Source organism: Rheinheimera sp. SA_1 (genome assembly GCF_001669775.1).
GTDB lineage: Bacteria > Pseudomonadota > Gammaproteobacteria > Enterobacterales > Alteromonadaceae > Pararheinheimera.
In genome coordinates this window covers 1-922,746 of sequence record NZ_LXWK01000011.1, presented here as the reverse complement: position 1 = coordinate 922,746, position 922,746 = coordinate 1, and the positions used below count along the sequence as shown (strand labels likewise).

Annotated in this window: 718 protein-coding genes, 20 tRNA genes, 1 other RNA gene and 1 pseudogene (1 of these 740 only partly in view); 436 read left to right on the top strand and 304 right to left on the bottom strand. The window is 49.9% G+C overall.

The window, feature by feature from the left end:
• The 11 genes from A5320_RS04980 to A5320_RS04930 all read left to right on the top strand — a co-directional run.
• Nucleotides 1-1,916, top strand: the 3' portion of a protein-coding gene (locus tag A5320_RS04980; RefSeq protein ID WP_068061723.1) for a TonB-dependent receptor. Its footprint begins 1,048 nt before the window's first position; only the last 1,916 of its 2,964 coding nucleotides appear in the window; the start codon falls outside the window, past its left edge; the stop codon is at nucleotides 1,914-1,916.
• 254 nt (nucleotides 1,917-2,170) lie between these two features.
• On the top strand, nucleotides 2,171-4,909 hold the full coding sequence (locus A5320_RS04975) for a discoidin domain-containing protein (RefSeq protein ID WP_068061720.1): 2,739 nt from the start codon (nucleotides 2,171-2,173) through the stop codon (nucleotides 4,907-4,909).
• Nucleotides 4,910-5,079: 170 nt separating this feature from the next.
• Nucleotides 5,080-6,036, top strand: a complete 957-nt coding sequence (locus tag A5320_RS04970) for a BadF/BadG/BcrA/BcrD ATPase family protein (protein ID WP_197489978.1) — start codon at nucleotides 5,080-5,082, stop codon at nucleotides 6,034-6,036.
• Nucleotides 6,033-7,058 carry a N(4)-(beta-N-acetylglucosaminyl)-L-asparaginase gene (locus A5320_RS04965; protein WP_068061718.1) on the top strand — a complete coding sequence of 342 codons (1,026 nt, stop codon included), beginning with the start codon at nucleotides 6,033-6,035 and terminating at the stop codon, nucleotides 7,056-7,058. Before A5320_RS04970 ends, A5320_RS04965 begins: the two co-directional genes overlap by 4 nt.
• Nucleotides 7,055-8,908, top strand: a complete 1,854-nt coding sequence (locus tag A5320_RS04960; protein ID WP_068061715.1) for an endo-beta-N-acetylglucosaminidase — start codon at nucleotides 7,055-7,057, stop codon at nucleotides 8,906-8,908. Before A5320_RS04965 ends, A5320_RS04960 begins: the two co-directional genes overlap by 4 nt.
• Nucleotides 8,905-9,729, top strand: a complete 825-nt coding sequence (locus tag A5320_RS04955; RefSeq protein WP_068061712.1) for a copper homeostasis protein CutC — start codon at nucleotides 8,905-8,907, stop codon at nucleotides 9,727-9,729. Before A5320_RS04960 ends, A5320_RS04955 begins: the two co-directional genes overlap by 4 nt.
• Nucleotides 9,730-9,740: 11 nt before the next feature.
• On the top strand, nucleotides 9,741-12,374 hold the full coding sequence (locus A5320_RS04950) for a beta-mannosidase (RefSeq protein ID WP_157605641.1): 2,634 nt from the start codon (nucleotides 9,741-9,743) through the stop codon (nucleotides 12,372-12,374).
• Nucleotides 12,371-14,161, top strand: coding sequence for a sodium:solute symporter family protein (locus tag A5320_RS04945; protein WP_068061710.1), 1,791 nt, complete (start codon nucleotides 12,371-12,373; stop codon nucleotides 14,159-14,161). Before A5320_RS04950 ends, A5320_RS04945 begins: the two co-directional genes overlap by 4 nt.
• Nucleotides 14,162-14,166: 5 nt before the next feature.
• Nucleotides 14,167-16,476: a GH92 family glycosyl hydrolase gene (locus A5320_RS04940; protein ID WP_197489977.1), complete on the top strand. Its 2,310-nt coding sequence runs from the start codon at nucleotides 14,167-14,169 to the stop codon at nucleotides 16,474-16,476.
• A 107-nt stretch (nucleotides 16,477-16,583) separates the two neighbouring features.
• Nucleotides 16,584-17,450: an endonuclease/exonuclease/phosphatase family protein gene (locus A5320_RS04935; protein WP_068061707.1), complete on the top strand. Its 867-nt coding sequence runs from the start codon at nucleotides 16,584-16,586 to the stop codon at nucleotides 17,448-17,450.
• A gap of 119 nt (nucleotides 17,451-17,569) precedes the next feature.
• Complete coding sequence (locus A5320_RS04930) at nucleotides 17,570-18,721, top strand: hypothetical protein (protein ID WP_068061703.1); 1,152 nt, start codon at nucleotides 17,570-17,572, stop codon at nucleotides 18,719-18,721.
• Here the strand turns inward: A5320_RS04930 and A5320_RS04925 are convergent.
• Nucleotides 18,718-19,470 carry a hypothetical protein gene (locus tag A5320_RS04925; RefSeq protein ID WP_068061701.1) on the bottom strand — a complete coding sequence of 251 codons (753 nt, stop codon included), beginning with the start codon at nucleotides 19,468-19,470 and terminating at the stop codon, nucleotides 18,718-18,720. The two genes, A5320_RS04930 and A5320_RS04925, sit on opposite strands and share 4 nt — an antisense overlap.
• A 357-nt stretch (nucleotides 19,471-19,827) precedes the next feature.
• On the opposite strand from A5320_RS04925, the gene A5320_RS04920 reads away from it, so the two are divergent.
• The 4 genes from A5320_RS04920 to A5320_RS04905 all read left to right on the top strand — a co-directional run bounded on the left by A5320_RS04920 (nucleotide 19,828) and on the right by A5320_RS04905 (nucleotide 33,880).
• Nucleotides 19,828-23,565: a TIR domain-containing protein gene (locus A5320_RS04920; RefSeq protein ID WP_068061698.1), complete on the top strand. Its 3,738-nt coding sequence runs from the start codon at nucleotides 19,828-19,830 to the stop codon at nucleotides 23,563-23,565.
• A 1,172-nt stretch (nucleotides 23,566-24,737) separates the two neighbouring features.
• Complete coding sequence (locus A5320_RS04915; protein ID WP_197489976.1) at nucleotides 24,738-27,431, top strand: COR domain-containing protein; 2,694 nt, start codon at nucleotides 24,738-24,740, stop codon at nucleotides 27,429-27,431.
• Between the two features lie 100 nt (nucleotides 27,432-27,531).
• Nucleotides 27,532-32,895 carry a CHAT domain-containing protein gene (locus tag A5320_RS04910; RefSeq protein ID WP_068061692.1) on the top strand — a complete coding sequence of 1,788 codons (5,364 nt, stop codon included), beginning with the start codon at nucleotides 27,532-27,534 and terminating at the stop codon, nucleotides 32,893-32,895.
• A 16-nt stretch (nucleotides 32,896-32,911) separates the two neighbouring features.
• On the top strand, nucleotides 32,912-33,880 hold the full coding sequence (locus A5320_RS04905; protein ID WP_068061689.1) for a toll/interleukin-1 receptor domain-containing protein: 969 nt from the start codon (nucleotides 32,912-32,914) through the stop codon (nucleotides 33,878-33,880).
• Between the two features lie 310 nt (nucleotides 33,881-34,190).
• Here A5320_RS04905 and A5320_RS04900 read toward each other — a convergent pair.
• The 5 genes from A5320_RS04900 to rpsU all read right to left on the bottom strand — a co-directional run bounded on the left by A5320_RS04900 (nucleotide 34,191) and on the right by rpsU (nucleotide 39,009).
• Nucleotides 34,191-34,267 (bottom strand) — tRNA-Ile (locus tag A5320_RS04900).
• 290 nt (nucleotides 34,268-34,557) lie between these two features.
• Nucleotides 34,558-36,408, bottom strand: a complete 1,851-nt coding sequence (gene rpoD / locus A5320_RS04895; protein WP_068061686.1) for an RNA polymerase sigma factor RpoD — start codon at nucleotides 36,406-36,408, stop codon at nucleotides 34,558-34,560.
• Nucleotides 36,409-36,510: 102 nt separating this feature from the next.
• Nucleotides 36,511-38,235, bottom strand: coding sequence for a DNA primase (gene dnaG, locus A5320_RS04890; RefSeq protein ID WP_068061683.1), 1,725 nt, complete (start codon nucleotides 38,233-38,235; stop codon nucleotides 36,511-36,513).
• Nucleotides 38,236-38,334: 99 nt separating this feature from the next.
• On the bottom strand, nucleotides 38,335-38,778 hold the full coding sequence (locus A5320_RS04885; RefSeq protein ID WP_068061680.1) for a GatB/YqeY domain-containing protein: 444 nt from the start codon (nucleotides 38,776-38,778) through the stop codon (nucleotides 38,335-38,337).
• Nucleotides 38,779-38,793: 15 nt separating this feature from the next.
• Complete coding sequence (gene rpsU, locus A5320_RS04880; protein WP_031567241.1) at nucleotides 38,794-39,009, bottom strand: 30S ribosomal protein S21; 216 nt, start codon at nucleotides 39,007-39,009, stop codon at nucleotides 38,794-38,796.
• A 184-nt stretch (nucleotides 39,010-39,193) separates the two neighbouring features.
• Here rpsU and tsaD point away from each other — a divergent pair, with 184 nt between their 5' ends.
• Nucleotides 39,194-40,207, top strand: a complete 1,014-nt coding sequence (gene tsaD, locus A5320_RS04875) for a tRNA (adenosine(37)-N6)-threonylcarbamoyltransferase complex transferase subunit TsaD (protein ID WP_068061677.1) — start codon at nucleotides 39,194-39,196, stop codon at nucleotides 40,205-40,207.
• Nucleotides 40,208-40,276: 69 nt separating this feature from the next.
• Here tsaD and A5320_RS04870 read toward each other — a convergent pair whose 3' ends face one another.
• Nucleotides 40,277-41,452, bottom strand: a complete 1,176-nt coding sequence (locus tag A5320_RS04870; protein WP_068061674.1) for an ABC transporter permease — start codon at nucleotides 41,450-41,452, stop codon at nucleotides 40,277-40,279.
• Complete coding sequence (locus tag A5320_RS04865) at nucleotides 41,449-42,414, bottom strand: ABC transporter ATP-binding protein (RefSeq protein ID WP_197489975.1); 966 nt, start codon at nucleotides 42,412-42,414, stop codon at nucleotides 41,449-41,451. Before A5320_RS04865 ends, A5320_RS04870 begins: the two co-directional genes overlap by 4 nt.
• A gap of 272 nt (nucleotides 42,415-42,686) precedes the next feature.
• On the opposite strand from A5320_RS04865, the gene A5320_RS04860 reads away from it, so the two are divergent.
• The 8 genes from A5320_RS04860 (at nucleotide 42,687) to speD (ending at nucleotide 50,706) form a co-directional block, all read left to right on the top strand.
• Nucleotides 42,687-43,298 (top strand): anthranilate synthase component II, encoded by a 612-nt coding sequence (locus A5320_RS04860; RefSeq protein ID WP_068061671.1) that lies wholly within the window; start codon nucleotides 42,687-42,689, stop codon nucleotides 43,296-43,298.
• Between the two features lie 51 nt (nucleotides 43,299-43,349).
• Nucleotides 43,350-44,471, top strand: a complete 1,122-nt coding sequence (locus A5320_RS04855; protein WP_068061669.1) for an HDOD domain-containing protein — start codon at nucleotides 43,350-43,352, stop codon at nucleotides 44,469-44,471.
• Between the two features lie 308 nt (nucleotides 44,472-44,779).
• Nucleotides 44,780-45,997, top strand: coding sequence for an aspartate aminotransferase family protein (locus A5320_RS04850; RefSeq protein ID WP_068061667.1), 1,218 nt, complete (start codon nucleotides 44,780-44,782; stop codon nucleotides 45,995-45,997).
• A 129-nt stretch (nucleotides 45,998-46,126) separates the two neighbouring features.
• A complete protein-coding gene (gene astA / locus A5320_RS04845; RefSeq protein ID WP_068061665.1) occupies nucleotides 46,127-47,143 on the top strand; it encodes an arginine N-succinyltransferase in 1,017 nt (338 codons plus the stop codon).
• Nucleotides 47,144-47,226: 83 nt separating this feature from the next.
• Nucleotides 47,227-48,690, top strand: coding sequence for a succinylglutamate-semialdehyde dehydrogenase (gene astD / locus A5320_RS04840; RefSeq protein ID WP_068061662.1), 1,464 nt, complete (start codon nucleotides 47,227-47,229; stop codon nucleotides 48,688-48,690).
• A 171-nt stretch (nucleotides 48,691-48,861) separates the two neighbouring features.
• A complete protein-coding gene (locus A5320_RS04835; RefSeq protein WP_068061659.1) occupies nucleotides 48,862-49,212 on the top strand; it encodes a DUF3802 family protein in 351 nt (116 codons plus the stop codon).
• 156 nt (nucleotides 49,213-49,368) lie between these two features.
• A complete protein-coding gene (locus tag A5320_RS04830) occupies nucleotides 49,369-49,812 on the top strand; it encodes an OsmC family protein (RefSeq protein WP_068061656.1) in 444 nt (147 codons plus the stop codon).
• A gap of 75 nt (nucleotides 49,813-49,887) precedes the next feature.
• A complete protein-coding gene (speD, locus tag A5320_RS04825; RefSeq protein ID WP_068061653.1) occupies nucleotides 49,888-50,706 on the top strand; it encodes an adenosylmethionine decarboxylase in 819 nt (272 codons plus the stop codon).
• Here the strand turns inward: speD and A5320_RS04820 are convergent.
• From A5320_RS04820 to A5320_RS04810, 3 genes are all read right to left on the bottom strand, one after another.
• Complete coding sequence (locus tag A5320_RS04820; protein WP_231916653.1) at nucleotides 50,703-51,125, bottom strand: VOC family protein; 423 nt, start codon at nucleotides 51,123-51,125, stop codon at nucleotides 50,703-50,705. The genes speD and A5320_RS04820 overlap by 4 nt on opposite strands.
• 50 nt (nucleotides 51,126-51,175) lie before the next feature.
• A complete protein-coding gene (locus A5320_RS04815; RefSeq protein WP_068061650.1) occupies nucleotides 51,176-51,502 on the bottom strand; it encodes a hypothetical protein in 327 nt (108 codons plus the stop codon).
• A 107-nt stretch (nucleotides 51,503-51,609) separates the two neighbouring features.
• Nucleotides 51,610-53,691, bottom strand: a complete 2,082-nt coding sequence (locus tag A5320_RS04810) for a tetratricopeptide repeat-containing diguanylate cyclase (RefSeq protein ID WP_197489973.1) — start codon at nucleotides 53,689-53,691, stop codon at nucleotides 51,610-51,612.
• Nucleotides 53,692-53,940: 249 nt separating this feature from the next.
• Here A5320_RS04810 and A5320_RS04805 point away from each other — a divergent pair, with 249 nt between their 5' ends.
• Complete coding sequence (locus A5320_RS04805; protein WP_068061645.1) at nucleotides 53,941-55,263, top strand: hypothetical protein; 1,323 nt, start codon at nucleotides 53,941-53,943, stop codon at nucleotides 55,261-55,263.
• A 34-nt stretch (nucleotides 55,264-55,297) separates the two neighbouring features.
• Here A5320_RS04805 and A5320_RS04800 read toward each other — a convergent pair whose 3' ends face one another.
• On the bottom strand, nucleotides 55,298-55,525 hold the full coding sequence (locus A5320_RS04800; RefSeq protein ID WP_068061642.1) for a DUF2789 domain-containing protein: 228 nt from the start codon (nucleotides 55,523-55,525) through the stop codon (nucleotides 55,298-55,300).
• A gap of 81 nt (nucleotides 55,526-55,606) precedes the next feature.
• Complete coding sequence (locus tag A5320_RS04795) at nucleotides 55,607-56,302, bottom strand: hypothetical protein (RefSeq protein ID WP_068061639.1); 696 nt, start codon at nucleotides 56,300-56,302, stop codon at nucleotides 55,607-55,609.
• A 180-nt stretch (nucleotides 56,303-56,482) separates the two neighbouring features.
• Here A5320_RS04795 and A5320_RS04790 point away from each other — a divergent pair, with 180 nt between their 5' ends.
• Nucleotides 56,483-57,238 carry a substrate-binding periplasmic protein gene (locus A5320_RS04790; protein ID WP_197489972.1) on the top strand — a complete coding sequence of 252 codons (756 nt, stop codon included), beginning with the start codon at nucleotides 56,483-56,485 and terminating at the stop codon, nucleotides 57,236-57,238.
• A gap of 106 nt (nucleotides 57,239-57,344) precedes the next feature.
• Here the strand turns inward: A5320_RS04790 and A5320_RS04785 are convergent, their stop codons facing one another.
• On the bottom strand, nucleotides 57,345-60,722 hold the full coding sequence (locus tag A5320_RS04785) for an NPCBM/NEW2 domain-containing protein (protein WP_068061633.1): 3,378 nt from the start codon (nucleotides 60,720-60,722) through the stop codon (nucleotides 57,345-57,347).
• A 143-nt stretch (nucleotides 60,723-60,865) separates the two neighbouring features.
• A complete protein-coding gene (locus A5320_RS04780; protein WP_231916652.1) occupies nucleotides 60,866-63,742 on the bottom strand; it encodes a TonB-dependent receptor in 2,877 nt (958 codons plus the stop codon).
• A 464-nt stretch (nucleotides 63,743-64,206) separates the two neighbouring features.
• Between A5320_RS04780 and agaR the strand changes: the two genes are divergently transcribed.
• The 4 genes from agaR to A5320_RS04760 all read left to right on the top strand — a co-directional run bounded on the left by agaR (nucleotide 64,207) and on the right by A5320_RS04760 (nucleotide 68,535).
• Complete coding sequence (gene agaR, locus A5320_RS04775; RefSeq protein ID WP_068061630.1) at nucleotides 64,207-64,980, top strand: transcriptional repressor AgaR; 774 nt, start codon at nucleotides 64,207-64,209, stop codon at nucleotides 64,978-64,980.
• Between the two features lie 10 nt (nucleotides 64,981-64,990).
• A complete protein-coding gene (locus tag A5320_RS04770) occupies nucleotides 64,991-66,283 on the top strand; it encodes a D-tagatose-bisphosphate aldolase, class II, non-catalytic subunit (protein ID WP_068061627.1) in 1,293 nt (430 codons plus the stop codon).
• Between the two features lie 93 nt (nucleotides 66,284-66,376).
• Nucleotides 66,377-67,621 carry an SIS domain-containing protein gene (locus A5320_RS04765; RefSeq protein WP_068061624.1) on the top strand — a complete coding sequence of 415 codons (1,245 nt, stop codon included), beginning with the start codon at nucleotides 66,377-66,379 and terminating at the stop codon, nucleotides 67,619-67,621.
• Nucleotides 67,621-68,535, top strand: coding sequence for an ROK family protein (locus A5320_RS04760; RefSeq protein ID WP_068061621.1), 915 nt, complete (start codon nucleotides 67,621-67,623; stop codon nucleotides 68,533-68,535). Before A5320_RS04765 ends, A5320_RS04760 begins: the two co-directional genes overlap by 1 nt.
• Nucleotides 68,536-68,649: 114 nt before the next feature.
• Here the strand turns inward: A5320_RS04760 and A5320_RS04755 are convergent, their stop codons facing one another.
• Complete coding sequence (locus tag A5320_RS04755; RefSeq protein ID WP_068061618.1) at nucleotides 68,650-69,774, bottom strand: alpha/beta fold hydrolase; 1,125 nt, start codon at nucleotides 69,772-69,774, stop codon at nucleotides 68,650-68,652.
• Nucleotides 69,775-69,944: 170 nt separating this feature from the next.
• Here A5320_RS04755 and A5320_RS04750 point away from each other — a divergent pair, with 170 nt between their 5' ends.
• From A5320_RS04750 to A5320_RS04735, 4 genes are all read left to right on the top strand, one after another.
• Nucleotides 69,945-72,161, top strand: a complete 2,217-nt coding sequence (locus A5320_RS04750) for a winged helix-turn-helix domain-containing protein (RefSeq protein WP_068061615.1) — start codon at nucleotides 69,945-69,947, stop codon at nucleotides 72,159-72,161.
• A 239-nt stretch (nucleotides 72,162-72,400) separates the two neighbouring features.
• Nucleotides 72,401-73,138 (top strand): PEP-CTERM sorting domain-containing protein, encoded by a 738-nt coding sequence (locus A5320_RS04745; protein ID WP_068061612.1) that lies wholly within the window; start codon nucleotides 72,401-72,403, stop codon nucleotides 73,136-73,138.
• A 149-nt stretch (nucleotides 73,139-73,287) separates the two neighbouring features.
• A complete protein-coding gene (locus A5320_RS04740; RefSeq protein ID WP_157605639.1) occupies nucleotides 73,288-74,028 on the top strand; it encodes a hypothetical protein in 741 nt (246 codons plus the stop codon).
• Between the two features lie 298 nt (nucleotides 74,029-74,326).
• Nucleotides 74,327-75,250 (top strand): acyl-CoA thioester hydrolase/BAAT C-terminal domain-containing protein, encoded by a 924-nt coding sequence (locus A5320_RS04735; protein ID WP_068061607.1) that lies wholly within the window; start codon nucleotides 74,327-74,329, stop codon nucleotides 75,248-75,250.
• A 92-nt stretch (nucleotides 75,251-75,342) separates the two neighbouring features.
• Here A5320_RS04735 and A5320_RS04730 read toward each other — a convergent pair whose 3' ends face one another.
• The 3 genes from A5320_RS04730 to A5320_RS04720 all read right to left on the bottom strand — a co-directional run bounded on the left by A5320_RS04730 (nucleotide 75,343) and on the right by A5320_RS04720 (nucleotide 78,913).
• Entirely contained in the window at nucleotides 75,343-75,954 is a 612-nt protein-coding gene (locus A5320_RS04730; RefSeq protein WP_068061604.1) for a cohesin domain-containing protein, read from the bottom strand.
• Between the two features lie 19 nt (nucleotides 75,955-75,973).
• On the bottom strand, nucleotides 75,974-78,028 hold the full coding sequence (locus A5320_RS04725) for an endonuclease/exonuclease/phosphatase family protein (protein WP_068061601.1): 2,055 nt from the start codon (nucleotides 78,026-78,028) through the stop codon (nucleotides 75,974-75,976).
• Nucleotides 78,029-78,205: 177 nt separating this feature from the next.
• Entirely contained in the window at nucleotides 78,206-78,913 is a 708-nt protein-coding gene (locus A5320_RS04720) for a hypothetical protein (RefSeq protein WP_068061598.1), read from the bottom strand.
• A gap of 275 nt (nucleotides 78,914-79,188) precedes the next feature.
• On the opposite strand from A5320_RS04720, the gene A5320_RS22425 reads away from it, so the two are divergent.
• Nucleotides 79,189-79,482 (top strand): DCC1-like thiol-disulfide oxidoreductase family protein, encoded by a 294-nt coding sequence (locus A5320_RS22425; RefSeq protein ID WP_082971532.1) that lies wholly within the window; start codon nucleotides 79,189-79,191, stop codon nucleotides 79,480-79,482.
• Nucleotides 79,483-79,613: 131 nt separating this feature from the next.
• Here A5320_RS22425 and A5320_RS04715 read toward each other — a convergent pair whose 3' ends face one another.
• The 3 genes from A5320_RS04715 to A5320_RS04705 are packed head-to-tail and all read right to left on the bottom strand — an operon-like array spanning nucleotide 79,614 to nucleotide 81,768.
• The gene (locus A5320_RS04715) at nucleotides 79,614-80,573 is read right to left on the bottom strand and encodes a hypothetical protein (RefSeq protein ID WP_068061595.1); all 960 of its coding nucleotides are present in this window, start codon (nucleotides 80,571-80,573) and stop codon (nucleotides 79,614-79,616) included.
• Between the two features lie 3 nt (nucleotides 80,574-80,576).
• On the bottom strand, nucleotides 80,577-81,230 hold the full coding sequence (locus tag A5320_RS04710) for a hypothetical protein (RefSeq protein ID WP_068061592.1): 654 nt from the start codon (nucleotides 81,228-81,230) through the stop codon (nucleotides 80,577-80,579).
• The gene (locus A5320_RS04705) at nucleotides 81,205-81,768 is read right to left on the bottom strand and encodes an RNA polymerase sigma factor (protein ID WP_068062972.1); all 564 of its coding nucleotides are present in this window, start codon (nucleotides 81,766-81,768) and stop codon (nucleotides 81,205-81,207) included. Before A5320_RS04705 ends, A5320_RS04710 begins: the two co-directional genes overlap by 26 nt.
• A 279-nt stretch (nucleotides 81,769-82,047) precedes the next feature.
• Between A5320_RS04705 and A5320_RS04700 the strand changes: the two genes are divergently transcribed.
• Nucleotides 82,048-82,647, top strand: coding sequence for a DUF3833 family protein (locus A5320_RS04700; RefSeq protein ID WP_068061589.1), 600 nt, complete (start codon nucleotides 82,048-82,050; stop codon nucleotides 82,645-82,647).
• Here the strand turns inward: A5320_RS04700 and A5320_RS04695 are convergent.
• Nucleotides 82,635-84,185, bottom strand: a complete 1,551-nt coding sequence (locus A5320_RS04695) for a DUF3369 domain-containing protein (RefSeq protein ID WP_068061586.1) — start codon at nucleotides 84,183-84,185, stop codon at nucleotides 82,635-82,637. The two genes, A5320_RS04700 and A5320_RS04695, sit on opposite strands and share 13 nt — an antisense overlap.
• 232 nt (nucleotides 84,186-84,417) lie before the next feature.
• The gene (locus A5320_RS04690; protein ID WP_231916651.1) at nucleotides 84,418-84,840 is read right to left on the bottom strand and encodes a DUF2721 domain-containing protein; all 423 of its coding nucleotides are present in this window, start codon (nucleotides 84,838-84,840) and stop codon (nucleotides 84,418-84,420) included.
• 90 nt (nucleotides 84,841-84,930) lie between these two features.
• Here A5320_RS04690 and A5320_RS04685 point away from each other — a divergent pair, with 90 nt between their 5' ends.
• The 3 genes from A5320_RS04685 to A5320_RS04675 all read left to right on the top strand — a co-directional run bounded on the left by A5320_RS04685 (nucleotide 84,931) and on the right by A5320_RS04675 (nucleotide 87,876).
• Entirely contained in the window at nucleotides 84,931-85,527 is a 597-nt protein-coding gene (locus A5320_RS04685) for a YhgN family NAAT transporter (protein ID WP_068061583.1), read from the top strand.
• A gap of 3 nt (nucleotides 85,528-85,530) precedes the next feature.
• Entirely contained in the window at nucleotides 85,531-87,099 is a 1,569-nt protein-coding gene (locus A5320_RS04680) for a hypothetical protein (protein ID WP_068061580.1), read from the top strand.
• A 141-nt stretch (nucleotides 87,100-87,240) separates the two neighbouring features.
• Nucleotides 87,241-87,876: a YjaG family protein gene (locus A5320_RS04675; protein ID WP_068061578.1), complete on the top strand. Its 636-nt coding sequence runs from the start codon at nucleotides 87,241-87,243 to the stop codon at nucleotides 87,874-87,876.
• Between the two features lie 10 nt (nucleotides 87,877-87,886).
• Here A5320_RS04675 and rsmD read toward each other — a convergent pair whose 3' ends face one another.
• Complete coding sequence (gene rsmD, locus A5320_RS04670) at nucleotides 87,887-88,495, bottom strand: 16S rRNA (guanine(966)-N(2))-methyltransferase RsmD (RefSeq protein ID WP_068061575.1); 609 nt, start codon at nucleotides 88,493-88,495, stop codon at nucleotides 87,887-87,889.
• An 81-nt stretch (nucleotides 88,496-88,576) separates the two neighbouring features.
• Here rsmD and ftsY point away from each other — a divergent pair, with 81 nt between their 5' ends.
• The 3 genes from ftsY to ftsX are packed head-to-tail and all read left to right on the top strand — an operon-like array spanning nucleotide 88,577 to nucleotide 91,496.
• Nucleotides 88,577-89,842, top strand: a complete 1,266-nt coding sequence (gene ftsY, locus A5320_RS04665) for a signal recognition particle-docking protein FtsY (protein WP_068061571.1) — start codon at nucleotides 88,577-88,579, stop codon at nucleotides 89,840-89,842.
• Nucleotides 89,843-89,844: 2 nt separating this feature from the next.
• Nucleotides 89,845-90,528 (top strand): cell division ATP-binding protein FtsE, encoded by a 684-nt coding sequence (gene ftsE / locus A5320_RS04660; RefSeq protein ID WP_068061568.1) that lies wholly within the window; start codon nucleotides 89,845-89,847, stop codon nucleotides 90,526-90,528.
• A complete protein-coding gene (ftsX, locus tag A5320_RS04655; protein WP_068061565.1) occupies nucleotides 90,525-91,496 on the top strand; it encodes a permease-like cell division protein FtsX in 972 nt (323 codons plus the stop codon). Before ftsE ends, ftsX begins: the two co-directional genes overlap by 4 nt.
• 107 nt (nucleotides 91,497-91,603) lie before the next feature.
• On the opposite strand, the gene A5320_RS04650 is transcribed toward ftsX, so the two are convergent.
• Nucleotides 91,604-92,827: an EAL and HDOD domain-containing protein gene (locus A5320_RS04650; protein ID WP_068061562.1), complete on the bottom strand. Its 1,224-nt coding sequence runs from the start codon at nucleotides 92,825-92,827 to the stop codon at nucleotides 91,604-91,606.
• A gap of 253 nt (nucleotides 92,828-93,080) precedes the next feature.
• Between A5320_RS04650 and rpoH the strand changes: the two genes are divergently transcribed.
• Entirely contained in the window at nucleotides 93,081-93,935 is an 855-nt protein-coding gene (gene rpoH, locus A5320_RS04645; RefSeq protein WP_068061559.1) for an RNA polymerase sigma factor RpoH, read from the top strand.
• Nucleotides 93,936-94,082: 147 nt separating this feature from the next.
• On the opposite strand, the gene A5320_RS04640 is transcribed toward rpoH, so the two are convergent.
• The 3 genes from A5320_RS04640 to gpmM all read right to left on the bottom strand — a co-directional run bounded on the left by A5320_RS04640 (nucleotide 94,083) and on the right by gpmM (nucleotide 98,089).
• Nucleotides 94,083-95,243 carry a divergent polysaccharide deacetylase family protein gene (locus A5320_RS04640; protein ID WP_082971603.1) on the bottom strand — a complete coding sequence of 387 codons (1,161 nt, stop codon included), beginning with the start codon at nucleotides 95,241-95,243 and terminating at the stop codon, nucleotides 94,083-94,085.
• 156 nt (nucleotides 95,244-95,399) lie between these two features.
• Complete coding sequence (locus tag A5320_RS04635; protein ID WP_068062968.1) at nucleotides 95,400-96,515, bottom strand: murein hydrolase activator EnvC family protein; 1,116 nt, start codon at nucleotides 96,513-96,515, stop codon at nucleotides 95,400-95,402.
• Between the two features lie 29 nt (nucleotides 96,516-96,544).
• Nucleotides 96,545-98,089 (bottom strand): 2,3-bisphosphoglycerate-independent phosphoglycerate mutase, encoded by a 1,545-nt coding sequence (gene gpmM, locus A5320_RS04630; protein ID WP_068061552.1) that lies wholly within the window; start codon nucleotides 98,087-98,089, stop codon nucleotides 96,545-96,547.
• Nucleotides 98,090-98,318: 229 nt separating this feature from the next.
• Between gpmM and A5320_RS04625 the strand changes: the two genes are divergently transcribed.
• The 4 genes from A5320_RS04625 to gpsA are packed head-to-tail and all read left to right on the top strand — an operon-like array spanning nucleotide 98,319 to nucleotide 100,547.
• Nucleotides 98,319-98,744: a rhodanese-like domain-containing protein gene (locus A5320_RS04625; RefSeq protein WP_068061550.1), complete on the top strand. Its 426-nt coding sequence runs from the start codon at nucleotides 98,319-98,321 to the stop codon at nucleotides 98,742-98,744.
• A gap of 14 nt (nucleotides 98,745-98,758) precedes the next feature.
• Complete coding sequence (grxC, locus tag A5320_RS04620; RefSeq protein ID WP_068061548.1) at nucleotides 98,759-99,019, top strand: glutaredoxin 3; 261 nt, start codon at nucleotides 98,759-98,761, stop codon at nucleotides 99,017-99,019.
• Nucleotides 99,020-99,049: 30 nt separating this feature from the next.
• Nucleotides 99,050-99,532, top strand: coding sequence for a protein-export chaperone SecB (gene secB, locus A5320_RS04615; RefSeq protein ID WP_068061545.1), 483 nt, complete (start codon nucleotides 99,050-99,052; stop codon nucleotides 99,530-99,532).
• A gap of 16 nt (nucleotides 99,533-99,548) precedes the next feature.
• Entirely contained in the window at nucleotides 99,549-100,547 is a 999-nt protein-coding gene (gene gpsA / locus A5320_RS04610) for an NAD(P)H-dependent glycerol-3-phosphate dehydrogenase (RefSeq protein ID WP_068061542.1), read from the top strand.
• 34 nt (nucleotides 100,548-100,581) lie between these two features.
• Here gpsA and A5320_RS04605 read toward each other — a convergent pair whose 3' ends face one another.
• Complete coding sequence (locus A5320_RS04605; protein ID WP_068061539.1) at nucleotides 100,582-102,363, bottom strand: EAL domain-containing protein; 1,782 nt, start codon at nucleotides 102,361-102,363, stop codon at nucleotides 100,582-100,584.
• A gap of 283 nt (nucleotides 102,364-102,646) precedes the next feature.
• Between A5320_RS04605 and A5320_RS04600 the strand changes: the two genes are divergently transcribed.
• Both A5320_RS04600 and A5320_RS04595 read left to right on the top strand, forming a co-directional pair.
• On the top strand, nucleotides 102,647-103,111 hold the full coding sequence (locus tag A5320_RS04600) for a tRNA (cytidine(34)-2'-O)-methyltransferase (RefSeq protein ID WP_068061536.1): 465 nt from the start codon (nucleotides 102,647-102,649) through the stop codon (nucleotides 103,109-103,111).
• A gap of 24 nt (nucleotides 103,112-103,135) precedes the next feature.
• Complete coding sequence (locus tag A5320_RS04595; protein WP_068061533.1) at nucleotides 103,136-104,086, top strand: cation diffusion facilitator family transporter; 951 nt, start codon at nucleotides 103,136-103,138, stop codon at nucleotides 104,084-104,086.
• A gap of 6 nt (nucleotides 104,087-104,092) precedes the next feature.
• Here A5320_RS04595 and A5320_RS04590 read toward each other — a convergent pair whose 3' ends face one another.
• From A5320_RS04590 to A5320_RS04580, 3 genes are read right to left on the bottom strand one after another with little or no spacing between them, the layout of a single operon-like run.
• On the bottom strand, nucleotides 104,093-105,172 hold the full coding sequence (locus tag A5320_RS04590) for an alpha/beta fold hydrolase (RefSeq protein WP_082971531.1): 1,080 nt from the start codon (nucleotides 105,170-105,172) through the stop codon (nucleotides 104,093-104,095).
• Nucleotides 105,169-106,542, bottom strand: coding sequence for an ATP-binding protein (locus A5320_RS04585; protein WP_068061525.1), 1,374 nt, complete (start codon nucleotides 106,540-106,542; stop codon nucleotides 105,169-105,171). The genes A5320_RS04590 and A5320_RS04585 overlap by 4 nt, the downstream gene beginning before the upstream one ends.
• The gene (locus A5320_RS04580; protein ID WP_068061522.1) at nucleotides 106,539-107,243 is read right to left on the bottom strand and encodes a response regulator transcription factor; all 705 of its coding nucleotides are present in this window, start codon (nucleotides 107,241-107,243) and stop codon (nucleotides 106,539-106,541) included. Before A5320_RS04580 ends, A5320_RS04585 begins: the two co-directional genes overlap by 4 nt.
• Before the next feature lie 220 nt (nucleotides 107,244-107,463).
• Here A5320_RS04580 and A5320_RS04575 point away from each other — a divergent pair, with 220 nt between their 5' ends.
• The 3 genes from A5320_RS04575 to A5320_RS04565 all read left to right on the top strand — a co-directional run bounded on the left by A5320_RS04575 (nucleotide 107,464) and on the right by A5320_RS04565 (nucleotide 110,576).
• Nucleotides 107,464-107,919 carry a Spy/CpxP family protein refolding chaperone gene (locus A5320_RS04575; RefSeq protein ID WP_068061519.1) on the top strand — a complete coding sequence of 152 codons (456 nt, stop codon included), beginning with the start codon at nucleotides 107,464-107,466 and terminating at the stop codon, nucleotides 107,917-107,919.
• Between the two features lie 442 nt (nucleotides 107,920-108,361).
• On the top strand, nucleotides 108,362-109,414 hold the full coding sequence (locus A5320_RS04570) for a hypothetical protein (RefSeq protein WP_068061516.1): 1,053 nt from the start codon (nucleotides 108,362-108,364) through the stop codon (nucleotides 109,412-109,414).
• A 67-nt stretch (nucleotides 109,415-109,481) separates the two neighbouring features.
• Entirely contained in the window at nucleotides 109,482-110,576 is a 1,095-nt protein-coding gene (locus A5320_RS04565; RefSeq protein ID WP_068061513.1) for a hypothetical protein, read from the top strand.
• A 54-nt stretch (nucleotides 110,577-110,630) separates the two neighbouring features.
• On the opposite strand, the gene glnG is transcribed toward A5320_RS04565, so the two are convergent.
• From glnG to glnA, 4 genes are all read right to left on the bottom strand, one after another.
• On the bottom strand, nucleotides 110,631-112,040 hold the full coding sequence (glnG, locus tag A5320_RS04560) for a nitrogen regulation protein NR(I) (protein WP_068061512.1): 1,410 nt from the start codon (nucleotides 112,038-112,040) through the stop codon (nucleotides 110,631-110,633).
• A gap of 2 nt (nucleotides 112,041-112,042) precedes the next feature.
• The gene (glnL, locus tag A5320_RS04555) at nucleotides 112,043-113,113 is read right to left on the bottom strand and encodes a nitrogen regulation protein NR(II) (protein ID WP_082971530.1); all 1,071 of its coding nucleotides are present in this window, start codon (nucleotides 113,111-113,113) and stop codon (nucleotides 112,043-112,045) included.
• A gap of 81 nt (nucleotides 113,114-113,194) precedes the next feature.
• The gene (locus A5320_RS04550; RefSeq protein ID WP_068061509.1) at nucleotides 113,195-113,707 is read right to left on the bottom strand and encodes a DUF4124 domain-containing protein; all 513 of its coding nucleotides are present in this window, start codon (nucleotides 113,705-113,707) and stop codon (nucleotides 113,195-113,197) included.
• A 181-nt stretch (nucleotides 113,708-113,888) separates the two neighbouring features.
• Nucleotides 113,889-115,298 (bottom strand): glutamate--ammonia ligase, encoded by a 1,410-nt coding sequence (gene glnA, locus A5320_RS04540; protein WP_068061502.1) that lies wholly within the window; start codon nucleotides 115,296-115,298, stop codon nucleotides 113,889-113,891.
• Nucleotides 115,299-115,805: 507 nt separating this feature from the next.
• Between glnA and typA the strand changes: the two genes are divergently transcribed.
• Entirely contained in the window at nucleotides 115,806-117,626 is a 1,821-nt protein-coding gene (typA, locus tag A5320_RS04530; protein WP_068061496.1) for a translational GTPase TypA, read from the top strand.
• A gap of 134 nt (nucleotides 117,627-117,760) precedes the next feature.
• Here the strand turns inward: typA and A5320_RS04525 are convergent, their stop codons facing one another.
• Nucleotides 117,761-118,825 carry a hypothetical protein gene (locus tag A5320_RS04525; RefSeq protein WP_157605637.1) on the bottom strand — a complete coding sequence of 355 codons (1,065 nt, stop codon included), beginning with the start codon at nucleotides 118,823-118,825 and terminating at the stop codon, nucleotides 117,761-117,763.
• Nucleotides 118,826-119,062: 237 nt separating this feature from the next.
• Here A5320_RS04525 and A5320_RS04515 point away from each other — a divergent pair, with 237 nt between their 5' ends.
• The 5 genes from A5320_RS04515 (at nucleotide 119,063) to dtd (ending at nucleotide 124,274) form a co-directional block, all read left to right on the top strand.
• Nucleotides 119,063-120,673, top strand: coding sequence for a tetratricopeptide repeat-containing response regulator (locus tag A5320_RS04515; RefSeq protein ID WP_068061487.1), 1,611 nt, complete (start codon nucleotides 119,063-119,065; stop codon nucleotides 120,671-120,673).
• A gap of 137 nt (nucleotides 120,674-120,810) precedes the next feature.
• On the top strand, nucleotides 120,811-121,842 hold the full coding sequence (locus A5320_RS04510; protein WP_231916650.1) for an FAD:protein FMN transferase: 1,032 nt from the start codon (nucleotides 120,811-120,813) through the stop codon (nucleotides 121,840-121,842).
• 131 nt (nucleotides 121,843-121,973) lie between these two features.
• Complete coding sequence (locus A5320_RS04505; protein WP_068061482.1) at nucleotides 121,974-122,882, top strand: virulence factor BrkB family protein; 909 nt, start codon at nucleotides 121,974-121,976, stop codon at nucleotides 122,880-122,882.
• Nucleotides 122,869-123,840 carry a prolyl aminopeptidase gene (gene pip / locus A5320_RS04500; RefSeq protein WP_068061479.1) on the top strand — a complete coding sequence of 324 codons (972 nt, stop codon included), beginning with the start codon at nucleotides 122,869-122,871 and terminating at the stop codon, nucleotides 123,838-123,840. The genes A5320_RS04505 and pip overlap by 14 nt, the downstream gene beginning before the upstream one ends.
• Complete coding sequence (dtd, locus tag A5320_RS04495; RefSeq protein ID WP_068061476.1) at nucleotides 123,837-124,274, top strand: D-aminoacyl-tRNA deacylase; 438 nt, start codon at nucleotides 123,837-123,839, stop codon at nucleotides 124,272-124,274. The genes pip and dtd overlap by 4 nt, the downstream gene beginning before the upstream one ends.
• A 15-nt stretch (nucleotides 124,275-124,289) precedes the next feature.
• Here dtd and A5320_RS04490 read toward each other — a convergent pair whose 3' ends face one another.
• Nucleotides 124,290-124,943: a spermidine synthase gene (locus A5320_RS04490; protein WP_157605635.1), complete on the bottom strand. Its 654-nt coding sequence runs from the start codon at nucleotides 124,941-124,943 to the stop codon at nucleotides 124,290-124,292.
• A 37-nt stretch (nucleotides 124,944-124,980) separates the two neighbouring features.
• Here A5320_RS04490 and A5320_RS04485 point away from each other — a divergent pair, with 37 nt between their 5' ends.
• The 3 genes from A5320_RS04485 (at nucleotide 124,981) to A5320_RS04475 (ending at nucleotide 127,441) form a co-directional block, all read left to right on the top strand.
• A complete protein-coding gene (locus A5320_RS04485; protein WP_231916649.1) occupies nucleotides 124,981-125,901 on the top strand; it encodes a bifunctional GNAT family N-acetyltransferase/hotdog fold thioesterase in 921 nt (306 codons plus the stop codon).
• On the top strand, nucleotides 125,901-126,746 hold the full coding sequence (locus A5320_RS04480) for a hypothetical protein (protein ID WP_068061468.1): 846 nt from the start codon (nucleotides 125,901-125,903) through the stop codon (nucleotides 126,744-126,746). Before A5320_RS04485 ends, A5320_RS04480 begins: the two co-directional genes overlap by 1 nt.
• A 107-nt stretch (nucleotides 126,747-126,853) precedes the next feature.
• Nucleotides 126,854-127,441 (top strand): hypothetical protein, encoded by a 588-nt coding sequence (locus A5320_RS04475; RefSeq protein WP_068061464.1) that lies wholly within the window; start codon nucleotides 126,854-126,856, stop codon nucleotides 127,439-127,441.
• A gap of 214 nt (nucleotides 127,442-127,655) precedes the next feature.
• On the opposite strand, the gene A5320_RS04470 is transcribed toward A5320_RS04475, so the two are convergent.
• The 4 genes from A5320_RS04470 to hutC form a co-directional block, all read right to left on the bottom strand.
• Nucleotides 127,656-129,680 carry a methyl-accepting chemotaxis protein gene (locus A5320_RS04470; RefSeq protein WP_068061461.1) on the bottom strand — a complete coding sequence of 675 codons (2,025 nt, stop codon included), beginning with the start codon at nucleotides 129,678-129,680 and terminating at the stop codon, nucleotides 127,656-127,658.
• A gap of 271 nt (nucleotides 129,681-129,951) precedes the next feature.
• Entirely contained in the window at nucleotides 129,952-131,490 is a 1,539-nt protein-coding gene (gene hutH / locus A5320_RS04465; RefSeq protein ID WP_068061458.1) for a histidine ammonia-lyase, read from the bottom strand.
• 111 nt (nucleotides 131,491-131,601) lie between these two features.
• Nucleotides 131,602-133,296 (bottom strand): urocanate hydratase, encoded by a 1,695-nt coding sequence (gene hutU / locus A5320_RS04460; protein WP_068061456.1) that lies wholly within the window; start codon nucleotides 133,294-133,296, stop codon nucleotides 131,602-131,604.
• Nucleotides 133,297-133,303: 7 nt separating this feature from the next.
• On the bottom strand, nucleotides 133,304-134,029 hold the full coding sequence (hutC, locus tag A5320_RS04455; protein ID WP_068061453.1) for a histidine utilization repressor: 726 nt from the start codon (nucleotides 134,027-134,029) through the stop codon (nucleotides 133,304-133,306).
• Between the two features lie 239 nt (nucleotides 134,030-134,268).
• On the opposite strand from hutC, the gene hutI reads away from it, so the two are divergent.
• Complete coding sequence (hutI, locus tag A5320_RS04450) at nucleotides 134,269-135,507, top strand: imidazolonepropionase (RefSeq protein ID WP_068061450.1); 1,239 nt, start codon at nucleotides 134,269-134,271, stop codon at nucleotides 135,505-135,507.
• A gap of 67 nt (nucleotides 135,508-135,574) precedes the next feature.
• A complete protein-coding gene (locus A5320_RS04445; protein WP_157605633.1) occupies nucleotides 135,575-137,101 on the top strand; it encodes a putative bifunctional diguanylate cyclase/phosphodiesterase in 1,527 nt (508 codons plus the stop codon).
• Between the two features lie 59 nt (nucleotides 137,102-137,160).
• Here the strand turns inward: A5320_RS04445 and A5320_RS04440 are convergent, their stop codons facing one another.
• Nucleotides 137,161-138,246, bottom strand: a complete 1,086-nt coding sequence (locus A5320_RS04440) for a formimidoylglutamase (RefSeq protein ID WP_068061445.1) — start codon at nucleotides 138,244-138,246, stop codon at nucleotides 137,161-137,163.
• A 36-nt stretch (nucleotides 138,247-138,282) separates the two neighbouring features.
• On the bottom strand, nucleotides 138,283-138,768 hold the full coding sequence (gene rraA / locus A5320_RS04435) for a ribonuclease E activity regulator RraA (protein ID WP_068061438.1): 486 nt from the start codon (nucleotides 138,766-138,768) through the stop codon (nucleotides 138,283-138,285).
• A gap of 152 nt (nucleotides 138,769-138,920) precedes the next feature.
• Here rraA and A5320_RS04430 point away from each other — a divergent pair, with 152 nt between their 5' ends.
• Both A5320_RS04430 and A5320_RS04425 read left to right on the top strand, forming a co-directional pair.
• Nucleotides 138,921-140,918: a putative bifunctional diguanylate cyclase/phosphodiesterase gene (locus A5320_RS04430; RefSeq protein ID WP_068062959.1), complete on the top strand. Its 1,998-nt coding sequence runs from the start codon at nucleotides 138,921-138,923 to the stop codon at nucleotides 140,916-140,918.
• Nucleotides 140,919-141,044: 126 nt separating this feature from the next.
• Nucleotides 141,045-142,895, top strand: coding sequence for a methyl-accepting chemotaxis protein (locus A5320_RS04425; protein ID WP_082971529.1), 1,851 nt, complete (start codon nucleotides 141,045-141,047; stop codon nucleotides 142,893-142,895).
• 71 nt (nucleotides 142,896-142,966) lie between these two features.
• On the opposite strand, the gene A5320_RS04420 is transcribed toward A5320_RS04425, so the two are convergent.
• From A5320_RS04420 to priA, 5 genes are all read right to left on the bottom strand, one after another.
• On the bottom strand, nucleotides 142,967-143,335 hold the full coding sequence (locus A5320_RS04420; RefSeq protein WP_068061435.1) for a gamma-butyrobetaine hydroxylase-like domain-containing protein: 369 nt from the start codon (nucleotides 143,333-143,335) through the stop codon (nucleotides 142,967-142,969).
• Between the two features lie 14 nt (nucleotides 143,336-143,349).
• Nucleotides 143,350-144,681 carry an HslU--HslV peptidase ATPase subunit gene (gene hslU / locus A5320_RS04415; RefSeq protein WP_068061432.1) on the bottom strand — a complete coding sequence of 444 codons (1,332 nt, stop codon included), beginning with the start codon at nucleotides 144,679-144,681 and terminating at the stop codon, nucleotides 143,350-143,352.
• A gap of 11 nt (nucleotides 144,682-144,692) precedes the next feature.
• Nucleotides 144,693-145,211 (bottom strand): ATP-dependent protease subunit HslV, encoded by a 519-nt coding sequence (hslV, locus tag A5320_RS04410; RefSeq protein ID WP_068061431.1) that lies wholly within the window; start codon nucleotides 145,209-145,211, stop codon nucleotides 144,693-144,695.
• Nucleotides 145,212-145,426: 215 nt separating this feature from the next.
• Nucleotides 145,427-145,957 carry an SPOR domain-containing protein gene (locus tag A5320_RS04405; RefSeq protein WP_068061429.1) on the bottom strand — a complete coding sequence of 177 codons (531 nt, stop codon included), beginning with the start codon at nucleotides 145,955-145,957 and terminating at the stop codon, nucleotides 145,427-145,429.
• Nucleotides 145,958-146,087: 130 nt separating this feature from the next.
• Entirely contained in the window at nucleotides 146,088-148,277 is a 2,190-nt protein-coding gene (priA, locus tag A5320_RS04400; RefSeq protein ID WP_068061427.1) for a primosomal protein N', read from the bottom strand.
• Nucleotides 148,278-148,504: 227 nt separating this feature from the next.
• Here priA and rpmE point away from each other — a divergent pair, with 227 nt between their 5' ends.
• Nucleotides 148,505-148,717: a 50S ribosomal protein L31 gene (gene rpmE, locus A5320_RS21620; RefSeq protein WP_082971527.1), complete on the top strand. Its 213-nt coding sequence runs from the start codon at nucleotides 148,505-148,507 to the stop codon at nucleotides 148,715-148,717.
• Between the two features lie 580 nt (nucleotides 148,718-149,297).
• Nucleotides 149,298-150,539 carry a malic enzyme-like NAD(P)-binding protein gene (locus A5320_RS04395; RefSeq protein ID WP_068061422.1) on the top strand — a complete coding sequence of 414 codons (1,242 nt, stop codon included), beginning with the start codon at nucleotides 149,298-149,300 and terminating at the stop codon, nucleotides 150,537-150,539.
• A gap of 122 nt (nucleotides 150,540-150,661) precedes the next feature.
• Here the strand turns inward: A5320_RS04395 and metJ are convergent, their stop codons facing one another.
• Nucleotides 150,662-150,997 carry a met regulon transcriptional regulator MetJ gene (gene metJ, locus A5320_RS04390; protein WP_068061418.1) on the bottom strand — a complete coding sequence of 112 codons (336 nt, stop codon included), beginning with the start codon at nucleotides 150,995-150,997 and terminating at the stop codon, nucleotides 150,662-150,664.
• A 184-nt stretch (nucleotides 150,998-151,181) separates the two neighbouring features.
• Here metJ and metB point away from each other — a divergent pair, with 184 nt between their 5' ends.
• Together metB and metL are read left to right on the top strand one after the other, a co-directional pair.
• A complete protein-coding gene (gene metB / locus A5320_RS04385) occupies nucleotides 151,182-152,492 on the top strand; it encodes a cystathionine gamma-synthase (RefSeq protein ID WP_068061416.1) in 1,311 nt (436 codons plus the stop codon).
• 5 nt (nucleotides 152,493-152,497) lie between these two features.
• On the top strand, nucleotides 152,498-154,957 hold the full coding sequence (gene metL, locus A5320_RS04380) for a bifunctional aspartate kinase/homoserine dehydrogenase II (protein ID WP_082971526.1): 2,460 nt from the start codon (nucleotides 152,498-152,500) through the stop codon (nucleotides 154,955-154,957).
• A gap of 23 nt (nucleotides 154,958-154,980) precedes the next feature.
• Here the strand turns inward: metL and A5320_RS04375 are convergent, their stop codons facing one another.
• Complete coding sequence (locus A5320_RS04375) at nucleotides 154,981-155,520, bottom strand: response regulator transcription factor (protein ID WP_068061413.1); 540 nt, start codon at nucleotides 155,518-155,520, stop codon at nucleotides 154,981-154,983.
• 2 nt (nucleotides 155,521-155,522) lie between these two features.
• Complete coding sequence (locus A5320_RS04370) at nucleotides 155,523-156,860, bottom strand: sensor histidine kinase (RefSeq protein WP_068061410.1); 1,338 nt, start codon at nucleotides 156,858-156,860, stop codon at nucleotides 155,523-155,525.
• Between the two features lie 676 nt (nucleotides 156,861-157,536).
• On the opposite strand from A5320_RS04370, the gene A5320_RS21880 reads away from it, so the two are divergent.
• The 8 genes from A5320_RS21880 to argH all read left to right on the top strand — a co-directional run bounded on the left by A5320_RS21880 (nucleotide 157,537) and on the right by argH (nucleotide 166,106).
• Nucleotides 157,537-157,713 (top strand): hypothetical protein, encoded by a 177-nt coding sequence (locus tag A5320_RS21880; protein ID WP_157605631.1) that lies wholly within the window; start codon nucleotides 157,537-157,539, stop codon nucleotides 157,711-157,713.
• Nucleotides 157,714-158,142: 429 nt separating this feature from the next.
• Nucleotides 158,143-158,322, top strand: coding sequence for a hypothetical protein (locus tag A5320_RS21875; protein ID WP_157605629.1), 180 nt, complete (start codon nucleotides 158,143-158,145; stop codon nucleotides 158,320-158,322).
• 108 nt (nucleotides 158,323-158,430) lie between these two features.
• The gene (gene dauA / locus A5320_RS04355; RefSeq protein WP_068061404.1) at nucleotides 158,431-160,203 is read left to right on the top strand and encodes a C4-dicarboxylic acid transporter DauA; all 1,773 of its coding nucleotides are present in this window, start codon (nucleotides 158,431-158,433) and stop codon (nucleotides 160,201-160,203) included.
• A gap of 296 nt (nucleotides 160,204-160,499) precedes the next feature.
• Complete coding sequence (gene argC / locus A5320_RS04350) at nucleotides 160,500-161,576, top strand: N-acetyl-gamma-glutamyl-phosphate reductase (RefSeq protein ID WP_068061401.1); 1,077 nt, start codon at nucleotides 160,500-160,502, stop codon at nucleotides 161,574-161,576.
• The gene (gene argB / locus A5320_RS04345) at nucleotides 161,576-162,367 is read left to right on the top strand and encodes an acetylglutamate kinase (protein WP_068061398.1); all 792 of its coding nucleotides are present in this window, start codon (nucleotides 161,576-161,578) and stop codon (nucleotides 162,365-162,367) included. The genes argC and argB overlap by 1 nt, the downstream gene beginning before the upstream one ends.
• A 130-nt stretch (nucleotides 162,368-162,497) precedes the next feature.
• On the top strand, nucleotides 162,498-163,412 hold the full coding sequence (locus A5320_RS04340; RefSeq protein WP_068061395.1) for an ornithine carbamoyltransferase: 915 nt from the start codon (nucleotides 162,498-162,500) through the stop codon (nucleotides 163,410-163,412).
• Between the two features lie 8 nt (nucleotides 163,413-163,420).
• Nucleotides 163,421-164,635 (top strand): argininosuccinate synthase, encoded by a 1,215-nt coding sequence (locus tag A5320_RS04335; RefSeq protein ID WP_068061392.1) that lies wholly within the window; start codon nucleotides 163,421-163,423, stop codon nucleotides 164,633-164,635.
• A gap of 91 nt (nucleotides 164,636-164,726) precedes the next feature.
• Nucleotides 164,727-166,106 (top strand): argininosuccinate lyase, encoded by a 1,380-nt coding sequence (argH, locus tag A5320_RS04330; protein WP_068061390.1) that lies wholly within the window; start codon nucleotides 164,727-164,729, stop codon nucleotides 166,104-166,106.
• 109 nt (nucleotides 166,107-166,215) lie between these two features.
• Here the strand turns inward: argH and A5320_RS04325 are convergent, their stop codons facing one another.
• Nucleotides 166,216-168,798 carry a penicillin-binding protein 1A gene (locus tag A5320_RS04325; protein ID WP_068061388.1) on the bottom strand — a complete coding sequence of 861 codons (2,583 nt, stop codon included), beginning with the start codon at nucleotides 168,796-168,798 and terminating at the stop codon, nucleotides 166,216-166,218.
• Between the two features lie 152 nt (nucleotides 168,799-168,950).
• Here A5320_RS04325 and A5320_RS04320 point away from each other — a divergent pair, with 152 nt between their 5' ends.
• From A5320_RS04320 to A5320_RS04280, 9 genes are all read left to right on the top strand, one after another.
• On the top strand, nucleotides 168,951-170,030 hold the full coding sequence (locus tag A5320_RS04320; protein ID WP_068061385.1) for a pilus assembly protein PilM: 1,080 nt from the start codon (nucleotides 168,951-168,953) through the stop codon (nucleotides 170,028-170,030).
• Nucleotides 170,018-170,635 (top strand): PilN domain-containing protein, encoded by a 618-nt coding sequence (locus tag A5320_RS04315; protein WP_068061382.1) that lies wholly within the window; start codon nucleotides 170,018-170,020, stop codon nucleotides 170,633-170,635. The genes A5320_RS04320 and A5320_RS04315 overlap by 13 nt, the downstream gene beginning before the upstream one ends.
• Nucleotides 170,632-171,222 (top strand): type 4a pilus biogenesis protein PilO, encoded by a 591-nt coding sequence (locus A5320_RS04310; RefSeq protein ID WP_197489970.1) that lies wholly within the window; start codon nucleotides 170,632-170,634, stop codon nucleotides 171,220-171,222. Before A5320_RS04315 ends, A5320_RS04310 begins: the two co-directional genes overlap by 4 nt.
• The gene (locus A5320_RS04305) at nucleotides 171,222-171,761 is read left to right on the top strand and encodes a pilus assembly protein PilP (protein ID WP_068061371.1); all 540 of its coding nucleotides are present in this window, start codon (nucleotides 171,222-171,224) and stop codon (nucleotides 171,759-171,761) included. The genes A5320_RS04310 and A5320_RS04305 overlap by 1 nt, the downstream gene beginning before the upstream one ends.
• A 16-nt stretch (nucleotides 171,762-171,777) precedes the next feature.
• Entirely contained in the window at nucleotides 171,778-173,853 is a 2,076-nt protein-coding gene (locus A5320_RS04300; protein WP_068061370.1) for a type IV pilus secretin PilQ, read from the top strand.
• 159 nt (nucleotides 173,854-174,012) lie between these two features.
• Entirely contained in the window at nucleotides 174,013-174,531 is a 519-nt protein-coding gene (aroK, locus tag A5320_RS04295; RefSeq protein ID WP_068061367.1) for a shikimate kinase AroK, read from the top strand.
• A gap of 25 nt (nucleotides 174,532-174,556) precedes the next feature.
• Complete coding sequence (gene aroB, locus A5320_RS04290) at nucleotides 174,557-175,636, top strand: 3-dehydroquinate synthase (protein ID WP_068061364.1); 1,080 nt, start codon at nucleotides 174,557-174,559, stop codon at nucleotides 175,634-175,636.
• A 2-nt stretch (nucleotides 175,637-175,638) separates the two neighbouring features.
• Complete coding sequence (locus A5320_RS04285; protein ID WP_068061361.1) at nucleotides 175,639-177,246, top strand: AAA family ATPase; 1,608 nt, start codon at nucleotides 175,639-175,641, stop codon at nucleotides 177,244-177,246.
• A gap of 15 nt (nucleotides 177,247-177,261) precedes the next feature.
• On the top strand, nucleotides 177,262-178,098 hold the full coding sequence (locus tag A5320_RS04280) for a Dam family site-specific DNA-(adenine-N6)-methyltransferase (RefSeq protein ID WP_231916648.1): 837 nt from the start codon (nucleotides 177,262-177,264) through the stop codon (nucleotides 178,096-178,098).
• A 60-nt stretch (nucleotides 178,099-178,158) separates the two neighbouring features.
• On the opposite strand, the gene A5320_RS04275 is transcribed toward A5320_RS04280, so the two are convergent.
• The 3 genes from A5320_RS04275 to A5320_RS04265 form a co-directional block, all read right to left on the bottom strand.
• The gene (locus A5320_RS04275; protein ID WP_068061359.1) at nucleotides 178,159-178,350 is read right to left on the bottom strand and encodes a DUF2970 domain-containing protein; all 192 of its coding nucleotides are present in this window, start codon (nucleotides 178,348-178,350) and stop codon (nucleotides 178,159-178,161) included.
• Entirely contained in the window at nucleotides 178,347-178,622 is a 276-nt protein-coding gene (locus A5320_RS04270) for a hypothetical protein (protein WP_068061356.1), read from the bottom strand. The genes A5320_RS04275 and A5320_RS04270 overlap by 4 nt, the downstream gene beginning before the upstream one ends.
• A gap of 136 nt (nucleotides 178,623-178,758) precedes the next feature.
• Nucleotides 178,759-179,511 carry a TorF family putative porin gene (locus A5320_RS04265; protein ID WP_068061355.1) on the bottom strand — a complete coding sequence of 251 codons (753 nt, stop codon included), beginning with the start codon at nucleotides 179,509-179,511 and terminating at the stop codon, nucleotides 178,759-178,761.
• 234 nt (nucleotides 179,512-179,745) lie between these two features.
• Between A5320_RS04265 and rpe the strand changes: the two genes are divergently transcribed.
• Nucleotides 179,746-180,420 (top strand): ribulose-phosphate 3-epimerase, encoded by a 675-nt coding sequence (gene rpe, locus A5320_RS04260; protein WP_068061352.1) that lies wholly within the window; start codon nucleotides 179,746-179,748, stop codon nucleotides 180,418-180,420.
• A gap of 153 nt (nucleotides 180,421-180,573) precedes the next feature.
• Entirely contained in the window at nucleotides 180,574-181,593 is a 1,020-nt protein-coding gene (gene trpS, locus A5320_RS04255; protein WP_068061350.1) for a tryptophan--tRNA ligase, read from the top strand.
• A gap of 104 nt (nucleotides 181,594-181,697) precedes the next feature.
• On the opposite strand, the gene plsY is transcribed toward trpS, so the two are convergent.
• Nucleotides 181,698-182,300 carry a glycerol-3-phosphate 1-O-acyltransferase PlsY gene (gene plsY, locus A5320_RS04250; protein ID WP_068061349.1) on the bottom strand — a complete coding sequence of 201 codons (603 nt, stop codon included), beginning with the start codon at nucleotides 182,298-182,300 and terminating at the stop codon, nucleotides 181,698-181,700.
• A gap of 214 nt (nucleotides 182,301-182,514) precedes the next feature.
• Between plsY and folB the strand changes: the two genes are divergently transcribed.
• The 4 genes from folB to A5320_RS04230 all read left to right on the top strand — a co-directional run bounded on the left by folB (nucleotide 182,515) and on the right by A5320_RS04230 (nucleotide 187,922).
• On the top strand, nucleotides 182,515-182,871 hold the full coding sequence (folB, locus tag A5320_RS04245; RefSeq protein ID WP_068061347.1) for a dihydroneopterin aldolase: 357 nt from the start codon (nucleotides 182,515-182,517) through the stop codon (nucleotides 182,869-182,871).
• Nucleotides 182,868-183,356 carry a 2-amino-4-hydroxy-6-hydroxymethyldihydropteridine diphosphokinase gene (gene folK / locus A5320_RS04240; protein ID WP_068061345.1) on the top strand — a complete coding sequence of 163 codons (489 nt, stop codon included), beginning with the start codon at nucleotides 182,868-182,870 and terminating at the stop codon, nucleotides 183,354-183,356. Before folB ends, folK begins: the two co-directional genes overlap by 4 nt.
• Nucleotides 183,357-183,622: 266 nt before the next feature.
• Nucleotides 183,623-184,747, top strand: a complete 1,125-nt coding sequence (locus A5320_RS04235; RefSeq protein WP_068061342.1) for an efflux RND transporter periplasmic adaptor subunit — start codon at nucleotides 183,623-183,625, stop codon at nucleotides 184,745-184,747.
• A 94-nt stretch (nucleotides 184,748-184,841) separates the two neighbouring features.
• Nucleotides 184,842-187,922: an efflux RND transporter permease subunit gene (locus A5320_RS04230; protein ID WP_068061339.1), complete on the top strand. Its 3,081-nt coding sequence runs from the start codon at nucleotides 184,842-184,844 to the stop codon at nucleotides 187,920-187,922.
• A 67-nt stretch (nucleotides 187,923-187,989) separates the two neighbouring features.
• On the opposite strand, the gene A5320_RS04225 is transcribed toward A5320_RS04230, so the two are convergent.
• Nucleotides 187,990-189,237 carry a multifunctional CCA addition/repair protein gene (locus A5320_RS04225; RefSeq protein WP_068061336.1) on the bottom strand — a complete coding sequence of 416 codons (1,248 nt, stop codon included), beginning with the start codon at nucleotides 189,235-189,237 and terminating at the stop codon, nucleotides 187,990-187,992.
• Between the two features lie 66 nt (nucleotides 189,238-189,303).
• Between A5320_RS04225 and A5320_RS04220 the strand changes: the two genes are divergently transcribed.
• Together A5320_RS04220 and A5320_RS22100 are read left to right on the top strand one after the other, a co-directional pair.
• Complete coding sequence (locus tag A5320_RS04220; protein ID WP_068061333.1) at nucleotides 189,304-190,224, top strand: ExeA family protein; 921 nt, start codon at nucleotides 189,304-189,306, stop codon at nucleotides 190,222-190,224.
• Between the two features lie 5 nt (nucleotides 190,225-190,229).
• Entirely contained in the window at nucleotides 190,230-191,141 is a 912-nt protein-coding gene (locus A5320_RS22100; RefSeq protein ID WP_068061330.1) for a general secretion pathway protein GspB, read from the top strand.
• 57 nt (nucleotides 191,142-191,198) lie between these two features.
• Here A5320_RS22100 and A5320_RS04210 read toward each other — a convergent pair whose 3' ends face one another.
• Nucleotides 191,199-192,308: a DUF3391 domain-containing protein gene (locus tag A5320_RS04210; protein ID WP_068061328.1), complete on the bottom strand. Its 1,110-nt coding sequence runs from the start codon at nucleotides 192,306-192,308 to the stop codon at nucleotides 191,199-191,201.
• Between the two features lie 244 nt (nucleotides 192,309-192,552).
• Here A5320_RS04210 and A5320_RS04205 point away from each other — a divergent pair, with 244 nt between their 5' ends.
• From A5320_RS04205 to A5320_RS04195, 3 genes are read left to right on the top strand one after another with little or no spacing between them, the layout of a single operon-like run.
• On the top strand, nucleotides 192,553-193,347 hold the full coding sequence (locus A5320_RS04205) for a hypothetical protein (RefSeq protein ID WP_068061325.1): 795 nt from the start codon (nucleotides 192,553-192,555) through the stop codon (nucleotides 193,345-193,347).
• Between the two features lie 12 nt (nucleotides 193,348-193,359).
• A complete protein-coding gene (locus tag A5320_RS04200) occupies nucleotides 193,360-193,905 on the top strand; it encodes an RNA polymerase sigma factor (RefSeq protein WP_068061323.1) in 546 nt (181 codons plus the stop codon).
• Nucleotides 193,895-194,224, top strand: a complete 330-nt coding sequence (locus A5320_RS04195; RefSeq protein WP_068061320.1) for a hypothetical protein — start codon at nucleotides 193,895-193,897, stop codon at nucleotides 194,222-194,224. The genes A5320_RS04200 and A5320_RS04195 overlap by 11 nt, the downstream gene beginning before the upstream one ends.
• 111 nt (nucleotides 194,225-194,335) lie before the next feature.
• On the opposite strand, the gene putA is transcribed toward A5320_RS04195, so the two are convergent.
• A complete protein-coding gene (gene putA, locus A5320_RS04190; RefSeq protein ID WP_068061317.1) occupies nucleotides 194,336-198,130 on the bottom strand; it encodes a bifunctional proline dehydrogenase/L-glutamate gamma-semialdehyde dehydrogenase PutA in 3,795 nt (1,264 codons plus the stop codon).
• A gap of 132 nt (nucleotides 198,131-198,262) precedes the next feature.
• Between putA and A5320_RS04185 the strand changes: the two genes are divergently transcribed.
• The 8 genes from A5320_RS04185 to A5320_RS04150 all read left to right on the top strand — a co-directional run bounded on the left by A5320_RS04185 (nucleotide 198,263) and on the right by A5320_RS04150 (nucleotide 206,982).
• A complete protein-coding gene (locus tag A5320_RS04185) occupies nucleotides 198,263-198,739 on the top strand; it encodes an Lrp/AsnC ligand binding domain-containing protein (RefSeq protein ID WP_068061310.1) in 477 nt (158 codons plus the stop codon).
• 178 nt (nucleotides 198,740-198,917) lie between these two features.
• The gene (locus A5320_RS04180; RefSeq protein WP_068061304.1) at nucleotides 198,918-199,406 is read left to right on the top strand and encodes a chemotaxis protein CheW; all 489 of its coding nucleotides are present in this window, start codon (nucleotides 198,918-198,920) and stop codon (nucleotides 199,404-199,406) included.
• Nucleotides 199,403-200,887 carry a CheR family methyltransferase gene (locus tag A5320_RS04175; RefSeq protein ID WP_068061300.1) on the top strand — a complete coding sequence of 495 codons (1,485 nt, stop codon included), beginning with the start codon at nucleotides 199,403-199,405 and terminating at the stop codon, nucleotides 200,885-200,887. Before A5320_RS04180 ends, A5320_RS04175 begins: the two co-directional genes overlap by 4 nt.
• A gap of 16 nt (nucleotides 200,888-200,903) precedes the next feature.
• Nucleotides 200,904-201,485, top strand: coding sequence for a chemotaxis protein CheW (locus A5320_RS04170; protein ID WP_068061297.1), 582 nt, complete (start codon nucleotides 200,904-200,906; stop codon nucleotides 201,483-201,485).
• Nucleotides 201,482-203,161 (top strand): methyl-accepting chemotaxis protein, encoded by a 1,680-nt coding sequence (locus A5320_RS04165; protein WP_068061294.1) that lies wholly within the window; start codon nucleotides 201,482-201,484, stop codon nucleotides 203,159-203,161. The genes A5320_RS04170 and A5320_RS04165 overlap by 4 nt, the downstream gene beginning before the upstream one ends.
• 12 nt (nucleotides 203,162-203,173) lie before the next feature.
• The gene (locus A5320_RS04160) at nucleotides 203,174-205,516 is read left to right on the top strand and encodes a hybrid sensor histidine kinase/response regulator (RefSeq protein ID WP_068061292.1); all 2,343 of its coding nucleotides are present in this window, start codon (nucleotides 203,174-203,176) and stop codon (nucleotides 205,514-205,516) included.
• A 60-nt stretch (nucleotides 205,517-205,576) separates the two neighbouring features.
• A complete protein-coding gene (locus A5320_RS04155) occupies nucleotides 205,577-206,629 on the top strand; it encodes a chemotaxis protein CheB (protein WP_068061291.1) in 1,053 nt (350 codons plus the stop codon).
• The gene (locus A5320_RS04150; RefSeq protein WP_068061287.1) at nucleotides 206,629-206,982 is read left to right on the top strand and encodes a response regulator; all 354 of its coding nucleotides are present in this window, start codon (nucleotides 206,629-206,631) and stop codon (nucleotides 206,980-206,982) included. Before A5320_RS04155 ends, A5320_RS04150 begins: the two co-directional genes overlap by 1 nt.
• Here the strand turns inward: A5320_RS04150 and A5320_RS04145 are convergent.
• A complete protein-coding gene (locus A5320_RS04145; protein ID WP_068061285.1) occupies nucleotides 206,938-207,360 on the bottom strand; it encodes a response regulator in 423 nt (140 codons plus the stop codon). The two genes, A5320_RS04150 and A5320_RS04145, sit on opposite strands and share 45 nt — an antisense overlap.
• Nucleotides 207,361-207,851: 491 nt before the next feature.
• On the opposite strand from A5320_RS04145, the gene A5320_RS04140 reads away from it, so the two are divergent.
• From A5320_RS04140 to A5320_RS04110, 7 genes are all read left to right on the top strand, one after another.
• On the top strand, nucleotides 207,852-211,277 hold the full coding sequence (locus A5320_RS04140) for a sensor histidine kinase (RefSeq protein WP_068061282.1): 3,426 nt from the start codon (nucleotides 207,852-207,854) through the stop codon (nucleotides 211,275-211,277).
• A 329-nt stretch (nucleotides 211,278-211,606) separates the two neighbouring features.
• Nucleotides 211,607-212,050 (top strand): DoxX family protein, encoded by a 444-nt coding sequence (locus A5320_RS04135; protein WP_068061279.1) that lies wholly within the window; start codon nucleotides 211,607-211,609, stop codon nucleotides 212,048-212,050.
• Nucleotides 212,051-212,143: 93 nt separating this feature from the next.
• Nucleotides 212,144-212,842, top strand: a complete 699-nt coding sequence (locus A5320_RS04130; protein ID WP_068061275.1) for a pirin family protein — start codon at nucleotides 212,144-212,146, stop codon at nucleotides 212,840-212,842.
• A 64-nt stretch (nucleotides 212,843-212,906) separates the two neighbouring features.
• Entirely contained in the window at nucleotides 212,907-213,641 is a 735-nt protein-coding gene (locus A5320_RS04125; RefSeq protein ID WP_068061272.1) for a sulfite exporter TauE/SafE family protein, read from the top strand.
• Between the two features lie 195 nt (nucleotides 213,642-213,836).
• A complete protein-coding gene (locus A5320_RS04120; RefSeq protein ID WP_068061269.1) occupies nucleotides 213,837-214,712 on the top strand; it encodes a LysR family transcriptional regulator in 876 nt (291 codons plus the stop codon).
• A 183-nt stretch (nucleotides 214,713-214,895) separates the two neighbouring features.
• Nucleotides 214,896-215,510, top strand: coding sequence for a DUF7010 family protein (locus tag A5320_RS04115; protein WP_068061264.1), 615 nt, complete (start codon nucleotides 214,896-214,898; stop codon nucleotides 215,508-215,510).
• A gap of 72 nt (nucleotides 215,511-215,582) precedes the next feature.
• Nucleotides 215,583-216,152, top strand: a complete 570-nt coding sequence (locus tag A5320_RS04110) for a DUF5655 domain-containing protein (protein WP_068061263.1) — start codon at nucleotides 215,583-215,585, stop codon at nucleotides 216,150-216,152.
• Nucleotides 216,153-216,228: 76 nt separating this feature from the next.
• On the opposite strand, the gene A5320_RS04105 is transcribed toward A5320_RS04110, so the two are convergent.
• Nucleotides 216,229-216,912, bottom strand: a complete 684-nt coding sequence (locus A5320_RS04105) for a TIGR04211 family SH3 domain-containing protein (RefSeq protein WP_068061261.1) — start codon at nucleotides 216,910-216,912, stop codon at nucleotides 216,229-216,231.
• Between the two features lie 184 nt (nucleotides 216,913-217,096).
• Here A5320_RS04105 and A5320_RS04100 point away from each other — a divergent pair, with 184 nt between their 5' ends.
• Both A5320_RS04100 and glnE read left to right on the top strand, forming a co-directional pair.
• Nucleotides 217,097-218,047, top strand: coding sequence for a CYTH domain-containing protein (locus tag A5320_RS04100; RefSeq protein ID WP_157605627.1), 951 nt, complete (start codon nucleotides 217,097-217,099; stop codon nucleotides 218,045-218,047).
• A gap of 1 nt (nucleotide 218,048) precedes the next feature.
• Nucleotides 218,049-220,892 (top strand): bifunctional [glutamate--ammonia ligase]-adenylyl-L-tyrosine phosphorylase/[glutamate--ammonia-ligase] adenylyltransferase, encoded by a 2,844-nt coding sequence (gene glnE, locus A5320_RS04095; RefSeq protein WP_082971523.1) that lies wholly within the window; start codon nucleotides 218,049-218,051, stop codon nucleotides 220,890-220,892.
• On the opposite strand, the gene A5320_RS04090 is transcribed toward glnE, so the two are convergent.
• The 3 genes from A5320_RS04090 to tolC all read right to left on the bottom strand — a co-directional run bounded on the left by A5320_RS04090 (nucleotide 220,846) and on the right by tolC (nucleotide 223,930).
• Entirely contained in the window at nucleotides 220,846-221,472 is a 627-nt protein-coding gene (locus A5320_RS04090; RefSeq protein WP_068061255.1) for a TcpQ domain-containing protein, read from the bottom strand. The genes glnE and A5320_RS04090 overlap by 47 nt on opposite strands.
• Before the next feature lie 87 nt (nucleotides 221,473-221,559).
• Nucleotides 221,560-222,483: an LpxL/LpxP family Kdo(2)-lipid IV(A) lauroyl/palmitoleoyl acyltransferase gene (gene lpxL, locus A5320_RS04085; protein ID WP_068061254.1), complete on the bottom strand. Its 924-nt coding sequence runs from the start codon at nucleotides 222,481-222,483 to the stop codon at nucleotides 221,560-221,562.
• Between the two features lie 145 nt (nucleotides 222,484-222,628).
• On the bottom strand, nucleotides 222,629-223,930 hold the full coding sequence (gene tolC / locus A5320_RS04080) for an outer membrane channel protein TolC (RefSeq protein WP_068061253.1): 1,302 nt from the start codon (nucleotides 223,928-223,930) through the stop codon (nucleotides 222,629-222,631).
• A gap of 115 nt (nucleotides 223,931-224,045) precedes the next feature.
• Here tolC and nudF point away from each other — a divergent pair, with 115 nt between their 5' ends.
• The 12 genes from nudF (at nucleotide 224,046) to A5320_RS04020 (ending at nucleotide 237,841) form a co-directional block, all read left to right on the top strand.
• A complete protein-coding gene (gene nudF, locus A5320_RS04075) occupies nucleotides 224,046-224,693 on the top strand; it encodes an ADP-ribose diphosphatase (protein WP_068061251.1) in 648 nt (215 codons plus the stop codon).
• A 9-nt stretch (nucleotides 224,694-224,702) separates the two neighbouring features.
• Nucleotides 224,703-225,200, top strand: coding sequence for a DUF1249 domain-containing protein (locus A5320_RS04070; protein WP_068061248.1), 498 nt, complete (start codon nucleotides 224,703-224,705; stop codon nucleotides 225,198-225,200).
• Entirely contained in the window at nucleotides 225,200-225,961 is a 762-nt protein-coding gene (locus A5320_RS04065; RefSeq protein WP_068061241.1) for a metallophosphoesterase, read from the top strand. The genes A5320_RS04070 and A5320_RS04065 overlap by 1 nt, the downstream gene beginning before the upstream one ends.
• Nucleotides 225,958-226,533 carry a YqiA/YcfP family alpha/beta fold hydrolase gene (locus tag A5320_RS04060; protein ID WP_068062951.1) on the top strand — a complete coding sequence of 192 codons (576 nt, stop codon included), beginning with the start codon at nucleotides 225,958-225,960 and terminating at the stop codon, nucleotides 226,531-226,533. Before A5320_RS04065 ends, A5320_RS04060 begins: the two co-directional genes overlap by 4 nt.
• A gap of 110 nt (nucleotides 226,534-226,643) precedes the next feature.
• Nucleotides 226,644-228,536 carry a DNA topoisomerase IV subunit B gene (gene parE, locus A5320_RS04055; RefSeq protein WP_068061240.1) on the top strand — a complete coding sequence of 631 codons (1,893 nt, stop codon included), beginning with the start codon at nucleotides 226,644-226,646 and terminating at the stop codon, nucleotides 228,534-228,536.
• 108 nt (nucleotides 228,537-228,644) lie between these two features.
• The gene (locus tag A5320_RS04050) at nucleotides 228,645-230,051 is read left to right on the top strand and encodes a tetratricopeptide repeat protein (protein ID WP_068061238.1); all 1,407 of its coding nucleotides are present in this window, start codon (nucleotides 228,645-228,647) and stop codon (nucleotides 230,049-230,051) included.
• Between the two features lie 178 nt (nucleotides 230,052-230,229).
• Nucleotides 230,230-232,485, top strand: a complete 2,256-nt coding sequence (gene parC / locus A5320_RS04045) for a DNA topoisomerase IV subunit A (protein ID WP_068061235.1) — start codon at nucleotides 230,230-230,232, stop codon at nucleotides 232,483-232,485.
• A 116-nt stretch (nucleotides 232,486-232,601) separates the two neighbouring features.
• The gene (locus tag A5320_RS04040; RefSeq protein WP_068061231.1) at nucleotides 232,602-233,354 is read left to right on the top strand and encodes a 1-acylglycerol-3-phosphate O-acyltransferase; all 753 of its coding nucleotides are present in this window, start codon (nucleotides 232,602-232,604) and stop codon (nucleotides 233,352-233,354) included.
• Entirely contained in the window at nucleotides 233,354-233,728 is a 375-nt protein-coding gene (rraB, locus tag A5320_RS04035; protein WP_068061228.1) for a ribonuclease E inhibitor RraB, read from the top strand. Before A5320_RS04040 ends, rraB begins: the two co-directional genes overlap by 1 nt.
• A 252-nt stretch (nucleotides 233,729-233,980) precedes the next feature.
• Complete coding sequence (locus A5320_RS04030) at nucleotides 233,981-234,673, top strand: lysozyme inhibitor LprI family protein (RefSeq protein ID WP_068061225.1); 693 nt, start codon at nucleotides 233,981-233,983, stop codon at nucleotides 234,671-234,673.
• Nucleotides 234,674-236,938 (top strand): patatin-like phospholipase family protein, encoded by a 2,265-nt coding sequence (locus A5320_RS04025; protein WP_068061218.1) that lies wholly within the window; start codon nucleotides 234,674-234,676, stop codon nucleotides 236,936-236,938.
• Between the two features lie 69 nt (nucleotides 236,939-237,007).
• Nucleotides 237,008-237,841, top strand: a complete 834-nt coding sequence (locus A5320_RS04020; protein ID WP_068061215.1) for a bestrophin-like domain — start codon at nucleotides 237,008-237,010, stop codon at nucleotides 237,839-237,841.
• Here A5320_RS04020 and A5320_RS04015 read toward each other — a convergent pair.
• From A5320_RS04015 to A5320_RS03990, 6 genes are all read right to left on the bottom strand, one after another.
• Complete coding sequence (locus A5320_RS04015; protein ID WP_068061212.1) at nucleotides 237,838-238,839, bottom strand: DUF481 domain-containing protein; 1,002 nt, start codon at nucleotides 238,837-238,839, stop codon at nucleotides 237,838-237,840. The genes A5320_RS04020 and A5320_RS04015 overlap by 4 nt on opposite strands.
• Nucleotides 238,840-238,921: 82 nt before the next feature.
• A complete protein-coding gene (locus tag A5320_RS04010) occupies nucleotides 238,922-240,379 on the bottom strand; it encodes a Na+/H+ antiporter NhaC family protein (protein ID WP_068061211.1) in 1,458 nt (485 codons plus the stop codon).
• A gap of 285 nt (nucleotides 240,380-240,664) precedes the next feature.
• A complete protein-coding gene (locus A5320_RS04005; protein WP_068061208.1) occupies nucleotides 240,665-241,990 on the bottom strand; it encodes a hypothetical protein in 1,326 nt (441 codons plus the stop codon).
• 202 nt (nucleotides 241,991-242,192) lie between these two features.
• Nucleotides 242,193-242,381 carry a hypothetical protein gene (locus A5320_RS04000; protein WP_068061205.1) on the bottom strand — a complete coding sequence of 63 codons (189 nt, stop codon included), beginning with the start codon at nucleotides 242,379-242,381 and terminating at the stop codon, nucleotides 242,193-242,195.
• A 165-nt stretch (nucleotides 242,382-242,546) separates the two neighbouring features.
• Nucleotides 242,547-245,858: a S41 family peptidase gene (locus tag A5320_RS03995; RefSeq protein ID WP_068061204.1), complete on the bottom strand. Its 3,312-nt coding sequence runs from the start codon at nucleotides 245,856-245,858 to the stop codon at nucleotides 242,547-242,549.
• 156 nt (nucleotides 245,859-246,014) lie between these two features.
• The gene (locus A5320_RS03990; protein ID WP_068061203.1) at nucleotides 246,015-247,256 is read right to left on the bottom strand and encodes a serine hydrolase domain-containing protein; all 1,242 of its coding nucleotides are present in this window, start codon (nucleotides 247,254-247,256) and stop codon (nucleotides 246,015-246,017) included.
• A 404-nt stretch (nucleotides 247,257-247,660) separates the two neighbouring features.
• On the opposite strand from A5320_RS03990, the gene A5320_RS03985 reads away from it, so the two are divergent.
• From A5320_RS03985 to A5320_RS03850, 29 genes are all read left to right on the top strand, one after another.
• Nucleotides 247,661-248,116 (top strand): DUF4870 family protein, encoded by a 456-nt coding sequence (locus A5320_RS03985; protein WP_068061202.1) that lies wholly within the window; start codon nucleotides 247,661-247,663, stop codon nucleotides 248,114-248,116.
• Between the two features lie 121 nt (nucleotides 248,117-248,237).
• Entirely contained in the window at nucleotides 248,238-248,609 is a 372-nt protein-coding gene (locus tag A5320_RS03980) for a MerR family transcriptional regulator (protein ID WP_068062947.1), read from the top strand.
• Nucleotides 248,610-248,729: 120 nt separating this feature from the next.
• Entirely contained in the window at nucleotides 248,730-249,299 is a 570-nt protein-coding gene (locus A5320_RS03975; RefSeq protein WP_082971520.1) for an NAD(P)H-dependent oxidoreductase, read from the top strand.
• Between the two features lie 91 nt (nucleotides 249,300-249,390).
• Complete coding sequence (locus A5320_RS21870) at nucleotides 249,391-249,894, top strand: hypothetical protein (RefSeq protein WP_157605621.1); 504 nt, start codon at nucleotides 249,391-249,393, stop codon at nucleotides 249,892-249,894.
• 332 nt (nucleotides 249,895-250,226) lie between these two features.
• On the top strand, nucleotides 250,227-250,658 hold the full coding sequence (locus tag A5320_RS03970) for a BlaI/MecI/CopY family transcriptional regulator (protein ID WP_068061200.1): 432 nt from the start codon (nucleotides 250,227-250,229) through the stop codon (nucleotides 250,656-250,658).
• A gap of 1 nt (nucleotide 250,659) precedes the next feature.
• Nucleotides 250,660-252,318, top strand: coding sequence for a M56 family metallopeptidase (locus A5320_RS03965; RefSeq protein WP_068061197.1), 1,659 nt, complete (start codon nucleotides 250,660-250,662; stop codon nucleotides 252,316-252,318).
• 80 nt (nucleotides 252,319-252,398) lie between these two features.
• Nucleotides 252,399-253,664 carry a serine hydrolase domain-containing protein gene (locus A5320_RS03960; RefSeq protein ID WP_068061194.1) on the top strand — a complete coding sequence of 422 codons (1,266 nt, stop codon included), beginning with the start codon at nucleotides 252,399-252,401 and terminating at the stop codon, nucleotides 253,662-253,664.
• 622 nt (nucleotides 253,665-254,286) lie between these two features.
• Complete coding sequence (locus A5320_RS03955) at nucleotides 254,287-256,362, top strand: AMP-binding protein (protein WP_068061191.1); 2,076 nt, start codon at nucleotides 254,287-254,289, stop codon at nucleotides 256,360-256,362.
• Nucleotides 256,363-256,444: 82 nt separating this feature from the next.
• Complete coding sequence (locus A5320_RS03950) at nucleotides 256,445-257,680, top strand: cytochrome P450 (protein ID WP_157605619.1); 1,236 nt, start codon at nucleotides 256,445-256,447, stop codon at nucleotides 257,678-257,680.
• A 69-nt stretch (nucleotides 257,681-257,749) separates the two neighbouring features.
• Complete coding sequence (locus tag A5320_RS03945; protein WP_068061186.1) at nucleotides 257,750-266,938, top strand: type I polyketide synthase; 9,189 nt, start codon at nucleotides 257,750-257,752, stop codon at nucleotides 266,936-266,938.
• A 1-nt stretch (nucleotide 266,939) separates the two neighbouring features.
• Entirely contained in the window at nucleotides 266,940-274,649 is a 7,710-nt protein-coding gene (locus A5320_RS03940) for a non-ribosomal peptide synthetase (protein WP_068061184.1), read from the top strand.
• Nucleotides 274,646-279,910, top strand: a complete 5,265-nt coding sequence (locus A5320_RS03935; RefSeq protein ID WP_068061180.1) for a type I polyketide synthase — start codon at nucleotides 274,646-274,648, stop codon at nucleotides 279,908-279,910. The genes A5320_RS03940 and A5320_RS03935 overlap by 4 nt, the downstream gene beginning before the upstream one ends.
• Nucleotides 279,907-281,538 carry a condensation domain-containing protein gene (locus tag A5320_RS03930; protein ID WP_068061177.1) on the top strand — a complete coding sequence of 544 codons (1,632 nt, stop codon included), beginning with the start codon at nucleotides 279,907-279,909 and terminating at the stop codon, nucleotides 281,536-281,538. Before A5320_RS03935 ends, A5320_RS03930 begins: the two co-directional genes overlap by 4 nt.
• Nucleotides 281,525-282,499, top strand: a complete 975-nt coding sequence (locus tag A5320_RS03925; protein ID WP_068061174.1) for a TauD/TfdA family dioxygenase — start codon at nucleotides 281,525-281,527, stop codon at nucleotides 282,497-282,499. Before A5320_RS03930 ends, A5320_RS03925 begins: the two co-directional genes overlap by 14 nt.
• A 47-nt stretch (nucleotides 282,500-282,546) precedes the next feature.
• Nucleotides 282,547-291,402, top strand: coding sequence for a non-ribosomal peptide synthetase (locus tag A5320_RS03920; protein WP_068061171.1), 8,856 nt, complete (start codon nucleotides 282,547-282,549; stop codon nucleotides 291,400-291,402).
• Nucleotides 291,399-294,593, top strand: a complete 3,195-nt coding sequence (locus A5320_RS03915; RefSeq protein ID WP_068061168.1) for a condensation domain-containing protein — start codon at nucleotides 291,399-291,401, stop codon at nucleotides 294,591-294,593. The genes A5320_RS03920 and A5320_RS03915 overlap by 4 nt, the downstream gene beginning before the upstream one ends.
• The gene (locus A5320_RS03910; RefSeq protein ID WP_068061165.1) at nucleotides 294,593-299,020 is read left to right on the top strand and encodes a type I polyketide synthase; all 4,428 of its coding nucleotides are present in this window, start codon (nucleotides 294,593-294,595) and stop codon (nucleotides 299,018-299,020) included. Before A5320_RS03915 ends, A5320_RS03910 begins: the two co-directional genes overlap by 1 nt.
• A 9-nt stretch (nucleotides 299,021-299,029) precedes the next feature.
• Entirely contained in the window at nucleotides 299,030-302,266 is a 3,237-nt protein-coding gene (locus A5320_RS03905; RefSeq protein ID WP_068061162.1) for a condensation domain-containing protein, read from the top strand.
• A 9-nt stretch (nucleotides 302,267-302,275) separates the two neighbouring features.
• A complete protein-coding gene (locus A5320_RS03900) occupies nucleotides 302,276-304,153 on the top strand; it encodes an amino acid adenylation domain-containing protein (protein WP_068061161.1) in 1,878 nt (625 codons plus the stop codon).
• A gap of 37 nt (nucleotides 304,154-304,190) precedes the next feature.
• Nucleotides 304,191-308,543, top strand: a complete 4,353-nt coding sequence (locus A5320_RS03895) for a non-ribosomal peptide synthetase (RefSeq protein WP_068061158.1) — start codon at nucleotides 304,191-304,193, stop codon at nucleotides 308,541-308,543.
• 116 nt (nucleotides 308,544-308,659) lie between these two features.
• Nucleotides 308,660-309,826, top strand: a complete 1,167-nt coding sequence (locus A5320_RS03890; protein ID WP_197489969.1) for an efflux RND transporter periplasmic adaptor subunit — start codon at nucleotides 308,660-308,662, stop codon at nucleotides 309,824-309,826.
• Nucleotides 309,827-309,935: 109 nt separating this feature from the next.
• The gene (locus A5320_RS03885) at nucleotides 309,936-310,640 is read left to right on the top strand and encodes an ABC transporter ATP-binding protein (protein ID WP_068061152.1); all 705 of its coding nucleotides are present in this window, start codon (nucleotides 309,936-309,938) and stop codon (nucleotides 310,638-310,640) included.
• Nucleotides 310,641-310,651: 11 nt separating this feature from the next.
• Nucleotides 310,652-313,075, top strand: a complete 2,424-nt coding sequence (locus A5320_RS03880; protein ID WP_082971516.1) for an ADOP family duplicated permease — start codon at nucleotides 310,652-310,654, stop codon at nucleotides 313,073-313,075.
• Between the two features lie 14 nt (nucleotides 313,076-313,089).
• Nucleotides 313,090-313,293 carry an MbtH family protein gene (locus A5320_RS03875; protein ID WP_068061146.1) on the top strand — a complete coding sequence of 68 codons (204 nt, stop codon included), beginning with the start codon at nucleotides 313,090-313,092 and terminating at the stop codon, nucleotides 313,291-313,293.
• A gap of 45 nt (nucleotides 313,294-313,338) precedes the next feature.
• Nucleotides 313,339-314,061, top strand: a complete 723-nt coding sequence (locus A5320_RS03870; RefSeq protein WP_197489968.1) for a thioesterase II family protein — start codon at nucleotides 313,339-313,341, stop codon at nucleotides 314,059-314,061.
• A 79-nt stretch (nucleotides 314,062-314,140) separates the two neighbouring features.
• Nucleotides 314,141-319,993, top strand: a complete 5,853-nt coding sequence (locus A5320_RS03865; protein ID WP_068061140.1) for a non-ribosomal peptide synthetase — start codon at nucleotides 314,141-314,143, stop codon at nucleotides 319,991-319,993.
• Between the two features lie 34 nt (nucleotides 319,994-320,027).
• Entirely contained in the window at nucleotides 320,028-321,737 is a 1,710-nt protein-coding gene (locus A5320_RS03860; protein ID WP_068061139.1) for a cyclic peptide export ABC transporter, read from the top strand.
• A gap of 74 nt (nucleotides 321,738-321,811) precedes the next feature.
• Nucleotides 321,812-323,263 carry an FAD-dependent oxidoreductase gene (locus A5320_RS03855; RefSeq protein ID WP_157605617.1) on the top strand — a complete coding sequence of 484 codons (1,452 nt, stop codon included), beginning with the start codon at nucleotides 321,812-321,814 and terminating at the stop codon, nucleotides 323,261-323,263.
• Between the two features lie 303 nt (nucleotides 323,264-323,566).
• On the top strand, nucleotides 323,567-324,682 hold the full coding sequence (locus tag A5320_RS03850; protein ID WP_068061133.1) for a hypothetical protein: 1,116 nt from the start codon (nucleotides 323,567-323,569) through the stop codon (nucleotides 324,680-324,682).
• 106 nt (nucleotides 324,683-324,788) lie between these two features.
• Here A5320_RS03850 and A5320_RS03845 read toward each other — a convergent pair whose 3' ends face one another.
• The 3 genes from A5320_RS03845 to pepA form a co-directional block, all read right to left on the bottom strand.
• Nucleotides 324,789-327,668 carry a valine--tRNA ligase gene (locus A5320_RS03845; RefSeq protein ID WP_068061130.1) on the bottom strand — a complete coding sequence of 960 codons (2,880 nt, stop codon included), beginning with the start codon at nucleotides 327,666-327,668 and terminating at the stop codon, nucleotides 324,789-324,791.
• Nucleotides 327,669-327,681: 13 nt separating this feature from the next.
• Nucleotides 327,682-328,128 carry a DNA polymerase III subunit chi gene (locus tag A5320_RS03840; RefSeq protein ID WP_068061127.1) on the bottom strand — a complete coding sequence of 149 codons (447 nt, stop codon included), beginning with the start codon at nucleotides 328,126-328,128 and terminating at the stop codon, nucleotides 327,682-327,684.
• Between the two features lie 248 nt (nucleotides 328,129-328,376).
• Nucleotides 328,377-329,885 (bottom strand): leucyl aminopeptidase, encoded by a 1,509-nt coding sequence (pepA, locus tag A5320_RS03835; RefSeq protein WP_068061124.1) that lies wholly within the window; start codon nucleotides 329,883-329,885, stop codon nucleotides 328,377-328,379.
• Between the two features lie 310 nt (nucleotides 329,886-330,195).
• Between pepA and lptF the strand changes: the two genes are divergently transcribed.
• Together lptF and lptG are read left to right on the top strand one after the other, a co-directional pair.
• Nucleotides 330,196-331,305: an LPS export ABC transporter permease LptF gene (lptF, locus tag A5320_RS03830; protein ID WP_068061121.1), complete on the top strand. Its 1,110-nt coding sequence runs from the start codon at nucleotides 330,196-330,198 to the stop codon at nucleotides 331,303-331,305.
• The gene (lptG, locus tag A5320_RS03825; RefSeq protein ID WP_068061117.1) at nucleotides 331,298-332,362 is read left to right on the top strand and encodes an LPS export ABC transporter permease LptG; all 1,065 of its coding nucleotides are present in this window, start codon (nucleotides 331,298-331,300) and stop codon (nucleotides 332,360-332,362) included. Before lptF ends, lptG begins: the two co-directional genes overlap by 8 nt.
• 68 nt (nucleotides 332,363-332,430) lie before the next feature.
• On the opposite strand, the gene A5320_RS03820 is transcribed toward lptG, so the two are convergent.
• The 8 genes from A5320_RS03820 to A5320_RS03785 all read right to left on the bottom strand — a co-directional run bounded on the left by A5320_RS03820 (nucleotide 332,431) and on the right by A5320_RS03785 (nucleotide 338,451).
• The gene (locus tag A5320_RS03820) at nucleotides 332,431-333,192 is read right to left on the bottom strand and encodes a substrate-binding periplasmic protein (protein WP_068061114.1); all 762 of its coding nucleotides are present in this window, start codon (nucleotides 333,190-333,192) and stop codon (nucleotides 332,431-332,433) included.
• 86 nt (nucleotides 333,193-333,278) lie between these two features.
• Nucleotides 333,279-334,286, bottom strand: coding sequence for an SMP-30/gluconolactonase/LRE family protein (locus A5320_RS03815; RefSeq protein WP_068061111.1), 1,008 nt, complete (start codon nucleotides 334,284-334,286; stop codon nucleotides 333,279-333,281).
• A gap of 92 nt (nucleotides 334,287-334,378) precedes the next feature.
• Nucleotides 334,379-335,509, bottom strand: coding sequence for a phospholipase A (locus A5320_RS03810; protein ID WP_068061108.1), 1,131 nt, complete (start codon nucleotides 335,507-335,509; stop codon nucleotides 334,379-334,381).
• A gap of 109 nt (nucleotides 335,510-335,618) precedes the next feature.
• On the bottom strand, nucleotides 335,619-335,828 hold the full coding sequence (locus A5320_RS03805) for a hypothetical protein (RefSeq protein WP_068061105.1): 210 nt from the start codon (nucleotides 335,826-335,828) through the stop codon (nucleotides 335,619-335,621).
• Nucleotides 335,822-336,364, bottom strand: coding sequence for an RNA polymerase sigma factor (locus A5320_RS03800; protein ID WP_068061102.1), 543 nt, complete (start codon nucleotides 336,362-336,364; stop codon nucleotides 335,822-335,824). The genes A5320_RS03805 and A5320_RS03800 overlap by 7 nt, the downstream gene beginning before the upstream one ends.
• A gap of 9 nt (nucleotides 336,365-336,373) precedes the next feature.
• Nucleotides 336,374-336,766, bottom strand: coding sequence for a DUF6249 domain-containing protein (locus tag A5320_RS03795; protein WP_068061095.1), 393 nt, complete (start codon nucleotides 336,764-336,766; stop codon nucleotides 336,374-336,376).
• Nucleotides 336,767-336,872: 106 nt separating this feature from the next.
• Entirely contained in the window at nucleotides 336,873-337,433 is a 561-nt protein-coding gene (locus tag A5320_RS03790; protein WP_068061093.1) for a nuclear transport factor 2 family protein, read from the bottom strand.
• A 121-nt stretch (nucleotides 337,434-337,554) separates the two neighbouring features.
• Complete coding sequence (locus A5320_RS03785; RefSeq protein WP_157605615.1) at nucleotides 337,555-338,451, bottom strand: LysR family transcriptional regulator; 897 nt, start codon at nucleotides 338,449-338,451, stop codon at nucleotides 337,555-337,557.
• 184 nt (nucleotides 338,452-338,635) lie between these two features.
• Here A5320_RS03785 and A5320_RS21865 point away from each other — a divergent pair, with 184 nt between their 5' ends.
• On the top strand, nucleotides 338,636-338,773 hold the full coding sequence (locus A5320_RS21865; protein WP_157605613.1) for a hypothetical protein: 138 nt from the start codon (nucleotides 338,636-338,638) through the stop codon (nucleotides 338,771-338,773).
• Between the two features lie 101 nt (nucleotides 338,774-338,874).
• Here A5320_RS21865 and arsJ read toward each other — a convergent pair whose 3' ends face one another.
• From arsJ to A5320_RS22420, 5 genes are all read right to left on the bottom strand, one after another.
• The gene (gene arsJ, locus A5320_RS03780) at nucleotides 338,875-340,116 is read right to left on the bottom strand and encodes an organoarsenical effux MFS transporter ArsJ (protein ID WP_068061088.1); all 1,242 of its coding nucleotides are present in this window, start codon (nucleotides 340,114-340,116) and stop codon (nucleotides 338,875-338,877) included.
• 12 nt (nucleotides 340,117-340,128) lie between these two features.
• Nucleotides 340,129-341,157: an ArsJ-associated glyceraldehyde-3-phosphate dehydrogenase gene (locus tag A5320_RS03775; RefSeq protein ID WP_068061085.1), complete on the bottom strand. Its 1,029-nt coding sequence runs from the start codon at nucleotides 341,155-341,157 to the stop codon at nucleotides 340,129-340,131.
• 239 nt (nucleotides 341,158-341,396) lie between these two features.
• On the bottom strand, nucleotides 341,397-341,894 hold the full coding sequence (locus A5320_RS03770; protein WP_068061082.1) for a phosphatase domain-containing putative toxin: 498 nt from the start codon (nucleotides 341,892-341,894) through the stop codon (nucleotides 341,397-341,399).
• 9 nt (nucleotides 341,895-341,903) lie between these two features.
• A complete protein-coding gene (arsB, locus tag A5320_RS03765) occupies nucleotides 341,904-342,944 on the bottom strand; it encodes an ACR3 family arsenite efflux transporter (protein ID WP_068061079.1) in 1,041 nt (346 codons plus the stop codon).
• 18 nt (nucleotides 342,945-342,962) lie between these two features.
• Nucleotides 342,963-343,748: a metalloregulator ArsR/SmtB family transcription factor gene (locus tag A5320_RS22420; RefSeq protein ID WP_068061076.1), complete on the bottom strand. Its 786-nt coding sequence runs from the start codon at nucleotides 343,746-343,748 to the stop codon at nucleotides 342,963-342,965.
• A gap of 280 nt (nucleotides 343,749-344,028) precedes the next feature.
• Between A5320_RS22420 and A5320_RS03755 the strand changes: the two genes are divergently transcribed.
• The gene (locus tag A5320_RS03755) at nucleotides 344,029-344,358 is read left to right on the top strand and encodes a DUF4870 domain-containing protein (RefSeq protein WP_068061073.1); all 330 of its coding nucleotides are present in this window, start codon (nucleotides 344,029-344,031) and stop codon (nucleotides 344,356-344,358) included.
• Between the two features lie 83 nt (nucleotides 344,359-344,441).
• On the opposite strand, the gene A5320_RS03750 is transcribed toward A5320_RS03755, so the two are convergent.
• From A5320_RS03750 to A5320_RS03740, 3 genes are all read right to left on the bottom strand, one after another.
• Nucleotides 344,442-345,860 carry a M16 family metallopeptidase gene (locus A5320_RS03750; protein ID WP_068061071.1) on the bottom strand — a complete coding sequence of 473 codons (1,419 nt, stop codon included), beginning with the start codon at nucleotides 345,858-345,860 and terminating at the stop codon, nucleotides 344,442-344,444.
• Nucleotides 345,857-347,326 carry a M16 family metallopeptidase gene (locus A5320_RS03745; protein ID WP_068061068.1) on the bottom strand — a complete coding sequence of 490 codons (1,470 nt, stop codon included), beginning with the start codon at nucleotides 347,324-347,326 and terminating at the stop codon, nucleotides 345,857-345,859. The genes A5320_RS03750 and A5320_RS03745 overlap by 4 nt, the downstream gene beginning before the upstream one ends.
• A 257-nt stretch (nucleotides 347,327-347,583) precedes the next feature.
• The gene (locus A5320_RS03740; RefSeq protein ID WP_197489967.1) at nucleotides 347,584-350,052 is read right to left on the bottom strand and encodes a zinc-dependent metalloprotease; all 2,469 of its coding nucleotides are present in this window, start codon (nucleotides 350,050-350,052) and stop codon (nucleotides 347,584-347,586) included.
• A 240-nt stretch (nucleotides 350,053-350,292) separates the two neighbouring features.
• Between A5320_RS03740 and A5320_RS03735 the strand changes: the two genes are divergently transcribed.
• From A5320_RS03735 to A5320_RS03720, 4 genes are read left to right on the top strand one after another with little or no spacing between them, the layout of a single operon-like run.
• Nucleotides 350,293-350,970 (top strand): phosphoribosylanthranilate isomerase, encoded by a 678-nt coding sequence (locus A5320_RS03735; protein ID WP_068061065.1) that lies wholly within the window; start codon nucleotides 350,293-350,295, stop codon nucleotides 350,968-350,970.
• A gap of 53 nt (nucleotides 350,971-351,023) precedes the next feature.
• A complete protein-coding gene (upp, locus tag A5320_RS03730) occupies nucleotides 351,024-351,722 on the top strand; it encodes a uracil phosphoribosyltransferase (protein WP_082971514.1) in 699 nt (232 codons plus the stop codon).
• Nucleotides 351,719-352,651, top strand: a complete 933-nt coding sequence (locus A5320_RS03725; RefSeq protein ID WP_068061062.1) for an EamA family transporter — start codon at nucleotides 351,719-351,721, stop codon at nucleotides 352,649-352,651. Before upp ends, A5320_RS03725 begins: the two co-directional genes overlap by 4 nt.
• Complete coding sequence (locus A5320_RS03720; RefSeq protein ID WP_068061061.1) at nucleotides 352,651-353,769, top strand: alkene reductase; 1,119 nt, start codon at nucleotides 352,651-352,653, stop codon at nucleotides 353,767-353,769. The genes A5320_RS03725 and A5320_RS03720 overlap by 1 nt, the downstream gene beginning before the upstream one ends.
• Nucleotides 353,770-353,986: 217 nt before the next feature.
• Here A5320_RS03720 and A5320_RS03715 read toward each other — a convergent pair whose 3' ends face one another.
• Nucleotides 353,987-354,481: a MarR family winged helix-turn-helix transcriptional regulator gene (locus tag A5320_RS03715; RefSeq protein WP_068061060.1), complete on the bottom strand. Its 495-nt coding sequence runs from the start codon at nucleotides 354,479-354,481 to the stop codon at nucleotides 353,987-353,989.
• Between the two features lie 297 nt (nucleotides 354,482-354,778).
• On the opposite strand from A5320_RS03715, the gene A5320_RS03710 reads away from it, so the two are divergent.
• From A5320_RS03710 to A5320_RS03695, 4 genes are all read left to right on the top strand, one after another.
• Nucleotides 354,779-358,675 carry a non-ribosomal peptide synthetase gene (locus A5320_RS03710; RefSeq protein ID WP_082971513.1) on the top strand — a complete coding sequence of 1,299 codons (3,897 nt, stop codon included), beginning with the start codon at nucleotides 354,779-354,781 and terminating at the stop codon, nucleotides 358,673-358,675.
• A 147-nt stretch (nucleotides 358,676-358,822) separates the two neighbouring features.
• Complete coding sequence (locus A5320_RS03705) at nucleotides 358,823-359,776, top strand: pseudouridine-5'-phosphate glycosidase (RefSeq protein ID WP_068061057.1); 954 nt, start codon at nucleotides 358,823-358,825, stop codon at nucleotides 359,774-359,776.
• Nucleotides 359,777-359,867: 91 nt separating this feature from the next.
• On the top strand, nucleotides 359,868-360,962 hold the full coding sequence (locus tag A5320_RS03700; RefSeq protein ID WP_068061055.1) for an efflux RND transporter periplasmic adaptor subunit: 1,095 nt from the start codon (nucleotides 359,868-359,870) through the stop codon (nucleotides 360,960-360,962).
• Between the two features lie 2 nt (nucleotides 360,963-360,964).
• A complete protein-coding gene (locus A5320_RS03695; protein ID WP_068061053.1) occupies nucleotides 360,965-364,069 on the top strand; it encodes an efflux RND transporter permease subunit in 3,105 nt (1,034 codons plus the stop codon).
• A gap of 127 nt (nucleotides 364,070-364,196) precedes the next feature.
• On the opposite strand, the gene A5320_RS03690 is transcribed toward A5320_RS03695, so the two are convergent.
• The 4 genes from A5320_RS03690 to A5320_RS03675 all read right to left on the bottom strand — a co-directional run bounded on the left by A5320_RS03690 (nucleotide 364,197) and on the right by A5320_RS03675 (nucleotide 368,291).
• Nucleotides 364,197-365,069, bottom strand: coding sequence for an alpha/beta fold hydrolase (locus A5320_RS03690; RefSeq protein ID WP_068061050.1), 873 nt, complete (start codon nucleotides 365,067-365,069; stop codon nucleotides 364,197-364,199).
• A gap of 115 nt (nucleotides 365,070-365,184) precedes the next feature.
• Complete coding sequence (locus A5320_RS03685) at nucleotides 365,185-366,234, bottom strand: ComEC/Rec2 family competence protein (protein WP_197489966.1); 1,050 nt, start codon at nucleotides 366,232-366,234, stop codon at nucleotides 365,185-365,187.
• 116 nt (nucleotides 366,235-366,350) lie between these two features.
• Nucleotides 366,351-367,310 carry a hypothetical protein gene (locus A5320_RS03680; RefSeq protein ID WP_068061044.1) on the bottom strand — a complete coding sequence of 320 codons (960 nt, stop codon included), beginning with the start codon at nucleotides 367,308-367,310 and terminating at the stop codon, nucleotides 366,351-366,353.
• A 207-nt stretch (nucleotides 367,311-367,517) separates the two neighbouring features.
• Complete coding sequence (locus tag A5320_RS03675; protein WP_068061041.1) at nucleotides 367,518-368,291, bottom strand: substrate-binding periplasmic protein; 774 nt, start codon at nucleotides 368,289-368,291, stop codon at nucleotides 367,518-367,520.
• A gap of 204 nt (nucleotides 368,292-368,495) precedes the next feature.
• On the opposite strand from A5320_RS03675, the gene yghU reads away from it, so the two are divergent.
• Complete coding sequence (yghU, locus tag A5320_RS03670) at nucleotides 368,496-369,365, top strand: glutathione-dependent disulfide-bond oxidoreductase (protein WP_068061037.1); 870 nt, start codon at nucleotides 368,496-368,498, stop codon at nucleotides 369,363-369,365.
• Here yghU and A5320_RS03665 read toward each other — a convergent pair.
• Nucleotides 369,362-370,597: a GNAT family N-acetyltransferase gene (locus tag A5320_RS03665; RefSeq protein ID WP_068061034.1), complete on the bottom strand. Its 1,236-nt coding sequence runs from the start codon at nucleotides 370,595-370,597 to the stop codon at nucleotides 369,362-369,364. The genes yghU and A5320_RS03665 overlap by 4 nt on opposite strands.
• A 296-nt stretch (nucleotides 370,598-370,893) precedes the next feature.
• Between A5320_RS03665 and A5320_RS03655 the strand changes: the two genes are divergently transcribed.
• The 6 genes from A5320_RS03655 (at nucleotide 370,894) to A5320_RS03630 (ending at nucleotide 381,919) form a co-directional block, all read left to right on the top strand.
• The gene (locus tag A5320_RS03655; protein ID WP_068061026.1) at nucleotides 370,894-371,961 is read left to right on the top strand and encodes a WD40/YVTN/BNR-like repeat-containing protein; all 1,068 of its coding nucleotides are present in this window, start codon (nucleotides 370,894-370,896) and stop codon (nucleotides 371,959-371,961) included.
• Between the two features lie 192 nt (nucleotides 371,962-372,153).
• The gene (locus tag A5320_RS03650) at nucleotides 372,154-375,546 is read left to right on the top strand and encodes a M66 family metalloprotease (protein ID WP_068061024.1); all 3,393 of its coding nucleotides are present in this window, start codon (nucleotides 372,154-372,156) and stop codon (nucleotides 375,544-375,546) included.
• 127 nt (nucleotides 375,547-375,673) lie between these two features.
• On the top strand, nucleotides 375,674-376,036 hold the full coding sequence (locus A5320_RS03645) for a cobalt transporter (protein WP_157605611.1): 363 nt from the start codon (nucleotides 375,674-375,676) through the stop codon (nucleotides 376,034-376,036).
• Between the two features lie 96 nt (nucleotides 376,037-376,132).
• Nucleotides 376,133-377,491 (top strand): TolC family protein, encoded by a 1,359-nt coding sequence (locus tag A5320_RS03640; RefSeq protein ID WP_068061019.1) that lies wholly within the window; start codon nucleotides 376,133-376,135, stop codon nucleotides 377,489-377,491.
• Nucleotides 377,488-378,786 (top strand): efflux RND transporter periplasmic adaptor subunit, encoded by a 1,299-nt coding sequence (locus tag A5320_RS03635; RefSeq protein WP_068061016.1) that lies wholly within the window; start codon nucleotides 377,488-377,490, stop codon nucleotides 378,784-378,786. Before A5320_RS03640 ends, A5320_RS03635 begins: the two co-directional genes overlap by 4 nt.
• Complete coding sequence (locus A5320_RS03630) at nucleotides 378,776-381,919, top strand: efflux RND transporter permease subunit (RefSeq protein WP_442966045.1); 3,144 nt, start codon at nucleotides 378,776-378,778, stop codon at nucleotides 381,917-381,919. Before A5320_RS03635 ends, A5320_RS03630 begins: the two co-directional genes overlap by 11 nt.
• A gap of 68 nt (nucleotides 381,920-381,987) precedes the next feature.
• On the opposite strand, the gene A5320_RS03625 is transcribed toward A5320_RS03630, so the two are convergent.
• The 3 genes from A5320_RS03625 to A5320_RS03615 are packed head-to-tail and all read right to left on the bottom strand — an operon-like array spanning nucleotide 381,988 to nucleotide 385,906.
• Nucleotides 381,988-383,550, bottom strand: a complete 1,563-nt coding sequence (locus tag A5320_RS03625) for a sodium/sugar symporter (protein WP_068061013.1) — start codon at nucleotides 383,548-383,550, stop codon at nucleotides 381,988-381,990.
• 57 nt (nucleotides 383,551-383,607) lie between these two features.
• The gene (gene galK, locus A5320_RS03620) at nucleotides 383,608-384,825 is read right to left on the bottom strand and encodes a galactokinase (protein WP_068061011.1); all 1,218 of its coding nucleotides are present in this window, start codon (nucleotides 384,823-384,825) and stop codon (nucleotides 383,608-383,610) included.
• Nucleotides 384,812-385,906, bottom strand: a complete 1,095-nt coding sequence (locus A5320_RS03615) for a UDP-glucose--hexose-1-phosphate uridylyltransferase (protein WP_068061009.1) — start codon at nucleotides 385,904-385,906, stop codon at nucleotides 384,812-384,814. Before A5320_RS03615 ends, galK begins: the two co-directional genes overlap by 14 nt.
• On the opposite strand from A5320_RS03615, the gene A5320_RS03610 reads away from it, so the two are divergent.
• From A5320_RS03610 to A5320_RS03580, 7 genes are all read left to right on the top strand, one after another.
• Nucleotides 385,905-386,117 carry a hypothetical protein gene (locus A5320_RS03610; protein ID WP_068061005.1) on the top strand — a complete coding sequence of 71 codons (213 nt, stop codon included), beginning with the start codon at nucleotides 385,905-385,907 and terminating at the stop codon, nucleotides 386,115-386,117. The genes A5320_RS03615 and A5320_RS03610 overlap by 2 nt on opposite strands.
• A 169-nt stretch (nucleotides 386,118-386,286) precedes the next feature.
• The gene (locus A5320_RS03605; RefSeq protein WP_157605609.1) at nucleotides 386,287-389,232 is read left to right on the top strand and encodes a TonB-dependent receptor; all 2,946 of its coding nucleotides are present in this window, start codon (nucleotides 386,287-386,289) and stop codon (nucleotides 389,230-389,232) included.
• A gap of 366 nt (nucleotides 389,233-389,598) precedes the next feature.
• Nucleotides 389,599-390,918, top strand: coding sequence for a type II toxin-antitoxin system HipA family toxin (locus tag A5320_RS03600; protein WP_068060999.1), 1,320 nt, complete (start codon nucleotides 389,599-389,601; stop codon nucleotides 390,916-390,918).
• The gene (locus tag A5320_RS03595) at nucleotides 390,915-391,220 is read left to right on the top strand and encodes a helix-turn-helix domain-containing protein (RefSeq protein WP_068060996.1); all 306 of its coding nucleotides are present in this window, start codon (nucleotides 390,915-390,917) and stop codon (nucleotides 391,218-391,220) included. Before A5320_RS03600 ends, A5320_RS03595 begins: the two co-directional genes overlap by 4 nt.
• Before the next feature lie 276 nt (nucleotides 391,221-391,496).
• Complete coding sequence (locus tag A5320_RS03590) at nucleotides 391,497-391,799, top strand: hypothetical protein (protein WP_068060989.1); 303 nt, start codon at nucleotides 391,497-391,499, stop codon at nucleotides 391,797-391,799.
• A 281-nt stretch (nucleotides 391,800-392,080) separates the two neighbouring features.
• Nucleotides 392,081-392,980, top strand: a complete 900-nt coding sequence (locus tag A5320_RS03585) for an AraC family transcriptional regulator (RefSeq protein WP_068060986.1) — start codon at nucleotides 392,081-392,083, stop codon at nucleotides 392,978-392,980.
• 28 nt (nucleotides 392,981-393,008) lie between these two features.
• Nucleotides 393,009-395,141 (top strand): hypothetical protein, encoded by a 2,133-nt coding sequence (locus A5320_RS03580; protein ID WP_157605605.1) that lies wholly within the window; start codon nucleotides 393,009-393,011, stop codon nucleotides 395,139-395,141.
• 189 nt (nucleotides 395,142-395,330) lie between these two features.
• Here A5320_RS03580 and A5320_RS03575 read toward each other — a convergent pair whose 3' ends face one another.
• Nucleotides 395,331-397,436: a glycoside hydrolase family 97 protein gene (locus A5320_RS03575; protein WP_068060983.1), complete on the bottom strand. Its 2,106-nt coding sequence runs from the start codon at nucleotides 397,434-397,436 to the stop codon at nucleotides 395,331-395,333.
• A 253-nt stretch (nucleotides 397,437-397,689) separates the two neighbouring features.
• Between A5320_RS03575 and A5320_RS03570 the strand changes: the two genes are divergently transcribed.
• Nucleotides 397,690-399,102 carry a phospholipase gene (locus A5320_RS03570; RefSeq protein WP_068060982.1) on the top strand — a complete coding sequence of 471 codons (1,413 nt, stop codon included), beginning with the start codon at nucleotides 397,690-397,692 and terminating at the stop codon, nucleotides 399,100-399,102.
• Between the two features lie 32 nt (nucleotides 399,103-399,134).
• Here A5320_RS03570 and A5320_RS03565 read toward each other — a convergent pair whose 3' ends face one another.
• From A5320_RS03565 to A5320_RS03555, 3 genes are all read right to left on the bottom strand, one after another.
• Nucleotides 399,135-400,100 (bottom strand): S41 family peptidase, encoded by a 966-nt coding sequence (locus A5320_RS03565; RefSeq protein ID WP_068060981.1) that lies wholly within the window; start codon nucleotides 400,098-400,100, stop codon nucleotides 399,135-399,137.
• 131 nt (nucleotides 400,101-400,231) lie between these two features.
• Nucleotides 400,232-401,167, bottom strand: a complete 936-nt coding sequence (locus tag A5320_RS03560; protein WP_068060980.1) for a hypothetical protein — start codon at nucleotides 401,165-401,167, stop codon at nucleotides 400,232-400,234.
• Nucleotides 401,168-401,232: 65 nt separating this feature from the next.
• Nucleotides 401,233-402,363, bottom strand: a complete 1,131-nt coding sequence (locus A5320_RS03555; RefSeq protein WP_068060978.1) for a helix-turn-helix transcriptional regulator — start codon at nucleotides 402,361-402,363, stop codon at nucleotides 401,233-401,235.
• A gap of 220 nt (nucleotides 402,364-402,583) precedes the next feature.
• Here A5320_RS03555 and A5320_RS03545 point away from each other — a divergent pair, with 220 nt between their 5' ends.
• The gene (locus A5320_RS03545; protein ID WP_197489965.1) at nucleotides 402,584-403,492 is read left to right on the top strand and encodes a DUF2306 domain-containing protein; all 909 of its coding nucleotides are present in this window, start codon (nucleotides 402,584-402,586) and stop codon (nucleotides 403,490-403,492) included.
• Nucleotides 403,493-403,614: 122 nt separating this feature from the next.
• On the opposite strand, the gene A5320_RS03540 is transcribed toward A5320_RS03545, so the two are convergent.
• A complete protein-coding gene (locus A5320_RS03540) occupies nucleotides 403,615-404,034 on the bottom strand; it encodes an organic hydroperoxide resistance protein (protein WP_068060973.1) in 420 nt (139 codons plus the stop codon).
• Nucleotides 404,035-404,527: 493 nt separating this feature from the next.
• Between A5320_RS03540 and A5320_RS03530 the strand changes: the two genes are divergently transcribed.
• The 3 genes from A5320_RS03530 (at nucleotide 404,528) to A5320_RS03520 (ending at nucleotide 406,767) form a co-directional block, all read left to right on the top strand.
• Complete coding sequence (locus tag A5320_RS03530; protein ID WP_068060968.1) at nucleotides 404,528-405,004, top strand: HvfA family oxazolone/thioamide-modified RiPP metallophore; 477 nt, start codon at nucleotides 404,528-404,530, stop codon at nucleotides 405,002-405,004.
• Nucleotides 405,005-405,077: 73 nt separating this feature from the next.
• Complete coding sequence (locus A5320_RS03525) at nucleotides 405,078-405,971, top strand: HvfB family MNIO-type RiPP peptide maturase (RefSeq protein WP_082971510.1); 894 nt, start codon at nucleotides 405,078-405,080, stop codon at nucleotides 405,969-405,971.
• Entirely contained in the window at nucleotides 405,964-406,767 is an 804-nt protein-coding gene (locus A5320_RS03520; RefSeq protein WP_068060966.1) for an HvfC family RiPP maturation protein, read from the top strand. The genes A5320_RS03525 and A5320_RS03520 overlap by 8 nt, the downstream gene beginning before the upstream one ends.
• Before the next feature lie 168 nt (nucleotides 406,768-406,935).
• Here the strand turns inward: A5320_RS03520 and A5320_RS03515 are convergent, their stop codons facing one another.
• The 6 genes from A5320_RS03515 to A5320_RS03490 form a co-directional block, all read right to left on the bottom strand.
• Complete coding sequence (locus A5320_RS03515; protein ID WP_197489964.1) at nucleotides 406,936-407,379, bottom strand: HvfX family Cu-binding RiPP maturation protein; 444 nt, start codon at nucleotides 407,377-407,379, stop codon at nucleotides 406,936-406,938.
• Nucleotides 407,380-407,455: 76 nt separating this feature from the next.
• A complete protein-coding gene (locus A5320_RS03510) occupies nucleotides 407,456-408,088 on the bottom strand; it encodes a ferric reductase-like transmembrane domain-containing protein (RefSeq protein ID WP_068060964.1) in 633 nt (210 codons plus the stop codon).
• 148 nt (nucleotides 408,089-408,236) lie between these two features.
• Nucleotides 408,237-409,574 carry a sensor histidine kinase gene (locus tag A5320_RS03505; protein WP_197489963.1) on the bottom strand — a complete coding sequence of 446 codons (1,338 nt, stop codon included), beginning with the start codon at nucleotides 409,572-409,574 and terminating at the stop codon, nucleotides 408,237-408,239.
• Nucleotides 409,574-410,314: a response regulator gene (locus A5320_RS03500; protein ID WP_068060960.1), complete on the bottom strand. Its 741-nt coding sequence runs from the start codon at nucleotides 410,312-410,314 to the stop codon at nucleotides 409,574-409,576. Before A5320_RS03500 ends, A5320_RS03505 begins: the two co-directional genes overlap by 1 nt.
• Nucleotides 410,315-410,533: 219 nt before the next feature.
• Nucleotides 410,534-410,755, bottom strand: coding sequence for a 2-hydroxymuconate tautomerase family protein (locus tag A5320_RS03495; RefSeq protein WP_068060959.1), 222 nt, complete (start codon nucleotides 410,753-410,755; stop codon nucleotides 410,534-410,536).
• 50 nt (nucleotides 410,756-410,805) lie between these two features.
• Entirely contained in the window at nucleotides 410,806-411,549 is a 744-nt protein-coding gene (locus A5320_RS03490) for an SDR family NAD(P)-dependent oxidoreductase (RefSeq protein WP_068060956.1), read from the bottom strand.
• A 164-nt stretch (nucleotides 411,550-411,713) separates the two neighbouring features.
• Between A5320_RS03490 and A5320_RS03485 the strand changes: the two genes are divergently transcribed.
• The gene (locus A5320_RS03485) at nucleotides 411,714-412,625 is read left to right on the top strand and encodes a LysR family transcriptional regulator (protein WP_068060951.1); all 912 of its coding nucleotides are present in this window, start codon (nucleotides 411,714-411,716) and stop codon (nucleotides 412,623-412,625) included.
• 168 nt (nucleotides 412,626-412,793) lie between these two features.
• Here A5320_RS03485 and A5320_RS03480 read toward each other — a convergent pair whose 3' ends face one another.
• Nucleotides 412,794-413,753, bottom strand: a complete 960-nt coding sequence (locus A5320_RS03480) for a substrate-binding periplasmic protein (protein ID WP_082971509.1) — start codon at nucleotides 413,751-413,753, stop codon at nucleotides 412,794-412,796.
• Between the two features lie 278 nt (nucleotides 413,754-414,031).
• On the opposite strand from A5320_RS03480, the gene A5320_RS03475 reads away from it, so the two are divergent.
• Entirely contained in the window at nucleotides 414,032-414,811 is a 780-nt protein-coding gene (locus tag A5320_RS03475; RefSeq protein WP_068060949.1) for a substrate-binding periplasmic protein, read from the top strand.
• A 29-nt stretch (nucleotides 414,812-414,840) separates the two neighbouring features.
• On the opposite strand, the gene A5320_RS03470 is transcribed toward A5320_RS03475, so the two are convergent.
• Nucleotides 414,841-415,599, bottom strand: a complete 759-nt coding sequence (locus tag A5320_RS03470; protein WP_068060947.1) for a 2OG-Fe(II) oxygenase — start codon at nucleotides 415,597-415,599, stop codon at nucleotides 414,841-414,843.
• A gap of 153 nt (nucleotides 415,600-415,752) precedes the next feature.
• On the bottom strand, nucleotides 415,753-416,517 hold the full coding sequence (locus tag A5320_RS03465) for an SDR family oxidoreductase (protein ID WP_068060944.1): 765 nt from the start codon (nucleotides 416,515-416,517) through the stop codon (nucleotides 415,753-415,755).
• A gap of 144 nt (nucleotides 416,518-416,661) precedes the next feature.
• On the opposite strand from A5320_RS03465, the gene A5320_RS03460 reads away from it, so the two are divergent.
• Nucleotides 416,662-417,570, top strand: a complete 909-nt coding sequence (locus A5320_RS03460) for a LysR family transcriptional regulator (protein ID WP_068060942.1) — start codon at nucleotides 416,662-416,664, stop codon at nucleotides 417,568-417,570.
• A 116-nt stretch (nucleotides 417,571-417,686) separates the two neighbouring features.
• On the opposite strand, the gene A5320_RS03455 is transcribed toward A5320_RS03460, so the two are convergent.
• From A5320_RS03455 to A5320_RS22095, 3 genes are all read right to left on the bottom strand, one after another.
• Complete coding sequence (locus A5320_RS03455; protein WP_068060939.1) at nucleotides 417,687-418,436, bottom strand: SDR family oxidoreductase; 750 nt, start codon at nucleotides 418,434-418,436, stop codon at nucleotides 417,687-417,689.
• Nucleotides 418,437-418,699: 263 nt separating this feature from the next.
• Nucleotides 418,700-419,377, bottom strand: a complete 678-nt coding sequence (locus tag A5320_RS03450) for a hypothetical protein (RefSeq protein WP_068060935.1) — start codon at nucleotides 419,375-419,377, stop codon at nucleotides 418,700-418,702.
• Nucleotides 419,378-419,758: 381 nt separating this feature from the next.
• Complete coding sequence (locus tag A5320_RS22095) at nucleotides 419,759-419,899, bottom strand: hypothetical protein (protein ID WP_197489962.1); 141 nt, start codon at nucleotides 419,897-419,899, stop codon at nucleotides 419,759-419,761.
• A gap of 31 nt (nucleotides 419,900-419,930) precedes the next feature.
• Between A5320_RS22095 and A5320_RS03445 the strand changes: the two genes are divergently transcribed.
• The gene (locus A5320_RS03445) at nucleotides 419,931-420,896 is read left to right on the top strand and encodes a sensor histidine kinase (RefSeq protein WP_197489961.1); all 966 of its coding nucleotides are present in this window, start codon (nucleotides 419,931-419,933) and stop codon (nucleotides 420,894-420,896) included.
• A gap of 1 nt (nucleotide 420,897) precedes the next feature.
• Nucleotides 420,898-421,698: a LytR/AlgR family response regulator transcription factor gene (locus A5320_RS03440; protein WP_068060932.1), complete on the top strand. Its 801-nt coding sequence runs from the start codon at nucleotides 420,898-420,900 to the stop codon at nucleotides 421,696-421,698.
• Between the two features lie 52 nt (nucleotides 421,699-421,750).
• Here the strand turns inward: A5320_RS03440 and A5320_RS03435 are convergent, their stop codons facing one another.
• From A5320_RS03435 to A5320_RS03420, 4 genes are read right to left on the bottom strand one after another with little or no spacing between them, the layout of a single operon-like run.
• Entirely contained in the window at nucleotides 421,751-422,515 is a 765-nt protein-coding gene (locus tag A5320_RS03435) for a GNAT family N-acetyltransferase (protein WP_157605603.1), read from the bottom strand.
• A 31-nt stretch (nucleotides 422,516-422,546) separates the two neighbouring features.
• On the bottom strand, nucleotides 422,547-423,635 hold the full coding sequence (locus tag A5320_RS03430) for an alpha/beta hydrolase family protein (RefSeq protein WP_082971507.1): 1,089 nt from the start codon (nucleotides 423,633-423,635) through the stop codon (nucleotides 422,547-422,549).
• 28 nt (nucleotides 423,636-423,663) lie between these two features.
• On the bottom strand, nucleotides 423,664-425,034 hold the full coding sequence (locus A5320_RS03425; protein ID WP_068060925.1) for an ATP-binding protein: 1,371 nt from the start codon (nucleotides 425,032-425,034) through the stop codon (nucleotides 423,664-423,666).
• Nucleotides 425,031-425,687, bottom strand: a complete 657-nt coding sequence (locus A5320_RS03420; RefSeq protein ID WP_068060922.1) for a response regulator — start codon at nucleotides 425,685-425,687, stop codon at nucleotides 425,031-425,033. The genes A5320_RS03425 and A5320_RS03420 overlap by 4 nt, the downstream gene beginning before the upstream one ends.
• Before the next feature lie 339 nt (nucleotides 425,688-426,026).
• Between A5320_RS03420 and A5320_RS03415 the strand changes: the two genes are divergently transcribed.
• From A5320_RS03415 to A5320_RS03405, 3 genes are read left to right on the top strand one after another with little or no spacing between them, the layout of a single operon-like run.
• A complete protein-coding gene (locus A5320_RS03415; protein WP_068060919.1) occupies nucleotides 426,027-426,986 on the top strand; it encodes a tetratricopeptide repeat protein in 960 nt (319 codons plus the stop codon).
• A gap of 42 nt (nucleotides 426,987-427,028) precedes the next feature.
• On the top strand, nucleotides 427,029-427,469 hold the full coding sequence (locus A5320_RS03410; protein WP_068060913.1) for a hypothetical protein: 441 nt from the start codon (nucleotides 427,029-427,031) through the stop codon (nucleotides 427,467-427,469).
• On the top strand, nucleotides 427,463-428,446 hold the full coding sequence (locus tag A5320_RS03405) for an alpha/beta hydrolase family esterase (RefSeq protein ID WP_068060911.1): 984 nt from the start codon (nucleotides 427,463-427,465) through the stop codon (nucleotides 428,444-428,446). Before A5320_RS03410 ends, A5320_RS03405 begins: the two co-directional genes overlap by 7 nt.
• Nucleotides 428,447-428,573: 127 nt before the next feature.
• On the opposite strand, the gene A5320_RS03400 is transcribed toward A5320_RS03405, so the two are convergent.
• From A5320_RS03400 to A5320_RS03385, 4 genes are read right to left on the bottom strand one after another with little or no spacing between them, the layout of a single operon-like run.
• A complete protein-coding gene (locus A5320_RS03400; RefSeq protein WP_068060910.1) occupies nucleotides 428,574-428,816 on the bottom strand; it encodes a hypothetical protein in 243 nt (80 codons plus the stop codon).
• Between the two features lie 11 nt (nucleotides 428,817-428,827).
• Nucleotides 428,828-429,661, bottom strand: a complete 834-nt coding sequence (locus A5320_RS03395; protein WP_068060909.1) for a hypothetical protein — start codon at nucleotides 429,659-429,661, stop codon at nucleotides 428,828-428,830.
• A gap of 2 nt (nucleotides 429,662-429,663) precedes the next feature.
• Nucleotides 429,664-430,020 (bottom strand): hypothetical protein, encoded by a 357-nt coding sequence (locus tag A5320_RS03390; protein WP_068060908.1) that lies wholly within the window; start codon nucleotides 430,018-430,020, stop codon nucleotides 429,664-429,666.
• A complete protein-coding gene (locus tag A5320_RS03385; protein ID WP_068060906.1) occupies nucleotides 430,017-430,520 on the bottom strand; it encodes a hypothetical protein in 504 nt (167 codons plus the stop codon). Before A5320_RS03385 ends, A5320_RS03390 begins: the two co-directional genes overlap by 4 nt.
• Before the next feature lie 700 nt (nucleotides 430,521-431,220).
• Between A5320_RS03385 and A5320_RS03380 the strand changes: the two genes are divergently transcribed.
• Nucleotides 431,221-432,348: a hypothetical protein gene (locus tag A5320_RS03380; protein ID WP_068060904.1), complete on the top strand. Its 1,128-nt coding sequence runs from the start codon at nucleotides 431,221-431,223 to the stop codon at nucleotides 432,346-432,348.
• Between the two features lie 25 nt (nucleotides 432,349-432,373).
• Here the strand turns inward: A5320_RS03380 and A5320_RS03375 are convergent.
• The 8 genes and pseudogenes from A5320_RS03375 to A5320_RS03340 form a co-directional block, all read right to left on the bottom strand.
• A pseudogene (locus A5320_RS03375) lies at nucleotides 432,374-433,365 on the bottom strand (transposase).
• A 223-nt stretch (nucleotides 433,366-433,588) separates the two neighbouring features.
• Nucleotides 433,589-435,748, bottom strand: coding sequence for a TonB-dependent receptor (locus A5320_RS03370; RefSeq protein ID WP_068060902.1), 2,160 nt, complete (start codon nucleotides 435,746-435,748; stop codon nucleotides 433,589-433,591).
• The gene (locus A5320_RS03365) at nucleotides 435,733-436,296 is read right to left on the bottom strand and encodes a hypothetical protein (protein ID WP_068060899.1); all 564 of its coding nucleotides are present in this window, start codon (nucleotides 436,294-436,296) and stop codon (nucleotides 435,733-435,735) included. The genes A5320_RS03370 and A5320_RS03365 overlap by 16 nt, the downstream gene beginning before the upstream one ends.
• On the bottom strand, nucleotides 436,293-437,357 hold the full coding sequence (locus A5320_RS03360; protein WP_068060896.1) for a hypothetical protein: 1,065 nt from the start codon (nucleotides 437,355-437,357) through the stop codon (nucleotides 436,293-436,295). Before A5320_RS03360 ends, A5320_RS03365 begins: the two co-directional genes overlap by 4 nt.
• An 83-nt stretch (nucleotides 437,358-437,440) precedes the next feature.
• On the bottom strand, nucleotides 437,441-437,926 hold the full coding sequence (locus A5320_RS03355) for an Ig-like domain-containing protein (protein WP_082971505.1): 486 nt from the start codon (nucleotides 437,924-437,926) through the stop codon (nucleotides 437,441-437,443).
• A gap of 10 nt (nucleotides 437,927-437,936) precedes the next feature.
• Entirely contained in the window at nucleotides 437,937-439,523 is a 1,587-nt protein-coding gene (locus A5320_RS03350) for a DUF4331 domain-containing protein (RefSeq protein WP_068060892.1), read from the bottom strand.
• A 261-nt stretch (nucleotides 439,524-439,784) separates the two neighbouring features.
• The gene (locus A5320_RS03345; RefSeq protein WP_068060891.1) at nucleotides 439,785-440,468 is read right to left on the bottom strand and encodes an anti-sigma factor; all 684 of its coding nucleotides are present in this window, start codon (nucleotides 440,466-440,468) and stop codon (nucleotides 439,785-439,787) included.
• The gene (locus tag A5320_RS03340) at nucleotides 440,465-441,004 is read right to left on the bottom strand and encodes a sigma-70 family RNA polymerase sigma factor (RefSeq protein ID WP_068060889.1); all 540 of its coding nucleotides are present in this window, start codon (nucleotides 441,002-441,004) and stop codon (nucleotides 440,465-440,467) included. The genes A5320_RS03345 and A5320_RS03340 overlap by 4 nt, the downstream gene beginning before the upstream one ends.
• Nucleotides 441,005-441,290: 286 nt before the next feature.
• Here A5320_RS03340 and A5320_RS03335 point away from each other — a divergent pair, with 286 nt between their 5' ends.
• A complete protein-coding gene (locus A5320_RS03335) occupies nucleotides 441,291-442,265 on the top strand; it encodes a GGDEF domain-containing protein (RefSeq protein ID WP_068060886.1) in 975 nt (324 codons plus the stop codon).
• 212 nt (nucleotides 442,266-442,477) lie between these two features.
• Here the strand turns inward: A5320_RS03335 and A5320_RS03330 are convergent, their stop codons facing one another.
• The 4 genes from A5320_RS03330 to A5320_RS03315 form a co-directional block, all read right to left on the bottom strand.
• The gene (locus tag A5320_RS03330; RefSeq protein WP_197489960.1) at nucleotides 442,478-444,109 is read right to left on the bottom strand and encodes a PQQ-dependent sugar dehydrogenase; all 1,632 of its coding nucleotides are present in this window, start codon (nucleotides 444,107-444,109) and stop codon (nucleotides 442,478-442,480) included.
• A gap of 359 nt (nucleotides 444,110-444,468) precedes the next feature.
• Nucleotides 444,469-444,555: transfer RNA gene (locus A5320_RS03325), tRNA-Leu, on the bottom strand.
• Nucleotides 444,556-444,682: 127 nt separating this feature from the next.
• Nucleotides 444,683-445,171: a GNAT family N-acetyltransferase gene (locus tag A5320_RS03320; protein ID WP_068060883.1), complete on the bottom strand. Its 489-nt coding sequence runs from the start codon at nucleotides 445,169-445,171 to the stop codon at nucleotides 444,683-444,685.
• Nucleotides 445,171-445,683, bottom strand: a complete 513-nt coding sequence (locus A5320_RS03315) for a rhodanese-like domain-containing protein (RefSeq protein WP_068060879.1) — start codon at nucleotides 445,681-445,683, stop codon at nucleotides 445,171-445,173. Before A5320_RS03315 ends, A5320_RS03320 begins: the two co-directional genes overlap by 1 nt.
• A gap of 128 nt (nucleotides 445,684-445,811) precedes the next feature.
• On the opposite strand from A5320_RS03315, the gene A5320_RS03310 reads away from it, so the two are divergent.
• Both A5320_RS03310 and A5320_RS03305 read left to right on the top strand, forming a co-directional pair.
• A complete protein-coding gene (locus tag A5320_RS03310; protein WP_068060877.1) occupies nucleotides 445,812-446,843 on the top strand; it encodes a GlxA family transcriptional regulator in 1,032 nt (343 codons plus the stop codon).
• A 118-nt stretch (nucleotides 446,844-446,961) separates the two neighbouring features.
• A complete protein-coding gene (locus A5320_RS03305) occupies nucleotides 446,962-447,459 on the top strand; it encodes an RDD family protein (protein ID WP_068060874.1) in 498 nt (165 codons plus the stop codon).
• A gap of 67 nt (nucleotides 447,460-447,526) precedes the next feature.
• Here the strand turns inward: A5320_RS03305 and A5320_RS03300 are convergent, their stop codons facing one another.
• The 3 genes from A5320_RS03300 to A5320_RS03290 are packed head-to-tail and all read right to left on the bottom strand — an operon-like array spanning nucleotide 447,527 to nucleotide 450,425.
• Nucleotides 447,527-448,942, bottom strand: coding sequence for an NAD(P)(+) transhydrogenase (Re/Si-specific) subunit beta (locus A5320_RS03300; RefSeq protein ID WP_068060871.1), 1,416 nt, complete (start codon nucleotides 448,940-448,942; stop codon nucleotides 447,527-447,529).
• A gap of 4 nt (nucleotides 448,943-448,946) precedes the next feature.
• Entirely contained in the window at nucleotides 448,947-449,249 is a 303-nt protein-coding gene (locus A5320_RS03295) for an NAD(P) transhydrogenase subunit alpha (protein ID WP_068062916.1), read from the bottom strand.
• 33 nt (nucleotides 449,250-449,282) lie between these two features.
• Complete coding sequence (locus A5320_RS03290) at nucleotides 449,283-450,425, bottom strand: NAD(P) transhydrogenase subunit alpha (RefSeq protein ID WP_068060869.1); 1,143 nt, start codon at nucleotides 450,423-450,425, stop codon at nucleotides 449,283-449,285.
• A 164-nt stretch (nucleotides 450,426-450,589) separates the two neighbouring features.
• Between A5320_RS03290 and A5320_RS03285 the strand changes: the two genes are divergently transcribed.
• Complete coding sequence (locus tag A5320_RS03285) at nucleotides 450,590-450,931, top strand: hypothetical protein (protein ID WP_068060867.1); 342 nt, start codon at nucleotides 450,590-450,592, stop codon at nucleotides 450,929-450,931.
• A gap of 92 nt (nucleotides 450,932-451,023) precedes the next feature.
• Complete coding sequence (locus tag A5320_RS03280) at nucleotides 451,024-451,767, top strand: substrate-binding periplasmic protein (protein WP_068060864.1); 744 nt, start codon at nucleotides 451,024-451,026, stop codon at nucleotides 451,765-451,767.
• A 116-nt stretch (nucleotides 451,768-451,883) separates the two neighbouring features.
• On the opposite strand, the gene A5320_RS03275 is transcribed toward A5320_RS03280, so the two are convergent.
• Genes A5320_RS03275 through A5320_RS03265 form a run of 3 tightly spaced genes read right to left on the bottom strand, consistent with a single transcriptional unit; the run spans nucleotide 451,884 to nucleotide 457,824 of the window.
• Nucleotides 451,884-453,347, bottom strand: a complete 1,464-nt coding sequence (locus A5320_RS03275) for an efflux transporter outer membrane subunit (RefSeq protein WP_082971502.1) — start codon at nucleotides 453,345-453,347, stop codon at nucleotides 451,884-451,886.
• A complete protein-coding gene (locus tag A5320_RS03270) occupies nucleotides 453,340-456,519 on the bottom strand; it encodes an efflux RND transporter permease subunit (protein WP_197490021.1) in 3,180 nt (1,059 codons plus the stop codon). Before A5320_RS03270 ends, A5320_RS03275 begins: the two co-directional genes overlap by 8 nt.
• A 27-nt stretch (nucleotides 456,520-456,546) precedes the next feature.
• On the bottom strand, nucleotides 456,547-457,824 hold the full coding sequence (locus A5320_RS03265) for an efflux RND transporter periplasmic adaptor subunit (protein WP_068060860.1): 1,278 nt from the start codon (nucleotides 457,822-457,824) through the stop codon (nucleotides 456,547-456,549).
• 389 nt (nucleotides 457,825-458,213) lie between these two features.
• Between A5320_RS03265 and A5320_RS03260 the strand changes: the two genes are divergently transcribed.
• Nucleotides 458,214-458,855 carry a TetR/AcrR family transcriptional regulator gene (locus A5320_RS03260; RefSeq protein ID WP_068060853.1) on the top strand — a complete coding sequence of 214 codons (642 nt, stop codon included), beginning with the start codon at nucleotides 458,214-458,216 and terminating at the stop codon, nucleotides 458,853-458,855.
• 439 nt (nucleotides 458,856-459,294) lie between these two features.
• Here the strand turns inward: A5320_RS03260 and A5320_RS03250 are convergent, their stop codons facing one another.
• Nucleotides 459,295-461,046, bottom strand: coding sequence for an esterase/lipase family protein (locus tag A5320_RS03250; RefSeq protein ID WP_068060851.1), 1,752 nt, complete (start codon nucleotides 461,044-461,046; stop codon nucleotides 459,295-459,297).
• 404 nt (nucleotides 461,047-461,450) lie between these two features.
• On the opposite strand from A5320_RS03250, the gene A5320_RS03245 reads away from it, so the two are divergent.
• Nucleotides 461,451-462,416 (top strand): sensor domain-containing diguanylate cyclase, encoded by a 966-nt coding sequence (locus tag A5320_RS03245; RefSeq protein WP_068060848.1) that lies wholly within the window; start codon nucleotides 461,451-461,453, stop codon nucleotides 462,414-462,416.
• A 112-nt stretch (nucleotides 462,417-462,528) separates the two neighbouring features.
• Here the strand turns inward: A5320_RS03245 and A5320_RS03240 are convergent, their stop codons facing one another.
• Nucleotides 462,529-463,239, bottom strand: coding sequence for a SapC family protein (locus A5320_RS03240; RefSeq protein WP_068060846.1), 711 nt, complete (start codon nucleotides 463,237-463,239; stop codon nucleotides 462,529-462,531).
• Nucleotides 463,240-463,391: 152 nt separating this feature from the next.
• Here A5320_RS03240 and A5320_RS03235 point away from each other — a divergent pair, with 152 nt between their 5' ends.
• From A5320_RS03235 to A5320_RS03225, 3 genes are all read left to right on the top strand, one after another.
• Nucleotides 463,392-463,586 carry a hypothetical protein gene (locus tag A5320_RS03235; protein ID WP_068060843.1) on the top strand — a complete coding sequence of 65 codons (195 nt, stop codon included), beginning with the start codon at nucleotides 463,392-463,394 and terminating at the stop codon, nucleotides 463,584-463,586.
• Between the two features lie 9 nt (nucleotides 463,587-463,595).
• Complete coding sequence (locus A5320_RS03230; protein WP_068060840.1) at nucleotides 463,596-465,344, top strand: phosphoethanolamine transferase; 1,749 nt, start codon at nucleotides 463,596-463,598, stop codon at nucleotides 465,342-465,344.
• Nucleotides 465,345-465,665: 321 nt separating this feature from the next.
• Nucleotides 465,666-466,574 (top strand): porin, encoded by a 909-nt coding sequence (locus A5320_RS03225; protein ID WP_068060837.1) that lies wholly within the window; start codon nucleotides 465,666-465,668, stop codon nucleotides 466,572-466,574.
• 120 nt (nucleotides 466,575-466,694) lie between these two features.
• On the opposite strand, the gene A5320_RS03220 is transcribed toward A5320_RS03225, so the two are convergent.
• Together A5320_RS03220 and corA are read right to left on the bottom strand one after the other, a co-directional pair.
• Nucleotides 466,695-466,922, bottom strand: a complete 228-nt coding sequence (locus A5320_RS03220; RefSeq protein ID WP_068060834.1) for a hypothetical protein — start codon at nucleotides 466,920-466,922, stop codon at nucleotides 466,695-466,697.
• A 165-nt stretch (nucleotides 466,923-467,087) separates the two neighbouring features.
• A complete protein-coding gene (gene corA / locus A5320_RS03215) occupies nucleotides 467,088-468,032 on the bottom strand; it encodes a magnesium/cobalt transporter CorA (protein WP_068060832.1) in 945 nt (314 codons plus the stop codon).
• Between the two features lie 804 nt (nucleotides 468,033-468,836).
• On the opposite strand from corA, the gene A5320_RS21610 reads away from it, so the two are divergent.
• Nucleotides 468,837-469,142: a hypothetical protein gene (locus A5320_RS21610; protein WP_082971500.1), complete on the top strand. Its 306-nt coding sequence runs from the start codon at nucleotides 468,837-468,839 to the stop codon at nucleotides 469,140-469,142.
• Nucleotides 469,143-469,572: 430 nt separating this feature from the next.
• Here A5320_RS21610 and A5320_RS03205 read toward each other — a convergent pair whose 3' ends face one another.
• A complete protein-coding gene (locus tag A5320_RS03205) occupies nucleotides 469,573-472,260 on the bottom strand; it encodes a TonB-dependent receptor domain-containing protein (RefSeq protein WP_068060828.1) in 2,688 nt (895 codons plus the stop codon).
• Nucleotides 472,261-472,403: 143 nt separating this feature from the next.
• Nucleotides 472,404-475,094 (bottom strand): hypothetical protein, encoded by a 2,691-nt coding sequence (locus tag A5320_RS03200; protein ID WP_068060826.1) that lies wholly within the window; start codon nucleotides 475,092-475,094, stop codon nucleotides 472,404-472,406.
• Nucleotides 475,095-475,429: 335 nt separating this feature from the next.
• Between A5320_RS03200 and phoB the strand changes: the two genes are divergently transcribed.
• Complete coding sequence (gene phoB, locus A5320_RS03195) at nucleotides 475,430-476,116, top strand: phosphate regulon transcriptional regulator PhoB (protein ID WP_068060823.1); 687 nt, start codon at nucleotides 475,430-475,432, stop codon at nucleotides 476,114-476,116.
• A 203-nt stretch (nucleotides 476,117-476,319) separates the two neighbouring features.
• Nucleotides 476,320-477,663: a phosphate regulon sensor histidine kinase PhoR gene (phoR, locus tag A5320_RS03190; protein ID WP_068060820.1), complete on the top strand. Its 1,344-nt coding sequence runs from the start codon at nucleotides 476,320-476,322 to the stop codon at nucleotides 477,661-477,663.
• A gap of 13 nt (nucleotides 477,664-477,676) precedes the next feature.
• Here the strand turns inward: phoR and A5320_RS03185 are convergent, their stop codons facing one another.
• From A5320_RS03185 to A5320_RS03165, 5 genes are all read right to left on the bottom strand, one after another.
• The gene (locus tag A5320_RS03185) at nucleotides 477,677-478,450 is read right to left on the bottom strand and encodes a transporter substrate-binding domain-containing protein (RefSeq protein WP_068060812.1); all 774 of its coding nucleotides are present in this window, start codon (nucleotides 478,448-478,450) and stop codon (nucleotides 477,677-477,679) included.
• 216 nt (nucleotides 478,451-478,666) lie between these two features.
• Entirely contained in the window at nucleotides 478,667-479,962 is a 1,296-nt protein-coding gene (locus tag A5320_RS03180) for an amidohydrolase (protein ID WP_068060811.1), read from the bottom strand.
• A 67-nt stretch (nucleotides 479,963-480,029) separates the two neighbouring features.
• Nucleotides 480,030-481,580: an exopolyphosphatase gene (gene ppx, locus A5320_RS03175; protein ID WP_068060808.1), complete on the bottom strand. Its 1,551-nt coding sequence runs from the start codon at nucleotides 481,578-481,580 to the stop codon at nucleotides 480,030-480,032.
• Complete coding sequence (gene ppk1 / locus A5320_RS03170) at nucleotides 481,577-483,694, bottom strand: polyphosphate kinase 1 (RefSeq protein WP_068060806.1); 2,118 nt, start codon at nucleotides 483,692-483,694, stop codon at nucleotides 481,577-481,579. Before ppk1 ends, ppx begins: the two co-directional genes overlap by 4 nt.
• 108 nt (nucleotides 483,695-483,802) lie before the next feature.
• A complete protein-coding gene (locus tag A5320_RS03165; RefSeq protein ID WP_068060805.1) occupies nucleotides 483,803-484,309 on the bottom strand; it encodes a glycine cleavage system protein R in 507 nt (168 codons plus the stop codon).
• Between the two features lie 319 nt (nucleotides 484,310-484,628).
• Between A5320_RS03165 and A5320_RS03160 the strand changes: the two genes are divergently transcribed.
• The 8 genes from A5320_RS03160 (at nucleotide 484,629) to A5320_RS03120 (ending at nucleotide 494,904) form a co-directional block, all read left to right on the top strand.
• Complete coding sequence (locus tag A5320_RS03160; RefSeq protein ID WP_197490020.1) at nucleotides 484,629-485,594, top strand: PstS family phosphate ABC transporter substrate-binding protein; 966 nt, start codon at nucleotides 484,629-484,631, stop codon at nucleotides 485,592-485,594.
• A gap of 261 nt (nucleotides 485,595-485,855) precedes the next feature.
• Complete coding sequence (locus tag A5320_RS03150; RefSeq protein WP_082971499.1) at nucleotides 485,856-488,177, top strand: ABC transporter permease subunit; 2,322 nt, start codon at nucleotides 485,856-485,858, stop codon at nucleotides 488,175-488,177.
• A 15-nt stretch (nucleotides 488,178-488,192) separates the two neighbouring features.
• The gene (pstA, locus tag A5320_RS03145; RefSeq protein WP_068060798.1) at nucleotides 488,193-489,854 is read left to right on the top strand and encodes a phosphate ABC transporter permease PstA; all 1,662 of its coding nucleotides are present in this window, start codon (nucleotides 488,193-488,195) and stop codon (nucleotides 489,852-489,854) included.
• Nucleotides 489,855-489,928: 74 nt separating this feature from the next.
• Nucleotides 489,929-490,735, top strand: coding sequence for a phosphate ABC transporter ATP-binding protein PstB (pstB, locus tag A5320_RS03140; protein ID WP_068062897.1), 807 nt, complete (start codon nucleotides 489,929-489,931; stop codon nucleotides 490,733-490,735).
• A gap of 163 nt (nucleotides 490,736-490,898) precedes the next feature.
• Entirely contained in the window at nucleotides 490,899-491,609 is a 711-nt protein-coding gene (gene phoU / locus A5320_RS03135; RefSeq protein WP_068060795.1) for a phosphate signaling complex protein PhoU, read from the top strand.
• Nucleotides 491,610-491,790: 181 nt separating this feature from the next.
• Nucleotides 491,791-492,465: a TIGR00153 family protein gene (locus A5320_RS03130; RefSeq protein ID WP_068060792.1), complete on the top strand. Its 675-nt coding sequence runs from the start codon at nucleotides 491,791-491,793 to the stop codon at nucleotides 492,463-492,465.
• A gap of 18 nt (nucleotides 492,466-492,483) precedes the next feature.
• A complete protein-coding gene (locus tag A5320_RS03125; RefSeq protein WP_068060789.1) occupies nucleotides 492,484-493,755 on the top strand; it encodes an inorganic phosphate transporter in 1,272 nt (423 codons plus the stop codon).
• 225 nt (nucleotides 493,756-493,980) lie between these two features.
• On the top strand, nucleotides 493,981-494,904 hold the full coding sequence (locus tag A5320_RS03120; protein ID WP_068062896.1) for a hydrogen peroxide-inducible genes activator: 924 nt from the start codon (nucleotides 493,981-493,983) through the stop codon (nucleotides 494,902-494,904).
• 22 nt (nucleotides 494,905-494,926) lie between these two features.
• Here A5320_RS03120 and A5320_RS03115 read toward each other — a convergent pair whose 3' ends face one another.
• Nucleotides 494,927-495,151, bottom strand: coding sequence for a hypothetical protein (locus A5320_RS03115; protein ID WP_068060786.1), 225 nt, complete (start codon nucleotides 495,149-495,151; stop codon nucleotides 494,927-494,929).
• Nucleotides 495,152-495,422: 271 nt separating this feature from the next.
• On the opposite strand from A5320_RS03115, the gene queA reads away from it, so the two are divergent.
• From queA to A5320_RS03085, 6 genes are all read left to right on the top strand, one after another.
• Nucleotides 495,423-496,457: a tRNA preQ1(34) S-adenosylmethionine ribosyltransferase-isomerase QueA gene (gene queA, locus A5320_RS03110; protein ID WP_068060784.1), complete on the top strand. Its 1,035-nt coding sequence runs from the start codon at nucleotides 495,423-495,425 to the stop codon at nucleotides 496,455-496,457.
• Between the two features lie 178 nt (nucleotides 496,458-496,635).
• Nucleotides 496,636-497,805 (top strand): tRNA guanosine(34) transglycosylase Tgt, encoded by a 1,170-nt coding sequence (gene tgt, locus A5320_RS03105; RefSeq protein WP_068060782.1) that lies wholly within the window; start codon nucleotides 496,636-496,638, stop codon nucleotides 497,803-497,805.
• 23 nt (nucleotides 497,806-497,828) lie between these two features.
• Nucleotides 497,829-498,167, top strand: a complete 339-nt coding sequence (gene yajC, locus A5320_RS03100; protein WP_068060779.1) for a preprotein translocase subunit YajC — start codon at nucleotides 497,829-497,831, stop codon at nucleotides 498,165-498,167.
• A gap of 30 nt (nucleotides 498,168-498,197) precedes the next feature.
• The gene (gene secD, locus A5320_RS03095; protein WP_068060776.1) at nucleotides 498,198-500,048 is read left to right on the top strand and encodes a protein translocase subunit SecD; all 1,851 of its coding nucleotides are present in this window, start codon (nucleotides 498,198-498,200) and stop codon (nucleotides 500,046-500,048) included.
• Between the two features lie 10 nt (nucleotides 500,049-500,058).
• Complete coding sequence (secF, locus tag A5320_RS03090; protein ID WP_068060774.1) at nucleotides 500,059-501,000, top strand: protein translocase subunit SecF; 942 nt, start codon at nucleotides 500,059-500,061, stop codon at nucleotides 500,998-501,000.
• A gap of 85 nt (nucleotides 501,001-501,085) precedes the next feature.
• Nucleotides 501,086-501,454 (top strand): rhodanese-like domain-containing protein, encoded by a 369-nt coding sequence (locus A5320_RS03085; RefSeq protein ID WP_068060771.1) that lies wholly within the window; start codon nucleotides 501,086-501,088, stop codon nucleotides 501,452-501,454.
• Between the two features lie 81 nt (nucleotides 501,455-501,535).
• On the opposite strand, the gene suhB is transcribed toward A5320_RS03085, so the two are convergent.
• The 3 genes from suhB to A5320_RS03070 all read right to left on the bottom strand — a co-directional run bounded on the left by suhB (nucleotide 501,536) and on the right by A5320_RS03070 (nucleotide 505,814).
• Nucleotides 501,536-502,339, bottom strand: coding sequence for an inositol-1-monophosphatase (gene suhB, locus A5320_RS03080; protein ID WP_068060770.1), 804 nt, complete (start codon nucleotides 502,337-502,339; stop codon nucleotides 501,536-501,538).
• A gap of 197 nt (nucleotides 502,340-502,536) precedes the next feature.
• A complete protein-coding gene (locus tag A5320_RS03075; RefSeq protein WP_068060767.1) occupies nucleotides 502,537-504,069 on the bottom strand; it encodes an amidohydrolase family protein in 1,533 nt (510 codons plus the stop codon).
• Nucleotides 504,070-504,221: 152 nt separating this feature from the next.
• The gene (locus tag A5320_RS03070) at nucleotides 504,222-505,814 is read right to left on the bottom strand and encodes a winged helix-turn-helix domain-containing protein (RefSeq protein ID WP_197489958.1); all 1,593 of its coding nucleotides are present in this window, start codon (nucleotides 505,812-505,814) and stop codon (nucleotides 504,222-504,224) included.
• Nucleotides 505,815-506,188: 374 nt separating this feature from the next.
• Between A5320_RS03070 and A5320_RS03065 the strand changes: the two genes are divergently transcribed.
• Nucleotides 506,189-507,940 (top strand): potassium/proton antiporter, encoded by a 1,752-nt coding sequence (locus A5320_RS03065; RefSeq protein WP_068060761.1) that lies wholly within the window; start codon nucleotides 506,189-506,191, stop codon nucleotides 507,938-507,940.
• 89 nt (nucleotides 507,941-508,029) lie between these two features.
• On the opposite strand, the gene A5320_RS03060 is transcribed toward A5320_RS03065, so the two are convergent.
• The 17 genes from A5320_RS03060 to A5320_RS02980 form a co-directional block, all read right to left on the bottom strand.
• The gene (locus tag A5320_RS03060; protein ID WP_068060758.1) at nucleotides 508,030-508,881 is read right to left on the bottom strand and encodes a hypothetical protein; all 852 of its coding nucleotides are present in this window, start codon (nucleotides 508,879-508,881) and stop codon (nucleotides 508,030-508,032) included.
• A 38-nt stretch (nucleotides 508,882-508,919) separates the two neighbouring features.
• Nucleotides 508,920-509,765 carry a hypothetical protein gene (locus A5320_RS03055; protein ID WP_068060757.1) on the bottom strand — a complete coding sequence of 282 codons (846 nt, stop codon included), beginning with the start codon at nucleotides 509,763-509,765 and terminating at the stop codon, nucleotides 508,920-508,922.
• Nucleotides 509,766-509,803: 38 nt separating this feature from the next.
• Entirely contained in the window at nucleotides 509,804-510,649 is an 846-nt protein-coding gene (locus tag A5320_RS03050) for a hypothetical protein (protein WP_068060756.1), read from the bottom strand.
• A 57-nt stretch (nucleotides 510,650-510,706) separates the two neighbouring features.
• A complete protein-coding gene (locus tag A5320_RS03045) occupies nucleotides 510,707-513,880 on the bottom strand; it encodes a transglutaminase domain-containing protein (protein WP_068060753.1) in 3,174 nt (1,057 codons plus the stop codon).
• A gap of 596 nt (nucleotides 513,881-514,476) precedes the next feature.
• Entirely contained in the window at nucleotides 514,477-516,063 is a 1,587-nt protein-coding gene (gene purH / locus A5320_RS03040; RefSeq protein ID WP_068060751.1) for a bifunctional phosphoribosylaminoimidazolecarboxamide formyltransferase/IMP cyclohydrolase, read from the bottom strand.
• A gap of 219 nt (nucleotides 516,064-516,282) precedes the next feature.
• Complete coding sequence (gene fis / locus A5320_RS03035; RefSeq protein ID WP_068060747.1) at nucleotides 516,283-516,573, bottom strand: DNA-binding transcriptional regulator Fis; 291 nt, start codon at nucleotides 516,571-516,573, stop codon at nucleotides 516,283-516,285.
• Nucleotides 516,574-516,590: 17 nt separating this feature from the next.
• Nucleotides 516,591-517,562 carry a tRNA dihydrouridine synthase DusB gene (dusB, locus tag A5320_RS03030; RefSeq protein ID WP_082971497.1) on the bottom strand — a complete coding sequence of 324 codons (972 nt, stop codon included), beginning with the start codon at nucleotides 517,560-517,562 and terminating at the stop codon, nucleotides 516,591-516,593.
• Nucleotides 517,563-517,931: 369 nt separating this feature from the next.
• A complete protein-coding gene (locus tag A5320_RS03025; protein ID WP_068060744.1) occupies nucleotides 517,932-519,200 on the bottom strand; it encodes a hypothetical protein in 1,269 nt (422 codons plus the stop codon).
• A 166-nt stretch (nucleotides 519,201-519,366) separates the two neighbouring features.
• A complete protein-coding gene (locus A5320_RS03020; RefSeq protein ID WP_068060742.1) occupies nucleotides 519,367-520,023 on the bottom strand; it encodes a hypothetical protein in 657 nt (218 codons plus the stop codon).
• A 10-nt stretch (nucleotides 520,024-520,033) separates the two neighbouring features.
• Nucleotides 520,034-520,774, bottom strand: a complete 741-nt coding sequence (locus A5320_RS03015; protein WP_068060738.1) for a LytR/AlgR family response regulator transcription factor — start codon at nucleotides 520,772-520,774, stop codon at nucleotides 520,034-520,036.
• Nucleotides 520,752-521,903 carry a sensor histidine kinase gene (locus tag A5320_RS03010; protein WP_068060735.1) on the bottom strand — a complete coding sequence of 384 codons (1,152 nt, stop codon included), beginning with the start codon at nucleotides 521,901-521,903 and terminating at the stop codon, nucleotides 520,752-520,754. The genes A5320_RS03015 and A5320_RS03010 overlap by 23 nt, the downstream gene beginning before the upstream one ends.
• 66 nt (nucleotides 521,904-521,969) lie before the next feature.
• The gene (locus A5320_RS03005) at nucleotides 521,970-522,788 is read right to left on the bottom strand and encodes a MipA/OmpV family protein (protein ID WP_068060733.1); all 819 of its coding nucleotides are present in this window, start codon (nucleotides 522,786-522,788) and stop codon (nucleotides 521,970-521,972) included.
• Between the two features lie 130 nt (nucleotides 522,789-522,918).
• Nucleotides 522,919-523,800, bottom strand: a complete 882-nt coding sequence (gene prmA / locus A5320_RS03000; protein ID WP_068060730.1) for a 50S ribosomal protein L11 methyltransferase — start codon at nucleotides 523,798-523,800, stop codon at nucleotides 522,919-522,921.
• Nucleotides 523,801-523,981: 181 nt separating this feature from the next.
• Nucleotides 523,982-525,325: an acetyl-CoA carboxylase biotin carboxylase subunit gene (gene accC, locus A5320_RS02995; protein WP_068060729.1), complete on the bottom strand. Its 1,344-nt coding sequence runs from the start codon at nucleotides 525,323-525,325 to the stop codon at nucleotides 523,982-523,984.
• Between the two features lie 16 nt (nucleotides 525,326-525,341).
• Nucleotides 525,342-525,788, bottom strand: a complete 447-nt coding sequence (gene accB / locus A5320_RS02990) for an acetyl-CoA carboxylase biotin carboxyl carrier protein (protein ID WP_068060728.1) — start codon at nucleotides 525,786-525,788, stop codon at nucleotides 525,342-525,344.
• 30 nt (nucleotides 525,789-525,818) lie between these two features.
• Complete coding sequence (aroQ, locus tag A5320_RS02985; RefSeq protein WP_068060726.1) at nucleotides 525,819-526,280, bottom strand: type II 3-dehydroquinate dehydratase; 462 nt, start codon at nucleotides 526,278-526,280, stop codon at nucleotides 525,819-525,821.
• A 264-nt stretch (nucleotides 526,281-526,544) separates the two neighbouring features.
• Nucleotides 526,545-528,368: a protein-disulfide reductase DsbD gene (locus A5320_RS02980; protein ID WP_231916647.1), complete on the bottom strand. Its 1,824-nt coding sequence runs from the start codon at nucleotides 528,366-528,368 to the stop codon at nucleotides 526,545-526,547.
• Between the two features lie 343 nt (nucleotides 528,369-528,711).
• Between A5320_RS02980 and A5320_RS02975 the strand changes: the two genes are divergently transcribed.
• The 3 genes from A5320_RS02975 to A5320_RS02965 all read left to right on the top strand — a co-directional run bounded on the left by A5320_RS02975 (nucleotide 528,712) and on the right by A5320_RS02965 (nucleotide 531,558).
• A complete protein-coding gene (locus A5320_RS02975; RefSeq protein ID WP_053423916.1) occupies nucleotides 528,712-529,002 on the top strand; it encodes a co-chaperone GroES in 291 nt (96 codons plus the stop codon).
• A gap of 78 nt (nucleotides 529,003-529,080) precedes the next feature.
• Nucleotides 529,081-530,718, top strand: coding sequence for a chaperonin GroEL (gene groL / locus A5320_RS02970; protein ID WP_068060723.1), 1,638 nt, complete (start codon nucleotides 529,081-529,083; stop codon nucleotides 530,716-530,718).
• Between the two features lie 297 nt (nucleotides 530,719-531,015).
• On the top strand, nucleotides 531,016-531,558 hold the full coding sequence (locus A5320_RS02965; RefSeq protein ID WP_068060722.1) for a DUF3016 domain-containing protein: 543 nt from the start codon (nucleotides 531,016-531,018) through the stop codon (nucleotides 531,556-531,558).
• Nucleotides 531,559-531,577: 19 nt separating this feature from the next.
• On the opposite strand, the gene A5320_RS02960 is transcribed toward A5320_RS02965, so the two are convergent.
• Nucleotides 531,578-531,892, bottom strand: coding sequence for a hypothetical protein (locus A5320_RS02960; RefSeq protein ID WP_157605601.1), 315 nt, complete (start codon nucleotides 531,890-531,892; stop codon nucleotides 531,578-531,580).
• A gap of 204 nt (nucleotides 531,893-532,096) precedes the next feature.
• Entirely contained in the window at nucleotides 532,097-532,405 is a 309-nt protein-coding gene (locus A5320_RS02955) for a prephenate dehydrogenase (protein ID WP_068060718.1), read from the bottom strand.
• 169 nt (nucleotides 532,406-532,574) lie between these two features.
• Here A5320_RS02955 and A5320_RS02950 point away from each other — a divergent pair, with 169 nt between their 5' ends.
• Nucleotides 532,575-532,964: a MerC domain-containing protein gene (locus A5320_RS02950; protein ID WP_068060714.1), complete on the top strand. Its 390-nt coding sequence runs from the start codon at nucleotides 532,575-532,577 to the stop codon at nucleotides 532,962-532,964.
• 51 nt (nucleotides 532,965-533,015) lie between these two features.
• On the opposite strand, the gene A5320_RS02945 is transcribed toward A5320_RS02950, so the two are convergent.
• From A5320_RS02945 to rsgA, 5 genes are all read right to left on the bottom strand, one after another.
• Nucleotides 533,016-533,426 carry a GreA/GreB family elongation factor gene (locus tag A5320_RS02945; protein WP_068060713.1) on the bottom strand — a complete coding sequence of 137 codons (411 nt, stop codon included), beginning with the start codon at nucleotides 533,424-533,426 and terminating at the stop codon, nucleotides 533,016-533,018.
• Between the two features lie 42 nt (nucleotides 533,427-533,468).
• The gene (locus tag A5320_RS02940; RefSeq protein ID WP_068060711.1) at nucleotides 533,469-533,897 is read right to left on the bottom strand and encodes a GreA/GreB family elongation factor; all 429 of its coding nucleotides are present in this window, start codon (nucleotides 533,895-533,897) and stop codon (nucleotides 533,469-533,471) included.
• Between the two features lie 311 nt (nucleotides 533,898-534,208).
• Nucleotides 534,209-534,895: a glycerophosphodiester phosphodiesterase gene (locus A5320_RS02930; protein ID WP_068060707.1), complete on the bottom strand. Its 687-nt coding sequence runs from the start codon at nucleotides 534,893-534,895 to the stop codon at nucleotides 534,209-534,211.
• A gap of 52 nt (nucleotides 534,896-534,947) precedes the next feature.
• Nucleotides 534,948-535,814 (bottom strand): archaetidylserine decarboxylase, encoded by an 867-nt coding sequence (gene asd / locus A5320_RS02925; RefSeq protein ID WP_082971495.1) that lies wholly within the window; start codon nucleotides 535,812-535,814, stop codon nucleotides 534,948-534,950.
• Between the two features lie 12 nt (nucleotides 535,815-535,826).
• Complete coding sequence (rsgA, locus tag A5320_RS02920; protein ID WP_068060701.1) at nucleotides 535,827-536,879, bottom strand: small ribosomal subunit biogenesis GTPase RsgA; 1,053 nt, start codon at nucleotides 536,877-536,879, stop codon at nucleotides 535,827-535,829.
• Between the two features lie 105 nt (nucleotides 536,880-536,984).
• Here rsgA and orn point away from each other — a divergent pair, with 105 nt between their 5' ends.
• The 7 genes from orn (at nucleotide 536,985) to A5320_RS02885 (ending at nucleotide 541,196) form a co-directional block, all read left to right on the top strand.
• Nucleotides 536,985-537,536 (top strand): oligoribonuclease, encoded by a 552-nt coding sequence (gene orn / locus A5320_RS02915; protein ID WP_068060697.1) that lies wholly within the window; start codon nucleotides 536,985-536,987, stop codon nucleotides 537,534-537,536.
• A gap of 101 nt (nucleotides 537,537-537,637) precedes the next feature.
• Nucleotides 537,638-537,713: transfer RNA gene (locus A5320_RS02910), tRNA-Gly, on the top strand.
• Between the two features lie 36 nt (nucleotides 537,714-537,749).
• Nucleotides 537,750-537,825: transfer RNA gene (locus tag A5320_RS02905), tRNA-Gly, on the top strand.
• 30 nt (nucleotides 537,826-537,855) lie between these two features.
• Nucleotides 537,856-537,931 (top strand) — tRNA-Gly (locus A5320_RS02900).
• A gap of 215 nt (nucleotides 537,932-538,146) precedes the next feature.
• Nucleotides 538,147-538,650 carry a DUF4442 domain-containing protein gene (locus A5320_RS02895; RefSeq protein WP_068060695.1) on the top strand — a complete coding sequence of 168 codons (504 nt, stop codon included), beginning with the start codon at nucleotides 538,147-538,149 and terminating at the stop codon, nucleotides 538,648-538,650.
• Nucleotides 538,651-538,860: 210 nt separating this feature from the next.
• On the top strand, nucleotides 538,861-540,969 hold the full coding sequence (locus tag A5320_RS02890) for a putative bifunctional diguanylate cyclase/phosphodiesterase (RefSeq protein WP_197489957.1): 2,109 nt from the start codon (nucleotides 538,861-538,863) through the stop codon (nucleotides 540,967-540,969).
• The gene (locus A5320_RS02885; protein ID WP_068060689.1) at nucleotides 540,969-541,196 is read left to right on the top strand and encodes a DUF1289 domain-containing protein; all 228 of its coding nucleotides are present in this window, start codon (nucleotides 540,969-540,971) and stop codon (nucleotides 541,194-541,196) included. Before A5320_RS02890 ends, A5320_RS02885 begins: the two co-directional genes overlap by 1 nt.
• On the opposite strand, the gene queG is transcribed toward A5320_RS02885, so the two are convergent.
• The gene (queG, locus tag A5320_RS02880) at nucleotides 541,169-542,314 is read right to left on the bottom strand and encodes a tRNA epoxyqueuosine(34) reductase QueG (protein WP_068060686.1); all 1,146 of its coding nucleotides are present in this window, start codon (nucleotides 542,312-542,314) and stop codon (nucleotides 541,169-541,171) included. The two genes, A5320_RS02885 and queG, sit on opposite strands and share 28 nt — an antisense overlap.
• 203 nt (nucleotides 542,315-542,517) lie before the next feature.
• Here queG and tsaE point away from each other — a divergent pair, with 203 nt between their 5' ends.
• The 20 genes from tsaE to alr all read left to right on the top strand — a co-directional run bounded on the left by tsaE (nucleotide 542,518) and on the right by alr (nucleotide 562,302).
• Complete coding sequence (gene tsaE, locus A5320_RS02870) at nucleotides 542,518-542,988, top strand: tRNA (adenosine(37)-N6)-threonylcarbamoyltransferase complex ATPase subunit type 1 TsaE (protein WP_068060674.1); 471 nt, start codon at nucleotides 542,518-542,520, stop codon at nucleotides 542,986-542,988.
• Between the two features lie 29 nt (nucleotides 542,989-543,017).
• Nucleotides 543,018-544,403, top strand: coding sequence for an N-acetylmuramoyl-L-alanine amidase (locus tag A5320_RS02865; RefSeq protein ID WP_231916646.1), 1,386 nt, complete (start codon nucleotides 543,018-543,020; stop codon nucleotides 544,401-544,403).
• Nucleotides 544,404-546,206: a DNA mismatch repair endonuclease MutL gene (gene mutL, locus A5320_RS02860; RefSeq protein ID WP_068060669.1), complete on the top strand. Its 1,803-nt coding sequence runs from the start codon at nucleotides 544,404-544,406 to the stop codon at nucleotides 546,204-546,206.
• Nucleotides 546,207-546,216: 10 nt separating this feature from the next.
• Nucleotides 546,217-547,137, top strand: a complete 921-nt coding sequence (gene miaA, locus A5320_RS02855; protein WP_068060667.1) for a tRNA (adenosine(37)-N6)-dimethylallyltransferase MiaA — start codon at nucleotides 546,217-546,219, stop codon at nucleotides 547,135-547,137.
• Between the two features lie 92 nt (nucleotides 547,138-547,229).
• Nucleotides 547,230-547,487 carry an RNA chaperone Hfq gene (gene hfq / locus A5320_RS02850; protein WP_068060665.1) on the top strand — a complete coding sequence of 86 codons (258 nt, stop codon included), beginning with the start codon at nucleotides 547,230-547,232 and terminating at the stop codon, nucleotides 547,485-547,487.
• Nucleotides 547,488-547,505: 18 nt separating this feature from the next.
• Entirely contained in the window at nucleotides 547,506-548,789 is a 1,284-nt protein-coding gene (hflX, locus tag A5320_RS02845) for a ribosome rescue GTPase HflX (RefSeq protein ID WP_068060663.1), read from the top strand.
• A 48-nt stretch (nucleotides 548,790-548,837) separates the two neighbouring features.
• Nucleotides 548,838-549,983 (top strand): FtsH protease activity modulator HflK, encoded by a 1,146-nt coding sequence (gene hflK, locus A5320_RS02840; RefSeq protein ID WP_068060661.1) that lies wholly within the window; start codon nucleotides 548,838-548,840, stop codon nucleotides 549,981-549,983.
• 3 nt (nucleotides 549,984-549,986) lie between these two features.
• Complete coding sequence (hflC, locus tag A5320_RS02835) at nucleotides 549,987-550,865, top strand: protease modulator HflC (RefSeq protein WP_068060656.1); 879 nt, start codon at nucleotides 549,987-549,989, stop codon at nucleotides 550,863-550,865.
• Nucleotides 550,866-550,924: 59 nt separating this feature from the next.
• The gene (locus A5320_RS02830; protein WP_068060653.1) at nucleotides 550,925-552,097 is read left to right on the top strand and encodes an aminotransferase class V-fold PLP-dependent enzyme; all 1,173 of its coding nucleotides are present in this window, start codon (nucleotides 550,925-550,927) and stop codon (nucleotides 552,095-552,097) included.
• 5 nt (nucleotides 552,098-552,102) lie between these two features.
• Complete coding sequence (locus tag A5320_RS02825; protein ID WP_068060647.1) at nucleotides 552,103-552,285, top strand: DUF2065 domain-containing protein; 183 nt, start codon at nucleotides 552,103-552,105, stop codon at nucleotides 552,283-552,285.
• 161 nt (nucleotides 552,286-552,446) lie between these two features.
• Entirely contained in the window at nucleotides 552,447-553,742 is a 1,296-nt protein-coding gene (locus A5320_RS02820) for an adenylosuccinate synthase (protein ID WP_068060645.1), read from the top strand.
• Nucleotides 553,743-553,859: 117 nt separating this feature from the next.
• Nucleotides 553,860-554,489 carry a tetratricopeptide repeat protein gene (locus tag A5320_RS02815; RefSeq protein WP_068060642.1) on the top strand — a complete coding sequence of 210 codons (630 nt, stop codon included), beginning with the start codon at nucleotides 553,860-553,862 and terminating at the stop codon, nucleotides 554,487-554,489.
• A 101-nt stretch (nucleotides 554,490-554,590) separates the two neighbouring features.
• Entirely contained in the window at nucleotides 554,591-557,008 is a 2,418-nt protein-coding gene (gene rnr, locus A5320_RS02810; RefSeq protein ID WP_068060639.1) for a ribonuclease R, read from the top strand.
• A gap of 152 nt (nucleotides 557,009-557,160) precedes the next feature.
• Nucleotides 557,161-557,901, top strand: a complete 741-nt coding sequence (gene rlmB, locus A5320_RS02805; RefSeq protein ID WP_068060636.1) for a 23S rRNA (guanosine(2251)-2'-O)-methyltransferase RlmB — start codon at nucleotides 557,161-557,163, stop codon at nucleotides 557,899-557,901.
• A 244-nt stretch (nucleotides 557,902-558,145) separates the two neighbouring features.
• Nucleotides 558,146-558,523: a 30S ribosomal protein S6 gene (gene rpsF, locus A5320_RS02800; RefSeq protein ID WP_068060633.1), complete on the top strand. Its 378-nt coding sequence runs from the start codon at nucleotides 558,146-558,148 to the stop codon at nucleotides 558,521-558,523.
• Between the two features lie 5 nt (nucleotides 558,524-558,528).
• Nucleotides 558,529-558,831: a primosomal replication protein N gene (gene priB, locus A5320_RS02795; RefSeq protein WP_068060630.1), complete on the top strand. Its 303-nt coding sequence runs from the start codon at nucleotides 558,529-558,531 to the stop codon at nucleotides 558,829-558,831.
• Between the two features lie 10 nt (nucleotides 558,832-558,841).
• On the top strand, nucleotides 558,842-559,069 hold the full coding sequence (rpsR, locus tag A5320_RS02790; protein ID WP_031568572.1) for a 30S ribosomal protein S18: 228 nt from the start codon (nucleotides 558,842-558,844) through the stop codon (nucleotides 559,067-559,069).
• A 33-nt stretch (nucleotides 559,070-559,102) separates the two neighbouring features.
• The gene (gene rplI, locus A5320_RS02785) at nucleotides 559,103-559,555 is read left to right on the top strand and encodes a 50S ribosomal protein L9 (RefSeq protein ID WP_068060627.1); all 453 of its coding nucleotides are present in this window, start codon (nucleotides 559,103-559,105) and stop codon (nucleotides 559,553-559,555) included.
• A 234-nt stretch (nucleotides 559,556-559,789) separates the two neighbouring features.
• Nucleotides 559,790-561,223 carry a replicative DNA helicase gene (gene dnaB, locus A5320_RS02780; protein WP_068062882.1) on the top strand — a complete coding sequence of 478 codons (1,434 nt, stop codon included), beginning with the start codon at nucleotides 559,790-559,792 and terminating at the stop codon, nucleotides 561,221-561,223.
• Complete coding sequence (alr, locus tag A5320_RS02775; RefSeq protein ID WP_068060624.1) at nucleotides 561,223-562,302, top strand: alanine racemase; 1,080 nt, start codon at nucleotides 561,223-561,225, stop codon at nucleotides 562,300-562,302. The genes dnaB and alr overlap by 1 nt, the downstream gene beginning before the upstream one ends.
• 41 nt (nucleotides 562,303-562,343) lie before the next feature.
• On the opposite strand, the gene A5320_RS02770 is transcribed toward alr, so the two are convergent.
• Together A5320_RS02770 and A5320_RS02765 are read right to left on the bottom strand one after the other, a co-directional pair.
• A complete protein-coding gene (locus A5320_RS02770) occupies nucleotides 562,344-562,814 on the bottom strand; it encodes a chemotaxis protein CheX (protein WP_068060621.1) in 471 nt (156 codons plus the stop codon).
• A gap of 179 nt (nucleotides 562,815-562,993) precedes the next feature.
• Entirely contained in the window at nucleotides 562,994-563,434 is a 441-nt protein-coding gene (locus A5320_RS02765; protein ID WP_068060618.1) for a transcriptional repressor, read from the bottom strand.
• 129 nt (nucleotides 563,435-563,563) lie between these two features.
• On the opposite strand from A5320_RS02765, the gene dusA reads away from it, so the two are divergent.
• The 8 genes from dusA (at nucleotide 563,564) to A5320_RS02730 (ending at nucleotide 570,226) form a co-directional block, all read left to right on the top strand.
• Complete coding sequence (dusA, locus tag A5320_RS02760; protein ID WP_269454626.1) at nucleotides 563,564-564,526, top strand: tRNA dihydrouridine(20/20a) synthase DusA; 963 nt, start codon at nucleotides 563,564-563,566, stop codon at nucleotides 564,524-564,526.
• A gap of 187 nt (nucleotides 564,527-564,713) precedes the next feature.
• Nucleotides 564,714-565,007, top strand: a complete 294-nt coding sequence (locus A5320_RS02755; protein ID WP_068060615.1) for a hypothetical protein — start codon at nucleotides 564,714-564,716, stop codon at nucleotides 565,005-565,007.
• 3 nt (nucleotides 565,008-565,010) lie between these two features.
• The gene (locus A5320_RS22340; protein WP_269454625.1) at nucleotides 565,011-565,139 is read left to right on the top strand and encodes a hypothetical protein; all 129 of its coding nucleotides are present in this window, start codon (nucleotides 565,011-565,013) and stop codon (nucleotides 565,137-565,139) included.
• A 282-nt stretch (nucleotides 565,140-565,421) separates the two neighbouring features.
• Nucleotides 565,422-565,628: a PspC domain-containing protein gene (locus tag A5320_RS02750; RefSeq protein ID WP_068060612.1), complete on the top strand. Its 207-nt coding sequence runs from the start codon at nucleotides 565,422-565,424 to the stop codon at nucleotides 565,626-565,628.
• 56 nt (nucleotides 565,629-565,684) lie between these two features.
• A complete protein-coding gene (locus tag A5320_RS02745) occupies nucleotides 565,685-566,110 on the top strand; it encodes a copper chaperone PCu(A)C (protein ID WP_068060609.1) in 426 nt (141 codons plus the stop codon).
• Nucleotides 566,111-566,122: 12 nt separating this feature from the next.
• Nucleotides 566,123-567,100, top strand: coding sequence for a DUF2333 family protein (locus tag A5320_RS02740; protein ID WP_068060606.1), 978 nt, complete (start codon nucleotides 566,123-566,125; stop codon nucleotides 567,098-567,100).
• Nucleotides 567,101-567,103: 3 nt separating this feature from the next.
• Nucleotides 567,104-567,841, top strand: coding sequence for a TIGR04219 family outer membrane beta-barrel protein (locus tag A5320_RS02735; protein WP_068060603.1), 738 nt, complete (start codon nucleotides 567,104-567,106; stop codon nucleotides 567,839-567,841).
• A 117-nt stretch (nucleotides 567,842-567,958) separates the two neighbouring features.
• A complete protein-coding gene (locus tag A5320_RS02730; RefSeq protein WP_068060600.1) occupies nucleotides 567,959-570,226 on the top strand; it encodes a response regulator in 2,268 nt (755 codons plus the stop codon).
• On the opposite strand, the gene A5320_RS02725 is transcribed toward A5320_RS02730, so the two are convergent.
• Nucleotides 570,204-571,130 (bottom strand): TIGR03899 family protein, encoded by a 927-nt coding sequence (locus tag A5320_RS02725; protein ID WP_068060597.1) that lies wholly within the window; start codon nucleotides 571,128-571,130, stop codon nucleotides 570,204-570,206. The genes A5320_RS02730 and A5320_RS02725 overlap by 23 nt on opposite strands.
• Before the next feature lie 321 nt (nucleotides 571,131-571,451).
• Here A5320_RS02725 and A5320_RS02720 point away from each other — a divergent pair, with 321 nt between their 5' ends.
• Complete coding sequence (locus A5320_RS02720) at nucleotides 571,452-573,674, top strand: two-component system response regulator (RefSeq protein WP_068060593.1); 2,223 nt, start codon at nucleotides 571,452-571,454, stop codon at nucleotides 573,672-573,674.
• Between the two features lie 137 nt (nucleotides 573,675-573,811).
• On the opposite strand, the gene A5320_RS02715 is transcribed toward A5320_RS02720, so the two are convergent.
• From A5320_RS02715 to A5320_RS02705, 3 genes are all read right to left on the bottom strand, one after another.
• On the bottom strand, nucleotides 573,812-575,431 hold the full coding sequence (locus tag A5320_RS02715; protein WP_068060590.1) for a methyl-accepting chemotaxis protein: 1,620 nt from the start codon (nucleotides 575,429-575,431) through the stop codon (nucleotides 573,812-573,814).
• Nucleotides 575,432-576,035: 604 nt separating this feature from the next.
• Complete coding sequence (gene ppa, locus A5320_RS02710) at nucleotides 576,036-576,566, bottom strand: inorganic diphosphatase (protein ID WP_068060586.1); 531 nt, start codon at nucleotides 576,564-576,566, stop codon at nucleotides 576,036-576,038.
• 113 nt (nucleotides 576,567-576,679) lie between these two features.
• Nucleotides 576,680-577,651 (bottom strand): class 1 fructose-bisphosphatase, encoded by a 972-nt coding sequence (locus A5320_RS02705; RefSeq protein ID WP_068060583.1) that lies wholly within the window; start codon nucleotides 577,649-577,651, stop codon nucleotides 576,680-576,682.
• Between the two features lie 227 nt (nucleotides 577,652-577,878).
• On the opposite strand from A5320_RS02705, the gene mpl reads away from it, so the two are divergent.
• The 5 genes from mpl (at nucleotide 577,879) to panP (ending at nucleotide 583,525) form a co-directional block, all read left to right on the top strand.
• The gene (gene mpl / locus A5320_RS02700; RefSeq protein ID WP_068060580.1) at nucleotides 577,879-579,249 is read left to right on the top strand and encodes a UDP-N-acetylmuramate:L-alanyl-gamma-D-glutamyl-meso-diaminopimelate ligase; all 1,371 of its coding nucleotides are present in this window, start codon (nucleotides 577,879-577,881) and stop codon (nucleotides 579,247-579,249) included.
• Nucleotides 579,249-579,926, top strand: a complete 678-nt coding sequence (locus A5320_RS02695) for a flavin prenyltransferase UbiX (protein ID WP_068060577.1) — start codon at nucleotides 579,249-579,251, stop codon at nucleotides 579,924-579,926. The genes mpl and A5320_RS02695 overlap by 1 nt, the downstream gene beginning before the upstream one ends.
• Before the next feature lie 50 nt (nucleotides 579,927-579,976).
• The gene (locus tag A5320_RS02690) at nucleotides 579,977-580,918 is read left to right on the top strand and encodes an ABC transporter ATP-binding protein (RefSeq protein WP_197489956.1); all 942 of its coding nucleotides are present in this window, start codon (nucleotides 579,977-579,979) and stop codon (nucleotides 580,916-580,918) included.
• Nucleotides 580,915-581,688, top strand: coding sequence for an ABC transporter permease (locus A5320_RS02685; RefSeq protein ID WP_068060574.1), 774 nt, complete (start codon nucleotides 580,915-580,917; stop codon nucleotides 581,686-581,688). Before A5320_RS02690 ends, A5320_RS02685 begins: the two co-directional genes overlap by 4 nt.
• A gap of 190 nt (nucleotides 581,689-581,878) precedes the next feature.
• Nucleotides 581,879-583,525: a pyridoxal-dependent aspartate 1-decarboxylase PanP gene (gene panP / locus A5320_RS02680; RefSeq protein ID WP_068060571.1), complete on the top strand. Its 1,647-nt coding sequence runs from the start codon at nucleotides 581,879-581,881 to the stop codon at nucleotides 583,523-583,525.
• 49 nt (nucleotides 583,526-583,574) lie between these two features.
• Here panP and A5320_RS02675 read toward each other — a convergent pair whose 3' ends face one another.
• Together A5320_RS02675 and A5320_RS02670 are read right to left on the bottom strand one after the other, a co-directional pair.
• Complete coding sequence (locus A5320_RS02675; RefSeq protein ID WP_068060568.1) at nucleotides 583,575-584,480, bottom strand: AEC family transporter; 906 nt, start codon at nucleotides 584,478-584,480, stop codon at nucleotides 583,575-583,577.
• A 150-nt stretch (nucleotides 584,481-584,630) separates the two neighbouring features.
• Complete coding sequence (locus A5320_RS02670; protein WP_157605599.1) at nucleotides 584,631-587,012, bottom strand: CocE/NonD family hydrolase; 2,382 nt, start codon at nucleotides 587,010-587,012, stop codon at nucleotides 584,631-584,633.
• Nucleotides 587,013-587,161: 149 nt separating this feature from the next.
• Here A5320_RS02670 and A5320_RS02665 point away from each other — a divergent pair, with 149 nt between their 5' ends.
• Nucleotides 587,162-589,309 (top strand): winged helix-turn-helix domain-containing protein, encoded by a 2,148-nt coding sequence (locus A5320_RS02665; RefSeq protein WP_068060565.1) that lies wholly within the window; start codon nucleotides 587,162-587,164, stop codon nucleotides 589,307-589,309.
• 39 nt (nucleotides 589,310-589,348) lie between these two features.
• Here A5320_RS02665 and A5320_RS02660 read toward each other — a convergent pair whose 3' ends face one another.
• Nucleotides 589,349-589,744 carry a GIY-YIG nuclease family protein gene (locus A5320_RS02660; RefSeq protein ID WP_068060562.1) on the bottom strand — a complete coding sequence of 132 codons (396 nt, stop codon included), beginning with the start codon at nucleotides 589,742-589,744 and terminating at the stop codon, nucleotides 589,349-589,351.
• Between the two features lie 121 nt (nucleotides 589,745-589,865).
• Between A5320_RS02660 and A5320_RS02655 the strand changes: the two genes are divergently transcribed.
• Nucleotides 589,866-591,146 (top strand): DEAD/DEAH box helicase, encoded by a 1,281-nt coding sequence (locus A5320_RS02655; protein WP_068060559.1) that lies wholly within the window; start codon nucleotides 589,866-589,868, stop codon nucleotides 591,144-591,146.
• 87 nt (nucleotides 591,147-591,233) lie between these two features.
• Here the strand turns inward: A5320_RS02655 and A5320_RS02650 are convergent, their stop codons facing one another.
• Together A5320_RS02650 and A5320_RS02645 are read right to left on the bottom strand one after the other, a co-directional pair.
• Complete coding sequence (locus A5320_RS02650) at nucleotides 591,234-591,755, bottom strand: GNAT family N-acetyltransferase (protein ID WP_068060556.1); 522 nt, start codon at nucleotides 591,753-591,755, stop codon at nucleotides 591,234-591,236.
• Nucleotides 591,756-591,777: 22 nt separating this feature from the next.
• On the bottom strand, nucleotides 591,778-592,056 hold the full coding sequence (locus A5320_RS02645; RefSeq protein WP_068060554.1) for a peptidylprolyl isomerase: 279 nt from the start codon (nucleotides 592,054-592,056) through the stop codon (nucleotides 591,778-591,780).
• Nucleotides 592,057-592,255: 199 nt separating this feature from the next.
• Here A5320_RS02645 and A5320_RS02640 point away from each other — a divergent pair, with 199 nt between their 5' ends.
• Nucleotides 592,256-594,070, top strand: coding sequence for a DUF885 domain-containing protein (locus A5320_RS02640; RefSeq protein WP_068060551.1), 1,815 nt, complete (start codon nucleotides 592,256-592,258; stop codon nucleotides 594,068-594,070).
• Between the two features lie 91 nt (nucleotides 594,071-594,161).
• Here A5320_RS02640 and A5320_RS02635 read toward each other — a convergent pair whose 3' ends face one another.
• From A5320_RS02635 to A5320_RS02615, 5 genes are all read right to left on the bottom strand, one after another.
• The gene (locus A5320_RS02635; protein ID WP_068060548.1) at nucleotides 594,162-594,659 is read right to left on the bottom strand and encodes a hypothetical protein; all 498 of its coding nucleotides are present in this window, start codon (nucleotides 594,657-594,659) and stop codon (nucleotides 594,162-594,164) included.
• 17 nt (nucleotides 594,660-594,676) lie between these two features.
• Nucleotides 594,677-596,947 carry a S8 family serine peptidase gene (locus A5320_RS02630; protein ID WP_068060545.1) on the bottom strand — a complete coding sequence of 757 codons (2,271 nt, stop codon included), beginning with the start codon at nucleotides 596,945-596,947 and terminating at the stop codon, nucleotides 594,677-594,679.
• Nucleotides 596,948-597,465: 518 nt separating this feature from the next.
• A complete protein-coding gene (gene aguA, locus A5320_RS02625) occupies nucleotides 597,466-598,587 on the bottom strand; it encodes an agmatine deiminase (RefSeq protein ID WP_231916645.1) in 1,122 nt (373 codons plus the stop codon).
• Between the two features lie 135 nt (nucleotides 598,588-598,722).
• Nucleotides 598,723-599,613: an N-carbamoylputrescine amidase gene (aguB, locus tag A5320_RS02620; RefSeq protein ID WP_068060539.1), complete on the bottom strand. Its 891-nt coding sequence runs from the start codon at nucleotides 599,611-599,613 to the stop codon at nucleotides 598,723-598,725.
• 291 nt (nucleotides 599,614-599,904) lie between these two features.
• Nucleotides 599,905-600,549, bottom strand: coding sequence for a peroxiredoxin-like family protein (locus A5320_RS02615; RefSeq protein WP_068060536.1), 645 nt, complete (start codon nucleotides 600,547-600,549; stop codon nucleotides 599,905-599,907).
• 189 nt (nucleotides 600,550-600,738) lie between these two features.
• Between A5320_RS02615 and A5320_RS02610 the strand changes: the two genes are divergently transcribed.
• Nucleotides 600,739-601,926, top strand: a complete 1,188-nt coding sequence (locus A5320_RS02610; RefSeq protein ID WP_082971492.1) for an FAD-dependent oxidoreductase — start codon at nucleotides 600,739-600,741, stop codon at nucleotides 601,924-601,926.
• A 118-nt stretch (nucleotides 601,927-602,044) separates the two neighbouring features.
• On the opposite strand, the gene A5320_RS02605 is transcribed toward A5320_RS02610, so the two are convergent.
• From A5320_RS02605 to A5320_RS02590, 4 genes are all read right to left on the bottom strand, one after another.
• Nucleotides 602,045-602,119 (bottom strand) — tRNA-Gln (locus tag A5320_RS02605).
• Between the two features lie 57 nt (nucleotides 602,120-602,176).
• Nucleotides 602,177-602,251: transfer RNA gene (locus A5320_RS02600), tRNA-Gln, on the bottom strand.
• Nucleotides 602,252-602,278: 27 nt separating this feature from the next.
• A tRNA-Leu gene (locus A5320_RS02595) sits at nucleotides 602,279-602,363 on the bottom strand.
• Between the two features lie 23 nt (nucleotides 602,364-602,386).
• A tRNA-Met gene (locus A5320_RS02590) sits at nucleotides 602,387-602,463 on the bottom strand.
• 295 nt (nucleotides 602,464-602,758) lie between these two features.
• Here A5320_RS02590 and A5320_RS02585 point away from each other — a divergent pair.
• Nucleotides 602,759-604,327: a POT-type proton-dependent oligopeptide transporter gene (locus tag A5320_RS02585; protein ID WP_068060530.1), complete on the top strand. Its 1,569-nt coding sequence runs from the start codon at nucleotides 602,759-602,761 to the stop codon at nucleotides 604,325-604,327.
• Nucleotides 604,328-604,446: 119 nt separating this feature from the next.
• Here A5320_RS02585 and ychF read toward each other — a convergent pair whose 3' ends face one another.
• From ychF to lolB, 6 genes are all read right to left on the bottom strand, one after another.
• Nucleotides 604,447-605,538, bottom strand: coding sequence for a redox-regulated ATPase YchF (gene ychF, locus A5320_RS02580; protein WP_068060527.1), 1,092 nt, complete (start codon nucleotides 605,536-605,538; stop codon nucleotides 604,447-604,449).
• Nucleotides 605,539-605,632: 94 nt separating this feature from the next.
• Complete coding sequence (gene pth / locus A5320_RS02575) at nucleotides 605,633-606,226, bottom strand: aminoacyl-tRNA hydrolase (RefSeq protein WP_068060523.1); 594 nt, start codon at nucleotides 606,224-606,226, stop codon at nucleotides 605,633-605,635.
• A gap of 2 nt (nucleotides 606,227-606,228) precedes the next feature.
• Nucleotides 606,229-606,828: a 50S ribosomal protein L25/general stress protein Ctc gene (locus tag A5320_RS02570; protein WP_068060520.1), complete on the bottom strand. Its 600-nt coding sequence runs from the start codon at nucleotides 606,826-606,828 to the stop codon at nucleotides 606,229-606,231.
• 210 nt (nucleotides 606,829-607,038) lie between these two features.
• The gene (locus tag A5320_RS02560) at nucleotides 607,039-607,974 is read right to left on the bottom strand and encodes a ribose-phosphate pyrophosphokinase (RefSeq protein ID WP_240652893.1); all 936 of its coding nucleotides are present in this window, start codon (nucleotides 607,972-607,974) and stop codon (nucleotides 607,039-607,041) included.
• 80 nt (nucleotides 607,975-608,054) lie between these two features.
• Nucleotides 608,055-608,939, bottom strand: coding sequence for a 4-(cytidine 5'-diphospho)-2-C-methyl-D-erythritol kinase (ispE, locus tag A5320_RS02555; RefSeq protein WP_068060511.1), 885 nt, complete (start codon nucleotides 608,937-608,939; stop codon nucleotides 608,055-608,057).
• Nucleotides 608,936-609,544 carry a lipoprotein insertase outer membrane protein LolB gene (gene lolB / locus A5320_RS02550; protein WP_068060508.1) on the bottom strand — a complete coding sequence of 203 codons (609 nt, stop codon included), beginning with the start codon at nucleotides 609,542-609,544 and terminating at the stop codon, nucleotides 608,936-608,938. Before lolB ends, ispE begins: the two co-directional genes overlap by 4 nt.
• Before the next feature lie 224 nt (nucleotides 609,545-609,768).
• Between lolB and hemA the strand changes: the two genes are divergently transcribed.
• The 6 genes from hemA to kdsA all read left to right on the top strand — a co-directional run bounded on the left by hemA (nucleotide 609,769) and on the right by kdsA (nucleotide 616,075).
• Nucleotides 609,769-611,016, top strand: coding sequence for a glutamyl-tRNA reductase (hemA, locus tag A5320_RS02545; protein WP_068060506.1), 1,248 nt, complete (start codon nucleotides 609,769-609,771; stop codon nucleotides 611,014-611,016).
• An 18-nt stretch (nucleotides 611,017-611,034) separates the two neighbouring features.
• Nucleotides 611,035-612,126, top strand: coding sequence for a peptide chain release factor 1 (gene prfA, locus A5320_RS02540; protein WP_068060503.1), 1,092 nt, complete (start codon nucleotides 611,035-611,037; stop codon nucleotides 612,124-612,126).
• A 16-nt stretch (nucleotides 612,127-612,142) separates the two neighbouring features.
• Nucleotides 612,143-613,021 carry a peptide chain release factor N(5)-glutamine methyltransferase gene (gene prmC / locus A5320_RS02535; RefSeq protein ID WP_068060500.1) on the top strand — a complete coding sequence of 293 codons (879 nt, stop codon included), beginning with the start codon at nucleotides 612,143-612,145 and terminating at the stop codon, nucleotides 613,019-613,021.
• 131 nt (nucleotides 613,022-613,152) lie between these two features.
• Nucleotides 613,153-614,706: a DUF3369 domain-containing protein gene (locus A5320_RS02530; RefSeq protein ID WP_068060497.1), complete on the top strand. Its 1,554-nt coding sequence runs from the start codon at nucleotides 613,153-613,155 to the stop codon at nucleotides 614,704-614,706.
• A 110-nt stretch (nucleotides 614,707-614,816) separates the two neighbouring features.
• Nucleotides 614,817-615,191: a SirB2 family protein gene (locus A5320_RS02525; protein ID WP_068060494.1), complete on the top strand. Its 375-nt coding sequence runs from the start codon at nucleotides 614,817-614,819 to the stop codon at nucleotides 615,189-615,191.
• A gap of 35 nt (nucleotides 615,192-615,226) precedes the next feature.
• Nucleotides 615,227-616,075: a 3-deoxy-8-phosphooctulonate synthase gene (gene kdsA / locus A5320_RS02520; RefSeq protein ID WP_068060491.1), complete on the top strand. Its 849-nt coding sequence runs from the start codon at nucleotides 615,227-615,229 to the stop codon at nucleotides 616,073-616,075.
• A 90-nt stretch (nucleotides 616,076-616,165) separates the two neighbouring features.
• On the opposite strand, the gene A5320_RS02515 is transcribed toward kdsA, so the two are convergent.
• A complete protein-coding gene (locus tag A5320_RS02515; protein WP_068060488.1) occupies nucleotides 616,166-618,955 on the bottom strand; it encodes a hybrid sensor histidine kinase/response regulator in 2,790 nt (929 codons plus the stop codon).
• A gap of 331 nt (nucleotides 618,956-619,286) precedes the next feature.
• On the opposite strand from A5320_RS02515, the gene A5320_RS02510 reads away from it, so the two are divergent.
• The 6 genes from A5320_RS02510 (at nucleotide 619,287) to gpt (ending at nucleotide 622,510) form a co-directional block, all read left to right on the top strand.
• Nucleotides 619,287-619,362, top strand: a tRNA-Phe gene (locus tag A5320_RS02510).
• Nucleotides 619,363-619,429: 67 nt separating this feature from the next.
• Nucleotides 619,430-619,505, top strand: a tRNA-Thr gene (locus A5320_RS02505).
• Nucleotides 619,506-619,543: 38 nt separating this feature from the next.
• Nucleotides 619,544-619,619, top strand: a tRNA-Phe gene (locus A5320_RS02500).
• 382 nt (nucleotides 619,620-620,001) lie between these two features.
• The gene (locus A5320_RS02495) at nucleotides 620,002-621,222 is read left to right on the top strand and encodes a phosphopentomutase (RefSeq protein WP_068060485.1); all 1,221 of its coding nucleotides are present in this window, start codon (nucleotides 620,002-620,004) and stop codon (nucleotides 621,220-621,222) included.
• 102 nt (nucleotides 621,223-621,324) lie between these two features.
• Nucleotides 621,325-622,026, top strand: coding sequence for a purine-nucleoside phosphorylase (gene deoD, locus A5320_RS02490; protein WP_068060482.1), 702 nt, complete (start codon nucleotides 621,325-621,327; stop codon nucleotides 622,024-622,026).
• Between the two features lie 13 nt (nucleotides 622,027-622,039).
• Nucleotides 622,040-622,510 carry a xanthine phosphoribosyltransferase gene (gpt, locus tag A5320_RS02485; RefSeq protein ID WP_068060479.1) on the top strand — a complete coding sequence of 157 codons (471 nt, stop codon included), beginning with the start codon at nucleotides 622,040-622,042 and terminating at the stop codon, nucleotides 622,508-622,510.
• 268 nt (nucleotides 622,511-622,778) lie between these two features.
• Here the strand turns inward: gpt and A5320_RS02480 are convergent, their stop codons facing one another.
• Nucleotides 622,779-623,891, bottom strand: coding sequence for an endonuclease/exonuclease/phosphatase family protein (locus A5320_RS02480; protein ID WP_231916643.1), 1,113 nt, complete (start codon nucleotides 623,889-623,891; stop codon nucleotides 622,779-622,781).
• 427 nt (nucleotides 623,892-624,318) lie between these two features.
• Here A5320_RS02480 and A5320_RS02475 point away from each other — a divergent pair, with 427 nt between their 5' ends.
• The 8 genes from A5320_RS02475 (at nucleotide 624,319) to A5320_RS02435 (ending at nucleotide 633,795) form a co-directional block, all read left to right on the top strand.
• On the top strand, nucleotides 624,319-627,483 hold the full coding sequence (locus tag A5320_RS02475; protein ID WP_068060474.1) for a TonB-dependent receptor: 3,165 nt from the start codon (nucleotides 624,319-624,321) through the stop codon (nucleotides 627,481-627,483).
• A 251-nt stretch (nucleotides 627,484-627,734) separates the two neighbouring features.
• Nucleotides 627,735-628,364 (top strand): uridine kinase, encoded by a 630-nt coding sequence (udk, locus tag A5320_RS02465; protein ID WP_068060468.1) that lies wholly within the window; start codon nucleotides 627,735-627,737, stop codon nucleotides 628,362-628,364.
• Between the two features lie 399 nt (nucleotides 628,365-628,763).
• Nucleotides 628,764-629,966: a NupC/NupG family nucleoside CNT transporter gene (locus A5320_RS02460; RefSeq protein ID WP_068060465.1), complete on the top strand. Its 1,203-nt coding sequence runs from the start codon at nucleotides 628,764-628,766 to the stop codon at nucleotides 629,964-629,966.
• A gap of 16 nt (nucleotides 629,967-629,982) precedes the next feature.
• On the top strand, nucleotides 629,983-630,936 hold the full coding sequence (locus tag A5320_RS02455) for an isopenicillin N synthase family dioxygenase (RefSeq protein ID WP_068060461.1): 954 nt from the start codon (nucleotides 629,983-629,985) through the stop codon (nucleotides 630,934-630,936).
• A gap of 225 nt (nucleotides 630,937-631,161) precedes the next feature.
• Nucleotides 631,162-631,246 (top strand) — tRNA-Leu (locus tag A5320_RS02450).
• 27 nt (nucleotides 631,247-631,273) lie between these two features.
• Nucleotides 631,274-631,358, top strand: a tRNA-Leu gene (locus tag A5320_RS02445).
• Between the two features lie 204 nt (nucleotides 631,359-631,562).
• Nucleotides 631,563-632,768: a tetratricopeptide repeat protein gene (locus tag A5320_RS02440; protein ID WP_082971490.1), complete on the top strand. Its 1,206-nt coding sequence runs from the start codon at nucleotides 631,563-631,565 to the stop codon at nucleotides 632,766-632,768.
• On the top strand, nucleotides 632,746-633,795 hold the full coding sequence (locus tag A5320_RS02435) for a M28 family peptidase (protein WP_082971489.1): 1,050 nt from the start codon (nucleotides 632,746-632,748) through the stop codon (nucleotides 633,793-633,795). The genes A5320_RS02440 and A5320_RS02435 overlap by 23 nt, the downstream gene beginning before the upstream one ends.
• 96 nt (nucleotides 633,796-633,891) lie before the next feature.
• Here A5320_RS02435 and A5320_RS02430 read toward each other — a convergent pair whose 3' ends face one another.
• Nucleotides 633,892-635,415 (bottom strand): cryptochrome/photolyase family protein, encoded by a 1,524-nt coding sequence (locus A5320_RS02430; RefSeq protein WP_068060455.1) that lies wholly within the window; start codon nucleotides 635,413-635,415, stop codon nucleotides 633,892-633,894.
• A gap of 218 nt (nucleotides 635,416-635,633) precedes the next feature.
• On the opposite strand from A5320_RS02430, the gene A5320_RS02425 reads away from it, so the two are divergent.
• Nucleotides 635,634-636,989, top strand: coding sequence for a sensor histidine kinase (locus A5320_RS02425; protein ID WP_197489955.1), 1,356 nt, complete (start codon nucleotides 635,634-635,636; stop codon nucleotides 636,987-636,989).
• 93 nt (nucleotides 636,990-637,082) lie between these two features.
• On the top strand, nucleotides 637,083-637,631 hold the full coding sequence (locus A5320_RS02420) for a ZrgA family zinc uptake protein (protein ID WP_068060452.1): 549 nt from the start codon (nucleotides 637,083-637,085) through the stop codon (nucleotides 637,629-637,631).
• A 78-nt stretch (nucleotides 637,632-637,709) separates the two neighbouring features.
• On the opposite strand, the gene A5320_RS02415 is transcribed toward A5320_RS02420, so the two are convergent.
• Nucleotides 637,710-638,321, bottom strand: a complete 612-nt coding sequence (locus A5320_RS02415) for a DUF3299 domain-containing protein (RefSeq protein WP_068060449.1) — start codon at nucleotides 638,319-638,321, stop codon at nucleotides 637,710-637,712.
• 72 nt (nucleotides 638,322-638,393) lie between these two features.
• Here A5320_RS02415 and A5320_RS02410 point away from each other — a divergent pair, with 72 nt between their 5' ends.
• The 3 genes from A5320_RS02410 (at nucleotide 638,394) to A5320_RS02400 (ending at nucleotide 642,177) form a co-directional block, all read left to right on the top strand.
• The gene (locus A5320_RS02410) at nucleotides 638,394-639,176 is read left to right on the top strand and encodes an ABC transporter ATP-binding protein (protein WP_068060446.1); all 783 of its coding nucleotides are present in this window, start codon (nucleotides 638,394-638,396) and stop codon (nucleotides 639,174-639,176) included.
• Nucleotides 639,170-640,426 (top strand): ABC transporter permease, encoded by a 1,257-nt coding sequence (locus A5320_RS02405; protein ID WP_068060443.1) that lies wholly within the window; start codon nucleotides 639,170-639,172, stop codon nucleotides 640,424-640,426. Before A5320_RS02410 ends, A5320_RS02405 begins: the two co-directional genes overlap by 7 nt.
• 104 nt (nucleotides 640,427-640,530) lie before the next feature.
• Nucleotides 640,531-642,177, top strand: coding sequence for a diguanylate cyclase (locus A5320_RS02400; RefSeq protein WP_068060440.1), 1,647 nt, complete (start codon nucleotides 640,531-640,533; stop codon nucleotides 642,175-642,177).
• On the opposite strand, the gene A5320_RS02395 is transcribed toward A5320_RS02400, so the two are convergent.
• The 4 genes from A5320_RS02395 to A5320_RS02380 all read right to left on the bottom strand — a co-directional run bounded on the left by A5320_RS02395 (nucleotide 642,166) and on the right by A5320_RS02380 (nucleotide 648,577).
• Nucleotides 642,166-646,014: a PAS domain S-box protein gene (locus A5320_RS02395; RefSeq protein ID WP_157605595.1), complete on the bottom strand. Its 3,849-nt coding sequence runs from the start codon at nucleotides 646,012-646,014 to the stop codon at nucleotides 642,166-642,168. The two genes, A5320_RS02400 and A5320_RS02395, sit on opposite strands and share 12 nt — an antisense overlap.
• 79 nt (nucleotides 646,015-646,093) lie before the next feature.
• Nucleotides 646,094-646,567, bottom strand: coding sequence for a hypothetical protein (locus tag A5320_RS02390; RefSeq protein WP_068060434.1), 474 nt, complete (start codon nucleotides 646,565-646,567; stop codon nucleotides 646,094-646,096).
• Between the two features lie 179 nt (nucleotides 646,568-646,746).
• Nucleotides 646,747-647,088: a hypothetical protein gene (locus tag A5320_RS02385; RefSeq protein ID WP_068060431.1), complete on the bottom strand. Its 342-nt coding sequence runs from the start codon at nucleotides 647,086-647,088 to the stop codon at nucleotides 646,747-646,749.
• Between the two features lie 154 nt (nucleotides 647,089-647,242).
• A complete protein-coding gene (locus A5320_RS02380; RefSeq protein WP_068060428.1) occupies nucleotides 647,243-648,577 on the bottom strand; it encodes an APC family permease in 1,335 nt (444 codons plus the stop codon).
• Between the two features lie 224 nt (nucleotides 648,578-648,801).
• Between A5320_RS02380 and A5320_RS02375 the strand changes: the two genes are divergently transcribed.
• Nucleotides 648,802-649,902, top strand: coding sequence for a DUF5924 family protein (locus A5320_RS02375; protein ID WP_068060425.1), 1,101 nt, complete (start codon nucleotides 648,802-648,804; stop codon nucleotides 649,900-649,902).
• Here A5320_RS02375 and A5320_RS02370 read toward each other — a convergent pair.
• The 4 genes from A5320_RS02370 to A5320_RS02355 all read right to left on the bottom strand — a co-directional run bounded on the left by A5320_RS02370 (nucleotide 649,891) and on the right by A5320_RS02355 (nucleotide 653,635).
• Nucleotides 649,891-650,841 (bottom strand): DMT family transporter, encoded by a 951-nt coding sequence (locus tag A5320_RS02370; protein ID WP_197489954.1) that lies wholly within the window; start codon nucleotides 650,839-650,841, stop codon nucleotides 649,891-649,893. The genes A5320_RS02375 and A5320_RS02370 overlap by 12 nt on opposite strands.
• Before the next feature lie 82 nt (nucleotides 650,842-650,923).
• A complete protein-coding gene (locus tag A5320_RS02365) occupies nucleotides 650,924-651,436 on the bottom strand; it encodes a hypothetical protein (protein ID WP_068060420.1) in 513 nt (170 codons plus the stop codon).
• 188 nt (nucleotides 651,437-651,624) lie between these two features.
• Nucleotides 651,625-652,605 carry a sugar phosphate isomerase/epimerase family protein gene (locus tag A5320_RS02360; protein WP_082971487.1) on the bottom strand — a complete coding sequence of 327 codons (981 nt, stop codon included), beginning with the start codon at nucleotides 652,603-652,605 and terminating at the stop codon, nucleotides 651,625-651,627.
• Nucleotides 652,598-653,635 (bottom strand): LacI family DNA-binding transcriptional regulator, encoded by a 1,038-nt coding sequence (locus A5320_RS02355; protein WP_068060417.1) that lies wholly within the window; start codon nucleotides 653,633-653,635, stop codon nucleotides 652,598-652,600. The genes A5320_RS02360 and A5320_RS02355 overlap by 8 nt, the downstream gene beginning before the upstream one ends.
• Before the next feature lie 378 nt (nucleotides 653,636-654,013).
• On the opposite strand from A5320_RS02355, the gene A5320_RS02350 reads away from it, so the two are divergent.
• From A5320_RS02350 to A5320_RS02300, 11 genes are all read left to right on the top strand, one after another.
• On the top strand, nucleotides 654,014-655,180 hold the full coding sequence (locus A5320_RS02350) for a Gfo/Idh/MocA family protein (protein ID WP_068060415.1): 1,167 nt from the start codon (nucleotides 654,014-654,016) through the stop codon (nucleotides 655,178-655,180).
• 42 nt (nucleotides 655,181-655,222) lie between these two features.
• Nucleotides 655,223-656,308, top strand: coding sequence for a sugar phosphate isomerase/epimerase family protein (locus A5320_RS02345; RefSeq protein ID WP_068060412.1), 1,086 nt, complete (start codon nucleotides 655,223-655,225; stop codon nucleotides 656,306-656,308).
• Between the two features lie 251 nt (nucleotides 656,309-656,559).
• Complete coding sequence (locus A5320_RS02340; protein WP_068060409.1) at nucleotides 656,560-657,801, top strand: nucleoside permease; 1,242 nt, start codon at nucleotides 656,560-656,562, stop codon at nucleotides 657,799-657,801.
• A complete protein-coding gene (locus A5320_RS02335) occupies nucleotides 657,798-658,760 on the top strand; it encodes a hydroxypyruvate isomerase family protein (protein WP_068060406.1) in 963 nt (320 codons plus the stop codon). Before A5320_RS02340 ends, A5320_RS02335 begins: the two co-directional genes overlap by 4 nt.
• A gap of 108 nt (nucleotides 658,761-658,868) precedes the next feature.
• Nucleotides 658,869-660,560, top strand: a complete 1,692-nt coding sequence (locus tag A5320_RS02330) for a GMC oxidoreductase (protein ID WP_068060403.1) — start codon at nucleotides 658,869-658,871, stop codon at nucleotides 660,558-660,560.
• Between the two features lies 1 nt (nucleotide 660,561).
• Nucleotides 660,562-661,194, top strand: coding sequence for a gluconate 2-dehydrogenase subunit 3 family protein (locus A5320_RS02325; protein ID WP_068060400.1), 633 nt, complete (start codon nucleotides 660,562-660,564; stop codon nucleotides 661,192-661,194).
• A 51-nt stretch (nucleotides 661,195-661,245) separates the two neighbouring features.
• Nucleotides 661,246-662,043 carry a 3-keto-disaccharide hydrolase gene (locus A5320_RS02320; RefSeq protein ID WP_068060397.1) on the top strand — a complete coding sequence of 266 codons (798 nt, stop codon included), beginning with the start codon at nucleotides 661,246-661,248 and terminating at the stop codon, nucleotides 662,041-662,043.
• A gap of 440 nt (nucleotides 662,044-662,483) precedes the next feature.
• On the top strand, nucleotides 662,484-663,827 hold the full coding sequence (locus A5320_RS02315) for an MGDG synthase family glycosyltransferase (protein ID WP_068060394.1): 1,344 nt from the start codon (nucleotides 662,484-662,486) through the stop codon (nucleotides 663,825-663,827).
• Nucleotides 663,827-664,405: a YkoP family protein gene (locus tag A5320_RS02310; protein WP_068060391.1), complete on the top strand. Its 579-nt coding sequence runs from the start codon at nucleotides 663,827-663,829 to the stop codon at nucleotides 664,403-664,405. The genes A5320_RS02315 and A5320_RS02310 overlap by 1 nt, the downstream gene beginning before the upstream one ends.
• Entirely contained in the window at nucleotides 664,380-665,114 is a 735-nt protein-coding gene (locus A5320_RS02305; RefSeq protein WP_068060387.1) for a polysaccharide deacetylase family protein, read from the top strand. The genes A5320_RS02310 and A5320_RS02305 overlap by 26 nt, the downstream gene beginning before the upstream one ends.
• Nucleotides 665,115-665,234: 120 nt before the next feature.
• Entirely contained in the window at nucleotides 665,235-666,272 is a 1,038-nt protein-coding gene (locus A5320_RS02300) for an oxidoreductase (protein WP_068060384.1), read from the top strand.
• An 87-nt stretch (nucleotides 666,273-666,359) separates the two neighbouring features.
• Here A5320_RS02300 and A5320_RS02295 read toward each other — a convergent pair whose 3' ends face one another.
• Nucleotides 666,360-667,214: a transporter substrate-binding domain-containing protein gene (locus A5320_RS02295; RefSeq protein WP_068060381.1), complete on the bottom strand. Its 855-nt coding sequence runs from the start codon at nucleotides 667,212-667,214 to the stop codon at nucleotides 666,360-666,362.
• A 321-nt stretch (nucleotides 667,215-667,535) separates the two neighbouring features.
• Here A5320_RS02295 and A5320_RS02290 point away from each other — a divergent pair, with 321 nt between their 5' ends.
• A complete protein-coding gene (locus A5320_RS02290) occupies nucleotides 667,536-668,228 on the top strand; it encodes an SOS response-associated peptidase (protein ID WP_068060378.1) in 693 nt (230 codons plus the stop codon).
• 196 nt (nucleotides 668,229-668,424) lie between these two features.
• Here the strand turns inward: A5320_RS02290 and A5320_RS02285 are convergent, their stop codons facing one another.
• The 7 genes from A5320_RS02285 to smpB all read right to left on the bottom strand — a co-directional run bounded on the left by A5320_RS02285 (nucleotide 668,425) and on the right by smpB (nucleotide 673,711).
• Entirely contained in the window at nucleotides 668,425-669,147 is a 723-nt protein-coding gene (locus A5320_RS02285; protein ID WP_068060376.1) for a hypothetical protein, read from the bottom strand.
• 33 nt (nucleotides 669,148-669,180) lie between these two features.
• Nucleotides 669,181-669,855, bottom strand: coding sequence for a hypothetical protein (locus A5320_RS02280; RefSeq protein ID WP_068060373.1), 675 nt, complete (start codon nucleotides 669,853-669,855; stop codon nucleotides 669,181-669,183).
• A gap of 2 nt (nucleotides 669,856-669,857) precedes the next feature.
• Nucleotides 669,858-670,592 carry a hypothetical protein gene (locus A5320_RS02275; protein ID WP_068060370.1) on the bottom strand — a complete coding sequence of 245 codons (735 nt, stop codon included), beginning with the start codon at nucleotides 670,590-670,592 and terminating at the stop codon, nucleotides 669,858-669,860.
• A 197-nt stretch (nucleotides 670,593-670,789) separates the two neighbouring features.
• Nucleotides 670,790-670,969 (bottom strand): hypothetical protein, encoded by a 180-nt coding sequence (locus A5320_RS22400; RefSeq protein WP_331712106.1) that lies wholly within the window; start codon nucleotides 670,967-670,969, stop codon nucleotides 670,790-670,792.
• Between the two features lie 14 nt (nucleotides 670,970-670,983).
• Nucleotides 670,984-672,417, bottom strand: a complete 1,434-nt coding sequence (locus A5320_RS02270; protein WP_068060367.1) for a replication endonuclease — start codon at nucleotides 672,415-672,417, stop codon at nucleotides 670,984-670,986.
• A 281-nt stretch (nucleotides 672,418-672,698) separates the two neighbouring features.
• Nucleotides 672,699-673,057: a transfer-messenger RNA gene (gene ssrA, locus A5320_RS02265) on the bottom strand.
• 171 nt (nucleotides 673,058-673,228) lie between these two features.
• Complete coding sequence (gene smpB / locus A5320_RS02260; RefSeq protein WP_068060364.1) at nucleotides 673,229-673,711, bottom strand: SsrA-binding protein SmpB; 483 nt, start codon at nucleotides 673,709-673,711, stop codon at nucleotides 673,229-673,231.
• Nucleotides 673,712-673,826: 115 nt separating this feature from the next.
• On the opposite strand from smpB, the gene A5320_RS02255 reads away from it, so the two are divergent.
• Both A5320_RS02255 and A5320_RS02250 read left to right on the top strand, forming a co-directional pair.
• Entirely contained in the window at nucleotides 673,827-674,270 is a 444-nt protein-coding gene (locus A5320_RS02255) for a type II toxin-antitoxin system RatA family toxin (protein WP_068060361.1), read from the top strand.
• A complete protein-coding gene (locus A5320_RS02250) occupies nucleotides 674,263-674,592 on the top strand; it encodes an RnfH family protein (RefSeq protein WP_082971486.1) in 330 nt (109 codons plus the stop codon). Before A5320_RS02255 ends, A5320_RS02250 begins: the two co-directional genes overlap by 8 nt.
• 194 nt (nucleotides 674,593-674,786) lie before the next feature.
• Here the strand turns inward: A5320_RS02250 and A5320_RS02245 are convergent, their stop codons facing one another.
• From A5320_RS02245 to nadK, 3 genes are all read right to left on the bottom strand, one after another.
• Nucleotides 674,787-675,152 carry an outer membrane protein assembly factor BamE gene (locus tag A5320_RS02245; protein WP_068060355.1) on the bottom strand — a complete coding sequence of 122 codons (366 nt, stop codon included), beginning with the start codon at nucleotides 675,150-675,152 and terminating at the stop codon, nucleotides 674,787-674,789.
• Nucleotides 675,153-675,352: 200 nt separating this feature from the next.
• A complete protein-coding gene (recN, locus tag A5320_RS02240; RefSeq protein ID WP_068060352.1) occupies nucleotides 675,353-677,020 on the bottom strand; it encodes a DNA repair protein RecN in 1,668 nt (555 codons plus the stop codon).
• A gap of 140 nt (nucleotides 677,021-677,160) precedes the next feature.
• Entirely contained in the window at nucleotides 677,161-678,087 is a 927-nt protein-coding gene (gene nadK / locus A5320_RS02235) for an NAD(+) kinase (RefSeq protein WP_231916642.1), read from the bottom strand.
• A gap of 111 nt (nucleotides 678,088-678,198) precedes the next feature.
• Here nadK and hrcA point away from each other — a divergent pair, with 111 nt between their 5' ends.
• Nucleotides 678,199-679,227: a heat-inducible transcriptional repressor HrcA gene (gene hrcA / locus A5320_RS02230; protein WP_068060351.1), complete on the top strand. Its 1,029-nt coding sequence runs from the start codon at nucleotides 678,199-678,201 to the stop codon at nucleotides 679,225-679,227.
• A 45-nt stretch (nucleotides 679,228-679,272) separates the two neighbouring features.
• Nucleotides 679,273-679,863, top strand: a complete 591-nt coding sequence (gene grpE, locus A5320_RS02225) for a nucleotide exchange factor GrpE (protein ID WP_068060348.1) — start codon at nucleotides 679,273-679,275, stop codon at nucleotides 679,861-679,863.
• 109 nt (nucleotides 679,864-679,972) lie between these two features.
• On the opposite strand, the gene A5320_RS02220 is transcribed toward grpE, so the two are convergent.
• Together A5320_RS02220 and A5320_RS02215 are read right to left on the bottom strand one after the other, a co-directional pair.
• Nucleotides 679,973-681,589 (bottom strand): methyl-accepting chemotaxis protein, encoded by a 1,617-nt coding sequence (locus A5320_RS02220; protein ID WP_068060345.1) that lies wholly within the window; start codon nucleotides 681,587-681,589, stop codon nucleotides 679,973-679,975.
• 96 nt (nucleotides 681,590-681,685) lie between these two features.
• Nucleotides 681,686-682,513 carry a substrate-binding periplasmic protein gene (locus A5320_RS02215; protein WP_068060342.1) on the bottom strand — a complete coding sequence of 276 codons (828 nt, stop codon included), beginning with the start codon at nucleotides 682,511-682,513 and terminating at the stop codon, nucleotides 681,686-681,688.
• Nucleotides 682,514-682,840: 327 nt separating this feature from the next.
• Here A5320_RS02215 and A5320_RS02210 point away from each other — a divergent pair, with 327 nt between their 5' ends.
• On the top strand, nucleotides 682,841-683,962 hold the full coding sequence (locus tag A5320_RS02210) for a serine hydrolase domain-containing protein (protein WP_068060339.1): 1,122 nt from the start codon (nucleotides 682,841-682,843) through the stop codon (nucleotides 683,960-683,962).
• 16 nt (nucleotides 683,963-683,978) lie between these two features.
• Here the strand turns inward: A5320_RS02210 and A5320_RS02205 are convergent, their stop codons facing one another.
• Entirely contained in the window at nucleotides 683,979-684,443 is a 465-nt protein-coding gene (locus A5320_RS02205) for a PACE efflux transporter (protein ID WP_082971483.1), read from the bottom strand.
• Between the two features lie 97 nt (nucleotides 684,444-684,540).
• Here A5320_RS02205 and A5320_RS02200 point away from each other — a divergent pair, with 97 nt between their 5' ends.
• On the top strand, nucleotides 684,541-685,437 hold the full coding sequence (locus A5320_RS02200) for a LysR family transcriptional regulator (RefSeq protein WP_068060333.1): 897 nt from the start codon (nucleotides 684,541-684,543) through the stop codon (nucleotides 685,435-685,437).
• 7 nt (nucleotides 685,438-685,444) lie between these two features.
• Here A5320_RS02200 and A5320_RS02195 read toward each other — a convergent pair whose 3' ends face one another.
• From A5320_RS02195 to A5320_RS02180, 4 genes are all read right to left on the bottom strand, one after another.
• Complete coding sequence (locus A5320_RS02195) at nucleotides 685,445-686,173, bottom strand: rhamnogalacturonan acetylesterase (RefSeq protein WP_068062868.1); 729 nt, start codon at nucleotides 686,171-686,173, stop codon at nucleotides 685,445-685,447.
• A 78-nt stretch (nucleotides 686,174-686,251) separates the two neighbouring features.
• Nucleotides 686,252-687,511, bottom strand: coding sequence for a hypothetical protein (locus tag A5320_RS02190; protein ID WP_068060330.1), 1,260 nt, complete (start codon nucleotides 687,509-687,511; stop codon nucleotides 686,252-686,254).
• Nucleotides 687,511-690,009, bottom strand: a complete 2,499-nt coding sequence (locus A5320_RS02185; protein ID WP_068060328.1) for a glycoside hydrolase family 88 protein — start codon at nucleotides 690,007-690,009, stop codon at nucleotides 687,511-687,513. Before A5320_RS02185 ends, A5320_RS02190 begins: the two co-directional genes overlap by 1 nt.
• Before the next feature lie 229 nt (nucleotides 690,010-690,238).
• Nucleotides 690,239-693,034, bottom strand: coding sequence for a TonB-dependent receptor (locus tag A5320_RS02180; RefSeq protein ID WP_068062865.1), 2,796 nt, complete (start codon nucleotides 693,032-693,034; stop codon nucleotides 690,239-690,241).
• Nucleotides 693,035-693,432: 398 nt separating this feature from the next.
• Here A5320_RS02180 and A5320_RS02175 point away from each other — a divergent pair, with 398 nt between their 5' ends.
• The 8 genes from A5320_RS02175 (at nucleotide 693,433) to A5320_RS02140 (ending at nucleotide 703,216) form a co-directional block, all read left to right on the top strand.
• Nucleotides 693,433-694,203 (top strand): SDR family oxidoreductase, encoded by a 771-nt coding sequence (locus A5320_RS02175; RefSeq protein ID WP_231916641.1) that lies wholly within the window; start codon nucleotides 693,433-693,435, stop codon nucleotides 694,201-694,203.
• A gap of 91 nt (nucleotides 694,204-694,294) precedes the next feature.
• On the top strand, nucleotides 694,295-695,140 hold the full coding sequence (gene kduI, locus A5320_RS02170; RefSeq protein WP_068060323.1) for a 5-dehydro-4-deoxy-D-glucuronate isomerase: 846 nt from the start codon (nucleotides 694,295-694,297) through the stop codon (nucleotides 695,138-695,140).
• A gap of 180 nt (nucleotides 695,141-695,320) precedes the next feature.
• On the top strand, nucleotides 695,321-696,376 hold the full coding sequence (locus A5320_RS02165; RefSeq protein ID WP_068060320.1) for a TRAP transporter substrate-binding protein: 1,056 nt from the start codon (nucleotides 695,321-695,323) through the stop codon (nucleotides 696,374-696,376).
• A complete protein-coding gene (locus tag A5320_RS02160) occupies nucleotides 696,369-696,866 on the top strand; it encodes a TRAP transporter small permease (protein WP_068060316.1) in 498 nt (165 codons plus the stop codon). Before A5320_RS02165 ends, A5320_RS02160 begins: the two co-directional genes overlap by 8 nt.
• Nucleotide 696,867: 1 nt before the next feature.
• On the top strand, nucleotides 696,868-698,163 hold the full coding sequence (locus A5320_RS02155) for a TRAP transporter large permease (protein ID WP_068060312.1): 1,296 nt from the start codon (nucleotides 696,868-696,870) through the stop codon (nucleotides 698,161-698,163).
• Nucleotides 698,164-698,175: 12 nt separating this feature from the next.
• A complete protein-coding gene (locus A5320_RS02150) occupies nucleotides 698,176-698,952 on the top strand; it encodes an IclR family transcriptional regulator (protein WP_068060309.1) in 777 nt (258 codons plus the stop codon).
• 177 nt (nucleotides 698,953-699,129) lie between these two features.
• Nucleotides 699,130-700,164: a LacI family DNA-binding transcriptional regulator gene (locus tag A5320_RS02145; RefSeq protein WP_068062859.1), complete on the top strand. Its 1,035-nt coding sequence runs from the start codon at nucleotides 699,130-699,132 to the stop codon at nucleotides 700,162-700,164.
• A 100-nt stretch (nucleotides 700,165-700,264) separates the two neighbouring features.
• Nucleotides 700,265-703,216: a ligand-binding sensor domain-containing diguanylate cyclase gene (locus tag A5320_RS02140; RefSeq protein WP_082971482.1), complete on the top strand. Its 2,952-nt coding sequence runs from the start codon at nucleotides 700,265-700,267 to the stop codon at nucleotides 703,214-703,216.
• A gap of 84 nt (nucleotides 703,217-703,300) precedes the next feature.
• On the opposite strand, the gene A5320_RS02135 is transcribed toward A5320_RS02140, so the two are convergent.
• Entirely contained in the window at nucleotides 703,301-703,720 is a 420-nt protein-coding gene (locus A5320_RS02135) for a phosphate ABC transporter substrate-binding protein (RefSeq protein ID WP_068060304.1), read from the bottom strand.
• A gap of 10 nt (nucleotides 703,721-703,730) precedes the next feature.
• Nucleotides 703,731-704,933: a hypothetical protein gene (locus A5320_RS02130; RefSeq protein WP_068060300.1), complete on the bottom strand. Its 1,203-nt coding sequence runs from the start codon at nucleotides 704,931-704,933 to the stop codon at nucleotides 703,731-703,733.
• A 469-nt stretch (nucleotides 704,934-705,402) separates the two neighbouring features.
• Here A5320_RS02130 and A5320_RS02125 point away from each other — a divergent pair, with 469 nt between their 5' ends.
• From A5320_RS02125 to pelA, 9 genes are all read left to right on the top strand, one after another.
• The gene (locus A5320_RS02125; protein WP_231916640.1) at nucleotides 705,403-706,887 is read left to right on the top strand and encodes a glycoside hydrolase family 28 protein; all 1,485 of its coding nucleotides are present in this window, start codon (nucleotides 705,403-705,405) and stop codon (nucleotides 706,885-706,887) included.
• Between the two features lie 82 nt (nucleotides 706,888-706,969).
• Nucleotides 706,970-708,571, top strand: coding sequence for a UxaA family hydrolase (locus A5320_RS02120; RefSeq protein WP_068060297.1), 1,602 nt, complete (start codon nucleotides 706,970-706,972; stop codon nucleotides 708,569-708,571).
• A 45-nt stretch (nucleotides 708,572-708,616) separates the two neighbouring features.
• The gene (gene uxaC, locus A5320_RS02115) at nucleotides 708,617-710,032 is read left to right on the top strand and encodes a glucuronate isomerase (RefSeq protein ID WP_068060294.1); all 1,416 of its coding nucleotides are present in this window, start codon (nucleotides 708,617-708,619) and stop codon (nucleotides 710,030-710,032) included.
• A gap of 70 nt (nucleotides 710,033-710,102) precedes the next feature.
• On the top strand, nucleotides 710,103-711,692 hold the full coding sequence (locus A5320_RS02110; protein ID WP_082971481.1) for a mannitol dehydrogenase family protein: 1,590 nt from the start codon (nucleotides 710,103-710,105) through the stop codon (nucleotides 711,690-711,692).
• Nucleotides 711,689-712,384: a bifunctional 4-hydroxy-2-oxoglutarate aldolase/2-dehydro-3-deoxy-phosphogluconate aldolase gene (gene eda, locus A5320_RS02105; protein WP_068060292.1), complete on the top strand. Its 696-nt coding sequence runs from the start codon at nucleotides 711,689-711,691 to the stop codon at nucleotides 712,382-712,384. The genes A5320_RS02110 and eda overlap by 4 nt, the downstream gene beginning before the upstream one ends.
• 73 nt (nucleotides 712,385-712,457) lie before the next feature.
• Complete coding sequence (locus A5320_RS02100; RefSeq protein WP_068060289.1) at nucleotides 712,458-713,408, top strand: sugar kinase; 951 nt, start codon at nucleotides 712,458-712,460, stop codon at nucleotides 713,406-713,408.
• A gap of 123 nt (nucleotides 713,409-713,531) precedes the next feature.
• The gene (locus A5320_RS02095) at nucleotides 713,532-715,166 is read left to right on the top strand and encodes an aldehyde dehydrogenase family protein (protein WP_068060286.1); all 1,635 of its coding nucleotides are present in this window, start codon (nucleotides 713,532-713,534) and stop codon (nucleotides 715,164-715,166) included.
• Nucleotides 715,167-715,298: 132 nt separating this feature from the next.
• Entirely contained in the window at nucleotides 715,299-718,409 is a 3,111-nt protein-coding gene (locus tag A5320_RS02090) for a TonB-dependent receptor (RefSeq protein WP_068060283.1), read from the top strand.
• A 97-nt stretch (nucleotides 718,410-718,506) separates the two neighbouring features.
• Entirely contained in the window at nucleotides 718,507-719,739 is a 1,233-nt protein-coding gene (gene pelA / locus A5320_RS02085; protein WP_068060279.1) for a pectate lyase, read from the top strand.
• A 92-nt stretch (nucleotides 719,740-719,831) separates the two neighbouring features.
• Here pelA and A5320_RS02080 read toward each other — a convergent pair whose 3' ends face one another.
• Nucleotides 719,832-723,536, bottom strand: a complete 3,705-nt coding sequence (locus A5320_RS02080; protein WP_157605590.1) for a hybrid sensor histidine kinase/response regulator — start codon at nucleotides 723,534-723,536, stop codon at nucleotides 719,832-719,834.
• 416 nt (nucleotides 723,537-723,952) lie between these two features.
• The gene (locus A5320_RS02075; protein WP_068060275.1) at nucleotides 723,953-724,447 is read right to left on the bottom strand and encodes a TIGR00645 family protein; all 495 of its coding nucleotides are present in this window, start codon (nucleotides 724,445-724,447) and stop codon (nucleotides 723,953-723,955) included.
• Between the two features lie 257 nt (nucleotides 724,448-724,704).
• On the opposite strand from A5320_RS02075, the gene A5320_RS02070 reads away from it, so the two are divergent.
• From A5320_RS02070 to A5320_RS02025, 10 genes are all read left to right on the top strand, one after another.
• Nucleotides 724,705-726,867, top strand: coding sequence for a S46 family peptidase (locus A5320_RS02070; protein WP_068060273.1), 2,163 nt, complete (start codon nucleotides 724,705-724,707; stop codon nucleotides 726,865-726,867).
• A 281-nt stretch (nucleotides 726,868-727,148) separates the two neighbouring features.
• Nucleotides 727,149-727,895 (top strand): hypothetical protein, encoded by a 747-nt coding sequence (locus tag A5320_RS02065; protein ID WP_068060271.1) that lies wholly within the window; start codon nucleotides 727,149-727,151, stop codon nucleotides 727,893-727,895.
• Complete coding sequence (locus tag A5320_RS02060) at nucleotides 727,885-728,355, top strand: regulatory protein RecX (protein ID WP_197489953.1); 471 nt, start codon at nucleotides 727,885-727,887, stop codon at nucleotides 728,353-728,355. The genes A5320_RS02065 and A5320_RS02060 overlap by 11 nt, the downstream gene beginning before the upstream one ends.
• A gap of 65 nt (nucleotides 728,356-728,420) precedes the next feature.
• The gene (gene alaS / locus A5320_RS02055; RefSeq protein WP_442966051.1) at nucleotides 728,421-731,039 is read left to right on the top strand and encodes an alanine--tRNA ligase; all 2,619 of its coding nucleotides are present in this window, start codon (nucleotides 728,421-728,423) and stop codon (nucleotides 731,037-731,039) included.
• 5 nt (nucleotides 731,040-731,044) lie between these two features.
• Nucleotides 731,045-732,256: an aspartate kinase gene (locus tag A5320_RS02050; RefSeq protein ID WP_068060263.1), complete on the top strand. Its 1,212-nt coding sequence runs from the start codon at nucleotides 731,045-731,047 to the stop codon at nucleotides 732,254-732,256.
• Nucleotides 732,257-732,372: 116 nt separating this feature from the next.
• Nucleotides 732,373-732,576 (top strand): carbon storage regulator CsrA, encoded by a 204-nt coding sequence (gene csrA / locus A5320_RS02045; RefSeq protein ID WP_068060260.1) that lies wholly within the window; start codon nucleotides 732,373-732,375, stop codon nucleotides 732,574-732,576.
• Between the two features lie 167 nt (nucleotides 732,577-732,743).
• Nucleotides 732,744-732,833, top strand: a tRNA-Ser gene (locus tag A5320_RS02040).
• 17 nt (nucleotides 732,834-732,850) lie between these two features.
• Nucleotides 732,851-732,927, top strand: a tRNA-Arg gene (locus tag A5320_RS02035).
• A 74-nt stretch (nucleotides 732,928-733,001) separates the two neighbouring features.
• A tRNA-Arg gene (locus A5320_RS02030) sits at nucleotides 733,002-733,078 on the top strand.
• A gap of 547 nt (nucleotides 733,079-733,625) precedes the next feature.
• The gene (locus A5320_RS02025) at nucleotides 733,626-735,620 is read left to right on the top strand and encodes a methyl-accepting chemotaxis protein (protein WP_197489952.1); all 1,995 of its coding nucleotides are present in this window, start codon (nucleotides 733,626-733,628) and stop codon (nucleotides 735,618-735,620) included.
• Nucleotides 735,621-735,674: 54 nt separating this feature from the next.
• Here A5320_RS02025 and A5320_RS02020 read toward each other — a convergent pair whose 3' ends face one another.
• Nucleotides 735,675-736,448: a substrate-binding periplasmic protein gene (locus tag A5320_RS02020; RefSeq protein ID WP_068060254.1), complete on the bottom strand. Its 774-nt coding sequence runs from the start codon at nucleotides 736,446-736,448 to the stop codon at nucleotides 735,675-735,677.
• Nucleotides 736,449-736,840: 392 nt separating this feature from the next.
• On the opposite strand from A5320_RS02020, the gene A5320_RS02015 reads away from it, so the two are divergent.
• From A5320_RS02015 to A5320_RS02005, 3 genes are read left to right on the top strand one after another with little or no spacing between them, the layout of a single operon-like run.
• Complete coding sequence (locus tag A5320_RS02015) at nucleotides 736,841-737,842, top strand: hypothetical protein (protein ID WP_157605588.1); 1,002 nt, start codon at nucleotides 736,841-736,843, stop codon at nucleotides 737,840-737,842.
• Nucleotides 737,836-738,375, top strand: a complete 540-nt coding sequence (locus A5320_RS02010; protein ID WP_068060248.1) for a polysaccharide biosynthesis/export family protein — start codon at nucleotides 737,836-737,838, stop codon at nucleotides 738,373-738,375. The genes A5320_RS02015 and A5320_RS02010 overlap by 7 nt, the downstream gene beginning before the upstream one ends.
• On the top strand, nucleotides 738,376-740,496 hold the full coding sequence (locus A5320_RS02005) for a GumC family protein (protein WP_068060245.1): 2,121 nt from the start codon (nucleotides 738,376-738,378) through the stop codon (nucleotides 740,494-740,496).
• Nucleotides 740,497-740,568: 72 nt separating this feature from the next.
• Here the strand turns inward: A5320_RS02005 and A5320_RS02000 are convergent, their stop codons facing one another.
• Nucleotides 740,569-741,795 carry an ROK family transcriptional regulator gene (locus A5320_RS02000; RefSeq protein ID WP_068060242.1) on the bottom strand — a complete coding sequence of 409 codons (1,227 nt, stop codon included), beginning with the start codon at nucleotides 741,793-741,795 and terminating at the stop codon, nucleotides 740,569-740,571.
• 224 nt (nucleotides 741,796-742,019) lie between these two features.
• On the opposite strand from A5320_RS02000, the gene A5320_RS01995 reads away from it, so the two are divergent.
• From A5320_RS01995 to A5320_RS01970, 6 genes are all read left to right on the top strand, one after another.
• On the top strand, nucleotides 742,020-743,102 hold the full coding sequence (locus A5320_RS01995; RefSeq protein ID WP_157605586.1) for a substrate-binding domain-containing protein: 1,083 nt from the start codon (nucleotides 742,020-742,022) through the stop codon (nucleotides 743,100-743,102).
• A gap of 12 nt (nucleotides 743,103-743,114) precedes the next feature.
• The gene (locus A5320_RS01990; RefSeq protein WP_068060239.1) at nucleotides 743,115-744,116 is read left to right on the top strand and encodes an ABC transporter permease; all 1,002 of its coding nucleotides are present in this window, start codon (nucleotides 743,115-743,117) and stop codon (nucleotides 744,114-744,116) included.
• A complete protein-coding gene (locus A5320_RS01985; RefSeq protein ID WP_068060236.1) occupies nucleotides 744,109-744,882 on the top strand; it encodes an ATP-binding cassette domain-containing protein in 774 nt (257 codons plus the stop codon). The genes A5320_RS01990 and A5320_RS01985 overlap by 8 nt, the downstream gene beginning before the upstream one ends.
• Before the next feature lie 30 nt (nucleotides 744,883-744,912).
• Nucleotides 744,913-746,547 carry a glycoside hydrolase family 3 protein gene (locus tag A5320_RS01980; RefSeq protein ID WP_197489951.1) on the top strand — a complete coding sequence of 545 codons (1,635 nt, stop codon included), beginning with the start codon at nucleotides 744,913-744,915 and terminating at the stop codon, nucleotides 746,545-746,547.
• 391 nt (nucleotides 746,548-746,938) lie between these two features.
• On the top strand, nucleotides 746,939-749,488 hold the full coding sequence (locus tag A5320_RS01975; RefSeq protein ID WP_068060234.1) for a TonB-dependent receptor: 2,550 nt from the start codon (nucleotides 746,939-746,941) through the stop codon (nucleotides 749,486-749,488).
• Between the two features lie 230 nt (nucleotides 749,489-749,718).
• Complete coding sequence (locus tag A5320_RS01970) at nucleotides 749,719-751,923, top strand: carbohydrate-binding protein (protein ID WP_068060231.1); 2,205 nt, start codon at nucleotides 749,719-749,721, stop codon at nucleotides 751,921-751,923.
• A 124-nt stretch (nucleotides 751,924-752,047) separates the two neighbouring features.
• Here A5320_RS01970 and luxS read toward each other — a convergent pair whose 3' ends face one another.
• Complete coding sequence (gene luxS, locus A5320_RS01965) at nucleotides 752,048-752,554, bottom strand: S-ribosylhomocysteine lyase (protein WP_068060228.1); 507 nt, start codon at nucleotides 752,552-752,554, stop codon at nucleotides 752,048-752,050.
• A 311-nt stretch (nucleotides 752,555-752,865) separates the two neighbouring features.
• Between luxS and dnaK the strand changes: the two genes are divergently transcribed.
• The 3 genes from dnaK (at nucleotide 752,866) to A5320_RS01950 (ending at nucleotide 756,955) form a co-directional block, all read left to right on the top strand.
• On the top strand, nucleotides 752,866-754,767 hold the full coding sequence (gene dnaK / locus A5320_RS01960; protein ID WP_068060225.1) for a molecular chaperone DnaK: 1,902 nt from the start codon (nucleotides 752,866-752,868) through the stop codon (nucleotides 754,765-754,767).
• Between the two features lie 126 nt (nucleotides 754,768-754,893).
• The gene (gene dnaJ / locus A5320_RS01955) at nucleotides 754,894-756,033 is read left to right on the top strand and encodes a molecular chaperone DnaJ (protein ID WP_068060222.1); all 1,140 of its coding nucleotides are present in this window, start codon (nucleotides 754,894-754,896) and stop codon (nucleotides 756,031-756,033) included.
• 100 nt (nucleotides 756,034-756,133) lie between these two features.
• Entirely contained in the window at nucleotides 756,134-756,955 is an 822-nt protein-coding gene (locus A5320_RS01950; RefSeq protein ID WP_197489950.1) for a M48 family metallopeptidase, read from the top strand.
• Nucleotides 756,956-757,425: 470 nt separating this feature from the next.
• On the opposite strand, the gene A5320_RS01945 is transcribed toward A5320_RS01950, so the two are convergent.
• Nucleotides 757,426-757,998, bottom strand: a complete 573-nt coding sequence (locus tag A5320_RS01945; protein ID WP_068060216.1) for a hypothetical protein — start codon at nucleotides 757,996-757,998, stop codon at nucleotides 757,426-757,428.
• Between the two features lie 571 nt (nucleotides 757,999-758,569).
• Between A5320_RS01945 and A5320_RS01940 the strand changes: the two genes are divergently transcribed.
• The 3 genes from A5320_RS01940 to A5320_RS01930 all read left to right on the top strand — a co-directional run bounded on the left by A5320_RS01940 (nucleotide 758,570) and on the right by A5320_RS01930 (nucleotide 763,021).
• A complete protein-coding gene (locus tag A5320_RS01940; protein ID WP_068060213.1) occupies nucleotides 758,570-760,957 on the top strand; it encodes a TonB-dependent receptor in 2,388 nt (795 codons plus the stop codon).
• A gap of 67 nt (nucleotides 760,958-761,024) precedes the next feature.
• Nucleotides 761,025-761,726: a response regulator transcription factor gene (locus A5320_RS01935; protein ID WP_442966042.1), complete on the top strand. Its 702-nt coding sequence runs from the start codon at nucleotides 761,025-761,027 to the stop codon at nucleotides 761,724-761,726.
• Nucleotides 761,727-761,728: 2 nt separating this feature from the next.
• On the top strand, nucleotides 761,729-763,021 hold the full coding sequence (locus A5320_RS01930; RefSeq protein WP_068060211.1) for a sensor histidine kinase: 1,293 nt from the start codon (nucleotides 761,729-761,731) through the stop codon (nucleotides 763,019-763,021).
• A gap of 60 nt (nucleotides 763,022-763,081) precedes the next feature.
• On the opposite strand, the gene A5320_RS01925 is transcribed toward A5320_RS01930, so the two are convergent.
• Nucleotides 763,082-763,909: a MipA/OmpV family protein gene (locus A5320_RS01925; protein WP_068060204.1), complete on the bottom strand. Its 828-nt coding sequence runs from the start codon at nucleotides 763,907-763,909 to the stop codon at nucleotides 763,082-763,084.
• A 413-nt stretch (nucleotides 763,910-764,322) separates the two neighbouring features.
• Nucleotides 764,323-765,627: a Na+/H+ antiporter NhaC family protein gene (locus tag A5320_RS01920; RefSeq protein ID WP_068060203.1), complete on the bottom strand. Its 1,305-nt coding sequence runs from the start codon at nucleotides 765,625-765,627 to the stop codon at nucleotides 764,323-764,325.
• A gap of 375 nt (nucleotides 765,628-766,002) precedes the next feature.
• Between A5320_RS01920 and A5320_RS01915 the strand changes: the two genes are divergently transcribed.
• From A5320_RS01915 to greA, 7 genes are all read left to right on the top strand, one after another.
• A complete protein-coding gene (locus tag A5320_RS01915) occupies nucleotides 766,003-767,157 on the top strand; it encodes an iron-containing alcohol dehydrogenase (protein ID WP_068060200.1) in 1,155 nt (384 codons plus the stop codon).
• Nucleotides 767,158-767,388: 231 nt separating this feature from the next.
• Nucleotides 767,389-768,285, top strand: coding sequence for a nucleotidyltransferase family protein (locus tag A5320_RS01910; RefSeq protein ID WP_068060198.1), 897 nt, complete (start codon nucleotides 767,389-767,391; stop codon nucleotides 768,283-768,285).
• A gap of 66 nt (nucleotides 768,286-768,351) precedes the next feature.
• Nucleotides 768,352-769,452 carry a phosphotransferase enzyme family protein gene (locus A5320_RS01905; RefSeq protein WP_068060195.1) on the top strand — a complete coding sequence of 367 codons (1,101 nt, stop codon included), beginning with the start codon at nucleotides 768,352-768,354 and terminating at the stop codon, nucleotides 769,450-769,452.
• A 75-nt stretch (nucleotides 769,453-769,527) separates the two neighbouring features.
• Nucleotides 769,528-770,376: a 4-hydroxy-tetrahydrodipicolinate reductase gene (gene dapB / locus A5320_RS01900; RefSeq protein ID WP_068060193.1), complete on the top strand. Its 849-nt coding sequence runs from the start codon at nucleotides 769,528-769,530 to the stop codon at nucleotides 770,374-770,376.
• 262 nt (nucleotides 770,377-770,638) lie between these two features.
• The gene (carA, locus tag A5320_RS01895) at nucleotides 770,639-771,769 is read left to right on the top strand and encodes a glutamine-hydrolyzing carbamoyl-phosphate synthase small subunit (RefSeq protein WP_068060189.1); all 1,131 of its coding nucleotides are present in this window, start codon (nucleotides 770,639-770,641) and stop codon (nucleotides 771,767-771,769) included.
• A 20-nt stretch (nucleotides 771,770-771,789) separates the two neighbouring features.
• On the top strand, nucleotides 771,790-775,011 hold the full coding sequence (gene carB / locus A5320_RS01890; protein ID WP_068060185.1) for a carbamoyl-phosphate synthase large subunit: 3,222 nt from the start codon (nucleotides 771,790-771,792) through the stop codon (nucleotides 775,009-775,011).
• Nucleotides 775,008-775,484 carry a transcription elongation factor GreA gene (gene greA, locus A5320_RS01885; protein WP_068060182.1) on the top strand — a complete coding sequence of 159 codons (477 nt, stop codon included), beginning with the start codon at nucleotides 775,008-775,010 and terminating at the stop codon, nucleotides 775,482-775,484. The genes carB and greA overlap by 4 nt, the downstream gene beginning before the upstream one ends.
• A gap of 262 nt (nucleotides 775,485-775,746) precedes the next feature.
• Here greA and A5320_RS01880 read toward each other — a convergent pair whose 3' ends face one another.
• The 7 genes from A5320_RS01880 to A5320_RS01850 form a co-directional block, all read right to left on the bottom strand.
• On the bottom strand, nucleotides 775,747-776,379 hold the full coding sequence (locus A5320_RS01880; protein ID WP_068060179.1) for a hypothetical protein: 633 nt from the start codon (nucleotides 776,377-776,379) through the stop codon (nucleotides 775,747-775,749).
• Nucleotides 776,372-777,694 (bottom strand): enolase C-terminal domain-like protein, encoded by a 1,323-nt coding sequence (locus tag A5320_RS01875; protein WP_068060176.1) that lies wholly within the window; start codon nucleotides 777,692-777,694, stop codon nucleotides 776,372-776,374. Before A5320_RS01875 ends, A5320_RS01880 begins: the two co-directional genes overlap by 8 nt.
• Nucleotides 777,691-778,857 carry an alpha/beta hydrolase gene (locus A5320_RS01870; protein ID WP_197489949.1) on the bottom strand — a complete coding sequence of 389 codons (1,167 nt, stop codon included), beginning with the start codon at nucleotides 778,855-778,857 and terminating at the stop codon, nucleotides 777,691-777,693. Before A5320_RS01870 ends, A5320_RS01875 begins: the two co-directional genes overlap by 4 nt.
• Complete coding sequence (locus A5320_RS01865) at nucleotides 778,847-780,709, bottom strand: GH3 auxin-responsive promoter family protein (RefSeq protein WP_068060170.1); 1,863 nt, start codon at nucleotides 780,707-780,709, stop codon at nucleotides 778,847-778,849. The genes A5320_RS01870 and A5320_RS01865 overlap by 11 nt, the downstream gene beginning before the upstream one ends.
• Entirely contained in the window at nucleotides 780,706-781,491 is a 786-nt protein-coding gene (locus A5320_RS01860; RefSeq protein WP_068060167.1) for a thioesterase II family protein, read from the bottom strand. Before A5320_RS01860 ends, A5320_RS01865 begins: the two co-directional genes overlap by 4 nt.
• Before the next feature lie 90 nt (nucleotides 781,492-781,581).
• Nucleotides 781,582-787,824, bottom strand: a complete 6,243-nt coding sequence (locus tag A5320_RS01855) for a type I polyketide synthase (RefSeq protein ID WP_068060165.1) — start codon at nucleotides 787,822-787,824, stop codon at nucleotides 781,582-781,584.
• An 833-nt stretch (nucleotides 787,825-788,657) separates the two neighbouring features.
• Nucleotides 788,658-789,587: a LytTR family DNA-binding domain-containing protein gene (locus A5320_RS01850; protein WP_068060162.1), complete on the bottom strand. Its 930-nt coding sequence runs from the start codon at nucleotides 789,585-789,587 to the stop codon at nucleotides 788,658-788,660.
• Between the two features lie 242 nt (nucleotides 789,588-789,829).
• On the opposite strand from A5320_RS01850, the gene A5320_RS01845 reads away from it, so the two are divergent.
• Nucleotides 789,830-791,953, top strand: a complete 2,124-nt coding sequence (locus tag A5320_RS01845; RefSeq protein ID WP_068060159.1) for a TonB-dependent receptor plug domain-containing protein — start codon at nucleotides 789,830-789,832, stop codon at nucleotides 791,951-791,953.
• 174 nt (nucleotides 791,954-792,127) lie between these two features.
• A complete protein-coding gene (locus tag A5320_RS01840; RefSeq protein ID WP_068060158.1) occupies nucleotides 792,128-792,583 on the top strand; it encodes a hypothetical protein in 456 nt (151 codons plus the stop codon).
• On the opposite strand, the gene yhbY is transcribed toward A5320_RS01840, so the two are convergent.
• Nucleotides 792,580-792,876, bottom strand: a complete 297-nt coding sequence (gene yhbY / locus A5320_RS01835) for a ribosome assembly RNA-binding protein YhbY (protein ID WP_068060155.1) — start codon at nucleotides 792,874-792,876, stop codon at nucleotides 792,580-792,582. The two genes, A5320_RS01840 and yhbY, sit on opposite strands and share 4 nt — an antisense overlap.
• An 83-nt stretch (nucleotides 792,877-792,959) precedes the next feature.
• On the opposite strand from yhbY, the gene rlmE reads away from it, so the two are divergent.
• From rlmE to A5320_RS01750, 17 genes are all read left to right on the top strand, one after another.
• Nucleotides 792,960-793,589 (top strand): 23S rRNA (uridine(2552)-2'-O)-methyltransferase RlmE, encoded by a 630-nt coding sequence (gene rlmE, locus A5320_RS01830; RefSeq protein ID WP_068060152.1) that lies wholly within the window; start codon nucleotides 792,960-792,962, stop codon nucleotides 793,587-793,589.
• Nucleotides 793,590-793,643: 54 nt separating this feature from the next.
• Nucleotides 793,644-795,560 (top strand): ATP-dependent zinc metalloprotease FtsH, encoded by a 1,917-nt coding sequence (ftsH, locus tag A5320_RS01825; protein WP_068062834.1) that lies wholly within the window; start codon nucleotides 793,644-793,646, stop codon nucleotides 795,558-795,560.
• Nucleotides 795,561-795,740: 180 nt separating this feature from the next.
• Nucleotides 795,741-796,580: a dihydropteroate synthase gene (folP, locus tag A5320_RS01820; protein ID WP_068060149.1), complete on the top strand. Its 840-nt coding sequence runs from the start codon at nucleotides 795,741-795,743 to the stop codon at nucleotides 796,578-796,580.
• Nucleotides 796,577-797,911: a phosphoglucosamine mutase gene (gene glmM, locus A5320_RS01815; protein WP_068060148.1), complete on the top strand. Its 1,335-nt coding sequence runs from the start codon at nucleotides 796,577-796,579 to the stop codon at nucleotides 797,909-797,911. Before folP ends, glmM begins: the two co-directional genes overlap by 4 nt.
• 172 nt (nucleotides 797,912-798,083) lie before the next feature.
• Nucleotides 798,084-798,830, top strand: coding sequence for a triose-phosphate isomerase (gene tpiA, locus A5320_RS01810; RefSeq protein ID WP_068060145.1), 747 nt, complete (start codon nucleotides 798,084-798,086; stop codon nucleotides 798,828-798,830).
• Nucleotides 798,830-799,168 carry a preprotein translocase subunit SecG gene (gene secG, locus A5320_RS01805; RefSeq protein WP_068060142.1) on the top strand — a complete coding sequence of 113 codons (339 nt, stop codon included), beginning with the start codon at nucleotides 798,830-798,832 and terminating at the stop codon, nucleotides 799,166-799,168. Before tpiA ends, secG begins: the two co-directional genes overlap by 1 nt.
• Before the next feature lie 35 nt (nucleotides 799,169-799,203).
• Nucleotides 799,204-799,287 (top strand) — tRNA-Leu (locus tag A5320_RS01800).
• 133 nt (nucleotides 799,288-799,420) lie between these two features.
• Nucleotides 799,421-799,497, top strand: a tRNA-Met gene (locus A5320_RS01795).
• Between the two features lie 288 nt (nucleotides 799,498-799,785).
• Entirely contained in the window at nucleotides 799,786-800,241 is a 456-nt protein-coding gene (rimP, locus tag A5320_RS01790; RefSeq protein WP_068060139.1) for a ribosome maturation factor RimP, read from the top strand.
• A 29-nt stretch (nucleotides 800,242-800,270) separates the two neighbouring features.
• Complete coding sequence (gene nusA / locus A5320_RS01785; protein WP_068060137.1) at nucleotides 800,271-801,767, top strand: transcription termination factor NusA; 1,497 nt, start codon at nucleotides 800,271-800,273, stop codon at nucleotides 801,765-801,767.
• Between the two features lie 24 nt (nucleotides 801,768-801,791).
• A complete protein-coding gene (gene infB, locus A5320_RS01780; RefSeq protein WP_068060134.1) occupies nucleotides 801,792-804,467 on the top strand; it encodes a translation initiation factor IF-2 in 2,676 nt (891 codons plus the stop codon).
• Between the two features lie 81 nt (nucleotides 804,468-804,548).
• Nucleotides 804,549-804,977 carry a 30S ribosome-binding factor RbfA gene (gene rbfA, locus A5320_RS01775; RefSeq protein ID WP_068060129.1) on the top strand — a complete coding sequence of 143 codons (429 nt, stop codon included), beginning with the start codon at nucleotides 804,549-804,551 and terminating at the stop codon, nucleotides 804,975-804,977.
• Between the two features lie 3 nt (nucleotides 804,978-804,980).
• The gene (truB, locus tag A5320_RS01770; RefSeq protein WP_068060126.1) at nucleotides 804,981-805,919 is read left to right on the top strand and encodes a tRNA pseudouridine(55) synthase TruB; all 939 of its coding nucleotides are present in this window, start codon (nucleotides 804,981-804,983) and stop codon (nucleotides 805,917-805,919) included.
• A 109-nt stretch (nucleotides 805,920-806,028) separates the two neighbouring features.
• Complete coding sequence (gene rpsO / locus A5320_RS01765) at nucleotides 806,029-806,298, top strand: 30S ribosomal protein S15 (protein ID WP_068060120.1); 270 nt, start codon at nucleotides 806,029-806,031, stop codon at nucleotides 806,296-806,298.
• A gap of 306 nt (nucleotides 806,299-806,604) precedes the next feature.
• Entirely contained in the window at nucleotides 806,605-808,725 is a 2,121-nt protein-coding gene (gene pnp / locus A5320_RS01760) for a polyribonucleotide nucleotidyltransferase (RefSeq protein ID WP_068060117.1), read from the top strand.
• Nucleotides 808,706-809,635: a lipoprotein NlpI gene (gene nlpI / locus A5320_RS01755; RefSeq protein WP_068060115.1), complete on the top strand. Its 930-nt coding sequence runs from the start codon at nucleotides 808,706-808,708 to the stop codon at nucleotides 809,633-809,635. The genes pnp and nlpI overlap by 20 nt, the downstream gene beginning before the upstream one ends.
• Nucleotides 809,625-810,866 (top strand): hypothetical protein, encoded by a 1,242-nt coding sequence (locus A5320_RS01750; RefSeq protein ID WP_082971475.1) that lies wholly within the window; start codon nucleotides 809,625-809,627, stop codon nucleotides 810,864-810,866. Before nlpI ends, A5320_RS01750 begins: the two co-directional genes overlap by 11 nt.
• Before the next feature lie 29 nt (nucleotides 810,867-810,895).
• Here the strand turns inward: A5320_RS01750 and A5320_RS01745 are convergent, their stop codons facing one another.
• The 15 genes from A5320_RS01745 to A5320_RS01675 all read right to left on the bottom strand — a co-directional run bounded on the left by A5320_RS01745 (nucleotide 810,896) and on the right by A5320_RS01675 (nucleotide 827,892).
• Nucleotides 810,896-811,249 carry a PilZ domain-containing protein gene (locus A5320_RS01745; RefSeq protein ID WP_068060112.1) on the bottom strand — a complete coding sequence of 118 codons (354 nt, stop codon included), beginning with the start codon at nucleotides 811,247-811,249 and terminating at the stop codon, nucleotides 810,896-810,898.
• Nucleotides 811,250-811,474: 225 nt separating this feature from the next.
• Complete coding sequence (gene lipA / locus A5320_RS01740; protein ID WP_068060111.1) at nucleotides 811,475-812,449, bottom strand: lipoyl synthase; 975 nt, start codon at nucleotides 812,447-812,449, stop codon at nucleotides 811,475-811,477.
• Nucleotides 812,442-813,095 (bottom strand): lipoyl(octanoyl) transferase LipB, encoded by a 654-nt coding sequence (gene lipB, locus A5320_RS01735; protein ID WP_068060109.1) that lies wholly within the window; start codon nucleotides 813,093-813,095, stop codon nucleotides 812,442-812,444. Before lipB ends, lipA begins: the two co-directional genes overlap by 8 nt.
• 71 nt (nucleotides 813,096-813,166) lie before the next feature.
• Complete coding sequence (gene ybeD, locus A5320_RS01730; protein ID WP_068060106.1) at nucleotides 813,167-813,448, bottom strand: DUF493 family protein YbeD; 282 nt, start codon at nucleotides 813,446-813,448, stop codon at nucleotides 813,167-813,169.
• A gap of 151 nt (nucleotides 813,449-813,599) precedes the next feature.
• On the bottom strand, nucleotides 813,600-814,757 hold the full coding sequence (locus tag A5320_RS01725; RefSeq protein WP_068060104.1) for a D-alanyl-D-alanine carboxypeptidase family protein: 1,158 nt from the start codon (nucleotides 814,755-814,757) through the stop codon (nucleotides 813,600-813,602).
• Between the two features lie 62 nt (nucleotides 814,758-814,819).
• The gene (locus tag A5320_RS22335) at nucleotides 814,820-815,836 is read right to left on the bottom strand and encodes a septal ring lytic transglycosylase RlpA family protein (protein ID WP_068060100.1); all 1,017 of its coding nucleotides are present in this window, start codon (nucleotides 815,834-815,836) and stop codon (nucleotides 814,820-814,822) included.
• Nucleotides 815,836-816,942, bottom strand: a complete 1,107-nt coding sequence (gene rodA / locus A5320_RS01715; RefSeq protein WP_068060098.1) for a rod shape-determining protein RodA — start codon at nucleotides 816,940-816,942, stop codon at nucleotides 815,836-815,838. The genes A5320_RS22335 and rodA overlap by 1 nt, the downstream gene beginning before the upstream one ends.
• Nucleotides 816,935-819,100 carry a penicillin-binding protein 2 gene (mrdA, locus tag A5320_RS01710; protein ID WP_197489948.1) on the bottom strand — a complete coding sequence of 722 codons (2,166 nt, stop codon included), beginning with the start codon at nucleotides 819,098-819,100 and terminating at the stop codon, nucleotides 816,935-816,937. The genes rodA and mrdA overlap by 8 nt, the downstream gene beginning before the upstream one ends.
• A gap of 2 nt (nucleotides 819,101-819,102) precedes the next feature.
• On the bottom strand, nucleotides 819,103-819,573 hold the full coding sequence (rlmH, locus tag A5320_RS01705; protein ID WP_068060092.1) for a 23S rRNA (pseudouridine(1915)-N(3))-methyltransferase RlmH: 471 nt from the start codon (nucleotides 819,571-819,573) through the stop codon (nucleotides 819,103-819,105).
• Between the two features lie 5 nt (nucleotides 819,574-819,578).
• Nucleotides 819,579-819,899 carry a ribosome silencing factor gene (gene rsfS / locus A5320_RS01700; RefSeq protein ID WP_068060089.1) on the bottom strand — a complete coding sequence of 107 codons (321 nt, stop codon included), beginning with the start codon at nucleotides 819,897-819,899 and terminating at the stop codon, nucleotides 819,579-819,581.
• A gap of 59 nt (nucleotides 819,900-819,958) precedes the next feature.
• On the bottom strand, nucleotides 819,959-820,597 hold the full coding sequence (nadD, locus tag A5320_RS01695) for a nicotinate-nucleotide adenylyltransferase (protein ID WP_068060088.1): 639 nt from the start codon (nucleotides 820,595-820,597) through the stop codon (nucleotides 819,959-819,961).
• Nucleotides 820,598-820,609: 12 nt separating this feature from the next.
• A complete protein-coding gene (gene holA / locus A5320_RS01690) occupies nucleotides 820,610-821,656 on the bottom strand; it encodes a DNA polymerase III subunit delta (RefSeq protein WP_068060087.1) in 1,047 nt (348 codons plus the stop codon).
• Between the two features lie 3 nt (nucleotides 821,657-821,659).
• Nucleotides 821,660-822,157, bottom strand: a complete 498-nt coding sequence (locus tag A5320_RS01685) for an LPS-assembly lipoprotein LptE (protein WP_068060085.1) — start codon at nucleotides 822,155-822,157, stop codon at nucleotides 821,660-821,662.
• Nucleotide 822,158: 1 nt separating this feature from the next.
• A complete protein-coding gene (gene leuS / locus A5320_RS01680) occupies nucleotides 822,159-824,792 on the bottom strand; it encodes a leucine--tRNA ligase (RefSeq protein WP_068062832.1) in 2,634 nt (877 codons plus the stop codon).
• A gap of 256 nt (nucleotides 824,793-825,048) precedes the next feature.
• Nucleotides 825,049-827,892, bottom strand: a complete 2,844-nt coding sequence (locus A5320_RS01675; RefSeq protein ID WP_068060083.1) for a TonB-dependent receptor domain-containing protein — start codon at nucleotides 827,890-827,892, stop codon at nucleotides 825,049-825,051.
• Between the two features lie 377 nt (nucleotides 827,893-828,269).
• Here A5320_RS01675 and A5320_RS01670 point away from each other — a divergent pair, with 377 nt between their 5' ends.
• The 6 genes from A5320_RS01670 to A5320_RS01645 all read left to right on the top strand — a co-directional run bounded on the left by A5320_RS01670 (nucleotide 828,270) and on the right by A5320_RS01645 (nucleotide 834,313).
• Nucleotides 828,270-828,722, top strand: coding sequence for a zinc ribbon-containing protein (locus A5320_RS01670; protein WP_068060080.1), 453 nt, complete (start codon nucleotides 828,270-828,272; stop codon nucleotides 828,720-828,722).
• A gap of 119 nt (nucleotides 828,723-828,841) precedes the next feature.
• The gene (locus tag A5320_RS01665; RefSeq protein WP_068060077.1) at nucleotides 828,842-831,262 is read left to right on the top strand and encodes a Lon protease family protein; all 2,421 of its coding nucleotides are present in this window, start codon (nucleotides 828,842-828,844) and stop codon (nucleotides 831,260-831,262) included.
• Nucleotides 831,252-831,992 (top strand): DUF2959 domain-containing protein, encoded by a 741-nt coding sequence (locus tag A5320_RS01660; protein WP_231916639.1) that lies wholly within the window; start codon nucleotides 831,252-831,254, stop codon nucleotides 831,990-831,992. The genes A5320_RS01665 and A5320_RS01660 overlap by 11 nt, the downstream gene beginning before the upstream one ends.
• A 38-nt stretch (nucleotides 831,993-832,030) precedes the next feature.
• Entirely contained in the window at nucleotides 832,031-833,086 is a 1,056-nt protein-coding gene (locus A5320_RS01655) for a LacI family DNA-binding transcriptional regulator (protein ID WP_068060074.1), read from the top strand.
• 103 nt (nucleotides 833,087-833,189) lie between these two features.
• The gene (locus A5320_RS01650) at nucleotides 833,190-833,516 is read left to right on the top strand and encodes a hypothetical protein (protein ID WP_068060071.1); all 327 of its coding nucleotides are present in this window, start codon (nucleotides 833,190-833,192) and stop codon (nucleotides 833,514-833,516) included.
• Between the two features lie 245 nt (nucleotides 833,517-833,761).
• Entirely contained in the window at nucleotides 833,762-834,313 is a 552-nt protein-coding gene (locus A5320_RS01645; RefSeq protein ID WP_068060068.1) for a cytochrome b, read from the top strand.
• A gap of 105 nt (nucleotides 834,314-834,418) precedes the next feature.
• Here A5320_RS01645 and A5320_RS01640 read toward each other — a convergent pair whose 3' ends face one another.
• Complete coding sequence (locus A5320_RS01640; RefSeq protein ID WP_068060065.1) at nucleotides 834,419-834,964, bottom strand: glycine zipper 2TM domain-containing protein; 546 nt, start codon at nucleotides 834,962-834,964, stop codon at nucleotides 834,419-834,421.
• 307 nt (nucleotides 834,965-835,271) lie between these two features.
• Here A5320_RS01640 and A5320_RS01635 point away from each other — a divergent pair, with 307 nt between their 5' ends.
• The 4 genes from A5320_RS01635 to A5320_RS01620 all read left to right on the top strand — a co-directional run bounded on the left by A5320_RS01635 (nucleotide 835,272) and on the right by A5320_RS01620 (nucleotide 838,540).
• Nucleotides 835,272-835,721 carry a YybH family protein gene (locus tag A5320_RS01635; protein ID WP_068060062.1) on the top strand — a complete coding sequence of 150 codons (450 nt, stop codon included), beginning with the start codon at nucleotides 835,272-835,274 and terminating at the stop codon, nucleotides 835,719-835,721.
• A gap of 22 nt (nucleotides 835,722-835,743) precedes the next feature.
• Nucleotides 835,744-836,088, top strand: a complete 345-nt coding sequence (locus A5320_RS01630) for a YciI family protein (RefSeq protein WP_068060061.1) — start codon at nucleotides 835,744-835,746, stop codon at nucleotides 836,086-836,088.
• 34 nt (nucleotides 836,089-836,122) lie between these two features.
• Nucleotides 836,123-837,421: an RNA polymerase sigma factor gene (locus A5320_RS01625; protein ID WP_068060060.1), complete on the top strand. Its 1,299-nt coding sequence runs from the start codon at nucleotides 836,123-836,125 to the stop codon at nucleotides 837,419-837,421.
• 192 nt (nucleotides 837,422-837,613) lie between these two features.
• On the top strand, nucleotides 837,614-838,540 hold the full coding sequence (locus A5320_RS01620) for a chemotaxis protein (RefSeq protein ID WP_068060059.1): 927 nt from the start codon (nucleotides 837,614-837,616) through the stop codon (nucleotides 838,538-838,540).
• Between the two features lie 17 nt (nucleotides 838,541-838,557).
• Here A5320_RS01620 and lnt read toward each other — a convergent pair whose 3' ends face one another.
• The 5 genes from lnt to miaB all read right to left on the bottom strand — a co-directional run bounded on the left by lnt (nucleotide 838,558) and on the right by miaB (nucleotide 844,111).
• A complete protein-coding gene (gene lnt, locus A5320_RS01615; RefSeq protein WP_231916638.1) occupies nucleotides 838,558-840,117 on the bottom strand; it encodes an apolipoprotein N-acyltransferase in 1,560 nt (519 codons plus the stop codon).
• A gap of 21 nt (nucleotides 840,118-840,138) precedes the next feature.
• The gene (locus tag A5320_RS01610; protein WP_068060056.1) at nucleotides 840,139-841,002 is read right to left on the bottom strand and encodes an HlyC/CorC family transporter; all 864 of its coding nucleotides are present in this window, start codon (nucleotides 841,000-841,002) and stop codon (nucleotides 840,139-840,141) included.
• A 19-nt stretch (nucleotides 841,003-841,021) separates the two neighbouring features.
• Nucleotides 841,022-841,480 (bottom strand): rRNA maturation RNase YbeY, encoded by a 459-nt coding sequence (ybeY, locus tag A5320_RS01605; RefSeq protein WP_068060053.1) that lies wholly within the window; start codon nucleotides 841,478-841,480, stop codon nucleotides 841,022-841,024.
• The gene (locus A5320_RS01600) at nucleotides 841,477-842,622 is read right to left on the bottom strand and encodes a PhoH family protein (RefSeq protein WP_068060051.1); all 1,146 of its coding nucleotides are present in this window, start codon (nucleotides 842,620-842,622) and stop codon (nucleotides 841,477-841,479) included. Before A5320_RS01600 ends, ybeY begins: the two co-directional genes overlap by 4 nt.
• Nucleotides 842,623-842,686: 64 nt before the next feature.
• Entirely contained in the window at nucleotides 842,687-844,111 is a 1,425-nt protein-coding gene (gene miaB, locus A5320_RS01595) for a tRNA (N6-isopentenyl adenosine(37)-C2)-methylthiotransferase MiaB (RefSeq protein ID WP_068060048.1), read from the bottom strand.
• A 419-nt stretch (nucleotides 844,112-844,530) separates the two neighbouring features.
• Between miaB and A5320_RS01590 the strand changes: the two genes are divergently transcribed.
• Genes A5320_RS01590 through A5320_RS01575 form a run of 4 tightly spaced genes read left to right on the top strand, consistent with a single transcriptional unit; the run spans nucleotide 844,531 to nucleotide 849,157 of the window.
• The gene (locus A5320_RS01590; RefSeq protein ID WP_231916637.1) at nucleotides 844,531-845,814 is read left to right on the top strand and encodes an efflux RND transporter periplasmic adaptor subunit; all 1,284 of its coding nucleotides are present in this window, start codon (nucleotides 844,531-844,533) and stop codon (nucleotides 845,812-845,814) included.
• A 49-nt stretch (nucleotides 845,815-845,863) separates the two neighbouring features.
• A complete protein-coding gene (locus A5320_RS01585; RefSeq protein ID WP_068060046.1) occupies nucleotides 845,864-846,619 on the top strand; it encodes an ABC transporter ATP-binding protein in 756 nt (251 codons plus the stop codon).
• Nucleotides 846,620-846,621: 2 nt separating this feature from the next.
• The gene (locus tag A5320_RS01580; protein WP_068060044.1) at nucleotides 846,622-847,932 is read left to right on the top strand and encodes an ABC transporter permease; all 1,311 of its coding nucleotides are present in this window, start codon (nucleotides 846,622-846,624) and stop codon (nucleotides 847,930-847,932) included.
• Nucleotides 847,933-847,942: 10 nt separating this feature from the next.
• Nucleotides 847,943-849,157, top strand: coding sequence for an ABC transporter permease (locus A5320_RS01575; protein WP_068060042.1), 1,215 nt, complete (start codon nucleotides 847,943-847,945; stop codon nucleotides 849,155-849,157).
• An 80-nt stretch (nucleotides 849,158-849,237) separates the two neighbouring features.
• On the opposite strand, the gene A5320_RS01570 is transcribed toward A5320_RS01575, so the two are convergent.
• Nucleotides 849,238-850,116 (bottom strand): DMT family transporter, encoded by an 879-nt coding sequence (locus tag A5320_RS01570; protein WP_068060039.1) that lies wholly within the window; start codon nucleotides 850,114-850,116, stop codon nucleotides 849,238-849,240.
• A gap of 506 nt (nucleotides 850,117-850,622) precedes the next feature.
• On the opposite strand from A5320_RS01570, the gene A5320_RS01565 reads away from it, so the two are divergent.
• The gene (locus A5320_RS01565) at nucleotides 850,623-851,105 is read left to right on the top strand and encodes a hypothetical protein (protein WP_068060038.1); all 483 of its coding nucleotides are present in this window, start codon (nucleotides 850,623-850,625) and stop codon (nucleotides 851,103-851,105) included.
• A gap of 564 nt (nucleotides 851,106-851,669) precedes the next feature.
• On the opposite strand, the gene A5320_RS01560 is transcribed toward A5320_RS01565, so the two are convergent.
• From A5320_RS01560 to A5320_RS01520, 9 genes are all read right to left on the bottom strand, one after another.
• Nucleotides 851,670-851,969, bottom strand: a complete 300-nt coding sequence (locus A5320_RS01560) for a type II toxin-antitoxin system RelE/ParE family toxin (protein ID WP_068060037.1) — start codon at nucleotides 851,967-851,969, stop codon at nucleotides 851,670-851,672.
• Nucleotides 851,970-851,977: 8 nt separating this feature from the next.
• Nucleotides 851,978-852,220 (bottom strand): type II toxin-antitoxin system Phd/YefM family antitoxin, encoded by a 243-nt coding sequence (locus tag A5320_RS01555; RefSeq protein WP_068060036.1) that lies wholly within the window; start codon nucleotides 852,218-852,220, stop codon nucleotides 851,978-851,980.
• 470 nt (nucleotides 852,221-852,690) lie between these two features.
• Nucleotides 852,691-857,214, bottom strand: a complete 4,524-nt coding sequence (locus A5320_RS01550; RefSeq protein WP_068060033.1) for an EAL domain-containing protein — start codon at nucleotides 857,212-857,214, stop codon at nucleotides 852,691-852,693.
• A gap of 156 nt (nucleotides 857,215-857,370) precedes the next feature.
• On the bottom strand, nucleotides 857,371-858,366 hold the full coding sequence (locus A5320_RS01545; RefSeq protein WP_068060030.1) for a cobalamin biosynthesis protein CobD/CbiB: 996 nt from the start codon (nucleotides 858,364-858,366) through the stop codon (nucleotides 857,371-857,373).
• Nucleotides 858,367-858,407: 41 nt separating this feature from the next.
• Nucleotides 858,408-859,118: a 5'-methylthioadenosine/S-adenosylhomocysteine nucleosidase gene (gene mtnN, locus A5320_RS01540; RefSeq protein ID WP_068060026.1), complete on the bottom strand. Its 711-nt coding sequence runs from the start codon at nucleotides 859,116-859,118 to the stop codon at nucleotides 858,408-858,410.
• Between the two features lie 131 nt (nucleotides 859,119-859,249).
• Entirely contained in the window at nucleotides 859,250-860,125 is an 876-nt protein-coding gene (locus tag A5320_RS01535; protein WP_068060023.1) for a pirin family protein, read from the bottom strand.
• Nucleotides 860,126-860,226: 101 nt separating this feature from the next.
• Nucleotides 860,227-860,844, bottom strand: coding sequence for a methylated-DNA--[protein]-cysteine S-methyltransferase (locus tag A5320_RS21600; protein ID WP_082971474.1), 618 nt, complete (start codon nucleotides 860,842-860,844; stop codon nucleotides 860,227-860,229).
• Nucleotides 860,845-860,848: 4 nt separating this feature from the next.
• Entirely contained in the window at nucleotides 860,849-862,300 is a 1,452-nt protein-coding gene (locus tag A5320_RS01525) for a DNA-3-methyladenine glycosylase 2 family protein (protein WP_068060020.1), read from the bottom strand.
• Between the two features lie 119 nt (nucleotides 862,301-862,419).
• The gene (locus A5320_RS01520) at nucleotides 862,420-863,517 is read right to left on the bottom strand and encodes a hypothetical protein (RefSeq protein WP_068060017.1); all 1,098 of its coding nucleotides are present in this window, start codon (nucleotides 863,515-863,517) and stop codon (nucleotides 862,420-862,422) included.
• Between the two features lie 71 nt (nucleotides 863,518-863,588).
• Between A5320_RS01520 and A5320_RS01515 the strand changes: the two genes are divergently transcribed.
• A complete protein-coding gene (locus A5320_RS01515; protein ID WP_068060014.1) occupies nucleotides 863,589-863,942 on the top strand; it encodes a HopJ type III effector protein in 354 nt (117 codons plus the stop codon).
• Nucleotides 863,943-864,020: 78 nt separating this feature from the next.
• Here A5320_RS01515 and A5320_RS01510 read toward each other — a convergent pair whose 3' ends face one another.
• Nucleotides 864,021-864,407: a response regulator gene (locus A5320_RS01510; protein WP_068060011.1), complete on the bottom strand. Its 387-nt coding sequence runs from the start codon at nucleotides 864,405-864,407 to the stop codon at nucleotides 864,021-864,023.
• 2 nt (nucleotides 864,408-864,409) lie between these two features.
• Nucleotides 864,410-864,670: a hypothetical protein gene (locus tag A5320_RS01505; RefSeq protein WP_068060007.1), complete on the bottom strand. Its 261-nt coding sequence runs from the start codon at nucleotides 864,668-864,670 to the stop codon at nucleotides 864,410-864,412.
• A 102-nt stretch (nucleotides 864,671-864,772) separates the two neighbouring features.
• On the opposite strand from A5320_RS01505, the gene A5320_RS01500 reads away from it, so the two are divergent.
• From A5320_RS01500 to A5320_RS01470, 7 genes are all read left to right on the top strand, one after another.
• Nucleotides 864,773-864,849: transfer RNA gene (locus A5320_RS01500), tRNA-Trp, on the top strand.
• Nucleotides 864,850-864,888: 39 nt separating this feature from the next.
• Complete coding sequence (locus A5320_RS01495; protein WP_068060004.1) at nucleotides 864,889-865,314, top strand: hypothetical protein; 426 nt, start codon at nucleotides 864,889-864,891, stop codon at nucleotides 865,312-865,314.
• A complete protein-coding gene (gene rimI, locus A5320_RS01490) occupies nucleotides 865,301-865,771 on the top strand; it encodes a ribosomal protein S18-alanine N-acetyltransferase (RefSeq protein WP_197489947.1) in 471 nt (156 codons plus the stop codon). Before A5320_RS01495 ends, rimI begins: the two co-directional genes overlap by 14 nt.
• 143 nt (nucleotides 865,772-865,914) lie before the next feature.
• Nucleotides 865,915-867,522, top strand: coding sequence for a peptide chain release factor 3 (gene prfC, locus A5320_RS01485; protein WP_068060002.1), 1,608 nt, complete (start codon nucleotides 865,915-865,917; stop codon nucleotides 867,520-867,522).
• Nucleotides 867,523-867,525: 3 nt separating this feature from the next.
• Entirely contained in the window at nucleotides 867,526-869,265 is a 1,740-nt protein-coding gene (gene argS, locus A5320_RS01480; RefSeq protein ID WP_068060001.1) for an arginine--tRNA ligase, read from the top strand.
• A gap of 202 nt (nucleotides 869,266-869,467) precedes the next feature.
• Nucleotides 869,468-870,106, top strand: a complete 639-nt coding sequence (gene pdxH, locus A5320_RS01475; RefSeq protein WP_068059999.1) for a pyridoxamine 5'-phosphate oxidase — start codon at nucleotides 869,468-869,470, stop codon at nucleotides 870,104-870,106.
• Nucleotides 870,107-870,946 carry a TatD family hydrolase gene (locus tag A5320_RS01470; protein ID WP_082971473.1) on the top strand — a complete coding sequence of 280 codons (840 nt, stop codon included), beginning with the start codon at nucleotides 870,107-870,109 and terminating at the stop codon, nucleotides 870,944-870,946.
• Between the two features lie 25 nt (nucleotides 870,947-870,971).
• On the opposite strand, the gene A5320_RS01465 is transcribed toward A5320_RS01470, so the two are convergent.
• Entirely contained in the window at nucleotides 870,972-871,601 is a 630-nt protein-coding gene (locus A5320_RS01465) for an AhpA/YtjB family protein (protein ID WP_068059996.1), read from the bottom strand.
• A gap of 80 nt (nucleotides 871,602-871,681) precedes the next feature.
• Here A5320_RS01465 and serB point away from each other — a divergent pair, with 80 nt between their 5' ends.
• Both serB and A5320_RS01455 read left to right on the top strand, forming a co-directional pair.
• Nucleotides 871,682-872,728, top strand: a complete 1,047-nt coding sequence (serB, locus tag A5320_RS01460; protein WP_068059995.1) for a phosphoserine phosphatase SerB — start codon at nucleotides 871,682-871,684, stop codon at nucleotides 872,726-872,728.
• Nucleotides 872,725-873,621 carry an alpha/beta fold hydrolase gene (locus A5320_RS01455; protein ID WP_068059994.1) on the top strand — a complete coding sequence of 299 codons (897 nt, stop codon included), beginning with the start codon at nucleotides 872,725-872,727 and terminating at the stop codon, nucleotides 873,619-873,621. The genes serB and A5320_RS01455 overlap by 4 nt, the downstream gene beginning before the upstream one ends.
• A gap of 28 nt (nucleotides 873,622-873,649) precedes the next feature.
• On the opposite strand, the gene A5320_RS01450 is transcribed toward A5320_RS01455, so the two are convergent.
• The gene (locus tag A5320_RS01450; RefSeq protein WP_068059993.1) at nucleotides 873,650-876,187 is read right to left on the bottom strand and encodes a PilZ domain-containing protein; all 2,538 of its coding nucleotides are present in this window, start codon (nucleotides 876,185-876,187) and stop codon (nucleotides 873,650-873,652) included.
• Between the two features lie 94 nt (nucleotides 876,188-876,281).
• On the opposite strand from A5320_RS01450, the gene radA reads away from it, so the two are divergent.
• The gene (gene radA / locus A5320_RS01445) at nucleotides 876,282-877,643 is read left to right on the top strand and encodes a DNA repair protein RadA (RefSeq protein WP_068059992.1); all 1,362 of its coding nucleotides are present in this window, start codon (nucleotides 876,282-876,284) and stop codon (nucleotides 877,641-877,643) included.
• Between the two features lie 72 nt (nucleotides 877,644-877,715).
• Here the strand turns inward: radA and A5320_RS01440 are convergent, their stop codons facing one another.
• On the bottom strand, nucleotides 877,716-878,459 hold the full coding sequence (locus A5320_RS01440; RefSeq protein ID WP_068059991.1) for an outer membrane protein assembly factor BamD: 744 nt from the start codon (nucleotides 878,457-878,459) through the stop codon (nucleotides 877,716-877,718).
• A gap of 125 nt (nucleotides 878,460-878,584) precedes the next feature.
• Between A5320_RS01440 and rluD the strand changes: the two genes are divergently transcribed.
• The 3 genes from rluD to clpB all read left to right on the top strand — a co-directional run bounded on the left by rluD (nucleotide 878,585) and on the right by clpB (nucleotide 883,019).
• Nucleotides 878,585-879,559, top strand: a complete 975-nt coding sequence (gene rluD / locus A5320_RS01435) for a 23S rRNA pseudouridine(1911/1915/1917) synthase RluD (protein WP_068059986.1) — start codon at nucleotides 878,585-878,587, stop codon at nucleotides 879,557-879,559.
• Complete coding sequence (gene pgeF / locus A5320_RS01430; protein ID WP_068059985.1) at nucleotides 879,559-880,311, top strand: peptidoglycan editing factor PgeF; 753 nt, start codon at nucleotides 879,559-879,561, stop codon at nucleotides 880,309-880,311. The genes rluD and pgeF overlap by 1 nt, the downstream gene beginning before the upstream one ends.
• 125 nt (nucleotides 880,312-880,436) lie before the next feature.
• Entirely contained in the window at nucleotides 880,437-883,019 is a 2,583-nt protein-coding gene (gene clpB / locus A5320_RS01425) for an ATP-dependent chaperone ClpB (RefSeq protein ID WP_068059982.1), read from the top strand.
• A gap of 71 nt (nucleotides 883,020-883,090) precedes the next feature.
• Here clpB and A5320_RS01420 read toward each other — a convergent pair whose 3' ends face one another.
• Entirely contained in the window at nucleotides 883,091-883,510 is a 420-nt protein-coding gene (locus A5320_RS01420; protein WP_068059979.1) for a DUF4124 domain-containing protein, read from the bottom strand.
• A gap of 210 nt (nucleotides 883,511-883,720) precedes the next feature.
• Nucleotides 883,721-885,268: a methyl-accepting chemotaxis protein gene (locus A5320_RS01415; RefSeq protein ID WP_068059974.1), complete on the bottom strand. Its 1,548-nt coding sequence runs from the start codon at nucleotides 885,266-885,268 to the stop codon at nucleotides 883,721-883,723.
• 87 nt (nucleotides 885,269-885,355) lie between these two features.
• Between A5320_RS01415 and A5320_RS01410 the strand changes: the two genes are divergently transcribed.
• Both A5320_RS01410 and gshA read left to right on the top strand, forming a co-directional pair.
• Nucleotides 885,356-885,799, top strand: a complete 444-nt coding sequence (locus A5320_RS01410; protein WP_068062826.1) for a CBS domain-containing protein — start codon at nucleotides 885,356-885,358, stop codon at nucleotides 885,797-885,799.
• Nucleotides 885,800-885,891: 92 nt separating this feature from the next.
• Nucleotides 885,892-887,487, top strand: coding sequence for a glutamate--cysteine ligase (gshA, locus tag A5320_RS01405; protein WP_231916636.1), 1,596 nt, complete (start codon nucleotides 885,892-885,894; stop codon nucleotides 887,485-887,487).
• A 366-nt stretch (nucleotides 887,488-887,853) separates the two neighbouring features.
• Here gshA and A5320_RS01400 read toward each other — a convergent pair whose 3' ends face one another.
• Nucleotides 887,854-889,122, bottom strand: coding sequence for an HlyC/CorC family transporter (locus tag A5320_RS01400; protein WP_068059970.1), 1,269 nt, complete (start codon nucleotides 889,120-889,122; stop codon nucleotides 887,854-887,856).
• 64 nt (nucleotides 889,123-889,186) lie between these two features.
• Nucleotides 889,187-889,993 carry a cytochrome C assembly family protein gene (locus tag A5320_RS01395; protein ID WP_068059968.1) on the bottom strand — a complete coding sequence of 269 codons (807 nt, stop codon included), beginning with the start codon at nucleotides 889,991-889,993 and terminating at the stop codon, nucleotides 889,187-889,189.
• 132 nt (nucleotides 889,994-890,125) lie between these two features.
• Here A5320_RS01395 and ffh point away from each other — a divergent pair, with 132 nt between their 5' ends.
• From ffh to A5320_RS01345, 10 genes are all read left to right on the top strand, one after another.
• Complete coding sequence (gene ffh, locus A5320_RS01390) at nucleotides 890,126-891,493, top strand: signal recognition particle protein (protein WP_068059965.1); 1,368 nt, start codon at nucleotides 890,126-890,128, stop codon at nucleotides 891,491-891,493.
• Nucleotides 891,494-891,651: 158 nt separating this feature from the next.
• Nucleotides 891,652-892,581 carry a GAF domain-containing protein gene (locus A5320_RS01385; RefSeq protein ID WP_068059963.1) on the top strand — a complete coding sequence of 310 codons (930 nt, stop codon included), beginning with the start codon at nucleotides 891,652-891,654 and terminating at the stop codon, nucleotides 892,579-892,581.
• Nucleotides 892,582-893,040: 459 nt separating this feature from the next.
• Nucleotides 893,041-894,627: a M23 family metallopeptidase gene (locus A5320_RS01380; RefSeq protein ID WP_068059962.1), complete on the top strand. Its 1,587-nt coding sequence runs from the start codon at nucleotides 893,041-893,043 to the stop codon at nucleotides 894,625-894,627.
• Between the two features lie 158 nt (nucleotides 894,628-894,785).
• Nucleotides 894,786-895,517 carry a hypothetical protein gene (locus A5320_RS01375; RefSeq protein ID WP_157605584.1) on the top strand — a complete coding sequence of 244 codons (732 nt, stop codon included), beginning with the start codon at nucleotides 894,786-894,788 and terminating at the stop codon, nucleotides 895,515-895,517.
• Between the two features lie 92 nt (nucleotides 895,518-895,609).
• Nucleotides 895,610-896,008 carry an ACT domain-containing protein gene (locus A5320_RS01370; RefSeq protein WP_068059956.1) on the top strand — a complete coding sequence of 133 codons (399 nt, stop codon included), beginning with the start codon at nucleotides 895,610-895,612 and terminating at the stop codon, nucleotides 896,006-896,008.
• Nucleotides 896,009-896,164: 156 nt separating this feature from the next.
• Nucleotides 896,165-896,416, top strand: coding sequence for a 30S ribosomal protein S16 (gene rpsP / locus A5320_RS01365; protein WP_068059953.1), 252 nt, complete (start codon nucleotides 896,165-896,167; stop codon nucleotides 896,414-896,416).
• A 26-nt stretch (nucleotides 896,417-896,442) separates the two neighbouring features.
• Nucleotides 896,443-896,970, top strand: a complete 528-nt coding sequence (rimM, locus tag A5320_RS01360) for a ribosome maturation factor RimM (RefSeq protein ID WP_127699123.1) — start codon at nucleotides 896,443-896,445, stop codon at nucleotides 896,968-896,970.
• Complete coding sequence (gene trmD, locus A5320_RS01355; protein WP_197489946.1) at nucleotides 896,970-897,761, top strand: tRNA (guanosine(37)-N1)-methyltransferase TrmD; 792 nt, start codon at nucleotides 896,970-896,972, stop codon at nucleotides 897,759-897,761. The genes rimM and trmD overlap by 1 nt, the downstream gene beginning before the upstream one ends.
• Before the next feature lie 7 nt (nucleotides 897,762-897,768).
• Nucleotides 897,769-898,128, top strand: coding sequence for a 50S ribosomal protein L19 (gene rplS / locus A5320_RS01350; RefSeq protein WP_008898080.1), 360 nt, complete (start codon nucleotides 897,769-897,771; stop codon nucleotides 898,126-898,128).
• Between the two features lie 219 nt (nucleotides 898,129-898,347).
• Nucleotides 898,348-899,574, top strand: a complete 1,227-nt coding sequence (locus A5320_RS01345) for a threonine/serine ThrE exporter family protein (protein WP_068059947.1) — start codon at nucleotides 898,348-898,350, stop codon at nucleotides 899,572-899,574.
• A gap of 25 nt (nucleotides 899,575-899,599) precedes the next feature.
• On the opposite strand, the gene A5320_RS01340 is transcribed toward A5320_RS01345, so the two are convergent.
• Nucleotides 899,600-900,361 carry a substrate-binding periplasmic protein gene (locus tag A5320_RS01340; RefSeq protein WP_068059945.1) on the bottom strand — a complete coding sequence of 254 codons (762 nt, stop codon included), beginning with the start codon at nucleotides 900,359-900,361 and terminating at the stop codon, nucleotides 899,600-899,602.
• A gap of 442 nt (nucleotides 900,362-900,803) precedes the next feature.
• On the opposite strand from A5320_RS01340, the gene A5320_RS01335 reads away from it, so the two are divergent.
• A complete protein-coding gene (locus tag A5320_RS01335; RefSeq protein ID WP_068059943.1) occupies nucleotides 900,804-901,862 on the top strand; it encodes a 3-deoxy-7-phosphoheptulonate synthase in 1,059 nt (352 codons plus the stop codon).
• A 9-nt stretch (nucleotides 901,863-901,871) separates the two neighbouring features.
• Nucleotides 901,872-903,014 carry a bifunctional chorismate mutase/prephenate dehydrogenase gene (tyrA, locus tag A5320_RS01330; protein WP_082971472.1) on the top strand — a complete coding sequence of 381 codons (1,143 nt, stop codon included), beginning with the start codon at nucleotides 901,872-901,874 and terminating at the stop codon, nucleotides 903,012-903,014.
• Between the two features lie 73 nt (nucleotides 903,015-903,087).
• Here tyrA and A5320_RS01325 read toward each other — a convergent pair whose 3' ends face one another.
• Both A5320_RS01325 and A5320_RS01320 read right to left on the bottom strand, forming a co-directional pair.
• The gene (locus A5320_RS01325; RefSeq protein ID WP_068059942.1) at nucleotides 903,088-904,314 is read right to left on the bottom strand and encodes a response regulator; all 1,227 of its coding nucleotides are present in this window, start codon (nucleotides 904,312-904,314) and stop codon (nucleotides 903,088-903,090) included.
• Nucleotides 904,304-907,204, bottom strand: a complete 2,901-nt coding sequence (locus A5320_RS01320; protein ID WP_197489945.1) for a hybrid sensor histidine kinase/response regulator — start codon at nucleotides 907,202-907,204, stop codon at nucleotides 904,304-904,306. The genes A5320_RS01325 and A5320_RS01320 overlap by 11 nt, the downstream gene beginning before the upstream one ends.
• 457 nt (nucleotides 907,205-907,661) lie before the next feature.
• On the opposite strand from A5320_RS01320, the gene mtgA reads away from it, so the two are divergent.
• The 3 genes from mtgA (at nucleotide 907,662) to A5320_RS01305 (ending at nucleotide 910,687) form a co-directional block, all read left to right on the top strand.
• Complete coding sequence (mtgA, locus tag A5320_RS01315; RefSeq protein WP_068059938.1) at nucleotides 907,662-908,345, top strand: monofunctional biosynthetic peptidoglycan transglycosylase; 684 nt, start codon at nucleotides 907,662-907,664, stop codon at nucleotides 908,343-908,345.
• Nucleotides 908,346-908,556: 211 nt separating this feature from the next.
• Nucleotides 908,557-910,062, top strand: coding sequence for an alanine/glycine:cation symporter family protein (locus tag A5320_RS01310; protein ID WP_068059936.1), 1,506 nt, complete (start codon nucleotides 908,557-908,559; stop codon nucleotides 910,060-910,062).
• Nucleotides 910,063-910,174: 112 nt separating this feature from the next.
• Nucleotides 910,175-910,687, top strand: coding sequence for a GNAT family N-acetyltransferase (locus A5320_RS01305; protein WP_068059933.1), 513 nt, complete (start codon nucleotides 910,175-910,177; stop codon nucleotides 910,685-910,687).
• 65 nt (nucleotides 910,688-910,752) lie between these two features.
• On the opposite strand, the gene A5320_RS21860 is transcribed toward A5320_RS01305, so the two are convergent.
• On the bottom strand, nucleotides 910,753-910,983 hold the full coding sequence (locus A5320_RS21860) for a hypothetical protein (RefSeq protein ID WP_157605582.1): 231 nt from the start codon (nucleotides 910,981-910,983) through the stop codon (nucleotides 910,753-910,755).
• A gap of 196 nt (nucleotides 910,984-911,179) precedes the next feature.
• Here A5320_RS21860 and A5320_RS01295 point away from each other — a divergent pair, with 196 nt between their 5' ends.
• Nucleotides 911,180-912,208, top strand: coding sequence for a M14 family zinc carboxypeptidase (locus tag A5320_RS01295; protein ID WP_068059927.1), 1,029 nt, complete (start codon nucleotides 911,180-911,182; stop codon nucleotides 912,206-912,208).
• Entirely contained in the window at nucleotides 912,199-912,978 is a 780-nt protein-coding gene (locus A5320_RS01290) for an alpha/beta fold hydrolase (RefSeq protein WP_068059924.1), read from the top strand. The genes A5320_RS01295 and A5320_RS01290 overlap by 10 nt, the downstream gene beginning before the upstream one ends.
• On the opposite strand, the gene A5320_RS01285 is transcribed toward A5320_RS01290, so the two are convergent.
• Together A5320_RS01285 and A5320_RS01280 are read right to left on the bottom strand one after the other, a co-directional pair.
• Nucleotides 912,957-914,369 carry an FAD/NAD(P)-binding protein gene (locus A5320_RS01285; protein ID WP_068059922.1) on the bottom strand — a complete coding sequence of 471 codons (1,413 nt, stop codon included), beginning with the start codon at nucleotides 914,367-914,369 and terminating at the stop codon, nucleotides 912,957-912,959. The two genes, A5320_RS01290 and A5320_RS01285, sit on opposite strands and share 22 nt — an antisense overlap.
• Before the next feature lie 55 nt (nucleotides 914,370-914,424).
• The gene (locus tag A5320_RS01280; protein WP_068059919.1) at nucleotides 914,425-915,123 is read right to left on the bottom strand and encodes a tRNA-uridine aminocarboxypropyltransferase; all 699 of its coding nucleotides are present in this window, start codon (nucleotides 915,121-915,123) and stop codon (nucleotides 914,425-914,427) included.
• 147 nt (nucleotides 915,124-915,270) lie between these two features.
• On the opposite strand from A5320_RS01280, the gene A5320_RS01275 reads away from it, so the two are divergent.
• The gene (locus A5320_RS01275; RefSeq protein ID WP_157605580.1) at nucleotides 915,271-916,086 is read left to right on the top strand and encodes an START domain-containing protein; all 816 of its coding nucleotides are present in this window, start codon (nucleotides 915,271-915,273) and stop codon (nucleotides 916,084-916,086) included.
• 4 nt (nucleotides 916,087-916,090) lie between these two features.
• On the opposite strand, the gene aceK is transcribed toward A5320_RS01275, so the two are convergent.
• The gene (gene aceK, locus A5320_RS01270; protein WP_068059908.1) at nucleotides 916,091-917,854 is read right to left on the bottom strand and encodes a bifunctional isocitrate dehydrogenase kinase/phosphatase; all 1,764 of its coding nucleotides are present in this window, start codon (nucleotides 917,852-917,854) and stop codon (nucleotides 916,091-916,093) included.
• A 231-nt stretch (nucleotides 917,855-918,085) separates the two neighbouring features.
• Here aceK and A5320_RS01265 point away from each other — a divergent pair, with 231 nt between their 5' ends.
• Both A5320_RS01265 and A5320_RS01260 read left to right on the top strand, forming a co-directional pair.
• Nucleotides 918,086-921,004: an InlB B-repeat-containing protein gene (locus A5320_RS01265; protein WP_157605578.1), complete on the top strand. Its 2,919-nt coding sequence runs from the start codon at nucleotides 918,086-918,088 to the stop codon at nucleotides 921,002-921,004.
• A gap of 250 nt (nucleotides 921,005-921,254) precedes the next feature.
• Nucleotides 921,255-922,746, top strand: a 1,492-nt coding sequence (locus A5320_RS01260) for a hypothetical protein (RefSeq protein WP_197489944.1), incomplete at its 3' end; no start/stop codon positions are given.

Genomic DNA, 922,746 nt, shown 5'->3' with positions numbered 1-922,746 from the left:
TGAATCCAAACTTTGTCACCAATATGAACACTGATCCCAGCAACTCGGTGATCACCGGGATTGATTATTCGGCTGGCGCTGCTGGCGCGCAAAACGACATGCAATTTCCGTGGATCCGCGGGACTTACGTCAAAGAAGAATCAACCTCCGACACCTACGATTTTAATCTGAAATATGAAGGTGATGCTTTCACGGCACGGCTGGTGTTTGGTCATACCAAAGCCAAAGGCGGCCCAACAGAAAGTTGGGAAGCGGCCTATAAGAGCTCAAACTGGGGTGAAGGCGATAAGTTTGTCGAAAACGCTGCCCAGTATGCTGGCTGGAATATGACCGGCGATAGCATCAATATGTATATGGATCCGGCCATTATTACCAATTTAATGGCGGGCGTCGGCGGTGGCCGTGACCCTGGCTCATCGAATTCCAGTTTTGTCCGCAGCACCCTGGCCGAAACCTACGGTCAGGTTGATTTAGATTTTAACGTCGATTTCAGCGTCTTTACGATGATCCGTGCCGGTTACAAATACCGCAACGGCGAATTGCACCGTGAAACCGGTAATAACTTCTTCCTGCCGAAGGATTTTGATATCGAAGGCGCGCTGGCCAGTGGCCGCGGTATTAATGTGTTTGACAGTTACCAGTGGAATGGCGGCATGCCAGCGGCCAATAAGGTGATCAATACCAGCTCCGAAGGCAATATTCCTGGCGGCTTTAATATCAACGTGATGCCAACCATTAACTGGAACGCTTATCGCGACATGATCACCAGCAATTACCAGCTGTATACCCGGATTGAAGACAACTTTGTCTACGACATCACCGAAGTGATCAACGCCGGTTATCTGCAGGGTGATTTTGAATTTAGCAGCTTGCGCGGTAACGTCGGCGCTCGTGTGGTGCGCACTGAAACCACTGGCGCATCCACCGATTTGTACACCTATTTCCTTGATCATACCGATGACGTCACCGGTTTACCTGTCACCGGCAACAAGCGTTTTATTGAAAAATTCGACGTGATTAGCCAGACCAAAACCGACACCAACGTCTTACCAAGCTTCAACATTGCCTGGGATGCCAGTGACAATCTGGTGGTGCGCGGTGCGGTGGCGAAAGTGATGTCCCGGCCGGGGTATGGCGCTTTGGGTAGCCAGGAGCGGATTAGTTTTGTGTCGGACGAATGGGCTGAAGATCGCGCTTCATTTAACGAATTACCGGGTTTCCGTGGTTCAGGTGGTAACAAAAACCTGAAGCCATATGAATCGGTACAAAGTGATTTGTCGGTGGAATATTACTATGGCAAAGGCTCAGCTGTAGGTATCGCCGTCTTTAATAAAGACGTAGATAACTTCGTGGTGCCGCTGATCATCAGTTCAACCCGCGATTTCGCCGGTCAACCGGGCGTGGTACCTGCAGGTCCTATTACCGTGAGCCCTTACAGCACCAGTGGTAACGGCAGTGACGCCAATTCGAAAGGGGTGGAAGTCTTTATTCAACATGCCTTTGAAAATGGTTTTGGTGTTAACGCCAACTATACCCACAACAAGACCAACCAAGCCAATGTCAGTGTGCAGGGCGAAAAAGTGGGTGAGTCCCCGCTGGTTGGGAGTGCCGATTATCAATACAACCTGTCGGCTTATTATGAAAACGACGACTACAGCCTGCGCGCTTCTTACAACAAGCGCGGTGAAGTGGTGGGTGGCCTGGCGAATGGCTTAAACATCTTCTCCGATCCTTATGATCAGGTGGATTTAAATGCCTCTTACAGTGTGACCGAGACATTGGTCGCGACTGCCGCCGTGGTCAATCTGACCGAGTCTGAATCTGTGCAACGCCTTGGCAATGACACCGATTCACGCTTCTTAAGCAGCAGTTATTCGGGTCGCCGTTTTTATGTAGGCCTTAATTATAAATTCTGAAGCTGAGCCTGTTGCCGGGATCTATACCCCGCATCTTCAAGCATGACGGATATATATACCCAAAATCATTGAAGATACGGGTAGGTGGCAAGTGAGCGAGGCTGGATCGCCAGCCCGGCCCGGAGCATAGCTGTTCTATGTGACTGGGTCGGACTGACGCTTCAGCGAGAGCACGCTGCCAACAACCCCGTATCTTCAAGGATGAAGGGTATACCGGCCAGGGCAGCGACATCATCATTAACACAGGATTTTGTATGAAAAATTTTCAATTAAGCAGTATTGCAGTGGCAACAGCCCTGCTGCTGGGTGGCTGTGGTGGCGCCGGTAAAGATCCGGATCCAACAGCGCATCCAACCCCGGCCAGCACAGTGGCAGAACTGAGTGGTGCCGCGGTGAAAGGCACTTTAAGTGGTGCAAAAGTGGCGCTGGCTGCTGTCAACGGCACCAGCGTGACGTTAGACGGCAGCGCCGTGACCGATGCCAAAGGCCTCATCAGCAACTTAAAACTGACCTCAGCACCAGGTTATGCCTTTAACGGCTTGTACCGCGTGACGGTCAGCACCGACGCCAATAGTAAAATGGTCTGCGACGCAGTGCGTTGTGGTGATATTGCGCTTGGCCAAAGCCTCAACGGCGCTGCACTTGGCACTTTACAGCTACAAAGTCTGGTTTGGATCAAAGCCACTTTAGGCGCCACCGCTGATGGTAAAACCGATGCGGCGTTTCAGGCCAATGCGCTGAGCACCTTAGCCACTGGCTTGTTAACTCAGGCGATTACGCAGGGCCGTTCGATTAGCGCTCTGGAAAGTCTGGCGCCGGCGCAGCTGGAATACTCGTCATTATTGCTGCGGATTTTAGGGGTGGAAGCCAACAACCTCAACCTGTTCACCGAAGCTTTGGTCAGTGCTGAGGCGGCAGCAAATCTGCAAACTGCTAGCAACAACACCAAACTGCTGTCGTTACTCAACGCCGCTTTTGCTGATTTTGCGCCAGGTGAAAACCTGCAGGCCAACTTAACCGCCAGTGCAGCTTTAGTGACCCGCGCCGCTGCCGGTGATTTTGAAGCTGCGGTGGCCCTGCGTGAAAAAGTACTGGCGGCCTGGGCGTTACACCCGGTGATCACTGAACTTGGCCTTGATGCGACGAAACTAATCGACCTGAAATTGCCGTTAGTGGCTGAACTCAAAGCCGGTGGTCCGGTGCGTGAATACACCACTGCTGACCGCATCGCCACTGCGACCATCACTGCCCGTGGTGCTATCGGCGAAGGTGAAGCCATTGGCAAAGCCTTTGATGGCGATAGCAAAACCAAGTGGCTTGATAACAAAGGTATTCCGTCGGTCGAAGCTCCGTCATGGGCCATTGTGAAATTTGCCGAAGCGGTGCCGGTTAGTACTTTGTCGATCACCAGCGCCAATGATGCCGATAGCCGTGACCCAGAGAACTTTAACATTGAAGGCTCCAACGATGGCGTCAGCTGGACACCATTGGCAAGCTTCGCTGGGGTCAGTTTTGCTGAACGTTATCAAACCCAGGATTTTGGTTTTAGTAACACCCTGGCTTACCGCCAATACCGGGTCAATATCACCAAAAACAAAGGCAATGACAGCCTGATGCAGCTGGCCGAAATCGAGCTGATTGGCCCGGTGTATGCCGATGTTGATCACACGGATGCCGGTGGCAATATCACGTCGCGCGGGGCTATTAGTGCCAGCGAAAGTGCTGACCGGGTGTTTGACAACGATGGCAAAACCAAGTGGCTGGATAACAAAGGTATTCCAACCGTTGATGCGCCGTCCTGGGTACAAATCGATTTGGCCGAAGCAAAAGCTGTTGGCACCCTGGCACTGACCAGTGCCAATGACGCTGACAGCCGTGACCCGGAAAACTTCAATCTGCAAGGTTCCAACGACGGTGGCGCCAGCTGGAGCACAGTCGCGACTTTTGCCGGTGAAAGTTTCAGTAAAAGAGCCGAGCGCCGGACTTTTAGCACCGGCAACAGCCTGGCATTTAGCAGCTACCGGCTGAATATCACCAAAAACAAAGGCAACGACACTTTGATGCAAGTGGCTGAAGTGGAGCTGATTGGGCCGCAAATTGCTGCCAAAGATCATTCCACCGGCGCCATCATCACTGCCCGCGGTGCCATTGGTGATGCGGAAAGCCCGGACAAAGCTTTTGACGATAAAACCTCCACCAAATGGCTCGATAACAAAGGCGTGCCTTCTGTTGAATTGCCAACCTGGGTGATGGCGAAATTGCCGGAAGCCAAAGCGGTGAATTTACTGGCGATCACCAGTGCCAACGATGCTGACAGCCGTGATCCGGAAAACTTCAGTCTGGAAGCATCAATGGATGGTGTGTACTGGGTGAAATTACAAAGCTGGGCCGGAGTTAGTTTTGCTAGCCGCTTAACCCGGCAGCAGTTCCCGTTCAGCAATGACGTTGGTTTTAGTTATTACCGGTTGAATATCACCAAAAATAAAGGCAACGACAGCCTGATGCAAATCGCTGAAATCGAGCTGATTGGCCCGGATTACGTGGCGCAAGATGTATCGTCATTACCTGGCGTGACCATTAAAGCCCGCGCTGCGATCAGCCCTTCAGAAAGTGGCGAGCAGGTGTTTGATAACAATCATCTGACCAAATGGCTGGACAACGGTGGCGCGCCGACTGTTGCAGCACCGGCCTGGGTTAGTGTCGGTCTGGCACAAAGTCAGATTGTCAGTGCCGTCGCTATTACCAGTGCCAACGATGCGCCAAGTCGTGACATTGAAAACTTCAGCTTGTTGGGATCCAACGACGGTACCACCTGGGTGAAAATCACCGACGTTGCCGGTCTGAACTTCGCTGGTCGCTATGAGCGGCAAGTGCTGAGTTTTGGCAATGGCCGTGCCTATCAGCACTACAAAGTCGACATCAGCAAAAACAAAGGCAACGACAGCTTAACGCAAGTCGCGGAACTGGAATTGCTGGGGCCGGTGCTTGAGTAAGTGATGTAGTTATCGTGATACAGCTGCGTCAGCCATGGACGGACTGATGCAGCCCTTCGTTCGGTGAATGAAGTTTTTTTCTTGTTTTTATCGTGTTTTGTCAGTGCATTGCATTTTTGTTTGTATGCTGGGGAAACCGATTTTTATTTTTAAGTGCCAGGAGTATGCCGATGTCGGCCAGTCGTTTATTAATCAATCCAACATCTAAGGTCAACACAACTACCAGCAAAGTAATGCTGGCGACTCCGCCATTATTTCTCGGCATCGACGGTGGTGGCAGCAATTGCCGCGCCTGGCTGCAAAATGCCGCAGGTGAGTTGTTGGGGCAAGGGCAGGCCGGCGCTGCCAATCCGGTCAATGGTTATCAACAAGCTTTGGATGCGATTGTGTTAGCCGCCGAGCAAGCGCTGATTGCCGCCGGGTTAGCGCCAACATTGCTCTCGCAACTGGTGGTCGGGGCGGGTTTGGCGGGGTTGCATCTGCCGTCAATGCAGCAAAAGTTGGCGACCTGGCAACATCCGTTTGCGCGCTTGTATCTGACCACAGATTTGGATATTGCCGCTTTAGGCGCTTATGGCGAAGCCGATGGCGCGGTGATTATTCTCGGCACCGGGTTTAGTGCATTGGGCTCAGTCGCTGGCGAAAAACTGGCGATTGGTGGTTTTGGTTTTCCGATCAACTGCACCGGTTCGGGCTCAGGCCTGGGATTGGAGGCGGTCAAACTGGCGTTATTGGCCGCCGATGGTTTGGCAGAAACCAGTTTACTGACCGAGGCGGTTTTTCACGGCCGCAGCCAGCAACAACTGGCTGAAGTGATGCTAAAGGCAACACCTGGTCAATATGCACAGCTGGCGCCGCTGGTGTTTCAGTGTGCTGAACAAGGCGACGCGCAAGCCTTACATTTGATTAGCCAGGCGGCTGCTTTTATCGAAAAAGTCAGTCAGCGCTTTTTAGATGCCGGTGTTTTGCAAATCACCATGGTCGGTGGCATCGCACCACGGTTATTGCCGTATTTACCCAGCGCTTTACAGCAAAAAATCCAGTATCAGCAAGCCGCACCCGGTCTTGGCGCGCTCAGTTTCGCGAAAACCCAATGGCATCAAGAAAAGCAGGAAAGCATCCGATGAGTAACAGACGTGATTTTTTGAAGTTATCAGCCATCGGCGGGATGATTTCCGCGCTGCTGCTCAGTCAGAAAACCCTTGCGGCCACAACGGCCGGTGGTAAATCGGCGGTACCTGGCAAAACGCCAATGCCTAAACAACCAATAGTCGTCTCCACCTGGGAACACGGTATGCCGGCCAATGCTGCAGCCTGGCAGATCTTAAGTAGCGGCGGCACCGCGCTGGATGCGGTTGAGCAGGGCGTACGGGTGCCGGAAGCGGATCCGAATGTCAGAACTGTTGGCCTGGGCGGTTATCCGGATGCGTCAGGCGAAGTGACGCTGGATGCCTGCATTATGGATCACCAGATGAATTGCGGTGCTGTGGCCTATTTAAAACGGATTAAACATCCGATTTCAGTCGCGCGCAAAGTGATGGAGCAAACCTCCCATGTGATGCTGGTCGGCGAAGGGGCGCAGCAATTTGCCAAAGCTCAGGGTTTTATTGAAGAGAATTTACTAACTGAACAAAGTAAAGCCGACTGGCAGCAGTGGCTAACATCCGGTGCCGCCAAACCGCAAATTAATGTTGAAAACCACGACACTATTGGCATGCTGGCACTCGATAGCCACGGCAATCTGGCAGGTGCCTGTACCACCAGTGGTGCGGCTTACAAGCTGCCGGGACGGGTTGGCGACTCACCAATTATTGGTGCCGGATTGTATGTCGACAACGAAGTCGGTGCCGCCACAGCCACCGGCCAAGGCGAGCTGATGATGAAAACTGTCGGCTGTCATTTGGTGGTTGAGCTGATGCGGCAGGGTTTAAGCCCCAAAGAAGCTTGCCGCAAAGCGGTCGAACGCATTGCCGCCCGCTTGCCGGATTTTGCCAAATTTCAGGTTGGTTTTTTAGCATTGAGTAAAACCGGTGATAGTGGCGCTTTTTGCATCCAGCCTGGTTTTAACTATGCCGTGCAGGCGCAAGGTTCGGCGACCTTATTAGATGCGGATAACCTGTTAAATCAGAGCGCCGGAGCCAAAGCATGAGGTTGCGGTTGCTGACGTTAGCTATCAGCATGCTGGGTTGTTTGCCTTCGGTACAAGCGGCTGCGACACAATCGCCGCAAACGGCTGCGCCGGTGACTGCAGCGCAAGTTCAAATCATCCCTGACCAACCGCCGTTTGCCTTAACGCTGGCGCAGCTCAAACAATGGTCGCCGCAATCTGAATTAGCAGCGGCCGCCAATATTTCGCGCCAACCGCTGGCCCGGCGTTTTGTCGCGCCGTTAATCCCGGAAAACCAACTGCAGGATAGTCGGCAAGATACCCAGGCAAAAGTGCTGTATGCGCCGGATGGCATGAACAATTTTGGCAATTACCTGCAAGCGCAGCCGAAATTTAATCTCTACAATTTCAGCAACTGGGCGCAAATTGACGTGCTGAACTGGTTCGCCGGTACTGCCGATTTAACAGTGCAAATTCCGGCACGGCCTTGGGTCGATACCGCGCATAAAAATGGCGTCAAAGTCATCGGCTCGGTATTTTTGGGCATCGCGCAGTGGGGTGGCAGTCCGGATACCGTCGAAAAGTTATTAGAACAGGATGCCCAGGGCCGGTTTGTGCAGGCGCATCAGCTGGTCGCCATCGCGCAATATTATGGTTTTGACGGGTGGCTGGTGAATCAAGAGACCGATTTAACCGCAGTCAAAGATGCGCAGAATCAGTTAGTCAAAGGGCAGAAAGACGCCAAACGTGGCGCCGAACTAGCTGCAAGGATGTTGGCGTTTATGCAATATCTGACTGCGATTGCGCCGCAAGGTATGGAAATTCATTGGTACGATTCAATGATTGCCGATGGCCGGGTGCGCTGGCAAAACGCGTTAAATGAGAAAAATCAGCAGTATTTACAACAAGGTAAAGTCACGTCAGCTGACGCGATGTTCCTGAATTATTGGTGGAATGCCGCGATGGTGCAGCAGTCTGCTGCCAAAGCGGATGCGTTAGGCCGCTCGCGCTATGAGGTTTATTTTGGTGTGGATTTATGGCCAAGCCGGGATGCCCAACGCGCTTTTAGTGAAAGCAAGTGGCTGGATTGGTTATTTAAACCTGTTACTTCAGCGCGCAGCACGCACCAGCAAAGTAGCGCTTATGGCTCGATTGCGCTGTTTGCGCCTAATGTGAATTTTAATTTCAGCGGTGAGCCGAAGCGACCTGCATTTAGCAATTTTGCTGAAGATGCCAGCGATCACCGCCGCTTTTACCAAACCGAACAACGGTTATTTGCCGGTGATGATCTCAATAGCGCAGTGGTCGACAGCAGCGGTTGGGCTGGTCTAAGCAAATATCTTCCGGCCAAATCTGTGATCAGCAGTTTGCCTTTTGTAACTAGCTTTAATACTGGTCAGGGGCAACATTGGTTTGAAAAAGGCCAAAAGTCCGGTGCAGGCTGGACCGATATCAGCCGTCAGGACATTGCGCCCAGCTGGCAGTTTGCGGTGTTTGGCTCGGCTAAAGTCGCGGTGAATTACGATTTTGACCAAGCCTGGCAAGGTGGCAGCTCGCTGCTGCTTGAAACCTCCACCGCCGGCGATGCCGATATTCCGCTGTATCAGACGCAGTTGCGGTTGGGGGCAAACACTCAGTTACGACTGGTGTTTCAGCCAAAAACCGGCACCGCTCAATCAACCCTTCATCAAGTGCAGCTCTATCTGCAATTCGCCGATGGTCATCGTGAATTATTCCCGCTCACCGGAACAGCTATTGGCAACAGTCAGTGGCAACAGCTTGGCGTGGCTCTGCCACAACTGGCTGGCCGCGAACTGGTCAGGATTGGTCTGCAATGGCCCGCTAACAGCAAACCTAGCTTTCGATTAGGCCAGCTGGAGTTATTGCCATGAGTTTTACAGCATCTTTGCAGCAACTTGCCGGTATCGACATCGAAATTTGCGTCAATTGCGATGATCTATCGACATTAGCGACCCAGGTTCAAGCTGCGAAGGCGGGCTGCGCGACCAGACTAGAACTCTGTGGTGCGATGCACGAACAAGGACTCACCCCAACCGTCGAAGCGGTAAAAATTGCCCGGCAAGCCTGGGGCAATACGCCCGGATTAGTCGCGATGTTAAGGCCACGCGGTGGTGATTTTTATTATCAGGCAGGCGACGTTGCGCTGATGCAACAGCAACTATCGGCACTGGCTGAAGCGGGTGCTGATGCGGTGGTGTTGGGTGTGCTGCGCCAGTCCTCCAATGGACAGATTGAAATCGACTGGCCGTTGTTGCGCATCTTGCTGGCGCAAGCGGCAGATTTGAAATTAACGGTCAATTTCCACCGTGCCTTTGATGTGTTGCCTTTTCCAACCAGGGCAGCTGCACTGCTGCGGTTACAACAGCTTGATGTGCAGCGGGTGCTGACCGCCGGTTGTGCCTGGGATAGCGGCTTGGGTGCGATCGAAGGGCTCCCGCAACTGCAACAGGATTTACAACTAACCGCCAAAGCACAGGCGCCGCAGCTGGTGATTGGTGGCGGCGTCACGCTCACCAATGTCAGCACGCTGCGCAACCAACTCAAACAACTCATGCAACTTACGCCAGGCATCAGCGTGGCCGGATGTTATTCATTTCATTGCTATTCGGCGGTGTTAACCGACGGGCGGATCGACCAGCACAAGGTCGCGGCGCTGGTTGCGACAGCTGCAATACCCCACATTTATCGTTAAGTATGGACCTTATGAACCAAGCTCACAGTGATAGCGCATTTTGCACCCATTCCGTAGCAACAGTCGCCAGCCCGGCAACCCGCCGCCTGGATTTAACCGGCAGCTGGAGTTTTTCAGAGGCCGGTAGCGATGCCTGGCATCCGGCCACAGTACCCGGCTGCAATTTCACCGATCTATTTGCCAATGCGCTGATCCCGGATCCCATGCAAGCCGATCACGAAACGCAGTTGCAGTGGATTGAACAAAAAGATTGGGTCTACCGGCGCGAATTTCAGTTAAGCGCAGCGGAACTACAAAGTCGTGTCTGGCAGTTGGAAGCTTTGGGGCTGGATACTTTCGCCGACATTTACCTAAACGGCCAACTGCTCGCCAGCACCGACAATATGTTTGTTGGTTATCAGCTGGATTGTCAGTCGTTACTGGTTGCTGGCTGCAATCTGCTGCAGATTTATTTCCATTCACCAATTAATAAAGTGAAACCGCTGCAGCTGGCGTCTGGCATGGTGTATCCGGCCGAAAACGATAAATCTGACGACAAGCTCAGTGTCTATGTGCGCAAGGCACCGTGCCATTTTGGCTGGGACTGGGGTCCACGTTTTGTCAGCAGTGGCATTTGGCGGGGCATCGCTTTAGTCGGGCATCAGGCGGTGAAAATTGACGATTTGCAGTTTACCCAGCTTGCTTTAACTCCAGCTGAGGCCAGTCTGCAGTTCGATCTGGATTTTACGGTGCTGACGCCGGGGCAATATCAGCTGCAGCTGCAATGCAGCGTAAGACCCGAACTAAAGCAAACTGTTAGGTTAGAATTCGCCGCTGGCCAGCAGCAATTTCACTGGCAGCTGCAGATGCTGCAACCACAACTGTGGTGGCCAGCCGGGCTTGGTGAAGCGTATTTATATCCGTTTTCGGTGGCGGTGTGTGATGCAAACAGCCAACAGTTGCTGGCAGAACGCTGCTTGCAGATTGGCCTTCGCACAGTAGAAGTCATCAACGAAAACGATGTCGATGGCCAAAGCTTTTACTTTAAGGTCAATGGTTTGCCAGTGTTTATGAAAGGCGCCAACTATATTCCGGCCAGTGCATTTCCGGGCAGTTTAACCGCTGCCGATTATCAGCGTGAGTTTGCGGCAGTCAGCGCGGCCAAGATGAATATGCTGCGGGTCTGGGGTGGTGGTTTTTATCAGGATGAGCAGTTTTACCAACTGGCAGATCAGCATGGCGTGTTGATTTGGCAGGACTTTATGTTTGCCTGTAGTTTATATCCAGGCGACATGGAATTTTTGGCCAATGTCGAACGGGAAGCTCGCTACAATATTAAACGGCTGCGTAATCATGCCTGTATCGCGATGTGGTGCGGTAATAACGAAGTGGATATGGGTATTGCCCGTTGGGATTGGCCGCAGAAATTTGGTTATTCCGAAGCGTTATTCAGCAAGTTAAAACAGGACTATTGTCAGTTATTTGGCCAGTTGCTGCCGGGTTTGGTTAAGCAGCTAGATCCTGCAAGGTTTTATCTGCGCTCATCGCCGATCAGTTTTTGGGAAGACGATGCCGATCATCTCGCTAACCACCATTTTTGGGGCGTCTGGCATGGTGAACAACCCTTTACCGAGTATCAGAAACGTATTCCACGTTTTATGAGTGAATATGGTTTTCAGTCCTTTCCACTGCAAAGTTCGGTCGATAAGTTTTTACCCCAAGCCGAGCAGCGGTTGGAATCGCCGATGTTGACGGTGCATCAGAAACATCCACGCGGCAATAAACTCATTCAAAGTTATCTGGCCGATGAGTATCAACAGCCGAAGGATTTCGAGCAGTTATTGTATTTAAGTCAGGTGCAACAAGCGCTTGGGCTGAAACTCGCCTTTGATGCACACCGCGCGGCGATGCCATTTTGTATGGGGACTTTGTATTGGCAACTGAATGATACCTGGCCGGCCGCTTCCTGGTCTGGCATTGATTATTACGGCAGCTGGAAGGCGCTGCATTATCAGGCGGCGCGTAGTTTCCGGGCGCAAAGTCTGGTTTTTAGTGAACATCTTAGTGAACAACATCAGCAGTTAAGCCTCAAGCTAGTGTCCGATAGTCCGCTTGCGATTGCCGCCACCTTACACCTAAGGTTGTTGGATTTTAGTGGCCAAGTTTTGTTCCAGCAGTCACAGCAAATCAGCGTCGCGCCATTGCAAGTGACCCAAGTCCAGCAGTGGTCACTGGCCGAGCTGACAAAATTAGCCGATGACCGACAACTCGTGCTGCACGCTCAACTGCTGTCCTCTGCCGATGGTCGGGTTTTAACAGACAATCTGCATTTTTTCCGGCCTAATCGGGAACTACAGTTGCAGCAAGCAGCCGCCCAGTTACAGATCAGCGCTGTCGATGGTCTGCTCACAGTGCACTTGCAAAGCCATACCCTGCTGCGGCAAGTGTTACTGGAATTACCGGATCTGGAGGGCAAGGTGCTGAATTTCTCAGATAACTTTATCGATTTGCTGGCAAATGAGCCGGTCGTGGTCACTGCGGTTATTGCAGATTTAACCAGCGCCCAAATACTGGCGCTTGCGTCGCAACTGCGGGTGCGGTCGCTGGTGGATAGCTATCAAAGCACTCTTTATCAAAGTACAGCAGGCAACGGAGCGCCGGTATGAATCTGGTCTGGATTGATCACGCCATTATCCTGCTGTATCTGATTGGCACCTTGTGGCTGGGTTTGTGGATTTCACGGCGGGCCAGTAAAGATCTGAATTCCTATTTTCTCGGTGGCAAAACCATGCCTTGGTGGATGCTCGGGGTGTCCAATGCTTCGGGCATGTTTGATATTGCCGGTACCATGTGGCTGGTCACCGTCTGTTTTGTTTATGGCCTGAAAAGTGCCTGGTTGCCGTGGATTTGGCCGATTTTTAACCAGGTATTTTTGATGGTGTATCTGTCGGCCTGGTTACGCCGCTCCAATGCGATGACCGGCGCCGAATGGCTGCAAACCCGCTTTGGCACCGGCCGTGGCGCCGAACTCTGTCAACTGGTGGTGGTGGTGTTTGCCATCGTCAGCGCCATTGGTTTTATCGCTTATGGTTTTAAAGGTATTGGTAAATTTGCCGCCATTTTCCTGCCATGGGATTTATCGCCAGACACTTATGCGCTGCTTATTTTTGCGGTGACCACTTTGTATGTGGTGAAAGGCGGCATGTACGGCGTGGTGTTTACCGAGTTACTGCAGTTTGTGCTGATGACCATTGCCGCCGTTGCCGTCGGGGTGATTGCGATGCAGCAAGTCAGTCCGGAGCAACTAGCGGCTGCGACGCCAGAGGGTTGGGACAGTTTATGGTTTGGCTGGAACCTCGATTTAAACTGGAGCGGGCTGATTGACTCGGTCAACGACAAAATTGCCAACGATGGGCTGGATTTATTTGGTCTGATGTTGATGATGATGTTGTTCAAAGGCGTGTTATTCAGCATGGCCGGGCCGGTGCCGAACTATGATATGCAACGGATTCTGGCGGCAAAAAGCCCGTCGGAAGCAGCCAAGATGAGTGGTTTGGTCTCGTTGGTGATGTTTATCCCACGCTACATGATGGTGGCAGGTTTTGCCGCTTTGGCGTTGGTGTATATGCAGCCGGAAATTCAGGCAGCGGGTGCTGGGTTTGATTTTGAACAGTTGTTGCCCTACGCCATCGAACGCTTTGTACCGGTTGGGCTGGCAGGCTTGTTAATTGCTGGTTTGCTGGCGGCCTTTATGTCGACGTTTTCGGCATCGTTAAACGCGGCGCCGGCCTATTTTGTCAACGATATCTACAAAAAGTACCTCCGCCCGGAAGGCTCGACCAAAGAATATATCCGCATTAGCCATTTGGTGTCAGTGTTGTTGGTGGTGATTGGTGTGGCGCTTGGGCTGCTGCTGGAATCGATTAACGACATTATGCAGTGGATTTTTGGTGCGCTGTTTGGTGGTTACGCCGCGGCCAATTTACTGAAATGGCACTGGTGGCGCTTTAATGCCTACGGTTATTTCTGGGGTATGTTGTCGGGGCTGATTGCGTCGATGTTATTGCCGTTGTTGTGGCCGGATTTACAGCCGTTGCTGGCGTTTCCCTGGTTATTGCTGGCGGGTCTTGTCGGCTCCATCGCCGGGACTTTATTGACACCTGCCGATGACGAAGCTGTGCTGGTAAGCTTTTACACTCAGGTGCGGCCCTGGGGTTTCTGGGCGCCGATTAAAGCCAAAGCGCTGGCGGCTGATCCTGACTTTTTCCCAGACCAAACACCCGGCCGTGATGCGGTGAATATTGTGGTGGGTACCGGCTGGCAATTGATGTTGGTGGTGCTACCGATTTGTCTGGTGATGCAGCAATGGCAAGGTTTCTGGGCGGCGCTATTGGTGCTACTGGCAACCTCCTGGTTCCTGAAAATCAACTGGCTCGATAAACTCAAGGATTAATCCCATTGAATAGCTCAATTTTCACCGGCTTCAACCGAAGCCGTAGCCGCTGCTTTGGCATTTCGCTCGCATTGACGCTGGTTTTGGGCGGCTGTGCGGCACCGGAAACAGCGTTAAATCCAACGAACTCCAAAGCAATTTCGGCAGCGTCGTCAGCAGCCAGTCCAGCTGCTTTGGATGTGCTGAAATACGTCGATCCTTTTATCGCCACCGGCGGTCATGGACATACGTTTCCGGGCGCTGTGGTGCCTTTTGGTATGGTGCAACTGAGTCCGGACAACCCAAGTAAGGGCTGGGACTGGACCTCGGGTTACCATTATTCTGACAATGTGCTGATTGGCTTTAGCCACACCCACTTATCCGGCACCGGCGTTGGCGATTTATTAGATATTTTGCTGATGCCACTGCAAGGCGATTATGAAGCGCAACAAAAAAACCAGCACAAACGGCCGTTTGCGATATACGACCATGCCGATGAACAAGCCAGCCCGGGTTTTTATCAGCTAAATCTACCAAAACTTAGCGTGAAAGCAGAGCTCAGCGCGACCGAGCGGGTGGGCGTGCATCGCTATAGTTATAGCAACAGTGAAAAGGCCAAACTGCTGCTCGATTTGGGTTATGCCCAGAATTACGACAAGTCAGTAGTGACTATGTTAAAGGTAGAAGATGCCTACACCATCAGCGGTTATCGTATTTCTACCGGTTGGGCTAAATACCAGCCGCTATATTTTGTCGCCACCTTTAACCAGCCGTTTGCCGCGCAGTTGTATCAGGATGGCAAAGCGGTCAAAGGCCAGTTGCTGCAAACCGAAAAAGGCCAGGCAGTGCTCGATTTTGGCGCTTTGCCCGGCCAGTCGCTGGTCGGCAAAGTGGCGCTCTCGTATGTCAGTATTGATGGTGCCAAAGCTAACTTAGCCGCAGAAGTGCCGCATTTTTCGTTTGACCGGGTGAAAGCAGAAGCTGCCCAGCGCTGGGCGACGCAGTTGGGGCGCTTTCAGGTGAACGATCCTGACGAAGTTGCCAAAACCAAGTTCTATACCGCGCTTTATCATAGCTATCTGGCACCGCAGTTATTCAGCGATGTCGATGGCCGCTATTTTGGTGCCGATGGCGCGGTACATCAGCCGATGGTTGATGGCAACCAGAAGCAAATTCCGCGTTATACGTTGTTTTCGCTGTGGGATACCTTCCGGGCTTTGCATCCGCTATTGACCATCACCGATCCTTCGCGTGTTGACCCGATGATGCACTCGTTATTGGGTTTTTATGATGAAACCGGTTTGCTGCCGACCTGGGATCTGATGTCGAACGAAACCGATGTGATGATTGGCTATCATGCGGTGCCGGTGTTGGCGGATGCTTATCTTAAAGGCCTCACCACAGCTACAGCCGGGCGTATTCTGCAGGCGGCCAAAGCGTCGGCGCAGCAGTCCCGCTTTGGCATCGATTTATTCGGCAAATACGGTTTTGTGCCTTCAGATCTGGACGTCGAAGCTGTTTCCAAAACGCTGGAATATGCTTTTGACGACCATGCAATTTCGAAAATAGCCGAAGCGGCCGGGCAGCAGGCCGACGCCGATTATTTCGCGAAACGGGCTTTGTTTTATCGGCAACTGTTTGATGCCAGCACGGGCTTTTTCCGCGGCAAAACCAGCCAAGGCGCATGGGTGAGTCCGTTTAATCCGATTTATGTGGCGCATCGCACCACCGATTACACTGAAGCCAACGCCTGGCAATACACCTTTTTTGTGCCGCACGATGTGCCGGGTTTAATGGCGCTTTATGGAGGCGAAGCGAAGTTCACCGAAAAACTCGATACGCTGTTTAGCATGAGTTCAAAGATGGAGGGGGATGTATCGCCGGATATCACCGGCTTAATCGGCCAGTACGCCCATGGCAACGAACCGGTACATCATGTGCCTTATCTCTATGCTTTTACCGGCAAAAAATGGCAAGGTGAAGCACGGATCAAACAAATCCGCGACAGCATGTATCGCGCCGAGCCAAATGGCCTGGCTGGCAATGACGATTTAGGTCAGATGTCGGCCTGGTATGTGTTTAGCGCTTTGGGTTTTTATCCACTGAACCCGGTTGGTGGCGACTTGGTGCTGGGCACGCCGCAGTTTTCGGATGTCACACTTAAGCTTGATCATGGAAAGTCGCTGCAGATCACCGCTGCAGCGGCGGCACCAGGCGAGTATGTCTCAGCTGTATATTGGAATGGCCAGCGGATTGCAGGGCAGGTGCTGAACTACCAACAGCTGATGCAAGGTGGTACCTTGCACTTTGAGTTTGGGCCTGTAGTTCTGCCTTAAAGCGGATTAACTAGGGGGTCAGAGTCAATTGTTAACAGAAGTCTGTTAACAATTGACTCTGACCCCACGAATAACAAACGTTCCTATATTGGGTTTAATCGATAACCATGAAACTAATCCTCGTCATTCTATCTTTGTTAGCGATGCCATTGCTGGCAGAAGCCAGCACGCAGCCAGCCGCTATGCTAAAAGTGATGAGCTACAACATTCGTTGTGGTTTATGTGAAGCTGAAGGCACGCCGCAATACTGGCCAGAACGTAAATTCCTGCTGGCGCATTTAATTCAAACCCAACAACCGGATCTGATCGGCCTGCAGGAAGCCGAGTTATTTCAGGTGGCTGATTTAGTGGCGATGTTGCCGCAATATCAGTGGTTTGGCGAAGGCAGGGACGATGGTAAGACCAAAGGTGAAAGTACCGCAGTGTTGTATCGCAAAGACAGATTGCAGCTGCTGTCAGCAAAAACTTTATGGTTATCTGAAACCCCGCTGCAAGTATCCCGCGGCTGGGACGCGCATCTTAACCGTACTTTTACCAAAACCCAGTTTAAACACCTAGCCTCCGGCCAGAGCTTTTATTTTATCAATACCCATTTTGACCATCAGGGCGCGAAGGCACAGCTGCAAAGTGCCTTATTGCTGAAAACTGAAGTGGAACAATTACCTGCTAATAGCAAAGTGGTATTAACCGGCGATTTTAATACCAAACCCGGCAGCGCACCTTATCTGGCATTGAGTAAAGCAATGCTCGACAGTGCTTTGGTCGCCAAAGAAAAGCTGTCGAAAGATAGCGGCACCTTTAATGGTTTTGGCCGTGATCCTTTGAACCCAAGCCAAACCATCGACTTTATTTTTGTCAGTAAAAATCTACCTGTGCAAAGTTATCAGGTGGATAACAGACGGTATAACGGTCTTTATCCATCGGATCATGAAGCTGTGGTGGCTGTAATTGAATTGCAGTTGCCATCGAAGTGAAGTGACACAACCCGCCATCTTTAAAGGCGGCCAACCGTAATTTTTCTTGCAAAAGTTGCTGCTTGTTAAAGCAGCAGCTAAATTTTTCTGCAGAGTAAAATTGACGATGCAGGCCACAGATGATTTGGTTAGAAGCCGCGATGGCATTTTGTGTGGTGATGATGGTGTTATCGACCATGGTCACGGTGCTGGTGGAGAGTTTTTACCATCGGCTGTTCAAGTTACGTCAGCGTGGCATGCGCCAACTGGTAGCGGCTTTATATACCGATGTTATCGCACCTCGCTTGCAGCTGGAAACCCGAGCCGCCACAGGCTTTACCAAAAAAATCACCACTTTAAGGTACATGCCGTTCGATAAGCAGCTGACCGGCTTTAGCGGCTGGTTTCGCAAACACTGGCATCGGGTGATTGTCGGCCGTGAAGTACAAAGCCTGACCGCGCTTGAATTTATCGCCAGGTTTGCCGACACCGAAGCTGGGCGCGCGCTGGCTGCGACCGCGCAGCAACTTGGTGCGCAAGTGGCGCCGCAGTATCTGACCGATTTCCTTGATGATGTTTCAGAAAAATTCGCCGATTATGGCAACAGCACCCGTGAGTATTTTGCCAAAAGAGCGCAGATGGTGTCGGTGTTGTTATCCATTGTGCTGGTGTTGGCGCTGAATCTAAACGTGGTGGATGTATTTAGTACCGTGCTACGGGACGACAAAGTGCGGCAACAGTTGCTGGCGCAAAGCGAGCTGGTCAGTCTGACCATGCAACGACAGCAACAGGCAACTGATGCCGCGGTGCAACAGTTTGCTGCAGCAACACCTGGTGCGGCACCAGATCTGACACCAACTGCGACAAAAACTGCAGCCCCACCCCAGCTCAGCCCGGAAAAGTCCGCCGCCGAATTACAGGCCAGCATGCAGCAATCACTGAAGCTTTTACAAAATGCCGCCATTCCGATGGGCGCACCCTGGCCAGATAAATTTCCTGAATTACTGGAACGGATGGCGCTGGTGATTTTCTCCGGCTTGCTCGTCGGCCTCGGCGGGCCATTCTGGTTTGATACCTTTCGCAAACTGTCGTCAATTGCCGGGGTGCTCCGCGCTTTACCGCAGGCAGCCGCCGAAGTGCAACCGCTGGAAGTGGTCAGCACTATGACGCCATTGCAGGTTTTTCAAAAAGCGTTAAAAGTACAACAACTGGCGCAGCCACAGAGTTATGCAGCGCAGCAACTAACTGAATCCGCAGGCACTTCAGTATCACCCCATGCAGCCGGAAGCTAAATCATCACCGATGGGGTCCCGTCAGAACTTTGCAGACGAACTTGCAGCAGTGCCAGATGTTGTTGCTGATCAGCATTTAGATGTTGCTGTGCAATCACCTGGCATAACTGCCGGGCTCGCTGCAGCAAACCCGCTCTGTAACACACATCAACATAATGGAATAACATGCGTTGTTGTTCAGTGTCGAGGCGCGGGTTATTACTAAAATAACGCCGGAAGTAATCTGCGGCCATTTTCCGACACCAAATGGCGGCAGCTTCGTTGGCCAGTTCATCACAAACCCAGGCTGCCGCTAAGGCGCTGTAAGCCGCAACACTCAACTGCTGGCTGGCTAGATCCAAAATCGCTTTGCATAAAAACACCCGCGCCAGTGTGGGTAAACTTTCGTCGGACCATTGCAGTTGATACGGAATACTATGCACCAGTGCCCGAATGTCGTCCGAGCAAGCATTATTCAAATCGGCAGTGGCAAAGCCGCATTTTTCACAGTAGTGAATGGATAAAAGAAAACCATAGCCGGTAGGCGCACAGACATCATTTTCCAGATTAATGCCCAGGCTCAGATCCGCCGGGCTGTCGCTGCCAATGGTTCTGGCCGTTTTCATCGGTTGCTGGCAAACGCCACATTCTAAAATCAAGACCGGTGCCGGACTGTCGATGTTTACTATCACCATGTTAACACTGCTAACATCAAGTGGTTTTTTTATGGTGATGTCTGCGACCAGTTGCGGGTCATTGCATTCCTGCATCTTGTTTGTCCTTGATTCGGTGTACATTTACCGATAAATCCCTGGTCAAACCCAGTGCATACAGTTTATAAATAGCATTAACACCTGTATGTAAAAAAGCGACAGGAACTAGTTTTTTTCCGACATGTTCTCGCTTGAATCAGCCAAACCTGGAGATTGTCGTTGATACACAAGGATGTCAGAGTCAACCGAGAGCTGTTTGCGCGTTGAGTTGATGCAGGATTTTTGAAGACATGCGAGGTAAAAGCTTCAGATTACATTGAAATTTAGCGAAAACTAGAAATGCTTTGATGATATTTCAGTTATAGGCATAGTAGTAAATCGTCAAATAAGTCATATCTTTAACAGGATTCATGGATGACCACAGCACCCACATCAAATCAGAGTCAATCGAAGGCATTTACAGCAGCTTGCGATTTGATTCACTTAGCAGTAGAACACAAAGCGACTGAATTGGATTTATCCGGACTCGAATTGCGCGTATTGCCAACCGAGTTGTACTTACTTAGCAGCCAACTTACGTCTTTAGATTTGTCTGGGTGCAAGTTACTGACCAACTTGTCGGGCATTGAACAGCTGACGGCATTAACCAAGCTTGATGTAAGTTTTTGTGAAGCGCTGGCCAGCCTGGCGGGCATTGAACAGCTGACAGCATTAACCAAGCTTGATGCAAGTTTTTGTAAAGCGCTGACCAGCCTGGAGGGCATTGGACAACTGACGGCATTAACCGAGCTTGAGGTGAGTTGGTGTGAAGCGCTGACCAGATTGGCAGGCATTGAACATCTGAAGGCATTAGCCGAGCTTAATGTGAGTGGGTGTGAAGCATTGACCAGCCTGGCCGGCATTGAACAGCTGACTGCATTAACCAAGCTTGATGTGAGTTGGTGTCAATCATTAACCAGCCTAGTGGGAATTGAGCAGCTGAAAGCATTGACCAAGCTTGATGTGAGTGGGTGTATAGCACTGAAGAGCTTGGCGGGCATTGGCCATCTGACGGCATTGTCTAAGCTTGATGTGCGTATGTGTGACGCACTGACGAGCTTGGCGGGCATTGAACATCTGGCGGTTCTAACTATGCTTGATGTGAGTGGGTGTACAGCATTGACCAGCCTTGCGGGCATTGAACAGCTGACGGCATTAACTAAGCTTAATGTGAGTGTGTGTGAAGCCCTGACCAGCCTGGCTGGCATTGAAAGACTGTCGGCAGTAACCGAGCTTAATGTGAGTAGGTGTGAAGCATTGACTGATCTAGCGGGCATTGGACAGCTGACGGCATTAACCAAGCTTGATGTGAGTTGGTGTGAAGCACTGGCCAGCCTTGTAGGCATTGAACAGCTAACTGCATTAACCGAGCTTAATGTGAGTGGGTATAAAACCCTTACCCGCCTGGTGGACTTTGGGCGATTGACTGCATTGACCAAGCTTAATGTGAGCGAGTGTGAGTCTTTGAAAAGCCTGGCGGGCATCGAAACGCTGACAGCATTAGTTTCTCTGAAAGTGAGTAAATGTCGCTTTCTTAGCAGTCTCACAGGCATCGAGCAATTGCTGAATTTGAGGTATTTAGATGCACGCCTGACATCAATCAACGATATAGAACCTTTAAAGCAGTTATGCGAGGTCTCAACAAAGCTCAAAACTGTATATTTAAGAAAAACGCCATTAGAGAACACTTATAATTTTCAATTTGCCGCAAACGAAAATAACTTGCCTGCTTTAAAATCTTTCTTTTACCAGCAAGGCACGACCCCAGTCACTATTTTACTGCCGGTAAAAGTATTATTGCTTGGGAATCATGCTGTTGGTAAAAGCACCCTAGCCACTCTGCTAGACAAGGATATTCATTATTCAGGCAGTACCCATATATTACAGGTACACCGTTATGGCTCAATTCATCAGCCTGCCAGTGTGCTAAAAGCTCTCAACTTACCGGCAGCTATGTTGTATGACTTCGGTGGACAAGACTACTATCATGGCATCTATCGGATATTTATGGGGCAAAACTCTATTCGCTGTCTGCTTTGGAAAAAAGCATCGGATTCAAACCACTATGCGGACGACCTTGATCAACAGCCTAATTTGTATTTTGATCGGCAATACTGGCTTGGTTGTTTACAACACTTTGACAGAAACAATAAAGTTGGTGCAACTACCGACGATTCGCCACGCAACCCTCTGTTATTACTGCAAACTCATGTTGATGATGGCGTCTATGAACCCACACAATTTACTCAAGCACGTGTCGACGATTTAAGTAAAGCGGCAAATCAAGTAACGCGACAAGTTTTTTGGCAGCATCATTTTTCTTTATGTGAGCCGAATCTGGAAGCTGACACCAGTAATGTGCAAGTTTCACGTGGGCTGCAAAACCCGCTATTTGATGCCGCGTTTATCAATTTTAAAGCGCAGCTGGATTATCTGATACGGCAACAACAAATTGAGATAGCGCAAGCAGCTTGGTATGGTAAGTTTTTACAGCTTGTCTTACGCTCTCACAATACCCAACTTTTTGTCACTACACCAACGGCTGAGTTGTTACCCAAATATAAAGCTCCAGGAGATCCAGACCCAGAACATTCGAAGTTAGAAGCTGCATTAACCCAGTTACACCGGCAAGGCTTAGTGTTGTATTACCCGCAAATCGTGGCTAATCAGGTTTGGCTTAACCCAATGGCCTTTGCTAAGCATGTGCATGAAAAGGTGCTGGGTAAAAAACTAGTCACTGAGTTGAAAGGGCAAATTCCACAGCGGAGATTTGAACAACAGCGTATTGACCCAGAAATCCTAAAAATCTTACAACAGGAAAAAGTTGTTTTTTTGCATCAGTTCGGCGGCGCTGATGGCAATGAACCCGAGTATATAGTGCCCAATTACTTGCCCCTGACCAATCCAAACAGTGCCGATTATCAGCTGTATACCTTTGCATTGGCGGCGCAGCCTGCGCTTACCTTATGGTTTGAACAGTATTTGCCATTAGGGCTGATTAACCAGCTGATTTGTCATTTTGGTCAATTGCCCGACCATAAAAAATTCTGGCGGGATCAGATCTTATTTACACTGGATAAGCAAAGCAATTCCGTTGGCAGTTTGGTCCTCATTAAACTCGAGTTTGCGCCAAAACTTCAGTTAAAAATCTACTTGCAAAACAGTGATCAGCAGCAGAAACCACACCATATTGGCTATTTGTATTATGTACTTATGGCGTTATATCACGACGCAACACAGCTAGAATCCGTTGATGAATACAAACGATCTTTGGAGGCTTTCAGAAAAAATGGCCGGGTCGACGAAAACCACAAAGTGCCGACTGCTAAGCTAAAAAATGGACAAGTTGATATCTTTGAGCTTGATAAAGATAGCGACTCAGAGCTATATGCCGAACAGCAAGAGAGGGTTGCAGCCTTAAGTGAGTTGTATAAAAAAATCTATCAGGCACCACCTGCAGATTTGCGGTTGTCGGTGGGCGGGAGCTGTTTTGTTTGGGCAACACAGCTGACGAAGTTAGAGCAGAAAACCATGTTGAGCGCAGTCGATGTCAATGCTGACAAACCTTCCGACACGCTGGTGGAAGCCTCGTTGTTTGCCCCATTTATGTTGCAAACACCGAAAAAACGCTTAAAGGTGTTTGTGTCTTATGCACATGAGGATCTAGCTTACCGTCAAAAGTTGCAGCAATGTTTAAACCCCTTGATCAGAGAAAACAAAATAGAGCTATGGCATGACAGTATGATCGATGCGGGCTCGTGTTGGGATCAGGAAATAAAACGCAAACTTGAAGCAGCAGATGTCGCTATTGTTTTAATCAGCTCGTCATTGTTGGCCTCCAATTATGTAAACAACGAAGAAATGCCCGCGTTGCTGGCACGGCACAAAAGTAATTTGGTAGATATGGTTCCGGTGTTGCTGGAGGCCTGTATGTATGAGTGTTGGCAAGCAAATCATCTGCAGTTTTTACCTGTTTGCGGGCGCAGTGAAGATTTCCAAACCACTCAGCAAGGTGCCAGCGCGGGCTTGTTACCAATTGAGGAGTGGCAATTTCCGGCACAAGCATGGAAACAACTTGGCGAAGCAATACAAGCGCGGTGTGATAGAAGCTGATTCGATAGCAGGCCACAACAAACATTCACAACTAACAATAAAATCAACAGGTTCCAAGGATGACAACAACAGCTTTTCAACACCCCGGCGCTTATCAAGAAGCTAAACGCTTGATCAATGAGGCCTTAATCACAGGGGCCTGCCATTTGGATTTAAGTGAATTGCGGCTACGTTATTTACCAGAGGAGCTGGCGCAACTGGCGGGGCAGTTGACCAGTTTGGATTTGAGTAATTGTAATGCGCTTACTAGCTTGTTTGGTATCGAATGGCTCACCTCCTTAGCCTCGTTAAAATTGAGATGGTGCACAGCTCTAACCAATTTGGAGGGTATCGAGAGGCTTGCGGAATTAACTGAGCTTGATCTGAGTTGGTGTTTAACATTAACTCACATATCTGAGCTTGAAAAGCTGTCATCTTTGCGCATGTTAGATGTGCATGGATGTGAGGCACTGACTGGTGTCCTAAAAATTGATCATCTTACGGCCTTAATCTCGCTGAATGTGAGTGATTGTGCGGTGCTAGTTAACCTTGCCGGTATTGAAAAGCTGACCGCGTTAGTTTCGTTAAATTTAGACGGACGTCTAGCGCTGGCAAACCTTGCTGGTATCAGGCTGCTACCGAAGTTACGTTGCATAACACTGCAAGGGAGCGCAGAACTTACTAGCATTGCCGGTATTGAACAGCTTTCTTTATTGACGTCGTTGAAAGTGTTTGACTGCGAAACCCTTACTAGCCTATCCGGTATTTTTCAGTTAAAAGCTTTAACCTCTTTAACTTTAAATAATTGCAGTGCACTGTTGAGCTTTGCTGGTATTGAACAACTCCAAGCCTTAAAGTCGTTGTCTATAACTGGATGTGAATCTTTGGCTAATTTAGCGGACTTTGGACAATTGTCTGCATTAACTGAGCTTGAAGTAACTGGGAGCGACTCACTAACGAGTCTTGCTGGTATTGAGAGACTAAGGTCATTGACTGCGTTAAATTTGGATTGGTGCCGTTCGCTTACCTGCATTGAGGGAATTGAACAGCTCAAATCCCTAACCATATTGGAGATGGAGAGGTGTGGCGCACTGACTAGCCTTTCAGGTATTGAACAGCTTGCAGCCTTAACTAAGCTGGATGTAGGTTGGTGTAAATCGCTGACAAGCCTATCAGTCATTAACGAGCTGACCATGTTAACTGAACTCCGCGTTAGCGGATGCCAGGCGTTGACTAGCATCACTGCCTTTGAAAAACTGGCTGCCCTGACGAGGCTGGATATTCGACAGTGTAACGCGCTGACGAGCCTTTCTGGCATTGAAAAGTTATCGTCATTAACTTCGTTGGATCTGAGTGGCAACGAAGCGCTGATGAGCCTTGCTGGAATTGAGAATTTATCGAAATTAACTTCGTTGGAATTGAATGGAAACGAAGCGCTGACGAGCCTTTCTGAAATTGAGAAGTTATCGACATTAACTTCGTTAGATCTGAGCGATAACGCAGTGCTGACAAGCCTTTCTGGAATTGAGAAGTTAACGTCATTAACTTGGTTGAATCTCAGTCGCAACGAAGCGCTGACTGACCTGTCGGGCATAGAACAACTGACTGGCTTAAGATGGCTACTCTTAGGTGGGGTAAACCTGACTTTGCCAATCCAATTAGCTGAGCTGCTAATGTTAAGTGTGGCGCGCTTGCGAGTTCATGCTTTCGGTGGGCTCGCCATTGAACATGTTCCACCTGAACTCACTCGCAATTTTAATCAGACCGCCTTTGAAGATTGGTTGCATGCCTGTCAAACCCAAGGATTTGCACCTGCCCGACAACTGAAAGTGATGTTGCTGGGTAACGGTCGCATTGGTAAAACTCAGCTAGCACGGCGTTTACGGGGCGAAGGCTTTGATGAAAGCGTGCACAGTACGCACGGTATCCAGCTGCATAGTGTCAGCTGGCAGCAATTATTTCAGGATAAACTGGCTGTAGAGCCGAGTGACGCCGACTTACAGCTGCATTGCTGGGATTTTGGTGGTCAGGATGTGTATTTAGGAACTCATAGTCTGTTTTTAGATGAACAGGCCGTTTATTTACTGTTGTGGCACCCGGACAGTGAAAACACTAAATTTGTCGATTGCGAAGCGTTAAAAATTCGCAACCGGCCACTGAGCTACTGGCTGGCTTATCTGAAATCTCTGGTCGGCGACAAGGCTAATATTCTTGTTTGCCAAAGCCAGTGCGACAGCCCAGATCAGCATTGCAATGCACAGGTCCCGAACCCGCCACCTTTTAAAGCACTGCGTCAGCTGGATATCAGCAGTAAAAGCCCCGATGGCCTCGAGCAATTTTACCCGGCATTTAAACATGCACTCAAACAACAACTCAACAGCAACAATGATATCTGGCTGCCGAGCAGTTGGCTGGCGGTGGAACACGAGATTCGCCAGCGGATCACGTTACAGCCGTCACTCAAACAACTGCCGTTTGCAGAATTTGTCTCCTTATGTGAACAGCATCAGGTGGCAGCGTCTGCCACGCTAGCCAATTACCTGCACCAAAGCGGCGTGTTGTTTTTCCGCGATGGTCATTTTAATAACCAGCTGATTTTGGACCAACAATGGGCGTTGCAAGGCGTGTATTTATTACTGGAGCGGGAGCAGGTGTTGCCTGAGTTGAAAGATAATAACGGCAAGTTCAGTAAAAACACCTTACAACGCTGGGTTCGGCAACAACAGTTAAACATTGCAGATTTACCGCTGTATTTAGAGATGATGCAGCAGTGCGGCGCTTGTTTTGAGGTGAGTGATAGCACCTACATAGCGCCGGATAATTTACCGGAGTTTGATGAAGCGCGGGCGGCGCAAATCTGGCACCACAGCACTGCCGATATTGAAATAAAGCTGAGTTATACCTTTTTGCATGACGCGACCATGCGATATTTGCTGAGCAAAATTGGTGCGATTGCCAAACAGCACGCTTATTACTGGCGCTATGGCTGCTGCTTTTATCAGCAAAGGCATCAGTGCAAAGTCTGGTTTGACTGTGCATTATTGCCACAAACGGCTGAGCATCAACAAAACTACAGCCAACCAGGCGAAATTACCTTAAGGTTAGCGGGCCAGAACGCTGTTGACCTGGCCGAACATTTAGTGGATTCGATCACGGAGGCAAGCCATCTGGGCCAGCTTCCTGTCGTACATTGGCTAACAGGCCAGCCAACAAATCAGCGGGATGAACAGCAGGATCGAAAGCCTGCAGAGCCATTCGCCCAGTTAGGCCCCGCCGCACCACCACCTGCAACGCCGGCGATTTATTTTTCGTATGCTTGGGGTGATGAACGCGACAGCAGGCAACTCGCCAGTAACACTCTTTATCGTAGTTTGTCTGATACCTATGGCGAAGGTAATGTATACCGGGATCAGCAGAAGATGCGGCCCGGCGACAGTATTGCCGCTTTTGAACGGGAGATTGCCCGCGGTCATTTTGTGCTGTTGGTGCTCAGTCAGAAGTATCTGTTTGACTCGTTGCATTGCATGAAAGAGCTGGCGTTACTTTACGAATCCGTCCAACGCCAACAGCTTGCGTTTTGCGACAAGGTTATTCCCGTCGTTTTAGCTGACGTTCAAATTGATAAACCAGTCGACCGGTTAAAAATTGTCAGACATTGGCAACAAAAGCGAGCTGAACTAGATGAGTTAATTACCGAAGTCGGTGCTGAAGCGGCTGGGAAAAGCTCTGTCGATGAATTAGAACATTTACGTGCAATTGAAAATAGCTGTGCCAACGCTTTGGCATGGATCAGCGATTTAGTCAGCGAACGTCAAGCCAAGTTACAAGTAGAAGCTACCCTGCAGTTAGTTACGAGAAAAGTTGCAGACTCGCTTAAACAACACTAAACATATTGTTGCCCGTTGACACGACGGGCTTTGCGCAGGCACCACATATGTAGTCAAGTCAACCTGTGGTGTATCAAAACCTGTTTACAAGGAGTGTGGAATGGTCATGCCTATTCAATTTGCCGCGTTCGGCAGCAGTCAACAACCCGCTGAACTAAGTGATGGTGATTATCTTTGTCTACAAAGCCTGCAGCTTGACACATCATCCACACAACGCAAAACAACCGGTAAACAGCTGCAGACGCTGACTGCAATCCCAGGCGAGCAACTTGTGCGGCTGACGCTGGCGAACCCTGTGGGGCAGGAGCTGAAGTTGTGGTTACATCCTGATAACGCCAGAGCTTTACTCCTGAGTCAGCAGCAAAGTGCGTTGGAGCAATCGGATGTTGTGCAAATACCAGCACAGGCGCAATGGCGCGTCGAGACCGGTCAGTCGCAACGCAGTTTGTTGGGAGACGTGTTTTTTAAGTCGCTGGAACTGTTCGGATTACCGACTAAAAAAGAGTTAGCTGAGCTGACAGCACTGAAAGTAGGACAACTGCTGGATGGGCAGGTCAAAGAGGGGGTGTATCGACTAACCAAACAGGCGATCCCATCTTTGAAGTTGCAGCAGCCGGTGAGGGTGGATGCGGTACCTGATCCGGTATTGGTGCTGATCCATGGAACATTTGTTGATACAGCTTCCAGTTTTGGGTATTGGTGGAATGGCCGCGTGCAACTGGCTGATGAGCTGTTTAAAACTTACAAGGAACAGGTCTATGCACTGGATCACGCGACCGTGCTGCGAAGTCCGCTGCAAAATGCATTGACGCTGGTTGAGGCGTTACCGAATAACACCGTCTTGCATTTAGTCACCCATTCACGTGGTGGACTGGTTGCTGAATGTCTGGTTCGCGCCTGTCAGCCCCTGACGAAGACGGATTTGGTGTTGTTCAAAGAACCGGCGTATCAACAGCACCTCGTCGATGTGCAGCAGCTCGTTGCAGTAGTCCACGCCAAAAATATTAGGGTTGAGCGGGTGGTACGAGCAGCTTGTCCGGCACATGGCACTTTGTTGGCGTCAGATCGGCTCGACAGTTATTTAAGTGTTCTGATTTGGTTGTTGGAGCAAAGCAAGATACCGGTAGCGTCTGAACTGCTGGATTTTGTTAAAGCGGTCGCCCGCGAGCGCACCGATCCAAAAGCATTGGCTGGCATTGAAGCAATGCGCTATGACAGTCCTGTAATCAAATGGTTAAACAGCCCAGTAGAGCCTGCTATCGAGAGTCAGTTGCGGGTGATTGCAGGTGATATTGCCGCAGATTCGCTGTTCTCCTGGATAAAAGTGTTGTTAGCCGATAGTTTTTATCGCACCGACAATGATTTGGTGGTGCAAACCAGCGCCATGTATGGCGGCGTGCAACGCAGCGACGCGCGGTTTTTGTTAGAGCGTGGCAGCAAAACCAATCACTTTAACTATTTTGCCAATCTCAGCACGGCCAACTCCATGCTGGAGGCGCTGACAAAAGCAAATCCGCTGGGGTTTGCGCAGATTGGGCCAATGTCCCAAAAAGGCTTGGATGTGTCGGGCAGCCGCGGATATTACCCAAATATCCTGCCGCCGAATACGATAGGGAGCAAAGATAAACCTTTGGTTCTGGTATTGCCTGGCATCACCGGCAGTCACCTCAGGCGGGGGACGCAACGTGAATGGCTGGCTATTCATCGGGCTTTTGGGTTGCTGGACAGTATCAAGATAGATACGCCTGATATTGAACCGGATGGTTTAATCGAAACTTATTATCAGAATTTAGTTGAGCAGCTAGCTGAACACTTTGAAGTGTTGTCTTTTGCATTTGACTGGCGCTTATCATTAAAAGACAGTGCTGCGAGACTGGCTGCAGTCTTGCAACAACAACTAAGCTATCGCAGCTCACAGCCAATTCATTTGGTGGCGCATTCGATGGGGTCACAGGTGTTTCGGGTATTACAGCTGGAACACAATGCGATCTGGCAGCAATGGTTGCAGCGAACTGATACCCGGGTTGTGTTGCTGGGGCCGCCAAATCAGGGGTCTTGGACACCTTTGATGATGCTAACGGGTGATGATGTCATGGCCAAGTTGTTAAGCGGACTAGCTGGCGACTTCGATACTTTGCATACCCGACAGCAAATCTGTGGCTTTCAGGGCTTACTGGAGATGCAGGCCGGTATGCTGGATCGCCATTATCCGCTGTCAGCATTAAGCAATTGGCAACGGCTGGCTGATTTGGACAAACAATTGGCTGAACTGCGTAACCCCTGGTTCAGTCGTGTTTCGAAAGCGCATATCTGGGCAACACCCACTCAGCGTATGCTCGATGACATTCTGCAGTTACGTGTTAGGTTGGATGCTCAGTATCCGGAACTACAAAAATTCAAAGATAAAATCAGTATTATTCTGGGGAGCAGCGACGAAACGCCTTGTGGGGTGACACATGATCCGCAACGCGGGGTTGAGTTCGAGTTTACTAAAGCCGGAGATGGTCGGGTAACCTGGGACAATGCCATAATCGAAGATATTCCGTGCTGGCTGAGTAAAGCAGAGCATGGTGATTTAGCAAAAGATAAAGAGGTTATAACTGCCTGTCTGAACATACTCGCGAAACAACCCGTGAGTCAAGGCAGGGGCTTGACGCCGTTCTCCCGACAACAACGGGGAGAATTTCAACCTGAGCAGGTCGTGTGGCGTCAAGCGCGACTGCCAGGTTTGACTGATTCTGCATTACACCTGATGGCCAACACCGATAGTCTGGCTTTGGCGCTGTCTCGCTCTGTATTTACTCTGCCCCGAGCGGGTTCCGAGTTACCGCCATTGCAGCTGGAAGTTCACAATGGCGATCTGCGATTTATTGGTCACCCACTTTTGCTCGGGCATCAGATATCACTTGAACTGACCGGTTCAGAATATGTGGTGAACCAGCTGCTGGGCGGTGATTTGATGCGATCGCTTAGAAGTGGTGTCTATCCAGCACTGCCAGGTCAGTTCCAGGTATTTCATAACCGACAAGTCAACAGCAATGATCCGCTTGCATTTCCTAAACCTCGCGCTGCTATTGTCGTCGGACTGGGCGATGAAGGCGATCTGACGCCCGCTGAGATCCAGCAATCCGTTTACGCTGGTGTTGTTGGTTACTGCCTGCAGGTGGATGGCCCGGCACAGGGCATCGTGCTGGCTGCGACCACCCTTGGTAGTGGCGGTATTCTGACCGTCAGCCAGTCAGTCGAAGCGCTGGTGCAGGGGGTGTTGAACGCGAATCAGAAACTGACTCAGTTAACGGGTTCTTGTACGCGGGCTGCCAGCTGGATAGCCAAATTAGTCATCGTGGAACAGTTCCATAATCGAGCGCTGGAAGCCTGGCATAAGTTGCATTCTTGCCAAACGCTGAGCAGGTCGATGACGATCGAGCTTTCGTCACACTTGGCAGAAGGACAGGGCGCTGTATCCAAACCAGTCGATGGCCATTATCGCGGGGCAAAATATGACTTGATTCGGATTACAGAACGGTCGATCGATAGTGAATATTTAACGCTAGAGTTTGCCCTATTTACCCGACGAGCCCGTTCGGAAATTTATTTTAAAAAGTTACAGAAAGGTCAAATCAAGGAACTACTGAAAAATGCGCAAGCGATTGGGTCATTTGACCGTGAATTAGCACGAACTTTATTTCAGCTGATTTTCCCGCACGAGCTGAAAGCGGCACTGCGAACAGCTGGTGATGTGGTGCTGGAGCTGGATGAAAAAACCGCCTGCTACCCGTGGGAAATGCTGGATGATCGTGATGAGCAGCAATGGCAGGCCGCTGAAAAAACCTGGGCACTGGCCGGAGAGGGCGCGTTGTTACGCAAATTTCGGACTGCTTCGTTTCGGCGCCAGCCTGAGGCCGCCGTGAGTAGTGCTGTTCTGGTGATTGGTGAACCGATTAGTAATGCAGCGCCACTGCCGGGAGCTGTTGCTGAAGCCAGACAAGTGGCAGCGTTATTTAAATCTTCAGTGAAGTTGCTGTTGCACAGCAGTAGTACCGAGGTGTTTAAAGCGACGCTGGCCGGCGAGTGGCAAATTATCCACCTGGCCGGCCATGGTGTCTATCAGCCTGCAGGACCAACCTCTACCGGCAAAGCGGGTTTAGTGCTGGAAAATGGCATTGTCTTCGGACCAGCGGAGTTTGAAAGTATGGAAACCGTGCCTGAGCTGGTTTTTGTGAACTGCTGTGAGCTCGGGAAAATTGATGGTGATCAGCCGTCATCTTTTCCTGATTTTGCCGCCAACATTGCTGAGCAGTTGCTCAGAAATGGCGTGCGTTGTGTGGTGGCTGCAGGATGGGCAGTCGGAGACCATGCCGCTTTACAGTTCGCCACTGCATTTTACGATGCATTAACTGGTGGTATGCCCTTTGGTACAGCAGTGCAGTTGGGGCGGCAGGCGGCATTTGCCGCTGACAGAACGGGAAATACCTGGTCAGCGTATCAGTGTTATGGTGAACCGGGTTGGCGGTTAAGTGCAAATACGAAAACGACTCAGCCGCTTGCTGAGCAAGTGATGGCTAGTGCTACTGAATTGCTAGTGGCGTTAGAAATGCTTAAAACCGGCGCGATGGCGGCAGAGTTGTCCCGTAAGGATGAATTAAGAACAGAATTAAACCGGTTGTTAAGGCAACAACCGCAAGAATGGCTGCATCAGGGACGAATTGCAGAAGCTATTGGTCAGGTCTGGTTGAAACTTGGTGAAAAAGATCAGGCTTTTCACTGGTACACACAGGCAGTGCATGCCCCGGATGGCAGTGCAGGTTTTGCCGCCTACGAGCAGCAATTAAACCTTGATGCCAGGCTGAACGAAGACAATGAAATAACATTGTTGCAAGTTGTTAAACAGCTAATCGCTTTTCTGACTGTTGCGGAGACCTCTGAGCGTTGGTGTCTGCTTGGTTCTGCTTACAAGCGCTTAGTGATGAAGGCTAATCCTGATGCCGATGCGAAAAACGAGGCAATCTATCTTAGCAAGATGATTAAAGCCTACCGTCGTGGTGCTGAATTGCCATGTAATAATCCCTATTACCCTCTGTGGAATGAATATTTGGCCCGCTTACGCTTATTTTGGCTGGGTAAGCTGAAAGAAAGCGAGTTGCCCAATTCAGCTGATTGGCAACAATTAGAGTTCATATTGCAAGAGGCTGCCTCTCACTCACCCGATTTCTGGAATCACATAGGGCAAATCGAATTACGTATCTGCCAAGCATTGGTGTCAAATAATCTCAGTGAGCAGATTACGGATATTATTCGTCAGTTGACAGCTCTACAGCTGGTTGTTAATAACACTATGTATTGGCAGTCGGTCTATGATACGGCCACCTTTGTATTGCCACATTATCATGCAAAAACTGAGTTAGCTGATGAACAGCAGGCAGCGATCCGCTTACAACTTCTACTAAAACAGTTGAGCGAATAACCTTGCGAGGCAAACAATGGCAGAGTATCTGGCGCGCGTTAGTTGGGAAAGTGTGTTGCGCTTTAAAGATTATTGGCAGCAGTCATCTAAGGCGTCTGGGCCGGTGTCATTAAGTGATCAATATGGTTCGGATCAGCCGGTCCTGCAAAAACTCAGGTATGCCGATGGTCTGTGGTTGTTCATCGCACCTGAATTTGGCAAAGGCGCAAATCGCCGGATCCTGCCGCCTTCGATACTGGGACGAATTGAAATTACTCATCAAAGGCTTCCGTCCTCTGATATCGTGTTAGCTGATGGAGCTCCCGCCTGCTGTTGCCCGGCAGCGCTTCCCTCCCAAATCGATATCTCACGCGGATTTAAGTTCTGGCGGGGCGGTGTGCCAGGGCCTGCTATGCCTATCCATAATGCATTTTCGCTGTTTAAAATTCTGACTTTTGTCGGTGAAAAAACAAAGATAGACCCGAATTGCGCGGGGTGTCGGGCTAGCAAAGTGCCTCAGCAAGGGCCTTATGGTCACCTGATGTTACACTTTCAGGCTATCCGACAGTTATCAGTCTACGGTGCAAATCAGCTGTTCATGCTACAAGACAAAATGGTACAGAAAAAAACTGTATTCTTCAGCCATTGCCACCGCTCTGCGGCTCCTTTAGTTGAGGCTGTAGCTAATTTGTTGGAGCCGGAAGCGCTGTGTTGGTGGGACACTAAGGTGATGCCGCAAAACCGTTGGTACAATGCCAATTTGCTGTTAGATATGCTCAGTGATGGTATTCGGCAGGCGAGAATATTTATCGCCTTTGTGACACCAGATTATTTTGATTCACAATGGGCTCGAGTTGAATGGGACAAAGCGCAGCAAACCCCAGGTTTATTAGTGCTGGCTGTAATGCTGGGGGGGACAACTCCCGAATCTGTAAAACGAGTGATTCAGGCTCAGCTAGGAACAGATGCACCTAAAATTAGCGATTTTATCCGGCAGTATTTTTAAAAGATAGAAAGTTAGGACTTAACCGATATACAGCTACTCACACAGGAAATTTTACGCGCTCATATAGCGGAAAATTAATAAAAGATTGGTAGTTGGTGTTTGGGGGTAAGTAACATTGTCGCTGAGCGGGGGAAGAAAATGCAAATCTCTGGATTTTTAGTAAATTATATAATACGGCTATAAACGTAACTATTTAAAGGTCTGCGCCCCAGCGTGGAACAGTGAAATTATAAATTCCGATCCTTAACCGTTCCGAAAAATGTTTTTTCAAGATGAAAAATCATAAAGTAGAGGTCAAGGCATTGATAAATGGTGGCCCCACCTGGACTTGAACCAGGGACCGATCGATTATGAGTCGAGCGCTCTAACCAACTGAGCTATAGGGCCGTGTTTGATGCAGTTGCGAATGCACTATGCAATAAAACGCAGGCAGTATAAGAATTTTTCGGACTGTTGTCACTTGCTGTTGCAGGCTTTCCTTCGCTAATTGCTGGTTTTTTAGACGCTTAGCTATTGAGGGGAAGCTTTAGGGCTGTGTATTTGTCTAAAAACTGCAGCTGTCAGCAAGTCAGCTGTCACTGAAAAGTGCGCGTGGTGTTTGCAACACATCATTCAGCGATGGAAGTAAAAAAGCGCCCGCAGGCGCTTTTAAAAACTTCCGTTCAACTAAACAACCACTACTCGTCGAGGAAGCTTTTTAATACTTCTGAGCGGGAAGGGTGACGCAACTTGCGCAGCGCTTTGGCTTCGATTTGACGGATCCGCTCACGCGTTACGTCAAATTGTTTGCCCACTTCTTCCAACGTGTGGTCGGTATTCATATCGATACCAAACCGCATCCGCAGTACCTTGGCTTCGCGGGCGGTGAGGCCTGCCAGCACTTCATTGGTGGCTGCTTTTAAGCTTTCCATGGTGGCTGAATCCAGCGGCGATTCTGAACCACTGTCTTCGATAAAATCGCCTAAATGCGAATCTTCGTCATCGCCAATCGGTGTTTCCATCGAAATTGGCTCTTTGGCGATTTTCAGCACTTTGCGGATCTTATCTTCCGGCATGCCCATGCGCTCAGATAATTCTTCCGGCGACGGTTCACGCCCCATCTCCTGCAGCATCTGCCGTGAAATCCGGTTCAGCTTGTTGATGGTTTCAATCATGTGCACCGGAATACGGATGGTGCGTGCCTGGTCGGCGATTGAACGGGTGATAGCCTGACGGATCCACCAGGTGGCGTAAGTTGAGAACTTATAACCACGACGGTATTCAAATTTATCTACGGCTTTCATCAGACCGATGTTGCCTTCCTGAATTAAATCAAGGAATTGCAGACCGCGGTTGGTGTATTTTTTCGCAATCGAAATTACCAGACGTAAGTTGGCTTCTACCATCTCTTTCTTGGCGCGGCGAGCTTTAGCTTCACCAATCGACATCCGGCGGTTAATGTCTTTGATTTTGAAAATCGACAGGCCGGTTTCTTCTTCAATTTTGCGCAGTTTATCGGTCGAACGCACCAGATCGTCGCGCATTTCTCCCAGTTTTGGAGAATATGGCTTGTTGGCGGCGATTTCGGTATCGATCCAGGCGCTGCTGTTTTCGTTACCGGTAAATGCTTTTAAGAAGTTTTTCTTTGGCATTTTCGCGTATTCAACACAGTTTTTCATCACGATGCGTTCCTGGACGCGCACGCGGTCCATCATTTCACGCATGTTTTTGACTAAACGGTCAAATTGCTTTGGTACTAACCGGAAACAGCGGAATACTTCACTCAGCTTTTCGATTTCAGCTTTGGTAGTCGCATGTTCGCGGCCATTGCTGGTAATTGAATTGCGGGTTACTTCGTATTGGGTACGCAGTTCACCGAATTTGATTTTGGCAACTTCCGGATCCGGGCCGGTATCGGCTTCTTCCGTTTCGCCATCTTCTTCTTCGTCGTCACCGGTTAAATTAGTATCTTCATCAGCTAATTCTTCTTCCGGCACGTCTGAACCGATATGCGTTGCTGTTGGCGCGATATCGTCGACTTCGTTCGGGTCAATAAAAGCAGAAACGATATCGCTTAAGCGAATCTCTTCAGCTTCAAATTTGTCCCATTGTTCAAGCAGATAGGTAATTGCTTCCGGGTATTCAGCGACCGAAGTCTGAACCTGATTGATCCCTTCTTCAATACGCTTGGCGATGTCAATTTCGCCTTCACGGGTTAACAGTTCAACTGTACCCATTTCGCGCATATACATCCGGACTGGATCGGTGGTGCGACCCAGTTCTTTATCAACACTCACCAAAGCCTGTGCGGCTTCTTCGGCGGCGTCTTCATCCGGTGCCGCGTCAGACATAATCAAGTCGTCAGCGTCAGGTGCGGTTTCAAACACCTGAATACCCATGTCGTTAATCATGCGGATGATATCTTCGATCTGATCAGAGTCGATGATATCTTGTGGAAGGTGATCGTTTACTTCGGCAAAAGTTAAATAACCTTGCTCTTTACCTTTTAAGATAAGGAGTTTTAATTGCGACTGAGGATTATGCTCCATAGAGGCTGTTCTTCCACCCAAATATGTTAAATTTCAAAAATGCGAATGAGCGAGTATAACAAAGCGCGGCTTTTCTAGCCAGCAACCTGAGCTCATCTGCAGTTATTTGCTCTTGAATGCCTTCAACAGCATGGCGTATTCGTGTCGTTCGGCCACCGATAATTTACTTAATTGGTCCTTGCGTTGTAATGATTCAAGGCGCTGCTGTAAATATTGGTCTTCGATCGAACGAAACGTATCTAAAAACTCCTGAGTTAATTGCTCTTCTGCGACCTGATGATCCCATAAAGCTAATTTGCTCAGAATGTTGTACTCCGGTAACTCCCGCCAGTATTCCAGCAGCTGGGCTGTGGTTAACTGTGGTTTTTCTATTAAATGCTGTTGAATTGCCAGCAACAAAGCGACGCCGGGTAAATTCGCCTGCGCTAGTTCCGGCGCATGCGGCATCACTTTTGCCAGCTGCGGGTATTGCAACAACAAAGCCACGGCCCGACGCATCGGTGTGATTTTGCTGGTGGTTACCGGCGTGGTGCTGGTTTTGGCATTACTGCTTTTTGGTTGCTGATTGCGGTTTCTGCCAACCAGATTGGCTAGCTTCTCCAGCAATAATTCACGGTAAAATTCACTGGGGATCGTCGCAATCAGCTCATTTGCTTTGACCCACAAACCGGATTTCCCGGCATCGCTGGATACATCCAGCTCTTGCAGCAGATGATCAAACAGATAATTGCTTAACGGTACTGCCTGATCGAGCCGGGCTAAAAAGGCTGCTTTGCCTTCTTTTTGTACCAGTGAATCCGGATCTTCGCCGTCAGGCAAAAATACAAAATTAAGTTCGACGCCGTCTTTTAATTGCGGCAATGCGCTTTGCAGTGCCCGCCAGGCGGCATCACGACCAGCACGGTCACCGTCGTAACAACAAATCACTTTGCGACAAAACCTGAACATGGTTTGCATATGGTCTGAAGTGGTTGCAGTGCCGAGACAAGCCACGGCAAAGGCGATTCCTTGTTCGGATAACGCCACCACGTCCATATACCCCTCGACCACTAACAGCCGTTCCAGCCGGTCCTGTTGTTGTCGGGCTTCATACAGGCCGTAAAGTTCCCGGCCTTTATGGAACAATCTTGTTTCCGGCGAGTTCAGATATTTTGGGGTACCGTCACCCAAAACCCTGCCGCCAAAACCAATCACCCGCCCGCGTTTATCGCGGATAGGGAACATAATGCGGTCGCGGAAAAAATCATATTCGCGGCCATTTTCATTACGATTGGTCAGCTTTAATTCAAACAGCTGATCGCGGGAAACTTTGTTGGCGCCGAGTTGTTTCAGCAGCAAGTCCCAGCTATCAGGGGCATAACCAATACCGTATTTTTCGATAGTCACAGCCGATAAGCCACGTTTGGCAACATAGGCCGCTGCATGTGAATGCTGACTTAATTGTTGCTGATAGCTCTGCGCTGCTTTTTGCATTTGACTATAGTCATCAGCCGTACCCTGCACATAAGTTTTTGCTTTATGGCCGGCTTCACGCGGCACTTCAACGTGGTGAATTTTTGCAAGCTCTTCAATGGCTTCCACAAATTCGAGTTGTTCAAACGCCATCATAAAACTAATGGCATTGCCATGAGCGCCACAGCCAAAACAGTGATAGAACTGTTTGTCAGCACTCACAGTAAAAGAAGGCGATTTTTCGCTATGGAAAGGGCAACAAGCGGTATAGTTTTTACCGGCTTTTTTTAACGGCACCCGTAAATCAATCAGTTCGACGATGTCTGTACGCGCTAACAAATCATCGATAAAGGGTCTTGGGATTTGTCCTGCCACCTTTTTCCTTTTGCTTAAAAATGCTCATTTCAGAAAAAGACAAACCGTGCGCAAAGGCACGGTGTGCAGTTTAACAGCTATTACTATGGTTACAGCCGATCAGTTCAGTCGGTTTTTCACCAGAGCACTTAACGCGCCCATATCGGTGCGACCCTGAACCTGAGGCTTTAACCAGGCCATGACTTTCGCCATGTCCTGCATTGAGCTGGCTGCTGTTGCTGCAATCGCCTGCGTCAGCATATCGTCCAACTCAGCCTGAGTTAAGGCTTGCGGTAAAAACTGCTCAATGATCGCGATTTCAGATAGCTCAATTTCTGCTAAATCAGCTCTGCCGCCGGCAGTATACTGAGTCGCAGATTCTTTGCGTTGTTTGGCCATTTTGGTCAAAATTGCAAGGATATTGGCATCGTCAGGTTGCATCTGATGGTCGATCTGACGTTGTTTAACTTCAGCCAGTGCCATCCGGATGGTACTAAGACGCAATTTGTCTTTGGCACGCATTGCGTCTTTTTGTGCTTCCTGAAGTTGCTCGAGCAGAGCCATCTGAGGAATGCGGTCTTAGTAAAGCTTGATACGACGAGCGTTTTCGCGAGAAAGCTTTTTCATGTGGCGCTTAACAGCAGCAGCTTTCTTACGTTTACGAACCCAAGTTGGCTTCTCGAAGAATTCTTTTGCACGTACATCAGCCAATACGCCTGCTTTTTCGCATGAACGTTTGAAACGACGTAACGCTACGTCAAATGGTTCGTTTTCTTTAACTTTAACAACAGGCATTAAAATCTCACCTCGGTTTATCTGGATACCGCGTTCTGGTCAGCGGCTAACCAATACGTTTAAATTTGGTGCGGCATTTTACTCAAAAGCCACGCCTAAAGTAAAGCACTTATATGCTTTGCTGGCTCTGTGCGTTGGATCCCGTTACAATTCGCGGCTTAGCGCCGGGTAGTGAGGGGGAAAAATGCGGGTTTTAGGTATCGAAACGTCCTGTGACGAGACCGGAATTGCCATATATGATGGCGAAAAAGGTCTGTTAAGTCACGTGTTGTATTCACAGATTGCTATACATGCTGACTATGGTGGGGTAGTGCCGGAACTGGCGTCACGTGATCATATCCGCAAGACTTTGCCTCTGATTAAACAAGCTCTACAGGAAGCCGGAGTCAGCGCTGACAGTATTGATGGCGTGGCTTACACTGCTGGTCCTGGTTTGTCTGGCGCATTATTAGTGGGTGCTTCGATTGGCCGGAGTCTGGCGATGGCCTGGGACAAACCGGCGCTTGCGGTGCATCATATGGAAGGGCATTTATTGGCGCCGATGCTTGAAGCAAATCCACCGCAATTTCCTTTTATTGCCTTGTTAGTATCGGGTGGGCATACCCAGTTAGTGCGGGTAGATGGCATCGGCCAGTATCAGCTCTTGGGTGAATCTGTAGATGATGCTGCAGGCGAAGCCTTTGATAAAACAGCTAAATTGATGGGGCTGGAATATCCGGGCGGGCCTTTGCTGGCCAAACTTGCGACGCAAGGCGATGCTAAAAAATACAAATTCCCACGCCCGATGACTGACAGGCCCGGCCTTGATTTTAGCTTCAGCGGCTTGAAAACTGCGGCTTCAAATGTGATCGCTGCCGAAGGCAATAGCCCGCAAGTGCAGGCTGATATTGCCGCGTCTTTTCAACAAGCTGTTGTGGATACATTGGTGTTTAAGTGTCAGCGTGCGCTCAATGAAACCGGGCTAAAACGATTGGTTGTGGCCGGCGGCGTCAGTGCCAATACCTCATTGCGCGAACAGCTGCAGCTGCTGCTCAGTAAAATGAAAGGTGAAGTGTTTTATCCGCGCAAAGAGTTCTGCACTGATAATGGCGCCATGATCGCATTTGCCGGATATCAGCGTCTTAATGCGGGCCAGCAGCAAGATTTGAGTATTGGCGTGACGCCACGCTGGCCGATGACGGAATTACCTGCGCTTTAAGATGCTTTACCTGCAAAATAAAAATCCCGCGTTATGCGGGATTTTTTATACGTTCATTGAAGTTAGCTGCTAAATCCTGGCTTTTCGCCCGACAAATGCCCGCGCAATATCGGCCCAGTCTGGCTCTTTGCCGTACATACGGATGCCCAATGCAAACACCCGGCTGGCTGCGGTTTTAAACCACCATAAGCAACCGATCAACAACGCCAGCGCCAGTGCCCATTCCCACATTGGTACTGCTGAGTTGGCCATTCGCAGCGGCATTGCCGCAAATGAAGTCAGCGGGAACAGACTTAAAATCTGCATCATCAAGCCCTCAGCATTGTCCATCACACTAAAAGCCAGACCCAAAGGCGCGGCGGGCAGAAACATCATAATGCTACGGCTGGAGTGATTTGGGTCATCAATAGTTGCAGCAAACCCAGCCATAAAACTATTGACCAGCAACAGGCCTAATCCGACAAATAACAAAGCACTGAACACTTCAAAACCGGTCATTGGGATACTTTGCATTGGTTTGTTTTCAATGAGCCGGAACGCCTGGATCACCAGAAAGAAAAACAAACCGCTGGTCAGCATTGATTTTAAGCAAAACAATGAAATCCCGAGAATTTTACCGTCCATCCACTGCTGCGGTGTTAACAGCGTCAGCAACTGTTCGGTGACCCGGTTTTGTTTTTCTGTGGTGATGGCAGTGAACATAAAACCAAAACCGGAAAATACGCCAAGAGCCAGTAAAAACAGCAAACCGGCGCTGACCAGTTTCTGGCCTTTGTCATCTTTGGCACCGGTATCAGCTTTCAGCAGTTGTACTTTGATATCAGGCAGTTTTGCGATGAGCTGCTGTTGTTCAGCACTCAATGGCAAGGCGTTAATTAAGCGCTGTTGTTGCCATTTTTGCACCGTGGTTTTCAGTTTGTCCTGCCAGCTGGCTTTTTCTTCCGCCAACAACTGTACCGGCGTAACGGTGGTATCAATCACCGCATCCCAGACTTCGCCTACACCTGCTTCTACGTCGGCTTTTTTATCAATAGGCAATAACTGAAATTTAAAACCATTCAGTTCCGGCACGCTGCCAGCGGCTGCCAGAACTGCAACGTTATAATCCTTATCCAGCGCATTCTTTAGCACCGGCCACAGACTGGATAAAGTAAAAATTAACAGCATCAGACCAATGCCGATTAGCTCTTGTTTCCATTTAAAATATCGTTTGAATTCAAAAATTGCGATGGTCCAGATTTTCATGCGACAGCTCCTTCGTTGCTTGGCGATACTGCACTTTCAGGTGTCAGGTTGTGATGCTGCACTGCGGCAAGATATAAATCATGCAAACTGGGTTGTTGCCTGCTGAAATCAGCCAACGCACCGAGCTGACTGAGTTGCTGAAGCAGTTGATTCACGGAGACATGCTCACGTAATTCCAGTAAAAATTGCTGCGGCGCCTGCATGTGCCACAGCCGGATGCTGGAACAAAGGTCAAGCTGGCTAGTGTCAATTGCATCTGCAAAAGTCACACTGTAACTGACCTTTGGATCCAGTTGCTGCGTCACCTGTTGCAGATTGCCTTGCGCCACCACCTGACCTTTGTTCAGCAACATCATCTGATCGGCCAGACGTTCAACTAATGCCATCTGGTGGGCACTGAGTAACACCGTGGTGCCTTTAGCTTTGAGCTCGGCCAAAATAGTCAGCACATGTTCCTGATTAATTGGATCAAGCCCGGAGAAGGGTTCGTCCAGAATCAGTAATGCTGGTTGGTGCATCAGACAGCTAATCAGCTGCACTTTTTGCTGGTTACCCTTGGATAGTTTCGACAGGTTTTCTTTGCGTTTATCAAGTAAATCAAGTCGTTGTAACCAATGATCCAGCTGTTCGGTAATTTGATGCTTACTCAATCCGCGCAGTTGGCCGATGTACTGCAGGTTTTCCACCACGGTTTTATCCAGATATAAACCCCGATCTTCCGGTAGATAACCAAAACAACCATCCGGTAAGGTGCTGTAATGCTGGCCTGCCAGGGTCACGCGAATATGCCCCTGATCAGGTAACGTCAATCCGACCAACATTCGGATCAACGATGATTTGCCAGCGCCATTCGGGCCCAGCAATGCAAAAATCTGCCCCCCGGGGATGGTAAAACTTAAATCCTGTACCGCCTGCACTGTGCCGTAGGTTTTGGCAACGTGCGACACTTCGATATTCAACATAACAACTCCATTTCATGCGAACTAATGTGCTGGAGCATACCTTTGGTGATTTGTTGATGTGAACATTTATTTGCATTTCTGCTGCAAAACGGGGAGGAGCGGCTGATTTCGACTGTTGAGTGGTTTGTTGCCTGGCGCTTGCGGTGTTGTGTATAGCGTCCTCTGCCAAAGTCCATGCATTCGGATCTGGTTTTCAGTAGAATGCAGCGGCTTTATCGGGTTGCCTACCGATTTCATTTGCCGGAGGCAGTGTTTGTAAAAAAGGGTTATACATGCTGCTGATGATCGACAATTATGATTCGTTTACTTACAACCTGGTGCAATATTTTGCTGAGCTGGGGCAGCAGGTTGTGGTGCGGCGTAATGACGACATTTCTCTTGTGGAAATAGCGCAACTGGCGCCGGAATTTCTGGTGATTTCGCCAGGTCCATGCAGCCCGGATCAAGCAGGAATATCAATGGCTGCGATCCGCACTTTTGCCGGGATAATTCCTATTTTGGGGGTCTGTCTGGGGCATCAGGCGCTGGCACAGGCGTTTGGTGGCAAAGTGCAACGGGCTAAACAAGTGATGCACGGTAAAAACTCGCTGATCCGCCATACCGGTCAATCGGTGTTTCAGGGGCTGAATAACCCACTTAGTGTGACTCGATATCATTCGTTGGTGGTGGACAAAGATCAGTTACCCGCCGATTTTGAAATCACTGCCTGGACCGAGCATGCGGATGGCAGCATCGACGAAATTATGGGGCTGGCGCATCAAACTTTACCGCTGCATGGGGTGCAATTTCACCCGGAGGCGATATTAACGGAACAAGGTCACCAGTTATTAGCTAATTTTTTAACATTAGCAGCCCTTGCGAGGCCTACTGCGGTTGACAGCTGAACGACCAAATCGCACACTGCCTTAGCAGAAGAATTTGGAATAATGTGTAGCATGTCGATTGCAGTGGTATTACAGCAACGGTTTTTTGACTGTATGCTTGAAGTCCGTCCAGAACAAACCCGGTTTGGCGTCAAGGCCGGTCAACGAAAAGTGCAACAACCCGACACCAAACGCACCTTGCTTGCTATCGAGCAACAAGCGCAGCAAAATCGCCAGGCGGGTGTTGCGGCCAAACAGCAGTTTCTCGAATTCACTCAGGCCCATTTACACGACCAGGTGGCCGAAGATTTGTTTCTGAAGCTTGGCAAATTCGAAACCATTGCCAGTACCGTGTTTAGTCTGGCTGACGGGTTTCCGCCGGTGTTGGATGCGCTGAGTGCCAGAGCCGTGACTTTAAGTCAGTTAGAAGCGCTGATCAGTAAAGTAGATTGGTTAAAAGAAGACATTCTGAAGCTGGTCAATCAGCCGAATTACCGCAAAAAAACCTCATCTGGCAATTACGTCAAAGAATTAAAAACTGCTTTGGGCATGGTCGGTATCGAATCGTTAAAACAAATAGTCCCGGTATTTGGCTTAAAACGTTGTCTGCCACATTCGACCGATCCGTTTACCGGCTTTAAAACCAACATTTGGGAATATAGCCTGGCCGTCGCTATTGCTTCGCAGCGCCTGGCTGAAGAAACCGGCGACAATCAGTTTGTGGCTTTTTGTGCTGGTTTGTTTAACAGCCTCGGTTATTTTGTGGTAACCCGCACTTATTTAAGAACTTACCAGCAAACCAAACAAACCGCCTTGTTACAAGCACGGGATGCCCGTGACACGGTGCTGACCGATGCGTTGGACAGCCTTAATGCCGATGCCAGTTTTCTGACCAGTTGTTTCCAGGAATTTGCCGCTATTATCAGCGCCGATTTAGTCTCAAAATGGCAACTGAAACGGATCCCGCTGTGTAATACGCTGGACCAACTGGCCGAAGGCGTTACTTTTCAGGGCGCCAATCAGCTGACCCGATTGTTACATCAGGCGGAGTATTTCGCCCAATCGCAGACGCTTCGAAAAGCCAAATTGCTGTCCGATGCTGAAGATCAGCAATGGCGGCATGAAGTGCAATTACGCGAAGATTATCTGCATATTTTGCAAAATACCCGGCTCGATAAGCTCGATTTAGAATAATCTGCAATTTTTTTTCCGATATTCATGCAACTGGTCATAGGCTATTCCTAAGCTCCATGGCGGGTTGCATGCCTGATCTGCTGGCGTTATCAGCCAATTTGAGCACACTGCTTAGTTATTCATTGCTTCTGCAAATCTATCTGCAGCCCTTGATTTTCTTGGGTTTCACCGATTTTCGCTCAAGACTTTCAATTTTTATTCTGTAATAATAAATGCCAATCTGCACAAAAAAACATCGGCTGGAGTGCGTCCGGCCGCCGACTGGTGCGTCGCCCGACCACCCGGTTCAGTTGCCTGAGGAGAACAGAATGTCTGAACAATTTGCTGTCAATCGTGCGTTATTCGATGAAGTTATGGTACCCAATTATGCTCCGGCCAATCTGATTCCGGTGCGCGGGCAGGGTTCACGCGTTTGGGATCAAAACGATCGTGAATATATCGATTTTGCCGGCGGCATTGCGGTGAACTGTTTAGGTCACTGCCATCCGGCACTGGTAAATGCCTTAACCACCCAAGCTAACAAGCTGTGGCATTTAAGTAATGTGATGACCAACGAGCCGGCACTTCGCTTAGCGAAAAAACTGGTCGACAGTACTTTTGCTGAAAAAGTTTACTTTGCCAATTCTGGCGCTGAAGCTAACGAAGGCGCGCTGAAACTGGCACGCCGTTATGCGCTTGATGTGTATGGCGAACATAAACAAGACATTATTTCCTTTGGTAAAAGTTTCCACGGCCGTACTTTCTTTACCGTGACGGTCGGCGGTCAAGCAGCCTATTCTGACGGTTTTGGACCAAAACCAGGTGCCATTCACCACGCTGAATACAACAATCTTGAAAGCCTGAAAGCCCTTATTTCTGCCAACACCTGCGCGGTGATTATGGAACCCATTCAGGGCGAAGGCGGTATTATTCCGGCGACGGCTGAATTTATTCAGGGTGTGCGCGAGCTTTGCGACCAGCACCAGGCGCTGCTGATATTTGATGAAGTCCAAACCGGTGTTGGCCGCACCGGCCAGTTATACGCCTACATGCAATACGGTGTGGTGCCGGATATTCTGACCAGCGCCAAATCGTTAGGCGGCGGTTTCCCGATTGGCGCCATGCTGACTACCACCGCTATTGCGGCGCATTTAAAAGTGGGCACCCATGGTTCAACCTACGGTGGCAATCCACTGGGTTGTGCTGTTGCTGAAGCTGCGCTCGATACCATTAACACGCCGGAAGTATTGGCCGGTGTGACGCATAAAGAGCAGTTATTCCGTCAGGAGCTTGCAAAGATTAATGCTAAATATGACGTGTTCAGCGCTGTACGCGGCCAGGGCATGTTGCTTGGCGCTGCGCTCAGTGAGAAATTCAAAGGCCGCTCGCGTGATTTCCTGCTGGCCAGCGCCGAACTTGGTTTATTTGTGCTGATGGCTGGTACCGATGTGGTGCGTTTTGCGCCAAGTCTGGTGATCCCGGATGCAGATATTCTCGAAGGCATGGCCCGCTTTGAACAGGCTGTGGCCAAAGTGGTGAATGGCTAAGGTCTAAGCACCGGAACCCCGGTGCGAGGATTTAGTCATAACCAACAATAACTAAAAAAACGAAGCAAATAACGAAGCAATTAAAATGGCGGGCCTGAAGCACCCGCCGCAACTCTGGAGTAAGCGACGATGATGGTGATTCGCCCAATCCGCGCCGACGATTATCCTGCCTTATACGATATGGCAGTCGAGTCCGGCCACGGTTTTACCTCTTTGCCGGTCAACGATGAATTGTTGCAGCGCAAAATTAATCGATCTGAAGATTCTTTTGCCAAAGAAGTCAGCAAACCAGGCGACGAAGGGTATCTGTTTGTATTGGAAGATACCGAAACCGGTTTTATTTGTGGCACCAGCGCCATTGAAGCGGCGGTGGGCCTGGATGATGCGTTTTATCATTATCATCTGGGTAAAGTGGTGCATACCTCAAGGGCGCTTGGTGTCTATAACACCGTTGATATTCTGACCTTGTGTAACGATTACACTGGCGCAACTGAGCTCTGTACTTTGTTCCTGCGCGAGCAACGCCGGTTAAAGCACAATGGTAAGTTACTGTCGCGGTTCCGGTTTTTGTTTATGGCGGAATTTCGCGAGCGGTTTTCTGACCGGGTGATTGCCGAAATGCGTGGAGTGTCCGATGAAGTGGGCAATTCGCCATTCTGGCAATGGCTGGAAGAGCATTTCTTTTCGGTCGATTTCCCGACCGCTGATTACCTGACTGGCATTGGTCAAAAGGTGTTTATCGCCGAATTGATGCCGAAATATCCGATTTACGTCAGTTTGTTAAGTAAAGAAGCTCAGGCGGTGATTGGTCAGGTGCACGCCAAAACCAAACCAGCCTTGGCGCTATTGCAATCTGAAGGTTTTTCGACCACTGGTTATGTCGATATTTTTGATGCCGGGCCAACGGTTGAAGCCAAGCTGGAACATATCAGAACAGCACGCAACAGCCGCCGTTTGCAGGTGCGGGTGGCGGATGTTAGTGGCGGCCAGCCCTATTTGATTTGTAACTGCGATCGGCAAAATTTCCGTGCCAGTTGGACGCATTTGCATGTCAGTGAAACCAGTGAAGAAGTAAATTTGCCGCCGGATCTGGCCGCTGCGCTGCTGCTGCAGGACGGTGACTGGGTACGCCTGGCGCGGCTGTAAGCTTCGGCTTTTAAATTTTGCCTGTTTAAGCTTCACGTTTTTAAGTTTCGCTGATGCAACATCAATAAATTCAGGACTTTCAGATGACAACTCATTTTATCAATGGCCAGTGGCAACTAGGTCAGGGCGCACTGTTTACTTCGGTTGACCCGGCAAAAAACCGGGTGATTTGGCAAGGTCAGGCCGCTGACGAGCAGCAAGTGGATGCGGCTTTTAAGGCAGCACGGCAGGCGTTCGAAGCCTGGGCTGACCTTGGGTTTGCAGCTCGTGCTGATATCGCCAAAGCTTTTGCCGCCCAACTCACTGAGCACAAAGAAGCGCTGGCGCTGACTATTGCCGAAGATACCGGCAAGCCGTTGTGGGAAACCCGCACCGAAGTGGCGGCGATGATTGGCAAAATTGATATTTCGATTCGGGCTTATCAGGAACGCACCGGCGAAAAAGAAAACCCGATGCCCCAAGGCCGCGCTTTTATCCGTCACAAACCGCATGGTGTGGTGGCGGTATTTGGTCCTTATAATTTCCCGGGGCATTTACCCAATGGCCATATAGTTCCGGCGCTGTTGGCGGGCAATACCCTGGTATTTAAACCCAGTGAGCTGACGCCTAAAGTGGCCGAAGCTACCGTAAAATTATGGCAGGCCGCAGGTTTACCTGCAGGCGTGCTGAATCTGGTGCAAGGCGAAGTGGCAACCGGCAAAGCCGTTGCTGCGCATCCCGAACTGGACGGGTTATTTTTTACCGGCAGTTCGCGCACCGGGCACTTTTTGCATCAGCAATTTTCTGGTCGGCCGGATAAAATTCTGGCACTGGAAATGGGCGGCAATAATCCGTTGATTGTGACTGAAGTCGCCAACATTGACGCCGCAGTGCACGACATTATTCAATCGGCGTTTATTTCGGCCGGTCAGCGTTGCACCTGTGCCCGTCGTTTGTACTTGCCTGCCAACAGCGAAGGCGATGCCATTCTGGCGCGCTTGCTGGAAGTCAGCCGCCAGTTGACTGTAGGTTTATACGACGCCGCTGAGCAGCCGTTTATCGGCGCGATGATTTCCAATAAAGTCGCGCTTGGCATGTTGGCGGTGCAGCAGCAGTTGGTGGCGCAAGGCGGCAAATTATTACTGCCGATGCAATTATTGGTTGAAGGTACGGCGCTGCTGACGCCAGGCATTATCGACTGTAGCAACGCCGCAGCCTTACCAGATGAAGAACATTTTGGGCCTTTACTCAAGGTGTTCCGTTTTGCTGATTTTGATGCTGCGATAGTTGCCGCGAATCAGACCAGTTTTGGTTTGTCTGCCGGGCTGTTGTCTGACAACGCAGCCTTGTATCAGAAATTTTTCCGTCGCATTCGCGCCGGGATCGTCAACTGGAACCGGCCTATTACCGGCGCTAGTTCGGCAGCACCTTTTGGTGGCATCGGTGGTAGTGGCAATCACCGCGCCAGCGCTTATTATGCGGCCGATTATTGCGCTTATCCGGTGGCTTCGGTGGAAATGCCCACACTGGAATTGCCAGCGCAGTTGTCGCCAGGGATCCGTTTGTAACAGCGCAATACGCACTTTCGCTAATATTCAACGCGCCAAATGCATTTAAACAGCACCAGGCGCGTTTTTTATAGCAATGCAGATAATTATTTTCAGACAAAGCTTTACCCTGCTTCCTGTTCTGTGGCAGATTTGACTACCTTCTGGTTATAACGGTTTTTGGTTTTTACCATGGTTACTGACAAACCCGGCTACGAGCACCTGATCCAGTTTTTAACGGAGCACCTGGCGTTATTCGAACAGGCCGGTACCCAGACCCGCGATAACAAAACGCTGGGCGTGATTATTGAAGAGCGGATTGCCGAGCAGATTATTCAGCTCTGTACCCAGCACACCGAGCTTGAAACGATTCACCGCAGTCAGATTATCCGCGAAGTGGACGGCATCATGTACGACTTCCAGGAAGTGCTGGCATCAGTGCTGAACCGGCCCGCCACTGCTGAGCAGATCGAATTGATTAACGAAGTGGCGTTACTGATCAAAAACCTGTTTGATACCGCTATTGCCCATCTGATGGACTAAACCTTTGTCCAAACCGCCCGCCTGACATGCACGTTGTCGGCGGGAACCTACTGCAATACCTTTTTAGGTCTATCCTCAGGCCGGCATTTTTAATAGAATGCCTGCCTACATTTTTGCCAATTTAGGCAATTTCTCGAAATTTCTGGGAGCATTCTGATGGCAGGCGATAACCAACTTCACGCAACGGTATCCTGGGCTGGCGACAGCAGTTTTATTGGCCGCTCCGGCAGCGGGCATGCGGTGATGTTCGATTCGAACAAAGACGAAGGTGTTGCTCCAACGCCAATGGAAACCCTGCTGATGGCTGCTGGCGCCTGTTCATCGGTCGACGTGGTCAGCATTTTACAAAAAGCTAAACAGCAAGTGACCGATTGCCGGGTGGTGCTTACTGGTGATCGGGTTGACACTGTGCCGCGCGTATTCAGTAAAATTCATCTACATTTTGAAGTAACCGGCTTTGATGTCAGTGAAAAGCATGTGGAACGGGCGGTGAATTTGTCAGCGGAGAAATACTGTTCAGTGTCGATTATGCTGCAACAGGCGATGACCGTGACGCATTCGTTCAGCGTACATGCCTCAGAAATAAAACCTGTAGGCTAATAAGTTCCAACGTTATTTTTGATGATAAGAAACTGCCCGTACCTTGCAGGAACAGGGCAGTGGAGAGCGTATACCGTGGTAAAACCTTTTGAAAAATTGAAGCTGCATGGCTTTAACAATTTAACCAAAAGCTTAAGTTTCAGCATTTATGATATTTGTTACGCGCCGACCGAGCAGCATCGACAGGAATATATTTCGTATATTGATGAGCAATATAACGCTGACCGCCTGACTGATATTCTAAGCGAAGTGGTTGATATCATTGGCGCGAATATTTTAAACGTGGCGCGGCAGGATTATGATCCACAAGGTGCCAGCGTAACAATTTTGGTCTGTGAAGAGCCGATTGATAATCCAGGCGCGGCCAATCAGCCAACGGCCGAACAACCTGGCCCGTTGCCGGATGCGATTGTTGCTCACCTCGATAAAAGTCATATTTGTGTGCACACCTACCCGGAACACCATCCGCATGGCGGCATCTGTACTTTCAGAGCCGATATTGAAGTCTCGACCTGCGGCGTGATTTCACCGCTTAAAGCGTTGAATTTCCTGATCCATAGTTTTGAATCGGATATCGTCACCATCGATTACCGGGTGCGTGGTTTTACCCGTGATGTGCATGGGGTGAAGCATTATATCGACCATCCTATTCATTCCATTCAGAATTTTATGGATGAACAGACCAAAAATGCCTTTCAGATGGTCGACGTCAACGTCTATCAGGAGAATTTGTTTCATACCAAGATGATGCTGAAAGACTTTGATTTGAATAACTATTTGTTCGGTTCCGGCGGCAATTCGCTGAGCCCGCAAGAACAAAAAGACATCAGCAAAAAAGTAAAACGGGAAATTCGCGAGATATTCTACGGGCGCAACCTGCCAGAGCTGGATTAACGCTTTACTGCGGGTGTGTCGGGCGGGCCTTTCAGTTCAACGGTATTGCCCATTGGATCCTGAATGTAGAGGGAAGGTCCAAAACCGTCGGCGCCATATCGAACGGCGCTGGCGGAAACCTGAATGCCTTGTTCGATGAAAAAAGCGGTCAGTGCTACTGCATCGTACGGTGCAATCCGCAAACAAAAATGCGCCAGATTATGGCTTTCAACACCTGGGGCTGCACCGCCTTGTTGTCCTAACTCTCCATCCACGCTAATTAAATCTATCAGTTGTTCCCCGGCACGGAACTGATACAAACCCAATTCCGGCAAGCTGCGCTCCAGGGTGCAGCCTAGCAGTTGGTAAAATGCCTGCATCGGTGGCAATGACGTACAACGCAAAACGATATGATCAAGGTGCAGTAACTGGAACAGCATGGCAAATCCCTCTTGTTGCTGTGGAGCTGATGCCGGCTGGCGTAACAATCTTAATCTGCAGTTGCTGGCTGCAACAATTCCAGCCAGCGCTCTGGTTCAGCCAGAATAAACAGAAACTCGCGGCTATCGGCCATTGTGATGCGGATAGCTTCGGTCATCATCGGAATAAAACCACCACCTTTGCCAGATGCTACTTCTACTTTGCTGATGTCATTGCGTTTGAGGTGATAAGGGCCTAAGCCGTATGCCTGATTAAATGGCGCAAAATGTAGTTCTATGGCGCTAACGCTCAGGTAACCGTCACAATGAGCGGCGCCCTGTTGTGCGGTTGCCAGCACTTTTTTCTGGACCTGCTGTTCGGTGAGGCTACTGATCATCGGATTTTCCTTGTTGTTCAGTTGAACCAGGTTTTTTACTGAAATTCAGTCCTCAATGTAAACCAGGAAGTGCCTGTTCGTACAGCAGCCTACTGTCAGCAAATATGTCAGTGTCGCTGTTCTTTCGCCGGGCCTTCGACCAGCACCACATCAACCAGGCCTTGTTCAATCGCCAGACTCAAATCGGTTTCCAGTTTTGCCGCGATATCCTGATAAGGCTGATTTAAACCCAACAGGCCATAAGCACGGTTGCGGCCATGTACTTTGCCCAGATATAACGCCATATCAGCCAATTGTAATGCTTTTGGCCAATTTAACGTTTGTTCATCAAGTCCGGCAAAAGGATAGGTCAAAAAGCCTGCCGACGCTGTCACTTGCAACTGTTGTTTGCCGAAGGTGATACTGCTGCTGCCGATGACATCCAGTACCCGCTGGGTAAAGTTGGTCAGCGCGGTCATATCAACCCGGCGCAATAAGATCAGAAACTCCTCACCGCCCCAGCGCCAAACCATGTCATCAGTGCGGGTCAGAGTGGTTAACCTTTTGGCGATTTCCACCAGCACCGCGTCACCAGCGGCGTGGCCATAATGGTCATTAATATGTTTAAAGAAATCGATGTCGAGCAGGATAAAACCGTCGGTCAGTTGTGGTGCTGCGACGCGCCGGTCACTTTGTTGCCGCCGTTCCATATGTTCGAGTAACGAGCGGCGGTTAAACAAGCCGGTAAGTGGGTCGCGCAATGACTGATAGGCCAGTTTGTCGTTGGCTTCTTTCAGTTTTAAATTCGCTTGCCGCACTTTTCGATACAGTAAAAACAATAAACAAGAGGCCAGCACCACCACGATTCCGATCAGCATGGTGACTTTTTGTTGCAGGTTTTGCCGCTCAATTTCTATAGCATTCAGCTGATTTTGTTGGGTTAGTGCAGCAATTTCTTTGGTTTTCTCTTTTGCTGAGAATTCTTCCTGCAACTGATTTAATTGTTTTTCGCGATCTTTTTGGAAAATCTCCGACGACAACTGATTGTATTGCCGCAATACATCGGCTTCGGCCTGATGCTGACCGGCAAACCGATGGGCGTCCGCCAGTTCGAGCAAATAGGCCATTAAGTCCGCTTTGCCACCTAAAGTACCAAACTCCTTAATCATTGCCTGCATTTGCGCAATGCCTTTTTCATAATTTCCCTGTAATACCTGGACATAACCCAGATTAAAGGTCGAAAGGGCAATGGTCGGTTTATCCTGCTTGCTGATGCCAAAAGCCAGGCTTTGCTCAAAATAACTGGCAGCTAAATCCAGCTTGCGCTGTCGCAGATAAATATCGCCAATGTTGTTTTGCAGTATGGCTTCGGTATAGGGGTTATTTAGCTTACGTGCCGAAGCAAGCCCTTGCTGATAACTATTCAGTGCGGCTTCCAGTTCACCCACATCGACCAGAATATATCCTTCCTGAATGTAAAAGTCGGTGACATAACCGGCCAGATCCGGATTGTTTTTCGACTCTTTCAAACCTTCTTCAATTGTTTTTATGGCCAGTGGATAGTTGCGCAAACTACCATGTAAATTGGCAATGCTGGCTTTGAGGTACATTTTCCGAAACGGCGTACGTGGGTTTTCATCCCGTTCAATGCTGGCATACGCCTGATGAAATGACGCCAGCGCCAGCTCGTATTTGCCTTGCCAGGACTGAAAACTGGCCGCAGTATTCCAGGCAAAGTAACGAATTCTGTTCTGCGTGGCTTTTGGTGCATATTGCAATAAAGGTTCAAGGTAGCTGACCGCTTTGGCACTTTCGCCACGACTCCAGTATTGCTGCAAATGCTCAGCCAGCACTTCAGCCCAAATATCCGGATCCTGCTGTTGTTCGGCGATTTGCCAGTTTTCCTGTAACAACAGGTCGGCTGCCGGATAGTTTTTTTCTGAAGATAATTGTGATGATAAATAACTGTTGAAGCGAACTTTGGTCGCCGCTGGGGTAAGCGCAGTGATCTGCGGTGCTACTTTCTGCAATAAGGCGGCTGCCGCCTTAAGATCACTGGAGGTCAACTGTAAATACTGTTCCAGTTCTGCTTCCAGCCTGGCATCAACCTCCGGCACAGCATGCGCAGTACCAAGGCTCAGCCATAATAGCAGCACCGGCACTGTGCCCTGAATGAATCTCTGTCGGAACCAAAGCCATATCTTACGCATCTTTGGATATTTCACCGTTATGTCGATACTCATCAACAGCTTAGTTGGCTATTGCTGCGTCGGGTTAAATTCGTTCTGAAGAATATATCGTGCGGCTGCGACAAAGTCACTGGATCAACTTGAAGTGTTGAAAGTTAAGCTGCTGTGGGTGACTTGCCGATCCCGACGTTGACCGTGAAAAGCTTGCTGCAGATAACGATCCTTCTGCTAAGATACGGTTTTTGCAGCGAGAAGGTCCCCAGGGTGTCGATGAAGGCGGTACATCATTTATTCCGGCAAGTGCTGACATTGATTCTGGTGATTGTCACTTTGTGCGGTATTTGCTTTTGGTTATTGTTTGACGCCCAACCCCTGTTAACCCCTCAAGGTCAGATGAACGCGGATGCAGTGCGGCATAGTAAACAACTGCTGAGCAACCTGAATGCGGCAATACGAAACCCAACCGAGCAACAGTGGGTTTTTTCTGCCAATACCGACGAGCTTAATTCCGCTTTTGCGCTGGCCAGCCGTACCTTGCCTGGCTTTCGTGGCCAGGCGCAGGTCAACCCGGCCGGTTTGACCACATTTATGACTTTACCGGTATCGCTACTTGGTAAACCCTATTATTTAAATGCCAGTGTGCAGGTGCGACCGTCCACCGGTCCGCTGGACGTGCATCAGGTGACGCTCGGCATGTTAACGGTCCCTGGCGAAACTGCGCTTAATCTGCTGGGCTGGTTTGCCGATCAATTGTGGGGCTCTGGCAAAGGCGAAAACCTATTGGCCATGGTTCGCTCGGTGCAATTTCAGCAAGATGAAGTCAAAGTTGAAGTGACCAGACCTGGCGGCTGGGATTTACAACGGCTGAAACAATCCGGGTTGTCAGTCTACCGTGAGTTATTTAGTTCACCGGCGCAAACTGCCAATCTGGAGTTTTATTATAAAATTGCTGCTGAACATGCAGTGGCCAATCCGAACAGCAGTTTAATCAGTTACTTGCAGTTGTTGTTTCGTCAGGCGCAAGCGCGTACTGCGGTTTATCAGGATGAACCTGGCCGGGCGCAACAGGAAAATCAGGCAGTACTGCTGGCGATGGCACAATTGCTCGGTGGCCGTAATTTACAGTTACTGGTGAATGAAGTGAAAAGGGCGCCAGGGGTAAAACCACCCCGGGTTACTTTGGCCAGGCGCCCTGATTTACAACAACATTTTATCTATTCGGCGACCATTCAGGTGCTGACCAATAAAAACGTCAGCGACACTGTTGGCGAAGCCAAAGAACTCTTGGATTCGATTAAAGGCGGTAGTGGTTTTAGTTTTGTCGATTTGTTAGCGGATCGGGCCGGAGTACGATTTGCGCAGATTGCCATTGGTTCCGCTAGCTCAGCCGCGCAATTGCAGCAGTTTTTTAGTCAGGAACGCACCGAAGCCGAGTTATTTCCCAGCAAGTCGCGGTTGCCGGAAGGTATTTCCCAGCAAAGCTTTGAACAAAAATATCAGTCAGTTGATTCAGCCGATTATCAGAAAATACTAGCCGATATCAACCAACGGCTGGATGCACTGCCGTTGTATCAAATTCAGATCCGGGATTAAATTCCCGACGCTGCAACTTCTAACGCCAGCACGCTCAGCGCAAACGCTGATTCAGCTGATCAATCACTTCCACCCAATCGGCATCCTGGGTATAAGATTCCCTTAAAAATGTGGCTTGGGCGGTGTTCCAGAAACTGGCTTTAGATAACGCCAAATCACCTTGTAACCGGTGTTGGCTGATGAAATGTTCGATACTGCTGTAATCGCTGTCGAGTCCCAGCTGATCAAACAACTGACTTAAAGAATGGTGACTGTTATCCATGTTCATACTCCGTTGATTGCTTATCAATTGCAGTATAGGCCAGCAGACGTCATTTACCAGCGAAGCCACAGCGACAGCAGTTTAATGCGGACGCACCGCTTTGCGGCGCAACGTCAGCACCAACAGCACTAAGCCACTGATAGTAAACAACAAGGCCAGCGCCGAGCTTGCAATCAATAAACCGTGATTAAAATCGTCCCGTTCGTCGTAATCCATAATATGTAACATCCAGACAAAATCGAATACCCGCCAGTTATCAGTGCGTACCCGCAGTACCTGGCCAAGTGTTGGTTCCAGATAAAACACCGTGTTGTCGGCATCTGCAAACTGAACTTGCCACACCGGTGTGGTCAGGCCACGAGCTTCCAGCGGTAATTCATCAATTAAGGTAGCACTTTGCAGCATGCCGGCGCCTTTGTAACCTTGTTGCGCCAGCGTGCGCAGTTCCGGTTCCGTTACGGCCGGCAGCGGACTGCCATCCAGTGCATTGAAAAACTGTAGTTTCCCATCGTTATCCAGTTGATAGACCGGCAGCTCGCCGCGTTGTCTCAGGCTTAACACACCGGTTTGAGCTGGCAATTGCGCCGGACTCACTCTGGCCAGTTGCCAATTGATGGGCGGAACCGGCGCGCGTAAATGATCACCCCGCACTTCATCAATCGGCAATATCGACATCACCAGCCCGCTGCCAAACCAGGCCAAAAGTTGCAATGACAACAATAAACTCAGCCATAAATGAAAGGTTCGCCAGAACCGGATAGAGCCGAAAATGCGCATAGGTCGCGTAACTCGCTGATTATCAAAATTATAAAAACTTATCCTAACCGGAAAATTTTACTTACAACAGGGGCTGCGGCAATTGGTCGCACCGGCTGCCAGATTGTTGTGTTCATTGTTGGATCAAAAGCTTTGGCGCCAACTATGCTTACAGCAGTGTTGGTAAAGTCGGAAGTTCGCATGACAAAAGTTGTTTGTTGGATAGTGATGGTGTTCAGTCTGACGTTGCCAGCGCTGGCGCAGGAGAAACCACCACTGCAAGTGCTGGTTGGCATGAACAAACCCCCTTATGTGCAAATTGAAACCTCAGATGGTTTTGAACTGGAATTACTGCGTGAAATCGTGTTGCGGATGGGCTACCGCGCTGAATTCACCCATGTACCGAATAAACGGATCCAAACTTTACTGCAGCAAGGGATCGGCGATATCGCCACTTTGCAGCCAATGAATAACGCCCAATCTGAACTTTTCTACAGCTGCCCCTATATTCGCTACCAAAATGTGGTGGTCAGTCTGGAAGCAGATGCGCTTTCTATTGTGCAATTCAGTGATTTACGTGACTTGTCGTTACTGGCTTTTCAGAATGCCTCGCAGTTGCTGGGGGATGATTACCGGCAAGCGGTCGAGCACTCTTATAAATACCGCGAAACCGTGGAGCAAAGTAGTCAGGTAGAGTCGTTGCATAAAAAACGGGTGCAGGCGCTGGTGATGGATGTGAATATTTTTTATTACCATCACGACAAAATTTCGCCACCACAACAAGTTAAAATTCACCCGTTGTTTCCGGCCAGCTATTACCGCGCCGCTTTTCGTAAAGCCGAAGATGCCAAAGCATTTGATGCTGCGCTAAAAGCGGTGTTGCAAGATGACAAATACCACTTGTTGCAGGAGCGCTACCGGATTAATGCGCAGTCGTTGGTGGAAGGGGCTTGTTAGGGCAGTCGCTGATGACTGACCGTCGCTTTGAACGTTGCCACCAACAAAAAGCCGCACTGATTTGAGTGCGGCTTTTTTTCAAGCTTAGGGCTGAGTTAATTGGTGTTTACTTACCCACTTTATCCCCGGCAAACCCAATCACCATCGCATTGGCCCAGTTGGCGCAGACTTTTTCGTTACCTGCTTTGGTGCGCAAGCTCAAAAGTTTAATTCCGCGAATATCCAGTTGCGGTTTCACCACGGCCGGCGCCTGCAAGGTGCCTGAATCGTACAGTAACTGGTCGTCACCATAGATTTGGAATTGCACGCTGCCATGCTGGCGACAGCTATCGTCGATGCCAACATCGGCGCGGAACAGTTGCCAATGTCCTGATAGCGGGTAATCGATGCGGCTTTGCCCGGCAACCCCTAAGCCTTTACGGAACTTCAGTCCGTTCATTTGCATGTGGCCGCCATCTTTGGCTTTTTTGCCGCCGTTCGCGCTATTGAGTTCCACCGGGCCGCGGCTATTTTCGCTGACGCTGGCGGTCACTTCCGATAATGGCTGTTGCAACTGCGGCTGATTGGGCAGTGGTTGCTCCAGCACTTTAAATTCGGAAATGGTGATCGGCGTGACCTGTTTTGGCAACAGGGCGTTAAAAGCTTTGGCGATGGCCGGTTTTGTTTTGTTGTCATCGACTGCTTTGTCATCGCCAGCCGCCGTTACCATTGGATCCAGCGCGCTGCCATCTTCTGCCTGATCCTGGGTACTCAGCACCCGGAATCTGAACAAGGTACCCGCTTTGGCCGGGAATTCGACTTTTTGGCTGGTCTGCTGCACTTTTAACGTGCCGCGATGTGCCACTTCGCCCCATTCGCCGTTGTTGTCAGCAATATAGACTTCATAATCGCGCACCTGACCATATTTCCAATGCTGGTCATTCCTTGGCGCAATTTCAAAACCGTTGACCATCCGCCGCTCGCCAAGTGCCAACGTAAATTCGTGAGCACCGGTTTTCAGTGCTTGATCGCGTTTGGTTCTAAACCAGGTGGTTGGATTGTCATCAAAAGCATTTTCCAGCAGATGACCCGACTCTTCGGCAGGGCGGTTCAGCACCAGCAAACTGTCGGCGGCGATGGCGTTGCCAAGCTCCGGCGCGGCCGGATAACCAGCGGTGGCCGCTAAAGTCAGCGCCGGATTAATGGTTAGCTCAAACTGCAACGCTTCGCGAATTGAGACCTTTGCAGTTTTGGCATAAATCACCCCGTATTTTTCGGTGCTGAAATACCAGCCACTTTTTGCTATTTCAAAAGCTGCAGCGTCTTTGAGTTGTGGCAGCGCTTTCCCTGCCAGTTTTACCTGCTCTGGTTTGACTCTGCTATGTACCTGCAACTGATATTGCCGTTGTTGCTCCTGGCCCTGATATTCACCCGTGACCGGCGCAATCTCAATTTGAATGTCACCGGCTTTCCCTTCAGGCGCCTTGACGGTAAAGGCTTGCTGACTAAATTTGCCCTGCTGATACTGGCGGGTATTGCCATCATCTTCATACATCAGATAACTGCTGGTGCCATAAGGGTAAATATCCAACGTCAACACGTCTTTGGGTTTTTCACCGTCATATAAGGATGCCGGATACATCGGCAAAATTGCGCCGGCGCGGACAAACAGCGGCATGGTTTTTAAATCAACTTTGTAGTCGAGTTTTAGGCCGGATGCAGGTGCATCAACCACCCGGCCATCCCAGTAGTCAAGCCACTGACCTTGCGGCAGATACACGTCTTTGCGCCAGCCTTTACTAGCTGCCATCGAACGATACACTGGCGCCACTAACAAATCTTTGCCGACTAAAAACTGATATTTATGGGCTTCGGTAAAGGCGTTTGGATCTTGCGGAAAGTCCCACATCAGGCCGCGTAAAATCGGTGCGCCGGTGATTTCCGCTTCATAAGCGGCGGTATACATATAAGGCATCAGCCGCATTTTCAGTTTTAGATAATCGCGGTTGATGCTGCGGTAAGGTTCGTCGTACCACCACGGATGTTTACGCGCCGCTTTGGCCCAACCCGACATGCCCATTAGCACCGGCGTAAAAGCTTTCCACTGTAAATCGCGGGTGTAGGTTTCCGGGCTGCCGCCAAAAATCGCGTCGACATCGCCGGTGGCGTAAGTCTGGCCAGATAAACCCGAGCCAATTAAGGTCGGAATATGCCAGCGGATATAGTCCCAGCTGGCGGACTGGTCGCCGGTCCAGGTCACGGCGTAACGTTGAATACCGGCCCAGCCCATCACTGTCCATAAAAAGGGTCTTGAGTCGGAGTTATTGAGAATGCCGTCAGCGGCGGATTTATTAGCGTCGAGCGCAAACTGATAACCCTGTCCGGTCCAGGCGACATCGAGTTTTTGCGCGCGGGAACCGGCGGTGCCGACTTCCCAGGCGATTTTATCAACGCCGTTTTCGGTCCAGAGGCCGGTTCTGAACCCGTATTTAGCCAGACCTGCCACGACTTTAGGTAAATCGGTATAACCACAGCCGTAGCCATCGTTGGGTAAGATCCAGCCGCCTGGCATGTCGTGTTCACGGTATTTTTTGGCAACGGTTTCAATCACATCCGGTGTGGTGCCGGTAGGGCCATCGCTCCAGCCTTCCGGCACTGTGCCTGGTTTTTTCACGTTGTCGCCGTCGTTGTAACAATCGGCGTCGCCATATTCAAAGGCCCAGCGCGGAATGAGTCTGGCGCGGCCGGTGAGTTCGGTGTAGTCAGCCAGCACGTCTTTAATCGAGTCACCGACAAAATAATAACTGTCAAACCGTTGTTCGTTGTGGCTTAAGTTAATGTATTCGCTGGAGCGAAAATCGTAACTTCCGTTGGCCCAGCTGTTACGCAGCACACCATAACCTTTGCTCGACATAAAAAATGGCGCCGGACTTGGCCTATCACCTTCTTCCCAGCCACCAGAATAAGAAATTTCCATAGTTTTGCCTTTAAATTCAAAGGCTCCGTTTTGCTGGCCGCCGCCGAAAAACCGCTCGTTGCTGTCGCTACTCAGTGTCTGGAAACTTGAGTCTTTCGCCAGTTCCAGCGGTTGTAGCTCTTCAAAAATCAACCTTTGATTATCGGCTTGATACAGGGCGAGTTTCAGCGGTTGTTTGTAGATACGCAGCGCAATGGCGCTGGTTTGCAGCAGTTGATAATCACCTTGATCGCTCAGGCTGAATTCGACTTTGGCGTAATCGTTTTTAATGACAATGGCAGCGGCTTTATCGCCTGGGCCAGTGAAAGCGCTGTTTTTGCTTTGATCAGCACCAGCGGCCTGCAGCCGGAACAAACCCGGTTTGAGCAGTTGAATTTGCAGCCGGACTTGCTGATCGGTTTGCATTTCGACCTGGCCGGTTTCGGCTCTAATGTGCTGTAAATTACCGATCGGTGCGCCAACAGCGCTGAATATCAACGCCTGACTGACCGCCAGTGCTAACAGGGTCTGACAACAACGAATAGCCATGGAACAACCTCTTTTGTGTAAAAACGCCGGAATAGCTGTTTGCGATCCCGGCGGATAAATGTGTGTGCGTCGTTTTACAGGGCGATGCTGCGGCGTACTCACCAAAAGCCGTACGCCGTCACCAAAGCTACATCAGACTGAGCTTAAAAATTGCCGCGAATGCCAACCGCCAGCTGGGTGCCAAAACGTTCCAGAAAGTTCACCTGATCTTCTTGTTTTACATAACCCCAATAACGTTGATTAGTGAGGTTGGAAACTTCAGTATAAACAGAAAGTTGATCGTTGATGTCGTAGCTGGCGCTCGCATCAAGCTGACCATAATCGGCAATCCAGCTGTCGCCACCCCAGTCACCCGGATAGAGTAAAAACTTACTCCGCCAGTTATACGCCAACCGGGCCTGAATGCCGTCTTTTTCGTAATAAACCACGGCATTATAGGAATTTTTTGACATGCCGGTATAAGACAAATCGGCGAGTTCCGGATCCTCAAATTCGCTGTCGACATAGGTATAGTTCAATTGGAAACCCAAGCCATCAAAAGGCACCGGTAGCCAGTTTTCCATCGACTGTTGCCAGGAAAATTCAGCCCCTTTGATGCTGGCGCCATATTCACCGCTGATTGGATATTCGGCATAGTAATTCACGCCATGCAGCTCGACCGGTCCACGCGCGGTGCTGATAAAAGACTGAATGTCTTTGACAAATACACCTGCCGCCAGTTGGCTGCTATCAGCAAAATACCATTCCAGCGTAGCGTCATATTGTTTTGCCATCTCGGGCGGCAAATCAGGGAAGTTAATACTGAGTTGCGGTAAACCTTCTTTGAACGTGGTGAAATTTGGTGCCACCCAGGGTTTTAACTGGTCGAGGCTGGGGCGACTCATCACTTCGGCGGCAGAAAAACGGAAAAATAAATCTTCCAGCAAGGTCAATTTAAAGTTGAGGCTTGGCAACAGCTTGCTGTAATCGCCTTCATAACTCAACTGCTGCACGGTTCGCCAATCGTTATTGATCGGTTTGCCGTTGGCATCAAGCACGACTTTTGCCAAATCGTAAGAAAAACCACTGCTGGTCACTTCGGTTTTACTGCCCCGCAGGCCAAGGTTTAAAAAGTACGGCATATCAAACAAAGTATCTTCGATATTCATTTGGATAAAGGCTGTGCTGATGGCCTCTTTGACATTAAAAGCGCCGGCCTGATTCAGCTGTGGCACGATGCTTTTGTCGGCGGCTTCGGCATTGATGCTGCGGTAGTAAGCCAGCAATTTATCGTAATCAAAACTTGGCCATGGTGTCGGGTGTAAGCCCGCTTCGCCATCCAGGAACTTGTCAAAATTGGCACCGACAAACACATCGGTCGGGATGCGGAATAATGAAAAATCGCCCTGGTTGAAGACAGTACTGTTGTCGAAGCTATATTTGTCGCGGGTCAGATAAAAACCGCCATTACTGAACTGGCTGGGGTTTCTGGATGAAAACTCACTGCGGGCTTTGGTCTGCTGCACATAAGTGACGCCGGCATCAATTTTGGTGATGATTGAATCGTCGACTGTGTAAGTCGCCAGTAGTTTCAGATCGTCAACCTTATCGGTGACACCGGTGCCGCTGTTGTAACTGTAATGTGCGCCGTACTTTTGTTCTGAGTTTAATCCCGGAGCTATGGAGACGTCGGGTAGTTTGTTGTTTTTGCTGTAATCGATGCTAATCGAATCAACAAAACCACGAGCGACGATAAACCGATTATCACCGGCATTCTGATCTTTGGCTTCTGAGTGAGAATAATCTGCCGTCAGTGCAAGTTGCTCGTTGAGTTGGAATTTAGCATTGCTGCCAAACTGCCAGGTGTCGGTTTTACGGGGTGTCGTCAGGTTCAATAATTCAACCATTGGATTAGCGGTTTGCGTCACCGAAATCACCCGGCCATCTTCGCCAAATTTTGCATTGCCAAAGATTGGCGTGCCGGGCGTCCAGCTTTCGTCGTAGTTCACAAAACCAATCTGATAGCGGTTACCGTTGGTGTTGTAACGTGAGTACAGCACATCGGCACTCAAATCAATCCAGTCGGTTGGCTGATACTGCACATTTAACGTGCCACCAAGACGCTCGCGCACGTCCTGTGCATTGGCGTAATACATATAAGCCGGTACTTTTGATGGAAACAGTTCATTGGTTTGATTAATGGCACCGTCATTATTCATATCAACCGGAATGGTGGCTTCAGTCACTCCTTCAGCTTCGTCATAAAAGCCTGCTGCAGAATAAGTATCATTGCGTAAAGTCCGTTCTGAATAAGCACCGGTCAGCAACACGCCAAGTTTTCCTTCATCAAACAAATCACCAACCAGAAACGAAACATGCGGCTGGGTGTCACCGGTGCGTTCTTCATACACACCTTTGGCAGAAGCTGCCATGGTGAAACCTTTTAAATCCAGCGGCTTACGGGTTTGAATGTCAACAACGGCGCCAATACCACCTTCCTGCAACCGTGCTTCCGGCGATTTATACACCGCAATAGTGCTCACCAGTTCAGAGGCAATGGTGTCGTAATTAAAATCGCGGCCGCTGTTTTCAGATGCGAGTTTGCGGCCATTCAGCGTTGTGATGTTGTAACCAGCGCCAAGGCCGCGGATCACCACATTCTGCCCTTCGCCACCATTACGGGTAATGGTAATGCCCGGGATCCGCTGCAACGCTTCGGCCAGGTTTTCGTCGGGGAATTTACCAATATCTTCAGCGACCACCACATCAACCACGCTGGTGGCATTTTGTTTTAAAAACAATGACTCTTTAATACTGCTGCGAATACCAGTGACCTGGATTTTTTCCACTTGTTCATCTTTGGCATTTTTTGCTTTGTTATCAGCCGTATCTTCTGCCGAGGCGAGCATGGGTTGCACTGCCGCCAACGCCAATAGTACCAAAGTGGTTAACTTAGTTTTGGCAAAGGACGTTGGTGAAAATGGCGATTGTGAAAACTGCCTTGTTGAATGGTGATCCTGCGAAATGTTGCGAACTGACATACTCCCCTCCGGTTTGTTATTTTTTGTTTTGAAATTCCCGAATTGCCCATATCGCAGTTACGCTTGGTTGGCGTAAACTCAGTCACAACGCAAAAACAGTGACTTTTTGGCGATAACCGTCGATAACTCTCGACAACTATGGCAAGTAAAACCTTCGATACGCTGTTATATCGCCAATTCGAAAATGATCGCAAGTTATATTTGGCTTTCGTTTATATGTTTTTTACCTTGTTTTCGATTCGAATAGATCTGAAACTTCTATCGGAAAGGGTATGTGATTTCTGGTATATCTTTTAATTCTTTATAAAACTTATACTTAGTAAGTTTTTTTCGAGTTTTTAATTGCCGCGGAGTGAATTTTCAAGAATAAACGCTTTTGAAATATCGAAAACGAAAGCTATTGAAAGTTTATTTTTTGATGGTATGGTACAAACCAAGCAGCCCAAGACGGGCAGGGAGCAGGGGTGGAGAGTTTAAATACGATTGAGCGGCAGCAGGAAATCGTCCGACTGACGCAGACACAGGGCAAAGTGTCGGTGGCCGAGTTAGCGCAGCGGTTTAGCGTGTCCGAAGTGACCATTCGCAGCGATCTGGCGACGCTCGACAGTAAACGGCTGGTCGTGCGTTCACGCGGTGGCGCCATGGTCAATGATGATTTAAGCCGGGAATTGTCGCTGAAAGAGAAACGACAAAAACACTCGGATTTAAAACAAAAATTGGGCCGGGCGGTGGCGGCGCTGATCGCCGACGACGAGCGGATCATTCTCGATTCCGGCACTACCACAGAAGAAGTGGCTGCCTGTTTGAGTGAACATAAAAACCTGATTGTGATGACCAATGGTCTGAACATCGCCTCTGAGCTGGCCGGGTTTGAAAAAGTTGAAGTGATGATGACCGGCGGTCTGCTGCGCAAAAAGTCGATGTCGTTTTACGGCGCGCAGGCAGAACAAGCATTACGGCATTTTCAGTTCGATAAAGTGGTGCTGGGTGTGGATGGTTTTGATTTACGCACCGGGCTTTCGACCCACTTTGAAGCAGAGGCCACACTAAATCGGCTGATGTGCGAAGTGGCGCGGGAAATTATTGTGGTCACCGATTCGTCAAAATTTGAACGTCGGGGTTTTCATCTGATTTGCGCGGCAAACCAGGTGCATACCTTAGTGACCGATGCCGGTATTCCGGCCGGGACTGTCGAAGAACTGACCCGGATGGGGGTGCACGTGCAAATCATCAGTTAACAGGAGTGCTATGAAAGCTTTGCTTGATTTGATCCGTGCCAACAAAGCGGGTCAACCTTTGGGAATATATTCGGTTTGTTCAGCGCACCCCCAGGTGCTTAAGGCCGCGCTGGCACAGGCAAAGCAAGATGGCAGCCAGTTACTGATTGAAGCAACCGCCAATCAGGTGAACCAATACGGCGGTTACACTGGTATGCAACCGTCTGATTTTATAGATTTTGTGTATACACTGGCCGATGAAGTGCAGCTAGCGCGCTCACAAATCCTGTTTGGCGGTGATCATTTAGGTCCGGTCTGCTGGAAACATCAGCCCGCCGCAGCCGCGATGCAGCAAGCCGAACAGTTGATCAGCGCTTATGTGGCGGCTGGTTTTCAGAAAATTCATTTAGATACCAGCATGGCCTGCACTGACGATGTGCTGCCGCTGTCCGACCGGCTTATCGCCGAACGCGCGGCGCGGTTGTGCCTGGTGGCCGAACAAACCGCTATCAACCACTTTGGCCAGAGCGAACTGTGTTATGTGGTCGGCACTGAAGTACCGGCGCCAGGCGGTGTGGCAAGCCTGGAAGCTACGCTGGAAGTGACCTCTGTCGCACACGTGGCGAAAACCCTGTTTGATCATCAGCAGGCCTTCGCGGCCGCCGGTTTAACCGATGCCGTCTGGCAGCGGGTGATTGCCGTGGTGGTGCAGCCCGGCGTCGAGTTTGATAATACCCACATTCATCATTTTCAGGCCGACAAAACCGCCGCTTTGGCCGGTTTTATCCGCGATATTCCGCAGGTGGTGTTTGAAGCTCATTCTACCGATTACCAGCCGGCACAGGCTTATGCGCAATTGGTACGCCAGCATTTTGCGATTTTAAAAGTCGGGCCGCAGCTGACCTTTGCGCTGCGTGAAGCGTTATTTGCGCTTTGTTTAATTGAACAACAACTGCTGCCAGTCGAACAACAATCCTGTCTGATTGCAGTCTGCGAGCGCGAGATGCAGCGTCAGCCCAATTATTGGCAGGCGTTTTATCAGGTGAGTGCTGATCAGCAATCGTTGTTACGCCAATTTAGCTACAGCGACCGCATCCGTTATTACTGGAACTTGCCGTTGATCCAGGCGGCGGTAGATAAGCTTTGTCAGAACCTGGCGCAGCAACCTATTCCGCTGCCGTTGCTGAGTCAATTTTTGCCGGTGCAATACGAAGCTGTACTCAACGGTGAGTTGACTGCGACCCCGCAGGCATTGATCCAGCACAAAATCCGCCAGGTGACAGCACGGTATGCCGCAGCTTGCGGCCGGGCTGTAGCGGCCTGAAGTTTCGACAGCGCTTGATTGTTTGAGACGTTTTTTCGAATGGGTATGACTGACTGTGGCGACATCCGGCAATCAGGGTTAAGGAGTAAAGAAGTGGTGGTTTGTTCTGAAGTAACTTCAACAAGGCTTGGGCTGAGCGCGGCGCAATTACAACAAACGGGCGGCGGCTTTACCGCGCAGGAAATTTCCCAGCAACCGGCTATCTGGCAGCAGTTGGCTGCGGAATTCGCCAGCAAAGAAACGGTACTGCGCAGTTGGTTGCAACCGTTGTTAATGCTGCCGGATTTACGGATTATTTTTACCGGTGCCGGCACTTCGGCTTATATCGGCCAGACGGTAGTGCCGCATTTAATCAATAAGTTACCTTTGGCTGGCCAGCGGGTAGAAGCGGTCAGTACCACTGATTTGGTCAGTCATCCGGAATTATATCTGACTCCGGAATTACCAACGTTATTGGTTAGTTTTGGTCGCTCCGGTAACAGCCCGGAAAGCGTGGCAGCGCTGCAAGTCGTCGATGCGCTGGTTGAGCAAAGGTTTCATTTAATGATTAGTTGTAACGCCGATGGTCAGTTGGCGCGGTTTGCCGCTGAACAACCACATTGTGCTTTATGGTTATTGCCTGATGCTTGCCATGATCGCAGTTTTGCCATGACCAGCAGTTTTACCGGTATGTTATTGGCAACCTTGTTGTTATTTGCGCCGGACGCCAGCGCCTTGCAACAAGCTGTGTTGCTGAGCGAACAGGTGTTGCAGCAACACCAGCAAATCCGGCAATTGGCGCAAACGCCATGTCGGCGGATGGTGTTTTTAGGTGCAGGTTGTCTCAAAGGCATAGCACAGGAAGCGGCACTGAAATATCTGGAACTGACCTCAGGGCAAATTGGCAGTTATTTTGAAAGTCCACTGGGATTTCGACATGGTCCAAAATCGCTGGTCGATGCGCATACCCAGATTGTGTTGTTGAAATCGACTGATCCTTACAGCCAGCAATATGATCTGGATTTGGTGCAAGAGCTGCAAGCCGATGGCCGGGCACAGGCGATTACGGTGTTGGATGTGGCCCAGTGGCAGGCGCTGCTGCCAGCTGCAACGCCAGTTTCAGTAATAGCAGACGTCTGGACTGCCTTTCCATATATTGTATACTGCCAGACGCTGGCGTTTTACAAAGCCTTACAGCTTGGCATCAGCCCGGATAATCCATGCCCTGGCGGCGAGGTCAACCGCGTGGTGCAGGGGGTGACTATTTATCCGTTACCTGAACCAATGCCTAATCAAATGCCAAGTGGGCAGGCAACAAGCACAAATTCAGGATTTACTGCAGCCAGAGGAAACCGCTGATGGTGTACGGTTTGGATATAGGCGGAACTAAAATTGAAATTGCAGTTTTTACTGAACAATTTCAGTTGCTTGAACGGTGGCGGGTGCCAACGCCGACTCAGGATTATCCGCAGTTTTTACAGACAATCGCGCAGCAAATTGATAAAGCTGACCAATTTCTGGGGAAACGTGCGCCGGTTGGCATCGCGCTGCCAGGCGTGGTTGCACCCAAAGGGGTGGTGATTTCTTCCAATGTGGCCTGTTTAAACCAGCGCACGGTCGCTGCAGATTTAAAAGCGCGGTTACAGCGGCCAGTGGCGCTGGGGAATGATTGCCGCTTGTTTGTATTGTCAGAAGCGATGCTTGGCGCAGGCCGAGGTTATAGCCGGGTTTTTGGGGTGATATTGGGCACTGGTGCCGGTGGTGGACTCTGCATCAACGGCGAGCTCTATCAGGGTCAACAACAGCTGGCAGGTGAATTTGGTCATCAATCAATCGCCGGCCGGGTGCTGGCGCAATATCAGCTGCCGCTGTATAGCTGTGGTTGTGGTTTAAAAGGCTGCGCCGAAACCTATATTTCCGGCACTGGTCTGGCGCGATTATACAGCCATTTCAGCCAACAAAACCTGACGACCTACGACTGGATCACTGCATTTCGCAGCGGTGACGTGGTGGCGCGCCATACTTTTGATTGTTATATGGACGCGCTTGGTGCTTGCCTCGCCAGTCAGGTGCTGGCTTATGATCCGGATGTGATCGTGATTGGTGGTGGCTTATCTGATCTGGATGAAATTCACGTCGCGCTGCCGGCGGCAATTGGCCGGCATTTGTTTCAGGGGGCTGAGGTGCCGCTGCTGAAAAAAGCCGAATTTGGCGCTGCCTCCGGTGAACGTGGCGCGGCGATTTTGGGGTTGCAATCGGCGACAGCACGCTGATTTTTTTATAAATTGTAGGGCGGATCAGCGAAGCGCCATCCGCCAAGCCCGCAGATAAAGTTGGGCACCGCATTTATGTGCGATGGCGCTACGCTTATCGCACCTACGTTAAGCTTAATGCTTGGTTTTAAATGGAAAAACTGTAACTTTTTCGCTAAGCCAATCCACCGCCGCGACTATTTTTTCCGGATGCTGAAACATCACCATATGATCACTATGCTGCAGCGGTAAATATTGGCCGCCTGAGTTTTTCGCCAATTGCTGGCTCCAGGCACTGCCTTGTTGTTGCCACTGCAGGAGTTGATTTGACTGCGCATTGTCGGCTTGAAAGGTGGAAGTTTCAAAATCGCTGTCAATCACCGAGACCGGAATGTCAGTAATTGCCGGTAATGCGGCGTATAAGTCTAAGTCTTTGGCATAATTGGCAATTTCAATCGCGCGTTGTTGCTGGCGCGCTGGGTTTTGTCGCTGCAAGCTAACAACGTCGAAATAATCCCAATCCATCACAGCGGTATGATCGCCGCTCAGCAAAGCCGCTATTTCCGTGCGCTCCTTGGTGAGTTTATCTTTGGTACGCTGATTCCAGACGCCTTTGGCTAATTCCGGTAACAGTTGCTGTAGATGCTTCTGGTACCAATCGACCGGATAGCCCTGATATAAAGCCAGCGCTTCTGGTGTCGGGATATCCGGATCTATCCACAGCATCGCCTGTACCTGATGGGGGGGTTGGTCTTGGCTGGCTTGTTGCTGATGGAATAAACGGGCGCTGATGCTGGCGCTGGCAAAGCTGATGAGGATCACCGGTTGCTTGGTTAAAGTCGGTAGCAACGTGGCTAAATCCTGACTGAAGCGTCGGTAGGAAATATCATCGGCATTGTCACTAAAACCATTGCCAAGCCGGTCAATCGTCAGCACCTGATACTTCTGCGCGAGCAGCGGCTGCAACAACGCGAACCAGGCGCTGTCAGCATGGAAATTCTGGTTCGGGCCTGACAGCAGCACCACCACCGGCAAGTTTTCGGCGGTTGCGACCGAGTCTGGCGCCATCTTACGGATATGAAACTTATGCTGACCGCTGCTGATGAGCTCGGAATAACGCGGCAAGTTGCTGCTTGCTGCTACATTGAGCGGGTTCAGTAGCAATATGGTCAGCAGTAACGGGCTCAGCTTGCAAAGGCGTTGATAACCATCTTTGCCGTAAAAATTGACAGACTTTTTAAAAATGTGTTGGTATGACAAGACGATAATTCCTGGCTATCAAATGGATAGCCTGAGCCTAAGCCAGTTCGGCTTTTGGCAACACCAACCCGGACTGATTTAATTGTGATGAAAAGCTTACCGTGTTCTTACTCGTTGCCAGAGGTTGCTGCAAGCCGCAGCAAAGCTCTATTTACCCGGAGTTTAAGCTGTTGAATAACTGGTTGTTGGGCAACATTTTTTTCGACACCACCCGTCGCACCCTGGTGGTTGATACCGAGCAACTTTATCTGGAGCCGCGGATCTTTGACTTATTGCTGGCGTTATTAACCGCCGATCAGCAGCAGCTGAGTCGGGAGCAATTAATAGCGCAAGTGTGGCAAGGCCGGGTGGTCAGTGAAAGTGCCATTAATCGTGCGGTGTCGCTGCTTAGAAAAGCTTTGTCACAACTGGATGCCAGCCAGCCGTATTTGGAAACCTTGCCCAAAGTGGGTTATCGCTTGTTGGTGCCGGTCACGATATTGGCGCCGGCTGTTTCGACTGAAAATGCGGTTGGAGATGCGACTGAAGATGCGGCTGAAGATACAGCGGCAGAGTTTGATTCTGCACAAGACAGCCCGGTGCAATTTGCTGCTGAGGCCGCAATCAAGCCCTTATCAATGAAAAGCAACGTCAATTTATTACAACGCAGCGGCTGGTGGTTGCCGGTTTTACTGCTGATGTTATTGGCGCTGAATCTTTATTGGCCGGCGCAACATTCAGCACCAGCACCAGCATCTGCGCCTGCGTTTGCCGCACCAACGCCGCGCACCAGTGACGAAGGTGTCGAAACACAGCTCAGTCTGAGTAGTGACGGGCAGTGGTTTTCTTATTTGCAGCATGAAGGCGGGCAAAGTCGTTGGTTTTTGCAGCCAACCGACCTTGCAAAAACAGCGACTTCCAGTCAGCAGCGTGTACAAATCGAAGTGCCGGACGGAATTTTGCGTTTTACCAGCTTAAGCCCGGATCGCAACTGGCTATTGTATGAGCTTTGTCAGCTGCAAGATTGCAAGTTGTGGTTAAGAGTTTCACCTATTGTAACGCGTGCTGGCGAGCCGGATATCAACGGTGGCGTTGTGCAAAATACCGCAGACCAACCGCTGCTGCAGCTACCTTTTGATAGCCAGTTGCAAATCAGCTGGCAACAGGACAGTCAGGCATTTTATTTCCGGCAACGACCCGACAAAACCAAGCCTTATGCACTATCGCGGCTGGAACTCGCGACCAGATCCGTGCAACAACTGACGCAGCCGCTGACACCAGGTGGTGACCTGGCACTGGCCATTTCGGCCGATGGCAGCAAGCTGGCAGTGGTTAGTTATCTGGATCAGACCAAGTCGGTGTTACGGATTTATCAGCGACAATCCATGAGCTTGCTGGCGGAACAGCAAGTGCCTTTTGCGGTGACGACTATTACCTGGCAACACGATGCGCAGCTGCTGTTTGGTTGTGGTGAACAAATTTGTCGCTGGGAAGTCGCCGCTAAACAAATACAACCGCTGTTTAATACCGGTGCGACGCCGCAGTCGTTGTTCTGGCAAGCCGGGCAGCTGTGGTACAGCACGATGCTGCATAAAATGGAGATTTGGCGCCAGCCGCGGCCGCAAGTTGCAACAGTTGCGGCTTCTGAGGGCAACTGGCCCGCACCAGAGAAAATCATCACCAGCTCGCGAATCGACTGGATGCCGCGGGTTGCCGGGGACGATTTAGTGTTTTTAACCAACCGTCAGGGCGAGCAACAAATCTGGCGTCGAGCCGCCGGCCAGAATGAACAATTCCTGGCAACCCTGCCGCCACCGGTCGAATTTGTGCGCCTGGCGTTATCCAACGATGGCAAAGAGCTGGTGTTTAGCCAACAAGGCGCGATTTATCTGCTGAATATCCAAAGCGGGAAATTACAGCAAATTCTGGCGGCTTCAGCCAAAGCGGCGGTGGTGAACTTTGGGGCTAATCCCGGACAGTTGATCTACAGCAGTACCCAAAGTGGCGATTATCAGCTCTGGGCACTGGATCGCACCACCGGCCAATCCACGCAGCTCACCAGCCAAGGTGGTTACAGCGGCTACCAGTGGCAAGGCGAACTTTGGTACAGCAAATATCATCTGGACGGTTTGTACCGGTTGAATCGCAACGGTGAAGAGCAACTGATGCTGGAAGGTTTCGACAAAATCAACTGGCTGAACTGGCAACTCAAGAACGGCGAGCTGTACTTCTACCAACCTGGTCAAGGCTTGCTGCAATGGTCTGTTGCCACGTTGGAGGTGCCACCACGCTTGCTGCTGCCCACTCCTGAGCGTTTTATGCATCATTACCAGTGGACCCGGGACGCGCTTTGGTATGTAAAGCGGGCGCAGACGCAGGGTGATGTCTATCAGGTGGCGTTGCCTTAGATTTTGCAACATAGGGTGATAGTGCTGATCTTTTTGAGGTTTTGGTTGAATTTTAAGCAATTGAATTTATTGAAACTCTTCAAAATTACGCCGTAAATACTGTCCACTTATTTTACATAAGTGTCAGGGTCTATATGTTTGTCTCTTATAAAGGCTTTTGATACTTATAGAATAAATCTTCATGGTATATTTTTTGCTAAGTGCCGGAATGCAACAATTGCTAACTTTAGGAATGTGAAATGTTACGTAAGTTTTTCGTCTTGGCTGGTTTGCTGTTAGCCAGTGTGTCTGCGCCAGCTGCTGTTATCGAATACAAAGGATATTCACGCGATAGTTCCTCGAATATCGTTACGGGTGGCGGTTTGGAGTGGTTGATGTGGGATGTCACCAAAGGTAAGAGTATCGAGCAAGCGCTGAAAGAGAACAGTGGTTGGTCTTTAGCGAATACAAGCCAAATGGTGCAATTATTTAATGTCTTCGAGTTTGGAAAGACTGATTGGGATCCCAAATATTTGCATGTCCAATTGGTCGATGAGTCTTGGAATGCTGGCGAAAATTACTCACAGAACAATTTTCATGAGTTGTTTGGGTTGATTCAAGGTCCAAAATATATTTGCAACGATTCTTCAAGTACTTGGTGCTTCTTAGATACAGACCCATCTGTATGGTCTGGCGCTATATATGCCGATCATGATGCAAGGCGGAAACTCGCTTTGGTTATAGATGATGCGACGTTTGTCTATGATGATGGCAGTAAGGGCACGCAAGGAAGTTTTGCAGCATTGGGTTTATATGAGGACCAGCCTGAGGTATTCGATAGCATGGTCGTGGGTATAGCACTCGTCCGCACGGCGCAGACAATACCAACTCCCGTATCATTACCAAGCTCCGTCAGCATTTTCGCCTTAGGTCTGGCTGGGTTAGCCTATCGCCGCCGTAAAGGTGCAATCGCTAATCTTTGTGGTCAAGCAGCCTAACCGCCGCCATAAATCATCTAATAACCCACAAGCACCGGAGGTTTTTGCCTCAGGTGTTTGTGGCTTTTTGAGCACGGATCGGGCGCACATCTAGTGATGCTGCATAAGCTCCATCAATATAAAAACCTGTAGTTGAGGATGTCTATCAAATGGTTAAAAAAATTATATTCACAGCAAGTTTGCTTCTAGCGAGCCTGACCACGCAAGCCGCACTTGTTGAATACAATGGATACTCCCGCGAAGAGTCCAGCACTGTTGTGACGGGAAAAGGGCTGGAATGGTTGAAATGGGATGTGACCAAGGGAATGAGCATTGAGTCAGCACTCGTGGCTTATAGTGCAGATGGCTGGACTTTAGCGAACAATGCGCAAATGGCGGGATTGTTTAACGATTTTCAATTTGGCAAAAACGATTGGAGTGCCGTGGAGTCAGAATCGCAATTCAGCGTGGAGGTGTCCGTCAATAGCGCAACGAATGTCGCAACGAGCTTTTTCCAGATTTTCGGTCAGATGTCGACGATTTCAGATAATGGCCACGTGTGCAGCTATTTTATCACCAAGGAATGTAACTACCCGGGATATGTATACCGGGGCACCGCAGCCTTGTTTGGCAATGATGCGGATGGTGACTTCCAGTACAATCAAGCTTTTGTTATGAATGGGTTGCTTTATGCTGGCGAGGACGAAAATTTTGCCTATCGCGTTATTGCTGATCTTGATGCTGACAATCACGTTTCATATTGGGGCTTTGAAGATGTAGGCATAGCTTTAGTTCGGGCGGTGCAGCCTATGCCAGTCTCATTACCAGGCTCGCTCAGCATATTAGGATTAGGCTTTATTGGTTTGATGTATCAGCGTCGTCATCGTAAATTGGCGTCAGAACAAAACTGAATCGTAGGCAATAGATTTCACATACCCTTTATCCAGATGTACTCAAGAGGATGGGCTACAGCATAAACAGACTGTCTGCGGCGTGGCTGCCGCAGCAAAGCCTAAATGTCACGGCACGTCTGCGTTGCTGTGCCCCGGCCTCCTGCTTAGTACTGCAGCTATCTTCGCCACCAGACCAATTCAACAACCCATCCCGAATCTGACATTTGTCAGCTAACATCCATGACAAGCTGCGCTACCTTTGTCGTTGCCACGTGCAAACAATAGGCCTCCGGTTTAATCATCCAGGGAATAGTTTATGTTTGCTCAATTGCCCAACTCATCTAAAAAATTCAACTCTACAAAACCAAACAAACTCATCAAGTTATCGCTGTTATTACTCATACTGTTGTTGCTAGGCAGCCAGCTACCGCTGCTAATCACCACCTTTGTGCCCTTATCCAATCAGGGCAAGGTGCTAAGTAAATTGTATTTACCGGCTACAGCAAATGCGGCAAATCCGGCACCACTATTGGTAATATTGGGTGGTTCGGAAGGTGGCATGGGCATGACCGGCGATCGGCGGGCGGCAGTTCGGCAAGGTTATCTGGATGCCGGTTTTGCGCTATTGGTGGTCGGTTATTTTGGGTTGCCGGGTATTCCATCCGGTTTAGATCGGATTGAGCTGAGCGGCGTGTTAGATGTTATAGAAAACACCCGCAGCAACCCCGTCGTCGACGCAGAAAAACTGTCAGTACTTGGCGTGTCAAAAGGGGCAGAGTTGGCGTTGCTACTGGCCAGCCGGTCAGCGCAAATCAGCACTGTGGTTGCGGTGGTGGGCAGTGAGGTGGTGTTTGGCAGCCCGGAGTGGTACAGCACCAGTTCGTCCTGGAGCTGGCAGGGACAAGCCATGCCTTTTGTGCCCTTTAGCTGGCGTTCGGCGTTGCCGTTGGTGCAAGGGGATTTTCGGCGAGGTTATGAAATCGCAATGCAAAATCAACAGGCCTATCAGCGCGCACTGATCCCAGTACAGCAAATGCAAGCCGACGTTTTGTTTGTGTCAGGCACCGCTGATGAACTGTGGCCGTCCAGTGAAATGTCTGATCGGATGATGCACCGACTGCAGCAACATCAATATCGGTATCGATATCAGCATTTGAAAATTCCGGGCGGCGGCCATGGTGGGCTCGCCCGACAATATCAGCCTGAGATTATTGAGTTTTTAGTAGAGTCGCAGCGGTAGTCAAAAAGTAGCGGGCCTGTCCTGTGGCCTTTGGGTATAGATCGTATGGAAAGGGTGGACAGGCCCGCTGGTTCCCCAGACAAAAAAATAGACTATGCGCCGACCGAAAAATCAGCGCTGCGCCGTCGCTGACTCAACAACATAACCCCGCCCAGCAACAGTACCAAAGTCGCCGGGGCAGGCACCTGCGCTGCACTTACGGTCAGGGTTAAATCCGCTACATTGGTTTTAATCAAATCCCCGGCAAAACTTTCGACGCCAAACCATGGTTGATTAAACGCTAGTTGCAATTGACCTGCCTGCAGCGCCTTGAAAGTTAACCGTGCCAGCACCAAACCGCCTTGTTGCATTTCATGTTGTTGGGCTGCAGCAAGCGCTGCCGGATCAGCAGCCGGAAACGCATATTCGTCGAGCGTGAGCACGCCATTCACTGCGTCATGCTCAGCGAACTGCAAGCTGCCGGCACCATCGTCCAAACCGGTTCCGAACTGCCAGCTTTTTAACTGCAAAGCTGCTGGCTGATACTTAAGCTGTGTCCAGAAGGCTCCTACTGTAGTGGCCAAGCCAGTAATTTTCATATTGATCTGAATGGTATCACCCACCTGATAACTGTTGCGTTCCGGCTGTAATACCATCAAGGCGGAATGAGCTAAGCTACTGAAAAAACTAAATATAAAACACATCATTAACAATATGACTTTCATCAATTCAAATCTCTTTAGGTTAAAGGCTGGCACAACGTGCTCGTTGGCATAATGTCATCATGGCGCGGATGTCCAGTTGGTCGACTCTGCCATCGTGATTAAAATCAAAGGTTTGTGGTAATACCGGCAAGGTTAATTGCTGGCGGAATAAGCTGACATCGCGGCTGTCGATCTGATCGTTTTTATCAAAATCAGCGGGGTGGTAGCGCAGCGCCATTTCGGTTACTACAGCGGCGTGATCCGATGGCCAGGTGTTATTTGCCACCGGCGTGATCGAACTGCCTTCGCGGCCAATGGTCGTTTCCACTGCCGTAGTAAATGTTCGGGCGGCGATTGGTTTTAAAGCCCGGCCCTGCCAATAAATCCGGTCGATGCGATCTTGTGGTTCGGTGCCTTGAAACACTGGCGACCAGGTGTCCCCTGGCTTGGTCAGCGGGTTCGGGTGAATTTGACGATAACTATCGATAAAACCGGCTTTAGCCACGGCATCGCTGGTTGGCCAGATCACCTTGCCGACGCCATTGCGTTTGGCGGCAGTGGCGGCGGTCCAATCCAGATGCGACGGCACGTTAAAATCGCCGAGCAGCAATACCGGCGTCTCAGCGGACTGCGCCAGCAGTGGTTGCAGGCCAAGCAGTAAGGTCTTGATTTGTGGTAAACGCTGCGAGCGGAGCTCTTCAATAAGCACCGACTGCGACGTGGCACCGGCTAATTCGGCGGCATAAGGCCCGTAATAGTGGGGGTCTAAATGGGTGTTGGCTAACCAGACAGATAAGTTATTGGCGTATGGCAGTTTGATTTTGGTGACCAGCGAAAAATCAATATTGGTGGTCTCGGCAACCGGAAAACGACTGATAATTTGAATGCCGGGATAAGTGCCAACGGCATGATACCAGCCCAATTCGTCAGCGAGTTTGGCGGCCAAAGCCACATTCGCTTCCTGCAAACCAATGATATCCGCTGCTGATGTTAAGATGGATTCGAGGCCTTTCTGGTAGCCCTGATTTACCTGGCCAAAAGCACGCCAGACATTGTAAGTCATGACTTTAACGGCAGATTGTTCCTGCTGTAGCGGCGTCAGCACTGGCAGTGTAATGGTGGCATCGACCACAGTTTGCTGCGTCAGGTCCAGAGCGCGCACGACCAGTTGTTGCGATCCGACATCAGTCAGCGCTGGCATCCCCTGCAACATGCCATCTGGCGACAAGGTTAACCAGCCGGGACCGGACATCAGTTGATAAGTAGCAGCCGAGGAATTTTTACGCAGGAATGCCGACAGTTTCAGCTGATAGTTCTGCCCGGAAACCGCCTGATAAAGGCTGAATTGCGGGCTAACCCAGGCAATCGGCCGGGTTTCTTTAATGCTAAAAGCAACAGGCCCGGCTTTGGCGGTATAACCATCATCAGCCAACAACCATCCATCATAGTGACCGGCGGCCAGCGCCAGCGGTATCGACAACGATCCACTGGCAACAGGGGAAGTCGCCGTTTTGGTGCCATTTAAATATGCCCATGCCGCAGAACCCGGGCCCGGGATCACGCCTCTGGCATAAACCCCCACCCAGTCAGTTTTTGCAGGATTGGGGTTATAAAATTCCAGCGCTAAAGGCTCGCCAATGCCAAGCGCGGAATTTTTGACGGTGAGTTTTGGCTGATCGGCAGCGCTATAGACGGCAAAATTCACCGCCTGCGCTAACTGGCCGTAACCGTTGTTGCTTAAAAACCATAAGCTATATTGCCCTGGCGACAATGTGGTGGCGGTAAAAGTGACTTTGCCGCTGCTTTGAGTGTGACCAGCTGCAGGTGCCGTTCTGGTGTTATTAAGATATTTCCAGTCGGTCGCAGATTGTCCGCCCGGCTGTATTCCGGTGGGATAAATCCCAATCCAATCGGTGTTAGAACCTGAGCCACCGGAAAAGCTGACTTCGATGGTTTCATGTTGGTAAAAAACGCTTTTAGGGACAGAGAAACTGGCTGCCTGCTGAGCTTGTGCCTCGCTGGCCACCGCCTGAGATAACAGCAGTAGTGCTGATACGTACAGAACTAGTTGATGGATAACAGATTTTAATCGCATGCTTAAAACTCTTGTGATTGGGAGGTAAGTACAATAAATCGGCAAGGTTTAAATTATGTGACATTGTATATTTTATTCAATATAACTTTTGAGAGTGTAGTTCAGAATAACGCAGGCTGAGTTATCAGTCCGGCATTAAAGCGGTTCACGATGATGGCCGTATATAGTGCGCTGGCATCAGCGATCCTGGCCGACTTTACTCATAATCCGCTCGTACATAGCAGTGTTTTTATCTTTGCCACAAGGCACAGGTTTCATGCTGGAAATGTCGGAACGCAGATCAGCGCCCGGTTTGGCGTGATAGCAGTAGTCGCCGACTTTTTCGATAAAGCTGCCGTCACTCAGCACCATCAGTACGTTGTCGGCAGCATGCTCTGGTGTTAGCTGCACCTTGCTGGTGGTGGCGGGGCGGTCGCGCAGCTCTGGTCGTTGTTGGCTGGCGTGCAAAGCAGCGCTGCTAATGTCCGTTGTTCGCCTGGTGGCGATGGCCAGACTGCGCTCGGCCAGGCTCATAGAGGCATGTTGTTCCTGCGTAGGGTTTGTCACGTGGGTGGCTTCGGTCGTTGGACTGTTGTTGCCGATAGCTTTGTTGGCAGGATTGTCTACCGTTCGCTGTACAGAAACTCGCTTTTCCGGCACAGGTTCAGCTTCGACGACGACAGGGGTTGGCTTGGGATTAGGCTTTACCGGCTCTTCAGGCGCAACTTCAGCAGGCTTGACTACCGCTGGTGTTGGCGGTGCAGGAATGGGTTGATAGACAAACGCTGCGATGGCCTTTGGCTGTGCCACGACCTTTGCTGGCCGATGTGTGTACCAAAGCACCGCAATCACCAAGAGGTGCAGCAGTGCCGACCAGCCCAAAGCTTTTACTAAGTTATCAGACATTTACAGCGCTAAAAAATAATCGATGTTTTCCAGACCGATCAATCCATCGAAAGTTCAGCAACTTAACTTTTCTTAAAGATTTTTTGTTCGGGATCTTTTGTGACAGATCATTCTTCAGCCATTTTAAAAAATGGCTGGCGGGGGCAACAAAACCAGCAGTCATCCAATATCAGTGCTGTGGCGTATTCGCTTTATCTGAACCATAAACAGAGCAACCAATGAAACCACAGCTGCAAGTGTTATATGACGGCGGTTGCCCGCTATGTCGGCGCTAGATCGCTTATTACCGCGGCTTAACGGCGCGCGAGTCGATTACCTGGCTGGACATCAGCAATGAACAACAAAGCCTACCGGATGGAATTAGCCGCTGTTACGCGTTAAGCAGATTTCATTTGGTGGGGCAGGATGGTCAAGTGTGGCAGGGCGCACGAGCGTTTTTACGCTTGTGGCGGGCGTTGCCGGGCTGGCGGTATTTGGGATACGTATGCGCCGTGCCACCAATACCTTCGCTGCTGGAACTTGCTTACCGTGGATTTTTGAAGGCGCGGGCCAGAATGAAGAGGTCGTAGATCAGTCAACCAGATGCGGTCATAGTAGAATTTTTTGTCGTAGAGAATGGTAGTGGCCGATGGCGCTTTGCTTATCGGCCCTACCTTTTCTTTATTAAAGCGACTTCGTGCTTTTCAGCAGCGCGTCGATATCAATACTGATAATACTCAGCTTTTTTCAGCAATGACTCAGTGTTCAGTTTGCCGGTGACACACTGATTAATATCAGATTTTTTAAAGACCCAATAGATGTCCTGACTATTGCGGCCATGAGAATTTGACAGCTGCAACGACACAAACTCGTTGTCTTTTAACTCGCGTAAGCTGGCGCCGTAATCACACAGAGTATTGGCAAAATTGACACTGATGGTTGCGATCAACTCTTTTTGTTTTTCGGCGGCTATTTTGGCCTGCTCAACCCGTTTTTTCTGATATTCCTGCTCCATCACACTATATTTTTGTTGTATTTCATCCATGCGCTTTTTCAGTTCAGCGCCTTTACTATTGAGTTTGGTCAGTTCTTTTTGCTGCTCAGCATCCAGTTTGCCGACTTTGCTTTGAAACTCAATATCACGTTTTTCACGCTCCACCTCGCGGACTTCACGTTCTAAATCGCGTTTTTGTTCACGCACATCACGCATGATGTCCTGCTGTTGTTCTTGCTGATCCATCATTTGCTCCACTTCGGCTTCGGCCTGCTCGGCAATCGCATCAATGGCTTCTTCATCGATATGACCACCGGCCATTGCGGCATTAGCGACCGCTGACGCTCGGGCAGAAATGGCGGCAATTTGCTCTTTGTCGATGGAGATGGCAACCGGCACCGACATGCCACCCGGTGGCATTGGTGCCATCGGCGCTATTGGGGCCATCGCAAAATATCGGCCAAAGCTGCCCTGAGTGCTGGTTTGGAACAACACGCCCTGACCGGCCAGATAACTGTGACTGATGCGGCCAACGCCGGAATCGCGGCCTTGTTCTAACGAGGTTTGCAGAATGTTCTGCATAATTTCCAGATTTTGTTTCAGCTTCGGGCTGACTTGGGTGGCAGCCTGGCTACCGGCGCTCAGCAATAACGTTGCCAGCGCGGCTAAATATGGGGTTAATTTCATGGTCTAGTTACTCCGTTTAGGGTCAATTTGCGTGCGGTTTGGCAGGTACGAACTGCCGTAATCTTGTCTGGCTTGTGTTGGCTGAACGTTGTCCTGCCAGTATTGCCAGTCAGCTTGTCGTTGCTGATTTAAGTATTCCACCAGCTCGATCATGTCGCTGCTGCGGGCTTTTTGTTCGTTTTCAGTTAGATAGTCTTTTAATAACACCAACTGTGTCGCTTGCTGTTGTTGTTGATTTTGTAACTGTTGCTGCAAATATTGCTGCTGCTCTTGCTGGAAACTGGCCAGCATGGTGGTCATTTCCTGCTGCTGTTGCAGACTGTTGTTCTCTTTCCAGCTCAGCGCCAGTGCGCCGTCTTGTACTTGTAGCTGTAGCGGCGAAATGCTGATAATCAGCGCCATCGCAGACATGCCGATACTCAGTTTTGGCCACCAGGCGGTTTTCGCTGGCCGGCCGCCCCATTGTTGGCGGAACATCTGGCTTGTATCAATATCGGGTACTGGTGCATAAGCCGGTACTTTGGCATGCCGTTGCAGTTGCTGTGCGGTTAAAAACCGGCCGTACCATTCGCTGTCTGACTGAAGTTGTTGTTCACACTCAGCAGTGGTCAGTTTGCCGGCGAGCCAGGCTTCAAAAATTTGCTGATTGTTCAACATGGGCTACCTCCAACTGCGTGCGCAGTTTATCTAATGCCGCGTAAAATCTGGATTTAACGGTGTTACTGGAAATCGCCAGTTGGTCGGCAATTTCATCAAACGTAAATTGCTGGTAAAACCGTAACTCGACCACCAACCTTTGGTCAGCGGGTAAATGCCTTAACTGTTGCTGGACGATTTTCTGCGTTTGCTGGCCATAGAGCCGCGACTCGGCGCTTGGTTCATCGTCATTAAACAAATCCGGGCTATCGTCGATGTCCTGCGTCGGTTTGCGCTTACGCAGCATATCCATGGCGCGATAGTTGGCGATGCCAAACAGCCAGGTTTTAAAGCTGCTGTCGCCGCGAAATTGCGCCAGATTACGACACAACACCATCAGCACGTCCTGCAACAAATCGCGGGCATCATCCGGATTGCCCATCAGCCGCAGGCCGTAATGGTACAGCATGGTCTGATAACGGCTGACTAACTGCTGCCAGGCGCGCTCATCACCATCCAGGGCTTTATTAATTAAACTTTCATCACTGCGTTTAAACACTTGAGTCTGGTTCTTTAGTTTTGATGTGCATTGGTCGGCCCTGCTTGGAAAAAAGTTTTGTTTTTTGGCATAAAAAATAAATTTAGTGGAAATATTTAGTAGATACCTGAATTTATTATGCATTTTTTTAAGGCCAGCGGCGATGGTTGGCCTGCAATCGGCTCAGCAACCGTTTTTTTACCCAGCGCTACTGAAAAAAAGGATCCAGTGCAGTTACCAGGCCGTAGCCTCCTGCAACCTTTGCAGACCCGTTCTGCCTCATTTACCTAAGGAACTTCTATGATCCGCAAAGCCATTCTGGCCAGTCTCATGACTTTATTCGGCTGTAGTCAGTCAGTGCAGGATTATCAGGCGTTGTCGCCACAGCTGCAATTGACTGAATTTTTTCAAGGCAGTAGTGAAGCCATCGGCGTGATGCACGACTGGCGCGGCAAACAATCTTTGCGCTTTGTGGCAGAGCTTTGTGGGCAGTGGCAGGGCGATCGCGGTGATTTATATGAAATTTTCAGTTTCAGCGATGGCCGCATTGATAAAAGACATTGGCAGTTAACGCAGCAAGCGGATGGTTCAGTGCAAGGCACCGCAGAAGATGTTATCGGCGAAGCACGTGGTCAATTGGCCGGTAACACTTTGTATTGGGAATATACCTTACGCATTCCGCAAGATGATGATTATATTGATGTGAAGGTGAAGGATTGGTTGTATTTGATTAGCCCGGGGCAGGTGATCAACCGCTCGACTTTACATAAGTTTGGTTTGACCGTTGGTGAACTGACGTTAGCTATCCGGCAACAACAGCCGCTGGCCGATTGTGCCGAATTTATCAAAAAATATCAGGCAACCGAGCGTACTGTGCCGCTGGCGCCTCAATCCATCTGATCCGGAAAAGCATCACGAATGGCCAAAAACGCATCGACCTGACTGAGCAGTATATCGACCAGCATCGGGTCAAATTGTTTGCCTTTTTCGTCAGCCAGATATTGCAGCACTTTTGGCATCGGCCAGGCCGGTTTGTAACAACGTTCGCTGGCGAGAGCGTCAAACACATCGGCCAGCGCGGTGATGCGCCCGGCAATATGAATGTCTTCACCTTTTAATCCACGCGGATAACCGTTGCCATCCCAACGCTCGTGGTGTTCGTAGGCGATAACCGCCCCTTGTTGCAGAATTTCATTTTGTGACTTTTGCAAAATCTGATAACCAATTTCGGCATGCTGACGCATGATGTCCCATTCTTCCGGATCATGTTTGCCTGGTTTATTGAGAATGTGGTCCGGAATGGCAATTTTGCCGACATCGTGCAGCGGTGACGCCAGTTTAATTTTTTCCGCATCATAAGCTGACAAACCATATTGTTGCGCCAGCAGAAAGCTGAAATTAGCGACACGTTTGACGTGGCTACCGGTCTCTTTTGAACGTTTCTCCACGGCTTCACCAAGGATATACGAGAGCTCACGCTGGCTTTCTTTAATCAGCTCCCGCAGCCGGATATTTTCATAAGCGACCGCAATATTGCTGGCGAAATAACTGAGCAAATGGTGGTCAACCTGATCAAACTTGCTGTCTTTACTGACATACAGCAAATTTTCCAGACCCCGGCTGGTGGTAAAAAAACCAACAAAATAATCTTCGCCCTGATACGACTGCTTCAGTTGATGTACTTTGGTCAGTTTTTCTACTACATCCAGAGGTAATACTTTCTCAAGACTAGTGTCATGACCGGTTGCGGCAATAATATCCAGTGACAGCTGATGTTGTTTCGGGTCGCCGGTCGCAGCACAGCAGTAGATTTGCTGATGCTCCAGGCCCAGTAAATGCGCAGCTTGCGCCAGAATATTCGAGGCAAATTCGGTCAGGCTTTCGCACTCCAGAAAGCTAACGGTGGAGGCAATAATTTTCTCGAGGCCTTTTTTATTACTGTCGATAATGCAGATATCGCGGTAAGAACGCAGCGCCGAGTACAGCAGCGTCTTGAGCTTAATGGCAGTGACTTCAGTTTTGTTTTTGTAGTCGTTGATATCATAATCGCGAATGACACTTTCTTCCGGCGCTTCGCCTGGCTGGCCGGTACGTAAAATTAACCGGATTTGATGCTGTTTTAAATCGGCGCGAATTGATTTGACTAAATCAAGGCCGGCGTGATTGGTTTCCATCACCACATCAACAATGGCCACCGCGATATCGGTTTGTTGTTGCAGCATGGCATAAGCTTCGCGGCCGCTGAAGGCATGCAGCAATTCAATCGGGCGGTTTTCAAAACTGAAACCACGCAACACCAATGTAGTTATTTGATGGATACTTTCATCGTCATCAATCACCAGCACTTTCCAGGGTTGCTGGAAACTGGCGACCGGCTCTGGTTCGGCCGGTTGGGTTGCGCTGTTGTCGTGACCAAATAAAAAATCCGAATGACTCATAGAGAAAGCTCACTGCCGTGGTTAACTTTAACTATGGCTGAGAATTATTATTTTGCACGTCTCCCGTCATCCTTGAAGATGCGGGGTTGTTGCCTTCGCTCGCTCGCTGAAGCGTCAGTCCGACCCAGTCACATAGGACAACTATGCTCCTGGGCCGGGCTGGCGTTCCAGTCTCACTCACTTGTCGCGGTTCCACCGTGGCCATTCCGTATCTTCAATGATTTAGGGTATGTCACCGATTTTCCAGTGACTCCAGTTCGATATTAATGGCATTGCAGGAAATCTGAATTTCAAATAGTGACATCACCAACGACAGCAGCAAACTGACCAGACTGGCGCCGAAAAAAACCTGTCCGGCCAGCTCCCAGCTCAGAAACAACGCAAACATCGACAAGGTACAGAGCAGAAAACTAATCACCCCCCAACGCTGCATCGAGCGGATGAGCACAATACGCTGCCGCAGATTGACGATTTGTCTTTTTGCCAAATCGCGCACCTGCTCGCCTTCGCGATTGTTCAGTTGCCGGATCAACTGCGCCAGCACCAGAAACCTGTTGGTATAGGCCAGCAACAACAAAGAAATGGCCGGAAATAACAAGGCCGGCGTGGTCATCGTCATCATAAAAACCTCGGAAATATGGACAGTTTCTGGCATGGCAAAGTCACCGCAACAATCTGATTCGCTTGAAAACTGATCTCATATTACACTGAGTTCAGACAAAGATAATGCCAGTTGGAGATCTTTATGGCGGTCGATTTGTGGAGCGCAATGCTCACCTTGTTTCTGATTATGGATCCGCTGGGGAATTTGCCCATTGTGGTGGCAATTTTAAAAGATTTAAAACCAGAGCGGCGCCGGCTGGTGCTGATCCGGGAATTGGTATTGTCATTGATCATTTTGCTGTTGTTTCTGTATGGCGGGCAGAGTTTCCTGAACTTACTGGGTGTGAAGGAGGAAGCCGTTAGCATTGCCGGTGGCATCATTTTATTTTTAATTGCCATTCGGATGATTTTTCCGCCGCCAGGCGGTATGGTAGTGTTAAAAGAAGGTGAAGAACCGTTTTTGTTTCCATTAGCGGTGCCGATGATTGCCGGGCCCTCAATTTTGGCGGCGTTGATTCTGCTGGCTAATCAGCAACCGGGCCAGATGCTCGATTGGACTTTGGCCTTATTTGGTGCCTGGTTAGTCAGTTCCGCCATCTTGTTGTTTGCGCCTTTGTTACATCGGGTGTTGGGCGAACGTGGTCTGACCGCAATGGAGCGATTAATGGGTATGATTCTGGTCATTATCGCCGTACAAATGTTGTTAAATGGCATTGGCCATTATTTTAAGTGGGATTAGCAAATGCAAGTGGTGCCCTCAAACTCAGAGCAGGCTGAACAGACTCTGATTCAGACTGCGCAACAACAGCTGGAAACTACGCTGGTGGATTTCTCCGGCCAGTTATTGGCGCAGCAACAACAATTATTAGAACAACTTGGTGCCACGGTGCGCACGCAGTTGGAACAGCAGTGGCAACAGAAACTGGCCACTCAGCAACAACAGCTTAGTAGCCAACTGAGTGCCGCCGATGGCGCCAGTGCGCTGCAGCAACAGCTGGAACAACACAATCAGCAGCTACAACAGCAGCTGGAGTCGCTGGAACAACAGCATCAAAAAAATATCCAGCAACTGGAAAAACAGCTGCAGCAGTTATCAAAACAGCGGCAGCAAGTCGGCGAAGAAAAAGAAGAAGCTTTAGCCGCAATGCAGCGTTTAGCGGTGCAGCTCAAACAAAGCCAGGATGATTTTAAAGCCGAAAAATACCGGGTGATTGAGCTTGAGCAGCAACTTTCGGGTTCAGCGACTGAGCAGCAGGAAAAGTTTCAATCAGCGCTGAAGCAGCTGGAAGAACAGCGTGATGAGCTGAAATTGGCACTTACCCAGGCTAAAGCCGAAGTGAACGCGCAGCAGCAACTATTTAATGCCAGCCAGCAACAACTGCAACAACAAAATGCCGGTTCAACCGAGCTGGCGCAGCAAATCCACCATTTGCAACAGCGCCAACAGCATCTCAGCGAGGAACTGGCTGGTTCAGAACAAGCAAGACAACAGGCGCTGGAGGCTGAACAACAAAGCCAGCAACGGGTGCAGCAGCTGCAAGCGCAACTGACCGCACAGCAGCAACAATTTCAGGCGCTGCAACAAGAACAAAGCAGCAGTGCACAGGCCGCCCAGCGCGCGCAAGCTGATGTTAGCCAACTGCAACAACAATTGGCCGCTCAGCAAAGCGCCGGTCAACAACAGATCAGCACCCTGCAGCAACAAGCAGAGCAGCAATTACAACAAGCACTGAAAACCCAACAAACGCAGCACGAACAACAACAAGCAGAACTGCAGCAACAGCTCACCCAATATCAGCAGCAAATGACGTCGATGGCGGTGCAGCTGAATCAGATGTCGGTGATTGATCAGCAATTACAGCAGGATTTAACCGCAAAATTGCAGCAGTTTAAGCAGCTTGAGACCGAACATCAGCAATTAACCCAAGCGTTGGCTGAGCAACAACAACTGCACAGTCTACAAAACGCTGAGTTCAGTGCTTTGCAGCAGCAGTTGCAGGACATCCAGCAAAGTGATGATGGTCAGCAGCAACAATTAGCGTCGTTGCAGCAAAAAGAGCAGGAATGGCAAGCATTGCAGCATAAGCTGGAAAGTCAGTTATTCCGCGCCCAAACCCGGCAACAGGCGTTGGAAGAGCGCTATCAGACTGATAACGACCAATCCCGCGAAACCATTCGGGTACTGCGTCAGCAACTGCAAGCATTGGAAACCGAATCTCAGGCGCAGCAGCAGCTTTTAGAGCAGCAGCTGACCGAATACCGGTTGAAGTTTGAATATGCACAGCGGCAGATTAAACCGGCCAGTGTCTGAAGCGTAGACCCTGTATTGCTCTAAAATGTTGGCGGTCAGTTGGTATCACTTGGACCTGGCTGGTTCTGCCAGTCAGGCTTGTGTATCATAGCGCCAATGTAAACCGCCGCTGTGGTGGTGAGTGCTTTGACAGAGAAAACCATGAATTCAAAAGCGAATAATTTCCAGCGGATGCGCGACTTAGGGTTTTACCAACAAGCCGCCATCGCAGCTACCTTGCTGGAACGGATGATCCCAAGTTATCAGTTGTTTGCTGAAGTCAGCAATTTTGGTGACGCGGCGTTACCACGACATGTGTTGGATATGGTGTGGGAATGGTTACAAGTAAAACGCGCTAAAATCAATTTCGATAAGTTGCAGGAAGAACTGGAACTGGTGACGCCAGAAACCACCCATTTTGATATGTTCGGCGTGTATCCGGCGGTTGACGCGATGATTGCGCTGGATTCGATGCTCAACGGCATCACGTCGCAAGACAGCAGCGAATTTATTAACGTGGCGAAAATTTCGCAAGCATCTGTTGCACGCCTGATCGAACATGAATCAGCTGATCTCGACATCACCACCGAAGCTGAACTGCGTAAAGTGGTGCGTGATCACGAACTGATGGAATATGAGATGGATTGTTTAGTCGAGTTGATGGATACCGTTGAGCCATGGCAACATTTTGGCCGGCCGGAAGTGCAACAACTCAAAGCATGGGTGAAAGAGCAGGGCGTCACCAACCTTGGGATGGAACTGACCGCAGATCCCACCGAAGGCACTCCGGCGGAATAGTGGTTTTAACCTACACAGCTGGCGGAACCCGTTGATATAAACGGTAGGCCAGCTGACCTGCAATACTTTCTTTTAATAGCCGCCAATGTGCCGGCAGGCTGGCGACATTAAGTTCTTTCTCACATTCCAGATAAATCAGCGCTTCGGGTGCTAACCAGCCGTGCTGTTCCAGGTGTGCTGCACATGGCAGCGCCAAGTCTTGGCGAAACGGCGGGTCAATAAACACTAAATCATAAGAGCGCCGGGCCGGTTGTTGCAGATACTGCAAACAGTTAGTGGCAACCACTTCGGCGTTGTCACATTTCAGCGTCAGCAGGTGTTGCTGTAACTGCTTCACAGCGGTTTTATCCAGTTCCAGCAAGGTGGCAAAAGCGGCTTGTCGCGACAATGCTTCGAGCGCCAAACTACCGCTGCCACTAAAACAATCCAGCACCGTACTGCCAGCGGTATCCGCCATTAACCAGTTAAACAACGTTTCTTTCACCCGATCGGTGGTCGGGCGTAAACCTTCGGCATTGAGTACCGGCAATTTCCGGCCACGCCATTGGCCACTAATGATCCTGACAAAACCGGTGCCGCCATGGGCTGGAGGTGGCTGTGGGGTACGACGTGATTTCATCGGGAGTTTATGCCTGAATAATAAAGGTGGTAGTATAAAGGGCGATTTTACCTGAGTTTCGATTTTCTAACAGCGGACCCTATGACAAAACCTAATAAACTGTTTTCCTGGCTTGGCTTTGGTAAAAAGTCTGAAGCTGATCCAATTCCTACCCCGGTTGTAATACCAGAGCCTGCGGCCGAAACTATCACCTCAGAAGTTGGCAGCCCTGAAGTTGCCAGCGTCGAAGTTCCGGTAACAGTTTCGGTTGCAACGCCGGTCGAAGCTGAGATCCCGGAACCAATTGCCGACATTCCAGAGCCTATAGCCGAGCTTGCTCACGAAATTATTCCAGAACCAACGCCGGAACTTACTCCAGAACCGGTTCGGGCACCAATCATCGAACCCGCACTAACCCTGCCAGTCGAAGTTGTCGCTGACAAAAAACCAGGCTTTTTTGCAAGGTTAAAACAAGGCCTGAGCAAAACCAGCCAGAACCTTGGCAACGGCCTGGCGAGTTTATTCCTCGGCAAAAAAATCGACGACGATTTATATGAAGAGCTGGAAACCCAGCTGTTGATGGCCGATGTTGGCGTGGATACCAGCCAAAAATTGATTAAACAACTGGTGCAACATGCTGACCGCCGCCAACTAAAAGATGCCGACAGCCTGTACGAAAAATTGCAGCAGGAAATGGCTAGCTTGCTGGATGATGTAGAAAAGCCACTGGATACCAGCAATGGCGATGGCCCCTTTGTTATTCTGATGGTTGGTGTGAACGGTGTCGGTAAAACCACCACCATTGGCAAGATGGCGCAGCAATTTAAACTGCAGGGCAAATCAGTGATGCTGGCTGCCGGTGATACTTTCCGCGCTGCCGCCGTTGAACAACTGCAGGTGTGGGGCGACCGCAACCAAATTCCGGTGATTGCCCAGCATAGCGGCGCCGATAGCGCTTCGGTGATTTTTGATGCTTATCAGGCCGCCAAAGCCCGTAAAATTGATGTATTGATTGCCGACACTGCCGGTCGCCTGCAAAACAAAGCGCACCTGATGGAAGAGCTGAAAAAAATCGTCCGGGTGATGAAAAAAATTGATGGTGCCGCGCCACATGAAGTAATGCTGACTTTAGACGCCGGTACTGGTCAAAATGCGATCAGTCAGGCAAAGTTGTTTCATGAAGCTGTTGAACTGACAGGCATTTCATTAACCAAGCTCGACGGAACTGCCAAAGGCGGGGTGATTTTTGCCATTGCCGATCAGTTTAAATTACCCATTCGTTATATTGGTGTGGGTGAAAGCATTGATGACTTGCGGGTTTTTAACAGCAAAGACTTTATTCGGGCATTATTTAATAAGGAATTCTGAGCATGCTGCGTTTTGAGCAGGTCAGCAAAGGTTACTCCGGTGGTTTTGTCGCGTTAGATCGGGTCAGTTTTGAACTGGCCAAAGGTGAAATGGCATTTTTGACCGGCCATTCCGGCGCCGGTAAAAGTACTCTGCTCAAACTGATCAGCCTGATTGAACGGCCATCGGCTGGCCGGGTTTTTATTAATGGTGTGGATTTAACTGGGATCAAACCGCGGCAAATTCCTTATGTGCGCCGTGATGTCGGGATGATTTTTCAGGATCACCGCTTGCTGATGAATCACAGCGTGTTCGATAACGTGGCGCTGCCGTTGGTGATTGAAGGTTTCACCGGCCGCGATATGGCGAAACGAGTGCATGCTGCGCTGGATCAGGTCGGTTTGCTGGATAAAGCCCGTTGTTTGCCTGCCACTTTATCCGGTGGTGAAGCGCAGCGGGTTGGTATTGCCCGTGCTGTGGTCAACAAGCCGCCGTTGTTGTTGGCCGATGAACCCACCGGTAACCTGGACCCGGATTTATCCAAAGACATTATGCGGGTGTTTGAAGCGTTTAATCAGGCTGGCGTGTCAGTGCTGGTGGCCAGTCACGATTTAGGTCTGATTGCCCGGATGCGCTATCGCACCATGACGCTTAAAGGTGGCAAAATGATTAACGATGGCTTGTTGCATCACGAGGATAACGAATGAGTATTTTATTCTCAGGACGTGCCGTCGGCGCCACTGCAACGCAGCCGAATATTCTGCAAAAATTGCTGCGCGGAATTTTTACTCACTTGCGTCAGGCTATTACCAGTCTCGGCGAATTGTGGCGCAGCCCGCTGTGGACACTGATCACTGTCGCCGTATTGGGCGTTAGTATGACCTTGCCAACGACCCTGCATTTATTGGTCAAAAACATCCAGCAGGTCAGCCGCAGTTATGATCAGTCGTTTGAAATCAGTTTGTTTTTACAAAATGAAACCACACCGACCGAAATTGCCACCTTAGTCACCTTGCTGCAAGGCGATCCGCAAGTTGCTAAAGTACGGCTGATTGATAAAGCGGCGGCGATGACTGAGTTTAAACAACAGTCCGGCTTTGGTGAAGCCTTAGCGTTCCTGGATCAAAATCCATTACCGGACGTGTTGCTGGTGACGCCGAAAATTAATCAGCCGGCAGCCGCCGAAGCGCTGATGCAAAAGCTGCAAAAAGAGCGGCATGTTGAACTGGCGAAACTTGATATCAGCTGGCTGGAACGGCTGGCCGCACTAATGAACTTATTACAGCAAGCGGTTTATACTATTGCAATTTTATTACTGAGCGCGGCGCTGTTGGTGATTGGTAACACCATCCGGCTCTCGATTATGGATAAAAAAGCTGAAATTGAAGTGATGAAACTGGTTGGCGCGACCGATGCTTTTATTCAGCGACCATTTTTATACACCGGTATCTGGCTGGGGGTGTTTGGCGGTTTTCTAGCCTTTGTGGTGGTGGAAGTGATGTTGTGGTGGTTGCGCTCGGCCATCGCTACTGTGACTCAGCTGTACCAAAGTGACTTTGTATTGAATTCGTTAAGCATGCAGGAATTTGGCTGGTTGATGCTGATTGCGGTGTCGCTCGGCCTGATTGGTTCTTATATTGCGGTGCGCAGCCATATTAAAGCGATTGAGCCTTAAACGCAGGTTTATTGAAAAACGGCGCTTAAGCAAACTCGAAAAAACAGTGTTGAATATTCAGCACTGCTTTTTTTCAAGACATGTGCTTGTTTTCAAGACATCCATGGTTATTCGCTGCGAGCCGTCAATAACAACCCATGCGCCCAATCGACCGCCTGTATATAATGCGGGCTTAAATCAATCGTTTTGCCAAACAATTTCTGACTCAGTTGTTGTTGTAATTCCCAGTCGGCTTGTTCAAAGGCTTTGGCAAGTTCCAGATATTGCCCCAGCTTGCCCTGATGCGCGACCAATGCCGTTTTAATTTCCGGTAATATTGGTAAGTCTTCCAGCAAATCGGCCAGCGGTTGTTCCAGCAACGCATCCACTAATGAAAATAAGCCGGTTAAAAATGCCGAAGGCGGATTTTCTGGGTCATGGTTCATTTGTGCCATTAAATCGCAGAACCGCGCCCGCACCATCGACATATTCAGTAATTCGCTGCCGTTGTCTTCACTCAGGTTTGCCAGTGCCAGCAAGGCAATAAACTTTTTCAGCTCGGCTTCGCCCATATACACCATGGCGTGTTTTAACGAGCCAATCGGCTTTTCGCGAGCAAAGCTGGAGCTGTTCACAAATCGCAGTAACTTATAAGACAAACCTAAATCACGTTCGACAATGGCGGACAGCTGGTCAAAATCCAGTTCCACTTTGCTCGATTCGGCAATCAGTAGAAGCAGGTTAAGCTTACTACTGGCGATTTTTTTGTGTTTTAGCATTTCCGGCCGCGCAAAAAAGTAACCCTGAAATAAACTAAATCCGAGTTGTTTCAGTTTTTGATATTCAGCGGCGGTTTCTACTTTTTCGGCCAACAAAGTGACCGGGTGGTGCTTGATGCGGGAAATGTATTTGCTGATTTGCAGCATATTAAATTGCTGCACATCAACTTTGATGATGCTGACATACGGCAGGAAGATATCCCACTTCGGTTCAAAATCGTGATCATCCAGCGCCAACTGATAACCCATCCGGTGTAACTCGCGACAGGCCGTTAATAACTCGCGGCTGATTGGCACGGTTTCCAGAATTTCTATCACCATGCTTTTTGGATCAATCGAAGTGGGGAAATGGTGAATTAAGGTATCTGCTGAGAAATTAATAAAAGCCTTGCGGCTGCCGGTAATTTTTTCTACTCCCATTAATAAATGATGTTCAGTAATGAGCTTTGAGGTTGCCTCGTCGGCGTTAATGTTCGGAAAACAGTTGGCTACACCGTCCCGAAACAACAGTTCGTACCCGTAAAGGTTTTTTTCGGCATCAAGGATCGGTTGCCTAGCCATGTAACAATACATATGACTACTCCTGGTACAGATCGGAAAGGGCTGGAACGCAGCGATATAGCGACTTTGGGGACAATTACCACATTGCAGCTGTTGTTATTCTTCTTTGAGCATATCGTAAAAAAGCGCTTCCACTATATGCTTTGATATTCTGAAAAAAATCTGTTTATAAGATTAGGGTCTTAAAAGCAGCGGAACTTTGGTTAGCACTCTCAGTCGAAGAGTGCTAAGATGATTCCAGTTGAGAAAAGCAGGAGCTATGTAAATGACTAAAGCATCCCTTATGACCATGTCTGTCGCCGCCAGCGGAAGCCTCGAGGCTTATACCCATGCGGTGAGTACTATTCAGATGTTGTCTGCTGACGAAGAACGCGCTTTAGCTGAGCGGTTACAACAACATGGTGACCTGGAAGCTGCCCGTCAATTAATCATGTCGCATTTACGGTTTGTGGTGCATATCGCCCGCAGTTATTCCGGTTACGGTTTACCGATTGGCGATTTAGTGCAGGAAGGCAATATCGGCCTGATGAAAGCGGTCAAACGTTTTGACCCGACAGTCGGTGTCCGTTTGGTGTCGTTTGCTGTGCACTGGATCAAAGCTGAAATTCATGAATTTGTCCTGAAAAACTGGCGCATTGTGAAAGTGGCGACCACCAAGGCGCAACGTAAATTGTTCTTTAATCTGCGTAAAGCCAAGAAAAACTTAGGCTGGTTCAGCCAGGAAGAAGTGAAAAACGTTGCTGAATCTTTAGGGGTTCCGGAATACGAAGTGCGGGAAATGGAATCGCGGATGAGCAATCACGATATGCCATTTGACGCGCAAGATGATGATGATGAAGGCGCTATCCATGCACCGGTATTTTATCTGCAGGATAAATCATCCGACTTAGCCAGCAATTTTGAAGAAGACCAATCTGAAGGCGCTGCCGTAGACCGGCTACAAGCTGCGGTGCGGACTTTGGATGAACGGAGTCAGGATATTATTCGTGCCCGTTGGTTAGATCATCAGAAACTGACCTTGCAGGAATTGGCCGACCGTTATTCAGTGTCAGCAGAGCGGGTGCGTCAGCTGGAAAAAAATGCCATGAAAAAGCTGCATGCAGCGATGGTTGATGCTTAACAGCTAAGTAATTCATTCCATAAGAAAAAGGCAGCGTAAGCTGCCTTTTTTGTGCCTTTTTTACCTGGACTGTCGACATTTAAGTTGAAGCATTTTTTTCAGTAGCAACGCTGGCCTGTACCAATCAGCAGTTTTACAGTCCTTCACTTAGCGCATTAATAGCAAAGGTGTCGTGGCTGCCGGAACGTTGCTTGGAGCGACAGCCCGCAGATCTTCAAACCACAGTTGCCAGTCAGCTGCCATCACCACGGCCGGGATGACAAAACCGGGTAAATCCGCGCGGTAAGGCGGATGCCATTGTAAAGGTTCAGCCACTGCTGCCGCTGCCAGCTCTGTCCCCGGGTTTGGATTGGCGGCTGTGATTGTGATTGTGTTTGTTGTCGCAGGTTGTGCAGAGGTGTTATGCACCAGACTCACCGAGCCGGATCCGGCTTCACCCGTCTGAGTGGTTTTGTCCGGTTGCGGCGACAACTTCAGCACTTTTTTACCGTCGCTGCGGGCTTTCTCAGTCCAGTCGGTTTCGTTGGCGGCGCGGCTTGAATTTGATTTAGCAATAGATCCCACTTGTGTTGAGGTTGCCGGTGCAGCAGCCAGCGCCACTTGTGGTAAATCTAACAATTGTGATGCTGGCACCAGCTCAACACCCGATGCGGCCAACCGCGCCAGATTGCGCTTTAAGTAGCGGTAAGTTTCCGGATAAGGATGGCCGATGGCAACAGCACTGCCTTGTTGTTTCGCCAGTTTAATCAGTTGGTTAAATTGTTTATCCAGCGCGGCATGTGATTTATCGTTATCGAGGAAAATATCGCGACTGCGGCTTTTAATCTGATGTGCACTAGTGGCGCGCGATACGGCGCTACGAGCCGTGGTTTTGCTGTCAATGAAGTACAAACCCCGTTCGGCCATCACTTGCATGGTCCAATCCATCTGCTGGGGCAAACTGGTATATAAACTTCCCATATGATTGTTAACGCCAATAGCCTGAGGTACTTGCGCCAGTGCCTGATGCAGCGCTTGCTGCACCTGGGTTTTGGACATTTGACGGCGCAATGCACCTTTTCCCAGCAAATGGTTTTGCGCCACCGCTTCCATCGGCATATGCAGCATCACTTCTTTTTGCTGACGGGCAGCAAGTTCAGCCATTTGCTGGCTTTGTGGCGCAAAGGGCATCACGGCGAAAGTCAGCGCGTAAGGCAGTTGAATAAGTAGTGGATCAGCTTTTTGATAGCCAATATCATCGATAATAATTGCCACTTTCGCCGGTAACGTCTGTGCTTCAACTGCTGCGGTAAAGCCAGCAAATAACATCAAAAATCTTAGAATATACAAGGTATTTACTTCGCTGCCTGATTGCTGCACTAAGCCGGAATAAGCCAGAAAATGGCTCGGGGAATGGCTGACATTATGCCTGATTATTCTGCCAGGCTGCTATGTCTGGTTATTAAGTCTGGCTGTTAGCACTGATCATGGTCGGCTTAACCAGCGCAGCGGGTTTACCGCAGAGCCTTTTTGCCGGATCTCAAAATAGAGTCCGGGTTGATCCTGACCACCACTTTGGCCAACCAGTGCCACGGCATCACCAGTGCGGACTGTTTCGCCCGGGGTTTTTAACAAGGTTTGATTGTGGCCGTACAAACTCATCAAACCATTGCCATGATCGATGACCGTCACCCAGCCATAACCTTTCAGCCAGTCGGCATAGATCACCTGGCCATTGGCAACCGCTTTGACAGCGGTACCGGCGCTGGCCTGGATAATCAAACCGCTGGCCGTCATACCACCGCCATGTTTAGCGCCGAATTGTTGTGAAATAGCGCCTTGTACCGGCCAGGGTAAATTGCCGGCTTTACCGGTGTTGCTAACCAGCCGGCGGTTGGCGGCAGCAGCTTTTAATTTCGCGAGTGTGTCTTGCAGGCTTTTTTCATTAGTCTTCAGATAAGCTAGTTGTTGCTGCTGATCGCTCAGTAATGTTTGCAGTTCTTTTACCGATTGTTGCTGACTTTGCCTTGCTGTGGCTAATTCATCTTGCTGCGAGGTCAGCTGCGCCAAGCGTTGTTGTTGTTCCAGCTGATTGGCGGCGGTTTGTTGTTTGAGTGCATCGAGTTCAGCAACAGTGGCTTTCAGTGCCAACAGTTGTTGCATTCTGGCATTATTAAAGTACTGATAGTAGGTGAGGGTTCGTTCTAATTTCACTGCATCCTGTTGATTCAGCAGCAGTTGGGTGTAGTCGTGACCGCCCACCTGATAGGCTGCTTTGACTTGCGCTGCCAGCAATAATTGCTGTTGCTGGCGTTGTTGTTCCAGCGCCTGTGCTTCGGTATCCAGTTTGCTTTGTTGTGTCTGTAATTCGGTAATTTTTGCTTGCTGTTGCACCACGGCATCGGCAGCTTGCGCTAGCGCAGCATCAGCCAGTTTCAGCTGAGCTTCGGCTTTTTTCAGTTTTTGCCGTTGGTCACGTCGTTGCCGTTCGGTCTGCTTAATTTCCTGCTGCAACGATGCCAGCTCTTTGCGGGCGCTGGCAGTACTTTGTTGCGCCTGGACAGTTGTGGTCAGGCTGCCGAGCAAAAGCCCAAGCAGCATGGCGCATTTGATAGTGCGGCTGGCAAAAATCACTGGAGTTTAAACAACAATTTGCCGGTCATTTCGGCCGGAACCGGCATGCCCATCAGTTGCAGCATGGTCGGGGCGACGTCGCTTAAAATGCCGCCGTTTACCGCAACCGCATTACGGCCGACATAAATCAATGGCACCGGGCCACTGGTATGGGCGGTGTGGGCCTGACCCGATTCGTGATCGACCATTTGTTCGGCATTGCCGTGATCAGCGGTAATGATACATTCGCCACCCACTGCAGAGAGCGCTTCGACCACGCGGCCAATACAGGTGTCCACCGCTTCCACGGCTTTAATCGCCGCCGATAAAATACCGGTATGACCAACCATATCGCCGTTTGGATAGTTGCAGATAATCACGTCAAACTTGTTGCTATGAATGGCTTCTACCAGCTTATCAGTCAGTAAAGTTGAATTCATTTCTGGTTGTAAATCGTAGGTCGCAACCGATGGCGATGGGATCAGAATACGCTCTTCACCGGCAAACACATCTTCACGGCCACCACTGAAAAAGAAAGTGACATGGGCGTATTTTTCAGTTTCAGAGATCCGTAATTGCGTTTTGCCATGTTTCGCCAGCCACTCGCCCAACACGTTATCTAAAGCCGTGGGTGGATAAGCCACCGGCGCTTTAATATCGGCTGCATATTCAGTCAGTTGCACGAACGAACTTAACTTGGGCTGACGCTCACGAACAAAACCACTGAAATCGCTGTCGGTAAAAGTCCGGCTGAACTGACGGGCGCGGTCGGCGCGGAAATTCATAAAAATCAGCGCGTCGCCATCCGCAATTTTAATGCTGTCGCCAGCGGCGTTGGTGATGGCCGTGGCTTTCACAAACTCGTCGTTTTCATCACGGGCATAGGCAGCATGCAGCGCTTCAATGGCATTCCCGTGCTCAAATAAGCCTTTACCGTCAACGATCAGTTCATAGGCTTGTTGCACCCGATCCCAACGTTTATCGCGGTCCATGGCAAAATAACGACCGATGATGCTGGCGATTTGGCCGGTGCCGATGGTATTAAATTTGTCCTGTACTAACTGTAATGAAGCTTCGGCGCTGCGCGGTGGGGTGTCGCGGCCGTCTAAAAATGCATGCAGGTATATCTGGCGAGCGCCTTCACGATGAGCAAGCTCAATCATCGCGATTAAATGTTCTTCGTGGCTGTGGACACCACCCGGTGATAACAACCCCATGAGATGCACCGCTTTACCTTGTGCTACTGCGCTTCTGACCGCATTCACCAGGGCTTGATTCTGGAAAAAGTCGCCATCTTTAATCGCTTTGGTGATGCGGGTAAATTCCTGATAGACCACCCGGCCTGAGCCTAAATTGACATGACCAACTTCAGAGTTGCCCATCTGGCCGTCAGGTAAACCAACATCCATGCCAGAGCCGGAAATCAGGCTGTGCGGGCACTGCTGCCACAGCCGATCCATCACTGGGGTATTGGCTTGCACAATTGCGTTGTCAGCCGGATCTTCGCGATAACCCCAACCGTCTAAAATCAGAAGAACTAAAGGTTTGCCCGGCTTTGTCATCACTGCTCCGCATCTTGTTGCTTGATCATCATTCGGACGTCCATCTTACCCAAATTTAACTGCGACTCCAATCAACCTTGGTCAGTAAATGTGCAACCGGTAGGTGATCTCAGCTAAAAGTCTGCGAAAGTCGGTGAAATTCCGGAACCGGCAGAAAAGGCAGGGCTGTTTTTGCCCCTGAAAGCCGTTATACTCGGCGCCAATTGAATTTTGACGGAAGTAAAAAGCTATGGAGCAATACATCGAATTTGCCGGTAATCATCAATTACTGAGCCTGGCTTGGGGCGGTATCCTGTTGGCATTGGTGGTAAGTTGGGTGCAGTCGTTGCTGTCGAAAATCCAGATGCTGTCGCCGACCGAACTGACGATTAAGGTCAATCGGGAAGATGCCGTGCTGTTGGACATCCGCTCGGCTGATGATTTCAAAAAAGGCCATATCACCTCGGCCCGTAACATTCCGCTGGCTCAACTCAGCAAAGAATTGTCAAAGCTTGAAAATGATAAAAACAAACCCATTATTGTGGTCTGTCAGGCTGGAATGTCAGCACAAGGTGCGGCAAAACAGTTGATCAGTGCCGGTTTTGGTCAGGTTGCAGTGCTACGTGGTGGCATGAGTAAATGGGCTGAAGCAAATTTACCAGTGGTAAAAAAATAACAGGAACCGCCTTGATGAGTGCAGCCAGCGTCACTATTTACACTAAAGCCTATTGCCCGTATTGTGTTCGCGCAAAAGCCTTATTAACGGCAAAAGGGGTGCAGTTTCTGGAGGTCAGCATTGACCAACAGCCGGAATTGCGCCCAGAGATGATTGAAAAATCGGGCGGGCGCAGTACGGTGCCGCAGATTTTTATTAATGATCAACATATTGGTGGCTGTGACGACCTTCATGCGCTAGATGCGCAGGGAAAACTGGACACTCTGCTTCGCTAATTACAATCAAATTATCAGTTAGGATTTATCATGGCCGACGAACAAATCAATGCAGTTGCCGACGAGCAACAAGTGCAATTCGCAATTCAGCGCATTTATGTTAAAGACATTTCTTTTGAAGCGCCAAATTCCCCAGCGATTTTCCGCAAAGACTGGCAACCAGAAGTAAAACTGGATCTGGATACCCGCAGTGAAAAGCTCGACGACAGTACTTTTGAAGTGGTGTTATCATTAACTGTTACCGCCACTATTGGCGAAGAAACAGCCTTTTTATGTGAAGTGCAACAAGCGGGCATTTTCTCTGTTCCTGTGGTCAGCGATGCCCAAATGGCACATATGTTAGCGGCATTCTGCCCGAACATCCTGTTCCCATATGCTCGCGAAGCCGTATCAAGTCTGGTCAACCGTGGTACTTTCCCACAGTTAAACCTGGCACCAGTGAATTTCGATGCTCTGTTCGCACAATATGTGCAACAGCGTCAGGCTGAAGCGCAAGCTCAGCTGCCAAACTAAGTCTGCGGCGTCTGCTATGACTGCGGCAATCACAGTTTTAGGTGCCGGATCGTACGGCACTGCGCTGGCAATCTGTCTGGCGCGAAACGGTCACCACACCTTGTTGTGGGGTCGCAGTCTGCAAGACGTGGCGGCGATGCAAACCGACAGAATAAACCATAAATATCTGCCGGAAATTCGCCTGCCAGACACTCTGGAAGTCACTGCCGATTTAATCGAAGCGGTGAAAGCCAGTCAAAATATTCTGGTGGTGGTGCCGAGCCATGCCTTTGCTGACACCTTAAAACAAATTAAACCTTATTTGTTGCCGCATGCCCGGGTGGCTTGGGCAACCAAAGGTTTGGAACCTGATACCGGTCGGTTATTGCAGGACGTAGCCCGCGATATTCTCGGTGATGATGTGTCGCTGGCAGTATTGTCAGGGCCGACCTTTGCCAAAGAGCTGGCATTAGGGTTACCTACTGCAATTTCCTTGTCTTCAACTGACAACGAATTTATTACCGTGTTATCCGATCTGCTGCATTGTGGCCGGACCTTCCGGGTCTACACCAATCCAGATTTTATTGGCGTGCAATTAGGCGGCGCCGTGAAAAACGTCATTGCAATAGGTGCTGGTATGGCCGATGGCATTGGTTTTGGTGCCAATGCCCGCACGGCGCTGATTACCCGCGGACTAGCGGAAATGTGCCGTTTAGGATGTGCCCTTGGTGCGCAAAAAGAAACCTTTATGGGCATGGCAGGTTTAGGCGATTTAGTGTTGACCTGTACCGATAACCAGTCGAGAAATCGTCGATTTGGTCTGTTACTCGGACAGGGCGCTGGTGTCGAAGCTGCAATGGCCAGTATCGGTCAAGTGGTGGAAGGTTATCGTAATGCCAAAGAGGTGTTTAATCTGGCAGCTCGTGTCGGCGTAGAAATGCCGATCACCGAACAAATTTATCAGGTGTTGTATCAAGGCAAAGACGCCCGTTTAGCAGCCATTGATTTACTCGGCCGCGAAAAGCGTGACGAATAAAGTTGTTGCTTAACAGTAGCAGCAACACCTTTGGTTAACTTGCCTGGCTGATTTTTTGCGGCTCCAGAACAAAACGTGCAGAAATTTGCCCAGCGGTTTTTGGCTGATCAAACAACGAACCTTGTCCGGACAAACAACCCATCACGTGCAATAAATACCCTTGCATTTCATTGTCGATGCCTTGTGCTGTCAGCGTTAACTGATGGTAACTGGCAAGCCGGATTAGGCTGGCGCAGATGTTGCGCTGGTTGTCCTGAAATTCCAGATCGTCAATCAACGAATCAGCCAGCATGACTTCTGACCAGAAATTTTCGGCCAATAATGCCAGCGCGGTGTGCCCTTTACCAAAATCCTGCCAAATTAAACTAAAACCAGCTTGTTTTAATGCCTGTAGCTGAATAATCGCCATGCCTGGTTGTTGCAGCCAGTATTGCTCATTGATCAGCAATTGCAGCAATTCCGGTTGCAGTTGCCATTCCTGCAGATGATGTAATAAATAGGGTAATAAATCCGGTTGTTGCAGCTGCAGCGTCGACATTTCCAGCCGGAATTTTGGCAACTGGCAACCTTGTTGTCGCCATTGCCAGATTTGCTGACATAACTGCGAAAAACGCCAGCGTTCCAGCGCCAGCAGTAAATGGCTTTGTTCAGCCGCCGCTTTAAATTGCGGCAGCCACAATAAACCGCGGCTGGGCGAGTGCCAGGCTAATTGTACGTCGATTGCCAGCAGGTGTTTGTCATGTAACTGGTAACAGCCCTGAAAATACAGTTCAAACTGATATTGCTTGAGGCCGTATTGTAGCTCTTCAGCCAATGTTGCATCTGCGACGTCTGCTTGCCCGGATTGTTGCCACAGGAAAATCGATGGCTGTTGTAACAAACTTTGTTGCAACGCCCAGTCGGCATGTTGCAGCAAGGTCTCGACATCTTCGCCACCTTGAGGAAACAGCGCGACCCCAATGGCACATTGGCCAATTAAATCAAAATCATCCAGCGGGCAAGGACCATGCACTGCCAGTTGTAACTGCCGGGCAATTTGCAGGCTGGCTGCTTCCGGCGTCTGCTGGCAATGTTGTGCCGTTAATAACACCGCAAAACGACGATCGGTAAACTGACCCAGACTGGCACCTGCCGGTAAATGGTGCTGCAACTGCTGTGCTATCCATTGTTCAAATTGCCTCGCTTTGGTCATGCCGAATTGCTGACGGATTTGCTCCAGTTCAGTCAGTTCCAACAGTAAAATGGCAAAATGTTGCTGGGCATTACGGCATTGTTGCAACACGGGTTCAAGTTGCGCCAGCCACAAGGTCCGGTTCGACACGCCTGTCAGTGCGTCGTGGGTACTTAATTGTTGCAGCTCCGATTGTTGCTGCTGCTGTTCGCTGATGTCCTGTTGCACAATCAAGTAATAGCCGGGCTGATGACGGGTCAGCGGGGTGATATTCAGTTGCAGCGCGCGGGGGGCCGTTGCCGTGGGCATCCAGACCACGCCTTGCCAGCTTTGATTCTGCTGTAGTTCGGCCTGAATATCCGGCCAGGCACTTTGCAAGCATTGACGACTGCTAAATAGCTGCGGCCGCAGCCCGGTTGGCCAGTGAAAATTGGCCATGGCCTGATTACACTGACGTAATTGAAAATGTTCATCCGCAAACCAGGCCGGGCACGCTAAGCGCTGAAAAAATACATCCAGACTGAGGGTATGCGGCGTTGGTTGCAGTTGGCGCTGGCGATACCACCAGACTCCGGCTAACAAAGGTAACAGCCATAAACCATAAGTTGTTGTCAGAAGCCAGAGCCAACCGCCGAATGTTTCCATCTGAAGTCCTGCATTCCGTTGTCACAAGGTTGTCCCGAAATTATAGGCTGGACAATAAAAACCGCCAGTTTGTAGCGAAAGTGATTTGCAAAAAACTGGCCTACTGCGCCCACCAGCAGTTTTCGATATCCCCGTAATCCTTGAAGTTGCGGGGTTGTTGGCCTCCTTCACGAACTGGCGTTCCAGATTCGTTCAGTTGCCGCGGTTCCACCGTGGCCATTCCGCATCTTCAATGATTTTGGGTATATAATGCGGCTTCCTGTGAATATTCTGAAATGAGCTTATGTTTCACATTGCCTTGTTCGAACCCAAAATTGCGCCAAATTGCGGCAATATTATTCGTCTGGCTGCCAACAATGGTTGCAGCCTGCATTTAATTGAACCCCTGGGTTTTGATTTTGAAGAAAAAAAGCTGCGCCGCGCCGGGCTTGATTATCATGATTTAGCCAACGTTACCCGCCATGCTAATTACGCCGCGTTTGAGCAGGCGATGGCGGGGCGGCGGATTATCGCCTGTACCACCAAAGGCAGTCGGCCGCATACTGATGTGCTGTATTTACCAGATGATGTACTGTTGTTTGGTTCAGAAACCCATGGTTTACCGGATGCAGTGCGGGACGCAATTGCCAGCGAGCTAAAAATTCGTATTCCGATGATGCCGGATGCACGCAGTTTAAATCTGGCCAATGCGGTGGCCATCATTAGCTATGAAGCCTGGCGTCAGCAAGGGTTTGCCGGCGCAGTTTAACGTCAACCAATTCAAGGAGACTCCATGTCAAAGCAACTACTGTCAGCCACCGACACTGCCCAGGCGGACTATGCCAAATGGGTTCGGCGCTCTGGCTTTCTGACGCTTGGAGTCGCGGTGCTGATTGTGCTGTTGAAACTGACAGCTGCAGTGATGACCAACGCCGCTGCCGCACTTGCGTCCTTTATGGATGCGTTGCTGGACGTGCTGGTGTCGCTGTTAAATTTCGCCGCTTTACGGTATGCGCTAAAACCCGCCGATGCCGATCACCGCTTTGGTCACGGCAAAATGGAAGCGGTGATGGCGTTATTTCAGGCGGCATTTTTAACCGGTGCTGCTGTGTTGTTGTTTTATCAGGGGGTCAGTCGTTATCACAGCCCGGAGCCTATAGCCGCACTTTCTAACGGGATCTGGCTGACGGTATTGTGTACCGCTTTAACCATTATGTTGGTGCTGGTGCAAAGATTTGTGATCAGACGCACTGACTCATTAGCCGTCAAAGCCGATTCGGCGCACTATCGCGGCGATATTCTGATGAATGCGGCAGTGATTTTGGCGCTGTTTTTAGTGGCCAACAGTGTGTTGTGGGCCGACGCGGTGATGGCAGCATTGATTGCGCTGTATTTATTCTGGAACGCCTTACAACTGGCGCGGGAAAGTCTGAAACATCTGTTAGATCAGGAATTAACCAGTGAGCAGCGGCAGTTAATTGTCGATACGTTGCAGCCATTGCCACAGGTGTTGGCGGTGGATCAGCTTCGCACCCGCCAGGCAGGACCCAAAGTTTTTGTGCAATTGCGGTTAGTGCTGCCGGACGAGTTATCGCTGGTGCTGGCGCACGATATCGTCGATGAGGCTGAGCTGAAGATTGCCGCCTTGTTCAGCAATGCTGAAGTGATTATTCATGCTGATCCGGCATCTGCAGTGACGCAGGCGGAATATCCGCTACTGGCAACGCAAGCTGTTTCTGGATAAACCCAGTCAGCTGCCAGTAACCGGTAACTTCTGTAAAAACTGATTGATCTTTGACAGCGCAAGTACGCGAATCTCATCCGTTTCAAAGAGGATTTCATGCCGTGCATCGGCCAGCAGGTGCTGCGCTGATAAGGCTGTTGGCCAGTCAGAACTTTGACTAAACCGCTGCCACAGCTTTGTTTGCGCGGCATTATCCACCACCTGATCCGCACCTGCTTGCAACAATAAACAAGGTAATTGTGGGGCAGGGCCTTTTTGCATCTGTTGGCAAGCCGTCAATGCCTGAGCCAACCAGCGCCAACTAATACCGCCGAGCTGATACGCCGGGAACTGCTGATATAACGATCGAAACCACTGATATCGTTCGACACACTGGCTTAAATCGTTGTTGGCAAATGGCCGGTCTTGATAAGGGCCTTGTCCTGGAATATACCAACTTTGCTGACTACACCGCTGATTGAGCTGACTTACCACTCGACTCAGCGGCAAAGCCAAGGCGTGTGGTAAAGGATGGGTTGGAATACCCCACATCGGCGAACAAAAGATTGCTGCAGCTACACCATGGTGTGGTTGTTGTTGCATTTCTTGCTGCCGCTCTTGTTGAAGGTAACGGCACAAAATCCCACCACCCATCGAGTGAGCCAATGCCAGCAGCGGTAGGTTGGTTTTTGGCTTGATGATTTGCTGAATAAAGTTCGCCAGATCAGCCACATAATCATCAAAATCCCGCACATCACCAATCTGGCTTTGGCTATCAAGCCGTTCTGAAGCGCCTTGTCCCTGATGATCCAGCACATACACCTGATAGCCAGCGAGCAGTGCTTCGTTAATCAGTTCCAGATACTTATGCCCGGCTTCAATCCGTCCCGGGATCAGCACTAAAGCAGCGGTAGCGGACTCGGGTTGCCAATAGCTGTAATGCAGTTGCAGCCGGTTTGAGGTTGCGTGGTGGCGGCTAAGCTTGCTGACACTATCAAATGTGCCGTGAGTAGCCTGTTGCCAGAGCTCGGCCAGCGCCAGTGTTGCACGGCCACTGGCAAAATCGGTACCGAAGAATTGTGCTTTAAATTCAGGCCATTGCATCATGCCGTTGCTATCCGGTGCGGTAGGGTGAGGGTGATACAAAGCCCACCGGTATCCGGTAGACTGGCGAAAATCTGGCCACCATGTTGCCGCACCACCTGCGCTGCAATCGCCAGACCTAGCCCAGTGCCGCCAGTTTGGCTATTGCGGCTGTCTGACACCCGGTAAAAGGGCGCAAAGATTTGTTCCAGACTATCAGCCGGGATACCTGGCCCTTGATCCGCAATGGCAAGCATGGTGGCAGTGGCGGATTGCGACAACACAAAGCTAATTTTCGCCTTGTCCGGGCTATATTTAATGGCATTCCGCAGTACGTTTTCAATGGCGCGGGCCAGCAATTTGGGTTCGATAAATAGCGGGCAGGGGTTCAGACCCTGTAATGTAATCTGCAACTGCTTTTGATCAGCTTCCAGTTGATTTACCGCAATAATCTCTTCAATAAGATCATATAAATCAACATCTTGACGCTGTAGTTGGTATTGACCGGCATCAAGTCGGCTGAAGGTTAATAATTCGCCAAGCAGTTGATCAACCCGCTCTAGTTCCTGTTGCAAACGTGGCAACTGTGCGCCGCCACCCTGACGTTGCTCCAGCGCAATCGCTAGTTGAGCGCGGGTCAGTGGTGAGCGTAATTCATGCGACACATCACGCAACAGCCGCTGTTGGTTTTGCAGTAAATCGCCGATTTTCGCCGCCATTAAGTTAAAACCGCGACTGAGTTCACCTATTTCATCATTTCGTCTGGCTGGTGCATCGGCTCTTGCCGTTAAATCCCCGCCGGCAAAATCGAGATTTTTTTGCTGTAATAGCCGCAAAGGTTTGGTGATGGTTAAAGCCAGAATAAAGCTGGCGAGGGCGGAGACTAACACCAATAGGGCTGGCAGCAGATAATCGGGTAATGACATTAAGTCGAGCCCTGGCGATTGTGGTCTAGGCCTAAGTTGATACAACGCCAGTTGCTGGCCTTTAAATTGGACTAAAAAAGGCCCGGCCAATACGGTTTTACGGTGAATGAGTAAGCGTGGCCGATTTAATTGTGAAAGCTCGGTCAGCCATTTTTGGTTAAAGTTTCTGGGCAAGATGTCGCTATTGAGCACCTGATTTTGTTCAGGCTCAACAATCAGCCAGCGATTGCGATCCCGGCGGTTGATCCGTGCTGCCAGCTCTTCAATTGAATCGGCTTTGTATAGCGATTTCAGCAAAGGTTCGAGCTGTTCGACGATACCGTGTGGCAACCGGCGAATTTCGGTGTCGTCGCTCAAGCCGCGCGCCAGCAACCAGGCGCCGCCGAGCGTCAGCAATAACACCAGCCAGAACCAGGCGAAAATCCGAAATGCCAACAAGCGAAATGGGTTCAGACCACCAAACTTCATGCCTGCTCCAGAAATAAATAACCACTACCGCGTAAGGTCTGAATTTTTTCAGCGGGATCACAACCTGCCAGTTTTTTACGGATGTTACTGATATGCATATCCAGGCTGCGATCATATTGCTGCAACGCCCGGCCGAGCACTGCTTTACTCAGATCTTCTTTGGTAATCACCTGACCGGCATGGCTCATCAGATAATCCAGAATTTGAAATTCGGTGGCGGTCAACACCACCTGCAGACCCAGACACCAGACCTGGCGGTTCTGCCGATTCAACTGTACCTGATTCAATTCCAGCAGTGGTGCTGCAACCGGGTTGACGCTTTGCTGCTGTGCCAGTTCGACCCGGCGTAAGATTGCCCGCACCCTGGCACTGAGTTCCCGCGGATTAAAAGGTTTCGCCAGATAATCGTCGGCGCCAAGTTCCAGTCCGACAATGCGGTCGATGTCATCACCCCGCGCTGTCAGCATCAACACCGGGCAATAACTCGACTGCCTTAATTGACGTAGCAATGACAAGCCATCAAGCCCGGGTAACATCACGTCCAGCAAAATCAGTTGATATAAACCACTTTGCGCCCGTTCCAGTCCGCTGACGCCATCGGCGGCGACGTCCAGACTAAAGCCGTCCAGCGTCAGATAGTCGTTGACCAGCTGGCTTAATTCGTTGTCATCATCGATTAACAGGATCCGTTGACTACTCACTTCTGATCTCCGGCGGCAGGTAGGGTGCCAGGGTAAATTGTTGTCAGTGTAAATCGACGACATATTGCGACAAGGCTCTTTACACAACCTTTACCCGCGCTTGGCGTTGCTTTGCATTGTGCAGAGTATGCTTGTTTCATCGCTGTTTAGTCCAGCTGAGTGCAGCGGATGATGACAGTCAGTTAACAACAGACAGTCCACAACAATTGGGGTAACGACGATGAAAAAATTTAATCTGATGGCAGCAATTTTAAGTTCGGTATTAATGGTGAGTGCGACGATGCCTGCTTTTGCTGGTGATAGGGAAGGGCATAAACATGGTATGCATCACATGCATGGCATGAAAATGTTTAAAGGGTTGGATCTAACGGACGCGCAAAAAGCACAAATTGAGCAGTTAACTGCGGCGCATCGTCAGACCATGCCGGATAAGGCAGTAGTTGCAGAAAGTCGTGAAGAGTTAAGAACTTTATTGCAGGCGCCTACTTTTGATGAAGCCGGAGTGCGGGTGTTACTGGAAAAACAACAAGCCAAACGCCTCGAAATGGAAGTTTCGCAGTTGAAATTCCAACACCAGTTACGCGCAGTGTTAACGCCGGAACAACAAGCTAAATTGGATGAGCGCAAAGCAAAAATGCGCCATAAAATGCGTGAAAAGGCAGCCGCGTCTGAATAATTTGCGAGCTCAAGCGGGTTCGTGAAATGTTCATCCTGACTGGCGCTTTGACCTTCATGGTCAAGCGCCTTTTTTATCCGGTTTTTGAGTAAGATGTTTGAGTATGATGGTTAGCTGCAACCGCTTTGTACAACTAATTTAACCCTTCAATAAAATAATCTGAGCAAATACTTTAAACCTTGTACGACCATTTGACTGTGACAGCTGTTGCTGCGGATCACACAGATTTATGCTGTTGAAGTGATGTTTCTGTATAAAAATTGTCCTTTATTTCAAACAAACAGCTGTTGAAGCTGGCTTAAATTTAACATTTGTTCCCCAAAGTGCCGATTGTGATTGTATTGAACTGCTCTATCTTAGAAATCGGATCTGTCAGCTGTCTGTTCCGTAAAACTAAAAAAGCCAATCAAAATAAAATCAAATCCAGACAAGGGGATAGTAGATGAAAATAACAGCATTGCTGCTGGCCGCAGCATTTTGCAGTATCAATGTCAGTGCTGCCGTGGGCGGCTATCCGGTGGTGTTAATCCACGGTTTTCAGCCCGATAATTTAAAAGATAAACCCAACGCCAGTCAGGTCAAAGTGAATGGCCAGGCATATTGGCAAGACTATTGGGCTAGCCGTGCCGATTTACGGATTGACTGGCCCTCACAAGAGCGGATCAGCGGGAAAATCGCCAGTGACTATGTCTGGCCACAGCTGAAAAAGTTAGCAATAGACGGCACCTGCGCGCGCGGCTGTATTTTCGTTAATCACTCCACCGGCGACTTAATAACCCGTTATATCCTTGATAACCAAGCGTTATGGCTAAAAAATGCCGGTTTAACACCGCTGAATATCGTGGCTACTTTTGACTTTTCCGGTGCCGGTGGTGGTTCTGAACTCGCCGATTTAGCGGTGAATGTGGCGACTGGTGGCGGTTTGATTGATGGCGCGCTGAAGTTTGCGTTGTCGTTATGGCTGGGTGAAACGCCATCCGCCGGTAATGTTGGTGTGTTACATGATTTGCGGGTGAATACGGCCAGGCAGTTAGCGCCACAGCCACTGAGTAAAGTACCAAGATTGCGTTTTGTCGGTGGTGCTTCGGATTACCTTGGCGCGACCAGCCCATTTTTACCCGGCGATGATGACGGTGTGGTCTCCCCACATTCAAGTTGTGGTGCTTCGCAGGCTGCAGCCTTTGATAGCTGCTCGGCCAGTATTGCGCTCGATGGTAAGCTGGAAAGCCAGGCGGCCGGTGTCCGCAACTTTATGCCTTATCATTACCCATTGCTGATGAGTGATAGTTACAGTCACAACGCCACTATTGGCCTGCAACGGCAAGGGCAAGTGACAGCTGCGCGTAGCCAGGTGAACTATCTTGATCAGCGCGCCCTGAAATTTACGACTTTTCAGGAAAATCGCGGCTGGTGGGTCTTCAGTTCAAAGTATCAGTTAGTCACTGGCTCGGACCGGTTCAGCATGACTGATCTGGTGTTTCTTGCTGCGAACTAACCCAAGTTGAACCTGGCAGGCAGCGGGCAACAGTGTGTTTGGCCGCTGCCGGATCACCGGAGTAAATATGCAACAAAAATCCTGGCTGTTGGCGGTACTGCTTGCGCTGTTGGCAGTCGTTTGGTGGCTGTGGCCCACCGAGCAGCCTGTTTCAACATTGATGATCAAAGCTGAACCCGCAACTGCTGCGGTTGCCGAAACTGCACAAGTCACCACTGTGGCAACGCGGGCTCCGCCAAAACCGGAACAATTACCACAAACGATGCAACAAAGTTTCGCGCTGGTGGCAACAGCCTATGCCGAAGAATTGCAGCTGCCGGATTATGTCAGGCCGCTGACTCTTGCTGATACGCAGTTGCTGGCACCCAATCAGTTTATCGCGCAGCAGTTGCCGCTGGAGGGCGGTGCCAGCGTCAGTATTGAAGCCGACAAATACCGGTTCAGTGCACCTGAACCGGTGGTGGTTCGCCTAAAAGCGCAGAACATCGAGCTATCGCAAGTGCAGGTGTTGTTGAAAAATGAACTCAGCGGCAAGCTGCTGGTAACAGAAACTTTGTCAGGTAGTAGCGGTGAGTATGTTGCAACGTTAGCAGCCGAAAAACATTGGGATGGCCCGCTCATTGTCGAATTCCAGTTTAGCGGGGCAGGACAAACCCAGAGTGTGCAGACCGGCATCGAATACAGTCTGCCGGTTGCTATCATCACCGCCGTGAAGCCGGTGTTGGCTCGGGGCAGCGATATGGTGATCCCGGTGCAAATTCAAGTGGAATTAGCCGGCACTTATCGGCTGCGGGCAAATTTACTGACGGCGGATGGTCAGCCTGTGGCGCAGTTGACGGCAAGTGCAGACCTTGCCGAAGGTTCACAGACACTCGAATTAAAAGCGCATAAAATGGTGTTGCCAGGCGCGCCAAATGATGCGTCAGGCACCAGGCCGGATGCATTTAATTCGGATCAGGCGGCTCACTATCTGTTAACGACTTTCCAGTTAGAACGACGTTCACCTTCGCCTTTTGAACCGGCTCGCTATGGTCGTAGCGCGCAACCTGAATTTGCCTTAGGGGATTTTGACCCGGCTCAGTTGTTGGATGCAGCGGTAGAGCCAAGCGCTGAAGATCTGCAGCGCTTAGAGTTTTTACAAAAAATGGCCGGCGGTAAATGAAGGTTGATGAAAGCTAAATGCTGGGTTGCGCTCGTGCAGCGACAACCCAAACCTTTATTCCATATCCAGTTCTTTTAACTTGCGGGTTAGGGTATTGCGTCCCCAGCCTAAGCGTTTTGCCGCGTCCTGTTTATGGCCATGAGTAAATTGCAGCGCTTGTTTCAGCACAATGCGCTCAAATTCCGGGCCTGCTTCGGACAAAATATCTTCTTCACCGGCGGTCAGTTTTTGTTGTACCCAGGCGGCCAGCAAATCTTGCCAGCTGTGATGTTGGTCGCCGCCCAGCGGGCTGAACACTTTTGGTGCAGCAGTGAGTTCCGGGGGTAAATCAGACAGCAATACTTGTTTGCCGCTTGCCATCACCGTCAGCCAACGACAGGTATTTTCCAGCTGCCGCACGTTACCCGGCCAATCCAGTTGTGCCAGATACTTTTCAGTATCCAAAGCTAAACTTTTCGCTTCAACATTCAGCTCTTTCGCCGCTTGTTGCAGGAAATGCTGCGCTAGTTTTGGAATATCCTGTTTACGGTCTTTCAATGCCGGAATGTGAATTCGAATGACGTTTAAGCGGTGGAATAAATCTTCGCGGAATTTGCCTTCAGCCACCAGTTGCTCGAGGTTTTGATGGGTGGCTGCGATGATCCGCACATCAACGTTGACCCCCTGATGTCCACCAACCCGGTAAAACTGGCCGTCAGCCAGTACTCTTAATAACCGGGTTTGTACATCCAGCGGCATATCGCCAATTTCATCGAGGAACAAAGTGCCGCCATCGGCCTGTTCGAAGCGGCCTTTGCGCAAATTGGCGGCGCCGGTAAATGCGCCTTTTTCGTGGCCAAACAGTTCTGATTCAATCAAGTCTTTTGGAATTGCCGCCATATTCAAGGCGATAAACGGCTGTTCGGATCTGGGGCTGTGTTTATGCAGCGCCTGCGCCACCAGCTCTTTACCGGTACCGCTCTGACCGTTGATCAGCACACTGATACTGGAGCGCGATAAACGACCAATGGCGCGAAATACTTCCTGCATCGCCGGCGCTTCACCAATGATTTCAGTCAGTTGTGACGTGGGTGCTGGCTGCGCTTTGGGCTTTTTCGCCATGGCGTGCTCGAGCGCACGGCTAATCAGCCCCACCGCTTCATTGATATCAAATGGTTTGGGTAAATACTCAAAAGCACCACGTTTGAAAGCGTTCACCGCACTGTCTAAGTCCGAGTGGGCGGTCATGATAATTACCGGCAGCTCCGGTGCTAGTTCCTGCAATTTGGATAACAGCGCCATGCCATCGGTGCCCGGCATCCGGATATCGGACACCACCACTGCTGGTTGGTCGTATTCCAGCCGCTGCAGCATCAGATCGGCGGAGGCGTAACTTTCACAGACAATACCAGCGCGCGATAGCGCTTTTTCTAACACCCAACGGATGGAGTTGTCATCATCAATAATCCAGACATCCTGATGCATGCTTAAGCCCCTTGCGAGTTGATGGGTAAATACAAAGTAAATTCGGTACGGCCGGGCCAACTTTCACAGTCAATCCAGCCGTCATGTTGATGAATAAGCGTTTGGGCAATCGATAAACCCAGACCGGTGCCACCGGGTTTGCCGCTGACCATTGGGTAAAATAAAGTGTCTTTGATGTCCGCCGGAATACCGGGACCGTTATCAATCACTTTGATGGTGGCGACCAAGCGATGGCGACGACCATGAATAGTGTGCTGATGCAAAATCCGGCTTTGCAGCACAATCTGGCCGCCGTTCGGCAACACTTGCTGGGCATTGCGGACAATATTTAATAGCGACTGTTCAATCAGTTCCGGGTCGAGTAAAAAATCCGGAATGCTGGGATCATAATCGCGCACAAACTGCACGCCGGATGGGTTATCCATCTGTGCCAGCTGGCTGACCCTTTCAATGATTTGGTGCATATTTGACACCAATCGCTGCGGCGGTTTGTAGGGGCCAAGCAGGCGGTCAACCAGATTTCGCAGCCGGTCGGCCTGGGCAATAATGAGCTGGGTATATTCTTTTTGCTCTTCGTTCAGCGTTTCTTCCAGCAATTGTGCTGCACCACGCAAGCCACCCAGGGGGTTTTTAATTTCATGCGCCAGACCACGGATCAGCTCCCGCGCCGCCAGATGTTGATGTTGCTGCAGGCTTTCCATACTGATTTTACGTTGTTGGTCGACCTGACGCAGTTCGATTAATAACGCCGGTAATTCGGTTTCCAGGGCGCTGGCGGTAATGTCGATCAGAATATGGCGGCCATCCGGCAGTACACAATTGACATCGCTGACGCCAAAACCCTGCTTGGTGGTGAGGGTGCTGACAAGATGGCTGGCATGTAAATCGCTGAATTGGAACAGAGCTGGAAAGTAATGATTTTGCAGTCGTTTTTCGCCGATGCTTAATAAAGCACAACAGGCGGTATTAAAATGTTGCACCTGTAGTTGTGCATCCAACACCATAATGGCCGTGGTCAGGTGATTGGCGTAGTCGATGCCGGTTAAATCCAGCGACTTTGGGGTCTGCGTCACAGTGTTGATTCCTCTGCACCAGTTCGGTGCATCCTAATCTCCAGTGTAACTGGTGATGGCTGAGAATTCAGCCGCGATGCACTATTTTGGTGAAATAGCCGAAGCTCTATGCAAATAGAAGGTCGTTACCGGACTGGTTGCAATAATCTTGCCGTTTTGATCAAGCAGTTCGAGGGTCAGTTGATGTTCGCCGCGATCGACGTTGTGGAGGATAAAATTGGCATTACCGGTCGGGCCGGCCACTTGTTTGCCATCAAGATACAGCTTCACCCGCAGTCCCTGGGCGAACATGGGTTTGATTTGGCCAGACACATACACGGTGCCACTATTTTCGCGGACTGTGCCTTGCTGTTCAGGTTTGGAAATAGCAACTTCGAATTTAGTGCTTTCCTGTACTACTGAGGTAGAAACGCCTGGTGTCGTAGGAACCATTTGGGTGGCGGTATCTTTCACTGTGACTTGGGTAGCACCAGGGCTTGGGCTGTCAGAAAACACCAGATTGTTGTTTTTGTCGACGGTGACAAAAACTTTCTTGTCGTCTGCTGCCGTTGCAGCAAGGCATGTGAGTAACAACAACCACAGTGCTTTTTTCATTGGATACCTATTTTCACAACAATAGCTGTTTGGTAATTATTTGTTTACTCTATCGCGCTTTGTTTGATTTGACCAGAACAAAAAGCCCGCAGTTGCGGGCTTTTTCACTAAAAAGTTATATGTTTGAAAATCAACCGATTAACGCTGCTTTGAACAGGTTAATCTGCTTAAAAGCTGCTACTTATACGCTGTAGTACAGATCGTATTCCAGTGGGTGAACCGCCATAGAAACTTTTTTCGCTTCAGCACGTTTCAGTGCAATGTAAGCATCGATCATTTCGTCTGACATCACGCCGCCTTTGGTGAAAATGGCGCGTGATTTGTCCAGGTTGTCCAGTGCTTCGTCTAACGAACCACAAACCTGAGGGATCAGCGCTTCTTCTTCTGGTGGCAGATCGTATAAGTCTTTATCCATCGCATCGCCTGGGTGGATCTTGTTCTGGATACCATCCAGACCAGCCATCATCTGCGCAACGAATGCCAGGTATGGGTTCGCCGCTGGATCCGGGAAACGCACTTCGATACGGCGTGCTTTAGCACTTGGTACCAGTGGGATACGCACAGAAGCGGAACGGTTACGGGCTGAATAAGCCAGCATGACCGGCGCTTCATAGTGTGGCACCAGACGCTTATACGAGTTGGTTGACGGGTTGGTGAAAGCGTTGATGGCTTTCGCATGCTTGATGATACCGCCGATGTAATACAAAGCCAGTTCTGACAGGCCTGCGTACTTGTCGCCGGCAAACAGGTTGACGCCGTCTTTAGCTAAAGACTGGTGACAGTGCATGCCTGAACCGTTGTCACCAACGATTGGTTTTGGCATGAAAGTCGCAGTTTTGCCGTACATGTGTGCCACATTGTGGACTACATATTTCAGGATCTGCGTTTCGTCAGCTTTTAAGGTTAAAGTGTTAAAACGGGTCGCGATTTCGTTCTGACCGGCAGTAGCAACTTCATGGTGATGCGCTTCAACCGTCTGACCCATTTCTTCCAGCACCATACACATAGCGCTACGGATATCGTGATGTTGATCTACTGGTGGTACCGGGAAATAACCACCTTTTACGCCAGGACGGTGGCCCTTGTTGCCGCCTTCATACACAGCGTCTGAGTTCCAGGCAGCTTCTTCTGAATTTAATTTGTAAAATGAACCTGACATGTCAGTTTTGAAACGGACTTCATCAAACATGAACCATTCTGGCTCAGGTCCGAACAATACGGTGTCAGCGATACCGGTTGATTTTAAGTATTCTTCTGCGCGTTTTGCGATAGAACGCGGGCAACGGTCGTAACCTTGCATGGTGCTTGGTTCGATAACATCACAAGTGATGTTTAAGGTGGTTTCTTCGAAGAATGGGTCCAGCTTCATGGAAGCGGCTTCAGGCATTAAAATCATGTCTGAGTCATTGATGCCTTTCCAGCCAGCGATTGAAGAACCGTCAAACATTTTACCGTTTTCAAAGAAATCTTCATTGATCTGGTTGGCAGGGATAGTCACATGTTGCTCTTTACCCTTGGTATCAGTAAAACGTAAATCAACAAACTTCACGTCGTTTTCTTTCATAAAGCTCAGAACGTTCGATGCAGACATGCAATCCTCCGGATTATTCCTGTTAATACTCAAACTGTACTTGAAGATATCGGTTCAACCGACAAGTTGCGCTTACTAAGCTAATAGTATGCCAATTATATAAGCTGTTGATTTTAATAAATACTGCCGACAATCCTACCACGCACCCTCAGTGGTGTGCATCAATATGGTGCATGATCGCCTCTTTGTGGTGCATTGTCGCGTGTTATTGCACCAAATTGAATGCAGCGCTAACCATAGCAAGTTTTTAGAAGATGTAGCGCGGTCGCGGCAATTTTTTCATTGGATTGTGTCAGGTGACAAGGTGCTGCAGAAAATATCGATCAATAGTGTTGGATCAGGGGTAAAAAATAGCGAATTCAGTTTCAGCGAAAAAATGCCACAAACAGATAAATTTCCCTCCGACCCACAAAGCAGGTAAAATGCGCGCACGAATTTTTCGAGTACTTGCTGTGATTTGATACATGCGGGTACACATTAACACTTCACAAAGCGAGCACCACATTAATGTCTTATGATCTCAGCAAGTTGCGCAATATCGCCATCATTGCGCACGTTGACCACGGTAAAACTACACTTGTTGACAAATTACTGCAACAATCCGGCACTTTCGATGCCCGCGCTAAGTTACAAGAACGGATGATGGATTCAAATGCACAGGAGTCTGAGCGCGGAATTACCATCCTGGCCAAAAACACTTCAGTTCGCTGGAACGGTTACCACATCAACATCCTGGACACACCAGGCCACGCCGACTTCGGTGGTGAAGTTGAACGTGTACTGTCAATGGCTGACTCAGTATTACTGTTAGTTGACGCTGTTGAAGGCCCAATGCCACAAACACGTTTCGTAACGCAAAAAGCTTTCGCCCACGGTTTAAAACCAATCGTTGTCGTCAACAAAATTGACCGTCCAGGCGCACGTCCGGATTGGGTTATTGATCAGGTATTTGATCTGTTCGACAACTTAGGCGCGACTGACGAGCAGTTAGATTTCCCAATCGTTTACGCATCAGCCATCAATGGCTGGGCAACGCTTGATTACAACGAGCCAAAAACTGATATCAACGATCTGTTCGCAGCTATTGTTGAGCACGTGGCGCCACCAAAAGTTGAACTGAATGGCGACACTCAGATCCAGGTTTCTCAGTTAGATTATTCCAGCTACCTTGGCATTATCGGTATCGGCCGCATCAAACGTGGTTCGTTAAAAGTGAACCAGCAAGTCACCGTATTAGGCGCTGATGGTTCAAAACGTAACGGTAAAGTTGGTCAGGTATTCAGCTATTTAGGTCTGGAACGGATTGAAACTCAGGAAGCAAACGCCGGTGACATCATCGCATTCACTGGTTTAGGCGAACTGAAAATTTCTGACACTATTTGCGCTACGACCAACCTCGAAGCATTACCGCCATTACAAGTAGATGAGCCAACAGTGACCATGACCTTCCAGGTCAACACTTCGCCATTTGCTGGTAAAGAAGGTAAGTATGTGACTTCACGTCAGATTTTAGAGCGTTTAACCAACGAGCTGAAACACAACGTGGCGCTGCGTGTTGAAGAAACAGAAGACGGCGACAAGTTCAAAGTTTCTGGCCGTGGTGAACTGCACTTAGGCGTATTGATCGAAAACATGCGTCGTGAAGGTTTTGAACTAGCCGTTTCTCGTCCGGAAGTAATCATGAAAGTGGTTGACGGCGCGAAAATGGAACCAATCGAGAACGTCACCATTGACGTGGAAGAGCAGCACCAGGGCTCGATCATGGAAAAAATGGGCGAGCGTAAAGCTGAAATGACCAACATGCAGCCAGACGGTAAAGGCCGCATCCGGATGGATTTCCAGATGCCAAGCCGTGGTCTGATTGGTTTCCGTACTGAGTTTATGACGTTAACTTCAGGCACTGGTCTGATGTACAACAGCTTCGACCATTACGGCCCGTACAAAGGCGGTTCAATCGGTCTGCGGATGAACGGCGTGCTGATTTCTAACGCCATGGGTAAAGCCGCTGGTTACGCGATTTTCTCTCTACAGGAACGTGGTCGTATGTTCATCGGTCATGCTGATGAAGTGTATGAAGGTCAGGTCATCGGTATTCACAGCCGTAGCAACGACTTAACTGTAAACTGCTTAAAAGGCAAACAGTTAACCAACGTCCGTGCTTCTGGTACTGATGAAGCGATCAACTTAGTGCCGCCAATCCGCTACACGCTGGAACAGGCATTGGAGTTTATCGATGACGATGAGCTGGTTGAAGTAACTCCACTGTCAATCCGTATTCGTAAACGTCATTTGACAGAAAACGACCGTAAACGCGCTAGCCGTAGCTAATCGCTTTACCGATGTTTGAACAAAAGGTCAGCATATGCTGACCTTTTTGCTTTTTTGGCTTTGATACAGCGCCAGTGTCGCTGGGCACGATGGCAATTGCCGGAGTTTTTGATGTCGCTGGTCAACCGCTCAGATCAACTGCCGGGGCACGCATCAAGTGGGAGTTGCAGCTGTTGTAATACGGTTAATTGCTCGCTGATAGCCGCAAGTTGTGGTTGCAGTTGCTGTTGTTGTGCGATTGCCGCATGGATCGCGGCGACAGACTGGTGAGTGTGTTGCACAAACTGCTGACATTGACTGTATAGGCGTTGTGGTGCAGCGATGATCTGCTGAACTTCGGCTTGCCACGCCAGTTTAGGACCAAAATGCCGCTGCACAAAATCGTTTGTGCATTGCAGTGCGTTTTCCAGTTTGACGGCATAACCAACGCCTTTAAGCAAGATCCCAAAGAATTGATCAAACCCTGATTCACTTTGGATCATCTGATTAGCGATATCGTCGGCGTAGCCCGCCAGTGCATCGACGACCGCCTGATCCAGTTGATATTTTTCACCTGCCAATTCGGCGGCTATGGCAGAACAGCCCGGATTTGATAATAATCCAGGAATTTGCAGTTGCTGTGCGGCGATACCACAGCCTTCATTTCCTAACAACAGACTAAAACAAATGGCGCCCCCTTCACTGCGGCATTCCTGTTCGGACTGACATTTGGTGAACGGCTCCGCCGGCAATACTTGCTGTGGCGGTACCAGACAGCTGTTCTCGGCGAATGCCGGGTGTTGTTCTAATGCCAGCATGGTGTTGGTATGGAACTGTCGCGAGTTAACTTCGGCGTCAATTGCCGCTTGCAGTTCCTGCTCTACCCGCATTTTACGAACAGACAAGTCGCGGTATTGCGCCACTAGCGACAACATGAAATACGGTGGCTCGGCCAGTGATTGCCGATGTTGTAAGCTTTGCAAACTAAAACACTGATCTACAACCAGGTTCGGCGGTAATTGAAAGATTAATTGTTCGCCCGATACGGTGGCCTGACTCACCAATTGATCCATCTGATCAACTAGTGCATAGGTGTCTTGCGGTGTTCCTGACATCGTCACGCGCACACTTTGGTAATCTTGTTGCAGGGTCACCGGACGTACAGAGCAACCTGTCAGAACCACAACGGGCAACAGCAGTCCCATGAATATCCATTTCATTGAAGATCCTTGTTAAATAATCCACGACTGTTGTACTTCATCGCAGCTGATGTTGGGTTGATGCATGCTAACGTCGATGCTGGGTTAGTGCGGTACGACATCCTGATGACCCAGTCAGTAGCTCAAATAAGCATGGTTCAGAAAATGAAAATTGTAAAAATTATGGCAAGCTTTGCCGGAGCTGTGTATTGTTCCGCTGTCTGAATTAACGGGAAGAATGGTAGTGCAGGAGCAGGCATGACATCGCGACGCGCATTCTATAAAACAAAAACCGTGCTCGTGGTCGATGATTCTGATCAAATTCGCAGCTACCTCAAAAGTATGTTGCTGCTGATTGGTTTTGATGACGCCATATTGGCTCGTGATGCAGAGATGGCGCTGGGACATTGTCGCCGGATGCCGTTTGATTTTGTGTTGTGCGATTTTCATTTAGGCCAGGGCCGTGACGGTTATCAGCTGTTTGAAGTGCTGCGTACTGAGCAACTGCTAAAACCCGATTGTTGTTTTCTGGTGGTCAGTGCCGAACGCCAACGTCAGGCCGTTCATGGCATGATTGAATTTCAGCCAGCCGATTATTTATTAAAGCCCTTCAGTTACGCTGAATTGGAACGGCGGATTTCCCGTGCTTACCATATCCGTCAGGCCCTGCAACTGGCGTATCAGGCCATCAACCGCAAAAATTATGATGAAGCGGTGCAGGCCTGTGATCATATTGTTGATCACAAAAGTCAGTACGCCATGCATGCGACGCGCTTAAAAGCTGAACTCCTGATTAAACTCGACCGTTACGACGAAGCCGAACATTTGTACAGTTGGGCGCTCACAGTGCGTGAGTTTGGCTGGGCCCGGCTTGGTCTGGCTGTGACTTATGGCTATCAGGGGCGGCAGGAGGAAGCTGAAGCTTTATTGCAGGAGCTTTCCGGTATTGCTGAAACCAAAACCGAGGCACTGGACTGGCTGACGCGGCTGTACATCAGCCAGAACCGGCCTACTGAAGCACTCACCGCCGTGGAACAAGTGGCGCGGCACTCACCGAAAAACTATCTGCGTCAGCATGTGTTGGCAACATTATGCACCATCGACAATCAAAAACAGCAGGCGGTGCAGGTGCATCAGCGTTTGCTGACCGCATCGCGCTATTCGATGTACGACACCGCTGACAATATGCTCAATTACGCCAGAGCCATGGTCGAACTGGCCAAAGAGCAACCGGAAAAAGATCGCAATGATACTTTTACCCGCATCGACTCTTTTATCACTACCATCAAAAAACGTTTTCACCCTGCTAGTTTCGAACACGACCGGATGGTGCTGGACGCCCGGATCCTGCTGCTGCAAGGCAAAACCGCCAAAGCGCTGGAGCTGTTGGAAAACAGTGAGGAGCTGACGCTTGAGAAACCACTGTCGCCATCTGGTATGTTAGACCGCGCCCGTGCTTATTATGAAGCCGGTAACTTGCCGATGTGTGATCACTATATGGCCGCACTGAGCACAGTAGCGCAGGATGATGATTTGTACTGCAGCGCGCTGAATCTGATGATGCAGCACGAGCAGGTGAAGCATCAGCAATTGCGGCAACAGCTGATGCAGCAAAACGCGGCAGGGATGGATGCTTTTGGCAGTGGCCAATATTCAATCGCTATCGAATATTTTCGTAAAGCGCTGGAAACCATGCCGGCCAACGTCAATATTGCGCTGAATTTATTACAGGCAATCAGCATGCGCGAACGTTTGACCGCCGATTTGCGGGCCTTAGCGCAGCATTGTGTCGAGGTTATCACCGAAGGACGATTGCCGATGGAGCAGGAAAAACGTTATCAGGTGATCCTCGGACATCTTGATTTGTAAATGAAACTCTGGTGAATTTGGTTTTTTGTGAATCATTCTTATCGTAAATCATTCTTATTTCATCTGCGCGGCCTCTTTACTGGCATTTGTAACGAGCCTTTTGTAAACTGCCGCAGAGTTAAATAGCGGGGATTTCAATGATGTGGGCTGTGTTGATGCGGGCAACCGCTGTAGTAAGTTGTTGTGTCATCGGCGTGAGCTGTACGCCGGCCGATCCGTTAAAGAAGTTCAGCGGTCCGGCGCAGGGCGCAACTTACAATATCAGTTACTGGAGCGATCAACCTGTTGATCAGGCCGCCTTACAGCAACAAATCACCGCTGAGTTGGAACGGATTGATCTGGCGATGTCGAATTACCGTCCTGATTCCACTATCGAAAAATTTAATCAGTTGCAAACCACTGACCCGGTGGAAGTCGGCACTGAACTGGTGCAGCTGGTGGCGCAAGCCCGGGTTATTTCATCACAAAGTCAGGGCTGTTATGACCTGACCGTGAAGCCGCTGTTCGATTTATGGGGCTTTAAAGCCGACCAGTTTCATCAGCCGACGCCAGCGCAACTGGACCAAACGATGCAGTCCATCGGCATGGCAAAAATTCATGAATCCGGTGCCAGTATGCTGGCAAAGCAATTGCCGCAGCTACGCCTTGATGTGTCTTCAATAGCGCAGGGCTGGACTGTTGGCCAGTTGGCGAAAATTGTCGAGCAGGCAGGGATCGAAAATTATCTGGTGGAAGTAGGTGGTGAATTGTTAGTTCGCGGGAAAAAACCGGAACAACAAGATTGGCGCGTCGCTATCGAAAAGCCGTTACCTGGTGCCCAAACTTTGCAAAAAGTCATCACGGTTAAACAACAAGAACCGTTGGCGGTGATGACTTCTGGCACCTACCGTCATTATTTTGATGCGAAAGGCGTGCGCTACAGTCATGTGTTGGATGCGCGTACTGGCACTCCAGTAAAACACCAGACCGTCTCCACCACAGTGTTGATGGATGATCCAACGCTGGGTGATGCCTGGTCAACGGCCTTTTTGTGTCTGGGCAGTAAAGATGGTAAACCGGTCGCTGATCGACTGGGCCTTAAAGTGTTATTTATTGATCAGTTGGCAGATGAATTGGTTGAAATCAGCAGCGACGCACTGCAAAACAGCCAGGCAATATCGTTGCAGTAAGCGCGGGTGCAGATCCCAAACCAGCCACAGTGAATGATGCGGCTTGTGGTACGCTATGGCACTGACTGATATCGATTGCCTGTGGCAGAGTATCTGGAAAAGGTTAAATGGAGCAGCTTTGATGGAACAATATGGTGGTTAACAAGCTCGAATTCCTGACACAACAACTGCAGCATTGGGTCAATATTTCCAGCTTGTATTGGCAGCGTTGTCAGCGCGATCAGATAGGCATGATCAGCGGTTATCTGGCTTATATCTCGTTGTTGTCGCTGGTGCCGCTGGTAGCCGTGGCGTTTTCGGTGCTGAATGCTTTTCCGATGTTTTCCAGTTTGCGGCAGGATATCGAAGCTTTTGTCTACGCCAATGTAGTGCCATCGCGTGGTGATGAGCTGCAAACTTATATCAATGGCTTTGTTGAAAACATCGGCCAGATGACGACAGTCGGCGTGCTGTTTCTGCTGGTCGTAGCACTGATGCTGATGCACAACATCGACAAAACACTGAATAAGATCTGGCGCGTGCAAAAGCGACCCAGATTAATGATTTCGTTATCTATTTATTGGATGATTCTGACATTGGGCCCAATTTTACTGGGCGCTTCTATCGCGATGACTTCGTATTTGTCTGCATTAACCCATCTCGCCGACAACTATACACCGTTACTTTCAACCTTTTTTCTGAACATAGCGCCTTATGTGGTGAGCTTGCTGGCATTTTTTATTTTGTATCAGCTGGTGCCCAATACCAGGGTTCGCTATCGCTACGCCTTTTGGGGGGCGTTATTCAGCTCGGTGTTGTTTGAAATGCTGAAAATGGCCTTTGCACTGTATATCTATCATTTCCCGACTTATCAGGCGATTTACGGAGCGCTGGCGCTAGTGCCGATTTTATTTGTCTGGGTGTATTTATGTTGGGTGGTGGTGTTGCTGGGCGCTGAATTAACAGCTTTGCTGCAAGAACTGCATCAGCGTCAGCTTGAAATTGAAGCTGAAACCGCAGCTGAAGCTGCTAAAGCGGAGGCGCTGGATGTATCACAATGAGCCTGTTGAATGTTATCAGACCATGATGTTGGAGCGCCCAAACCAGCAGCAGATTTATGTCGAACAAAGTGGCAATCCAGCCGGCATTCCGGTGCTGATGTGCCATGGCGGGCCTGGTGGTGGCAGCTCACCGTTTCAGCGCACTTTATTTGATGCGAAACGGTATCGGATTATTTTGTTTGATCAACGCGGTTGTGGCCATTCAACTCCTTTTGCCAGTCTGGACCACAACAACACCGCACAGCTGCTGGCCGATATGGAAGCCATTCGTCAGCATTTGCAGCTGGAACAGTGGGTGGTGGCCGGTGGTTCCTGGGGCAGCACACTGGCGCTGGCTTATGCACAGATGTATCCGGAGCGTTGTCTTGGCTTGATTTTACGCGGTATTTTTCTGGCGCGGCCGGAAGATATTGATTGGTTGTACCGGCCTGGCGGCGGGGCCAGTCAGTTATTTCCGGATTATTTTGCTGACTTTTTAGCGCCAATTACCGCCATGCCTGGTTTAGATGTGCTGGTGGCGTATCAGCAATTGCTGCAGCATGTTGATGTACAAATTCAAACGGCTGCTGCTCAGGCCTGGAGCTTGTGGGAAGCCAGGGTTGCCAGCTTATTGCCCAATCCGGCGATGCGTCAGGGGGCAGTGGAGCCCGAATCAGCGTTGCCGCTGGCACGGATTGAAAATCACTATTTCCTGCATCATTGTTTTCTGGCACCGGATCAACTGTTACAAGATTTGCATAAAGTGCAGCACTTGCCTTGTTACATTGTGCACGGTCGTTATGACATTGTTTGTAAAATGGAAAATGCCTGGACGCTGGCACAACGCTGGCCTGGTGCCGTATTAAAAATTGTCAATGACGCCGGTCATTCGGCCAGTGAAAGTGGCATCAGCCGCAGCTTATATGAGATGTCAGTGTTGCTGGCGGATCGGCTGCTTGCTGAAGGATCCCAGGTGTGATTGCTTTGTTGCAGCGGGTGCGCCGCGCTGATGTGCAGGTCGACGAGCAAGTCGTTGGCAAAATCGGACCCGGGCTTTTGGTATTGCTTGGGGTGGAAGCGACGGATCAACCGGCGGTTTTGAAAAAATTGGCCGACAAAGTACTGAACTATCGATTGTTTAACGACGAAAACGGCAAAATGAATCTGAATCTGCAGCAAGTTGGCGGTGAGCTGCTGGTGGTGTCGCAATTTACGCTGGCAGCAGATACCAATTCTGGCTTGAGGCCAAGCTTTACTCCTGCGGCGTTACCTGCGGTGGCTGAGCCTTTGTATCAGCAATTTGTGCAGTATTGCAAAACCCAGGGCGTGACCGTTGCGACCGGCCAGTTTGGCGCCGATATGCAAGTCAGTCTGGTCAATGATGGGCCTGTGACTTTTTGGCTGCAGGTCTGAGGTTTTTGTTGATGTTTACCCGCCAAGCCATAACTGATTCAGGTAACCTGGCACGTTGTAACAGACCAGTTTAACTGGCTGCTGCTGCCAGAATTGTTGCCATTGCGCTGGCGGTTCGGCCGGCAGATTGATACAAAACCAATTGTTCTCAGCCCGTAGTTGCAACAGTGCCAGCATCAACGCTTGCCATTGTTCTGGCCATGGATAAATATCGATAAAAATCACCTCAAATCGCTGCGGTTGAACCAGAGCGTCGCGGGCAAACGTCATGGCATCGGCGCAGATTAAGGTTTCATTCGGATGCGGTTGTGGCCGGAAAAATTGCTGATAAGCCTCGATGATCAAAGGCTCTTGTTCCACCGTCACCACCTGACAATCTGGCCAGCGCGCCGCCAACACCCGATTAAATTCGCCGCCGCCTAAGCCAATCTGCAATAAACGTTGCCAGGGTTTGTTGGCGAGCCAGTCCAGTAACAGCTGCAAATGTGGGTAGGTTGGGCTTGCCGGATGTTGTAGTTGCATCTGACTTTGCCGCTGACCGTTTAGTACCAAATAACGCTGCTGCTCGTCTTGCTCTACCCGCAAGTCGACGGTTGCGCTGCGCCGCCAACTGAGAATGGCTTGAGTTCTGTTGTCGCTTTGTTCCACAATGCCCTCAATTTTAATCACTGTTGCTGCAGCGGCAGTGCCTGACAAGGAATCAATGATGAAGTGGCAGCTTATTACGCCGGCAACTGAAGCTCAATGGCAGGGGTACTATCAACTTCGGTATCAGATATTAAGGGCACCCTGGCAGCAACCGCCTGGATCGGAGCGCGATGAGCTGGAAGCACAAGCACAACACCGGATGATCGTGGATGCTGCGGGCGAAGTGCTAGCAGTTGGCCGGTTGCATCTGGTGGATGCTGATACGGCGCAAGTGCGGTATATGGCGGTGGCGGAAGCAGCGCGAGGTACCGGTTTCGGCGCGATAATGCTGCAAGCACTGGAGCAACAGGCGGTGTTGATTGGCGCACAGCGCGTTATTTTAAATGCTCGCGACAGCGCGGTGGTTTTTTACAAAAAGTCTGGTTATCAGGTGGGTGCGGCACAACCGCCGTTGTTCGGTATTGCGCACTGGCAAATGAGTAAAGCCTTGTATCTGGAGGGTTCTGCTGCAGACAGGCAAAGCTGGGTGCAGGCATTAACCCAGACCTGGCAACAAGGCATTCCACTTTCTGAGTTTATGCAGTTACAGGTGCAGAGTTTTGATGGCCATCAGCTGCAATGTAAAGCGCCGCTGGCACCGAACAAAAACCCACATCAGACCATGTTTGCCGGCAGTATTTATAGCATGGCGACTTTAACCGGTTGGGGCATGGTGTTTCTGCAAATGAAAGCTCTGGGACTACAAGGGGATATCGTGCTGGCGGATGCGCAGATCCGTTATCTGGCGCCGCTGCAACACACACCATCTGCGAAAGTCGACTTACTGCAACTCAAAGGTGATTTAACGCCGCTGGCGCGTGGCCTCAAAGTGCGGCAGCAGCTCAAAGTACAGATTATGGATGGCGACAACAAAGTGGCTGAATTTGAAGGGCGTTTTGTGGTATTGCCACTGCAGCCAGCACAAGGACATGCGCATTGATGGAAAAGAAACAAAAAGTGGTGATTATTGGCTGCGGCTGGTTAGGGCAGCAGCTGGGAACTATGTTGGCTGCAGACGGATTTGTGGTGTATGGCACTCGGCAAAGTGCCGCCGGTCTATTGGCGTTACCCACCGGGATCCAGCCACTCTTACTGCAATTGCCGCTGGTGTTACCTACAGCTGAGTTGATGGAAATCTTGCAGGATAGCTGGCTGATTTGTGCAATTCCACCTTCGGCACGTCAGCAAAGTGCAGCAGATTATATGCTGCAGCTACAGAGTTTGGTAGAAGTGGCAACGACTGCCGGTGTGCGTGGTGTGATTCATTGTTCCAGTACCGGCGTTTATCAGGGGTTGTCCGGCGACGTTGATGAACAATGCGTGGTGCCACGCCTAGATCCGGTGAACGCGGTGCCAGTGAATAGTCGGGTAGCGGCGCTGCTGGAAGCCGAGCAGACCCTGCAACAAATCCCGAACTGCATCACATTAAGGCTGGCCGGATTGATTGGCCCGGGCCGCAATCCGGCACGGTTTGGCCAGGGGCGTTCGTTATCGGGACCACAACTGCCGGTGAATCTGGTGCATGCTGCTGATATTGGCCGTTTTGTGCTGAATTTACTGACCGCGGCAGTGGCATCACAACATCAATTGTTTAATTTGTGTTGCCCGGAATATCCGCTCAAAGCCAGTTTTTACCATGCAGCAGCGGCGCAAGCCGGATTGCCGCCGGTGAATTTCACCGCTGCTGATGAACCGGCACGCCGGATTTTATCGCTGCGTAGTCAACAGCAACCTGGTTTTAGTTATCAGTTCCTGTCGCCATTACAGGCATTAACGTCCTGTTAAATGGGGAGATTCTGTAGCGGGATTTATCAGATTTTTATCACAGCTCAATTAAGTTTCCAAATCCGAACCGGCAGATAATCTCGGGTAACTTCACACAAGGTTGCCGTATGATAAACAAATGGATCCTGGGTTCGACCTTAAGTACGCTGGCTGGCATTGTGGCTGCAGCGGTTTATTTGGTGTTGATCCAGCCGCTGCAAGAGGGTCAAGAAGCGCCGAATCATCATGCAGAATGGTTGTTGTGGTTTTTTCTGGCAATGGTGCTGGTGTCGATGCTGGTCAATTTGTCAGTGTTGATTGCCCCACCGACCACCTGGCTGAAGCTGTTACCAACAATTGCTATAAGTCATCACAGCCATAAACATCAATTAAATCAATATCCACAGCAGGTTCAATTGTTTTTACAGCTGCATCAGTCGCAGCTGCAGCGGTTAACCAGTCAGGCGGATATTTATTTGTGGGGAGCACAACGTCAGCCAGTGTTATTACAAATCGCGGTGGACGGCCAGCAGCAGGCAGGCATCGAAGATATGCGGCTGTTGTTTCGCTGGATGCTGACCCATCAATGCCGGCAAGGATTTTTCCTATCGCCACAACCGCCAGATCTGCAAGCTGAAATTTTTGCCCGGGAAGCCGGGATTGACATCGTTGATTTGCAGACGCTGCAAAAGCTGCATTTAGCAGTGAATGGATAAAATCCTTCGCAAATCAATGATAATATCAAGTTTTCGTCAGGTTTTTCCTGTCTCTGTTTTGGCAATATGGAATGGCTTTAACCGAGAAAGGAACAACATAAATCCAAGGTTGGATACCAATCACTCCCTGCCTGGCTGGACTTAGTCCAGCCTTTTTCATTTCAGCAGATGTGGTAACGCTGTTTGCAGCCTGTGGCAGTGAATGTGTTGGATGCTAAACCTTAAACATATGAATCGATTGCTGCAGTTGTTCGGCACTTTGTGCCACAGCATCGCTATGTTGCAGGGTTCGGCTGGCTTTATCGCTGCTTTGCTCGGCCAACGTCACCATCGTGCTCATATTTTCAGTAATCGCCTGACCCAGACCTAACTGATTCTGCGTGGCATCAGCGATGGCAGCACTGATTTGTTGCATCTGGCTAATCGCCTGATTGATATTGCCCAGCGACTGCACCAGCTCAGCGGTGTGGCCAACACAAGTGTCGGCATCTGCTTTGCCACGGGTAATGGCGCTGACGGCGGCGGTACTTTGCTGCTGCAGGTTTTGGATCATCTGGCGGATTTCATCAGTGGCACTTTGGCTACGTACCGCTAACGACCTCACTTCATCGGCAACCACCGCAAAACCGCGGCCTTGCTCGCCAGCCCGGGCAGCTTCGATCGCCGCGTTTAACGCTAATAAATTGGTTTGTTCGGCAATACCACGAATGGTCGCCAGAATGCTACCGATGTTATTCGATTGGTCATTTACTTTCAGCATAATCTCGGCCGTGCTGCTTAATTGCACCGCCAAACCGGTAATCAACTGATTGTTTTCGTTTGAAATAGTATCAATTTGCTCGCTTTGGGAACGGGCGTGATTCATTTCATTCACCGCCTGATGAGCCTGCTCGGCGATCAGATTGGTATTTTGCGCCAGCTGCAGGGTGGTGTCGTTGACGGCCGCGATCTGTTGTTGTTGCTGATCCAGCGCTTTGTTAATTTCGCCCACTTCACCACGAGAAAACTCGGCGCTTTGTTGCAGCTCAGTGGCATTTTCGGCGATGCCGCGAATGAGTTGGCTAAGTGCCTGGATCAGGCTATTTACTTTGGCCGAAAGCGCGCCAAATTCGTCATCATTTTCAATAATCAGCTGCCGGCTCAGATCGCCGGCGGCGACTTGCCCCAGCACTTTGTTGATACTGCCAAGTGGCCGTAACATAGCGTTGATTGTGAAATAGGCAGCAGCACCGGCTAAAGCAATTAACACCAACATCAGGATGAACGTGCGGACGGTGCCAAAACTTAAAGTGTCTGACATGTCGTTCTGCAGGCTGGAGAACTGTTGATCGGCACCGCTAACGACTGAATCCAAAGCGGTGACGGCCTGCGAAATAGCCTGCTCTGATGCAGTTAACTGCTGTCGGGCCTGCTGTAACGCAGTCAGTTGTTGTTGTTTTTTCGCAACCAGGCCATTTTGATCGGCAACTTTAGCCTTCAGTGCAGCGAGCTGTTCATTAAAAGATCCCCATAAATCTTCCGCCCCAACTTCCGGCACCAGATTACCAACGTAATCGAGGTTACCTTGCATATCGCTCAATGCAAATTCGATATTTTGCTGACTTTCCGTCAGTTGACTGACATCGGTAAATGCGCCGGTTTCCCGCACTGTCTGCATCATTGCCAATAACTGGCCATCTACCCGGCCGGCAGCACCCGCTATCAGTTCAAGCTGTTGTTGTTTGCCCGGAGTTTCCAGATAAGAAATATCGACGAGCGTTGCGCCGGCATCATCGATTAATTGCACCAGGGTCGTCAGTTCGGTTGCTGCAGCTGCGCCAGCAGTCACAGTGGTCAGTTTTGCTTCAAACATAGCCTTTACGGCAGTGACATAATCCTGATAGTGCTTAGCAGCTTCTTTTAATGGTTTATTTAAGGTGGTATCGGCGGCGAGCAGTGCTTGTAATTGCTGCATATTTTGCTGGTACAAAGCTTCGGCACTGGCAAAATCGGTTTGATATTGTTGAATATCCTTAGTTTGTTCGGCGGTAAAACCTAAGGCGGATAATTTGGCCAGTTTTAGCAGCTGGATTTGTGCTTTATTGCTCTGTTGCTGCGCCGGCACTGCAACTTCGTTCACTCTGTTACTAGAGTCGGAAACGACGGCAAAACTCCACAATGAGGATAGGCTGGCAATCAGTAGCAAAATAGCGATAAAGCCAAAGCCGATGATCACTTTGTGAGCAACAGTTAATTTCATGTCTAACCCTATTGTCTGATTGTCTTGTATGCAGAAGTCATTGCCGCTGCTGTAGTTATTATTGACACTCCTGAGCGAAGGTCAAAGACGAACACGAAGTTAACAGAGTTCAAATATCTGGTCTAGCCAGTTGTTGAGAAAAGATGAATTTACCAACCATAAGCCGTTACGGCCGATCGTTGGAGACCGATCAGGATTAGATTTCAGTAGCTTGGCAGGAAAGAAAGCAGGGCAGCGAGGGTGTAAGACTGCCCTGGATAAAACCGTTTTGTTAAGACTGGCTTGGCAACATCGCTGCTGGCAGCAACGCAGTTAACTTACCATCACGCAGCAGTTCCGCTGCGTCTTCGATATCCGGCGCAAAATAACGGTCTTCGGCATAAAACGGCACCTGCGCGCGCAAAATCGCTTTGGCTTGTTCAACTTTGGCTGAAGCTTTCAGCGGAGCACGGAAGTCCAGGCCTTGCACCGACGCCAGATATTCCACTGCCAGTACGCCTAAAGTATTTTCGGCCATTTCGGCTAAGCGACGGGCGGCAAAAGTGGCCATCGATACGTGATCTTCCTGGTTGGCTGACGTCGGCAGACTGTCGACCGAAGCCGGATGCGCCAGTGATTTATTTTCAGAAGCCAGAGCTGCAGCTGTCACTTGTGCAATCATAAAGCCGGAGTTAACACCGCCGTTGTTGACTAAAAATGCCGGCAGTTTGGACAGATGGGAGTCAATCAACAGCGCCATGCGACGTTCAGACAAAGAGCCGATTTCGGCAATTGCCAATGCCAGATTGTCAGCCGCCATTGCCACTGGTTCAGCGTGGAAATTTCCACCAGAGATAATGTCGTTTTCGGCGGCGAAGACCAGTGGGTTGTCAGTGACGCCATTGGCTTCAATCAGTAAAGTCACCGCCGAGTTGCGAATTTGGGTTAAACAGGCGCCCATCACTTGTGGCTGGCAACGCAAGCTGTATGGGTCTTGTACTTTTTCACAGTTTTTATGTGAATCAGCGATTTCTGAAGAATCCCCTAACAATTCGCGATAAATCACCGCGGCATCAATCTGACCTGGCTGACCACGCACCGCATGAATACGCGCATCAAACGGCGAGCGACTGCCCATCGCGGCTTCAACGCTAATCGCGCCAATAACCGAAGCAGAAGCATATAAATCTTCAGCGCGGAACAAGCCTTCCAGCGCCAGCGCGGTCGAAGCCTGAGTCCCGTTTAACAAGGCTAAGCCTTCTTTGGCTGCCAGGACAATCGGTGTTAAACCGGCAATGGCTAAGCCTTCTTTCGCACTGTAAATCTGGCCGGCAATCGTTACTTCACCTTCGCCAATCAGTGGCAGCACCATATGTGATAACGGCGCTAAGTCACCGGAAGCGCCCACTGAGCCTTTTTTCGGAATACATGGATAGACTTCAGCATTGACCAGCGCGATCAAAGCGTCGATTACCAAAGGCCGGACACCTGAATAACCACGGGCTAAGCTGTTGATTTTCAGAACCATCATCAGGCGTACAGTGCTATCGTCCATCAAGTCGCCAAAACCGGCGGCATGGGATAACACTATAGAGCGCTGTAATAATTCCAGCTGGTCTTTATTGATTTTGGTGTTGGCCAATAAGCCAAAACCGGTGTTGATGCCATACACGGTGCGATCTTCAGCGATGATGTTGGCAACCGTTTGCGCTGAAGCTTCGATGCCCGGTAAAGCGGAAGCATCTAACGTTAGTTGGACTGCGCCTTGTTGTACTTTGCGCAGTTGGGGCAGGGTCAATTCACCTGGCACGATATTCAATTGATAAGTCATGATTTAGCCTTGTGTTATTTGGTTATTCCGGCCAGCAACGCTGCTGACGGTATTTAATTTGTATGCCGGCAGGGTCGTGCTCTACCGGCGACCGCCTCGCTAAAAGCGCAGTTACTTTTTGCCGTTAGCGCCTGGCACCATTGGTAAATCCAGTCCTTGTGCCACAGCACAATTTTTGGCGATGTCATAACCAGCGTCGGCATGGCGCATTACGCCAGTGCCCGGGTCATTCCACAGCACCCGGCCTAAACGCGCCGCTGCGGCGTCGGTACCGTCAGCTAAAATCACCACGCCAGAGTGTTGGCTGTAACCCATACCGACACCGCCACCATGATGCAACGACACCCAGGTCGCGCCGCCAGCGGTATTGAGTAAGGCGTTCAGCAGTGGCCAGTCAGAAACTGCGTCTGAGCCGTCCAGCATCGCTTCGGTTTCACGGTTTGGGGAAGCCACCGAGCCTGAGTCTAAGTGGTCACGGCCGATAATAATTGGCGCTGATAACTCGCCATTTTTCACCATCTCGTTAAAGGCTAAAGCGATACGGGCACGGTCTTTTAAGCCGATCCAGCAAATCCGCGCCGGTAAACCCTGGAATTTAATCCGCTCGCGTGCCATATCCAACCAGTTATGCAGATGTGGATTGTCCGGGATCAGCTCTTTGACTTTAGCGTCCGTTTTATAGATATCTTCCGGATCGCCCGACAGTGCCACCCAGCGGAACGGGCCAATACCTTCGCAGAACAGCGGACGGATATAAGCCGGCACAAAACCAGGGTAATCAAAGGCGTTTTCGACGCCAACGTCTTTGGCCATCTGGCGGATGTTGTTGCCATAATCGACGGCTACTGCACCGCGTGATTGCATTTCCAGCGTAGCCAGTACCTGCACCGCCATGGATTTTTTCGCTTCGGTGACGACATGGGCTTCGTCTTTTAAGCGTTCTGCTTTGGCTTGTTCCATGCTCCAGCCCTGTGGCAAGTAGCCATTCAGCGGATCGTGGGCAGAAGTCTGGTCAGTCACGACGTCCGGGATAATATTGCGTGCGACCAGTTCGGCAAAAATGTCCGCAGCATTGCCTAACAGGCCAATCGAAGTTGGTTTACCCGCGGCTTTGGCGGCTTCGAGTTGTGATAATGCTTCGTCCAGCGAAAAGGCTTTTTGGTCGACATAACCGGTACGCAGACGAAAATCGATACGCGACTCGTCCACTTCACAAGCGATCATATGGAATCCGGCCATGGTGCCAGCGAGCGGCTGCGCGCCACCCATGCCGCCTAAACCGCCGGTTAAGATCCACTTGCCGGCTGGTTTGCCGTCAAAATGTTGTTTGGCGATGGCGACGAACGTTTCGTAAGTGCCTTGCACAATGCCCTGGGTGCCGATGTAAATCCAGGAGCCGGCAGTCATCTGGCCGTACATCGCCAGACCCTGTTTATCCAGCTCGTTAAAATGTTCCCAGGTCGCCCAATGTGGCACCAGATTTGAGTTTGCCAACAGTACCCGTGGCGCGTCCGGATGGGTTGGAAACACGCCAACCGGCTTGCCGCTTTGAATAAGCAGAGTCTGGTTATCTTCTAACCGGTCCAGCACTTCGACAATTTTGTCGTAACTGGCCCAATCGCGCGCTGCACGGCCGATGCCGCCGTACACTACCAATGACGTTGGATGCTCGGCCACATCCGGATCGAGGTTGTTCATCAGCATCCGTTTGGCGGCTTCGGTCTGCCAGCTTTTAGCGGTGATTTGACTACCGCGGGCGGCACGAATAACCCGGCTTGGGTCCAGTCTGGAATTAGTGTTGCTCATAGGGTTCTCACTTTTTCGCTGAGGTGTTGATATTCAGATGACCGCCAAGCCGGTAGCGGCTGCCAGCGGAGGTTAAATAGGCAAAACTAACGGCGCCTTCCCGACTAAAAGTGCGGCGGGTTAACCGCAGGCAAGGCTCGGTTTTGTTAATTTTCAGATATTTACAGGTAAATTCGTCCGGCAGAATGGCTTCCACCACGTGGTCGGCTTCAGTTAACGGTGCCACCGCACTTAAGTATTCATGCGGCGTTTGCAGCACAAAATCCTGCTGTAAATAAGCAGGAATTTGTTTTGGATTGACAAAACGGGCTTCGAGTTGCAACGGTTGTTGATTGTCGTAATGAACTATTAACGAGAAAAATACCGGTTCATTGCGCTGTAAACCCAAAGCGCCGGCCACAACCGTCGGGCATGGTAGTTCGGTCAGTTGGACCAATTCGGCTGAATGAAAATGGCCACGCGCCTGAATTTCATCGGCGATATTGCGAATTTCCAGCAGCGCAGATTGCGACTTGGCGCTGGCGACAAAGCTGCCGACGCCCTGGGTGCGGTACAACACGCCTTGTTCGGTCAGTTCTTGCAGCGCACGGCGGGCGGTCATTCGGCTGACGGCAAATTGCTCGCACAGCTCGTTTTCGGAAGGCACCCGGCTATGCTCTGGCCAATTGCCAGATTCAATCTGACTGAAAATAAATTCTTTAATGGCGGCAAATTTGGGCGTGCTGCTGGTCATGGGACATTCCAAAAGCTTCGATGGCGGAAAAATAGCTGAATCTGGTTGTATATACAAGTGGATCCGGTAGAATTATTTGCAGCGCCGACCAGTGCGAATTGACGCAAACTGGCAACTCCACTGGCCAGTTTGCCCTGATGTTGGTGCTAACATATTCATCATGCTGTTGTTTTTGGCCGAGTTGTTTTTGGCTTAATTGTTTTCGGTTTGGTTGTTTTTGTTTTTTCTTTGGAGTTTCTATGTCTGCACACCAGCAATTCGACGCCATTTGGCATAATGTTCAGCTAGCGACGATGACCGACAACGGCCAGCCCTATGGCGCTATCCGCGATGGCGCGTTGGCGGTGAAAGATGGTTTAATTGCCTGGTGTGGCCCCAAAGCAGACCTGCCGCCTTGTGATTTGTTAGCGACCCCTTTGTTTGACGGTCAGGGCCAGTGGTTAATTCCGGGTTTGATCGATTGCCATACGCATTTGGTGTATGCCGGTAGTCGCGCCAATGAATTCGAAATGCGCTTAAACGGCGCCAGTTATCAGGAAATCGCCGCCGCTGGTGGTGGCATTAAATCGACTGTCGCCGCTACGCGCGCAGCTTCGCATGAAGAGTTATTTGTACTGGGGAAAGACCGGTTAAATGCACTGCTCAGTCAGGGCGTGACCACGGTGGAGATTAAATCCGGTTATGGCTTGAACCTGGAAACTGAGCAAAAAATTCTCGAAGTGGCAAAAATTCTCGACGAAAACCACCCAATTCAAATCGAAAAAACCTTTTTAGGTGCGCACGCGTTGCCAGTTGAATTTGCCAACGACAGTGAGGGTTATATTGATTTGGTCGTGGACACCATGTTACCAGCCTTGCATGCACAAGGTCTGGTCGATGCCGTGGATGTATTTTGTGAAGGCATTGGTTTTTCGGTGGCGCAAAGCCGGCGTTTGTTTGAAAAAGCCAAAGCACTGGGTTTGCCGGTGAAAGCCCATGCCGAGCAATTATCGTCGCTTGGTGGTGCTTCGCTGGTGGCTGAATTTAGCGGTTTGTCGGCCGATCATATTGAATATCTGACCGAAGCCGATGTGCAGGCAATGGCCGCTGCCGGTACCGTCGCAGTGCTGTTGCCAGGCGCTTATTACTTTTTACGCGAAACCAAAATGCCACCTATTGAGTTACTGCGCCAGTATCAGGTGCCAATCGCGGTGTCCACCGACTTAAACCCGGGCACTTCGCCGCTTTGTAACCTGCCGCTGATGCTGAATATGGCTTGCACCTTGTTCCGTTTAACGCCGGAAGAAGCTTTGCTAGGCGTGACAGTCCATGCCGCCAAAGCGCTTGGCAAAACCGACCGCGGTAGCTTGCAGGCCGGTCACCGAGCCGATTTTGGCCTATATGCCATCAGCCAACCAGCCGAGCTTTGTTATCAGTTTGGCGTTAGCCAGCTTAAGCAATTGATAATTAATGGAAAAGAAGTAAATGTTCGCCGATGAGGCTGACTTTACAAAATAATGAAAAAGAGTAAGCTCAGCATTATCTGATCGAAGCCGGATTACAGCAGTGAAAAAAGTAGTTTTGCTGATGAGTGTCAGCGTGTGGCCTGTATACGCCTTGTCACATTTAGTGGAGCAAGCCAATTGGTTGTTGCCGTTGTTGTTGATTGGCATGCTGGTGGTGGCTGGCTTGTGGCAACGCGCTGAACGGCAGCGGCAGAAACTGCAACAACAACTGGATTTACAACCGCTGACGCCAGACAGTTTTCGGTTATTGCATGACGAAATTACCGGTTATCCCAACAAATTGGCGCTGGAGCAACAGCTTGAAGTGGTGTTACGGCGTCAGCCATCACAGCATTTTTCGCTGTTGCTGCTTAAAATCAAAGACTTCGAACAAATCAATAAAGTGTTGGGTCATAGCAACAGCAATCTGTTGCTGACGCAAATTGCCTCCCGTATTAATCAGCATTTAATCAACGAACCTGATGTGCTGCAGTTAGAGTGGCAAGGCCAGTACGCTTCGGTTGTGCATTTAGGCGGGGTCGATTTTGCCGCCTGGGTCAATGCCGGCCGCAAACAACATCTGGCCGAATATCTGGCGCAACGTATTGAGCATGAAGTGCCGGAACCTTTATTAATCCACGGCTGTGGGATTGAATACCGCATTGCCAGTGGTGTCGCGCATTACCCGCAACACGGCACTTTACTGAATGACCTACTGGACAAAGCCCATCAGGCGCTGCAACAACATTTGTGGCGTTACAGCGATACCCAGGTATTTTCCGAAGAGATGCAAACCTATACCGACGATAAACTGACGATGATGTCGCAGCTGAGCGTCGCAATATCACAGCGGCAGTTACAACTGGATGTGCAGCCGCAGATCCAGCTTGTTGATAAGCAAGTACTGGCGGCAGAAGTATTGTTACGCTGGCAACATCCGGAGCGTGGTTTACTGGCGCCAAAAGACTTTCTGCCGCTGGCTGAATCCATTGGCATGATTTATCCGCTGACGCAGTGGGTGTTGCAACAAACCGTGCAAATCATGCAGCAACTGAAACAAGATGGGTTTTCAATTGCGCTGGCGGTGAATCTGGCTAGCCGTGATCTGATGCAGGTTGAATTGGTTGAACAATTACAACAGATGCTGGAAGAAGCTGACGTTGACCCTAAGTTACTGATCCTCGAAATTAAAGAAGATGCGCTGCTGATTGAACCTGGCAAAGCGCTGAATGTATTAAACCGGTTGAATCAGTTGGGTGTGCAATTGGCGCTGGATGATTTTGGCACCGGGTTTTCGTCTTTAGGGTATTTACGCCAACTCCCTATTCAACAAGTGAAAGTGGATTGTTCCTTTATCGCCGGTTTACATCGCTCCGACACGCAGGCGGCTGTCACGGGAGCCATTTTGGATGTGGCCAGGAATTTACAGTTGACCGTGGTGGCGGAAGGGATTGAAGAACAGGCGGTTGCTGACAAACTCAAACAAATGGGTTGTCACCGTGGTCAGGGGTTTTTATATTCGCGGCCTTTTGCGCTGCATGGGTTACCGGCCTGGGTCAAACAGTATCAGCATCATCAAAAGCGTTAAACATGACACCTTGCTGCCAACATCCGGCGACAAGGTGCTGTTTCTGAACGTCAAAGCGTTTAATTGCTAATCGCAGTTTTAGCCTGAATAAACGCCAATACCAGCGCGGTTAATACTTGGCCAGCTTCCGACATACCCGCGGCTAAACCCGCCGGATGTTGTGACGGTGCCGCTTCGGCCAGATGCAAATAACGACTTTGCGGCAAGCTGGCAAAATAATACACATAACGCTCGGCGCTGCTGACCGTCACACCACAATTGGTGAAGGCACTGACCGGCATCATGCTGATACTGTCGGTGTCTAGTTCGATACCAAGGGGGGTTGCAATGCTGTGTTGCAGGTCGTTTGGCTGATCAGCGTTGAAATAATCTAGCGCTAACTGCAGTGATTGTTCAAAACTACAGTTTTGCCGCAGATAAATATCCTGATAACTGCAAAATCCAACACCCGCCTGCTGCATCTGTCGTAAGGCCGCCGCTGAATTTTTCAGCTCGTGCAATCCCACCACAAAATAACGATCAAGCCACTGCTGTGCTTTGGCATAACTAAAGCCATTGCCACTGTGCCTGCCTTCTAATAGCCGAAAATCGCAATGTGGATCAAGATTGACTGCATTGACCGCAGCGCCAGTCTGCTGCGCCAGCGCCTGTAAAATGGGCAGCGCATTGTTGTGACCACCACCAATCACGATTGGTAATAAACCGGCGGCGAAAATTGCCTGCACCACCGGCGTCACACGCTCGTCGACTTGTGCACAAAGTGCACGCAAAGCAGCAAGCTGTACCGGGTCTTTTACATCCAGACTCTGGCTTTGTTGTTGTAAATCATCGCAGTGGATTTCGCCAGCAATCCAAATACCCGAACCATCAACAAAAGGATTGGCTTGTAAATTCAGGAAACGTTTTAAAAAAGCAGTAAATCCGAGATCGGCGCCGCCATTACCGAGATTGCCCCTGGGGCCGATATCTTCAGGGATACCGAGGATCACAAAACGCACGCCGGCGGTTTTGGCTTGTTTTAGAGCAGTGTTGAAATCACCATCAGCCGCCGGCCAGAACAGGGTTTCACCAAGTCTGGTTTCGCCGCTGCGCAGTTGTTGAAAGGCCGCCAAAGAGGCGGCCTGATAAGATTTAATATGATTCATAGGGTTGCGCGTTGTCGGTTGGTTAAAATATCCGGCTTATTCAATATCCAATGCATCGGCAGATAAAATAATGCCAGTGCTGTCGGCATATAAATGATCGTCCGGCAGAAAAGTCACACCAGCAAAACAAACCGGTACATCCGTTTCACCAAAACCCTGATCGTCAGCACCGACCGGAATGGCGTTGACCGCCTGAATGCCAATATCAAAGTCTTCCAGTGTATCGACATCGCGCACGCTGCCGTAAACCACTATGCCTTCCCAGCCATTCTCGGCCGCCATGGTTGCAAGTTCGGCGTCTATCAGCGCGCGGCGGGCGGAACCACCACCGTCAATCAACAACACTTTACCAACGCCCGGCTCAGCCAGCATCTGCCGCACCAGGCCGTTGTCTTCAAAACATTTAACCGTATGGATTTTGCCCCCGAACGAGCGACGACCACCATAGTTGGCAAACAGTGGCTCCACCACATCAATCATGTCTGCATACAAATCACATAATTCAGAAGTATTGTATTGCATCTGTCAGTCCACCTGATAAGTCATTGATCCAGAGCACAGTATAAACTTATCCTCGTTAAGCTCAAGCTGGCTTTTATAAGATGGCAAAGTGCAAATATCTGATGAGTGTGTTAATTTTTACATTCAGCACTTCATATATTAGGGAAAATTGCTTGAGTACAGAACTCATCCTGGCCAGATTGTCGTTGTTCCTGATCCAAGCCGGGCTGGCCTTAGTGTTGAGTCTGGTGTTGTGGCACTTTTACCGCATTTACCAACGTCATTATCTGAAATCCTGGTCGGTAGCCTTTTTGGTGTTTGCAGCGTATGTGATTTGCCTGACCGGTTACAGCACTATAGGGGGCAATAACCAGAATTGGCGGGTCCTGCGGCTGGCCTTTGAATTCAGTTATATTTTTAGTTGTTATGCCTTCGCTATCTGGGTGTTGGTCGGCGTCCGGGAGGCGGTGACCACTGAACGCATTCCATCACGCACGGTGAATCAGTTGCTATGGCTGGTGGGGCTGATCGCCTTGTTTTCTGTAGCTGTGTTTGCTTTTGATAGCCATGAAAACCCGTGGAAACTCTATCTGCAAATTAACCTGCGGCTGTTGTTTATTGGTTCCGCTTTGTTAGTTGCCGGCATCTGGTTGTTTTCGCTGCAGAATAAAATCTTTGTCACCAAATTGGTCGCCAGCAGCGTCTTGCTGTGGGGGGCTCAATTTGTGCTGGTGGCGCTGGTATCGGTATGGCTGGGTACTGGCGAAACCTTTGACCGGGTGGTGATTGTTAGCAAACATCTGGAACTGTTTTGTCAGACCATTCTTGGCTTGGGTTTGATCATCTGGTTGCAGGAAGACGAACGCACGGCGAACATGCACCTGACAGCCAAAACCCGTTATCTGGACAGCCACGACCATCTGACTGGCGCGCTGAACCGTGACGCTTTATTGCAGGATTTGAATCAGCTGATGTTGCATCATCCAGAGCCTTTGCTGTTGATTATGGTGGGGCTCGACCGCTTTAAAACGATTAACGAATCGGTCGGTTTAAAACAAGGGGACCGCATTCTGCGTGAAGTCACCCGGCGATTTGAAGCCAGTATCTTAAAACCGATTTTTATCGCCCGCACCGGTGGTGATATTTTCGCGCTGGTTCTTTCTGATGTCCAAACCGAAAAACAACGGCAATTCAGCCTGCAACATATTGAACAACAGATAGAAAAACCTTTTAGTTTTGAATCTTCTTTGCTGAAACTTACCGCCAGTATGGGCGTGGCGATGAGTCCGGATCACGCCAGCAACGCCGAAACTTTATTGCAAAAAGCCAACATTGCTTTTCACCAGGCGAAACGACAGCAACAACGCTGGGTGCAGTATCATAGTGGGATGGAAGAAGAGTCTGCCCGGTTATTACTGCTGGAAAAAGAGCTGATTACTGCCATCGAACAAGATCAGTTTGTATTATATTTCCAGCCGCAATTTAATCTGCGTGAACAACGGATTGACGCTTTTGAAGCCTTGGTGCGCTGGCAACATCCACAACGTGGACTACAGATGCCGGGGCAATTTCTACCGGCCGTGGCGCAGCTTGGATTGAGTCAAAGGTTGGATCTGGCAATTCTGGATAAAGCTGTGGCTACTTTAGGTCGCTGGAAAAGTCAGAATATTCTGACACCGGTAGCGGTGAATATGTCGCCCATCCATTTTGAACAAGATGGTTTAAAGCAGAATATTCAAAAGCTTTTGCAGAAGTATCAGGTGCCTTCCACTATGCTCGAATTGGAAATTACCGAAAATACTGCGATGGGCGATATGGAAAAAGGCAGCAACTTTGTCACTGAACTGCAGCAGATGGGGATCCGGGTGTCGATTGACGATTTTGGTACCGGTTATTCGTCGTTGGGTTATTTGCGCAAAATGCCGATTGATAAAATCAAAATCGACCGCAGTTTTATCACTGATATGGCGAGCAGCGACTCAGATATGATGATTGTCAAAACCATGATTACGCTGGCACATGGTCTTGGCAAACGTATTCTGGCCGAAGGGGTGGAAGATGAAAATCAGCTGGGTCTACTGCGACATATGGCTTGTGATGCAGTACAGGGCTACCTGATTGCCAAACCTTTGCCTGAACTACAGGCATTAGCACTGCTAAAGAATAATTAGCTTGATTAGACTGAGTTCCCTGGATCGGGAATTCAGATTATCGAAGGTATTTTCACAGCTCTCTGTTCGCCATTTCATTATTTATTTCCTATGCTTAACGTTCATATCCGTTAATTGGGCTTGGTTATGTTACGAAATTTTTCAATCAAACAGCGTCTGTTAATCAATGCCATTGCGGTTGGGGTGGCGATGTTGATCATGTTGTTGCTGTTGATTTATCAAAGCAGCCAACAAAGCAATTTATCGGCGCTTCGCCTTGATATTGCGACTCTGCAAACCGATGTACTCACCCTGCGGCGCCATGAAAAAGACTTTTTAATGCGCCGTGAATTGTCTTATCAGGAAAAATACCATCAGGTATTTAAAGAACTACAAAGCCATATCAATCACTTAAAACAAGGTCTGCAAGACGCTGATATCGATACTGCGCCGCTGGACGATTTTGCCCGTCAAACTGAAGCATATCAGCAGCAGTTTGATCAGGCCGTCAGCTTGTGGCAGCAGGTTGGGCTGGATCCTCAGTCTGGCCTTTATGGCGGCTTACGCAAAGCCGCTCATGAGTTGGAGCAACAATTTAAACAAGTGCAAAATGATGCAATGCTGGTGAGTTTGTTGCAGCTGCGCCGTGCCGAAAAAGATTTTATGTTGCGACTGGATCTAAAGTATCTGGATGCATTTCAGGCTGAATTTAGTCGGTTTAATGGCATGTTAGATCAAAGCGCATTACAACAAGCCGCTGCTGCATACCAACAGGCTTTTGTCGCGCTGGTACAAGGGCAACAAGCAATAGGACTGGATCAGGAACAGGGCGTGATGAAACAAATGCGTTCTGCCATCCATGAAACAGAACAAAGTTTGCAGCGGATGTCGCAAGACGCTGAAAAAGCAGTTGATACCGCCGTGCAAATGACCCAAAGCATCGCATTCGCGTTGTTTGTACTTGTGCTGGTGTCCGTGTTGATTCTGGTGATGCTAACCAGCCGTAGTATCGTGCAGCCGATCACCAATGTTTGTCGGACCATCGGACTGATCCGCTCCGACAACGATTTCCGGCAAAGAGTCGAGGTGCAGGGCAATGATGAAATGACGGCCCTTGCCACTGATTTTAACCATATGCTGAGTGACTTTCAGGACTTAGTACGTAGTGTCAATCAAGCGCTCGAAATGCTCGATGTGGCGACCGCAGAGCTGGCTAAATCTACCGCTGATACCAGTCGCGGCATGGGTCAACAACAAATGGAAAGTGACATGGTGGCTACCGCTGTCACCGAAATGGGCGCCACCATCGACGAAATTGCCAACAATACCGAAAACACAGCCAACAAAGCTGAAGCGACCAATCGCAATGCCAGTCATGGTATGAAAGAAGTTGAGCAAACAGTGGCCAGGATCAGCAGCTTGTCTGCGGACTTAGAACAAGCAGCGTTAGTGATGGGCGAATTGGAAAAAGACAGTACTACCATTGGTTCGGTACTTGATGTCATTCGCGGTATTGCCGAACAAACCAATTTATTGGCACTTAATGCAGCGATTGAAGCAGCCCGGGCTGGCGAACAAGGCCGTGGTTTTGCCGTGGTCGCTGATGAAGTGCGAAGTCTGGCACAGCGCACAGCCGAATCGACCCGGCAAATTGAACAAATCATCACTGGCTTACAGAGCCGCACCAAAGCCATAGTGCAGTCGATGAATAGCTGCCGTGAACAGGGCACCAGCAGTGTCCAACAGGCCGGGATGGCCAGTAAGTTGTTGTCGGCCATTACGCTGGATGTCAGTACCATTATGGACATGACCACGCAAATTGCGACGGCAATTGAAGAGCAAAGTCATGTCGCTTCTGAAGTGAATAAAAACGTAGTGCGGATTCGTGATATTTCGCAGGAGTCTTTGGTGATTGCCCAGCATAATGCGCAAATCAGCGAAGAAGTGGCGGCGCAGGCAGCCCGGTTACATCACACGGTGGACCGGTTTAAGGCTTAATCTAAAACGTCTATCCGGCAGCTGTATGAAGCAAAAAGCCCCGCAACTATACGGGGCTTTTTCTTTAGTTTTTATAGCTGACGGAAACTCAGCGTAGGTTCGCGATTACTGTTGGCGTCTTGCAGCCGCTTCAGATAATCCTGCCATAAAGCTTCACGGTTTTCATGTAACTGCCGTAAATACGGCCAGCTGTAAATGCCGGTATTGTGACCGTCATCAAATACCAATTTCACTGCATATAAACCTACCGGCAAAATCTGCTTGATGCCGACATCGCGTTTATGGCTGACCAGCACTGGTTTGCCATGGCCTCGTACTTCGGCTGAAGGTGACAACACCCGCAGCATTTCCGCGCTAAAACTGGCACTGATGTCATCTTTAAACAGCACGTCCAGCAGTTTAGATTTTTGGTGGTAATGCAGTTTGGTGACTTGATGCATCAGCATGTTCCTATTTACAGAATAAACCGGCTTAAATCTTCATCCTGCACTAATGCGTCGAGATGGCTGTCGACATAGTCAGCATCGACAACGACATGTTGCCCAGCGTGGTCCGAAGCTTCAAACGACACTTGCTCCAGCAACCGTTCCATCACCGTATATAACCGCCGTGCGCCAATGTTTTCAGTTTTTTCATTCACTTGCCAGGCAGCACGGGCAATCCGTGAAATACCATCCGCAGTAAAGGACAACACCACACCTTCGGTCGCCAGTAAAGCGCGGGTTTGCTCCGTTAACGAAGCTTTCGGCTCGGTTAAAATCCGTTCAAAATCAGCAGCGGTTAATGCTTGTAATTCTACGCGGATCGGCAAACGGCCTTGCAGTTCAGGCACTAAATCCGATGGTTTTGACATCTGAAAAGCGCCCGAAGCGATAAACAGAATATGGTCGGTCTTCACCATGCCGTGTTTAGTATTAACGGTGCAACCTTCAATCAGCGGCAGTAAGTCGCGTTGCACCCCTTCGCGTGACACGTCCGGGCCGGAGGTTTCACCACGCTTACAGATTTTGTCGATTTCATCGATAAACACAATACCGTTTTGCTCAACAGCTTCTAACGCTTTTGCTTTGAGCTCTTCCGGATTGACCAGCTTGCCGGCTTCTTCATCGACCAATTGCTTCAGCGCGTCTTTGATTTTCAGTTTGCGCTTTTTGGTTTTGTCCGAGCCCATGTTCTGAAACATGCTTTGCAGCTGTTGGGTCATTTCTTCCATGCCCGGCGGTGCCATAATTTCGACGCCCATCGCCGGTATGGCTAAGTCCAGTTCGATTTCTTTGTCATCGAGCTGACCTTCACGCAGTTTTTTGCGGAAAATTTGCCGGGTGTGGTTGTCGGTGTCTGAAGGCTCAGCTTCGCCCCAGCTGTTTTTGGCGCGTGGCAATAACACATCTAAAATACGTTCTTCCGCCGCTTCTTCGGCGCGAAAGCGGTTTTTCGCTACTTCAGTTTCCCGCACCATTTTGACTGCGCTGTCGGTTAAGTCGCGGATGATGCTTTCTACTTCTTTACCGACATAACCCACTTCAGTGAATTTGGTGGCTTCGACTTTAATAAAAGGCGCATTGGCCAGTTTTGCTAAACGACGGGCAATTTCAGTTTTACCGACACCGGTCGGGCCAATCATCAGAATGTTCTTTGGGGTGACTTCCTGGCGTAAGGCCGGATCCAACTGCATCCGGCGCCAGCGGTTACGCAGTGCGATGGCCACCGCACGTTTGGCATCTTGCTGCCCAATAATATGGCGGTCCAGTTCGTGGACGATTTCTCTTGGCGTCATTTCAGACATAACGGACCTTCTTATAAATCTTCAATAGTGTGCTGTTGATTGGTGTAAATGCAGATATCACCAGCAATAGTTAAGCTTTTTTCGACGATGTCACGCGGGCTGAGTTCGGTGTTTTGCAACAGGGCGGTAGCAGCCGCCTGGGCAAAAGGGCCACCGCTACCAATGGCGATTAAATCCTGCTCTGGCTGAATCACATCGCCGTTGCCAGTGATGATCAGCGAGCAGTTGGCATCTGCCACGGCTAATAAGGCTTCAAGTTTTCGCAACATGCGATCGGTGCGCCAGTCTTTAGCAAGTTCGACTGCAGCGCGCATCAAATGGCCTTGGTGCAATTCCAGCTTGGCCTCAAAACGTTCAAATAAGGTAAAAGCATCGGCGGTACCGCCGGCAAAACCAGCCAGCACTTTACCGTGATATAAACGCCGCACTTTACGGGCATTGCCTTTCATCACGGTATTGCCAAGGGTGACCTGACCATCACCGCCTAAAGCGACGTGGCCATTGCGGCGGACAGAAACGATTGTAGTCATGACATCTCTTTATCGGAAAACGCCTGGGTGCACAGACACCCGCGTATGCGGAACACTGCTAACTGAAATAAGGGTGCAGGGGTGGGTTTTCAAGGTGGTAAAGCAGGGTTGGTGAAATTGGCCGGATTTACCATCCACCGACTAATAGGACGCTGGATGAAAGCAGCATCACCGCCAACTGAATTTTGACGGTGATATTTAGGGTAAACAAAGACTTACAGTGGCATCCAACAATCAGCAACTTTGCTGCGTTTCAGCATGTTTTTGTCGTTTTGTGCCTGCCGACGACTGGTGTAAGGGCCAACCACCACCCGGTGTTTGCCGGAAGATTCTTTGATGGTTGATGTAATACCAGCAAAAGCAATTTTCGCTTTCAGCTGCTGTGCGCTGTTCAGATCTTTAAAAGCTCCGCAATAAAGAGTTGCTGGTTTTTTCGCATCAAGCTCGTCAGCGGTCACTTGAATCTCTTTGGTTTCAAGCTCTTTGATGTAGGTATAAGGCTCTTTTGATGGCTTGGCCGGCAGTTCGTCCTGGACGGCTGCTGGCGCCGGTTGCGCTGCTTTGGCTTGTTCGGCCAGCGTTTCAGCACCTGGCCGATGCGAAATGTGCCACAAGAAATAACCAAAAATGATCAGTAACACCGAAACTGCAGCAATTAATAATTTCGGGATCGGCGCTGGAGCCTTGGCTTTGTTTCTGGAGCGGGGCGCCGGTCGGGCGGCTTTGACATAATCTTGCTGCGGCATAACGGAGTTTTAAATCACACTTTTTTACAGGTCATATCGCATTCTACTGAAAACTGCCCGAAATGACACCCTTAACCTTGGGCTTATTGTGGGTTATTCCGGCCTTGGCACTGCTGGTTTTACAAAAATGTTAGCTTAAGTCCAGCGGATCCACATCCAGTTGCCATTTCAGTTTGCGACTCAGCGCAGACCCCTGAATAAGCTGGATCAGCGATGCTAACAATTGATGCAAGGCTTTGCGATCCGGACTAAATAATTGTAACTGCCAGCGAAATTTACCGGCTTTTTTCTCCAGCGGTGCTTTGACGGGGCCCAGCCATTGCAGCGGTGCTAGTTGCGCCTGCTGCGCTGTGTGCTGCTGCAGTAATGTCAGCCAGAGCTCGCATACCGCAGAATCCAAAGCTTCGGCGCGAAACATTGCCATGTGCTGATAAGGCGGCAATCTGGTTTGCTGGCGTTCAAGCAAGGCGCTTCTGGCAAAAGAGTGATAACCGTTCTGGATCACGTCCTGCAATAATGGATGACCCGGGTAATGGGTTTGCAGCAACACTTTACCAGCGACATCACCCCGGCCAGCCCGACCCGACACCTGAGTCAGCAACTGCGCCAGCTGTTCGGACGCGCGAAAATCGCTGCTATATAAAGCGCCGTCAACATCGACCACTACCACCAGACTTACCGCCGGAAAATGATGCCCCTTCGCCAGCATCTGGGTGCCGATAATCAATTGCGGCGTGCCGCTGTGGATCATGTCCAAATGCGCTTCCAGACTGCCTTTACGTCGGGTGCTGTCACGATCGAGCCGGGTAATCGGAAACTCCGGAATAAGCCTTGCCAGCTGTTCTTCCAGCTGCTCGGTGCCTTGTCCAACCGGCGCCAGTTGCGTGCTGCCACAGTTGCCACATTGATGCGGTACAGGTCTGGTGGCGGCGCAGTGGTGACAAATCAGCTGCCGGCTTTGTTTGTGGTAGGTAGTAAAAGCGCTGCAATGCAAACATTCGGTCAACCAGCCACACTCGTGGCAAATCAGTGCCGGTGCAAAACCGCGGCGATTGAGAAACAACATCACCTGCTGGCCGCGTTTTAGCGTCTGCCGGATTTGCGCCAAGGTTCCGTCGGCCAAGCCATTTTTCAGAACTTGCTGTTTTAAATCAAGCAGTTCAATTTTGGGTACTTGCTGACTGGTAGCGCGTTCCGGCAGCTGCAGATGGATAAATTTCTGTTGCTGCACATTGTACAATGACTCGAGACTCGGTGTGGCTGAGCCGAGCAAAATCGGGCACTGCTCTAAACTTGCGCGTTTGACTGCCAGATCGCGCGCATGGTAACGAAAGCCATCTTGTTGCTTCAGCGACTGATCATGCTCTTCATCAATAATCAGCAAGCCTAAATTGCGAAAAGGCAAAAACAGCGCTGAACGGGTGCCGATCACAATAGCCGCATCGCCACTTTGACTACGTTGCCAGCAGCGCAGCCGTTCATGGTCAGTCATATTTGAGTGCCAGGTCAGCATCGGCACGGCGAACCTTTTTTCAAACCGCGCTAAGGTTTGTGGCGTCAGGCCAATTTCCGGCACCAGCACCAACACTTGTTGGCCTTTGGCGAGCACTGGCTGAATAGCCTGCAGATACACTTCAGTTTTGCCAGAGCCGGTGACACCTTCAAGTAAAAACCGTTCAAAACGCCCAAGCGCCTGTACCACGGCCGTTACCGACAGTGCTTGCGCCGGGTTTAATGGCAATGGTTTTTGTTTTTCTGGTTGATATTCAAAGGGAGTAAAAGGTTGGCTGATAAGTTCAGCGATGCCTTTGTCGATTAGTTGTTGCAAGGTGGCGCGGCTAAATTCGCTGACAGCCTCAGCTTCTGCTAAGGCCGTTTGCTTTAGCTGTAACCAGAGCGCGAGTTGTTTGGCGGAGCGTTTAAACAGCGTATCGCTGCAAGCCTGACCTTCTGCGGTCAGTTGTAGTAGTTTTTGTTTTTCTTGAGTGAGGAGCCGGCCTTCCCGCAATAAGGCGGGCAGGGCGCTGGTCAACACATCGCCGAGCGGATGGTGATAATAATCAGCGGCAAAGCTGAGTAAATCACGCAGTATCGAGCCTAATACCGGAACAGGGTCCAGCAATTGTGTTACTGGCTTTAGCTGTGCATCTGCAAAACTGTCGGCCGGGTCAATTTGCCAGACCACCCCCACCAACTGCCGTTTACCAAAGGGCACCAATACCCGTGAGCCAATACTGACGCTGATATTTTCGTCAGTTTCCATTTGATAATCAAAATGTTGGCGCAAAGGCACCGGTAAGGCGACACGTAGAATTGGCACTGGTAGATCCCGGCAGTAAACAGGCTTCAGTGTACAAACTCGGTCCGGCTCTGAACAGGAGTTTTTCCATTGAGGCGCTGGCCTTGCCGCGCTTTAAGCGTAGAGCGATCTTTTAGTTGAATAAGCCAAACTTATCTATTAAACTTCGCGCCCTAATTTAACTGAAATACGTATGGTGTTTGACAGCAAGACTGATCAGATTGCGATACGGCCCAACGAGGTAAGCCATGAAACCAGGTATCCACCCGGAATACAAAGAAATCACTGCAACCTGTACTTGCGGTAATGCATTCAAAACTAGTTCAGCACTGTGCAAAGACATCCACTTGGACGTATGCTCAGCTTGCCACCCGTTCTACACTGGTAAGCAAAAAGTTCTGGACGTAGGTGGTCGTGTTGACCGCTTCAAAAAACGTTTTGCAGTACTGGGCGCCAAATAATCCGGCTTCCGTCGTAAGACAGTTAAAAAGGCACCTTGGGTGCCTTTTTTGCATTCTGGCTTTACAAAATTTTCCGCTCGTCAAGGTTCAGAATTCAAACTTATCGCTATCTGCTAAAATTATTTTCATTGCATAATCGCTTTTGTAGATATGCATTATTTTTACGCTCATGTTGTATCGGTAACCACTTCATTTATATAACTTTTACCAAAACAACCTTCAATGCACTGCTGCATAATTTCTTGTTTTAGCTGGCTGGATATCTAACCGGCTATTCAGTTTTGTTGCATCATTATCAGCTAGCTCACCATCTGGTCAGATGAGTGGCTCGTCAGGGGATTGGCGGGCTGCAGAAAACTTGTTATAACTGACCTGCGCAAACTTCGACCAGCCGCTGCGGTGATGCCGCTTCGGCACAGTGGTACGATCAGCAAGTTATTGATTTGCATAGCGCGCTCTGCTCTTTAGAATGAGCGGCTTTTCGCCCTACAGCGCAAAGATTGGCAAATACACCCCGAATCTTCAAGGATGAAGGGTACAACAAAAGCCCACACAGGGCTCAGCGTCAGGACCTCTTACCATGTCAGATTTCAGAGAACAAGCACTGCGGTATCATGCCGAACCTAAGCCAGGCAAAATCAGCATTGAGATCAGTAAGCCAGCCGAAACCGTCAAAGACTTAGCCCTGGCCTATAGCCCAGGCGTGGCAGAGCCGGTGCGGGAAATAGCCGCCAATCCGGATGATGTTTACAAATACACCGCCAAAGGCAATCTGGTGGCGGTGATCACCAACGGTACGGCAATATTGGGTTTGGGTAATTTAGGGCCCATGGCTTCTAAGCCAGTGATGGAAGGTAAGGCTCTGTTATTTAAGCGTTTTGCTAATCTGGACTCGATTGATATTGAAGTCACCCATCGCACCACCGAAGAATTTATTAATACCGTCGCCAATATTGCAGACACTTTTGGCGGTATTAACCTCGAAGATATTAAGTCACCTGAATGTTTTGAAATTGAAAAAGAGCTGATTAAACGCTGCAATATTCCGGTATTTCATGATGATCAGCACGGCACCGCTATTGTCACTGCCGCTGGTCTTTTGAACGCACTGGAAATTCAGGGTAAAGAAATCGGCAAAGTCACCATCGTCTGTATGGGCGCCGGCGCTGCCGCCATCGCCTGTATGGAGTTGTTGATTAAGTGCGGCGCGAAACGCGAATACATTTATATGCTCGACACCAAAGGGGTGATCCACACCCGTCGCGACGATTTGAATAAATACAAAACCTTGTTTGCCAATAACACCGATAAACGCACTTTGGAAGATGCACTGGAAGGAGCTGATGTGTTTGTCGGCGTGTCCGGGCCAGATGTACTGCCGCCGGAAGCGCTGAAGTTGATGGCTGATAAACCAGTGATTTTCGCCTGTTCTAACCCGGATCCGGAAATCAAACCAGCACTGGCGCATGCAGTACGCTCGGATTTAATCATGGCGACTGGTCGTTCGGATTATCCGAATCAGGTGAATAACGTATTGTGTTTCCCGTTTATTTTCCGCGGCGCCTTGGATGTGCGGGCCAGCGTGATTAACGACGAAATGAAAGTGGCGGCAGTGCAAGCTATTCGCAGCATCGCCAAAGAGCCGGTGCCGGAATCGGTATTAATTGCTTCCCAAGTTGCGAGCCTGGAATTTGGCAAAGAGTACATTATTCCTAAACCGATGGACCCACGCTTGTTACCACGGGTCGCCAAAGCAGTGGCCGACGCAGCGGTAGCTTCGGGGGTGGCACGGATTGAAATGCCTGCAAATTATATGCAGTAACTGCATCAAAGTTGTTGAAAAATAATAAAAAACCCGCCAATCGGCGGGTTTTTGCTTTCTGTTGATTTTATAATTATTGTAAATATTGAACTGACGCTTGAAATACAGCTTAGTGCGACAGTTTACTCCTCGTCGGAGTCGGCTTCCTGGATCACTGGAATTGGTTTACCCATGCTGGTCAGAATGTTACGTACTTCGACCGGAATTTGATGCACATTGTCTTTACGTAAATCTTCATCTGCTGGCAGTGGCTGACCGGTAAATGCATGCAGGAAAGCTTCACATAATAATTCGCTGTTGGTGGCGTGACGTAAGTTATTGACTTGACGACGAGTTCTCTCATCAGTCAGCACCTTTAATACATTCAGCGGGATTGAAACGGTGATTTTTTTCACCTGTTCTGATTTTTTGCCATGTTCTGCATACGGATGAACGTATTCACCATTCCACTTAGCCATAGTTGTACCTTGATTTGTTTTTAGTTGCGTAGCGCATTTTGGGCCGGAATTTTACTTCTTTATACGATGGGACACAAACAATGCGCAAGAAATAATCACTACAGACGTCTAAATGTTTTGACTTCTTATTTTTCGGAAGTATACTTTTAGACGTCTAAACGCCTATATAAGTCTGAGGTTAATTATGTCAACCCGCCATTCTGCCACTATTACTGCCCGCGCCGGCATTGCTCAGGACCCGGCCTATGGTTCGGTGACGCCGCCTTTGTACTTAACTTCAACTTATGAACTCAAGGCTTTTAAGCAGCCTGGCAAGTATGATTATTCGCGTTCGAACAACCCAACCCGTGATTTGCTCGGTGATGCCTTAGCTGAATTAGAAGGTGGTGCTAAGGGTTTAGTGACCAGCACCGGGATGTCCGCTTGTGTGTTGGCGCTGCAGCTATTAACACCTGCTGACACCTTGGTGATCCCACACGATTGTTACGGTGGCAGCTATCGATTGTTCACCAATCTGGCCAATCGCAAACAAGCCTTTAAAGTGGTGATTGTGAATTTCCAGCAAGACAATTGGGCGGAACTGATTGCAGATGCTAAACCTAAAATGATTTGGTTGGAAACACCCAGTAACCCGTTGCTGCAAATTACCGATATCAAAGCGGTCTGCGAGTTGGCAAAAACTTTGGCGGCGTTGGTGGTGGTCGATAACACTTTTTTATCACCGGTGCTGCAACAACCGTTGCAACTTGGCGCCGATATCGTGGTGCATTCCACCACCAAATACCTGAATGGTCACAGCGATATTGTTGGTGGCGCACTCATTACCAAAGATCAGGCCACCGGTGATGAGCTGAAATGGTGGGCTAACTGTTTAGGCCTGACCGGTGGTGCTTTTGACGCGCACCTGGTGCTGCGCGGTATCCGCACTTTATTGCCGCGGATGAGAGCGCATTTGGAAAACACTACGCTTATCGTGAATTTTCTACAGCAGCAAAAACTGGTGGCAAAAACTTATTATCCGGGGCTGAAAGACCATCCGGGCCACGCCATTGCCAAAGCGCAGCAAAACGGTTTTGGCGCTATGGTCAGCTTCGATTTGGCCGCTGATGAAGCGTATTTGCCGGTGTTTTTTAATGCGCTGCAATGTTTCACGCTGGCGCAATCGCTTGGCGGTATTGAAAGTTTAATTTGCCATCCGGGCACGATGACGCATGCCTCAATGGATGCGGCAGCGCAAAAAGCCGCAGGCATGGGGCCGACTTTAATTCGTTTGTCAGTGGGTATTGAAGATGGCCGCGATTTGCTGGCGGATCTAGCCCAGGCCTTTGCTGCGGTAGAGCAGGCGATGTTGGCCGATGGCGTGACACTGGTTTCTACTGCGACCGCCGCTGTAACAACCTCTGCGCCGGCAGCGACCACGTCGAATGCTGCTGTTCCCGCAGCGCAATCGCAACAAGAATTTCGTTTAAACCCGGCTCTGGCCGCTTTTTGGTGAGTGTGATGGCAGTACAATTTTCAACCCAGCTTTCTTCAATACAGCTTCCTGCAACAACCTTTTCTGCAACAGCTGCGGCCTCTGCGCTGGTGGTGCATAAATTTGGTGGCAGCAGTTTAGCTTCGGCCGAACGTTTTCATGCGGTAGCGGATATTTTGTTATCGCAGCCGCAAGCGTCTGCCTGGGTGGTGGTGTCGGCGCCCGGTGATACCACCGACGCATTGTTGGCATTGCTGGACGTTGCCGCCGATCAAACCGAGCTTGAGCAACATTGGCAGGCACTTTCGCAGCAATTACGGTTATTGGTCACCCGCACTTTATCAGCAGCGACGGCGCCTTTGGTGCTGAATCAACTGAACAGCTGGTTGGCGGATGTGCCGGTGGCGGCGCAAACTGGTCGGTATAATGATGTGCTGGCGATTGGCGAGAAGCTGTCGACAATTTTGCTCAGTCATTTATTGCAGGATCGTGGTCAGCAGGCTACGGCCATTGATGCCCGTGATTTCCTGCGCCTGGATGGCCAGCAAGTACAATGGCAGCAATCAGCGGAGTTATTGCAGCAACTAGTACAGCCAGGTTTTAACGTGGTAACCGGTTTTATTGCCCGCACTGTCGATGGTAAAAGTATCACCCTTGGCCGCAACGGTAGTGATTATTCGGCGACTATTGTCGGCCGGCTGGTCTTGGCGCAAACCGTCAATATCTGGACCGATGTTGATGCCATTTACAGCGCCGATCCACGTAAAGTGCCGTCGGCCCATGCTTACCGGCAAGTGCCGTTTGCCCAAGCCCTTACATTAGCGCAGCTGGGAAATCCGGTATTACATGCAAAAACTTTAAGCCCACTGGCCGACTTCAACGCCGAACTGGTGGTACGCAGTAGTTACGAGCCGGAGCAACCGGGTTGTCGGGTCAGCCGCCAGGCGGCAATTGAAGTGCAGTTTGTCACTGATTTAGCCGATGTGGTGTTGGTCAACATTCCCAAAAACAGCAAAATTGCTGCTGAGCAAGCTGCCGCAGCATTGCAAAGCACCGTGTTTGCCGTGCCTGGTGATTTACAAAGCTGGGTGGTGGAGCAGAAAAATCTGGATGCACTGTTGAGCTTTTTAGGCCAGCAACAGATTTACCCAAGGGTCAGCAGCGCCCAATATCAGGCGATTGCCTGGGTCAAACCGGCCGCCAAGCAACAACAGCAATTATCGTTGCAAGCGGCGCATTGGCTGGAGCGGCAACAACCGGCTTTTAGTTTTGAAAACAGTGAACTGGCATTGTGGTTATTTCAGCCACCGTTATCGGCGCGCGAACTGACCGAGTTTCACCAGTTGTTATTGCCATCTCAGGTTCGTTTGAATGTGGTCGTCGCAGGCACCGGTAACGTGGGTTCGGAGTTCCTGGCGTTACTTGGCAAGCAACAACAAGCGTTTGCCGGGCAGATTGAACTGAAACTGGCAGGCGTGTTTAATTCCCGCCAGGCTTGTTTTAGTGATGATTTAACGGTGCAAAACTGGCCACAACAGTTAGCAACAGCACCGGCTTATCAGAAACAGGAATTGCTGGATTATTTAGCAGCGTTGCCAAATCCAAAAGTGCTGGTGGATATCACGCCGAGCAAAACTTTTGCTGAAGGTTATGGCGATTTTGTGCAGACCGGTTGCCATCTGATCAGTGCCAACAAACAAGGTGTAACTTTGCCGCTGGCGCAATATCAGCAGATCAGCGCTTTAGTAGCCGAGCAGCAAGTTAGCTGGCTGGCCAATACCACCGTCGGTGCCGGTTTGCCGGTACAACGGATTTTGCAGGAACTGCAAAGCTCAGGCGATCGTATCCGGCAAATCAGTGGCATTTTCTCAGGCACTTTGTCCTGGTTGTTATGCAAGTACGACGGCAGAGCACCTTTTTCAGAATTTGTAAAACAAGCGCAGACCGAAGGTCTGACTGAACCTGATCCACGCGATGATTTATCCGGCAAAGATGTACAGCGCAAGTTGCTGGTGCTGGCGCGGGAGCTGGGTTTAACTTTGGATATCAACGATATAGCACTTAACCCATTGTTGCCGGAAGGTCTTGAGCAAGGTAGCTGGGACGCGTTCTGGTTAAAACGTGATGAGTTGGACAGTGCGGTCGCTGCGACTTTTGCCAAGGCCAAAGCGGCCGGGCAAGTACTGCGGTATGTCGCGACATTGACGGTCACTGCGCAAGGGCCAAAGGCCAATGTGCAACTGTTAAGTGTGGCACCGGACCATCCGCTGGCTGCTATTCAGGCCTGTGATAACGTCTTTGTAATTGAGTCTGATTGGTATCAGGCCAATCCGCTAGTGCTGAAAGGTCCTGGCGCAGGTCGGTTGGTGACGGCCGGTGGTATTCATGCAGATTTGGCTATTTTAGCCCGTCAACAAATGGCGGCTGCCAAAGCTGCCCGCCATTCACAAGCGCAGGCCGCAGCCTGGGCCAATGAGCGCGCTTAAATTTTTCTGGCCTTAGCGCATCGCTAGGGCCGGTGTTTATTCAGTTTGCGCTGCAAAGTGCGGCGATGCATGCCAAGCAGGCGGGCGGTTTGTGAGATATTGCCGTCCTGCTCCTGCAATATCCGTTGAATATGTTCCCACGCCACTTGCTCGGTTGACATGAGTTCTGTCGCTGGCAAATCGGTTGGCAATTGCGTTTCTGTTTTAATCTCATTTGCCGTGACTTCTGTCAACGCCGATAACAACACACTGAAATCAATAGGTTTTGTCAGGTAGTCATCTGCTCCCAATTTCACCGCTTGCACCGCAGTGGCGATACTGGCAAAACCGGTCATGATCAAAATTCGGCTTTGCGGGCACTGATGACGCAGCGGCGCGACAAAACTTAAACCACTTTGGCTGCCAAACCGCAAATCGAGTAAATACACCTGTGCTTGCAAAGCGGCTAATGCGTCTACGTCCACCGGTTGTACAAAACCATCCGTTCGATGACCGGCCTGGGTTAAACGCCGGCTGAGGGTGCGTACCAGCGTTTCATCATCATCCATCAACACAATATGCATGGTCAGAGCGCCTGAAAACGAATGACGGTGACTGTGCCACCTTTCGGTGAATTGTGGCGGGAAATGTGCCCACCAAGTCGTTCAATCGAAGCATTCGCCAGAAACTGGCCCAGACCAAGCCCCTGGCTGTCGGGTTGTGGCTGTAAACCAAGTTCAGCCAGATGTTGTGAACTAAGACCAGCGCCAAAATCGCGCAGTTGCAGTTGAAATTGCTCTTGGTGCAAGCGAAGTTCAGCGTCGAGCTTTGGCTGCTCGTTGGCAATACTGGCGTCGGCGGCGTTGTCGAGAATATTAAATAACGCCGCAGTCCAGGCCAGCGCATCTTGCAGTTCACAACGCGATCCATCTTGTTGTTGCTTTAACGTCAGGCTGATCTCCGGCCGACTCACCAGCCACAATTGAATGGCCTGCAGGCTAATGTCCTGCACCGGTTGGGGCTGTGCTTTCTGACTGCGTAGTTGTTGAGCGCTGCTGCGAAGTTGTCGCACAATCTGCTGACATTTCGCCACTTCGGTCTGTAAATCCTGTAGTAGTTCGGTGGGCAAACTGTTGGGTTGTTGCGCCGGTTCGACTTTAAGTAATTCGTTGCTGAGCACTTGGTTATTAAGTAATTCATCGCTGAGCAAAGTGATGTTTTGCAGTGGCGTCGCCAAATCATGGGCGGCATTTGCAGCATAGGTGGCTACGGCCAGCATTTGTTCCTGCCGGCTTTGTTGCTGCTGCAGGTCATTCAGCTGCTGCGATTTTTGTTGGATTAACTTCGCCTGAGCGCTGATAAACCAGGCAATCAGCAAAGCAGACAACGCAAAAGCCCAGCCCATTTGTAACATATGTTGGTTAAAACCACTGGCGGCAGGCATCAGCGTATGGCCCATCTCTAAGTGCATGCTGTGATCCATGGCGGCTTGGGCATCACCAAGTTGCAGTAATAATGCGTAGCACCCCACGGCCAGCAAAGCGGTCAGATAGGCCAACAAGGGGGGTAATAAGACGGCACAGACGGCGACAGGTAGTAACAGCAAGGCAATTAAACCGTTGCTGGCGCCGCCACTGAGTACCAACAATAAAGTCAGAATCAACAAATCCAATAGAATACCGACAATAAATACCCGCTCCGGAAAACGTTGACCGCCCGGCCACACTGTAAGTGCCAGATTGCTGCAACCATGTAAAGTGAGTAATAGCAGCAGCAAAGGCCAGCTGGTCACCTGGTAAGACAAACTAAATGCCAGTGCCGAAGCGGCATATTCGGTCAGGATCAACCCCCAGCGAAATTGCTGAAACTGTCGAATTTGATGACGAGGCGCCAGTTCAGCGGCCGCCAATAACGGTTGTGTCATTTGAAACTCCCGATCCGGGCGTCGGTATTGGTACAAAAGGGGAAAGGATGATGCCGCGAGGATACTGAAAAATTCAGATAAACCAAAGTGTTTGATGTGAAGTGCTGCATGAAAACGCCGGACTTTTGCGGTTGAAAAAAGACGGGTGCAGTTGCACCCGTTGCAAAATGACTGCCAGACGCGATGGCTCACGTGTTCACGCAAGATCATCTCAATCGGACTGTTACACATTAACTGCATTGCAGACGCGGCGCGATGTGGCAAATTGTCGCAGCCGTTGTCTTCATACTCTTTGCCGCGGAGCCAGTTTTTTCCGTTCCTCCGGCAGAAGCTTGCCGCCAGTCACCGACAAAATTCCGACGCCGACCAAAAACCAAAGGTAGTGATTACCTGGTTGGCGAAACATTTAACAAATCCATTATTAATTCCATTTATTTCAATTGCTTAATCTTGATTTCTTTCTGTTTTTCACAGTGTGAGCTCGTTGCGGATACCGTGAACAACCAGATTTTGATGATGAATTACTTGAAATAACCAGCCAAAAATTTGGCTTATTTTGTTGGCCTGATAGTTGCTCTATCAGGTTGTAAGGATTACTGACCCTGCCTCAGGAACGGGCGCGACGTGATGACAATAAAAAAACATACAAATAAACTTACAAATTAGGGATTTACTCATGAAGTTATTCAATGCACAATCAAAAAATGAAGCAACAAAACCAGCAGTTCTGGATACCAAAGTATTAGGGGCTGAGTTTTTAGATCTGGTTGGTGGTGGTATTCTGGTCGGACCAAGACCGAAATTACCTCCGGTAAGTTCAGAAATTGAAACAACTGCGAATTTTTCTATGTAGGTACTAGTGAACCAATTAAAAAATGCCGTTAGAGATTTTTGTTACCTGACAATGTTTCTAGTGTCTTTAACGGCCGTTTTTTGGTTGACCGAACATCTTTTTCTTTTCCTGAATTCTTGTCTGTTAATTTTGTTAGTTGCCTTTATCACCAGACATCGTCGAGAAGTATGGCCTATTTTGTTAGTCATATTTTTGTTGATTTCTATCGAGTTTTTCATATTTATTGTGCTCGATGAACCCATGGCGTTGTTCTTGGTACTTTCGCTGTTCGATCTCTTTATTGCATTTTCCATTGTTCATTTTCACCGTGACAGATCACTGCTCGAATTGTGCAGAGTCAAACCGCCCGTTCGGCAGGTGCCGCAGGTTTACTTAATTTCATTGATGTTGGCATTGTCCTCGTTGTACTCGTTTTTACTAGGTACAGAAATGGTGTTTTATACCCTGGACAAGCAGATTTTTAACGATGTAGAACCATTTTTTTACAGTATCTATGTGCCGGTTAAAGTCACACTGAAGATTTTGTTCGACTTAAGTATCTGTTCTTTGGTGCTGATCCCAACCCGCTGGAAATTTCTACAAAAAATCGAACAAAGATTTGATTTGTAGCCTGTTGTTTCTGCTTCTCGTAGACTAAAGTCTGCCGTAAATTCAATCGTACACATTACTTTCTGCGTTATGCTAACAATCTGAAATTCAAAGTCTTCCGGGAGTTGCATGTCTCATCGCGCTTATCTGTTTTCATTGCGGATTGCCCATGCCCTGCGGGAGACTGCAGCAGAAGGTTATCACCGGCAGCAACTGTACAAAGATGTGATGGCTGGCATCAGCGTCGGCATTATCGCCATTCCACTGGCGATGGCATTGGCCATTGCTAGTGGCGTACCGCCGCAATACGGTTTATACACCGCCATTATCGCTGGTTTTATTATTCCACTCTGTGGTGGTTCCAGGTATAGCGTGTCTGGCCCAACCGCCGCTTTTGTGGTGATTTTGTATCCGGTGGCGCAAAAATATGGCCTCGGCGGTTTGTTACTGGCAACCATGCTATCAGGTGGTTTGCTGGTGCTGATGGCCACTTTGCGACTCGGGCGGTTTATTGAATATATCCCGGAAGCGGTCACCTTAGGTTTCACTGCTGGCATTGCGGTGGTGATTGCAACTTTGCAAATCAAAGACTTATTTGGCTTGCAGCTTGCCAGCATGCCGGAACATTACATCGAAAAACTGCAGGCCTTATTACTGGCTGCAGACACTGCGCACTGGCCCAGTCTGGTCGTCGCCACTGTCACTTTGCTGACAATGCTGAAATGGCCGAAATTAAATACCGCTGTTCCTGCCCATTTACCTGCTGTGTTAGTCGGTACGCTTGCTGCGTTGGCGCTCGGTTGGTTTGATTTTCCGGTTGAAACCATTGGCAGCCGTTTTCAATACACCGATATTACCGGCGCCATTGCCGCCGGAATTCCCGATATGCTGCCTAGTTTTATCTGGCCATGGCAACAAGCTGGCGCTGACGGGAGCGTGCTGGTTTGGAGTTCGCAAATGGCCAAAGACTTGTTGGCGGCGGCTTTTGCCATGGCGATGTTAGGCGCTATTGAATCCTTATTGTGCGCGGTGGTACTCGATGGCATGACCGGCCGGCGACACAGCGCCAACAGCGAATTGCTGGGGCAAGGCATCGGTAATCTGATCACACCATTTTTTGGTGGCATCACCGCAACGGCTGCGATTGCGCGTTCAGCGGCGAATGTCAAAGCGGGAGCGCAGTCGCCGCTGGCGGCAATGATCCATGCTTTAGTTGTATTGTTGGCGCTGCTGGTGTTGTCAAAATGGCTGGCGTATTTGCCAATGGCGGCGATGGCGGCACTGCTATTAATGGTGGCCTGGAATATGAGTGATGCCGGTAAAGCGCTGCATTTAATCAATACCGCACCACGCAGCGATATCTGGGTGTTTAGTGTGTGTTTCTCCTTTACCGTATTGTTTGACATGGTAGTCGCGATCACCTGCGGCATTATCTTTGCGGCCTTGTTGTTTGTACGTGAAGTGGCTGAAATGACAAAGGTTTCTGATGTTACTGACAGTCCAAAACTGGTGCCGGATAAACTGGCTGACGGTATAAAAGTGTTCCGAATTAGTGGTCCGCTGTTTTTCGCTGCGGCAGACCGGGTTTTTGCAGAATTGTCTGCACTTTGCAAAGGTCAACATTCGGTGGTGCTGGTGATGGATGGTGTCTCAGTCCTGGATGCTGGTGGCTTAGTCGCTTTGGATAAATTTATCAGCGCTTGTGATCATGCCAACTGCCAAATTTTATTGGCCGACTTGCAGTTTCAACCGCTGAAAACATTAGCCAAAGCGAAAATAAGACCGGTCGAAGGATTGCTGGCGTTTTACCCAACGTTAACGGAAGCATTAAAAGATTTGCCGACCCGTGAGCAGCAATGGCGTGATGCTGAGCAAAATACGCTGCAGGATTCCGGGCTTTAAATTGTCTTTTTGGGGACGGAGCTTTGAAACTTGCTTGAGGTAGATGACCATTCTTCCTTTCATGGCGTTTGCTGACGCATCGTCATTATCGAAAAAGTCGCCATTTTCAGCTAGCCTTAGCAGCAAGTGTGCACCATCAAACTCGAATACTGGATCTGTTGAAGACGGAAGTTAATTAATATTAATTCATAAAAACAGCATAAAAATTCTTGAAAGTGCATGAGCTACCCATTACACTGGCCGCATCTTTTCTGGCGTGGCCATTTTGATCATTTGTTTTTGGAGATCGACCCCTGATGTCGTCTGAGTTGCCAACCCAAACCTCAAACTCTGCTGTTTTGAATAATAAAACAGTTGTTCGCAGCGCCGTATTAGGTGCTGCCGGTTATAGCGGCGCTGAATTGTGCGCTTTATTGACCAGAAACCCTTATTTTGAGCTCTGCTTTGCTTATGCCTCTGCCGGCCGCAAAGCAGAGCCTTTTTCTTCGCTGTACCCACGTTTCCAGCAGCAAGTAGACGTATTGGTTGAACCCTGGACGGACGACGAAATTGACCGTATCAAAGGCAAAGTTGATGTAGCATTTTTAGCGCTGCCGCATGAAGCCAGTGAAGAAGTGGCGCCAAAACTGATGGCTGCAGGCATCGTCGTCGTCGATTTGTCGGGTGCTTTTCGGTTAAAACAGGCTGACCTTTATCCAAAATTTTATGGTTATGAACATCAACATCCGGCGTTGTTAAATGAAGCCGTTTATTCACTGATGGAATGGTTGGACAAGCCATTACCACAGCTGATTTCGGTACCGGGTTGTTATCCAACCGCCTGTACTTTGGCGTTATTACCTTTGTTAAAAGCAGGTTTAGTGGCCGATGGCTGTATTCCCGTCATTAACGCCACCAGCGGTGTGTCTGGTGCAGGTCGTAAAGCGGCGCTCAATACCTCGTTTTGCGAAGTCGGCTTAAATGCGTATGGCTTCTTCAAACATCGGCACCGGCCTGAAATAGAACAAAATTTAGGGCGTAAAGTGGTGTTCACGCCACATTTAGGTAACTTTAAACGCGGTATTCTGGCCACCAGCGTGGTGACGTTAAAAGCAGGTGTTACCGCTGAGCAAGTGCAAGCTGCCTTTGTTGAGGCTTATGCCAATAAACCGCTGGTGCGGTTAACGGCAGCGTCGCCGAATGTGGCGGATGTCGACGGCACACCATTTTGCGATATTTTCTGGCAACAAGACGGTGAACAACTGGTGGTGGTTTCGGCGATCGATAATTTACTCAAAGGTGCTGCAGCGCAAGCGATGCAGGCCGCCAACGTCAAGTTTGGCAAGCCGGAAACGGCGGGTTTGTTTGCCTTTGCTAAAGCAGGAGCGTTGTGATGAGCCAACACTCCCAAGCAAACGCAAAAACGCCATTGGTGTTAAAAATGGGCGGCCGGTTGTTGCAAGACAACAACGCTTTAGACGCTTTACTTAAAGTTGTCGCTGAACTTGCCACCCAATATCCAATTGTATTGGTACACGGCGGTGGTGATCAGGTAGACAGCTGGCTGGCAACGTTTGGTTTTAACACCCAGAAAATTGACGGTCAGCGCGTGTCGCCAAAAGAGCAGATGCCGGTGATTACCGGAGCCTTAGCGGGTGCAGTGAATAGCTTAATGGTGTCGCGGGCACAGCTGCAGGGCTTAAATGCGGTTGGTTTAACTTTAGCTGCCGGCAAAAGTCTGAAGTTTGAAGTCAACACCAAATTGGGTGCTGTGGGTATCGCCAAAGCCAACGATGGCACTTTAGTGAACACCTTACTTCAAAGCGGTTTTGTGCCTGTTTTTAGCTCAATTGGCCAAAGTGATGCCGGCGATTTATTGAATGTTAACGCCGACTTAGCCGCAGCCGCCATTTGTCAGTTGGTGCAAGGGCAGCTGGTGTTACTGACCGATGTGCCGGGTATTCTGGACGCCGAAGGCAAATTGATTAGCACGCTGGATGGTAAAGGTGCACAGGCATTGGTCGATAGCGGCGTGATTAAAGGCGGCATGAAAGTGAAATTAGATGCCGCGCTGGAAACTGCGGCAGCACTGCGACGATCGATCGTTGTTGCCGGCTGGCAGCAACCGAATGATTTATTAAAACTGATGCAACAACAAGCAGTAGGAACTTGCATCAGTGAATAAGGGGGCAGATCGAATCATCGGGAAACCCTCAACCCCACTGAAATCCGCTATTACGAAGGTCTGACGCTGTTAGACCGACGAGCCGATTTCCCCAATAAGGAAGCCGCAGCGCGGTCGAGCAGTGTGAGTTATGAGTCAATTAAAACAGCTGTTATGTTTAGCTGAACTGGATCAACAACAATTGGCGGGCTTGCTGGATTTAGCCCAGGAAATTAAACAAAACCCAAACAACTACAGTACTGCGCTCAAAGGCAAAAGTATTGCATTGGTGTTTGAGAAACCGTCCTTGCGTACCCGGGTCAGCTTTGATGTGGGTATCAACAAACTGGGTGGCCATAGCGTGTACCTGGACCAGCAAAACGGTGCCATGGGTGTACGTGAATCGGTGGAGGATTTCGGCAGTAATTTAGCCTGCTGGACTGACGCGATAGTAGCGCGGGTTTATTCGCAGCAAAGCCTGATTAAACTGGCACAAAGCAGCAAAAAACCGGTGATTAACGCACTGAGCGACCTGTATCATCCGTGCCAGGCGCTGGCCGATTTGCTGACGTTAAAAGAGCAATTTGGTGATTTATCCAAGGTGCATCTGGCTTTTGTCGGCGATGGTAATAATGTCTGTCATTCTTTGATGTTAGGTGCTGCCATCATGGGCATGACCTTAACTGTGGTGACGCCACCTGGTTTTGGCCCGGATGCGCATGTGCTGTTAAAAGCGCAGGCGTTAGGCCAGGAAAGTGGTGCCAAGCTGACGCTGAGTCAACATGTGTCGTCAGCCTCCGGTGCCGATGCCATTTATACCGACACCTGGATGTCGATGGGCAATAAGGCTGATCCGTCCATGGTCGAAAAAATCTTTGCCCCTTATCAAATTAATACTGCCGTGATGCAGCGGCTGGCAGTGAAGAACTTTATGCACTGTCTGCCAGCGCATCGTGGCCATGAAGTGACCAGCGAAGTGCTGGACAGTGATTATTCGTTGGTGCTGCAGCAGGCGGAAAACCGTATGCATGCGCAAAATGCCGTTTTAGTAAGTTTATTTGCCTGAGGCCGAACATGAGTGATGTAAAACAAAACGTGAAAAAAGTTGTACTGGCGTATTCTGGTGGTCTGGATACTTCGGCCATTGTGCCTTGGCTGAAAGACAACTATGACTGTGAAGTGATTGCTTTTGTTGCCGATGTTGGCCAGGGTGCCGAAGACTTGGCTGGCGTGGAAGAAAAAGCCATTAAATCTGGTGCCAGCAGCTGTTACATCGTTGATTTACGTGAACAATTTGTCAAAGAAGTGATTTACCCAACACTGAAAGCCGGTGCTGTGTATGAAGGCCAATATTTACTGGGTACCTCGATGGCACGGCCCATTATCGCCCGCGCTCAGGTTGAGTTGGCGCTGAAACTCGGTGCGGATGCGCTCTGTCACGGTTGTACCGGTAAAGGTAATGATCAAGTGCGGTTTGAAGGCGCTTTTGCCGCTTTAGCACCGCAGCTGAAGGTGATTGCGCCATGGCGTGAGTGGGAATTTAATTCCCGTCAGTCACTGCTGAATTATCTGGCCGAGAAAAACGTGCCTACCACAGCAACAGCGACCAAAATTTATAGCCGTGACGCCAACTTATTCCATATTTCGCACGAAGGTGGCGAGCTGGAAAATCCGTGGAACGAGCCATCTGATCAGGTCTGGATGTGGACCAAGTCACCGGAGCAAGCACCGGATAAAGCGGAATATTTACAGCTGAGTTTTGAAAAAGGCGAACTGACTGCTATTAACGGCAATGCGGTTGGCGCGATTGAAGCGATTGAACAGCTGAACGCCATTGGTTCTGAGCATGGTGTTGGCCGCATCGACATCGTTGAAAACCGTTTAGTCGGCATGAAATCGCGTGGCTGTTATGAAACGCCAGGCGGCACTATTATTGTTGCGGGTCTGCGGGCACTGGAATCCTTAGTCTACGACCGTACGTCATTGAAATACCGCGAAGAAGTGGGCTTAGAAGTGGCGCAACTGGTGTATGACGGCCGTTGGTTTACGCCATTAAAAGACGCCTTATTTGCGGCTTCCAACTCGCTGGCTGAACAACTGACCGGTGATATCGTGGTCAAACTGTATAAAGGTCAGGTGACAGTGGCGAAACGTCGTTCACCGAACAGCCTGTACTCCGAAGCTTTTGCCACCTTTGACGGTGATGAAGTGTATAACCAGAAAGATGCCGCCGGTTTTATCCGTCTGTATTCACTGGCCAGCCGCATTCGGGCGCTGCACGCTAAATAATCAGCGCTTTGCCGGTCGGCGTTGGTTGACCAAATTAAATTAAGCAGCGGTTTCGGCCGCTGTTTTTGTTCAGGATTGTGAGGAAAGTATCATGGCCATGTGGGGCGGACGTTTTCAGGAAGCCAGTCTGGATGAATTCCGGGCTTTTAATGATTCATTAGCGTTTGACTACTTATTAGCGCAGCAAGATATCGCCGCATCGCGCAGCTGGGCCATTGGTCTGGCCGAAGCTGGCATTATCACCGCGGAAGAAGCAACGTTACTGGATGGTGCGCTGGCCGAACTGGCGCTGGAAGTCGAAGCTAATCCAGAGTTGCCGCTGCAAACCAAAGAAGAAGATATTCATAGTTGGGTCGAAGCCAAGCTTGGCGAAAAAATCGGTCATGCCGCGAAAAAGCTGCATACCGGTCGTTCTCGCAATGATTTGGTCGCCACCGATTTACGGCTGTGGAGCAAACTGAACGCCGGTTTAGTGCGCGATGCGTTGCAATCTGCCATCGGTGCACTGCTGACCTTTGCCCGCAGCCACTATGGTTTAGTGATGCCTGGTTTTACCCATTTACAACGCGCACAACCGGTTTTGGTGAGTCACTGGGCTTTGGCTTATGTCGAAATGTTCCGCCGTGATCTGAGCCGGATTGATGATGCCTTAGCACGGATGGATGTTTGTCCGCTGGGCTGCGGCGCTTTGGCTGGTACCGGCGTATTGCTGGACCGGGTGGCGGTAGCTGAACGGTTAGGTTTTGCTGCTGCGGCGCGCAACAGCTTAGATGCAGTGTCAGATCGCGATTATGTAGTAGAGCTTTCTGCTGCTGCCAGTTTGTGTCTGACCCATTTATCGCGGTTATCAGAAGATGTGATTTTCTTCTGCTCCGGCGAAGCGGGCTTTTTTAAACTGGGCGATGCGATTTCTTCAGGTTCGTCGTTGATGCCACAGAAGAAAAACCCGGATGTATTTGAGCTGCTGCGCGGTAAAACTGGCCGGGTGCTGGGCCATTTAGTCGGTATTTTACATGTGCTCAAAGGCTTGCCGCTGGCTTACAACAAAGATATGCAGGAAGACAAACAGGGCTTTTTCGACCTGATGGCCACTTGGCAGCAATGCTTACTGGTGCTGGCCACGGTGCTGCCACATTTGTCGGTCAACGCCGGGCAATGTCGGCGCGCCGCTGAACTTGGTTACAGCAACGCCACCGATTTAGCCGATTACCTGGTTGGCAAAGGCGTAGCGTTTCGCGATGCGCATGAGTTATCGGGCGAACTGGTGCTGAAAGCTTCAGCCCAGCAAAAACCATTGGAAGCTCTGGCGTTAGCAGACCTGCAAGCGGTATCGCCGCTAATTGGCGACGACGTTTATGCTGCGCTGACTATCGAAGCCGGTCTGGCTAAACGTGCTGCCTTGGGCGGAACTTCGCCAGAGCAGGTGGGCAGTGCGTTAACAGCCGCTGAGCAGTGGTTTTCGGCTTTATGATGCCTGATCCAATGGTGATGACAACAGACTGAAATAAAACTTCTGGTTATTCAAAAAAAACAGCTGGTAACATCCAGCTGTTTTTTTCTTTTAAATCAATCCGCCTGGCTTAGCGGAAAATATCGATTTCTTCCGGCTTTTGCTGATGTTCCGGCAAATCCGGATTATTCGGACTGGCATATTGCGTGGGTTCAGTGCCTTGCTGGAAAAACTCAAAACTGCTGCTGTTATCAGTTGCCTGCGTCAGTAAGCCGGTTTTATTGTCAATCCGTACCGAAACTATCCCAACAGGTGCAGGCGGGAATTTTTCCGGTAAATCAGCGAGCGCGGCTGCCGCATAAGTTTGCCATGGTGGCAGGGCAGTGCGGGCACCAGATTCGCCGCCGGACACTTGCTCCACGCCGAGATTATTGTTCCAGGCCGTTTTACCTAGCACACTTTCAGCGTCATCAAACCCGACCCAACTGGTGATCACCAAATCCGGGGTGAAACCAGAAAACCAGGTGTCTTTCACATCGTTGGTGGTGCCGGTTTTGCCGGATAAATCCCGTCGTTTTAATGCTTTGAGATTTTTTGCAGTACCGTCCCAGCCATCGCCGCCCCAGACTGCACTTTTCATCGCTTCGGCAATTAAAAAGGCATTTTGCGGTGAAATCACCCGTGGTGCGAACGTTTCAGCAGGTGTTGCAGTTGCATCGGTGGGCGCTGGTGCTGTTTCGCTCACTGGCGCGCTTTCCAAGTTGCCCAAGTCGTCCGCTGCTGGCTGCTCAGCAGCGACAACGTCCGCTTGCGCTATTGCTGGTTGGCAATCCTGACAAACTTTGATCTGCTGATGCTCAAAGATCACATTGTTCTGGTCATCAAGAATTTTAGTGATCACATAAGGTTTCACCAGATAACCACCGTTGGCGAACACGGCATAACCGGTCGCCAGCTCCAGCGGAGTTAATGAAGCAGAACCCAACGCCAGCGTTTGGTTACGCGGCAAGTCGTTTTTATGAAAGCCAAATTTGGCTAAGTGATTGATCGTATGATCAATACCAACGCCGCTGATCAATCGCACCGACACCACGTTTTTCGATTTTGCCAGTGCTTCGCGCAAGCGGATAGGGCCGTCATACACATCAGGTGAATTTTTCGGCCGCCACGCAGTACCTGAACCAGCGTCCCATTCATGGATAGGCGCGTCATTCAGCACCGAGGCTAAGGTATAACCATGCTCCAGCGCAGCGGAGTAAATAAAAGGTTTGATGTTCGAACCGACCTGGCGATTGGCCTGGGTCACCCGGTTAAACTGGGTCAGACCAAAGCTATAACCACCAACCAGCGCCCGGACCGCACCATCGGTTGGATCAAGAGCGACCAAAGCGCTACTTGCTTGTGGTAACTGACTTAACCGCCATTCACCCTGTTGTTCCCGCACATAAATGTGCATGCCTGGCGCCAAAATTTGGGTGGCAGACTTTGGCGGATTGGCCTGGCGTTCGTGGCTAATAAAGGTGCGGGCCCATTTCAACCCGTCCCAGCCCAGTTGCACCTTGCGACCGCCGGCAATCATCACTTCCGCACTGCGGTTTTCGACCAACGTCACCACCGCCGGCGTCAGTTTTTCGATGGCGTCCTGTTGGTCGAGATAAGCCAGAATGGCTTCTTCGGATAAGCGTTTTTCTTCAATGAAGCTGACGGATCCGTCTTCATTTTCCTGACGTGTTGCTGGCCACACCACTGCAACCGGCCCACGGAAACCATGGCGTTCGTCGTAGTTGTGCAGATTTTGTTGTAATGCCTGTACAGCGATAGCCTGCTGTGTCGAGTGGACCGTGGTGAAAACCTGGAAGCCTTTAGAATAGGCTTCGTCTTCGCCATAAGTGTCGACAATTTCTTTGCGGACCATTTCCGCCAGATATGGTGCAGATGCGGTAATTTGCGCACCGTGCAATTTCGATACGATCGGTGCCTGAATCGCTTCATCATATTGTTGCTGAGTGATATAACCGACCGTCAGCATGCGCCCAAGCACAATATTGCGTCTCGCTCTGGCACGGCTTGGTGAGCGAACCGGGTTTAATACCGAAGGCGCTTGCGGCAAACCGGCGATGATTGCCATTTCAGATAATGTCAGGTCTTGAATATTCTTGCCAAAATATACTTGCGCTGCGGCGCCGACACCAAATGCCCGTTGACCCAATTCAATCCGATTCAGGTACAACTCGAGAATTTCATCTTTGGTCAGCAGCTCTTCAATATGAAAGGCCAAAAAGGCTTCTTTTATTTTGCGGATGATTTTCTTTTCCCGACTAAGGAAAAATAATCGGGCAAGCTGTTGGGTAATGGTGCTGGCGCCCTGGCTATAATCGCCGGTGGTTGCGACGACTGTGGCCGCACGGAACACACCGATGACATCAATGCCCGGATGCTCGTAAAAACGCGCATCTTCGGTTGCAAGCACCGCCTGGATCAATAAAGGTGGTATTTCATTGATCTTTAGGGGGATCCGGCGCTTCTCTCCAAATTGGGAAATAAGTTCGCCATCCTGACTAAATACGCGCATTGGCGTTTGTAATCGGACATCCTTCAGCGTCTCTACACTCGGCAGGTCATCTTTCAGATACAGGTAGCTGCCGAATATCACAGTCAGACCTGCAATAAAGCAACTTAGGGTAATAATTACCAGTTTTTTAAGCCAAGACACTGAATCGCCCCAATTTTTACTCCCATTTACTAAAATAGGCTGCTAGTATAAATTTATTAGCAGTCGTTAAAGCTCTTTAGTTACGTGTTAAAACGGCTAAGCTAAAAATCAAAACCATAATAATCATAAATTTGATACGGCCGCAGGAAGCTATGATAAATCGCCTGTTTCAGACAAAAAACCCTTTAATCCTAGGGGTAGATATCGGTGCTCACACTGTGAAGGCTGTGTTGCTCAGTCAGCATGGCGGGCATTATAAAGTAGAAGCCTTTGCAATAGAACCCATGATTAAAGGCTCAATGAACGAGCGTGAGATCCAAGACATCGAAGCCGTTGGCAATGTCATCGGTAAAATCCGCAAAAAAATTCCTAAAACTGTTAAGTTCGCCGCAGCGGCAGTCTCTGGTTCCACCGTGATTAGCAAAGTGATTTTCATGGATGCCACCCTGACCGATGCTGAACTTGCCAGTCAGATTGAAGTTGAAGCCGACAGTTTAATCCCTTATCCGTTAAGTGAAGTCAGTCTCGACTTTGAAAAACAAGACCTGAACAGCAACGACCCCTCAAAAGTAAATGTGTTGCTCAGCGCCGCCCGAACTGAAAGTGTGCAAACGCGGGTCAGTGCGCTGGACCAGGGCGGTTTTGCCGCCCGGGTCATCGATGTCGAAAGTTATGCCCTCAGCCGCGCTGCGGAACTTTGTGCCAGACAACTGCCATCAGACGCTAAATCGAAATTAGTCGCAGTGGTCGATATTGGTGCCACCATGACCTTACTCAGTATTCTGGAAGATGGTAAAACCCTCTACACCCGCGACCAGGTATTTGGTGGCGAGCAATACACCCGCAGTATTGTCTCTTATTACGCGAAAACTTATGAAGAGGCAGAACAGGCAAAAGTCGCCAATGATTTGCCACCTAACTATACCTTTGAAGTGCTGGCGCCTTTTCAGACCATGTTATTACAGCAAGTGCGCCGCGGTATTCAGATGTATCTGACCACTTCAGGTCGTGACAATATTGATTATTTACTGATTTCCGGCGGCACCAGCCTCATCGAAGGTGTCGACAAATTGTTGACCGACGAGCTCGGTATTCACACTGTGGTTGCGAATCCATTTTTGCATATGGAAACTGCAGCTTCCGTTGACCGCGAATTGCTCAATCAGGTTGCTCCCCAGTTAATGGTGGCGAGTGGCCTGGCGTTACGGAGTTTCTCAACATGGCATATATAAATTTATTGCCGTGGCGTGAAGCGCAGCGGAAACAACAACAAACTCAGTTTATGACTGTCCTCAGCGCAGCGGGGATTTTAAGTTTCGGCGCCATTTTCGGTTTAAGTGCGGTCTACGGCGCAAAAATTGAAGGCCAGAATAGTCGAAACACCTACTTACAAGGTGAAATTACCATTCTGGAACAGCGTATTATTGAAATCCGCGAATTGGATGAGAAAAAGAAAAACCTGCAAAAACGGATGGAGCTGATCAGTCAGCTGCAAAGTAGCCGAAATCTTGGTACCCAGATTATGGACGAGATTGCTTCAGTCGTGCCGGCCGGTGTCTATTTATCGAATTTACAAAAACAAGGACCGTCTTTGTTGTTGGTTGGCAAAAGTGAATCAAACAACCGGCTATCCAATATGATCCGCTCGGTTGAAAGTTCCGAATTGCTTAAAGATCCACTGCTGGAGTTTATCGAAGCGGGTAAAGATCAGACTCAATTGCTAAGCGATTTCAAAATCCATTTGACCGTGAAGGGTTTTGAAGCTGTTCAGGGCGCGACCACCGGCACCACCGGTGCGCCAAAGCCTGCCAAGCCAGTACCGGGAGCAGCCAAATGAGCATGAATTTTAATTTAGAAGAACTCAACAATCTTGATATGTCCGATATGGGCTCATGGCCAGTTGCAGCAAAAGCAATGGTGGTGGCGATATTGGTGTTGATGATTGGCGTGTTAACTTTCTTTCTGTTGGTTGATGATCAGATTAAACAATTGGAAATGTCGGAAGCAAAAGAGCAGGAGCTGCGTCAGATCTATCGGGTGAAGTATGCTTCGGCGGTGAATCTGGAATTGTACAAGGCGCAGATGGTTGAAATGGAAGAAACATTCTCCTATCTGTTAAAGCAGCTGCCAGCCACCCACGAAACACCTGGTTTGCTGGACGACATTACCTATGCCGGAACTTCGACCGGGTTAACCTTTGTGAAAATCAACTGGTTACCGGAAATAGAAAAAGACTTTTACACCGAACTACCGATTAAAATCGACGTCGTGGGTGACTACCACCAATTTGGTAATTTCGTCAGTGAAGTTGCCAAATTACCCCGGATCGTTTCGTTACACGATTTTTCGGTCACCACAGATAATGATGAACGTTTGGTATTTAACGTCGTGGCAAAAACCTACCGGTATAAGGAGGCTCAATAATGAAGCGTTCTTTACCGGTTGTTTGCGTCAGTTTGCTGCTGCTGCAGGGTTGTTACGACGATTTAACCGACATCCAGCAGTTTATGAATACGGTCAAAGCCAGTACTCCGGCGAAAATTCCGCCGCTGCCGGAAGTGAAAGAGTTCGTGCATATTAGTTACAAATCAGCGCAGTCGCGCAGTCCGTTCAGTGCGCCTCGTCCTGAAGCTGTGCAGGAAAAATATGCACAAATTCAAGACTGTCTGAGCCCTGATCCGGCCCGGCGCAAAGAGCCGCTGGAGAAGTACGCGCTGGATAACCTGAAGATGCGTGGTACTTTAGGTGACGAAAATGATATTTGGGCGCTGGTTGAAGCGTCAGACAAGACCTTACACCGGATCAGTAAAAACAATTACATTGGCTTGTTTCATGGCCGTGTGATTAACGTTGATCCGGCTCAAGTGGAATTACTGGAACTCATTCCTGATGGTGCAGGTTGTTGGAAAGAACGAACCACAGTACTGCCAATGGCTGAACCAGCAGCTGTAGCCAGCAAATAAGGTGTGCGAGAGAAGCATGGAAAATACAACTAAAACAATCAAAAAATTACCGGTTAGCCGTCGTCTGCTGCTCGGGATCCTGTTGCTGTCTGCCGCGCCTGCGATGGCGGTGCCGTTACTTTATGACGTACGGTATAACCCGCTGAGTACCGGTGAAACGGAAATTGAATTTGTATTTGATGAAGATTTACAGGCTGAGCCAACGGTTCAGGTCCTGAACGAGCCTTCCCGCATCGAATTGACCTTTGCTGAAGCTGATTACGAAGAAAAATTAGCTGATGTGGAAATTGATAAAGCCGGTGTACAAAGAGCCAAATCTGAATTTTTTAATGAAGGTTTTAAAACCTCAATTTATCTGGACCATCTGAAGCTTTATCGCACTCGGGTCAAAGGCAACGTGTTTTATCTGCAGATTTCCGACAACCCAACGGAATCCACGCCAGGACAAACCGCTGATGTGACGCCTACTTATATCAACAAAGTGAATGCCATCGATTTTCGCCGTGGCGAAAAAGGCGAAGCGCGGGTGCTGGTATTTTTAAAAGAAAATACCGCAGCTGTTGATGTGTCCGAAAAACTCGGCAAGATCATCGTGGAATTCCACAATACCGATATTTTGGAAGAACTGTTGTATCAATTGGATGTGCTGGATTTCGGCACTGTGGTCAAAGGCATTGAAACCTTTAAAGAAGGTGCTTTAACCCGCATCGTGATTGAACCTACTTCTGCTTTTAAATTTAACTACCAGCAAATTGACAATATTTTCAGCTTGTCGGTAGAAAAAGATGCGTCAGCCGTTGGCTTTATGGCCGGTGGTAAAGAATATAAAGGCCGGGCTATTTCATTAAACTTTCAGGATATTCCGGTACGGACCGTACTGCAGATTATCGCCGACTATAACGGCTTTAACCTGGTGACCAGTGATTCGGTCGTAGGCAACATCACGCTGCGTCTGGATGGTACACCTTGGGATCAGGCGCTGGATATCGTGTTAAAAGTGCGGGGTCTGGATAAACGGATGGATGGCAACATTCTGATGATAGCGCCGACCGATGAACTGGCAGAACGTGAAGCCAAAGAGTTACAAGCGCGGAATAAAGTGGAAGAACTGGAAGCGCTATATTCAGAATTTATCGCCATTAACTATGCCAAAGCGGCAGATATTGCGAAGTTACTGAGCAACAAAGATGCGTCACTGCTGACTGCCCGTGGTGTGGCATCGGTGGATGACCGCACCAATACAATTCTGCTGAAAGACACAGCCAAAGCCATTGAGAACGTACGTCGTTTAGTCGAGCGTCTGGATGTACCTGTGAAGCAGGTTCTTATCGAATCGCGGATGGTGACGGTTAAAGACAGTGTCGCGGATGAACTGGGTATTCGTTGGGGTTTTAATGACCAGCAAAATACTAAAGGGGTGGGTGGTTCGTCGCTTGCTGCGAACCAGTTGGCCAATGGACAGATCCCAGGGCTCGGAACTGCCGACTCTCGTGGTGATCGTTACAATGTAAATCTACCGCTAAGCAGCACATCAGCAGGCCGTATTGGTTTCCATATTGCCAAATTAGGCGATGGCACCCTGATTGACTTAGAGCTGTCTGCGTTAGAAGAAGAAAACAAAGCGGAAATTGTCGCTTCACCAAGAATTTCCACTGCGAACCAAAAACAGGCTCGGATTGAGCAAGGTGTGGAAATTCCTTATGTGCAGTCCGCTTCAAGTGGTGCCACCACAGTCGAATTCAAAAAGGCCGTCTTGAGCCTGGAAGTGACACCACAAGTGACGCCGGATAACAAAATTATCCTCGACTTAATCGTCACTCAGGATACCGAAGGTAAGATTGTGCCGACAGCAACTGGTAACGCGGTCGCCATTGACACCCAGCGTATTCAGACACAAGTGTTAGTGGATAATGGTGAGACCATTGTATTGGGTGGTATTTACCAGCAACAAACGATCAATACTGTACAAAAAGTGCCGTTCTTTGGCGATATCCCTTACGTAGGTGCAATGTTCCGTCGTTCACTGGATAAGACCGAGAAGAAAGAATTATTGATATTTGTCACGCCCAAAATACTGACTGAAGGCCAGTAGCCATTCTGCTCAAAGCTGTCAGGGCCCGTCCGGGCCCTGACAAATTTAGCTTGCTAAGCTGTCGGCAAAACTGACATAATTCAGCGCTTCAAATTTTCGTGGGAGCTTTTAGGTCCTGACATCAACCCTCATTTAGTTAGCTGATTAGCATTACGACATATGGCAGAGAAACGCAATATCTTCCTTGTTGGCCCTATGGGCGCAGGAAAAAGTACCATTGGCCGTCATTTAGCAGAAATGCTGCATCTCGACTTCTACGATTCAGATCAGGAAATTGAGCGCCGTACTGGTGCTGATATAGCCTGGGTCTTTGATCTGGAAGGCGAAGAAGGCTTTCGGGTACGTGAAGAAAACGTCATTGAAGATTTAACTGAACTCCAGGGTATTGTACTTGCCACAGGTGGTGGTTCAGTGATTAGCAAAGAAACCCGCAATCGTTTGTCAGCGCGTGGCATCGTGGTCTATCTGGAAACTCCAATTGAGAAACAGGTCGCCCGTACCCAACGTGACAAAAGACGTCCATTATTACAAACCGAAGAAGCTCCGCAGCACGTTTTGGAACGGCTGGCAGCAGAGCGTAACCCACTGTATGAGGAAATCGCAGATTTCACCATCAGAACAGACGAGCAAAGTGCCCGTTCGGTTGCAAATCAAATTGTTGAACAACTGGGTTTTTAATTTTTCCAGCTAAAGGGGGCTGTCGATGGAAAAAGTTGCCGTTCAACTTGGCCAGCGCAGTTACCCAATTGTCATTGCGCCTGGTTTATTGTCAGGCGCAGGGCAAGTGCCGGAGCTCCAGCAGCTTTGGCAGTTCAAAAAAGTCGTGATCCTCTCCAATCCTGTAGTTGCTGCGCTTTATCTGCCGCAGTTACAAGCATTGTTCGGCCAGCAAAACCTGTTTGAATTGCTGCTGCCCGACGGTGAAGCTTACAAAAATCTGCAATCTTTTGACCAGGCCAATACCTTTTTGCTGGAGCATGGCATCGCGCGGGATGCGCTGCTGGTGGCTCTGGGTGGTGGCGTGATTGGTGATTTAACCGGTTTTGTTGCCGCCTGTTATCAGCGTGGCGTGGCTTTTGTACAGGTTCCAACCACTTTGTTATCACAGGTCGATTCGTCGGTCGGTGGTAAAACAGCCATTAATCATCCGCTTGGCAAAAATATGATCGGTGCTTTTAACCAGCCTTTGGCGGTGATCATCGACACATCCGTGTTGCACTCGTTACCACAGCGTGAGTTTTCCGCTGGGATGGCCGAAGTGATTAAATATGGTTTGTTAGGGGATGCCACGTTTTTCCAATGGCTGGAGCAACATCAGGATGCGCTTGGCAAATTGCAGGAGCCGCAGCTGAGCCAGATGATTAAACACTGCTGCCAGATGAAAGCTGATATTGTCAGCCGTGATGAAACTGAGCAGGGCGAACGAGCTTTGTTAAATCTGGGCCATACCTTCGGTCATGCGATTGAAGCCTGGCTTGGCTATGGTACCTGGTTGCACGGTGAAGCCGTTGCTGTTGGCATGATGATGGCGTTTGAACTGGCCCATGCCCGTGGCTGGATTGACGTAGCGACTGTTGAACGGGTTCGCCAGTTATTAGCTTACTTCAATTTGCCGGTACAACCGCCTTTGGGTATGCAGATTGCCGATTTTATGCCCTATATGAAAACCGACAAAAAAGTTAAAGACGGCAAAATGCGGTTTATCTTGCCTCAAACGCTCGGTGCCGCCATTATCGTCGATGATGTCACTGAATCAGAATTACAGCGGGTTTTCGCCGGATAATCATGTCGCACTTACAACAAAAATTATTAAAAATTCAGGGATTATTGCCTTCACAGCGCAGCTGGCTGGAGCGTTTAGTCTTTCAGCTGGAGTTTAACCCTTATCAATTGATTCATATGGTTGGTGCTGCCGGTTCTGGCAAAACAACCCTGACCTTAGCCATTGCTGATCTGCTGTCGAACGAATTTAACCTGGCTTTGATTAAAGCCGAGCCGGAACTCAGTGCCGTACGGGTACGCCAACACGTGTTAGAGCACTGGTTTGGTACCTGTAAAGATGCCAATCGTACTTTATTACAGTTGGTCGGTGATCGTCCCTTAAACGAGCCTCTGGCGTTGGTGATTGACCAGGCTGAACAACTTCCGGCTGAATTGTGGGCCGAGCTGGCTGAACTGCCTTGTCTGGTGATTGCAGCCACCGAACATGCCGATGCCCACGCTGAACTGAATTTACCTTTGCCTGCTTTAACCCTGCAAGATGCCGAGATGCTGCTCAAAGATAGTGAGCTCAGTACCTTAAGTGTTGCCGATCGATTGGATAACGCGCAGGGAAATATTCATCTATTACTGGATCCCAGTTTAAAACGCCAACTACAACCCGCCAAAGTTGATCTGAAGCCGGCGTCTTTGGCCTATCCGCTTTCGGTGTTTAGCGTTGGCATGCTGGTGATAGCCGCTGTGGTAGTTTTTTGGCTGTGGACAGAACAGCAAAATCGTCCTGATGGCCTTGGCCAGCTCACCTATCTGCCAGAAGAGCAAGAAGTACAAACCAGCACAGTACCTGTAGCAGCGCCTTCGGCCAGCAAAGCCGTGGTGGAACAGTTGGTCGGTCAGTTGGAGCAAGTGGGCAGTAAAACTGCGTCTTCCTCAGCTTCCGGATTGGCCAAACCTGTTGATTTTTCTGAAGGTGCTGAAGTCACTTCTACAAATAATGATCAAAAATCTGTGACAGAACAGATGGTGGAACCGGTAGAGACTCCGGTCGCCAGCACCGGCAATAGCCGTCAACCAGCAGTAATTGATGAAGCTGTAACAACAGCGACACCCGCTGAGTCCGCCGAATTGCCTGCTGTGAAAACCGACGATGCCCAGAATATCCCGGTATCCGGTGACAGCAAAGTGCCTGATTTAACACAAGGTGTTGAGCCAGAGCCGCAATCACCTGAAGTGGTGATCGCCGCTGAGACAGAAGTTTCAGTAGCCGAGCAAATGGCGGAAGAACTGAATAACGAACCAGCGTCAACGTCGCAGTCAGTGGAGCCTGATCTGGCCGCTGAAGCACAGGCTGAACTCGCACAAAGCAGCACCAGCAATGGCGGTTATGGTTATGCCGAAGCTGACTTGTTATCGATGTCCGGTCAGGCGGTAGCATTGCAGCTGGTGGTTCTGTCCAATGATGGCGCACTCAAAGATTTTGTTGCCAGTTATCCAGGACTGGAAACTTACACCTATCAACGACAAAAAAATGGCCAGCGGCAATTGATTGTCGTGATGGCCCCTTTTGCCGATTCGACCGAAGCCAAGGCCCAAATCAGCCAGTTACCGCCCGCATTGCAGCAGGCTTTTGTGAAACCGTTAGCCGATATTCACAGCGAAATCAGCATTCAATAGTCAGGTGGCGTCAGGTTGAGCAAAATAGTTACCGTGAAAAAGCAACGGGCATTTTTGAAATGGGCGGGCGGGAAATTCAATCTGGTCGAAGCGATCACCGGCCATTTGCCGGCAGCTGACGTTTTGGTTGAACCTTTTGTTGGTGCGGGTTCAGTGTTTTTAAATACTGATTATTCGCGTTATTTGCTGAACGACATTAATGCCGATCTGATCCATTTATATCAGTTTTTACAAACGAGACCGGCACAACTGATTGCCGATGCCCGAATGTTTTTTACTGAAGGCCACAATGACAAAGCCAGTTATCTGGCGATCCGGCAGCAGTTCAATCAAACGACAGATCCGTACTTGCGCTCTTTGCAATTTTTGTATCTGAACCGGCATTGTTACAATGGCTTATGTCGTTATAACCAATCGGGGTTGTTTAATGTGCCGTTTGGTTCTTACAAAAAACCGTATTTCCCGGAAGCTGAATTAGAGGCTTTTGCCGAAAAAGCCACCCGCGCCACATTTGTCTGCCTCGATTACCAGCAGTTGTTTGCTCAATTGCCAACCGGCGCTGCAGTGTATTGTGATCCGCCATACGTACCATTATCAAAAACTGCCAGTTTTACTTCTTATGCCAAAAATAGCTTTAACCTGGATGATCAGGCGGATTTGGCCAGTCTATCTGAGCAAGCCACACTGAGTGGGCATAACGTACTTATTAGCAACCACGACACCAGCTGGACCCGAAAAATATATCAGGGCGCTGAGTTGCATTCAATCCAGGTCGGGCGTTCAATCAGTCAAAAAGGCAGTACCAGAGGCAAGGTTGCTGAGTTGTTTGCGCTGTATCGTAGTCGCAAATAACAAGTTGACGTTAAATAGGGTTGGCAACTTCATTAGAAGTACAGCGTTAAATGACGATTGTTAAGACAGTACCAAGGTAACAATAGTGATCAGCGCTGCGATAAAGAGCATGGTCATCAAGACGCCCACAATGATGTAGGGCAGGGGGCTTTGAGCATTAAAGTCCTGTTGACGTTGGTGTTCTGACTGTACGCCGATAAAAGCACCGGCCACAGCTTTGATGATTTGTTTTAAGGTGGGCTTATTGCTCATGCCGCAGGTTTGGCGTGTAACCGGCTAAGTAATTCAAGTAAATCGATAAAATGGAATTGCGCTGAACTACTTTGGCCTGAGAACCAGGACGCCCAGCTGGTTTGTGGTGCCAGTGCACATTGCACAGTAAAGCTTTCGACACCGTTTTGGGTCATTGCCACTGTGTTTGTGCAGCTGGCGATGACGCTGTTCTGCTGTTGTGGTAACAGGTATAAACCCGCTGACAAGCTGAGCAAAAAAGCGGCGGTTTTGACGAGTGTTGGCGTTTTCATTACAGTCTCAGATCCATCAATTGACTGTTCGATAATACAGCAGCCCTGACTTCAGAACAAGGGCTGCATCGGTGTTGCTTGTGGTCAGAATGGTGCTTTGCGATTGATGCACAAATAACCAAGGTTAATGACTTGTTTAAAATGCTTTGGTCAGGCTGAACACCACACGACCATCACACAAATTACATTCCGCAGAACTGTCGATATCGGTGTCGGCATATTTCAGCGACAGGCTGGTCCCCATCCAACTGGTGGTCGCGCCCACGCTCCAATCAATATAACCATCGCCCGACACCGGACCTGCGGCTAAAAAGGTCGCATATTGAGTGTTATCTTCAAACTGGTTGTAGCTCAAGTGGAACTGAAAACTCAGATTGTCGATTACCGGGTAGTTGTAATCTGCTGAATAATAGTAATATTTATCGACGTCGGTGCCAAAATAGTCGCCTGAATAAGCCAGACCTAAGGTCAGATTTTGGTAGATAAATTTGCTGTACAGTTCGACAAAGTTGAATTGATCGGTAGCATTGTCACCATTTGGGTAACGATACTGCATGATGCCGACATCGGTGGTCCATTCTTCGGACAATTTACCGGTCCAGCCGGCCAGAATATCCAGTTCCATTGAACCCTGGCCAAAGGTGATATTCGAACCCCAGGTCGCCAGATAAAAACCAGAATCGTCGGTTAAAGTTAAACCGCCTTGTAACGCCATGCCTTCATCCGTTTGCGAAATACCACGGAATAAATAGTCTGAAGTCAGGGTTAAACTGCCGGTTAAGGCGGTATCAGCCTGGACTGCGGTTGCGGCGAAGCCAAGGCTCAGCACTAATGCGGCACAGACTTGCTTTGGGTAGTTTTTTGTTGCACATCCTGCTTTTGTTTTCATGTTATTTGCCCTTCTCTGAAAGTATCGCTAAACGCTATTCCATTTCTGTGCCAGTGATAAATGTAGTTGCAATTCAATCAGATAGTGTATTTTTTGCTTTTTAATTGTTCAGTGATGCGCGAATTTGGTGCGTTATTGCTTGTTTAACGGGCAGAAAACAGCGGGTCAAAGGCTGCGAAACTGAGTGAAATCAGTTACATTGTGCGCTTTGTGGCGTGAATGGAGATGCGGGCGATGCAACCTTTCTGGATAGCACCTTCGATATTGTCGGCCGATTTGGCCAGGTTGGGTGATGATGTCGCCCGGGTATTACAGGCTGGTGCCGATGTGGTGCATTTTGATGTGATGGACAATCATTATGTGCCGAATCTGACCTTTGGCCCGATGTTATGCAGTGCGCTACGCAATTATGGTATTACGGCGCCTATCGACGTCCATTTGATGGTTGAGCCGGTGGATGCGCTTATTCCGCAGTTTGCCAAAGCCGGCGCCAGTATCATTACCTTTCACCCGGAAGCCAGCCGCCATGTTGATCGCAGCTTGCAACTGATCCAGGAGCATGGTTGTCAGGCAGGCCTGGTATTTAACCCGGCCACGCCGTTAAGTTATCTCGATTATGTGCTGGATAAAGTCGATGTGGTGCTGCTGATGTCGGTGAATCCGGGTTTTGGTGGGCAAAGTTTTATTCCGGCGACTTTAGATAAACTTGCTACAGCGCGGCAAATCATCAACCGCAGTGGCAGGGCAATCCGGCTGGAAGTCGACGGCGGTGTGAAGGTTGAAAATATCGCCGAAATCGCCAGTGCCGGTGCCGACATGTTTGTTGCTGGTTCAGCGATTTTCAGCCAGCCGGATTATGCTGCGGTGATTAGCAGGATGCGTGCGGAGCTGGCGAAAGTTCAGCGCTAAGCGATCACCGGCAAAGCCTGTTTGCATAGCATTGATGGCTGCTGCCAATTTGGCTGCAGCAAGGTATAATCGAGCACAATTTTTTCGGCGATGGGTCGCCAATTCGATGCAACCGACCCGTTGTACTCCACAGTTTTGACCATAGGATTTCTGATGACAACAAGTAACAAGGCGGCTAAGCCAATCGTATTAAGCGGCGCGCAGCCTTCCGGTCAGCTGACCATTGGCAATTACCTTGGTGCTTTGCGGCAGTGGGATCGGATGCAGGATGCTTATGATTGCCTGTATTGTATCGTTGATTTACACGCAATTACGGTGCGGCAAGATCCGGCAGCGCTGCGCAGCGCTTCTCTTGATTCACTGGCGCTGTATCTGGCTTGTGGCATCGACCCAGCCCGTTCTGCAGTATTTATGCAATCGCATGTGCCAGAGCACAGTCAACTCGCCTGGGTACTGAACTGTTATACCCAATTCGGTGAATTAAGCCGGATGACCCAATTTAAAGATAAATCTGAACGCCACAACAACAATATCAACGCCGGTTTGTTCACTTATCCGGTACTGATGGCTGCAGATATTTTGTTATACCAGGCCAATCAAGTGCCGGTCGGCCATGACCAAAAACAACATCTGGAATTAGCCCGTGATGTGGCGATGCGTTTTAATACCACACACGGCGAAATTTTTACCGTGCCAGAGCCATTTATCGCGCCGGTTGGCGCCCGCGTGATGAGCCTGCAGGAACCGACCAAAAAGATGTCGAAGTCGGATGAAAATCCATGGAATTTTGTTGGTTTGCTCGAAGATCCAAAAATGATCAGCAAAAAATTCAAAAAGGCGATGACCGACTCACAAGATCCACCACGGGTGTATTTTGATCTCGAAGAAAAACCAGGGGTAGCGAACCTGCTGAGTATTTTGTCTGGCGTGACCGGCAAATCGATCGATTCGTTAGTGGCTGAATACGAAGGTAAAATGTACGGTCATTTAAAGACTGATGTGGCAGATGCGGTGATTGCGTTATTGGAGCCGGTGCAGCAGAAGTTTACTGAAATACGTCAGGATCAAACGACGATGGAGCAAGTGATGCGGGCCGGTGCAGCAGAAGCTCGTCGTCGGGCAGCTGTAACGCTGGCCAAAGTGAATGAAGCAGTAGGGTTTGTGCTGCCTTAATTGCATAACGTTTGCAGCATGTCAGCCGTTGTGGTGTCACTTGTGTGGTGCTGCAATGGCGGCTCGTTCCTCTCCTAAACCAGCAATCAACATCACATCAAGCATCACTCTGGTTTTTTCGTTTTATCCCACACCTTAGATTCTTTTCCCTGCCACAGCCTTAAAATATTCTGCCGGTGCCGAAAGATGATCAAGATACTGAGCATCGACACCGGGATTGTGTACAAAGGTTTGATAAACCAGGTGAAAATGGGTGCCAGACTGACAGTAACCACCGCCGCAAACGACGAATAACCGGTTGCACCCACCAGAATAATCCAGGTTGCTACCAATAAACCGGCCAAATCGAGACCAATTGGCATCATGGTGCCAAAAGCAGTTGCGACCGCTTTGCCGCCCTGAAAACCAAAAAATAACGGGTAGATGTGACCGAGACAGGCACAAATGGCAATCATGCCCAGATAAAAAGCTTCGATGCCGAGGAAATACGAACCCCAAACCGGAATGGTACCTTTGAGCACATCAAAGACCAGCACCAGCACAGCGGGCGTGGTGCCGCCGAGGCGCAATACGTTAGTGGCGCCCGGATTCCCGGAGCCATGTTGCCTGGGATCGGGTAAGCGAAATAATTTACTGACAATCACGGCCGACGAGACCGAACCGCATAGATAAGCGGCAATCATCATCATACCGATCACGGAAGTCATGAATGGATTTCCTCAATACCAGGTTTTGCGTTAATATCGCGTCGGACTCAGAGCTGTTGATGCTTACCAGAGTGGTGCTGACTTACTAAAGCCGCATCACCATTAATCCCTACAACAGCAGCTGGCAAGAGCGGTCAGATTATAGACTTTTTGCTTATTTGCCTATCCGACCAGCCCAGCTACGGCAAAATATAACGCAACGCGGAACCAAAAAATGGATATTGTTTTTATCAGGCAGCTGCAAATCGACACCGTTATTGGCGTTTATGAGTGGGAAAAAACCATCACACAACGCCTGGAAATAGATTTGGAACTCGCAACTGATATCCGTCAGGCCGCAGCACAAGACGATATCCGCCTGACCCTTGACTATGCCGTGATTGCAACCCGGGTGCAACAATTGATTTGTGCTGAACCCATTGAACTGATTGAAACTGTTGCTGAAAAAATTGCAACCATGTTGCTGCAACAATTTGCCACGCAAGCGGTACGGGTACGGGTTTGTAAGCCAACAGCTGTCGCGAATGCGCAAACGGTCGGCGTGCAAATCAGCCGGGGCAACTGGGCATGACGCAGATTTACATCAGCGTTGGCAGCAATACCAATCGCGAGCATCATATCCGGATGGCAGTGTTGGAATTGTCGGCGGCTTTTGGCGAGTTAAGTTTGTCCTCGGTCTATGAAAGTGAAGCTGTGGGTTTTCGCGGCGATGCCTTCTACAATATGGTGATTGGCGCGCGCACCAATCGCAGTGTGGCTGAATGTGTCACGGTATTTAAAGCTATCGAAGATAAATATGGCCGGGTGCGGGGAGGCGAAAAGTTCTGTGGCAGAACCCTCGATCTGGATTTATTAACCTACGATCATTTAGTCTGCGACGAGCCGGTCGAATTACCGCGGGCGGAGATTGTTGAAAATGCTTTTGTGTTATGGCCGTTAGCAGAAATTGCACCGGACGCTCAACATCCGATCTCAAAGCTCAGCTATCAGACGTTGTGGCAGCATTATGCCAAAGCGCAAAAAATCTGGCCGGTACCGTTTCAGTTCGGGCAGTAATCGACAATGAAGTCGCGACTGTTTTATTAGCAAGCAAGGCAATAGTGAAAAAAATTTTCATGTTGTCGTAATATTATGAAGTCGCTTTTGATCAGCGATCTCGGACCATGGAAGGATCACTATGTTAAGTTGTCTCACAGATAGTTACAAAAACTTGCGCAAAAGCAGCGTCATTCAGCTCGAACTTGTCACTCTGGCATGTTATTTTATACAGTACTTAAGCATCAATTTTTATCCTTTAACGATTAACCTTAGTGGCGACCATCATGAAACCATTTAAATCTGTGTTGATTTCCCTCGGCTTGCTGGCGGTATTGCTGGTAGTCATCGTTGGTATTAAAGCTGAACAACTGGGTATGATGGCCGAAAGTGGTGCCAATTTTGTGCCGCCACCTGAGTCCGTCAGTTTATATACCGCAGCCACTCAAAGCTGGCCACAAACTTATACCGCCATCGGCACCGTTGAAGCTGATGAAGGCATCACCATTTCGGCGCAGGTGGCCGGTAAGGTCAAACGGATTGCCTTTCAAAGTGGGGCGCAGGTCCGGGCCGGTGAAGTACTGATCGAACAGGAATCGGTCAACGAAAAAGCCCAACTGAACGCAGCTCAGGCCAGACTGAAATTAGCGCAGGCCAACTATCAACGTCTGGACGAACTGCGTAACCGTAAAATCGCCAGTCAAAGTGAATTAGATACTGCTGTGCAGCAGGTTGAATCGGCCAAAGGTGACGTTGACGATTTACGCGCTACCTTGGAGAAAAAACAAATTCGTGCGCCTTTTGATGGCCGGGTCGGTATTCGGCAGGTCGATTTAGGTACCGATTTGCAGGTTGGTACAGCCATCGTGACTTTACAGGCCACCAATCGCGTTCGGGTGAATTTCCCAATTCCACAAGACTGGTTAATCCAGATGTCTGCTGGTTTGCCAGTCAGTGTGGCGGTTGGTGACGCACAAAATTCGCTGGTCGCAGGAGAAATTACCGCCATTGGTGCAGAAATTAATCCGGTTACCCGCAATGCTGTGGTGCAATCCTCTTTAGAAAATCCAGACAACCGCTTAATTCCGGGTATGGCAGTGTCGTCGACTGTCACCTTAAGCGAGCCATTGTCGGTGTTAGCGGTGCCTTCCACCGCCATTATTTATGCCCCGTTTGGCGATACGGTGTTTGTGGCTGATAAAGACGCCAAAACCGGTGCTTTAGTGGCGCGGCAGCAGTTTGTACGACTGGGTAAAACCCGTGGTGATTATGTGGAAGTTGTTGATGGCTTAAAAGCAGGTGAGCAAGTGGTTAGTGCCGGTGCTTTCAAATTGTTTAATAAGCAGACGCTGGTGGAATCAAAGCTGCCAACACCAGAATTTAAAACTGAGCCAACGCCGACCAATAGCTAATTCTTGTCCCTGACCATGCAGCGCTTTTTGCGCTGACGGTCCGGAAAGCGACATCGACTCAGGTGATGACCTGACTCCTTTATCCAGGTGAAGCATGAATATAACTGATATTTTTATCAAAAAGCCGGTGTTAGCCATCGTCGTCAGCTTGCTGATTTTGCTGGCCGGTTTTCAATCTTTAAGTAACTTGTCGGTGCGGCAATATCCCCGCAGTGATATTGCAGTGATTAAAGTGACCACTGTATATGTCGGCGCCAATGCCGAACTGGTGCGCGGTTTTATCACCAGCCCGATCGAACGCGCTATCGCCTCAGCTGGTGGTATTGATTATATTGAATCGCAAAGCAGCATGGGTGTTTCGACCATCAGTGCGCACTTGCATTTAAACTATGATCCACTGAAAGCCATGACTGAAATCACTGCCAAAGTGAATCAGGTGCGTGGTGAATTGCCGCCTGAGGCGGAAGTCCCATCGATTGCCATTGAAGCAGCAGACAGCCAGTTTGCTTCGGCTTATTTAAGTTTTAACTCGGACATTCTGGAACAAAACCAAATTACCGAGTTCCTGACCCGTTCAGTGCAACCTAGATTAATCGCTATTTCCGGTGTGCAAAAAGCTGAACTGATCGGTGGTCGTACTTTCGCCATGCGCATCTGGCTTAAACCAGAGAGGATGGCTGCATTTAGCGTGACACCTTCCGATGTTCGCACTGCACTTGCCAATAACAACGTACAAGCTGCAATAGGCCAAACTAAAGGTTCTTATACGACTGTGAATCTGAGTGCCAATGCCGATATGACCAACGTCGAAGATTTCCGGCGTTTGGTGGTGCGGCAAAATGCCGATGGTGTGGTACGGCTACAAGACATTGCAGATGTGGTGCTTGGCGCTGACGATTATAGTGTAGAAGTAAATTACTCCGGCCAGACTGCGGTCTTTATGGGCGTGTTTGTGGCGCCAAATGCCAACAGCCTGGAAGTGATTAAAAAAGTTACCGAAGAAATGGAGGCAATCAAAGCAGAGCTGCCAGCCGGCTTAAGTGGCGAAGTTTCCTACGACGCGACTAAATATATTCAGGCCGCTATCGATGACGTCATTAAAACCCTGGCAGAAACCCTGACCATTATTATTGTGGTGATTTTCCTGTTTTTGGGCTTTAGTCGCTCGGTGCTGATTCCAGTGATTGCGATCCCGCTATCGCTGATCGGCGCATTATTTATCATGAAAGTCTGTGGTTTCTCGCTGAACTTGCTGACCTTGTTATCGATTGTATTGTCGGTTGGTCTGGTGGTGGATGACGCCATTGTGATGGTGGAAAATATCGAACGGCATATTCAGGAAGGTTTAAAACCGTTCCAGGCGGCTATTGTCGCTGCCCGCGAATTGGCAGGTCCGGTCATTGCGATGACGGTGACGCTGATGTCGGTGTATGTGCCTATCGGCTTGCAAGGTGGTTTAACCGGCACCTTGTTCCGCGAGTTTGCGATAACGCTGGCCGGGGCTGTGGCCATCTCCGCTGTGGTCGCTATTACCTTGTCGCCGATGATGGCGTCCAGAATGCTGAAACCACACACTGAACTGAAAGCGCCATTATCGAAAATTTTTGATCGTTTTACCATTTTCTACAGCCGTAAACTGAATGAAACGCTGCAAAACCGGATGGGCGTTTATATCTTCTGGTTAGGCATTACCGCCATGACAGTGCCGCTGTATATGTTTTCCGCCAAAGAGTTAGCACCGACTGAAGATCAGGGCGTCATTTTTGGGATCGTTGACGCTTCAGCCAACGCGACCATTGATCAGTCGTCTTTTTATGGCAAACAGGCGAATCAGGTGTTTATGAATGTGCCTGAAACCGAATTTACCTTTCAAATCACTTTCCCGAATGGCGGTTTTGGCGGCATGGTGGTAAAACCATGGGCCGAGCGTGACCGTACCACGGCAGAGATGCTGCCTGAAGTTCAGCAAAAATTAAGCGAAATTGCCGGCATTCGGATTTTCCCGATTACCCCTCCGGCTTTACCTGGTGGTGGCCAGTTCCCGGTGGAGTTTGTGATAGCTTCAACGGCAGATTCGCGGGAAATTTACGATTATGCGCTGAAACTGCAGGAGACCTTAACTGCCAGCGGTATGTTTGCTTTTCCGCCAATGCTTGATATGAAAGTCGACCAACCGGAATATCGCTTGCATATCGACCGCGAAAAAGTAGCTGATCTGGGGCTCGATATGCGCACCGTCACTCAAGATTTGGGCACCTTGTTGGGTGGTGGTTACGTCAATCGTTTTAATATGTCGGGTCTGAGTTACAAAGTGATCCCACAAGTGGAGCGCGCGGGTCGGCTGAATCCGGATGATTTGAAAAACCTGTATATCACAGGGCCTGACAATAGCATGATCCGCTTGGACCAAATTGCCAGCATGACCCACGACACGGTGCCTCGCAGTATCAACCGCATGCAGCAACTAAATGCGGTGAAAATTAGCGGCGTGACTATTCAGCCTTTGGATGCCACGTTAACTTACATGGAAAACGAAGCGAAGAAGTTGCTGCCAGCGAGCTATTCGGTTGATTACACCGGTGAATCACGCCAGTTAAAACGTGAGGGGAATACCTTCCTGCCGGCGTTTTTAACGGCTCTGACGATGATTTTCCTGGTACTGGCAGCGCAGTACAACAGCTTCCGCGACCCGATTGTGATCCTGGCTGGTTCAGTACCACTGGCAATGTTTGGTGCACTGCTGTTTACCTTCCTGAAAATGTGGGCGCCAATGCCGCACTACACCGATGCCATTACCAGTACCTTGAATATTTACTCACAAGTAGGTTTGGTGACGCTGGTTGGTTTGATTGCCCGGAACGGTATTCTGGTGGTCGAATTTGCCAACAGGTTGCAGGAAGAAGGGTTAAGCAAAATTGAAGCGGTGCGTCAGGCATCGGTGCTGCGGTTACGGCCAGTGCTGATGACCAGTATTGCCACAGTGGCTGGTCATACGCCGTTGATTTTTGCTGAAGGCGCTGGTGCCGAAGCGCGTAACTCTATTGGTATCGTACTGGTATTAGGGATGACCGTCGGTACTATCTTTACGCTGTTTGTGCTGCCATCAATTTACGTGCTGCTAGCCAAAGATCACCAAGCCGACCATGCCAAAGCGCAGGAGTTGGAATCCGCGTGATGAAGCTGAGTTGTTGAAATAAAAAAGGAGCTTCGGCTCCTTTTTTAACAAGCAAATTTGGTTCGTTTTATGACGAAGATCCATCGGCTTGTAACACCTTTTTCATTGCACGTATCGCATCCAGCCGCGCTTTTTTTACCGCTTCTTTCATCGCTTCGCCGACAAAACCTTGTGCTACCAAGCCTTTAATATCAACTCCGCGCGCTGCTTTGGCCAATGCGCGTAAATAGTCAGCTTGCGGGTACAACGCCTGTTCAAAACCAGTGCGGCCGCGTAAATCCGCGATACAGCAGGTCAGCAGTAATTCAAGACGTTCCGGCCGACGCCACAGGTCAATGCCGTCAAACAACTTTTGTACAGTGGCCGAACGCAGCTCCTGTGCTTTATGTATTTGTTGATGATATTGACTGGCGAGCAGCGCCAACTCTTTGCATTCGTTTGGTACCCGTAAACGCTGACATAGGTTTTCAATCAGCGGTAAGCCAAGCATTTCATGGCCATGATGGGCCGGCCAATGCTCGGCTGGAGTATCGCCTTTGCCTAAATCGTGGCATAAAGCGGCAAAGCGCACATCAATACGCTCGGACAACAGCGCCGACTGCGCCAAAACCAACATACAATGCACCCCGGTATCAATTTCCGGGTGCCATTTGGGCGGATTTGGAATACCCCAGAGTTTATCCAGTTCCGGCATCAGCACTGCCAGCGCACCTACTTCATGTAGCAGTTCAAAATAGGGTGCCGGCGTGTTTTCTGAAAGAGCACGAGCGGTTTCCTGCCACACCCGCTCAGCGGTTAAATGCTGCATTTCGCCTTGTTGTACCAGCTGTTGCATCAGCTGTTTGGTTTCATCGGCAACCCGAAATCCTAACGGATAAAACCGGGCATAAAACCGCGCCACCCGCAGTACCCGTAACGGGTCTTCGACAAAGGCCGGTGACACATGACGTAAAATACGTTGCTGTAAATCTTGTTGTCCGCCATAAGGGTCGAAGATTTCGCCGCTTTGTTCATCCTGCGCCATGGCGTTGATGGTCAGGTCGCGTCGCAGCAAATCCTGATCTAAAGTCACATCCGGCGCAAAATAACAGGCAAAACCGGTGTACCCCTGACCTTGTTTACGCTCTGTGCGGGCCAGCGCATATTCTTGTTTAGTTTTTGGATGCAAAAATACCGGAAAGTCTTTGCCCACACTCTGGTACCCTTGGCTCAGCAGTTGTTCTGGTGTGGCACCGACTACCAGATAATCGTGGTCTTTCAGTGGCAGTGCTAACAGGGCATCGCGCACCGCGCCACCCACAAGATATGTCTTCATATGCTTTCCTGACTGCGGAATTTTTGCCATTATAACCAGCCAGCAACAAATGTCGCTTAGGATGTTATGTACACCGGATTTTTTGGCCTGAACAGCCAGCCATTTTCAATAGCACCGAACCCCGATTTTATGTATCTCGGTGCCCGTCACACTGAAGCTTTGGCGCATTTGCGCTATGGACTGGGCGATGCCGGTGGTTTTGTGTTGTTAACCGGTGAAGTGGGCACCGGTAAAACCACAGTATCGCGTTGTCTGTTGGCGGAATTACCTGAAAATACCCAGGTGGCGTTTATTCTAAATCCGACTTTATCTGAGCTTGAGCTGTTGGCAGCCATTTGTGATGAGTTAAAAATCCGTTATAAAAAGGCCGATGCCAGCCTGAAAATGCTGACCGACAAAATTACCGCCAAATTGCTGAAAAATCATCAGGGTGGTTTTAACACCATTCTGATCATCGACGAAGCCCAACATCTGCAACCAGCGGTGCTGGAACAATTGCGGTTGTTGACCAATCTCGAAACCAATACCAAAAAACTGCTGCAGGTGATTTTAATCGGCCAGCCGGAATTGCAGCAGTTATTGCAGCGCCAGGATTTACGTCAGTTGGCGCAGCGTATTACTGCTCGTTACCACCTGATGCCGCTGACGTTACCCGAAGTGCAGTATTATGTGCAACACCGGTTACAGGTGGCGGGTTGCACCCGGCCGGTGTTTACCGACAGTGCCTTCAAAAAACTATTTATGCTCTCCGGGGGCATTCCGCGGTTGGTGAATCTGATTTGCGACCGCGCTTTATTAGGTGGTTATAGCCAACAAAAACCATTGATTGACGGTAAACTGGTGCAACAAGCCGCCGGTGAAATTCTGGCGATCCGTCAGCCAGCGGTTAAAAGTGGCTGGCCGCTATGGCTGTGGCCGCTTTTGTTTATTGTGTGTGTCGCTTTGGGTGTGGCTCTGGCGCGTGGATTGAATTTAGCAGGAGTCTGAAAGACATGTCGTTATTGATGGAAGCACTAAAACAGCAACAAACCGGTCCAACCGCACCGAACGCGGCGCCAGGTTTGAGTGTCAATGACAATGGACTTAATGTGCAGGGGATCGGGCAGGGCAACGGTCAAGGCTGGAAAGTGCTGGCGCTGGTACTGCTGGTAGTGGTGGGTTTACTCGCTGGTTTTGTGCTGGCGTCCTGGCTGCAGCGTCCAGCACCAGTGGCCGCTGTTGTCACTACACCTCCTGCACCGGCTAGTGCCGGGCAAATATTAACCGATTTACTGGCAGTGCCTGCATCTTCAGCCACCAGTGATGAGCTGGCTGGTGATACCGCTGACAACAGTGATGTTGGAGCTGATAACGAACCGCAGTTGCTGGTCTCGGCCGCCAAACCAGTCAACAAACGCAGCAAAGCTGGTCAAACGCTGGAACAACAGGTGCAAACCGTTGAATCTTATGCCGATGAAACAACTTTTGCGGAACAACCAGACATGGCTGAAGCCGATGTAGATGAGCCGGTGACCGAAGTCCCAGCCAAACCGGCGGAGTTGACTACCGCCGACGTGTCTGAGGAGCTACGCAATAAATTTGCACTGGCGCTGGAGCAGTCCGATCCCATGCCACGCCATCAGTCGGTTACTGAGCACGCTGCCCCTGCCCGCGATATACAGACCCTGGATGAGCTATTAAAACGGCAAATTCCACCGCTACGCTTTGAAGCGCATATTTATGCTTCGGATCCGCAGCAGCGTTGGGTAAAAGTGAATGGTAAGGATTTACAGGAAGGGCAGTGGGTCACGGCGGATATTCAACTCAAAGAAATTACCCCGCAGTATGTGTTACTGCAAACCGGTCGTCAGATGTTTAGCATGGAAGCCTTAACCGAGTGGTCGTATCGGTTGCCGAATCCGTAACAAGATCTACTGTGGCTGCGGCTCAAGCGCAGCTTCTGGACGCCGGACGTGGTACCGTTAAAGATAATGCTGCAACTTCAACTGATACTGCCGGAGGTCAGCACAACCTTCCAGCGGGTCATCGGTTTGTTTACTTAAATCCACTAATTTCGCCGCTAGATGGTGGCGATGCAAGCTGTGATAAATCAGTTTCACTCGCGGTTTGTCAGCATGTAACGGATGGTTCTCGAGCACCAGCCCAATCCGCCCGGATTTCAACCGCACTGCACTGCCGGGATAATACAAGCCTACACATTTTAAGAAGCTGCCAACCAGCGCTATATCCAGCAGCTTGCCAGCTTGTTGAGTCAGTTTTGCTGCCGCCTGCACCGAGCTGAGTTTTTGTTTTGGGGCGGTAAACTTACTGTAGCTGTTGACGATGGCCAGCATTTTGCCGCCCTGGCTTTGTTGTTGTGGCAAACCTAAACAATGCTCTTCAATCACTTGCAGCAGTAACGGCGGGCAATCCGGCTGATATTGCAGCAGTGGTACACTGTAAGCGGCGGCATCCTGATCCTGAACTTGTTGCTTTGGAAATAACTGTTTCAGCTGCAAAGCGCCGACATCGTGCAGCAGTGCCGCTAGCGTTAATAACGAAGCTTCTGGCTCAGCCATTTGTAACTCGGCGCAAAATGCTGCCATCAGGCAGGCGCAACTTAAACTGTGTTGCAATAACTCATCATCCTGCGCGCCGACTTGTTGTAAAAACAGCAAAGCCTGGTGATTGCGTCTGGTGCTGTCGAGCAACCGGGCACTGACCGAATTCAGCTCCACAAAATCAACTGTGTGATGTTGTACTAATGCGGGTAAGGCGAAAGATGCACTTTGCACGTTGGCTTGCAATGCTAAACCAGCTTTATTCACTTCTTGTTCGAACAAAATTTTTGGCGCTTTTTTCGGGGTTAATGGTTTGGAAGCAATAGGTTCCGGACTGGGCTTGGCGGGCGGCAATTGTTTGTCAGTATCAATCTGCACTTCCAGCACCCCACGCTGGTGCAATAAGGCGATGGCATCATCCGAACGCACCCAGCCGGCATCTTTGACAATTACATCACCTTGTTGGCGCGTGACTGCAATGACATAACTGCCCAGTTGTAGTTCGTCGATCGGAACCAGCTGTAGTGGCATAAGCCTGTGTTGCTCCGTGAGATAGCGACTCTGATCAACATAGGCAGAGCCGCAATAAAACGCAACATTCGGTGCACTACCTAGTGCTAATTTCGCTCATTTTTGTTTTTAATGAAAATATTTTCAGGAGGTTGTGATAAAAACTCGGGTCGAGGTGTAAATACAGTAGAGGTCAGATCAATGACTCTTATTAAATATGCTGTTAAGTCGCAACGTACATGACCAACATTCATTAGGAATAACTATGTCTAAATTATCTTTGTTAACTACCGGCTTGCTGGCGATTAGTTTAACGGCCTGTATCCCATCACCTTCGCCAAAGTCAGCTGCCGATGACACCGATTCAGCACAAGGAGCCAGTAGTCACGTATTGGTGCTGCGTACTTATCAAGTGCCTGCAGGCGAAGCAGTCGCGATCCGCAGAACACTGGATGCACTTTTTCGGGTCAAAAGCGAGCAGGTGATCCCAGCACGGATTGAAGTATTGCCAGATCAACAACTTGCGGTGTATGCCACAGAAGCTACTCACCAATCGGTGGCAACGGTGTTGACACAGTTAAAGCCTTCAGTGAAAACCAAACCGTTGCAGGCGAAAATAAGTTATTGGCTGGTGTTGGCGCAGCCTACGGAAAATTCTGCGGAGCCTATCGGAGGTTTAGTTGAAGTCAAAGCCGCGTTAGATCAAATCACCCAGCAACATGGCGCTTTGCAATTTGAATTGCTGGAACGGCTCGAGCTGACCAGTGTGCAACGTCCCCTCGGCAGCGCCGGTCATGTTGATCCTGCGACAGTTCGTGGCAATTTGTTTGTGGTTGATCAGGAAATAAACCAACAACAAGACTGTTCGGAGCTGAAACTGTCCATTCAAAAAATCCGCAACGCGTCCGCTGAACTGAACAGTAAGTTGCCTAATGATTATCTGTTAAGTACCAGACTAACCGCCACGCAGCCTGATCAATTGCTGGTCATCGGATCGAATGCCAGCGATATTGCCAAAGGCCAGTATTTGTACGCCATTGTTCGCATTCAACAACAATAACGGTCGTTATTGATGTTACAGGAGCAGGAGTTGCTCGATTGTTATCAGGCAGTGGAGCGGCCGTTGTTTAATGTGTTGTACCGGATGTTGTGGCAGCAGCAGGAGTGTCAGGATGTAATGCAGGAGGCGTTTTTAAAAGTCTGGCAGCAGCGAGCAAACCTAAACGCCGCGACCTTAGCCGCCTATATTTACACCACGGCGTTAAACTTGGCAAAGAACCGTATCCGCTGGCGGTTAAACTGGGTGTTTGATCAACTTGATCCTTTGCTTGAACAATGGTCAGGCGCTGACTTAGCCAACAATGCTGCCGATTCACCCGAGGCACAGTTGCAGCAAAAACAACAGCAACAGCTGCTACGCCGGGCTTTGGCAGTGTTGCCACTGGCGGAGCGGGAAGTATTGTTGCTCACCGAATATAGTGAACTGACGTTGGCGCAAACAGCGCAAGTGCTGGCTATCCCCGCTGGTACCGTCGCTTCCAGGCGAAATCGGGCGTTAAAGTTGTTGCAGCAGCAAGTTGAACAATTCACGGGAAGAGGATCGTCTGATGCAGATTGATCAATTATTAAAGCCAATCGATCCGCCACCAGGTGGTTTGCTTAAGTTACAGCAAGCAATACGGTCGCGGAGCGATCGCCGCTCAGCTCAGTCAAGGCGTTGGCAAGTAGCCATGGTGGTTTCGGTTGGACTGATTTGGTTTGGGAGTGAATTGGGTCGTCAAGAAAGTCCGGGGCAATCTGCTGATCTGACCGTTGCGGCCTTGGAATTGGCGGCAAGGGACGCGTCAGCAGATGCAACACCGCAGCAGAGTCATATTGTAGAGTTACCAAGCAGCAATACTAAGGTGAAGATGTATTGGCTGATGGCTGATGGCTGATGGCTGATGGCTGATGGCTGACTGCTTTTGCCAAAAAATAAGGCCAGCGCTTTTGCGCTGACCTGTTCTCTTCGTGGTTGGGAACTTACCCAAAAAGGTACATTAAGCTTATCAACCGATATTATCACTCATCGTCATCAATGAAGCGTTACCGCCTGCTGCTGTGGTGTTGATGGTGACGGTTTTTTCGGTGACCAAACGGTGGATTAACCGCTCGTCTGCTGGGGTGGTGATGAGCGGCGAAATAGCGCCATCACGGGCGGCAATCAGCTCACCGGTCAGTGCTTTGACGGCACTGCCAGCTTCAACAATGGCTGCTGCGATGATACTGTTGCCAATCAGCGCTTTCAGTTTTGTCAGCTTTACGACCTGGAACAAGGCTGGTGCTAAACCTGCGCTCAGCAACACTTTACGACAAGCATCCGCTTCAGCAGCAAAGTGATCTTCCACCGCCACCACGACCGCATTACCGGTCGCCAGTGCCGTCATCAGGCTTAACATCCAGTATTGGAAACAGGCGCTGTCATCACGTACTGCTGCTACCACACCACGGGCTTCCAGATGCAGTTGGTTCGACTCACCGGTTGGTCCTGGCAACGTAATAGGCGCCGCCAGTTGTTTTTCGATGTGGTTCAATAAACCACGAGCTGATTCAATGACTTGCGGTAAATCCTGCTCTTGTTTCAGTACAATGCTGTTGGACGCCAACTGCGCCAGGAACTGCCGGATCACCGAACTACGTTTGGTGATATCCAGTTTTGCCCAGGCCGGTTGCGCCGTTGCTGCTTGTTGCAGCAGGCTGTTGACTGTCGTGTCATGGCCAGAAGCGCCTAGTAACTGCTGACGTTTATCATCAGCAAGTGCTGCTTCAGTCACCTGCAGATTGTCTTTGACCAGTCGGGTTAAATAGAACGGGCCACCGGCTTTTGGACCAGTACCAGATAAACCACGGCCGCCGAATGGCTGCACGCCAACCACAGCACCAATCAGGTTGCGGTTGATATAGATATTGCCGGCTTTGACTTCACGCGCTACTTGCTGAGTGACTTCAGCGATACGGCTATGTACGCCCATCGTCAGGCCGTAACCGGTGGCATTGATTTGGGCAATCACGTTGTCCAGCTCATCGCCTTTAAAGCGGATGATATGCACCACCGGGCCAAACACTTCGCGTTCCAGCACGTTTAAGTTTTTGATTTCATATAACCGTGGCGCAAAGAAGAAATGCCCTTCGCCGGTCGGCGCTTTACAGGCGTAGTGTAAAGTGGCTTTGCCTTCTAAATATTTGACGTGGTTATTGAGGCCAGTCAGGGCTTTTTGGTCAATTACCGGGCCAACGTCCGTGCTTAAATAAGCCGGATCGCCAACATGCAATTCTTGCATCGCGCCTTTAATCATGGTGATAATTTTATCAGCCACATCTTCTTGCAGGAATAACACCCGCAGCGCAGAGCAGCGTTGACCAGCGCTTTGGAAACCAGAAGACACCACATCATCGACCACTTGCTCCGGCAGGGCAGTGGAATCCACAATCATACAGTTCTGACCACCGGTTTCTGCGATTAGCGGTACTGGCTCGCCACCACGCTCCGCCAGTTTACGGGCGATCCAACTACCGGTTTCAGTCGAACCGGTGAACATCACTGCCTGCACGCGCAGGTCTGGCACAATGTGCTCGCCGACTAAACGACCTGGTGCAATCACCAGTTCCACTACGCCAGCGGGCAGGCCAACCTCACGCCATAATTCAATGGCTCGCACTGCAATTAAACTGGTTTGTTCGGCTGGTTTGGCGACAACTGTATTACCGGCAGCAACAGCGGCGCTGACCTGACCTAAGAAAATCGCCAGTGGGAAGTTCCAGGGGCTGATACACAGCACCACACCACGGCTTTGTTGCGGTGCTGTTTGTTTAGAAGCCGTGAACATCTCTTCAGCACGAGCAGCATAATAACGGCAGAAATCAACGGCTTCCCGTACTTCGGCCACGCTATCACCCATCGTTTTACCGGCTTCTTTCACGCAAATGGCAATCAGCTCGTCGCGGTTGGCTTCCAGCGCGTCAGCGAGCTTACGCAGGCTATTGGCACGTTCCGTCACCGGCGTTGCGGTCCAGGCCGGGAATGCAGCTTGGGCACGATCAACAATGGCCTTCATTTCAGCCGGAGTTGCATGCAGATGGTAACCAATCACTTCATCATGATTGGCCGGGTTGCAGACAGCCTTAGCACCGGCGACAGGTTCTTGCGCTGTGGCGCGGGTCAACCAGTTGTCTAAGTTTGTGCGTAGCGGCGTTAAAGCATCAATTTCAGTTAAATCAATACCTTTGGAGTTTTTACGCTCGCTGCCATATAAATTGGCCGACAATGGAATTTGCGTGTTACGGCGTTGTTTCCAGCTGCGCACCAGTTCCACTGGGTCTTTCAGTAACGATTCCACCGGAATGTTTTCATCGACGATGTTATTCACAAACGAGCTGTTGGCACCGTTTTCCAGCAGACGACGGACTAAGTACGCCAGTAAATCTGAATGTTCACCGACCGGCGCATAAATGCGGCATGGCACTTTGTCATCGGCAACCACTTGGTCGTACAGTGCATCACCCATACCGTGCAGACGCTGGAATTCATAACCTTTGCGATCCGGCGCCATTTCTAAAATGGTGGCAACGCTATAAGCGTTGTGGGTGGCGAACATTGGGTAAATGCTGTCGCGGTATTCCAGTAACTTGCGGGCACAGGCCTGGTATGACACATCAGTCGATGGTTTGCGGCTAAATACCGGGAAATCGTCGTGGCCTTCAGTCTGGCTGATTTTTACTTCGGTATCCCAGTACGCGCCTTTGACCAGTCGCACCATCAGCTTGCGGCCAACTTTGACGGTCAGTTCGCGCAACCATTCAACTAAATGGATACAACGTTTGGAATAGGCCTGAATGGCCAGACCAAAACCTTCCCAGCCGGCTAAATCCGGATCTGAGAATACGGCTTCAATAATATCCATCGATAAATCAAGACGATCGGCTTCTTCGGCATCGACGGTAAAGCTGATGTTGTAGCCTTTGGCGGCCAGTGCTAACTGTTTTAATTTTGGTACTAATTCGTTCATCACGCGGTCACGGTGCGAAAACTCGTAGCGCGGGTGAATAGCCGATAATTTCACTGAAATGCCAGGGCTCTTAAACGGGCCACGGTTTTGCGCCGCTTTACCGATGACGTTAATCGCCATCATATAACTTTGGAAATAACGCTCGGCGTCGGCCATGGTGCGGGCGCCTTCGCCCAGCATGTCGTAAGAGTAGGTAAAGCCTTTGTTTTCCAGTTCAACGGCGCGCTCGACCGCTTTGTCGATGGTGGTGCCCATTACAAACTGGGTGCCCATAATCTGCATGGCATAACGCACGGCCTGACGGATCACCGGCTCGCCTAAGCGGCCGCAGGTACGTTTTAATAAGCCAAATTGGTGTTTTTTCTGGTCATCTGAATAGTTGACCAGTTTGCCGGTCAGTAATAAACCCCAGGCTGAGGCGTTAACGAATAAGGATTCGCTGTTGCCTAAATGCGAGCTCCAGTCACCCTGCGCCAGCTTGTCGCGAATAAGCTTATCGGCAGTGTGGCTGTCTGGCACCCGCAGCAAGGCTTCGGCCAAACACATCAGCACCAGACCTTCTTCGGTCGACAATGAGAATTCATTTAACAGTGCATCGACGCCACCTTTACCCACTTGCGCCTGGCGGATATTCACCACCAGTTGCCGCGCTTTTTCCCAGGCCCGCGAACGCGCTTGCACGCCGACATCGGCCAGCGGCAACAGTAAATCCAGTACTTTATCTTCATCGGCGCGGTAGAAATCGCGCAGGGTTTGGCGGAGCGGGGTGGTTGCGGTCAGATTGCCGTCAAATAGCATAATAATTGTCCCGGTTGATACAGAAGTAAATGCTGCATTTTAGTGAAATGACAGCCGTATTTGGTGGTTTATTTCCCGTTATAACCCTATATAATCTGGTTATCGCTTCCACAAACCAGAAAAAATACGGTTATGACCCAATCGGATAAACCCAGAACACTCGACAGGATCGACCGCACAATTTTAGACACTCTGCAAAAGGACGGCCGGATTTCGAACGTCGAACTGGCAAAAAGAGTGAATTTAAGTCCGAGCCCCTGCATCGACCGGGTGCGCAAGCTGGAACAAGACGGTTTTATTGAAGGTTACGGCGCCAAACTCAGCGCCTCAAAACTAGGCCTTGGCACCGCTGCCTTTATTCAGGTGACGCTCGACCGCACCACCGGCGCAGTGTTTGACCAGTTTCGCGATGCGGTGGTGAATATTCCGGAAGTGGCGGAGTGCCATATGGTGGCCGGTGGTTTTGATTATCTGCTGAAGTTGCGCCTTTCCAGTATGGAAGCTTACCGCGCCGTGCTGGGACGGATTGTCGATTTGCCGGGTGTATTGCAAACCCACACTTATGTGGTGATTGAAAAAGTGAAGCAGGATTCGGGCTTGCCGGTGTAGGGGTGGTGTAGTTCCGGTGAATGCGGATCGGGCCATTTAATCAGTGTTCGACAAGGGCGCGACTAGCCGCAGGCAGACCGCAGAAAACCATTTTTCGGTACGGAAAATCCTGTTTGTCGCTTGACGAGGAACTATTGCCAACTATGTTGTATTTAACTATGGAACGGAAAATACAACAGTGGATCAGTTGCATGTACTGCCTTTTAGTCTGAATCAGCATCAGTTGGCGATCCCGCTGGCAGAGGTGGTGAAAGTGCTGCCGGCGTTACTCTGGACGCCGTTACCTGGCGCGCCGGGCACTGTCGATGGGGTGATTAACATTCAGGGCATGCCGCTGGTGCAAATCAATCTGGCTCGCTGTTTTGGCTGGCCGGCACCGCCATTACAACTCTGGCGTCCGCTGTTGTGGCTGCAATTAAAGCGGCGGCAAGTGCTGATCCCAGTGGATCAGGTGGGGCCGGTGTTATGTTTTGACGCCGCTGCACTGCTTATCAACTCTGATCCGCAAATCAATAGCAATTTACTCAAAGGCGTGATCTGTACTGAAACCGGCGTGTTGCTGATCCAGGACATTGAACAGTTATTGTCGGATGCCGATGAAAGCATGCTGCAGGCTGCCTTGCAACAAGCACAATTGGCACATGCTGCGGCTTTGGTGCAACCATGAACATGCCAGCAATCTGGCTAGACCAGATTATCGAAAAAGCCGGACAGCATTTTGGCTTGTTGTTTCAGCAGGAGCAAAGTGCGGATTTGTTGTGCCGATTGAAATTGCGGGCGCAGGAGCTGCAAAAAGACGATGAGCTGGCCTGGATCCAACAAGTCGCACAAGCGGAATGGTCGTTGGCGCTGCAACATGAGTTGTTACCGGCATTGACCGTTGGTGAAACCTATTTTTGCCGTGATCCTTTTGTCACACAGTGGTTAATTCAGAACTGGTTGCCGAAGATCCAAAGTTCGCAAAGTGCACCGGTCCGGATTTGGAGTGCTGGCTGTTGCCGCGGGGAAGAAGCGTACAGTTTGTTGTTTTTGTTGTCAGAAGCGCTGGATTTGGCGCAGATGCGCTGTGGTTTGAACATGGTTGCCACCGATCTGAATCCCGAGTTTATTGCCAAAGCTGAGCAGGGAATTTATCGCGCCACGTCTTTTCGAAACGGTACCGGGCCATTCAGACAAAGGTATTTTTCAGTACTGTCGCCACAGCACAGCTGGCAAGTGAAACCGCAGTGGCGCGCTTTGATCAAATTTCAAACGCTGAACCTGATGGACTCCCAACCACATCCGGCCGGTCCTTTTGATTTAATTTTTTGCCGTAACGTCTTAATGTATTTCTCACCTGAACAAGCACATAACATCATCACCAGGTTTTTACAGCAATTGAATCCGGGTGGTTTGTTACTATTGAATGCCGTTGAAGCCAGTATTGCCACGCAAAGTGGTTACCATGGGTTTTGGGCTGTTGATAACTATGCAGTGCCTGCGAGTGCGTTAGCAGCAACTGCATTAGCACCGAGTACCTTCGTACCGAGTACCCGGCAGGCAAAGGCTGAAGATTTATCGGCTTTGCCAACCACTCAGCAGCCAGCAATCCATCAACCGGTCATTCATCAGCCTACATTGCCTCGACTTACAGCTCAGAAGCAAACAACCACTCTACCTCTGAGCGACAGCGTACAACAGGCGACAGCAACAGCTACAACTACGACCACGCCAGTGCAAACCGGTACCAGACCACGAGCGCAACCTCAGGCCGATTATTATCTGCAGCAAGCGAAAAAATCGGCCGATTTGCAACAACCGGAACAAGCGCGCCGCTGGCTCACCCAATTACTGGAATTGACACCGGATTCTGCCGCCGGACATTTATTGTCGGCGCAGCTTTATCGGCAGGAACTGCAGCCGCAACTGGCGTTGCAAGCACTGCAAAAAGTGCTTTATCTGGAACCGGATCTGATTGTCGCGCATTTATTAAGGGCAACTTTATCAAAGGAAATCGGCCAGCAGCAGACGGCGCTAAAAGAACTGCAACTGTGCACGCAGCTGTTGCAGCACTATCCATCGGCATTGGAAATCCCTTATAGCGATCAATTAAGTGCGGGTCAGCTGTATCTGATTTGCCAGCAGTTGGTCGCGGAAATGTCTGAATGAATAAGGAAATGGTGCCATGAATGAACCGGAAATTTGCCAAGACTCGCCCGCCACTGTCGCCGAGCCGGATCAACGTCTGCTGGATACATTGATGATGGATAAACTGCAGCTGCGCACCACGGCCATGGCACAACCGCCAAACTATCAATTTACGCAAACAATTGAAGTACTGAGATTTAATATCGGGACAGAACGTTACGCCATCGAAAGTTGTTATGTCGAACAGGTGCTGCCGATCCAGCAGATCACGGCATTATTTGATTTACCACCTTTTATGCGGGGCATTTGTTATGTCTGCGGCAAAGTGGTGTCGGTGCTGGATTTGCGGCTGATGTTTCAGCTGCCGGGTACCGGATTAAACGATCGAAATTTGTTGCTGGTGCTTCGCCACCAGCAAATGGAATTTGGTGTGCTGGCGGATGCGATTGTAGGTATTCAGACTTTAGATGTATCTGGGTTGCAACCAAGCCTGCCCAATCTCGACCCCCTTCGGACCCGCTATTTACAGGGTATTACCCCAGAGCAAACTGTGCTGTTGGATGGCAAAGCTTTGCTGACCGATCCGGAATTAATTATTTGTCAGGGATCCACATTATGAGCACTTATCTGTTGAGTTTACGCATCGGGACTAAGTTGTTGCTGGCGTTTTTAGTGTTGATTGCTGCCTGTGGCGCCACCTTAAACCAGGGGCTGCAAACCTTAGATGTTTATCAGACGGAATTTGAGGCATTTGACCGCCGGTTTAACCGAATATCCGATATTAAGGAAATCAAAACCAATGTGGCGATGTTGCATCAGTTGTTACTGCAACACCTTTCACAGCAATCGGCCTCAGTTAATTCCAGGCTGAACGCTATTCAACCGCTCCAAACGCCGCAACCGATACAAAACATCCAATCCATGCAGGGATTGCTCGATGAAAATACTCTGATTGTGCAACGGGTACAGGATTCACAGGGCAATTTGCCCGAAGTTGCCATGCTGATTATGGAATTACAGGAAGCCAGAGCGACCCATCAGCAGTACTTTCAAACTGAAGTGATCCCGCTTTCAGGTGTCGGGCAACAGGACGCTCGCTGGCAACAGGTATCCAGCAAAGGTTCGGCACTGAATGATCTACTGGTGCAAAAAGTTGTCGCGCTGGAACGGCTGACCGAGCGCTTGATGCAGCAATCCAAAGCGCAGGTCGAGCAGGAGTTTATTGTGCTCAAACAGCGGTTAACCCAGTTTTCGCTGCTGATGGTTGGTAGCGGCATTTTACTGGCCTTTTTATTAAGCCGACATATTGCTGCGCCTTTAGCCCGCCTGGCGTCCATGGCCGAGCAGATTGGTCGCGGCGAAATTCCGAAAGAAGTACCGGTTGACGACCGTCGCGATGAAGTAGGCAGGCTAACAGCCGCGTTCGCTACCATGAGTAATTATTTGCGCGAATTGGTGCTGGACTTAAATGAAAGCACTTCGGTGCTCGCCGCCTCCGGTGAAGAAATTCTGGCTGTGACCAATCAGGTCGCCACCAGCACCCAGGAAACCGCCACCGCGATCAGTGAAATTGTCACGACAGTGGCTGAGGTGAAACAAACCGCCACCCTGTCCGGCACCAAATCGCAGGAAGTGATGGAAAGTGCCGAGCTGACCAAGCAGGAGACGATAAGAGGGCGCTCCGCGGTGCAGGAAACGTTGAACAATATGGAGCGAATTTGTCAACAAATGCAGTCGGTCGCCGACAGCATTGTCCGACTGGGCGAGCAAAGTCAGGCCATTGGGGAAATTGTTGCAGCCGTTGGCGATTTGGCCGAACAATCGAATTTATTGGGGGTAAACGCCTCAATTGAAGCGGTGAAAGCCGGTGAAGCCGGTAAAGGCTTTTCGGTGGTGGCGCAGGAAGTGAAAGCGCTGGCCGATCAATCAAAACAGGCCACGACGCAGGTGCGGTCTATTCTGGGGGAAATCCAACGTGCATTAACTAAAACAGTGTTGCTGGCGGAGCAAAGTAGCAAAACCGTTGAATCGGGTTTTGAGCGCGCGCGTCAGGCCGGGCACGCCATTCAGACTTTAAGTGACCGGATTGATGAAAGCACCGGCGTGGCAATGCAAATTGCCGCTTGCAGTCAGCAACAAAAAATTGGCATGGACCAAATCGCGCAGGCGATGGAAAGTATTCGTCAGGCCAGTCAGGACAACGTGGTAGGCGCCCGCCAGGTAGATGTTGCGGCGCGAAGTCTGAACCAGCTTGGGCTAAAACTGCAACATATTGCGAAGAAGTTTTCGGTATAAGGCAAAACCATTATGGATCGCGAAGCGCTGCAAAAAATGTTGCTCATTAGTTTTCGGCAGGAAGCTGACGAAAGATTGCAGCTGCTTGCCGATCAACTGGCCAACTGGACTGCCACCAGTGCCGACCCGGCGCAAGTCGAAAACATGTTTCGCGAAGTCCACAGTCTGAAAGGTGCCGCCCGCTCGGTCGGGCTGCGTGACACTGAGCAGCTTTGCCATCATTGGGAAAGTTTGCTCGGCGCAGCCCGTAAGACACCAACGCTGCTGAATAACAACAGTATCGAACTATGTCGCCAGACGTTGCAGCTGGTGCTGACGCTCAGCAATTCAGGGGAAGTGCCGTTGCAGCAACGGCTGCAAATGCAAGCCGATTTGGAAGCTGCAGCGACTGGACAACCATGGCAGCTAGCACCAAACGCTCCAATCCTAGCCGATGCTCCTGTGATGACAACAGGTGAGACTGTTGAAGGCGGTGCCACCGCCGTCCCTGTTGCCGCGTCAGAGAGCCCCGCTATTGTTGCAGCCATCACTGTCGCCGCGCCAATGAGCCCCGCGGCTGCAACGACGACCACGCTGCAACCGCCATCACCAGGTGCGCCACAACAAGCCAGAGTGCGGGTGAACAATCAAAATTTAACCACCTTGTTGTTGTTGGCCGAAACCGTACAGCAACTGCAACAGGAAACCGCGGAGCAACACCGGCAACTGAAACAGCTGGCGCTGGACAGCGCAGTGTTATGCAAGCTGCAACATCAGACCCGGGTCTATGATGGCCAGTTGTTACTTTTGCTGGAGCAACTGCCGGCTGAACAACAAGAACCCCTGCACAACCTATTGCAGTATCTGGAAGCCAGTGGTACCGGGTTGGATCAGTTGCAGCACAGCAGTCACCGCTTGCAACGACATTCGGCGCGATTGTCCGCCGAGTTAGCCCAGTTGTCTGAAAATATGCACAGTGAATTGCAAGCAGTGTTGTTAGTCGAAGGTCAGACATTGTTCAGTGGACTGGCTGCGATGAGCCGCGATTTGGCGCAGCAAACTGGCAAGCAACTACAATTCAACGCCACCGACAATCAGCTACACATCGACAAACGTATTGTGGATGAGCTTAAACCAGTGTTGCAGCACTTGATCCGCAATGCTGTGGACCACGGTATTGAAACACCGGAGCGGCGGCTGTCGCTGGGGAAATCAGCTGTGGGTCAGTTAACCCTGAGCTTAACCCAGCATGCTGCGGACAAATTTGAGCTGAAGGTCAGCGATGATGGCCAGGGCATTGACCCTGAGCGGTTAAAACAGCAGGCGCTGGCTCATGGTTTGTTCAATGCCGAGCAGCTGAATGACCTGTCTGAAGATGCTGCGTTACAGCTAGTGTTTCAAAGTGGTTTGTCGACCAGTGCCATGCTGACCGAAATTTCCGGACGTGGCCTTGGCATGGCCATAGTGCAGGACATCGTTGAAAAGTTGGCAGGCCAACTGAGCTTAGATTCGGTGCCTGGTCAGGGGTTAACCATTTCGATGTTATTACCGACCAGTGTGTCGACATTCCGGGCTGTACTGGTGCGCTGTGGCGAACGGACACTGGCACTGCCGTTGTTTGCGGTGGAGTCCTGCCTGCGGCTGGATAGCAGTGCCGTCCAATATGCCCAAAACCGAGCAACGTTGGCAGTTGGGGATCGGGTACTGGCGTTGTGGCGGTTAGCCGATATTTTGCAGCTACCGCTGACATCGTCAATTGCTGGCGCACAACAGTATTTTGTATTGATGAAAGTGCGCGGCGAATCTTTTGCACTGGCGATTGATGCCTTACTTGGCGACCAGGACATTACCGTCAAACCGCTTGGACCACAGCTGAAAAAAGTGCCTTGTGTATTAGGGGCGACGCTACTCGGTGATGGCCAGTTTATCCCAATTTTAGATCCGTTGACCTTGTACCAAAAAGCACGACAATTGCAAAGCGGCGCGCCAGCACCGGATCAACCCGTCCAGCAGCAAATCCGCATTCTGGTGGCCGATGACTCTTTTACCTCGCGCGCTTTGCTGAAGTCGATTCTGGAAACCGCAGGTTACGCTGTGACGACGGCCAACGATGGGCAGGAAGCCTGGAACCTGCTGAAACAACAGAGTTTTGAGGTGTTGGTTTCGGACGTGGAAATGCCAAAACTGGATGGTTTTCATTTAACCCTGAAAGTGCGGCATGACCCGGCCCTCGATAGTTTACCGATCATTCTGGTCACCGCATTACACAGTGCAGATGACCGGCAACGTGGGTTGGAGGTCGGCGCAAATGCGTACCTGATCAAAAGTGGTTTTGAGCAGGAAAGTTTATTAGACAGCATCAGGCGGCTGGTTTAAAGGCTGCTGTAACGGCTGTGATCAAGGCCGTTTTGAAAGTGATGATGGAGGAGCAGGCAGATGCACATCTTAGTGGTCGATGATTCGGCGGTAGCCCGGTTATTACTGAGCAGTATTTTTACGGCTGCCGGACATCAGGTGTTATTGGCTAATGATGGTTACGAAGCGCTGGAACTATTAAAACAACATAAACCGGACATTGTGACGATGGACGTGCATATGCCGGGGCTAAACGGTTTCCAGACCATTCTGCTGTTGTTGGAACAGTATGCGCTGCCGGTGATTGTGTTAACGGGCAGTCCTAATGCCAAATCGGCATCGACGGCTATTCAGGCGCTCGCATCAGGTGCTTTGGCTGTGCTGGAAAAACCAACAGGACCTACAGATCCGGAATTTGATACAAAAACCGCTGAGCTACTGCACGTGCTGCAACTGATGGTGCAGGTCAAAGTTGTGAAACGGTTTCGGTCGGTCACGATACCAAGGCCGCTGCCGCTTGACACAGTTCCGGTGCATTGCGCGCCGGCGGTACTGGCAATCGCAGCATCCGCAGGTGGCCCGGCGGCCCTGAAGTTGTTGTTACCGCTACTGGACAAAACGATTCCCTGGCCGGTGCTGTTGGTGCAGCACATCACGCACGGCTTTTTAGACAGCTTTACCGACTGGCTGCGGCAAATGTCGGACCTGCCGGTGCATATTGCCAGGCAAGGCCAGACGCTGCTCGCTGGGAATATCTACCTGCCACCCGATGGTTATCATCTGGAATACGATACTTCGCACCATATCAGGCTATGTAAGGCCGTCGCCGAGGATTTATGTGTGCCTTCAGCCAACCGGCTGTTTGTGTCGTTGGCGAGCCACCGGCCAACCGGGGTGGTGGCTGTTCAACTGTCCGGGATGGGACAGGATGGTGCGGCCGGGCTCAAAGCTATCGTCGATGCCGGCGGTTTGTGTCTGGTGCAGGATCCGGCGACAGCGCTGATTGACTCGATGCCCAATGCGGCACTGCAACGCTGCAAACCACATTATGTCGATAGTCCGCAAAACATCGCTGTATATATCAATACGTTGAGCAGCCGCCAAAGCTCGGTCAGTCAGAAGGAGACGCCATAATGTTTAATGAAGCGAATATCCTGATTGTGGAAGACAGTGCCACCCAGGCGGCGGAATTGCAGTTTTTACTGGAAAATGCCGGTTGCACAGTGTGGGTGGCTAAAGACGGTCTGGAAGCGCTGGAGATACTGGAACATCGGATCCCGACCGTAATTGTCAGCGATATCCAGATACCAAGAATGGATGGCTACCAACTCTGTCACCAAATTAAAAAAGCTGAAAGAACCCGCAATATTCCGGTGATTCTGGTGACAGGACTCGCCGATCCACGGGACGTGGTGCATGGGCTGGCCTGTGGTGCTGACAATTTATTGATAATACTCTGGCGCTTTAATTGGCTTTTCATTCTGTAAATGGAGCTGCACTTTTTTTTTCAGGCCATCAGCCGAGACAGGTTTTGCCAGAAAGTCATTGATATCGTAGGCATGGCTTTCCAATACCATATCTTTATAGGTGTTCCCGGAGAACATCAGCACAGGAATATTGTGTGGTGTGTTTAACGTGCCACAGCGCAACTTTTTCAGAAGCTCCAGACCATTTGGTGCTTTCATCTCAATGTCCGTAATCAGCATATCAATCGGCTCGCCATCCAGAATTTCAATAGCAGTTCGGCCATCTGTGGCTTTGAATACTTTGCAGTTTTGAATCGTGCTGATGACTTTGTATAAAAAGTCACACATCAGAAATACGTCATCAACGACCAGAATATGGAAGATACGGGCGGGCGCCAATGCAACACTCCTTCGTCTTGAAGTCGATATCCTCAATGACGCATTAAGTCATAGTTTAAGTATTTTAGACGTGGAAATTCCGGCTTGCCTGAATTGTCAGCAGTATCTGGTTTGTGTACAGATTTATTTCGTTAAAAATCAGGTAGGTCGAAAAAAATGGGGGCAGACAATACTGAGCTTTCCGGTACCACATTGTTTTTTTTAGCGATTTATTTACACAATAAAGCATTTTCTTTTTTCAATAATGGTGTTGGCAGTCAATGCCAACATTCATGTTTCCCGGAGTTTCTCCAGCACTTTGGGGGCACTAGTTGATGTAGTGACGGTCAGAATTTCGGGACTTACAGCCCTGAGTTTGCAATTTCGACGTTCTTTTCCCACACTGTAACTTGTTAACAACACGTTTGTTTCTGAGATCTATCCGGCTACAAACGCAGGACTACTTACGGCGCGGACTTTCGCCACAGATTACCGGTGCGGAGGTCTTTCACATGAGATTATTATGCGGTGCGCAGCTATCGGCGTTTTGGTCACCTATGCTGCGGATTTGTCTGGCCGGATTGGTCTTGGTTTTACCTGTACAGCCGTTGGCTGCGGTCGTTTTCGCATCTGTTGGCAATCAGGCTTTTCCCCAACAGCTTCCCACTCAACAAGCTCCCCAGTCACCGGTTTTCCTGCATCAAACAACCCCTATCGAATTTGGCTTACCGCCCATCCAGAAGTTTCTGCCAGCTGAATATCAGGCGCACCGGCAGAACTGGGCTTTTGCGCAAACCGCCGATGGCTTAATTTATGTGGGGAACTCTAGTGGCGTGCTGGAATACGATGGCTTGCGCTGGCGTTTAATTGAGATGCCGAAGAAAGTGGTGGTCAGGGCTCTGGCGGTGGACCCAACAAGTGGCCGGGTCTATGTCGGGGCTAAAGGTGACGTTGGTTATCTGGCACCGGATCCTCATGGGGTGATGCAGTACCATTCATTGTTAGCAGAAATTCCAGCAGAGCACCGTGCTTTTTCTCATGTCTTTCATTGTCATATCAATGCAAGGGGCGTGTTTTTTACCAGTATGGAGCGTTTGTTCCGCTTTGGTCCGGACGGTGTGCGCAGCTGGCCTGCGCAAAAGCAGTTTGTGCAAAGTATTAGCATAGACAATCGATTTTATCTGCGTGACGAAGGTATTGGTTTGTTAGAGCAAAGCGCAGACACATTGCAGCTCGCCCCTGCCGGGGAGCTTTTTGCCAGCCATCGGATCACCACCATGATGCAGTGGCCGGGTACTAAAGACCTGCTGATTGTGAGTTCTAAGTTAGGATTTATGCGTTACGACGGTCAGACGTTTCAGCGCTGGCCGACGGAAGTGGATGCTGAACTGCCGGACAAGCTGGTGTCCAGTCTCTGGGCCCTGGCAGACGGTCGGATTGCCGTCGGCATGCTGCAAGGCGGTATGTATATTCTGGATAGCAATGGCCGCAAAGTTGGTCAGCTCAACAGCCAGACCGGTTTGCCGGAAAACACCATCAAAAAGTTGCGGCAAGATCGGGAACAAGGTTTATGGGTTGGCACCGAAAACGGGTTGGCCCGGGTGCAGTTGGGCGGCGCCTTCAGTCGTTTTGACACCACCCATGGCCTGGATGGGATCACCTATGCGATGCAACGCTATCAAGGGCAGCTCTACGTCGGGACTACACAGGGGTTATTTCGTTTGATCCCGGGGCCGTTGCCGAAGTTCGAAGCAGTGCCTGGTGTGTCGGGCGTGGTGTGGGCACTGAAGGTGTATCAGGATCAGTTATTGATTGCTAATTTCGCCGGTGTCTACCGCTTGAGCGCGGCAGGGATGGAATTGTTGTACAAATTAGATGGGCCGCATGAGCTGTTGTTGCTGCCCGGGCCTAAACCACAGTTGCTGGTTGCTGAATTTGCCGGCGTCTCCCGCTTAGTACTGGAAGGGCAGCAGTGGCGGCTGGCAGGGAAGATTGATGGGATCACCGAAAGTGTCCGCGGCATGGTGGTTGATGACGCCGGCGTGTTGTGGCTCAAAGGTCGTAATCAGAAATGGTTGTTGCGGCTGACTCAGACCGGGCCAGACTGGCAACCCAGCCAGATTGAGATCCAGCGCTTTGACCTTGGCAAACAGTTCAGCAATTTCGGCTCGGACTGGTTGGTGAATGTTGAGGGGCAGGCGCGGATCATTTACCAAAACAGCTTGTATCAGCTGGATGTTGCCACTGGCCAGCTGCAGGCCGACCCGCGTTTTCAAGGGTTATTCGCCGCAGAGGAATACCATATTGTTGCCGTAGGCAACATCAGTGAAGGACTGGTGGTACTGGCGCGGCATCAAAGCAGTCAGCACTTGCTCATTGGTAAAGCGATTCGGCAAGCGGACGGCAACTTTTTGTGGCAATTGCAGGATGACAGTGGCTTCAGCGATGTCGACAGCTGGCATCGGGAGCCTGACGGCCGCATCTGGCTTGGCGGCACCGAGCTTTATCAATGGGATCCAAAGGTGCCTCCGTTTGAAGCTGTGCCTTTTCAGTTGCTGCTACGCAACGTGGTTGCAGCCGATGGTCAGGTATTAAATCATCCCACCGGCGCTGTGCTTTCGCTGAACGCCCAGCAAAACAAATTGCGATTTGAATTCGCGGCCACCAGTTATCAGAGTAAAAACCAATACGCCGTCTGGCTCGAAGGGGTAGACAAAGGCTGGACTGAATGGAGCCATGAAGCCTTTGCCAGTTATAACAGTTTGTGGGAAGGCCGGTATTTGCTGAAGGTTAAAGCCCGTAATAGCGCCGGTGTCGAAGCGCACATGACGCCGCTACAGCTACAAATTGCCCCGCCCTGGTTTCGTACACCCTTGATGTACATCAGTTATTTACTGGCGCTGTTTTTATTGATCAACCGCTGGTATCGCTGGCGCACCAAAAAGTTACGTCAACAGGCACTGGCATTGGAGACGATGGTGGAGCAGCGCACCCATCAGCTGTCCGAGGCAAAAATTGTGGTCGAGCATACAGTGGAAGAGCTGCAACACACTTTGACCTCACTCAAATCGACCCAGCGCCAACTTGTGCGCTCAGAAAAAATGGCGGCATTAGGGCAGTTGGTTGCTGGCGTAGCGCATGAAGTAAATACACCGCTCGGCGTGGCACTTACCGGCAGCAGCTTTTTACGCGAAAGCACCGAAGCTTTAGCCGGTACTTTAAGTACAGGACAGCTACGCAAACAGGATCTGGATAACTTCTTAGGCTCGGCGCTTGAAAGCTCGCAGCTGATCGAGCGTAATTTGCATCGCGCCGCTAATTTAATCAGCAATTTCAAACAAGTCTCGGTCGACCGAACCAGTGGCGACCGGCGACAATTTGAGCTGAAAAGCTTTTTGGCCGAAGTCGAGCAAAGTCTGGTGACCCTGTGGCGCCAGCGGCCGCTGCAGTTCACTGTAGATTGCCCGGCTGGCATCAGCATGGATAGTTTTCCCGGCACGCTGAGCCAGGTGATTACCATTTTGGCACAAAACTCGTTATTGCATGCTTTTGCGCCAGATGAGGCGGGGTTGATGATGTTAAGCGTACGGGTGCTGGAAAATGAAATTGCAGGAACACCCGCGCAAATCGAACTGAGTTTCGCCGACAATGGCAAAGGCATTCCGGCAGCAGATTTAGACAAAGTGTTTGAGCCTTTTTTCACCACCAAAAGAGCCCAAGGCGGCACCGGCCTTGGTTTGCATATTTTGTTTAATTTGGTCAGTGAGCGGTTGGGCGGCACGGTTTATGTGGAAAGTGGCTATGTGAAAAGCGGGCAGGCTCGTAGCTCGATGAGCGAAGGCTCTCAGCTAGAAAGTTCGCCAATTGACAGCCAAACGCCGCAACAAGGCTGCCGATTTATCCTGCTGTTACCGACGGTCGCGCCCAGTGTTTCGTAAAACGTAGCCCCGATAAGCTAAGCGCCATCGGGGGCATGCATTTTGCGACAGTATTGACGCAATGCATGATGTGAAGCTTCGCAATTTAGCAACCTCAACTTCAGCCTCAATCGATCATCGAATCATCAAATGAGTCCTGACGCTCAGCACGTCAAAGTGTTAGCCAGTCGCCCAAATATCATTAATTCTAAAATTACGGATTTAATGTCAAATTTAATCCAATTTAATAAATAGAACGGCAGGTCTATAGTAACACCATCGACAGAACGATGACTGTCGAAACAACCCAAAGCAGTCATTCTGAACTTAACAAATTGAAGGTGAATATTATGAGCAAGTCCTTGATCAAAAACGTATTAACAACTGAAGCTGGTTTTGGCGCATTAGCATTGCGGGTGCCGGTGGGGATTATTTTCGCGGCGCACGGTGCACAAAAACTGTTTGGTTGGTTTGGCGGATATGGCCTGGAAGGAACCGGCGGCTGGATGGAAAGTATCGGTCTGGCACCTGGTGTACTGATGGCGTTATTGGCAGGTTCAGCCGAGTTTTTTGGTGGTCTGGCGTTGGTGCTTGGTTTGTTAACCCGTCCGGCGGCTTTTGCCTTGTCGATTGCGATGCTGGTGGCGATTTTCAGCGTACATTTTGCCAACGGCCTGTTTATGAGCAACAACGGTTATGAGTTTGGTTTGGTGTTGCTGGCAGCGAGTGTGTCGTTACTGTTTAGCGGTGCCGGTAAAGCTTCATTGGATGCGCTGATTGCCAGGAAGCTATAACTCAATTTAACAACTATACCCGTGCAAAAGTCTGTAGATGCTGTAGCGATAATCAACAAATGCCCGGCGCTAGGCCGGGCCAAGGAAAATAAAATGTTTGAAGTGATCCGATCGAATGAACGTGGTGGTGCCCATTTTGGCTGGTTAAAAAGCAAACACACTTTTTCCTTTGGCGACTATTACAATCCAAAACAAATGGGCTTCTCCGCGCTGCGGGTGATTAACGACGACCAAGTCGCGGCGGGTGCCGGTTTTCATACCCACAGCCATAAAAATATGGAAATTATCAGTTATGTGTTGTCGGGTAAGATTGCCCACAAAGATTCTGCTGGCAATGAAGAAGTGCTACCAGCAGGCGAATTTCAGCTGATGAGCGCCGGCAAAGGCATTTCGCACAGCGAATTTAATGCCAGCCAAACCGATGATCTGAAGTTTTTACAAATCTGGATCCAGCCGAACCAATTTGACGGTGCGCCTGGTTATCAGCAAAAAGACTTTGGCGAAGCGGTTGGTTTGACGGAAGTCATCACTGCAGATGGTCGCAACGGTACGCTGAAGATGAAACAAGATGCCAGCCTGGCGCAGATGATTTTATTGCCGGCGCAGCTGATTAACCTGCCGGTAACAACAAATCGCGCTTATTATCTGCACCTGATCCATGGTGAGCTGACACTGCAGGGGCAAACTCTCAAGGCTGGCGACGGCATGAAATTGGCAGAGCTAGACGAACTGACGGCAACTGCCGGTGCTGAGCATGTCAAAGCGCTTTGGTTCGATCTGCCAGGCGTTTGATTTGCCGGCAATTTAAGTTGAAATATCGTCAATAACGCAAGCAAGTGCAGTCGCAAGGGAATCAATGAACTTAGAAATGTGGTTGATGTTAAGCCTGGTGGTGGTGCTCAGTGGCATTTCCAAAGCGGCTTTTGCCGGTGGTCTGGGTTTATTGGCGATGCCATTGATGTTGATGGTGTTTGATCCGCATACCGCACTTGGCGTGTTGTTACCGATTTTACTAATGCTGGATGGTTTTACCCTTCGAAAATATTGGCAGCGCTGGTCGCTGCCAATTTTATTGCAGTTACTGCCAGCTGCTATTGTTGGCATTGTGGTAGCCGCTTTATTGTTAGGCTCGCTTTCAACCAGCCAATTACAGTGGCTGATTGGCGTAGGTTCGGTGTTGTTTGCTTTGCGTTATTTTCTATTGCGTCAGCAAGCAATGCCGTGGCTGGCAAGCCGCACCGCTGGGGTGGTGATGGGGTTGTTAAGCGGTATCAGTTCGACCTTGTTACATGCCGGTGGCCCACCGCTGGCGATGCATTTATTAGCCCGCAAGTTGCCCGCGACTGAATATATCGCGACTTCAGCGGTGTTTTTTGCGGTATTAAATGTGGTGAAAGTACCGGCTTTTGTCTGGCAACAGCAACTGACGCTGGATTTATTGTGGCTGGCACTGCCATTTTTACCTCTTTGTTATTTCTCAATTAAATTAGGTTATTGGCTCAAGCAAAAAGTCAGTGACCGGCATTTTTTACCGGCAGTGCATGGGTTACTGTTGCTGGCGGGTGGCAAACTGATTTGGCAGGCAATTTAGGTTTTAAATCAACAACCCCGGATTTTCAGGGATGACGGGTATATACCCAAAATCATTGGAGATTCGGGTAGGCGACGAGAGAGTGAGACTGGAACGCCAGCCCGGCCCAGAGCATAGCAGTTCTATGTGACTGGGGCGAATGAGCGAAGGCAACAACCCCGGATTTTCAAGGATGACGGGTATTAGGAGAAACGAATGGCACGTTCAACGATTGAACAATGGCGGATGTTTAAAGCTGTCGCTGAACAAGGCGGTTTTCAGCAAGCGGCGGATGTGATCTATAAAAGTCAGTCCAGCATTCACCATGCGGTGCATAAAATGGAAGAATTGCTGGGGGTGACTTTATTTCAGGTAGAAGGTCGCAAAACCATGCTGACCGCCGCTGGCGAGCAATTGCTGCGCCGGGTTAATTATTTGCTGGCCGAAGCCGAACGCATGGAAAACGTGGCGCTGAATTTAAAATCCGGGGTGGAATCCAGCCTCAATATCGCAGTGGATGAAGCTTTCCCACGCGATAAATTGTTTCAGGTACTGGCAGCGGTTTCAGCCGAATATCCGCTGATCCGCATCGAACTTTTAGAGACCATTCTTACCGGCGCCAACGAGTTACTGCGCCAGGGTAAAGCCGATATCGCATTGTCGCCTTTTACGCTACCGGATAATTTATCGGAAGATATTTGTCAGGTGGAATTTATTGCGGTGGCCGGGCGCGAACATCCACTGAATTTGCCACCCCGTGAACTGACACTGGAAGAGCTGAAAACCTGTCGGCAGATTGTGATCCGCGACTCGGCGCTGGAGCAGAAAAAAGACGTGGGCTGGCTCGGTTCCGATCAGCGCTGGACCGTCAGCCATGTCGGCACCTCCATCGAATTACTGCGCAAAAACCTCGGTTTTGCCTGGCTACCGCTCACTGCGGTCCAGCCATTTCTGGATGATGGCACATTAATACCGCTGCAATTACCACGTGGCGCTAAACGTTCTGCCACTTTTTATCTGAATTTTAATGATGCCGACACTTTGGGACCGGTGGCGCGTAGTTTTATCGGGCACTTAAGGTTTTTGACTTAGCCTTTGCAGCGGGCTTCGCACTTTAAACAACTTTTCGCAGCGACCACATCAGTTCAGCACTATCGCAACTCAGGACATTTGTCATGTTTTAACATGACAGTTGTCACTGTGCAGGCGAGTAGAAAACCTTGAAGATAACTCCATCAACAACGCAGTCGCCACAGGCGACGATGGAGCACCAAGATGAACAATCAAGCAACAAGCCCAAGCAAATCCTTAGATACACAATTGGCAGAATTCCGGAACCGGCGCTTTTTGGCGACGCCGCTGGCTGGGACTATCATCTGGAGTTTACTCATTCTGACCGGCGCGTTCTTGCCACCCACCTTTGCGGTTTGGGCGGTGTTTATCGGCACCGGCAGTATTATTTATCTGGCGCTTGGACTGGCAAAGTTAACCGGCGAGTCGATGAAATTTCAAAAAGGCAGTGAACGCAATTTTTTTGATACTTTGTTTCTTAGTGCTGTAGGTATGAGTTTTTTGGTGTATGCGTTGGCTATCCCGTTTTTCCTGGAGGATTACCGCTCCTTACCATTCACCGTTGCGGTGTTGGCCGGCATCATGTGGTCACCGGTTAGTGTGCTGCTGCAACATTGGGTCGGAGTATTCCACGGCGTGGTGCGCACTGTACTGTGCACTGCGGCCTGGGTCATCGCGCCTGAGCACAGTTTTATCCTGCAACCAGTGATTGTGGTGGCGGTGTATCTGGTGAGTATTATGGCGCTGGAACAACGCTGGCGCAGTATGCAGGCAGAGGTCGGAACTGTTTCTGCAGATTGTACTTTACGCAATATCTGATTTATAACAAATGCTTATTCAGCCTACCCGACAGTCATTCCGACTGGCGGGTGTGGTGTTTTGGAGCAAGTAATGACTGATTTAAAACAGGCGGTGGCCACGCAGCTGGCCAATATCGAACAACGTAGTGGTAAGTCTTTAAGTGAATTAACTCTGATCATCAGTAACTCAGGTCTGAGCAAACACAGCGAGCTGGTCACCATGCTCAAAACCAGCTTGGGCATGGGCCATGGCGATGCCAATACGCTGGTGCACACGGTGCGGCAAACTGATGGCCAGTCTGCCGCCGAAGGCCTCGACGAACTTCAGGTGTTGGATGGTTTATATACGGGAGCAAAAGCAGCACTGCGGCCGATCCATGACGCATTACTGGCCGAAATTCAACAATTTGGTGAGTTCGAAGCCTCGCCGAAAAAGACCTACGTCAGTTACCGGCGCAACAAGCAATTTGCGATGATTGGCCCTGCCACCAATAGCCAAATTGAAGTCGGGCTCAATATCAAACAGCTGCCGGAAGACCCAAGGCTGAAAGCCTTGCCAGCCGGGCAAATGTGTAATTTTAAAGTCAGGTTATCGAACGTCAGCGAAGTGGATGCGCAATTACTGGGGTGGATCCAGGCGGCATTTGCTGCAGCAGGCTAAAAGTGTTAACTGTGGGGTCAGAGTCAATTGTTAACAAAAATCCGTTAACAATTGACTCTGACCCCGAAGTTTACAATTACATCCAGCGATCTTTACGGCGACGGCTTGGCGTGATGATTGGGAGGATCAGACCAAGGAGTAAACCAGCCGCCAGAATGCCACCGCCAATCACCATTTTATTTTGCACCAGCGGTGGGTTTTGCTCGGCCAGTTGTTTGGTCAGTGCGATAGTGGTTTGTTTGGCCAGTTGTGCTTCTGCGAGGGCAGCGTCACGCGCGGTTTCAGCTGCTGTCACTGTAGCTTGTAAGGTGCTGCGTTCTTGTTCGAACGAAGCAGCAATCATTTCCTGCTGACTGAGTTGTTGTTTTAAACTCTCCAGACTGGATTTTGGGCTGGCGGTATAGGTGATGTATTCGCCACTGAGCCAACCTTCGTTGCCGGCATTATCGCGAATTTTGATAAAGCCGTTGGCCGGGTTCTGGCCGATATAAGTGACGTTTTCACCAGCGCCAACTGTGGCGATACTACGATATTCGTTGCCAGGACCAGAGCGCACCGGGGTACTCAGGGTATCGATAATAAAGGCCGGTTTTTCGTTAGTACTGGGTTTTTCAACTGCAACAACCGGAGTTTCAACCTTGGCTGCCGGGGTTTCAGCAGTAACATCCTGGGCATTGACCATGGCGCTGGTAGCAGCCACGGTGAAAAAAACAGTGCTATAAACAGCGCGGGAAAAAGCAGAGCGGAACAAATCAGACATATCAGGTTCTCATTCAACCGGAACAGGCGAGTATTGCCTTGGATCATAGGGAGTTGTTAACCGGTTGACAAGCAAAAACACTTGCTGCGTGCCATTGGATGTCCTATGTTGCGCTCTTCAGCGCATATCTGCAGCAATGCAATTCAACAGTATCGCCAATCAGCAGCACAGGGGCATTAGTCGCATGAGTCTGGAAGTAGAATTAAAACTGTGGGTGACAGCCCCGATGTCAGCGGATCTGCTGCAAGAGGTCAGCGACTGTTGGCCAACGTTGGCTAAGCAAGTGGTAGCGCAGCCCCCGGTAACTTTACTGAATGCTTATTTTGAAACGGCCGCGCAGTGGTTTCGTCGCCACGACGCCGGACTACGCACCCGCTGCAAAAATGGTCAGTATCAGCAAACCATTAAGCTTGCCGGTCAGCAATTGGGCGCCGCCCATGTGCGGCCCGAATACAATCAGCCTTGCGCTGGTGTCGTCCCGCAACTCACTGACTTTCCTGCGGAAATATGGCCTGAAGGTACAGACGTTGCTTCTTTACAACAGCAAATACAGGAGCTGTTTCGCACCGACTTTGTTCGCCATTGCTGGGTGTTAACCTTGCAGGACGGTACCACAGTCGAAGCCGTGCTTGATCAGGGGCAGGTGCTGGCAGGCGGACTCCGTCAGCCGCTGCTGGAAATTGAGCTGGAGCTGATGGAAGGTGATGCGCAGCAGTTGTTTTTGCTGGCGCGGCAGCTGTTACAACGGCTGCCGCTTTGTTTAGGGTTTCAGTCCAAAGCTGAGCGGGGTTATCGTTTAGCACAGCAACAGCCGTTGCAGCTGGCTCCAGTCGCCATCGAACCAGAGTTAAGTTTCAGCCTGTTATTACGCCAGTTACAGCAGAATTTATGGTTGCAGCATGTAGCGCGACAACCTACAGAACAGCAGCAACTTGGCGCCGCAATAGCCCAACAATGGCAACAATTACAGCAGTTATTATCGACACAACAGGATTCAGCCCTGCAGCCGGATCAACAGCTGCAGCAGTTATTACGAGGTGCCGCCAGTCTCGAACTCACCCAATCAACATCGCTATCATTATGGCTGCTGGATTTTTCCGGTTGGCTGTTAGCGCAGCCTGTTGGAGCCGTCTGAAATGAGCGTTCAGCAAACAGCATGGCAAGCACAGCCCATCAGTACCGCGCTGCAACAAGCCGTAGCGAGCCAGTTATCCGTCGTGCCTGTCTTGGATATCGTGCAGGCGCTGCCACCGGCGCAACAGACGCAAATCCGGCATTTGGTCGCCTGCAGCAGCTTTGCCGGTCGCGTGTTGTTACAACAACCAACGCTAATCCCGACGATCCTGAGCGCAGAAGCACTGCCACCGCTGGTCCTGACAACTGATGCCGCCGAAGCGCAAGTGATGAGCCAGCTGCGACGGCATCGTAACGCCAGTCTGGTGCAAATTCTGACCGATGATGTGTTTGCCCGGCAATCGGTGGCACAGTCGCTACAACGGGTGTCGGCGCTGGCGGATCAACTGATCAACGCAGCTTATCATTGGGCCTATGCTGAACTCGCGAAACAATGGGGACAGCCGCTGGACGAACAAGGCCAGCCCATGCCGCTGTTGATCCTCGGTATGGGCAAACTGGGTGGCGGTGAGCTGAATTTCTCTTCCGACATTGATTTAATTCTGGTTTATCCACAAAACGGCGACACCAGCGGCGGCCGGCGAAGCTGTGAAAATCAGCAGTTTTACACCAGGCTCGGCCAGAAACTGATCGCGCTGTTGCATCAGGTCACCGCTGACGGTTTTGTTTATCGGGTTGATATGCGGTTGCGGCCTTTTGGTGATAGCGGGCCTTTAGTGCTGAGTTTTGCCGCTTTTGAAGATTATTATCAGGCGCAGGGCCGTGATTGGGAACGCTACGCCATGCTCAAAGCGCGGATCTTAAACCCGCTTGAGCCTTTTGCGCATGAACTTAAATCAATGCTGAAACCCTTTGTTTATCGACGTTATATTGATTTTTCCGCCATTGAATCCTTGCGCCGGATGAAACAACTGATTGAGCAGGAAAACCGCCGCCGCAACCGCATCGACAATATTAAACTGGGTGCCGGTGGTATTCGCGAAGTGGAATTTATTGTGCAAACGCTGCAGTTGATTCGCGGCGGTCGTATTCCGCAATTGCAACAACCCTCGATTTTTCTGGCGCTGCAGGCGCTTTCTGACAACGAAATTCTGAGCCAGGCCCAAGCCGACGCCCTGCTGCAGGATTATCTGATTTTACGCCAGGTTGAACAATTGCTGCAGGGCATGGATGATCAACAAACCCAGACCTTACCAGCGGATCCATTGTCGCGCGAGCGATTGGTGCTGGCCTGTGCCGCCAAAGACTGGGACGATTTAACCACACGGATTAACCAGGCGATGGCGCGGGTGCATCAGCAGTTTAAACAGGTCATTGCGCATGAAGATAACGCTGAACCTGAGCAGGTGTTGCTGGGCCGGATCCTCTGGGACAGCGAGTTGCCGGCAGTTGAACTGGCAGATGAAATCCACTGGCTGGCGGCTGAAGATGCGGTGCAACTGGTCGAAGCTGTGGTGCAGTTTAAGCACGATTGTCAAAAACGCAGTGTCGGTCCTCGTGGCAGGGAATTGCTGGCGAAACTGGTACCGCAATTATTGCATGATCTCGAACTGGAGCAGGCAGGATCGGCGGTCCTGAGCCGGGTGCTGGTGGTATTCCGGCAAATTGTCAGCCGTACCGCTTATCTCGAATTGCTATTTGAAAACCCCAAAGCCTTGCAGCAACTGGTGAAACTTTGTGGGCGCAGTGGCTGGTTGTCGACCCATCTGGCGCGTTATCCAATGTTGCTCGATGAGCTGATAGACCCGGAATTGCTGTATCAGGTGGCAACTGTGGCCGATTATCGCGATCGCTTACGTTTGCAGCTGTTACGGGTGCCGGAAGATGATTTAGAGTTGGTGATGGAAACATTACGCCAATATAAACAAGCACAGCAGTTACGGATTGCCGCTGCCGATATCACCGGCATTTTGCCACTGATGAAAGTCAGTGACCATTTAACCTGGCTGGCCGAAGCGGTGATGGAAAAAGTGGTAGATTTGGCCTGGCAGCAAATGGTTGAAAAATATGGCTATCCGGCCGGGCTCGCTGCAGGTTCAGCAAAAAACTTCGCCGTAGTGGCTTATGGCAAACTCGGCGGGCTGGAGCTTGGTTACGGCTCAGATCTGGATTTAGTATTTTTACACCAATGTGATTCGCTGGCGGATACCAGTGGTGACAGAGCCATTGATTCGCGGCAGTTTTACTTAAAACTGGTGCAACGGATTTTGCATCTTTGTACCACCCGCACCGCCAGTGGTGTGCTTTATGATGTCGACACACGGCTGCGTCCATCCGGTAATGCCGGTTTGTTAACAGTGCATATCGAAACTTATCGTGATTATTTGCTGCAAGATGCCTGGACCTGGGAGCATCAGGCTTTGGTACGCACCCGGTTGATTTATGGCGATGCGGTGATTGCCAAGCGTTTTGATGACATCCGTGCAGAAGTACTGGCCAAGCCCCGTGATTTACCAAAACTACAGACCGATGTAGTGGAGATGAGGCAAAAACTGCGGGAACACCATGGCGTCGATAATGCCGAGGTGAAGCATGCCGCAGGCGGTGTGGTTGATTTGGAATTTATCAGTCAATATCTGGTGCTGGCTTATGCGGCAACTTTCCCGGCGCTGTATCAGTACAGTGACAATATCCGCATTCTGGATGCGGCTGTGATCGCTGGGTTGATGCCGTTGGAACAGGCAGGATTATTGCAGCAGGCTTATCGGGATTTACGCGGTGTCAGTCACCGGCTGACGCTGGAACCAGTCGACACCACCGATTTGCCGGATGTCAGTTCGGCGATGCAACAAGTTCAGGCTAGTTGGGCGTCGGTGCTGGGGAACGAGCAGGCGCTTCCGCATTAAGGTGGGTGCAATTGCTATCGAGAAACGGGTTGTTTTTGTCGGTGATCACTGCGGCCCGTTCTTTCGGACACAAAAATACTAAAATCGGTGTTTGAAAATCTGGCGCAATAGCGGTGGCAATGTCACGCAGGGTGGTCAGGTAGTCGCCTTCGCTGTGGAAATAATGTTTCACTACATAATCCCGTGGCAAGGTCCAAATCAGTTCAATGCCTTCACTGTCGGCAAAACCGGTCATCTGATCGCGGATTTTGCTGCCTTGCTGAAACTTACGTTGGGTGGAGTTGCCGGTCCAGTTGGGGCCCAGCTCCGGCACTGTGTTGGTGCGCGCGGCCAGGGTTTGGGTCAGTTTGTCGCTGGTGTCTGGTAACTCGACGATAAATTCTTTTGATACGTCTTTGCTGCCGTCCAGCGAATAGCGGATTTGTTCATAAAAATTGGTAAAGGTCTGGGCGGCAGTTTGTGAATGCTTGACTGGTGATGTGGTGGGGCTGCTTTTAAACAGATCCGGACTGAACAACACCACAAATGCGATGATTAACAGCACCACTGCTGCAGATAAGTGTTTGACCCAAAACCACATGATTGCAATCCTTTTTCTGCTTGTAGCCGTCATACTAGTCAAAGAAACCGACCCTGCCAACTGCTATTTCGCCGGGTGCCCATAAAGTTAATAGTAGCTTGGGTCTGACTCTGCCGGCCGGGTTTTAAAACGGCGGTGCAACCACATATATTGTCCGGGCGCCTGTAATACCGCCTGTTCAACAATCTGATTTACCAGCGTAATGTCTGCTACATCATCGCCAGTCGGGAAATTTTGCAACGCAGGCAAGGCTTGTACCCGATACCCTTTGTTGCCGGGCAGACTTTGGGTATACACCGGCACCACACTGCAATTAGCTGCTTTGGCGAACAGTGTGGTTCCTGTGGTTGAAGCGGTATCCGCGACGGCGAAGAAGGGGACAAATACCGCCCGCTTGCGGCCGTAATCCTGATCCGGCAGGTAAAAGCAAATTTCACCGCTGTTCAAGGCTTCGATCAGGCCTTTTACATCACGTTTGCCAATCATATATTTATTACTGCGAATGCGGCCGCGGTACATGAAAAATTCCATCAGCGCATTATTGTGTGGCCGGTAAAAACCAACGCTGGGGTGAGTCAGACCTATTACCCGGCCGGCGGCTTCTAAGTGCAGCATGTGCGTCGCTAACAGCAAGACGCCTTTACCCTGGTCAAGTTCCGCCTGAATATGCTCAAAGCCGTCAAATTGCGCCAATTTTTTAAAACGCCAATCCGGCCACCACCAGCCAATAATGGTTTCAATCAGCGCACAACCGGTTTGCCGGGCGTTCTCCTGCAGCAGTTGAGCTTGCTCGGCAGCAGTTTTTTCGGGAAAACACAGTTCAAGGTTACGGCTGGCGATTTTGCGGCGGGATTTTAATAACTTAAAGGTTAACAGACCCAAACTACGACCCAACGCCATCAGCCAGGAATAAGGTAACCAGCTCAGCAGATAAGCCACGCCTAATGCCAGCCACAACAGCCAGTAACGAGGATGCAATAACGATAATTGAAAAGGTGGAGACTTGATCAAGGTGGGTCCTCAAACTGGAAAAACGGCATTGTAACCGAAATCCCGGCTGAAAACAGATCAGAGCTGGAGGTCTGTTAAAGCTGACTTTCAGCACAAACAAAAAGGTCCGGCGCACCGGACCTTTCAAACTTAAAACCTTAGAAAGTTATGCACCTAACGAGCGGTTGACGATATCCAGATCCGCTTCAGTTAAGGTACCAGCAGCCTGTTTCAGTGATAATACTGCGAGGATATAATCGTAACGGGCTCTGGTTAGATTGCGGCGGGCATTAAACAGGTTCTGCGTGCTGATCAGGACGTCGACGATAGTCCGGGTGCCCACTTCAAAACCAGCTTCAGTGGCTTTTAACGCACTTTCTGCCGAAATCACCGCTTGCTCCAGTGCTTTAATACCGGCAATCGCAGCGCCAACGTTGTTATAAAAACTACGGGTCTGACGCAATACGCTGCGATGGCCTAATTCCAAATCTTCGCTAGTAGCCACATAGTTGGCACGACGAACTTCCTGATTGGCTGAAGTGGCGCCGCCAGAGTAAATTGGCACACGCAAAGTCACACCAACCGAATCGCTATCTTTTTGGAAGGTATTGCGACTGTCGTTTATCGTTTTTGATGCATCCAATGCAACTGTTGGATAATGTCCGGCGTCTGCGATGTCAATATCGTTCTGGGCAATTTCTAATGCCAGTTTGCGGACTTTTAAATCGAGATTATTTTCTTCTGCCAGCGCGACCCAGTCAGTTGCAGCAGCTGGTTGTGGTGCAACCGGCGTGAAGTTGGCAGTATTTAACGGTGCCAGTTTTGAGTGGTATTCACCGGTAATTTCCTGCAATGCTTCTTTGGCATTTTCCAGCGCATTGGTGGTGGCGATTTCGCGCGCTACTACGCTGTCATATTGTGCTTGTGCTTCATGCACGTCGGTAATGGCAGTTAAACCGACCGCAAAACGTTGTTTGGTTTGTTCCAGCTGACGTTCAACGGCACGCTTTTCAGCCACCACAAAAGTTAAATCGTCGTCGGCGCTCAGCACATTAAAATAAGCAGTGGAAACCCTGACAATCAGCGCTTGCAACGTAGCGTTGTAGCTGGTTTGGCTTTGCAGTGCTTGTTTTTCAGCAGTCGATAAATTTGACCAGTCAGCCCAATTGAAAATCGTCTGTTGTAAGGTGATTTGATTAGTATAACTAGTTGAAAATGAAGAGGTTACACCAGTAGTTTTATCGCGGCCTTTACCGATACTCGATGAGAAACCAATATCAGGTAAAAAATTAGCTTTGCTGATATCTATCGCAGCTTTAGCCGCATCGCTTTGTGCTGCAGCGCGCAATACCAGAGGGTCTTTTTTTAATGCGAGTTGATAAACATTTTGCAGGTTTTCTGCACTGGCTTGCAGACTTAACAGGCCGATGGCCGCACAGACCAGTGAATGTAATAAGGTTTTCTTCATAGCCCAATCCTATGGAATAACTAAAGTGAACGAATAATATCGTGTTAGCGTACACTAAGTCACAACTAATGCGTAAAAGTTGTACGGCTAAGTGTAACAGAATGTGAGTGGTATTATGTCTGAAATCAAGGGGATCGAGTATCCCACTTTCCAACATGATGATGTTGACATCCTCGGTCAACGCACGGTTTTTCAGGGTTTTTTCCGGATTAATGAATACAAAATGCGTCATCGGCTGTTTGCGGGCGGTTGGAGTGAGGTGGTCACCCGGGAAATGTTCGAGCGCGGTCATGCGGTGGTGGTGTTGCCTTATGACGTGAACTTTGATCAACTGGTATTGATCGAACAAATCCGGTTGGGAGCGAAGGACAGTAGTCAAAGCCCCTGGTTGTTGGAAGCTGTTGCCGGCATGATTGGTCAAAATGAAGACGGTCAGGATGAAGAACGCGAGCAAGTGGCAAGGCGCGAAGCATTGGAAGAAGCAGGTTTAACACTTGGCCGGTTAGAGCCAATGCTCAGTTATTTATCCAGTCCTGGCGGCACTACTGAACGGATTTATTTGTATTTAGGCGAATTAATTGCCCCGGTGCAACCCGGCGTTTTTGGATTGCCGGAAGAGCATGAAGATATCCGGGTGCATCTGATGAGTCGCAGTGAAGCGATGCAATTATTGGCCGATGGTAAAATTGACAATGCGGCGACAGTGATTGCACTACAATGGTTGGAATTAAATCACGCAAAAATTCGTGCGGCCTGGGAGTAGCATTCAGCCATGACGTTGTTGGCCAAAAAACGCAGTTATAAGCCATATGTGCCGGACTTCCTCACGCTATGTGAACGGAATTATGCCCAGCTGCGATTCTTTTTACCAGGCGCGGTGGCAGCTCACAATGCCGGTGCAGGGGCCGCCACTATCAATGCTGGCGCTACCAGCGCAGGTGACAGTAAAGTCATTCAAATCAACGAATACGAAGGCTACCGCATTAAACTGCTGGAGCTTTGTAAATTCACCACCACCATCAAAATTGAACATGTCAGCGACACTGCTTTGGGTTGGTTGCGGCCGCAATTTGAAGTACGGTTATATCACGATGCCCGGCTGGCTGAAGTGGTGTCTTGTCAGCAAGTACGGCGTTTTAAAGCAGTGTACGATTACCCAAATCTTGAAATGATGCAGCCCGATGAAAAGCGGCAAATTAACTTGCTGCTGCGCGATTGGTTAATGTTGTGTCAGCGCCAGGGGTACCATAATGTGGAGAGCTTAAGTTAGTGTCTGCCCGTTATCAGTTTGCCGTAAAACCATTTTACCGTTTGTTACAACTCACTGACTGCCATTTGCTCGCTGACCCTCAGGGCGATTATCAGCAGATTAAGCCTTATCAGCATCTGGCCTCCTTGCTTAGTGCTTTAAAAAACCAGCCTTTTGATGCGTTGATCCTGACCGGTGATTTAACCCAGGATCACAGCCTGGCATCTTATCTGTTGTTGGCCGATTTACTGAAGGGCTGGTCATCACCGGTGTTTTATTTACCGGGCAATCACGATGAACCCGCGTTAATGGCCGAAGCCTTTGCCAAACCACCTTTTGTTGCTGCCACCGAACTATCAGCCAGTGGCTGGAAATGGTTATTATTAAACAGCAAAGGGTCAACGCCGGCCGGAGAAGTTGACCCGCCAAGATTACTTGAACTTGAAGCTGCCCTTAAAAACGACCCAACGCCAGTCTGGATATATTGCCATCATCATCCAATACCGATTGGCGCAGCTATTGACCGGCATTCGCTACAGCAACCCGAAGCACTACTGACGTTATTAGCAGCACACCCACAAGTGAAAGGTCTGGCGCATGGCCACTGCCATCATGCTTATCAGACTACTCATGCTGCTGGTTTGACTATTGTTGGTTGTCCGGCGACTTCAGTGCAGTTTACACTAAGCGCAGATTGGCAAACTGAAGATCAGGGGCCACAGGGTTGTGTCTGGAATTTTGCTGCCGATGGCAGTGTATATTGGGAGTTTATCCGGCTTTGACTGCAAAATTAGTGCTGTATCTGCATGGCTTTGCCAGCTCGTCACAATCTGAAAAAGCGCTGCTGACCGCGGACTATTTTCGGCAATATTTACCGCAACATCAGTTGTTACTACCAGATTTGCCTTACACCCCGTTCGAGGCCGTTGCCGCTATTGATGAAGCACTGCAAGGTCGCATTCCCGATGCCATCATTGGCAGTTCATTGGGCGGTTTTCTGGCGACCCGGTTGGCAGAAAAGTTTCAGTGTAAAGCAGTGCTGATTAATCCGGCGGTACAACCACATTTGTTATTGCAAAACCATCTGGGGCGCTATTTTCACCCGGTGCTGCAGCGTCACTATGAGGTCAGCGCTGAACATCTGCCACAGCTGGCTGCCCTGGTACCCCAAAAACCGTCTGCAGAATCATCAATAAAAGTGTTGTTGCAAACTGGTGATGAAGTGCTGGATTATCGTGAAGCGCTCGATTTTTATCAGTATTGTCAGTTAGATGTACAAGAAGGCGGCGATCACAGCTATCAGGGCTATGCCAATCGGTTGCCGGATATTGTCAAATTCTGCCAATTAGCGTAAAACACTGGTGATCAATACAGTGACTTTTGATACTGTGACTTTTAATTCAGTATCTTTGCACCCCGTGGCCATCGCCGCGCCGGAATGCCTTTAGCTCCCAGAGTAAAACCATGACTGAACAACTTTATAATGCTGATTCGATTGAGGTACTGACCGGTCTTGAACCGGTGCAGCGCCGTCCCGGAATGTATACCGATACCACCCGCCCGAACCATATGGGGCAGGAAGTCATCGATAACAGCGTCGATGAAGCTTTGGCCGGTCATGCTGATCAAATTCAGGTGATTTTGCATCCGGATCAGTCGCTGGAAGTCATTGATAACGGCCGTGGTATGCCGGTCGATATTCATCCGGAGGAGGGCGTCAGTGGGGTGGAACTAATTTTGTGCCGCCTGCACGCCGGCGGTAAATTCTCCAACAAAAATTATCAGTTTTCCGGTGGTCTGCACGGGGTAGGTATTTCAGTGGTCAACGCCTTATCAACCCGGGTTGACGTGGCCGTACGCCGTGATGGCAATGTCTATGAAATGGCGTTTGAACACGGATTTAAAGTGTCGGAACTGGCGATTACCGGCACGGTTGGCAAGCGTAATACCGGAACCCGCGTGCGGTTCTGGCCAGATCCAAAGTATTTCGATTCCAATAAATTTTCGGTCAGCCGGTTGCTGCATGTGCTGAAAGCCAAAGCGGTATTGTGCCCCGGCCTGACGGTTAAATTCGAAGATAAAGTTAACGATCAGAGTTACAGCTGGTGTTATATCGCCGGTATCCGCGATTATTTGATTGATGCGGTTAAAGACATGGTCGCACTGCCCGAAACACCTTTTACCGGTAGTTTTGCCGCCAGTCATGAAGCGGTGGAGTGGGCGGTGTTATGGTTGCCGGAAGGCGGCGAGCTGGTCACCGAAAGTTATGTCAACCTAATCCCCACAGCGCAGGGCGGCACTCACACCAACGGTTTACGTCAGGGTTTGCTGGAAGCATTACGCGATTTTTGTGAATTTAGAAACTTAATGCCACGCGGTATTAAGTTAACGCCGGAAGACGTTTGGGATCGTTGTAGTTACATTCTGTCGCTGAAAATGCAGGAGCCACAATTCGCCGGCCAGACCAAAGAGCGCTTATCCAGCCGTCAGGCGGCTTCTTTTGTCACGGGGGTGGTCAAAGACAGCTTTAGTTTATGGCTAAACGAGCACACTGAAATCGCCGAGATGTTGGCGGAATTTTGTATTAACAATGCGCAAAAACGTTTAAAAGCCGCCAAAAAAATCGTCCGTAAAAAAGTCACGGCCGGGCCTGCTTTACCGGGCAAATTAGCCGACTGTAGCGCGCAGGATGTCAACCGTACCGAATTGTTTTTAGTGGAAGGGGATTCTGCTGGTGGCTCGGCCAAACAGGCGCGGGATCGCGAATTTCAGGCGGTGATGCCACTGCGCGGGAAAATTTTGAATACTTGGGAAGTCGATTCCGAACAAATTCTTGGCTCGCAGGAAGTGCATGATATTTCGGTGGCGATTGGCATGGATCCGAACTCGGTTGATTTAACTCAACTGCGCTACGGTAAAATTTGTATTCTGGCTGACGCCGATTCTGACGGTCTGCATATCGCAACCTTGCTCTGTGCGCTTTTTATGCAACATTTCCGCTCTCTGGTTGATGCCGGTCATGTCTACGTGGCGATGCCGCCGTTGTACCGCATTGATATAGGCAAAGAAGTCTATTACGCACTGGATGAAGAAGAGAAAAACGGTGTGTTAGACCGGCTGGAAGCTGAGAAAAAGCGTGGCAAAATTAACGTGCAGCGCTTTAAAGGTCTGGGCGAAATGAACCCATTACAGCTGCGTGAAACCACGATGGATCCAAATACCCGTCGTCTGGTACAGCTGACGATTGACGATGTGCAGCAAACGATGGAAATGATGGATATGTTACTGGCGAAAAAACGTGCTAATGACAGGCGCGATTGGCTGGAAATGAAAGGCGACCGGGCGGTCATTGCATAAAAAAGGCATAAAAAGCTTTTAAAAAACTGAGTTGTGCTCTGGCAACCGGTTCTGGGTATACTGCTTTGAAACAGATTAATTACGCAACAAGGATGCATTATTATTCTTATGAACAGCAAAACATTGTGGCGCAGCATACTGCTGTGCAGCTGGTTATGGCTAAGCCAGGCATGGGCTGCCACCGAGCCGGTGTTGCCGGATTGGCTAGTGCAGGTGCAACAGAATAAATATAAAAAACCAGAAGCCATGCTGCAGTTGGCAAAACAGTATGAAGCCGAATATGGCCGCTGGCCGGTGGATGTGCAGGCGGTGTGGCTCAGTGAAGTGGCGATGATGTATGAAGTATTGGGCCGTTACCGTGAACAAATGGCGGTGGCAGAACGAGGTTTGGCGCTAACCGCGGATCAAAAAACGCCAACCCGGGTGGAATTGCTGTACAGCATGGGTTTTGCATTGGAAACGCAGCGCGAATATGCAGTTGCCAATGAGTATTATCAAAAAGGCATGACGCTTGCCGAATCGCTGCAAAACGAAAAACTGATGATCCAGGGGCTGACCAATCTGGCGGCAATGTTATCCGAAGAAAACGAAAGCCCAAAAGCGCTGGATATGCTCAAGCAAGCTTACGACAGAGCAGTGAAACTAAATGACACCGAAATGCTGGCACTGGTGCAGGCCGAGTTGGGCCTGATGTACACTATGCTAGCGGTCGATGATGAAGGTCAGCAGTTTCTGGAAGAGTCGTTTAAATTATTCGATAAGCTTGGCTGGGCTAAAAGTAAACTGATGGTCTGGTATAACCTGGCGTCAACCTATGGTTATCTGGACAAACAAGAGCAGGCGCTGGCCATTTTTGACCAGATGTTAAAAGTGAGTCTGGAACAGGAAGATCCGGTCAGTTTGTATTTCGCTTATATGGGGCTCGCCAACACCAATAGACGGATGAAAAAGCTTGATGCGGCGATCACTTACATTGAAAAAGCTGAAACTTATCTGCCGTCGTTGCAGTCGACTTTTCAAATCAGTGAACATCATTTTATCAAGGCGAAAATTTTTCGGAGTTTAGGGCAAATTAGTCTGGCAATGCAGCAGGTCGATTTAGCGGCTGAGCAACTGGATGAAAGTAAAAACACCTCAGACAGATTTTATGCACTGCATTTTGACGATTTACGCGCGCGGCTATATGCCGATGCCGGTAACTATGAAAAAGCCTACCAGACGCTTGATAAATTTTTCGAAGCTTATATCGATTTACAAGACAATAAACGTGACATGGACGTGCAAAAACTGCGGTTGAGTTTTGATGCCGAACGGCAGGAAGCGCGGAATCAGCTGCTGGAAAAAGACAACGAACTACAAGCACTGAAACTGCAGGAAATCGAACGGAACCGGCAGATCCAATGGTTGTGGCTGGCAATTTTTGCCTGCACCAGCCTGGTGTTATTCATTTTATTATTGTGGCAGTGGACCCGTCGACGGGCGCAATTGCCACAAACATTGCCACCGGCACCCTGAATCAGGCTGTTGTGCATATACCCAAAATCATTGAAGATTCGGGTAGGCGACGAGATCGTGAGACTGGAACGCCAGCCCGGCCCGGAGCATAGTTGTCCTATGTGACTGGGGCGAGCGAGCGAAGGCAACAACCCCGCATCTTCAAGGATGACGGGTATCGTTTTCATTAGGACCTTAGATGACTGAAATCCTGCTAACTCCAGACGGACAAGAACAACTGCCGCTGCGGCGTTTTACTGAAGACGCTTACCTGAATTATTCGATGTACGTCATTATGGACCGGGCTTTGCCATACATTGGTGACGGTTTAAAACCGGTGCAACGGCGGATTATTTACGCCATGTCGGAACTGGGTTTGTCGCATCTGGCGAAGTTCAAGAAGTCGGCGCGGACCGTTGGTGATGTGCTCGGTAAATTCCACCCGCATGGCGACAGCGCTTGTTATGAAGCCATGGTGTTGATGGCGCAGCCGTTTTCTTATCGTTACCCGCTGGTCGACGGTCAGGGCAACTGGGGTGCGCCGGACGATCCAAAATCCTTTGCGGCGATGCGTTACACCGAAGCAAAATTATCTAAATTCAGTGAGTTACTGCTTAGCGAATTAGGCCAGGGCACCGTTGACTGGTTGCCAAACTTTGACGGCACGCTGGAAGAACCCAGAACCCTACCAGCCCGGTTACCGCATATTTTGCTGAATGGCATTACCGGTATTGCCGTGGGGATGGCGACCGATATTCCGCCGCATAACGTGCGCGAAATTGCCGCTGCCGCCTGCCATTTATTAGATAACCCGGCGTCATCGGTCAACGATTTATTGCAGTATGTGCAAGGTCCGGATTATCCGACCGACGCTGAAATCATCACGCCAAAACACGAACTGCAAAGTATCTATGAAACTGGCCGTGGTTCAGTGCGGATGCGGGCGATTTATACCCAGGAAGACGGCGATATCATCATTACTGCATTGCCGCATCAAACGTCGGGCTCGAAAGTGCTGGAGCAAATCGCCGCGCAGATGAATGCGAAAAAGCTGCCGATGGTGTCGGATTTACGCGATGAGTCGGATCACGAGAGTCCAACCCGGATTGTTATCGTGCCGCGTTCGAATCGCATTGATGTTGAACAGTTGATGCAACATTTGTTCGCTACCACCGATCTTGAAAAATCCTACCGGGTTAACCTGAATATTCTCGGGCTAGACCAACGGCCACGGGTGAAAAACCTGTTGGAAATCCTCAGCGAATGGCTGATGTTCCGCCGTGATACCGTGCGTCGGCGGTTGCAATATCGCCTGGATAAAGTACTGGATCGTATCCATGTGCTGGAAGGTTTATTAATTGCCTTTTTGAATATCGATGAAGTGATCCGGATCATCCGTCAGCACGATGAACCAAAGCCAGTGCTGATCGCTCATTTTGGTATTACCGAACGCCAGGCTGAAGCCATTCTTGAGTTGAAGTTACGGCATTTAGCCAAACTCGAAGAAATGAAAATCCGTGGTGAATTGGACGAACTTTCAAAAGAGCGTGATAAGTTACAAAGCATTTTAGGTTCAGAGAAAAAGCTGACTAAGCTGATTCGTGACGAACTGGAAGCTGATGCGCTGAAATATGGCGATGACCGTCGTAGCCCAATAGTTTCGCGTGGCGAAGCGAAAGCGCTGAGCGAAAAAGAATTATTGCCAAGTGAACCGGTCACGGTAATTTTATCGGACAAAGGCTGGGTGCGCTGTGCCAAAGGTCACGATGTCGACGGTAACAGTCTGCAATACAAAGCCGGTGACGGGTACAAGTCATCAGCCAGTGGTCGTAGTAATCAATATGCCGCCTTTATCGATTCCAGTGGTCGCAGTTTTGCTGCAGAAGCGCATGATTTACCCTCGGCCCGTGGCCAGGGCGAGCCGCTCACCGGCCGCTTTACGTTGGTGGCGGGGGAGAACTTTGAACATGTGCTGATGGCCGATGATAGCCAGCAGTTATTGCTGGCGAGCGATGCCGGTTATGGTTTTGTCGCCAGTTTTGCCGATTTACTTAGCCGCAACAAAGCCGGTAAAACATTGTTGTCGTTGCCAACCGGTGCCAAGGTACTGACACCGTTACCGATTAAACATCCGGAAACGGACCAGGTGGTGGCTATTTCCAACGAAGGCCGGATGCTGGTATTCCCAATTGCTGAACTGCCAAAACTCAGCAAAGGTAAAGGCAATAAAATCATCAGTATTCCATCGGCCCGCTCGGCTTCGCGCGAAGAATTCGTGAAGTTGCTGGCGGTGGTGCCAGCTGAATCCGGCATTACGTTGGTGGCTGGTAAACGCAAAATGACGATTAAAGCCAGTGACTTAGCCCACTATGTTGGTGAGCGTGGCCGCCGCGGTAACAAGTTACCCCGTGGTTTACAACGGATTGATGAATTGCTGGTTGGTGAAGTGGAGTAAGCAGCTCGCTTAGCTGCACGATAACCGCTGATGCCGCGGTTATCGTGACAGATCAAACCAGAACCTACTTAAGAAGCCGCTATACTAAGCGGCTTTTTCATTGCTGAGGGTTCAGTGTGCTTGCCTTAATTCGTTTAGTGCTGTTGATTTTATTCATTATTGTGGCATCCAGTATTGGCTTGCTGATTTGTCTGGCGCGGCCATTTCATCGTGATAATGTTGGTTTATTCTCGAAATGGTATGGCAAAGCCAGCTGGATCTTTGGTCTTGAGATTGAAATCCGCCAACCAGCAGCCGTCGCCAACGCCATGCCTTGTGTGTTCGTGGCCAATCATCAGAACAACTACGATTTGTTCACCATCAGCGGTGCGTTAATTCCCGGCACCGTCACCATCGGCAAAAAGAGCCTGAAATTTATCCCGTTTTTTGGCCAGCTGTATTGGCTTAGCGGCAATATTCTGATCGACCGTGACAACAAAAGCCGGGCCGTTGGGGCGATGCAAGGCGCGGTGGAACGTATTCAAAAAGATAAAGTGTCGGTCTGGGTGTTCCCGGAAGGTACCCGCAGTTATGGCCGTGGTTTACTGCCGTTCAAAACCGGCGCTTTTCACATTGCCCAGCAAGCCGGAGTGCCGATTGTGCCCATCTGCATGAGCCAGACCCAGGGGAAAATTCAGTTAAACCGCTGGAATAATGGCAAAGTCATTATCGAATTTATGCCACCGTTACAGCCGGAAGATTTTGCCGTGCCGGTGCGCGAAGTGGCGCAGCAGGTACGAAGCATGATGGAAGATAAAATTGCCGCACTTGATAGCGAGTTAACGAGCGATTACACTGCCGCTACCTCTGCAGCTTCAGGAAAACCCTAATGGAAAACTGGCTAGAATTTACCAACGACACCATCGCCGCATTATTAGAAGATGGCAGCGATCCGGACGCCGAATACACCATTGAGCATCACTTCTACGATGAAGACTTTGCCAAGCTGGAAAAATTAGCGGTTGAAGTATTTAAACTTGGGTTTGAAGTGACCGACGCCGAAGAAGTAGAATTTGAAGATGGCGGCAACGCCTGGGTATTCGACGCGATTCGTGAACAGTCATTAGACGGCGCCGCAATCACCGCTGATGCCATCAAACTGGAAGCATTAGCCCGCAAATTCGGCATCGAGTATGACGGCTGGGGTACCTACTTTGAAGGTGACGAAGGCGAGTTCGAAGACGACGAAGACGGCGAAGAATAAATTGCTGCCAAGCCGGTGAATGAACACTGGTCAGTCAACTATAAAACCCGGCGCTTGCCGGGTTTTGTGTTTTTGCAAGAACACAACACCATGTTGATCAATACAGTGGGACAGCAACCACAGGAGTTTTATAAAATCATCTAAAATTCAAAAACTTCGCTGCAAAACTTCAACCCGACGGGCTACACTGATTTTAGTATGAATTCCCGGAATCCGGTTGAAACCCGATCCGAGTCACAACAAGGAGTCGTCATGACAGTGGCAGTTAACTGGCAACATTTGTTAAGAAAAACAGCGCAACAATCACTGATGCTGCTGGCGCTACTTTGGTCTGCCGAAGGTTTGGCTGCGACGCCTTTGCCCGCGATTGATTGCCAACATTCTGATCTCGGTGCGATAGAAACGATGATTTGCCAGGATGCCGAGCTTGGGCAGCTTGAGCGGCAGATGACGGCGTTATATCAGCAGCTGTTGCCGCAGGCTGCTTTACAACAACCATTTTTATTTAATGCTGAACAGCGGGGCTGGCAAAAAGGCCGCAACGATTGCTGGAAAGACACAGCCCCAAAAGCCTGTGTGCTGGCGCAATATCAGCGGCGTACCGCCGAGTTGCAGGCGATGTACCGGCTGGTCGACACATTAGGGCCGGTGACCTGGCGTTGTGCACAGCAAGCTGCAACTGCCACAGGTCCGGGCCGCGCGGATGGTGAAGTACTGGTGACTTTTTTTAAAACAACGCCGGAATCCTTGTTGGCGGAGCGTGGCGATCAGCAGTCGCTGATGTTTCTGCAGCCAGACGATAAAAAACGGCTATTTGTCGGTCGCAATGAAAGTCTCGAGTTTAAGGCGCAGCACGCGCTGTTGATTTGGGGTTATCAAAGTCCGGTATTGGTCTGTGAGTCGGTTGGAACTGCCGGAATACCAAAGCTGCGGGCTACAGTTTAAATGCAGCGACTAACGAACCGGCTGATGGTGTTGCTGTTTAGCTTTACGCTATGTTCGGACTTAACCGCCGCGCCAGTGCATGCACCTTGTCAGAAAGTCGTCAATCGGCCTTGCACTGCCTTGGTATTAGGCGGTGGTGGTGCCCGCGGTGGCGCGCACCTTGGGGTGATTCGACAATTGGAAACCCAGAAAATCCCGATTGATTTGATTGTTGGCACCAGCATTGGTGCTTTTGTTGGTGGCCTCTACGCCTCTGGTCACAGCCCGGATGACATTGAAAAAATCTTGCAGACGCTGGACTGGGGCGCCGGTTTTACCGACAAAGTGTCGCGTGATGAAATGCCACTGCGCCGCACCCAGCAGCGTGATCACTACGCTATCCGCCTTGATATTGGTCTTGGCACTGATGGCGTGAAAGTACCCAAAGGTTTGTTACTGGGCCAGGCGATGGCCGAACTTATTCAGCATGCTTATGGTGTGCAAAGCGCCAATCAGCATTTTGACCAGCTGCCAATCCCGTTTCGGGCTATCGCCACCAACCTGCGCAATAAAGATACCGTGGTGCTGGCGCAAGGCAGTTTACTGGCAGCAGTGCAGGCGTCGATGTCGATCCCCGGCGTAGTACAGCCGATGCGGCTGGATGGCAAAGTGCTGGTCGACGGCGGCGTTGCCAATAATTTACCGATCAGTGTTGCCCGGCAATTAGGAGCAACCCGCATTATTGCGGTGGCCATTGATGCGCCGCTGCGGGAAGAAGCCCAGCTCGATTCTGCCTTTGCCGTCACCGAACAGTTGACCGGCTTTTTAGTGCGACAAGAAGTTGAGCAACAGAAAAAGCTGCTGACCGCTGACGATTTATTGCTGGAGCCACGACTTTCCGGCATTGATACCCTGGGTTTTGAAAAAATGGGCCTCGCCATCAAAGCAGGTCATGCCAGTGCCAAAGCCAACAAAGCAAAACTAGCGACTTTTGCCAGGCCAGAAAGTTACGCCAGCTGGCAACAAGTGCAGCGCAAACGGCTGGATAACCAAAGCCAGATTTCTAAAGTGACTTTGCATAATCAATCAGCACTTGCTGACGAGGTGTTGTTGGAACGGCTCCAAATTACCCCAGGTGAAACCTATAGCGCCAATCAACTGACCAGTGCTATTCATCGTTTGTACGGGCTGGATCAGTTTGAGCGGGTGCGCCATCAACTCAGTATGCAGCCTGACGGCTCACAGGAATTATTGATTGAAGCCGAAGATAAAAGCTGGGGGCCGGGTTTTCTGAACTTCAACTTCCTGATGGACGACGATTTCAGTAGCAATCGCCGCGTGCAATTAGCAGCATCCTATAACAGAACAAACTTAAGCCCTTATGGCGCCGAGTGGTACAACGAAGTCGCCATTGGCACTGATAAACTGTTCAGCAGCGAATTGTACTGGCCGATTTATAACAGCGGCAGTTTTGTCGCGGCCAAAGCCTATCGTACTGTTGGCACGCTGATTGTTGAAGACAACGAAGGTTTATCGCTGGGGGACTTTATCCGCCAGGAAACAGTATTGGCACTGCGGGCCGGGATGAATTTGTCCGACGATGCACAGCTGTCAGCGGCCTGGCTGGATAAATCCGGCCGTTATCAGTTACCGGCGTTTTTCGCCAACAGTTTCCAGAGTAAATATCTGCATTTCACCCGGCAAGGGCCAGAGTTGAAGTTGCAATGGGACAGTCTGGATCACCCGAGTTTTCCGGAGCGCGGTATTAAACTGGATCTCAGCCGGCAATGGCTGGATGATATTTTCCGGGGGACAGAAGCCAGCAGTATCAATACCTCGCTGGAACTGATTGCCGCCACCAGTTGGCAGAATCACCGGCTGAAAGGACGTTGGTTGGATCAGCGTTATCAGTCGGCCGATGGTGACATCGCACTCGAGCAATACTCACTTGGTGGTTTATTAAATTTATCCGGTTATCCCAGAAATTATCTGTACAGCTCGGCGCTGAAGTTCGGCAGCCTGGTGTACATGTACAAAATGCATGAAAACCGCTTTAGTTTTTTCCAATCGCCGTTTTATCTTGGTGGCTCGCTGGAGCGCGGTTGGGTGAAAGACAGTATCTGGCAAGCCGCCAATGCATTTAGCGCCGACTGGGTCTGGGCTGGCAGTGTATTTTTAGGCTGGGATAGTCCAATAGGCACCGTCATGCTGGGATACGGCCAGGCACAAAGCCTGTATAGCGAACAAAATCAGCAGCTTTATTTATCGATAGGGCAGTGGTACTAGTTTAATGCCCTGATGTTCTTTTAGTGATTTAATCATTGTGGGTGTAACGGCACTCACCGGGGAACCAGCATGAAAGAATGGATGTACAACCTGCCGAGTCTGGTGATTGTCGGGCTGTTATTGCTGCTGATGTTACTGGCGCTGGAGTTTGGCTACCGGCGTGGTTGTGTTGCTTCGCCTGACCTCAGTGCGGCCAGCAAATCTCAGGTAAGTACGATTCAGTCGTCACTGCTGGGTATTCTGGCGTTACTGCTTGGTTTTACTTTTTCGCTGGCATTACAACGCTTTGATAACCGCAGTGTGGCGGAAGTGCAGGAAGCGAACAGCATAGGTACTGCCTGGCTGCGGGCACAACTGCTGCCGCAGCCGATGCAGCAGCAATCATTGTTGTTATGGCAGCAATATATCGACCTTCGGGTGGAAGCATCGGGCATTGCGTTAGATCAGCAAGCCGCACGTCAAGTGCTGCTGACGCAAACGAACCAGCTGCTGACGCAGTTATGGCAACAGGCGGTGTTAGCGGTTGAAGCCGACAATTCGCCGGTACGAACTGGTTTGTATGTGCAGGCTCTGAATGACAGCATTGATCAGTTTGGTGCCCGCACCGCCGAACTAAACCGGCATGTACCGGAGCTGATTTTAATGCTGCTGTACATGACCTTTATTCTGACCGGTGGCGTGGTGGGTTATGCCGCCGGGGTTGAGGCTCACCGGCCACCATCAGTGACTTACCTGATGATCATATTAATCATTATTCTGAATTTTATCATTATCGACCTCGACCGGCCGCGTCGTGGCTTGATTAAGGTCGATCAGCAAAGTTTGCAGGAACTGCAGCAAAGCATCCACGCTGGTTTGCCGCTCGTGCCAGTGTTGTCCGGCGCTTTATCGCAAGGGCATTAGAATGAGGCGCCAATGCTGAGTTTTTGCCGGAAGTCTTTGATATCAAGTGAGAACTTATCAATTCCAGGCAAGCGCAATTCGATATCAGTCTGGTTGTATTGATAAGACCAGGATAAGCGGATTTTATCGCTAAGCTTATAGCGTAACCCTAGGTTCGCCGTGACTTCACGGTCAAAATACAGAAAATCAATCGGCTGATTCAGCAGATGCATCCAATTACCATCGCTGTACAATTCAAGCGGCCATTCGGTTAGCTGATATTTGAGATCCCATTCCAGCGAACTGAATTTATAGTTCAGCTGATCCCCGAACAATAAAAACCGCGACACTTCGCCATCCTCACGAAAATAAGCTTTTTTGATACCCACGGCTGCGACTAGATCCAGGGTCAGCTTTGGCTGTTGGATCACGGCATAACCCGGTCCGGTGCTGAAATCCAGATTGCGATAATCGCTGGCCAGATGGTTGTAGTGATAATCGACACTGCCACGCCAGAACAAACGTGGACTGATAAAATAATCGAGCCCCGGGCTGATATCGTACTGATGGGTTTTGCGCGCCTGATCTTTGAGTTCATAGTCAAAATGACTGTCCAGCGAGGTGCGCCAATGCTGATGGTTATATTCAGCGGCCAACACCAGATTCAACACCGAGCTGTCCTGCTGACCATGGCGGTTACTGGCGCTGACATCCAGTTCGACTGACCAGGGCTTGTTTTTGCTGCCGTTTGTAATGACAACAACATCAGGCACGCTCGCTGTGGCCGGTTCTGCCATAGGTACAACTGCAGCAGGCGTGGAGATCTGCAAAATTTCGCCACGCTTGATGCTGACAAGCCCGGCATAGGGTAACAACAAGCTGACCAGTTCTGCTGATTGCGACTGGATGGTGCCGGTCAACACATCGCCATTCTTCAGATGTAATCTGCTGAGGCTGGCCGAAGCAGGCAGCGCCAGGTTTAACAACAATAGCGCTGAAATCAATTGCAGTCTGCGCACGGAAATTCCCTGTTTTTCATGTAAAAAAGCCAGCGATAGATCCGCTGGCTTCCTTGTTCAACAACCTGCTGCCAGTTGTCGTTTATAAAGCCAATAACACAAAACCACCAAAGGCCAGTGCTGCAGCAATTAAACAGTAAGGCAGCTGTGTGACGGCATGGGATATCAGATTACACCCCGAGCCTTGCGCCGCCAGCACCGTCGAATCGCTATAGAAACAAGCTTGTGAACCAAAGGAGGCTGCTGACAACAAGGCACCGATCACCAGCGGAATATCCGCGTTCACCGCATGTGCCAATGGCATCACAATCGGGATGGACACAGCAAAAATACCCCAGGATGAACCGGTCGCAAACGACAATACCGCCATCGCCACAAAGACCAGCGCCGGTAGCATTTGCGCCGTCATGTAAGGGCTCAGGTTATCGATGACATACTGCGGCAACAATAATTTATCGCAGACATCTTTGAAGATAAAAGCCGCAATCACGGTGCTGATGGCAGGCAACATGGTTTTAAAACCATTCATCATCACGTCCATCATTTCGCTGATGCTCATCAGGCGTTGTACACCGTAATAGACAATGGTCAGCAATAAGGTGGCAATAATACCTTTGAGCACATCAGGTTCGCTGAATGAATTACCCAGTACAATGGTGAAGAAAATTAATGACAACATCGGCACGGCGAAGTTATGCACCTTACCCTGGCGATTGCTGCCTTCAAATTCTTCTTCAATCGAATGCATGGCAAATTCATCACTGGTGTGATGCGGCATCTGCTGCGACGCCTGGTGACTCGGGCTGGTGCTGGTGCTGGTCATTTTAGGCTGACCTTCAGCCAGTTCACACTCGTAAGGATTCCCTTGCTGCGTGGCCAGTTCGGCTTTTTTCATCGGGCCTAAATCCGGCATCAGTTTCAGGGCAACCAGCATCACCATCAATACCGCAAGCCAAGGGTAAAACATATAAGGGATGGCCTGGATATACACCGAAATCCCCTGACCTTTGTCAGCGATATCGTTGTCTTCCAGCAATCCACCGAAAAACACCGCCCAGGTTGAGATGGGAATAATCACACAAATTGGCGCCGCCGTGGAATCGACGATGTAGGCCAGTTTTTGTCTGGAAATTTTATACTTGTCAGTGACCCGTTTCATCGCTTCGCCGACCGTCAGCGCATTCAGGTAATCATCAACAAAGATAATGACGCCAAGCATAAAGGTCATAAACATCGAAGAACGAGGTCCGGTGGCTAATTGGGAGCCTAAACGGCCAAAAGCCAACGCTCCACCGGTGTGAATTAACAATCCAATCAAAGCACCAAAACCACCACAAACCAGAATTAACCAGCCAATGGTTTCGTCTTGCATCACTTTGACCGAAATTTCACTGAAATTACTCAGTGAATTGGTAGGACTTAACATTAACAGGCCGACCACAGCACCAACGATCAGCGCCAGAATGGGACGTTTCAGCCAAATGGCCACGGCCATCACAACGACCGGAGGAATTAAACTTAACGCACTGGGTGAATCCATCAGGGGTTCCTTACAAAAAACTCGACTGCTTGGTTACAGCACGGGCGCGCGGCTTAGGTGCCTGCAGCGATCGTCTGCTTTCACTCGGGCTTAGGCAGATTTTGGCCTGCGGGCCTCTGTAGTTATTTTTAGGTTATTTCCGGCAATCTGACAGGAATTGCGGCCGGATATGATAGCAAATATTTATCCGGCATCAATGATTGATTAGGGCAGTGACAAATGTTAATTATGGTGTCTGAGTCATTTGTTACCAGATCTCTGTTAACAAATGACTCAGACCTAATGTTACCAACGGGTAACTGCGACCCCTACAGAAGTTAACTCAGCTGGACGCTCCACCTTGCTCGGTAATGTTGCGTAATAATTCATGAGCTGTTTAGCGTGTTCAGTCATGTTCAGGTCGGTGTGGATGGTGTCGAGTTGAATTTCCAATTCTAACTTGGGCACTGCAGCCCGAAGTACGCTATTCAAATATCCTGCAGGTAATAAATCTGCAGGCATTGAGCCTTGTAACGGACTCATGATGCTCTGATAAATGTAACCACCATTAGTCAATGGTTCTACTTGATAGATAGTTGCCATACGGTAACCGCTGAATGCCGTAAAGTCATAACGGCTGGGCTGTGTATTACTCATCCATTCGGTCTGGAATAGTTTCCCAAGTGATTGTGCTTGGTCAGGAGTTGGTAATTTGAAATTAATAGGCGCAAAAAAATCGCTACGGCGATTAAATTGATGCCTTGCATAAGTATAGGTTTGATAGTTCTCGCCGTATTCTAAAGTAAGATTGTTGGCGGCTCGTAGTGCGGCAAATTTCATCTCTTTTAGCCCTGTAACAGCGAGTAATTTATCGCGGCTATTGCTCAGCGGGACTATGGCTCCATGCTTGGTGTAATAGGTGCTGGTTAAAAAGTCAGCACGGATATTGCTCTGAAAATTGATTGGGTAACTCACGCCTTGGTTTAAATTCACCTGCAAAGGCTGACCAGCTGAATACTGTTCGATTTGCTGATAAAACCACTCACCTTGTTGATCCAAAGCGGAAAAGGTCAACACTGGCCAGGCACTGCCGCTCTCGCGACAGATTTCAACAGATGCTTGATTGTTGATGACCGGTGAATTTATATTTCCCCGCGAAGCGTCGTAGTTCAAGACGATTTTTTCGATTGGACTACTACTTACTTTACTGAAGATCACTGAAAGCGTTTCACACTGGCAGCCATTGGCGGTAGTCCCCAATATCAGAGTGCCAAAATCGCCGCTTTCCACTTGAGCAAAGGCATGCACATTCACGTCCTGTGCACCGTTCTGATCACCTTTGTTAATGACTGAAAAATTAATCAGTGAAGTGGTAGGTACCAGTTGAAAACTGCCATCGCTATTGGCTTGATGCCGACTGATGATTTGCCAGTCGTTGTTGTAGATCAGCAGTTCAGCGTTGGCTGATGGCAGGATGCCACCGCAACTGCGCGCCTGTTGTACTTTGATTTTCAGGGGGGGGATCACTGGTTTTGGAATGTCTGGTTTGGTTTGTTCAACAGGCGTGGTGTCAGAACCACCGCCACATGCGGTTAATAAAAGTAAGCAGAGCAAAGGTGCAAAAAACTTCATCAGGGGGGGACTCGTCAACAGCTGGATAACCGGAATTGGCAGGGCGCCATTATGCCTGAATAGTTGTTTTAACGCACTTTTATGTTGCAAAAGTTAACGTTGTATTTAAATTTAAGCCGCATAAGAAGTTTTTTACTAGTTCTTTAGTTGTTCCGTCATCCTCGAAGTTTTCCTGTTGTTCGTTCTATCCAAATCTGACGGACTATTCTGTTTGCGACGCACCATGGTGGTAAATAGTGCTATCAAAGTGCAAAGGCTGGCGTCTGTTCGTAAGGTTACATTCTTCATTGGCAGCGGTCGTTTCTGCTGTGGTGCTCGTTAGCGGTTGCGGCAGATATTGTTGCCGGAACCAGGCATTACGGCGTAACAGTGATTTTTTCTGTGGCAGCATAGGTTGTCCTTGTTTGTGATGCGTGTGCTTGGTCGAAAATTGCGCTTCGTTCGCTAGACCTTATGGGCGTGGCATGACCAGAACGTGATGTTTTGATGACAGTTTAGTTGCGGGGGCTAAAGAGCCAGACTGCATCGTACTGCAGCCTGGCACACCATTTTCGGCTTATTTCCCAAGCTCAACCGGCATTGACGGTGCCTGATTGGGAACCTGTACCGGCTTGCTTTGCAGCTGTTGCAAGGTCTCGGCAATAGCCCGCTCCAACTGCACATCGCGCCCCTGATTGACAGCAATTGGATCCAGTTCTAATTCGATATCCGGTGCCACGCCTTCGTTTTCTACCCGCCATTCACCATCCGGGGTGTAGAAGCGGAAGAACGGCACCACGTGGAACCCACCGTCAATCATATTTGGATTGGCGGAAATCCCAATCAAACCACCCCAGGTGCGGGTGCCGATGGTTTTGCCCAGCTGTAACCGCTTGAAGGCCCAGGGTAGGAAATCACCGCCAGAGCCGGCATCCTGATCAATCAACATGGTTTTCGGGCCGTAAATAGCGCCGCCCGGCGTAGTGAAGATCATGCCATCGCGGTCTTTCCAGCCAGATAAAAACGGTCGTGACAGAATGTCAGTGATGTAGTTTGCCGCCTGGCCACCGCCATTTTTCCGCTCATCGATGATTAACGCCTGTTTATCCACTTGCGCGAAAAACATCCGGTTAAAGAAGTAAAAACCACCGCCGCCGGTATTGGGTAAAAAGACATAGGCAATTTTGCCGTTGCTGGCTTTCTCCACCTGCTGCCGGTTGTTTTCGACCCAATGCCAGAGCCGCAGCTCGTTTTCATTGGCGATAGGTTCAACCCGGATCTGCCGCGAATTGGTACCGGCTGCATTGTCAGCGATGGTCAATTGCAGCTGTTTGCCCTGGGTGTTATCGAGCAGTTGATAGATGTTCTGCGATGCATCCAGCGGCTCGCCGTTAATCGCCAGCACAAAATCACCGGCTTTGGCGCTGTTGCCAGGGGTCGCCAGTGGCGCTTTTAAAAATGGGTTCCAACGATCGCCGGCCAAGACGGTTTTTAGCTGATATTTGCCATCGCGGATGACAAAATCGGCACCGAGTAAACCCACTTTACTGGGCGTTTCCTGATGCACATCACCGCCGCCAATCCGGTTATGACCGACCTGCAACTCGGCAATCATCTCTACCAGCACTTCGTTTAAATCTTCGCGGCGCTGCACAAACTTCAGCAGTGGCTGGTACTTATCATAAACCGCCTGCCAGTCGATGCCATGTAAGTTGGCATCATAAAAATAATCCCGTTGCATCCGCCAGGCATCATTAAAAATTTGCTGCCATTCCTGTGCTGGGTCGACGTAAGTTTTTAAGCCCGATAAATCAATGGCTTTGAGTTCGGTTTTCGCTTCAGCCGCACCGTGCGATAACGAAGCGGGTGCGGCCATGGTCAGCAGCTTTTTACCATCCGCACTGAATTTGTAATCGGCCAGACCATCTTTGATCATCGCCGCTTTGCGTTCTTTAAAATCAAAGCGATGCAGCTGCGCGTTATTCGCCTCGTCCGCGGCTGGGCCTTCATTGCTGGCGCCAGGCTGCGTGCGTTCTAAAAACCATAACGCGCCGTCGGCTGCCACTTTCAGCTGGCCATAATTTTTCTCCGGCAGTGGCAGCGGTACGATGCGATGCTGCAGGCCAGCCACATCTATCTGCACTGGTTTTACCACAGCCTTTTTGTCGTCTTTGCCATCAGCTTTATCTTTGTCGTCGCCAGCTTTCTCGTCGTCTTTTTTACCGGCCACCGATTCATCCCCGGTTTCCGTCAGCAACGGCGATTTGCCGGTGGCACTCAGCACTGCCGCATAAATGCCATAACGCAGTGGCCGTTCCTGCGTGGATAAATCCAGGCCAACCTGCGATGGCCCAGTGTTGACCGAGGCGGTGAAATACAAATAACCATCACCAAAGGCCGGATCCGACGCATGGCTTAAACCATCGGTGATCCGACTACTTTTACCGGCGTTAAAATCATGCAGATACAGCTGCGAAAAATAATTGGCTTCGGCTAGCGTGTAAGCGAGGTAACGACTATCGGCCGAAAACGACAGTTGGAACTGATCACGGCGTTTACTTGTGGCGATTTTTTGCTGTTTTTTAGTTTTTAAATCAAAGCTATAAAGATTCAGGTGATTGTCCTGATACACCAATTTCTGACCATCCGGCGACCAGGCCAGTAGGTTAAAATAACCGGTTTTGCCAAGCGGATAGGTGGTGGATTTAGCGGAGCCCGTTTTGGACTGACCGTCCTGAGCCGTGATCACTAACTGATGCTGATTACCTTGATCCGAAATGTACGCCAGTTGTTGGCCGTCCGCGCTCCAGATCCCATCAAATTCACGCACACCGCTGCTTTGCGACAGATTGCGCACCGTGCCGTCTTTAAGCGGAACAGTGAAAATTTCACCGCGTGCGCTGACCACGACTCTTTTGCCGGTGGCCGACAATTGCGCCGACGTTAAGGTATTACTGGCATCTTTCCACTGTGGCCGTTTTTGCGCGGACATTGTTTGTAGTTCAATGGCTACTTGCTGGCTTTGGCCAGTTTCAGCATTGAACTGGTATAAATAACCACCGGCTTCATACACTACGGTGTCGCCAAAACCGGCGGCGCTGCGCAGATCCCAGTCGGTATTTTTGGTTAGTTGGGTGACTTCTTTATTGTGATATTTGAATAAATTGACCGCGGTATTGTCGCGATCCGACAGGAAATACACCTCGTTGTTCAGCCAGAACGGGCTGGTGTCATTGGCATTTGGGTGGGGGATTTTTTCCAGTTGCTGGTTTTTGACGTCCAAAATCCACACCGGCGGCGTGCTGCCACCACGATGTAACCGCCAGCCGCTGGTGCCACTGTATGCCTGATTATTCGGCCGATACGCCAGTTTGCTGCCGTCACTTGACCAGCGACCTTCAAACGCCACCGCCTGCATGACTTTTTGTTCGTAACCACCGCTCACCGCCACTTCAAATAACTGATTGCTGCGGCTATTAGCAATTTCGCGGTTCGAAGCAAACAATACTTTTTTGCCGTCCGCACTCCAGCCATTGACGGTATCGGTGCCCGGATGCCAGGTCAGTCGCTTGGCGGCACCACCGGTCACCGGCATCACATAAACATCGGTGTTGTTGTCATAACTAGCTGAAAAAGCTATCCATTTGCCATCAGGTGAAAACTTCGGTGCAAATTCCGCCGCCGGATGCGAGGTCAGTTGGCGTGGGTTTTGGCCATTGCGGTCACTCAGCCATAAATCACCGCCGTAGACAAACACCAGCTGTGCGGCAGTGATATCAGGTTGGCGCAACAAACCAGTACCTTGTGCAGCCGCAGCCGCTTGTCCGGCAACAAGACCTGCCATCAGAGCAAGGCCGCAGCGCAAAGCCAGAGAACGGAATTTAAACATGGGCATAATCCTTCATCAAAGTGAAAAGTTAAAAATGGAACAACCTGCAGCAGAAAAAACTAACACGTCGTCAAACTTGAAGACAATCAACAGTTTGTTACCTGATGTGACAATGTGGACAGTGGATGTCCGCGATTTGTTGTGGTCGTTAGTCGTTCAAATTTCAGCCATTTTTTTTGCAATCTGCTGCATCGCCGCCACTGCTTTGGCGTCCATGCCGCGGTTCATAAGAATAATAAAGCCATCTTTGCTGGCCGGATCAAAATACAAAGCAGTAAATACGCCTAAATCTGAACCCATATGGCCGGTGAGGCCCATGCTGTTATCACGCCAGAAAAACCGCTGGTTATCGGAGACTGCCGGATCAAGCTGCAATTTAAACATTTCCTGATACATCGCATCTGATAATAACGGCCGGCCGTTGCTGTCCTGGTTATTCAGCAGACCGACCAGAAACTGGCTTAACTCCAAAATGCTGCTGCGCACACCGCCATCCGGATATTGTGGGTTGCCAAAATGCGGGTAAGCTTTGAAATTTTTGTAAGCTGCAGGTGGGTTGATATAACGGCTAATCAGCTCATTGAATACCGGCGATTCGGTGTCGGCACAGCTGAGCCCGGCGATTTGTGGTAAATAAGGTACACATTGTTCAACTTCATAGGGAACGGCGATGTCGATGAGATTTAAGTCATGTAGCAACCAGCTGCTGTGCGTCATGCCTAGAGCAGGAAATAACTGCTGTTTGCTATATTGCGCCAGCGACATGCCGGTCGTGGCTTCAACCAGATAACCGGCAAGCCCTGCCGCCAGATTGCTGTATTGGCGTTTAGTCGCCGGTTGCTGCGCCAGAAAATGCGCGCCTTGCTGATAGTGGTTACCATCAGCCAACAACAAACTTTTCAGATGTTGTTGCAGTGAAACATCGGAATCGCGATTTTCGCTGTAACTCTGGATATCGTAATAATCAGCAATACCGGATGAATGACTGGCTAAATGGCGTAAGGTGATTTTTTCGTTTTCGGTATGTGGATTATCCACTATAAAGGGTAGGTAGTGATTAATATCCTGATCTAAATCGAGTTTACCCTGATCGACCAGTTGCAGCAGCACCAGCCCCATGATGGGTTTACTGATCGACGCTAGATTAAACAAGGTGTCTTGGGTCACAGGCGCCGCGGTTTCAACATTGGCCTTGCCGTACGTTTGCATAAGCACGGTCTGACCATTTTTAATTCTTGCTATCGCAAGGCCGGGGATGGCAGCTTCTTTCATCAGCGCTGGAATAAAGTTTTCCAGCGTGCTGAAGTTCTGACTAACCGGCTGCTGGGTTGGCAGCAACCACCAAAACACCCCGATAACCGCGATAAGTGCCACTACAATCCCAATTATTTTTTTCATTGTGCCCGTCCTTTTGGTTAAAAGTTGGGGATGAAGCAAGTTGTAGTCCATATCGGTATTTTGGTTAACATTATGATGTATATAGATTTAATTCAGCCAGTCGCATTGGGGGATGGTGAAAGTTACCAATATTTGGCGAAATCAGGCACGAAATGCCAGGCATTACATTGATTTTTAACAACTTTGAACAGAAAAAAAATTGCCGCAAAACTTAAGAGCGCACAACATTTTGTGCCGAGAGGCAGGGGATCGGATGTAGTCCGGTACTTTATGTTAACTAATTGATTCACGATTTAGAAACGTTTAACATTTTTTGCGCAGTCGGCTGTGTATTTCGTGCTGTGCGAATGCAATGATATGGCATGATGAACAACCCTGAATCAGGAAAATAAGGAGATTATTGAATGGAAGTTATTGATGTTGATAAGAAAAAAATTGACGCAGTAAAGGAGGAATCCGCTAAAACGCTGACCTCAGTACTTTATGCTTTGTATGCGCTGTCTTTTTTGTCAGGCTTCAGTGGTGTGGTTGCAATTATTATTAACATTATCAAAAAAGCCGATGTAGAAGGTACTTTTCTGGCAAGCCATTTCCGCTGGCAAATCAGAACTTTCTTGTTTAGCGTACTCTGGTTCTTGCTTGGTATGGCATGCTTTTTAATGGCCGCCGGTGTTAAGGGTTTGCCACTGTTTGTTGCTGGCGTTTTGCTGGTAGTTGCCAACACCGTCTGGTTTATCTACCGGGTGGCAAAAGGCTGGTTATACCTCAAAGACAATAGGCCAATGTACCGAAGACAAGATCGCCACGGCCTGCATCGGGATAATCCAGAACAGGCAGACCACCACAGATTGCGCCGTTAGCATAGATTTTTCGGCAGCACTAAATAGCTCAGCTCGGGTATACCATGTGGCTTACAGCTGTTGTTCGACCGTTAAATCTGCAACTCAGCGCCGAATGCCGGCAACTTCTGGAGCATTGATTGTGTTAATTGGTGAACTGTCGAAATTAACCGGTGCTACGCCAAGGGCGATCCGGTTGTACGAAACACTGAAATTACTGCAGGTAAACCGGCACGGCAAATACCGGGTGTATGACAAGTCGCATGTTGAATTTGTGCAGTTGATTAAAGAAGCGCAGAGCCTGGGCCTGTCGCTTGCTGAATTGCAACAACTTAAACTTGGGGTGCAGGATTTAGACTGGGTCGCGCTCAATCAACTGCTAGCACAAAAACAGGCGGCAATTGCACAGCAAATTATTCAGCAACAGGCTGAATTAGAGCGTATTAAGCACTATCAGCATTTGATAGCGGCTTGTGTGGCCAAAGGGCTGCGGCAATGTGAGCCTAATAACTGACAAATGAACCCACTCTTCCTTTTTTATACTGACGATTTAACGCCCGCTGCACATTGACACTTGACTCTGACCTTAGGGGCAAGGTTTAGCATGGCTGCCATCTGATGATGGAGCCATATGATGAAAAAAGTGTTAGTGATCAATGCCAACCCCAAATCGCGTAGTTTTTGCAAATTGATGGCAGAACATTACGCTGCAACCGCCAGTGCCAGGCGCCAGGTTACTTTGGTGCATTTGAGCGAGTTGCAGTTTCAGGCTGATTTGAGCCAGGGTTACGATGAAAAACAACAGCTGGAACCGGATTTAGTGCTATTTCAGCAACAGCTGCAGTGGGCGGAGCATATTGTGCTGATTTGCCCGGTGTGGTGGGGCGGCATGCCGGCCAAACTGAAAGGCTTATTCGACCGGGTGCTGCTGCCGGGGTTTGCCTTTTCCTATCAGCAAGGTAAAGCCATTCCTGATCAGCTTCTCAAAGGCCGCACTTCTGAGTTGTTGTTGACGCTCGACACCCCAGTGTTCTGGTACAAATGGTGGCAAGGCAATCCGCTGTATTTTCAGCTGACCCGGACCATTCTTGGTTTTGTCGGCATTAAAAACCAGGCCAGCCATTATTTTAGCCCGGTGTTAAGTGCTGATGCCGCGAAACGTCAGCGCTGGCTGGATAAAGTGCAACAACTGGCGAGTCGGTGATTAGCTGTTATTGTGAGTATGTAGTTTTGGTGATATTTTTATTTGGTTTTTTAGTGCTTTAAATTTAAAATTTCACCATAAGGGAACTGTAATGAAAAAGTCTATATTGTTTTTTGTGATTGGATCGTTAACATCTGGTGCAGCTTTCGCGCAGTCAGGTAGCGCTACAGTTAGTCATTTACAATCAAGCTTTCATAATTCTTCAAGCAGAATGGAGTCTTTTATTCATTTAACAAATACATCCGAAACAGATACCGAAGTTACAATAAAAATATACAATCAAAGTGGAAATGTAGTCTCGGATGTGGATAATGATAATAATACTGGATTGCTCAGAGCTTCGAATATATCAAATTATTCCGATGTTAATTCAAGTTATTCCGTAAAGTTTACTATCGCACCCAAGCATTCGACCAGGGTTTCATTAATGAATCCATCTACAGCAGAAATTCTCGGTTATGCTGTTATTGAATGGAGGAAGGAATCTACGACTGAAGTTGTAAATACATCACTTATCGGTCATGCAATTAACTACAGAATATATAATGGAACGGGATACTATTCTGTGCCTATCAATGATGGCCGTAAATTTTAATAAACCTTCTAAATGTATAAATTTATATAAGCGCATATTCGGAGTTTACTGGTGTGATTTTGATAAGGTGCATATTGAAAGTTGAAGGTAAATAGTTAAGAGATTAAAGTGCCTGCTGAGTTTTTAGGTGCATAGAAAAAGGCCTGCGACATCTCTGTTGCAGGCCTTTACACATCAGCAAGTGGATCGGTCAACCGATCTGAAAAGTGCTTAGCTGAACGGTATTAGGTCATCGGGCCATTTTTCTGCAAGATGAATAAAAACTAAATAATTAGTTGATCGAAGCAACTGGTTGATTTATCGTTCTACTAATGAATTAGTAGGGCATCCCAATGGCCAGACAAAAATCGACAGAATTGACGCCTGCTGAGCAACGGATCATGCAGGTACTTTGGCAGCAAGGCTCGTTAACAGTCAGGGAAATCACCGCTCAATTGTGTTTGCAGCAGGCGGTCGCCTATACCACTGTGCAGACGCTGTGCCGGATTTTGCATGACAAAGGTCACGTCAGCATTGAGAAGCAAGGGAAAGCTTTCGTTTATCAGGCTCAAACTGTCCAGCAGGAAGCGCGCAGTCAGGCGCTATTGAGTTTGCTGAAGAAATTTTTTGGCGGCTCCCCTGATTTGCTTGCGCAACATCTGATCCGCGAACAGGCGTTGTCCGCTGAGACGGCGAACCAGCTGCAGGCCAAGATTGATGAAGCAGCTGCACAGCAAATGCAGGACGCGGAGAATGAGCGAATCGTCGGCGGGCAGGAGAAATAAAATGCTGGAGATCAGCTGGCTGGGTTTTTATTTGCTGTTGCATTTATTGCTCTGTTCTGTCTGGTTGTCTGCTTTATACTGGCTCAGTCGGCAGACCCGCTTGCCGGCAGCCCGGATGCTGAAACTGTGGCAGCTGAACGCTGTTCTGCTGTTGATTTTACCGCTGGTGTTATTGCAGCCCTGGGCTTTGGACAAGCAATTACTCCCGTGGTTTCATCAAGGGATCACACAGCTAACCGGTGCACCGGCACTGATGAGCTCTGGCACTGCGTTTGCCACAGACGATTTGGCTGTGCGATACGTCGACTGGCCACTGTTGTCGCAATTGATCTACCAGCTAACGCCTGGATCTTGGTTCTGGTTGTTAGTGCCTCTAGTCAGTTTGCTGCGGTTTGGCCGGTTGCTTCATAGTTATTTGGCAGCCCGTGGTCTGCGTCAGCAGGCACAGCCGATCCGAGTGGTGTTACCAGCCTGTCGCTTACCAGTCTACAGTCATCCGTCGATCAGCGGTGCCATGCTGCTTGGCCTGCGTCACCCGGTGATCGTTTTGCCTGAATATTATCTGCAGCATTTTAACAACGAGCAACTGGCTCTGATCCTGCGCCATGAGGAATGCCATCAACAGCAGGGCGATTTGCGTAGTTACCTGATTCAGCAACTCGTGGGCTGTCTGTTTTGGTGGAGTCCAGGTTGGCACTATATTGCCACCGAACTCGATCGCTGGCGTGAACTGCGCTGCGATGTGCTGGTTAGCCAACAACTGGCCGCGCCGCATCAGTACGCTCAAACACTATTGGATTGTGCCCGTTTGCAATGCCCGGTGAATGCTGTCCCACCGGTATTCGCACAGCGTTGGTGGCAGGCGCCTTTGCTGGCTCTGCGGGTGGATACGGTACTGCGCTCGCCACAGGATGGCCAGCGTGCGGGACCGGCGCTGTTGCTGACACTGGGGTTGCTGCTGATTGGCAGTGTCGGGTTGGCACAACACTGGCAGCTGGCTGACCTGCCAGCGCGTCATGCCCGGGTGAGCTTGTCCGCGTTAGCCCCGGTCGCTGAGTTATTACGGGCAGTTGCTGCCAATGATTCGTTAAAAGTGAAGCAGTTACTGGCAGCCGGTGCGCCCTTAAACATTCCGATACCAGGGGATGGTACAGCGCTCATGCTGGCGGTGCGGATCCAGTTACCTGAGATGGTGGCTTTTTTATTAGCGCAAGGTGCCGATCCTGATGTGAGTAGCCGGGGCGATGGTAATGCGCTCATTATTGCAGTACAGCGGGGGAATCAACAATTGGTCAACCAATTACTGGACGCCGGAGCGGATGTGAATGCAGCGGTGCTCGCCGATGAAACACCCTTGGTTAATGCCAGTATGCGCGGAGATGTCGCGATGGCCCGCCTGTTGTTATCCCGGGGGGCGCTGCTCAACCTGCAGGTGCGTAGTCCTGTCTCAGATGGTCGTCAATGGCGTAGTGCGCTCAATCAGGCGGCTACTCCCGCTATGCGCGACTATCTGACTGGACTGGGAGCACGCGATGCAGCCATAGCGTGCCGGACGCCCCTGCACAGCAGATCCATCATTGCCAGCAACGCAGGGGGAGTCGATGGCGTAAGCGGTTCGCAACATCGGACAGACCACATCGCTGGCCAGTCGCCCCCCTGAAGTCAGACGAGTAGCGGCTGTCGGAAATGGACAGCTGATAGCCGCTGTCAACAACTATCTGTCCTATACTGGAGAATCAAATGAAAGGAACAGGATTACTGCCCCTGATGTTGCTTGCTGGCTCCGGCTTATCAGGCTGTCATCTGGTGCAAAGCAGTGTACCGGTGCCGGACGATGCGCCGGTCCAAAGCGAAGTCTTTCTACCGGCATTTGCCGATAGTGCCGCTACCGCACAGCACCAACTGGTGCAGAGTCGGCGGCAGCACCATTGGCCTGCAATGACGGCAGCGGTCGCCTGGCGGGGTGAGCTGGTGTGGGCCGGTGCGGCGGGTTATGCCGATATTGCGACGGCTACCCCGGTCAGCATTCAAACCCGCTTTCGCCTTGGCAGTACGTCGAAGGCCGTGACGGCGACTGCGCTGGCACGCGCCGTCGCCCGGCAACAGGTTGCGCTCGATACACCCATCAGCCGTTATAAAACGGATTTACCAAACCCGGCCTGGCAAGCGATGACGTTACGCCAGTTAATGTCGCATACTGCAGGGTTGCCGGGTTACGAGAACAACACGGACCGCATCGGATCTATCCGCAGTTGGTTAAAGTGGGGCCATTTTACTGATGTAGATGACACGCTGGCCTTATTTGATGACAGCGATTTACTATCCGAGCCCGGCGAGCGTTTTCATTACAGCTCTTTTGATGTCAATCTGGCCAGTGCGGTTTTACAAAGTGCAACCGGGCAACCTTTTTTAAGTTACCTGCAGTCCGCAGTGGCGACACCACTTGGGTTAAGTTCACTGGGCGCGGCGGATCAGGATGACCCGCAGCAGGCAAAGTTTTATGAAACAGAGGAAGGGCAGGCGCGGCTTCACCGGTCGGTAGATCTCAGTCAAAAATGGGCATCCGGTGGCCTGGTTGCAACTTCTGTCGATTTAGCCAAATTAGGCGCCGCATGGTTTGCTGCCGATTTTGTGCCGCCGCAAATTCAGCAGCAGTTCTGGACCGTTCAAAAACTGGCAAATGGCGAGGTTAATGAACAGTTTTATGCACTTGGCTGGCGACATTATTCCGACCCGTTTTTGTACTGTGATCGGGAAGACCCGCTCAACCAGGAGATAAGTTACGTACATCATGGCGGTGTCTCGGATGGTGCCCAGAGTTTACTGGTAATTTATCCCAAATGGCAGCTGGTGGTGGCGGTAAATATCAATACCCAGACCCAAAATTGGTGTGAATTTGCGCATGAAGTCAGCCAGTTGACCAAACCATTCTTACGGCAGGTTGCGCCTGAACTGATGAGCAGAAACAGAGATACCGCGGCGAAGACAGAGCAGGCACTGCCGTAAACAGTCTGCTGCGACATGGCTGGCATCTGGATTTTGATGACCAGCCGATTTCTGCGCGTTAACGCACCACAGTGTTTATGTTTTCATAACAGTTACAGACAAGGCCCGTGTCACGGCGGGCTATCACGCTCCACCGGGCTGATGTGACAATATCAGCCCGGACTCTTCATCCATCTGTCGGTAAATAAAACTTCAAATGCTGATTAAAATGCAGTAACTTAGTTTATTCAACCACCAATCGCATGATAACAAGAATCAAACTGGCACTGATTAAGGCTGTCTGAGCGCTGTTTCCGGCCGCCGCAGATCCATGGGGTGTAGACTGCTATTCGCCATGGCACTGACGGACGATATTCCGCCGTAGTCAGACTGTCTCTGAAGAGATACTTTGCCAGTTTTATGCAAAACGATGGGGTCCATCATGTTGTCCGGTATTTGTTGGGTTGTTAGGCAAAAGTCATTGCGGCAAAACATGTCTCATGCGTGAGATTCTTGCAGCGAAAGTCCGGTTTCATGCATCCTGAGTGGTTGGCGTCGGCTATTTTTCATCGGCGGTTTAACCTATCCAGTGCGGCATTGCAGGTGCAGACCAAGAACAAAATCACTGATGAGGGGAAAATTTATGCGGGAAAATTCGGTTGTTAGTTTGTGCGACCTAGCCCGGCTGCGAGCGGCTGAAACACCTGATAAAAGTTATGTTGTCTTTATTAAAGAATCCGCGCATGACAATACCCAGCTGAGTTTTGCTGAGCTTGATGAGGCGTCGCAGCGTTTCGCCACCGTAGTCCGCCAGGAAGGACTGGCCGGCCAGAACGTGTTACTGCTGTTATCCGATAATGAGTTGTTTATCCGGGCTTTCTATGGATGCAGTTATGGTCACGCTGTACCGGTACCCGCGGCACCGCCGCAAAAGCGGCCGGAACAGTTTGAACGCATCAACAGTATTTTACAGCAGGGCGGAATTCGCCATATTCTCACCACCGCCGCCGTAGCGGAAAAACTCGCGTTATTTGCCCCTGACTTTGCGGCGATTGCACAGGCTAAAATTTTTGATGTTCAATCCTTTTCACAGAATCAGCACAACGACTGGCAACGACCGGATTTCCGCGCTGATGATTTAGCCTTTTTGCAGTTCTCTTCCGGGTCTACCGGTACCCCAAAAGGCGTTCAGGTCACCCAGCAAAATTTGCTGCATAACAGTGAGGTCATCAAAAATGCGTTTGGACATCACCGGGAAACACAGGGGTTGGGTTGGTTGCCAGCCTACCACGACATGGGTCTGATTGGTTGTATCTTGCAACCAATGTACGCCGGATTTACCGTCGCGTTAATGTCGCCTACTCATTTTGTGAAAAGCCCGTTTCGCTGGCTACAGGAAATTACAGCCCGTCGGGTCAATACAACGGGCGGGCCAAGCTTTGCGTACCGGTTATGTCTGGACCGGATCACGCCCGAGCAAAAAGCTGAGCTGGATTTATCTAGCTGGGACCTGGCTTTTAACGGCGCTGAACCAGTTGATCATCAGACGATGCAGGCGTTTTACGATTTTTTCAAAGACGCAAGCTTTAAACAACAGGCGTTTTATCCGTGTTATGGCCTAGCGGAAAATACACTGATGGTCAGTGGTGGCGACAAAGCCAGCGCATATAAAACACTGAAAGTACGTCAGCAAAGCCTGAAAACCAGCAAAGCAGAGCTGGCTGCGGCGGATGAGCCGGGCAGATCGCTGGTAAGTAACGGGTTGGCGCGTCCAGGCGTTCGCATTGAAATTGTCTGCCCAGACCAAAAGCGACGCTGTGAGGCTTTTGAAATCGGCGAAATTTGGGTGCAGGGTGATAGTGTCGGACGCGGTTACATCAACGACCCAGTGCTGACCACGCAGAACTTTTCAGCGGAATGTGTCGATTTACCAGGCTTTTACATGCGTACCGGCGACCTTGGGTTTTGCGATGAACAAGGTGAGTTGTATGTAACCGGTCGTCTGAAAGGATTAATTATCATCAATGGTGAAAATTATTATCCTGAAGATATTGAACGTACAGCGCAAAACAGTCATGTAGCGTTGCGTGATTTCCGCGGAGCGACTTTTGCTGTGGATGGTGCAAACGGTGAGGGTTTGGTACTTGTTAATGAGTTGGAACGCACACAATCCCGCTCTTCGGATCACGATCAGATTTTTACAGCAATCAACAATGCCATCGCTCAGGTACACGGGGTGTATCCAACACAGATTTTGCTGTTAAAAACCGGTAGTTTGCCGGTCACGACCAGCGGCAAAGTGCAGCGGGAACAAGCGAAAACGCTTTTTCATAGTGGACAACTTGACACGATCGCAAGTTGGTCGGCGCAGGTCTGCTTTGAGCTTACAGACATTGCGCTGGAGCGCGAGGCAGATCAGGTGAACCCTCTGGATTGGTCGCAGAACTCAGCCGTGCCGGATGGCAAACACTGGTCTGAGGCTGAATTGACGCAGTGGTTGACTGACAAAATCGCCCAGTTGCTCCGGATCCCGGTCCTGCATATCAATCCGCACAAACCGTTTGCCAGCTTTGCAATGAATTCGACCACAGCGATTGCGATCACCGCGGAATTACAACATCTGCTGCAACGTGAGTTATCGCCGACGGTGTTTTATGAGTACCCAACCATTGGCGAGCTGGCTGAGCATCTGGCCGAGACTACCTCTGAAGTCGTTTGAACAGATAGATTGAACGTACGCCGTGGCCTGTTTGTTGGCTGCGCGGTACGTGGTGAATGAACAACATCTGGGAACACCAGTCATGGATAATGAAAAAATGTATCAATTTAATCCTTATACACCAGAGTTTTATGTTGACCCTTACCCGATTTTGGATGAACTCAGGAGCAAGGCTCCGGTCTACAAAAGCCGCGGCTATCGCGGTGATCTGATCGTCTTGTCTCGTTACGAAGATGTGCGGGAAGTCTTGCTGGACTCACGGTTTGAAGTGGAAGACTTACCGAAGGATTTAAAAAATAAAGGCTATCTGGCAAAAGAGCCGGAAAAGTTTGAGTTGGCCAGCGGCGTGATTGGATCCTGGTTATTTTTCTTAAATGCGCTGGAGCACCCCAGAACACGTAGAGCCTTAACCAAAGCGTTTTTACCAAACTCAGTTAAACAACTGGCGGCAACGATTGATTCGATTGCTGACAGCTTGTTGCATGAACCGAAAAAACATGGCCGACTCGAACTGATGGACGATTTTGCGTTACGCTTGCCGACCCTAACAATGGCGGCCATGTTGGGAATGCCTATCAAAAACAAAACGCAGTTCTTTCAGTGGGCAACCATGTTATTTAAGATTTTTGAACGACCACAACCGATTGGCACCTACGAAGATATCGTCCGCGCGTCTGAGGAGTTTTCTCACTACATGCAAGAGATCCTGCAGGAGAAACGGCAGAATCTACAGGACGACCTGTTGAGCAATTTGCTGCGCTACGAAGACGAGGAGGGGCCGTTATCGCAAGCGCATATCATCAGTATCTGTGCGATGTTATTCAGCGTTGGACATGAGACTGCCGGTAACGCGATAGCCAATGGTGTTTTATCGTTAATCTGCAACCCGGCGGAGCTGGATCGGCTGCGCAGCGGAGATGTGAGTATTGCTAGTGCAACCGAAGAATTGATCCGTTTTGATACCCCGACCCAGTTTATTGTGCGTGAAGCGCAGGAAGACGTGCAGTTGTTTGGATACGAATTGCCAAAGGGGGCAAGTGTCTATTTGTGTCTGGCGGCTGCAAACCGTGATCCGGCGCAATTCGAACAGCCCAACCAACTGGATTTGGCCAGAGTGATGAATAACAATTTGCCGTTTGCGGCTGGGCGGCACTTTTGTCTTGGAGCGGCATTGGCCCGGATGGAAATGCAAAGTGCGATAAAGGCGCTGGTCCAGTTGCCCAATCTCAGACCAGTAACCGCCGACATCGTCCGGCGCCGTAGCATTATTATCCGGGGTTTTCGCAAATTCCCACTGACATTTTCGGCCAGTTGCTGAATGAGGCTGGCGTTGGTCCTGTAGCTGCAGTGGGTTGGATGAATAATTATAAATACTTAGGAAAATCAGATGTTTAACCAAAGTGAAATTGCGATTGTTGGTATCTCATGTCGCTTTCCCGGCGCGCAGAACCGTCAACAGTACTGGCAGTTGCTGACGCAGCAGCAACAGGCTGTGCGGCCAATTCCGGCTGCGCGGCTCGCACTTTGGCCTGTCGATACAGCCATTGAACATGCAGCGCAGGATTTAGCTGGTATGCAGGGGGGGTACATCGATGACATTGAACAGTTTGATCCGCAGTTTTTTGACATCTCTCCCAAAGAAGCCGAGTGCATGGATCCACAACAGCGTTTATTGCTGGAGGCCAGCTGGCATGCCCTGACGGATGCCGGCTTGAGTCCGGATGAAATCCGGGGATCTGACACCGGTGTGTTTGTCGGGGTCTCGGCTTACGAATATGCGACATTAGTGTCCGGTCATGGTGAGGCGAAAGCGGGGACGGGCAATGCTCATGCTATCGCTGCGAACCGCTTGTCCTACTTCTATGGTTTTACCGGACCCAGTATGGCTGTTGATACGGCCTGCTCGTCGTCGCTGGTGGCTCTGCACCTGGCGATGCAAGCAATCCGGCAGGGGCAGTGTCAGTCGGCGCTGGTGTGTGGCGTACAGGCGAATCTGTCACCGATGACCACATTGGGCTTTTTGCGGGCGGGCTTTATGTCCCCTAGTTATCGCTGTCACAGCTTTGATGATCGTGCGGACGGCTATGTTCGCGGCGAAGGGGTCGGTTGTATTTTTATCAGAGCCCTGCCACCGGGCCCACAGCAACAATACCGAGTTTACGCGAAGTTGCTGGGGTCAGCGGTGAATTCAGACGGTCAGAGTAATGGTCTGACTGCGCCTAACCCGAAAGCGCAAGAAGCGGTGATCCGGTCGGCATTGCTGGATGCAGGGGTTAGCGCTGCTCAGGTTAGTTATATTGAGACGCACGGCACCGGCACCAAACTTGGCGATCCGATTGAGTTCAAAGCGTTAAACAAGATTTTCAGTCATAATCGTGCAGATAAAGTCGATATTGGTTCCGTCAAGACAAATCTGGGACACCTGGAAGCTGCAGCCGGGATTGCTTCCGTGATCAAGGTAGCCCTGGCGCTCTACCACCGAACGATACCGGCATCTTTAAATTTCAATACTCCGAATTCATTTTTGCATTATGCCAAAGCTTCATTAAATGTGGTTACCGCGACGAAGGCCTGGCCTTCCGGTGACACGGCAATCGCCGGGGTCAGTTCATTCGGTTTTGGCGGAACCAATAGCCATATTGTGCTGGCCGCAGCGCCAGCCACTGCGCCGGTGCCCGCGATGGCCGAAGCAGCTGCTGATTTATGGTTACCGCTTAGTGCGGTATCGGCGTCTTCTTTGCAGGCGCTAGCGCGCTCGCATGCCTATCAGTTAAGTCTGCTGACCAACACACCGGCGCAGGCCTATTGCGCGAAAGCCTGGCGCCAAGAGCCGTTTTTTCAGCACAAAGCCAGTGTGCGGGCGCAGAGCCTTACTGGGCTGATTGCCGCGTTACAGCAAGAGATTGTCAGTACTTGCGCAGTAAGTGCGCCGGCGCTGGCTTTTGTGTTCACCGGACAAGGCGCGCTGTATCGGGGAGTTGGGCGTGAACTCTATCAACAATCGATGGCCTTCAGGCAGCGACTGGACAGCTGTCAGCAGTGGCTGGCGACCCATCATCGGATGGATTTAATTGCCTTTTTATGGGACGACAACGCGCCCGCGCTGACCGATACCTATTATGCCCAGCCCGCGTTGCTGTCGTTACAACTGGCTTTGTCGGATGCCTGGCTGGCGAGTGGGATCAAGCCGCAGGCGGTGCTTGGTCATAGCGTCGGCGAATACGCGGCGGCTTGTCTGGCTGGCGTATTGACTGCTGAACAGGCGTTGTTTTTGATCAGCAAGCGGGCGTTGCTGATGGCCAGTTTGCCAGATAATGGGGCGATGGCGGTTATTTTTGCCAGCGTTGCGACGGTACGGCAATGGCTGACAGATCATCCAGGGCTTGGGATCGCTGCGGTAAACAACCACGACAACACTGTTGTGTCTGGTGATAAAACCCAGTTAACCCAATTACTGGCGCAGTTGGCGTCGCAGCAAGTCCGCACCCAGCGGCTCGAAGTATCTCATGCGTTTCATTCTGCTTTAATGCAGCAAACCGCCGCTGATTTTCAGACTATCGCCAACACGATTGCATTCGGCCAACCGCATATACCAGTATATTCAACGCTGGAGGGCCGGCGGGTGACCGCTGAGCTTAGCGACCCTGGCTACTGGGCCCGTCATATCGTCGAGCCGGTGTATTTTGCTGATGCGGTCTTGCAGGCTCAGCACAGCGGGATCAGTCACTGGCTGGAGCTGGGTCCAGGCAATACGTTGTTATCAATGATCAGACCGCTGGTCCAGGCGGCACCCGATCACTTTTTGGCCAGTCTGGCCCGTGCCGGACAGGGGAATAGCGCATGGCAACATAGCGCCGAAACGCTGTTCCTTGCCGGCATCAGGCTTCGACCGGAGACGCTGGCCTACGTCCCCGTTGATCCGGCAATCGATTTAGCGTTGTATACCTTTGACCGGCAGCCCTACTGGTATAAGCCGGTGCAAGCCCGCACTGCGAGAGGGGGCGCAGGTTCCGTGCCGAATTCTCTGCCTGATTGGACACTGAGTTGGCAGCCGCTGTCGCTTGCGCTGAAAAAGTCCGCTCCGGCGCTGAGAACCATCTGGTTCTATCAGGGGCAACTGGACAAGGCTGAAGTCACAGCGGAACAGCCGGATATTCTGCTGCAGCCCCTGCCAACGGATTTAAACACTGTATTGCCGGCCCTGTCGGCGGCTGACGGCAACTGGCAGTTGGTCCTAGATCTTGACTGTGGTACCGGTTTCGATGCAGCGACGTTTTATCATGTTGTCAGGCAGCAGATGGACATCCTGCAACCGCTCAGCACATGGACGGCCAATGGACTGACCCGGCTAGTCATCATCAGACGACAACCCCATGGGCAGGATGAACCCTTATGGGCGGCTATCAGCCGGGTGATGTATGCGGTGTTATCGGCGGAGCGACCGGATTTACAGCTTATTCAGCTGGATTGCAGCACAGATACCCCGTTTTCGGTGTTGCTGGAGCTTGTCAGTGCGCCGTTGACTGAAGATCAACTACGCTTGACCGCGAATGGCCTGGAATATCGTTGCCTGCAACCAGCTGCGACGTCGGCTGCTTCGGTGGAGCTCGCTCAGTTAAGGGCGGATCGCAGTTACCTGATCGCCGGTGCCACCGGTGAGATTGGTTTTGCTCAGGCCAAATCATTGGTCGAGCTGGGGGCGCGACAATTGATTTTGTTATCCCGTTCCAACTGTTTTAAGGATTCGCAGCAGAAGCAATTAGAAGCCTGGCGCCGCGACGGCGTTGATATTTTGACAGCCCGGCTGGATTTGAGCCAACCAGATGTGCAGCAGCAGTTGGATCTGGTTGTGCAACCTGCCATGCCGGTAGGCGGGATTGTCCATGCGGCCGGTTTGTTGGCAGATGAATCCATTAGTCAGTTAGATTGGGCGAATCTGCTGTCGGTTTCTGCCGTCAAGGTGTTTGGCGCCTGGCAATTACATAGATGGAGTCTGGACAAAACGCTGGAATTTTTCGTGCTGAACTCCTCGTTGTCGTCGGTTTTAGCTCCGCCTCATCAATGCAGTTATGCGGCTGCAGCAGCATTTTTGGATAGTTTGTATCAGTGCAGACGCGCGCAGAACCTACCGGCAACATGCTTTAACTGGGGGCCACTGCATGGCTCCGGTATGGCTGTCGCGGCACAGTCTGGTATTGCCCAGAGTTTTGTCGGTCAGCAAAGCAGTCAGCAGATGCAGCTGGCATTTCGGCGGCATTTTCGCTCCTCAGAACGCCATATCTGTTGTGTGTTTGATGATGAGCGTCTGGCCGCACGTACCAAGTTACGCCCCCATGTGTCGCTGTACCAGCGCTGGCGGGCTGCTGGGGCGGCGGACGAACAACCTGCGACAGACTGGCTCCGTGAGTTGAGTCAGGTCGCTGCTGATTTACGTCCGTCCCTACTGGCGGGCAAGATTGAGGCTTGTGCCCGAGTCGTGCTGGGATTACGCGACTCGCAAGCACTTGCACTGCACGTCCCGCTGATTGAGTGGGGGCTGGATTCGGTGCTTGCGCTGACTCTACGAAACAAACTGTCAGCCGAGATCAAGCAGCCCCTGCCGAGCAACCTGTTGTTTGATCACCCGAGTATCAGTGCGCTGTCTGCGTACATTCTGAAATTAATGCTGTTAGATCAGGCAGCCGTGACATCTTTGCAAAGTCTGACGCCGTGGTCTGAGCAGGAACCTATCGCCATTATCGGTCTGGATTGCCGGTTTCCAGGCGCGGTCGATGGTCCAGAGCAATTCTGGGACCTGTTGCAATCCGGTCGAGATGCCATCACCGAGTTAACTGATCAGCGCTGGGATATGGCGAAATACTATTCGGCGACACCGGCTGTCGGCAAGATGACCAGCAAATGGGCCGGGCTTATCAGTGATATTGGCCTATTTGCTAACGAATTTTTTAATATCTCCTATGCAGAGGCGATCAATATTGATCCACAACAGCGGGTGATTCTGGAGACGGCCTGGCGGACCCTTGAGCATGCAGGCGTGGACCCAGAGACGTTAAAAGGCCGAACTGTGGGCGTTTATCTGGGAGTAGGCCCCAATGACTACCTGCGCACGAAACAGCTGACACCTGAAGCGCTGAATGCCTACATGGGAACAGGTAACTCCCTCAGTGTGATTGCCGGACGAGTGGCGTACTTTTTTGGCTTGCAGGGGCCTGCCATGTCGATTGATACGGCGTGCTCATCATCATTGGTCGCAATCCATCAGGCTTGCCAGAGTATCAGAGCCGGCGAGTGTGAAATGGCGCTGGCGGGTGGTATTAACCTGCTGCTGTCAGCGGACACCAATGTAGTTCTGAGTCAGGCCGGTATGCTGGCGCCGGATGGTCGCTGTAAGACCTTCGACCTGCGGGCGAATGGCTATGTTCGGGCCGAAGGTTGTGGTTTATTACTACTGAAGCCGCTTAGTCAGGCTCGTGACGATGGCGATCGTATTCTGGCAGTGATCCGCGGTTCGGCGGTGAATCAGGATGGCCAGAGTCAGGGATTGACTGCTCCCAACGGTCATGCACAGCAACAGGTTATCCGGCAAGCGTTGCGTCAGGCGAATGTCACGCCTGACGAAGTGTCTTATGTCGAAGCGCATGGCACCGGGACTGCATTGGGCGATCCTGTGGAAATCAATGCGCTGAATCAGGTTTATTGTCAGGGCACTGCGCGACGTCAGCCACTGCTCGTTGGGGCTGTGAAGTCCAATATTGGTCACACCGAAGCTGCCGCCGGGGTGGCTGGTGTGATTAAAACCGTGCTGAGTTTACAGAATCAAAAAATCCCGCCGACCCTCCACCTGCAGCAGCGCAATCCGCATCTGGTGGTTGATGCTGTAAAAATGGATTTTCCCGTGAAAGTTAGCAACTGGCCGGCGGGTGTAGCTTTACCGGTTGCGGCAGTCAGCTCATTTGGCTTTAGCGGGACGAATGCGCACCTGATCCTCAGCGCTTATCTAAAAACCGAGTCTAGCCACGTGCACCGAGCCGGTCCAGCCATGCTGGCACTCAGCGCAAAAACCCCGGTGGAGTTGCAAGCCTATGCCCGTCGATATCTGGGATGGCTGGATCAGCCACAACAGGTCGACTGGACAGACATCTGCAAGGCGCATAACTGGCAGCGCCCGCTGCTGACTTACCGACAGATCATCGTGTCGACATCAAAAACCGGGCTCAGGCAACAGTTACAGCGTTTGAGTACGGACATCAGCTGCATCGGGACCATGTCCCCGACAGAGCCGGTTGCCAGAATCCAGCTCTGTGACGTCTGTCCGCCCGACCTCCAGCTATTGCCTGCGGTGATTCGTATGCAGTTCACGGCGCTCGAAACTGAGATGGCCGGTCAGGCTGATCTCCTGGCGACGTTGCCGGCCGAAGCGGTGTCATTGTTTATGACTCAGGCGGCTGTATTACGCTACATGCAACAAATTGGCATCCGGAGCAGCGGCCTCGATTCGCCGGTCAGTTTGCTACCGTTGGCCCTGTGGTTTGCCGGATCGTTGGAACTCGCTGATGCGCTGAGTTTGTATTGTGGTAACCACGAGCCATTATCATTTCCGTTGGCACCACCACAGCGCGAGATCAGTCACCAGGGGCAATTGTATTGTTCCAGTCAACTGACAAGCCGGGAGTTCTGGTTAGGATCACCTGAAGTGACGCCAACGTATGCGGAGACGGCGGCTGCCGTCGATGTGGAAATACAGCTTGGACTATTACTGAACAATCCGGCTAACACCTGTAGCGAGTCGCAGTTGCTGACACTGGTGGCGAGCTGGCTGACGGCTGGCGGTCAGGTGGACTGGCAGGTAGTGTACGGTGAACCTCGGGGCGAGGTATTAACGCTGCCGGGCTATCCATTTGTACAGCGGGACTGTTGGCTGCCAACGCAGCAGACGGTCATGAAAACCGGATTACATCCGTTATTGGGCGAACGTTTACCTTTGCCGATGTCCAATGAAATTCGATTCAGTACGACTCTCAGTCAGCAGCAATTACGCTATCTTGCCGACCATCAGTTATTTGGCCAGGTAGTAGTCCCCGGTGCGTTTTATTTGTCGGCAGCACTGTGCGCGCTACAGGAATTAGCCGGTATCGCGGCCTGCACGCTGAGTAATATTGAGTTTCAACGTCCGCTGGTGCTGCGTGCTGATCAGACGGTGCAGTTCCAGACCTTGTTACGACAGACGGGCGAGCAGATTTATCAATGTCAGTTTCTTAGCTGCGAACAAACCAGCGGTAGCAGCTGGTCAGTCCATGCCAGTTGTGATTTAGTGCTGTCGGTGATGCCGATGTCCGACAACAGTGCACTGGCGCTGATGCAGCTCGGTGCTACTGAGCTGCAGCGCAGCACTGTGCAAAGTGATGATTTTTATCAGGCATTTGCCCGTCGAGGTTATCAGTTGCAAGGCCATTTCCGCTTGTTGGCGGACGGCTACAGTGGCGCTGATTATTGCATCAGAGCCATTGAGCAGCAGGGGAAGCTGATCGCAGATGCCCAACATCCGTTGTATGCCGGCCTGATTGATGCCTGTTTTCAAACCCTGGCAAGCCTGGTGGCTGAGAGTCCTGATGGCTTAGCGCATGGGCAGATTTATATACCGCTGGCTCTTAGCCAAATGAATTTTAGACGCAAGCCGGTACCAGGTAGTCCGCTATTTTGTGGGGTAAAAAAGTTGCCGCAGGTTCGCTTCACTGGCGTCGCCCGCAGCTTCACCGCAGACATTTCGCTCTGGGACGAACAAGGGATTGTTGCCACGTTTGACCAGTTGGTGGTCTCCGTTGCCAGTGAGCACGTGTTTCGGCAAGATATGGCGCAGCAGTCGCTCTGTTATCAGCTTGATTGGCGGCCATTACCGGCTTCAGGCACCGAGCTGAAGGGACAGCCGTCGCCGTTGCTGGTGCTGTCAGCAACAACCAGCTTTGATGAGTCCGCTGTTGAGACGATTCGCGATGACGACATTGATGAGATACTCGCCAGGCTGCAGAAACTGGGCAAGACGGGAGACCCGGTTCCTGTTGTGTGTCTTTGGCCGTTCGAAAGCGCCACTGCGCAAAGCGCGCAGGTGCCCGTTGCCCTGATGATGCGGCTTACCACGCTTGCTCTGGCGTTGGAACAACAAACCAGCTGCCAAACCCGGCTGGTCCTTGTGACCCGCGATGCGGTCAATCAGTCTGTTCAGCCAGCACAGGCCAGTATCTGGGCACTTGGGCGAACGCTGCAGGCGGAGCTGAGCGGGATTGAAGTGGCGACCCTGGATCTAGCCCAGACCTCTTTACCATCCATCGCAGTATTACGGGACCTGGTGCAGGCTACAGCACATACCAGGCAGCTACGACTGACCGTAAATCAGCCTGAGCTTCCCTGGTTAAGCCGTCAGCGTCCTGAATCCACTCAGCGCTATCAGTACCGATCTGACGGGAGCTACCTCATTACCGGCGGCAGTGGTGCGCTGGCCCGGCTGCTAACCCAACATCTGTTGTCACAGGGTGCTACTGACATCGTGTTAGTGTCCCGTTCCGGTCGGCTGCCGTTGCTGGACCCGTTGCCTGCGGATGTCCGGGTGACGGCTTATCAGGCTGATTTGAGTGAACCGGCGGATGTCAGCCGTTTGATGCAACAGCTAAACGGCCAGCATCAAGCACTGATCGGGGTGTTTCATGCTGCCGGTGTCTTGCTCGATAAACCGTTGTACCGCATGACCGATGACGACTTTACCCATGTGGCGCAGGCAAAGGTGACTAGTCTACTGCATCTGGAGCAGGCACTGGGTACACAGCGTCCCGCGTTTATTCTGTGTTTCTCGTCCGCTGCCGCGATGTTTGGTGCGCCCGGACAAGCCAATTATGCGGCGGCCAATGCCTATTTGAGCGCCTGGGCGGCACAGCCAGCCACGAACCCAGTCCGCCGGCTCAGTATCAGTTGGGGGCCATGGGATGTCCACGACGGGATGGCCTCTGCTTTACAGGCACAGCAGACCTACCAGAGCCGGGGGATCCGACTCTTGCAGGCAGGCGTAGCGTTGCAATTGATGGATATGGTCTTGCAGCAAGGGGTGAATAACTTGCTGATCGCCGATGTGGATTGGCCGGTTTTTGCTAGCACGCTCCAACGACGCCCCCGCTGGTCCTTGTATGATGAGGTGGCACCCGCTCAAACCGCTGCGAACACTGACAGCCAGAACTCACTGGCGGCACAAGTATTACAGGCTGATCCCTCGCTCAGACAAACGATGCTGGCGGACTGGCTAACGCAGTGGCTGGCCGACAAGCTGATGGCGCAGACGATTGATCCGCAGCAGAGTTTTTTGTTGCTCGGGGTGGATTCATTGGTGGCTTTGCAATTGCGTAGCGATGTGAAACAGCTGTTTCAGATCGAGCTGAAAATCGAACAAGTGCTCGGCGATAGCGTCAATTCGGTGAATGGCCTGACACAGCATCTGTTGGAGCGGCTGGCAGAACCGGCTTCGCAAGTTCTGAACGGACAGACTGAAAAACTGACGTTCGTCCACAAAAAAACAAACATTATGAAGATTTAATATGCACGCACAAACACAATCATTTTTATCCGCGTTAAATGCGCGCGGCATTCGGGTTTGGGTTGAAGATGGTCAACTGTGTCTGGATCAGCAAGAGGCGGAGCTGACCAGCGATGAAATCAGTTACCTGCAGCAACATAAGGCGCTCGTGTTGGAAGTGTTACATCAGCAGGATACGGCAAAGGCATCGCCGCTATCCTGTGGACAGACCTCCTTATGGTATATCCAGCAGCAGTCTCCAGACTGTAGTGCGTATAATGTAACCTTTGCTGCTGAGCTGGCAGATGGGGTTGATGCGGCTGCGCTGGAGCAGGCGGTGCAGCTGAGCTGTCAGCGGCATGATATGCTAAGGACGTGCTATCGGATGACACCGGATGGACCGGTACAATGGGTTCGCAGCGATTACCCGAAGCTCAATGTCATTGTCGCAACACAATGGCGGTCAGATCAAATCGAGCATTGGATCCGCACATGTTCAGAAATGCCATTTCAGTTAGAAAAGGAACCGGTGGTACGGTTTTATTTGCTGCAAAATCAGCAAGGTGACCGACTGCAGCAAGTGTTACTAGTGGTGGGCCATCACGTTGCCTTGGACTATTGGTCGCTGGAGTTGCTGTTACGGGAGCTGCTGGACATCTACGCTGCAGCCAGCACGGCAGGCACTGTCGAATTACCGAAGATCGAACGGACCTACCGGGATTTTGTTGCACTGGAGCAAGCGTATATTCAGCAACATGAAACCGGGCATCTGGCGTTTTTCCAGCAGTATCTGACCATGCAGCCGCTGGTTCTGCAGTACACGTATCCAAGACCGAAATTGCAGAGTTTTCAGGGCGAAAACCTCTATACCGAGATCGATCCGGCGTTGCATGCACAATTGCGTCAATTGGCTGCTCAACTGGCCATTACGCCCTTTAAGTTGATATTTTCGCTGTTTTCAGTGCTGCTTGGGCGCCTGGGGCAAACGGAGCACTTTGTGCTTGGCACCAATGTCACGGTGCGTAATACCTATGGCTTCGAATCGGTGCTTGGTCATTTTGTAAATGCGATTCCGGTTGGGATTCAACTGGCGTCCCAGCAGCCGGCAGCCAGCGCTATTGTGCAAATTGCGGCCATGTTGGATCAGGCACTCAGTCAGCAGAATTATCCTTTTGCGCGACTGGTAGAAAAATTAAATCCACAGCGGGATCTGAGTCGCAGCGCGTTGTTTCAGGTAGTGTTTAATTGGAACCAAAAACAGGGGACCCCGCCGGGTAAGCTGCTAAAGCGGGTGCTGGTGGCATCTAGCACGGGGGTATCTGGCGCCAATAACGACCTGTCCTTGAATGTGTTATGTGAGCCAGACCGCTATCAGCTGCAATGGAACTATTGCTCGGCGTTGTTTAGCCGGGCCCGGATTGAATCCTTTGCCAAAGCGTTTGAGTATTTACTACAGCAAGTCGTGCGCGACAGCGGGCAACTGCTGGCGGATATCCCTTGTACTGACGCAGCGGTCACAGTGCCTGAAGAAACCAAAGCCACGACACCGTTTAGAGAACAGCATCACGTGCTACAAGCTTTTGCAGATAGTGTGAACCGTTATCCGCTGGCAACCGCGGTACGGGATCCTGCCGGCAGTTTGACCTATCAGCAACTGGATCTCGCAAGTAGCCGCCTTGCCGGTCGTCTGGCGGCCTCGGGCGCTGCCCGTGGCGCTCTGGTTGCGCTCTGGTTACCGCCCGGTACTGATGCGCTGGTTGCCATGCTGGCTTGCTGGAAAGCGGGCGTTGCGTATCTGCCATTGGATACCAGAACACCGTTAGCAAAAATCAGAACAATCCTGGCAACAGCATCGGTCTACGGATGTATCAGCCACACTGCGCATTGGCAAGAGCCCTTAACTCCGCTGGTATTATGGCTCGATGAGGACGGTGATCCTGATGGCGACATCAGCCTGCCAATTCCGCAAGCCGATGCGGCGTTGGTGGCGTACAGCATTTTTACTTCCGGTTCGACCGGGATGCCAAAAGGGGTTGAGATCAGTCACGCTGCTTTGTTCAGTTATCTGAACTGGGCAGTCGCTGCCTATGATGTGGAGCACGGCAGTGGTGCACCAGTTTTGACGTCGCTGGCGTTTGACGCAACGGTCACGCCGCTGTTTACCCCATTGCTTTGTGGCAAAACGGTGGAGTTTGTCGATAATCCGGCCGAAGTTGCAACGCTTGAGAAACAATTATCCGCTTCGCAGGGCTATAGCTTTATCAAGCTGACTCCCAGTCACCTTAAGCTGTTGGCACAGGGTGACCTCAGTCGGTTTGCCGCAGCGACCCGTTGTTATGTATTAGGGGGCGAGGCGCTTGACAGTCCGTTGCTGGCTCGCTGGCAACAGGCCTTGCCGCACGCCCGTTTTGTCAACGAATACGGTCCTACAGAAACCAGCGTAGGTTGTTCTGTCTACGTCAGTCGTCATCCGCAAGTGATTGGTCGCGAGGTGCCGATTGGTACGGCTACCGCCAACGCCCGGCTGTATCTGCTGGATCAGCGGTTCAATCCGTTGCCGGCGGGCGTTGAGGGTGAGCTATTCATCGGTGGCGAGGGCGTCGCCAATGGTTACCGGCAGCAGCCGGCCTTAACGGCACTGCGATTTTTACCGGATCCGTTCAGTCCGAAGCCCGGCGCCCGGATGTATCAGTCCGGTGACCGGGCAGTGATGCGGGAAGATGGTCAGCTGTTGTATACCGGTCGGGAGGATGGTCAGTTAAAGGTGCGGGGGCACCGGGTGGAGGAGCAGGAGATTGTCAGTCAGTTACGCCGGTTCCCGCACATAGCAGCAGCCGTGGTGATGACTGATCAGCAGGACAACTTGTGTGCCTACCTGGTTATGGCGCCAACCGCGCCTTGTGATGTAACGGCGCTGCGTCAGCAGCTGTCGGAGCATTTACCGGAGTATATGGTTCCCAATCGCTGGTTCCGTACCGTGATGTTACCCCTGACGACTAACGGAAAAACAGATCGGGCAGCGCTGATTGTTGCCGCTCAACCGGTTGCGCAGCCCAGTCAGTCAGCGCGACCGGAGAGCGACACCGAGCAGCGGTTGGCCCTGCTGTGGCAAGAGTTGTTGGGTGTGACCGCGGTTGGCCAGCATGACAATTTCTTTACGCTCGGCGGCCACTCAATCCTGGCCGCACGTCTGCTGAACCGTGTTCAACAGCACTGGCAGGTGTCACTGGGCCTGACCGATATTCTGACTGCGCCGGTGCTACAGGAGCTGGCGTGCCGTATTGATGCGGCGACGAAAAACGTTGCTGCGCCCGTGCAAACGTCGGCAATTGCGCCCGTTGATCCCGCCGGACGTTATGAACCATTTGCCTTAACCGAGGTGCAGCAGGCTTATTGGATCGGTCGCCAGGATGTTTATGCGCTGGGCGGTGTCGCCACCCATAGCTACTTTGAATTTGATATTGTTGATTTAGCGTTAGATCAGTTCAGCCGGGCCTGGGATCAGCTTATTCAGCGGCATGATATGCTCAGAGTCGTGATTGACGAGAATGCCCAGCAGCGAGTGTTACCTGAGGTGCCTGCCTATGCTATTGCATGCGATGATTTACGTGAAAAGACCCAGGATCAGCGACAGGCCAGACTGACAGAGACCCGGGCGACGTTATCGCACCAGATGCTGGATCCGGCCCGCTGGCCGCTGTTTGAGTTGAGAGCTTCCTTGTTGCCGGCAAGTGTTACCCGACTGCATCTGAGTATCGATGCGCTGATTGTGGACGCTTGGAGTGCCATGATTATGCAACGGGATTTGTCGGCGTTGATGGCTGGTCAAGGCGACAGTTTGCCGGCTCTGCGGTACCAGTTCCGTGATTTTGTCCGTCAAACAGTACAGTTACGGCAGCAACCGGTTTATTTGCAGGCAAAAGACTATTGGCTGCAGCGTCTTGAGTCACTGCCGGGTGGCCCCCGGTTACCGTTAGCCAGACGACCTGAACAGTTGCGTCAGCCGGTATTTACCCGCCGGCAACAGGCGCTGACGGCGGAACAATGGCAGTCGTTACAGGCCAGGGCACAGTCATTCGGGGTAACTCCTTCCGTACTGTTGTTAACCTTGTTCAGCCAGGTGATCGCGCGCTGGAGCGAAAATAAACAGTTTTTGATCAACCTGACCTTGTTTAACCGCCCGCCGCTGGCACCTGAGATCACCGATCTCTTGGGTGACTTTACATCGCTGACTTTGTTGGCGGTCGATACGGTCGGTCATGATACGGCGCAACTGGCTAACCGTTTGCAGTTTCAGCTATGGCAAGATTTGGAGCATCGCAGCTTTTCCGGCGTCGAAGTCATTCGTTTGTTAGCCAACAAAGCTGTTGATCAACAATCAGCGTTGGTTGCTCCGGTCGTGTTTACCAGCGCAATCGGCTCGGGACAGGGTGAACCGGGCAACAGCTCAGGCGGGCTGGGCAAACTGGTGTATAACATCTCACAGACATCCCAGGTATGGCTAGACCATCAGGTCACTGAACAGCAGGGGCGGTTGAATTTGAGTTGGGATTCGGTCGACGACTTGTTCTATCCTGGCGTTTTGGATGGGATGTTCAGTTTGTATATCGACAGTGTACTTCGTTGTATCGCGAACGCAACGGAGCCTGTCGCCGCGCCGGTCCCGCTACCGATCAGTCAGCTCGGCAGTCGCCTGCGCAGTAACAGTACGGCACTCGCGTTGCCCGATAGTCTGATTTATGAGCCATTTTTGCGGCAATGCCGGGCTGAACCGCAGCGCATTGCTGTACAAACGTCGTCGCTGGCGCTGACGTATCAGCAATTGCATCAGTATGCGCTGCAGCAGGCTGAACTGCTTCAGGCGGCAGGCGTTAAACCCAATGAGCTGGTCGCGATTGTGATGCACAAAGACTGGCGGCAAGTGGTGGCCTGTCTGGCTATCTGTTATGCCGGGGCTGCGTATCTACCGGTAGACCGCGCACAGCCGGTATCGCGTCAACTACAAATCCTGCAATTGGCCGCTGTGAAAATTGCGATGGTAGACGGCCCTGTGGATGACAGCATTGCCCGGCAGTATCAAATCCTGCCGATTAGCGAGACTGTGTTTGCAGTGGATTCACCTTTTACTGAGCCACCGGCGGTGGCCCGACTGGATGATTTGGCGTATGTCATTTTTACCTCGGGTTCCACTGGTGTACCCAAAGGGGTTAAAATTACCCACAGGGCTGTCGTTAATACGTTGCTTGATATCAACCAGCGTTTTGCACTGACCCAACCGGTGGTGCTGGGGCTGTCGGCGTTAAACTTCGATTTATCGGTGTATGATATTTTTGGGGTATTGGCGGCGGGTGGCACATTGGTACTGCCGGATGCGGCTTTGCGAAACGATCCATCACACTGGCATACACTCAGCGTCCGTTTTGGCGTGGATCTGTGGAATTCGGTGCCTGCGTTGTATCAGTTGTATCTGGACTACCTGGAGCAGACCGGCGGGCAGTTCCCGGCCGCTCTGAAAACGGTCATGCTCAGCGGTGACTGGATCCCGCTGAGTCTGGCTGATAAAGCGCGATGGATGGCACCGGCTTGCAGGTTGATTAGCCTCGGCGGGGCAACCGAAGCATCCATTTGGTCAATATATTATGAGATAGGCCTGCTTGCCGAGCACTGGCGCAGCGTGCCTTATGGCCGGCCGTTAGCAAATCAGACTTTTTATGTGCTGGATGAGCAGCGCAATCCATGCCCGGATTTCGTCAAGGGAGATTTGTACATTGGCGGCAAAGGGCTGGCCAGCGGTTACTGGCAAGATGAGAAAAAAACCGCCGATGCTTTTATATTTAACCCGCAATCGGGCGAGCGCCTCTATAAAACCGGCGATAAGGGCCGGTACATTGAAGACGGACTGATTGAGTTCCTCGGACGCGAGGATACGCAGGTGAAGCTACGCGGTTACCGGGTTGAGCTTGGTGAGATTGAAAAAGTGATCAGCCAGCATCGTTATGTCGACAAGGCGGTTGTGATGGTCATGAAAAATGAGCAGCAGCATGACGTACTGACCGGCTATGTCGTGTTCAAGAGTCTGCCAGCCCCTGGAACTGATCCCGTACTGGCAACGCAAAGCGGACCGTCATTAACCGAGACGGCACTGTTGCCGCTGGAACCGGTCGATATTAGCCGTCAGTTAACGCTCAATATGGACACGCTAAGTGACTGGCAGCCGGTCGGGGTTAGCTCGCCGGCGATCCTGTCTTACCTGTTGGCACCGTTGCAACAGGTCGGGTTGGCGCCAGCAGCACCCTCTAAATGCTATTATCCGTCGGCATCCAGCCTTTACGCGGTGCAATGCCTGGTTCAACTGAACCGGGCGCTGTCCGAGCAGCTGCCCGCTGGCGTCTATTTGTATAATCCGATCTCGCATGGATTGCAGCTAACTGCTATCGGTGCAGTGCCAAGCGATGCTGATGTTGTGTTGCATCTGGTGGTTGATCGGCAGAAAGTCACCGCCAAATACGGTGCGCTGGCAGAGAAATTGTGGCTACTTGAAGCCGGACACCTCTGCAGTTTGCTCGAACATAGCATGGTGTTGCCCGGACTGGTTGCTAGGTTGCAGTCTGTACCGGAGCTGCCATTACCGCACTGGTGCGGTGATTTCGCCGCGATCGGGAGTTACTGCTTAGTACCCGGGCGGCAGCGCCAGACAGCCGGTCAGCAAATCAACCTGTTGCAACGACAGTCTATTCGCCGCTACACCGGGCAAGCCTTGCCGGTGCAGGATTTGCTGGGGCTGCTTAATCAGCATTTCACTCAAAGCCCGGCGTGCGGACAATGGTATTTACAGTTACAACGTAGCGCAGACTCTGCGCGATCGCCGCAGATTTTTCAGGTGGTCGGGACGGCAGGTCAGCTGAGCTTATTGGCGGTACCTGATGAGTTTGTTATCCCTGTATCGGCATTTATGGCGGATAACCGCGTCATAGCCGAACAAGCTGCCTTGTTGTTTCACATCGCGCCGGCTACTGCAGGGCGGCAGACTCTGCAGCGTTGTGGCTATGATGTTCAGCAATTATCACTGGCTGTCCATCAGCAGCAGCTTGGTGTTTGTCCGCTTGGGCATCTGGAGTTACCGGATTGTTATCAGGATCTATTGGCGGAGGCCCGCTTTAGCTACGGCGTCTTTATCGGACATGTGGCACCGGAACAGTATCAGCAGTGGCCAGTGTTGCAGGAAGCGCGCGAATATCCGGCGGTGCGCTCGGTCAAATCTCTGGTGGCGGAAAAGTTACCCGCCTATATGGTGCCTGAACAAGTCTTCGAGCTGGCCGCCCTGCCGCTGAGCGCCAATGGCAAAGTAGACCGGAAACAGCTGCCGAAACCGGTTGCCACAGAGGTCAAACGATCCGCCAGCATACTGCCAGGCGCGGTTATGACGGCGACACAGCAACGCTTGCAGCAGATTTGGCAAGATGTATTGTCCAGCCAGGACATTGGTATTGACGACAGCTTTTTTGAGGCAGGTGGCAACTCGGTCATGATGATTCAGGTATTTAACCGGATCAAAGCGCAGTTTAGCAAGCCATTGACCATTGCCGATTTGTTCCGGTACAGCACGATCGCCAGCCTGGCAGCCTTTTTAGATGAAGTGACTATGAATCAACAGGAAACAATCAACCAGCGAAGCCGGAAGCAGCGTGATGCGTTGCTGCAACGCCGGTCCAACAGAGAAGAACAGGTATGAAACAACATAGTCATATCAGTGATGTCGCTGCGATTGCCGTGATTGGGATGGCCAGTCGCTTCCCCGGTGCCAACGACTTGCAAACGTTCTGGCAAAACCTGTGTGCGGGCCATGAAAGTATTCGTCCGCTAACGGATGAGGAACAGGCGCGGTACCAGGCGATGACCGGTGCAAGCAGTGGGGCCGCCACTATTGCTGTGGCCAGTATGATTGACGACGTCGATGCGTTTGATCATGACTTCTTTGGTATTTCGGCTACAGAAGCACAGTTAATGTCTCCCCAGCACCGGTTAATGCTGGAAACAGCCTACCACGCGCTGGAACACGCAGGTCTGATGACGACGCAGGCGCGCCAGGGAACCGGCATTTATTGTGCAGTCAACCTCAGTGATTACCTGATTAACAACATTGCCGCTGCCAAAGACCGCTTTTCGGCCGCCGATCGTTTACAAATTGAGATTGGTTCTGACCAATGTTATGCCAGTAGCCTGATTGCGCATAAACTCAATCTGCATGGACCCAGCCTGACGGTTAATACCGCATGCAGCTCGTCGCTGGTCGCGGTGCACCTGGCCTGCCGGGCTTTATTGAGTTACGAATGTGATAGCGCCCTTGCGGGGGCGGCCAATGTGTATGTGTCGCAACTACCTGGCTATCAATATCAGGAGGGAGGGGTGCAGGCTCCCGACGGACACTGTCGGCCCTTTGACGTCGCAGCGAATGGGACGGTGTTTGGCAGTGGTGCCGGCATGCTGGTGTTGAAAAGACTTGAAGATGCACTGGCCGATCAGGATTGTATTTGGGCCGTGATCCGGGGCACAGCTATCAACAACGATGGCGAGCGTAAAGTCGGGTTCACGGCACCAAGCGTCAGCGGTCAGGCCGAGGTGATCAGCAGTGCGCTGAGTTTTGCTGACTTAACGCCGGATGATATCAGCTATATCGAAGCACATGGTACCGGTACCGCGCTGGGCGATCCGATTGAGATCGCTGCTCTGGAGCTGGCATTAGGGCAATCTGCCGTTGAGTGCCGCATTGGCAGTGTGAAGTCCAATATTGGCCATTTGAACTGTGCGGCAGGGATCGCCGGGGCGCTGAAAACTATTTTGATGTTGCACCATCAGACGTTCGTTCCGTCATTACATTTTCAGCAGCCCAATCCACAAATTGACTTCAGCAAAAGTAGATTTCAGGTCCAAACCCGCTGTGAGCCCTGGACTGTCAGCGGGAACCGACCGCGGATTGCCGGCGTCAGCTCCTTTGGCATCGGCGGGACGAATGCACACGTCTTGTTTGAAGAGTTTATCTATGACAGGACTGAACCCGGCGATTCGACGCAAATCATCCGGCTCAGTTCGCAGAATGCAACGGCCTTAATAGCCGATATAGACATGCTGAACAGCTGGCTTACCCGGGCAGGGCCGCAGTCTATCCAACAGCTGGCTGCGCAATTGTGTCGGCGGGATTTGAAGTTGCCTCATCGTTTCGCGGTTGCCGCCGATTCGGTTGCTCAGTTACAGGCGCTGTTGGCTGATGCCGGTCGTCACAGTGCTGTCGCCGGTAAGCTACCGCCGCGGCTGGTCTTGCTGTTTGCCGGGCAAGGCACTGAACTGGCGCCTGCACTGTGCGAACTCGCCGAACATGACCCGCAGTTCCGGCAACAGGTTGATTCGGCTGGTTTGTTGCTAGCCGATTGCTGTGGTGCTGATCTCAGACAAATTCTGCGTAGGCGCCAGCTGCCGGCCGACACTGCGGTGCAACAGCCGGTGTTGTTTACACTGCAGGTGCTGTGGGCGCAGTATCTGATAGCACAAGGTATGCGGCCTGCTGCTTTACTCGGGCACAGTCTCGGTGAATACGCCGCCGCCTGTGTTGCAGGGGTATTCAACTTTGCGCAAGGGGTTGCGTTGGTTAGCCAGCGGGGCCGATTGATGCAAAAAATGCCGCAGGGGCGCATGCTCTCGGCGGCGCTGACACCAGCGACAGCCCGGCAGTATTGTAATGAACAGCTCGAAATCGGACTGATCAACAGCCCTGACCATGTCGTATTCACGGGGCCGGTTGTGGCGATCGAACAGTTACAAATGCGGCTGGAATCGCAGCAAATTGCTAACAAGATGCTGGTGACGTCGCATGCATTTCACAGTCGCAGCATGGAGCCAATGCTGGAGGAATTCCGGCAAGTTCTGCAGTCGGTCCGTTGGCAGCCGCCGACAATACCGTTTTTATCGAACTGTAGCGGCGACTGGATCACGCCTGCGCAAGCGACGGATCCGGCCTATTGGCTGCTGCAGCTGCGTCAACCGGTGTTGTGTGCCGAAAACTTTGCCCGGCTCGCTGACAGTGATTTCGTAATATTGGAGGCTTGTGGTCCCGGAGCGATGACAAAATTAGCCCAGCTGAACCAGCTCAGACCACAGCAGATCATCAGGCAACCAATCAGTGGTGCTGCTGATTTTGCGGCACTGCGCGCGGCGCTCTGGTGTCGTGGAATGCCTGAAGAACAAGCGCTGCTGCCTGCCGGACTTCGATACCCAAGCCTGTTGCCGGGGCGGCATTTTGTCCGCCATCGGCATTGGATCAGGCCAGCTGTGCCGGCACAATTACCGGCAGTGGTGCCGGTCACATCGACCGACCCGGTGTTGTTTGCTACAGGCTGGAAGACGGCGTTGTCAGCTGAACAAGGGACTTTGCATACCAAACAGTCGTTTGTCGTGCTGACCGATACGCTCGCTACGGTGACGCCGCTTACCGGGTTGCTGACCGCCGGGGGGCATCAGGTAACCACCACCGTCCTTCAGTTTACGCCGACGGCGGCCGGCGAAGAGATGTTGCTGACACAGGCTGTTGGCGCCGATCTCCGCTATCGGCGCCATGTTGTGGTCGTGCTGTCAACGGCCTTTGCGGCCAGACTGGCGACACAACAGCCGGAGGCCTGGTGTCATCCTCTCATGCTGGTCTTCAAGGTCTGTGCGTTGCAGACCAGCGATGTCATTTGCAGCGTGGTCACCGAAAACTATCTGTCCTTGTCTGCTTATCCGCCAACATCGGCCGGCGCGGCCATTCTGACCGGCCAATTGCGCAGTTGCCGACATGAGCTGCCACGCCTGAAACTGCGGCAGATTGATGTCGGCGATCTGGCGTTGGATGGTTCTTTCTTAGCCGGACAACTCACGCGTGAGTCAACAGACGATCTGCTGGTGCACCGCGATGGCACCAGCTGGCTGCGCCATGCTGAGCCGGTCAATCTGGTCGCAACCCGTGACAGGCTTGATGCGACAAGCCCCTATTTGTTAACAGGCGGCCTGGGGGATGTCGGGTTTCAACTGGCGTTGACACTGGCTGGGCTCGGGGTACGCCGGTTGATTTTACCGATCCGCCGTCCGCTGCCGGACCGGTTGCGCTGGCCTGCCATGCTGGCGATCGTGGACAGCGTAGAAGCCCGGATGATTGGCCGGATCGGGCAGTTAGAAGACCTTGGTATCGAGATATTTTGTCCGGTGGTTGACCTGACCCGGTCGGTGCCTGTCAGTGAGTGGTTGGCGCCGCTGGAGCAGCAGTTGGGGAACGTGGCAGGGGTGATTCATGCGGCAGGGGTGAATGACGCCGGTTTGTTGCTTCATAGTGAATTACGGGATGCCCGTTCGCAGTTTGCGCTAAAGGTCGATATGACCGAAGCATTGTTGCAATATTTTTCCGCCCGTCAGCTTGAGTTTATCTGTCTGATTTCATCGGCTATTGCCGCCACGGGCGCGATCGGACAAAGTTTTTACAGTGCGGCCAATGCCTATCTGGATCAGCGGGTTGTGGGCGATAAACAGCATCGTTTGTTGAGTATCGGCTGGGCCGGTTGGCAAGACTGTGGCATCGGGAGCGGCGCGGGGGGTGGCAATGCACAACCGCCGCTACTGTTGACTACAGTACCGCTGTTGCAGCACATTACCGGGAATGCACTGCAGGGTTGGCGGCTGACGGCGAATGTGAACCCAAGCACGCACTGGTTAATGCAGGAACACCGGATTAAGCAAGTACCGGTTTTTCCGGCCACTGGTTACCTGAGTTTGCTGGCGACTTGCTGTGAACAGCTGTTTGGTGGGCTGTCTGAACACACGGGCTGGCAACTGGCGGATCTCACGTTTTTGACATTGTTGTATAGCCGTCCGGATCAACAGATTGAATTGGCCATTCACGTAGAGCCCGCGGTTCACGGTTATCAGATCCGTGTGTTCCAACCTAACGATGATAAAGTATTAGTGACGGCATCGGTGACCCTGCACAGCCAACAATCTGTGACGCGCCCAGAGATGCCGGCCGGCCCTTGGACGAGGCAACTGAGTTACCCGGGACGATTGCCTCAGCTTGACCAGAACATGACGCTTGGGCCACGCTGGCATTGTTTGGTGAGTGCTCAGGTCAATACACACGAAGCCAAACTAGAGTTGCAGTTGGATGCGCGGTTCAACGGTGATTTGCAATATTATTCGCTGCATCCGGCGCTGTTGGATATCGGATTGGGCGTAGCGGTCAGTGATTGCCTGCTGGCTCAGCATGCTGTCATACCGGTTAGCATGGGCAAGATGGTGCAGTTCAGGCCGATGACGATGCACCTTTACTGCCATGTGCAGCTGATCCCTGAGACACAGGAGGATTCGGCACTCGTGGTACTGAACGCCAATTTTTATACCGCTGAGGGTGAATTGGTTGTCTGCATCAGCGACTACCGGCTCCGTCGGGTGGCTCAGAATACCGGTAGCCGGCAGCCGACAGCGCTTCCTGACCATGCGTTGCTCCGTCCGGTGTTACAGCCAGCCCTGGGACGAGCATTGTTTCGTCAGATCCTCTGTTCGTCGTTTCGGGGACATTTGGTGGTTGACAGCGTGTTGCCTGAGCTGCGTCAGCAGCAATGGCAGGCTGTGGCCACCGAGCTGTTTGGCCGGACGGACTCGGCGGAGCCAGCACTTGCCGATCAGGATTCCAGCATAGATCTAGTCCGCAGTGTGATGAAAACCATGCTTGGCCTTGATTCACTGAGTGATTCAGCGGATTTCTTTGAGTTGGGCGGACATTCCCTGCTGGCGAGCCGGATCCTCAGCCAATATCGGCAGCAACTGGGTGTCTCTCCCGGGATCGACATGATGTTTGAGTTACCTACTGTTAGCGCACAAGCTGCCTTACTGGATGCGATGTTACGGAGTCGCGGGACTGTCAGGTTGCCTGCAACCCGGACTGTTGCGCGTGGTTATGTGGAGGGAGTGATATGAAAGCCACTATGAAACTCGTGGCAGATTTAGCTACGCAAGATATTTTGCTGTGGGTTCACGACGGTCAGTTGCACTTTAGTGCAGCCGCAACAGCGCTTGCCGAACCAGTCCGGCAGCAACTGAGGCAACACCGGGCTGAATTAATTACGCTGTTAAGTCCGCAGCAGGGGCAATCAGTACCGGCCCTGCGAGCTTTGCCGGCACAACCTACGTATAAACCGTCTTTTGCGCAGGAGCGCTTGTGGGCGATTGACCAGTTGGAGGGACCCAGCAGTCGTTACAATGAGGGCAAAATTCTGGCGATTAGCGGCGCATTGCAGGCGGTGTTATTGCCCGACGCCTTGTCCCAGGTGATGATGCGCCAGTCGGTTTTGCGGTCCCGCTATATTGACCATGATGGCCAGGCACAGATGGTCATTGAACCGAACACAAAGCCGGAAACTCTGTTCACGGATGCTCGAAGCTGGACATCGCAGCAGCAGCAAGCAGAGATAAGCCGCACCATGGACCGGCCATTTGTGCTGGCCAGCGGGCCGCTGGTCCGGATGACCGTGCTGCAGACTGCCGATACGCAGTTTGTGATTGCGTTTGCCATGCATCACATCATTTCGGATGGATTATCGCTGGAGATCCTGATCCGGGAACTCATCAGCGCTTATTTGCAGCTGCAGCATGGGCAAACAGTCGTGATGGAGCCGTTGTCCGTGCAGTACCAGGATTTTGCTGCCTGGCAGCGTGAGTTGGTGCAGGGGACGGTTGGCCAGCAACAAGTCCGCTACTGGAACCAACAGCTTTCAGGTGCGCCTGATTGCATAAATTTAAAATCAGATTTGCAACGACCGGAAAAATCTGACATATATGGCGGCGTACACCGATTTAATCTTGTTGCTGATAGTTATAGTGGTTTGGTTCAAAGTGCAAATGCCCTGGGGACAACCCCATTTAACTATGCGTTGACAGCCTACAACCTGATGCTGGCGTATTTTTCAGCGAGTAGCGATATATTGGTCGGAACCCCGGTCAATCAGCGGAACAAGCCAGAACTTGAGTCTTTAATCGGTCTGTTTGTCAATACCATCGTGTTACGCAACGACGTGTCGCTTAAAAAGTCACTGGCGCAGTTGTTGACGAGTGGACAACAAGTTGTCAGTGCTGCTATGCAGCATGCCGATGTGCCGTTTGAAATGGTGCTTGAGGCCTTGCAGATCAAACGAAGCCCGGCCTATTCGCCGCTTTATCAGGCCAGATTTGTCTTTCTGGATGTTGCGACAAGGTTGGAGGAGATTGAGCAGCTGCAGGTGAAGCAGTTGGAGCAGGACCGGTCACTGGCAAAATTTGAATTGATGTTAACTTTGGAGCGGGTGGGCAACAGCTATCAGGCGGAGTTTAGTTTTAACCGTTCGTTGTATCTGGCTGCAACTGTTGAACGCTTTGCCTGCGCTTATCAACATTTGCTTGCGACGATGCCACGGGCGCACGAGTCTACCGTAGCTGAGATGTTTGCCGGGCTTGACTGCCGGTTGCATGAGTATGATCAGGCGCTAGCCGCCAGCAATAAACAATCACGCTTATCCGGGCTGGAAAAACTAAAAAAAGCGCAATTGGAGGATAGGAATGCAGTTGTATAAAGATGAAAATGTCAGCATTGTCGCAAGCGCTGTTTTTGATGAAGCGCCGGTTACGGTAACCCCGCTTCGCTTCGGTGTGAATCTCAAGCAATGGGCTGCAGATCATGTGCAGCTGATTGAGCAAGTCCTGCAAGAACACGGCGCTATCCTGTTTCGAAAGTTCAAGGTCAATGGCAGTGGGCATTTTCAGGATATTATCGAAGGAATATATGGCGTTGGCCTTACCGAATATGAGAATCGCTCAACTCCGCGTACCCGGGTAAAAGGCAACGTGTATACGTCAACCGAATATCCGGCTAATGAGACGATCCCGTTGCATAATGAAAATGCCTATACCAACAAATGGGCTAACCGCATTTTCTTTTTTTGTGTGAAACCGTCTGCCGTTGGCGGGCAGACGCCGATTGCTGATAGTCGGCGGGTATTTCAGGCGATACCGCCAGCGACGCGGGAAAAACTGATACAGCAAAAAATCCGCTATACCCGCAATTACGGCCATTTTGATTTGCATTGGCATGAAGTCTTCCAGACCACAGATCCAGCAGAGGTGGAAGCATACTGTCGTAACAATGATATTCATTATCAGTGGCGACCTGATGGTCAACTGACCACCTGGCAGATCTGTGATGCAGTGCAAACACACCCGAAAACCGGTGAGATGGTTTGGTTTAATCAGGCGCATTTGTTTCATGTCAGCGCCCTGCAAGCGGAAGTGCGCGAGTCACTGTTACAAGCATTTTCCAGTGATTTATTACCACGCAACGCGTTTTATGGCGATGGTTCAGAGTTTGAAGAGTCAGTTCTGGCAGATATTCGCGCCGCTTTTGTCCAGGAAAAACGCGTGTTTAACTGGCAGATGGGCGACGTGCTGTTGTTGGACAATATGCTGTTTGCGCATGGGCGTGAACCGTTTGAGGGCGAGCGTCAGGTGCTGGTTGGCATGGTTGACCCTCGCGCCTGAGCAGATGGTCGGGTTTTTCGTTAAAGCAGAATTATAAGGTTACCTGCATGTTACTTGAAAGAAGCTGGTTTTCAGGCTCCGTAGCAATCCCCGAGCATTTAAGCTCACGTCGTATTGTGCTCATCACCTCCACACAAGGTTGTTCTGCATCGTCGCTGTCTGAAGCGATGCAAGCTGCACTAGCAGCGCTGCAATTGCCTGCCTGGCAGGATAATGGTTGTTTTCGTGTTGAGCACAGGCCGCTGGCAGATGCCGGCGCGTGGCCGGATTGCCTGTCAGTCGAACTACCTGGGTTGGCGGCCGAAGTTGTCATGTTTGCAGCCGCCGGGCAGGTTGGTTTGGCCGTCATTCAATTCGACGCACAGTTGGTCGATACTCATTCGTTGCAACTTTGGTTACAGCTGCTTGATACGGTCGCAGAGACCGGCAGCGCGGCAGCGCTGGCGTGCGAGTATTCCCTGGACGCCGTCATCAATTGGCAGGCCAGTCTGGTCGCGTCAGACAGTACCGATGCAGGACCGTTGTACTGGCAGTCGCTCCAATCGGTGAGTCACGCTACACATCTGGGTCTCACGTGTGAGATATCTGCGCAGGGCCACAGCATGGTGCATCAGGAACTTGCAGTGGCGGTGGAGCAACAGATCGACCAGTTATGTCAAACCTATCAGGTCGATGAGCAAGTCGTGCTTTTGACCGTATGGGGCGCACTGTTATCGGCGCACAATTTGGGGCAACAGGTTGCGGTCGGATGCCTGAGTAACGGTCGCAGTTATGACGAGTTGCAACCATTAACGGGTAAGCTTGAAAAGCAACTACCGATGCATTTTAGCCAGGAACACGACGCGATCACGTCATCACAACTGACTGCAACCAGCCAGCAGTGGCAGCTACATCAGCAGTGGCAGGATTATTATTCAGCGCCAGTCGTGGCCGACTTCGGATTTGCGTATCAGCGTCAGCTGAACCTGCAAACGCTAAACGCAATGATTTGCCCGTATCTGCCGGCAGGGCAACAATTGCTGGTGGAGGTAAGCCGGACAGCTGCAGGGCTGCGGTTATGTTTACGTTATGACAAAGCGCTGATTCTGGATAGCTGGGCGGAACTGTTATTACAACAATACTGTACCCTATTGACGGCGTTGGATGAGCATCATGGGAGCCTAATCGTTTCGACCCGGGTGCTGGGGATACCGCAGGCTGTTGATACTGTTAACAGGTTCCTGGAGCCTGAGCATCCTAACCTGCTGCAAGCTATTGCTTGCAGCAGCTGGCAGGAAGCGACGGCGCTGGCTTTCGAGGGACAGACCTACAGTTATCACTGGCTCAATCAGGCCGCCAATCAGCTAGCTAATGCGCTGATAGCGGCCGGTGTGCAACGCTGTGATGCGGTGGTGCTGTGTCATCGCCGTGATCCGAAGTGGGTTGTGGCGATGCTGGCTATCTGGAAAGCCGGCGGCTATTTTATTCCGTTTGACGCCGGGTTGCCGCCTGGGCGTCGTGCACTGCTCGCAAGGCAGTTGTCGCCTAAAGTGGTGTTAACAGAGCAGACGGAGCTGGAGCTGGTCAGCGATTTATTTGATGGGCTTATCATTTCTCTGGATCGCGATTGGGACGAAATCGCGGATTATAGCCCGGAGCCGCCGACGTTTATCCCGCAGGCAACGGATGTAGCGTATCAGATATTCACCTCGGGCTCGACGGGCGTGCCGAAGGGGGTGCAGGTGAGCCATGGTGCAATCACGCATTATGTGGCTGGGTTTGCGCAGGCCTTAGGGGACGCCGGTTATCACGAGTTATTATCGCTGGCCGCGCTGACGGCGGATTTGGGTTATACCGCATTATTTGGTGCATTAGGCCAGGGCAAATGCTTAAGGCTGCTGCCGGAATCGTTGAATCTGGATGCCTATGGTTTACGTGAAGCGCTGTTAAGTCGTCCAGTGGATGTGCTGAAAATAGTTCCCTCGCATCTGGCTGCGTTATTAAGTGACAGTCAGGCGGCGGCATTGTTACCGAAGCGGCATTTATTGCTGGGCGGTGAGGCCGTCAGTGAGACGTTGTTGCAACGGTTGCGGGCGCTGGCACCGGCGCTGGAGATTTGGAATCACTACGGACCGACGGAAACAACGGTTGGAGTGAGTGTTCAGCGGTTGACGGATGGCATTTGTCTGGGGCGTCCGTTTGGTGAAGGCCGCTGGTACGTGCTTGATGAGCAGATGGCGCCGATGGGCTGGGGATTGGCGGGCGAGTTGTATATCGGTGGTCCTGGGGTGGCCTTGGGCTATCAACAGGACGCGCGGAAAACTGCAGCGGCATTTGTGCCGGATCCGTTTAGTGGTCGAGCCGGTGCGAGGCTATACAAAACCGGAGATAAAGCGCGTGTTGACAGCCAGGGCCGGGTACATTTTCTGGGACGACTGGATGACCAACTGAAAATCCATGGGCACCGGATAGAGCCGCAGGAAATCGCAGTCCAGTTACAGCAAGTTGCAGGAGTGACGGATTGTTTTGTGCAGGCAGTGGGTGTCGCAGGGCAACCCAGTCTGGTGGCGTACGTGGTTGGCAGCGGTGTGACGCAGGAGCAGTTGCGTGCCCGTGCGCGCGAGCAGTTACCGGAGGTGATGCAGCCGAAGTATTATGTGCAGATGGCAGCCTTGCCGCGGCTGGGCAATGGTAAAGTGGCACGTCAGCAATTGCCGGTGGTGAAGGAGGATGCGGGGACGTCGTATGTGGGTGCCCGCAATGAGACGGAAGTGGTTCTGACAGAGATTTGGCAGGGACTGCTGCGCCGGAGCCCCATTGGTATTCATGACAACTTTTTTAGTTTGGGCGGCGATTCGATTATTGCAATCCAGGTGGCGGCCAAAGCCCGCCAACATGGCTTGATGCTCGATCCTAAGCAGCTCTTTAGCAGTCAGACCATCGCCACTCTGAGTCCATCGGTGACCCAGCTGTCAGTGTCGGCAGAGCAAGGCGAGATCACCGGCACAGTGCCGTTAACACCAAGACAGCAGCGGTTTTTGCAACAGCATGGCACTGCGTCTGCACAGTATTTCAGAGTGCGGCTATTGTCGTATTCGACAGCTGTGGATGCGTCGGCTTTGTCTCTGTCTTTAAATACCCTGCTGCAACATCACGATATGCTGCGGGCGGCTTTCCAATGTAATAACGGTCAGTGGGAACAGCATGTGCGGCCAAATACAGCCGCGCTGGCGAGCCAGATCCTGACGCGGCTTGATTTAACGCAGGTGCCTGATAAACAGACGGCGGTGCAGGCCGCTTTACAACAGCTGCAACACAGTTATAGCCTCAATGATGACCCGATGCTCAAAGTGTATTGGTTTGAGTTCAGTGCCGATAGCGGCCGGTTGGCGTTCATGATCCCTCCGCTTGCGGTAGATGGAGTGTCCTGGCGTATTTTGCTGGAAGATTTTATGACGCTGTATCAACAGATTGTCAGTGGTCAGTCGAAGGCGTTGCCAGGAAAAACCAGCTCGTTTCTGCAGTGCGCGACCGAATTGGCATCTGCCAATTTTGACTGGTCCGCTGAATCGGCATACTGGGAAATGGCCACACCATCGCAGGTCGGGTCACTATTCCGGACCCGCTACACCGAAGACACCGAGCAATACTGCTCTGTTAGTCTGGACACTTGGCACACCACAGCATTGCTGGAACAGACTAATCAGGCATTTCGGACTGAAATCAATGAATTACTGTTAACCGCCTGGATGCTGGCCTGGCACGATATCTTTCAGCAACCGACGTTACAGTTGGTCCAGGAGGGGCACGGCCGGCAACAGGGGCAGTTGATGCTCGATAACAGCAGGACTGTTGGTTGGTTTGCGCACGTGTATCCGTTGACCTTAACACTGGGCTCAGGTTCGTTGGCGGAAGAAATCAACCGGATCAAGCGCCAACTCCGTGTGGTACCTCATAAAGGCCAGAACTACCTGGTTGGGCAGTCTCGATATGCTGGTGCGCAGTACGATGCGTTAGACCAGGCCACCGTGTTTTTTACTTACCTTGGACAGCATGGCCAATCATCTTCGGCACCTCCGATTTTCAGGCCAGCTGACGAACAAATTGGCTCACTGCGCTTTGCCAAAGGCTTGCGGGAATACCCATTGGATGTCAGTTGTCTGGTAAAAGATGGGCGGTTTATTTGTTACCTTAGTTACAGTGCGCAGCAAATTTCTGCAGTCAAAGCACAGACTTTGCTTGAGTGTTTTAGTAGTCATCTGCAAGCTGTGATCAGGTTATGCCAGCAGCAGACTGATTTGCTGCCGGACTCTATCGATTTCCCTTATGCCAGTCTTGATAACGCCGCATTGACAGATTTGGTGCACACCATGGCCAAACGTCATTCACGGGTAGAGGATATTTATCCGCCTGCCAGTATGGTAAATGGCATGTTGGCGCATGCCAGTGTCTATCCGGATTCGGTGGCATATCGCATCCAGTCGGCTTTTGAGTTAACCGGGCCGCTGAATATTGAGCGCTTTCGTGAGGCCTGGCAGGCTGCTATCGCGCATTTTGACTGTTTCCGTACGCTTTTTGTCGGGCTGGCGGCTGAACCGCATCAGGTGGTTGTCGCTGAGGCGGAATTACCTTGGCAATTGCTGGATTGGCGACACCTATCCGAGCCGGAAGTGGCACAGGCTTTTCTCACTCTCCAGCGACAGCAATTGCGGGTGCCATATGATTTCAGTGCCGCACCATTGATGCGGTTGTTTTGTATTCGTCTTGCCGATGAGCAGCATCGCGTGCTGTGGGAGCGTCATCATGCGATCAGTGATGGCTGGTCTGCGGCGAAAATCTGGCAATTTGTGATAGCGACCTATTTTGCTGAGTCGGTTGTACCTGCGGCTGTCCCTTATAAAAACTACCGGGTATGGCAAATGCAACGCGACTCTGGCGCTGACCAGCAATACTGGCAAGCGATGCTGGCTGATGTGAATCAGCAGACTTTGTTATCGGGTGCGGGCAAACCACAACGTGGCGATATTGGCGCCCGCTTTGCGGAGCATGCGCTGGAAATCGGTCAGCCGCTCAGCGATGCGTTGCGACAACTGGCAAGCACCCAATGCACGACGTTAAGTGTTCTGTTTCAGGCGGCTTGGGCCAAGGTGTTATGGTTGTGGCAGGAACAGCCGGAGTCCGTACTTTTTGGATTGACGATTGCCGGACGTCCGGCGGAGGTCGCCGGGATTGATGCCATGGTCGGCGTGTTTCTCAACACGGTGCCAGTAGTCGTGCGACCAGCCCGGGATCAGGACTATCTGACTGTCGTTGCTGATTTGACCCGTTCAACACAGCTGGCCGAAGTACACGGTCAGTTGCCGCTGGCCGAGATCCAACGTTTGGCCCCGCAACCTCAGAAACCATTGTTTGACACTGTGCTTGTGTTTGAGAATATCCCGGATCACGTGGCCGGACAGGCACAGCAACGACAACTTCGGGCGACTCCGTTATTTGCCGAGTCGTATAACAACTTTCCGCTGACGCTGATGATCAATCCGCAGCATTCGCTGTCGGTCCACTGCAAATATGAGCAACTGTTGCTCGATACGCAGCAGGTTGAACAGATGTTGTCGCTGCTTGCGGCCGTCTTGCAGCAGATGGTGTCGCAACCACAAGCCAGTTTCTGCAGGATGGTCCCGTTGCCATCTGCGCAGACAGAGCAGTTATTGGCGTTATCTAGTCCTGCCAGGTTCCTGGAGCCTGAGCATCCTAACCTGCTGCAAGCTATTGCTTGCAGCAGCTGGCAGGAAGCGACGGCGCTGGCTTTCGAGGGACAGACCTACAGTTATCACTGGCTCAATCAGGCCGCCAATCAGCTAGCTAATGCGCTGATAGCGGCCGGTGTGCAACGCTGTGATGCGGTGGTGCTGTGTCATCGCCGTGATCCGAAGTGGGTTGTGGCGATGCTGGCTATCTGGAAAGCCGGCGGCTATTTTATTCCGTTTGACGCCGGGTTGCCGCCTGGGCGTCGTGCACTGCTCGCAAGGCAGTTGTCGCCTAAAGTGGTGTTAACAGAGCAGACGGAGCTGGAGCTGGTCAGCGATTTATTTGATGGGCTTATCATTTCTCTGGATCGCGATTGGGACGAAATCGCGGATTATAGCCCGGAGCCGCCGACGTTTATCCCGCAGGCAACGGATGTAGCGTATCAGATATTCACCTCGGGCTCGACGGGCGTGCCGAAGGGGGTGCAGGTGAGCCATGGTGCAATCACGCATTATGTGGCTGGGTTTGCGCAGGCCTTAGGGGACGCCGGTTATCACGAGTTATTATCGCTGGCCGCGCTGACGGCGGATTTGGGTTATACCGCATTATTTGGTGCATTAGGCCAGGGCAAATGCTTAAGGCTGCTGCCGGAATCGTTGAATCTGGATGCCTATGGTTTACGTGAAGCGCTGTTAAGTCGTCCAGTGGATGTGCTGAAAATAGTTCCCTCGCATCTGGCTGCGTTATTAAGTGACAGTCAGGCGGCGGCATTGTTACCGAAGCGGCATTTATTGCTGGGCGGTGAGGCCGTCAGTGAGACGTTGTTGCAACGGTTGCGGGCGCTGGCACCGGCGCTGGAGATTTGGAATCACTACGGACCGACGGAAACAACGGTTGGAGTGAGTGTTCAGCGGTTGACGGATGGCATTTGTCTGGGGCGTCCGTTTGGTGAAGGCCGCTGGTACGTGCTTGATGAGCAGATGGCGCCGATGGGCTGGGGATTGGCGGGCGAGTTGTATATCGGTGGTCCTGGGGTGGCCTTGGGCTATCAACAGGACGCGCGGAAAACTGCAGCGGCATTTGTGCCGGATCCGTTTAGTGGTCGAGCCGGTGCGAGGCTATACAAAACCGGAGATAAAGCGCGTGTTGACAGCCAGGGCCGGGTACATTTTCTGGGACGACTGGATGACCAACTGAAAATCCATGGGCACCGGATAGAGCCGCAGGAAATCGCAGTCCAGTTACAGCAAGTTGCAGGAGTGACGGATTGTTTTGTGCAGGCAGTGGGTGTCGCAGGGCAACCCAGTCTGGTGGCGTACGTGGTTGGCAGCGGTGTGACGCAGGAGCAGTTGCGTGCCCGTGCGCGCGAGCAGTTACCGGAGGTGATGCAGCCGAAGTATTATGTGCAGATGGCAGCCTTGCCGCGGCTGGGCAATGGTAAAGTGGCACGTCAGCAATTGCCGGTGGTGAAGGAGGATGCGGGGACGTCGTATGTGGGTGCCCGCAATGAGACGGAAGTGGTTCTGACAGAGATTTGGCAGGGACTGCTGCGCCGGAGCCCCATTGGTATTCATGACAACTTTTTTAGTTTGGGCGGCGATTCGATTACTGCAATCCAGGTGGTCTCTGCGGCGCGGGAAAAGGGATTGGTGATAGGTCCACAGCGGTTATTTGAGGCGCCGACGATTGCCGAGCTGGCTGCCAGTTTGGCCGCAACAGAACCTGTAGTGCCGGTGATTGTCGTGGCACCGACGACTCAGATCCCGTTGACGCCGGTCCAGCACTACTTTTTCCAGCAGGTTACAACAGCGCCCCATCATTACAATCAGACCGCTTCGTTGCTCATTAGTGATAGTCTGACATTTCCAGTGTTGCAGCAGTTAGTCGGAATGTTGTTACAGCGGCATGATATGTTGCGTCTGCAGTTGACCGGCAGTTATCCGGATGTGTGCCAGTCTATAGTTGCCTATCAGTCAGCCATGGTCGCGGAAATCACCTCAGACTATGATTTGAGCAGCTTGGCTGAGTCAGCACAACAACGGGAACAAGCGCGGATTGTCAGCCAGCAGCAGGCCAGTTTCTCGCTGGAGCGGGCACCGCTGTGCCGGTTTATTCGCTTTGTCTTGGGAGCCGGTCGAGTCCGGTTAGTGATCATTTGTCACCACTTGCTGGTTGATGGTGTATCGTGGCGGATAATTCAGCAGGATTTACTGCAAGGCTATCGTTGCTGGCTGGCTGGTACCACCATGGCCGGTGTGGCGACGGGTACATCATACGGACAATGGAGCTTGGCGCTGGCGCAGTATGCCTGCCAGCCCGAAGTGGCGCAGCGATTCGCCTATTGGCAGCAGTTACCGGACGATTTACCACGCTTGCCCTGTGAACTTGACAAAGGCGCGAATACCCAGGCAAGCCTTGATATCGTGTTATGTGAGTTATCCACTGAGCAGACTCAACTGCTGCAAAACGAGGCCCAGCTTGCCTTTAACACAACGGTCGTTGAAACACTGCTGACCGCGACGCTGTTAGCGATTTCTGACTGGCGTGGCCTATCGCCAACGGTTGTGATGATGGAAGGGCATGGTCGCGAACACCTTGATGATACGTTGGATGTCTCTGGTTGTGTCGGCTGGTTCACCAGTTTGTACCCAATGGTGCTGTCGCCAGCGTCGAGCAACGATGTGTTGGCAGAACTTAAGTCCGTCAAAGAACAATATCGTCAGGTCCCGAACCGTGGTTTTGATTATGGTGTGGGGCGATATGTCGCCGGTCTTCACTGTAATCTGACGTCTGAGATCCGGTTTAACTATGCAGGCCAATTTAGCTTTGATACTGCTCAGGGGCTGACTGCCGACGACTGGCGTAGTACCGACGAGCATGCACCAGAACAAGAAAGAGCCTATTTGCTCGATTTTAATTTTGCCATCATTAACGCAACTTTGCAGTTGCGTCTGGGCTTCAGTCGGCATAAACACAGGCGCGCCACTGCTGAAGCACTGGCAGCCAGCTGTTTGCAGCGACTGCATCAGCTGATTGACAGTAGTCTGACGTGCCAGCATGGCGGCTTTACGCCAGCGGATCTGCCACATGCCAATCTAGCGCAGGCAGAACTGGATGAGCTGGTGGCAGAGCTCAGTGATTTAAGCGTGTTGCAACAAGAAGAGTGTGATGTATGACCACGAAAATTAATCAGCAAATCGATACGGTTTATCCCTTGACGGGCATGCAGCATGGGATGATTTTTCACACTATGCTGTCACCGGATTCGGATGTTTATACCATCCAGGATGGCCTTGAAATCACCGGCCCGCTGAATGTTGCAGCTTTTTGGTCTGCGTGGACCATGGTGATTGAGCGCCATGATGTGTTTCGGACATTGTTCATGCGGCTGGATACCGAGAAGCCACTGCAGGTTGTCCTTAAAAAAGCCATGTTACCGATGAAAGAGCTGGACTGGACAACACTGTCGCACAGCGAGCAAGCGCAGCTGTTTCACAGTCTGTTACTGCAGGAGCGGCAAAAGAAGTTTGATTTTACCCGGCCGCCTCTAATGCGGTTTGTGCTGATCCGCTGTGATGCGCAACGGTACCGGCTGATTTGGACCCATCACCATGTCATTATTGACGGTTGGTCGGGGCCGTTGGTGGTCCGGGAAGTTTTTGAATTTTATCAGCAGTTGACTGCCGGTGTGACGCCTACGACGAGCCGGCCCCGGCAGTTCCGCGAGTATGTGCAGTACCTGCAGCAACAGGATTTACAACTGGCGCAGCAGTTTTGGCAGCAGTATTTGTCAGGCGTAACTGAGAAAACGCCGCTGTACTTTTTGCAGCCACTGGACGAGCGGGCTCCGCTGGCGCCGGCGTTTGGTTCGGTGTCGATGCAGTTATCTCAAACCCTCAGTGCGCAGATCCGCGATGCTGCCGCGCACTGTCAGGTCACCGTCAATACCATGTTTCAACTGGCGTGGGCCCTGTTGCTCAGTAAACTGAGTGGCCGGCAGCAGGTGATGTTTGGTGCTACAGTCGCAGGCCGGCCTGCTGTGGTGGAAGGCGCAGCACAGATCGTAGGCCCGTTCATCAACACCTTGCCGGTTGTGGTACAGTTGGAGCCGTCGAACACGGTGGGCGCGGCCTTATTGACTCTGCAACAACAAAACAGTCGCAAAGCCGACTTTGAGTATTATCCGCTGTCGAAAATCAAAGAATGTCTGCCCCAGTTGGGCCAAACCAATCTGTTTGATTCGATTGTGGTATTTGACAACTATCCAATCCAGCAGCATCAGCAACAGATGGAAACGGCTACCCGGTTGCAGCTAAAAAAACTCAGTAGCTTTTCTTATAACAATTTCCCGCTAACTCTGATGGTTGTGCCCGATCAGGCCTTACGCCTCGAAATAAAGTTTGACCAACAGCTGGTGAGCCAGCAAGCGGCGCAGGTGTTGCTAGCCCAACTGTCAGATGTTTTACAGCAGATGGCGCTGGCGCCGGCGCAATCGATCCGGCAACTAACCGCTGGTGCTGTCGTTTCCGCCGTGGAGACCCGCCACTGGCAGTCGCCGACCAATGGGGTGGGTCCGTTGTTACAGTCATTGCGGCAAACACAGCCGCAGACCACTGCGATTTGCTATCGGGACCAATCATATTCCTATGAATGGTTGGTTGCGGGCAGTAACCGGTTGGCTAATCTGTTACTGAGCCAGTCACTCGGTGATCGCCCGGTTGCTATCTGTATGCGGCGCTCGCCACAGCTGATGGTGGCAATTTTTGGCTGTTTGTTGGCAGGGATCCCTTATGTGCCCGTTGACAGCAGCTGGCCTGCGCAAAAACTAACGTTGTTGGCGCAGCAGATTGATGTTGCGGCCATCATTACCGAACAATCCTGTCTTGATATGGCGCTGCATTGCCATCAGGATCTAGTGATCTCGTTAGATCGCGATTGGGACGAGCTACAGCAATTCAGCGATACGGCGCCAGCAGTGTCGATAGTGCCCCAACAGCTGGCTTATCTGATCCTTACTTCCGGCACCACCGGGCAGTCCAAAGCGGCGATGGTCACCCAGCAAAACCTGTTGCATTACGTTGCAGCAATTGAGACTGCCGTGGGTTTTGATCGTCGCAGTACCTGGTCCTATCTGTCCACTATCGCGGCAGATTTGGGCTATACCGCTTTGTTTGGTGCGTTGTGCACAGGTGGGACTTTGCTGTTGGTTGAAGAGCCCTACGTGCTGGATGCTGGTTATCTGGCGACGCTTTTTCGCCGCCATCAGCTCGATGTTCTGAAAATTGTGCCGTCGCATTTACAGGCGTTACTGGATGCCAGCACGCAACCGACTGATTTGTTACCGGCCAGACAACTCATTCTGGGCGGCGAGGCTACATCGGCCAGATTAAAGCAACTGCTGGCGCTCTATGCCGGTGAGTGTAAGTTGTGGAATCATTATGGTCCGACCGAATGTACCATCGGTGTCAGTTGTGGCGAATTTACGCCGGATGGCGCGGTCAGTCTGGGCGCTCCACTGGGAAAGAACAGGTTGTTAGTGCTGGACGACGATCTGCGGCCATGTGGTTTACTACAGCCGGGGTTGCTCTACGTCAGCGGTCCCGGGGTCGGTGCCGGCTATTGGCAACAACCCGGGCAAACGGCCTGCGTATTCTTACCCGATCCTTCGGCACACGGACAACGCCTCTACGCTACCGGCGATCTGGTCTACCAGAATGAAGCCGGCGCTTTGTTCTACCTGGGACGACAGGATGGTCAGCTTAAAATAAATGGCTATCGGGTTGAAACAGCAGCGGCGGAGTCCTTGTTATTGACGGTCCCTGACGTGAAGGCGGCGGTCGTCCATGCCCGTTCTGTTGCTGGCCTGCAGACCTTGGTCGCTTATCTGGTCGTCGCTGGCGATTGGCAGGAAGCAGCGTATGGTCAGGTGTTGGCAGCGTTACCGGCTTATGCCCGGCCGACCCGGTTCGTCCGGCTGGACGCTTTACCGGTTACCCTCAATGGCAAGCTGGACAAAGCGCGGTTAAATCAGCTTGATATCGATGTACGGACAGCGGTCACTATTGCGCCACGTCATCCGGTCGAGCAGCAAATCTGGGCTATTTGGGCGGCGTTATTAAAAAGCACCAGCTTCGGGGTGACAGATAACTTTTTCAGCATTGGTGGGAACTCCATGTTGTTAATCCAGTTGTTTAGTCAGATGAAAGCGATTTCGCTACAGCCGTTGCAGGTTGTCGACCTGTTTCAACACCCGACGGTAGAAGCTCAGACCGCGTTAGTCACCGGACAACAACGCGAGTTGATTGATATTGAAAAAATTCAGGCGCGACTGGCCAAACGGCAGTTACCCGCGCGGGAGGAGTGTTGATGAGCCTGCAGGCAGCTAAAAAAATAGCCGTGGTAGGTGCCGCCGTGCATTTACCTAAAACCCGTGATCCGGAAGAGTTCTGGCGCTTGTTATGCGATAAAACCTTGTTTTTACGCGAATTAAGCGATGAAACTCTCAAAAACGCTGGCGTGAGCCAGGCGCTGTTGCAGCAGCATAACTATGTCAAATGGGCAGCACCGCTGGACGATATTGCTGCATTTGACGCTGACGCTTTTGCCATGACACCGAAAGAAGCGGAGATTGCCGGTCCGCAGTTACGCTCGCTGCTGCATTGCGCCAGTGATGCGCTGCACAACGCGGCCATTCGCCGCGACGACCCAAATCTGGTGATCGGGGTGTTTACCGGGGTCGGCGGCAGTGATTATATGCCAAACAATCTGGCTGGCCGGCCAGACATTGTTGCCAGTGTTGGCCACAAAACGGTGCAGTTTGGCAATGACAACAGTTTCGTCGCAACCCAAATCGCATATAAACTGAATTTAAAAGGACCGGCGGTCAATTTCAGTACAGCCTGCTCCAGTTCACTGGTTGCCGCCCATCATGCCCGTAAAAGTTTGCTAGACCACGAATGTGACGTCGCTCTGGTCGGCGGTGCCAAGATATCCTCGCTGCATAATCACGGATACCTTTATCAATCCGGCGGAATCCGGTCGAAGGATGGTTATTGCCGAACCTTTGACGCGGATGCCAGCGGCACTGTCAGCGGGAATGGCGCGGTTGTGCTGGTCATGATGCGTCTTGAGGACGCGGTTGCGCAAAAACGTGATGTTTGGGCCGTGTTGGAGGGTAGTGCGCTGAACAACGATGGCGCCGTCAAAGTGGGCTATACAGCGCCGGGGATTGAGGGGCAGGCGTCGGTGATTGCAACGGCCCTGGCTGATGCACAGATTGATCCGGCGGAGATTGGCTTTGTGGAGGCGCACGGCACGGCAACACCGATGGGCGATCCGGTTGAGGTCGCCGCGTTAACTGCGGTGTACCGAGCCTTTACGGAAAAACAGCAATACTGCGCGCTCGGCGCCGTGAAGAGCAACCTTGGCCACCTTGGGGCTGCGTCCGGACTGTTGGGATTGCTCAAAGCCACGCTGGCGGTGCGCGATGGCAAAATCCCGGCCACCTTGCATTTTAAGCAAGCGAATCCGGCGTTACAGCTCGAGCACTCTCCGTTTTTTGTGAATGCTGACACGATGGACTGGCCAGCACCACCGCAGCGACGGTTGGCGGCTGTCAGTTCTTTTGGCATGGGGGGAACGAATGCTCATATGATTCTGTCCGGGTTCGATAATGCCCCGAAACCTCAGGACCTGGTTGCCGGGGCGGCTGATTACCGGTTGATTCTGCTATCTGATCTGACGACAGAACGGCTGGCATACGGCGCCGCGTCGCTTGGTCGAAGGCTCGCCGAATCCCCCGTCAGTCTGGCCAATGTTGAACTCACTCTGGCGCAGGGCAGACCAAGCCATGCTGTTCGTCAGGCGCTGGTGGTCAACTCGGTTGGCGAATTAAGTGCAGCCCTTCAGAGCGAACCGCATGCCGTTGTTGCCGGTCAACCAACCTTAGTGATGATGTTTCCAGGCCAGGGCGCTCAGCACCTTGGCATGCTCAATGACTTGTACCAGACCGAACCGTGCTTTCGTCAGACATTTGACCGCTGCGCGCAGTTCCTAAAAGACCACGATGGGCTTGATATAACAGATTATCTGCAGCACGGGCAACCAATCCCTGACGATACGGCGGTGGTTCAACCATTGCTGTTTGCCGTCGAATACAGCCTGTACTGCTGCTGGCAGCAGCTGGGTGCGGTGCCAAAACTGGTGCTTGGGCATAGTTTGGGCGAGCTTGTTGCAGCCACGGTAGCCGGCTGTTTCAGTCTGGAGCAGGGGCTGATACTGGTGCGTGAGCGCGGCAAACTGATGTCTGCAGCGCCGGCTGGTGCAATGCTGTCGGTTGATTGCAGTCCGGTCATGTTGCAGCCCATGTTGTCAGCAGAGCTGGATATCGCTGCGATTAACGCCAGTGGTAATCTGGTGATTGCCGGGCCACTTGCCTTGCTGGAGGACCTTCAGCACCAGTTGGACTTGCGGGGGATTGGCTATCGCTGGATTTCGCGGCGATATGCATTTCACAGCCGACTGATGGCGCAAAGTGCTGCCGTCCTCAGTACGCTGGTCGATAGGCTAGGACCCAAGCCGTTATCGTTGCCGCTGCTTAGTAACCTCAGCGGTGCAGTGATGGCCGCCGGTCATGTGCTTGATGGTGCCTATTGGTCGCAACAGTTGCTGAGTTGTGTCCGGTTTGACCAGGCCGCAGTGCATCTGCATGGCTTGTCTGAGGTGATTGCACTGGAGGTCGGCCCTGGCCAGGTGCTGAGTCAGTTGCTGAAAAGTGATGGTCTGGCGCGCGCGGTAGTCGCCTCGCAACCGCATCCGAAAATGATCAGAAAGCAACAGGCTTGTTGGTTGGATGCGATCGCTCAGCTATGGCAACGTGGTTATCCGCTTAATTTTGTAAGCTGGTTAGACGGTCGTGCCGGTCATTTTGTGGCCTTACCCGGACCGGTGGCTGTGATGCGGGATCATTGGGTCACACCGACGGCGGCTGTACAGCCTGCGCTGGCATCGACCGGCGGTAACGGCGCGTTGCCGGAAAGCTGGCTGCATCTGCCACAATGGCGGCAAATCAGCCTCACAGCTTCGCCGGCGACTCACTGTTTTCTGATTGTCGGAGATGATGCGCAACTGACCGAGACGCTGCAAAGGCTGCTGTGTCAGGCTGGCGCCTGCGTCGATGTTTATCCGGGGCCGGCTTTGCAGCTGGCGCAGGAATGGCAAAGTGTTACCTCTAAGTCAAACCTGCAGAATGTCGAACCGCAGCCGTTGGCAGTGTTACTGCTGCCGTCTGCCTGGCACCCAAGCTCCGGGCTAGCCGACCAATGTACGACGCTGATCAAAGCGGTTGGGCAAACAGCCGGGCGAGCTGTCAGTCTGAACCTGTTGCAGACCCCGCTGTGGGACTTGTTTGATCCGTCCTTTGGTGACGTGCTTACCGCACGCTTACAGGCCCTGTTGCTGTGTGCAGAGCAAGAATATCCGGCATTATCCTGCCGGTTGATTGATGTGGATGTCGCGGCAGCAGATCCGGCTGATCTTCGCGTGGTGACTCAATTAACGGCGCAAAGCGCCGGTCTGATGTATCCGACAGTGATTCGGGCGGGTCAGTGCTTTCAGCGACAATTTAACGTTGCACCAACGGTTGCAGATCCTCAGCACCGGCTTAAAACGGGCGGCAATTATTTGATCATCGGTGGGCTGGGCGGGATTGGCCTGGTATTTGCCGAGTATCTGGCCAGCCATTATCAGGCGCATTTAATACTGTTAAGCCGCGATCCAGCTGTAGCATCAGCAACGCCAACAGTGGACGCTGCATTGCAACGCATCCGAGAGAAGGCGGCAACGGTGCAGCTGGTTGCGGGGGACGTCAGCCAGTTTACGGTCTTACAGAGCATGTTTGCCGGGACGAGCGCCACGCGGCGGATTGATGGTGTGATCCATGCTGCGGGGATTGCAGACAGTAAAATTATCGCGCTGGCCAGTGACGAACTACTCTCGAAAACTGCCGCGCCCAAAGTCAGTGGCACACAGCACCTGCTGACACTTTGCCAGCAGTTTCCACCGGATTTTGTGCTGTTGTGTTCCTCCCAAAGTGCGTTGAAAGGGGGCGCTGGTCAATATGCCTACAGTGCAGCGAACGGCATGATGGATGTGCTGGTTCGTCAGGCGGCGAAAAGCATGACGTTTCCAACCATCTCGGTGAACTGGTGTCGCTGGAGCGAGAGCGGGATGGCGACAAAAAATAGCCGGACGCGCGACGACCGTTCGCTTGATGAGGGGATCTCCGACCAGGAAGGTTGCCGCTTACTGGAGCAGATTTTACAACTGGCGCAGCCACAGGTGGTGGTGAGTAAATTTGTCGTCGATGAGGTGATCCAGCGTTATCGGCTTGCCCAGCAAAGCCGTCTGTCTCCTGCGGCTGTCACACAGGCGGCGGTCAGAGCAAGGCCGGCGCTTTCGACGCCTTATGTTGCCGCCGAGTCTCCTGTGCAGCTGAGTTTGATCGCTATCTGGCAGAAAATTCTAGGTATAGATGAGATAGGAATTCAGGACAATTTTTTTGAAATTGGCGGTAATTCTTTATTACTTGGCCAGTTACTGATGTTGCTGCGCACTGAGTTTTTGGTCGAGCTGACGATAGCGCAGCTCTACAACGCTTTGACAGTCGAGGCGATGGCGACCCTGATTTTCTCGCAGAGTATGGCCAGTGTACAGGACGATGATTTGGCGTTGCTACTGGCTGAATTGGAGCAGCTGGACCTTCACCATTCAGAACAATTGATAACGCAGGATTAGGGGGTTGTTGTGGACAAAAAGGAACTACAGGAAAAACTTTCGGCTTTGTCGCCAAAAGAGCAAGCGTTGTTGTTACAGCGATTCAAAGAAAGAAGCTTGTCGTCGGCCATGTCGGGTATTCAGCCTTGTCAGCACGATGCAACAGAACCAGTGGCAGTCTCATTTGCGCAGCAAGGATTGTGGTTTATGGAGCAGATGGAAGGCGCCAGCCATAAATACAACATGGCCAGCGCCTATCATCTGAAAGGGGCATTGGATTGTGAAGCCTTACGTCGAGCCCTTGCTGCGATTTATCAGCGGCATAATGCGCTCAGAACCGTGTTTTTTGAGGTGAGTGGAGAGCCGCGCCAACTGGTGCAACAGTCGCCGTTACCGTTTCAGCAGATTGATTTGTCGGCGCTGACGGCAGAGGCAGCAGAAGCACAGGTCAAGCAAAAACTGACCGAGAACAGCCGGCACTTGTTTGATTTGAGCAGAGGGCCGTTGGTGCGTTTCGAATTGGTGCGGCTACATTCGCAGCATCATCTCTTGTTGCTGAATTTCCACCACATTATTTTCGATGGGTACTCCAAGGGATTGTTTTTAAAAGAACTAGGCATTGGTTATGCCCATTATAAACAGGGCGGAACCGCCGTGGAGCTGCCGCCGCTACCTATACAATACCGGGATTATGCTGTGTGGCAGCGGGAAACGCTGGCTGGCACAATAGGTGAACAGCTTCAGTACTGGCAACATACCCTGGCTGATGCTCCTGCACTGCTCAATCTGCCGGTCGATGATATCCGGCCTGCTTTACCAAGCGGGCGTGGCCGCGCGCTAGACGTTGCGGTATCCAAAGATTTGACGCGGCGTTTCCTTCAGTTGGGTCGCCAGCACAGCGTAACGCCGTTTATCAGCTTATTGGCCTTGTTTAGTGTCGTGTTGAGTTATTTCAGCGAAGAGCAGGACATTCTGGTGGGAACGCCGGTGGATAACCGCAATAAACCGGAATTAAATAGTGTCATTGGCTATTTCCTCAACACGCTGGTTGTGCGAAATCAGATTGATTTAAATCAGTCGTTTACTGACGTGCTGGCGTCGGTAAAAACCAACACGATTCAGGCTTTCAGTCATCAAGATATTCCGTTCGTACAAGTGACCGAACACCTGAATCATACCCGGAGTCTAAGCATTACCCCGTTATTTCAGGTCATGATGGTGCTGCAGAACAAGACGTCAAGCGAAGTGAGTCTTGCGGGCATCGACATCGCCAAATATGGGGCTGAAACCACAACGTCGAAATATGATTTATATCTGACGTTTCGTGAAACTGATGATGGACTACGCGGCTGGTTGACTTACAACAGCGATATCTTTGCTGAACAGACCGTGACCGCAATCTTACAGACCTTTTATGAGCTGATGGAGTCGGTCGTAATTGCGCCCGCGTTGTCCCTGTGTCAGTTCCTGACGCCGGCTACTGTCGCGATGCCGGTGCCGATGCCTCAATCACATGGCGTTGAGACCTTATTAGGTCAACTGAGCACACTGCCGCCGGAACATCAGGTTCTGGCCGACCCGGAAAGTGGTATCACCGCAGGCCAGTTAAGTATGGACAGCGACCGGCTTTTGACATTGATGACGGATACGGGCGTGTTGCCGGGTGAGTTTGTTGTGATAGAACAAACGAATCTACGCCAGGATCTGATTGCCTTGGTAGCCTGCGCCAAACTGGGATGCTGTGTGGTGCTTGACTCAGCCTCCATACCGATTGCCAGAGGGGTACAGGAGCAACTCACCGTGCTGACGGGCAATATCTCGCAGACTGGGCTTGCCTGGCCGCGGCGACGCATTCAGATTGAAGAGTTGCATAGTGTGAACAACCGGCAGGTAACGGTAGTGCGTAGCCATCCGGCGCGGATGATGTATGTCCGTCTCGACGGGGCCGGTGCGTTGGGGCTGGCTGTGCATGATACCGAGGTGTTTAGCCAAGTCAGCTTGCTCCAGAGTGCAGTCAGTGGCGCTTCCCCGGTGATTCCGTTACTGGCGTCACTGGCTGATTTTGACCGGATGTTACTGCTTTGGTTCGGGGTTGTTTCGGGGAGTGTGGTGCGGCCGGTGGCCCTGGGTATTTGTCGTGATATCTTTGCCCTCGTCGATTACTGTCAGCAGCAACAATTTGATTGGTTACTAAGCTCCGGGCATCTGCTGGAAGAGCTGGTCGCCGCCTATCCGGAATTACATGAAGACTGGCCTCGGTTAAACCGGCTGATCTGCCGGGGCTCACGCTGGGTGGATGCGCTGGTGACAAAACTGCGCGCTGCATTGCCAGAGGCGACTATTCTTGCGTTGTTGACCAGTCATGGCGGGTTATTTACTCAGGCGGTCTCGACACTCCCTTCCGAACCACCGCAGCGATTGCGGTTTACTGCGCTGCCCGGTCGCGAGTTATCTTGCCGGGATGAGCAGCGGAATCTCTGTTTGCCGGAAAAAGTGGGCTTGCTCTGCAGTACCGGAGGGGTGGCACCCACCCCGGTTGGCGCCGTGCTGACCACAGGCTGGCCAGCGGTGGATCAAACCTGCTGCAGCGATGTACTGGCCAAAGCAAGCACCGATGGCACTCTGCGTCTACAGGGACGCAAACATCAGCAACACCAGATCCGTGGCTTCTCGGTCAATTTAGATCAGGTCGAAAATGCTCTATGTCGACTGAATGGGGTGAAAACCGCGGCGGCAGTCTACCTGGCCGATGAGCGGGGTCATACCGGGATCCTAGCCTTTGTGGTGGGGACGCAAACCGATGGTTTGCAGCCGGAGCGGCTAAAAGCCACCGTAAAACGGCAGGTTGCCGAATATTTTGCCCCGGATTGGTTGCTGGTTGTGCCAGATTTACCACGCTCGGCAAACGGCGAAATCGACTATCGTTGGCTGCCCGTGCCGGATTTGGCTGAGTTAACCCGGCAACACTTTGAGCCACCGCAGGGCCATACCGAGCAGCTAGTTGCCCGTCTGTGGCAGCAGTTACTGAAGGTGGATGCGGTCGGGCGGACGCATAATTTCTTTGACCTTGGCGGGCACTCGTTGCTGGCGATGCAGCTGATTGACGAGATTAAGCGACGCTTTGGTTTGCCGGTCACCACGCAGGATTTGTTTAACAATCTGACCTTGCAGGATTTTTGCAGTTGCCTCGAGACCATGATGCATATTCGCGAGCACAACGCCGTCGCCACTACCAGCGCTGAAACTTTCGATACTTTTGAATATTGAGTGTGTACGATGAACATAAATCTGTCCGATTTAAAACAACAGTATGCGGCGCTGTCGCAACAGTGGCAGCAACAGGCGAGCGGATTGTCGTTTTCGCTGGCGGGCTTGTTGGCGATGCGGGCCGCCACAGCACCGGCAGCAGCGGCACTGGAGTATGGTCAAATCGTGTTGAGCTATGCGCAGCTCGATGAGCAGGTCACGACTATAAGCCGGGCGCTGCTAGCGAAGTTTGGACCGTCGATCAGTCGGGTCGCGCTCAGTGTTGCGCCCGGCATTGAGCTGATAGTCAGTTTACTTGCGATTCAGCGTGCAGGGGCGGCGTACATCCCGATTGATCCCAAGTATCCGGATGCGCGCATCAGGCAAATTCTGGTGGATGGTCAACCGGACGCCTGGATTACCTCAGAAACGTTCGGTCGCCGGTTTGATTTCCCCGCCCACCAGTTAGTGACAACTGATGAATTATGGCGTGCCACTCAGGTGGCAGATCTGGCACCTGAACACGTGCCCTTGAATCACGCAGCCTATATCATGTACACCTCCGGGACTACCGGTCAGCCGAAGGGAGTGGTTGTCAGTCACCAAAATATCGCCAATTATCTGGCGGCAGTGCATCAGTGTTATGCAATCTCGGCACAGGACCGGATCCTGCAGTTTTGTTCAGTGAGCTTTGATACCTTTATTGAAGAGTTGGGCTTAACATTATTCAGTGGCGCATGCTTGGTGGTGCGGCCGGAAGATATTCTGGCCAGTAGCGACCAGTTCTGGCAAACCGTCAAGCAGTTGCAAATTACCGCAGTTAGTTTGCCGACCGCATACTGGCACGTGATTTGCGACCAATTGCACAGCGCCGATCTCACTGAAACCTCATTACGGCTTTGTATCATCGGCGGTGAATCTTACGATAAAAAACGCTTGCAAGCCTGGTTCAGTGCGGTACCCGCTGGTATGGCGCTGTTTAACAGCTATGGGCCGACGGAAGCGACTGTGGTGATCACGGTGGGTCAGCTGACGCCTACCGCCTTGCAAAGTAACCTCGTTGGCCGACCTTTATCGTCGGGTCTGCTGGTGCTGGTGGATGCACAGTTAAAGCCTGTGGTCGACGGTCCCGGCGAAGTGTTAGTGACCGGGCCTGCTGTGAGCGCCGGTTATCACGACAATCCGGCGCAAACCGCCTTAAAATTTGTGGTCCTACCGGATTGGCCGGATGGCCCGGTGTTTTACCGTACTGGTGATCGCGCGGTGTTTCAGGCGGAAGGGTCGCTTGAGTACCTGGGACGCATTGACAACCAGGTTAAGCTGCGCGGATTTCGGCTTGAACTGGGCGAGATTGAGTTTCACCTGAGCGCTTACAAAGGCATGAACGATGTGGCAGTCGTGAAGCACGCGACCAGCGAGTGCCTGGTGGCGCATTATTCGGCTGTGGCTGAACCCAACCCGGCTGAACTTCGTCAGTTGTTACAGCAAAAACTGCCTGAGTTTATGGTACCTGCCCACTATGTGTATCACGCGGCACTTCCCATTAACACACATGGCAAAATCGACCGTAAAATCCTCAGCCAGTGGACATTGCCGGCGGTGCCTGCTGACAGTGTGGAGGAGCGGCCCGCTGTTCATGCGGCGGCTTTGCTGCAAATCCTGCAGGATATTCTGCAGCAAAGCCCCCTGCAGCCAGCTGATAATTTCTACCGGCTTGGTGGCACGGTCGAACAGCTGCAACTGGCGGCACAACGGATTCGGCTGGAATTACATATTGACGTCACGGCTGATTTACTGGGCGCTCAGCCGACTGTACAGCAGATGGCGCAGTGTATTGACGCTCTGGCGCTACTCCAGCAATTGTGGGGACTAACCATCGACAATGCGGCTTATCATGTTGCTGTCTGATCGTTACGTCCCGAATAATAAAACAATAGGTACTCCCATGCTGACATTAGCAGAACTGCTTGAACAGACGACCAAAGCCGCCATCAGATTCGAGGTGGCAGATGGCAAGCTCCGTTGTCATGTGCCGCCAGGTGCTATGACGCCCGCTATAGATGCGGCAATACGGATCCATAAAAATGCAATGATCGATTTGTATACCCGTCATTATGAAACGCAGACCAATCCTCAATTCGAGCCAGCCTTTTTACAGTTGCTCGAACAACTGACGACTAAAAAAGCCTCGATGATTCTGCAAGGCAACCAGTTACAGGTCCGGTCCGCTGAACCGCTTAGCAGCACTGAGATTGCAGCCTTACGCCAATACAAGCCTGTTATCATTGCAGGGGCCAAAGTGCAGGCGGCTAGTCAGCAAATAGTCAGCAAAGCGCCACCTGATACCGAAGTTCTTGCCTCATTTTTTCAGGAGAGGCTTTGGCTGGTGGAACAACTGGAGCAGGTAGACGGTATCTACAATGTAAAGATAGTCTTGCCGCTGTCCGGTTTTGTAGTGGATGCCGTGTTGGTTGAACGGGTTTGTAACGAGCTGGTGGCTCGTCACCCGGTGCTGCGCACCGGATTTTTTCTCAAAGGTGAACAGTTGTTTCAGCGCGTGATGCCGCCTCAGCCGCTGCCATTACATCAGCTGAACCAGGATTGGGCTGCGCCGACTGCCGTTGTGCCTGACAGTGATTGGGTCGAGCGGCAAATCAGCACATTTTGTAAACAGCCATTTCAGCTCAGTGCCGGCGATGTCATTCGTTTTGGTCTGTTGCAGTGCGACGCCAGGCATGCGGTTCTGGTGATTGCCTTGCATCACATTGCTACCGATGCATGGTCAAACGATGTTCTGAACAAAGAGTTTGTCAGTTTATACCGCCAATACAGCGGGATGCCGACAGTCTCATTACCGGCAGTCCCGTTTGATTATCGTGATTACGCATTTTGGGAACGACAAGTTGCCGGTCGTGCTTCGTCTGCAGGCTCAAGACAGTACTGGCAACACCAGCTGCAGGGGAGCCCGCCTCTGTTGGTGTTACCTTCGGACCGATATCGCCCGGAAAAACGTAGTTTTAAAGGGGCTGTTGTCGGATTTACTGTCCCCACTGAGCTTAGTACGCGGTTAGAGAAGTTTGGCCAGCAACGGGGCGCATCGCCTTTTATGTTGTACCTGACCATTGTCCAGCTGCTATTGGCCAACTATAGTGATCAAGCCGATATCTGCATTAACTCGCCGGTTGCCAATCGGGCTAATCCAGCCTTTAAAAACATGGTCGGACCTTGCCTTAATTCATTGATCTTCAGAGCTAAAATTGACTTCTCTAACAACTTTTCTGCCTTGCTGGAACAGAATAAACTGACAGTGCAAGATGGCTTTAGCCATCAAGGATTTCCATTTCAGCAGGTGGTTGCCGATATACAGCCGGTGCGGGACTCCAGTTATGAGCCCGTTAGTCAGGTCTGTTTGGTGATGAAACTCACGCAACCGGGTGATGACAACATCGGGCGGCAGACGCAGCCTGTGACGGCCGCACAGTTTGATATGAAAAACATGGTGGAGAACGCAAATTTTGACCTCAATTTTGTCTTCAAGCTAACCTCGCAAGGGCTGCAAGGCTGGATCCACTACACAACCGATTTGTTTGAACGTGTCCGGATTGAGGCATTGGCGCGTAGTTTTATCCAGTTAAGTGAGTCGGTATTAAACTACCCGACTGTGCCATTAACTACGTTAAGCTGGTGTGGCAGCGATGATCAGGCATTGCTGCGTGCCCCTGGATGGCCGATCAATAGTGTTTGCTACCGGGACACGCCCCAGTATCAGCAATCGCAGCAGCGCCAGATGTTTTGGCAGGCTCAACTGGCACCTGTTCCTCTGGCATTCCCGGCAGATTGGCATAGGGAGCCAGCTAAAAAGATCGCGTTATGTCAGCAGATCCTGTCGGTTGACAAGACTGATGAACCTGCATTGTTCGGCGTTGTGGCAATGTTGCTTGCCATCTATACCCATCAGACGAATTTCAGTGTGGGGGTTGTTGGTCCGGCTGCAGGGGTGTTACCACTTGCAGTCGATTTTAACGGACCGCAGCTAAATGGTGCGCAGTTGGCGGCCTTTCAATCACAATTTGCTGTGTGGTGTCATCAGGTGGAGTTGGCTGACGGCTCTGAGGTATTGGCCCGTTGCACTGACTTTACGCCTGCGATCATCGTGATGTCGTCAACGCCTGCTGATGCTGGGCAGTTGTCTGTAAAACAATTATTTGAACAGCATGTGTCACTGGGTCTTATTTTGTTATTGGAGCAGGAGGGACCCGACAATCGGTGCTCGCTGTGGTACGACAGCGCGCGCTATCAAGCTGCCACAATGGATCTGTTGATGCAGCGGTTGCATCTTTGCTGGCAACAGCGTGCTGAACCGAGCTTTTTGCAGACGAGCCTTTGCCAGTTTATTCAGGCCCAGCTCATCCAGACGCAGCCTGGGCAGTCGTTTGCTGGTGCGATGACGCCGCCCGCTATGCCTGTTTTACAACGCATCCGTCATTTTGCCGCGACCACAGCACAGATTGCGTTCAGACAGGGCGAGCGAACGATCAGCTACTCTCAATTGGATGAGATCACCGACCGGCTGGCTCTGCGGCTACAGTGGCAATTGACCATCAAGCATGCGATTATCGCAATCGAGGCTATCAGAGATCTCGATACGATGCTGATGTACATTGCAATTCTCAAATCAGGTTGCGGCGTGATGCCGTTGCTGCCTGAGCTACCGGACCAACGTCTGTCGATGTTGCTCGAGCTGGCAAAACCAGATTTACTGATTTGTCGGTCTGAGCGTTTCTCTTTGTTAGCCGATACCGTCCCTTCGCTGATGACGACGACTTTGTTTGCAGATAGCCACACAGATGGGACTTACCGAGCGCCATCCCCTTGTCCGGACAGGCCGGCTTATGTGTTGTTTACGTCTGGTAGTACCGGCACTCCCAAAACAGTGGTCGTCCCACAAAAAACACTGGATGCCTACTGCCAAAGCTGGGTCGCGGTCGCAGGGCTGGACCAAACTGATAATCAATTACAATTCAATACTTTATCTTTTGACTTGTCTATTGAGGAGATTTTTGCCACCTTGTGGGCTGGCGCCAGCGTGGTGTTGTATCCACAAGACAAGGACATTTCGGTCACCGACTTTATTGCAGTATTGCAACACTATCAGATCACCCGGTTACGGTTGCCAACCGGTTACTGGCATGCGATTTGTGCAGGTCTTGACTCACACGTGAGACAGGCGTTTGCCGCCCTCAAATCTGTCGCTATTGCCGGGGAGCCGGCGAGCCCGGTTGCTGTGAAACAATGGCTACAGGTGCTGCCAGCTGTGCGTTTACTCAATAATTATGGTCCGACCGAAACAACCATTACGGTTTCAGACGGCGCGATACCGCTTGCATCTGCTGCAGGTACAGCGGTTGCCAGCAGAGTCAGCATCGGCCGGAATCTTCCGCATGCCTCTTGCTATGTTTGTACAGCTGATTTACAGTCGAAACCTGTTGGCATGGTTGGCGAGCTTTATATCAGCGGTCTGTGCCTTGCAACCAGTTATCATCAAGCTCCTGGTCTGACGGCCGCAGCGTTTTTGCCCAATCCGTTTAACACGGCGGTGACGACTGAAAGCAGAATTTATGCGACAGGTGATCTGGCACTGCAACGTCAGGATGGTTCAATTGAAATTTTGGGACGGGTCGATTCTCAGATTAAGTTCCGCGGCTTTCGAATTGAACCGCATGAAATTGCCGCCAAAATGCGACAGCTCGGTTGCCAGCAAGCTGAGATTTTAGTGGTTGAAATGTCTGCGCAAACGAAAATGTTGTGTGCGTTTATCGTTTCAGAGCGGTCGGCAGCAGCAGTAAAGCAAGACCTGCAAACCCAACTGCCCGAGTATATGGTGCCCGCGGTGGTGATGAATGTGGCCCAGATCCCACTGACAAGCTCAGGAAAAGTCGATCAGCGGACCCTGCAAGCACTGGTTAAGCGGGATTTGGATGTTTCAGGGCAAACAACAGCACTGCAAACGGATACTGAACTGATTTTAGCAGGCCTATGGCAACAGATTTTACATCTGGACGCTTCGGTGCGATTGTCGAACTTTTTTGCTTTAGGCGGTAATTCTCTGGCGGCTGTGAAGTTGAGTTACCTGCTCAACGAGCATTTTGCATTACAACTGACGATTCGGGATATCATGCGGACCCCCAATTTTCAGGAGCAGGCTGCGTTGATCGACCGCAGTGTGCAGATCCGTCAGGTGTATCGCAGTAGTGATCCCAGCCAAAGCCAGGAAGAGCTGATCACTGAATCATTTTAGGTCAATCTGATGTGTAAATGTGAGTACCCGATATGGATGTAGTAAAAACAAAACAACGTACTGCCGTGTTAAAAAATAAATGGAACCTTGCTGGACTGGTTATATTAGGCATTGTGGTGGTCGCTTATCTGCAACTGGCTGATGCAGTGCCATTTGTGGCCAAAGATACTCTGATTGTCGATAAAGTAGAGCAAGGCGACTTCCATCGGAAAGTGAGGGGAACCGGCGTGTTTGCGCCGCGGGAGGTTACTTGGGTGACATCTGAAGTCGACGGCATTGTCGAGAAAGTATTCGTCAAACCTGGCAATACCATCGAACCGGGCGAGCCTCTCCTGCAGTTGTTTAACCGTCAACTATTGCAAAAGGTCGAGGAAGCGTCGCTTGAGTTAAATGTGACGAAAGACGAGCTCACCGTGTTGAGGGGCAAACTCACGAGTGAGCGTCTGAATCAGGAAAGTGCGTTGGCCCAGGCCAAAACCGCCTACTTAAGTAATAAATTACAAATGGACTCCGAGGCTGAATTAGCAAAGATCAACATTATCCCGAGGGTGGTTTTTGAGCGGACACAGTTAAAAGTGAAGCAGGATAAATTTGTGGTGAAACTGGAAGAGACCAAGCTGGCGAAGTTGCAAGACTCCTTTGATGCTCAGATTCGTGCGCAGGAGGCTAAAGTAGCGCTGTTGGATAATGTGTTGACTGCACGACAGAAGGATGTGAACTCGTTACTGATTGTCGCCGATCGTAAGGGGGTAGTGCAGGAGCTGACCGCATTAAAAGGGCAAAACCTGTTGATGGGCTCGGATGTCGCGCGCATTGTGAATATGCAGGACCTGATTGTTGAAATCCAGGTCCCGGAAGCGTTGGGGCGTGAATTACAGATAGGACAGCAGGCCAAGGTGGATACCCGAAGCGAGTGGCTATCCGGGAAAGTGATTCGTGTTGATCCTAAAGTGACCAATGGCACTATTCAGGTCGATATTGCGATGACCGAACCGTTACCGGCGGGAGTCAGACCAGATTTAAGTGTTGATGCAGAGATCGCGGTGGAGACATTGCAGAATGTGCTATTTGTCAAGAAGCCGGCCGCAACAGCGCCCGGCAGTTCCGGCTTTGTGTTCAAACTGAACAAGAACGGTCATCGTGCAGCACGAACCCAGGTGCAGTTTGGTAAAGCATCTTCTTCCGCTATCCAGGTGCTGGAAGGATTGCAACCGGGTGATCAAATCATCTTAACCGATATGGCGCAGTGGTTTGATAACATAGAGCTGAAATTAACCGAATGAATCAAGCTGCTTGCAGGTCAATCCCGGCAGCACGCTGTCAGACATTGATGCCGGCTTGCGAGCAATTGGTTCTACATGAATACACCCATCAAAGAGTTGGAAGGCCATCATGAATGTGATTGAATTGGAGCAGATCAATAAGGTTTTTGTCACCGACGAAATGGATACCCATGCCCTGAGTCAGGTTTCGTTGCAAGTAATGCAGGGAGAGTTTGTCTCCATCACCGGCCCGTCGGGGTGTGGTAAATCGACATTACTATCCATTTTGGGCTTATTGGATACTTGCAGCAGCGGTGTATATAAACTAAATGGCTCCGACGTAACAGAGCTTAATGCAACCCAGCGGGCTCAGGTCCGCAATCGAGATATTGGCTTTATTTTTCAGTCATTTAACCTGATCCCTGAGTTATCAGTGTTTGATAATGTCGCGCTGCCATTGATTTATCAGAGGCGGCTCAACCAGCAAGAAATCAAACAAAAAGCAATGTATGCGCTGGAGAAGGTTAATATGGTGCATCGACTGAAACACTATCCGGGGCAGTTATCCGGTGGCCAGCAGCAGCGAGTTGCCGTCGCCAGAGCGTTATCGACCGACCCCAAAGTGCTGTTGGCCGATGAGCCAACTGGGAACCTGGACTCTGCAAACGGGGCTGCGGTGATGGAATTACTGGCAGCTTTACATCGTGAAGGGTCGACGATTTGTATGGTTACCCATGATGAGCGATACACCAATCTAGCACAGCGGAACATCCATCTGCATGATGGTCGGATCGCCACGCTGGCGGTTAAAACCAAATCTGCCGCCAATTTCTGATCGAGGTTGAAATGACAGTCATTCGTATCGAGTTAATACAGGTCTGGTCGTCGTTGCGGCATAGCTGGCTGTTTTCGTTGCTATCAGTCGCAGGAATCGCCCTCGGATTGTCGGCTACCATTTATATGTTCAGCGCTATTCAGGGTTATTACTATAAAACATTGCCTTTTAAAGACGCTGAGCGGTTAATGCATTTAGAGTTTCGCGTTAATACCGGCGGCACCACGGCAGCAACCTATCGGGATTTTCTCGACTGGGAGGAGCGACAGCAGAGCTTTGCGGTTTTTGCAGCGTATTATCCATCGTTCGCGACCTTATCGGTTGGACAAAGCGGCACCCGTTACAATTCGGCGGTGGTGACCTCGAACCTGTTTGAAGTCACCGGGGTTCGTCCCTTGCTTGGACGGGGATTCACCGCAGATGATACCTTGCCGGGCAGTGCCCAGGTCGTTGTGATTAGCGATGTGGTCTGGCAAGAGTTTTTCCGCAAGGATCCGAGTGTGATTGGTAAAACTCTGCGGGTCAATGGGAATACCCACACGGTTATTGGAGTGATGCCGACAGGGTATCGTTTTCCGGTTGACCAGTACGTTTGGATACCGGTGAACTTTAACAAACTGGAAGCAAAACGCCGCGATGGGATTGGTTTAGAGGTCTTGGGTCTGCTCAAGTCCGGAGTCTCAATGGCTGCATCGAAATCGGAGCTTGCCTCCATCATGCAGGACTTGGCGACCCAGTATCCAGAGACCAACGAGGGCTATTCTGCAGAGGTTAAACCCTATACGGAAGAATTTACCCGTTTGAATTCGTTTCAGACGAAAATCATCATCTACACCCTGTTGACTGCCAGTGTATTTGTCTTGCTGATTGCCTGCGTGAACGTCGGTAATCTGATTCTCGCCAAAGGTGCAGCCCGGATGCGTGAGACAGCCATTCATGCGGCTCTTGGAGCAACCCGTCGCCGGTTTATTTTCCGTCAGGTTTTAGAGAGTTTAATTATTTCTATGGGCGGGGGGGTACTTGGGGTGCCCTTGGGATATTGGCTGGGTGCCTGGACCGGAAAGAACTTATTGAGCCAAGCAGGTAGTATGCCATTTTGGGTTACGTATCAGTTAGATAGCGCTGTAGTGTTATTTAGTTGTGTGTTGATTTGTACCGCAGCCATGCTGACCGGATTGTATCCGGCGTTACGCTCAGCCAGTCCTAATCTGATGTTACTGATGAAGGAAATGCCGCAAAACCCCGGTAGTGCTCAACAAGTTGGCGGACGACTGACCTTGGTGCAGATCAGTCTGTCATTTGCATTGCTGTACTCATCAGTACTGATGTTACAAAGCGGTCAGCAGATCAATCAGACAACGCAACAACACCTACCAGGGGTGACCGCTACTGGGCGGGTGGCATTGGATACTGCGAATTACGCAACGGTTGAAGCGCGGCATCGTTTTATCGAGCGGCTGAAATACGAGGCACAAAGCAATCCTCAAATCAGTGCGTTTGCTTTAACCACCAGTTTGCCGGGAATTGCTGCGCCTCCGGAATACTACACGCTGGGGGGCCGGGCAGTTTCTAAACTGTCGGATTATCCAGTCAGCAAGTCAGTGAGCGTGGATGGTGCTTTTTTTGCAATGGCGGGCAGTAAGCTATTGGCGGGGCGTATTATCGACAGTCGGGACAAAATTGACTCTACACCGGTGGTGGTGGTCAATCAGACTTTTGCGCAGCAATGGTGGCCTGATGTTGACAGTGCCATCGGTCAGAAGATTCGGGTAGGACTGGCTACGGAAAACCATCCATGGGCAACAATTGTTGGGGTTGTCAGCGATATTGTGCACGGCGATGTCCGCGATGAGGTCAAAGCCGTACTGTATATGCCGTTGCTACAACAAAATCAGAGTTTTGTCAGTGTGATGGCCAGCACAATGTTACCAGCGAACACAGCTATTAACGCGCTGCAACAAATGATTAAAAGCGCGGATGCTGAAATCGCAGCCTACTTTCTGCGTACATTAGACCAGGCCATTGAGCAGAGTTATCTGCTGGATGCGCTGATGGCAAAAATCTATAGTGGATTTGCTTCGGTGGCAGTGATGTTATCAGCATTTGGGATCTTTGGGACTCTAAGCTACAACCTTAGTCGACAAAGCAAAGAGCTGGGGATCCGGAAGGCGTTAGGGGCGACCCCAAAAGAATTAGCAACCATGTTGCTGACCCGGACTTACCGTCAGTATTTGTTCGGCAGCCTGATTGGTGCTGTGTTATGTGTTGGTCTCGGCCGTGTGATGGCCAGTCAAATCTATGGGGTCAGTGCTTTTGATCTGACATCCTTAGTTCTAGTGTTTTTTACGCTGGCGCTGGTTGTTCTGGTGGCGTCGCTGCTGCCGATCGTCAGAGCTATCAAAACTGAGCCAATTGTGGCGCTTCGACATGTGTAAATAGGGGGATAAGCATGCAAAATACAACTGAACAACAATATAAGGTGGTCATGAATCACGAAGAGCAATATTCGATTTGGTTTGCGGAGCGCGAGTTGCCATTGGGATGGACCGCTGAGGGAACTACTGGCAATAAGGAGGAATGCTTGCGGCATATCGAAACCATCTGGACTGATATTCGGCCACTTAGTTTAAGAAATGCGCTGAAGCAGGCATAACAATAGTTTCTTCGGGACAGAGCCTTTTAATCTATGAGCGAGTTCATGAATTACTTTGTTCGTTGGCAACAGCGGGAACATGCCACCAAACGAATTTTTTGTTTCCCATTTGCCGGTGGCGGTGCGGGTTTTTACCGGCACTGGGCGCAGTGCTTGCCCGCAGACATCGAATTAATTGCTGTGCAGTTGCCAGGGCGGGAAAACCTGTTGGATCAACCCCCAATGACCAGTCTCACTGCAATTGTTGACACATTGTTTGACAGTATTGAACCATATCTGGATAAACCTTTTGTGTTCTTCGGACATAGTCTCGGGGCGCTGTTAGCGTATGAGCTGGCCCGGATGCTGCGGAGTAAGCTGGATCTATCGCCGCAGTCTCTGATTGTCTCTGCAAAACGAGGCCCACATCTGCCGGGACAGGGCGTTGTGACGCATGCTCTGTCGGATCAGGATTTCATCGATGAATTAGCTTTGTTAAACGGTACTCCGGTTGAGTTTCTACAGGATCAGGAGCTGATGCAGTTCTTGTTACCGCAGTTGCGCGCAGATTTTCTCGTGAATGAAACCTATGCCTACCTACCGGGCTCTCCGTTGCGATGTCCGATTGTTGCTATGGGTGGTATCCGGGATCCGATGGTGACTGTGGAGGAACTCAGGGGATGGCAGCAGCACACATCACAGTCGTTCAGTTGCCAGCTGTTTGATGGCGATCATTTTTATCTGCAACAAGACAAACACTTTATGTCGGTCCTGTGCAGGCACTTGTAGCGATGAAATATTTTTATAGCACTGACAATCTAAACAGACAGAGACATCAATAATGAATGCAGAAGGAACAACAATATCCTTGTTCAGAGAGCTGGCTGATAACCAAATCCAGCTCTCTGTGCATGGCAGCGAATTGCGTGTGCATGCGCCACAGGGCAAATTAACGGATGCTTTGCGTCAGCAGATCAGGCAGCAAAAAGCCGCCCTGATCGCTGAATTGACGTTGAGCAATGCCCGGGCGGGCAGCGCGGTCATACCGCGTACCGATGCGACGGTGGCGCCTCTTTCTGTTTATCAGCGTGGGCTCTGGCTAACCGCCAACATGGCGCTGGTGGATGAGTCCAGTTACAACATGCCATTGAGTGTCAGCTTTAAAGGACGGTTCGGGCCCGATGCGTTTCGCGAAGCGCTGTTCTGGATGGCTGAACGGCATCAACTGCTGCGTTGTTGTGTCCAAGAAGCAGGGCAAGAAGTCGTCTTATCAGTCTCAACACAGCCACTCTGTTATCACTACGTTGACCTTACGACATCAGCTGATCCGGTTGCAGAGGCATCAACGCGGGTCAAAGCCGACGCGAATACGCCTTTTGATCTGACGGGACTATTGTGGCGTGCGATGCTTCTACAACTTGCTGCTGATCATTATGTGTTTGCCTGTAATTTCCACCATTTGATTATGGATGGCCACTCATTAGAGCTGTTCAAACAGGAGCTTTTATCGGCCTATATAGCGTTTAGTCACGGGCGTCGCCCAGCAGTGACAGATTTACCCATCCAGTATCTGGATTATTGTTTGTGGCAGCGGCAGCACAAGGGGCAGGCCGAACAGCAACGACAATTAGCGTACTGGCAACAAAAGCTCAGTCTGTTACCGGAGCCCCTGCAGTTTCACCCATTTGCACCAACTGAGATTGTGCCCAAAGTCGCTGGCTCGGCGAAAATGGCGTTGGAGCCGGCCGTGAGTGATGCTATCACCGGCTTCTGCCGACAGCACCAGACCACGCATGCCGTGTTTTTTTACAGTCTGTTCAGTTTATTACTCGCACGTGCGCAGGATCGAAGCGACATCGTGCTGGGGACCCCGGTTAGTCACCGGGATCAGACACAGTTGCAAGGTTTGTTGGGCTACTTCGTGAATACTCTGGTGTTGCGTAGCCAGATAGATGAGCAGCAGTCGTTCGTGTCTTTACTGGCGCAAGCGAAAGAGACCTATTTGCAGGCTTTTGATCATAAGGATGTTGCATTTGAAGAGTTGGTCACCCAACTGGTGGTTGAACGTCAGCAGGATCAGCACCCTATTTTTCAGGTGCTCTATAGCTTTCACCGGGAACAAAACATTGCTGAGTCGACCGAATACGCACAACACTCTGCTCTTGAGGTCAGCGCTTTTGGCAGTCGCCAATTAGCCCCGAAGTTTCCACTGGCGTTTTATGTGGTTGAAAAGTCAACCGGGTTCCGATTAGAGCTAGTGTTTGATCAGCAAAGGGTGGCTGAACCCTGGGCTACACAGATGCTTGAGCAGATGGCGTTTGCTATCCCGCAGCTGTTGCAACAGTGTGATACCGGGTTGCAGCAACTCCATTTGTTGCCTAAAACGCAGACTGACACTGTGCTCAGTTGGGGACAAACGAAACCACTGGCAGCCTCGGACGACGGCTATCTGCAGACGTTTGCCAGACTTGCTCAGATGGTTCCGCATCGTACGGCCGTTTCTTGCGATACCACCCACTTCACTTTTGCTCAGTTAGCGCAACGCAGCGATCAACTGGCGGCGACTATTCAAGCGATGGGTGTGACATCGGGCGCGGTCGTGGCGCTTTATAGCCGAAAATGCAGTCGCAGTATTCTGGCGATGTTAGCTTGCTGGAAAGCCGGCGTTGCCTATTTACCACTGGACGTGCGTCATCCGCCGGAACGTATTGGCCAAATCCTTGACAAAGCCCGGGTGTCATTAGTGTTATCTGAAGCCACCAGTTGGAGTGCGCTACAGCGACCGGAGCAAATGCTGGATTTGTTTGATGAGTCGCAGTGGTTAGTTGCCGATGCTGTCCCTCAACTTGGGACTGTCGCGCCAGACGCGTTAGCCTATGTAATTTTTACTTCGGGTTCGACCGGCACTCCAAAAGGAGTTGCCGTATCGCATGGCGCGATTCTTAATCAGGGGCGGGCTGTTCAGCAACAAATCCTCAATGCCGGCGATTGGTATCGCGAGGAAACCAATATTGCTGTTAATGCCTCGCTGGTTTTTGATGTATCCGTCACCCAGATCGTGCAGTTATATTTCGGTGCAACTTTAAGGCTGGTGACCGATGAACAAAAGCAAGATCTGGAACAACTCTGGAACTTCTGGCAGAGTTATCCGATTGCTGTATTTGATTGTACGCCCAGTTATTTCCAACTAATACTAGATACCATGGATGCCACCCTGCTCCGATATTTACCAAAGTGTTTTCTGGTTGCGGGTGAGGGGATCAGTGAGGCGATGTGGCAACGTTTACAACGTCTGGCCCAAACTACTGGTTGTAGGATTTTCAATGCCTATGGACCGACGGAGTGCACCGTTTACGCGTCATACTGTGATTTAGCTGCATGCTCCACGCAACCACAAATTGGCGGACCGTTGTCCGCCAATCAGTTGTTTATACTCGACCGGCATCGTCGGCTGATGCCACCAGGTTGTACTGGCGAACTTTATGTTGGCGGCGCCGGTTTGGCAACCGGCTATTATCATGCAGAGGAGCTGACCCGCGAACGATTTGTCAATATCATGCTGGCGGATAACCGGACCCATCGTCTGTACAGGACCGGGGATTTGGTGTGCTGGGACCATCAGGGGCAACTGATTTACAAAGGACGAACCGACAATCAGATTAAACTACGCGGATTCCGTGTGGAGCTGGATGACATCGTGCATGCGATCAGCCATATACCCGGTATCAGGCAAGCGGCCGTCCGTCTGTTTCAGCACAACAATGACCAGCAACTGGTTGCCTACTACCTATCTGCGGATGGTCAGGCGCTTGACTCCGTTGATCTGACTGCAGCACTGCAGGAAAAACTGCCGTTTTATATGTTGCCAAATCAGTGGATCCAGGTAGAGCGTATGCCGATGACCATTAATGGCAAACTCGATATGCGCGCTCTGCCTGCGCCCGGTCAGGTTGAGCAGTGCTATGTGGCGCCTGCGGATGAAATCGAAATCGTGCTGGCGCAAATCTGGCAAGAGTTGACCGGGCAACCACAAATCAGTGTTGAGCAGAGTTTGTGGCATTTTGGTGTTCATTCGTTGTTGTTTATGTGGGCATCGATGAAACTGCAAAACCAGTTGAAGCTGAAAGTTTCGGTGAAAGAGCTGTTCGACCGCAGTACAATCAGATTACAGGCTGCGCTCTGCCGGGAACGTTTGCTGACGGGCAACGCGGTAGAACTTGCCATCAGACGGCGTGGCGAGCTGCAGGCGCCGATGTCATACCGGCAACTGAGTTTTTGGTTGTCAGAGGCGCTAAGTCCACCAGATACGGGGGACTTCAACATGAGCTACTCGGTGTTGATCAAAGGACCGTTAGATGTCGGCGTGCTCAAGGAAAGTTTTGTTCGTTTGATTGCAAGGCATGAAACGCTACGAACCAATGTTATTCGCAACGATAATCAGCAACAACTGAGTGTGCAACCAGCACATCGAATGAACTGGCAGTTCTGGGATTTTCGGCGTCACATTAAACCTGATGCGGCTATCGAGAATATTGTCCAAAACGAGCATCTACGAAGTTTCGATCTGCAATATGAATTGCCCCTTCGATTGCATGTATTTCAGTTAGCAAACGACAAATTTGTATTGTGCATGACAATGCATCACCTGTTCTCAGATGGATGGTCAATGCAAGTAATTCGCAAAGATTTGGTGCGAATTTACACTGCTCTGAGTGAGCAAAGAGAGCCTGAGCTGCCTGAACTCAGTGTGCAATACAATGATTATGCCTATTGGCTGAATCAACAGTATCAAGCGGGTGAGCTGTCAGTGCAGAAAGAGTACTGGCGTGTAAAACTGGCCGATTTATCGCCGCAATTCTATCCGCCATTGCCAGAACTGATAGAGCAAATACCAGTCAAGACCGTGGTAAAAGAGTTGCAATTAGGACCAGTGCTGAGTCAGCGACTACGACAACTGGCCGCGCAAAACAATACAACCATATATGCCACCTTGCTTGCAAGTTATCAGTTGATGCTGACGAAAGTGTCTGGGATCACTGATGTTGTTGTGGTTACCCCATTTGCTGAACGGGAATCCCCAGAGCTTGAACAGTTAGTTGGTTTTTTTGTAAACACACTGATTCTGCGTAATCAAATTGATATGAATGCTGATTTTATTACCTTAGTCAGGCAGGTGCGGGACTGCTGTGTAGAGGCATTCAGCAATGCCCAGATTGGCTATCACGAAGTCATCGCGATGGCTCGTGAGATAAATGGGAATGCCACCTTGCTCGATGACAATATCATGTTTGCGTTTAAGCGGGTTGAGTTGAGTCAGGCAAAAACGGCAACGCTGTTTGAGAACTGGGAAATCAGTCCGTATTTTGATTATGTCCGGCATAATGTGGGCCGCATGACTTGCTCTTGGCTTGATAATGGGGCAGAACTCAAATGCTCCATGATGTTTCGGCAAGATCTGGTGTCTGATGAGTTCCAGCAATTGCTCTTTGATCACTACCTTCAGCTGCTGACGAATTTAGTACAAGCGCCACAGCAGGCTCTGCAGGATGTACCATGGACAGGCAAACCGCTGGCTCAGGCGCCACAACTGTCAGCTGCCATCAATCTAGATGCCAGCGATGCATTGTCCTATGTATCACGGACTGCCGTGCTCACAGAGGAACAGTTACAAATTCGGAATTTATGGGCCAAATTGCTGTGTATGGAATCCCAAGATATTGATCTTGATACCGAGTTTTTTAGATATGGCGGGCATTCATTATTGACGATGGAGTTGCTGGCGGCTCTGCGCCTGCAGTTTGGGATTGAAGGTGATGCGGCTGCGTTGCTGCGGTCTAACACCGTGCGCAAACAGGAACAGTACCTGAGGTCTTTGCAACACAGTGCGCCTAAACAGGTTCAATGTAAGGTTCAGATGTCTGGTAACCCACTAAACGAACCAATCCTTTTTTTAGCGCCGGCGCTGGGTGCAAGTGTCAGTAGTTACCAATCGTTAGTGGCCGCACTGGCCGCAGACTTTAGAATTGGTTTGCTCTCTACACCTGGAATTGATCAGTTTACAACTGCTGAAAATGACTGCCATGATTGGCCACTAAATAGCAGATTGCGGCAGTACCTGCACAACATACTGACTCATCAGCCCGAAGGTCCCTACACTTTGCTCGGGCATTCTTTTGGCGGAAACATCATGTTTGAACTTGCTGTCTTGCTTGAACTGCGGGGCCATCAGGTTCAGCTGATTTTGCTGGATAGTATCCTTGGTGCTATTGACCCTGCAGAAACGCCAATGTCGACTAGTCAGTTTATGCAGTCCCGTTTACCCGGGTCAGTTCATTACAGGATTGCAGACCAGTCTAGCGCACTGACACCGTCTGAATTGTTTTCACAACTTCGGCTCTGTGGCCTGATGCCAGATAGCTTTAGCGAAGAAGCGTTTGGCGGATATCTACGTGCAGTCCAATCACAGCTGCAATTTTACTACTCCTACCATCCGAGCAACCGGCTTGCTGGCAAGGTCACGTTGATTGAAGCGACACAAGGTCTGGCTATTCATCCACGCCAGCACCAGATTCGAAAATATATACAACAATACGCAACTGAAACTATCAGGATAGTCGAAGCACCCGGTAGTCATGTCGGGGTGGCTGAACATCCGGCATTGGCAAGCATCATCAAAAATCTGATGTTAAATGGTTCAGACACATATGGAATGGTCCGCTGAATCTATTGACTAACAGCGGCAAGGAGATTTTGAAGTGAAACAAAATTTGATACTGAAACTGATAAGGGAGCAGCGCTGGTTGATTCTCTTTGGGGTTATTTCGAGCATGGCCAGTGCACTGATCACTATCGGTACATTGAGTTTGATTAGTTCATTGATTAGTGGAGAGTTGCTTCCCTATGATTTAGATAAGTTAACGGGTTTATATAGTCTGTTTGGATTGGCACTCATTCTTTTTCTGATGAGTTTTTTATCCACATTGTCGTTAAACCGGCTGGGTAATCAGGTCATTGAAGAATTACGACTTTACCTGATTGATAAAGTCCTCAAAAGCAGTCTGCAGGATCTGGAGAAAATTGGCTGGAATCGGATTTATGCAATTTTCACCACTGATGTACCTGTGATAGGCCAGGGCTTTCGGCGCTTCCCTTTAGTGGTACTAAATGGAACCATTATCGTGACTGCTTTTGTTTATATGGCGTATCTGTCTTTTGACTTATTCCTAGTGTTGGCAGGTGTTGTTGCGGTGAGCGTTACCTTTTCACAAAGCACACTGGTGCGCAAAATACACATCTACAGTGATAAGTTCAGAACAAGTCATGACACTTTGTACAAACATTACGATGACTTGATTCATGGTTTCAGAGAACTAAAACTGAGCCGGGACAGAAGAAAGCAGATTATTGAAGGGGATGCGACAGAAAACATCGGCAATATGGCAACTCAAGCCAATAAGAGGGATATGTTCACGGCGATTTATACCGGATGGAGTGTTTTTGTGTCGTTTTTTGCCATTGCGCTGATTATCTATTTAGGGAGTTTTGTCTTTGCTGTCAGTAATGAGGCGCTAGTTGGTTATTCAGTCGTCTTGTTGTTTATCCGTGGTTCAATTATGAACCTGATCGACGCTGTTCCTGTTATTGTCAACGCTCGGGTCTCTCTGAACAAATTATCCAAGCTTGAAATGGCAGAAGAATTGGCGACAGGTCGCCAAATCGATATATCCACTGACGGGGTTACACTGAGCTTTCAGCAATTGCGTTTCAGATACGAAACTGCTGGAAACGAGGCAGGTTTCGCGCTGGGGCCATTTGACCTAACCGCAAGACCAGGCGAGGTGATCTTTTTTGTCGGCGGTAATGGCAGCGGAAAGACGACCTTAGCCAAGGTGATGTGTGGGTTATATCGACCGACGGAAGGGAAGATCTTGGTCAATGGGGTGGCTTTGTCAGATATTGATATGACATCGTACCGCGACCTTTTTTCGATGATTTTTTTCGATTTCTACTTATTCAACCGGGTCCATGACGACTGTCTTTCTGCCGAACAACAACAGTTGTTGGACTTGATGCTCCATAAACTGGAGTTACAGGACAAAGTCGTTTTTGACCAGGGACAGATAACTGCCAATAAATACTCACAAGGACAGCGAAAACGACTGGCGCTGCTAGCAACAGTTCTCGAGAGCAAACCCATTTATTTCTTCGATGAGTGGGCAGCCGATCAGGATCCAGAATATAAAGCAGTATTCTATTTTGAAATTTTGCCCATGCTCAAAGCGATGAATAAAATCGTCTTTGTGATTTCTCATGATGATAAGTACTTTCACGTCGCTGACCAGCTACTGAGAATGGACCGCGGTACTATCTATCAAGTACCGACAGGAGCTGCTGCCACTGTCAGCGCGCGATCAGTTGAACGTGCTCAGGTCGATTCTCTGTTGATGCAAGCCGTTGTGGAGTGACGAGCGCTCCGGGGGAGGTGCCCTTGGTGCAGGAAGAACTAAATAGTTGACTGAAGAGCTATGTGGAGGACAAATTGATTATCGATTTCGCGGCTGGGGCCGTTGGTGTTGATCTCAACGCCGATATTGTCATTATTGGTTCGGGTATCGCCGGGCTTGTTATTGCCAGAGAGATGGCCGCCAGCGGCAAACAAGTGTTGGTGTTAGAAAGTGGCGATATAAGCAAAAGTCTGGCGGCTGATGCGGCCGCCAAAGGCCTGACACACATTATCAAACCAGACGGTGAAGTTCTTCAACAAGACCACTATCTGCATGAATCCAGACAGTTTGCTTTTGGCGGTGCCGCAAACAAATGGGGAGGAAAGTGCGCCATTATGGACCCGGTCGACTTTAAAGCCCGCAGTTATATGCCAATGAGTGGGTGGCCAGTCGATTACCAGACGTTGGTACCGCATGTTGAAAAAGCCTGCCGTGACATGCAGATCCCAACTTTGACTAAAGCCGACGATTGGGCAAGGGCCGATTTCTCTATCAACAACAGATATAACTTTGAAAGCAGCATCAGAACTTTTACGCCGTTAACAGGTGAGGATACTGGTAGCGACTATGACCGATTTAAAAGAGGAATTGCGACGCGACCAAATATACGCATGTTAATCAACGCAACGGTAAAGGAAATTGTGACGAATCGTAGTGGCGATAAACATATCGATTATGTTTGTATTGAAAGTGCCGACGGAGAACAGCATCAGGTGAGCGGAACAACGTTCATACTCGCGGCTGGCGGCCTTGAGAACGTCCGTTTGTTGCTGAGTTCAAACCGTCAGTTCCCGCAAGGACTTGGCAATGATCACGGACTGGTTGGACGATACTTTTGTGGGCATGCGATCTTTCGCTTGCCTAGCTCTGTGCCAGGCCGGCAGGCAGGCCTGTGTTTACCGCTGGCAAAAGACAGCCTGCTGTTGAAAGAGTATGTGAATAAAGACTCCAGCACTCCCCATAAGCTTTTCAAGCTAAGCGAAAACGCTCAGCGGCGTAAAAAATTACCCAACGGCACTATAACGCTTGAACGACGCTTAGAAAGTGACGGACAAGTATTTTATCCGGCATTTTTTATGCTGGAACAGCAGTTAACGGAGCAGAGTTATGTATCGTTGTTGCCACCGGTGAACGGACATTCTGCCTTGCAGCTTCACTGGCACTTTAGTCGGCAGGATGTCATCAATTTGCAGGCTATGTTGGCACTGTTTGATGCAGACTTACAGAAAAGTGAATTAGGTTATCTGGATTATGTGTTTGATGAAACAGCGCTTTTTAAATACATGACCCTGGCGTCACATCACATGGGTACAACTCGCATGTCAGATCAACCAGACAAAGGGGTCGTTGATCAATACTGCCGCCTGCATGGCTCGGACAATCTTTATATTGCCAGCACATCCGTGTTTTGTACGTCTGCCTTGGCCAACCCAACGATCACGCTGTTAGCACTTTGTCACCGGATTTGTACGCATATAAAAGACTAACCATGCTGCCTGCCGGTCGCCACCAAAGTCGCGCAAGCAGCATCTCCCGACTGAACTCAGCCGGAGGTCGTTAACTCATTAAAACCGTGTTTAAAGGTCAGTTTCACTGAATCTGATCAATGTCCGGCATGCCCGACTAATTGAAAAGGCACCGGCAGCAGCGGTGGAAGAAGTGTTGGCGATTGTGGCGAGTATTTTGGAGTAGAGGACGGTTTTTAATTAACGTACATAATTTTTTAATTACAAGCGAATTTCAAGTTGCCGTATTGCACTTGGTATTTTTTAATAAATAAGCGGCTGGCAGTGTCTAAAGGGGAATTTAAAGCAGACTTGAAAGTGCAACTCAGAATTCTGTATGAGGAAATAGAAAAGATTGATCAGCGTCAGGATGTTGATGATTTAATATATCAATGTTGCAGCTTTTTTCAGCAGTATGTGGATGGCATTATAGATAATTGCGAATATAATTATAGTTCTATCGGTGATCAATTAATCAATAGAGTTTTGGGCTACGGTAGTTCGAGTAATGACGATCGATGTGTGCTTGCATTAATTTTTTACCGATTTTTAATAGAGCATTCTATTGTGGTTGAACATTATAAATTTACTGGACGAGATGAGATATGCACGGCCCTTCGTAGTTATATTGATAGCTATTATCCGAGCGATGATTCAGTCAATGTCTACAGAAACTATTCTTTTAATTTGCATCCATCAATATTAGTGCATAACAGAGTAAATGTTAAAATTCAAACACAGCAAGGATCTCAACAATCCATTATTGATGAACTTTCTAAATACAAAGACTCAGACTTTAAGGTTTCTCAGGTGTTATCCCAACTCGAAAAATGGGATTCATCAGTCGATGAGAAATTTCAAAGGATTGAGAGTTTAAATAAAGAGCTTCAGAATCTTTCAAGCAGTTACAATTTTGCAAATATTTCGCATGGTTTTCAAAATTTGCTTAAATCTAAAAAAGCAAGTTTGCACTTAAATAGTATTCTTATTTTTATATTGACAGTGATTCTAGTAGCTCCGCCTATGTTTAAAATATTTACTGGGCTGTATCCAGAGCCAAGCGTTTATGGAACGAGAATAGACTTGACTTCATATTTAATAAATTATATTCCATTTGTTGCATTAGATTTTTTTGTCCTTTATTTTTTCAGAATCGTATTAAGCACAAGAAAAGAGATTACTACGCAGGTAGTTCAGCTGGAACTGAGAAAGTCGCTATGTCAGTTTATAGAGAGTTATTCTGAAAGATCTAAAGAAATGTCCGCAACTACACCAAAACTTTTGGAAAAGTTTGAAACACTTATATTCTCTGGCCTTACAACCGATCCGACGAATGTACCAACGACATTTGATGGACTCGAACAGCTAGCTAATATGATTAAATCTATAAAAAACGCATAAATTACTCGTTCATAGCGATATCAGTTTTAAGCGAACTGGTTAAACAAAAAGGCGACCCGCAGGTCGCCTTTTGATATTTTTGAGCAAAGCAAATATAATCAACAGCTTAGATTGCTGCGATTTCCGCTTGTTGTGCCAGCAACTTCACAATAGCAGCCTCTGCATCTGCCAGTTTTTCACGCTCTTTCGCAAGAACCGCTTCCGGTGCTTTAGCAACAAAACCTTCGTTCGCCAGTTTACCGGCAACCCGCGCTGCTTCTTGCTGCATTTTTTCCAGCTGTTTGGCGATGCGGGTGAGTTCGGCTTCTTTATCGATGAGGCCAGCCATTGGGATCAGTAAATCCATACTGCCTAACAGCTGCGCGGCACAAGCTGGTGCGGTATCGGCGGTGCTCAGCACTGTGATGCTGTCGAGCTTGGCCAGATTCAGCAGCAGTGCCTGGTTTTGCTCTAACCGACGGCTGTCATCGCTTGATAAATTGCGCAGCAATAACGGCAGTGGTTTAGTTGGCGCTATGTCCATCTCGCCGCGGATATTACGGATGGCGACGATAAAGTTCTTCACCCATTCGATATCCGAAGCGGCGTTGTCGTTGACCAGCGCCGTGTTACTTTGTGGATACGCCTGCAGCATAATGCTGTCGCCTGCTTGCAGATCGGTGCGGATCATCGGGGCTACGCGCTGCCAAATTTCTTCGGTGATAAACGGCATAATCGGGTGCATCAGGCGCAATAACGATTCCAGCACCGTCAGCAGCGTATGACGGGTGCCACGTTGCTGCGCGTCATCGCCTTTAAATAACACCGGTTTGGTCAGTTCCAGGTACCAGTCACAGAACTGGTTCCAGGTGAATTCGTACAGGGTATTGGCTGCCATATCAAAACGATAGCTGTCCAGATACTGGCGGAACTGCGTCACTGTTTGCTGATACTGGCTTAAAATCCACTGGTCGGCTAACGACAGTTTCATCTCGCCGCTGCTTTCACCATTGGAGGCCACACCACAATCTTTGCCTTCAGTCATCATGGTGACATAACGGCTGGCATTCCACAGCTTGTTACAGAAGTTGCGGTAACCGTCTAAGCGTTTCATATCCCAGTTGATATCGCGGCCGGTGGAGGCGAGCGCGGCTAAAGTGAAGCGCAGCGCATCGGTACCACAGGCATCAATACCTTCCGGGAATTGCTTTTTAGTCTGGTTGCCGATTTTCTCGGCCAGCTGCGGCTGCATCATGTTGCTGGTGCGTTTGGCCAGCAGATCGTCGAGGCTAATACCGTCAATCATATCCAGTGGATCGATGACGTTGCCTTTAGATTTTGACATTTTATCGCCGTTTTCGTCGCGGATAAGACCGGTAACATAAACAGTTTTAAATGGCACTTGCGGCTTGCCGTTTTCATCTATAACAAAATGCATCGTCATCATAATCATCCGGGCAACCCAGAAGAAAATAATGTCAAAACCAGTCACCAACACATCGGTTGGGTGGAAGGTTTTTAAATCTTCGGTATTTTCCGGCCAGCCTAAAGTCGAGAAGGTCCACAAAGCTGAGCTAAACCAGGTATCGAGCACGTCGTTGTCCTGGCGCAGCGCGAAATCAGCAGCTAAACCGTGTTTAGCGCGCACTTCGGCTTCATCACGGCCAACATAAACTTTACCGTCATTGTCATACCAGGCTGGAATGCGGTGACCCCACCACAGCTGACGCGAAATACACCAGTCCTGAATGTCGCGCATCCAGCTGAAGTACATGTTTTCATACTGTTTTGGCACAAACTGAATGTCGCCGTTTTCCACCGCTTCAATCGCAGTTTTGGCCATCGGCGCCACACGCACATACCATTGGTCAGTCAGCATTGGCTCAATCACCACGCCAGAGCGGTCGCCATAAGGCAGGGTGTTGGTCAGCGCTTCGATTTTGTCTAACAGGCCAGCGGCGTCAAAAGCAGCAACAATAGCTTTACGCGCGGCATAACGGTCAAGACCTGCTAAATCGGCCGGAATTGGTGCGCTGAGGTTCAGGTTTTCTTCGCCATTGGTAAAGAAACACTCACCTTCGGTGCGAATAGTGGCGTCTTTGGTCATCACGTTGATCATCGCCAGCTGATGACGTTTACCGACTTCGTAGTCGTTAAAGTCATGCGCCGGGGTGATTTTCACGCAACCCGAGCCTTTTTCTTTGTCGGCGTGCTCGTCGGCAATAATCGGAATTCGACGATTCACCAACGGCAGCAGAATTTCTTTACCAATCAACGACTGATAACGTTCATCATCCGGATTTACTGCAACAGCAGTATCACCAAGCATGGTTTCAGGACGGGTGGTCGCAACCACTAAATAGTTTTTGCCATCAGCAGTTAAAACGCCATCGGCCAGCGGGTAGCGTAAGTGCCAGAAATGGCCTTGTTGCTCTTTGCTTTCTACTTCTAAATCAGAAATAGCGGTGTGTAATTTTGGATCCCAGTTGACTAAACGCTTGCCGCGGTAAATCAGGTCGTCCTGATACAAACGGACAAATACTTCCTGCACGGCGTTCGACAGGCCATCGTCCATGGTGAAACGTTCTTTTTCCCAGTCCACCGAGTTGCCTAAACGACGCATTTGTTCAGTGATAGTGCCACCGGATTCGGCTTTCCATTCCCAGACTTTTTCGATAAAAGCCTCACGGCCCATGGCGTGGCGATCCGGTTTGCCTTGCGCGGCTAACTGACGCTCAACCACCATTTGAGTGGCGATACCGGCGTGGTCGGTCCCGACTTGCCACAAGGTGTTTTTACCCTGCATCCGTTGGTAGCGGGTCAGGGCGTCCATAATGGTTTGCTGAAACGCGTGGCCCATGTGCAGGCTGCCGGTAACGTTTGGCGGCGGGATCATAATGCAATACGCGCCGTTGCTGTTGTCACCTGAAGGTTTGAAGTAGCCTTTGCTTTCCCAGGCCTGATACATGGCCTGTTCGATTTGACTTGGGTTAAATTTCGTTTCCATTTCGATACCTGTTTCAGCTGGCCTGGACGGTTTGTGGCGTCACACCTAGCTGGCGATAATGTTTATACTTTTGCCGGGCGATGTCTTTATCAGATTCCGCCTGCGGCACAAATTCGATGATTTGACTGAACCTGTTGACAAAAACCGGCACAGTCGAAGTTAAATTGATGAGCACCTGACGGCTATTCTTGGGTGGCAACCAGCTGATTTCAATGGGAGCACCGCGGGCAGGGCCTTCGCCAGCCAGGTTATGCGGCACAAAACTGTGCGCATCAAACTGCCATAATACCTCATCCAGCTGTTCAGCGTCTTGCTGATTTGCGCAGTAGACAAACACCTTTTGGTTATTGCGATAGAGTTCGGCGCATAACAAACAAGCCTGCCAGATCATCGCCGGTACAGCATTTTGCACTGGATCGGCCGGGTCAGCTGGGGCTGGCAAATAAAACTGTACTTGCATCAAGTGGCTTTCCTGTTTACGACAATCAACTCAACAACTATAACAACAGTAGCTGGCTCAAAACAAAACTGGCCAGGATATCCGGGCCAGTTGAATTTGCAGTTTTATACCCTTCATCCTTGAAGATTTGGGGGTGTTGGCCGCCTTCGCTCACCGCAGTCACATAGTTCACTATGCTCCTGCGGATTCGTTCAGTTGCCGCCTACCCAAATCTTCAATGATTTTGGGTATAGCTATTTAGTGTCAGCTTAACTCTCCGGATGATGTCCGGCGCGGTTAATTAAAAACTGCGTCAGCATGGCGACAGGGCGACCCGTGGCGCCTTTGTCTTTACCGCCACTGCGCCAGGCAGTGCCTGCAATGTCCAAATGCGCCCAGTTGTATTTACGGGTGAATTTTGACAGGAAGCAGGCGGCGGTAATAGTACCGGCGGCGCGACCACCCAAGTTGCTGAAATCAGCAAATGGGCTTTCCAGTTGGTCATGGTAATCATCCCACAATGGCAGACGCCAGGCGCGGTCACCACTTTGCTCGGAAGCATTCAGAATTTCATGCGCCAGCGGATTGTGGTTACTGAGTAAACCAGAAGCATGTTTGCCAAGAGCAATCACACAAGCACCGGTTAAGGTCGCCACGTCAATCACCACGTCCGGGTCAAAGCGTTCGACGTACGTCAGCGCATCACAAAGCACCAATCGGCCTTCCGCGTCGGTGTTCAGTACTTCTACCGTCTGACCTGACATGGTAGTAAGGACATCACCAGGGCGATAGGCTTTACCGTCCGGCATGTTTTCAGCGGCGGCTAATACACCAATCACGTTCAGCGGTAAGCCCAGCGTGGCGACGGCGTTCATGGTGCCAAGCACTGAAGCGGCGCCACACATGTCGTATTTCATTTCGTCCATCGCATCACTTGGTTTGATGCTGATGCCGCCGGTATCAAAGGTTAACCCTTTACCGACCAGTACCACTGGCGCACTGTTATCCATCGCGCCCTGGTATTTAATCACCGCCATTTTGGCTTCGTTGTCCGAGCCTTTGGCCACCGCTAAGTACGAATGCATGCCCAGCGCGGTCATTTCGGCGACGCCTAATACTTCAATGCTGAGCTTGTCGGTAATGCTATGCAGACCAACAGCCTGCTCGGCGAGCCAGGCCGGGGTGCAGATATTCGGTGGCATATTGCTGACGTCTTTGCATTGTTTAATGCCGGCTGCGATGGCGAGGCCATGTTCCACCGCTTTTTCGCCGATGGTTAAATCGCGACGGGTTGGTACATTAAATACAATTTTGCGCAAAGGACGACGGGTTTCGTCTTTTTTACTTTTCAGCTTATCAAACACATACAGGCAATCCTGGGTGGTTTCCACCGCGTGACGGACTTTCCAGTAGGTGTCGCGACCTTTGACGTGCAGTTCAGATAAAAAGCACACCGCTTCCATCGAACCGGTTTCGTTTAAGGTGCTGATGGTTTTAGCGATGATTTGGCGGTACTGACGTTCGTCCAGTTCACGCTCTTTGCCACAACCGACCAGCAACACCCGCTCGCTCAGCACATTCGGGACATGGTGTAACAACAACATCTGGCCGGGTTTACCTTCCAGATCGCCGCGGCGCAGCAGGTTACTGATATAACCTTCACTGATTTTATCTAATTGTTCGGCCACCGCAGATAACCGGCGTGGTTCGTACACGCCAACTACAATACAAGCACTGCGTTGTTTTTCCGGACTTCCGCTTTTAACGCTGAACTCCATGTCAACTCCTGATTCTAAGAGACGATGGTCGGGGAGGTGCAAGCTTCAGCGCCGCTATACCCGTCATCCTTGAAGTTGCAGGGTTGTTGACTTCGTTTGTTCGCCACAGTCACATAGAACAACTATGCTCCTGTGGCCTCACTCACTTGTCGCCTACCTGCATCTTCAATGATTTTGGGTATAAGGTTTAGTGCGCTGATAAAAAAGCTCGGATTTCACCGGACTTTAGTCGATAATAATTGCTATAAACATCCAGTTTACTTAAAAATTGTCAGGGTGCCAGTAAAAAGACTGGTTTTTGGAGTGCATTTTGATTGTTTTTCGCTATTTGATTGGTGAAGTGTTTAAATCTCAGCTCGCTGTGTTCCTGATCTTAATCACCATTATCCTCAGTCAGCGCTTTGTGAAAACTCTGGCCGACGCCTCTGAGGGCGAGCTACCGGCGCAATTAGTATTAGAATTGGTGGCGCTGAAGCTGCCGCAGATGGCGATCCTAATCTTGCCTTTAGCGGCCTTTTTGGGCGTTTTGATTGCTTACAGCCGGATTTACGCTGAAAGTGAGATGACAGTGCTGCATGCCACCGGCATCAGCGAATGGTATGTGGCGCGGGTTACTTTGGCGTTATCGTTGGTGATTGCCATTGCTGCAGGCGCACTCACACTGCATTTAAGTCCATGGTCGGCCGAGCGTGAATACGAGCTGATGGAAAAGGTTTCTTCTGATCCCGGGCTCGCAACTCTGATCCCTGGCCGTTTCCAACAAACTTCCAATGAAAAAGCGGTGGTGTTTGTCCATGACATCAGCCGCGAAGGCGATACCTTATCCAAAGTTTTTCTGGCGCAGCAAGCTACCGAAGAGGGTGGCCAGCATTCCGTGGTGTACGCGCAAAGCGGCACCGTAACTGAAGACGCTAGCGGTGCGCAGCGCTTGGTGCTGAGCAACGGCCGCCGTTATGCCGGTGCGGTGGATGCGCCGCAATATGACGTGCTGGAGTTTGGCCGCTACGATTTGCAAATCCGCGAACAGCAGGTCGAGCAACGTCGGCGCAAACTGAAAAGTCTGCCTACTGCTGAATTGATGCAGCAACAACTTCCCGAAGCCGTTGCCGAATTACATTGGCGAATAGCCATTCCGCTGTCGATCCCGTTACTGATGATGCTTGCGGTACCACTGAGTAAAGTGAACCCACGGCAGGGCAAATTTGGCCGGCTGTTACCGGCCTTGAGTCTGTTTTTAGCCTATTACATCCTGCTGATCGTTGGCACCAATATGCTGCAAAGTGGCAAATTGCCGCTGGCGCTTGGACTTTGGTGGGCTCATGTCCTGGTGCTGTTGCTGGCGATAGTGCTATTGGTGCAAAGCCGCGCCGGTGCACAGCGCTTAAAAGCACGGATTTTTGGTCGGGGTGAACATGCTTAAGATTTTAGATATTTATATTGGCCGCAGTATCCTAACCACCTCGGCGTTGTCGTTAACGGTGCTGTTGGCCCTGTCGGGTATGTTCCGGTTTATTGATCAACTGCGGGTGGTTGACCGAGGCGATTACACCGTGCTGGCCGCAGGGATGTTCAGCTTGTTCAGTATTCCGGGCGATATCGTGTTGTTTTTCCCGATGGCGGCTTTAATCGGTGCTTTGATAGGTCTGGGGATGCTGGCTAGCAGCAGTGAGCTGGTGGTCATGCAAGCGGCGGGCATGTCCAGGCTCAATATCATCAGTTCGGTGATGAAAACCGCGTTGTTGATGATGGTGTTGGTGATGGTCGTTGGCGAGTGGGTGGCTCCGGCTTCGGAGAAATTCGCCAGGGAACTGAAAACCAAAGCCATTTCCGGCGGCAATTTATTTGCCGCGCAGCAAGGGGTCTGGGCCAAAGATGGTGATGATTTTGTCAATATTAAGCAGGTTTCCGACAGCGGTGATCTCAAAAATATCACCATCTATGAATTTTCACCGGATTTGGTGCTGCAAGCGATAGTCAACGCCAAAGCTGCGGTGTTTGTGGCGGGTGTCTGGCAGCTGGAACAAGTCAGCCGTTTGCATTTTCGCGATGACAAAGTAGAGCAACACCAGTGGCCACAACAACGCTGGCGCTCCAGCCTGACGCCGGACAAGCTCGGTGTGGTGAGCGTCAAACCTGAGCTGCTTTCGTTGCAAGGGTTAAACAGTTACCTCGATTATCTGAGTAGTAATCAGCAAGACAGCAGCCGGTATCAACTGGCCTTCTGGCGTAAAGCCACGCAGCCGCTGACCATAGTGGCAATGATGTTGATGGCGTTGTCGTTTATTTTTGGACCGCTGCGCAGTGTCACCATGGCCGCCAGGGTTTTGATGGGCATTCTGACCGGCTTTGGCTTTTGGATGGCGAATGAAGTGTTTGGCCCGGTGGCCTTGGTGTACCAACTACCACCGGTGTTGGGGGCAATTTTACCTAGTGCACTGTTTATTGGTCTTGCCACTTATCTGATGCAGAAAAAGTAGAAATGTTAATGGCGGGGTCAGAGTCAATTGTTAATTTATTTTTGTTAACAATTGACTCTGACCCCATGTTATTTACTTTGGTAAGAATCAACGATTTGCTGGTACTTACCGTTTTGTTTTAACTGGTCAATTGCCTGTTGCAGCCGGATGGCTAATTCTGCCGGAACGGCATGGTTTAACGCCAGAAAATTATTGCCGGAGGTGGTCAGTTCGATCACCGGCACCGCTGTATCGGCAGGTAGCTGATGGCTGGCGAGCCAGCTTGGGATCACAATGTCCGAACCTATCACCAGGTCTACTTTGCCTTGTACAAATAACGGGATAGGTTCAGATTTACTGCGAAACTCAATTAAATTTTTACCGTATTCAAAGCCCTTCGATAGTAAAAACTCCTCATAGACATCACCATGCGCCACCGCAATTGAATACTGTTTTGCCTGTTCCAAAGTGCTGGCGGCAATTTCAGGTCGACTGACAAGCCGATACAAATAAGCTTTTGAAGATGCGATAGGGCCAACCCATTGGAATAACGGCACTCTGGATTTGGTTCTGGAGATAGTGAAAATGCCGCTGGCCGGATTTTTCTGGGCCAGTTCCATGGCGCGTAACCAGGGATACATTTGCATATCGCATTTGATTTTGGCGATGACGCAGGCTTGCGTCAGGATGTCGGCATTTATTCCACGGATCTGGTCACCAATGGTGCCATTATCTTCAAAATTGTAAGGTGGGAAATGTTCGGTATAAAGCGTCAGCTGGTCGTCAGCTGTGGCCTGTGCACTGCTGAGAAATAATAAGCTACCAAAAAGAGCCCATGCTAACTGCTGCATAAATAACCCACTGAACGCTGACAACTGGCAATATGCCAGAGTCAGCGTGGGATACAAAGCTTTTGTGCAAAATAAAAGCAGTGACGCTAATGCTGTAACCGGATCCGCAACAGATAACTGCTGGCGGTGATATACAGATATTTCAGATCCAGACTTAAACCCACATTGGCCGCTGCCACGCCGGTTTCAATGGTCCCCAAATGTTTACCAGCTGCACTAAACACCCAAACGCCACCAGGGCCGGTTGCCAATAAATGGCCGGAAGGCAGCACTTTTAAGCCATCCGGTAATCCAGACTGAGTTTTAGCAGCTGCTGTTGCATCAAAAAACAACGTCGGTTCGCTGCTGCCATCGACGGCAAATTTCCACCACTGCGCAGTTGCTGGATCTGAGTTGGCCACATACAACCATTTTTCATCCGGTGACAATGCCAGGCCGTTTGGCCGACTCAGTGCGTCGCTAATCAGTTGCACTTTTCCTTGTGGATCCAGCCGATAAACGCCGTTGAACTTCAGCTGTTTTTGCGCTGATTGGTCGCCATCTTTCAGGCCATAAGGCGGATCGGTAAAAAAGTACGACTGGTCGCTATGCTGCACCACATCATTTGGGCTATTAAATTGGTGCTGTTCGAAGTGGCTGGTTAAGGTTTGGTACTGTGGCTTTCTAACGGGCTGCTGCTTGTTATCAGCAGTGGCGATTTTTTCTAGGATAGCCAGGCGCCGATCACCATGTTGCGCCAGCACCAGCTGCTGTTTTGAGTTAAAAATCAGGCCGTTAGCGCCTTCTTTTAAATTCGGCTGCTGATCAAGCGCGGTATAACCAGAAGGTGATAAATACAGGCTGACACCGTTTTTTTCGCTGTAGCGCCAGACTTTATTCGCAGGTACATCGGAAAATAAAATATCGCCGCTACCAGGCTCCGCCACCGGACCTTCGGCCCAGCGAAAGCCTTCGGCCAGAATTTCCAGTTGCGCGTCTTTGGCGACAATCTGTTGCATTTCTGGGTGCAGGGTTTTTACCGGCGCGGCTGGAATTGGACTGGCTGTCGTTGCTAATAAACCTGCAGCGAACAGCCCGAATAAACTCAATGACATGATGATTGCTCCTGAATTGACCGCTCGAGCTTAGCATTGCTGTTGCTGAACTGGTAGCGCTTTCAAAATGCCGGGCAGCAGAACGGTCAGCTTCAGAAATTAAACAACATCACCCCTAAACCAATACTGTGCTGGCGAACATTGTAGTCGAGCAAGGTTTCACCATAGCCGGAGAACAGTTGTAAGTGCCAGCGTAAACCATCAAGCTTGGCTTCACTCACCGGATAGGTCATATCTAATTGAAACGAACCCTGACTTAAATTGGAGAGATCATTGCGCCAGACCAGCATCGCTGTAGCAGCGCCAGGTAACCAGGTGGCGGTGAGTTCGTGGCTGCCGATATAGTCGATTAAGTCACGGTTATCATCTTCTTCCAGACTTTCCGGGATCCGCTGGTGATAACGCCAATTCAGGCCAAAATTGCCTTTATCGAGCGCTAAGCCGCCATAAATTTTATTCCAACTGCGCGACAACGGGTCGTTCTGGCCATTCGATTGATGCGCTGCACCAAATTGCAGCATGCGAATTCGCCAGCCGTCGCCAAGCTCACCAAACCTCTTGGCTACCGGTACGACGTAAATCAGTTCCGGTTGATAGTCAGTGCTGCGAAACGGCGCCGAATCGGTGTGATTCCAAAGTTGCCACATTGAGCGCTGGGTAAAAGCGAACCATAAATCGGCACCAGGCAGGATGACGCCAGTGGCGAGTTTGGTCCGTAACGAGATTTGTAGTTTCGCTTCCAGCGCCTTGTAATTGTCATTACGCGGGCCATCTGGTTTGCCAGGCGTGCTGGGTTGGCGATTAATATTCGAGGTGTAGTGCACCGGTAAAAAGAAGCTTGGCAAATAAGTTCGAAACACAAACCGGTCGCGTTTTTCGTTTGGCGTGAGTTCCCAGTATTTATCCAGCACTGTCGCCACTTCAACACCGTCAGCAGCAGCTGCGTCAATCCGACTGCTATCGACGGAGACCAGTGCCTCGGCAGCAATGGCGGCTTCCTTTGGATTTGCTTTGGCTTTTGCAGCAGCTGCGTCATTGGTTACCGCGCCAGTTATTGCCGAAACTTCGTCGGCATCAACACCAAAAATCCGATCATAACAGGCGAGTCGCTGTGCCGGTTCCGCCGTTTGTTGGCAACTGCTGACATCTTGCGCCAGGAGGGTTGGGGTAAAACCGAGTGCTGAAAGTGCAAACGCCAAGTGGATCCACAACGGCTGTGGCATAAAACGTCCCTGAGTTGGTGAAATTCGATGTTGATTGTGGCAGATAACGGCATACTTAGCGAAATTTCATCGTTGGGCGACGAAGCACTGCACCTTCAGGCTCTGCAAATCAGTCGCTGAGCAGAATGACCAACATCACAATCAAACTGCCAGCCGCCAATTGCACCAGCGTCAGCAACGGTGCGGCAGTCGTCAGCAGTGAATGATTACCCCAGCTGGTCAGCAAAACCGCAAGCAGGCTCACCAGGCTGAAGATCACGCCGCGGCGATGGCGCCATAACAGCATTCTGAGTTGTTGCCGGAAAGTCAGTTTCAGCATTCAGTGTTATTCCTGTCCAGCGCATCACGCGCCTGTTTCATATAGGTTTTTACGCTGCCAAGTGGGATGTTCAGTTTGTCGGCAATCTCGGTTTGGGAATAGCCATAAAATTCCGCGTAGACAAATACCTGCTGTTGCAAGTCTGATAAAGATGCGATCAGCTGCTCCGCATCCATCTGCTGATCGGTGCTGTCGGTATGCACCATAGGTTCTGCGTTCCCGGCAAACCAACGCTCGGTTAACCGGCGAAAAATCCCTTGCGAGCGTTTCGCCTGCAGCATTTCAAAAAAAGCGATCCGCAACAACCAGGTTGAAAACTGCGCCTGGTGTTCAAACTGATTGATCTTCAGGAAAGCTTTGACATAAGTTTCCTGCATCAAATCGTCGACATCAAACCTGCTGTCGGCTGATTTGAACAGCAGAAAAGCCCGCAGTTTTTGCGCATAACGACTGAACAGCTCGTTAAATGCCGCGGTATCACCCGACACCTGCACGATAGCGACCAGTTGCTCCACCGAGGCCTGTTTCAGCGACACTGTTGCATCTTAGCCGGACCGTTTCCGGTCCAGCAGCGCCAGCAGCAAAAACGCCAACCCCAGTAACCCCGGCAGAATGGCAATGCCGTTCAGTGCATCATTCAGGTCCAGATTGTCGTTTTTTCGAAAGTCGGCAAGTTGCGAAAAAGCCAGAATGCTAAAGGCCGTCACCAGCAAAAAAATACCTTTTCGCACATCACGATTAGCCGCGAAAAAGTGCTGCGCCACTTCCCGGATAGTCTCCGGCGTTAATGGCGCCTGCTGTTGCAAGGAACGTTCGACCATCTGCAAAAATAGCTTCTTTTTCTTGTATTTATACAGCAGAAATAACGCCATCAACGCGACCAGCGCGCTGAAAACGATTAGCGGCACCAGAATTTCTGCCCACTCTTGTCCGTTCATACCGATCCGCTTATTTTTGTTGCCTCAGTTCAGCGCCAAGGTACAGCTGTGGCAGCAGTTGTTCAAGTATTGGGCTGCTGCCGTTCAACAGCTGTTTGGTGCGCGCTTACTTTGCTGCAGCGCTCTGATGGTCATAACTAAGCACATCAGCCAGCTGCCAGTCCTGATCATGTTTGAGCCACACCGAGGTGAAACGCGCAGTGCCAGTCAGCTGATCAGGTTTGCCGGCTTCGCGCAGGTAAAACTGATGCTCGCCATGCTGAATGGCACCATAGATCTCGCCATCCCGATATAATGGAAAAGTACTCAGACTGCCTGCGGTCAGTTTGCGGATTGGTTTATGCGCCGGGTCGCTACATAGATAACGCCGGGTATTTTGCATAAACAGTTTTTTATCCTGAAACCCACTTTGATCGTGATAAAACTTCAGTTCCGGGCTGATGGTCGCTTCCAGATAAGCCAGATCACACTGATTAAAACCACGCTCAAAAAACTCGGCATCTTTAAGCGCAAGTTGCTGATGTAAGGTAGTCGAAGTGGTCGCAGTCTTGGTGATTGGTGTTGTAAGCGTCGCTGCAGTCAATGGTACCGACGTCAAAAGCCAGGTGGCCAGCAACAGTCCTGCAGCTTCAAGGATGACGGGGATAAAGCGTTTTTTCAGGTTCATAACAATGTCCGGTGAGTTAACCTGAGATATAGATGCAGCCGGATCTTATTTTGGATGTCGCACTGGAAAATATATTTTAAAAAATTAGTCTGGCCGGATGTCTTTGTTGAAGAAACTGGGATTAGCTCTGTCCAATCCGGCATTGCAGATATTGCAGCAACAGTTTTAAACCGGCTTTCATATGGGTTCGATGCGGGTACACCAGATGTACCGGCAGTGGTGCTGGCATATAGTCGGTCAGTACCGGCACCAATAAGCCAGCCTGAATTTCTTCTTCGACCTGATAACGGGTGACAAACATCAGCCCCATACCGTTGAGCACTGCAGGCTTAGCCGCTCTGTTGCTATTGGTGTGCAGCGGGCCGCGGGTCGGCACTGTGATGGTTTTGCCCTGTTCCAGAAACTCCCAGAACTTTTCCGGGCCAGAGCTCGCGGTCGAAATACACCGATGGTTGGCCAAATCGTTTGGATGTTGCGGAATGCCGTGGGTTGCCAGATAGCAGGGCGATGCCACCAGCACAATGGGCAGCCGGGTCAGCGGTCTTGCGATCAGACTGGAGTTGGCCAGTTTGCCAAAACGAACAGCGACATCCACTTCATCGCCGACTAAATCAACCAACCGGTCTTCCAGCACCAGTTCAACCTGTAATTTCGGATGACGCTGCAGAAACTCCGGCAATAACGGCGCTATCACGGTACCACCGTAAGTGATAGCGACGCTAATCCGAAGGGAACCGACCGGTTCGTCTCTGAGTTCCGCCAGATGATGCTCTGCTTGATCGGCTTGTCGCACCACCTGCTGGCAATAACTCAAAAAGGCCTGGCCTTCAGCGGTCAGCTTTAATTGACGGGTGGTACGTTGCAACAGCCGCACCGCCAGATGTTGTTCCAGCCGCGCAATGGCTTTACTGGCCGCGCCCTTGGACATCGTCAGCGCCGCTGCTGCCTGGGTAAAACTGCCGCTTTCCACCACTTTGGCGAAAATGGCCATATCACTGAGTCGTTGGAGGAGTGACAAGGTGCTAATTCCTAAGTAACTAAACGGATTGCGGGCCTGCCCGCCAGTTTACCAAAATAAAAGCGGGTTGATTGTTTCCCTTTGGAAACAAAGTATCGCGGCCAAGGTGGCTAATCAACTGCAAACTGCAGTATTAGAATGGCGGCTCGTCAGCGAATGACGCCACCAGACAAGGAGCGCGACCATGTTTTTCCAGATCCTGTTTACCATCGTCAAAGGTTTGTTAGAAAACGAAGGGCATGTGATTGACAAGGTGCGCCAAGAACCAACGCCAGCGCCGGTCTGTTGTACCGAACCTGGTTGCGATGCACCGAAGTCATAGGCGGCTCACTGCAGCTGTGAACCGATTTATCCAGTTTCGACCAATGATGTTTGTACCTTTTGCACTGCTTCGGCAGTGCTTTTTTTGGCTGACCCCAAAAGTTACATGTCGTTAGTTCGTTCATTTTGCAACCGCGGTAATCCAATCGACACCAACACAGTCGCAAACAAAAATGCACTTGAGATCCACAAACAAGCGTTGAGGCCATAGGCCTGATAAACCCAACCTGAGAGTAAAGTGCCTATCAAACGACCCATCGCATTGGCCATATAATAAAAACCGACATCCAGCGACACGCCATCACGGCCGGCATAACTGACAATCAGGTAACTGTGCAAGGATGAATTGACGGCAAACACCGCGCCGAATAGCAATAAACCGCCAATTAACCAGGCCAGTGGCGAGCTGGAATACTGTAGCGCGAAGCTAATCAGCAGTGGAATAGTGCACAGTAAGCTGGCCCAGAGCAGGGCGGTTTTGCCATCGGGCAACGATTTTCGAGCAGAACCAGCGTCGTGGCCTTTACCAGTAATCATTGGCGCGATACTTTGCACCAGTCCATAGCCAATTACCCACAGCGCTAAAAAGCTGCCCACTTCAGTGTGGCTCCACTGAAACTGGCTGGATAAATACAGTGGCAGGGCGATGACAAACCAGACATCGCGGGCGCCGAACAAAAACATCCTCGCTGCGGAAAGTTGATTAATGGCGCGGCTTTTTGACAGTAAGTCTTTGAATTTTGGTTTAAAGCTGCTTTTGCCTAAGTCCTTTTTCAACAGCACTAAACTGGCCAGCCACACCAGTAGCAACATGGCAGCCATGCTGGCAATAGCGCCGCCAAAGCCAAGCTGGCTTAACAGTAAACCACCGAGGAAAAAGCCAACGCCTTTCAGTGCATTTTTCGAGCCGGTTAAAATCGCCACCCATTTGTACAAAGCGCCTTGCGCCGAATCAGGCAGTAACAATTTCAACGAGCTTTTGGCACTCATTTTATTGAGGTCTTTGGCGATGCCCGACAACGCTTGTGCCGTCATCACCCAAACCACCGTCAGCCATTCGGCCGGAACTAATAGCATCAAAAGCGCCGAAACTTGCAAAAACAGCCCGATATTCATGGTCTTATTCAGACCCAATCGCGCGCCCAGCCAACCACCGACTAAATTGGTGACGACTCCAAAAAACTCATAAAATAAAAACAACGAGGCAATCGCCAGCGGGCTAAAACCCAGGCTGTAAAAATGCAGCACAATCAGCATGCGCAGCGCGCCGTCGGTCAGGGTAAAAGCCCAATAATTGCCGGTCACCAGCAGATATTGCCGAACGTCTGAGTTTAAAGGGGTCATCGTTTTACCAACTTAGAGTTTGGTTTGATCGGCTAAACCGACCATCCGCGCTAGTTCGACTGTGCGGTTGGCGTAGCCCCATTCGTTGTCGTACCAGGCATAAATTTTCACCTGAGTACCATTGACCACCATGGTCGACAGCGCATCAATAATGCTGGAACGTGGGTCGGTTTTATAATCGATGGACACCAGTGGCCGCTCTTCATAACCCAGAATGTTGATGAGTTCGTTCTCAGATGCGGCTTTGAGTAGGGCATTCACTTCAGTTGCAGTAGTGCTGCGTTCGACTTCAAACACACAGTCGGTCAAGGATGCGTTGGCCAGTGGCACCCGCACTGCATGACCATTCAGCCGGCCTTTCAGTTCCGGGAATATCTCAGTAATGGCGGTGGCAGAGCCGGTGGTGGTAGGGATCAGGCTGCTGCCGCAGGCTCTGGCACGGCGTAAATCTTTGTGCGGGGTGTCGAGGATCGACTGGGTATTGGTTAAGTTGTGAATGGTGGTGATTGACCCATGTTTGATGCCGAGTTTTTCGTGAATGACTTTCACCACTGGCGCCAGACAGTTGGTGGTGCAGCTGGCGGCTGTGACAATCCGGTGTTTTGCTGCATCAAATAATTGCTGATTAACGCCCATTACCACATTCAGCACCCCGGCTTCTTTCACTGGCGCGCTGACAACGACCCGTTTTACACCTTGATCCAGATAAGCCTGCAACTGAGCGGTGCTTTTCATTTTGCCGGAGCATTCAATCACCACGTCACAGCCAGACCAGTCGGTATCATTGATGGCTTTGTTGCTGCTGACTTTTATTTGCTGGTTATTGATCAGAATACGCTCGCTGCTATTGCTAACGTCGTGGCTGACCGCGTGGTGCCAGCGGCCATGCACCGAGTCAAAATGCAACAAATGGGCAAAAGTTGCGGCGTCGGCGGCCGGATCGTTAATTTGTACAAACTCAAATTCCGGCCAGTCAAAAGCCGCCCGCAGTGCTAAACGGCCAATGCGGCCAAAACCGTTAATACCTACTTTGATGGTCATGTTAAAAAACCTGGTAAAAGTTGTGAGTAGGGCGTACTCACCGCGGCAGCGGTAGTACGCCAGCGAAGCATTGAAAAAATTAATGCTGGTTTTTAAATTTCAATAACGACTATTGCTACAACTCCGGCGCACTACCGCTGACGCGGCGAGTGTCGCCCTACGATGTTTTTCATTTTAACTACAATGAGTTAAATTCTATTTTTGCTTGCTAGCTGTTCGAAAAACACTCATCGCAAAAATTACTGGGCGTTAAACCAATCCAGATGCGGCTGTAAAGTCAACGCATAAGGGCGCAACACCTGTACCCGTTGTTTGACCTCAATTTTATCCAGGCCTGCTTCCAGCAGAATTTTCGCTGCCACCAAACCAGTGCGACCGGAGCCGCCTTTGCAGTGAATGGCTACTTTCTGGCCGCTGCGTAATAAATGCTGCACCATTGGCGAGGCTTGTTGCCAACCTTGCGCGAACTCGAGGCCAGGGGCGTGATCGTCGGCAATCGGGCAGAAAAACCAGAGTAAATCCAATTCCTTACAAAGCGCTGGTAAGTCTTTGACCTGCAGCTGCGCCATTTCTTCTTTTGGCGTCAGCGTGATTAAAGCTTTGACGCCGGCGTCTTTTAGTTGTTGCAAAGACTGGCGAAGATCAACGCCTTTGGTGCCGGGGCAAGGGGTAAACAACAATCCTGCGGTCGCAGAGGTGACCGGGTTGAGGGTGAGCTCGTTGAATGGGTGTTGCATAAAAACTCCTTAAGATTTTGCTTTGGCAAACCAATGCCGGGTGCGATTGGCGAACCAGACCAGCGACAACATCACCGGCACTTCCACTAATACGCCAACCACTGTAGCTAGCGCGGCGCCTGAATGTAGTCCGAAGAGTGAGATAGCGACAGCGACGGCCAGTTCAAAAAAATTACTGGCGCCAATCATCCCGGCCGGTGCTGCGACATTGTGAGGTAACTGCAGCTTGCAGCCTGCGAAATAGGTCAGGGCAAAAATGCCATAGGTTTGGATCAGCAGTGGAATGGCGATCAGCAAAATGGCCAGCGGTTTGCTCAGAATGGTTTGCGCCTGAAAACCAAACAGCAGCACCACGGTTGCCAGTAAACCAAAGAGCGACCAGGGTTTGAGTTTGCCCAGTAATGAAGTCAGCCGCTGTGGATCCGTGCCGTTGCTGGACTTTGGCAGTAGAAGTTTGCGGGTGATGACTCCAGCCGATAGTGGCAATACCACATACAGCAATACCGACAAAAACAAGGTTGACCAGGGCACGACAATGTCTGAGACGCCCAGCAGTAAGGCGGTGATCGGCGCAAAAGCGAAGATCATAATGATATCGTTTACCGACACCTGCACCAAAGTGTAATTGGCATCGCCCTTGGTCAGCTGGCTCCAGACAAACACCATCGCGGTGCAAGGCGCCACCCCGAGTAAAATCATGCCGGCGATATATTCTGTGGCGGTTTGCGGGTCGACCCAATCGACAAACAACACCCGGAAAAATAACCAACCTAAAAATGCCATAGTGAAAGGTTTGATCAGCCAGTTCACCACCAGGGTTAGCATTAACCCTTGTGGTTTTTTGCCGATTTTTTTAATGGCGCTAAAGTCAATCTGTACCATCATCGGGTAAATCATCACCCAGATAAAAACCGCAATCACCGCGTTGACCTGCGCATATTCAAGCACAGCCACGGTTTGAAACAACGCCGGCCACCACGAGCCTCCGACCACGCCAACCAGCATCGCGAGCGCGACCCACCAAGATAAATATCGTTCAAAAATGCCCATCACTGGGGTTATCCTTGTTTAATCGCAGCAGTTGGCGGCGCGCGCCGGCCGGTCGCCCATCGCTGCCAGATTGGCAATCAGCGGCGCCAGCAGCTGTGGATTTTGTTGTAAGGTCAGTTCAATACTTTGGCTAGCCCAGGCCGGTAACGCGGGATGTAAGCGGTAAAACACCCATTGCCCCTGACGGCGGTCAATCAGTAGTTGGCTTTTACGCAGCATCGCCAGATGACGGGAGATTTTTGGCTGGGTTTGCTCAAGCGCAGTTTCCAGTTCGCAGACACACAGTTCGCCCTCGTGGGCAATTAGCAGCAAACTGGCTAAACGGGTTTCATCGGCCAGCAGTTTAAAAAATTCCAGTGGCGCTAAAGGCTCTGCCGGTTTTCGCTCCAACAGCGCTTTGTCGTGCAGCAACACAAACATTTTCAGCCGTTCGCTGATTTCTTGCAGTGTCAGATCAAAAGTGCGGGGTTGTGGATCTAATTTGGGATCTGGGAAATCCCAGACCAATACATATTTGGCGTTGATCTGGCTGGCGCACTGCTGGCGGGCTTTGTCACAGAGCAATATGGCATAGTCGAATTGTTGCTGCGGTAGTTGGTTGATGGCTTTGGAATATAAGCCTTCGCCAGGAATACCACGACGTTGCAAGGCATCCAACGCCCGAACATCTACAGTCCCAGGGCTACTGCCGGCGCTATAGACGGTAAAACGGTCACTGTAATGATGTCTTGCAGCAGCTTCAGCTAATACTGAACGGGCGGAGTTTTCGCTACAGACAAACAATAAACTCGGTTGGTCAGACATCAAAGGCTCCTATGTTTTGGTTGATTGTATATGTGAAAAAACATATATGCAATATTGGTGATTCTGCTGAGCAGAAGAATTCGATGATCAGCAGTGAGTTTTAGGTTTGGCAACAGTCATTGGCTAGCCGATGAGCAGCCTTGGATCTGGCGGACTGAGATTAGAGTTTGCTTTTTAACAGCGTTGCGTTAACGTACTGATTGAACGACTGTTTAAGTCATCTGTGTTTGGCCTGGCCGTTTTAAACCAAGCCGTTATCAACAACCATCAAGGAAAGCCCATGACTGATTTCGGAATTTCACCCAACAAAGACAGTAAAAATCTGGCGGCTATTACCCATATCGCTTCAATCTTTTTTGCGTTTTTTGCGCCCTTGTTGATGTATATCCTGAAAAGTGACGATGCCTTTATTAAAGAAACGGCCAAAGAAGGGCTGAATTTCGCCATCACAGTGCTACTGGTGTATATCCTGTTAGGTGTCACTATTATTGGCGTGTCGCTGATGCCGGTATTGTGGCTGATTACCGTGGTGCTGTATGTCATTGCAGCGAAAACTGCCACTGAAGGGCAGGTCTACCGGTTTCCATTTACCTGGCGGTTGATCAAGTAATTGTTAACTCGGGGTCAGAGTCAATTGTGAACAAAACAACTGTTAACAATTGACTCTGACCCCGCAACTAACAAATGTACCTTTTATAGCTTGTATACTGCTTTTAGCTCTGGTACCGCGGACAGCTGCGCTTTGACGCTCTCATCGCCAACCACCACTAAGGTCATTTTATCCAGTGTCAGATATTTTGCTGCCAGCGCGGAAATCTGTGCCGGGGTCATGGCGTTGACCAATTGCACATAATTTTCCAACCGCGATAACGGTAAACCATGACTTTTTAAGAACCACAGTTCGTTGATAATCGAGCCGCGGGCTGAGTTTTGCAGCACGTAAATACCGGAAATGTAGTTTTTAAAGCCAGTCAACTCTTGCTCTGACGGCGCTTCAGTTTGCAGGCGTTTAATTTCCTTGATGATTTCCGCAAGAGCGGGGCCGGTTGCTTCGGCCGTGACATCAGCTTGCTGTTGCCAGGTTGCCGCTTTGACTCTGCTATTTACTGCGCTGTTCGGCGAATAGGTGTAGCCTTTGTTTTCACGGATATTCGAGGTGATCCGACTGGCAAAAGAACCCCCCAACAAGGTATTCATCACCCGCAATCCAACAAAATCTTCATGCGATGCATCGACAACTGCCAAACCAAATTGCAAAGTCGACTGCGGTGCATTGGGCCTTGGGATAAAAATCAGCTCAGCGGTATTGGCCTTGGTTGGTGAACTGATTTGGCGGGTTTCACCGGCTGGCATGCTGGCAAATGCAGCCTTTACTGCAGCTTCGGCTTTTTGCTGGTCAAATTTACCGGCAATAAACAGATGGCTGCGTTTGGCGACCAGATTTTTTTGGACAAAACTTTGCAAGTCTTGCAGGGTCAACGACTGCACCACTTTTTCGTCGGCAAATATCTTGGCATACGGATGACCGGCAAACACCGAGCCGTAAAAGGCGCTGGTCGCCTGGTTACCTGGTGTCGATTTTTGCACGGTTAAATCACGGACAAAGTTATTCACGGTACGCGAACGGTCTTCGTCAGTAAATTTAGAGTTGATTGCCAAATCAGCCAGCAAATTAGCGGCATCCCCAACATAGTCACTCAGTACATCCAATTGCAGAAAGCCGGCATTGATACCAACGCTGCTTTGTACCTGGCCGCCCATGTTGGCCGCCGCTTCGGCAATTTCTTTGGCAGAACGGGTACTGGTGCCTTCGGTCAGCAAGTGATAACTCAGATCGGACACCGCATCCTTAGCGCCATCGTCAACATTGCCGGTGTCGGTGATCAAGCGCAGCGTGACTTTGGGCGTGCTGCCATATTGGATCAACGTTACATTCAGGCCGTTGTCGAGGGTAAAATTGTGGGTGTCGGTGAGCTTAAAGCTTTTTGGGGTGCCGCCAGCCGGTGGTAGTTCTTTTTCCTGCGCCGGTAGCTGAAAAGCCAGCAGACTCAGTGCCAGGATAAACCCGGTTTGCAGCGGACGTTTTATCGAGAATTTCAGTAGTCCTTTCATGGCGTGTTTCCTTCTTTAGCCGGAGTAGCCGCAGCAGCAGGGTCTTCGCCAGGCGTTAAGGTCAGAATGGTGCGGTTACCCGGACGCAGATATTCAGCGATGGTCGCTTTGAGAACTTCCGGTGTGACAGCTTTAAATTGAGCTTCTAAGTCGTTGATCCTGGCAGGGTCATTGTCAAACAAGGCAAAACTGGCCAGTAAATCCAGTTTGCCAAAACCATAAAAGCTGTCGATGTTGTCGTACAGGCTGGAGCGGATCTTGACGATGGCGCGATCAATATCTTTTTGCAAAATCGGTTGTTCGGTCAGTTGACCAATCACCTGATCGATTGCCGCCAACAACTCTTTTTCACTGTGTTTTTCATCATGGGTGAATGAGCTCATCCACAACATCGGGCCGTTGTAGTTAAACATATTGCCCAGCAGATAATTGATCCCACCCGCGACATCGCCGGTCAGTTGGCGGTTTTTTACCAGCTCCTGATGGAGCAGACTGTCACTGCCTTGCACTAATAATTGGTCCAGAATGCCCATCGCAAAATACTCTGGAGTATTGCGTGGTGGCATTTTGTAGGCAAAAGCCAAAGCTGGTTTAGGCGCCAGTTTGTCGAACTTATTAAAACGTTTTTCCTGCTCTTGCCTAAGCTCGGTTAAATCAGGTTGTGCCGGTAACGCCACCGATGGAATAGCGCTGAAATATTTTTTCACCATCGCCAAAGTCGGTTCCACTTCGACATCGCCGACCACCACCAGCACTGCGTTATTTGGCGAATAATAAGTGTCAAAAAACGATTTCACATCATCCAGATTAGCGGCATCCAGATCAGCTAAATCGCCATAAAAGTTGTGGGCGTTATACCAGTTGTTAAAGGCATATTGCGGCATATCCAGCCAGGGAAAACCACCATACGGCTGGTTCAGCACATTCACTTTAACTTCGTTTTTCACCACACCTTGTTGATTGGTAAGGTTTTCCTGGGTGATGGCCAGACCTTTCATCCGGTCGGCTTCCGCCCACAACATGGTTTCAACTTTATGCGCTGGTACTATTTCAAAATAGTTGGTGTAGTCAAAGCGGGTTGAGCCGTTCAGCACGCCACCGTTGGTTTGCACCAGACTGATAAATTCCATTTTGCCGAGGTTTTTCGAGCCCTGGAACATCATATGTTCGAATAAATGGGCGAAACCGGTGCGGTTTTTTGGCTCGTTGCGAAAGCCTATGTTGTAGTACACCCCAATCACCGCAGTCGGAGCGGTATTATCTGGTGAAATCACTACTTTCAGGCCATTTTCTAAAGTGCTGTAGTGCACCGGGACATTAAAACTGACGGGGGCTGCTTGTTGCGTGGCCTGACTGACTAAAGCGTCAGTGGCGGCTGGCGGTGCGGCAGGTGTTGGTTCGGCCGGTTTTGGGTTGCACCCCAATAACACAGCACTGACACCAAGCGCCAATAATCGGCTGTACATAACAAATTTCCTTTTTTTAGTTTTTGGGGGGAACACAGTCGCTGGAACAAATTTACTATAACCAGTGGTTAAAAATGCCGCAATTGGTTTGAAAAGCAATATGTATCAAGATTTTACAGAATGTGAGAAAAAGAATGCAGGCTGATGATATTTTTGGTTTTATTGTTTGATTAACCCTGATCTGAATCAAGGCGCAGGTCGACTAAACACCCCCAAAAGTCACCATCAGTACTTTGGGGGTATTGGTCAAGGTGGGACTAAATCGGTGAACCGGGTGGCGGTGCTAAAGCTTTTAGTTTACTCAGGTTAGCGGCATCTTTTTGCGCCTGTGTCGCCAGTTGCTGCAGCAATAGGGAATGTGCATCTTTGGCTGCTTTGGCGCCTTGCTGGATAGTGTTCAGCAGCACCAATAATTCAGCACGAATTTCTGGGGCCAGTTGTTCGTTTTGTGCCAGTTTCGATATCTGCAGCAGATAGCTCACTTGCAACCGCCGGCTAATCAATGGTTTGGCGGCTGCCGGCGTTTGCAGCTGTTGCCACACTTTTGCGAGAAGTAATGCCACTGATGGCACGCTGTTGTCCGTTTGATGTTGCCACTGTAACCGGGCTAGCCGTTCGCCATTGAGCAAAATACTAAAACTATGTTGCGCGGCAGCTTCCGCTAATGACAGCGGATCCAGTACCAGCCCGGTGTAACCCTGGGGGCTCTCGCGGTTGTTACTGTAACCATAAGCTTTAGGCGGGATCAACTGCTCCACCGCAGTCGGCAAAGCCAATGCCGTCGGATTGATAGTGCTGAGCAGCGCTTGTAATGCGCGGGTTTGGTCGGCGCCAGCCACCGCTTGATAAAGCAGTTTTTCTCCGGCAGTTTTGACCTGATAACGATAGTCATAACCACCCAGCCATTTGCCGGCTGCTTCGGTTTGATAACGATGGGCAAAATACACCGGCATTAAAATTTCGGCGAGGTCAGAATAAGGCCGGCCATTCGCTAAGGCTTTGCTGCTGAAATTAGACAGCGCTTGTTGGCGTAGCTTCATCACGCGTTCCAGTTCGGTCACGGCATCAGCGCCGTTGTCCCATAAACTGGAATAAGCGTGTGGTAGCTTGCTACCGTTACTGTCCGGATCAGAGATAAAGCGGAAGCCTTGCTGGTGCGCCTGGCCGACAAAATCGAGCCGGGTTTTATCATCTGCAAAGTCACCGTAACCATATTGAATGACCCGTTTATCCCAGTCGCCGATGCCACTGGCATAAGCGCCGGTGAGCGTGATTTTATTGTCAGCGCCCATACTCAGCACCGGATGCGGGTAATCCATCACCGAAGCGCGGTCTTTATTGCTGGCGGCAAAGTTATGGGCAATACCCAGAGTATGGCCAATTTCATGCGCAGATAACTGACGAATGCGCGCTAGTGCCATTTCGCTCAACGCGGCCTGAGCCGTGGTGTCTTCTGTGGTTGTAGCAGATGCTGAACCTTCAGCCGAAAATGGTGCCGTCATGCCCTGGGCAATCAAATAATCCTGCCGCACCCGCAGCGATCCTAAAGTGACATGGCCCTTAATAATTTCGCCGGTACGCGGGTCCATCAGTCCGTAACCATAAGACCAGCCGCGAGTCGCCCGGTGCACCCATTGGATCACGTTGTAGCGCACATCCAGCGGATCGGCATCGGCGGGTAACATCTTGACCTGAAAAGCATCTTTGAAACCGGCTGCGGCAAACGCCTGATCCCACCACTTGGCGCCATCTAATAATGCTGACCTCACCGGCTCCGGCACACCAGGATCCAGATAATAGACAATAGGTTCAACCGCTTCACTGATGGCCGCTGTCGGGTCTTTTTTCTGTAGTCGATGCCGCGGAACAAATCTTTGCATCATTTCTGCTTCAATCGGCACCGCGTAATCTTTGTATTCAAACGACCAAAAACCACTTTCCGGATGAAATGGCCGTGCGACAAAACCAGCTTCGGGTAATTGCACAAAACTATGATGCATCCGCACGCTGATGCTGTAGGGATCCGGCGCCACTTGCTGCACAAATTCGCCCGGCTTATCGCCGGTAAACGTGATGGTTGCTTCAAGCTCAGTATTTTTCGGGAAGGCTTTGGTGCGAGGCCAGTACAAAGCAGAACGGCTGGCATCCAGGCTAAAATCGCCCTGATTGGTAGCCGCTAAGGTACGCGCTACACCATGGCTGTCGCGCAGCACAAATTCCGTGGCATCGAGCAGCAGCGAATCAGCGTCGCGGGCGACCACCGGAAACCCCCACAATACCGAGCTGGCAAAAGCTTCTTCGACCGAACGTTGTTCCAACGGGTTATCCGATACGGCGCGATATTGGGTATTGCGCTGGCGCAACAACACTTTTTCACCGGCATCTTCAAACACCACCAATTTTGCGTCGAGCGATAACAACTGGCCTCGATCCAGCCCGATATCATTCGAACCCAACCCTTGTGGCAGGCTGGAATAATACAAATATTCGGGCGCCTTGGCGGGAACCTGTAAATACACTTTGCCGTTTTTGGCGTCGGCAAAAATTGGAATGAGCCCTGGTTGCTGGGACATTGCGGCAGTGAAACCGGCGATGCTCAAATCAGATTGAGCTGTTTGGCCTGGTTCGGCCGTTGATGCAGGCTGGCAAGCGGCTATCAGCAAGGCGAGTGCCAGGGTGAGCCCGTGCGTCAGCCATAATCGCCGATAGGTTATTGAATTTGTCATTATTATTCTCCCTGAGTCAGGGTGAAATTAATTATCACTATTTGCCGCGAAAAGCTATGGGCTGGTGATCAACAGCTGGTTGGCTGCGGCCAAATAGTCACAGCTATTGCCAAATATTTTTAGTCTGTTGTTTTTTGATTATATCTTGACATGAAGATTCTTTATGTATTAAATAAATATATCTTCAGGTGAAGATACATGAATGTGAGATATTTACCACAAACCCACAGGGAGCGCGAAATGAAACATTTGATCCAGGTTGCCGGCATTATTGATCGGCAGGAAGCACAACTGATAGTAAATGAAGGCGTTGAATGGCTGGGTTTTCCGCTGCGGCTGCCATCTGGCCGTGACGACATCAGCGAACAGTCTGCGATTGCCATTATTGCAGAGCTGGATCAGCCACATGCTGGTGTGCTGATCAGTTATCTGACTGATGCCGGGCAAGTCAGTAGCTTTTGTCAGGAGTTAGGGGTGAAAGCTGTTCAGCTGCACGGTGATATCAGCGTCGACGAAATGGCAAAACTGCGTCAGTTAAGACCGGATCTGTGCATTCTGAAAAGCCTGGTGGTGAAGGAAGATAACGCTGACGAGCTGCTGCAACTGGTTGATCAGTGTGCCAGCTATGTCGACATGTTTATCACGGATACCTATAACCCGAAAACCGGAGCCAAAGGGGCGACCGGCTTAACACATAACTGGGATGTCAGCGCTGAGCTGGTGAAGCGCTCGCCTAAACCGCTGATGTTGGCGGGTGGCCTGACGCCGGACAATGTAGCTGCCGCGATCCGCCATGTGCGTCCTGCTGCAGTGGATGCGCATACCGGGCTGGAAGGGGCGGACGGGCGCAAGGATGCTGCGCGGATCCGTCGTTTTGTCGCCGAAGCCCGCCAGGCTTTTGCTGAACTCGCCGCTTAAGTCAACCGGCCCGCTGTTGATGCCGCGGGCTGCTTTTTTGCAAGGAGCTCATTATGTCTGCACAACTTCTGCCGGTGTTTCCGGTGAGTACCAGCGCTGCGGTACCTGTGATCGAACTGGCGCAAACGGACAGGTTACGCGCACTACATACACAGATGCGTGACCTCAGGGCCTGTCAATCCACTTTTACATTTTATGCCGATCAGGTGATCCGGTTGTTACTGGAGCAAGCTTATGGCTTGTTGCCATTTCAGGATCACCTGGTGACAACACCGGTTGGCGCAACGTATCAGGGAAAAAAGTTGGCGACACCGCTGTTCGCAGTTTCTGTCATGCGCGCCGGTGAAAGTATGGAGTTTGAACTGCAACGGATCAACCGGGATATCCCGATCGGCAAGATCCTGATCCAGCGTCATCAGCAAACCAAGCAACCCCATCTGTACTACAGCAAACTGCCAGCGAATATTGCGCAGGGTTATGTGATGTTATTTGAACCTATGCTGGCCACCGGCGGCTCGGCGTTATGTGCTCTGGACGTGTTGCTGGCGGAAGGGGTGCCGGCGGAGCAGATTGTATTGCTGAATTTGTTGTCGTCACCTGCAGGTATCGCCAGAGTCAACCTGCAGCAACCAAAAGTACAGATCATCACCAGCAGTATTGAACAGGGTCTGACCGGCCAGGCTTATATGGTACCGGGTATTGGCGACTTTGGTGACCGTTATTTTGGTACCTGGCAGGCGGGGGTGGTATGAGCAGCCGATCCTTTAGTCTGGCACTGTTGTGTGGCGTGCTGGCGGCTGTGATCTGGGGCAGTACTTATGTGGTGACGACCGAACTGCTGCCACCGGACCGGCCATTGCTGGCATCGCTGTTGCGGGCGTTGCCAGCCGGACTGCTACTGATATTGTGGCAGCGTCAACTGCCGCAGGGGCACTGGTGGTGGCGGGCAGCAGTGCTCGGCACGTTGAATATTGGCTTGTTTTTTTATTGTCTGTTTGTGGCTGCCTATCACTTGCCAGGCGGTGTTGCGGCGCTGGTGATGTCCTGTCAACCGGTGCTGGTGATGCTGCTCAGTGTGTTTTTGTTGCGTGAACCATTGCGGGCCCGGCCGATGGTCGCGGCCGGCATCGCCAGCTGTGGTGTTGCACTGCTGGTGTCAGTCCAACAGGCTTCTTTGTCGGTGATTGGGATTATAGCAGGGCTATGTGCTGCGATGTCGATGGCGCTTGGCATCGTGCTGAGTAAAAGGTGGCCAAAACCTGCCAGTATCAGTCTGGTGACTTTCACCGGCTGGCAATTACTGGCGGGGGGGCTGCTGTTATTGCCAATAGCATTGTGGCAAGAGGGTTTACCGGCACAGGTCAGCCTGCGAAATCTGGCCGGTTACGGTTATCTCTGTCTGATTGGCGCCGTCTTAGCTTACTTGTTGTGGTTTCGCGCTTTGCAACGCTTGCCGGCAGTCACAGTGTCGTTTTTAACCTTTACCAGCCCGGTCTCGGCATTGGTCTTTGGTTATGTTGTATTAAATCAGGTGCTTACATTGCAGCAGGCTGTTGGCGCTCTGGCCATTCTGGCCGCCATTAAGCTGGCGCAACGGCCACCAGCACCAGTCATTTCCCCGGTAGCGGAAGTGACCGGTAGCGACCCATTATTCACTCCATTAAACAAAGGAAAACTCTGATGACAACTTTGTATAGTTCGCTGACCACAGGCGCACTGGCGCTGCAGAACCGATTTGTGATGGCGCCGATGAGCCGCAACCGTGCCACAGCCGATGGCCTGGCCACCGCTTTAATGGCGCAATACTACGCCCAGCGTGCCGGCGCCGGTCTGATGATTAGTGAAGGGATCCAGCCAAATATCACCGGGCAGGGCTTTATGCACTCGCCTGGTTTGCACAATCAGCAGCAAGCCGATAGCTGGCGTGCCGTCACCACTGCCGTTCACCGTCAGGGCGGGCTGATCGTGGCGCAACTGATGCATGCCGGCCGTATCGGCCATCCATCTTTGTACGCCAGTGCGCATCAGTCGCTGGCTCCTTCAGCCGTGGCGGCCAATGGTTTTACTTACACAGCGGCTGGTCCGCAGCCTTATCCGGTGCCGCGCGCAATGAACAGCACCGACATCCGGCAGACCATCGTGGATTTTGCCAGCGCAGCAAAGTTTGCCATTGACGCCGGTTTCGACGGTGTGGAAATCCACGCTGGCAATGGTTTTCTGTTACATCAGTTTATGGCGGACAACACAAATCTGCGATCGGACTCATACGGTGGTTCGGTGCAAAACCGGCTACGACTGACACTGGAAGTCACTGCCGCAGTGGTTGCGGCCATCGGAGCCGGCCGTACCGGGATCAGACTATCACCGGAAAATCCCTATAACGATATCCGTGAAGCCGATGCTTTAATGTTGTATCCGGCATTGTGCCGCCAGCTGCCTGCCGATCTGGCTTACCTGCATATCATGGAAACGGGTAACCGCGATATGACGGCCTTGTTACGGCAAATGTGGGCCGGTTGTCTGATCGTGAACCCACATCAAAGTACGCTGGCCGGAGCTGTGACACCGGCAATCGCCAGTGAGATTTTGCAACAAGGTCTGGCGGATGCGGTCGCCTTTGGCGCATTATTTTTGGCAAATCCGGATTTGGTGGCCAGAAGCCGTCAGGGTGGACCTTATAATCAGGTTGATCCCAGCACTTTTTATGGCGGTGGTGCTGCTGGATACACCGACTATCCGACCCTGGCAGAGCAAACACCAATGACCGCGCTGAATCGTCAGCCGCTGGTGTTGGGCTGAGTTTCCGCGCTGATGAAGATGCGATAGCAGGACAAACGATAGGTTTTGTCCTGCTTATCAGCTTGTCCTGCTCATCAACTTGCTCTAGCCCTCAGTATGCTTCAATCGTCAACCTGCCCCAATCATCAGTCTGGTGATTGGGCTCAGTTTCAGGTGTGGTTTTATTCAGCTCAACCAACAAGTTATGGAGTCACTGCTCACGGGCGTTTGGCGGTAGTTATTGCATGCCTTGTGATTGCAGCAGCTTTTTCAGCAACATCGCCAGTTGATCACGTTCGCTGTGGCTCAGTTCAGCCAGCAGGTCTTCCCCTTTGGCGAGATGGCGAACCAAGGCGCGTTCAATAATATCTAAGCCTTTTGCGGTCAGTGAAACCAGTACACCGCGTCGATCATGGGGATCCGGACTCCGGCTGACCAGTTGCTTCGCTTCGAGCTTGTCGATCCGGTTGGTCATGGAGCCGGACGTCAGCATCAGCGTCTGTAACAATTGATTCGGAGTTAAGGTATAAGGCTTGCCAGAGCGGCGTAAAGTGGCAATCACATCAAATTCGCCACCATTGAGCCCAAATTCGCTAAAAACAGTACTTAGTTCACGATCAAACAAAGCACAGCTACGGACCAGTCGTCCCATAACTGCCATTGGCATCGGATCCACATCAGGCCGTTCCCGTTGCCATTGTTGGATAACAGCATCAACCAAATCATCCTTCATAGTATCTCCTCTTAAAGTTTCTTTACAGGAAGGTATATTAGCCGCTCATTGCTTGCACGACAATAGTTGGATTACCACTGTTTTCTTTCTATAAATTTATTATAAATCAATGATGAAATCCGAATTTTAGCCTTGGTGTTCATTTATTTATGACAATAGCATTAAATTATCTATCTTCACATAAAGATACTTGCCATAAAGATTTAAGCTGTTATTTTGGTACAGTCATTTTTAAACATCTGGCGGCTGGGAGCATTCGCAGCCAACTTTTTCATTGAACGACAAGGAGGCAAGAAGATGGAATTTATACATTCTGCTCAGTCCGCTGAGCACAGACAAACCCAGTTAGCACCCAGTTTCGGGCAGCAAAATCAGCAATGGTCGCAATTGGCTGATTTGCCGGCATTGTTGCAATGGCAGTGTCAGCGTCAACCTGAGGCTGTGGCAATTCGCACCGCCGGTACTGAGCTGAGTTATGCTGAGCTGGTGCAGCAGGCCGGGCAGATTGCGCAAGTGTTAGTCGGCCTGGGTCAGCAGCAGGAGCAATGTATTGGTTTGTATATGGAGCCGTCTGCTGAGCTGGTTTGTGGTGTCTGGGGGATTTTATTTGCCGGTGGTTGTTATCTGCCATTGTCACCGGAGTATCCGTCAGAACGTATCCAGTACATGTTGACTGACGCCGGTGTGGGCATTGTGCTGACGCAACGGCATTTGCGGGCGCAACTGCAGCAACTGGCGCCGCAGTCAGTGACCATTTTATGTATTGAAGATTTACCGGCCGGTCTGCACAATTTTATGCCGTTGGTTAGCCCGCAACAGCTGGCTTATATGATTTATACCTCCGGCAGTACCGGAGCACCCAAAGGGGTGATGATCGCACACGGTAGCATCACGGCTCAGTTACAGTGGCTGGCGCAACACTATGGTTTTGACCGCCAGAGCGCCATATTGCAAAAAACGCCGTTCAGTTTTGACGCCGCTCAATGGGAAATTCTTGCTTGTGCCATGGGGGCCACTGTGGTTATCGGTGCCCCTGGCATTTACCGGGATCCACCGGCACTGCTCGATACCATTGCCGAACTTGGAGTGACAGTGTTGCAGGGCGTGCCGACGTTGTTGCAGGCGCTGCTTGAAGTGCCGGGCAGCGCTATCGCCAGTGGTTTAAGGTTTATTTTCAGCGGTGGTGAGCTGTTAACCCGGCAACTGGCAGCAGATGTACTGACGACCTTTCCGCACTGCCGGATGGTGAATCTTTATGGTCCCACTGAGTGCACTATTAACTCTTCTGCTTTTGAAGTAACAGCCAGCAATCTGCCCACCATACCGCTGGCCGTGCCGATAGGTTATCCGGTGGCAGATACCCGTTATTATGTGCTGGACGCCGCGCTGCAACCGGTTGCCGCTGGCGAAACCGGTGAGCTTTATATCAGCGGTGTTCAGCTGGCACGCGGCTATTATCAGCGGGCTGAGCTTACCAGCGAGCGGTTTATTCATAACCCACTGAGTACTGATCCCCTGCATCAACGGCTGTACCGGACCGGCGATTTGGCGCGCTCTGATCAGGACGGTAATACCCATTTTGTTGGCCGGGTTGATAACCAGGTGAAGTTACGCGGCTATCGGGTGGAGCTGGACGAAATCCGCCTGCAAATTGAAAAACATCGTTGGATCAAAAATGCTGCGGTGTTGGTATGTCAGGACAGCCGGACAGGCACCGATCAACTGATCGCTTGTATTGAGCTCGATAAACAGCATGCCAGCGTAATGGATCAGGGACGGCAGGGAGCACATCATCAGTCAAAACAAAACAAACTGCAGGTGAAAGCCCAGCTTTCGAATGCAGGTTTACGGCAGGAACCGGAATTATTGGGTCATGCCCGGTTGCCGTTACCAGGGGCAGAGCCCACAGCGGCACAACAGGCGCTGGTGTTTGCCCGGAAAACTTACCGCTTTTTTGAAGGTGGCGCGGTCAGCGCGCAGCAGCTTGAGCAGTTGCTGCAAAGTATGCCACCGCAGGCAGAACAACCCCGATTGCTGTCAGCACTAAACTTTGCTGATCTGGGTTATCTGTTACGTTATTTTGGTCAGTTTCACAGTGCAGATCGCCTGCTGCCGAAATATGGTTTTGCGTCGCCCGGCGCTTTGTATGCGACCCAGTTATATCTGGAAATCGACGGACTTTTCGGTGTTGAAAGTGGTTTTTATTATTATCACCCGCAGCGACACAGTCTGTATTTAGTGGCAACAAAAACAGCAGTGCCGGGGGCGCTGCTTAAGCTGCATTTTGTCGGCCGGGTCGATGCGATTGCCCCTGTGTATCAGAACAATATTGCTGAAGTGCTGGAAATGGAAACCGGTCATATGTTGGGGCTGTTTGATCAGATCCTGCCACAGTTTGGTCTGGCGGTACGGGATGGTTATTTTGATCACAGGTTACAGGAAGTACTGGCCAGTCAGGCCAGCGATCAGTATCTGGGTTCTTTTGCCATCGACAGCTGGGTAGCGCCTGTCACCCCGGTCGACCAGATACTGCAGGTTCACCCGGGCGCAGTGGCCGATCTGCCTGCAGGTCAGTATCTGTGGCAGCCAGCAGGTTTAAAGTATCTGGATGAGCAGCTGATCAACGAGTCTGAAGTGATCGCTATCAACCAGCAGGTGTACCAGCGTGCCAGTTTTGGTATTGGTCTGCTTAGCCGCAGCGAAGATCCCTGGTATCAGTACATTGCGCTTGGCCGGCGGTTGCAGCAGTTGCAGCAAAATCCATGGCAGCTTGGCATGATGTCATCTGGTTACAGCTCGAAGTCGGGTCACCCGCTTTGTGCCGCGAGCCGGATGGATGAGCTGTGTCAGTCGCGGCAGATGGCGCAGGCACCGTTCTATTTTGCGATTGGCGGCAAAGTCAGCCAGCAGCAACAACAATCCACCGGCATGCAGGAAGATAGTATTCATATGCGCGGTCCGGCGGAGATCCTGCGGGATGAGCTGCAAAGCAGTCTGCCAGCTTATATGGTGCCGAACAATATTGTGGTTTTTGACCGTTTCCCGCAAACCGCCAATGGCAAAATTGACCTGAAGGCGATGCGTCAGGCGCCGCAGGTGCAAAGTAGCAGCAATGCCGCGCCAATGCTGGCTCCCCGTAACGACACCGAAAATGTGTTGCTCGGTATGTGGCAGCAAAGCCTGCGGTTACAGCAAGTGTCGGTATTGGATGACTTTTTTGCCTGTGGCGGCAACTCGTTAAAGGCTGTGGCGCTGATGCATCAAATCAATCAACAGTTTGCGCTGCAACTTCCGATGCAGGCGATTTTTACCGCACCGACCATCGAAGCTTTAGCGCAGTTGGTACAACAAACAGTTGCCGACGCCAGCCAGCACAGCAGGTTATTACCCTTGCAGCGGACTGAAGGTGCTGCCAGCGTATTCTGCTGGCCTGGTCTTGGCGGCTATCCGCTGAATCTGCGTCTGCTGGCCGAAACGACCGCCGCTGATCAGAATTTTTATGGAGTGCAGGCCGAAGGGCTGGATCCAGCCGAGACCATTCAGCCCGATATCAGTGCGATGGCGCTGGCGGACATTGCACTGTTGAAACAAGCACAACCAGCAGGTCCTTACCGGTTATGGGGATACTCTTTTGGTGCCAGGGTCGCTTTTGAAGTGGCCTATCAACTTGAACAACAAGGCGATGTGGTTGAACAGCTGTTTTTACTGGCACCAGGTTCACCGGTACTGCCGGTCCCGAACCTCAGTGGTCGGGCTGAATTTGACGAACCGGCATTTGTCACCGTGTTGTATTCCGTATTTGCCCAGAAAATCAGTGGACCTTTATTGCAGCAATGTCTGCAAACGGCGCGCTGTCAGGCCTCTTTTGTTGATTTTATCTGTCAGCATTACCGGCAGTTACCCAAGGCGCTGGTGGATAACATCGTGACTCTGGTGCGCCAGACTTATCAGTACCGTTACACCTTTGCCGAGCTGAGCCAGCGCCGGTTAAAAGTGTCGCCGGTGATTTTTAAGGCCCGTGGCGATGATTATTCATTTATTGATGCCGTTGGTCGCGAACTGGGTTTAGTGGAAGTGCAGCTCAACGCCGATCACTACAGTTTGCTGCAGGCAAACGGTATGGCTGAACTGAGTCGGTACATACAGCGCTACCAGCAACTCAGTTTGCAGCTGGCAACTTTGCAATCAGCTTAATGGCTGTGAACCGGGAAAGGCCAAGCCCGGCAATGTCAGCCAGGCGGGCTTCGTATCACCAAATGCCGGTGCATCGCACCGGCCTGGTATTTATTCAGTGAAAAGGACAACATCATGCATGCAACACCATTTTCAGGGAGATCGCGGATGGCGCTGCCGATCCGTTATAGCGCCGAAGTGCAGGAGGCGCTGGCCCAACAACAAGCGGTGGTCGCGCTTGAATCCAATGTGATTTGTCAGGGATTGGATTATCCGCTGAATCTGCAGACCGCGCTGGCATTAGAACAAAGAGTCCGGGCTCAAGGCGCCGTGCCGGCGACCCTGGCCGTGCTTCATGGCGAAATCCGGGTTGGTCTGACCGGGGACGAGCTGGCTTATCTGGCGACGCGACCACAAACCCCTAAAATCAGCAGCCGCGATTTGGCATTTGTGCTGGCCGGTCGCAGCAGTGGTGCGACCACGGTTGCCTGTTCGCTACAGATAGCCGCCCATGCCGGGATCCGGTTTTTTGCCTCGGCTGGCCTCGGCGGGGTGCACCGCGGGGCGCAGCAGAGCATGGATATTTCCGGTGATTTAATTGAGTTAACCCGCAGCGGGCTGGCCGTGGTTTGCGCCGGTGCCAAAAATATCCTGGATCTGGGGCTGACGCTGGAATTTCTGGAAACGCATAATGTACCGGTCGTTTCTTATCAGTTTGATGATTTTCCGGCGTTTTATTGTCGTTCATCTGGTTTTAAAGCACCAAAACGGCTGGATGACCCATGGCAGCTGGCGGCAGCCATCGAATGGCAACAGGCGATAGCGCCCCGTCAAAGTATGTTGATTTGCACGCCAACTCCGGTAGCGGATGCGCTGGACGGCGCAGTGGTAGAGGAGGCGATTGCGGCGGCAACCCGGCAAGCTGAACAAGCCGGTATTATTGGCAATGCGCTAACCCGCTTTATTATGAAAGCGGTGGAGCAGGCAACCGCTGGTCAATCGGCGCTGGCCAATCAGGCGGTGTTACTGCATACCACCGAAGTCGCCGCTGAACTTGCAGTGATCCACGCCCGTTTTTGTCAGCAACAACAATACCAATTTGCAGATCAGGCGACTGGTTGACAAAAAAAATTTAACGATATATCTTCATGTGAAGATACTTCACGTAAACAATGCTGCCCTGTAGCAAGGTCAGCCCGTCAGGAGGACACCAATGAAACTGATCCCATGGCTTATCACCCTGCTCGTACTGGCGCTGCTCAGCGCGGCCGCCAGCGCATTCCGGCAGTGGCAGAATAACACGCCGGCTAGTGCCAGCGAACAAACCGCAGCTGTAACGGCCCAAAACGTGGCCAGCCTGTGGTATCGGCCAACGCGCCAGGTGAGCGGTGTATTAAAAGCACCGCAATATCTGGAATTAACCAATGAATTATCCGGCACTATCAGTCGGCTGAATTTCAGTTCAGGCGCGGTGGTAGAACAAGATCAGGTGTTGCTGGAGATTGAGCATCAGGAAGAGCTGGCGCGATTGAAGGCAACCGAAGTCCGTCTGGCGCAACAGCAAAAAACGGTCAGTCGATATCAGCAACTGTATCAGGGACAAAAAGTCAGCACTGAAGCACTGGAACTGGCGCAGGCTCGTTTTAGTGAATTGCAGGCAGAACAACAGGTGTTGCAAAGTATCATCGCCAAAAAAGTGCTGAAAGCACCATTTCGTGCCCGGGTCGGTATTCATGATCTGCAGGTTGGCCAGTTTTTGGAAAGTAATAAGATTTTAACCGGCCTGGTTGGCCTGACGGCTTACAGCTGGGTCGATTTTTCGGTACCCCAAAGTCTGCCCGAATTGCCGATGGGTGCTGAAATCAGCGTCCGGTTGCCTGGTCAGTCAGCGGCAGTTACAGCGCAGGTGATTTCAGTTGAGCCTGAAGTTAGTGTGCAATTGCGTCAGCTCAGATACCGGGCCCGGTTACCGTTGCCGCAACAACAACTTCGCGCGAACCAGTTGGTACAGGTCGATTTTGCCACTGGCGAACAGTTGCAATTGCCGGCTATTCCGACCACGGCCGTGGTGCGTGATCAGTTGGGTGATTATGTCTATCTATTGGAAAAAGATCAGGCGGGTGTTTTGCGCGCCCGACGACAACAGGTGCAGTTGGGGGCAAGACTGGGTGAGCAGGTGCTGGTCACTGCAGGTCTGCAACAGGCGCAACTGATCGCCGGTGAAGGCGCATTTAAGCTGCGTGACGGTCTGCGCGCTGAAGTCACCAAGACGGCTGCAACGCAGTTGGTTGCTGCGAGGGAGTTCTGATCATGAGCAGCCAACAGCAACAACGCAGTGACATTTTTGTCAGCCGGCCAATCCTGGCCATTGTGCTTTCAATCTTGATTTGCCTCAGCGGTCTGTGGGCGGCAAAAGAAATTGCCATCTTACAGTTCCCGCGGCTTGAAAGCACAGCGCTGGAGATCAGCACCCGGTATACCGGCGCCGCCGCAGCAACAGTCAAAGGTTTTATTACCGATCCGGTGGAACGTGTTGCCGCCACAATTCCCGGACTGGATTATGTGGATGCCGTCAGCAAAGCCGGTCAAAGCACTGTGACTGTGTACTTGCGGCTGAATGAAGACAGCACCCGCGCTCTGGCAGAGCTGAACAGTAAACTCAGTCAAATCCGCTACCAGCTGCCGGCAGGCGCTGAAGATCCGTTGGTGAATGTCAAAAGAGCTGATCGACCGCATGCGCTGTTTTATCTGAATGTCAGTGCTTCTGGAATTCCGCTTAGCCAGTTGACCGATTATTTGTCGCGACAGGTAGTGCCGGTAATGGGAAATATTGCCGGGGTTCAAAAAGTCGATATTGAAGGTCGGCGCACGCCGGCAATGCGGGTTGAGCTGGATGCTGCCCGGCTGAACGCTTTTAACTTAAGCCCGGATGATGTCTGGCAGGCACTGGCGGCAAATAACAGTATTGCCACGCTGGGGTTTACCGAGACCAGCAAACAACGCATTGATTTGGTTGCCAATACCCAACTGAGCAGCATGGATGACTTTGCCAGCCTCATTGTAAAACAGTCCGAAGAGCAGACCGTTTATCTGCGGGATGTTGCCAAAGTTCAGCTGGCACATGAAGAACCCGTGATGACAGCCAGGCTGGATCAGCAGGATACCGTTTATCTGTCGGTGTGGCCTTTACCTGGCGTCAACGAAATTGAAGTGGGTGATGCCTTGTATGCATTAACGGCATCGCTGAACCCGACGTTGCCGGACGGAGTGGAAATCCAGTATGCCTATGATGGCACTTTGTATATGCGTGATGCGCTGCGGGAGATTTTTATCACTTTGGCCGAGACCATTTTACTGGTCGCGCTGGTGGTGCTGTTGATGATGGGGTCGTTACGCACCGCCGCCGTGCCGCTGGTGACGATTCCGGTGTCGATCCTGGGGGCGATTGCGGCCATCAGTCTGGCCGGATTTTCGCTGAATTTGCTGACAGTACTGGCAATTGTGCTTTCGGTGGGGCTGGTGGTGGATGACGCTATTGTGGTGGTGGAAAACGTCGCCCGGCTAGTACGGCAAGGCCACTCGCGCTATCAGGCGGCATTGATCAGCGCCCGGCAGTTGTTTACCCCGATTGTGACCATGACCCTGACTTTGGCGGCGGTTTATGCGCCTATAGGTCTGTTGTCAGGCTTGACCGGGGTATTATTTCGCGAATTTGCTTTTACCCTGGCGATTGCCGTTGTGATCTCCGGCGTGGTGGCAGTGACTTTATCACCGGTGATGAGCAGCTGGGTGATTGCCGATGCAGGCCGCGAAAGCCGTTTCAGCCAGCGGATCAATCAGGCCTTTGGCCGTGTCAGTGCGGCGTACCGGGTTAGCCTGCTGCAGGCACAACGATACCGCAACCAGTTACTGGTCAGCGCCGTTTTGCTCAGTTTGTTGATAGTGCCGTTTTACCAGGGATCACAACAGGAACTGGCGCCGGTGGAAGATCAAAGCAGTATTTATGTGCTGGTGCAGTCGCCGCCGGAATCTTCGTTAGCTTACAACGAGCAACAGCTGACACCGATGGTGGATTCTCTGCTGCAACTGCCCGGTGCGACACAAATGTGGCAGAACATTTTTATCAATGGTGCTTTTGGTGGTATTGAGTTTTCCGCAGCGGCAGATCGCGACCAAACCACGCAACAGATGTTGGGGCAAGTGTACGGGTTGTTATCGGCGCAGCCAGGGATCCAGCCGCTGCCTATTATGCCAGCACCGCTGCCGAGCGCTGGTCAGTTTGATGTGGAGCTGATCGTCAAAGCCAATGCACCTTACACTGAGCTGAAAACCTATGCTGATAAACTGGTAGGTGCCGCTTTTCAGAGCGGACACTTTTTGTATGCGGACACTGATTTAAAAATCGATTTGCCACAAACGGAACTGCGGTTAAACCGGCAAAAAATCGCTGATTTGGGGTTACAGGTCGCCGATGTCAGTCGACAGTTGTCGGTGTTATTGTCGACCAATTATGTAAACAGGTTTGATGAACAAGGCAAAGCCTATCAGGTGATCCCGTTGCTCAGTCAGGAGATGCGTGCCGATACCAGCCGGTTGTTAGATCTGCAGATCAAAACCGCGGACGGCAGCCTGTTCCCTCTGGCTGACATTGCTGAAATACATTGGCTGACGGTGCCACGCCAGCTTAGTAGTTTTTCCCAGCAAAATGCGGTGCGGATTTATGGCGGCGTTGCTGCTGGCAGTACCAAAGAAAGTGCGTTGCAGGCTCTCGAAGCTGCGGCACGGGAGGTACTGCCGCCCAGCTACCTGATTGACTACGCAGGTGAATCCCGTCAATTGCGGCAGCAAGGTACGTCATTGGTTCAGGTGATGCTGGTGTCATTGCTGGTCGTGTATCTGTTGCTGGCGGTGCAATTTAACAGCTTCCGCGACCCGCTGGTGGTGCTGTGTGGCAGTGTACCGCTGGCGTTGGCGGCGGCATTATTGTTGCCATATCTGCAATTAACCACCTTAAATATTTATTCGCAGATTGGCCTGGTGACGTTAGTGGGGTTGGTTGCTAAAAATGGCATTCTGATCGTGGAATTTGCCAATCAACTGCAACTCGAAGGCATGAGCAGGTCGCAGGCGGCGATTGAAGCTGCTGTCAGCCGGTTCCGTCCGGTGATGATGACTACGGCAGCGACGGTGCTGGGTCACTTTCCATTGGTGCTGGTCAGTGGCGCTGGCGCTGAAGCCCGTAATAGTATCGGCATTATGCTGGTTGCCGGCATGCTGCTTGGCACCTTGTTTACACTTTTTGTGCTGCCATTGTGCTACCAGCTATTTGCCAATGAGCGTCATGCCGCAGCGGCGCCAAGCCCAAGCAACAAGCTACCAGCACCGCAGCCTGTGATGGATCCGGCGTCTGGTTAAACCACGATAGCAGGGGCTGATACTGAAGTTGCCGGGCTGAAACTACACTTTGTGGTTTTCAGCCTGTGCTTCTCACTACTCAATCCTCACTGCTCAATCCTAAGCACGCAGTCCCGTATGTCAGCCTCTAATTAGCTGCCAGTGCAAGTGCTGCCCTGGAGGTGGGGGCGAGGTTGTCAGATGTTGCCAGAAAATATAGTAAATCCTGGATCAGCCGATCGCGGTGGGTGGCAAACAGGCCATGCGGGGCGTCTTGATATTCCAGCAAAGTGGCGTGAACAATCGCCGAGGCCGTCAGATAAGCCGATGCCTCAATTGGCACGGTTTTGTCATCGGTGCCGTGAATAATCAAGGTTGGCATGGTAAAAGCGGCTAAATCCGGGCGGAAATCGGTGCCGGAAAAAGCATCAAGACATCCGAGCGTGCTATGGATGCCGGCTTGCAGTGCAATGCTGCGCATCCATTCCAGCAGTTCATAACTGACCGGTTGCGATAACAGGCTCATACCAAAGAAATCTTTAAAAAATCCCTGTAAAAAATGTGGTCGGTCGGTTTTAATGGCCTGGGCTGTTTTGGCGAATTGTTCTGGTGCAGTGCCACTAGGGTTGTCGTGCGTTAGCAAACGGAACGGCAAAATGGAACCGATCAGTACCGCTTTGCTGATGCTGTGCCCTTGATGGCGGGACAGGTAACGCGCAACTTCGCCGCCACCCATTGAAAAACCTACTAAAGTGGCATTTTCAGCGCCAACATGCAGCAGCAGTTCGGCTAAATCGTCGGCCAGCCGGTTGTAATCATAACCACGCCAAGGTTGTGTTGAACGGCCAAAACCGCGGCGGTCATAGGCAATAGTGCGATAACCGCGGGCAGCGACCACCATGGCAATTTCATCCCAGCTGTCGGCCGACAAGGGCCAGCCATGAATAAACACTACTAGCGGGCCTTCACCTAAATCTTTGTAATACAGTTGTTGTTGGTCGGACGTGGTGAAAAAACTCATTTGGGGACACCTTTTCGGGAACTGTGGCAGTTACTGGACTGGCATCATCGATGATTTTCCTGATTTGGTCTGTCTGCTGGCGCTCATTGACGATTATTTGTACAGCGCATTGGATTTAAGGCAGAGTATTCTGAATACGGATGAGGTAATTGTCACAGCCACCGGGGTTGCCGGGGTCATTGGCGCCAATTTTATCTATCACCGGACAGCCTTGTTGATCATTGACATCAGTGCGATAGATATCCGCGCCAAGCCTGGTCAGTGCATCAACCACCGCTTGATCCGGTAACACCACCGAGCCATATTTTTTCGGCCCGGCGCTAATCAAAGCTATTTTTGGTTTGATCGCCTGCAAAAATGGCTGGCGGCTGGAGGTGATAGAACCATGATGGCCGACCTGCAAGATGTCGGCGGTTAACTCATCCGGAAAATTTGCCAGCAGAAACTTTTCGGTGGCGCCTGGCGCTAGATGCCACTGCGCTCTGGCGCCTGATTCAGCATCACCGGTGAGTAACACTGAGGTTGTGCCAAGCTGCAGTTTAAGCACCACCGAATATAAATTCGGGTGGTGGTTGGGTTGGTTGCCAACATGCAGCACTTTGGCGCTGGCCTGCTGCCCGAGCTTTATTTCTTCGCCAATCTGAAAAATAGACGAGCAGTGCGAGCTGGCACGCAGACCCCGCGGGCAGGGCTGTTTCACCGCCGTGTGATACTGAATTGTTTTATCATCCTGCATAAACTGGCGAAACTGCTGATAACCAGCCGTTTTATGCATAATGCCGGGCTCCCACAATGTTTTCACCGCAAAACACTGCAACACCGGCAACAGCTGACTTAAATGGTCTTCATGCGGATGGCTTAAAAATACAAAATCCAACATTGGCGCATTGGCAGAAGATTTCACATCAACATCACCCAGACTACGGCAATGTGGTTGATTGAGCCGGCCAAGCGCGGCATTCAGATAGGCCACCAGCCGGCTTTTTGAACCTAGCTTGCTATTGGTTTTTTTATCATCAGCCGAGCCAGCGTCAAATAGCAGTTTAAAATCAGACCCTTCGACCAGTATGGCGAGGCCGGTGCCGATGTCGATTAAATGCAGCCGGAACTGCGCCGGCTTTTGTTGTGCTTGTTGCAGCTGTGCGACTGAACGCACTGTTTCCACACTCAGCGTTTGCGCCTGCAGTATTGGGCATGTGCCTATAATTGCACTACAGCCAAACGCCGCTAAAAAAGTGGACAGGCGATGCCAGCAACCGCGGTCGGCAGTGGGAAAGCTGTTCATTTTTCAGTGGTGTTCTGTGCTGAGTGATCTGCCTGTTGCTGCTGTTGCTTTTCCAATTGTAGGCGCAGTGCGCTACAGGCCTGAAATAACGCGTAGTCAGCACTGGGGTCCAGTTTTAGCTGAAACTGCGCCAACTGATCTTTAAAGGACACCTTGGGTGCATTGTTGCCTTTTAAGCTGTGCAGTTTAAATTTTTGTTCAAGCTCACCAACCACTTTCTCCAGAAAACCGTAGACTACTTTCACCGATAATCCGGTTAAAAAGGCGACCGCCGGGACCGAAACCCCATCCACATCCAGGGTGTCCATATCAAAAATATTCACCACCACCCAACCCAATGTTGCGCCTAACATGATCCTGGAAAATATGCCGGTAAATACATCTGGATCAAATTCGCGGGACTGCGAAATATCATTGACCTTTTTCAGCAGATACACGCAACTACCAAGGCCTCCCCACAACAAGCCTGACAACACCGGGTAATAATGGATTGAATAATCGGACAAATTTATCCAACAATGACATTCGGCGGCTGTAGTGCTGTAAATATGCAAGTTGGCGATGACCAACGACGACAGGCAGATCACCAGAAAAAACAGATTCCAAAAATAGAGCCACCGGATGTTCGGGTTTTTTGAATGAATAATACTGGCGCCAGTCACCGGCAGAGTAATGCTGCAAAGCTTGGTATAAGCAGTGACAATTTTGGCCGTACATAAGGTTTGGCGAGCCGCGTCATCAAGACCAGCCGACGCGACGCAAAATTCTATCAGATCAAGTTTCCACTGTTCTGATGGTTGCGGCTCATCTGAAGTTAGCAGTAAATCCGGCCGATATTTGCATAGTTCCAGCACTTCGCGGGCGGTGACGGTGGTCGAAAGTTCAATCGCGCTTGGTGAGTTGTTGCTCATCATCAATTCCCAGACAGTTTCTGCTGAACTGAATTCTTCGTCCATAAAAAGGCGACTTCACCGCTGCCACTGGCGGAAAAAACAGACCATTGCTGCAAAGATACTAAAGTTGTAACACACTAAATTAGCAAATTAAATTTAGTGTGATTGTAGCAAAGATCCAGTCGCTGCGGATATTTTGCCTACCGGTTACTATTTACTTTGCTTTGGATTACATTGCTTCGGTCAGGGCAATGCGGCCAAATGGCTGCGTTATTGCGCTGCAGGAACTGGCCTGAATTCCGGAATGGTTTGCCAGATTTGTTTTAACTGAGTTGGATCACGTTGCATTGCCTGTTTGCTGAATACCAGATAGAGCTGTTGGCGAAAAAATACCGGCTCTAACCTTTTGATCAGCTTGGCGTCTTTGCTTTGCGCAATTTGTCCTTCAGCGACTGTTCTGGACTGCACAAAACCATCAATCCGCCGGTTGACAGTCAGCATAATGGCGGCATCAATTTCAGCTTCCAGCGGGTTATACACCCCCAATTGCTGCAGCATTTGGGCGACAATAAAGCCCTTGGGGGCGGCGATACCAAATTTAACCTGATGAAACTTTTGGCCATCCCATTGCAAATCCCCCTGGGCGTGGCTGTAAACGAAATAATTGACAGAAAACAGGGCAAAAGCCGGGTCGGGTTCGCCATTAGATTGTAGTGGAAACTGCATGCTGAGTGCCCGCTCGGCAGTCCAGCCAACACCGATGGCGCCATCAACATCGCCTTTGGTTACCGCATGCAGGCAACGCACCCAAGGCATACTGTGGAGCTGAACATCGATGCCAAGTTTAATTAAAATCTTCAACGTCATCACATTATGTAAACCGGTCACAGCGTAATTGCCGACTGTGACACTGGATTCATATTTCGGATCTACAGCGGCGTCATGACAAAGTTGCAGTGGTTTTGCTGCAGCCGCCAGCGGCAGCAATAACATCGCCAGCGCAGCTGCCCATCGTGTTATTTGATTACAGTCATTGCTTACCACGCGTACTCCTGTTGCACTTTTGCTGCATCATTTAAAACTATAGTGGCATGACCTTAGATCACAAGTGAATATGCGACAGCCAGCTTTTTGCGCTATTGTCGTTAGCCACGGTTAACATTTGGGGTCAGAGTCAATTGTTAACAGAAATTTGTTAACAATTGACTCTGACCCCAAATGTTAATTCGCTATTTTTTAGGAGCATTTATGAGTAGCAATAGTTACACCCCACCGAAAATCTGGCAATGGGATCAGCAAAATGGCGGCGCTTTTGCCAGTATTAACCGACCCATCGCAGGCGCTACCGCAGAAAAAGAATTGCCGGTTGGCCAACATCCGCTGCAGCTGTATTCGCTGGCAACGCCCAATGGCGTCAAAGTGACCATCATGCTGGAAGAATTACTGGCGGCTGGGCACCAGGGCGCTGAATATGACGCCTGGCTGATTAGCATCCGTGAAGGTGACCAGTTTGGCAGTGGTTTTGTGGACGTGAATCCAAACAGTAAAATTCCAGCCTTGCTGGATTTATCTGGCGCGCAGCCGCAACGGGTGTTTGAATCTGGCGCCATTTTATTGCACCTGGCAGAAAAGTTCGGTGCCTTTTTAGCTAAAGAAGGGCAGGCGCGTACCGAAGTACTGAACTGGTTGTTCTGGCAAATGGGCAGCGCGCCTTTTGTTGGCGGTGGTTTTGGCCATTTTTATGCGTATGCGCCGGAAAAATATGAATACCCAATCAACCGTTATGCGATGGAAGCCAAGCGGCAACTGGATGTGCTGGATCGGCAGCTGGCCGAGCATGAGTATGTCGCTGGCGGCGAATACTCCATCGCCGATATGGCGATTTGGCCCTGGTACGGCGGCCTGGCTTTGGGGCGGTTATATAACGCGGCCGAATTTCTGGATGTGCAAAGTTATCAGCATGTCCAGCGCTGGGCCAACGCTATTGATCAACGACCTGCGGTACAACGTGGCGTGATGGTGAATCGCAATTGGGGTGAGCCGCATGAACAATTGCCGGAGCGGCATAGCAGCGACGATTTTGCCAAAGTCGTAGCCAAAAACAGTGGCAAAGATTAACAGGCGCCAGAATTGGCAAAGGGTAATGCAGAGCGAGCCTGTTGCTGATAATTCAGCACCATGCTTTGCTCTTCGAGGCAATAATTGGCGATAGCGCTGTGCATGCTTTTTTCAAGTTCAGCCTGCGCAACGCTTGCCGGATCGGCTGACGGACTTGACGGCAAAAACCGATAAAACCCAGAGCGGATCACCGGCACAAAACCTCGCTGCAGCTTGTGTTCGCCCTGGGCACCAGCATCAAAAGCGCTTAAACCTTGTGCGATGCAATAGTCGATACCGGCGTAATAACAACATTCGAAATGCAACATCGAATAAGCGTCGCTGCAGCCCCAGTAACGGCCGTACAACTTATCGTTAGAGCGAAAACACAAAGAAGCCGCGACCATTTCGTCGTCATGCCAGGCACTGAATACCACGATCTGCGCTGCCATGGTTCTGCCCCACAACAAAAAAGTTTGCTCCGTTAAATAGCCCTGATGACCTGAACGTTTTAGATAGGTCGCGACATAAAACTGATAAAACCGCTGCCAAAAAGCGGCATCGAGGCCGTCACCGGTTAAGGTACGTATTTGTAGTCTTTGCTGTTGCACCAGCGCGCGCTCTTTGCGAATTTGCTTGCGTTTACGAGCTGTGAGGGTGGAAAGAAACTGCTCAAAACTGGCAAATTTTGGAGCCGGATTTTGCCATTCAAACTGCACATCAAAGCGCTCCAGCCAGTCGGCGGCGCGAAACAGTGCTTGTTCGGTTTGGTCCGCGTACAAACATTGCCAATGGCTTAAGGCTGATAGATTTAGCGGCAAAACTGTTGTGGCAGGCGTGGTTGTTGCAGTGCCGTTCAGCAGTGCTTGCTGCAATAGCGGTAAAACGCTCAGCGGCTCTACGCCTTTCGCGATGCCAAGCCTCGGGCCTTGTGCCGGAGTAAAAGGTACCGCCAACAGTAATTTCGGGTAATAACGCAAGCCGTGCCGTTGATACGCCTCGGCGAACGCGCGGTCAAACAGATATTCGCCGTACGAATGTTGTTTCAGATAAGCCGGTGCTGCCGCGATTAACTTTTCGCCATCCCACAACAATAAATGCTGCGGTAACCAACCGGTGCCTTTGCCAACACTATTACCAAGTTCTAACGCTTGTAAAAACTCATGGCGGCAGAAGGGGTAATCAGCGGCGAATAAATCATTCCAGGTGCTGGCGCTGATGTATTTGATTGAACTGAGTAATTCGATATGCATGCAAAGTCCAAACAACGGTTTTTGAGAGCCAGTGATTGCCGATTGTGCCAGTAGTCGCTGAAGCTTGTATAGCCATTAAAGGCCGCTATGCAGCAGCTGACAACCAGACTGCAATCGAACTGCTTTGCAATACCAGTCCGCCAAATGCAGCTGGTACTGGACTAATTTCACGTCAATTACATAAAATTACAACAAGCCTATTGCTATTCATGACTTTATCTTTGAATTTATAACGAAAGTGCCGCATCGTCGTCAGGATCGTTGTGCCAGACGGCTGCTCATTAAAGGAAAAAACTATGGACTTTCGTTGTTGGATTTTATTGATCGGGTGCGCCTTGGGTCTGGTAGCCTGTGGCGACAGTATCTCTCCTCAGTCGCAACCAGAACAGCCGCCACCAACTCCTTTTGTATTTAGCCATCAGGGCATGTCGGGACTGGTGGTGGAACGGTTATATCAGCAGCAAGACAAAATTCTGGCTCTGACGGATGATGGCCTTTATCAACAACAACAGGACAGCTGGCAATTACTGGGGCTAAAAGGCTACTCGCTGCGCGACCTGGCCTTTATTGACGATCAACACTGGCTGGCGGCCGTTTCTAAGCAAGATGAAGAGGGCATGCAAAGTCATCAGCTGCAGGAAACATTTAACGCTGGTGCCAGTTGGCAGGAAGTTCGCCGGCCCTTTGGCGCCGATGGTGAACATGAAGGCATTTATGCGCTGCAGTACGACAAAACCCAAAAACGTCTTTATGGCACCGGTATTGGCGTGCTGGCATTTTCCGACGACTTCGGGATCAGTTGGCAAGTGTTGCAGGGCTTTTGGCGTGGTTTTGGTCAGCCCAAATCGGCACTTGGCATCGCGCCGGATCGTAGCAAAATCTGGTGGGGCGGTCAGGGCGCTATCGAAGATGGTGTGTTATTTAGCTATCGGCTGGCCGATGGCCATGAGCAAATGTTCCAGAAGTTATTGCCGGATCCCAGCGTTTATTACCATGTGCGTTTTGCCGGTAATCGGATTTTTGCCTGCGGTGAAGGTGGTATTGTAACGAGCGATAATCAGGGCGATAGCTGGAAAAATTTGCTGCCAGATTCAAATTACCGGTTTTTCTTTGACGTGATGATCGACTCCAGTCGTAATAACCGCCTTTATACGGCTGGTTGGGACAAAAAATACACCGAACCACAACCGCTGATTTTGCAGTGGTCTGACGATGCAGGCCAAAGCTGGCAACGCCTGCAATATCAGGGAGCTACCGATTTCTACGGCGGTGTACGCAGTATGTTGCTGGTACAGCGTCAGCAACAAACTTATTTGTATCTGGGATTGTTTAAAGGCGGGGTGATGCAGGTGCGGGTGCAGTGAATATGATGGCCATTGATCCCTTATTCAAAACGCGATGACACAGAATTTTGTTTGCAAAATTCATACATTAAGCTAACTTGATGACCTTTTTAGTTGCATGAACGCCTCGGCCTTGATAGACGATGCTGGTGTTGTTGCGCCATGTAACTGCAGTGATAGTAGGTATGCCTGAAGGTAATCAAGGAGATTCCAATGCAGTTCAGATCCATGGCGGTCGTATTCGCAATTCTGGCCTTAACTGGTTGTGGCGGTGGTGGTGGAGATAGCGGTAATAGCGCAACGCAGGTGTTTCAGGTTTCGGCGCAAGCAGATTTCGGTGGCGATATCAGACCAACCGTTGCGTCGGTGCAAAAGGGCGGCTCAGTCAATTTTGATGTTTACACCCTGGTTGGCGGGTATGGCATCGACAAGGTTAGCGGTTGTGGTGGCAGTCTCAATGGCACTACCTACACCACAGGTCAGATAAATGCAGCTTGCACGGTAACCGCCAGTTTTAAAAAACTTAGTTTTACTGTTAGTGCCAGCGGTTCTGCCGGAGGCACTATTTCGCCAGTGTCACAACAAATTTTGTATGGCGACACGGCCACATTGAGCGTGAAACCTGACAGTAGTTTTTTAGTGAAGTCAGTCACTGGCTGTAACGGCCAGCTGCAAGGTGAAGTCTACCGCACTGGCGCTATCACCGCCGACTGCAAAATAGAGGCTGTTTTTGCCGCGAGCATTCTCCAGGTCACAACGCAGGTATCCGCTGGTGGTAAACTCAGTCTGCAAAACCCGCAGGTCAAATTTGGGGAAACGCTGCAATTTACGCTGCTGCCAGATGCTGGCTTTGATATCACCACCGCTAGCGGTTGTGGTGGCAAATTGTCAGGTGCAGTATTCACTACAGCTCCAATTACTGCAGCTTGTACCGTGGAAGCGCGCTTTAATCCAGATCACCTGGTGGTATTCCCTGATCCGCAATTGGACAGAGCAGTGCGCTATGAATTGAAACTGGACACCAGCGCCTCAATTACCAAAACACAGTTAGCCGGACTAACGGCTCTGGTTCTGAGTCACAATAACGGCGTGGCAGATTTACAGGGGGTACAGCATGCAAAGATGCTACAACATTTGGTTGTTGAAGAAAACGACATCACAGATTTGACACCTTTGCAGGACCTGACCCGGTTATATCGACTTCATGTGAGTGGTAATCCAATCACCGATCTCAAACCGCTGAGCAAACTGATAAATTTGCGATACTTGGCCATGTATGATGTGCTCACCACCGATTTGACGCCGCTGGCCGGACTCAAACTATTTCAACTGAACCTACGGAATACAGCTGCTTTTGATTTATCGCCTTTAAAGGGGATGCCATTAAGTGACTTTTATATGATATTCAGTGCCACTGAAGATCTCAGTGCATTGGCTGATGCCCCCCTGCGAACCTTGGATTTAACCCGAAGTAAAGTGCGAGACTTGTCGGTTTTAAAAAACCTAAGTGATCTTAGATGGCTGGATGTTAGTGGAACTGATATTGTTGACCTCACGCCGCTGCTGCAGGTTAAAAATTTGCAAAATTTAGACCTGGGAAACACACTGATACAAGATTTTGCGGTCCTCGAAAGGTTGAATTTGGCTAAGACAGTTACGATTTCGGTTTCAGGTTGTCTTGATCAAATAGGTTATTCACTTCATTCTGCTCAGATTAATGCGATAGAAACCAAATTTGACACACGCATTTACATCGGCGGAGAGAAGCGTCGTGATTGTCCTGATACCCTTGCCGGAACTACATTTACTATGGATGCTCAGGTGGTTGATCGCAGGTTACAGTACAGCTGGCAAGTTAGCGGTGGACCCCGTCCGGTGCATTGTGCTCTATATCTGGACCTGGATGATCAGCAACCAAGCCAGTCGGTAACGCCATTGCAAGCTTGTGCCGCCAGCGGTAGTGCAACTTTTGCCGGTTATCAGGCAGATCAGTTCCGGCCAGCCATTTGGTTTGACAACGGCATTGGCGGTGAAAAGCTGATTACGATCGGCGAAGTTGGCACTGCGCCAACCACGCCGAAACTGCAGAGTCTTGACCTTAGTCAAATTACCATTTCGGCTAAACAACAACTGGTTGCCGAACGCGAAGGCTTGCTGCGGTTACACGTGACTGCCGCACAAAGCCCGTTGCTATTACCGCAATTTCAGCTGCAACTGCAGCTCAATGGAAATACCCAACTGCTGGCAACGGCCATCCCGAATCAACTGCCGGTGAGTAAAATTCATCGAAGCCTGACCGATTCCTATCAGGCGATTATTCCGGCCAACTGGATGAAAGCAGGCCTGCAAATTACTGTATTACAAGATGGTCAGGCGGTACGCAGCCTGACGCCGGTATTTGCTGATTCGCGGCGATTGGCCATCAGGGTCGTGCCGATCCAGCTTGGTACCAACGTGGCAACCTTGCCGGATCTGGCAACAATTCATACGACAATAAAAACCTTTTGGCCCTTTAGTCAGGTTGAAGTGCGGGCGCGCGCGCCTTATCAGCTCAAGGCCAGTGGTGAAAAATCGACGGCTTATGTGATGCTGTCTGAGCTGGAAGATTTACGCACCATTGAAGGCGAGGGCGTTTATTATTACGGCTATTTTAAACCGGAAATGGGTGATGGTTGTTGTGGTGGCTTGGGTTATGTGGGTTATCCGGTTGCTGTTGGTTTTGATACGGACAATGGCGAAATCCTGGCACACGAACTGGGTCATAATTTTGGCCGACAGCACGTCGATTGTGGTAATCCGTCAGGTCCGGATCCAGATTATCCTTATGCACCTTCGTCAGTTGGATCGGTTGGCTTGTCACTGGATCTGAAAAAGTGGTATTCGCCGACTCAATATCACGATGTAATGTCATATTGCAGTCCGCAACATGTCTCTGATTACAATGTGGCAGCGGTGCAGGATTTTGTGCTGAAAAATCCGCCAGCGGCCTTTCCACAAGCCCAGCAAACGCAGCAACAGCAATTGCCGTCAGCAAAAGCTGCTCGTGGCTTATACCTGGCCGGGACACTTAGCGGAAACACAGTGCAAATCCGCACCCTGCTGCCGTTATCACGCTCGCCGGCATACACCAGCAGTAGCGGTCATCTGATCAAGGTGCTGGATGGCCAGGGCAGCTGGCATCAGTTTAATCTGCAACTACTGCAGATTGACCATCAGCCAGATAACAGCAGCCGTGATTTCCGGGTTGAATTGCCGGAGATGACCATCCAACGGTTTGAAATCTGGCAGGGCGATATGCTGCTGGCAGCTCAGGATAACCGCAGCTTCAGTGTTGGCGGGAATGCCGCGCCGCAGCAACTGCAACAGCGCAGCGCCAGCCAATTCCAGCTCGCTGAAAAATCGAATGAAATTTGCGTGAACTGGCCGGCGGGGCAGAATACGAATGTCAGTTTGTTGTATCAATTGGATGGTCAGGATACGGTGTTGGCGCTGAATGAAACGGCCGGTAATTTCTGTCGCGATAGCTCGGCGCTGCCTTCTGGTGGTGACTGGCGGCTGATTTGGCGGCAACAACTCACGGTGCGTGAGTTCCGGCAGCAGCGCTGAATTTTGTGATGGTACCAGTACTCAGGCTGGCACTTTGCTGGTCTGAGTGACTCGTCAAACTCATTTATACGCTTGAGAAGTAGCCGCAGCATACGCTATGATGCGGGCTGCTGTTACAGAGGGCGTTATGCCAAAATCATTCATCCGGTTGATATTATTAATGTTTATCATGCTTAATCATGCCGTTTCGGCTTGTGAGAGTTTGGTTATGCATTTGCCGGATGAAAATCACCCGTTTTCGGTGCTGGATAGCAGCTCGCATGATGAATTGCCTTCACACCAACATGAGCATCCGCATCAGCAACAGGTTGATGCCGATGCGACGTCAGACAATGATGAACATCATCCATCGCACGCCCATGTTTCTTGTCATATTTCATCGATGTACCTGGTTGATGCTGCACCGGTACTGCATCACCCGGCTGCAACATTGCAATACGCCTTAATTACCACCAGTTATACACCTGACGTTCCTCCACCAAACGCTTGATTGTTATTAAGTTCTTTATTGTTCAACGGCCTTGGATCCATTGATTTCAGACCTTTGAGCTGACTTTTTATCAAATGTTTATTGTGGAGCATCTTTATGCTTATCAAATTTGCCAGCGCTGGTTTCCATGCGCTGCTGGTTGTTATGTCGATCATTATTTCGTCGACAGTGATAGCCGATGAGGCCGGTACTCAAAACACTGCACTCTTGACCAACGAACTCTTGACCAACGAAAGTTCGACCAACGAACTCACGATCAACGAAGCGCTACGGCGCACTTTACTGCAAAGCCCGGCGTTGCAGCTGTACCCTTATCAGCAGCGCATCAACGATGCCGCAACTTTACAGGCCGGGTTAACTCCGAATCCGGAACTGAATATCAGCCTGGAAAATGTCCTCGGCAATGGTAGCAGCAGCGGCATCAAAAGTGCTGAACTGACATTAAGCCTCAGTCAGCTCATTGAATTGGGTGACAAAAAGCAAAAACGACTGGATCTGAGTCAGTGGCAAAGTCAGCTGAGTCAGCAGCAATATCAGCTGGCGAAAGTTGATGCGCTGGCCGCGACCATGCGCAGTTTTCTTGAATTGTTGCACCATCAAGGCTTGCTTCAATGGACGCTGGATAAAATCGCCATTGAACAACAAGCATTAGCTGCGGCGAAAATCCGCGCCAAGGCCGGTGCGGTGCCGGAAGCGGATGTAGCACGTTTAGAGCTGCGGGTGCTGCAAAGCCGGATGGAGCAGCAGGCTTTGCTGCAGGAGCAACAAAGTTTACAGCGGTTACTGGCACAGCACTGGCTACAAGCCCCTGATTTTTCAACCCTTGAAGGTGATTTAGCCAAGCTGCCGCAGTTACCGGCACTCGCCGATGTATTGCTGCAATTACAACAAGCGCCACAACTGCAGTATTGGCTGACCCAAAGCCGGTTTGCGCAAAGTCAGCAGCAGCTGGCACAAGCTTTGGGGCAGGCGGATCTGACGGTCGGTGCCGGTGTTCGTCGTAACGAAGCGCTGAATGAAAACGCTTTTGTGCTGCAACTCAGTATGCCGCTCACCCTGGAAAACCCCAATCAAGGCAATATTCTGGCAAGTGCCGCTGCGGCAGAGCAAGCAGAACTGTTGCAACAACAACAGCAGCAACAGCTGGTGTTGCAGGTGGAACGCTCTTTCCAACAACTAACGGCACTGAGCACCCAACTGCATGATTACCACACTGCCGTGCTACCAGCCGCTGAGCGGGTATTGCAGCAAATGTTGGCCGGTTATCAACAAGGTTTGTTTGATATGACCGATTTATTGGCCGCGCAGCAGGACATTTTGCAAACCCGCCGCACCGTGCTGGACCTGCAATACCGGCTGCATCTGCAACTGCTGGAACAAGAACGCTTCACTGGTTTACCGCTGGTCGTGAATGGCCCGACGGCGCTAACATCACCACAGGATGATTCAAAATGACTGCTCTCTTTTATATCCCAACATATAGTTTCCAAAAGTTGATCGACGTCGCCACCCAACTGGTGTTGACGCTGCTCGTTGCCATTACCTTGCTGAGTTTAAGTGGATCTGCACTGGCTGGTGAAGATGATCACGGCGAAGAAGCCCACGCTGAGGAACCAGCCAAAGGCCCGCATGGCGGTCGATTACTCAGCAAGGATAACTTCGCGGTTGAAGTCAGCATTTACGAAACTGGCGTTGAACCTGAGCTGCGCTTGTACTTTTATCAGGATCAACAGCCGGTTGCAGCGGCTGACCTCAAAGCTAAAGTTCAGGCCAACGTCACCATCAATCGTTTAGGTGAAACAGCTGAAAGCATCAACTTCACCCCGGAATTGGATTATTTACTCGGCGATCAAATCATCCGCGAACCACATTCTTTTGCGGTGGAAGTAGCAGTCAGCTATCAGGGTAAAAGCTACGACTGGCACTACGACTCGTTTGAAGGCCGCACTGTGCTTAGCGAGCGCTCGGTGACAAAAGCCGGTATTGAACTGGAACAAGCTGCTGCCGGGCAAATTCGCACCCAGTTGCATTTGTTTGGCGTGGTGGCTGTGATTCCTGAGCAGCAATATCAGGTTGGCGCAGCTTATTCCGGGATTGTGCGAAACTTAGCGGTGAAAGTTGGCGACCAAGTGAAAAAAGGTCAGATTTTAGCGCAGCTGCAAAACCCGGCGACGTTGAAAAACTATGCCATCACAGCGCCAGCTTCGGGCGAAATAACCGCAACTTTTGTCAATGTTGGCAGCAAAGTCACCGAACAGCCAATTATAGAAATCAGCGACTTATCCTCGGTTTACGTCGAAATGTCGGCCTTTCCCGGTGATACCGAGCAGTTAAAAATTGGCGATGCTTTTGCAGTCAAAGACTTACACGGCCATCAATCAGCACAAAGTAGCATCAGCTACATAGCGCCACAAATGACTGGCGGCCATATCGCCCGCGCCCGCGGCGTGATTGCCAATAATGAGGGCCATTGGCGCCCTGGCATGCATGTGAAAACGGACGTCACCGTTGCCAGCATCGATGCACCGATGGTGATTAAAAAATCGGCGTTACAGCAATGGAACGACAAAACGGTGATTTTTATCAGGGTTGGCGACACTTTTGAAATCCGCATGCCAGAGCTTGGCCGCGCAGATGATACCCAGGTCGAAGTGTTGTCCGGCGTACCGGCAGGCGCCAGCTATGCCACCAGCAATAGCTTTATCCTCAAAGCCGATGTGCTGAAATCGGGGGCCAGCCATGATCATTAATACGGTGCTGAAAGCCGCGCTGGCAAGGCCAGTGCTGGTGATGTTGCTGACGTTGTTGTTGGCGGCTGGCGGTTTGTGGCAAGCAAGCCAGTTGCCGGTTGATGCGGTGCCAGATATCACCAATATTCAGGTACAAATTAATACCGCAGCGGAAGGTTTTTCGCCGCAGGAAACCGAACAGCGCATTACTTATCCGATTGAAACGGCGATGGCTGGATTGCCGAAGCTGGAATATACCCGTTCGTTGTCGCGTTACGGCTTGTCGCAAGTGACGGTGGTCTTTGTGGAAGGCACTGATATTTATTGGGCGCGCCAGCAAGTGTCGGAGCGACTGCAAGCGGTGCGTAATGAATTGCCGGATGATATTGATGCCGAAATGGGGCCTATTGTTTCGGGCCTTGGCGAGATTTTTTCTTATACCGTCAAAGCCGCCGATGATGCGAAAAAAACTGATGGAAGTAGCTATAGCCCGGAAGATTTACGCACTATTCAGGACTGGATCATCCGGCCGCAGCTGTTAAAAGTACCAGGCGTGACCGAAATTAATACCATCGGTGGTTATGTCCGTGAGTATCAGGTGGCACCGGATTTGGTGAAATTACTGGCGTTTAAGCTGACGCTGGATGATTTGGCGCAAGCCTTGTCGCAAAACAACAGCAATATTGGCGCCGGTTATATTGAACGCAATGGCGAACAGTGGCTGATCCGATCGCCGGGGCAACTCGGCAGTGTTGAGGATATCGCCAAGCTAGTCATAGCTAAACGCGACGATGGCCCGGTGCGGGTGCAAGATGTGGCGGAAGTGGCGATTGGTAAACAACTACGCACCGGCGCTGCGACTCAGGATGGTGATGAAGTGGTGCTGGGTACAGTGATGATGCTGCTTGGCCAAAATAGCCGTGTTGTCGCTCAAGAAGTAGCAAGCCGGCTGGCCGCCATCAACCTGCGTCTGCCCGCAGGCGTGGTGGCGCAGGAAAATTACAACCGCACTATGTTGGTGGATAAAACCATCAACACGGTGAAAACCAACCTGCTGGAAGGCGCGGTGTTGGTGGTAGTGATTTTGTTTTTGTTCCTTGGCAATGTGCGGGCTGCGATTTTAACGGCCTTGGTTATTCCGCTCAGTATGTTGTTTGCGATTACCGGCATGGCGGCGAATAAAGTCAGCGGCAATTTGATGAGCTTGGGCGCCATTGATTTTGGCCTGATTGTCGATGGCTCGGTGATTGTGGTCGAAAACTGCTTACGCCAGCTTGGGTTAGCGCAACATAAACACGGCCGGTTATTGAGCTTAAACGAGCGCGCCGCCGTGGTGCTTGCCGCCACCAAAGAAGTGATGACACCGGCGATGTTTGGCGTGCTGATCATTATGCTGGTGTATTTACCGATTTTTGCACTCAGTGGCATCGAAGGCAAAATGTTCCAGCCAATGGCCTTTACCGTGATTGCGGCGTTACTTGGCGCGTTATTGCTGGCGATTACCTTTATTCCGGCGGCGATAACGCTGTTTGTGCGGGGTAAAATATCCGAACAGGAAAACTGGCTGATGCGGGGTTTGCGTCGTGGTTATCAGCCGCTATTGCGCGTTTCCATCACCTTGCCGTTGTTGTTGGTTGGTGCTGCGCTGCTGTTACTCGGCGTGACGTTGTGGCAAGCCAATAACATGGGGTCGGAGTTTTTACCGAAATTGGATGAAGGCGATATTGCGATGCACGCGCTGCGTATTCCCGGTACCAGCCTCACCCAATCGGTAGAGATGCAAATGCAGCTGGAAGCCGATATTGCGACCATGCCAGAAGTGCTGCGGGTGTTTTCAAAAATCGGCACACCTGAAGTGGCAACGGATCCAATGCCGCCGAATGTCGCCGACACTTTTATTATCATGAAACCGCAGTCAGCATGGCCCAATCCAGCAAAAACCAGGGCGCAGTTTGATCAGGAACTAAGAACACTGGTCGAGCAAATCCCAGGTAATAAATACGAGTTCACTCAGCCAATTGAAATGCGTTTTAACGAGCTGATTGCCGGCGTGCGCACCGATGTGGCGGTGCGGGTGTATGGCGATGATTTGGATGTGCTGGCAGAAATCGGTGAGCAAGTGGCGGCAGTGCTGGGCGAAGTGCCAGGCGCGGAAGATGCGCGGATGGAACAAGCCACCGGTTTGCCGCTATTGTCGATTGAACCACAGCGTGACCATTTAGCCTTGGTCGGCATGGATGTGGCGAAAATGCAGCAGCTGATTCAAACGGCGATTGGCGGACGACAAGTCGGGCTGATTTATGAAGGCGACCGCCGCTTTAAACTGGTGCTGCGTTTACCTGAAGCCCTGCGGCAGGACCCGGCAGCGCTGGCGCGAATTCCAATCGCCTTGCCGGTCGATGATTCTGCTGAGCTTCGGTATGTGCCGCTTGGCGAAATCGCCACCATCGAAGAAATCAGTGGCCCAAATCAAATCAACCGCGAAAGTGGCAAACGTAATGTGATAGTCACCGCCAATGTCGAAGGGCGCGACTTGGGCAGTTTTATCAACGACGTGCAGCAAAAAATGGACGAACTGCCATTACCAGAAGGCTATTGGCTGGATTACGGCGGTACTTTTAAGCAGCTGCAATCGGCCACCGAACGGCTGATGATTGTGGTGCCGTTAACCTTATTGCTGATTATTGGCTTGCTGTATGGCGCGCTTAATTCAGTGCGCGATACGCTGGTGGTGTTTAGCGGCGTGCCATTGGCGTTGTCGGGTGGCGTCTTTGCATTGTTGCTACGCGACATGCCGCTATCGATTTCAGCGGCAATTGGCTTTATTGCGCTATCGGGCATCGCGGTGCTCAACGGCATTGTGCTGATTAGTTTTATCCGCCAGTTACGCGAACAGGGTTTAGCCTTGGTTGAAGCACTAGAACAAGGCGCGATGTCGCGGTTAAGACCGGTATTGATGACGGCGTTGGTGGCGAGCCTCGGTTTTGTGCCGATGGCGTTTAACAGCGGCACCGGCGCCGAAATTCAGCGGCCATTGGCGACCGTGGTGATTGGCGGCATCGTCAGTTCGACTTTGTTGACGTTATTGGTGCTACCCGCCTTATATCGGTTGTTGCATTGGCGGAAAAATACCATCGCAGCTAGCAGGCACTAAAAAAGCCGTTATGCCAGCACAAAAAAGCTGGCATAACTCTCTCCAATAGCTTAGCAGGCGCTCAGCTTTTACCACCAGGCGTAATAAAAACTCGCCACCACCAAAGTCACCGCCACGGCGGCATAGTTAAAACTGGGTTGGGTAGCAAAATTGATATCCGACAACTGCACAGCCGTTGCTGGAGCTGGCTGGCGTTCGCTGAGCGAGACCACCACCGCCAGCAGCAAGCAGCTTAAAAACACCAGACCAACTCTGTCCATAAAAGGTAGTTCCGGCCAAAACGTTTTCGCCAGCAACGACAACACCGCTGAGCCAATTGCGGCTGCGAGCGCGGCATTGGCGGTGGTGCGCGACCAGAACATGCCCAGTAAAAACAGCACTACAATGCCTGGGGTGAAAAAGCCGGTAAATTCCTGAATGTACTGAAACGCCTGATCAAAATCACCGAGCAATGGCTTAGCGGTGATTAACGCCAGCGCCAGCGCGAACACACTGACCCAGCGACCGGTTTTCACATAATGTTGTTGTGATGCAGCCGGTTTGAGCTGGCGGTAAATATCCATGGTAAAAATGGTGGCGACACTATTGGTCATCGACGCCAGACTCGACAAAATTGCCGCCACTAAGGCCGCGAATATCAACCCTTTAATGCCTGATGGCATCAGATTCATCAGTTGCGGATAAGCCTCGTCCGGTTTGGCTAAATCCGGCAAAATCAGCACTGCGGCAATACCGGGTAATACCACGATGATTGGCATCAACAGTTTTAAAAAGGCAGCAAATACAATGCCTTTTTGCGCTTCGGCTAAGTCTTTGGCGGCTAAAGCGCGCTGAATAATATATTGATTAAAGCCCCAATAAGATAAGTTAATGACCCACAAGCCGCCAATCAGCACCGATAAGCCCGGCAGACTGACATAATGTGGATTGTCCTTGGTTAAAATCATCTGAAATTTATCCGGCGCTTGTTGCATCAACCGCTCTAAACCAGCATGCACACCCTGGCCATCGCCTATTTGCTGGAGCGTCAGATAGGATAAAAACAACCCGCCCGCCACCAGCAACACCACCTGAATAATGTCGGTAAATGCCACCGCTTTCAGGCCGCCATACAGCGAATAAGCCAGGGATAACAGTGCCAGCAACAACATACTCTCAAACAGCGCCAGACCGGTGACGGCATTCACCGCCAGTGCACCAAGCCACAACACCGCCGTCAGATTCACCAGCACATACACCGCGATCCAAAACAGCGCCAGTGTGGTGCGGACCCGGTTGTCAAAGCGCTGCTGCAAAAATTGCGGCATGGTATAAATTTGTCGTTTCAGAAAAATCGGCAGGAAGTATTTTCCGACAATAATCAGGCTGATGGCGGCCATCCATTCATAAGAGGCAATCGCCAAACCTATGGCATAACCCGAACCCGACATGCCAATAATTTGTTCGGCAGAAATATTGGCGGCAATCAGCGAAGCGCCAATCGCCCACCAGGGCAGGCTGTGGCCAGCGAGGAAATAGTCGTTAGTATCTTTTTGCTGGCCTCGTTCATCACGCGATACCCAATATGCCAGCAGCATCAGCCCCAGCACGTAACAGCCGAGAATGGCCAAATCTAAAGTGGTGAGTGTCATGTTTTCCCCGGTAACAATTAAGTCATGCTGTTATTTTTATGGATCAGAATTTAATAATCATCTGGCTGGATGCAGTTGCAGAGCGCCCTGACTGGGTTCGCAGATAAAAAAGTCGGCTTGCAGGCCGGTGTGTTTTGGGTATTCACGCTCAACCACGGCACAAACATCGGCCACCAGTTCAGTGGGCAGCAAAGCGACCACACAACCACCAAAACCACCGCCGGTCATCCGCACACCACCTTGAATACCAATCACCTGATGCACCAGCTGCACCAGGGTATCGATGGCCGGCACGGTAATATCAAAATCTTGCTGCATCGACTGCTGCGATTCGGCCATTAACCGACTGAGCAGCGCCAGATCGCTTTGTTGCAGCGCGGTTGCCGCCAGTTCAGTGCGCGCATTTTCGCTGACCACATGCCGGGCGCGTTTAAATTCCAGCGGCGATAATCGGTGTTGTTGCTGTTGCAGCTCACCGCTGCTGATATCACGCAGCGCTTTAATCCCCAGCTTGATGGCGGCTTGTTCACATTGTTGCCGCCGCTCGTTATAGGCGCTGTCGACTAAACCACGCTGCACATTGGAGTTAATAATCAACACCGACAGTGATTCGGGAATTTTCACCGGGGTACAAGCGAGGCTGCGGGTGTCAATCAGCAGTGCATTGCCTTGTTGCCCCAGCGCAGAAATGAGCTGATCCATAATGCCGCAGTGGCAACCGACAAACTGATTTTCGGCCTGCTGACCATTTTTGGCATTGTCGCTTCCCGACAAGGGAAAACCGCTCAGACTACTAAAAGCCAGGCCCAGCGCCACTTCCAAAGATGCCGACGAACTGAGACCGGCGCCTTTGGGCACATTGCCGCTGATGGCAATATCACATCCCCGCAGCGGATAACCCTGTTGCAGCAGGCTATTGGCGACGCCCCGCACATAATTGGCCCAGCTGTAGTGTGGATGGTGGGCAATAGGGCTTGTTGTTGTGTCGGAAGCTGGGTGGATATCAGGGTGAGCCGCAGAAAATGGCAAATCAAACTCGTCATGCTGTTGATAATCCAGCGCCAGCACCTGAATTTTTTGATCGTCGCGCGGCGCTGCCAGCACCCAGGTATAAAAGTTAATGGCACAAGGCAGCACAAAACCATCGTTGTAGTCGGTATGTTCGCCAATCAGATTGACCCGGCCCGGCGCCTGAAATATCGCCGGGTGCGACCGATGAAAATGGCTGGCAAAAGCCTGGGTTAAGGCCGGTAACATCGATTCAGCACTGCGCATGATCTGCTCCTTGCGACTTTAGCTTGGCTATGGGCGTTTTGTAATGGACGTTGCTTTGCGCACGCAGTCTGGCGGCGGCTTGTTCCGGTGTCATATCACGCTGCACTTCGGCCAGCATTTCATAACCCACCATAAATTTTTTGACGCTGGCTGAGCGCAGCAGCGGCGGGAAAAAATGCGCATGCAGTTGCCAGTGCGCCAGATTGTCGGGTTGGTCGTCGCCAGCTGGCGTGTAAGGCGCGCAGTGCCAGCCCATCGAATAGGGAAAGGCACACTGAAACAGGTTGTCGTAACGAATTGTCAGTTGCTGCAAAATATCGGCAAGCGCCAGTTGCTGCGCATGGTTCAGTTGCTCCATCCGGGCAATCGGCGACAGCGGCAATAACAAAGTTTCAAACGGCCAGCTGGCCCAATAGGGCACCACCACCAGCCAATGTTCGTTTTGCACCACAATCCGTTCGGCTTTTTGGATTTCCTGCGCCGCATAATGCAGCAACAGATTTTTGCCCTGAGTTTGCAGGTACTGACGTTGCGCACTATCGGCTTTAGCTGGCAAGGTGGGCACGGTGTTGCTGGCCCAAATCTGGCCATGCGGATGTGGGTTAGAGCAACCGTTGATCGCGCCCTTATTTTCAAATACCTGCACCCAACAATACTGCTGCGACAACTGTTGATACTGGTCGATCCAACTGCGGATCACCTGCAAAATCTGCAGCTGACTGAGTTCCGGCATGGTGCGGCTGTGGTCGTTGGAATAACAAATCACTCTGCTGGTGCCCTGCGCCGACTGCAAAATAAACAAATCGTCTTCGTTGTGTTGGTAGGCCGGAGTGTGTTCGGTCAGCGCCGCAAAATCATTGGTAAACACAAAAGGTTGGCGGTACTGCGGATTACGCTCGCCATTAATGCGACTATTTCCGGCACATAAATAACAGTCCTCCGCATAAGAGGGCAGCACTGCAGTGGCCGGTATTTCCAACTGACCTTGCCAGGGGCGTTGTGCGCGGTGGGGTGACACCAACACCCAATCGCCACAAAGTGGATTAAAGCGCCGATGCGGGTGTTCCGACTGTTCAAACATGGGGTCTCCTTTTTTTTGCTGGCGGTTGCTGGCGCTGACGTTAGCGCCTGGCACAAAAGCCCGTCAACGACAGATCCGGCAAAGGTTACAAAGCGGGAATATTCTGTTGGTAAAGCGCAGCGGCCCTGGCAAAACCTTGTTGTTACCTGCTTTAGTGCCAGCACGCTGGCGCTTCAGCCCGGTTCTGTTCCTGATGCGACTACAGTTTTAAGCAAAGTCAGCGCTTTGAAATTTTCGCGTTGTGCCCATGCTTATTTTTCAAGAAACAGCCAGTGGATTTAAGGAGGCGTCGAGCAGATAAAAGGCGGATTAATAAAGCCGTTCCAGCGTTGAACAGCAATGAGCCACCACGCGCTTCATTGCCAAACAGCTTCTGGCCAATGGCTTTTTTAGCTGGTGTACCGCAAAGCAAAACTGCAGAGCAACATCGCAAAGCAAACCGCAGAGCAATTTCGCAGTGTAAAAGTGCCGGGCCGGATTTATTGACTACACGAGGCAATCCCATGAATAAAAACTATCTGGCACTTTTAATCAGCTCGGCGTTGGCATGGCCAGTCGCAGCGGCGCTCCCTGCCGCCGTACAGGACAATAGTGATGTGCAAACAGAGCAGGAAGCAACAAACACTGCCAAAAGCAAAAAGACCAAAAAACCACAAGCCGACGACAGCGTCGAAGTGATTAAAGTCACCGGCATTCGCAGCAGCTTAAAAGAAAGTCAGGAAATTAAAAAACTGGCTGACAACGTGGTCGATGCCATCGTCGCCGAAGATATCGGTAAGTTCCCTGACGAAAACGTCGCCGAAGCGCTACAGCGTATTCCGGGCGTCAGCGTGACCCGCTCCAATGGCGAAGGCCAGACGGTGACAGTGCGTGGCTTAACCGGCGATTACAACATCACCACCCTAAATGGCCGCAAGTTGGCTTCTGATAATCCGTCGCGTGACTTTAACTATGACGTGATTGCTTCTGAGCTTATCAACGGTGTGCAGGTGCATAAAACGCCACAAGGCCATTTGCCGGAAGGTGGCATCGGCGCTGTGGTCAACGTCCAAACAGCGCGGCCATTGGATATTGGCAAATTTGTGCTGTCGGGATCGCTGAACAGCACTTACAACGAACGGGCCGAAAGTAACGATCCAAGAGCGTCGATGTTTATCAGCGACACTTTTCACAACGACACTTTTGGCGCTTTAGCCTCCATCACCCATTCCAATTACACCAACCGCCACGACAGTTACCAGGCCTGGAGTTTCAGCGAACGGCCGGTCGATATTGGTCGTGATGGCATTGTAGAACACGCCGCCGTGCGTTTTCCGGGTTATGCCCAGCTGACGTCTTATGCCGATGAACGCACCCGCACCGGCGGCACAATGGCGCTGCAATGGCGGCCAGCCAACAATATTGATGTGAATTTTGATGGTTTATACAGCGTGTATGACATTGATTCACACGGCCGACAGTTGTCGGTGGTGACCTATTCCGAGTCCTGGTTACCGGCGAAAAATGGTGTTTATACCGGTGTCAAAGTGGGTGCTGACGGCTGGGCCGAACAATTAGCCTGGAAAGGCCCGGCACTGATGGATATCGTCGATACCCGCGCACCTAGACGCAATACCACTTACCAGTATGGCTTGAACGTGAATTGGGCGCTGGACGACTTTACCTACACCTTTGATATTTCCAGCTCGGAAGCCGAAAACAAAAACAACGGCGACAACAAATATGTGGTGGCGCGCTCCGGCGTCGAATCGGCCAGCATGAACTGGAATAATGGTCAGGCCGTGCCGGATATTATCTTGTCGGAAGAAGTCACACCCAACAGTGTGTTCGGGGCCTGGTACACCAATACCGACGGCACCGGCGTCAAAGACGCAACCCAGAATGCGGCGGTTACCGGCACTTGGGAAAACGATGGCCTGGTGAGCAAAGTGATATTTGGTGCCGGTTTTGACAGTCAGGAAAAAGAACGGACCACCCACCGGTCACGCAACGCTTCTATTTTCGCCGGCGAGAATCTGGCAAAAATTAACGCGCCGCAGTCCGCGTTGGTGAATTTCTATGGTCATGAATGGTGGCGCTTACCAAGTAACGCGCTGGATGCCGGTAATATCAGTAACTTTATGGGGGACAACAAATCAAATATTCCGGCCAACTGGGCCACGGTGAATATGGATAACCTGTATAAGTTTTTAGGTGAGCTGGATCCGGCCGCCGCCGCTTTACTGCAAACCGATATCGCCAAATCGCAGTCTTATATTATCAAAGAAGAAATTGCCCATGCTTTTGTCGAGATGAATCTTGAAGACGAGCTATTTGGCAAAGCCTATTTGCTGAACCTTGGCCTGCGTTATACCCGTACCGATGTCGCTGCCAGCGGTCATACCCAGAATATTCATAACCTGCGGTTTGATGCTAATGGCCAGCCGGTGGATAACAGCTGGGAAGCAGTGCAGCCGGTGCAGGAAGATTCCAGTTATGACGACCTTCTGCCAAGCCTGAACTTTAAGTTGAACCTGACCGACGAGGTGATTTTCCGCACCGCCGCTTCGCAGGTGATTTCACGGCCATCGCTGGCGGAAATGGCGCCTTATACTTACATCAACATTAAACCAAACGAGCAAGGGGTACGCAGTTATGAAATGCGCACGCCGGGGTTAAAACCTTATACCGCCGATCAGTTTGATACTGCGCTGGAATGGTATTACCACGACAGCGGCACTGTGACCTTTGCCACTTTTTACAAAGAAGTCGCCAGCTTTATCAAGTGGGATAAAACCACCGAAAGCATTGACGGTCAGCCATTTGAAGTGTGGAAACCTTATAACGACGCCAGCAAAACCGCTCGAATTCGCGGTTACGAACTGGCCTGGTTACAAACCTTCGACGAGCTATTACCAGATTATTTGGCCGGCTTTGGCTTACAAGCCAACTACACCTACAACGACAGCGTTTCGGGCGAAAAAGACGACAAAGGCAACGAAAAACCGTTTCGTGGTTTATCAAAAAACCAAACCAACCTGGTGGCCTTTTACGAAAACCACAACTTTGAAGCGCGTGTCGCCTATAACGCCCGATCTGGTTATTACGCCTGGGATAACTGGTCGACTATCGGCGGCAAATCGGTGGCCGAAGCGCTGCACAACAACGCCACCAGTTGGATGGATGTTGGCGTGAGTTACGACATCACTGACAATTTCACCATTCGTGGCGACATTGCCAACCTGCAAGACAAAATAGACACCCGCTATTTAGGCCACCCGTCGCACATCCAATACGCCGCCACCTACGGCCGCCGTTTTTCACTGGGGGTGCGGGCGAAGTTCTAACAGTGCAGGTGTTTTTGGGTAAAACACCTGGCTGATGCAGCTTCGTTACACCGATGTTATTACGCAATAAAATTGAGAGTTTAGTCACTTGAGTTCGATGTAAGCACCTGGAGTTTGACCCGGCATTAGCCGGGTCTTTTTTTTGCGTTTTAAAAGAAACGCAGCGGGCAGTATCAGCGGACTGCTATCCCTTTACAGTAACTTTGAGGCTGTTGGTTCTTATGATCCCAACGTCTTCCGGTACAAAGCGGTAATAAACTACCGTTTAATGTGGATTTTTACGTATTTATCGGTAGCAAACTACTGTTTTTTGCTAAAAAACGGAGCTAAACTACCGAATAGCTAAATCCTTGGACTATTCATTTGATGCTGCTGCAAACATATTGGGATGGGCGCTGGCACGATGCCGCAACGCTGAGTTTTTCCGGAAATGGTAAGGATGCCAGAGTTCAGATTGATTACTTGCTGGACTATCTGCAACAGACCGGTGTGATATTTGATTCCTGCAGTGAACAGGCGGTCACGGTAAACGCGCCAGTCTCGGTGATTGAAGCAGAGTATCCGCGTTGGCCTGGTTTGCTCGACGATTTACTGCCAGCTGGTAAAACCCGGCAATGGTGGTTGCAACGGCTGGATATCAGTCATTTAAATGTGTTTGAAGCAGATTGTATGTTGCTGGCAAAAACCTGCATGTCGCCTGTTGGCAATGTGCGGGTGAAGGATGCTGTGCTAGCGCCGGACGACACTGCGACGCTGCGATTTCCGCTGGAGACGATCTGCCGGCTGGAACATGATTTTCTCGAGTATGCTAATAGCCGCGGAGCTGCAGTCGGTGGTGCGACCGGCGCCGCCGGGGTGGCACCGAAGCTGTTGTTGATGGTTGAAGGCAAAGAGGTATATATCGACGGCGATTTTGCTGGCAAAGCAAAAACTGGTAGTCCTTTTCTGGTGAAGTTTGCCCGAAATTTACGCACTGAACGCGACAACAACATTCTCAGAGCAGAAGCCGCCTATTACCGGGTGCTATCAAAGCTACTGACAAATACCGGGATCAGCACCATCGATAGCGACCAGCTACAGCTACATGATGTTGATGGTCACGTCAGTTTATGGTTACCGCGTTTTGATGTAGTTGAGCAAAACGGTTATCTGCACCGGCTGGGCATGGAGAGTGTGTATTCGGTGATCGACGCCGGTCCAGGCAGTGCCTGGGATCACTTTGATGTTGTCAGAGTGCTTTGGGATCGCCTGAGCAGCTCGATGATCCAGAGCCGTCAGCAATTTGTCACTGAATATGTGATCCGGGATCTGCTGAGTCTGGTGTTTGGTAATTCCGACAATCATGGCCGCAATATGTCGTTTTTGAAACAAAACGGCAATGTGAGTTATGCGCCGATTTATGATTTTGCACCGATGAAAGCCGATCCCGAACAGGTCACCCGCTTGTTTAAATGGGGCAGAGGTGCGGAGCTGGCAGCAGTGGTGGATTTTACAAAAGTGGCAGCGCAACTGGCCGATTTAATCGACCCGGACCTCCTGTTAAGCACATTGCGACAACTGGCAGTACAACTGCTCGAAGTGCCCGTAATGTTAGCGCAAGCCGATTGCCCAACAGAGATCCTGAACTTTCCCGCTATTGGTTTTGCTTATTTGCCAGAGAAGCTAACACGGATGAAATTGTTATGAAATCTTCAAATAAAACCCAATTTCAACAACAGGTTATAGATAAACTGAACCGCGGTGAAATCAGTTTGGGACAAGCTGTGCAGCAAATTCGCACCGGCTTGTATCAGATGACCCAAGCCAATTATGCCCGTCTGTGTAAGGTGTCGGAAAAGACCTTGCGTGAAGTGGAAAAAGGTAACACCGACCCGCGCCTGTCCATTGTTGAAAATCTGCTGCGACCCGGCGGCTTTACGCTAACTGCCCGGTTAAAAGTCAATCAGGTGAAATCGATGTCTGAGCTGGTGGGGAATAATCTGTTGTAATTTTGAGTCCGGCCGGCACTTGATTATCTGCTTGCAGCTAAAGTCTGTTCTATAGTTTTGGCGATCTGTTCATTTATATCTCCCGTTCATTATTAATGAACATCAAAATTGATTGAACAGATGGGGCTGTTTAAAGACTTCTTATTCCTTTAGCTGTGCAGTTTGTTGAAATTAGCAATGAATGCATCTAGCTTCAGTTGTCATGGCGTGCAACACAAGGCGGAGATTTGCTGGCTTTTCGTCATTGCAAATTTAACGACAACTCGCGGAGGAACCATGAAATTTATTGTCATGCTATTGAGTATTCTGATATTTCCGGCACTTGCTGCTGACGAAGTGCTGCAACGGTTAATGAGCATTACCGACAAACAAACATTCCTGCAGTACAAAGAGAATGTTGACTGGATAGAACAATCGCCGAAGGTAACTTATATCAGCCAAGATAATCGGGATGTCTTTGGCAATGGTTCGTTTACCACGGTCACTGGCTACGACTGCGACAGAGATGGCAAAGTAGACGATCCACCGAAATGCGCCATTTTGTTTGAGCTGCTGCAAAAGCATTATCAGAAGCACTGAGTCTGCGCCACAGCAGCTGCGACCGGACAATAAATCCGGCCTGACTAAACGGCAGTATCGTCCCCAGCTGTGCTGCCAGTGTTGCATTCGCCATGCAAGTCCATCGTCCTCCATGACAGATGTTTCTAACCAGCGATTCCCGCTTCCCATCCATTTATTCCTATTTCCTAACCCACTTATTGTGGATATTGCATACAATATATAATATAAATATTATCTAAGGCAGAGTGGTCTGGAAACGAGTTACCCGGACAAGTGCCGTCAGAAACAGGAGGCAGGGTATGCAAGAGTGGCTGAACCGCATCATTTTTGATTACAGCAGCCCGTTGACACGGCAGGGTAATGAACACAAGTTTGGCTTTCGTATTCATAGCCCGGACGTGATGCCGCATAGCCACTGGCATGGTCATATTGAAATCAACTTTCTGTTTAACTGCTCTGCCGAATATTTGATCAATGGCCGGAAAATTTATGTGCCGGAAGGGCGAATGATCCTGTTTTGGGCGTCAATCCCACATCAGCTAACCGCCAGTTTTGGCGATGGCTATATGGTGAATATTTATATTCCGCTACAGGCGTTTCAACAGTGGAAATTTCCCAGTGAATTTATTGGCGGTCTGCTGCGAGGTGAAGTGCTGGTGGCCGACAATGCCCATCCAAGTGATGTCGAATTGACCCAGCTATGGGACAAAGATTTAGCACTGAAAAACGATGCGCTGACGGCGCAGGTGGTCAGTGAAATTCGTGGCCGTATTCGGCGGATGTCGGTCGAAAGTTACCAGAGTTTTGGCGCTGGTGATAAAGCCGGACTGAAAGCTGGCCAGAAAGAGCAAAAAAATCCGGTGGCTGGGTTATCACATATCGACAGCATGCTGCGTTATATCGCCGACCATTATGACCAGAAAATCACCATCAGCGACGTGGCAACGGTCACCGGGCTGCACCCTAATTACGCGATGAAGTTGTTTCATCGGGTGATGAAAATATCAATAAAACAATATATTAACCGGCTGCGCTTGTTACATGCCCAGGCGTTGTTGGTTGATACCGAGCATGGGGTGCTGAATATTGCGATTGAAGCCGGTTTTGGTTCGATCAGCCGTTTTTACGATATTTTTCAGCAAGAACTACAAATGACCCCGCAGCAATATCGCAATAAAACCCAGAAAATCCTGGCCTGAGTCAGGCCGCTGTATTTGAGGAATCAACATGACCAAACCAATCCTTTTGGCGCTTTGTGGCAGCCTGTTGTTGCTGGCCTGTACTAGCCAGGAACAACCGATAGACAAAGCACAGCCGATACCGGCAGCTGCTGCAGCAACTCCTGCCGTATCAATGCAAGCCAATAGCGATATCAATAGCCTGGCCAATAGCTTAACTGACCGTTGGCAGTTGCAGCCGGGCGGTATTCGCTGGCAGGTGAAAGATGCGCATCAGGATCATCTGGAATTTAGTGGCGAGCAGTTGTCGGCGATTATTTATTATGGTGCAGACAACAAGGGTGAGCTGGTGCTCAAGCGCAAAGTGGTGTGGCCGTTATTGCGCACCGTGCCCAACGACACCCACGCCAGTTTAATTCACGAATTTGATCTGACAGTGTCGCCCGCATTGCGTCTGAACGGTGAGTTGTTGCAATCGGAACGGCCGGAATGGGTGCAATACAACGGCCTGTTGACCATTCACAGCAAGTTAAACGCAGACCTTAGCCTGCAACGCACCTTAGCCCCAAGCCCAACCGCGGCTTTTATGGTGGAACAACATACGCTGACCAACCATGGCCGCGAAGTGCTGACGGTGCAGGTGGCGCCGCTACAGTATCAGCAGCAAACCGATGCCGCCAAAGGGGTAGATGGTAGTTATCTGATCCGTGGTCACAGCGATTTTGCCGGTGATCTGACACTGCAACCTGGTGAAAGTAAAAGTTATCAGCTGAGTTTTAGTGCGCTGCGCGCCAAAGATTTGGTCAGCGCCAATACCGGCACCGATGCCAGCTACAGTACCAGTACAGAAATCAGCCCGCAGCAGGCCGCCGACACTTTGTTGCAACGTAAGTTATACGTGGCGTCGTTAGCGCAAAAACTGCAGCTGGAAACTCCGGATCCAGTGTTGAATCAAATGTTTGAATTTGCCAAGTTGCGTGCCGCTGAAAGTATTTACCGCACCAAAGGTGGTTTGCTGCATGGACCTGGTGGCGGCCGCTATTACGCGGCAATTTGGGCCAATGATCAGGCCGAATACGTCAATCCGTTTTTCCCGTTTTTAGGCGATGCCAATGGCAACGAGTCGGCGCAGGTGAGCTTTGGCCATTTTGCCCGTTTTATGAATCCGGAATTTAAAGCGCTGCCTTCATCCATCATCGCCGAAGGGCTGGATATCTGGAATGGTGCAGGCGACCGCGGTGATTGCGCGATGGTAGCTTATGGCGCCAGCCGATATGCTTTGGCTGCGGGATCACCACAACAAGCACAGCAATTATTACCGCTGATTAACTGGTGTCTGGCCTATAACGAGCGTCAAACCACCAAAGACGGGGTGATTGCTTCAGACAGCGACGAGCTGGAAAACCGTTTTCCGGCTGGCAAAGTCAATTTAAGTACCAACTTACTGGCCTATGGCGCGCTGGTGTCGGCCGGACATTTGTATCAGGCACTTGGCGATGACAGCAAAGGGGCCTTGTTGCAGGCGCGGGCCGCGACACTTCGCACTGCGATTCACCAGTATTTTGCCGCGGACGTCGAAGGTTTTGCCACTTACCGCTATTACGATGGCAATACCAAATTACGTGCCTGGATAGCGCTGCCGCTGGTGATGGGATTAAACGAACAAAAGGCCGGTACGCTGGCGGCTTTGTTATCGCCTGCGCTTTGGAGTGAAAACGGTATTTATACTGAGTCCGGTGATAAAACCTTTTGGGATCGCGCCACTTTATATGCGTTTCGCGGCATTTTTGCCGCCGGTGAAACCGATACCGCGATGAAATACCTGAAATATTACAGCCGCAAACGCCTGTTGGGCGAGCATGTCCCTTTTGCGGTTGAAGCCTGGCCGGAAGGCGATCAACGGCATTTGTCAGCTGAAAGTGGGTTATATGCCCGTGTCATCACCGAAGGTTTATTTGGCATTGAACCGACTGGTTTTGACCGCTTTACGCTGGCGCCACGGTTACCGACCAGTTGGAACAGCATGTGTTTGCGGCACATCCGCGCTTTTGCCAGTAACTTTGATTTATGTGTGCAAAAACAGAATGTTGGTGCGCTTTATCTGATTGAGTTGACTGAACAAGGCCAAGCCAGCAGACAGCTGCTATGGGATGGCGTGAGTCCTTTGGAGATACAGCTTTAGCCTAAAATAGCTGAAGCGAGTCGGTAATACTGCCACAGAATGTCGAACAACAAGGCCTGCAATCGCAGGCCTTGTTGTATTGACGATCTAACCAAGTCATTTTCGGTTCGTTGTTTGGCTGGATAATTCTGTAGAGCTTCACAATTGCGGCAACAATGTATTTGTAGCCGCAACACATTCGCCTGATGTTTAGCGCAGCGGCGTTAAGATCGCGGCAAAACCGCCACCGGCCACCATCGGAATGGCAAGTTTGTCGCCCGATTTCACCACCCGTTGTTCCAGCAGGTAATCTTCGGCATACCGATCGGCATTAATGCCGTCCTTCATCAATGTCAGCTGGTACGATCCTTTGGGCAGAAAATCCAGCATGATGGGTAAAGTGCGGGGCTGGTCGTTGGTCATACCGCCGAGGTACCAGTTATTGCCGCTTTGCCGTGCCATCACCAGATATTCGCCAATAGTCCCGTGCAGCACTTTAAAGTTGTCCCACACTGTTGGGATCTGGCTGATAAAGGTTGGGATCTCCGGCTCGGCCAGGTAGCTGCTTGGTGTATCGGCCAGCATTTGCAGCGGGCTTTCATACAGTACAAACATTGCCAACTGATGGGCGCGGGTGCCAAGGCTCATTGGTCTGGAAAACACCGCATTAAAATCTTTACGATGGGCGTTACGCATGGCGCCCGGCGTGTAATCCATCGGGCCTGCAATCATCCGGATAAACGGCAAATGCAGGTTGTGGGCTGGGGTAATTACATCTGACCATTTGTGGTTTTCCAGGCCTTTTACCCCTTCGCGCGTTAGCACATTAGGGTAGGTGCGGTGAATCCCAGCCGGTTTATAGGAGCCGTGAAAATTCACCATCAGCTGATATTTGGCGGCCATGGCGGCGGCACGCCAGTAAAAATTGACCATGCTTTGGCTGTCGCTGTTCATAAAATCGATTTTCAGACCGGTGATGCCCCATTTTTTATACAGCGCCATCGCCGCTTCCATGTTTTTATCCAGGCCAGTCCACGGTACCCACAGCTGCACGGCGACGCCTTTGTTTTTGGCATGGGCAATAATGGCTTGTACGTCGATGGTTGGCAGCACGGTGAGCACATCGTCATGGGTTGACCAGCCATCATCAATCAGAATATTTTCGATGCCAAATTTTGCTGCAAAATCAGCATAATATTGATAGGTCTTGGTATTAATGCCAGCTTTAAAATCGACGCCTTTAAAGTTGTTTTCGTTATACCAGTCCCAGGCGATCTGACCGGGTTTGATCCAATCTGGTGCGCCAATTCTGGATGGTTCGGCCAGCAGATAACTCAGTTGAATATTTAACAGCTCGGCATCAGAACGCGCCACGCCAATAATGCGCCAGGGGTAATTACGCGCCCGCGACACCGCGCCAAGTGTGTTGGTAAATTCACCTTTTTTATCTAAATCAAATGGATGCACGCCATAAATGCCACCATCACCTTTACCCTTTAGCCACAGACCCGGGTAATCCTGTAAATCGGTTTCCGTCAGCAGTAAATTCACGCCTTTGGCCACAAACAGCGCCGGTAAGCTGCCAAGTTCAGCGCCATCAATATTTTTCGCTGGTAACGGGGTAAAGGTTGGTTGAGTGGCGGTGCGGAAATCTTTTTCAAACGGGAAATAGCTGTAAGTACCAGCGACAAAATTAAAGTTCGCTTGTTCCTCCAACAGCGTGGCTATGCCTTGCTCTTGTCCTGACGCGGCTTTGCCTTGCTCTTTTCCTGGCGCGGCTTCGCCTTGCTCTTTTCCTGGCGCGGCTTCGCCTTGCTCTTTTCCTGGCGCGGCTTCGCCTTGCTCTGTCCCCGCCATTTTACCAATTAGCCGGTAAGCAACGCCTTCGTTAAATGCGCGCAGTTGCAGGCTGAAATTTTGTTTAAATTCAAGGGTTAGCTCATGGTAATGGTTGCGGATCATCGCCGTGCGCACCCGGACTTCCGGCGCGACTTCTTCGTCCACCGTGCTGCGCTGCTGGTTTAGCAGCTCAGCGTTGGCGCCAAATTGCACGCCATCGGCAAAACTAAGATTGATAACGGATGGCTTGATCAGCTGCTGGCCGTCGACATAAAGCTGATACTGCAGCTGTTTATCGTTGTCGACTTTTAACTCGAGCCGGCCGTCCGGCGATTTCAGACTGAAAGTTTCAGCAGCAAGTCCGGCCGACCATAAACCACAATAAAGAACCGCAACGAACACTGCAGAGCCTCGCTTGGCGACAAGTGGTAACCATTGCGCCGGGCGACGTTGTAATAGCGTGGGTAATCTCAACATTCCATAACCTCCTTTGATGAATAATCCAGCATTGGAGCAGTTAGATCCCTCGTAAAGCGCGCGCTTTTCAGCCGTTAGGTTCCCGTAAAATAAGCTGTCGCCACAAATCCTGTTGACCGGCAAGGACACCGAAAGCCTGCCACCCGATTCAGTGAGCGGACGAGAGCAATGGTCAGACTGGCATTTCCGGCGCAGGCTTCGCATACTGGTTTGTCAGATAGATAAGCGTCAGCGACAACAGAAGGAGCTTGGTATGTTGGTGGTTTTTGTACATGGCTGGAGTGTCACCAATACTGATACTTATGGCGGTTTACCCGCGGCGCTTGCCAGGTTAAGCCAGGCTGAGTCCAAGACCAGGATCAGCCATTTGTTTCTGGGCAAATACATCAGCTTCGCCGATGAAGTAAAAATGGATGATATTGCCCGAGCCATGCAATTTGCGGTCAACACGGAAATTCTGCCGCTGCTGAACGAACACGAAAAATTTGCCTGTATTACCCATTCTACCGGCGGTCCTGTGGTCCGCAGTTGGCTGGATCTGTTTTTTAAAGACCGACTGCAGCAATGTCCGATGCAGCATCTGATTATGTTGGCGCCTGCCAACCATGGATCTTCTCTGGCGCAACTGGGTAAAAGCCGGGTTTCGCGCTTAAAATCGCTGACACTTGGTATTGAGCCTGGTACTGGCGTGTTGGACTGGCTGGAACTTGGCAGTGACCAAAACTGGCACCTCAACCACTCCTGGTTGCATTATCAATGTGTTGCGCAGCAGTTGTTTGTGTTTGTGCTGACCGGTCAAACCATCGACCGGGCATTGTATGACCATTTGAATTCTTATACCGGTGAGCCTGGCACCGATGGTGTGGTGCGGGTTGCCGCTGCCAATATGAATTATGCGATGATCCGGCTAGTGCAGCAGGATGCCCATTTTGAACTGCTATCCTGGAAGCAACCTGAAGTTTATGCTTTTGGTATTTTGCCTGGGCAGGCGCATGCCGGTAACCTTATAGGCATTATGAGCGGCGTTAAAGGCGACGATGATGGCAGTCACACAACGGTATTTTGGCTACATCAATGCCTGAAAGTTCGGGATGCCGTGGCTTATCAGCAAGTCGCCAAAGATTTGCAACGTTTGAGCAAAGCTACCCAAAAAGACGAACGTACTGACATCGTTGAGAATGGTTTTTTGATCAAACGAACATTTATCACCAGTCGTTACAGTATGCTGGTGTTTCGGATGTGCGACGATCGCGGCAATCAGCTCCTTGATTATGACGTCAAATTCACCGCTGGTCCGGATTACAACGAAAACCATCTGCCGCCAGGTTTTTGTGTTGATCGCCAGCGCAACCAGCAAAACCCAGGTAAATTAACCTATTACGTCGATTTTGATTTATTAGCCAAATGGTTGAAAAGACCAGAGCTTGCCGACTGTTTTGGTTTTAAAATCCAGGCGCGTCCCAGCGGTGGTTTTGCTTATTATCAGGCTGCGGAATATCGCAGCAGTTTTACCGGGTTTTGCCAACATCTGGCACCCAATCAAACATTGATGATTGAGATAGTGCTCAAGCGAATCGTGCATCAGGGGGTGTTTCAGCTGACCGAACGCACTGAACCGGAAGATTTCAGTAGCCAATCCTTTGGCGAGCCGCTACCTGATGCCTGATTGCAGGGTGTTATTGAGCTTGCGGCCGATGATTAATCTGCAGCAATTTGCTGCAAAGCCAGACTGTACGCTTTGTTGAATGCATCTGCGCTCTGGTAAAAATAATCGGGAACAACACCGTCATTTTCCCAATTTTCAGTTGTCACCGGATGGGTGATGGTGGCGTGATTCATTTTAAAGGCGATGCTGTCACTGATCCTGACAATTTTTCTGATGTGGTCAAAGCCCATGGTGTTTTCACCCACGATAATGGCTTTGTTAAATTGCTGAAGGGTATACCCAAAAAACTCCCAGCTACCTGCGACAAAAGCTGAATTCACAATATACAGTGGGAAATCCTGCTTAAATTTCTCATAGCCTGTGATGTTGGCTGCGGTTAGAGTTTCAACATGTTGATTAAATTTAATATTCGCAATTTTAGTTTCAGCTTGGACAAAGTAGCTCATGAGCTGCTGAACGACAGCAATTGCCGCTTCATCAGCCAGTCGCAAGTCGATAATCAAGGCGTCAACACCGGCTAATAACTGCAGTTGTTCGGTGAGCATGTCACTGGCATTCGGGTACTGAAAATTGCCGGTAATTTTCACATAACCAATATTGTGATCAAGAATGCCCGTCGTGAATTCGTCATGCTGGGATGTCGGGAAATCGACATTGTGTTGATCGAAAACAGCCAGTGTTGTTGGCTGTTGTTGGATTAATTCAAAGCCTGAATCCTGGGTAGCTTGAAAAAGAATGGTGGTAATCTCATGATTTAATAATGAAAAATCATACTGGCCATTGAAGTGCCCGCTACTTAATTTTGCAAGTAACTCGGCTGAGGCCACTTTTGCTTTGTCTGCAGACACGTAACTGAGATTGAGTTCACGTGCAATATTCTGTACCGCCAGGTGAATTTCTGCGGTGGTTAGCTGCGGGTTTAATGTCGCAGTCTGCGCCTTGAGCTGCGACGACCAGCTCAGCAGCAACAGTAACAAGGTCGGGAACAAAAATTTCATGACGGCCTGCTTCTTTCAGATTGGGCTCGGATCAAATCCAACGGCGCCGAGCGGAAGATTTATCTAAAGTTGTGCTGCTCTGGCAAATTAACAAGACTGACAAGCAAATATTGGCGATCGCCGGAGCGATGCTATTGATAGGTTGCCTCATCTTTAACGGCAGGTGCTGGGGTGCCTTGCTTTGGTTGCACCTGCAATGGTATTTGTTCAGTCGTGGTTTGTTGGTGCGATGCAGATTTTAGGGGCTTGTCTTTGGGATCTGTGGCAATAACTGCTTTATCTGCAAGCGCTTTTTCTGTAACGGCTTTATCTGAAACAACAGTCACAGGCGAAACCACATCCGGTTTTGGCAAAGTTGTTGGTGTGGTTGCCTGAGTGTCCTGTTGCAGGTCCGGCAGCAATGCCGCGACATTGGTGTGCGGTAATACTTTTACCCTGTTTTCATGATAAATAAACAGATAACTGGCGGTGCGGCTGATCAGGCTAGCGCCTTGTAACGTCGAGGTTTTCAGCTCTTTTTGTGGCATCGGGTAAACCAGTAGAATTTCCAACTTGCTACCTTTATCAGCACGAATATTTTTTGCCAGTTTATTGCCATTGCTCCAGGCAGCCATCACCAGATAACTGATCAACAGCAATGGCATCCAGAGCGTCGGTTGGGGTGCCCACCAGCGTTGAAAGCTAGTTTCAGTTGACTGCGCATAACGGAATATTTTGCTGCGACAGTGCCTTTCAAAAGCGATCGCGGCGACAAAGACCGACACCATCAAGGCTAACGCCAACACTACTTCCGGATGGGTTAGTGCCGCCAGTAAAAAGTCGCTGATTTCCAGATAAGGTAATACATTCAGCCCAAAACGGTACAGTAAGGTGGTTTGGAATAACAAACCCATCAGACTGATCGCCAGATACAACAACGTCAGCGTCAGACTGGGGTTTTCGCTGGCAAACAGCTGGCATCGTTTTAGCAGTTGGTTGGTTGTTTCATCACTGTGTTGCGACATGGGAAACATCGCGGCACGTTCTGCTTTGCTGGCTGCTAACCATTCTTCCTGGGTTACTGACATGATCATCCCTGCATCTACGTGACATTTTTGCTATCAAATCATATAAATCAGCAACTTCACAAGCTCTAAGCTGTTGCTGGCTTACTTTCTTTCGCGATAAAGGTTTGTCGGAACTCATGTGGCGTAAAACCGACCATCGTTTTAAATGCCCGGGTAAAAGGGCCGACCGAGGCAAAACCACTCTCCAAGCCGACAACGACCACCGGCCAATGGCCTTTGCTTGGGTCTGCCAACAGCTTTTTCGCATGTGCAATGCGCAGGGTATTAATAAACTGATTAAAGTTGCTGGCCTGAAATTGCGAGCGCAGCAATTTACTGATCCGGTACTCCGGCACATCGAGCTGCCTGGCCAGATCGGTCAGTCGCAGGTTTGCTTGCAAAAATAGCTGCTGCTGAAATAGCAATTGGCGGATGCCATCACAAAGTAACTTGTCAGCTGCTGTGATGGATAAAACCTCAGGTTCAGCGTCAATCCGCGGGGCCATTTCGCTGGTCATTTTAGTATTCGTGTCAGCTGAAGCATCAGCTTTAATGGCGGTGCTATGTCGATGAAACCGGTTATAAATCAGCCACTGAGTCACCAGGAGCACCGCTAAAGCCGCACCGGCGGCCAACATCTCACGCACCAAAGGTACATCTGTATTGGCCTGCCAGATTTTCGCAACGACACCCCCACTGGTAACAGCAGCAACATAGGTCCCCAAAAACAGCTGCCGCTGCCAACGTTCAGCAGCATCCGCCGTGCGATAACCGCGACAGCCTTCCCAGAAGGCCAGCATCATCAACGACGACGACAGTAAAACCAGCAGTTCTTGCACTGCAATCCGGGCCGAGCTTATCAGGGGTGAATTCTCCGGCCAGAACAGCTGCAAGAGCTGCAACGCCTGCAACGCAATAATCAGCAGCGCAACAGCGGCTGCCGCGAGTAAATGTCGTAATCGTATTGCCTGCTGTTGCCGAAACAACGCCCGCGCCACCAGCCAATAACCATTGCAGGTCAGGCAGACGCCCATGCCCAGCACATACTGGTACAAGCCAAGTTCCGCGCCGCCCAGTTGCTTAATCGCCATGATGGCGATCGAACCGCAAAATGCCGCAAACAGCAGATGGATAGGCTGTTTTTGCCGGACCCATAGCTGGCTGCACAACAGCACAAAACTGACCAGCAGCAGCGTGATGTAAATGGTCTGGAACATCGGGCGACTCCGGCACGAAAAGATAGTTGATGCTAACAGCAGTTTTTCAGTGCGGTCAAAACAAAAATTGTCACTAAAAACCTTCGCCGCCACGCGCCAAAAAAGTACCGCTTGGCCGGGATATTTTTGAAAAACCATACACCGAATTTCAAATTCGGCGCGAAAGCAGCGGTGTTCTGGCTGATGATCCAGGCTGGTATTAAGTCAATCAGGTAAAAATATGTCGGAGCATAATGTAGCAAGGCAGGCTGTTCGCGCCGAGCCTTTAAGTCATTCTCAAAATGAGTCGCAAAGTAAATCGATAAACGACACACAAACGATGCGCAAATCCAGCAGTAATCTCGCCGCAAGGGTATTAAACGGCAGTGTGATCAGCTGGTGGTTGCTGGCATTGATCGGCCAGTGGTTGTTTGCCAGTTATATTGCCGTGCGTTACGGCGGCCCGGTGCTCGGTGGTAATTATGCTGCGGTCAACCAAGGCGATCACATCATGGGCTATCAGCCTGGGGCAACAACACATAACCTGATGTATTTCAGCCATATTCTACCGGCGATTTTGCTAAGCATCTGCGGCGTGCTGCAATTGATCCCGCAGATCCGGCAAAAACTGCCGGTGTTACATCGTTGGAATGGCCGGGTTTTTATGCTGCTTGGCATTTCCGGTGCGCTGACCGGGCTGTATCTGACCTGGATAAGTGGCAGCAGACTCAGCACCATTGGTGCCATCGGCATTACCCTGAATGGCTTGTTGATCCCACTGGCCATTGTGCTGGCCTGGCGCTATGCGGTGGCGCGCAACTTCACCGCTCACCGACGCTTTGCCGTGCATAGCTTTTTGCTGGTCAACGGCGTCTGGAGTTTTCGGTTGTACCTGTACGGCTGGTTCGTGTTAAATCAGGGACCTAACGGTAACACCGGCTATCTTGATGGTCCGGCCGATATTTTTTTCTCATTTGCCTGTTATGTCATTCCAATGCTGGTGGCGGAACTGGTGTTTTGGGGGCAGCGCCAAACCAGCTCAGGTAGAAAGTGGTGGGTGGCTGGGGTGATGACCATTGGCGCTTTATTGACCTTGGTTGGCATTGTCGCCGTGACGATGGCGACCTGGTGGCCGGTGATCCGTGGTTAGCTGTAGTTCACTTTAGTTAACCGCGATTTTGCAGGCAAAAGGCGGTTGCAGACCTTTAGGCTTTGCAACCGCTGCTCCGGCATTTATTTAGCGAGTGGTATTTGCTAATTGATGTTTACCTATCAAATCAACTGAATAGTCACCGCGATATTGCCACGGGTGGCTTTTGAATATGGGCAAATCTGATGGGCTTTTTCGGTCAACTTTGCTGCGATCGCCGGATCCAGACCCGGCAGACTGACGTTCAGTCGTGCTTGCAAAAAATAAGCATCGTCGGTCAGACCTAAATCAATTTCGGTATCCACTGCGGTATCGGACGGCAGCGTGATTTTAAGCTCTGCTGCAGCCTTTCCCATCGCGCCAATAAAACAAGCCGACCAGCCAGCAGCCAGCAATTGCTCTGGATTGGTGCCCGGGCCAGACGAGCCTGGCGCCGATAGCTTGATATTTAACCGGCCGTCAGAGCTCTGCGATTCGCCGTTGCGACCGCCGGTGGTGTGGGTCTTGCCTGTGTAAACAACTTTGTCGATGGTTGTGATCATGATTTTTTCCTCTTAGGTGCTGAATGCTTTGCCGGTCAAGGCGCGGCATATTTTTAGCTTGGTTCAGCTTGGTTCAGCTTGGTTCAGCTTGGTTTGAGATTTCCGGGAAGGGCCAGATGGTGTCCGCCCCTGTGATGCAGTTTTGCATTGTCATGTGCCGCAGATATGTCCTGATCAGCCCGCGCTGTAATGTTTTGTAGCTGGCGGCCTGATTGATACAAACGGATACAAACGCAAACACCAAAGCCAACAACATCGCTGTTTCGGGGCAATTTGCAAGGTTCCAGCCGCGCTACCGCTTAAGTCGCAATGTATCTGTTTGTTTCTAACGCCGGTTCCGTTGCAGTCGCGTACAAATCCACCGGTTACCCGATACGTGGTGGATACAACAGTGCGGCTAAATAGCTACACCCGAATAAGCAACTCTTGTTCGGAAATGCGCCGTAACGGCATCAGCACGCGGACATGCCGCGTTCAAATCTGGAGAAACAACATGTCTCGTAATCAATCAACAAATACCACGCGTTTAGGCTTTATGGCGGTCGCATTATTAGGTGGCCTGAATTTGAGTACAGCCGCTTTTGCGATGGATGAATTGCCGCAGGGTTATCAACTGACCACTTTGGTGAAAGTCGGCGAAGGCAAATGTGGTGAAGGTAAATGTGGTGGAGAAAAGTTTGGTGGTGCAGAAAGCAACACCAAAGTTGCAGCAACCGAAGGCAAATGTGGCGAAGGTAAATGTGGTGACGCATCTTTTGCTACCACCGATACCGACGACGATAGCCTGGTGTCGCGCAAAGAATTCCTAGCCGTGGCGCCAACCCGCGCTGCAGTGTTTACCGAAATCGACGTCGACCAAAACGGTTTTTTGTCAGAAGCCGAAACCTTCAACTACATGAAAAATGTTTATGAATCCAATGGCAAAGCAGTGCCACAAGAGCTGTTTACCCGCCTGAGCCAGGCGAAATAGTAAGCATGTTGTGTTAACACCCGCCCTCGTCATGCTTCGGCTGCCGGGGGCTTTTTGCCTTCTGGAGGGTATGATGACCAATACAACGACTAATACAACGACCAATACAACGACTAGTACAGTGAATAGCACTAAGACTAAATTAAACACTTTACAAGGTGCCGGTCTCGGCTTACGCCGGGCGATGTTGCCCGAATTACTGGCAATGGATAGCACTGCGGTTGATTTTCTGGAGTGTGCGCCTGATAACTGGATTGATGTCGGCGGCGCTTATGGCAACCAGCTGATGAGTCTAGCCGAACAATATCCGCTGAGTTGTCATGGCTTGTCGTTGTCGTTAGGGGGGCCGGCGCCGCTGGACCGTGATTTGCTAAAGCGTACTCGTCAGTTTCTGGACCGTCACCAAGTACCGTTGTTCAGTGAACATCTGAGTTATTGCTCTGATGAAGCCCAGCTCTACGATTTACTGCCGTTACCTTTTACCGATGAGGCGGTGTTGCATGTAGCAGCCCGGATCCGTGAAGTGCAGGATCAGTTAATGCGGCGGATTGCTGTGGAAAATATTTCCTACTATGCCGCGCCTTTTCAAGCGCTGGCAGAAATTGATTTCCTGAATGCCGTCGTGCGTGAAGCAGATTGTGATTTGCTGTTGGATATCAATAATTTGTATGTAAACTCGGTGAACCATAACTACGACGCCAGCGCTTATCTGGCGGCGGTGCCTGCTGATAAAGTGGTGTGTATCCATGTGGCCGGGCATTACGACGAAGCGCCGGATCTGAAAATTGATACCCATGGCGCTGCTGTGAAAACTGACGTCTGGCAGTTACTGCAACAGGCTTATCAACGTTTTGGCGCTGTGCCCACGGTGCTGGAACGGGACTTTAATTTTCCGCCGCTGGCTGAGCTATTGACTGAAGTTTCGCACGTTCGCCATTTGCAACAGCGGGAAGCCAGTTATGGATAAGACCCTTGAGCAACAACTGCTTTGTCTGGCGTGTTATGTGCGTGATCCGTCCGGTTCGGTGCCACCTCCGGGCATTGAGCCACGGCGGCTGGCCATTTACCGGCAGCTGTTTTATGGCAATATCGAAGCGCTGCTGGCGGCAGGTTTTCCGGTACTTTGCGCCAGTGTTGGCGCAGAGCACTGGCAGCGGCTGGTGCAGGATTTTTATGCCAACTTTCGCTGCCAAACGCCACTGTTTACTGAGCTTGGTGCGGAGTTTGTGCTGTATCTGGAGCAAGGGGCGGCGCAGCGATTAAAGCTGCCGTTATGGCTGGCTGAGCTGGCACATTACGAGCGGGTCGAAACTGCGTTGCTGTTGCGTGATGCGCCGCAGTTTGCTGCTGTGCCTGCTGTTAGTCCGGTTGCCGCTGTTTTAGGCGCTGCGGATTTGCTGAATGCAGTGCCGGTGTTATCGGCGCTGGCCTGGCCGTTGGCGTATCAATGGCCGGTCTGTGATATTGGCCCCGGTTATTTACCGGAACAGTCATTGCAGCAGCCGTTAACGCAACCATTAACGCAACCGTTAGCGCAACCAACTTTGTTACTGGCGCAGCGCAAAGCTGACTTCAAAGTGTACTTTTCACGTTTGGCACCACTGGTTTATGCCTTGCTGGTGTCGATTGAGCAACAGCAGTGGTCAGCACGACAGCATCTGGCTGCATTAGCACAAATGATGGGCGTCGAGCTGGCGGCACTGTTACCGCAAGGCACAAAGTTGCTGGAGCAGCTGCGGGGGCAGGGCGTTATAACGTTTTGAAATGTAACGTTTTGAAATGTAAGGTTTTCTAGCTTGGCAATGCCAGTTGCAACACAAATATCAGCACCAACATCAACTTCTCCTAAAAATATTCACTACCGCTCACAAATACTAAAAGGGCTGAAATAAACGTCAGCCCTTTTGGTATTGGTGAGCGGGTTCAGACCCTTAGCAACCGCGCTTACGCAGCAGCGCATCCAGACTCAGCTGGCCCGCACCTTTGAACAGTAGCAGGAATAGCGCCACCAGGTAAATCAGCGGTAATTTGTAGTTGCCGTAGCCTTTGTCACTGATGGAATAACCCATCGCCAGTTCCGCCAGCGTGGACCACTCGGCCGGCCAGTGCACAGCAGCAATGGCGACCACAGTCAGTGCCATCAGCGACAAGCTGGCCAAGCGGGTGCCAAGGCCAAGCACAATCAGCACCGGCGCTATCAGTTCAATCCACATCGACAGCTGCCAATTCAGGCTGGCCGGAAACAGCTGAAATGGCCATGGGAAATTCGCCTGTATTTGTACAAACCAGTTTTCTCCTTGCCATTTTTCTACACCGGCCTCAAAAAACTCCCAGCCCAGCCCAGCCACAATCGCAATGGGATATCTGCCAGCCATAACCCAAGGGTATTTAATGTTTGATCTGTGGTTCTAAAAAGTGTGTTGAGAGAAGGGTTCATCAGCGCTTGTCTCATCACAGAACTCCTGCTTGTGAGCTTTTGCGGGCACGGATTGCGGTTTTGGCGGTGAGTTTCAGCACAATCGCTGACACCATGATGCTAAAGCCGATCAGGTACCAAGGGTGCAGCGGCAGCCGTTTATAAAATGACAAACAGAAAATTGCAGCGATCACCCAGGTGCCGGTTGAGTGCAGCCATTTCCAGGTGCGAAAACCCAATAACCGCACCATCACCGGGAACGACGTGATAGTCAGCAGCAAAATAAACAGGTAGCCGGTGGAGCCCGGAATATTGGCAGCCGGGGTGCGGCCGGCCCAGAAGGTTTCCGGAAACAACTGCGCATAGGTCAGGATCAGGATGCCGTGCACCAGATGCGAAAAAGCAAAGGCTAAGCCAAGGAAGCGCCGTTCCCTCAGTAACGCCTTAGTGCCATTGGTTGGCACCAAGGTGACCAAAGATGATGCTAAAAACGTCAGTAAAAACAAGGCAAATGAGGTGCGGGCGGTGACGCGGATGGCACTGCGTAACGCTTCGACCAGTTCGGTATGTAACAACATGGTGGTGGTGGCGAACAGTAAAACCAGTAACGACATTAGTAGAAATAAAGTCCAGCCACGCAGGCCGGACCCGGAATTGGGATAAGTCATGGACAGGATCCTTCAGGTTTAGCGCGACGGGCGGGTGCCATCGCTGCTTCGCTGTCCATTCTGTGGTGGCGCTGTATCCTGCGTGTGTCGGTGAACTGGCCTTTTGTATCTCTATGTAGCAAAACCACAAAGTATTAAAACCGAAACTTCACAACGGTGGCGGCAACTCGACCGTGACACAAAGCCCGCCGCTGGGACGGTTTTGTAACGTCAGTCGTCCGCCAAGTGCCTGACTGAGTTGTTGCGCGATTGCCAGCCCTAAACCCGTACCCCCGGTATCGCGGTTGCGGGAACTTTCTACCCGATAAAAGGGTTGCAGCACTTGCGCCAGCTCCGCTTCAGGGATGCCGGGGCCGTTATCCAGCACTTGCAGCAGGATACCAGAGGCACTACTTTGCACATGCAACTCGGCACTGCCGCCAAATTTTATTGCGTTATCAAGTAGATTGGTCAGTACCCGGCGCAGCGCATGCGGCCGGGTATTGATGATGGTGCCGCTGCCGCCTGTACTTTTGTCTAAGCTGCCGTCCGCTGCGCCGATGAGCCTGACCGGCTGGCCGCTGTCCTGATAATCACAGACTAAACTGTCGAGAAACGCATCCAGATCAATCCGGCATTCCGGCTCCGCCGCACTGTCCATGCTGCGGGCGTACGCCACCCCTTCACGCACCAGATGTTGCATTTCGCTTAAATCACCCCATAACTTGTCTTTTTCCTGCGAGCCATGCATTTGCTCCACCCGCAGTTTCATCCGGGTGATGGGGGTTTGTAAATCGTGCGAAATTGCCGCCAGCAGTTGCATCCGCTCTTTCAGAAAAGCCGCTATCCGGCCTTGCAAGGTATTAAACGCCCGTGCCGCATACACCACTTCACTGGGGCCTTGTTCCACCAGATCCGGGCTTGGCGTATCGGGATCGAGTTGATCAACCGCCTGCGCCAGCCGGGTCAGTGGCCGGATTGCCATATGCACCGCCAGCCAGGTACACCCCAGTAACACCAACAGCTGCAGGATCAACACCACCGGCAACCACTGGGCAATTGGGATGCCACCCGGTGTCACATCCAGGATCAGCGAGTTGCCGTCTGTTAACCTCAGCTGCACCTGAAAATGCGGCATCGGCCCCGGCACATTAAAAAACTGTGGCTGAAAACGCGGGTTCACCGCCTGTGCAATGGTATGGGCGGCCAGTGGCGCTTGTTGTATATTCATTGGCTCGCCGAGCGGTTTTGGTTGCAGCCGATAGCGGTAGTTACGCCGCTCCAGCAGCGGTAGCCATTCGGCCCGTTCATTGGCCGGTAACCGGTCCAGCAAAGCGACCGCTGTACTGACATCGGTCGATAAGTTCGTCAGCATCACATTGCGGCCGGTATGGTAGCGCTCGTAAAACTGCGAGCTGAACGATAAGCCATACGCCAGCACCAGACCGATAAATAGAATCAGTGCCAGCCGGGCGGCCAGACTTTGCGGTAGACGCAGTGGCATCATCAGGTTCCCGGCTCGAGCAGCTGCAACGGTAGGGTAAAGACATAACCTTCATTACGTACCGTTTTAATACAAGCTGCTTCCCGCGCATCATCCCGCAAGCGCTGCCGCAAACGACTGACCAGCAAGTCAATCGAGCGGTCGAAAATGTCGGCTTCGCGACCCTGTGTCAGGTTCAGTAATTGTTCGCGGCTCAGGACCCGTTGTGGATGATCCAAAAATACCCGTAATAACCGATATTCGGCGCCGCTCAGCGACACCACAGTGCCCGCGGTATCGAGTAAATGCCGCGCGCTGGTGTCCAGCCGCCACTCGCCAAAGGCTATCAGCCGGTTACTTTCAGTGATTTGCAGATTTGGCGGTAACATCCGGGTTCGTCTGAGCACCGCATTGATCCGCGCCAGCAATTCACGGGCAGAAAAAGGTTTGGTCAGGTAGTCGTCGGCGCCCATTTCCAGGCCGATAATGCGGTCGGTTTCGTCACTGCGCGCGGTCAGCAACACTACGGGGATGGCTTTGTGTTTGCCGACCCGAAGTTCACGGCACAACCGCAGGCCGTCATCGCCCGGCATCATAATGTCGAGCACAATTAAATCGACCGCATTGGCTTCCAGAAAGGTGCGCATTTGCCGGCCATCGGCGGCCAGACTGATCCGCATGCCATTTTTACTCAGGTAGTTGCCAACCAGTTCGCGGATTTCCCGGTCGTCATCCACGATCAGAATGTGTTCGATATGTTCCATGACCATCCTCAGATTGGCGCTTGCTGCTGGCGTTGTCGCTGGCAATGCGATACCCGGTATTGTAAACAGGAGTATGATCCGAAACAGCTTTCCTGAACAGTAGCGCTTTAAAAGCCTCGCTGCTTTTTGCGTCGATCCAGCAAAATAAGCGCCGCTTTGGCAGATGTTTTCCTGTCAAAAGCGGCGTATGCTCAGCATCATTTCCTCTTAGGTAACAGCTTATATAACAGCTTTGCCCGCCGCTTCCCTGCGCCTGCGACTAGTAACATTTTCGCCGTTGAGACCCCAGTTGTCGGTGTTCACTTCATCGATAATGACAAAAGTGGTGGCAGGGTCTTTGTGCAATACCTTGCTTAGCAACTCAGTAACACCCTCGATCAATTGCAGTTTTTGCTCGGTGGTGACCCCTTCATCGGTCACCCGGATATTGACGTATGGCATGGTTCTATTCCTCTGTTTGTGAACTTGTTGGTGAATCTGCTTATGAACGACTACCAGGTACCGGCAGCAGCACCGCCATCAACCGCCATAATAGTGCCGCTGACATATGCAGAGTCAGTCAGGTACAACACCGCAGCGACAATGTCCTCGACTGAACCGGTTTTGCCACTTGGCGACAGCTGATTCAAAAAGGCTTTGGAATCGGCAAAACTACCGTGTAACGGCGTTTCGATAATGCCAGGCGCCACCGCATTGACCCGCACATTGACCGGCGCCAGCTCGACTGCCAGATGGCGGGTGGCGGCGTTAATGCCACCTTTAATCAGCACCGGTAAGGTGGCCGGTAGTTTGGCCGTTGGCTGCAGACCGATATTAGCGGTGATATTCACGATATGCCCGCCGCCAATGCTTTGCATATGGCTGGCTGCCTGCTGCACCGGGTAGAAAAAACCCTGCAGGTTGGTCGCAACCAACGTAGCCAGATCGGCGGTTGTGTAGTCGCTGACCGGTTTGGCGATAAACGCACCGGCATTGTTAATCAGCACATCAACCTGGCCGAACTTTTCGATGGCCTGCATAAATAACGCTGCGGCGGTTTCAGGCAAGGCGATATCACCGGCCACCGCTAAAAAGTTGTCTGGGTTACCCAGTTTAAAGGCCGCCTGCTGCAAGCGTTCCAGGGTACGGGCGTTACCAACGACATTGTCACCACGTTGCAAATACGCCGCGGCGATGGCAAAACCAATACCGCTGGACGCGCCGGTGACGATGACTGTTTTTTTGCTGTTACTCATCATTTGCTCCTCAAAGCTCTTTAAGTGACACCCAAAAGCGGGGTCAGTGGGAGCACTTTACTCTTGCGTTTGAGTGCGATAAATATCGTAAATATTGATTCACTTGATACATAATGTAATTAATCTTGGCACTGTGCAGTACTTAGAGGTACTGAGGAGCAGCGATGAAACGTATCTTCGACGATAAACAATACAGCGGTATTGAGCTGTTTTGTCTGGCGGTTGAATCCGGCAGTTTTACCCAGACCGCACACAATGCCGGCATTACCCCAGCCGCTGTCAGCCGGTCGATTTCGCGGCTGGAAGACCGGCTGGGGGTCAGACTGTTTGTGCGGACAACCCGCCAGATCCGGCTGACCGACCACGGCCAGCGTTATTATCAGCAATGCCGTGACGCGCTGCAGCGGCTGATGGATGCCGAGCGGGAAGTCAGTGGCGAGCAGTTGGCGCCTGCTGGATTGCTGCGGATCAGTGCTCCAACGCCTTATGCCCACTTTCGGTTGCTGCCGTTATTACCCGAGTTCCGGCGGTTATATCCGGCGGTGCAGTTTCATCTGCATCTGGGTAATAGCAATATTGATTTTGCTGCCGATAATATCGACCTCGCGATCCGGATGCGTGACCCCAAAGATTCCAACCTCATTGCCCGTAAACTGGAAGACGCCGCTTTAACACTAGTGGCGGCGCCGTCGTATTTGCAGCGCGCTGGTGCACCGGACAGCTTAGCGTCACTGCAACAGCACGACTGCCTGCAATTTGAATTGCCCAGCACCGGTCGCGCTATTCACTGGTTATTTATGCAAAATGGCCAGCAAGTTGAGGTTCAAACCAGTGGTAGTTACAGCTGCAGCGATGATCTGATGGGGGTTGTGACCCTCGCCAAACAAGGTGCCGGACTGGCGCAGACTTACCGGTTTATCTTTGCCGAAGCCATAGCGCGCGGCGAACTGCTGGAGTTATTACCCCAGCACAGCGGCACCTCTCGCCCGGTTTATCTGCTGTACCCGCACCTGCGGCATATGCCATTACGGCTGCGGGTGTTTGTCGATTTTTTACTGGCGAGGCTACAACACTGATTTGACTGTGTCGCTTCACCAAAGGGACTATTTTTGGTATTTGTACCGGCAATTGTGATTGGATCAGACCGTCAATTTTTGCCTGTAGCCGCGGGCCAAGCAGCAGAATATGTCGAAAAACAGCGGCTGGAAGCAGCGCGCATCCAATGAAAAACCGGGTATCGGTTGTTATTTTGGTTGCGACAGCGGATACCAGAGTTCTGGCCGTTGCAGTGGTACGTCGTCCGGCAAAAGTGGATTGTGTAGGGTAAACACCCGGCGCTTATCAATCTGCAATTGTTGCAATAAACCGCCATAGTATTGATTAAACAGCTTATTTAACTTGCCATCCTGTTGTGCTTGTTCCAGGCCGCAGAGCAAAGTGTCGGCCAGTGCTTTGTTGTCCTTAGCCACATAAAAGTACACGGCAGTGGGGTAGTACAGCAGGATATGCGGGTCGATCTGTAACTGCAGGTGTTGGTATTGTTGCTGGTCGTGCTGCACTTCCAGCACCGAACGCGGGAAGTAGTCGATACGGCCTTTTGCCAGCATCTGATACAGTCCGTCAAGGTCGCTACCAGCTTCTAAATTAAACTGATTCGCCCGCAAAATTTCGGTGTCGCTCCAGGTCGCAAACTGGCCAACTCGCAGCCTGGCTAAAGCTGCCTGAGTGTGGACATGCTTCAGGGTATCCAGGCCGTCTTTGCTGACCAGCGCCACCCGCAGCCCCATTAAGCCACGCATCAGCGGAAACGGCACCGCCCGATATTCGGCAACACGTTCGATACTGGCACTGCCAAACATCACATCAATGCCCTGACCGGCATTCATCAAATCAAATGCGCGTTTTTTCGGTAAATCAAGATTGGAAGCTTTGAGTTCAAATCGCTGCTGGCAGGGGTAACTCAATGCCAGTTGCAGTAAGTCGATGTAGTATTCATGGCGTGTTGCACCGGGGTAGTACACAGTTGTTACTGCTGTAGCTGGTTGATCTGCTGCTGCGGCTGGCACCATCACAACGCCCGGCAGCAAAGCAAGTAGTATGCTAATGAGTAAACCCGGCAGTCTGCCATGGGATCGGCTGGATTGCCGCAGTTGGAACAAACAGATCATTGGGATCAGCATATCGCCGGAAAAATAGGGTGACATGGGGTTCAGTATGCACCAGTTTGGAACAGTACTCCATGGTCAGGCTGACGCTGCGCCCTGTAGCCAGCGGGTGCAGGCAGCAGCGAAGCCGCAACATCAGGGATGACAGGTAAAACACCGAATGTTCAGCGAGTGATCTATATTCAAACTTGTCGCAGTGTGGTGATGTTCACCGAAATTCCAGGCCGTCATTTCATAGTTGAGAATTCATGCAACAGACATCGTTGTTCGGGTACAGATTGAAGGCACTGGCAGCGCTGTGCGGCAAAAAGGCTGTAATGGCGATTTGGGTATTGTTGGCCTTAGCGCCAGGCTGTCAGACTGCCATCGGCGCGACATTCAAGACCAATATGATCCAGTTTGATCCCTGGACCCGCTTAGTCGCCGGCGGCAATGACTCCCAGACCGAGGGGATCCTGGTCGATTTGCTGGATGAATTTGAGCGGCGTAGCGGCTATAAAACCGAAAGAACCATGGTGCCTTATGCCAGAGTTGAACAAAACCTGGAAAATGGCGTAACGGATTTTTCGTTAATGGCCTGGGGAGAAGCCCGGGCACGTTATGCCGAGCGTGGCACTTGTCTGGTGCCGTTGGCGTTTGGCGTGCGCGCCCGCAAAAATTTCCGCATCCGTAGCTATGACGATCTGTACAACATCCGTATTGGCACCCCACGTGGTCTGAAAATTGACCCCCGGTATGATGTTGATACCGCCATGAATAAACAAATGGTACTGGACTATACCACTGGCGTGATGATGGCGGGTTTAGGCCGGGATGTTGATGCGGTTGCCGGTTCATTGTCGACGATTAACTATTTGATTGCGCAGAACAAGATGCAGGACAGATTCGATGAGACGCTGGTGCTGAACACCACGCATCTGGCGGTGGCATTTTCCCGTAAATCACCGCTGTTTACCAAACGGCATCTGGTGAACCGCATTTTTGATTCGATGGAACAAGATGGCACCGCCAGGGCCATTTATCAAAAATGGCTGGGTGTGCAGAGTCATCAACTCAAAGACGAAGCGGTTGCTTCGAATTGTAAGTCTGGCAAATAACGGTCAAAAACGTTGTCGTCTGGCAAACATCATTCCGACCAATACCAACTAGTGACGTTATAGCGATAGTGCCGGGTGTTTGTTTCAGCAGACAGCGCTTTAACCCAGTGCTCAGAACCCGCTGACGACGGGTCAAACAACACACAACGGTTGAAAAAAGGCGCGATATGCACCGGGTTATCATCCTTGCCGCTAAAAACCAGTTCGCCGCCCTGATCGCTCTGCCAGTCTTCATTTAAATACAACAACATACACACTTCACGACCGGGTGAGTCATCGGCATGCTGATTGACAAAATCACGGGCTCCTAAGCGAAAATAATTGGTATTAACCTCAGGTTTTGCCACGTTAAGATCGGTGATTTGCACCTTAAAAATCCGCGATAACAACGCCATAAATTCTGGCCCGCGTAAAAACTGCAAAAACTCCTGCGCCGGATTAGCCAATGGCTGGGCGGCGGGGGAGTGCTGGGCTGAGGAGAGATGAGCAGTGCTGCTTTTAGCAATCGAATTATCAGCATCAGGCACCGCACGTTGCCAGACATCCCGCTGCACAAAACGTTGCGCCTGCGGGGTTTTCTGCCACTTCGCCTGATCCACATATAAAGCCGAGTAGGTATGGTGTTGTGTTTGCCAGCCATCTGCTTGCTGCAAAACGCGACTGACTTCAAGCAGTTTGGAGGTATCAAATAACTGATCAATCACCACATAATGGGGTGTCGAGTGCAGTAAAGCCGTGCGATAAGTGCGGATAGCAGGGGCGGTAATTTGCTGTTGATTCAGCCACATTCAGAGGACTCGCAGGTAGTGTTAGCTAACGTCTTAAAAGGCAGATGATACAATATTCTGAGCCATTGCAGGCAATGACTCAGACTCTGGTACTGACTTAGATTGAAGTCGGGCGCTGCATATTCCGGATAGAAAGCGGAACTGCAATACGGATCAAGTTCTGGTGATTGAAGCGCCACCATCAACCAGTGAGGCGGTGCCTGTCACAAATGACGAGTCGTCAGAGGCCAGATAGAGCACTGAACGCGCTAGTTCTTCAGGTGTCGCAACACGTTTTAGCGCATGCAACTGTGTCACAAAAGACTGTGATTCAGCACTGTCATTCATGCCGCGGTACATCGGCGTATCAACGGCTCCGGGTAACACTGCATTGACCCGCACGTTTTGAGGACCAAACTCTGCTGCCAACGCCTGAGTTAAGCCGATTAAACCTGCTTTGCTGGCGGCATAAGCTGCAACGCCGGGGAAGGCAAAGCTATAACCGACGAAGGTAGAGGTAAAAATGATTGAACCGCCACCTTGCTTCAGCATTTCCGGGACCTGATGTTTAGCTCCTAAAAAGGCACTGGTCAGGTTGGTTTCCAGTGTTTGCGCAAATCCCAAAGCCGATACTTCAGTGCTAGCACCCATTTCACCCAAGGTGCCGGCGTTGTTATAAGCAATATCCAAACGGCCGTACTGACTCACCGCTAAGTCGACTAAAGCTTTAGCATAGTCTTCAGCAATCACATCGCCTGCCAGCGCAATGGCTTCGCCGCCTTCTGCGTTAATTTCTGCCACTAAGCTTGCCAGTTCGCTTTCACGACGCGCCCCAACAACAACTTTTGCGCCTTCACGGGCAAACAACAAAGCGGTTGCCCGGCCAATCCCTGAACTGGCACCTGTCACAATCGCTACTTTACCGGTTAATTTTTGCATGATGAATTCCTCAATTTTAGTGAAACAAGGTCACATGACCTGCTTGGGATCAACTATATTGAATTGCTTTTAGTAGATGAAGGCCGCGAATATGAAGGTATTATTCATCTTTTATGAACGAATTTGTGAGCCGAAGGAGTTGGAATGGACAGACTCAGAGCGTACGAAATTTTTATGACCGTGGTGAGCAAGGGCAGCTTCAATAAAGCGGCTGATTTGCTGGATACCTCACCTGCCAATGTGACCCGTTATATCAATGATCTGGAAGCTTATTTGGGCTGCAGGTTGCTCAACCGCAGTTCTCGTAAATTGTCGCTGACCGAAAGTGGCGAGGCCTTATTTGAGCGCTGCAAGTCGATACTGGCGGAAGTAGCAGAAACTGAGGCTTTGGTCTCTTCCGCTGCGATCCAACCACGGGGCCGATTGCGGATCAATGCGCCTTTGAGTTTTGGTATTTTGCATCTGGCGCCATTGTGGCCTGAATTTATCCGACGTTACCCGGAGCTGGAGCTGGATATTTCGCTGGTTGACCGGGTGGTCGACATCGTGGAAGAAGGCTACGATTTGGTGATCCGTATTTCACGGGCTGGTTCGGTGAATCATGCTGCACGTAAGCTAGCCAGTTCGCATAACGTGTTATGTGCCTCTCCGGCTTATCTGCAGCGACATGGCACACCACTGATGCCGGACGATTTAAAAGAGCATGAATGTATCATTTATACCTATTCGGGAGACGAATGGAATTTTACTGACAGCAGCGGCAGAATTCAGCAGGTGAAAGTGAAAGGCAAGGTACACACCAACAATGGTGATACCGCAAGAGCCATGGCGCTGAGTGGTTGCGGCATTATCTGGCAACCGACTTTTCTGATCGGCCCGGATTTAGTCTCCGGCGCTTTGGTGGCCTTACTGCCGGACTACAAGTTGCCGGACATTGATGTACTGGCCATGTACCCAAGCCGACGTCATCTGAGTGTGAAAGTACGGGTCATGATTGACTTTCTGGTAGAAGCTTTTGCCGGAACTGCGCTCTGGGACCGCAAGGCAAAATGACCTCAGAGAAACATGACCGCCGGGAAAAATGACAAAAAGCCTGCAATATCTCAGGTGCAGGCTTAAGAAGTTAACAACAAGGATCCGTATGAAAGACTCAGGCTGCACCCGGAATTTTATAATTGGCTCATGCCGCCATCAGCAATCAGTTCGGTGCCGACAATAAAGGCCGAGTCTGCCGAAGACATAAACAGCACTGTTTTAGCCAGCTCATCCGGGGTACCAAAACGTTTCAGCGGAATTTGTTCCTGGATCGCTGTCGCCATCTGTTCCAGCTGTGCAGCATCCATACCCAAACGGCCGTACAACGGCGTGCTGACAGGACCTGGGCTGACAACATTAACCCGCACACCAAGCGGCAACAGTTCTGCAGACAAGGTTTTGGCAAAGGAAATCAGTGCCGCTTTACTTGCTGCATACACCGCAGAAGAAGGCATGCCGATATGTGCATTAATTGAACCGTTCAGCACAATGGCGGCACCACGATTTAACAGCGGCGTCAGCGCCTGGATGGTGAAAAAAGCACCTTTTACATTGACGTTAAACGTCTGATCCCACAGTGCTTCATCGATATCTAGCATTGGTGCGAACTTGGCAATACCGGCATTTAAGAAAATGGCGTCCAGTTTGATGCCTTGTTCCGCTAAAGTACCGGCTAATTGGGCGGCCGCTTTGATATCACCCTGATCGTTTTGCAACGCAATAGTGTTCGCGCCGATCAACGTTTTCGCCTGATCCAGCGTCGCCTGATCACGGCCGGTAATGACCACACGAGCGCCTTCTTGGGCATATTGAATGGCTGTCGCCAAACCAATACCGCTATTGCCACCGGTCACTAACACTGTTTTGTTGGTAAATCTGTTCATATAACACTCCTGATGCTGTTGGGTTTTGCTTTCGCGTCGACTGTTGTGGACTGCGTAGCTTGTTAAAAAATCTACCCTGGTTGCGATGAGCCACTTAGGTCGTAAGGCTCAGGCGTTGGCAGTGAGTGAAATATAAACATTCAGAACTTGTCGAACAAACCCACAACTATGGATGATTCGTTCATCTTTTGTGAATGATGACGGGTCTGGCTGGTGATGGCAAAAAGCACGGGTTCTTAAGAAAACGCTGCTGCGTTGCCACTTTACCTGATACTCGCGCGCTTACGCTGCAGCAAAGTACGACCCAGCCAATACAGCGTCGCCACTAACACCAGCAGCACAGGGATGGCCAGGACCGGAACCCCAAACACCGCGCTTTTGCGCACCATAGCCGGGAAGACTTGCATTTGACCAGTGAAAAAAGACCCGGTGGCGATCAACATCGCAAAACACATCCGCCACAGATGCCGCACCAACCGCTGGGCACCAACGATTTGTCCTGCCCGCAACAAACGAACATCCAAAGCGGCACACAGCAGACTGATGGTGCCAAACACCATCAGCGTCTGTGGCGGACTATTTTTGGTGATTAAAGTTTTTGGATCTTCAAGGAAATTGAACCACAGGCTGAGCGCATAAATACCCAGTAACGCCGCCGCAAAGGCAAACCATGCCAGCACCGCGTAACTATCCTGTACCTTGCGTTTGATGACCAACCAGGATGTACAGACCAGATAAGCAGTAAACAAAGCGGCAACACCGGTCACGTGGTCGATGCGTAAGAACAGTGAAACGATGGCGGCACTGCCCGTCATGATCAGCATCGAAATGGTAAATAGCGTACCGGACTTGCGATGCAGCGGTGAGCCTTTGGCGGCAATCATCGCCATTGCGCCAGCCAAGATCGCCACTAAGCCCGCGATAATATGGATCCAAGTCATAAAAAACCTTTTGTCGTTGCAGATTTGATGCTGACAGAATATGTCAATTCACGACGTATTTAGGCGCTGCTATTGATGAAATACGGATCGGAAAGAACTGACGACGTTCTGGGCGGACCGGCGACGAAAACCGCGGTAATTGCTGCGGCTACATAGTTGTGGATACATAGTGGCGACTACATTGTTATGGACGGGGGGAGGCGCCCGTCATTCATCTGCCGATATCGTCATTTACGCCAACCAAGGCGTCAGCCATCATCTGGGGGCATCCATGACACCACTTTGCAGTGTAAGCTAGGCGTATTCCCTCATTGCTAAACGCATCGAGATTAACAATGAAAAATTCTGCTGATATTTTAGGTCTCGTTTAACCATGCAACATCATGAACCTTCAGTTTCATTACCAACGACCCCGCCAGCGCCACCGGCGATGTTTGGTTGGCAGCGGCTGCGGATAGTTCTTTTGGCCTGTGTGCTGTTCAGCGCGCTCTGGATCCCCATTTTTGTTTCCAGCTGGTTCATACCGCCAATCCGCCTACTTATGCTCGGGGGCTTGCAATTGCTCGTTTTTGGCATCTTCGAGCGCTGGCCGAAGCGATTGCCGCGCTGGATGGCGCGCTGGTTGCTCCAGGTGTTAGCGGTCGCTGTTGTGGCGCCTTTTGCTGCGGTGTTGATTATGTCCGTAACCTCGTTTTCTCATCCGGAAGTGTGGAGCACCGACCCGAAAAGAATGTTTGGCTTTGCTATTTTGCTTTTCATCGGTTTGTTAGTGTCGCCGTGGATTGCGATGTCGGCGTTGTACCGCCATATCAACGGCCAGGCGCAGCGGCAGGCGTTGTCGTTTGAGCTGGAACGCAGTAAGTTGGCCAGAGACGCGTTGGATTCACGGCTGCGTTTATTGCAGGCGCAGGTCGAGCCGCATTTTTTGTTTAATACGCTGGCGAACGTGCGGGAGCTGGTTGATTCCGGCTCGTCACAGGCATCCGAAGTGCTGGGGAGTCTGATCACTTATTTACGCGCGGCCGTGCCCAATTTGCATAACAGTGCCACCACGTTGGGACAAGAATTAGAATTGGTGCGGGCTTATCTGGAATTGATGCATATGCGGATGCCCGATCGGCTGCAGTTTACCATTCAGGCTGAACCCGCAGCTCTTGCCGTGCAATGCCCGCCGATGACCTTGCTGACGTTGGTGGAAAACGCCATCCGGCATGGCATCGATCCCAGTGAAGAAGGCGGTCAAATCGACGTCTCGGTGCGATTACAAGACGGACGTTGTCTGGCGGAGGTGAAAGACACCGGTGTTGGGTTAAGTTGCGGGCTCAGCAGCCAGCAGAGCAGTAAAGGCTTAGGCACTGGCCTCGCCAATCTGCGGGAACGCCTGCAGCTGGTTTTTGCCGGTCAGGCGCAACTCAGCCTGACGGCGCTGGAGCCACATGGTTTTTGTGTCAATATCAATATTCCGGCGCAATGGAGTCCTGCAGTGACTGCACCAACTGCCGTATCTTCAGGAGACTAAGATGCTTTTAAATCAGCCGACTTCAAATCAGCCAACCGCACTCATCGCCGACGATGAACCGTTGCTGCGCAGTGCGTTAGCCCGGATGCTGGCGGCTACCTGGCCAGAATTAACTATTGTGGCGCTGGCGCGTAATGGCCGTGAAGCGCTGGAACAGTATCAGCTGCATAAACCCACCGTATGTTTTCTCGATATCCATATGCCGGGGATGACCGGCATTGAAGCCGCGCGCCAGATCGGCCGCGGTGCGCACCTGGTGTTTGTCACGGCCTACAGCGAATATGCCGTCGAAGCGTTTACCCAGGGCGCATTAGATTATTTAGTTAAACCGGTGGTACAGGATCGACTGGCCGAAACGGTGCAGCGGCTGCGGGAAAGGTTTGGGACTGCCCAACAAGCGCCTGACATCGAGCTGTTATTGGACAAATTGGAAACGCGGTTACAGAAAAAAGCCGCGCCAGAACCGTTACGCTGGATCAAAGCATCCATTGGCCAATCAGTGCGGATGATTGCGGTCAGCGACATTGATTTTCTCCGTTCCGATGAAAAATATACGCTGATTGGCTGGCGCGATCACGAGGGAAAAGCTGCAGAAGCACTGATCCGCACTCCACTAAAAGAGCTGGTCGAGCAGCTGGATGCCAGCCACTTTGTGCAAATACACCGCTCGGTGGTGGTCAATCTGGCTAGGGTCAGCCACGTGATCCGCGGCGACAACGAAACCGCCACGGTCTACTTAAAAGGCCGCAGCGAAAACCTGCCGGTGAGCCGCAGCTATTTACATCATTTTAAGCAGATGTGAGCTGAGTGTCGTGGATGTGTGATTTGACGGCTGAATGCAGCAGGGCGTGAGTTTAGCCGTTGTCAGCAGAAATGGTCCCTGCCATATCAATCACTTGCCAGTGGCCAAATAAATCAAGTCCTGCGGCTCTGGCTAAAGCTGTTGAGGCCAGGTTGTCGGTCTGACAACGGTATTGCGGCTGATAACCCTGTTCACAGGCGTAATGGCTGATCGCCCGGATCACGTTGCGCGCATGACCAACCCCACGATAATCTGGCAAAGTTAATACACCGGTATCGGCTATTTGTTCGCCGTCCCATGGATACATACTGGCAGCGCATACCAGTTGGCCATCAACAAAAGCACCAAACACTGCCCAATGGTCAAGTTCCACGTAGGCGTCATCCAAATCCTGCGCAGATGCCCGGGACTGGAACCGGGTGAACAAAGGCGCGTCCGCTGCGTGCAATTGCCGTACATGCGCCACTGGCGCTTGCTGTAGCAACGCCTGCTGACTTGCTGCGCTGAAATAAAACAGCTTGTCCGCGCCATACAAGCGGATGCCAGCGTCCTGCAGCCGTTGTCGCAGTAAAGCCTCTGTGAACCCTGGCTGCAGCCCAGATCTAAGGCCAGAACTAAGCCCGAGTTGGCTGGCGATATCAGGTGCCATCACCGCCCAAAGCTGGCCGCCGACGGATTGACGCAGCATCAACCGGCGATCCGGTGGCAGTGTGGAGCTGATCACTACTGTCAGTTGTTCGCCCCGGTAGATCACGTCACCGCGCAAAAATAAATTGTGCCAATAGGCTTCGATTGTCGGCGAAAACTGGGTCAACATGTGCTATTACTCCGGGATTTGCATGCTGTAATCAGGGCAGCGCCAATTGTTTAGCAAAAAATTCTACCACACGTGGGTTCATGGCATCGTGGAAAACCTGACGATCAAAGCCGTCCGGATCCCTGCAGATTGGCGCCAGTTTCAGGATGCCACAAGGGGCGAGAAATGACAGATGTGCGGCGTTTGGTACCAGCTGGAATTCGACGCTGCTGCCAAGTTGATCACGGATCACTTGGGCATTGCTTGTCGCCGGCACATTATCATCTTGGTCGCCTTGCCATAACTGTACCGGCATTTTGACATTGGCCAGTGCGTCTGGGCCTTTGAATGTAAAGCCAAGACCCGGCGCGGCGATGACGACGGCTTTAATCCGCGTGTCTACTAGAAAGCTATCAAAATTGGCCGGCAGATTTGAACCGAGCAGGAAGGAATTAGCCTGACGCAGCATATCGCAGGCAAACTCATTTTGAGCGGCACAATAGGCCGCCACTCCCCGCAGATCCGGTTTGGCACCGGCAGCGGTCAGCACGGTGAAAGCACCTATCGAAAAGCCATAAGCGCCAATGCGGTTGGCATCTATGCGTTGATGCTCCGGCCATTGCTGCAGCATATAGTCGATGCTTACCCGTAGCTGTGCAGTGCGGCCGGTAAAGTAGGCTGGCGTACCAACCGAGCTTATATCAAGATAATTATCACTGTGCATTGGAGCGGCCACAACAAAACCCGCAGCAGCCAGCGCCAGTGCGAGATCGGCGTGGCTGGTTACGGAGCCGCCAGTGCCGTGAGACAAGACGATGAGCGGTAATTGGTTGCCAGCAATGGCCCCGTTCGCTGCGACTTGCATGAAAAAACTGCCTGCCCATTTGGGCGCTGTTGGCGTCTGAGTGGGGTACCAGATCGCGACCATCATTGGTTTGCCGTCCGCATCTTTGGCTTGCACAGCCTGAAATCCGACCGGCCGCTCTGTGCTTAGTGCATTCCAGAACAAGATGCTGATCAGCATGCCAATGAGCGTGGCCACCACCGCTATCATGACCACAGTCCATTTTAACATCCTGCGGCCAAGGGGCTGCCGGTGCGGTTTACCTGTTGTCGCTGCTACGTTTTGTTGGGTATTCATTGATGAGTCTCCAAATACATAAAGGGCCTTATTCCACAGGTATTTCAACGATAAAGTTGCAGCCACGTCCGTGAAGACCTTGCTCCAGCCGGACTTTGCCGCCTAACCGCATCACCGCCTGAGCCACTATCGCCAGGCCAAGACCCGAACCGCTGATGTCGGTGCTGGTCACACGATAAAAGCGCTCGAACACCAGGGATTGTTCTGCTGGACTGATCCCTGGCCCATCGTCGGCAACTGATAATTTAAGGATGCCGTTTTGTTCGGCTAATTCTGCCATAACCTGACCACCATCCCGGCCATAACGCACCGCATTTGACAGCAGATTTTGCACAATCGACAGCCAAGCTTGGGAGTCCAGTAGACAGTGCAACTGATCTGGCGCTTCAAGCGATAGTTCAATGTCCCGCGCCATTGCGGGCATTGCGACGTTCACCAGTTCCTGGCGCAATAGTTGCGCGACATCAAGGCTGGTTGCCGCTGTGCTACTGGTGGTGTCAAAGCGCGCCAAATCCAGCAGTTGTTCAATCAGGTGCGACACCCGGGCGATGGCTGCGTCAAGGTATTGCGCAGCTTGACGCCGGTCTTCGCTATCGACTGCCTTTAGCATCACATGGGCCTGTGCCGCGATCACCGCAATGGGTGTTCTCAGTTCGTGAGCCGCATCTTGTACAAAGCTGTGCTCACGCGAGATCCGGGCGCGCAATTGATGAAACAGGCGATCAAGCGCGGTGGTGAGTGGGGTTAACTCGGCATAGGTCATATCCAACTCCAGTGGCTTCAGATCATCAGGCCCTCGCGCTGCGATTGCGTCTGACAAGCGGCGCAGTGGACTCAGGCCTCGTGCCACGGCATACCAGACCGGCAACAGTAATAATGGAAAAGAAATCAGTACTGAGATGGTCAGATTGTCGCTAAGCCGCGCCAGCAAAAGCGCTGGGGCAGGCACAGGGTCAGCGAGGGTGAGCACCCACTGTGTGCTTTTTCCCCGATAAACCTGATACTGACTGCCTTGTAGTTGCTGGCTAACTACCTCATTCGCGACGCCACTCCAGCCGATGCCGTCACTTCCCGGCGTCAGATACAGACGCTGTCCGGTGTGATCTTCCAGTTGAATTAAAAACCGTTCCGAAACATCCGCGCGTAGATACACGCTGTTAAACAGCGCTGAATACAAGGCAACCGCTTGGCGAGCCTCTGTTACATCGTTGATCTCACTCAGTACTGCCAACACAGCTTCACCGCGTTGCTGTTGCCGTGCTGCTGCGGCAGTGTGACTACTTTCCTGCCAATAGTAGTACGTCATCAGCACCAACCAAATCAGCACAGATACGGCGAGCAGGGCGATGACCACACGCCTGACTAACGTCGGACGGACGACAGAGCGTAATATTTTCATGGCACCAACATATAACCCACACCACGAACGGTGCGGATACGCTGCGCGCCGATTTTCCGGCGCAGATTGGAGATATGGACTTCGAGCAAACTGAAAGTCAAGGCGTCACCTAAGGGTTCCAGCCGTTGCGCTAACACGCCCTTTGGCACCACCGTGCCCAGCTCGCGCGCCAGTTCTACCAGTAATTGGAATTCCCGCCGCAGCAAGTCGAGTTCTGCACCGTCTAGCCAAGCCTGATAACCACGCGGGTCAATTTGCAACTGGCCAATGGTCCACATGGCACTGGCTTGGCGCGCTACCCGGCGCAATACGACGCGCAGCCGCGACAATAGCTCTGCCATCGCAAAGGGTTTGACCAGAAAGTCATCGGCGCCACCATCTAAGCCGGCCAATCGGTCGTCGAGGGCTGATCGGGCGGTGATCATGATAATGGGGACAGTAATGCCGTTTGCGCGCCAACGCGATAACAAGTCAAAGCCGCAGCCGTCGGGCAGTGCAACGTCGAGTAGGATGCAGTCGTAGTCCAGATCGGCGGCGATGCGAGGTGTGTCGGCCAACCGACGCAACCAGACACTGCTAATGCCTTCGGCCTTGAGCGCCTGTTGCAGCGCAAAGCCTAAATCCAGATCGTCTTCAATGATAAGTAAGTGCATGCCAGCATTATAGCCATGCCAACCTTAAACAGAGCCAAAATCCCCCGTACGCTGTTACATCCTCCGGTCCGTGCCAGCTCACCAAACCCCTGCAACCCAGCCGCGTTTTTTCGTCGTCCATGACAACCAAACCGTCAGTCGTCCCTTGCTGATTGCCGCCACTTTGCCGACCAGCGACACTGCAATTATCGGAACCATGGCAAAGAATCAACCTAAGCTGTTGGATTGTTTTAAATTATTTAAGTTACTTTCATCTGGGAATACACCACTATGCGCAATGTTACTTCTCGTAAATCCTTTGTTGGTCAAGCAGTCACCTTCGCTTTATTAATGACAGCTATGTCAGGCCTGCAGTCAGCCAACGCGCACGAATACACCGCGCTTATCGACGCAAAAAAATATGCCGAAGCCGAAACCGCTATCGCCGCTAAACTCGCCATCGAGCCGACTAATGCCGATGCTTTGGTCGGCAACATTGATTTAATTTTGCTCGAGGGCAACATTCAGCGTTTTGATGACGCTATCAAAATGGCTGAGCAATGCATTCAACACAACCCAAACAGTTCTGAATGTCATGAGTCGCTTGGCAATGTCCTTGGTTCCAAAGCGGAAAAAGGTGACATGATGGAAGCTGTCGGTTCTCTTGGCGCCATTCGCGATTCTTTTAAGAAGGCGATTGAATTAGACCCGGCCAACTATAACGCTGCAGTTTCGTTGATGTCGTTTTATCTGGAAGTCCCGGGTTTAATGGGCGGCAGCACGTCTAGCGCGAAAAAGCTGATCCGCACCACCCACCAAACCAACCCAGAAGTTGCAAAATTACTGCAGGCAAAATTCGATTTATATGACGAAAACTTTGAAGATGCCCGGGCGGGGGCTTTAGCCGTCAAGGTCGACAATGCGCCAGTCATTGCTAAATTACAGCGTGACATCTTAGTGACGATTGGTTTGACCTTATTAAGAGAAAAAGAATTGAGCGATGCTGAAAAAACTTTTTTGGATGTTATCCAGCGTTTCCCTGATTCTGAAATTGCTTATTTTGGTCTTGGCAGAACGTTATTAGAGCAAGGCAAACCAAAAGAAGCACTGGTGCATCTGGAGCAGTCTTTGAGCCTCAAACCCACTGCAGTGGCCTGGTATCGTTTAGGCAAAACCTGGCAGGCATTAGGCGATAGCACCAAGGCTGTGTCTTCATTCGAACAAGCACTTGCCTTCAGCCCCGCATTGTCGTCAAAAGCGCGTGGGGATGCAGAAGAGCAATTAAACGCACTGAAAAAAACTGACTTCGCGACTAAATAGTCCACTTTCCCGACGGTTCCAGACACACATTGGAGTAACAAAATGAACGAAGTTTCCAAATATCGAATTTATGCACTGCGCGCCATGTATTTATTGGTTGTCGTCGGGCTTGCTTTAACCATGTGGCCAGACGTATTCACAGCGGAAAAACCATTCGCTACCTGGGGCAGTGCCCAAACCGTACAAACCTGTATGCTTGGCGCGTTCTGGTTACTTTGCGCCTTAGGCATTCGCTATCCATTACAAATGTTGCCAATCCTGATGTGGGAAATTATCTGGAAAACGCTATGGTTAGCCACGGTGCCGTTGCCGCTTTACCTCAATGGCAGCTTCGATGACAAACTAATACCCAATGTGATTGCGATTGGCATGGTGGTGCTGGTTTATCTGGTGATGCCTTGGTCTTATGTCTACCATCACTATGTCAAAAAGCCGGGTACACCGTGGGTATCCAAAATAAAAAGCGAGCAAAGCACATGCTAAAAAAAGCGCTGCGGTTTTTCCTGATTGGTCTCACTGTTTTCATAGCACAGGGAGCCGGTTTATTCGCATATTTTGTCTATACACCAGAACCCGAGCTGCCAGCACTGACGGGCGAGCTAACGAAAGCCACGATAGACGTGAACGGTGAAACCTATACTTACCGCTTATATGTCCCCAAAGACTTAGCCAAGGACTCAGCAAACGCCGCGCCGCTGGTGATGGTGTTGCACGGTTCCGGACAAAATGGCGCGCAGATCCGCAGCGAAACCGGCTACGGTTTTGAGCGCCTCGCTGATCAACATCGCTTCGCCGTTGTTTATCCAAGTGGCAAATCTTTTGACTGGAATGACTGCAGCAAAACCGGTGACTTCCTGGTCAATGGCCGTGAATTAGATGATGTGAAATATCTGAATAGTTTGGTTGACACCCTGATCGCTGAACATGGTTTTGACCAAAGCCGGGTGTTTGCGACCGGTGTTTCAGCGGGCGGCTTTATGTCGTTGCGCTTAGCGCTTGAATCGCCGACTCGTTTTCGCGCTGTGGCCGCCGTTTCTGCCAGTGTCCCGGTTACCGATAATTTCAAATGCACGCCTGTAGCACAAGGCGCTTCGGTGATGATCATGAATGGCACACAAGACACGATAGTTCCCTACGCCGGCGGCGAGGTTGCACTTTGGGGCATGTTTTTCAACAACGGCCAGGTCCGATCTTCAGCAGATTCTGCCGAGTTTTTTGCCGCCCACAATAAATTGCCACTACAAGCAAAACGTGAACTTCCGCTGCCCGCATCGAAGAATGTACAAAGTATTCAATGGCGTGATGATGGTCGATTCGAAGTCGAACTTGTCACTATCGTTGCAGGTGGGCACGGCATGCCGCAACCCTATTGGCAACGACCACGCATTTTAGGACCATCACCGATGGAGCCAAATGGTCCGGAGCTGGTCTGGGAGTTTTTTGCAAGGCAAAAGCCATGACGAGTGTGGGCGCTGCAGCAGCAGAGGCGTGATTGGAAACCTGCGATGAATAAGTGTATCGTAGAGTCACCTATTTAATTTAATACGTACTTTTTTAAATTAAAATAGGCAACTCTCAAAGTGGTTGTTATACAGCACACTGTGCCAGCCACCCATTATTACCACTATTTCTTTTTGTTGAAATAACTAAAATGGCGGGGTTGCTTTGTATGCGACTAGCCATGATTGCCAAACATTCGGCGATGTCTTCATTCGTCGTTGCATCTCTGAAGATGGCCGCGAAATCCAACTGCTGTAGTATCTTAATTTTTAAACCATTTGCCAGAGGCTTAACATCAAATTCCCATTCTTTCTCGTCTATTGTATCCATGGTGATATTCCTTATAAAAAACTTAAAGCATATTGGGAGGCAGCGTCAATGACTGCGCTACTTCCTATTTGTGTGAAAAAATCACTTCGCTCTTTTATTAAGCGTTCTTTTTCGGAGTTAAAATTATTTATCATATTTTCATCTATGATAGAAGTATTGCCATTGTCGTTAAATTGAACATCACGCATTTTCATCATCTTATCAATTGATAAGATGGATGAGTTTAACAATCTGCTATACTCGATTACTTTGTGGAAGTTATCTTTACTAGCAACGAAGTCGGAAGTGTCTATTTTGGTAATCTGCTTTGCTGTGGTATCAATTATGTAGTAGGTTTTTTCATTCAATTTTTTTGGTATGTTTGAAGCCAATTCATCCAAAGCCTTAACATGGTTCTCGGCAATTTTGTCATCAGGCATTTTGTTTAGCATTCGATAGATGCTTTCCATTAGGATTTCTTGTTTTACAGTGCGGTCATCTATTGCGCCATAGCCCAGGCCACTGACCACAGCTAACGTTGAAGATGGTGCATTTACCGCCGCTTTACCTGTGATGAAAGCACTGGTTATGCTTGTAGTATCGAACCAAGACGAATTAGTACTCGGCTCACGTTTTAACTTGAAGTCACTGACAACACTTAAACTTTCATCACCTTTTTGTGTTTTGGGTGTGACTAAAATGGTTCGGGTTTTAACTCCGATAACACCTTGCACTGGCTGTTGAGGGTCGGTTGTCCGCCCTTCTAATGCAATACTATTTCGTTCAGAGTGGTGATAACTAACAGCATTCGAACAGCCACCTAAAACGACAAGTGTTACCAATATAATCAGTGTTTGAGTCCTCATAATTATTTCTCCCCTCCACTGCTATAGATTTTATTTCTTAATTTATTAACAGCCTCTGTATCTTGTGCCAATTTCGCCGCAGGTGCTCCTCCGGCTACAAATTCAGAAATTGACATATCATCTAAACTTTTCACAACTACTTTATTAACAGATAGCAGCGACATTGCATCTTGGCCATCTGTTTTCTTGGGTACAATTGCAAAGATGTCGCGATCGTACCCAAGTGAAAACTTACTAACGCCTTCAGTGCCAACGCTTACATTTAATCCGAATGATGATTCCTGGACATACACCAAATGTTTGGACGAGCAGCTAGTCACACTCGACAAGATAGTAAATAGCAGTACATACTTTTTCATGTTTTCTCCTCGCTTTTTGTTACGAGCGCACAGGTTTGTTCGCCCAATTGTGTAAAGTTAGACTGGTAGAATGTGAAGGAATTGGTTGCTTCTGAAATAAAGACATTTCTGGTTCTATATCCTATAAAAACCCCACTAAATGTCGGCGAAAACTCGCCACTTAGACCTGCCTGGTTTGTAACTATTTTGATTGGTGTGCGGTCTGCATCTGAGGGAATTTTTTTATGATGAGCACTATCTAGAATATTGCTGCAATCTGAATCGTTGCTCGTTACTAGCGGATATATATATTTCCGTTTAATGTAGCCAAAATTAATGATAAAGCCACTGCGGGTGTCAATGTGAATGCCAAATGAAGTAAATTTTACTTGCTTAGATAGGTTGTTTTTAGATGGCTCGACAATTTCCTCCTTGTATAAAAGAGGGAAACCTTTGTTATTTATCGAGCACCCGCTAGATAAAATTGCGGAAAGCAAGAGTATGTAGTTTTTTATATTCAATTTTCAATCCATTGATCATTTTTTAAGTGTTACTACATAGGTGTGTTCTGGTAATGCCTTATTAATTAATGATAGTAAAAAATTAAATGTCTGAAATTAAATGTAATGCAAGGATTTCGGTATTTAAATTAGATATTCAGCAGTGAAATTAATTGTGAGTAAGTTGTTATCGGCTCAGCTAGTTAAACACATAGAACTATGTGATGCTGAGAACTTTATGAATAATCAATTTCTGGATTTGAAAGCTAGACGTCAGAAAATTAAGTATATTTGAATGCATACCTAAGTGACATATCGCCGCTTCTGATGTTGTCGAATTCGGAAATTGATTATTTCCGAAAAAATCTAGTAAAGATTTTGAAAGTTGTCACTAAATTCAGAAAATATTTTTGGCTGTCCGAGACTATATCTAGGATTTTCACATTTCAATTACACTAGTTTGACCGGAAATCAAATGTATCCAATTACGCCAGAGTCAGATTTATTCAATAACTGCCGAAATGACGGAATATGCTAAGTGTCAGTTTTGTAATATATTTTTAGAGCGTCACATCCATATCTAAGATTGTCAGCACTGTGCTATAACTTGTGAATGGTGAATTTGCATGGGAATTTACTCATAAATTGTACCTTGCTTGACATGTAACTTGAAATTTGGGTGCTATATTTGAAAAAGCCTATTTTTTAGAGATCCCCTCACATGGAAGTTTTTTATAGAATTTTGACTGGTCTTTTTGGGCTTTTCTTGTTATTGACCTGCAATATTGCATTTGGGCAGGAAGACAGCCGGATCCTATACCACTATACAGGACAAATACTTAGAGACTCGAAGTGGGGGAAAATTGCTCTATTTCAAGAATCCTTATCAATGCAACTAGTAAAATGTGGAAAAAAGCCTATAGCAATTGATGGTATTTTCGGTAACGATTCTCTAAATGCGCTCGCAGCCCTTAAAAGTTGTGATGACTTTAAGAATTATGTAATTGCATCGAGTCATCCAATCTCTGGTGAGGTTCATACCAATCTTTGGCAGAAACTACTTCCTGAAACACCATTACCTACAGTCCATGAGCGTGCTTTTGCACTTTCTTTGTCCCACGAAGGCACTGATTATGATCAGGTTCAGTGGAATTATAATACTTCCGATGATAAGTCAGCACTTACATGGGGCCCATATGGTGCAACCGTAGGATATGGCCAAGAAGTACAGGCAATACTTAGAAAAATTAATAGTGATGATCCTGCACTTCTAGAAAATGTATTCGAAAATGAATTCGAAACAATTCAAGAACTTATTAAGAATGGCTCTAATGGTTATGAGTTACTGAAGAAGGTATTTTTAGATGGCAACCGTAGAAAAATTTGGGTTGATAAATTTAGAATATTAAGCACCTATACAATTGTTAGAGAAAATTACGAAGCGTATGCACTTAGCGATAAATGGTTGAGATCTCCGATGAAACTATTATACCGTTTATTACCTAATGGAATGTCAAACGGTACTGAAATAGATTATTCTTTCTTTTTGGATAACTCGATGCACATGACCATTAACATGGACAGAGTTCGTAAATGCTTGTTAGCTATTGAACAGGAGCAAAAAAAAATAGGTAGGAATCTTACCCCAGCAGAACGTCGCAGGGTCATTTCTAAAAATCTTGTACCATCAATGCAACAAAACGATCGTCTTGGCAGAAACGTAGTTTATTACGTAGATGAAATTGGTGACTTATCACAAAATGAAATGACCAATTGGAAGAAAAGAACTAATAGAAAAGCTTCAAATTTTGGTCTATCGGATGCTCGAAAATATAATCCGAGTATGTAAAATTTTCTGTGTAAGTGGCTGTTTATCATGGCGGTACACGGTCACCGTACATGATGATGAACTGATTCATCGCCGGTTTCCAGTCCCTAAGTGGCGTTGTCCACTTCTTCGCAATTTTATGTAAAGCCAGATACAGCAGTTTTAACACGGCTTCGTCGTTCGGGAATGAACGTCTGGTTTTGGTCACTTTACTTAAGCTCGCATTCAGAGATTCAATCGCGTTGGTCGTGTAAATAACCTTCCGGATTTCAGTAGGATAGTCGAAGAATTCACTCAGCCGGCTCCAGTTGTTTCGCCAGGACTGGCTAATGCCAGGGTGTTTTCCGTCCCAGGTCGCAGCAAATTCATCCATTGCTTGTTCGACTTGTTGCAGCGTGCTGGCTCCGTAGATAGTTCGCAGGTCTGCAGCCACTTCCTTGCGCTCTTTCCAGCCCACAAACCGCAGGCTGTGCCGCACCTGATGCACAATGTTTTGAGTGGCTCCGGAGTCGCGACTGCGGACCACCAGACAGTCCAGATAGACTATTGGGTACACAGTGTTTAATGGTCGTTGCTGCCAGATTTTGACCTTATCGAGCACGGTATTGGTCACCTGAGAAATGAAGGTTGGTGACACTTCGACATCATAGGCTTCTTCAAAATGCGCCTGAATATCACAGGTCGACATGCCGCGGACGTACAGCGAAATGATGCGTTCGTCAAAACCGCCCAGCTGTTTTTCGCTTTTTTCACCAATCTCGGTTCGAAGGTGCTATTGCGGTCGCGCGGAACTTCCAGCTCGATTTCACCATGCACAGAGCGCACAGTTTTACTGGTTTTACCGTTGAGGGAATTACCGGATTTTTTACCGGCAGGGTCATGTTTGGCGTAACCAAGATGGTGTTCCATCTCAGCTTCAAGGGCTCATACAGCAAGCTTTTTGGTCAGATGGCGCAACAGGCCTTGCGCGCCCATCAGATCTTCAGGAGATTTGCAGTCAACTAACAGTTGATCCAGTAATTGGTCTGCAATTGGCATTCTGTTTCCCTTACAAGGAGTTAGGTAGAATGCCACTTACACATTTTTTTACAGACTCACTGATAAAGTGCCGACAAGCTAAAACATCGATGATGGTGTGGCGGCATGTACAACCCAGTCATTCCATCAATGTATTTATGTGACAACCAGTATCGGCCTTGAAGTTATCCGCACTGGCGTTCACATTGTTCAATCTCAGAATAAATAGCTCAGAATAAATAGCTCAGAATAAATAACTCAGACTAAAGCGCAGCATTCTTGGCTCTAAAGGGTGGAGATGGCGATCTGCGATCGCCATGGATTCATTGGCCAAACGAGATTCATATAAATACTGAATATCAGCGGCGCGGCTATTCAGCGCATTGTGCAACTCCAGTTGCCATTGCCAGGATGGCGTAGCTGAGCCAGTTGCTGCTGATGGCGCCGCGCCAGCCGTTTGCTTCGATTTTCCAAACTGAAAACTGCCGCTTAGTTGCATACTGAGCTGTGTCACTGAACTTGCCCGCTCAATACCGCTACTGTCTAAATAACGTGGGCCCAGATGACGGACTTTCAGCAGCCACGCCAGATTGTCATGGCTATGATATTGCAATTTAGCCATCACCACCCTTGGAACACTCCCCTCAATATAACGACCATCTGCAGTGTTGCGGTATTGTGCCCGCGTCAACGCTAGCTCTAACGATGTCGACCATTGATGGTTCAATTGATAGGCTAAAGTGCCCTCGACACCATAACGGTGACTGGCGCCTTTGTTTTCCGTTTCCGCCGCATCAGCCACATACACAAGCTCTTGGTCAGAAAACATTTGCCATACGCCCGCGGAGTATTGCCAGGTATCGATATTGGCTTGCCAGCTGATAGCGCTATGTTCAGTGCGTGACCACAAGCTGGCAGGTGTGAACTGATCAATGGCTAGAGCGGAGGCATCGGTCATGGCATTGCCGGACAGCAATCGGGCATCATTAGAATGCATACCTTGGCCATAGCTGATGTGCCAACTTTGCTGCTCAGTTTGATAAGTCAAAGCCGTACGCACACTGGCAATGCCATCGGCAGATTGTGCGCTGGCAGTTGCAGGTTGGTTTGCCGTCGATGCAGTGTTTGCAGCAAAGAGCAAATCCTCGACTGTTGCATCCAGCCAATCATAACGTAACCCCAATTCGACCGACCAGGTATCCGTTAATTGCCATTGCTGTTGGCTAAATGCCGCCACTGACCATTGGTCGATTTCGTCAAGCTTCAGGCTTTGAATACGCTCCCGCCGTTGACTATGGGCAAGCTCAATCGGTGCTATCTGATCTTGGCGGTACTGCAGGCCATATTCGTGCTGCCATTGCCCGGCAAATAGCTCAGCCGTTTGCTGGCGGCTTAATGCAGCGCCCCATTGGCGCCGATCATCAACTTGATAAAACTGGTCGCCAAGCTCGGGGTTTTCAAGAAAATAAGTGAAGGTAGACCATAAGTCGAGACGGCTTTGCAGCGCATAAGCATTCAACGCCCAATCATCGCGTAACCACTGCGTGCTGATGCTGTAACGATGACTATCACCGCCAGCACTATCATCGAGGGCTAAAAATCGACTTTGACCGGCCGTGATCAATCGTTGTGGGATTTGATCAGCGGAATTCCATTGATTTTGATAGGCCATCAACGTCAGGCTGAAATACTGCTGCACCGTTTCCTGACTATAACGCGACCACAGATTGTACTTTTCAACCTGTTCCTGCAGCCCTTGCCATGGGCCATCGTAGTGCTGGGCTTCCAATGCATTCAGCCACTGGCCCTGACCGATTTTTTGGCTGGAAATACCAAGCATACGCCGATAGCCAAAGGCGCCGACCGTGATGCCCAGCTGGCTGCGAGCCTGGTCGCGCAATAATAAATCTGCAGAACCCGCACTGGCAAAATCTCCGGCTTGCGCTTGCGCCGGACCTTTTTGGTAATTGAGCTGGCCGAGTAATTCAGGAATTAAAAAATTTAAATCGGTATAACCCTGACCATGGCCGTGGCTGCGGGCATTGACCGCCATCCCGTCGACGCTGGTGGCAAAGTCGGTACCATGATCTAAGTTAAAACCACGCAGAAAGTATTGATTGGCTTTGCCGGAGCCTGAATGTTGAGTCACCACTAAACCAGGGACGTTTTCGAGCACATCCGCCGGGCGCAATTCAATGTTTTGCTCAGAAGCTAACTGGATCTGACCATTTTGCGCTGAGTTCGCCCGCTTTAACTTGGTGCCTTGAATTAAAATGATTTCATCCGGTAATTGATGCAAACCATCAGCGTGCGCTGTAGTGATGATGCCGCAGGTATTGAATACCAAACCCAAGGTAGTTAATTCTAAGATTTTGAAAAAACGATAGTTTATAGTGCGAGCCATGGGGTTGCCTCCGCCAAAATTTGTTCTCCATGCGGGGTTTGCAGCAAAGCTTTGTGCTCATGGATCTGAGTGAAGAGTCGATAGTGCAGCCATGCCGCGGATGGGCAATCGCTTTGTAGGGACAACTGCAAATAGTATTGCTGCTGAATTTGTTTCAGTTGCCAATCGGTATCGGCGCTTTGCCAGCTACATGCTAACGACTGGCGTTTGCTGTCGTGCAGCACTAACTGTTGTTGTAAATAGGCCAGAATTTGCGGTTGCTGGTCTTTGACCATGGTCCAGGTTAAGTCGCGTTGCGTCGACCAGCCGAGTGTCAGTTGCAAATCGCTCAGCGCCAGTTGCAGTTGTAATACCGGCCCGTTCATTTGTGCAGTTTTTGTCTCGAGTTGGCCATAGCTGGTGCTTAAACTATGCGCATGCGCAGTATTGCTAAGACCCAGGAGCAAGGCCAATACTGTGGTTAATCGCGGTTGCAGCATGTTCCAGCTGCGACTGAAGTGTTGCATTCTGTGCTGCAACAGATATCTAAAGTTAAAGTGAAAATTCATATCGACGGCTCCTCCGTGACTAATAAATCCAATGCGGCTTGGGTCCAACCGCTTTGCAGCGCTAACTTTTGGTCATCTGGCTCTTTGGCTTGTTGATAATTGAGTCCGGAATACTGCTGTGCTTTGCGCGCGTTTGGTTGTAAATGCAGGTAAAAGTACGCCAGATCGGCACTATGCAGCAGATCCTGGCGCCGTTCTCGTAGCTGAATTTGCGCTGCCGCCAATTGTTGATACTGCTGACCTTGGTTGGTTAATTGCTCAGCGCGGGCCAGCCGTAGCAATAAACTGTCTTCAAGCGCGGCATCCTTGTTTAAAGTCGCCAGGCGTTGATAGACCGTCGCCGGCTCAAGGGACAAGGTTAAATCGGCCCATTTAATCCAAAACGGCACCGGCGCCTGACTTAACCAGGGCAATAAATGCGCTGTCGCAACAGTAGGCTGTTGTAACCACTCCGCTTGTTCTGCCAGCGTAGCCTGCAGGTATAACCGCTCTGGCAACGGCATATCGGTCTGCCTGGCCAGTTTGAGTAGCAGCGGATAGCTTTGATCAACCTGACCGGCGCGACCAATGGCTTCTAAACTGCAAAGCTGGAATAAAAATAATTCTTTAAATGCTAACAAAGGTTTGCATGCTGCTAAGGCTTGTTTGGGTTGTGCACGGACCAACGCAATTCTGGCGCGGACCAAGGCAATTTGTGGTTGTGGCTGCAGCAGTTCTGCTTGTTGCAGCGCAGCAAGTGCCGCGTCAAATTGGTGTTGCTGCTGTGCCAGATCGGCGCTGATGAGCCAATATTCTGCGCTTGGCTCTGGGGAGAGTTGCTGAAAATGAAGTTGGGCTTGTTGGAACAACCGACTCTGGCCAGGTAAACGTGCTTGCTGGAGCAAAGTGGCGATCTGTTGTAATGCACTACCGCTATTGTTGGCGGGAGCCTGGGCCATCACCAACACGGTTTCGGCTGCGGGCTCTGTTTGTTTTGTGTCCATTGCCTGCACTGCGAACAGAGGCTGTAGTGAAATGCAGCTGACGGCAAAAGCGCAAAGATGCTGTGACCAAGGTTGCATGCATGTCTCCTTACATGGTTCTTACATGGTTAAAAATGGGCGGCGACGCTTGCCGCTGCCCTTATGCTGTAAAACCAGCCAATTTAAGGTTGCAGTAGATCCGCATAATCACTGTATTGGGTCGCGTCGGCGGTAAAATCCCGACCGTTTAACGGCAGCGCAGTTTGTGTTGAATTACGGCCGAATGCTTGACGGCTATATTGCAAATACGACAGCTGCGCCCGATTGATTTTGATATTCAACGTGCCACTGATCACATTGGTGCCATCGGTCACTTCAACATCAAACTGATCATTACCCGTTTGCTCAGCCGTTGGCTGATAGGTAAATTTGCCTTGCGCTTCAATATTGACGGTACCGTTGGTGGGCGCTTTCTTGATGCTAAAGCGCAACGCGTCGCCGTCAGCATCAGTGGCGACTAACTGCGCCATTAAGGTTTGATCGGTCACAATGGTAAAGTCGTTCAGTGCAAACTTGGGTGAAGTTTTAACTGGCGGTGCATCTTCAGCCCGATCGGAATTACAACCGGCTAAACCGAGGCACAGCACGAGGCTATAAGCGAATTTCATGGTCATCTCCTTAGTTCGGTGAACCGGCTAATGGCGTGCGCAAATACGGGAAGCTGGTATCCATCATCGAGGCATCGAGCGGGGCGCCGTCGGTAAATGGCACATTCCCTACAGGCGCATCCACTGGTTTACACACCCCTAAATTGGTCGGTTGGCCGTTCACAGGGATGTCATGGCACAAAGCGCCCATCATCACCCGCAGGGCAATATCGACGACGTCATCACCAGGACGGCGACCATTTGGAAATCCTGCCAAATCATTACCCGCGACCCCCAAGGCTGATTGCATTGCTGCTGGTGTTGCGGCAATTTTGGTGTTTAAGCGGACCATTTCTGAAGGGGTCACTTTGGCTAATTGGTTCACCCCTGGCACGCCGGTTAAAAAGGCCGTTACCAAGTCAACACGTGGGAAATTGCTGGGGGCTAAATCCGGAATATTGGCGCCCAGAGTCGTATTGACGGCGTCACGAAACAGGATATTTAATAATGCAGGCAGACTCGGGTGGGTGACATAGTCGGCAAACTGACCATCGTCTTTGGGTGCACTGCCAGAGAATTTATCTTTATCGGCAATGCCAATCACCAGCTCGTTCACCAGTGGCTGACCTAAACGTGATACCTGCACCGAAGCACCACCATTTTTTTCGCTGTTATTAAAGCCAGGTTTTGGATTCAGTAAACGCGATTGTGGCAAGCTGGCGGTGGTCCACGCCCCAATTACGCCGTTACCATTACCGGTAACACAGGCTTTTGGCAATTCCAGCGCCAGGGTGGTGATATTTTTACCGCGTAAATCATCATTGGCAGCGTTTTGGGTAATGCCACCGGGAAAACCACCGTTGTCGCCAGCACCTGGCGCACTATCTCCTTCGACCGGTACATAGTTGACCAAGTCAAAAGTCTCACCTAAGTTCACCACAAACGGGTCTTTACGCTGCCCAACAAATACCCGAGCTTTGGCCGGACAGTTTGGGATGCTGATTTCATACTGATATTGGTTGGCGTATGCTTGATATTGGCTGGCATCACCAAAGGTTTTTTGACCGACATAATCATAGGGTTTAACAAAAAGACCATCAGCTTCGGCTGAGCGGATCACTGTTTTTGGACTGGTTAAACTTGGGCCTTGCACCAGACTCAGTTCATAACGTTCTTCAAAATTGAGTGCCGCTTTGTTGCCTGCCGATAAACCACCAACATGTTTTAATGGCACACCAATCATTTTTTGCTGGCCAGCTGGGCCAATGGGCAACTGCACGCCTTTATTGCTGTTGACCAGTGACTGACTAAAGCGAAATTGAAAGGTCAGATCTTCGACCGCATCACCATCTTGATCAATGTGAATGTTGTAAACAGCTGCTGGATCCAGGGCAAAATAATTCGGGCCGCCTTGTGGATCTTGCAGCGGTATATAGTTTGCCAACACTGTGACGTAGTCACTGCGATTGGGTTCATAACTATTAAAGACATAAAAATCGGTAGAATCGACGGTGGGTAACCGGGTGATATTTGGCGCTTCGCGGTGACTTGATGCTAAAGCCGAACCACAAAGGCTGGCACAGATCGCGAGACATAAAGCGCTTACGGTAGTTTTCATCTTGTTATTCCTCTGGTTTGTGTACGTTGCTTTTGCAGTAACGACAAAGCAGTGGCGGTAGATGCAACCAGGTATCAATTAATTGAAAAATAATTTTTGTTGCTGCGAAGGGGTGTGCTGACGCAAAGAGGAAGAGGTGAGCTGATGCAAACAGATTGTGGATGTCAGGTGCTGCGTCATAACAAGTCTTGATTTAACCAGAAAAAAAGTTAAATCAAGACCGTTCGCAATAGAACCTGCGCTGTGTTGACAGCCAGTTCCTTATAATTGGATCAACTGTGCAGTATGTAAAATCTGTCCAGTTGGTTGACCGGTGGGCGAGCCGCCTTTGGGTTCCAGACTTACCGCTAAAGCAGCCACTTTTAAGCCGTTGACACTGGGTGGTATGGCGCGTTCGGTGTTTGCTTGTTGTGGCAATAAACCAAGCGAAATAGGTGGCTGGCCATTTTCAGGTAACATCCATAATTCGTAGTCGGCATCGGTTAATGGTTGTACCGCCGCTGTTGCTTGCACTTTCAATTGCTGTTGCTCCCACTTCACGACCCACAAGGCTTGGGCTTGGCTATTTTGAACAATCGCCAGTTGCGCTGGCGCTGGATCTGCCGGGTCAAATCGCGGTAATAGCAGGAACAAAGCTAAACAAGCGGCCATCGCCACTGCGAACGTTTCTTTCCAATAGCTGCGTGATGATGTTGGTGGCGCTTGCTCTGGGGCGCGCCAACCGAGTCGAATGGTTACTCGTTGCCATACGTTTGCATCGGGCATGACTGGTTTTAACTGCTCGACGACCGGGTTTAAATGTCGCTCCCAGCGCCATACGGCCTGACGTAAACTTAAGTGTTGCATCAATAAACCCTGAAAGCGCAAGCGAGCCTTGCCGCGCATCGACCCCAACACATAACTGACTGCCAGGGCGTCTTGTCGTTCTTGCTCTAAATAGTTCATGCTTCGAGGCACCTTTTGAGTTTCGCTAAGCCGCGGCGGATCCAACTTTTAATCGAGCCAAGTGGTGCGCTGATATATTGAGTAATCTCCTGATGGCTTAAACCGTTGACAAAAGCTAAATAAATCGACTGTCGATGGTCGGATTCAAGGCCTTCCATACAAAACTCCAGACGAGCTTTGTCGGCGGCAGGATCGGTAAATTCACCCGTGTGTAGCGCCTCCATCCAGCTTTCATCCAATTCGATATGTTCGGCTTTCACTTTTCTGCTTTTTAATAAATCCAGTGCCCGATAGCGGGTGATGCTAATCATCCACGTCATCACCGTGCCTTTTTCCGTATGGTAGTCACCGGCGTTATGCCAAATTTTAATAAATGCATCCTGAAGTACATCTTCAGCCCAGTCACGGCGGCGCATCAATTGCAAACTGACCGCAAATAGCTTGGCTGAAGTGGCTTGATATAAACTTTCAAATGCTGCTTGGTCTCCTTGAGCACTGGAGCGCAACCATTCGAGCAGCTGCTGTTGTGGCGTCATAAATATTCCTTTTTTGTTTCGATGATTCATAAATACGCCAAAACATCGGCAATAGATGCAGCAAAATTAATTTTTGAGTGAATAAGTAGCAAGGAGCAGGAAAGATAGGTATATCTTTGATTGCTTAATTACAACAACCGAAGATGCGCTAAGCTGTCTACTATTGCGAAACATTAAAAGCCAATGAGCGCTGAGTCTTTTCCTGTTTTTTAATCATGGTAAGGCTAGCCTTGATGGTCGTGGCCTCGAATTGAATTCATTTCAAAGCAGTGACAGGGACGCAACAGTGGACATTATTAAAGAGATTTTTAACGGTAACTTTATGCCACATGGCCATTGTTTGCTATGGCGTGGCGATCTGCTGTTTTTACATGTCGGTGGCGATTTACTCACTTTTACTGCTTATACGTTGATCCCAATTGCTTTAGTGAAACTGGTTAAATCCAGAGATGATTTCCGGTTTAATTGGTTATTTCTGATGTTTGCCGGCTTTATTTTTTTCTGCGGCGCCACCCATTTAGTAGGGCTCATCAACATCTGGAATGGTTATTACTATATAGAAGGCATTGTTAAATTTTTGACCGGGATCATTTCCATGGTGACCGCAGTGATGCTGTGGCATTTATTGCCGGAAGCGATCAGTTTCCCGAGTAGACGCAACATGCAGCAGAAAATAACTGAATTGCAGCAAGCGGAAAAGCAGCTGGCGGAATCGAACCTGCGGCTGGAAGCAGAAGTGAAAAAACGCACAGCACAGCTGGAGAAAATTGCAACCACCGACGAGCTGACAGGGCTGTATAACAGGCGCGAGATCATGCGGATCCTGGATATTGAAATTTCCAGAGTGTTCCGACAACAGACACCGCTAAGCATTATGATGTTGGATCTGGACCATTTTAAAGCCATCAATGATCAGTATGGGCATCAGACCGGCGATGTTACTTTGCAAAATGCCGCTGCATCTATTAGCCAGGGTATTCGTAAAACTGACTCTATCGGCCGTATCGGCGGTGAGGAATTCCTGATCATCATGCCAGATACGACGATCGAAAGTGCCTATGACCACGCCGATCGGATCCGCCAGACGTTAGCCATGCAAAAAGCCAAAGATACGGCGGAGCAAGGTTGTACGGCAAGTATTGGTGTCGCACAATTTCTGCAGGACGACAGCTTAAAAAGCTTCATTCAGCGCGCTGATGAAACTTTATATCGTGCTAAAGCAGAAGGTCGGAATCGGGTTTGTCGCTCGCTTAGCGAATAAAATCTCAGAGCGGCAATGCGCCCTTTAAGCTTTGGCATTTTGCATCTGGCGCCGTTGTGATCAGAGTTTATCCGGCGTTACCCGGAGTTAGAGCTGGATATTGCGCTGATTGATCGAGTGGTGGATATTGTGGAGGAGGGCCAAGACTTAGCCTTCGGCGCTTGAGTGCCGTTATTGGTCGCATAGAATTAAATTATCACCTAATCAATTGTTTAGGGTGACGCCGCTTTACTAACCCGCCAAATCATATTGCCGACATCATCTGCCACCAACAGCGCGCCGGTTGCATCTAAAGCGACGCCGACCGGTCTGCCATAGGCATCACCGTTATCGCTTAAAAAACCGGTCAGGACATCTATTGGCTGGCCGTAGGGTTGGCCTTGGTTGAAGGGGACAAAAATAACTTTGTAGCCACTGGGCGGGTTGCGATTCCACGAGCCGTGTTGGCCGACGAACATGCCATTGGCAAATACTGCTGGAAGACTGTTTCCGGTTGATGCTGCCAACCCCAATGGCGCGGTATGCGCACCCAGGGCGTAATCAGGAATGATGGCTTTGGTCACTAAATCCGGGCGTGGTGGTTCAACTCTGCTATCCACATTTGGGCCAAAATAGCTGTAGGGCCAGCCGTAAAAACCACCGTCTTGCACCGAGGTTAAATAGTCGGGAACCAGGTCATTGCCAAGTTCATCGCGTTCATTCACCACCGTCCAAAGGACACCGGTGAGAGGCTCCCAAGCCATGCCGTTGGGGTTGCGCAGGCCGCTGGCAAATACGCGATAGGTACCCGTGCTGCGATCCACTTTCCAAATAGCGGCACGTTCTGTTTCTTCCGCCATGCCGCGCTCACCGACATTGCTATTGGAGCCAACGGTGACAAACAGCGAGCGACCATCGCGGCTGGCGATAATATTTTTAGTCCAGTGATGATTGATGGTGCCGGCAGGTAAAGCAATGATTTGGGAGCCAGCAGTGGTGATTTGCGTGTCGCCTTGCTGATATGCAAAGCGCATTATGGCATCTGAATTGGCAATGTAGATGTTGCCGTCAACCAGTGCCATACCAAAAGGTGAATTGAGCCCCGCCAAGAATATTGTTTGCAGGTCAGCCACACCGTCGCCATTGGTGTCGCGCAACAGGCGGATCTGGTTAGCGCTGGGAACCGTTGCCCCAGCACGCTTCATCACTAAGCCCATCATCCATCCGATGAAGCCGGTGGCATCGTCTGGTTTGGCGGGACTGTTGGTTTCTGCAACCAACACATCGCCATTTGGCAATAGGTACAGCCAGCGCGGGTGGTCCAGCCCTTGGGCAAAGGCGGTTACTTTGGTTCCCGGGGCGGCAACAGGCTTTTTAGCTGCTGGCCAGCCAATGGCCGGAGCAATCTTGACCGTTGGGATCAAGGCGTGTTGCGGTGCGGGTAAAGCAGGATTTAAGCCGGTGCTTTGTGAAATAGGTTGTGATCCGGTGTCGCTACAACCGCTGAGCATTGCGGCGCAAAGTATCGCTGGCGGAAGGAATCCAGCAAGGTCGCGCCAGTGCCTCATCTGCTTGTAGCAGGTATCAATAGCACATTCATCCGCTACCAAGGGGCGTGTTTCAGCACCTTCCATATAACCATCCACACAAGCACTCGCATAACCATCTATACCAACTTCGACACCAGCGCCCACAGGAGCAATCGCCTGACAACCTTTTGAATTTGCGATAAATGGGCGATCTTGGTGATGTGTTTTAGCTTTCGGCTGACGGGCTTTTGCTAAAAGCTGCTGATTTTTTGCTGAAAATAGTGTCATAACAAGTTTCATGACATGTTTTATAACCAGTCTCACGCTAAGCTCCATGACGTCAGTCCTGTAGGCGGCGTCTTTGATTCCCGAGCTTACAGCCTGTGTTATTGCAAGTCATACGTCTGTACGACTGCGCACAGATCTAGCCCACTGCGGTTTCTAAACACATTAAATCAATATCAACAGATCCCACATCGGGTCTGTTTGCAAGTAATTGCAAGCAATGCGAGCTAAAGGCTCCATGAAAAGAACAGGGTTTGGATCGGGCTGGTTATTGGCAGTGATTTTGGAAACGAAATGAGCTTGAGAACTACCGGAACAGAAATAGAAATACTTGACTAGAATCAAAGTGCTAAGCAGTAAAATAAGGGTTGGATGTATTGTTTGCTTTAGTGAATTACTTACTGGAGTATTGGTGCCTGGGGTCGGACTCGAACCGACACGGAGTTTCCCCCGGCGGATTTTGAATCCGCTGCGTCTACCGATTTCGCCACCCAGGCATTGAGAGGTCTTGCGGAGTAAACAGGGCTGATTATACAAAGCTTCGTTAGCTTCGCAAGTAAAATCTCAACGCCAGCAATTGATTGCGTGTTTTTTCGGCAAAAACTGGCGTTGAGACTGGTTGCGTTAGTCAAAACCAGCGGGCGATAGGTTTTTCTCAAAGCCAATCCAGTTTTTGGACAGGTGGCCGCCTTGTTGCTGATAAAACTGCTGCGCGGGTAGGTTGTGTGTTAAAACCAGCCAGTTCAGGCGGTAGGCTCCTTTGTTGCGGGCTGTTTGTACTGCAGCTTGAAACAGTGCCTGACCGGCGCCGCTGCCACGATAATCGGCTGCAACATAAAGCTCTTTTAAGGTGGCGACCGGTGTTAGGTCATATGTAAATGGCTGGTACACCAACACCGCATAACCGCACAGCTTATGACTAAGGCAGGCGACCAGCAGGTCGAACTGTGGCGGGCCGCTAAAACCGCGCTTCTCTAAATCGGCCACTGTGACGCGAAAGTCTGCCAGATAACCTTCAAACGCGGCCAGTTGTTGCATCTGTTGGTGCACCGTCGGCAGATCAGCCAGTGTTGCTGGTCTTATCTGCCACTGTGTTTTTAACGGGGTTGTCATCAACATCCGCAGGAAATCGCTTGCCCAGCCTCTTTGGCGGCTTCCGGAGCTGCAGTTTCCGGCGTTGCCGCTTTAGGTGTTGTGACGTTTTCGCCTTGCGCAAATGGCAATCCTTCGTCGGCCCAGCCGGTGATGCCGCCAATCATCAGTTTCACCGGATAGCCAAGTTTGGCAATTTTGTAGGCGGCCTGATCGGCGCCATTGCAGTGCGGGCCGGCACAATACACCACAAAAGTTTGGCCGGTTGGGAACAACGCCATCCGTTCGGCGCTGATGTCGCGGTGCGGCAGGTTTTGCGCGCCCTGGGCGTGGTGCTGGAGAAAAGCCGCTTCGGAGCGGACATCGAGCAATATGAAATCGTTGGCGCCGTTGGCGAGCGCGCTGAAAACGTCTGAGCAGTCGGTTTCCAAGGCCAGTTTGGCGGCAAAGTGTGCCATGGCTTGCAAAGCAGGGGCGGCTGGTGTTGCCAGCACGGCTGAAGGGGTGGTGGCTAAAGTAGCAACTATCGACATCAAATATCTCCTTGGAAAAACCAAGCAGCAAGATTGCTGTTGGTTCTGGAACGACATGGCTATTTGAACAGCTGCCGATGTTTGCTACCATTGGCTGATTCGCCAATAAAGCCAAGAAATCAGCCAGAATGCTCACGCCAATATCTGCAATAGAAAGCAACGAAAAGCAGCAACTCGCCGCCAACGACCACGGCAATCCCGAGCATCAGCTGGTGGTGTGCGCTTATCACGGTTTGTCGATGCTGGAATACGGCGCCGCTATTGATATTTTTGCCGGCCATCGCACGGCCGAAGCGCCCTGGTATCAATGCCGGGTGGCTGGGCTGGATGGTTTGCGTATTCAGATGAATGGTGGCACCTGGCTGGAAACCAGCGATGATGCGCGAATTCTGGCTGAAGCAGATACCATAGTTTTCCCGGGCTGGCGGCGGCTCAGTGAACAGCCAGATCCGCAATTACTGCAAGCTTTACAACAAGCTGCGGCGCGTGGTGCGCGGTTGGTGAGTTTCTGCTCTGGCGCTTTTTTGCTGGCGCATGCTGGTTTACTGGATGGCAAAGCGGCGACCACGCACTGGAAATATGCCGGACTGTTTGCGCAGTTGTTCCCGCACGTTGATCTGAAAGTCGACCGGCTTTATGTGCAGGCGGGGCGGATTTTTACTTCGGCCGGTAGTGCGGCTTGTCTGGATTTATCGTTGCAACTGATCAAAGAAGATTTTGGCGCGGCGCGGGCGAACCAAGCGGCACGGCGGTTGGTGATCCCGGGTCAGCGCGATGGCGGTCAGCAGCAATTTATTGAGTTGCCGCTGGGTAAACCAGATCCAGCGTTAGGGCTGGTGCAGGATTATGCGCTGCAACATTTGCAGCAGCCATTGCAAATGGATGAACTGGCGGCGCTGGTGCATATGAGCCGGCGCAGTTTTGACCGCAAGTTTAAGGCTAGTTTTGGTCAAAGCCCAAAGCAGTGGTTGCTGAATGCCAGGGTCGAGCACGCGAAAACTTTGCTGGCGACTTCAAATACCAGCGTTGAACAAATCGCCACTTTATGTGGTTTTGGCACGGCGCAGGCGCTGCGTGATCAGTTTGACTTGTTGGTTGGAATTTCCCCGGCCAGGTTTCGGGCGCAGCAGTTGCGGCAGGCTGAACTTAGTGGCTGCTAGGATTTTGTGTGGTCTTCTGCGCTGCAATCGTTGGCAACAGAGCGTTGTGACCCACAATGTTTTGCGTGTTAAACTGCCGCTATCCGGCTGTTTTTATTCATGATGAAAGAGACTTTTTATGTTTGCTGAAGCTCCGCGCGCTGGTTTAATTCGCCGTCTGGCGGCAATTGTTTATGATGCACTAATCGTGATTGCGCTCTTAATGTTCGCGATGACGCTGGCGCTGGCCGCCGTGGCATTGCTGGAAAAAACCGGGTTGATTTCGTTGGTCGGTTATCAGGATAGTGCCGATTATATTCAGCGCCATGCCTTGTGGTTTCAGCTGTACCTGGTGCTTTGGGTATTCTGGTTTTATCTGTATTTCTGGTGCAAAGCAGGGCAGACCCTGGGCATGCGAGCCTGGCGTTTATTGTTGCTGCAACAAAATGGTCAGCCGGTGACGCTGAAACAAGCTTTGATCCGGGTGGTTACGGCGTTGGGCGGTGTGGGTAATTTCTGGCTTTGGGTACGTTTTAAGCAAAAGCTGGCACTGCAGGATCAACTGTCCGGCACCATGGTGGTGGAACTGAGTAAAGAACAAAGCCGTGAGTTAAATCTACATCGGCAAGCAAAGTAAATGTGGGGTCAGAGTCAGTTGTTAACAGATTTCTGTTAACAACTGACTCTGACCCCGAAGTTAACAATTAGTTGGATTCGAGGTTTTTCACCGCTTGCAGCATGGCAGCAAGTACTTTTTGCGCGTCGCCGTAGATCAGCTGGCAGTTGTCGGCAAAAAACAGCTCGTTTTCGACACCGGAATAGCCTTTACCCTGACCCCGTTTAATCACATACACCTGTCGTGCCTGATCGACATTCAGCACTGGCATACCGTAAATTGGCGATGATTTATTGCTGCGGGCGGACGGGTTTACCGTGTCGTTGGCGCCAATCACAATAGCCACGTCGGCTTCTTTAAATTCGGAATTAATTTCTTCCATATCAAAAATCAGATCATAAGGCACGCCAGCCTCGGCCAGCAGCACGTTCATATGACCCGGCATCCGGCCGGCCACCGGGTGAATAGCGAATTTCACTTCCACCCCAGCGTCTTGCAATAATTCAACAAATTCAAAGAGTTTATGCTGCGCTTGCGCCACCGCCAGGCCGTAACCCGGGGCGATAATCACTTTCCCGGCGTAACGCATATTAATCGCAGCGTCGCTGGCTTCAATCGGTTTTAAGCTACCGCTGATGGTTTGCGTTTCGTCACTGCTGGCGGCGCCAAAATTGGAAAACAGCACATTGCGCACCGAGCGGTTCATCGCTTTGGCCATCAATAGCGTCAGCATGGTACCAGCCGAACCGACCACCATCCCGGCAATCATCAGCGCCGGGTTGTTCAGCACATAACCTTCAAAACCAACAGCTAAGCCAGTGAAAGCGTTATAGAGCGAAATCACCACTGGCATATCGGCGCCGCCAATCGGCATCGTCATCATCACGCCGTACAGCAGCGCAAGTGCAAAAAAGGCTAAAAACAGCCATTGTGGCACCTGACCACCTTGCCAGACGATGTAAATGGCAAGGCTGCCCAGCACCAGCAACAAACTACTGTTGATCAGCTGTAAACCGGTCATGCGCAGGGTTTTATTGATCCGCCCATCCAGTTTGGCCCAGGCAATCAGCGAACCGGATAGCGACACCGCGCCAATCAGCCCGCCAAGCACCGCCAACAATAACGAAATACTGCCGTGGGTTTGATAACCGCTCAGCTCAATCGCTGCAATAGCCGCAGCCGCACCACCCCCCATACCGTTGTAAAGTGCGACCATTTGCGGCATCGCGGTCATCGCGACTTTTTTGCCACTCCACCAGGCCCAGCCGAGGCCAAGACTAAGCGCCACCAATGCCAGCAGCATATTGGTTTGTAGCATTGGGCGTGCTTCTGGCCGCACATCGAGGCTATATAAAAAACTCGCCAGCACGGCAATCACCATGCCGACTCCGGCCAGTACAATACCGGCGCGGGCACTGCGGGGGGAGGACATCTGTTTCAGACCATAAATAAACAAAAAGGCGGCGATAAAATAACTGCTGTCAATAATGAATGCGACCGGCATAAACCTACTCCTTCGACTTGGTGTTGGTGGAGGGTTTAAACATTTCCAGCATCCGCTCGGTCACCACATAACCACCGGCGGCATTGCCTGCGCCAAGTAACACACCAATAAAACCAATGATTTGCTGTGTCAGATTGCTGGCATTGAGTAACGCCCACAAGGCGCCGACCACCACAATGCCGTGGATAAAATTCGAGCCTGACATCAACGGCGTATGCAAAATAGCCGGTACCCGGCCAATAATTTCAAAACCGGCAAAAGCGGCCAGCATAAAAATATATAAAGCGACAAAACCAGTCAGCACCATCGTTTGATAGTCAAAGATTTGGTAGTCCATTTCTCAGCCCTCCACTAAAGTTTTTGCAGCGGCGTTTTTAATCTCGCCTTGGTGAGTCAGCACGGTTTTGGCCAGGATTTCATCGTCCCAGTCTAAGTTGATGGCCGCGTCTTTGATAAATAACCCGATTAAATTCAACAAGTTTTTTGCGTAAAGCTCTGAAGCATGTTCGGCCAGCAATGACGGCACATTAAAAGGCGCTGCAATCGTCACTTGACCAATTTGCACCGTTTCGCCCGGCACACTGTATTCACAGTTACCACCACCATCGGCGGCTAAGTCGACAATCACCGCACCATTTTTCATGCCATCGACCTGCGCTTTACTGATGAGTTTGGGCGAAGGGCGGCCGGGAATAGCGGCGGTGGTAATAATCAAATCGGCCTGTTGAATATGTTTGGTCAGCACCGCCTGAATTTTTTGTTGCTCTTCCGCCGTCAGTTCACGGGCGTAACCGCCTTCACCGCGGCCATCAACACCGGTATCAACAAATTTGGCACCTAGTGACTCGGCTTGCTCTTTGGTATCGGGTCTGACGTCATAACCTTCGGTCACTGCACCAAGTCTTCTGGCGGTAGCAAGTGCCTGCAACCCAGCGACACCTAGCCCCATTACCAGACATTTGGCCGGACGAATTGAGCCGACAGCCGTTGTCATCATCGGCAGAATGCGCGCCAGCTGGGTGGAGCCTAACAAAGCACCGTAATAACCGGCCAATGCCGCCTGCGATGACAAAGCATCCATCGCCTGGGCGCGGCTGATCCGTGGCACCAGCTCCATTGCAAAGCAGGTCAGCTGTAAATCGCGTAGCAGCTTCACCAGTTCAGGTTCACGTTGGGCATAGACAAAACACAACACAATGGTGCCGGGTGCCAGCAGTTTTAAAGTTTCGGCAGCGGGCGGTTGAACCGCTAATACGATATGGGCGTTTTGGAGTAATTCGGGAAGCGACGCGGCGATTTGCAGCGGCGGCGTGGCGCTGGCATCCAAATACGCTTGATTAGGAATACGACTGGCCAGTCCGGCATCCTGTTGGATCCAGATGTCTAAGCCAAGGGCGGAGAGTTTGCTTGCTACCTGTGGCACCAGCGCCACGCGTCGTTCATGCGGTCGGTTTTCAGTTAATACGACTAATTTTATCGACATGCCAGAAAATCCTCTTCTGTTGCTAAATCAATGAGCAGTATAGTTATTTTCTATAGCTCTGCTGTTTGTCTGCTTTATTGCGCGCTGTAAAACTAAATTAGAAGTTCAAGGAATAACGTATGCGACCGATAACTTGGTATCAGCAGTTATCAAGGTACCCTATCATGCAAGAATATCAACGCCTGCAAAAAATTCGCGACCTCGGCATCAGATTGCATGAACTGCAATTAATTAATCGTCGTGGTGATTGTTCTTATGCAGTGATGGCATTGAATTATTTGTTTGGGGTGTATCAGATTGCCAAGCCGCACGGTTTAACCCTGGACGACATGCTGCAACAACTGGCTGATGCCGTAGTGGTCCGTCATCAACTGCCATACCGTCGGTTAACCGCCGATTCAGTACTGGATTTTTTCAGTCAACGTTATCAGGTCGCAGCCCCTTATTTAGTGCATCCAACATACCGCCGTCAGGCTCGCACGAATTCAATGCAGCCTACATTCTAGGGACAATAGCAGCAGACAATTTGGGCACATCGAACTACAATAGCCTCAGCCAACCCAAAACGATCGCCGGAATGCAGTGAGGCATGGATTAATTGAAACTTCGTTTTTGCTGGGTATTTTTATTCAGTTTTGATTTGTCGGCAGCATCGTTGCGGGCAATTTATGGTGACTTTAACAGTCCACCGGCGGTGATTTTGCAGCAGGGTAAAGTTGCTGCGGGCTTTATGCCGGATATCTATCAACTGCTTGCCAACGAGCTTGGCATCAAATTGCAAATGGTGGCGATGCCACGTAAACGGTTGGCCGACTTTTTATTAAGTGGCCAGGCTGATATTTATTGTCGTGCCAGTCCGGAGTGGTATCCGGATCGCGGGTTACAATGGAGCCCGCCATTACTGATGTTTCAGGATTTAATTATCAGTCGGCGTAACTACCTGGATTTAGAAGATTTTACGCAGCGTAGTAAAGGCGAGATTGGCGCAACGCTGGGCTATGTTTATCCAAAGTTACAACCTTTGTTTGGTAACAAACAATTGTTAAGGGTGGATAGTGTGACTCCGGCAACTAACGCGATCCGGCTGTTGCGTGGCGAGCTGGATACCATCGTGCTGTCAGATACCGAAGCGGGCTACATGTTACGACTGGCCGATTTTAAAACCCTGACGCTGACCACATACCCAATTCATTGCATGTACGGACCATCTTTATCTCCACTCCAACGACTGAAACTGAATCGGTTTATTCAGCAACAGGCCAGTGCCGGTGTGTTCCAAAAGGTGTTGGATCAATATCATGAGCAAGGGTTGTTATCGTCAGTGGTGCCGCCACCAAGTTAATGTAAAGCATAAAAAAGGGAAAACGCTCAGCAGCGATCAAAGTACGGGGGACAGGCCGCAGTCTTTGCTCTTCATGCTACTGAGAGTTTTCCCAAGCAGGAACTTTTACCCTCTCTTTACCCTTCTAGTACCGCACCACCAAAGCTGCGGTAAATATCAACCAACCGGCTGAAATTTTGCTGGGTCAGCCGCGCTTGTTGATCCCGTGCTGCCAGCAATTCGCGCTGGGCGTCCAATAACTCCAGAAAATCGGCATTACCGGCATTAAAGCGCGCCTGCGATAAGCTAACGGCTTGCTCGGTGGCTGCCAGTTGTTGTTGCTGGATCAGCTGCTGGCGACGGCTTAAGTTGTAGCTGTCGAGACTGAGTTGCATCTCGCTTAAGGCACTTAACACTGTCTGGCGAAATGTCGCCAAAGCAGCTTGTTCATTGGCATTGGCTGCTTTGATCCGCGCCTGCACCGAGCTCCAATCCGCACCTTGCCAGCTTAAAGTGGGTGCCACCGACCAGGCTTTTTGCGTGCTACCGACCGCTAAATCCGGGGACGCCAGAAAACCGAGAAAACCACTGACCGACAATGACGGATATAAATCAGCCTTCGCCACTCCGATATAGGCGGTACTGGCGGCTAAGCGTCGTTCGGCGATGGCCACATCCGGTCTTTGTTGCAACTGCTCATTCACCTTAGCGACGGCATGTGGGGTTGGCAGTTCTGGTAGTTGTAAAGCAGAGCTATCTAGCGCTAACGCTTCCACTGAACTGCCCAGCAGTGCTGCTAACGTCAGTTCAGCGCGGCGTTTCGCCAGCTGAAAATCCGGTAAAGTGGTTTCGACGGCAAAAGTCTGAGCTTTGACCCGAGCCAATTCCAAATCGGAGGCCATCCCGGCATCACGTCTGGCGCTGATAAGCCGAGTGGTTTGCTGCAAATTGGCCAGATTTTGTGAAGCCACCTGCAGGCGCAGTGCGGCGCCGCGATAATCGCCAAAACTCTGCGCCACTTGCGCTACCAACGTCAGCTGCGCATCACGCCAGGCAAATTCAGCACCTTGCGCATCAGCCAAAGCTGCTTCGCTAGCTCGTTTGATTTTGCCGAATAAATCTAAATCCCAACTTAAACCAACCCCGGTTTGAAACTGCCGGCTGGTCACCCGTTCGCCGGTTGCCGACACTTCTGCCGGTGTGGCAGTCGCTGAATAACCCAGGCTTGGAATGCCTTTTGGTAAATTGTTATCGTCACTGTCAGCAAACACCGCATAAGCCCGGTCGACGTTCGCTTGTGCGGCAGCCAGCGTCTGATTGTTGGAAAGTGCCGTGTCAATCAGCCGGTTGAGTTCGGCATCGGCAAAGCGTTGCCACCATGACGTCAATTGCTGGTTATCGTGCGCAGCAGCGGCAGGCGCTAACTGCGGCATATTGAGCTCTTGGCTGAGCTTGGTTGGCGCCTGATAATCAGGGCCAACTGTGCAACCAATTAAACCGGTCAGCGCAATGGCGAGCAGGCTTAGTCGTACGGTTGATTTGTATTGCGTTGCTTTTGTATTGGTTGCCGCTTTGGCAGCTGTGTTGAATAACTTAACCATGAGTCGCTCCTTCAATCGCCGCTGGTGTTGCAGCTGCAGCAGCCTTACGCTCACCACGTTTCGATAACGCGTAGTAAAACAGCGGTGTTAAAATCAGACCAAAAATCGTCACGCCAATCATGCCGGCGAACACCGCCACACCCATCGCCTGGCGCATTTCTGAACCGGCGCCAGTCGAGAACACCATCGGCACCACACCCATGATAAAGGCGATCGATGTCATCAGAATTGGCCGTAACCGCAACCGCGCTGCTTCTAAAATGGCGTCCATTGCGCGCATGCCATGGTCTTGTTTTTCCTTGGCAAACTCGACCATCAGGATGGCATTTTTGGTGGCGAGCCCGACGAGCACTATCAATCCTATCTGGGTGAAGATGTTGTTATCACCGCCGTACAACAGCACGCCGCTGATGGCTGATAACAGCGTCATCGGAACAATTAAGATGATTGCCAGTGGCAGACTTAAACTTTCGTATTGTGCGGCCAACACCATAAACACCAGCAGTACCACCAGCGGGAACACCAGATATTCGGCGTTACCGGCCAGAATTTGCTGATAAGAAAGCTCAGTCCACTCGTAAGTCATGCCAGCTGGCAGGGTTTCGGCCAGAATTTTCTCAATCGCTGCTTGCGCTTCACCTGAGCTGAAACCTGGAGCTGGGCCACCGTTAATTTCAGCAGTGGTGTAACCGTTGTAGTGCATCACGCGGTCCGGACCAGCGCTGTGCGACACTTTAATAAAGGAGCCCAGCGGGATCATTTCACCTTGGTTATTCGCCACCTTCAGCGCTGAGATCTGCGCCGGATCCTGACGGAAGGCTTCATCCGCCTGCACATTCACCTGATAGGTGCGGCCAAACTGGTTAAAGTCGTTTGCGTACGTTGTCCCTAAATAACCCTGTAACGTCTGGAACACTGTATCTAACGACACACCTTGTGACAGCGCTTTGGTGCGGTCCACATCTAAATCCAGCTGCGGTACATTCACCTGATAACTAGAGAACACACCTGCTAATTCCGGGGTTTGCCAGGCTTTCATCATCACTTGTTGAGTGACATTGGCCAGTTCAACATAACCTAAGTTGGCGCGGTCCTGAATTTGTAAACGGAAGCCGCCGATGGTGCCTAAACCCTGCACCGGTGGTGGTGGGAAGATGGCAATAAAGGCGCCCTGAATACCAGCAAACTTGGCGTTTAAGTCAGCGGCAATAGCGTTAGCAGACAGTTCCGGGCTGGTACGCTCGTCAAAGTCTTTCAGCGGGGTAAACACGATGCCGCTATTTGGGCTATTGGTAAAACCGTTGATGCTAAGACCTGGGAAAGCCACTGAGTTCGAAACTCCAGGGTGTTCCAACGCGATGCGTGACATTTCTTTAATTACGGCTTCAGTACGTTCCAGCGACGCGGCATCCGGGAGTTGGGCAAACGCCACCAGGTATTGTTTATCCTGACCTGGCACATAACCGGTTGGGGTGCTGTGGAACAAACCAGCGGTTAAACCCAGCATACCGATATAGATAATGCCGACCACAGCACCGAAGCGAATGACTTTACGTACCAGCAGACCATAACCTTTTGATGCTTTATTAAACAAACGGTTAAACGGGTTGAATAACCAGCCGCCTAAAGCTTTGTCCATGGCGCGGGTCAGTTTGTCTTTTGGCGAATCATGGGCTTTTAATAACAATGCCGACAGGGCAGGGCTTAACGTCAACGAGTTAATCGCCGAGATAAAGGTCGAAATAGTGATAGTCAGCGCAAACTGCTTATAGAACTGGCCAGTTAAACCGGTCATAAAGGCGGTTGGAATAAAGACCGCAGCCAGTACTAAAGTGGTGGCGACGATTGGGCCTGTTACTTCTTTCATCGCTTTTTGGGTCGCTTCCAACGGCGATAAACCATCGGCGATATTCCGTTCAACGTTTTCAACGACGACTATGGCGTCATCGACCACAATACCAATCGCCAACACTAAACCGAACAACGACAGGGCGTTTAATGAAAAGCCCATCAGGTGCATAAAGGCAAAGGTACCGACCAACGACACGGGTACGGCAACTAGTGGAATAATCGAAGCGCGCCAGGTTTGCAGGAATAACACCACCACCAGCACCACTAATAAAATCGCTTCCAGCAGCGTTTTCACTACCGCTTCAATCGAGCCACGGACAAAGACAGTTGGGTCGTAGACGATGTCGTAACTTAAACCTTGCGGGAAGCTTTTTGAAAGTTCGGCCATTTTGGCGCGTACATCATCAGAGATTTGAATGGCGTTTGAACCAGATGCCTGAAACACCGGAATGGCGACCGCGTCTTTGTTATCGAGCAGAGATTTCAGCGCATAAGTGCTGGCACCTAATTCCAGCCGGGCTACATCTTTTAAGCGGCTGATTTGGCCTTCTGCGCCGACTTTGACAATGATGTCTTCAAATTCTTCAACCGAACTTAACCGGCCTTTGACGTTGATCAGTAACTGGAAATCGCTGGTACCTGAAGGCTGCGCGCCTAAGCTACCGGCGGCAGCTTGTTGGTTTTGCGAGCGGATGGCGGCAACGATATCTTGTGGCGTCAGTTGTAACGCTGACACTTTATTTGGATCCAGCCACACCCGCAGACTGTATTCACCGGCACCAAACAAGCGCACGGCGCCCACACCTTCAATCCGGGCTAATTCGTCTTTGACGTTTTGTGCAGCATAGTTCGATAAGTACAGCATGTCATAACGATCGTCCGGCGAAGTTAAATGCACCACCATGGTGAGATCCGGTGATGATTTTTCGGTGACAATACCAAGGCGCTGCACTTCTTGCGGCAATCTTGGTTTGGCGCGGTCTACCCTGCTTTGTACCTGGGTTTGTGCACGATCAACATCGGTACCGATGGCAAAAGTAATGGTCAAAGTCATCCGGCCATCAGAGGTGGCTTGTGATGACATATACAACATATTCTCGACGCCGTTAATTTCCTGCTCCAGCGGAGAGGCGACGGTATCGGCGATGACTTTTGGGTTGGCGCCCGGATAGTTGGCGGTCACCACCACTGTTGGCGGTACCACTTCCGGATATTCGGTGATCGGCAGTTGCCACACTGCGATGGCGCCGCTGATTAAAAACAGCAGCGACAGCACGGCGGCAAATATCGGTCTTCTGATAAAAAATTGTGAAAGCATGATTCTGTCCTGATTTAGTAGCTGCTGGGCTTAGCCGCGTGGTGCGCTTTGGGTGGAAATTGTATTCACAACGGCGTCAACAATGGCGGCAGTGGCCGTTTTGTCGCTGGCTGCTTGCTCATCCAGCATTTGCTGTTGCTGTTGTAGCGATACTAACTGCTCGGCGCTGGCCATTTTTACGCTGTTCGGCGTGACCTGCATGGTTGGGCGAACGCGCTGTAAACCATTAACGACAATGGTTTCACTGGCTTTTAAACCTGAGGTGACAATCCGCAGGCCACCGACTTTTTCACCCAGCGTGACCGGGCGGTATTGCAGCTGTTGTTTGTCATCGACCACCAACACAAACTTGTTGTTTAAGTCAGTGCCGACGGCTTTGTCATCAATCAGAATACCGTTGTAGCTGGCGCTCCCCACCAGTTTGATTTTGGCAAACAAGCCTGGGATCAAACTGTTATCGTCATTGCTAAACACGGCGCGCGCGCGGATGGTGCCGGTTTGTGGGTTGATACTATTATCAAGAAAGTCCAGTGAACCCGAAAAGCGGTAGTCACTGTCTGAACTTAACGCCATCAGCACCGGGCTGGCTTCATTGCGGCTGTCACCGCGTTTGCCGGTGGCCGCGAGCTGGACGTATTTCAGGTAAGTTTGTTCATCGGCATCAAAGTAGGCGTACATCCGCTCGGTGGACACAATGCTGGTCAGCTGGCTTTGACCGGCTTGCACATAGTTGCCGGCGGTGATCAGCGCATTTGAAACGCGGCCGGAGATTGGCGCTCGTACTTGGGTATGCGATAAATCCAATTCGGCTTTGGTCAGCGCTGCTTTGACTGCAGCCACTTGCGATGCACTTTGATCTTTGCGGGCGCGGCGGGCATCGAGAATTTCTTCAGCGATGGCCTTTTGGCTGCGCAATTGTTCAGCGCGTTGATAGTCGCTGTTGGCTAATTTTTGTTGGCTGAGGGCGCTTTGCAGTTCGGCTTGCAGACGGCTGACGTCGGCTTTTAAAGCGCGATCATCAATCTGCACTAATAAATCACCGGCTTTTACCAGCGCGCCTTCAGTAAACAGTACCTGGTCAAGGTAACCAGACACCCGTGGCACTAACACCACAGTTTCCGGTGCTTGTAAACGGCCGGTAAATTCGTCCCATTCGGTAATCCGTTGTTCGACCACTGTGGCAACGTCAACCGTTGGCGCAGCGGCTGGTGCGCCAGCGCCGGCGGCTTCAGGTTGGCTACATGCGGCAAGCACAACTGCGGCGATGCTGGCTAATAAAAAGGTTCTTACAGTCTGTGTTTTGCGCATGGCAATTGTCCCTTCGTTGGTGTCTGCTGACAGCAATCGTTGATGAATGCTGTGTTATGTACCGATTGGTATTTTGTACTGGTTGGTAAATATATAGATTTTCAATCGCCGGTCAATCTTTTTTTGTACCGTATGGTAAAAAAATAAAGAACTTTTTATGCTATAAGGCTTTTCGTTTGGTTATATCGGGGAATTTGGCAAGATATCTGTACCGTTCGGTAGGTATATTGTACTTTACAAGGCTTGCAAAGGTGATTACTCTGTGCGCATCATAGATCACCCTATATCGGGTGTGGTTTTACTCAAGATCATTGAACTTCAAGCGTGGTCACCGCAAAGGTGGCGACCAGACAACTTCAAAGATGGCGGGTACATACAGGAGCTTACAGATGACGGGGAACACCAGCACTATTGGTCGGCCACGTGCTTTTGACGTCGACAAAGCTTTGCAAAAAGCCCTCGAAGTGTTTTGGGAGAAAGGTTACGAAGGAACGTCGTTGCCGGATTTAACCGAAGCTATGGGCATCAATAAACCCAGTTTATATGCCGCTTTTGGTAACAAAGAGCAGCTGTTTTTAAAGGCAATTGAGCTTTATGAAAACCGTCCATGCGGTTTTTTTCAGCCAGCTTTGTTACAACCAACCGCTTATCTGATGGCGGAGCAAATGTTATTTGGCGGCGCGGCGGCCAGTAGCGATCCAAGTCTGCCCAAAGGTTGTTTAATGGTGCAAGGCGCATTAAGTTGTAGCGATAATGCCAACAGTGTCAAACAGGTCCTGATTGAAAAACGCCGCAGTGGCGAATTGCAATTACAACAAAGATTAGAGCGAGCCAAGGCCGAAGGTGAATTTGCGGCGGATGTCGATTGCGCAGCACTGGCTTGTTTCTTAGGGGTGCAGTTGCATGGCATGTCAATTCAGGCCACCACAGGCGCTTCCAGCGACAAGTTACAAAAAGTGGCAGCAATTGCGTTAGAGGCCTTTGTGGCTGCGACCTCCGGCAAAGCAGCAGTGCCTGAAAGCGCAAGTTAATCGCATTTTGTCGCTAATTGCTCAGCAGCGCGTCAACCGGCGTTAGTGGTTTATCGCGCTGCGATATGTCTTTACCAGGTTTCGACACTGCGCATCATAAAAAGGCCCGGCATGTTGTTGCCAGCCTTCCCCTGGCGATACCTGCTTACAGAGCATCTTGCCATTCAATTTACTTTGCCATTTAAACCAATAAGCAGGTTCGGCGCTCAGTGTGGTACTGCAAAAGACTGAGGCCATGAGTAGCATCGCGAACTTGCGTGAAAAACCAGTCAATTTGAACACCTGAAACTCCTCTGTGAATAATGGGGTCGGAGCTCATTAATCAATTAATTAGCTCCGACCCCATTATTCACAGCAAATCCAGTGCCAGTTGTTAACATCGGGGTCAGAGTCAATTGTTAACAGGCGTTCTGTTAACAATTGACTCTGACCCCATAATTTACATTTGTTCCCGTAATTTCTTGAGGATAAAGGCGATAGCGTCCGGGGACTGATAAGAATTGTGCTCCGACAACACAATAATTTGCTCCTGGGCCTGACTTTGGTGGGCGCTGAAAAATGGCACGACTGAGTCGTTGAGCTGAGCACAGCTTTTTTCGTTGTAACAAAAGGGTGTGCTGGTACTGCCAACGATGGAATAAACCGGTTTTTGGTAGGGAAGTTTGGCGATTTCCTGCAATAGCGGATGTTGTGGCGACAATACATCGACACTGGTTGGCCCGTCGTTTTTTAAATACCGGTTCATCTGCGGTGTAACCAGGTCATAACTGAGGTTCTTAAACACCCGGCGATTTAAATCGCTGAAAATACTGGGTAATCTGATCCAGGCACTGGCGAGACGACTGTACCAGGTTTCGGCCATTTCAGCGCCATGGTGCGGTGTATCCAAAAAGAATACCGATTGCACATAAGGCCGGGGTTTAAAGATAAACACGTCCTGATAGCGCATAAAGTCTCGATGCTCACGCGGCAGTTGTTCGGGCCGACGCATAAAGGTTTGATCCCACAACCGATATTCCGGTTCGACAATAAAAGTCTTGGCGATAATGCCGCCCATACTGTGGCCAATCAGCACCATTGGTAAATCAGCCGGCATCGCCAGTTGCAGCTGTAATCTGGCGCGAAGCTCATCTACCTGCGCCCGCAACCGCATGGCATTAAAAAAGGGTGGGGCGCCCGTTGGGTAAAAAGCATGCCAAATCTGATATTTGGCAGATAGTTCTGGATCGGCATAAATGGCATGACTTAACCGTAGCCAAATCATCGGGCTGGAGTGCAGGCCGTGGATCATCAGAATTGGAATTTTGCTGCCAGACAAAGGTGCAATACTGTAAATGCCATAGTCATAACTGCTGTTATTACCATCAAATAATGCCGCCCATTCCGCCTGATCAATCCGTGCTTCACGTAGTAATAACAGGTATGCCGTGGCACTGTCATATTGTAGCGGGTAACTTTGCTTACCAAACGATACCGATTTTGGGTCGGTCAGATAATAGCCGGTGAGCTGGATCTGCAGCTGATCCTGGTCGTCAAAATGCAGATGCGTCGCCAGCACAGTCACAGCCCGGAATATACCTTCGCGGGGGTAATTCTGATCCGTAGCTTGTTTGTTGAATGCGCGCTCAGCCGCCATGACCAGCCCGACGCCTTGTGGATTTTGCGCTGCCGGGGCAATCCATGGTTCCCGAAATACCAAATCTGCAACCTGGGTATAACGGGTAAAAGGCAAGCCACTCTCATCGGTTGGCAGTTGTAATTGCAGCTGAAAATCGCGGTGGCGTGGTTGCCATTTGCCTTGTTGCAATTGTGAGCGCACCAAAACTTCAAGCCCGGTTTGATACCAGCGTAAAGCTTGGGAACGCTCTGTGATATTGCTTGCATGGGGTAGTAGAGTTAAACCGCAGGCCAGTTGATGAAAAGCGCTACTCGGTGCAGAAGTCAGTGCTATCTGACACAACGCCAGCTGTGCGCTCGGTGTTTCCGATTGCAGGTGTTGATACCACAGCCGGAAATGTTCAGGATCCGAGATTGTAACCAACGGTTTTGAGAGCACTTTTTGCTGCACTATTACTTTCGGCGCTGTGGTACAGGCGCTCAGACCGAATAGCAGCGCTGGTAGCAAATTACCATGGCGCAGGATTGCCTGTAGTTTGGATTTGAGTGTTAAACACAACAGGTGGTACACCATCTTCAGTTATTCTCTGCAAATCGCCGTCCGGACGAAGTTATTCTGCCGCATCAATCTGCATTACAACACCCTTTTTTACCGGTGTTTTGTCGACCCTCAGACGCCGTGATCTGCTGAAACTTTGTAACAGGATTGAACCTCTGGCGGAAAGTGGCAGTCACAATACGACATGCGTCAGTTTTGCAGTGGTTTTTACTGTAAGTTGTCAGGAAGACCTGATTGCACGCGTGACACCCGATGTTTTATACCCAAAATCATTGACGATTCGGGTAGGCGACGAGGAGCGAGACCCCAGGAGCATAGTTGTCCTATGTGACTGGGTCGGACTGGCGCCCCAGCGAGCGAACGAAGGCAACAACCCCGAATCTTCAAGGATGACGGGTATATTCACAGGAGTCACCGCCATGTATAACGCCACCATCCCTGATAACGAGCCGATGCGGCTTGCCACCCTTCATGCTTCCCAATTGTTAAACCTGCGCGGCGGCGAGCAATATCACCGGCTCACCCGTTTAGGCCGGCGATTATTGCAAATGCCGGTGTGTTTACTGAATTTAGTTGATGCGGAATATGTGCGGGTGTTGGCGGGGCAAGGCATTGATATGACTGAGTTTTCCCGCGCCAGCTCTTTTTGTGGTCATACCATTTTGGGCGAAGATGCGCTGGTGATCCAGGATACCCGTCATCACCCGTATTTTTTCGATAATCCGCTGGTGGTTGGGCCGGAAGGGGTGCGTAGTTATATTGGTATGCCGATCCGGGCCTTTAATGGCTGCAAAATAGGCACTTTGTGTCTGATGGATAAAGTGCCGCGTGAAGTGGCGGCGGATGATGTGGCGGCGCTGCGCGATTTAGCACTTCTAACCGAACAGGAACTTGCTGCTGGACAGCTGGCAATTATTGATGATTTAACCGGCCTGGTAAACCGCCGTGGTTTTGAAACTATGGCCAGATTGTTGCTCAACAGCAGCGAACGTCAAAGTTTACCGGCAGTGTTGTTGTATTTTGATCTGGATGATTTTTCCACTTTAAATCGCCATTATGGCGAAGCGGAAGGTGATCGGATGTTGATGCGTTTTTCCAGATTAATGCGCCAGACTTTTCGCGGCAGTGATGTGTTAGGACGGCTGGGCGACAATTCCTTTGCGGTGTTGGTGGCCAATAGTTCAGCGCAGCAAGCGGAAATGGTGGTCGATCGGATGCGGCAGTCAGCGCTGGGTCTGCAGCAACAGGAAGGTTGGCCAGGTCCGCTGCAATTTAGTGTGGCGGCCGTGCATTATTCACCGGCACAATGCCCTTCGCTGGAGCATCTGTTAAGCCGTGCCGACCATTTGTTGTATAAAAGGCAACAAGGGCAGCGCTTGTGTTAACAGCAGTGTGGTCATCATTTTGCTAAGATTTCCGTAAAGACCGGTATAAAAAAACGCCTCATCTGAGGCGTTTTTGTTGTTATGTACCGCGATTAGATGCAGTGTCTGGTAATTACTGAGCTGCTGGCGCGTCAACTGGTAAACGATTGATCAAGCTACCGATGCGCTCCAGAGAGTTAAAATGCGCATAAATTGCCTGTAACACGCCGAATTTACGCAGCGTCAGGAATTGCTCGTCGCTCAGCGCTTCAAATTTTTCACGATCGATGACGAAAAAGCCATTTAAGCGATGTTCTTTGCCAGCTAAGTCACGATACTGCAGACCATCAGCTTTAAACAAACCCATTTCTTTGATCTGCGCCACGATATTACGGCTGATGGCGTTGGCATCGATATACTCTTTAAAGAATGAATTCACGCCCTGGAAGAATTCAGTCGGGGTGTTGTCAGCGTTAAACAGCGCTTGACCTTCAGTGCGGCTGATGTTGTCGGCTTGTTCATTAACACACAATAACAGCTGATCGTCATTGGCTTGTGCCAGGTTGAATGGATAAGCACGGATGCCGGCTGGCAAATACTGACCTTCCCACTGACCGTCTTTAATAAACAGGTTTTGACCTTCTTTCAGACCAAACACCGCAACCGGAGCGAATACTTCTTCGACTTGCAGGAAAAAAATTGGGTAAAATACAGAGGCTGCGGCAAATTCCTGCAACATTAACGGCGCGATGTGACGGTCATTCACACTTTCCAAAGAGAACTGAGCTAACACATGCAGATCTTTGTGTTGTTCGTTATTTAAGACAACTGGTTGGGCAAGCATAATTAGGTTCCTTACAGATTAGATTTGACGGCGGGTATACAGCAGAATACGTGGTTACACGCGGGTTGAAGTACCGGCCTTAATAGTTCAGACCAGAGCACCATACTATAGAAATATGACAAAATACCAGTGCAAATCTGAAGAAATATGCTATGAATGCGGCAGTTCCAACCACTACTTTGGATGTCGAACTGACTAACAAATTGAATTTTTGGGTGAAGCTGGAAAAAGTGCCGAATTTATCGCCAGAAAAATTTTACTATGCAGGGGAAAACAGGGCTGAGATTGATCAGCAAGGACACCCCGCTTACCACAAAATGTACCGCCAGATTGCCATAAGAGCCTGATAAAGTCCGATGAAACCATTGTTAAGTCACCCGATCACCGCCCCGCTGTGTTTTTTATTGTTAGTGCTGCTGGTGCTGGCACCACAATTTTACCTGTGGCCAGAACCGGCCAAGCTGGGGCATTGGCTGCGCTGGTCAATAGCGCCAACGCTGTTGTTGCTGGCGTTATTGCTGACCGTCAGTAAGCAGTTGCACCGGTCAATCTGGACCTGGTTTCCGTTGGTGCTGTTGGCGCCACAAGAGCTGTTTTACATCGCGACTTATCACAAAGTGACCGACGCTCATGCCATGGCCATTATTGCTGAAACTGATTTGGCCGAAGCGGCCGGTTATTTATCCGGCTTGGGCTGGCTGATTTTACCTGCGGTGTTGCTGGTGATGATGTTGTTTGTGGTCACCAGTGCGGTATTTAAAGTGCAGCAATACCGCTGGCTGAGTTTCGGCCGGCCTGTCGTGTGGATGGCAAGTTTAATGATGATTGGCTGGTTGTGGCAGCAAGAACTGCATTACCAACAACTCTATCCACCAAAGCCAAAAGCCAACAGCACTGAAACCGCCCTGGCACAACGGCCGCTGCCAAATAGTCATAATTTATTTCATCAGAGTTACCCACTGAATTTATTATTGGCCGCCAATGAGTTTCGGGTGCAAAAAGAAGCTCTGGCAGAAGTTGCTGCCAAGGTTGCCGATTTTAAGTTTGGCGCCACGCAGCCGCATCCACCTGCAGCGAAACAGATTTATGTACTGGTGATTGGTGAAACGCTGCGGCCGGACCGCTTGCAACTGAACGGCTATGCCAGAGCCACCACACCGCGATTGGCTGGCCTTGGTGATGTGATCAGTTTTACCGATATGATTAGCCCTTGGTCCTGGACCCGGATGTCGGTGCCAGTGATTATTTCGCGCAAATCGGCGCAAGATCAGCAGTATTTTTCGTCGGAGAAGTCGTTGGTCGCCGCTTTTGCTGAAGCCGGTTTTGCCACGGCCTGGTTATCCACCCAAAGTCCGCTGGGGGTGCACGACAGTTCGGTGGCGCTGCATGCCGCTGAAGCCGATCAGGTGCAGTATCTGAATCCGGTCGGATATAAAAAAGCCGGCTTCTATGACGAAGTGTTAATCAAAGCCGTGCAGCGTGTGCTGGCGCAAAATGCGCAAAAACAATTGATTGTACTGCACACCCTTGGCAGTCATTTCAGCTATGCCGATCGTTATCCGGATAATTTTGATTTATTTCAGCCATCTGGCAAACACCTGTCGATCGGCATGCATGACCGCGCTAACAAAGAAATGCTAAACAACGCCTATGACAACACCGTGGCCTACACCGATCAGTTGCTGTTTAACCTGATCAAAACCTTGCAGCAACAAGACGCGATCAGCAGTTTTATCTATGTGTCGGATCACGGCGAAAACCTGTTTGACGGTGATTGTAGTAAAAGCGGCCACGGTCATCACACCGAATTTGATTATCGGGTGGCGGCGTTGTGGTGGGGGTCTCAGCAGTTCCGGCAGCAGTATCCTGATTTAGCAAACCAGATCGCGCTGAATCGGCAGCAACCGTTCAGCACCGAGCAGATCTTTCATACCATGTTGCATCTGGCTCAAATCGGCTATCCAACTGCGCAGCCCGAACTAAGTTTTGCGCAGTCACCGCTGTCGCTGGCGGTGCGGCCCAGGTTGTTGTCTACCGGCCTGAATTTTGATACCAGCCCGAAAGACGCGGTTTGCCGGGCATTGCCGGCTCCAGACAAGCGTTAGTGTGGCATGGTTGTCAGGCCGGGAGGCTTTTTAGTTAATAAAACTGCATCGTTCAAGCGTTATTGTGTTCACGCAGCAGGAATTTGTTGGATTGATTTAACTGTCATAATCTTGTCATATAAAAGCCATAAAATAGCCTTCCAACTGCAACGACAAAGTAATATTGCCGACATTATCCAGTCATAAAGCTGTGATATGTGAGAAAATTTCGTCTGTAGCCACCAATTAGCCACCATTGATCTGGACATTTAACCACAACGGTTATACTGATCGGGTCTAAGCTGTCGAATCACTTTCCTCAATGCTGAGAAGGATTTAATTATGTTTGCAAAGAAAACTCTGCTTTTGGCTATGTTCATGACTGTTGCTTTGCCGCTGCAGGCAGATCCGCTGACGGTCTACGGTAAAATTAATGTGACGGCACAAAGCTCCGACGAAGGTGCCGGTTCATTCAGTGAGTTAAAAAGCAACGCTTCGCGGTTTGGCATTAAAGGCGATTATGAGCTGGATGGTGAGTTGTCGTTGGTGTATCAGCTGGAATGGGAAGTTGATCTGACAGATGACGCTAACGAGAAAAATATCAAAGGCCGCGACCAGTTCATCGGGTTAAAAGGCAGTTTCGGCACCATTAAAGCCGGTCGCAACGACACCGCACTGAAATTATCCCAGGGTAAAGTCGATTTATTTAACGATTACGAAGCAGATATCAAGACATTGTGGAAAGGCGAGAACCGGATGAATAATTCGCTGGCCTATATCAGCCCATCGTTTCAGGGGTTTTCGCTGTTAGTCAGCCATATTATGGAAGACACGCCGGAAGGCAAAGATGGCCAGTCGTTTGCGTTGTTATACGGTGATGACGCATTAAAAGAATCAAAGCTGTTTGCCTCGGTGGCGATGGACAACGAAGTCAATGGCTACGATGCCACGCGTGTCACGGGTCAGGTAAAAGTGCTTGGTCAGCTGAAAGTTGGCGCCGGTTTGGTACAGCAGGAAGCTGTTGCGACCGGTAAAAAAGAAGACGGCTGGTTAGCAAACTTATCTTATCCAATTGATAAGTATGAATTAAAAGCTCAGTACCAGACGCTGGAAGAGCACAAAGGTTTTAGCCTCGGCGCCGATTACAAAATTGGCAAAGACACCAAGTTATTCACCTGGTACAGCAGCTTCGATTTTGACAATAAAGTCGATACTGACTATGTGGCGATTGGTATTGAACATAAATTCTAAAGGCTGCCGCTTTTTAAATCGCAATAAATAAAGCGCAGAAAAAAATCCCGTCTGGTGTCATTGCAGACGGGATTTTTATTTGGATAAATCGCTGTAATGAAGGTTTGGGTTTAATCAGCATTAAAGTGATGATGGATTTGCCGCTGCAACTTTTGCCATTTCCACTTTTTTCAGCGGTGGGTTGACCCACACCACATGACCAACATTTCGCTGCTTACGTTGTGAATTTTCCAGCTGATCCAGTTGTTCCTGATCCACCACAAAAGCATAATTTTTATCGACATTGGCGCAACCAGTTACGGTGAATACCAGGCTGGCGGCGGCTGCATACATTAAATTCTTTTTCATTGTTATCCCCTTATTTACGTCTGTAGCATGAATATAGACAAAGCAGGGGTTCGGTTGCCAGCATATTTTTGTTACACGCAGATGACAGTGTTGAAATATTTCAAAATAAATTTTATGCCATTGATATTTAATGTATTTATTTTTATTTTTGTGATGGCGATTTTATTACAGCCAACCTTTACGCTTAAAAAACAAATAAGGTGCCAGGCCTGCCAGCAGCATCAACCCAATCGCCATTGGATACCCAAACTGCCAGTTGAGCTCCGGCATCAATTGGAAGTTCATGCCGTAACTGCTGGCGACCAGCGTTGGCGGCAGGAAAATCACTGATACCACCGAGAAAATTTTGATAATGCGGTTTTGTTCAATATTGATAAAACCCATCGCTGACTGCAGTAAAAAGTTGACCCGCTGCGAAAACGATTCGTTATGCGGCAACAACGATTCAACATCGCGCAGGACGTCTCTTGCTTGCTCCAGCTGATCAACCGGTAAGCGGGCTTTGCGCAGTAAAAAGCCGATCGCACGTTGGGTATCCATCAGACACAACCGCACTTTCCAGCTCATATCTTCCAGTTGGGTCAACCGTAACAAACTGGTTTTAAAGGCTTCGTTTTGTTTGCCTTTTAAAATCACCTGACTGATGACTTCAAGTGCGAGGGAGATTTCCTCGATGGTATCGGCCAGCTGTTCAATTTTGACTTCGAATAAATCCAGCAGCAATTCGTAAGCATTGCCAACCGACAGTAGATGATTACGCGCCCGCATCCGGTACAACCGGAATACTGGTAACTCACGTTCACGCAAAGTAAAAAGCCGGCCATCCCGAATGGTAAAAGCGACAGTGGTGGTGCTGGCGAGTTCTTCCTGATAGAAAAACAACGAGTGAATATGCAGCCCGTCTTCGTCTTCAAAAAAACGCGCCGAAGCTTCGATATCATTCAATTCTGGCCGCTGCGCTAGTTCCTGACCAAAGCGGTCGGTAATAAACTGCCGCTCAGCCGTATCCGGCTCCTGTAAATCCAGCCAAATCGCTTGAGTTATGTCTTCAAGCTGTTGTAATTCCAGTCGCTGTAACCGTTGCTGATGCAGGTTAAAAATTCTAAGCATGGTTTTCTCCGACAGCTGCCTGTTGTCAGAGGGCGCTCTGACCGGCTGTTGTTTTTAGACTTTGTTGGATTTTTTGATTCTGGTTGATTTTACAATGGTTAGCTTCACTTGCGGGGATCTTTCTTTGGCAACAAAGGGTTGTTTTTACCAATTGCCATTTGGGGTTGGTTTAAAAGCGTTTCGCCTTTTGTAAAACCTCAATTGCAATGTAGGTCGGATAAACGCGAAGCGTGCCATCCGACAGGCGATAGGCTTATACCTCAGCATCAGGTCTGTTTACCAAATGCCATTTGGAGTTGGTCTTAAAAGCGTTTCGCCGCTGGCGAGTTTCTTTCTTTTGCTTCGCCAAAAGAAAGAAACCAAAGAAAAGGCGCCCCCTGATCGCTCGAAAGCCCGCAATAAAATCAATGGTTTGAGGCGCCTGCGCAAACTCGCGGTTCGCTAGCGTCGAACCGCTCAAACAGTGCGCCGGCTTAAAACCTCAAACCACCGATTTTAAAGCGGCTCGCTTTACGGGGAGGAAAAGCGATTAGAAAGTAATTTTGTACCAAAAGCGGCTATTTAGAATTGTTGATTTGAACATGAGAAATGCGTTAAACCCAACCACGAGTTAAATTTTCCAGTCTCGCAGGCACAAAGCCTTCTTTCACGTTCCCGAAATCGTATCTAATGTCAACACCCTGTTGAGTAATATGCAGAAAGCGGATAGTTTGAATTATCAAATGTTGTGAAAGGCGGCAGCGACTTACGGATTCTTTGCCGTTGCAAAAACACTGTTATGAGTCCGAGTTATCAAGGAGATATATGAAATCAATCATTTTTCTTTTATCCGTAATTGTATTATCAGGATGTGCATCATCGTCAAAGACTTATGCACCCGATGGACGAGAAGCATATTCACTAAATTGTTCAGGGACAGCGCGGAACTGGGGCATGTGCTATGAAAAAGCCGGTGAAATCTGCAAAGAGAAAGGCTATGACACTATTACAGTAAATGGTGAGCAAGGTGCATCTGTTACAGCTTATGCCAATCAACAAAATGCTGGTGTTCATGGTAGCTCACTTCACTTCAGAACAATGACCATTGCATGCAAGCAGCCAAGCTCTTAACAAGGCAAGGCAAAATCGCCCTTCGGGCTTGACGCGCTAACGCGCGCCTTTGCTTGCTGCGTTATAGCTAGCATCTTGCCCTTAACAGTCTTACAACGCATCGCAACAACCGCCAAGCCCCGTAAAGCGAGCCGGATGTTTGTCCGGTTTTGAGGTTTTAAGCCAGCGCACTGTCTGAGCGATTTGACGTTAGCAAATCGCGAGTTTGCGCTGGTGCCTCAAAATCGAGACAAACTTCCGGGCTTTCGAGCGATCAGGGGTCGCCTTTTCTTTGGTTTCTTTCTTTTGGCGAAGCAAAAGAAAGAAACTCGCCATCGGCGAAACGCTTTTAAAAACAGCCTTGTTCTGCAACAGAACAAACCGCCATTTTTCAACGGCAAAAAAAAGCCCCGGTCATAAACCAGGGCTTGGTTGTTGCGCTAGAACAACATCAGAACTTCTGACTAAAACTCAAACCAACACTCACCCCTTGCTCGCGCATTTGCAGAATTTCGCCTTGTTGCAAAATCTCCACATCGCGGTTCAGTAAGTTTTTCGCTGAAAATTTCAACGAACCATCGGTAAACACGTTGTACGAGTAAACGAAGTCCAGCGAGTGGAACGGTTGCTCGTAGGCGTCGTCTTTACCGTCGATACCGGCGAAGGCGATGCGTTTACCGAACACGTTGTAAGTTACCGTGGCGGTGTGGTCTTCGTTGTCCGAGTCAAAACCGAGCTGGAAGTTGACCACGTATTTCGAATGACCGGTCAGTGGCCGTACTAAGTTGGTCAGGTTGGTTTCGCCTAACGATTCAATTTCAATTTCTGATTCGCTGTAAGTGAAGTTACTGACCACAAAGAAGTTGTCCAGTATCTGGCCAAAATCACCTTCGAACATATCCAGTTTTTGTAACGCTTCAGCTTCGACGCCGTACACTTCACCGCCGATGGCATTTCTGAATGACATCAACAAGTTACCGTCAGAACCTTTTAATTCAACTGCTTCAATCGGGTTGGTTAAGTCTTTGTAGAACAAACCTAAGCTGTAGTTACTGCCGCTGTCCAGATATTGCTCCCAACGCAGGTCGTACGCGCTGATGCTGGTGCTTTTCAGGTCAGAAAAACCAATCACTTTAAAGTCGGTGATCGGATCGATAAACAGCACTGGTGTCACTTCCCGCAAGTCTGGACGCACCACAGTTTCGCTAAAACCGAAGCGATATTGCGTTTCTTCCGACTGCATCCAGGTCACGGCCAGAGCAGGGTAGACATCGTCTTCCTGACGTGGGAAATCTTCGGCATTCCCCTGAATTTCGCCGGTGGCCGGGTTTAACGGCACTGAAATCTGGCGGAAATCTTCGTAGCGTAAACCGGCATTCACCCGCCAGGTCATGTCGTAAGTGGCTTCTACACCGACATAAGCAGCATCAACCTGCTGAGCTGCAACATAATCATCAGCTTGTGCTGTCACGTCAGACAGTAAAAAGCGTTTGGCTGGATTGCTGATATTGGCATTGGAGAAAATGTTAGAAAACGACTGGCTTAATTCATCGTTACTGTAACCACGGGTATCCAGCTTAAAGCGGTTGGTACCGGCAGTACGCTGCCGTTCGAAATACGTATAGCCTGTGCTGAACGAATATTCGGTCGAGCCAATGGTCATTGGGTACTTGGCATTCCAGCTGGCGTTTTCAGTGTTATCTTCTAACTGGCCAAACTGGTAAATGGCGGCGTTATCGCTGCGGCGCATGGTACGGTTTAATAAACTGCCATCTTCAGCCAGTTGGCGCACATAACGATATTCCACTTCGCTTGGTGCGTTACGTTCTGCTTTGGCGTCGGTGTATTGCCAGTCCAGCGCTAAGTCATTTAAAAAATCGAGTGTATGACGACCGCGGATCTGATTGGTCAGCATGGTGCGCTCTTCGTACAAAATCGAATAATCTTCGTTTTCGCGCAGAGCTTCGTTGATCGTTTCAATCGAGTCACCAATTTTGATTTTGATCTCATCTTTGGTGTCGCTTAAATAAATGCTTGAGGTTTCAATGCGGTGGTTGCTGTCAAACTCCAGACCGAAGTTCAGCATGCCGGACATTTTCACCTGATGCTCGGTACCGCGGATATCATCGTAACGATTCAGCGGTGTCAGTTCAGTGCCAGAGCTGATGGAATAATATCGTTCCTGCTCTTTGAAGTTCTCTGACGATTTGTCGTAGCTGACACCCGCCATTACTCCAAATACCGTGCTGCCAATGTCAAATCTGTTGCCGTAAGACAGGCTGGTATCGTATTCAGGGCCAATACTTTTGTTGTTGATGTCTAAATCACGGTTCAGTTCCAGACCTAAATTACGGTTGATTTTTTCAGCCGCTACTAAATTTCCCGGTGTGATGCCACCTAAACCCTGGGCGATTTTTACCACGTCCAGTGAACCGTATTTGTTCAGTGCGTCCTGTAAACCGGTTGATAAGCCACGGGTGCCGTCATCTTTACCACGCCAGTCGTCGCCACCACCACGGTAATCGAGGCCGTCGTCGTTGCTTAAACTGTTGTAACCAACACCAACCGAGAAGTTGAAGATTTCTTCGCGTGGAATACTGACGGTGCGGATATTGACGTTACCACCACCAAAGGCGGCAGGCAGTTCCGGTGAAAAGGCTTTTTGCACCACCATACTTTCGATAATGCCGGCCGGGAACATATCCAGTGGCACCACGTTACGGGTTGGATCCGGGCTTGGAACCTGGGCGCCATTTAATAAGGTCGATGAATAACGTTCACCCAGACCTCGGACGTAGATAAATTTATCTTTCACCAGCGTTAAGCCAGTGACACGGCGCAGGGCGGCAGCGGCATTGCTGTCACCGGCGCGGGAAATCTGTTCAATACCAAGAAGTTCAGCAACATAAGGTTGCTGACGGCGCTCTTCGGCTGTGGCTGCAGCGGAGCTTAATAATCTGCCGGATACACTGATCCGTTCAACTTGTTCAGCAATTGCTGCGGCTGGGGCGGCATCTGGCGCTACGGCCGGAGTTTCTTGGGCAGAGGCGGGCATGAAGGCTACGGCAGCGCTGGTGGCTAACGCCAAAAGCACACCACGGTTCACGCGACTATATACAAAACTTTGCTTGCTGCTCATTGTGACTTATTCCTGTGCTCTTGCTGATCTGCTTTGGCTGCGTCTGTTGCATCAGTTGCAATTAGCCGCAGCGGGTAAATACGTGACTTGCTATTTTTTTATAAAAAATTGCCGCCGGCTTTAAAAGCCGGCGGCAGGGCGGGTTATTGGGTTAAACCAACAGTCCAGCCTTTGGTCCAATCGCTGGCGGCGTCAACTGCACCAACAGTGGTTGGTTTGCTGAAGAAGCTGTTCACGGTCGACATATCTTTTGGCGTGGTGGTATCGATGGTGAAGATGCCGTTCAACACTGCCGCCTGGTCAACCGCGGTTTTATTGCCGGTCTGTGCTTCAAACCATTGTTTTAACGTAGTGGTTGCAGACACTGAACCTTTGAACGGTTCCGGGCAGCCGATCACTGAGTGGGTCATCACTAATGAACCCGCAGCAGCTAACGCCTGAGACTGAGTCGTTTCGATTTCCAGACATTCACCCATACCGGTAGGGCCGGTGATCAGGAAGTTATGCAGCTGACCGTTTGAACCTGCGCGTAACAACACGCCTTCAGAGTCTTTTTCAGCAGATTTGTAGGTGTTACCGATAATCGTCATGTTGGCGATAGTCGGGTTAGAGATTGGCGTAGCAGAGAAGTTTGATGATTGGTTATCACCTTCGATACCGCGGTTCGCTTCGCTGTTGTCCTTGCCGTGTTTGGCCAGGATGTACTGTGCTTTACCGTTCCAGCCGTCAGCCCAGTCAACATAGTCATCGCCGTTGCTGGTCAGTACTACGTATTTCACGTTGACCGTACCGCCGAAGAACTCAATACCGTCATCCAGGTTCTGGTGCACCTGAATGTGGCTCACTGTGGTGCCTGAACCCACACCAGCAAAAGTGATCCCGTTCAGTTCGTTGTCTTGCAGAACTTCGAAGCCAGCGTGTTTCACCCGCACGTACTTCAGCACGCCTGAGTTATCCGCAGCATCCGCGCCACCGTAAGGGCCGGCATTACCTTCGGCTTCGATTTTACAAGCTGCCAGATTGGCCTGGTCACACTTGTTGCTTGGTGCTTTACCCAGTAACACCATGCCGCCCCACTGACCAGCAGCCGTTGGCGCGCCAATCACGTCTTGCAGAGAAGTGAAAGTGATAGGGTTTTGCTGGGTACCTTCAGCATTAATTTTTGAACCGCGAGTCACCACTAAGAAGTCAGCACCTGAACGACCATAAACCGTCACACCAGGTTGTACGGTTAAAGTTGCTGCAGTAGTGTTATCCACACCGATGCGTACGCGACCGTTTAACACATAGTCAGCACCAGCCAGTAACGTGACATTGCTGGTGATGTCGCCTTTCAGTTCACAATTCAGTTTGCCGGTCAGTGATGCAACTTCTGAAGTACCAGCCGGGCAAGCTGCGATGACTGATGCAGGGTGCAGGCCAAAGGTCCAGCCTTTGGTCCAGTCAGACACACCATCAAAGGCACCGATGTAGTCAACATCGTCAAACCATGAATCAACAAAGTTCGATACGTTGTAACCGTTTTTCAGCGCTGGTGAAGTGCTGGCTGGCATATAACCGCCAAGCAGTGCGTCGGTTGCTTTGTTACCGGTTTGTGCCAGGAACCAGGCTTTGACGTCCAGTAAAGTGTTACCAGCAGCATCTTTCGGGTTTTTGAATGGCTCTTTACAATCGATAATCGAGTTACGCATCAGCAAACCACCTGTTTGTGATTGCTGTACTGACTGTTCAGTTTCGATTTCCAGACATTCGCCCATACCTGCCGGGCCTTTGACGATGCTGTTATAAATTTCACCGGCAGAACCTGCGCGCAGTAAAATACCTTCAGAATCAGCGTCGGCAGATTTGTAGTTATTGCCAAGGATGGTCATGTTAGAGATTTTTGGTTTGCTGACCGGCGTTGCAGAGAAGTTTGATGATTGGTTATCAGCTTCAATACCGCGGTTGGCTTTCGAGTCATTTTTGCTGTGTTGGATCAACAGATGCTGCATTTTACCAGTCCAGCCGTCAGCCCAATCTAATGAGTCATCACGGTTACCGGTTAATACCACGTGTTTGGCATTAACTGTACCACCGAAGAATTCGACACCGTCATCTAAGTTGTTATGAACCTGAATGTAGTCAACCACAGTGCCTGAACCAACACCTGCGAAAGTGATACCGTTTAATTCGTTGTCAGTGATCACTTCGTAACCGGCGTATTTCACCTGCACGAATTTTAAAATACCGCTGTTATCTTCTGGCTTGTCGCCACCGTAAGGACCGGCGTTGCCTTCACTTTCAATTTTACAGCCAGCCAGTGCTGCTTGATCACACTTGTTACTTGGCGCTTTACCCAGTAATACGATACCACCCCATTGCGCGGCAGAATCTTCAGTCACTGAACCAATCATGTCGTTGACAGAGGTAAAGACGATTGGGCTTGAGCTGGTACCAACGGCACGGATTTGCGAGCCACGGGCAATCACCAGGTAATCAGCGCCAGATTTACCGAACACTGTAGTGCCGGCTTCGATATTTAACACGGCGCTTTGTGCATTATCGTTACCGACTGTCACTTTGCCGCTTAACGCCCAGGCGATATTTGCGGTTAAAGTAGCATCGGCAGTTAAAGTACCGGTAATTTCACAAATTGGTTTAGACACACCACCTAGACTGGCACCTTGTTTGGCAAACGTCGGGCACACTGACGTCACTGGCGGGGTGGTAGGGTTTGTTGGATTGGTTGGGGTTGCACCAGCACCGGTATTTAATACGATGTCACCACCGCCACAACCAGCCAGCATCATTGCTGTTGCCATCGCGCTTAATTTTAAAATCTTACCAAAAGCCATTACGTTCTCCGTCTAAAGCTGTGGGTTATCGAAAACTGTGCAGACGATAGAAGAGAGGTGTGACTGTTATATGACAGAAAATCGACTTTCAGATGACAGCGCGTCTTCACTTAAGGAAAACAGGGCTTGCAGCTGGGTGCGTCAAAAAATCTTCACTAAACTGTCATGGAACTGCAAAGTGCAGTCGCGAAAAATGAAGGCGGGTGTGACAATCGAATGTGACAAATAAGTCACTGAAATCGACAGCTTCGAAAACAAGCTGGTTTTTTTCATAAAATTGTCATAATAGCCATGGATACTGCGATTATCAGATCAGTACTTACGGGTGACAGGATATGTCGAGAAGAATTTTGATTGTGGAAGATGAAGCACCAATTCGCGATATGTTGTGCTTTGTGCTGGAACAAAACGGTTATCAGGCGAGTGTGGCCGGTGACTTTGATGCCGCTATTAATCAGTTAGTGGAACCTTATCCGGATTTAGTGTTGCTGGACTGGATGTTGCCAGGCGGCAGTGGTATTCAGATTGCGAAAAAGATGAAGCAACATGAGCTTACGCGTAATATTCCGATTATTATGATCACCGCCCGCGGTGAAGAAGAAGACAAGGTTCGTGGCCTGGAAGTAGGCGCGGACGATTATGTCACCAAGCCGTTTTCACCCAAAGAGCTGATGGCGCGCATCAAAGCAGTTATTCGCCGGGTAGCTCCGACCAGTTTGGATGAAGTCATTGATGTACAAGGCTTAAAACTGGATCCGGTGTCACACCGCGTGACTGCTTCAGAAAGTCCGCTCGATATGGGGCCAACCGAATTTCGGTTATTACACTTTTTTATGACCCATCCGGAACGGGTGTACAGCCGCGAACAGTTGCTGGACCATGTCTGGGGCACTAATGTCTATGTGGAAGACAGAACCGTCGATGTGCATATCCGCCGGTTACGCAAAGCTATTTCGGTCGCAGGTCATGATCGGTTAGTGCAAACTGTACGTGGTTCTGGCTACCGTTTTTCGGTAAAATAACAGCCATTGTGGCGCATTTGCCAAAGCCTATACCCAAAATCATTGAAGATTTGGGTAGGCGCCAAGTGAGTACGACTGGAGCGCCAGCGCGGCCCGGAGCATAGCTGTTCTATGTGACAGGGTCGGACTGACGCTTCAACGGACGAGCGAAGGCAACAACCCCGAATCTTCAAGGATGACGGGTATAAACCTAAGCAGGTATTATGCGGTTATTACTTTCGAAACAGACCATTCTGATCAGGTTGCTATCGATAGCGCTGGGTGTTGGTTTACTGGGCTGGTTATTTGATCTGACGCTGGAATTTTTGCTGGTTTATCAGATGGTGTTGGTAGGCTGGCATTATAAACATTTGTTTATGCTGGATAAATGGCTGTGGCGGGACCGTAAATTGTCGCCACCAGCCGGTGATGGCAGCTGGCAACAGGTGTTTGACGGTATTTATTATCGCCAGCGCAAGTCCCGCAAGAAAAACAAAGAGTTACGTTTGCTGGTGCGTCGTTTTCGCGATGGTGCCGAAGCCTTGCCCGATGCCATTATTGTATTAACGTCTGACTGGTCGATCGTATGGTGCAATAAACTGGCGCAACAACTGGCTGGTTTACGCTGGCCGATGGACGAACATCAGCGGATTGATAACCTGATCCGAAACCCGGAATTCCAGCAATTTCTACAACAAAAACAGTTTGATAGCGCACTCGAATTGGTGTCACCGCTGTCGGATGAAGTGACGTTGGAATACCGTGTGCTGCAATATGGTGAAAAACAGTATCTGCTGATCATCCGCGACATCACCCAAATTAAACAGTTAGAGCAAATCCGCAAAGACTTTGTCGCCAACGTTTCACACGAACTGCGTACACCGCTTACGGTACTGCAGGGTTACCTGGAAGTGATGGATGTCGACAATATGCCAGCGCCGCCGATCTGGCAAAAAGCCCATACTGTGATGCTCGAACAAACCAAACGAATGGATGCCCTGGTACAACAGCTGTTGACGCTATCGCGGATTGAAGCGGCCGCTAAAGTGCAGTTCGATGCGGTGGTTGATGTGCCGGCGATGCTGCATTTGCTGGAGCAGGAAGCCATTAGTTTAAACCGCGAAAAACAGCATCAGCTGCAGTTTCAGGTTGATCCAAATTTGCGGGTCACCGGCATCACCGAAGAGTTGCGCAGTGCCTTTTCCAACCTTATCACCAATGCGATTAAGTACACCCCACCGGGTGGCGAAATTCAGGTGTGCTGGCAACGACAACATCAAAAGGCGTTGTTTTCAGTGACGGATAATGGGGAAGGGATAGCACCGCACCATGTCAAACGTTTAACTGAGCGCTTTTACCGGGTCGATGAAGCCCGTACTCGCAGCAGCGGCGGCACCGGCCTGGGTCTAGCTATCGTTAAGCATGTGTTGTCACGTCATCACAGCAAGCTGATGATTTTCAGCGAGCCAAAACGTGGTAGCAGTTTCTCCTTTAGTTTGCCGCCAGAACTGGTGGTGGGCGTGCAAACCCAGCAACAACCGAAGTTGCCCCGTAAAATCAAGGGGTAATGCTGAAGCCGCTTTAATTAATATGGCGGCGCAGCAGTTTTTCGACTTGCTCCGGCTGCTGGCGGGCTTGTTGCTCAATCTTGTTGATCGAGCCTTGTTTCAGATAAACCTGTAATCGTTGTTCTGCCAGCTGTTGCAGATTTGGCTGGGCAAATGCCAGTCGGTAATACACTTTAGGTAACACATCAAAACTCTGCACCGCAGACGCCGGTTGATGCAGTTCCGCTAACCGCCGGTAGAAGGTCAGTTCGCTCAGGATCAACAATTCAGTCCGGCCTTTGAGGAGCAACTGCACCGCCTGGATATGATCAAAGACTTCCTGATATGACGGCGCCTGCTGACTTGCCGCAGCGAACTCGCTGCCAAGCACATGGTTGGCATTTTGAAAACTGACAAGCTGATAACGACTTAAATCTGCTACCTGCCGGATTTCTCCGGTAAAGTCTTTGCGCGCAAACACCAGATTATGTACTTCCAGATAAACCGAGCTGTAATAAAGGGTTGGCAGTGGCGCTCCAGACTGACGAGTGGCGACATCAATACGGCGCTGTTGCAATAACTGGGTCAGTTTGGCGTATGGTGCAACCACAAAATGCACCTGATAGCCAAGCTCAGTAAACAACTGATAGGTAAACAAGGCATCAAAATGATAAGCGCTGCCCTGGCGACTGGCATTGACCTGATCGGTAAAGCCAATACCGATGACCACTTCGGGCTTTGCTGCCAGCACCTGTGTATTGAAGATGCCAAGTAGTAACCAGCATAGCAAAAAGCGTATTCGGTTCATCAAAGTCCTTATAATTACAGGCGCCAACCAGCATCATGCGGCAGGACGTGCATTCCTTTCTGAGGGATTGTTACTTGAGTAGGGACGAATGAAGCATAGCAGAACAGGATAGGGGGTACTGAGTTAACTCAAAACCAAAAAACGGGGAACTGTACAACTGGGGTCAGAGTCAATTGTTAACAAAAATCTGTTAACAATTGACTCTGACCCCATTTGTTAATTTTTATGCAAAAAATCCACAGCCAGGCCTGATAACGCCCGCACACCATTTTCCAGCGCCGCTTCATTCACCCGGAAAAATGGTGAATGGTTTGGTGCAGTTTTGCTGAGATCAGCGCCTTCTTCGGCGATACCCAAAAAGAAAAACACTCCCGGTACCTGTTGCTGATAAAACGAAAAATCTTCCGAAGCGGTAATAGGTTTAATGCTGCTGACCCCGGCTTTACCGGCGGCCCAGGTTAAGCTTGGCATCGCCCATTCCGTCAGTTTAACGTCGTTCCAGGTGACAGCAGCGAAACTATGCTGATGAAATTCGGCAGTGGCGCCACTGGCTGCGGCAATATGTTCAGCGGTGTGTTTCATTTTTGCCAACAATTGTTCACGCATTTGCGGGTCAAAAGTGCGGACAGTACCACCCAGAACGACTTCATCCGGAATGATATTCCAGCGCACGCCCCCATGGACCTGACCAATCGACATCACGGCTGGCGCCTGTGTCACATCCAACTGGCGTGCCGGAATTTGGTGTAAGGCAGTGATCAGCTGGCCGCTGACTGCAACCGGGTCAATACCACGCCACGGGCTGGAGCCATGTACCTGCACGCCTTTGACTTTTATCTCAAAACTGTCGGCAGCCGCCATAATGCCTTCGGCTTTCACCTGCAACTGACCGGTCGGGGCTGGCCAAACATGCACGCCGAAAATGGCATCAGGTTTGGTTTTGGCAAACAGACCTTGTTTGAGCATCAGGGATGCGCCGCCTTCTTCACCCGCTGGCGCACCTTCTTCGGCCGGTTGGAAGATAAACATTACACTGCCGGCCAGTTGTTTTTGCTGCTTGCTGAGCACAGTCGCGGCGCCGAGTAACATCGCTACGTGCGCATCATGGCCGCAGGCATGCATCACGCCGACTTGCTGGCCGTTGTACTCGGCGGTTGCTTTGGAAGCAAACGGCAGATCAACCTGTTCTTTGACCGGTAAGGCATCCATATCGGCGCGTAGTGCGACCATCGGGCCGGGTTTGGCGCCTTTCAGAATGGCAACCACGCCGGTATGGGCAATACCGGTTTGGACTTCAAGACCAAGTTTTTTAAGTTCAGCAGCGACCAGTTTACTGGTGCGGAATTCGCGGTTCGACAGCTCAGGATGTTGATGTAAATCGCGCCGCCATTCGATGACTTTTGGCATCAGCGCCTGAATATCAGTCGCAAGGGTGGCTTTTAAATCTGCGGCAAACAAAGCGGGCGACGACAGCGTTGCAGCTGTCATGATGGCAATAAGAGATAAACGCATGCTGGTTCCCAAAATAGGCTACGGTCTATTCAAGGTAACTAATTTTACAGCATAAGCCAACCGCAGCTTAATCTTCGATGACATCCTTTGGTACACCAGGGCATTCCAGAGTGAAATCAATTCGTTTCAGAAACTGTTGTTCGGTGATGAGGTCGGCTACCAATACGGTTTGTTGTTCGGTCCAGTTTTCAGGTAATTCTAACTGTAAGGCATGATCGCTGGCGGTCAGTTGCAGTTGCGGCAGCATGTCGTCGCGGCGTTTTTGATTGAGTAGAATGGCCAGCCTGAAAATCACCAGCGCGTAACACAGGTCCTGAGCGGAATAGAGGTAAAAATCCGGGAAGTCTTCCGGTTTAATTTTCCGACGGTGAAAGCGCACCAGGCAGCCAAGCAGTTGTTGTTGCTCCTGATTAAACCCCGGCAGGTTGGCGTTATAGAGAATATAGGCACTGTGTCTTTGCACGCTGGATGAATTAATTTGCAGACCAATTTCAAACACAGCTGCAGCAAAGGATAATAACTGCTGCCAGTTGTCGTCGAGTTGCCAGCGCTCTTTCACCTGAGAAAAAATCTCCAGTGCCGTGGTCTGCACCCGTTTTGCCTGAGCGACATCAACGGCATAACGTTTCACCAGACTCTGGATGGTATGGCTTTTAATATCCTGATGCTGCAGCCGGTCGCTCATTTCATACAGTACACCTTCGCGCAGTGCAGCATCGACATACACCATTTGTTCGATGCCAAGCATTTGAAAGGCCGCCAACAAAATGGCTAAACCGGGTGCCAATAACAGCTTACGATCGTCGGTCAGACCAGGTAAATCAAGCAGTTCACAGCTCTCAACTGCAAGTACCAATTCTTTGATTTTTAATAAGTGTTCCAGCTCGATACAGTGTGGATGCCAGCCAAAACCGGTGACAATATCTTTGATGGTTTTAATGGTACCCGAAGTGCCGACCGCCTGTTGCCAGCCAGTACTGCGATACGCATTGACGATATTTTCCAGTTCCTGTTCGGCCTGTAATACCGCACGCTCAAAGCGTTTGTCGCTGATTTTACCGCGGGCAAAAAACTGCTTGGCGTAACTAACGCAACCCATATTCCGGCTGGCTAATTTCAATGGCTGAAAGTCGATGCCGATAGCAAATTCGGTACTGCCACCACCAATATCCATCACCAGCCGTTGATCGGCATAATGCTCAAAATGCGCCACACCCTGATAAATAAAACGCGCCTCTTCCTGGCCGGAAATGACTTCAATCGGAAATGGAAAAACGGTTTTGGCTTTATGCAAAAAGCTGTTGGCATTTTTCGCCCGGCGTAAGGTGTAAGTGGCTATTACCCGCACTGCTGAAGGCGGCACACCTTTGAGCGTATCGGCAAATTGCGCCAATACGTTCAGGCCACGTGCCATTGCTTCGTCGCTTAACATTTGCTGATCGTCGAGGCCGTCCGCTAACTGTACTTTTTGTTTTTCCCGATGTAACAACTGCAAGGCGCCATCCACAATTCTGGCGATCACCAGGTGGAAACTGTTAGAGCCTAAATCGACGGCCGCAATCAGTTCTGCGGCCGAGATTGCGTCGGCCGAGCCTGCAATGGGAGTTAAATGGGTCATTGTTCTGCCTGAATTGTCGGACCAAAATGCTGGCTGGCCAGATAATCATAGATGGCCTGCTGCGAGCGGATATTCTTTTTGTTACCACGTTTCACGTAGTGATTTTGCTGCTGAGCGTCAATGATACGGGCTTTCACGTTATCGTGCCATTGCAAATCCAGCACTGTCATAATTTGCTGTTTGATTTTGGCATCGTAAATCGGCACGCCCACTTCAACCCGCTGATCAATATTGCGGGTCATCCAGTCGGCGGAAGATAAGTACAAGTCGATGTCGCCACCGTTTAGGAACTGATACACGCGAGCGTGTTCCAGATAACGGTCGAGCACGCTAATCACTTGAATATTCTTACTTTTACCCGCTACACCCGGAATAAGCGAACACATGCCACGCACGATAATCCGGATTTTCACCCCGGCCTGGCTAGCCCTGTACAGCAAATCAACAATTTCGTTATCAACCAGGTTGTTGATTTTAAGTAAGATTTCAGCTTTGCGGCCGCTGGTGGCAAAATCCATTTCCCGCTGGATAAGCGCGGTTAACTTGGCACGACTCCAGGTTGGGGACACGATTAAGTGGTTAAATTTAAATGGTTTGTAGCTGTATTCAATAAACTCGAACACCTGATCCACTTCATCACAAATTTCATCGTGACAAGTGAACAAACTCATATCGGTATAAATACGCGCGGTTTTTTCGTTAAAATTACCGGTACCGATATGGGCGTATTTCACCGCTTTGCCTTTTTCCTGACGGGAGATCAGGCACAATTTCGAGTGAATTTTTAATGTGGTCAGGCCAAATACCACCTGAATGCCGGCCTGGGTCATCCTCCTCGCCCAGTGAATGTTATTTTCTTCGTCAAAGCGTGCTTTTAGCTCGACCACCACTGTGACTTTTTTGCCGTTGCGCACTGCATCCAGCAACGACTGGATCACCCGCGAGTTTTTCGCGACGCGATACATGGTCATTTTGATTGAGCTGACTTTCGGGTCAAATGACGCCTGCCGCACCCATTCAGTGAAATAGGTAAAGTTGTGGTAAGGGTAGTGCAGCAGCACGTCGTTGCTGCGAATGGCATCAAAAGTGGTGGTATGTTGCTCAAAATCCGGGCTTGGCAGCGGCGGCAGCGGCGGGTATTCCAGGCTGGCGTGGCCGATATTCGGGAAACTGATAAAGTCTTTAAAATTGCGGTAACGGCTGCCTGGAATGAGCGAATCCAGCGAACTGGCGCCCAGCTGTTTTTTCAGAATTTTCAGCATATGTTCGGGCATCGTTGCGTCGTACACCAGCCGCACCGGTTCTGATTCCAGCCGCTGGCGGATACCTTTGGACATTTTGTCGAGTAAGCTCTGATCTAAAGTGTCGCTTAAGTTATATTCGGCGTCTTTGGTCAGTTTCAGCGAAAAAGCCTGAATATCGCAAAATTCAAAAAAACCGCGGAACAAGTCGTGCAGACAATGAATGATTAAATCATCCAGCATCATAAACTGATGGCGATAACGGCCGCGTTTTTTGGTTTTATTTAAATACAGCGGCAGTTCGATAAACCGCGACACTTCATCGGTTGGTACCTGCACAATGGCATATTCGGCTTTGTTGGTACCGGTCATTTCTACCATCAGGTAAGTGGCGTTGTCTTCGAGACGTTTGGATAAATGCAGATCTTCATTGGATAATAAAATCGGCGAGATATGCCGCAGCACCCGCTCGCGGAAATAAGTGCGAACCCAGGCCGACTGTGATTCATTGAGTTTGTGATGGTCGATAAACTCAATGTTGTGCTTGCGCAGCTCCAGCAATAACTCCAGGTAGATACCATTGAATTTATCACCTAACTTCAGCACGTTACGCTGAATTTTTAACATCAGCTCTTCGGCGTCTTCTTCTTCAGAATGGTATTTTTTCAACAGGATACGTCGCTTCACATCAGCCACCCGTACCCGATAAAACTCATCCATATTGTTGGAATAAATACCGAGAAACCGCAGGCGTTCAATCAACGGATTGCGCTCATCAGCGGCTTCCTGTAATACCCGCTCGTTAAAAGCTAACCAACTCAGTTCTTTAGGAAAATAATGCAATTCGTTCACTATCGGTAGTTGTGCATTCATAGACAAACCAAGGATTTTTTTCGATGAAGGTTTACTCTATGGCAATTTGATGAAAGATTTATGAACAAGATAGCCGTTGCCGGCTATCTTGTCTGCGCGGCAGATCACTTAATGCAGATTTTCTACGTCAACCATCACGTCGGAGGCGATATCTTCCAAAGCGCGGATGACTTCGTCTTTATCCAGACCATCTGGCAATTCCACTGTGGCGATGGCATTAAACAATGGCACACCCCAATTTGGCGCACTTTGTTTCGAACTTTCAAAGTGCACAATGTTGGTGCCTTTGTGTTTAATCACTGATGACAGTTCACGTACGATGCCCGGACGGTCGTTGCCTGTGATCACAAATTTCAACAGCTTATGTTCGTTGACTTGGGAAGTGATACCTTCGTGGATTTTGATATCCAGCCCCGGCATCGACTCCAATGCTTTTGACAATTCAGCCGCATGTTCGGCTGCAACTTCGACTTGTAAAATACCGGCAAAAAAACCGGCTAAGTGACTCAAATTACTGGCGGTCCAGTTGCCTTGATGGCTGCTGATTATAGTGGCTAATTGCTCCACTAAACCGGCTTTATCTTTCCCAATCAGTGTCAGAACTAACTGCTTCATAGCGCAATTCCTTTTTTCATTTGTACTACAAAAACAAATTTTATTATTGTCTGATCTATTAACGATAGTTGTAACCGCTCAACGCTGGTATGTCCAGTCGCTGACCCGGCGTTGGTCGCAAAGGTTTTACCTACTTTGGCAAAACCAGCAGAAACTATAGACCTTCACTTCAAAAATACAATATGCAGACGCTTAGATTGCCAGCACAAATTTGCGTGACGTCATAATATTGTCATATTACCTTCTTATGATGGCGATGAATTAAACAGGCAATCGCCTGACTCAGCCACAAGAGGACTGCACAGTGAAAAATTTTACTCTGTTAACTACCGCAACTTTGGTTGCTGCGACTTTGTCGTTCAGCACCACTGCCGCACCTGCCAAGGTCGATCCGGCGCTGCCTGACTATCAGAAAGCCAGCGGTGTTTCAGGCAATATCTCCAGCATCGGTTCTGACACTTTAAATAACCTGATGACCTTGTGGGCTGAAGATTACCGCAAAGTGTATCCAAACGTGAATATCCAGATCCAGGGTGCCGGTTCTTCGACAGCGCCTACAGCACTCACTGAAGGCACTTCAAATTTCGGCCCAATGAGCCGCGCGATGAAGCCTTCAGAAGTGCAGGAATTTGAAGCAAAATATGGCTACAAGCCAACTAAAGTGCCGGTCGCGATCGACTTACTGGCGGTTTATATCAATAAAGACAACCCGTTAAAAGGTTTAACCATTGCTCAGGTTGATGCCGTGTTTTCTGCCACCCGTCGTTGTGGTTATAAAGAAGATGTCACGCGCTGGGGCCAGCTGGGTTTAAGCGGTGCCTGGGCTAACCGTGACTTCACCACATACAGCCGTAACGCAGTATCTGGTACTTATGGTTACTTTAAAGAACACGCGTTATGTAACGGCGATTTTAAAGCCAGCATCAACGAACAACCAGGTTCTGCTTCAGTGGTGCAGGGCGTCAGCGAATCCATCAACGGTATTGGTTACTCAGGTATTGGCTACATCACTTCAGGCGTAAGAGCGTTGCCACTGGCGAAAAAAGAAGGTGAAGCATTTGTTGAAGCGAACGCTGATAATGCATTATCAGGCGCTTACCCGTTGTCGCGTTTCCTGTACGTTTATATCAACAAACACCCAAATAAAGAATTAGCGCCAATGGAGCGTGAGTTCATCAAAATGGTGTTGTCAAAACGTGGCCAGGAAATCGTGGTACGGGATGGTTATGTGCCGGTTCCGAACAAAGTTGCAGCCAAAGTACTGGCGGACCTCGGCATCAAATAACGCTGTTTTAATGTTGAAGTCAGCAGTTGCCTGTTGACGGATTTTTAAAAGCACTGCCTTCGAGCAGTGCTTTTTTATTGCTATTGCGGCTAAGTTCAAAAAAAGGCGGCCCGGCACTATTCAGCATTGTGACTGACCAACAACGATAACGGCCATCCTCAATATGACCGTATTGTGACAAAAAAATCCTTTGTAATATTTCTGAAATAAAACTCAACTATGCTTTGCAGCATCCGAAAAGTCAGTCGTGGATGTGCACCAATGCAACAGACCTCCGTAAGTACCGTCAGTACTGTAAGTCCCGTCAGTACTGTAAGTCCCGAGCCAACCCAGGTGACCCGATCCTTACTGCCCAGTGGTGAGAAAAGGGCGCGCTTGCGCAAGTGGCGTAGTTTTAAAGATAAAGTGTCACAGTATGGTATCGCTTTTGCCGGTATCAGTGTCGTGGCGGCTTTTGCCACTATCTTCATTTATTTGTTTTCTGAAGTCGGACCGATTTTTTCATCGGCTGATGTTGAGAAGCAACACAGTTATCCAAGTGCCAGCCCGCAACCGCTGTTCAGTAATCTGGAACGGTATGGTGAAGTGGGGCTGGTAGCTGATGCTGGTGGTCTATTGCAATTTTTTGATGCGAAAAGCGGTACCGCGCAGCAAAAAGTACAGCTAGCATTACCGGCAGATGCCACCATCAGCAGCTTCGCCCGCGGTGAGCCTCGTTCTGGTCTGATTGCTTTTGGTCTGAGCAACGGCCAGGTGCTGGTGGCTAAGCATGAATACAACTTAAGTTACCCGAACGATAAGCGGAAAATTGTGCCAGTGGTGACGTATCCGCTTGGCGAAACGCCAATCCAGCTCGACCCACAGCAACAACCGATCTTAAGTCTGGCAGTGCAGGAAGGCCCTTCCGGTACCGCAATTACTGCGTTTACCGCCGATGGACGCTTGTCGTATAACCTGTTTGAAGCAAAAACCGACTTCCTTAGCGACGAAACAACCCTGGTGCGGACCGACTATCAACTGCCGGAAGCGCCAAAAACCGTGCGTAAAATGCTGGTTGATACCACGCTGAAAAACCTGTTTGTCGCCGATATGGATAACAAAATCCATTATTATGACATCAGCGAGCCAGCTGCAGCCCGTTATGTGGAAGCGGTGACGGCCGTTGCGCCAGGTCAGCAAATTACCGCGCTGGAATTTTTGGTGGGTTCAGTGTCGTTGATTGTCGGTGGCAGTGATGGTGCGCTTAGTCAGTGGTTTTTAGTGCGTGATGAGCACAACAATTTCCATCTGAAGCACATTCGTGATTTTGAACAGCACCCGGCGGCGATTACCCAGATCGAACCTGAATATTCGCGCAAAGGTTTTATGGCGATTGATGCCACAGGCCATCTGGGCATTCATTACGGCACTTCAGCCCGCACTTTATGGCTGGAACCGCTGGCTGCTGACATTCAGCCGGCCAGGCTTGCCATCAGCCCGATCAACGACTCGTTTCTGATCCTGGATACCAAAGGCCAGACTCACAATTTCCTGTTGGAAAATGCTCATCCTGATGTGTCTTGGAAAGCAATGTGGAACGAAGTCTGGTACGAAGGCCGTGGCGAAAAAGACTACATCTGGCAGGCGTCGTCTGGTTCTGATGAATTTGAAGCGAAAATGAGTCTGGTGCCGTTGGCGCTTGGTACTTTAAAAGCCGCGTTGTTTGCGATGTTGTTTGCGACGCCGTTGGCGGTGATGAGTGCACTGTACACCGCGTATTTTATGACGCCAAAGTTACGTGGCAAGGTTAAACCGACCATCGAAATTATGGCGGCGTTGCCGACTGTTATTCTGGGTTTCCTGGCCGGTTTATGGCTGGCGCCTTTTGTCGAAAATTACTTAAGTGCGGTGTTTTCGATACTGCTGCTGTTACCGCTGATGATGCTGCTTGCTGCCTGGTGTTACCGTTATGTGCCGGCAAGCTTGCGTAACCGCATCGGCCTTGGCTGGGAAGTTGCACTGCTGGTGCCGGTGATTATTGCGTTTATCTGGCTCTGCGTCAGTTTAAGCCCGGTCATTGATACCCAGTTTTTTAATGGCAGTCTGCGTCAGTGGTTTACTGATAATGGTATTACCTATGATCAGCGTAACGCGCTGGTGGTGGGCATCGCCATGGGTTTTGCGGTGATCCCGAATATCTTCTCCATTGCCGAAGACGCGATTTTTAACGTGCCACGGCATTTAACTCAAGGTTCACTGGCACTCGGTGCTACACCGTGGCAAACCATGATGGGCGTGGTGTTACCAACGGCAAGCCCTGGTATTTTTGCGGCGGTGATGGTTGGTTTTGGTCGCGCTGTGGGTGAAACGATGATCGTGCTGATGGCGACCGGTAATAGCCCGGTAGTGAACTTCAACTTGTTTGAAGGCATGCGGACCTTATCTGCCAACATCGCGGTGGAATTACCGGAAACTGCCGTTGGCAGTACCCACTTCCGCGTGTTGTTCCTGGCGGCACTGGTGCTGTTTGTGTTCACCTTTGTCTTTAACACATTAGCCGAAGTGATACGGCAGCGTTTACGTCAACGCTTTAGCAATCTGTAAGTTGGAGTCATGACGATGAGAGCTTGGTTCAAAACGGGAACTCCGTGGATTTGGTTAAACGCCGGTGCGATCGCCTTATGTTTGGTGATGGTGATTGGGGTATTGGGACTTATTCTGGTGCAGGGTGGCAGTCACTTCTGGCCTGGCAATTTACAGACGGTGCAAGCGAAACAGCTGGATGGCAGTGAAAAACTGCTGCTGGCTGAATTAGTCCGGACTGAAGAAGTCAGCGCCGCGGTGTTAAAAGACTCTGGTGTGACGCTGGATGCCGGGCAGCTGGTTTATCCGCGGCATTTACTGAAAGTCGCGAACCGCGATATGTATGGCCGTGATTTCGCATGGTTCCTGGACCGCGATTTAGCCAACTGGCAACAGCCGCAAGATGCCACAGTGATTGAGCGCCGCGAATGGGGTCATTTCTTCGGCTTCCCGCAAAAACTGCTGGAGCGGGATCAAGTGGTGGCGGAAGGTGCAGCACTTTGGCCTGAATTGTTGACGCGGATCACGCGGGCGAATGACATTCAGGACGCTATTTCTGAGATTGAAAAAGCCGATATTGGCCGGATTAACAACGGTCTGGAACAGCTGCGGCTGGAACGGCGTAAACTCGAACTTTCTGGTGCAGACGCCGCGCAGCTGTCGACATACGATCAGCAAGCCGCTCAGGATAGAGCAGAGCTGGATGCGCAGTATGCTGAGTTACAACAGCAGCTGGATGCGCTGTACGCCGATGCCAAACGCGATACTCTGGTGATGACCTCTGCTGAAGGCACTGAAATCAGCATCAGCTTGAGCAACATTGTGCATGCGCATCAGCCAAACGCGATGAACCTGATGCAGAAACTTGGCCATTACGGCTTTGCGGTTTGGTCATTCCTGAGTGATGATCCACGCGAAGCCAACACTGAAGGCGGGATTTTCCCGGCAATTTTCGGCACTGTCACCATGGTGATCCTGATGTCGATTATTGTGACGCCGTTTGGCGTGCTGGCAGCCATTTATCTGCGCGAATATGCCAAGCAGGGCACAGTGCTGAAGATTATCCGGATTTCGGTGTATAACCTGGCCGGTGTTCCTTCGATTGTTTACGGTGTATTTGGTCTTGGATTCTTTGTGTACATTCTGGGCGGCAATATCGACCAGCTGTTTTATGCTGAATCGTTACCTTCACCAACTTTTGGTACTCCAGGTTTATTCTGGGCCTCGTTAACGCTGGCGCTGCTGACGTTACCGGTGGTGATTGTGTCAACCGAAGAAGGTTTGTCGCGCATTCCTAGTACCATCCGGATGGGTTCACTGGCACTTGGTGCCACCAAGTCAGAAACCTTGTGGAAAGTGGTCGTGCCGCTGGCTACACCAGCGATGATGACCGGTTTGATTCTGGCGATTGCCCGTGCGGCAGGCGAAGTAGCGCCGCTGATGCTGGTGGGTGTTGTGAAACTAGCACCAACGTTACCGGTTGATGGCAACTTCCCGTTTGTACATTTGGATCAGAAAATCATGCACCTGGGTTTCCACGTGTATGACGTGGGTTTCCAAAGCCCGAACGTAGAAGCGTCACGGCCGCTGCTGTACGCCACCGCGCTGGTGCTGGTGTTACTGATTGTGGTGCTGAATATGGCGGCTATCCAGCTGCGCAACAAATTGCGGGAAAAATACCGCAGCGAGTCGGATTAAGCTGAGCTTTGATGCCACCGGCGCCTGTGGGCGCCACTGCAACCCGGATTAAATTTGAAAGAGTGAATGAAACAATGAGTCAACAGCAACTGCAAAACAGCACCAGCGACCTGATCCTGGCCGATGAAAAAGTAAAGCTGACGGTGAATAACCTGAATCTGTATTACGCCGATGCCAGAGCCTTAAATGGTATCAATATGATCATCCCGGAAAAACGCGTCACCGCCTTTATCGGGCCCTCAGGTTGTGGTAAGTCGACCTTGTTGCGCTGCTTCAACCGGATGAATGATTTGGTGGATATCTGCCGGATTGAAGGCGAAATCCTGATGGATGGCCAGAATATTTATGCGCCGTCCGTCGATGTATCGGAACTGCGGCGTTCAGTCGGTATGGTGTTTCAAAAGCCGAACCCATTTCCAAAAACCATTTATGAAAACGTCGCTTATGGCCTGCGTCTGCAAGGCGTGAAAGACAAGCGGGTGCTGGACGAAGTGGTGGAGACATCACTCAAAGGCGCAGCACTTTGGAACGAAGTCAAAGACCGTTTACACGACAACGCCTTTGGCTTGTCTGGTGGTCAGCAACAACGTCTGGTGATTGCCCGGGCGATTGCGATTGAACCTGAAGTGCTGTTGCTGGATGAACCGGCATCGGCGCTGGATCCAATCTCGACGCTGAAAATTGAAGAGCTGATTTACGAGTTAAAAGATCGTTACACCATCGTGATTGTCACACACAACATGCAACAGGCAGCACGGGTTTCTGACTATACTGCCTTTATGTACATGGGCGATCTGATTGAGTTTGATGCGACGAACAAAATGTTCACCAATCCATCAGAGCAACAAACAGAAGATTACATTACTGGCCGGTTCGGCTAATTACAGCAGCCACCGCCGCTTAAACTGCCCTAAATCATTGATGATGCAGGTAGGCGGCGAGTAAGCGAGGCCCCAGGAGCATAGTTGTCCTATGCGACTGGGGCGAGTGAACGAAGACAACACCCCTGCATCTTCAAGGATGACGGGGATACAGGAGTCCATGATGGATAAGCTGAACTTAACCAAACATATTTCCAGCCAGTTTAATGAAGAAATTGAGCAGATCCGCAACCACGTGATGGCGATGGGTGGCTTGATTGAACAACAACTGTCTGATGCACTGACCGCCATTGCGACCAGCGACCCGGAACTGGCGCGCCATGTGATTGCTACCGATTTAAAAGTGAATGACTGGGAAATTCTGATTGATGGCGAATGTACCCGTATCATCGCCAAACGTCAGCCAGCGGCCAGCGATTTACGGCTGATTATGGCGATTATCAAAGCCATTTCCGACTTAGAGCGGATTGGCGATGAAGCCGAGCGTATTGCCAAAGTGGCGCTGGAGTCGTTCAGCAGCGCGCAGCAAGATTTGTTAGTCAATCTGGAAAACATGGGCCGCCACGTCGCACAAATGCTACATGATGTGCTGGACGCTTTTGCCCGGATGGACGTCGAATCGGCGCTGGCGGTGTATAAAGAAGACAAAAAAGTCGATCGCGAATATGAAGCGATCACCCGCCAACTGATGACCTACATGATGGAAGATCCACGATCGATCCCAAAAATCATGAATGTATTGTGGTCGGCGCGTTCACTGGAACGGATCGGCGATCGCTGTAAAAATATTTCGGAATATGTGATTTCGTTTGTGAAAGGCAAAGACGTCCGGCACAGCGATGAAGACAGTCTGGAACAAAATGCCCGTAGCTAAATAATGCTGGTTGCTTAAGTAAAAACGCAGTATTGAAATAAATAATCTCCAACATAGCCAGATCTGACTAAAATTCAGGCTGGCTTTGTCATTTTACTGTCAGAATTCCTTTTTTATTAGCGAATGATTGCAGTACAATGCGCGCCGACTTTCGTCCACATCAAAACCAAGAGGCAAACCTATGCCAAGTGCATTTTTGGCCGTTTTCGCAAAATCTCCAATTAAGCCGATCGAAGAGCATATCCGCAAAGTATTGGCGGCCTGTGAGCAATTACTGCCATTTTTTGCTGCGGTGTATAACAAGGACTGGGATACTGCAGCGGAAGTCAGGAAGACCATCGTCGCATTAGAAAAAGATGCCGACAAATTAAAACGTGATATCCGGGTCCACTTACCTCGTGGCTTGTTTTTACCGGTAGAACGTACCGATATCCTCGAGCTGGTTTCACAGCAAGATAAAATTGCTAACAAAGCCAAAGACATCACCGGTCGGGTGTTAGGTCGTGAGCTCGAAATCCCACAACCAATTCAAGTTGAATTTCATGCCTATCTGCAACGTTGTCTTGACGCTGTTGCATTGGCTTGTGAAGCCATCAACGAATTAGATGAGTTACTGGAAACTGGTTTCCGTGGCCGTGAAGTTGATCTGGTGATCAAGATGGTCGAAAAAATCGACGAAATTGAACACGATACCGATCAAATGCAAATTAGCCTGCGCAAATTTGTGCGCAAAGCAGAAGCCGAGTTAAATCCGGTTGATGTGATGTTCCTGTACCGCACTCTGGAGTGGGTTGGGGATCTGGCGGACACAGCCCTCAAGGTTGGTTCACGGCTTGAAATCATGTTAGCTCGTTAATTCCAAAGGTATTTTATTATGGAAATTTTGGCCCAATACGGCTCTTACTTGCTGTTAGCCGCTGCATTTTTTGGTTTTATCATGGCGTACGGTGTCGGCGCGAATGATGTAGCCAATGCGATGGGAACCTCAGTTGGTTCTAAAGCGTTGACGATTAAGCAAGCAATTATTATTGCTGCAATTTTTGAATTCACTGGTGCATTTTTTGCCGGTGGTGAAGTTACTTCTACTATCCGCAGCGGTATTGTCGACGCGCAGGTATTTGCCGCAGTGCCTGAACTGTTGGCGTACGGCATGATCGCCTCGTTGATGGCTGCTGGCACCTGGTTGCTGGTTGCCACCTATTTTGGCTGGCCGGTTTCAACTACCCATTCGATTGTTGGCGCAATTATCGGTTTTGGCGCGGTTGGCGTTGGTATGGACGCTGTGCATTGGGGTGAAGTTGGCGGCATCGTCGCCAGCTGGGTGGTGACACCGGTGTTGGCGGGTATTCTGGCGTTTTTAATTTTCATGAGCGCGCAGAAGCTGATTTTTGATACTGACAATCCGCTGGCCAGTGCCAAAAAGTACGTGCCTTTTTACATGGTGTTTGCTGCTTTTATCATGGCGTTTGTAACTGTAACCAAAGGTCTGAAGCACGTTGGTATCGGTTTATCTGATAATGAAGGTTTATTATTGTGCCTGGCGATTGCGCTATCAGTAGGTGCCATTGGTAAAATTGCGATTAGCCGGTTAAAAATTGATCCGGACGCTGACAAAGAAATGCACTTCACCAACGTTGAAAAAATCTTCGGCATTCTGATGATTTTCACCGCCTGTTGTATGGCATTCGCCCATGGTTCAAACGATGTAGCCAATGCGATTGGACCTCTGGCGGCTGTGGTTGGAGTGATTCAGTCAGGTGGTCAGGTGTTAGATAAAGTGGCGCTGGACTGGTGGATTTTACCTTTAGGCGCTGTCGGTATCGTGATTGGTTTAATGACCTTTGGTGCCCGTGTGATCCAAACCATCGGCTCGAACATCACGCACTTAACGCCAAGCCGTGGTTTTGCTGCTGAAATCGCTGCTGCCAGTACTGTGGTTATTTCTTCAGGCATGGGTTTACCAATTTCTACCACTCAGACGCTGGTTGGTGCGGTACTCGGCGTTGGTATGGCCCGTGGTATTGCGGCGCTGAACCTGAGTGTGGTGCGTAATATCTTTATTTCCTGGGTAGTGACGCTGCCAATCGGTGCTTTCTTGTCGATTGTGTTCTTCTACATCATCAAGACCATTATGGAAATGCTGTAAGCCCGTCAATCCTGGACGTCGCTTTTGCATGACAACAACCCGCTTCGGCGGGTTGTTGTTTTTACGGATGTTGATTTTAGGGCGGGAGCTTTTAAGGTCGCGCTTTTACAGCAACGATTTTGCGGCCAAGAGCAAATGAATGCGCTTGCAGTCTCAAGCCAATTCCTCTAGCATCAGATTCATCGGTATTACAGGTACAAAGTGCCCTTTGCTGCGGAAAATCTGATGAAGCGTCTGCCCAGTATTAAACAACTCCAATATGTGCTGGCGTTGCACGAACACCAACATTTTGGTCGTGCCGCCGATGCCTGTTATATCGGTCAATCTACCTTAAGTGCTGCCATTGCCAATCTGGAAGAAACCATGAATGCGCAGTTGCTGGAACGCGACCATAAAACCTTTATTTTCACACCCTTGGGCGAAGATGTTGTGCGTCAGGCGCGTTATATCATCGAACAATGTGAAGAACTGACCGATTTTGCCCGGCATCAGGGCAAACCAATGACCGGCCCGTTCCGCTTAGGTTGTATCCCGACTATTGCGCCTTTTGTGCTTAGTGAAGTGATGAAGCTGTGTCGCGAGCGTTATCCGGAACTGCAATTGTTGCTGCGCGAAGATACCTCAGATAATTCACTACAAGGGCTGGCCGAAGGACGGCTCGATATGGTGTTGTTGGCGCTGCCCTATGAAACCGGCGCTTTTCATACTGAAGTGCTGGCGCAGGATGGTTTTAAGCTGGTATTGCATCAGGACTGGCTGGGCCGTGGCTTTCAGCAGGATATTTCACAGTGGCCCGATGAAAGTATCTTTTTACTCGAGCGCGAGCATTGTTTAACCGGGCACGCGGTAAAAGCCTGTGAGCTGGAAGATTCACGCAAGGTGAATCCGTTTTTCGCCACCAGCCTGCACACGCTGACACAGATGGTGAATAACAAACTCGGCGTGACCTTTATGCCACAAATGGCGATTAACAGCGGTTTGTTAGAAGGTACACAACTGATTTGTCAGTCACCGCAAAATGCCACGGCCTATCGTGATATTGGGGTGGCCTGGCGACCAACGTCCAGTAAAGCACGCAGTTATAAACTGATGGCGGCGCTGATTGCCGAAGTGCTGCAACAAAAATGTGTGGCTGATCCAGTGATCTGAATCAGCTTCATCATGTCGTAAATTATGGGCGCTGGCGGAATTTGCTGAAGTACACCCGATGTTCTTCGGCAAATTTATCGGGTAACAGATACAGCAGCAACAATGAGAAAAAATTGAGGATGGGCAACAATCCAAGCACCGCAAACAACCAGGGGCTATAACCTTTTTCGGTCGCCAGTTGATGACAATACCAGCTTAAAATAATCAGGCTACAACCAAACAACCATCCTGCAAACCATAAATCCATTTTAACCGTTCCTGTTCTGGCATCCTGCCACTTGCATAGATGTAACGGATTATAGTTCAGAGAATGCTGATATAAAAAGCATTTTTAACAAATAATCCGTTAATACCTATATTCGGTAACAATGTAAATTGTGGTAAATTGTGGGGTCAGAGTCATTTGTTAACAGAAGTCTGTGAACAAATGACTCCCCACGTGCTGATTTGAGTTCAAAGGCGCGGCCAAGTACAATGGCGACCCTTTTTTCTAGTTTGTCAGTAAAGCGGACTATTTTATGCTACGTACCGATTTTTCTTTTGAGCTGCCGGAGCAGCTGATTGCCCGTTATCCGCAGCCGGAGCGTTCTGCCAGCCGGTTATTAAAACTCAATCGCCATACCGGCGAACTTAGCCACCAACATTTCACCGATATTCTGAGCGCCTTTAACCCGGGCGATTTGCTGGTGTTTAACAACACCCGCGTGATCCCAGCGCGGTTATTTGGTCAGAAAGCCTCCGGTGGCAAAGTGGAAGTGCTGGTCGAGCGGATTTTAGATCAACAACGTTTTTTAGCCCATGTCCGGGCCAGTAAAGCGCCCAAAGCCGGTAACTTACTGGTGTTGGAAAATGATGCCGAAGTGGAAATGGTGCAACGTCACGGCGAATTGTTTGAGCTGCGGGTCACATCAGATGAACCGGTGCTGGAAATGCTGGAGCGCTTAGGTCATATGCCACTACCGCCTTATATCGACCGGCCGGATGCGGCGTCCGATCGCGAGCGCTATCAAACCGTCTACAACCAAAAACCTGGTGCTGTCGCCGCACCAACCGCCGGACTGCATTTTGATCAGCCGCTGCTCGATGCCTTGCAGACTAAAGGTGTGGAATTTGCCTTTGTTACCTTGCATGTCGGTGCCGGTACTTTTCAGCCGGTGCGGGTCGACAATGTGCTTGAACATCAAATGCATGCAGAATACATCGAAGTGCCGGCAGACGTTGTCGACAAGGTCAATGCCTGTAAAGCTCGTGGCAACAAAGTGATTGCGGTGGGCACGACTTCGGTACGTTCGCTGGAATCCGCTGCGCAGTTCGCCAAAGCACAACAATTGCCGTTACAGCCTTATGCCGGTGATACCCGGATTTTTATCTACCCCGGTTATCAGTTTGAAGTAGTGGATGCCCTTATTACCAACTTCCATTTGCCGGAATCGACCTTGATTATGCTGGTGTCGGCCTTCAGCAGCCGCGATTTTGTGATGCAGGCTTATCAAACCGCCATCGCTGAACAATATCGTTTTTACTCTTACGGCGATGCGATGTTGATCCTGTAACCGGCTAGTTTTCTGTTGCAAAACAAACCTTAGCCGCAGGCCTTCGGGCAGTCTCCACTCGAGGTGCAAACCAAGCGGCCATGGCACTTGGGCAAAGGGTAGGGTTCAGCCAATCTTTCTGCTACAATCGGCCGGTTTTTAATAGTGCTGGACTGTTTTTCCGGCCAAAGAGGTAAAAGTGAAATTTGAATTATTAACGACCGACGGCAAAGCCCGTCGTGGCCGGATGGTGTTTGACCGCGGTGTGGTCGAAACACCTGCTTTTATGCCTGTAGGTACGTATGGTACTGTCAAAGGCATGACCCCGGAAGAACTGGATGCCACCGGCGCCCAAATTTGTCTCGGTAATACCTTCCACCTGATGCTGCGCCCAGGCACTGAAATCATCAAAAAACATGGTGATTTACATGATTTTATGCAATGGCAGAAACCTATTCTGACTGATTCCGGTGGTTTTCAGGTATTCAGCCTGGGTGAACTGCGCAAAATCAAAGAAGAAGGTGTGACTTTCCGCTCGCCACTGAATGGTGAAAAAATCTTTTTAACACCGGAAAAATCGATGGAAGTTCAGGCTGCACTAGGCTCGGACATCGTGATGATTTTCGACGAATGTACGCCGTACCCTGCCACTGAAAAACAAGCCAAAAAATCGATGGAAATGTCGTTGCGCTGGGCCAAACGCAGTAAAGATGCGCATGGTGATAATCCGTCAGCTTTGTTCGGTATTATTCAGGGTGGCATGTATCCAAATCTGCGGGATGTGTCATTGCAAGGCCTGGAAGACATTGGCTTTGATGGGTATGCCATCGGCGGCTTGTCGGTGGGCGAGCCAAAGCATGAAATGATCAAAATCCTCAATCACACTGCTGACCAATTGCCAAAACATAAACCACGTTATCTGATGGGCGTTGGCAAACCGGAAGATTTGGTGGAAGGGGTGCGTCGCGGCATCGATATGTTCGACTGCGTGATGCCAACCCGTAACGCCCGTAATGGTCATTTATTCGTCAATGCTGGGGTGGTAAAGATCCGCAATGCCAAATATAAGGACGATATCGCACCTTTAGACGCAGAATGCGACTGTTACACTTGTAAAAGCTATTCGCGGTCATATCTACATCATCTGGACCGTTGCAACGAAATTCTCGGCGCACGCCTTAATACCATCCACAACCTGCGGCATTACCAAATTCTGATGCAAGGTTTACGCGAAGCTATTGCAGCAGGTAAGCTGGATGCTTTTGTGGCTGACTTCTACCAAAAACGCGGCATGCCTGTGCCGGCTTTGGATGCGTTACCGCCGCTGCCAGCGACCGAACAAGTTTTAGAATCATCAAAAGAATCGTAATTTTATAATTTAAGGGGACAACCATGAGTTTATTTATTTCTAACGCACACGCGCAAACAGCACCCGCCGGTCAGCCTGGTGGCGGCCTTGACATGATCATCATGTTGGTGGCGTTTGGTCTGATTTTCTATTTCCTGATCTACCGTCCACAAGCCAAACGGATGAAAGAGCATAAAAACCTGATGTCGGCGCTGGCCAAAGGTGATGAAGTGCTGACCCAGGGCGGCTTAATTGGCCGTATCAGCAAAATCGCTGACGACAAAGATTTTGTGGCCATCTCTCTGAACGACACGACTGAAGTGACAGTTCAAAAAGGCGCTATCACCGCAGTGTTGCCTAAAGGCACGCTGAAATCGCTGTAAGATTCAGATTAAGCTGAAAAGGATCACAAAGTGTTAAACCAGAATTCAATCTGGCGGTATCTGATGGTGTTGGTTGTGCTGACGGTCTCTTTGATCTACGCACTGCCAAATATCTATCCGGAAGACCCGTCGTTACAAATTACAGCGACCCGTGGCGGTGATGTTACTGCAGAAAAAGTGGTGCAGCTGGAACAGGCGTTGCAAAAAAGCAATATAGCCGTCAAAAGTGTGGTGCTGGAAAAAGGTCAGATCCTGGCGCGTTTTGGCAGTGCAGAAGAGCAGTTAAAAGCCCGTGAAGTGGTCAATGCTGAGCTTGGCAGTGAATACGTCACAGCGCTAAATATGGCTCCGGCGACTCCGGCCTGGCTGAATAGCATCGGTGCTACACCAATGAAACTCGGTCTGGATTTACGTGGTGGTGTGCATTTCCTGATGGAAGTGGACATGAAAACGGCGATGGACAAAAACGTCAACGATCTGGTGCAGGTGTATCGGGTTGATTTACGTGAAGCGAAAATTCGTTATCGTTCAGTGACGCCTGATCTGGTGAAACAGCAGGTCGTCATTTCGTTCCGGAATGATCAGGATGTTTCTGCTGCCAAAGCAGTGCTGACCAAACAAGATCCGGACATGACCTTCACCGAAGGTGATGAAATGTCATTGATCGCCAGTTTCAGTGAAGCCCGCTTAAAAGCACTGCGTGAAGACGCTGTTGCCCAGAACATTACCATCATCCGTAACCGGGTGAATGCTATTGGTGTTGCTGAACCGCTGGTACAACGCCAGGGCGCTGAACGGATAGTGGTGCAATTGCCTGGTGTGCAGGATACCGCCCGTGCCAAAGAAATTTTGGGCGCCACTGCCACACTTGAATTCCGTCTGGTCGATGAGACTGCTGATGTGCAAAGTGCAGTTGCCGGTCGAGTGCCGCCTTCTGCGCAATTGTTTAAGGACCGTGCCGGAAACCCGGTGGTGCTGCAAAAACGTGTGATGCTGACCGGTAACCATATCGTTGGTGCAAACAGCGGTTTTGACGAAAATGGCCGGCCACAGGTGAATATTGATCTGGATGCCAAAGGTGGTAACTCGTTCTCGACGTCAACCAAAGATGCCATCGGTAAATCGATGGCTACGGTGTTTATTGAGTACAAACCAACCGATAAAAAAGATAGCAACGGCAAAACCATTCTGGAGAAAAAAGAAGAAGTGGTCAGTATTGCCACTATTCAGTCGCGGTTGGGTCGTAGCTTCCGGATCACCGGTCTGGACGCACCAGGCGAAGCCCAGAATCTGGCGTTGTTGTTACGCGCTGGTGCGTTGATAGCACCAATTTTGATTGTGGAAGAACGCACGGTTGGCCCTAGCCTGGGTCAGGAAAATATCGATTTGGGCCTGTCCGCCATAATGTGGGGTATGCTGGCGGTCGTTGCCTTTATGGTGATTTACTACAAATGGTTTGGTGTGGTGGCAAATATTGCGCTGGCAGCCAACCTGGTGATGTTGATTGGTATTATGTCGATGATCCCAGGTGCCACGTTAACGTTGCCTGGTATGGCTGGTATCGTGCTGACCGTGGGTATGGCGGTTGATGCCAACGTCTTAATCTTTGAGCGTATCCGTGAAGAACTGGCTGAAGGCCGTTCGGCAGTGCATGCCATCCACGAAGGTTATGACCGCGCCTTTGCGACTATTGCCGACTCAAACATTACCACCTTGCTGGTAGCGTTAATTCTGTTTGGTGTAGGTACCGGTCCGGTGAAAGGTTTTGCGGTGACGCTGGCATTGGGTATTTGTACCTCAATTTTCACTGCTGTGTTGGTGTCCCGTGTGATCGTCAACGTGATCTGGGGTCAGCGTCGCGGCTCTGATCTGCCGGTTTGAGGATAGAACCATGAGAATATTCAAGTTTACAAAATCGCTGGATTTCATGAAATTGAAAATCCCAGCGCTCGTGTTTTCGACCTTTTTGGTATTGGGTTCGTTATTCAGCTTGTTTACGCAAGGCTTGAATCTGGGCCTGGACTTCACCGGTGGTACCGTGATTGAGGTGCAGTTTCAGCAACCAGCTGATCTGCTAAAAGTACGGGGTGCTTTGGCAGGAAATGGCTTTGCTGATGCACAGGTGGCTTATTTTGGCACCAGTCAGGATGTGATGATCCGGATTGCGCCGCGTGCTGATTTAAACCAGAAAGCGATTGGCGAGCAAATTCTGACTACCTTAAATACGGTAGCGGAAACGCCGGTGACGGTGCGTAAAGTCGATGTCGTTGGCTCGTCGGTGGGTGAGGAGCTAAAAGAAGATGGTTTCCTCGCGGTACTGGCAGCCTTGGTTGGTATTCTGATTTACGTGGCGGCGCGTTTTGAATGGCGTTTTTCGGTAGGCGCCGTTGCCTCGTTGTTGCACGACGTGATTGTTACCATGGGTCTGTTTTCGGTATTCCAGCTGGAGTTCGATCTGACCGTGCTAGCGGCGATTCTGGCGCTAATTGGTTATTCGATTAATGATACCATCGTGGTCTTTGACCGGATCCGCGAAATGTTCCGCAAAATGCGTGACGCGACCGTGGATGAAACCGTCAACGAAGCCATTACTTCTACTTTAAGCCGGACGACCATGACGTCGCTGACCACAGCATTGACGTTGATTGTGCTGTTCTTTATGGGCGGCGCGATGATCCACGGTTTTGCCACGGCACTGCTGTTTGGTATCGCCATCGGTACTTATTCTTCAATCTACATGGCAAGTTCGATTGCCGTGATCTTAGGCGCCAGTCGTGAAGACTTGATGCCGACCGTGATTGAAAAAGAAGGCGAAGGTACACCTTCAGTGTAATTGATCCGGGTCAGCTGGTGCTGATCCGGGCGTTTTGTCACCCGGAAGTTTGCGCCTGGCGCAAACAGAAATTGGAGCTGAAGCAATGAGTAAACAACATAACGCTGGTTTTCTGGCAATGGTCGCCGATGCAAAAAGCCGGGTGAAAGAAATTACCATTGACGAATTTCAGCAACATCAGCGGCCATCCGTGCTGATTGATGTGCGTGAAGACCGCGAATGGCAGGCAGGTCATCTACCGCAAGCCATGCATCTGGGCAAAGGTGTCATTGAACGTGATATCGAAGCTGCAGTGCAAGACAAACAACAAACCTTAGTGTTGTATTGTGGTGGTGGATTTCGCTCTGCGCTCGCTGCCGATGTGCTGCAAAAAATGGGTTATACCGATGTGCTGAGCTTAGCCGGTGGTTATTCGGCCTGGGTCAATGCTGGTTTACCGTTGGAAAAGCCGTAATTTTTCAAAAGCATAGAAAAGTAAAAAACCGCCAGCTGGCGGTTTTTTACTTTTTGAAACCTCCAGTGGAGGCGTCATCAATTATTTCATTAGTGAATCAGTTAAATGTGGACGCATGCCCTTGAGCATTGCCTGTAGTACTTTTGGACTGGCTGCCACAATATTGCCACTCTTCATCTGGTTATTGCCACCGACGAAGTCGCTGACCAAACCACCGGCTTCACGCACGATCAATTCGCCTGCGGCGATATCCCATGGTTTTAAACCAATTTCCCAGAAACCATCAAAACGACCGGCAGCAACATAAGCTAAATCCAGCGCGGCAGAGCCTGTGCGGCGGATATCGGCAGCTTCGGTGAAGAAAGTTTTGAAAGTTTCGGTATAAGCATCCAGATGATGTTTATGTTTAAACGGGAAACCTGTTGCGAGCACAGTGCCGCCTAAATCTGGTAATGAAGTCACGCGGATACGGCGACCATTGAGCTGCGCGCCACCACCACGGCTGGCGGTAAACACTTCACCACGCAGCGGGTCAAAAATAACAGCTTGATCCAGCTTACCGCGGTAACGCAGTGCGATAGAAACAGCGAAGTGGGGGATGCCTTTGATAAAGTTGGTGGTGCCATCGAGCGGGTCGATGACCCATTGGTAATCACTATTGTTGTTGGTGTATTCGCCACCTTCTTCCGCGATGATGTCATGATCTGGATATGACTTACGCAGAATATTAACGATGGCCTGTTCGGCTTCTTTGTCGACGTTGGTGACAAAGTCGTTGGTGCCTTTCTGGATGGACTGGACCATATCCAGCTGACCACAAGCACGCGCGATAATATTGCCTGCGCTACGCGCAGCACGAACAGCGATGTTTAACATCGGATGCATAGGATTACCTTATTGTATAAAGAACAGTCAAAAGAGCGGCGCGTATTATATCGGCTGGGAGCCGAATGTACAGGTTAATTTTGCCGGTAGCTGGTGCTGGATGCCGGAAAAGCTTACTTGCTGATTGGTGCCAGGGCAATATTAGTTGCTCTGGCAGCCAACCACACTAAGGCTGTAGGTTCGTAACAACAGCCAGTTTAGAGCTTCACAATATGTCCCCGTTGCACCACCATCAGTGGTGGACTGAATTGAAAGTTTTCCTGCAGTGGGTTGTGCTGTAGCAAAATAAAAGTGGCTTGCTGGCCAGCGCTGATGCGTCCTTGTTTGTGATCTAACTTCAGCGCAACTGCATTGCCGAGTGTCATCGCGCGCAGAATAACCGCGTTGCTGACTCCGGCTTGTTGCCAGGTACGCATTTCCTCCCGGATTGATGTTGCATGTAAGGTGCCGGGGTTGCCGGCATCAGTGCCAAAAGCCACATTCAGACCTGATTGCAGCGCAAGTTGCAGGTTCTGTTGCTGTATTTTTGCAATATTCACTGAAAACACCTGACCGAGCTGCGCCACGATACTTTGTTCATCAGCCGACAGTTCAGCCAGTTTTGCTGCTGGCGCATCGACATAGCGCATATAACGGCGAAAAATCTGATAGAGCTCTCCGGTTTTGGCTGGATTGGCGTTGAGCGTGGTAAAGGACTGAATGAGTGGGTGGTGCGACAGTTGATGTTCAAATTCGGTAAAACTGAGTTTACCGCTAAAAATGTCAGCGTAGTGCTGGTAGGCCGTCAACGTTGGCAGATAGCTGACCTGATGTTGCCGCGCCAGGGTTATAAATTCAGCATCGATATTTTCGCTGACCACGCCGTGCACCAGAATATCGACACCAGCCCGCATCGCCTGCTTGGCACTGGTTAAACTTTCAACATGAACCGCGACTATTTTTCCGGCGGCTTTGGCGGTGTTGATGGCATCCTGATACAGCGTAGTTAATTGGGCGTCTGACAAACCAGTTTCCTGCGACCAGACAATTTTAACGATGGCAGCGCCTTGCTGGATTTGTTGCCGGACGGCTTCGCTAGCGCTTTTGGGCGAAGTGACTTCCTGAAAGGTATTCCCATCAGCTGCCGTTAATTGCGGCACGCTGGTGGGTGACAACAGTGCTGCGGCAGCGACGATTTCCGGTAGGCCAGTTTGCTGGCTCAGGCTGGCATAACGGCGCAACCTTGCGGCAGGACCGCCCATATCGACCACTGTGGTAACACCAAGACTGAGATAAGTGCTTAACAGTTCGGGCAGATGGTCATGCAGCCACTGCTGATCGTCGGTGTAGGGCTGGATCGCTGTAGCTTCAATCATATCGGGTCTGGTGAAAGCGCTGCCGGATTGTGCCAGATGGACATGGGCGTCAATCAGCCCCGGCAGTAGATACTGGCCGCTGACATCAACTTGCTGATAGTGCGCCGGAATTGTTTGGCTGGCAGCCAGCAGCTCGACAATGTAACCATCTTTGACCAGCACGGTGGCCGGTTGTAACTCGGCGTTCAGGTGAGCTTGTTCAGTCAGTAGCACTTTGGCGCCGACAAAAGCCAAAGCTGTAGTTGGTTTAAGCAGAGTTTTTGGGAGTTCCCGCGCCTGTGCTGGCAGTTGAAAAAACGTCGCGCCGAAACAAAAGCATAAAGCCGACAGCAGAGCAGAGTACCGTGCTGATGTAGTGGTAAACGCAAAAGTCATATTTTCCCCTTGAAGCAAAAAAGTCAGTTTCGGCAGCTAAGCGCCTGCAGCTACTGTCGCGGGGATGGCCGGATAAAGACCTTTAGTCGGGTTATAACTCTGCTATAAGTATTCTTAAATTGTTTAACATCAGTAAGTTATATATTTTAATGTCACTCTGATTGCGCCGTTGGTTGTTTCAGCCAGCGTTGTTCAAACTCCAGCAATGCTGGATGAAGTTGAGTTAATCCCTTTTGCTGAACCAATTCTGCACTGGTTTTATACCGTCGCTTCGCCTGTTCCGGCTGATTGGTCAGCATCAAATAAACGGCCAAATCCAGTTCGCTTTGGGCAATACCCTGCGGGCAATGCAAGATTTGCTGATACTGCAAGGCGGCATTGAGTAGCGGCAATGCTTGTTCAAATTGCTGCTGTGCCAGTTTCAGCTGCGCCAGCATAGCTTGGCTGTACGCAAGATAGAGCCAGTCTTTTTGCTGATTGGCTAATTTCGACGCCTGTTGCAGTGCCGTTTCGGCGGCAATAAAGTCGCGGCGCTGCATCAATACAATACCTTTTTGATACCACAAACGAGCCACATATTGTGAATAACCCGGCGCATCCTGCAAGGTCAGCGCATGTTCGGTGGTGGCGAAGGCTGCAGCAAATTGACCCAGCTGAAGCTGGATGTCGGATAACACATAATGGGCAACAATATTGGTTGGATCTAAAGTCACAGCGCTGGTCGCCAGCGGCAATGCGGTGATGAATTGTTGTGTTGCCACCAGCTCCAGGGCATTGGCGAGCAAATGGCTGTGTAAATCGGAGCTGGCTGCTGTTGGTTGCGACAGCTTGTTTGAAACTTGCGCTGCCAGCTGTGGCAGGCTCTGTTCTAACGAGGTGCTGTGAAATGCGCTTTTCTGGCGTGAATCCGCATAGTGCAGGGTGGTAATCAGCTGGTAGTCGCCTGGCACACCACTGATTTCGACCTGCACAATCTGGGTGATCCCCGCCACCTGAAATAACTGGCTAATCGCTTGCTGTGACATACGGCTGCTATCGGCGTTGCTTTTGGTGCCACTATCGGTGCTGCGGTTGTTGATCGACGCCGGCGGCAGTCGTTTCAGAATATCGATGACATCAGCCAGCTGAAAAACCGTCAATTCGCTGGTGGGTTGCAACTGCTGGATTAAGGCATCCATCCCGGCAAATTTCAGCCAGTGCTGACTGGCATCGAGTCGGGATACATCAAACGGTAGTACCAAAATTGCACTGTGGGGTGCCACGGTGTTGGCGCCTGTGACGATTGTGTCCTGCATTGAGTCCGAGTCTGCCGCTGACGTCCAGCTGCTGTGGCCATAAATTCCGACGATAATACTGAGCAGCAATACCAGTAGCGTAAGCATGAGTAACCGTTTCGCCGTGGATTTCCGCTGCTGTTGTTGGTTAATCGGACAGACGGTTGATGACGTGGATTGTAGGTTTGGCGGCAACACCCAGGCATAGCCTTTTTTTGGGTAAGTTTTAATGACTTCGACCGGTGCAAAAGCTTTGCGGATCTCATTAATGGATTGAAAAATCGCTTGCTCTTCGACGATGGCGTCGGGCCAAATCTGTTGCAGGATCACAGTTTTACTGAACACCTGTGCCGGAGCGTTTGCCAATAATCGCAGCAGTTCGAAGGTTTTTGGCCGAAAGCGGTAGCTTATGCCATGGACTCTGACATCACCGGTCAGATCGTTAAATTCCATGCCACTGGGTGTTTCCAAGTTAAGACTCCGATTTTGCAGTTTGTACCAGGGATGCCGTTGCAATTTAACACAAACCAGCAAAAAAACTGTCATTGTGTAACATAAAGAAGCGAAGCCAAAGTAGGCAAACAAAATAGGAAAAATAGACATAAAACGGTTTTGAACTGTTTTGTTGCTATAACGTCTTAATAATTCAGATATCAGCAGGTGCCAGGTGTTAATTCCCATAATTACCTGAAAATTATGTAGATATAAGTCATTGGTTAAATTAATTATTTTGTTTTATTTATTGAGTATTGTAAGTTTTAGTTTGAAATTGGTAGTTTGTGGCTATATTTTAATAGCTCAGCTGTTTTTAAGCAGCCAGTCAGAGCTGGTGCAGGAGGTCAACATTGGATGCAAGTTCCATTAATCACTTATTGCTGATTGGCGCGATTTTAGTCGCGGCCAGCATTATGGTGAGTTCAGTGGCCAATAAAATTGGCGTGCCTATCCTGGTGATATTTTTATCTGTTGGCATGCTCGCCGGTATTGATGGTCCTGGCGGTATTGCGTTTGACGACTATTCGCTGGCCTATATGGTCAGCAACTTAGCGTTGGCGGTCATTCTGCTCGATGGCGGTATGCGCACCAATGCCCGTAGTTTTCGAGTGGCACTGACTCCATCGTTGTCACTGGCAACCCTGGGGGTGTTGATTACTGCTGGTTTAACCGGTGTTGCGGCGGCCTGGCTGTTTAACCTCGAATTACTGGAAGGTTTGTTGATCGGCGCTATTGTCGGTTCTACCGATGCGGCCGTGGTATTTAATTTGCTGAACGGCAAAGGCCTGAACGAGCGGGTCGGCGCCACGCTGGAAATTGAGTCGGGCAGTAACGACCCGATGGCGATGTTTTTAACCGTTACCTTAATAGCGATGCTGGCAAGCGGCCAGACGTCGTTTGAATGGTCGGTGTTGGTCAGCCTGGTCGAACAATTTGGCATCGGTATTTTACTTGGATTAGCCGGTGGCTGGGTGCTGCTGAAGCTCATCAACTCTATTCACATCGCTGATGGTTTGTACCCATTACTGGCCGTCAGTGGCGGTATTATTTTATATGCCTTGTCCGGTGCTGTGGGTGGCAGCGGTATTTTGAGTGTGTATGTCTGTGGTCTGGTGCTTGGTAACCAAGCGATTCGTAACCGTCACGGTATTTTGCATATGTTTGATGGTTTGGCCTGGCTGAGCCAGATTGGCATGTTCCTGGTGCTGGGTTTACTGCTGACGCCCAGTGAGTTGTTGCCGATTGCGGTACCGGCGCTGCTGTTGTCGTTGTGGATGATTTTATTTGCGCGGCCGTTGTCGGTGTTTATTGGTCTGCTGCCGTTTCGTGGTTTTAGCTTTAAAGAACGCGCATTTATTTCCTGGGTTGGATTACGGGGGGCGGTGCCGGTGATCCTGGCGGTGTTTCCGCTGATGGCGGGCCTGCCCAATGCGCAGCTGTTTTTTAATGTGGCGTTTTTTATTGTGTTGGTGTCGTTGTTGCTTCAAGGCACTACTTTGGGCTTTGCCGCACGTAAGGCCAAAGTGGTGGTACCGCCGATGCCATCACCCATTTCCCGCGCTGGTATTGAAATTCAGCTGGCGAGCCAGTGGGAAATTTTCGTTTACCGCCTGAACGAAGACAAATGGTGCATTGGCAGTGAACTGCGCAGCCTGAATATGCCGGACAAAACCCGCATCGTGGCTTTGTTTCGCGACAATGTACTGCTGCATCCATCGGGAAGTTCCAGACTGATGGCGGGTGACATTTTGTGTATTATCGGCCACGACGCAGATTTGCCGGTGCTTGGCCGGATGTTCAGCGAGACACCACAACGTAATTTCGACTTTGAATTTTTTGGCGACTTTATGCTGGATGGCGCCGCCAAACTCGATGATTTAGCTATGTTTTATACACTGGATCTCACTGAATGTGGCGACTGTGTGCAGCTGAACGAATTTATCGCACAAAAACACGGCGGCAAGTTAGTCGTCGGCGATACCGTGTTATGGTCAGAGATGATTTGGACAGTGGCAGAGTTGCAGGACGGTGACATCAGCCGGGTTGGGGTGCGTCCGGTAACACCGGCAGGGGCGGACACGCTGTTTGATGCAGCAAGCTAATGAAATTTAAAGGTAAGACGCCCTTTATACTCTCAGCCGGTACTGTATTTTATCTTGTATGGAAATTTGGGTTTGCATAACAATCCTATTTATCGAGCTCCCGCCAGCCGTTGCTGTTGCCAGGCACTCAGCAGATAGTCCGGCACAAAATCAACCGGCAGCACAAAACGGCAACTGGGTGCTAGTTCCGGCCGGTGCATTAAATCTTGCGGCATAAGTTTTAGCTGTTGCTGGTTATGCTGCAATAAGGGTTTGATCGAGAGTCCGCGCCATAAAGCACAAATCAATAGCAAGGTGACACTTTGGCAGATAAAACCGCTAAAATCGTTGTAAATAAAACTACCTACTTTGCCGGCTTTTTTATAGTGCCATTGCAGCATCTGATCCATCGCAGTGGCCGCAGCATTGCAGTCTCCCTGTTCAATCGCCTGCAGCGAAGCGACTGTTCCAATCGGGTAATAGGTTTGTTTATACCGCTGCATTTTTTCTAACGGCGCTTGCAATGTTGACCAGGGTATTGGGTGTCCCAGCCATAATGCCGCCAGTGCGCGATAAAATGGCAGATAATATCGATAACACTCTGTTAGCACAGGTTGATTACTTTTACAGATGACGTTTGCCCAACTACTGGCCTCAGCGGCATTACCGGACAACAAGGCATGTTTAAAACAGTTCAGCAGTCCTTTGTAATATTCCCGCTCATTGGTATAACCGGTCGCCATTCGTGCTGACTGCAATGCTTGTTGACGTTGCTGAGCAGCTTCTGCCGACCGTTGCAAAGTATCAAGCAAATATGACCTGGCCAGCAGCAGGTTGGAGTCGCTCATCCAGGCAAAAAATTTTGCATCTGCAACGGCCTGATTTGGGTCAAATTTTAATGTCTGCTCAATAGATGCCAACCGGTATTGCATTTCATCCTGCATGGAGATTTTGGTTTGCATAAAAATCCTTTTTATCGAGCTAAGAGTCCATGCCCTGTTTACCCCACCAGCCGTTGCTGTTGCCAGGCACTCAGCAGATAGTCCGGCACAAAATCAACCGGCAGCACAAAACGGCAACTGGGTGCCAGTTCCGGCCGGTGCATTAAATCGTGCGGCATCAGCTTTAACTGCTGTTGGTGGTGCTGCAATAAGGGTTTGATCGAGAGGCCGCGCCATAAAGCGCAAATCAGTAGCAAAGTGACGCTTTGACAGATAAAACCTTCGTTGCCGTTATACAGATAGCTGCCAACTTTGCGGGCTTTTTGATAATGCCATTGCAGTATCTCGTCCATTGCAATGGCAGCAGCATTGCAGTCTCCGTGCTCAATCGCCTGTAATGCCGCGACTGTTCCGACTGGGTAATAGGTTTTTTTGTACTGTTGTATTTTTTCTAACGGCGCTTGCAGTGTTGACCAGGCAATCGGCTGCCCGAGCCATAATGCCGCCAGTGCACGGTAAAATGGCACATAAAACAAATAATTTTCGATAATAACCGGTTGGGTACTCTTGCTGATAACGTCTGCCAAACTGCTGGCTTCAGCGGCGTCGCCAGCCAGCAGAGCGTGGGTAAAGCAGTTGAGCAGACCAGTATAATATTCAATTTCACTAGCAAAACCAGCCGCATTGCGTGCTGCATGTAAAGCCTGCTGACGCTGCTGCTCTGCTTCAGCTTCTCGCTGTAACGTATTGAGCAAATAAGAGCTGTCAAGCAGCAGGCTAGAAATGCGCATCCAGGCAAAAAATCTGGCATCTGGCACTGCAGTTGCCGGGTCCAGCTCCAAATATAACTCAGCACATTTGAGGCGATAATGAAACTCGTCCTTTATCGAAATAGTGTTTTGCATAAAATCCTTTTTCTACATAGAAGTGTGTTGTTCCCTGGTTACCCCGCCAGCCGCTGTTGTTGCCAGGCACTCAGCAGATAATCCGGCACAAAATCAACCGGCAGCACAAAACGGCAACTGGGTGCCAGTTCCGGCCGATGCATTAAATCGTGCGGCATCAGCTTTAACTGCTGTTGGTGATGCTGCAATAAGGGTTTGATCGAGAGTCCGCGCCATAAAGCGCAAATCAGTAGCAACGTGACACTTTGGCAGATAAAACCGGTAAAACCGTTGTAAATAAAACTACCTACTTTGCCGGCTTTTTTATAATGCCATTGCAGCATCTGGTCCATCGCAGTGGCCGCAGCATTGCAGTCTCCGTGCTCAATCGCCTGTAATGCCGCGACAGTTCCTGCCGGGTAATAGGTTTTTTTATACTGTTGTATTTTTTCTAATGGCGCTTGCAGTGTTGACCAAGCAATCGGCTGCCCGAGCCATAATGCCGCCAGTGCACGGTAAAATGGCACATAAAATAAATAATTTTCGATAATAACCGGCTGGGTACTCTTGCTGATAACCTCTGCCCAACTGCTGGCTTCAGCCGCATTGCCGGACAACAAAGCGTGGGTAAAGCAATTGAGCAAACCTGTGTAATATTCCAGCTCATTGGCATAACCGGTCGCCATTCGTGCTGACTGCAATGCTTGATGACGTTGTTGTGCAGCTTCTTCCGGCTGTTGCAAAGTATTAAGTAAATAAGACCTATCCAGCAACAGGTTGGAATCGCATATCCAGGCAAAAAATTTTGAATCTGCAACCGCCTGATTTGGATCAAATTTTAATGTCTGCTCAATAGATGCCAGCCGGTATTGCATTTCATCCTGCATGGAGATTTTGGTTTGCATAAAAATCCTTTTTTCAAATAGTCAAAAATGCGGCTGCCGGGCAGCCGCTGTGCTGTATTAAGGTTTAATCGGTAACTCAATAATCACGATATGATCAAGCTTGGATTTTGCAGCTGTACCGGCAAATTCAGGATGTTTGCTTAATTTGTCGGTGACGCCAATCCCACGATGTTGATCTGTCACTACCACAACTTGTTTGCGAACTTTACCTGCTTTAAAGGCAATGAGCAGTTCATCTTTTTGTTGTTTTGACATCCCCGGAGTTCTGGCCAGCGCACTATCAGCCGAACCATTCAACTGAGAGCCATACAACCAGGTATCCGTCATCTGTTTATTGGCGCCGGAACCAGCTAAAGACCCCACGCCGAAATTACTGCCGGTGCCGATAAACTTGGATTCAGTAATGACAAAGTTGCCTTGGGCATCTTTGAAAATACTGTCAATACCATGCTGGTTGGGCGTGCCATTACAGAAATAACAGCTCATGCCACGCTGTCTGGTGCTGTAGTCTATCGCAGCTTTTTCACCTAACAAAGCTTTGGTCGGGGTATCAAGCTGACCCGTCGGAATACCGAGATGGCGTAAATAAGCCTGACCATCCTGAACCGCAATATTGTTAAAATTCAAACCATTACGGCTGGCCGTTGTGGCCACTGCATTAAACTGACCGCCCAGTCTGGTACTACTGCTGCTAATATTGTCACTTTGTTTAAACAGATTGGCGAGCGCTTTACTGCTGTCAGGGCCTAAATTGTCATACAACTGTTTGCTGGTGGACTGGCCAATATTGTCAAAATAGGAACTGGCAATTTTGTAGCCTTTTTTACTAACATCAAAAATCGGAACAATGCCGGCGGCGGCTAATGCCACACTGCTGCCACTGCCATTGTTAAAGGTGTAATCCCACATAGTGATGCCGATATTGCGAAGGTCGCCCACCACTAACAAATCAGAGACAAAGGCAGCGCCCTGACTGAGGTTACTGGCGTAAGATGTGTCATAAGCAGTTTTATCAAACTCGCCGTACAGCACACCATTCGCAATCGCACTGATGGCATAACCGACATCCTGCAGCAAGGTGCGGTTGGTTGTCGGTAAATCCATCGGGGTAAAGTTTTGCCGACCACCGGCCTGACCGCCATTGATCATAAAACCGGCCGCACCCGTGGTCGGATCCAGCACGATGTACCCCAGCCCCAGCCATTTACCGACTTTCAGCTGCCGTTGCGGTGTGATCACATGCCGGCCGGCGTTTACCGCCTGTTGCAGACTGTTTTTCAGCTCAGTCGGTAAATCCAGTTGCGGCAATACGGTGGCGGCATTTGCTGTGGTGATACTGTAAATCGGGATTTCGTGATTGGCCGCAAAGCGCAAAAATGACATGGTTGACACCGACGGCCAGCCAGCGGTTTTTTCAAACACCGCATGTTCCAGTGCAGAAGCAGCGTACCCGACAGTTAATAACGTGGCCGCAGCATTAAAACTGCTGTCATTGTTGGCGCTAAACAGGCTGTAGATATTGCGCGGTGCATCAATGCCGCGCTGACCAACTGACATCAGGAACTGGCCCTGACCATTTGGACGCGCGCTCAGATCAATAGATATCAGAGCTTCTGACAGCTGATGGAAAATCACGGCATTGGAACTGGCACTGATGTTATCAATGGCGTTATCCAATTGGCGGAAATACGACATGCCGAGAAAATGTAAATACTCGCCGGCAAAAGCTTCATCCAGCACATTGTTCTGATAGGTATTTTTCAGCTGATTCAGCAGTTCAGCCGAACGTTTTAGTTTTTCGCTGCCGACTTTTTGTGTATCCAGCGCGATGGCATAAATACCGCCGGCGGTAACGTTATGGCTGACACTGTCTTTGCTAGATCCACCTTGCCAGAAAGTGACTTTCATCACCTGGTAACTGCCGACACTGACCGCAGAACCTGTGGCAATCACAGTGCCGGCCAGCCGCAATTGTGGCTTCAGATTAACGCCTTTGTACTGCACGTTTAAAATGCCACCGGCCGCAGCAATTTTGCTTTGATCGGCTGCAGTGGCTGCCACATAGTCAACGGTCAAGCGTTTGGCGGCTACCGCCGGCAGGCTGATTTTATGACTGAACCCCGGCAGTGCTACCTGGATATGCTGGCGCTGGCTGTCGGTTAATTCATCAAAACGGCTGACAGTTCCCTGAATGGTGAATGGCAGTGTTGTAGGCAGAGCATTAACGGTCGTCACGACCACTGTTCTTGGATTAATCGCTTGTGCCGGTGTCAGGGTGGGCTGACCTGCCAGATATTCGGCAGTTCTGCTCATATGCTGGTCCACCACGGTATCGACCAGATCCAGGTTAGGTTCGGCAATCATATCCGGGTTGTTTAACAGACCGTTGCGGTCCAGTTCCCGGTATAAATCGGCCGGATCACTGCCGGCAGCCTGATGCAGATTGCTGCCGCGGCTCAGGCTGTGTGGTTTAAAGCTTGGATCCAGCGACTGCCAGCTGGCGGTCGCCGGCTGATAAAATTCGACCCAGACCCGTTTCAGTTCCAAAGCCACCGGCTTTTTTTGTGCATCCCGATACAACTTCGGGCTATAACCAGCGGTCGCCAGTATATTGGCTGCCCTGGTCAGATCCTGAGTCCCAATCCAGCCGGGCACCTGGGTCGGATCAAACCGGACTGTGGCAGTGGCATAACGTGCCTGGATCCCTGCGGCTCTTAAAGTGGTGATCAGCGCGCTGGCCAAGTCGGTATCATTACCGGCTTTTTGGAAAAAAGTTTCCTGCGCCCCTTTTAACGCTCCGGTGTAAAAAGGTTCAAAAGTGTATTGCTGAATAAAATGCCGGTAAATCGCCAGCGGATCACGATTCAGACTGTCGGCCAGTTGCTGTAGATCCGGAGTAATGACGGTATCAACACTGGAGCTCGAAACTGATTGCCGGACTAACTGATCAACATCCGCTGGCCGTACTGCCGGACTGGGTTGCAGTGGCGCAGCCAGTTCCAGCAGCTGGCGCTCTGCGGTTTTCTGACTGACGGAATTAGGCAACATGCCACTGTCAATAGCGCGTAGCGGTAACAATTCACCGGCAGCAAATTTTTTGGCCTCAAGTTGAGTGGCTTTATCGCTGCTGGCCGCAGCAGGCAACAACTGAGTTGCAGACCAGAGTACAACAGCGAGCGACAACCAGCGACGGCTGCGGTTGTGCGCCCTGAGAGAGAGCAAATTCAACATAAACAACATTCCTTTTGTTAATGAATGACTGCGCAGAGCAGTCCACTGAAGGGTTCAGTGGCTGTTGAAATTAACATCCCAAAGTGGCGGTTTTTTTTTGTTTATTTGATATGAAAATGATATTTACGTTATATTTTTACTGCCTATGTCAACATGGTGATGGAATTTTGCTGCGTAAATGGCCTTCGTGGGGGCAACGGCTGGTCTAGCCTTTTTAGCTGACGACAACTCCTGACAGAAAAGTTATAAACATATTATCTTCGTCAACAAGCCCTGATAGAAGAGCTCCTCGCCGAGCGGACTGAAGATGGTGGCCAGCGGTAAGGTGTTATGGTCAGAGACGATAGGGGCAGTGGCAGAGTTACAGGACGGTGAAATTAGTCGGGTTGGCGTGCGACCAGTCGCATCGGTTGGTGCGGAAACTTTGGTTTAACCAGGTTTTGAATTTGTCGCCAGAAAAGGACATTGGCGGACTGCCTGCGGCGATTCGCGCCCTACGGTTGAACATTCATTGAACAATAGGGCGTACTCGCCACGTCAGCGGCAGGCAGTACGCCAAATTGCAGTGTCAGATACTAAAGCCCCGATACTAAAACTTAGTGCCGGAAATGCCGCACACCGGTAAACACCATCGTCATACCATGCTCGTCAGCAGCGGCAATCACTTCCGCATCGCGCATTGAGCCACCTGGCTGAATAACCGCTTTAATTCCGGCAGCTGCTGCGGCATCAATACCATCGCGGAACGGGAAAAACGCATCCGATGCCATGACAGAACCTTTGACTTCCAGGTTTTCGTCAGCAGCTTTAATGCCAGCGATTTTCGCGCTGTACACACGGCTCATCTGGCCTGCACCGACACCAATGGTCATGGAGTCTTTCGCGTAAACAATGGCGTTGGATTTGACGTATTTCGCGACTTTCCAGCAAAACAGTAAATCACGCAGTTCCTCTTGTGACGGTTGACGTTTGCTGACCACTTTTAAATCGTCCAGTCCAACCATGTTCTGGTCGCGGTCCTGCACTAACACACCGCCATTGACACGTTTAATGTCAAAACCGGTGGTTTTCGCTGACCACTCACCACAAACCAATAATCGTACGTTTGGTTTTTTCGCGATAACATCAGCAGCTTCCGCTGTTGCTGTTGGTGCGATAATCACTTCAACAAACTGACGGCTGACGATGGCTTCGGCGGTGACTGCATCTAACTCGCGGTTAAACGCGATAATGCCGCCAAAGGCTGAGGTTGGGTCAGTTTGGTAAGCACGGTTGTAAGCGCTAAGGATATCGTCGCCAATCGCCACACCACAAGGGTTGGCATGTTTGACGATGACGCAGGCCGGTTCAGCGAATTCTTTCACGCACTCAAGTGCAGCGTCCGTATCAGCGATATTGTTGTACGACAACTCTTTGCCTTGCAGCTGAGTACTGCTTGCAACAGAAGCTTCCTGAATCTGTGCTTCGACATAAAAAGCCGCTTGTTGATGGCTGTTTTCGCCGTAACGTAAATCTTGTTTCTTGACGAACTGGCTGTTAAAGGTGCGCGGGAACTTGCTTGGCGCAGCTTCAGGTGCGTCGTAAGCTGGCAGCATGGCGCCAAAGTAGTTGGCAATCATACCATCGTACTGCGCGGTGTGTTCAAACGCGCTGATCGCTAAGCTAAAGCGGGTCGCGTGCGTCGTGGCGCCTTGGTTAGCCGCCATTTCAGCCAGTACTTTGTCGTAATCTGCAGCGTTCACCACAATAGTAACGTCGGCATGGTTTTTCGCAGCTGCGCGCACCATGGTCGGACCACCGATGTCGATATTTTCTACGGCGTCGGCCAGGGTGCAACCGGCTTTGGCAACGGTGCTGGCAAATGGGTACAGGTTGACGACCACCAGATCAATGGCGTTGATATTGTTTGCCGCCATCACTGCTTCGTCCTGGCCACGGCGGGCTAAGATGCCGCCATGGACTTTGGGATGCAGCGTTTTCACCCGGCCGTCCATAATCTCCGGGTGACCGGTATAGTCTGAGACTTCGATAACAGGAATGTTTTGTTCGGCCAGCAATTTTGCCGTGCCGCCGGTTGATAACAATTCCACCCCTTGGGCAGCTAACGCGCGGGCGAATTCAACAATGCCAGTTTTGTCAGAAACACTTAACAGTGCACGACGGATTGGACGAGCTGAGGTCATATCGGTTCTCTCTCTGTATCAAAGCTTAGGAGCAAGGGATAAAAAATTCGGTTCTAAGTTTTGTGCTGCTGGTTTTGACGGTAACAAGCATAGCCGGAAATTTAGTCAACAAGGTCAAAGGGCAGCACAGGGTTTTTGGAGCGAAAGCATATTTGCCAGGCCCCAGAAACAAAAAAGCACCCGAAGGTGCTTTTTGGCGGGACTCCTCCCGCGGGGGCATTAACTCATGCCGTATTGTTTCAGCTTCTTACGCAGCGTGCCGCGGTTGATGCCCATCAGATTGGCGGCGCGGGTCTGATTTCCGCGGGTATATTTCATTACTTCTTCCAGTAATGGCTTTTCCAGCTCTGACAACACCAGTTCGTACAGGTCTTCTACATCCTGTCCGTTTAACTGTTGCAGGTAGTTCGCCACCGCTTTCTGAACCGCGTTACTTAAAGGCTGCGGTTTTTCTTGAGTCTGTACATGTGCGTTAGTGATAAATGGCGAAGTCACGTTTTGATTAAACATTACCAGGTCTCTTTACGTTAAGTTGCTGCTAGTTGTTCGAAATAATTCCACAAAGCGTCAAGCTGCGTTTGTTGCTGCTCAATGCCGTTAAATTCACTGCGAAACGCGCCTTCGGCATCGTGTTCAGCCAGATACCACCCCACATGTTTGCGGGCGATACGTGGACCAAGCACTTCACCATACAGTTGGTGTAAGCCTTGAACGTGTTCCAGCATAATATCCCTGACCTGCTGTAAGTCAGGTGGTGCCAACAGTTCCCCTGTGGCGAGGTAGTGTACAACTTCCCGAAAAATCCAGGGCCGGCCCTGTGCTGCCCGCCCAATCATGATGGCGTCAGCACCGGTGTAATCCAGCACAAACCTGGCTTTTTGGGGTGAGGTGATGTCACCGTTAGCAATCACCGGGATCGACACTGCCTGTTTAATAACGCGGATGGTGTCGTACTCCGCCTCTCCTTTATACATACAGGCTTTGGTTCGGCCATGAACCGCCAGACATTGAATGCCGTTTTCTTCTGCAATACGCGCAATCTGCACGCCATTACGATTATCGGTGTCCCAGCCGGTCCGAATTTTCAGCGTCACCGGAACTGATACAGCCTTTACCACAGCCTGAATAATTTGCTCAACCAATTCGGGGTACTGTAACAGTGCCGAACCCGCCAGTTTCTTATTCACTTTTTTTGCCGGACATCCCATATTGATGTCGATGATTTGCGCGCCATGTTCAACATTAAACACAGCCGCTTCCGCCATCTGGTCTGGATCACTACCGGCAATTTGTACCGACCGAAGGCCAGACTCGTCACCATGCGTCATCCGATTTAGCGACTTTTCGCTCTGCCACACCAAAGGATTGCTCGACATCATTTCTGATACAGCTAAACCTGCACCAAAACGACGGCAAAGCTCACGAAAAGTATAATCGGTCACGCCAGCCATCGGCGCACAGATCACATTGTTCGATAATTGGTAAGGTCCGATGCGCACCGCTATATCTCTAGGCTCTACCCCGAAGGGGCGCCAAGTTTACGGATTTTTTCCGACAAAGCAAAGGCTATTATTTAAACAAAAGTGCAAATTTAGGGGGCTTTGGTGGGTTGACAATCGCTAAACGGCTGAAAATTAGACTTACTAAAATGCCAAGGCCAGTAAAATAAGGGCAGCTTGCAGCAGATAATTGTATGGCTGTTGTTTTTTTCATCATGCAACTCGTTAACGAGAGTAGAAAAAAGGCACCGGGTGAGCGGTGCCAAACTCATCTCCCAGGAACATGGTGTGATGAAAACCTTGTTATCGGCGACGAATAGCAGGGGCTAAGTGCGATTGTCGCTGATTTCGATTAACTAAAGGCCGCTGTTAAGGTGCTGGTTTGGCAACTCCCAGCCAGGTCATTTTCGCTGGCGTAAAATCAAGTGGCAGGGTGCTGCTGGCCATGGTTTTTAAATCAACCCGATGCAGCTGCTTTTTGGTTGGGTCGGTGATGTAGATGTCATCGTTCTGACTGTTGACGGCAATCACTGGTGGATTTGCTGACTCAAAGCCATTTAGCAACTGTAATGTTGCTTTGATGGCATATCCTGTCGCAACATCCTGCACTACCAGTTTGCCGCTGTTATCCAGCTGCGCCAGATAGTCGCCATCGCCGGAGAAGGCATAAGCCGTTCTGGTGGCTGCGCTGCTCTGGCGCCAGTCAATTTTTTGCATCGTTAACGCCACCGGATCAATCAGATACATATCCTGACCAGCAAAACCGATGGTTTGAGTCAGGGTTTTGTGACCGGTAATGGTGCCAATCCGTCCTGTCATCCCCGCAGGGTTTGGCAATTTAACTGCGCTAAATTCATCGGCTTTTTGCCGAACCACCAACACGCCATCGGTACAGCCGAACAGGCTATAGTCTTTCACCGAATAGCTGCCATGCAGACCGGGGCATTGTTCGGCAAAACGTTCTTTTAACGTAAAGCTATCGCCACTTTGCTTATACCACTCAACTTGGGTTGGTAAGGTGTCGCTAGCCGTTGCCGGGCGATAAGTCGTGATTAAATGTTTGCCACGCGGCTCAGCAGTGCCGTGCATATTCAGCGGTAATTGCAGGCTGGCACTGACTTTGGCCTGAGCAATACTGGCGTCCGTTAGGACACTCACGCTGGATGGCTGCATTGGCGAAGCGACACCATCAAAGAAAATGGCGGTCTGATCTGCGTGCACTTCGTAGTGGGTTGGTGCAGGGCCTTTGAGCACGAAGGTTGATAACTGCGGATTTTGCTGATAGTCATGTAGGTGATCGCCGTGATCTTCCTGCCACACACCACCATCAATAAACCGCACCTGGTTATCGACCCGTTGAAACAACAGGGCATAACGACGATCCGAACTGGCATAAATGCTGTGCATCGGCAACTGCAGATCAAAGCTTCCGATCTGTTTTTTATCTTTAATATCATAAATGTAGACATTGTTACTACCAAAAGCGCTTAACACCAGCCGACCGGCATTTTCGACTTTTGGATGTTCATGCACAGGCTGCGGTTTGCCTTCATTACTGTGCGTAGATGAATCACAGGCGGTTAACGCCAATAGCAGCGCGGCCGTGACCGCAGATTTTGGAAAAGTTTTGCGCAACACTGGAAATCTCCCTGATTTAAAGAGATGTTATATTATAACAATATGTCTGGATTGCAATCCTCTATTTGTTATTTGCGGTGGTTCTGATGATGTTGTCGTTGAACTGCCAACTGGCTTTCGGTAATTGGCAGCGCAACGCTAATATCCGTGACGAAGCGGATGAAGGTTAACTTTGTGTCAGACTGAGCAGTTTGCTTTTATCTACGACCAGCAAAAATGATTGTCCGGCCGTGGCTTGACACACATCCACCACCTGATCATTTAATTTCAGGTCACCCAGACAATGATTCAGACTGAACCAGGCACTTAGCTCGCCTTTTTTCAGCGGTAATCTGACATTGCCGGCCTGAACCAGCACATCATCGGAGGTAGCTAGCAGGCGCATGCGATACACGCCATTTTGCGAATTACTGCTTTTTCTAAACATCGACAACCGCACTTGCGTTCCTTCCTGCCAGGCGACCAGGGTTAAATCTTTGCCAACTTCCGATTTGTGCCGTAAATACTCACTGCCCTGGGCCGTCAGACGGTGGAAAGCCTGTACAGATAATCTCTCGTCAGCCCAATTGTGATCAACTTTAACCTGTTGCTGATCCTGACCTGCTTCGAGCGTACCAACCCGATATTTATGCGCTTTTATATCAGGCGCATCACCATTGCCTTTAAAACTGCCGATGTGAAAGTCAAGCGGTACCTGGCTGGTATTAATCAGCTGTACGTCGGTTCTGCCGTGGACGCCATCCAGTTTAATGGTGTAATCGTCACTGCCACAACCGGTTAACAACGCGGCTGCCAGCACTTGAGTCAAAGCTGTATATTTCATGGTTCCCTCCTTACATGTGTTTGAATTGACTTGCGAATAGTCTGCTTAGCGGTAGTACTTCGGCGCGTTCCCTAAGATGAATATGCTGCCGGCCGAAGATATCTTTTTCGATAAAAGAGATAGCGCGCAAACAGACAATGCAGCTGCGATGGGTTTGGGCGTAAGCCGATGGATCAAGCTGGCCTAATAACTCTTTTAGCGGCGTGCGGATCAGATGTGTTTCCTGCCGTGTTACCAGTTCGGTGTACTTGTCACTGGCCTGAAAGTACAACACTTCGTCCAGTGCGATTAGCCGGATCTGCTGGCCAAGCCCGACATGAAACCAGCGCAATGGGCTGGGTTTGATAGCAGTTTGGATGTCGATGGCCGGTTTCACAGAAACTCTGGCCGACTCACCGCTGTAGCTTTGCCGCAGCCTTTTCAGACAATTCAGTAGCCGGTCGTCGGAGACAGGTTTTAGTAAATAGTCGACAGCGGCTTGTTCAAAAGCCGCGATAGCGTATTCATCATAAGCAGTGACAAAGACCACCTGACAGTCCGGGCAGGCCGCCGCGACTTGCATACCGGTCAATCCCGGCATCCGGATATCCAGGAAGGCGATGTCAATCGACTGCTGTTGGAGCTGCTGTAAGGCGCCAGGGCCACAGTTAGCTGTGGCGACTATCTCCAGTTCCGGCCAGAATAGTTGCAACTTTTCCTGTAAAAATGTCAGCAATAAAGGTTCATCATCAGCGAGCAAGGCGGTTGGCATGGCTTGGCAGCTCCGGTTGGACATCATCAGCGCAAAATGGCAGGTTGAGTTCGGCATGGCAGCCATGCGGTTGTCGGGCATAAAGTTTCAGGCTGGCTTGTCCCTGATAAAGCTGGTGTAGCCGCTGGCGGACATTTTCCAGCCCCAGGCCATTGCCCGGGTTTGGACTGCTGGCTTGCAGACCAGGACCATCGTCACGCACAATAATGCGCAGTCGGCCAGCTTCCAGCAGGCTGAAAATCTGCAGTTGCACCTGAGTTAACGATGGTTCCACGGCATGGCGCAGCGCATTTTCCACCAAGGGTTGCAGTAGCAAAGGCGGAAAGGGCAGTGACCGCAATTTTGCATCAACCTCAATTTGGTAGCTCAATCGGTCTGAAAGACGGATTTTGGCCATCCAAAGTAAATGTTCAATCAATTCAATTTCATCTTGTAACATCACCATCGGCTGGCGGGTGCGTTGTAAGCTGCTGCGTAGGTAACTGTTCAGGTGGAGCATCATTTGCTGGGCCTGTTCTGGCTTGGTGTCGATCAGGCTCTGCACTGTCGCCAGGGTATTAAACAAAAAGTGCGGTTCGATTTGCGCCTGAAGCAGCATCAGCCGCGCCTGATTTTCGCTGGCACAAACTTCTGCCAGCTGGCGTTTATGCTGCTCCAGCCGGATGCGATATTGCTGGCTCTGATAGTGTTGCAGCACAAATGCGGCGGCGATAAAGGTGACCAGCAAGCTGAAGATTAAGCTGCGACTGGCGAGCTCCGGTACTTGCGCATTTAATTGGAAAAAATCTGGGGCGCCCAACCAAGCCGCCAGTTTTAATCCGCTAAACAACCCCGGCAATACCGTTAGCAGTTGAATGCGCAACAAACTGAGTTTTGCTGCGAATAACCACCGCGCACCATGGCTCAGCAACCAGATACAGCAACCGACACAATTTGCCGTCAATAATTGCAAGGCAAAGCTGGTTTGGGTATCCAGGCAATACAGCAGTCCGGCGATAATGCTGTTAATAGCGGACAATTGCAGGAGTTCGCGTCGCCAGTAGCGCCAGTTACTGACAGTCAGCCGGTTTGTCGCCGGAGCCGTCGCCGGGTCGGCTGCAGTTATTGCTGCATTCGGTGTTCGGATCATGCCTGCTCCATTTCTTATTAATTTGTCTTATTTAAGTGACTAAATCATTGCATAACTGAAAATTAATCAGAAGCGGTAATTGGCAACCAGCAACAGCTCAGTGATCCGATCTCGTCCAACCAAGGGGCTAGCCTGAAGTTTTTTATCCAGTTGCTCTGCGCTGAGTGTCGCCAGCAACAGCCACTGTCTGGTTAATGGATAGGTAAATTGCAAAGCGATGGCAGAGTTCACCGCGCCTGGAGCGCTAAAGTAGGGGCGACCGACCGTTAAATCCTGATTGTCAAAATCAACACCATACAGCCGCTGCGCTAATTCTTCATTCAGATAACGGGCTTCCAGCAGCAGTGCCAGATTGGCGCCTCGTTCATGTTGCCAAAGAGGTACTTGCACGCCGGCTTTGGCTTGCAATGCCAACTCTTCATCGTCGAGCTGATGACCGAGCTGGAGTGAAAACCAATGCCATTTCAGGGCGACATTCACCACGGCTTCCGGATCTGGTAGTTGATAGCCGTTAAAAACCGACGCCTGGGAGTACTTTCTACGAGCCTGGGTTTTGGCACCATAACCAAGATCGCGGATGCCGGCGCCAAGTTGCAGTGACAGTTGTTGCGGGAACTGCCAGCGATAGCTGACCAGGTTGCTTTCAGTGGTACCAAACTGCCAGTTGCCATAATGAGCGACAAACAGCGGCAGTAATTGTTGATCGGCTTCAATCTCCAGCCATTGCTGTTGCCTGGCGACCACCACAAAGCCTGCATCAAATAGCCATGATTCTGCCTGTAAACAGCTGCTGAAAAAGCCGGTGGCCAGCACCAAAGACGCTGCAATGCGCTGTTGCCTGGATGATCGGATTAAATCTGTGGTGTAACGGGAAAAAAAGTTCATGGAAGCTCCTTGCAGTAGGTAGTTGCAAGGAGCTTAACGGTGGAGATTCAGTTAGGTTTGACTATCAGATAAAGCGGCAGTGCACAGGATAAACTGCGCTTATGCAGGATGAACAACAGGCGCTATTTAATTACCGCTTTTTACGGGCGCTTAACCGCACCCATTCTTCTTTCACTGCCACCGGGTCGAACTCAAATTCACCGCTGTAGGCATCTATCACCGACTGCGCCTGACTTTCCAGAATACCCGACAAAGCTAACCAGCCACCTGGTGCGACATAAGCGCTGATAATCGTGCTTAACTGGGCCAGTGGGCCGGCCAGAATATTGGCGACGACCACATCTGCTTGTAACGATGGCTGATCTTTGGGTAAATACAGTTCAATCTGCCCGGCAACGCCGTTGCGAGTAGCGTTGGCCAGACTCGCTTCAATGGCTTGTGGGTCAATATCAACCCCAACCACCCGTTTAGCGCCGAGTTTCAGCGCGGCAATGCCCAAAATACCGGAGCCACAGCCAAAATCGACCACAGTGGCGTTAGATAATTCCTGCGCGTCCAGCCATTCCATACAAAGTGCGGTGGTAGGGTGGGTGCCGGTGCCAAAGGCCAGGCCAGGGTCTAGCATGACGTTGACTGCAGTCGGATCCGGAATATCGCGCCAGCTTGGACACACCCACAACCTTTTGCCAAAACGGATCGGGTGGAAGTTGTCCATCCATTCCCGTTCCCAGTCTTTGTCTTCTAACTGTTCCAGCTTGTATTGCACTCCGTTTTTAAACAGGCTGACTTGTTCCAGCTGTTTAATCACTTTATCCATTTTGTGCTCGGCATCAAACAGCCCAACAACGACTGTATTGGCCCAATAAATCACTTCACCTGGCAGCGGTTCATAAATCGGAGTGTCCTGAGCATCAACAAAACTGACGGCTTGGGCGCCCCAGCTCATCAGCATATCGCTGACAGTTTCGGCATGTTTTTCGGTGGTGTGAACGCGCAGTTGGATCCAGGGCATGGTAAAAGTCCGGCAACAAAAATTTCAGCGAGGTTATGGTGAGGGATTTTAACAGCTTTCGGCCTGCTTGGCACCGCAGCGTTGTGCTGGAGCTTTCGAAGGCATGAATTTTCGTTACACCGTTCTTCCCTGTGTGACATAAAAAAAGCTCCTTACGGAGCTTTTTTAGCATATAGCAGGCTTATTTCATGCCTAACTTATGTTCCAGATAATGGATATTGGTGCCGCCTTTATTGAAATTCACATCGGTCATAATTTCTTTGTGCAAATCAATATTGGTTTTGATACCACCGACCAACAGCTCACTCAGCGCATTACGCATCCGCGCGATGGCGATTTCACGGCTTTCACCGTAAGTGATGAGCTTGCCAACCATTGAATCGTAGTTTGGCGGTACAGTGTAATCGGCATAAATATGCGAATCCCAACGTACACCATTGCCACCTGGCGGGTGGAAACGGGTGATGGTGCCTGGTGATGGAATAAAGGTTTTTGGATCTTCAGCGTTGATCCGGCATTCCACGGCATGGCCACGAATGACGATATCAGACTGCTTAATAGACAACGGCATGCCAGAAGCAATTCGCAGCTGTTCTTTAATCAAATCAACGCCAGTGATCATTTCAGTCACCGGATGCTCTACCTGAATACGGGTATTCATCTCGATAAAGAAGAACTCACCGTTTTCAAACAGGAATTCAAAAGTACCGGCACCACGATAGTTCAGGTCGATACAAGCTTGCACACAACGACCACCGATAAAATCACGCAGTTCCTGGGTGATACCTGGCGCTGGCGCTTCTTCCACTACTTTTTGGTGGCGACGTTGCATTGAACAGTCACGCTCACCTAAGTGAATGGCTTTGCCCTGGCCGTCAGCCAAAATTTGAATTTCGATATGACGTGGGTTTTCCAGGAATTTCTCCATGTAAACCATGTCATTACCAAAAGCAGCCTTGGCTTCAGCTTTGGTCATTTCAATCGAAGAAACTAATTCGTCTTCGCTGCGCACCACACGCATACCACGACCACCGCCGCCGCCGGCCGCTTTAACGATAATCGGGTAACCGATCCGTTTGGCGATCGCTTTGTTGGTGTCAGCATCGTCGCCGACTGCGCCGTCAGAGCCCGGTACACAAGGTACACCGGCTTTTTTCATCGCTTCAATGGCGGAGACTTTGTCACCCATCAGACTGATGGATTCCGGCCGCGGACCGATGAAAATCAGGCCGCTGTCTTCTACTTGCTGGGCGAAATCAGCACGTTCCGCTAAAAAGCCATAACCCGGGTGAATGGCCTGGGCATTGGTCACTTCAGCGGCAGCAATTAATGCCGGAATATTTAAATAACTTTGTGGAGACGGGGCGGGACCAATACAGATGGTCTCGTCGGCCAGCAACACATGCTTCAGATTACGGTCGACAGTGGAGTGCACCGCGACAGTCTTAATCCCGAGTTCTTTGCAGGCGCGTAAGATACGCAGCGCAATTTCTCCCCGGTTGGCAATCAGCACTTTTTCTAACATGGGTCGGCCTTTTGAATTATTCAATCACAAATAAAGGCTGGTCAAATTCAACCGGCTCGCCGTTTTCCACCAGAATTGCAGTAATAGTGCCTGCTTTGTCAGACTGGATTTGGTTCATCATTTTCATTGCTTCAACGATACACAGCGTATCGCCAACTTTCACCGTCTGGCCAACTTCAGCGAAATTTTTCGAAGTTGGAGACGCGGCGCGGTAGAAGCTACCAACCATTGGTGAACGTAACTGGTAACCCGTCACAGCTGGTGCTGCTGGAGCGGCAGCTGGTGCTGCGGCTGGAGCAGGAGCCGCCTGCATTGGTGCAGCCTGATATTGCATTGGTGCATAATGCTGCACCGGGCCACCGCGGCTGATACGTACAGATTCTTCGCCTTCGGTAATTTCAAGTTCATTGATACCTGATTCTTCCAGAAGCTCGATCAGTTTTTTAATTTTTCTAATATCCATGACGATGATGCCTGACTTAGTTGAGTAAAGTTAAGGGGTTATGTTCTTGGTGTTTAATGTAGATACTGCCGATTCCAGCGCATAACGGTAACCGTTGGCACCGAGGCCACAAATGACCCCCTTAGCAATATCTGATAAATAGGAATGCTTTCTAAATGCCTCACGGGCATGCACATTCGACAGATGAATCTCAATAAATGGTATGGCAACTGCCAATAACGCATCGCGAATGGCGACGCTGGTATGGGTGAAGGCACCAGGATTGATCAGAATAAAATCCTGCTTGCCGAGCGCTTGCTGAATGGTCGTAACCAACTCATGTTCGGCATTGGATTGCAGGTGCGTCAGCTCGACATTCAGCGTGCTGGCATGTTGGCGTAAATCACCGACAATTTGTTCTAAAGTGGCAGCACCATAGATCTGGGGCTCACGCTGACCCAGCATATTCAGATTGGGGCCGTTCAGAAGCAAAACGCGTAAAACTGAAGCCATTTGTCGCCTATTCCGTTTAAGATCCATCATCTGCGATTATCTTGCCTAAGGCTGTTGAAAAAAGCATCTTTTTCCGTTTTTCAGCACCCGGCTCTGCAGAGTTGCCGCTTATTATAGTGAAATCGCAGCAAATGGCAGCAAAATACTGGTCTTATCAGCAGAGTGGAACTTTATTCAGGCTGGATAGTCGTGCGGGCAGAAATGGTCGCTGCAGCGGGCAAAAGTCAGTACTTTAGCCTGCTGCAGCGCGGTTGGAACATGAAGTTAAGATGGATTCAGACTGCTTAAATGTGCCTGAAACTCCGTCGGCGGCATAAAACCAGTGACCCTGGATTGCGTTAATTCGCTGCCGTTTGGCGCAAAAAACAACAAAGTTGGCAAACCAAGCACGCTGAATTTATCCAAAACCTGCTGATCTTCATCAGTAGCCTTGGTCACATCAATCCGCAATAAACGGATTTTTGCCATCTCGGTTTTCACGCCGGCATCGGCAAAAGTGATGTGTTCGAATTCTTTGCAGGCGACACACCACTCAGCGAATAAATCCAGCATCACATACTGATTTGCTGCTTTGGCGGCGGCTAGTTCCCGGTCTAAATCTGCCAGCGTCTTAATATCAATAAATTTACCGGCATCTGCACTGGCAACTGCGCTTGTTGGCGCTGCAACTGACGTTGCTGCTGGCCACCAAAAGCGTTGATTTAGCAGCAAGGTACCGAACACTAACACCATTGCCAGCAGCCACAATAGTGATTTTACGAACGGCTTTTGCAGCATTTGCTGGGTTTGATGCAAAAACAATGCAAATGCCAGCACCAATATCGTTAGTAGTACCACCAGAATTTCGGTCGGCAGAATCCGTTCCAGCAGCAGTAACGGGACTGATAGCAACAGGAAGCCGAACACTGCTTTGACCCGATCCATCCAAGCGCCAGGTTTTGGTAAGAATTTTCCACCAGTACTACCAAGCACCAACAACGGTAAGCCCATACCCATACTCAGTACATAAAGCACTAAAGCGCCGTAGGCCATATCGCCGGTTTGGGCGATATAAAGCAGTACACCGGTTAACGGCGCCGTGGTGCAAGGCGAGGCGACCAGGCCCGACAATGCGCCCATCACCAACGCACTTTTAGCGCTGCCACCCTGTTGTTTGTTACTGATAGTACCGACTTTTTCCGCCCAGCTGCTTGGCAGTTGCAGGTTAATCACCCCAAACATCGCCAGCGCCAGCAATACAAACAGCACACTGATGCCAATTAATACGGCCGGATGTTGAAAATAGGCCTGAAACTGCACGCCGGCGCTCGCGACCACTAATCCCAGCAATGAATAGGTAATTGCCATGCCTTGCACATAGGACATCGACAAACTAAAAGCACGACCAGTACTCAATTGCTGGCCTTGGCCGACAATAATGCTGGTAAGAATGGGGTACATTGGAAACACGCAAGGGGTAAATGCCAGGCCTAAACCCAGTAAAAAAAACAAGCCCAAGGTCCATAAACTACGGTCTTGTCCCAGACGCTCGGCCAATTCCGTCTGTTGCGACACCGGTGCTGAGATTGAAGTGTTGCTGTTTTCAGGGGTTGTAGTCTCAGCAGGTGCAACGTTCATGTCAGCCAACACGGCCCCGGTGGCAGCTGCAGTTGGTTTAGTCTGGATTAATGGAATTTCAATGGTTGTAACCGGATAACATAAACCGGCTTCGGCACAGCCCTGAAACCGGACTTTTAACTTAGCGTCGACATCGATATTTGACAGCGGAATACTAAAAACCACCTGATGGCGGTAAACCTCGGTTTTGCCAAAATATTCATCTTCATGCGGCATGCCGGGCGGGTAAGCCGGATGTGAAAAGCTGGCCGCAACACCGGCGATTTTAAATTTGTCTTTATATAAGTAATAACCATCAGCAATCTGAAAGCTTAGTTTCAGCTCATTGTCTTGCTGCACAAAGTCCGGCACAAAAGCTTGTTCAACCGGTAAAAAGGTTTTGCTTTGGCTCAGTTTACTAAGAATATCATTTGCTTGTAGTGGCACGGCCATCAACAGCAATAACAGAAGACTATAAATCCGGACTTTCAATGGTTATTTCCTTTGCTAAAGATGCTCATGGCATCTACATCTAAAATCATTTGCCCAGCCTACTATACGCAACCACCTGCTTTTGGGTCTTGGACATTCGCGACAAAATCACAAAAAGTTCTGCTGGTCTGCCGTCTTTAAGTTCAACAGCCCTAAGACCGTCCTGCAAGGCTTTTGCTTTCAAGTGTTGGCTCCAATGACAAATCGCATTTTCCGAAGCTGGGGAACCCGCAGATTTTTTTTAACCAACCCTTGGTTTTTTTTGCCGCTTCCCCCATATAGCTGACACAACAGATTTAACGCCCTCGTTAAAACCCAAAAAACGCTTTAGGAGAAATTAAGCATGAATATTCGTCCATTACACGACCGCGTGATCATCAAACGCCTGGAAGCAGAAAGCAAATCGGCCGGTGGTATTGTTCTGACCGGCGCTTCTGCTGAAAAATCGACCCGTGGCGAAGTGGTTGCAGTCGGCAACGGCCGGATCCTGGAAAACGGTACTGTCCGTCCGTTAGACGTCAAAGTTGGCGACAAAGTGATCTTTGGCGCTTACGTTGAGCGCACTGAAAAAATTGAAGGTCAGGAATACGTCATTACCAAAGAAGACAACATCCTGGGCGTGATCACTGAATAATATTCAGTATCAGCACGCTGCATTAAGTGAATTGCATTTCACGAATTAATTGAATACAAATTTCCGAGGAATTTTCAAATGGCTGCAAAAGACGTACGTTTTGGCGATGAAGCCCGTAACAAGATGCTCAAAGGCGTCAATATTTTAGCAAACGCAGTACGCGTGACTTTAGGCCCTAAAGGCCGCAACGTGATCCTGGACAAATCTTTTGGTGCGCCAATGATCACCAAAGATGGTGTATCTGTAGCCAAAGAAATCGAGCTGGAAGACAAGTTCGAAAACATGGGCGCGCAAATGGTGAAAGAAGTTGCTTCTAAAGCCAATGACGAAGCTGGTGACGGTACGACTACTGCGACAGTACTGGCGCAAAACATCATCAACGAAGGTGTAAAAGCTGTTGCTGCCGGTATGAATCCAATGGATTTAAAACGTGGTATCGACAAAGCCGTGATCGCTGCAGTTGCTGAATTAAAAGCGCTGTCACAGCCATGTGCTGATTCAAAAGCCATCGCGCAAGTAGGTACTATTTCTGCAAACTCTGATGACGAAATCGGTCAGATCATCGCGAATGCGATGGACAAAGTTGGTAAAGAAGGCGTGATCACCGTTGAAGAAGGCCAGGGCCTGGCGAACGAACTGGCTGTGGTTGAAGGTATGCAGTTTGACCGCGGTTACCTGTCTCCATATTTCATCAACAACCCGGAAGCGGGCCAGGTAGAACTGGACAATCCGTTCATCCTGACTGTTGATAAGAAAATCAGCAACATCCGTGAACTGTTGCCAGTTCTGGAAGGCGTGGCCAAATCTGGCAAGCCTTTGCTTATCATCGCTGAAGATTTAGAAGGCGAAGCTTTAGCCACGCTAGTTGTCAACAACATGCGCGGTATCGTTAAAGTTTCTGCAGTGAAAGCCCCAGGTTTTGGCGACCGTCGTAAAGCCATGCTGCAAGACATTGCGGTACTGACTGGCGGTGTGGTGATTTCTGAAGAAATCGGCCTGGAGCTGGAAAAAGCAACTTTAGAAGATTTAGGTACTGCCAAGCGCGTGCTGATCACCAAAGACAACACCACTATTATTGACGGTGCCGGTGAGCAAGAAGCCATTAATGGCCGCGTCAAGCAAATCCGTCAGCAAGTGGAAGATGCCACTTCTGATTATGACAAAGAAAAACTGCAAGAACGTCTGGCGAAATTAGCCGGCGGTGTGGCAGTGATTAAAGTAGGTGCCTCTACTGAAATCGAAATGAAAGAGAAAAAAGCCCGCGTAGAAGACGCGCTGCACGCAACCCGTGCTGCCGTTGAAGAAGGCGTGGTACCTGGCGGTGGTGTGGCACTGGTTCGTGTAGCGGCAATGCTGTCTGAACTTCGTGGCATCAACGAAGATCAAAACCACGGGATCAAAATTGCGCTGCGCGCGATGGAAGCACCACTGCGTCAAATCGTGGATAACGCCGGTGATGAGCCATCAGTTGTTGTGAACAACGTCAAAGCTGGCGCTGGTAACTACGGTTACAACGCAGCGACTGGGGTTTACGGCGACATGCTGGAAATGGGTATCCTGGATCCAACCAAAGTGACCCGTTCAGCGCTGCAATTCGCTGCATCTGTTGGTTCGCTGATGATCACTACCGAAGCAATGGTCACAGAATTACCGAAGAAAGAAGGCCCGGCAATGCCTGATATGGGCGGCATGGGTGGAATGGGCGGCATGATGTAACTTTTACATCCCCGCTAAAAACGAACCCGGCGCAAGCCGGGTTTGTCGTTTTTAAGGGGAAATGGCACGTTACCCGTTACTAAGGGGAGGGCAGATGAAGATTTGCGAAGTAATTTTGCCCTGACCCAAATATTCCTTTTGGTTGGCATGTCATGGCAATGTCAGGAAAAAATTACATTCAGCGACATGTTTCGACATTTGACTACGGTCTTCTGTCAGGAAAAAGCTTATAGTTAAGGTTAAGAGTTCAACAGATATCCGCTGCTGATGGTTGGCAGTATGATGAGGAGTACGAAGATGCGTAAATTCACAGGCTACCTAACGACCGTGCTTTGTGCGACGGTATTGTCTTTTCAGGTACATGCTGCAACAACAGAAAAAGCGGCAACGACGTCTGCGGTGAAAATGACCTGGCTCAATCCTGAGAAATTTTCCGATATCCGGCCGGCTAATGGCTCACGTAAAGCTTATCAAGAACGCGTGATGAAGGCTTTTGATAAAATTCTTGGTGATTTGGCTGAAAAATTGCCGCCAGGATACAGCATGGAAATCAGTGTGAAAGACATTGATTTAGCAGGGGATGTTAATCCGATGTATCGGATAGACAACACTGATATCCGGGTGATTAAAGATATTTACTTCCCAAGAATCAAATTGGATTATGTACTGTTTGATCAGAACAAACAGCCAATCCGGCAAGAGTCCGATGTCAAAATCAAAGATATGGGCTTTATGACATCCAATCACATTGGTTATCAAAGCCGCGAGTTCGCGTACGAACATGAAATGCTGAAAAAGTGGTTTAACAAAGTGATAGTGCCACAAACCGTCAGTAAATAACTTTGTAGAACATTCAACATTACAGCAAGTTGGCGATTTTCTGATAAATCGCCACTGCTTCATCCCGACTCAATTGCCCCGCAGAGGCCGCCCGGCCAATACTGCTACTGACTTTGACTGAATCGTTGTTTGCTGATTCTGCTTCGTTTGCTGTCGAAGTTGCCTGGGTACTTAGTGTCACCCTATTATCATTTTCGGCGGCCTGACGCAGTGGCGCGGAATATTCGGTCGTAATTTTCGCGGTCGAACTGACATCAGTGGTCGGATTTTTACTTTCGGTGCGAGCGACCACCCGCACCAAATCTAATGAGGTATTCACTGCTGAAACTGGCATCGTCGGACCTCCACTGTGTTGCATATACCCTTCATCCTTGAAGGTGCGGGGTTGTTGCCTTCGCTCGTTCGCCCCAGTCACATAGGACAACTATGCTCCTGGGGTCTCACTCTCTTGTCGCCTACCCGCATCTTCAATGATTATGGCTATATAGCATTTAACGCAACTGTACAATTTGACCGCAACTTTGCCTTCAAGTTTAGCTTATTTGGCTACAACCGCTCGAAATTCAGTTAATGTCTTATGCAGCAACTGCAGCTGCTTCACCACCAGTTCCAAAGTTGCCGTATTAAACTGCTGCGTTTGACGGATCGCGGATACCTGTTCAGCAGTTTCGGATAAATAGGGCATAAAACGCGGGCTGCTGACTCGAAAAATTGACGGTGCCGGAAAAATCGCCTGATGTCGCGCCTGACCTTTGTTTTGTAATTCATCTAAAATTGCGTCGGCATCTAACGCCTTGCGATAAAGCTCTTTTAAATTTAAATCCAGTTGATTAAGTAACTGTTCCATAACGCTTCCTCAAAATTTCTGAGCGCTATTATGCCACAACCAGGCTGCAAAGCACGAGTGACGCCGATTGCAGCCAATGTCTATATTGCAGAGAAATTCGGGAAAGCCATTTTCAACTCGACAGATTTGTTATATCATCTCATTTCAAATTTGGCAGAGGTCAGGCAGCATGTTCGAAAATATCCGTCATACATTGGACAAAGTGGGGATCGCCGTGACGTCCTTATGCGCCATCCATTGTATTATGCTGCCGGTGTTATTGCCTGTTCTGCCATTGTTAGGTTTAACCTCAGTTCATAACCATGCATTAGAACGAATCGTGTTACTGGTGACCATGGTGCTTGGTTTTATTACTATTTTTGCGGGTTTTCATCGTTACCATCGCAAGTTATATCCGTTTTATTCGTTGTTCCTTGGTGGTTTTATTTACTGGCAAAAAGATTTGCTGGGTCATGAATACGAGCATTTTGTGCTAATCGTGGGCGCTGCTTTTGTAGTGTTTGCGCATATTCTGAATATCCGCCTTTGCAATCAATGTCATAGCTGCGAAAGCCACTAAATTCCTCTTTGCCATCAGCCTGCCGTGCAGGCTGTAGCCGTAACAATCATTTCAGCGATAATATAAACCTTCCCGCTCGGGCTGTGATATCAGCCGAATCACTTCGATTTTTCCTGCCGTCCCCAAATGATTCCACTGAATTAAATCGCCCTGACGTCGTCCCAACAACGCCATACCAACGGCTGCCAGTACTGACAATTGTGGTTTGTCCGATTGTAGATCTTTTGGATAGACCAGCTGTAACTCACGGATTTCTGCATTACTTGATAATTTCAGCTGGATCAGTGAGTTCATGCTAATGACATCCGGCGGCATTTCAGCCGGATCAACCACAGTGGCTTTTTCCAGTTCTGCCTGCAGATAAAGGCGCTGCATGTCTTGAGCTGGTAAGCGCTGTAACAGTAGTTCCAGCCGCTCGTAGTCGAGTGTCGAAATGGTACGGGTTGATGGTTGATTTGTCATAGTTCCTCCAGGGGAATTTAGCGGCAGTTAATGTATTCACGCTTACTTTCTAAGATTGCCCGGTTGACGCCGGACCCGGATGATATCCGCGACAATGAAGCTGGATTGCCTATTTGCAACTAACAGCCTCACTTCATCACCCACATTTTTACCAACCAGCGCCATACCAAGTGGCGACAATAAAGCGATTTCGGTATCGGAATGGTTGCCTGGTACTTCGCTTAGCAGTGTGAGCCATTCGCACTGCTGTGCTTCATTACACAGCAATACCGAGCAACCTGGCTGAATGCCGCTGATCTGTAGCTTGCTGCGAGTTGCTGGCGGTTCTAACTGTTGCAGCATTGCGGCCAGCGCTATGGGGGACACAGGCCAGAAATTCCGGGTGCTATATCGGATAATGTATCGGGAGCTGTAGCGGGCAAATAGCGGGGCACTGGCATTCGCCAGTAGGGAAAAATTGAAAAAAGTCATCACAGTACCTGCAAGCAATATTCGAGGAAAATAAGGCGAATGCAAAACAGCCGGTTCTGACAGCGCAGAACCGGCTTAGTGATGTAAGGTGGTAGGAAAATACCAGGATAGAAGGGGACGACTTGAAGTTAAAGCAATTAGCACAAGCAATCTCCCGCAAGAATAGTGATCAGATTGGCCGACCATACTCAGCTTGACCGGTAAATTCAACCAACTTTCCTTTAACTTCGACCAGTGGCCGGAAATCTGACATGAATGGTTTTTCTGGCTCAATATTGCCAGCTGAAGGTGGATTATTGATGGCGGAACAACTAAAACCAGCCAGTCGCTTCTGCTGGATAATTACAAAAAATACCATCAATGCCTAAAGCTTTTAATCGTAAAGCTTCCCGCTGATCGTTGACGGTATAGACATAAATTGCCAGCCCACGCTGATGCGCATCCTGCACCATCTTTTCATCGATGAAAGCGCGATCACAGTGCACCGATACTGCGCCAAGTTTGCTGGCAAACTCACAATAATCTAATGGAATACAAGCGGTTAAAGCACCGATGGCCAGCGCAGGTTGCTGCTGTTTTACCTGCAGCAATAACGGGTGATGAAAAGAAGAAATAAGCAGTTTGGCTAAATCGGTACCAAGTTCCTGTTGTGCCCTTAGTATAAGTTGGAGCAACAGATCCACAGTATCGTGGCCTTTGAGTTCGATATTGAGCACACAGTTATTGTTGGTGAGCTGCAACACCTGCCATAAAGTCGGAATCCTCTGACCTTTGCCGGCATCCAACTGTTGCAGCTGGGCCAAAGTATAGTCTTCGATATTGCCAGAAGCTTTGGTGGTGCGTTTTAGCTGACGATCATGAATGACAATCAGCTCGCCAGCAACCGCAAACACATCAATTTCGATGCCATAAGCGCCGCAATCGATGGCTGCCTGAATTGCCAATAGGGTATTTTCCGGATAGTGGCCGCTGACTCCGCGATGGGCGAATATTTTCATCAGTGGCCTCCGGTGGTGTTCATTGGCGATTTTTCAGGTGTCGGGATTATGCTCAGACAGCAGCAGTCATGGTAGCAAAAGCTTCACCCATCCGGGTGCCTGCGCCTGGGTACTGCTGATCATTAAAGGCAATTTGATCCGGTGCAAAAGCCAGAATCACCGTGGAGCCGAGTTTAAAGCGGCCCATTTCGGCACCTTTATCGAGCTTCACCGCATTAGCGCCAGTGGCCGGATAACTCCAGCGGAACACTTCTTTACCGGTTGGCGGCGTAATAGTACCGGCCCAGACGGTTTCGATACTGGCAACAATAGTGGCGCCAACCAGCACTAACGCCATTGGCCCAACCGCAGTATCAAAAATTGTGACAACACGCTCATTACGCGCAAATAACGACGGCACATTTTCTGCCGTCAGTGGATTGACCGAAAACAGCTCGCCCGGCACATAAATCATCTCGCGCAAGGTACCGGCAATTGGCATATGAATGCGGTGATAATCTTTTGGCGCCAGATAGATACAGGCAAACTGACCATTCAGGTATGGCGCTGCAGTTTCACTGGCGCCGCCAAGCAAGGCCTGCAGTGAATAAGTGTGGCCTTTAGCCTGAATGAGCTCGTCACCGGCAATTGCGCCAAGCTGGCTGATAGCGCCATCAACCGGCTGCACTATGATGTTGTCATCAGCAACCACCGGACGGATGCCGTCTTTTAACGGGCGGGTGAAAAATTCATTAAAACTTTGATAATCCGAAGCATTTTCATGTTTTGCTTCACTCATATTGATGCCATAAGCTCTAATAAATAACTTGATAAGCGCATGCGACACTGCGCCTAATTGGGCTGCTGCCAGTAACCCGACCAAGCGGGAAATTAAATGCTTTGGCATGATGTATTGCAGAGTTATTTTTACTTTATCCACGTTGCTGGATCCTTAATCAACTTTAAAAAAATTCGGTTTGTCCTGCACCATGCTGAGCAGGATTTTATGGTAATTATCAAAACGTTCGGATGAAATTTCTTCAATTTCAATGGCGTGATGTAATGCGCAGCCTGGGTCGTTCAGATGTTTACAGTCGCGGAATTTACAGCGGCCAAGCCAGGGACGGAACTCTTTAAAGCCCCACAGCACTTCATCGGGAGGTAGATGCCATAAGGCAAATTCGCGAATGCCTGGAGAGTCAATCAGTTCACCGCCTTCAGGTAAATGGTACAACCGTGCCACTGTGGTGGTGTGTTGGCCCAAACCGGAACCATCTGACACTTCACGGGTGACCACTTGCAGCTCTGGCAGCAAGTTATTGACCAACGAAGATTTTCCCACACCCGATTGACCAACGAAGATGCTGGTACCTGATTTCAGGTACTCATCCAGTTGCGCCATGCCTTCACCGGTTTTGGCACTTAACAGCAAAATTTCGTAGCCAATTTTACGGTAAATCGCCAGCTGGCTGTCGACGACGGCGCGCTCATCTGCGTTAAGTAAATCAATTTTGTTCAGTAATAACAAAGGCTTGATTTGCATCGCTTCGGCTGCGACCAGATAACGGTCGATGATATTCAGCGACAGTGCTGGCAATACCGCAGAGACGATGATCAATAAATCAATATTGGCTGCAACGGGTTTTAAGCCATCATAAAAATCCGGACGCGACAACACAGAACTTCGTTCCTGCACCGCTTCAATCACGCCGCTGATGCCACCTTGTGGCTGCAAGGAGCGACGCCAAACCACTTTGTCGCCACAGACTAAGGAGTTAATAGTACGGCGGATATTACAACGTTCAACTGCGCCATTGTGGTCTTCAACATCGGCGTGTTGACCAAAACGGCTAATCACCACACCAGCTTCCGGTGCACTAAGTTGGGTATGCTCAAGCTGTTGCTCAACTTTGGCGGCTTTTTTTTCCAGCCGATCCAGGCGTTTTTGTTGATTGCCGGCAATACGGTCGGTTTGGCGATTGTTTAGATGTTTCTTTTTCGTCACTGTTTCTCACAGGCCCGGCGAGGGCGTTTTCCAGTTGGCGTCAGGCGTAGTATGATACTAGCATTCAGTGAAGTTACAAAGTAGCAAACCCATAAGGTGCCTTTTATGTCTGTGAATGAAAATAATCTGGTCTGGATCGATTTGGAAATGACCGGTCTGGAGCCGGATATCGATGTGATCCTGGAAATGGCGACCATCGTCACCGACAGCAATCTGAACGTCTTGGCCGAAGGACCAACTTTCGCCATTAAAACGCCAGCCGAAGTGCTGGACAATATGAGTGCCTGGTGTGTAGAGCAACATGGTAAAAGTGGTCTGACCCAGCGTTGCCGCGACAGTGACACTGATTTAGACGCCGCAGTGGATCAAACCATTGCCTTTTTAAGCCAGTATGTGCCGGCAGGCAAGTCGCCGATGTGTGGCAATAGTATCGGTCAAGACAGACGTTTTCTGGTGAAATACGCACCGAAACTGGAAGAGTTTTTCCATTATCGCAACATGGATGTCAGCACCGTAAAAGAACTGGCGAAACGTTGGAACCCACAAGTGACGAAACTGGTGAATAAATCATCCAGTCACCTGGCGTTAGATGACATTCGCGATTCAATTGCTGAATTAATGGTCTATCGCACACACTTTTTCCGGTTGCCGGAATAAAGTGCTTGCAAACTCAAACTGATTTTGTAAAATGCGCCCCGCTTAGTGACAAAGTTGAACGCCAGTTCTGCGGTAACTAAGCGGTAATTGAAGAAGTTGATGCGGGCATAGCTCAGTTGGTAGAGCGCTACCTTGCCAAGGTCGAGGTCACGAGTTCGAGTCTCGTTGCCCGCTCCAAATTCTTCAGTTGCAGTGTTATAAGTTGACGATGATGCGGGCATAGCTCAGTTGGTAGAGCGCTACCTTGCCAAGGTCGAGGTCACGAGTTCGAGTCTCGTTGCCCGCTCCAATCGTCAACATTGTAAGAAATCCTCGTATTGCGGGCATAGCTCAGTTGGTAGAGCGCTACCTTGCCAAGGTCGAGGTCACGAGTTCGAGTCTCGTTGCCCGCTCCAGTTTTCCCGATAGTTCTGTGTCAGCTTTTAACATCCAGTCGTTTTCTGCCTCTGGCAGACAACAACACTTTCATTTTTCATATCGTCATATACTGTTTCAGTTACTTAACCAGCGCTTTCGCCTGGTCTGGAGTTGCCTGCCGCAGCGCTGACAGATTGAAATCTTTAGACCAAACTGGTAGTTTACCGCCAAATCCCAATCAGGTAAGACCAGTATGAATGCGAATAATAAACTCAGCCGGCTTGTTGGAAAAATCCATCGGGCGCCACTTTTTATGCAAAGCTGGTTGTTGTCAACTTTGTTTGGCCGCGCAATTAAGTTTGCCGGTACCGCCAGTATCGTCATTGAGCAGCTTAATTTTCAGCAAGCGGTATTAGCCCAGGGCAATTTCAAAAAAGTCCAGAATCACATCGGCTCGGTGCATGCGGCAGCCATGGCGCTACTTGGCGAATCTGCCAGTGGTTTTTTGGTCGGGATGCATGTACCGGATGACCGTTTACCCCTTTTAAAATCAATGCATCTGGACTATGTCAAACGAGCCACCGGCAAACTTACGGCCGTCGCTGAGCTGAGTGACGAGCAAATCCAACAAATCCGTGTGCAGGAAAAAGGCGAAATCACGATCAAAGTACAAATTCGTGATCAGCTCGGCGTCGAGCCGGTCATCGCCGAATACGTCTGGGCCTGGGTTTCGAAAAACCGGTCTAAAACAAACTAATCGTTGATTCACCATGCCACAACTGGCGCGCCAGTTGTTTGCCTGATAAAGTTCAGGGGTGTTCCGACGATGGATAACTTTGGTTTGAATGTAACTCCGCGCATAATCACTCAAAGCACCCCTGTGCCGTTTTTCGGGAACCTTCTGATCAGATATCCGACAACGGTCAGCTTGATTTTATTGGTGTTGTTGTCGATTCTGGCATTCGCTATGTTGGCACAAGAACGTGCCAAATATATTGAATCTCAACGTTACCAATTGCTGCAGACGCTGACCAATTATGCCTCGGCACTCGAAGGCATGGTGAACAGTGGCGTAGTGGCGCTCGATTCCATCCGTAGCGAATTGGTGCTGCAACCTGACACTGATTTAACCAAGCTTGACGCCAGAGTTGCTTTACTGCTGCATAACTATCCTTATTTCCGCCATGTGGCGATAGCACCGGATCTGGTCATCCGTTACGTTTATCCACTGAAGGGTAACGAAACTGTGATCGGTGTTGATTATCGTAATATTCCGCAGCAGCTTGCTGCCATCGAAAAAACCATCAGTCTGGGCTTGCCGGTCGTCGCAGGGCCGGTGAATTTATTACAAGGTGGCTCAGGTTTGGTGGTCAGAGTGCCAGTGCAAACCAGTGATCAGCAAAACTGGGGTGTCATCGCCGCCATTATCCCACTGGAGTCCTTGCTGCAACGGGCAAATTTGCCAGCGTTGCAACAGCAATATTGGGTCGGGTTATCTGGCAAAGACGGCAATGACCAGCCTGATGAATTGTTCTGGGGTAACCAGGAGTTATTGCAGGCTGAACGGGTGATGGCAGATATCAAATTGCCGGTTGGTCGCTGGCAATTACAAGCAGCAGCCAAGCATAAATTACCCTGGCTGGTTGGTCCGCTGCAATGGATGGCGGCACTGGCCGCAGTGGTGATTGTACTCTTGTGTTCGGCGCTCATGCTGTTGCTTCGAATGGCAGGGGAGCGTGAACAAGCACTGCATACCATTGCCTTTCAGGCCACTTTTGATCCGCTCACCGGTTTACCGAACCGTGCTGTGTTTACCGAAAACCTTTCACGCATGTTAAAACAGGCACAAGGTAGCCAAAGTTGCCTGAGTTTGTTGTGTATTGATTTAGACGAATTTAAGCAAGTGAATGAAAGCCTTGGGCATTTAGTCGGCGACAAACTACTGCGGGCAGTGGCAGAACGGCTGAAATTGCTGGTGGGTGAACATGATTTATTAGCGCGATTGGGCGGGGATGAATTTGTCGTGGCGTCGGCACTGGGTAACGGCCCGGAAATGACTGAATTAATGGCCGAAAAACTGGTGCAGGAACTGGCAAAACCCGTGCAGGTCGGCGATAAGTTGCTGGCCGTCAGTGCCAGTATTGGTATTGCGATGTACCCGCACGATGGCATGAATCATGGTGATCTGCTGAAACATGCCGATCGTGCCATGTACGCCGCCAAACAAATCGGCCGTAATACCTACCATTTTTATGACGCGGTGATGCAAAAAGAGGCCGATCGGTTTGTCCATCTGCACAATGAAATCCTCAAAGGTGTGCAGCAAGGGCAGTTCTTCCTGGTGTATCAGCCGATTTATGATGTGCAAAGTGGCAGTTTTACCAAATGTGAAGCGCTGGTGCGCTGGCAACATCCGGAGCGCGGCTTGATTTCGCCACTCGATTTTATCAGTGTCGCCGAACGTACCGGTGCCATCAGGCCGTTAGGGCATTGGATTTTGCAACAAGCCTTAGTCGACGCAAAACGTTTTAATTCCTTAGGTTTACCCCTGCAAATGTCGGTCAATCGGAGCAGCCAGGAATTTAACGTGCATCATGTCGCAGATGAATGGTTGCAAATGATTGCAGCGGTCGGTCTTGACTGCGAGCAGCTGATTTTTGAAATTACTGAGTCATTGTTTATGGACCGGATTTCAGTGCAGCAAAACAATATCATTAAGCTGCATCAACAAGGATTACAGCTGGCGATTGATGATTTTGGTACCGGCTATTCGGCGCTGAACTATTTAAGTCGTTATCCGGTCAATTTTATTAAAATCGACAAAAGCTTTATTGTCGATGTTGCAACCGAAGACAAAGCTCGTGCTTTGGCTGCGGTGCTGATTAATATGGCGAAAGTGCTGGACGTACAGGTGGTGGCTGAAGGGGTGGAAACCAAAGCGCAGCTGGAAGTTCTGAACGAACTGGGTTGTGATTTTATTCAGGGTTATTATTTTAGTAAACCGTTACGCGCCGACGACTTTATCGCATTTATCCGGCAATCAGCAACCACCATTACAGGAACGGAGCAACACTAATGGATAAGGCACCTTGCCAAAGAAATTGCTGCCTGGATCAAGATGATATTTGCCTGGGTTGTGGCCGCAGTTTAACTGAAATATGTGGTTGGCATCAGGCGGATGCAGCGCAGAAACAACAGATCCTGGCTCAGGCGGAACAGCGATTGACTGCAAAAAAGCGTCCGGCTGACGTTTTGACGTCGGCTCAGGCGGTAGATCAGGCATCACGTGGCAAACCGAGCTGAATAATCCGGATCAAGCGTTGTTGTTGACGGTTTTGTAACTCCAACTGTTGCTGTTTCAGCAGCTGCTGCGCCAGTGCCCATTCGATATGTTCCCGCACCATCAGATCCGGGTGGTCGCTAAAACTTTGTAGTACTTTAATATTCTCTTCGCTGTAAGGCGCGTTGCCAATACCAACCGCCAGATTCCGTTGCCAGCGACTAAATCCTATGCGCCGGATAGCAGAGCCCTCTGTTTGTTTTAAAAAGGTGGCTTCGTCCCATTGCATAAGTGCCAGCAGTGTCTGACTTTGCCATTGGGGCCGGCGTTGGAAATCATCTTCATCGGTCAGCGGGGCAGTGCGGTTGACCGGGCAGACCAACTGACAGTCGTCACAGCCATAAATGCGGTTGCCAATCAGTGGCCGCAGGTCTTCCGGAATGGCATCTTTGAGCTCAATGGTCAGATAACTTATGCAACGTCTGGCGTCCACCACATAAGGCGCGACGATAGCGCCGGTCGGGCACATGGTGATGCAGGCGACACAGTTGCCGCAGTCTTGGGACAGTGGCTGATCCACCGGCAGCGGTAAATCGACCAGTAGTTCGCCAAGGAAAAACCATGAGCCAGCTTGTGGGTTCAGCAATAAACTATGTTTGCCAATCCAGCCGAGGCCAGCTTTGGCGGCAAGTGGCCGCTCCAGCACCGGCGCTGAATCGACAAAAGGCCGAAAACCAAATTCGCCTTGAACAGCGCTGATTTTGTCAGCCAGTTGTTTTAGTTTCTGCCGGATGATTTTGTGATAATCACGACCCAAAGCGTAGCGGCTGATATAGGCCTGCGTTGGGTCGGCAAGGTTGGTAGCAAAACCAGCGGCTTTAGACAAATAATCCAGGCGTACTGAAATGACCCGTAAAGTTCCCGGCAGCAGTTCGGCCGGCCTTGCGCGCATCATGCCGTGCTGCGCCATATACTGCATTTCACCGTGCATGCCCTGATCCAGCCACTGTTGTAAACGCTGTTCTTCCAGTTGCAGGTCGGTATCGGCGATACCGACTTGCGAAAAACCAAGATCCAGCGCCCATTGTTTAATCTGAGCGGTAAGTTCGGTCATATCAGGCGTGGCAACAGGGGTGTTCATGCATGTTCTACTGTAATTTTGGCAGTGGCGAAAGGTTCAACCAACAGATTTATCGACACCGATATGGTAGCACAGGCGAGGTGCTTTCTGGCATTCGCCAAATTGCCTGTGGTTCTGACAGGATGAATTTGATAGCATAGACCGCATTGACCCAGCCAGAGCAATCTGACTTTCGGTCGTTTGAATTCTGATTGAGGAAAGGCATGCTCGTTACTCATTACCAACGACTCCTGCACACTGAAACCGAGACCCAACTTTTTGCCAGCCAGCTGGCACCAGCCTGTCTGCAGGGCGGCGTTATCTATTTACATGGAGGCCTCGGCGCTGGCAAAACAACCTTCAGTCGTTGTTTGTTGCATGCTTTGGGTTATCAGGGCAATGTGAAAAGCCCGACTTATACCCTGGTCGAACCTTATCAACTTCCGGCACTCACTATTTATCACTTTGATTTATATCGTTTAATGGATCCGGAAGAACTGGAATTTATGGGCATTCGGGATTATTTTTCTGCCAACACGCTTTGTTTGATTGAATGGCCAGAGCGGGGTGAACCTTTGTTACCAACGGCCGATTTGGACATTGAATTGCAAGTTATTTCTGAAACTGAGCGCATGATCCACTTACGGGCACAAACGCCGTTAGGGCAGCAGATGCTCGGGCTGGTAAACACATGAAGCTTATGCGGCTTGTCACTGTATTTATCATGTTGATCAGTACATCGCTGCTGGCTGCCGAGCGCATCGACAGCGTGCGGATCTGGCCGTCCCCTGACAGTACCCGGGTGGTATTTGATTTAAGCGGGAAAGCGCAATTCCGGTTGCTCAGTCAAAAACAAAATCTGGTACAGCTGGAAATCAATAATATTGATAGCCCGTCACTGGGTAAAATGTCCGGACAATCGGATTTAATCAAAGATATCCGGGTACAGCGGCTGGCGTCGGGCCGTGGTATTTTATTGCAGGTCGAACTCAATCGGCCGGCCCGCGAAAAAGCCTTTAGTTTGCCGCCACTGGACAGGTATGGCCATCGGCTGGTGTTGGACTTAGCTGATCCGCAGGCTGAACAAGCGATTACCGCAGCCCCTGCGCCCCGAACCCAACGCGCTGGTGGCCGCGAAGTGGTTATTGCGATTGATGCCGGACATGGCGGCCATGATCCGGGCGCTGTTGGCCCCAAAGGCACTTATGAAAAGCATGTCACACTGGCTGTTTCCGAGCGGTTGATGGCGCTGATCAATAAAGAACCTGGCTTTAAAGCCGTGATGACCCGCACTTCAGACTACTATATTTATCCAAGCAAAAGACCGGATGTTGCCCGCAATAAACAAGCCGATTTACTGGTTTCAATTCATGCTGATGCGGTTGCTAATCGCAAAGCCCATGGCGGTTCTGTATGGGTGTTGTCCTTACGCCGTGCGACAACTGAGGTCGGCCGGATGCTGGAGCAAACCGAACAACATTCCGAATTGTTGGGCGGTGTGGCGGAAGTGATTAAGGATTCGGCTAACGAGCGTTATCTGGCGCAAACTGTGCTCGATTTGTCGATGAATCATTCGATGACCACTGGTTTTGAAGTGGCACGTCAGGTGCTCGCAGAAATGAGTAAAGTGACCCATCTGCACAAAAAAGAACCACAGGCCGCGAGTCTTGGTGTACTCAAAGCACCGGATATTCCGTCGATTTTGGTCGAAACCGGTTATATTTCAAACCCCAGCGAAGAACAAAAGTTAAAATCAGCATCCCATCAGCAAAAGCTTGCAGCGGCAGTTTTTCGCGCCTTAAAGCGTCATTTTGAACAATCGCCGCCGGCCGATTCTTGGCTAGCGCAGCGCAAAGGTCAGGCACCTGGGCGCAGTCAGCCCAGCGAGATCCGAAGCGCAGGCAGCAGCGCCTCCTCAGCACAAAACGTGACCAGAGTTAGCGAGCCGGTAGAAAGTATTGTTAATCCACGTTTGCATAAGGTAACACGCGGCGAGTCGTTATCCGGTCTGGCTAAACGTTATGCGGTGCCGATGTCGGTACTTCGCAGCTACAACAAGCTGACCACTGACAATATTAAAATTGGTCAGGTGCTGCGGATCCCCGAATAAATGGCTATCCAGATTTTATCGCCTCAGTTAGCGAATCAGATTGCCGCAGGTGAGGTGGTTGAAAGGCCAGCATCTGTGGTGAAAGAGCTGGTCGAAAACAGTCTGGACGCGGGTGCGACCACTATTACTATCGACATCGAAAAAGGTGGCAGCAAGCTCATCCGCATTCGCGACGATGGCTGTGGCATCGCTAAATCCGAGCTCGAACTGGCGCTTTGCCGCCACGCTACCAGTAAAATCCATCAATTATCTGATTTAGAACAAATTCTTAGCCTGGGCTTTCGGGGCGAAGCTTTGGCCAGTATCAGTTCGGTGTCGCGGCTGACGTTAACGTCCAGACCCGCAGATCAGGATAGTGCCTGGCAAGCCATTGCTGAAGGCCGTGAAATGCAGGTGCAACTGCGCCCGGCAGCGCACCCTCCAGGCAGTAGCATTGAAGTGCTGGATTTGTTTTTTAATACGCCGGCGCGCCGGCGATTTTTGCGCAGTGACAAAACCGAGTTTGCACATATCGACGAGCTGGTCAAACGGTTAGCATTGAGTCGTTATGACGTGAACTGGACGCTAACCCACAACGGCCAGACCGTGCGCCAATTAAAAGCAGCAACAGATAGAGCCGCCCAGGAAAAACGTCTGGCGCAGCTTTGTGGCCGCGGTTTTATTGAATCAGCGCTTTATGTCGAAAGTCAGTACGATGACATGCGGCTGTGGGGCTGGGTGCAGTTACCGCATGCCTGTCAGACGCAGCCCGCTTGTCAGTTCAGTTATGTTAACGGCCGGATGATGCGTGACAAACTGCTGAATCACGCTATTCGTCAGTCGTATGGCGATATATTGTTACCAGGCGCGCAACCAGCCTTTGTACTTTATCTGGAACTGGATCCGCAGCAACTCGATGTCAATGTGCATCCGGCAAAACACGAAGTTCGGTTTCATCAGGCGCGGTTGGTGCACGATTTTGTAGTCAGTGCGTTGGCGCAGGTTTGTCTGCAACCTGCTTTATTTGATGCCGCCGTTGAAGAAGCTGAAGCTTCGTCAACTGTTGCTATTTCAGCAGCTTCTAAGCTGGTGAAATCGCCTTCGATTCGGGAGGCGACCGGCAATTATGGCGCCAACCAACACGGTACTACCGCCAATTTTGGCGCATTTTCGCATCGTCCAGCGCGGGTATTTACATCAACGCCGCCAACAACAGCAAGACCAGGTGCTGGTTGGCCACTGCCGGTAGCTGCTCCTCCCGCGAATGGCGTCAATGCTGACAACGCCGCGCTAGCGCCATTACCGTCATTCAGTGATTCCGGATCTCCTTGGTTAGCTGCTGGCGGTTGTTACGCGGTTGCAGCATTCGACGATAAGCTATGGCTGGTTGATGCCAGCTACAGCTTATGCGATTTATGGCTGGCGCAGCCGGCGGCATCGTCGTCATTATTGTTGCCGCTGCGACTTACGCTACAAGCATCCGAAAAAGCAGTGTTACTGAAACAGGCGCAAAACCTGGCGGAATTAGGTTTTGATTTGGTATTAAACAATAACGTGTTGATTGTGAGGGCAGTGCCGCTGTTGTTGCGGCAAACTGCGTTAAGTCAATGGTTGCCGCTCTGGTGGCAACAGTGGCCAGAGCAAACCGAATCTGGCGCGCGTCAGTTGCTGCTTCAGCTACTGCAAAGCGGCTTGCAGCAAAATTGGTTTTCTTTATCGATTTTTTTAAACTATTTTGCACCACATTTGTCCGAGCCTTCGTCCTGGCATGCAGTGCCATTAGATATATCAATTAGTCAGCTGTTGTTAGAGGCCAAGCCATGAGTAAGTTTGTATGACAATGCCGGTGATCTGTCTGATGGGCCCGACAGCGTCCGGCAAAACGGCGTTGGCGATAGAGTTAGTCGAACAAATTAACGCAGAAATTATCAGTGTCGACAGTGCGTTAATTTATCGCGGGATGGATATAGGTACAGCAAAGCCTTCTGCAGAAGAATTAGCGCGGGCTCCACATCGGCTGATTAATATTCTGGAACCGACTGAAGCTTATTCCGCAGCCGATTTTCGACGTGATGCGTTGCTGCAGATTGAAGATATTCGTAATAAAGGCAAGGTTCCGCTGCTGGTTGGTGGTACCATGTTGTATTATAAGGCGTTATTGGATGGGATCTCGCCGTTGCCAGAAGCTTCGCCTGCAATAAGGGCAGAACTTGAGCAACAAGCGGCAACACTCGGCTGGGCTGCTTTACATCAGCAATTGGCTGAGGTTGATCCAGTGTCAGCAGCCAGAATTCATCCGAATGATCCACAACGGATTAATAGAGCGCTGGAAGTATTTTTAGTCAGTGGCAAAAGTCTGACCGAATGGACAACAGACAAAGGCGAAGCTTTCCCTTATCCGGTTAAGCAATTTGCGATAGCGCCTACTGATCGTGCTTTGTTGCATCAGCGTATCGAACTACGGTTTAACCAGATGTTGCAACAAGGCTTTGAGGAAGAAGTGATGCAGCTCAGACAACGTGGTGATTTGCATGCCAATTTGCCGTCGATGCGCTGTGTTGGATACCGGCAGATGTGGGATTATCTGGACGGGCTAGTGAGTTACCCTGAGATGGTGTATCGTGGTGTCGCCGCAACAAGGCAGCTGGCCAAAAGACAATTGACCTGGCTGCGCAGTTGGCAGGAATTAAACTGGCTGAAAAGTGAAGTTAGTCCTGCGGAAAACTTGCAAGCTGTTTTATCTTCGCTACGCTAATTTAGTGAAGAAAAAAATCGTTATTTAACGACTTGAAAATAATATAATAATCCATATATCAAGAATCAGAACTAAGAAAAGGAAAGCGGCACATGGCAAAGGGCCAATCTTTACAAGACCCATTTTTAAACACCTTACGACGGGAACGTATTCCAGTTTCTATTTATCTGGTGAATGGGATTAAATTACAGGGACAAATCGAGTCATTTGATCAGTTTGTCATTTTGTTAAAAAACACTGTCAGTCAGATGGTGTACAAGCATGCTATCTCGACCGTTGTTCCGGCCCGTGCTGTGAACACAATGGTCAGCCATGGCGCCGGTGGCGGTGACATGGATGAGATAGAATAAAAAACAGGATATTATCGTTTGTTTGACCGTGAAACGCTGGCTGAGCAAGCGATCCTTGTGCATGTTTTTTTCCCGCAAGAAAGCGCTTGTGAAGATCTTCATGAGTTGCAGATGTTGGTTTCTTCCGCGGGTGTCGCTGAACTGGCTGTAGTAAGTTGTAGCCGCAGTTCAATTGATGCCCGACTATTTATTGGTTCCGGCAAAGCATTAGAAGTAGCGCAGCAAGTCGCTGATCTCGCTGCAACTGTGGTTATTTTTAACCACGCCTTATCGCCGGCCCAAACCCGTAATCTGGAACGCGTTTTTCAGTGTCGGGTCATCGACAGAACCACACTCATCCTCGATATTTTTGCGCAGCGCGCCCGCAGTTACGAAGGTAAATTGCAGGTCGAGCTGGCGCAACTTAAGCATTTGGCCTCAAGGCTCATTCGTGGTTTTGATAACGAGCGGCAAAAAGGCGGTATCGGTTTACGGGGCCCTGGCGAAACCCAGCTCGAAACTGATCGACGCTTGTTGCGTGATCGTATAGCTGCACTACATCAAAAGCTGGAAAAAGTCGGCAAACAACGGGAACAAGGACGTAAAGCGCGGCAACGTGCTGAGATTCCGGTGATTTCGTTAGTTGGTTATACCAACGCTGGCAAATCGACTTTATTTAACCGGCTGACCCAATCCGAAGTGTACGCAGCAGATCAGTTGTTTGCGACTTTAGATCCAACGCTGCGGCAAATTAAGCTGGCAGATTTCGGCCAGTTAATTTTTGCTGATACGGTGGGGTTTATCCGGCATTTACCGCATGATTTGGTAGCAGCGTTTAAGTCGACGCTGCAGGAAAGCCGCGAAGCTGATTTGCAATTGCATGTGATTGATCTTGCAGACCCAAGGCTGGAAGATAACATCAAGCAAGTACAAAAAGTGTTACATGAAATAGAAGCGGACGACTTGCCGCAGCTGTTTGTTTATAACAAAATTGATGTGCTGCAGCAAAATGCCCGAATTGAATACGACGAATCAGGGACACCGGTTGCGGTTTATCTGTCGGCACAAAGCGGCGACGGGCTGAATTTACTGACCGAAGCTATCGTGACTTTATTATCGGACAGTTATCAACGGCTTAATTTAGCGCTACCACCTGATGCTGCATCCTGGCGTGCCAGGTTTCATGAAATGGGGGCAGTGCAACAAGAACATTTTGATGAACAAGGGGTTTGTCTGCTGCAAATTGCACTGGCAAAGCCGCAATGGGAGCGGTTGCTTAAACAAAGCGACGGTTTGTTGCAAAATTTTATCGTCTCGACCTGACTTTTTGATACATTAACCTCAACTGTTTACAGCAAGACGGAGTGAAGTATGGCTTGGAATGAGCCGGGCAATAACGGCAAAAACAATGATCCCTGGAACCAGGGTGGAAAGAACCAAGGCCCGCCCGATATGGATGAAGTGTTTCGCAATCTGAGTAAAAAACTCGGTGGTATCTTCGGCGGCAATAAAGGCGGATCGTCTGACAGCAGCAACAATGGCGGCTCTGCTGCATTGGTGTTGTTACTGGTGGTTGCATTAATTGGCTGGTTATTCAGTGGTATTTACACCATCAAAGAATCTGAGCGCGGGGTGATCCTGCGTTTTGGTCAGTACCACAGTGAAGTCAATCCAGGTATCAACTGGAAACCGACTTTTATTGATCAGGTGTTGCCAGTTGATATCAGCAGCGTAGAAACTTTAAAAACTGATGGTTTTATGCTGACGCAGGATCAAAATCTGGTACGGGTTACTTTTGAAGTGCAGTACCGGGTTGAAGATCCAAGACTTTATAAATTTGCAGTGGTGGATCCGGACAGCAGTCTGCGTCAGGCGACTGATGCCGCTTTACGCTTCGTGATTGGTCATTCATTGATGGACGATGTATTAACCAAAGGTCGTGAACTGATCCGTCAGAACACCCGGGTTGAGCTTGAAGCCATCATCAAACCTTATAACCTTGGTTTGCAGATTGTTGACGTCAACTTCCGTGATGCCCGTCCGCCAGAAGAAGTAAAAGCTTCTTTTGATGATGCGATTGCCGCACAAGAAGATGAACAGCGTTTTATTCAGGAAGCAACGGCTTATGCCAGAGCCATTGAACCTGAAGCGCGTGGTCGGGTGAACCGCGTGATGCAGGAATCAGAAGCCTATAAACAGCAGTCACAGTTAAAAGCACAGGGTGAAGTTGCCCGCTTTGAAAAACTGTTGCCTGAGTACATTGCTTCGCCGCAGGTAACCCGTGAACGTCTGTATTTAGAGACGATGGAACAGGTGTACGGCAATACGTCTAAAGTGTTAATTGATGTGAAAAATGGCAGTAATATTATGTATTTACCGCTGGATAAAATGCTAAATCAGAATGGTGCAGCAAAACCTGCGGTGATGGAACCGCGCCTGAATAGTGGCGATGCTCGTTCTGCGGATCCGCGGATTGAGACACCTCGTTCAGACAGTAACAGAGCAGGAAGGGGCTAACCGATGAAGAATTTTATTATTGCTTTATTAGCCTTAGTTGCGGTTGTGGTGTTTTCGTCGCTGTTTGTGGTGAAAGAAGGCGAACGCGGTATTGTGTTCCAATTCAGCAAAATTCAGCGGGATGCCACAGGCGGCGTGGTTGTGTTTGAACCGGGCCTGCATTTTAAGCTGCCTCTGATTGAAAACGTCCGCATTCTGGACGCCAAAGTTCAGACACTGGATGACCCGGCAGACCGTTTTGTGACAGCTGAGAAAAAAGACTTACTGGTCGACAGCTATGTCAAATGGCGGATTAAAGATTTCGGCAAGTATTTCCTGTCCACGACCGGTCGTACTGATCGTGCGGAAAGCCTGTTGAAGCAATATATCAACAACGGTCTGCGGACTGAGTTTGGTACCCGCACCATTCAGCAGATTGTTTCTGGTGAAAGGGCTGAGCTGATGTCTGGCGCCCTGGCACAGGCTGGCAAAGGCGCTGAAGAAATTGGTATTGAAATCCTAGATGTGCGGGTAAAGAAAATTAACCTGCCGGATGAAATCAGTAACAACATTTTCCAGCGGATGCGTGCTGAGCGGACTGCAGTAGCAAAAGAGCACCGTGCCCGTGGTATGGAGCAAGCAGAAATTATTCGTGCTGATGTGGATGCTAAAGTCACCGTTATGGTGGCAGAAGCAGAGCGGAATTCCCGTACCGTTCGCGGTGAAGGTGATGCATTAGCGGCAAAAGTGTACGCAGAGGCTTACAATAAAAATGCTGAATTCTTCAGCTTTGTCAGAAGCTTAGAAGCCTACAATCGTAGCTTCAACAGCAAATCTGATATTTTAGTGGTGCAGCCAGATAGTGATTTCTTCCAATATATGAAATCGCAAACTAAGAAATAATTTTCTAGAATTTAAAAAAGGCGCCTAGTGCGCCTTTTTTTTAAGTGGAGTTTTTGCCGATGAGCTACAAATCCTTCTATCAACGATTTTTGCAGGCTAATGCCGGGGTCCAGCACTTTGCCTGCCACTCCCACCATTATTGGCCTGATGTCACCCGCGACGCCGCATTAGCTTATTGGGATGACAGCGCGCGGATGGTCGATGACAAGTGGGATTATGTGTTTGGCGAAAAAGTACCGAAAGTGCAGCGTCAAATAGCACAGCTGTTAAAGCTGCAAGCGTCTCAGCAAATCGTGTTTGCGCCGAATACCCATGAATTATTGTTCCGGTTATTAAGTTGTTTTGATTTACAACAACCGCTGAAAGTGTTGTCGTCCGACAGCGAATTTCATAGTTTTAGCCGCCAAATCAAACGATTTGCTGAGTTGCCAAACGTGGAAGTGGTGCAAGTCGCCACTGAGCCTTTTGCTACTTTCGAGCAGAGATTTGTGCAAGCGGCGCAGCAGTTACAGCCAGATTTGGTGTTTTGTAGTCAGGTGTTTTTTAATTCCGGTGTAGCCATTACCGGCTTAACGGCATTTGTTGAAGCCATCCGGCAAGTGACCAAAGCGACTATTGCCATCGATGGTTATCACGGTTTTATGGCGTTACCGAGCGATTTATCTGCGCTCGAAGGTCAGATTTTTTACCTGGCGGGCTCTTATAAATACGCTCAGGGCGGTGAAGGTTGCTGCTTTATGGTGGTGCCGCAACATAACAATTTGCGGCCTTTGTATACCGGATGGTTTGCTGAGTTCGGTACGCTAGCACAGGCGAAAACGGCCGAAGTGCAATACAGCCAGGACGGTTATCAATTTGCTGGCGCGACTATGGATTTCACCGCTTTGTACCGGCTGGAAGCTGTGCTTGATTTATATCAGCAGCAACAGATCACCATCGATGCAGTTCATCAGCATGTGCAGAAGTTGCAGCAGGCTTTTTTGGCTGATCTTGAACAGCAGCAGCATCCGCAGCTCAATCGCGCTGCGTTATTGCAAAAGGATCCGCTGCAGCATGGCCATTTTTTGACGTTTAGATTGCCATCCACCCAGCAAGTCGCAGAATTAGCGGCCTATCTGAAACAGCATAAAATTCATACCGATTATCGGGGCGATCGCTTACGTTTTGGCTTTGCGCCTTATCAGGATACTGTTGATTTTGATTTGTCCTGTCTGCAGGCGCATCGGGGATAAGACACATGGAATTATTTTGGGCCAGTCTGGCGTTGGTGTTGTTGCTTGAGGGCATCGGGCCATTGTTGTTCCCGAAACAATGGCAAAGTTATTTAAGGCGCCTGAGCGCCGAACCGATCAGTAGTTTACGGCAGGTCGGTGCCGTACTTTGTGGCGGCGCGTTACTGATTTATCTGTTTCTGGCCTGATAAATTAGAAATCCAGACGTCTTTTAAGTTTATTTATTATTTAAATCTGAATGAATTCAACCAGCTGAAAAATCAGCTGGTTTTTTTTTGCCCTTGCGGCTGAACTTTGCATTTTATTTTGGTAGAATCCCCGCCTAATTTTTTTCCATGATGTAGGAACCATGGCCAAAAACGTTGTTGTGCTCGGCACCCAATGGGGTGACGAAGGAAAAGGTAAAATCGTCGATTTATTAACCGACAAGGCTAGCTATGTAGTGCGTTACCAGGGCGGCCATAACGCCGGTCATACTCTGGTGATCGACGGCGAAAAAACCGTCCTGCACTTAATCCCGTCAGGTATTTTACGTGCAAATGTAAAATGTGTGATTGGTAATGGCGTGGTGCTGTCCCCGGAAGCCTTTTTGAAAGAAATGACCATGCTGGAACAGCGTGGCGTGCCGGTCAAAGAACGTTTGCTGGTCAGCGAAGCTTGTCCCCTGATCCTCCCATTCCACGTTGCATTGGACGTGGCCCGTGAAGCTGCCCGTGGCGATAAAAAAATCGGCACCACAGGTCGTGGTATCGGCCCAGCTTACGAAGATAAAGTAGCCCGTCGTGGTCTGCGTATCGGTGATCTGTTTAATCCGGAGCTGTTTGCTGAAAAGCTTAAAGTCCTGATGGAACTGCATAACTTCACCCTGACGCAGTACTACAAACTGGATCCAATTGATTACCAGACGACGTTAGACAACGCCTTATCGATGGCTGATACGCTGAAGTCGATGGTGGTGGACGTGACTGATTTACTGGACAAAGCCCGCAAGGCTGGTCAGGAAATCATGTTTGAAGGTGCGCAGGGTACGTTGCTCGATATCGATCACGGTACTTACCCTTATGTCACTTCATCCAATACCACCGCTGGTGGCGTAGCGACTGGTGCAGGTTTTGGCCCTCGTTATATCGACTACGTGTTGGGTATTGTGAAAGCGTACACCACGCGTGTTGGTTCAGGTCCGTTCCCGACTGAACTTGATTGCGAAATCGGCGAACACTTAGGTGTCAAAGGTCACGAGTTTGGTGCCACCACTGGCCGTAAACGTCGTTGTGGCTGGTTCGACGCTGTTGCCGTTCGTCGTGCTGTGCAGCTGAACAGCATCTCTGGTTTCTGTCTGACCAAGTTAGATGTGATGGATGGGCTCAGTGAAGTCAAGATCTGTGTTGGTTATCGTCAGCCAGATGGTTCAGTCACTGATGTTCCACCCCTTGCAGCCGAAGGCTACGAGCTGGTGACGCCAGTGTACGAGACGATGCCAGGCTGGTCTGAGACGACTTTTGGTGTGCAAACTTTAGCGGGTTTACCACAGAACGCTCTGAACTATATCAAGCGTTTAGAAGAAGTGACCGGCGTGCCAATTGATATCGTTTCAACTGGGCCAGATCGGGTACAGACCATCGTTCTGTTACATCCATTTGCCTGATTTTTAAATCAGCATTAAAAAACGCTGCCTGGTGCAGCGTTTTTTTATTCAGTTCTGGCAGGAATATTGTATAAAGGTTCTTCACTATCGATAGTGTCAATTTTCCGGTGATTGGACATGAATAGATTTACCCCTTTAATCCTGATGTTACTGTGCGGTCTGCCATGGCAGTTGAAAGCGCAGGTCACCACTGAAGAGTTGCAAGTGGTGCAGCTGTATACGCAGGACGAGCTGCTGGCGTTAATCCGGCAAAACCAGCATTTGAAGCGGGTGAAAGCTGATGATTGTCAGCTGGTTAAAGATATCGAAGCCCGTGCTGACATCATGAAATTACCTTCTTACCAGTTTTTGTTCGGCGATATGCTGGCATACGGTGTTTGTGTGCCGGTTAATGTTGAACGTGGCTGGGATTTAATGGATGAAGCGGCGCGGCAGGGCTTGCCAGAAGCGTTGGAACAAATAGGCCGTTATTACCAGCAAGGCAAATTTGTACAAAAGGATTTAGTCAAAGCACAATCTTATCTGCATGAAGCAAGTGCTATGGGCAATATCAATGCGCAGATCCGACTGGCGGAATTGTTGCTCAGTGGTCACGGCAGTCCGGTCGACTATGAAACGGTTTACCGCTGGTTGCATCATTCCGTTACCGCCGATAAAGATCTACATCAGCGCATTCAAACTGCATTGCAAAAACTGGCATCAAGAATGCCGGAGCCTGTCCTGACCAGAGCGAAAAAGCCACTGTAAGTAAAAATTCATCGTGGATTTGCTGATAAAAACAGCAGCAGCAGTGAAAAAACAACGGCAGGCTGTTACACTTGCCGAAGTTTTAGTAATGAAGAGAATCCATGACGATCAAAGATCCGCATCTTGCGCGTGAGCAAGAAAAATATGAAAACCCTATCCCAAGCCGCGAATTTATCCTCGAGCATATCAAGCAGCGTCAGCAACCAGCCTACTTTGAAGAATTAGTCGCTGAGTTAAAGCTGGAAGGCGAAGAACCTCTTTTTGCATTAAAAAAACGTTTACGCGCGATGGAGCGTGATGGCCAGTTGTTGTTTACCAAAACCAAACGTTATGGTGTGGTGGACGATTTAGATTTGGTCAAAGGCACAGTCATCGGCCATCGTGATGGTTTTGGCTTCCTTAAGCTTGAGCAGGGCGGCCCGGATTGGTATATCCAGAATTTTGATATGCAACGCCTGTTACCGGGCGATGTAGTGCTGGCCAGTGCTGGTGAGATTAAAGGCAAAGACAAAGTTGAAGCGCGGATTGTGCGGGTGTTAACACCACGCACTGAGCCGATTGTTGGCCGTTATTTTAAAGATTTTGCGTTAGCAGTAGTGGTACCGGAAGACCCGCGTATTACCCAGGATATTGTGATCCCTGCCGGTGAAGAAGGCGCTGCACGTCACGGCCAAATCGTGTTGGCTGAAGTGACCCAACGGCCATTTAAACGGGTTAATGCGGTAGGTAAAGTGATTGAAGTGCTGGGTGACCATATGGCACCTGGCATGGAAATCGAAGTCGCTATTCGTAACCATCAATTGCCCCATAAATTTTCCGAAGCGGTAGAAAAACAAGTCGCAGGCTACGGTACTGAAGTGCCAGCAGAAGCTAAAGCCGGACGTGTTGATCTCACCGAGCTTGGACTGATTACGATTGACGGTGAAGACGCCCGTGACTTTGATGATGCGGTGTATTGTGAGCGCAAAGAAGACGGTGGTTGGCACCTGTGGGTGGCTATTGCCGATGTCACAGCTTACGTATTGCCAGATACACCACTGGATCGGGAAGCGCTGGACCGTGGTAACTCCGTTTATTTCCCGGACCATGTATTGCCGATGCTGCCGGAAGTGTTATCCAACGGTTTGTGTTCGTTAAACCCACATACCGACCGGTTGTGTTTTGTCGCTGAAATGCATATCAGTGCTCAGGGCAAACTTGGTAGCTCGAAGTTTTATGAAGCAGTGATGCATTCAAAAGCACGGCTGACTTACAACAAAGTACATGCGATTTTGCAGGGCGACCCGGAACTGCGTCAACAGTATGAAGCGAATTTGACCAACATCGACCATCTGTATTCGTTGTACAAACAAATGGCGAAGGTCCGTGGTGTGCGTGGTGCGATTGAATTTGAAACTGTCGAAACCCGTTTTATCTTCAACAGTCATCGGAAAATTGAACAAATTGTGCCGGTGCACCGCAACGAAGCGCATAAGATCATTGAAGAATGTATGATTCTAGCCAACGTCGCTTCGGCACAATTAGTTGAAAAAGCCGAAGCTGCCGCACTCTACCGGGTGCATGAACAGCCGGATGCAGACCGTTTTGCTAACTTTAAACGCTTTCTGGCGGAGCTTGGTATTAGTTCAGAACTGCCAGTCCAGCCAACACCGCTTGATTTGATGCTGTTATTGCAAAAACTGCAGGACAGACCGGATAAAGAACTGATTGAAACCACCATGCTGCGCTCGATGAAACAAGCGGTGTATCAACCAGATAACATGGGGCACTTTGGCCTGGCGCTGGAAGCCTATTCGCACTTTACGTCGCCAATTCGCCGTTATCCGGATTTACTGCTACACCGGGTGATTAAATCTTTGCTGAAAAAGCAGGGCGAACAAACCACAGGTGCGCGCTCTTATACACCTGAGCAAATGGTGCCGCTTGGTGAGCAATGCTCGATGACTGAGCGTCGAGCCGATGACGCCACCCGTGAAGTGTCAGATTGGCTGAAATGTGAGTATATGCAAGATCATATCGGGGCTGAATTCCCGGGTGTGGTTTCAACAGTGACCAACTTCGGTTTATTTGTGCGTCTGACCGATTTGTATATTGAAGGTCTGGTGCATGTCACATCCTTGCCAAACGACTATTACCACTTTGATGTTGAGCGTCAGGTGTTGCTGGGTGAACACAGCAATCAAAGTTACCGGATGGGTGATTTGATTGAAGTGAAAGTGCTCGCAGTGAATCTCGAAGCGCGCAAAATTGATTTAGGTATTGTTGGTACTGTGAAGCATGTTGGTAAACGAATGGCTTCAGGTCAGGGTAAAGGTGGCGCTGATAAAACAGCTGCCGGCCAACCTGCGAAAGGCTTTAGTACCAAAAAAGGTAAAGCAATGGCTGATCCAACAGCACGGCCTGGTAAAACCAAAGTCGGGCGCAGTGGCAGCAAAGCGAAACCGGGTGCTAAAACTGCTGGTAAACCAGCAGCCAAAGCGGGTAGCGAAAAGCCAAAAGCGCCTCGTAAGCGTAAATAACGCAACGCCATAGGTGATGATGGCAGACGGACAATGACGCTTCGGCGCCGATTTGCTACAATCACTGCACTTGATACAAACGCCTGGCCTTTCCAGGCGTTTGTTTTTTAATTTTGCAGCAGTTTCAGCTGCTGACTTTGCAGGAATAAGTGATGAGCACAGATTACGTTTTTGGGATCCACGCGGTCAGCGCTTTTATGGAACGGGCACCAGAAGATGTGCTGGAATTATTTGTGCTCAAAGATCGCGAAGACCAGCGGATGCAGCCGGTGATCCAGCTTGCGCGTAAAGCGGGTGTTTCAGTGCAGTTTTGTAATCGCAAATCATTGGATGACAAGGTTAATGGTGCACAGCATCAAGGTGTGGTTGCCAAAGCAAGGTTGCATGATGCCGGTGATGAGTCGGATTTAGCCCGGATTGTCGAACGGGAAAGTGCGCCATTTCTGCTGATTTTAGACGGCATTACCGATCCACATAACTTAGGCGCTATTTTGCGCTCAGCCGATGCCGCTGGTGTGCATGCTGTTATTGCGCCAAAAGATCGCTCAGTGAAATTGACGGCCGTGGTGCGTAAAGTGGCTTGTGGTGCAGCTGAGTCGGTACCTTTTATCAATGTGACTAATTTAGCGCGCACCATCCGCGAGTTAAAAGACGCTGGAGTTTGGGTTGTTGGTGCAGCAGGTGAAACTGATACCACGATCTATCAGGCGACGCTTAAAGGTCCACTGGCACTTGCGATGGGGGCTGAAGGTGATGGTTTACGCCGCTTGACCAAAGAATCTTGCGATTCGCTGGTCAAAATTCCGATGTTTGGCGCGGTATCCAGCTTAAACGTGTCAGTGGCGACCGGCATTTGCTTGTATGAAGCAGTGCGGCAGCGTCAGGCAAAATAATATTTATGAATAAAACGGCACCATTTCAGACGAAATAGCGTGCACCCAACACAAAGCCATGGAAAACCAATTATTTTCCATGGCTTTGTTGTTTTCCGATATCTGGCACTCAGCGCAATCTCTGCTTGTTTTTAGCGCATCGAGTCCGTAGAATACGCACCCTTCGACCGTTCAACAAACGTTCCTTGCCTCTATGCGAGACTGGTCGAGCTCACCCGAGGCTAACTAACCGTAAGGAGCTACCATGCGTCATTACGAAATCGTGTTTATGGTTCACCCGGATCAGAGTGAACAAGTACCAGGTATGATCGAACGTTATACAGGTGCGATTAAAGAAGCGGGTGGTTCTATCCACCGTCTGGAAGACTGGGGTCGTCGTCAACTGGCTTACCCAATCGAGAAACTGCACAAAGCTCACTACGTTCTGCTGAACGTTGAAGCACCACAGTCAGTAATCGATGAACTGGAAACTAACTTCCGTTTCAACGACGCAGTTCTGCGTAACCTGATCATGCGCACTCATGGTGCCGTGACTGAGCCATCACCAATGGCCAAGGTACGTGACGAACGTCGTGACCGTGCTCCTCGTGATTCTGACGAGCAGGTTGCAAACGACGAGTAATTCTGATGGACAACTGCCTGGTCATCACTGGCGTCATATGCCGCCAACCTGACCGAAGCGAAAGTCCAGCCGGTATCCCGCATATGCATTTGTCACTTGAACACAAGTCGATGCAGCAGGAAGCCGGATACAACAGAGCCAGTTACGTCCGACTTCAGGTCGTCGTTGCCGGTGAGTTGTGCAGACAAACTCACAATTTGATGCAGGGTAGTGTGGTTCGGGTGACTGGCTTTTTAAACCGTCATCAAAGCCCGAGTGGTCAGGCTAAGCTTGTCCTTCATGCCCAACGAATTGAAATATTAAGTTAGGAGAAAGTTCATGGCTCGTTATTTCCGTCGCCGTAAATTCTGCCGTTTCTCTGCCGAAGGCGTGCAAGAGATCGACTACAAAGATACCGCTACTTTAAAAAATTATGTCACTGAAAGTGGCAAAATTGTTCCTAGCCGTATCACTGGTACCAGCGCTAAGTATCAGCGTCAATTAGCTCGCGCCATCAAACGCGCTCGCTACCTGGCTCTGCTGCCGTACAGCGATTCACACGCATAAGCCTGGTTCAACCGATACTGAGAGGATTAAACAATGGATATCATTCTGTTGGATAAAGTTGCTAACCTTGGTGGTTTAGGCGACAAAGTAGTTGTTAAATCTGGTTATGCCCGTAACTTCTTATTCCCACAAGGAAAAGCAGTTCCAGCAACCAAGGCTAACCTGGAAAAATTTGAAGCACGTCGTGCTGAGTTAGAAGCCAAACTGGTTGCTAACTTAGGCGCTGCTCAGGAACGTGCTGCGAAAGTAGCTGAACTGGCTGAAGTGACTATCGCTGCTAAAGCGGGTGACGAAGGCAAACTGTTCGGTTCTATCGGTACCCGTGATATCGCTGATGCGATCACTGAAGCCGGTGTAGCTGTTTCTAAAGCCGAAGTTAAATTACCACACGGCACTCTGCGTGACGTTGGTTCATTTGACATCGACCTGCAATTACACGCTGAAGTTACAGCAACCATCAAACTGGTTGTGGTAGCAGAAGCTTAATTGCTGCCAGGCACAGTGAATCTTCACTGTGCCTGATTTCCCCGCTGAACCCACTCTATTTCCAAACCGATAGTTCAACCTTTTCTAGCTAAACTCCTCTTCGCTTTTAAAAAAATCCGCCGACTATGCGATTTCTACCTGATCTGGTTTTCGAAAAATGCTAGGCTATGCCGCAATCGAACTACATCTTTGCGTTGGCTACTCTGGCCGACCGACAGTCAAAAATCTGGTGTTATGGCAAATCCAAAAGAACGATTCTCAAAAGATAAATATCAAAAAGATAAATATCAGAACGACAGCCAGGTCGCAGCGGTCAAGATGCCACCGCATTCGATTGAGGCCGAACAGTCGGTGTTGGGTGGCTTAATGCTGGACAACAACGCCTGGGATCGGGTCGCCGAAAAGGTGGTTGATCACGACTTTTATTTGCGCTCGCACAAGTATATTTTCCAGGCGATGACCAGCATCGCTGAAGCCAACCAACCCATCGATTTAATTACCGTGTCTGAATGGTTGGAACGTAATCAGCAACTGGATGATATTGGTGGTTTTGCCTATTTAGGTGAAATTGCCAAAAATACGCCAAGTGCCGCCAACATTCTGGCTTATGCCGATATCGTGCGTGAGCGGGCTGTGGTACGCGATATGATTGCGGTGGCGCACGATATTGCCGATGCCGGTTATGACCCACAAGGGCGCGATAGCGCGCAGTTGCTCGACTTTGCCGAGACTAAAGTCTTTAAGATTGCTGAGCAGCGTGCCAATGCCAATGAAGGGCCGGAAGCAATTCACAGCATCCTTGCCAAAACCATCGATAAAATTGACTCGTTGTTTCGTAATCCTAGTGCTGGTGGCATCACCGGTGTTTCTACCGGCTACATCGATTTAGACAAAATGACCAATGGCATGCAGCCGTCAGATTTAATTATTGTCGCTGCGCGTCCTTCGATGGGTAAAACCACCTTTGCGATGAACCTCTGTGAACACGCGGCGATGAGTAGCGATAAACCGGTTCTGATCTTCAGTTTAGAGATGCCGTCCGAACAAATTATGATGAGGATGCTGGCATCACTGGGCCGCATTGACCAAACCAAAGTACGAACCGGCCAGCTCGATGACGAAGATTGGGCGCGGTTGTCCTCAGCGATTGAACTTTTGAACAGCAAGGGCAAGATGTATATCGATGATGCATCTGGTCTGACGCCGACCGAAGTTCGCTCGCGAGCGCGACGTATTGCGCGTGAGCATGGTGGCTTGTCGATGATCATGATTGACTACTTGCAGTTAATGACAGTGCCGGGGCTTTCTGAAAACCGGACTTTGGAAATCGCTGAAATTTCCCGTTCTTTAAAAGCTTTGGCGAAAGAGCTCAAAGTGCCGGTTGTTGCTTTGTCACAGCTTAACCGTTCATTGGAGCAGCGCGCCGATAAACGCCCGGTTAACTCGGACTTGCGGGAATCAGGCTCTATTGAACAGGATGCTGATTTAATTATGTTTATCTATCGTGATGAGGTTTATCACGAAGATAGCGCCGACAAAGGCACGGCCGAAGTGATTATTGGTAAGCAGCGGAATGGCCCGATCGGGCGGGTGCGGCTGACCTTCCATGGTCGTTATTCCCGCTTTGACAACTATGCCGGTTCTGCGCGTTTTGAGGACGAGTACTAATGAGTCGTCGGCCAATCGCCCAAATTAATATTGATGCACTGCATCATAATTTTCAACATTTACAACGAATTGCACCGCAGAGTAAAATTCTGGCGGTACTGAAAGCCAATGCTTATGGCCATGGCTTATTGGCGGTCGCTGAACAATTAAAGGTTGCCGGCGCTTTTGGCGTGGCTAGAATTGATGAAGCTTTGTTACTCCGGGCTGGAGGTGTGGTCAAACCGATAGTGCTGCTGGAGGGTTTTTTCCACGCCGATGAACTGCCGCAAATTGTGGCATCTAACTTACAAGTTGTGGTGCATCATCTGTCACAAGTTGATGCATTATTGGCTGCTGAGCTTGAGGCTCCGGTCCATGTCTGGTTGAAAATCGACAGTGGCATGCATCGGTTAGGTATTTATCCGGAGCAATTTTCTGACGTATATCGCCGCCTGATGGCGAGTCCTAATGTGTTAAAACCACTCAGGTTGATGACGCATTTTGCCTGTGCTGATGAACCTGATAATCCGGCAACGTCTAATCAGCTTGTCTTGTTTAAACGGCTTATCCAAGGCTGTGAAGGTGAATTATCAATAGCCAACTCTGCAGGGATACTGGCATGGCCGCAAAGCCATGGTGATTGGATCAGACCAGGATTAGCGCTCTACGGTGTATCGCCGATGGTGGATGGACGTTCATCTCTGCATGGTTTGCGCCCGGTGATGACTTTTAGTAGTTCGGTGATTGCAGTGCGCCAGGTAAAGAAAGGCGATAAAGTTGGTTATGGCGCCAGTTGGACAGCCCCGCATGACACTCAGCTTGCCGTAGTCGCTATTGGTTATGGTGATGGTTATCCACGCAACGCGCCGAGTGGTACGCCGGTTCTGATTAACGGTAATCGGTACCCGATTGTCGGACGAGTGTCGATGGATATGACGACAGTCGACATCGGCAGCGAGAATGTACAGATTGGTGATCAAGTGGTGTTGTGGGGGGAGACTTTAGCGGTTGAAGAGATTGCCGCTTTGGTACAGACCATTCCTTACGAGCTGTTATGTAATATAACCAGTCGTGTTCAACTGCGGTATGTTACTGATTAAAATAAAAAACCGGCGTGAAGCCGGTTTTTTTTAAACAGTATTTATTTCTGATTGTCAAAACTGACTTCGATATGCACTTTGCCAAAATCAGAATCAAACGGCATCAAAATTTTTGGACCATCGCATTTGTGCGTAATGGTATGAGCTTTACCTGATACAACGACAGGTGTTGCCATACTAAACTCATAACCTTTTTCACCAAGGATCCTTTTGGCGCCGCCGGTGACCATGTTGGTAATTTCGCCAACCATATCAGTCACTTCTTCATTAATAGACTTAGGACGTTCACCCAACATCCGGAACATAATCTCAAGAGCCAATGATTCTTCAAAAGTAACTGAAAACGATCCTTTGGTCTGGGGGCCAATCATCCCGATCAATCCTGACACGTCGCCACGCGCTACTTCATCCTTTTTGATCCTTGGCTGCCCAGGCACAATTTGCGTATTGGCCATGGTACTTAACACATTTACCAAAGATGATAGAAATGGATTTACGTACTCAACATTCATTTAATAGACCCATCGAATAAAATAGCGTTGAAGTTGCTGACCATGTCCCTAAGGTTAGGCAGATTTTATAGAATAAACAAGTCTACCTCTTTGTTTTTGAGATAGTTTCCACACCAAATCAATACTTTTTTGAAGATGGTGTAGTCTGTCAGTCCAAATCCATGGCGTTGGTCGGCCGATTATTTTGATGTCACGCAATGTTGGCAAAGTCCACGTGCTTCAATGGTCTGTTGTTTAATCACAAAACCTTTGGCAGTGGCCAGACTTTCAAATTCTTGCTGCAGTACTTTTGAATGTAATTCTTCAACATGACCACAGCCCTGACAAATCAGCAGTTGCGCCGGATGATGATGCTCAAAATGATGGCAAAGCAAAAATGCATTGCTAGATTCAATTTTGTGAATAAATCCTTGTTCTGTCAGGAAATCCAGAGCGCGGTAGATAGTTGCTGGTTTTGCTGCCGGCTCAGTACTCTTCAGCTGTTCTAACAGTTCATAAGCGCCAACACCAGACTGGGTACTGGCTAACAGCCGGAATACTTTTTCGCGGATCGAAGTAAACCGAGCACCATTGTGTTCACAAATATGCCGCGCCCGCAGTACCAGAGATTCGATAGACATAACGCCGTTGTACCTTTCTTGTCAGGATCTTATGGAGTGTAACATACAAAAGCCCGGCATAAATCAGCCAAAATCGCAGAAAAGTTGTCAGGATCCGGTTAAAATGCCAGCCTAATTGACGGAGGACCTGTGGACCATAAATTTTCGATTGCCCCGATGCTGGACTGGACGGACAAACATTGTCGTTATTTCCATCGCAAACTGACCCGCCATGCGGTGCTATACACTGAAATGGTCACGACCGGCGCGCTGATATTTGGCCAGGGCGACTATCTGGCGTTTAACGACGAAGAGCATCCGGTGGTGGTGCAGCTTGGTGGTTCAGATCCAGAAGCGATGGTTAAAAGTGCCTTGATGTGTCAGCAACGTGGCTATGATGCAATCAATATTAATGTCGGTTGCCCGTCTGATCGGGTACAAAACGGCATGTTCGGCGCCTGCTTGATGGCCAAACCGGAGTTGGTGGCAACCTGCGTTGCACAAATGCGGCAAGTCGTTGATATTCCTATTACTGTGAAAAGCCGGATTGGTATTGATGATCAGGATAGTTACCAGTTTCTGGTCGATTTTGTCGGCACCATCGCCGAAGCTGGTTGTGATCAGTTTATTGTACACGCCCGCAAAGCCTGGCTTAGTGGTTTAAGCCCAAAAGAAAACAGGGAAGTCCCGCCTTTGGATTACCCACGCGTTTATCAGTTAAAGCGTGATTTTCCACATTTACAGTTGTCAGTCAACGGTGGTGTGAAAACAGTTGCGGAATGTATTGCACATTTACAGCACGTTGACGGAGTCATGGTTGGGCGGGAAGCTTACACTAATCCATTGTTTTTAAATCAGATTGATGCTGCGATTTATGGCGACTCACGGGCTTTGCTAACACCTCATCAGGTAGTGCGGGAGATGCTGCCTTATATTGAACAACAAATGACAGAAGGTGCCAGATTCTGGCATATCGCCCGTCATATGCTGGGTATTTTCCAGGGCGTGACCGGTGCCAGGCAGTGGCGTCGTCATCTGAGTGAAGTGGGGCATCTGCCAAGCAGCGGACCTGAAGTGATGCTGGCGGCTTTGTCGAAAGTGCCAGAAATTTGACCTGACTAAAAAATGGTTTTTTTTGCTAAAAAGTGGTTTTTATGATTTTTGGTGTGTAACTGCGAATTGTTCTAAATTTAATTAAATTTAATAAAAACAGCTAGTTATAGTAGTTTTCTTGGTTGGCACAGCAATTGAAGTAATAGATTGTCGTTCGTTAATTCAATTGCCTAAAAAGGAAATTACCATGAAAACTTTAACTTCAGTTATCTTCGTTACCGGTTTAATGTTTAGTTCGGCTGCCGCGGTCGCTGCTCAACCAACCCAAGAGTTGACTGAGCAAGTAGCACAAGTTCTTGCAGTGCAAGCTTCTGAAGTGAGTACTGTCATTCAGCAACAAATTGCTGCTTCACTGCAGGCTTCGTTCAATGAAGTTGTAGCACTGGCAAATGTTGAAACAACTCAGATTAATCAAGTTGTTGCAGTTAAATCCAAGTCACAGCCGAAAGAAGTTGAGCAGCCAGAATCGATGATGGAGTAGAGGATGTTAATTACTCCGGCTTTATTACTCGGCTTGTTTTTGTTACCTGTATTGAGTGTGTTTAGCATCTGGTTGTTCTGGCTCTGGTTGCTGCCACCTTCAGATATTCCTCCTCAAACCCGGACTGTGTAGTACCGGGTTTTTTCTTTTAAGCTGTTATGCTGCCACTGTTGATGTTTTCCAGCTGGCTGTTTGGCATATTTCTGAGCTAAACCACGTTAATAAATCCTTCACTACTTTTTAGTCAAATTGCTGATTCTGTGGTGAATTTGAAAACTTTTAATCAAAAAACTTATTCCGCCGCAAAAAAAATCATTTAAAACATGCTGTTATATATCAGTTCGCCATGGCACACCTTTTGATACTGTTTCTATGAATTCAACATTTAGTTGATGTAATTGTCTGAGGTGATTTATGAATAACTCTTCTGAACAAAGCTGGTTCTGCAACAAAGCCCACCGGAAAATCTATGGCGTGTGTGCAGGTCTGGCAGCTTGTTATCAACAACCGATCTGGATCATGCGTCTACTGGCGATTGCTTTATTGTTCGTTTTCCCTGTTGCTGCAATCGTCGCCTATCTGGCCGCCGCATTTTTGTTGCCGGATCGTTACCAACCCTGACATTCATGGTTGGCTTTGGTGTAAGATGGCGCAAGCATCACGAAATGGAGTTATGCATGCGCCGATTCATATTTATTACTGCCTTTGTTGCCAGCTTCCAGTCGATGGCTACAGACATTGAGATCATCAATGCCACAGTACGCCAACCACTGCCAGAACGCACTGTCAGCGCAGGTTATTTCTCCATTATCAATACCAGCTCGCAGGCAGCAAATCTGGTGGCGGCATCAAGCCCTTGGTTTGAAAAAGTTGAGTTGCATCAGCATAGTTATGTTGATGGGATGATGCGAATGGAGCATGTTGATGGCATTGTGGTTGCACCAAATCAAACTGTGCATCTGCAACCGGGTGGTTTACACCTGATGTTGTTTACCCCGAAACAGCCGCTACAACTGGATCAGCGAGTGCCGATTGAACTGGTGTTTGAAAATGGCCAGAAAATATCGGTAGCAGCCGTGGTCACAAAAATCCCTAAACAGTAAACGGAGTTGCAAATGCAAAAAATTAAACTCATTGGCAGTTCGTTGCTGTTCGTGATCCTGATTGGTTGGGCAATCGCAGTGTGGTTAAGCCAGGAACCTGACACTTTTGATGTGGTCGCACTTGCGAACACTGCAGCTCAACCAGCCAAACCCGTGGTTGGTTTTACGACCACCAACACCTTAATTCATGTCACTGAAATCTTGCTCCATAAATCTGGTGGTTACTTATCAAACGATATTACGCCGCCGTTTAGCATGCTCGATAACATGCCTTCCTGGGAGCTTGGTGTGCTGGAAATGGTACGAGATCTGGCATTGTCGATGCGCACCGACTTAAGTCGCTCACAATCACAGTCGGTGGAAAACACCTTTTTAAAACTATCTCAGCCTAAATTGAATATTAATCACACGAGCTGGGCAGTACCTGCCGCCGAAGCTGAATATGAAGAGGCACTGCGGTTGCTGCGTTCCTATCGGCAAGCGTTAATGGATCCGAACAACCGCGATCATCAATTTTACGCCCGGGCAGACAATTTACGCGATTTATTAAAAGCGATCGAAAAAAGACTTGGCAGCTACAGTCAGCGCCTGAGTGCCAGTGTCGGCCAGGACCGCTTAAATACAGATCTTGCTGGCGATGCGCAGGCGCGGCAATCTACGTTGACGCCGGGCGAGCAATTAATCAAAACCAATTGGTGGCGGATTGATGACGAATTTTATGAAGCGCGGGGCGCTTGCTGGGCTTTATTGCATTTTTTAAAGGCGATTGAGGTGGATTTTGCCGATGTACTACAACGCAAAAATGCCGGGGTCAGCGTGCAGCAAATTATTCGCGAACTGGAATCAACCCAACAATCGGTCTGGAGCCCCATGGTGCTTAACGGCAGCGGTTTTGGATTGCTGGCCAACCATTCGCTGGTGATGGCGAATTATATTTCCAGGGCGAATGCCGCTTTAATTGATTTGACGGAACTGTTAGCGCAAGGATAAAAAATGAAAGCAGTTGTTTTAACTTTGAGCGCACTGTTGTGCAGTCTTCATACTCAGGCTGATCTGTTAGGGTTAACCCTGAGCGGCGACTATGCCAGACTGAGCCTGAGTGGACAAGGCGGTGATCATTCACAGGGGCAGCCATTACAGTTTTCTGATGATCATTGGCAAAGTTGGTTAGTGGCTTTTGAACATCCGTTACCCTTATTGCCAAATATAGCCTTGCGCCGACAAACCGCTTTTTGGTCTGGCGCGACCCGGTTGCCCGGTAATTTACAACTTGATGCACAGCATTTTGCCAGTCAAAGCAACATTCAGAATGCATTGGATCTGCAATCGACCGACCTTAGCTTTTATTACGAAGTTCTGGATACCAGTCTGCTTGCGTTAGATTTAGGGGTGAGCGCTATGCAGTATGATGCTGAGTTAGCAGTGACAGACCCCATCCGCAAAAGACGAACGGCATCGGGTTTTCTACCGCTGCTGTATAGTCACCTGACAGTGAACATCTGGGGCACCGACACCGCACTTTTTTGGCAAGGCCAGTACACTGATTATCGTGATCAACAATGGGCGCAAACTAAAATCGGGATGTCGTATCAGATGCTTGATCTGACTGCAGTGACCCTCGCAGTAAAATTTGGCTGGCAGCAACAATCAGTAATGTTAACCAACAAAGATCAACTCGATGTTGATATGCAGATGAAAGGGCCCTTTCTGGCACTGGAAGCTGATTTCTAAAGATACTCTCAAACGGGGTAACCACAACGCAGGGGATGGCGTCAGGCCAGCCTTTTCTTGTGGAACCTTCACCGCACTATTATAGTGTTGCATCAGACAGGACTGGTTTTTTACAGCATGAAGCAACTTTTTTCGCGCACTTTTTGGCCGCTGCAGCTGCTTATCGCCGCAATAGCCGCAGCAATTCTTGGCAGTGGCTGGCTGTTACAGCAATGGCAACAGCAGCAGACAATGTTGCAAATTCAGTTGCTAAACAATAGCGCATCGTTATTGTCGATTCAGCCATTGCAACAAAAGCAGCCCGCAGCGCTGGAAATTACCCTGCATGCGCTGCAACAACATAGTGCGCTGCCTATTCGGGCGATGGCGGTGTTTGATCAGTCTCAGCGGATGTTTGCCAGCACCAGTAAAGCAGAGCGCTGGTTGGAACAAGCAGCACAGTCGTTAGACTCAGAACAAGCCGCTTTCAGTGATGCCGGTGCGCAATTAATATCTACCCCCATCTGGGCGGATCGTGCTTTGACCGCGCAGTCAGCGCTTAATTCTGTTCCCGCAGAGCACACTGAGCCCAATAGCCTATTACCTGAGCGTCATCTGGTTCCGGCACCTGCGGTATCGTCGCGGCAACTTGGTTATTTGCTGGTATTGTTAGATGATGCGCCAACGCCTGCACTGACAGTATTGTCGCCATTGTACCTGTTGCTGGCTCTTGCAGTCTGGCTGGTCTGGCTAAGTATCAGGCAGTTGACTGCTCGTCAGCGGGCGCAACTTGAACAGTTTTCCCGGCAACTCAGTGCAGACAATGAGGCAAGTGCCGGTAGTGCAGACACCGATCCCAGCTTTAAACCATTACAAGCAGCATGGCAGGAAAAAAAGCAGCAATTCCGGCAACAGACAGAGGTCTTGTCGCAGCAATTTCAGACAAAGCTGAACCAACTTGAAAGTCAGTTGCTGTTGAGTCAGCAAACAACGTCACAACTTTCTGCCAAACAACAGCAGGCCTTATCACAGCTCCAGGTGTCGTCGCAGCAACTGGATTATTGGCAGCAATTAGCCGCAAATGCTGAACGACAGGCCCCCGCATTGTTAATTCGGCAGCTGCAGTTGTTGGCGTTGTATACCAGACTTAACGATACCGATTTTATGCTGCAACCGGATGCGTTATTTTTACCCGACTGGATGTTGCTCTGTTATACCGATTACCTGCAGGACTCCGACTCCCGTTATCAGTTTTTATTCGAAGAAGACCCACAAGCTTATGCTTTTAAAGTAAATCTTGACCCGAAGTTGTTGGCGCATCTTCTAGGATTACTTGCAACTATGTGTCGAAGGTTGGCGACGGAGCCGGAAATTATTGTCAGTTACCGGCTCATTGAACTGCCGCATAAAATGTTGAAAGTGAACATTAAATTTGTAGGTCGTAGCTTTCCGGCACGTTGGCGTCAGGTGTTGGCCACAGGTGTTGACAAAATGCTGCCGGATGATCTGGAAGCCGAAGTTAGCCGTTGTATTTTACAGCAGCTGCAAGCTCAGCTACATATTGCTTCGATTGATGATGTTGGTACACAGCTTGAAATATCAATGCCGGTGTCATGGCAAAAAACCAATACGACGAAGCGGTTCCAGTCGATTTTGCTGGTGGATGAAAAAGAATGCCGCTTGCCATTGGCGAAACAGGGTTTGGCCGCCCTCGGTGAACAGGTACATTGTTGTCAAACTTACGCTCAATTGAACGAAACGCTACAACGACGGCTGGTTGATTTATTGGTGCTGGTATTGCCGGACCAACCCGCGCAGTTATGTATCCCCATTGCGGAGCTAAATGCGCTGCAACAACGTTTTCAGGTTCAGGCATTTGCAAATCCAGCCGCTGTTGTCCGCTGGCAGGCGCTGCTGTCCTGTCCGATCAGCGCCATGCCGTTGTTAATAGCTCAATTGTCGACACCGCAGCCGCAAGCTCTGGCACTGCAGCAGCTGCTGGTGGTCGACGACAATCTGACAAATTTGAGTTATGTGCGGGCCGTGCTGGCCTTAGAAGGGTTGAGCATTGATATTGCGATGACGGGTGATGAAGCGATTAAAATGGCTACCCATCATCGTTACCAACTGATCCTGATGGATATTCAGCTGCCGGATTTACCTGGCACCGAAGTGACCAAACAAATCAGGCAATTACGTCATCACCAGCAAACCGTCATTTTAGCTTTTACTGCACATGCACTACCGGACGAAATTGCCAGTTTCCGCCTCGCAGGTATGGATGATGTGCTTATTAAGCCGTTGGATACACAGAAAATTGCCCATATTCTCGGGCGGATTAAGGCGTTGGATACACAGAAAATTGCCCATATTCTCGGGCGGATTAAGGCGTTGGATCAAAGCTGATGACATCTGACAATAAGGTCTGCAAAGCTTGCCAATAAGCTGGGTTGGCCTGGCCACTTAACAGGGGCAATAGTTCAGCGCCGATACTGGTAAATTTATAATACTGCAAAATGACCCCCTGTCGTTTGGTGGAACCCTGTAACATTTGCTGATGGTAATACCATTGCAGCAACTGGTTTTTATTCAGCTCACCACTTTCAATTTCCGCCTGATGGATCAATCCCAAATCAATCAGATTGAGAATTTGCGGATAACTTAAACCAAACTGACTCAAATTCAGCATACCGCGGCTTTTCCCTGCCAGCCAACGCCAGACTGATCCCTGCTGCACATAACCAAAGTAAATATGCGCTGGTTCCTGACTACGGATACGACAACTGAGTGAAGATGCCAGCTGCAGCGATACTGCATCTTTGTAACTCATCTGTTTTAACAGATGTAAGGTTTTTAGCGAAAAGCTTCCGGGGTTACTTATTTCACCGGCCAGTATTTTTGCCCATAACTTCTGCATGCTATGGGTTGAGATGTTTTGCACCAATTCACAATAAAACTGGAACCAATCCGGATCCACATCCTGTGAGGTGATTTGCTCTGTGCAGTAATTTAACGCGAGCGTGATCACAAGTTCCAGATTCTGCTGTTGTTGTTCTAAACGCATTTGCAAACGCCTGGCGGAGCGATCCGCAAGCGTGAGCTCTGTGTACATTGGATCGGAAAGCGGAATGCCGGCGCGGGAACTCAGCATTTGATGCTTATCGTTGAAGCTGCCATTGGCCACGGCATCCACTGCCTGTGGCGCTACTGTGGTCGTTTGCACCTTGTTTGATGCCAAATCGCTGCCCAGTTGCCGTTTTGCTAACTGGCGCAAGCGTTGTTGTCCGGACAAAGTCTGAACTTTGCTCATATAGTTGTGCCCTGTAATCGGTAAATTCAAGCTTATCGCAGATATCGGCGCTCGTCAGCAAAACTGCAGCAAACAGTTATTTTGTGCACTTAGGAACGGCGATTAAAGATCAATTGACCGATGATTTTCGCCGACTGCTTCCGGCCTGAGTTTCGACAAAATGATTGCATTTTTTAGTTAAGCGTATAGTGTAATAAGTCAGGCAACAAGCTGATGTGGCGATAGATAGGGATAAGTGTGGCGCCGCCACAGGAGGGATCCAGTCATTCACCCGATTCGGTATTGCGCCAATCAGCAGGACTCAATGGATAAGGTCGTAACATGGTGTCAAAAGTAACAGATGAAGAGTTTCTGTTCCTCGCAGAAGACGATGCGCCGGAGCCTCAAGTACTGCAAGTGACCGGCGAATGGCACTTGCTGATTGTAGACGATGATGAAGAAATCCATACCGTCACTCGTCTGGCGTTAAGCGACTTATTGGTTCTTGGGCGGAAACTTGTTTTTCATCATTGTTATTCCGGAAAAGACGCTATTGATTTTTTGAAGAAAAATCAAAATATCGCGGTTATTTTGCTTGATGTCGTGATGGAATCTGACGACGCTGGGTTGCTGGTTGTGCAACAAATCCGCGAACAACTCGGGATGGACGAAGTCCGGATTGTGTTGCGGACCGGTCAGCCAGGGTACGCCCCGGAAGAAAGTGTCATCAAAGAATACGACATCAACGACTACAAGACTAAAACCGAGTTAACCCGCAGTAAATTAGTAACATCCATCATTTCGTCGATTCGTTCTTATCAGCAAATTCGCACCATCAATCAAAACCGGTTGGGTTTACAGAAAATCATTAACGCCGGTGCAAATTTACTTGAGCAACACTCACTGCATGAATTTTCGGAAGGTGTAGTCACTCAGATTTCGTCGCTGATTGGCCTACATGCTGAAGGTGTATTGTGCGCGCAAATTGAAGATGACGGATCCGCAAGTGACAATGTTTATGTGCTTGGCGCTGCCGGGCATTACGCGCCCTTTATTAAGTGCAAATTAGAGCGTCTGAATAACCCACGCATTATCCAACAAATTTTGCAATGCCTGCAGCAACGCCGGCATATTTTTACTGGTTTTGATACGGTGTTGTATCTTGGTAATGCTGAGCACAGCGCAGCGGTTTACATTGAAACCAACAGGCCGATTGAAGATTTTGACCGTCAACTGATTGAAGTGTTTTTAAGTAATATTTCAATCGGTTATGAAAATGTCACGCTATTCCAGCAGTTAAAACACGCTGCTTATATTGACCCATTAACCAAAACACCAAATCGTAACGAATTCACGCAGTTACTGCAGGAAACCCGTCGGCTTGATCCGGGCAATACGGTTGCTGTGCTCATCGATATCGATCACTTCTCCGATGTAAACGATGGTCTGGGACAGGAAGTTGGCAATGAATTGCTGATTGCCGTGACCCGGCGGTTGGTTGAGCAATTTGGCGATGTTGCACAAATAGCCCGAATTGGCGCAGATGTGTTTGGCTTGATTGGGCCGGAAAGTTTGTTAACACCGTCCTCGTTAAGTGCGGTATTTGTGCAACCGTTTCAGGCGTCTGAACATGCACTGCAGATCAACGCCACCTTTGGTTTTTGTCGGTTAGTCGATACCGCTAAACAAGGCCTTGGCATTTTGAAACAGGTGTATATTGCGCTAAACCGCGCCAAGAAAAACCTGTCGCAAAACTACGAGTTTTACAGTTCCGAAATGGAAGAGCAGATGGCGGGGCGCTTAGCCTTGTTACGCACGCTGCGCCAGGATTTCAGTCAGGATAAATTGCAGCTGTGGTATCAACCGCAAATCGCTTTGGATACCAATAAAGTCATTGGGATGGAAGCGTTATTGCGTTGGCCAACCGAGCAAGGCGGTTTTATTTCACCGGCGGTGTTTATTCCGCTTGCCGAATATTCCGGGCTGATTGTCGAAATAGGTGCCTGGGTGATTCAACAGGCCTGTCAGCAGATTAAATTGCTGCAGTCGCATGGCCTGATGAATTTGCGCATTGCGGTGAATGTGTCGATGCCACAATTTAGAAATCCGTTGTTTGTACAGTCAGTGATTGATTGTATTGAACGTTTTGGGGTAGCGCCGGAATTGTTGGAACTTGAAATCACCGAATCTGTGGTGATGGACGAGCCGAAAATGGTGATTGATGCGTTAAACCGACTAAAAGGTTATGGCATTAAAGTCGCCATAGACGACTTTGGCATTGGTTTTTCCAGCTTAAGTTACCTGCAACAATTGCCGCTTGATCGTATCAAGGTGGATCGTGCTTTTATCCGGGACCTTGGTGAACCAAATGGGACTGTGATTGCTGAGACGATTATCAATCTGGGCAAAAAGCTTGGATTGGCAACTATCGCTGAGGGCATTGAAACAGCGGAACAGGCTGAAGTCGTCAGAGCGATGGGTTGTGAAGAAGTGCAAGGCTTCTTATATGCCAAGCCAATGCCTACTGCGGCATTGCTGGAGTTCTTAAGAGCAAATAAAACCTAATCTTAGCTGTCAAACGAACATCAAAAAGCCGCGAATTTCGCGGCTTTTTGATGTGTTCAATATGTACTGTTGCTCATACTGGTATCAACTTCGAACTCAGTTAAAAGTGCAGGCATTAGCCTGCACTCTGCCTGAGGTTACACCCGGAACAAACGGGCGATATTTTCCAGATTTTGGGCCAAGTTCGCCAGTTCCCGCGAAGCTTTAGCAATATTGCCGGCGCTTTGCGAGCTGTGTTCAGTATGTTTCACGATATCCACCACGTGATTGACGATGGTATTCGCCATGACTTGCTGCTCTTCGGTCGCCGACGCAATGTGTTGATTCATCTCACGAATACGCCGAATACTGGTGGTGATCACTTGTAGTGATTCACCGGCCTGATTGGCTGAATTTACGCTTTGCTCAGCCTGCACCGTACTTTGTTGCATCTTTTGCACTGCGGAGCGAGCGGCGGATTGCAGTTGCTCGATGGTTTTCTGAATTTCTTCGGTTGATTTCTGGGTGCGTGACGCCAACGTCCGCACTTCATCGGCCACTACCGCAAAACCACGGCCTTGTTCACCAGCACGGGCAGCTTCTATCGCTGCGTTTAGTGCCAATAAGTTAGTCTGTTCGGCAATACCTTTAATCACATCCAGTACCGCACCAACCTGGTTGGCATCGGTTTCCAGCTTCAGGATCACATCCGACGCTTCCTGTACGTTGGCGGCAAGCTGGCGAATATTATTCACCGTCACACCAACCGTTTGCTGGCCACGATCGGCGGCATTGTTGGAATCATTGGCAGCCGATGAAGCTTCATTGGCACTGCTGGCTTCAGCGATCACACTGCTACTCATATCATCGACAGCAAATTTGGCTTTGTCAGCGGCCTGCCGTTGTACGGCGATGGTTTTGTTGGTGTCATCGGTGAGCTGATGTAAATCTTTGGCCAAAGACGACAGCGGCAGCGCGGTATTGACGATTTCTTTCACCACACCCTGCAGTTTTTCCATAAAAGAGTTAAACCAGAACGCCAAATCACCAAGTTCATCTTTGGATTTGGTTTGAATACGGACGGTCAGATCGCCATCTTCTTTTGCCAGGTCTTTGAGAGAGTTAATGATGCTTAGCAAGCTGGATTTGATACCACCAACCACCAGCACTGCGGTAATGAACAACACAAAAGTGGTAAACACGCCCATCACAATACCCACAGTAATTAAGGTGCTGGCTTGTTGATTGGCGTCGTCGATAGATGCGGTGAAATGCTTCAACTGTACGTCACGGAATTGCGATAACTTTTTGACCGTGTTGTCATAGTCTGCATTCATTTTTTGAGAACGTTCGCCAATGGTCGCCATGTCGGCGGTATTGCTGACCATTTCTTCAGAGACTTTAAATGCAACTGAATAATAATCATCAAAAGACGACAGGATCGGGCTGATTTCCTCGCGCAGTGCGGCATCCAACTGGCTAACCTGGTTCAGTTGTTTTTTCAGCTGTTGGGAGAAACCATCAGAAATTTTTAACGCTTCTTCATCGCCCGTGGTCACAGCGCTGGCGAGGGATTCTTTCACCCGCTCTAAAGCGACCAAGCCACTTTCGGCTGCCTGTAACACTGGGAATTGAATATCTCTTGTACTTTCAAGAGTTTTGACGTTGTTGAGGGCTGTTACTGTTGCCAACACCAGGTAGACAATAAAGCTGATCGTACCGATGAAGGGGATTAAATAAACTTTTTTCGCAATCGAAAGGCGTTGCAAAAATTCCATACACGCGTACCCCTGTAATTTGAACAAATTCGGAATGATTTGTTTATACCCGTCATCCTCGAAGATTCGGGGTTGTTGCCTTCGCTCTCTCACCCCAGTCACATAGACAGCTATGTGACTGGGGCTTCGCTTTCTCGTCGCCTACCCGAATCTCCAATGATTTTGGGTATATACCCGTCATCCTCGAAGAATCGGGGTTGTTGCCTTCGCTCTCTCACCCCAGTCACATAGACAGCTATGTTCCTGAGGCTTCGCTTTCTCGTCGCCTACCCGAATCTCCAATGATTTTGGGTATGTAACTGATTTTTTGAAATCGAAGTTCAGTATAGTCAGCAAATGCCCACAATGCTGCAACTAAAGCGGTGAACGGTAAAAAAAATCTAATATAAAGAAGGTCCTATAACGATTTTCTGATGTTTGTTTCTGTTACAGGATAACGGCTGGGGACGATGCAAACACCTGATGTTAGTGACGGATGGAAATGACCAGTTGCACTTCACCGCAGAAAACTCAATCTCAATCAGTTAATTGCGGCAGACCATTCATCGCAGGCATAAAAAAGCCCGCAGAGTCGCGGGCTATTTACAAAGCTTAAGAAGCTGGATTATTTTTTATTGGCGCGGTCATAAGAAGTGCTGATTTCCGCTTTGGCATCAGCTTTGTCGCCCCAGCCAATCACTTTCACCCACTTACCTGGCTCTAATTCTTTGTAACGTTCAAAGAAATGCTGGATTTGCTGTTTTAACAGTTCCGGCACGTCATTGATGTCTTGAATGTGGTCGTAGATTTTGGTCAGTTTGCTGATTGGTACGGCCAGAACTTTGGCATCTTCACCGGCTTCGTCAGCCATTTTCAGCACTGCAACCGGACGGCAACGAATTACCGCACCTGGTACTAACGGATATGGCGTTGGTACTAACACGTCGACCGGATCTCCATCCAGGCTCAGCGTATGGTTTACAAAACCATAGTTGCACGGATAGAACATTGGCGTTGACATAAAACGGTCAACCCACACGGTACCGCTATCTTTGTCTACTTCATATTTGATTGGATCGGCATTGGCCGGGATTTCGATGATGACGTTAATTTCGTCAGGCAGGTTTTTACCTGCTGGTACCAGACTCAGACTCATGATAGTTCCTTCAGATCGATAATGGTGTGTTGAATGCCGCCTATTATAACGACGGCAGTTTAAATGGCTACGGTTTTGGCCGGTTTCATTGCTCTAATTAGCTGGTAACTCTTCTACGACTGATGATATTTCAGGCAAGTTTCCACTTCATGTTTGGAGCCGAGGATCACTGCCACCCGCTGGTGGATATCGGTCGGCTCTATTTCCATAATCCGCTGATAGCCAGTGCTGCTGAGACCACCGGCCTGTTCTACTAAAAAGCTCATTGGATTGGCTTCGTACATCAGGCGTAATTTGTTCGGTTTGTTTGGATCTTTGGTGTCGCTTGGGTACATAAAAATACCACCACGGCATAATACCCGGTGCACATCGCCGACCATGGCCGCAATCCAGCGCATATTGAAGTTTTTGCCACGTGGGCCAGGTTTACCAAGCAGTAAATCGGCAACATAAGATTGCATTGCCGGCTGCCAGTGACGTTGATTCGACATATTAATCGCAAATTCTGCGGTCACACCCGGCACGGCAACTTCTTCTTGCGTCAGCAAAAATCCGCCGTAGGTTTTATCAAGCGTATACAGTTTGGTGCCTTGACCTGTGGTCAGGGCCAGCATCGTCGAAGGGCCGTACAGCACATAACCGGCGGCAATTTGCGCAGTGCCTGGCTGTAGAAATTGCGCTTGGTCCGCAGCATCAACATCAGCGCGGGCAGGCAGAATAGAAAAAATGGTGCCGATGAGGCTATTGATATCAGTGTTGGACGAGCCATCGAGCGGATCGAAGGTCACCAAAAACTTGCCTTCCGGGTTGCCGGCAACGGTGTAGTCTTCTTCTTCAGACGAAATCGCTTTGACGACGCCGGTTTCTAAAATCATGTCTTTGAGCAGCTCATTGGCCAGCACATCGAGTTTTTTCTGGGTTTCGCCCTGAATGTTTTCATCCAGTGTCGAGCCCAAAACGCCGGCTAATTCACCCTGACCGACGCGAAAGGAGATTTCCTTACAAGCGGCCAGAATCGTTTTGATCAGGGAAATCAGGTCGGTATCAACTCCGTCCTGCCGTAATACGGGAGCCAGTCGGCGCATGTTGTAGTCCTTGTTGATGTAGCTTTGTAGGGCAGGTGTTCGTCGTTAACTTCTGAATTTTATGGATGCGACAGACACCGGCGAGTAGTGTAAAGAATATAACGAAAAATTGCAGTTTTTCAGCCGGTTTTATTTGCTTTTGTTCCAAAGCGCTTTTGTTACAATGCGCCATCTTTGCGGCCATTTTCTGGCGCCGCCGTGGTTAAAACGGAATGATAAGGAAGGTTATGCATATTCATATTTTGGGCATTTGTGGCACTTTTATGGGCGGTATTGCTGCGATTGCCAAGGCGATGGGCCATAAAGTGACCGGCTCTGACGCCAATGTGTATCCACCGATGAGTACCCAGTTAGAAGAGCTTGGCATCGAATTAACCCAAGGGTATGACGCCAGTCAGTTTGCGCCCGCCCCGGATCTGGTGATTATTGGCAACGCCATGTCTCGCGGTAATCCGGCCGTTGAATATGTATTAAACACCAATCTGCCCTATACCTCAGGCCCGCAGTGGCTGGCCGAACATGTGCTGCAAAGCCGTTGGGTGTTGGCGGTGTCGGGCACCCACGGTAAAACCACCACCACTTCGATGCTGGCGTGGATTTTGGAATATGCTGGTCTGAAACCAGGTTTTTTAATCGGCGGTATTCCGCAGAATTTTGATGTGTCAGCCCGCTTAGGCGATGCGCCATTTTTTGTGATTGAAGCGGACGAATACGACACTGCGTTTTTTGATAAACGCAGTAAATTTGTGCATTACCGGCCACGTACTTTAATTATCAACAATCTTGAATACGACCATGCGGATATTTTCCCGGATTTAGCTGCCATTCAACGCCAGTTCCACCATTTACTGCGGATGGTGCCGGGCAATGGTTTAGTGCTTTCGCCAGCCAATGTGGCAGCGGTGGATGATACTTTAACGATGGGCTGCTGGAGTGAGCAGCAGCGTTATGGTTCGGATTGGAAAACTGAATTGTTAAGTAAAGATGGCAGTGCCTTTCGTGTGAGTCTGCAGGGGGAAACAGGTTGTGAAGTTCTTGGCGAAGTGCACTGGGATTTAACCGGGCAACATAGTGTCGATAATGGCCTGATGGCGCTGGCGGCTGCCCGTCATGCCGGTGTTCCGATTGCCGTTGCTATCGAAGCGCTGAACAAATTTATTGCGCCAAAACGGCGGATGGAGCTTAAAGGCACTGTTGCTGATATCGCGGTGTATGACGATTTCGCGCATCACCCAACGGCTATCGATACCACGCTGAATGGCCTTCGTAACAAAGTGGGCGAAAAACGTATTCTTGCCGTACTAGAACCGCGCTCCAATACCATGCGCCTGGGCGTGCATAAACAAGCTTTGCCTGCTTCGCTCAAAACCGCCGATCAGGTGTTTTTATTTGAACCGCAGAATTCCGGCTGGTCTCTGGCCGATGTGGCTTTGGCTTGTGGCAACAAAGCACAGGTCAGCAGCGATATCGCAGATTTGGTCACGTTGATTACAGATGCTGCCGTCCAGGGCGATTCGATTGTCATTATGAGCAACGGTGGTTTTGGCGGCATTCATGACAAATTACTCGATGCCTTAAAGAAAAAATGGGAACACTGATGACATCATCTTCAACCAGCAACTTGCCCGGCACTTTAACTCCTGCGCCAGAGCGTGAAATCACCCTGGCCTTTACCGGCGCCTCCGGTGCCTTATACGGCTGGCGGCTGTTGCAATGTCTATTGACGCAAAACGTCAAAGTTCATTTATTGATTTCAAGTGCTGCGCGGGTGGTGTTTGCCACCGAACACAATTTAAAATTCAACGGCAATCCACAAAGTTGTCAGCAGCAGCTGGTTGAAATGTTGCAGTGCAGCCCCGATCTCCTGGCTGTGTACGGTAAAGATGATTGGTTTTCGCCGGTTGCTTCCGGCTCGGCCGCGCCAAAAACCATGGTGGTGTGTCCTTGTTCAACTGGCACTGTTGCCGCTATTGCTTATGGCATGAGTGACAATCTGATTGAGCGGGCCGCTGATGTGGTGATTAAAGAACAAGGTCAGCTGATTTTAGTACCGCGTGAAACGCCGCTCAGTGCGTTGCATCTGGAAAACTTACTGAAGCTCGCCAAACTGGGCGTGACTATTATGCCAGCGGCGCCTGGTTTTTATCATCAGCCGAAAAGTATTGAAGATCTAATTGATTTTATGGTGGCGCGAATTCTGGACCATTTGAATTTACCGCAAAACATCATGCCGCGCTGGGGTTATGCACCGGCGCCCACCACAGCAGCAAACTAGTGTTGACTGCGGTCGCATTGACCACTCGCAAGGGTATGAAGGGGAATAATTTGACGCTCGCTCTGAATATTCAACAGCTTAAAAAAACCTATAAAAGCGGTACCATGGCACTGTCCAGTATCGATTTACAGGTGCAACAAGGTGACTTTTTCGCTTTGCTTGGCCCCAATGGCGCCGGTAAAAGTACCTGTATCGGTATCATCAGCTCGCTGGTGAATAAAAGCTCCGGTACGGTGAAAGTGTTTGATTATGATATTGATACGTCGCTGGAAGACGCCAAAAGTCAGCTTGGTCTGGTGCCGCAGGAATTTAACTTCAACCAGTTTGAAACTGTGCTGCAAATTGTGGTGAATCAGGCTGGTTATTATGGTGTGCCAAAAGCCATTGCCATGGTGCGGGCAGAGAAATACTTAGGCCAGCTTGGGCTGTGGGAAAAGCGCCATGCGCGTTCGCGCGAGTTATCCGGCGGCATGAAACGGCGGTTGATGATTGCCCGCGCCTTAATGCATGAGCCGAAACTGTTGATCCTCGACGAGCCAACCGCTGGTGTTGATATTGAACTGCGCCGTTCGATGTGGGAATTCCTGAAAGAAATCAACCAGCAAGGCGTGACCATTATCCTCACCACCCATTATCTGGAAGAGGCGGAAAACCTCTGCCGCAATATTGCCATTATCAATAAAGGCCAGATTGTTGAGAACACCAGCATGAAGGCTCTTTTGAGCAAACTGACCAAAGAAACCTTTGTGCTGGATTTAGCAACTGCCGCCAAAGTCGAGGCGCTGGACGGTTTCACCATACGGCAAGTTGACGAGCATACGGTGGAAATTGATGTCGCCAAAGGGCAGGGCGTGAACTCGGTGTTTGCGGCATTGACCGCTCAGGGGGTTCAGGTGCTGTCGATGCGTAATAAAGCCAACCGGCTGGAAGAGTTGTTTGTCAGTCTTGTCGAAAATGGCCAGTCAGAAAAAACTCAGGGAGTAAAAGCATGAGTCAGGCGCGCAACTGGATTGCTTTTCAAAGCATTATCAATAAAGAAACCAACCGTTTTATGCGGATCTGGGTGCAGACGTTAGTGCCACCTGCCATCACCATGACTTTGTATTTCCTGATTTTTGGTACTTTAATTGGTTCACGCATCGGCGATATGGGTGGCTTCACCTATATGGAATTTATTGTGCCCGGGCTGATTATGATGTCAGTGATCACCAACTCCTACGCCAATGTGGCCTCCAGTTTTTTCAGCGCTAAGTTTCAGCGTAACGTCGAAGAACTGTTGGTGGCACCGGTGCCGAACTATGTAATTGTGCTGGGTTTTGTTGGCGGTGGCGTGGCACGTGGTGTGTTAGTTGGCTTGATTGTGACTTTGCTCAGTTTGTTTTTTGTCGATATTCGGATCCATCATTTGTTCGTTATTATCGCCACTGTGGTCCTCACATCAGCGCTGTTTTCGTTAGGCGGCCTGATTAACGCCGTGTATGCGAAAACCTTTGACGATATCAGCATAGTGCCGACCTTCGTGCTGACGCCGTTGACGTATTTGGGCGGGGTGTTTTATTCGCTGACTTTATTGCCTGGCTTTTGGCAACATGTGGCAGCGGCGAATCCAATTGTCTATATGGTCAATGCCTTCCGTTATGGCTTTCTCGGCGTGTCGGATGTGAACATCTATGTGGCTTTTGCGGTGATGCTAAGCTTAATCACTGTGCTGTTTGCTATAGCTATGCATCTGATTAATAAAGGGATTGGCCTTCGCAGCTAATAGCTTCTGTAAATTCGAAACTTTGACCTCGTCTGCAAACCGGTGCTGTTCCGACCAGTTTGCAGAGTGATGACAGTTTTTTGAAGACTTTTTACAACCCATAAAGTACAGTGACCTCCTTTTGACTTACTGTTTTTCGGCGTTACAGGTTTGGACCTGTGGACGGCCTGAAGTAACCCGGTGAGAAACTATGACCGAACCTAAACGCCAGGCTGAGGCCTCCGAAGAAGCGCTGTGGCGCATTTTCACGGTGCCGGAAGCGCCAGACTCCACGCTCAGTATTATCGAGCAGAATATCTCGCAAAACCTGGCGGGTTTTCTGCGCGAAAGTATTGTCGCGGTGGAAAAACCGCTGTGGCAAATCGAGCGTGATTTTCAGGCTTATCAAATTCCGGCACAGCCAAAATTTGTTTCCGACTATGCTGAAAATATGATGCAAAAACTGGTCGCGCATTCGGTTCACACGGCGGCGCCTAGTTTTATCGGTCATATGACGTCAGCTTTACCTTATTTTGTGTTACCGCTGTCAAAAATGATGGTCGGGCTGAACCAGAATTTGGTGAAAATCGAAACTTCCAAAGCCTTTACCCCGTTAGAACGTCAGGTGCTCGGCATGATGCACCACTTGGTGTATGGTGAAACCGAAGGCTTTTATAAAAAATGGCTACATAGCGCCAATCATTCATTAGGCGCATTTTGTTCTGGCGGTACCGTCGCCAATATGACGGCGCTATGGATTGCCCGTAACCGCTTATTGCGGCCGGACGGCGATTTTAAAGGCGTAGCCAAAGAAGGTCTATTCCGCGCCATGCGTCATTATGGTTATCAGGATTTAGCCATTCTGGTGTCCGAGCGTGGTCATTATTCGCTGCGTAAAGCGGCTGATATTCTGGGGATTGGCCGTGATTTATTGATCCCGGTGAAAACCGATGCCAACAATAAAGTCGATAGCGTCGAAATGCGCCGGGTGGCTGCCGATTTAGCAGCGCGATCGATCCGCGTAGTGGCGATTGTTGGGGTTGCGGGAACGACCGAAACCGGTAATGTTGACCCCTTAGATGAACTTGCAGATTTAGCCGCCGAGCTTAAATGTCATTTCCATGTTGATGCTGCCTGGGGCGGTGCGACTTTACTCTCTGATAAATATCGTTATTTACTCAAAGGCATTGAACGTGCCGATTCGGTGACGATTGATGCGCATAAACAAATGTATGTGCCGATGGGCGCTGGGATGGTGGTATTTAAACATCCGTCCGCTGCCCATGCCATTGAACATCACGCCGAATATATCCTGCGTAAAGGCTCCAAAGATTTAGGCAGTCAGACGCTTGAGGGCTCACGCCCGGGTATGGCGATGCTGGTACATGCCTGTTTGCAGGTGATTGGCCGCGAAGGTTATGAAATTCTGATTAACCGTAGTTTAGAAAAAGCCCGTTATTTTGCCGGACTGATTGAGCTTCATGCCGATTTTGAACTGGTCACTGCGCCGGAGCTTTGTTTACTGACTTATCGTTATGTGCCAGCAGCAGTGCAGCAAGCGATGCATAAAGCGATGAGCGAAGGTGAGTGGGTGCGGGTGCAGAAATTTAACGAGCTGATTAGCGGCCTGACCAAATTTATCCAAAAACGCCAGCGCGAAGAAGGTAAATCTTTTGTGTCACGGACCCGGTTAAAACCAGCCACGTACCAGCGGCAAGATACGGTGGTGTTTCGGGTGGTGTTAGCCAACCCATTGACGACAGACGCTATTTTGCATGAAGTGTTAGCTGAGCAAATTGAACTGGCGGCGATGGATAAAGAGTTTTTGCCGAAGCTGCTGGCGATGAGTCGGGACTAAAGCGAGTTGCCCGGGATCAGTTGATCTGACTGATCCTGGGCACTAAATATCAGATCTGTAACAACCAATACCACAACGGTAAGGTGATAAAACTCACTAACAAACCAAAACCCACCAAATTCGCCACCATCCGTGGCGCCAGCCCAGCCATGATGGCGATAGCGCCTGCAGAAATCATTGGTGGCATCGCTGCTTCAAATACCGAAACTGTCACCGCTTTACCTTCCAACCCAAGTGCATAACAGCCGGCGTAAACCAATAACGGCATCAGCACCAGCTTAATGGTAATGCCGCTAAGCAGTGGTGATAACCGCTCGCCACCCAACGAAAAGCGCAAGGTAAAGCCAACCGCCACCATAATCAGCGGTACCAAAGTAGCTGCCAGATTATCAATCAGTGCCTGAAACAAGGGTGGGTAGCTAAAGTTTCGCAGTAACAGCGCCAGCATTAACGCCAGAAAGGGCGGGAAAGTGACAATTTTCAGGCTCATCGACTTGAGCGTAGCTTTTTCAGCACTCGGGCTGTAGGCCGCCGCCAGAATAGTGGAATAAGTTGCCAGCGCTACAAATGAACCCACCTGGTCATAAATCAGCGCATATGGCAGATGATCACCGCCAAAAAACGCTTCGATCATCGGGAAACCCAAAAACGAGGTATTGCCAAGCGGCAGCACAATGAGCAAGGCCGCTGTGATCTCGCGGCTCCAGCCAAAAATCCGGCTTAACAACAACACTGTCGCCACCACAATCAACAACAATATCCACGGCACCACAGCTGGGATAAGCAGGGCGGTGGAAAAGGTCAGCGCCGGAATTTTCTGTAAAATAAGCGCCGGCAGGGCGATATAAAGCACAAAAGCATTCAGCACCACCGGCGTATCGTCGGTAAATTTCGGGATCCGTCGCGCCAGCATGCCGATGCAAAGGTACATTAAAATCAGGAGAAAATTGTCCAACAGCGGGCTCCGCGTCTAAGTTGCCTGCACTGCTTTTACAGTGCAGAACTTGGTGTGCTGCCGATGATAACGCGTCAAAGCTTTACCCGCTATGCGACTTCGGTTGAATAGCAGATTTTGCCGGTTACAGTCGCTCGTTTATGCGTTGGTTTATGGGTGCAAGGCGCTGCCACTTTGCGCCAGCGGCCGAAGCGGCAGCTCAATGTAACTGCCCGCCAACCACTCCAGTTTCAGCGCCTCACCAGCATCAGCAATCGATTCCGCACTGACATCGCCGCCAGTGCCGTAATTGATTTGGGCAAAGGCATTCAGATTGACATTGGCCAGTAACAACAACCTGCTACCCTTGGCAATTTTTTTGCCAATCATCCGGCTACGCTGCAATACCACCCTCTGTGGTTTACCCGGCTGCAGCAATTGGCGTTGGCCTGGATCTTTGGCAAAACTGGCGCGGCCCAACAAATAACTCAGGTTGAAATACCGCCCTTCAGGGGTCACTTCAAACAAGGTCAGGCCTAAATCGACATCTTTTTTATTGAGCCTTAGCAGTAAGCTGGCACTAAAAGTTCCGGCCAGTTCCATCGCTTCTAACAAGGGCTCGGTTTGCAGCAGTAGGCCATTTTCAGGTACAAAAGCCGGTTGCAGCAAAGGCCAGGGGTAATAGTGTTGGTTATAACTTTGGCTGCGATCTTTAAAATCAATCCGTTGCGTGGCAATTACCGCTGTTTTTGCCGCTTCGTCGTATGTTGGTTTTGTAGTTGTGAGCCCGTACTCACCTTGTGTGGTTTTCGCGGCAAAATAAAACCGTTGTGGGGCCGACGCCAGTGCGGCCAGCGAAGGCGCATGCTGCCAGCTGTTGTCGTCCATCAACTGATAATTGACTTTGTCTTTCAGCAGCGCCGGTTTGGGCTGGCCTTTAAGCACATAATCGAACCAGCTGAACGTGAGCGCCAATACATCAAGATGAGCGACTTTATCCAGCGGATATTCCCGTAGCAAAACGTCATTACTGCCATGCTGCGCGCCGAAGTGGTCATAAGGCCCAATCACTAAATAGTGTTCCGCTGTCGGGTTATACCGCTGATGATCGCGGACATACTGCAGCGCGGAAATTTGCCCGTCATCGTAATAGCCGGTCAGGCTGAGCACCGGAATATGGAGGTTTTTGTATTCGGCGGCTGTGGGCACCATGCTTTGCCAGTAGGAATCAAAAGCCGGATGTTGCAGCCACTTTTGCAGCCATGGATTCGCTTGACCGGCAATTTGGTCAAAGTCGCGATAAGCACGGCCACTTTGGTACCAGCGTTGATTAACCTCATTGTCGTTGTGCGTGCGGTAGGCCTGGTTGTCATCGTAGCGGCCGTTACTGACAAAAAATGGCCAGGCATAATTGGCATTGAGGAAAATATTATTCTCCATCGGCAGGCCTTGCCCCGGAATCGCCGCTGCTGCCGGCACTATGGTTTTGAGCGCTTTGGGCAGGTTTTTCGCCGCCGCCCATTGCGTATAACCCAGGTAACTGCCGCCATACATCGCCACCCGGCCATCACACCAGGGCTGGCGGCTCAGCCAGTCAATGACTGCCGTCACGTCTTTAGTCTCGTTTTCATAAGGTGTAATGCGCGCCCGGCTGAATCTTTTGCCGCGTGAATCGGACATCACGCCAACATAACCGCGCGCAGCCGCAGTGATCGCATGCTGCAGATTTGCGGCTTCATCGGCATAAATCGACGCACTTAAAACGGCCGGTAATGGCTCGGAACGGCTTTTGCTACGCACCACTATGGCGGAGAGTTCAATACCTTCGCTGGTGGTGATCAGCACTTTGGTATCAATGTGATAACGCCGGTTTCGGTCGGCGTCTACCAATGGTGCCGCCTGTTGCTGCACTTTTGACAGCAAATAATAGTCGGCATAGGCACTGAAATAGCGGCGTTGTAAATCGGCTTTGTTTTTAAGATCTATTGCGCTGGTAGCGGCTTTTTCGCTGGCGGCTTCAAGCAATTGCTGGTGCAGTTGTTTTAACGGGTCTAAATTTTGCGCCGGATCACGAGCGATAAATGCCGTTGCCAAATGCGCTTGTGGATCTGGCAAGGAGCCAATAAGCTTTTGAAATACCTGCGGCAATACACTTTCGGGCGCGTCTCGGGTTAAGCGCGCCCGAGCCCATAATTCATAGGGCATCATTGCAAACGGGCTGGCATTGGCTCGCAGCTGTTGTTGGCTGGCGCGCCATTGTTGCAGCGTTGCCAAGGCAGCTTGCGGTTGATTTAATAACAACAATATACGTATTTTTTGTGCCGGCGTGGCATCGGCGACCAAGCTTTGCAGCAATTGTTGGTCTTCTGCGGTAAAGGAGCCGCTGGCGGCGAGCATTGGTAGTGGTTTTGGTTGCCATTGAGTTATTGGCGTATTGGCGCTGCCAAGGGGCGCCAGCAATAAACAGCCAACGAACACGGCAAATATCCGCACCACGACTGCCCAATAAAAGGCCCCACGCGACATAATATTTTCGGGTAGATAAGGGTTCACATTCAATTCCTTGGTGACTGTTGAAGCCACCAGTCTGGCTGGTTGTGGGGCTAAGGTCGTGATCAAGCGGTGATTTTTTGTGACCAAAAGTGACTTGGCGGCAAAACAGGGTATGATTTTGCAAATTTTGCCGGGGAGGCTGTAAATCAATGTTGTGGCAACTGGCGCAGATCCAATTTTGTGATGATAAACATTTGCTATGGCGGGACGGCGTGCAAATTCAGCTGGAGCCAAAACAAGCTGAAGTGCTGGCGTATTTTTGTCGTCATCCGGGGCGGTTAATCAGCCGGGATGAGTTTATCGCCGAAGTTTGGCAAGGTCAGATAGTCACCGACAACGCGATTAACCGAATCATTGCCAAATTACGCAAGTCGTTGGGCGATCCGGCCAAACACAGCGAATTTATTATTACCTTGCCGCGCAAAGGTTATCGGTTGATTGCGCCAGTTGCACTTGCGACCATCGCTGACCGGCCGCTGATGGCCGTGACTGCTAACGCTCTTGATCTAGCGGCTGCTGAAATCGCGGCGCAGCCAAAGCTCAACCATTCCCCAGCAATCGGCCGGTGGCTGATGTTGGTTTTACTGCTCGCCATCGGTTTGGGCTTCAGTTATTGGCAGGCAATGCCAAGCCAAAATCAGCCAACCAGTTTCAAACTAACACCGTTAACCCGTGAAAGTGGTGAAGAACTGCTGCCCGCTTTGGCGCCGGATGGCCGTTCGCTGATTTATTCGGCCGAGTATTCAGCAGAGCATTCGGCAAATCAGCAGCCAAACCTGGCGTTGTATCTCAAAGATCTGATCAGCAATGAAATTACTCTGCTGAGCAAAGAAGCGGGCTATTCAGGCAATGGCGATTGGTCTAGGGACGGTTTGCGATTTGCCTATTTTTACCAAAATGCCAACAGCTGCCAGATCAAACTGCTTGAGTTCCAACCGAATATCGCAGAAAAGCCTACCAACACTGCGGATCAATATGATGCGGCTAAAAAAATCCTGCAGCACAAAGTGGTGCATCAGTGCCCGGTTGGTAGTCATGGTAATGTGGCATTTAGTCATGATGGCAACACACTGATTTACAGCGAAAATCAGGGAACCGGCACTGCCTATCACATTTATCTGAAAAACCTGACGACCGGCGACATCCGTCAACCGGCGCAGCCACCCTTGGTACTGGCGGGCAACGTCGAGTTTGATTTACACCCAAGGCTTAACCAATTACTGATTTCATCACCGAATCAACACCAGCAGCTTTCATACTATTTGCTTGATATACCAAGCAATCAACTCAAACATTTATTCAGTAAAAACAACTGGTTCTGCTGTCCAATCTGGGATCAGCAAGGTGAGACCATCCTACAAACCGACGCCAGCCCATCTAATCAGCTGCTGCAATTTGGGCTGGATGGGCAACAACTGGCAACGATTTTCAGCACCGGACATGGCATTGGCAAGCTTCGGCGAGCGGGGGATGGCCAAAGTTATGTGTATTCTGGCTGGCAGGCGCGGCGCGAGATCCATGTTCAGCCGCTGTCGGGAGGCCTCGCGACGACACTGATCGCTTCTTCGGTCAGCGATTCGTTGCCAAAAATATCGCAGCGACAACAATTTTTGGCTTTTGTGTCGGATCGCAGTGGTAGTCGCGAGATTTGGTTGCATCAACTGGACAACGGCCACAACCGCAAACTCAGTGAATTTAACCGTAACGATTGGATCTATGACCTGCAATGGTCGCCGGATGATCGGCAATTAGCGGTGTTATTTGGTCATGAAATTCAGCTGCTGGATATCGCCAGCGGTCACAGCCAGACGTTAGCGATCCCGGTGCAGGAAATCCGAGGTTTGTCCTGGGTGAACCAGCATACGCTGGCGTTTAGTCTGCAACAGCAACAGCGGTGGCAACTGTTTCACTATGATCTGGGGTCGGATCAATTGCTGCAACAACCTAGTGATTGGGCCTATGCGCAGTATGATGCACTGACGCAGCGTGGGCTCCTAATGAACCAGCAGCTTCAATTCATGCTGGCAGGTCAGCCGCTGGCAATACAACTGCCGGGGATCACCGATCGCAGCCGGCGGTTTTATTTCAGTTTTTCAGCAGGGAAGTTGTATTTTCTACAACAAAAGCCCGATGCCGCAAAGGCGCAACTGCTGCAATCTGATATTGCTACCGGCGTAGCGACGATCATTGCGGAAATGCCAGCAAATACGCAGTTTAGTATTGGTCGTAACGGCCTATACTTTACGGTCGATAAGACGCCGGAAGCGGATATTTTCCAGTTAAGCCCGGCGCAGTGATGGATTGAAGTAAAAAAAACGCAGTCAGATAAAAAGTACTTATTTAAAAGCCGGTTCAGGCGAGTTCGTTAGTGGTTTGGTAAGCTCGTGTGGTGCGGTTAAAAAATCCGGTTGCCACAACAAACTGACCAACTGCTCTTTGGCTTTTTTGGGTAGTTTTTTCAGCTGAAATTCCCACTGACTAGCGATACTACGATTAGGCGCCTGATATTGCCAAACGAGTTGCAGCGGGCCTTTGCCGCGCAGTGCTTTGGCACCGCCGATAATTTCACCCTGATGCTGGCGTAACCTTCTGGCTGGGTCGGTACTAATGCCGGTGTAAAGCACGCCTTGCTGAGTGCGGATCAGATAAACAAACCAGGGGTTAGCAGGGTTGGAGCCATCGCCCACTATGGCCTGTATTTCTGGTTTATTGTGGTCGCACAGTTCTGCCATGAGGCTGGATATCCTGCAAAGGTTGATTCTGCTATACTCGCGTCCTTATTGGCGCCCGCATCTGGCCGCCGTTTTGGCAGCGCCGAATGCTCGGGATCTGCCTTGTTTCTGAAGGACAATTATGCAATTTGCAGATTTGGCGTTAAACGCGCTTATCTTAAAGGCAATCGCCGAGCAGGGCTACCAAAGCCCAACCCCAATTCAGCAAAAAACCATTCCGGTGATTTTACAAGGCAAAGATGTGCTGGGTGGTGCGCAGACCGGCACCGGCAAAACGGCCGCTTTTACTTTACCTATTCTGCAAAAACTCATTACTCAGCCAAAAACGCTGGAACCAAAGCAAATTCGTTGTTTAGTGCTGACGCCGACCCGTGAATTAGCCCAGCAAGTGGCGGACAATATCGCTGCTTATGCCCGGCATTTACCGCTGAAAACTGCGGTGTTTTATGGTGGCGTCTCGATCAATCCGCAGCTGGATGCCGCGGATGGCGGTTTGGATATTCTGATTGCAACGCCGGGTCGATTATTGGACCATTTACATCAGGGTACTATTAGCTTGTATCAGCTGGAAGTGCTGGTGCTGGATGAAGCCGATCGCATGCTGGATATGGGCTTTATCCACGATATCAAACGCATTATGGCCAAGTTACCACCCAAGCGGCAGACATTGTTGTTTTCAGCGACATTTTCGAATGATATTAAAGCCTTGGCTGACAATTTACTCAACAGCCCGGAACTGATTGAAGTGGCAACCGCCAACTCGGCGTCAGTGCAGGTACAGCAATTGGCGTTTCGGGTGGATTCACAGCGTAAACGCGAAATGCTTTCACATGTGATTGGCGCCCGGAACTGGCAACAAGTGTTGATTTTCAGCCGCACTAAACATGGCGCCGACCGCTTAAGTAAACAGCTGGCGCTCGACGGTATCGAGGCGGCGTCCATTCATGGCGATAAAAGTCAGGGCCACCGCACCAAGGTGCTGCAGGATTTTAAAAAGGGTGAACTGCGGGTGTTAGTGGCGACAGATATCGCCGCCCGTGGCCTGGATATAGAAGATTTACCAATAGTGGTGAACTACGATTTACCGCATGTAGCGGAAGATTATGTGCATCGGATAGGCCGCACCGGTCGGGCTGGTCGTTTCGGGCTCGCGGTAACGCTGGTGACACCAGATGATCTACCGATGCTTAGTCAGATTGAAAAAATGATTAAACAGGTGATTGAACAGCAGGTATTGCCTGGATATGAGCATAATCCGAAATTTAATCATTCCAGCAAAGCGAAAGAAGATCAGGCGGATGCCGAAGTGAAAATGAAAAAAACTTTGAGCAACAGCCGGAAGTTGTCGATAGAAAAATCAAAACTGCGAGCGGTTGCCCTTGGTAAAAAACGTCCGCAATAATTGTTAACTGCGGGGTGTTAACTGCGGGGTCAGAGTCAATTGTTAACAGAACTCTGTTAACAATTGACTCTGACCCCGAATGTTTATTTAACCGTCAACCGGTTCGGTCGGCGTACTCAGCGTCAGCTGATAAAAGGCTAAATCCAGCCAACGACCAAATTTAAAGCCCGCCTGGGTGATGGTGCCGCTATGCACAAACCCTAGCTTTTGATGTAGCGCGATACTGCCGCTGTTGCTGGCATCAATCCCACCGATCAATAAGTGATAGTTCTGCTGCTGCGCAGACTCAATCAGCTGCGCTAACATCATCCGGCCATAACCCTTTCCCTGATGTTCAGGATGGACATAAACCGAATGTTCCACTGAATATTTAAACGCCGGAAAAGCGCGGAAGGTGCCATAACTGCCAAAGGCAACCAGTTCACCTTCGGCATTTTTCAACCCCCACACCGGAAAATTGCCGGCCGCTTTGTTGGCGAACCACTGTTGCATGGTCGCCATCGTTCTGGGGTTGTATTCATAAAGGGCCGTGGTATGCAAAATGGCGTGGTTAAAAATTGCCAGGATCGCTTGAGCGTCCGTGTCAAACTGGCAAAGGGCAAGTTGCATCATCGGTCCTTAAAGTGGGTGGTTAAGCGCGGTATAAAGTTTTGATCAAATGAAAACCAAACTGCGTTTTCACCGGACCATGGATTTCCAGAATTGGTTTTTTAAACACCACGTCATCAAAGGGTTTTACCATTTGACCGGAGCGAAATTCGCCCAAATCACCGCCTTTTTTACCAGACGGACATAACGAGTGTTTTTTGGCTAACTCATGAAAACTGGCACCTTTTGCCAACAGCTGTTTCAGGTTTTCGGCTTCTTCCGAGGTTTTCACCAGGATATGACAAGCACAGGCTTTAGCCATTCAATGACTCCTTACAGTACAAACAAGGCGCGCCACGGCGACGCGGCCGCACAGTTTAATGGAAAACAGCGCGTGTTAACAGCATCTGTTTAGACCAGTTTTCTGCGGTTTTTTTAAGCAATATGCACTTTGCAATTGACAGAACAGGTCAAATCTTAGTAAAGCTATGTTTTATAAAAATAAAAAAGGAAACGAACAAATGGGTAAGTGGGTACTAAGAGTTTTTCTGCTGATTTTGGCAGCAATCACCGTGCTGGCGGTAAACGCAATTTGGTTTAAACCCTTTTCCAGCCGGGTGTTTTATGAGCGGGTATTTCTGGAATTTGGCTTAGAAAGCCCGGAACTGCTCACGCAATTACGGATGCTGGAAAGTATCGGCATTCGCAGCCATAACGCCAAACTGGACGACCGCTCGCAGCAAGCCGGCGACGCGCAACAAGCCAAGCTGAAAGCTGATTTGGCGACATTGCGCCAATACGACCGTAACGCCATGTCAGAGCAGGAAAAGCTCAGTTACGACATGCTGGAATGGTTTATGGCGCACGGTGCTGAAGGGGAGCAATGGCGGTACCATGGTTATCCGGTGAACCAATTATTCGGCGTACAAAATGCCCTGCCAAATTTTATGGTCAACAGCCATCCACTGCATGATTTAACCGACGCCGAACATTACATTGCACGACTAGATCAATTTAACCGGGTGTTTTTGCAGGTGGTGGAAGATTTGCAGATCCGAGCTAATAAAGGCGTGATCCCGCCACGCTTTGTGCTGGAAAAAGTGCTGGCAGAGATGCAGGGTTTTACCAAAGGCCCGGTTGATCAGCAGCTGCTCTATAAACACTTTGCTGGCAAAGTAGATGCCATCGAAGGCATCGACGCCGAAACAGCCACTGCGCTGAAACAAAAGGTTGCGACGGCTATTGAAAGCTCGGTGTTACCGGCTTATCAGCATTTAACCGAATATCTGCAAGCCTTGTTGCCACAAACCACCACCGACGATGGAGTGTGGAAGTTACCCAATGGCGAGGCTTATTATGCTTATATGCTCAAAGAGCACACCACCACCGATTTAACCCCAGCGCAAATTCATCAGCTGGGATTGGATGAAGTGGCACGTATTCAGCAGCAGATGCTGACCACATTACAGGCGCAAGGCATCAGCGGTGATCACGTACCGACCATGATGAAAGCCTTGGGCGACGACCCAAGATTTCTGTATCCGGACACGGCCGAAGCGCGGTTACAAATTCTGGCTGACTATAAAACCATTTTGGCGGATATCAATACCCGTTTAGACGGCGCTTTTAATATCAGACCCAAAGCAGCGATGGATGTGCAACGGGTGCCGGAATTTAGTGAAAAAACTGCGCCAGGTGCTTATTACAATGCGCCAGCAATGGACGGTTCGCGCCCTGGGGTGTTTTACGCCAATTTATACAACATCAAGGCCACGCCAAAATTCAGCATGAAAACGTTGGCGGTGCATGAAGGCATTCCTGGTCACCATTTCCAGATTGCCATTCAGCAAGAGTTACAAGGCTTGCCGACCTTCCGTAAAATTCTACCCTTTACCGTGTACGCTGAAGGTTGGGCGCTTTATACCGAACAGTTGATGGCCGAGCGTGGTTTGTATCAGGATGATCCTTTTGGTGATTTAGGCCGGTTACAGGATGAATTATTCCGCGCCATCCGCTTAGTGGTTGATACCGGTATCCACCATCATCGCTGGACGCGCGAACAAGCGATTGAATATATGGCCGGTAATTCCGGCATGGCGGCTTCAGATGTCGAAGCAGAAATTGAGCGCTATATCGTGATGCCAGGCCAGGCTTGTGCTTACAAAATTGGCATGCTGAAAATTGTTGAGCTTCGCAACAAGGCGCAAACCGAGCTCGGTGAAAAGTTTAAGCTGACCGATTTTCATGATGTGGTGCTGAAAAATGGCTCGATGCCAATTACGATTTTGCAAAGAGTGGTGGAGCAATATATCAGTGATACGAAGGCCAAAGCCTAGTTGCAATAACGTCTGAAACAGCACGGAAATTAAATAAGGCCTAAAAAAGAAACCCCACTGCACGCAGTGGGGTTTTTATTATCCAGCGCTGTTAATGCGCTTCTTGTTTGTTTTCAAGTACATCAAGTTTAACTTTGGTCACGCCGCCTACTTGTTTCAGCGCGGTGGTCAGCGCTAATAAATCGGCATCGGCGCTCGCTTGCAACACCAGTACCTGTCCTTTGTTGAAGCTGTGTAACTGTTTCAGACCCAGACGGGTAGCTGCAGCTTTGACTGCGGCTGCATCATTGCTCAGTACGCTGATGCGACCTGTCACGACGGCCAGTTCACCACTCAGCACATTACGCACCACCACATTGGTTTGTACTCTGTTCGAGGCTGCAGGTTGTTGCACATTGATCACTTGCATTTCACCAACATTCTCAACAACTTGTCTGTCATCGGTGTTCTCAGCTGTTACTGCGACCAGGCCTGGCTGGATCTGATAAACGCCAAATGTCGTTTGTGGTTCCGATTCAGCAGTCTGGGCAAGCGCAACTGGTGTTGTAGTTGCAACCAAAGTTGCCAGTAATAAAGTTGATAATTTCATCTGATTCATTCCACTAATTAATTGCCGAATACCCGGACCGCAGCACTGGTGACGACACTTGGTTGCTTGTTATTCAGGTAGCCTTTGGTATTCAGGATGCCACCTGTGGCATTAATGTCCGCACCGTTTGCATCCAATACTTTGATTTTCCAGGTACCTTTGGCTTTTTCACCGAAAAATGCGTTCGAAAGAAACACATGATCTTTCAGGATATGCCGTTGGTAGTAAAGTTCACCGGCAGCTGGCATCACCAGTGCTTGTTTAGAACTAAGCAGTACACTGCGGGTTCCTTGTGGTGAAGTCACTTCAATCGCGAGGTCGATACCTGCTGTCGTGTGGAACTCTTTGTACAGCTGATTTTGAGCATTTACAGCCAACGTCATATCGTCGTTCAGTACGTTAAATTTGAACTGAGCACCTTCCAGCGTAATATCATCAGCGACTTCGATACTAATTTCGGCACCAGTGACCGAGTTATCAGGTACCGGCAGAGCCAGTGGTTGAGCAGCAGCAACCCAAGCTGACATTTTCAGCTCACCCAGATTCCGGGTGTAAGATTTTGCCAGTTCAACAGCTTTACCAGCATTCACGCGACCAAAACCGTAATAGTTATTGTGCTCAAATCCGGCTTTGTTTTTAACCCAACCATCATGGGCGACAAATTCACCATCCGCTAACGTCAGTTTGACCTTGGCATTGGTTGGATCCACTTTGGTGCTGCTGGCCGCCAGAATATGCTTCACATCACGGTAGCTCAGGTTTGGATTTGCAGACAACATTAAGGCGATTACACCAGCGGCGTTTGGAGCTGCGGATGAAGTACCATTGAAGCTTGAAGTGTAATTACAGCTTGGATTGTCATCGTGGCCAGGGGTGTTAAATGGGTACCAGGCAGCAAAATAACCAGGTTCATCGGCGACAACGGTGTCGTAGTAATCTGCATTGGCAAAGCTAGAGTAACCACGTAAACAAGTCATCTGATCGGTTGTCACCATGGCCGGTGCTGTATCACCATATTCGCCTGATGGTGCCGCGACAAACAGGTTGGCGCCAGCAGTAGAGTAGCTGGTGTGTTTACCATCAGAATTAACTGAACCAATCGAAATGTAATACGGCGTCGCCTGTGAAGGTTCCATATTGCCGTTGTAGCAAGTTAAACCAAGTGTTCTTGCTCCGTTGGCCGAGCACAGGTTGTTTTCGCGGCTGCCGCTGCGGAAACTGTTGCCACTGGATTTGGTGTTGACTGCGCCTTTGCCGTTACGAAGTTCAACCGAAGAAAATTGTTGAACGGCTTCGTCCAGCACATCATATTCCAGAGCACCAGGGTGAGTTATACCGTAGCTGCGGTTAAACACAGCTAAAGGTTCTGATGATTCAATGCCGCTGCCTGGAATACCATGTGACAGGAAATAGGCCAGATCGGTCTGGGCGGACAAATAGTTCATGCCAATTAATTTTGCGTCCGGCGCCACACCGTGACCGCCTTTACCATTCCAGCCTACGGCGGCGATAAGTCCGGCAACGCTGGTACCATGGTCACCACGGGCAGATGTTGGGCTTGGATCTGTTGGCTTAGCAACATTGGCGATAAAGTTCAGTGAACGATTCGGCAGAATGTTTGCTTCTAAATCTTCGTGAGCAAGTTCCAAACCTGAATCTACCACCACTGCGATGGTATTTTGGCCGGTTGCGCCCAGAGCATAGGCCGCTGGCACGTTCATATCCTGACCTGGTACTAATACTTGTTCCCATTTAGCCATTTGAGCGGCCGCAGATTTTTTGGCAGTCGCTTCGTCCTGGCCAATGCTCTTATAGAGATCAACCATGTATGCCAGAGCTGATTCGCCCAATGAGTAAGCACGTTGACCGGTATTCTTCAGTGCCCATTGTTGTGATTGCAATGGATCGCCTGCCGCAGCTGAGATAGTGAGAGTATTGCTATTGCGCAATTCACCGTCAGAAACAGTGAAAGTAATGCTGCTGGCGGTATTTTTGGTCGGGGTAAACACAAAATTCAGACCATTAACTGTCAGGGTACCGTTGCTCAGCTGATACACACCATTCTGAGCGGCAATTGTATTTGAGCCTTCGGAAATAGATACAATTGATAAAGGATCGCTGTCGGCGTCGGACGCTTTGAAGGTGCCTTGTACCGGGATCCACATTTTGGTGCCGCTGATTGCAGATGGCGCTGTGTTAGGGCCGATATTGTTATCGCCGCTACCATTACAAGCGGTTAATGCCAGCAAAACTGCGGCTGATAGCATCGATTTTCTTACAAGTTGCATACAGTTCCTTGGATACGTTTATTTGTTTTGGTTAATGATGTAATAAAAATGCGTCCGGATGCTACCACCATAGTTAATTTGATTGCCATATGTAATTTTGTGTGATGGAACTAAGTGCTTAAAAATTAACCTTGCATTTTGTATACACAAACTGACGGAACATTTATTTTATATATAAATCATGTGGTTAATTTATTTTTTTTTGCGAATTTTTATAGATTTCAGAAACAAGTGCCAAGGGCTATAAACCGGTGTTTTGCTGACGGAACCATGGGGGATGACTGCCAATAAGTGTCGTTATCTGTGAAAGCGATGATTGCGGTTATGTATCGGATCGCTGACGCTGGTTATGCGGGTGGTACCTGCGACATAAGGTGTGATCAAAGAAGTGTCAAAAGAACTGATATCGGATAGAACAAAGGTGGGTTACCCCACCTTTGTTAGTGACTCATCGAGTCGTTGCTCAGCTAACAGATGCACAGCTATGTGTTGCTAAACGAATAGTGATACCGAGTGTTTCAGGCCGGTTGTTGCTGGGTAATGCAGTGCACATTACCGCCACCAAGCAGAATTTCCCGACCTGGTACTGTGACGATTTGATGTTGTGGGAAGATTTTACTTAAAAGCTCCACCGCCACTGCGTCCATCGGGTCATCAAACGTAGGTAATACCAGACCGCCATTACATAAATAAAAATTGATGTAAGAGCCCGCTAAACGCGCTTCGGCTTCCCGTGGTGTGGCTGCGCCGGTTAAATCGACCGAGGCGTATTCTTCAGCTTTGGCCAGCAACGGGCCCGGTACCGGCAGTTTATGAATAATAAACTTGCGGCCTTTGGCGTCAGTGCTGTTTTCCAGTACTTCCAGCGCAGCTTTCGAGCGGGCGTATTGTGGATCGGACTTATCGTCTGTCCAGGCCAGCAGTACTTCACCCGGGCGGATAAAGCAGCACATATTGTCGACATGGCCGTCGGTTTCATCGTTAAAGATGCCGTCTTCGAGCCAAATCACTTTGTCGATACCTAAATAATCCGACAGTTGCTGTTCGATTTGCGCTTTGGTCAAATCCGGGTTGCGGTTGGGGTTTAATAAACACTCGGCGGTGGTCAGCAAAGTGCCTTCACCATCGGTGTGAATGGCGCCACCTTCCAGCACAAAACCTTCGGTGCGATAACGGGCCATGCCTTCGACATTCAGCACCTTTTGTGCCACTTGATCATCCAGATCCCAAGGGAAATACAAACCGCCATTGAGGCCGCCCCAGGCGTTAAATGTCCAGTCGACACCCCGTACTTCGGTGCCATTGGTGACAAAAGTTGGGCCAGTGTCGCGACACCAGGAGTCGTTGTTGGAAACTTCAATGACCCGGATTGGGTGAGTCGTCGCTTCAAGGCTCAGCTGCGCCTGGGCATTGGCAAACTGGCGGGCTGATGCCATCACCGTTACCGGTTCAAACCGGGCGATGGCGCGAATAACAGCACAAAAGGCTTGCTGCGCTGGCTTGGCACCCAAACGCCAGTTATCGGTGCGCTCCGGCCACACCAGCCAGGTTTGCTTGTGCGTCGCCCATTCGGCTGGCATATAAAAACCATCAGCGCGTGGGGTGCTGGTTAAGGTTCGATCAGAAATATATCCGCTCACGTCAAGATCCTGCATTTGGGAAGGATTGCCTTCTACTTTGAAATGACATCAGGCCAGATAAATCCGGCCTGAACTGAGTTAAATAGAGTGGTGCGTTGCGCTGTTGCTGTTATTCAGCTATGTTACTCAGCTCTGTCACTCTGCGCTATTGCGCGGCACTGTTTTGCCATCTTTGGTCAACAGCGTATCGAAGATATCGATGCGACGGTCACGGAACACACCCCAGCTGCGACGGATATGCGCCAGTGCGTCTAAATCAAAGGTGTGCACCAGTACCGCTTCGCTGACTTCGTCAGCTTCCTGCACTTTGGCACCAGACTGGTCGGCAATAAACGAGCTGCCGTAGAAAGTGATAGAGAAATCATCTTCGCTTTCAGTACCAATCCGGTTGGACGCAATCAACGGCACTAAGTTAGCTGCGGCATGGCCTTGTTGCGTGCGCTGCCAGTGGTCGCGTGATGAAATGGTTGGGTCATGTGGTTCACTACCGATAGCGGTAGGGTAGAACAACAGCTCTGCGCCCATCAGTGCCATGCTGCGGGCACACTCAGGGAACCACTGATCCCAGCAAATACCGATACCGATTTTAGCATATGCAGTATCCCAGACTTTAAAACCGGTATCGCCCGGGGTGAAATAGTATTTTTCGCTATAGCCAGGGCCATCCGGAATATGGCTTTTGCGGTAAGTACCGAGGTAAGAACCATCGGCATCGACAACTGCGACGCTGTTGTACAGGCAGTTGCCAGCGCGCTCATAAAAGCTGATTGGCAATACCACTTTGAGTTCTTTGGCGATTTTCTGGAAATGCAAAAAGGCAGCGTTTTCTTCCAGCGGCACGGCAAAATTCAGATAATCAGGTTTTTGCTTCTGGCAGAAATAGTTACGTTCAAACAGTTCCTGTAACAGGATAATCTGCGCACCCTGGCTGGCCGCTTCACGTACCAGTTTTTCGCCACGGGCGATATTTTCTTCGACATTCCAGCCACCAATCATCTGGGTGGCGGCAACTGTAACGTTACGCATGCAACATTCTCCAAAGCAAAAGGAAAAAAGAAAACATTACTTTAGCCATAAACCCTGCTGACGGCAAAACTTCTGCATCGGATGCTCGCTGGCTAAAGCAGTGTGGGCGCGCAAAATGCCGGATTTTTCGCCGCACGTCAACGCATTTTTGGTGACAGATTTGGCTTTGGCAGCTGATTGAATCAGCTGGGAATTGTTATGTCGGAGATCTGAATAAAGATGGGATTTTTATGCGGGATCTGACCTGCCAAGTGGTGATGATGGATCACCACATGGCAGTAGAACAATAGCCTAACCTTTGGCAAGTTTTGCTGCTAACAGCAGTAACTCCGGCTGCAATCGGGTTTTATAGTTGATATGGACATAACTAAACTGCACTTCAGCTTTGGTATTCAACACATAGACTGCCGGTGCCGGCAATACCGCCTGGCCGGTGCTGTCATAGGTTAAGTTGATACCATAACTGCCTTTGTATAAAGCAGTGGTTTTGGCATCCAGGTAATAAGCGATACCAAAGGCTTTGGCGGCACTGAGTTTTTCATCCGACAGCAGGGTATAACTTAAAGCAACGTCTTTGGTCGATTGTTGTGATTTACTGACGGCGAGCGGCGCTTCCGGGCTGATGGCAATAATCTGATAGCCAAGTTTGGCAAATTCGCCTTCCACTTGTTGCAGGCCAGCAAGCTGCGTATTGCAATATGGGCACCAGCCGCCACGGTAAAACACCAGTACCGTTGGTTTTTGCTTGATAGTTGCGGTTAAATCAACGGTTTTTCCGGCTTGATCCAGCACCGAAATCGCTGGCACTGTCATGCCGTTTAATAAAGGACGTACAGTGTCCGGGCTGGTAGCAATTTCTGCGGCAGTGGAAAAAAATGCCGAGGCAGAAAAAAATGTTAAGGCGAGCAGCTTGGTGGTTTTTTGTAAAATGGTCATCGAAAATCCTTTATGAGCAGAAGTGCCCGATAAGAACGATCTGGGCAGGAATTTCTTTCAGCCGAGGCCAAAATTATTGATTAATTTGATCCTGCTTGGCAGAAGGCCGCTAATTCTCAGTTAGAATGCCAGGCAGAAAGCTTCTGCTAACAGCAGAAAATTGATCCAGATTTAAATAAAGGTGCAGCCGTGTTTGATGTAGTGATAGTCGGTGGGGGCATGGTCGGGGCGTCGCTGGCGCTGAAGTTTAGTCAAAGCGGGCTGAAAGTCGCCTTGCTGGAAAAAACTAATCCACCACAGCTGTCGCCACAACTCTCGGCAGTTGCGCCGGTTGATTTACGGGTCAGCGCAGTTAACCGGCGCAGCGAACAATGGCTGAGCGAACTTGGCGCCTTTCAGGCCATTCCGCCACAGCGGCTTTGTCCGTATCAACGCCTGCAAGCCTTTGAAGCTACTGACGGTAAGGTAACTGGCGCCGAATTGACCTTTACCGCCGAAGAAATCAAGCAGCCGCATCTTGGGCATATCATTGAAAACAATCAAATTCAGGCGGCGTTATGGCAGCAGTTTCCCGCCGAACTTTCGGTATTTTGCCCGGCGACCATTGTTTCACTACAACAAGAAAGCAACTACGCCAGCCTGCAGACTCAGGAATTTGGTGAAATTCGGGGTCGGTTGTTAATAGCTGCTGATGGTGGTACCTCGCAGCTGCGCACTTTGGCCGGCATCGGCAGCAATGGCTGGCAATATCAGCAGGGTTGTCTGGTCGCCACAGTTGAAACCGAATACGCCCAGCAAGACATCACCTGGCAGCAATTTACCGAACAAGGGCCAAGGGCATTTTTACCGCTACCAGGCGCTATGGGTTCTTTGGTCTGGTACGACAGTCAGCAACGGGTCAAACAGCTGGCAGCGCTTAATCGTGACGAGCTTGCCCAGCAAATTCAGCAGCATTTCCCGGAAAAGCTCGGCAAAGTGAAAGTACTACAACAAGGCTGGTTCCCGCTGACCCGGATGCATGCAAACCGATACAGCGCTGGCAGAGTGGTGTTGGTCGGTGATGCGGCGCATACCATTAATCCGTTAGCCGGGCAGGGTGTGAACTTAGGCTTTGCCGATGCCAAGGTATTGGCAGAACTGGTGCTGGCGGCAATGGCTGCTGGTGAGGATCCGGCGAACTCAGTATTGCTGGCAAAATACCAGCAGCAACGGAAAAATGCTAATTTATTGATGATGTCGGCGATGGATGGTTTTTATCAGTTGTTTAACAGCACATCACCGCTGTTTCGGTTTGCGCGTAAAGCAGGGTTAACGCTCGCCGCCAATGCCGGGCCGTTAAAAGCCTGGGTCGGTGCTTATGCGGCAGGGTTGAAGTAACTGGGATCAGTAACAAATTAACAAACGGGGTCAGAGTCAATTGTTAACAGGAGACTGTTAACAATTGACTCTGACCCCGGAAAAAAGAAAACCCAGCCGAAGCTGGGTTATCAAAGAATGGCAGGGGTACAGGGATTCGAACCCCAGAATGGCGGGATCAAAACCCGCTGCCTTACCGCTTGGCTATACCCCTGCAGAAAACATGTGACTTAAACGTATGAACTGATGACCATACTGCCACTAAAATTAATGGCAGGGGTACAGGGATTCGAACCCCAGAATGGCGGGATCAAAACCCGCTGCCTTACCGCTTGGCTATACCCCTGCAGAAACTGCAGAATTCTTACTTGCTTGGTGCGGAAAGAGAGACTCGAACTCTCACGCCTCGCGGCGCTGGAACCTAAATCCAGTGCGTCTACCAATTTCGCCATTTCCGCATACACTGGACGAACAAATTAAGTGGTGGCTACAGCGGGAATCGAACCTGCGACCCCAGCATTATGAGTGCTGTGCTCTAACCAGCTGAGCTATGTAGCCACTATGTCTTAGTTGTCCTAAGCAAGTGGCGCGTATTATGCTCAGATGCATTTTCATCGTCAACCGTTTTTTTACCGCATTAAAGCGCTTTGCGTTTGATTGCTGAAATTCTATCCAGATTGTTGACATCTCGGTCAATTTTGCCGCGAATCCAGGCAAATTCAGCTGATAAAAGATGGGGTTTCGGTATTAATTCCGTTAGTATCCAACCCGACGCTGCATCCAAATCAGCGTTCCGACTGCAGCCAAGACTGCTAATTTATGCAATTGCATAAAAAATATTACAGGAGAATTGATGTCGACCTCAACGACCACCGCCAACACCACAGCACCACCACGCTGGCCAAGGCAACTGCCGTACATTATTGCCAGTGAAGCCTGCGAGCGTTTTAGCTTTTATGGCATGCGCAATATTCTGACGCCATTTTTAATGACTGCCTTGTTGTTGGCTATTCCGGAAGAGCTCCGCGCCGGAGCTGCCAAAGACGTGTTCCACTCATTTGTCATCGGGGTGTACTTTTTTCCTTTATTAGGCGGCTACCTGGCCGACCGGCTGTTCGGCAAGTACAACACGATTTTATGGCTAAGCCTGATTTACTGTATCGGCCATGCCTTTCTCGCCATTTTTGAACACAGTGTGCAAGGGTTTTATACCGGCTTATTCTTAATTGCGTTGGGATCCGGCGGCATTAAACCTTTGGTGTCATCCTTTATGGGTGACCAATTTGACCAAAGCAATAAGACGTTAGCGCGCAAAGCCTTTGACTGGTTCTATTTCACTATTAACTTCGGCTCATTTTTCGCGTCGTTATTTATGCCGCTGCTGCTGAAATATTATGGCGCCGCTGTTGCCTTTGGTATTCCTGGCATTCTGATGTTTATCGCGACGTTATTTTTCTGGTTAGGCCGCAAACGATACGTCAACGTGCCACCGGAGCCGAAAAATCCCCATGGTTTTTTACCAGTGATCCGTACCGCGCTAATGGCTAAACAAGCCGGGCAGACCAATAGCGGTTTGTATGTGGCTATTGTTGGCGGTGCGTTAGCGGTGTATGCCTTGTCGCAAATGAGCTCGCTCGGTATTGTGGCGGCGCTTTGTCTGGCGCTGGTGCTGATTATGGGTTTTGGTGGGGCAGGTGCTGCGTTGCAACTAGAGCGCGCGCGTGGTGTGCATCCTGATCATGCTGTGGATGGTGTACGTTCGGTACTTAGAATTTTGATTTTATTCGCACTGGTGACACCATTCTGGTCCTTGTTCGACCAAAAAGCTTCGACCTGGATTTTGCAGGCTAATGATATGGTAAAACCTGAATGGTTTGAACCAGCGATGATGCAGGCATTGAATCCGGCGCTGGTGATGATCCTTATTCCTTTTAATCATCTGGTGCTTTATCCATTTCTGGAAAGATGCGGTGTGCAATTAACCTCGTTGCGCAAAATGGGTGCTGGCATTGCGGTGACCGGCGTCAGCTGGATTGTGATTGGCAGTATTCAGCTGATGATGGATTTGGGCACGCCAATGAATATCATGTGGCAAATCCTTCCGTACGCGCTTTTGACGATGGGCGAAGTGCTGGTATCGGCCACCGGATTGGAATTTGCCTATAGTCAGGCACCGGCGGCGATGAAAGGCACCATCACCAGTTTCTGGAACTTGTCGGTCACGGTCGGTAACCTTTGGGTATTGCTGGCCAATAACAGCATTAAAACCCCGACGGTGACGGCGCAGGTGGTGCAAAGTGGCTTGAGTGAAACGGCGTTTCTGATGTTCTTTTTTGCTGCTTTCGCATTGTTGGCGGCGACGATCTTCGCGCTTTATGCCAGAAGTTATCCGATGCAGGATAATTACCGACCAGTGGGGTAAGAGATACTGGCAAACCATGCGGCTGATTTGCCTTTATCCAAAAACAACAAAGCCACCGCAAGGTGGCTTTGTTTTATAAGCTGGATCGTCTAGTCCTTAATGGTATAGACGCTAAAAGCTTAGACGTTAAACAAGAAATGCATCACGTCGCCGTCTTTACAGACGTAGGTTTTACCTTCCACTTTCAGCTTACCGGCTTCTTTGGCGCCAGCTTCACCGTTACAGGCGATAAAGTCATCAAAAGCGACGACCTGAGCGCGAATAAAACCACGTTCGAAGTCAGTGTGGATCACGCCAGCAGCTTGTGGTGCAGTGGCACCAACCGGAATAGTCCAGGCGCGAACTTCTTTTACACCAGCAGTGAAGTAGGTGTGCAGGTTCAACAGCGAATAACCGCCACGAATAACACGGTTTAAGCCTGGTTCTTCCAAACCCATAGACTCTAAAAACTCAGCTTTTTCTTCGTCTTCCAGCTCAGCAATTTCAGACTCAATCGCGGCGCAGATGGCAACCACAATAGCGCCTTCTTTGGCGGCGATGGCGCGAACGACATCTAAGTGCGGGTTATTTTCAAAACCATCTTCCAGCACGTTGGCGATATACATCGTCGGCTTGATGGTTAAGAAATTCATATATGAAACTAAGGCTTTTTCATCATCGGATAAATCCAGCTGACGCAAAGTCAGGCCTTCTTCCAGATGTTTTTTGATTTTTTCCAGTACTTCAATTTCAGCTTTGGCGTCTTTGTCACCGGCCTTAGCTTTTTTGCTGACGCGGAAAATGGCTTTATCAGCGCTATCCATATCTGACAATACCAGTTCCATATTGATGGTATCGATATCGTCGGCCGGATCAATTTTATTGGCAACGTGGATGATGTTGTCATCTTCAAAACAACGCACGACATGGCCGATGGCATCAGTTTCGCGGATGTTAGCCAGGAATTTATTGCCCAAACCTTCACCTTTGGAAGCGCCTTTGACTAAACCAGCGATATCCACAAATTCCATGGTGGTTGGCAAAATACGCTGCGGATTGACGATGGCAGCCAGTTGCTGCAAGCGTGGATCCGGCACTGGCACTACGCCGGTGTTTGGTTCAATGGTACAAAACGGGAAGTTGGCCGCTTCAATGCCTGCTTTGGTCAACGCGTTGAATAAAGTAGATTTACCGACGTTTGGTAAACCAACGATGCCACATTTAAAACCCATGAGATGATCCTTTGAACTGAATACAGGCGTGCCTGCGAAATCGAAATTGTACCGAAACCTACAGCTTCAGTGCTTGCGGCTGTTACAGCAAATGCTAAACCGCGGCTTTAAAACTATGTAACCGGTGCTGGGCTTTCACCAGATCCTGCTGTTGCCAAAGCTCAAAACAGCGCAGACTTTCGTCCAGCGCATCTTCAATCAGCTTTTGCTCTTGCTGCGGCGCTTTGCCGAGCACATAACCTGTGACTTTGTCTTTATGACCCGGATGGCCAATACCCAGTCGCAGGCGATAAAAATTCGGATTATTGCCAAAATTGGCGGCAATATCTTTTAAGCCATTATGGCCGGCGTGGCCACCACCGAGTTTCAGCTTGGCAATGCCTGGTTCCAGCGCCATTTCATCATGCGCAACCAGAATAGCTTCGGGTGGAATTTTGTAAAACTGCGCCAGGGCGAGAACCGCTTTGCCGCTTAAGTTCATGTAGGTCGTCGGCACCAATAACTTGATTTCACGGCCTTCGAACAGGAACTTGCCGGTCAGGCCATAAAACTTGGCTTCGGCTTTGAGAGAAGTATTAAAACGACGGGCCAGTTGTTCAACGAACCACTGGCCTGCGTTGTGACGTGTATTGCTGTATTCGGGGCCCGGATTTCCCAGGCCCACGACTAACTGAATTGCTTCAGTCATTATTACTCAGCAGCGTCGTCTGCTTTACCAGCTGGTTTGTTTACAGAAACAACCGCCTGGTCATGACCAGCGCCTTTAGCCAGTTCAGCGATAACTACGCCAGCTGGAACTTTCAGGTCTGATAAGTGCAGAGTTACACCAACTTCAACATCAGCTAAATCCACTTCGATGAATTCAGGTAAGTTTTGTGGCAGAACTGTGATAGCCAGTTCGTTGATATGGTGAGCAACAACACCACCTTTTTTCACTGCAGCAGCTTCGTTGATGAAGTGTACAGGAACAACAGTGTGCAGTTCATGACCAGCTTCAACGCGTTGGAAGTCAACGTGAGTTACTTTTGGTTTGAACGGGTGACGTTGCATAGCTTTAACGATTGCTTTCACTTCTTCACCACCGACGTTGATAGTCAGGATGTGCGTGTAGAAACCTTCGTTGGCTTGAGCCTGGATCAGTTTATTGTGCTCCAGCGTGATAGATACAGGGGCTGCAGAGCCACCGTAGATGATAGCTGGAACTTTGTCCGCGTGACGCAGGCGGCGGCTCGCACCTTTCCCCAGGTCGTTACGAACTTCAGCATTTAACGTGTAAATGGCGTTAGACATGTTTATCTCCAAAAATGAATTGCTCTGGTTTCCGCGACCAGAAAACCAGAAAGAAGCTTCTTCCGGCTGGCGGAAAAAAGCGCGACATAATAGCACCGGGCATTAGATGCCGCAAATGAAAAAGGCGCCTTAAGCGCCTTTGTATCGAAGAGGTCAGTAAAAAGCAGGTTTAAGCAGGCAAAACCTGCTTTTTCCCGATTTGTATCAAGCTTAATCAAACATCGAAGAAATGGATTCTTCATTGCTGATGCGGCGGATACATTCGGCCATCATTTCGCTTAAGGTCAGCTGTTTAACTTTGCTGACGGCTTTCATTTCCGCTGACAGTGGAATGGTATCGGTGATGATTAGCTCGTCAATCACTGAATTGGCGATGTTTTCCGCAGCGTTGCCAGAGAATACCGGGTGCGTGGCGTATGCAAACACACGACGGGCGCCTTGTTCTTTTAGCGCTTCAGCGGCTTTACAGAGCGTGCCGCCGGTGTCGATCATATCGTCGACGATAATACAATCGCGATCTTTCACGTCTCCGATGATGTGCATCACTTGCGCGACGTTGGCTTTTGGCCGGCGTTTATCGATGATGGCTAAATCGGCGTCGTTTAACAGTTTAGCAATTGCACGGGCACGCACTACACCACCGATATCCGGTGATACCACCACTGGTGCCTGGAATTCACGTTTACGCATGTCTTCCAGCAATACTGGAGATGCAAACACGTTATCCACCGGCACATCGAAGAAACCCTGAATTTGTTCAGCGTGCAGATCTACGGTCAGCACGCGGTCAACACCAACGCTCGACAGGAAGTCAGCAACAACTTTGGCGGTAATAGGCACCCGGGCAGAGCGGACACGACGGTCCTGGCGGGCATAACCAAAATATGGAATAACAGCGGTGATACGGCCGGCAGAGGCGCGGCGCAGGGCGTCTACCATTACAATGAGTTCAATCAGATTGTCGTTGGTCGGGGCGCAGGTTGACTGGATAATAAAAACGTCCGATCCACGGACGTTTTCATTAATTTGCACACTGACTTCTCCATCGCTGAATCGGCCGACTTCGGCGTCGCCCAGTTTGATATACAAACGGCTGGCAATTTTCTTGGCGAGTTCTGGTACGGCATTACCAGCGAATATCTTCATGTCGGGCACGGTAGGATCCTCAGGGCGGTTTTGAGTCCGGTTAAAATCTTTAGCCAGGCGGTGGCGAACCCGGCTTCACGTTATACGGCATGTTCCAACACGGCCAATAAAGGCGACCGGTTGACCCCTCGCGCGACAAATCCACGGCAGTTGGCGGGTAAGTCGGCAAGGGCTCGACGAGCACTGAGTTCGTCCGGGAATTCAGCGAACAGACTGGCGCCAGTACCCGTCATTCGAGACGGCGCGTATTCTACCAACCACTGTAAGGTTATTGCAACAAGCGGGTAGAGACGTACAACCAGTGATTGGCAGTCATTGCGCCAGTTTTTCTGCAGCTCTGAGTTTAGTACATCAGCTGCCGAAATGACCGGACTGTTACGGATTAAATCCGGATGCGTAAAGATTTCTGCAGTACTGACATGGCAAGCAGGCGTGACAACCAGATAGGTTTTTTCAGGCATTGCCATTGGCTGTAGTTTTTCACCAACCCCCTCGGCAAAGGCGGTGTAGCCTTCAACAAAAAGCGGTACGTCAGCACCCAATTTCAGACCAATAGCAGCCAGTTCAGCGATGGATAACCCTAAATCCCATAGTTTATTCAGCGCATGCAAAGTGGTGGCTGCATCGGAAGAACCACCCCCTAGACCACCGCCCATCGGCAGGTTTTTTAGCAGGAAAATATCCACACCGGCGGCGGCTGCGGCGTATGGTTTTAACGCTAAGGCAGCGCGGTAAATCAGATTGTCGTTGCCTTCAAGGCTCAGATCGTTGCAGCTTAGCTTAATGACGCCGGTTTGATTGGCGCTGAATTGAATTTCATCACCGGTATCCAGAATCTGAAACAAGGTTTGCAGCAGATGATAGCCATCGGCGCGCCGGCCGGTGATATGCAAAAACAGATTTAGTTTTGCCGGAGCGGGAAGGGTTAAGGTGCTGTTTTTGAAAGTCGGTTGCTGCGAACTCATAACATTTTCCATTGCCTGATCACCAGTTTTATCCGGGTATCACTGGATTCAAGGGTAATCTGTTGCGGCAGGGATAATCTGTCCGGGAAAAACTTCGGATAACTGACCTGCCAGCGGCGATTTTGGCTATCGAGCAAACTAAAACTGGTCAAACGGCCCATTGGATCAAAACGTAGATCGCTGCTGCTGTTGCCGGTCATGCCTTTAAGCCATAACGGCATTTCTTCGATAGGCAGTGACCAGCCAGATAAATAATCCAGCAATGCGGCGGCACTTTGCGCCTGATGAGTTTCGCCGCTGACTTGCACCAGCGCGCCTTGGGCTGAGGTTTGGAGTTTGAAAATGTTAATGCCGATAAAGTTATTTAAATCAGCAGTATAAAATTCATCTTGTTGCACCCAGTTTAAGCTGCCACTGACACTGTCGCCGGGTGCTTTTACGCCAAGTGACGCAGTGAGTTCAAATTGAGTTAAGGTCGCAAGTTGCTGTTGGCGCTCGCGGGCCGGTAAAGGTATTTCGGCAACTTTCGGTTGCTGCCAGCTGGCGCAGCCGCTGAGGAAGAGGGCTACCAACACCGGTAACCACAGCTTGGTCGATTGAGTCACATCAGATCCTTGTTTGACTGACCGCCATTCGGGCAGTACAGGTAAGCATTTTTAAAGCACACGCTTGCTGAACATCTTGCCGATAAATGGCATGAAATCTCAGGCTCTAGATCAAACGCCGTGGGCCATCGATTAAGTTAATTCTTTTCTTGCATAGCTTATTTTCGTACAATTCGCGCCTTATTCAGAAGGTCGCCCGCTTTTTAGCCGGCATTAGCAGGTGAATCACTATCTTTGCGCTTGGGATCAATCACAAAACTGCACCTGTCGCCTTACGCGAACAAGTGGCTTTTGCGCCGGAGCAAGTGGCCGGTGCGCTGCTGGATTTAGCAGCTGCAACCCAAGTGACGGACGCGGTGATCGTGTCAACCTGCAACAGAACCGAGCTGTATTTTAGCGGTACTGAAGCGCAATCGAAACAAGTAATTGCATGGCTTGCCAAATTTCATCAGTTGGAGCTGACGGATGTGGCAGGCCATTTGTATTTGCATCAGGACCAGGCTGCCGCGACGCATTTAATGCGGGTAGCCGCCGGTTTAGATTCATTGGTACTCGGCGAGCCGCAGATTTTCGGCCAGGTAAAACAAGCTTATAGCCAGTCGCGGCAGGTTGGCGCCATTCAGCCGGTATTTGAACGGTTGTTTCAAAAAACCTTTGCTGTGGCGAAACAAGTGCGCACCGATACCGAGATTGGTGCCAATGCGGTGTCGGTGGCTTTTGCCGCAGTGGCACTGGCGAAACAAATTTTCGGTAAACTCGATAAAGTTAAAGTGCTGCTGATTGGCGCCGGTGAAACGATTGAGCTGGTGGCCAAACATTTGTTAGAACAAGGCGCCAGTCAGTTGACTGTGGCGAACCGCTCATATGACAGAGCCGCAGCCCTGGCTGCACAGTTTTCCGGCCAGGTGGTCAGTCTGGCGCAGGTGCCACAGGCGTTGGTGGATGCCGACGTGGTGATTAGCTCTACCGCCAGTACCTTGCCAATAGTCGGCAAAGGCATGGTCGAACAGGCGCTGAAAAAGCGCCGGCATAAACCGATGTTTCTAGTCGATTTAGCGGTACCGCGGGATATTGAAGCACAGGTCAGTGAATTAGAAGACGCCTATTTATACACAGTCGATGACTTACAAAATATCGTGTCGCAAAATATGCAGTCACGTCAGCAAGCTGCCACTCAGGCCGAGCAAATGATCGCAGCGGGTGTTGCTGAATTTAGTCAGTGGCTGCAATTGCAGGACAATATTGACTGGGTACGCGATTACCGTGAACGTTGTGAAAGTGTCAAAACAGAATTAGTGCAGCGGGCGCTGAATCAGTTGGCCAGCGGTCAGGACGCCGAGCGGGTGTTGCAGGAATTAGCGACTAAACTCAGTAACAGATTGATGCACGCGCCCACCAAAACCATCCGGCATTTATTGCAGGATGAACAGGTTGAAGCCAAAACTTTGATCAATTTTTTAGTAGATATTTAATCAGGTACAGCTTACCCCATGAAAGAAACGGTTTATCGTAAACTCGAAGGTCTGGTCGAACGTTATGAAGAAGTGCAGGCGTTGCTCAGCGACGCTGGAGTTATTTCTGATCAGAGTCGCTTTCGGGAACTCTCCAAAGAATACAGTCAGTTAGAGCCAATTGCTCAGGCGTTTTTTGATTATCGTCAGGCGCAGGACGATTTTGCCAGCGCTGAAGACATGATGAAAGATTCCGATCCTGAAATGCGCGAAATGGCGCAGGACGAATATAAATCCAGCAAAGAGCGCATTGAAACGCTGGATCAGGATTTACAGATTTTATTGCTGCCTAAAGATCCCAACGATCATAACAACTGTTTCCTGGAAATTCGGGCAGGTGCCGGTGGCGATGAAGCCGCTATTTTTGCCGGTGACGTATTCCGGATGTACAGCCGATTCTGCGAGAAAAAACGCTGGAAAGTGGAAATTGTCAGCAGCAACGATGGTGAACACGGCGGTTATAAAGAAGTCATCGCCAGCGTACAGGGCGAAGGCGCTTACGGTACTTTTAAATTTGAATCCGGTGGCCACCGCGTACAACGTATTCCAGCCACTGAATCGCAGGGGCGGGTGCATACCTCAGCCTGTACTGTGGCCATTATGCCGGAAGTGCCGGAAAGTGAAGCGATTGAAATTAATCCGGCTGATTTAAAAGTTGATACTTTCCGCGCTTCAGGCGCCGGTGGTCAGCACGTTAACCGGACTGATTCGGCCATTCGGATCACCCACTTACCAACAGGTATCGTAGTGGAATGTCAGGACGAACGTTCGCAACATAAAAACCGTGCCCGCGCCATGAGCGTGCTGCAATCGCGTATTCAGGCCGCTGAAGATGAAAAACGCCGGTTAGTTGAAGAATCGACCCGTCGTTCTTTAGTCGGTTCTGGCGATCGCTCTGAGCGCATCCGTACTTACAATTTCCCACAAGGTCGTTTAACGGATCACCGCATCAACCTGACCATTTACCGCTTGCTGGAAGTGATGGAAGGGGAACTGGATTTAGTGCTTGGGCCGCTGAATAACGAACATCAGGCCGATTTGCTCGCGGCGCTGGCGGAAGAGAACCGTTAATGGCAACGCGCCTGCGATGACTGACCATCCGCCGCTAACCATCGCGCTGTGGCTGCAACAGACTGCCGCAGCCTTGTTGCCACTGGCCGGACTGGATGTCGCGATTAGTGATGTCCGGCTGGAAGCCCGCCGTTTGCTCGGCGATGTACTTGATATCACCCCCACCGCCTTGCAATTGCGTTTGAATGATCTGTTGTCACATGCTGAACTAGCCTTATTGGCTGATGCGCTGCAACGACGTTTGCAAGGTGAGCCTCTTGCCTATATTACCGGTCGTTGGTGGTTCTGGGATCTGGAACTGGAAGTGGCGCCTTGCACCTTAATTCCACGACCTGACACCGAACTTTTAGTGGAACAGGCGCTTTCTTTGGCGCTACCAGCCACCGCCAGAGTTCTGGATTTGGGCACCGGCACCGGTGCTATTGCGCTGGCATTAGCTAAAGCCAAACTTGATTGGCAGGTCACTGCAGTTGATTTTAACGCTGATGCAGTTGCACTGGCGCTACGCAACCAGCAACGACTACAACTGCATAATTGTCAGATTGGCCAAAGTGACTGGTTTAGTGCTTTAGCCGGCCAACGCTTCGATCTGATTTTAAGTAACCCGCCTTATATCGATGCTCTGGATCCGCATTTACAACAAGGTGACGTTAAGTTTGAGCCTTTATCCGCGCTGGTGGCTCCCATGGCTGGCCTCGCAGATTTACAGCATATTTGCCAACACGCGCCAGAATTTTTAACCGAAGGTGGCTGGTTATGGCTGGAACATGGTTATCAGCAAGCGGATGCGGTGCAGCAGTTACTGCAAGCGGCTGGTTTTACCGAAGTTTCATCACGTCGTGATTATGCAGGGCAATGGCGGATCAGCGGCGGCTGTTTCCGAGCTCCTATCTAAAAATTTTTTCCAGAAAACCGTCACTACGTGAAATAAAATCAGCTGCGCTGCAGCGCAATTCTTTGACCGAATCCTTTTTAACGCATATAACTAATCACACTACTTCAATTGGTTAGCATGAGGGACAGGTCGTGGCCAATGATTTTTTATTTGCAGAAGAGCCGGAAGAATTGCCACCGACACATCACGGCAGCTGGAAAGTTTTAATTGTCGATGATGAGCCGGAAGTGCATGCAGTGACCAAACTGGCACTCAGCGATTTCTCCTTTCAGGGTAAAAACCTCGAATTTATCAGTGCTTATTCTGGTGCTGAAGCCAAAAAAATGATTGAAGCCCATCCAGATGCGGCCATTATGCTGCTCGATGTGGTGATGGAAACCGATGACGCGGGCTTGTTAGTCGCGCGTTATATCCGCGAAGAATTACACAACCATTATGTCCGGATTATCTTGCGAACCGGTCAGCCTGGTCAGGCGCCAGAGCGGCAGGTGATTGTGAATTATGATATCAACGACTACAAATCCAAAACTGAGCTCACTGCGCAAAAGTTATTTACGGTGGTGATGTCGAGCCTGCGCTCTTATCGCGACATTTTGTCGATTGATGCCAGCCGTCAGGGTCTGGAAAAAATCATTACCGCATCGGCTGATTTGTTTTCAGCGCATTCGATGGAACAATTTATCGATGGCGTATTGCAACAACTGACCTCCATTCTGGGCTGTAACGACAACGCACTGTTGGTCACGTCGAGTTTAGTTGCCGGTAATGTGCATGAAAATCAGGATCCGGACGAGCTGGTGGTGTTTGCTGGTCTCGGTGAATTTGAGCATAAAGAAGGGCAGTCGGTATCATCGGTGCTGGATCCAATTCTGATGGATGCATTTCACCAGGCGCTGCATAGTCGCAGTATTGTCTACCGTGATAATTATTTAGTGGCCTATTGCACCAGTAAATTTACTCATGGGTCGTTATTATATGTGTCGGGTTTACCTAATCTGGTGAATGACAACCAAAAACGGTTGATCGAACTGTTTTCGCAAAATGTGCAGATCGCCTACGAAAACGTGCAGTTACAGCATGAAATTGAAGATACCCAGCGCGAAATTGTTTATCGGTTAAGTGAAGCGGTTGAGCAGCGTTCGATTGAAACCGGCAACCATGTCAAACGAGTGGCCTTTATTTGCTACGATTTGGCCAAAGCCTACGGTTTGCCGGACACCGAGGCCGAAAAGCTGATGTTTGCCTCACCGCTGCATGATGTGGGTAAAGTGGGTATTCCGGATGGTATTTTAAATAAACCAATGAAATTACAGGAACATGAGTGGGAAGTGATGAAAACCCATTCCAGCATTGGTTATGAAATTTTAAAAAATTCCAAAAGAGCCATCATTCAGGCTGGTGCGATTATCGCCCGCGATCATCATGAAAAATGGGATGGCACCGGTTATCCGGCGGGGAAATCGGCAGAAGATATTCATGTTTACGGTCGGATAGCCGCCATGGCAGATGTGTATGATGCACTGCGCCATCGTCGTTGCTATAAATCGCCCTGGACGCCGGAAGCGGCGTTGGCGCACATTATCAGCGAGTCTGGCAAACAATTTGAACCGGCATTGGTGGAAATACTGAAAAGCAGGGTCGACAAGATAGAGGCAATCCTGCAAAAATACCCGGACGAAGATTAATCCGGCAACAGCCACCTGCGGGTGGCTGTTTTGTTTCATGATGTGGATCCGGTCTGACGGTTTGTTTTGGATCCAATCCATTTTTTCAATTGAATAAGAGAACCAATTTTATGTATATGGCTTTAAAACATACCCATTTAATGTTGGTGGCAATTAGTCTGTCGCTGCTGATCTTACGTTTTGTGTTGTCGCTGCGCGGCTCCGAGTTATTGCAACGCAAGTTTCTGAAAATTGCCCCGCATGTGGTGGATACTTTGCTGTTGGCGTCTGCCATTGGCTTGATGCTGACTATTCAGCAATATCCTTTTGTGAACCCTTGGCTGACGGAAAAATTATTTGGCGTGTTGGCATATATTGCGCTCGGTGTGATGGCGTTTAAAGGCCGCACCACAACTTTGCGGGTGTTTGCCTTTGTCGGTGCGTTGGGTTGGCTGGTGTTGGTGGTGAAAGTTGCGATCACCAAAACACCGGTATTTTTTAGCTGAAATCTTATTCTTATTCTTTGTATGCAGGAGGCCCGATGGCCACTCAAATCATAAAAGTTGGTGCGCTTGAAGTCGCCAACGACAAACCTTTTGTGCTGTTCGGTGGCATGAATGTGCTGGAATCACGTGATATGGCGATGCGGGTTGCCGAGCATTATGTCACTGTCTGCCAGAAGCTGGGCATTCCTTATGTGTTTAAAGCGTCCTTTGATAAAGCCAACCGCTCATCGGTGCATTCTTATCGTGGCCCTGGGATGGAAGCTGGTCTGCGGATTTTTGAAGAAATTAAAAATACATTTGATATTCCGCTGATCACCGATGTGCACGAGCCGTATCAGGCGGCACCGGTGGCTGAGGTGGTGGATGTCATTCAATTGCCGGCATTTTTAGCGCGGCAAACCGATTTAGTGATAGCGATGGCCAACACCGGTGCAGTGATTAACGTCAAGAAACCACAGTTTTTAGCGCCGCATGAAATGCGCCATATCATCACCAAGTTCCGCGAAGCCGGTAACGAGCAAGTGATTTTATGTGAACGAGGTTCCAGCTTTGGTTACAACAACCTGGTGGTTGATATGTTGGGCATGGATGAAATGAAGCAATATGCACCGGTAATTTTTGATGCGACACACGCGTTGCAAAAACCGGGTGGCCGGACTGATTCAGCTGATGGTCGCCGCGCTCAGGCAGCGCAATTAGCGCGTTCTGGGATGGCATTGGGGCTGGCGGGGTTGTTTATTGAAGCCCATCCAAATCCAAATGAAGCCAAATGTGACGGTCCTTGTGCGTTATCGCTGGATAAACTGGAGCCTTATTTGGTGCAAATGAAAGCGTTGGATGATTTGGTGAAGAGTTTCCCACCGCTGGATACTTCAGCCAGCTAAGTAACCGCTTGTGATCACACTGCGCCAGACCTGGTTGCTGGATTGGCGCAGTGAGTTGTTGGTAAACCCTTCAAAATCGTGGATAAGCCTTTAATACCGTTGCTGTACGTAACTCACCACATCCTGATATTTCTGATTTAAATCATCGATATAAGTCTGTATCAACGCCCAGTCACCTTCTTCACTGGCGCGTTCGAGCTTAAACGCCACTTCCGAAATTTGCAGTGCCCCGACACTTTTTGCTACCGACTTAAACTGATGAGCAATTGAATGTACCGCCTGACTTTGCTGGTGATGGGCTTGTTGCTCAATGTTATCGAGCAGTTCCGCGGCATGACTGACAAAGTAATTCAGATATTCTTCATGTTTAGCCGGGTCATTACCGAGAAAATTGGCGATGGTAGTAAAACAAATGGGCGACGTTGCTTTGGCTTCGGCGACCGCTGTTTTGCTGCTTGCGACTGCGGTCACTTTGGCCAGCGTATCCGTGGCAACCGGCAGCGGCAACCAGCGTTGCAGCATCGCCTGTAAGGCTTCAAGTTCGATTGGTTTGGTAATGTAGCCATCCATACCGACACTCAGGCATTTTTGTTCTTCGCCTTTTAAGGCGTTGGCGGTGACCGCCACAATCCGGGTGAATTGGCTGTCATCATCGTCGTATTGCAGCGCTTCTTTACGCACAGCTGCCGCCAAATCATAACCACTCATATTCGGCATATGTAAATCGGTCAGCAGCAGCGGGTATCGGTACTGTCGCCATTTATCCAGCGCCAGTGCGCCATCGTCCGCCACTTCAACTGCATAACCAAGGGCATGCAGTTGGTCGACAATCACTTTTTGATTCATCAGGTTATCTTCAGCAAGCAGAATAAGTTTGCCTTGTTGCTTCGCTTCTTCAATGCTCATGGCGGTTGCAATACCCAAACCGGTTTTGGCGCTTTGGGAAGGTCTGATTTTACGTTTGGCGGTGACTAAAATCGCATCGTATAAATGACTACGGCAAATCGGCGCGCTATGTAAATAACTAATGCGCTGATCGCTGTTATCTGATAATTCCGGCAAATTGGTGAGCACCACAAAACTGCTGGGCTGCTGCGCTGGCTCCGCGAAAAGTTGATCCAGCACGGTTTGTGCAAGTTGCTGATAAGTTGCGTCCAGCAGCCAGATCACCGGCTCTGCAGCCGGTAACCTGTTGACTGGAATCGTAATTTTTTGTTGCAGTTGTTCCAGATTGGCAATCGCTTCCACCTGTGCACCGGCATACTTTAAATAACTGCACATTGATTCCAGGTTATAAGGGTCACTGGAGTACACTTTGATCATTAAATCGGCCAGCAATTGTGTTGAAATCTGCTGCATTTCCTCCGAGCGGCGCATCGGTAACTGCACTTTAAATTCAGTGCCTTTGCCCACTTCACTTTGTAATTCAATATCGCCATACATCAGTGCTGTTAAGCGCTGACAAATCGATAAGCCCAGACCGGTGCCACCATACTTGCGGGTAATTGAACCTTCAGCCTGGCTAAAGGGTTGAAACACAAAGTGCATCTGACGCTGAGTCATGCCCTTGCCATTATCAATGACGCTGAGTTGTATCTGTGAAAACTCCATATTTTCATCAATCAAATCAGCACGAATTTGTACTAAGCCCACTTTGCCGGCCGTGGTTTGAGTAAATTTAATCGCATTGCCGGCCAGGTTGTACAGAATTTGCCGCAAGCGCACCGGATCGCCGATCAAACCATCCGGGATCCTTGGATCAATATAGATTTTTAAGTCAATTTGACGCTGATAAGCCATCGAAATCAGAATACGGCCAACCGCTTCCACTATATCCACCAACGACAGTGGAATGGCTTCCAGCTCTAATTTTCCGGCTTCAATTTTCGAGAAGTCCAGAATGTCGTCCAGGATCCGCAGCAGTGAAAATGACGATTCCCGGATGGTATCAGTCATCCGGAATTGCGCAGTGGCAAGCGGGGTTTTGCGCAGTAAATCAATGGTGCCGATAATACCGTTCATTGGTGTGCGGATTTCATGGCTCATCGTCGCCAAAAAGGTCGATTTAGCTTCATTCGCTTTTTCAGCCGTTATTTTCGCGGATTCAAAAGCATCGGTACGCTCTTTAATGCGGGTTTCAACTTCTTGTTTTAATTGCTGAATGTTGGATTCAGATGCCTTAAGTTCTTTTTGCGAGCCGGCGATTATTTTAAATAAGCGATTGATTTGATGCGCAAGTTCTGCAAAACCATCACGACCACTGACACTGCCGGTGTACTGGCCGAGGGAAATGGTTGATTGGATATCCTGATTGAGTTGATCAATGTGCTGATGGAAAAAACGGTTTAATTGATGGGCGAGTGCCCAGGCTAGCAGCAATGCCAGCCCGGCAATCAGCAAAGTTTGCCACAACAGCGGCTGCAGGTTCAAAGTTTCAAGCTGGCGAACCAGCATCAGGCTGCCGACAGTGCTGCCATCGACCTGCAGTGGTTGCACTTCCACCAGAAAACCAGTTTGTTGTTTTGGCTGAGTTAGTGCGACAGCCGGGTCAAAACCCGGTAAACCTTGGGTGTGTGCAACCAGTAACGGATTATCCTGCTGCAATCGGTATAGATATGCTGCGCTGTTGGCTTGCTGGCTGTTCAGTAAGTCCAGCAGCGGGCTGGTGTCTTCCCAACGATCCAGTGACAACATCGGCATGATGGCGCCGGTAAGTACTGATAGCTGTTGTTTTAATTGCTGTTGTTGCAACTGACCGGTGTCAGGTTTCTGCTCGAAGTAACTGACGGTCAGACTTAACCCTGCTTGCAGCAATACAATCAACAGCGCCAATAACGCCAGCCGCCGAAACAGTGGGGGAGCAAAAGACGATTTTTCCATGTCAGAACCGACCCGAGAGATTACAAAATAACCATAAATTTAATTCTAACGGTTTTAAGGCGGGGCTCCAGTCTTTTATCAGTTTTTAATCAATTAGTTATCTTTAATCCGCTGAGAGACTTTAGTCACTTGTGTCAGATCGTTGATTTTATATCGCCGGCCATCCTGTTGGCGTAGCCTGTGATCAGACAAGCAACGCAAGTTATTGTTAGATGAAATAGCGGTAGATATGCTGAAAAAGCAGCAGTTTGCTCAAGTTCTAGGCTGTCAGTGCAGAACTGGCAAAAAAAAGTTGACTTGCCAGGGCAAAATCCGTTTAATACCCCCCGTTGCCCAGATAGCTCAGTCGGTAGAGCAGCGGATTGAAAATCCGCGTGTCGGTGGTTCGATTCCGCCTCTGGGCACCATAAATTTTATGGTGTGTTGATTTCCCTTCGTTATCAGTTCACTACAGTGTTCTCTTCATTGAACAAAGCCGCTTTAGCTCAGTTGGTAGAGCAACTGACTTGTAATCAGTAGGTCATCCGTTCGACTCGGATAAGCGGCACCATTTATGTACTGATATAAAGTACAATGAAGACCAGTTTTGCCCAGATAGCTCAGTCGGTAGAGCAGCGGATTGAAAATCCGCGTGTCGGTGGTTCGATTCCGCCTCTGGGCACCACTCTAAGAAAGGCCAGTCAACAGACTGGCCTTTTTTTTCTGAAAAATTAACTTTAAAAGTATATACATCACCCTTAGTTATCTTAAAGTTCCGAATTCCACAGCGCTGCTTTTGCCACTTTTAAAGAGAGCAATTTGCCAGGTTCAGTTAATTTTTTTTCAGTAATGTTAGTGGTTGATGAGCAGCTTGATTCAGTTATTGCTAATTGAATAAATTCGTTCTAAGCTGCGTGCCCTTTTTATTTTTTGTTGAATTGCTGGTTTTTTGAGCTGTTGATTTTGCGGTGCTCGCTGCCTGATGTGGCTGAGCTATGGTTAATAACAGACTCTGTGCTCCGTCAATTGCCGGGGATTAAATCAGATCTCCTGGCTGAGGTAGAAAAATGACAAAAGCAATCATTCTGGTGTTGGATAGTTTTGGCATTGGCAGTGCACCGGATGCAGACAAATTTGGCGACACGGGTGCCAACACATTTACCAGTATTGCCCGCGCCTTTGCCAAAGCAAAAGGCCGCCAACTGGCGTTACCTAATTTGGCCAGACTCGGTCTGGTCAAAGCCGCTTTTACCGCATCGTCAGAAATGGCAGCAGTCGCCGACCATGAACCGGTCGCCGGTGCTTATGGTTGTGCTGCGGAGCTTTCCAGCGGCAAAGACACACCAAGTGGTCACTGGGAAATCGCCGGGGTACCGGTGTTGTTTGACTGGGGCTATTTCCACGCCAAAAATCAGAGTTTTCCGAAAGAGTTAATTGACGAGTTATGCGCTCGGGCAGGTGTCGCCGGTATTCTTGGTAATTGCCATGCTTCCGGTACCGATATCTTGGTCCGCTTAGGCGATGAACATGTCACCACCGGCTTGCCGATTTGTTATACCTCGGCCGACAGCGTGTTTCAGGTGGCGGCGCATGAACAGCATTTTGGTTTGGAACGGCTGTACCAGTTTTGCGAAATCGCCCGTGAATTGTTAGATCCCTACAATATCGGCCGGGTGATTGCGCGACCATTTCTGGGCGATGCACCTGACAATTATGCCCGTACAGGTAATCGCCGTGATTATTCAGTGTTACCACCAGCGCCAACCTTGTTGGATAAACTGACTGAAAGTGGTGGCACTGTGGTGAGTATCGGTAAAATCGCTGATATTTATGCCCATCAAGGGGTTAGCAAAGAGGTGAAAGCCAATGGTCTGGCGGCGCTGGTTGATAAAACCTTGCTGGAATATGCCGCGGCGCCGGATCGCAGTCTGATTTTTACCAATTTAGTCGATTTTGATCAGAACTATGGCCATCGCCGTGATGCGATTGGTTATGGCGAAGCGCTGGAATATTTTGACAGCCGTTTGCCGGAGCTGACCGCCGCGCTTGGGCCTGATTCAGTGTTGCTGATGACCGCCGATCATGGTTGCGATCCGACCTGGATCGGTACCGAGCATACCCGCGAATACGTGCCGGTATTGTTTAGTGGCCCTAAAGTTGCGCCGGTAAACCTAGGTGAACGGAAGACGTTCGCCGATATGGGGCAGACGCTGGCCGAGTTTTTTGGTTTGGCACCGCTGGCTTATGGTGAATCTTTCTTAAGCCTGACCAAGTTGAAGAATGAATAACTGATTATGTAAGACTTGTTGCGCTTCGACTTTTGATAGTTCGACGGTGCAATTAACGACGTATTTTTTAACGACTTATTTTTTAACGAAAAGAGATTTCAGATGACTACTCCTCATATTCACGCCGACGTTGGCGCTTTTGCCGAAACGGTTTTAATGCCAGGTGATCCACTGCGCGCCAAGCACATCGCCGACACTTTTTTAACGGACGTAGTTTGCGTCAACACTGTACGCAACATGTACGGTTTTACCGGTAAATATCAGGGTAAACCGGTCAGCGTGATGGGCTCAGGCATGGGCGTGCCATCGATGTCGATTTATGCCACTGAACTGGTTAAATATTACGGTGTGAAAAATATCATCCGTATTGGTTCTTGTGGTGGTTTACCGTTATCAGTCAAAGTTCGGGAAGTCGTGGTCGCAATGGGTGCCAGCACCGATTCTGCGGTGAACCGTAACCGCTTGCAGGGCATGGATTTTGCGGCGCTGGCCAGTTTTGAGTTGTTAGAACGTGCCGTTGCTGCTGCCCGTGCCAAAAATATCGGCGTGAAAGTGGGTAACGTGTTTACCTCAGATCTGTTTTACAATCCGGACGCACAACTGTTTGATACCCTTGAAAAATATGGAATTTTGGGTGTCGAGATGGAAGCGGCCGGTTTATACGGCGTTGCCGCCGAGTATGGCATCAATGCGCTGGCGATTATGACAGTGTCGGATCATATCCGTACCGGTGAATCATTAAGCCCGGACGAGCGTCAAACCAGCTTTAACGAAATGGTTGAAATTGCCTTAGCCCTGGCATAACCGGAGAACCAGCATGTCATTGACCACCAACAAAATGTTTTATGTATCCTGGGAAGCGTTTCACCGCGCGACCAAGGAACTGGCGAAAATGTGCTTAAACGGCGAGTTCGACAGTATTGTCGCAGTCAGCCGTGGTGGTTTAGTCCCGGCAGCCATTTTGGCGCGTGAGCTGAATATCCGGGTCGTTGACAGTATTTGTGTGTCGAGTTACGACCATGATCAACAACGTGAGTTGAAGATTTTAAAAGATGCTGCGTTGCAGGATAGCCCGAAGTTATTGATTGTGGACGATTTGGTCGATACCGGCGAAACAGCCAAAGCGTTGCGCGAACACTTTCCACTGGCTTGTTTTGTGACAGTCTATGCCAAACCACAGGGCAAACCGCTGGTTGATAAATATGTGACTGATATTGAACAGGACACCTGGATCCAGTTGCCCTGGGATATGGAGCTGGCCTACAGCGCGCCGCTTGCGGAGCAATGAGACCCTTCATCCTTGAAGATGCGGGGTTGTTGCCGTCGCTCGTTCGCTGAAGCGTCAGTCCGACTGGAACGCCAGCGCGGCCAGTCACATAGGACAACTATGCTCCGGGCCGGGCTGGCGCTCCAGCCTCACTCTCTAGTCGCCTACCCGCATCTCCAATGATTTTGGGTATAAAAAGACCCCCAGTAATTGGAATGTCCAACTAGTGGGGGTCACTTCACATTCGCTGCTTTTTTCATTTGGGTCGTCATCAAATATTAAATGCAACCTATTCAGGAAGCTGCAACTTCACCCACACCAACCGGTGATCCGAGCTTGAACCCCGGCTATTCACCACTTCATGCAGTGCTTCTCCCGGAGCTGGCCAAAACACGCCGCTACTCAGATATTTCAGGCCATTTTTAGCAGGTAAGACATAGTCGGCGCGCATCCGCCAACCGGCGGTATGACTGGCGCCATGTGGTTTATCCGGAGAGTGTAGGCTGCCGCCTTTGCTTTGTGGGGTAAAGTCGCTATTGATCAATTTGTGTTGGGTTAACGCCTGAATTGCATCACGAAACGCATCACCTTCATTTGGAGATGAATTCAAATCACCGACAATCACAAATGGCGCTTTGGCAGCATAACCACCAGTTTTGCCTTGATCATCCACCATATAAGATTGACCCGACAGGTAATCAACCCAAAACTTCACTTCATCGTGATTGCGGTTGCCGTTGCGGTTTTCTGCGCCATCAAACACCGGTGGAGTTGGGTGACTGGCTAGAATGTGTAACGTTTTGCCATTGATGGTGACAGGCACATCCCAATGCGATTTACTGGATAACGGCATTTGTTGCCAGGCTTCAGCACTGAACCATGGGCTACCATCAGCTTTGCTGGTGACTTTGTGCCCCGGCAGGTCTTTCCATTTAAAATGCTGAAAAGTACGGATGTTTTGCTGATCAATCGGGAACTTCGACAACAACACCATACCGTATTGGCCCGGATATTTACCAAATCCCCAGGCATCTTCGCCCGGTGTATTGATCTGACCATCGTTATTTAAGTCAAAGCCACTCGGCTGGCCGGTATTCACAGTGCTGTAATAGTGATAAGGATAAAGCTGTGGCGTGCCACCTTGTTGTGGTTTTGTCAGGTAGTTGTCGATAAACAACTGCACACCTTTGGCAGGGTCAGCGATATAGTCAAATTCGTTCAGCAGAATAATATCCGGCTGAACTTGCTGAATGATCGCGGCAATATTACGAATTTGCGGGTGATCGCCTTTTTTCAGCAAAGTCGCCAGCACATCCGGGCCAATAGGGGCACTTTTATCGACATAGTTTTCCGCTTCCATGCTTACATTAAAGGTTGCGACAGTTAACTCAGTTGCAGTCACCGAAAAACCTCCAAACCAAACAGGGAGCATAGCCAATAGTATGGCGGAACGATTCATAACAAAATTCCAGGGTAGATGTTGACGAGTACTTTAGCGTTGAGCATAACCAGAATGGCGGTTATACCCCAGATATATTGCAATTAGATGGCTAGATTGCTGATTTTAGCAACAAATTGCAGCGAAATTTTAATCAAACTTAATTAGAGTGCCTGCATATTTCTGGTCTGATATGTTACACTCGTTTGACAACAAGCGCGTTGACCATAAACTAAAAGGTTAGTTCATCTGACCTGAAAAATATTTAAGGTCAATTTCTAATGTAAGAAAAACGTAATGTTACTGCGTTAAGCTTGTCTCCCAAACTTAAAACAAGATTTGGCTTTAATCAGGGTTCGAGAAAACCTACAACTACCGGGTGAAAACAGATATGAAAATGAGACATATTGCTATGGCCGTTGCCGTGGCCTTGAGTTCAAGCTATGCGATGGCTGATACTTCATCAGCAGTTCGCGGTCGGATTTCAAACCCTGAAGGCGCACCTGCCGCAGGCACTAAAGTAATCATTCTGCACGTGCCTTCAGGCACCAGCCGTACTGTGACCACCAATGATTCAGGTAGCTTTGTTGCTGCTGGTTTACGTGTTGGCGGCCCTTATAAAATTATCGTTGACTCAGAAACTTATGCAGATGAAACCGTTGAAGACATCTATCTGCAACTGGGTGACACTTTCCAGTTAAATAAACAATTACAAGCTGAAAACGTCGAGCGTATTGCTGTGACTGGTGCTGTGGTTGCCAGCGGCACCAACGGCAGCAGCAGCTATTTCGGCGCGGATGACATTAAGAATGCTCCAAGTTTTAACAACGATTTAAAAGATATCGTTAAAAACAACCCGATGGCAGTATTGTCGGCAAAAGACGGTGAATTAAGTGTTGCGGGTAGCAACCCACGTTTTAACAGCATCAGCATTGATGGTATTTCCCAGAACGATGATTTTGGTTTGAATGCCAACGGTTACCCAACTACACGTTCACCAATCTCTTTTGATGCGCTGGATCAGGTTACGATTGACGTGGCACCTTTCAGTGCTAAAGCCGGTGGTTTCCAGGGCGGCCAAATCAACGCGGTGACCAAATCTGGTGCCAACGAAATGTTTGGCTCCTTTAAATACGAAATTAAAAACGACAGCCTGGCTGGTACTCCGGAAAACCGTTTTGCGACTACCGCAGCCAACCCTAAGGGTGAACAGCCATTAACGTTTGACAACAAACTGTTTGGTGCCACTTTAGGCGGTGCAGTTGTTCAGGATAAACTGTTCTTCTTTATTTCTGCCGAGCAGTACGATGCGACGCCACCACTGGAATGGGGTCCGTCTGGTCTTTCGAACAGTCTGGCGAATGCCTCGTTAGTAACGCAAGCTCAAATCGATCAAGTGGTGAATATCGCCAAAACAGTCTACGGCGTTGACGCCGGTGACTGGAATGTGATCCCGGAAGAAACTGACGAAAAGCTGTTAATCAAGCTGGACTGGAACATTTCTGACGAACACCGTGCTGCTTATACCTACCAGTACAACAAAGGCAACCAGACGCAAGGTAACCTGTCTTCAACGACTACCATGCGTTTATCGTCTAACTGGTACAACAAAGAAGAAACTTTAAATAACCACGCCTTCCAACTGTATTCAGATTGGACTTCAGACTTTTCTACCCAGTTAAGCGCCACTTATATGGATGTTGCGACTGTACAGAAATCTTTGTCTGATTTTGGTGACGTGTCAGTGTTAGTACCACGTTTTAACGGTACAGGCACCCAGACAGCAACTATCGCTTTGGGTAGCGATATTTCTCGCCATGCTAACGATCTGAAGAAGAAAACCTGGATTTTAGCCGCTGAAGGCGACTATCTGATGGATGAACACCGCATCAACTTCGGTTATCAGTTCAAGCGTCTGGATATTTTCAACCTGTTCCTGCAACGGACCAAAGGTCAGTACAGCTTCAGCAGCATTGCTAACTTCCAGAACCAGATTGCCCAATCTGTTCGTTATCAAAATGCCATCAGCCATGACGCCAATGATGCAGCTGCAGCATTTGTTCGTGACGAGCATGCCTTATTCGTCAATGACGAATGGTCGCTGACCGATGATTTAGCTGTGAATTTCGGTTTACGTTATGAGCGTTTAGGCTCTAGCGACAAACCGGCATTAAACGCCTTCTCGTTAGCACGTACTGGTTTTGACAATACCGAAAACTTAGATGGTATCGACATTTTCCTGCCACGTGCCGGCTTTAAATACACGGCAACTGATGATTTAACGCTGCGTGGTGGTGTGGGTCGTTTCTCTGGTGGTCAACCAACAGTCTGGATTTCAAACAGCTACTCAAACGTTGGTATCGGAACCGGTGATCGTTCACTGAGCAACCTGACTGGCGTGAAAATTACTGAAGTGCCACAAGCTCTGAAAAATGCAGTTGCTGGTGTAACAACAGGTGGTAACACCAACCTGGTGGATCCAAACTTCAATCTGCCGTCTGACTGGCGTGTTCTGTTAGGTGCTGATTACATCTTCAGTCTGCCGTTGATTGGTGATGACATCAACTGGACCACAGAATTACTGTACGTGAAGAAGCAAGACAGTGCACAGTGGCGTGATGTCAGTATTCTGGCCTCTGAGCAAATTGGCACCACACCGGATGGTCAGCGTAAAATTTATCGTGATACCGATGGCGTAGTTGACATTATGTTAACCAATGCCGACGATGACGGTCGTTCGAAGATTTTCAGCACCATGCTGAGCAAAAACTGGGAAACTGGTATTTCGGTAACGACGTCTTACACCAATCAGGATATTACTGAAGGTGCTCCGGCGACCAGTTCAACTGCTGGTAGTAACTACGGTAATAACCCGGTTATCAACCGCAACGAATCTATCGTTGGTCGTTCAACTTTCGAAACTGAACACCGTTTTGTGGTGAACTTTGGTTATGAAACCGAGCTGTTCTCTGGTTATGCTACCAACGTTAACCTGTGGTTTGAACGTCGTTCAGGCAAGCCAATCAACTACTTGTTAGGCATCTCTGACTTCAACGGTACTAACCCGGCGACGAACCCGTCAATTCAGTTAAGCCCAGGTACCACCAACAACTACTTCCTGCCGTTTATTCCGAAGAAAGGCGATCAGACAGTGGTTAAATTTGCCAACCCAGCTGCAGAAGCTTCATTCTGGCAACGTGTTGAGCAGTTAGGTCTGGATAAATATCAGGGTCAATACCTGCCAAAAGGCGTGTCAACGACTCCTTGGATCAACACACTTGATTTATCTGTACGTCAGGAAGTGCCAGGTTTTGCTGAAGGCCATAAAGGGACTATCTACTTCAACGTAGAGAACCTGTTAAACCTGATCGACAGCAGCAAAGGTAAACAATACGGCGATGATTTTGGTGATGTAACTTTGGCTGACTTCACGTTAGACCAAGCTACAAATCAATATATCTACAACAACATCACGTCGAACCAACGCAACTGGGATAAATTCTACCCAGAAAAATCAACGTGGCGGATCAAGTTGGGCGTAAGCTACAACTTCTAATCTAAAGCTGTTTGATGTGTAAAAAACGCCAGTCTTTGTACTGGCGTTTTTTTTGCGTTGGCAGATGGAAGTTCCAGCCACCGGCACAAGCATCAGCGACGACCAGGCAAACTGTATTGCAGCTTTGACTGCTTTTCCGCCAAAACTTTGTGCCAATTGCCGCTGTTACAGCATTTGCGCATATTTGTTATTTCTAATTCCGGATAAATTGGCGATAATTAACCGTCATTACCTCATATAAGAATCGAACCGTGGCTAAACCTACCATCATTGCAATTGCCGGTGCTTCTGCATCAGGTAAAAGTTTATTTGCATCAACCGTTTATCAGGAACTTGTTGCTGAATTTGGTGGAGAGCGGATTTCCGTGCTGGCAGAGGATGCCTATTATCGTAATCAGGATCATTTGTCGATGGAGCAGCGGGTGCTGACCAACTACGACCATCCTGCCGCATTTGAACATGAATTATTGGCCGCGCATCTGCAGCAACTGCGCGAAGGCAAGGCGGTGGAGATGCCGCAATATTGTTATAAAACCCACACCCGCAAAAACGAAACCATCAAAGTCCAACCGGCCAAAGTCATTTTGGTTGAAGGGATTTTATTGTTAACTGATGCGCGGTTACGCGAACAGTTTAATATTACGGTGTTTATGGATACGCCATTGGATGTCTGTTTACTGCGCCGAATCAAGCGTGATTTGGAAGACCGTGGCCGGACTTTAGTTTCTATTACCGAACAATATGAAAACTACGTGCGCCCGGCATTTTTTGAGTTTATTTCGCCATCCAAACAATATGCTGATTTGGTGGTGACACGTGGTGGCAAAAACGAAATTGCCATTGATATTATGAAGGCAAAAATTCGCGCTTTATTGGCTTGAGGATGTTGAGTGGCGATACGCAGCTGATGTGAACATTTTGGTTGACGTGTCGCATAAGCAGCGACTAATTATTCGTTCCAACTCCTTTTTTAGAACCGGCATTTTGCCGGTTTTTTTATCTCAAGCTTATGAAATTAAAAAGTTAATTTTTGTAAATTCGTAGGTTTAGCGACAGTTAATTTAGGCTCTTTTCAAGCTGATCTTTTCTGTTATAATCGAGTCGCAAAACTTCAAGTTTAGACAACCCCAGACAAGCAATCATCAGCCAAAGCACTTCAGCTTTGAGCCTCCCGCTTCGAAACTGTAACTACTTGATCTTTTGGTGCTATCCTAGGAATTCGGCATCACTAGAACAATAATCCTGCAGCCTATGCGGACCAAGATCCAAGGAAAATCAATATGATGAGTTTAGTTGGCATCTTTGCCATCTTATTAGTCGCCTATTTGGCGTCTGCGCACAAAAGTCAGATTAAATGGCGTACCGTTGGTGGCGCTTTTGCCATTCAAATGGCCATTGGTGCTTTTGTGTTGTACATACCCTTTGGCAAAGACGTGCTGATCAGTGTGTCAGCTGCAGTCAGCAATGTGATTGCATACGCCAATGAAGGCATTAAATTTTTGTTCGGTGATATGGGTCGATTTGTTTTTGCGATCAATGTGTTGACCGTCATTATTTTCTTTTCATCTTTGATTGCCGTGCTATATCACATCGGCGTGATGAAATTTGTGATTGGCATCATCGGTGGTGGACTGCAGAAATTACTCGGCATCAGCCGGCCAGAATCGATGAGTGCGGCAGGCAACATTTTTGTTGGTCAAACCGAAGCGCCATTGATTGTAAAACCATTTATTCCAACGATGACCCGCTCTGAGCTGTTTGCAGTGATGGTAGGTGGTCTTGCTTCAGTGGCAGGCTCAGTACTGGCTGGTTATGCTTTATTGGGTATTGAAATGAAATACCTGATTGCCGCCAGTTTTATGGCAGCACCTGGTGGTTTGCTGATGGCGAAAATGTTGATCCCTGAAACTGAACAGCCAAAAAACCACCTGAACGAAATTGAGACCGTCGAAAGAAGTACCAACGTGATTGATGCCGCAGCTTCAGGCGCAGCCAGCGGTTTAATGCTGGCTTTAAACGTTGGTGCGATGTTACTGGCATTTGTTGGTTTGATTGCTTTAATTAATGGCATTGTCGGCTGGGGCGGCGCGCTGGTTGGCATCGAAGGTTTAACCCTGCAGCTGATTTTTGGTTATATATTCCAGCCACTGGCATTTATCCTTGGCGTCAGCTGGGAAGAAGCACGGTTAGCCGGTAGTTTTATCGGTCAAAAACTGGTGATCAATGAATTCGTGGCTTACCTGGACTTCGTCAAGTATGTGCAGGAAGGCAAGCTCTCTGAGCACACGCAAATAATCGTAACCTTTGCGTTATGTGGCTTTGCAAACTTCTCGTCGATTGCCATCCTGTTGGGTGGTCTTGGCAGCATGGCGCCAAGTCGTCGGCCGGATATTGCACAGCTGGGTTTAAAAGCACTGTTTGCAGCGACATTAGCGAATTTAATGTCCGCGGCAATTGCAGGCTTTTTCTTCTCTCTAAGCTAAGAAACAGGTCTATTTTATGACTCAACAACAAGTCCCAACTTTAGATATCAGACGGTTTGCCACCGACAAAGACAACTTTGTTGCCGAAATTGGCAAGGCCTACACTGAGTTTGGATTCTGTGGCATCAGTGGCCACGGCATTCCGGATGAGGTGGTCGCCAAAACCTACCAAGCGATTAAGCAATTTTTCGCGTTGCCGACTGAAGTCAAAGCGCACTACCATCAGCCTGGTCAGGGCGGGGCGCGTGGTTATACCGCCATTGGTGTTGAGAAAGCCAAAGACAGCAAGCACCCGGATTTAAAAGAGTTCTGGCATGTTGGTCGTGAACTCGATGGTCCGGCGCCGCATCCAAGCCTGTACCCGAATGTGTGGCCAGTAGAAGTGCCTGAATTTAAACAGGCCACTTCGGCGCTGTACGAGTCGCTGCAAAACCTCGGCTGTCAGGTGTTAGAAGCTTTGGCGCTGTTTTTACAGCAGGACCAAAGTTACTTCGCCGATAAAGTGAATTACGGCAATTCAATTTTGCGGCCGATTCATTATCCGCCAATTGCGGATACGTCTACGCAGTCTATTCGCGCTGGTCAGCATGAAGATATTAACCTGATCACGTTATTAGTGGGCTCGCACGAGTCAGGGCTGGAAATTTTGCGCCGTGACGGCAGCTGGTTACCGGTGACCACCATCGAAGGTACGATAGTGGTAAATATCGGCGATATGCTGCAACGTCTGACTAACCACCTGCTGCCATCAACGACCCACCGGGTGGTGAATCCGGCGGGCGCAGCAGCGGGTCAGCCGCGGTATTCGATCCCGTTTTTTATGCATCCAAACCCGGATTATGTGATTGAAACGCTGCCAAGCTGTATCAGTGCGCAAAATCCAAATCGTTACCCGGAACCAATAAATTCCAACGATTATCTGATGCAACGCTTAGAAGAAATTGGTTTGTTGAAAAAGCCAAAATATTGATCCTGAAGCAGCCATAACCCGGTCAATCAGGCGCAATCTATATCTAAAATCAGCTTCAAAATTTCAGGCCAGCCACTAATCCGGCTGGCCTGTTTTGTTTTGATGGGATCAAGGCGCTAAATTGCTGATCATTTAAACAATCAACTGGAAAATAGCGGAAATTTTGCATTCACTGGTTGACGGCATCGCAGTCGCCGCATAATATGCACGGCGTCGGCGGCATATGCCTCGGTGGTGGAATTGGTAGACACACTAGCTTCAGGTGTTAGCGCTTCGCGGCGTGGGGGTTCGAGTCCCCCCCTAGGCACCAAGTCGCAGACGAAAAAACAGAACACATGCCTCGGTGGTGGAATTGGTAGACACACTAGCTTCAGGTGTTAGCGCTTCGCGGCGTGGGGGTTCGAGTCCCCCCCTAGGCACCAAATTAACCAGCTTTTTAGCTGGTTTTTTTGTATCTGAAATTCACTGAATCACCACACTCCCAGCAGTCGCCGGCCTTTGCGCACATGTCCTGAATTCAGTCCAGCCGGTAAAATTTTGTGACAAAACAGTGGCTGTAACACAGCAGCTGGAACTGCGAACAGGGTATACACTTCATTTGAATCGTTTTCAGATTGAGGTGATGTATGAACCACAATTTTTCTTTGCACTCATGCGGACTTTGGTTGCCAGTTGTATTGGCGCTGTTGTTGCTGACTGGTTGCCAGAATTCCCCCCGTCAAACTACTCCTAATGCCCTTAACTCCGGGCTGTTTGTCGATGATCAATTTGGCACGCCTACAGCAGCGATTGAAACTCCGGAGCAAATTTTCGCGGTACCCGAAAAGGTGGTGTCTGAACTACGCCAACAAGTGTTGCTGTATGGTGATCCATTCGACCGCAGCAGAGCCTTGTTACGCTTCATCTTCAATGATGGCTCTGATATGTTGGAGTATGTTAATTCTGCCACCTTAATCGCCAGTGACACCCTCGAGAAACGTCAGGCTAATTGTCTGTCGTTAACCATCTTGGCGTATAGTCTGGCGCATGCTTTGGGTTTTGACTCCAGATTTCAGGATGTTGATGTACCCGAGTATTGGATTACCCGCTCTGGTAGCAGCCTGCTGAATGGTCATGTCAATCTGGTGGTCAATCCGGATTCAAAATTCGCCGGGGTCGGGCATATTGTCTATCGTCGCCACAGTTACCTGATTGATTTCGACCGGGTGCCTTCCAGAACGAAACTCCGCACTACCGAAGTCGGCCGCAATGCAGTTATCTCAATGTTTTATAACAATAAAGCGGCTGATGCCATCGTAAGTAAAAATTACGATCTGGCCTATCAGTACCTTAAAGCGGCAATCCGCACGGCTCCGGAATTGTCAGGCAATTGGAACAATCTGGCCGTGCTTTACCGGCATAAGCAACTGCTGGCAGAAGCGGAGCTGGTGTATTTGCACAGTCTGGCGCTGGAACCGAATCATTCTAATACCATGGCGAATCTGGCGATGTTGTACCAGTTAACCGGACGCGATAGACAAGCAGCTGATTTAGAAGATAAAGTTTCTAAAAAGCGTTTGGCAAACCCATTTTATTTTGTGATGCTTGGTAACGAAGCTTATGAGCGTCGGGAAGCAGATGTGGCGTTGCGCCATTTTCGGCAAAGTTTAAAATTACAACCGAACACGCCAGAAGCCCTGTTTGGGATGGCGCGGGTTTATTTGCTGAAAGGTGATCTGACCTCAGCTTCGCGTTATCTGCAGTCGGCGAAGAAATACGTTGAGCCGGGGCCAGAGCGGCGTCGTTATCAATCAAAACTGGATTTGTTAAATGCGATTGCCAAGCAAGTATAGTGATCAGCGCGTCGGGTTGGTATGGCAATTACGGCATAACATGCCCGGTCTGATCCAGAGGCTGCGGTTATGGTGTGTCGTGGTGATGTCGGTATTGCCTGTCATTGCCGCGCCGTCAATAAATGCCGACGAGCAGTTATTGAATCAGGCCTGGCAAGATTTACAGCGGTTATCGTCTGATGACATGGCCGGCCGTTTTCCGGGCAGCGACGGCCATCAGCTGGCGCAGCAGTATATTTCCAGACGGTTAGGTGAATTAAAACTGCAGCCGTTACTGGCAGATTACCGACAGCCATTTCAGTATAAAAGTGGCTTTTTCAGCCAGTCAGCGGGGGTGAATCTGGTGGCGCAGCTCAGGGGCTGTACTTTTCCAGATTCTTATGTGGTGGTTACCGCACATTATGATCACCTGAAGATGGTCGGTTCCAAAATATTTAACGGTGCTGATGATAACGCTTCCGGTGTGGCTGGCATGCTCTATCTTGCAGGTAAACTCAGTCAAAGTTGCCCGGCATATTCTTACATTTTTGTGGCTACTGATGCTGAAGAACAAGGATTAGATGGCGCCAAAGCCTGGCTGGATCAATCACTGGTACCCAGCACGCAGCAGCTCTTAAACATTAACCTCGACATGATTAGTCGCGGTGAACAACGTCAGCGCCTGTATTTGGCGGGAAAACGTAGTTTGCCAGCGCTGAGTAATATTCCGACACGACAACATGCCAAAGTCAAACTGGTGCTGGGTCATGATGGCAGCAGTCGTGTAGGAGCTGCGAGAAGTTCCGGTGACCGCTCAGAGCAGGTTGACTGGTCCAATGCCAGTGACCATGCCGTGTTCCGTCGCGCCGGTATTCCATATCTGTATTTTGGCGTTGATGTGCATCGGCATTACCATACTCCGGACGATGACTGGCAACGGGTAAACAAGGAGTTTTTCCAAAGTGCGTTGCAGTTAATCCACAGCAGTGTGCACTGGGTTGAGCAGCAGCCGCCGGCTGTGTTTATCGAAGCGCGGCGTTCACACTGACAGACAGCAAGGTGCAGCGGCCTGAAGACCCTGTGCTAAAAAGCCCAAAGCCATTACGCAAAGTACAAAACACCCAGCTTGTGCCTCAAACCGCAGTCAAAGTTGTTCCAGGTGGATCAATAGTTCCGCTGCTTTTTTCTGAATGGCCGCCTGCTGCGTTTCGTCTTTTCGATGCCATTGCTGGTAAGCCAGTTGCAATCGGGCATTGCTGGTGAGTTTTGTCGCATTACGCGCCAGAAAATCCCAGTACAAGGCGTTAAAAGGGCAAGCCAGTTCACTGGTGGTTTCTTTCACCTTGTAATGACAACTACTGCAGTAGTTGCTCATCCGCTGAATATAGTTACCACTGGCAGCATAAGGTTTTGAAGCGAGCACACCGCCGTCGGCAAACAATGCCATGCCAAGGGTATTCGGCAATTCGACCCATTCAAAGGCATCGGCATACACCGCCAGGTACCAATCCGTTACATCATCCACCGAAAGCCCGGCCAGTAGCGCAAAATTGCCGGTAATCATCAAACGGTGTATATGATGCGAGTATGCGTATTTGATGGTATGCCCGATGGCTTGTTGCATGCAGCGCATCTTGGTCTTGCCGTGCCAGTAATAACCAGGTAACGGCGTTTGCGCGTTAAAAAAGTTACGGGTTTTGTACTCTGGCATCAGCAACCAATACAAACCCCGGACATATTCACGCCAGCCAATCAATTGGCGGATATAACCTTCAGCAGCGTTCAGCGGGACCTGGCCGGCCTGATAAGCTTGCTCGACTTTTTGGCACATCCAGCGCACATCTAACAAACCAATGTTGAGATACATGGAGCAGATGCTGTGAAACAAAAACGGTTGGTCCAGCACCATCGCATCCTGGTACTGGCCAAACAGTGGTAATTGATGTACGACAAAGTCAGAAAATGCCGCCCTGGCGTCCTTGCCAGTAACGGCTAAAGCAAAATTACCGGCATCGCCGATATTTTTTGGAAATTCACTGCGGACTAAATTGATCACCGCCTGGGTAATGTCATCGGGATCAATGGCGACCGGCGCAGGCACCGCCAATTCGGCCGGGCAGGGTTTGCGATTCTCTATATCATAATTCCATTTGCCGCCAGCAGGCTCGGTGCCATTCATTAATAGCCCGGTGTAACGCCGCATCTCGCGGTAGAAATATTCCATCCGGTATTGGCTGCGGCCCTGTGCCCACCGGTTAAATAGCGCCAAACTGGCAATAAACCGATCGTCATCAAGCACCACCACCGGCTTTTCCAAACGGGCCTGCCAGCTTTGGATCTCCTGCGCCAGCCGGAATTCGCCAGCAGCAGTTACAATCACCGACTGCAACTGTGGCTGGCGTTGCAGTGTTATCGCCACCGCTTCATACAGCGAGGCAATACGCTGGTTGTAATCAATGTACTCAACCTGCATACCCTGTTGTAGCAGCACTGCGGCAAAGTGGCGCATCGCGCTGAAAATAAGCACAATTTTATGCTGATGATGACCAACATAACTGGCTTCAGCCTGCACTTCGGCCAACAACACCACATCCCCCGGTTGCCATTGCCGCAAACTGGCAATGACCGGACTTAATTGATCACCTAAAATCAGAATCAGTTTTGACATCAAGCTGCTGCACATTGTTCACATTCGTCAGATAACATGGTTACGCCCAAGCCAAGCCACAGGATCAATGGCTGGCTGTAAATCTGCTGCAGGCGTGGTGAGCTGCTGTATGGCATTGCTGCGGTATGATCAATAAATTTACAAAAGACGGCAATTGCGATAACTTGAGACCATTGCGCAAAAATGCAGCAAAAAGTGGCAAGAAAAGGAATACAGTGGTGGACCCGTTAGAAACAATTTTGCTGGAAGTATCGCGTTCACACGCCATCGACAGCGGAGCCTTTGACGACGCTGTGTACCTGATCCTGCAATCGTTGCAGCGCGGGCTGGCAGTCCGGCGCGTTAGTTTGTGGTTTTATGGCGCTGATAGTCAAAGCATGGCGTGTCACACGTTGTTTGACGCAGGTACAGTACATCAGGAACCCTTACAGCTTTTATCCCTAGAATATCCGCGGTATTTTGCCGGCCTGCGCAGTGAGCGGGCAATTGTGGCTGATGATGCGCACACCCATCCTTACACTCAGGAATTCAGCGCCGGTTATTTGCCACTGTATCAAATCAGTTCCATGCTGGATTTACCCATTCGTCACCTTGGCAGAATGATTGGCATCATTTGTTGTGAGCATGTTGGTACCGCCCGTCAATGGCAGGCAACGGAAGTGCGATTTGCCAGCAGCCTGGCAGACCAGATAGGCCGAGCGCTCAACGCGCAGCAGTTTTTAAAACTACAACAACAGCTGGAACAGCTCAATTGCGAGCTGGAACAGCGGGTTGAACAACGCAGTGAACAACTGCGGCTCAGTGATCAGGATCTGGAAAAAGCCCATCAACAAATTTTGGATCAAGCCCGGTTAGCGACGCTTGGTGGCATTGTTGCCGGTGTGGCGCACGAAGTCAGTTCGCCGCTGGGCGTCGCTTTGCTGGCGGGAACCAATGTGCAGGATTTGTTTGCCGATTTGCAGCAAAAGACCGCTGATCGTAGTCTGACATCCAAAATGTGGGACGACTATGTACAGCGGATCAGCGAAGGTCAGCAAATCTTACTTAGCAATTTGCAGCGGGCGCAGCGCTTAATGGATCAGTTTAAAGCCACCGCCGCCTGCCAAACCAAGGCACAGTCCAGTTCAGTACTGTTCCGGGAGTTGGTGCAAAACTTACTGGCGAGTCTGACGCCGGTGACCAAGCAACAAAAAGTTCAGCTTGAACTGAACATCGACGATAAGTTACAGCTGGTCACTGCGGCCGATGTCTGGTTGCAGATCCTGACCAATCTGGTGCTGAACAGTTGTCATCATGCCTTTGTTGGCATCATGCAGCCGAAAATTCACATCAGTGCCGCGTTTAATGCGGATCAGGAATTTGAATTCAGCTATAGCGACAATGGCATCGGCATGGACGACAGCACCAAAGCCAGGGTGTTTGAACCCTTTTTTACCACTCGTGCACGCGAAGGCGGCACCGGGCTTGGCATGTCGATCATCCGGCAATTGGTGAGCGATAAACTACAGGGGCAGCTGGAATTACACAGCGCTTCCAACGACGGTTTCAGATTGGTGATCCGCTGTTTGGCGTGATTTACGAATTACCTAAAGTGAATCCAAACCTACCATTGCACCTGACAGAAACTTGGGTATGATGATATCTAACCAAAAAGATCCGGAGCCTTTATGACTGCCTCAACCCTACGTCTGAACCGCTTGCCGGTTGTTTTCTGCCTGAAACTGCTGACATTGTTTGTCGCTGGTGTCGGATGCCAGGCTGTAGCCGAAGAAATGACCGCCCATGGCAGCCATGTGCATGGTGAAGCAGAGCTGACCTTTGTATTGGATGGCAATGAAGCCGAACTGGCACTGGTGACGGCGGCAGGCAATATTCTGGGTTTTGAACATAGTGCGACCACACCGGAAGAACAGCAACTGCAAAAAACACAGCTGGAAATGCTGCAAAGTGGCCGTTGGTTTACTGCAGAAGCTGCAGCGAATTGTACTATCGCCGGACAGGATGTGCGGATTGAACAGGACGATCACGGCCACGCCGACTTATACGCCAATATTCAGCTGTTATGTCAGGCGCCGCTAAAGTTACAAAATTTGCAGTTTGGGCTCTTTGAGTTGGCACCAGGTTTAACCACCATCAAAGCACAATATCTGGTTGATGGTGTGGCAGGGGCACAGGCATTGTCGGCAACCACTTCGGCACTAAAACTACGCAACTAATACAAATGTTAACTGTGGGGTCAGAGTCAATTGTTAATTAATTTTGTTAACAATTGACTCTGACCCCGCAGTTAACAATTACTCGTAAACGTATTCGCTGATGCTGTCTGCTTTCAGGCTGTAGGCTGAATTAGCCAAATCGTGGCTCATGGTATCGGTGGTCAAAGTGCCTTCAATCCAGAATGGGTTGTAAATCATGTCGGCTTTTAAACCTTTGGCATTGGTGACAAAAATAATCTGGTTTGGCGGTGGTGGTGGTACGTGAATACAAGCGCCGAAGTAAGGGACTAAGAAAAACGCGCTGATATTCTGCGCTTCGTCATATTCAATTGGTACGATAAAACCTGGGATCTTTACTTTTTTACCGTTTAATTCGCCGCGCACATTGGCCGATTGCAGTACTTCACTCCAGGCCTGACTGGACGGATCCTGATTTGATGGATCGTTCGTCATTTGCTGTTTCAGGCCATTAGAAGGGCCTTCGCCGCCTTCGTGATTGACTTCAGGTAATGCTTCCATTTTTGCCAAATCTTCCGGCGGTAATAAATCAGTCCATTCTAATGTTTGTACAGCGCTTGCTTTTGCGGCATCTTTTGCGGCGGGGGTTGCAGCGGCAGTGGCAGCAGTGGCGGCGAAACTTTCGAATGCGACCAGACTCAGGAATAACCCTATCAACAACGGTTTCAACATTAGAGCTTACTCTCAGGCATATGTTATAAAGTACGGATTGGGCTTTATCATATCATTTCGACGAGATTGCTTGTGTTATCAAAACCGAATTTTCCGGCGCTTGAACTCAAAAACTTCCACTTTCAATGGCCAGGGCAACAGGCGTTTACCCTGGATATCCCGACCGTTTCGCTGGCGGTAGGGCAGCATTTATTTATCCGCGGTGCTTCTGGTTCAGGTAAAACCACCTTATTGAATCTGCTTTGTGGCATACATCGCTTAACCAGCGGCGAAATTCACATTGGCGGACAGTTGTTTCAGCCATTATCTGGTGCCAAAAGGGATGCTATCCGCGCCAGCAACATTGGTGTGGTGTTTCAGCAGCTGAATTTAATTTCTTATTTATCGGTGCTGGATAACGTGTTGCTGGCTGGCGAATTTGCCGGAAACAAGCTGCCTGATGCCAAAGCACGGGCACAGTCGCTGTTAACGGCTTTAGGGATGAGCGAAGCTTTGTGGCAAAAACCAGCGCAGCAACTCAGTGTCGGCCAGCAACAACGGGTGGCTATAGCCCGGGCTTTACTGAATGAACCGGCGTTGTTGATTGCCGATGAACCGACGTCGGCACTGGATGCTGATAATCGTGATGCCTTTATCCGGTTGTTGCTCTCAGAAGCCAACCGCTGCGGTACTACAGTCATTTTTGTCAGCCATGACGCACAGTTAGCGCATTATTTTGGGTCAGTGCTACAGATGGACAATCTGGCGGCCGGGGTCGTGCCAATCAACACAGTACAGCCACTACAACCAACCAGCGCTGCAACGCAAACAGTCGCGGTGACCCAGACAACTTCCGGGGAGCAAACGCCATGTTAATTCGTTTAGCCCGGCAAAGTTTGTGGAACCGGCGTGGTACTGCGCTGATGACATTATTATCTTTGGTGATCAGCATTGCATTGTTATTGGGAATTGATCATTTACGACTGGAAGCCAAACGTAGTTTTACCAGTACCGTATCCGGTACCGATTTAATTGTCGGAGCACGTTCAGGACAGCTGAATTTATTGCTCTATAGTGTGTTTCGGCTGGGGAACGCCACTAACAATATCAGCTGGCAACATTACCAGCAGATCAACAAACATCCGCAGGTGAAATGGTCAATCCCGCTGGCACTCGGCGATTCACACCGTGGTTTTCGGGTGATTGGCACTAATGACGATTATTTCCGTTTTTTCCGCTACGGTCAGCAACAACAGTTGGAGTTTGCCGAGGGCCAGGCTTTTGCTGATGTTTATCAGACGGTACTTGGGGCGGCGGTTGCCGACAAACTTGGATATCAGTTGGGTGAGCAAATTATCTTATCGCACGGCGTTGGTGCCGTGAGCTTTAGTCAGCATAAAGATCAGCCATTTACCGTTGTTGGTATTCTGGCACCGACGGGTACGCCGGTTGATCAAAGTGTGCATGTCAGTCTGGCCGGAATTGAAGCCATTCACCGTGGCTGGCAAGGCGGTGCGCCCGCGCTTGGCCGGCAACCCAAACTCAGTGATGCTCAATTAGCAGAACTGCAGCCCAAAGTTATTACCGGCTTTATGCTGGGCTTAAAATCAAAAGTGGCGACCTTTGCGTTGCAGCGGCAAATTAATGAATTTAAAGCCGAACCTTTAACCGCCATTTTACCTGGTGCCGCTTTGGCGGAACTGTGGCAGATGCTGAGTATGGTGGAGAATTTGTTGCTGCTGGTGACCTTGCTGGTGTTGATTGCCGCGCTGATAGGCATGATGACGACTTTGCTCGCGGCAATGAAAGAACGGCAACGTGAAATGGCCATTCTGCGGGCTGTTGGCGCCAGACCCTGGCAGTTATTCTGGCTCATTGAGCTCGAAGTGTTAAGCCTGACTTTGTTGAGTATTGGCGGTGCGCTGATGACGTTAACTGCCGCTTTATGGCTGGCGCAGCCGCTGCTGAGCAGTCAGTATGGTCTGGTGATTAGCATCTGGCCTTGGCATGGTCATACTGGCATCGTTTTGTCAGTATTAACCGGTGTGTCATTGGTCATGGGCGCTATTCCGTCCTATCTGACGTACCGGCAAAGTGTGGCACAAGGCTTGGTCATAAAATTGTAACAAAACTAATGAACATGATTTCTCCAGAAAAGCCAGCAGAGCTGTTGGCTGTTGGGAAAGTTTTGCTATAGTAAAGCCCATGACCCCGCTGAAGATGCCCACGGATGACGACCGCAAAAGACAAACTTGAACAGCAACTTGCATTGCTCAATCAGCAGTATCTGCAGCGTTTACAGGTTGAACTACCGCAGTTACAACTGCAATGTGAGTCGCTGCTTGACAATGTGCAGTGGCGACCTCTGGTATCGCAGTTGCTGGCCAGTTTTCATACGCTGGCCGGTTCGGCCGGTACTTTTGGCCTGTCTGAACTTGGCGCTTCGGCAAAAAAGCTTGAACAGCAGTGTCAGGCCTGGTTGCAATCACAACAAGCACCGCCCGAAGCGGACATTCAGCAGTTTCTGCAATTATTTCAGCTGTTACGTCAGCAAAAAAAACTGGTCGTCGCTGAGTTTAAATTACCCGCCATCAGCAAAGTTTCGGATAAAAATACCACGCTGATTTATCTGCTCGAAGACGAGGGCGAAACCGCGCGGCATTTGTGTCTGACGCTGGCGACTTTCGGCTATCAGGTGGAATGGTTCCAACAACTAAAGCAGCTGGAAATTGCATTGGCGCAACAACAGCCGGACGCGCTGATTATCGACATCGAATTACCGGGTGAAACCGAATCCGGCCTGAATTTTATTAATCGCCTGCAACAGAATGGCGCCAATCTGCCGCTGTTTGTACTGACTAGTCACGATGATTTTGAACATTATCTGCATGCAGTGCGCAGCGGTGCGCTCGGGTATTTTGTTAAACCGCTGAATGCTTCTGCGCTCGAAGCCCGCTTGCAACGGATGCTGGCGTCCAGGCAACGTGATGCATTTCGGGTACTCATTGTCGATGACGACCAGTTGTTGGCCCAGCATTATGCGCTGGTGTTGGAAAATGCCGGTCTACGCGCCGAGATCCTAAACGATCCGGCGGACATTTTTGCCGGTCTGCGCAAGTTTCATCCGGATGTAATTTTGCTGGACGTTAATATGCCACAGTGCACCGGGCCTGAACTGGCGCAGCTGATCCGGTTACAGGATGAATGGCTTGGGGTGCCAATTATTTATTTGTCTTCGGAAACCGACAGCGAACGACAGTTGGAGGTACTCATCAAAGCCGGTGATGATTTCCTGACAAAGCCGATCAGCGACAATGCATTAATTGTGGCTATTTTTGCCAGAGCACAGCGCGCGCGGCAACTGGCCGAAGTGATGACCAAAGACAGCCTGACGGGTTTATTACAGCATGCGCATATTAAAGAGCGGCTGGCCAGCGAGCTGGTGCGCAGTTTACGCCATCAGCAGCAAGTAAGTGTGGTGATGCTGGATATCGATCACTTTAAGAAGGTCAACGATAACTACGGCCATCTGACCGGTGATCAGGTGATTACCAGTCTGGCAAATTTATTGAAACAGCAGCTGCGTAAAAGTGACATGATTGGCAGGTATGGCGGCGAAGAATTTTTGTTGGTATTGCCAGAATGTCCAGTCGAAAAAGCACTGAAGATCGTCGAAAAAATGCGCGAAGCCTTTGCCCAGTTGCCCTTTACTTTTGATGGCAATAAATTCAACTGTACTTTTAGCGCTGGCATCGCCAGTGGTCTGGGGATGGAAGTGCCGGATCAGGTGATCGAACAGGCGGATCAAGCTTTGTATCAGGCTAAATCCGCCGGTCGTAATCAGGTGAAAATTTACGGTTCTGGCTCAGCGTTTTAATAACCGCGAAATAGTCGACAACAGATGCGGGATCGCCTGTTGGTTTTTCGACAATACGGCATCAACTTTGGTTTTTAACTCGTCACTCAATTCGTCCGCCGACCAGATCAGTACCGGCAAATGTTGATGATGTTCAGCAATCAGCGGCAACAAATCCCAGCCAGATCCATCCGGTAATCCCAAATCCAGCACCACCAAATCAAAGGTTTCAGCCTGCAATAACTGCGTTGCTTGTTGCACCTTACTGACGTGGACGATGTCGGCATTGTCCTGCGTGAAATGGTTTAATAACGTGCTGAAGGTCAGATCGTCTTCTACATGCAGAATTTTCGGTCTTGGAGACGTCAGCAGCTTTTGCAGCGACGACAATAACTGCGGCGCAGTAATGGGTTTTTCCAACCAGTCAAAGGCAGTGAAGCCACTAAATCTATGGCCATCTTGTTGTTTTTCAACAGAAATAACCAAGATCGGTAAATTTGCTGTTGCGGCATTTGCACGCAGTTCGTTGATTAACGCCGCGGCGTGACCGTCCGGTAAGTTTAAATCGAGCGTCATGGCGGAAAAACTACGTAGTGCCATGGCGCGCCGGGCGCTGGCCAGACTGTGTGCTGTGGTCACCAGATAACCGGAGGATTCCAGTAAAGCCCGGATAAAACCAGCGATTGACGGGTCATCTTCGACCACTAAAATAGTGTTGCCAAGCTGAATGGGTTCATTCGACTGTTTCTGGAAATGCAGTCGGAAACAAGTGCCGGTGGTGGCCGAAGTTTCAAAACTAATCTTGCCGTCCATCCGCTCAGTTAACTCTTTGACAATGGCCAGACCAAGGCCGGTACCATCTTTGCTGCGGGCATCAGCCGAATCGGCCTGCGAGAATTTTTCAAACATCCGGTGTTGAAACTCTTCACTGATGCCAGGGCCTTGATCCTGCACCGACACCAGCACTTCAGTATTGGTTTGCTCTAAAGCGACGGTAATTTTGGCGCCAGTCGGCGCAAATTTGGCGGCGTTGGACAATAAATTGGCCATGATCTGATGAAAACGCATTGGATCCAGCAGTACAGCGGCATCATCACTGGCGTGCAGATCGATGGTTGCCTGATATTTGTCGGCATAAGGCTGGTTGTGTTCGATGCTTTGTTTGAGTAAATCGAGCATCGAGCAAGAGGTAAAATCAAACTGCATTTTGCCGGCAACCAGCTTATCAATGTCGAGCAAATCGTTGATCAACTGACTGAGTTTATTACTGTTATCGACCGCAATATTGAGCATGGTCTGCATTGGCACCGGCACCTGACCTAAAGCGCCACCGGCCATTAAACCCAGGGCGCCAGAAATAGCAGTCAGTGGGGTCCGAAGCTCGTGGCTGACCATCGACACAAACTGGGTTTTCATTTGTTCAATACGTTTATGTTCGGTGATGTCCTGAATAATCGACCAGGTTTGCAGCTGGCCGCTGATACTCTCTATTTGCACACCACTTTGCACTACCGGTACTAAATGGCCGTCGCGATGACGCAGTTCGGTTTCGACCGGACCATAACGACCGGTAGTGGCCAGTCGCTCAAATTCCTGTTGAATACACTGTTGCTGGCGTACCGGCACAATGTTAGCAAAGGACATCTGATCAATATGCTGGCGGTCATACCCGAGCATCCGGCCAAATTCCGGGTTGGCTTCGACAAAATTGCCACCTGGATATTTGGTCAGGGCAATGGCCAAGGGCGCAAGCTGATACAAGGACGATAATTTCTGTTCACTGGCTCGCAGGCCGAGCATGGCTTCTTTTTGCGCTGTGATATCCCAGATAAAACCATCGATATACAACAGCTGATTATTTTGATCAAAAATGCCACGACCCAGTTCCTGCACCCACCGGACGCTGCCATTGGCGTGCATGATGCGGTACTCAGTGCTGAAACGGGCATGGTTGGCCAGCTCACGTTCAACAATATCCCGGTTTTGTTCGGTGTCATCGGGATGGGTGATTTTGGTAAAAGTGGTGATCTTATTGCGGATAAAATTCTTCGCCGGGTAACCGGTCAGCTTTTCCACTTCGTCGCTGATAAATAACATGGTCCAGTGCTCGTCATTAATGCAGCGATACACCACACCCGGCAAGTTTTCCAGCATCGAACGGTGGCGCTGTTCACTCAGCAGCAGGGCATGGTGCAACTGCTCCAATTGCGTGATATCAATGGCGACACCGAGATAACCCAGCACAGAACCATCGTCGTTGCGCATCACTGACACACTAAGCCGGACTTGTTTTTGCTCACCATTTTTGCAGATGTACGTCCATTGCCTGGTTTCGCTGATGCCCTGACGTGCCCGAAATACAAAAGCGTCAAAACCTTGAATATCTTGTTTGTATTCAGCGGTTAACTGGGCGGAACGCCGGACGATTTCGTCTGGGTTATGAAAAACCGCCGGGCTTTGCAAGCCAATTAATTCTTCCGCTTTATAACCCAGCATCCGCTCGGCACCTGTGTTAAATAACTGGATCACTCCATGAATATCAGTGGAAATCATCGCCACTTCGGATGAGGAATCGATGACGGCCTGCAACCAGGAACGGGTCGACAAAATCTCGGCTTCTTTGGCCATATCCGTACTGATATCGGTGTGGGTACCGAACATCAATTCCGGCTCACCTTGTTCGTTCCAGCTGGTGACCCGACCAACGGCGTGGATCCAGACCCAATGACCGCTGCTGTGTTTCATCCGGAATTTCACATCATAAAACGGCAGTTCACCGCGAAAATGCTGCTGCAACATCAGGACTGAAGTTGGATAGTCGTCCGGATGTATTAAGGTCTCCCACAGTTGAATGGTGGTGTGTTTGTCCGGTGGCATTCCGAGCATGCTAAACCAGCGATGGTTGTAATAAGTGCGGCCGGTAGCAATGTTCCACTCCCAGGTACCGAGATTGGTACCCTGAATAATCGCGTCCAGCCGGTCGCGTTCATGTTGGGTCTTTTGTTGTTGCTGATGATTATCGGTGATATCGCTGGCCACAATAATGATGTGTTCATAGCGGCCATTTGGTGATTTTTGGGGTACAAAACAGATATTAAACACCCGGCCAGCGCGTGGCTGGGCTACAAAATCAATTTGTTGGCCTTGTAATACTTTATGCAGGCTCGGCTCCAGCTCGTCAAAAGACTCCTGCCCAAACACTTCGGCAATGCTGCGGCCGATGGCTGCCTGAGTGTCGATGCCAAACCAGTCGGCATATTTTTGATTACAAAATACATAACGAAATTCGCGATCGACTTGACCGATTAATACCGGCACATTTTCAGTGACGGTTCTTAAGGTTTGTTGTTGCTCAAGGCTATTGATGGCAATCAAGCGGTTTTGCATCAGGGTGACGGCTTGGGCGGACAAAAGCCGCAGCGCTTCTAACTGCTCCGGCGTTAGTTCCCTTGGCACTGAATCAACCACACACAAGGTGCCGAGCGCGATATCGTCGTTGATGCGAAGCGGAGCCCCGGCATAAAAACGGATGCCATTTTCTCGCTGCACCGCCGGATGGTCGGCAAAACGCGGGTCGTTATAAGTGTCAGGAACGTAAGTCAGTTGACCCGGCGTCAGAATAGCGTGCGCGCAAAAGGCGTCCTCTCTGGGGGTCTGTGGCACATCAATATTAATACTGGATTTAAACCATTGGCGATCAATGTCGATGAGGCTTAAGGCAGATGTCGGCGCATTACAGATCAGGCAAGCTAATCTGTTGAGCGCTTCGAAGGCGGGCTCATGCAACGAATCGAGAATTTGTAACTGGTACAACGCCTGCAAGCGTTGCGCTTCATTTGACGGTAAAGCAGGCTTCATCAGCGACACGGACACTCAGAGATAAGTGAATTGAGTGTACGCTGAAATTTGCAGGCGGACAGCCTGAAACTGAAAAAAACTAGGGTGTTGTTGCCGGAACCGCAGTCGTGGCAGTTTTCACTCGTTGATCTAACCGCTGCCGCGCCTGATTTTTTTCATGTTGTTGTTTAATTCGCAGTAACGCCGCATACAACTGCGCTGAATTAAACGGCCGGGCCGGGTCAATTAAATCGGTGATATCGACCGCCGCTTGTTGCTGTACTTCTAACAATAATGACAGATGATTGCTGCGAATAAGCTCAGCGCGCATATCTTGATCTTCATTACCATCGCTGATGCTGTAGCTTTTCATCAGTAAATCAATAGTTTCGATTTGTGATTGTGCTTGTTGTGTCTGCGCCAGCTGTTGCGTGTGATGGCTTTGTTGGGTCTCTAACCACTGTTGTTGCATCGCAGTCAGACTCTCCATATGCCAGGTGTAAAACAGCATTGAAGCAGCAGAAAGGCCCAGGGCAAAACCCCAGATAAATGTAAATTGTGCCCGAGTGATCATGAAAACCTACTTTAACAGACTGGCAGCACTTCAAACCAACAGGCTGGTGGCTGCAAAAAGCAGTTATCATCCGGTGCCGGGTTCAGGCTGTCAACCCGCTTTAACGCCTGTGTTCGCCGATTGCCGGAATTGTCGGCATTGCAGGTGCTATTGCTGCTGAGGTTTTAGTCAGGCTCAGGTTACAGTCGGTTACTGCTAAACCGGTTCTGTGCCGGGTTGACGGAAGATTCAGTTTGAGTGAGTACACTGGTGCGCGGGCGCTCAGTTTTGAGTTTTGGACCAAGCAGCAGTTCAATTCGCTGTAATAAGGTCAAAATTTCGTTGTTGTGGTGATGAAATTCTTTGCGCTGATGTTCGCTGAAGTGACCTTGCTGGAACAAGTCGTCGGCTTCGATGTTCTGCACTGCGATGCGGCTGGCTTTGGCTTCCGTGACCAAATCAGTCAGCTTGATAGAGATAATGACGAGGGTCGTGGCAATGACCGACAACACCACAATCAGAAAAACTGTTAATAACTGCATAATGCACCATCCATTGGCAAACCCAAAATAGGGATAACTACTTTATAGCATGCTTTTATAAAGCGGGGCAATCCGCGCTACGCCCATTTGCCGGGAAGTCGGGATCAACTGCTTTGGCCTTACTGTTTTGACATAATATTTTGACTTAGCCATTCTATAACTGTCGCCGGCGCGCAGCGATGTACAACACTAAGCCAACTGCCAACAGCGCTCCGGTTAATAGCACCGCATCTAGCTTCACTTGCCATACCAACCAGCCACAAGCCAGTAAACCCAGAATTGGGATCAGATAAGCGCCTGGCAAAATAAAACTGCTACTGCTGCGCAGGCGCGGCCGTAACTTTGGAATGGCGCCACAGCACAAGCCGTACAACAAAGCGCGGATCAGCACGGTGGCGCTTGCCAGATAAATAAAGGAGCCAAAAGCCGCCAGTAAAAACGCCAGTGCGCCAAAAAATATAATGGCGTTGGCTGGCGTCAGAAACTTCGGATGAACCCGGCCAAACCAGGCCGGTAAACTACCTTCACGGGCCAGGGCATAGCTAACGCGCGGTGTGGAAAACATGGCGCCAAGCAAGTTTGCACCGACCGAACAAATCACCCCAAACATCAAAATTGCGGCGCCTACAGTGCCACCCAGCACAGCGGCTACATCCAGCAATGGCGTGGTCGATTTGGCAATATCAGGAACGGTGACCATACTGACCCATTGCACCAGCATATAGAGCACAGTCACCATGCCAAGACCGAGCAATAGTGCTTTGGGAATGTCGCGCTGCGGATTTTTAGCTTCACCTGCCGGTACCACAGCCGATTCAAAACCAACAAAGGCATAAACCATAAGTAACATGGCAGCGCCTAAATCCAGCTGCAGAATTGCGTCATTTGGTGTTACGACAGATGGGAGGTTGAGGGGCTGAACTTGCCAGAAGTGCCATACGCCGGCACCGATGAGTAACAACAATACGCCAAACTTGGCCAGCGTCAACCAGCCTAAGGTGCGGATGGATTGCAAAGCGCCGGTGACGTTGATGCAGGTAAAGCTGGCGCAGACTGCCGCTAAAATCAGCGTGCGCCACAGCGGATCACGGGCCAGTGGCCAGAAATAACCGATGCTGTCGACCAGTAACACGCTATTGGCAGCAACAGAAACCACCCGCGCCAGATAATATAACCAGCCGGCCTGGAAGCCCGCTGCGCGGCCAAAAGCAGTGCCGACATAGCGCACCGGGCCGCCAGTGCCATTAAAATAACTGGCCAGTTCCGCAAAACATAACAGGATTGGCAGCATCAATAAGGCGCAGCCCAAAAACACCCATAGGCTGTAGTCACCGGCTAACCGTGCCGCGCCACCGGCCAGACCAAAAATGCCAGCACCCACCAGACCATTGACCACCAGCAACCACAGGCCCCAAAGCCCCAGACTACGGACCAGCGGCTCGGCTTCGGTGCTGCTGGCTGTGTGGGTGGTGAGATCGGGTATTTGCATGGTCATCCTGCGGTGGACGGTTCTGTCTGAACCACCATAAAACGAAACTGTCGTTATGGACAAGTTAGTTGCGGACAATAGCTAAAAATAACAAGATGTTGGTATTGGCTTCAGGCGTAAATTTTTATCAAGGATGTTGCTGCTAATACGAACTATCACCGGTGAGGTTGGATCCAGCGTATAGTGGGGCGGCTAACAACTCCGTTGGTTTTTTTTGGTGATTAATGCAACGTATTCAATCGATGTTTTTTTGGTTAATTGGGCTGACTAAGAAGTACGCTGGCCTGGTCGCGCTGTTTGGCTTTATCACTGGCTTAGTCAGTTTGTGGTTGGTAGAGAAACGGGAGCATTTCGCGCAGTTTTTTGCGGTGTTGATGTTAGCCGGCTGGGTTTGGTTAATGGTAGAGCATTGGCTGCGTGATGGTTTGCTCAGTCGTTTTGGTGTTAGTGTTTCAGAAGATTTAACCCGCTTTGTCACACAGCTTTTGCATCAGGAAAGTTTGTTTTTTGCCTTGCCATTTTTTCTGGCGGCCACCCACTGGGATCAACCGCAGGCGTTATTTACCGCTTTGCTGCTGGGCTGCGCTTTAGTCGCGGTGATTGATCCGGTGTACAACAATGTGTTGGCAAAACGCCGGGCGCTGTTTCTGGCGTTTCACAGTTTTGCGTTATTTGCGGTGTTGATGGTGGTGTTGCCACTGCTGTTTTTCTTAACCACCAGTCAAAGTCTGCAATTGTCGCTGGTTATTGCGGTGGTGCTGAGTATTCCGAGTATGCGGCCGTTATTGTCTAACGCCGGGTTTTGGCGCTTGCCGCTATTGGCGGTGTTGTTAAGCGTGCTGGCGGGCGGCATCTGGCTGGCGCGTGGTCTGGTGCCAGCTCCCGTGCTGCGTTTAAGTGAAATTCAGCTAAGTCAGCATGTGGATTACACCCAGCGATCGCCCGGGCCAAGTATCGAAACCATTGATGTCGCGGCTTTACAGCAGCTTGGTTTATTCGCATTTACCTCGGTGCAGGCGCCGCGCGGTCTGAAAGAGCAAATTTACCATCAGTGGATCCATAACGGTGGCGAAGTGGAGCAAATTGCGCTGGATATTCAAGGTGGCCGCAAAGAAGGTTATCGCGCCTGGACCCGCAAACAACAATTTCCGGCGGACCCTGTTGGCAATTGGCAAATCAGGGTAGTGACTGATTCGGGGCAGTTAATTGGCAGCAGTCGTTTTAAAGTGACGTCAGGTGCGGCTACACCAGCAGCAAAGCCAACTGAAACACCGCCGGTAACGCAGCCCGTAACACCAACAACTACGCTAACATCAACGCCGTAGCAGCTGCCAGCGTTGATGCAGGCCAATCGCCACTAAAATCAACACCATGCCGAGAATTTGCAGCGGTTGTAGTTTGATATCGTAATACCAGAGATCAATGACCACCGCGACTAGCGGGTAAATAAACGATAACAGTGCGATGCTGCTGACCGGCAAACGTTGGAAGGCGCTATACATCAAGTTGTACATCAACGCGGTGTGCAATAAACCCAGCATTAAAATCGGTACCAGCTGTGGCAGCGCGAGATCCGTCAGCATGGCTTTGGGAAAGGGTAATAAAATCAACACCCCGAGCATCATTTGCAGACCGGCAATTTGCGCGGGCGGCACGCCGGTTAGTTGCCTGGTGGTTAAAGTGGCCACTGCATATAAAGCGGCGGCAATCGCAGCCAGACCAACACCCAGCCAGATTTGCTCGCCGGAGCCGCTGATATCCAAACCGGTGGTCAGCGCCACACCGCAAAATGCCAGTAATAACAACAACCATTGCGTCCGCGCTATCGCCTGGCGTTGACTGACAGCGACAATCAACAATAGAAAAAATGGTTGGGTGTGATACACCAGCGTGGCAATCGAAATGCTACTCAGATGATAAGCGCCAAACAAACAGAACCAGTTGGCGACCAGCGCCAATCCGCCTAACAGCAGCCAACCGCTATTGATCCGGCTCAGTTTTTGCCATTGCCGCCGCCAACTTAAATACGCCAGCAAAGCACTACCGCCGATCAGACAACGCCAAAACACTACAGTGGTATTGTCCTGGCCACTTTCCACCACAAATAAGCCGATAGTGCCGGACATCAGCATCGCCAGCACCATCCGCCACAGTCCGGGCCAGTCGGCGTGTTTTTCATCGGGAGTCATGCGGATTGGCTCTGCTGACACAGAGTTTGCCGATGGCGTGTTGTGGTTGCTGTTGTTGGATGGTGAGGTCATCATTGTTGCTCTGCAGGCTGGACGAAAATCAACGGCTTAGCGCCTGAGTTTAAAACTCAGGCGTCAGGCAGAGCAATTTTTTTAGTTAAACCAACTGCTGATATTTCTGCACCAGGCTGTTCTTATCGTTTTCAGTATGTAGTTGTTGTTTATCCTGCTCAGTCCGGCGCTCCAGATCCTGGGCGACTAGCTGTTCCATCATTTTGGTCAGGGTGTCGATTTTGTTATCGATTTGCTGCAGTTGCTGAGCGACTTTGGGATTGCTCTCGCCTTGTTCAGTTAAGGCATCACGTTGTTGCTGAAGTTTTTCAATTTCTGCTTTAATTTCATCGAGTTTTTTCTTATCCAAACCAATGCGTTTGGCGATCAGCTGTTCCAGCATCTGATTAATAAAACTTTCATTTTGTTTGGAAGTCGACTGATCAGAGGGCGATTGATTGGAGGTTGCTGCGGCTGCAGGCGCTGCATTTGCCGCCTGAGCGTTTGCCATAGCGGCAGCTTGTTGCCGCTGAAACTCCAGTTCTGCCGCTTCATCAGCAGGAGCCGTAAGTTGCAACATATTGTGATATTGACCGCTGGTGACCGCTGATATAGACATGATTTGCTCCGTGGCTCAGTTCATCGCTTGCTGCGGCTTGTGGTGGTTGGCAAAGCTGGCAGCATGTGTTGGCTTCTGGCAGATTTGTAGCAAATTTCGAACCAGATATAAAACCGTACGGCTCTTTTTTGAGAGGGAGGGTGGAGCTGCGCAGTTGCTGATGCAATCGCTGCGCAGCTGTTGGCGACTTAACTGCGTAAACTTTTTAGCGTGGTAAATCCTTGGGTGATGGTGGCAACAGGATCTTTGGCGGCATCATGTTCAATAAATGGGTGCTGCAGACCTGCGACATCGGCTTTGGCAAAAATAGCTTTAAAATCAATGATGCCTTTGCCAACATCGGCAAAATTACCGGTGCTGTCCATGTCTTTGACATGCCATAGCGGGAAACGACCCGGATGTTTAGCAAAATAAGCCAGTGGATCACGCTTGGCTTTGATGGTCCAGAACAGATCCAATTCCATCGTGACATAACGCGGATCAGTTTGCGCCAGCAGCACATCGTACGGCACTTGCTTGTCGGTCAGCTGGAATTCAAAATCATGGTTGTGGTAAGCGAATTTCAGCCCGGCTTTGTGCAGCGCCTCGCCAATCTGGTTAAAACGTGCTGCCAGTTTTTGATAAGTATCAATGCTGGTGCCACGTTGTTGCTCGGTCAGATAGGGGATGACGACATACTGATGGCCCATGGTCAGCGCCGCTTCGATAATTGCATCTGTACCATTGTCAAAAGCTTCAATCGGCAGATGGCAGGACGGCGCGGTTAGGCCTTCACCATCGAGCATGGCGCGCAAGTCTTTGGGTTTATGCTCAAAATAACCGGCAAATTCCAGCTCCTGATAACCGACTTTCGCCACCATCTTCAGCGTTTTGGCGACATTTTCGGCCATTAAATCGCGCACTGTGTAAAGCTGCAAACCGGTTTTACCGACGCGGCCTGCCATTGCAGCAGTTTTGTCTGCCGTGTTGTTTGCAGCCGTCAGCGCGAAAGCCGGATTTGAAAAAAGTGGTGATGACAACAAGGCTGCACCAGCTAAACCAGCAGCGCCAAAACCCAAAAATTTTCGTCGGCTCAACAACATGTCTTCGGCGGTTCCAGCCTGCGATGCCGGATAAAATGCGCTGCTGGGTTTTCGTATGTGCAGAGACGAACGTTTTGGATCAGTCATCTTGACCTCCTGTGAGTGATGGCGCGACGGTGGCTGGTGCAGGGCCGGTACTGGCTCTTAACACCAATTCAAAAGGTAAAATTACTTTTGGCGCTTTTTTCAGCCGGCCTTGCAGAATATCTATCAGCAAGTTGACGGCAGTACTGCCAAATTCTTCGGCAGGCTGGGCGATGGTCGTCAGCGGCGGATCGCAATAAGCGGCAAAGGAAATATCATCAAAACCGGCAACAGACACATCTTGCGGAATTCGCAGGCCACTTTGTTTCACTCGTTGCACCACCCCGATCGCCATTTCATCGTTTTCGCAGAAAATTGCCGTCGGTGGTTGCGGTAATGCCAATAAAGTTGCTGCAGCTTTATGACCGGACTGCAGGCTAAAATTACCGGGGCATAACAACTGTTCGTCAAAGGCAATGCCGGCTGCGGTTAACGCATCCTGATAACCGGCGAGCCGGTCGCGGGTCAGCGGACTGCGCTGCGGGCCTTTGACCATGGCGATACGCCGATGGCCAAGCTTGATTAAATGTTCGGTCATGCTGCGAGCGGCTGCGCGGTTATCCAGCATCACTGTTGGAAACTGTTGTTGGTCCAGCACTTCACAGGCGTTGACCATTGGCAACATGCTGTCGTCGTCAGGTGTTTCGCCAAACGGATTATGCGCCCGTAACTGGATCAAGCCGTCGGCCTGCGAGGTTTGCACCATTTTGGCGTAGCTGGCTTCTATGTCCTGGTCACCCTGGGTATTTGCCAGCAGCAGCGAATAGCCCTTTTCCGCCGCAGCCTGTTGCATGCCGCTGATTACCCGGGCAAAAAACACGTTGGCGACGGTTGGCACTAACACTACCAGATTGTGCGTTTTGCCAGAGCGGAACTTCACTGCCATTAAATTTGGCTTGTAGCCGACTTCTTCCACTGCAGCTAATACTTTGGCTTTGGTTTTGGCGGAGACTAAATCCGGTTGTTGCAGCGCGCGGGAGACGGTCGCGACCGACACTCCGGCAAGTTCTGCTACGGCACGAATATTCGACATGCAGGTCCCTAAAGTGAAATTTGCGCTAAATTGAATTCGGGATGCGTCCAGTTGCAGATGAGATGTAACCGGTATCATCATTTGACTTAATCATACCTGAGTCAAAGCTGATTGCTAGTCGGTGTGACTGGTTTTTTTACGATATTGCACAATAATAAAGCGCTTAATGTGCGTTTTCTGTGCAATGACAGATCGGAACCGCGGTAAGTGCGGGCATTTCTGGCGCATTTTTGCCCGATATTGGTCGTTTTTGCGATAATCTAGGTTGACATCCATAAATGTAATCCGTTACATTTTTTGCAAAGGGCAACAATGCTGGTATTTTTTTGCCCCCTCTCTTAAACGATTAAATTGCTGTTAGCAGCAGGAGCCCGTTGCATGGCGAAATTAGCGAAAATCCGCTTTGGTATGATTGGTGGTGGTGAAGGCGCCTTTATCGGCGCGGTACACCGGCACGCTGCGGCGCTGGATGGTCAATACGAACTGGTCTGTGGCGCATTTAGCCGGGATGCGACGAATAATCAAAGCACTGGTGATGCAATGGGTATCGACGATTCACGGTTGTATTCCAGCTGGCAGCAGTTACTTCAGGTAGAAGCCAGCTTGCCTGCGGATCAGCGCATGGAAATGCTGGTCATCGTCACCCCTAATCAACTGCATGTACCGATTAGCCGTGCCGCTATCACTGCCGGTTTTCACGTATTTTGTGAAAAACCTGCCGGCATCAGCCTCAATGAAACCCAAGCTTTAGCCGCCGATTTAACCAATACCGATCGTTTATATGGTCTGGCGCATACCTATCTTGGCTACCCAATGGTGTGGCAAGCACGGCAGTTGGTACAAAGTGGTGAGCTTGGCACTTTGCGCAAAATATTTGTTGAATATCCGCAAGGTTGGCTGACCGAAGATTTGGAAGCGGCTTCGAATAAACAAGCCAGCTGGCGTACCGATCCAAGTCAGGCTGGCAATAGCGGTTGTATGGCCGACATTGGCACCCATGCTTTTGGGCTGGCGGAATTTATCAGTCAGCAACAAATCACTGAAATCTGCGCTGAGCTAAAAAGCCATGTCAGCGGACGGCGACTGGACGATGACGGCGCGGCGTTATTTCGCACCAATGGTGGGGCTAGCGGCGTGCTGATCGCCAGTCAAATCTGTGCCGGTGAAGAAAACGCGCTGAAGATCCGGTTATATGGCGACAAAGGTGGCCTCGAGTGGCAACAAATGGAGCCAAATACCATCATTTTACGGCCACACGGCGCTCCGGTGAAAGTACTGCGTGCCGGCAGAGGTCAGCCTGGTTTGGGTATTGAAGCGTTACGCCGTTGCCGCTTACCAGCGGGTCATCCGGAAGGGTATCTGGAAGCGATGGCCAATTTATATAGCGATTTTGCAGTGGCAATTCGTCGTGGTGAACGGGGCACGCCAACTGGAGTGCCCGGTATTGCTGCTGGTCTTCGCGGTATGGCGTTTATAGATACCATTAGTTCAAGCGGACAGTCTGAAGCGAAGTGGCTGCAGATCCCGAATACTTCGCAAGCCTGAATTCGTTAATTTTAGTATGGGCACAGCCCTGGAGTGGACAACATGACGACAGCAGTCAGCAGCATTCAAGGACCGGCGATTTTTCTGGCGCAATTTATGGGCGAGTTCCCGGCCAAACCGCAGGATCATGAACTGAGCCGTCTTACGCGGATGGTGCAGTGGGCCGCCAGTTTAGGCTATCGCGGCGTGCAGATGCCGACCAACGACGCCAGCTTATTCGATTTAGAGCAGGCAGCACACAATGAAGCTTATGTGGCGCAAGTGCTGGCAATTTGTACAAAAGCCGGGGTGCAAATTACTGAATTATCAACCCATTTACAAGGTCAGCTGGTAGCAGTGCATCCGGCCTATGATGAGTTGTTTGATAACTTCGCGCCCGAAGCACTGCGTGGCAAACCTCTTGCACGTACCGAATGGGCGGTGGCACAGCTGAAACTTGCGGCCAAAGCCAGTCAGAATTTAGGCTTAACCGCCCACGCGACTTTTTCCGGGGCTTTATTGTGGCATTTGGTGTACCCATGGCCACAACGTCCGGCCGGATTGGTTGAGCAAGGATTTGCTGAATTAGCTAAACGCTGGCTGCCAATCCTCGATGCTTTTGATGAAGCCGGGGTTGATGTTTGTTACGAAATTCACCCGGGTGAAGATTTGCATGATGGCGCCACTTTTGAGCGTTTCCTGCAGGCGGTGAAGCAACATCCACGCGCCAATATTTTGTTTGATCCCAGCCATTTCGTATTGCAACAACTTGATTATCTTGCCTTTATCGATTTGTACCATCCACGGATCAAAATGTTCCATGTCAAAGACGCCGAATTTAACCCAAGCGGTCGCGCCGGGGTTTATGGCGGTTATCAGGACTGGCAGGACAGACCGGGTCGGTTTCGCTCATTAGGCGATGGTCAGGTTGATTTTAAAGCGATTTTCAGCAAATTCACCCAATACGGTTTTAGCGGCTGGGCAGTGCTGGAATGGGAATGTTGTTTAAAAGATTCAGCGCAAGGCGCCGCTGAAGGTGCACCATTTATCAGCGCGCAGTTAATTAGTAAAGCCGCCCGCGCTTTTGATGATTTCGCCGGAGCCGCCACTGATGCAGCGCGTAACCGCCGGATTTTAGGGCTGGAATAAAGGTAAAAAATTGTAGGGCGTACTCACCCGAAGGTTAGTACGCCGTGGGTTGCCAATTTGCAATCAGACGATGGCGTACTGCCGCTGGCGCGGCGAGTAGCGCCCTACGAGAATAATGTACGTTTGAATTGTTGTTTTAAAGAGTAAACCGTAGGGCGCGACTCGCCGAAGGCAGTCCGCCATAAAAAAATTATTAAAAACAAAGAATAACATTCTAAAAATAACTATCAAAAAATAACAGGGGGACGACGATGGACAGCATAAAAATACGCCTCAGCAGTATGATGTTTTTGCAGTTTTTTATCTGGGGGGGCTGGTTTGTCACTTTAGGTACTTTTTTGGCGCAAAATCTCAATGCTGATGGCCCACAAACCGGGATGGCGTTTTCGACTCAATCCTGGGGCGCCATTATTGCGCCCTTTATTATCGGTTTGATTGCCGACCGTTATATCAATGCTGAACGTCTATTAGGTGTGTTACATCTGGTGGGGGCGTTGCTGATGTATCTGATGTACCAGGCTACTGATTTCACGACATTTTACCCGCTAGTGCTGGGTTATATGCTGGCTTATATGCCGACGCTGGCGCTGGTCAATTCAGTCTCTTTTGGTCAGTTAAAACAACCGGAATTAGAGTTTGGGCAAATCCGGGTTTGGGGCACCGTCGGCTGGATTGCGGCTGGTCTGGTGATTAGCTACCTGTTTGGTTGGGACGCACAAAGCGCCATCGCGGCTGGGATGCTGAAAAATACCTTCCTGATGTGTGCAGTCGCTTCATTCGCGCTTGGCCTGTATAGCTTCACGCTGCCAGCCACGCCGCCTGCCGGCAAAGGTTCAGAATTAAAGTTGGGGCAGTTACTCGGGCTGGATGCGTTGGCGATGCTAAAAGACCGTAACTTCGCGCTGTTTTTCTTATCCTCAGTGCTGATTTGTATTCCATTGGCGTTTTATTACCAGAACGCCAACCCCTTCCTGACCGCAGTCGGAGTTGAAAACGCCACCGGCAAGATGACCTTGGGCCAGGTGTCGGAAGTGTTATTTATGCTGGCGCTGCCAATATTTCTGAATCGTTTTGGCATTCGCGTGACCTTACTGCTCGGCATGGCCGCCTGGGTGCTGCGCTATGTGCTGTTTGCATATGGTGATGCCGGTTCAGGTATGTGGCTGCTGCTGGTTGGTATTGCGCTGCACGGTATTTGTTATGACTTCTTTTTTGTCTCCGGTCAGATTTACACCAATAGCAAAGCCGGTAGCACTTATAAAAGCGCTGCGCAGGGTTTGATTACGCTGGCCACTTACGGCATCGGCATGTTGATTGGCTTTAGTGTCGCAGGTCAGGTGACTGCTGCTTACACCACAGCTGCTGGCCAGGATTGGCAGCAAATCTGGTTGTTCCCGGCGTTGTTTGCTGGTGCAGTGCTGGTACTGTTTGCGCTGATCTTTAAAAACGAAACTGTGGCTGTCACTGACGAAAAATCAGGGAAATCAGTATGAGCGCACCACTTTTCAGCCAAGAATTGGCAGAGCAGCAATTACCAAGACGGCAATTACTAAAACAACTGGCGGCTGGCGGACTGACGGCTGGTGTGCTTGGTAGCAGTTTGTTGCAGAGCAAGGTGTTTGCGGCAACTGCTGATCAGGCGACCACCGGAAGTAATGCAGTGGCCGCAAACGCTCCGCTCAAAGGCAATATCCAACATTCGGTCAGCCGCTGGACCTACGGCGACTTATCGATTGAAGCATTGTGTCAGTTGGTAAAAAAGCTCGGATTTGCCGCAATCGATTTAGTCGGCCCTGCCGATTGGCCGGTGCTGAAGCAATACGGCATTGACTCATCAATGTGTAATGGCGCTGAGCTGAATCTGATTGACGGCTGGAGCAATCCACAATTTCACGACGAACTGATTAAACGTTATCGCGCGCACATCGATTTGGTGGCCGACGCCGGTTACAAAAACCTGATTTGTTTCTCCGGCAACGCCAAAGGGCTGGACAGAGAAACTGCGCTGCAACATGCGGTAAAAGGCTTGTCGCAAATTCTGCCGCAGGCGGAAAAGCATGGTGTGGTCATCCAGATGGAGCTGTTTAACAGCAAAGTTGATCACCCTGATTACCTGGCTGACAGTTCCGCCTGGGGCATCGAGCTTTGTAAGCGGCTGAAATCAGACAACTTTAAGCTGCTTTATGACATCTACCATATGCAAATTATGGAAGGCGACATCATCCGCACCATCCAGGACCAGCATCAATATTTTGGCCATTACCACACTGCTGGTGTTCCGGGGCGGCATGAAATTGATGATAGCCAGGAGCTTAATTACGCCGCCATCGCCCGGGCGATAGTGGCCACCGGTTTTAAAGGCTATCTGGCGCAGGAGTTTATTCCGACGCCTACCACGCCGGAGGGCAGAGTGTTGTCTCTGGCACAGGCGGTGCGGATCTGCGACGTCTAAGCGCGAAGTCGTTTGCCCCGGTTTGGGAGAGCAGGGGCGAAAGGGCTGAATTTTAACAACAGATAATCAGTAGCTGGTTACACAGCTCTAAAGTACAGGGTACAAGCGATGACAACTGCAACGAATCATTACGACGCTATCGTGGTCGGCTCCGGTATCAGCGGTGGCTGGGCGGCAAAAGAACTGACTGAAAAAGGTTTAAAAGTACTGCTACTGGAACGTGGTCGCGATATCGAGCATATCAAAGGCTACACCAACGCCTTTAAAGAAGCCTGGGATTACCCACACCGCGACCGGCCAACCGAACAGAAAAAGCAAGATTATCCGGTGCTGAAACGGGATTATCCGCTGAATGAAAGTACCTTTGGCATGTGGGCGAATGAAAAAGAAAACCCTTATGTCGAGAAAAAACGTTTTGATTGGTATCGCGGTTATCACATGGGCGGCCGTTCGTTATTGTGGGGTCGCCAGAGTTATCGTTTAAACGAAGCCGATTTTGAAGCCAACGCTAAAGAAGGCATCGCCGTTGACTGGCCTATTCGTTATGCCGACTTAGCGCCCTGGTACGATTATGTTGAACGTTTTGCCGGCATTTCCGGTAATCGTGATGGTTTAGATGTGCTGCCCGATGGCCAATATCTGCCGGCCATTGATTTAAATATTGTCGAAAAAGACGTCGCGGCGCGGATCAAAAAAGCCTATGGCGGCTCACGGCATTTAATTATTGGCCGTACCGCCAATATCACCAAACCGATGCCAGAGCAAAACCGGGTCAATTGCCAATACCGGGCAAAATGCTGGTTGGGCTGTCCGTTTGGCGCTTATTTCAGTACCCAATCCTCGACTTTGCCGGTCGCAATGAAAACCGGCAATTTAACGGTGCGTCCGTATTCGATTGTGACGCAAGTGCTGTACGACAAAGACAAAAAACGCGCCCGTGGCGTGGAAGTGATCGACAGCGAAACCAATCAGACCGTTGAATTCACCAGCAAAATCATTTTCTTAAACGCATCGTCATTTAATTCGACCTGGATCTTAATGAATTCCGCCACTGACGTCTGGGAAGGCGGCCTAGGTAGCAGCAGCAACGCGCTTGGCCGTAACGTAATGGATCACCATCTAAACGCCGGTGCCTGGGGCGAGGTTGAAGGTTATCAGGACAGCTATTATTCCGGCCGTCGCCCGACCGGTTTTTACGTGCCGAGGTTTCGCAACTGGGGCGGCGATAAACGCGATTATCTGCGTGGTTTTGGTTATCAAGGCGCAGCGAGTCGCGAAAACTGGCGCCGTGATGTGGCTGAACTGAGTATTGGTGCTGATCTCAAAGCAGCACTGACGGAGCCGGGCCGCTGGACCATCGGCATGGGTGGTTTTGGTGAAATGTTGCCGCATCACGACAACCGGATTTTCCTTGATCGTACGGTGAAAGATAAATGGGGTTTACCGGTGCTGGCGATGGATGTTGAGCTTAAAGACAACGAAATCCGCATGCGTAAAGACATGATGAACGATGCGATCGAGTTTTTTGAACAAGCCGGCATCAAAAATGTGCAGGGCTATAACGGTGATTACGGCCCGGGCATGGGCATTCATGAAATGGGCACAGCCCGGATGGGCCGGGATCCTAAAACCTCAGTGCTGAACGGCAACAATCAGGTGTGGGATGCACCCAATGTGTTTGTTACTGACGGTGCTTGTATGACGTCGGCATCCTGCGTCAACCCGTCGTTAACCTATATGGCCTTAACCGCGCGCGCTGCCAATTTTGCAGTCGAAGCGCTGAAAAAAGGGGAGCTGTAACATGGAACGTCGTGAACTTCTGAAAATGATTGCTGCGGCCACCGGTATGGCGTTTGTCGGCGGTGAAGTCTGGGCTGCCGGGTTAACCACACCTGCCACCGCCGGTAGCAAAAGCTCATTCAGCACCAGCGATATTGCGCTGCTGGATGAAATTGCCGAAACCATCTTACCTAAAACGTCCACACCAGGCGCGAAAGACGCTGGTTGTGGCGCGCAAATGGCAGTGCAAATTACCGACTGCTATAACGCGACGGAACAAGGCTGGTTTGTTGATGGTTTAAAGCAATTACGTGCCCGTAGCCAACAAGACTACAAGCTTGATTTTATGCAGCTTTCCAAAGAGCAACGGCATCAGTTGTTGGTGAAACTAGATGCTGAAGCCAAAGCGCGTAATGCCGAAATTTATGCCTCTGCCAATGACAGTACCAATTCCCGTAAGAAAAGCAGCGCCAATGCTGGTAAATCGGTCGCCGATAACACACCGCACTATTTTACCCTGTTCAAGCAACTGACGTTGTTTGTGTTTTTTACCTCAAAAGTAGGGGCGACCGAAGTGCTACGTTATTCGGCAATTCCCGGAAAATATGAGGGGGCGTTGCCGTATAAAAAAGGCGATCGTGCCTGGGCGACCTAAAGCGACCAAAAGCCGACGAACTTTTTCTGACCGAATATAGGTATGTTACTAATGATCAATAACAAAACTTTTGTGCTAAGCCTGTTGCTATGCGGCAACGCGCTGGCCAGTGAATTTCCAACTGCGGCTGAAATCGCTGCGATGACCGAGCAGCAGCGTCATGCATTGGCAGCAAAAACTGAAGTCTGGACCCCAGTGCCTGCAGTGGTAAAAGTTGCCGACGCGCAGCCACCGCAAGTAGCACCATCGGATGCACTGGTTTTATTGGGCGCAACCAGCGCTGATTTGGCGCAGTGGCGCTCAGTCAACAATGGTAAAGCAGCAGAATGGACGCTTCAAAATGGCGAAATGACGGTGAAACCCGGCACCGGCGATATCCGGACGGTCGAGAATTTCTGTGATATTCAGCTCCATTTGGAATGGCGCACCACCAAGGCTGATCCGGCTAAAACCGGTCAGATGCGCAATAACAGCGGGATTTTCCTGCAGGAAAAATACGAAATTCAGATTTTAGATTCGTACCAGAATGCTACTTATCCGAATGGTCAGGCCGGTGCGGTTTATAAACAAACCATACCGCTGGCTAATGCGATGCGCCCGGACGGGCAGTGGCAGCAATACGACATTATTTACCGCGCACCACGTTTTGAAGGAGACAAGCGCTTGTCGCCAGGTTTTGTCACAGTGCTGCATAACGGCGTACTACTGCAAAACCATACCGAAATAGCGGGGACTACTGAATGGATTGGCCCGCCGCAACAACCAGCCCATGGCTGCGCACCGCTGAAGTTGCAGGATCATGGTGATAAAGTGAGTTTCCGGAATATTTGGCTGCGTAAGTTAGATTAAGCTGTTGGCTGGCCTGTATGCGCAACAGCGCAGGCCAGCAATGTATTGCCACAATGACCCATTTTCACTGACGTTGTTTAGACAACGTCAAACCGCCGTAGCCGCGACCACCTACTTTTTGAACATCCCAGCCGCAATGTTGCACGCCGACAGCTTCCCATTGACCACATGCATTGATCTGCCTGGATAATTGCGCGCGAAATGGCTAACGCTTAATGTCTGAAGCCGAAGGTCGTCCAGATTAGCCATTGGTTCCACTAACCTTCTCCCTTCATTTTCCTAAAGCACAACCTATGTTGCTTAGCGTACCGAACAAGTCGCCGCAGGTGACTAACCTGAGGGTCTGTTTGGCACAGTGAACGCCCGCGCCTAAACCACAGCCAACTCATAATCCTTGACCGGCCAGTGGCAACAACGGGGTTTTCCAAAAAGGGATCCTTATGAAATGCCTGTTTCTGACCTCTAGCCCTGGTTATGGCCATACCGGCGCCGCTGAAGCCATTGATCTGGAACTGCGCCGCCAATATCCGGCGGTTGAAACTGCATATCTGGACATTACCAGTCTGTTGGACCCGCAGGTCAGTGCGGCGATCCAGGATGGTTATCTACGAATGACCGCCGAGCAACCGGCGCTTTATCAAAAGTTGTACGACATGGATCAAAGCTTTTACCAGCAACTGGCGGGGAAAACTGCGGCCGATCAACAGCTGGTGGATTTTCTGGAGGAACAACAGCTGCGCTCGTTTCCGGAAGTGGTTGAGCGCTCGCATTTTTCACTGCCGGAACGTTATAAAAGTTTGGATAGTGCGTTGTTGAATACTTTAATCAACAGTATTTGTAACCGGCATAAAATTCCGGCCGGACGCTTGCTCACCCAAGGTCTGCTGGTGTTGATTTACAACTTGCTGGCGACACGCTTGCGAAAATATGTTCAGGAATATCAACCTGATGTGCTTATCGCAACCCAGATGTATCCGAACACTTTGTTGTCGCATTCGATTAAAAAAGGGCTGATCCAACAGCCGGTGATCGGCGTCTTAACCGATTACGGCGTGCATGGTGTGTGGGTGCGCAATACCACTGATTTGTATTGTGTCAGCCATGCAGACGTGGCGAAAGAATTGCAAGCTCAAGGCATCGCGGCCGATCGGATCCATGTTACCGGAATTCCGTTAGTGCCGGCATTTTCCAATCTTCCCAGTCAGTTACAGGCGCGCGCACAACTTGGTCTTGCTGCCGGTCCGACCGTGCTGATCACCGGTGGCCAGTGCAGCATCGGCGTGGTGGTGGCGGTACAGGCGCTGTTAAATGACCAGCATCATGCTTATCAAATTTTGGTGGCCGCAGGCTCCAACACAGTCGATGTTGCGGCTTTACAGCAGCTGGCAACACGTTATCCCCAGCGTTTTAAATTGTATGGCTGGTGTGACGATCTCAGCCAGTTGATCTGCGCCGCCGATGTGGTTATTGGCAAGCCGGGCGGTTTGACCTTGAGTGAAACCCTGGCCTGTGGCAGGCCTTTTATTGCGACCTGCTGTCTCGGTGGGCAAGAGGCGCATAATGTGCAGTTCCTGCAAACGAAACACGTCGGGCTGCAAGCTGAACTGGCGCAATTACCGCAGGTGTTGGACGATTTATTCAGTCATAGCGGGCTGCTGCAGCAAATGAAAAAAAATGCCAGTCAGCTCGGCCGGCCGGATGCCGCGACGGCAGTGGTGGCGCAATTGTCCAGCCTTATCGCGCAGGATGAAGTGCTGCAGATAAAACTGGCGAGTGCTTTTTGATGGACAAAAGCAGCTGGTTTTATCAAGTGATGTGTTGGTACGACGGCTATTGGCGCCGCCGGAATGGTGTAGAGAAATTCGATGAATTATTGAGTTTTTCGTTTGAACAATACGCTGGTGAGCGGCGGTTGATGAATGATCAGAGCTGGGTTGAACCCGGCGACTGGTTAGCGATCCTGCATTTTAATCGTGAGTGTTTTGTAAGCATTTCGGCAAATCCAAAAGATAAGCTTCGCAATGCCTTACGTTTTAGGAAGCAGTTACTGTTGTCTTTCAGCCACTTGGCAAAAGATCTGACTGCCAGCGAAAAATTCGGGCGGGTGAAAGCTTTTCATGGCGTCAGTTGGATCCCGCCCCATGGCGAAAAGCTGGGGTTTCTGATCGAGCGACTGCCGGACTCCCCCCTGAGTCGGCTGCGAAAAATCTATTTCAGCATATTGATCAAAACGTTTTTTCCCCATCTGGTTGCTGCCGAAAAAAACCGCATTCAACCGCACGCTTATTGGCTAACCCGCCAAAGTTTATTGAACAATTTTGCAGCGGAGGCTCAAGATGAGTATCAACTTCAGCAAAGCTAGTTTGCCGCTCAGATCTTACTTTGGGCATATATCTACACCAGAGACAATTGCTTACGGCAAATTGCAGGTGGTACCACTACGCAGATTACCTGCCGAAGAGGTGGGTGTTATTGCGCCTAATTCTACCCGTGCAATTTGCCTGACTTTTGATGATGGTCCGGATCCAATCTACACACCAAAGATCCTGACAGTGCTGGGCGATTATAAGGCAAAAGCGACTTTTTTTGTGGTGGGGGAAGCAGCACGGCAGTTTCCGCAGCTGATCGAGCAAATCCTCAAAGCGGGGCACGCTATTGGCAATCACACCCATAGCCACCAGCATCCCTGGTTGATGTCAGCCGCGCGAGCCAGGCAGCAAGTGATCCAGGCAAATCAGGTGCTTCAGGATATTACCGGCGAAGCACCACGCTGGTTTCGGCCGCCTTTTGGGCGCTTACGAGCAGCCATGCAACAACAAGCGCAGACCGAGCAGCTGACCACGGTATTGTGGAGCCGCAGTATGATGGATTGGGGAGGTTACGGCACCAAAGCCGGGATCAGCAGACGCCTTGCTGCGATAACAGCAGGCGATATTGTGCTGCTACACGATGGCCGCCCCGATCATAATTGCCCGGGTATGACTTATCAATGCTTGCCGCAATTTCTGCGGACACTGGCGGATAAATCCATGGTTGCATGCAGTTTGGATCAGGTTTTTTTGGCGGATTAGTGTGGAGATAAGTTGTGGGGGCAGCCCCTATTTTTTGCAGATGGAGCGATGGTAATAGGGTAATATCATGGGTACTGAATAAACACATTCTCAAGATGTAGCTCTGGTAAAGGTCAAACCATGCTTAAAACCGCTGTCATTGGCTACGGGCTGTCGGCCCGCACTTTTCATCTGCCGTTTATCAAACTACAACCTGACTTGGAACTCGTCGCCATCAGCAGCAGCCAGCCAGAACTGGCGATTGATTATCCGCATCTTACACATTACCCGGATGCCAACGCGCTGATAGCAAATAGCGATGCCGAGCTGGTCGTGATCACGTCCCCCAATCACAGCCATTTCCCACTGGCCAAAGCCGCGCTGCAGCAGGGCAAACATGTGCTTTTGGAAAAACCGCTGGTGCTCAGTAGTGAAGAAGGCCAGCAACTGGCTGCGATTGCAAAACAAAGCGGCCGTAAGCTCGCGGTCTATCATAACCGCCGCTTTGACGGGGATTTTTTGACGCTGCAGCAACTGCTTAAAAGTGGCGAACTTGGCAGCATTCATTATTTCGAATCACATTTTGACCGCTTCCGGCCCGAACCACGCGCCCGCTGGCGGGAACAAGCCGGCCCTGGTAGCGGCATTTTATGGGACTTAGGCCCGCATTTAATCGACCAGGCGCTTTGTTTATTCGGCATGCCGCAGGCCATCACAGCCACCTGCCGCACCTTGCGCCCCGGCGGCGAAAGCACCGACTATTTCCACCTGCAACTGCATTACCCCGACAAAGAAGTGGTGCTGCACTCCAGCCCATTTTGCGCCAGCCCAACCATGCGGTTCATGTTGCAAGGAACAAAAGGCAGCTACCAAAAATCCAACCTTGATCCACAAGAAGATGCACTGCGCGCCGGACAAACACCTGGTGGCGCAGGCTGGGGCTTCGAGGCCAGCCAATATCACGGCGAACTAGCGACAGCCGATAGCCGCCTTAGTTATCCGACACTTGCTGGCAATTATGCTTTGTTTTACCAGCAATTAGTTGCTGCGCTGTTGCATGATGCTGAGTTGCCGGTACCGTTGGAGGATGCTTTGGCTGGGATCCGGTTGATAGAATTGGCGGTTAATAGTTCGGAATTGGGGCGAAGCGTTGAGGTGCTTGGTTCAGTTGGGCAATGATGTGTGGGACAGTGTATTTTAGGCGCTAAAGAAGTAGATTTTTGGTGTGGCAATGTGCGAGTTGGCTGAAACAGAAAAATATGCTGGTTAAGGTTGTGGTGTTGGTCGCGCCAATGGATATTTGGTTCGAATCAACGCTTCTACTGTCTGCCATTCATGCGGCGGGAAATACTGTTGATAGCTTTGATATAACGCTTGTTGTAAAGCTTGGTTTTCAAGAGCTTTATTTATAAATTCAATGACTTGCTTTCCATGCTCGGTTGGGTTGCAGACTAAATATCCTTCGAGGATAGGGGGCTGCCCAACGATTTGCACCACCGAATAAAGTGTTGGTACAGGTTGCATTTTGTTTAGATAATCAATTCTTACACTGTAATCCACCAAAGCGTCAATACGGCCTTTTTGTAACATTTGCCAAAGTTTTACATTAACATCTTCACCTGATAGTTGATAAATCTGGCCGGGGTGTTTAAGCAGCAGCTGATCTAACATAGCGCCATAACTTCGCCCCCCGGCGATACCTAGTTTTAATCGTTTTGATGAAGCCAACCACTGCGCAAGATCAACAGGCTGTGTCTGATCGTGTGTCCCCATCCGAATTAGTCGTAATGATGGCGAGATATTAAATGGTTTGTCACTGAATATGAGTTGGGCAAGTCGTTGTGGTGTTTTCATCTTATTGATAGAGCAATAGCCTGGTTGTTGTACCAGTTCCATGCTTCGTTGCAAACTAACATGTTCTTGGCTGACTTCGATTGCCGAACCTAGAGCTTGTTGCACTAAATTCCAATGCTGCATATGCAGGGTGTTAGCTTCTGAATTTTTCGCACTGAATTCGAGTAACAGTGTCACTTTTTGCACCTGCGGATCCGGTAATGCAGGCGCAGCCACCAAAACCGATGAAAAGAGTCCGCACGTCAAGCTGGCAAAAATTTTGCGCATCTAATCAATTCCTCTAATAGTGTGCTTTGCAGCCAAACGCATTAATTGTAGATAATTGCTCAAAAATAAAACCTATCATTCAGCTGCAAACAGTCGCTGACTATTCATCGACATTAACCTTTTGGTATTGCGGACATCCGGTCTACAGGGCCGCTGTCGCAAACATCTTATGTTCCGCATGTCTGTATTATAAAACTGACATGCTGGATATTGTATCGATGTACGCATTCAGTACCAGTGTCGTTTATATTACAGACGTTCGCTTGGCAAAATCAGTTCTTCAGGTGCCATGTCAGACAAAAGTTGGTAAGGGAGGTGCAGATGTGTGGTCGATTAAATGTCACAGATAATCCGCTGGTGATCGCGCTGCTGGAAGGCTTAGGCATGCCGTTAAGTTTGAGGCCGGGGGCGCTGCGCACTGGGCGGTTTATTCGTGCGACCAATACCATTTCGATAGTGCTGGAACACCAAGGGCAACGCCGGTTGCAGGACGCTGTTTGGTGGTTATTGCTGGAACCGACCGCAACCGGCTTTAAACCGTCGCAATACACCTCTTTTAATACCCGCTCCGACAAACTTCATACCAAAGGCAGCGCTGGTTATATTCCTTTCAGGCAACAGCGTTGCATAGTGCCGGCAGCCGGTTTTGGCGAAACCGAGTTGATCGACGGCAAATCGGTGTATCACGACTTTATAGGCGAGCAGGCTATTGCTTTTGGTGGTTTGTATCGTACCTGGCTCAATAAAGACACCGGTGAACTGACGTATTCCTGTTCCATCATCACGCTACCGCCACACCCAAAACTGCTGCCTTACCACAGCAAAGCGATGCCGCTGATATTGCCGCCCGAGCAGTTTGATTTGTGGTTGTCGCCCCAGCAGCAGGATGTATCCGTATTTGCGCCGTTATTACAACCGGTATTGCGGCAAAACTTGCACGGTTTTCAGATTGATAAACCCAGTAGTTACCGGCAAGTAGGGCGGGAATTTCAGTTAGTGGCGGATGTGGGTTGAGTTACGGGGAATAGATTGGTTTTGCAGCTTAGTACGACAACTTGATCCGTAAATTGTACTGAACTGCTAACCCAGCTTGCATCATCGTTGCAAATTTAGAAAGAGAGGTTTGCACAGACCACCTGCGGTGGTTGGGGGATTTGAACCCATATTTTCCATAGTATCATCAGTCATTTATTCTTATGTTGAATTGTGTTTAGCCAATTGCATGCTTCAATGAACTGGTCATGTTGTTTAGAACAACTATACCATGCCTTTCAGCGTCCAGCATCTTAAGTGGCTCACCGTTGCTATAAACTGCAGCAGCAGCAGCAACTTCTTCAGGCCTGAATCGAACAATATGCTCGATCTCTTTTACTTGAATATTGAAATGCTCTAACCCTGTTCTAAACTTTACTTTCAACCAATTTAATAAGCCCCATGGCCATCCACTAGCTTCGACGCGTGGCTTAAAAGAACTTTCGTCAATCAAATCTACCCCTAGGGACTCTAAAGTAGCCAATACAAAAGTAGCACATGTAAGGCCTTCACCGGCAGCTGTGCGGATAAATTTAGCACCTTCAAAATATTTGGCTTGGCGAAATAAAATAGAATAGGGTATTCCGTCGGTGTTGAATGTTCCGAATGCATGCAACTGCACACTTAAAGCGTCTAATTCAATCTGCGACATCGATGATAGAGCCGTTAGAATTACAGAATCAAATTGGTCGTAATTAGGAACGTCAAGTAGAGGTGTATTGTGCATTGGTTGATGAAGTAATACATGCGCCCCCCCATATTCATCTGTGCATTTTAGTAGGAAGGCAATATGTCTGTGGTTTCCACAATCTTGAAGCCATATGGCAACGTTAGATACCGAATTTACAGTATCTTCCGTTGCCAAAATTGTTTTAAGCCGTACATCAGTTGTTTCGCGCATTAATTACTTCCGTGTTCTAAATCCCTAAGTTCTTTAAATTCCTTTAAAGATCTGAACAGGGTCGTATCCAAGCTTACGGAGCGTTGATTCCGCGTTATATTTTGCAAGAGCCCAAAATTTAAGACCCGAATTACAACGCTTAGTCGACTTTATAACGCTAATTGCTGATATTTCACCAGCCTTATCAAAATCAATCTTGCGAAGAATTGAATCAACAGCATTGATATCAAACTTGCTAATTTTGTGCTCAATAGCATGCATTAAAATACTTGCCGCTGATTTTTTGTCATATACTGCTTTATCATATATTTTTTCAAACATATCCTTGTAATCTTTATCTTCACTTTTTTCAATAGTTCTTTGCGCAGAAACGTTGCTTAGCTCCGATATGTAATCACTATTTTTATCTTTTCTATAACTTGAACTAACAAAAAACATTGCCCCCTGAGTCGGATAAGTACTGACACTGGATTTTCCACGAACTCTAATTGCTAATGAATTGGAGTGACAAATAATAAAATGCCCAGAATATTCAGTGTCGGTAACTTTGTCTAATTGACGAATTTTCGACTTCAGTGTTGCAATTTTTCCTAAACTTTCTGTGTTGTCATGTTCTGCTTTTTTTGCAGTGACATGCTCGAATTCAGCATAAGACGCAAAATATAAACTGCTTCCGGTTTGAGATGTTGCATAATCAGCGGTCAGCATAATTAAATCTCTTTAAGTTTATCAATTAAAGATGGAAGGATTTTTCCAATAGAAAGTTCTAAACCTGCTTCTGTACTATTGTCTATTTCTCTTCGGCAAAAATAACTATTACTCTTTGATTCAAATGATTCATTAATGCTTTTGATGTAGAGTATTGCAGCTGAATATTTATTTATATAGTTAAATTTCAATGCACCTATACCATCAATTTCATATTCTTTGGGTGTATTTGCCTGAAACGAAAAATCTGACCATTCGTTATCAAATTTGATAAAAGGAAGTAATTTAGATAACATTTCATAACCGGCTTTTACACTGTCAACTGGGTTAATTAAAACAGTTCCTAATGCAAATCTAACAAAATTGTCTTCATCTTTTGTTACTAAAGAGTTCCATCGTTCAATAGACTGAATAAACTTTGGAAGCATTTCGGAAACAGTACCCATACAGAAACTATCAAACACGTCGATCGACGTTGGTGTCAAAGATTGTTTGGAACTCCTCAATAGAATATCAATTCTATCGCCCAGAACTTTAAGCTCTAGAGTGTTGTTATCACAATCTCCAGTTACAACGAACTCTCCCGTTTTAACCTTTTTAGATACTTCTTGAATCTCACCTTCTGGAGATAGCATCTGCCACCAAGTTTCCAACTCCTCGATTTGGTACTCTTTTGACGTAAATACAGTGAATCTGAGGTGCTCAACTTTCCATTTTTCGAAGCTGGTAATTGACATTTAAAACTCCGTTTTGAATTTACCATAGCTCTATGTAAATCTGATTAGTAAATTATACTACATCGGTCGTGTTTTGAAGCTATTTGTATACGTATTTACAACCGATAAACGATTTGCACTAGTTGTGCAAGTCTTTAAACGCACTTGCGCGTAAATTAGATTAATTTTTAGCACTAATGATTGTGAGTGAAAGAGATCTAAGGTGTAGGATCTAGAGGTTTTCCTTTGCTAGCCATATTGCTAAATAACAGAAAAAACCGCAACTGATGCAAAATCAAATATTCTAAATCTGTTAACTTCAAATCCTGATCATCATGTAGGGCAGTCTCCCTAAAACCTGTCATTTTCTTCAGGCAGTCTGCAATTTCCACAGAGATTAATCCAGCTTTTGCTATCCGGTTGTAAACATCGTAATAGCTTTTTGGAACTCCAAGGTTGCCACCTCACTCGAGGCCACCAACCCGCCTAAAGGCGGGAAGGTGGTCTCTCGACTCGGCGGCTTCATTGCAATTTTCCATCGCACATTGCGAGTAACTAAGGGCATTGCACGACATACCAAACCGAATATCGTGGGCTTTCGCAGTTCCAGATAATGATTGAGCTGGCAGCTCTGGATCTCGCCGCTGTCGTAGTCGATGGTTTCGGTAGTGCGAATTTCGTAATAGGGGCTAATCAGATGTTCTTTGCGTGGTGTATCTACCGCGTTCATAGCTAAACAGAACGCTGCCCAGTTCGACGAATCGGCGGCAGCGTGGGCGCTGTTCAGTTCATCCATCGGGGTTTCACATTGTTTGATGCGGCGAAGTTCGCGCCAGACGGTGACACTAGGGCCACCAATTTGCTGAAACTGGCGAATGCTCGCGGCTTTTGACCATGCGTTGATTCGGGCTGCGACTAAATCCGATGGCTGGCCGCTGGTGTCAGTACCTACTGCAAAACCGTCGATGTTTTTGGCTATGTATTTGGCGATATATCCGGCGGCGCTGCCTTTGGCGGGGTCAATATCGATAAATTTGACCCGATACTGCTTTGCGCCTTTTTCATCCGGTGAATCTTGCAGGCCGTAGTGGGTGATCACTTCTTTAAAATGTTTGATTTGATCACATGGCATAAACAGCAATAAATGCCAGTGCGGGGTGCCATCGTGGTGCGGTTCTACTACCCGAAAGCCATAGGGCTTAATTTCGTCGCGGTCGAACTTGGCGCGGCATAGCTGCCAAACATGGTTTAGATAATCCTGTGCATCGTTGATGCTAGAGCCGTCATAGGCTTGGTTCGGAATGCCGGTGGCATTGGTAGCGTGCATCCGTGACGGCGTAGTCAAAGTGACAAATACCGCCGCATGCTGGCAATACTGGGCGACTTCTTCAAAACCGCGAATTCTGACCATTAGTTCATGACGGCGGATCACTGGATTACTGATGTTGTGCGCGGCAATTTCTGAAAGTGGAATACTGAAGCCTTCGTCATTTTGCAGATAGGTGTTTTGCATGTATTGCTGACTAAGCAGCTGATTTTGCCGATGGCGATTGAGCGATACATCACCGCAATAAACAGCGCGGCGTTTCGAGACATAACCTAATGCCCGTTCCACTTGGTTAATCAGCGATGCAGTTTTGCGGCGAATACGGCGCAGCCAGAATTTGGCATCTTGCAGCCGGTTTTTAATTTCCAGTTCGGTGTATGCGAGCTTGCCCAGTTGGTACTTTTGAAAATGGTCGATGGCGTTGTTCAGTTCGGCCGCTTTGCAAAAGTCAGCCTGTTTAATGGCGAAGTCTTCTAGCCTGGCATGGTCGATTGAGAAATCTAAATCATCAACTACCATCGCCTGATGAATGGTGTTCAGTAAATACAGAGCGTGGTTTTCTTCAACCAGTTGCTGATCTGCGAGGTATTTTTTCAGAATGTCGCGGCTGGTAAAACTCGCAGGGGAGGGTAACTTGTGGCAAAAGTTGGTGCTGGGATGACAAAAGTTGGCACTGGAGTGACAATTTCCAGACGTGTCTGGAGTGCTGTAGCCAAATTGATTGGCTGCTCGATGGAGTTTTAAGTTGTTGAATTTAGAGAGAATTTGAGAAGCGGCGCAGCTTGCGCCGCTCTCATTTGTGGTGGAGCTGGGGGGATTTGAACCCCCGTCCGAAAAACCTACGTCTTCAGTACTACATGCTTATCCATTCATTTAGTTGACCCTATGAGCGCCGAATGGCAGGCTCTCGTCGGGCGAGTCCGATTGGTTTTAGCATCTTGGCTACGGACGAAGCCGCCATGCGATCCTAATTAGGGTGATCTTCCAGAGTCTCAGCTTATAGGCATGCGTGAGGGGAAGAGCTCTCTACTGCTTATTAGGCAGCGAGTGCGTATGTTTCGTCGTTTGCGACTACTTTTTTGCGGCTTTTTACGAGGCCAACCGCCCCTCGGCATGCACTTAGGAGTTCGAGTATCCCGTCGAATCCAGTATCAGCCCCGAATTCTTCGTGAAGCGAACGCTTCAGTAACGTGGGCATTCTACGCCCTGACGTTGAGTGCGGCAAGCAATGCTTGGAGGCTTTGCTGCTTTGTTCACCGTCTTTTTACTAAGTGGCGATTGTTTCGCCAGTTTCAAGCATTACCCTGCAAATAAAACAAACTTTTGCGGATTAACGCTTGGAATGTTTCATCATCCGTTCTTTTTCGCGTGACCAGTCGCGGTCTTTCACGTCGTCGCGTTTATCAAATTCGCGTTTACCTTTAGCCAGGTAAAACTCAAGTTTGACCCAAGGACCTTTCCAATACATCGAAGTGGCGATTAACGTAAAGCCATCACGCTCGGTGGCGCCAATCAGCTTGTTTAATTCGCGTTTGTTCAGCAGCAGTTTTCGTGACCGCTCTGGATCACAAACCACGTGGCTGGACGCACTATTCAGTGGCGTAATAATGGCGCCAAACAGGAATGCTTCGCCGTTTTTGATTACGACGTAAGAATCGGAAATATTGACTTTTCCGACCCTGATACTTTTGATTTCCCAGCCTTGCAATGCCATACCGCCTTCAAAGCGGTCTTGCAGGAAATAGTCGTGCCGGGCTTTTCTGTTGGAGGCAATCGTGCCGCCGTCATTGGATTTACTTGTTTTTTTACTCATGCTTGCTCAAGGTATGCTAAGTGGGGCTATCAGAATGAATGCTTTGGAATTGCCCGTGAAACTTGTTACAGGCGCTGATTCTGCTACAATCGGCGCCTGATTCAGGGGAGTGAGTATGCCACAAATTGAACGTAGCGCGCTGGTTTTTTACAGTGCCCGTCAGATGTTTGAGTTGGTCGCCGATGTGCCTTCTTATCCGCAGTTTTTACCAGGATGCAGCAAGTCTGCGGTGTTGTCTTTTGATGGCAAAGTACAGACTGCCACCCTCGAAGTTTCCAAAGCCGGGATTGGCAAAAGCTTCACCACCCGAAATACTCTCATTCCGCATGAGCGACTGGCGATGGAGCTGGTCGACGGCCCGTTTAAATTTTTACGGGGGGGGTGGCAGTTTATGCCGCTGAATGAACAGGCCTGCAAAGTGGTGCTGGCGCTGGAGTTTGAGTTTTCCAGTAAGTTGGTCGAATTTGCCTTTGGTAAAATTTTTAATGAACTGACGCTGGCGATGGTGCAGGCGTTTACTGAACGCGCTAAACACATTTATGGAGATCAACATGGCTGAACAACTGTCGGTGGAAGTCGCTTTTGCGTTGCCGGAGCGGCAAAGCCTGTTGAGTTTGTCGGTGCCTGTTGGTTCAACGGTGCTGCAGGTGATCGAAACTTCAGGAATTTTAACCACTTACCCTGAAATAAAACTGGATGTGAATAAAGTTGGGATCTGGAGTCGCACCGTCAAATTGGATGAGTTGGTGAAAAATGGCGACCGGATTGAAATCTACCGGGCGCTGATTGCCGATCCAAAAGATATGCGCCGCCGTCGGGCTGAAAAAGCCAAAGAAGAAGGTCGGGCCGATAAAACGACCGGTGGCCGGCCGCAGCATTAACGACGTTGATGCCAATTCTATTTAAAACGATCAGGCACAAAAAAGGGTATCGCCACCTGGTGGGATACCCTGATACTAATCCGCTAATCCGCTAATCCGCTAATCCGCTAATCCGCTAATCCGCTAATCCGCTAATCCGCTAATCCGCTAATCCGCTAATCCGCTAATCCGCTAATCCGCTTCAGCTGATGCTGTTATTGATCCAGCGCGGTATTAAATTGGGCTGGTGTTTCGAAATCACCGGTCATTTGCGCCAGCTTATTGTCGGCGAAAGTCAGCACCAGTTTTTTCTCGAAATGTTCGCCGTTGCCACGTTTTAAGGCATAAAAGTAATGCCAAACGTCATTGTCGAAACTATTTTCTGCCACCGGGTTGCCAAGCACAAACTGCACTTGCTCTTTGGTCATTGCGATCCGCAGTTTGTCGATGTCTTTTTGTTCCAGAAAGTTGCCTTGTGGCACATCAATCCGGAAAATCCAGTTACTGCAAGCTGATACCGATAGGGCGCAACTTGCGGCAATCAGCCATTTGCTGATTGATTTTGAGAATACAGCTGCCATAACACTCTTCATTTTTTAAGTTAGGCTTGCATCATACCGCAAGCAATAGGAGGTTTAAAACCCTTCATCCTTGAAGATTCGGGGTTGTTGGCCGCCTTCACGCACCCCAGTCACATAGAACAGCTATGCTCCTGGGGATTTGTTCAGTTGCCGCCTACCCGAATCGTCAATGATTTTGGGTTTAAAACCCTCCTTCTGACCTAAGGGGTACATAAAAGTTCGCGGGCGTTGGCGATAGCACTGGCACTGACATTTTCACCGGCCAGTAACCGGGCAATTTCCTGCACTCTTTCATCGTCGTTCAGGTTACGCATCCGGGTTTCGGTATGAATACCATCGGTATATTTTTCGACATACATTTGCTGATGGCCCTGGCTTGCCACCTGCGGCAAGTGGGTGACACAAATAACCTGCGTCGCGCTGCCAAGTTGCCGTAACAACCGGCCGACACCCGCAGCGACAGGTCCGCTGATGCCTACGTCCACTTCATCAAAAATCAGCGTTGGGGTGGTGACTTTATCTGCGAGGATCACTTGTACTGCCAGGCTAATCCGTGAAAGTTCACCACCAGAAGCCACCTTATGCATCGGCTGCAATGGCTGGCCTGGGTTGGTGCTGACAATAAATTCAATATGATCAAGACCCTGCGCATTAGCTTTATCCAGGGCCAGCGTCTGTACTTCAATCTGGAATCTGGCGTTGTGCATGCTTAAATCGGCCATGCTGGCTGCTATTTTACAGCTAAGTTCCAGCGCAGCTTGTTGCCGTTGTTCGGTGAGCGTCGCTGCTGTCTCGCTGTACTGACGAGCCGCTTGTGCTATGGCCAGATCCAGTTCGTTCAGGCGTTCATCATCTCCGGCCAGCTGCAGCAGTTGCGAACTTAAATGCTGATGGTGCAGTGCAAGCTGGTCATTCGGAACCTGATGTTTGCGGCTTAAGGTCAGCCATTGGCCTAACCGGTTATCAATTTCGCTGAGCCGCTCTGGGTCAATATCAACCCGTTCGCCATAACGGCGTAATTCACGGCTGGCTTCATCCACTTGTACCAAGGCTTCCTGCAACATCTGGTCGACACTGCCAAGCTTTGAGTCTATTGCACAAGCATCGGAAATTTGATGCGCGGCCAGTCGAAGCAAGCTGAGCACATTGCCATCGTCACTGTCGCTGAGTAATTGCAGGCATTGTTGGCTCGACTCAATCAGCTGTGCACTGTGGCTCAACCGTTGATGTTCGTTTTCCAAAGCGGAAAATTCGTCGGCTTGTGGTGCAAATTGATCAAGTTCCGCCACCTGATATTCCAGCAGTTGCCGCTGTGCTTCGCGTTGTTGCTGGGATTTTTGTAGTTCCTGATATTCCTGCTTCAATTGCTGCCAGCTTTTCCAATGTTGTTTGACGCTGGCGAGCAGGGCGGGGTGATCGGCAAAGGCATCCAGCAACTGGCGTTGATGATCGGATTTTAATAACAGTTGATGCGCGTGCTGACCGTGAATACTCAGTAGCAGCTGGCCTAACAGTTTAAGTTGTTGTGCCGGCACCTGCACGCCGTTGATGTAACCGCGGGAGCGGCCTTCGCTGCCGACGACACGGCGGACGATACATTCGTTGCCCATCGCCAGATCCTGGTTTTGTAGCCAGTGCTGCGCTGCAGGTAAATTACTAATATCAAAGGTTGCGACAAAATCGGCTTTATCGGTGCCCGGTCGAACGACAGTGCCATCGGCGCGTTCACCCAGACATAATGCCAAAGCGTCCAGTGAAATGGATTTACCGGCGCCGGTTTCGCCGGTGATAGTGGTCATGCCGGCGTGCCATTCAATTTCCAGCGCCCGGACTATGGCAAAATTGCTGATATGCAGATGGGTTAACATGAAGGCCTCCGGGCAAAACTACTGGATAAAATTCATGACTGTGAATTTATACAGTAATTGCGCGACTGGCAAGGCTCGAAAAAGAAAAATTTTCAGATTGCAGAAAACTGTTAAAACACAACTGCCAAAGACGATTGATTTTAATAAAGTTTAGAACCCCAACCCAGTTTATTGCGCAGCACATTAAAATAACTGTAGCCCGGCGGATGGACCAGTTTTAGTGGTTTTGGATGTTTGCGGATGACGATTTCATCACCCGGCATCACCGCCAGAATGACGTGGCTGTCGCAACTGATTTGTAAGTGGGCGTCGTTACTTGGTGCGACTTTTAAACGGATTTCGCTGTTGCCGGAAACCACCAGCGGCCTGCTGCTTAAGGTGTGCGGGAACATTGGCACCAGGCTCATCGCATCCAGTTCTGGCGTTAAAATCGGACCGCCGCCAGATAAGGAATAAGCGGTTGAACCGGTTGGGGTGCTGACGATCAGACCATCGGATCTTTGGCTAAAGACAAATTCGTCATTGATATAGGCTTCAAATTCAATCATATGCGCGACTTTGTCGGCATGTAATACCGCTTCATTGACCGCGCTGTTGCTGCTTTTAATACTGTCATGGCGATGCACTTCAATTTCCAGCAAGTTACGGTGTTCATTCACGTAATTACCGGCCAGTACTTCGGCCAGTGGAATTTGAAAACTTTCCGGTGATAAATCGGTTAAAAAGCCCAGATTACCGCGGTTGACGCCCAGCACCGCCACGCCAAATCGGGCGAGAACTCTTGCGGCGCCCAGCATATTGCCATCACCGCCAACGACGATGGCTAAATCACAATTTTTACCCAAATCAACTAAATCCATCGCCTGCACACCGTCCAGGCCAAGGGAGCCGGCGACTTTTTCTTCGACATAAACCTGTAGCTGATACTGTTTCAGAAAATGATAAAGACTGACCAGCGTGTGGTTGGCACCCTGATGATTGGGCTTGCCGATCAGGCCGATAGTTCGAAAGGCGTGGCTCATAGCTTGTTGATCCAGCGAAAGTTTGGCTTTGAGTATACGCAGCACTCACGCTCTGTACCAGTAGCAAACAGGGCAACTGCTGCTTGTTAAACCACTGCAGTTGATTTTTTCAGCCAAGGCCCCACTATAAGCAAGTGTTTAGTCAAAGGTGGCAGTATGACGCTTGGCCTGAGTCGATCAGAATTGATCCTGAAATTAATTGTTGAGCAGTATCTGGCAGATGGTTCGCCGGTATCCTCGAAGGCAATTTCAGAACATACCTCGTTGCAGGTCAGCTCTGCCACAGTGCGTAACACCATGATGCAGCTTGAGCAACTCGGTTTGATCCGCTCACCACATACCTCGGCCGGGCGTATACCGACCACCCAGGGCATCCGGTTATTTATCGATAAAATGTTGCAGCTGGAACCTTTACCTTCACGCTGGCTCAGTGAAATGCAGCAGAATCTGCAACCACAGCTGCCGGTGTCGTTATTGTGCCAAAAAGCCGGGCAGTTGCTCGCCAACCTCACCGGTCTGGTTAGTATTTTTAGTCCGCCGAAAAGCAGTGGCCGGGTGATCCGGCAGGTGGATTTGGTGCGGTTAGCCGCCGATCGGCTGTTATTGGTGGTGATTGACGAAGAAGGCGATATTCTGCACCGGGTGTTATCACAACAACAAAGTGTTGATGCGATGACGTTAAGTCGTGCTTTGTGTCTACTCAATGCGGCTTTGTGCGGTCAGCAATGGCTGGATGGTATTTCCAGGCTGGCGCTGATGTTAAAAACCGAAACCGGCGCTATTGCCGGGCTGTTGCAAGGTGTGATGGGGCAATTAAGCCTCGATGAGTTGCAGCAGAACCAACCCTTGGTATTTGGTCAACACCATTTATTGCAAGCGGCTGAATCGCAAAAAGATCCGGCATTACAGCAGGTGATCCAGTTGCTGGAACAACCAGCATGTCTGATGAGTTTATTAAAACCACTGACCTTAGATGACAGCACCAAGTTAATTCTTGGCCGCGAGTCGGGCATTGCGCAATTGCATAATGTCAGTGTGATCACCGTCCGTTATCAGGCAGAGCCGCATCGCTATCTGGCGCTGCTTGGCCCAAGACGGATGAACTATGCGCGATTAATCCCGTTGGTTGAGGCTTGTGGGCAACAATTGTCAAAGCACTTGAATCAGCCAAAACAATCCCCATAATAGCCAGACTTAAGTTTTGAGACCTGGGTTTGGAGTAGTTAATCGATGAGCGAGCAAGAAAAAGTGCAAAACGAACAGCAAACAGCAGCCGAACTGGCAGCGGAGCAGCAAACCACAGAGCAAGCCGGCGAGCCGGTGCAGTTATCAGGCGAGCAGGCGATCATTGCAAAATTGGAAGCTGAGCTGATTGCGGCAAAGCAACTGGCCGCTGATCAACAGGATCTGGCATTGCGGGTGAAAGCCGAAGCTGAAAACAGCAAACGTCGTTCAGCACAAGATGTTGAAAAAGCACATAAATTTGCTCTGGAAAAATTCGCTGGTGATTTATTACCGGTACTGGATAATTTAGAACGTTCGTTAAGTTTTATCGACCGTGACAATGAAGCCGTCAAAGCTTTAGCCGAAGGTGTCGAGCTGACCTTAAAAGGCATGCTGGATACGGTGGCGAAATTCGGTGTGCAACAAATTGACCCGCAAGGTCAGCCGTTTAACCCGGAATTCCATCAGGCGATGTCTATTCAGCCAAATGCCGATTTAGATGCCAATACCGTGATTTTTGTGATGCAAAAAGGCTATGAACTCAATGGCCGGTTATTGCGTCCAGCGATGGTTGGTGTGTCGAAAAAGCCTGATTAATTAGTATTTTTTTTGAAGTAAAAAAGCCGGATTTTGTTCCGGCTTTTTTGCAGCTGCTATTTGTTCATTTCAAAATATACAATCAACCGCTCCCGAGAAAATCGGAACATCAACTGACTTTAAATCTGCCCACCAAGCCAAACAGCGTATTCGACAGCTGTTTAATTTGCGCCGACAACTTCTCATTACTTTCAGCAATACCGCCCGCAGCGCTGGCCTGATCATGCAAGGCATACAGATTTTTGGTAATTTCCTCGGACACCAGACTTTGTTCTTCAGTGGCTGCCGCGGTTTGCGTTGCCATATCGTTGACCCGGCGCGATGATTCCTGCAGCTGATGAAACACTTCATCAGCTTTGGCAAAAAACTCCAAAGTACGATCGGCATTGGCTTTGCCGCTATTGATGGCGCCGGACGCTTGATTGACCCGGCTTTGCAGGCTCTGGATCATTTCCTGAATATGATTGGTGCTTTGTTGGGTGCGCGATGCCAGAGTACGCACTTCATCGGCAACCACCGCAAAACCGCGGCCTTGTTCGCCAGCCCTGGCCGCTTCAATGGCGGCATTGAGTGCCAGCAAGTTGGTCTGATCGGCAATACTTCGAATCACGTCCAACACCGAGGCGATATTTTCAGAACTATTCTCCAGTTCAGTGGAACAGCTCAGCGCCATATCGACATCACTGGACAGTGCCGTCATGCTTTGATTGACACTATTCACCACTTGCAGGCCCTGTTCGGCATTGCGGCTAGCAAGATCGGCTTCATGTGCTGAATTGGTGGCTACCACCGCCATTTCTTTATTGGCGATGGTCATTTCATGCACAGCGCTGACAATTGAATCGGATGCCACATTCAGTGAATTGGTGATGTTTTTGCTGTTATTTGCCGACTGCGATAAATGTTCGGTCAGCTGACTGAGCTGTCCGGCTTGTTGCAGCACTGAAGCAATCAACTGGCACAAATTGGCGACAAAACCATTAAATTCGCGAGCCAGATCGGCAAACTCGTCGCGGCTTTGCACGTTCAGCCGAGCCGTTAAATCTCCTTCACCCGAAGCGATTTCATTGATGCGCCGGGTCAGGAAGTTAATTTGTCCGGTTAAGGTGCGCGGGATTTGATAACTGAACCAGCCGGCAATCAGCAAAATAGTCAACGTGATGCCGTAGGTTATCCATTGAAAGCGCGAAATAGAAGCGGTGAGTATTTGCTGTTCAGAAATGGACTTTTGCAAAGCTGCATCACCGGCTTCATCCAGTACCGCGCGTAATGATGAAAATTTTTGTTCTTCATCGGCAATCAGTGCCTGTAAATCGGCTTGGTTATCGGCAGCGCCAATCAAACTGTTGGTGCTTTGTAGCCACTGCGAAAACTCCCGGTCAAAGCGGCTGAACTGACTAGTGACATCAGGGTAAGCTTTTAAATAACTTAGATATTCGCCAAAACGTCCTTTGACTTGTTCGGCGTTTTCGGCGACATCTTTTCGCTGCTGTTCAATATCGCCAAACTTGTTCAAAAAGTGAGTGGTGGCCAGTTTTGCCTGATAAAGATCACGATCGGCGTTTAAGACCACTGAAATGGCTTTGAGGAAATTGTCGGCCTGCGCGTCCAAAGCGCTGCGTTGCATTGCTGATAAATAACTAAACATCGACACCACGATCAGTAGCGTAACGCCGAGCATCAGCATGGGAATGGTGCTTTTCACTCTGATACTGTGAAAGTTCATCTTAAGTTCCTTGTCCTGAGTGTTGTTGTGCCGCAAGTATGGGCACGGATTGAAGATTTCTCCAATTTGTTGGCTAATTTCTGCTGGGATTATTTTCTAAAATTGCAACAAACCTTGCTGTACAGTGCTTTGAATTTGTTCGGTTTGCGCCAGGCGTTGTTGCCAGTGTCTGGCAATTTCCAGCGGTTGACCGCTTAATTTCAGCTCTTCTGCTGCCAATTGCCAACGCTGCACTTCGCTGCTGTGAGTTTGGCGCGACATCAGCAACCAGACTTCTGAGCTGTGAAAATGGAGTACTGGCTTAAATTCATCCGGCTGATGGCCGGTTTCTTTGAGCAAATATTGCATGCCCTGCGGCTCGTAAGCGATGGCCGTTAAGCGGCCACTGCGTAGTCTGGCCAGGTTCTGGGCGTGGCTGGCTGAACTATGCAAATTGGTAAAGCCTTGTGCGGTCAGCCATTCTTCGCGGACATCACCGCGGACCACGCCGATACTGTCCAGATTACGCAGTTCATCCAGATTGTTGATTTGCAGCGGGCTGTCTTTGTGGACATAGACCACCCACCTTTTTCGCAATAACGGCATGATCCAGTGATATTTTTGTTCCCGATCCTGTGTTCTGGAAAAGCCAAATAACAGCACATTGGGTTGGCGAGCCGCAGTCAATAACACCCTGGATTCCGGCATGATTTGAATATCGCTGCGATCCTGTATTTGTTTTTGCAGTGCCTGCACCAATTCGGTGGCATAACCGCTTAGCTCACCGTGGCTGTTGAGATAGCTGGCCGGCGGTTCAATGACTGTCAGAATTTGGATCGGGGGTTGTGGTTCGCTGGCATTAGTGAGCGGCGGAAACCAGCTGAGCAGAGTTAAAAAGACTATAGCAAACGGTGCTGTCGTGAGATCGCAATAAAAAGCGCGCATGATCAACCTCCTTGTCCATAAAACAGAGCCTAGCGGGTATTCGCGGATCTGCAAGTGAACTGCTGTTGACGAAATGTGCCGATAGTGGCCAAAATTGTTGAACAAATCAGCAATCAGCAGGCGCGCCATGGTGATAGCAGCAATGTGCTAATTTATTGCAACCAAAAGTCTCGAATTTACATTACGGCAACGGTATGATGCCAGGCCGCAAGCCGTTGCATCGCGCTTTATATATGTGGTGTTTTACCAGAAAAACGATTGAATTTAATGACCTGCATTGATGGTTCACCCAGTGATCCTAAAACTCCAGGCTTCAAGGATGTATGCATGAACAAAAAATATGGCCTGTTGGCACTGTGTTTCAGTCTGCTGTTTGGTTGTGGTGGCGGCGGCAGTGGTGAAAATGCTGCACCGCCGGTGAGCGAACAACCAACCAGCATCAACTGGCAACCTACTGCAGGAGCCGACTGGCAAGTGAGCACGGCGACGGCGGAAGGCTTAAATAGCAGCTTGCTGGATCAGGCGTATCAGGCGGGTCGCAACGAAAATGGTTTATATGCCGTGCTGGTGGCAAAACGTGGTTTGTTGGTGGGCGAGGCCTATTACAACGAGAAGAAAGCCAGTGATTTGCTGCATTTACGCTCTGTCACCAAAACGCTGGTGGCAACGTTGATTGGGATCGCCATCGCCGAGCGCAAAATTCAAAGTCTTGACCAACCCATCAGCGATTTTTTGCGCGCAGATTATGGCAGTTTACTGAACAACAAAGCCGATATTACGCTGCGCCATCTGCTGACGATGAGTTCTGGTATTAGCTGGGACGAAAGTCAGTTAAGTAGCTATACCGAATGGGAAACCTCATCCGATCCAACACGTTATGTGCTTGAACGCAACCTGCTGAACACGCCGGGTCTGCAATTTAATTACAATTCTGGCGCCAGCCATTTGTTGTCGGTGATCCTGACCAAAGCCACCGGCATGAGTACCGAAAGTTATGCGCGGACTAAATTATTTACGCCGCTTGGTATCAATAGTTGGAACTGGCCAAAATTACGGGATGGCTTCACCAATGGCGCAGCCGGTTTGCAGCTGACGGCGCGTGATTTAACCAAGTTGGCGGTGCTGTGGCAACAACAGGGTCGCTGGCAGCAGCAACAACTGGTTCCGGCAAGCTATCTACTGACAGCAGCAGAATCACAGCGGAATTTGCGCTCCAGTGTCGGCGGGCTGAATTTAACCGGCTATGGTTTTTTATGGTGGTTGGGTGCCGATAACGGCAGGCCACTGCAACTGGCCTGGGGTTATGGCGGCCAGTTTGCGCTGACGTTACCAGCGCAAGATGTCACCATCCTGGTGATGGGGCATAACGTTCCTTCGAATGTGCGGGATCAGGAGCGCCGGTTGATGGAATTAGTGGTGCAGAAAATTCTGCCGGCCATCCCGCAATAATTCGAAGTTGCACCTGCTACAGCTTCGCTGCCAGATCATGTGGCAGCGTGGCTGATAGCGGAAATAATCGGTCGTATCCCCAGTGATAGACGTAACCATACACCAGATAAAACAGCATAAACGCCAAATCCAGCAGCAAGGCCTGCCACAAGCTAATTGCCAGCAACCAGGCGGTTAACGGTAAAAATAAAATCAGTAACCCCGCTTCGAATGCCAACGCATGCCACAGCCGTTCACTTAACGTTTTTTGCCAGCGGCCGCGTGGGATCAGGTAATACCGGTCAAACCACAGATTAAACTGATAGTTCCACCAGGTCGCCAGTAGCGACATGATCACCGCCAGACCACCCAGTTGCAGCAACGGTTTGTCCAATAACCAGGTGGTGACTGGTACCAGCAATAGCAAACCGATGATTTCAAAAGCTAAAGCCATCCGGATCCGATCCGGCAAGGTGCGATTCAGCTGTGTTGGTTGCGACATAATCATATTCCTGTATAGCAAAACGACTTGATTTACCGCTGATATTATCTGTGTTTTACTGGCAGATAAAGTTGGAACCTATCAGGAAAACAGATAGATGAATCTGCAACAATTACAAACATTAGCCGTGGTGGTTGAAACCGGTTCTTTTTCGGCGGCAGCACGCCGGCTACAAAAAGCCCAGTCGGCAGTCAGTAATGCCATTGCTGAGCTGGAAATTGATCTGGGGATTGTCCTCTTTGATCGCAGCAAAAGATACCCGCAACTGACTGCGGCGGGTGAGCGGGTGTTACAACAGGCCTTATTGATTAACACTCAGTGTCAGGCGCTTAGCGAATTAGCCGCTGGCCTGGCCGATGGTGAAGAAAGCACGTTGACGCTGGCGGTGGATGATGAAGGGCAGTTGCCGTGGCTGGCGCCAATTCTTGCTGAATTTGCGCTGGTATTTCCGCGATTGGAACTGCGATTGTTATTTCCGCTGCTGGAAGATTTGACGCTGTTATTGCGTCAGGGCGATGCCGATTTGGCAATTAGTTATCAGCCGTTGTCGCCACCCGCCGATGTCGAGCGCTGGCCATTGCAGGCGATTCATTTTGTGTTGTTGGTGGCGGCCACGCACCCGTTGGCGGCTTTTGTGGAGGATGGGGTGACAATAAACCAGTTGCAGCAGCACCGGCAATTGCTGGTCACCGATCGCTTGCAAGGGGTCGAAAAACAACGCGGCCGGTTAGCGGCCGATGTCTGGTGGCTGGAAGGTGATGTGGCGGTGCTGGCGCTGGTGAAACAGGGCCTTGGCTGGGCCTGGTTGCCGGAGCCGTTGGCACAGACTGCTTTGACAGAGCGTCCGGCGGCGTTGGTGCCACTGCAATTGCAACCAGCGTCGGGATTACCTTCGTCGATATTGCCGGTACAACTGGAGTTGTGGCGTCAGCGTGGAAAAACGCCGGGGCCAGCGGCGCGTTGGTTGTTAGCGAGATTACTCAACAGAGCCTAAGATGGTTTTATAGCAACTCGCGCCAAACGAAGGCCGCCAGCGGATGTTGTTGTTTTTTCAGCTCCCGCACAAACAACTGCGCAATCCAGCTAGCGCCCTGGGTATTTAAATGGGTGTTATCGGTTTTGCCTTCTGGAAACTTCTGATACAAACCGGCCGGTACCTGAATAAAGTACGCCTGACTGGCGGCCAGACCAAAACGGCTGATGTCGGCGCAGCTTTGCGCATTGAGATCAAACAGCGCCACTTTTTTGCTCGCAGCCACTTCACGTGTGGCTGCGGCATAGTCGGCGAGGTTATTTTCCAGTTTGCCAGTTGCATCAAAACTACGGCGGCAAATTGGCGTTGCCAGCATCGGGATCGCGTCTTTGGCGCGCACTTCAGCGATAAAACGGCTCAGCAGTTGCGGGTAGGCGGAATCAGCCGCGGCGTAGCGGCTTGGGTCGTCCTGTTTTTGGTCGTTGTGGCCAAACTGGATCAATACATAATCACCAGGCTTCAGCTCGGTCACCAGCAATTGCCAGCGCCCTTCGTTTAAAAAACGCAACGTGCTGCGACCATTGGCAGCGTGGTTGATAATCGACAATTCCGGCAGCATAAACTCCGGTAACAACTGACCCCAGCCACGCTCCGGATAGGCCAAATTGACTTTATCGGCCATGGTCGAATCGCCGACTAAATGCAGCCGTGGTGACGGCAGATCGGTACTGGTGCCTTTGGGAACGGGTTGACTCATGGCGTGAACACTCGAAAGATAAAAACAAAGCACGATGGATAGCAAAGCATGATAAAGAAAATTCATTGGCAGTTCCGTTTAATTTGAATTTGGTTTTGAATGTGGGGCTGGTTTTGAATTTTGTGCTGGTTTTGAATGAACATCTTTGGCTTGCTGCAGCCACATCCTGATTTGTTCTAGCTGTACTTCTGGTTGCCATTGCCCGCCAAAGGTCCAATCGGCATTGATCTGCGCCGCTTGCGTTTTGGGTAAATTATCAGCTAACCAAGAATAAGCCGGTCCTTGATTTTGATAAAAATAATTCCTATCGCCATATAAATTGGGTTGATCGCGTTTTGGATCTTCCGGATAAGTGCGACGGAAAATTGGCTGGTCGGCAAGCTCCGGGCTAAAGCTGTTGTGCAGTAAATAAAACTGCCCATCATAATGGCGCCGCCCCAGCTGAAAACCCTTGGCGCCTTTAAAACTGGAGTGCATCACCACCAGTTTTTGTGCCGGGTTTAACTCGCCGTCATGCCATAAGGTCGCCGAATTATTCTGATTGATAAATTCACTATGGGTGATAAAAGCGGTGCCCCTTGGACACACCATATCGACCCGGCCACGGAACTGACAATAGCTGTGGTAATACATGCCATTGGTTTTATTCCACAAACTTAAAGTGTCGGCGCCAGAAGTGAGTAAGGCGCAGTGATCGGTAATGATGCGGGTGGCTTGTTCAAAACCGCGCACCGCAAACTGATGTTCAAAGCGGTCCGGATCCTTTGGGTTTTCATCGGCGTAACTGTTGTGCACTGTTAAATCGAGCAGGGCGATATCGGAGCTTTGGATATTGACCACTGCTGCGCCCCAGTCCTGGCTCAGTGCTTTACCGGTCGGGAGCTTGCCTGTATCGGCTGTTGTTGTATCCGCGGCGGCCTGACGTTTTAGAAAATGTTGCCGCAGTTCCGGATATTGCACAATCGTTTGCTCGCGACCCATGCCGACCAGCACCACTTTATCGCGCACTAAAAAGATTTTTTCGCGATAAGTACCAGCGGCCAGTTGCAGCACCACCCACTGCGCCGGATCGGGCGCCAGTGTTGGCAGTGCGTCCAGCGCTTGCGTGATGGTGCGAAAAGTGCCGGTTTGGTGGTGCTGATCCGACGGCGCGGCGATCTGCAGGATCAGCGGAGGCGGGTTTGTGTTGGCGATTGCAACCGGATCTGCAGCATTCACCATCACTGCAGCTAGGCTCACCAGCAGCACCAAAGCAACACGCCAGCAAAGCTGGCGCGTCATTTTTTTGATCAAGTACAAGCGATTGCTCATCACGATTAGTGGTAACAGCTGTGGCATCAGTTTTTCAGCAGCTGCGACACCTGGATGCCCGCCATGATAAAAGGCGCAGTACCTTTGCTGTCGTTGCGGTAAATCGGCTCGCTCATGTAATAGTGGTAACTGCCATCACGGCCAGCACCAAGACCGGCCACCTGAACCATCTTGGTCAGACTGATACTTTGATCCGGATGCACCAGCACAAATTCGTTCAGCAGAGCCTGATAAGCTTTGACGGTCGCATCGCGGTATTGTTGGCCTTGTAAATAGCCTTTGTTTTGCGCTTTGGCCAGGAAATACACAAACATGCTGCTGGCGCTCGATTCTAAATAATTACCACGCTCACCGGGCTTGTCAGTGATTTGCCACCAGACGCCTGAGGCTGGATCCTGATAACGCAGCAGCGCATCAGCCAGTTCCGGGATCATCAAAAGCAGCGGTTGACGCAGTTCAGTGCTGGTCGGCGGAATACGATCCAGCACGTCTACTAAGGCCATGCCGAGCCAGCCGATACCACGGCTCCAGAAAAACTTCGAACGGCCAGTCGCTGGATCGGCCCAGTTCATGCTTTTAGATTCATCCCAGGCGTGAAAATACAAGCCGGTTGCCGGGTCACGCAGCATCTCACGGCTCACTTCAAACTCATGCACCACTTGTTTTAAGCTGGCACCATTTTCAAATAACTGGCTGTAGTAGGCGAGGTAGGGCATGCCCATATACACGCCATCCAGCCACAGTTGATGCGGGTAGATTTTTTTGTGCCAGTAGGCGCCATTGCTGGTTTTTGGATGGTCTGTTAACTGTGCACGTAGCTTATCCGCAGCCAGCTGATATTTGGCATCACCGGTTTTTTCGAACATCCGCAGCAGCACCGAGCCGCTGTTGATGCTGTCGATATTAAATTTGCTGGCATCATAACTATGAATAGTGCCATCGGCTGCGACAAAACTGTCGGCCATTTTGCTCACTGCCGCTTGGTATTCTGGCTTAGGTGCCACTTGATTGAGATCGTCATAAGCCTGCACTAACAAGCCAGTGGTGTATTCAAACGCCACCGGCCGGTCACGCTCGCTGTCCCAGCCACCCCAATAATATTGGCCGGCCTGACGGTTTAAGTCGCTATCAGCAAAACGGGTACTCCAGGCTAAAGCGCTGGCGCTGGTCAGTGGTTGATCGGTTTGGGTTTTGCTGAGTGTCGTTTTTAAAGTCAGGCGTGGCGCTAAGGTCAGCTTTTCCACTTCCTGCTGTAAGTAGTCGACAAACTGTTGCTGGTTCTGGATACCGTTTAGTTCATGTTGCCAGGCGCCAACAAAATAGTACTCCAAATGTTGCCCAGACACGTCCATCACCGCGACATGGCTATTGGCATCGGACGTCAGTTTTTGCAGTTTGCCGCGCTTAAACAGCAGCGCCATACCTAAGTTCGCGCCGTCCAGACTTTGCTTGCCGTAAGTGGCGAGATAAGTGTAGGTATGACCGCTGCTTTCCAGCGTGCCGGTCAGCACTTTTACTTTGCTATCGGGGGTATCAGGAAATTTCACGATGCCAATGGCTAAATTGTCCAGTGGCTGACTAAAGCTAAGCCGGTTTTGCAGCAAACGGCTACCGGCAGTCATCGATAAATGCGCCTGAATATTCAGGGTTTTACCGGCGACCTGCCAGTTTTTATAGTCGATGGTGAGCGCACTATAGAGTGGACCATTTTCGACGATGGTAGCGGTGTGACCAGATAGTTTGGAGACTAGTTCAACCGCTTCGCCATTCCAATAGCCAAAACCACCGGCGCCCAGGGATTTGCCGACTTTGAGTACATCCATGCCCCAGTCTTGTGGTTCGTGGTAGGACTTGTACCCATCAAGCCCGACCTGATGCAGTACCGGTTTGCCGGTTTTATTACCAAAAATATCAAAGCCGTTACGCCAGTCGAGGTAAATGCGATAACCCACTTTATCCGACTCAATGCCCGGGCCTTCGTAGCGGATAAATTCACTGTGATCGGTATATTGCGGCGGTGGAGTCAGGCTTTGTACGTTCTGGAAAGTACCGCCAATATATTTACCGTCTTGCCACTGACCACCGGATTTTTCAGAAATTTCTGCCTGGGTCAGCTGTGGTGCTGTTGCCGGTTCACCTTGTTGGATCAGCAGTTCTTTCGTGCCGCCAGCGCTAAAATCCGGGGCCACTAACAGGCTGTCTTTCTGACCATCACCATCCCGGTCAATTAATTGCGACGGCAGCGCTTGGCCGGCCAATTCGCTGACGCGTAGGTTTTCACCAGGTTTTAACGTCACGCCTAAATCGGTGAAAGGTAACAATACCGCTTGCTGATTGCGGGCAAAATCGGATGGATTATCAATCCGCAGATTGGCGATAGTGGCGCTGGCCAGTGCCGGCGTTTCGGCTGCTGGTGCCGCAGCTGCGGTCGAAGGTGCAGCCGCATCAGGTGCTGGCTGCGAGCAGGCGCTAAGCAACACACTCAGGCTGGTCAATAAAATTATACGGTTAGGCAGAAAATTCACAAAAAGCCCCTGATCTATCGTTCAAAAACAAAGTCAGCCTAAACAGGCTGACCTCTTATCTATAGATAAAGTATCCCCTAAATCATTGACGAGCTGGGTAGGCGGCAACTAAGTGAATCTGGTACGCCAGTCCGATCCAGAGCATAGTGAACTATGCGATTGGACCGGGCTGGCGCACCAGTGAACGAAGGCGGCCAACAACCCCAGCTCGTCAAAGATGACGGGGATATCAGTATTTGTACTGCACTCCTAGATAATACTGCCGACCGGTTTCATGGTAATAAGTCAGGCGGTTACCGGCATCATCGACCCATTGATCATCCACTTCATCAGTCAGGTTCAGCGCTTCAAAAGTCAGTTTCCATTGGTCAGTGAAGGCATAGGACACAGAAGCATCGATATTGGTGGTGGCATTGGTGCCTTCCATGTCGTTGCCGTCACGACCGATGGCTGTAGTCAGGTAGCGATCACGTTTGGCCATGCTGACCCGTGCGTTCAGTTTTTCGTGCTCGTAGTACAAAGTTGCTGCGGTGGTGCTGCGGCTTAACCCTTGTAAATCACGGGTTGCTTGCACCACGCCAGCGACGTTAATGTAATCCATTTCCGCTTTTACATCGGTGTAGTTACCGATAAAACCAAAGCGGTTCCAGAACTCAGGTAAGGCAGTGAACGGCATCTGGAAGCTGACTTCAAAACCTTTTAAGTCGCCGCCAGGGCCATTGAGCGGGGTAGTGATTTGCCAGTCGACGTTTTCGTCACAACCAGAATTGCCGCCATAACCAGGACCTGCAGTACAAGCATCAATCGCTGCCTGAATAGGTAAACCGGTCGCGGTGAATGGTTTGGTTTCACGCAATGATTGCACGTGGCTGTCGATATCTTTTTGGAACAGTGCCAGGCCTAACATCGCTTCGTCGCTGAAATAAAATTCCAGACCTAAATCGTAAGTTTTGGCTTTAGTTGGTTCCAGCTGCGGGTTACCCCCAGAAACTGAGCGGCTGCCGCCTGATACTGACACTGAAACGTCCGGACGAATCGAGCCTAAACCGGCACGCGCCATCACTTCAGCAAAACCAAAACGCAGCACCACATCTTCAAACGGCTCGTAGTTTAAGTTCAGCGAAGGCAATACTTCATTGTAATCGTGCTCAGCGGTCAGTTGCTGCGCTGCACCACCAACTGTGGCAAAAGCTGTTGAACTTTGGTCAGTTTTGACATGCCGTACCCCGGCATTACCCCACAGCGGCGCATCTTTTACTTCAGTGTTAAATGACGCCATCAGGTATGCGCCGTTGGTGGTTTCTTCGGCCGAATAGTTGTCCGGACGACGGAAATCTTTACTGACTAAAAAGGCGCCAGTATTGCTGTACAGCCCATATTTAGCGTCAATGGCTGCAAAGTCTGGGATCAACCAGTTTGGATTCGGACCCAGGCCAGAGTTATAGGTTGCAATCATGTCTGGTGTGTAGACGATGCCAGCACCGTTTTCAGTCAGACGACGCGCTTCATAAGTTTCGAAGCTGAATTTTTTGTAATGTACGCCGCTTTTTAAGGTGATGTAATCGTTCAGGGTCCAGGCTAAATTCAGCTCTGCGGTATCAAAGCCGTTTTCAGCGCCCAGCGGACGTAACCGCACGCTGTTCGACGTCCAGCCGGTTGGGTCAAACACGCTGTTGCCAAAGGTCAGAATGGGGTTGTCGCGCGCAGCACCGCGGTAGTCGTAGCTGAAGGTAGTGCCGGTTTTTTCCATCACCAAGGTCGTTTGCACCGGGTTGTCGAATTTAGACGTGGTGGTGCCGATCATGCCATCAAGCTTCCAGTTATCATTCAGATGATGACTACCGTGTAAGGTAATTTGGGAGAAATCGGTACCTAGCTCATCAAAACGGTTTTCTGAGCGGATGGTGGCATTTTCGAAACTGCCGTAGGTCATGGTGTTGGTATCATCGATGAAATAATCCACCACATTCATACCACCGCTGATGCCATTGCCCGCTGTTGCTGTGGTTGGACGGTTACCACCGGCGTTTAAAATACCCTGCATAAAAATTTCGTTACGGGTAGCGTCGGTATTGGCATACAGCACATCTAAATCAAATTTGGTGTCGTCGTTTGGCTTGTACTGCAGCGCCGCGCTTAAACCCAAACGTTCCATTTCATGGGTGTACGAATCGTAACGTGGCAGCCGTGGCCGGAATGAATTATTGATGGCGTTAAGCTCAGTGGCAGTTGTGCTGCCTTTGTAACGACCGAAGTCGTTGGCGTTGCCCCAACGGACAGTACTTGAACCTTGATCTTTTAAGCTGCGTTCAGAATAAGAAGCTGAAAACAAAGCACCTAATTTGCCATCGGCGAAAATGTTACTGACTAAAAACGATGTTTTAGGATCAGATTTTTCCGATAAATCGTTGTAACCGAGTTGGCCAGAAGCTGCAAAAGTGAAACCATCATAGTCAAAAGGGCGCGCAGCACGCAGGTCAACAGTTGCACCTAACGAACCTTCTTCAATATCGGCGCTGGCGGTTTTGCGCACGGTGAGCGAGCTGAATAAATCTGACGAGAACGTATTAAAGTCAAAACCACGACCACGGTTGGCACCACCGATCTGGTCAGTACCGCCGCTGGTTGAAATTGCTTCCATGCCGTTAATCCGGACACGGGTGAAATCCGGGCCTAAGCCGCGAACTGAAATTTGCCGGCCTTCACCGGCGGCGCGGGTAATCGCCACGCCAGGAATACGTTGCAGCGATTCTGCTAAGTTTAAATCAGGAAAGTCGGCGATATCTTCAGCCAGGATGGAATCAACGGCACTGTCGGCCTGACGTTTTTGGTTCAGCGCGTTGCTTAAACTGTCGCGGAAGCTGCCCGTGACCTGGATCACTTCGATATCTTTTTCAGCCGCTTTGGCATCTGATGCCGGTGTTTGTTGTGCCAGCAGTTGTGGGGTGAAACCAAAAGTAAAACCGGCCAGCAGCATGGCTGAAACCAGTTTATTGGGGCGAAATTGTGAGCGTTGAACAGCCATAATGCCTTCCTCGTCCTGTCTATATTCGGTGTCGCTCAAGGTACATGCCTGCGACATTTTTTTGCTGGAAGACACCTGCTGGCGGCTCCCTGTTGATTTTTGTCTACCGGTGGCAAAAAATGCTTGCTATTTTGTGCCACCGATGGCAAAAAGCTAACACCAACGAATTCATACTGTCAAATACCGAACAAAAATAAATCAGTAAACATGGCAGCTTTTAGCGACATAATACTTGTAACGCATTGAATTTAATTGTTTTAAATGTTTTTTGAGCCCTGAATAAAGTCGGACTTTGTTTCATATATGGTGCAAAGTGTTGCTGACCTTCACGGCGATTGACGCCAGCGGCTCTCAGGTGTTGCGACTGGCCATAAATCTACAGCAAGGAGTTTTAACCCATGACTGATATTTCTGCTTTATTCAGGCTTGATGGCCAAACAGCACTGGTGACAGGCGCCAGCCGTGGTTTGGGTAAAGCGATTGCGTTTGCTCTGGCGAGCAGTGGCGCGCGCGTGATTTGTTCCAGCTCTACTGTGGAAGGTGCTGCTGATACAGTCGCGGCCATTCAGGCGCAAGGTGGCGAAGCTATCGCAGTGGCTGCTGATTTAGCTGATGAAGCCTCAGTACGTGCACTGGCGGCTGCTGCCATTGAATGGCAAGGCCAGGTCGATATTCTGGTGAACTGCGGCGGCACTATTTTTCGCGCACCAGCAGTGGAATTCCCGATGCAGCAATGGCGGCAGAATTTGGCAGTCAACCTCGATGCGGCATTTCTACTTTGTCAGCTGGTCGGCGAGGGCATGATCAAACGCGGTCAGGGCAAGGTTATTAATATTGCTTCAATGCTCAGTTACAGCGGTGGCATCACGGTGCCAGCTTATACCGCCAGTAAACACGCGATTGCCGGTTTAACCAAAGCACTCGCCAACGAATGGGCGCAGTTTGGCCTGAACGTCAACGCCATTGCGCCGGGTTATTTTAAAACCGACAACACTTTTGCGCTGCAGCAAAACCCGGAGCGTAACGCGCAAATTCTGGCGCGTTTGCCGGCTGGACGCTGGGGTGAACCGGAAGATCTAACCGGCGCTGTGGTGTTTTTGGCAAGTCGTGCCAGCAATTATGTCAATGGCCACGTGTTGGCGGTTGATGGCGGCTGGCTGGCGCGTTAAGCACAGGCAGATGGATTCAGGCTTTTCGGTCTGTAGACAAATTTTGGCTGTCGCGATTGCGGCAGCTTCCACCCGATTTTAGGAGCAAACCATGAGTACACCCATTTTCACCAACCGCTACGCCACGCATCCGGATGACGTCCGCCACTATGATACCGACGAACTGCGCCAACATTTTCTGCTGGATAACCTGATGCAGCCGGATGTGCTGGTGCTCAATTACACCCATTACGAGCGGATGCTGGTTGGCAGTGCGGTGCCTGTCAAAGGCCCGGTGGTGTTAGCAACAGTTGATGCACTGAAGGCGGCGTATTTTTTAGAACGGCGTGAACTCGGCGTGATCAACATTGGTGGTAAAGGTGTGGTGTTGGTCGATGGTGTCAGCTACCCGCTTGATAATAAAGAAGCTTTGTATGTTGGCATGGGCGCACGCGAGGTTAGTTTTCATAGCGACAATGCCACCACACCGGCGAAGTTTTACTTAAATTCCACTCCGGCGCATCGCAATTACCCAAACGCCCATATCACCATGGCGCAATGTAACGTGCTGCATATGGGCGCACTGGAAACCAGTAACCATCGTGATATTTATCAGTTAATGATCCGCGATGTGGTGCAAACCTGTCAGTTACAAATGGGCTTAACGGTACTGAAACCGGGCAGCGTCTGGAACACCATGCCAGCGCATCAGCATGACCGGCGGATGGAAGCCTATTTCTATTTTGATTTAGGCGCCGATCAGCAGGTTTGTCATTTTATGGGCGAACCGCAACAAACACGGCACATCTGGGTTGGCAGTGAACAAGCCGTGGTGTCACCACCCTGGTCAATTCACAGCGGTTGTGGCACCAGCAACTATGCCTTTATCTGGGGCATGGCCGGCGAAAACCTTGATTACCACGATATGGACAAATTTCCGGCCAGTAGTTTGCGCTAGGACTGACACAAAAAAGCTGACGATTAAAAAACTGAAGCTGTGATGCCTGCTGTTTGCGCGGTCGGCACACAAAGCGTCATGCGGCAGCAGAATAAAACCATCAGCGCGGTACGCGGTAGCAGTAAATAAAGTAAAAAAAGTAAAACAGCATAAAAATAAAACACAACAGGGCATAACAACATGAATACTTTCCCCGGGCGACAGCTGCGTACCAAGCGCTGGCTGTTGCTGTTTGTCAGTACCTTGTGGCTGCTCGGCAGCTGCACTAAGCAGCAGGACGTTGTCACTTTACGCATGGCGCACACGCTGGATCAGGAACATGTGGTGCATAAAGCCATGGTGAAAATGGCCGAGCGCATGGCGTTTTATTCCAACGGCAGCATGAAAATCCAGATCTACAGCGGTGGTCAGCTGGGTTCCGAGCGCGAGCTGATTGAGCTGCTGCAAATTGGCAGTCTGGCGCTGACCAAAGTGTCGGCGGCACCACTGGAAGGTTTTGTGCCGGTGATGAAAGTGTTCAGTTTGCCTTATGTCTTTCGGGATTCTGCGCATTTGTGGGCAGTGCTGGAAGGTGAGATTGGCCAAAGTTTGCTGGCGGCGCTGGAACCGGTGCGGTTAAAAGGCTTGGGCTATTACGACGCCGGTGCCCGCAGTTTTTATACCACCAACAAAGCATTACATAGCCCGGCCGATTTAGCCGGGCAGAAATTCCGGGTCCCAAATAGCCAGACTTCGGTCGAAATGGTGCAAGCGCTTGGCGGCGCGGCGACACCGGTTGACTGGGGCGAACTGTACACCGCGCTACAACAAGGCGTGGTGGATGGTGCCGAAAACAACCCACCGAGTTTTTACCTGTCCCGGCATTACGAATTGTCGAAATATTACATTCTGGATGAACACAGCATGGTGCCGGACATGATCCTGATGAGTCTGCATATCTGGAACCAACTGACGCCGGAGCAACAAGGCTGGTTAGAGCAAGCAATGGCCGATTCGGTGGTGTATCAGAAAACACTATGGCAAGAAGCCAGTGATGATGCGCTGGCCAAAGTCAAAGCCCATGGTGTAGAAGTGATTTATCCGGATAAAACGCCCTTTGTACAGGCCGTGCAGCCGTTACTACGGGCGCAACAAGGCACAGCTGTGGGTGATTTGGTCAACAAAATTACTGCGGTGAGCATCGAGCCTGTTGCTACATCAATCCCAGTTCCAGCAACCGGAGGTTCGCATGAATAAGACAGTGTTTTGGGTCGACCAAATTTTACGTCGCACTCTGATGGTGCTGATGGCATCGATTGTGTTGGTGGTGTGCTGGCAAGTGTTGTCACGTTTTGTGCTGGGGGAACCCAGTTCAATGACTGAAGAAATTGCCCGCTGTCTGTTGTTGTGGATTGGCATGCTCGGCGCCGCTTTTGCGTATCGCACCGGGCAGCATTTGGGACTGGATATTTTAACCCGCAAAATGCCGGCGATTTGGCAGCAGCGGGTCGCACTGGTATTAACTGCAGCTGTGGTGATGTTTGCGCTGGCGGCGATGGTCGTCGGCGGCGGACAGCTGGTGCTGCTGACGTATCAGCTGGATCAGATGTCGGCAGCGCTTGGCATTCGGGTCAGCTGGATTTATCTGGCCTTGCCCTTAAGTGGTTTATTGATTGCTTTTTATGGCCTGTGTCAGCTGCGCTGTCTGTGGCAGAAGATTGAGCTGACCCCGGCGGAGGATTGTTAAGATGGAATTATCGGCACTGGTATTACTGCTGGTATTTTTTGCACTGTTGATGCTCAACGTACCTATTTCATTTTGTATTGGCTTGGCCACGCTGGCCACCATGTTGCTCAGTATGGATTTATTACCGGCGCTGACCACATTGGCGCAGCGGATGGCGGGTGGCCTGAACAGTTTTGCCTTACTGGCGATCCCGTTTTTTGTGCTATCGGGGTTGTTGATGGGGCGCGGCGGCATCGCCAAACGATTGATTGAATGTGCGATGGCGCTGGTTGGCGCGCTGCCAGGCGGTCTGGCGCTGGTGAACGTGATGTCCTGTATGTTGTTTGGCGCAATTTCTGGTTCAGCTGTGGCGGCAACTTCGGCGATTGGTAGTTTTATGCTGCCGGAAATGAAAAAACAAGGTTATGACGACAGCTATAGTGCGGCAGTAACAGCGGCTGCCGCCACCACTGGTATGTTGATCCCACCGTCGAATATTATGATTGTGTACGCCATCGCCAGCGGTGGGGTGTCGATTGCTGCCTTGTTTGTTGCCGGTTATTTACCGGGGATTTTATTAGGTATCGCGTTGATGATCGTCTGTGCTGGTTATGCCAAAGTCAAAGGTTACCCGACCGGCGCGCGGTTACCGTTAAAATTGGTGGCGCAAAAAGTGGCGGCGGCAATTCCAAGCTTGTTTATGATTTTTCTGGTGATTGGCGGCATTATCAGCGGCGCATTTACCGCAACCGAAGCGGGCGCCATTGCGGTGGTGTATTCCTTTGTGTTGGCTGTAGTGGTGTACCGCGAAGTCAAAGTGTCGGAACTTGGGAATATTCTATTAAAATCGACCGAAACCACCGCGATAGTTCTGGCGCTCATTGCCACTTCGGCGGCGATGTCGTGGATTTTATCCTATGAGAATATCCCACAAACGGTCAGTCAGGGGTTATTGACCTTAAGCGACAATCCAATTCTGATTTTATTATTGATTAATATCATCTTACTGATGGTTGGTGCCTTTATGGACATGACGCCGGCGGTGTTAATCTTTACGCCGATTTTCCTGCCGGTGGCGGTAGAACTGGGCATGTCGCCACTGCATTTTGGCATCATGATGATTTTAAACCTGTCGATAGGACTGGTGTCGCCGCCGGTCGGTAGTGTGCTCTTTGTCGCTTGTGCCATCGCCAAAGTCAGGCTGGAACAGCTGCTCAAACCCTTATTGCCAATGTACGCCGCGATGTTTGTGGTGCTGATGCTGGTCACCTACATTCCGGCAATTAGTGAATGGTTGCCATCAGTCTTTGGTTTATAAAAGGAGGCGGTCATGAGCAGCTATGTGATCCCAAATCTCGCCAATGCCTGCCGCTTGCTGGAACTGGTGGCGCGCTCGCCGCTGGGGCTCAGTTTGTCGGAATTGGAGCAACAGCTGTCGTTGCCGCGCACCACCGCCTTTCGGATTTTACAAACCTTGTGTCAGCAACAAGTGCTGTGTAAACAAGGCCGTAAGTATCTGGTGGGTACGGGGTTGTACCGGTTGGGACTGGATCTGATTAATCACAATCCGCTGCATCAACAGGCGTTACCGCACTTGCAGCAGCTGGCATTGTCCAGCGGTTTAAGTGCGCAGTTGCTGTTGCCACAACAAGGCAGTGCGCTGGTTGCGGAAGTGGTTGATAGCCCAAATAACTTTGGTATGGCGGCGCGGCCGGGTTTTTGTGCGCAATTACACTGCTCAGCAGCGGGAAAGCTGTTTTTAACCCATTTATATTTCGAGCAATTAACCGAACTTGCCGTGACACCGGGCTTTATCCGGCACACCGCACAAACTATTACCGATCCGGCAGCGCTCAAGGTAGAATTGCAGCGTATTCAAGCGCGTGGTTACGCGCTGGACGAGCAGGAATACCGCGATGGTGTGCGTTGTCTGGCAGTGCCGGTGCGCGATCAGCGCGGTGTGGTAGTGGCCGCTATTGGCGTCACCGGCCCGTTGCAGTTGTTTCCGGAACTGGCCACTGCGACCATTGCACAACAAGTGAAGCAAGCGGCTATTGCAGTATCGCTGGCGACTTACCGGCCGGAATTGTTGGTTGGAACGCGTTAAGCAAACAACCTAATACCCAAAATCATTGAAGATACGGGTAGGCGCCGAGTGAGTGAGACCCCAGGAACATAGCCGTCTATGTGACTGGGGCGAACGAGCGAAGGCAACAACCCCGTATCTTCAAGGATGACGGGTATAAAAATGCAGAAGTAAATGGGCACTATCTCAGAAGGTCACATGCATAAAACTTCGACGATCAATGATGTTGCAAGACTCGCCGGTGTCTCCAAACGCACCGTATCAAGGGTGATCAATGGCTCGCTCAGTGTCGGCGACGGCACCCGCGAGCGGGTCGAGAAAATTATCAGCGAATTAAATTATTCGCCTAATACTCAGGCGCGGGGACTGGCGTCCAGCCGATCTTACCTGCTCGGATTAATTTACGATAACCCGGATGCCTTGTACCTCGATGACGTGCAACGTGGCGTGCTGGAAGTGTGTTCGCAGCTCGGTTATGAACTGGTGGTGCATCCTTGTCGTTATCGCAGCGAGACGCTGGTACAGGATTGTTTTAATTTTATCAACCGCTCGAAACTGGATGGCGTCATTGTATTGCCGCCGGTGTCGGAGCTGGATCATCTGGCCTCGGCTTTAAAAGAAGCTGGCCGGCCTTATGTCCGTTTAACTTCAGTATTGCTGGATGAAACCAGGCATAGCGTGGTGTCGGACGACCGTGCAGCTGCTGCCGAAATGGCACGATATTTTGCCCAGCTTGGTCACAGCGATATTGCTTTTATCAGCGGGCCACAACGATATAAATCGTCCAGCGAGCGGATGGAAGGTTTTAAACTTGGTTTGTCGGCTTATGGCATTGCACTCAAACCGGAACGGATTATCGAAGGCAACAATACGTACGAAACCGGTATTGAATGTGCGCGGCAATTATTGCAACAACAGCCGTTGCCGAGTGCCATTTTTGCGAATAATGACCAGATGGCAGCCGGGGTGTTAAAAGCAGCCCATGATTTAGGTATTGCTATTCCACGGCAATTATCGGTGGCCGGCTTCGATGATAACTTACTGGCATCCCGCGTCATTCCGGCGCTGACCACCATTCGTCGTCCGGTGCGGCAAATGGCGCAATTAGCAGCTAGTAAAATCATTATGGATATCGAACATAACAGCAAAGCTGCCAATAACGTAGCTGCCAAGGTGGCGCCAACTTTGGTGGTACGGGAGTCAACTGCCCGTTTTGCTGAGCCGCAAGCCTGAGTTCCGATATTAGCAAAAACTTACATTCGGACTGCCATTCTGGTGCAGATTCGGGTATTGTAAAACGCACTGGCATTACGATCACAGGAAGTATCGTCTGGTGCGTTTGATTTTCATTTTGCTGTTGCAACTGTTGCTGTACCTCTACAGCAGTGACGTGCTGGCGCGCCCTGCGCCATTAGCTGATTATTTCCGCGAAAGCTGGACCACCCGTGACGGTCTGCCGCACAACACCATCAATAGTATTATTCAAAGCAAAGACGGTTATTTATGGTTCGCCACCTGGGAAGGGGCGGCCCGTTATGACGGCCGGAATTTCACCGTGTTTGGTCGCAGTGAGCTAACCGGCTTACCAGATTCCGGCGTTCGGGTGTTTAGTCTGGATCGCAACGGCGATTTACTGATGGGCGGTTCCCGTGGCGGCATGGCTTTGGTCAAAGACGGCCAGTGGCAATCGTTACCCGCCGTTGAAAAACTGATCAATGATTTAACCCGCGACGTCAATGGTCGCTTGTGGATCGCCACCGAAGGCGGTGGTCTACTCCTGCAACAAGCAGATGGTCAAACGAGGCAGTTTGGAGCTGCCGATGGTCTGACACCCACCGTGATCTATCGTTTGCTGGATGATACCCAAGGCAAAATCTGGCTGGCGACGCAACAAGGTTTATATTGGTTTGATCCATCCCTGGCAAATCCGGAATTCCATTTGGCAGGTCCTGAGCAGGGCATGCCACTGACTTCGATTTTTGCCCTGACGCTGGGTGCTGACGGTACTTTGCTGGTAGGCACTGAGCAAGGCGCATTTAAACGGCTGGATCAGCAATTTTTGCTATTAGATCCTGGCTTGCAAGGGGTCGCAGTGTCGGTGATGATGCTGGATCAGCAACAACAAATCTGGCTTGGGACCATCAATCAGGGCGTGCTGCGTCTTGGTCAGTTAGGACTAGAACAACTGACCGTAGCCGATGGATTACCGAATAACCGGGTGCTGGCGTTATGGCAGGATCGTGAGAAAAGTATTTGGATCGGCACCAACGGCGGTGTTCTGCGGCTGCGGGATGCGCCTTTTAGCAATCTGACGACCAGCAAGGGGTTGTCCGATAACTATGTACGAACCGTGCTTGAGCACAGCGATGGCTCGGTGTGGATTGGCTCCAGCGGTGGTCTGGACCGGCATCTCAATGGCAAAATTTCAGCGGTGACTAATCCGCAAGGTGGGCCGCTTACGTCGGTGCTTAGTCTGGCCGAAGGTCCGGATGGCGACGTTTGGGTCGGCAGCTATTCTAAGGGGCTGATGCGGTTGCGCGCTGACAAAGTCATTGCCGTATTTGACCGCGCATTAGGCCTTACTTCCAATGAAGTGCGTGCGATTTTGCCGATGAAGGATGGCAGTGTTTGGGTGGGCACGTCCGGTGGTCTCAGCCATGTGGTTGAAGGCAAAGTGCGGGAGTTTCATGTTAAAGATGGTTTATCTGGCGAATTTGTCACTGCGTTGACCGTGCAGCCCAATGGCAAACTTTGGGTCGGCACCGGCAGTGGTGTGTCGATACAGGACGGCGACACATTCCGGCAGTTACCACTGAACAATTTTGATCAGGCCGACTATGTGTTTGGGTTTTATCAGCCATCTGAAAGTGAGGATTTATGGCTGGCAACTGATCGTGGTCTGGTGCGGTTCGACGCAACAAAAAACCAGTTCCAGCTGGTCGGCAGAGCGGCAGGATTACCCTTTGATAAAATTTTCGCCATTGCTGCTGAAACGGATCAGTATTTTTGGCTCAGTTCAAACCGCGGAATTTTGCGGGTGAAGCAGCAGGATGTATTGCAGGTGGCCACCGGGGCTCAGTCGAAGCTGGTCGGCTATGAGTTATTTGGCGAAAGTGACGGCATGCAAAGTGCCCAATGTAATGGTGGGTCGATGCCAGCCGCTGTTGCCCGCCAAGATGGCAGTTTGTGGTTTGCCACCTCACAAGGGGTAGCGATGGTGACACCAGCGCGGCTGAGTGAATTTGTGATCAGAACGCCTCCTGTGGTGGTGCAAAAACTCAGTGCCGATGGCGTGCAATATCCGGTTGCAGCGAATCAGTTGCCGGCCGGTACCCGCCGGGTGGAAATGCAGTTTGCCGGGTTAAGTTATGTGATGCCGACCCGCATTCAATATCGCACTAAGTTAGTGGGGTTTGATAAAGACTGGGTGGATCGTGGCCCGCAGCATGTCGCTGAATACACCAATCTGACGCCAGGCAATTATCAGTTTTTGGTCAGCGCGGCATATCCGGATGGTGATTGGTCAGCCGAACCTGCCACAGTGCAGCTGGAAATTTTGCCGTTTTTCTGGCAACGCACCAGTTTTATGGTGATTGCAGCAAGCGGATTGTTGCTACTGATGTTGGCTTTGTATCACTGGCGTATTCACAGCCTGCGTCGCAACGAACAAAAGCTGCGCCGCCAGGTGCTCGAAAAAACTTCGGCTTTGCGCCAGCAAGCAGAAATTCTGACCTTAGCGGTGGAAGAGAAAAGTATTCTGGCCGAACAGTTACGGCTACAAGCTGCGGCATTTGAAGCTCAGGCACGTGAAGATGGTCTGACTGGCCTGGCCAATCGCCGGGCATTTGATGAGCAGCTGGCGTCTGAATTTAACCGGGCACAGCGGTTGCATCATCAGCTATGTCTGGTGATTATCGACATTGATCATTTTAAACGGATCAACGATCAGTGGTCGCATATGGCCGGTGACGAAGTGCTGAAACGGATTGCGCAAATTCTGAAATTGCATAGTCGTGATATTGATATGACGTCGCGGTGGGGCGGTGAAGAGTTTGCGTTGTTACTGCCGCAAACCAGTTTGCAACAAGGACACGAAGTTTGTGACCGTTTGCGTCACGCCATCGAAAGTACCGATTATCAAGATATTGCTGCAGGGTTAACAGTGACTGCTAGTTTTGGCCTGGCGGTGAACACCGGTCTGGCACATTACGACAAGCTGATTTCCCGTGCTGATAGTTTGCTGTATCAGGCCAAAGCCAAAGGCCGCAATACCGTTTGCAGTTAGTTAGGTCGTCGCCATTAAAGCGAGCATCAAACCGACCGTCAACTACGACGGCCGGTTCATTTCAGGGATGATACAAAAGCCGAATCAGAACTTAAACGCGACTTTGACCGAAGCGTCTACTTTGCTGGCATCGACAAAGCCAATCAGGCTTGGATTGCCAGCCACCAGTTTCAGCATTTCTTCTTCAGTGGCCAGTTCTTTCGGCGGTGTGCCTTTGCCGGTAAATACCAGCTTCGACCAATAGGCCTTTAATTGACTGGCCGATTTCTTCAGCACCACATCGTTAAAAGTGGCACTGCTTGGCGCCGTTTCCACCAACGACATTGGCACTACAGATTGCCCATCGGCAAAAGACTTTTCGCGGCCCAGGTAAATTTTTGCCACCGTTGCCGCATCCAGTGCATTGGCGTTCGATGGATGAACTATCACCGCGACTTCGGCAAATACCATTGCACTGCTGAGGGTGGTGAGTAAGGTCGACAGTACTAAAATTCTGTTTTTCATCAGATGCCCCTTAAAAAACCAAATCGACGCCAAAAGAGATTAGTTGATAATCATCGACTGTTGCTCTGGTATCGGTACCTTTAAAATAATCCGCTTTAAAGGCGGCGCTTGGATGGAAGTCATAACGCACTGATAAGCCAACGCCGTCAAACTCGCGCTGACCAAAAGCGGAGGTAATACCACGGCCTGTTGCCTGCAGCACCGGATGTGTCACTCCGTTTAAGTATCCAAAGTCTGGATCCTGAGCATAGTCTTCGGTATGCACAGTCACCACCACATTATCAAAACGGTGACCCAGAGCCAGATACCAGGAGTTATTCAGCACATCGGTTGATTCTTTTACTTCATAACTGACATATTCGAAATCGACCAGCCAGTTACTGTAATCAACTGCAAAACCACTGAACCAGTAAAACGCATCTTTTTCGTTCCAGCCAATTCTGTTTCTGAAATCTGCAACTTGCGCCGCAGTCGCGCCATTGGCTGTTGCTAGCGCAATACCGCCGGCGGCCAATGGAAAGACTGTAGTGCTGTCGATCACCGCACCATCAATTTCCGCCGCAAAAATGCCACCGAACAGTTGCCACCAATCACCGGCGAGTGTGGCATTAGCCGACATAATATTATCGAGCCCAAAACTTACGGTATTGTTGGTGACTGCACTAAACACTTCACCCGACCAGCCGCCGTACAACACTTTGGTCTGCAGGCTGTAATCGCCAATATTAAATTGGCTGTCGACCGCAATACCTTCGATGGTGCTGAAATCCAGTCCAATATAGACCGCTTTGGGCAATCGGGAAAAATTATGGGCGTAGCCAACTTTTTCATATTCCGACTGGTGAAAAATTGGGTTGGCAAACCGTCCGGCACTCAGCCGATGTGTATCATTCAACTGATAGCTGAAGTAGGCCCAGCGGGCGTCCACTTCAAAATCATTGGCACCTTCACCAAATAATTGCACTGTGGCGGATAAACCTTCAGATAAATCGGCAGATGCCTGAATGGCAAACAACGATTCGGTTTTAAATGACAGTTCGCCTTCTTCGTAACCAGGGTAAGGGGCAAGTCCGCCATCAGAAGAGACAGACGTGCCGCGGATCGACGCAAAGCCATTGAGTTTCACTTCCGCCACTGCGGTTGGCAGATAGAGGGTCGTGAGCAACACCGAACCAATCAGCCAGCGTTGCCGCGGGTTATATTGCAGTTTCATCGCCTATCCTTTTGTTATTGTGGGTAATCATCTCAAGCGTAGTTGAGCTTTGCGTAGATGCAGCGGCTTTTTTTTGGTTGGAGATGATAAATTTGTTCTTTATCAAGGATTAGCAAAATATTTACCAAGCCGTTTTGTGGAACGCTGGTGCAGGTTTTGCTGGCGTTCTGGAGCATAAAGTTTTTTGATTTCAGATGCTTAGAAGAAGTTGCTTTGCGTTGGCTGCAACCCAGGTGCTGTTGCCGGTTATGGCAAACGAGCCGCTGAAATTATTGCAAGTGCCGCATCGACAGTAACCTTGCCATCCAGGCCGTTATTTCATATCTGAAACCAACAATCAGCATCCTGCCAGCGGTGGCAAAAAATTTCTGTCAGCTATTGCCACCGGTGGCAGATGCGTTATATTGTTGGTCAATACGCAAATCTGTAGCAGTTGTTGGGCAGTTTACCGGCAGTTGGAGTGAATACCGTGACCATCAATCGACAAAAACGACAGCACATTAAAGGCAGCCTGGGGTCATTGGCTGCTTTATCGTTGCCGCTCGGCGGCTGGTTGTCGGGCTGTGCTAAAACTCAATCGACTGATGCGAATTCGGCAACACAAGCTGCGAATTTAAATCCATTAAGTCACTCACAACTGACACAACAGCAGCTCTGGCAACAAGCCGACGCTATTGTAAAAAGTATCGCGCCAACCCAATTTGCCGCCCGCGATTTTCTCATTACCCGGTTTGGCGCTGTTGCAGGCTCTGATTGCACCAGCGCTATTGCTCATGCGATTGCCTCTTGCGCCAAAGCTGGCGGTGGCCGGGTGGTGGTGCCGGAAGGTCGCTGGCTGACCGGCGCTGTGCATTTAAAATCGAATGTGAATTTGCACCTGCAGAAAAACGCCGTGCTGGCGTTTTCAACTGATCCTAAAGCCTATTTGCCATATGTATTCACTCGCTGGGAAGGGGTGGAGCTGATGGGGTACTCGCCGCTGATTTACGCTTTTGAGCAAGACAATATTGCCATTACTGGCGAGGGTATTCTGGAAGGTGGCGGCAGCAACCAAAGCTGGTGGCCATGGAAAGGCCAATGGAAACATACGCCATGGCAGTTAGATGCAGCAACCGATCAACAGCAAACCCGTGCACCGTTATTTGCGATGGCCGAAGCGGGTGTGCCAGTGGCGGATCGGGTGTTTGAGAAAAATTTTTTACGACCGCCATTTATCCAGCCGTATCGTTGTAGCCGGGTGCTGATTGAAGGCGTGACCATTCGCAATTCACCATTCTGGCTGGTCAATCCGGTGCTTTGTACCGACGTGATTGTGCGTGGTGTAAATTTTTTTAGCCATGGTCCAAATTCCGATGGCTGCGACCCCGAATCCTGTAACCGCGTCTTGATTGAAAACTGCTTGTTTGATACCGGCGATGATTGTATTGCGCTGAAATCCGGTCGCAATAACGATGGTCGTCGTTTGGCCGAACCTGTGCAAAACGTGGTGATCCAGGATTGCATGATGAAATCCGGTCACGGTGGTGTGGTGCTTGGTAGCGAAATTTCCGGTGGAGCCAACCACATTTTCGCCCGCCGTTTGCGGATGAGCAGCCCGGATTTAGAGCGTGGCCTGCGCATCAAAACCAACTCGTTGCGCGGTGGTCTGATTGATACTGTGGCTTTAACTGATATCGAAATTGGCGAAGTGAAAGATGCCATCGTCATTAACTTCTATTACGAAGAAGGTGACGCCGGTGACCACTTGCCGTTGGTGCAGAATATTTTTGTTAGCAATTTGCATGTGAAAAAAGCCAAGCGGATTTTTGAAGTGCGGGGGTTACCAAGGGCGCCGGTCGGCTTGGTGCAGTTGTCGAATGTCACCATCGATCAGGCCGAAATTGGCGTGGTTGAAGGTGCGACGCAGCTGCTGTTGGATAACGTACTTTATAACGGTAAACCGTTAAAGCTGTAGTGGACTTGTCGCTACAGCGACTTTAAAACTTATATTTTTTAAAATTGCCACCGCTAGCCAAACGGGGCACAGGAGCAAGTCGATGTCGACTGAATCAACAACAGCAGCCAGCAAACCTGGTTGCAGTGTGAGCTTGCCAGAGCCGGGCGCTACTCAAACCGTTGCTTTGTGGCAAGTGCATCCACGCGACAATGTATTAATTGCACTGCGCGCTATCGCCCAAGGCGAAGTGTTGCCAGAGCCTTATCAGCAGGTCACCGCATTAGAAGAAATTCCGGCTGGCCATAAGGTTGCAATTGCCGATTTAGCTCAAGGCGCAGAAGTGCGCAAATACGGTTTTGCTATTGGCGCTACTACGGCTGCGGTCAAAGCCGGTAGCCATATTCACTCGCACAATACGGCAACGAATCTGAGCGGCGAACTGGCCTACAACTACAGTGGCTGTCAGGCGACGGAGCTTAGTTATCCTGCTGATTTACCGACCGAATTTATGGGCTATCGGCGGAAAAATGGCAAAGTCGGCACCCGCAACGAGCTTTGGATCATCAATACCGTCGGTTGTGTCAACCGCGCCGCCACCCGCATTGCCGCTGAAGCCAATAAACGGTTGGCGGCGGCTGGCATTTTAAATACCGATATTTTGCACACCAATATCGATGGCGTGTTTGCCTACACCCATCCTTTTGGTTGCTCGCAATTAGGTGATGATCTTGCCCATACCCGCACGATCTTGGCCGGGTTGATCCAGCATCCAAACGCTGGTGCTGTGCTGGTGGTGGGCCTTGGCTGTGAAAACAATCAGCTGGCGAAACTGTTGGAAGCCAGCCCCGGCGTCGATAGCAGCCGCATTCGCTCTTTTAACGCGCAGCAAGTGGAAGATGAAGTTGAAGAGGGCATCACCGCCGTTGAAGAATTACTGGGTTTGATGGCTGAAGATAAGCGGTCGGCTTGCCCGGTGTCCGAACTGGTGTTTGGCATGAAATGTGGTGGCTCGGACGGTTTAAGTGGCCTCACTGCTAATTCTTTAGTCGGGCAGGTGGCAGATTTAGCCGCAGGCGCTGGCGGTAAAGTGATTTTGACTGAAACACCGGAAATGTTTGGAGCCGAGCAAGTCTTTATGGCGCGGGCCCGCAATGAAACAGTGTTTAACGACATCGTGAAACTGGTGAACAGTTTTAAACAGTATTTTATCGACAACAACCAACCGGTGTATGAAAACCCAAGCCCGGGCAATAAAGCCGGTGGTTTGACCACGCTGGAAGAAAAATCGTTAGGCGCCATTCAAAAAGGCGGTTCGGCCATTGTTGAGCAAGTGATCCAGTACGGTGAACTAGCCAGCGTGCCGGGTCTTACTTTGCTGGAAGGGCCGGGCAATGACGCGGTGTCGTCCACTGCACTGACTGCGGCCGGCGCGACTTTGCTGTTATTCACCACCGGTCGTGGCACGCCATTAGGCTTTCCGGTACCAACAGTGAAGATTTCCTCGAACTCAAATTTAGCTGCCCGTAAGCCGATGTGGATTGACTACGATGCCGGTGCCATGTTGTTACCGGGCGTGGATAGTCAGCAATTTAGTAAAGAATTTTTCCGTTATTTACTGCAGGTGGCGTCAGGTCAGTACACCCGCAATGAGAAGTCTGAGAATAAAGAAATTGCGCTGTGGAAAAACGGCGTCACGCTTTAACTATTGAATAAGTTGCCGTAAACACCGGCAATTGAAGGAGCCCAGATGGCCGCGTTAACTTTACATCCAGACCGTTTATTTCCGTCCGATCCAACAGTTCGGGCCATCGCGCAGCGCTTATACCGCGAAATCGCCGGTTTACCGATTGTCAGCCCACATGGGCATACTGATCCAAAATGGTTTGCCGAAAACGCCAATTTTGACAACGCCACCAGTCTGTTATTGCTGCCGGACCATTATGTATTCCGGATGTTATATAGCCAGGGTATTCCGCTGGAAAGCTTAGGTATTCGCCGTAAAGACGGTGTAGCGGTGGAAAGCGATTACCGCAAAATTTTCCAGACTTTTGCCAGTCACTATCATTTGTTCCGTGGTACGCCATCGCGGATGTGGCTGGATCATGTGTTTAGCGAAGTCTTTGGTTTGACCGAAGCCTTAACTACAGCCACCGCAGACAATTTTTACGACAGCATCAATGCGCAGCTAGTGAAGCCTGAATTTAAACCACGCACTTTGTTAGACCGTTTTAATATTGAACTGTTGGCGACCACCGAAGGTGCGCTCAATTCACTGAAATACCATGGCGCGCTCAAAGGCACCGGTTATGACAAAAAAGTCATCACCACTTTCCGCCCCGATGATGTGGTCGATGCCGATCGCGCTGATTTTGCCGCCAATGTGCAAAAGCTCGGCGAGCTGACCGGCCAGGACACGCAAAGCTTTGAAGGTTATTTACAGGCGCTGCGCATTCGCCGGCAATTTTTCCGCGACCACGGCGCAACTGCGACCGATCACGGGCACCCAACTGCCAAAACCGCCGATTTATCCAAAGCCGAAGCTGCTGCGCTGTTTGCGCTTTGTTTAAAAGGCGAGGCCAGCACGCAGCAAACCGAATTATTCCGCGCGCAAATGTTGACCGAAATGGCCGGCATGAGCATTGAAGATGGCATGACCATGCAAATCCATCCAGGCGCCTTTCGTAATCATAACCCGGTTATTTTCCAGAATTTTGGCCCGGATAAAGGCGCCGATATTCCAAGCCCGACTGAATTTGTCAGTAATTTAAAACCCTTGCTGGATAAGTACGGTAATAACTCTGATTTAAAAATCATCCTGTTTACGCTGGATGAAACCACTTACGCCCGTGAACTGGCGCCATTGGCTGGCCATTATCCCTGTCTGAAGTTAGGACCAGCCTGGTGGTTCCATGACAGCCCGGAAGGCATGCTGCGTTTTCGCCATCAGGTCACTGAAACTGCAGGTTTTTATAACACTGTTGGCTTTAATGATGACACCCGGGCTTTCTTCTCCATTCCGGCACGCCACGATGTCGCGCGGCGCATCGACTGCCGTTTCCTGGCAGGCTTAGTGGCCGAACATCGGTTAGGTGAAGACGAAGCGGCCGAACTGGCTTATCAGCTGACGTATGGGCTGGTGAAAAAGGCTTATCAGCTGGCGTAAGCTGGCGGATTTAATTTCCGCTGGGACTTTAAATAGTTCCAGTAGCGTTTTAGTAACTATGGATTTTGTGATGAGCGCAAACGCACAAACAATGCCACCGCTGGCAGAAACCAATACTTCAACCCTCGCGCGGTTAAGTCAGCAGACGCTACGCAATTCCGCGGTTGCTGCTGAGTTAGCGCTGCCGGATTATTTACAAAAAGCCAGCTCACAGCAGCCCGGCATTGGCATCGTGCATTTAGGCCCCGGCGCATTTTTCCGCGGCCATCAGGCCTGGTATACGCACCAAGCGCTCAAGCAGGGCGGCGACTGGCGGATTTGTGCCGTGGCGCTTAGAAGTTCTGACGTATCGGATGCATTAACGCCGCAAGATGGTTTATATACGCTGGCGGTGATGGAGCAGCAAACTAGTTATCAGCTGATTGGCTCAGTAGCCGAAGTGCTGGTCGCACCGAAACATTTCCCGCAGGTGCTGGCGCGCTTAACAGCAGCATCGGCCAAATATGTCACCATGACCATTACCGAAAAAGGTTACTGCTTAAACGGTGCCGGGCAGCTGGATCTGCAACATGCTGATATTGTGCATGATTTACAGAGTTTCGCTGATGACAGTCAGCCCAAATCAGCTATTGGCTTATTGGTGAAAGCCTTGCAACTGCGTTTTACCGCCAATGTGCCGCCTTTTGTGGTGATTAGCTGCGATAACTTAACCGACAACGGTCATAAGCTGAAAAATGCGTTATTGGCCTTTGCCGAAAAAAGCTCACCGGCGCTGGCCAATTGGCTGAAACAGCAGCTGATTAGCCCTTGCACCATGGTCGATAGTATTACTCCGGCAACCGATGATGCGCTGCGTGAAGCAGTTGCTCATGAGCTTGGTTTAACTGACGCCTGGCCGATTAAACGCGAAGCTTTTTGCCAGTGGGTCATCGAAGATATTCTGCCTGCCGACCGCCCAACCTGGGGCAAAGCTGGGGTGATTTATGCCAGCGACGTCAGTGCTTTTGAAAAAGCCAAGTTGCGGCTACTCAACGCGCCACATTCCACCATGGCTTACCTTGGTGTGTTGCTTGGCATTGAAACCGTCTATGACGCGATGCAACAACCGGTGTTGGTTAGTTTCTTAAAAACGCTGGTAGCTGAAGAAATTCAGCCGTCGTTTCAGGCGCCAGCCGAGCTCGATTTGGCAAGTTATAGTGCCGATATTTTCCGCCGTTTTGAAAACCCGTCAGTGCGGCATTTACTGGCGCAAATCGCCTGGGATGGCTCGCAAAAGTTACCGATGCGGCTTATTCCGATTATTCAGGATAATTTAGCGGCCGGTCGTCCTATTGCCAAACTGGCGCTGGCGATTGCCGCCTGGTGTCGGTTTATCCGGTTGCGTTCTTCACAGCAGGCTGCAGGGGTGACGCTGGTCGATCCATTGGCGGCACAATTGCTGGCGGTGGCGGCGCAGTGTTCGCCAGTTTCTTCGGCAACAGCCTCAATTGATGCTGGCACCGATATTGCGCTGTTTCTAACCTTAGACGCGGTATTCCCGCCCAAATTGGCGCTGGACAGCCGTTTTGTCGCAGCGCTGAAGCAGGCCTACACCAGCCTTGATCAATTACAACTTTCTACTTTAGCGCTGCAATTGCAGCCAGACGGAGTTTCGGCATGACCGTTTTTTCTTCACCATCTACTTCGGCACAGCCCGCATTGTCTTCCCTAATCAGCGGCCCAGCTTTATTGCCGATTATTCAGGCCGATAGCGCAGCGCAAGCGGTGCACATCGCCAAAGCGATGCAACAAGGCGGCATCAGCGCAGTGGAAGTGGTTCTTCGCACCGCCGCTGCGCTCGATGGCATCAGTGCTATTCGCCAGCAATGCCCGGATTTGTTAGTCGGCGCAGGAACAGTGCTGAGTAAAGCCGATGCCGACAATTGCAAAAACGCCGGAGCTCAGTTTTTGGTGAGCCCGGCCAGCACCCCAGCGTTGTTGCAAGCGATGATCGATACCGGTCTGGCGATGGCGCCTGGTGTGTCGACTAGTTCAGAAGTGGCGATGGCGCTGGAAATGGGCTTAACCGAATTGAAGTTTTTTCCGGCGCATTTAAGTGGTGGCACAGAAATGCTCAAAGCTCTGAGCGGTATCTATCAGCAAGTGCGGTTTTGTCCGACCGGCGGAATTGCTCAGCATAATCTGGCGGATTATTTAAGTTTGACCAATGTGTTTGTGGTCGGCGGCTCCTGGATTTCGCCAGCAGCACTGGTGAAAGCCGGTGAATGGCAACAGATCACGGATTTGGCGGCAGCTGCGGTAGCGGTTGCACATCGTTGCAAGCCAGTCGCTGCCTTGCAGCGCAGGGCTTAAACTGGCACATTGCTTATCTTTTAAACGACTGTTAACGCAGACAATTAGCAACTCAGACGGACGGCGAAAGACTATGACACAACGGGTTATCATGATGGGTGAATGTATGGTCGAGCTGTTCCAACTGGTCGAAAACGTTTACCACCAGAATTTTGCTGGCGACGTGTTTAATACCGCGGTGTATTTAAAACGCAGTGTCGGCTCTGAGGCTCAAGTGCAGTTTTTCAGCGCCATCGGTACTGATCTGATTAGCGATAAATTGCTGCGAGCAGTGCAGGATGAAAAAATCGACACCGATTTATTACTGCGCACCAAAACCGCCCGTCCTGGCCTGTATATGATCAATACCGACTGTTTTGGCGAACGTAGTTTTGTCTACTGGCGCGAAACCTCGGCGGCAAAACAAGTGCTGCAATGCCTGCAAGCGCAGCAACTACAAGCTTCGTTAACAGCTACGGATCTGTTTTATTTCTCTGGTATCACGCTGGCCATTTTGTCGCCGGAAGATCGCGAAGCTTTGTTTGCACTGGTAAAGGAACTTAAAACCAGCGGTTGTCGTATCGGCTTTGACCCCAATTACCGGCCGGCTTTATGGCAAAATCCGGAGCAGGCGCGGGAGAATTTTATCCGCGCTTATCAGCTGGCGGACTTAGCGCTGCCGGGCGTCGACGACCATAAAGTGCTGTTTAACGATGTCGACTCTGCAGCTGTGCTGGCGCGGTTAGTCAGTTATGGCGTGCAGGAAATCATTGTTAAAAACGGCAAAGAAGGTGTGCTGGCGCTGGTGGATGGTGATTCTTTTCATAGCCCGGCGGTGCAGGTGAAAAAAGTGGTCGATACCACAGCCGCTGGCGATTCCTACAATGGCGGTTATTTGTCGGCGCGGTTACAAGGCAAATCGCCGAAAGCGGCTTGTCAGTACGCAGCGACTTTGGCGGCATTTGTGGTGGAACATACCGGCGCTATTGTCGCCAAAGACAAATTTGCCGAGTTTCAAACTAAAAATCCGATCGCCGATTTCTAGTTAACGAATTTCTCGTTCGAAGCAATTTTTGCTGCGGTTCGCCGCAGTACGGGCTTTTTTTGCCTGAAATTCGGCAATTACCTAATTAATAGCAGCACATTAGCCTTTTGCAGGAGCAGCAACGTGAACCAACCAGTCAGCCCTTTAGCCGGATTATTTCCAACCAGTGCCGATATTCCGCCGCAATTTGCGCCGGGCGAACCGGTGTTTCAACGCGACTATTTAATCGGTGGTGCACTCAAAAGCTGGCCGGGCGAATTGGCGCCGGTGGTGAGTCCGGTCTGTTTACGTGATGAAAACACAAATGAATTAACGCCTTATGTGCTCGGTGCCACGCCGTTGCTCGATGGTGCCGCTGCCTTAACCGCGTTGGATGCAGCGCTCAAGGCTTACGATTTAGGCCGTGGTGAATGGCCGACGCTGCCGGTGCTGGAGCGGGTGCTGCATGTAGAAAAATTCCTGCAGGCGATGCTGAAAACCCGCAGCGAAGTCATCCGGCTGCTGATGTGGGAAATCGGCAAAAATGAAGCCGATGCCAGCAAAGAATTTGACCGCACCTGTGACTATATCCGCGACACTATTCATGCGCTAAAACAGCAGGATCGCAACGCCGCACACTTTATTGTCGAGCAGGGCACCATCGGCAAAATCCGCCGGGTACCAGTCGGTGTGGCGCTTTGTATGGGGCCTTTTAACTATCCGCTGAATGAAACTTTTACCACCTTGATCCCGGCCTTGATCATGGGCAATACGGTGATTTTTAAACCGGCTAAATATGGCGTGTTACTGATCCAGCCGTTGTTGCAGGCGTTCGCCGACAGTTTTCCGGCTGGGGTGATTAACATCATTTATGGCCGTGGCCGCGAAACGGTTGGCGTACTGATGGAAAGTGGCAAAATTGATCTATTTGCTTTTATCGGGACTAATAAAGGCGCCAGCGACTTAAAAAAACTCCATCCAAAACCACACCGGCTGCGCGCGGTGCTGGGGTTAGATGCGAAAAATCCGGCGATTATTTTGCCATGCTGCGATCTGAACGCCACGGTGAAAGAAGCGGTGTCCGGCGCCTTGAGTTTTAACGGCCAGCGCTGTACCGCGTTAAAAATTCTGTTTGTGCATCAGTCGATTGCCGACGAATTTGTGCAAAAGCTGGCGCTGGAAGTCAATGTGCTGAAACTCGCGATGCCATGGCAAGCCGGTGCGCAAATTACCCCGTTGCCGGAACCCGGTAAAACCGCTGCTTTAACCGCGTTATTAGAAGATGCTACTTCAAAAGGTTCGCAGGTGATGAACCAAGGTGGCGGCGACGTGGCGGCATCGTTATTTAAACCGGCGGTGTTGTATCCGGTAACTGCCGAGATGCGCTTATACCAGGAAGAACAATTTGGTCCGCTGGTGCCGGTAGTGCCATTTCATGACATCAGCGAAGTGATTGATTATGTGATCCATGCTGACTTTGGCCAGCAGCTCAGTATCTTTGGTCGTGAGCCACAACAAGTCGGTGAGTTGGTGGATATTTTTGCCAATCAGGTGGGCCGTATCAATATCAACAGTCAGTGTCAGCGCAGTCCGGATAGTTTCCCCTTTACCGGTCGCAAAGACTCAGCCGAAGGCACCTTGTCGGTGGAAGACGCCTTGTTGCAGTTTTCTATTCCAACGCTGGTCGCCGCCAAGCAAAACGATCAGCAAATTGCCTTATTAAAACAAATGATCCATCAGCGCAGTTCAAGCTTTCTGGCGACGGACTTTTTGTTTTGATTTTTTAATTAACTTAATTGCCACCGGTGGCTGAATGATTTTGGCTACCAATGGCAGCATTTTCGCCTTTAAACCAACAAGCAGGTCGCAGTAAGAATCTGTAATCACAACAAAAAAAGACAGGGTATATCCATGACATTACAAAAATCGAATCAACAGACTGGCGCGCACCAGTCAACAGAGTTAAACCGTTTGCAGCCATTATTTCAGGCGATGTTATTAGCAGGCGGCATGACGATATTGCTGCAACCGGCGGTAGCACAAGAAATGGTGACGCCGGAGAATACAGCGCAGGCACAAAGCTCAGTTGATACTAACAAGCCAGCAGCCGCAACAGCCAAAGAAAAAGACATCGAAGTGATCGCCGTCTCCGGTTTTCGCGGCAGCTTAAATGTGGCGTTAATGGCCAAACGAGAAGCGGTCGGCTCCAAAGAAACTATCCTCGCGGAAGATTTAGGTAAATTCCCGGATTTAAATATCGCCGATGCGCTCGCGCGGGTGCCTGGCATTGCCATTGAACAAGACGCCGGTGAAGGGCGGCAAATCAGTTTGCGTGGTTTGGGCTCAACCTTTGTCAAAACCACCATTAACGGCATGGAATCGGCATCCGCCGGAGCCGCCACCGATGCTGCCGGCGGCGCCAATAAAAGCCGGGCTTTTGATTTTAACGTCTTTGCCTCCGAGCTCTTTACCCAGATTGATGTCAATAAAACCAGTTCCGCTGAACTAGAAGATGGTGGTATTTCTGGTAACGTGAATTTACAAACGGCGCGGCCTTTTCAGTATCAGGAAGATAAATTCGCTTATAACCTGAACGCCCGTTACAACGATGTGGCGGAAGAAGTGACGCCGCGTGCATCAATGATGTTCAGCAAAAACTGGGACAACAAATTTGGCGTGTTATTTTCTGCCGCCTATTCGGAAGGCTTGGTACAAAGTGAAGGTGCCACGACCTTGCGTTGGAATATCAACCATCCATCCTTTAAAGCCGGTTCGCCAGATAACAAACTGAGCGCAGCGCCGGTGTTTTTATTGTCGCCCAAAGGCGCCTACACCAATGCCAATATGGAAGGTTTGTATCTACCACGTATTCCGCGTTATTCGATTTTTAATAAAGCCCAAGACCGGTTGGGTTTAACCGGGGCGCTGCAATATCAGGCGACTGATGATTTACGTTTTAGTCTGGATCTGCTGCATGCTTCGCTTGATAGCACCATGGATGAATTTCATTATTCGGCACTGCTACGCGGTAATGTCAGCAGCAAAACCAATATTTACGCCGAGAATCTGGTCGTTGATGCCAACAATACCGTGGTCGCTGCGACTTTATCTGGCGTGCCAATCCGCTCAGAAGCGCGTAAAGATGTGTCCACTTCTGACTTTAATCAAGTGACGCTCACCGCCGACTGGCAACTCAATGACGCGCTATCACTGGTGGCGCTGGCCGGTTTTGGTGAATCGAAATTAGAGACGCCGTTTCAGCATACTTTTGCGCTGGATTCCTTTAACTCGACTTTTGCCTACAGTTTTGATGGTGCTATCGACCCCGTGGCATTGATTGGCCAAAAAGGTACCAGCATCGGCGCCGGTTCGATGAATATGGATATGCCTTCTTTTGCTTTTGCCCCGGCGCAAAAACCTGGCGCGACTTACACTGCTGCGCAATTACAGCAGCTGATGTTAAACCCGGATCTATACAGCATTGGCTTGGCGCGAAATAAAGATCAGTATATTGACAGCGAAAACAGCAATTTAAGCCTGAGCTTTAAATATGTACTGAACGATGATTACAGTCTGAAGTTTGGTCTGAATCACCGGGTATTTGAAACGGCCAACGTGCAGGGTGATAACGGTTGGAAAGTGCTGAATACCGCCACCAATAAAACCAGCGGCGACAGCGCCGAAGCGTTGGTGCAAAAACTGGCGGCAGATAGGCTACGGGGGGCATTATTTGGCTTGTCGCTGAGTGATGTCGGCGCTTCTTTTGGCAATGCCGCCTCGGTACCAGGTTCTTCAACCTTAACCGCTGGTAGCTGGTTAACACCGGATTACGCTAAATCTTTGGCCGCTTTTGGTGGTGAAAGTTTCTTCGAAGCGAAAGAACGTTATGCCACCACTTATGATGTCAAAGAACAAGTGACCGGTGCTTATCTGCAACTCGATTTTACTAAAACTCTGTTTGATAAAGATGTCCGCGGCAATATCGGTGTACGGGTGATTGAAAATACCAACACCTCGGCCATTGTGAACCTCGATCATATTTATGCCGACGGTTACACGCCAGGCCGTGGCGATGGCGCTAATTTCGCCGGTGGTTACGGCTGGCGCGAAACGGTCAGTGAAAGCCGCGATGTATTGCCGTCTTTAAACCTGGCCTATGATTTAACCGACGATGTCGTCGCCCGTTTTAGCTTGTCCCAAGCCATCACCCGGCCTGCGATTGCCGATTTGGCCTCGGCTATCAAAGTGAATACACCGGATAGCAAAGATCCAACGGCGACCATCGAGCAAGGCGCTGGGCCAACCTTGCGTCCTTATGAATCCAATCAGGTGGATATCGGATTAGAATGGTATTTTGCTGAAGAATCGTTATTGGCGGTGGCAGCGTTTTATAAAGACATCACGGGTCTTAGTAAAGGCTCCAAGCAAGAAGTGTATTCGCGTGAGCAGTTAAGCGCGATGGGCATTGATTTGGGTGAAGTTGACCCTGCAACCATCACCTGGGATGTCACGCAATTGCTGAATACACCAGCAGAAGGTGTGACAGGTCTGGAATTGATTTACCAACAACCGTTTAGCTTTTTGCCAGAGCCCTGGAATGGTTTTGGTTTCTTGTCGAATCTAACCTGGATTGACTATAAACGTGATATTACCGACCCATTTACCGTGCAGGTTGCAAGTTTACTAGCCGAAGAAACCTCGCGATTAAGTTATAACTACACAGTGTATTTTGAGCAGGACAACTGGGGCGCGCGGGTGTCGTATAACTTCCGCGAACGTTACACCAAAGAGTACTTGGATAAATACAAAGACGAAGGCAGTTTTGGCCGAGGTTATGAAGACAAAGGTCAGTTGAACTTTTCGGCGCGTTATCAGATTAATGAACATCTGTCGTTGTCGTTTGAAGCGCTGAATTTGACGAATGCGCCAACCGAGCAGTGGAGTGATGTATATACGTCTCGTCCGGTGGAATATCTGCTGACCGGGCGCCAGTATTTGGTTGGGGTTCGTGGATCGTTTTAAGCGGTAACTTCCTCGATGAACCAAGTTGTTTGAACCACTCCGGACCTGGTTTTGGCAGCAAGTCCGGATGCGCGTTGGTTAGCCAGATGGACAAACTATGTTAAGAAAAATTTTAGGGATTTCATGGTGTTTTTTCGTATGGGTAGTGTTGTCAGCACTGCCATTGAATAGCAATGCAACAACGACGGATCCAGAGCAGGATCAAAGTGTTGAATGGCGTCAACAAGTTGCGCAAGACCCAGCCTGGCAGGCCTATTTTGCGCGCTCAACGGCATTAGCGGCCAAGGATCAGGCATTGTTGCAACACGAGCTGGTGGCATTGAAGCAGACCAAAGCCGCTAAGCCATTTAAGCACAAACAATTTGGTTTTGAGCCAGAGCCAAGCATCGAATACCTGCAAAGCCCGGATGCCATTCGGGTAGCCCAAGTGATTTTGTCTTTTCAGACGCCATCCGGTGGCTGGAGTAAAAGAACCGATATGGCGGGCCAGCTACGGCAACCCGGCCAAATGTTTGGCGTCGAGAAAAACTATATTCCGACTTTTGATAATGGTGCTACCACCACCCAATTACGCTGGCTGGCGGCATTTTATCCTTATGCGCCCGCAACCTTAAAATCTCAGATAAAAGCAGCGCTGGAGCAGGGGGTATTGTTTGTGCTGGCGGCGCAATATCCCAATGGTGGTTTTGCGCAGATTTATCCGCTGCGGGGTGGTTATCATGATGCATTGACTCTCAACGATCATGTATTGGTGGAATTATTAAGATTGCTAAAAGATGTCGCGACGGCACCACAGTTTGCGCTGCTGCCGACGCAAATGCGGCAACAGGCACAGCAGCAGTTTGTGCTTGGCACTGAATTGTTGTTAAAAGCGCAGGTGAAATTAAACGGCAAACTGACCATTTGGGCGGCGCAACATCATCCATTAACTTTAGAGCCGATGGCGGCGCGTGCATATGAACTAGCGGCGCTTGCCAGTAGCGAAAGTGCCGGGGTTACTTTGTTATTGATGGAATTACCAAGGCCATCAGCGGCTGTGGTGCAAGCGGTAGAAGCGGCAGTGAGCTGGTTTTCGGAAAAACAAATTCTCGATACCAAAGTGGAGCGCGACGACAAAGGGATGCGACTGGTGGCAGCTCCAGGCGCCAAACCACTGTGGGCCAGGTTTTATGATTTAAAAACCCAGCAACCGCTGTTTGTTGATCGCGACGGCAGTATCAAAGCCAAAGTCAGCGATTTATCGTTGGAGCGGCAACAAGGTTATGGCTGGTATCAAAATAATGCCGCAGCGGTGCTGAAGGCTTACCCCAAATGGCAGCAGAATGAGTGAAAGACTTCGCGTTAGTTAACATCTGGGGTCAGAGTCAATTGTTAACAAAAATCTGTTAACAATTGACTCTGACCCCAGATGTTAACCGTGGATTACACCCACTCCCGGACTTTATCCAGCAAGGTACGGGCGTCAATTGGCTTGGTGACAAAATCGTTCATGCCGGCGTCCAGACATTCCTGGTGGAAATCCGCCGTGACGTGCGCGGTTAATGCGATCACCGGTAGTCTGGCATATTGCGCTTGTGCCCGAATCGCGCGGGTGGCGGTGTAGCCATCCATCACCGGCATATGCACATCCATTAGCACTAGTTGATAAGATTGTTCCTTCAGCATTTCCAGCGCCTGCGCACCATTTTCAGCGATATTCACGGAAAAACCGGCATGCTGCAGAATGATCCTTGCCAGTGTCTGGTTGTAACTGTTGTCTTCGACCAACAACACCAGACCCGGCGCGCCACTTGTCGAGGTGCCTGCCTGGGCCGCGGCCGTTGGTTGCTGACCAGGGGGGGGGGCAACAGCTGTAGCGGTATAACAACGGGCACTAAAGCTAAAAGTACTGCCGATCCCGACTTCACTTTGCACCTGAATACTGCCGCCCATCAAGCCAACTAACCGCTGGGCAATGCTTAAGCCAAGGCCAGTGCCGCCGTATTTTCGGCTGGTCGAGCTGTCGGCCTGGCTAAAAGCCTGGAACAGATTGTCACATTGCTCCTGCGTTAAACCAATGCCGGTGTCCTTGACCGCAAACTGCAACCAGATTTCATCATGGCAACCTTCGCCGCTCTGTGCTGTTTTGGTCAGATCCGCACAGTGATCCACCGTTAAAGTCACCTGACCGGTTCCGGTAAATTTCACAGCGTTACTGAGTAAATTCACCAGCACCTGGCTTAATCGCAGTGGGTCGCCGACCAGAAAATCTGGTACACCAGGCTCAACGCTAAACTGTAATTCGAGGCGTTTTTGCCGGCTTTGCTCGATAAATAAATCCCGCACTTGCTGCAGCATATCGCTTAACCGAAACCGGACTTTTTCCAGCTCCAGTTTGCCGGCTTCGACTTTGGAGAAGTCGAGTATATCATTGATAATACTCAATAATATTTTACTGGAATTGGTGATTTTCGAAAGGTATAGCTGCTGCTCAGCAAAGGATTCGGTATTTTGTGCGAGCTGTGAAAAACCAATAATGGCGTTCATTGGGGTGCGGATCTCATGACTCATATTGGCCAGAAATTCACTTTTCGCCTGCGCCGCTGCTTCGGCCTTGGTTTTGGCTTGCTCCAGCATCTGCATGGTATTTTCCAGATGTTGGGTGCGTTCGTTCACCAGCAGGCTGAGCCTTTGTTGCTCGCGCAGCGCCAGATTTAACCGCCAACGCATCACCGACAGCACGCCCAAAGCAATCAGCAGCAAATAACTGACCACCGCCCACCAGCGTAAATACCAGGGGCTGACAATCTGCAGTTGATAAGGACTGGCCGTGCTGATATCGCCAAAAGCATTTTTGTATTGCACTTCAAACTGATAACGACCGGCTGGTAAGTTGGTGTAGTCGCGGTAAGTTTCGTTGCTCCACCTCGACCAGTCGGTTTCAAAACCATTAAGTTTTACCCGGAATAACATGGTATCCAAATGCCCAAATCGCGGCACTGTATATTCCAGGCGCAATGAGTTCTGGCTGGCCGACAATTGCAGCGGCTGACCCGCTAGCTGCGCCAATGGCACGCCCTGATGTTGCACCCGACGGATTAACGGCGGGAATTGCTGGGTTGGCGTAAGCTCGGTTTGGTTTTTGGCAGCGGCAAAGCGGAAAATACCTTCGGCACCACCAAACCAGATCACGTCGTCGGATTCGATCAGAATTTCATCCAGTGGCGTGTCGGCGAGCGGATAAAGCGGCGCCGTGGTCCACTGCAGGTTGGCGCTGCTCGTATCCATGCCAGAGCCAGCACCATCAGCCGACTGTACAGTGGCCTGATCTGCACCGGTTTTAGCGGCGGTTACCGGCACTGCGGCACCGGCCTGACGTTCGCCGGTCTGGTTACTCCAGGTCAACATCCACAGTCGCCCCTGACTATCGCGTGACGGCGCCCGCACCCAGGGTTGATCGGTAAACAACGACTGATAAGCGCTATCCGGGGAAAACCGCTGACTGGCTGGATCAAAACGATACAAACCACGAACTGTGGAAATTAACAATTTCTGATCGAGTAACGACACTGAATTACGATTGTCACTGGGGAGTCCATGAACCTCGCCAAAGTGAGTCACAATAGGTGCAGGGCGTTGTTGATCGGCAGTGGCAGGTGGCAGCTGCAAACGGTAGATGCCATGCGCCAGCGAACCCACCCACAATTCACCTCCGGCAGTTTCAACCAGGCTGTTGATATTCCCGGCCACCCCTTCAATTTCAGGTTCAGCCTGCCAGCCGGCTGCGGTTTTTCGCAAGCTCATCAGGCCATTTTGTAGTCCAATCCACACCTGTTGTGGCTGCTGCTTTGATTGCAACAACACCTTACTGGATACCGGCGAACTCAACAGCGGTTGCGCCTGTTCATTGACCAGCAGATACACGCCTTTGTTATTGGCAACTAATAAGTCGTCGCCGACGCTGGCCAAATCCCAGGTTTGAAATTTCAGTTGTGGTAATTGCAAAAAAGCCGATTGTTTGCCACTGGTTGATTCAAGCCGGAACAAGCCCTGGCTGGTACCAGCATAAAGTTGCTGCTGATGACGATGTAAGGCGTGGACGTTGCCGGTAAGACCTGTGACATGGTTGTATAACGAAATCGCCGAAGATGCTTCCACCCGCGCCAGGCCGTGGTCAAGTGCCAGCCATAAACCTTGTTGTGGATCTTCATACATGGCGCGCACATTGTCGTTTAGCAAACCTGAATTGATATTAAGATGATTAACAAGTTTGCCTTGCTCGTTCAGCAAAAACACCCCGTCACGCACCGTGGCGATGGCCAGTAAACCATTGCGTAATTTTTTGCTGTTGTAGAGCAGGGTCTGATTTAAACGGCTGTCGATATCTGTCGCAAAGGGGTGCAGCCCTTGATCATTCAGCAGAAAAAAGCCGGTGTTACGGCAGCCAATCAGCAGTTGATTATTGTGCCATGCTTCAATGACAAAAATGTTTTTGTTCAGCAGTGCTGAAGTGCCGGCAACCGGCTGCAACTTTCCTTCAGTGAATTGCAACAGCCCAAGTTCGGCATCGACAATTAATATTTTCTCGCCAATCTGAAAGGCTTTGCCAAAATGGCTGTCGCTGCGCCAGGTATGAACCTGTTGTTCATTCATTAAGAACACATCACGGCGTGATACAAACATCACGCCAGCAGGGGTGACGAAGGTTTGCCGGATGTCAGAAAAATCACGGTATTGTTCTGGAATACGTTCGGTCCAGGACACAAAATGCGGACCAACGGCAGGGTCGATATAACCTAAATCACCTTTGGCACCGACAAAAATCCGGCCATCGGGTCCAACGGCCAACGAACGGACAACCGACTGATTTGAAGTTTGAATGGTTTGCCACTGCACACCGTCAAATTCCAGCACACCGACATTATTGCCAACATACAAAATACCACGTTGATCCTGCACGATGGCCCAGTTTTGGGTGCCGGCATTGTAGGCTTTGGGCTTATAGTTTTTCAGCAGAGGTAAACCATTTTCGCTGGCTGTGGCAGCAACGTTGCCGACTACCAGCAACGATAAACACAGCCATAACCACAGCTTGCGACAACATGAATTGAAGGGGGATGGCGAAACGCCAGGCGCGGATCCCTGCACACTGTACCTCTTTATACTTATTAGCACTGACCCGGTTGTATATACCCGTCATCCTTGAAGGTTCGGGGTTGTTGGCCGCCTTCACTCACCCCGGTCACTTAGAACAGCTAAGCTCCCGGGGATTTGTTCAGTTGCCGCCTACCCGAATCTTCAATGATTTTGGGTATAGACCTGTTGGCTCACTCAGGTCAAACTTTAGACAAAGCTATAGTACATGGCAAAGTCCGATAAGCTAAAGCAAAAATTACACTAATCTTTGACATAAAAGCTTTGGCATAAAAGCTTTGGCATAAAAGCTCTGGCATCATATCTGTGACACAAAAGCTCAGACCGGACAATGGTACGCTTTTGTTATCCGGCCAGATGATTGTTGCAGCCGGGATTTGGCCGTGTTGAGTTGCTAATTGAGATATTGTTTAAACTTTGTCTTTCATGATTTTATCCAGGTAGCCCATTGCGAAGGCTGAAACCACAAAAGTGATATGGATCAATAAGTACCACATGATTTTATCGTTCGGAATGTTCGGAGTATTCATAAATATTTTTAATAAATGAATGGAAGAAATGGCGACAATCGACGCTGCTACTTTGTTCTTTAACGATGCCGAATCAACTTTACCTAGCCAGTTTAATTTTTCATCAGTTTCATTGATATCAAGCCGTGAGACAAAGTTTTCATAACCAGAGAACATCACCATCACGATTAAGCCGCCAACCAGGGCTATATCAATCAACGACAGTACCACCAGAATTAAATCCACTTCTTTGATGCTGAACACCGCCGGCAGAATATAGAACACTTCCTGAAAAAATTTTATGCCAAGTGCCAGCAATACCAGACTGAGTCCGAGGTAAATTGGTGCCATAATCCAGCGTGAAGCATAAATCAGCTGTTCCAGTAATTTTTCCATCGAAGTTCCCATTAACGCTGCTATCGAACGCTTGCTGAATTCGCAACAAACCATTCATAAAATAAAGTTTAAAAAAGAATGCACTTCAGATATTGGGATTTTATCTTGAAAATCAACCAACAGTGAGAATTTGTCGGTGAGTGTACTGTACATTTATTAAATTTATCGCACAATGCCAGCCACAGCCCGTTAACTATCGGGTTTTTCCACGCCTTGAATTCGCGGTGTAATCACAGTTTAGACAAAGGAAATTCAGAATGAAAAAAACCATGTTGGCGATGGCATTGGTGTTAAGTGCCAATGGCTGGGCTGATGAAGGGATGTGGCAGCCTCATCAATTGCCAGAACTTGAAGCTGTATTAAAAAGTAAAGGTTTGCAAATTGATGCCGCCAGCATCACACAGCTGACCACTTTCCCAATGAATGCTGTGATTAGCTTAGGTGGCTGTACTGCGTCTTTTATTTCGAATCAGGGCTTGGCGGTAACCAATCATCACTGCGCTTATGGCAGTATTCAACATAACAGCACCGCCCAAAATAACTTATTGCAAACTGGTTTTCTGGCCAAAGCTCTCAATGAAGAACTGCCAGCTGCACCAGGTTCAAAAATTTTTGTCACCGAACAAGTCAGTAATGTCACCAAACAAATTAATCAGGAACTGACACCACAACTGCTCGGCAAAGACCGGTTTGATAAAATTGATCAGTTGCGCAAAGAGTTGATCGCTGAATGTGAAGCAACAGCTGGTTATCGTTGTGGCGTGTACAGTTTTCATGGTGGTCTGGAGTATTACCTGATTAAACAGTTGGAAATCAATGATGTGCGGTTAGTGCATGCCCCGGCTGGCGGTGTTGGCAAATTTGGTGGTGATATCGACAACTGGATGTGGCCACGTCACACCGGCGATTATTCGTTTTACCGGGCTTATGTCGGTAAAGACGGCAAACCAGCGGAATTTAATGCTGAAAACGTGCCTTTCACACCACCATCTTTCTTAAAAGTGTCGGCCAAAGGTGTGCAGGAAAACGATTTGGTGATGGTGATTGGCTATCCTGGCCGCACCAATCGCTACAACACCGCGTTTGAACTGAAAAATATGTTCACCCAAAATTTGCCACTTTCTAAAGCTTACCGCGAACAAACCATTGAGTTGATTAAACAAATTGCTCCAGCCGGCTCAGAAACCAGAATTAAGTATGAGTCGATTCTGGCTGGCCTTGCTAACTATGCCAAAAACTACGAAGGCATGTTGCAAAGCTATCAGAAAGGCACAACGCAGCAGCGTAAAGATACCTCGGAGCAAATTATGCTGCGCTGGATTAAAGCTGACGCTGGTCGACAGGCGCGGTTTGCTCCGGCGTTGAAAAACCTGCAGGACTTGTCAGAGCAGAGTATCGAGTTTCAACAACGTGATTTGATTTTGAATTATTTTGGCTACGCCCAGACATTCAGCACGGCGCGTAAACTTTATCGCTTGGCGCATGAATCGACGAAACCAAATGAAGATCGTGAAACCGGTTATCAGGAACGGGATCAGGAACGGTTTGTCGCCAGTTTAAAACGGATGTCACGTAGTTTCGATCCACAAGTTGATCTGGAAATTGCTTTGCATTTTCTGAAACATTACAGCCAGTTACCAGCAAAACAACGAGTAGCTGCTGTGGATACGTTTTTTGGTCTGACCGGCACAGATGTTGATGAAAAAGCCTTAAAAGAAAAACTGCAGACGATGTATCAGCAGACCAAGCTCGGTGACGAAGTGGAACGGCTGGCTTGGGTTGGTAAATCAGTGGAAGATTTTAAAGCAAGCGCTGATCCGATGATTCAGTTTGCGGTCGCGATGTTTGAGACCGATCTGGCGGAAGAAAATGCCGGCAAAGAGTTGATGGGCAAGTTTGCAGTAGCGCGACCAAAAGTGATGGAAGCAGTCATTGCTTTTAATAAAACCCAAAATAAACCGGTTTATGCCGATGCCAACGGCACTTTACGGGTCACTTTCGGCACAGTGCAGGGTTATCAGCCACGTGATGCGGTCAGTTATAGCCCATTCACCACGGTGAAAGGCATTGTCGAAAAAGCCACCGGCATCGATCCGTTTGATGCACCCCCAGCCCAGCTCGCGGCCATTCAAAAGGCAGATTTTGCTGGTTACACCCATCCGGTGCTGAACACTGTGCCAGTCAATTTCTTAAGTAATGTCGACACGACCGGCGGTAACTCAGGCTCGCCAACCCTCAATGGCAAAGCTGAATTAGTCGGCCTGCTGTTTGATGGTGTGATTGAAGGCATTATCGGTGACGTCGATTACGATCCAGCACTGAACCGCTCTATCCACGTCGACAGCCGTTATATGCTGTGGCAAATGGAAAAAGTGGATGGTGCTGATAATCTGCTGAAAGAAATGGAGATTGTGCGTTAAGCTTGTTTCCATTATAAAGTTCTAATCAAAGGCGCATGGTAGACCAGCTACGATGCGCCTTTTGTTTTAATACACTTCGCCACTACTGACCAGTATTGCTAAATTCTCTGAATGCATTGGTAAGACCCGACCAGACCACAATCCCTTATCCCGATTGGTATTCAGCATTTTTTGCAGTATGATAGGGCGCTTTTAAAACCTGCGAATGGCGCTGCTATTTGGTATTCCCACAGCGGTGAAAGGTTCAGGGTGTCGATGATGTTGGGTTTGGAGAGAATCAGATGAAATTGCAACTGGTGGTACGCCGGGCTCCTGCCGCGGCTGGGTTACGTTGGTTGCAACAGGCTTGGGCACTTTTTAAACAACAGCCTGGTTTATGGATCCAACTGGTATTAATTATTCACTTATCTTCATTATTAGGCGCAATCCACCCGTTGCTTGGTGTGTTGGTGGCGTTATTAAATCCATTTTTAACTGCAGGTTTGTACCGCTGTATTGTTGCCAGTCAAAAAGGTGCAACAGTCAGTCTGGCGCAGTTTTGGCAGCCACTGAAAGAGCCCGCTTGCCGCCCGGTTTTTTTGCGATTGGCGGCCGCCAATATGTTGTTCAGTATTCCGCTGACGCTGCTGGCACAGGAACTCTACCAGCAAGTGCAAACGGGAAGTGTCAACTTCTTGTTATTATTAGTATTTGTGGTTGGCATGACACTGGTGTTGATGTTGTTTGCCTATGCGATTGCCATTGCCTATTTTCTAAAAGAGACCCGATTGTTCCCTATTTTCCAAGCCAGCTTTATGGCGTGCTGGCGTAATGTCCAACCGTTGTCCTTGTACGGTGCGGTGGCAATTTTATTGATTAGTACCGGAATCCCAAGTTTATTTATCAGCTGGATCGTCGTGTTACCGCTGTTATCGATCAGTTTCTTTCTGTCGTTTACTGAGTTTTTTGCCTTAACGCCGGTTGATACAGACAGCAACGGCAGTGGTGGTGATAAAGATGACGACAAGGCCGGTTTCCTTGAAGTCTGATCCAGACCAAACCACTGCGCTCAGTGCTGCAGAACTTAAAAAAATCGCTATCGATTTATTAAGCCGACGTGATCATAGCCGTCAGGAATTAAAGCAAAAATTGCTGCTAAAAGGTGGCGAAGCTGAGGTGATCGCCGAAGTGATTGACTGGTGTACCAGTGAAAATTATCAGAGTGATAGTCGTTATTGCGCCATGCTGGTGCGCGCGAAAGTGAATAAAGGCTACGGTCCGGCATTCGTTTCGCAGGCCGCACGCGAAAATGGCATCGACCGCGAAATACTGACGCAAACGCTCGAGGAACTCGAGATCGACTGGTTTGAACTGGCACTATCGCAATATCAAAAGAAATTTGCCGACAAGCCAATCACAGATTTTCAAGACAAACAAAAACGCATGGGATTTATGCAGCGGCGTGGTTTTAACTCCGCGCAAATCCAGTACGCCTTAAAGCCGGAGTAGTTGCAGCAAGCAAGGCAACAACAACGGGCAGACATCATCACGACAGTTAGGATTTGGATATGTACATGACATCAGCGCAGCTTCGGCGCGCATTTCTGGATTATTTTGCCAGTAAAGATCACCAGGTAGTTGCCAGCAGTTCATTGATCCCAGGCAACGATCCAACCTTGCTGTTCACCAATGCCGGCATGGTGCAGTTTAAAGACGTATTTTTAGGTCAGGACAAGCGTAGCTACAACCGAGCTGTGTCGTCACAACGTTGTGTACGGGCCGGTGGTAAGCATAACGACTTAGAAAACGTTGGTTATACTGCACGTCACCACACTTTTTTCGAGATGCTGGGTAACTTCAGCTTTGGTGATTATTTCAAACGTGACGCTATTCATTATGCCTGGCAATTTCTGACTGAAGTTTTGCAGTTACCGAAAGAAAAACTGCTAATCACTGTCTACGCCACCGACGACGAAGCTTACGATATCTGGACCAAAGAAATTGGTATTCCGGCTGATCGCGCCATTCGCATTGGTGACAACAAAGGTGCACCTTTTGCGTCAGATAATTTCTGGGCGATGGGTGATACCGGTCCTTGTGGCCCTTGTACCGAGATTTTCTATGATCACGGCGACCATATCTGGGGCGGCCCACCGGGTTCACCAGACGAAGACGGCGATCGTTACATCGAAATCTGGAATAACGTGTTTATGCAGTTCAACCGCCACGCTGATGGCCGGATGGAACCACTGCCAAAACCAAGCGTGGATACCGGCATGGGTTTGGAGCGCATTTCTGCCATTTTGCAACACGTGCACAGCAACTACGAAATTGATATTTTCCAGGGGTTGATTAAAGCTGCGGCTGCCGTGACCGGTACTACCGATTTAGACAATAAATCTTTGCGAGTCATTGCCGACCATATCCGTTCTTGTTCGTTCTTAGTGGCTGATGGCGTGATGCCAAGCAACGAAGGTCGTGGTTATGTGCTACGCCGGATCATCCGCCGTGCCGTACGTCACGGTAACCAACTGGGCGCCAAAGGGGTATTTTTCAGCAGGTTAGTGGCTGAACTTGGTGTGCAGATGGGCGAAGCCTATCCAGAGCTAATTGAAAAACAAGCCATTATCGAAAAAGTGCTGCGGATGGAAGAAGAGCAGTTTGGCAAAACGCTGGAACGTGGTTTGTTACTGCTGACCGACGTGCTGGGTCAGCTCGGTGATAGTACCGTGATCCCAGGCGAAATCGCTTTTAAACTGTACGACACCTACGGTTTCCCGATTGATTTAACTTCTGATGTAGCGCGCGAACGTGGTTTTAGCGTGGATCAGGCCGGTTTTGAAGCGGCGATGGAAGCTCAGCGCAAACGCGCGCAACAAGCCTCTAATTTTGGCGCTGATTACAATCAGGCGCTAACGTCCGCTAACGTCACCGAATTTACTGGTTACAGCGAAGAGCACGGCAATGCAACCGTAGTCGAAATTCTGCGGGATGGCGCGGCAGTGACGTCGTTAATTGACGGTCAGCAAGCGTTGATCATTCTGGACCAAACGCCATTTTATGCCGAGTCGGGTGGTCAGTCTGGCGACAGCGGTGTGTTAAAACTGGCGGATGGCGGTGTGTTCACCGTGACCGACACTCTAAAAATCGGCAAAGCTTTTGCGCACAAAGGTACCTTGTCTGGGGCATTGCAGCTGAACGACCGGGTTGAAGCCGTCATCGACAGCGCTCGCCGTGATGCGATTAAGAAAAACCACTCGGCCACCCACTTATTGCATGCTGCGCTGCGCCAGGTGCTGGGTGAACACGTCACGCAAAAAGGCTCGTTGGTTGGCGCTGAACGGTTACGTTTTGACTTCTCGCATTTTGAGGCTGTGAAGGCCGATGAAATTCGCACTATTGAAGTGTTAGTCAACCAGCAAATTCAGCAAAATCATCAAGTCAGCACCCGTTTGATGAATCTGGATGCTGCCAAAGCCGCTGGCGCAATGGCGCTGTTTGGTGAGAAATACGACGACGATGTGCGGGTGTTGTCGATGGGCGAATTCTCGACTGAACTCTGTGGTGGCACCCACGTAGCACGTACCGGCGATATTGGTTTATTTAAAATTGTGGTCGAAAGTGGTATTGCCGCAGGTATTCGTCGCATTGAAGCCGTCACTGGTGAAGGCGCAGTTGCGCATTTGCATAAATTAGAGCAACAAGCGCAGTTAGTGGCGTCGATGCTCAAAGGCGACGTGATGAGTATTGCCGAGCGCGTGACTCAAGCTTTAGACAAGAGCAAATCGCTGGAAAAAGAACTGGAACAGCTTAAAGCTAAACTGGCTAGTGCTGCTGGTGCATCATTATTGGATCAAGTGGTGCAGATTAACGGCGTGAAGGTGTTAATTGCCAATTTACCAGGTGCTGATGCCAAGGGCTTCCGCACTATGGTGGACGAACTGAAAGTGAAATTAGGTTCAGGCGTGATTTTGCTGGCTACAGCGGCAGATGACAAAGTTAGTCTGATTGCCGGTGTCACCAAAGATCTCACGGATAAAGTTCAGGCCGGCGTGTTGATTGGCTGGGCAGCAGAGCAGGTCGGTGGCAAAGGCGGCGGTAAGCCGGATTTAGCTCAGGCCGGTGGTACCAATGTCGCAGCATTAGCAGGCGTATTGGCTACTGTACCTGACTACTTAAGTTCAAAGCTGTAATTTAAGTGGCTTTATTAGTTCAGAAATTCGGTGGCACCTCAGTCGGGTCCACCGATCGGATTGAACGGGTGGCGGAGCTGATCATCCGCAGTATTCAGGCGGGCCACAAAGTGGTGGCTGTAGTGTCAGCAATGGCAGGTGAAACCAATCGTCTGCTTGGCCTGGCGCAACAGATAGACCCACGTGCGGCCAGCCGTGAGCTCGATGTATTAGCGGCCACTGGCGAGCAGGTTACTGTGGCGTTGCTGGCGATGGCGCTGATAAAACGCGGTTATCCGGCGGTATCGTTGCTGGCTGATCAGATTTGTATTCACACCGATAATAAATTTGGCAAAGCCCGCATTGTAGCAGTCGACAGTGAGCGGTTGTTGCAAGAACTGGAGCAAGGCCACATCGTGGTTGCAGCAGGTTTTCAGGGCCGTGATATCGAAGGAAATGTCACAACATTGGGTCGGGGTGGCTCGGATACTTCGGCAGTGGCGCTGGCAGCAGCTATTTCTGCTGATGAGTGTCAGATCTATACCGATGTCGATGGCGTATACAGTATTGATCCGCGAATTTGCCCGGACGCCAGACGACTACCACTGATGCCATTTACCGATATGCTGGAGTTGGCAAGCCTTGGCGCCAAAGTGTTGCATTCACGCTCGGTGGAATACGCCGGACGCTTTAAAGTGCCGCTGCGGGTGTTATCGACTTTTAAACCGGACGCCGGGACTTTGATTGTGGATGAGGATAAGTTAATGACCCAGCCTTATATTTCAGGCATTGCCGGACAAAGCGGGGTGACGTTATTGCGGCTGGAGACAGTCACAATCACTCAGTGGCAGCAAGTCGTCGGTATGTTGGCGGAGTTGAATATAGAGACCGACATGCTGCAGCAATCCGGTTTATGGCCGGAACAGCTAACGATCAGCTTCAGCCTTGCCGCAGCAGACTTGCTACAAGTGACTGATGCATTGCAGAAAATAACCGAAAATAGTGTTATTACTGTACATCATCCCGACCAGAACCTTGCTAAACTGTCGGTTGTAGGGATTGGAATCAAATCTGATCCGATGTTAGTGGCCAGGATTTTCAGCCTGCTTTTTGAGATGAATGTGCAAATTTGGGCACTTTGTCATGCGGAAAGCCGGTTTTCAGTATTAATCGCAGCGGAGCTCCTTGAAAAAGTAGCGGCGCGCCTGCATCAGGCATTAGTAACCACGGAGAGTTAATTCCAGTATTTTCATAAATTTGAATGCTGGGTTATGATTGTGGACATGGACGCGGATCCCTCAGGCAATGCGTCGAACAATAAAACTGGATTTTTTAAAAGGATAGGAGCAAGCGAATGCTTATATTAACCCGTCGGGTCGGTGAGACTTTAATGATCGGTGATGAAGTGACGGTCACAGTGTTAGGTGTCAAAGGAAATCAGGTACGCATCGGTGTGAATGCACCAAAAGAAGTCTCAGTGCACCGCGAAGAAATTTATATGCGAATTCAGGCAGAAAAAGGCACTCCCGGCAGCTACACCCCGGATGATGATCAATAAGACTGTTGCGCTAAATATTTGTTTTTGTTGTTTTGTTGTGTGATTTTTGCCCGGTTTCGTCATTAATTGCTCAGATTGCTTAAAAGGTCAGCAAACAAACTTTTAAGCAGGAAAAAATGTTTGACTTATTTTCCTGAGACATTAATATACGCACCGCAACGTAGCGCGGAGAGATGGCCGAGTGGCTGAAGGCGCACCCCTGCTAAGGGTGTATAGGGGAAACTCTATCGAGGGTTCGAATCCCTCTCCCTCCGCCAGTTGTTTTAGATTAGATGGACGCATAGCTCAGCTGGATAGAGTACTCGGCTACGAACCGAGCGGTCGGAGGTTCGAATCCTCCTGCGTCCACCATCTAAATCAACTAAAAAGCTACCTTGCTGGATGCAGTAAAAATAGTAGTAAAAGAAGTAAAAAATTAGTACAACGGACGCATAGCTCAGCTGGATAGAGTACTCGGCTACGAACCGAGCGGTCGGAGGTTCGAATCCTCCTGCGTCCACCATTAAACCTGCCTAGCGCAGGTTTTTTGTTTTCTACATCCCTGTAGAAAATCCCTGCGGGACCAGCTGAAGCTGAAAAAAAACGCTCCCGGCGTTTTTGTGTTTTCTTCATCCCTGTAGAAAATCCCTTCGGGACCAGCTGAAGCTGTAAAAAAACGCTCCCGGCGTTTTTGTGTTTGCTACATCCTGTAATTATCCAATCCCTTGTTTTGTTTCTGAATCTTTCAATCGATTTTGTTCTGTTAACTCCCAAACAGTCATCATCACGGCTCGTCACTGCACTTAACTGGCGCAAACGCTGCTACACAATATTCGTGGCAACTCTGATGTCATCCTGAGCCGGAAATGGTGATAGCTGCTAATACATTAAGTAGCTGCTTTTGGGTGCGGATATTGCGCTAAATTAGTGCGACATAAAGAAAAAATATAACAGGCTCTTGCTTCTTAGCCCTCTGGATTTCTGATGGTCGTTATGTTTTTATGGGGCGGCAACTTTTTGGGGGTCTCATGTTGTATAAAAAAATAACATCAATAAAAACTAAAATATTAATGACGGTAGGCGGTTCTACCGCAGTGTTGTTTATGTTGGCTGCTGTGCTGGTGGTCAGCCATTTGGCGACACAAACCCGGGCGCAGGTTGAAGCCGAAGTAAATAGTCTGATGCAAAAGGAAGCGGTGTCAGTTGAACAATTTTTTGCGGAGTACGCGCAGGTCGCCCGTACTTTTTTACACAGTCCACAATTTCAGCAATGGTTTGTCGGTTATCCGGGGCGCGGCACTGAATTAACCGGCTTGCCTGGCTATAACGAAATTAACCAAACCTTTAAAACCATTAGTAGCAGTGATGACACTATTTTATCGGCGTTTTTTGCATTGGATCGTTCCGCGGAGTATTTCCGGGAAGATTCCCGCACTGGTGTTGATACTGAAGGCCCGGATGCCGGCAAAGTCGATAAAGGCTATTTTGCCACTAAGCGTCCCTGGTATCTGGAATCGATGCAGCACAATAAGTTTTTTGTCGGTTCACCTTCGGCCGATTTCACCACCGGCATTGTATCAGCGGTCGTAGAAGGGCCTGTTTACTTGCCGGACGGGCGCTTGCTTGGTGTGGGCGGTTTAGATTTACATATCAATAAAGTTGGCGATAAAGTCGACACCATCCGCTATCAGGGCGAGGGCATCCCGTTTTTACTGGATGGCAAAGGCAATATCGTGCATTTCCCTGAACAACAAGGCCTTGAAGTAAAACCGAATGATGCCATTGCTGAATTTGATCAAAAAGCCAAAGACAGCCAGGGTTTTGCCACTTTAGCCAAAGCTGCACAAGCTGGAACCGCCGGTTTTTCGCAGCTGAAGTTTCAAGGGCAGGATTATTACGTGTCTTATCAGCCGGTGCAGCTGGAGTTTCCACAGATGGCATGGCTGGTGGGGGTGATGGTTCCGGCAAAGCTTATTGACGGGCCTATTCAGTCGGCCATTAACTGGGCTTTAATTGGAACCTTGCTGATCCTGTCGATTATCACGCTGACGATTTTGTTCAGTACCAGTCTGATCACCCGCCCGCTGATTAAACTAACCGACGCGATGCGGGATATCGCCAGTGGTGATGGTGATTTAACCCGCACCATTGCGATTGAGCAGCAAGACGAAGTTGGCGCGCTGGCGGGGCACTTTAATACCTTCGTCGGGAAATTACGCCATTCGTTGCAGTTAACCCGCGAGCAGGCGCATCAAGTGCAAAGTTCCAGTCAACATCTGAATCAAGTGGTTGGTTTAACCAATCAGGAAATTCAGCACGGTAAACTGCAAATTGATGCCGTATCGGCGGCTGTGACCGAAATGGCAGCAACTGTGCAGGAAATCAGTCATAACGCGCAATCGACCAGCGATGCTGCGGCGCACGCCCAGCAACAGGGTCAGGATGGCTTTAAACTGTCTGAGCTTGCTGTGCTCGATATGAACCAGCTTGATAGCCGGATGGTCGAAGCGGTGCAAGTGGTAATGGGGCTTGCTAAAGAGTCGGAAAGTATTGGCACTGTGGTCGATGTGATTAAAGGTATTGCCGAGCAAACCAACTTATTAGCACTGAATGCGGCAATTGAAGCGGCGCGCGCGGGAGAGCAGGGACGTGGTTTTGCGGTGGTTGCCGACGAAGTACGGTCGTTGGCCGGGCGTACCCGCGAAAGCACCGATGATATCCGGCGGATGGTTGAAAAGTTACAACAAATTGCCAAGCAGGCTGAAGAAGTGATGGAGCGCGGTCGCAGCCAGACCGAGATCAGCGCCGGTCGGGCACAGTCGATGCAACTCGCTTTGGCGGCGATCAGTAAAGCCATTGTGGTGGTACAGGAACAAAGCACGCAAATTGCAGTGGCAACTGAACAGCAAACCATCGTTGCTGAAGATATTAATCAAAGTTTACATTCAATTACGGCTTTGATTGATAACACTGCCAGCCATGCACTGGAATTAACGCAGGAAGCGAAGCAGTTGGATGGCTCTGCCAGTGAACTGAAACAGGTGGTGGCGCAGTTTAAAATCTAAGACTGCGGTTAAGATTGTGGTGACACCCACACCAAAACCAGATTGAGTCATCACTCAGTCTGGTTTTTTTATATACCAACCTAGTTTTTCGTCAATGTAGCCTTGGTGCCGTACTTTCTGCAGATACTGATTTAAGCCGGGCAAATAAGCCTGCCAGCGGGGATGAAAGGCGATAGTCAGGCCAACCATCCCAAAGCCGAGCGGTGATTGATAAAGTTTGGCATCCGACAGGTGGTGTGATGCTATCCATTTCGCCACATGTTCATTGAGATAGGCAAAGTCACAGCGGCCGTTTTGCAACATGCGTAGTTGTGCCAGTTCGCTTGACGAATCAATGCGTTGGGTAGCAGATTTTCGAAAATAGGGTTCCAGTGCTTCGTACACATAATACTGCCGGGTACAGACTTTTTTACCGGCCAGCCATTGCTCTGGTTGTTCTTTGGCATTAAAAGGTTGCAAAGCAAATAAAAAATCACGATGGGTAAGTACGGGTTCAGAAAACAGCAGTTGTTCTGGATCCACCGCCCATTCCCGTGCCAGCAGCATCGCATCGACATCGCCGCTATATAGCCGGTGCTCGGCACCACGTCGGTTATCGAGAATAAATTCAACCTCGATTTGTTCCTGGCTAAAAAAGTCCCTGACCAAATCCGGTACCAGCCCCACTACTTTTTGACTGTTGGCTTCCTGATACATATAAGGGGGGACTTGCGGGTAATACAGGACGAACTTTAGTTTTTCAGCAGCAACCGCCGGTAATGCCAGCATCGGCAATAGATACAGTAGCAGTGCCGGGCTTGTTGGCCGCCAACGGAACAAATGCTTCATCGCCGAACTCCTTGGTACCGAAAATCCCTGCTTTGATTATTCTCTACTTTGGTAACAACAACAAGGTAGAGTGGTGTTTTGTCCCGGATTTATCCAAATAACGCACAAATTCTGCCAACTATTGGTAGTAAAGTTGTTAAACACTTTAATTTTCCTGCGTTCTCCTTTACCATGGACGTAAGGGAAAAATAAAAGGCAAAATAGGGATATTTTATTTTTCAAGAGTGAAAATGATGTTCAGGCCGTATATATTTGCACTTTCAACGCTTTTTTTAGGGATAAGCAGCGCTTCAGCTGCCACTGATTGGACCAAAGCACAAAATGAATTCAGGACTGCAGTTGGTGTAAATCAAACTAACAATTTTTATAACACTGTGGATGCAACCGAATCGGTGCAGCACCTGCAACTAGGTCTGCAATATGATTGGCTTAGCCTGTATGAAGGCTTTGGCCTGTACTTGCCGGCAAAAATCACCAGTCGTCATTACCGCGAACAATCTGATTTGAACGATCAGGATTATCAGTTTGCACCTGAGTTAAAATTATTCCTGGCAGAAGCTGCCGATGTCACTTTGGAAAGCCGGTTTCAGCGGCAACAGTTGATCGCCGGTATTGGTAGCGCTGAATTTCTTGATCCGGCAATACAGCCTGCAGTCCGCAATGATCAAAAGCGTTTTGCCCTGGCTTTGCAGCTGGGTAGGCAGCCAGATCGGCAAAATCTGGCGTTGCGCCTCGGCACCGAACAAAATCGTCTGCGATCTCATGTCAATTCTGGATCTGTGCTGGATAACGGACTGATCAATCAGCTGGATTCAGATTTTCTGCAGCTGGATTATGGCCATCGGATCAGCGAAAACACCTCCATTTTAGCCAATGCAGAACTGCGCAAAGAACAACAATTGCAAATTGACACCGACTTACAGCAAATCGGTGCCGGTTTTATGCAGCAATGGGCTGGCTCACAAAAACTGCGGGTGCTGGGGGGTTATTTCCAGCGCGATAGTTTAGGGGTTAAAAATTCCGGCTCATACTGGCAAGTGGAAAATTTATGGCAGTTGTCGGATTACTGGCAACTGCTGCTAAGTAGCCACCGGCAATCGGTGTTGTCTTATGCCACCAATAGCATTACCCAGCTGGATACCACCTATCAGGCACAATTAAATTATCGGTTCAGCGATCCGCATCTGTTTACATTTACGCTAGGACGCCGCTCTTCGCGCCTTGATGCGCAAATATTGCAGCGCAAACGGCAGGAATTTACCTTTGGTTGGGACTGGCAATTAAATCAACAGTGGCAAAGTCAGCTGAGTCTGGCGTACTTCCGGCAACAAGATAGTGCCAATGCCGAACGCAACCGCAATGAAATATTCTGGCAATTGAGTTGGTTATGGTAAAACTGCTGCCGATGTTGTGGGTTATGTTTTGTTGGATGTGCAGTATTGCTGCGCAGGCTGACGCGACCCCGGCAACCCTGCAGAGTTATATGTTTGGCCCTGGTGACACCATCAAAATCAGTGTTTATCAGGAAGATGATTTATCGGTCACAGCCGAAATCAGTCAGCAAGGTTTTATCGATATGCCGCTGCTTGGCAGTGTTAAAATGACCGGGCTTACCCAACAAAGTGCCAAGGAGCATCTGGAGCAGTTGCTTAAGGATGGGTATCTGGTGGCGCCAAGCGTTTCAATTACCGTCGATAGTTACCGGCCGTTTTTTATTTACGGCGAAGTGCGAAGCCCCGGCAGTTACCCTTATCAGCCAGACATTACGCTGGAGCAGGCAATCGCGCTGTCCGGTGGTTTGCTGGACCGAGCTTCGCGCAGTCAGTGGCATATTCAGCGTGGGGCGGACAAAGCCACTTTTGTCGCGAAATCCGATACCATCATTCTGCCAGGTGATGTGATTAAAATAGATAAGAGTTTCTTCTAAATGGGAAACAGCGGCCAGAAACCCCTGCAACAAGGCAATGATGTCATTGAACTGACCGTCATTCTCGCCATTTTGTCGGCGCGCCGCTGGTTGATATTGCTGATCACCGCCAGCATTTTTACTGTGGTAACCTTAATGGTGGCGCAGCTGCCGTCAATGTATCGTGCTTCCACTACCTTGATGGTGAAAGGGGTGTTGGCGTCCAATCCATTACAGTCGCTAATACCTGGTGCCGGCAATGGTACAGACGAACTTGATACCCAAATCAAATTACTGACTTCAACCCAGTTTGCCAAAGATGTGGTGGCGCAATTGCCTGCAGATTTACAACTGGGTTTACCGGATGACCAGCGGCGTGACGATGCGCAGGCCCTGCTTGGTAGCCTGACGGTACAGGCAGTCCCCAAAACCACGTTGCTGCAAATCACCTTTACTCACCATAACCCTTATATTTCTTCGGAAGTGGTTAATCTAGTGGCCAATAGCTTTATGGCCTATCAGAGCAATCTGATGCAACAACATAGCCACCAGGCGAGTGATTGGATCACCCAACGGGTTGATGACGTTAAAGGTAAATTAGCGCTGTCGGAAAACAAATTGCAGCAATTCCGCCAGCTGCACAATATTATCGATATCAGCAGTGATGTTGAACTGGTCAAGCAAGAAATTGCCCAGCTGTTTCTGGAGCGGCGCGAGTTAACGCGGCAGTTGCAGGAATTGACTATTTTACTGGGTAAAACCAGTCTGTTGCAGCAGGATTTTGAGCAGCTCAGCAATATTCCGGAAGTAAGTTCAGTGCCGGTGATTGCCACTTTGCAGCAGCAATTGTCGATGCAACAAGCAGAATTTGCCCAGCTCAAGTTAAGTTATCTGCCAAAACATCCAAGGTATATTGCTGCGGCGAAAAAAATTGAAGTTAGTAAACAACAGCTAAAATCCGAGGTTAACAAACTGACGCACAACTACACAGTGCGGCAGGCGGATCTACGCCGGATGTTGCTGCAGGTTGAAGGCAAAGTCGCCAGTGCCACGGCCAGTTTGGAAAGCCTGGTCAATGTGGGACAGGATCATAAAAAGCTGGAAGCTGAAATTCAGGCCAATCTACATTTGTTGGGCACTTTGTCAGACAAAATGAAAGAAACTGAATTGATGAAGGATATCAATAAAACTTCCAGCATCATTGTTGTTGATCCGGCTACAGTGCCGATGTCGCCAATCGGCCCCAAACGACTCTTGTTGTCAGTTGCAGCTTTGATGATTGGTTTTATTGGCGCGGTATTTTTAGTGTTATGCCTGCATTTTTTCGCCGATGTCACTTCGAAATATCGCCATATTGCCGCCCGCTTTGGTTACAAGCTGATTGGCGTGGTGCCGCAGATTCGCGTTAAAGGCATCGACAAAGCTTTGCCGGTGATCCGCCAGTCCGGTAAACAATATACTTTGTATCAGGAATATATCCGATCAATCCGCACCAATATTCTGCTAGATAAGCATCTGAATACGCAGAAAATTTTAGCGCTAACCTCAATATCTCCGAATGAAGGCAAGTCCAGTATTTGTTTACAACTGGCAAAATCATTTTCGGAACTGGAGCGGGTGATTGTCATTGATGCCGACTTACGTTTTCCGGCTTTGGCTGAAGCACTCGGCGAAAATCCGCACCGGCCAGGGCTTACCAACTTACTAGCAAAAACTCATACCTTTGAGCAATGTGTGTTTTATTGCAAAGAACTGAACGCCGATGTGTTGTCATCCGGCATTCGACCAATGAACCCGCTGCTGTTTTTATCAATGCCAAGGTTTGATGCCATTCTGAAAGTACTGGCGAAAAAGTATGATCGGGTGATTATCGAATGTCCGCCGATTTTGTCGGTCAGTGATGCGATGGTGGTGGCCAAATGTGTCGGTAAATTAGAGCTGGTGGTCGATGTGAAGAAAACACCGCTGGTCGACTTTGCCGCCAAAATGGAACTGCTGGAGCAATCCGGGGTAAATATCGGCGGTATTATCCTGAACCGGGTTAAAAACGATACCTCAAACTACTACGCCACTTCTGCGACCCGCGCTAAACAGCCATCGGCGCTGCGCCAAATGCTGCATGACAATCTGAAACGCGCATAGCGATCAACGCGGTATTCTGTGCTTTGCAAGAGCCCATCGTGGATCGCGCTAAAAACTCCCCGCTCTCTGGTATTAATCTTCCTCGATGGTCGCTGCTGTCTGATCCGGATCACTGAAAATCAGCTGTTGCAGCGGCGTCAGCGCTGACACCGGCGGCAAGCCGATGGTATTGGTGGCATCCAGGCGGATAGCCGCGTGCAGCGGTAAAGTTCCCAACCCTTTGAGCGCAATCAGCTCGACATCCGGGGTTTTAATCAGCCGCGGCACTTCCCGTTTGCCAAACTGTGCCACTGATGGAATAAAAGGGCGTAACCTGCTGATTAGCTTATCTAAAAACCAGCTACTGACTTCACCGCCAATAATAATGGTCTGACAATTAAATATACTTTCCAGGGTATGAATGGCGATACGCATTGGCTCAGTGCTCAGGGCAAACCAGGGATCCAGTTTATCCCCAGCACTATCGGCATTGATGGTCAGTAACGATTGTGTTTGTAATTGCGGCTGCTTTTTGCGGATGAAATTTGTCAACGAGGCGACCGAGGCATAATCATTTAACCGGCCGAGTTCGGTGGTTTTTTCATCCAGATCCGGCGTTACAAAAATTTCGCCTAAAGCGCCAGTCAGGCCATTGTGACCAAGTAATAATTTGCGGTCATACACCAGCGCTGCATCAAGCTGCTGCCCCAGATGGATATAACAAAAACTGTCGAGTAATTTCGCTTCGCCGTGCAGCAGATGAAAAGCGGCACAAGCGGCTGCAGTATGTTCGATAGCGACCGGCAGCTGCAGTAAACCAATCAGCTGTTGTTGCAGCAGCTGATTTTGTTGTTGGCGTTGCTCCACAGCAACATCACCGAATTGCACTAACGTCAGGCCAGCGCCCAGCAGCTGATTACGGTTGATTTGGTGCTGTGCTAACAGCGTCGTCGCCAGCTGTTGTACTGTTTCGGCTTGCTCAGAATTTGCTGGCTGCCGGATATTGCCAAGTACAGTGCCGTCCAGCTGACATAACGCCACTTCGACCTGATGCGGGAACACCCGGATCGCCAGGCTAAAACACAGTTGTGTATTCAGCATCAGCATGGTTGATGGTTTGCCGACTTTTTCTTTTTTGATACCGGTTTCAATCACTAACTGAGTCGCCAGCAATTCATCAATCAGATTGGTGATGGTTTGTTTGGTCAAATGGGTAGCGCGGGCAATATCAGCGCGCGACACCGGTCCATGCGTCACCACCTGCGATAATACCAGACGCAAATTCACCGATTTATTCTGTTTAGAGTTCGAACCTTTCATCCGCTTTTTTTTGTCCTGCTCACGCTATCGCTGCATTGTACTTTGTTGAATTGTTTGTTGAGTTATTTCCGGCGCTTGATCTGCAGTAGCGCCATAAAATCAGTCGGTCAGCATATCAATAGTTGCTGATATTCATAGCTAAATTTTATTAAGTAAAATTGATTGACATATTATAGCTGGTCGTAATATAACCAATATATCAATATCAACCAAGCAGGTGTAGCGTGATTTTCAGCAAGTATTTAGCGGGTGTTTTGCTATTTGGCGGCATTTTCAGTCCGGTTGCGTTGGTGCGGGCAGATTTAGCTGCTGACTTACAGCAAGCCGCAACTGCCAATCAGATCCAAATCACCACCGCGGAACAGCAACAAATCAAACAGCAACAACTGACCGCCGCTTTGGTCTGGCACGGTTCCAGCCCCTGGATCAGCGCCGTGACGGCTGGCGCTACTGCTGAATTTGCGGCGATGGGGGTGAAAGTGGTGGCGGTGACCGATGCGCAGTTTGATCCAGCCAAACAAGCATCCGATATCGAAAATATCAGCATGCTGAAACCGGATTTTATGTTGTCGCTGGTGGTGGATGCCGCTAGTGCTAAAGGTAGTTTGCAAAAAGCCGTTGCTGGTGGCGCCAAACTGGTGCTGCTCAGCAATCCAATCCCGGGCTTTGTGCTGAATCAGCACTACGCCGGTATTGTTACCGACGATATGTTTGGCATGGGCCGGGAAGCTGCCAAAGTTCTGGCCAGTCATTTTTCAGCTCGGGATGCTGACAAAACAAAACCGGCCCGCATCGCCACCATTTTCCACGATGCCAGTTATTTTATTACCAACAACCGTGATCAGGCCTTTCGCGAGGAACTGGCGAAACATCCGCAGCTGCAACTCGTAGCGGAAAAAGGATTTGTCCGGGAGCAGGAAACGGCCGATGTCGCGGCAGCGCTGATTTTGCAGCAGCCGCAACTGGATGCGATTTATGTGTCGTGGGATGCGGCGGCGGAAGGGGTGATTGAAGCGCTGCGCGCAGCCGGGCGAGCTGATATTAAAGTGATTACCCATGATTTAGGCGTCAACAATCTGCTCGATTTAGCCCGCAGCGGCAATATGCTGGCGACCATTGCCGACCAGCCGTACCTGATTGGCCAGACGATGGCGCGACAGGCGGCACTGAGTGAGCTCGGCCGCAAATTGCCCGCTTTTACGCTGGTGCCCTTTACCACAGTTCGGCAAGACAACGTTGCCAGCAGCTGGCAGCAATCATTTCGCAGCCCGGTACCGCCGTTGCTGCAAGCAGTACTTCAACCTTAACGGAGTTTTCCAATGACGGAATTATTTGCTCAGCTGCGCCCGCAACAGCTCAGACATCAGATCAAGCAGCTACCGCTGCGACAATTCTTGCTACGACGTGATGCCTACATTTATTACATTTTCCTGCTGGTGTTGGCGCTATTCGCCGTTGTGTTACACGACACCGCTTTTTTTTCGTTTGATAACTTTATGAATATTGTCCGTCAGACCACGCCGGTGACGGTGATGGCGATTGCCCTTAGTTTTGCGCTGGCGGTGGGGCATATCGATTTATCAATAGGCGCAGTGGTGGCACTCAGTGCACTGGTCGCGGCGCTGATTCTGCCGGAAGGTGGCATTGCGCTGGCGACTGTTGCGGCACTTGGAGTCGGTTTGCTGGTCGGTTTTATTAACGGCGTGCTGACCGAGAAACTGCAAGTGTCGTCGTTATTGATCACGCTTGGCACCATGAGTGTACTGGCCGGGATTGCCCGGCAACTGACCGGTATGGAGTCAGTGCCGATTATTAATCAGGATTTTAGTTTCTGGTTTGGCGCCGGTGATGCGGCTGGGGTACCGGTGTTGTTGCTGTGGACCGTACTTATCACCGCGCTTGGGTATATCTTACTGAATAAATTACGGTTTGGCCGGCATTTGCTGGCAGTGGGTGGCAACCCGCAGGCGGCGCGGGCGATGGGGATTTCACTTGGCAGTATGCGGGTGAAAGCATTGATGATTTCAGCGGTCGGCGCGGCGCTGGCTGGTTTGTTGTATGCCGGCCGGTTGCAAGGCGCTCGTTATACCCTGGGTGAAGCCGATTTGTTGACGGTGATAGCTGCAGTGGCGATTGGTGGCACCAGTTTATTTGGCGGCCGGGTTTGTATCATAGGTGCCGTACTGGGTTCCTGGTTGATGGGGATGATTAATAACGGGCTGATTTTAAGTGGGTTTTCCACCAACGAGCAGATGATAGCCCGCGGCGTGATTTTAATAGTTGCAGTGGCGATAGGCGTGAGGGAGGCCCGTAATGGTTAGAACACAGTTAGGCCAGCAGGCGCTGGAAATTACCAATCTAAGCAAATCTTTTGGCGCGGTACAGGCGTTAAAAAGTGTCAGTTTTAGTGTGCAAAAAGGTGAAGTGGTGGCGTTACTGGGTGACAACGGCGCTGGTAAATCAACGCTGGTGCGGTGTATCGCCGGTATTCATCAGCCGGATGGCGGTGAAATTAAAGTCAACGCCAAAGTGGTCAATATCAGTAGTCCGCAGCAGGCGCGCGACGCTGGCATTGAAACAGTATTTCAGGATCTGGCGATGGTCGGCGAATTTGATATCAGTGAAAACCTGTTTTTAAACCGGGAAATTCTCAGTAAAAACCCGTTGTTGCGTGCGCTGGGCTGGCTGGATAAAACCGCCATGCAAAAACAGGCACGCAAGTCGCTGAATCGGCTGAATAGCCGGATGCCGGATTTCCTGAATAAAGTGCAAAACCTGTCGGGTGGTCAACGGCAGGCAGTGGCCATTGCCCGTGCGGTGAACTGGGGCGCTGATGTGGTGATTATGGATGAACCAACCGCTGCGCTTGGCGTGGAGCAAAGCGCGCAGGTCAATGCGCTGATTAAACTGATTAGTTCACAAGGCGTAGCGGTGCTGCTGATTAGTCACAATATGCAGCATGTGCTGGAAACTTGTGACCGGGCAGTGGTGTTGTATCAGGGGCATTCAGTGGCTGATGTAGCGCTGACTGATGTCAGCAAAGAGCATCTGGTGGCGTTGATCACCGGCGCGGCTGTCGCGGCTTAAGTATTTATTTCAGGAAGAGACTTGACGCAAATGACGCAAATTATCCAAATGCAACACCGGATCAGTCAGCTGGTTGCCAGTTTACCGCTGGAACAAAAAGTCGGGCAGCTGTTTATGCTGGCGTTTGCCGGTCAGGATTTAGCTTATGCCAAAACGCTGGTGGCTGACTTTCACATTGGCGGTTTTTATCTGACCGATGACAATGCGCCTAATCCGACAGCGGCGCGACTGCTTGCCAGTGAGTTGCAACATACGGCGGCACTGCGGGCTTGTGACGCGCCGCTGATTTTAGGTGTCGATCAGGAAGGCGCCTGGGGGGTATTGACGCAGCATACCGATTTGGGACCTGGTAATCTGGCGCTCGGCGTCACTGATGATTTAGCTTTAACGGCTCAGATGTATCAGGTGTATGCCCAGCAGATGTTACCGCTTGGCTACAACACCATTCTGGCGCCCTGTGCCGATGTAAACAGTAATCCGGACAATCCGATTATTGGCCAACGTTCGTTTGGTGCAAGTCCTGAGCTGGTCAGCCGCCATGTGGCAACGGCAGTGCAGGCGTTAGCGCAAGCAGGTAGCTTAAGTTGCGCCAAACATTTTCCCGGCCATGGTGATACCGCAACCGATAGTCACAGCGGTTTACCACGGGTTGAATTGGACAAAAAGGCGTTACTGGCAAGCCATCTGCAGCCCTTTGTGGCGGCGATAGCGGCCGGGGTACCGCTGATCATGACTAGCCATATTCTTTATCCGGCGCTGGACGGCGAGTATCCCGCCACTTTATCGCCGGCAATTCTGACCGATTTACTGCGCAACGAGCTGGGTTTTGACGGGGTGATCCTGACCGACAGTATGAATATGGGCGCGATGCGGCAGTTTTATACACCGGTGGCGGCGGCGGTACAGGCTCTGAACGCTGGTGCCGATATGATTATGCTCAGTGAAGAGCACTATGAGAACGAACGCACCGACTATAAAAAACTGCAGGCGCAAACCATTGTCGGGGTGATTGAAGCGGTGCGACAGGGTGAGTTGGCCGAAGCGCTGATTAATCAGGCGCTGCAACGGGTGCTTAGTCTGCGTTATCAGCTTTCCTCGCAGCTGCCGGAAACAATAGCTACCAAGCCATTACCAGCAACGCAGGTCGCCACGCAAGCCGCCCAATCAGCGCTGAAGTTACTACGCAACAGCGCCGGGGTTTTTCCGCTGCAGCAAAAACAAAAATCACTGCTATTGGCTTTTGTAGCGGATCCGGCAGGCTATGACAAAATCTGCAACAGCCGTGGTATCGGTCCGAACGATCCAATTCCTGCAAGTAGTGTGCTGCGCACTGAACTGGAGCGAAGCCCATTAGCCGTTGAGTTTTGGTCTTACCCAACTCTACAACAGCAGCTAGTGAACGGGGCGCCCTTGCCGGAAGGAAAGTTGCTGGTGCTGGTCACCGAAGACTATCCGCTGCCAGGCGACCAGCTAGACCTTGGGGCGCAGCAACAAAAAGTGCGACAGGCGGTCGGGTTGTGGCGAGAGCAGGTGATGGTACTGGCACTACGTTCTGACGCTGAACTTGCGGCTTACCCAGAACTCGCCACCTATCTTTGCAGTTATTCCAGTCGCCGTTGTAGTGCCATTGCCGCCGCAAAAGCGCTGATCGACGGACATCTTTAAATTATTCATTAAGTTAAAGTAATTTTATTAAGAATTAATCGTTTATAAAAATAGCGAATTTAATTAGTCAATATGATTGACAAATAATTAGTAAAGCAAATAGACTAAATTTTATACAAATAGAATCTAAAACCCAAAATCATTGACGTTGCAGGTAGGCGACAAACGAGCGAGTTTGAAGTGTCGGTACGACCCTGAGCATAGTTGCCTATGTGACTGGGTCGGACTGGCGCCCCAGCGAGCGAGTGAAGGCAACAACCCTGCAACTTCAAGGATGAAGGGAACACAAGCACTACCATCACTCGCAGCCAAGGGCCAGCAAATTCAAATGAACAGCAGCTTTGTCTCAGCGTGACCGGTACAGCAACAATAAGAAACGGGGAAGCAAGTTATGAAGTCAGTACAAAGTTGTTATTTAAGTTTATGCATTGGATTGGCTCTGGGCAGTCCGGTTGCGGTTGCCGCAGTTGCACAAGCTGCAGAGCAAGTTGCCGCCAGCAATCAAGATGTCGCAGCAACCAACAAAATCGAACGCATTGCCGTCACAGCTACTAAACGCAAAACCTATTTAATGGAAACACCGGTGGCGGTCACTGCTTTTAGTCAGGAAGCACTGACCCGCGGCGGCGTGAAAGAACTACGTGAACTCACCACCGCAATTCCAAATACCCAGTTTGTGGTGTCAGGCACTGATTCCGGTATTCAGGCATCTATTCGCGGCGTTCGCTCTGGCAACAATACCGAAACCGGCGATCCGGCAGTCGGTGTGCACATTGACGGTATTTACTCGCCACGGCCACAAGGTGCGTTAGCACTATTATATGACGTGTCGCAGGTTGAAGTATTACGTGGCCCGCAAGGTACTTTGTTCGGCCGTAACTCGACCGGTGGTTCGATTAACGTCATTCCAAACAAACCTGACACCAGTAATAGCTATAGCAGTGTGGTATTGGGGTATGGCAACTACAACCACAAGCAATTACGCGGCTTAACCAATATTGCCGTCAATGAACGCTTTGCGCTGCGTTTTGCCTTGATGGCAGATCGCCGCGACGGTTATATCGAGCAGGATATGGATACCCGCGACATCAACCGACCGGATATTAAAGATCCATTTACCGGTAAACCAATGGTTGCCGATGGCATTGCTGATACTGATCAACGCGAAAACCGCCGCGTCAGCAAAAAAGATTATTACACCAACTCCAACAAGCAGGCTATTCGCGGCCTGGCGCGTTGGGTACCGACTGACACGCTAACCTGGGATCTAACGTTAGAACATTTCGCCGATAAAAGCGCGGGCGAGCTGTTTTTCAAAGATTGTGATCAGGCCAAAGGCACCGTTGATCAATGTAACAAACCGCAGTTTTACGCCAATATCAACGTCCCTGGCGATATGGATATGACCATCGACAGCCTGCGCTCACATCTGAACTGGATGTTCACTGACGAATGGGCGGCCGATTACCGGTTTAGTGTGGCGCAACAAGAACGTTACCAGTTGTTTGACGAAGATGCCGGTTTTGCCGCCGCACCGTCGCGTGCCAAATTAGACAGCTTCAGCCATCCGCTGTTATTTGACCGTTACGCCCGCACCAATGCTGCATTTGATTCCACCATTCACGAATTGCAATTTACCTACACTGCCGCCGATCTGAAGTTTGTCAGTGGGGTGTTTTCAATGCGCGAGAAAAACAAAATCAAGTTTGATGTGGAGCTGGTACACGGCCTGCGTCATTCGGCTTTAGGTTACCACCCGGCAGCATTTTCTTACCCACAGGATGACCGGCGCGCCAATGCCGATGCAGTGTTTGGCCAGTTCGACTACAGCCTGACCGAACAGCTGCAGCTGACCCTGGGCTATCGTCAGACCAAAGATAAAAAAATCGACAACGGTGGTGTAGGTTACGAGTTGGTGTTCAGCGACAAATACTACAACGGTAAATACGATCCAAAAATTCACGGCAGCATTCAGTCGAACAACTTAACCAAAGACATGGGCACTTATCCACCGCTTGGTCAGGTGCTGACGGCAGGGCGTCGTACTTATCACACTGAAGATTGGGAAAAAGGCACCTGGAAAGTGGGTGCCGATTACCGCCTGCCATCTGGCGATATGTTGTATGGCTTTGTCGCAACGGGCTTTAAAGCCGGTGGTTTTTTCGAAGATTTTGACATCTGTGATTGCGGCCAGTATTCCAACCTGCCGTACGGTCCGGAGGAAGTCACCAACTTTGAAACCGGCTACAAAGGCGCGTTATTGGATGGCCGGATGAACCTCGCAGCGGCGTTGTTCTACAGCGAATACACCGATATGCAGGTTACCAACAACCAGAAAGTCGGTACTCGGCCAGACGGCAGCGAAAAAACCCACAACGTCACCACCAACATTGGTGAAGCCACGCTCAAAGGTCTCGAGCTGGAATTGGATTACATTCCGTGGACCGGCGGCCGGGTTTCTGGTTACGTCGCCTGGTTAAATGCGCGGGTCGACAATATTCCGTTTGAAGACGCTTATTACTGTTCAGAGCGGCTGGAATACGGCCAAACACCTTGCGCCGGTGTGGTTGATATCAGTGGTAACAGCCTGCCTTATTCACCGGATTGGTCCAGCACTTTAAATGTGCGTCACACTTTTGAACTGGCCTCTGGTTTTGCGCTGGAGCCACAACTGAGTGCGCACTGGCAAAGCAAAATGTATACCTCGTTGAATAACTACGACGGTGCCCATTTATCTGATGCGCAGCCGTCGTACTGGAAAGTTGATGCATCGGTGAAATTAATGCCGGCCAGCGGCGATTGGTATGTGGAAGCTTATGGCTCGAACCTGACCGACGAAGTGGTGCGTAACGCCAACTACTTCCAGTTCCGCGACGGTTTTATCCGATCGACCTTTAACCCGCCAAGAATGTTTGGCGTGCGGGTTGGTGTCGATTTTTAACAAGCTCAATTTCATCCGGGCCACACCGCTACGCCGGGCTGCACAAGTGCGATAGTGCAAAAGTGCAGTTCACGGCGTACGGCCTGCGATATCCAGCCGTTGGCTGAACCTGGCTCGGGTTCAGCGTTGTGTTCGGGTTGGCTCATGGTTAACGAAAAAGCGACCTGCAAAGTTGCTTCACTAGTTAACTGAACATTTGACTAACCGTCGAAAAACACAGGGGACGACCGATGCACAACAAAAAATTACCAGTGCTTTCAAAAGCCTGCTTACTGATAATGCTTGGATTAAGCAACACAGCCGCAGCAACCCAAGGCACCTTTCAAAATTTTCTTGATACCATGCGTGCTTTTGAATCGGGTATTGATCCGGCTAAAGCTGATTTCTACCGGCAAAAATTGGATTTACCGGTGTATAACTACGCCCGTGTTACCGCGCCTGGCAAAATTGTGCGGGATCCGGTTACTGGCTCGATGATCCCGGAGCCAACCACCATCCGCGAGTTCTTCACCAAGCTTGGGGTGAATCATCTTTATGCCGAATATCCGCAGGATGAAGCGGCGATGTTCCGCACCATGCAATATAACTCACTAAATGCCTGGGGTTTTATTGGCTACCAGTTAGGCGAGGCGGTGCTAATTTCGGCCGGTTATTACAGTCCGCGTCAAGTGCAGCTGGCGAACGAAAAACTCGATAGTTTTTATATTTTTATGCCGGACAGCACCTGGGCCAATGGCGTGAAACAAGCACGTTCAGAAATTCCGGGATCCGGCGGCAATTATATACTGGCGACCGACACCAACTTATGGCTTGGTGAATTTGTTGGTAAAAACGGCGTCAGCAGCCTGAACGATTTACGGCTGCCGGACAAACAAGAAATGGTGATCCGCGATGTCATGCGGTTTAACTATGGCGTGATGACCGAGTTACTGACCAAAGCCAATATGACCTGGGCGCAAGCGCTGGCCAAATCCTGGCCGGGCAAAGACGAACAAGGCAATAACATCACCATTCAGGCCACCATGTCGGGTTTGTTGGCGGCGGCACATTTACGCGGCGCCTGGGGCACAGCCGATCTGTTGACAAACAACAACATTACTTGTGACGAACTTGGCACCTGTATCACCACATATATCCACAAATTCGGCGGTTATCCGACCATTTTTGACACGCCAGCCAATGATCTGATCAGCGGTAGTCCATACAACGAAACCTTAACTGCCGGTTGGGGTAACGATGTGGTGGAAACCGGTGGCGGTAAAGATGTGATCCAGCTGAATCAATCCGCCGGCGGCAATACGCTGGTGAAAAGTTTTACTGTCGGCGATGACCGTATTTTGTTGCGCGGCTGGACCGGTACTAACCCACTGGCGAATCTGACGATCACCCAAGGTGCCAATGGCGCAACGCTCAATTTTGCCAGCCAGAGTCTGGTGCTGGAAAATGTTAGTGCGGCAACAGTACTGGCCAATCCGGCGTCGGTGATTACTGCGGGCAACATTTATCCGTTGGCCTGGAGTGGCAAAAGTACCGTCAACAATTTTAATCCGCTGGCGGATCAGATCCGCGGTACTGCCGGTATCGACTTTAAACATTTAAAAGCCTTTCAGGATGGCGGCAGCCTGTTTGTTGGCACGCAAGCGGCGGACGGTGGTATTTATTCCTGGATTGAACTGAAAAACGTCAATCGCAGTCAGCTCAATCCGGAGATGTTTGTTGATATTACCGGCAGTTATCAACGGCTTGGTTTTACCGTGATGCTGAGTTATCAGAATTGGGGTTGGGGTCAGGCCAAAGTGGTGGATTATTTTAAAGCCGCTGATACCGTGATTAATTTAAGTGCTTTTCCCTACACTTTTTCGCAGCTGAAGTTGTCGCAGGATGGCAGCACCACGGTGTTGAGTCTGCACGGCGCTGGCGCACAAGGGGACACCAAAACCCTCCGCTTGCTGAATACGCCCGTCAGCAGTCTCACCGCCGCCAATTTCTTTGGCTTAAAAGGGGGCAGTTTCAGCGACGTGACGATTGATGATCCGGCCAATGCCATTTACCACAGCGTAACGGTTAGCGTCAGTGGCAGCGGCGGTACGGTCAGCCCATCGGGTGTACAGCAAGTGCGTGACAATACCAACTTAGCGCTGGTGATCACGCCAAACAGCGGCTTTACCATCAAATCAATTCTGGTCAACGGTGTAGCGCAACCGATTAACGCGAATTTCAGCCTGGTACAGGTGAAAGCTGATGCCACTGTGGTAGTGAGTTTTGAGCAAGGCACTTCAAACGGTTGCACCTTACCGGTGTGGGAAGCAACAAAAGTGTATGTCGGCGGTAATAAAGTGCAGCATCAGGGCTTTGAGTATACCGCGAAGTGGTGGACCCAAAACGAAACGCCGGGTATTGCCGGAGTCTGGACCAAAGGATCAGCTTGTTTATAAAGACAGGCTTTTGGATAAAAAATTGTTTGTAAGGTAAAGAGTGCGATGTTGCAGCGTGCCGACTAAGCGATGAGCCGGTACGCTGCTTTTTTTATACCCCGAATTTTCAAGGATGAAGGGTATATCAGCCCTTTAAAAACTCAGGCGCCAACGTCAGCTCATCGTTTTTGTTCACGCCAACACCACGGTCGATGACATTTTTAGCAATTTGCTTGGCTTCATCCAGAGAATGCATTTCATAAGTACCACACTGGTACACATTCAGTTCCGGGATTTCAGATTGCAGCTGTACTTTTAATACATCGGCCATCGCCGCTTGCCAGCTATCAGCAACCCGTTGCTCGTCCGGCGTGCCAATCAGGCTCATATAAAAACCGGTACGACAGCCCATTGGTGAAATATCAATAATTTCTACGCCATTGCCATTTAAATGATCACGCATAAAACCGGCGAATAAATGTTCCAGCGTGTGAATGCCTTTTTCCGACAGGATTTCCTGGTTCGGCACACAAAAACGTAAATCAAACACCGTGATGGCGTCGCCCTTTGGTGTGGTCATGTTTTTAGCAACCCGCACGGCAGGCGCTTTCATAATGGTGTGATCAACGGTAAAGCTATCAAGTAATGGCATGAGCTGAATTCCTGCTTGAGGTAATAATGAAAAACCAGATAAAAGGGATTATACCGAAACAGCCTGAAGAAGCGAATTGTAGCTGTAGATAAAAGCCCCAAAGGTGAATTGGTTTTGTTGAAACTGGCATCCATGCATTAGTGCTCATAACTGGCATTTGGTGACAAAAACTGCGGTCAAAGGCCAAAAAAGTCACTTTAACTGCAAAAAACAAAAAAATTTGTTGGAATAACCTTGAATCGATCAGGGATTAGCCCCATTAACCGGTCAACACAATTTTAATTGTTCAGAATCAAAAGCGGAGTACAGTTATGGGTAGAATTATTGGTATTGACTTAGGTACAACAAACAGCTGTGTGGCCATTTTAGACGGCGACCAACCTCGCGTTATCGAGAACGCTGAAGGTACCCGTACCACGCCTTCTATCATCGCTTATGCTGAAGATGGCGAAGTATTAGTGGGCCAGCCGGCAAAACGCCAGGCAGTGACCAACCCAAAAAATACCTTATTTGCAATCAAACGTTTAATCGGCCGTCGTTTTGAAGACGCTGAAGTGCAACGTGACATCAAAATCATGCCTTATCAAATCGTCAAAGCTGACAATGGTGATGCCTGGGTTGAAGTCAAAGGCAAAAAATTAGCAGCGCCGCAGATTTCTGCTGAAGTGCTGAAAAAAATGAAGAAAACTGCTGAAGATTATCTGGGCGAGCCAGTGACTGAAGCTGTTATCACCGTACCAGCCTATTTTAACGATGCACAGCGTCAGGCCACCAAAGACGCCGGTCGGATTGCAGGTTTAGAAGTTCGTCGTATTATCAACGAACCTACTGCTGCTGCCCTTGCTTATGGCATGGACAAGAAAAAAGGCGACACCAAAGTTGCAGTTTATGACTTAGGTGGTGGTACTTTTGATATCTCTATCATCGAAATTGACGATGTTGATGGCGAGCAAACGTTTGAAGTGTTGTCGACTAACGGTGACACCCACTTAGGTGGTGAAGACTTTGACTCACGTGTTATCAACTACTTAGTAGACGAGTTCAAAAAAGAGCAGGGCATTGACCTGCGTCACGACCCACTGGCGATGCAACGTTTAAAAGAAGCCGGTGAGAAAGCGAAAATTGAACTGTCTTCAGCGTCACAAACCGAAGTGAACCTGCCGTACATCACTGCAGATGCCACAGGTCCAAAACACTTAAATATCAAAGTGACCCGCGCTAAGCTGGAATCTTTGGTGGAAGATTTAATTCAACGTACCATTGAGCCGTTAAAACAAGCGCTGAAAGATGCTGATCTGTCAGTAAGCGACATTAACGACATCATCCTGGTCGGCGGTCAAACGCGGATGCCTAAAGTACAGGAAGCTGTAACTGCTTTCTTCGGCAAAGAGCCACGTAAAGACGTCAACCCGGACGAAGCTGTAGCTGTAGGCGCGGCGATCCAGGGCGCAGTACTGTCAGGCGATGTGACCGACGTATTACTGTTAGACGTGACACCATTGTCTTTAGGTATCGAGACCATGGGTAGCGTGATGACGGCGCTGATTGAGAAAAACACCACCATCCCAACCAAGAAGTCACAGACTTTCTCAACTGCGGATGACAACCAGGCTGCCGTGACCATTCACGTGCTGCAAGGTGAGCGTAAACAAGCGGCTGCCAACAAATCGCTGGGTCAGTTTAACTTAGAAGGTATCCGTCCGGGTCGTCGTGGCGAGCCACAAATCGAAGTGACTTTCGACTTAGACGCCGACGGTATTCTGCATGTGTCTGCTAAAGATAAAGACACTGGCAAAGAGCAAAAAATCACTATCAAAGCCTCTTCAGGTCTGACCGATGAAGAAGTGGAACGCATGGTACGTGATGCTGAGTTGAACGCTGAAGAAGACAAAAAGTTTGAAGAGATGGTGCAAACCCGCAATCAGGCTGATGCGCTGGTTCACGCCACCCGCAAACAAGTCGAAGAAGCTGGCACTAACTTAGCGACCAACGACAAACAAGAAATTGAAGCGGCGATCAGCGCTTTAGAAACTGCGATCAAAGGCAGTGACAAAGCAGAAATCGAAGCAAAAACTCAAACTCTGATGCAGGCAGCGCAAAAACTGCAAGCGGCAGCACAGCCAGGCCAGGCCCAACCTGGTTCAGCTGATAATGCCAAAAACGCCGGTGACGACGTGGTTGACGCAGAGTTTGAAGAAGTAAAAGACAAATAACATTTGTCTGGCGAAGACCGCTGCTTTAAGCTGCGGTTTTACGCGAATTGGTTAGGAGTTGATCCTGACAGAGCGACCGCCCCGGCGGTCGCTTCTCTATCCGCTCACCCAACATGAAGCAGCATTATGTCAAAGCGTGATTATTATGAAGTGCTCGGTGTCGCCAAAGGCGCCGATGACAAGGAAATTAAAAAGGCCTATAAACGCCTCGCGATGAAGTATCACCCGGATCGTACTCAGGGTGATAAAGCATTGGAAGAAAAGTTTAAAGAATTACAAGAAGCCTACGAAGTGCTGTCTGATGATCAGAAAAAAGCCGCTTACGATCAATACGGCCATGCCGGTGTGGATCCAAACCGCGGTGCTGGTGGTTTTGGTGGTGGCAACGGCGATTTTGGTGACATCTTCGGCGACGTGTTCGGCGATATTTTCGGTGGTGGTCGCCGTGGTGGTGGTCAATCGCGCGCACAGCGTGGATCAGATTTACGCTACAACCTGGAAATGAATTTAGAAGACGCCGTCCGCGGTAAATCAGTCGACATCAAGATCCCAACCTGGGTTGGCTGTGACGTCTGTGACGGTTCCGGCGCGAAAAAAGGCACGCAAGCTAAGTCTTGCCCAACCTGTCATGGCGCTGGCCAGGTCACAATGCGTCAGGGCTTTTTCGCCGTACAACAAACCTGTCCGACCTGTAGCGGTCGTGGCAAGATTATTCCGGACCCATGTACCAAGTGTCATGGCGAAGGCCGCGTCGAAAAAACCAAAACCCTGGCCGTTAAAATTCCGGCCGGTGTGGATACCGGTGATCGTATTCGCTTAACCGGCGAAGGCGAAGCGGGCATGCATGGCGCGCCAGCAGGCGATTTATATGTGCAAGTGCATGTTAAAGATCACCCGATTTTTGTCCGTGACGGTAATAACCTGTCTTGTGATGTGCCGATTAGCTTCAGTATTGCCGCTTTGGGTGGCGAAATTGATGTGCCAACATTGGATGGCCGGGTCAAACTGAAGATCCCAGCCGAAACCCAAACCGAAAAAATGTTCCGGTTACGGGGTAAAGGCGTGCAGTCGGTACGTGGCGGCGGGGTTGGTGATTTGGTGTGTAAAGTCGTTGTCGAAACGCCAGTCAACTTGTCTGATAAACAAAAAGACTTGTTACGTCAGCTGGATGAAAGCTGGGGCGGTGACAGCGAAGCCAAACACCGGCCAAAATCGAAAGGCTTTTTTGATGGTGTGAAAAAGTTCTTTGATGATTTAACCGGTTAATCCCGATGAATACCGCCAGCATATGCTGGCGGTGTTGTTTTTAGCGCTATAAACTGGGTAACAGTCGTTCTATCTGCACGAACAGAAAAAAGGGATCCTGATGTTCAAATCTTCCAATACTTTAATGACGAAACTAGCGTTGGCCGTGACCACCATGCTGATGTTGGGCTCTTGTGCTGAATCGCCAACCGGCCGACCGCAACTGATGTTATTTGATAACACTCAGGTCAATAAAATGGGCATTCAGACCTTTGAAGAGCTGAAAACCAAAACGCCAATCAGTAAAGATAAAAAAACCAATCAATATGTGCAGTGTGTGGCGCAAGCCGTATTAAAAGTTACACCACAAAAGTACCAGACCAATCCATGGGAAATTGTTGTTTTCGAAAGTGATCAGGTGAACGCCTTTGCGCTGCCGGGTGGCAAAATTGGCGTCTACACCGGTTTGTTGCTGGTGGCAGAAAATCAACATCAGTTAGCCGCAGTTATCGGCCATGAAATCGCCCACGTCATGGCTGGCCATTCCAACGAGCGCTTGTCCAGCAATCAGGCCATTCAGACCACTTTAGGCGTCGCCGATGTGGCACTTAGCGCCATGAATACCCAATACAAAGCCGAGCTTTCCAGCGCCTTTGGCTTAGGCGCGCAGGTTGGTTTAGTGCTGCCATTTAGCCGTGTCCATGAAACCGAAGCTGATGTCATTGGTTTAGACTTGATGGCCAAAGCCGGTTTTGAACCAGAGCAATCGGTGAAATTGTGGCAAAACATGGCCAAACAAGGCAGCGGCGGCACGCCACAAATTTTATCCAGCCACCCGGTGCCAGAGAACCGGATTAAGAAATTGCAGAAAGATATGCCTTCTGCATTAGCAGCTTATCAAGCCCGGCAGGCGCAGGGGGCATTACCCCGTTGTAATAAGTAACGTTTCTGGCAACGTTTAGCCGTTTTTTGCTTTGGCGTATTCTGTGGATCAGACTTCCGACCGTAGGGCGTACTCACCCAAAGGGTAGTACGCCGGCTTTTGTTATTTGGCAGCAAATGGCTGTTTTTAAAAGCGTTTCGCCGATGGCGAGTTTCTTTCTTTTGCTTCGCCAAAAGAAAGAAACCAAAGAAAAGGCGACCCCGGATCGCTCGAAAGCCCGCAATAAAATCAGCAGTTTGAGGCACCGACAAAACTCGCGGTTCGCTACCGTCGAGCCGCTCAGACACTTGTCGGTTTAAAACCTCAAACAGCAGATTTTAAAGCGGCTCGCTTTACGGGGACATAAACGGCTGGAGAGTAACTTTGGGTCAAGAGCGGACATACCGTTTAATTTTGAGCTGACCCTTAATTCACAGTGCTAGTCGGCACGTCTGACTTTAACCTTTGGAAGGTTTGGAGTTGGATCGTGATTAGTACGATTTCTGATCTAAAGTTCTTAACTGCTCAAGCCTTGGTTTTAAAAGTGCTTTGCCGAAAAATTTAAATGGATGGTAGTTGCGATCATTGCATAAAGCTGTCGTTGTTTTGTCAGCCTTTTGCTCGATATAAAGTACTGCACCAATGGCTGAGCTCATGGTGTTTTCTGCTTTAACAGGTTTTGTTTCTAGCAATAGGTTAGATACTTCAGGCAATACACATTCACCAGCTTCTTCGACATGATTACCATGCTCAGAGTGATAAGTCTGAACACAATAATCGTCGTTTGTGGTTTCCAGCAAAAAAGCGACATAGTCGATGTGAGGGTTTATTTCGATGTACAGTCGGAAAGGCTGAGCTTGTGTATTTTCTTTTAACTCTTCTAACAGTAGTTTGTATGTTTCTGATTTATATAAAAAATTGAAACTTGATTTTACTTTCCAGTGACGTTCTGCATTTGCAGCAAAGTGAACATCGCACAATTTATCATATTGTGACAAATCCAAGCTAAATACAGGAAAAGATAGGTAAATCGAAAGTGCCAATAACTGAGATTTTAAAGCCATATTTTCATTCCTTGAGCTTTGGTTTGATCCGTTGGTTCAACTTACCAAACACTGAACTGTCCTTCAAGCAAAGGCAATTTTACCTTTAAGGTAAGTCTCGTGAATGATTAGGGGATGAACAAAATTAAGCCGAATTTCTGCTTCACTAAAGTGAATGTTTGCTGATATCTCCTGCTCTTAATCCCCGTAAAGCGAGCCGCTTTAAAATCAACAGTTTGCGCAGTCGCCTCAAACTGTTGATTTTATTGCGGGCCTCCGAAACTTATTTTCGTCGTGTTAGACAGCATGTTGCCGGAAATGTCTATCAGTTGATGCCTGCTGCAGGCCTCCTGGCTTTGAGGTAACTTTCATCTTTCATCTTTCGGCGACTTTTTAGTCACATTCGCTCTGCTAGCCTGCCTGCGTTTCTTCAAATAATTTCTTCAAATAAATACCGTCGAATTTTGGAGGTTGGCAAGATGATCAAGCAATTGAAACAAGTACTGTGGTTTATGCTCAGACCGATGACGCTAAAAGAAATGACATTAAGCGCAATGACATTAAAAGGGATAACACTAAGAGGGATAACAGTATGAGCAAGCAATTCAGACAAGTATCGGGGTTGACGCTGTGTGCGCTGCTGATGAGTTTTTCACTTGGTGCTCACGCAGCAGAGGCGCCCGGTGCGCTGACCGTTATCGTCAAAGATCAGCATACTGACCGACCACTCGCAAATGTGCAGATCACGTTCAAGAAACGAGAAACTTCCACCACGCAAACTTTAGCAACCGACGACCAAGGTCGCATCGTTGTTGCACAGCTCGACCCGGGTCTGTACTCGGTGAACGTCGCAAAAGGCGGCTTTGCGTCCTCGTATGAGCCAAGTGTCCGCGTAGTAACGCGCAAAAATATCCAGCTTGAATTCGAACTCCAAAAAGAAGATGCAATTGAAATCGTCGAGGTTCGGGCACGGCAGGCTGATACCTTTGCATCCGCATCGAGCACTTATCTCGACCGGGAAACGTTGCAAAGCGCAGTGGGCGGTGGTGCAGATCCGCTGTTGTCGCTGGACGGCTTACCTGGCCTTGCCGCCACCGGTGAATTCGCCAACTTCAGCGTGCGCGGCCGTGGTCCCAGAGATAATTTGTTATTTGTCGATGACCTGCCCTTTGATAAAGCGGTGCATTTTGATGCCACATTGGGTGAAGACGAAGATGTGGGTGGTGGCGGACGTTTCTCGATTTTCGCACCGAACGTGATCAGTGGTGCCGAGTTTTCCCCTGGTGGCTGGGGACCGGCTTATGGCGGCCGGGCGGCATCGCTGCTGAAATTAGAAGTCGCCGATGGCAATCCAAGCCCTTCCGCAAGTTTTCGCTATGATTTGGCCGGCTACGAAGTGGGTTACGACGGTCCAACCGGCATCACCGATGACTCGACCATGCTCATTTCTGCCAGGCGACTGGATTTCGGCGCTTTTTTTGAAACTATTGAAGAGCTGGACATTGGCGAGCCGGTTTTAAGAGACATCATTGTGAAGTCGGTCGTTCCCATGAATGAAAATCACACTGTTGAAATTCTGCTGATGGACACCTATGAGGACTATATTCGTGATGTCACTCATGTATTTGCATCGCCCAATTTTGAAGATGCGGCGCTGCTGGATTTCAAACAAGATAGTGATTTGTATGGTCTGACGTTGCGATCATTGGTCGGTGAGGAAGCCGTTTGGACCAATAAACTTTATTACCGCAACAGCGACAAGTTAAGCTCCGAAGGCGAAGCATTTCCTGATCTGGTGCCGCCGGGTTCACCTGCCTCAAGTTTTCCAATACGGGAGGACATTATTACCATTGGTGAAGCTGAAACGGAAGTAGGCTGGCGCAGCGATTATAAGACCGCGAATCAATGGGGGGTGTTTAGTGCAGGTAGCCAGATCACCCAAATTGAACTCGACTACAGCACGGTGTTAGATGGCAATTGGCAGCGATTTATCTATGACAGCAATGATTTCAGACCAAACCCGGCACAGCGTTATATTGTGCTTGAGCCCGGCAACATCAACTCAGCCATCAAGCAGAAAGAAACGAGTTATGCAGGTTACGTCGATCAGGTTTTTGAACAGGGGGATTGGGATTTTGGTACTGGCTTACGGCTCGAACGGGACGGTTTTGCCGACGAAAGCTTCGCGTCGCCCAGGTTTAGCGTTAATTGGCAGCCTAGTAAAACGGTTCGATATTTTGCGACCGCTGGACTTTTTCATCAATCACCACGGTTTTTAGAGCTGGCCGCGAACGCATCAAATAATCTTAAGAACGAAAAAATCACCCATAGTAGTGTTGGTTTCAAATACTTTCTGAACAACAATTGGTCTGTGTTAACGGAAGGCTATTATCAGAACCTCGATGATCTGGTGGTCGACCTGGATCGGGCAAAGGGTACCTTTGCCAACAATGGGGACGGCAGCTCCTATGGTGTCGATATTGTGGTTAACGGTACTATTTTCGAAGGCCTTTACACGACTGCAACCTACTCTTACAACGATATCGTCATCGACCAGCAGGACGGTCGTGGTGACCTAGCTGCAGACTTCAGCCGTAAGCATGTCGCGACTCTCGGCCTGACCTGGGAAATCAACGATCGCTGGAAAGTCGCCGGGCGCTATAAATATCTTTCTGGCAGGCCAGACCAAGAATTTATTATTCACTCAGACGTGCTTGGACCCGGACAGCCGCTACGGTTTTCAAAAGAGATCACCCGGCGTAATGTGGGTCGACAAAGCGGATACAGCTTGCTGAACCTGCGGGTGGACTATCGGCGGGCATTTGGGCCTATTGATGTCACTGCCTTTCTCGATGTCATCAACGTCACGTCAGCCTCGTCGAGCGACGACACCGAGTTTGACTACCGTCGGGGCGTGGAAGTGGAGGATGATAGCGAAGCCGAGCCACTGATTGGCCTTCGAATGGATTACGCCTGGTAAGAACTGGTCGCAAAAGTTAGTAGCAAAAAAGTGGGTAGCAAAAGTTGGTAGCAAAGGGGAGGAGCAAATGGTCCGCATACTTGGCGAAGCGCCGATCCGAGTGTTGATTGTCGAAGATAACCGCGACATATGTGCCAACATTGCCGCTTATCTGGAAAAGCATCCCTACATTCTGGATTTTGCCTACGACGGCATCAGTGCGATGCACCTGGTGTTGACGAATCCGTTTGACGTCATTGTATTGGATCTGATGCTTCCCGGGATGGACGGCTTAAGTTTCTGCAAAAAGCTGCGCACTGAGGCCAACATCGACAAGCCGGTGCTGATGCTGACGGCGCGCGACACGCTGGACGATAAACTGAAGGGGTTTGCGGCGGGGGCTGACGACTATTTGGTCAAGCCCTTTGCCTTACAGGAACTGCATGCCAGGTTGCAAGCGCTTTACAAACGCAGTCATGGCAAAACCGACAATCTGTTGACTGTTGGTGAGCTGACTCTGAACAGGTCCACGCTGCAAGTGCATCGGGCGGGACGGCGCGTCGAACTCAACCCGACGGGCATGAAACTCCTACAACGATTGATGGAAGAAGCGCCGGCGGTGGTGGATCGCGATGCGCTGGAAACCTTGTTGTGGGCGGATGAGCTGCCCGATGGTGATGCGCTGCGATCGCATATGTATAAACTACGCCAGGCCATCGACAGGCCCTTTGACAGCCCGCTTATTCATACGGTGCATCGCATCGGCTACCGCATTGCACAGGATAATTAGTCATGTACCGTCGTAGTTTACGCCAGCGGGTCGCCTTAGCCTTTGCGATTTGTGTAGCTGTACTCAGCGTGGCCTGGGGATTGGCTTTTTTTGCGGCGATCAGGCTCAGCGAAGACCGGGTGCTGACGCAACAGCTGCAGGTTGCCGCCAACAGCTATCCTGTCTTGGCGACAAACCTTCGTAGCTACGATGAGATTGCCAGCTTGCCCTTGGCACTGCGGGCATGGGCACAGACCAACCCCGCCGAGGGGTTGTACGAATTCGAAGCCGACGAGTTGCATGTTGCGGTCATTTCTACCAACAAAAAAAAGCAGGCTACCAACAACGAACAGCAGGCTCCCGACATTGAAAAGCAAGCTACCGGCAATCCACAAAAAAACGCCTATGTGGTGTTCGATGTTGCCGGAATTGAGGCCGCCTCGTCCGAGGACTGGTGGTTGCTGCTGGTGATCTCAGGTTTGGTGGGAACGCTTGGTGTGCTGGGTTTCGGGCTGGGAATTGTGGTGATGCGTCGAGCTGTTGCCCCTGTCGCACAGCTCGCCAAAGCGGTGGCGGACATTGACCTTGAACACCTGTCGGCCGAAGATTACAAACGCATAGAGTCTGGCCGGTTTGGTGATGACGAGGTTGGCGTGCTCGCTGGTGCCATTGAGAAAACGCTGGAGCGGATCAGCGCCTTTGTTACCAGGGAGCGCGACTTTACCAGTTCAGCCAGTCATGAGTTACGCACACCCATCACCGTCATTACCGGCGCGCTGGAGTTGTTGGAACAAAGTGAGCTGTCAGCAGCCGATGTGCAGGCGCTGGATCGGGTGCGGCGGGCGACGCTCGACATGAAAACCACCATTGAAATGTTCTTGTGCCTCGCGCGCGAAACCGATGACGGGTTGTATCAAGAACAGTTTTTAGTGACACCGCTGGTGCGCCAGGCAATCGATTTACAGCGCCATTTGCTGAGCCGCAAGTTGGTCGATGTTGAAATCGAACATCTCGACAACCCTTGCGTCCGGGGCCATCAACAGGCTTTTTCTATTGCGGTTAATAATCTGGTGCGAAATGCGTTCGAGCATACGCACACCGGGCAGGGGCCGATTACGATCCTGATCAAAACGCACGAGCTTTTCATCACCAATCAACTGTACAGCGATGCTGATGGACGGTACACGTCGACCGATGCGTCGTCTCACGGCTATGGTCTGGGGCTCGGGATTGTGCAACGGCTATGTGAACGCAATGGCTGGTCGTTTACGCTGCTCGCGGATGAGCAGCGAGTCGTCGCCAGGCTTTCGTGGTGACGACTGCAGACCGCTGTAGTGATCTAATTCCGATTTACAGAGCCCGTCACAACCTTCTACTTAGAATAAGTAAATAACTCCGACGCCTATTTCGGCTTCATAACTACTGCGAGCGATGGGGCTCTCCCGCACCTCAGTACTAAAATATTCAAACAACGCTTCGCCATAAATCTGCCAATTCTCATTGAGATAATCGCGGAAATTGTAATTGATTCCGACAGAGCGTAATCCACCACTCAGCCTGGTTTCATTGAGGCCGGATGTAATTGCCTGGGCTGAGGTGATGCCGAAACCATTGTTGGCGTATTCGCTGTCGTGAACAACCACTACAACGTTCAGTTCAGAACCGGTGCCGTCGATTTGGTCGCCGAAGCGGCGCCCAACACCAAATAAACCAAGGTTACCGTTGCCACCCGTCACGACCCGACCAACCAGCCAATAACGCCAATCAGCATCAAAAGCACGACGCGCTTGCAGCACCAGCTCAGCGCCTTCATCTTGCTCACCGAGTCCAGCTAATCGGCCGTCATCGGAATCACTTTCTTTCCGACCCTCATCGAAGCCTACAAGTGCCTCGAACAACCAACTATTAGCGCGAACACCACGCCAGCCGAGCGCTTCACCGGCAAAAAAGAACACATCGTCACCATTACGCCATTGCAGTCCGCCAGCAGGCTCGATTTCCAAGCCAAATTCGTCTGATCCTTCGTAGGCTGTTTCATATTCAACACCAAAGCCGAGACCAAAACTCCAGCCATCCTCGCCTCTGGAGAAGTCGTCGACCGACGCCAAAGGCACCAATGCGGTTTTTCCGTCCTGTGCGAATGCTGGTGGCAAGAAAACCGCATGGATAAATAAAGCCGTCAGTACAGCTGTTAGTTTTTTCATTTAAATTTTTCCTTTGTACGTTGGAATATTTCAGTATCCCCAATACAAGGTTTCTACTTAAGCAGCTTGTGTACAGATCACATGCAATCACACTTTATATGTATGTCCATGTGTAGTGGAACGCTGAATTTGGTCAGCTTTTTAGCAGTGTTATGTTATGACCTGGCGGTTTCACGAAACAACGAACGGCCGAAATTGAGGCAAATCGGACGTTCGGTTTTTACGAAGATCGGTTTTTTGGGATCCGCGATGCGCTCTAAGTTAGTTTTCGCGATAAAGCTTTTGCCCTTGCTCCTACAATGTTGTGGCAAAGCAAAAGAAAGATACTCGCCATCGGCGAAACCCGTGCAACGCAGTTGGTAAAATAAACAATGCGCTAATAGAGGCTGCAGCTGCCTAATCAGCCAAAACGTCTATTTGCGCCCAAATAAAACCACCGCCAGTGCCACAAACGCCAAAATAAAACAATAATAACTCTGCGTCACCACATCCCATGGCGATAGACCAAAACTAGCGCCAAGTAACAACGCCTGTGCGCCATAAGGCACCAAACCCTGGCTGATACAGGAAAAAATATCCAGCAGGCTGGCGCTGCGTTTTGGGCTGATGTTGTGATGCTCGGCTAAGTCTTTGCTGACGTCAGCGGCAATCACAATGGCAACGGTGTTATTGGCGATACAGAGATTGCTGATAAACACCAAAGCGGCAATCGCTAATTGCTGGGCTTTGTTGCCCGCCAGTACCAATTTTTCCGCCAGTTGATTGATGTGTGAAGCAATCCAGTTCAGGCCACCTTGTTGTTTCAGGAATTCGCCAAGCGCGCCAACAAACATCGACAGCAAGAAAATTTCCTGCATGCTGCCAAAGCCTTTAAAAATATCTTTGCCAAGATTGGCCAGTTGATAATCGGCAAAAACGATTCCTTGCAGCGCGGCCAGTACAATCCCCAGCAGCAGTACCACAAACACATTCAGCCCGGCCACGGCCAGGATCAGAATGGCGGCATATGGCAACACGCCAGTCCAGCTGAAGTCTTTGATTTCTATTGGCGTTTCACTGGAGCTGAACACCGCAAACAAGATAAAGGTCAAGATGGCCGCGGGCAGGGCAATTTTAAAATTCTCGCGAAACTTATCTTTCATTTCCGCGCCCTGAGTGCGGGTTGCGGCAATGGTGGTATCGGAAATAATCGACAGGTTATCGCCGAACATCGCGCCACTGAGCAGCACACCCGCCACCAGCGCGGGATCCAGGCCGCCTTGTTTCGCCAGGCCAACGGCTATTGGGGCTAATGCACCGATAGTACCCATGGAGGTGCCCATGGCGGTGGCGACTAAAGCTGAAATCACAAACAAACCCGGCAATAACCAGGCCGCGGGTACCAGACTTAATCCGGCGTTGACCATCGCATCAACACCACCGGTCGCCTGCGCCACTGTGGCAAAAGCGCCGGCCAGTAAGTAAATGATACACATGGTAATAATATTGCTATTACCAGCGCCTTTGACCATCACCTCAATAGATTGCGCCAGTGGTGCCCGGTTCAGCCAAATCGCCAGTACCAAAGCAGGGATAATGGCGACAGGCCCGGGTAACTGATAAAAAGCATAAGCCACGCCCTGACTTTGCAGATACAGACCTGTGCCTAAAAACAACAAGACGAACAGCAATAACGGCAATAACGACAGTTTTGCCTGCTGTTGGTTGACTAAATTCATTCACGTACTCCAATAAAATTCAATCTGCGACGGGTGTCGGCAGGTGCAAATGATCCAATAAAAAGTTACTTTAATTCATTCGCATATAACGCCTTGGAATATAAAGACGTCCAGAAGTCCTGTCAAATAACTTTCAGTTATGACTTAGCAGTGATGACTTCGCCGTTGAGTAACTACAGGAGTGACCCAGCCGTTGGCTGAATTCAGTCGTTTGCAGTGCGTTACATTAGCAATTTACATAATACTAGGGCAAAGCGGTTGATTTTCTGTAATTGAACGCCATATTCAGAGCCAGTACCCAGCTGCCGGTTTGATCCAACAGCTTGAGGTAAAACGTAGTCATGTCAGCCAATTACGTCAGCAAGCGGAGTCTTTATGTTTAATTTTTCTTATCAAAACCCCACCCGGATTGTGTTTGGCGAAGGGCAAATCAGTCAGCTGGCGACCTTAGTCCCCAAAGGCGCCAAAGTATTACTGACCTACGGCGGCGGTTCTATCAAACAAAATGGCGTGTATCAGCAAGTGATTAAAGCCTTAGAAGGCTTTGACGTTGTTGAATTTTCGGGTATTGAGCCAAATCCGTCGTTTGAAACTTTACTTAAAGCGGTCGAACTGGTGAAAGCCGAAAACATCACTTACTTATTACCGGTCGGTGGTGGCAGTGTGGTGGACGGCACCAAGTTTATTGCGGCAGCCGTGATGTTTGAGGGCGATCCGTGGGACATTCTGGCGAAAAAAGCGCCGGTCACCAAAGCGATGCCATTAGGTTGTGTGTTAACGCTGCCTGCCACCGGTACTGAAAGTAACGGTAACTCCGTTGTAACCCGCTACAGCACTCAGGAAAAATTGTCGTTCGCCAGCCCATTGGTGTACCCACAATTTGCGGTGTTGGATCCGACCGTTACCTTTAGCCTGCCGCCAAAACAAGTAGCTAATGGCGTGGTTGATGCGTTTGTGCATGTGATGGAACAATATATGACCTACCCGGTGAACGCTGCAGTGCAGGATCGTTTCGCCGAAGGTTTACTGCAGACGTTAATCGAGCAAGGCCCGCTGGCTTTAAAAGACCCACAAAATTATGACGTGCGCGCCAATGTGATGTGGGCAGCGACCATGGCATTAAACGGCCTGATTGGTCAGGGCGTGCCACAAGATTGGGCCACCCATATGATTGGTCATGAACTGACAGCTTTATATGGTCTTGATCATGCACAGACACTGGCGATTGTATTACCGGCGCTGCTAGAGCAACAACGCGCTCAGAAACGCGCCAAGCTTATCCAATACGGCAAACGGGTATTTAACCTGCAGCACAGTGACGAAGAACGGCTGATAGATGAAACCATCGCCCACACCCGCGCTTTCTTTGAGCAAATGGGTGTGCCAACCCGGATGGCCGATTATGGCATCAAAGCCGATGCGGTGGATGCACTGGTGGCGAAATTGGAGCAGCACCGGATGTTTAAACTGGGTGAGCATGGTGATATTACAATTGATGTGTCACGGCAAATTCTGACTGCCGCGCTCTAATAAGCAGCAACTTGCGGCAACTTCAAAGAAGTAAGTGATTCATCGTATTTTGATAGTTGTTGAGCTGATGAGTTGCGGTTTAGCGAAGTGTCTATTACCTAAATATCTGAAGGCAAATCGCCAAACCCAAAGCCCGGTACTTATACCGGGCTTTTTCGTCAGGGCTGGTCAGCCCCTAGCCGCTGCGGGTATGATGTGCGCCATTTCTAAACATTCAACAGCGATTTGAAGATGAGTGCATCTCAAACCCCAATTCTGGTCGTGCTTGCCGCAGGCATGGGGAGCCGCTTTGGTGGCGATAAACAACTGGCTGTGCTGGGCTCGACCGGCCGTACTTTATTACACTTTAGTGTGCTGGATGCTTATGCCGCCGGTGTGCGAACCTTGGTATTGGTCGTTCGGGAAAACATTATTGCGGCGCTGCAACAACAGGTGTTGCCATATTTCCCGTCAGATTTGACCGTGCAGTTGGTTCTGCAAAATCCTGCTGATTTGCCGGTTACAGATGTGGATATTAGCCAGCGGCAAAAACCCTGGGGCACAGCACATGCGCTGTGGTCAGCGCGGCAATTTCTGGCGCAGCAGCCGTGTATTGTGATTAATGCCGACGATTATTATGGCCAGACTGCGATGCGGTTGTTAGTGCAACATTTCGCCACGACCCGGGCTGAATGGGCGATGGTGGCTTTTCCTCTGTTGAAAACTTTATCAGCCCATGGTGGGGTCAATCGTGGCATTTGTCAGGTCAATGCTGATTATTTGCAAGCAGTGACAGAAGTGCATCAGATTAAGCAGCACGAGCAGAAATTTAGCGGTATTGATGTAAAAGGTGAGTCGATGCAGCTTGATGCGACGCAAGCAGTTTCCATGAATATCTGGGGTTTTACCCCAAGCATTGTGCCAGCATTAGAAAAAGCACTTTGTCGCTTTTTCGCATTAAAGCCAGATAGTAAAGCTGAATGTTATTTGCCAGCGGTGGTCGACAGTAGCTTGCAACAACAGCAAAAACTACGGGTTTACATGTCGCCGGACAGTTGGTTTGGCGTGACCTATCCGGCAGATTTGGCGGAAATTGTCGACTATTTTCAGCAACAGGTATTCTCGCAGCATGCATCCTCGCAACAGTGATCCTAAAAATGGCTTTTGCCATGAGCAATCACTGTTTTTTAATTTTTAGCAGGCCGGATTTTTTATATGACGACAGAAAATGCAGTAGCTTCATCAGCAAATAATAAGGCGCATCCGCTGGTGACGCCGGATGTGCTTGCTGCTTATCAATTACCAGCCGACACGCAGATCAAAGCTTTTGGTAATGGCCACATTAATAAAACCTTTTTATTAAGTGCGGCAAATCAAAGACTGATCCTGCAACAAATTAATACTTCAATTTTTCCGTCAGCGAACGATTTGGTGCAAAACGCTTTGAAAATTGAACGCCATTTATTGGCGAAACAACAACAAGGTTTATATCCGCTGCAAATTCTGCAGCAACAAGCCAAAGCCGACGGCAGTTATCTGGCAGGCGAGGCACAGGATTTACGGGCATTGCAGTTTATTGATCATGGCAGCAGCATTGAAGTGGTTGAATCGCCGGAGCAAGCATTTGCCGCAGCGCTGACCTTTGGCCAGTTTGCGGCGGCGCTGGCTGACTTTGATGCCAGTACTCTGGTGACAGTGTTACCGGATTTCCATAACCTCGGCATGCGTTTTTCCCAGCTGCAAGCGGCCATCACAGCGAATAAAGCCGGCCGTCTCGCAGCTTGTCAGCCGCTGGTCGATTTTTGTCTGGCGCAACAAGGTTTGGTCGATGAGCTTGCCGCTTTATGCCCGTCCTTACCGCTACGCGTCTGCCATAACGACACCAAAATCAATAACATGCTGTATTGCGCTGAGCAAGGTCGTGGCATTGCCGCTATTGATTTAGACACTTGTATGCCTGGGTATTGGCTGTTTGATTTTGGCGATATGGTGCGTACCTGTTGCTCGCCGGAAGCCGAAGATTCGCTGAATACCGACAAAGTGCATATTCGCCCGGAAATTTTTAAAGCCTTGGCCGAAGGATATCTGCAAGGTCTAGCCGGAGTGATTACGCCAGCTGAACAACAATCGTTATTGCTCGGTGCCAAAGTGATGTGCCTGATGATTGGCATTCGCTTTTTGGCCGATCACCTGAATGGCGATCTGTATTTTGCCATTAAGCGCAGCAACCACAACCTGCAACGGGCGCAGAATCAAATTCGCTTGTATCAGGATTTAATCGCGCAGCAATCTCAGCTGGCGGCTTGTTTTGACTGACTTGATTTCGTCCTGCCCAAAACTTTGTGTGGCGGGGCCAGGCCGGAAAAAGATAAAGAATAAAAAGGTAATGACATGACTTCTATCGGAATTTTTGGCGCCAATGGCCGGATGGGCCGTGCGCTGGTGACAGTCGCCACTGAGTTGCAAGGCAGTCAGTTACAAGGCAATGACAACGCAGCACAAAAACTGCAACTGACTGCTGCAACAGTACGCGCCGGTTCTTCGCTGATTGGCGTGGATGCCGGAGAATTAGCCGGTTGTGGTAAAAATGGTCTGAAGCTCACAGAAACAGCACTTAGCTCAGTACAGGAAGCTGACGTCTGGATTGATTTCACTATGCCGGAAGCGATGCTGGCACAGCTGGAACTGGCAGTTGCCGCCGGTAAAGCCATGGTGATTGGCGTTACTGGTTTGTCGGATGAACAATATGCCAAGGTGCAAGCGGCGAGCAAACTGATTCCGATTGTCTGGGCGCCGAATATGAGTGTTGGCGTAAATTTGCTGCTGCATCTGGTGCAAACCGCCGCCAAAGTGATGGGGCAGAGCGCTGATATCGAAATTATTGAAGCACATCATCGGTTTAAAAAGGACGCGCCAAGCGGCACCGCGCTGGCCATTGGTAACAGTATCGCCAAAGCCATCGGTCGTGATTTAAACGAGTGCGCGGTTTATGGCCGCGAAGGGATCACCGGTGAGCGTGACCAGCAGACCATCGGCTTTGCCACAGTGCGTGGCGGCGACATTATTGGCGACCATACGGTGCTTTTTGCTGACCTTGGCGAACGGCTGGAAATCACTCATAAAGCGTCGAGTCGCAGTACCTTTGCCCAAGGTGCGATGCGCGCTGCACTGTGGTTGCAAAATAAACAGCCGGGACTTTATTCTATGCAGCAAGTGCTGGGTTTAGCCGACTTAGCTTAGGTTTTTGAGCAATTGTCTGCAAAATTGCTGCAAAACCGTTATTTTTATAATTTTTCAAAAAAGGATTAGACCAAATCCAGCAAATAGCCTAAAATACTGCGGTTTGCCTGAACGGTCTGCTGACCATGATTCATTGGTAAAAAAGTTACCAGCGTTTCAAAAGTCAACAGTATCGCGGCAATAAAGAGTACACAAATTTTGGTCAGAACGGGTTGTAAAACATTGTCAGTTTTCGCCCGTTTTTTGCTGTTTGGAGGTTACCTTGACTAAGTCCGCCCTGCTCGTACTGGAAGACGGCACCGTATTTCGCGGTACAGCCATTGGCGCTGAAGGTGTTTCAGTTGGTGAAGTGGTGTTTAACACTTCGATGACGGGATACCAGGAAATTTTGACCGATCCGTCGTACGCTGAGCAAATGGTCACGCTGACCTATCCCCACATTGGTAATACCGGCACCAATGATGAAGATGAAGAATCCGGTAAAGTTTGGGCCAAGGGCCTGATTATTCGTGACCTTCCTCTTCTCGCCAGCAATTTCCGCAATCAACGCTCTCTTAGTCAATATCTCAAAGATCACAACATTCTTGGCATCGCCGACATCGACACCCGTAAACTGACCCGAATTCTGCGCGAAAAGGGTGCTCAGAACGGCTGCTTAATGGCCGGGGATATCGATGAAGCCAAAGCCTTAGAGCTGGCGCGCAGCTTCCCTGGCCTTTCTGGCATGGATCTGGCGAAAGAAGTTACCGTATCAAAAGCTTACGAATGGAATGAAGGCAGCTGGGCTTTAGGCGAAGGTCATCGCAAAGCACCAGAGTCGAAGTTTCACGTCGTTGCCTACGATTTTGGGGTGAAACGCAATATTCTGCGCATGTTAGTCGACCGCGGCTGCAAATTAACGGTGGTTCCGGCCAAAACTTCGGCTGCTGAAGTGCTGGCAATGAACCCGGATGGCATCTTCTTATCCAACGGTCCTGGTGATCCGGCGCCTTGTGATTACGCCATTAAAGCCATCGAAGAATTCCTGAAAACCGATATTCCGGTGTTTGGTATTTGCTTAGGCCATCAGTTACTGGCGCTGGCCAGTGGTGCCAAAACGCTGAAAATGAAATTTGGTCACCATGGTGGTAACCACCCGGTGCAAAACCTCGACAACAAAAAAGTGCTGATCACGGCGCAAAACCACGGTTTTGCGGTTGATGAAGCGACGATGCCGGCCAATTTACGGGCAACGCACAAATCATTGTTTGACGGTTCACTGCAAGGTATTCATCGCACCGATAAACCGGCGTTTAGCTTCCAGGGTCACCCTGAAGCCAGCCCGGGTCCGCATGAAGCTTCTGAATTGTTTGACCATTTTATCGATTTGATGACCCAAGCTAACGCGAAATAAGCCAGGAAAAGAGACGAGATATGCCAAAACGTACTGACCTAAAAAGTATTCTGATCCTTGGTGCCGGCCCGATTGTCATCGGCCAGGCTTGTGAATTTGACTATTCAGGCGCCCAAGCCTGTAAAGCGCTGAAAGAAGAAGGTTACCGGGTTATTCTGGTGAACTCGAACCCAGCGACCATCATGACCGACCCGGAAATGGCCGATGCGACTTACATCGAACCTATTCATTGGCAAGTTGTGGAAAAAATTATTGCCAAAGAGCGGCCATGTGCGGTGTTACCGACCATGGGCGGGCAGACTGCGCTGAACTGTGCGCTGGAATTAGAGCGTCACGGTGTACTGGCCAAATACAATGTCGAAATGATTGGCGCGACCGCTGATGCCATTGATAAAGCAGAAGATCGGGGTCGTTTTGATAAAGCGATGCGTTCCATTGGTCTGGCTTGTCCACGTGCCGGTTTTGCCCATTCCATGGAAGAAGCTTATGGCGTACTGGAAACTATTGGTTTCCCTTGTATTATTCGCCCTTCTTTCACCATGGGTGGCTCAGGCGGTGGTATTGCTTATAACCGCGAAGAATTTGAAGAAATCTGTACCCGCGGCCTCGATTTATCACCAACCAAAGAGTTGTTGATTGATGAATCGCTGATTGGCTGGAAAGAATATGAAATGGAAGTGGTGCGGGACAAAAACGATAACTGCATCATTGTTTGCTCAATTGAAAACTTCGACGCCATGGGCGTGCATACCGGTGACTCGATCACTGTTGCACCAGCCCAAACCCTGACCGACAAAGAATACCAAATTATGCGTAATGCCTCTTTGGCGGTACTGCGTGAAATTGGTGTTGAAACCGGTGGTTCAAACGTGCAGTTTGGCATCAACCCGGTCGATGGCCGGATGGTGATCATTGAGATGAACCCGCGGGTGTCACGTTCATCAGCGTTAGCGTCCAAAGCAACCGGTTTCCCGATTGCTAAAGTTGCCGCCAAGCTGGCGATTGGTTACACACTGGATGAACTGGCCAACGATATTACCGGTGGTCGCACCCCGGCGTCGTTCGAGCCAAGTATCGACTACGTTGTGACCAAAGTGCCACGCTTTAACTTCGAGAAATTTGTTGGCGCTAACGATCGCTTAACCACCCAGATGAAATCGGTCGGTGAAGTAATGGCGATTGGCCGTAACCAGCAGGAATCACTGCAAAAAGCGTTACGTGGTCTGGAAATCGGCGTTAGTGGTTTGGATCCAATCATCGATTTAAATGCGATTGATGCCAAGGAAAAAATCACCCGCGAACTGCGTGAGCCTGGTTCTCACCGGATTTGGTACATCGGTGATGCTTTCCGTTTTGGCATGAGCATGGAAGAAATTTTCAAGCTGACCAATATCGACCCATGGTTCCTGGTGCAGATTGAAGATTTAATCAAAGAAGAAGCTGCGGTTAAAGCAGGTGGTTTTGCCGGTTTAGATCAAGCACGTCTCACTGTATTAAAACGCAAAGGTTTTGCTGATAAGCGCATCGCTGAATTACTGGGCGTCGCTGAGGCCGAAGTGCGCAAAAAACGCCACGGTTATGGCTTACATCCGGTTTATAAACGCGTTGATACCTGCGCCGCAGAATTCGCTTCTGATACCGCTTATATGTACAGCACTTATGATGAAGAGTGTGAAGCGGCACCGACTAATCGCGATAAAATCATGATTATCGGCGGTGGTCCAAACCGTATCGGTCAGGGCATCGAATTCGATTATTGCTGTGTGCATGCGGCGTTAGCGCTGCGCGAAGACGGTTACGAGACCATTATGGTCAACTGTAACCCGGAAACAGTTTCGACCGACTACGATACTTCAGATCGCTTGTACTTCGAGCCTATTACGCTCGAAGACGTGCTGGAAATCGTGCGTAAAGAGCAGCCAAAAGGCGTGATCGTGCAATACGGTGGGCAAACACCACTGAAATTAGCCCGCGCTTTAGAAGCTAATGGTGTGCCGATTATTGGTACTTCGCCGGACGCGATTGACCGTGCTGAAGATCGCGAACGTTTCCAACAAGCGGTTGAGCGTTTAGGCTTAAAGCAGCCGAAAAACGCGACTGTCACAAGCTTAGAAGAAGCTATTACCAAAGCGCCGGACATCGGTTATCCGATGGTGGTTCGCCCGTCTTACGTGCTGGGTGGCCGCGCCATGGAAATCGTCTATGACGATCAGGATTTACGCCGTTACATGACCGAAGCCGTAAGCGTCTCCAACGATTCGCCAGTGCTGTTAGACCGTTTCCTCGATGACGCGATTGAAGTCGATATCGATGCAATTTGTGACGGTACCGAAGTGATTATCGGTGGCATCATGGAGCACATCGAACAAGCTGGCGTACACTCGGGTGACTCTGCCTGTTCTTTACCACCACATAGCCTGAGTAAAGAAATTCAGGACGTGATGCGCGAGCAGGTGAAAAAGCTGGCGCTGGAACTGGGTGTGGTTGGTTTGATGAACACGCAGTTTGCGGTAAAAGACAACGAAGTCTATCTGATTGAAGTGAACCCGCGTGCAGCGCGTACCGTGCCATTTGTGTCTAAAGCGACCGGCATGGCGGTGGCAAAAGTGGGCGCCCGTTGTATGGCTGGTCGTTCGCTGGCCGAGCAGGGCATCACTCAGGAAATCATTCCGCCGTACTTCTCAGTGAAAGAAGTGGTGATCCCGTTTAACAAGTTCCCGGGTGTTGACCCGTTACTTGGCCCAGAAATGCGTTCAACCGGTGAAGTGATGGGCGTTGGCGAAACTTTTGCTGAAGCTTTTGCTAAAGCCGAGTTAGGCGCTGGCACCTTAATTCCAACTGGTGGTCGTGCTTTACTTTCAGTACGGGATAGCGATAAAGTGCGCGTAGTTGAGCTGGCAAAGACCATGTTGGCACTTGGCTTTGAACTTGATGCGACTGGCGGCACCCATAAAGCGCTGGCAGCAGCAGGGATTGAGTGCCGGGCCGTCAACAAAGTGTTTGAAGGTCGTCCGCATATTCTGGACCGGATTAAAAACGGTGAATACAGTTATATCGTCAACACCACTGAAGGTCGCCAGGCCATTGAAGACTCCAAAGTCTTACGCCGTGGCGCGTTACAACACAAAGCAAATTACACCACCACACTGAACGCAGCTTTTGCCACATGTAATGCCAATTCGGCCAATGCATTTGCCAATGTCAATTCAGTGCAGGAGTTACACAAGAGAGTGAACGGATGAGTCAAATCCCAATGACAGTTCAGGGTGCGCAAGCACTTCGCGACGAACTGCATGAGTTAAAAAGCGTCAAGCGGCCAGCCATTATTCAGGCGATTGCTGAAGCCCGGGCGCATGGTGATCTGAAAGAAAACGCTGAGTACCACGCCGCGCGTGAAGCCCAAGGTTTTTGTGAAGGTCGTATTCAGGATATCGAAGCCAAGCTTTCGAATGCCCAGATCATTGATATCACCAAGCTGCCGAACAGCGGCAAAGTGATTTTCGGTGCCACTGTCACCATTTTGAATCTTGATACGGAAGAAGAAGTGACTTATCAGGTGGTTGGCGATGATGAAGCCGATATTAAAAACAACCGCATTTCGGTTAATTCGCCAATCGCCCGTGGGCTGATTGGTAAAATTGTCGAAGATGTGGTGAATATTAATACGCCAAGCGGCATCGTTGAGTTTGAGATTACACAGGTGAAGTATCTCTAATCCACGGGTAGGATGAAAAAAAGCGACTTTATCAGTCGCTTTTTTGTTTTCTACATCCATGTAGAAAATCCCTGCGGGACCAGCTGAAGCTGTCCACAAAACGGCAGGATAGCCGTTTTGCACAACGTAGTTGCCGAAGGCGAGCTACATGGATGTGGCGAGTGTAAAACGCTCCCGGCGTTTTTGTGTTTTCTACATCCATGTAGAAAATCCCTGCGGGACCAGCTGAAGCTGTCCAAAAACGCTCCCGGCGTTTTTGTGTTTAGTGCCGGCGAGAAACCAAACTGGGGCGGCTGACTCGATAACTGAGCCATTTCTCCAGTAATGACAACACCAGTAACGGCACAAATGCCACATACAACAACGAGGCACCACTCAGGGTGGAGGGTAAAATAGCCAGCAGGCTCGCCATTGTTAAGCTAAGTGACGCCCATCTACCTTGCCATCGCCGGATTGGATAACTGGATAAACACCCGGCGCTGTGGCTCAGGGTACAGCACAGATTGATCGTGGCTATCAGCACAAATAGTGCCTGCGCCCGCCACTGATCCAGCAGCAGTTGCAGCTGATAGCCGTCCAGCAGACTGGCTGCCGCGCCAAACAGCAGATACAGGTTTGCTGACACCATTAGTTTGTTGACTGGCCTTTGATGTCGGCATAACCAAAACTGCACCAACACCAGCAGGGCGCTGTATTCAAATGCGCGTAACCAACGGGCAAAATCGTCCTGACCTTGCCAACTGGCGTACAGCACAAAAAAAGTCAGCGGCCCAAACTGGGTGGCGCGCAGCAGCCGTTGATAACGGCTGTTATGTTGCTTTTTTGCCGCTGATTGGTGAACTTCTACTGGCAGCGGCGCGACCTTGCCTTTGACCTTGTGCAACAACTCAAACACAACTCACCTCGTCGCTACTGAATTTTTTGCCTTGTTCCTGATCTTCGTGACGGCCGGCTACATCCCAGAAACTGCAGTGGCTGGTGTATTGGTCGAGCAGGACGGGCGAAACAACCACGGCTAATCCAGGTTCTGTCAGCAGCGGTTGGTTACTTAACCAACCGCCATCGCCCAGTTTTACCGAGGGCTGCTGTAGATCCTGACAGAGCAGATAATCGCCAAATGCACCTTCGTGGTAGACACAATCAGCTAATAATGCGGCAACCACCTGACCGGCGCGCGTCAGGATCGCCGTTTCTCCGACTTGGGCCCCCAGTTGATACCTTAAGCCGTGCTGCCTCGCTTGTAGTGCCAGTTGTAAGGTTGACCAAATGCCGCCACATTTAGACACCCGTAGGTTCAGTGCCGGCTGGTATCCTGCTTCGAGTAAATAGCTGATATCACTAAAGCGGCAACAGGACTCATCCAGCATGATGATGACCGGTTGACCTGTGGTGCGGTCCAGCCAGCAACCTGTTGCCAGCTCCGCAAAGAGCGCCAGATACCCGTGCCGATCAGCAGCTGCAAGCGGTTGTTCAATGCTTTCAACTCCCAACGCCAACAAGGCCGGGATCGCCTGCCTGGCCTGCTGTAACGTCCAGGCACCATTGGCATCAACCCGCCAGCGGGTGTGTGGATGTTGGTGCTGCAAATGACGTAACAACGCCAGTTCGCTATCCAGATCACAGCCAACTTTGAGCTTAAATTGCTGCAATTGCAGCGCTTGATAAGCGCGTTGATAACGGCCAAGTTCGGATTTTTCACTAACATCCAGTGTTTTTTGCTGGCTGATGCCGTAGGTGCCGGAATAAAGCACTGCACCATCCAGCCCGTCGGGTAATCCAGCCGCTGCTGCCAGTAAAGGCGCCAGTGGCTGGTTCAGGCAATGTCCGGCCAAATCCAACAAGGCTAAATCTACTGCAGTGCGCACACAACTTTCGTCCGGCTTCAACGTCGGGTGTAGCAGATAAAAATCCTGCAGATAATCCAGCACCCCGATAACATCGGTGAAATGCCGGCCTACTAAGGCCGGTAATACCACAGTGCTCAGGGCGGCGACCACCGACTGATGCGTTTCGCCACTGACATAATCGCGCGGCAGCACTTCGCCATACCCTTGTTTGCCGCAGGCAGAGGTCAGTTGCAGTACAATGCCGGTCACTCCAGCGCGTTGATGGGTGGCATGGTTAAAACTCAGCACAAAGGGGATGTGAATCTGATGCAACTGTATGTGACTGATCACTAATGGCTGATGAAAACGGCCGAGCGCTGTCATAACCAATGCTCCGGCAATACCATCAGCGGCTGCACTTTTGGCATGGCTTGCTGCAAATTGTCGGCAGCCTGTACTGGCCGGTCATGCAGGAAATCATCAATATCCAGAATGCTTTGTTGCATATCTGCGGTAAACGCCAGTAAATGGCGTTGTTCCAGCCCGCCCTGATAGGCCTTGGCAACGGTGTTTTGCGGTGCTATCTGTAAATAACTGCGTAAACGTCCGGTATCCATCATGGGATCGGCGCTGACATACAGATAAAACCGTGGCAACTGCGCCAGTGGATCGGTACTAATGGTGGTCCGCAGCAGGTTAAATTGCGTCAAACCGCCAACGGCGAGGTAAAACTCGCGGCTAAAACGACGCTGCGAATAGCCATCAGTGCTGATGGCCCAGTGATAAAACGGATCGGCGGTAAACAGGCCTGCGCCCTTATCACCGTTGTGCTCAGGGATCGTTGAAGGAAAATACTGCCCGGCCGGCGCATTGATCAAATCGGCAATGGTAAAAGGCAGCGGTAATTTAGAAAACAGACCCGGAGTGGTGAACACCAGACGACGAATGCCCCGATCCGGATAACTGTTGATATAACCGGTGAGGATATGTGCAGCAAAACTATTGGCCCACAGATTCAGCTCCAGCCGCGGATGACGCTGACGCACCAATTGCACCATCTGATCCAGACTGTCGGTCCAGACCGGCCAACGATCGACATGACCGGGCTGGCGGATCAACACCGGCCTGGTTGTTGTTGGCTCAGCCACATCTGCCGGCACTGGCAATTGCACCAGGGACACCCCGGCCGATGACTGACCCGCGCCGACCCGATCAAAGGCATACACGGTGTATCCTAAGATCCTCAGATACTCAGCACTGCCATAAAACCAACCGCGATGACTTTGCAGGCCATGATTGTAGATGATGGCTTTCCCATTGCTGCGCCCTGGTAGCCAATAGGTGTATTTCAGCTGATAACGCACGGTTTTACCGGACTGGCTAAGCAGCGGATCGGTATAGTTCAATACCCCCTGTTTGCCGCTGTGATTCAGCTGAAAAAAGGCGCTGCTGGTGGCGTGGCTGAACAACGGCATCAACCACAGACTGAATAGCACAGTCACGAAGATAAAAGGTTGGAACATTCGAAGACAAATTTTAGGCAACATGTTGATTTCCTTGGGCAGCGCTGCTGCCGATAATGTCAAAGGCGGCGCTGAGGCTTTCATCAGCAGTCAGTGGTACGGTTTTAAACTGGGCTTCGCGTACGCCAGCAGCAACCCGGCGACGTTTAAACAACTCTAAGGCGCCTGGCGCCAGCGCGTGAACCTGCACCGGGACCAGCCGTTGGGATAATCGTTTACTGCGATACTCGATATTTTGCTGTTGCAGCGCCTGTTCAAACGCCGCGGCAAAAGCCGACAGGTCCGGCTGGCCCGGAGATTGGCAAAACTCAGCAAACAACTGATAACCACCGGCTTTAACGGACGCCAGACACTGGAAAAACACCAGTTTTAGCTCAGTCTGCTGCTCGGCGCTGGCTACGGCTGCCAGCACCTGCTGCTCATAGATTTTTTCGCCGGTGATATTGGTGACACCTTTGCCTTTTTGAATAAAATCAATCAGCGGTGTGGTGCCTAAAAAGCCACGAACGGCCACAATATCATTTAAATCATAGCGATATAGGCCAGCGGTGTTGGTGAAATACAAATAATAATGCTGGTCAATTTCCAGTTGATCGGCCAGTAGAAACTCAGGTTCACCTTGTTGCACCGTGCTGACGGGGGCAAACTCAAAAAAGTTATCATCGATAGTCAGCACGCCAGCACTCTGATCCAGCGCCAGCGGTACTGAGCCGCGGATTTCTGAGGCAAGAAAGCCCAGATCTTTGATGTGCACCTGACCATACCATTGTTGCATTTTTTGCAGAAAAAAAGCCGAATTGCCGCCGGTCCAGCAGGCGATGACCACCAGTTTGGGCCAATAATGGTAAGGTCTGAGCAGTTGCTGCGGATCTTGTTGCGCCAGCATACGTAGCTGGGCAGCCCGGACCGGATCGGCTTTGCACAGCGGCAACAAGCGGGCACGGATCTCCGGCTCAATCGCAAACTGCGGATGAATGCCGCCTTGTTCCAGATCCTGCAGCAACCATTCTTGCCATTTGGCACCTTTTTCCGCCAGTAAACTTAAGGTGGACGGATTGGTCGACGACACCAGGCTCACGTCGGCATCGGCCAGACCCAACCGTAGGATGGTGTAATAACGGGCGTCATAGTCGCTGATGCAATACACGTCGTACGGCAGCAGATATTTATGCCGGATAGCCTCGTCCAGATCCTGGATATATTGTCCCGAAATGGAGCCGTAAGGGGTACCGTCCGGCGCGTGTCCCTCTACCGCCGGTGACACAATGACCAGCGATTTACCGGAAAAAGCACCCGGATGATTTTGCTGCAGACTATAACCCCACAATCTGGCCGCATCCTGATGAGCCGATTGTTTTTGTGCCACCGTCACCGGAATAAACTTCGGCTGACCGGTAGACCCGCTCGTGGTGGCGTAATAACAGGGTTTACCGGCCAGTAACACATCGGCTTCACCGTGCAGGTGGCGCTGGATATAAGGTCGTAGTGTTTCATAATCCTGCAATGGCACCTGGACACGGTAGTCGGCCAGACTGCCGGTGCTGGCAAAACGGTGGCGACGGCCAAACTCTGTTTCGGCTTGTTGTTGCAAGATCCGGCTTAGCAGTTGCAGTTGATAATAGCGGCTGTAACGACAGCGGAATTTAAAACCCCGCATGGCGCGATCGCCACTTAAGGCAAATTTCAGTTTGAAATCTCGTTGTTGCCTTAATGTACCCCGGTCGACGGCGGAGTCGGCCCGGCGCATGGCGCGCCAGTAACTCAGTGCAATGCTGGCGCGGATCAACAATGCCATCAGTTTGATGTCAGCGTTATGCATCAGCCGCGCCAGCAAGCCAGGTTTTTGCGCTGGTATTGCAAGCAGATGTTGGGTCATGCCATTTCCTCCAGTACGGCCGCAGCCTGCTGGCTGACCGGCAACAGCAGTTCAGTACAGAGCTGACTCAAGGCACTGACTTGCTGATGCAAATAAAAATGGTCGCCGTCAAACTGTCGCAAGGGGGTCTGGCTATCGAGGACCTGACGCCAGGCAGTAATTTCAAACGGACTGACCAGCCGGTCTTGCCGGCCCGCTAACAAGGTCGCCTGTAGCTGACGGGCTTTGGTACATGGCCGGTATTGATAACGTTCCAACATGGCGTAGTCGGCGCGAAGGATCGGCAGCACCATTGCCAGCAAGTGAGGATCCTGCAGCAATTCCTGCGGGGTGCCGCCTAACCTGCGCAATTCATCAATTAACATATCGTTGGTCAAATGCGAACGCCTTGCCCGGACCGGCAATTGGGGAGCCGGTCTGGCCGACAACAGCAAATGATGCACGGGTTTGTGCAGTGCCTGTAACTGTAACGCGGTTTCAAATGCCAATAACGCCCCCATACTGTGACCAAACAGCAGCAGGTCACCCGGATAATGCCGGAGTGCTTCGGCACATTCGATGGCCAGCTTACGCAGGTCTTGCGGCAAAGGTTCATGGCGACGTTCATCACGACCAGGCAATTGCACGGTCAGTAAATTGAGGTTGGCTGGTAACGCCGTGAGCCAGGGCTGGAAAATCCGACTATTGCCGCCGGCGTAATGAAACGCCACCACGGCTGGCGCCATTGGATCGGTATAACGAAGAGCTTTAATTACACTAAATTGCGAAAGTAATCTGGACATTCTCGAACTCCTTGTGAATTTTTGCGCCAAACAGGCCGCCGCAGAGTGTGCGGGCGGCCCTCCTTAACGGGCGAAAACGTTGTTTCCTGCTTAGCAGCCGGGTTCAGCCGCCAGTTCTGCCAGCTGCACCTGTGCCAGTTGTTCAATCGATGGACCGGCCAGTAATGCCATACTGGAAATCCCCAGTCCTAATTGCGTCAGTAGCTGTTTACTCAACTGGTTGGTGGTCAGCGAATCCACCCCTAGTTGGGTCAGGCTGACTTTTACATCTACCTGGGGCGCCTGGTAGCGCAGCAGCGCGGCCACTTGTTGTTGCAGGGCCTGCTGCAGCGCTTGTTTACGTTCTGGCAGTTCCAGGCTCATCAGCTGTTGTCGGAAAGCCCGGCCAGCACTGTGCTGCTGGCCAAATTGCTGCACAATCTGACTAAAACGACCCGAGCTGCGGGCCGACTGATTGGCGTTAAACCAAAGTGGCCATTCGATGTCCATAATTCCAAGCTGGGTTTCGTCGCGATTCAGCGCCTGTTGCAGCTGTTCAAAGGCATAGAGATCAGCAATGGCATGAACGCCCTGTTCGGCCAAAATGGTACGCACCTGCTCGTCGCGGGCGACCATTCCTGCGCCGGCCAGCGCCCCCCAGTTCACCGAAAGCGCCGGTAAGCCCTGACGACGCCGCCAGTGGCAGAGCTCATCGAGGAAATTATTTGCGATGACATAGTTGGCCTGCCCCGGATTTCCGACCAAAGCCGACACCGACGAGCAACAGATAAATCGTTGCAACTGGCCTTGCGGCAGAGTCGCAAGCGCCTGATGCAGGTGCAGACTGCCCAGTACTTTTGGCGCCAGCACCTTTCTGAAGTCAGTTGCGGTTAAATCTCGCAGATAGCCATCGGCCAATACGCCAGCGCAGTGCACGACCACCCGCAGCGGCTGTTGTGGCTGATTGGCAAGCGCAACCGCCCGGTGCACAGCCGCAGCGTCGGTGACGTCCAGGGCAACAATGTCTACCTGCACACCTTGGTGTTGTAACTGGCGCAGGCTGGCAGCGTCGATTTGACCACTGCGGCTGGCCAGCACCAGCCGTGAAGCCCCCCAGCTCGCCAGTTGCCGGGCGAGTGCCAGACCAAAACCAGCGGTCCCCCCGGTGATTAACACCGAACTGCCGGGAGCTAACCAGGGGGTGGTCACCGGTGCTAACAACAGCAGTTGTTGCTGTTGCAGCTGCACCGCGCTGAATTCGTTGTTGCTGTGGTCAGTTTGTGCCAGCAGTGCTGCCGGGCAACAACTGGCTTGTGGCATTGCGTCGTGATGGTCGCGGATAAATTGCAGCGCTGTATTTAGCAAACCAGCATGGGCAGGCAAGCTGGTCAGGGCGTCTAGCGCCGGTTGCCACAGATTTTTTTCACCCATTGGCTCATTTGCCTGCACCGGCTGCTGACTCAAATCAATCAAACTGCCTTGTTCGGTGACAAAACGCAGCAACTTGGAGCGGATCTCCGTACCCGCAGCTGAAATCACCAGCGCAAAAGGCGGCTGCTGTTGTAATGGCCGGAAGAAACTCAGGTCGTGGCAGCCAAAATGTTGGATATCAGGGTTTTGATGGTCCGTTGGTTCGTTGGCTGGTTGATCGCTTAATACGGTCACCTGAAGTTGCAAGTGCGAGGCCAGGTGAACCAGCGCCTGTTGCAGCGGTGGTGGCAGATCGGCCAACAGGATCCTGCTGTGACTGGCAGGCTGCAGCAGATGAGTCAGACAATAAAAGGCTGCGGCATAATGCGGCAACTGGCCAATCTGACCGGTGGGGAAACCAGCCGGCAGTGGCAATAACTGGCTGGCATTGGCCAGCACCTGGCTGGATAAACGTTGTGGCTCCATGCTGCACAACACCAAATCGCCTTGTTGCAACAACAGCGGGTTGGCTTCAGCGATCACCGGCAACTGGTGCACCTTAGCCACAGCCAGCAATGGGGCGGCTTCGCCTTGCCAATAGGCTGGAGCCAACGCAGCAGTCTGCACGCTCAGACTGACATGCTGATCGCCAGACTCGGGGGCGGTTACCTGACTCCAGGCCACCAAATCAGCGGTTAGCGCCCGCAGTTCGACGGCTTGTGCGGTACTGCCCTCGGTTTGTTGCCACAGGTCAACGTCGGCTGGTTGCGCGGTGAGTTGTCGCAGATAACGCTGCGCATCGCGCCAGGCAGTGTCGCTGGCCTGATCGCGAATTTGCAGCTCCTGCAGCACTTGTTGCAGTTGGCTGCGGGTATCGCCGCTCAAATCCAGGTTCTGACAAAACACCATCGGGTATTCATTGATGATGGCGGCGCTTAACCCGGCCAAAGTGGCCTGCGCCAGTGCGGTATTCCGATCGGTTGGCAATACGTGACAAGCTGCAACAGTAAAACGCAGATAACGCCAGCGCCGTTGTCCATCGTCCAGCGCGGCCAGCAATTGCCGGCTGATTTGTGCCTGGACTGTGAGTTGTTCAACCAACATTTCGCCAAGTAATTCAGGGCTTTGTGCCAATGCCACACCGCTGAAATCCAGTAGGACTTCGGGCTGTTCCCGTAACTGCACAGGCAACCGGGTGCTGGACTGCGACAATAATTCTCCATCAGGGAGGGTCGTGATGAGCTGCAATAAGGCGGCAGCACTGTACGTGCGTACCGTCACACCACGTTGTTGCAAAGCGGCAGCGCAACCAAAGGCCAGCTCACTGCCATCGTCAATCAACAGGACCTGGCGGGGTAAAGGGTGTTCAGCGGGGCTGCCTGATTGCGCGAACCATTGCAACTGATAATTCATTGGGTTTTGCACTTGCTGACGTGAGCCACTTAGTTCGATCGCCCGGCATTCCAGTTGTTCCAGCAACAAACACAGCTCGCCGACTTCATTGTAAAGTTCCAGCTGGCACCACAGGCTGCGACCGTTTTTTTCCAGGATCCGGCAGCGGCTGTAACACAGCTCACCAGGTAACTGCAGCAGGGTTAACCGGCTACAACTGTTGGGAACATACGCCGGTCCGTCGCTGATGGCCGCCAGCAATGACTGAAAAGCACCATCCAGCAAGGTTGGGTGCAGCAGATATTGCCCGGCCTCCTGCTGCGCAGCTGTACCTGATTTCAATCTCGCGATCACGCCATCCGGGGTGGTTTTCAGCGCGGTCAACGTCTGAAAGGCCGGGCCGTAATTCAGCCCGATACTTGCTGCATGTTGATAAAACGCCTGCACCTGTGCCGGGTTTTCTGTCAGCGTTAACAAATCTTCGCCGCTAAGTTCAGGTACCGGCACCGGGAACTGGCAAAATGTGGCACTGGCGTTGAGCTGCCACTGACTGAACTTGTCTGCCTGATCACGGCTGTACAATTCAAGTTTTCGCTCGGTACTGTGGTAACGCAGTTCGGTTTTCAGCACCGCCTGCGCCGGGACTTGCAGCATTTTTTCAATCTGGAATTGCTCCAGTGTCAAACTGGCACCACCGCCCAATTCCGCCGCTGCGCAAAATATCGCGTCGATGATGCCAGCACCCGGAAATACCACGGTGGCGTTGACCTGGTGTTCGGTCAGGTATGGCATAAAATAACGGTTGATTTCGCCGCCCCAGCCTGTACCAGCGCCGGGCAGTTGTTCATTCAGGTACACTGCACCCGAGCGGCCAATCCGCCGTTCGACCGAACGGCCCGATTCCCGCCATAAGTGTTCCCGTTGCCACGGGTACAGCGGCAGTGCGACATAATGCGCCAGCGGACCATAAAATGCCTGCCAGTTAATAGCGCCGCCCTGACAGTAAAAGTTGGCCAGTTCCTGTTGGAAAAACCGCTGTTCATCAGCTTTTCGTTGCAAACTGGCTAGTTGCACCAGTTCAAGCGATTGCTGTTGCATCAGCTCGCGGATATTGTTTTTTAACACCGGGTGCGGGCCGAGCTCTAAAATTGCGTCTGGGGTCAGCTGCAGCACTGATTGCAGGCCTGCTGCAAACAACACCGGTTGCCGGACATTCTGCCACCAGTAACCGGCGCCCAGTTCTTTGCCTGAAATCAGTGCACCTGTGACGGTCGACACCAGCGGGATGTTGCCGGGCCTTGGGCGTATATCTGCCAGCACCTGCAGCAATTCAGTCCGGATCCCGTCCATCTGGCTGCTGTGATAGGCAATTTCTACCTGCAGCGCCCGGCAAAACACCTGTTGTTGTTCCAGCTGCAGTTGCAGGGCTTGCAACTGGTCGCGCGGGCCTGCGACAGTGAGCGCTGTCGGACTGTTAATCGCGGCAATTTCGACCGCAGGAAAATCTGCTAATAACGCCTGACAGCTGACTTCGTCGAGTCCAACGGCCAGCATCGACCCTTGTAGTTCGGAGCATTGTTGTTGCAGGCGGCTGCGGTGAAAACTGACTTTACAGGCATCGTCCAGGGGCAAAGCCCCGGACAAATAAGCGGCAGCGACTTCACCCACACTGTGGCCAATCAACACGGTTGGCTTGACGCCGTAGTGCGCCCATAATTCAAATAACGCCACTTGCAAAGCGAAATTGGCCGGTTGTGCCACCTGTGTTTCTGCCATGCGCGAACTATGTTGGTCTTTTTGCATTTCGCTTAAAATCGACCAGCCGGAGATTTCACGAAATACCTGGTCGACCCGTTCCAGCGCATGCCGGAATACCGGTTCAGCCTGATAGAGTTGTTGACCCATACCCCACCACTGCGGGCCCATCCCGGTACACACCATCGCCACCCGCGTCAGTTGTGGCTGGCTCTGATTGAGGTTGAGTTCGGTGTTCTGCTGTTGCAACACTTGTAGTTGTTGCAGTAAGTCAGTGGTATTTTCCGCCAGAATACAAAACCGATGACTTAAGGCTGACCGGCGTTCGCTCAGGCTGTACACCAAATCAGTGAGTTTGATGTTGTCCGATTGTTGCAGTAGTGCAGTAAAACGTTGCAATACCGCTTGCAAGGCCCGACCAGAGCGGGCACTGAAGGGCACCAGCATCAAGCGATCCTGCTGTACGGCACCACCGGTAGGATGCTTCCGTTCAGCTGCGCTGGCGCTTCGGACAATGACATGGCCGTTACTGCCACCATAACCAAAAGAATTCACCCCGATATAGTGGGTTTTTTCGCGCTCAAGCGGCGTTAGTTCGGTGACCACTTTGAGTGGTAGCCGATCAAAAGGGATTTCCGGATTGGGGGTGTGAAAGTGCAGATTGGCTGGCACTTGTTTTTCCCGGGCGATCAAGCAGGCTTTAATTAATCCAGCCATCGCTGATGCCGCTTCAGTATGGCCAATATTGGTCTTCACCGAACCCACCAGGCAAGGCTGGTTGAGTGGTCGTCCGGCGAGTGCCCGGCCCAACGCATTGATTTCCAGCGGATCACCGGCGCGGGTGCCTGTGCCATGCGCTTCAATATATGATAAATCGCTGGGGGCTACGCCGGCGCGGCCATAAACCTGTTGCAGCAACTGATATTGCGCATCCGGGTTTGGCAGTGATATCCCTTTGGTTTGTCCGTCCTGATTAATACCGGTTTCAACAATGACGGCATGAATGTTGTCGCCGTCTTTCAGGGCATCGGCCAATGGTTTAAGTAGTACCATACCAGCGCCTTCGGCACGGACGTAACCGGCGGCGTCCGCATCAAAAGCTTTGCAACGGCTATGATGGGATAAAAACTGGCCTTTGCTCATCACCACCGGATAATGCGGTGTCATCATGGCATTGGCACCGCCAACCAGTGCCATATTGCAGTCACCGCTGCGCAAACTTTGTACCGCCAGATGCAATGCCGTCATTGACGCCGAGCAGGCCGTATCAACGGTAAAGCTGGGGCCGGTTAAATCAAAAGCGTAAGAGATGCGGTTGGACAGCAGCGCCATCGTGACGCCAAACGCGGTATGTGAATCGGTTTCATAGAGGTTGTCGCCATCCAGCTGAATCGCTTTATTGTCGATGGCAAAAGCACCAATAAAAACCCCGGTGGTTTTTTGCCGGGCTTGTAGTTGGGTCAGACCCGCATCTTCCAGTGTTTCCCAGGCGACTTCGAGTAACAAGCGTTGCATCGGATCTATCACTTCGGCTTCTTTGGGTGACATCTGAAATGGCTGCGGGTCAAAATGGTCCAGCCGCTGTGAAATAAAGCCCCCCTGGCGAGCGTAGGTTTTGCCAGACTTTTGCGGGTCGGCGTCATAATATTTGCGAATATCCCAACGTTCAGGTGGCACGTCGACAATTCCGTCCACCTCGTTTTGCAGCATTTGCCAAAATGCCTGCGGGTTGTCTGCGCCGCCAGGAAAACGGCACCCCATGCCAATCACCGCGATCTCTGTAGTCCGTGCTTTCACCTTTGCTCTCCTTTTGTGCTTAATGGCCTCTGGCCGTTGCTGGACTGTGTCTGGCCGGGTTAACGGACCAACGTTTGGCAACCTTGTGATGAAACGATGGCCAAATGCGGCAGCGAGGATAACAAAGCCAAATTGGTCGCCAGACAAGCGGAAGTTGAATGTCAAATAAAAATCAATTTTCCGTCTCATATATATTAAAGCGATGACTGTGCGGGGTTAGAACGAGGCTGTTATTGCCCACTGGCGCATGAATGGGCGGTCATCTGTGGGATGAAATTTCGATTAAATAGTGGTGAAGGACAGTTAATTGGATCGTCCGGTCGCCAGAATGACATTAATTGGCTGCCGTAACCGGCTCGAAGTCTGTTCATTGGCCAGCGCTGCAGCATTTGGCGGGCCTGCTCAGCCCGCATTTGTCTACATTTTCCGATTGCCACAGCTGAAAAGAGCTTGATTCATTAAAATTAAAAGTTGCCAACTGCCGCTGGTTTGGGCTAGACGCTGTTGGCTACTGTTTTCAAGGAGGGGATATGGCGCAGGAAATAGATAAGATCTGGTACTCGGAACTTCTTTGGCAGGCTTAATCGGCAACTTTGTTGATTAGCCGATATCAGGCGATGCGCTCTCGGCCCAATTTGTTTCGCCAATGTGATATCACTTTGCCACACCAGATGCAGCGATCAGTAGCGGCGAGGCAGGCCGAGTAATTGGCTGGTCGACTGGCGGTTCGATATTTACAATGTTGCAGGGACAATATTTTTGGCGTCAACAGCAGTTGTTTACGCTGGTGTTGCCGCTGTCTTTAAACTAGCCAGTGTGGTGTGAGCACGCGGTCATTCGTTCGCACGCTGCTGTAACAGCTCTGTCACGTTCGCCAGTTGCTGGCGGCTGACGGGGATTTTACTGCCATCATACAAAATTAATTGGCCCTGCCGACCCTGGCGGGTCAGTTTTTTCACCACAGCCAGATTGACCCAATACGAGCGGTGCGGCTGAAAACCGCTGTTGGCAGGGAGCGAAGCCACCGCATCTTTCAGGCTACTGAGGATCAAAGCACGTCCCTGAGTGGTGACCACTAATAAATAATGTAGTTCTGCTTTCAGGTAAAGGATGTGTCCACGACGGTCCACTGGTAACTGACGCTGAAAACCGGCAAAAGCATCGTCATCCGGCAGCGCTATTTGTCGACCAAAATTTTGTGGGGGCTCTGTGGCATGATCGCCCAATGTGGTAATAAAAGGGGGCGGGGTGAATGCGGTAGATGAGAATGGGGTGGTTGTGACGGGGGCATTGCCCGTCATCACGGACGCTGGTACTGCCCGGATCATCCGCCAGCCTAGTAACCAGGGGGCATTGGCCGCAAGCCAGCCGATGGTCACCATAGGTGCAATAGCGACGATTTCAGTTAACCAAGCCTCTAGCCAGCTTTCCCATCGATAATAATGTGGGTTCAAACCCATCCAGACATCCACCAGCAACGCCGGACCGGCAAATAACACACTGGCAAAAATGCCACAGCACAATAGTTTCACCCAAGGCGAACCTTGCTGGAGTAACGCTATTTTTTGCAGCCATTGCTGACAAAACATTAATAACGACACTGGCGCCAGTCCCTGGAATAACCAGATCCCTAGTAACTGTGGCAAGGCAAGTGCCTGTGGATTACTGTCGAGTAAGGCAAATAACAACGCCAAAATAAAACCAATTGAATAGAAATAGATTTTTGGGTCCATCTCATTTTTAGCAAAATCAGCAACCAACATGTTAATCAGGCTTCCCTTTGTTGTTCGGTTGATGCACCAGCGGGTTTGTTGTCTGCCCGTTGGTGCAAAAACCTGCCCACTGGTGTAACTGTCACCGAACTGACTTTTCGTCCTCAGTATCCTAAGACGCGATACCAAAGTCGACTTCTGCTCGATTGAGGTTACGTTCTGGTTAGTTAAATGTGTTTGACATGTAGTTTTTAGTTTATCTGATTTGACGATCAGTAATCCATGGAGGTTTTATGAAATTTCATCACAAACCGGTTCCTGTTTGTGCCTTGCTGGCGGGTCTGATGTTCCAGCTTCCCGTTTGTGCTGAGCAAGTTGAGCCAACCAGCGCATCGCTTGATGATGCTGAAGCAGCTGCCAAAGACGACATCGAGGTGGTGCAGGTGCTGGGGCGCCGGCCTTTTGGTTTGAAACTGGGGAGTGAGAAAATTCTCAATGTGGCAGGGGCCGGTAATGACCCGCTCCGGGCTCTGGAAGCCTTGCCCGGGGTGACGCTGGCAACACCCGCTACCGGTGGGCCAGTGGCACGTCCGGCAATCCGCGGCAGTTCGCCGGTTGACAACGAATATCAGACTGATTTTTTGCCGGTCGGTTATGTATTTCACAATGATGGTTTGAGCACTATCAATCCGTTGCTCATTCAAAGTTTTAGCTTGTACAGCAGCAGTTGGGATCCACAATACAAAGATGCCACCGGTGGGGTGATTGTCACCGAATTGCGGGATCCGTCGTTTGACCAATCTGGTTGGTTTCTTGACGTCGGCGCCATTCGATCGTCGATGTTGTACGAAGGTCAGCTCAGTCCAGACACTGCGTTTTATTTTTCGCTGCGACAAAGTTTTATTCACCTGTATATCGATAATTTTATTGAAGATGAAGAGTTTGATTTTTCCACTCCGCCGAAAAATAACGACTTTCAGAGCAAACTGGTGTGGGATATCAATGACACAAATCAGCTGCGGGTGATTGCCACAGGGGCCAAAGACAAAGTACGGCGACGGTTTGATGAAGGCAGCCGGGACGTGGCGAAAAATCCCGACTTAGCCAGCGGTGAAGGTTATGAAAGCAGTTATCAGCAGTTGGGTCTGTTGTGGGATAATCAGAGTTCGCTTGGCGATAGCAAGCTGGGACTGAACTTTCTCAAGCGTTCAGAAGAAATTGCCGAAGGGATTTCCTGGAATCTCGATAATGATATCAGCGAATGGCTGATCAAATCGGCGACGGTCAGTTCGCTGGGTTCTGCTGAACTCCATTGGGGGGCAGAATTGAAGCAACAACAAATTGATTGGGTGGCCATGGGCCGAGCCCAGCCTTGTAATCCGGAACTGAATGTTTGTCCGCCAGGTTTTTACGCGCCTATCCGCAGTGAAAATGCCAGTGTTGATGTGCAATTTATTAGTGGCCATTTGAACTATCACCAGCCGCTGAACGAGAACTGGTGGCTAAAAGCCGGGGTGGCTCTGGATCAGAATGATTTTACCGATGAATCTTTTGCTGAACCGCGTTTGGCATTGACCTGGCAAATTCATCCGGACTGGCAGCTGGATCTGACCGCAGGAAAGCACCACCAATGGTTTCGTCGGGTCGAAATGCTATCGGCGGTGTTTGGCAATCCAGAGCTGGAACTGGAACAGGCCGATCATCTGGGTCTGGGGCTGGAGCATCGCATCTCTTCGCTGTGGCGCTGGCAACTGGATTTATATCATAAAAAGCTGGATAAATTATTTGTCAGTAATCCAGCAAGGCAAGCTACTGACTTGTCGCAATCGGTCAATGTGCAGTTACCCGCCTATTTAAACGGTGGCAGTGGCAAGGCCAGTGGTGCCGAGTTTCTGCTTAACCGCGACCAAGCGGATGGCTGGTATGGCTGGTTGAGTGTGGGTTACGCCAAAACGGAACGTCACAATGACCTGACAGGGCAGGACTTCAACTATGAATGGGATATTCCGTTGATTATCAACGTCGTGTTGAATTATGAGTGGGATGAAGCCTGGCAGGTGGGCATGAAATGGCGGTATCAGAGCGGCCGGCGTTTCACTGAGATTTTTGGTGCCAAACCGGTATATCCACAGCAAAATGGTCAGCCAGACCAAAGCAAACCGCCTATTTTTTATGATCCGATAGAAGGTGAGTTAAATGGCGGCAGACGTAATGCCCTGCACCGGCTGGACGCCAGGGTTGATTATCGCACCCAGTGGGGCCAGTACCCGGTGACGATGTATTTTGAAGTGCTGAATCTGTATGGTAGTAAAACCGTGCAGGAGCAGGAATGGAATGCGGATTACAGCAGTTATGAAGACGACTACGAGTTTCCGGACTTTCCATTTCCGGGACTCGGCATCACAGTGCGGTTTTAATTCACAGCTGAAGCTGATACCAGACTCCGCCACGGCGGAGTGCTGGTTAGGCGGACCAGCATGCGGGTCAACGTGTCATGTTGAACGGTTGCGATATAATGCCTATGACGGTGAAATCTACCTGCAGATTTGATAATGTACAGCAAATGGAAGGCAATCAGCTGAGGCCGTATTGTGCGTTATCAAAAACCTTATTTATTAAAACTGCAAGATCGTAGCCTTTGGGTGACTGCACAAGGGGTAGCAACACTTCATAACACCCGGGAATATATCGCAGAATTTACCACGCTAGTTAGTGGTCTCGTTCAGCAACCTTGGGCGCTGGTATTAGATTTGCGTGGTTGGCAACCCAGTCCGATGGAAGTTTTTGAGTTACTCCGGCAGCATAGCCGTTGGTGTTTCGCGCAGCAGTTGTTACACGTTGAAATTATTCAGCCAGCCGACCCGCTGCTGGTATGGCAGTATCTGAAGGCAACCGAGGTCGAAAGACCAGACGCGTTAGTACGAAATTTTGCTGTGGATGAAACCACAGCGCGCCTGTCATTGCAGGCGGCGGGTTTTTTAACTGCAGATATGACCGATGCAGCACTGTTGCCTGAAGTGGAAACAGTCGCCATGTCACAGATTTAACCGCGTGGCAGGATCAGTTTTTTCTCTTTGGCAGCGCGATATAACACCAGAATGTGTCCTATGGTCTGCACTTTGTCGGCTTTGGCTTCACGGACAATGGCGTCCATCACCGCAACTTTTTCTTCCCGATCAATGCTCGGGACTTTGACTTTAATCAGTTCATGATGCTCCAGCGCCAGATCAATTTCTGCCATCACACCTTCCGTCAGACCATTACCACCTAACAGGATGATTGGCTTTAATTCGTGTGCTTTTGCTTTTAAAAACTGTTTTTGTTTGTTAGATAAACTCATTTGTGGACTTTTTCCATTGGGAAAGCTTGAAATTACCATATTGTACCGCCATCTTGCATGGAAGACCATTTAAGAGTAGTTCCATGACCAAGAAAAAACGTTCTGCCAGTTCATCCAGATGGCTGCAGGAACATGTAACCGACCCTTTTGTACAAAAAGCGCAAAAATTAGGGTTACGATCACGCGCTTCTTTTAAGCTTGATGAAATTCAGGCGAAAGACAAACTAATCAAACCAGGTATGACAGTGGTTGATTTAGGCTCTGCACCAGGTAGTTGGTCGCAGCTTGCGGCAGAAATGGTGGGCACCGAAGGTTGTGTGATTGCCTGTGACATTCTGCCGATGGATCCATTGGCCGGCGTTGCCTTTTTACAAGGTGATTTTCGGGAAGACGCCGTACTCAATGCTTTGCTTGAGCGCATTGATGGCCGCAATGTCGATGTGCTGTTGTCTGATATGGCGCCGAATATGAGTGGGAATGCCACTGTCGACCAGAGCCGTAGTATGTATCTGGTGGAATTAGCGCTGGAAATGTGTGGCAAAGTATTGAAGAAAAATGGCAGTTTTGTGGTCAAAGTATTTCACGGCGATGGGTTTGATCAATTCGTTCTCGACGTTCGTAATGTATTTAGCACTGTACGGATCCGCAAGCCCGATTCGTCGCGTTCACGTTCGAGCGAGACTTATATCGTAGCGACCGGCTTCAAACTCTAGTAAAGTAGCAACAGAAGCATTTTCTGGTAATAAGAGGTTATGACCTTGAGTGACATGGCAAAGAATTTAATGGTTTGGTTGGTGATCGCCGTCGTATTAATGACGATGTTCAACAGCTTTAGTCCCACCGATCGTACGGAGCGGCAAACCAGCTATACCCAATTTATCTCCGATGTGAAGTCAGGTCAGGTCCGCGAAGTGAAAGTGGATCGTACCGGTGCTGTCACTGGCGTGAAACGTGATGGTCAAACTTTTCAAACTGTGATCCCAGGCGGCTACGATGATGGTCTGTTAAAAGACCTGATTGAAAACGGCGTTGATGGCACCGGCGTGCAGCCTGAAGAAGGCAGCTTACTGGGCCAGATTTTCATTTCCTGGTTCCCGATGTTGTTATTGATCGGCGTCTGGATTTTCTTTATGCGCCAGATGCAAGGTGGTGGTGGCAAAGGTGCGATGTCCTTTGGTAAAAGCCGCGCACGTCTAATGGGCGAAGACCAAATCAAAACTACTTTTGCGGATGTTGCCGGTTGTGACGAAGCCAAAGAAGAAGTGTCCGAATTGGTTGATTATTTAAAAGACCCATCACGTTTTCAAAAGCTGGGTGGTCGTATTCCAAAAGGCGTGTTGATGGTAGGCCCGCCGGGCACAGGTAAAACGTTACTGGCCAAAGCTATTGCCGGTGAAGCCAAGGTGCCTTTTTTCACGATCTCTGGTTCAGATTTCGTTGAGATGTTTGTTGGTGTGGGTGCCAGCCGCGTGCGCGACATGTTTGAACAAGCGAAAAAAGCCGCTCCTTGTATTATCTTTATCGACGAAATTGATGCCGTTGGCCGTCAGCGTGGCGCCGGTTTAGGTGGTGGTCATGATGAGCGTGAACAAACCTTAAACCAGATGCTGGTTGAAATGGATGGTTTTGACGGTAACGAAGGCATCATCATTATTGCTGCAACCAACCGTCCTGATGTACTGGATGCTGCTTTATTGCGTCCTGGTCGTTTTGACCGTCAGGTGGTTGTTGGCTTGCCAGATGTGCGTGGCCGTGAACAAATTCTGAAAGTTCACATGCGTAAAGTGCCATTAGCTGACGATATCAAAGCTAGCGTGATTGCCCGTGGTACCCCAGGCTTTTCAGGTGCGGACTTAGCGAATTTAGTCAACGAAGCTGCGTTATTCGCTGCTCGTAACAATCGCCGTGTTGTCAGCATGGATGAGTTTGAAAAAGCCAAAGACAAGATCATGATGGGCGCCGAACGCCGCTCGATGGTGATGTCTGAAGCTGAAAAAGAAATGACTGCCTATCACGAAGCAGGCCATGCCATAGTAGGTTGTTTAGTCCCTGAGCATGATCCGGTGCACAAAGTGACCATTATTCCACGTGGCCGTGCATTAGGTGTGACCTTCTTTTTACCGGAAGCCGATGCCATCAGCGTCAGCCGCCGCAAACTGGAAAGCAAAATCTCAGTTGCGTATGGTGGCCGTCTGGCAGAAGAGCTGATTTATGGCGGTGAAGCGGTTTCGACCGGCGCTTCGCAAGACATCAAATACGCGACTTCGATTGCCCGCAATATGGTGACTCAGTGGGGCTTCTCAGAAAAACTGGGCCCATTGTTATATGCCGATGAAGAAGGTGAAGTGTTCTTAGGCCGTAGCATGGGTAAATCCAAGCAAATGTCTGATGAAACTGCCAGCCTGATTGATAACGAAATCAAGTCGATCATCGACCGCAACTATCACCGTGCAAAAGATATGATCGAACAGAATATGGACATCCTGCATGCGATGAAAGAAGCGTTAATGCAATATGAAACCATTGATTCTAAACAAATCGAAGATTTAATGGCACGCCGTGAAGTACGTCAGCCAGAGCATTGGGAACCAAAAGATAAAAAGCCTGGTGCTTCTGATGGTGACAATACTGAATCAACTGGTCCGGTTGTTGACGACAAACCTGCAGAAAGCCATAGCAGCTGATTTTCAACTGCAGTGCCTGAAGGCAACTACAAAACCCCGGCTTCGTCGGGGTTTTTACTTCTGGGACAATAAACTGCCTGCGCCGTAGCTCAAAAACAATAGTCGCCAGAAACAAAGCCATGTGCAGATTTTGATCGCTACTGTCGCCGCAATGTCCAATATCTTTTATGTGGGGTAACAATGAAACTCGTTTTACCGCGCCAACGTGAATTAAATTTAGAACGTTGCAAGTTGATGGCCATTTTAAATATCACCCCGGATTCATTCTCCGATGGTGGCAAATTTGTGGGTGTTGACGCCGCACTGCGGCAAGTTGCCAGTATGCTGGCCGATGGCGCTGACATCATTGATGTTGGTGGTGAGTCAACCAGGCCGGGAGCAATCCAGGTACCACTGCAGCAGGAATTAGACCGGGTGCTGCCAGTGATTGAACTGATCCGACGGGAATTTGATACGGTAATTTCGGTGGACACTTACAAAGCAACAGTGATGACAGAAGCTATCGCTGCAGGTGCTGATATCATCAATGATATTAAAGCGTTGCAAGAACAAGGTGCGCTTGCTGCCGCCGCAAAACTACAAGTGCCAGTGTGCCTGATGCACATGCAGGGCCAGCCAGATTCAATGCAACAAGCGCCGCAATACCGCGATGTCATCACGGAAGTCAGTCAGTTTTTACAAGCGCGGATCCGTGCTTGTGTTGATGCTGGTATTGCGCCTTCGCAACTGATCCTCGACCCCGGATTTGGCTTTGGCAAAACCATGACGCATAACTACCAGTTGCTGGCTCGTCTTGGCGAGCTGGGCAGCAGTGGTTTACCGGTTCTGGCTGGAATGTCGCGTAAGTCTATGATCGGACAATTACTTAATCGGAATACCTCAGAACGTTTGGCAGGCAGTATTGCCTGTGCCACAATAGCCGTTATGCATGGAGCCCGCATCATTCGCGCCCATGATGTCAGAGAAACCGCAGATGCAATCGCGGTGGCGCAAGCGACTTTTTTTGGAGAACAAGTATGAGCAGGAAGTATTTTGGCACCGATGGCGTGCGTGGACGGGTCGGTGAGTTTCCTATTACCCCGGAATTTGCAATGAAATTAGGCTGGGCGGCCGGCAGGGTTTTGTCCCAACGCGGCACCCGCAAAGTATTGATTGGTAAAGATACCCGCATCTCCGGTTATTTACTGGAAACGGCTTTGGAAGCTGGACTGATTGCTGCTGGTATCGATGTTCGTCTGTTAGGCCCAATGCCAACGCCTGCGGTTTCTTATTTGACTCATACCTTCCGAGCTGAAGCAGGCATTGTGATCAGTGCCTCGCACAATCCGTATTACGATAACGGCATTAAGTTCTTTTCTGCCAATGGCAGCAAACTGGATGACGAAATTGAACGCGCCATTGAAGCCGAATTAGAACAGCCAATGGTCTGTGAAACTTCTGAAAAGCTTGGTAAAGCACAGCGGATTGAAGACGCTTCAGGCCGTTACATTGAATTTTGTAAAAGCCATTTACCGAAGCATATGTCATTGAGCAATTTTAAAATTGTGCTCGATTGCGCTAACGGTGCTACTTACCACATCGCCCCAAACGTGTTTAAAGAACTCGGCGCCGAAGTACAAACCATTGCTTGCAGCCCGAACGGTTTAAATATCAACGAAAAATGCGGCGCTACTCATACCGCGGCGCTGCAACAAGCGGTGGTCGAATTAGGTGCAGATTTAGGTATTGCCTATGATGGCGACGGCGATCGCGTGATGATGGTCGATCACACTGGCCGGCAGATTGATGGTGATGAAATTATCTATATGCTGGCCCGCTCTGCAAAAGAACGTAACCGCTTAACCGGTGGCGTTGTGGGTACGCTAATGAGCAATATGGGTCTTGAATTAGCCTTGGCTGATTTGGGTATTCCGTTTGCTCGCAGCTCAGTTGGTGATCGGTATGTGATGGAAATGCTACTGGAAAAAGGCTGGCGGATTGGCGGTGAAAACTCCGGCCACGTGCTGAATCTGGATCATGCCGGAACTGGTGATGGCATTATCGCTTCGCTGCAAGTGCTGGCTTCGATGATTGATACTGGATTATCCTTGGCGGATTTAAGTCATGGCATGACCAAATTGCCGCAAGTACTGGTCAACGTCAAATTTGAAAAAGGCACCGCGCCTTTGGAGAATCTGCACGTGAAGGAAGTTATTGCCGGTGTCGAAGCTGAATTGGCAGGCCAAGGCCGGGTTTTGATCAGAAAATCAGGGACTGAACCATTAATTCGTGTAATGGTAGAGGGAAGAGAACAACAGCAGGTACAAGATTTTGCAGATAAAATAGCTGCTGCTGTGAAGTTGGCGAGCTGATTTAGCTGCGCCAGTCTCAATATTCAGCATCGCATTTAGCATAGAACGCTGGCATTTTCTGGCTTACTGTATGTGAAGTTTGCAGGTGAGTAACCGCGTTTTTTTGCGGTTGTCTCTTGTTTGACGGGGCGAGGTTCGTTAATATCTCGCCCGCTTATTACGGAGAGCTCGCATGACACAACGCAGACCATTAATTGCAGCAAACTGGAAGATGAATGGTAGTTGTGAACTGGCCGTTCAATGCTGTGAAGTGCTGACGCAGCTACCAGCATCAAATACTGAAATTCTGATCTGCCCTCCGGTAATCTTTCTGAATGACTTTCCAAAATCCGACCGCTATCAACTGGGTGCTCAAAATGTCAGCAGTGAAGTCAGCGGAGCCTTCACAGGTGAAATAAGTGCTGATATGCTCGCAACCGCAGGTGCCAGTTATGTCATTATCGGGCACTCAGAGCGCCGGGCATTATTTGGTGATACTGATGCGTTGGTATTGGCAAAAACCAAGCGGGCAATTGCGGCTAAAATGACGCCAATTGTTTGTTTTGGCGAAACTTTAACCGAAAGACAGCAAGAAAAAACCATGCAGGTTCTTGCACAGCATTTGGATGCAGTGTATGCTGCGCACCCTGAATTGCTGCAGCATTCGGTCATTGCCTATGAGCCAATCTGGGCGATCGGGACTGGCGAAACAGCAAGTCCGGCGCAAGCGCAAGAAGTGCATGCTTTTATCAGAACTTATCTGAAAAAGTACGATGATGCGGCAGCTTCGAAGGTAAGAATTATTTACGGTGGCAGCGTCAATGCAGAGAATTGCGCGGCGCTGTTTGCCCAACCAGACATCGACGGTGGATTGGTTGGTGGTGCAAGTTTAAAACCGGCAGAATTTGCTGCCATATGCCTAAGTGCACAGGATTCATGATGTACGAAATCGTAATCGCAGTATATTTGTTAGTTTCAATCGCCATCATCGGTTTGGTATTGATTCAACATGGTAAGGGTGCAGACATGGGCGCTTCTTTTGGTGCCGGTGCTTCAGCGACGTTATTTGGTTCTTCAGGTACCGGTAACTTTTTAACCCGGTCTACCTCGGTCTTGGCAATCGCGTTTTTTGCATTAAGTCTGATTCTCGGTAATTACAATATCAGCCATATCGAAAAGAAATCTGAATTTGAAAATATCGTAGTTCCAACTGAGCAAACCAAACCAGTTGTTGAAGAGAAAAAAGACACTACCAAAGATATTCCGGTCGGCAACTAATTCTTAGTCTGTTGTTCGCGAAGGTAAAAAGTTAAGCCGAGATGGTGAAATTGGTATACACGCTACCTTGAGGTGGTAGTGCCCTAGGCGTGCGGGTTCGAGTCCCGCTCTCGGCACCAATCTAAAAATGACTAGAAATCCGCCGTAATTCGTAGAAAACAATGATTTACGGCATTGAATCCAAGTCAGTGTAAGTTAAAACAAATCTTGCGATACAGTGCTCAGCACTATATAATGCACGCCAGTTACGGACGCGGGATGGAGCAGCCTGGTAGCTCGTCGGGCTCATAACCCGAAGGTCGTCGGTTCAAATCCGGCTCCCGCAACCAACTAATACCAGTTACATAATTCACTTTGACTAAGTGAATGTAGGTCAGCCAAACGGCTAACCTTGTGTAGCTTGGAAGGTTCTTTGAACCTTCTTCTGTTTCCTCGATGGACCCGCATTTCGGTTCGATGGTAAATCAAGGCAACAGACCAGATTTATAAACAAGATTGGCGATATCTTGTTTTTTCGGATGTTTTTTCGCCCCGATCTTCGGGGCGTTTTTATATCTGAAGTATTGATGTACTAATATTCTGGGCTATATGCCCTTTTTTTATTTCTGGAGGTCTCTTTGACGAAACAAGAACAGCGTTTAACTGAACTTTTAAGCCCTACTGTAGAAGCTGCAGGCTTTGAATTGTTGGGTTGTGAGTTCGTGCCTGCTGGGCGCCATTCCACTTTAAGGTTATTTATCGATCATCCGGACGGGGTTAGTGTTGACCATTGTGCCGTTGTCAGCCGCGAAGTTGGTGCCATCCTTGACGTTGAAGATCCAATTCAGAACGAATACAACCTCGAAGTTTCTTCTCCTGGTCTGGACCGCCCGTTATTTACACCTGCTCATTTTGCTAAAGTTGTTGGGCAAAAAGTAGAAGTGAAGCTGGCCATTCCACAGGACGGTCGCCGTAAATTCAAAGGGCAACTGATTGAAATCGTCGAAGATATGTTAGTAATTGAAGTGGATGGCAAACCTTATCGTTTGCTTATGGATAACGTAGATAAAGCAAACGTAGTTCCGGTTTTTTAAGTTAACCGGCTCTTAGTGAGGCAGAAAACATGGCAAAAGAAATTTTATTAGTAGTTGATGCGGTTTCTAACGAAAAATCAGTCCCGCGTGAAAAGATTTTCCAGGCGTTAGAATACGCTTTGGCCGCCGCTACCAAAAAGAAAAATGAAAGCGACATCGAAGTTCGGGTAGCGATTGACCGTAAAACCGGCTCTTATGAAACTTTCCGTCGTTGGCAAGTCGTGGCAGACGATCATGTGATGGAACATCCAACACGTGAAATGACACTTTCTGCTGCACAGTATGACGAACCAGATTTACAGATTGGCGATTATGTTGAAGAACAAATTGACTCAGTCGTGTTTGACCGCATTACCACGCAGATGGCGAAACAAGTTATCGTTCAGAAAGTGCGTGAAGCTGAGCGTTCGCAAGTTGTTGAAGCTTATATTGATCAGGTCGGCGAGTTAGTCACCGGCGTAGTTAAAAAAGTAAACCGCGACAGTATTATTGTCGACCTTGGTAACAATGCCGAGGCGATGTTAGCGCGTGAAGATATGATCCCACGCGAAACTTTCCGTCCTGGCGACCGCATTCGCGCTCTGTTATTCGCGGTGAATCCGGAAGCCCGTGGTGCCCAATTATTCTTAAGTCGCACTCGTCCAGAGATGCTGATTGAATTATTCCGGATTGAAGTGCCAGAAATCGGCGAAGAAATGATTGAAATTCGTGGTGCTGCCCGTGATCCGGGTTCACGCGCCAAAATCTCCGTAAAAACCAATGACCGCCGGATTGACCCGGTTGGTGCTTGTGTGGGTATGCGTGGTTCACGGGTTCAGGCCGTTTCTGGCGAATTAGGCGGCGAGCGCGTTGATATAGTTCTGTACGACGATAATCCGGCGCAATATGTGATTAACGCTATGGCTCCGGCTGAAGTTGCTTCAATCATTGTTGATGAAGAACGTCACGCCATGGATATCGCTGTGGAAGACGCCAACCTGCCAATGGCCATTGGTCGTGCTGGTCAGAACGTGCGTCTGGCGAGCCAACTGACCCAGTGGGAACTGAATGTAATGTCAGTGTCTGATATGAAGAAAAAACACCAGGAAGAGAATTCCAAGGTGCTTGAATTGTTCATGTCGGCGCTGGAAATTGACGAAGATTTTGCCGGCATTCTGGTTGATGAGGGCTTCTCATCACTAGAAGAAGTTGCCTATGTCCCTGTAGCCGAATTACTGGCAATTGATGGTCTGGACGAAGACACAGTTGAAGAACTGCGTAAACGAGCCAAGGCTGTATTGACCACTCGTGCGCTGGCCAGTGAAGAATCACTGGAAGGTGCTGCCCCGAGTGAAGCTCTGTTGAACCTGCCTGGTTTAGAAACTCACACCGCCTATGTGCTTGCAAGCAAAGGTGTGGTGACGCTCGATGACCTGGCTGAATTAGGTGTCGATGATTTGCTTGATATTGAAAAAATGACTGAAGAAAAAGCCGCTGCGCTGATTATGGCTGCACGTAATATTGTTTGGTTTAGTGAAGAAAACTGATTGGTCAACGGAGGTAACATTGACATGGCGGAAGTAACGATTGAAAAACTAGCCAGTGATGTGGGAACGACTGTTGATCGGTTAGTCCAACAATTTGCTGATGCGGGCATCCCGAAGCAGACTGGCCAGATGGTTTCTGAAGAAGAGAAAAAAACTCTACTGGAACATCTGTCCAAACAGCACGGTGGCGGTAGTACAGAGCCATCACGTCTGACGCTTAAGCGTAAAGAAACCTCTACATTGAGTGTAAGCGGTGGCGCTGGTCGCAACCGTGAAATTCAGGTGCAGGTATTAAAACAGAAGACTTATGTGAAACGTCCTTTAGTTGATGATGCAGCAGCTGCTGCGGCTGAAGAAGCACGTTTAGCTGAAGAAGCTGTGAAAGCGGAAGAAGCACGCCAGGCAGCAGAAAAAGCTGCTGCTGAGCGCAAAATTAAAGACGAAGCGGATCGTAAAGCAGATGCTGAACGCAAAGCTTTAGAAGCGAAGAAACGCGATGAAGCCCGAGCCCAATTACTGCGGGATGATCCGGAAGAAGCTGCACGTCGTCAGGCCAAAGAAGATGCCAAGCGTGAAGCTGATCGCATCATTGCGCAGCAAGATGCCGAACGTCTGAAGAAGCTGGAATTAGATGCACAACGTCAGGCAGAAGAAGCCCGCAAATTAGCGGAAGAAAATGCTGAACGTTGGGCGAAAGAGGAAAAAGCACCGGTTGAAGTGGGTGATTACCACCTGACTTCAAACGTCTACGCGAAACAGGCAGAAGACGAAGTTGATGCCCGTGATGAACGTGGTGGCCGTCGCCATGGCAAAAAAGCGCCAGTTGGCAAAGCCAAGAAAAAAGATGACGCTGACGATAAAGACGCATTTAACCGCGCCAACCGTCACAAGAAAAAGAAAACGCCAACCAGTATGCAGCATGCTTTTAACAAGCCAGCGCAGCCGGTAGAGCGTGAAGTGAAGATTGGTGAAACCATCACTGTGGCTGAACTGGCTGCCAAAATGGCCGTTAAAGCATCTGAAGTAATTAAAGTGATGATGAAGATGGGCGCCATGGCGACTATCAATCAGGTCATTGATCAGGAAACTGCCGCCATTGTCTGTGAAGAAATGGGTCACAAGTTCACTTTAACCCGTGAAAACGAGTTAGAAGAAACTGTAATGGCAGACCGCGAAGGTGAAGGTCAGCTGGAGCCACGTGCACCGGTTGTGACCGTTATGGGTCACGTTGACCACGGTAAAACTTCAACACTCGATTATATCCGTAAAGCGAAAGTAGCTGCTGGCGAAGCCGGTGGTATTACTCAGCATATCGGTGCTTATCATGTTGAAACTGATCGCGGTATGGTGACATTCCTCGATACCCCAGGTCACGCCGCCTTTACTTCAATGCGTGCCCGTGGTGCAAAAGCCACAGATATCGTTATCCTGGTGGTTGCTGCAGACGATGGCGTGATGCCACAAACCAAAGAAGCAATTCAGCATGCAAAAGCAGCTGGTGTGCCGTTAGTGGTTGCAGTGAACAAGATGGATAAACCAGATGCGGATCCGGATCGGGTACGTAATGAATTATCTCAATACGGCGTTATTTCAGAAGAATGGGGTGGTGACACTCAATTCGTACCAATCTCTGCCAAAACTGGCGCGGGTATTGATGATCTGTTAGAAGCGATCCTGAACCAGGCTGAATTGCTGGAATTAAAAGCCGTCCGTCAGGGCATTGCCCGCGGTACAGTGATTGAATCACGTCTGGATAAAGGCCGCGGTCCGGTTGCATCAATTCTGGTGCAAGAAGGTACGTTACGTCAGGGCGACACCGTATTGTGTGGTTTTGAATACGGCCGTGTTCGGGCAATGCGCGATGAAAATGGTCAGGAAGTGAAAGAAGCTGGTCCTTCTATTCCGGTAGAAATCCTTGGTTTATCAGGCGTGCCTCAGGCCGGTGATGAAGTAACAGTGGTGAAAGACGAGCGTAAAGCCCGTGAAGTTGCCCTGTACCGTCAAGGCAAGTTCCGTGATGTGAAACTGGCGCGTCAACAGAAAGCCAAGCTGGAAAACATGTTTGCGAACATGACTGACGGCGACGTTTCTGAACTGAATATCGTGTTAAAAGCCGATGTTCAGGGTTCGGTTGAAGCAATCAGTGAATCATTAAGCCGCCTGTCGACTGAAGAAGTGAAAATTCGCATCATCGGTAGTGGTGTCGGTGGGATCACTGAAACTGACGCAACGCTGGCAGCTGCATCTTCTGCCATCATCATCGGCTTTAACGTCCGTGCTGACGCTACAGCGCGTAAAATCGTTGAAGATGAGTCACTTGACTTACGTTACTACAGCATCATTTATGAACTGTTAGATGAAGTTCGTGCGGCGATGACCGGTATGCTGGCACCTGAGTTCAAGCAACAGATCATTGGTCTGGCGCAGGTTCGTGCTGTATTCCGTTCACCGAAGTTTGGCGCTATTGCCGGTTGTATGGTCACAGAAGGTGTAGTGAAACGTAACGCACCAATCCGTGTTCTGCGTGACAACGTGGTGATCTTCGAAGGCGAGCTTGAATCGCTACGTCGGATTAAAGACGACGTGTCTGAAGTTCGTAACGGCTTCGAGTGTGGTATCGGCGTGAAGAACTACAACGACGTGCGTGAAGGCGATCAGATCGAAGTGTTTGAAGTGATTCAGGTTGTTCGCACCCTGTAATGCAAATGCTTGATTGAGTTAGATAACAGTATGAAACAGGGGCCTGGTGCCCCTGTTTGTTCTACTGAAAAAGGTAAAATTATGGCTAAAGAATTCAGCCGGGTGGACCGGTTATCGCAGCAGATGCAGCAAGAAATTGCAGTGATTTTGCAACGCGAGATTAAAGACCCTCGTTTACACACCATGATCACAGTGTCAGATGTTGAAGTGTCACGCGACTTATCGCACGGCAAAATTTATGTGACGTTTTTAGGCATGGCGCCGGAAAAAGTTCAGGAAAACCTGAATATCCTGAACGAAGCTTCAGGTTATATCCGTAGTTTAATTGCCAAACGCATCCAGGCGCGTATTGTGCCTACCATTCGTTTTTACTTTGATAAGTCATTGGATGAAGGCATCCGCATGGCAAATCTGGTGGAAACTGTGCGTAAGTCCGATGAGAAAAAACGGATTGCCGCAGGTCAGGAAATTGATGCACCGGCAGCAAAAGCCGCTGACGAAGAAGAATAAAGAGTGGCGCGTCGTCAGGTCAATGGCATCTTGTTGCTGGACAAGCCATTAGAAGTATCCAGTAACGGTATTTTGCAGCGTATTCGCTGGTTGTATCAGGCTGAAAAAGCTGGGCATACTGGCGCACTCGACCCACTGGCTTCCGGTTTATTGCCGATTTGTTTTGGTGAAGCGACCAAGTTTTGTCAGTTTCTGCTTGATACCGATAAAACTTATGAAGTTACGGCCCGTTTTGGCGTGCGCACCGATACCAGCGACGCTGCTGGTGAAGTCATCAGTCAAAAGTCTATCGACTTCAGCCAGACTGATTTGGAAAGCGCTGTGGTCAAAGCCCGTGGGCCGCAGCTGCAAATTCCAACCATGTATTCAGCATTGAAATATCAGGGTCAGCCGCTGTATAAATACGCCCGGCAAGGCATTACCGTGCCTCGTGAAGCGCGGCCGATCAATATTTTCCGCTTTGATTTGTTGTCCTTTGATGGGCAGGACGCCACTTTTGTGGTGCATTGCAGCAAAGGTACTTACATTCGCACGCTGATTGATGATTTAGGCGAAACACTTGGCTCTGGTGCTTATGTCAGTGCACTGCGCCGTATTCACGTTGGACCATTTCAGGCCAGTCAGATGCGGGTCGAAAGTGACTTAGTGCCACTGAACGACAAACAAGACTGGCAAGGCCTGGATGCGCTGTTGCTGCCGATGGACCAGGCGCTGCTTGGTCTGGCAGAGCTGACAATAAATCCAGTGCAACATCAACGGTTAGTACATGGTCAGACGGTGGTGCTCAGCGACTCAGAAGCTGAATCTTTACAAACAGCACCGACTTTGACTGCAATAAAGCTTTATACCGAAGCGGGGCAGTTTATCGGGATTGGTGCTGTAGCCAAAGGTGTGCTGGCAGTTCGTCGCCTGCTCAACACCAGTCAGTTTCAGGCCAGTTGAAAATAGCAATTGTAATTCGTTTTGAGCATGCTAGAATGCGCGCTCATTTTTGGTTGTCAGCTGGATTAGTGCCTGGCGACAGCTTGTTTAAATAATCCTGGAGGATTCTATGTCACTAACTACCGCTGAAAAAGCAAAAATTCTGGCCGATTTCGGCGTTGTTGCTAACGATACTGGTTCACCAGAAGTGCAAGTTGCACTGCTGACTGCAACTATCTCTAAGCTGCAACCTCACTTCGCTGACCACAAGCATGACTTCCACTCTCGTCGTGGTCTGCTGCGTATGGTTTCTCAGCGTCGTAAACTGTTAGACTATTTAAAGCGTAAAGACGCAACTCGTTACGCAACTCTGATCGAGCGTTTAGGTCTGCGTCGTTAATCGACCACTTAAATCTCGTGAGAACATCAAAGGAGCTTCGGCTCCTTTTTTGTTTACTTCGAACCAGGTTTTTGCATGATCACAGTCGGGATTACACGCAATTTTTCAGCAAGCCGGTGTTAAATCAATATTCCAAGACTCACTTCAATCCGACCAGTCATTTTTATGTAATCGCAAGTCTTGCGCGGCTATCTTTTCAGACAGCTTACAAGCTATACTGTCTCGCGAAAAATCGACCCAAAATACACCGCGTTTAAGGCTCAACAGAGCCCCAGTCCACGCGTAAATCACAAAGGAAATAACCACGTGAATCCAATTGTAAAATCGTTCCAGTTCGGCCAACACATTGTAACTCTGGAAACCGGCGTTATCGCCCGTCAAGCTGACGGTGCCGTGTTGGTCAGCATGGGTGACACTTCAGTTTTAGTCACTGTTGTTGGTAAAAAAGCACCAAAACCAGGTCAGGATTTCTTCCCGCTGACTGTAAATTATCAAGAAAAAATGTATGCCGCCGGTCGTATCCCAGGTGGTTTCTTCAAACGTGAAGGCCGTCCGTCTGAAGGCGAAACTTTAACTTCTCGTTTAATCGATCGTCCAATCCGTCCTTTATTCCCTGAAGGCTTCACCAATGAAGTTCAGGTGATTGCGACTGTAGTTTCAGTACAACCAGAAATCCAGCCGGATATCGTGGCTCTGTTAGGTACTTCTGCTGCTTTAGCCATTTCTGGTATCCCGTTCAGCGGCCCGTTAGGCGCTGCCCGTGTTGGTTATATTGATGGTCAGTACGTGTTAAACCCATCAGAAACTGAATTAAAAACCAGTAAGTTAGATTTAGTGGTTGCTGGTACTGCCAATGCAGTATTGATGGTTGAATCTGAAGCAGGTGTGTTATCTGAAGAAGTGATGTTAGGCGCAGTGGTGTTTGGTCATGACCAAATGCAAACTGCCATCAATGCCATTGCTGAATTTGCTGCTGAAGGCGGCAAACCAGCCTGGAATTGGGTTGCTCCGGCCAAAAACGAGCCATTGATTGCAAAAATCGAAGCTTTATCAACGGCGCCAGTTGGCGAAGCTTATTTCATTACTGAAAAAGCCAAGCGTTACGAGCGTATCGGTGCAATCAAAGCTGAAGTATTTGCAAAAATCAAAGCTGAACTGGCTGAAGGCGAAAGCTTTAACGACACTGAAGCCAGCGAAATTTTCCACAACCTGGAAAGTAAAATTGTTCGTAGCCGGATCATCAAAGGCGAGCCACGTATCGATGGCCGTGACAATGAAATGATCCGTGCGCTGTCAGTGATGACTGGCCTGTTACCACGTACCCACGGTTCAGCACTGTTCACCCGTGGTGAAACTCAAGCGCTGGTAACCTGTACTTTAGGTACTGCTCGTGATGCACAAACTGTCGATGATCTGCTGTCAGACAAAACTGACCATTTCTTATTCCACTACAACTTCCCTCCGTTCTCAGTCGGCGAAACTGGCATGGTCGGTTCACCAAAACGTCGCGAAATCGGTCATGGCCGTTTAGCCAAACGTGGTGTTGCTGCTGTGATGCCAGATTTTGATGCTTTCCCGTACACAGTGCGGATGGTGTCAGAAATCACTGAATCAAACGGTTCAAGCTCAATGGCCTCTGTTTGTGGTTCTTCATTAGCCCTGATGGATGCCGGTGTGCCAATCAAAGCTTCTGTGGCTGGTATCGCGATGGGTCTGGTGAAAGAAGGCGACGACTTCGTTGTTCTTTCTGACATTTTAGGTGATGAAGATCACTTAGGTGACATGGACTTTAAAGTAGCCGGTACTACCGCTGGTATCACTGCGCTGCAGATGGATATCAAGATTGAAGGTATCACCAAAGAAATCATGCAGATCGCACTGAAACAAGCCAAAGCGGCTCGTATTCACATTCTGAACGTGATGGACCAGGCAATCAGCACGCACCGTGAAGAACTGTCTGAACACGCTCCTCGCATTTACACCATCCGCATCAACCCGGAGAAAATCCGTGATGTGATTGGTAAAGGTGGCGCTGTGATCCGTCAGATCACCGAAGAATCAGGCACGACGATTGAGATTGAAGATGACGGTACTGTTAAAATTGCCGCCACTAACTCTCAGGCTGCTGCCATTGCTATCGCCAAGATTGAAGCTATCACTGCTGAAATCGAAGTGGGCACTGTATATCAGGGCGAAGTGGTGCGGATCGTTGATTTTGGTGCTTTCGTGAATGTATTACCAGGCAAAGACGGCTTGGTACACATTTCACAAATTTCTGACGAGCGCGTCAGCAACGTTGCTGATCACTTAACTGTTGGCCAGAAAGTACAAGTGAAAGTACTGGAAGTTGACAAGCAAGGTCGTGTCCGTCTGAGCATCAAAGAAGCATCTGAAAAAGCTGCTGTGAATGCTGAAGCTGCCATCTAAGCTGGCGCAAGCCAGTCTTTTCCCACTGCTGCTTGTTGCAGCAGCTGGGCTTAGCGGCTGTGTAATGACGTCAACTGCTCAGCCAGGTATCCTGGTTGAGCAGCCATTGACGCCAGAACCACAACCCATCCCTTATCGCACTGAAATTGCCATCGCCCGCATCAATGAAATCGTGACTTCGCCTGAAGTGCCCAAAGACCAACGTGCGCGATTGTTTTACGACCGTGGTGTGATGTACGACAGTGTCGGTTTACCTTCTTTAGCCAGATATGATTTTATGCGTGCATTGCAGTTAAAACCTGATATGGCTGACGCTTATAATTTTCTGGGTATTCACCATACTTTAAGTGGTGATTTTGAATCGGCTTATGAAGCCTTTGATTCGGCTTTGGAGCTTGAACCAGACTATCAATACGTCTATCTGAACCGTGCAATTGCATTGCAGAATGACGACAAACTTGAGTTAGCGCTGCGCGATTTCCGCCAATTCCAGCAAATTAAACCCGATGATCCATACCGGGCATTGTGGTTGTATCTGGCTGAAATTGAAGTGTCCAAGCCTCAAGCAGATAAAACCTTAGCTGAATTATTACCAAAACTTGATGAAAAACAGTGGTCGCGTCAGATTGCCGCTTTTTATCTAGGGCAGATCAGCGAACAACAATTGTTGGCCGTGGCGAGTGATAATGTTACAGAGCCAAAACAACTGGCCGAGCAATTGTGCGAAGTGTATTTTTATCTGGCCAAATGGCATGCTTTGCAGAACAATCCAACGCAAGCCATTGAATATTACAAGAAAACTCTTGCTACTAACATCTATGAGTTTGTTGAACACCGTTATGCCAGGCTGGAAATGGCCAAAATCCGGCAGCAAGTGGTGGCACAAGACGAGCATGATCATGCGCATTAGTCGCAGTGTGAATTCAAAACAAAGCCGGCTTGCTGGCTTTTTTTTATTGGCACTATTGCTGCCTGCGTGTAGCGAACCACCGCCATCAACGGCTTATGCAACCTTGCTGCAAGCTCAGCAAGCCGAACAAAGAGGCTTGATCAGTCAGGCATTACCCTTGTACCAACAAGCTGCAGCAACAGGCGATGCAGCAGCGGTGGCTGCGGTACTCCGGTTGCAGCAGTCCACCACCAGTGTGGCTGAATTAAGTGAATGGCTACAAAATGTACCCTTAGCTGCGGAGCAACGTCAGCCGTTTTTAGCCCAGCTGGGGCTTTGGCAACAGCTTCCGGCCTCTGAAGTGCTTCGCTACCAGCAGCAATGGCAAAAGGCGTTTTCGAAAATGACAGCGCCGATAAAAAATAAGCTGCAGCAGCAACTAACAACAGCAGACGAACCCCACTGCGCCCTTCATCTCCAGCCAGTGCTCAGCACAGCACAATCAGCGTTGCAATGGCTACAACTTTCAAAGCAATGGCAGCAAGACCCACAGCTGTCGAGCCTGGCATTGTGTTTTAATGCGCCGGTTTTTATTGATAGTCAGCAGCTTTCGTGCAGTGAACAACGCGCAGAACGCATTCAGTGTGATGCAAAGCCATTAAAAGAGTTGGTATTGCAGTCAGGCGCCACCCAATTGTTGGTGCTTGCCGGGCAGGGCGGTGCCAGTTTTAACAACGGTTGGTTACAGCTGCCGGAAACCGCGTCTTTGCCGTTATTGCGGCATGAACTCAGTCATCTGTTTGGTTTTATTGATGAATATCCACTGGCGCAAACCATCGCAGACAGCGAGTGTGTAGCGGGGCGCATCACCCCGAATCTGTTGTTTGCAAAAGATGATTTGCCAGCATATCTGGCCAGATGGCAACTAGAAGCTGGTGATATCATTCTGACAGCGGTTGATTCGTGTAAACATACATCACAACAGGCGTATCGGGTGGTTAGCGCTGACAGTCATCTACAGCACTATGAACTGGCGGTGCCGGATCTTTATTTAAAATTAATGCAGCAACAACTGCAACGGCCAGAACAACTGATGCCGGTGGCATATTATTTTGCTTATCTGGCACGACAAGAAAATGACTGGGCTGGGTGGCAGCAACTGATGCAAATTGCTGCGCGTTCGGGTTATCCACCAGCACAACAAGCTTTAGCTGAAGCGGCCGGCAATGGGGTTCGTCAAGCTGTTCGATAAACCCATTCGTTTAGTCAGACGTTTGGTGATTAGTTCGACAATTCACTTAATTCGCGACTCAGTAAATCGGCATCACCGATATTAAGCTCCAGTAGCCGCCTTAAATGACTGACACTTTCGATATCCATTTTTTCACAGCGAAGACCAAGTGTATCTTGATGACTATGCGCAACAATAGTGTCCATTTGTAGCACTAACTCTGAATCATTCAGCTGAAATTGCAGTTGTACTGAACTGCCAATTTCGATGTTCCAATCTGCCGGGCGTTTGACTAAAGCGCCTTGTAGCGACAGGTCTAATATTTCCGTGCTGAAGCTCTGGTCGTTGCAAAGTAGCTGTGCATCACTACTAAACAAGATCCGGCTAAATCGTCTGTGGTCCATATCGACTCCTGATTTGATAGCTACAGCATAGCCTTGTATTTACTAAAAAAACAGGCTGCAGTTGCAGCCTGAATATACCCGTCATCCTTGACGATTCGGGGTTGTTGGCCGCCTTCACTCGCTGGGGCGCCAGTCCGACCCAGTCACATAGACTGCTATGCTCCTGGGGTTTCGCTCAGTTGCCGCCTACCCGAATCTTCAATGATTTTGGGTATATACCGAGAACTAGCTTACCGCTTCACCAGCGGCCTGGCGATCCGCATGGTATGAAGAGCGGACAAAAGGCCCGGCTGCGACGTGTTTAAAGCCCAGTTCAAAGCCGATGCGTTTGATTTCATCAAATTCAGCCGGCGATACATAACGACGCACCGGTAAATGATGTTTGCTCGGTTGCAGATATTGGCCAACGGTTAACATGTCGACGTTATGCAAACGTAAATCTTTCATCACTTCGATGATTTCTTCGGTGGTTTCACCAAGGCCGACCATCAAACCTGATTTGGTCGATACTTCCGGATGCGCTTCTTTATAACGGCGTAGCAGTTCCAGCGACCATTTGTAGTCAGCACCCGGCCGCGCCAGTTTGTACAGCCGTGGTGCGGTTTCCAGGTTGTGGTTAAACACATCTGGTGGGGTTTGGGTCAGAATGTTCAGCGCCGCATCCATCCGGCCACGGAAATCCGGTACCAACACTTCAATTTTAATGGTCGGGCTTTCTTTACGGATAGCGCTGATACATTCGGCAAAGTGCTGCGCACCACCGTCACGCAGATCATCGCGGTCAACCGAAGTGATCACCACATATTTCAGCTTCATATCTTTGATGGTTAAGGCCAGTTTTTCCGGCTCTTCTGCACTTGGTGGTAACGGCCTGCCGTGGGCGACATCACAAAACGGACAACGACGGGTACAGATAGCGCCTAAAATCATAAAGGTAGCGGTACCGTGGCTGAAACATTCAGTTAAGTTAGGGCAAGATGCTTCTTCGCAGACTGAGTGCAGACCATGCTTACGCATGGCACTTTTAATTTCGTCGATACGTTCTGACGAGCGGGGCAGTTTGATTTTCAGCCATTCTGGCTTACGCAGCATTTCGGCCGGTTCGGTCGGCAACACTTTGACCGGGATCAAAGCCATTTTTTCAGCGTCACGTAACTTAACGCCGGGCTCCATTAAAGCTGTTTTGGTGATGTTAGTCATAAAACCCTGTCTTATATTCAAGCGAAGTCACCGCCAACAAGCTGGCAAACTGACGACTAAGTTCTTCTTTGGCTGCAGCCATATGCAGCGGGCCGCCAAAATCTTTACTTTGAATCATTTGCATCCCGGCATAACCACAGGGGTTGATCCGGTTAAAAGGTGTTAAATCCATATCGACATTGAGCGCCAGCCCGTGAAATGTACAGCCTTTACGCACCCGCAGCCCTAACGAGGCAATTTTCTTTTCATCGACATAAACGCCTGGTGCATCGGCTTTGGCGTACGCTTTAACGTCGCAAGACGCCAGCGTATTGACGATAACCTGTTCGATTAAAGTCACCAACTGGCGCACACCGATGTTGCGTCTTTTGATATTCAGCAGCACATAAGCCACCAGTTGACCAGGCCCGTGATACGTCACCTGACCGCCACGGTCAACCTGTACTACCGGAATATCGCCTGGTAATAACAGATGTTCAGCCTTGCCGGCCTGACCTTGGGTAAACACCGGCGGATGCTCCAGCAACCAGATTTCATCCATGGTTTCATCGGTGCGCTGGTCAGTAAATTGCTGCATCCGCTGCCAGGTACTGGTGTAATCCACCAATCCTAAATCGCGGATGACTAAGGCGTCAGCTAAAGGCACTACAGGCTCCGTGGCCACAATTTGGCAGCATTATAACGGTCACACTTCAAAGGTCGAGTTTTATCCCGACCTTACATCACATAACGGACCAGTTCCAGCTTGCCAAGCTCGGTATACAGCAGTTCGATGTGCGCTTTACTTGTGACGGTAACGATCACAGTCACTGAGTGATAAGTGCCTTTACTGCTTGGTTTAATCGAAGGTGAATAGTCATTGGCGTCGGCATGTTGTTGCAATGTAGCAATCACCTGTGGCACCAAATCGTCATGGGCCACACCCACAACTTTAAAATTGAATGAGCAGGGGAATTCCAGAAACTCATCAAAGGTAGTGTTTTTGACTTCAGTGACCATTTTATCCTCACTCACAACTTAGGTTTTCAGCTTACGCATAATGTCGGTTATTCTAACAAAAAGTCCCGGACTATGCCGGGACTATGTGACAGTCAATGACAACTTTACCCGTCATCCTTGAAGATAATGGGTAGGCAATCTATGACTGAGATTAAAGAAATTGCATTTTCACATAATCAACCAGACGATTGAATATGGTGCCTTCAGCAATGTCTTCCAAGGCCACTAACGGAAATTCTGCAATATCTTCTTCACCCAGCTTCAAATAAAGCGTACCCACTACCTGGCCTTTGGCGATTGGCGCGACCAACAGTTGCGATAATTTAAAATCAGCTTTTAAGTTTTTGCGCTGGCCACGTTGCAGGGTGATTGGTGTTTCACTCAGTACACCTAAATTGATGCTTTCTTTATCGCCTTGCCAAACGCGCTGGGCAGCAAAAACTTCACCAGCTTTATAAGGTGAGAAAGTTTCGAAAAAGCGAAAGCCGTAGGTCAGTAATTTTTTGTTTTCCGCTTCCCGGGTTTTGGCGCTGTCGGTGCCCATCACCACAGAGACTAAACGCATACCGTCTTTGGTGGCTGAGGTAATTAAGCTATAACCCGCTTCAGCGGTATGGCCGGTTTTGATGCCGTCCACGTTCAGGGTTTTATCCCACAACAAGCCGTTGCGGTTGTACTGTTTGATGCCGTTAAACACATATTCTTTTTCAGCATAAATTTTATATTCTTCCGGTACATCACGAATGAGCGCGACTGACAGTTTTGACATGTCACGGGCGGTGGTGCGCTGTGCTTCGTCCGGTAAACCGTGGGCATTGCTAAACGTGGTGTTTTCCATGCCCAGGCGTTTGGCGTGGGCATTCATCAGTTCAACGAAAGCACCTTCAGTACCGGCGATATGTTCAGCGATCGCAACACAGGCGTCGTTACCAGACTGAATAATGATGCCACGATTGAGTTCATTCACCGAAATGGTGGCGCCTACTTCAATAAACATCTTGGAAGAGTCAGTGTATTTTTTGGCCCAAGCGTTTTCGCTGATGGTGACCTGATCGTCTGGCTTAATATTGCCATTTTTAATTTCGGTACCGACCACATAACTGGTCATCACTTTGGTCAGACTGGCAGGAGCCAGTGGGGTGTCGGCATTACCTTCTGCCAATACTTTGCCTGTGTGGTAGTCAATCAGAATAAAGCCTTTGGCATTGACTTCCGGCGCGGATGGGGTCACTTGCACGGCCTGACTGCTGGCAAAAAAGCTGATGCAACTGAAACTGGTGGCAATAAAAATTCGACGATACTGGTTCATGAGACTCTTTCTTTTTTTGATGAATGCTTGGAAAACAATCCGGTTGTTGTCACCGCTGGCAGTTAACCACTACACAGTTTTTTATTGGTGAAAAAAGCATCCGGATAACCACTACTTCTTAAATTTTCTAACCAACTGGCCGCAGCTGCTGGTTCGTGCAATGGCCCGGCTAACAGTTTAAACATGCCATTGGCAGTTTGAACTGTTGTGGGTACAGACCACTGTTGTTGTAATTCGTTCCCGAGGCGGTTTATTTTTGCCTGATCGCCACTGGCAATTAGCTGAATAAAACATCCTTGCGAGGTATTTTGCCCCATAGACTGAACGGAAGCCGGGGGAGGCAAGCTTACCGGTGCCGTTACTGGCGCTGTTGCCGGTGCTGAGTTTCTGGCTGCAGCTGGCGCCATGGTTTCGGTCATTGGCTCGTAAGGGATCATCGGCTCTTGTGCAATAGGCGTGGCAAAACTGCTCATATTTTCCATGGCAGGAGATGCCACCAACTCGACTTTCACCCGACCGGTGCCGGTTTGATATATCCCTAACTTGTAGGCGGCAGAGTAGGACAAATCAATGACCCGGCCGTTATGAAACGGGCCGCGGTCATTGACCCGTACTATCGCGCTTCTGAAATTATCGAGGTTGGTGACCCGTACATAAGAAGGTAATGGCAAGGTTTTATGGGCGGCGGTCATTGAAAACACATCGTACTTTTCACCATTGGAGGTGTTGTGACCATGAAATTTGTTGCCATACCAGGACGCTGTGCCGGTTTCGCTGTATTCGGTAATAGTCGTGGTTGGGTAATAATCCACACCATAGATATTGTAGGCTTTGTTGCCACCGCGGCTTAACGGCTCCACTACAGGTTCAGGATCCATCATTTCGTCAGCGGTTGGAAAACGCAGCGGAATACTGTCTTTTTGTTGCGCGTACCGGCCTTTATTCGGCTCTGGATACGAAGCTGAGCTTGATTGATCTGAGGGTTGTGGCGCGCTGGAGCAAGCGGCTAGTAACACTGTGGCAGAAATCAGCAACAAGGGTTGCGCCAGAGAGCGCTCTAAACAGGAAAATTTTTTCATTATTGATTCGCTAACATCCGTTTGTGAGTGCTGATCGACATCAGAATGCCAAAGCCGGCCAGCAAAGTCACCAAAGAAGTTCCGCCAAAGCTAATCAGAGGCAGCGGAACACCAACCACCGGCAGGATACCAGATACCATGCCAATATTAACAAAGACGTAGACAAAAAATGTCAGAGTAATGCTGCCCGCCATAAAGCGGCTGAAATTGTCCTGCGCTTGACTGGCAATGATCAGGCCACGGCTGATCACAAAAAAATACAGTGCCAGCAACGCCATCACACCCATTAGACCCATTTCTTCGGCATACACTGCAAATATAAAATCGGTGTGCCGCTCCGGTAAAAATTCCAGTTGCGACTGGGTACCCTGCATCCAGCCTTTGCCTTCAAATCCACCGGAGCCAATCGCAATCATCGATTGAATGGTTTGATAACCGGCACCTAATGGGTCTTGTTCTGGATCAAACAGCGTTAACACCCGTCGTTTTTGATAGTCATACATCAAAAAGTGCCATAACACCGGTAAAAATGCGGCGATGAGTGCCACCAGAACACCAATAATGCGCCAGCTCATGCCTGAGAAGAACAGCACAAAGACGCCAGACATCGCAATCAGAATCGACGTTCCTAAATCTGGTTGTTTGGCAATCAGTAAAGTCGGTATTGCGCAGATGATAAAGCCGGTGAGCAGATCCCGATTTCTTGGCGGCATCGGATGTTTTGCCATATACCAGGCCACGGCCATCGGCACTGCCAGCTTCATCATTTCCGATGGCTGAAATTTGGTAAATCCCAAATCAATCCAACGGGTTGAGCCTTTGGCGGTATAGCCAAAAAACTCGACGATCAATAAACATACTAGACCGCCGATATACATCGGGATTGCCCAATAGCGAAAGGTATTGGGATGGATCTGCGCCAAAAATAGCATGATGCCTAGGGCAAAAATCATCTTCAGCGCCTGGCCTTCCACTTTAACCAGATCCTGACCATCGGCGCTGTACAGCGTAAAAAGTGCCACCAGCAGCAGAATCACTATTCCGGATAACAGCGGAATATCGATATGCCAGCGTTGCCAACGGGTCTGATGCTCCTGATTACTCATCGATGGGTTTTTCCTCGGTCGTCGTTGGCGGTGATGGATTGCTTTCGGTTGCCGTTTGTTCAGTTGATGTCGCCACAGCCGGTGATGTCTGGCCGGCCGGTAAAGTCTGTGGCGGCAGGCTGTTTGCATCGGGAATTATGGCATTGCCGGATTTTCGCTGCAGCTCGGCTGCTTTACGTGCTTCTTTGGCGGCTTTTTCGCGCGCGGCTTCTTCGGCATAGGCCTGTTCGCGTAGCACCATGGCGTCATAACGTTGTTGCTGGATCACGGCGATCTCTGCAATCGACGGTAGTTTTGGCGCGTTATATTGTGGTGAAAAATAATAGTCCAGCATCTGCCGCGCCACCGGCGCCGCGTTACTGCCACCACCACCGGCGTTTTCGACCACCACAGCAATGGTTACTTCTGGTTTGTCATGCGGGGCATAACCGATAAACATCGCGTTGTCACGATGACGTACGTTAATCGCCTTGGCATTGTATTTCTGGCCGGCGGCGATGTTGATGACTTGCTGCGTACCGGTTTTTCCGCCAATGGTATAGGTTGCTCCCAAAAATGCGCCTCTGGCAGTACCACCTTCTTGATGGGCGGTGCGGTACATCGCTTCACGGGAAATCGCCCAGTTATTGGGGTCGACCACGGTAATAGCCTGCTCCAGCGGCACCAGCAGCGATTGATCTTGCTGCTGGTTATGGAAATTCCGCGCCAGTCTTGGCGTGATCCGACCACCGCTATTGACTAAAGTGGCGGTGGTTAACGCCATTTGCAGCGGAGTTGCTTGCCAGTAGCCCTGGCCGATACCAATATTAATGGTATCGCCTGGTCCCCAGTTTTGCTTGTGTTTGGCCCTTTTCCAGGCGCGGGTTGGCATATTGCCTTCGTTTTCTTCATGCAGATCTATGCCGCTTGGTCGGCCAAAACCAGCTTTAGTCATAAAATCGGCAATTTTGTCGATGCCGAGTTTGTAAGCGAGATGGTAAAAATAGGTGTCGCAGCTTTTTATAATGCCAGTGTAAATATCAACATAACCATGGCCCCATTCTACATGGTCGCGCCAGCGTCGGCTGACGTTCGGCAGCCGATAGAAGCCAGGATCCGGAATGCGGGTTTGTTCAGTGACGGTGCCGCTTTCCAGCCCCAACACGCCAAGCAAAGGTTTGATGGTGGAAGCGGGTGGAAACAAACCTTGCGTGATGCGATTGACCAGCGGTCGATCTGGTGAATTCAGCAATAAGTTGTAATTTTTACCACTAATGCCGTGCACGAATAAATTCGGGTTGTAGCTGGGGTTACTGTAAAACGCCAATACCGAACCGTCTCTTGGATCCAACATCACCACAGAGCCTCGGTTTTCGCCCAGCGCTTCCTGCGCTTTGAGCTGCAGACCTAAATCAATGGATAAATACAAATCATCGCCGGAAATGGCTGGTTGATCGCGTAAGGTCCGGATCACCCGGCCACGACTATTCACTTCAACTTCCTGATAACCGACAGTGCCATGTAACTGGCTTTCATAGAATTTTTCGATACCGGATTTACCGATATCGCGACTGGCGGCGTAATTGGCACTGACTTCTGCCGCTTCCAGCGCCTGATATTCTTTTTCGTTAATTTTGCCGATATAACCCAGCGCATGAGTTAACAAGTCGCCATAAGGATAATTGCGGGTTAAACGGGCTTCGAGGGTGACACCAGGAAATTGATGCAGATGCACCGCCAAAATAGCGACTTCCTGCTCGGTTAAGTGTTCTTTTAACGAAATACTTTTAAAGCGGCGTTGTTTTTTGACGTCTTTATAAAAGCGTTCCTGGGTGTCGGCATCAATGCTAATTAATGCGCTTAACGCGGTCACTGTAGCCGGTAGATCTGCCACTTGCTCTGGGATCAGTTCAAGTGAATGCACCGGGCTGTTTTCGGCTAGCAATACGCCATTGCGATCAAAAATCATCCCGCGATTGGGCGACAGTGGCACCAGTTTGATGCGATTGCCATCGGCGCGGGTGGAGTATTCTTCGTAGCGGACCACTTGCAGCTGGTATAAATTCAGCAGTAATACCAAAAACAGCACCAGAACCACAATCACCGAAAATACAATACGCCGGTTGAACAATATAGCTTCGGCAGCATGATCGGCGATGGCAATCCGGGTTTTGCGCATGGTCACTCGCGATGGTAAGGATGGTTGGTACTGATGCTCCAGGCGCGATACAGGCTTTCGGCCAAGACCACTCTGACTAGCGGATGCGGCATGGTCAGTGCCGATAACGACCATTTGGCTTCACTGGCAGCGATGCAGGCGGGTGCCAGACCTTCAGGTCCGCCCACCAATAAACATACGTCGCGGCCATCCATTTGCCATTGTTCGAGCTTTTGGGCAAGCTGTGGACTGCTCCAGTTGCCGCCTTCCACTTCCAGCGTCACAATGCGACTGCCTTTGGGCACTGCGGCCAGCATTTTCTCGCCTTCAAGGTCTAAAATGCGTTTGATGTCGGCATTTTTGCCACGTTTCCCGGCCGGAACTTCAATCAGCTCCAGCGGCAAATCGCGCGGAAAACGCCTGGCATATTCTTCATAGGCCGTACTGACCCAGGCTGGCATTTTCTGACCGACAGCAATCAACAACAACTTCATCGTGATTAGGCAGCCCAGAGTTTTTCCAGCTGATAAAAGCTGCGGCTTTCATCAAGCATCACGTGAACAACCACTTCACCGAGGTCAACCAGTACCCATTCGCCAGTCTTTTCACCTTCAACACCGAGAATATGTAAACCGGCTTTTTTGGCTTCTACCACCAGGTAGGCTGCTACGGAACGAGTGTGGCGATTCGAGGTCCCTGTACAAACCACCAGACATTCGGTTTCGGTGGATTTTCCTGACACGTTCAACTGAACGATGTCTTTTGCTTTCATATCGTCAATCTTATCAACGACAAAGGCGATTAATTGCGAAGTTTGCACTGGTATACCCCATTGGCTGTGCGCTAAAACGCGGCATTTTAACAGCTTTTGTGCCGAAGTTATACCTGATAGAGCTGATGCTCCAGGATATAAGCTGCTACCGCGTCTATTTGCAGCGCATCGGCATTGCTGTTTGTTGATTGTTGCAGTGATTTGCGAATAGCGGTGGCCGAGACATCCAGCATTGGGTTTGGCAGGATTACAATTCCGCCGTGAGTTTTACTTCGTAAATCGCTGACCGCCTGCAGCTGATGCTCTGCCAATAAAGCTTTGGTCTCGATGCTATCGGGCTGATAACCTGGTCTTTGGCAGACCAGTAAATGGCAAAGTTTTAAGATGTCTCTGTAGCGAAACCAGCTGTGAAACTGGGTTAAGGAGTCCATGCCAATCACAAACAGCAGGGTGTCGTTTGGATATTTCGCGCGCAGTAGTTCCAGCGTTTCCACAGTATAAGACGGTGAGTTTTTTTCAAGTTCAATGACATTCAGCGCCAACTGCGGGTAGGGGGCAATTGCCAGCCGCACCATTGCTGCGCGATGTTCGCTGCTGACCCCAGGATGCGCGCGATGGGGTGGAATATGGCAGGGGATGAGTTCCAGCCGATCCAGTTGGCAATACTGCTGCACATAAAGCGCAGACTGCAAATGACCTTGATGGATGGGGTCAAAAGTACCGCCATAAAAACCTAGCATTGCCATGGCTGCTGCGCCTTAAGATGCCAGTTGTTGTTGCAAAGAAAACAATTTTGGCACTGGTTTGATAAACAGCGTCACTAAATGCCCCAATGCCACTTCCGGGTGCGACAGCTGACCCGATTTATAACCCCGGTCAAAACAAGCCAGTTCCTGCACCAGATAATGTAACCAGTTGCTGGATAAGCGTAGTAATGCCTGTTGATACAGCGGCTGGCGTTTTGGCCAGATACTGAATTTTTTGTACAAATCTGCCAGCGGCAAGCCTTGTTGTTCGGCGGCCTGCAGTTGTAATAAAGTCAGCGCTTCTTTTTGCAGTTGCCAGCCAATCACCACCGCTTCGGTATCTTGTTGCAGCAGCCGGTCGAGCCGGTGCAAGGCTTCTTCACCCAAACCGGCGAGCACGGCGTCAATCAGTTGAAACACGGTAAAATGCGACTGATCGGCGAGATATTGTTGTAAAAAAGCTGCATCCAGCCATTGGCCGTAATGAGTGAGCGCCAGTTTTTCCAGTTCTTGCCGTGCCGCGAGTAAGTTCCCGGCCGCATGATGTTGCAGCAATTGCAGGGCGTCGGTTTGTAGTTTTAAACCCAACTGTTGCGCCCGCTCTTTTAGCCAGCGCATAAACTGGCTGTCGTCCAGCGGGTAAAACTGCACCTGTACGCCCATTTCCGACAAGGTTTTAAACCAGCTTTGTTTGGTAAATTCGGTGGCAGATTTCGCCGCATGCAGCACCAGAATGACATCGGCATGCAATAAAGCGGGCAGTTGTTTAAGTTGCTCAAGTGCGGTGGGAGTGAGTTTGGCGGTGCCTAAATCCAGTTCCAGCAGCTGTTTTTGGGCAAATAACGACATGCTGTTCAGCTCGTTAACAAAGTCGGCCCATTCAAAATTGGCTTCGACAATAAAACTTTGCCGATCGTCAAAACCTTGTTTTTTAGCGGCAGCGCGAATGTCATCCAGCGCTTCCATTTTTTGCAGTGGTTCTTCGCCAAACACCAGGTAAACCGGCGCCAGACTTTTTTTAAGCTGGGCGCCCAGTTGATTGCTGTAAAGCTTGAGCATGGCTTACAGCCGGCCGAGTTGGCGGATGATCCGTGCGACTGCCTGACCACGCAATTCAGCTAACAACAAATCCAATTCACGGGCTTTTGCCAAAGCGCGGTTCGGATCGTCCTGATAATCGCGGAACAGCTCAATCTGGTACGGCACCGGTTCTTGATTGGGCAGTTGTAACTGGTAGTTGACGGTGTAAATCAGTTCGTATTCCGCCACCTGACCATTCGGGAACAACGATAAAGTCCGGCGTTGCAGGCTATCGCGGTCCAGGGTAATTTGCGGAATATCGACACTGCTTTGCTCCGGCAATTGCACATTGTTGCGACTGAGCTGCATGCTGAGTTCAGTCAACAACTGTGAATGCCGGTCGCCTTGCAGATGAATAGCCGGATATTTTGCTAGCGGTAACTGGCCACGCAGATGAAAACCACAGCTGCCGAGCAGTAAGCTGGCAAGCAGCAGCACTGGCAGTAACAGCTTCACTAAAAATACCGGCTTTTCAGTCATATTAACCCACCACCAGACTTAACAATTTGCCCGGTACGTAAATCACTTTACGCAGCTCAACGCCTTCTAAGTACTTCTGCACGTTTTCTTCCGCGCGCGCCAGTGCCATCACTTGCTCTTCGGTCGCATCAATCGCGACCGTCACTTTGCTGCGCACTTTGCCGTTGATTTGCACCACCACCAGCTTTTCATCTTCAACCAGCGCTGATTGGTCAACCACCGGCCAGGATGTTTGTTCAAGTTCAGTGTGATGACCTAATTCGCGCCACAGATGTTGTGATAAATGCGGCGTGATAGGGTTCAGCAACGCCACTACAGCATGAATACCTTCAGACAGCACCGGCAGGTTCTGATTTGGCTCTGTTGCCGCTTTTTGCAGCTTGTTCATCAGCTCCATAATGGCGGCAACGGCGGTATTGAAGGTATAACGGCGACCGACGTCATCGGTGACTTTAGCAATGGTTTTATGAATTTCGCGGCGCAGTGTTTTTTGATCTGGCGTTAAAGCGGCAACATCCAGAGCCGGAACATTGCTGTGCGTTTTAAACTCATTAACCAAAGTCCAGACCCGGCGCAGGAAGCGGTTAGCGCCTTCAACAGCAGAATCTTGCCATTCCAGCGTTTGCTCTGGTGGCGCGGTGAACATCATAAATAACCGCACCGTGTCGGCGCCGTACAAGTCGATGACGGTTTGTGGGTCAATACCGTTATTTTTCGATTTGGACATTTTGCTCATGCCCGATGAAACCACCGGCAAGCCGTCCGTTTTTAACAAAGCCTGAGTGATGCGGCCTTTGTCATCACGTTCAACCGTGACATCCTGCGGCGAATACCAGGTTTTGCTGCCACCTTCGTTGTCGCGGTAGAAGGTTTCGGCCAGCACCATGCCCTGACATAACAGGCGTTTAAACGGCTCGTCGCATTGCACTAAACCGACATCACGTAATAATTTGTGGAAAAAGCGCGAATACAATAAGTGCAGAATGGCGTGCTCGATACCGCCAACGTACTGATCAACCGGTAACCAATAATTGGCTTTGGCCGGATCCAGCATGCCGGTATCGTGTTGCGGGCTGCAATAACGGGCGTAATACCAGCTCGATTCCATAAAAGTATCGAAGGTATCGGTTTCATGAAAAGCGGTTTTACCCATGTAACTGGTTTTGGCCCAGTTTGGATCAGCTTTGATCGGCGATGTGACGCCGTCCATCACCACATCTTCTGGTAACCGCACGGGTAGCATCGCTTCTGGCACCGGTACTTGCGTACCATCTTCCAGCGTCAGCATTGGAATTGGCGAACCCCAATACCGTTGACGGGACACACCCCAGTCACGCAGGCGGTAATTCACTTTGACCTGACCGATGCCTTTTTTGGCAAGTTTGTCAGCAATGGCTTTAAAGCCTGCGGCAAAATCCAATCCATCAAATTCGCCAGAATTGACCAACACGCCTTTTTCGGTAAATGCGGCAGTGGTTAAATCGCAGACTGCAGCAGAGCCAGCAGCTGGCGCGATAACTTGTTTGATTTTCATGCCGTATTTAGTGGCGAATTCAAAGTCACGTTGATCATGGCCTGGTACGGCCATCACGGCGCCTGAGCCGTAATCCATCAACACAAAGTTGGCGACCCAAATTGGCACTTGCTCACCGGTCAGTGGATGTACGGCGAAGAAACCAGTGGGTGCACCTTTTTTCTCCATGGTGGCCATGTCGGCTTCGGCAATTTTGCCGCCTTTGCACTCGTCGATAAATTTCGCTAATTGATCATCAAGCTTGGCGGCCTTTTGCGCCAGCGGATGTTGTGGTGCAATCGCCACATAAGTCACGCCGTAAAGGGTATCAGGGCGGGTGGTGTAGACGCTGAAGTCGTAGCTCGAACCTGCCAGACTGAACGTGATTTCGACACCTTCTGAGCGACCAATCCAGTTGCGTTGCATGGTTTTGACCTGCTCTGGCCATTCGTCCAGTTGGTCTAAATCCTGTAATAACTCTTCGGCGTAGTCGGTGATTTTGATAAACCACTGCGCCAGTTCGCGCTGTTCCACTAAAGCGCCGGAACGCCAGCCGCGACCGTCGATCACTTGCTCGTTAGCCAACACACATTGATCCACCGGATCCCAGTTCACTGTGGCCATCTTTTTGTAAACCAGGCCTTTTTCAAACAGCTTAGTGAAGAACCATTGTTCCCACTTGTAATATTCTGGTTTGCAGGTGGCGAGCTCGCGGTCCCAGTCGTAACCAAAACCTAAACGTTTCAGCTGGTTTTTCATGTAATCGATATTGGCGTAAGTCCAAATCGCTGGCGCGGTTTTATTGGCGATGGCGGCGTTTTCAGCCGGTAAACCAAAAGCATCCCAACCCATAGGTTGCATGACGTTTTTGCCCTGCATCCGCTGGAAACGGCTGATCACATCACCAATAGTGTAATTGCGCACATGGCCCATATGTAGGCGGCCACTTGGATAAGGGAACATCGACAGGCAATAGTATTTTTCTTTGCTTGGATCTTCGACCACTTTAAAGGCATTGCTTTGTTCCCAATGTTGCTGCATCTGGGTCTCAATGGCTTTTGGATCATAAGTTTGCGCTGGGGTTTGCGTGGCGGTGTGGGCTGGGGTATGTGTTTCAGACATCGAAAATTCCAACTGTTCAATCAAAGGCGGCCGGCACCTGATAAGGTACGCGACAAAAAGTGCCGTTAGCATACCGCAAGCAGGGTACAGACAACAACCCTGCAACTTCAAGGATGGAGGGTATAAAATGACGAATAGTGCAGTCGATGACTGAACCAAAATAAAAACCCCGGTTGCAGGCAACCGGGGTTTTTTATGAGCTTATGCTGAATTTTTCTGCTGGTAGTTTAACGACTACCAGCCGAAGAACCTCAGCTTAGAAGCTGTAGCTTACGCCTGCAGTGATACGACGACCGATCACGTCCCATGCAGCACCGTTAGTGTTCTGGCCTGGGATCATTGGAGGGTTACGATCGAACATGTTCAGTACACCAACACGAGCCTGGAACTCTGGCGTTACGTTGTAACGAGTTGTCAGGTCGAACGTCGTATATGAAGGTACGTCGTTGTAGTTGTTCTGGTTTGGAGTCCAGTCGTTCGCTTGAACTGTATCAGAACGATGATTTACAGTCACAACAGCAGAAGCATCACCATAAGTGTACTCAGTGCTGAAACGGTGTTTCCATTCTGGCAGTACCACTTCACCTAAATCGTCAATCAGATCTTCAGCAAAACCAGTTGGGTTGGTTTCGTAAGTAGACATATATGTGCTGATTAAACGCATGTTGAAATCACCGAAGTTTGTCGCGAAACGATATGAAGTTTCTAAATCGACACCTTCTACGTCACGTGAAGCAGAGTTCACTGGCTTCTCGAAGTAGTTGTTAATTTCAAACGTAGCAGCATCACGAGTCAACAGTGGGCAGTACGGGTTATCCAGTGAAGAAGACTGGTAGCAGTATTTCACTACGTCAGGACCAGTAAAGCTGTTGATGACGTTCGTCAGTTCAAACTTCCAGTAATCGACTGTGAAACCCAGACCTTCGATCTGAGCTGGCGTGTAGATAAAGCCAATGGTGATGTCGTGTGCAGTTTCGTTGGTCAGATCAGTGTTACCGATGATGAAACCTGGACGTGTTGAGCCTTTCCATTCGGTAGAAGGTTCAAACGTTGTTGGAACACCTTGTGCAGCACAGTTTGCCAGAATCTTGTCTTTGTACTTAGCGTTAAGACCAGCACGTTGGCTGACGGCACAAGGATCGTTCAGAGTGCGGAACGTTTGACCTGGTGGGTTGTATAATTCACCAATGTTTGGTGCACGGACTGATTTCGCTTTGTTCAAACGAACACGTAAATCATCAGTGACTTCCCAGTTCAAACCTACTTTCCACGCATCATCAGAACCTGAAGTTGAGTAGTCCATTTTACGGTAAGCAGTTTCGAACGTCAGCATTTCAACCAGAGTCAACTCAGACAGTAATGGTACTGAGAATTCAGCTGAAATTTCGTTAACGTCAAATTCACCTTCCAGTGGTTGTGAGCTGTTGTTGAACAACAGACCGGCACGCATTGCTGGATCTGGCAGTGTGGACGAACCTTCTTTGCGGTATTCAGCAGTGAATGCTGTAGTGATGTAACCTGCTGGCAGTTCATACAGTTCGCCAGTCACAGTTGCAGAAACCACTGACTGCTCAATTGATGAACGACGCATAGCGTCTGTTGATACCCAGTTATAGGCTGCATCGCTGTAAATACCACGACCCAGCACGTTTAACGGTAAACAACCCTGACCACGGGCTGCTGCATCACGACATTGCAGGGTACCGCTGGCAGTTTTCTCTACGTCAACAGCTTGCAGGAAGCGGTTATAGAACATCTCACCGTACCATTCGGTATCAGCTTGTACATGGCCGATAGCTGCATATACGTCGTAAGACCAGGTATCAGTGAGTGCACCGTCAAAACCCAGAGAAATACGGGCTAACGTACGTTCCTGGCTATATTTACGGTTGCCGAAGTCAGATGCCAGGTAGCCCATGGTAACGCGACCAGCGGCATTGGCAGAAGCGATTAACGCTGAAGCTTCTGGCGTTAATAAACCATTGTTTGCGCTGACAGCAAAGTTGATGAAAGCAGGAGAACTTTCGCCGTATGCTTCAGAACGCGTCAGGTTTAATTCCATGCTCATATTGTGATCGTCATTGATCGCATAGTTCATATTAGAAACGAAGCTGATGCGGTCTAATGGTGTACGCATGAATGAGTTTTCAGCGAAGTTGTAACCTTCACCACCGATGTAGTCAACACGACCACCAACCAGTGGAGGTAACGCTTGACCCAGGTTCATCAGACGAACCTGACCATTGTCACCAAATGTATAACGTTTGCCGCCAGATACGAAGGTACCTGATGGAGAGTAAGCTGCCAGAACTTGTTGGCCTGTACCCCACATGACCCGTAATGGGCTGTTCGGGTCAGTTGCAACGTAGTTCGGGTTTTGAATAGCGATTGGACCTTCACGCAGGTAGTCACGGTCCATATAAGAAACCTGGTTTTGTGAAGCCCAGCTCAGGTTTGATACGAAAGTCGCTTTGCCAGCTTCAGCACCGAATGTTAAAGAAGCATAATCTTCTTCACCACCGCTCTGAGTTGGGCGCGTGGTAGAAACATCAACGGTTACACCGTCGAATGTTTTCTTGGTGATGATGTTCACAACACCTGCAACAGCGTCAGAACCGTAAACAGCAGAAGCACCACCAGTGGTGATTTCCACGCGTTCGATCATTGCAGTTGGGATGTTGTTTAAGTCAACAGCGCTGCTGCCTGGTGCACCAGATACAAAGCGACGACCGTTCACTAATACCAGAGTACGGTTTGAACCCAGACCACGTAAGTCGGTGTTGTTCAGGCCGCTGGCGAAAATAGTGTTGTTAGTGGTTTCTGGTGACAGACCAACTAAAGTGTTAGGCATTTTGTGCAATAAGTCAGCAACGTTGACAACACCAGCATCGACCAGGCCGTCACCGGTGATCACAGTCACTGGCGTTGGTGATAATTCGCCGATACGTTTGATTTTTGAGCCGGTAACTTCAATACGCTCAACTTTGTCTTCTGCTGTCGTTTCTTGTGCAGAAACGGAATTCGCGAACAGGGCCGTGGTGGTAACGCCCAAAGCTAATGCTAAACGCACTGCCTGGTTCAATTTATTGTTAGAATGCATCCTGGATTTCCTTGTATATCTATGTTGAAAATAGCGCTGGAAAGTCGAAAAAATGCGTAGTAAATGGCATTTCCGCAAGGTCTTTTCGACCATTTTCCCAGCACGACAACAAACTAACTACTTCGTTCAACAAAAACAACTGTAATGCGTTAAATTGCACAAAAAAGCTATCGAAAATGAGGTTGTTGCAAATGGTTCGCATTATCCGGCGATTTCAGATGGTAAAAGTGTAATTATTTATGCTTAAAAGATTCTTAAATGTGAAGTTATGTGACATTCGCGCGGCATTTAAAGATTAGTTTCGACAGATTAGGAACAATCCATGTTGCGGCAACTATACTGTTTTACGAGTACCTTTTGTCACAAGGGGAATAGTGATGCAAGATTTTCATGCCCGTTATCAGCAATGGCTGAATGAGCTTGCTGCAGCCATAAGTCTGGCAAAACAGCAGCAAGTGACGCAGTTGTTTAATCTCAGTGAAACCCTTAAAGCTTACTGGAAAGCCGGGAATGAACTGACCGCTTACGAAACCAGCCTGTTTATCGAAACTTTCCGCAGGCAGTCTGATGAACAGACGATGCCATCATTGTGGCCGGAAACACTTTGGTATGAATTAGCACAGGTCACCGACAAAACGCAGCTGGAGTGGCAGGACCTACAAAGTGATTTTGTCCACAACGGGGTTTATCTTGCCGGTGAGGAAGTCGGCATGGGAATTTATTGTTGTTATGACTGTGGTGGATCTGTAGTTTTTTATCATCCAGCTTCACTCGGCGAATGTGCTGCCTGTGGTGCTAACCGATTTCGCCGTCAGGGTCTGCCAGTGTAATTCACTGACAGATCCTGCTCATTTCTCTGCATTCACAACAGCCGGCTGCATTTAGCCACTTTCGCCCTGAGTAGTTTTTGTTACTATAGGCGTCAGTTTTTTTCCCGGGAATAATTTGCATGACGCATCCGGCCGTAACTAAAGCCTCTTCTATTCATATCCAAAGTTTCGCTTTGCCCGTCGATCAGCTTGGCCCGCAACTCGATCAGCAACTGATCACCGATGCCTTAGATGTCGCCGGTTTTAGCAGTACATTTATTGGCCAGGATCGCGCCAAAGCGGCGTTGTCATTTGCCATTGGCATGGATATGCCGGGTTACAACCTTTATGTGATGGGTGAGCCTGCGCTGGGTCGGTTTACCTTGGTGCAGGATATTCTGCAATCAGCGGCCAGTGAAAAAGAAACACCGGACGACTGGTGTTATCTCAATAACTTCGATGATGAACGTATTCCACAAACCTTGCGGCTGCTGCCAGGTGAAGGCCGGGTATTGGTCAAGAAAATCGAAGCTTTAATTGACGAACTGCTGGATACCTTTCCGGCTGCTTTTGATAACCCGGGTTATCAACGTAAGAAAAAAGCCATTCACGCCACATTTGACGACAAATATGAAGCCGCAATTGAGCTGGTCGAGCGCAAAGCGCTGGAAAAACAAGTGGTGTTGTACGAAGAAAATGGTGCTGTTAGTTTTTCGCCGGTGGTAGATGGTAAGCCTTTAGACGACGCTGAATTTGCTAATTTATCTGATGACAAACGCCAGTTTTTCTATGGTCTGGTGTCAGAGCTTGAAACCATTCTGAACGAGCAGTTGATTGAGCTGCCACAGTGGAAGCGTGAACTTTCCGAAAACTTACGGACTTTACGCCGCGACACCATCGAGCAGGCGATCAAACCGCTACTAAAACAGTTGGAACACGATTATGTGACCGAGCTTGGTATTTTGCGTTATCTACGTGAAATGAAACCCGAGCTGATCAAAGCCGTGCTGGAATTACTGCCAGAAGAGCTGGAAACCGACAAACTGGAAGAAATGGATTTACGCAGTTTGTTTATCGGCGATTTTGTGCCCAATGTGTTGGTGCATCATGAGCTGATGTCCGGTGCGCCTATTGTGTTTGAACCGAACCCCAGTTACGGCAACTTGTTTGGCCGGGTCGAATACAGTTCTGAACAAGGCGCGCTTTATACCAATTACCGGATGATCCGCGCCGGAGCTTTGCATAAAGCCAATGGCGGTTATCTGATTTTGGATGCTGACCGTTTGTTGTCGCAGCCTGCGGTGTGGGATGCGCTGAAGTTAGCACTGAAAAGCGGTGATATTAATATCGACACGCTGTCTGACCATGCCGTGACCAATTCCACCATTATTACTCCCAAAGCCATTCCATTGAATGTGAAAATTGTGCTGCTCGGTTCCCGCGATTTGTATTATCTGGTGCAGGATGGCGACGACGAATTTAACGAATTGTTCCGGGTACTGGCTGATTTTGAACATTATTTGCCTTTTACTGCCCAGACTATGAAGTATATGTCGTTGCAGCTGCAGGATCAGATCCAGGCATTGGACGCCGGTCCGTTAACCGCTTGTGGCCTGAAGCAGTTGCTGAACTTTAGTTTCCGTCAGGCCGAACATCAGCGCAAGTTATCGGCGCGCTTTGCCGATGTGCTGGAATTGGTACGCGAAGCTTGTTATTACGCTAATCAGAGCGGTGATGCTGAACTGACTGCGCTGCATATTCAACAGGCGCTGGCGGGCAAACAATACCGCACCGGTCGCATCAGTGAATCCTTTTTAGAAGATATTCAGGAAGGCCAAATTCTGATTGATACTGATGGCGGTGCTGTTGGTAAGGTAAATGGTCTGACCGTACTGGAAATTGGTGACACTGCTTTTGGTACGCCAGCGCGTATTAGCGCTACTGTATATCCTGGCTCAAATGGTGTGATTGATATCGAGCGTGAAGTGGAATTGGGCAAAGCCATTCACTCCAAAGGTGTGATGCTGCTAACCGGTTATCTGGGTGCTAAATATGCGCAAACATTTGCGCTGACCTTGTCGGCCAATATCGCAATGGAGCAGTCTTATGGCCTGATTGACGGCGACAGCGCTTCACTTGCTGAAGTTTGTGCGTTAATTTCAGCCATTTGTAATGTGCCAATTCAGCAATCGCTGGCGGTGACCGGTTCAATCAACCAGCACGGCCAGGTGCAGGCGATAGGTGGCGTCAACGAGAAAATCGAAGGTTATTTCCGGCTGTGTCAGTCACGCGGATTAACCGGCACCCAAGGCGTAGTGATCCCGGCTAGCAATCAGCTGAATCTGGTACTGAACGATGAGGTAGTTGCTGCAGTCGAAACGGGTCTGTTCCATATTTATGTCGCTAAAACTGTCGATGATGCGCTGGAGCTACTGACTGGCGTGGTGGCGGGTGTGAAAAATAGCCGCGGCCAATACCCGAAAAAGACTTTAAATGCGCTGACGATGAGCCGGCTGGCGGCAATTGCTGAACTGGTAAATGGCTCGGCCGATGATGAATAGTCAGACGATGAATAAAGAATTGAATTTTATGATGTTAAACAAGGTGAAGATGCAAAAGATGTTGAAAGTACCAACTTTGGTAAAAACGCTGGGGCTGGCTTCTCTGCTGGCGTCATTGGTAGTGTTGCCTGGTTGCACCACGGCTTATTATGCCGCGATGGAAAAAGTTGGCGTGCACAAACGCGATATTCTGATTGATCGGGTGGAAGAGGCGCGTGACGCCCAACAAGCCAGCCAGCAGGAATTTAAAGATGCGCTGGATCAGATGAGTCAATTGCTGAATTTTCATGGTGGCAATTTACAGCAGCGCTACGAGGCACTGAGTGCGCAATATGACGACAGTAAAAAGTCGGCCGAGGAAGTGACCAGCCGCATTAACAAAGTCGAAACCGTGGCTTTTGATTTATTTGGTGAATGGGAAGCTGAGCTTTCCCAATATCAAAACAAGCAGCTTAAAACCGACAGCAAAAAGAAACTGCTGGATACCAAACGGCAGTTTAATGAACTGGTGAAAGTGATGCGCCGTGCTGAAAGTAAAATGCCGCCAGTACTGCGTGTTCTCAATGATAACGTGCTGTATTTAAAGCATAACTTAAATGCAAAAGCCGTTGGCGCTATTCAGGGCGAATTTGGGGTGCTGCAGCAGGACGTCAACAGCCTGATCAGCGAAATGAACCGTGCTATTGCCGATTCCAACCAGTTTATTGCCAATATGAATAATAACGGCTGAGTCAGCACCTACCATAAAAAATAATAGAGAGGTTCGTCGTGAGTTCAGGGCTACCGCAGGCAAAATTAAAAAAACAGAACCTGAAAACGGTGGCTGCTGAACTCGGCGTGTCCGTGGCAACGGTTTCCAACGCCTTTAATCGTCCGGATCAGTTGTTGCCGGAATTGCGGTTGAAAATTCTGGCGCAATGTGAAGTGCTTGGCTACAGTGGCCCGAATGCAGCTGCTCGCAGTTTACGCACTGGTAAATCCGGCATTATTGCGATTTTATTGTCCGATACGCTGGAATATTCGGTCAGTGATCCGGTGGCCAATCAGTTGATTAAAGGTGTCGCCGAAGTACTACAGCAACAAGGCCGCGATTTATTGTTGTTGTCCGGCACCCATAATAGTCGCAGCAGCAGCGCCGAAGCGGTTCCCGACGGCTTTATTCTATATGGTGCGCCGAATAATCCGGAGCAGCTGGAGCGTATTTTGCGCCAGCAAAAGCCGATGATTACCGTCGATTGCAACGTCGACGATTTGCCGTCGGTCAATATTGATAATTTCAGTTCAGCTAAACAGATTGCCTTACATGCTTTTGCCAGCATGCCAGGCAAGATTGCCGTACTTGGCTTGCGGCTGATTGAGTCGGACCGGGTCTGTCGTATCCAACCGGATGAGCTGTATCGGTCTGAGCAGGCCATTTCCAGACGCCGGTTGGAAGGTTATCTGGCCGCCGCCAAAGAAGCGGGTCGAGAATTGCCAGCCGAAGCGGTGTGGCATATTCCGGTCAATCAGCACGAACAGGCGCTGATGGCCGCGCGCGAAGCTTTGCAACAAGCCATTCGGCCCAGCGTGTTGTTGTGCATGAGCGATCGCATTGCGCTGGCGGCGATGATGGTGGCGCGTGAACTCGGCATCGAGATTCCATCGCAATTGGTGGTGGTTGGTTTTGATGGCATTGAAGAAGGCGAGCGCTTTTATCCGGCGCTGACCACCATTCAGCAATACAGTGCCGAAAAAGGCCGGCTGGCGGCTAGTCGCTTGCTGGCGGGTGAGCTTAGCGGTGACGTTGAACTACGATGTGATTTAGTCGTTCGGCAAAGCTGTTAACCGTAAGGTTTTTTTGTTGCGGTTGCTGTTGGCAAGCCGCTTCTGCTAAGGTAGTTTTACCGGGTTCAGTGGCGTGTTTAATGATGTGTTTAATGGAAAAACAATGACAGCAACAGCGGCAATTCTGGAAGTGATTTATCGGGTGGAACCTGGCTGTCTTGGTCCGCAAGGTGCCGATTATATTGAAGATTTCTGTAAGTTCTCGCAGCCGCTGGTGACATCCCATACTGCTGGCTTTATGCGGTGGATTTTAGTGCCACGGTTTGATAAAAGTCTGCCGGAAATGCAGTGTACCCTGGCCGGACGAAGCTTAAATCCGGCGCAGGCTGCCCGTTATTTTGCGTTGTATCAGGCGAATGCCGACGATCTTGAAGCTGAACTCAACGAGCAGCTGACCTTGTTGATTGATCAGTATTTTGGACGCTGGTAGCTTCAGTGCGATATGACATCGCTCTCGTCTGACATAATCCGCATCTGATACTGTACTCATCTGACATTGCGCCGTTAATGCGCACAAATAGTTGCGCTGTATCAAGTTTCACTTCAACTCCGCGATCTACTTCATCCATTCTTAAGACTTGTCCGGTATGCTAAAGCTATTGTTTTGCGGACGGTCGTACGTACGCTGTTATCTGAGCGGCGAAAGCTGCAGGTCTTTTGTGCCAGGAGTCAACCATGTCAAACGCAACATCGAAAACCGCACCAAGTTTTAGCCGGTTAACCATCATTATCCATTGGCTGACGGTGCTGCTGTTTATTTGTGTCTATGTCAGCATGGAATTTCGCGATATTTTCGAGCGTGGTACGCCGGGGCGGGACCTGATGAAAACCAGCCATTATTGGTTTGGGATCTGCATTTTATTGTTGTTGGCCGTACGGCTGTTTGCCAGATTCAGTCAACCAACGCCAGCGATAGTGCCACAACAACCACAGTGGCAGCATCAATTGGCGAAAGTGGTGCATTTGGCCATTTACCTGTTGATGTTGGTGATGCCGGTTTTGGGGCTGTTTTTATTGTCGGCCGATGCGGTGCCGCTACGGTTGTTTGGCGCTGAGTTACCAGCGCTGATTGCCGCTGATGCCGCCACGGCTGAATGGCTGGAAGATTTGCACGAAATTGGCGCGACTATTGGCTATTATCTGATTGGTATCCACGCTTTGGCCGCGTTATTTCATCATTATTGGTTAAAAGACAATACCTTAGTGCGGATGAGTTTTAAGAAATAACTTGCTGTTGTGCTGCTTGCGGTTATCGCAGATAGCAAAAAGCCGAAGTGTCGCTTCGGCTTTTTTATAAAAACGGTGACGAAACTACTTATTGCGAATTAGCAGTTACGAACTGGCTTGCAAAGTCGCTGCAATCACCTGGCCATCTTTAATTAAAATCTTCTCGGCTGGTTTTTGATCCATCCGAATGTTTTTCAGCTCGCCATTCAGTAAATAACGGACGTCATAACCGACGGTGCGTTCTTTTTGTTGCTGTACAGTTTTGCAAACCCGTTTGTTCTGACTTTCAACATCGTTGTTTTGCATATCTTGTTGCACTTGTTTACCGGCATAACCACCGGCTGCAGCTGCAGCAACGGTTGCCACTTTTTTACCTGAACCACCACCAATCTGGTTGCCCAATACGCCACCAACGACGGCGCCAAGCACGGTACCGGTTATTTGATTTTCATCTTTCACGGCTTTTTTCTGTTGCACTATCACGTCTTTACATTGCTCAACCGGCTCACTGTAAGTTTCGATGATGGCTTTGCTGCTGACAACTTCAGCATATTGTGGTTCTTGATCCAGATATTTGTAACCGGCAACTGAGCCTAAAGCGGTAACGGCGATAGCGCCAATGATCGATCCGACTAACATTGAATTATTCATAGAGATGTCCTTAATTACAGCCTGCTGGCGAAGGTGGGTTCAAGGTACCGCCAAAAGGCTGTACTTAAGCTGAACGGCATATATAAAACAGGGTCATGCATGCTTAAAAGCTGCTGACGGCGCGTGCGCTGAAGTACATGAAGTTATATAGTCAGTATAATTTTAAATAAATCAGAGGTTTATGGTTTGATAGAAAGGTCGCGCGTTAAAAAACAGAATTATTTTTCAAGCGGCTTGTCGATTCGGTGGTTAGTGGAACGACTATAACAGCTATTGCGCAACTATTCACAACTAAAGGAGAATATCGATGCAACAGTCTCAACAATTAACCAGTGAACAACAAATTCGTGAACTTTTAGCCAGCTGGACCCAGGCGGTGCAAGCAAAAGACCTCAGCCGGGTGATGGCAATTTATGCGCCACACATTCGTTCCTTTGACGCAATTCAAAAGCTGCAGTTTCGTGGCGTTGAGGTGTATCGGGCACACTGGGAAAATTGTATGTCTCATTGTGGTGGCGGCCCGTCGGTTTTTCAGATGGCGCAGCTTGAAGTGGAAGCCAATGTTGATTTGGCATTCAGCCATGCGCTGATCCAATGTGGTGGTACCAACGAACAAGGCGAAGTACAAGGTTGCTGGATGCGAACCACGCAATGCTGGCGCAAAACAGCTGGCCAGTGGCAAGTGGTGCATGAGCATTTTTCGGTACCTTTTGATATGGTCAGCAATGAAGCGATGTTTTCGCTGCAACCCGATTAAATAGCAACCAGAAGGATCACCGATGAAATATTTATGTCTGGTTTACAGTAACGAACAGTTGCTTCACAGCTTACCTGAAAGTCCGCAGGATGCCGAATGTCAGGCTTATGCTGAACAAGTGGCGCAAAGCGGCCGGATGCTGGCGGCAGAAGCATTACAAGGTGTCGCTACTGCAACGACGGTGCGAATGCGTGCCGGGCAGGTGTTATTTAGCGACGGTCCTTTTGCTGAAACTAAAGAGCAGCTGGCCGGTTTTTACCTGATTGAAGCGCGGGATTTAAATGAAGCGTTGCAGTTGGCCGCGGGTATTCCGGCGGCGCGGGTTGGTTGTGTCGAAGTGCGGCCGGTGCGGCAACTAGCGGTATGAAATGGCGCTGTGAAATGACGCAAAAGTCCTAACTATGCCAATACTGCAATCTGCCACTGCGCTTGCTGCGCAAATTGAGCAACTGTATCAGCAACATTCCCGGCAAGTGCTGGCGACTTTGATCCGGTTGCTTGGTGATTTTGACCGGGCCGAAGATGCGTTGCAGGAAGCATTCAGTGCTGCACTGGCGCAGTGGCCACAAACCGGTGTGCCAGCATCGCCAGTGCCATGGCTGGTGTCCACCGGGCGGTTTAAAGCCATTGATAAACTGCGTCAGCAACAGCGTTTTGTCAGCGACGGTGAAACAGTGCTGGCGCAGATCGAAACAGAAGACGCGGACGACAGTTTTGCACTGCAAATGGATCAACAACAATGGCCTGATGATTATTTGCGGCTGGTGTTTACCTGTTGTCATCCGGCATTGTCACTGGAAGCGCAATTGGCGCTGACCTTGCGTGAAGTTTGTGGCTTAACCACCGAGCAAATTGCCCGGGCGTTTTTACAGACGCCTTCAACTATTGCACAGCGCATCGTCCGCGCCAAGCAGAAAATTAAAGCCGCCGCCATTCCTTATCAGGTACCGCCGCCACAGCAACTGTCACCCAGGTTACAAGCGGTGCATAAAGTGATTTACTTGCTGTTTAATGAAGGGTACTCGGTGCCGGCCTCGCAAATAAAAGCAGCTGACACTTTGTCGCAGACTGACGGTATGCAGCAAGCGGATTTAGCCCAGCAAGCTATCGATTTGGCGCGGCAGTTACTTGTACTTCAATTCGATACTGAAAGTTGTGGCTTATTGGCGCTGTTGTTATTGCAACATGCAAGGCAACAGGCACGGTTTACAGCGCAAGGGGAGCTGATTTTACTAGCTGAGCAGCAGCGACAGCACTGGGATCAAGCTTTGATTACTGAAGGGATCCGGCACGTGGAAACCGCACTTGCTTCAGGTCGGATTGGACCTTACGCCATTCAGGCCGCGATTGCGGCAGTGCATAGTGAAAGCACCGACAGTGCCAGTACCGACTGGCCGCAAATCTACGCTTTGTATCAGCTGTTATTTCGATTAGAACCGACACCGGTGGTGGCGCTGAATCAATTGGTGGCGTTCAGTATGTGCCATGGCCCGGCGGCAGCTTTGTTGCAATTACCACCGCTGCTTGCAGACGAAAGTCTGGCGCAATACCATTTATTGTTCGCAGTGGCGGCGGATTTCCACCGTCAGCTTGGGCAGAACACCGAGGCCATAGATTTTTATCGGCGGGCATTAACTTTGGCAGTTAATAACGCCGATCAGCAGTTTTTGCAGCAGCGGCTGACCGAATTATCTTCATAGCCAAAGGCTGATCTAAAGCAACCATCTCCTGCGCTTTTTCAATGATTTTTACCGCGTGCAGAATATTTTCATCAGACCGGCATTCCTGAAGCTAAACCACGAGCATTATTAGAGTTTTTCGCCTATCTTGTTCAGATGTCGCGAATGAAAAACCGGTATTGATCCGGTCATCCTAATCTGATGGGGAAAAGCATGAGTAGCCTGATGTCCAGCGTGGACCAAAGAACCAATATTGTCGGCCAAAACCGGCTGGAGCTGCTGTTATTCCGCCTTTACGGCACGCAGCCGTTTGGGATCAACGTATTTAAAGTGCGCGAAGTGCTGCAGTGTCCGGAATTAAGTGCTTTACCAGGATCACATCCAAACGTCCGCGGGATAGCGCATCTGCGTGGCGAGCCAGTCACCGTCATCGACTTAAGCATGGCAACCGGTGGCCCGATGATCACCGAATTAGCTACTGCCTATGTGCTGGTCACCGAATACAATCGGCATACCCAGGGCTTTTTAGTCTCAGGCGTTGACCGGATCATCAGCAGTAATTGGGAGCAAATTATGCCGGCGCCACAAGGGGCTGGCAAAGCGCATTACGTCACGGCGGTGACCAAGGTTGACGACAAATTAGTGCAAATCCTCGACGTCGAAAAAGTATTTTTCGAAATTTCGCCGGTGGATGAAACGGTCAGCGAATCGGTGAAAGAAAAAAGCAAAGACGTTGATTTTAAAAATCTGGTAGTGCTGGTGGCGGATGACTCAGCGGTTGCCAGAAACCAGGTGAAACGTGCGCTGTCAGCCATTGGCGTGGAAATTCAAACGGTTAATGATGGCCGGATGGCACTGGACTGGTTGTTGGCCAAAGCCGAAGAGCTCGGTGGCGACGTGTCGGGCAAAGTGCCGCTGTTGATTTCTGACATCGAAATGCCGGAGATGGACGGCTATACCTTAACCGCCGAAATTAAAGCCCATGAGCACTTAAAACGCATTCACGTGATTTTGCACTCGTCACTCAGCGGCGTGTTTAATAATGCGATGGTCAGCAAAGTCGGCGCGGATCAGTTTATTGCTAAATTCCACCCGGATGAGCTGGTGTCGGCAGTGCAACAATGGATGGCCACCGCCTAATTACCCTTCATATGCCGTTACAGCTGGCGTTGTTGACGCCAGCTGTAAAATCCAGACAACAGCAATAATAATCCAGCCAAGATCAGTAAAGTCCAGTCACCCGTTTTACTATATAAAGTCCGGCCTGCAGCTAACTGCACGTCAGCAACCAAAACCCCATCTTCAAACTGCGGTAACACCGCCTGCAACTTTCCATCTGGCAGCACGATACCCGTCACGCCATTATTGGTGGCGCGCAGCAGCGGCCGGCCAAATTCCAGCGCGCGCATCTGGGCAATTTGCATATGTTGCAGCGGGCCAATGGACGAGCCAAACCAGGCATCATTGCTGACCGTCAGCAAAAAATCGGTATCGTCGGTAAAGTTGGCCTGAATTTGCCGCGGAAAAACGATTTCAAAACACAAAGCCGCGAGCAACTGATAACCATTGGCCTGCAAATTAGGCTGTTGCCAGTCGCCGCGGGCAAACGAGCTATTGGGTAAATCAAAAAACGGGGCGATGTCGCGGAGTAACCGCTCAAAGGGCACAAATTCGCCTATTGGCAATAATTGGTGTTTCTGATAGCGGTTTCTGGTTTCGTAAATATAGTCGCCTGCGGTTGCCGCAGTACCGCTTTTCCCCAGCACAATCATGCCGTTATAAGCATCGTTATTGCGTTTGTAATCAAGTATACCGGTGATTACCGCGCTGTTATTTTCCGCCGCTTGCATATCCAGATTGAATAAATAAGCTTGCGCCAGTGGTTCAACCTGCGGAATAGCTGCTTCCGGCCAGACGATAATTTGTTGCTGCAGATGAGGTTTGGTCAGCTGCATATACTTTTTCATCGTTGGTAATTCTTGCTCCGGGAGCCAGCGCAGTTCCTGTTTGATATTGCCTTGCACCAAAGCCACGCTGACTTTTTCATTCTGCAATTGCCAGCCTTTGAAGGGATCCAATAGCGGACTTGCCAGCAATAACACCGCAGCAACCAGCGCCATTCGCCATTGTTTGTGTACCAGCAGCATCATACTGGCGGCAACGAAAACCATGATAAAAGTAATGCCGGTTTCGCCAATCAACGGCGCATAAGGCGCCAGATAACCTTCGGTCTGACTGTATCCTAAGGATAACCAGGGAAAACCAGTGAATAACCACGAACGCAGATTTTCGGCCAGGACCCAGCAGCTGGCCAGCAATAACGGCCACCATAGCGGATGTTTATTCAATGAAGCGGTCGTATTGAAACGCGGGTGACAACTCAGCCAGGCGGCGAGGGCAGGAAACAGGCTTAAATACGCAACTAGTAACGCCATAATGCCTAAACTGGCAACAAGTGGCATGCCGCCAAAAGTAGCGATACTGACATGCACCCAGCTCACGCCAAGGCCAAACCAGCCAACACCGTAGATAAAACCAAACCAGGCGGCTTTACCGGCACTTTGACATTGAAACAACACCAGACTCAGCAACGCCAAGGTAAAAAGCGGTAAAGCTGTGAGCTGATAAGGTGCAAATGCCAGCGTATTCGCAAGACCGGCGACCAGCAGCAACATACTGAGGAAAAGATCACGGCGGGAAAATTTCAAACTAAACACTTACAACTTTCCTTACCGCTGCTATTCAGCATCTTCTGTCGGTTTTGGCCGGATCACCTGCAACTGCACCAGACGGCGGCTGTTGGCTTTGGTGACTTTAAAGGTCAGGCCTTCGAGGCTGATGGTTTCACCTTTTGCCGGCATATGGCCAAAAGCGTGTAACACAATTCCGCCGATAGTGCCGGCTTCTTCTTCGTCAAAACCGGTATTGAAACTTTCGTTAAATTCATCGAGCGGGGTTAACGCACTGACCATAAACACATTGCTGCCGAGCTTGCGGATATCTTCGCCTTCTTCGTCATCGTGTTCATCTTCGATATCGCCGACTATCTGCTCCAGAATATCTTCGATGGTAATCAGGCCAGATACACCACCATATTCATCGACGACTATCGCCATGTGGTAGCGTTTTTGGCGGAATTCTTTCAGCAGCGCATCGACTCTTTTGCTTTCCGGAATAATCACCGCCGGGCGCAATAATTCGCGTAACGACCATTCCACATCAGGTTTTAACGCATATTGCAGAATATCTTTAACAATCAGAATGCCTTCGATATGGTCTTTATCTTCATTGACCACTGGATAACGGCTGTGATTATTTTCCAGCAGGATGGGTAGAAATTCAGTCAGTGGTTGATCAATATCGATCGTGGCCATCTGGGAGCGGGGCACCATAATATCGCGGGCGCGCATTTTGGAGACATCCAGTACACCTTGCAGCATACCCTTAGTGTCGGAATCAATCAGATTGCGCGAATTGGCTTCGGCAATAATATCTTCCAGATCTGAGACTTGTTGTGGTTCTGCGGTAAATATGGCGGCAATACGTTCTAACCATGATTTAGCGGCAGAACCGCGTCCCGAGTGTGGATTGTCGTCACCCATAATAAAAAAACCAGCTCCGTTAGTCTTGAATCAAATAAGGATCGGCAAAACCCAGTTCTGCCAGAATTTGTATCTCTTCCGCTTCCATTTCCAAAGCGTCGTCATCATTTATATGGTCAAAGCCAAGTAAATGCAAGCTGCCATGTACTACCATGTGTGCCCAATGTGCATCCAGGGTTTTATTTTGCTCCTTGGCTTCCTGCGCGACGACTCCAGCGCAGATCACTAAATCGCCCAATAACGGCAGTTCAATACCGGGTGGGCACTGAAATGGAAAGCTCAGCACGTTGGTCGGTTTGTCTTTTTCACGATAGTCAAAATTAAGTTGCTGACTTTCGGTTTCATCAACAATCCGCACTGTGACTTCCGCGACGGGCTGAAAAGGACTGACTGCAGCATTCAACCATAACTGAATTTGCGCTTCGCTAGGTAAATTATCAGCCGTTGAGGCCAACTGTAAATCAAGAATGATGCTCATGGGGTTTCAGTATCCGCAGCTTTAGTGACGGTTTTACGACGGCTGGCAGGCTTTGCTCCGGCGGTATCTGGTGAGGATGGCACCACGACAGTTGCAGCGGCATTCGCAGTCGCCTGAGCCAGCAAGGCTGCTTCTTTTTCTGCTTGTTTACGCACCGCGGCAGCAGCTTCAAAGGCTTCGTAAGCGATGACGATTTTTTGCACCACTGGATGGCGCACGACGTCTTTAGCGACAAAGTAGTTAAAGCTCAGCGCATCGACTTCAGATAGCACGTCAATGGCGTGTTTTAAACCAGAATAAGTGCCACGGGGTAAATCGACTTGCGTTACATCACCGGTAATCACGGCTTTGGAATTAAAACCAATCCGGGTTAAGAACATTTTCATCTGTTCAACCGTAGTGTTTTGGCTTTCATCCAGAATAATAAAGGCATCGCTTAAGGTGCGGCCGCGCATATAAGCCAGCGGCGCAATTTCGATAGTGCCACGTTCCAGATACTTTTCGACTTTTTCAAAACCCAGCATATCAAACAAGGCGTCATACAACGGCCGTAGATACGGATCGACTTTTTGTGCTAAATCGCCTGGTAAAAAACCTAGTTTTTCACCGGCTTCGACCGCCGGGCGGGTGAGCACGATACGGCGTACCTGATTTTTTTCCAGCGCGTCGACCGCACAAGCCACCGCTAAATAAGTTTTACCGGTACCGGCCGGACCAATGCCAAAAGTCACATCATGGCGCAGAATATTGGCGACATAACGGCTTTGATTCGGGTTACGGCCTTTGATCATGCCCTTTTTGGTCTTGATGCTGACTTCTTGTGCCTGCTCATCGACTTGGATCAAGGTCGCCGGATGATCAATACCACTCATTGCCAGATGCACTTGCTCGGCGGTTAATGGCACCAATTTGCCCGCCGGACTCAGCGTTTCTGCATAGAGTTGCTCAACCAATTGTTGCACCAGCGGCACTTGCGCTGTGAGGCCAAGCAAGCGGAATTTGTCATCACGAAAACTGAGCTGAACGCGAAAATGTCGTTCAATCTGGCGGATATGGTCATCGAAGGGGCCACATAACAGCGACAGCCGTTGGTGGTCGGTGGGATCTACTTTAAATTCAATACTACTGATTGGGTTGTCCAATGGGCCTGTTCTCTATTTAAACGAGGCCGCTTTATTTAGCGGCCTCTGTAAAATTTAGTTGAACTCAGGGCTGAAACGTTTGCACCCCAAGTGGATCTGCTTTTGGCTGACGCGCCAGAATTTGTTGTGGTGATATTTCGCGGCGTAAATCCATCTCTTTTTCAGTGCGGATAACGACACCTTTCAAAGAGTTAGTGAATACGTCTGTCACTTTAATATCAACGAAGCCACCAATCATATCAGGGGTGCCTTCAAAATTCACCACCCGATTATTCTCAGTGCGGCCGGTCAGTTCCATTAAATCTTTTTTCGACGGACCTTCGACCAACACCCGTTGCTCGGTGCCAAGCATGCCGCGGGCAATTTGCAGTGATTGTTGGTTGATGCGATCTTGCAGAATATACAGCCGCTGCTTTTTCTCATCTTCGCTGACGTCATCCGGCAGATCGGCCGCAGGCGTGCCAGGACGGGCGCTGTAAATGAAACTGAAGCTCATATCAAAGCCAATAGTCGCAATTAAATCCATGGTCTGCGCAAAATCTTCCGCCGTTTCACCAGGGAAACCAATAATAAAGTCAGATGACATACTTAAATTCGGCCGGATTTTTTTCAGTTTGCGAATTTGCGCTTTGTATTCAAGGGCGGTGTGATTACGTTTCATCAGCGTCAGAATACGATCTGAACCCGATTGCACCGGTAAATGCAGGTGATCCACCAGTTCCGGGATGTCGCGATACACTTCGATAATATCGTCTGTAAATTCAACAGGATGTGATGTGGTGTATCGAATGCGGTCGATGCCATCAATAGCGGCGACTAAGCGTAGCAATTCAGAGAAGTGGCAAATTTGACCATCGTGCGTTTCGCCGCGATAAGCGTTGACGTTCTGGCCTAATAAATTCACTTCGCGCACGCCTTGTTCGGCGAGTTGGGCGATTTCCAACAACACATCGTCGAGTGGGCGGCTGACTTCTTCACCGCGGGTGTAAGGCACCACACAGAAAGTACAATATTTCGAGCAGCCTTCCATAATCGACACGAAGGCCGTCGGGCCATCGGCTTTTGGCTCTGGTAAGCGGTCAAATTTTTCTATTTCAGGGAATGATACATCGACCACCGGTGAGCGGTCGCCTTTGACCGAATTAATCATTTCCGGCAACCGGTGCAGGGTTTGTGGTCCAAAGATAATGTCGACATAAGGTGCGCGCTCGCGAATAGAAGCGCCTTCCTGTGATGCTACACAACCACCAACACCAATGATTAAATTAGGATTTTTCTTTTTCAGTGGGCGCCAGCGGCCCAATTGGTGAAATACTTTTTCCTGCGCTTTTTCGCGGATGGAACAGGTATTTAATAAAATGACGTCAGCGTCTTCAGCGTTTTCAGTCAGGGTATAGCCATGAGTGGCATCCAACAAGTCGGCCATTTTGGATGAATCATATTCATTCATCTGGCAGCCCCAGGTTTTAATGTGCAGCTTTTTGCTCATGGTATTTTCTTGCCTGTATAAAGTCGTCAACTACAAAAGGGCTGGCATTTTACCCGAGCCATGGCTGAAGTGCTATAGCCAGCGACTTTTTAGCACCGCTGCGGTTGGTAAGTATCAGTAAGTGCATGGTTGAATTTTTTAGTTCAGAAAAGACTAATTAACCTGCAAGCTGATTTTGCTGAACTACACTGGATGAAGTTGCTACAACGACTTCCCAATCCCTGATCATGCCTCTGTTGTGATTGGGGATTTTTTTTGGCGCTAATAAATACTGTTCTCATAAATTATTGTTTTAATTCAATTGCCTATCTAGCGCCTGTATTTTTGGTTTAGTGCTGACCAAAAATAATTTCAGATTTTCCTAAACCATTTCCAAAGTCACTGCGACTGAGTTTGCAGGAATGAATTGGAGATGCACCGTGTCTATAAAAATTGCCGAGCCTAGTGCTCAGGATGAAATCCGAAATACCAAACCGTTAAAGTCGAAAAAAATCATCATGTTGGCAATGATTGTCGCTGTGGCAGCCTTGCTGTTATGGCAAGTAACGCCATTGCTGTCCAACTGGCAGCAATCTGACATGTCGGTGTCAATGGCCCGGGTGCGGCTGGATAGCGTCAAAACTGCGCCTTTTGTCCGGGATGTGTCGGTGCAGGGCAAAGTGGTGGCGGCGGTGAGTCCAAAACTTTATGCCTCAGCCGACGGCACCGTCAGTTTTTTTGCTGAAGCCGGTACCCAGGTGAAAAAAGGTGACGTGATTGCCGCCATTGATAGTCCGGAACTTGATAGCAAGCTTAAACAGGAACAAGCCACGCTGAATAGCCTGAGCACTGGCTTGGAGCGGCAAATCATCCAATCGCGTAAACAACAGCTAATCGACCAAAAAGCGGTTGATTTGGCCAAGGTGGCGCTCACTACCGCTGAGCGTGAAAAACGCCGTGCCGAACAAGGTTATAGCGTTAAAGCCATTAGCCAGATTGATTATGAAAAAGCCGGTGATGATTTGAATAATGCTTCATTGCAGCATCAACACGCAGTAAAAGATGCGGTGCTGAATAAGGAAAGCCTGGAGTTTGAATCGACCGCGCTGCAACAAGAATTACAACGCCAGACCTTGTTGGTGGCAAATTTAAGCCGTCAGGTGGACGCACTGCAAGTGAAATCGCCGGTCGATGGCATCATCGGCAATCTGGCGACCGACAATAAAACCTACTTAACCAAAAATCAGCTGCTGTTGTCAGTGGTCGATTTAACTCAGTTTGAAGTCGAAATTGCCATCCCGGAAAACTACGCCGACGACCTCGCCATTGGCATGCCGGCTGATATCACGCTGGATCAACAAACCTATCCGGCGCGGTTAGTCAGCGTGTCACCAGAAATTGTCGACAATCAGGTGACTGGTCGGGTGCGCTTTGAAAAAGCCTCACCGCCAGGACTTCGTCAGAACCAGCGGCTCGCCAGCCGGATTTTACTGGAGCAACGCGATGCAGTATTGCAGGTTTCACGGGGCCAGTTCCTGGAAAGCTCCAACGGCCAGTTTGCTTACATCGTTAAAAATGGCCTGGCGGTGAAAACTCCCATCTCCATCGGCGCCCGCAGTTTGTCAGCGGTGGAAGTGCTGAGCGGCTTAGCCGAAGGCGATCAAATCATTATTTCCGGCACCGATATGTTTAACGGCGCTCAACAAATCCAGTTAAATCACTAATTCAGTTAAATCAACAACAGCGGCCCATTGCCGCCCTGAGGACTATTTTATGTTGCTAATGAAACAGTTAGGCAAAGTTTTTCATACCGGTGAAGTGTCAACCCATGCGCTGCGTGAGGTGGATTTGGAAGTGCAGGAAGGTGATTTTGTCAGTGTCACCGGCCCATCGGGTTCGGGTAAAACCACCTTTTTAAATATCGCCGGTTTATTGGAAGTGGCCAGCTCAGGTTTATTTTTACTGGATGGCGAAAACGTCAATCAACAAACCGACAGCCAGCGCTCAAAAATGCGGAATCAGAAAATAGGCTTTATTTTCCAGAGCTTTAATTTAATTCCAGAGCTGAACCTATTCGACAACGTTGATGTACCGCTGCGCTATCGCGGTTTTGACGCCAAAGAGCGAAAACGCCGTATTGAACAACAGCTGGAACTGGTGGGGCTTGCGTCAAGAATGAAACATTTGCCAAGTCAGCTGTCCGGTGGTCAACAACAACGGGTGGCGATTGCCCGGGCGCTTGCCACCAGCCCCAGGTTTTTACTGGCGGATGAGCCAACTGGTAACCTTGACAGTCAGATGGCGCAGAGTGTGATGGCGCTGCTGGAGGATATTAACCGCCAGGGCACCACCATCATTATGGTGACGCACGATCATGGTCTGGCACAGCGTGCCAAACGGCAAATTCTGATTAAAGATGGCCGGGTATCTGAACTCACTGCTGCGATGCACGAGACACTGCATCACGAGCCTTTGCATATTGTGTCACCAGTCTCGGCTGAGCACAGCGCTAAAGTCGCAGGAGTCTGACCATGTTTGCATACTACTTGCGTTTAGCCTGGCTCAGTATCCGGCAAAGCTATGGCTTAAGTCTGCTGATGGTGTTGGCGATTGGCTTGGGTATCGGTGCTGCCATGACCACGGTCACCGTCAACTATCTGATGTCTGCCAACCCTATTCCAACCAAAAGTGAGCAGCTGTTTTATGTGCAGCTCGATAACTGGGATCCGCATCAACCGGCCAACGATAACGGCGATCCACCGGATCAGTTGACCTATCGGGATGCCACTGCACTTTGGGCCGCCAACAAAGCCTATCGGCAAGTGGTGCAGGCGCAAATGGGCGCGGTCGTAGAGCCAGAGGGCAAAGACAGTTTGCCGTTTCAGGTCTCTGGCCGGGCCAATTCTGCCGATTTTTTCGCGATGTTTGACGTGCCGTTTTTATTTGGCGGTAGCTGGGATCGTGCTGCCGATGAATCGATGCAGCAGGTGGTGGTGCTAAGCCAAAGCCTGAACGAGCGGTTATTCGGTGGTCGTGATTCGGTCGGCGAAAAAGTAAAACTAGCCGGTGATTATTTTCAGGTGGTAGGGGTTATTGCCAACTGGTTACCGCGTCCAAGATTTTATGATGTGACCACCGGCGCATTTAACGAAGCCGAAGAGTTATTTATACCCTTTAGTTTACTATCGCAGCCGAAAATTAACCGTAATGGCAATACCAATTGCTGGAAACCTAGTGGTGAAGGTTACGAAGCATTCTTAAATTCAGAATGTGTCTGGACGCAATTTTGGGCCGAGCTTCGTACTGAACAGGAAAAAGAAGATTATCTGACGTTTTTAAATGCTTATGTCACCGAGCAGAAAAAACTGGGCCGGTTTGAACGGCCAATCAATAACCGGCTGAGTGACGTGATGCAGTGGATGGAAAATCAGCAAGTGGTGGCGCAGGACGCCAGCCTGATGATGGTGATGTCACTGATGTTTTTACTGGTTTGTCTGCTGAACACTATTGGTTTGTTATTAGCGAAATTCTTAAGTAAGGCACCGCAAATTGGCTTACGGCAGGCGCTTGGTGCCAGTCGGCAGGACTTATTTACCCAGTATCTGACCGAAGCCGGTTGTATCGGCATTGCCGGTGGCTTGCTGGGGCTGGTATTTGCCTGGCTTGGTTTACAGGGCGTGCAGCTGTTGTACGGCGATGAAATGAAAGGGTTGGCTGAGCTGGATCTGGCGATGGTGGGCCTGGCGATGTTGCTGGCGCTAGTCTCCAGTTTACTGGCGGGTTTGTATCCAACATGGCGCGCGTGCACAGTGCAACCGTCACAACAGCTAAAAAGCCAATAAGGAGCTTGAAATGTTTGAATTAGGTCCAATTTTTCGAGCCTTATTACGGCAAAAAGTCGGGGCAATTCTGATTGCACTGCAAATTGCATTAACGCTCAGCATCATGGTCAATGCCATTTTTATGATGCAACAACGTAGTAGCCAAATGGCCAGGCCAAGTGGTCTGGATGAAGCGAATCTATTTTATCTAAGCAATACCGTGTTTGGTCAGAACTACAATCATGAAGCGGCGCTGGCCGATGATTTGCGGCTGATCCGCGGCATTCCTGGTGTAGTCGATGCTACGCAGATCAATGCTATTCCGCTCAGTGGCGGTGGCTGGTCAATGGGCTTGCAACACAAAGCCGGTGAAGGGGAAGACGATATTGGCGTGGCGGTGTATATGGTCGACGACCACGGTATCAATACGCTGGGGTTAGAGCTGATTGCCGGTGAAAACTTTCAGTTGACCGATATCGAGTGGCGACCAGCAGCTTCAGTGAGCTGGCCAGCGCGCGCTATTGTCAGTCAGGCAATGGCTGAAGCCTTGTATCCGGGGGCTTATCAGACTGCACTTGGCAAGACTGTCTACATCAACCAGAACGAAGCGATTCAAATCAGCGGTATTGTCAAAACATTGCAAGCACCGTGGAATGGCTGGGACGGTGTGGAACGTAGCATGCTGGTGCCGTTTCAGATGGAAAACCGCAACGGTCGTTATATGATCCGCACTGAGCCGGGCCGACGCGATGAGCTGATGCCAATCATCGAAAAAGCGCTGGCGGAATCGAATAAAAACCGCATTATCCGCAACGTCACCAGTCTGGAAGACACCCGCGAGGATAGTTACCGCAGTCACAATGCGTTGAATAAAATTCTGTTGCTGGTGATTGTGATCCTGACCTTGATCACCGCCTTTGGCATTGTTGGTCTTGCGATGTTCAGCATCAACCGCCGTCGTCGTCAAATCGGCACCCGCCGTGCCTTGGGGGCAACGCAGTTACAGGTAATGCGTTATTTTATGCTGGAAAACTTCCTGATTAGCACTTTGGGTGTGACGATTGGAGCTATTGCGGCCGTTGGTTTGAATATTTGGTTAGTCAGTAAATTTGAACTGGCACCGTTACAGCCGCAGCTGCTGGTGTTTGGGGTGCTGGCGTTATATCTGGTGGGGCAGCTGGCGGTGTTTTATCCGGCGCGTAAAGCGGCGGCGATTTCACCGGCTACTGCCACGCGAAGTGTTTAATTCGAATGATTGACGATTAAATGAAGTAAGAATTGGCCGCAGCAGTGGGGTGAACTACCTACTACTGCGGCAACATCGACTCATAACAATCTTTGTCTAGAAGTAATATAACCAGCGTAAAAAATAATCACCACTCCGCCAAACCAGGCCATCGTCACCGGCTCTTGCCAGAACACATACCCAAATAAACCAGCAAAAATAATACTGCTGTAAGTCCACATACCGATATCACTGGCTGGCGCCAATGCATAGGCTTTAGTCATCGCCATCTGACCAACAGCAGCCAACACGCCCATCCCGACAAAAGCCCACCAGGCCACCGCAGGCAACGGATTCCAATAAAACGGCACCGGTACAAACGAAATAATGGCGGTCAGCAACGAGAAATAAAACACCGTACGCGCGGCAGGCTCGGTATCCGACATATATCGAATGGTGGTTTTGGTCACCGCCACCAGCACCGCTGACAATAACCCCAGCAATAAAATAACCAGGCTACTGGCTTGCCCACCGAGTGGAATGGCGATAAAGACCCCAACAAACCCCAGCACAATCGCAAACAACGTCAAGCGGCTTGGCCGTTCATTCAGCCAAAACCGCGCAATAATCGGCACCACAAAAGGCGACAGCAACAACACCAGCATCGCCTGCGCCAGTGGCAACTGACTAATCACATAAAAAAAACAGTACATCGAAATAATGCCGGTGGTAGCGCGGCTTAAATGCAAATACCAACGTTTGGTTTTTAAAATCTGCACCCCCTGACTAATAATCCACGGCAACATCACCAACAAGGCAAAAAAGTTACGAAAAAACACCACCTGTGCTTCGCTGGCACTGGCGCTGGTGAGTTTCACTAAAGCACCGATGCCGGCGAAACAGGCTTCAGCCAGTAATAGCAGCAGTGCCGCAGCGTAGAGCGGTTTGATGGTTGTGTTGAATGGTGTTTTTATTGGCATTTGCACTGCAGTTTGCTGGGGGCCGGGTTTCCGGCTGGGAAAGTGGCGGGAGTTTAGCTTGTCTGGCGCGACAGAGCAAAGGCGCTTTTTGGGCGTCTGGGTACAGACGTTTTGCATGGCTGCGCCATCTGCCGTTTTATTTAGATTTTTTTCATGCCGATGGCATGGCATGGGTTTCGCCTCCGGCGAGTTACTTATTTTGCTTCGCCAAAATAAGTAACCAACAAAAGGCGACCCCTGATCGCTCGAAAGCCCGGAAGTTTGGCTCGATTTTGAGGCAACTGCGCAAACTCGCGATTTGCTAACGTCAAATCGCTCAGACAGTGCGCAGTTTTAAAACCTCAAAACCGGCCAAACCACCGGCTCGCTTTACGGGGAGGAAAAGCGGCTGGACGTGTATTTTTTTGCCGATAGCTTGCATTCGCGGCTAAATTTTATATGCCCAATTAGATATTATTGCTAATATTTTACAATTAATGGTTTTAGTAGGTGAAAGGTAGGGGTAAATGGAATTGAATAACCCGAATTATGTATTGGAACAGTTTAAGAATTTATTTGTAAAAATTGTTGCGGAAACCACAAAGCCAACAGAAAAACTTGATTTAAACGAGCGCAACTATAAGCAGAATATGAAGCTAATTTCTCAGGTAGATGTATCTATTATTTTTAGGCACTTGTCTTCTATCTTCGAGCAGATCAATGAGTTTAAAACGCATGTTGCTTTAGAACATGGATGGCATGCTAAAGAATTTGATTATCAAACTGTTCTACGACAATTTTGTAACGATCATCAAGATGCTGTAAATATTGCTGCATCTATAACGGAAGTTTTTAAGCAACGCGCTGGACTGTTGGGATTTTTCAAAGGCTACAATAATCCTATTGAGACAATATTGAGTGGAGGTTGCTATCAGTTGAACTACCATCAATTGCGCAAAAAATTTTCTTATCATTCAGTAGTGCTTCAACAGTCAGAAAAAAAATGTTAGATGTTGTCGCAAAGGATATAGATGGTTTTATGCTTAACTTTAATTAGTATATGCTGGTGAATTATTCTATCAAGTTCGTTATTGCCCGATGATTTCTTATGGGAATGATAAGTTGGTACAACAAAATAAAACTAAATTTCCGCTCCACGTTCAAAGTGAATTATCCTCGAGTAAGCTTTTGCATTTCAGCCCCGTAAAGCGAGCCGCTTTAAAATCGACTGTTTGAGGTTTTAAGCCGACACCTGTCTGAGCAGGTCGACGGTAGCGACCTGCGAGTTTTGTCGGTGCCTCAAACTGTTGATTTTATTGCGGGCTTTCGAGCGATCAGGGGTCGCCTTTTCTTTGGTTTCTATCTTTTGGCGAAGCAAAAGAAAGAAACTCGCCAAAGGCGAAACGCTTTTTAATCCCGGCCCTTTGCGGCCAAAGTTTACTTTTGGCGAAGCAAAAGAAAGAAACTCGCCATAGGCGAAACGCTTTTAAAAATAGCCGTTTGCTGCCAAAAACATCCACAAGCTAACCGGAATTTACTCAAGGCAGATAAGCTGCCAGCAAGTGATGAGTATGCTATTGCAAGTGATTTTGTGGCAGTTGTGGCTGCCCTAATATGGCAACGATCAAGATGAAATTGGTTTCTTTTGTGAAGTAGGCTGCGTGTTTACCAATTGGAAAGTAGAATCCGTTCAAGTAAATCTCTGCGCAAGGTCGTCCTAACCCAGGGTTATCCGCTAACATCTGAAAGCCGGATAACAGAACTTCTTTGTATTTGTGCCACTGTGATTCAGAAAAATTCTGAATGCTATAGTCTTTGATTTTATGTAAATGCACTTGAGCTAAGTTGCTCAATTTATATCGGTTATTCTGCATCTGCGTGCTTACAGAGCCTTGAGGAAACTTTCGCCATCAACAATATTACCTTGCACTAAATCTTCTTTTGCAGCGTGAAAGCAGTGTTGCAGGTAATCAGCTTTCATCGCTTCCAGTGCTTCATAATCGTGGATCGACATCACGACTACAGCATCTTTACTGTTTTTGCTAATTTTGATGGGTTCACGTTGAGCGTTTAGCAGCAACTCACCAAAATTGCGTTTCGCGTCATTTGCCGTGAGGGTTTGCATAATTAAGCTCCAGATTTAGCGATAAATGCAGCATACATTTTATCGCATGAAACGGTCAATACGATTAAATCGTGCGATTTACCCTAAAGAGAACCCAACCATCATATGTTACGGTCAAAAAATGCCGCTGGCTGGGTCTTCTGCCACTTGTGGTGGTTTGAGTAAAAATGTTGATACTAAATATGCAAGCTCTTGCTCTTAGTCCCCGTAAAGCGAGCCGCTTTAAAATCGACGGTTTGAGGTTTTAAGCCGACAACTGTCTGAGCAGGTCGACGGTAGCGACCTGCGAGTTTTGTCGGCGCCTCAAACTGTTGATTTTATTGCGGGCTTTCGAGCGATCAGGGGTCGCCTTTTCTTTGGTTTCTTTCTTTTGGCGAAGCAAAAGAAAGAAACTCGCCATAGGCGAAACGCTTTTAAAACAGCCGTTTGCAGCCAAACAAAAACCAAACCAAAGCGCATTAAGCCGCCGCTTAAACCAAATCCCGCTCGCTCGCCAAGCGAGCCCCAAACTCAACCGCTGGCATCGGTTTGCCAAACAAATACCCCTGAATAAGGTAACACTGGCGCTGGCTGAAAAATGCCAGTTGTTGTTCGGTTTCGACGCCTTCAGCGATGCAGTACATGCCGAGGCTGTTGGCCATGCTGAGCATGGCGTCGATGATGGTTTCGTCGTTGCTGTCGATGCCGATATCTTTGACAAAACTGCGGTCGATTTTAATGGCGTCAATCGGCAGTTCTTTTAAGTATTTCAGCGAGGAATAACCGGTACCAAAATCGTCCAGTGCCAGTTGAATACCGAGTTCACTCAGCGCCAGCATGGTGGCGATGGCGCTTTGGTGATCCTGCATCAAGGCGCTTTCAGTTACTTCAAAGCGCAGGCAGCTGGCTGGCAACTGATATTTTTGCAGCAAGTTGCTGGTTTGTAAGGCTAAGTCATCCTGCTCTAAATGGCGGGTCGATAAATTCACCGACAGATAAAGGCTAAAACCGGCCTGATGCCATTGTTGTAAATCACAGAGTGCGCGTTCCAACAGAGTTAACGTCATCGGCACTATCAGATTTAAATCTTCGGCCAGCGGAATAAAGTCGTTTGGCGGCACCAAGCCCTGATCCGATTGCCAGCGCATCAGCACTTCAGCGCCCACGACTTTTTGCTGGCGGCTGTCGTAAATCGGCTGATAGAAGTTAAAAAACTCACTTTGCTGATAAGCGCTTCGAAGCTTGGTTTCCCGCGCCAGTTGCATATAAGCTTTTTCATTCATTTCATTGATAAAGAATTGGAAATTATTGCGGCCGCTGTCTTTGGCGTGATACATCGCCACGTCTGCATGTTTGAGCAGTTCTTTCGCGTCATGCGCATCTTCCGGGAACACGGCAATGCCGATACTGGGTGACACACTGACGATATGAGCGCCAAGCTGCATCGGCTCGCCAATGGTTTTAATCATCTTGCGCGCCACGTGGCTGATATTGTCGTCGTTTTTATAGGCTTCCAGCAGTACCACAAATTCGTCACCGCCAAGCCTTGCCACGGTGTCGGTTAACCGCAGGGTGTCGGTCAGCCGTTTGGCGACTTTTTTCAGCAGTAAGTCGCCGATATCGTGGCCGAGGCTATCGTTAATTTGCTTAAATTTATCCAGATCGATAAAGCACAACGCCAGCGAACGGCGTTCACGTTTCGCCTGTTCGATGCCGTGGTAAATGCGGTCCATCAGCAAGGCACGGTTCGGCAGGCCGGTTAGGGTGTCGTAGCTCGCGAGATAACGTAAATCGTCTTCCGCCTGTTTTTGAGCTGTGATATCAGTAAACACCAACACAAAAAACTCCACCTGCAAATCATCACCCACCGCAGTAATGTTGATCAGGGTAGGGCGCTCGGAGCCATCCGGGCATTGCACCAGTTCTTCGCCTTGCCAATGCTGATTGACTGTCATCCCGGCCAGCAACTTGGTATAAAACCGCCGGCGATTGAGGCTAATTCCCAGATCATGGACCCGGGGGTTGGTTAAATATTCGTCCATATTGCCAAACACATCGCTGAACGACTGGTTGGCGGCGATAACTCTTTGTTCTAAATCCAACAGCACCACCCAGTCGCGGGTTTGCTGAAACGCTTCGCCAAATAGCCGGGCTTTTTCTTTGGTGGCACGGGTTTCGGTAATGTTGCTGTAGGTGCCAATCACCCGTTCAATTTTTTGCTGGCTGGATAATTCGGTGACTTTACCAATGTCTCTGAACCACAACCAATGACCGTTTTTGTGCTGCATGCGGTAGCTGTGGTCGAAGGTTTTATCTGGTGCGCTGGTAAAACGTTGCCATGCCTGCTGATACGCTTCGCGATCATCAACATGGATCAACGACAGATGCTGCTGCATCGTCAGTGGATCCAGTGCTTCACTGTACCCCAGCATACTATGCACACGCTGAGCGAAAATGCTGTTTTTATGTGAGTGCCATTCCCAGGCGCCACTTTCGACCGCTTCCAGTGCTTGTTTTAAGCGTTGTTCGGAGATTTTTACTTTTTTGTGCGCTTGCGCCAGCAACCGGCGTTGTCGGCGGCGATTGCGCCACCACAGCAGCGTGAATAGGAACAATAGCGCGCCATAGCTAATATAGGCCGTTTGGGTGCGCCAGGGCGCTGCAGTAATCTCCAGACGGATCTGCGCCGGCGCGCTTTCCAGGCCGGTCATTGGTGAAATTGCGGCGACGTTAAAAAGGTAGCTGCCGGGCTGCAGTTGCGGGAACACAATTTGTGGTGAAGTTTGTTCTGGGTAATCAAGCCGTTGTGCACCTTCCAGCCATAACCGATAGCTGATTTTGCTGCTATCGCGGAAACTCAAGGCCGAAAACTGGATTTCGATGCCCGGCACTTCGTAATTAAAGGTAAAAGTCTGGCCGGTTAAATTGCCAAGTGCTGTCGAGGCTGGTTGATTCAGGCCCCGTATCGAGGTGATGGCAATTTTCGGTTCGACCGGTTGTTCGACAAATCTGCGGGATTCAACCAGCGTTAATCCCTGGCGACTGCCAAATACCAGATTGCCGTTGCTGAGGCGTGTACTGGCACCATAGTTAAATGTGTGCGAAGCCAGACCATCTTTGCGCGAGAAATGTTCAATACGTAAGGTTTTAGTATCAAGTCGCGACAAGCCGTGATTGCCAGAAAACCACAAATGGCCCTGACCATCCAGTTCACTGGAAAACACACTGTTGCTTAACAACAAATGCTGTTCGTTAAAGTGATGTTTTAACTGTAACTGACTGTCAAATCCCAGCAAACCAACCCCATGGAATGTGATCCATAACATCCCTTGTGGATCTAGCGTGAGCTTGTCGGCAAAACGCGCTAACGTTGGCTGATAATCGGCTGTTTGATACATCAGTCTGGCTTGCTGCGTCGTTGTATCATAAATCCATAACTGGTCATGCGCGCTAAGGATGATTTGGTTTGTTTGATTGGGCACATAACCCAGAAATCTGCCAGCCAGCTGTGGTGGTACTTTTTCCTTTAAGCCTGCTAAAGGCTCAATCAAACCAAGCGATGGGCGATAGCGATAGTACTCATGCAAATTATAGAACCAGAAATCACCATGCTCGTCACGCCAGTGGCCACGTACCGCAGCTGTTAACAAGCTCTGTTGCGTTGGATCGGCCAGCGGGGCGGGTAAAAACTGTTGGTCAGTGACGGAGAAAAAGCGCAGTGAATTGCTGGAGCGCAACCACAGATGGTTATCGGATTGTGGATAGATGCGGCTAAGCGACTGGCCAAAATCAGCTGGTATTTCATCTGGATAAGTAAAGCTGGTAAATTCGCCGCTGCGTAAATCCAGTTGTTGCAGGCCAATTCCAGAGCCAACCCATAACTTGTCTGGCTGCCCCTCGGCCAGAGCCAGTGCGCCCAGCGTGTGCATAATACTGAGATTTTCTGTCCTTTGGTCAGAGCTCTGCAGGCGGATATTTTTAAATGCGGTACTCCGCGGGTGCCAGTAATACACGCCATCATCACGACTGGCTAACCATAATCCGCCGTCTGAAGTTGGCACCAGATCGGTAATGATGTCCTGACCGACTTCCTGACTACCCTGACTGAATCGCCACAAAAATTTACTGGATGCCTGCGCTTCGTCGTATTCGTACAGACCGCTACTGGTTGCCAGCAACAAGCGATGCTGATGCTGTAACATCCGCATTACCCGGATATTCTTCAAAATACGTTCCGGTTGCCATTGTGCAACCGGTTGCTGTAATTGCGACAATGGCAATCGATAGATTGAGGTATTGCTGCTGATGAACAGATGCTCTGCAGTTGCATAGAGATGCCGGATCATCGGTTGCAGTTGGTGTACCCGGGTCGGCGCGAGCTTTATCAGCTGAAATTCACCGGTTTTAAGATTAATGCTGAATAAACCCTGGTTGCTACCCACCAACAATTGTTGCTGATAACGCCAGAGCTGACGGATCCAGCCAAGTTCGATGTTCGCTTGTTTTAAATTAAATAATTCAGTGAGTTGTCTGGTTTTAATCGAAAAACGATACAGGCTGCTATTGATTGCGACCAGTAGATGGTCATCATCTTCAACAATCACTTCGGTAAGCGATGGCAATTCCAGCTGTTCCTGGGCCGCCAAATCCAGCACTAAGCGAATGGCGCCGGTGGTTTTATTAATCTGAAAAATTCCGACCTGGCTGGCGACGGCCCAGATTTGATTCGGTTGGTGTTCAATGACCTGATTAAAATCCAGGCCAGCAATTTTGGCGTCATCAGCACCCACAATCAGGTTACGGGTGGCATCAAACCGGTTCAGGCCGTTGCTGGTGGCTATCCATAAAAAGCCTTCTTGATCGATATGTAAATTACGAACCGAGCCCCGCGACAGGCCTTGCTCGACCGTCAGCGGTTGAAGCAGTGGTTTTAATTCGGCGGCCTGACTTGCCTGGCCATTCAGCGCCAGCAAACATACCAAGGACAGACCAAGCCAGTTCAACAGCTTACGCATGAAATGGATCGTGCCGACAAGAAAACTTGAACATAAAGGTTGGGTCTGTAGAAAAGATGTCAATATCATTGAAAATATCGCAACTTCTACCCTAAAGTCCAGAACATCGTGTGGCTGGAGTTCGGGCAGATGGTAAAAATGCCGGTCGGCTTCGGGTCACGATGGCCAACTGGCAAGGAGCCCAAGCCCGAGATAGCTGCTCAGGAGCAGCCATACGCCAACCTGATACTGGCGGCATAATTTCAGCAGTAGCGAAATATCAGCCGCTTTGGGCTCCAGCGCCGGGCCAATGCGGACCCGACGGATTTTTTGTCCCTGATAATACACCGGTCCAGCCAGATTGCGATTTAATGCTGCAGCTCCTGCTGCCAGTAACCAGCGTGCCGGAAAGCTAAAATAGCCATCGCTGGCAAATTTCAGATATTGCCGGCTTTGGCGCAAACTTACCAATAAAGCTAATACGGTGCCGGTTAGTAACATGCCCGGCCAGTTCAGAACAGCCACTATGGCCGCCACCGGTTTACCAAAATGCTGGAATTGCGACTGTTTCGGGTTCCACTGCTGCTGCAGTTCCTGCAATAAACGATAAGCAATGGCACCTTCCACACCGGCAGCTAAAAACCACAACAATACCGAAGTCCATTGCGTCGCGAGGCGGAATAACAGACTTTCCAGACAGGCTTTGCTGACACCAACTTCCGACATCAACCGTACTTCACGCAACACCAGCGGCTGCAATTGATCCCGCGCCAGACTGAGTTGTTGTTTTTCGAGGCTCGCCTGAATTTGCAGTGCATGCTGGCGGACGGTTTGCCAGTCCAGACAGAGGTAAAGTAACAAACTATGCCACAGCTGCGGCATTTGCGATAACAGCGTAAAAGCCCAGGCCAACAACAGCCAGGGAGCGATGGCAATCACTGCCGCTAAGCTACCAGACAATTTCAGTTGCGCTGATGGGTAAGCTGTTTTGTTCACTCTACTGGCCAGTCGGCTAGCCAAAATGCGAAACAACACCAACGGCTGATAACTGGCTGGTAGCGGCAACAGGCTGCTTAGCACAATCACCAGCCACAACAACAACGGCTGCTGCAACCAGGGATGCTGCAACAGTTGTTGTAAGGTGTATAAGGGCGCGAGCGTTTCAGGCTGCAAGGGGTGTTAGTCCTGATTTTTTTGTAGCATAAGCTGAGACATCACAGCTCCAGCTGGCGCAGGTTGCCAAGCAGTTCCACCACCATAGCGCTGCTGTTGCGCGAGGCAATTTCCAGATAAGCCTCAAACGAGGTTGGCGATTCTTTGCCGGCGATATCACTTAAGCTGCGGATCACCACAAAAGGGGTATTGAGCTGATAACATGCCTGTGCGATGGCCGCGCCTTCCATTTCCACCGCCAGCATGGTCGGGAAAGTGGCGCGGGTTTTGGCAATGCGCTCCGGATCACACATAAACACATCACCGGTGGTGATTAGGCCTTTTTTGGTCTGACAAAAACCCAGGGCGGCAATACTTTGTTCGGCGGCAAGAATGAGTGCCGGATGCGCGGTAAAAGCTGCCGGTAAACGTGGTACCTGGCCTGGTTCATAACCAAAAGCGGTGACATCAACGTCGTGGTGGCGAACTTCTGAAGAAATGACGATATCGCCAACTGACAATTCCGGATCAAAACCACCGGCAGAACCGGTGTTGATCACACAATCGGGCTGAAACTGATGAATGAGTAACGCTGTAGCTATAGCGGCGGTCACTTTGCCGATGCCAGATTGTACCAGCACCACGTCAATCCCTTGCAGGCTGCCGCGGTGAAATTCAAAACTGGCAATCTTTGTGGTAGTGGCGTTGGTTAATTGTTGTTTCAGCAGCGCCACTTCCTGCTCCATGGCCCCGATAATTCCGACAAGTTTCATCTTGATTTCACCTGATGCAAAACCGCCATTATACGAAGGGAAACCGTCTGTTGCCGAACTATTTTAGCCGCGCAAGTTGCTGCAGGTTTGCGCGGTTTAAATATTCAGACATTATCGCTCAGGCGGGTTCGTTAAACCTGAATTGTGCCTGCAGCCATTTTGGTTAAGGTCCCAGCCTGATAATCACGGATCGCTTGTTCAATTTCGGCTACCGAGTTCATTACAAAAGGCCCGTATTGCACCACAGGTTCGCCAATAGGTTTGGCGGCGAGCACAATCACCCGTGCTGCGGCATCCGCAGTGATCATCAGGCTGTCGCCGTCGGTCAGAATGGCCGCTTGATGCGTTTGTACTCTGCTACCGGCAATTTTGATTTCACCTTCAAACGGATACACCAGTGCATTGTGGCCACTTGGGATCAGCAGTTGCACCTGCTCACCGGCAGTGAAGCTGAGATCCACATATAAAGGTTCGGTCGACAACCCCTGAATAGGGCCAGCGAGGGTTTGATTTTGCAGCGGCAGGGTTAAGTGACCAGCGATGACGACGGCATGACCACCGCCAACAAGGGCAAGCCGGCTGAGTTGTTCTGGTTTTAAGTCAACATAAGCCGGATCTTTCATTTTTTCGCTGGCTGGCAAGTTCAGCCACAACTGAAAACCACGCATCAAGCCTGATTCCTGCTGTGGCATTTCGGAATGGATAATACCGCTACCGGCGGTCATCCACTGTACGCCACCGGATTTCAGATGCCCTTGATTCCCTAAATGATCTTCATGCAGCATATGGCCGTCCAGCATATAAGTGACGGTTTCAAATCCACGATGTGGATGTGCCGGGAAGCCTGCCAGATAATCGGCCGCCTGATCCGAGCCAAAACAATCCAGCATTAAAAATGGGTCGAGTCGCAGCTGCGGTTGCAGGCCTAAACTGCGGCGGATTTTCACGCCGGCGCCATCTGACACTTGTTGCGCCGGTAAAATTTGCTTCAGTTGCCGTTCTTTCATGGTCGTTATTCCGGGTGATTGCATTGAGTGATCATTTAACCCGAAATTTAATCGACAATAAATTGCATTAAACCACGATTATGATTCGATTTTTACGAATGTTATTGGTTCTGCGCGGCAATTTGCATTTCATGGTCGAGCAGCCATAACTTGCGGTTCAAGCCTCCGGCATAACCGGTCAGACTGCCATTGGCGCCAATCACCCGATGGCAGGGCACCACTATCGCAATTGGATTCCGGCCATTGGCAGCACCGACAGCGCGTACCGCTTTTGGGTTGTGCAAATGGTTGGCAATAGCACCGTAACTGCAGCTGTGGGCAAAAGGGATAATGGAAAGGGCCTGCCAGACTTGTTGTTGAAACGGGCTGCCAAACGGCGCCAAAGTTAATGAAAACTGCTGGCGGGTGCCAGCAAAATACTGCTGTAACTGTTCAATGGCTTGCTGTAGATGTGCTTCCGAACTGGTGCCGGGTGTTGTGCCAGAAGGTGGATTAGGGTTGTCTACCGGGGCTAACACCTTTAACACCCTAAGTTTTGGTGCCTGGGTTTTGGCACTGCTGGTCGCTAGAATGCCGGTCGCAGCATTTGTTTCTTCAATGTTTTGATCAGCAAATAAAATACTGACAATGCCCTGATCGCTCGCGGCAATTGTCAGCAAACCAACAGGCGTAGACAGTTCGCGGGTCTGGATGGCGCCAGAAACTAAGGTGCTGTTCATGCTGTTATTCCTTCTGACTGAGATCGGGCAAATCGGTTTTTTTGTTGGCCGGCGCAAGTCCAAACCAAAGTTGTAAAGTGGCATAACTTCGCCATGGCGATAACGTCGCCGGATCAATAGGTTGCTCGCGTTGCTGCAATGCTTTTTGAATGCCTAAATCGCCAGCCAGCCAAATATCACTGTCCGACAAACCACGCATTTTGCTGTACGCCACTGTCCAGGGGCCAATGCCTTTGATGACAAGCCATTCATCAGGACTCGCATCCGGCGTTGTCTGTACGGCAGCAGCCAGCGCTTTTAACGTATCGCGCCTGGCTTGCGGTACTTTGAGCATCGCTAAATCGCTGGCAAGTATTTGTGCTGGCGTTGGGAATAATTTTTTATCGCTGTCCGGGACTGTGGCAGATAAAGATTCCACCAGCCGGTTGAGCTGCGTTCTGGCACCGGCCACACTCACTTGCTGGCCGAGCACCGCGCGCACTGCCGCTTCCCACGCTGACCAGACGCCTGGAATGCGCACACCGCTTTTCAGCGCAGCACCAAACATAGGCTGCAGCGCTTGCTCAACGGTCAGCAAATCAGCGTCTAAATCTAATAAACGGCGAATGTGCGCGACTACCTGCGTCAGGCCATCCGGATAAGGCCAGTGTAACGTCAGCGTCAGACTGTGTTCTGTTTTAAGCTGGACTTCAAACCAGCCGCTACGGGGGGGCGTGCCAGAACCCGAGCCAGTGCGCTCGATAGGAGTTTGCGGCCAGCTAAAACTTCGGCCATAGCTGTCGCCGTTCAGCCATTCGACTCCGGTCAGGCTGCGTTGCTGCCAAAAGCCAAGAAGCAGTGTGAAATTCAGCGGTGGGCGGAAATTTAATTCGAGTTCTAACAAAGCGGATACTCCGGTACTACGCCGACGCCGGATTTGACCGGGGGCCAGCTTGAGCTGTTTATAAAAGGCATCATTAAAACGTCGGATGCTGTGAAATCCGGCTTGCATTGCAATATCGGCGATGGGTAACTGAGTTTGATGTAATAACGACTTGGCGAATAAAATTTGCTGGTATAAGGCATATTGTTTTGGGGCTACACCAAGGTGCTGTGCAAACAGTTTTCGAAGATAACGTTCACTGATGCCAAGCCGGTCACACAGCGCCGCCTGATCACCATCAATCAACGCGCCTTCGCCGATGAGCGTTAAAGCGCGGCGCAATGTGGTTTGGTTGCCTAACCAGGCTGGAGAGCCTGGCGCACTGTCTGGCCGGCAACGCAGGCAAGGACGAAAACCAGCCTGCGCCGCAGCAGCTGCGCTTGGGTAATAATCAATCTGATGTTCTGCCGGAGCACGCGCCGGGCAGATCGGCCGACAATAAATGCCGGTACTTTTAACTGCGGTATAAAACATGCCATCAAAACGATGGTCACGGCTTAACCGGGCTTGCTGGCATTGGGCGGGCGTAAGCATAACGGCGGTTCCTGCCTGATTCATTGACAGCAGTTTACCGCGAATGTCGGCCGGAACCAGCCGGATCCGGCACTGAATATTAAATTTTCTGGCTGGCGTTGTTCGCCTTGCTCAGGCTGTTAAATATTTAAGTCGACTTGTTGCACCAGCCCAACGCCCAAAGTCGACAGCGGACTTTGTTGACTCAGGAAAATACCACTGCGGGCAATTCTTCCCAGTAACGCATCGCTGTCATACAGGCCAAAAGACGTCGCCACTGATTGCGCTGAAATCGCAGCAATATTGGCTTGCTGCAGGCTTTGTATGCCTTGTTGGCGCGACCACAAATTTAAACTTTGCCACTGACGGTCGCTCGCTTCAATAAACCCATTTTGATTATCATCAAGCTCCGCCAGTTCGCTAAAGCCCTGACCGGTTTTTGGACCAAACAGCTCCAGCCCTGAATCAAGGTGTTGATTGTTGTTTAAATCCTGCATCAGATAATATTGGCCTTTGCCTAAATCCGGCAGCTGGTAACGATCGCCGTTGCCATAAAAATCAAAGGCAGTCCCTTTGGATTTTAGTTCTGCCGCAGTTCCGCCCAGGCTGATGATTAATGGATCTTTTAATTGTTCTGCGGTAAAGGTGCGAAATGAATACTGCTCTTCGCGCATGGCTAGTTCAAATGACCAACTGAAACTACCACCATCGGCCATGCTTAGCTCACCGCTGAAGTTGGCATTTAATTCCTGATAACGGTAGCTCCATTCGGTCACCTGCATTGCCGGAGCTGATGCAGGTACTGAAGCAGATGGCACTGCGCCAGAATTTTGGTTTTGTTCAGCGACCTGCGCCTGAATTTTTTCCATCGAGGTACCGTCAATCCACGATAACAATTTGCCGGAGCTCAGTTGGTCCAGAATACGTTTTACCGCACCGACCGTCTGCAAGGCGTTAAAGCGCTGTTTGTCTTCATTTTGTTCAGTAGATGTCGTAGACTCGGACGGTGCCTCGGCGCTGGAATTTTGTGCAGGGTTTTGCGACGAAAGTGCGGCTGTTGCCAAAGTCTGGCGAGCCTGAGAAAAATTAGTTGCACTGGTGGCGAGGGAAGGGCGTGGGTTGTCAGCGGGTGCTGGCAGTTTGACTGCGTTTCTGATTGATGCCTGTTCCAGGCGACCGCTGTGCAACACTGAGTGTTCGTGCACAGCAAAATGTTGATTTGCAGCGACGATGTTCATAACGAGCTCCCGGCAGAAATGATTTCATACCGGTTATCGACACTTATTGGTTAAACTTTAAGCAGGTTTTTATGTTAGAGAGTTTTTTTCGGCAATTAAGTACGGAACCTGAAACGATCAGCTTTGGGCAAACGATCACGCTGATCGACACATTGTATGAATTCACCCCAACGGCCTTTCGCAATGGTGAGCTTAGTAATGCGGCTGGTGAAAACAATGGCTCCTGCAAAATTCTGGCGTTTGCTTTGTTACATCAGCTATCAGAGCCGCAAACCCTGGCGCTGTTTGGTGATTATTACCGGCTCGAGGTGTTACCGGATATCAAAGGTACAAATCACGCCAATATTCGCAATTTTATGCGCACTGGTTGGGATGGGGTCAGTTTTAATGGCAAGGTGTTACAGGGAAAATCTGTCGCGCATTAGACGGGCAACAGCTGTCGGGCATGAGTCAGGCATTAAAAGCTGAGTGAAGCCGCAGTAGCAGCTTCATTAAATCGGAGTTTAGCGTAGAGATTGCGCTTTATGACATTTAGCCAGCACTGATTCGATTTTTTTCGCTGAAAACGGTTTGGCGATAAAGCCACAAGCACCGGCCAGAATACTTTGTTGTACGTTTTCTACCGTGCTATGCGCGGTCATGATGACCACATTGGCGTTTGGATTAATTTCTTTTAACTGGCGAAGCAGGTTTTTACCGTCACAATCGGGTAGTTCGATATCCAGAAAGACTACATCGTGACGTTGTTTGTTGTAGCTGCTGATGCCATGGCTACCATCGGAAGCTTCGCTGACATGGGTAATGCCGAGTAACATCAGCGTCTGACGTAAATATTCCCGCACCGAAGTGACATCATCAATAATCAGTACTGAACAATCGGTTGTTTTCATTTTCAAATCCTTTGCGCTGTTATCCATGTCTGCTTAACAAGGTTTAGTTGCGTTCCGGCGGCTTCGCAAGCCAATGTACCGATAAACGCTGGCAATAAATGCTGCCAAAGAACTAAATCTGGTTCGATGTTAACAAATGTATCGGTCTCTGGCACGCCTTTTGCCGAAAATTTCGACGCCATGTGCAATGTTTTTAGCAAAGGATTGCCGGATAATACCGCAATGGTCGGGTTGGTGCGGTTTTGATTAGGTTGTTCTTTCACCAAATAGCGAGGAACTGGGTGTTTTGTGTGCAGTTGATTGATTGCAGCGACTTTTTCGCTTTACCTTTGAGTTTCGTTTTGTATAATGGCCGCTCCAACGCTAGGGGCATAGTTCCAATTGGTAGAACAGCGGTCTCCAAAACCGATGGTTGGGGGTTCGAATCCCTCTGCCCCTGCCACTTTTCTCAGTCGACCAGACAGATGATGAAAAGACCCAGATGAATTCACATCAACAGCAGTTGTTGCAAATCCTCCAAATAAAGCCAGTACAGCTTCACGCTGATTTTTCGCGTTTTCAGCCGTTTAATGAAGCTGAGCAGCTTGTTTCGCCAACGGTATCAAACTTAACTATCAGCGACACCAATACATCTGCCGACATCGTATTCTCGCATCAGGTACCTGCCGAATTTGCCGCTTTGGCGGCAGACGTGCAGCGTGCTTTACAGCTTTATTTGCCAGAATTTACCTGGCGCAGGTCGGCGCAATTACAGCAGTGTGAACTGCTAAGTGCTGAAATGAAAAGCGCTGCAATGAATAGCCCAGAAATTCATACCCCTGATTTGGCGTCCCTAGCAAACCCTGGGTTAAAGCAGCAACTGTGGCAGTTGATGTCACAATATGCAGGCGATAATGAAAAAAACTGAACCCACTTCGATACAGATCCGCAGCGCGACCTTAGCGGACGCACCGGCCATGCTGGCAATCGAGCAAGCGGCCACCAGCCATCCCTGGACCCTGAAGTTGTTTGAAAGCTGTTTTGGCGATCGCTATTTTAATTTTGTGTTGGAGCAACAAAACCAAATCTGCGGTTTTTATATTGGTGAGTTTGTAGCAGGTGAAGCCAGTTTATTTGATATTTGCATTGCGCCAACAGCGCAGGGCAAAGGTTTTGGCCGAATGCTGCTGGAGCATTTCATCACCGAAGCAGACAACCGCGAAGCCTTTGAATGCTGGCTGGAAGTGCGGCAATCGAATGTGAATGCCATTGCACTCTATCAAAGCGCCGGTTTTCACCAAACCGGCAAACGCCCGAATTATTATCCAACCGCTACCGGCCATGAAGACGCTATTTTGATGGGTTTGCCGCTGCGAATGGGCTAAACGCCTTTGCCAGTTTTGCGCTGTGCCTTCCCACCTTATCCTGCTATAATCGCCGCCATTTTGAATGACCTATCAAGCGTCTGCGCTGAATGCTTATATGCATCGCTCTTAGACGCCACTCAATAATTGGGATCGAAACACGCATGGCCTCCGCACAATTTCTGGAAGAAGTGAATAAACGTCGCACCTTCGCGATAATCAGTCACCCCGATGCGGGTAAAACCACCATCACTGAAAAAGTGTTGTTATTTGGACATCTGATCCAAAAAGCCGGTACCGTCAAAGGCAAAAAGTCTGGCCAGTTCGCCACGTCTGACTGGATGGAAATGGAAAAAGAGCGGGGCATCTCGGTCACCACTTCCGTAATGCAGTTCCCATATGCTGATTGCCTGGTGAATTTACTCGACACCCCGGGCCACGAAGATTTCTCCGAAGATACTTACCGTACTTTAACCGCGGTCGACTCCTGTTTAATGGTGATCGACGGCGCCAAAGGTGTTGAAGACCGCACCATCAAACTGATGGAAGTCACCCGGTTACGCGACACGCCAATCATCACTTTTATGAACAAAATGGACCGCGATATCCGCGATCCGGTTGATTTGCTGGATGAAGTGGAAAGTGTACTGAAAATCGCCTGTGCACCGATCACCTGGCCAATTGGCTCGGGTAAAGAATTCAAAGGCATTTACCATATTTATAAAGACGAAATCGTGTTTTATAAGTCGGGTCAGGGCCATACCATTCAGGAAGTGGATTGTGTGAAGGGGATTAACAACCCGGAACTAGATGCGCGGATTGGTTATTTCGCCCAGCAACTGCGTGATGAAATGGAATTGGTGAAAGGCGCCAGCCATGAGTTTGACCAGGAACTGTTTTTAAAAGGCGAGCTGACGCCGGTGTTTTTTGGTACCGCTTTAGGTAACTTCGGTGTGGATCATATGCTGGACGGTTTGACCGACTGGGCACCAGCGCCACAACATCGTGCCACCACCACGCGTACTGTGGAACCGATTGAAGATGGTTTTTCCGGTTTTGTCTTTAAAATTCAAGCCAATATGGATCCGAAGCACCGCGACCGGGTGGCTTTTTTACGCATTTGTTCGGGTAAATACGAAAAAGGCATGAAAATGCACCATGTGCGCATCGGCAAAGATATGCTGGTGCCACAGGCGCTGACCTTTTTAGCCGGTGACCGTGAACACGTCGAAGAAGCATATCCTGGCGATATCATCGGCTTGCATAACCACGGCACCATCCAGATTGGTGATACTTTCACTTCCGGTGAAAAATACTCCTTTACTGGCATTCCTAATTTCGCGCCAGAATTGTTCCGACGTATTCGCTTGCGCGACCCATTAAAACAAAAACAATTACTGAAAGGTCTGGTGCAACTGGCTGAAGAAGGCGCTGTTCAAGTGTTCCGGCCGCTCGATAATAACGATTTAATCGTTGGCGCCGTCGGTATTCTGCAGTTTGACGTGGTGGTGCATCGCCTGAAATCCGAATATAACGTCGACGCCATTTACGAAAGCGTCAACGTCAGCACCGCGCGCTGGGTGTATTCCGAAGATGGCAAAGCCATGGACGAATTTAAGAATAAAGCCAGCACCAACCTGGCGCTGGATGGCGGCGACAATTTAAGTTATTTAGCACCGACTATGGTGAACTTAAACCTGTCGATGGAACGGTATCCAAAAATCAAATTCCATAAAACCCGTGAGCAGACGTTCGCGAGTAAGGCAAAATAGTTTATGAATATTAAGCAGTTATTATCAGATAAAACCCAGGCCGCGATGATTGCGGTGGGTTTACCGGCGGACACCCATACCGCGGTGACGCAAAGCACCAAAGTTGAGTTTGGCGACTACCAAATTAACGGCGCTATGGCAGCAGCCAAGCTTCTGAAAACCAATCCACGTGCTTTAGCGCAGCAGTTATTGGATCAGCTGGATTTAGCAGACATCGCCGACAAAGTTGAAATTGCCGGTCCTGGTTTTATCAATGTCACGCTGAACAAAGACTGGTTGGCAACCCAATTACAACCGGCGTTGCTCGATAGCCGCCTTGGTGTCAGCCCGAATGGCAAACCACAAAAAGTGGTGGTGGATTACTCAGCGCCAAACCTTGCCAAAGAAATGCACGTCGGTCATTTACGTTCGACCATCATCGGTGATGCGGTGGTGCGGGCGCTGGAATTCTGGGGCGATACGGTGATCCGGCAGAACCATATGGGCGATTGGGGCACGCAATTTGGCATGCTGATTGGCCATTTGGAAGATAAAATCGCCGCCGGTGTTGATTTAGAAACTGTGGCGTTGGCCGATTTAGAAGACTTTTATCGCGAAGCGAAAAAACGTTTTGACGATGAAGCCGGTTTTGCCGATAAATCCCGTGATTATGTGGTGAAGCTGCAAGGTGGCGATGAACATTGCCAGAAGTTATGGCAGTTGTTTATCGACACCTCAATTAAGCACAGCGATGAAGTGTACCGCACGCTGAATGTCACGCTGGGTCATGACCATATCAAGCCAGAATCGGCTTATAACCCGATGTTGCAACCGATTGTCGATAGCTTAAAAGCCACCGGCATTGCGGTGGAAAGCCAGGGTGCACTGGTGGTATTTTTACACGAACTGGCGGATAAAGAAGGCAATCCTTCACCCTTTATTATTCAGAAAACCGGCGGTGGATTTTTATATGCCACTACCGATTTGGCGGCCTGTAAATATCGCAGCCATGAATTGAATGCCGATCGGATCATTATTTTCACTGACGCCCGCCAGGCCTTGCACTTTAAACAAGTGGAAGTAGTGGCGCGTAAAGCCGGCTTGCTCAGAAGCATGACTTCTTATGAGCATTGCCCGTTTGGTACCATGATGGGGGAAGACGGCAAGCCGTTTAAAACCCGCACCGGTGGCACTGTGAAACTGGCAGAATTGTTAGAAGAAGCGGTGGTTCGCGCCAAAGCGGTGGTCGAGCAAAAGTCGACTGAGTTGTCAGCAGATGAAATTGCTGAAGTGGCGCGTAAAGTCGGTATTGGCGCAGTGAAATTCGCTGACTTGTCGAAAAACCGTACTTCAGACTATATCTTTAGCTGGGATTCAATGCTGAGCTTTGAAGGCGCCACTGCACCTTATCTGCAATATGCTTATACCCGGGTGCGTAGTATTTTACGCCGCGCTGAAGTCACCAATGACTTTAATGCACCGCTGTTGTTGGTTGAAGCGCAGGAAAAACAACTGGCGTTAAAAACCCTGCAGTTTGAAGAAACATTGCAGCAAATGATTAAAGATGCGCAGCCAAATCTGCTGTGTAACTATCTTTATGAGCTGGCCAGTTTATATATGACGTTCTACGAAGCTTGTCCGATGCTCAAAGAAGGCATTGAACCAAATGTCCGCGACAGCCGTTTAATGCTGAGTATCGGTGTATCACGGTTGCTGGCGCAAGGTCTTGACCTGCTTGGCATTGAAGTAATGGAACGGATGTAAGATTGATAAAAAGCGCTTCGGCGCTTTTTTTGTAGGAGTAAATGTCTCTTATACCCTAAATCATTGGAGATTCGGGTAGGCGACGAGAAAGTGAGACTGGAACGCCAGTCCGACCCGGAGCATAGCTGTTCTATGTGACTGGGGCGAATGAACGAAGGCAACACCCCCGAATCTTCAAGGATGACGGGTATATGGGGACATTATGAAAATAGACGATATTCGCCGCAGCTATGTCAAAGACAAACTCGATATTGATAAGTTAACTGGCGATCCCTTTGCCCAGTTTGAGTTGTGGCTAAAGGACGCCATCGCCGCTGAATTGCCGGATCCTACGGCGATGTGCGTGGCGACCGTCGATGAACATGGTCAGCCTTCACAGCGGTTGGTGTTGCTGAAAGATGTGAACCCGGATGGTTTTGTGTTTTACACCAATCTTGGCAGTCGCAAAGCGCGCGAACTGGCCGGTAATCCGAAGGTGTGTCTGCATTTTCCCTGGCATCCGCTGGAACGGCAAGTGATTGTTTATGGCACGGCCACTGAGCTTCCGGTCAGCCATGTGATGAAGTACTTTTTATCCAGACCCAAAGAAAGTCAGCTGGCGGCCTGGGCGTCTGAGCAAAGCCGGCCGGTGTCGACCCGTCAGGCGCTGATGCAAAAATTTGCCGAAATTAAGCATAAATTTGAACATGGCGAAGTGCCGGTGCCGTCATTCTGGGGCGGTTTTCAGATTAAACCCCATGCCATCGAATTCTGGCAGGGCGGTGAACATCGGTTACATGACCGTTTTATGTACCGCTTGCAACCGGATGGTTTATGGCAGATTGAGCGGTTGTGCCCGTAAATGCCAGAATTTCTACATGAGCTGCTGCCTGATTTACAGCCCGAGTCGGTGCCTCAGCCACCGGATCTGGCCTTGTTTGACAGCCATTGTCATCTGGATTTACCAGAGCTGTGGCCTGAATGGCTGCAGCACTGGCAACAGGCGCAGGCGGTTGGTGTGCAAGGTTGTTTAATCCCGGCCGTGCAAGCAAGCGCCTGGCAACCGTTGCTGGATTTTTCGCGGTCATTCCCAGAATTCAACATCGCATTAGGTATCCATCCCTGGTGGGCAGCGCAGCATGACGAAACCAGTCTGGTATTGCTCAAAAGCTTGCTAGAACAGCATCGGTCACAAATCACTGCAGTCGGTGAAATTGGTTTGGATTATGCACTGGCGCCGGAAACCTTTACCCGGCAACAGCTGTTGTTCGAAGCACAGTTAAAGCTAGCTGCCGAATTTAAAAAACCAGTGGTGTTGCATCATCGCAAAAGCATGGTGCAGTTGCATGCAGAAATTAAACGGCAGAAATTTGAATATGGCGGCATTTTGCATGCGTTTTCCGGCAGTCCGGAGCAAGGGCAGCTGTTTGTTGATCTTGGTTTTAAACTCGGCATTGGCGGTACTATTACTTATCCGCGAGCGGCCAAAACGCAAGCTGCAGTACGTCAGTTACCACTAAGTTGTTTTGTATTGGAAACCGACGCTCCCGCGATGCCGTTGTCTGGTTTTCAGGGGCAAATCAATACCCCAAAACAACTGGCGCTGGTGTTTGAAGCTTTTTGTGAACTTAGGGATGAATCGCCGCAAGAGATCGCCGGCCAGCTATGGCGCAATACCCTGGCGGCGCTCAGTATTCACTAAAGGCCATTCGTTAAGAAGGTTTTTATCAATGGCCAATATGTTCATGGCTGTCGATAGCCGCATGCTGTAACTGCCGATTCGATGCCAGTTTATGCGATAACCACAACAAACTGCTGCGTGCCATCAAGGCGATCACCGCTGCTAACAGCAACATCCACAATACCTGTTCCATCATCGCGTGCCAGGCGCTGGACACGGCGCTAAAACCGGTATCTTGTTTCAGGCTGATTTTGATATACCCCAGCAATTGTTCGCCCTGATAAATCTCCTGCACCATTGGCTGCAACGCAACTTCATGTTGTGGCGCGTACAGCAATCGTGCTGGTTCACTGCCTGGTGATTCGCTCAGCCGAACACCGTTGGCGTCATAGACCACCACATCATGTAAATAAGGGCTGGAAGCCAGCTGCTGCGTTAACGCCGTTAAACCATCAAGCTGATCGTTTTCAATCAAATAGGCGGCGGTTTGCGCTAAGGCTTTTAAAGTTTCGCGCATCAACACCGAACTCTGTTCAGCGAACAAACGTTGGCCTTGTTGATTGCTATCGTTCCACCACTGTAACAACGCCAATAAGCCTAAACTGGCGACCAGCAGTTGCACCCAGCGGAACAGTCGTGCCGATTTTTTTGGCAGTTTTGTGGTTAAATTCGTCATATTCGCCGCCTGAGCCCCTGACAGAGGCTGAAAAATGTCGGTAGAATGCCACGGTGTTTAGCTGAAGTACAGGTGAAAGGGTGGGGTTTTTCGAGCAGTGGGAGTCGCAACAGCAGGCTCAGATATCGTTACCACAAATCGTTGCAGCAAAAGGGCCGCTATTGGCCAGTGCCACAGCAGCAGGTTTTCAGTATCAGGCCGTTGCTTTGACCGGGCAGGTAGCGCAGCAGCTAACCCAATCGCCGGTTGTCAGCAGTATCCGGTGTTTTGGATCTGAATTGACGGCTGCTCAGTTAAGCCAAATCCTGGCGTTGGCCGCGCCACAGCAGGCGCTGATCCGGTTGTATCAGCCGCATCCAGAACTTGCACCGGCTCTCGTGTTGGATTTTGCCGTTCCATTGACTGCAGACAAGGTTGCCGCCATTCGTGAAGTCGCGTCTCAGTGGCCGCTAGAATTGGTCTGCCTGAATCACTTTGTCTGTCTGAACCAGCCTGGTTTGCTGGTGATGGATATGGACAGCACCGCCATTCAGATTGAATGTATTGATGAAATTGCGGTACTTGCCGGTGTTGGCGCAGAAGTAGCGGCAGTGACCGCCCGAGCGATGAATGGTGAACTCGATTTTGCGCAAAGTCTGCGCCAACGGGTAGCGACGCTCAAAGACGCGCCAGAACAGATTTTGCAGCAGGTGTTAGATGCAGTGCCGCTGATGCCGGGCTTAACGGCATTAGTTAGCCATCTGCAAAAACACAGCTGGCAGGTGGCTATTGCCTCCGGTGGTTTTACCTTTTTCACCGATGCGTTAAAACAGCGGCTTGATTTAACGGCAACCTTCGCCAATGTGCTGGAAATTGTCGATGGTAAACTCACCGGTCAGGTGCTGGGTGAGATCGTTGATGCAAATCGTAAAGCTGCAGTTGTTGCAGAGCTCAGCGTGCAATTTGGACTGGAGCCTTCGCAGACAGTCGCTATTGGCGACGGCGCCAATGATTTGCCGATGCTAAAAATGGCAGCGCTTGGCGTCGCATTTCACGCCAAACCAAAAGTACAGGCGGAAGCCAAAGCGGCTATTCGCCAGGGCTCGTTGTTGCAATTGCTGTATTTGCTGGAACCAGCGCAGGCATGAAGCATCAGCAAAGCTCGATTTTCCTGGATTTAACCGATTACCAGCTGCATTTACGCCGGTTAACGCCACTGCATATTTCACAGGCACCGGTATTAATGCTGCACGGCGCTATAGAAAATGGTCGGATTTTTTATAGCCATCATGGCAAGGGTTTAGGTTGTTTTCTTGCTGATCAAGGTTTTAGCGTGTACTGCGCCGATTTTGCCGGGCGTGGTAAGTCGCAGCCACCTGCTTCCAAAGATTTTGATCACAGTCAGCATCAGCTGATTTGCCGCGATATTCCGGCATTGATTGAGCATCTTTATCAGCAATATCAGCAGAAAATCCATCTGGTTTGTCACTCTTGGGGCGGGGTGCTGCTGGCGGCCAGTCTTGCCAGATTTCCTAAGCTTTGCGCAAAAGTGGCTTCCGTCAGTTATTTTGGTACCAAACGTCGGATTAGTACCAGCAGTATGGCGAAAACTATCCAGGTTAACTGGCTCTGGAACCTTGTCGGGCCTTGGTTGTGCCAGCGTTATGGTTATCTGCCGGCGAAAAAATTCCGTTTTGGTGCAGACAATGAACCGACGCAGTTTTTATTAGATACCATTCACTGGATCAATACCGAGGACTTTATTGACCCTACCGATCAGTTTGATTACGCCATGGCGTCGAAAACTTGTCCCTGGCCAGCCAGCTGGTTTTTTGCCGCTGTGAATGACAAAGTGTTAGGCCATCCCACCGATGTGCAGCTTTTTATGGCAGAAACCCAGTTGCAGCAGGCAAAATTTACACTGCTTGGTGCAGAAGCGGATGATTTACATGGTTATGATCATATCTCAATGCTGACGCATCCAAAGGCGCTGCAGGGGCATTTTCGGGCTTTAGCTGATTGGTTGGCCAGCCAGCGCTAGCTCGTTTTAAACTAAAGCAGACGCCGGTTTAACCTGCAGCTTCCACACTACTGACAAATTCCCGGCGTTTGGTTTGTTGCGCCAAAATCTGCTCGTTGGAAACGCCGTATCGCAACAGAATTTCATCGCTGATATCTATCACGTCACCAACGCCAACCACGCTCCACAATTCTTCTTCCAATACTTTGGCTTTGTGAATGGCGTAGACGCTGACATAACCCAATTCTTTGGAGATATGTTCAGTGTCGGGGCGGCCGGTGCGCGATAAAAAGATTTTAAAGCAAAACAGTAAGTCATTGGCCAGCGCGTCCTGCACAAAAAATTGCCGTGCCTGTGCTGTTTTTAGATCAAAGTCGAATTCAGTGACAAAACTCTGCTCCAGCTTCTTTTGACCTTGGCGGTAGCGAATAAACACTTCATATGTTTTTGGCGCGTCCTGGCGTTTCATGCCTTTAAGCTGATTGGCAAAGTGCAAATTAGTGGCGTTATTTTTTAACAGCGGCTGCAAGTTCACTTTTTGCTGTTTATCACCAAGCACCCCCAGCAGCCGATGTAAATTGTTCGGCTCGGCGCCACGGCCAATCACATTAAGATCATAACGTATACCATGGCGATGCATGTAAAACGGGAAGCTATTCAAAGCTTTGACGTACATATTACGTAGCGCCTGGCTTAAACCCGCATATTTTGGCGTTTCCTCGGCTAGCGTCAATTTGGCTCTGTTATTTTTAATAAGCTGTTCGAAAAATAGCCGCCCCTGATGTGGGCCGGTCTGTTCAACCATTTTAAGGTTCATGATCAGCTGGCTTTTGCTGACCGCCATCACTTCATATTCCAGTTCAGTCAGGCCGTATTTACTGGAAATTTTTTGCATATCCGGCAGTGCTAACTGAATTCTGTCACCTTTTTGGTAAGCGATCTGTTCAGCTGTTTCAATCTGTAGCCCTTTGCTGGAGAAATCACGGGTATGGGCTTCCAGAAAAGTCTGCTGGTTAATTTTCAGTAACACCTTGGTTTTATATAAAAATCTGGCTTCAGCCCGCAAGTTGACATATTGCAGTGCCACCGATTCCAGCGGTGGTAGTTCGTCAAGTTTGGCGTGGCCAAATATTTTTAGTTGCGCCAGTTTTGATTCGTCGTAGCTTATCTGCTGATATAAAGCCGTGCTCTCTTGTGCCGTGATATCGGTCAGGCTGACGATGTAGCGAAAATCTTTAATCAGCCCTTGTACCAGCTGCGACGGCGGCTGGTTGAGCTTGGCAATTTCCTGATCTGCGGTATCCGGTAACGACAATAAAATATGCGAATCATTTGGATGCGTGCGCTGTACCACCAGATGGAACACCCGCCAGCTGGGTTTTTGCGCGGCAAAACCAAAAAAGATGTTCTGCAGATCCGGGAGTTGCAGCAACTCGTCGGAGGTCGCGCTGTAAAAATATAACTTACCTTTAGCGGCGTGGGTAAAGCAGTACAGAATGGTCGAGCGTTCAGAGGGCGCTTTTTGCAGGCAGCTTTTTAATCTTTTACCGGTCAACAGCTGCATTAATACCGATTGCTGCCGTTCATCCTGAAAATATTGTACATGCTGGCGGTTGTTCTCAGTCGTCATGGCGCAAACAGGTACAGGCAGGCCTTCGCGCACGGCTAAAAATACCGGTAACGAGCTGATCCGTGGTAAATAGAATTGTTCATAACCTTTGACCACCACTGCATCGAGGGTGTTATCGAGGTTCACTTTATAACGGCGTTTATTGCCATGAATAAATTGCTTCAGAAAATCGCTGAAACCGTGTTCATCGTCCAGCGGCAGCCGTTTCACCCGCACATACTGCGAACGTTCGACAACTTCAGTGTCGATCACCTGGTAGGGAATACCATGACTGAAACCGAGGGCAAATTCTTGCTCCAGGCCTTTGAATAAAATGGCAATTTTTTGCCCAGCGGCAAGACGTCTGCTATTCGGGATTTTCAGTTTACTGCCGGACACCGACAGATCCACGGTGCTCGCCTGAAACTTTTCACCATCCTCCACTTCAATTTCGATATCAATCGTGAAGTTCATCCGCTCTTCACCACGACTGCAGTAGCTGGCGAACTGAATGAGTGATGGTCCGGTTTTGTCCTGTTCAGCTTCTGCAGGTTCAACCGATGTCGATGCAACCAGTGGATCTCCGGAGATGACCGCCTGCATTCGTTGTTCAGTTTGTTGTTTGTGTCTGACCCGATAGTTGTTATCGGTGTTCATTACTTCTTCGTACAAGCCCAGCGTATAGCGGTTGTAGCGTTTGATGCCGCGTTCAAAGGCTTTGATCGCAGTGTCGTCCATATAATGGGTTTTACCGGCATGTTCATAAGGACGAACTTCGCCATCCACTTTGCCGCGTAAATCGATGTAATAACTGCAAGGCTGACCTAACCGTTTTAACTCCATTTTTAATAGGAATTGTTTAGGCTTCGGAATATCTGCGGTCAAAATAGTAAAGACCTCGTTAAACTCCGAAGTGTTTATCAAGGGCTTTAAGCGTTCAATCACGCCGATATAGGGTTGCAGATCGGGTGCCGTCATAGGTTGCTGGTCTGCCGCATCATTACTACTTGTTGTGATACCATGTATACATTAAAAGCAAAAATTATGCCTTTCAATTGTTTCGGTGAAAATTATGGCAAAAGTAAAAACTGCATACGTCTGTAACGATTGTGGTGCCGACTTCGTACGCTGGCAAGGACAATGTACAGAATGCGGTGCCTGGAATACGATTAGCGAAGTCCGAATGCCCACTATTTCGAAAAATACTTCCCGCAGTAGTGGTTATGCCGGGGCGACTGTTGCCAAAGTAATGAAGCTTGATCAGGTCGATCTACAGGACGTGCCGCGTTTCAGCTCCGGTTTTGCCGAGTTCGACCGGGTGCTGGGTGGCGGAATTGTGCCGGGTTCAGCCATTTTGATTGGCGGCAGCCCCGGCGCCGGTAAAAGTACGTTGTTACTGCAAATCATGTGTTATCTGGCGGCGCAAGGCCCGGCGCTTTATGTCACTGGCGAAGAGTCGTTGCAGCAAGTAGCGCTGCGGGCCAATCGGCTGGGTCTGCCTACCAATCAGCTAAATATGCTGGCTGAAACTCAGGTGGAAACCATTTGTCAGCTGGCGCAGCAGGAAAAACCGCGGATCATGGTCATCGACTCCATCCAGGTGATGCAAATGGCTGATATCCAATCGGCGCCAGGCAGTGTGTCACAAGTTCGGGAAAGCGCGGCATTTCTGACGCGTTTTGCCAAGCAACATCAGGTTGCGGTCATTATGGTCGGCCATGTCACCAAAGATGGTTCGTTGGCTGGCCCTAAAGTGCTGGAGCATTGTATCGATTGTTCAGTGATGCTGGAGGGTGACGGTGACAATCGTTTCCGCACTTTACGCGGCACCAAAAACCGTTTTGGTGCGGTGAATGAACTTGGTGTGTTTGCGATGACCGGGCAGGGCATGAAAGAAGTCAAAAATCCGTCGGCCATTTTTTTAAACCGGGGTAAAGAAGAAGCCGCCGGCAGTCTGGTGATGGTGCTGTGGGAAGGTACCCGGCCGTTGCTGGTAGAAATTCAAGGACTGGTGGATTATTCCCCCCTGAATAACCCAAGAAGGGTTACTGTGGGGATGGAACAAAACCGTTTGTCGATGTTACTGGCGGTGATGCATCGCCATGCCGGGATTCAGATGTCCGATCAAGACGTGTTTGTAAACGTGGTCGGCGGGGTGAAAGTCACCGAAACAGGTGCTGATTTGGCTACTTTGCTGGCGCTGGTGTCAAGTTTTCGTAATAAACCATTGCCGATTGATTTAGTGGTATTTGGGGAAGTTGGATTGTCAGGCGAAATCAGGCCGGTGCCCAGCGGTCAGGAGCGACTGCGGGAAGCGGCTAAACATGGTTTTAAACGGGCGATAGTGCCAGCTGCCAATGTGCCAAAAGACGCTATTGCTGGGATGACAGTGATTGGTGCAACAAAACTAACTGAAGCGCTAGAGGCTTTGTAACGAAGTAAAAAAAAGGGCCTGAGCCAATTGTTAATTTAATTAACAATTGGCTCAGGCCCTTTAATTAACAAATCAAGATTGTGGGAAGTTCTGATCCAGTACCGCTTTGGCGTCATCACGCAGTTTGGTCAGACCAAGCTGGTCGTAACTGCTGACCATCACTTGCAGTGCCTTGGCGACTTGTGGTGAATCGCGATGGAATTCGACAACGTATTTTGCACGATTGGCAGCAGCTAAATGGGCACCACGGCGGCTGTAATAATCGGCAATCAATAATTCATGGCGAACCAGTTTTTCTTTGATTTCCTGCATCCGTGCCTGACCATCGGCAGCGTATCTGCTGTTTGGAAAGGTTGAGGTCAGAATTTTGAAATCGTCAAATGCTTGTCTGGTGCTGGCTAAATCACGGTCAGCGCGATCAACCCCGAAAAACTCCTGAAAAGAGTTGTCGTCGGTTTTCTGATTGGTCAGTCCGCGCATAAAATAGACATAATCGAGATCGGGATGATTTGGATTTAACCGGATAAACCGGTCGATGCTGGCCAGACATTGTTTCGAATCACCAGCCTGATGGTAAGCATAGATTAAATCTAATTGTACCTGACGGGCGACCGGGCCAAAAGGGAACCGGCTTTCCATGGCTTTGAGCAGTTCAATGGCTCGAGAATACAAACCAGAGTCCAAAACATCCTTGGCATCGTTGTATGCTGCCTGAGCGGTTTGGTTGGTATTGACCAGTTGTTCTTCAGATTTGTTGCCGGCACAGGCGCTAAGCGCTGCAGAAATACACAAAACTACAAATATTTTAGCTTTCATTGAAAAATCCAGGACCATTTCAGCCGATTGGCTGTCTAGTCTTCTATAAAGTCGTTAAAATAACCGCAATACACCGATTCTAACCCAGACTGTTCGGGTATGCACACAGGATAACTGGTTCCGACATGACAAAACAGATAAAACTTACAGAAATTGTACCTGATCATCTTTACGGTAAACGCTTGGATCAGGTTCTGGCGGAAATGTTCCCTGATTATTCGCGTTCGCGGATAAAAGAGTGGATCCTGGCCGATTGGGTCAATATCAATGGTCGTTTATGCAATGTGCCGCGGGAGAAATTGCTCGGTGGCGAAAACATCGAAATTAATGCTGAACTGCCAGACGATGAACGCTTCGAAGCAGAGCCGATTGATTTAAATATCGTTTATGAAGATGATCATATTCTGGTGATCAATAAACCGGCTGGTTTAGTGGTGCACCCAGGTGCTGGTAATCATGATGGCACTTTATTAAACGCTTTGTTGCATCACTGCCCGGGCATTTCAGAAGTGCCGCGTGCTGGCATTATTCACCGCCTCGATAAAGATACCACCGGTTTAATGGTGGTGGCAAAAACCATCCCAGCGCAGACGCATCTGGTCGAAATGATGCAGGCGCGCGAAATTACCCGTGAATATGAAGCGATTGCCCATGGCGCGATGACTGCTGGTGGCATGGTCGACGAGCCGATTGGCCGTCATCCAACCAAACGTACCCATATGGCGGTAACGTCCTCAGGTAAGCCAGCAGTGACGCATTACCGGGTGATGGAGAAATTCCGCAATCACACGCGGTTACGGTTACGGTTAGAAACTGGTCGTACTCACCAAATCCGTGTGCATATGACCTACATTAACTATCCGTTAGTTGGCGATCCGGTGTATGCCGGCCGGCCACGACCGCCGCGTAAAGCTGATGAATCGTTATTAGTGGTATTACGCGCTTTTAAACGTCAGGCGTTACATGCGGCCATGTTGCGGTTAGCCCACCCAATTACCGGTGAGCTGTTGGAATGGCACGCGCCGGTACCGGACGATATGGTCGGGCTGACTCAAGCGCTGCGCGAAGACACCGCTATTCACGGCATGGACAATCAGTAATGTCAGCGCCGGCTCGGTTAACTCCAGTGTGGCTAACGCCTGACTGGCCAGCACCTGCATCGGTCAACGCCTTGTCGACTACAAGGCAAGGTGGGGTATCGACCGGTGTTTATGCCAGTCTGAATCTCGGCAGCCATGTGGGGGATGCTATTGCAGCTGTTGAGCAAAATCGTGTTTTATTGCAACAACAGGCCGCGCTGCCACAAGCACCGGCCTGGCTCAATCAGGTGCATGGCACCGCAGTGCTGGATTTAGCAAAGTGGCAGGGAGAACTGGTTTCGGCAGATGCGGCTGTTAGCCAGCAAGCCGGTCAGGTTTGTCTGGTGATGACTGCTGATTGTTTGCCAGTGCTGTTTTGCAATCTGCAAGGTACCCAAGTTGCAGCGGCGCATGCAGGCTGGCGTGGCTTGTGTGACGGTGTGCTGGAACAGACGCTGGCGCACTTTACCAATCCACAAGATGTGATGGTGTGGTTTGGTCCTGCCATTGGCCCCGGTCAGTTTGAAGTGGGAAGCGACGTTCGTGCGGCATTTATGCAAAAAAATGCCGGAGCCAATCTGGCTTTTGTGCCACAAGGCGATGGTAAATATTTGGCCAATATCTATTTATTGGCAAGGCAACGTTTGCTGGCGGCTGGGGTGACCCGGTTTTATGGTGGTGATCACTGCACCGTTAGTGAATCAGAGTTATTTTTTTCCTATCGTCGCGACGGTCAGACCGGTCGGATGGCCAGTTGCATTTGGCTCAGTTAAGCCGACATTCCTCTCGATAACTCACTATTTGTTGACGCAAGTCAAATTTTTGACGTTTGCTGCTTGAAATTGCAGCAAGCGCCCTCCATCTTAGTTCCATCACACGCTGTTCGATGGAGTTAGTCATGCGGTTAGAACGTTTTACCAGTAAATTTCAAGAAGCTATAGCTACCGCCCAGTCACTTGCATTGGGACGTGACCATCAATTTATTGAACCTGTACACCTGATGCATGCCCTGTTAAATCAGGACGGCGGCAGTGTGCGTGATTTATTGACTAAAATTGGCACCAATTTGCATGACTTGCGCTCAAAAGTATCACATGCCATTGAGCGGTTACCGAAAGTCGAAGGCAGTGAAGGTAATTTACAGCTGTCTGGCGGCACGATTAATTTATTAAATTTGTGCGATAAATTAGCGCAAAAACGCAAAGATCAGTTTATCTCGAGCGAATTGTTTGTATTGGCCGCCTGCGACGACAAAGGTGAACTTGGCGCTTTATTAAAACAGCTGGCGATCACCAAAGAAGGTGTTGAGGCGGCGATCGAACAATTACGTGGCGGCCAGAAAGTTGATGACGCCAACGCTGAAGATACGCGTCAGGCACTGACGAAATACACCATCGATTTAACCGCCCGTGCTGAAGCAGGCAAACTGGATCCAGTGATTGGCCGCGACGAAGAAATTCGCCGTTGTATTCAGGTGCTGCAGCGTCGTACCAAAAATAATCCGGTATTGATTGGCGAGCCTGGCGTGGGTAAAACCGCCATCGTCGAAGGGTTGGCGCTACGGATTGTGAATAATGAAGTGCCGGAAGGACTGAAGAATAAACGGGTGTTGTCGCTGGATTTAGGCTCTTTATTAGCAGGCGCTAAATACCGCGGTGAGTTTGAAGAACGTCTCAAAGCGGTATTATCGGAACTGGCCAAAGAAGAAGGCCAGATCATTTTATTTATCGACGAAATTCATACTATGGTCGGCGCAGGTAAAGCCGATGGTGCGATGGATGCCGGCAATATGCTCAAACCGGCGTTAGCGCGGGGTGAGCTGCATTGTTTAGGCGCCACCACTTTAGATGAGTACCGCAAATACATCGAAAAAGATGCGGCGCTGGAGCGGCGTTTTCAAAAAGTGTTAGTCGAAGAGCCGTCGGTGGAAGATACCATCGCTATTTTGCGTGGGCTAAAAGAACGTTACGAATTACACCACGGGGTGGACATTACCGATCCGGCGATTGTCGCCGCGGCTACCTTGTCGCATCGTTATGTCAGCGACCGGCAATTACCAGACAAAGCCATTGATTTAATTGATGAAGCGGCGTCCAGTATCCGGATGCAGATGGATTCCAAACCAGAAGAGCTGGACAGATTAGAACGCCGGATCATTCAGCTGAAGCTGGAAGACAATGCGCTGGCCAAAGAAACCGATGATGCCAGCAAAAAACGTCGTGATTTTATCATCGAGCAAATTAACGAACTCGATTCCAAATACAATGAGCTCGACGAAGTGTGGAGTTCCGAGAAAGCCGCACTGCAAGGCACCCAAAGTATCAAAGCCGATTTAGAGCAAGCCAGGCTTGATATGGAAGTGGCGCGCCGGGCGGGCGATTTAAACCGGATGTCGCAGCTGAAATATGAGCGTATTCCGGTGCTGGAAAAACGGCTCGACTTAGCGTCACAAGCCGAAATGCATGAAATGAAATTGCTGCGTAACAAAGTCACCGAGCACGAAATTGCCGAGGTATTGTCCAAATCGACCGGTATTCCAGTCAGTAAAATGCTGGAAGGTGAACGCGATAAGCTGCTGAAAATGGAGCAATCGCTGGCTAAACGGGTGATTGGTCAAACTGAAGCAGTGCTCGCGGTTTCCAATGCCATTCGCCGTTCCCGCGCTGGATTATCCGATCCGAATAAACCGATCGGGTCGTTTTTATTTTTAGGACCGACTGGTGTGGGTAAAACCGAACTAACCAAAGCGCTGGCGCATTTTCTGTTTGATAGTGAAGACGCGATGGTGCGGATTGATATGTCGGAGTTTATGGAAAAACACTCAGTATCAAGACTGGTTGGTGCACCACCGGGATATGTCGGCTATGAAGAGGGCGGTTATTTGACCGAAGCGGTACGCCGCAAACCTTATTCGGTGATTTTGCTGGATGAAATTGAAAAAGCCCATCCGGATGTGTTTAACATTTTGCTGCAGGTGCTGGATGACGGTCGTTTAACCGATGGTCAGGGCCGCACTGTCGATTTTAAAAACTCGGTCATCATTATGACTTCGAATCTGGGCTCGGACTTAATTCAGGAGCATTATCATGAGCAAAGTTACGAGCAGATGAAATCGATGCTGATGGGCGTGTTAAGCCAGCAGTTCCGGCCGGAATTTTTAAATCGGGTTGACGAAACTGTGGTATTCCACCCGCTGGATCATGCGCAAATCAAGAATATAGCCGGCATTCAGTTAAAACGTCTGCAACAACGATTGGCTGAGCGTCAGCTGGGATTAGCGGTATCTGACGCTGCGCTGGAAAAAATCGCTGCTGTTGGTTTTGACCCTTTATTCGGGGCTAGACCCTTGAAACGAGCCATTCAGCAATATGTGGAAAATACACTGGCGCAATCATTGTTGCGTGGTGAGATTTTACCGGGTTCGGTGGTGCATATAGATGTGGTGCAGGATCAGTTTGTGGTCAGTAGCCGTGTTGAATAATTAACAGGGCTGCATTGTTTGCAGCCCACTCAATACAAAGTGTGCCAGGGCTGCTATTGCGATAAGCTTCGCTATTGTTTGTTGGTTAGTGCCGCAGGTTTCTCGCAGTAGAACTGAATTTGTTTTTCTGCGAGTTGTTTTTGCTGGTCACGCTTGGAGTCATCCAGTAATTCTTTAGTGCCATCTTCCATATCGATATAGACCGGCAAGTCTTGTTGCAGGATCCGCAGATTGTCCTGCGCTTTGGAGCAGCTTTGTACATAGTCTGGCGAAGATTTATTGGGACCTTGCTCCGGCAAGGCCGCGGTAGGTGTGGCGGCCTTTGCACCTAACACTATCGTCTGATAATCAACATTTGCCGGTGGCAGCTGGCTGACATGCAATACGTTATTGCTGTCACGCCATTGGTAAATGACTTGCTCTGCAAGTACAACAGTGCTGCAAAGCCAGCCGCAGCACAGTGTCAATAATACTTTTAACGCTGTTTGCATAAGATACCTCTGCACCCGGGTAGCGAGCAGTTTAATTCAATACTTAAAATCGCAACTTCAAATCAAGTGTAACGAAGATTTGCTAAAAAGCTTGTTCCAGCTCAAAAAAGGCAGCTTGGTGGGGCGGGAGGACGATTATTGTCCAGCTTAAAATCAGTGATATTTTAAGCTGGACGTGAGGATAGTAAGACTCAGTAAAATTCTAAATCATTAACTGCTGAAGGTTTTTGCCAGGTCAGTCAACTCAGTGGCTTTGTGATGCAATTTATCGCTGTTATCTGAGACCAGTTGCATATTGTAGTTATTACCTTGGGCAATCTCAGTAATATCATGCACATGGCTGGCAACCCGGTTTGCGACAGCAGTTTGTGATTGCGTCGATTGGGCAATTTGATCCGAAGCAGATTCAATTTGATTCACCATCAACACGATTTCATTCAGTTGTTGCTGGCTGATATCACTTTGCGAAACACAATGTTCAGCTTGCTGCCGACTTTGCATCATCACCTGACTCCAATTGAGCAAGGTCTTTTGAATTTCTCCGATCGAGAGCTGAATTTGTTCGGTTGCTTTGTGTGTACGAGACGACAATGCCCGCACTTCGTCGGCAACCACGGCAAAGCCACGGCCATGCTCACCGGCTCTGGCGGCTTCAATGGCAGCGTTTAATGCCAGCAGGTTGGTTTGATTGGCGATCCCCTGAATTTCGGTCAGGACTGCCCCGATACGCTGTGCTTCAACAGCCAGGCCATCAGCAGTGCTTGCCGCACCCTCAACTTCAGCTGCCAGTTTTTTCACCGTGCCCGTGGTTAATTGCATGGCTTGTTGTGCTTGCTGACAAATTTGATGGGTGGTTGCCACCTGTGCAGTTGTTTCATCGGTGTGGACAGATATTTGCGCCACACTATGTAATAACTCGCTGCTCGCTTGCTCAATCTGAGTTAATTGCTGTTGTTGTTTAGCGATACCGCCGGTGGTTTGAGCCACGGCTTCGGATAAGGTATCCGCGATTAAACTCAGTTGCGAAGTGCTGTCGCCAGTGCGGCCCAGCACGGTCTGCAGTTTGGCTTGTTGGAGCTGCTGTGCAAAATCAGCAACGCCAAAAGGGCCATTGCCAGCGTAAATAAAACGGCTGATGGAATCACTCTGTTGCTGTTGTTGGTGTAACTTTGCTGGTGTAATCAATAATTCATCATAAAAGCAGCATAAAAACAGCAAGGGAAGTAATAAAGCCAGCACAAACCAGCCGGAAATCCAGACGCTAGCAGCGGCGACAAAAGCTAAAGTAGCAGTGACAGCGATCCCGCGGCGTAAACCCTGATTTAGCCGCCAGCCACTGAGCGTCTTGCCCTGCGCGATTTGTTGGTAACAATGTTCGGCGCGATTGATGAGGTTGCGCTCCGGCGCTCTTCTTACTGACTGGAAACCAACAAGTTGCTGTTGTTGATAGATGGGCGTGACAAAAGCATCGACCCAATAATAACGGCCATCTTTACAGCGATTTTTCACCATGCCGCGCCAGGATTTTTTCTGTTGTAAATTTTGCCACAAATCAGCAAAAGCGGCTTTGGGCATGTCTGGATGGCGTACCAGATTATGGTTTTTGCCAACCAACTCGTCATTGGAGTAGCCGGAAACCTGGCAAAAGGCCGCATTGGCATAAGTGATTACGCCTCGGGTGTCGGTGGTAGAAATCAGTTCGGCGTCTGCTGGAAAGGTAACTTCGGCGTTAACAATTGCTTGATTATGACGGTTCATGCTGCCCCATTGGACTTTAAAATGGCTGGTGTTACAGTAGTTTACTACAGGATTATAATTTCTCCTCAGAGAAAATAGGTACAGATGATGTCGTTAGCGTCCATTATGACCAAAAAAGTGCGGGTGACGACCGAAGACGCCACACTGGCCAGTCTGCGCTCCTTGTTTACCGATGCCAGATTTCAGCATGTACCGGTTATCGACAGTATGCACCGGTTAGTGGGGATAGTTTCGGTGAAGGATTATTTTAAGGCGTTAAGTCCGGTGATGGATTCGGCCTCAGAGCATACGATTGATTTGTATATGCAAAGCCGCAAAGTACGGCAGGTGATGACGTCGCCTGTCATCAGCGTGTCACAGGATATCGGCATTTTGCAGGCGGCGACCTTGTTGGTCGAACGAAATATCAGCTGCTTGCCGGTGGTTGATCAGCAACAGCGGTTAATAGGTATTGTGTCGTGGAAAGATATTATGCGGCGCATTGTGCAGTCGCAGCAAAAACGGCAACAGCGAACAGAAGAAGAGGAATAATCGCTTCAATTCATACTGTTAAGAATTAGGCCTTGTTTTTTTTCGGCTGTCGCCCAATGATCCAGTCACTGGGTCCTTATTAAGGAATGCACTTGAGTCAGCTTTTTTCTGAACGTATCGCGGCGCTGCAAGCAGCATCATGGAATTCAACGATTGTCGGGATCCGTCGCGGTATTGAGCGCGAAACCTTGCGGATCAAACCGGATGGTCGTTTATCGCAACTTGATCATCCGCAGGCTTTGGGTTCGGCGCTAACCCATCCGTTGATCACCACTGATTTTTCAGAATCGTTGTTGGAGTTTATTACTCCGGCACAAACCGATATCGAAGTGACGGTGGCACAGCTCACTGATATTCACCGGTTTGCGCTGAGCAATCTTGGCACCGAACAGCTTGGCGCTGGCAGTATGCCGTGTTTTATCGACCATCAGGATGAAATCCGGCTGGCTTATTACGGTACGTCCAATGTCGGACGGATGAAAACCGTCTACCGGCAAGGCTTAAAAAATCGCTATGGCAGCATGATGCAGGCGATCAGCGGTGTGCATTTTAACTTTTCCATTCCGAATGAATTTTGGCAACATTACCAGCAAATGCTCGGTGACCAATCAGATTTAGCAGATTTTATTTCAGCGCAATATCTGGGGTTAATTCGCAACTACAAAAGATATGTCTGGCTGATTGTGTACCTGTTTGGTGCATCACCCGCCATGTGTAAGTCATTTTTACAAGGCCGCCAAAGCAAATACGCCTTTGAGACATTGGGCAAAGGCACTCTGTATTTACCTTATGCCACCAGTTTGCGGATGAGCGATTTGGGTTACACCAACAGCGCGCAATCAGCATTAAACGTGAGCTATAACAATTTACCGGATTATATCAAAGGCTTGCAGCAGGCGATCACCACGCCATCCGCAGAATATCAGGGCATTGGTGTGAAAGTTGATGGTAATTATCAGCAGCTAAACACCAATATTCTGCAAATTGAAAATGAGTTTTACTCGACCATCCGGCCAAAACGCACCACCCAAAGCGGCGAGCGGCCAACCTGTGCCCTGGCAAAACGTGGTGTCGAGTACATTGAAGTACGGGCGCTGGATGTGAATCCGTTTAGCGCTATTGGTATCAGCGCCGAGCAAATGCGCTTTTTAGATTTATTTTTACTCTACTGTTTACTGCAGCAAAGCCCGACCATGTCGGCAGAGCAGCAAGAAGTAGCGGATCAGAATTTACGCAAAGTAGTGACGGATGGCCGGCGACTGAATCTCGAATTACAAGACGGTGCACACCCTCGTTTGATGCAAGACTGGGCAGAACAGCTGTTCGCCGAGTTGATGCCGATAGCGCACTGGCTTGACGGGGCTTATGGCGGTGATAAATACCAGAGCGTACTAAAGCATTTTTACTTAAGTCTGCTCGACCCGGCTAAAACGTTTTCCGGCCAGCTATTGGCAACACTGAAAGCCAGTCAGCAAGACAATTCGCAGTTCAGTCTGGCGCTGGCGACCAAACATCAGCAGACGTTGTTAGCAAGCGAGTATCAGTTTTATTCTGAAACTGAATTTCGGCAGATGACGACAGATTCGCTTAGTGCGCAGCAACAGATAGAGCAGCAGGATACACTCAGTTTTGATTGCTACCTTGCGCAGTATTTTGTCGAAAACGCAGCAAAACTTTGCGATAAATAGCTCGGTATTATTTCAAGTTACTTTGTCAGAAGGCGCCGTTGGTGCCTTTTTTTACGCTGGCATTTAGGAGTATAACATTTCGGTCTTGTCGGTCACTTACAGGCAAAAAAAACGGCCACATCGGTGGCCGCAAACTAAGGATAGGGAGAATCCAGGGATGAAAACAAAAACTTGGTTGAATCCATTCACAAGGTTAGAAGCTGGTTGCCAATAAAAGTTCAGCATAAATTTAAAAAAACTCAAAAAATTTTAAAATTTTTAAGTTTTTGATTTCTCGTATAAAAAGTGACCATGCAGCGGAGGCAGACAAAAAAAGGCAGCCACTTTGGCTGCCCTCATCAATAATTGTGTATACCAGAACAGCCGTTAGCCCGCTTTTAAATGTGGCAAAATCCGCACGGTTTTAATCATATTGTCTTGCACCTCAACAATTTCCAGCGGGTACCCCAGTAGTTTTAAGCTGACGTTTGCTTGCGGGATTTCTTCCAGATATTCCAGCACCAGACCATTCAGCGTTTTCGGGCCATCTGTTGGCAGATTCAGGTGCATTTCGCGGTTGAGATCGCGCAGGTTAATGCTGCCATCGACCAAAAACGAACCGTCGGGTTGCGGTACAATTTCTTCGCTGTTTTGCTCAGCAATGTGGGTGGTAAATTCGCCAACCACTTCTTCTAAAATATCTTCCAGGGTCACCAGTCCCTGAATATCGCCATATTCATCAACAACTAAGCCAATGCGTTCTTTCGAGTTTTGGAACTTCACCAGTTGAGTGTTGAGTGGGGTGCCTTCAGGTATAAAATAGATATCGTTGACGGAACGCAACAAAGTGGCTTTTGTAAGCTGTTCTTTCAGCACCAGTCGCATCACATCGCGGGTATGCAAAAAGCCCAGTGCATCATCAACGCTGTCACGGTAAAGCAAAATTCTGCTATGTTGGGTGTTTGCCAGCTGGCGGACGATATCTTTCCATTCGTCGTTAATATCGATGCCGATTAGCTCGTTACGCGGGATCATAATGTCCTCGACGGTAGCGTTTTCTAAATCGAGCACACCCACCAGCATGTTCTGGTGTTGTTGCGGTAACAGCGCGCCAGCTTCATGCACTACGGTGCGTAATTCTTCAGAGCTTAAGCTGTGGCCGTGATGATGTTCGGTTGAAACCCCAAATAGTTTCAAAAAGTTGTTACATATCCAATTTAACAACCACACCAACGGATACAGTAGTTTCATCATGGGTTTGAGTAGGATTGAACTTGGGTAGGCGATCCGTTCCGGATGAAGTGCCGCCAGAGTTTTTGGAGTGACTTCGCCAAAAATCAGAATAATCAGCGTCAGTATAAAACCGGCCATAACAATACCGAAATCACCATACAGACGCATACCAATGATAGTGCCAATCATTGAAGCTGCGACATTCACCAAATTGTTGCCAACCAGAATAAGCCCAATCAGCCGATCTCTCCGGCTTAGCAGTTCGGTGACGCGTTTGGCGCCAGCATGATTTTCGTTGGTTAGATGTTTCAGCCGGTAAGGGTTAACCGACATCATCCCTGTTTCTGTCGCAGAGAAATAAGCAGAGCAGAAAACCAGTACACCGAGGATGATAAACAGGGTGCTGGTCGATATTTCGTCCAAGAGAATTAACCTTTATTGCCCGTAGGCCTTATTTAATAAGCGAAAGCGCGGTACTAGTCAAGAATTACAGCCGTTCCAGCAACACTTCACGCACAAACCGACTACCAAAATAAGCCAGTGTTAGTAACAAACTGGCACTGATGGTCAGAGCATTCGCAACCCGTCCGCGCCAACCAAGTCTGGCATGGCCAATCAATAGCAGGCTAAACAATAAAAACGCCATCAGACTTAACACATTTTTATGAATATTATGTTTCGCTAACCAATCAGCGGTGAAAATTGCGCCACTGAACAGCGTCAGGCCCAACAGCACCGTCCCTGCCAACATCAGTCGGAACAATAAAGCTTCGGCTTGCATTAAAGAAGGGAATACGGTTCCAGCCTGCAGTGGCGTTTTTTGTTTTAATCGCTGACTGATATAGCTGACCTGAAAGGAATACAACGTCGCCATAATCAACATCACATATGCAATAAACGCCACGACTACATGCAGCAGCAACCATGGATCATGTTCAAAATGTTGGACCTGAGCACCAGCTGGCAACAAACCAACAGCCAGTTGCACCAAAGCGGCAAAGCCATAAACAATAGGTAACAGCAAAGTGATAGGGGTGCGAAGTGCCGTGAGCGTCAGCGAAAGTGTAATCAACCAGCAGACCATTGAGCTGACATTCAGCAGGCTGAAATTTTGTCCGTCTGCCGTAAACATTGCCTGACTTAATGCCAGCATATGCAGCACGATACCGGCGGTAGCCGCGGAAAATACCAACTTAAACCTGGGTCCCTCTGCATGATACAACCGCTGTGATACCACAACGGTTGCCGTCAGATAACAAAGGAAAGCCAACATCGGCAGCAGGGCGAACGACATGCGAATAATTCCAATTTAAGCCGCAAAATCCTATTGTATTGCAAGCTTTACCAGAATGACAGAGCCAACGGCTGACGGCAGCGTTCTGGTCAGTTATAATCATCGCCATTTTGAGTTCCGTGGTAACTAAATATGTTTGAGACCCTGTCCGATCGCTTAACCCGAACCCTGAAAAATATCAGCGGTCGTGGTCGTTTAACTGAAGACAATATTAAAGAAACCTTGCGTGAAGTGCGGATGGCGTTGCTGGAAGCTGACGTAGCGCTGCCGGTGGTGCGGGATTTTGTCAATCAGGTGAAAGAGCGGTCGGTTGGCCTGGAAGTCAGTAAAAGCCTGACGCCAGGACAAGAGTTTTTAAAGATCGTCAAAAAAGCTTTAGAAGAAGCGATGGGTGAAGCCAACGAAGAGTTGACTCTCAATACCCAACCTCCGGCCGTGGTGCTGATGGCGGGCTTACAAGGTGCCGGTAAAACTACTTCAGTCGGTAAACTTGCCCGTTTCTTAAAAGAGCGCAAGAAGAAAAAAGTGATGGTGGTCTCCGCGGACGTTTACCGCCCGGCGGCGATTAAACAGTTAGAAACTTTGGCCAAAGAAGTCGGTGTAGAGTTTTTCCCAAGCGATATCAGCCAAAAACCGGTGGATATTGTAAATGCAGCTATTACTCAGGCCCGCTTAGGTTTTTACGATGTTTTGTTAGTCGATACTGCAGGCCGTCTGCACGTAGACAGCGAAATGATGGATGAAATCAAAGCATTACATGCGGCGATTAAACCGATTGAAACGCTGTTTGTGGTTGACGCCATGACCGGTCAGGATGCGGCCAATACGGCCAAAGCCTTTAACGAAGCGTTGCCGCTGACGGGTGTTATTCTGACCAAAGCTGACGGTGATGCCCGTGGCGGTGCCGCACTTTCTATTCGTCATATCACCGGTAAACCGATTAAATTTATCGGTATGGGTGAAAAATCCGATGCTTTAGAGCCATTCCACCCGGACCGGATTGCGTCACGCATTCTGGGCATGGGCGATATGATGAGCCTGATTGAAGAGCTGGAACAAAAAGTTGACCGTGACCAAGCGGCCAAAGTTGCAGCCAAGATGATGAAAGGCCAGGGTTTTAGCCTGGAAGATTTCCGTGATCAACTAGTACAGATGCGCAGCATGGGCGGCATGATGTCGATGCTGGATAAACTGCCCGGCATGAAAAACCTGCCAGCCGGCGCCAAAGATCAGATGAACAATAAACAATTTGGCAAAATGGAAGCCATCATCAACTCAATGACGCCAAAAGAGCGGCAATATCCTGATTTAATTAAAGGTTCTCGTAAAAAACGCATTGCGTCTGGTTCTGGTACTCAGGTGCAGGATGTCAATCAGCTGCTGAAACAGTTTATGCAAATGCAGAAAATGATGAAGCAAATGGGTGGCAAAGGCGGCCTGATGAAGATGATGCGCGGCATGGGTGGCAAGTTGCCACCGGGTATGTTGCCTCCACGTTAAGACGCTTCATCCTCTGCTTCAATGATTGTAGGAAGAGGTAAATTAGCTGGTCGAAATGTAGGCAATGTCTCACAGCAATTGCCTACACTGTCTCTGGTCTGCTAACGCACACCGGCGTAAGGTAGCGCGGTACACACTTATGGATGAGGTGAACCGCTGTGACTACATTAGCCACTCTTGCGCAAATCAATCGCCAGATTGACCCAATCAATGACATCGTTGGCTTATGCCAGACCGTTAGCCAGCTGATTGTACAAAGTTTACAACTGCCCGATAACGTCATTTATCTCCAGAACAAACAACATCGATTAGCCCAGGTTGCTGCTGCTGGCGGTAAATTCTGTGCGGCACAGGGTGTTGTTTCACCGATTGAGCTGGAATTGGGGCAGGGAGTTGTCGGTACTGCCGCTTTGTGTCAGAGCAGCATTTGCGTCGCTGATACCAATAGTTTTAGTCGTTATGTGGTCGATGATGCGCCAAGGTTATCTGAGCTGGCAGTGCCTATATGTTATCAAGGGGAACTACTCGGCATTATTGATGCTGAGCATCCTCAAGCCAGTTTTTTCTCTATTGAGCAGCAGTATTTTGTCGAAAGTGTCTCGGCGATGCTGGCACCAAGACTGGTCAATTTGCGTAGCCGTTTGCAATCTTCGCGGCATCATTTAACACAGAATGATTCTTCTGCAGCAAACAACAGTGGCGATGCCTGGTGTCACCAGGACGAGTTTTCCCAGACTCTGCAAACCTGCTTAAAACATTTCTATCAGCCGACACAATGGGATATCAACCTCTTCGCAAAAATGGCGATGTTGCAGCCAGCAGCAGAAGTGCGGGTCGCGCCGGCAATTCAGATTGAATCGCTAAAACAGCATATCTACCGTTGTTTACAACAGATGTATCAAAAACCGGCGACGGCACTTTGGGCGAAAATTCTCGATGAAAGGTACATTAGCAGTCGTCTGGGGCAAATTGAGCTTGCCGACCAGTACCATATGAGTTTCAGTACTTTTCGCCGGCAGCAACAACAAGCGCAGAATTGTTTGCAACAGTTGCTATGGCAACTGGAGTTGCAAGCCAGAGCTCTTTAACGCTGCAAAGGGTAAGCGCAGTAAAAACGAATGTCATCTGCTGATTGAATACTGAAAACCACCAACTGTTCGCTCAGATTGGTGGTTTTTTTATGTCCATGGATGGACGGTATGGTGATTTCGGGCTTTCGAAATGCCAAAGATTTGGCATTTCGCCAAAGTCACGCCAGAGCCTCTGGCGCTGGCTGAATAAAACGCAGGGAGCAGTTCTGTGGCGATGTCCATGGATGGACGGTATGGTGATTTCGGGCTTTCGAAATGCCAACGATTTGGCATTTCGCCGAAGTCACGTCAGAGCCTCTGGCGCTGGCTGAAGAAAACGCAGGGAGCAGTTTTGTGGCGATGTATCTTCGTAATTCTGAGCACTTTCTGGACAGTTTTTGGGCAGTTTCGCCAGGCGCAACCTTTTACAATTGCTCTCGAGTTGACATCAATGACTAATGCAACAAGGAGGCAAGCATGAAACATCTCACTCTGGCACTCGTAATCGGAGCCATCAGCGTAACTGGAACCATCAGCACTTCAGCCATCGCAGTGACCTATAATTTACCATTTAAAGGACAAGATTTTGGTGATCATGAAAAAGTGCACACTTTTGACCACGCCCAAAATCAATCGCAAAAACATGGTTTTGATATGGGCGCCCGTCGTTATGATTTTGACAACAGCCGCTGGACCTCGGTCACGACCACTGTGGCAGATTATAACGCTGCACCAACCAACAACAAATTCGTCGTCTATAACAAATCGATTTATGCCATGCATGCCGGTAAAGTGATTGGCTGTTGGCGGAACGCCCCTGAAAATCCACGGCCTAAACTTTCTGGCGATTCTGATACCACCAAACCATGGCTGCATAGCAATCTGAAAAATGGTTTGATGCCAGGCGGCGGTAACATGTTGTGGGTTGAGCACAGTGACGGTACGCGGATGTTGTATGCGCATATGATCCCAGGCTCAATCAGCACCAGTTTGTGCCCGCATAACGCCACGGCGTACCCGGCTGCCATCGGCAATAACAGCGAAATGTTATACGTGGCAGTGCCAGTGGCGCAGCAGGCCAGTATCAGCAAGGGCCAGTATCTGGGTAGAGTGGGTAACAGCGGTAATTCGACCGGTCCACATTTGCATGTCCACTTACAAAACAGCGGCGGTGAAGGTCAGTTGATTACCTTTAACCGGGGTATTGCTGCAACGCCAGACGATACCAAACCCTACCCAAGTTGGACCCGATTTGCCGGCAGCACTATTCCATCGGGTTCACAACTGATTTGGGCACCGCGCACAGTCGGTAGCCAATATGTGCGCCATGGCATGAAAGCTGAAATGATGCAGGGCTTTTTCAGCCATCTGGCAGACTCTGGTTTTAAAGCGAGCTGGTTTGACGGTTACAGCGTCAGTGGCAACAGTTTTTACAATATGGTTTGGGAACCGGCAAATCTAGCCTGGCGTGGTTTTTTTGGTCAGAGTTCAGCCGGTTATCAACAAGCGTTTAACCAGGCGATTGAAGATGGTTACGCACCAGTGCAGGTTGATTCGCATCAGACTGGCAGCGGTACTCGTTATAGTGTGATTTTCGAGAAAAAACCGCTGGCGACGCTGGCTAAACATGGCCTGACATATGCTCAGCATATGCAGGTGATGGACCAGGCAAAAGATTTAAATATGCGTCCGGTTAGTGTTTCGGTGGTGTCATCCGGTGGTGATCGTCGTTACACCGTGCTGTATCAGCAACAAAACGTCGGCAGTTGGACGGTTAGCTCGCAGTTAACAGCTGCTGCTTATCAGAACAAAGTGAACACTGAATTGGAAGCAGGACGTCGGCCAATTTACCTGAACTCTTACGTGCATCAGGGTGAGGTGAATTACACCGCAGTGTTCAGTCAGTTACCACAGCTGAACTGGGGCGCCAAACATGGCCAAACTTCGGCGCAGTTTCAGACGCAGTTTAATAACTTCAGCGGTCTGGGGTATCAAACTGAAGTCGTGAGTGGTGTTGACGGATTAAATCAACACAACTTTGGCGGGATTTGGACGAAAAACTAAGTTGTAATATCGAACCTGTAGCGGCTAACAAGTCCCGGATTGCTAAACACACCGGGACTTTGCAGGTAGCCAGGACGGAAAACGAGAACTGACTTGCAATGGATAGTCAGATTTAGGAAACAATGAAGCTGGTATGGTTTTTACAAAAGGAATTGCAGATGAAAACTTTTCAGATTGTGTTGCTCATCGCAGCAAGTTTCGGCACAGGTTTTTTGTTGGCAGATGGTTTAGCGCAGGCGGCGCCAGAGCTGCAGTTTACGCCACAAACAGCAGTCGTTGCAGCTGTAGAATCATCAGGTGCAGAAAGTTGCGCTGATGTTGAGGCTGCAGCTTTTCATTCTCAGCCTGACATTGGCGCAGTAGTGCCCGAGGGTGAAATTGACAGTGCTAACACCGTGAATTCAAAGCGCGGTGTAATCGCTGATAACTCTTACATCTTCATGTCGCTGGATACCTACAGTGCCGTCGCTGCGGCAAAACAATTACCTGCCACCGAATTGATCCTGCAAGTTGAACAGGCTGATTTTGAGCAAATGCTTGAGTTACAGCAGCAAGATCAAGAGTTTAATGAGCAAAGCGAGTTGTATCAGCAGCAGCTGACCGAATTTATGGCGTCATATCCGACCGTGGTACAACCACAACAGCTCAGTTGTGGCAGCAGATACTGTTTGTTAGAACTTGATCTGCAGGATGCTGCTGCCTGGCCGGCTCTGTTTAAAGCTTTGACTGCACAGCAATGGTGGCAGTCTATCAGCTATCAAAGTGCCGCGCAGAATATGGACAATAGCCATGACCAGCAGTTTCGGCTAACGTTATTACTGCAGCAAGATTGGGTTGCCGAATCTGATCAGCAGACTGTTGCCGCGGCCGATGGCGAATATAGTCATTAGCATTTTTTGTTTGATGTTTACTGCAGTAATTTTTTCTAAAGTAAATATTGAATGTTGCCGTAAAACAACCCGTCAGTAGCAAAGGAGGGCAGATGATCCCGGAAAGTACCAGGCAAGTGATCCGTGACAGTGATTTTTATCTAGAGAACGATATTTTTTATTTTGTAGAAGCACAAAGGGTTGGTCATCCGGAATTACACCGGCTTATTTGTCGTGACGACAAAGAAATAACCGTTGTGACTACCCAAGCTGGTTTGGCAGATTTAGTGGTTAAAGCTCAGAATCAGGAACAATGGCGTTTATTGGTGATTAACTGCGCCAATCCATTTTACTGTGTGGGCTTTTTACAGAGTATCGCCAGCGCGATGACAGACGCTGGTCTCGATATTCTGCTGGTGTCTACCTTTAGTCGTGATTATGTGTTTGTGAAAAATCAGCAGACGGACCAAGCTGTAGCGGTATTGTTGGACATTGGATTTGTAAAGCGTTGACGCCAGAATCTGAGGTTCTGCGGCAGTGGCTATTCGAGGCAAAGCCGTGAAATACCTTGCATTCATGACAAAAATCCGTACAATTCGGCGTCCCTGTGGTTTGACTGCAGGGATTGTTATTTTAATAAAACCTGAACGATTGATTTAGAGGCTGGTATGGTAACTATTCGTTTACAACGTGGTGGCGCGAAAAAGCGTCCATTTTACCAAGTTGTGGTCGCAGACAGCCGTTTTGCTCGTGATGGCCGCTTTATTGAGCGCGTGGGTTTCTTTAACCCAATCGCTAGCGGTACTGAAGAGAAAGCGCGTATCGACCTGAACCGTGTTGACCACTGGGTAGCGCAAGGCGCTTCTTTAAGTGATCGCGTGGCTTCACTGGTAAAAGCAGCTAAAAAAGCTTCTGCTTAATTTAGCAATCTGGTTGGAGTTTGACCTTGAACGGTAAAGATTTAGTTGTCTTAGGTAAGTTTGGCGCTGTTTACGGCATCAACGGGTGGCTAAAAGTAAACTCCTACACAGAGATCCCGGAAGGGATATTTGATTACACACCCTGGCAGATTCAACAGCAGGGTAACTGGCGACCAGTGCAGATCAGCAGTTGGAAGCGTCACAGTAATGGCTTAATTGCCAAGATTGATGGCGTGAATGACCGTGATCAGGCGCAACTCTTTGTCAATATTGACATCGCAGTGACGCCCGCTGCTTTACCAAAGCTTGAAGACGGCGATTATTACTGGAAAGACCTGATGGGGATGACCGTAGTAACCGAAGCTGGCTACGACTTAGGTGAAGTAGTGGACATGATGGAAACAGGCTCCAACGACGTTATTGTTGTCAAAGCCAACCGGAATGATGCATTTGGTCAGAAAGAGCGTTTATTACCGTTTTTAACTGACTCTGTCATTAAAGCGGTCGATAAAACGCAAGGTCGGATCATTGTCGACTGGGATCCTGAATTTTAATGGCCGAACAGCCAAAATTGTGGTTTGGGGTAATTACCTTATTTCCGCAGATGTTCGACGCTGTGACAAAATTCGGTGTGACCAGCCGGGCAGTCAAAAACGGGTTAATCGACGTACAGTGCTGGAATCCAAGGGATTTTACCTCGGATAAACATAACACTGTCGACGACAGACCTTTTGGTGGCGGTCCTGGTATGTTGATGATGGTGCAGCCTTTAACGGATGCAATTCGCGCCGCTAAAGCAGCTGCAGGTGGTGATGTCCGAACGATTTACCTTTCGCCGCAAGGCCGGAAGTTGGATCAGGAAGGCGTTGCTAAACTTGCGACTTATTCGAAGCTACTTTTAGTAGCTGGCCGTTACGAAGGCATTGATGAACGCGTAATAGAGTCGGAAATTGACGAAGAATGGTCAATCGGCGATTACGTGCTGAGTGGGGGCGAATTGCCTGCGATGACGCTGATTGATGCGGTATCGCGACTGGTACCAGGCGTACTGGGGCATGATTTATCTGCAGTTGAGGACTCGTTTGCCTCTGGACTGCTGGATTGTCCGCACTATACCAGACCAGAAGTGTTAGACGGCAAACAGGTTCCTGCTGTACTACTCAGCGGACACCATGAAAACATCAGACGCTGGCGTTTGAAGCAGGCCCTTGGTAGGACCTGGTTGAGACGGCCGGATATGTTAAATGTCCTGGCTCTGACTAAGGAGCAACGCAAATTACTGGACGAGTTCCAACAGGAACACCAGGCGTTGCAGCAACACGATAGTTTATTCCAGGTAAAGTGAGATTGTTATGAGCAAAGTTAGCCAAAACATCATCAAGCAACTTGAAGACGAACAGCTGAAAACAGACGTTCCAGCTTTCGGCCCAGGTGATACTGTGGTTGTTCAAGTTAAAGTTAAAGAAGGCGACAAAACCCGTCTGCAGGCTTACGAAGGCGTAGTTATCGCTAAACGTAACCGTGGTTTACACTCAGCATTCACAGTTCGTAAAATTTCGAACGGTGAAGGTGTAGAGCGTGTATTCCAGACGCACAGCCCAATGATTGACAGCATCACGCTGAAACGTCGTGGTGCAGTACGCCGTGCCAAGCTTTACTATTTACGCGATCGTTCAGGTAAATCAGCGCGTATCCGCGAAAAGCTTAACTAAGCACACTTTAAAAGCTGCCTCTGGGCAGCTTTTTTTTGCCTGCTATTCTGCAAATTCAATCTATAACCAGCATATCCAATACCGCGCTTCTGCAACTCTGCGGGCTGCACTATCATTTTCTCCAATCCGAACAGCTACTTATTCTTTTTCTAATGCTCTTCTTTTTTTCTATTAAGCATGGCTACAATTGCCAGCAAGCCCTGCCAGAAGGAAGTTGTTGTGGATTCAGCCAGTTTTATTGAAAAACGTCGATTTATTGTCAAACTCGGTAAAATGTTGCACAAGTTTGGCACCCCGGCTTACCGATTAGAAGTGCATTTATTAAATGTTGCGGAATTTCTGGGCATTGGCGCTGCTTTTGCCATCACGCCAACAGTGTTGACGTTTGTGATTTGGCAGCCAGGCGAAGAAAACGAATATACCCATGTGGCACGCGTAATGCCGGGAGAATTGGATTTAGGCTCGTTATCGCGCACCGATGAAATTGTCGACTCGGTGGCCAATGGCGAAATGACGCTGGAACAAGCGACCGCCCGCCTGAATGAAATTGCAGTGATGCCAAACCCTTATTCACGGATCTTTACCTTTTTAGCCTATGGCGCCGCCGGTGGCGCTTTTGCCATGTTGATGAAAGCCAGTTGGCATGATGTATTCTGGGCCACTTTGATTAGTCTGGTGGTGTACTTGTTTGTGCTGTGGGCGGCGAAAAGCCGGCGTGTCACCAATATGCTCGAACCTCTGGTGGCGATGGTGTCGGCTTTTGCGGCAACAGCAATTGCGGCTTATCTGGATCCAACCATTCAGGTGCCAATCGTGGTGCTATCCGCGATCATTGTGTTTATTCCGGGTTTAGCGTTAACGCTGGGGCTTGCTGAATTGGCAGCCCGGCATCTGGTGTCTGGAACCGCGCGCATCATGGACGCAGTGATGATTTTATTTAAACTGTATTTTGGCGCTTATTTGGGGCTTGCGCTGGGGCAACTTTGTTTTGGCGAAGCTGTGTACCAGCCGGTGCCGTCAGTACCAGCCTGGAGTGCCTGGCTGGCAATCGCGACCTTATGCGGTAGTCTGGTGATTGTGTTTCGCGCCCGCAAAAAACATGCGTTATGGGGGATCGCCTCTGGTTTTATCGCTTTTGCCGCTAGTATGTTCGGTGGTGTTTATCTGGGTCTGGCTTTGGGAGCTTTTGTCGGGGCTTTTGCAGTAGGCGTTTATGGCAATATTTTTACCCGGCTGATGAACGCGCCGGCCAGTATTGTTTCGCTGCAGGGCATGATTGTACTGGTGCCTGGCAGTAAAACTTATATCGGACTTAACTCATTCATTTCTGGCGAACAAATGGCGCCGGTTGATCAGCTTGGGCAACAAACCTTCTTAATTTTTATGTCGCTGGTCGCTGGCTTTATTTTTGCTAATGTGGCGTTACCCCCGAAAAAAAGTTTGTAAGGCTGCTTTGCCGGCGTGCAGATAGCTATTTCAGTTTGTCTGCCCAGCCGGCAATAATTTGCGCAAATTCTCCACTATCTTTCAGTTGTTGTAAGCTCGCTTTAAGTTTAGTGACGATGTCAGTTGACGTCGTCAGACTGCATGCCAGATGAAAATCCAACGGCAGATCAGTTACTTCCATTTGTTTTTGTAAGACTTCCAGCGGTACACCCGATTCAAGAGCCCGATATTTTAAAATCGTGTCATTGATCAACACTAAATCAATGTCCTTGCGGCCTTGCAGGACATGGAGCATCGTGGTGACGCTTTCCAGCAAATACAGCTGTTCCCCTTCTTTAAAGCCATGTTTGAGTAAGTAATGATGGGTAATATCGTCTTTGGTGACGGCAGTGACCAATTTTTTCGCATCATCAAGGGTTTTTAGTTGAATATCCGGCCGGTTTTTCAGCGAGTACATTGAGGTTATGGTGGATGCCAATGCGCCAACCCAATGAAACAGCGGTGTTCGTTCGGTGCTTTTAGAAATGGAATAAATGCAGGTATCGGCCTGGCGCAGTGTGCGCTGATAAGCACGACTCCAGTCCTGAACTTCGATCTCGTAAGGAATGCCGGCAATTTCAAAAGTGCGTCTGACGACTTCAGTGGCAAAACCGCTGACACCACTTCTGGTATCAATCTGATAAGGCGGCAGATGTTCTGTCAGCACCTTAATGGGTTTGGCGTTAGCTGCAGGGAAAAACGCCACGAGTAACAGTGCCCCCAGTAAATTTTGCCGACTTTTGCTCATCAACTTCACCTTTGCCTTACGAAAGCACCACAGAATTACTGTATCGGTGATTGCCGGTTGCAGCAACTTTTGCGCGAAAGATAGTTTTATATACCCAAAACCAGTGAGCGAGGGCGCGAACACCCTGCATCTGCAAGTTGATTGGGTATAGAGGCTCGTCACCTAACTGCGGGAATCAGAGCTATGCTTTACTCAAGATAGGTAAGCGGCGGCTTGAGTAGCTTATGTCGTAATTATATGTTTACAAATTAAATGCTCGATTGAATTCCATAGAAAGCCTTAATCTATTGACTTATTTGATTGACATTTATGGTCTCACTTTTTAATATGCGGCTATTCGTAATTAATGCGATACGGTTTGTGTATTTAAGTTTACGTTTGTTTCTGTCTGCAACTGCCCGGCTGAAGTGACAAGCTAAACAAAACTTCTGGAGCTAAAGCGATGAGCAAGATAGTTGATGATTTACGGATAGTGGCGGAAAAACCACTGAGCCCACCCTTGGTGTTAAAACGGGTAATGCCGTTGGGAGAACAAGGTGCGTTGTTTGTCCAAAAAGCCAGACGCGAAATTGCCGACATTATTCATGGTCGTGATCCTCGTTTGTTGGTGGTGACCGGTCCTTGCTCTATTCATGATCCGGTGGCGGCGATGGACTACGCCAGACGGCTCAAAGATTTGCAAATTCAATACAGCGATAGCCTGTACATCGTGATGCGGGTGTATTTTGAAAAACCACGCACTACGGTCGGTTGGAAAGGCTATATCAACGATCCGCATCTGGATGATTCATTTGATTTGGAAACCGGTTTAACCCGCGGCCGCGAGTTGTTATTGCAGCTGGTTGATATGGAATTGCCAACCGCGACTGAAGCGCTTGATCCGATTAGTCCGCAATATTTGTCGGATCTGATTTCCTGGGCGGCGATCGGCGCTCGTACGGTGGAGTCACAAACCCACCGCGAGATGGCAAGTGGTTTGTCGATGCCAGTTGGTTTCAAAAACGGTACAGATGGGAATTTGAATATTGCACTGAATGCGCTGCAATCGGCTGCTAGTCCACATACCTTTATCGGCATTAATCAACGCGGTGAAGTGGCACTGGTGCAAACGGCCGGTAATCCGGACGGGCATATTATTCTGCGTGGTGGTAGCAAACCTAACTATGACGCGGCCAGCATCAATGCTGCCGTTGAGCAATTACAAAAATTTGAACTGCCATTGGCAATTGTCGTTGATTGCAGTCACGGTAATTCCAATAAAGATCACAATCGTCAGGGACAGGTGGCTGAGGCTGTGGTGGCGCAGCGGCAGCTTGGTAACAAAGCCATTATTGGTCTGATGCTGGAAAGCCATATCAATGCCGGGCGGCAGAATATCGTGAATGGCAAGGCAGAGCTCTATGGTGTTTCCGTGACTGATGCCTGTATCGATTGGCAAGCGACGTCGCAGTTATTGTCCGGGCTGCATCTGCAAATGCAACAAGTGGTGAACGCTGCTTAAGGGGTTCCGATGCCGCAAAATAAACAGACAGATCCAATGGCCGCTTTAGCGCCACTACGTCAGCAAATTGACCAACTCGACAGTCAGTTGGTGGAGTTGTTAGCAGCAAGAGCCAAAGTGACCGCCGAAGTCGGACGGGTGAAACAACAACATGCATTGCCGTTGTATGTCCCTGAGCGGGAACTGGCCTTAATTAAGGCCAGACGTGAACAAGCCACTGCCGCCGGAGTTTCAGCGGAACTGATTGAAGACGTGCTGCGCCGGGTGATGCGGGAATCCTATCAGACGCAGGAAGCTGGTTTTGTTTGTTGCCGGCCTGCTGGCGGCAAAGTGGTGGTGGTAGGCGGTAGTGGGGCACTGGGACGACGATTTGTGTCGTTGTTTGAACGCTCCGGTTATCAGGTTGCCATTCTGGAAGCGACTGACTGGCCAGAGGCTGCCGCTATTATCGATGGGGCTTGCCTGGTGCTGATGGCGGTACCAATCAATCTGACCGAACAACTGATCCGTCAGTTGCCGCCCTTGCCTGTGGATTGCCTGCTGGCTGATATTACCAGTATCAAGCAAGTACCGATGCAAGCGATGTTGCAGCATCATAACGGGCCTGTGCTGGGTTTACACCCGATGTTCGGGCCTGATATCAGCAATATTGTGAAACAAGTGGTGGTGGTTTGTCATGGCCGCGGCAGCGAACAGTATCAATGGTTGCTGAAACAATTTAGCGTCTGGGGCGCGGTGCTGACCGAAAAAACTGCTACCGCCCATGATGAACTGATGCAACTCATACAGGCGATGCGACATTTTTCCTCACTGGTGTATGGCGTGCATCTGGCGGAAGAACACGCCGATTTACAGCAACTGCTGGAACTAAGCTCACCGATTTACCGGCTGGAGCTGGCGATGGTGGGGCGGTTATTTGCACAAAATGCTGAGCTTTATGCTGACATTATGCTGTCATCTTCGGCCGTCACTGGTTTATTGCAACGGTATCAGCATCGCTTTAATCAATTATCACATTTGCTGGCGGCGGGTGACAAAGCTAGGTTGATGGCCGAATTTGCCAAAGGCCAACAATTTTTTGGTCCGGTCGCAGAGCAGTTTTTGCAGGAAAGTCGCAAGTTGTTGCAAAAAGCGGCGGATGAGCGAAGCTAAATTAAATGGTAACAGTGGCAGCTCACAACAGGTCCATTTGATGAACCAACTTGCTGTTTGCGTCTGCTGCTGATTAACCTCCATACTTTTCAAAAATCTTCGCCACAGAATCTTTATACAAAGGTTTGAGCAAATAACCTTTTGCCCCACGGTCTATGGCCTCTTTGACCGTGTTTTTGTTTTTGTTGCCGGTTAACATAATAAAAGGCGTTTGCTGATTGATGCCGCTATTTCGTTGGATTTGATCAAGCACGTACAGGCCATTGGTATCGGGTAAATTGATGTCCATAAATACAAAATCATACTTCTTGTTTTTCATATACGAAAATGCAATCCGGCCACAAGTGGCAGTGTCGACCTCGACACCAAAACTTTTCAGAGTCATGTATGTTAGATTTAAGCTGATTTGATCGTCTTCAACCAGCAGCAAACGGCGCAGATTTTTGATTTCCGTTTCAACTTTTTGCTCGGTATTAGCCGTGTGGTAAAGTCGATTATATTGCTGCGAAGATTGGGTATTCGCGTCTTCCGGTGGAAATTCCGGCAATGAATCATCATCTTCATTGTCATTACTTTCTTCGCTGGGAAACCGGTGATCGTCGGCAATCATTACCGCCAGAATATCAATGACTTTTTGCTGTAACCTTAGCAGCTCAGGCCTGATTTCTTCTGATTTGATCTGGCCGAGTACACTACGGATCAGTTCAAAATTTAATGCAACTTCCTGCTGCATCTGAATTTTCTCTATCGCGTTGTCCAGTGATTGCTCAATAAACCGGATACTATATTCAACTTTCGCACGTAACTGTGCTTTGGTTTCCAATGCTTTGGCTATTTGCTGGTTGGGTTTTAGAGCCGCCGGCCGCAGCTGAGGAGACGAGTCGTTCAGCTCAGGAATGATCCCTAACTTCCGGATCAAGTGGTCACAAATCAGCGCCGGCCGGTGTTGTTCGTATAACGGACGGGCAACCAGATAGTCATCCAACAGACCACCACAAAACGCTTCATAAGCCTCTTGTTCTTCGTTCCGGCTAATCAGTGCCACCACTGCATGCAGGCAAATATTCTGCCCTTGTACTTCATTAAAAGCACGGTAATAAAGGTCCAGACTTGCTTGCAGATTTTCAGTTGCGATGAACAGGATTTTGCTGCTTTTCTCCAGCAACATAATCTGCAGCCGGTATGGGGTTTCGATCAGCGTAATTTTTGCGCCACTCTGTGCCAGGATCCGTAACAGCGTCTGATCACTTTCGCGGTCGGTGGTATAAAAAACAATATGACTGTTGCTGTTAATGTTCATAGCTTTGTTCCAGTTCAATAAATTTTTCAATCACTTCGTTGAGCTGGTTGTTAAATCGCGCCAGTTCAGCCTCGTTCAGGTTGAACAACGCTGGATCTGCCGCCGCATATTCATTGTTTTCGGCCATTAAACTCAGCGTATCCGAACCATAATATCGGGCAGTGCTTTTGATATTATGAAAAATCTCGGTCAGCAATTGCCGGTTTTTTTGCTGAGCAGCGGTACGAAGCAGAGTTTGCTGTTTACAGAGGTACTGACGGAACTGCTCCAGCGTAGTCTTGAGGTGTTGTGGCTCTAGCGGCCCGGTGAACATCATAATAGTGTCGGTATTGACCAGGGCGTCACGGTTAAAAGCCAGTTCACGATCAATATCGACAATACATTCCGGATAACTGTCAGCCTCATCAGCGGCTGCCAGCTGGTCATTTAACAGTGTGAACTGCTGTTCCAGCACGGCTAATGTACAGGGTTTAATCAGCAGCAGATCCACCGCTGAACTGTCACATTCGTGCTGACAACTTAGGGTGTTATTGCCTGTCAGTACCCAAATTTGACAAGGCGCAAGCTGATACTGTCGCTCATAGCTGCGCAGATGGTAAGCGAGTTCAGCTCCGTTCCAGCCGGATAACTGATAATCAGTGATTAACAGCTGATAATGTTGCAACTGACACAGGTTATAGGCGGTCTCCGCGTCTGATGCGGTGTCAGACTGATATCCCAGAGCTGCAAGTTGTTGTTGTAAAACATATAAGTTTTCGTGATGGTCATCAACCAATAAAATCCGCAGCTGGTGTTTTGCGGTGGGAACGACAATCTGCGGTTCCGGAAGAATTGACGGCGGCGGCATTTGCAACGCCTGTAGCCATTCATTCAGCCGGAACGGATACATTTCCAGCAGGCGGGTATGTTCTGTGCTGAATTTCTGTGCTTGTGTCGAGTTAATGACAAAACAACTGCCAGGCAACATCTCATATTGCTGCAGATAAAGTTGTTTATCAATGATTGCGGGATCGGTCAGATCCAGCAACCGCACCTGGTCGTTTGTCGTTGGCTGCAGCATTTGTTCAGCACTACAGAAGCGGGAATTGAATGGCAAACTGCATTGGTATCTCGATAATAGAGCCTGCAGCGCTTTACTATTACTAAATACCGGCTGCTGCTGTATATGCGTTGGCAGTTGCCAGTCCGCGCGGCTGACCCTTGACAAGCTGGTTTCAAAATAGAAATGTGCCCCCTGATCCAACTGGCTTTGCACTTGTAACGTACAATCCATCAACCTGCAGATATAAGCCGAAATTGACAAGCCAAGACCAGTGCCACCAAAGCGATAATAGATATCAGGAGTGGCTTGGGTAAAACTGTCAAAAATATACTTTTGCTGCTCGGCACTGATCCCGATACCATTATCAATCACATGAAAACTAATCTGCTGTTTGTGCTGATCTTCAGCTTCTGCCAACAGGTCCAGCCTGACGATACCATGTTGGCCAGAGGTGAATTTTACACTGTTGCTCAGCAAGTTCTGCAATACCTGACGCAAGCGCAGTGCATCGCACAGATAATGACCATGAATGGCCGGATCAATATAGACTTCGGTTTTAAGCCCTTTTAGTTTCGCTTTAGCGACAAAAGATTCCAGCACATCTTCACACAACCGGCGTAAATCAGTTTCTACCAACTGTAGCCGGGCTTGTTCAGACTCCAGTTTTGACAGATCCAGCACGTCGTTGAGCAACTGCACCAAATGGCGGGTAGTCCGGTCTATGGTGGCGATGTACTGGTGTTTCCCTAATACCGGATCTGCCATTAATAATTCGACCAGGCCGACTATTGCATGCAGTGGCGTGCGGATTTCATGGCTTAACGTCGAAATGAGCCGCAATTGTTGATTATTAGCGTTTTCAGAATGAGTGGCCGCGTGTTGTAGTAACTGATCCAACATTTTGGCGGTAGTGTCATCACTGATTAATCCCACTCTGCTGCCATTGGCCTGTACATAATCCCGGTACTGAAATGACCGGCCATCAAGCAATTGAAAATTGTACCGCACTTTACGGTGTTGTTTTAATTGCTGGCGAAGCCAGCGCAAAGTGACTGCCACCTGGTGATCGTTAAAGTCGCGGCAGTTGTACATAACTGCACGCGCTAACAGTTCTGAGGTTTGGGTCGTTGCTGCATGTTCGGTAAAATAAGGGAAGTTTAAGGTGATCTGCCGCGATAAATAGCGAATATTGCCATGCGTATCCATGATGACAATACCGCCGACCAGGGTCTCAAAAGACTGTAGTAAGGCCGATAGATCGGGTTCTTTCAGACTATGCAGTTGCTGATGGAGCAACAAATACCCGGTACCGGCAATCTGTTGTGGCACAAACAGATAACGCTGTTCGCCAATCATTAACTCCATACTTTTTTGTAATGGCTGCGCCTGAGTGAGTTGTTGTTCTAAATCATAAAGTTGATAACGTTGGGCCAGCAGTCGCAATTGTGTCGAGAATTCGCGTCCTGCTACGAATTCAGCGATATCGCTTTGCATGACCTGATCGTTGCTGATAACGGCAGTACGCAGAGCGGTTGGCGTTATGGTCACAGCCGGGCTGTCCGCCGCTCTGGCTGATTGCGGGCTACCTATTTTGGTGTTTTCCCGCAATAGCTGGCAACTGACTAACCAGCACCGGCATTGTTCATTGTCGACTTGTAACATAGACAACATATATTTCTTTTGCAGCAGTTCCACTTGCAGCATCTGGGCGTGTTGATATGAAAGTTGCGCCGCCGCTTTATTCACTAGCTCATGCTGATGTAAAACCAGTACCGGATCCGCGTTAAAACTGTGACTGCATCCGAGCATTTCACCATCCGCATTCAGTACAAAACAGGGAGTTGTCATCATCCTGAGAATATCTAATATTCCGGTTACCATACCGAAGTCCCTTTTTTCACTCCTTTGCATTAGGTCTAACAGAATTCAGCCAGATTGAAAGCGATGTTTGTAAGATCAGTCAGTCTTTTTTCTGCCGCGGATCGCTGGAGAATTACCGATGTTCGCTAACAAGTTCATCTGGAAAGTTTTATTCCTGCCGAATATTCAGCTTGGTGTAAATAAAATTGAACGCAACCGCGACCGCTCCGCCGGAAAATTGTGATGACGGTCACGACCTGGCTGTTTGATTGCTGTTCACTAACAGAGGCCGTTGCCTGAAGTGTTGAATAGCTGGGTTGAGTATGTTGCCGCTTAGTACTGGCGGACTATTCAGTGTTCAAAGATCTCTTTATACTTTCTACAGTTACCTATTCGTTGATGCCTTTCCGTGCCCCAATTCTTATCGACATTATTATGTAAATTAATGCGTAAATTGCTGCAACTGTTGCGTTATGGCAGCGCTGTGCTGCTTGGTCTGGTGTTGTTGTATTCGTTTGTACCGGTGCTCTACACCGGCATGATGCTGGAGCGCCAGCTTGAAGCGTGGTGGCAGGGTAAACATAACTATCAGCAGCGGCACCAGTGGGTGCCGCTGGAGGACATTTCCCGCCACGTATTGCAAGCGGCCGTGGCTTCTGAAGATCAGAAGTTTTTAGAACACAATGGTTTTGATATGCAAGCGATTGAAAAAGCATTGGTTTATAACAGCAAGGGTAAAAAAATCCGGGGGGCTTCCACCATCAGCCAGCAAACGGCCAAAAATGTCTTTTTGTGGAGCGGCCGCAGCTGGTTGCGTAAAGGCCTGGAGACTGGTTTTACCCTGCTGATTGAAGCTGTCTGGGGCAAACAGCGTATTTTAGAAGTGTATCTGAACAGTATCGAGTTTGGTTCTGGCGTTTATGGGGTGGAAGCTGCGGCGCAGCAGTATTTTCGCACTAGTGCTGCAAAATTAACCCGGCAACAGGCCGCATTACTGGTCACTGTGCTGCCAAACCCACATCGTTTTTTACTACAACGACCTTCGCCATATATGTACAAGAGACAACAGTGGGTGCTCAAGCAAATGCGGCAACTTGGCGCTGTGGCAAAAGAATTACCGGAATATTAGAGAAATACAGCTCCGATCAGCGAGCAATTGCTACGAAAAAGCACTGTTTTTGGCATCGCAGCAGTAAATAGTGCTGTGCCTGACCGATTGACTTCGGTATCTTATGCCACTTGTCTGCCGCTGCCTTTTGGGACCCTACATTGAAATATCAGTGCAGCTCAGTCAGAGGTCACTCTGGCTGCAAAAATTATAACAATCGAGGAATGTGTTGATGAATGAAATTGTAAACAGCATAAATAATGTCGTCTGGAGTTCAGCACTGATTTATTTATGTCTTGGCGCAGGTTTGTTTTACTCCGTAATGACCCGCTTTGCCCAGGTCCGGCATTTTAAAGAAATGTGCCGGCTGATGCTGGATAACAATGCGTCAGATAAAGGTATCTCCTCATTTCAGGCGCTGGCAGTTTCGCTGTCCGGCCGGGTTGGTGTCGGTAATATTGCTGGTGTCGCTGCTGCCATTGGTTTTGGCGGCCCAGGTGCGGTGTTCTGGATGTGGGTGATGGCGTTTTTAGGTGCCAGTACCGCCTATGCCGAATCGACTTTAGGTCAGATTTATAAAGTTGAAGAGAACGGCGAATACCGCGGCGGACCGGCTTATTATTTTGAACGTTGTCTGGGTTGGCGGCCACTGGCCGTGGTGTTTGCTATCTCGGCCATTATTGGTTGCGGGATATTCTTACCTGGCGTGCAAGCCAACGCCGTGGGTAACGCCGTCACCCAAATTTTTGGTGACGGTACCATGGTCAGTACCAGTTTTGGTGACGTCGGCACTTATAAACTGATCGCGCTGGCTGTGATCCTGATTACCCTGGCATTTATCATTTTTGGCGGTATTAAACGGATTGCCAATTTCACGCAAATCGTCGTGCCATTTATGGCGCTGGGTTATATCGTCATGGCACTGATTGTGGTGTTTCTAAATCTGGATAAACTGCCTGGGGTGATTGAATTGATTTTCACCGATGCGTTTACGGCACAAGCCGGTTTGGGGGCTGCAATTGGCTGGGGTGTGAAACGCGGTATATATTCCAATGAAGCAGGTCAGGGCACCGGTCCTCACGCGGCTGCAGCTGCCGAAGTTGACCACCCGGCACAGCAAGGCCTGGTGCAGGCTTTTTCAGTCTATGTCGACACCTTGCTGGTCTGCACCGCAACGGCACTGATGATTTTAATCACGCAACAATATAACGTGGTCGGCACGCTGACTGACGGCAGTTTTATCGTACAAAATCTTCCTGCCAGTACAGAAATTGGCTCGGCTGCATTTACTCAGATGGCGCTATTAAGTGTGTTTGGTAACTTCGGTCAGGTGTTTGTCGGCTTAGCGCTGTTCTTCTTTGCCTTCACTACTATTGTTGCTTACTACTACATCACCGAAACTAACGTTGCATATTTAAATCGGGTGTTTAACAACAAGCTGCCAAGCGTGTTCTTTAAACTGCTGCTGATGTTTATGGTTGCTTATGGCACCGTCAATAGTGCCGGTTATATCTGGACTATCGGTGATATTGGTGTTGGCATGATGGCTTGGGTGAACGTGATTGGTATCCTGATTATTTTCTTTTTACACAAACCCACTATTACCTGTTTGCGCGATTATGAAGCGCAGAAAAAAGCTGGCGGACCTATTACCTTTGATCCGGTAAAACTGGGCATCAAAAATGCCACGTTCTGGGAAAAACGGTTGGAAGAACAAAGACAAAAGTCACAACAGTAAGTTGACCGACTTACCGAAGTTATAATAAGAAGCGACAAAAACTTAAAGCCCAGTCTCGTGATTGGGCTTTTTTTATCATAGCGGCGGCGTTTTCACCGATAAGAGAGGGGTAATGGAAATTTTACAAAGTGACCGGCTGGCTTTTTACTCGCTGACACTGGCTGATTCTGCGTTGATGCTACGACTGCTGAACGAAGAAAGCTTTATCCGCAATATTGGCGATCGCGGAGTGCGTTCGCTGGCACAGGCAGAGCAATATCTGCAAGACGGACCGATGCGTAGCTATCAGCAACATGGCTTTGGCATGTACCGGCTGGTGCGTAAATCTGATGGTGTTAATATTGGTCTGGCTGGATTAGTGTACCGTGAGTATCTTGGCATTCCGGATGTCGGATATGCGTTGCTGCCGGAATTTAGTGGTCGTGGTTACGCATCAGAAGCGGCTTTGGCTGTGTACCAATACGGCAAAAATGTGCTGAAACTGCCGGAGATTGTTGGCATTGTGGCGCCGGATAACCTGGCTTCCAAAAAGATCCTGGAAAAAGCTGGCTTAGTAACACTGAAGCAAATTTTGTCGGCGGATACCCAAAAATGGCTGGACTATTACACGGAACCGAAGCGGTAACGCCGCTGCTCCGGTTGTGGTGACCAACAGAATCAAGGCTAGTTTTCAAAGGCAAAAAAACGATGCTATTTCACAGCTGGCAACTGGCGGTTTTTGACAAAATCCTGATAGCTCTTGGCCGCAACGTCTTTTAAACAACTGCCAGCCAGTGGTTCTGGCAACAGACTGCACTGGGCACGTTGCTCGGCAACCATCTTGTTGTACCAATATTCTTCGCTGCCGCGTTTGGCGACGGTACAGCTTTGCAGAAACAGCAGCAGTAGCAACAGCAGCATACTACTCAAAGTTCGGGTCATTCTTGGCTCCCATCTGGTCGAAATTACATTGATCAAAACTGCACAGATCAAAATCGCACTGCTCTCAATCGCACTGTTCTCAATCGCACTATGGCATAGTCTGCCTGTAGTGCCAAATGTTTGAAAATTCATCAAAATGCCATCTTGGGTCAGATCTCCTGCTTTAAGCTGATGCAAAGCTTCGCGGAGACGGCCCATGGTTGCATATTCGCTGCCAGAACTACATCAGTTGGAACTGCTACTACGCAGTGCGCCAGAATTGGTGCAATCCAAAGTGCTGGGGCTGATTGATTTTCAGCAACAACAATTACCCATTTACGCTGTTACCGTAGGCTTGGCGGCACCGCACAAGCCGGTACTGCTGCTGACCGCTGGTGTGCACGGTCTGGAGCGGATCGGCACGCAAGTGCTGTTGGCATTTTTGGAAGGCCTGTGCAGTCGCTTGCAGTGGGACCCGAATTTTGCCGCTTTGTTCGATAAAGTTCAGCTTTGTTTACTGCCATTGATTAATCCGTCTGGCATGGCGCTCGGCTGGCGTTCAAATCAGCATCATGTTGATTTAATGCGAAATGCGCCAATCGATTGTACCGAAAAAGCTGCCTGGTTGCTTGGCGGGCAAAGGTATTCAAAACGTTTGCCCTGGTATCGCGGGCTTGCGGGTGAGTTGCAGCAAGAAACCGGCTGGGTGATTGCGTATGTGCAGCAGTTGTTCAAAGCGCCTTTTGTACTGGCGTTGGATTGTCATTCAGGCTTTGGCCGCACCGACCGTCTGTGGTTTCCATATGCCAAATCCGCGCTGCAGCCCATCGCTCATCTGGCACAGATGCACCGCTTACGTGAACTGTTTTTCCAGACTTATCCGCAGCAAAATTACATTTTTGAACCGCAAAGCCGGCATTATTTGTGTCATGGCGATTTATGGGATTATTTATACGATTTGTCACAGCAACCTTCAGTAATAAACGGGGCAGGCATCGCGGATGCTCCTACTTTTTTACCGCTGACACTGGAAATGGGCAGCTGGAATTGGGTACGAAAAAACCCATTTCAATTGCTGCGAAGTCACGGTTTGTTTCATCCGGTAAAACCACATCGTATTAAAAGAGTATTGCGCTCGCATCTGATTTTATTTGATTTTTTGCTGCATGCCACAGCCGCTGCACCGGATTGGTTGTCATCGGTCAGTAGCCGCAATGCCAGCGAAGCGGGGGAGTTATGGTATTAACCGGTGTTTCAGGTGAGCCACGCAAGGTGCTTCCTATCGTATTACTGCGCGGGTTGTCGCGGGAACAAGCACACTGGGGCGATTTTATCGGACAGTTGCAACGCGCAGTGGTAAACCCGGTGCTGGCGCTGGATTTGCCAGGCGTTGGGCAGGCGCGGCATGAAAGTGCTCCGGCAAATATTTCGCAAATGGTGCAACAGTTGCGCTCGCGACTGGCGTTATTACAGCAAGGACCTTGTCATTTACTGGCGATGTCGCTAGGCGCTATGGTGGCTATGGAGTGGTCGGCGCAGTATCCGCGAGAGATCGCTTCGTTATTGCTGATCAATAGCAGTAGCGCCGGATTAACGCCCTTTTATCAACGACTAAAATGGCGAAGTTATCCGCTGGTGGTGCAAGCTTTGTTTGCTTCGGTGCAAAAGCGCGAGCAGCTTATTTTACAACTCACTGCGAACAACCTGAAGTTGCGGCAGCAACAGTTAGCGAGTTGGCAGCTTATTGCGCAGGAAAGACCGGTGCGTAAATTAGATGTACTACGGCAGTTGGTGGCGGCAAGTCGCTTTCGATTACCGGCGAAACCCCATTGTCCGGTATTGTTATTGGCCAGCAGGGCCGATCGGTTGGTTGATTGGCAAGCCAGTCAGCGGATGGCAGATCGATGGCAGGTGCCGTTGTTGCTGCATAGAAGTGCCGGCCATGATTTAGCATTGGACGCGCCAGCTTGGGTACTGCAGCAGGCCGTTGATTTTTATTCCAGCAACAGTAACTGACCGGCCAACTGGTGTGCTTGTTGGCGAATTTCGTTCAGTGCCGTGGTTTCCCAAAGCTCTCCGCGCAGGATAGAGCCAATCCCGAACAACCGAGGATGAATGTCGCCGCTGCCATTTTTCAGCGCCAGTGATCCTGGACATGCAGCTAAACCAAGCTCTAGTGGCCCCGATGCCAGCACACCTTCAGCAATGGCGGTTGCGAGCATATGATTGGCGAGCCGTGGATAACAGTTTTCTGGACCGGTGCAGTTGATAATATGATCAACTTGCCGCACTTCTGGTGCCGTTTGACCCTTAGCGATAAACTGAACCTCGATACCACTGTCATGCTGCTGACAACTCAATAACCGCCCCGCGCGGACTTCCAGTGCACCTTGCAGCCGAAGTTGCTGAATTTGATCATGGATCTGTAGTGGCAAACGATGCCGTGCTACCCCCCATAAATGACGTAGCTTTCTGAAGAAAAACTGTTTTTCAGCGCTGGAAAAACCACGCCACCATAGCTGTGAATAAGGTCGTAAGTTGTCAACCAATCCTTCGGCCGAGATCCCCAGCTGTCGCAATTGTTTGCGCTGTTGGTTAAATAAGCGCAACGCCTGCCGTAGTGAAGGATGTTCACCCAGAGTGCTGGCGAAGTCCGGCAGTTTTACTGCTGACACCCGATGCGGCAACATGCCATAGCCGTGTGGCGACAACGATATCATCGGGCTGCGTACCCCTGCCTGACGCAGCGCCAGCACGGTATCGACCATCGTCAGGCCGTTACCTAAAATCAGTACGCGGCTATCTGGCTGCAGCGGTTTTGCGGTTGATTGTGTATTTGAATGAGGGATTGTAACGGCTTGCCATGGATTGTGCTGATAACCGGCAATTGCCGTTAAGCCACTCGCCGCTGGCAATGGGGGTCTCGGTAGTTCATTACCGGTTGCAACTACCACCGCGTCGAATTGCATTTCGCCCAGTGCACTGCTTAAGGCAATCGACGTTGGCAGTACCCTGAGCTTGGTCACAGAAACCGCCAAAAGCTTCAGCTGAATATTTTTGCTGCTGGCGTCCTGTACCGTTTGTTGCCACTGCTGCTGCAGGTATTGACCATACAAAGCGCGCGGCAGATAAGTTTGTGCCAACAATGCGCCGTCGATATTGGCATAAGCCGGCTGTTGCTGTAACCATTGCACAAAATGAAGCGGTTGATCTGGCCAGGCACTCATTTTACCCGCAGCGACATTTAATAAATGGCGGAAATCTGATTGGGCATAAGCGATGCCGGTTTGAAATTGGGCTTGCTGGTCAAATAGAGTAATGCAGAGCGGCCGCTGTGCATGCCGGACCAAGTGCATCGCGACCAGGGTTCCCGCCAGACCGCCACCAATCATTGCAATATGCTGCATAATTCTCCAACTTATTAAAACTTATACTTTTATTTATCTGATATCACACTGTTGCTCAACTTTCGCTGCCTTCAGAGCACGCCTGAAATTTTAAATGCGGCTTGCCAATCATGTAATGTTTGCGAAAAGTATGGAAATAATCGGCTAAGGCACTGGCTGCCGCTTGGTCGTTGGCGACTTTGAGCACCTCAATCACCACTTCGGCCGTGCACAACTGATGTAGATGCGCAGCTTCCCGCAGTTGATAACTGGAAGCTTGTTCGGGTTGAATACCCAACACCGGAAACTGGTTCAGATAGGGGCTTTTGCTGAACATTTTTTTTGCTTCGCGCCAGGTGCCATCTAATAAAATAAACAATGGAACTTTGCCGTTGTCATCGATTTGACGAATGCAGCGTTCAGGTTCAGCATATTGGGTTGGGAAAATAACAATCGGCTGATAGGCAGGATCGCTGAGTAATGCCAGTAGTGCCGGATCCGGCTCTGTTCTATCCCAGACAAAAGCGTGGTTATCCAGCGCGACATCGGCAATCAGCCGACCGGTATTGGTCGGTTTAAAGCATTCACCGGTATACATCAAAAACAAAAATGCGCTTTTTGCACAAGGCGAAGGCTTGGCGAAACAGATGCAATCGGGTTGCGGCAATAAACAATGTTCGCAGCGAACCACTTTACTACCACGGGCATTAAAAGGTTTGGTGGTCCGTTGTAGTTCTTGTAACCGCAGGGCCAGTACAGAATTTTGATGAGTCAAAGCAGAGTTCCTTTAAAATCGCTGGCTATTGTAGCGTGAAAACGCGAGCGCTTGCAGTTGTTGCAGGAAAGGTTCACTTTAGGCACCTTATCTGTTTGTACATTTCAACAAGGATGATTTGTGTTCAGGCTGCGCAAGTTGGTCAAAATGAAGTTGATAGCAGCAAGTTATTGGCGACAAAGCTGGTCAGTGCTGCTGTTGTTGCTATCGGTGCAACTGAGCGCTTTTACCGAGCCACTCGCCAGTAAATCTGCTGCGGTAATAACGCCAGAAGTAGAAAAACCGACTCAGCAAGCAGCGGTAACCTGGCGTTTGTACCGTAAATCAGAACAATTTGAAATGAGTTACCGTGATACGAAGACCGATGGTCGGCCTGTATTAGAAATTAAGGCGCAGTTTGTGTTCAAAGGCCGGATGTCGGCATTTTTGCAGGTGCTCCGGGATACTGAGCATGCAGGTCAATGGCTGGATTCTACCCATTCAGTCAAAATTATTGCCAGCCCCAGTCCGTTTGAAGACTGGGTGCATACCATTTTTGATACACCCTGGCCGTTACAACAACGTGATATGGTGACCTGTTCAACGTGGAAGCAACATATTGATTATTCAATTGAAATGATTGTGATTGCCTGTGATGACAAATGGCCGGTAGCAACAAATACCGTCCGGATAAAGCAAATAAATGCTCGATGGTTGTTGCAGTCGTTGCCGGATCATCTGGTACATGTGACCTACATAGGTGCTGCAGATGCCGGCGGTGGTTTGCCACGTTGGTTAAGTGATCGGGTTGTTATTGCATCAAGCCTGCGTAGTTTTCGAGCCTTACAACAGCAACTTTCACAGCCAGACTACCAGCAGATCGTCGCAGAAGTGTGTGAGCCTGAAATGTCGACAGCAAGTCAGGCTTTGCCTGCCGACGTTAATACTACGTCTTGCCAGAGGTTAAAGTCAGGTGCTAAGTGAAATCCTAATGCTCTGGTACATCCGGACCGATTTCAGGTGAAGTTTGCTGAAAACGCTGGCTGAGTGGGTACGGGAACACATCTTCAACAACACCTTCCCGGATTTTTTGTTGTTTTTCACACCAAAACGCTGCGTCCAATAATTCAGGGTGCGCCTCGAATAACAAAGCCCGCAGCTGCGGTTGTGGTGTAACAAAAGTGGCAATTTGCTCCGGAAATACATCACCTGGGTTCACTGGATACCAAGGCTCGCTTGATAGTAAATCGTCCCAGTTATCGGTATGTGGGATGGTGCGAAAATTCACATCAAGCAGATATTGCACCTCGTCATAGTCATAAAACACCACTCGGCCATGGCGGGTGACACCGAAATTTTTCAGTAGCATATCGCCAGGAAAAATATTCGCGCCAATCATGTCTTTCAGGGCCTGGCCGTAGTCCTGCATTAAGCGGCTTTTCTCGGCATCACTGGCTGATTCTAATGCCAGATTCAGTGGGATCATCCGCCTTTCGATATACAAATGTGAAATCACCACCATGTCGTCTTCGATGCTTAACGAGCCCGGGATCGCTTCTGTTAACTCTGCCAGCAGCTCTGGCGCAAAGCGGTTTTTCGGTAACGCGACATCGGAGTATTCCATGGTGTCGGCCATCCGGCCAACCCGATCGTGCTTTTTAACCAGGAAATAGCGGTCTTTCACCGTATCACGGCCAAAAGCTTTGGTATCGGAAAAGCGGTCACGGATCACTTTAAACACATAAGGAAACGAGGGCAGGGTAAACACCATCATCACCATACCGCGAATACCGGGCGCCGCGACAAACTTATCCGTCGAGGCCGCCAGATGCTGTAGTAATTCGCGGTAAAATTCAGTTTTAGCCTGTTTATGTAACCCGACCGAGGCGTAAAGCTCGGCCAGTGTTTTATGGGGTAACAACTCTTTTAGAAAATGCACCAGGGCAGATGGCACCGGAGTTTCCACCATAAAATAGGCGCGGGAAAAGCTGAACATAATGGTCATCTGCTGCGCTTCGGTGATCAGCGTATCAATATACAGCAGATTATTTTCGGCAACCTTCAGTTGTAACAGCGGAATAATAAATGGTTGCTGGCCATCGGGGCTGACCACCCGACCGACGATATAAGCCGCTTTATTGCGGTAAAACACAGATTTGAGCATATCAAAACGGATTTGATGCACCGGGTGGCGGCCGTGACTGGACTGCAGGCGGAAAGCCTGTAGTAACAAGCGGATATCGCGTTCAAAATCGACAAAAGGCAATGGCAACGAAAAACTGGCGAATATTTTTCGCACACAAACCCGCAGACCGTCCTGGGCTGGGAAATAACTGTCATAAACCGAGGCAATTGGGGCAGGTAACTTTTGCTTGCTGAGGGTAGATTCGACAAAAATATTCTGATTGTGAAAATACTTCCGATCAAAAAGCCTGCAAAATACTGAATTATAAAAAGTTTCAGCAAGTTCCGCTTGCGGATGAAAACCCAGATAGTTTAGGTAATGCTGCTTCACTTGTTGCCACAAAGTTTCATCGAGACAATGCTGTGGTAACTCTTTGACCAACTGGTCGATGGTTTCCTGTACCCGTTGATCGTAAAACGAAATCCGATCTGAGCTGTCCTGGGCAAAGCCAAGCCAGTCCGCGCTGGCAAAGCGCTGCCTGGCTGTTGCTGTCATTTGCTGGAACAAGCTGAAATGACGACGAAAGCCTTTGAGAATCACTTCTGCAATATGTTGCGCCTGTACCATTAATGATCCCGGATGAATGGAGTGAATACTCTAGAATTGGTTTTATTGATAACGCAGCATGCTTTTCAAAGCAATCTTTATTCTAAAGCCTGCAGTAACTTCTGCAGAAAAATTGTGGAGGTGGAATTTTTTGTTAAAAAATTGATATTTATTTGATATTGAAATATTTACAAAAAACATTCTTAAAATTAACTACATTTGCATTGTTTTGTCACAACAATGGGAATGGATATGAACACAGTTAGAAGGAATGGTACGTTTTTACTGCTTGGATTGATGTTATGGCACTGCCCGGTAGGAAGCTCAGAACAACTCGAAAACGCAGCGTCACCTTGGCATCACGAACAATATCAACCAATACTTTTTGATTTTAATCAGGATCAAACCCCTGATCTACTGTTGCATTCTAAGTCAGACGATGCGGTTTCGTTACTGATCCTTGGCCATCAAAACAGCACTGAGGCGAGATTTCTACCAGAGAACAGCATTCAATTACCAGCGCTACTTTCAGGGCATGCTTGGTCTGCTGCTGAAGCTCAATTGTTGCCGCTACGCAGCAAAACCAATGGTATGACTGGTTTGTTGGTCATTTTCCCACAACAACAAGCCGCACAATTATTCCGTTTTGATGGTCAAAACCTGGATTTCTCCAGACCAATTGCCAAATTCCAGAAATCTCAGTGGCCATTTCTGGCCAATGTTACAGAGCACGAACTGCATGTTGCCGACTTTGATAACGATGGCATCGATGAAATCCTGCAACTAGGTAAAGTGAGTGGCGAGCATCAGATCCTGAAACTATTGCCAAATTTCAGTTTGTCTACCCAACAAAAATTTCAACAAAAGGTTGCTTGGGGTAAACAGGGGCAAGCACGGATCATTGTGCGTGATTTTGATAACAATGGTTTTGCCGATATTTTTGCACTGGCGAAAAAACCTGATTCAAAGCATTACCTGGTGTTGTCGGATCAAAGCGGCAAGTTTATCAATGCAAAAGCTCAGGAGATCACGCCGGAAATCGGTGGTCTGTCATGGTTTAATCAAAGCTCTGGCACCATGCTAGTCACACGTAGGGATGATCAACGCGCCAATTTACTGCGTTTATACAATGCTGATGAACAAAGTGCAGCCTCCGACAAAAGTTGTGCCGGCTGGTTGTATGACCCGCTGTTAAAAACCAGCCAAGAATATTGTTTGGCAGCAGCATCGTCCGGCACAGGCGGCAATAACACCCAGCAGCCTCACGATCCTGCTGCGGCTAAGCTCGACAAACCAGCACAAATCGCGATTATTGATTTTAATGAATGCCCTATTATTGAGTTTTCTACTGGTATTTTACCGCGAACGGATTTGCAGCCTGATAATCAATGCGAGTCGATGCCACTTCGACCTACAACGGCCCCTCAGCTCGACGCCAGCAGTTATGCCGTGAATCAAACATTTAATGTTCATCTGATGAATACCAGGGATCCTAAGGCGTTAACTTATGAAGTCTGGGCAACCTTAAATGGTTACGATTTCGACGAAATAGCAACAGTCATTGCTCCGGGTGCCAATGATGTTTGGCCCTCAATTACTGTCACTGGACGGTTGTCTACTATCGGTCATTATCAAGTAAGGTATCGTAGCTGTAACTATAGTGGCTGCAGTGGTTTTGGACCTTCTAGTGCACTGCATATTTATGCAGCCCCGGTTACTTTTGTGGTATCTGCTAACGCAGGAACCGGTGGCAGCATTTCTCCTACATCACGCTCGGTAGTGCAAGGCAGCACTACCAGTTTTACCGTCACGCCAAATAGTGGTTCCAGCATCAATTCGGTGATCGGCTGTGGTGGCAATCGTTCTGGTAATACCTATACCACGGCGGCTATCAATAGCGCCTGTACTGTCAGTGCCTCCTTTGTTGCAAACCCTGTCTATCACACTGTAACTGCAACCGCGGGCAGTAACGGCAGCATTTCTCCTACCTCACGCGCTGTGTTGCAAGGCAGCACTACCAGTTTTACCGTCACGCCAAATAGTGGTTTTAGCATCAATTCGGTAACCGGCTGTAGCGGTAATCTGTCTGGTAATACCTATACCACAGGGGCAATCAATAGTGCCTGTACTGTCAGTGTCACTTTTGTTGCAAATCCTGTCTATCACACTGTAACTGCAACCGCGGGTAGTAACGGTAGTATTTCTCCGGCATCACGCTCGGTGGTGCAAGGTAGCACTACCAGTTTTACCGTCACACCAAATAGTGGTTTTAGGATTAATTCGGTAACCGGCTGTAGCGGTAATCTGTCTGGTAATACCTATACCACAGGGGCAATCAATAGTGCCTGTACTGTCAGTGTCACTTTTGTTGCAAATCCGGTCAATCACACGGTAGCTGCAAGTGCGGGCAGTAACGGTAGTATTTCTCCAGCGTCACGCTCAGTAGTGCAAGGCAGCACTACCAGTTTTACCGTCACGCCAAATAGTGGTTTTAGGATCAATTCGGTAACCGGCTGTAGCGGTAATCTGTCTGGTAATACATATACCACGGGGGCAATCAATAGTGCCTGTACTGTCAGTGCCACCTTTGTTGCAAATACGGTCAATCACATGGTGACGGCAACCGCGGGCAGTAACGGTAGTATTTCTCCGGCATCACGCTCGGTAGCACAAGGTAGCACTACCAGTTTTACCGTTACGCCAAATAATGGTTTTAAAATCAATACCGTCTCTGGCTGTAGCGGAAGCTTGTCTGGCAATACATTTACCACCGGCGTAATCAATAGTGCCTGTACTGTCAGTGCGACCTTTGTTGCAAATCCGGTCAATCACACGGTGACTGCAACCGCGGGCAGTAACGGTAGTATTTCTCCGGCATCACGCTCGGTAGCGCAAGGTAGCACTACCAATTTTACCGTTACACCGGCAACTGGCTATCAGATCAATTCCGTCACAGGCTGCAATGGCACCTTGTCCGGATCGACGTATAACACTGGCTCAATCAACGCGGCTTGCACGGTCACTGCTTCTTTTAAAGTGAGTAGCTCTGCGGTGCAGGTGATTTACCTCCATACCGATGCACTTGGCTCTGTGATTGCTGAAACCGACGCCAACGGCAACGTGATTAAACGTTCCGAATATAAGCCATTTGGCGAAGTGAAAGATAACTAATTTACCGGACATTTTTTAATAAAGGATTGATATGAATAACAAATTACTTATTGGAACATTGTCAGTTTTAATTGGATCATGCCTCAATGCCTATGCAGGGGATAACGGCCACGCCAATGCAGAACTTCGCAATAGTGTTGTTGATTATCACGACCGTGGCAGAAATGCTGCTTTCAGGCCGGTAAAGTTTAGCTCTGCAAATCCCAAGACCATTGTTGAAACTGAAATGGAACATTCAAGAAAAAATATCTTGAAGCAGTTTAATGTCAGTTATGAAATCACTGCTGAAACCACTGATTTAATGGGTGAGCAAATTGATTTAAATACCGGCGCGCTGTCATTTAAACAAACAGATATTCAAGTGCCCGGGAACTTTGCAATTCCAGTTGCCATCACCCGGATCACCGGAACCGCGGATGTTGAGTATTCGGCCAACCGGCTATTCGGGGATTGGAGTCTTGAGCTGCCTTATATTTCAACGACTATGGCCAGTATTGATGGCAACACCTTCACCGGAAGTTGGGCTGCCAATAAGGCCTGTAGCGGACCACTTAATCCTGGCACAGAGCCCAGCTACGAAGCATCTACTTTGACGGTGCAGGACTATTGGAGTGGAGACAATCTGTATATCCCAGGCCAGGGCTCTGCCACGCTGTTATATAAAGATGCGGCCACGCCAAGAACCACCAATAAAAACTGGCGGATAGAATGTTTTACCACACCATCCGGCAGTGAGGGATTCAGAGTTACCACCAACGATGGGACTAAATATACCTTTGACAAATTAAGGCTGGTACGAGGTCTTGATATTGGTAAAAGCAGGGCTAACGGCAGTGTTCCCTTTGATCCACCGCCAATTGATCCACCTGGTCAGGACCAACCTACTGCTTTAGCCTATTACCGACAGTACCATACCTTTATGTTGGCCACTAAAGTTGAAGACAGGTTTGGTAACTGGGTTACCTATAATTATGTTGGCAACCGACTGGATACAATAAAATCATCGGATGGCCGGGAAGTCGCCTTTGGTTATGAAGTCATCAAAGGCAACGATTACATCAACCGCGTCAGCGCTCATGGCCAGGTTTGGAACTATGCATATATCGATAAAGATGCGTCGCCCAAGCTTGGCAAAGTCACCCGTCCGGACGGGAAGTTCTGGGACTTCAAATACAGTCCGTTTTACAACGCATACAATAAATCAACAACGACCTACGGTCAGTGTTTGAATTATGAAAGTAATCAAAGCCATACGATGACTATCACTCATCCCAATGGGGCGGTTGGGACCTTCGAAAAACGCTCTACCACCCATGGCAGAACCGATGTGCCACGGCATAAACTCGGGCCGGTGAATGACAGAAATTACGAGTTCAGTTTTGCAATTGATATTTGTTTTAACGCCATCAGCCTGATGAAAAAAACAATTTCTGGTGCTGGTTTACCGACCATGCAATGGGATTACAGCTATTCCGAAAATATTGGTGCTTTTGCCGGTGAGTCCAAATTTGCACCCGGCCAGGTTACTGTTCCGGCAAATTCGGGGATTGACGCCGGGGATCTAAAATTCTCTAGTGTGAAAGCGCCGGATGGCAGTGTGACTAAGCACTATTTTAGCCGGAAATTTAATTGGGAAGACGGTAAAGAACTATTCAGCGATCAGTACGATAAAGATGGTGTGACTTTACTGCGTCGTTCAGAAAGTAAGTTTATTCAAGGCAAGCGTTATGGCTCGGCCGGTG

Bases quoted from the DNA above. Each gene is read 5' to 3' on its own strand.
- A5320_RS04975 (WP_068061720.1), top strand. From the start codon at position 2,171: ATGAAAAATTTTCAATTAAGCAGTATTGCAGTGGCAACAGCCCTGCTG.
- A5320_RS04970 (WP_197489978.1), top strand. From the start codon at position 5,080: ATGTCGGCCAGTCGTTTATTAATCAATCCAACATCTAAGGTCAACACA.
- A5320_RS04965 (WP_068061718.1), top strand. From the start codon at position 6,033: ATGAGTAACAGACGTGATTTTTTGAAGTTATCAGCCATCGGCGGGATG.
- A5320_RS04960 (WP_068061715.1), top strand. From the start codon at position 7,055: ATGAGGTTGCGGTTGCTGACGTTAGCTATCAGCATGCTGGGTTGTTTG.
- A5320_RS04955 (WP_068061712.1), top strand. From the start codon at position 8,905: ATGAGTTTTACAGCATCTTTGCAGCAACTTGCCGGTATCGACATCGAA.
- A5320_RS04950 (WP_157605641.1), top strand. From the start codon at position 9,741: ATGAACCAAGCTCACAGTGATAGCGCATTTTGCACCCATTCCGTAGCA.
- A5320_RS04945 (WP_068061710.1), top strand. From the start codon at position 12,371: ATGAATCTGGTCTGGATTGATCACGCCATTATCCTGCTGTATCTGATT.
- A5320_RS04935 (WP_068061707.1), top strand. From the start codon at position 16,584: ATGAAACTAATCCTCGTCATTCTATCTTTGTTAGCGATGCCATTGCTG.
- A5320_RS04930 (WP_068061703.1), top strand. From the start codon at position 17,570: ATGATTTGGTTAGAAGCCGCGATGGCATTTTGTGTGGTGATGATGGTG.
- A5320_RS04925 (WP_068061701.1), bottom strand. From the start codon at position 19,470: ATGCAGGAATGCAATGACCCGCAACTGGTCGCAGACATCACCATAAAA.
- A5320_RS04920 (WP_068061698.1), top strand. From the start codon at position 19,828: ATGACCACAGCACCCACATCAAATCAGAGTCAATCGAAGGCATTTACA.
- A5320_RS04915 (WP_197489976.1), top strand. From the start codon at position 24,738: ATGTTAACTGAACTCCGCGTTAGCGGATGCCAGGCGTTGACTAGCATC.
- A5320_RS04910 (WP_068061692.1), top strand. From the start codon at position 27,532: ATGGTCATGCCTATTCAATTTGCCGCGTTCGGCAGCAGTCAACAACCC.
- A5320_RS04905 (WP_068061689.1), top strand. From the start codon at position 32,912: ATGGCAGAGTATCTGGCGCGCGTTAGTTGGGAAAGTGTGTTGCGCTTT.
- rpoD (WP_068061686.1), bottom strand. From the start codon at position 36,408: ATGGAGCATAATCCTCAGTCGCAATTAAAACTCCTTATCTTAAAAGGT.
- A5320_RS04885 (WP_068061680.1), bottom strand. From the start codon at position 38,778: ATGGCTCTGCTCGAGCAACTTCAGGAAGCACAAAAAGACGCAATGCGT.
- rpsU (WP_031567241.1), bottom strand. From the start codon at position 39,009: ATGCCTGTTGTTAAAGTTAAAGAAAACGAACCATTTGACGTAGCGTTA.
- tsaD (WP_068061677.1), top strand. From the start codon at position 39,194: ATGCGGGTTTTAGGTATCGAAACGTCCTGTGACGAGACCGGAATTGCC.
- A5320_RS04870 (WP_068061674.1), bottom strand. From the start codon at position 41,452: ATGAAAATCTGGACCATCGCAATTTTTGAATTCAAACGATATTTTAAA.
- A5320_RS04865 (WP_197489975.1), bottom strand. From the start codon at position 42,414: ATGTTGAATATCGAAGTGTCGCACGTTGCCAAAACCTACGGCACAGTG.
- A5320_RS04860 (WP_068061671.1), top strand. From the start codon at position 42,687: ATGCTGCTGATGATCGACAATTATGATTCGTTTACTTACAACCTGGTG.
- A5320_RS04855 (WP_068061669.1), top strand. From the start codon at position 43,350: ATGTCGATTGCAGTGGTATTACAGCAACGGTTTTTTGACTGTATGCTT.
- A5320_RS04850 (WP_068061667.1), top strand. From the start codon at position 44,780: ATGTCTGAACAATTTGCTGTCAATCGTGCGTTATTCGATGAAGTTATG.
- astA (WP_068061665.1), top strand. From the start codon at position 46,127: ATGATGGTGATTCGCCCAATCCGCGCCGACGATTATCCTGCCTTATAC.
- astD (WP_068061662.1), top strand. From the start codon at position 47,227: ATGACAACTCATTTTATCAATGGCCAGTGGCAACTAGGTCAGGGCGCA.
- A5320_RS04835 (WP_068061659.1), top strand. From the start codon at position 48,862: ATGGTTACTGACAAACCCGGCTACGAGCACCTGATCCAGTTTTTAACG.
- A5320_RS04830 (WP_068061656.1), top strand. From the start codon at position 49,369: ATGGCAGGCGATAACCAACTTCACGCAACGGTATCCTGGGCTGGCGAC.
- A5320_RS04820 (WP_231916653.1), bottom strand. From the start codon at position 51,125: ATGCTGTTCCAGTTACTGCACCTTGATCATATCGTTTTGCGTTGTACG.
- A5320_RS04815 (WP_068061650.1), bottom strand. From the start codon at position 51,502: ATGATCAGTAGCCTCACCGAACAGCAGGTCCAGAAAAAAGTGCTGGCA.
- A5320_RS04810 (WP_197489973.1), bottom strand. From the start codon at position 53,691: ATGCGTAAGATATGGCTTTGGTTCCGACAGAGATTCATTCAGGGCACA.
- A5320_RS04805 (WP_068061645.1), top strand. From the start codon at position 53,941: ATGAAGGCGGTACATCATTTATTCCGGCAAGTGCTGACATTGATTCTG.
- A5320_RS04800 (WP_068061642.1), bottom strand. From the start codon at position 55,525: ATGGATAACAGTCACCATTCTTTAAGTCAGTTGTTTGATCAGCTGGGA.
- A5320_RS04795 (WP_068061639.1), bottom strand. From the start codon at position 56,302: ATGCGCATTTTCGGCTCTATCCGGTTCTGGCGAACCTTTCATTTATGG.
- A5320_RS04790 (WP_197489972.1), top strand. From the start codon at position 56,483: ATGACAAAAGTTGTTTGTTGGATAGTGATGGTGTTCAGTCTGACGTTG.
- A5320_RS04785 (WP_068061633.1), bottom strand. From the start codon at position 60,722: ATGGCTATTCGTTGTTGTCAGACCCTGTTAGCACTGGCGGTCAGTCAG.
- A5320_RS04780 (WP_231916652.1), bottom strand. From the start codon at position 63,742: ATGTCAGTTCGCAACATTTCGCAGGATCACCATTCAACAAGGCAGTTT.
- A5320_RS04770 (WP_068061627.1), top strand. From the start codon at position 64,991: ATGAAAGCTTTGCTTGATTTGATCCGTGCCAACAAAGCGGGTCAACCT.
- A5320_RS04760 (WP_068061621.1), top strand. From the start codon at position 67,621: ATGGTGTACGGTTTGGATATAGGCGGAACTAAAATTGAAATTGCAGTT.
- A5320_RS04745 (WP_068061612.1), top strand. From the start codon at position 72,401: ATGTTACGTAAGTTTTTCGTCTTGGCTGGTTTGCTGTTAGCCAGTGTG.
- A5320_RS04740 (WP_157605639.1), top strand. From the start codon at position 73,288: ATGGTTAAAAAAATTATATTCACAGCAAGTTTGCTTCTAGCGAGCCTG.
- A5320_RS04735 (WP_068061607.1), top strand. From the start codon at position 74,327: ATGTTTGCTCAATTGCCCAACTCATCTAAAAAATTCAACTCTACAAAA.
- A5320_RS04730 (WP_068061604.1), bottom strand. From the start codon at position 75,954: ATGAAAGTCATATTGTTAATGATGTGTTTTATATTTAGTTTTTTCAGT.
- A5320_RS04725 (WP_068061601.1), bottom strand. From the start codon at position 78,028: ATGCGATTAAAATCTGTTATCCATCAACTAGTTCTGTACGTATCAGCA.
- A5320_RS04720 (WP_068061598.1), bottom strand. From the start codon at position 78,913: ATGTCTGATAACTTAGTAAAAGCTTTGGGCTGGTCGGCACTGCTGCAC.
- A5320_RS04715 (WP_068061595.1), bottom strand. From the start codon at position 80,573: ATGAAATTAACCCCATATTTAGCCGCGCTGGCAACGTTATTGCTGAGC.
- A5320_RS04710 (WP_068061592.1), bottom strand. From the start codon at position 81,230: ATGTTGAACAATCAGCAAATTTTTGAAGCCTGGCTCGCCGGCAAACTG.
- A5320_RS04700 (WP_068061589.1), top strand. From the start codon at position 82,048: ATGATCCGCAAAGCCATTCTGGCCAGTCTCATGACTTTATTCGGCTGT.
- A5320_RS04695 (WP_068061586.1), bottom strand. From the start codon at position 84,185: ATGAGTCATTCGGATTTTTTATTTGGTCACGACAACAGCGCAACCCAA.
- A5320_RS04690 (WP_231916651.1), bottom strand. From the start codon at position 84,840: ATGCCAGAAACTGTCCATATTTCCGAGGTTTTTATGATGACGATGACC.
- A5320_RS04685 (WP_068061583.1), top strand. From the start codon at position 84,931: ATGGCGGTCGATTTGTGGAGCGCAATGCTCACCTTGTTTCTGATTATG.
- A5320_RS04680 (WP_068061580.1), top strand. From the start codon at position 85,531: ATGCAAGTGGTGCCCTCAAACTCAGAGCAGGCTGAACAGACTCTGATT.
- A5320_RS04675 (WP_068061578.1), top strand. From the start codon at position 87,241: ATGAATTCAAAAGCGAATAATTTCCAGCGGATGCGCGACTTAGGGTTT.
- rsmD (WP_068061575.1), bottom strand. From the start codon at position 88,495: ATGAAATCACGTCGTACCCCACAGCCACCTCCAGCCCATGGCGGCACC.
- ftsY (WP_068061571.1), top strand. From the start codon at position 88,577: ATGACAAAACCTAATAAACTGTTTTCCTGGCTTGGCTTTGGTAAAAAG.
- ftsE (WP_068061568.1), top strand. From the start codon at position 89,845: ATGCTGCGTTTTGAGCAGGTCAGCAAAGGTTACTCCGGTGGTTTTGTC.
- ftsX (WP_068061565.1), top strand. From the start codon at position 90,525: ATGAGTATTTTATTCTCAGGACGTGCCGTCGGCGCCACTGCAACGCAG.
- A5320_RS04650 (WP_068061562.1), bottom strand. From the start codon at position 92,827: ATGTATTGTTACATGGCTAGGCAACCGATCCTTGATGCCGAAAAAAAC.
- rpoH (WP_068061559.1), top strand. From the start codon at position 93,081: ATGACTAAAGCATCCCTTATGACCATGTCTGTCGCCGCCAGCGGAAGC.
- A5320_RS04640 (WP_082971603.1), bottom strand. From the start codon at position 95,243: ATGTTATTTGCTGGCTTTACCGCAGCAGTTGAAGCACAGACGTTACCG.
- A5320_RS04635 (WP_068062968.1), bottom strand. From the start codon at position 96,515: ATGCTGCTTGGGCTTTTGCTCGGCAGCCTGACCACAACTGTCCAGGCG.
- gpmM (WP_068061552.1), bottom strand. From the start codon at position 98,089: ATGACAAAGCCGGGCAAACCTTTAGTTCTTCTGATTTTAGACGGTTGG.
- A5320_RS04625 (WP_068061550.1), top strand. From the start codon at position 98,319: ATGGAGCAATACATCGAATTTGCCGGTAATCATCAATTACTGAGCCTG.
- grxC (WP_068061548.1), top strand. From the start codon at position 98,759: ATGAGTGCAGCCAGCGTCACTATTTACACTAAAGCCTATTGCCCGTAT.
- secB (WP_068061545.1), top strand. From the start codon at position 99,050: ATGGCCGACGAACAAATCAATGCAGTTGCCGACGAGCAACAAGTGCAA.
- gpsA (WP_068061542.1), top strand. From the start codon at position 99,549: ATGACTGCGGCAATCACAGTTTTAGGTGCCGGATCGTACGGCACTGCG.
- A5320_RS04605 (WP_068061539.1), bottom strand. From the start codon at position 102,363: ATGGAAACATTCGGCGGTTGGCTCTGGCTTCTGACAACAACTTATGGT.
- A5320_RS04600 (WP_068061536.1), top strand. From the start codon at position 102,647: ATGTTTCACATTGCCTTGTTCGAACCCAAAATTGCGCCAAATTGCGGC.
- A5320_RS04595 (WP_068061533.1), top strand. From the start codon at position 103,136: ATGTCAAAGCAACTACTGTCAGCCACCGACACTGCCCAGGCGGACTAT.
- A5320_RS04590 (WP_082971531.1), bottom strand. From the start codon at position 105,172: ATGATGCAATGGCCTGAATTTAAAGCACAATTCTTCGGTACCGATTTT.
- A5320_RS04585 (WP_068061525.1), bottom strand. From the start codon at position 106,542: ATGAAGTTTGGTGGTCTGAACCCATTTCGCTTGTTGGCATTTCGGATT.
- A5320_RS04575 (WP_068061519.1), top strand. From the start codon at position 107,464: ATGAAAAAATTTAATCTGATGGCAGCAATTTTAAGTTCGGTATTAATG.
- A5320_RS04570 (WP_068061516.1), top strand. From the start codon at position 108,362: ATGAAAATAACAGCATTGCTGCTGGCCGCAGCATTTTGCAGTATCAAT.
- A5320_RS04565 (WP_068061513.1), top strand. From the start codon at position 109,482: ATGCAACAAAAATCCTGGCTGTTGGCGGTACTGCTTGCGCTGTTGGCA.
- glnG (WP_068061512.1), bottom strand. From the start codon at position 112,040: ATGCATCAGGATGTCTGGATTATTGATGATGACAACTCCATCCGTTGG.
- A5320_RS04550 (WP_068061509.1), bottom strand. From the start codon at position 113,707: ATGAAAAAAGCACTGTGGTTGTTGTTACTCACATGCCTTGCTGCAACG.
- glnA (WP_068061502.1), bottom strand. From the start codon at position 115,298: ATGTCTGCATCGAACGTTCTGAGCTTTATGAAAGAAAACGACGTGAAG.
- typA (WP_068061496.1), top strand. From the start codon at position 115,806: ATGTCTTATGATCTCAGCAAGTTGCGCAATATCGCCATCATTGCGCAC.
- A5320_RS04525 (WP_157605637.1), bottom strand. From the start codon at position 118,825: ATGAAATGGATATTCATGGGACTGCTGTTGCCCGTTGTGGTTCTGACA.
- A5320_RS04515 (WP_068061487.1), top strand. From the start codon at position 119,063: ATGACATCGCGACGCGCATTCTATAAAACAAAAACCGTGCTCGTGGTC.
- A5320_RS04510 (WP_231916650.1), top strand. From the start codon at position 120,811: ATGATGTGGGCTGTGTTGATGCGGGCAACCGCTGTAGTAAGTTGTTGT.
- A5320_RS04505 (WP_068061482.1), top strand. From the start codon at position 121,974: ATGGTGGTTAACAAGCTCGAATTCCTGACACAACAACTGCAGCATTGG.
- pip (WP_068061479.1), top strand. From the start codon at position 122,869: ATGTATCACAATGAGCCTGTTGAATGTTATCAGACCATGATGTTGGAG.
- A5320_RS04485 (WP_231916649.1), top strand. From the start codon at position 124,981: ATGAAGTGGCAGCTTATTACGCCGGCAACTGAAGCTCAATGGCAGGGG.
- A5320_RS04480 (WP_068061468.1), top strand. From the start codon at position 125,901: ATGGAAAAGAAACAAAAAGTGGTGATTATTGGCTGCGGCTGGTTAGGG.
- A5320_RS04475 (WP_068061464.1), top strand. From the start codon at position 126,854: ATGATAAACAAATGGATCCTGGGTTCGACCTTAAGTACGCTGGCTGGC.
- A5320_RS04470 (WP_068061461.1), bottom strand. From the start codon at position 129,680: ATGAAATTAACTGTTGCTCACAAAGTGATCATCGGCTTTGGCTTTATC.
- hutH (WP_068061458.1), bottom strand. From the start codon at position 131,490: ATGACTTATCAATTGAATATCGTGCCAGGTGAATTGACCCTGCCCCAA.
- hutU (WP_068061456.1), bottom strand. From the start codon at position 133,296: ATGAGCAACACTAATTCCAGACTGGACCCAAGCCGGGTTATTCGTGCC.
- hutC (WP_068061453.1), bottom strand. From the start codon at position 134,029: ATGACCAGCAGCACGCCCAAATTTGCCGCCATTAAAGAATTTATTTTC.
- hutI (WP_068061450.1), top strand. From the start codon at position 134,269: ATGTCTGCACACCAGCAATTCGACGCCATTTGGCATAATGTTCAGCTA.
- A5320_RS04440 (WP_068061445.1), bottom strand. From the start codon at position 138,246: ATGAATCATATTAAATCTTATCAGGCCGCCTCTTTGGCGGCCTTTCAA.
- rraA (WP_068061438.1), bottom strand. From the start codon at position 138,768: ATGCAATACAATACTTCTGAATTATGTGATTTGTATGCAGACATGATT.
- A5320_RS04425 (WP_082971529.1), top strand. From the start codon at position 141,045: ATGTTACGAAATTTTTCAATCAAACAGCGTCTGTTAATCAATGCCATT.
- A5320_RS04420 (WP_068061435.1), bottom strand. From the start codon at position 143,335: ATGCATCAAGTCACCAAACTGCATTACCACCAAAAATCTAAACTGCTG.
- hslU (WP_068061432.1), bottom strand. From the start codon at position 144,681: ATGTCTGAAATGACGCCAAGAGAAATCGTCCACGAACTGGACCGCCAT.
- hslV (WP_068061431.1), bottom strand. From the start codon at position 145,211: ATGACTACAATCGTTTCTGTCCGCCGCAATGGCCACGTCGCTTTAGGC.
- A5320_RS04405 (WP_068061429.1), bottom strand. From the start codon at position 145,957: ATGCCGCAGCAAGATTATGTCAAAGCCGCCCGACCGGCGCCCCGCTCC.
- rpmE (WP_082971527.1), top strand. From the start codon at position 148,505: ATGAAACCAGGTATCCACCCGGAATACAAAGAAATCACTGCAACCTGT.
- A5320_RS04395 (WP_068061422.1), top strand. From the start codon at position 149,298: ATGTCAGATTTCAGAGAACAAGCACTGCGGTATCATGCCGAACCTAAG.
- metJ (WP_068061418.1), bottom strand. From the start codon at position 150,997: ATGGCTAAGTGGAATGGTGAATACGTTCATCCGTATGCAGAACATGGC.
- metB (WP_068061416.1), top strand. From the start codon at position 151,182: ATGTCAACCCGCCATTCTGCCACTATTACTGCCCGCGCCGGCATTGCT.
- metL (WP_082971526.1), top strand. From the start codon at position 152,498: ATGGCAGTACAATTTTCAACCCAGCTTTCTTCAATACAGCTTCCTGCA.
- A5320_RS04375 (WP_068061413.1), bottom strand. From the start codon at position 155,520: ATGCATATTGTGTTGATGGATGATGATGAAACGCTGGTACGCACCCTC.
- A5320_RS04370 (WP_068061410.1), bottom strand. From the start codon at position 156,860: ATGACACAACCGTTATTGGCGGCCGCTGAACTGGCGCCTCGTCATCAA.
- A5320_RS21880 (WP_157605631.1), top strand. From the start codon at position 157,537: ATGAAGTTATTCAATGCACAATCAAAAAATGAAGCAACAAAACCAGCA.
- A5320_RS21875 (WP_157605629.1), top strand. From the start codon at position 158,143: ATGGTGTTTTATACCCTGGACAAGCAGATTTTTAACGATGTAGAACCA.
- dauA (WP_068061404.1), top strand. From the start codon at position 158,431: ATGTCTCATCGCGCTTATCTGTTTTCATTGCGGATTGCCCATGCCCTG.
- argC (WP_068061401.1), top strand. From the start codon at position 160,500: ATGTCGTCTGAGTTGCCAACCCAAACCTCAAACTCTGCTGTTTTGAAT.
- argB (WP_068061398.1), top strand. From the start codon at position 161,576: ATGAGCCAACACTCCCAAGCAAACGCAAAAACGCCATTGGTGTTAAAA.
- A5320_RS04340 (WP_068061395.1), top strand. From the start codon at position 162,498: ATGAGTCAATTAAAACAGCTGTTATGTTTAGCTGAACTGGATCAACAA.
- A5320_RS04335 (WP_068061392.1), top strand. From the start codon at position 163,421: ATGAGTGATGTAAAACAAAACGTGAAAAAAGTTGTACTGGCGTATTCT.
- argH (WP_068061390.1), top strand. From the start codon at position 164,727: ATGGCCATGTGGGGCGGACGTTTTCAGGAAGCCAGTCTGGATGAATTC.
- A5320_RS04320 (WP_068061385.1), top strand. From the start codon at position 168,951: ATGATAAATCGCCTGTTTCAGACAAAAAACCCTTTAATCCTAGGGGTA.
- A5320_RS04315 (WP_068061382.1), top strand. From the start codon at position 170,018: ATGGCATATATAAATTTATTGCCGTGGCGTGAAGCGCAGCGGAAACAA.
- A5320_RS04310 (WP_197489970.1), top strand. From the start codon at position 170,632: ATGAGCATGAATTTTAATTTAGAAGAACTCAACAATCTTGATATGTCC.
- A5320_RS04305 (WP_068061371.1), top strand. From the start codon at position 171,222: ATGAAGCGTTCTTTACCGGTTGTTTGCGTCAGTTTGCTGCTGCTGCAG.
- A5320_RS04300 (WP_068061370.1), top strand. From the start codon at position 171,778: ATGGAAAATACAACTAAAACAATCAAAAAATTACCGGTTAGCCGTCGT.
- aroK (WP_068061367.1), top strand. From the start codon at position 174,013: ATGGCAGAGAAACGCAATATCTTCCTTGTTGGCCCTATGGGCGCAGGA.
- aroB (WP_068061364.1), top strand. From the start codon at position 174,557: ATGGAAAAAGTTGCCGTTCAACTTGGCCAGCGCAGTTACCCAATTGTC.
- A5320_RS04285 (WP_068061361.1), top strand. From the start codon at position 175,639: ATGTCGCACTTACAACAAAAATTATTAAAAATTCAGGGATTATTGCCT.
- A5320_RS04275 (WP_068061359.1), bottom strand. From the start codon at position 178,350: ATGAGCAATAAGCCCACCTTAAAACAAATCATCAAAGCTGTGGCCGGT.
- A5320_RS04270 (WP_068061356.1), bottom strand. From the start codon at position 178,622: ATGAAAACGCCAACACTCGTCAAAACCGCCGCTTTTTTGCTCAGCTTG.
- A5320_RS04265 (WP_068061355.1), bottom strand. From the start codon at position 179,511: ATGAAAACAAAAGCAGGATGTGCAACAAAAAACTACCCAAAGCAAGTC.
- rpe (WP_068061352.1), top strand. From the start codon at position 179,746: ATGCAACCTTTCTGGATAGCACCTTCGATATTGTCGGCCGATTTGGCC.
- trpS (WP_068061350.1), top strand. From the start codon at position 180,574: ATGACAACAAGTAACAAGGCGGCTAAGCCAATCGTATTAAGCGGCGCG.
- plsY (WP_068061349.1), bottom strand. From the start codon at position 182,300: ATGACTTCCGTGATCGGTATGATGATGATTGCCGCTTATCTATGCGGT.
- folB (WP_068061347.1), top strand. From the start codon at position 182,515: ATGGATATTGTTTTTATCAGGCAGCTGCAAATCGACACCGTTATTGGC.
- folK (WP_068061345.1), top strand. From the start codon at position 182,868: ATGACGCAGATTTACATCAGCGTTGGCAGCAATACCAATCGCGAGCAT.
- A5320_RS04235 (WP_068061342.1), top strand. From the start codon at position 183,623: ATGAAACCATTTAAATCTGTGTTGATTTCCCTCGGCTTGCTGGCGGTA.
- A5320_RS04230 (WP_068061339.1), top strand. From the start codon at position 184,842: ATGAATATAACTGATATTTTTATCAAAAAGCCGGTGTTAGCCATCGTC.
- A5320_RS04225 (WP_068061336.1), bottom strand. From the start codon at position 189,237: ATGAAGACATATCTTGTGGGTGGCGCGGTGCGCGATGCCCTGTTAGCA.
- A5320_RS04220 (WP_068061333.1), top strand. From the start codon at position 189,304: ATGTACACCGGATTTTTTGGCCTGAACAGCCAGCCATTTTCAATAGCA.
- A5320_RS22100 (WP_068061330.1), top strand. From the start codon at position 190,230: ATGTCGTTATTGATGGAAGCACTAAAACAGCAACAAACCGGTCCAACC.
- A5320_RS04210 (WP_068061328.1), bottom strand. From the start codon at position 192,308: ATGCCACTACAGCTGGTTCCGATCGACGAACTACAACTGGGCAGTTAT.
- A5320_RS04205 (WP_068061325.1), top strand. From the start codon at position 192,553: ATGTCTAAATTATCTTTGTTAACTACCGGCTTGCTGGCGATTAGTTTA.
- A5320_RS04200 (WP_068061323.1), top strand. From the start codon at position 193,360: ATGTTACAGGAGCAGGAGTTGCTCGATTGTTATCAGGCAGTGGAGCGG.
- A5320_RS04195 (WP_068061320.1), top strand. From the start codon at position 193,895: ATGCAGATTGATCAATTATTAAAGCCAATCGATCCGCCACCAGGTGGT.
- putA (WP_068061317.1), bottom strand. From the start codon at position 198,130: ATGCTATTTGACGGCAATCTGACCGCAACCACCCCGCTCCGCCAAACC.
- A5320_RS04185 (WP_068061310.1), top strand. From the start codon at position 198,263: ATGACCCAATCGGATAAACCCAGAACACTCGACAGGATCGACCGCACA.
- A5320_RS04175 (WP_068061300.1), top strand. From the start codon at position 199,403: ATGAACATGCCAGCAATCTGGCTAGACCAGATTATCGAAAAAGCCGGA.
- A5320_RS04170 (WP_068061297.1), top strand. From the start codon at position 200,904: ATGAATGAACCGGAAATTTGCCAAGACTCGCCCGCCACTGTCGCCGAG.
- A5320_RS04165 (WP_068061294.1), top strand. From the start codon at position 201,482: ATGAGCACTTATCTGTTGAGTTTACGCATCGGGACTAAGTTGTTGCTG.
- A5320_RS04160 (WP_068061292.1), top strand. From the start codon at position 203,174: ATGGATCGCGAAGCGCTGCAAAAAATGTTGCTCATTAGTTTTCGGCAG.
- A5320_RS04155 (WP_068061291.1), top strand. From the start codon at position 205,577: ATGCACATCTTAGTGGTCGATGATTCGGCGGTAGCCCGGTTATTACTG.
- A5320_RS04150 (WP_068061287.1), top strand. From the start codon at position 206,629: ATGTTTAATGAAGCGAATATCCTGATTGTGGAAGACAGTGCCACCCAG.
- A5320_RS04140 (WP_068061282.1), top strand. From the start codon at position 207,852: ATGAGATTATTATGCGGTGCGCAGCTATCGGCGTTTTGGTCACCTATG.
- A5320_RS04135 (WP_068061279.1), top strand. From the start codon at position 211,607: ATGAGCAAGTCCTTGATCAAAAACGTATTAACAACTGAAGCTGGTTTT.
- A5320_RS04130 (WP_068061275.1), top strand. From the start codon at position 212,144: ATGTTTGAAGTGATCCGATCGAATGAACGTGGTGGTGCCCATTTTGGC.
- A5320_RS04125 (WP_068061272.1), top strand. From the start codon at position 212,907: ATGAACTTAGAAATGTGGTTGATGTTAAGCCTGGTGGTGGTGCTCAGT.
- A5320_RS04120 (WP_068061269.1), top strand. From the start codon at position 213,837: ATGGCACGTTCAACGATTGAACAATGGCGGATGTTTAAAGCTGTCGCT.
- A5320_RS04115 (WP_068061264.1), top strand. From the start codon at position 214,896: ATGAACAATCAAGCAACAAGCCCAAGCAAATCCTTAGATACACAATTG.
- A5320_RS04110 (WP_068061263.1), top strand. From the start codon at position 215,583: ATGACTGATTTAAAACAGGCGGTGGCCACGCAGCTGGCCAATATCGAA.
- A5320_RS04105 (WP_068061261.1), bottom strand. From the start codon at position 216,912: ATGTCTGATTTGTTCCGCTCTGCTTTTTCCCGCGCTGTTTATAGCACT.
- A5320_RS04100 (WP_157605627.1), top strand. From the start codon at position 217,097: ATGAGTCTGGAAGTAGAATTAAAACTGTGGGTGACAGCCCCGATGTCA.
- glnE (WP_082971523.1), top strand. From the start codon at position 218,049: ATGAGCGTTCAGCAAACAGCATGGCAAGCACAGCCCATCAGTACCGCG.
- A5320_RS04090 (WP_068061255.1), bottom strand. From the start codon at position 221,472: ATGTGGTTTTGGGTCAAACACTTATCTGCAGCAGTGGTGCTGTTAATC.
- tolC (WP_068061253.1), bottom strand. From the start codon at position 223,930: ATGAAGAAAACCTTATTACATTCACTGGTCTGTGCGGCCATCGGCCTG.
- nudF (WP_068061251.1), top strand. From the start codon at position 224,046: ATGTCTGAAATCAAGGGGATCGAGTATCCCACTTTCCAACATGATGAT.
- A5320_RS04070 (WP_068061248.1), top strand. From the start codon at position 224,703: ATGACGTTGTTGGCCAAAAAACGCAGTTATAAGCCATATGTGCCGGAC.
- parE (WP_068061240.1), top strand. From the start codon at position 226,644: ATGACTGAACAACTTTATAATGCTGATTCGATTGAGGTACTGACCGGT.
- A5320_RS04050 (WP_068061238.1), top strand. From the start codon at position 228,645: ATGAACAGCAAAACATTGTGGCGCAGCATACTGCTGTGCAGCTGGTTA.
- parC (WP_068061235.1), top strand. From the start codon at position 230,230: ATGACTGAAATCCTGCTAACTCCAGACGGACAAGAACAACTGCCGCTG.
- rraB (WP_068061228.1), top strand. From the start codon at position 233,354: ATGGAAAACTGGCTAGAATTTACCAACGACACCATCGCCGCATTATTA.
- A5320_RS04030 (WP_068061225.1), top strand. From the start codon at position 233,981: ATGACAGTGGCAGTTAACTGGCAACATTTGTTAAGAAAAACAGCGCAA.
- A5320_RS04025 (WP_068061218.1), top strand. From the start codon at position 234,674: ATGCAGCGACTAACGAACCGGCTGATGGTGTTGCTGTTTAGCTTTACG.
- A5320_RS04020 (WP_068061215.1), top strand. From the start codon at position 237,008: ATGAAAGAATGGATGTACAACCTGCCGAGTCTGGTGATTGTCGGGCTG.
- A5320_RS04010 (WP_068061211.1), bottom strand. From the start codon at position 240,379: ATGGATTCACCCAGTGCGTTAAGTTTAATTCCTCCGGTCGTTGTGATG.
- A5320_RS04005 (WP_068061208.1), bottom strand. From the start codon at position 241,990: ATGAAGTTTTTTGCACCTTTGCTCTGCTTACTTTTATTAACCGCATGT.
- A5320_RS04000 (WP_068061205.1), bottom strand. From the start codon at position 242,381: ATGCTGCCACAGAAAAAATCACTGTTACGCCGTAATGCCTGGTTCCGG.
- A5320_RS03995 (WP_068061204.1), bottom strand. From the start codon at position 245,858: ATGTTTAAATTCCGTTCTCTGGCTTTGCGCTGCGGCCTTGCTCTGATG.
- A5320_RS03990 (WP_068061203.1), bottom strand. From the start codon at position 247,256: ATGAAAAAAATAATTGGGATTGTAGTGGCACTTATCGCGGTTATCGGG.
- A5320_RS03985 (WP_068061202.1), top strand. From the start codon at position 247,661: ATGGAAGTTATTGATGTTGATAAGAAAAAAATTGACGCAGTAAAGGAG.
- A5320_RS03975 (WP_082971520.1), top strand. From the start codon at position 248,730: ATGAAAAAAGTGTTAGTGATCAATGCCAACCCCAAATCGCGTAGTTTT.
- A5320_RS21870 (WP_157605621.1), top strand. From the start codon at position 249,391: ATGAAAAAGTCTATATTGTTTTTTGTGATTGGATCGTTAACATCTGGT.
- A5320_RS03970 (WP_068061200.1), top strand. From the start codon at position 250,227: ATGGCCAGACAAAAATCGACAGAATTGACGCCTGCTGAGCAACGGATC.
- A5320_RS03965 (WP_068061197.1), top strand. From the start codon at position 250,660: ATGCTGGAGATCAGCTGGCTGGGTTTTTATTTGCTGTTGCATTTATTG.
- A5320_RS03960 (WP_068061194.1), top strand. From the start codon at position 252,399: ATGAAAGGAACAGGATTACTGCCCCTGATGTTGCTTGCTGGCTCCGGC.
- A5320_RS03955 (WP_068061191.1), top strand. From the start codon at position 254,287: ATGCGGGAAAATTCGGTTGTTAGTTTGTGCGACCTAGCCCGGCTGCGA.
- A5320_RS03950 (WP_157605619.1), top strand. From the start codon at position 256,445: ATGGATAATGAAAAAATGTATCAATTTAATCCTTATACACCAGAGTTT.
- A5320_RS03945 (WP_068061186.1), top strand. From the start codon at position 257,750: ATGTTTAACCAAAGTGAAATTGCGATTGTTGGTATCTCATGTCGCTTT.
- A5320_RS03940 (WP_068061184.1), top strand. From the start codon at position 266,940: ATGCACGCACAAACACAATCATTTTTATCCGCGTTAAATGCGCGCGGC.
- A5320_RS03935 (WP_068061180.1), top strand. From the start codon at position 274,646: ATGAAACAACATAGTCATATCAGTGATGTCGCTGCGATTGCCGTGATT.
- A5320_RS03930 (WP_068061177.1), top strand. From the start codon at position 279,907: ATGAAAGCCACTATGAAACTCGTGGCAGATTTAGCTACGCAAGATATT.
- A5320_RS03925 (WP_068061174.1), top strand. From the start codon at position 281,525: ATGCAGTTGTATAAAGATGAAAATGTCAGCATTGTCGCAAGCGCTGTT.
- A5320_RS03920 (WP_068061171.1), top strand. From the start codon at position 282,547: ATGTTACTTGAAAGAAGCTGGTTTTCAGGCTCCGTAGCAATCCCCGAG.
- A5320_RS03915 (WP_068061168.1), top strand. From the start codon at position 291,399: ATGACCACGAAAATTAATCAGCAAATCGATACGGTTTATCCCTTGACG.
- A5320_RS03910 (WP_068061165.1), top strand. From the start codon at position 294,593: ATGAGCCTGCAGGCAGCTAAAAAAATAGCCGTGGTAGGTGCCGCCGTG.
- A5320_RS03900 (WP_068061161.1), top strand. From the start codon at position 302,276: ATGAACATAAATCTGTCCGATTTAAAACAACAGTATGCGGCGCTGTCG.
- A5320_RS03895 (WP_068061158.1), top strand. From the start codon at position 304,191: ATGCTGACATTAGCAGAACTGCTTGAACAGACGACCAAAGCCGCCATC.
- A5320_RS03885 (WP_068061152.1), top strand. From the start codon at position 309,936: ATGAATGTGATTGAATTGGAGCAGATCAATAAGGTTTTTGTCACCGAC.
- A5320_RS03880 (WP_082971516.1), top strand. From the start codon at position 310,652: ATGACAGTCATTCGTATCGAGTTAATACAGGTCTGGTCGTCGTTGCGG.
- A5320_RS03875 (WP_068061146.1), top strand. From the start codon at position 313,090: ATGCAAAATACAACTGAACAACAATATAAGGTGGTCATGAATCACGAA.
- A5320_RS03870 (WP_197489968.1), top strand. From the start codon at position 313,339: ATGAATTACTTTGTTCGTTGGCAACAGCGGGAACATGCCACCAAACGA.
- A5320_RS03845 (WP_068061130.1), bottom strand. From the start codon at position 327,668: ATGGAAACGAAATTTAACCCAAGTCAAATCGAACAGGCCATGTATCAG.
- A5320_RS03840 (WP_068061127.1), bottom strand. From the start codon at position 328,128: ATGCAAGTACAGTTTTATTTGCCAGCCCCAGCTGACCCGGCCGATCCA.
- pepA (WP_068061124.1), bottom strand. From the start codon at position 329,885: ATGGAGTTCAGCGTTAAAAGCGGAAGTCCGGAAAAACAACGCAGTGCT.
- lptG (WP_068061117.1), top strand. From the start codon at position 331,298: ATGCTTAAGATTTTAGATATTTATATTGGCCGCAGTATCCTAACCACC.
- A5320_RS03820 (WP_068061114.1), bottom strand. From the start codon at position 333,192: ATGCAGCAGTTAGCATGGGCTCTTTTTGGTAGCTTATTATTTCTCAGC.
- A5320_RS03815 (WP_068061111.1), bottom strand. From the start codon at position 334,286: ATGTCATTGAGTTTATTCGGGCTGTTCGCTGCAGGTTTATTAGCAACG.
- A5320_RS03810 (WP_068061108.1), bottom strand. From the start codon at position 335,509: ATGCCACAGCCGTTGTGGATCCACTTGGCGTTTGCACTTTCAGCACTC.
- A5320_RS03805 (WP_068061105.1), bottom strand. From the start codon at position 335,828: ATGCTGAAACTGACTTTCCGGCAACAACTCAGAATGCTGTTATGGCGC.
- A5320_RS03795 (WP_068061095.1), bottom strand. From the start codon at position 336,766: ATGAACGGACAAGAGTGGGCAGAAATTCTGGTGCCGCTAATCGTTTTC.
- A5320_RS03790 (WP_068061093.1), bottom strand. From the start codon at position 337,433: ATGAACCTGAAAAAACGCTTTATCCCCGTCATCCTTGAAGCTGCAGGA.
- A5320_RS21865 (WP_157605613.1), top strand. From the start codon at position 338,636: ATGTTTTTCCAGATCCTGTTTACCATCGTCAAAGGTTTGTTAGAAAAC.
- arsJ (WP_068061088.1), bottom strand. From the start codon at position 340,116: ATGACCCCTTTAAACTCAGACGTTCGGCAATATCTGCTGGTGACCGGC.
- A5320_RS03775 (WP_068061085.1), bottom strand. From the start codon at position 341,157: ATGACCATCAAAGTAGGTATTAACGGTTTTGGCCGCATTGGCCGTTTA.
- A5320_RS03770 (WP_068061082.1), bottom strand. From the start codon at position 341,894: ATGCAACACCCATTCAACGAGCTCACCCTCAACCCGGTCACCTCTGCG.
- arsB (WP_068061079.1), bottom strand. From the start codon at position 342,944: ATGGGCATTTTTGAACGATATTTATCTTGGTGGGTCGCGCTCGCGATG.
- A5320_RS22420 (WP_068061076.1), bottom strand. From the start codon at position 343,748: ATGTCTGACCAACCGAGTTTATTGTTTGTCTGTAGCGAAAACTCCGCC.
- A5320_RS03755 (WP_068061073.1), top strand. From the start codon at position 344,029: ATGACTGATTTCGGAATTTCACCCAACAAAGACAGTAAAAATCTGGCG.
- A5320_RS03750 (WP_068061071.1), bottom strand. From the start codon at position 345,860: ATGAAAGGACTACTGAAATTCTCGATAAAACGTCCGCTGCAAACCGGG.
- A5320_RS03745 (WP_068061068.1), bottom strand. From the start codon at position 347,326: ATGTACAGCCGATTATTGGCGCTTGGTGTCAGTGCTGTGTTATTGGGG.
- A5320_RS03740 (WP_197489967.1), bottom strand. From the start codon at position 350,052: ATGACAAATTCAATAACCTATCGGCGATTATGGCTGACGCACGGGCTC.
- A5320_RS03735 (WP_068061065.1), top strand. From the start codon at position 350,293: ATGAAACATTTGATCCAGGTTGCCGGCATTATTGATCGGCAGGAAGCA.
- upp (WP_082971514.1), top strand. From the start codon at position 351,024: ATGTCTGCACAACTTCTGCCGGTGTTTCCGGTGAGTACCAGCGCTGCG.
- A5320_RS03725 (WP_068061062.1), top strand. From the start codon at position 351,719: ATGAGCAGCCGATCCTTTAGTCTGGCACTGTTGTGTGGCGTGCTGGCG.
- A5320_RS03720 (WP_068061061.1), top strand. From the start codon at position 352,651: ATGACAACTTTGTATAGTTCGCTGACCACAGGCGCACTGGCGCTGCAG.
- A5320_RS03715 (WP_068061060.1), bottom strand. From the start codon at position 354,481: ATGAAGGATGATTTGGTTGATGCTGTTATCCAACAATGGCAACGGGAA.
- A5320_RS03710 (WP_082971513.1), top strand. From the start codon at position 354,779: ATGGAATTTATACATTCTGCTCAGTCCGCTGAGCACAGACAAACCCAG.
- A5320_RS03705 (WP_068061057.1), top strand. From the start codon at position 358,823: ATGGCGCTGCCGATCCGTTATAGCGCCGAAGTGCAGGAGGCGCTGGCC.
- A5320_RS03700 (WP_068061055.1), top strand. From the start codon at position 359,868: ATGAAACTGATCCCATGGCTTATCACCCTGCTCGTACTGGCGCTGCTC.
- A5320_RS03695 (WP_068061053.1), top strand. From the start codon at position 360,965: ATGAGCAGCCAACAGCAACAACGCAGTGACATTTTTGTCAGCCGGCCA.
- A5320_RS03690 (WP_068061050.1), bottom strand. From the start codon at position 365,069: ATGAGTTTTTTCACCACGTCCGACCAACAACAACTGTATTACAAAGAT.
- A5320_RS03680 (WP_068061044.1), bottom strand. From the start codon at position 367,310: ATGGACGAAGAATTCAGTTCAGCAGAAACTGTCTGGGAATTGATGATG.
- yghU (WP_068061037.1), top strand. From the start codon at position 368,496: ATGAGTAGCAATAGTTACACCCCACCGAAAATCTGGCAATGGGATCAG.
- A5320_RS03665 (WP_068061034.1), bottom strand. From the start codon at position 370,597: ATGCATATCGAATTACTCAGTTCAATCAAATACATCAGCGCCAGCACC.
- A5320_RS03655 (WP_068061026.1), top strand. From the start codon at position 370,894: ATGGACTTTCGTTGTTGGATTTTATTGATCGGGTGCGCCTTGGGTCTG.
- A5320_RS03650 (WP_068061024.1), top strand. From the start codon at position 372,154: ATGCAGTTCAGATCCATGGCGGTCGTATTCGCAATTCTGGCCTTAACT.
- A5320_RS03645 (WP_157605611.1), top strand. From the start codon at position 375,674: ATGCCAAAATCATTCATCCGGTTGATATTATTAATGTTTATCATGCTT.
- A5320_RS03640 (WP_068061019.1), top strand. From the start codon at position 376,133: ATGCTTATCAAATTTGCCAGCGCTGGTTTCCATGCGCTGCTGGTTGTT.
- A5320_RS03635 (WP_068061016.1), top strand. From the start codon at position 377,488: ATGACTGCTCTCTTTTATATCCCAACATATAGTTTCCAAAAGTTGATC.
- A5320_RS03630 (WP_442966045.1), top strand. From the start codon at position 378,776: ATGATCATTAATACGGTGCTGAAAGCCGCGCTGGCAAGGCCAGTGCTG.
- A5320_RS03625 (WP_068061013.1), bottom strand. From the start codon at position 383,550: ATGACACTCACCACTTTAGATTTGGCCATTCTCGGCTGTTACGTGCTG.
- galK (WP_068061011.1), bottom strand. From the start codon at position 384,825: ATGCGCAGTGCTGAATCGATGTTACCGGCCTTAACCCAGGCTTTTGCC.
- A5320_RS03610 (WP_068061005.1), top strand. From the start codon at position 385,905: ATGGGGTCTCCTTTTTTTTGCTGGCGGTTGCTGGCGCTGACGTTAGCG.
- A5320_RS03615 (WP_068061009.1), bottom strand. From the start codon at position 385,906: ATGTTTGAACAGTCGGAACACCCGCATCGGCGCTTTAATCCACTTTGT.
- A5320_RS03605 (WP_157605609.1), top strand. From the start codon at position 386,287: ATGGCTTTTTTAGCTGGTGTACCGCAAAGCAAAACTGCAGAGCAACAT.
- A5320_RS03600 (WP_068060999.1), top strand. From the start codon at position 389,599: ATGCTGCTGCAAACATATTGGGATGGGCGCTGGCACGATGCCGCAACG.
- A5320_RS03595 (WP_068060996.1), top strand. From the start codon at position 390,915: ATGAAATCTTCAAATAAAACCCAATTTCAACAACAGGTTATAGATAAA.
- A5320_RS03590 (WP_068060989.1), top strand. From the start codon at position 391,497: ATGAAATTTATTGTCATGCTATTGAGTATTCTGATATTTCCGGCACTT.
- A5320_RS03585 (WP_068060986.1), top strand. From the start codon at position 392,081: ATGCAAGAGTGGCTGAACCGCATCATTTTTGATTACAGCAGCCCGTTG.
- A5320_RS03580 (WP_157605605.1), top strand. From the start codon at position 393,009: ATGACCAAACCAATCCTTTTGGCGCTTTGTGGCAGCCTGTTGTTGCTG.
- A5320_RS03575 (WP_068060983.1), bottom strand. From the start codon at position 397,436: ATGTTGAGATTACCCACGCTATTACAACGTCGCCCGGCGCAATGGTTA.
- A5320_RS03570 (WP_068060982.1), top strand. From the start codon at position 397,690: ATGTTGGTGGTTTTTGTACATGGCTGGAGTGTCACCAATACTGATACT.
- A5320_RS03565 (WP_068060981.1), bottom strand. From the start codon at position 400,100: ATGAAATTTTTGTTCCCGACCTTGTTACTGTTGCTGCTGAGCTGGTCG.
- A5320_RS03560 (WP_068060980.1), bottom strand. From the start codon at position 401,167: ATGTCAGTAACCCAGGAAGAATGGTTAGCAGCCAGCAAAGCAGAACGT.
- A5320_RS03555 (WP_068060978.1), bottom strand. From the start codon at position 402,363: ATGTTCCAGACCATTTACATCACGCTGCTGCTGGTCAGTTTTGTGCTG.
- A5320_RS03545 (WP_197489965.1), top strand. From the start codon at position 402,584: ATGTCGGAGCATAATGTAGCAAGGCAGGCTGTTCGCGCCGAGCCTTTA.
- A5320_RS03540 (WP_068060973.1), bottom strand. From the start codon at position 404,034: ATGATCACAACCATCGACAAAGTTGTTTACACAGGCAAGACCCACACC.
- A5320_RS03530 (WP_068060968.1), top strand. From the start codon at position 404,528: ATGTCTCGTAATCAATCAACAAATACCACGCGTTTAGGCTTTATGGCG.
- A5320_RS03525 (WP_082971510.1), top strand. From the start codon at position 405,078: ATGACCAATACAACGACTAATACAACGACCAATACAACGACTAGTACA.
- A5320_RS03520 (WP_068060966.1), top strand. From the start codon at position 405,964: ATGGATAAGACCCTTGAGCAACAACTGCTTTGTCTGGCGTGTTATGTG.
- A5320_RS03515 (WP_197489964.1), bottom strand. From the start codon at position 407,379: ATGGCTGGCAGATATCCCATTGCGATTGTGGCTGGGCTGGGCTGGGAG.
- A5320_RS03510 (WP_068060964.1), bottom strand. From the start codon at position 408,088: ATGACTTATCCCAATTCCGGGTCCGGCCTGCGTGGCTGGACTTTATTT.
- A5320_RS03505 (WP_197489963.1), bottom strand. From the start codon at position 409,574: ATGATGCCACTGCGTCTACCGCAAAGTCTGGCCGCCCGGCTGGCACTG.
- A5320_RS03500 (WP_068060960.1), bottom strand. From the start codon at position 410,314: ATGGAACATATCGAACACATTCTGATCGTGGATGACGACCGGGAAATC.
- A5320_RS03495 (WP_068060959.1), bottom strand. From the start codon at position 410,755: ATGCCATACGTCAATATCCGGGTGACCGATGAAGGGGTCACCACCGAG.
- A5320_RS03490 (WP_068060956.1), bottom strand. From the start codon at position 411,549: ATGAGTAACAGCAAAAAAACAGTCATCGTCACCGGCGCGTCCAGCGGT.
- A5320_RS03485 (WP_068060951.1), top strand. From the start codon at position 411,714: ATGAAACGTATCTTCGACGATAAACAATACAGCGGTATTGAGCTGTTT.
- A5320_RS03480 (WP_082971509.1), bottom strand. From the start codon at position 413,753: ATGTCACCCTATTTTTCCGGCGATATGCTGATCCCAATGATCTGTTTG.
- A5320_RS03475 (WP_068060949.1), top strand. From the start codon at position 414,032: ATGGCGATTTGGGTATTGTTGGCCTTAGCGCCAGGCTGTCAGACTGCC.
- A5320_RS03470 (WP_068060947.1), bottom strand. From the start codon at position 415,599: ATGTGGCTGAATCAACAGCAAATTACCGCCCCTGCTATCCGCACTTAT.
- A5320_RS03465 (WP_068060944.1), bottom strand. From the start codon at position 416,517: ATGCAAAAATTAACCGGTAAAGTAGCGATTGTGACAGGTGCCAGTTCA.
- A5320_RS03460 (WP_068060942.1), top strand. From the start codon at position 416,662: ATGGACAGACTCAGAGCGTACGAAATTTTTATGACCGTGGTGAGCAAG.
- A5320_RS03455 (WP_068060939.1), bottom strand. From the start codon at position 418,436: ATGAACAGATTTACCAACAAAACAGTGTTAGTGACCGGTGGCAATAGC.
- A5320_RS03450 (WP_068060935.1), bottom strand. From the start codon at position 419,377: ATGACTTGGATCCATATTATCGCGGGCTTAGTGGCGATCTTGGCTGGC.
- A5320_RS22095 (WP_197489962.1), bottom strand. From the start codon at position 419,899: ATGAACCAGCTGGAAACAAAAATGGGGATCCAGAGCGCGCTGAACAGC.
- A5320_RS03440 (WP_068060932.1), top strand. From the start codon at position 420,898: ATGCTTTTAAATCAGCCGACTTCAAATCAGCCAACCGCACTCATCGCC.
- A5320_RS03435 (WP_157605603.1), bottom strand. From the start codon at position 422,515: ATGTTGACCCAGTTTTCGCCGACAATCGAAGCCTATTGGCACAATTTA.
- A5320_RS03430 (WP_082971507.1), bottom strand. From the start codon at position 423,635: ATGAATACCCAACAAAACGTAGCAGCGACAACAGGTAAACCGCACCGG.
- A5320_RS03425 (WP_068060925.1), bottom strand. From the start codon at position 425,034: ATGAAAATATTACGCTCTGTCGTCCGTCCGACGTTAGTCAGGCGTGTG.
- A5320_RS03420 (WP_068060922.1), bottom strand. From the start codon at position 425,687: ATGCACTTACTTATCATTGAAGACGATCTGGATTTAGGCTTTGCGCTG.
- A5320_RS03415 (WP_068060919.1), top strand. From the start codon at position 426,027: ATGTCAGGCCTGCAGTCAGCCAACGCGCACGAATACACCGCGCTTATC.
- A5320_RS03410 (WP_068060913.1), top strand. From the start codon at position 427,029: ATGAACGAAGTTTCCAAATATCGAATTTATGCACTGCGCGCCATGTAT.
- A5320_RS03405 (WP_068060911.1), top strand. From the start codon at position 427,463: ATGCTAAAAAAAGCGCTGCGGTTTTTCCTGATTGGTCTCACTGTTTTC.
- A5320_RS03400 (WP_068060910.1), bottom strand. From the start codon at position 428,816: ATGGATACAATAGACGAGAAAGAATGGGAATTTGATGTTAAGCCTCTG.
- A5320_RS03395 (WP_068060909.1), bottom strand. From the start codon at position 429,661: ATGAGGACTCAAACACTGATTATATTGGTAACACTTGTCGTTTTAGGT.
- A5320_RS03390 (WP_068060908.1), bottom strand. From the start codon at position 430,020: ATGAAAAAGTATGTACTGCTATTTACTATCTTGTCGAGTGTGACTAGC.
- A5320_RS03380 (WP_068060904.1), top strand. From the start codon at position 431,221: ATGGAAGTTTTTTATAGAATTTTGACTGGTCTTTTTGGGCTTTTCTTG.
- A5320_RS03370 (WP_068060902.1), bottom strand. From the start codon at position 435,748: ATGGCTCGCACTATAAACTATCGTTTTTTCAAAATCTTAGAATTAACT.
- A5320_RS03365 (WP_068060899.1), bottom strand. From the start codon at position 436,296: ATGAATTTTCACTTTAACTTTAGATATCTGTTGCAGCACAGAATGCAA.
- A5320_RS03360 (WP_068060896.1), bottom strand. From the start codon at position 437,357: ATGCAACCTTGGTCACAGCATCTTTGCGCTTTTGCCGTCAGCTGCATT.
- A5320_RS03355 (WP_082971505.1), bottom strand. From the start codon at position 437,926: ATGAAATTCGCTTATAGCCTCGTGCTGTGCCTCGGTTTAGCCGGTTGT.
- A5320_RS03350 (WP_068060892.1), bottom strand. From the start codon at position 439,523: ATGAAAACTACCGTAAGCGCTTTATGTCTCGCGATCTGTGCCAGCCTT.
- A5320_RS03345 (WP_068060891.1), bottom strand. From the start codon at position 440,468: ATGAACTATTTAGAGCAAGAACGACAAGACGCCCTGGCAGTCAGTTAT.
- A5320_RS03340 (WP_068060889.1), bottom strand. From the start codon at position 441,004: ATGACGCCACAACAGCAGCTGCTCGAATGGTTGCGCTCCAGTGCTCAA.
- A5320_RS03330 (WP_197489960.1), bottom strand. From the start codon at position 444,109: ATGGAGCTTAGCGTGAGACTGGTTATAAAACATGTCATGAAACTTGTT.
- A5320_RS03320 (WP_068060883.1), bottom strand. From the start codon at position 445,171: ATGACAACCCCGTTAAAAACACAGTGGCAGATAAGACCAGCAACACTG.
- A5320_RS03315 (WP_068060879.1), bottom strand. From the start codon at position 445,683: ATGTCGATAGTTGCTACTTTAGCCACCACCCCTTCAGCCGTGCTGGCA.
- A5320_RS03310 (WP_068060877.1), top strand. From the start codon at position 445,812: ATGCTCACGCCAATATCTGCAATAGAAAGCAACGAAAAGCAGCAACTC.
- A5320_RS03305 (WP_068060874.1), top strand. From the start codon at position 446,962: ATGTTTGCTGAAGCTCCGCGCGCTGGTTTAATTCGCCGTCTGGCGGCA.
- A5320_RS03300 (WP_068060871.1), bottom strand. From the start codon at position 448,942: ATGCCGGTCGCATTCATTATTGACAGCAGTTATTTTATCGCCGCCTTT.
- A5320_RS03295 (WP_068062916.1), bottom strand. From the start codon at position 449,249: ATGGTGCTGACTGGTTTTGTCGCTTTATATATTTTTATGCTGGCCGCT.
- A5320_RS03290 (WP_068060869.1), bottom strand. From the start codon at position 450,425: ATGTCGATAAAATTAGTCGTATTAACTGAAAACCGACCGCATGAACGA.
- A5320_RS03285 (WP_068060867.1), top strand. From the start codon at position 450,590: ATGCAAGAATATCAACGCCTGCAAAAAATTCGCGACCTCGGCATCAGA.
- A5320_RS03275 (WP_082971502.1), bottom strand. From the start codon at position 453,347: ATGGTTAAGTTATTCAACACAGCTGCCAAAGCGGCAACCAATACAAAA.
- A5320_RS03265 (WP_068060860.1), bottom strand. From the start codon at position 457,824: ATGCGCAAAACACAGACTGTAAGAACCTTTTTATTAGCCAGCATCGCC.
- A5320_RS03260 (WP_068060853.1), top strand. From the start codon at position 458,214: ATGACGGGGAACACCAGCACTATTGGTCGGCCACGTGCTTTTGACGTC.
- A5320_RS03250 (WP_068060851.1), bottom strand. From the start codon at position 461,046: ATGGTGTACCACCTGTTGTGTTTAACACTCAAATCCAAACTACAGGCA.
- A5320_RS03245 (WP_068060848.1), top strand. From the start codon at position 461,451: ATGTATAACGCCACCATCCCTGATAACGAGCCGATGCGGCTTGCCACC.
- A5320_RS03240 (WP_068060846.1), bottom strand. From the start codon at position 463,239: ATGCTTGCCCAACCAGTTGTCTTAAATAACGAACAACACAAAGATCTG.
- A5320_RS03235 (WP_068060843.1), top strand. From the start codon at position 463,392: ATGAATGCGGCAGTTCCAACCACTACTTTGGATGTCGAACTGACTAAC.
- A5320_RS03230 (WP_068060840.1), top strand. From the start codon at position 463,596: ATGAAACCATTGTTAAGTCACCCGATCACCGCCCCGCTGTGTTTTTTA.
- A5320_RS03225 (WP_068060837.1), top strand. From the start codon at position 465,666: ATGTTTGCAAAGAAAACTCTGCTTTTGGCTATGTTCATGACTGTTGCT.
- A5320_RS03220 (WP_068060834.1), bottom strand. From the start codon at position 466,922: ATGAAAAAGAATTTAATGTATGCAGCCGCCGCCAGCCTGGTATTCACC.
- corA (WP_068060832.1), bottom strand. From the start codon at position 468,032: ATGCTTAGAATTTTTAACCTGCATCAGCAACGGTTACAGCGACTGGAA.
- A5320_RS21610 (WP_082971500.1), top strand. From the start codon at position 468,837: ATGAAATCAATCATTTTTCTTTTATCCGTAATTGTATTATCAGGATGT.
- A5320_RS03205 (WP_068060828.1), bottom strand. From the start codon at position 472,260: ATGAGCAGCAAGCAAAGTTTTGTATATAGTCGCGTGAACCGTGGTGTG.
- A5320_RS03200 (WP_068060826.1), bottom strand. From the start codon at position 475,094: ATGGCTTTTGGTAAGATTTTAAAATTAAGCGCGATGGCAACAGCAATG.
- phoB (WP_068060823.1), top strand. From the start codon at position 475,430: ATGTCGAGAAGAATTTTGATTGTGGAAGATGAAGCACCAATTCGCGAT.
- phoR (WP_068060820.1), top strand. From the start codon at position 476,320: ATGCGGTTATTACTTTCGAAACAGACCATTCTGATCAGGTTGCTATCG.
- A5320_RS03185 (WP_068060812.1), bottom strand. From the start codon at position 478,450: ATGAACCGAATACGCTTTTTGCTATGCTGGTTACTACTTGGCATCTTC.
- A5320_RS03180 (WP_068060811.1), bottom strand. From the start codon at position 479,962: ATGCGTTTATCTCTTATTGCCATCATGACAGCTGCAACGCTGTCGTCG.
- ppx (WP_068060808.1), bottom strand. From the start codon at position 481,580: ATGACCCATTTAACTCCCATTGCAGGCTCGGCCGACGCAATCTCGGCC.
- ppk1 (WP_068060806.1), bottom strand. From the start codon at position 483,694: ATGAATGCACAACTACCGATAGTGAACGAATTGCATTATTTTCCTAAA.
- A5320_RS03165 (WP_068060805.1), bottom strand. From the start codon at position 484,309: ATGAAGCAGTTAGTTCTGACACTGATTGGGAAAGATAAAGCCGGTTTA.
- A5320_RS03150 (WP_082971499.1), top strand. From the start codon at position 485,856: ATGCAACAGACCTCCGTAAGTACCGTCAGTACTGTAAGTCCCGTCAGT.
- pstA (WP_068060798.1), top strand. From the start codon at position 488,193: ATGAGAGCTTGGTTCAAAACGGGAACTCCGTGGATTTGGTTAAACGCC.
- pstB (WP_068062897.1), top strand. From the start codon at position 489,929: ATGAGTCAACAGCAACTGCAAAACAGCACCAGCGACCTGATCCTGGCC.
- phoU (WP_068060795.1), top strand. From the start codon at position 490,899: ATGGATAAGCTGAACTTAACCAAACATATTTCCAGCCAGTTTAATGAA.
- A5320_RS03130 (WP_068060792.1), top strand. From the start codon at position 491,791: ATGCCAAGTGCATTTTTGGCCGTTTTCGCAAAATCTCCAATTAAGCCG.
- A5320_RS03125 (WP_068060789.1), top strand. From the start codon at position 492,484: ATGGAAATTTTGGCCCAATACGGCTCTTACTTGCTGTTAGCCGCTGCA.
- A5320_RS03120 (WP_068062896.1), top strand. From the start codon at position 493,981: ATGAAGCGTCTGCCCAGTATTAAACAACTCCAATATGTGCTGGCGTTG.
- A5320_RS03115 (WP_068060786.1), bottom strand. From the start codon at position 495,151: ATGGATTTATGGTTTGCAGGATGGTTGTTTGGTTGTAGCCTGATTATT.
- queA (WP_068060784.1), top strand. From the start codon at position 495,423: ATGCTACGTACCGATTTTTCTTTTGAGCTGCCGGAGCAGCTGATTGCC.
- yajC (WP_068060779.1), top strand. From the start codon at position 497,829: ATGAGTTTATTTATTTCTAACGCACACGCGCAAACAGCACCCGCCGGT.
- secF (WP_068060774.1), top strand. From the start codon at position 500,059: ATGAGAATATTCAAGTTTACAAAATCGCTGGATTTCATGAAATTGAAA.
- A5320_RS03085 (WP_068060771.1), top strand. From the start codon at position 501,086: ATGAGTAAACAACATAACGCTGGTTTTCTGGCAATGGTCGCCGATGCA.
- suhB (WP_068060770.1), bottom strand. From the start codon at position 502,339: ATGCATCCGATGTTAAACATCGCTGTTCGTGCTGCGCGTAGCGCAGGC.
- A5320_RS03075 (WP_068060767.1), bottom strand. From the start codon at position 504,069: ATGACTTTTGCGTTTACCACTACATCAGCACGGTACTCTGCTCTGCTG.
- A5320_RS03060 (WP_068060758.1), bottom strand. From the start codon at position 508,881: ATGCAAACCAAAATCTCCATGCAGGATGAAATGCAATACCGGTTGGCA.
- A5320_RS03055 (WP_068060757.1), bottom strand. From the start codon at position 509,765: ATGCAAAACACTATTTCGATAAAGGACGAGTTTCATTATCGCCTCAAA.
- A5320_RS03050 (WP_068060756.1), bottom strand. From the start codon at position 510,649: ATGCAAACCAAAATCTCCATGCAGGATGAAATGCAATACCGGCTGGCA.
- A5320_RS03045 (WP_068060753.1), bottom strand. From the start codon at position 513,880: ATGTTGAATTTGCTCTCTCTCAGGGCGCACAACCGCAGCCGTCGCTGG.
- purH (WP_068060751.1), bottom strand. From the start codon at position 516,063: ATGACCTCAGCTCGTCCAATCCGTCGTGCACTGTTAAGTGTTTCTGAC.
- fis (WP_068060747.1), bottom strand. From the start codon at position 516,573: ATGTTTAATCAAAACGTGACTTCGCCATTTATCACTAACGCACATGTA.
- A5320_RS03020 (WP_068060742.1), bottom strand. From the start codon at position 520,023: ATGAAATATACAGCTTTGACTCAAGTGCTGGCAGCCGCGTTGTTAACC.
- A5320_RS03015 (WP_068060738.1), bottom strand. From the start codon at position 520,774: ATGCCAACCGCCTTGCTCGCTGATGATGAACCTTTATTGCTGACATTT.
- A5320_RS03010 (WP_068060735.1), bottom strand. From the start codon at position 521,903: ATGATCCGAACACCGAATGCAGCAATAACTGCAGCCGACCCGGCGACG.
- A5320_RS03005 (WP_068060733.1), bottom strand. From the start codon at position 522,788: ATGAACTTTTTTTCCCGTTACACCACAGATTTAATCCGATCATCCAGG.
- prmA (WP_068060730.1), bottom strand. From the start codon at position 523,800: ATGCCCTGGATCCAACTGCGCGTTCACACCACCGAAAAACATGCCGAA.
- accC (WP_068060729.1), bottom strand. From the start codon at position 525,325: ATGTTAGAAAAAGTGCTGATTGCCAACCGGGGAGAAATTGCGCTGCGT.
- accB (WP_068060728.1), bottom strand. From the start codon at position 525,788: ATGGATATTAGAAAAATTAAAAAACTGATCGAGCTTCTGGAAGAATCA.
- aroQ (WP_068060726.1), bottom strand. From the start codon at position 526,280: ATGGCTTCAGTTTTACGCGTTTTGCTTCTGAACGGCCCCAATCTGAAT.
- A5320_RS02975 (WP_053423916.1), top strand. From the start codon at position 528,712: ATGAATATTCGTCCATTACACGACCGCGTGATCATCAAACGCCTGGAA.
- groL (WP_068060723.1), top strand. From the start codon at position 529,081: ATGGCTGCAAAAGACGTACGTTTTGGCGATGAAGCCCGTAACAAGATG.
- A5320_RS02965 (WP_068060722.1), top strand. From the start codon at position 531,016: ATGCGTAAATTCACAGGCTACCTAACGACCGTGCTTTGTGCGACGGTA.
- A5320_RS02960 (WP_157605601.1), bottom strand. From the start codon at position 531,892: ATGCCAGTTTCAGCAGTGAATACCTCATTAGATTTGGTGCGGGTGGTC.
- A5320_RS02955 (WP_068060718.1), bottom strand. From the start codon at position 532,405: ATGGAACAGTTACTTAATCAACTGGATTTAAATTTAAAAGAGCTTTAT.
- A5320_RS02950 (WP_068060714.1), top strand. From the start codon at position 532,575: ATGTTCGAAAATATCCGTCATACATTGGACAAAGTGGGGATCGCCGTG.
- A5320_RS02945 (WP_068060713.1), bottom strand. From the start codon at position 533,426: ATGACAAATCAACCATCAACCCGTACCATTTCGACACTCGACTACGAG.
- A5320_RS02940 (WP_068060711.1), bottom strand. From the start codon at position 533,897: ATGACTTTTTTCAATTTTTCCCTACTGGCGAATGCCAGTGCCCCGCTA.
- A5320_RS02930 (WP_068060707.1), bottom strand. From the start codon at position 534,895: ATGAAAATATTCGCCCATCGCGGAGTCAGCGGCCACTATCCGGAAAAT.
- orn (WP_068060697.1), top strand. From the start codon at position 536,985: ATGTCTGTGAATGAAAATAATCTGGTCTGGATCGATTTGGAAATGACC.
- A5320_RS02895 (WP_068060695.1), top strand. From the start codon at position 538,147: ATGAATGCGAATAATAAACTCAGCCGGCTTGTTGGAAAAATCCATCGG.
- A5320_RS02890 (WP_197489957.1), top strand. From the start codon at position 538,861: ATGTTGGCACAAGAACGTGCCAAATATATTGAATCTCAACGTTACCAA.
- A5320_RS02885 (WP_068060689.1), top strand. From the start codon at position 540,969: ATGGATAAGGCACCTTGCCAAAGAAATTGCTGCCTGGATCAAGATGAT.
- queG (WP_068060686.1), bottom strand. From the start codon at position 542,314: ATGAACACCCCTGTTGCCACGCCTGATATGACCGAACTTACCGCTCAG.
- tsaE (WP_068060674.1), top strand. From the start codon at position 542,518: ATGCTCGTTACTCATTACCAACGACTCCTGCACACTGAAACCGAGACC.
- A5320_RS02865 (WP_231916646.1), top strand. From the start codon at position 543,018: ATGTTGATCAGTACATCGCTGCTGGCTGCCGAGCGCATCGACAGCGTG.
- mutL (WP_068060669.1), top strand. From the start codon at position 544,404: ATGGCTATCCAGATTTTATCGCCTCAGTTAGCGAATCAGATTGCCGCA.
- miaA (WP_068060667.1), top strand. From the start codon at position 546,217: ATGACAATGCCGGTGATCTGTCTGATGGGCCCGACAGCGTCCGGCAAA.
- hfq (WP_068060665.1), top strand. From the start codon at position 547,230: ATGGCAAAGGGCCAATCTTTACAAGACCCATTTTTAAACACCTTACGA.
- hflK (WP_068060661.1), top strand. From the start codon at position 548,838: ATGGCTTGGAATGAGCCGGGCAATAACGGCAAAAACAATGATCCCTGG.
- hflC (WP_068060656.1), top strand. From the start codon at position 549,987: ATGAAGAATTTTATTATTGCTTTATTAGCCTTAGTTGCGGTTGTGGTG.
- A5320_RS02830 (WP_068060653.1), top strand. From the start codon at position 550,925: ATGAGCTACAAATCCTTCTATCAACGATTTTTGCAGGCTAATGCCGGG.
- A5320_RS02825 (WP_068060647.1), top strand. From the start codon at position 552,103: ATGGAATTATTTTGGGCCAGTCTGGCGTTGGTGTTGTTGCTTGAGGGC.
- A5320_RS02820 (WP_068060645.1), top strand. From the start codon at position 552,447: ATGGCCAAAAACGTTGTTGTGCTCGGCACCCAATGGGGTGACGAAGGA.
- A5320_RS02815 (WP_068060642.1), top strand. From the start codon at position 553,860: ATGAATAGATTTACCCCTTTAATCCTGATGTTACTGTGCGGTCTGCCA.
- rnr (WP_068060639.1), top strand. From the start codon at position 554,591: ATGACGATCAAAGATCCGCATCTTGCGCGTGAGCAAGAAAAATATGAA.
- rlmB (WP_068060636.1), top strand. From the start codon at position 557,161: ATGAGCACAGATTACGTTTTTGGGATCCACGCGGTCAGCGCTTTTATG.
- rpsF (WP_068060633.1), top strand. From the start codon at position 558,146: ATGCGTCATTACGAAATCGTGTTTATGGTTCACCCGGATCAGAGTGAA.
- priB (WP_068060630.1), top strand. From the start codon at position 558,529: ATGGACAACTGCCTGGTCATCACTGGCGTCATATGCCGCCAACCTGAC.
- rpsR (WP_031568572.1), top strand. From the start codon at position 558,842: ATGGCTCGTTATTTCCGTCGCCGTAAATTCTGCCGTTTCTCTGCCGAA.
- rplI (WP_068060627.1), top strand. From the start codon at position 559,103: ATGGATATCATTCTGTTGGATAAAGTTGCTAACCTTGGTGGTTTAGGC.
- dnaB (WP_068062882.1), top strand. From the start codon at position 559,790: ATGGCAAATCCAAAAGAACGATTCTCAAAAGATAAATATCAAAAAGAT.
- alr (WP_068060624.1), top strand. From the start codon at position 561,223: ATGAGTCGTCGGCCAATCGCCCAAATTAATATTGATGCACTGCATCAT.
- A5320_RS02770 (WP_068060621.1), bottom strand. From the start codon at position 562,814: ATGAATGTTGAGTACGTAAATCCATTTCTATCATCTTTGGTAAATGTG.
- A5320_RS02765 (WP_068060618.1), bottom strand. From the start codon at position 563,434: ATGTCTATCGAATCTCTGGTACTGCGGGCGCGGCATATTTGTGAACAC.
- A5320_RS02755 (WP_068060615.1), top strand. From the start codon at position 564,714: ATGAAAACTTTAACTTCAGTTATCTTCGTTACCGGTTTAATGTTTAGT.
- A5320_RS22340 (WP_269454625.1), top strand. From the start codon at position 565,011: ATGTTAATTACTCCGGCTTTATTACTCGGCTTGTTTTTGTTACCTGTA.
- A5320_RS02750 (WP_068060612.1), top strand. From the start codon at position 565,422: ATGAATAACTCTTCTGAACAAAGCTGGTTCTGCAACAAAGCCCACCGG.
- A5320_RS02745 (WP_068060609.1), top strand. From the start codon at position 565,685: ATGCGCCGATTCATATTTATTACTGCCTTTGTTGCCAGCTTCCAGTCG.
- A5320_RS02740 (WP_068060606.1), top strand. From the start codon at position 566,123: ATGCAAAAAATTAAACTCATTGGCAGTTCGTTGCTGTTCGTGATCCTG.
- A5320_RS02735 (WP_068060603.1), top strand. From the start codon at position 567,104: ATGAAAGCAGTTGTTTTAACTTTGAGCGCACTGTTGTGCAGTCTTCAT.
- A5320_RS02730 (WP_068060600.1), top strand. From the start codon at position 567,959: ATGAAGCAACTTTTTTCGCGCACTTTTTGGCCGCTGCAGCTGCTTATC.
- A5320_RS02725 (WP_068060597.1), bottom strand. From the start codon at position 571,130: ATGAGCAAAGTTCAGACTTTGTCCGGACAACAACGCTTGCGCCAGTTA.
- A5320_RS02720 (WP_068060593.1), top strand. From the start codon at position 571,452: ATGGTGTCAAAAGTAACAGATGAAGAGTTTCTGTTCCTCGCAGAAGAC.
- A5320_RS02715 (WP_068060590.1), bottom strand. From the start codon at position 575,431: ATGGAATTTTTGCAACGCCTTTCGATTGCGAAAAAAGTTTATTTAATC.
- ppa (WP_068060586.1), bottom strand. From the start codon at position 576,566: ATGAGTCTGAGTCTGGTACCAGCAGGTAAAAACCTGCCTGACGAAATT.
- A5320_RS02705 (WP_068060583.1), bottom strand. From the start codon at position 577,651: ATGCGCCGACTGGCTCCCGTATTACGGCAGGACGGAGTTGATACCGAC.
- mpl (WP_068060580.1), top strand. From the start codon at position 577,879: ATGCATATTCATATTTTGGGCATTTGTGGCACTTTTATGGGCGGTATT.
- A5320_RS02695 (WP_068060577.1), top strand. From the start codon at position 579,249: ATGACATCATCTTCAACCAGCAACTTGCCCGGCACTTTAACTCCTGCG.
- A5320_RS02685 (WP_068060574.1), top strand. From the start codon at position 580,915: ATGAGTCAGGCGCGCAACTGGATTGCTTTTCAAAGCATTATCAATAAA.
- panP (WP_068060571.1), top strand. From the start codon at position 581,879: ATGACCGAACCTAAACGCCAGGCTGAGGCCTCCGAAGAAGCGCTGTGG.
- A5320_RS02665 (WP_068060565.1), top strand. From the start codon at position 587,162: ATGTTGTGGCAACTGGCGCAGATCCAATTTTGTGATGATAAACATTTG.
- A5320_RS02660 (WP_068060562.1), bottom strand. From the start codon at position 589,744: ATGGCAGAACTGTGCGACCACAATAAACCAGAAATACAGGCCATAGTG.
- A5320_RS02655 (WP_068060559.1), top strand. From the start codon at position 589,866: ATGCAATTTGCAGATTTGGCGTTAAACGCGCTTATCTTAAAGGCAATC.
- A5320_RS02650 (WP_068060556.1), bottom strand. From the start codon at position 591,755: ATGCAACTTGCCCTTTGCCAGTTTGACACGGACGCTCAAGCGATCCTG.
- A5320_RS02645 (WP_068060554.1), bottom strand. From the start codon at position 592,056: ATGGCTAAAGCCTGTGCTTGTCATATCCTGGTGAAAACCTCGGAAGAA.
- A5320_RS02640 (WP_068060551.1), top strand. From the start codon at position 592,256: ATGGGTAAGTGGGTACTAAGAGTTTTTCTGCTGATTTTGGCAGCAATC.
- A5320_RS02635 (WP_068060548.1), bottom strand. From the start codon at position 594,659: ATGAAATTATCAACTTTATTACTGGCAACTTTGGTTGCAACTACAACA.
- A5320_RS02630 (WP_068060545.1), bottom strand. From the start codon at position 596,947: ATGCAACTTGTAAGAAAATCGATGCTATCAGCCGCAGTTTTGCTGGCA.
- aguB (WP_068060539.1), bottom strand. From the start codon at position 599,613: ATGCGTAACGTTACAGTTGCCGCCACCCAGATGATTGGTGGCTGGAAT.
- A5320_RS02615 (WP_068060536.1), bottom strand. From the start codon at position 600,549: ATGACCATTTTACAAAAAACCACCAAGCTGCTCGCCTTAACATTTTTT.
- A5320_RS02585 (WP_068060530.1), top strand. From the start codon at position 602,759: ATGTCGACCTCAACGACCACCGCCAACACCACAGCACCACCACGCTGG.
- ychF (WP_068060527.1), bottom strand. From the start codon at position 605,538: ATGGGTTTTAAATGTGGCATCGTTGGTTTACCAAACGTCGGTAAATCT.
- pth (WP_068060523.1), bottom strand. From the start codon at position 606,226: ATGACTGAAGCAATTCAGTTAGTCGTGGGCCTGGGAAATCCGGGCCCC.
- A5320_RS02570 (WP_068060520.1), bottom strand. From the start codon at position 606,828: ATGTCTAACGCCATTTACACGTTAAATGCTGAAGTTCGTAACGACCTG.
- A5320_RS02560 (WP_240652893.1), bottom strand. From the start codon at position 607,974: ATGAAGATATTCGCTGGTAATGCCGTACCAGAACTCGCCAAGAAAATT.
- ispE (WP_068060511.1), bottom strand. From the start codon at position 608,939: ATGAGTTCGCAGCAACCGACTTTCAAAAACAGCACCTTAACCCTTCCC.
- prfA (WP_068060503.1), top strand. From the start codon at position 611,035: ATGAAAGAAACGGTTTATCGTAAACTCGAAGGTCTGGTCGAACGTTAT.
- prmC (WP_068060500.1), top strand. From the start codon at position 612,143: ATGACTGACCATCCGCCGCTAACCATCGCGCTGTGGCTGCAACAGACT.
- A5320_RS02525 (WP_068060494.1), top strand. From the start codon at position 614,817: ATGTATATGGCTTTAAAACATACCCATTTAATGTTGGTGGCAATTAGT.
- kdsA (WP_068060491.1), top strand. From the start codon at position 615,227: ATGGCCACTCAAATCATAAAAGTTGGTGCGCTTGAAGTCGCCAACGAC.
- A5320_RS02515 (WP_068060488.1), bottom strand. From the start codon at position 618,955: ATGGAAAAATCGTCTTTTGCTCCCCCACTGTTTCGGCGGCTGGCGTTA.
- A5320_RS02495 (WP_068060485.1), top strand. From the start codon at position 620,002: ATGACAAAAGCAATCATTCTGGTGTTGGATAGTTTTGGCATTGGCAGT.
- deoD (WP_068060482.1), top strand. From the start codon at position 621,325: ATGACTACTCCTCATATTCACGCCGACGTTGGCGCTTTTGCCGAAACG.
- gpt (WP_068060479.1), top strand. From the start codon at position 622,040: ATGTCATTGACCACCAACAAAATGTTTTATGTATCCTGGGAAGCGTTT.
- A5320_RS02475 (WP_068060474.1), top strand. From the start codon at position 624,319: ATGAAAATGAGACATATTGCTATGGCCGTTGCCGTGGCCTTGAGTTCA.
- A5320_RS02460 (WP_068060465.1), top strand. From the start codon at position 628,764: ATGATGAGTTTAGTTGGCATCTTTGCCATCTTATTAGTCGCCTATTTG.
- A5320_RS02455 (WP_068060461.1), top strand. From the start codon at position 629,983: ATGACTCAACAACAAGTCCCAACTTTAGATATCAGACGGTTTGCCACC.
- A5320_RS02440 (WP_082971490.1), top strand. From the start codon at position 631,563: ATGAACCACAATTTTTCTTTGCACTCATGCGGACTTTGGTTGCCAGTT.
- A5320_RS02435 (WP_082971489.1), top strand. From the start codon at position 632,746: ATGCGATTGCCAAGCAAGTATAGTGATCAGCGCGTCGGGTTGGTATGG.
- A5320_RS02430 (WP_068060455.1), bottom strand. From the start codon at position 635,415: ATGTCAAAACTGATTCTGATTTTAGGTGATCAATTAAGTCCGGTCATT.
- A5320_RS02420 (WP_068060452.1), top strand. From the start codon at position 637,083: ATGACTGCCTCAACCCTACGTCTGAACCGCTTGCCGGTTGTTTTCTGC.
- A5320_RS02415 (WP_068060449.1), bottom strand. From the start codon at position 638,321: ATGTTGAAACCGTTGTTGATAGGGTTATTCCTGAGTCTGGTCGCATTC.
- A5320_RS02405 (WP_068060443.1), top strand. From the start codon at position 639,170: ATGTTAATTCGTTTAGCCCGGCAAAGTTTGTGGAACCGGCGTGGTACT.
- A5320_RS02400 (WP_068060440.1), top strand. From the start codon at position 640,531: ATGACGACCGCAAAAGACAAACTTGAACAGCAACTTGCATTGCTCAAT.
- A5320_RS02395 (WP_157605595.1), bottom strand. From the start codon at position 646,014: ATGAAGCCTGCTTTACCGTCAAATGAAGCGCAACGCTTGCAGGCGTTG.
- A5320_RS02390 (WP_068060434.1), bottom strand. From the start codon at position 646,567: ATGATCACTCGGGCACAATTTACATTTATCTGGGGTTTTGCCCTGGGC.
- A5320_RS02385 (WP_068060431.1), bottom strand. From the start codon at position 647,088: ATGCAGTTATTAACAGTTTTTCTGATTGTGGTGTTGTCGGTCATTGCC.
- A5320_RS02380 (WP_068060428.1), bottom strand. From the start codon at position 648,577: ATGCAAATACCCGATCTCACCACCCACACAGCCAGCAGCACCGAAGCC.
- A5320_RS02375 (WP_068060425.1), top strand. From the start codon at position 648,802: ATGCAACGTATTCAATCGATGTTTTTTTGGTTAATTGGGCTGACTAAG.
- A5320_RS02370 (WP_197489954.1), bottom strand. From the start codon at position 650,841: ATGATGACCTCACCATCCAACAACAGCAACCACAACACGCCATCGGCA.
- A5320_RS02365 (WP_068060420.1), bottom strand. From the start codon at position 651,436: ATGTCTATATCAGCGGTCACCAGCGGTCAATATCACAATATGTTGCAA.
- A5320_RS02360 (WP_082971487.1), bottom strand. From the start codon at position 652,605: ATGACTGATCCAAAACGTTCGTCTCTGCACATACGAAAACCCAGCAGC.
- A5320_RS02355 (WP_068060417.1), bottom strand. From the start codon at position 653,635: ATGTCGAATATTCGTGCCGTAGCAGAACTTGCCGGAGTGTCGGTCGCG.
- A5320_RS02350 (WP_068060415.1), top strand. From the start codon at position 654,014: ATGGCGAAATTAGCGAAAATCCGCTTTGGTATGATTGGTGGTGGTGAA.
- A5320_RS02345 (WP_068060412.1), top strand. From the start codon at position 655,223: ATGACGACAGCAGTCAGCAGCATTCAAGGACCGGCGATTTTTCTGGCG.
- A5320_RS02340 (WP_068060409.1), top strand. From the start codon at position 656,560: ATGGACAGCATAAAAATACGCCTCAGCAGTATGATGTTTTTGCAGTTT.
- A5320_RS02335 (WP_068060406.1), top strand. From the start codon at position 657,798: ATGAGCGCACCACTTTTCAGCCAAGAATTGGCAGAGCAGCAATTACCA.
- A5320_RS02330 (WP_068060403.1), top strand. From the start codon at position 658,869: ATGACAACTGCAACGAATCATTACGACGCTATCGTGGTCGGCTCCGGT.
- A5320_RS02325 (WP_068060400.1), top strand. From the start codon at position 660,562: ATGGAACGTCGTGAACTTCTGAAAATGATTGCTGCGGCCACCGGTATG.
- A5320_RS02320 (WP_068060397.1), top strand. From the start codon at position 661,246: ATGATCAATAACAAAACTTTTGTGCTAAGCCTGTTGCTATGCGGCAAC.
- A5320_RS02315 (WP_068060394.1), top strand. From the start codon at position 662,484: ATGAAATGCCTGTTTCTGACCTCTAGCCCTGGTTATGGCCATACCGGC.
- A5320_RS02310 (WP_068060391.1), top strand. From the start codon at position 663,827: ATGGACAAAAGCAGCTGGTTTTATCAAGTGATGTGTTGGTACGACGGC.
- A5320_RS02305 (WP_068060387.1), top strand. From the start codon at position 664,380: ATGAGTATCAACTTCAGCAAAGCTAGTTTGCCGCTCAGATCTTACTTT.
- A5320_RS02300 (WP_068060384.1), top strand. From the start codon at position 665,235: ATGCTTAAAACCGCTGTCATTGGCTACGGGCTGTCGGCCCGCACTTTT.
- A5320_RS02295 (WP_068060381.1), bottom strand. From the start codon at position 667,214: ATGCGCAAAATTTTTGCCAGCTTGACGTGCGGACTCTTTTCATCGGTT.
- A5320_RS02290 (WP_068060378.1), top strand. From the start codon at position 667,536: ATGTGTGGTCGATTAAATGTCACAGATAATCCGCTGGTGATCGCGCTG.
- A5320_RS02285 (WP_068060376.1), bottom strand. From the start codon at position 669,147: ATGCGCGAAACAACTGATGTACGGCTTAAAACAATTTTGGCAACGGAA.
- A5320_RS02280 (WP_068060373.1), bottom strand. From the start codon at position 669,855: ATGCTGACCGCTGATTATGCAACATCTCAAACCGGAAGCAGTTTATAT.
- A5320_RS02275 (WP_068060370.1), bottom strand. From the start codon at position 670,592: ATGTCAATTACCAGCTTCGAAAAATGGAAAGTTGAGCACCTCAGATTC.
- A5320_RS02270 (WP_068060367.1), bottom strand. From the start codon at position 672,417: ATGGTAGTTGATGATTTAGATTTCTCAATCGACCATGCCAGGCTAGAA.
- smpB (WP_068060364.1), bottom strand. From the start codon at position 673,711: ATGAGTAAAAAAACAAGTAAATCCAATGACGGCGGCACGATTGCCTCC.
- A5320_RS02255 (WP_068060361.1), top strand. From the start codon at position 673,827: ATGCCACAAATTGAACGTAGCGCGCTGGTTTTTTACAGTGCCCGTCAG.
- A5320_RS02250 (WP_082971486.1), top strand. From the start codon at position 674,263: ATGGCTGAACAACTGTCGGTGGAAGTCGCTTTTGCGTTGCCGGAGCGG.
- A5320_RS02245 (WP_068060355.1), bottom strand. From the start codon at position 675,152: ATGGCAGCTGTATTCTCAAAATCAATCAGCAAATGGCTGATTGCCGCA.
- recN (WP_068060352.1), bottom strand. From the start codon at position 677,020: ATGTTAACCCATCTGCATATCAGCAATTTTGCCATAGTCCGGGCGCTG.
- hrcA (WP_068060351.1), top strand. From the start codon at position 678,199: ATGACGCTTGGCCTGAGTCGATCAGAATTGATCCTGAAATTAATTGTT.
- grpE (WP_068060348.1), top strand. From the start codon at position 679,273: ATGAGCGAGCAAGAAAAAGTGCAAAACGAACAGCAAACAGCAGCCGAA.
- A5320_RS02220 (WP_068060345.1), bottom strand. From the start codon at position 681,589: ATGAACTTTCACAGTATCAGAGTGAAAAGCACCATTCCCATGCTGATG.
- A5320_RS02215 (WP_068060342.1), bottom strand. From the start codon at position 682,513: ATGCGCGCTTTTTATTGCGATCTCACGACAGCACCGTTTGCTATAGTC.
- A5320_RS02210 (WP_068060339.1), top strand. From the start codon at position 682,841: ATGAACAAAAAATATGGCCTGTTGGCACTGTGTTTCAGTCTGCTGTTT.
- A5320_RS02205 (WP_082971483.1), bottom strand. From the start codon at position 684,443: ATGTCGCAACCAACACAGCTGAATCGCACCTTGCCGGATCGGATCCGG.
- A5320_RS02200 (WP_068060333.1), top strand. From the start codon at position 684,541: ATGAATCTGCAACAATTACAAACATTAGCCGTGGTGGTTGAAACCGGT.
- A5320_RS02195 (WP_068062868.1), bottom strand. From the start codon at position 686,173: ATGAGTCAACCCGTTCCCAAAGGCACCAGTACCGATCTGCCGTCACCA.
- A5320_RS02190 (WP_068060330.1), bottom strand. From the start codon at position 687,511: ATGCCACAGCTGTTACCACTAATCGTGATGAGCAATCGCTTGTACTTG.
- A5320_RS02180 (WP_068062865.1), bottom strand. From the start codon at position 693,034: ATGGCTGTTCAACGCTCACAATTTCGCCCCAATAAACTGGTTTCAGCC.
- A5320_RS02175 (WP_231916641.1), top strand. From the start codon at position 693,433: ATGACTGATATTTCTGCTTTATTCAGGCTTGATGGCCAAACAGCACTG.
- kduI (WP_068060323.1), top strand. From the start codon at position 694,295: ATGAGTACACCCATTTTCACCAACCGCTACGCCACGCATCCGGATGAC.
- A5320_RS02165 (WP_068060320.1), top strand. From the start codon at position 695,321: ATGAATACTTTCCCCGGGCGACAGCTGCGTACCAAGCGCTGGCTGTTG.
- A5320_RS02160 (WP_068060316.1), top strand. From the start codon at position 696,369: ATGAATAAGACAGTGTTTTGGGTCGACCAAATTTTACGTCGCACTCTG.
- A5320_RS02155 (WP_068060312.1), top strand. From the start codon at position 696,868: ATGGAATTATCGGCACTGGTATTACTGCTGGTATTTTTTGCACTGTTG.
- A5320_RS02150 (WP_068060309.1), top strand. From the start codon at position 698,176: ATGAGCAGCTATGTGATCCCAAATCTCGCCAATGCCTGCCGCTTGCTG.
- A5320_RS02145 (WP_068062859.1), top strand. From the start codon at position 699,130: ATGCATAAAACTTCGACGATCAATGATGTTGCAAGACTCGCCGGTGTC.
- A5320_RS02135 (WP_068060304.1), bottom strand. From the start codon at position 703,720: ATGAAAAACAGAATTTTAGTACTGTCGACCTTACTCACCACCCTCAGC.
- A5320_RS02130 (WP_068060300.1), bottom strand. From the start codon at position 704,933: ATGAAACTGCAATATAACCCGCGGCAACGCTGGCTGATTGGTTCGGTG.
- A5320_RS02120 (WP_068060297.1), top strand. From the start codon at position 706,970: ATGTCGACTGAATCAACAACAGCAGCCAGCAAACCTGGTTGCAGTGTG.
- uxaC (WP_068060294.1), top strand. From the start codon at position 708,617: ATGGCCGCGTTAACTTTACATCCAGACCGTTTATTTCCGTCCGATCCA.
- A5320_RS02110 (WP_082971481.1), top strand. From the start codon at position 710,103: ATGAGCGCAAACGCACAAACAATGCCACCGCTGGCAGAAACCAATACT.
- eda (WP_068060292.1), top strand. From the start codon at position 711,689: ATGACCGTTTTTTCTTCACCATCTACTTCGGCACAGCCCGCATTGTCT.
- A5320_RS02100 (WP_068060289.1), top strand. From the start codon at position 712,458: ATGACACAACGGGTTATCATGATGGGTGAATGTATGGTCGAGCTGTTC.
- A5320_RS02090 (WP_068060283.1), top strand. From the start codon at position 715,299: ATGACATTACAAAAATCGAATCAACAGACTGGCGCGCACCAGTCAACA.
- pelA (WP_068060279.1), top strand. From the start codon at position 718,507: ATGTTAAGAAAAATTTTAGGGATTTCATGGTGTTTTTTCGTATGGGTA.
- A5320_RS02075 (WP_068060275.1), bottom strand. From the start codon at position 724,447: ATGGAAAAATTACTGGAACAGCTGATTTATGCTTCACGCTGGATTATG.
- A5320_RS02070 (WP_068060273.1), top strand. From the start codon at position 724,705: ATGAAAAAAACCATGTTGGCGATGGCATTGGTGTTAAGTGCCAATGGC.
- A5320_RS02065 (WP_068060271.1), top strand. From the start codon at position 727,149: ATGAAATTGCAACTGGTGGTACGCCGGGCTCCTGCCGCGGCTGGGTTA.
- alaS (WP_442966051.1), top strand. From the start codon at position 728,421: ATGACATCAGCGCAGCTTCGGCGCGCATTTCTGGATTATTTTGCCAGT.
- csrA (WP_068060260.1), top strand. From the start codon at position 732,373: ATGCTTATATTAACCCGTCGGGTCGGTGAGACTTTAATGATCGGTGAT.
- A5320_RS02025 (WP_197489952.1), top strand. From the start codon at position 733,626: ATGACGGTAGGCGGTTCTACCGCAGTGTTGTTTATGTTGGCTGCTGTG.
- A5320_RS02020 (WP_068060254.1), bottom strand. From the start codon at position 736,448: ATGAAGCATTTGTTCCGTTGGCGGCCAACAAGCCCGGCACTGCTACTG.
- A5320_RS02010 (WP_068060248.1), top strand. From the start codon at position 737,836: ATGGTAAAACTGCTGCCGATGTTGTGGGTTATGTTTTGTTGGATGTGC.
- A5320_RS02005 (WP_068060245.1), top strand. From the start codon at position 738,376: ATGGGAAACAGCGGCCAGAAACCCCTGCAACAAGGCAATGATGTCATT.
- A5320_RS02000 (WP_068060242.1), bottom strand. From the start codon at position 741,795: ATGAAAGGTTCGAACTCTAAACAGAATAAATCGGTGAATTTGCGTCTG.
- A5320_RS01990 (WP_068060239.1), top strand. From the start codon at position 743,115: ATGACGGAATTATTTGCTCAGCTGCGCCCGCAACAGCTCAGACATCAG.
- A5320_RS01985 (WP_068060236.1), top strand. From the start codon at position 744,109: ATGGTTAGAACACAGTTAGGCCAGCAGGCGCTGGAAATTACCAATCTA.
- A5320_RS01980 (WP_197489951.1), top strand. From the start codon at position 744,913: ATGACGCAAATTATCCAAATGCAACACCGGATCAGTCAGCTGGTTGCC.
- A5320_RS01975 (WP_068060234.1), top strand. From the start codon at position 746,939: ATGAAGTCAGTACAAAGTTGTTATTTAAGTTTATGCATTGGATTGGCT.
- A5320_RS01970 (WP_068060231.1), top strand. From the start codon at position 749,719: ATGCACAACAAAAAATTACCAGTGCTTTCAAAAGCCTGCTTACTGATA.
- luxS (WP_068060228.1), bottom strand. From the start codon at position 752,554: ATGCCATTACTTGATAGCTTTACCGTTGATCACACCATTATGAAAGCG.
- dnaK (WP_068060225.1), top strand. From the start codon at position 752,866: ATGGGTAGAATTATTGGTATTGACTTAGGTACAACAAACAGCTGTGTG.
- dnaJ (WP_068060222.1), top strand. From the start codon at position 754,894: ATGTCAAAGCGTGATTATTATGAAGTGCTCGGTGTCGCCAAAGGCGCC.
- A5320_RS01950 (WP_197489950.1), top strand. From the start codon at position 756,134: ATGTTCAAATCTTCCAATACTTTAATGACGAAACTAGCGTTGGCCGTG.
- A5320_RS01945 (WP_068060216.1), bottom strand. From the start codon at position 757,998: ATGGCTTTAAAATCTCAGTTATTGGCACTTTCGATTTACCTATCTTTT.
- A5320_RS01940 (WP_068060213.1), top strand. From the start codon at position 758,570: ATGAGCAAGCAATTCAGACAAGTATCGGGGTTGACGCTGTGTGCGCTG.
- A5320_RS01935 (WP_442966042.1), top strand. From the start codon at position 761,025: ATGGTCCGCATACTTGGCGAAGCGCCGATCCGAGTGTTGATTGTCGAA.
- A5320_RS01930 (WP_068060211.1), top strand. From the start codon at position 761,729: ATGTACCGTCGTAGTTTACGCCAGCGGGTCGCCTTAGCCTTTGCGATT.
- A5320_RS01925 (WP_068060204.1), bottom strand. From the start codon at position 763,909: ATGAAAAAACTAACAGCTGTACTGACGGCTTTATTTATCCATGCGGTT.
- A5320_RS01920 (WP_068060203.1), bottom strand. From the start codon at position 765,627: ATGAATTTAGTCAACCAACAGCAGGCAAAACTGTCGTTATTGCCGTTA.
- A5320_RS01915 (WP_068060200.1), top strand. From the start codon at position 766,003: ATGTTTAATTTTTCTTATCAAAACCCCACCCGGATTGTGTTTGGCGAA.
- A5320_RS01910 (WP_068060198.1), top strand. From the start codon at position 767,389: ATGAGTGCATCTCAAACCCCAATTCTGGTCGTGCTTGCCGCAGGCATG.
- A5320_RS01905 (WP_068060195.1), top strand. From the start codon at position 768,352: ATGACGACAGAAAATGCAGTAGCTTCATCAGCAAATAATAAGGCGCAT.
- dapB (WP_068060193.1), top strand. From the start codon at position 769,528: ATGACTTCTATCGGAATTTTTGGCGCCAATGGCCGGATGGGCCGTGCG.
- carB (WP_068060185.1), top strand. From the start codon at position 771,790: ATGCCAAAACGTACTGACCTAAAAAGTATTCTGATCCTTGGTGCCGGC.
- greA (WP_068060182.1), top strand. From the start codon at position 775,008: ATGAGTCAAATCCCAATGACAGTTCAGGGTGCGCAAGCACTTCGCGAC.
- A5320_RS01875 (WP_068060176.1), bottom strand. From the start codon at position 777,694: ATGACAGCGCTCGGCCGTTTTCATCAGCCATTAGTGATCAGTCACATA.
- A5320_RS01870 (WP_197489949.1), bottom strand. From the start codon at position 778,857: ATGTTGCCTAAAATTTGTCTTCGAATGTTCCAACCTTTTATCTTCGTG.
- A5320_RS01865 (WP_068060170.1), bottom strand. From the start codon at position 780,709: ATGACCCAACATCTGCTTGCAATACCAGCGCAAAAACCTGGCTTGCTG.
- A5320_RS01860 (WP_068060167.1), bottom strand. From the start codon at position 781,491: ATGTCCAGATTACTTTCGCAATTTAGTGTAATTAAAGCTCTTCGTTAT.
- A5320_RS01850 (WP_068060162.1), bottom strand. From the start codon at position 789,587: ATGTTGGTTGCTGATTTTGCTAAAAATGAGATGGACCCAAAAATCTAT.
- A5320_RS01845 (WP_068060159.1), top strand. From the start codon at position 789,830: ATGAAATTTCATCACAAACCGGTTCCTGTTTGTGCCTTGCTGGCGGGT.
- yhbY (WP_068060155.1), bottom strand. From the start codon at position 792,876: ATGAGTTTATCTAACAAACAAAAACAGTTTTTAAAAGCAAAAGCACAC.
- rlmE (WP_068060152.1), top strand. From the start codon at position 792,960: ATGACCAAGAAAAAACGTTCTGCCAGTTCATCCAGATGGCTGCAGGAA.
- ftsH (WP_068062834.1), top strand. From the start codon at position 793,644: ATGGCAAAGAATTTAATGGTTTGGTTGGTGATCGCCGTCGTATTAATG.
- folP (WP_068060149.1), top strand. From the start codon at position 795,741: ATGAAACTCGTTTTACCGCGCCAACGTGAATTAAATTTAGAACGTTGC.
- glmM (WP_068060148.1), top strand. From the start codon at position 796,577: ATGAGCAGGAAGTATTTTGGCACCGATGGCGTGCGTGGACGGGTCGGT.
- tpiA (WP_068060145.1), top strand. From the start codon at position 798,084: ATGACACAACGCAGACCATTAATTGCAGCAAACTGGAAGATGAATGGT.
- secG (WP_068060142.1), top strand. From the start codon at position 798,830: ATGTACGAAATCGTAATCGCAGTATATTTGTTAGTTTCAATCGCCATC.
- nusA (WP_068060137.1), top strand. From the start codon at position 800,271: ATGGCAAAAGAAATTTTATTAGTAGTTGATGCGGTTTCTAACGAAAAA.
- infB (WP_068060134.1), top strand. From the start codon at position 801,792: ATGGCGGAAGTAACGATTGAAAAACTAGCCAGTGATGTGGGAACGACT.
- rbfA (WP_068060129.1), top strand. From the start codon at position 804,549: ATGGCTAAAGAATTCAGCCGGGTGGACCGGTTATCGCAGCAGATGCAG.
- rpsO (WP_068060120.1), top strand. From the start codon at position 806,029: ATGTCACTAACTACCGCTGAAAAAGCAAAAATTCTGGCCGATTTCGGC.
- nlpI (WP_068060115.1), top strand. From the start codon at position 808,706: ATGCTGAAGCTGCCATCTAAGCTGGCGCAAGCCAGTCTTTTCCCACTG.
- A5320_RS01750 (WP_082971475.1), top strand. From the start codon at position 809,625: ATGCGCATTAGTCGCAGTGTGAATTCAAAACAAAGCCGGCTTGCTGGC.
- A5320_RS01745 (WP_068060112.1), bottom strand. From the start codon at position 811,249: ATGGACCACAGACGATTTAGCCGGATCTTGTTTAGTAGTGATGCACAG.
- lipA (WP_068060111.1), bottom strand. From the start codon at position 812,449: ATGACTAACATCACCAAAACAGCTTTAATGGAGCCCGGCGTTAAGTTA.
- ybeD (WP_068060106.1), bottom strand. From the start codon at position 813,448: ATGGTCACTGAAGTCAAAAACACTACCTTTGATGAGTTTCTGGAATTC.
- A5320_RS01725 (WP_068060104.1), bottom strand. From the start codon at position 814,757: ATGAACCAGTATCGTCGAATTTTTATTGCCACCAGTTTCAGTTGCATC.
- A5320_RS22335 (WP_068060100.1), bottom strand. From the start codon at position 815,836: ATGAAAAAATTTTCCTGTTTAGAGCGCTCTCTGGCGCAACCCTTGTTG.
- rodA (WP_068060098.1), bottom strand. From the start codon at position 816,942: ATGAGTAATCAGGAGCATCAGACCCGTTGGCAACGCTGGCATATCGAT.
- mrdA (WP_197489948.1), bottom strand. From the start codon at position 819,100: ATGCGCAAAACCCGGATTGCCATCGCCGATCATGCTGCCGAAGCTATA.
- rlmH (WP_068060092.1), bottom strand. From the start codon at position 819,573: ATGAAGTTGTTGTTGATTGCTGTCGGTCAGAAAATGCCAGCCTGGGTC.
- nadD (WP_068060088.1), bottom strand. From the start codon at position 820,597: ATGGCAATGCTAGGTTTTTATGGCGGTACTTTTGACCCCATCCATCAA.
- holA (WP_068060087.1), bottom strand. From the start codon at position 821,656: ATGCTCAAGCTTTACAGCAATCAACTGGGCGCCCAGCTTAAAAAAAGT.
- A5320_RS01685 (WP_068060085.1), bottom strand. From the start codon at position 822,157: ATGACTGAAAAGCCGGTATTTTTAGTGAAGCTGTTACTGCCAGTGCTG.
- leuS (WP_068062832.1), bottom strand. From the start codon at position 824,792: ATGTCTGAAACACATACCCCAGCCCACACCGCCACGCAAACCCCAGCG.
- A5320_RS01675 (WP_068060083.1), bottom strand. From the start codon at position 827,892: ATGCATTCTAACAATAAATTGAACCAGGCAGTGCGTTTAGCATTAGCT.
- A5320_RS01670 (WP_068060080.1), top strand. From the start codon at position 828,270: ATGCAAGATTTTCATGCCCGTTATCAGCAATGGCTGAATGAGCTTGCT.
- A5320_RS01665 (WP_068060077.1), top strand. From the start codon at position 828,842: ATGACGCATCCGGCCGTAACTAAAGCCTCTTCTATTCATATCCAAAGT.
- A5320_RS01660 (WP_231916639.1), top strand. From the start codon at position 831,252: ATGATGAATAGTCAGACGATGAATAAAGAATTGAATTTTATGATGTTA.
- A5320_RS01650 (WP_068060071.1), top strand. From the start codon at position 833,190: ATGACAGCAACAGCGGCAATTCTGGAAGTGATTTATCGGGTGGAACCT.
- A5320_RS01645 (WP_068060068.1), top strand. From the start codon at position 833,762: ATGTCAAACGCAACATCGAAAACCGCACCAAGTTTTAGCCGGTTAACC.
- A5320_RS01640 (WP_068060065.1), bottom strand. From the start codon at position 834,964: ATGAATAATTCAATGTTAGTCGGATCGATCATTGGCGCTATCGCCGTT.
- A5320_RS01635 (WP_068060062.1), top strand. From the start codon at position 835,272: ATGCAACAGTCTCAACAATTAACCAGTGAACAACAAATTCGTGAACTT.
- A5320_RS01630 (WP_068060061.1), top strand. From the start codon at position 835,744: ATGAAATATTTATGTCTGGTTTACAGTAACGAACAGTTGCTTCACAGC.
- A5320_RS01625 (WP_068060060.1), top strand. From the start codon at position 836,123: ATGCCAATACTGCAATCTGCCACTGCGCTTGCTGCGCAAATTGAGCAA.
- A5320_RS01620 (WP_068060059.1), top strand. From the start codon at position 837,614: ATGAGTAGCCTGATGTCCAGCGTGGACCAAAGAACCAATATTGTCGGC.
- A5320_RS01610 (WP_068060056.1), bottom strand. From the start codon at position 841,002: ATGGGTGACGACAATCCACACTCGGGACGCGGTTCTGCCGCTAAATCA.
- ybeY (WP_068060053.1), bottom strand. From the start codon at position 841,480: ATGAGCATCATTCTTGATTTACAGTTGGCCTCAACGGCTGATAATTTA.
- miaB (WP_068060048.1), bottom strand. From the start codon at position 844,111: ATGAGCAAAAAGCTGCACATTAAAACCTGGGGCTGCCAGATGAATGAA.
- A5320_RS01585 (WP_068060046.1), top strand. From the start codon at position 845,864: ATGTTGCTAATGAAACAGTTAGGCAAAGTTTTTCATACCGGTGAAGTG.
- A5320_RS01580 (WP_068060044.1), top strand. From the start codon at position 846,622: ATGTTTGCATACTACTTGCGTTTAGCCTGGCTCAGTATCCGGCAAAGC.
- A5320_RS01575 (WP_068060042.1), top strand. From the start codon at position 847,943: ATGTTTGAATTAGGTCCAATTTTTCGAGCCTTATTACGGCAAAAAGTC.
- A5320_RS01570 (WP_068060039.1), bottom strand. From the start codon at position 850,116: ATGCCAATAAAAACACCATTCAACACAACCATCAAACCGCTCTACGCT.
- A5320_RS01565 (WP_068060038.1), top strand. From the start codon at position 850,623: ATGGAATTGAATAACCCGAATTATGTATTGGAACAGTTTAAGAATTTA.
- A5320_RS01560 (WP_068060037.1), bottom strand. From the start codon at position 851,969: ATGCAGAATAACCGATATAAATTGAGCAACTTAGCTCAAGTGCATTTA.
- A5320_RS01555 (WP_068060036.1), bottom strand. From the start codon at position 852,220: ATGCAAACCCTCACGGCAAATGACGCGAAACGCAATTTTGGTGAGTTG.
- A5320_RS01550 (WP_068060033.1), bottom strand. From the start codon at position 857,214: ATGCGTAAGCTGTTGAACTGGCTTGGTCTGTCCTTGGTATGTTTGCTG.
- mtnN (WP_068060026.1), bottom strand. From the start codon at position 859,118: ATGAAACTTGTCGGAATTATCGGGGCCATGGAGCAGGAAGTGGCGCTG.
- A5320_RS01535 (WP_068060023.1), bottom strand. From the start codon at position 860,125: ATGAAAGAACGGCAACTGAAGCAAATTTTACCGGCGCAACAAGTGTCA.
- A5320_RS21600 (WP_082971474.1), bottom strand. From the start codon at position 860,844: ATGAACAGCACCTTAGTTTCTGGCGCCATCCAGACCCGCGAACTGTCT.
- A5320_RS01525 (WP_068060020.1), bottom strand. From the start codon at position 862,300: ATGCTTACGCCCGCCCAATGCCAGCAAGCCCGGTTAAGCCGTGACCAT.
- A5320_RS01520 (WP_068060017.1), bottom strand. From the start codon at position 863,517: ATGAACATCGTCGCTGCAAATCAACATTTTGCTGTGCACGAACACTCA.
- A5320_RS01515 (WP_068060014.1), top strand. From the start codon at position 863,589: ATGTTAGAGAGTTTTTTTCGGCAATTAAGTACGGAACCTGAAACGATC.
- A5320_RS01510 (WP_068060011.1), bottom strand. From the start codon at position 864,407: ATGAAAACAACCGATTGTTCAGTACTGATTATTGATGATGTCACTTCG.
- A5320_RS01495 (WP_068060004.1), top strand. From the start codon at position 864,889: ATGAATTCACATCAACAGCAGTTGTTGCAAATCCTCCAAATAAAGCCA.
- rimI (WP_197489947.1), top strand. From the start codon at position 865,301: ATGAAAAAAACTGAACCCACTTCGATACAGATCCGCAGCGCGACCTTA.
- prfC (WP_068060002.1), top strand. From the start codon at position 865,915: ATGGCCTCCGCACAATTTCTGGAAGAAGTGAATAAACGTCGCACCTTC.
- argS (WP_068060001.1), top strand. From the start codon at position 867,526: ATGAATATTAAGCAGTTATTATCAGATAAAACCCAGGCCGCGATGATT.
- pdxH (WP_068059999.1), top strand. From the start codon at position 869,468: ATGAAAATAGACGATATTCGCCGCAGCTATGTCAAAGACAAACTCGAT.
- A5320_RS01470 (WP_082971473.1), top strand. From the start codon at position 870,107: ATGCCAGAATTTCTACATGAGCTGCTGCCTGATTTACAGCCCGAGTCG.
- A5320_RS01465 (WP_068059996.1), bottom strand. From the start codon at position 871,601: ATGACGAATTTAACCACAAAACTGCCAAAAAAATCGGCACGACTGTTC.
- A5320_RS01455 (WP_068059994.1), top strand. From the start codon at position 872,725: ATGAAGCATCAGCAAAGCTCGATTTTCCTGGATTTAACCGATTACCAG.
- A5320_RS01450 (WP_068059993.1), bottom strand. From the start codon at position 876,187: ATGACGGCACCCGATCTGCAACCCTATATCGGCGTGATTGAACGCTTA.
- radA (WP_068059992.1), top strand. From the start codon at position 876,282: ATGGCAAAAGTAAAAACTGCATACGTCTGTAACGATTGTGGTGCCGAC.
- A5320_RS01440 (WP_068059991.1), bottom strand. From the start codon at position 878,459: ATGAAAGCTAAAATATTTGTAGTTTTGTGTATTTCTGCAGCGCTTAGC.
- rluD (WP_068059986.1), top strand. From the start codon at position 878,585: ATGACAAAACAGATAAAACTTACAGAAATTGTACCTGATCATCTTTAC.
- pgeF (WP_068059985.1), top strand. From the start codon at position 879,559: ATGTCAGCGCCGGCTCGGTTAACTCCAGTGTGGCTAACGCCTGACTGG.
- clpB (WP_068059982.1), top strand. From the start codon at position 880,437: ATGCGGTTAGAACGTTTTACCAGTAAATTTCAAGAAGCTATAGCTACC.
- A5320_RS01420 (WP_068059979.1), bottom strand. From the start codon at position 883,510: ATGCAAACAGCGTTAAAAGTATTATTGACACTGTGCTGCGGCTGGCTT.
- A5320_RS01415 (WP_068059974.1), bottom strand. From the start codon at position 885,268: ATGAACCGTCATAATCAAGCAATTGTTAACGCCGAAGTTACCTTTCCA.
- A5320_RS01410 (WP_068062826.1), top strand. From the start codon at position 885,356: ATGTCGTTAGCGTCCATTATGACCAAAAAAGTGCGGGTGACGACCGAA.
- A5320_RS01395 (WP_068059968.1), bottom strand. From the start codon at position 889,993: ATGTCGTTCGCCCTGCTGCCGATGTTGGCTTTCCTTTGTTATCTGACG.
- ffh (WP_068059965.1), top strand. From the start codon at position 890,126: ATGTTTGAGACCCTGTCCGATCGCTTAACCCGAACCCTGAAAAATATC.
- A5320_RS01380 (WP_068059962.1), top strand. From the start codon at position 893,041: ATGAAACATCTCACTCTGGCACTCGTAATCGGAGCCATCAGCGTAACT.
- A5320_RS01375 (WP_157605584.1), top strand. From the start codon at position 894,786: ATGAAAACTTTTCAGATTGTGTTGCTCATCGCAGCAAGTTTCGGCACA.
- A5320_RS01370 (WP_068059956.1), top strand. From the start codon at position 895,610: ATGATCCCGGAAAGTACCAGGCAAGTGATCCGTGACAGTGATTTTTAT.
- rpsP (WP_068059953.1), top strand. From the start codon at position 896,165: ATGGTAACTATTCGTTTACAACGTGGTGGCGCGAAAAAGCGTCCATTT.
- trmD (WP_197489946.1), top strand. From the start codon at position 896,970: ATGGCCGAACAGCCAAAATTGTGGTTTGGGGTAATTACCTTATTTCCG.
- rplS (WP_008898080.1), top strand. From the start codon at position 897,769: ATGAGCAAAGTTAGCCAAAACATCATCAAGCAACTTGAAGACGAACAG.
- A5320_RS01340 (WP_068059945.1), bottom strand. From the start codon at position 900,361: ATGAGCAAAAGTCGGCAAAATTTACTGGGGGCACTGTTACTCGTGGCG.
- A5320_RS01335 (WP_068059943.1), top strand. From the start codon at position 900,804: ATGAGCAAGATAGTTGATGATTTACGGATAGTGGCGGAAAAACCACTG.
- tyrA (WP_082971472.1), top strand. From the start codon at position 901,872: ATGCCGCAAAATAAACAGACAGATCCAATGGCCGCTTTAGCGCCACTA.
- A5320_RS01325 (WP_068059942.1), bottom strand. From the start codon at position 904,314: ATGAACATTAACAGCAACAGTCATATTGTTTTTTATACCACCGACCGC.
- A5320_RS01320 (WP_197489945.1), bottom strand. From the start codon at position 907,204: ATGACAACTCCCTGTTTTGTACTGAATGCGGATGGTGAAATGCTCGGA.
- mtgA (WP_068059938.1), top strand. From the start codon at position 907,662: ATGCGTAAATTGCTGCAACTGTTGCGTTATGGCAGCGCTGTGCTGCTT.
- A5320_RS01310 (WP_068059936.1), top strand. From the start codon at position 908,557: ATGAATGAAATTGTAAACAGCATAAATAATGTCGTCTGGAGTTCAGCA.
- A5320_RS01305 (WP_068059933.1), top strand. From the start codon at position 910,175: ATGGAAATTTTACAAAGTGACCGGCTGGCTTTTTACTCGCTGACACTG.
- A5320_RS21860 (WP_157605582.1), bottom strand. From the start codon at position 910,983: ATGACCCGAACTTTGAGTAGTATGCTGCTGTTGCTACTGCTGCTGTTT.
- A5320_RS01295 (WP_068059927.1), top strand. From the start codon at position 911,180: ATGGTTGCATATTCGCTGCCAGAACTACATCAGTTGGAACTGCTACTA.
- A5320_RS01290 (WP_068059924.1), top strand. From the start codon at position 912,199: ATGGTATTAACCGGTGTTTCAGGTGAGCCACGCAAGGTGCTTCCTATC.
- A5320_RS01285 (WP_068059922.1), bottom strand. From the start codon at position 914,369: ATGCAGCATATTGCAATGATTGGTGGCGGTCTGGCGGGAACCCTGGTC.
- A5320_RS01275 (WP_157605580.1), top strand. From the start codon at position 915,271: ATGAAGTTGATAGCAGCAAGTTATTGGCGACAAAGCTGGTCAGTGCTG.
- aceK (WP_068059908.1), bottom strand. From the start codon at position 917,854: ATGGTACAGGCGCAACATATTGCAGAAGTGATTCTCAAAGGCTTTCGT.
- A5320_RS01265 (WP_157605578.1), top strand. From the start codon at position 918,086: ATGAACACAGTTAGAAGGAATGGTACGTTTTTACTGCTTGGATTGATG.